The following is a 922,746-nucleotide window of genomic DNA, read 5'->3' as shown; positions in this document are numbered from 1 at the left end:
CCTTACGGAACGGGTTCACGCCTGCCACGGCGCAGACCGGTCTCAGGCCGCGCAGTCGCGGCAGATCGGCTGCCCGTTCTTGTCCTCCGCGGCGAGCTGGCTGCGGTGGTGCACCAGGAAGCAGCTCATGCACGTGAACTCGTCCTGCTGCTTGGGCAGCACGCGCACGGCGAGCTCTTCGTTGGACAGGTCGGCGCCGGGCAGCTCCAGGCCCTCGGCCTGCTCGAACTCGTCGACGTCGACGGCAGAGGCGGACTTGTCGTTCCGCCGCGACTTCAGTTCCTCGATGCTGTCCTCGTTGAGGTCGTCATCGGTCTTGCGTGGAGTGTCGTAATCCGTAGCCATTTTCGCTCTCCCCCTCTGGGTGTCTGCGGTGTCTCAGCGCTCGTAACGCGTGAGAGGCCGGACTTGTGCCCGACCTGAGGCGGAGATTTTGCCTCACATCAAGGTCTGTTACTCAATCGACACCCAACCGCACCCCTGAAGAGGTGATCGGTTTGGATGGCGATCAGGACCGTACACGGTCCGAATGTCGCACCTCGCGCAGCCCATCACCTGTACTTCCCGTAATCCGACCCCCCGGAAACCCGGACTTCCCCGGCATTCCGCAGTGCATTTCGATCACGGAGCGTAGATGGCTGGAAATTCGCGCCTGTGAGCGATCACACACACGCAGACCGGCGGTCGGACCGGTGCAATTCCGCGCAAAGCGAACTTGGCGAAGGATCCCCGTCCGACCCCCATTTCGTCAAACCGGGAGGCGAGACGGTGTACGGCCGCGAGACGGGCGATCGTACGCACTGATGTCCGACGGCCGCCCACGGGGGTGCCGATCGCTCCAGCGGCCGCACAACCACCCTGTGGCCTGCGTCAGAGCGGTAGGACGACGCGCATGGTCAGGCCGCCGCCCTCGCGGGGCTCGGCGGTGATGCTCCCGTCGTGGGCGCGGACCACCGAGCGCACGATGGACAGGCCCAGCCCCACACCCTTGTCGCTGCCGGTGCGCTCGGTACGCAGCCGTCTGAAGGGCTCGAAGAGGTTCTCCACCTCATAGGCCGGGACCACCGGCCCGGTGTTGGCCACCACCAGCACCGCACAACCGGGCCGAGGCTCGGTACTGACCTCCACCCACCCCTCCTCGGCGACGTTGTAGCGCACCGCGTTCTGCACCAGATTCAGCGCGATCCGCTCCAGCAGCACACCATTGCCCTGCACGAAGACCTGCTGCCGCACCCCACGCAGCTCGACCCCCTTGGCCTGCGCCTCGCCCCGCATCTGCTCCACCGCCTGCGCGGCCACCTCCGACAGATCCACCGGCCGCTTGTCCACCACCTTGTTCTCACTACGCGCCAGCAACAGCAGCCCCTCCACCAACTGCTCACTACGCTCATTGGTCGCCAACAGCGTCTTGCCCAACTGCGCCAACTCCGGCGACGCCCCCGGATCGGCCAGCTGCACCTCCAACAACGTCCGATTGATCGCCAACGGCGTCCGCAACTCATGCGAAGCATTCGCCACGAACCGACGCTGCGACTCAAACGCCCGATCCAACCGGTCCAACATCTCATCGAAGGTGTCCGCGAGCTCCTTGAGCTCATCGTCCGGCCCACCCAACTCGATCCGCCGATGCAGATCCGAACCCGCCACCCGCTGCGCCGTCCGCGTGATCCGCCCCAACGGCGCCAACACCCGCCCCGCCATCGCATAACCGAACGCGAACGCCACCACCGTCAGACCCAGCAGGGCCAGCAGGGAGCGGTTGAGGAGGCTGTTGAGGGCCACCGCGCGCTGCTGCTGGAGGCACTGGTTGACGGCCTCCTGGAGCAGCGGCCCGGACGTCTCGGTGGGCAGGTCGCAGATGTCGCTGGTCGACTGGAACTTGCCGCCGAGGATCTTCAGCGGCAGCGCGCTGCCGTTGTGCAGGGCGTCCGCGGCCAGCATGTAGATGATCGTCAGCAGCACGATCCCCGCCATCAGGAACATGCCGCCGTACAGCAGCGTCAGCCGTATCCGGATGGTGGGGCGCAGCCACGGGAACGGCCGGATGTTGACCGGCCGGGGGTCCCAGGTGGGCTTGGGAGGCATGGGCGGCGGTGGAGCCGCCGCCTTGGAGAACGAGGGCAGGGAGGGCATCGCCGGTCAGATCCGGTATCCCGAGCCGGGGACGGTGACGATCACCGCGGGCTCGCCGAGCTTGCGACGCAGGGTCATGACCGTGACCCGTACGACGTTGGTGAACGGGTCGGTGTTCTCGTCCCAGGCCTTCTCCAGGAGCTGCTCGGCCGAGACGACCGTGCCCTCGCTGCGCATCAGGACCTCCAGCACCGCGAACTCCTTCGGGGCGAGCTGGACCTCCTTGCCGTCGCGGAACACCTCGCGGCGATTGGGGTCGAGCTTGATGCCGGCCCGCTCCAGGACGGGCGGCAGCGCGACGGTCGTACGCCGCCCCAGGGCCCGCACCCGGGCCGTGAGCTCGGTGAAGGCGAACGGCTTGGGGAGGTAGTCGTCCGCGCCGATCTCCAGGCCCTCGACGCGGTCGCTGACGTCGCCTGAGGCGGTGAGCATCAGGACGCGGGTGGGCATCCCCAGCTCGACGATCTTGCGGCAGACATCGTCGCCGTGGACGACCGGCAGGTCGCGGTCGAGCACGACGACGTCGTAGTCGTTGACCGCGATACGTTCCAGGGCGGCAGCGCCGTCGTAGACCACGTCGACGGCCATGGCCTCCCGGCGCAGTCCGGTGGCCACCGCATCGGCGAGCAGCTGCTCGTCCTCGACGACGAGAACACGCACGTCGCTAGTCCTTCCTCAGGGCCCTTTCGGGCAGCACAAACAATGTCTGGGAGTGCTTCCATCCTGCCCTGAACAGCTATAAACCGGCGGTAAGAGGGGTTCGGAGCGGCCGCGAGGGGGTCCGCGGAGCCCGACGGGCAGGATTCCCGGGCGGGTTGAGGTTTCCCTGAGGTTGCTCGTGGGGAGGACGACTGCACACCCGCGATCACGCCCTGTTTTTTCGGCGACCCGCCATGAACTAGTTCCATCGCAGGGACCACGCCGTGATCACCCACCCGTCGGCACACCCCCGTGCCACCGACCCACGACGAGGGGGCGCACATGGACGCGTTCACCGCAGGCATTCTGCAGCGCATAGAGAAGACCGAAGAAGATCTGGACCAGGCCCGCGCTGCGGGCGATGACTTCCTCGCCGAGGTCGAGCAGGCCGAGCTCGAAGACCTGCAGCGCCTGGCGAGCGAGCACGGTGTGCGCTACGGGGCGGTCAGCAACGCCTGACCGCCCGCCGGCGTACGACGGCAGCGCCCCGGCACCCCCCTCAAGGGGATGCCGGGGCGCTGCCGTGTCCACGTCCGGCACGGGTCAGTCGTGCCAGGCGCCGACCTCGTCCAGGAGCGGCTGGAGCTCGGCGAAGAGGGCCGGGGAGGCCGCGAGCGTCAGCTCGTGGGAGGCGACCTCGCCGGGGCGGCCGCCGGTCAGCGCGCCGGCCTCGCGGGCGATCAGGGCCCCGGCGGCCAGGTCCCAGGGGTTCAGGCCCCGCTCGTAGTAGGCGTCGAGCCGACCGCAGGCCACATCGCACAGGTCGATGGCGGCCGAGCCGCCCCGCCGGATGTCGCGCACCTGCGGCAGCAGGGTCCGCACCACCTCCGCCTGGGCCGCCCGGCGCTCGGCCAGATAGCCGAAGCCGGTGCCCAGCAGCGCCTGGGAGAGCGGCGGCGCGGGCCGGTGGCGGATGCGCTCGCCGTTGTTGAACGCGCCACGGCCCAGGACGGCCTGGTAGGTCTCGCCGCGCATCGGAGCGGCCACCACCCCGACGACCGCCTCGCCGTCCTGCTCGGCCGCGATGGACACGGACCAGGACGGCAGGCCGTAGAGGTAGTTGACGGTGCCGTCGATGGGGTCGATGACCCAGCGGATGCCGCTGGTGCCGTCGGTGCTGGCGCCCTCCTCCCCCAGGAAGCCGTCGTCGGGGCGGGCCTCCCCGATGAAGCCGGTGATCAGCTTCTCGGAGGCGATGTCCATCTCGGTGACGACGTCGATGGGGCTGGTCTTCGTCGCGGCCACGCCGAGGTCGGCGGGCCGGCCGTCGCGCAGCAGCTCTCCTGCGCGGCGGGCCGCCTCCAGGGCGAGCCCGAGAAGCTCGTCGTGGAGCGCGTCGGTCGGCGTCGGGTCGGGGTGCAGCGGGTCGGGCACGATGCTCCTTGCTCGGACGAGCGGTGGTCGGGCGGGCGTACGGCGTGGGCGGGCGTACGGGCCGGGGCGGGCGTGCGGGGATTACGCGGGGGCTTGGGCGACCGGGCCGTGCCAGTCGGCGCCGGCGGCGGCCGGGCGCGGGGCGCGCGCCGGGCAGCAGCCGATCGGGCACAGGTCGTGGCCGGCGCCCAGGGCGCCCAGGGCGCAGCGCTCCGGGCTGTGGCCCCGTTCGGTCGCCGCGCGCTCCAGGAGGAGGTCGCGGACGGCCGCGGCGAACCGGGGGTCGGCGCCGACGGTGGCCGACCTGGCGACCGGCAGGCCCAGCTCCGCGGCCTTGGCGGTGGCCTCGGTGTCCAGGTCGTACTTGACCTCCATGTGGTCCGAGACGAACCCGATGGGGGCCATGACCACGGCGGGGACGCCGGCCGCGTGCCGCTCCTCCAGGTGGTCGCAGATGTCCGGCTCCAGCCAGGGGATGTGCGGGGCGCCGCTGCGGGACTGGTAGACGAGCTGCCAGGGGTGGTCCACACCGGTCTCCTCGCGTACCGCGTCCGCGATCACCCGGGCGACGTCGAGGTGCTGGGCGACATAGGCGCCGCCCTCGCCGTCCTGGGTGTGGTCCACGGGCGTGCCGGAGCTGTCGGCGGCGGCGGTGGGGATGGAGTGGGTGGTGAAGGCGATGTGGGCGCCGTCGCGAACCGCCGCGGGCAGGGCCTCCAGCGACGCCAGCACACCGTCGATCATCGGGCGGAGGAAGCCGGGGTGGTTGAAGTAGTGCCGCAGCTTGTCGACCCGCGGCACCGGCAGTCCTTCGGCCTGCAGGGCGGCGAGCGCGTCGGCGAGGTTCTCCCGGTACTGCCGGCAGCCCGAGTACGAGGCGTAGGCGCTGGTCGCCAGGACCGCGATCCGGCGGTGGCCGTCGCCCACCATCGTGCGCAGGGTGTCGGTCAGGTAGGGCGCCCAGTTGCGGTTGCCCCAGTAGACGGGCACCTCCAGGCCGTGTTCGGCGAAATCCCCGCGCAGTGCGTCCAGCAGGTCGCGGTTCTGGGCGTTGATGGGGCTCACGCCGCCGAAGAGGAAGTAGTGCCGACCCACCTCCTTGAGGCGCTCACGGGGGATGCCCCGGCCGCGGGTGACGTTCTCCAGGAACGGGACGACGTCGTCGGGGCCTTCGGGACCGCCGAAGGAGAGCAGCAGCAGGGCGTCATAGGGGCTGGGATCGCACTGTTCGGGCATGCGTCGATCCTGCCACCCTTCGTCCGGGTGCGGCGGGCAGGTCCGGTGCTCGGAAAGGGCCGGCGGGGCGCTTCGGCACGAGTGGAAATCCGGAGGCGGACGGCACCCCACCGGACGTAAGCTGTATCGGCCACATACATTCCTTACCGATCTTCGGTCCTCATTCGGCGGAGCGCCCCCGTTGCCCAGTCCCTACCGCGCCATATTCGGCCGGCCCGGCACCAAGTCCTTCTCCGCCGCCGGCCTGCTGGGGCGGATGCCGCTGTCGATGATGGGCATCGGCATCGTCACGATGGTCTCCCAGCTGACCGGGCGCTACGGCCTGGCGGGCGCGCTGTCGGCGACCATCGCGCTGTCCGCGGCGGTGATCGGCCCGCAGATCTCCCGGCTGGTGGATCTGCACGGCCAGCGCCGGGTGATGCGCCCGGCCACGCTGGTGTCGCTCGCCGCGGTGGCCGGTCTGCTGCTGAGCGCGCAGCAGCGCTGGCCGGACTGGACCCTGTTCGCCTTCGCGGCCTGTGTGGGGTGCGTGCCGAGCGTGGGCTCGATGATCCGGGCGCGCTGGGCCGAGATCTACCGGGGCTCTCCGCGGGCCCTGCACACCGCGTACTCGTGGGAGTCGATCGTCGACGAGATGTGCTTCATCGTCGGCCCGATCCTGTCGATCGGCCTGTCCACCGCGTGGTTCCCGGAGGCCGGCCCGCTGCTGGCCGGCGGTTTCCTGGCGGCCGGGGTCTTCTGGCTGACGGCGCAGCGTGCGACGGAGCCGGTGCCGCATCCGCGGGAGCACCGGCCCAAGGGCTCGGCGCTGCGCTCACGGGGACTGCAGGTGCTGGTGGTGACGTTCGTGGCGACGGGTGCGATCTTCGGGGCGATCGACGTGGTGACCGTGGCGTTCGCCGAGGAGGAGGGGCACAAGGCCGCGGCCAGCCTGGTGCTGGCGGTCTACGCACTGGGCTCGTGTGTGGCCGGCGCCGTCTTCGGACTGCTGCACCTCAAGGGCCATCCGGCCCGGCGCTGGACGGTGGGGGTCTGCGCGATGGCGGTGAGCATGGTGCCGTTGCAGCTGGTGGGCTCGCTGCCGCTGCTGGCCGGCGCGCTGTTCCTCGCGGGGCTGTCCATCGCCCCGACGATGGTGACCACGATGGCGCTGGTCGAGGAGCATGTGCCGCGGGCGAAGCTGACCGAGGGCATGACGTGGACCAGCACCGGACTGGCGGTGGGCGTCGCGCTGGGTTCGTCGGCGGCCGGTTGGGTGGTGGACGCCGCCGGTGCCGCCCGTGGCTATCTGGTGCCGGGGGCGGCGGGCGTGCTCGCCATGCTGGTCGCGTTCGCGGGCTACCGCTGGCTCCGTCCGCGGCCGGCGGCCTCGGCGGCGGGCGGGACCGGCGCGGAGGTTCCGGGTCGGGATGCCGCACCCGTGGAGCGCCGGGACCAGGAGAGCGTCGCCTAAGGCACCGCTCGGACGCGACCCCGCCCTGTTACCGCCGGTACGAGATGTCCGGGAGCCGGGCGATTCCGGCCGATTCCTTGATCATGTGATTCCCGTCACCCCCTGTGGACGGCGCGTCGGCGACTGACATCATGCGCTCACACCGACGCCCGGCCGGGCGTCGAGGGAGGGGGCGTCACCATGGCAGTCAGCAGCGCCGTCGGCGGCTCGGGAGGGCGCGGCAGGGCAACCGGAGCGTGGCGCAACTGGGCGGGCAACGTCACCGCCCGCCCCGCCCGGAGCGTGGCCCCGGCGAACACCGAGGAGCTGGCGGCCGCGGTCCGCGCCGCCGCCGCGGACGGCCTGACGGTCAAGGCGGCGGGCACCGGCCACTCCTTCACCCCGGCCGCCGCCACCGACGGGCTGCTGATCCGCCCCGAGCGGCTGACCGGCGTCCGCCGGATCGACCGCGAGGCCGGGACCGCGACGGTCGCCGCCGGTACGCCCCTCAAGCACCTGAACCAGACCCTCGCCGCGCACGGGCTGTCGCTGACCAACATGGGCGACATCATGGAGCAGACGGTCTCCGGGGCGACCAGTACCGGCACCCACGGCACCGGCCGCGACTCGGCGTCGATCGCCGCCCAGATCACCGCCCTGGAACTGGTCACCGCGGACGGCTCGGTGCTGACCTGCTCCGCCGGGGAGAACCCGGACGTCTTCGCCGCGGCCCGGCTGGGCCTGGGCGCGCTGGGCGTGATCAGCGAACTCACCTTCGCCGTGGAGCCGGAGTTCCTGCTCACCGCCCGCGAGGAACCGATGCCCTTCGACGAGGTGACCGACCGGTTCGAGGAGCTGGTCACCGAGAACGAGCACTTCGAGTTCTACTGGTTCCCGCACACCGACAGCTGCAACACCAAGCGCAACAACCGCAGTCAGGGCCCGGCGGCACCCCCCGGCAAGGTCAGCGGCTGGGTCGAGGACGAGCTGCTGTCCAACGGGGTCTTCCAGGTCGCCTGCACCGTCGGTCGCACGGTGCCGGCCGCCATACCGGGTATCGCCAAGATCTCCAGCCGCGCGCTGTCGGCCCGTACGTACACCGACATCCCCTACAAGGTGTTCACCTCGCCGCGGCGGGTGCGGTTCGTGGAGATGGAGTACGCCCTGCCCCGCGCGGTCGCGGTCACCGCGCTGAGTGAGCTGAAGGCGCAGGTGGAGCGCGCGGGCTTCAAGGTCAGCTTCCCGGTGGAGGTGCGTACCGCGCCGGCCGACGACCTCGCGCTGTCCACCGCGTCGGGCCGGGACACGGTCTACATCGCCGTGCACATGTACCGCGGGACGCCGTACGAGGCGTACTTCGCGGCCGCCGAGCGGATCATGACGGCGCACGAGGGGCGCCCGCACTGGGGCAAGCTGCACACCCGCGACGCCGCCTACCTCGCCGACGTCTATCCGCGGTTCGGCGAGTTCACCGCGCTGCGCGACCGGCTGGACCCGGACCGCCTGTTCACCAACGCGTATCTACGGCGGGTCCTGGGGGAATGACGTCGACGGCCGCGCACCGGTGCCCACTACGGGCACCGGGCACGGTCGTCGCGGGTCCACCCGGGTCAGGATGCGCCCGGGGTGGGCACCTGCCCTTCGGACTGCTGCCCGCTCTGCCCGCTCTCCTGGTGTGCGCCACCGGTCGAGCCGTCACCGGAGCCGGTGTCCCCGTCACTCCCGGTGGAGCCGTCGGGAGACGGCTTCGTGGACGGTGACGTGTCCGGGTCCGGCGACGTCTTGCCGCCGTCGGACGGGCTCGGGGTCGGTGAGGGCGTGCCCTTGTCCTCACCCTCACCGGTGCGGCCGTCGCCCGACTTCCCAGGGTCCGGGGAGGGCTCGTCGCCGCTCTTCTGGCCGCCGTCACCGGGCGAGTCGCCGGTTCCGGGCGACTGCGGGGTGTCGGGCTGATGCCGGCTTGAGCCACCGGTTCGGGTGATGTTGCCCAGCGTGGTGCCGTTCTCACCGCTCGCCGTCTGCCCGGAAAGCAGTTCGGTGGCGGTGACTCCGCCCATGGCGAGCACGAAGACCACGAGCGCGCCCAGCGCCGGTCGCTTCCAGCCGCGCAGCCGGGTGCCGTACGTCGTGGCGCCGACTTCCTCGGGCCGTCCGGCCGGGAGTGGTGCCGCGCGGGTGGTCTCGGCGGGGCGGGCGTCCGCCCGGCCCAGTGCCATGGTCGGCTCCTCCAGCCGCGGTACGAGCTGGGTCCGCTCCAGGGGGTGGGCGCTCGCCGGGTCGCGGCGCCGGGCCTGTTCGGCCCGCGGGATCAGCTGGGTACGGGCCGTGGCGGGCCCGGGGGTCCTTGCGGCGACGGAGGTGACCTTGTCCTCCGTGCCCTGCTTGTCGAAGGTCGGCAGCACCATGGTCGGGTCGGCCTGCCGTGCCTGCTGGGTGGTGGATCGAGTGCGGAGAGAAGAACGGCGCGGCTTCGGCCGGGTGGCGACCGATGCCTCCTTGATCTGTTCGCCGGTGCGCCGGAACAGGTGCTGGAATATCGAACCGCCGGTCGTGGCCACGACACTGACCACACCCGCGCCGATGATGGTTCCGTACACACCGAGCTGCCCCGCGAGGTACGCGGCGGCGGCCGCAGCGAGTGCGCTGCCGGCTACCTGAGCGATGCTCAGGTCGATCCGCTTCTCCTTCTTCTTCGTGGCGGTTTCGGTTTCTTCGTCCATCTCCAACCTTTGGTAGCCCCTTCGATCCATCTTGCATGGAGAAGTGACCAATTGGCGGAGTCAACAGTTCCGAATTTGGGGAATCTGTGAAACTCGCCACCCACGCGGCAGGTAGAGAGGTCGACAAGGCGACCGAACTCCGCTGACCGCCCAGAAGTTCGGCGGCGCGGCGGTCCACCTCAGTGGCCCGAATGGAGTACTGTGGCGAACCCTGGCCCCGGTTCCCGTCCGGCTGCCCGGAACCCGCGGGAGGGGCCTTGAAGGCGGCACTCACCCTGGGGCGCCGCCGCTCGGCACGGGTGATCGGCGACAGGGCAAGCGGCATGGTCACTGAGCGTTGCAAACTGGTAACCGTGTCATAACGGCGTTTGAGGGCCAAGCCTCGACACGCCGGGCAACTCGGCAATGTTGTGGCAGGCTGCACCCGGGCAGGCCACACTCGACTAGCGGAAGCAGCGACGCACGTGACGTCGGCAGGCACCACCCGGGAGGTCCCCATGCCCGAACTGCGTGTCGTGGCCGTCTCCAACGACGGCACACGGCTGGTGCTCAAAGCTGCGGACAGCACCGAGTACACGCTTCCGATCGACGAACGGCTGCGCGCCGCCGTCCGCAATGACCGCGCGCGTCTCGGCCAGATCGAGATCGAGGTCGAGAGCCATCTGCGGCCGCGGGACATCCAGGCGCGTATAAGAGCAGGTGCCTCCGCCGAAGAGGTCGCCCAGCTCGCCGGCATCCCCGTCGACCGGGTGCGCCGCTTCGAGGGCCCGGTCCTCGCCGAGCGCGCCTTCATGGCCGAGCGGGCCCGTAAGACACCCGTACGGCGCCCCGGTGAGAACACCGGTCCGCAGCTCGGCGAAGCGGTCGCGGAGCGGCTGCTGCTGCGCGGCGCCGACAAGGAGAGCGTCCAGTGGGACTCCTGGCGCCGGGACGACGGCACCTGGGAGGTGCTGCTGGTCTACCGCGTCGCGACCGAGCCGCACTCGGCGAGCTGGACCTACGACCCGCCGCGCCGGCTGGTGCAGGCCGTGGACGACGAGGCCCGGGCGCTGATCGGCGAGAGCGACGACACTCCCGAACCGAGCTTCCCGTTCGTCCCGCGCATCGCGCGGCTGCCGCGCGACCGGCCGCTGGACCGCGCGCTGGACCGGCAGACGTCCGAGCGCGCGCAGTCCGGTGGCGAGGAGAGCGAGCAGCGCGGTAGCGAGGAGGCCGTCGGCGAGCGGGAGCGGGATTCGCTGACCAGCCTGCTGGAGGCGGTGCCCAGCTTCCGCGGCGACATGGTCGTCCCCGAGAGCGCCAACGCGGCGCCGGTCGAGGAGGAGCCGGAGGCCGAGGTCGAGGAGCCGCCGGCCCCGGCCGCCAGCGCGGGCGCGGGTTCCGCGTACGCCGATGTACTGATGCCGCGAGCCGTGGCAGGCCACCGCGACCGGCTGACCGGGACGACGGACCGGCAGGCCGAGGCGGACGGCGTACGGCCCGGGCGCCGGGCGGCCGTGCCCAGCTGGGACGAGATCGTCTTCGGCACCCGGAGGAAGAAGCCGGAGTAGCGGTCCGGCCACCGCACACCACGCCGTCCGCCCGCTCCCTGGCTCCCAGGGGGCGGGCGGACGGCGTCGTACGGCGCCGTGGCGGGGGCTCAGCCGGGCTGGGAACCGGTGGCGACCGGGCGGGACGGGTCGGCGGTCCATTCGCTCCAGGAACCGACGTACAGCGCGGCGGGGACGCCCGCGACCGCGAGGGCCAGCACCTCATGGGCCGCGGAGACCCCGGAGCCGCAGTAGACGCCCACCTCCGCGTCCGCCGTGGCACCCAGCGCCGCGAACCGCTCGGCCAGCTCGTGGGCGGCGCGGAAGACCGTGCCGCCCTCGGCGACGTTCTCGGTGGTCGGCGCGGAGACCGCGCCCGGGATATGGCCGGCCACCGGGTCGATGGGCTCGACCTCGCCCCGATAGCGCTCGCCGGCCCGCGCGTCCAGCAGAACACCCCGACGGGCGAGCGCGGCGGCGTCGTCGGCCGTCAGCAGCCGCAGTGCGCCGGGCACCGGAGTGAAGTCACCCGCCTGCGGCTCCGGTTGGTCGGTGCTCAGGGCGCCGCCGGAGGCCTCCCAGGCGGCGAGACCGCCGTCCAGCACCCGCACGTCCGGGTGACCGCTCCAGCGCAGCAGCCACCAGGCGCGGGCGGCCGCCCAGCCCTGGCCGCCGTCGTAGACGACCACGGGGCGGTCCGTGCGCACACCGGCGGCCCGCATGGCCTCGGAGAAGGCCGCGAGGTCGGGGAGCGGGTGCCGGCCGGCCTTGCCGGGGGGCGCGGCCAGCTCGCTGTCGAGGTCGACATAGACCGCGCCGGGCACATGGCCGGCCGCGTACTCGGGGCGGCCGGGCGGACCGCCGAGCTGGTAGCGGACGTCCAGGAGTACCGGAGCGGTGGGCTTCGCCAACTCGCTCGCGAGTTCGGTAGCGGTGATGATGGCATTCATGGGACTCATCCTTGCGTAGCGATGACTACGTACAGAAGGCGGGTGCCCACCCTCCGTATGGCGCAGTTGCAGCCTGCCGTAACGTCGCCGAAACGGACGAGAAACATCAAAACGGGCATTCTCCCTCGCGAACGCGCCATGGACGGCGCGGCCGGGGCGCACACCAGGTCACCGGGTGCGAGCATCTGCTCTGGACCCGCGCCCGTACCGCACGCACCGCACGTGGTCCGCACACCGACGCTCCGAGGAGAGAGTGACAATGACGACCGAGGCCGCGACTAGGCGGATGCCCGGCGCGCCCTGCTGGGTGAGCCTCCTGGCCCACAGTCTGCCCGTGACGCAGGAGTTCTACGGCGCGCTGTTCGGCTGGGAGTTCCACCCGGGGCCGCAGCACTTCGGTCCGTACTCCCGGGCCTTCCTCGACGGCAGGGAGGTCGCCGGGCTCGGCGAGCTGGCGCCCGACCGCAACCTGCCGGTCGCCTGGACGACCTACCTGGCCAGCGACGACGCGGATGTGACCGCGGAGCAGATTCGTTGCTGCGGAGGGACGGTGGGCGTCGGGCCGCTGGACGCGGACGATGACGCGGGGCGGATGGCGATCGCCTCCGACCCGCAGGGCGCGATCTTCGGTATCTGGCAGGGCAAGTCGATGATGGGGACCGCGGCCACCGGCGAACCGGGCACTCCGGTGTGGAACGAGTTGGTCACCCAGGACACCGAGTCCGTCGGCCCGTTCTACGAGCATGTCTTCGGCTTCGAGGCGGAGCCCCCGCCCCCGTCCGACCCGTCCGCCGCCGACTATCTGACGCTGCACCTCAAGGGCCACGCGGTGGCCGGCATCCACGGCGTGGGCAACGCGCTGCCCCGCGACCGGGGCCCGCATTGGATGACGTACTTCGCCGTGCCCCATGCGGACGCGGCCGCCCGCCGGGTCACCGACCTGGGCGGCCATGTCCTCCAGCCGGCCCACGACTCGCTGCACGGCCGCCAGGCGACGGTCGCCGACACCGAGGGTGCGGTCTTCAGCATCGTCGAACGGGGTTGAGAGCGCCACCGCTCGCCCCGCACCGCGCCCCGGCGCCGGTGCGCCCCGGATTTCCGCGGACGGCGAAGCGCGCGGGGCGCATTCCCTCTGCGGTGCGGGCGCCGACGTGCGTTCGGTGCACTTTTGGTGCGATTTCCGAATGCTCCGGGAAACCACCCGGCCTGTTTCTCGCGGGGGCTTCTCCGGAATTCGGTACACATCGGCGACAAAACCGTCGACGGAAAGGGATTTCGAGCCCGAGATGCGCCCCGTCAAGCCAAAACATACCGAACGGTCCATTTGTTGGCGGGCGCAGACCGGGGCTGACCAAGTAATGCCCGGCCGGCATTCATCGGCGCGAAGATGCGCGACGCTTACGAGACCGCGGTGGAGCGGTCCGCCCCCAGGAGGCGTTCGGCACGGAAGGGCGAGGTGTCCAGTCGCGCCAGCACGCCGGGAACGGCGATATTGGGGAGTATCAGCTCCAGCAGCCGGGAGATTTCACGGGACAGATCCCGCCCTTCCGGCATGACCTCGGACACGAGCTGGACGCCCGTCCAGGCTCCGACGAACAGCCGGGCCGTGTCGGCCGGGTCGACATGCGGTAACAGCTCCCCGCGCTCCTTGGCCTCCAGGAGCACCTTGCCGACCAGCTCGATCCAGTCGGGCCAGCGGGTGCCGAACATACCGCGCGCCTTGGAGTCGACGGACAGTCGTATGGAGGCGCTGAGCAGCGGCTCTCTAGGCAGCCGGTGGGCCAACAGGAGCGCTATGTCCGCCCACTCCTGGAGTTTGAGCGATTGCGGCACCAGCCCCTCGGTGGTCACCGCCTCGGCAAGCACTCCGCGCGCCAACTCCTCCTTCGACGTGAAGTGGAAGTACAGCGCCCCACGGGTGAGTTGGGCGCGGTCGATGATGGCGGCGATCGTCGCGGCCTCGTAGCCGCATTCGTTGAAAATCTCTGCGGCAGCCACCAGGCAGGCCCTGCGCGTCCGGATCGCCCGTTCCTGTTTCGCCAACTCATGTCTCCCGTGCCAAGTATTTACGGCTATGTTGAAAAAGACCGCGGACCCGGTTTATTTTATCAGCGTCAACTTCTGTCAGATGGGCCGCACCCAGGGGGACTTGATGGCCGAAGCCGCCGCACGCATAGATACGCCGCAACATGACCGCAGGTCCCCGCTTCGGTCCGGCGACTCTTCCGGTGCCCTGTCCGCCGCACCGTCCGGGAATCTCCAGGAATACGCTCACCTCAAGAACTCGGACAGGGTCTTCGTCACCGGCTGGAACAGTCGCGGATCCGGCGAATTCTCACTCACCGCCCAGTGGCCCGCGGTCCGCGGCGGGCGGCCGTGCGACCCCCGGGTGCTCGCCCAGACAATCCGGCAGAGCGGTCTGGTCATCACCCATGCCGAGTACGGCGTGCCGCTGTCCCATCAGATGTTGTTGCACGACTTCAACTTCACCGTCAATCCGGAATTCCGCCTTCCGCAGAACCGGCCCACGGATCTGGACATCGATGTCACGGTCTCGGGCACCGGACCCGGCGGACGCGTCGGCAGCGCGCTGGAGATGAAGCTCCACATCCGTCAGGGCCGGACCACCGTGGCGCACGCGGACTTCGAGTGCGCATGGTCCTCGCCGGCGGCGTACCGGCGGCTGCGCGGCGACCACCTCGGCGTGGGCTGGGGAAGCTGGACGCTCCCCGCGCCGGTCGCCCCCGAGCTGGTCGGACGGTCCAGCGCGGCCGATGTGGTGCTCGCGGCGAGCGATCGTCCGCGACGCTGGCAGCTGCGCAACGACACCGGCAACACGCTGCTCTTCGACCACCCGGTCGACCATGTACCGGGCCTGGCCCTGCTGGAAGCCGCCTACCAGGCCGCTCACGCGACCATCGCGCCCGCCGGGTTCGACCCCGCCGTCATCACCAGCAGCTTCGCGCGCTATGTCGAGTTCGACGAACCCTGCTGGATCGAGACCGAGTTGCTGCCCCGCTCCGAGGCCGGACCGCTCGCGGTCCAGGTCACCGGAGTCCAGGGCGGGCGGAACGTCTTCCGCGCCGGGCTGAGCGGAACGCCTCTTCCGGGGGCGGTTCAGCCCGAACAGGCCCCGGAGGGTCACTGATCGACCAGTCCCCGCGTCCACCGGGCAGCCTGCACGATGACGCGAAGGGGTGATGTGGCAGCCCGTGCGTTGACGTTCGCCCCGGCCTATCCGGGAGCGTCGGCCGACACCGGCAGGACGTCCGGCGACAGCGCACCGGCGCGGGCCGTGGCACTGGTCATCCGGCGCAGATGGTGGCGCCGGCACAGCACCTCGTAACCCACCTCCCCCATCGCCTGGTTCACGTCGCCCACCACCACCTGGGCGCCCTCGACCACCATTTCGCCGCCCACCGTGCGGGCATTGTGCGTGGCCCGCGCACCGCACCAGCACAGCGCCTCGACCTGCAGCGACTCGATCCGGTCGGCCAGCTCGATCAAGCGCCGGGAGCCGGGGAAGAGATGTGTCCGGAAGTCGGTGGTGATCCCGAACGCGAAGACGTCCAGGTCGAGATCGTCGACGATCCGCGCGAGCTGGTCTATCTGCTCGGGGGCGAGGAACTGAGCCTCGTCGACGATGACGTAGTCCGCCCGGCCTCCTTGGGAGAGGTGTTCGACGAGGTAGGCGTACAGATCCATCCCCTCGTCGGCCTCCACCGCGTCGGTCACCAGGCCCAGCCGCGACGACAGCCGACCCTCGCCCGCCCGGTCGTCGCGAGTGAAGATCACTCCTTGCAGGCCCCGGGCCGAGCGGTTGTGCCCGATCTGCAGAGCCAGAGTGCTCTTCCCGCAATCCATGGTTCCGGAGAAAAATACCAATTCGGGCACGGCTGTGGGGTGGCCTTTCGCGTCGGGTCGGAGGCGTCGCAGCGGGCGCGGGCCGCGGGCGGCGCCGTCGGGCGTGCGGGGTCGGGCAGGAGGTGCGGAAGTGCGGGTCAGGTACGGACTTCCAGGAGCGGCACCAGCTGCTCCATGGGGGTCATCGAGCCGTGCATCCCGACCATCTCCGATTCACGGGGCTCTCGTTCGCTCGCGATGATCACCATGTCGGCGTGCGCGGCCGCGACGACATCACCGATCCGTGCCCGTACCCGGTCGTCGACATGCGGTCCGAACCACCCGGCCGCGATGGCCTCCTCGCGGCTCGCGACCCACATCTGCTCGCCGACCACCTCGCGCCATACGGCGAGCACATCGGCGGCCGCGCCCTGGTGTGCGTAGACATGCCGGGCCCGGCCCTCGCCGCCCAACAGGCGTACGCCGGCGCGCAGTTCCCAGTCCTCGTCGAAGTCGATCCGGGACTCGGGGTCGAAGGGGATGTCGATCATGCCGTGGTCGGCGGTGACGTAGAGGGCGCTGCGCGGCGGCAGCTGCTCGGCCAGCCGCTGGGCGAGCCGGTCGACGTACATCAACTGGCCGCGCCAGGCGTCGGAGTCGACACCGTAGCGGTGCCCCTTGCCGTCGACCTCGGAGTAGTAGGTATAGACCAGCGAGCGGTCGCCGGCGGCGAGCTGCTCGGCGGCGAGGTCCATCCGGTCCTCACCGGAGAGCCGGCCGTGGAAGGTGCCGCCGCTGAGCGCGACCTTGGTGAGCGGTGTCTGCTCGAAGTTCGGCGCCGAGACCTGGCAGGTGTGGACGCCGGCGGCGTCCGCGAGCTGGAAGACCGTCGGATACGGCTGCCAGACATACGGGTCGGTCCACGGGTACCAGCGCAGCTGGTTCATCAGGGCGCCGGTCGCCGGGTCCTCGCAGGTGTATCCGGGCAGGCCGTGGGCGCCCGGCGGCAGGCCGGTGCCGACCGAGGCGAGCGAGGTGGCGGTGGTGGAGGGGAAGCCCGCGGTGAGCGGGCGGCCGCTGCCGTTGAACGACGTGCCCAGGAGCGAGGTGAGGAACGGCGCCTCCTCCGGGTGGGCCCGCAACAGCTCCCAGCCCAGGCCGTCGATCAGGAAGACGCAGACCCGGTCGGCGGGGGCCAGCTCCATGGTCGAGGCGAGGTCGGGAACGCCGAGGCCGGCGGCGACGGTGGGCAGCAGATCGGCGAGCGAGCCGGTGCCGTAGAGGGGTACCGGGGCGCCGAGCGGATCGAGCGGTTCGGGTTCCGGCCAGACGGGGGCGATGTCGACCATCAGCGCGGGTTCGTGGTGGCCGCGGTGGCCTCGGAGAGCGCCTGGGCGAAGGCGAGCGTCTCACGGACCGAGTCCGGACCGTCGCCGGCCTCGCTGACCCGCAGCGAGAGGTCGTCGGCGGTGGAGGAGCCGGTGTAGCCGTGGTCCGCCTCGCAGTTGGGGTCGCCGCAGGCCGCGGGCTCCAGGTCCAGGCGCGCGACGGCACCCCAGCCGATGGTCAGCACGACCTCGCGGGGCAGCTGGCCCGGGGTGTAGGACTCGGGGTTGGCGACCACGCGGCTGAGCACCACGGAGGAGATCCGGCCCAGCTTGACGGACTCGGTGGACGTGGTGGCGTACGGCGAGGGGGAGGTGGCGTCGGCGGCCTGCTCGTCGGTGTGGCTGACGATGAAGCGGGTGCCGGTCAGGACCAGGACCGTGACATGGCGGCGGACCTCGTTGGCGTCGAAGGTCGTCTCCTGATGGACGAGGTACGACACCACCGGCTCACTGCCGACTGCTGCCTGCACCGCCTCGGCCACGAGCGTCGGGTAGTAGCCACTGCGCTCGATCGCCGCGCGCAGCCCCTGGGTCGTCGTACCGGTCTTCGCCATGGGGTCCATCCTACGGGGCCTGCCGGGCGCCACGGGCCCAGTGGGGGGCGAGGGGCCGCTCAGTACGCGGGCAGGCGGCGAGGGCCCAGGTCGGTGGTGGCGGGGGGCCGGGCCAGGCGGACGGCGGCCCCCAGGACGGAGAGGCCCTGCGGGGCGACCACGACCGGTTCGAGGTCCACGCCGACGACCTCGGGGTGGTCGTCGACGAGCCGGGAGACCCGCAGCAGCAGCTCCGCCAGCGCGGCGGTGTCGACGGGCTGGGAGCCCCGCCAGCCGAACAGCAGCGGGGCGGCGCGGATCGAGCGGATCTGCTCGGCGACCTCTTTGTCGGTGGCGGGGATGAGGCGGTGGGCGATATCGCCGAGCAGCTGGGAGGGGGCGCCGGCCAGGCCGAAGGAGAGGACGGCGCCGGCGGCCGGGTCGATGGCGGCGCGGACGACCGTGTCGACACCGCGCGGCACCATCGCCTGCACGACCGGGCGCAGCTCCTCGGGTGAGCCGAGGAAGTCGGTCAATTCGGCGTAGGTACGGCGGAGTTCGGACTTGCTCGCGATGTCCAGGCGGACCCCGCCGAGATCGGAGCGGTGGCGTAGATGAGGGGCGGTGGTCTTGAGGGCCACCGGGTAGCCGAGGCGGGCGGCCGCACGCACGGCGGTGTCCGGGTCGGGGGCCGGCAGGACGGGGCGGGTGTGGATGCCGTAGCGGGCGAGCAGGGCGGCGGCGTCCTCGGGCGGCACCGGGACGGAACGGCCGCTGGGGACGTCGGGAGCCAGGCGGTCGAGGAGGCGGTCGATGTCGGCGCCGGCCGCCGCCTCCTGGATGTCGTCGTACTCCGGCACCCGGCCCGGCTCGGCGGCCTCGCGGCGCCAGGCGGCGTAGCGGACGGCCTCGGCGAGGGAGCGTACGGCGCGCTCGGCGGCGGGGTAGGCGGGGATGCGGAGAGGGGCGGTGCGGGGTGCGGCCGCGGTCTCGGGGTTGCGGGTGGGCGGCGGCGGTGTGGCGCGGGCGGACGGCGGCGGGCCGGGAGGGATCGGGGGGCGGGCGGCGGCCACCCCCCGGTGCGGAGCGGCAGGGGGAAACGGTGGGACCGGTGGGGCGGGCGGAACCGATGGGACCGGTGGGTTCGACGAGGCCGGTGCGGGACGGGGCTCTGCCGGGGCGGATTCCGGTGACGGGGCCTGGGCGCCGTCAGCAACCGGGGCGGCGGAGGCTTGGGGCTCATGGGGCTCGGGGGGCGCCGCCGGTGCCGCTGGTGCCTCCGGTGCCGCTGGTGCCTCCGGTGCCTCCGGTGCCTCCGGTGCCGCCAGCGTCTCGGCCAGGTCGTCCATCGCCAGGTGGACGACCGTGACGGTCTTGTGCGGATGGGCCGCGGCCGCGCTGCGTAGGGCGGCGGCGAGCGCGATGCCCTCGCCGGCGCCCGGGGAGGCGCCGTCCTGCTCCCCCACCCAGGGGATGGCCGTGACGATCACGGCGTCGCAGCCATCGACCGAGAGCGTCTCGGCGAGCGCCCCGCGGAAGTCCTCCGGTGTGGCCGCGGAGGGCAGCACTCGGGGGCGCAGCGGGCGCAGCCGCTCGGTCAGGCAGGCGTCGTAGGCCAGCAGCGCGAGGGACTCGGAGTTGCCGAGGATGGCGATGCGGGGGCCGGCCGGCAGCGGCTGGGAGGCCAGCAGCAGCCCGGCGTCGATCAGCTCGGTGACTGTGTCGACGCGGATCACCCCGGCCTGGCGCATCAGGGCGGCGACCGTGCTGTCGGGGACACGGACGGTGGGTACGGCGTGGCCGAGCGGGGCGGTGCCGTTGTGCCGGGCTCCCTTGGCGACCACGACCGGCTTGACGGCGGCGGTACGGCGGGCCAGCCGGGCGAACTTGCGGGGGTTGCCGATGGACTCCAGATAGAGGATCACGACATCGGTGTCCGGGTCGTCGTGCCAGTACTGGAGCAGGTCGTTGCCCGAGACGTCGGCGCGGTTGCCGGCCGAGACGAAGGCGGTGATACCGGCGATGCCGCCGTCGCCGGGGCCGCGCGCGTGCAGTCCGCTGAGCAGGGCGATGCCGATGGCTCCGGACTGGGTGAACAGGCCGATGTGGCCGGAGCCGGGCATCCGGGGGGCGAGGGAGGCGTTGAGCCGGACGTCGGCGGCGGTGTTGATCAGGCCGAAGGCGTTCGGCCCGATGAGCCGCATGCCGTACGAGCGGGCCTGGCGGAGCAGGGCGCGCTGCCGCTCCCTGCCCTCGGGGCCCGACTCGGCGTAGCCGGAGGACAGGATCAGCACCCCTTGGACGCCGTGTTCGCCGCAGTCCCGGATGACGTCGGGGACGCTGTCGGCGGGGACGGCGATGACCGCGAGGTCGACCGGCTCGGGGATCTCTCCGAGCGCACGGACCGCCGGCACCCCTTCGGGGTCGAGCCGCCGCATGTCCTGGGGGAAGGCGTGGTTGACGGCGTGCACCCGGCCCGTGAAGCCGCAGGTGAGGATGTTGCGCAGCGCGGTGCGGCCGATTCCGCCGGGGGCGCGACCGGTCCCGATGACGGCGACCGAGCCGGGGGCCAGCAGCCGCTGCACGGAGCGGGCTTCGGCGCGCTGCTCGCGGCCGCGCATCACGGCCACGGACTGCTCGGTGGGCTCCAGGTCGAACTCCAGCCGGACCACGCCGTCTTCGAACGTCCGCTTCTGGGTGTACCCGGCGTCCGTGAAGACCTTGATCATTTTGGAGTTGGCGGGCAGCACCTCGGCGGCGAACCGCCTGATGCCGCGCTCACGGGCGACCGCCGCGATGTGCTCCAGGAGGGCGGAGGCCACTCCCCGCCCCTGATGGGCGTCCTGGACGAGGAAGGCGACCTCGGCCTGGTCGTCCTCGGGGTCCTTGGCGGGCAGGCCCTGGTCGTTGATCCGGTCGTAGCGGACGGTGGCGATGAACTCACCGCCGACCATGGCGGCGAGTCCGACGCGGTCGACGTAGTCGTGGTGAGTGAAGCGGTGCACATCGCGGTCGGACAACCGCGGGTAGGGGGCGAAGAAGCGGTAGTACTTCGACTCGTCCGAGACCTGTTCGTAGAAGGAGACCAGCCGCTCGGCGTCATCGGGGGTGATGGGGCGGATCCGCGCCGTGCCGCCGTCACGCAGCACCACATCGGCTTCCCAGTGGGTCGGGTATGCATGATCCGGCGGCTTCTGCATGCGGACAGAGTACGACCGGGCACTGACAACCGGCCCTCCCGCGTACGCTCGGGGCAGGACTCAGGGCTGCCGGAGCACTCCCGGCAGCGTGAGAGACTGGTCTAGACAACAGTCACGACTTTGAAGGGCAACACCATGGCTGAGCGCCGCGTCAATGTCGGTTGGGCCGAGGGCCTGCACGCCCGCCCCGCGTCGATCTTCGTCCGTGCGGCCACCGCTTCCGGCGTCCCGATGACGATCGCCAAGGCTGATGGCAACCCCGTCAACGCGGCCTCCATGCTCGCGGTCCTGGGCCTGGGCGCCCAGGGCGGCGAGGAGATCGTGCTGGCTTCCGACGCCGACGGCGCCGAGGCCGCGCTCGACCGCCTGGCGAAGCTCGTCGCCGAGGGTCTCGAGGAGCTCCCCGAGACCGTCTGAGTCCCCCAGGACCCTGTACATGCGGCGGCCCCGCCGCGGAGACCGGAACCCGGTCGCCGCGGCGGGGCCGTTTCGCTGCGGTCGCATTCATTTCCCCGTCGGCAACCCGCCCGAAAATGCCTCACCGCGGCACCGCGCCGCACCGCCGCTGAATCAGCTCTCCGGAAAGGCCGTACGGCTCGGCGCCCGGCACGGAAGCACAGGAATTGCGAATAAGGGCGGACGGCGGACCGAAATGCTGGCTCTGGAATAGCGGCGCTATACGAAAAACCGCCGCGCGGCCTTCGCACCCCATTCCCCCGCGCGCCTTTCCCCCTGCCCACCTCTTTGTATACGGGGCCCTTGTTAAGAGCGGGCGCGCGCTGTGTTGACGGGCCGTTTCGGATCCCTCACCTCGGCCTTGGCCGGGCGCCGCAGCCGGTACACCGGAAGCGAACGCTCGATATGAGCCGCCATCAGGGTGCGGGCGCGTTCCGCGTCCCCCCGGGCCACCGCGTCCAGCACCGCGCCGTGATCGTCCCAGGACTCGCCGGCCCTCGTCGGCGGCTCCACCGCGTACATCCACTCGATCTTGCGCCGCAGCTGGGTCAGCAGCGCGGTCAGGCTGGGGCTGCCGGCCGCCTGAGCGAGCGTCTCGTGGAACCAGCCGTCCAATTGGCGCAGGTCCGCGGGGTTGCCGTGCCGGGCCCGCTCACGTCCGAGCCGCACCAGGCCGCGCAGCACCTTCAGGTGGGCCGGGCTGCGGCGGGCGGCCGCGCGGGCGGCACCCAGCGGCTCCAGCAGCGCGCGGATGTCCAGCAGGTCGGCGGCCTCCTGCTCGGTGGGCTCGGCGACACAGGCGCCCGCGTGGTGGCGGGTGGTGACAAAGCCCTCCGACTGCAGGGTGCGCAGCGCTTCGCGGACCGGCACCCTGGAGACGCCGTAACGCGCCGCCAGGATCTCCTCGATCAGCCGACTCCCCGGCGCCAGCGCGCCGGAGACAATGTCCTCGCGAATCGCCGTGCACACCGCATGCGCGGAAATATGGCCTCGCATCGTCCGTGCCTCCGCCGTAATCCCCGGGAAACGCCGCCGGTTGACGACATTTCCGTGACTCTATTCGACCGGGACGGCTTTTCCGACGGACTCCGGTTATCCATGGATATTTTTTGGCCAATGGACGGATCCGACGTCGGGCGAAGCGGCGCATCAGTCGATGAAGCGGTGCGGCATCGGGCGAAGCGGAGGCGGCTGCGATGGATCAGACGTTGACGCCGTGCGCGCGCAGATACGCGATCGGGTCGATGTCCGAGCCGTAGTCCGGGGTGGTGCGGGCCTCGAAGTGCAGGTGCGGGCCGGTGACGTTGCCGGTGGCACCGGAGAGGCCGATCTGCTTGCCCGGGGTGACGCTCTCGCCGACCGAGACGGAGATCGACGACAGGTGGCCGTACTGGGTGTACGTGCCGTCGTTCATCTTGATCACGATGTTGTTGCCGTACGAGCCGCCCCAGCCGGCCTCGACGACGGTGCCCGCGCCGACGGCGTGGACGGAGGTCCCGGAGGCGGCGTGGAAGTCGATGCCGGTGTGGCTGCCCGAGGACCACAGGCTGCTGGACGCCTTGTAGGCGGTCGACACGTAGGAGCCGGCGATCGGGGCGACGAAGGCGTTGAGGCGCTTGCGCTCGGCCTCGCGGGCGGCGCGCTCCTTGGCCTCGCGCTCGGCCTTGGCCTTCTTGCGGGCCGCCTCGGCGCGGCGCTGGGCCTCCTCGGCCTGCTTCTTGGCGACGGCCTCGGCCTTCGCCCGCGCGGCGGCGGCCTCGGCGTCGGCCTGCTGCGCGTCGGCCTGGGCCTCGATGCGGTTGGCGAGCTCGTCACCGAGGACGACGGCCTGCTGCAGACCGGTGTCCTGGGTACGCGCCTCGTCCGTGGCGGCCAGCGCCGGCGAGGCCACCGAGGCGACAACGCCGGAGGCCGCGAGGGTGGCTATGCCTGCGATGTTGCGGGTCGAGCGGGCGGTGCGGCTCGCACGACGGTGCTTCCCGGTGGCACGTATGAACGCCATGTACTGGCTTGTCCTTTCCTTCCTTCTCGCCTACCGGGTTAGCTGACGGGTTCGGAGCAGGAAGGTCTCCTACGGGCTCCTCCGGAGAGGGGTCCGATTCACCCCAGGGGACGTGTGGGTCCCCGGCTCCCCTGGCTCGCGCCGTACGGGGACTCGGCGATGACTGTCCGGTGCCACTGTTGTGGCGGAGTTGTGACGAACAGCCGGACCGACGCTAATCGGGGCAACTTTCGATCGCCAAACAGAACCGCTTTTTTGTGCGGGATGCCACAAGAAGCGTCGCGGCCAGTCGTCATAAACCGGACATACGGCGGCTCCCGTGGCAGTGGAGCACCACGGGAGCCGCCGGTCGGACCTGATCTGCCGTCATACGGGGCGGCCAGGACGTGCCTTCCGGCTCGGCCCTAGCCGCCGACGACCGTCACCTCGCCCAATCCCAGCGCCTTGACGGGCTCGGCGATCTGGGCCGCGTCACCCACCAGGACCGTCACCAGCCGGTCCACCGGGAAGGCGCTGACCGCCGCCGCGGTCGCCTCGACCGTGCCGGTCTCCGCGAGGCGGGCGTACAACTGCGCCTGGAAGTCGTCCGGGAGTTGCTGCTCCACCTGGTCGGCCAGCGTGCCCGCGACGGCCGCCGCGGTCTCGTACTTCAGCGGCGCGACCCCGACGAGGTTCTGGACGGCGACATCGCGCTCCTCGTCCGTCAGCCCCTCCGCCGCGAGGGTCCGCAGCACCTGCCACAGGTCCTGGAGCGCCGGGACGGTGGAGGCGGTGTCCACCGAGCCGCTGATGGCGAGCAGGGAGGCGCCCGTCGCTCCCTCGGGGGAGCCGGGGGCGGTGGAGCGCAGTACCTGGCCGAAGGCGCGCACCCCGTAGGTGTAGCCCTTCTCCTCCCGCAGCACACGGTCCAGCCGGGAGGTGAGGGTGCCGCCCAGGCAGTACGTGCCGAGGACCTGCGCCGGCCACACCCGGTCGTGCCGGTCGGCGCCGATCCGGCCGATGAGCAGCTGCGTCTGGACGGCCCCGGGGCGGTCCACGATCACCACACGGCCGGTGTCGTCGGCGGCGATCGGCGCGGCCTTCAGCGGCTCGGCCGTCGAGCCGCTCCAGGCGCCGAGGGTCTCGGCGAGCGCCGCGTCCAGGTCGACACCGGTGAAGTCGCCGACGACGACGGCGGTGGCCGTGGCGGGCCGCACATGGGCGTCGTAGAAGGCCCGGACGGCCGCCGCGTCGATGCGGGCCACGGTCTCCTCGGTGCCCTGGCGGGGCCGCGACATGCGCGCGGTGGCCGGGAACAGCTCCTTGGACAGCGCCATGGCGGCACGCCGGGCCGGGTTCGCGAGCTCGTGCGGGATCTCGTCGAGGCGGTTGCGCACCAGCCGCTCGACCTCGCTGTCCGGGAAGGCGGGGGCGCGCAGCGCGTCGGCGAGCAGGCCGAGCGCGCGGGGCAGCCGGGAGGCCGGGACCTCCAGGGAGACCCGTACGCCGGGGTGGTCGGCGTGCGCGTCCAGCGTGGCGCCGCAGCGCTCCAGCTCGGCGGCGAACTCCTCGGCGTCGTACTTGTCGGTGCCCTCGGACAGCGCACGCGCCATGATCGTGGCGACGCCGTCCAGGCCCTCGGGCTCGGCGTCCAGCGGCGCGACGAGGTTGACCTCGACGGCGACGACCTGCTGACCGGGGCGGTGGCTGGTCAGCAGCGTGAGCCCGTTGGGGAGTTGGCTGCGGTCGGGGGCCGGGAAGGCCCACGGCTTGGGCGCGCCGCCCCGGGGCTGGGGGTGGAAGTCCATGGTGCTCATGGGGGACCCTGCGCGGTTGGTGGCGTCGCTCACTGGTCCGCCTCCCCTTCCTCGGTGTCGGCGGCGTCGGTCGGCTCGGTGGGTTCGTAGACCAGCACGGCGCGGTTGTCGGGGCGCAGCCGGGCCTTGGCGACCGCCTGCACCTCCTCGGGGGTGATGTCCAGAACACGCCGCACGGCGGTCAGCGCGAGCTGCGGGTCGCCGAACAGGACGGCGAAGCGGCACAGTTCGTCGGCGCGGCCGCTGACCGTGGCGAGGCGGTCCAGCCATTCGCGCTCCAGCTGGGCCTGCGCGCGCTCCATCTCCTCCGGGGTGGGGCCCTCGGCGGCGAAGCGGGCCAGCTCCTCGTCGACGGCGCGCTCGATGTCGGGGACCTCCACGCCACCGGACGTCTTCACGTCCAGCCAGCCCAGCGAGGGCGCGCCGGCCAGCCGCAGCAGACCGAAGCCGGCCGCAACGGCGCTGCGGTCACGGCGCACCAGCCGGTTGTACAGGCGGGAGGACTCGCCGCCGCCCAGGACGGTCAGCGCCAGGTCGGCGGCGTCCGCCTCACGGGTGCCGTCGTGCGGCAGGCGGTAGGCCGCCATCAGGGCGCGGGAGGGCACGTCCTCCTCGACGACCTCGCGCAGCTGGCCGCCCATGACGTCGGGCAGTGTGCCGTCCCGGGGCGGCTGCTTACCGTCGTGCGAGGGGATCGAACCGAAGTACTTCTCGATCCAGGCCAGCGTCTGCGCGGAGTCGATGTCGCCGACGACCGACAGCACGGCGTTGTTGGGCGCGTAGTACGTACGGAAGAACGCCCGGGCGTCCTCCAGTGAGGCGGCGTCCAGGTCGGCCATCGACCCGATGGGCGTGTGGTGGTACGGGTGGCCCTCCGGGTACGCCATGGCCGTCAGCTTCTCGAAGGCCGTGCCGTAGGGGACGTTGTCGTAGCGCTGGCGGCGCTCGTTCTTGACGACGTCGCGCTGGTTCTCCAGGGACTCGTCGTCGAGCGCGGTCAGCAGCGAGCCCATCCGGTCCGCCTCCAGCCAGAGCGCGAGCTCCAGCTCATGGGTGGGCATGGTCTCGAAGTAGTTGGTGCGCTCGAAGCTCGTGGTGCCGTTGAGCGAGCCGCCGGCGCCCTGCACCAGCTCGAAGTGGCCGTTGCCCTTCACCTGCGCGGAGCCCTGGAACATCAGGTGCTCGAAGAGGTGAGCCAGGCCCGTACGGCCCTTGACCTCGTGGCGGGAGCCGACGTCGTACCACAGGCACACCGCTGCGACCGGGGTCAGGTGGTCTTCGGAGAGCACCACGCGCAGGCCGTTGGCCAGCCGGTGCTCGGTCGCTGTCAGGCCGCCGGAGCCGGCTTGTTCTGTGGCCGTGTGACCCATGGGCATGTACGTCCCTTCGATCCGCTTGCGAGGAAGTTCTGTCACTGTATGCAAGCGCGTCGGCATCTGGCGAAGTTCCCGTGCGACCGGCCCCGATCGAGCGTCGTGCCCGGCGCCCTCCAAAGGCGAAGGGGGAGTCGCGGTGGGCGTTGTCAGTGGGGCGGTCCACAATGGTCCGCGTCAGACTCAGAGATACTCGCCGGTTGATCCCCCAGCTGGTTGACCCGACTGATTGACCGACGTCGCCCTGACGTCGCTTCCCGACACGGCAGTAGACGCAGCAGAAGGAGCCGCAGCCGCGATGGCCCGCCGCAGCACGAAGACCCCGCCGCCGGACGACTTCGAGGAGAGGATCCTCGACATCGACGTCGTCGACGAGATGCAGGGTTCCTTCCTCGAGTACGCGTATTCGGTCATCTACTCGCGCGCCCTCCCGGACGCCCGCGACGGCCTCAAGCCCGTGCACCGCCGCATCCTCTACCAGATGAACGAGATGGGCCTGCGCCCCGACCGCGGCTACGTCAAGTGCGCCCGGGTCGTCGGCGAGGTCATGGGTAAGCTCCACCCGCACGGCGACGCGTCGATCTACGACGCCCTGGTGCGCATGGCGCAGCCGTTCTCGATGCGGGTGCCGCTGGTGGACGGCCACGGCAACTTCGGCTCGCTGGGCAACGACGACCCGCCCGCGGCCATGCGGTACACCGAGTGCCGGATGGCGTCCGCGACGTCCCTTATGACGGAGTCGATCGACGAGGACACCGTCGACTTCGCGCCCAACTACGACGGCCAGGAGCGGGAGCCGGTCGCCCTGCCCGCCGCGTACCCGAACCTCCTCGTCAACGGCTCGTCCGGCATCGCGGTCGGTATGGCCACGAACATGCCGCCGCACAACCTGGGCGAGGTCATCGCCGCGGCCCGCCACCTGATCAAGCACCCCAACGCCGACCTGGACACGTTGATGCGCTTCGTGCCGGGTCCCGACCTGCCGACGGGCGGCCGGATCGTGGGCCTGGGCGGCGTACGGGACGCGTACGAGAAGGGCCGCGGCACGTTCAAGATCCGCGCGACGGTAACGGTGGAGAACGTCACCGCCCGCCGCAAGGGTCTGGTCGTCACCGAACTCCCCTTCACGGTCGGGCCCGAGAAGGTCATCTCCAAGATCAAGGACCTGGTCGGCTCGAAGAAGCTCCAGGGCATCGCGGACGTCAAGGACCTCACCGACCGAGAGCACGGCCTGCGGCTGGTGATCGAGGTCAAGAACGGCTTCAACCCCGAGGCCGTCCTGGAGCAGCTCTACAAGCTCACGCCGATGGAGGAGTCCTTCGGCATCAACAACGTCGCGCTGGTGGACGGCCAGCCGCTGACGCTGGGCCTGAAGGAGCTGCTGGAGGTCTACGTCGATCACCGCTTCGAGGTGGTGCGGCGGCGCAGCGAGTTCCGGCGCAGCAAGCGGCGCGACCGCCTCCATCTGGTCGAGGGCCTGCTGACGGCCCTGGTGGACATCGACGAGGTGATCCGCCTGATCCGCTCCAGTGAGAACAGCGCGCAGGCCAAGGAGCGGCTGATCGAGCGCTTCTCGCTGAGCGACATCCAGACGCAGTACATCCTCGACACACCGCTGCGCCGGCTGACCAAGTTCGACCGTATCGAGCTGGAGTCGGAGCGCGACCGGCTCAAGGACGAGATCGAGAAGCTGACCCGGATCCTGGAGTCGGACGCCGAGCTGCGCAAGCTGGTCTCCAACGAGCTGGCCGCGGTCGCCAAGAAGTACGGCACGGACCGGCGCACGGTCCTGCTGGAGTCGGCGGGCGCCTCGGTCGGCGCGGTGCCGCTGGAGGTCTCCGACGACCCGTGCCGGGTGCTGCTGTCCTCTACGGGGCTGCTGGCGCGCACGGTCACCGGCGAGGTGCCCGTCGACGTCGACGCCAAGCGCGTCAAGCACGACGTGATCGTCTCGGCGGTGCCGGCGACGACCCGCGGCGAGGTGGGCGCGGTGACGTCCCTGGGCCGGCTGCTGCGGCTCTCGGTGATCGATCTGCCGCAGCTCCCGGAGACCGCGGCCGCACCCAACCTCTCCGGTGGCGCCCAGATCTCGGAGTTCCTGACGCTGCAGGACGGCGAGGAGCTGATCTGCCTGACCACACTGGACGAGTCCTCGCCGGGCCTGGCCCTCGGCACGGAGCAGGGCGTCGTCAAGCGGGTGGTACCCGACTACCCCTCCAACAAGGAGGAGTTGGAGGTCATCACCCTCAAGGAGGGCGACCGCATCGTGGGCGCCGCCGAGCTGCGCACCGGTGAGGAGGACCTGGTCTTCATCACCACCGAGGCGCAGCTGCTGCGCTATCAGGCGTCGCAGGTGCGGCCGCAGGGCCGCCCGGCCGGTGGTATGGCGGGCATCAAGCTGGGCGAGGGCGCGAAGGTGATCTCGTTCTCGGCGGTCGATCCGGCCGCCGACGCCATGGTGTTCACCGTCGCCGGCTCACACGGCACGCTCGACGACTCGGTGGCGACGGCCAAGCTCACCCCGTTCGACCAGTACCCGCGCAAGGGCAGGGCCACGGGCGGCGTGCGCTGCCAGCGCTTCCTGAAGGGCGAGGACTGCCTGACCCAGGCATGGGCGGGACCGGCCCCGGTGCGCGCCGCGGACGCCAAGGGCGCCCCGGTCACCCTGCCGGAGACCGATCCGCGCCGCGACGGCTCGGGAGTACCCCTGGCGAAGCCGGTGGCGACACTGGCAGGACCGATGTAGACGACGCGCCGCACGCAACGCGGACGGGCGCTGTCGGACCGGTGGACTCCGGCCCGACAGCGCCCGTCCGCGTTCCTCAGCCGCTCGCTTCAGGCGCTCTCTTCAGACGTCTGCCTTCTTCAAGCGTCACCCTCAGACGTCTTCAGACCGCACCCTCAGATGCCTGCTTCGACGTCTTCCTCACGAGCAGCCACATAGCGCAGCACGCCCCACATGCTGTTCACATCGGCATCCGACGGACCGGTCTCCCGGCAGTTCTCCAGCTCCTTGCGCAGCGCCGGCGCGTCGATACCGTTGCCGATCATGACGAGCTGGGTGCACCGCTCCTCGCCCTTGGGCCACGGCTCGGGGTAGAAGCGCAGGAAGTCGCCGACCGCATGCAGCGTGAACTTCTGGCGGTTCTCCGGAACGTCGAAGTGGACGAAGCCCTTGATGCGGTAGAGGCCGGTCGGGCGGCTGTCGAGGAAGCTCATGAGCCTGCGCGGGTGCATCGGCTCGGACGAGATGAACTCCACGCTCTGATAGGCGGCGTGCAGATGACCTGTGTGACCGGGATGATGCGCGTGCCCCGGGTGATCGCAGTGGCCTTCGCCGTCACCACAGTGGTCGTCGCCGTGGTCGCAGTGGTCATCACCCTGCCCTGTGGGCCCGCCGTTCGCCGCGGCCTCGCGCAGCAGGTCCTCGAACGACAGCTGACGCACGGACGCGTCGAGGTCCTTCCCCGTCCCGCGGTCGAAGAACAGCTCGGGGTCGACCCGCCCGTATGCCGTGCAGATCACCGGGCGCCCCGGAGCGAGGTCCGCGAGCCGGTCCATGAGTGCCTGCCGAGCCGCATCACCGATCCGGTCGGCCTTGTTGAGCACCACGATGTCGGCGATGCCCACATGCCGGTCCAGTTCGGGATGCCGCGCGCGGGTGTCATCGAACTCGGCTGCGTCCACGACCTCGATCAGCCCGCCGTAGACGATCCGATCGTTGTCGCTGGCAAGGATCATGCGGATGAGTTCCTGCGGCTCGGCCAGCCCACTGGCCTCGATGACGATCACGTCGATACGGACGGCGGGGCGGGCCAGCCGCTCCAGGTAGGTGTCCAGCTCGCTGGTGTCGACCGCGCAGCACAGACAGCCGTTGCCGAGCGACACCATCGAGTCCACCTGCCCGGCGACGGTCATGGCGTCGATCTCGATGCTGCCGAAGTCGTTGACGATCGCGCCGATACGGGTGCCGTCGCCGGCGCCGAGCAGATGGTTGAGGAGGGTGGTCTTGCCCGACCCGAGGAATCCCGCGAGCACGACGACGGGGATCTGTTGCGTGGCCAAGGGGCGCCTCCATGGTGCGGGTGGCGGGCCGCCCGGACCGGCGGCGAACGAGCTGTCGATCGTAACGGACCGCCGGCCGCCGCGGGCTCGGCCCGCCCCGTCGGCTCCTAGAGGGCCGCCGCGACGGGCAGCGGCTGCGGCGGGGGCGGGCCGACGTAGCGGGCCGACGGACGAATGATCTTCGAATCCTCCGCCTGCTCCAGGATGTTGGCGCTCCAGCCGACGACGCGGGCCGCGCAGAACGTGGGCGTGAACATCTCACGCGGCAGTCCGCACAGCTCCATGACGACGCCCGCATAGAACTCCACATTGATGTGCAGCTCGCGACCCGGCTTGAGCTCGGCCAGCAGCGCCTCGGCCCTCGCCTCCACCTGGAGGGCGAACTCCACCAACGGTCCACCGAAGCCCTCGGCGATACCACGCAGCATCCGGGAGCGCGGGTCCTCGGTGCGGTAGACGGGGTGCCCGAACCCCATGATCCGCTCGCCGCGCAGCACGCGGTCGCGGATCCAGGTGTCGATGCGGTCCGGTGTGCCGATGGCGTCGAGAGTGTCCAGTGCGCGGCTGGGCGCACCGCCGTGCAGCGGCCCGGAGAGCGCACCGATGGCACCGACGAGGCAGGCCGCGAGGTCGGCGCCGGTGGAGGTGATGACACGGGCAGTGAAGGTCGAGGCGTTGAAGCCGTGGTCGATGGTGGAGATCAGGTACGCCTCGATCGCGCGCACCTGCTCCGGCCGCGGCTCTTCGCCGGTGAGCATGTAGAGGTAGTTGGCGGCGTGGCCGAGGTCGGCGCGCGGCTCCACGGGCTGCTGCCCCTGGCCGAGCCGGTGGAGCGCGGTGAGCAGGGTGGGTACGGCGGCACAGGCGGCAAGTGCGTCGGCCCGCCTCTGGTCGGCGCCGATGTCGTACAGGGGCCGAAAGCCGGCCGTCGCACCGAGCAGCGAGAGCGCGGTACGCAGCCCGGCGAGCGGGCCGGCGAGCGCACCGGCTTGGGCGAGGGCGGGAAGCGCGTCGCGCACGGCTGCGGGCAGCGGCCGCAGTGCGGCGGTCTGGGCTGTGAAGGCCGCCAGCTGCGCCGCGTCGGGCAGCTCACCGTGGAACATCAGGTACCAGACGTCCTCGAAACTGCGGCTCGCGGCCAGCTCGACGGCGGAGTACTGGCGGTAGTGGTAGAAGCCCTCGAGACCCCGGACGTCGCCGAGTTGGGTCTCGGTGACGATGACACCCGCGAGTCCACGGGGCGCGTCGATCGGTGCGTTCGCCTCGGCGATCGGCATGGCGGATCTCCTTTGTTTCTTCCTCCCCGAATATTGATCCGACTATCTATGCTTGACTTAACAGTCGTCAATATTGATTGAATCAACATGTGTAAGTCTGGATACGGTGACCTCATGGCGGATCAAGACACGCACGACGCGGGCGGGCGACGGCTGAGCACCCGGGAGGCGGCCGACCGGCTCGGCGTGAAGCCCGAGACGGTGTACGCGTATGTCAGCCGTGGCCAACTGGCCAGCCGCCGCGAACCGGGCAGCCGTGGCAGCACCTTCGACGCGAAGGAGGTCGAGACGCTGGCTCGCCGCAGTGGCCGGCGCGAACCACCCTCCACCAGTGGCGAGTTGGCCGTTCGCACCGGCATCACCCTCATCGACCGCGACCACTGCTACTTCCGTGGCGTCGATGCATCCGAACTCGCCGCCCACTACAGCTACGAGGAAGTGGCCGAGTGGCTGTGGACCGGCGAAATGCGCCGCGGCATCCGCTTCACCGCACCACACGACGCCCTGTCCGCGGCCCGCCGCGCCGTACAGGCACTGCCGGCCCACAGCGGGCCAATGGACCGTCTGCGGGTGGCGGTAATCGCCGCGGCGGCCGCCGACCCACTCCGCTTCGACCTGTCCGAGAACGTCGTCCTCGACACCGCCCGCGCCCTGATCCCGACCCTCGTCGACGCCCTGCCGCCACAGGCTGCCGAGCAGCCCGCCGCCTCACTGGCGCCACGCCTGTGGTCACGCCTTACATCCGAGCCGGCAGACCCCGCATCGCTGCGCATCCTGGACGCCGCGCTGATTCTGCTCATCGATCACGACCTCGCCGCGTCAACCCTCGCGGTCCGCGTCGCCGCCTCCGCACGCGCGCATCCGTACGCGGTCGTCTCGGCCGGCTTCGGGGCATTGGACGGCGCGCTACACGGCGCTGCGAGCGGACTCGCCCACCGAATGCTGCTCGAGGTGCTGGACCGGGGCAGCGCGGCCGCCGTCGTGGCCGACCACCTGCGAGCCGGGCGCCGGGTGCCAGGCCTGGGGCATCGCCTCTACACGGGTGAGGACCCGCGCGCCCACACACTCTTCGAGCTGTTGGAAGAGGTACCGCGCGCCCGCCCCGCGCTCCAGGCTGCACGCGAAGCGATCACCACCACCGCTCGACACACGGAGCTGCACGCCAACGTCGACCTAGCACTGGCCGTCCTGACCGTCGCAACCGGAATGCCGACCGAGGCGGGCGAAACCATCTTCGCCATCGCTCGCACCGCCGGCTGGATCGCCCACGCCCTGGAGGAGTACGACGAGCTTCCCCTCCGCATGCGCCCCAGCGGTAGGTATTGCGGCCCGAAGCCACCACAGCCGCTGCCGTAAGCGGAGGCACTGTACACACAGGTGACCCTTGGCTGCTCAAGCCCCAGGCCTCAGCCAGGTGGCTTCCATAGGCACGCGAGCCCCCAGCCCCCTCCCGAAACCACCCCGGCAGACGAGGTTAGGCTCGCCTTTGTGAGTACCTGCGCCGCCGCTTCCCTCAAATCGGCCGAACCTCTCGCCGGGACGGCGGCCACTGCCCTGACCTGGCTACTCATCGAGCAGCCCGGGCCATGGGGAGCCAAGGCGCTGACGGACAGCCACCTTGACCCTGACGTCGGCCGGGCTCTGGAGGCCGCGGCAGAGGCGACGGGCGTACGCATCGCCCTCATCCGCAGGCCAGGACGCCATGCCGACTGTCACGACGCTTCGCCGCGCCGCATATTCCTCGCGCACACCGCCCCGGGGCGTTCATGGATCCGCACGACTACGGTCACCGACCCGCGAGCGATCCTCGGTCTGAATTTCACCGCCCTGGGAGCCGGAGAGCATGGCGGCCTCTGGGAGCCGTACACCGGTGAACCGCTGGTCTTCGTGTGCACCAACGGCAAGCGGGACCGCTGCTGCGCGCTCCTCGGCCGCCCGCTCGCCGCCGCTCTCGCCGTCGGCGGAGTCGGGGCATGGGAAGTCACTCACATCGGCGGCCACCGCTTCTCCCCCACCCTCTTCGTCCTCCCCTACGGCTATGCCTACGGCCGCGCCTCGGCCCCTCTGGTCAAGCACGCCGTGGAGTCGGCGCGCCACGGACGGATCGCGCTCAACCACTGCCGCGGCCGCTCGGCGTGGGACCGCCCGGCCCAGGCGGCCGACCTCGCGGTCCGCCAGCTCATCCGGGAGGACCGCGCGGACGCACTCGACGTCGTACGGACCGACGCGGTGCGGCCCGAACTGTTGCCGGCCGACCACCGGGCGCTTCACAGTAGGACGCCTGCGGGCACCTTCCCCACCTGGGCCGTCATCATGACGCACACGGACGGCCGCGCCTGGCGGGTGATCGTTCAAGAGCGGACCGACGGCGCTCCGGCGCCCGCTAGCTGTGGTGCGCCGCTCGGTCCACCGGCTCGGATGGCGATTAGCTCCATCACCGCCATCGCGGATGCGACACGGGCAAGAGCAACAGCATCCTGTAGCTGACCCTGCGGGCCTCAGCGGGGGTGCTCCCGAACCGGTGGCGGTACCTCGCGGCCGCCCCGCCACCCGGGACTCACCGGGAGACTGACGTAAGGAGGCGTCGCCAACGGCCGCAGCGCGCGACAGACGCCCGGAACCTCCCGGCCGCTTCAAGATCAACGCAGCGATCCCCAGACTCAGCATCGCTCCCGCTGCCCGCCACGCCACAATCCGGCGTCCACCACCCCGCACTACTGCTCGCCAGGCCCCTTTGCCATCCCCCGTGGCCCACATGACCGCTCCCCTCTCCGCGACCCATCGCGCACACGATCCGCATCCGACCGAATCGGCTTCACGCTGTGAGGCTAAGTGCGCACGATCTGCGACCGAAAGGCCTGTGGATAACCGCTCGCTTCCCCTCCCCCGCCGTCGAGAGCAGCGCTGCGAGTCGCCGCCCGAACACACTCCGAATTAGGCCCATCAGGAATTACCGCCCGGCTGCCACCGCGCTTACTGTTCGTTCGTATGGGCGAGATGGATGCGTCAGCTCCGCGCCCGAGTGGCGCTCGGCCCTCGGGCTCTGCAGCCGTCCCCGCCGACGCGCCGGCCTCCGGCCCCGCACCCAAGCGGCCCCGGAAGTGGCCGCGCCTGGGCTGGCCACGCCGCGTCTTCTCCCAGGTGCTGATGGTGCAGCTAGCCATTGCCACGGGAGTCACCGCCCTGGCAACCGGTCTCTTCCTCGCCCCGCTCAGCGCCCAGCTCGACGATCAGGCGATGCGCCGTGCCCTCGCCATCGCGCAGACCGCCGCCGCAGCACCATCGCTCGACGACGCGCTGGAATCCTCTCGCCCCAGCCGTCACGGTCCCGTCCAGAACGAGGCGGAGCGGATCCGTGCCGCCACCGGTGCCGAATACGTGGTGATCATGGACAAGCGCGGGGTGCGCTGGTCCCACACCGATCCAGACGAGATCGGACACCACGTCTCCACCGACCCCAGCGTCGCCCTCTCCGGCCGAGAGGTCATGCAGATCGACGAGGGCACCCTCGGTCGCTCCGCGCGAGGCAAGGTCCCGCTGCGCGACGAGAACGGCGAGGTCATCGGCGCCGTCTCGGTCGGCATCGCGTACGAGAGCGTGCAGGAACGGCTGCTCTCCACCGTCCCCCAGTTGCTCGCTTATGCGGGCGGAGCCCTCGCCATGGGCGCACTGGCTGCCTACCTCGTCTCCCGCCGTCTCCAGCGCCGCACCCATGACCTGGCCTTCTCCGACATCTCCGCACTGCTCGCCGAGCGCGAAGCGATGTTGCACGGCATCCGTGAAGGGTTCCTCGCACTCGACGCCCGTGGCCGGATCCGCCTGATGAACGACGAGGCGCAACGCCTCCTCGACCTGCGCGCCGAGGACACCGGCCGCCCTCTGGATGCCGCCCTGCCGCCGGGCCGCACTACCGATGTGCTGGCCGGCCGTGTTTCAGGAGCCGACCTGCTGGCCGTCAGCGGACAGCGGGTTCTGGTGGCGAACCGCATGCCGACCGACGACGGGGGCGCGGTGGTCACTTTGCGCGACCGCACCGAGCTGGAACGGCTGGGCCGCGAACTGGACGGTACTCGCGGCCTGATCGACGCCCTGCGCGCCCAGGACCACGAGCACGCCAACCGGCTGCACACACTGCTCGGTCTGCTCGAACTGGGGCTGCACGAAGAGGCCGTGGAGTTTGTGACGCAGGCCGTGGGCGTGCACCGGGCGACTGCGGAACAGGTCACCGAGCGCATCCACGATCCGCTGCTCGCCGCCCTCCTGGTGGGCAAGGCCACGGTCGCCACCGAGCGTGGCGTCTCCTTGCGCATCGCACCCGACACCCATCTGCCCGACCGGCTCGTCGACCCGCACGGCCTGGTCACCGTACTCGGCAACCTCATCGACAACGCCCTGGATGCCACATCAAGTGAACGTGACGCACAACTGGAGGTCGAGATCCGGGCCGATGGCCACACCGCCATCGTCCGCGTCAGCGACAACGGGCCAGGAGTACCCGAGGCGCGTCGCGCGGAGATCTTCACGGAAGGCTGGACGACCAAGGAACCGCCCGCCCACGGGCAGCGTGGCATCGGCCTGGCTCTCGTCCGCCGGCTCGCCGAGCGCTACGGAGGCAGCGCCGAGGTCAGCGAACGCCTTGGTGGCGGCGCGGTGTTCACCGTCACCCTCCCCGACGCGCTGTCCGAGGAGATTCCCCAGCCGGGTGACGCACCCCATGAGGAAGCGGTAATGAACACCCATGCCACCGGGCGGGCCAGCGGTAGCGAGGGCGCTCGCCACGCCGCAGGTGTCACGGAGGCCGGGCGATGATCGACGTACTGGTCGTCGACGACGATGTGCAGGTCGCACGGATCAACGCGGCGTATGTCGCCAAAGTAGCGGGGTTCCGGGTCAGTTGCCTCGCGCATACCGCCGCCGAAGCCCTTGCCGCCCTTGAGACGCACCCTGTCGACCTGATCCTGCTGGACCACTACCTCCCCGACAGAACAGGGCTTCAACTGGTCGGCGACCTACGGCGACGCGGCCTGCTCACTGACGTGATCATGGTCACGGCGGCTCGCGATATCGCGACCGTGCAGGCCGCGATGCGGCACGGCGCACTGCAGTATCTGGTCAAGCCGTTCACCTTTGCGGGTCTGCGCTCCAAGTTGGAGGGGTACGCGGCGCTGCACCGTACTTTCGCGGACGGCGGGCAGGCGGAGCAGTCCGAAGTGGACCGGATCTTCGGGGCGTTGGGAGCCGCCAACGCCGGTCCCGCCGAGTTGCCCAAGGGCCACTCGTCCGCCACCGCTGACCGTGTGCGCCAGGTACTGCGCTCCGCGGACTACCCGCTGTCGGCCCAGGACGTCGCCCTCCAGGCCGGCCTGAGCCGGCAGACCGCCCAGCGCTACCTCAAGCTCCTGGAGCGGGCCGGGCGGGTACGCCTCACTCTCAAGTACGGCGAGACCGGCCGCCCGGAACACCGTTACGACTGGGTCTGAGACCGGCACAGCAGATCAAGGTCGTGCGCTCTAAGCCACCCCGCCCCGTCAGCACCCGTGCCTGCGTCTCCCCGTGCCGACACTCGTCTCGTAGACGCCCGACCGCACCCCGGGTGGTGCCCTGCATTCCGAGCCCTTCACCCCATCAGGTGATGAGCTATCCGGGCGGCTGCGCGAGACCGTGGCGGTAGGCGTAGTGGACGGCTTGAGTCCGGTCGCGCAGTCCCGCTTTGGCGAAGAGGTTGTTGATGTGGGTCTTCACGGTCGCAGTGGAGACATGCAGCGTGCGCGCGATCTCCGGATTGGACTGGCCGTCGGCGACCAGCCGCAGCACCTCCACCTCGCGCGCGGTGAGCCCGTCCGGTGGCTCGTCGGGCGGTTGCGACAGGGTCCGTACGGGCTCCGTGACGCGTTCCAGGAGCCTGCGCTGGATCCTCGGTGACAGCCCGGCCTCACCCGAGAGCACGTCGTCGATGGCACGGACGATCTCATCGCCGTCCGCGTCCTTGGTCAGGTAGCCGCGGGCGCCGGCCTGCAAGGCAGGGAAGAGCGAGTCGTCGTCGGCGTAGGTGGTGAGCACCACGACCTGGGTTCCGGGGTGGTCCGCGCGGATGCGGCGAGTGGCCTCGACCCCGTCGCAGCGTGGCATGCGCAGGTCCATCAGGACGACGTCGGGGGCTAGTTCGGCGACCATACGGACGGCTTCCTCGCCGTCTGCGGCCGATCCGACGACCTCGATGCCCGGCAGCAGCCCCAGGAGCATCACGATGCCCTCACGCACCACGGTCTGATCATCGGCGACCACGACCCGTGCCACCTTGCGCGCCGTCATGCCGGCACTCGCAACCGCACCACGAAACCCTCCTCAGCGGGACCGGACTCCAGCGTTCCGCCAAGGAGTTCGGCGCGCTCCCGCATCCCGAGCAGACCGTAGCCGGAACCGCTCTTGGCGAGCTCGGCGGCCTGGCCCCGGCCACCAAAGTCGCGCACCTCAAGGCGCACGTCGTCAGCCGTGTACTCCAGCAGCACGTTCACCCGCGCGCCCCGGGCGTGCTTGCGTACGTTCGTCAGCGCCTCCTGAACGACTCTGCGCACCGCGAGACCCGCCTCGGCCGGCAGCGGGCGCGCCTCACCCGTAACGTCCAGCCGAGCGCCCTCAGCGGCCGTCAGACGGCGCAGGAAGTCCTCGACCGGGATCATCTCCCCACGAAGCGCGGAAAGCGCCTCACGGGTGCCGTCCAGCCCTTCACGGGCCATCCCCCTGCATGCCACCACCCGTTCCATGAGCTGTTCACGGTCAGCCTCGAGATCGGTGCTGCGCTGGATCAACAGCCGCGCCGCCTCCAGGTGCACCAGCTGAGCGCTGAGGCTGTGAGCGAGGACATCGTGAATCTCCCGTGCGATGCGGCCCCGTTCCGCCAGTGCAGCCGATTCGGCCTCGGCCTTACGGGCGGCTCGTTCCTGGGCCAGCAGCCGCTGGGCGTTGCCGCGCGCTTCGGCGTCCAGCCGTACGACATAGCCCGCCAGCGCCAGGCCCGCGGTGGTCGTGATGGTCGTCAGCCAGTTGTCGGTGTTCATCACCGCGTACGCACCGAGTGCCGAGGCGGCGCACGGTACGGCGGCGCTGAGCGGCAGCCGCTCCATGGCGATGATGGCGCATGCGCACCACAGGACGATCGCCGGCGTGCGCGCCTCGGCGTGCTGGAAGCCGAGGGCGGCGGCCTCCAGTACGGCGAACAGCGCGATGGACGGCCACAGACGGCGCTGCAGCGTCACATGGAAGAAGCCGCGAAACGCCAGCACGGTGACGGCCAACCCGGCGACGGCCGCCACCAGGGCCCAGCCGCGGAAATGCGGCCCTGTCACGGTGGACCACGTCAGCGCCGCGACCGCCAGAAGGCGCACGGATCGGCCGATCCACAACCGGGCGATGCTGATGCCCTCACGGGACAGTGACTCCCTAAGGGGCCAGCTGGTCCAGACGTTCAGCGTCACGTGCGGTCCTTCGTAGTTGCGGTGCGGCGCGAGGCGTACACCCCGTGGGGCGTCAGGCTCCACGGGGTACAACCAAGGGCGTCAGCCGGCGGCAGGGACACGGTACGTCTGCTGCAGGTCCTGGGCCCGCCAGGCGGTGACACCGGACCGTGTCAGCAGCATCGCGGCGACACCGAGCATGATGGCCGCGCTGCCCTGGTGGATGCCCATGGCCGTGGCGACCCCCATGAGGGCGGCGCGTAACGCCATGCCGCAGAGCCAGACACCGGCCGCCGCCCAGCCTCCCTTGGTCCACACCACGCCCTCCGCGTCCGTCCAGATACGCGTCGTCCAGGCCCAACCGGCGCCACAGGCCAGCCCGATGAGCAGCTCCACGGCGAGCAGGACGGCGGCTGCCGTGTAATGCCGGGCGTCGAGGAGACCGGGTTGCCGCAGCGCCATGACCGTCAGGACGGCAGGGATCAGCCACCACTTCCTGCCCTCGGGCTTGAGGCGCTGCGCCTTGAACTGCTGGATGAACACGAACGCGACAGCCGCGGTGATCACAACGATGTTGAGCAGGCCGCTCATGACCTGGGCCTCCGTGGGACGGTGAGTTTCGACCCTTCCGACGCTATGGAGAGCGGCGGCCGGCCGAATCGGAGCCAGGGTGGGGAGCGGGTGGAAATGGCTTCGGGCGCCTCTCCACCCGTGGGTGGAGAGGCGCCCGAAGAGTGCCGCGCTGGGCTCAGGTGTCGATGCGCGAACGGTCCAGGGTGGACGCGGAGTTGGTGATGAACTCCTTACGGGGGGCGACTTCGTTGCCCATCAGGAGGTCGAAGGCCTGCTCCGCCGCTTCCAGGTCGCTGATGTTGATGCGGCGCAGGGTGCGGTGGCGCGGGTCCATCGTCGTCTCGGCGAGCTGGTCGGCGTCCATCTCACCCAGGCCCTTGTAGCGCTGGATGCTGTCCTTGTAGCGGACCTTCTTACGCTCGAGTTCGAGCAGCGTCTGGCGCAGCTCGTTGTCCGAGTAGGTGTAGATGTACTTGTCCTGCCCCTTCTTGGGGTTGGTCAGCTCGACCCGGTGCAGCGGCGGGACGGCGGAGAAGACCCGGCCCTGCTCGACCATCGGCCGCATGTAGCGCTGGAAGAGGGTCAGCAGCAGGCAGCGGATGTGGGCGCCGTCGACATCCGCGTCGGCCAGGAAGATGACCTTGCCGTAGCGGGCGGCGTCGATGTCGAAGGTGCGGCCGGAGCCAGCCCCTATGACCTGGATGATGGCGCCGCACTCGGCGTTCTTGAGCATGTCCGAGACCGACGACTTCTGGACGTTGAGGATCTTGCCGCGGATCGGCAGCAGTGCCTGGAACTCGGAGTTCCGCGCCAGCTTCGCCGTACCCAGCGCCGAGTCGCCCTCGACGATGAAGAGTTCGCTGCGGTCGACGTCGTCGCTGCGGCAGTCCGCGAGCTTGGCCGGCAGCGAGGAGGATTCCAGCGCTGTCTTCCGCCGCTGGGCCTCCTTGTGCTGGCGGGCGGCGATCCGCGTACGGGCCGCCGCGACGACCTTCTCCATGACGGCGCGCGCCTGCTGCTTGGCGTCCCGCTTGGTGGAGGTCAGGAACGCCTTGAGCTCCCGGCTCACCACCTGGGCCACGATCCGGGAGGCGGCGGAGGTGCCGAGCACCTCCTTGGTCTGGCCCTCGAACTGCGGCTCGGCGAGCCGCACGGTCACTACCGCGGTGAGGCCCTCCATGGCGTCGTCCTTGACGACGTCGTCCTCGGCGACGCGCAGCAGCTTGCCGGACCGCAGGGCTTCGTTGACGGTCTTGGTGACCGAGCGCTCGAAGCCGGAGACATGGGTGCCGCCCTTGGGGGTGGCGATGATGTTGACGAACGAACGGACCGTGGAGTCGTAGCCGGTGCCCCAGCGCAGCGCGATGTCGACGCCCAGTTCCCGGGTGACCTCGGTCGGTGTCATGTGGCCGCGGTCGTCGAGGACCGGCACGGTCTCCTTGAAGGTGCCCTGGCCTGTCAGTCGCACCACGTCGCAGACGGCCTTGTCCTGCGCGAGGTACTCGCAGAACTCGCTGATGCCGCCGTCGTAGCGGAACGTCTCCTCCGTCTTTCCGGCGCCGTCGATACCGCGCTCGTCGCGGACGATGAGGGTCAGGCCCGGTACGAGGAAGGCCGTCTGGCGGGCGCGGGCGTGCAGCGTCTCCAGGGAGAGCTTGGCGTCCTTGAGGAAGATCTGCCGGTCGGCCCAGTAGCGGACACGGGTGCCGGTCTTGGTCTTGGGGATCCGCTTGCCCTTGAGCAGGCCGTTGCCCGGGTCGAAGGGCGCGTCGGCGCCGGCCTCGGTGAAGATGCCGGGGACGCCGCGTCGGAAGCTGATCGAGTGCGTCTTGCTGTTGCGGTCGACCTCGACGTCGAGTCGTGCGGAGAGGGCGTTGACGACGGAGGCGCCGACGCCGTGCAGGCCGCCGGAGGCCGCGTACGAGCCGCCGCCGAACTTTCCGCCGGCGTGCAGCTTGGTCATCACGACCTCGACGCCGCTCAGACCGGTCTTGGGCTCGACGTCCACGGGGATGCCGCGGCCGTTGTCCCGGACCTCCACCGACCCGTCGCCGTGGAGGATCACCTCGATGTGGTCGCAGTAGCCGCCCAGTGCCTCGTCGACGGAGTTGTCGATGATCTCCCACAGGCAGTGCATGAGGCCACGGCTGTCCGTGGACCCGATGTACATGCCGGGGCGCTTGCGGACGGCCTCGAGGCCCTCGAGGACGAGCAGATGCCGCGCGGTGTAGTTGGAACCGTCCCGGTCTGCCCCGGTCAGCACTGCGGTGGACGGCACGGACATCTCGGCGGTCACGCGGTTCGCTCCTCGCTGAATTTCTGGCAGTCCGCATTCCGCGGACTCGGTTGTGGCGGTGTCGCCGGTCAGAGGGTACCGAGGCCTAGTAGAGCCGATGTAACGCCACCCGTAAGCATGCTCATGGTAGTAGAATTTCGCTCGTACGTTCGATCCCTCGTTGGGGTGACGTACGAGTGACGTGCACATCACGTTCCCTTCGAGGCATGAACCATTTAGGCTCCGGGCACGTCCTCATCAACAACCGGCAAGCCAGCCGGGGGGACGGATCCAGCAACCAACGTGAATCAGACCACCAAGCAATACGGCTCATTCGCCGCCACCCGGCAGCACCCGGCCCCCTCGGAGAATTTTTTTCGAGGAAAAGGCACGAGCGGGAACGTTTTCGGCCTGGTTGGATGTTGACCCTGGTACGACAGCTCGTCGAGCTAGAGAAGAGGCGACGTGACTACTGTTCTGACACCCGCGAGCCCGCTGACGGCCGCTGACCGCTGCGACCGCTGCGGCGCCCAGGCATACCTGCGCGTCGTCCTGATGTCCGGCGGAGAACTGCTCTTCTGCGCCCACCACGGTCGCAAGTTCGAGCCAGAACTCAAGAAGATCGCCGCGGAAATACAGGACGAGACGGAGCGGCTGACCGCCCCTCCGGCGTCCGCGTCCGATGAGGAACGCTGACACTTCGCATCCACGACGAGCGAGCAGCGGCCCAGGGCCGTGCAGCGGGCGGTTCCCCCGGCACCATCGGGGGGCCGCCCGCACTCGTACGCTCACGCATACCCGCCGGCTCCCCCGGCCCCCTCAGCCGGCCCCGTGCGCCAACAGCGCCGGGAGCAGCGCCGAAGCGCGCGTATAGACGCCCGGGCTGCCCGCCTGGCCGCAGCCGGTCCCCCATGACACAAGTCCCACGAGCCGTCCGTGTACGACCAGCGGCCCACCACTGTCCCCCTGGCAGGCGTCCCGGCCGCCCGACGGCTCCCCCGCGCACAGCATCGACGGCGACCGGTACGTGCCGTCTGCGCTGCCCGGGTAGGCCCGCGCGCAGACGGCGTCGCGCAGCACGTTGACGTGCGCCGACCGCAGTCGCGTCGCATAGCTGCCCTCACCAGTGGTGTCTCCCCATCCGTAGACCGTGGCCCGGCTTCCCGGCCGGTAGGCGGCGTCGTGCCGTCCGGCTATCGGAATGGGCCGGTTGGGGACGGGCTTGTCGAGCGTGATCACGGCCATGTCGCCGTCGTTCGTCCAGTTGTCATAGCGCGGATTGACCCACACCTTCGCGGGCTTGCGCTCCTGGCCACCGCCGCCGGTGAGGTTGTCGCGCCCGACCACGATCCGCAGATCCCGCACCTGCTGCCAGGGCACGCCCAGCACCTCCTTGCTCAGGCAGTGCGCGGCCGTCACCACCGTGGAGCGCCCGACGAGCACGCCGCCGCAGAACTGTCCGGAGCGCTGGGCCCCGAAGCGGGCGTGGGAGGCCAGCGCGACCGCCCAGGGGCTCTGCGACATCTGAGTGGGCCTTCCACCGATCACCGACCCGTCCGCGGCCGCCGACGCCGGCAGGGCAAGGACCAGGGCGAGGGCTCCGAAGGCAGCGCGTGCGGTCGGTCGCATACGGACTCCTGACTCTGGGACATTGCTCGCCAACCCAGAGTGACCCCAAGCAGCCTCGCCCCGCACCCGGACGGACGCGAGCCCGGCCCCTCCTAGCTGGAGGAACCGGGCTCGTGGCGCTGTCCGGGCGGGTTGGACTAGTCGAGGTAGTCGCGCAGCACCTGGGAGCGGGACGGGTGGCGCAGCTTCGACATCGTCTTCGACTCGATCTGACGGATCCGCTCACGCGTGACGCCGTAGACCTTGCCGATCTCGTCCAGCGTCTTGGGCTGGCCGTCCGTGAGGCCGAAGCGCATGGAGACCACGCCGGCCTCGCGCTCGGAGAGGGTGTCCAGCACCGAGTGCAGCTGCTCCTGCAGAAGCGTGAAGCTGACCGCGTCGGCCGGGACGACGGCCTCGGAGTCCTCGATGAGGTCACCGAACTCGCTGTCGCCGTCCTCGCCCAGCGGGGTGTGAAGCGAGATCGGCTCGCGGCCGTACTTCTGGACCTCGATGACCTTCTCGGGGGTCATGTCGAGTTCCTTGGCCAGCTCCTCCGGGGTGGGCTCGCGGCCCAGGTCCTGGAGCATCTGACGCTGGACACGGGCCAGCTTGTTGATGACCTCGACCATGTGGACGGGGATACGGATCGTACGGGCCTGGTCGGCCATGGCGCGGGTGATGGCCTGGCGGATCCACCACGTCGCGTAGGTCGAGAACTTGTAGCCCTTGGTGTAGTCGAACTTCTCGACCGCACGGATCAGACCGAGGTTGCCCTCCTGGATCAGGTCCAGGAAGAGCATGCCGCGGCCCGTGTACCGCTTGGCCAGGGAGACGACCAGTCGGAGGTTGGCCTCCAGGAGGTGGTTCTTCGCGCGGCGACCGTCCTCGGCGATGATCTCCAGCTCGCGCTTGAGCTTCGGCGCGAGCTTGTCGGAGTTCGCCAGCTTGTCCTCGGCGAACAGGCCCGCCTCGATGCGCTTGGCGAGCTCCACCTCCTGCTCGGCGTTGAGGAGCGGGACCTTGCCGATCTGCTTGAGGTAGTCCTTGACCGGGTCGGCGGTGGCGCCGGCCGCGGCGACCTGCTGCGCGGGGGCGTCGTCCTCGTCGTCGTCGGACAGGACGAAGCCGGCGTTCTCCCCGCCCTCGGCGGCCTCGGGAGCGTCGCCCTTGCCGGGCGCCGGGGTCTCCTCGGCCACCTCGTCGTCGAGCAGCTCGTCGACGTCCTTCTTGGACCCGGTCTTCTTGGCGGTGGCCTTCTTGGCCGTGGTCTTCTTCGCGACCGTCTTCTTGGCGGTCGCCTTCTTCGCCGCTGCCTTCTTCGCAGGCGCGGACTCGGACTCACCGGCCGACGGGTCCGCCACGGAGGCGGGGGCGGCGGCGGTGGTCTTCCTGACCGTGGCGGCCTTGGCCGCGACGGTCTTGGTGGCGGTGCGCTTCGCCGGACTCTTCGCTGCGACGCTCTTGCGGGTGCGCTTGGGCGCCTCTGCGGCACTGACCATCAGCGTCACACCCTCCTCGTCGAGGATCTGGTTGAGGCTGCGCAGAACGTTCTTCCACTGGGTTGGCGGAATCTGGTCAGCCTCGAAGGCCCGACGCACGTCATCGCCGGCGATCTGCCCATCTGCCTTTCCCCGCTCGATGAGCGCCATCACAGACTCGGACTCGGCGATCTCCGGCGGGAGCGTACGGGATGTGCTGGCCGACACGAACAACCTCTCGGAACGATGGAAACGGCTTCCGACCCCGTCCAGTGTGGATCGGAGCCGACGACCGCCGGTGGGGATGGACCGACGGCGCAGGGGCAACCGGGGAGTTGAACAGCGTCACGAACGCCGTCCTTATTCCCTCCTCGGCTATCACCTCTTAAGTCATCGCGCTTCCCTGAAGAGCGTTACGCCCAATCTGCGTGGCCCGAGTCACACCCCATAACGACCCATTCCCAGTCATATGACATGCAATCCTCCCAAGGTCCGCCGCCGGATCCGGTCGACGTCCCGGATCCGGCGATCATGTGGCGCCTCCGCCGCGTGCGGCGTGCCCCGCCCGAGGGGTACGCGGGGCACGGGGGCCGCGCGGCGCCTACGGTCCGTACGCGGTCGTGTACGGGCCTTCAGTGCTCGCGGGGCGCGGGGACGACGTGGTCGACGGGCGTCCCGGAGCCCTGGCCGACGGCCTCGCCGTGTGCGGCGAGAAGCTGGCGCATCGCGGATTCGGCCGCCGTGGCGTCGCCGGAGCCGATGGCGTCGACGACCCTCATGTGCTGGCCCACGGATGTCTCGACCGGTCGCTCGCAGCCGCCGCTGGGGCCGCCGGAGACGTGCAGGGCGGCGGAGACGATGCCCGAGAGGTGCTCGAGCATGCGGTTGCCCGCGAGCTGCAGCAGCAGGGAGTGGAACTCGGCGTCGGCGCGGGAGAAGGTCATGGTGTCGCCCTGGGCCGCGGAGTGACCCATGATCTCGACCATGTCGGCGAGCCGCTGCTGGATGTCCTCCCGGCCGTGGCCGGCGGCGAGCCGGGCGGCCAGCGGCTCGATCGTCCAGCGCAGCTCACACAGCTCACGGCGCTGGTCGTCGCGCTGCGGCCCGTAGGCCCGCCACTCGATGATGTCGGGGTCGAGGAGGTTCCAGTCGCTGACCGGGCGTACCCGGGTGCCCACGTTGGGGCGGGCGCTGACGAGGCCCTTGGCCTCGAGGACGCGTAGCGACTCACGGACGACGGTGCGGGAGACCTCGAAGCGCTGGCCGATCTCCTCGGGGACGAGCGGGCGGTCGGCGCCGAGATCGCCGGAGACGATCATCTGGCCGAGCTGCTGGACGAGTTGGCCGTGCAGGCCGCGTCCGCGACTGCCGGCGGCGCGGCGGCCGACCCGGCCGATGTCTGCTTCGGAGCCGTCCCAGACCTGCGAAACGCGCTCGGCACGCTCCGGACCGGCTGTGTTGTTGGCGCTCGCGGCGTTGGCGGCGGCATTGGCGTAGGGGTAGCGGTCAAGCTCGCCCGGGCCTGCAAGGCCGGTGTCGCCGGGGCGAGCCGCGGTCATCATGGTGTGCGCAAGGGTACTCACGCATCCTTTGTCGGCGACACCCTGAACACCCTTGAGGTCTTTGGTGAAAAGCACACGAAAGGGTGATCGCCCCCCATCTCCGAATTGACGCTTTATCGGAAGGAAACGCACTCTCCGCGGCGAGTTGCGAACAACGGACATAACAACACTGCGTCAAAACAGGCGCCTTACTCGGTCAGAACGCGAAGCCTTATCACGCCGAGAGCGCATCACCGCAGGCCAGAGCTGGTGAGCGCCAACATGGTTGCGTGGTCGGCAAGTTGGCTTATGAGCGACCTCACGACCGATATGCCTCGGTCGATTCCGGAGGGGTACTTGACGGCGACCGAGTGGCCAGTGCCCGATGCCCAGCTCGGCTCACATAGGGACGAGGTACTCCACGGCGCCAACCCTGTTGCGGCGAACCGGAGTATGGGGGCAGCCGGGATCCGGATGCCGCCACGATCATTGCAGGCAAGGGAAGTTGAAAGCGCCACTCACCCTGTGAGCAGGCAAGGCGCCACGGCACACCAAGAGGACATCGCGGACACAGGCTGGAGCCAGCGCCGGAGTCGACCGTGCGCGAGCCGACCGGGCGGGGCGGCACGGGGCACCGGGCGTGGGCCGCTGCCGGCCGGAAGCTTCGCCCGGCCGTTGACTATCGGGGACGCTAAAGGACTCACCCGGCCAGGGTACTGCGATATGTCCTATTTTCTCGTAATTGTTCTTTCTTGATGCTGTGTCGTGTCCCCCAGGGCGCACGCCGGCCCGGTGATAACGCGGTATGCGCCCCGGGCTCAGACCTCGGGGCGCAGCATGGGCGGGTTGAGCAGGGTCGCCCCGCCGGCCCGGAACAGCTGTGCGGGACGGCCGCCCTGGCGTGTGGTGGTACCACCCGTGGGCACCAGGAACCCCGGCGTTCCGGTCACCTTGCGGTGGAAGTTGCGGGGGTCCAGCGCCACACCCCAGACCGCCTCGTAGACCCGACGCAGCTCGCCCACGGTGAACTCGGGCGGGCAGAAGGCCGTGGCGAGCGAGGAGTACTCGATCTTCGACCTGGCGCGCTCCACACCGTCGGCCAGGATCCGGGCGTGGTCGAACGCGAGCGGCGCGGCCAGCTCGCCCTCGCGGGCGTGGGTGTCGTCCGGCTCCAGCAGGGTCTCCACCGGCGCCCAGCGCGCGCTGTGGGCATCTCCACCGGCAGTGGGGGCGGGCAGGTCGGGGGCGAGGACCAGGTGGGCGACGCTGACGACCCGCATCCGGGGATCGCGCTTGGGATCGCCGTAGGTGGCGAGCTGTTCGAGGTGCGCGCCGTAGGCGGGCGACGCGTCCGCCGGGGACTGGGCGTGCAGGCCGGTCTCCTCTGCGAGCTCCCGGGCTGCCGCGTCCTCGAGGTCCTCGTCGGCCCGGACGAATCCGCCGGGCAGGGCCCAGCGGCCCTGGAACGGCGGCTCACCGCGGCGGACGGCCAGCGCGCACAGGGCGTGGCGGCGCACGGTGAGCACGACCAGGTCGACGGTGACGGCGAAGGGCGGGAAGGCCGACGGGTCGTAGGGAGGCATGGCGTGATCATAGTCGTCCGCCTGACGATAAACAGGCCCACGAGTCAGCTCACGTGCCCAGTTGCAGGCCTTCCGCTGCCTCCTCGACCATCCCCATGCCGAGTCTGCTGATCCGCAGGGCGAACGGCTGCTCCGCGACCCTCAGGTCGGTGAGCTCCATGGCGCCGAGCGGGGCGGTGCTCAGTGGCCGCAGGGACACCGTTCCGGCCGGGACGTCGGGGCGCAGTCCGGCGAGCGTGATCAGTATCTGCACCGCGCCGGCCGCCGCCACGGCCGCCGGACGGCAGGCCGCCGGGTGCGGGACGGGCGCACCGTCGGCGGTGCGCTGCTCCCCCGCGTACATCTCGGGAAGCCGGTGTCCGAAGCTGTCCGCGGCGTCGAGGACGCCCTTGGTCAGGGCGCCGGCTACCCGTTCGTGGCCGGCCGCGGCCAGGCCGGCGGCGGCGATCGCGGTCTCGTGGACACGCACCGCGCCGCTGCGGTGGCCGAACGGGTTGTAGGCGCTCTCCTTGGCGCCCAACCCGCGCAGGCCCCATCCGGAGTCCATCGCCGGGCCGCCGAGCAGCCTGGCCATTTGGTCGGTCTGTGCCGCGTCCAGCAGACCGGGGGCGAGGGTGCCGCCGCCGAGGAGGCCGGTGTCGAGGAGGTGGGCGGTGGTGGAGGAGAGATGTGGGACGGGCCGTCCGTCGGAGGTGAGCAGAGCCGCCGGGCGGCCGCCCATGCGGTCCTCGAGCCAGAAGTCCGTACGGAAGCGGGAGCGCAGATCCGCAGCCCACTCCCGCAGCGCCGCCGCGTCGGACGATCCATACGCCTCGAGGAGATCGGCGCCCAGCAGGGCGGCGCGGTGGGCATGAGCCTGGGTCTCGCGGCGATACGGCCCGCCGGGAGCGGGGTCCGGGACGTAGCCGCCGCGGCCGCCTCGTGGTGGGTCGGTCGCGATGCGCAGCCAGCGCAGGCAGCGCTCCGCGGCGGGCATCAGCCGCTCGGTCTCCCGCTCGGGCAGGCCCCAACGACGTGCCTCGGCGAGAACGGTGGGAAACAGCAAGGTGGCTTCGATGCCCGTGCAGCTCGGCGGGGCATGCGGTCCGGCGTCCCGGAGGGCGCCGGGAATTCGGCCGAAATCCGCCCCTGGAGCGGCGTGTTGGCTACGGGCGAGCGCACGCAGCGTGCCCGCGGCAAGCCGGGTGCCGAGCGGCAGCAGCATCCGTGCGGCCCACAGCGCCTCGGCCGGTGCGAGGCCGCAACGCCAGGGGAACCCGCCTGCGACGTACACGTCCGTGGGTGCGATCGAATCGCGCATCGTCAGTCCGTGCAGATCGTCGAGGCTGCCTGCCATCAGGGCATCGGCCCGATGGTCGTCGCATTTCAGTCGGGCGGCCGCCCAGGGGGGCGGCGGCCGGTCACCGCGCTGGTGCGGCGCGAGGGTTCCGCGGCGGGGGCCGGGGATGCGGACGCCCCCGGCGCGCCCGTTGCCGGGAGGGCCGGCACCCGGTCCGCCGCGGGCGTGCTCCAGTCCGGCGTGCAGTTCGATGGTGCGGCTGCCGCCGGGCGGCAGGCTCAGCTCCCAGCGCAGCAACCCCGCCGAGGCGAGGGCGTCCTCGGGTGTGGGTGTCGCGGTCACCACCGCATGCACCCCGGGCGCCGACCAACGGAGCCCTGAGCCATGGACCGCGGCCCGCAGTTCAGGGCCCGGAAGGCCGACGGCGACGGCTCCGAGCTCCGCGAGGTCCGTACCGAGCCGGATCTCGACGGGCAGCCGGACCGGCCGGGCCGCGCTGCTGTGGAAGGTGAGGCGCTCGATGCCGTCGGCGTACCGCAGCCGCTCCATGCGGATCTCCGGGTCCGGCCCGCGCTCGCCGGTCCTGCGGACCGTCCCGATGAACCGGGCGCGGTCCGCGCCGATCGGCCTCCCCTGGACCACAAGTGGTTCGCCGCCCGCGGCCCGCAGTTCGCAGTGGGACAGGACCCGCCGGCCGTCGCGGTAGAAGCCCTCCAGGCCGTGGCCGGTCAGCTGGCCCGAGCCGGGGGACACGGCGAGTGCGGGGAGGGCCACGCAGACCAGTGAGGAGTGGACGGGTTGGGGTTGCGGGATGCGGGGCGGCGCCGGACGCCGCTCTCCGGATGGCCGGCGGACCGGCTGGGTGATGGGGACGATGCCTGGCACGCTCTGCGCTCCCTGGTGGGGTCGGGGATCCGTACGGCCTGCTCCAAATAGGTGAACGGTCCGGCCGGTGCCCAGGTCACGCCGGCCGCATGGCGCCGGTGCGATCATCGCCTGCTCCGGTCGTCGTCCCGGCGCGCGCGGCGCCTGCCGCGCCCGTCGGTCGTACGGGTGCCGGGGCCGGTGCCGCCGCGTGGTCCCCGGGGACGTCCGGCGGGGCCGGAGCGGGCCGGGCCCGATCGCCGCGCGTGCTGCGACGCCTCTTCGGCGGCAGACGCCGGCTCGGCGGGAGACGCGGACTCGGCGGCGGGCTCGGCACCGCCTGGGGCGGCCACAGCATCTCGGTGCTGCTCGCGCAGACAGCGGCGCAACGGCTCCGGGTCGAGGCCTTCGTTGATCGCGCGGTGCAGCAGCTGCGCGAAGAGGTAATCGGGGTCGATGGACAGGGCGCAGCTGAGGGCGACCCGCGCCGACGGTCCGTCCTCGGTGGACCAGCAGACCCATCCGGCGAGGGTGAGCGGTGCCACCGCGTGTTCGATGTAGCCGCCCGCGCAGCGGCGGGTGAGGGCACGCCAGAGCCGGAGGGCCGGCGCGGCGACGGGGCCGTCCATCCACTCGGCCGCGCGGTCGCGGGTGACCCGGTCTTGGAGACCGAGGATGAGGTCGGCGGCCTCGGCGTCGGTGATCAGCGCGTCGTCGCAGGCGTCCCGGGCCCGGTTGCTGCCCGAGGGGGTGTCCTGGCGAAAGCGGTGAATCATGGCGGCGGCCAGGTCGAGGGTGTCCCTGCGGACGGCCACCGCACCGTCTGCCCGCAGCATGCGGGGGACGAGCGCGCCGGCCGCCTTGTCCAGCGCCTTCTCCTGGTCGGCGGCGCGCGGCCCCTTACGGGGCGTCAGCCGGGCCTCCATCTCCTTGAGTGAGCCGCGCACCTGCATTCCCGCGTACGCGGCGGCCGCGGCCATCACGGATGTGCCCGGCATGACCATGGGGGTGCCCTCTGCGGGGCAGCACCGGAAGTCGGGGCAGCAGTAGGACCAGAAGCGGCCGTTGGAGAGGCAGAGCGCTTCGAGGACGGGTACGTCGAGTGCGCCGCAGGCGGTGCGCAGCCGCTGGGCGAGCGGGCGGAGGCGGTCCTTGACGTCCTTGCCGCTCGCGCCCGCCGCGGGCTCCTGGCAGAGGTAGACGATGATCGCTGCCGGTCGGGCGGCACGCTCCTGACCTGCTGAGATCAGACAGTCTGCGAGTTGGTCGGCGGTGTCGGGCCACTGGGTGGCGTCCGTCGGGATGCCGAGCCGGACCCGGCCGCCGAAGCGCCCGCGCTCACCGTGCAGCGCCACCATCACGATGGAGTCATCCGGAAAGAAGCCCATGAGATACGGCAGGGCGTCGGCGAGCTCGGCCGGTCCCCGCAGGGTGACCTGCGCTTCGGCGGGCTCGGTCCCGGTCCGGGCCGCGTCGGCGGCGCTGGCGGAATGGGAATGACCGGCGGGCTGGGAGGAGGGGGTGGAGGAACTGGACGAGGTGGTGGACTGCGCGGGGATGGCAGGGGCCGGCGAGTCAAAGGCGCGGGAGCTGGGTGAGGGCGGTGAGGAGTCCGCCGGGCGGCCTGAGGCGTCGGGGGAGTTCGCGGCCGGCGAGGCCGAGGGTGTCTCCGCGGAGTTGATGTCGGTGCTGTGCTTACGGGGTTCGTTGTGCGGATTCATGGCTCGAAGATCCCGCGACCGGCCGCTGCTCCGCGACCCCTGTGGATAACTCGCGGGTGACGAGGTTATCCACAACTTCGAGCGGGGGTTGGCGCGTTGTCAGTGGCATCGGGTTGCATGGGGCATGCGCAGAGAAAATGTGCACGCCGCAGCCGATCCCGCCTCTCTATCGACAGGCGGCGGACGCCAGCAGCTCCCGGTGGCCACACGGGCTCAACCCGGATGGCGCGCCTACCTTTCCCTGGAACTCCAGCGAGGACGTACGGTCAACTCGGCAGAAATGGCACGGACTTCGCGGCTGGCGGGCCGTAGCGGCGGCGCGATCGAGCACTCGATCCGGGGGACGGTCGCGGGGCCGGGCGGAAGCTCCGGCGCCGGCAGCGAGCCCATACCTGTGAGCCGCTCACGCTAATTCGATTGCACCGTTCTCGGATCCTTCGCTACGGTCGTGATCACCTGTAATCGACACAGAGGAGTGGCGAGCAGCAAGACGGACAACGAAGGACCTTGATCAGTACATCTGCTGACGACTGATCAATGGTTGAGAGGGCCGAGTAAGGCCGGAGTCGGACGAGATCCGACCACCCCATCTCCGCTGCTGATAGCAGCAGCGTTCTTCATCGAGTTCGTTCTGCGTACTCCCACTCCGGGCGATGCCCCCGTCACGGCATCGCTCCTCGATGACAAGGATCCTCCATGGCTTCCCGCTCACCGGAGCCTGCCGTCGGCGCCTCTGCCTCTTCGGCTCCGTCCGCCCGGACCCACGCGGTCGTCCTGACCCTCATGGCGGCGGTCTTCCTCTCCCTGCTCGACTCCCAGATCGTGGCCACCGCACTGCCCCGGGTGGTGAGTGACCTGGGCGGACTCGACCAGTTCGCCTGGGTCACCACCGGCTATCTCATCGGCGGCAGCGCGTCCGTGCCCGTCTTCGGCAAGCTCGGCGACCTCTTCGGTCGCCGGCGCGTCTTCATGGCCTCCGTCGTCCTGTTCCTCGTCGGATCGGCGCTCTGCGGGCTCGCCCAGACAATGGGTCAGCTGATCGCCTACCGCGTCGTCCAGGGCATCGGCAGCGGCGGCCTGTTCATCTGCGTCCTCGCCCTCATCGGCGAGATGTTCTCGCCGCGTGAAGGCGCCCGCTACTACGGCTGGTTCTCCCTCACCTTCGGCGTCGCCTCGCTCGCCGGCCCCACCCTCGGCGGCGTCCTGACCGACCTCACCGGCTGGCGCTGGGTGTTCCTCGTCAACCTGCCCGTCGGCGCCGTGGTCCTGATCGTCGACTCCTCGATGCTGCGCCTGCCCGTCCAGTCCAAGAAAGCCCACATCGACTACGTCGGCGTCCTGCTCCTCGTCACCGCGATCGTCGCCCTGAACCTGCTCACCGGCTGGGCCGGCGTCAAACACGCCTGGACCTCGCCCGTCATCCTCGCTCTCGCCACCGGCTCGGTCCTCGTGGTGGCGCTGTTCGTCCGGTCGCAGCGCCGGGCGGTGGACCCCGTCATCCCGCTCCGGCTCTTCGCCGACCAGACCTTCACCATCGTCGTCATCCTCAACTTCATCGCCGGTCTCGTCGGCCTGGGCCTGATCAATTACCTGGTCCTGTGGCTCCAGACCGTCCTCGGCCTCGACGTCCAACGGTCCGGCTACGTCCTCACCGCGATGATGCTCGGCGTGGTGCTGACCTCCTGGATCAGCACCAAGGTCGTCGCTCACACCGGGTCCTACCGGTGGTTCCCGGTGCTCAGCATGGCCGTGTTCGCCGTCGCCGCCGTGCTGTTGTCGACAGCCGGTCCCACGACGAGCATCGCCCTGGCCGTCCTGTACGTCCTGGTCTTCGGCATCGCCGGCGGGCTCAACTCCCAGGCCCTGAGCCTGGCCGCCCGCAACACCGCGAGCCGGCGGGACATCGGCGCCGTGCAGGGCACCGCCACCCTCATGCGGCAACTCGGCACGGGACTCGGTGTCTCGTTCTTCGCCGCCCTGATGAACGCGCGCCTGGGCACCGGACTCCGCGACCGCCTCGGCGACGCATCCGACGTGCACATCGACAAGGCAAGCTCGCTCTCACCCGAGGTGATCGGGCGCCTCTCCCACCACGTCCGCCTCGAACTCGCCGGCGTCTACGCGGACTCGTTGCGTGCCGTCTTCTCCGCGGTGGTCCCCATCGCCCTCGTCGGACTGGTGGCCGCGCTCTTCCTCAAGGACATCAAGCTCGCCGGCGGCCACGGCCGGGACACATCCGAGCCTGAGCCGTTCGGCGACGACGCCACGGACGGCTCCCCTGTCGCCGTCCGCCGCGCCTCCTGACTCTCCCACTCCACGAGTGGCCCTTGCGCACGGCGTCCGTCCGTGCCTCACATCCCGAGGAGACACCCGCATGATTCTGGTAACCGGCGCCACCGGCAATGTCGGCAGCGAACTCGTCATCCAGCTCGCCGCCCAAGACGTGCCGGTGCGTGCCATGTCCCGCACGCCCGAAAAGGCTGCCTTCCCCACAGGCGTCGAGAGCGTCGCCGGCGACTTCGACAAACCCGAGACGCTCCCCGCGGCCCTGGCCGGCGTCGATCGCGTCTTCGTCTGCCCGCCGGGCTACGGTCCCCAGGGCCCGGTCCACGAGCGCACGCTCATCGCCGCCGCCCGTGAAGCCGGCGTCGACCACCTGGTCAAACTGTCCACCAGCGGCGTCGGCCACGGCGCCACCGACCCGCTGACCTCCGGCCACCGCCAGGGCGAGCAGCTCGTCCAGGAGTCCGGCCTGGAGTGGACCATCCTTCGCCCCGGCACCTTCATGGTCTACCTCTACGGATACGCCGACAGCATCGGCAAGGAGCGGACCATGTACGTCACCGAGGGCGATCCGGTCTCCGCCATGATCCACCCGCGGGACATCGCCTCCGTGGCCGCCCAGGTCCTCACCGCCCCCGGCCACCACGGCCGGGCATACACCCTCACCGGCGGCGAAGCTCTCAGCCCGCGGCGCCAGGGCGAGATCGTCGGCGAGGCCCTCGGCCAGGAGATCAAGGTCATCGAGCGCACCCGGGCCGAGACTCAGGCGGAATTCGACCGCCTGGGCTGGGGCGGCCCCCGCCTCGAAGCCCTGCTGGAACTCAAGCGGCAGTCGGCGGCCTGGGACTGGAAGATCTCCGACTCGGTCGAGAAGATCACCGCGAGGGCGCCGCTGACCCTGCGCGACTGGGTCGACGAGAACCTCCACGTCTTCGGCTGAGCCGCCCCTGGGAAGCCGCCCTCGGCCCGCGGCGACCCGGCCCCTCCATGCCTGCTGCTCCCGTCCGGGCACGGCATGCAGAAATTCAGCCCGCCGCCGCGAGGACCAGCGGAAGGACTCCTTCGCTGCCTGCCTGGCGGAGTAGGCGGGCGGCGACCGCGAGTGTCCAACCGGAGTCGGTGTAGTCGTCGACGAGCAGGGTGGGGCCGGGAGTGTGCGCCAGCGCGGTGGCCAGTTCCTCGGAGACGGTGAAGGTGCCGGAGAGCGCCCTGAGGCGTTGTGCGGAGTTGCTGCGGCGTGCCGTGTGGGCGCCGTCCGGGCCGGTGTACGTCAGAGTGCCCAGGAAGGGGAGGCGGCCGATGGCGGCGATTCCCTGGGCCAGCGAACCCACCAGTTGCGGGCGGGCCAAGGACGGTACGGCGACGATGCCCACCGGCCGGGCGGCGGCGTCCGGGGCGTTCGACGCCCAACCGCCCGGAGAGCGCGCCCAGTCGGCGAGGACCTCGACCGCGGCCCGCAGGACATCGTCGGGAACCGGCCCGTCGGGCGCGTTCTCCGCCAGCAGCGGGCGCAGGCGGTTGCCCCAGCCGATGTCGGAGAGGCGTCCCAGGGCGCGCCCGGTGGAGCACTGCTCCGTGGCCGGGATACGGCCCTTGAGGTCGATGCCCAGTGCGGGCATCCCCGTCGGCCACATCCGGCGCGGCTCGACCTCCACCCCGGGGCGGTCCAGTTCCTTCGCCGCCGCCGTCAGCGTCTCCGTCGAAACGGAGGAATCGGCCCAGGCGCCGGCGCAGTTGTCACACCGGCCGCATGGGGTCGCCCCCTCGTCGTCCAGCTGCCGGCGCAGGAACTCCATCCGGCACTGGGACGTGCTCACGTAGTCGCGCATGGCCTGCTGCTCGGCGGCCCGCTGCCGGGCGACCCAGGCGTACCGCTCGGCCTCGTAGACCCACTCGGCTCCCGTGGCCGTCCAGCCGCCCTTCACGCGCTTCACCGCGCCGTCGACATCGAGCACCTTCAGCATGGTCTCCAGCCGGCTGCGCCGAAGTTCCACCGACGCCTCCAGGGCCGGCACGGACAGCGGCCGTCCCGCTTCGGTGAGCGCCGCCAGGGTCTGGCGGACCTGCGCCTCGGGCGGGAAGGCGGTATCGGCGAAGTAGCGCCAGATGGCCTCGTCCTCCTTGCCCGGCAGCAGCAGCACATCGGCATGGGCCACACCACGGCCCGCGCGGCCGACCTGTTGGTAGTAGGCGATCGGTGAGGACGGCGAGCCGAGATGGAGCACGAAGCCCAGGTCCGGCTTGTCGAAGCCCATGCCCAGCGCCGATGTCGCCACCAGCGCCTTGACCCGGTTCTCCAGCAGGTCGGCCTCGGCCTGCAGCCGGTCGGCGTTCTCCGTGCGTCCCGTGTAGGAGGCCACCTGGAAGCCGCGCTGTCGTAGGTAGGCGGTGGCCTCCTCGGCCGCGGCCACCGTCAGCGTGTAGATGATCCCGGAGCCCGGCAGCTCGTCCAGATGCTCGGCGAGCCAGGCCAGGCGGTGCGCGGCGTCCGGCAGCCGGACCACCCCCAGCCTCAGGCTCTCCCGTTCCAGCGGGCCGCGCAGCACCAGGGCCTCGCCGGCGCCGGTGCCCAACTGCTCGGCCACGTCCGCGGTGACCCGCGCGTTGGCGGTCGCAGTCGTGGCCAGCACCGGCACGCCGGGGGCGAGGTCGGCGAGCATCGCCCGCAGCCGGCGGTAGTCCGGGCGGAAGTCGTGGCCCCAGTCGGAGATGCAGTGCGCCTCGTCGACCACCAGCAGACCGGTCGTGGCCGCGAGCTTGGGCAGCATCTGCTCGCGGAAATCCACCGAGTTAAGACGTTCCGGACTTACGAGGAGGACGTCGGTCTCGCCGCGCTCGACCTCCTCGTGGATGGAGTCCCACTCCTCCGGGTTGGCCGAGTTGATGGTGCGCGCCCGGATACCGGCCCGCGCCGCCGAGTCGACCTGGTTGCGCATCAGGGCCAGCAGCGGCGAGACGATCACCGTGGGGCCGGAGCCGCGTCGGCGCAGCAGAGCGGTGGCGACGAAGTACACCGCCGACTTGCCCCAGCCGGTGCGCTGCACCACCAGGGCGCGCCGGCGCTCCTGCACCAGGGCCGCCACCGCCTGCCACTGGTCCTCCCGCAACCGCGCCGAACCCCCCGGGTCACCGACGAGCTCGGCGAGGATGGTGTCGGCTTCGGCGCGCAGCTCCATGTCGTCCATGCCCCCCATGCAACCCGATGCCACTGACAATCAGCCACCTCACCCCGCGTGACGGGTGGCTCGCGAACGGTCAACAAGCCACGCACCGATCGAGGATGACCGGATTGCAGCGCTTGATAGGCCGACCGCGACCGGCCGACCCCGGGGCGGCTCTCCCCCGACACCGGCCGGACGCCGACCCCGGGGTCGGCCGGCTACTGCCCAGACCGGGGGCGAAGGGGGCGTTTGCGCTGGTCCACGTCTTAAAGGGGTGGTGGCAGTGCGGCGCACGTCGGCGTGAGCGCACACAGACATTTGCGATGTACCGGGGGATTCCGGGGCGCGTGCGGGAATTGCTCGTTGCCCGCATGCCTGTACGACCGCAAGAATTGGAGATGCTTCCCCGTACCGGCCGTCCGTGCTCAGGCAGGGCCGTGCCCTGGGTGCACAGGCGCACCCGGTCACGCCCTACGCGCTGACGCGTAGACGAAGGGAGGAACGTGACTTTCGGCTTCGCCCCGCCCCCGCATACGTCCCCGCCCACGTCCGCCGACTCAGCCGCCCGACTGGGCCGGATGCTGGAGCCCGCCGAATGGGCCTCCGCCGGTATCCCGCTGCTGCGCAACCCCCGTGACGTCGTCACGGGCCTGCACGATCGTCATCGTCCGGGGCCGTCGACGGCCATCGTGGCGGTGCTCGATCCGCAGGAGCGGGTGACGGCCAGCGCATCCTTCACCGAGCCCGCGGCCGCTCCCGACGGCTGGGAGTTCCGCAATGCACTGCTGACGCATCTGCGCCGGGTCATCCCGCACGACCTGCGGCTGCGCTCCCCGGTCCGTACGGCCGTGCTGCTCTACTGCCGTGAGGGCGAGCCCCGTTGGACGGAGACCGACGGGGCGTGGATGTGGGGCCTGCGCGATGCCTGCACCCTGCACGGGCTCCGCTGCGGCGCGTACATCACGCTGACATCCGACCGCTGGCAGGTGCTGGGAGAGGGCCGCGGCGGGCGCCGCCCCAGCTGGCCCCCCACGGACAAGCCGGGCGCGTCCGCGCGACAGGTGGGGCCGGGCCGGATACCCGCGCCCCGGACGACGGCGGCGCGCTCGGACGCTCCCCGTATGGCCGCGCCCGCCGCCCCGAGCCGGTCGGCCCCGCGCAGCACCGGCGGCGGCGCCCCGGAAGCCCATCGGCACACGGCGGCGCGCTGATCGCACCGGGGATGCGCCGAGTGGCTCTCGGACACCGGGGAAGGTCGGCCCCGGGGTGGCCCAGCCGTACCGCCCGCCGTGGTGCTCGGCGCCGCGGCGGGCGGCATCCGGGAAACGCGGGCGAGCCCGGCGGCACTGGGGCCGACGGGCTGCTTCCGGCGAACGGGGTCAGGCGTTCGCGCCGAGAACGGCGTTGATCCGCTGCGGGTCACCGCAGACGATCAGCAGCGTTCCGGCGCGGGCCATCGCGGCGGGCAGGGCCCGTGCGGTGACCTCGTCCGTGCCGCCGTTGACGGCGACGACCACGACGGGCCGGCCGGTGGCGCGTTCGGCGTCGGCGTCCGCGTAGAACACGTCGTCCGCGGCGTCGTGTTGGGCCCAGTAGGACGCCTCGCCGAAGGACAGTTCGTGTGCGGCCCACGGATGGGTCTCGCCGGTGGTCAGCACCAGGATCTCGGCCGGCGCCCGCCCGGAGTCCAGCAGCAGGTCGACGGCCTCGTCGGCGGCGTCGATGGCGCCGTCGGCGGGTGCCGGGATCAGCTGGAGCTGGGCTCCCGCGGTGCCGGTCTCGCCGGCCGGGGGCTGGGAGGAGCCGGTGCGCTGCGCCGGCGGAGCGGCGACAGGCCCACGCGGCGGGGCAGCGGGTCCGGGCTTGCCCGGACGGGCACTGGCCGCGGGGGCTCCGCGCGGAGGCGCGGGGCGGGGACCGGGACCAGGGACAGGACGGGGGGTCGGCGCGGTACGGCCGGCGGCCGGAGTTACGCGGGGACCCGGGACACTCTCGTGAATCTGAGGCTCCTCGGGGATGAGAGGCATAAGACGATGTCTATCAAACGTAAGTGCGGGACACGTCATCGGGTACCGAATTGATGCCCGCACCGCTCAGAAGTCGAAGCCGAGTTGGCCACCGGCTTTCAGAGCGGCTGCTTCGGGGGTGACGCGCACCTTCTTCATATGCCGCCACCGGGGCAGTGCGTCCATGTAGGACCACGACAGTCGGTGATGCGGCGTGGGACCGTACTCCTCCAGGGCGATGCGATGGGTCGGCGAGGGGTAGCCGGCGTTGGCCCCGAAGTCGAAGTCGGCGTATTCCAGGCCGAGTTCGGCCATCATCGCATCGCGTCGCACCTTGGCGATCACGGACGCGGCGGCGACCGCGATGCAGGACTGGTCGCCCTTGATGACCGTACGGACCCGCCACGGCGCGCCCAGGTAGTCGTGCTTCCCGTCGAGGATGACCGCGTCCGGCTGGACCGGCAGCGCGTCCAGGGCGCGTACGGCCGCCAGGCGCAGTGCGGCGGTCATACCGAGGTCGTCGATCTCCTCCGGCGAGGAGTGCCCCAGGGCGTACGACGTGACCCATTCGCCGAGCACACCGCACAGTTCCGTGCGGCGCTTGGGGGTCAGCAGCTTGGAATCGGTGAGTCCGTCGGGCGGTCGACGCAGACCGGTGATGGCTGCGCAGACGCTGACCGGGCCGGCCCAGGCTCCGCGTCCGACCTCGTCGATCCCTGCGACGATCTTGGCGCCCGTCGTGGCGCGCAATGATCGCTCAACTGTATGGGTGGGGGGCTCGTACGGCATGGCGCCAGCAAGATTACGCCTATTCGGCCCAGCAGTCCGCATCGGCTTCGCGCCTGGGGACAAACGAGGTGGGCGGCCGTTCCAGCGGGGTCGGCCGGTGCCGCTACCGACGGGTATGCGCAGGGGCGCGCGGAGGGGGCGGGGAGGGCGCCGAAGGCCGCGGTCGCCTCGCCGCACGCGCGGCCGGGCGAGGGTGAAGTCGCCGTGGGCATCCGCCCGTTGGAGGCATGGGCGCATACGGGAGCGGAGGCGGACGATCATCTCGCGTGGGGCGGTGAAGGCGGTGGTGCGGGTGCGGTCAGCCGGCGGCAGCGGGCGTCCAGGCCGGGAGCGGCTCGGTGCCGGTCAGCCAGGCCTGGGGCGGGGCGCCTACGCGGCCGGCGGAGACGACGCCGCCGACGATGGCGCAGGTGGTGTCGACGTCGCCGCCGGCCTGCGCGGTGGTCCAAAACGCCCGCTCGTAGTTGCCGAGGTGGCGGGCCGCCGCCCAGAGGGCGAAGGGCACGGTGTCGTGGGCGCTGGTGCGCCGGCCGCACCCCAGGACGGCGGCGACGGTGCCGGAGTCGCCGTAGTCGAGCATGTCGCGGGCGCGACGCAGCCCGGCCTGTACGGCGCTGCGCGGGATCAGCTCCAGTACGCCGTCGAGCAGCTGCTCGGGGCCGGTCTCGCGGGTCGGGTCGGCCACCAGGGCGGCCGCGGCGGCGACGGCCATGGCGCCGACGACGGCCTCGCGGTGCTGGTGGGTGGTGTAGGCGGAGATCTCCGCCTGGTGCGTGGCCTGCTCGGGGTCGTCGGCGTACCAGGCGCCGAGGGGAGCGATCCGCATGGCGGCGCCGTTGCCCCAGGAGCCCTGGCCGTTGAAGAGCCCGGAAGCCAGCTCGCGCCAGTCGCCGCCTTCGCGGATCAGCCGGAGCATGCGGTTGACGGCCGGGCCGTAGCCGCGGTCGAAGTCGTGGTGCTCGGCGAAGGAGTGGGCCAGGGCGTCCTGGTCGATCCGGCCATGGCTGGTGAGCACGGCCAGGACGGAGCAGGCCATCTCGGTGTCGTCGGTCCACTGCCAGGGGGCGGGCGGCAGCTCGCGGCGCTTGAGGGCGGGGTAGTGGGCGGGGACGAAGAACTGGGATCCGAGGGCATCGCCCACGGACAGTCCGCGCAGGCTCGCCAGAGCCCGCTCGAAGCGGTCGGCGTCACGGTGATCGGCGGTCATCGGTGTGCACTCTAACCGGTGACGCCATAAGGCTCGGGTTCACACCAGCGCTCGAAGGGCCGGTCGAGGGTGTAGCGGCCGTTCGGGCCGAGCAGCAGGGTGCGCCACTCCGCGTTGCCCGGGTTGGACAGCGACTCGAATTCGGCCACCGTCCAGTGGAACCAGCGCATGCAGAACAGCCGCATGGTCAGGCCGTGCGTGACGATCAGGACGTTCGGCGGGTGGTGCGGGTCCTCGAAGCTGCGCCACAGGCTCTCCAGGAACGCGCCGACGCGGTCGTAGACGTCCGCGCCGGACTCGCCCTGGGCGAAGCGGTAGAAGAAGTGGCCGTAGGCGTCGCGGTAGGCCTTCTGCAGCCGTACGTCGTCGCGGTCCTGCCAGTTGCCCCAGTCCTGCTCACGGAGCCGGGGCTCCTCCCGGACCCGGATCCTGGTGGGGTCCAGGGCGAGCGCCCGGAAGGTCTGGTGGGTGCGGCGGTACGGCGAGACGTAGGCGGAGATCCGCTCCTCGCCGAACATCTCCCGCAGCGGACCGCCGGCCTGCTCGGCCTGCCGCCGCCCGGCCCCCGTGAGGGCGAGGGCATGATCCGGTTCCCGCTCGTACACGGTGTCGTCGACGTTCCCCTCCGACTCGCCATGGCGGAGGAGCACGATGCGTCGGGGCCGAGCCATGCCGCCAGCCTAAAACGCCTGCCCTGTACATGTCGCACGCTGCCGCGGCGGGCCCCGTCAGCAGGCGACGAGGGCCGGGCGGCCGTCGCGTATCTCGTAGGGGCGGCCGCCGAAGCGGCGGCGGAGCAGGCGGTCGTGGGAGACCACGACCAGGGCGCCGGGCCATGCCGTCAGTGCCGCTTCGAGCTCTTCGACGAGGCCGAGGGCCAGGTGGTTGGTCGGCTCGTCGAGCAGCAGCAGATCGGCCGGTCGGGCCAGCAGCCTGGCCAGAGCGAGCCGGCGCCGCTGGCCGGCCGAGAGCGCCCCGACGGGCACCTGGAGGTCGCGTTCGCGGAACAGCCCGAACGAGAGCAGCAGTGCCGTCAGCTCCTCGGCATCCCCGCTCAGGCCCCGGCGAAACGCCGCCTGGAGGGGCTCGGCCGGTCGGGAGACCGGTATTTCCTGGGCGAGGAAGCCGATCCGCCCTCGGCGCAGCACCGTGCCGCTGTCGGGTTCGGTGACACCGGCCAGGACCCGCAGCAGCGTCGTCTTGCCCGCGCCGTTCATGCCGTGGATCAGCAGGCGTTCACCGGCGGCGACGGAGAGGGAGTCCACCGCCAGCCGGTCCCCCACCCGCACCCCGTCGAGGCGGACGAGGGTGCCCTCGGCCTCGCCGAGGCCCGGCGCCGCCCGGAAGCGGAGGGGTTCGGGCGGCCTGGGGACGGGGTCCTCCCGGAGCCGGCGCAGCCGTTCCTGGGCGTTGCGCACTCTGCTGGACACGGACGCCTGGACGCGGCCCTTGTCCCGGTCGTACGCCATCTTGTTGCCGTCCTTGATGGGCCGGCCCTGGGCGACGACGCGTGCCGTGCCCGCCGCGAAGTCGGTGAGCCGAGTGATCTGTTCACACCACTGGGCGTACGTCTGCTCCCAGTGGCGGCGGGCGGCGACCCGGGCGGCGACGAAGGCGTCATAGCCCCCGCCATGGCGGACGACGCTCCGGCGGTCCGCGTCGACCTCGACGATCTCCGTCGCGATCCGCTGGAGGAAGAGCCGGTCGTGGGAGACGGCCAGGACCGTGCCACGGTGAGCGAGCAGGGCGCCTTCGAGCCAGTCGAGGGCCGCGGCGTCGAGGTGGTTGGTCGGCTCGTCGAGGAGCATGACCTCGGGTGCCGCGGCGATCAGGCAGGCGAGCCCGAGCCGGGCCTGCTCGCCCCCGGAGAGGCTCCCCAGGAGCCGGTCGTGCCCCAGGCGCTCCAGCCCCAGGGCGTGGATCGCCTTGTCGACACGGGCGTCGGCCTCGTACCCGCCGCGCAGTTCGAAGAGGGTGAGCAGATCGCCGTACTCCGCCAACCCGTCCGGGGTGGCGTCGCCGAGCTCGCGTTCCAGCGTCCTGAGCCGCCGCTCCATGGCCCTGAGGTCCGCCAGGGCGGCGTCGATCGCGTCCTGGACGGTGTGGTCCGGCGGGAGGTCGGGGGTCTGACCGAGGTAGCCGATGCCGCCGTCGGCGCTGCGCACCACATGGCCTTCGTCGGGCTGCTCGACGCCCGCGATGATGCGCAGCAGCGTCGACTTCCCCGCGCCGTTCTCCCCCACGATCCCCGCGCGCTCACCGGGACGGATGGACAGTGAGACGCCGTCGAGCAGCAGTCGGTCGGCGTAGGACTTGGTGATGTCGTGCAGTGAGATCTGCGTGGGCACTCGACCCTCCCCCCAATAAATGCAACCGATGTTGCATTACGATGAGGATGACACACGCATACCCACTAACGCAACCGGAGTTGCAATTGACTGGCGACAAGGCGAACTCGGTCGCGGCGAAGCCCGGGACACCGGTCGAGGAGGCGTCCGAGAAGGCGTCCGGCGACAGCGCCCCCACCCCCGGCACCCGGCGCCCCGGGGGCCGCACCGCCCGCACCCGCGCCGCCGTCCGCGACGCCGTGCTGGCCGGCCTCACCGAGCACGGCTACCCGGGCCTGACCGTCGAGTACGTCGCCGAGCACTCCGGCGTGCACAAGACGACGCTCTACCGCCGCTGGAAGGACGTCGAGGGGCTGGTGTCGGACGCCCTGGCCCTGGCGGGCGAGGACAGTTGGACCCCACCGGACACCGGCTCCCTGGAGGGCGATCTGCGCGCTCTCGCCCAGGAGGTCGTCTCCTCCTTCGCCGACCCGGCGGTGTCGGCGTCGGGCTCCGCGATGATCGCCGCCGCCTTCCAGTCGGAGCGGGCGGCCGAGGCCCTGCGCGCGTACTACACCGAGCGGTTCGCGCGATGCGAGATCATCGTCGAACGGGCGGTGCACCGGGGGGAGTTGCCGGGGGCCGCGGACACCCGCCCCGGCACCCCGGAGGGCGCCATCGACGCCGGCGCACTCGTCCGGTCCGTCTCCGCGCCGCTCTTCTTCCGGCTGTTCATCACCCGGGAGCCGGTCGACGACACGCTCGCCGACCAGGCCGTCGCGGTAACGCTGGCCGCCGCCCGCGCGGGAGCCTTCACCACCAGGGGCACGGTCGCAGGCACCCCGGGCGCGACTTCCTGAGCGCGCCCGGCGCCCCGTATGCGCTCGTCACACCGTCCACGACGGTTCGAGCTGCACCACGTCCCCGGCGATCGCCCGGACATCCGCGCCTATCTGAGCCCGCAGGGCCAGCCGCTCGACCCGTTCGGGTCGGTACTTGCCCCGCTCGGCGGCCGACTGCCACATCGACAGGACCAGGAACTCCTCCCCCGGAGCCCGCCCCAGCATCCCCCGCAGCATTCCCGGTGAACCCGCCATCGCCGGGTTCCAGACCTTCTCCTGCATCAGCATGAAGTGATCCACCCGGTCCTCGCGCACCTGGCAGTGCGCCAGCCGCAGCACGTCCACATCGGCGAAGACAGGGCGGAAGCCCACCTTCACATCAAACTCGTGCTCGAACAGCCGTACTTGTGCGTCCTTGTACGTGCCGACCTGCGCGGCCGCAAGGCGGTCGTGCGAGCGCGCCATGAAGGAGTCGTAGAACACCCGGCTCTCCCAGAAGGCGACCAGATGCGCGACGCCGGGCCGCCCCCGGCTCCAGCCCCCGCCCTGCCCTCGGAACCCCGGCTCACCCAGCAGCCCCGCCCATTTCCGCTGCCCCCGCTCGAACCCTCGACGGTCCACGACGGTGAGGCGAATCCACTTGACCAGCACCGCGCCATCGTACGGCCCGGGAGCGAATCCGGATCACTGCCCGTCACACTCCGACCACCCCGAATTTCCTTACGGGCGCGGGTCTCCGGGCGTATGGACGTCGAGCCGCCGCCCCACCTGTTCGGCCGCCTCCCGGCACACGTCATCCCGATAGGCGCGGCCGATCACCTGCACGCCGTACGGAAGCCCGTCCACCACCCCGGTGGGCGCGGCCTGGAAGGCGTGACGCTCCGCGATGTGGCGGGCCGTGCCGATGTGTCCACGGGGACCGTTCAGCGCTGCTTCGGCACCAAGGAGGAGGTGCCGGTCTTCGCGCTCGGCCAGATCGACGAGCGGATCTCCGCCCGGATGTCGTCCCGGCTCGCCGGATCACCCGCCCAGTCGGCGCGCACGGCACTGGGGAACGCCGCGGCGGAGATCTCTCTACCGCAGGACGAGCAGCGCGCCGAGGCCCGGGTCCGGCCGGCCTTCGCACCGCAGGCCGCCCGTCAGCCCGCCGCTGGCCGAAATCCTTCGCACCAACTACACCGGCCTTCATGCGGTGTTCACCGGGCTGACCTCCGAGGCCTGCGACACCCTCGCCCCCGGGCCGGGCGGCCCACGCCCTCCCCGCCCTCGCCCACGGCCTCACCACCCACGTCCTGATCGGCCATCTCTCCCCCGCCGAGGCGCTGAACGTCCTCGACGGCCACCTCACCGACCTCTGGGGCACGAGAATCTCCTGAACGGATCGGCGCCCCCATGGGCCGGAGCGGCACTTTCCAGCCATCACCATGGCTCCCAATCCGCTTCTGACCAGGGGCAGTTCAGCCACCCCGGGGACGCGGGGCGTGGCACGATGGTCAGCCAACGGGAAGTCCTGGGGGTTGTCCGCGCGACCACGTGGGTCGAGCCGCGCCCCCGGGAGATGACGGAAGGGAAGCCCGGTGAGCACGCTCAACAAAGGGATCGAGAAGGTCGAGGTAACGCTCAAGTGGGACCCCAGCCCCATCGGCACGCCGGACAATGACCTCGACATCATCGCGGCGACCTACACGGCCGACGCCCCACATGGCGACCCCGCCTATCTGGTCGCCTTCGGCAGCCGATCACCCGATGGGACCATCACCCTCAACCGGGACAGCCGGACCGGCCAGGGGTTCGGCTTCGACGAGATCATGACGCTGGAACTGAACCGGCTGTCCGACGCCTACAGCCGCGTCGTCGTCGGGGTGGTCATCCAGCAGGACGGGAGCCGCAAGGTCTTCGGCGACATACAGAACACCGAGGCGCTGATCCGCGAGGGGTACACCGAACTGGCGTCGTACGACTTCGCCGAGGTCGCGCAGTCCACCGCGGCGAAGTTCGCCGAATTCGCCCGGGACGAGGCGGGCAACTGGCGATTCCACTCGGCGCTCCAGGGCTTCGACGCCGACCCGGACACCTTCGCCGGGCTGATGGGGCGCTGACCGCGCCCACCGCGCTCACGCACGCCGCGATGCGGCACCAGACCGGCGGCCAGCCCGACTGAGGGGGCGGCCGGGCACCGGCACGAGAGGGGAGCGGCGGTCGGCCGCCCCTCTCCCCCGTCCCTCCGTCATCCCCCCGCCCTCTTACGGCGGCGATGCGCCGCCACCCGCTCTCGGGAGGCGCATGCGGTGGAGCAGTAGCGGCGGGCACTCCCGGGGCCCGTGCCCAGATAGAGCGTGCCGCATCGGGCGGCCGCGCACTCGCCCCAGGGGGCACGACCGTATTCGGTGAGAACCTGGGCCAGCGCCAGGGCACTTGAGGCAAGGAACCACTCGGCCCAGCCCGCCTCCTCGCCCCGGTCGATATGCAGATGCCAGGGGTGCTCTCCGTGCCGGGAGAGGTGCGGGCGGGCGCCGCATTCGGCCAGCAGCGCATTGATGGCGTGGGCGGCCCGGTCGGTGTCGGACTCGGTGAGGATGGCGGCCAGTCGGGCCGCGGCCGCCCTCAGGTCATCGGCGTCGCGCCCGGAGAACTCCCGCTCGGTGAGATCGTCCGGGCTCTCCCCGTGGCGCGCGAGCAGTTCGGCCAGCGCCTCCCGGGAGAGATCCGGGTCCGCGCGGACCGCGTTGACGAGATCCATCAGCCGCTCGGCGGGCCGGAAGCCCTGCTGCAACGTCACGCCACCCTTCACGGCCTGCCCCATTCCCGTGGCTCGTTCCCGAGGCTCCATTCTCCTTCCCGCGAGCCCTCCTGCCCCCACGCCGTAACGTCTTGTCGGTATAAGCCGTTACATTCGCTGCCGCGCCCGCCCGTAGCACGTCGTCCACTGGAGATGCGCATGCCCCAGCGCTCCGTCCCCTCAGCCTCGCGATCAGGACTGCCGCTCTATCTGGCCACCGCCTTCCTCGCCCGCGTGGCGGACGAAGGGACGTCCGTGGCGGTGGCGCTGCTGGCGCTGCAGCGTGCCGGAAGCGCGTCCCAGGGCGCGTTCGTCCTCACCGCCTGGATGGCGCCGCATGTCGTCGCCGCCCCCTTGGTGGGTGCCCTCGTCACCCGGGCCCGGCGCCCCCGGCTGTGCTACCTCGGTGCGCTGAGCGGCTTCGCCGCGGCCGTCGCCGCGCTGTCGCTGTTCGTCGGGAGGGCTCCCGCTCCGGTGACCCTCGCCGTCGCCCTGGCCGGTGGCGCCTGCGGCCCGGTCGTCTCCGGCGGGCTGTCGAGCCTGATCGCCGCACTGCTGCCGGCGGGCGCGCACCGGGACCGCGCCTACGCGCTCGACGCCGCGGTCTACAGCGCCGCGTCGGTGGCCGGTCCCGCGGCGGTCGGCGCGGTGGCCGCCGTGGCGTCCCCCGGCGCCGCGACGATGTTCCTCGGTGGCACGGCGGCCGTGGCGGCCGTGCTGGCCGCCGGGCTGCCGTACGGCCGGGCCCGGCAGGGCGCCGCTGCCACCGCGTCGCCCGGCACGCTCCGCGCCGACCTGGCGGCCGGACTGCGGGCGGTCCGGCACACCCGTGAACTGCGCGCGATCACCGCGGGAACCTGTCTGGCCTTCGTCGGCATCGGCGGCCTGACCACCACCGCGGTGCTGCTCGCCGGTCACCGCGGCCACCCGGAAGCCGGCGGTGCCCTGATGACCGCCTTCGCTGTCGGGGCGCTGCTCGGATCGCTGGCGGTGGCCAGGTGGCGGCCGCCCCTGCCGGATCAGCGGCTCGTCACGCTCGCCCTGTGCGGCACCGGCCTCGCGCTCGCCGCCGCAGCACTCGTCACATCGCCCACCGCCGGCGCCGCACTGTTCGCCCTGGCGGGGCTGTGCGACGGTCCGCTGCTGACCGCGACCTTCCGCATCCGGGCGGCGTTCGCCCCACCGGGCACCCGGGCGCAGGTCTTCACCCTGGGTGCGGGCCTCAAGATCACCGCGGCGGCCTGCGGGGCCGGCCTGGTCGGTGCGGCCGCCGCGCTGCCGCCGCCCCTGTTGCTGCTCGCCGTCGCCGCCGTCCAACTGGGCGCCGCGCTCCTCTACACACTCGTCCGCCCACGGACCGGCGCACCCGGCGGCTCCCCGGACACGGCGAAGGGGACCGGCACCAGGCCGGTCCCCTTCACAAGCCGCTGAGCCACCGCCGGCTCAGCACGCGGGCCGCGCGGGAAGTCCTCTCCCGGCGCGGCCCGCCCACACTCAGCTGCAGCCGCTGGTCGAGCCGCAGCCCTCGCACAGGTAGCAGCTGCCGGCCCGCTGCATCTTCGTACCGCAGGAGAAGCACAGCGGTGCGTCGGCGTTGATGCCCAGCTGCATCTCGACCAGTTCGGCGTTGGTGTGCGCCTGCTTGGGAGCCGGGGCGGCCTCCTCGACGCTCTTCACCACCGGGGCCGGGTCCAGCTGACGCGGCGCCGACTGGGCCAGGCCCTCGACGTCGACCTCGTCGTCGGTCGGCTCGTACGAACCGGTCTCCAGGTGACGCTGGCGCTCCTCGACGGAGTGGATACCGAGCGCCGAGCGAGTCTCGAACGGCAGGAAGTCCAGCGCCAGACGGCGGAAAATGTAGTCGACGATCGACTGGGCCATCCGCACGTCCGGGTCGTCGGTCATACCGGCCGGCTCGAACCGCATGTTGGTGAACTTCGAGACGTAGGTCTCCAGCGGGACGCCGTACTGCAGGCCCACCGACACGGCGATGGAGAAGGCGTCCATCATGCCCGCGAGGGTCGAGCCCTGCTTGGACATCTTCAGGAAGACCTCACCGAGACCGTCGTCCGGGTAGGAGTTGGCGGTCATGTAGCCCTCGGCGCCGCCGACCGTGAAGGAGGTGGTGATGCCGGGACGACCCTTCGGGAGGCGCTTGCGGACCGGGCGGTACTCGACGACCTTCTTCTCGGCGACCGGCTCGGCCTCGGCCTTCTTCTCCTCCTCCTTCTTCTTGGCGGAGAGCGGCTGGCCGACCTTGCAGTTGTCGCGGTAGATCGCCAGCGCCTTCAGGCCCAGCTTCCAACCCTGGAAGTAGACGTCCTCGATCTCCTCGACGGTGGCCGTCTCCGGGACGTTGACCGTCTTGGAGATCGCACCGGACAGGAAGGGCTGCGCCGCGGCCATCATGCGGACATGGCCCATCGGGGAGATGGCGCGCTCGCCCATGGCGCAGTCGAAGACCTCGTAGTGCGCGGGCTTCAGGCCGGGGGCGTCGACGACATTGCCGTGGTCGGCGATGTGGGCGACGATCGCCTCGACCTGCTCGGGCTGGTAGCCGAGCCGCTTGAGCGCCTTGGGGACCGTGTTGTTCACGATCTGCATGGAGCCGCCGCCGACCAGCTTCTTGAACTTGACCAGGGCCAGGTCCGGCTCGACGCCCGTGGTGTCGCAGTCCATCATCAGGCCGATGGTGCCGGTCGGCGCGAGCACGGAGGCCTGCGCGTTGCGGAAGCCGTTCTTCTCGCCCAGGCGCAGCACGTCCTGCCAGGCCTCGGTCGCCGCGGCCCACACCGGGGTGTCCAGGTCGTCCATGCGCACCGCGGTGCCGTTGGCGTCGGAGTGCTGCTTCATGACGCGCTTGTGGGCGTCGGCGTTGCGGGCGTAACCGTCGTACGGGCCGACGACCGCGGCCAGTTCGGCGGAGCGCTTGTACGACGTGCCGGTCATCAGGGAGGTGATGGCGCCGGCGAGCGCGCGGCCGCCGTCGGAGTCGTAGGCGTGGCCGGTGGCCATCAGCAGGGCGCCGAGGTTGGCGTAGCCGATGCCCAGCTGGCGGAAGGCCCGGGTGGTCTCGCCGATCTTCTCGGTGGGGAAGTCGGCGAAGCAGATGGAGATGTCCATCGCGGTGATGACCAGCTCGACGACCTTGGCGAAGCGCTCGGCGTCGAAGGACTGGTTGCCCAGGTCGTCGTCGCGCAGGAACTTCAGGAGGTTGAGCGAGGCGAGGTTGCACGAGGAGTTGTCCAGGTGCATGTACTCGCTGCAGGGGTTGGACGCGGTGATCCGGCCCGACTCCGGCGAGGTGTGCCAGTGGTTGATGGTGTCGTCGTACTGGATGCCGGGGTCGGCACACGCCCAGGCGGCCTCCGCCATCTTGCGGAAGAGACCCTTGGCGTCGACCTCCTCGATGACCTCGCCGTTCATCCGGCCGCGCAGCCCGAACTTCGAGCCGGTCTCGACGGCCTTCATGAACTCGTCGTTGACCCGGACCGAGTTGTTGGCGTTCTGGTACTGGACGGACGTGATGTCGTCGCCGCCCAGGTCCATGTCGAAGCCCGCGTCGCGCAGCGCGCGGATCTTCTCCTCCTCCTTCACCTTGGTCTCGATGAAGGCCTCGACGTCCGGGTGGTCGACGTCCAGGACGACCATCTTGGCCGCGCGGCGGGTGGCGCCGCCCGACTTGATCGTTCCGGCGGACGCGTCGGCGCCGCGCATGAAGGAGACCGGGCCGGAGGCGTTGCCACCGGAGGAGAGCAGTTCCTTGGACGAGCGGATGCGGGAGAGGTTCAGGCCGGCGCCGGAGCCGCCCTTGAAGATCATCCCCTCTTCCTTGTACCAGTCCAGGATCGACTCCATGGAGTCGTCCACGGAGAGGATGAAGCAGGCGCTGACCTGCTGCGGCTGCTTGGTGCCGACGTTGAACCACACCGGCGAGTTGAAGCTGAAGACCTGGTGCAGCAGGGCGTACGCCAGCTCGTGCTCGAAGATCTCGGCGTCCGCCGGGGAGGCGAAGTAGCCGTGCTCCTCGCCGCCCTTGCGGTACGTCTTGACCACACGGTCGATGAGCTGCTTGAGGCTCGCCTCACGGGTCGGGGAGCCCACCGCGCCACGGAAGTACTTGCTTGTGACGATGTTGACCGCGTTCACCGACCAGAAGTCGGGGAACTCGACGCCACGCTGCTCGAAGTTGACCGAGCCGTCGCGCCAGTTGGTCATGACGACGTCACGTCGCGCCCACTCCACCTCGTCGTACGGATGCACGCCGGGGGTGGTGTGGATGCGCTCGATACGCAGACCCTTGCTCGCCTTGCTGCCCTTGGCGCGGGAGCCTCGTGCCGGGCCGCTCGTCGTCTCTGTCATGCCGCCTCCCTGTATACGGGCAAACGCCCATATGTGCGCACGCATTCCGTGGCACGGTGATTGTCTTGCTGGTACCGGGACGCCCTGCTCTCGCCCCGATACGGATCCTGGATGCGCGCCGAACTCAGTCGGCGGCGGTGGCGGGCACGGGGACGGCCGGGCCGCCGACCTTCCCGTCGGTCCCGCATTCCTGCCCGGGCGGACCCTGCTCGCGCTGCTCCCGCAGCTCGGCGATGGCCGCCTCGAAGTCCTCGAGCGAGTCGAACGCCCGGTAGACGGACGCGAAGCGCAGGTACGCGACGAGGTCGAGTTCCTGCAGCGGGCCCAGTATGGCGAGCCCGACGTCATGGGTGGACAGTTCGGCGCTGCCGGTGGCGCGCACCGCCTCCTCGACCCGCTGGCCGAGCTTGGCGAGGGCGTCCTCGGTGACCGGGCGGCCCTGGCACGCCTTGCGCACTCCCGCGATGACCTTGTTGCGGCTGAAGGGCTCGGTGACCCCGCTCCGCTTGATCACCATCAGCGACGCCGTCTCGATGGTCGTGAAACGGCGGGAGCAGTCGGGGCACTGGCGGCGCCGGCGGATCGCCGTCCCGTCGTCGGTTGTCCGACTGTCGACGACCCGGCTGTCTGGGTGCCTGCAGAAGGGGCAGTGCATGGCTCCACCCTCCTCACCCTCGCTATACGGACGTACGTACGCCATCGATCCCGGCGCACGACGAATAACCTCCGCCGGTCCGCACGGGCCCTTCGGAGCGGTCTCCAGCATAGGCGATACCGGGGGCCCCGAAGGACCAGGCACCACAACTTCTGGGCGACCGAACGCATCCAACCACTAGATGTGGTGTCGGGCCGCTTACATCCGCCTACCGCGTGTCGCGATGGAGGCGGGCCGGACGGTCGCCCACGAGGGTACGGGAAGCCACCCGGGCGGCGGCGCGGCGGGGCGGGGATGGAAGAATCGACCCGGTTGCGGCGCCCGGCTCGGCACACACCCCCGGACGCCGGCACCCCGACTCCCGGGCCGATCGGGAGCCCCGGCGGAAGCGAACGCCGGAGCCCCGAATTGCCATTCGGCTATACACCGAGCCACTTGATCAGGTCAGCCAATCGATGAATTTTTCACTCGAACGTGTGTTTGGCGCAACCTTTCGAAAGCAACTACCGTTGGCTAACTAGGGAGAACATTTCGAGAGGGGCCGACGTGACCACCACCGCAGACAGCGCGACCATCACCGCACAAAGCCACTCCCAGAGCCGGTTCGAGCATCAGCAGAAAGCACAGCGGCCGCCGATGGACGACGCCACGTTGGACTCCGAAGAGCAGAAGCCCGCCCGCTCGCTGCCCGGACGGCCACCAGGGATCCGGGCCGACAGCTCGGGGCTCACGGACCGCCAGCGCAGGGTGATCGAGGTGATCCGGGATTCCGTGCAGCGGCGCGGGTACCCGCCGTCGATGCGCGAGATCGGCCAGGCCGTCGGGCTGTCCAGCACCTCGTCCGTCGCCCACCAGCTCATGGCGCTCGAACGCAAGGGCTTCCTGCGGCGCGACCCGCACCGCCCCCGCGCCTACGAGGTCCGCGGCTCCGACCAGCCCACGACGGCGGCGACGGAGACCGCGGGCAAGCCCGCCGCGTCGTACGTCCCGCTGGTCGGCCGGATCGCCGCCGGTGGCCCGATCCTCGCGGAGGAGTCGGTCGAGGATGTGTTCCCGCTCCCCCGCCAGCTCGTCGGCGACGGCGAACTGTTCGTGCTGAAGGTCGTCGGCGACTCCATGATCGAGGCCGCCATCTGCGACGGCGACTGGGTCACCGTCCGCCGTCAGCCCGTCGCGGAGAACGGCGACATCGTGGCCGCCATGCTGGACGGCGAGGCCACCGTCAAGCGCTTCAAGCGCGAGGACGGCCATGTGTGGCTGCTGCCGCACAACGCCGCGTACCAGCCGATCCCCGGCGACGAGGCGACCATCCTCGGCAAGGTGGTGGCCGTACTACGGCGGGTCTGACCCAGCCCTCACGACCGGGCCCCGGGACCACTGCGCCGGTCCCGGGGCCTGTTTTGCGCGCCTGGACCGGCGCCCCTCTCGCGGAGGGGGTGCTCGCCGTGAGCGTTGCCGGGGTCAGGAATCGGCGGCCTTCTTCGCGGCCGCGTCGATGGCGGCCAGCGAGCGCCGGACCTGGTTGCGGTCGGTGGTGTACCAGAAGTCCGGCATGGACTTGCGCAGGAAGGAGCCGTAGCGGGCCCGCTCGACGCGGGGGTCCAGCACGGCGACCACGCCACGGTCTTCAGTAGCACGTACCAGACGTCCGGCGCCCTGGGCCATCAGCAGGGCCGCATGGGTGGCCGCGACGGCCATGAAGCCATTGCCGCCACCCTCCTCCACGGCCTTCTGGCGGGCGCTCATCAGCGGGTCGTCGGGACGCGGGAACGGCACCCGGTCCATCACCACCAGCTGGCAGTTCGCCCCCGGCACATCGACGCCCTGCCACAGGGAGAGCGTGCCGAACAGGCACGTACGGGCATCGTTGGCGAAGGTGCGGATCAGCTCGCCCAGGGTCTCCTCGCCCTGGAGCAGGATCGGCATGTCCAGGCGGCCGCGCAGCTCCTCGGCGGCGGCCTGGGCGGCCCGCATGGAGGAGAACAGACCGAGCGTGCGGCCGCCGGCCGCCTCGATCAGCTCGGTGAGCTCGTCGAGCATGTCGGTGCGGCTGCCCTCGCGGCCCGGCTGGGCCAGATGCTTGGCGACGTAGAGGATGCCCTGCTTCGAGTAGTCGAAGGGGGAGCCGACGTCCAGGCCCTTCCACGGGGGGACGTCCTCCCCTTCCGTGCCCTCGGGGGACAGGCCCAGGGAGGCCGCGACGCCGTTGAAGTCTCCGCCGAGCTTGAGGGTGGCGGAGGTCAGGACCACCGAGCGGTCCTCGAAGAGCTTCTCGCGCAGCAGGCCGGAGACCGACAGGGGCGCCACCCTCAGGGACGCGCCGAAGCGGTCATGGCGCTCGTACCAGACGACGTCGTACTCGGAGCCGTTGGCGATCCGCTCGGCCACGGCGTGGACGTTCTCCACGGCGGCGAGGGCCTGCTTGCGGACGGCGTCCTCGTCCTGGACCGACTTGTCACGGGTCGAGCCGAGCGCCGAGACGACCGTACGGGCGGCGTCCCGCAGCGCCATCAGGCAGTAGCCGAGGTCCTCGGGGATCTCCTCCAGGCGGCCGGGCAGCGCCAGCTCCATGAGCCGCTCGAAGGTCTCGGCCGCGGTCTGGAGCTGGTCGGCGGCCTTTTCGTTGACGAGCTTGGCGGCCCGGCGCACGGCGCGGTTGACCTGGCCGGGGGTGAGCTCGCCGGTGGCGACGCCGGTGACCCGGGAGACCAGCTCATGGGCCTCGTCGATGATCAGGACCTCGTGCTGCGGGAGGACCGGCGCGCCCTCGATCGCGTCGATGGCGAGCAGCGCGTGGTTGGTGATCACGACATCGGCGAGCTTGGCGCGCTCCCTCGCGGCTTCGGCGAAGCACTCCGCGCCGTAGGCGCATTTCGACGCGCCCAGGCACTCCCGTGAGGAGACCGAGACCTGCCCCCAGGCGCGGTCCGAGACACCGGGTGTCAGGGCGTCGCGGTCGCCGGTCTCGGTCTCGTCCGCCCAGTCGCGCAGCCGCAGCAGGTCCTTGCCGAGCTTGCTGGTCGGCGTCGCCTGCTCGAACACGTCGAAGAGGCCGTCCTCCTCTTCCTGCGGGGCGCCCTCATGGAGGCGGTGCAGGCACAGGTAGTTGGAGCGGCCCTTGAGCATGGCGAACTCCGGGCGGCGGCGCAGCAGCGGATGCAGCGAGTCGACCGTACGCGGAAGATCGCGCTCCACCAGCTGGCGCTGCAGCGCGAGGGTGGCCGTGGCGACCACGACTCTCTCGCCGTGGGCGAGCGCCGGCACCAGATAGCCGAGGGACTTTCCGGTGCCGGTGCCGGCCTGGACGAGGAGGTGGGCGGAGTCGTCCACGGCCTCGGCGACGGCCTCGGCCATCGCTACCTGGCCGGGGCGCTCGGTGCCGCCGACGGCGGTGACGGCGGCGTGCAGCAGATCGGGGAGGGAGGGCTTCGTCATAGCGTGGCAAGCCTACGCGGGACCACTGACAGTCGGTCCGGTCACGGGGCGTGCAGGGGGTTGGGGACGGTCCCGTGGACGGCGGCGTGCGGGCGCTCGTGGCGGTCGCGGTAACCGTCCACATGCAGACGGTTGCGGTTCAGGCAGAGCCGCTCGATCCGCGGGGTGAGCAGGTCGAACGTCTCGTGCCGCTCCTTCAGGCCGGGGAAGCGCTCGTGGTGGCGCAGGATCTCCGCCCGTACGAGTGACCAGAACTCGGCCTCGGGAACGCCCAGTTGGTCCGCGCACAGCGGCGCCAGGTAGCGGAAGACGCCGACGAACAGGCCGGAGTGGATGAACTGCGTGAGGAAGGCGGGCGGTTCGGTCAGCAGCACCGTGCGGACGTCGTCCGGCATGGAGTCGTGCTCCGGGAGCGGCTGGGAGCTGGTGTTGACGTCGTCGACGAAGTCCTTGACCGCGAGGCGGGTGGGGACGTCGTGCTCGTCGAAGACCACGATGGCGTTCTCGCCGTGCGGGGAGAACACCGTGCCGTACTGGTAGAGGAAGTGCAGCAGGGGCGGCAGCAGCGCGGCGAAGAGCCGGCCGAGCCACTCGCGCGCGGGCAGCCCCGAGCGGTGCACCAGCTCCGCGGTCAGGGCGCGGCCCTGGGGGTCGGTCTGCAGCAGCGCGGCCAGGGTGCGGGCGCGCTCGCCCGGGTCGAGGTAGCCGCTGATCGGCTCGCGCCAGATGCAGCCCAGCAGCTCCTTGAACTGGTACGGGACGCCGGGCAGCCGGTCGTAGAGCGGGTGCTCGACAGTGACGGAGGCGGTCTCGCCGAGCAGGATCACCCGGGTCTCGTCGCTGAGATAGGGGTCGGCGTCGCGCAGCCCGTGGACCCAGCGGGTGACGGCCGGCGCGGCGAGGGTGCGCTCGGTGGGCAGACCGCGCCAGACGAGGGTGTTGAGGATGGACAGCGGCAGTTTGACCGTGCGGGCCTGGGGCCGGCTGATGTTGAGGAAGGTGCGGATCGACTGCTGCGGCAGGCGGAGGTCGTTGTCAGTGGGCAGCGCGATGATGGATCTGTCGGCGAGTTGCGGGGCGAAGAGCGGGGCGATGGTCTCGTCCCATTGCCAGGGGTGCACGGGGAGATAGAGGTAGTCGGCGGGGTCCTGGCCCTGGTCGGCGATGGCGCGGGCGAAGGCGTGACGGGTGGCGGGGGCCAGCTCCTCGCCGTAGAGGCGATCGGGGGTGGCGAGCGTGGGGACACCGCGGTAGTGGGCGAGGCGGTGGTGCGCGGCGAGCCAGGGCAGGCGCTGGGCGGTGCGGGCTTCCGGGGCCCAGCTCGCCGCGTCGGCGGCGGAGAAGCCGAGCCGTCCCTTGTTCGCGACGAGCCAGGGGTGGCCGGTCTGGTGGCCTTCGAGGGCGGCGTAGTCGAGGTCGGCGAGGTCGGCGGCGCTGAGGGCGGTGGCGTCGAGACGGGTGTCGGCGGCGAGGGTGGCGGTCAGCTCGCGGATGAGGTGGCCGGTGGTGTCGCCGGACAGGCCCAGGACGGTGTCGTGGGCGTAGGTGAGGAAGTGGAACGGGTCGGTTTCCGGAGTGATCGAGTGGGGGTCGACGCGCCAGTGCCCGTAGGCGCCCCGGCGGGCGCGGAAGCGGTAGACCAGCTCGTCGGTGATCGGCAGGCGGTATTGCGGGGTGCCGTCCGGGGCGGTGCCGTCGGGCTCGGGGGCGAGGACTTCCTCGTACGCGAACTCGGCCAGGATCTTGGCGAACAGTCGGCGCGCGGCGTGCTGCCAGGCGCTGTGCGAAGGCTGGGGCTCAGGCGGCAAGACGGGACTCCTCGAAGCGGGACCGCTCCGGCACGTACGGGGGACAACCGGGGCGGCGCGGTGGACGGCGGACCGGATCGGGAACGGCGGTGGACGGCCCCGGGGTCAGTGCAGGTGGCGGTGGGCGCGGTCGCGGATCATCAACGCCGCGCGTTTGCCGGGCAGTTCGAGCTCTTCGGAATAGCGGAAGCCTCCGGTCAGGAATGCCGCGACGGAGGCGGTGTTGCGCAGATCGGGCTCGGCGACGACCCGCGTGCACTGCGGACGGCGGTCGAGTACGAGGTCGGCGGTGGCGCGCAGCAGCGTGCCGCCCAGGCCCCGGCCGCGGTCGGCGCCGCCGCCGATGAGCAGATGGATCCCGGTGTCGTGGGGAAGGGCCGGGTAGTGGGAGGCCAGGGGGTCCAGGTCGGCGCGGTAGATCTCCCAGTAGCTCATCGGGACGCCGGCCAGCACACCGAGGCAGGGCACGCTGCGGCCGTCGCCGTCGAGCTGGCCGCGCAGATGGGCGGCGGTGGTCCCGGGCGGGCCGGACAGTTCCCAGAAGGCCGCGACTGCCGGATCGTTCATCCAGCCGGTGATCCGGTCGAGGTCGCGGGCCGGTCGGACGGGGACGAGCTCGAACGGCCCGGCGGTGGTGTCGGCCGGGCCCCAGCCCACCAGGTCGTCCAGCAGCGGGCCGTTGCCCGGGAGCCCGGAGGGTGTCGGCTGCCGGTGTCCCCCGGCGGGCAACGCGCGCAATTCCGGCGCGAGCCGGCGGTCCTGCGTGTCGTCGGAGCTGGAGCCGAGGCCGGATTCGGTGGGTGGCACGGCGACGCTCTCCTCTCGTGGCCGGCTCCCGCGGGTCCTTGTGGGTCGCGGGATGCCGGCGCCGGGGGCTCGTGGGGTGACGTGGCTGCGGCGGGCCGCGGTGGGCGGCTAGGAGGCCAGGGGGTTGGGCAGGGTGACGTAGACGGACTGGGTCTCGACCGGGCCGACGAGTTCGTCGAGCCCGTGCAGGCGGGTCGCGAGATTGGCCTTGCAGCGCAGGGTGCGGGCGGACAGCAGCTGGCCGGGGAGCCGGGAGCGGTGCGCGCGGGGAGCGGCGGCGGCGCTGTCGAGGAACCGCCGGAAGGCGGCCAGCAGGATCTCCTCGCGGACCAGGCGCTGGGCCCCGAAGGCCCCGATGAGGCCGAGGACGTTGTTGATGCCCAGGTAGTAGGCGAAGCGCTCGTCGGTGACCTCGTCGGCGACGAAGGTGTCGCTGGCCGCGCCGATGCCGGGCAGCCGTCGTTCCAGTTCGGCGCGGCGGGAGGCGCGGAAGTAGTAGCCCTGGTTGTCGCGGTAGCGGCCGCCGACCGGCCAGCCGTCGGGGTCGAGCAGCACCAGGGTGTTCTGCTGGTGGGCCTCCAGGGCGACGCCGGCCGTGCCGTCGAGCCACAGCAGGGGCCGGACGACCGCTTCGAGGTAGCGCAGGAACCACTCGGTGGCGACGGCGCCCAGGGCGCGGCCGGTGCGGGCGGCGAGCGTGCCGACGAGGTCTTCGAGGCGGGAGCGGGCGCCCGCGTGGCCGGGCCAGGGCCGGGGAGAGGTGAGGCCGGCGATGCAGACCGCGTCGTCGGTGGTGCTGAAGGGGTTGTGGCGGATGACGGCGTCGAGGCCCTGGACGGGTTCGCCGTCGGGGCCGTCGACGGCGAGATAGGCCGGGTCGCGGACGATGTCGAAGCCGGGATGGGCGGCCTGCCACTGCTCGGCGAGGCCGGTGCGCAGCAGCCGGTGCACCTCTACCCCGCGGATGAGTTCCTTGCGGAGGTTCTCCCGGCGGGAGTTGGTGATGCGCAGCCCGAGGGAGAGCTTGAGCATGGCGTCCGCGCCGGGGCGGTAGACGGTGCGGACGGAGGAGGTGGGGTGCCAGCGGGGGCCGTGGATGCCGAGGTCGCGCAGCAGACCGGCGTCGCGGAGTGCGGCGATGTCGGGGCGGTCGGCGAGTTCCCTGGCCTGCCAGGGGTGCAGGGGCAGCGGCACGGTCCCGTCGGGCAGGGCCAGGCCGGCTCCCGCGAGGCGCGCGGCGAGTTGCTCGGCGGGCACGGGCTTGCCGCGTTCGGTCCAGGCCGAGTCGGTGGCGACGGCGGAGCGGTGCACGGCCATCCAGTGGAGCGGGAAGGCGCCGCGCAGTTCGGGCGAGAAGGCGCGGGTCTCGGCGTCGGAGAGGCCCTCGCGGCTCTTGGGTGTGGGGTGCAGCGGGTGGCCGAAGAGCAGGGACTGTTCGGCGTCGAGGAAGAGGTCGCCCCGCGCGTCGGCGGGCCGGGCGCGCCGGTCGGCGAGGAAGACGGCCACATTGCGTACGGAGTTGGCGACCCGTCCGATGAGTTCGGCGCCGTCGCCGTCCGGTGTCTGCGGCTGCTCGGGCTCCGCCTCCGGCCGTTCGCCGTCCGCCACGCGGTGCTCGCCGCCGTCCGAGGCCCGCCGGTCGCCGCCGTGCGCGGCTTCCCGGCGCAGCAGCGCGGCGAGGGTGACGGCGTCCAGCGGGGCGGCGCCGGCCGGGGCGCCTTCGAGGGTGGGCGCGCCCAGGCGGTGCCAGCCGGTGGGTGACCAGTAGCGGACGGGGATGTGCAGGGCGCTGGCGGCGGCCCGCAGGGGGATGCGCAGGCGGCCGCCGGCCGGGCGCGGGGTGCCGTTCTCGCGGAGCCAGCAGCGCAGGAGGTGTTCGATGCCGGCGGCGTCGGCGGCGACCGTCGGCTCCGGGTGGTCGAGGGGGTCGTGGTCGACGTGCCCGGCCCGGTCGCGGCCGCCGGGCGCGCCGGGCCCGGTGGTCTGGCAGGGGTCCTCGTGGGTCTGCTGGTGGCAGTTGTCGCCGGGGGTGCGTCGCTGCTGGCGCGGTACGGACTCCAGCGTGCCGGCGCTGTGGTGCCGGTCGGGGATCCGCTCGGCGGGCTGGGTGTTGTCGGGGCCGGGGCGTTCGTTCATGCGGAGGTGCCTCGCAGTGTCGTGGGGGACGAGCCCGTCGGCCCGGGGGTGGTGCGGACGGCCGCCAGGACGGCGTCGGCGAGGCGGTCGAGGATCGCGTCCGCCTGTTCGTCGGTGATGGTCAGGGGTGGCAGCAGCCTGACGACGGCGGAGTGCCGGCCGCCCAGTTCGACGATCAGGCCGCGGTTCAGGCAGGCGCGCTGGACGGCGGCGGCGAGTTCGGGGGCGGCGGGGCGGGCGCCGGTGGCATCGGCGTCCGCTTCCGGGTCGACGAGTTCGACGCCGAGCATCAGTCCGCGTCCGCGGACGTCGCCGATGCAGTCGTGGGCGTCGGCGAGGGTGCGGAGCCGGGCGAGCATCCGGGCGCCGAGTTCGGCGGCGCGAGCGGCGAGGCCGTTGGCGCGGACGTAGGCGAGGGTGGCGGCTCCGGCGGCCATGGCGAGTTGATTGCCGCGGAAGGTGCCGGCGTGCGCGCCGGGCTGCCAGGCGTCGAGCTCCTCCCGGTAGACGATCACGGCGAGCGGCAGGCTGCCGCCGATCGCCTTCGACAGCACGATCACGTCCGGCACGATGCCGCTGTGCTCGATCGCCCAGAAGGTGCCGGTGCGGCCGACGCCGGTCTGCACCTCGTCCACGATCAGCGGGATCCGCCGGTCGGCGGTGAGCTCCCGCATCCGCCGCAGCCAGCCGTCCGGGGCGGGGATCACTCCGCCCTCCCCCTGGACGGGTTCCAGGATCATCCCGGCCGGCCGGGGCACCCCGCTCTTGTGGTCGTCGAGCAGGTTCTGGGTCCAGCGGGCGGCGAGTTCGGCGCCGCGCTCGCCGCCGGTCTGGAAGGGGCAGCGGTAGTCGTAGGGGTAGGGCAGCCGGACCACGCTGGTGTGCTGCGCTCCCCCGGAGGCGGCGAGCGCCTCTGCGGTCATGCCGTGGTAGGCGCCGGAGAACGCCATCAGACCGTCCCGGCCGGTCGCGGTGCGGACGAGTTTGAAGGCGGCCTCGACGGCGTCCGTGCCGGCCGGGCCGCAGAACTGGATGCGGGCGTTTTCGGCCAGTTCGGCGGGCAGCGTGGCGAAGAGCTCGGTGGTGAAGGCGTCCTTGACGGGCGTGGCCAGGTCGAGGATGTGCAGCGGCGCACCGGAGTCGAGGACCGTACGGATCGCTTCGAGCACCACCGGGTGGTTGTGGCCGAGCGCCAGGGTGCCGGCGCCGGAGAGGCAGTCGAGGTATCTCCGGCCGTCGGCACCCTCGATGGTCAACCCGCGGGCGCGCACCGGGACGATGGGCAGCGAGCGTGCGTAAGTGCGGGCAGCGGACTCACGTAGGGACTGCCGGCGCAGGATCCCCTCGTGGGCCGACGGCGCGGCCGCCGGCACGGTGTCGGTCAACGCCACGGCAGTTGTGTCCTCCTGCTTGGTGAGCTGCTGGACAGCGTGCGGGTCCTGCGGGCGGGCCGGCTGTCCCCCGTACGTACCAACGACGGTGACGACGCCGGATCACGGTCGCGAACAAGATCCTTGACGGCTGGGAACCGGGACCCCGAGTACCGCCGTCTCCATCGTCACCGGCATAGTGGGGTGTTGCGCCGAGATCTTGGGGTTCATGACAAGTTCCATCCGGCGCGACTCCGCTCATGCCACACCGGCTCAGCCCGATTCACCCAGGGGGACAACACCCATGCGATCCATACGTCGGCCAGTCCTGGCCGCCGCCGCTCTCACCGCCGTCGTGGCACTGACCGCCACCGGCTGCGGTCCCGAGGGCGGCAACGCGGACGCCAAGCCCAGCCAGTCCGCGGCGGACACCACCGGTGGGGGTGAAATCAAGATCCCCCAGGACATCCAGGACAAGCTCAAGGAGCACGGGGTCGACCTGGACAAGTGGAAGAACGGCGAGTGGAAGAACTGGGACAAGGACAAGTGGCTCCGGGAGGCCGGAGAGTTCATCAACCCGATCATCAAGGACTTCTGGAACCCGGACAAGATCGAGAAGGTCAAGCCCCCGAAGGACCCCAGCAAGCCCGGGGACATCTCCGAGGACCAGGGCAAGACCGACCCCGAGCCGGCCGCCGTCCAGGCTCAGCCCGTCAGGACCCCCTACACCTCCACCGCTCCCGGTGTGGGTCTGCTGCTGTTCAGCACCCCTGAGGGCGAGTCGCGTTGCTCCGCCACCGTCGTCAAGGACCCGGCGCACCCCGGTAAGTCCAACCTCGTGTGGACCGCCGCGCACTGTGTGCACGCCGGCAAGAACGGCGGCTGGTACCGCAACATGATGTTCGTGCCGAACTTCAACAAGAACGGCGTCTCCGCCGACAAGTTGAAGGCCACGCCCTTCGAGGACCGCGTCCCGGCGGGCAAGTGGTGGGCCGACGACATGGCGACCTCCAACGAGTGGATCAAGGACGGCGGCGCCGTCCCGGGCGTGCCGATGGCTCCGTACGACTTCGCGCTGATGCATGTGAAGCCGGAGTCGTCCACCGGTGGCAAGTCGCTGGAAGAGATCGCCGGCGGCGCGTACGCGGTCGACTTCAACGCCCCCGCGATGGCCAAGATCCCGAGCCTGACCGCGCAGGGCTACCCGGCCGAGGCGCCGTTCGACGGTGCGGCGCAGCAGCAGTGCACCGACAAGCCGACCCGTCTGACGATGGACGCCAAGAAGCCGACCATGTACCGCATCGGCTGCACCATGACCGGTGGCTCCTCCGGTGGCCCCTGGTTCATCAAGGGCGCCGACGGCAAGCCCGTGCTGGTCTCCAACATGTCGATGGGTCCGCGTCCGGCCCGCTGGTCGGCCGGTCCGCACCTGGGCCCCGAGGCCAAGAGCATGTTCGACACCATGAGCAAGAAGTGGGCGACCAAGCAGTAGCCGCCCGCGGCGGGGGCGCGTGCCGACCGCGCCCCCGCACCGCCTCCTGAGCATGACGAAGGCCCGCCCCGGTCTCCCCCGGGGCGGGCCTTCGTCGTCGTGTCCGCCGTCGGCCGGCTACGCCGCCGGTACGAAGGGCTCGAACTCCGCGGCCAGCTCCTCGTGCACCCGCGCCTTGAGGACCGTGCCGTCCGCGGTGTGCTCCTCGGAGATGACCTCGCCCTCGGCGTGCGCCCGCGAGACCAGGGCGCCCTGGGTGTAGGGCACCAGTGCCTCGATCTCGACCCGCGGCCGCGGCAGCTCGTCGTCGAGGAGGGTCAGCAGCTCCGCCAAGCCCTGGCCCGTACGGGCCGAGACGGCGATGGCGTGCTTCTCCTGGCGCAGCAGGCGCTGGAGCACCAGCGGATCGGCCGCGTCGGCCTTGTTGACGACCACGATCTCGGGCACGTCGGTGGCGCCCACCTCGCGGATCACCTCACGGACGGCGGCCAGCTGCTCCTCGGGCACCGGATGCGAGCCGTCGACCACGTGCAGGATCAGGTCGGACTCGCCGACCTCCTCCATCGTGGAGCGGAACGCCTCGACGAGGTGGTGCGGCAGATGCCGGACGAAGCCGACGGTGTCGGCGAGGGTGTAGAGCCGCCCGCTGGGCGTCTCGGCCCGCCGCACGGTCGGGTCCAGGGTGGCGAACAGGGCGTTCTCCACCAGCACACCGGCACCGGTGAGGCGGTTGAGGAGCGAGGACTTGCCGGCGTTGGTGTAGCCGGCGATGGCGACCGAGGGGACCTTGTTGCGCCGGCGTTCCTGGCGCTTGATGTCCCGGCCGGTCTTCATCTCCGCGATCTCCCGGCGCATCTTCGCCATCTTCTCGCGGATCCGCCGCCGGTCCGTTTCGATCTTGGTCTCACCGGGACCACGGGTGGCCATACCGCCGCCCGCCGAACCGGAGCCACCGCCACCCATCTGCCGCGACAGCGACTGGCCCCAGCCGCGGAGCCTGGGAAGCATGTACTGCATCTGCGCCAGCGCGACCTGCGCCTTGCCCTCTCGGGACTTGGCGTGCTGGGCGAAGATGTCGAGGATCAGCGCGGTCCGGTCGACGACCTTGACCTTGACGACGTCCTCGAGGTGGATCAGCTGGCCCGGGGAGAGCTCACCGTCGCACACCACGGTGTCGGCGCCGGATTCGAGCACGATGTCGCGCAGCTCCAGCGCCTTGCCCGAGCCGATGTACGTGGCCGGGTCGGGCTTGTCACGGCGCTGGACGACGCCGTCGAGCACCACGGCGCCGGCGGTCTCGGCCAGCGCGGCGAGCTCGGCGAGGGAGTTGTCCGCGTCCTGCACCGTGCCCGCGGTCCAGACACCGACGAGCACCACGCGCTCCAGTCGCAGCTGGCGGTACTCGACCTCGGTGACGTCCTCGAGCTCGGTGGACAGGCCCGCGACGCGGCGCAGGGCCGCACGCTCCGAGCGGTCGTACTGGTCGCCGTCACGCTCCCCGTCGATCTCGTGGCTCCAGGCGACGTCCTCTTCCATCAGGGCGTCGGCCCGAAGGCTCTCGGGGAGGCGCTGCCGGTCCTGCGGAAGGGAAGAAGAGGAGGTCATTTGATCCTTTGCGTCGTTGGGAAGCCCTCAGGGGGACCGGCCGGTCCCACCGGGACTGTCGCTGGTGTCAACGTACGAGCCGTCCCGGAGATTCCCGGGCCGGTCGTCGTCGACCCGAAGATGGTCCCACGGGCCCGGGAGGGCCGTCACGCGGGTTTTCCGGGCCTTGCGGGCTTTCCGGCGTTCCCGGTCGCCTTCTTCGGTCGCCACTCCTGGTGGCCGGGCATCGGGGGCGTGTGCTCGCCGTAGAGCCATCCGTGGAAGAAGCTCGCGAGGTCCTGTCCGGAGATCTTGGAGGACAGCGCGATGAAGTCGGCGGAGTCGGCCACGCCGTCGCGGTTCTGGGTCACCCACGCGCGTTCGAGGCGGTCGAAGGCGGCGGTGCCGATCTTCTGCCGCAGGGCGTACAGGACCAGTGCGCTGCCGTCGTAGACCACCGGGCGGAAGAGGCTGATCTTCTCGCCGGGGCTGGGGGCCTTGGGCGCGGCGGGCGGCCCGCCCTCGGCGCGCCAGCCGTTGGACTGCTCGTAGGCGCTGCGCATACGGCTGTCCAGGGAGATCCGGCCGCCCTTCTCCTGCGCGTAGAGGGCCTCGTACCAGGTGGCGTGCGCCTCGTTGAGCCAGACGTCGGACCAGCGCCGCGGGCTGACGCTGTTGCCGAACCACTGGTGGGCCAGCTCGTGCACCATCACCGACTCGACGTACCACGAGGGCAGCTGCCCGTTGGTGAACAGGCCCTTCTCGAAGAGCGAGAGGGTCTGGGTCTCCAGCTCGAAGCCGGTCTGGGCGTCGGCGATCAGCACCCCGTAGGCCTCGAAGGGGTAGGGGCCGAGCTTGCGCTCCATCCAGGAGACATGGTTCGGGGTCTTGACCAGCCACTTTTCCAGCTGGTGCCGGTCCGCGGTCGGTACGACGTCGCGGATCGGCAGGCCGTGCGGCCCGTGCCGCAGCAGCACGCTGGACTTCCCGATGGAGACCTGCGCCAGCTCGGTGGCCATCGGGTGGCCCGTGCGATAGGTCCAGGTGCGCCGCGCCGCCCGGCGGGTCGAGCCCTCCGGCAGTCCGTTGGCGACGGCGGTCAGCTCCTGGGGCGCGGTGATGTGGAAGGTGAAGAGCGCCTTGTCGGAGGGGTGGTCGTTGCAGGGGAAGACGCGGTGCGCGGCGTCCGCCTGGTTGGCCATCGCCAGCCCGTCGGAGGTGCGGATCCAGCCCCCGTCGCTCTTGCCACGCGGGTCGCTGGTGTGCTGGATGGCGATCTTCACCTGCTGGCCCCGGGACATGTGGGAGGCCGGGGTGAGCACGAGGTCCTCACCGTGCTGCTCGTGCTGGGCGGGCTTCCCGTCGATCTTCACGTCGCTCACGGCGCCACGGGCGAAGTCGAGGTTGAGGTGGTCGAGCTCGGTGGTGACCTGGGCGGTGATCTCGGTGGTGGCCTTCAGCGGCTGGTCGTTGCGGCCCGAGTAGTCCAGGGTGACGTCGTAGGACGTGACGTCGTAGCCGGTGTTGCCGAGCGTGGGGAAGAGCCGGTCGCCCAGGCCCTGCGGCCCCAAGGGCTGCGGCGCGGCCGCGCCGAGGGTGGCGACGGCGGCCAGCCCCAGGGCGGCGGCCCGGCGGCCGGTCCAGCGGACCCGGCCGCTCGGGGCGGGGGGCAGGGGGCGGTCGGAGTCGGCGGACGGTCGACGCGAGTCAAGGGACATGAACTACGGCTACCAACGCGGCCGCCTCCGCCGCGGGCAAGGCGGCAAACGACACCCGAACGGGCGGCGGATCGTGCGTCCGTCTTAGGGTCTGTCCGAGGGGGCGGACCCCAGGGCGCGTTCCCTGCGGCCGGTCGCCGGGCGGGCGGTGGGGGTTCAGGGGCGCAGGGCGGCGGCCTGGCGGGTGCGGCCGGCCCGCAACACGTCGAAGACGCCGGGCACTTGGCGCATGGCCCGCATCAGGGACGGCAGGCCGGCGGCGTTGGGCAGATGGAGCGTGTACGTATGGCGGACCCGCTGCTCGTGCGGGGGTTCGACGGCGGCCGACACCACCGCGGCGCCCTGGGAGGCGATCGCTTCGGTGAGGTCGGCGAGGAGGTGCGGCCGGCTGAAGGCCTCGGCCAGCAGGGTGACCCGGCAGCCGTGGCCGCCCTGGCCGGCGCCCCGCCAGCGCACCTTGACCGGCTGACGGCCGGTGGCCGCCATCCGGGCCACCACGGGGCACAGGGCGCGGTGGACGGTGACCGTGCCGCCGCGTACGGCGAATCCGGTGACGGTGTCCGGCGGCACCGGGGTACAGCAGCCGGCCAGCCGGACCGCGGCACCGGGCAGGTCCGCCACCGCCAGGACCGAGCCGGGGGTGGCCTGGGCCGCCTCGGAGCGGTCCGGGCCGGCGGCGGGGCGGCCGGCGGGGGGCTCCGCGGCGGGGGCCGCCGGACGGGCACCCGGTTGCCGCTCTCCGGCGAGCCACCGGGCGATGGCCAGCCGGGCGGCGGGGGTACGGGCGTGGTCGAGCCATTCGGGCGAGGGGCCGGCCGCGGAGTCCGGGGCCATCAGCAGCTGCAGGCTGTCGCCGTCGTGCAGGACCGTGGCGAGCGTGGCGAGCCGGCCGTTGACGCGGGCGCCGATACAGCAGTGCGCCGCCTCCCCGTGCCGCTCGTACGCCGCGTCCACACAACTCGCCCCGGCGGGCAGGCCGATGGCGCCGCCCCCGGCTCCGGGCGAACCCGCGGCGCGGCCCGTATCGGCGTCGGCGCAGAAGACCGTGATCTCCCGGTCCTGGGCGAGGTCGTCGCGCAGTGAGGTCCAGAACGTGTCCGGGTCGGGGGTGGTGCGCTGCCACTCCAGCAGCCGGGAGAGCCACCCCGGGCGGGTCGGGTCGGCGCGCTCACCCTCGGGGGCGTCCGCGCCGTCGGTGGGGGCGTACGGATTGCCCAGTGCGATCACCCCGGCCTCGGCGACCCGGTGCATCTGGTGGGTGCGGATCAGCGCCTCGGCGATCTCCCCGGACGGGCCGGTGACGGCGGTGTGCAGCGACTGGTAGAGGTTGAACTTCGGCGCCGCGATGAAGTCCTTGAACTCGGAGACGACCGGGGTGAAGCAGGTGTGCAGCTCCCCCAGGACGGCATAGCAGTCCGCGTCCTCCGCCACGAGCACCAGCAGCCGCCCCAGGTCCGCGCCCGTCAGTTCGTGGCGCGTCAGCCGGACGCGGTGCACGGAGACCAAGTGCCGTGCCCGGACGAGGACTTCGGCGTCGATGCCGGCCTCGGCAAGGACCGTACGCACCCGCTGCGCGATGGCGGCGAGCGGATCGGGCCGAGTGGCGTACTCCCGTACCAGGGCCCGGGTGGTGGAGTACCCCTCCGGGTGCAGGATCGCGAAGACCAGGTCCTCCAGCTCGGCCTTGAGCGCCTGGACGCCGAGGCGCTCGGCGAGCGGGATCAGCACATCGCGGGTCACCTTGGCGATCCGGGCCTGCTTCTCGGGCCGCATCACCCCGAGGGTGCGCATGTTGTGCAGCCGGTCGGCGAGCTTGATGGACATCACCCGGACGTCGTTGCCGGTCGCCACCAGCATCTTGCGGAAGGTCTCCGGCTCGGCGGCCGCGCCGTAGTCGACCTTCTCCAACTTGGTGACGCCGTCGACGAGGTAACTGACCTCGGCGCCGAACCGTTCCCGCACCTGATCGAGCGTCACCTCCGTGTCCTCGACGGTGTCGTGGAGCAGGGAGGCGGTCAACGTGGTGGTCTCCGCGCCCAGTTGGGCGAGGATCAGGGTCACCGCCAGCGGGTGGGTGATGTACGGCTCGCCGCTCTTGCGGAGTTGGCCGCGGTGCGAGGACTCGGCGAGCTGATAGGCCTTGGTGAGGATGTCCAGGTCGGCGTCGGGGTGATGGCCGCGATGCACCTGGGCGACGTGCTCGAGGGCGTGCGGGAGGCCGTCGCGCGGGGCCGGGCCGAGCAGCGCGGCCCGGCCGATGCGGCGCAGCCCTCTGAGTTCCAGTCGGCGACGGCCGCGCCTGCGGCCCGCGGCTCCAGCGTTACCAGGGTCAGTGGCCTCTGCGCTCATGGGCACCTCCGGCAGCGTCGACCGGCGGCCGGACTCGTCAGTTCGGGCGCCCGGGCCGGTGCTTGATGCTATCGAGCCCATCACGCAGCGCTGTCCACCTCTCGCTCAGAGTGATACGGATCACCCGTTCGAGCGAATCTTTTGGCTGGAACCGTTGCGGGTGGGGGTGGTCGGGCCGGATCCGTTCCGGTCCCGTCAGGCGAGCGCGGCGGTCAACCAGCCGGGCTCGAAGGTGCCCTCGGCGACGATCTCGGCCGGTCCGGTCATCTCGACCGTGCCGTCGGGCAGCTCGGTGATCGCCAGGCTGCCGCCGAGCACGTCGACCGTGTACGTGACGGGCGTGCCGGTCCGCGCCGGGTCCAGACCGTCCCTGCGGGCGGTGGCGACGGCGACCGCGCAGGCGCCGGTGCCGCAGGAGCGGGTCTCGCCCGAGCCGCGCTCGTGGACCCGCATCGCCACATGGCGCGGGCCGCGGTCGACGACGAACTCGATGTTGACGCCGTCGGGATAAACCGCCGCTGGGCTGAACGGCGGTACGGCCAGCAGGTCACCGGCGTGCGCCAGATCCTCGACGAACGCGACGGCGTGCGGATTGCCCATGTTCACGTTGCGGGCCGGCCAGCTGCGGCCGCCGAGGCTGACCACGACGCCCTCCTCGGGCAGCGCGGCGCGGCCCATGGAGACCGTGACGTCGCCGGTCTTGGCGACGTGCACGCGGCGTACGCCGGCGCGGGTGGCGATGGCGAGGTCGCCGGCATCGACCAGACCGGCGTGCAGCAGATAGCGCGCGAAGACCCGGGTGCCGTTGCCGCACATCTCGGCGATCGAGCCGTCGCCGTTGCGGTAGTCCATGAACCACTCGGCCTCGTCGGCCTGGGCGCGCGCCTCCGGATGCGCGGCGGACCGTACGACGCGCAGCAGCCCGTCGCCGCCGAGCCCGGCCCGCCGGTCGCAGATCCGGGCGACGGCGGTCGCGGGCAGATCGAGGCGACCGTCCGGGTCGGGGACGATCACGAAGTCGTTCTCGGTGCCGTGGCCCTTGAGGAAGGCGATGCGCTCGGTGCTGGTCACTCCTGCATGGTACGGGGGTGACGGGGGGAACGGCCTGACGGGGCGGGGAGAGCGGCGTCTCAGAGGGGGACGGGACCGGGCTCGGCGGGAGCCGCGCGCGTGCCGCGGCCGCTCAGCGCAGTCGGGCCACGCGCAAGATGGCGAGCGCGGCCGGGATGGCCACCACCAGGGCGTACAGGAGGACCACGCGCCAGTCGGCGCGGCGGCCGGAGCCGCGCGCCGGGAGGCCGGGCCAGGTGTGACCGATGCGGCGGGCCGCCATCATGCCCCAGCCGGCGGCGCAGCAGCACAGCAGCAGGCCGAGCATCGCGATCACCGCGCCGCCGTCACCGCCGAACTCGAAGGCGAGCGGGAAGGCGAACATCAGCGAGCCGACGGCTCCGAGCCCGACGATCGGCGCGAGCTGCCACAGGCGCAGCCGGCGCGGCGGGCGCAGCTCCCGGAAGGACTCGCCACCCTCACCGGGCCCGTCGGCGCCGGCGTCCGGGCCGTCGGAGTCGTCCAGGGCGTCCGGGTCGGTGAGCGGGCCGACACCGCCGGACAGGGCGTCCTGGGCGTCCGGGCCGTCGTCGGCGAGCCGTGCCGTGTCAGCGTCGTCGTCCGACTGCTGTGCTCTGTTGCGAGGGCCGGCCTCCATTGCCACGCGCCCTCCCCACTGCAGACTGCACGCCTCGATCGAAGGTCGATGATGACACGCCCTCAGCGGCCCGGATGACGGCCGGAGCGTCCCGATGCCATGACGTGATCAGGCTGTGACCGGTCGTTCGAGCAACGCCAGGGCCCGCCGGGGAAGTTCCGCGCGGTGGTCGGCCGCGCCGCTGAGCCAGTGGACCCGGGGGTCCCGGCGGAACCACGAGTCCTGACGGCGCGCGAAGCGCTTGGTCGCGCGCACCGTCTCGTCGCGCGCCTCCTGCTCGGTGCACTCCCCCGCCAGCTGGGCGAGCACCTGCTGGTAGCCCAGCGCCCGGGACGCCGTGAGGCCCTCGCGCAGCCCCTCGGCCTCCAGGCGGCGCACCTCATCGACCAGGCCCGCCTCCCACATCCGGTCGACCCGCCGCGCGATCCGCTCGTCCAGCTCGGGGCGCTCGACGTCGACGCCGATCTGCAGGGTGTCGTAGACCGAGTCGTGGCCGGGGAGATTGGCGGTGAAGGGGCGGCCGGTGATCTCGATGACCTCCAGGGCGCGCACGATGCGGCGGCCGTTGCTGGCCAGGATCGCGCGGCCGGCCTCGGGGTCGGCGGCGGCCAGGCGGGCGTGCAGGGCGCCGCTGCCCCGTTCGGCCAGTTCGGCCTCCAGCCTGGCGCGCACCTCCGGGTCGGTGCCGGGGAACTCCAGGGCGTCGATGGCGCCGCGTACGTACAGGCCGGAGCCGCCTACCAGGACCGGGGTGCGGCCCTGGGCGAGCAGCCGGTCTATCTCGGCGCGGGCCAGCCGCTGGTACTCGGCGACGCTGGCGGCGCGGGTGACGTCCCAGATGTCCAGGAGGCGGTGCGGTACGCCCTGCTGCTCCTCGGGCGTGAGTTTGGCGGTGCCGATGTCCATGCCCCGGTAGAGCTGCATGGAGTCGGCGTTGATGACCTCGCCGCCCACATGTTGTGCGAGCGCGACGCCCAGATCGGACTTTCCGGCCGCGGTGGGGCCGACGACGGCGATGACCCGCGGAGCGGGAACGGCGGTGTTCACCCCGTCAGTCTCGCAAACATCACGCCCCCATCTCGAACGAGCGACGTGACGGGCCACCGATGAGGGTCGTTGCCTGTTGCGAGGTCCCGAGAGCCGGTGCAGCACCGGCGCCCGCGGGCGGCACAACGGTCCGCTCCGGGCGGCCTGGGATTTCGCCCGACATGAAGAGCGTAGGAGCAGTTATGGGCGTGTTTTCGCGGTTTCGCCGCCGCAAGTCCGAAGCATCGACGGAGGAGGCTGCCGCTGCGGTGGTGACGGCCGAGGCGGAGGAGCCGGCGGAGTCGGCCGCTTCGGCGGACGCCGAGAACGCCACGAACGCCGAGGAGGCCGCGGACGCCGGGGGCACCGAGGGCGCCGAGCAGGCCGGGCAGACCGAGGAGGCCGAGGAGGCCCCGGGTGGCGGCGAAGCCTCGCAGGACGCGGCGGCCACGGCGGAAGCCGGAGATGCGGCCCAGGATGCGGCTCCGGAGGCTTCCGGTGACACGACCGGGGACGCGGCCCCCGAGGACGGCCCCGAGGCCGCCGGCGACGGCGAGCCCCGCGCCGAGAAGGCCGCCGAGAGCGCCGGGATCCCCCGGCAGCAGTCGGCACAGGCCGTGGCGGACCGGGAGTCCGGCGAGGGCGCGCGGCAGTAGACCCGCCGGTCCCGGAGCGGGCCCGGCACAGCGGCCGCGGGGTGGCTCGACCCCGCGGCCGCCGTCGTGTCCGCGGGGCGTCGGCGGCTACGACCAGGTGGCGACGAAGTAGCCCACGCCGTACGGGGCCTCCTCGCGCAGCAGGCGGCCGGTCAGGCCCGCCCCCTCGGCGGCGCCCGCCAGGACCTGCCAGGAGGACCGTCCGGACGCCTGCAGGGCGGCACCCAGCGCCGCGTCGAGCACGGTCAGCGCGGGGAGGTCGGCGGTCCCCAGGGCGCGGCCCGCCGCGGCGTCGAAGCCCTCGGCCCGCTCGTCGAAGTAGCCGGGCGCCTTCACCGTCCGGCAGGAGCTGCCGTCGCCCATCACCAGCAGCGCCACCCGGGGCGCGGCGGCGGCGATGTCCCGGCCGGCCGCCAGGCACCGCTCAGGGGACAGCGACTCCCCCACTCCCAGCCCCTCGACGGGCGCGTCGTCCCAGTCCGTACGGGACAGCAGCCAGGCGCCGACGGCCAGCGACGGCGGGAGCTCCCCCTCGGGCGCGCGCTCGGCGGCTCCCAGGGAGACCTGGAGGTCCACGCCGAAGCCCTGGAAGGAGCCGACAGCGCCCTGCGGGTGCGGGCCACGGCCGGTCTCCTCCGCGGGGCCGAGGACCACCAGCCGGTCCGGGCGGGCCGCCGCCAGCACACCGATCGCGTCCAGGCAGGAGGCGCGCAGCGCGTCCAGCTCGGGTGCGGCGCCGGCGGCCACCTCCGGGACGAGCAGGGGCGGGCAGGGGCAGATGGCGGCGGCTACGAGCATGCCACGCAGCGTAACGCCCCCAGGCCGTTCGCCTTCGCCGGGTCAGTCGCAGCCGCAGCCGGCCGCGGGTGCGGGGCCGGGCACCGGGGCTCCGATGGTGGGCAGGCCCAGCAGCACGCCCTTGGGCTTCTCGGCGGGGGCCCCCTTTGTCGTACCGACGTGTCGCTTCTCCCAGGCGTCACCGGCCCGGGTGCGGCGGACGGCCTTGGCCGGGCCCTCCGCCAGGAGGTGGTGCGGCGCGGCGTAGGTGACCTCGACGGTCACCACGTCGCCGGGCCGGACCGGCTCCTCGGGACGGGTGAAGTGCACCAGGCGGTTGTCGGGCGCCCGGCCCGACAGCCGGCGCGTGGCGTCGTCCTTGCGGCCCTCGCCCTCGGCGACCAGGACCTCCAGCGTGCGTCCGACCTGCTTCTTGTTCTCCTCCCAGGAGATCTCCTCCTGGAGGGCGACCAGGCGCTCGTAGCGCTCCTGGACGACGGCCTTGGGGATCTGGCCCTCCATGTCGGCCGCGGGGGTTCCGGGGCGCTTGGAGTACTGGAAGGTGAAGGCCTGCGCGAAGCGGGACTCGCGGACCGTGTGCAGGGTCTGCTCGAAGTCCTCCTCGGTCTCGCCCGGGAAGCCGACGATGATGTCCGTCGAGATCGCGGCGTCCGGCATCGCGGCGCGCACCTTGTCGATGATGCCGAGGAAGCGCTCCTGGCGGTACGAGCGGCGCATGGCTTTCAGGACGCGGTCGGAGCCGGACTGCAGCGGCATGTGCAGCTGGTGCATCACGTTGGGCGTCTCGGCCATGGCGGCGATCACGTCGTCGGTGAAGTCGCGCGGGTGCGGCGAGGTGAAGCGGACCCGCTCCAGGCCCTCGATGGAGCCGCAGGCGCGCAGCAGCTTGCTGAAGGCCTCGCGGTCGCCGATGTCGGAGCCGTAGGCGTTGACGTTCTGGCCGAGCAGGGTGATCTCGCTGACGCCCTCGGCGACCAGGGCCTCGACCTCGGCGAGGATGTCGCCGGGCCGGCGGTCCTTCTCCTTGCCGCGCAGCGCCGGGACGATACAGAAGGTGCAGGTGTTGTTGCAGCCGACCGAGATGGAGACCCAGGCCGCGTACGCGCTCTCGCGGCGGGTGGGCAGGGTCGAGGGGAACGCCTCCAGCGACTCGGCGATCTCGACCTGCGCCTCCTCCTGGACGCGGGCGCGCTCCAGCAGGACCGGCAGCTTGCCGATGTTGTGGGTCCCGAAGACCACGTCGACCCAGGGGGCCTTCTTGACGATGGTGTCGCGGTCCTTCTGGGCGAGGCAGCCGCCCACGGCGATCTGCATGCCGGGGCGCGCGGCCTTCTTCGGGGCGAGCTGCCCGAGGTTGCCGTAGAGGCGGTTGTCGGCGTTCTCCCGCACCGCGCAGGTGTTGAAGACGACGACGTCGGCGCCCTCGCCGCCCTTGGGCGCCGGTACGTACCCGGCCTCCTCCAGCAGCCCGGAGAGCCGCTCGGAGTCGTGGACGTTCATCTGGCACCCGTAGGTGCGGATTTCGTAGCTCTTGGGTTCCTGAACGTCCACTGCCTGGCTCCGGTCACTGCTGGTCATACGACAAGGGTAGGCGGTGCCGGGAGTACCCCGGTCCCGGGCGGCCCGGAGGTCCGGCACGGCCGGCGGTGACCCTTTGGAAACCGGCCCGCCCCTCCCCATAACGCCGCGCGGCTGGCAGGATCCCGCCCATGTTCACAGCACTCTCCCGTACCGGCCGCCGGGCCCTGGTGGCGGCGATCGCGGCGCTGGTCGCCCTCGGACCGGCGCTGTGGTGGCTGGTGTCGATGGGCGGCGAGCCCACTCCGGGCGGGCGGGTGACGCTGGCGACGGGCGTGCCGACCGGGGTGTACGCGCGCTATGGGGAGCTGCTGAAGCAGGATCTGGCCCACGACATGCCGGAGGTGGATGTCCGGCTGGCCCGCAGCGAGGGGTCGATCGACAATCTGCGGCAGCTGGTCGCCGGGCGCGCGCAGTTCACCATCGCGACGGCGGACGCGGTCGCCACCTACCGCGGCCGGGGCGAGCCCGGCGCGGACCGGCTGCGGGCCTGTGCGCGGCTGTACGACGACTACATACAGCTGGTGGTGCCGAAGAAGTCCGCGGTGCGCTCGACGAAGGACCTGCGGCGGCTGCGGGTGGGCGTGGGCGCCGACGGCTCCGGCGTACAGCTGATCACCCGGCGGCTGCTGACCGCGGCCGGGCTGGACTTCGACAAGGACATCACGCCGGTGCGGGTGGGCATCGACCGGATGCCGAAGCTGCTGGAGCAGGGCAAGCTGGACGCCTTCTTCTGGTCGGGCGGGCTGCCGACGACGGCGGTGCAGCTGCTCGCGCAGCGGTTCCCCATCCGGCTGGTCCAGCTCGGTGATCTGACCGAGGGGCTGCACCGGCAGGGGGAGCGCACCCGCTACTACCGCGCGGCGGTGATGCCCGCCGACGCCTATCCGCGCGTCCAGGACGGGCAGGCGGTGAAGACGATCGCGGTGGCGAACCTGCTGGTCACCACGGACCGCGCGGACGCCACCCTGACCAAGGGGATCACCCGGACCGTCATCGACAGCCGGGACTGGATCGGGCGCGAGGTGCACGCCGCGCAGAAGGTGGACCTGCGGACGGCGGTGTTCACCGATCCGCTGCGGCTGCACGAGGGCGCCCGGCGCTATTACGTGTCCGTCAAACCCTGACACCCGCCCCGGGCGCCGCCTCGTGCGGCCCGCGCAGCCGTCAGGCGCTCGGGGCCCCTGCGGTGCGCCGCGCGGGCCTGCTGCGGCGGGGACGGCGCCGGCGACCGCCACCGCTGCCGCTGCCGCCACCCGCACCACTCGCCCCGGTGCGGGCACCCGGGCCCTGCGCCGGGGCCGGCGCGGCCAGCTGGACCGGGACGCCGCTCGGGGTCCGCGCGCCGGTGATCCGCGCCAGCTCGGCGTCTCCGGGCCGGACCTTCGCGGTGGCCGGGGTGATCTTCGCCTGGCGCATCAGCCGGGTCATCTCACGGCGCTCCCCCGGCGTGACCAGGGTGACGACGGTGCCGGACTCGCCGGCCCGCGCGGTCCGGCCGCCGCGGTGCAGGTAGTCCTTGGCCTCGGTCGGCGGATCGACGTTCACCACGAGGTCGAGGCCGTCGATGTGGATGCCGCGGGCGGCGACATTGGTGGCGATCAGCGCGGCGGCCTGGCCGGTGCGGAACTGCTCCAGGGTGCGGGTGCGCTGCGGCTGGGTCTTGCCGCCGTGCAGCGCCGCGGCGCGCACGCCCTGGGCGAGCAGGTGCTTGGTGAGCCGGTCGGCACCCCGCTTGGTGTGCACGAACATGATCACGCGTCCGTCGCGGGCGGCGATCTCGGCGACGGTGGCGCGCTTGTCGACGTCCTCCACGTACAGCACGTGGTGGTCCATGGTGGTGACGGTCGCGGCCGACGGGTCCACGGAGTGGGTGACCGGGTCGGTCAGGAAGCGGCGTACGAGCTTGTCGACGTTGCGGTCCAAGGTGGCGGAGAACAGCATCCGCTGCCCGTCCGGGTCGACCTTCTCCATCAGCCGGGTGACCTGCGGCAGAAAGCCCATGTCGGTCATCTGGTCGGCCTCGTCGAGGACCGTGACGGCGACCTTGTCGAGCCGGCAGGCGCGCCGGTCGAGCAGGTCGGCGAGCCGGCCGGGGGTGGCGACGAGCACCTCGGCGCCCTTGCGCAGCGTGTCGGCCTGGCGGTTGATCGAGGTGCCGCCGACGACGGTGGCCGTGCGCAGCCCCAGCGCCGCGGCGTACGGGGCGAGCGCCTCGGTGACCTGGCCGGCGAGTTCGCGGGTGGGCACCAGCACCAGCGCCAGCGGGCACTTGCTCTCGGCGCGCTTGCCCGCCGTACGGCTGAGCAGCGCCAGCCCGAAGGCGAGGGTCTTGCCGGAGCCGGTCCGCCCGCGCCCGAGCACATCGCGGCCGGCGAGGGTCTCAGGGAGGGTGGCGGCCTGGATGGGGAACGGCCGGGTGACGCCCTGGGCGCGCAGCGCGGTGAGGAGGGCCGGTGCCAGCGGGAACTCGTCGAAGGAGCCGGCCGGCGTGGGGGCGGACGCCGGGGCGGGCGTCTGGGGGGTGGCGCTCGGTCGCGATGCGGTCGCTCGTGTCACGGAAAACCCTTCAGGGGAGGCGATGGTGGGGTCGTGCCGGCCTCACACTCTCCCGTGGGGCGGCACTCGGTGACCGAGGGGACGGGGATGCGCTGCCGTCATACGGGACGGGGCCCGCACCGGGCTGGCCGGTGCGGGCCCCGTCCGCGGGACGCGGGGGCGTCAGGCGGGGATGATGTTCTCCGCCTGCGGGCCCTTGGGGCCCTGGGTCACGTCGAACGAGACCTTCTGGCCCTCGAGGAGCTCACGGAAGCCCTGGGACTGGATGTTCGAGTAGTGGGCGAAGACGTCGGGGCCGCCGCCGTCCTGCTCGATGAAGCCGAAGCCCTTTTCCGAGTTGAACCACTTGACGGTGCCGGAAGCCATGTTTTTCTCCATTCATGGGGCAAGCAGGAGACCGCACCTCGCAGCCTCCTCGTCGCCGAGATGATCGCCCCACACCGGAAACCTCCGGAAAACAAGGAGCGCCCGGGGCTACAAGCCTCCGGGCGCACACAAAGTTCATGGGTACCACAACTGCAACGCTGTTCACGGTAGCACAGGTACGCGGAGCCCCCCGGCGGCCCGGTCAGGGGGCGCTGCGCGGCACGGTGACGGTGACCTTCAGCCCGTGCGGCGGGTGCGGGGCGTAGGCGATGGACGCGCCGCCCGCGGCGAGCAGGGCACGGGTGATCGACAGCCCGAGCCCGGAGCCGGAGACGTTCTGATGACGGCTGCTGCGCCAGAAGCGGTCGCCGACCCGTGCCAGCTCGTCGTCGGTCAGGCCCGGCCCGCGGTCGGCCACGGTGATGCGCACAAACTCCCCGTCCGGCGCCACGCCGACGGTGACCGGCTGGTCGGCCGGCGTGAACTTCAGGGCGTTGTCGACGATCGCGTCCAGGGCGCTGGAGAGGGCGACCGGATCGACCCAGCCGGTGACCGCGCAGTGCCCCTCGTAGGTGAGGCGGACGCCCTTGTCGTCGGCCAACGGGCGCCAGGAGTCGACGCGTTCGGCGGCCAGCGCCGCGACGTCGGTGAGCTGGAGGTCGGCGGCGGTGTGCTCGGCGAGCGCGAGGTCGAGCAGGTCGTCCAGGACCCGGGCCAGCCGCTTGCCCTCGGTGCGGACCGAGGCGATCTCCTCGTTGCCGTCGGGGAGTTCGAGGGCCAGCAGCTCGATCCGCAGCAGCAGCGCGGCCAGCGGGTTGCGTAGTTGGTGGGAGGCGTCGGCGACGAAGGCGCGCTGCTGCTCCAGCACGTCCTCGACGTTGTCGGCCATCTCGTTGAACGAGCGGGCCAGCCGGCGCAGTTCGGGCGGGCCCGCGGTGCCGGCGACCCGGGACTTCAGCCGGCCGGTGGCGATGTCGTGGCTGGCCGCGTCCAGGACCCGCACGGGGCGCAGTACCCAGCCGGTGAGCCGGATGGCCGCGGCGACCGCGACCAGCATCGCGGCGCATTCGCCGGCCGCGATCAGCAGCCAGCCGTGCAGGATGCGCGAACGCATCTGATCGGTGGGCGAGTCGGTGACGACGACGGCGACGACATCGCCGTCGCGGATGACCGGTGAGGCGACCGGGATGCGGCCGTCCTCGTCCCAGGGCCAGATCTGGTGCGGGTCGTGGCTGCGGCGGCCGGCCAGCGCCTCGCTGAAGGCCTGGGCGCCCTCGCCGTCGCGGGGCACCGGCAGGCCGTGCGGTGCGGCGGCCATCGGGGTGCGGTCGCGGTAGAAGACGCCGGCGCGTATCCCGTAGAGGCCGTGGTAGCGGGCGAGTTCGGTACTGAGGGTGGTGCGCCGCTCGTCCTCCTCGGGGGTCTTGTTCCCGGCGTCCGCGTCGGGGCGGGCGGTGACGAACTGGGCGAGGGAGGCGAAGCGGGCGGCGTCGTCGATCCGGTCGACGACCACCCGCTGCTGCTCCACACCGGCGGTGATGACGGCGAGCGGGATGCCGAGCGCGAGCAGCACACCGGCCATCAGGACGATGAGGAGCGGAAGCAGTCGAGTGCGCACGGGCCGGCGGCGGCCTTCAGGAGGCCGGGGAGGCGGGTCGGCCGGAGGCGGGGACGACGAGGCGGTAGCCGACGCCGCGTACCGTCTCGATCAGGGCGGGCATGCGCAGTTTGGCGCGGAGCGAGGCGATATGCACCTCCAGCGTCCGGCCCGTGCCCTCCCAGCTCGTCCGCCACACCTCGCTGATGATCTGCTCCCGGCGGAAGACCACCCCGGGGCGCTGGGCGAGCAGCGCCAGCAGGTCGAACTCCTTGCGGGTGAGCGGGACCGCGGTGCCGTCCACGGAGACCTGGCGGGTGGGGAGTTCGACGGTGACCGCGCCCAGGTGCAGCGCGTGGCCGGCGGCGCTCTCGTCGGCCGGCGGCTCGGCGCCGCGCTCCGACGGGGAGACCGTGCGCCGGCTGACCGCGTGGATGCGGGCCAGCAGCTCGCCGGTGTCGTACGGCTTGACGACATAGTCGTCGGCGCCCAGGTTCAGGCCGTGGATGCGCGAGCGCACATCCGCCCGCGCGGTGACCATGATCACCGGGGTGGCACAGATCTTGCGGATCCGGCCGCACACCTCGAAGCCGTCCTGGTCGGGCAGCCCGAGGTCGAGCAGCACCACCGCGAAGGGCTCGGCGTCGTCGGGCAGCAGGGCCTTGAGCGCCTCCTCGCCGCTGCGCGCATGGACGACGGCCAGGCCGTGCCGGGCCAGCACCGCGGACAGGGCCGCGGCCACATGATCGTCGTCCTCGACGAGCAGCAGTCTCATCAGGCCTCCTCCCGGGTGCGTGCGTAACAGGCCAAAGGGCATCTACGGCGATAGGTGGCATGCCCGTCAAGAGGGGGCCACCTCCGGGCCGCCATCCGTTATCCAGCCGGTACGACCACGGCCGCCTCCCCCCGCTGCCGACCGTCACACTTCTTCACGCAGAGTACTTCCGCTGCGACCGGATCGTTATCCTCAAGTTCCCCTCAGATGTAATGACGCTGGTCGTAGGGCGTCCTAGGGTCCTCCCCAACCGAGGAGGACGGAGCTGTACGCCGATGAGCGAAGTATCGGTGACCAAGAACGCCGAGGGTCCCGCGCAAGCGGGAGACCAGCTGGTCGTGCTGGACAACGTGAACAAGCACTTCGGCGCGCTGCACGTGCTCCAGGACATCGACCTGACGATCAACCGGGGTGAGGTGGTCGTCGTGATCGGGCCTTCGGGGTCCGGCAAGTCGACGCTCTGCCGCACGATCAACCGCCTGGAGACCATCGACTCCGGCAGCATCACCATCGACGGGAAGCCCCTGCCGCAGGAGGGCCGCGAGCTGGCCCGCCTCCGCGCCGACGTGGGCATGGTCTTCCAGTCCTTCAACCTCTTCGCACACAAGACGGTGCTGGAGAACGTGATGCTGGGCCAGACCAAGGTCCGCAAGACGGACAAGGCGGCCGCCGAGCAGAAGGCCCGCGCCCTGCTGGACCGGGTCGGCGTCGGCACCCAGGCGGACAAGTACCCCGCACAGCTCTCCGGCGGTCAGCAGCAGCGCGTGGCGATCGCCCGCGCGCTGGCGATGGACCCCAAGGTGATGCTGTTCGACGAGCCGACGTCCGCGCTGGACCCGGAGATGATCAACGAGGTGCTGGACACGATGCAGCAGCTCGCCCGGGACGGCATGACGATGGTCGTGGTCACCCATGAGATGGGGTTCGCGCGCTCCGCGGCGAACCGGGTCGTCTTTATGGCGGATGGCCGCATCATCGAAGAGGCCGAGCCGAACCAGTTCTTCAACAACCCGCGCAGCGACCGCGCCAAGGACTTCCTGTCGAAGATCCTTCATCACTGAGCCCGCAGTTGGGCCACATCATTGCCAACACTTGTTGAACCAAAGGATGTTCACCATGAGGATTCGTAAGACGGCTGCGGCAGGTGCGGTGGTGCTCGCGCTGGCGGCTACGGCGACCGCGTGCGGCGGCGAGAAGGGTTCGGCGGGCGACAAGCCGGCCGGCGGCGAGGTCTACAGCGGCACGTACAAGGTCGCTTCGGACGTCAAGGTCGACTCGGCGGTGCTGAAGAAGGCCCAGAAGGCCAAGAAGATCGTCGTCGGCGTCAAGGCCGACCAGCCGTTCCTGGGCTTCAAGGACCCGGCCACCAACAAGTACTCCGGTTTCGACATCGAGATCGCCAAGATGGTCGCGGCCGACCTGGGCTTCTCCGAGAAGCAGATCGAGTTCAAGACGATCGACTCCAACGTCCGTGAGACCACCATCTCCAAGGGCGACGTCGACTTCTACGTCGGTACGTACACGATCAACGACGAGCGCAAGAAGCAGGTCGGCTTCGCGGGCCCGTACTACACCGCCGGCGCGGACCTCCTGGTGCGCAAGGACGACAAGGCCATCACCGGACCGGAGACCCTCAAGGGCAAGAAGGTCTGCTCGATCGTCGGCTCCACTCCGCTGGAGGAGATCAAGAAGGAGAAGTACGGCGCCAAGACCAGCGAGCTGTCCAAGTACTCGGACTGCGTGAAGTACCTGCTGGACGGCCAGGTCGACGCGGTCACCACCGACGACGCGATCCTCAAGGGCTACGCCGCCCAGCGTCCGCAGAAGCTGCGGGTGGTGGAGAAGCCCTTCACCAAGGAGCCCTACGGCGTCGGCATGAACAAGGACGACAAGGCCCTGCGCGACGCGATCACCACCGCGCTGGAGAGCCACATCAAGAACAAGGACTACGAGAAGGCGTACAAGGGCACGCTCGGCAAGTCCGGCTCGAAGTACACCGCCCCGGAGACGCCGCTGCCGCGGTACTGAGGCGCTCGCGCACTCACCGGACCGCGCCGCCCCGTACGCCCGCCGCGGCGGGTGTACGGGGCGCGGTGTCTTCCCCGCCCGTGACTCTCTTCCCGCCGTCGACCCGATGACCGCTACCGCGGAGACCCCATGAACGTACTCCTCGATTATCTGCCCGAGTTCCGGGACGGATTCCTCGGAACCCTGGCGATCACCGCGTCCAGCGGACTGCTCGCGCTGGTACTCGGCGTGCTCATAGCCGGCTTCCGGGTCTCCCCGATCCCGCCGCTGCGCGCCTTCGGGACGGCCTGGGTCACGGTGCTGCGCAACACGCCGCTGACGCTGCTCTTCCTGGTCGCCTTCTTCGTCGTACCGCAGATCCTCTTCCAGGGCGCGAGCCCGTACGTGCTCGCCACGCTGGCGCTCGGCTTCTACACCTCCTCCTTCGTGTGCGAGGCGGTGCGGTCCGGCATCAGCACCGTGCCGATGGGGCAGGCGGAGGCCGCGCGCAGCCTCGGTATGACCTTCACCCAGACGCTGCGCATGATCGTGCTCCCGCAGGCCACGCGCACCGTGCTCCCGCCGCTGAGCAGCATCTTCATCGCACTGACGAAGAACTCCGCGATCGCCGGCGCCTTCAGCTACGGCGAGCTGTTCAACGTCTCCAAGCTGCTCAACGACAAGGGCTACGCGATCGCCTGGATCTTCCTGTGGACCGCGCTCGCCTACCTCATCATCACCTTCGCCATCAGCGGCCTCTTCCGGCTGCTGGAGCGCCGCATGGAGGTGGCTCGATGAGCGGACGCGACGGGCGGAACAGCACGACGGGGATGCCGCGCGCGGGCGGGGCGGAACGAAGCGAGGTAGTGGCATGAGTGGGGCCAGCGTTCTCTACGACGTACCGGGGCCGAAGGCACGGGCACGCAACCGTGTCTACACCGTCGTCGGGTCGCTCGCGGTACTGGCGCTGATCGCGTTCGTCGTCATGCGGTTGAGCGCCAAGGGCCAGCTGGAGCCCGAGGTGTGGAACATCTTCAACTACGCCGGTGTGCGCACCGGCATCCGCGACGGCGTGCTGACCACGCTTCAGGTCTTCGCGGTCGCGGCGGTGCTGTCGCTGGTAGTGGGCGTGCTGCTCGCGGTGGCCAGGCTGTCGGACCACAAGCCCGTCCGCTGGTTCGCGACCGGGTTCATCGAGCTCTTCCGCGCCGTACCGCTGCTGATCACGATCTACGCGCTGTGGGTCGTCCTGCTCAGCAACCGCGAGAGCCTCGGCCTGACCGGCAGCCAGCCGCAGTTCTGGGCACTGGTCATCGGGCTGACGGTCTACAACGGCTCGGTGCAGGCCGAGGTGCTGCGGGCCGGCATCAACTCCGTACCGAAGGGCCAGCGCGAGGCCGCCTACGCCCTGGGCATGAGCAAGACCCAGGTCATGACGACGGTGCTGATCCCGCAGGCCGTCCGGGCGATGCTGCCGACCATCATCAGCCAGCTCGTGGTGACCCTGAAGGACACCTCCCTCGGCTACATCATCACGTTCGAGGAACTGCTCTTCACCGCCCGCCAGATGAGCACCAACATCATCGTCAACGGCAACGACGCCTACGTCCCGGTCATCATCGTCACCGGCACCATCTACGTGGCGATGTGTCTGTCGCTGTCCGCCCTCGCCAACTGGATCGAGCGGCGCGGCCGGCGGGCCAAGACCGGCATCGGCGTGGCCGCGGCCGCCGAGCCGGTGGCCGCCACCGACGCGATGGAGGTCGCCGACGCGGTGCCCGACGGCCCGGCGGCCAAGAAGGACTGACGGGACGACGGGCCACCGCGTGGCTCATAGGGGACCGTCCGGAGGCGGTGGCAAAGGCGCCACCGCCTCCGTCACTTGACGCGAGCGGCCGCAGTGGGTTGCATACGCTGTGTGATCACGCACCGGGCTCCAACTGCCAGTTCCCGCATGTCCCGTACGTACCTGCGGCCCCGGGGAGCTGCGCCGTGGACCCGGTGATCGTCGTCGGGGCCGGCCCGGTGGGGCTCTCCCTCGCCCTCGCTCTCGCCCGGCTCGGCGTCCCCTCCGTCGTCCTGGACGAAACCGCAGGCCAGGAGGACACCCGCCCCGCCCGCACGGCCGTGCTCCGTCCGGACACCGCGGCCTTCGTCGGCCGGCTCGGCTGCGCCGACACCCTGGAGAGCGCCGGCACCCGCTGGACGGCCTGGCGCATCATGCGCCGCCGGCGCCTGGTGGAACGGGTCGCGTTCGCCGCACGCACCCCGGACGACGCGGCCGGACCCGCGCCCGTCTCCCCCGTGCACCTCCCCCAGCACGCGCTCACCCGTGCCCTGCGCGCCGCGCTGGCCCACGAGAAGCTCGCCGAGATCGTCACCGACAGCCGGCTCGTCGACGTCGAGCAGGACGAGCACGGCGTCGGCGCACACACCCGTGGCACCAACGGGACATGGTGGCGCGGGAGTTACCTCGTCGGCTGCGACGGCCCCCGGTCGACGGTCCGCAAGCTGCTGGACATCCGCTTCCCAGGCCGTACGGCCGTCGAACGGCATGCGGTGGCCGCGCTGCGCTGTGAACTTCCCTGGCCCGGCGAAGCGCTGCTGCACCGCTCGCCGCCCCGGCACGGCGGCGGGCCGGGCCCGGAGGTCTCGGCCCGCCCGCTGGCCGACGGCATGTGGCGGCTGGACTGGCTGCTGCCGCCCGGGCGCGAACTGGTCACCCCGGACGCCCTGGTCGCCCGGATCCGCGACTCCCTGGCCGGCTGGACCAGCGAGTCCCCGGCGGAGCCCGGCACCGCGGCCGGCCCGGGGGAGGACGGGACGCGGGGGCACGGCCATGGCCGGCTCGTCCCGCCGTACGAGCTCCTCGACACCGGCGTGCACACCGTCCACCATCGGCTGGCCCGCTGCTGGCGGCAGGGCCGGGCCTTCCTCGCCGGGGATGCCGCACATCTGATGGGCGCGCTCGGCACCCAGGGCCTGGACGAGGGCCTGCGGGACGCCGAGAACCTCGCCTGGAAGCTCGGCCTGGCCTGGCACCACGGCGCCTCGGAGCTGCTGCTCGACAGCTATCAGGCCGAGCGCCGGGGCGCGGTCGCGGCCCGGCTGCGCGCCGCCGACCAGGCACTGCCGCTGCTGCGGGACGGCCGGTCGGCCCGCTGGCGCACCGTCCTGCCGGGCGCGGCGCGCGGCCGCAGCACCCTGCTGACCGACGGCCATCTGGGCCGCGGCCCGCTGGGCGCGCCACCGGTCTACGCCCGCACCCCGCTGGCGCCGCCCGTCGAGCACACCGACGGCCCGCCGGCCGAGACGCCCCCCGGGGCGCCGGTCGCGGATGTCGCGGTGACCGCCTCCGACGGCTCGGTGGTCAGGCTGCGCGACCGCCTCGGCGGTGGCCTGCTGGTGGTGCTGGTGGCACCCGGCACCACCGTCTGGGACCGCCGGCACTGGCAGTCGGCGGGTCTGATGCCCCGCCTGACCAGCGCGGTCGCCGACCTGCCGATGCCCGCCGAGATCCTGGTCACCGAGTCCTACCCGGGCTCGGCCGCCCACACCGTCCTGCTCGTACGCCCGGACGGTCATCTGGTCACCGCGCTGGCCGGCGTCCGCCCGGCGGAGCTGACCGCGTGCGCGGAGGCGGTACGGGGCGGGGCTCTCGGACACGGACCGGGCGCGGGCCGCCGGGCCAGGCCGGCCGAGGGCCCGGAGGCGTCGGGAACTTCTCAGGTGTCGCAGGGGTCACGGGAGTCCGGGGGAGGGCCTTCCGCGTCCCAGGAAGAACCCTCCGCTGTTGACCCTGTGGGATCCTCCATGCTTCACTCCGAGAGTGACTGATCACAGCTCGCGATTCTGGCGGAGGGTCCATCTGGACCTGGTCCGCTATGCGGGCTGCATGTGTCGTCCGTCCTGCTGATCCGCAGCTCCTCTTCCACGCGGCCGCCCGCCCCTGTCCGGCAGCCGCGCCTCTTCGCGATCATCACCCAGGACGGTTTCCGTGCCCGACGTACGTGCCTCCGCGCACCCGCATGCCGACGCCGGCGGCCCCAGCGCATCCGAACTCCTCGACTTCGTCCGCCGCACCGCCGAGGACGCGGCGCTCATCGCCTCCCTCCCGCTCGACCCCGAAGGCCGCACCTGGATCCGGCTGAACGGGCCGGGCGGAGCCGAGGCCTGGCTGATCGGCTGGCCGCCGGGCACCGGCACCGGCTGGCACGACCACGGCGGCTCACGCGGCGCCTTCGCGGCGGCCACCGGCGAGCTGACGGAGCAGTCGCTCGCCGCCCAACTGCCCACCGAGGGCTGGAAGACCCTGGAACTCGCCGATGGCGTGGACCGGGAGCGCAGGCTCGGCGACGGCCGGGGCCGGGCGTTCGGTCCGCACCATGTCCACCAGGTGCTCAACCTCTCCCACGACACCCACGCGGTGTCGGTGCACGCCTACTACCCGCCGCTTCCGCTGATGCGCCGCTACAGCCGCACCGGCCAGGTACTGCGCCTCGAAGAGGTCGAGCGCCCGGAGGAGTGGGCATGAGCGAGCGCAGCGAGCGGTTCAGCCGCAAGGAGCGGTTCGGGGACGCGCCGCGGGCGGGTGCGGGCTCGGTCGAGTACGGAAGGGTGCCGGTATGAGCGCCGTCGACGACCTGCTGGCCCACGCCCGGCGCGAGCTGGGCCGACGGGCGGAGCCCGAGGAAGCCGCCGCCGTCCAGGAGGCCGGCGGTCTTCTGGTGGACATCCGGTACGCCGAGCTGCGGGAGCGTGACGGCACCATCCCCGGCGCCCTGATCGTGGAACGCAACGAACTCGAATGGCGCCTGGACCCCACCGGCGCGCACCGGGCCCCGGAGGCCACCCACCACGACCTGCCGGTCATCGTCATCTGCAACGAGGGCTACGCGTCCACACTCGCCGCCCTCTCCCTCCGCCAACTGGGCCTCCACCGGGCGACCGACCTGGCGGGCGGCTTCCAGGCCTGGCGAGGAGCGGGGCTGCCGGTACGGGGGTGAACTTGGCGGCTGGGCCGAGGCGGACTTGTCCGGTGGGGCTGGCTTCGCACGGCTGGGTTGGCCGGGTTGGCCTCGCGGGGCCGGCCCGGCGGGCTGCCGGTACGGGGCTCGGCGCGCCGCCGCCGTCCGCGGCCTGGGCGGGGTCGACCTCGCGGGGCTGGCCTGGGAGGGCGACCTCGCGGGGCTGGCCTGGCCGGGCGTGCCTGGCGGGGCCGGCCCGTTGGCCAGCTTGGTTGGGCCCCGCTCCCCTCCCCGTCACCTGGTGGCACGGCCGTCGGGCCGCCTGGTGCCTGGCACCGACCACCCGCCCAGCTGCCCGGCCACCCATCGCCGGGACACACGGTCACCCGGTCACCCGAACCTGATCACCCGGTCCCCCGGACACCTGGTCACTCGTCCGGCAGGTGGTACTCCAGCAGATCCGGATCCTCGCCTTCCTCCTCCAAGGCCCGTTTGACGACGCGGAGGGCGAGGCCCTCCGGGTAGCCCTTGCGGGCCAGCATTCCGGCCAGGCGGCGGAGGCGCTTCTCCCGGTCCAGCCCCCTGGTCGCGCGCAGCTTGCGGTCGACCAACTCGCGGGCGGTGGACTCCTCCTGTTCGGAGTCGAGGCGGCCGACGGCCACATCGATCAGGGCGGAGTCCACCCCCTTGGTGCGCAGTTCGCGGGCCAGGGCGCGCCGGGCCAGGCCGCGCCCGTGGTGGCGGGACTCCACCCAGGCGTCGGCGAAGGCGGCATCGTCGATCAGCCCGACGTCCTCGAAACGGGACAGCACCTCTTCCGCGGCCTCGTCGGGGATGCCCCGTCGGCGCAGGGCGTCCGCCAACTGCTTGCGCGTACGCGAATTCCCGGTGAGCAGGCGCAGGCAGATGGCCCGCGCCTGCTCCTCGGGCGTACGCGGTGGTCCCGGCTCGGCCCTCGACGAGGCGGAACCACCGCTGTTCTCATGGCCATCACGGCCTCTTCGGCCGCTACGGGTCTCGGCGTCACCGGCAGCGCGGCTGGTGCCGCCCTCGCTGTCCGGCCATTCCGTTCGCCGTGTCATGGCGGGCTAGCTCTTGGCCGCGGCGGCCTTGGAAGCCTTGGCGCCCTTGGCCGCCGGTGCCGGGGCCGCGGCGGCCGGCTCGGCGGCCGCGCCCGCGGCGTCCGCACCGGGCTCCGCCGCCGGGTCCTGCGGCTTGACGCCGATCCCGAGCTTCTCCTTGATCTTCTTCTCGATCTCGTTGGCGAGATCCGGGTTGTCCTTGAGGAAGTTGCGGGCGTTCTCCTTGCCCTGGCCGAGCTGGTCGCCCTCGTAGGTGTACCAAGCGCCAGACTTGCGGATGAAGCCGTGCTCCACGCCCATGTCGATCAGGCCGCCCTCACGGCTGATGCCCTGGCCGTAGAGGATGTCGAACTCGGCCTGCTTGAAGGGCGGGGAGACCTTGTTCTTGACGACCTTGACGCGGGTGCGGTTGCCGACCGCGTCCGTGCCGTCCTTGAGGGTCTCGATACGGCGGATGTCGAGACGCACCGAAGCGTAGAACTTCAGCGCGCGGCCACCGGTCGTGGTCTCCGGCGAGCCGAACATCACGCCGATCTTCTCGCGGAGCTGGTTGATGAAGATCGCGGTGGTCTTGGACTGGTTGAGCGCGCTGGTGATCTTGCGCAGGGCCTGGCTCATCAGCCGGGCCTGGAGGCCGACGTGGGAGTCGCCCATCTCGCCCTCGATCTCGGCCCGCGGCACCAGGGCGGCGACGGAGTCGATCACGATGAGGTCCAGCGCGCCGGAGCGCACCAGCATGTCCACGATTTCCAGGGCCTGCTCGCCGTTGTCCGGCTGGGACAGGATCAGGGCGTCGGTGTCCACGCCGAGCTTCTTGGCGTACTCGGGGTCGAGCGCGTGCTCGGCATCGATGAACGCGACGGCGCCGCCGGCCTTCTGGGCGTTCGCGACGGCGTGCAGGGTCAGGGTCGTCTTACCGGAGGACTCCGGTCCGTAGACCTCGATGACGCGGCCGCGGGGGAGGCCGCCGACGCCGAGCGCGACGTCGAGGGCGGTGGATCCGGTCGGGATGACCTCGATGGGCTCCTTGGACCGCTCCCCCATGCGCATCACGGCGCCCTTGCCGAATTGCCGTTCAATCTGTGCGAGCGCGGCGTCCAGCGCCTTCTCGCGGTCAGTGCCTGCCATGGGTTCCACCCGATTTGCTTGAGTCGATCGCTTCACGTCCATGACGCTAACGCCTGCCACTGACAATGCGCCCGGACCCGGCTCCAGCCTGTGGATAACTCCGCGAGAACCCCGGAATCACGGGCCGGACACCCCATAAGAATGGATGTTCGATTTTACTGTCAAGCGGCACCGCCGCTCCTCACGCCGTACCTGTGACTGAGCGTGCCCGTTGGCGGATGAGCGTTGCGGTTGGCGAGCTGAGCGCTTGGACCGACGGCCCTACGTGGATCTGAAGCGGGGATGGCCGGTGCGGGGCCGCCATGACCGTGGCCGTGCAGCCTCAGGGCAGGAGCCGCGCCAGCTCGGCCATTTCCGCCTCGGGGTCCGCCACGGGCTGGATCACGAGCTCGTTGACCCCTGACTTCTCCAGCGTGTTGATCTGCTGTCTGATCTCGTCCCTGGTACCGATCAGACCGAACTTGTCCACCAGTGATGGCACGACGAGATCGCGGTCCTCGGCGGACAGCCGGCCGAGATAATTGTGGTAGAGCGTGTGGTGGCGGTTGGGGTCGGTGGCGGTGGTACCGCGTAGGTGGAGCAGGCGGTCGACGGCCGCGGACTCCTCCTGAGGCAGGGCCGCGCGGAAGGCCGGGTTCTCCACTGCGAGGATCAGTGCGCTCACCGCGATGTGCCCCATTGCGTCCTTGACTGCATCGCCGTACCGGTCCTCGCCGTCGGCGAGAACGTACAGGGAGGAGATGAGGTACGTATGCGTCTTCTCGCTGTTGCCCGCGGCCTGTGCCGCTGCCCGGCGGGCCTGGCCGAGCGCGGACCAGGCCGCGGGGGCGTGCAGCGCGAAGGAGATCATTCCTGTACCTAGGCGGCCGGCGACGGCGGCGACTTTCGGGCCGAATGCAGCCACGACGAACTCCACCGGGTCCTCGGTGTTGACGTAGCCGCCGACGTGCAGGAAGCGCACCCTGCTGGTCCGGGTTCCCTCGCGGTAGTCCGTCTCACCGCCGGCGGTGAGATCCTGCAGGGCGGCCGTGAACGACTCCAGCTCCACCGTCTTCGTAGGCCGCATGCCCAGCGTGCGGCGTGCGGTGTTGCCGGTGCCGACCCCGCAGATGATGCGGTCGGGAGCGAGGGCGTTGAGACTGCTGAGCGCCGCCGCCGCGGCGGGCGCGGAGCGCAGCGCCGGTGAGGTGACCCCGATACCGAGTTTGATCCGGCTGGTGGACTTGGCGCAGAGCGCGAGGCTGACGAACGGATCACCATGGACCATCGGCGTGTCGTACACCCAGAAACTACTGAAGCCGAGTTCCTCCGCGCGGGCGGCCAGGTGCTCCAGACCCGGGCGTGCGGTCATGACGATGCCGGCCCGCATGATGATCCCTCTCGCCGTCGGGTTCTATGGCTGAACGACTCACGTTGCGGTCTTCCCCGGTGGTGGCTGTGACTTGCCGATTGAGCCCGTGGCGTCTGGCGCGGTGCAGCTCGGCTTCCGGAGGTCGCATGAAGAGCCGAGGCGGAGCGAGGCGGAGCGCAAGGCGGAGGGTCGCCCGCGTATTGGACGTACTCGGGCGCACCCGACAACGATGGGGGGGGTCCCCCCGCGCCGTTCAAGCGTGGGGGAGAGGTGCCGTGTCAGACGCCACGGGTCAGGCAAGATCCGGAACAGACGGCCTAAGTCACAGCGTGCCGGCGAAACCCCGGTGGCACGGAGGCCTGGTGTGCCAGGGTGACGGTGGGGGAAGTCGCGGGTGCGCACCCGCATCCGGACCCGAGAGCGGCTGAGGAGCGGTGACGGTGGCGATGCGGGCGGTTCCGCTGGTGGGCGGGCCGGTGGAGGTGCGGGGTGCGCTGGATCTGGAGAGCACGCAGGCGGGGGTGATGCCGCGCCGGTTGCCCGCCTGGACCAAGGAGCAGTATCAGGACCCCTCGGTCTACGGCGTGACCTTGATGCCCTCGGGGGTGCGGCTGGTGTTCCGCACCGATGCGCGGGAGCTCGAGTTCGAGGTGCTCACCTCCACAGGGCAGCTCGTCACCGAACCCCGGCCCCGCCCGACGGGGATGCTGGAGCTGGTGGTGGACGGCGCCCCGGCCGGGCGACAGCAGGCGCCGGTGGGCAATGTGCTGCGGATGGCGGGCCCTGGGGCCGTGCAGCAAGTGATCCCCGGGAAGCCGGGGACCGTACGGTTCGCCGGGCTGCCGGCCGGCATGAAGAACGTCGAGCTGTGGCTGCCGCAGCAGACCCCCACGGAACTGGTGGCGCTGCGCGCCGACGGCGAGGTGCTGCCGCCGCTGCCGGACGGGCGGCGCCGCTGGGTGCACCACGGCAGCTCCATCAGCCACTGCCTCGAGGCCGACGGGCCGACCGGCACCTGGCCCGTGGTGGCGGCCGCGCACGGAGGAGTGGAGGTGATCAACCTCAGCCAGGCGGGCAACGAGATGCTGGACCCGTATGTAGCCCGGACGATCCGCGATATGCCCGCCGACCTGATCAGCCTCAAGGTGGGCATCAACATCGTGGGCCTGGCCGCCTTCCGGCTGCGGACGTTCGGCCCGGCGGTGCACGGCTTCCTGGACACGATCCGGGACGGGCACCCGGACACCCCGCTGCTGGTGATGTCCCCGGTGAGCTGTCCGGCTCTGGAGGAGTCCCCGGGCCCGACCGCGATGGGCCCGGACGGGAAGATCACCGCGCTGGGCGACCCGGCCGATGTGGCCGATGGGGCCTTGTCGCTGACGGTGGTCCGCGCCGAGCTGGCCCGGATCGTGGCGGCCCGGCGGGCCCGCGATCCCCGTCTCCACCACCTCGACGGCCGCGAGCTGCTCGGCCCCGACGAGGCGGACGACCTGGCCGACGGCCTCCACCCCGGCGCCGCCGCTTACCGCCGGATGGGCAAGCGCTTCGCCGCCCACGCCTTCGCGGACGACGGGCCCTTCCGGCGCCGCTGAACCCGTGGGAGCCGCTCCCGGCTCGGATGCGCGCGCCCCTCGGTGGTGCCGGGCGGCGCCATAGGGAGGATCCGGTCGGCCGGACGGGGTGCGGTTGAGCGCGCCCGGATTCCCGGCCGCCTAGCGTGTGACCGTGGCTCTGGACGATGATCTGGACCGGCTGAGCCGGGACGAACTGGCGGCCGAGGTGCGGCGGTTGCGTACCGGCATCCGGGCGCACCGGGACAGTTCGGGGCACGACCTGTGCTGGCACCACCCCCGGCTGTGGGGCCTGCTGCCGGAGGGCGTGGAACCGGAGGTGGCGGTGCCGCCGTGGCCGCGCTTCCTGCGCGGCTGCGTCCGCTACCGGGAGTCCCTGGACAGCCAGCTGCCGAACGCCCCGGTCCACGACCGGGAGTACGGCGGGTAGGGCGCCGGCCCGCGCATGCTCTCCGCCGTCAGGCGGGCGGCCTCAGCGAGTGCTCCGGCCGTCCTGCTCGTCCTGGGTGGGGGTGGTCTCCGCGTCCCCCTGGGCGACGGCCGGCGCCGGGGCCTCCTGCGAGGGCGGTGCGTCGTGCGGGGTGCGACGGAGGCGGGCGAGGAGGCGGGCGCCGCGCCTGCGGCGGGTTCTGCCGTGGACCCGCAGGTCGTCGGGGACGGCGTAGCGCTTGACGTACGCGCCGAGGAAGGCCTGCAGGGTCGCCGTCGCCGGGATGGAGATGAGCGCGCCCACCGCGCCCATCAGGGCCGTACCGGCGACGACGGATCCGAAGGCGACGGCGGGATGGATGTCCACCGTCTTGGCGGTGATCCTCGGCTGCAGGAGGTAGTTCTCGAACTGCTGGTAGATCACGACGAAGCCGAAGACCCACAGGGCGTGCCAGGGATCGACGGTGAACGCGATCAGGATGGGCAGCGCGCCCGCCAGATACGTGCCTATGGTCGGTATGAACTGGGACACCAGGCCCACCCACATGCCCAGGGCGGGGGCGTACGGGACGCCCATCAGCTCCAGCAGGACATAGTGCGCGACGCCGGATATCAGCGCCATCAGACCGCGGGAGTAGAGATATCCGCCGGTCTTGGCCACGGCGATCTCCCAGGCGCGCAGCACCTCCGTCTGGCGGCGGGGCGGCAGCACCGAGCACAGGGCACGGCGCAGCCGGGGGCCGTCGGCGGCGAAGTAGAACGAGAACAGCGCCACCGTCAGGAGGTTGAACAGGCTGCCCAGCACCGTCGCGGAGACGGCCAGGACGTTGTTGGCGCTGTCCTGGACGTACTTCTGGAGCCAGTCGGACCGCAGCAGGTTGTTCTGCACCTCGACCCGTGACAGGTGGGTGTGCAGGGTGTTGTTGATCCAGCTGATGACGGAGTCCAGATACTGCGGGAACTCCTCGACCATCGTGGCTATCTGGCCGGCGAGCATGGAGCCCAGCAGCGCGAAGAAGCCGGCCGCGGCGACGAGGATGCCCAGGAACACCAGCCCCGTCGCCAGCCCGCGCCGCATGCCGCGGGCGGCCATCCAGTCCACGGCCGGCTCGACGGCCAGCGCGAGGAAGAACGCGATCAGCACGTTCAGCAGCAGCGTGATCAGTTGGTGGAACCCCCAGATGGCGAGCTGGTAGCACCCCACGAGGGCGAGCGCGAGCACCATGGCGCGCGGCAGCCAGCGCGGCATCCGCGCATCGGACCACGAGGCCCCGGGCGGGTCCGCACGCCGGTCCTCGGGCCGTGGAACGTCGTTGCTGGTGATCTCATCAGACACGGGCACGCAGCCCAGTGTCGCGTACCGCGCCGACAATCCCGGTTCTGGGCCATCGCCGCGTCCGCGATGCCCGGCCTTCGGGGCGTTCCCACCAGGTCGGCGGGGCGGGGCGCCGGTGGCGGCGGAGCGCGTGACGGCGTCGGCGAGGTGGGCGACGAGGGCCGGGGCCCGGCCCGTCCGCTCAGCGCTTGTCGTGCGGTACGTCCATCACCGAGCAGACCACCCGCCACACCTCTTTGGCGCTCCAGCCCGCGTCCAGCGCCTCCTGGACGGTTCGGCCGCCGAGGCCGGACATCACGTGATCGCGCGCGAAGGAGTCGGCGTAGCCCGCGCCGAAGTGATCCGCCATCCGCTGCCAGAAGACCGTCAACCGCATGCCTCCAGTATCCCGCCCTGGGAGGGCAGCAGTACGCGAGCCGGTGCCACCCGGGGGTTTCGGCCCTACCGTCGGTCCATGGCCGAAAACGAAAGCCCCACCTCGCTCCCTCTTGCGCGCGCCGAGCGCTTCGTCTGGCTGACCGCCCGGGTGCTGGAGCAGCGGCTCTTCGAGTACCACTTCCTCGGCGGCGGGGCGGACCCGGTCGAGACCGCGCTCGCCGCGTACCGCAACGACGACGACGGCTTCGGCCACGCCCTGGAGCCCGATCTGCGCGGCCCCGTCAGCCAGCCGCTGCACACCGCGCACGCCCTGAAGGTCCTCGACCAGATCGGGCGCTGCGACGGCCGCCAGGTGGAGCGGATCTGCCGCTATCTGACGAACATCTCGACGCCGCAGGGCGCGCTGCCGGCGCTGGACCCCTCGCTGCGGGGCTATCCGGCCGCGCCGTGGATCCCGGTGGTCGACGATCCGCCGAGCGCCCTGCTGGCCACCGGGCCCGTGGTGGGGATGCTGCACCGCAACGAGGTGTGGCACGCCTGGCTGTTCCGGGCCACGGACTACTGCTGGGCGGCCGTGGAGTCCCTGAAGGAGACCCATCCGTACGAGGCGGAGGCGGCGGTGGCCTTCCTGGACGGTGCCCCGGACCGGCCGCGGGCCGCCGCGGCGGCCGAGCGGCTGGGCCGGCTCGTACGGGAGCAGGGTCTGGTGCTGCTGGACCCGGAGCGCGCCGCGGACGTCCCGGTGGCGCAGGGGTACGCCCCCGGGGAGCACCACCTGGCGTACGACTTCGCCGCGACGCCCGGCTCGCTGGCCCGCGGCTGGTTCAGCGACGAGGAGATGGACCGGGCCCTGGACCACCTCGCCGCGCTCCAGGAGGAGGACGGCGGCTGGCCGGTCAACTGGCGGGTGTGGGCTCCGGGGACGGCGCTGGAGGGCCGCCCGATGGTGACGCTCAAGGCACTGCTGACCCTGCGGGCCTACGGGCGGCCCCTCGGCTGAGCGCCCCGTCCACGGGTGCCGGACCCTCGGTGGTGGGCCTCCGCGCACCGGCCCGCCCCAGCCTCCGCCAAGCCCCGCCGCGGTCACCCGCTCAGTGCCCGTACTCCGGCGGTGACGACCACGGCGACGCCGACGACCAGCAGGAACGGCGCCCGAAGGACGAGCGCGACGACCGCGGCGGCCAGACCGGCGGCCTTGGCGTCGAGCATCAGGTACCGGCCGTCGCTGAAGGTCTGCTGGGCGGTGAGCGCGGCCAGCAGGGCCACCGGCAGCAGCGCGGCCAGCCGCTTGACGAGCGGGCGCTCCAGTACGCCGGCGGGCGCCGACAGGCCGAGGAACTTGACCAGGTAGCAGCCGACGGCGGTGGCGGCGATCGCGATCCAGACGCTCATGCCCGGTCCTCCTCGGTGGTGGTGTCGCTGCCTGCGCCGCCGTCGGGGTGCGCGGCGGTGCCTTCCCGGCCGGCACCCGGCTCCCGCGCCGCCCTCGCTTCCTTCGCCCGCTCGCGGCGCCCCTGCACGGCGAGGACGGCGGGTGCGGCCAGCGCCGCGAGCAGGACCGGGACGCCGGCGGGCAGCAGCGGCAGCGCCACCAGGAGCACCACCACGGCCAGCCCGGCCGCGGCCCGCTCGACGGCGGTCTTGAGCATCGGTGCGAGGAGCGCCAGGAAGACCGCGGGGCCGGCCGCGTCCAGGCCCCAGGCGTCGGTGTCGCCGAGTGCCTCGGCGCCCAGTGCGCCGATGAAGGTGGTGAGGTTCCACAGGGCGTAGAGGCTCAGCCCGGTGACGGTGAAACCCAGCCGCGCGCTGCGGCGGTCGGGCTGGGCCAGGGTGACGGCGGAGGTCTCGTCGATGACCCAGTGGGCGGCGAAGGGCCTGACGCCGGCCCGGTAGCCGAGGACGGTGGACAGCCGCAGACCGTAGAACGCGTTGCGGGTCCCCAGGAAGAAGGCGCCGGCCGCGGCGGTGAGCGGGTTGCCGCCCGCGGCGAGCGCGCCCACGAGGGCGAACTGCGAGGCGCCGGTGAACACCAGCAGGCTGAGCGCGCACGTCTGCAGCAGGCTGAGGCCGGCGCCGGCCGAGGTCACGCCGAAGGCGAACCCGGAGAGTCCGACGGCGATACCGACGCCGAGGGCGTCCCTGATGACGGCGGAGTCGGGCTTCGCGGCGGCCGCCGGTCCCGGTGGCGCGGCCGGGCCCGCGGGGCGTATCTCTGTCTGTTCTGGCACGCCTCGGACCTTAGGAGTGCGCGCCCCCGGTGGTCTTGTACGTTCTTGCGGCCCCGGAGCGCACCCGCTCCTGGACCGACCGCTCCCTGCGGTACGCACCGGGCGGCACTCCGACGATCCGGGTGAAGTGCCGGTTCAGATGCGGCTGATCGCTGAAGCCGACCTCGACGGCGGTCTCCGCGGGGGTGCGGCCCGCCTCCAGGAGCCTGCGGGCCCGGCGCACCCGGGCATCGGTGAGCCAGGTGTGCGGCGGCATCCCGTACGCGCCTTTGAAGGCCCGCAGCAGCGCGAACGGGCTGGTGCCGAGCTCCTGCGCCAGCCTCTCCAGGGAGGGCGGGTCGGCCATCCGCTCCTCCAGGAGGGCCCGGGCCAGGTTGGCGGTCCGCGCGCCCGCGCTGCGCGGCGTACGCGCCGGGAGCGGGCCTCCGTAGCGGCGCAGCAGATGGGCGACGGCGATCCGCAGCAGGCTGTCGGCGGCGAGCGCGTTGCCCGCCTCGGCGGCCCGGTGGACCTCGGTGATCATGCGGCCGAGGTACGGGTCCTCGGCGGTGGTCCGGGTGAATCCGGCGGTGCCGTGCAGCTCCGTGGTCTCCTCGGCTATCTCGGCGACGACCTCGGGCGACGGGTAGAGGGTGGCGTAGGCCCAGCCCTCGGGCGCGCCGGCCCGCGCGGTGTGCGCGACCTCCGGGTTGATCATGACGATGCCGCCGTGGCCGGCCCGGACGGTGCCCTGCTGGAGCCCGACCTCCTCGACGCCGGAGGTGACCGCGCAGACGACGTAGCCGTCGTGGGCGTGGCGGGGGAAGGAGTGCCGGACGTAGCGGGCGCGCAGCAGGTCCAGGCCGGGCAGCCCGTCGTACCGCCAGTGGCGCGCCCACTCTCCGCGCGCCTGCGGCGTGGCGTTCGTCCCGGGGGCGCCGCCGATGGCCGCGCCGTCCCCGCTGCCCGTGACCATGGCTCCATTCTGGATGCTCGGGAGCGCTCCCGACCTGGGCGTCCACAGCGTGGACGGGTGTCGCGGGCCCCGTCGGGGGCGGTCGGCGGCCCGCGCGGGGGCCGCGTTGTCAGTGGCGCGGTGCACGATGGGGGACATGGCCAAGGCAGCGCTCGACTCGTTCTCTCCCGCGACCCGCGGTTGGTTCGCCGGGGCGTTCAGCGCGCCCACCGCCGCGCAGGAGGGTGCCTGGCGGGCGATCGGCGCGGGCTCGGACGTCCTGGTGGTGGCGCCGACGGGATCCGGCAAGACCCTCGCCGCCTTCCTCGCGTCGCTGGACGCGCTGGCGAGCGCTCCCCCGCCCGCCGAGCCGAAGAAGCGCTGCCGGGTGCTGTACGTCTCGCCGCTGAAGGCGCTGGCCGTCGACGTCGAGCGCAATCTGCGCAGCCCCCTGACGGGAATCCGGCAGGAGTCGGTCCGACTCGGGCTGCCGGAACCCGACATCACGGTCGGCATCCGCTCGGGGGACACTCCGCCCGCGGAGCGCCGGTCGATCGCCAACCACCCGCCGGACATCCTCATCACGACCCCCGAGTCGCTGTTCCTGATGCTGACGTCCTCGGCCCGGGAGGCGCTGGCGGGCGTCGAGACGGTGATCGTGGACGAGGTGCACGCGGTCGCCGGAACGAAGCGCGGTGCGCATCTCGCGCTGTCCCTGGAGCGCCTGGACGAGCTGCTCGACCGTCCCGCGCGCCGGATCGGGCTGTCGGCGACGGTGCGCCCGGTGGAAGAGGTGGCCCGCTATCTGTCCCCCCGGCGCCGGGTGGAGATCGTCCAGCCGCCGTCCGGGAAGCGCTTCGACCTGTCGGTGGTCGTCCCGGTGGAGGACATGGGCGAGCTGGGCGGCTCACCGGTCCAGGAGGGCGACACGGGCGAGAAGCCCTCCATCTGGCCGCAGGTCGAGGAGCGGATCGCCGATCTCGTCCAGGCCCATCGCTCCACGATCGTCTTCGCCAATTCCCGCCGCCTGGCGGAGCGGTTGTGCAACCGCCTGAACGAGATCGCCTACGAGCGCACCACGGGCACTGTGCTCGATTCGCGCGGCTCCGCCACGACGCTGCCCGAGCACCACTCCCCGGCGGAGCTGATGGGTGGCTCCGGGGCCGCCAAGGGGGCGCCGCCGCTGCTGGCCCGCGCGCACCACGGCTCGGTGTCCAAGGAGCAACGCGCCCAGGTGGAGGAGGATCTGAAGGCGGGCCGGCTGCCGGCCGTGGTCGCCACCTCCAGTCTGGAGCTGGGCATCGACATGGGCGCGGTCGATCTGGTCGTCCAGGTGGAGTCGCCGCCGTCGGTCGCCTCCGGGCTGCAGCGGGTCGGCCGGGCCGGCCATCAGGTCGGCGCGGTCTCGACGGGCATCGTCTTCCCCAAGTACCGCGGCGATCTGGTGCAGGCGGCCGTGGTGACCGAGCGGATGCGCTCGGGCGCCATCGAGGCGCTGCGGGTGCCCGCCAATCCGCTGGACGTGCTCGCCCAACAGCTCGTCGCCATGACCGCGATGGACACCTGGGACGTCGAGGAGCTGCTGGCCGTCGTCCGGCGGGCGGCTCCCTTCGCGGCGCTCCCCGAGTCGGCGTTCACGGCGGTTTTGGACATGCTCGCCGGCCGCTACCCCTCGGACGCCTTCGCCGAGCTGCGGCCGCGCCTGGTGTGGGACCGCGTCGCGCAGACCGTCACGGGCCGTCCCGGGGCCCAGCGCCTGGCCGTCACATCCGGCGGCACGATCCCCGACCGCGGTCTGTTCGGCGTGTTCCTCGCCGGCGACTCCGGCAAGGGCGGGCGCCGGGTGGGCGAGCTGGACGAGGAGATGGTCTACGAGTCCCGGGTCGGCGATGTCTTCACCCTCGGCACGACGTCCTGGCGCATCGAGGACATCACCCGCGACCGGGTGCTGGTCACCCCCGCCCCGGGGGTCCCCGGCCGGCTGCCGTTCTGGAAGGGCGACCAGCTGGGCCGCCCCCTGGAACTGGGCCGTGCGCTGGGCGCGTTCCTCCGGGAGATCGGCTCGCTCGGCCCGGAGGACGCCGGGGCCCGGCTGTCCGCCGCCGGGCTGGACGCCTGGGCGGTGTCCAATGTGCTGGGCTATCTGGCCGAGCAGAAGCAGGCCTGCGGCCATGTCCCCGACGACCGCACGATCGTCGTCGAGCGGTTCCGCGACGAGCTCGGCGACTGGCGGGTGGTCATCCACTCCCCCTTCGGCGCGCAGGTCCACGCCCCCTGGGCGCTGGCCCTCGGCGCCCGCCTCGCCGAGCGCTACGGCATGGACGCCCAGGTGATGCACGCCGACGACGGCATCGTGCTGCGGCTGCCGGACGCCGATCTGATGGGCCTCGACCTCCTCGACGGCGACGGCGGTTTCGACCCGTCGGCCGACCCGGGCCTGGTGGCCCGCGGCGCGGAGTACGACCCGGAGCAGTCCCCGGTGGGGGCCGCCGACGTCGCCTTCGACCAGGGAGAGGTCGATCAGCTCGTCACGGACCAGGTGGGCGGTTCCGCGCTGTTCGCCTCCCGGTTCCGCGAATGCGCCGCCCGCGCCCTGCTGCTGCCGCGGCGCAGCCCCGGCAAGCGCACACCGCTGTGGCAGCAGCGCCAGCGCGCCGCCCAACTGCTCCAGGTGGCCAGCGAGTTCGGGTCCTTCCCCATCGTGCTGGAGGCCGTCCGCGAATGCCTCCAGGACGTCTTCGACGTGCCGGGCCTGACGGAGCTGATGGGCGACATCGAGGCCCGCCGGGTCCGCCTGGTGGAGGTCACCACCCCCGAGCCGTCCCCGTTCGCCCGCTCGCTGCTGTTCGGCTATGTCGCGCAGTTCCTGTACGAGGGCGACTCCCCGCTCGCCGAGCGCCGCGCCGCCGCGCTGTCGTTGGATTCCCGGCTGCTCGCCGAGCTGCTGGGCCAGGCCGAGCTGCGCGAGCTGCTGGACGCGGAGGTGCTGGCCGAGCTGGAGCGCGAGCTGCAGTGGCGGACGGAGGACCGCCGCGTCAAGGACGTCGAGGGCATCGCCGACGTGCTGCGGCTGCTGGGTCCGCTGACGGACGCCGAGCTGGCCGAGCGCGGCGCGGATCCGGCGTGGACCAGGGAGCTGGCCGCCGCCCGCCGCGCCATCTCGGTGCGGATCGCCGGCGCCGACCACTGGGCCGCCGTCGAGGACGCCGGCCGGCTGCGCGACGCGTTGGGTACGGCGCTGCCCGTCGGCGTCCCGGAGTCGTTCACCGAACCGGTCAAGGACCCGCTCGGCGATCTGCTGTCCCGCTACGCCCGTACGCACGGCCCGTTCACCTCCGAGCAGGCGGCCGCCCGCTTCGGCCTCGGCACGGCCGTCACCGACGGCGCGCTGCACCGCCTCGCGGCCGCCGGCCGGGTCGTCCAGGGGGAGTTCCACCCCGCGGGCATCGGCCAGGAGTGGTGCGACGCGCAGGTGCTGCGCAGGCTGCGCCGCCGCTCGCTCGCCGCGCTGCGCGAGGAGCTCGAACCGGTCCCGCCCGCCGCACTCGCCGCCTTCCTCCCCCAGTGGCAGCACGTCGGCGCGCCCCGCCCGGCACCGCCGGCCGGGCAACCGGCACCGCCCTCCGGCGCGTCGTACGGCCTGCGCGGTATCGACGGCCTGGTGCGCGCCATCGAGCAGTTGCAGGGCGCGCCGGTGCCGGCTTCCGCCCTGGAGAAGCTGGTGCTGCCGTCCCGGGTCGGCGGCTACACCCCCGCCCTGCTGGACGAACTCACCGCCACCGGCGAGGTGTTGTGGGCCGGCGCCGGCGCGCTCCCCGGCAAGGACGGCTGGCTCTCCCTCCATCTGGCCGACTCCGCCCCGCTGCTGCTCCCGCCGCCCCTCCCCCTGGAACTGACCGCCCTGCACGAGTCGTTGCTAGCCGCCCTCGCCCCCGGGTACGGCCTGTTCTTCCGCCAGCTCGCCGACCAGGTCCGGGCCACCACCCACCCCGATGCCACCGACCCCCAGCTGGCCGACGCCCTGTGGGATCTGGCCTGGTCGGGCCGGCTGACCAACGACACCCTGGCTCCGATGCGCGCCCTGCTGGGCTCGGGCCGCACGGCCGGCTCGACGGCCCACCGCGCCCGGCGGGCCGTCCCGCGCGGCAGATACGGCTCGCTGACCGGGGCGGCGGGCCGCGGCCGTCCCACCGCCTCCCGCTCCGGCCCGCCGACCGTGGGCGGCCGCTGGTCACTGCTGCCGGCCCCCGAGGCGGACGCCACCCACCGCGCCCATGCCCTGGCGCGGACGCTCCTGGACCGGCACGGCATCGTCACCCGCGGGGCGGTCGCCGCCGAGGGGGTCGAGGGCGGATTCTCCGCGGCATATCGCGTGCTGGCCGCGTTCGAGGAGTCCGGTCAGGCCCGTCGCGGCTATGTCGTCGAAGGGCTGGGCGCCGCCCAGTTCGCGATGGACGGCGCGGTGGACCGGCTGCGCGCGGTGAGCAACCAACGGGAGCGGGCGGGCGACGTCGAGGACGCGCTGCCGGGCCGGAGCCGCGGGCCGTCCGGCGGCGGCCCGCAGCGCGCCGTGGTCCTGGCCGCCGCCGATCCGGCCAACGCCTACGGTGCCGCCCTGCCCTGGCCCGACCCGCCGGAGGGCTCCACCCACAAGCCCGGGCGCAAGGCGGGTTCGCTGGTCGTCCTGGTCGACGGCGAACTGACGCTCTACATGGAGCGCGGCGGCAAGACCCTGCTCGCCTGGCCGCTCGGCCATGACCCGGCCCGGGCGTCCACCGACCCCCGCCTCCGGCTCGCGGTCGAGGCGCTCATCGACGCCGCCCGCGCCGGCGCGGTGGGCACTCTCACCACCGAACGCATCAACGGCACCGCGGCGCTCACCTCCCCCTTCGCCGCCACCCTGGAGTCGGCCGGCTTCCACCCGACCCCCCGGGGGCTGCGGCTGCGGGGCTGACGACCTCAGCCGGCCGCCCGGTCGCCGCCGCCTCCCGGCATGATGGTGGCATGCCCGAAGGCGACACCGTCTGGCGCTTGGCGCAGCGGCTCCACGAAGCGCTGGCCGGCCGCCCGCTGACCCGCTGCGACCTGCGCGTTCCCCGGCTGGCGACGGTGGACCTCACCGGCCGCCAGGTGCTGGCGGTGGTCTCCCGCGGCAAGCATCTCCTCACCCGCTTCGGGGGCGGACTGACCCTGCACTCCCATCTGCGGATGGACGGCGCCTGGAAGATCTACCGCCCCGACGAGCGCTGGCGCGGCGGCCCGGCCCACCAGATCAGGGCGATCCTCGGCACCGCCGAGCACACCGCCGTCGGCTACCGCCTCCCCGTCCTCGATCTGCTGCCCACCGCCGAGGAGCCCCGGGTCGTCGGCCATCTGGGACCCGACCTCCTCGGCCCCGACTGGGACCCCGCCGAGGCCCTGCGCCGGCTGCTCGCCGCCCCGGAGCGGCCGCTCGGCGAGGCCCTGCTCGACCAGCGCAATCTGGCCGGGATCGGCAACGTCTACAAGTCCGAGCTGTGCTTCGTCCTGCGGGCCTCCCCCTGGCTCCCCGTCGGCGAGCTGCCCGCCCCCGAACGGGTGCCCGCGCTCGCCCGGAAGCTCTTGGAGGCCAACAGACGGCGGCCGGCCCGCACCACCACTCCCAGCGCGCGCCCCGACCGCCGGCTGTGGGTCTACGGCCGGGCCGGCCGCCCCTGCCTGCGCTGCGGTACGGCGGTCCGTACCACCGGCCGGGAACCCGGCGCGGAAGAACGCGTCACCTACTGGTGCCCCGCCTGCCAGCCGGACCCGCCGGGCGGCTACCGGCCCTCCGCCGCCCCCTGACGCACTTTCCCGCCCCGCACTAATTGACGACCCGTCAGATCTCTCCCTACCCTCGCGTCATGCCCCTCACCGCGTACGACCTCACGGGCCGCACCGCGATCGTCACCGGCGCGGCGAGCGGCATCGGCCGGGCCACCGCCGCCCTCCTCGCCGAGGCCGGCGCCACCGTCCACTGCGCGGACCTCGACGAGCCGGGCGCCCGGGCAACCGCCGCGGCCATCACCGCGTCCGGCGGCGCCGCGCACCCGCACCATCTCGACGTCACCCACCGCGACCAGGTCGCCGCCGTGGTCGCCGCCGCCCGCGAGACCACCGGCCGCCTCGACGTGATGGCCAACATCGCCGGGATCATGCACTCCTCCCCCGTACTGGAGACCGCGGACGAGGATCTGGACCGAGTCTGGAACACCAACTTCAAGGGCGTGCTCTACGGCTGCCAGGAGGCGACTCGCGCCATGATCGCCACCGCCACCCGGGGGTCCGTCGTCACCATGGCCTCCGGCGCGATCGACATCGGCGCACCCGGCCTGCTCTGCTACGGCGCCGCCAAGGCCGCCGTCGTACAGCTCACCAAGACCCTGGCCGCGGAGGTCGGCCGGCACGGCATCCGCGTGAACGCCGTCGCCCCGGGCTGGATACGCACGCCCATGACCGACCGGCACGGCGGCGAGGCCCAGCGGCAGGCGGAGCGGCCGATGATCCGGATGTCGCCCCTGGGGCGGGTGGGCGAGCCCGAGGACGTCGCACACGCCGTGCTCCACCTGGTCAGCGACGCCTCGTCCTTTACGACCGGCCAGATCCTCCGCCCGAACGGCGGCGTCGCGATGCCCTGGTGAACGCCGCCCGGACCCCGCGAGCCCCACGGGCCAGGGCGCCGCGGCATATGCCCTCGCTCCGCCCCGTCCACGGGACACAGTGCACCGGCAGCAGGCTCAGCCCCCAGCCGCCCAGCGCCACGGCCCCCTCGACCGCCCCCGACGACTGCGGCCACACCGCGAGCCGGACCACCGCCCACCACCACAGCCCCCCGACGAGGGCCGCGGATATCCAGCGCCCCGGCACGGCCCGCGGCCGCCGGGCGGCCGGCTCACGAGTGGTGAGCCGGCCGCCCGGTCCGCGGGCCGCGAATCCACGCCTCGCCATGGGTGCCTCCTGCGGCCGACGCTAGACGGGGGGCGCCGTCGACGGGGAGAGCGCACCGGCGCACTTCCGGCGCGCGGGCACCACCGCAAGCCCCGATCAGTGGTGGGCCTCGGCCTGGAACATCCAGTGGTGCTTCTCCAGGTCGGCGGTGAGACCGATGATGATGTCCTGGCTGACCGGGTCCGGGTCGGCGGTGGCGATGATCCGCTCGCGCATCCGGCCGACGACCGCGCCCAGCGCGCTCACCATGGCCCGCACCACATCACCGTCCTTGATCCACCCGTCCTGCACCTCGTTGATCCCGCTGGTCTTGGCGACGGTGGAGGCCCGCCCGTCGGGGGGCACCCCGATCGCGGAGGCCCGCTCGGCCACGGTGTCGGCATGCAGGCGCGCACTGGCGACCACATCATCGAGCTGGAGGTGCACGGAGCGGAACCGCGGGCCGATGACGTTCCAGTGCACCTGCTTGGCGACGAGGGAGAGGTCCACGAGGTCGACGAGGGCTCCCTGCAGCGCGTGCCCGACCGTGGTGCGGTCTGCGTCGGACAGCGTGCTTTTGACGACGGACATCCGGATGCTCCTGTTCAGACGGGGGTGCGGCGAGGGATCGGGGGGTACCGGGCACGATCGACGAGGGGTCAATCGGGCGATTTGTATTACTTCGCCATCGTATAGACGAATCACCCGTTCCGTGCGGCCGAGACAACCCGCCCGCAAGCGCCCACCGGCACCGTCCGTCCCTCCCCCGGACAGCACAAAGCCCCGGCAGGCTGCTGCCCGCCGGGGCTCGGTACGTACGAACAGGGGTGTCAGGCCGCGACGACATCCACGACGTCGGCCGGCGACTTGATGGTCACGCGATCCTCCGGCACACCGGCCAGGGACGTGACGGACACCGCATTGAGCTTCGGCCGCACCGGTGCCGGCACCGGGTCGCTCGCGGCCGCGGACGCTGCCAGCTCGGCGAGCGCGAGCTCGTCGCTGACCTCCCGCATGAGCTCGGACATGCGCACATCCAGTGCGTCACAGATCGCCGAGAGCAGCTCGGAGGACGCCTCCTTCTGCCCCCTCTCGACCTCGGACAAATAGCCGAGCGATACCCGGGCGGAGGACGAGACCTCGCGCAGGGTTCGGCCCTGGCGCTGACGCTGACGGCGCAGCACGTCACCCAGCAGGCGACGAAGCAGAATCATCGCTGGCTCCCTCCTCGGACCTCGGATCCGGATCCTTCTCGCCCCACCGTACCGCCTCGGGCCGTACGCGTGCCGGGCGCAAGTACGTGTTCACTCAGGGCTGCAAACATCCATTCCCCCCGTGTTGTTCCGTATCCTGTGCCCGCGCATTTTCTGTCAGTTCGCTCAACAACAGTGCGAGCACGGCGTCGATGGTGTCCCGGCGAATCCGATCACGATCACCCGACAGCGCCAGCCGGCGCACCGTCCCGACCCCGTCCGGGCCCCGGACCGCCACGAAGACGGTGCCCACCGGCTGCCCGTCCTGCGGGTCCGGCCCGGCCACGCCGGTCGTGGCGATGCCCCAGTCGGCAGCCAGTACCCGCCGCACACCGTCCGCCATCTGCCCCGCGACCTCGGCGTCCACTGCCCCGCGCGCCGCCAGCAGGGCCCCGTCGACGCCCAGCACATCCCGCTTGACCTCGGTGGCGTACGCCGTGACCGAGCCCCGCAGGGCCCGCGAGGCCCCGGGAACGGCGGTCAGCGCGCCCGCCACCAGGCCGCCGGTCAGCGACTCGGCCACCGCCAGGCTCTGCCCGCACCCGGCGAGCAGCTCCAGCGCCCCGGCCGCGGCAGAACCCGGCCCGGTCACCGGCCCGTGTCCCTTGCCGTCCGCTCGGCCTGCTGCGCCCGCTCGGCCCGCTCACGGGCCAGCCCGGCCCGGCGCAGCATGACGGCCTGCCGGACGTAGTCGAGTCCGGTGGCGACGGTCAGCACGACGGCCACCGCCATCACCCACCAGCGGAAGGTCGCCAGTGGGCCGGTCAGCACCAGGACGTACATACCGACCGCGGTCCCCTGCGCCAATGTCTTGATTTTGCCGCCACGACTGGCCGGAATGACCCCGTGCTTGATCACCCAGAACCGCATGAGCGTGATGCCCAGCTCACGGAAGAGGATCACGCCGGTCACCCACCAGGGCAGGTCCCCCAGCACCGAAAGGCAGATCAGCGCGGCTCCCATGATCGCCTTGTCCGCGATCGGGTCGGCGATCTTGCCGAAGTCGGTGACCAGGTTGTACGTGCGGGCCAGATGCCCGTCGAAGATATCGGTGATCATGGCGATGGCGAACGCGGCCCAGGCGAAGGCGCGCCAGGCCCGATCCGTTCCGTCGTCGTGCATCAGCAGCATGACGAAGGCCGGCACCAGCACCAGCCGCAGCATCGTCAGGACGTTGGCGATGTTCCACAGCCCGGCCTGCCGGACGGCCGGCGCCGTGCGCGGCCCACCAGCTGCGGAAGCCGGGACTCCGGTCATCTGCCCGCCTCCTCGGTACACCCCGTGCCGTCCACCGACAGCACCTCGGCCACGAGGTCCACGCCCTCGCTCCCCACGACCTTTGCTTCGACCATACGACCGGGCAGCAGCACCTGGCCGGTCGACAGCAGCAGGGTGCTGCCATCGGTCTCCGGCGCCTGGTGCGCACCCCGCCCGACGACGCCGTCCTCGTCGTCGATCCGGTCGACCAGCACCCGCACCGTCTCGCCGATCCGCTCCTCGGCGCGCTGCGCGGTCAGCTCCTCGGCCAGCCGCGACACCCGCGCCAGCCGCTCGGCGACCACGTCCGGATCGACCTTGTCCTCGTACGAGGCGGCCTCGGTGCCGTCCTCGTCGGAGTAGCCGAAGACGCCGATGGCATCGAGCCGGGCCTCGGTGATGAAGCGCTCCAGCTCCGCCAGGTCGCTCTCGCTCTCCCCGGGGAAGCCGACGATGAAGTTGGAGCGGGCACCGGCCTGCGGCGCCTTCGTGCGGATCTGCGCCAGCAGGTCCAGGAAGCGGTCGGTGTCGCCGAAGCGCCGCATCGCCCGCAGCACCCCGGGCGCGGAGTGCTGGAAGGACAGGTCGAAGTACGGCGCGACCTTGTCGGTCCCGGTCAGCACGTCGATCAGCCCGGGCCGCATCTCGGCCGGCTGCAGGTAGCTGACCCGGATCCGCTCGATGCCGTCGACGGCCGCCAGCTCCGGCAGCAGCGTCTCCAGCAGCCGGATGTCGCCGAGGTCCTTGCCGTAGGAGGTGTTGTTCTCGGAGACCAGCATGATCTCCTTGACGCCCTGCTCGGCCAGCCAGCGCGTCTCCCCGAGCACGTCGGAGGGCCGGCGGGAGATGAAGGAGCCGCGGAAGGACGGGATGGCGCAGAACGTGCAGCGGCGGTCGCAGCCGGAGGCCAGCTTCACCGAGGCGACGGGATGGGAGTCCAGGCGGCGGCGCAGTGGCGCCCGCGGTCCGGACCTCGGCGCGACGCCCTCGGGCAGGTCCTCGGGGGCCGAGGCCAGCGCGTCCCCGTGCCCGGGCAGCGCCACTCCGTCGGCCTGCTGGCGCTCGGCCGGGCTGATCGGCAGCAGCTTGCGGCGGTCGCGCGGCGCGTGGGCCTCGACGTTTCCGCCGCTCAGGATCGTCTGCAGGCGGTCGGAGATGTCGGTGTAGTCGTCGAAGCCGAGCACGCCGTCGGCCTCGGGCAGCGCCTCGGCCAGCTCCTTGCCGTAGCGCTCGGCCATGCAGCCGACGGCCACTACGGCCTGGGTTCTGCCATGATCCTTCAGATCGTTGGCTTCCAGCAGGGCATCGACGGAGTCCTTCTTGGCGGCCTCGACGAAGCCACAGGTGTTGACGACGGCGACATCGGCATCGGCGGCTTCCTCGACGAGCTCCCAGCCGTCCGCCGCCAGGCGGCCGGCGAGTTCCTCCGAGTCCACCTCGTTACGGGCGCAGCCAAGGGTGACAAGGGCGACGGTACGGCGTTCGGGCATGGGGCTCAGCCTACTTCGTCCCGGACACACCCTTGGCGCGCAGGTCTCCGCCCCCCGCCCCGGGCACCCCGGGCCGGGCGGCGGACGCCCTCGCGGCGGGCGCTCTCAGCCCGCCTGGGGGTCTCCCGGCGTGTAGCTGAGCCGCTCCACCGGGCCCTTCTCGCCGATCTCCTTGACTTCCTTGCCGTTGACGTACAGCTGTACGACCGGGGCATTGCCGAGGACCAGGTCGATCCGCTTCTTGTCCGTGATCGTCTTGGACTCGCCCTGCTTGAGCAGGCTGTCCTCCAGCAGCTTTCCGTTGGCGTCCTTGGCGGAGACCCAGCTCTGGCCGTCGCGGGCGGTGACCTTGATCGTGACCTTGTCCTTCGGCAGCCCGGCGACCGCACTGTCGGAGGGCTCGGGCTTGAGGGGCGGCTTGATCGTCGAGGGGTGGCGGGTGGGTGCCGGCGCCGGCTTGGCGTTGGCGTCACCCGCCGTGATCGGGCCGTTGTCGTTCCGCTCCCCGCCGCTGAAGAGCGTGAAGCCGACGAAGCCGACCACGGCGACGATCGCCGCGACCATGGCGGCGGTCCAGTTCGGCCGCCGCGGCTCGGAGCGGATCCGCTCGGCCTCGAAGATCGGGGCGGCGAGATCGGTCGGCGTGGGCCGTCCGCCGTGCTCGGCGTCGAACTGGTCGATCAGCGGATGAGGGTCGAGGGAGACGGCGCGAGCGAGCGCTCTGATGTGTCCCCGGGCGTAGACGTCGCCGCCGCAGCGCGAGAAGTCGTCCTGCTCGATCGCCTGAACGATGGGGATGCGCACCCGTGTCGTCGTACTGACCTCTTCGACGGTCAGTCCCGCCGCGATACGGGCCTGCTGGAGGGCGTGACCGACGGAAGGCCGGTCTGATTCGGGGGAGTTGCCGATGGACACGGGGGCGCCTTTCGAGCGTGTAGCCACCTGCTGGAAGTTCAGTTTAGGGGTGGGGCGAAAGGGTCGGGCAAGCGGGAGGGCGGAGTTTGTACGCCATCGGAACGCCCGCGGCGGTGCCAAGGGGTTGATGACGAAGCATCGTCCCTCGCCTCCCTCAACTTGACGTGTCGGCAGGAGAAACGGTTGCGTGCTTCTCTCGTACGAGTGACCCGGATGTGTGTGCTACTGGGTAGCCTCCCCCCGGATCACCGCCAGCACTCCGTCCAATTCATCCGGCTTCACCAGAACGTCGCGCGCCTTGGAACCCTCGCTCGGCCCGACGATGTTCCGGGACTCCATCAGGTCCATCAGCCGGCCGGCCTTGGCGAACCCCACCCTCAGCTTGCGCTGAAGCATCGACGTCGACCCGAACTGGGTGGAAACCACCAGCTCAGCGGCTTGACACAGCAGATCGAGGTCATCGCCGATGTCCTCGTCGATCTCCTTCTTCTGCTTGCTGCCCACGGTGACGTCGTCGCGGAAGACCGGCGCCATCTGGTCCTTGCAGTGCTGGACGACGGCCGCCACCTCGGCCTCGGTCACAAACGCGCCCTGCATACGGACCGGCTTGTTCGCACCCATCGGCAGGAACAGCCCGTCTCCCTTGCCGATCAGCTTCTCGGCACCCGGCTGGTCGAGGATGACCCGGCTGTCGGCGAGCGAGGAGGTGGCGAACGCGAGCCGGGAGGGCACATTGGCCTTGATCAGGCCGGTGACGACGTCGACGGACGGCCGCTGGGTGGCGAGCACCAGATGGATACCGGCCGCCCGGGCGAGCTGGGTGATGCGGACGATCGAGTCCTCCACGTCGCGCGGCGCGACCATCATCAGGTCGGCCAGCTCGTCGACGATCACCAGCAGATACGGGTACGGCGCCAGCTCCCGCTCACTGCCCTCGGGCGAGGTGACCTTTCCGCTGCGCACCGCCTCGTTGAAGTCGTCGATATGCCGGAAGCCGTAGGCCGCGAGGTCGTCGTAGCGCAGATCCATCTCGCGGACCACCCACTGGAGCGCCTCGGCGGCCCGCTTGGGGTTGGTGATGATCGGCGTGATCAGATGCGGGATGCCCTCGTACGCGGTCAGCTCGACCCGCTTGGGGTCGACCAGCACCATCCGTACGTCCTCCGGCGTGGCGCGCACCATGACCGAGGTGATCAGGCAGTTGATGCAGGACGACTTGCCGGAGCCGGTGGCGCCCGCGACGAGCACATGCGGCATCTTGGTCATGTTGGCCATGACATAGCCGCCCTCGACGTCCTTGCCGAGCGCCACGAGCATGGGATGGTCGTCGCCCGCGGCGTCGGCCAGTCGCAGTACGTCGCCGAGGTTGACCATCTCGCGGTCGGTGTTGGGGATCTCGATGCCGACCGCGGACTTGCCCGGGATCGGGCTGATGATGCGGACATCGGGGCTGGCGACGGCGTAGGCGATGTTCTTGGCCAGCGCGGTGATCTTCTCGACCTTGACGGCGGGGCCGAGCTCGACCTCGTAGCGGGTGACCGTCGGGCCGCGGGTGAAGCCGGTGACCGCGGCGTCGACCTTGAACTCCTGGAAGACCGTGGTCAGCGCCGTCACTATGGCGTCGTTCGCGGCGCTGCGGGTCTTGCCGGGGCCGCCCCGCGAGAGCAGCTCCAGCGAGGGCAGCGCGTAGGTGATGTCGCCGGACAGCTGCAGCTGCTCGGCGCGCGCCGGCAGGTCGCCGGACGGCTCGGGCGGGGCCTTGGTGAAGTCCGGCACGGACGAGGTCCGCTCGGCGGCGGGCGGCGCCGGCTCCGCCTCGCGGGCCGGCGGCACCGTGCCGCCCTCCACCGCGGTGTCCTCGCGGCCGTACTCCCCGCGCTCCCCGGAGATGCCGCTGCTGAGCCCGGCGACGAGCGGTGAGGGCTGGACGCCGTGCAGCACCGCGCCGTCCAGCGCCGCGGCGGCCGCGGCGGCGACGTCCACCGCGTCCATCGGCCGGTCCGGGTCGGGCTGCGCGGACGCCCGCCGCGGGCGCCGCCGCTTGGCCAGCGCCGCCTCCTCTATGGCGTCCGGGTCGGGCGTGGCGGGCGCCGCGGCGGCGCCGCGCCGCGGCTTGCGCACGGGCCGCTCGCGCCACTCCTGCGCGTACTCCTCGACCTCGTCGAAGTCCGCCTCGGGCTCGGCGGAGTGCACCACGCCCAGTCGCACGCCGAGTGCCCGCAGCCGCTGCGGAATGGCGTTCACCGGCGTCGCGGTGACCACCAACAGCCCGAAGAGGGTCAGCAGCGCCAGGAGCGCCACGGCCAGGGTCTGCCCGACGGTGAAGATCAACGGCTTGGACGCCACCCACCCGACATAGCCGCCGGCGTCCTGTATGGCGGGGAGCCCGTCGTTGCGGCCCGGCGATCCGCACGCCATCGCCACCTGCCCGAGGACGCCGACGACCAGCGCGGACAGCCCGATGACGATCCGGCCGTTGGCCTCCGGCTTCTCGGGGTGACGGATGAGGCGTACCGCGATGCCGCCCAGCAGTATCGGGACGACCAGGTCGAGCCGGCCGAACGCACCGGTCACCAACAGCTCGACGAGATCCCCGACCGGCCCGGAGAGGTTGGACCAGGTGCCGGCCGCGATCACCAGCGCCAGGCCCAGCAGCCCCAGCGCCAGGCCGTCCTTGCGGTGCGCCGGGTCGAGGTTCTTCGCGCCGCGGCCCATGCCGCGGAACACCGCGCCGATGGCGTGCGCGAGGCCCAGCCAGCAGGCGCGGGCGAGGCGGTAGACACCGCCGGTCGGTGACGGGGCCGGTTTCGGCGCGGCCTTCTTGGCCGGTGCCTTCTTCGCCGGGCCCTTCTTCGCCGCCGCCTTCTTGGCGGCCGGTTTCGCGGGCGCCTTCTTCGCGGCGGTCTTCTTGGCCGCGCCCCCGGACCGTCCGGCGCGCTGCTTCGAGGGGCCCGCCGCGCTCTGGGTTCCCTTGCCGGACGTACGTGAGGCCATGGCGACGAGATTACAGGCGATCGCGGGCATGACACGAGCGCGCGGCGCTTCACCCATCCGTGTCGCGCGCCCGCCTCATGAAAGGCAGTCAGCTATCCCGCGGTACCCGACCCCGGCTCCAGGGCGTCCAGTGCCCTGCGCAGCCCGGTGAGCTTGCGCTCCAGATGGGCGGCGGTGGCCACCGCCGCGGCGTCCGCCGTCTCGTCCAGCTGTTTGGAGAGCGCCTCGGCCTGCTCCTCGACCGCGGCCAGCCGCGCGGAGAGCTCGGCGAGCAGCCCCGCGGACTCCCGCGCCTCGTCGGCGCTCGGCCGGCCGCCCTCCAGCTGCAGCCTCAGCAGGGACGCCTGCTCCCGCAGTTGGCAGTTCTTCATGTACAGCTCGACGAAGACCGAAACCTTCGCGCGCAGCACCCACGGGTCGAACGGCTTGGAGATGTAGTCCACCGCGCCGGCCGCATAGCCGCGGAAGGTGTGGTGCGGGCCGTGGTTGATGGCCGTGAGGAAGATGATGGGGATGTCACGGGTGCGCTCGCGCCGCTTGATGTGCGCGGCGGTCTCGAAACCGTCCATTCCCGGCATCTGCACATCGAGCAGAATGACCGCGAAATCGTCCGTGAGCAGTGCTTTGAGCGCTTCCTCCCCGGACGATGCCCGCACCAGTGTCTGATCGAGCGCGGAGAGGATCGCCTCCAGCGCCAGCAGATTCTCCGGCCGGTCATCGACCAGGAGGATCTTGGCCTTCTGCACCATGGCCCGCCCTCCTCGCCCCGGCATGGAACCGGACGCCGCCCCAGGGGACGACTCCGTCACGCCGCCCGTCCTTGTGCCGGTCATGGTAGCTGCACCCCGCCTGTCGCCACACCCTGTCACCGCGATGTCACTGTGCACGTAGCAGAAACGCAGACAGAGACCAGAAGGTTCCCCGGATCCTGCGCTTCCACACGTCCACGGCGACACTCAGTCAGCACGCGGTGATCCTCTTTCGGTTCCCATACTGGACGCCGCGTCACTCCGCGCGCATCCATTGCTCCATGACCGACAGCAGATGATCGGTATCCACCGGCTTGGTCACGTAGTCGGACGCCCCGGAGTCGATGCTCTTCTCCCGGTCCCCCTTCATCGCCTTCGCGGTGAGCGCGATGATGGGCAGTCCGGCGAACTGCGGCATCCGGCGGATCGCGGCCGTGGTCGCGTACCCGTCCATCTCCGGCATCATGATGTCCATCAGCACCAGGACGATGTCGTCGTGCTGTTCGAGCACCTCGATACCCTCCCGGCCGTTCTCCGCGTACAGCACCGACAGCCCGTGCTGTTCCAGGACGCTGGTGAGCGCGAAGACGTTGCGGATGTCGTCGTCGACGATCAGTACCTTCTCGCCGTGGAAGCCGCCGTCGAAGCCCGGATCCACCAGATCCTGGCCGTTGCCGATCCAGGGCTCCTCGGCGGGCTGCTGGGCGCTCGGCCGCACCGGCGCCGGGGGCGGGGTGGGCGGCGTGGACGGCTGCGCCGCGGCCGTCTGCCGGCTCGGCAGCGCGAAGCGGCGCTGGGCCCCCGAAACCGCCCGGCGGCGACGCCGGTTGAGGCTGCCGCCGGCACCCGCCTCGCGGAGCTGCGCCTCCTCGGCCTCCTGCAGCCCGACCTCGGTCTCACGCGCCTCCGCGTCCATCGCCAGCCCGCCGGCGACCAACTGCGGATAGCCCTGCGGCGGCAGCCCGCCGGGGTTGTGCGGCAGGTAGAGCGTGAAGGTGGAGCCGCGGCTGGGCTCGCTCGCCGCGTGGATCTCGCCGCCCAGCAGGCGGGCGATCTCCCGGCTGATCGACAGGCCCAGGCCGGTGCCTCCGTACTTGCGGCTGGTCGTGCCGTCCGCCTGCTTGAACGCCTCGAAGATGACGCGCATCTTGCTGGACGCGATGCCGATGCCGGTGTCGGTCACCGAGAAGGCGATCATGTCGGCGTCCGGGTCGCGCAGCGAGCCGTGCTCCAGCAGCTGCTCGCGGATGGCCACCGGGACGTCCGCGCCGGCCGGCCGGATGACCAGTTCGACGGCACCGCTGTCGGTGAACTTCACCGCATTGGACAGCAGGTTGCGCAGCACCTGCAGCAGCCGCTGCTCGTCGGTGTGCAGCGTGGCCGGCAGCTCCGGCGAGACCCGTACGGAGAAGTCGAGCCCCTTCTCCGCGGTCAGCGGCCGGAACGTGGCCTCCACATAGTCGACGAGCTGGACCAGCGCGATCCGCGTCGGGCTGACGTCCATCTTGCCGGCCTCGACCTTCGACAGGTCCAGGATGTCGTTGATCAGCTGGAGCAGGTCGCTGCCCGCGCCGTGGATCGTCTCGGCGAACTCGACCTGCTTCGGCGAGAGGTTCCCCTCGGCGTTGTCGGCCAGCAACTTGGCCAGAATCAGCAGGGAGTTCAGCGGCGTCCGCAGCTCGTGCGACATGTTCGCCAGGAACTCCGACTTGTAGCGCATCGAGACCGCGAGCTGCTCGGCACGCTCCTCCAGGACCTGCCGCGCCTCCTCGATCTCGGTGTTCTTCACCTCGATGTCGCGGTTCTGCGCGCGCAGTTGCTCGGCCTTCTCCTCCAGTTCGGAGTTGGACAGCTCCAGCGCCCGCTGCCGGCTCTCCAGCTCCGCGGAGCGCTCGCGCAGTTGCTCGGTCAGCTCCTGCGACTGCTTGAGCAGCACCTCGGTCTTGGTGTTGACCGAGATGGTGTTGACGCTGGTCGCGATCATCTCGGCGATCTGGCTGAGGAAGTCCTTCTGGATCTGGGTGAACGGGTGGAAGGACGCCAGCTCGATCACGCCGAGCACCTTGTCCTCGAAGAGCACCGGCAGCACGATCACGTTCGCCGGCGGCGCCTCGCCCAGCCCGGAGGCGATCTTGAGGTAGCCGGAGGGCACGTTCTCCACCAGGATCGTGCGGCCCTCCTCCGCCGCCGTGCCGATCAGCGTCTCGCCGGGCTTGAAGGTGGTCGGCATCCCGCCCATCGCGTAGCCGTACGAGCCCATCAGCCGCAGCTCGTACGCGCCCGGCTCGCCGCCGTCCGCGCCGATCTCCCGGCTGTCGGGCTGCGCCGCGAGGAAGAACGCGCCGTGCTGCGCGGAGACCGCGGGCGACAGCTCGCTCATGATCAGCGTGGCGACGTCCTTGAGGTCGCGCCGGCCCTGCATCAGACCGGAGATCCGGGCCAAGTTGCCCTTGAGCCAGTCCTGTTCCTCGTTGGCGAGGGTGGTCTCGCGGAGCGTGGAGATCATGGTGTTGACGTTGTCCTGGAGCTCCAGGATCTCGCCGGCCGCGTCCACATCGATCCGGACGTTGTGGTCGCCGAGGGTGACCGCCGCGGCGACCGCGGCGATGGCGCGCACCTGGCGGGTCAGGTTGCCGGCCATCTCGTTCACCGACTCGGTCAGGTCGCGCCAGGTGCCGGCCACGCCCCGTACCTGTGCCTGGCCGCCCAGCTGGCCCTCCGTACCCACCTCGCGGGCCACCCGGGTGACCTGCTCGGCGAAGGACGACAACTGGTCGACCATGGTGTTGATGGTGGTCTTCAGCGCGAGGATCTCCCCGCGCGCATCGATGTCGATCTTCTTGGTCAGATCGCCCTTGGCGATGGCGGTGGTGACCATGGCGATGTTGCGGACCTGGCCGGTCAGGTTGTTGGCCATGGAGTTCACGGACTCGGTGAGGTCCTTCCACGTGCCGGCGACGCCGGGGACACGGGCCTGACCGCCCAGGATGCCGTCGGTGCCCACCTCGCGGGCCACTCGCGTGACCTCGTCGGCGAACGACGACAGCGTCGTGACCATCGTGTTGACCGTGTCGGCGAGCTGCGCGACCTCGCCGCGCGCCTCGACCGTGACCTTCTTGGTCAGGTCACCGTTGGCGACGGCCGCCGAGACCTGCGAGATGTTGCGCACCTGGATGGTCAGGTTGTTGGCCATCAGGTTGACGTTGTCGGTGAGGTCCAGCCAGATACCGGTCGCACCCGGCACCCGCGCCTGACCGCCCAACTGGCCCTCGGTGCCCACCTCACGGGCCACCCGGGTCACCTGCTCGGCGAACGACGAGAGCTGGTCGACCATCGTGTTGACGGTGGTGACCAGTTCGAGGATCTCGCCCTTGGCGTCGACGGTGATCTTCTTGGACAGGTCGCCGCGGGCCACCGCCGTCGTCACCTCGGCGATGTTGCGCACCTGCGACGTCAGGTTGTTCGCCATGAAGTTGACGGACTGGGTGAGGTCCTTCCACGTACCGCTGACGCCCTGTACCTCGGCCTGGCCGCCCAGGATGCCCTCGGTGCCCACCTCGCGGGCGACCCGGGTGACCTGCTCCGCGAACGAGGAGAGCTGGTCGACCATGGTGTTCAGGGTGTTCTTGAGCTCCAGGATCTCGCCCCGGGCGTCGGCGTCGATCTTCTGCGACAGATCGCCGCGCGCGACCGCCGTGGCGACCTGCGCGATGTTGCGGACCTGGGCCGTCAGGTTGCCGGCCATGCCGTTGACGGAGTCGGTCAGATCGCGCCAGACACCGGCGACGCCGGGCACCTGCGCCTGGCCGCCCAGCCGGCCGTCCGTACCGACCTCCCGGGAGACCCGGGTGACCTGCTCGGCGAACGCGGAGAGCTGGTCGACCATCGTGTTGATGGTGTTCTTCAGCTCCAGGATCTCGCCGCGCGCGTCCACGTCGATCTTCTGGGAGAGGTCGCCGCGCGCGACCGCCGTCGTCACCTGCGCGATCTGCCGCACCTGCGAGGTGAGGTTGCCCGCCATGAAGTTGACGGAGTCGGTGAGTTCCTTCCAGGTGCCGCTGACGCCGTCCACCCGGGCCTGACCGCCCAGCCGGCCCTCGGTGCCCACGTCCCTGGCCATCCGCGTGACCTGGTCGGCGAAGGAGGACAGCTGATCCACCATCGTGTTCACGGTGTTCTTCAGCTGGAGCATCTCGCCGGAGACGTCGACGGTGACCTTCTGCGACAGGTCGCCGTTCGCGACCGCGGTCGTCACCTGGGCGATGTTGCGCACCTGCCCGGTCAGGTTGCGGAACGCGGTGTTGACGGAGTCCGTCAGGTCCTTCCACGTGCCCGCGGCCCCGGGGACCGCCGCCTGGCCGCCCAGCTCGCCCTCGACGCCGATCTCCCGTGCCACGCGGGTGACTTCGGCACCGAACGACGAGAGCTGGTCCACCATCGTGTTGACGGTGTTCTTCAACTCCAGCATCTCACCGGCGACATCGACGGTGACCTTCTGCGAGAGATCGCCGTTGGCGACCGCGGTCGTCACCTGGGCGATGTCCCGCACCTGACCGGTCAGGTTCCGGAAGGCGTTGTTCACCGAGTCGGTGAGGTCCTTCCACGTGCCGGCCGCGCCCGGTACCTGCGCCTGGCCGCCGAGCTGCCCCTCGGCCCCGACCTCGTTCGCCACCCGCGTCACTTCGTCCGCGAAGGTGCGCAGCGTCTCGGTCATGGTGTTGATGGTGTCGGCGAGCTGCGCGACCTCGCCGCGTGCGCTGACGGTGACCTTCTGCGACAGGTCGCCGTTCGCGACTGCGGTGGTGACCTGGGCGATCCCGCGCACCTGCGCGGTGAGGTTTCCGGCCATCAGATTGACCGAATCCGTCAGGTCCTTCCACACGCCGGCGACGCCGGGGACCTGCGCCTGCCCGCCGAGCTCACCCTCCGTACCGACCTCGCGGGCGACCCGGGTCACCTCGGAGGCGAAGGAGGACAGCTGGTCCACCATCGTGTTGACGGTGTTCTTCAGTTCGAGCATCTCGCCGGCGACGTGGACGGTCACCTTGCGCGACAGATCACCCTTGGCGACCGCGGTGGTCACCAGAGCGATATCACGCACCTGAGCCGTCAACCGGGAGGCCATCGTGTTGACGGACTCCGTCAGGTCCTTCCACGAACCGGACATTCCGCGCACCCGGGCCTGCCCGCCGAGCTTGCCCTCCGTACCGACCTCACTGGCCACCCGCGTGACCTCGTCGGTGAACGCGGAGAGCTGGTCGACCAGCCCGTTGACCGTACGGCCGACCTTGAGGAACTCACCGCGCAGCGGATGCTCCGAGGAGCTGTCCGAGCTGCGCGAGCGCAGGTCCATCCGCTGCTCCAGGTCTCCCTCGGAGACCGCCGACAGCACCCGCCCCACCTCGGAGACGGGCCGTACCAGGTCGTCGACCAGGGCGTTCGAGGCGTCGATGGCCGCGGCCCAGGAGCCTTCGGCGGCGCCGACCTCCAGCCGTTCGGTGAGTTTTCCCTCACGTCCGACGACCCGGCGCACCCGCGCCAGCTCCCCGGTCAGATGCAGATTGCGGTCCGCGACCTCGTTGAAGACCGCCGCGATCTCCGACATGACGCCGTCGCCGGACACCGTGAGCCGCTTGCGGAAGTTCCCGTCCCGCATCGCGACCAGAGCGACCAACAGCCGATTCAGCGCAGCCGTGTCCACCTCGGTCGTCCCGTTACTCCGGGATCGTCCGCCTTTCGCGCGCGTGCTTGCGCCCCGCGCCGCTGCGCCAGACTCCACCGTGTCCCTCCCGAAGGGTCGACCGTTCCACCCGGGCTTTCTCTTGATACTTGCCCAGTGTTTCACCATGGCCCAACCAGGCCATAACAGTTCGGCAGCATCGCACACGTCCCAGGGAACGTTTGGGGCGGAAACACACGTGACCGGCATCCTCGGTCGCGGCGAAGGTAAGTAACCTGGCATACGGCTGTCCACCCCCCGGTTCAGACTCCCGGTCGGTGGTGCGAGCACGACAGGTATTCGGAGGGGCGCCGCGACCATGGGGGAGCAGATCACCGACACACGCATGAGGAGACCAGTGATCACCGCGCGGGCCACCGCAACCTTCGACCCGGTGGGGCGCTCGGTCGCCACTGCCCGTGCGTTCGTCCGTGACACCCTCCAGGGCTGGGGCTGCGCCGACATCGTCGACGACGCCGTCGTCCTCACCAGCGAGCTGGTCACCAACGCCGTGGTGCACGCCGGCACGGCCGCCGACGTGCTGTGTCTGCGCAATGACGTAGGGGTACGGATCTCGGTCGCCGACCGATACCCCGAACGTGAGATTCCGCTCCAGAACGCCGGACAGATCGTCGTCCACCCGGACCGCGAGGGCGGCCGCGGTCTGCTGCTGTGCGGCGCACTGGCCTCCCGGTGGGGCGTGGAGTACACCGCCGCGCAAAAGCACGTCTGGTTCCAGCTCGACCAGCCCGAGCGCCCCGCCGGCACCCGCTCCGCCGGCCCCGCCCTCCCGGTGGACGCCCTCCCGGTCGCCGACCCCCGCGTGCGGGTCGCGGTGGTCCAGATCGACCGCGGCGGCTGCATCAGCTTCTGGAACGAGGACGCCCAGGACCTCTTCGCCTACGACCGCGAGCAGGTCATCGGCAAGCCGCTCACCGACTTCGCCGCCTGGCCGCACACACCCGGCACCGGCACCGGCATCGCCGAGGCGCTCCAGCTCTCCCGCTGGGAGGGCTCCTACGGCATGCGCGGCGCCGACGGCCGCGTCGTCCCCGTATACGCCTCCCACCTGCGCGTACGCGACGCCGACGGCGAGGCCTCCACGGTCTGCCTCCTGGTGCGCGACCACGAGCGGGCGATCCTGCAGAGCCCCCAGCGCACGCCGGCACCGGACGCCGCCACCCAGGCCGTGCAGTCCGAGGGACGCCCGTCCGACCCCTTCGAGGTCTTCATCGGCTCCCCGGCCCCCGACGACCTCGACGGTCTGCTCCAGCGCACGGTCGAACGCGCCCGCGACATGCTCGACGGTGACGCCGCCTACCTCCTGCTGGCCACCGACGACGAGACCGAGCTGGAGGTACGCGCCTCCACAGGCCTGCCCTCCGCCCGCCAGCGGTTCGCCCGCGTCCCCGTCGAGGCCGGATCCGGCCGCTACGGCTCCGCCCGGATGCCCGCCGTCCACGAAGACCTCACCGCCGTGCCCGGCGCCGTACCGCTGCTCAGCGGCACGGGCATGCGCTCGGTCGTCACCGTCCCGCTGAAGGTCGAGGGACGGCTGACCGGCTCCCTGGGCGTCGCCGCCGAAGGACCCGGCCGCTATACGAACGAAGAGGCGCTGCGTCTGCAGTTCGCCGCCGACCGCATCGCCCTCGCCGTCGAACGCGCCCGCCTGACCGAGCTGGAGAAGCTGCGCCGCGGCTCCCTGTCCTTCCTCGTCGAGGCCTCCGACCTCCTGGCCGGCACCCTCGACCGCGACCAGACCCTGGCCCTGATGGCCCAGATGACCGTCCCCACGCTCGCGACGTGGTGCGCCGTCTACACCGTCGCCGACCAGGCCTCCGAGCCCGAGCTCTCCTACGTCCTGCACGAGGACGAGGACCGCATCGACGGCCTCAAGACCCTGCTGATGAAGGTCGACCCGCCCGAGCCGGTCCCGACCCCGGGCGCCCGGGTATGGACCGCCCCCGGCGACGCCGCACACGACGCCGCCGTGCGCACCTCCATGCGCAGCCTGGGCCTGGGCAACGCCGCCCGCCCCTCCAGCGGCCCCGGCGCCACCCTCGCCACCGCCTCCGCCGTAGGCGGCGAGACCGTGGTGCTCCCCCTCGTCGCCCGCAACCGCGTCATCGGCATGCTCACCCTCGGCAAGCCCACCGAGGAGCACTTCCGCCAGGAGATCCTCGAACTCGCCGAGGACCTCTCCCGCCGGGCCGCCCTCGCCCTCGACAACGCCCGCCTCTACTCAGAGCGCACGGCCATCAGTCAGTCCCTCCAGCGCAGCCTGCTCCCCCCGGAGCCGCTGCCCGACATCGCCGGCGTCGAGATCGAGGTCATCTACCGCGCGGCCGGTGAGGGCAACGAGGTCGGCGGCGACTTCTACGACCTCTTCCCCATCCGCGACGGCGCCTACGGCTTCGCCATCGGCGACGTCTGCGGCACGGGCCCGGAGGCGGCGGCCGTCACCGGCCTCGCCCGCCACGCCCTGCGCCTGCTCGCCCGCGAGGGCTTCGGCGGCCCCGCCGTCCTGGAACGGCTCAACGCCGCCATCCTCGACGAGGGCGCCCGCAGCCGCTTCCTGACGCTCCTTTACGGCGAACTGTGGCCGCAGGACGACGGCAGCGCCATCCTCAAGGTCGTCTGCGCCGGCCACCCCCTGCCGCTCCGCCTGCGCCAGGACGGCACCGTCGAGCCGGCCGCCGAACCCCAACCACTCCTCGGCGTCATGGACGACCTCGAACTCTACGAACAGACCGTCACCCTCGACCCCGGCGACGTCCTGCTGTGCGTCACCGACGGCGTCACCGAACGCCGCGAGGGCACCCGCATGCTCGGCGACGACGGCCTCACCGACGTCCTGACGACCTGTACGGGCCTGACCGCCGGCGCCGTCGCCGCCCGCGTGCTGCGCGCCGTGGAGCGCTTCGCCGCCGAACCGGCCTCCGACGACATGGCCATCCTCGCGATGCGCGTCCCCGAATTCCAGACGAGCTGACCACCCCGGAGCAGCGGCCGCCGCGGCTTGTGTGGGCTGCCTCACAGCCCACCGGCCGCTGCCCCGGCATCACCAGCATCCTTGCGTACGGTGCACTGCACCCGTGCCCGACCTGCAGTGGAGTCGGCCCCAACGGCCGCGCACGATACGGCACATGACTCCTACCACCGCGGGTTCGCCCGGCGATCAGCTCGCCGTCGTCAGCCAGACCGGCTCCACCGTCACCTTCTTCGACGCCGCCACCCACGAGCGCCTCGACGTCCTGCGGGTGCCGCCGCAGCCGCACGAGCTGTGCTTCGACCCCGACCGCCGGCTGCTCTACTGCGCCAGCACCTACCGCTCCGGCTATTACCACGCCAACACGGGCCGGTCCCACGAGGTCACCGTCATCGATGTCGACACCCGCACCATCGTCGCGACCCTCGACATCTCCCCCGACCACGCCCCGCACGGCCTGGCTCTGGACCGCACCCGCTCGCGGCTGTACGTGAGCGTCGAGGCCACCGACACCGAGCCGGGCGGCGTCGTGGTCATCGACACCCGCACCCACGCCCGCCTCGGCCGGATCTCCACCATGGCTCCCGGCCCACACTGGTTCACCGTCACCCCCGACGGACGGCACGGCTACGCCACCAACAAGGAAGCCCCGTTCGTGTCCGTCGTCGACCTCGTCCGCGGGGTCTGCACCCACCGCATCCCCGTCCCCGGCAGCGAAGGCCTCGCCGTCGCCCCCGATGGCCGCCATGTCTACGTCGCCGCCCCCAAGGCCGAGTTCCCCACGCCGTCGCCGGCGCCCACGGCCCTCCACGTCATCGACACCGCCACCCACGAGACCGTCCGCACGCTCCCCACCAAGGGCCAGACCATGCCCGTCCACGCCACCGCCGACGGCACCCTCCTCGCCGGCGAACTGCGCCAGGCCACCACCTCCGGCGGCCCGCTCGGCACCCAACTCCCGGGCGCCCTGACCGTCTTCGCCCCCGACACCCTCACCCCCCGCGGAGAAGTACAGGTCGGGCGATTCCCCCTGACCATCACCTCCTCCCCCGACGGCCGCCTCGCGTACGTCTCCGGCCTCCTGGACAACACGGTGACCGTCGTCGACCTCCAGGACCTGAGCCCCGTCACCACTCTGACGGTCGATCGCACCGACGATTCCGGTGCCCACGGCCTGGCCTATATCCCCGCGAAGAACTGACCCGCCGCCGCACACCGCATGCGCATACGGCAAAGGCCCCCGCCGAACGGCGGGGGCCTTTGCCCTCTGGAGCCCCAATACGGAATCGAACCGTAGACCTTCTCCTTACCATGGAGACGCTCTGCCGACTGAGCTATTGGGGCGCAGCAACGGAAAGAATATTACCCCAACTCCGCGGCGAGTTCGAACCGGACGCCACCGTGCCTAAAAGGCCGGCTGCAGCAATCCGCCCAGCGCATTGCAGGCACCGACCATCTTGTGCAGCTCCCGCCGAGACATTCCCATGTGCACGGGCAGCGCCAGCGTCTCGTCCACCGCACGCTCGGTCTCCGGCAGAAACACATCCCGCCGCAACCCCGGCATCCGGTAGACCGGCGCCAGCACGGGCACCTTGCACACAACTCCCTTGGCACGCAACGCCCGCCCGAACGCGTCCCGGTCCGGCCGCCCGTTCCCCGGCACCCGCACCACATACTGCTCATAGGTGTGCCCCGCCGCCGGCTTCGGCGTCCAGACCCCGTTGAGCCGGCTGTCCAGATACGCCGCATGCGCCCGACGCAGCTCCGCCCCGGCCGGATCCGCCCCGGGCTCGTCCTCGACCAGCACCAACAGCCCGTGCCGCTGCCCCACTTCACGGATCCAGCCGACGTCGGCCCGCCGCCCGAACCGGTGCATCGCCACGACGGCAGCGGTCCGGCTGGTCACCGCGTCCGCGACCGCGGCCGGGTCCAGGCAGTAGCTCTCGGCATCCACCTCGGCGAACACCGGCACCGCGCCCAGCTCCACCACGGCCCGGGCCACTTCGGCGTTGCCGTACGCCGACAACACGACCTCGTCACCGGCGCGTACGCCGGCCGCCCTGAGTGTTCCCACTGTGCCCATGAGGCGGATCCTCGTCAGATGAGGTGAACGTCGCGTTACACCCACCACCCGAAAATCAGAACAAAAAAGCTCTGGTCCCTGAACCACGAAGGTTCAGGGACCAGAGCTGAAGAATTGTTCGGCGGCGTCCTACTCTCCCACAGGGTCCCCCCTGCAGTACCATCGGCGCTGAAAGGCTTAGCTTCCGGGTTCGGAATGTAACCGGGCGTTTCCCTAACGCTATGACCACCGAAACACTATGAAGTTAACCAACCGGAGCATGACTCAACGGTCGTTACTTCAGAACCTACACAGTGGACGCGAGCAACTGAGGACAAGCCCTCGGCCTATTAGTACCAGTCAACTCCACCGGTTACCCGGCTTCCATATCTGGCCTATCAACCCAGTCGTCTACTGGGAGCCTTACCCTCTCAAGGAGGTGGGAGCCCTCATCTCGAAGCAGGCTTCCCGCTTAGATGCTTTCAGCGGTTATCCTTTCCGAACGTAGCCAACCAGCCATGCCCTTGGCAGGACAACTGGCACACCAGAGGTTCGTCCGTCCCGGTCCTCTCGTACTAGGGACAGCCCTTCTCAAGACTCCTACGCGCACAGCGGATAGGGACCGAACTGTCTCACGACGTTCTAAACCCAGCTCGCGTACCGCTTTAATGGGCGAACAGCCCAACCCTTGGGACCGACTCCAGCCCCAGGATGCGACGAGCCGACATCGAGGTGCCAAACCATCCCGTCGATATGGACTCTTGGGGAAGATCAGCCTGTTATCCCCGGGGTACCTTTTATCCGTTGAGCGACGGCGCTTCCACAAGCCACCGCCGGATCACTAGTCCCTACTTTCGTACCTGCTCGACCCGTCAGTCTCACAGTCAAGCTCCCTTGTGCACTTACACTCAACACCTGATTGCCAACCAGGCTGAGGGAACCTTTGGGCGCCTCCGTTACTCTTTAGGAGGCAACCGCCCCAGTTAAACTACCCACCAGACACTGTCCCTGATCCGGATCACGGACCCAGGTTAGACATCCAGCACGACCAGAGTGGTATTTCAACAATGACTCCACCATGACTGGCGTCACGGCTTCAAAGTCTCCCACCTATCCTACACAAGCCGAACCGAACACCAATATCAAGCTATAGTAAAGGTCCCGGGGTCTTTCCGTCCTGCTGCGCGAAACGAGCATCTTTACTCGTAATGCAATTTCACCGGGCCTATGGTTGAGACAGTCGAGAAGTCGTTACGCCATTCGTGCAGGTCGGAACTTACCCGACAAGGAATTTCGCTACCTTAGGATGGTTATAGTTACCACCGCCGTTTACTGGCGCTTAAGTTCTCAGCTTCGCCACACCGAAATGTGACTAACCGGTCCCCTTAACGTTCCAGCACCGGGCAGGCGTCAGTCCGTATACATCGCCTTACGGCTTCGCACGGACCTGTGTTTTTAGTAAACAGTCGCTTCTCGCTGGTCTCTGCGGCCACCCCCAGCTCAGGAAGTAAATCCCATCACCGGAAATGGCCCCCCTTCTCCCGAAGTTACGGGGGCATTTTGCCGAGTTCCTTAACCATAGTTCACCCGAACGCCTCGGTATTCTCTACCTGACCACCTGAGTCGGTTTAGGGTACGGGCCGCCATGAAACTCGCTAGAGGCTTTTCTCGACAGCATAGGATCATCCACTTCACCACAATCGGCTCGGCATCAGGTCTCAGACTTATATGCTGTCCGGATTTGCCTAGACAGCGTCCTACACCCTTACCCCGGGACAACCACCGCCCGGGCTGGACTACCTTCCTGCGTCACCCCATCGCTTACCTACTACCACCTTGGATCGGCGGCTCCACCACGTCCCTTTGTCCGAAGACTCCAGGCCGGCTTCACGGCCTTAGCATTAATGGATTCGATATTGGGCGTTTCAAAGCGGGTACCGGAATATCAACCGGTTGTCCATCGACTACGCCTGTCGGCCTCGCCTTAGGTCCCGACTTACCCTGGGCAGATCAGCTTGACCCAGGAACCCTTAGTCAATCGGCGCACACGTTTCCCACGTGTGTATCGCTACTCATGCCTGCATTCTCACTCGTGAACCGTCCACAACTCGTTTCCACGGCTGCTTCACCCGGCACACGACGCTCCCCTACCCATCACAGCGGGCGTTGGCCCTCATGCTGCAATGACACGACTTCGGCGGTGTGCTTGAGCCCCGCTACATTGTCGGCGCGGAATCACTTGACCAGTGAGCTATTACGCACTCTTTCAAGGGTGGCTGCTTCTAAGCCAACCTCCTGGTTGTCTCTGCGACTCCACATCCTTTCCCACTTAGCACACGCTTAGGGGCCTTAGTCGATGCTCTGGGCTGTTTCCCTCTCGACCATGGAGCTTATCCCCCACAGTCTCACTGCCGCGCTCTCACTTACCGGCATTCGGAGTTTGGCTAAGGTCAGTAACCCGGTAGGGCCCATCGCCTATCCAGTGCTCTACCTCCGGCAAGAAACACACGACGCTGCACCTAAATGCATTTCGGGGAGAACCAGCTATCACGGAGTTTGATTGGCCTTTCACCCCTAACCACAGGTCATCCCCCAGGTTTTCAACCCTGGTGGGTTCGGTCCTCCACGAAGTCTTACCTCCGCTTCAACCTGCCCATGGCTAGATCACTCCGCTTCGGGTCTTGGGCACGCTACTCAACGCCCTATTCGGACTCGCTTTCGCTACGGCTTCCCCACACGGGTTAACCTCGCAACATACCGCAAACTCGCAGGCTCATTCTTCAAAAGGCACGCAGTCACGACACAAGGACAAGTCCTTGTGCGACGCTCCCACGGCTTGTAGGCACACGGTTTCAGGTACTATTTCACTCCGCTCCCGCGGTACTTTTCACCATTCCCTCACGGTACTATCCGCTATCGGTCACCAGGGAATATTTAGGCTTAACGGGTGGTCCCGCCAGATTCACACGGGATTTCTCGGGCCCCGTGCTACTTGGGTGATTCTCAAACGAGCCGTCAATGTTTCAGCTACGGGGGTCTTACCCTCTACGCCGGACCTTTCGCATGTCCTTCGCCTACATCAACGGTTTCTGACTCGTCTCATCGCCGGCAGACGATGAAAGAGAACTCCCACGACCCCGCACTGGCAACCCCTGCCGGGTATCACACCAATACGGTTTAGCCTCATCCGGTTTCGCTCGCCACTACTCCCGGAATCACGGTTGTTTTCTCTTCCTGCGGGTACTGAGATGTTTCACTTCCCCGCGTTCCCTCCACATACCCTATGTGTTCAGGTATGGGTGACAGCCCATGACGACTGCCGGGTTTCCCCATTCGGACACCCCCGGATCAAAGCTCGGTTGACAGCTCCCCGGGGCCTATCGCGGCCTCCCACGTCCTTCATCGGTTCCTGGTGCCAAGGCATCCACCGTGCGCCCTTAAAAACTTGGCCACAGATGCTCGCGTCCACTGTGCAGTTCTCAAGCAACGACCAGCCACCCACCACCCCAACCCGAAGGCTGAGTTCACTGGGGCCGGCATCGCGAAGGTCCAGACTCACAGTCCGTACCCTCAGATACCCAACAACGTGCCCGACACGATCCCCCAAGACCCACGTTCCACGCCGAAGCAGTACTAATGAACCCTCAGAAACCGTGCCGAATAGTCAACGTTCCACCCATGAGCAACCAGCATCAGACATTCGCTGATGTACTGGCCTCTGACCAAGCCAGGCTTGGTAAGAAGTGCTCCTTAGAAAGGAGGTGATCCAGCCGCACCTTCCGGTACGGCTACCTTGTTACGACTTCGTCCCAATCGCCAGTCCCACCTTCGACGATTCCCTCCCACAAGGGGTTGGGCCACCGGCTTCGGGTGTTACCGACTTTCGTGACGTGACGGGCGGTGTGTACAAGGCCCGGGAACGTATTCACCGCAGCAATGCTGATCTGCGATTACTAGCAACTCCGACTTCATGGGGTCGAGTTGCAGACCCCAATCCGAACTGAGACCGGCTTTTTGAGATTCGCTCCACCTCGCGGTATCGCAGCTCATTGTACCGGCCATTGTAGCACGTGTGCAGCCCAAGACATAAGGGGCATGATGACTTGACGTCGTCCCCACCTTCCTCCGAGTTGACCCCGGCAGTCTCCTGTGAGTCCCCATCACCCCGAAGGGCATGCTGGCAACACAGAACAAGGGTTGCGCTCGTTGCGGGACTTAACCCAACATCTCACGACACGAGCTGACGACAGCCATGCACCACCTGTACACCGACCACAAGGGGGACCCTGTCTCCAGGGTTTTCCGGCGTATGTCAAGCCTTGGTAAGGTTCTTCGCGTTGCGTCGAATTAAGCCACATGCTCCGCTGCTTGTGCGGGCCCCCGTCAATTCCTTTGAGTTTTAGCCTTGCGGCCGTACTCCCCAGGCGGGGAACTTAATGCGTTAGCTGCGGCACGGACGACGTGGAATGTCGCCCACACCTAGTTCCCAACGTTTACGGCGTGGACTACCAGGGTATCTAATCCTGTTCGCTCCCCACGCTTTCGCTCCTCAGCGTCAGTATCGGCCCAGAGATCCGCCTTCGCCACCGGTGTTCCTCCTGATATCTGCGCATTTCACCGCTACACCAGGAATTCCGATCTCCCCTACCGAACTCTAGCCTGCCCGTATCGAATGCAGACCCGGGGTTAAGCCCCGGGCTTTCACATCCGACGTGACAAGCCGCCTACGAGCTCTTTACGCCCAATAATTCCGGACAACGCTTGCGCCCTACGTATTACCGCGGCTGCTGGCACGTAGTTAGCCGGCGCTTCTTCTGCAGGTACCGTCACTCTCGCTTCTTCCCTGCTGAAAGAGGTTTACAACCCGAAGGCCGTCATCCCTCACGCGGCGTCGCTGCATCAGGCTTTCGCCCATTGTGCAATATTCCCCACTGCTGCCTCCCGTAGGAGTCTGGGCCGTGTCTCAGTCCCAGTGTGGCCGGTCGCCCTCTCAGGCCGGCTACCCGTCGTCGCCTTGGTAGGCCATTACCCCACCAACAAGCTGATAGGCCGCGGGCTCATCCTTCACCGCCGGAGCTTTCCACGCACAGACCATGCGGTCGCGCGTCATATCCGGTATTAGACCCCGTTTCCAGGGCTTGTCCCAGAGTGAAGGGCAGATTGCCCACGTGTTACTCACCCGTTCGCCACTAATCCCCTCCCGAAGGAGGTTCATCGTTCGACTTGCATGTGTTAAGCACGCCGCCAGCGTTCGTCCTGAGCCAGGATCAAACTCTCCGTGAATGCTTTACCCGACTGCGTTTAATGAAAAACGGCGGGTGACACTCGCGTTGAGCGGAACAAGCAGGCGGAATAAGCCTGCTCGTTCACAGCGTCCTCGCTGTGTGTTGCCTACCCGCACATTGTGCTGGTAGGACTTTCAAAGGAACCTCATCTCCCGGATGTTTCCGGTCGACGGGGTATCAACATATCTGGCGTTGACTTTTGGCACGCTGTTGAGTTCTCAAGGAACGGACGCTTCCTTTGTTCCTGTTTCACCAGGATCTCCGGGCGCTTCCCTTCGGTCTTGCGTTTCCGACTCTATCAGATCCTTGCGGCTCCGATTTTCGCCGGTGCGTTTCGGTCTTTCGACTTCTTCGCGTTTCCGACTCTATCAGATCCGGTTTCGCTTGGATTCCGGTTCCGATTTTCGTCGGAGGAGTTTTGCCTTTCGGCTGATCCGACTTTATCAGATTCCTCTGGGTCGGAATTCCGTCTGGTGTGGGAAGCGATCCGTACGCACAGCGCGCGGGGCTTCCCGTTCAGGCGGAGCCGTAAACGTACTGGAGCGGGGCGCCTGGATGCAAATCCAGGCGCCCCGCTCCGACTTGAGTACCTTCGTACGACTCTGTGCGTCAGACCTCGACGACCACAGGGAGGATCATCGGGCGGCGACGGTAGTTGTCCGACACCCACTTGCCGACCGAGCGGCGGACCAGCTGCTGGAGCTGGTGGGGCTCGGTGATGCCGTCCTGAGCCGACTTGGCGAGGGCCTCATCGATCTTGGGGATCACGGCGGAGAAGGCGGCGTCGTCGATTCCCGAGCCGCGGGCGTGGATGTTCGGGCCACCGACGATCTTGCCGGTGCTGCTGTCCACGACCAAGTAGACGGAGATGATGCCCTCGTCGCCCAGGATCCGGCGGTCCTTGAGGTGGGCCTCGGTGACATCGCCGACCGACAGGCCGTCGACGTAGACATAGCCCGCCTGGACCTTGCCGGAGATCCTCGCGACGCCGTCGACCAGGTCGACCACGACGCCGTCCTCGGCGATCACGATCCGGTCCTTCGGCACACCGGTCAGCGCACCCAGCTCGGCGTTGGCGCGCAGATGGCGCCATTCGCCGTGCACCGGCATCAGGTTCTTCGGCTTGCAGATGTTGTAGAAGTACAGCAGCTCGCCGGCCGAGGCGTGGCCCGAGACATGGACCTTGGCGTTGCCCTTGTGGACGACGTTGGCGCCCCAGCGGGTCAGTCCGTTGATCACCCGGTAGACCGCGTTCTCGTTGCCGGGGATGAGCGAGGACGCCAGGATCACCGTGTCGCCCTGGACGATCCGGATCTGGTGGTCGCGGTTGGCCATCCGGGACAGCGCCGCCATCGGCTCGCCCTGGGAGCCCGTGCAGACCAGCACGACCTCGTCGTCGGGGAGGTCGTCGAGGGTCTTGACGTCGACGACCAGGCCTGCCGGGACCTTCAGATATCCCAGCTCACGGGCGATGCCCATGTTGCGGACCATCGAGCGGCCGACGAAGGCGACCCGGCGGCCGTACTCATGGGCCGCGTCGAGGATCTGCTGGATGCGGTGCACATGGCTGGCGAAGCTGGCGACGATGATCCGCTTCTGGGCGTTCGCGAACACCTGGCGCAGCACGTTGGAGATATCGCGCTCGGGCGGGACGAAGCCGGGGACCTCGGCGTTCGTGGAGTCGGAGAGGAGGAGGTCGATGCCCTCCTCGCCGAGCCTGGCGAACGCGGGGAGGTCGGTGAGGCGGCGGTCCAGCGGGAGCTGGTCCATCTTGAAGTCGCCGGTGTGGACGACCATGCCCGCGGGGGTGCGGATGGCGACGGCCAGCGCGTCGGGGATGGAGTGGTTGACCGCGACGAACTCGCAGTCGAAGGAGCCGATCTTCTCGGTGTGCCCCTCCTTCACCTCCAGGGTGTAGGGGCGGATCCGGTGCTCCTGGAGCTTGGCCTCGATCAGGGCGAGGGTCAGCTTGGAGCCGATCAGCGGGATGTCCGGCTTCTCGCGCAGGAGGTAGGGGACACCGCCGATGTGGTCCTCGTGGCCGTGCGTGAGCACGATGCCGTCGATGTCGTCGAGGCGGTCCCTGACGGACGAGAAGTCCGGCAGGATCAGGTCGATTCCGGGCTGCTCCTCCTCGGGGAAGAGCACTCCGCAGTCGACGATCAGCAGCCGGCCACCGTATTCGAAGACCGTCATGTTGCGGCCGATCTCCCCCAGGCCGCCGAGGGGGGTGACGCGCAGGCCGCCCTTGGGAAGCTTCGGCGGCGCGCCGAGCTCAGGATGCGGATGACTCAAAAGACTCTCCTCACCACACACGCCACGCTGCCGTCGAGGCACGTGGCGCGCATGACATTCGTGCACTTGCTATGTGGCGGTTGTTGGTCCGTATTCAGTTATGAAGTCTGTGTTCAGAGCTGTACCCCGCCGGCGGCGAGATCGCGCTTGAGCTGTTCGGTCTCCTCGGGGGAGAGCTCGACGAGCGGCAGGCGCAGCGGGCCGGCGGGCAGGTTCTGCAGGCCGAGGGCGGCCTTGGTCGTGATCACGCCCTGGGTGCGGAACATGCCGGTGAAGACGGGCAGCAGCTTCTGGTGGATCTCGGTGGCCTTGGTGACGTCGCCGTTGAGGTGGGCGTCCAGGAGGGCGCGCAGCTCGGGGGTGACGATATGGCCCACCACGGAGACGAACCCGATGGCTCCGACCGAGAGCAGCGGGAGGTTCAGCATGTCGTCGCCGCTGTACCAGGCGAGGCCGGAGCGCGCGATGGCCCAGCTGGCGCGGCCGAGGTCGCCCTTGGCGTCCTTGTTGGCGACGATCCGGGGGTGCTCGGCCAGCCGGACGATGGTCTCGGTGTTGATCGGGACGCCGCTGCGGCCGGGGATGTCATAGAGCATGACCGGCAGGTCGGTGGCGTCCGCGATGGCCGTGAAGTGCCGCAGCAGGCCCTCCTGCGGCGGCTTGCTGTAGTACGGCGTCACCGCGAGCAGGCCATGGGCGCCGGCGTCCTGGGCGGCGCGGGCCAGCTCGAGGCTGTGGTGGGTGTCGTTGGTGCCGGCTCCGGCGACGACAAAGGCACGATCGCCGACCGCATCGACCACGGCGCGGACGAGCTGCGCTTTCTCCGCGTCGCTCGTGGTCGGGGACTCTCCGGTGGTGCCGTTGACGACGAGGCCGTCGTTACCGGCGTCCACCAGGTGTGCGGCGAGCCGCTGCGCGCCGTCGAGGTCGAGGGCGCCATCCGCCGTGAACGGCGTGACCATTGCGGTCAGCACCCGCCCGAAGGGGGTCTGCGGTGTGGAAGTCGGAGCCATGGGTCCCACGCTACTCGTAGCTCACCGCGGGGTGCGCCTCCGGGGAGCAGGGATGTGGACTCCGGCACTGCCTGCTCGGGGGTTCAAGCAGTGCCGGGTCCGTCTGTTCAGCGTAGATGAACTTCTCAAAGGGCCGCAATCCGGACATCTCGCATGCCTGCCCTGCGGGCCCGGCGCCCGGCCCGCCGCCTGGGCTTTACGGCGCGATCCGACCGTTGGCGTTGAATGCGCCGTACGTGAGCGGCATGAGCTTGGCCCAGTGGGCCTCCATCTGCTCCCCGACCATTTCGATCTCGCGCTGCGGGAAGGACGGCACCTTCGCCTGCTCGTGCTGCGTGCGCAGGCCGAGGAAGTGCATCAGGGAGCGTGCGTTGCAGGTCGCGTACATGGAGGAGAACAGACCGACGGGGAGCACGGCGCGGGCGACCTCGCGGGCGACGCCGGCGGCGAGCATCTCCTGATAGGCCTCGTACGCCTGGCGGTAGGAGTCCTCCATGACGCGGCCGGTGAGCTCCTGCTGCGCCTGGGTGCCCTCGACGAACTCGTACTTGCCGGGGCGGCCCTGCTGGACGAGCTTGCGGGACTCCCCGGGGACGTAGAAGACCGGGTCCAGCTGGCGGTAGCGACCGGACTCCTCGTTGTACGACCAGCCGACGCGGTGGCGCATGAACTCGCGGAAGACGAAGATCGGCGCGCTGATGAAGAACGTCATGGAGTTGTGCTCGAAGGGGCTGCCGTGCCGGTCCCGCATCAGGTAGTTGATCAAGCCCTTGGAGCGCTCCGGGTCCTTCTGCAGCTCCTCGAGGGACTGCTCGCCGGCCGTGGAGACGCGGGCCGCCCACAGCACGTCGCTGTCCGCGGCGCTGTGCTTGACCAGCTCGACCGTCACCTCGCTCCGGAAGCTGACGGCTGCGCCGTCAGGGCTCTCAGTGCTCTCGGCGGGGGTGTGGGACACCGGCGGTTCCTTCCGTTCGATCCTCGTGCGCGACCAGCCTACGGCCCGGCACTGACAGCCGAGAGAATGCGGCGTGATGCCGCGTTAGCCGCAAAAGGGACGGCCTGTAGCAGGGCGTGGAGCGGGAGTTGATATTTTTCACAGAAGTCTCGGAAAACGGGCACCAATCGGACGCCACATACGTCTAACCCTGTGACAGTGCCCACTTCGAGGTTCCTAGGAGAGCCCGCTCATGTTCCGCCGGCGAGAGCCCGTCCCGTTCGCCTTCGTTGCCGAGGCAGACCGGTTCCGCAGCAATGTCACTCCCCCGCCGCGCGAGCGCGCCTCCCGCGCGCAGCTCCTCGGCCAGTCACTGATCACGCTGACAGTCGTGGGCGGCCTGGCCGGCGCCCTGCTGTTCGGCGTTCCCGCGCTGCAGCAGGACAGCTCGGCCCCGAATCGGACGCATCAGTCCGAGGCGGCCCATCGCTGAACGGGCGAGCGGGGCGGACCACCGGGTGGTTCCGCTCCGCAGGTCCCGATAGCCTCACCGGTCACAGCTACCGTCAGCACGTTCGTATGTGCTGAGCCGCCCCGAGTGAGGATCAGCCGTGCCCCTGCCCTTCCTGACGGCCGACCGCGACCTCGATGCCGCGGATTCGGCCGCGCTGCCTCATGACGAGCCCGACCACTGGCGCCGTCCCTACCGCCCCGGACCGTGGCGGGTGGGGGCGGCGTCGGTGCTTTTGCTGCTCGCCTCGTTCGTACTGCTCTCCTCGATGATCATCGCGATGGCCGGCTCGCTGCCCGGCGCCGGGATCGTCGCGGCGGTCGGCGCCCTGACGATCGCCCTCGCGCTGCGGCTGCTGAGGGTGGGCGTGTGGGTCAGCGCGCACGGCCTGCGGCAGGTGAACCTGCTGCGTACGACGACGGAGCCGTGGAGCGCCGTCGCGTCGGTGCGGACCCGCCAGCAGCCGGTGCGCTGGCTGGGGCTGCCGCGGACGGTGCAGGGGCAGGCCCTGGTCGTCGACCGCAGGCGGGGCGGGCCGCTGCGGACCCTGGTCACCGACCACAACGCCGACTTCCTGCACCGCCCGGACGCGTTCGAACGGGCCACCGACGTGCTGGAGGCCTGGGCGGCGGAGTACCGCGCCTGAGGCCTGTCCGCAGAGCGGGGTCGGACAGGTCCCCGGCGCGATCCGGCGGGACCGGGCGCGCTCCCGGTCAGGCGGGCTGGGACGGAGCGCCGTCGTGCAGCGCGATCGCGCGCTGCATGGCCTTGCGGGCGCGCGGGGTGTCCCGGGCGTCGTGGTAGGCGACCGCGAGGCGGAACCACGTGCGCCAGTCGCCCGGCGCGTCCTCCGTCTCGGCCTGCCGCCGGGCAAAGACCGCATCGGCCGCGTCGCGGTCGATCCGGCCGCCGGGGGTCCGCTCCAGCTCGTCGACCGGCAGTGCGCCCTCGGCCTCCAGCGCGTGCGCCAGCCGGTGCGCGTCGCGCGCGAAGCGGGTGTTGTGCCAGAGGAACCAGGCGCCGATGCACGGCAGCACGAAGGCCACCGCGCCCATCCCCATCGCGGCCGGCTCACCGGTCAGCAGCAGGAGTACGCCCTCCAGCGCCACCACGCCGAAGACGATCACCAGCACGGTGGCGAGGAAGAAGTACGTGATCTTGCCGCCCATGACCGTCCGCCTCAGTCCAGGTCGAGGAAGTGTTCCAGGCCCACGGTCAGGCCCGGCGTGCTCACCACGCGGCGCACACCGAGCAGGATGCCCGGCATGAAGCTGCTGTGGTGGAGGGAGTCGTGGCGGATGGTGAGGGTCTCGCCCTCCCCGCCGAACAGCACCTCCTGGTGGGCCAGCAGCCCGCGCAGCCGTACCGAGTGCACCGGCACGCCGTCCACGTCCGCGCCGCGGGCACCGTCCAGCGCGGTGCTGGTGGCGTCCGGCTGCGGGGCGCAGCCGGCCTCCTCGCGGGCCTTGGCGATCAGCTGGGCGGTGCGGGCCGCGGTGCCGGACGGGGCGTCCGCCTTCTTCGGGTGGTGCAGCTCGACGACCTCGACCGACTCGAAGAAGCGCGCCGCCTGCTGGGCGAACCGCATGGTCAGCACCGCACCGATGGAGAAGTTCGGGGCGATCAGCACGCCCGCCTCCGGCGAGGCGGCGAGCGAGGTGCGCAGCTGCGCGAGGCGCTCGTCGGTCCAGCCGGTGGTGCCGACCACCGCGTGGATGCCGTGCCGCACGCAGAAGTCGAGGTTGCCCATCACCGCGCCGGGGTTGGTCAGCTCGACCACGACCTGGGCGCCGGCCTCGACCAGCGTCTCCAGCTTGTCCCCCCGGCCGAGCCCGGCGACCAGCTCCATGTCCTCGGCGGCCTCGACGGCCCGTACGGCCTCGGAGCCGATGCGTCCCTGGGCTCCGAGTACGGCCACGCGCAGCTTGCTCATCGTTTCCAGTCTCTCTCTCGGTGGTACGGCGGCGGGCCTAGGCGACGACGTCGTCCAGGCGTGCCGCCTGCCGGTCCTTCAGGGGGCCGATGACGGACAGCGAGGGGCGGTGGCCGAGCACGTCGCGGGCCACCTCGCGGACCTCGTCGGGGGTGACGGCCGCTATCCGGGCGAGCATCTCGTCGACCGACATCTGTCCGCCCCAGCACAGCTCGCTCTTGCCGATGCGGTGCATCAGCGCGCCGGTGTCCTCCAGGCCGAGGACGGTGGAGCCGCGCAGCTGGCCGATGGCACGGTGGATCTCGTCGTCGCTGAGGCCGTGCGCCGCCACCTGGTCGAGCTCGTCGCGGCAGATCTTCAGGACGTCGTGCACCTGGTTGGGACGGCAGCCGGCGTAGACGCCGAAGAGGCCGCAGTCGGCGAAGCCCGAGGTGTACGAGTACACGCTGTAGGCCAGGCCGCGCTTCTCCCGGACCTCCTGGAAGAGCCGGGAGGACATGCCGCCGCCCAGGGCCGTGTTCAGCACGCCCATCGCCCAGCGGCGGTCGTCGGTGCGTGCCATGCCGGGCATCCCGAGGATCACATGGGCCTGCTCGGTCTTGCGGTTGAGCAGCTCCACGCGGCCGGTGGTGCGGATGGCGCGGGTGCCGGAGCGCGGGGCGATCGGGACGGCGTCGGTCCGGTCCAGCGCCCCGGCCTGCTCGAAGGCACGGCGGACCATGCGGACGACCTTGGCGTGGTCGATGTTGCCGGCGGCGGTGACGACCAGGTGCGTGGGGTCGTAGTGCTTCTTGTAGAACCGGCGGACGCGGTCGGCGGTGAGGGCGTTGACGGTGTCGACGGTGCCCAGGACCGGGCGGCCGAGCGGGGTGTCACCGAGCATGGTGTGCGCGAACAGGTCGTGCACGCAGTCGCCGGGGTCGTCCTCGGTCATCGCGATCTCTTCGAGGATGACGCCGCGCTCGGCGTCCACGTCCTCGGCCTCGATCAGCGAGCCGGTGAGCATGTCGCAGACCACGTCTATGGCCAGCGGCAGGTCGGTGTCGAGCACCCGCGCGTAGTAGCAGGTGTACTCCTTCGCGGTGAAGGCGTTCATCTCGCCGCCGACCGCGTCGATGGCGGCGGAGATGTCCAGCGCGCTGCGCCGCTCGGTGCCCTTGAAGAGCAGGTGCTCGAGGTAGTGCGTGGCGCCGTTGAGGGCCGGGGTCTCATCGCGGGAGCCGACGTTCGCCCAGATCCCGAAGGTCACGGAGCGGACCGACGGCAGCGTCTCGGTGACGATGCGCAGGCCGCCGGGGAGGGTGGTCCGGCGGACCGTGCCGGCGCCCGCGGTGCCTTTGAGAAGCGTTTGGGTACGGGCGACGGCCCGCCCCTCCGAAGAGGTGCGGGCCGTCGTCCTGTGCGTACGCGACGTCACTTGTCGGTGTCGTCCTTCGTGTCGGCCTTAGCGGCGTCTTCCTCCTCGATCACGGGGATCAGGGAGAGCTTGCCGCGCTGGTCGATCTCGGCGATCTCGACCTGGACCTTGGCGCCCACCGCGAGCACGTCCTCGACGTTCTCCACGCGCTTGCCACCGGCGAGCTTGCGGATCTGCGAGATGTGCAGCAGGCCGTCCTTGCCCGGGAGCAGGGAGACGAACGCACCGAAGGTGGTGGTCTTGACGACCGTGCCCAGGTAGCGCTCGCCGACCTCCGGCATGGTCGGGTTGGCGATGCCGTTGATCGTGGCGCGGGCGGCCTCGGCGGCCGGGCCGTCGGCGGCACCGATGTAGATCGTGCCGTCGTCCTCGATCGTGATGTCGGCGCCGGTGTCCTCCTGGATCTGGTTGATCATCTTGCCCTTGGGGCCGATGACCTCACCGATCTTGTCCACCGGGATCTTGACGGTGATGATCCGCGGCGCGTTCGGGGACATCTCGTCCGGAACGTCGATCGCCTCGTTCATCACGTCCAGGATGTGCATCCGCGCGTCGCGGGCCTGCTTGAGGGCCGCGGCCAGGACGGAGGCCGGGATGCCGTCCAGCTTGGTGTCCAGCTGGAGGGCGGTCACGAAGGTCTTCGTGCCGGCGACCTTGAAGTCCATGTCACCGAAGGCGTCCTCCGCACCGAGGATGTCGGTGAGGGTGACGTAGTGGGTCTCGCCGTCGATCTCCTGGGAGATCAGGCCCATGGCGATGCCCGCGACCGGGGCCTTGAGGGGCACACCGGCGTTGAACAGCGACATGGTCGAGGCGCAGACCGAGCCCATGGACGTGGATCCGTTGGAGCCGAGGGCCTCGGAGACCTGACGGATCGCGTACGGGAACTCCTCGCGGGTCGGCAGCACCGGCACGATGGCGCGCTCGGCCAGCGCGCCGTGGCCGATCTCGCGGCGCTTGGGCGAGCCCACGCGGCCGGTCTCACCGACGGAGTACGGCGGGAAGTTGTAGTTGTGCATGTAGCGCTTGCGGGTCACCGGGGAGAGGGTGTCCAGCTGCTGCTCCATGCGGAGCATGTTGAGGGTGGTGACGCCCAGGATCTGGGTCTCGCCACGCTCGAACAGGGCGGAGCCGTGCACCCGCGGGATCGCCTCGACCTCGGCGGCGAGCGTACGGATGTCCGTGACGCCGCGGCCGTCGATGCGCTTCTTCTCCTTGATGACGCGCTCACGGACCAGGGTCTTGGTCAGCGAGCGGTACGCGGCGGAGATCTCCTTCTCGCGGCCCTCGAACTCCGGCAGCAGCTTCTCGGCGGCCAGGCCCTTGACGCGGTCCAGCTCGGCCTCGCGGTCCTGCTTGCCGGCGATGGTCAGCGCCTGCGTGAGCTCGTCCTTGACGGCCTTGGTCAGCGCCTCCAGGACGTCGTCCTGGTACTCAAGGAAGACCGGGAACTCGCCGACGGGCTTCGCGGCCTTGGCGGCGAGGTCCGACTGCGCCTTGCACAGGACCTTGATGAACGGCTTCGCGGCCTCGAGACCGGCGGCGACGACCTCTTCGGTCGGGGCCTCGGCGCCGTCCTTGACGAGCTGGATGGTCTTCTCGGTGGCCTCGGCCTCGACCATCATGATCGCGACGTCGCCGTCCGGGAGGACGCGGCCGGCCACGACCATGTCGAAGACGGCGTCCTCGAGCTCGGTGTGGGTCGGGAACGCCACCCACTGGCCCTTGATCAGGGCGACGCGGGTACCGCCGATGGGGCCGGAGAAGGGCAGGCCGGCCAGCTGCGTGGAGCAGGAGGCGGCGTTGATGGCGACCACGTCGTAGAGGTGGTCGGGGTTGAGCGCCATGATCGTCTCGACGATCTGGATCTCGTTGCGCAGGCCCTTCTTGAAGGACGGGCGCAGCGGGCGGTCGATCAGGCGACAGGTGAGGATGGCGTCCTCGGAGGGGCGGCCCTCACGACGGAAGAAGGAGCCGGGGATCTTCCCGGCTGCGTACATCCGCTCCTCGACGTCGACGGTCAGCGGGAAGAAGTCCAGCTGGTCCTTCGGGTTCTTGGAGGCGGTGGTGGCCGACAGCACCATGGTGTCGTCGTCCAGGTACGCGACGGCGGAGCCGGCGGCCTGCTTGGCCAGGCGGCCCGTCTCGAAGCGGATGGTGCGGGTGCCGTAGCTGCCGTTGTCGATCACGGCTTCGGCGTAGTGGGTCTCGTTCTCCACCAGGAATATCTCCTCGTCTGCGTCTGCTGCCCGTATGGCGGCAGACCGTCTTCGGTGGAGCGCCGGTGCGGGCCGGTCTTCGATCGAAGCTCCCGGAGGGGGTCGCATGCCGTGCATGGACCGTCCGGGGGCCACTACCGAGGACCGGCGGCCAGGAGGCGCTCCTACCGCGTTCAGTTTTGCGATATGGCACCAGACTACAAAGCTTCCGTCCACCGTGAGATGGCGTAGGCGTCCGGTGCGTACGGCAAAGGGAGCGGCCCCCGGTGGGAACCGCTCCCTATGCGGCGCTTTTGTGGATTACTTGGCGCCCGCCGCGCCGCGGCGGATGCCCAGGCGCTCGACCAGCGCGCGGAAGCGCGTGATGTCCTTCTTCGCCAGGTACTGCAGCAGGCGACGGCGCTGGCCGACGAGCAGCAGCAGACCACGGCGGGAGTGGTGGTCGTGCTTGTGGGTCTTGAGGTGCTCGGTCAGGTCCGAGATGCGGCGGGTGAGCATCGCGACCTGGACCTCGGGGGAACCGGTGTCACCCTCCTTGGTGGCGAACTCGGCCATGATCTGCTTCTTCGTAGCGGCGTCGAGCGACACGCGGTACTCCTCTGGGTTTCGGTCCGTGAGCGCCCCTGGATTTACTTCACAGGGGATCTTGGATGACTCGACCGGACCGTCACACAGCGTACCAGCTGCGAACGGCCCCCCGACCGGGTGGTCGGGGGGCCGTGGCACGGGCGGGGTGGGCGCGCTAGCCGCCGGTGAGGCCGCGCACCTCGTTGTAGACGTCCAGGACCGCCAGGCACAGCGGCACCAGGGACAGCAGGATCAGACCGTCGAAGACGTCGAAGATCCGGCCCCAGAAGGGAGTGACGCCCTTGCGCGGGACGATCAGGCCGACGCCGACCAGGAGGGCGGCGCCCACCGCGATGCTGCTGGAGAACCAGACGGTGCGGATGTTCAGCGGACCGGAGTCCTGGTACTGCATGAGGTCGACGAAGATGTCCGTCGGCGGGTGCAGCGTGATGCCCAGGATCAGCAGGACGATCGTCAGGATGCCGGCGATGGTCAGGCAGGCGACCTGCGCGGTGTAGTCGAAGAGCCGGGCGCGGAGCATGATCGTGATGCCGGCGGTCAGGGCCAGCAGCTGGGCCCACATGTTGTCGGAGAAGCCCAGGACGATACCGGCCGAGCCCACGACCAGGGCGGCGCAGCCGGCGACCAGGCCGAGCAGCAGCTCGTGCCCGCGCTTGGCCTGGTTGCCGATCTTGACGAAGTCGACGGACTCGGTCTCGCCGCCGTTGTCGAAGGAGCCCTTGGCGATCTGGTCGGGCGACTTGTAGCCGATGGGCAGCCGGGCGAAGCGGGCGGAGAGACCGGGCAGCCAGGCGACCATCGCGATGGCGACGACGGCGGTGACGGCGGCGACCTCGCGGGGCTGGGCGTCGGTGAGGATCGCGGCGAAGACCGCGAGGGTGCCGATGGCGGACAGGAAGGCGGCCGCCACGAAGGGAGCGTCACCGCGCGGCAGCAGGACCACCAGCAGCACGGAGGCGATGAGGACGGTCACACAGCCGACGAGCAGGTGCAGCCGGCCGGGGCCGGCGCCCTCGTCGACGGGGAAGATGCCGGAGCCGGCGATCAGCAGATGCGGCAGCGCGGCCAGGCCCAGCGCGATGGAGGAGCCGTGGTCGTCGTAGACCCGGGCGCGGACGCCGGCCAGCGCGACCAGGACGATGCCGACGACACCGGCGATGATGCCGGGCAGGCGGTGCATGTCGCGGTCGACGGGGTTGGAGAACCACAGGGCGAACGCCATCATCACGAGCAGCAGCACGCCGGCGGTGAGGCCGACGAGGTGCATCAGGTCGTCGCTCCAGCGGCTGCGGTTGCGCTTGACCGCGGAGGCGACGGCGTCGGAGACGTCGTCGAAGACCGGGAGCGGCAGCGATTCGGCGAACGGCTTCAGCAGCAGCAGGTCGCCGTCGAGGATCTGCTGCTGTGCGAGCGACTGCCCGGCGTCGAGGACCGTGCCGTCGCGGCGTACGAGGTGGTAGCCGGTCGGTGCGCCTTCGACCTGGGACTGCCCGGAGAGCCGCAGGATCTCCGGATAAATGTCGACGAGTGCGACGTCCTCCGGCAGAGCCACGTCGATCCGTGCGTCCGGCGCGGCGACTGTGACCCGGCAAAAGCCGGTGCCAGTGCTCGTGCTCACCTGGCGGTTCCCCCTATCCGTTGGGCGTTTTGTCGCTTCGCGCGCCGTATATATAGAGCCGTCACTGCGGGGCTGTCGGCACGCTCGCGAGGCGTCAGCGTACCGTCCAATTCAGCGACCGCCCCACCCACCCCGAGACTTGACGCTTAACAGTAGGATCAACGCCTGGTTCGGGCCAAGGACTTGGCTCGGGGGGACCGTCGAATCCAACGGGGGCGGTCCGAGACTGCGAGATGCATGAAGGACTGATGCCTCGGTGAGCGTTGTCATCGTCAAGCGCCCGCCCCGCGCGCTGCCACCCGAAGTTCCCTCGGAGGAGGTGACACTCGAGGCACCTCCGGAGCTGCCGCGTGAAGGCGAATCGGAGAACATGCTGATGACCCTTATGCCCATGATGGGCATGGCGTCATCCGCGGGATTCCTGTTCATGGGCAACCAGCCGTTCATGAAAATCATGGGCGGCTTTATGGTGGCGTCCACTCTGGCAATGGCGATCGTACAGATCGTCAAAGCCCGCCAGGGGCCTTCCGGACAAATGCTTCAGGAGCGTCAGGATTACCTCAAGTACCTGACGCAGAAGCGTAAAGAGGTGCGGCGCACCGCGCGCAAGCAGCGGGATGCGCAGCTCTTCACGCACCCCGATCCGAGCCAGTTGTGGTCCATCGTGGCCGAGGGCAAACGGGTGTGGGAACGGCGGGCGACCGACCCCGACTTCGGGCAGGTACGCCTCGGGCTCGGGCCGCAGCAGTTGGCCACTCCGCTGAGGGCGCCGGAGACCGCGCCGGTCGACGAGCTGGAACCGCTCACCGCGCATGCGATGAAGGAGTTCCTCGACAAGCACGGGCAGTTGGACAGCCTGCCGCTGGCGGTCTCGCTGCGCGCCTTCTACCACCTGACCGTCTCCGGCGACCCGGACACGGTCTACGGCGCCTCGCGCGCCATCCTCGCCCAGCTGTGCACCCTGCACTCGCCCGAGGACCTGGTGGTGGCGGTCGTCGCCGCGCCCGGTGCGCAGGCCGAGTGGGAGTGGACGAAGTGGCTGCCGCAGGTCCAGGACAAGTCCACGGACGGCGCGGGCAGCCGCCGGCTGGTCGTCGGCGACCTCGGTGAGGTCGAGGAGCTGCTGGCGGACGAGCTGGAGGGCCGCGGGCGGTTCAACCCGCAGGGCACTCCGGTGACCGACACCCCGCATGTCGTGGTCGTGCTCGACGGCGGCGAGGTCCCGATGGACTCGGTGATCGCCGGTGCCGAGGGCCTGCAGGGCGTCACCATCCTGGAGGTCGTCCCGGGCGACCTGGACGAGATCCGCGGTGGTCTGGCCGTGCAGGTGTGGCCGGGCAAGCTGGTGCTGGAGTCGGCCAGCGGCGCGGTCTACCACGGTGTCTGCGACACCCTGTCGATCGCCGAGTCGGAGGCGCTGGCGCGTCAGCTGGCCCCGCTGCGGGCGGGATCGGGTGCCGACGGCGAGGATCCGCTGCTGTCCTCCATGGACTTCACCGACCTGCTCAACATCGGCGACGCCGGTTCCCTGGACGTGTCGCGTACGTGGCGGCCCCGGACGCTGGCCGAGCGCCTGCGCGTCCCGCTCGGTGTCGACCGTGACGGCCAGCCGGTCATGCTGGACATCAAGGAAGCCTCGCAGCAGGGCATGGGCCCGCACGGCCTGTGCGTCGGTGCGACCGGTTCCGGTAAGTCCGAGGTGCTGCGCACCCTGGTGCTGGCGCTCGCGGTCACGCACTCCTCGGAGACGCTGAACTTCATCCTCGCGGACTTCAAGGGTGGCGCCACCTTCACCGGTATGTCGGAGATGCCGCACGTCGCGGCGGTCATCACCAACCTCGGTGAGGACGTCACACTGATCGACCGCATGCGCGACTCGATCACCGGTGAGCTCCAGCGGCGCCAGGAGCTGCTGCGCTCCGCGGGCAACTACGCCAACATCACCGACTACGAGAAGGCGCGTGCCGCGGGTGCCCCGCTGGACCCGCTGCCGTCGCTGGTGATGATCATCGACGAGTTCTCCGAGCTGCTCGCCGCCAAGCCCGACTTCATCGAGATGTTCATCCAGATCGGCCGTATCGGCCGTTCGATGGGTGTGCACATGCTGCTCGCCTCGCAGCGTCTGGAAGAGGGCAAGCTGCGCGGTCTGGACACCTTCCTGTCCTACCGGCTGGGTCTGCGGACGTTCTCCGCGGCCGAGTCGCGGACCGCGATCGGTGTGCCGGACGCCTACCACCTGCCCAACGTCCCCGGTTCCGGCATCCTGAAGTACGACACCGAGACGATGGTCCAGTTCAAGGCCGCATACGTCTCCGGTACCTACCGCGGCCCGGGTGGCGGCGGCCGCAGCGGCCCCGGTGGCCGGTCGACGCGGATGCCGGTGCCCTTCACCGCGGCCCCGGTCATCGAGCAGATCGTCGAGGAGCCGGTGGCCGTCGAGGCGGCCGAGCCGGAGATCGACGACGCGCTCGCCGACACCGTGCTCGACGTCATGGTCCAGCGGATGCAGGGCCAGGGCCCGCCGGCGCACCAGGTGTGGCTGCCCCCGCTGGAGGAGGCGCCGACGGTCAACCAGCTGCTGCCGACGCTTGCGGTCACCCCCGAGCGGGGCGTGCACGCGGCGGAGTACACCGCGCTCGGCAAGCTCGTGGTGCCGGTCGCGCTGGTGGACAAGCCGTTCGAGCAGCGGCGCGACGTGATGTACCTGGACTTCTCCGCCGGTGCCGGTCACGGTCTGGTCGTGGGTGGTCCGCAGTCGGGCAAGTCGACCCTGGTCCGTTCCGCCATCGCGGCGTTCGCGCTCACCCACACCCCTGCCGAAGTGCAGTTCTACTGCCTCGACTTCGGCGGCGGCGGCATGCTGACGATGGAGGACCTGCCGCACGTCGGCGGCGTCGCCTCGCGTCTGGACGCGGAGAAGGTCCGCCGTACGGTCGCCGAGGTCGTCGGCATCCTCAACCAGCGTGAGGAGTTCTTCCGGCAGAACAGCATCGACTCGATCGCGACCTACCGCCAGCGGCGGGCCGCGGGCGCCTTCCCCGACGAGAAGTGGGGCGACGTCTTCCTGATCATCGATGGCTGGGGGACCTTCAAGACCGACTACGAGCAGCTCGACCCGGTGATCCTGGACATCGCCGCGCGGGGTCTCGGTTTCGGTGTCCACCTGATCATCGCCGGCGCCCGCTACACCGAGGTCCGCCCGGCGCTGCGCGACCAGCTCCTCAACCGCGTCGAGCTGCGCCTGGGCGACCCGATGGAGTCGGAGTTCGACCGCAAGCGCGCGGAGAACGTCCCGATGGGCAAGCCCGGCCGCGGTCTGTCCCCCGAGAAGCTCGACTTCCTCTCGGCGCTGCCGCGCCTGGACGGGATGAGCGACCCGGAGACGATGAGCGACGGCATCGCCAACCTGGTGTCGACGGTCAAGGAGCACTGGCAGGGCGAGCCCGCCCCCAAGGTGCGGATGCTGCCGACGATGCTGCGCGCCACCGATCTGCCCAAGGGCAGCGACTACCCGGAGCACGGGATCGCGATCGGTGTCGACGAGACCACGCTGTCTCCGGCGTTCATCGACTTCGAGACCGACCCGCTGCTGGTCATCTACGGCGAGAGCGAGTCGGGCAAGTCCTCGCTGCTGCGCCTGCTGACCAAGCAGATCGCCGAGCGGTACCCGTCCGACAAGGCGCTGATGGTGGTCTCCGACTACCGCCGCGCACTGCTCGGCGAGGTCCCGGAGAGCCATCTGTACAAGTACTGCGCCGCCGGTCCGCAGCTGCAGGAGGTCATCAGCGGCCTGGCCGGTTCGCTGGGCCGACGGATGCCCGGCCCGGACGTCACGCCGGAGCAGCTGCGCAACCGCAGCTGGTACGACCTGCCGGACGCGTTCGTGATCGTCGACGACTACGACCTGGTGGCGACCAGCAGCGGCAACCCGCTGCAGCCGCTGCTGGAGTACCTGCCGTTCGCCCGTGACCTGGGTCTGCGCCTGATCATCGCGCGCAGCTCCTCGGGTGCCGGACGGTCGTCGTTCGAGCCGGTGATGCAGCGCACCAAGGAGCTCGGTGCGCAGGGTCTGATCCTGTCCGCCGACCCCGCCGAGGGTCCGCTGATGGGCAACACCAAGGGTCAGCCCCTCACGCCCGGCCGGGCGACGTTCATCACCCGCAAGCGCGGTGCGCAGCTGGTCCAGACGGGCTGGCTGCCGGCCAACGGCCAGTAACCCGCGGCACGCACAACGGCGGTGGGGCGTCCCTCTCAGGAGGGGCGCCCCACCGCCGTTTCGGTGCGGGTGCCGGTGCGTGCCGCACCGGTGAGGGGTCAGCCGAAGGCGCCGTGCTGGCCGGTGTCGGGCGCGCCGGCCGCCGTGTCCGGCTTGGCCTGCTCCGCCTTGGCCGCCGCCGGTGCCTGCTCCGGCTTGGCCTTCGGGTCCCGCTCGCCGCCCGGTTCCGCAGCGGCCGGCTGGGTCCGTACGCCCTTGGCGATGCCCTCGCCGCCGCGCGTCTTGGCCTCGCCGGCCTTCGCGGGGCCGAACGGGTCGGGCCCGTGCGCGGCCGTGGAGGTTTCCCACTGGTGCCGTACGGGCGGCCGCTGGCTCTGACCGCCGCCGCCCCCGCGCTTGCCGAAGGCGCCGCCGAGGCCGTTGGCGAGCTGTCCGAGCGCCATGAAGCCGTAGGCGGCGTCGCGGCCGGACGTGGACGGCGCGTTGTTCGCGGAGTTGTCCACCGGGGGCGCGCCGTGCTGCTCGGCGGCCTTGTTGTCGGACTGCGCGGCGGCGGTCTCCAGGTCGGCCGCGGCCAGTTCGAAGGCGGGCAGCGAGTCGTCGACGGACCGCTTGAGGCGGTGCCACTCGGCGGCGAACGCCTCGCCCGCCGGACCGTGCCAGTTGGCCGCGGCGGCGGTGCCGACGTGCCGGTCCAGATCGCGGACCATGCCGTCGAGGTGCTTGCCCATCTCGCGCCAGCCGGCCGCCGCCTCGTGCAGCGCCTCGGGGTTGCGTCGCTCGTTCACTTGACGCTCCGCATCATCTCGACCAGCTCGTCCTCGGTCGCCTGCGTGTTGGCGACGGTCTCCTTGAGGCCGCCGCCGACCTCGGCGAGCCGCTGCTGGAGCTGGACGAGGGCGTGCTCGGCCTGCTCGTACAGCTCGCGGTAGGGCCGGGCCGCCTCATCGCCGCCGAACCCGTCCCGCAGCGCCTCGGCATCCGCCCGCCTTCTGAATGCGGCCAGCTGCCGGCTCAGTTCTTCCGCGCGTATCTCGAAGGTCGCACCGAGCGTGCGCAACTCCTCCGTACTGAGCCGGACTTCGTCGGACATCATTTCTCCCCGAATTGAATGACAGCTGCCTGCCAACATCGCCTCAGGTCTAGCACACCCGCAATAGGCCCGAAGCCCGCCGTCGAGCGGGCGGCGGAGCCAGCCCGGAATGCATACCGAGCAATTTGCGGCATTACCGACAACCCCCGCCTTGACGACCCGTTCACACCCGTCATTAGACTCAGGACGCCGGTGCAGCACACGCGGTTGCTGTGCCACGACGTTCAAGGGGGCAGGGATGAGCAACGAGCGGCAGATCCAGGACGAGGACCTGATGGATGTCGCCCAGGACCCGGAGCAGGCGCACCGGCTGCGCAAGGCGCTGAAGGTCCTGGCGGATAACCCCAATGTCGGCGGCAAGCTCCAGGAGATGGCCCAGGAGGTGCTCTCGGGGCGCATCGGCATGAAGGAAGCCATCCAGACGCCGGGCTACATGGACGCCATCGGTGACCGGATGAGCGAGATCCGGCGGGCCGCGGAGAACCAGACCATGGCCGAGCGCGAGGAGTCGCGCGAGAAGTTCGCCACCTGGCAGAAGGAGCAGGACGAGAAGGAGGACAAGGAGCGCGCCGAGCGCGACGCCCCGTCGTCCAACATCGTCACGACCCCGCGGCGCGGCGGCGGACGCGGACACCGGCGCTGATCCCGGACACCGGCCGCTCCCGGAAATCGGCGTCGGCGCGGCCGATTCGGCCGGCACCTTCGCCGATACCGTCGATACCGTCGATGTAGGTGGTATCGGCGGTATGGCGGATTGCGCCCGATGCGGTTGATTCGCTCGTTTCGCATGATTCGCGGGAATTGCTTGATTCGCTCGGTACGGAGGAACGCAGATCGCCCGCCCAAGGAATTCGGGCGGATCTGCTTCCTTTCCACACCGGGCGGTCTCGAATTCTCCACAACAGGCCGGGGAAACGGGCCTCAGGAACCACCGCCAACCCGCTCACCCCACACGCCACCGGCACAACGCCCCCACACCCACCCCGGCCTGCGTGTTCCAGTTCCGGAACAGAGACCCCGCACCGTCCCGTGCACGCGCGCCGGATCATAGGATCGAGGCGGTACACGCAGGAATCCACGAAGGTGGAGGGCGGGATTGATGGGGGACGAGGAAGCCATGAGCGCCTCAGAAGAAGGAAACGCCCGGGCGGCCGGATACGCACCGCATCCGTACATCGGCGGCCGCGGCGCCGCGCTGCGCGCCCTCGCGGCCTGGCGCATGCGGTGGCCCGGTGCGCCGCGCGTGATCGCGCTCACCGGAAACCCGGGAAGCGGGCGTTCACGCCTGATCACCGGCTTCCTGATGATGTGCGATCCCGACTACCGCAAGCAGCTGCCGCTGGACGACATGGACCCGGCCACGGTGCCCCCGGACCTGCCGGCGCCCGCCGTCCCGAGCCCCGGCGGCCGCACCGCGGCACAGGTTCTGTGGCTCCTCGCCGACCACTTCGAGCTGAGCGCCGCGCGCAGCGAGGACATCTTCACCGAACTCGCCGGTCGTGAAGAGCCGGTGACCATCGTGGTGCCGGACGTGGACCAGGCCGGTCCGGTGCGCGCCGCGAACGAACCGGCCCGCCTCATACGGGACGTGCTCCAGCCGCTCGCCGCCACCGAAACGGTTCAGCTGCTCGCCGATGTGCCGCGCGAGCTGGCCGCCGAGCTGACCGCGGCGCTGCCGGACGGCCAGGCGCAGATCATCGATCTGGACGCTCCCGAGTGGGCCGACCCCAAGGGCCTGGCGCTGCACGCCGAGACCGCTCTCGGGGCGCCGGAACTCCCGTACACCGCCGACCCGTCGGCCCGCCGGGCGCTCGCCGCGGCGATGGCCGAGCGCGCGGCCGGCGACCGACTGACCCTCCAGCTCGCCGTGCAGTCGCTGCTCATGCAGCCCGAGGGCTTCGACCCGGCGGACGCCTCCCTGCTGCCCGGCAGCGTCGGCGAGGCGCTCGATCTGCACGCCCGACGGCTCGGCGCCGATCCCCAGGTCCTGCGGCTGATGCTGGCACCGCTCGCGTTCGCCGAGGGCGAGGGCCTGCCGGTCCAGCTCATCGCGCCGCTGGCGAGCGCCCTCGCCGGACGGGACATGAGCCAGGACTTCGCCGACGGCATGCTGCTGGCGGCGCCGTTCGTCCAGCCGGTCGAGACCTCCTCGCACGACGAGGATGCGGAGGAGGAGCCGGACGGGGGCGTCCCCGGAGCCGGTTCCACGGCCCGCCCCGACGACGGTGCGGCCCGTGTGCTGCTGCGCCTGGTGCACCCCGCGCTCGCCGCGGAGATCCGCTCCGGGCTGCCGGACGTGCGGGACGCCCAGACCAAGATCGCCATGACCCTGCTGGAGGCGGTGCCGCAGCAGGACTGGTCACAGGCCGACCCCTACATCCGCGACCACCTCGCGGCACACACCCTCGAAGCCGGTCTGCTCCCCCAACTCCTCACCGACCCGGGCCTGTTCGCACACGCCGACCCGGTGACGCTGCGGGCCGCCATCGAGGCCGTGCCGGTCGAACAGCTCGGCGCACCGGCCCGTACGTACCTGCGGACCGCTCCCCTGCTCACCCGCTCCCAGGCGTCGGCCACCATGCGCGCGGCGCTCCTGGAGAGCGCGTTCGTCGAGGACGGGCTGGCGCCGTACGCCCAGGCCCTGCACGCACGCGGCTTCGCGCTGCCGTGGCGGACGCTGTGGAGCGTGCCGCTGGCCGGCGTGCGCGCGGTGACGATCGCCTCGCTGTCCCCGGACGGCGAGGGCGCATCGACGGCGGACGCGGCCGAGGGCGACGGTTCCCCGGCGTCCGGCGGTACCGCGGCCCCCCGCGCCGTCGCCGCCCTCCTCGTTCCCGAGGGCACCCCCGGTTCCCGTACGGTGCCCGGCGGCCCGGACGGCGGAGAGGGCCAGAGCGGCGGGGTGGCCCTGCTGCTCCACGATCTGCACGCTCCGCAGTACCTCGACGCCGACCCCGCGCGGACGGTGCAGCCCTCGGAGGAGGAGCGGGCGGCCGCGCCCTTCGCCCTCAGCCGCGGCGCCGACTATCTGCGGGTCTGGACCCGCGCGAGCCGGGAGGTGGTGGCCGCGCTGCTCTCGGATTCCCCGATCACCGGCGCCGACCTCTCCTCCGACGGGGTCCTCGTCGTCGCCACCGAGCGCGGCGTGACGGCCCGGCAGATCCTCGCGCCCGTCCCCGCCGCCCCCACCGTGCCGGCCCAGCGCACCGGCACCACTGACGCCGACGCTCCCCACGGCCTCGAAGGAGACCACTCGTGATCACCCAGGCGCAGGCACACGCCACCGCCGCCCGCTGGCTCAACCCCGAAGGGCATCAGGGCCCGCCGCGCGAGGTGGCCATGCAGGAGTTCGACCTCGGCTGGGTGGTGTGGGCCGTACCGCCTCCCCCGGAGGTCGACCCGGAGACCGGGCAGCGACGCCCGCCCGCCGAGATCGGCACCGCCTGCGGCGTCGTCGACCGGGCTACGGGCGAGCTGACGGTGTGGCCGTCCGTACCCGTCGACGAGGTCGTACGGATGTACCAGCAAAAGCACGGCGGCGGCGCGGGCACCGCTCCGGCGGAACCGGCCCGACCCCCGGTCACCGGCCCCGGCAACACCGCCGTCGCGACCTACAACGATCCGTCGACCGGCGAGGAGACCAGCCTGGTCAAGGTCTCGGCTCCCGGGCAGCCGCCCGTCGAGTTCCAGCTCCACGACGAGCTGCGGCGGCTGGGCGTGAACGCCGCGGACGTCCGCGCGATCCACACCGACCTGCGGCCCGCCCTGCTGCCCGGCGGCTACCCCGGCGACTTCATCCTCCGTACGTTCCCGAACGCCAGCTTCTCCTGCACCGAGGGCTACGGCATGCGCCCCGAGGAGCGCGCCGAAGGCATCGCCGGACTACTGCGGCACGTCGAGATGATGCACCAGATGGCGGGTCGGCAGGCACCGCCGCGTCCGCACCGGCTGCCGGTGCCGGAGCGCGTCGAGGCCGCGCCGCAGATGCGTGATGTGGCTCTCGGCAAGCACCTCGTGGAGGTCTTCGGCCCCCAGGGCGTAAGCCGCCCGGACGCCGACGACGTCGCCGCGGGGCAACTGCCCGAGGCCACCAGGAACACCCTGGTCTGGGCCGGACTGCCGACCGCGGTGCCGTACTTCTTCACCGCCGACCGCCCCGACACCCCGCCCCCCGGCGGGATGTTCACGGACGTGGCGTCCTCCCTGCGCGAGACCGGCACCGAGGCCCGCGAAGAGGCCCTGACCACGCTCGCCGGCTACGTCCGGCTCGGCACCGACGGCCTCTACACGATCGCCGTCCAGTGCGTCGCCCCCGAAGCGCAGCAGAACATGGTCGGCACCATCTGGGCCGTCCAGCCGTCTTCAGGCGGCGGCCGGTTCGTCAACCGCACGCTCTCCGCGTATCTGCGCTCGCTCGCGCTGCTGGTCACCACGCGACGCGAGATGCAGGGGATGGACCCGCTCGCGGCGGGCGCGGCGGTCGCCGCCTTCCAGGAGCAGATCGCCGCGATCGACTCCTGGGCACTGGACGACCAGGGCAACTGGTGGTCGCTGGTCATCGAGCAGATGTGGCACGGGCTGTTCTGAGACTCTGAGGCACTGCCGGGGCGCCGAGGGCCCGGGCCCCGAGCTCGGGCGCTGGGCGCCGTTCGGCCGCGCGGGGCGAGTCCCCGAGCGGCCGAACGGCGTCTGCGTGCAAGTCGTCCGGCCGGACGGCAGACGACTACGAGCCCGCCCGGACCGCGGACGATTCGACGCGGGGCCTGCCCGTCGACGTCGGGAATGACGGCAGCCCCGCCCCGCCGGCCCTGCTTCTGCCTCGCCCTGCCCAGCTTCGCTCTGCGTCGCTTCGCCCCGCCCTGCCGTCAGGGCAGCAGCAGCCAGTCCGCCGCGAGCGCGGCCGCCAGCCCGATGCCCAGCAGCCATGTGCCGAGCCGGGTACGCCCGTTCCGGCTGAGTTCGATCACCACGCCGCAGAGCACCAGCGCGGCCCCGTACACCCCGACCACCAGGACGGACGTACGCGAGGCCAGGCGCACCACGAGCACCGTCGCCATCGCCGCCATCAGCACTGAGGCCAGGACGATGCGTATTCGCCTCGCCTGACGAGGCGTCAGCCCCACACGACTCTCGGGAAGGGGCTCTTCACTGCCGGGTGCATCCATGAGCGGAAATGCTACGGGACAAGTGATCGTCTCCGCGTCCCCGTCCGGCCGACCTCTCCCCCGGTGGACCGCAGGCCGACGAGACATGCGCACCGCACCCCCGCCCCGGAAATCCCACCCACCACATCGCCCCACACCACCCCGGCCGAATTCCCCAGCCCCACAAACCGACCGTCAATACGTCACACGGCGGCCCCACCCGGCGAACGAATCTCCCCCGCCTCGACTGACGCCGCATCACAGCCGACAATCACAGCTTGATCACCATGCCGGGCCACCTACCGGCGCGACTACTTGATCACGCCCTCCACTCCCACACGCGCCGCGCACCCCCCCTCACCCGCGCATCACCCGCGTACGCCCTTCCCGCACACCCACGATTGACCAACAGCGCACCAATACTTAACCTGCACTTTAAGTATGCGGTCGAGGCCTGCCATCATCCGCTCTCCACCCGCCCCCCTCCGCAAGATTCACCAATGCCTCCAAAGGCATAGGTGGGTCAATTCCCCAGAATCTCATCGGTATTGACATGCCGAGATGCCCACACATTCTCCACACTCCCACCTTGACGCGCCCGCATTCAGATCACCTAATGTGGGAGCATTAGGATCGCGCCAAGAGTCAGCGCGCGACAGGGTTGAAAACGGGGGCAACGGTGGCAGCAGGCAAGGCATTTGACGTCGATCCGGATGTGCTGCGGACACAGGGCAACGCCTTCGTCCACATCGGCGGCGATTTCTCGAAGGCCTCGAAGAAGCTGCAGGACGACCTCGAAGCCCTCGGCAGCCCCTGGGAAAACTGCGACTTCGGCGACATCTTCGAAACGGTCTACACGCCCATCAGGGACGGGATGTTCACGTCGATGGACTCCCTCGGTGAGCGCCTCGAAGGCATCGGCGACAAGCTGACGCACATGGCCAGCACCTACGCCGAGTCCGACGAGCAGGGCATCCACACCATCAGCGCGGTCGGCCGCCCGGCCATCTGACGCCCGGTCCACCGCACGCGATTCCCACGCGAGCCCCTGAGCCCAGCTCGACCTCCTGGCTCCCTCACTCCCACTCCCTTCTCCACCCCATTCCCGCCTTCGCCATTCCACACCGCAATCGGCAAAAACCGCACGGGGGACGATCACTGTGTCATTGACGCTGCCAAGCGAGGTAGCCTGGGTCCTGGACCTGCTCGGCTACAACTGGCCGGACGCCGACGAGGACAAGCTCCATGAATGCGCCCAGGTCTGGCGCAACTTCGCCGAGTCGGTCAACCAGGCATCCTCCTCGGGCTCTTCGGCAGCCAATGAAGTCCTCTCCGCCAACTCCGGCGACGCGATCGAGGGCTTTTCCAACGAATGGGGTTCGTACTCCGGCGGTGGCGACAGCGGGGACAACTACCTCCGTGACGCCGCCGCGGCGGCCGAGATCATCGCCGTCGCCTTCGATGCGGCCGCCATCGCCGTGCTCGCCGGCAAGATCGCGGTCATCGTCCAGCTCGTCGTCCTCGCCGCCGAAATCATCGCCGCTCAGGCCGCCGCCCCCTTCACCCTGGGCCTTTCCGAACTCGGCGCCGCCGGGGCCACACAGGCGACCCGCGTGATCGTCCGCCAGATCCTCGACAAGATCAAACGCGAGGTCATGGAGGCGGCCACCAAGGCCATGGAACACGCCACCATGGACGCCATCAAGAAGCTGGCGAAGAAGGCCGTTTCCAAGGAAGCCCGCAAAATGGCGGCGGACTACATCAAGACGACCGTCAAGGAAACCGTCAAGGACAAGGTCGTCACCCAGGCCAAGGAAATCGCCCGCGAAAAGATCGTCGAAGAGGGCAAGGCCAAGGCGCAGGAAGCCGCCACGGGGATGGGCCAGAACGTCGCCCAGCAGGGCATCGAAAGCCACTTCGGCGCGCGCGACGGAATCGACTGGGGCGAAACCGCCGACATCGGCAAGAAGAAGGCCGGCGAATACGTCGACGGCGTCAAGGAAGGCGCCCAGGAGTACGTGGACGGCGTCACCAGCCTCGCCGATCCCGGCACCTACGTCGACCACGCCAAGGAAGACCTCACCAACCGCGGCCTGGACGCGGGCCAACGCCATGTCGACCGCCGCACCGGCGGGGCCGCCACCCGCCACCAGGGCGTCACAGACGAGGTCCGCTCAGTCTTCGGCTGAACAGGAACCCCTGCGCCACACCCAAAATGGGCCCCAGGCTTCTCGCCTGCGGGCCCATTGCGTTTGTTCTGAACTACTAACAATTCAGGTGGGGCACAGGTGTGGGGCCGCAGTCCACGACCACGACCCCACACCTGTTCACCGCACGTTTCTCATGCTGCCGACCTCATGCTGCCGACCGCAGAGACCTCACTGCCCCGGAGGCTGGGTGGGCGGCGCCGGCGGGTAGGCGCCCGGAGCGCCGGGCTGCTGCTGATACGGACCCGGCTGCTGGTAGGCACCCTGCTGCTGGTACGGGCCACCCGGCTGCGGCGGAAACCCAACGCCACCACCAGGTCCACCGAACCCACCGGGCGGCGGGCCGTTGCGGTCGTTCTTCTTCTGCCGGACCACGACGAGGACAATGATTCCGACAACTACGAGAACGCCAACCGCAATTCCCACGATGGCGCCCATGCCAAGACCGCTATCCTTCTGGCCGGTTGCCTGCTCGTTTCCGCTACCAGACGATCCTGCGACAGTCGCTCCGCCGGTCGCGGTGGACGGCTCCGTCTTGGGAGTCTTCAGCGGACCGTTCTTGGAACCGGTCGGAATGTCCTTGGTCAGCGCGCTGTACGGCTTGATGAATCCGTAGCCGTAGTGCGGGTCGGGAAGCGTCATTCCCTCCTTACCGGCCGGGAGGCCAGCCGTCTTCACGAGACGGTTAGCGATCTGACCGGCGGTGAGGTCGGGGAACTTGGCGCGGAGGAGCGCGGCGGCACCGGAGACGTAGGCCGCAGATTCCGAAGTACCGTTGGCCAGAATGTACGGTTTATTTGCCCCTGCAGATCGAACGAGGGTACCGGGTGCGGTCAGCATGGTCTGTGGACCATAATTCGATTCATTCCAGACCTTGCCGGACTTGTCGACGGCACCCACAGCAACGATTCCCGGATAGGAAGTCAATTGATCAAGGCGCCCCACTCCCTCGTTGCCTGTCGCGACCACGAGGAAGACGTCCTTCTTCGCTGCGTAAGCAAAGGCCTGCTTCTCTTCCTCGGTCAGAGCAGGCCACCCAAAGGACATGTTGATGACTGACGCGCCATGGTCAACAGCGTATTTCACTGCGTCAGCCAAGGGATCAGTATTTGGGGCAGCAATGTCATCAGATTCGATGGGAAGAGCTACTGGCAGAATCTTGGAATCCGGGGCCAGTCCCTTCACCCCTTCCGAATTTCCGGCACCGTGCCCATGGCCCGCGATGATCGATGCCATCGACGTCCCGTGGTTATTCTGATCTTTTTTGTTGGCAGGCCCGCCGTCTTCAACGTCCTTCCCTGGGAGGACATTGCCTTTCAGATCAGGATGATCGCCGTAAACCGGATGGTCGAGTACAGCGACCGTTACGCCCTTGCCTGTCGACACCTTCCACAGGCTCTCAGCATCAAACGATTTCAACGGCCACTGGCTATCCCTGATCTGATCCGCCGAAGCAGCCGGAGCGGAGCCGAAGAGCAGCGCTCCCGCCACCACCGCGCTGCCCACCGCACGCAGCGTCCGCGTGAAGCTCATGCCGTTACACCTCTCCCTAGCAAGGTGGGGCCCGCAGCCCGAGGACTGCGGGCCCCACTTCGATTCCGCCGTGTGTCGGATCGCGACCGACAGGGTCCTACTCGATGACCTTGGGCGCCACATTACGCTCCGGCGTCCAGGTCTCCTCATCCTCTACCAGGTAGTCCGGACGCTGGCCGTTCTCATTGGCTTTGTCCTTGCCCTTGGCGCCGTGCGCACCGGCTCCGCCCATCATCCCAGCTGGACGACGGCCACCTGCAGCACCCTGCTGCGAGCCCCCGCGGCTGCGGTGCAGACCCGAGCCTCCTTGCGTACCGCCTCCGGCCTTACCGGCCTTACCGCCGATAATGCCGCCCTTTTGGCGAGCGAGTGCGCCACCCTTACCCGCGCCGGCGCCCTTGGCGCCACCCTTGGCTCCGGCTCCAGCGGCACCAGCCATGCCCGGCATGCCGGTACGGCTGCCGCGGGCGCCCGCTCCGGCACCAGCGCCACCGCCTCGTGCGCCGCCGACGCCTCCGCCCATGCCCGGCATGCCCGGGGTGCCGATGCCCGAACCCGAGCCACCGTGGGGACCGCCGGCGCCTGCGCCCAAGCCTCCGGTGCCTACGCCGCCGCCGACGCCGCCGCCACCTCCACCGATGCCTCCGGTACCGAGACCGGTGCCCCCTGAGAGGCCGTCAAGCCCGGTACCAATGTGAGGTGCAGGTGCGGGGGTCTTGGGGATGCTGCCGATCCCGCCGTCAATACCGTTCGGGCGCGGTGCCTCCATCGCCGGAGGAGTCGTGTACCCGCCTCCCTTGACGGCCGGCATCTTCGGCATCGAAGTGCCGCCCTTCGGGCCGGAGGGAGCCGGGCCATACGGGGCAATCGGGGGGATTGCGCCACCGCTACCGTCGTACTCAGGAACTTCTTCGCCGCGGCCCCCACCGCCAGAAAGCGGCGGCTTCCCCATAGCCGTAACACCCGACCGATAAGTCGTCGCCAACTGCTCCATGTAATGAGCAGCCTCAAGCTCGCGCTCCCTGTCAAGCGACAGGTTTCCGCGATTCCTGTTCATGGCGTCGTAGATGGAGTTCTTCGGGTTGGCCAGGTCGCTGTTCAGCTGCGAGTCGTCTCGACCGTCGCCAGCGCCCATCAGCTTGGCCGCACCGCCGACGATCACGCTCCCGCCCGGGAGCATCGAGCCGATGGCGCCGGCCTTGCCCGTGTCGGAGTGGGCGAGGTCGCTGAGGCGGTCGGCCTTGCGCTCCAGCCAGCTCGGCTCCTCGACGGCCTCGACGGCCTTCTTGACCTCCTTGAGCCGGTCACTGATCTGCTCAAGGACGTAGCCGGTGTTGTGCGGGTACGCCGCAAGCTTCGCGAAGTTGTTGCTGATCTTCTGGGCCGAGGTCGCGAACTGGTCGGCGGACTGGCCGTGCCAGGACTGCAGGACCTTCGTCACCGCATCGTCGAACTTCTTCTTGATGCCGCTGTTCCAGTCGTCACCGACGAGCGAGACGCGGACCTTCTTCCAGCCCTCGGCGACATTGCCGACCTCGCCCGGGTCGGAGCCCTCGACCAGCGCCTTGACCTGGTTCAGCCTGAGGTTGGTGAACTGAGGCCGGCTCTGGCCGACTTCATAGCTCTCTTCGGAAGCCGCACCCGAGCCCTTGGGCGCCGGGTCAGGCTTCTTCGGTACATGGACCTCAGCGGGCTTGAACTCACTATCTTTCGCTGACATCTGCTGTCCCCCACTCCGTCATCGAACACGCTCTATCTGTCACTACGTCAGCCCGCTGACGTCACTTCATGCCGACGGTGTTGTCCGCCTCGGCGTCCTGGTACGCGCCCCTGACCTTGGACGACTTCTTGCCGAACCGGTCGACCAGGCCCTCGACCATGTCGATCAGCCGCTCGATGTCGCCCTTCATCAGGTCGTGAGCCTGATACAGCTGCCCTTCCTCCTTGAACCCCTTCCCCAGGGACCCCTTCGGCAGGTAGGTGCTGTTCTTGGCAGTGCTCTTCGAGTCGCCCATCTCCTTCAGGACATGGTTGAGCTCCTTGATGACCTGGTCCAAGGCGTCCAGATCAACGCCGTACTGCCCCTGAGCCATGACTTATGCCTCCCCGTGTGTTCTCAAACCAGTCTTTCGACGCCAGTCGCGGATCGCGATGGCGCTGCCAACTACCGTGCCGACGGCGAGAAGTCCGCCGCCGACAATGTAGATGGAAATGCGGGCACGCCGGTCCTCAGGGCTTTCGCCGATGGTGACGGCGGCCGGGTGGATGTTGGAGCCGTCAGCCACTTCGGAGGGCTTGTCCGGCTGCGGTGCGGCGGTGGGCACGGTGTCGTCGTTGAGGGCCGCCACCGGGTCGACCACACCCCAGCCGATGAAGTCGTTCCGGTCCCGGTTCACGCGCTCGGCGGTCTGCTCCAGGTGCCAGATGAGCTGCTGCGGGGTCCAGTCCCGGTGCTTCGCCTTCAGCAGGGCCGCGGTTCCCGTGACATAGGGCGCGGCGAAGCTGGTGCCCTGGTCGACGCAGTTGCCGCCGTCGGGGACCGTGGAGACCATGTCGACGCCCGGTGCGGCGATCTGGACGAACTTCCCGGACTGGGAGAAGGGCGCGCGCTCGTTGTTGCGGTCCGAGGCGGCCACCGCGAGGACGTTGGAGTAGTCGTCCGAATAGGCGGCGGGGTACATGCTCTTCTCGCCGCCGTCGGCGCCGCCGTTGCCGGCGGAGGCGACGATGAGGACCTTGTTCTTCTCGGCGTAGCTGACCGCTTGCTCAAGGGTGGGCAGCAGGTCTCGGTTGGCGCCGGTTCCCTGGGAGATGTTGATGATGTCGACGTGCTGGTCGACGGCCTTCCGGATGGCCTTGGCGAGGCTGTCGGCAGTGCCGGCCTTCTCCTCCGAGGTCTGCTGGTACGGAATGACCTTTGCCTCGGGCGCGATCCCGTAGAAGCCGGAACCCGAAATGGATCGGGCCGCGATAATGCCCGCCACCTTGGTTCCGTGGCCGACCTTGTCGTCGGTGGGCTTGCCCTTGACGAGCGTAATGCCGCCGCTGCCGATCGCACCTTCGAGCTGTTTGTTGCCCGCATCGATACCCGTGTCGATGACCCCGACGCGGATGCCCTTGCCCTTGGTGGAAGCCCACATCTGATTGGTCAGAAGGCGCTGCAGCGACCAGGGGGTCTCTCGGATGTAGTCGGCGCCGAACTTGCATTCACCGCTGTTGAGCGGCACGTTCTCGTCCGCGACCGCCGGCGCCACGGTGACGCTCGTCAGTCCGACAATGCACGCCGCCGTAACCAGCGCGCCCGCCGCTCGGCGACGGTGCCCGGTTCGATGACCAATGGCGCGAGATCCCACGGGTTGTCTGCTCTCCATGTGTGGCGGAATAGGCGGGGCGAGGGGTGGGGAAGAGAAAGTGAATAGACGGCGGAGAATGAGGTGGCCGGGTGGAGGTTTGATGAGGCGGAGTGTGGACGGCAGAAGGGCGAGCGCACTGGTGCAGCGCGCTCGCCCTCATTGACCACTGTGCGAGCCTTCGGGGCTGCTCAGCCGATCGCCATCCGTACCTGCGCTATCGCGAGGCTCAGGCTCCCCAGATACCGGAGTTCTTGTGCTCGGTGGCCTGGTAGTTCTGAGCGGCCTGGTCCAGCGCCTTGGCGATGGCCTCGAGCGTCGAGTGCAGGGAGGCGGCGCGCTGGTCCCACTCGCGCTGGCGGGCCTGGTAGCCCTCCTGCGCCGCACCTTCCCAGCTGGCGGCAATCTTCTTGACGCCGGCCTCGAGGTCGTCGAGCTGCTGGCGGATGTTGTTGGCCGTACCGCGCACGTCGGAGCTGGCCTGCGAGATCGTCGCGAAATTTACGAGGATCTGGCCTGACATGGTGTCTCCTCAGGAGTTGATGATGCTGGTCGATTCACGTACCGCAGCGGGCCGACGGCGCTACCGCCGACTGGCCCGCACTGCGGCGACTGAGCCATGCGTCGCGGTCAGCGACGCGGCCCCATCATCCGAACGGGGAAGCCGAGGCGGAGATGTGCGTGATCGACTGCGCCTGCTCCTCTTCGGAGGCGGAGTAGTTCTTCGTGGTCTCGTCGATCGCTTCCTTGATCTCACCCAGGAGCTGGTTGAGACGGTTGGCGTCCTCGTTCACCTGCGACTGGAGCTGGTTGTACGAGGAGGCCGCAGCACCCTTCCACCCAGACGTGATGGTGTCGACGACCGTGTTCAGGCGCGAGATCTCGCCCTGGATCGACTGATTGACCGAGGAGATCTTGCCGCTGAACGCGACCATCTCCTCCTCGGTGGTTGTGTACTGCTGACCAGCCATAGTCAACGTCCCCCATGAGACTCGTACGTTTCCCGCGCCGCACCGGCGAGCCGGCTTGCGTGGTCGGCATCTCCTGCTGACGCCTTCGACCACTTTAACCACTCCGCGCCCTTGTCCCCAACAGGGGGGCGGGGTCTTGTGACGGGATCACAACATTGTCAACTCCCCGCCCAGGAAACGCCGTTCGATGAATTCGGGCAGATGCGGCGCTATCGGTCGGATCTGGAAAGTCGACGGCAAAGAGAAGATCGCCGTGAGATCGGCGGCCGCCTTACGGCAAGAGGCCGCGCCGAAACCCCCTGAACGGATTTCGGCGCGGCCTCGGCCAATCACGAGGACTGCGGCTTTTTGGCGCTGTTGACGTCCAGCGCCGGCCCCGCGGAGAGCAGCTCGGACCAGGTCTTCTGGATCAGCGGCGGATGCGCTCCCTTGTAGCCGAGGTGGAGCTGCGACTTGCCCTGTTCCTGGTCCGCCTTGCCGGCCTTGTTACCGCCGTCGTTGTTCTCCGGGATGGAGTAGCGAAGGCCGGTGTCGGTGACCAGGAAGAGGCTTCCGGACGTGGCGGAGGGGGCGGACACCTGCCGGTACAGCAGGCCGCTGCCGGGGGTGACGTACGAGCCGGCGCCCGGGGCGATCTTGGCCGGGAAGTCCTTGCCGACCCAGGTCTGCATGTTCGGCACGCCGTTGGGGTGCCCGAGCAGCTTGTTGGCCTCGCCCGGGAGCTTGGTGTTGGTGCCCTTGTAGACGCTGCACGAGACACCGGTGCCCGTGGGCGAGCCCAGGCCGCCGGACGAGCCGTTCTTGAAGTCGTTCTCGGCGGAGACGACGTCGGTCGGCCACGGCATGTCGATGTCGGTGTTCGGGATCTTGCCCAGGTAGGACTGGGCGCGGCCCGCGTCGTCCGGCTTCGGGGTGATGCTCGAGGTGGAGACGTTCTCGGGCTTCAGCGCCCCGCCGCCCGCGTTCATGTCCTTCGCGTTCTGGCCCTCGAGCAGGAGCTTCGCGACGAAGTTCGACACCTTGTAGACGCCGTCGGCCTGGACGACGTACTTCTGCTGCCCCTCGTTGGTCTGCAGCACCGTGCCGATCGTCTGGAATTTGTCCGGTACGCCCATGGCGACGGTCCGCTTACCGGCATTCGCGATGCGGGGCATGGCGATCGGGACCGGGCTCTTGATGAGCGTCGCCATGAACTCCGCGGTGACCTTCTGCGGTTCGGCGTTCTCCCCGAAGATGATGCGCTGAAGGTCCTGGTTGGTCTTCTCCGGGCTCTGCGCCGTCGCGATCTTTCCGCCCAGCGTGGCGTCGAACTCGAAGGCCATGCCGTACTGGTCGACCAGCCACCGCTTGCCGTTGGGGTCCTCGACGTAGAGCGCCCCGTGCAGGTCGAGCTTGCCCTTCTTGGGGTCGTCGACGAGCTCCTTGTCCTTGCCCGCCAGGACGAACACCGCCTGCTGGGGCTTGCTCTTCAGACCGCTTCCCGGGCGGTCGCACACCGCCCAGTACTTCGGCTTGTCCACATCCTTGGCTGTGGGCAGCCGGTCGGGCGCATACGGAATGCCGATGGCCGGGCCGTGCGCGAGCTTGCCGTCCAGCTCGGATTCCTTGACCTTCACCACGTTGAACTTATCGGGATTGAGGAGAAGCTTCGCCGATGCGAGGTTCAGGACGGGGTGCAGCAGTTTGTGGCTCTGGCCGTTGGAGTCGGTGTTGGGCAGAACCACATAGCGCGTGGTGGAGTCGCTCCCCACGAGCAGATTCGCCCCGACTTCGTCCCACCCCTGCGGAGCAACCGGCTTGATGATGCCGCAGGCACCGAATCCGACCAGAATCAGGACGCCCACCACGATGCTCGGCACCACTGCCTTGAGTGGTCTGGGAGCGCTTTCGATCGAACCGTTCGGCAGCGGCTTCAGAAATGCCGCATTCGTGCGCTTTCGAGCGAACGAATACGCATTCAGCTCGTCCCGACGTGATGCCATTGTTTGCTTTCTCTCCCCGCGTGTTGGATCCACATCGAACCGCCCCCGGCACTCACGCCGTAGCGCCCTCTACTATGCCGTGTGTCGATCGACCCGTACGGTACGGGTGCCACCTTCCAACGCACCAGTCTCAGCGGCGGCCGATACGCCTAGAGGCCCACATCACCAGTAGAGGAGCAGGCCGGGGGATGTCCAGCGCCACCAGGGCTCGACGCCGCAATGGGCGGCAACAGCAGCAACAGCCTTCCGCGGCACCGCATAATGCGGGAAATGCTGGCCAAAACGGCACAGCGCGGGGCAATAGAGGAAATGGCGGCCGGGGTTCCGGAGCCCGCCCGGCCGGTCCGGTGGCACCGCGACTGCGCCAACAGGCCGGAACGATCGGCGGAGTCCGCGTTCAGCAGCTGGCCATCATCGAACTCGCCGCCGCACTGGTGCTGGTCGGCTGGACGATCCACCCCGCCGCGCTGACCGCGGCCGTCGTGGTGGCGGCCGTGCTGGTCGTCTTCGCGCTCGGCCGGCGCCGCAAGATCCCGCTGCCGGAGTGGATCACGACCGTGCGCGCCATGAAGCGCCGCGGCAAGGACAGCACCGCCGCCCTCGCGGCCACGCAGGGCGTCGACCCGGCGCTCGCGCCCGTCGTGGAGTGCGAACCGGCGCTGCGGACCTACGAGTACACGACCGAGGCGGACCAGCGCGCCATCGGATTCGTCGGCGACGGCACGTTCCTGACGGCCCTCGTGCAGGTGGACGCCCGCGACGAACCGCTGCGTCCGCAGCGCGGCAGCCACATGCTGCCCCTGGATGTGCTGCACACCGCCCTCGACATCGAGGACATCCACCTCGAGTCGGTGCAGTTCGTGCAGTACACCCAGCCCGCGCCGGCGCCGCACCTGCCCGAACAGGCCGTCGCGGCCCGGTCGTACGCGCCGCTGCAGGCCCAGTCCCAGACTCCGGCCGTCCAGCTGACGTGGATCGCGCTCAAGCTCGACCCGGAGCTGTGCTCGGAGGCCATCGAGGCCCGCGGCGGCGGCATGGAGGGCGCCAAGCGCTCGCTGCTGCGCGCCGCCGACCAGCTCGTCAGCCGGCTGACCGCGCACGGCGTACGGGCCAGGGTGCTCGACGAGCGCGAGGTCGTGGCCGCGATCGGCACCGCGGTGTGCGTCAGCCCGCGGGCCGCCAACGGCGCGATGGGGCGCGACGGCCGGGCGGCCCGGCGCACCCAGGAGACGACCCGGGCGCTGCGCTGCGACGACCGCTGGCACTCCACGTACTGGATCGGCCGGTGGCCCCAACTGGGCCAGGGCGGTGCGCCGTTGGCGGCCGTCACCCAGCTGCTGACCAGCACCCGGGCGATGGCCAGCACCTTCGCGCTGACCGCCACCCACGGCGGTGGCCGCGCCCCCGCCATCTCGGGCTACGTCCGTCTTTCCACCCGCAGTGAGAACGAACTCTCCGCCGCACAGACCGAGTTGGAGCGCCGTTCGAGTTCCGTGAAGGTCGGGCTGGTACGTCTCGACCGCGAACAGCTGCCCGGCCTGCTGGCCACGCTCCCCCTCGGAGGTACCCGCTGATGGCCTCTCCCACGTATCAGCCCCGCGCCAGCAGCGACGGCTGGCGCAACCCCCCGCTGGCCGGCGCCGGCGGCGCCCGCCGGCTCAACCACCAGCCGCGCCCGGAAGATGACGAGACGGGGCCGACCGGTCCGAAGCTCCGGCCCGGCTACGGCCTGCGGGGCCCGCGGCGCAGCCCGCACGTCCTGACGGCCGAGTCGCTCGGCGCGCTGACGCTGCCGGTCGGCGACGACGGCGTGATCATCGGCATCGACCCGCAGAACCAGCCCGCCGTGCTGAGCCTGCTGCGCCCCGCGCCGATGGAGATCGCGCTGGTCGGCAGCATGTGGATGGCACAGGTGCTGGCGCTGCGTACGGTCGCCATCGGCGCCCGGGTCGCGGTCGAGACGGCGCGTCCGCCGGCCTGGGGCCAGATGGCGCAGAGCGCGGGCGGCGGGCAGCAGTGCGTGTCGGTCCACGACGTGCGCCAGATCGCGCCGCAGGGACCGTCGGTTTCCAGCCCCGTGCTGGTCATCCGCGACATGGGTGCGCGTCCGCCGCGCAATCAGCTCGCCCCGAGCCCCTGGCAGTCGGTGCTGACCGTGCTGCCGTTCCTCGGACCGCGGTCGCCGCAGATGCTCGGCCGCGCCGATCTGGTCGGTCTGCAGCGGCTTTCGCCCGAGGAGGCGGAGGTTGTGACGCGAATCATGCGACTGCCGGACCAGGTCGGCGCGGTGCTGCCGACGCTCAGCGACAACGCCATGCTGTGGTGCTCGCGTGACGGCAGCAACCAGTTCGTCATGACCCAGCCCACGGAGGCGGAGACCAACCTGCTCGGCGGGCCGCGCCGTATGGACTGACCGGCAGCGCGGGCCGGTTGCCCCCGGGCGCCGAGCGCTCCGCACACGCAACCGGCCGCGGGCACACACGCACGGGCGCATCCTCGGATGCGCCCGTGCGTGTGTGCCGAAGGGGCTTGAAGACGACATGACATCGACTGCCGTTATCGGCCGACTGTTGATTAGGCTGTAAGGGACAGCCGCAGGAGCACGGCACGACGGCAGTCGACACGGGGATGGAGACAGTTAGTGTTGGCGCAACCCCGGGTGGTGTGTTCCGACTTCCGCCACATCCGAACGATCCGCCTGTATCCGGTCCTGCCGTTCAGGTGCGTTGCAGTACACCAGGAGGCACAGTGAACGAGCAGGAGGCTTTCCGTCCGGACGGAAACGATCCTGACGACGACCAGTCCGAGTTCGACCTGACTGGCGAGTTCAAGATCGATTTTGCCGCTCCGGCCTGGTACGCGAGCAACGACACCAGTGGCGGCGCGAGCGCCACGGCCTCTCCCTCGGCTCCTCCTGCGCCTTCACCGACCACTCCGCCCGCCACGGCGCAGCCCCCCGGGCCGCCCACGGGCCAGCCGCTGGCAGGGCCCGCACAGGGTGCGCCGGTTCCCGGAGTCGCACAGCAGGGCGCGCCGGCGGCCCCGGCGCCCGTGGACGCCGCGCCGCCCGGTTTCCCGACGCTGCGCCCGCAGGACGACGGTGGCGCCGTGCCGGCCGCCGCCCCCCAGGCCGCGCCGGAGACTCCCGCGGACGCCGCGCCGGCCGCGAACAACGACGCCGGTTCGGGCAATCAGCGTTCCGGCACCGTCGACCCCTCGGCCTCGCTCTGGGACGACGACGAAGACGACGAGCCGAACGCCGCCACCTCGGCCGAGCCGGAGCCCGCGCCGTCCGAAGAGGCACCGCAGCCGGAGGCCGCACCGGCCAACTCCCCCGCCCAGGGCGTCCCGCCGGCCGCTGAGGCCGTCGCCGCCCCCCAGCCGGGCCCGGAGGCCACGGAGCAGCCCGCGCAGCCTGTGCAGGCCGCCCAGGGCCAGCAGCAGCCGCAGGGTGTGCCGCAGCAGGGCATTCCTCAGCAGCAGGGTGCGCCGCAGCAGACCGCCCCTCAGGGCGTGCCCCAGCAGGCGGCGCCGCAGCAGGGCGCTCCGTGGGGCGCCGCGGCGGACGGTCAGCAGCAGGGTGTGCCCGGACAGGGCGGACTGCCGCCGCTGCCGCCGGAGTTCCAGCCCGCGGACCCGCGGATGGCTCAGGCCCAGCAGCAGCCCGGTCAGCAGCCCCAGGCCACCCAGCAGCCCCAGCAGGGCCACCCGCAGGCACCGGTCCAGCAGCAGGCCCAGCCGCAGGCCCAGCCGCAGGCCGGTTACCCGCAGGGCCAGCCCCAGCAGCAGGCCGGCTATGCGCAGCAGGGTCAGCAGGCGCAGCAGCAGGGCGCGTACGGCTATCCGCAGCCCGCGTACGGGTACCCGCAGCAGGCACAGCAGCACCCCCACGCCCCCGCGCAGCAAGGCGCGTACGGCTACCCGCAGACCGGTGCGCAGGGCTACCCGCAGCAGGGCCAGCAGGCGCAGGCCGGGTACGACCAGCAGCAGGCGGCGCAGGCACAGCAGCAGGCGGCCGCGCAGCAGGCTGCTCAGGCCCAGCAGGCAGCTCAAGCCCAGCAAGCGCAGCAGGCCCAGCAAGCGCAGCAGGCTCAGCAGGCAGCTCAGGCTCAACAAGCGCAGCAGGCTCAACAGGCCCAGCAGTACCAGCCGCTCCCCGGCCAGCAGGCCGGCGACCCGAACGCCGCGGCGAACTACGCCTCGTACTCGCAGCCGGGTCAGCAGCAGCCGCAGCAGCGCGCCGCCCCGGGTGCCCCGCTCGGCTACAGCGCCGCCGTCGAGCTGACCTCCGACCGCCTGCTGCGCAACCAGCCGAAGAAGCGCAAGCCCGGCGCCAACGCCCAGCCGTCCAAGTTCAAGCTGGGTGCGAAGAAGGAGGAGGCCGAGCGGCAGCGCAAGCTGGAGCTGATCCGTACACCGGTGATGTCCTGCTACCGGATCGCCGTGATCAGCCTCAAGGGTGGTGTCGGCAAGACCACTACGACCACTGCGCTCGGCTCCACGCTCGCCTCCGAGCGGCAGGACAAGATCCTGGCGATCGACGCCAACCCCGACGCCGGCACGCTCGGCCGACGGGTGCGCCGCGAAACCGGTGCGACCATCCGTGACCTGGTGCAGTCGATCCCGCATCTGCACAGCTACATGGACATCCGCCGGTTCACCTCACAGGCGCCCTCGGGTCTGGAGATCCTCGCCAACGACGTCGACCCGGCCGTCTCGACGACCTTCAACGACGACGACTACCGGCGGGCGATCGACGTCCTCGGCAAGCAGTACCCGATCATCCTCACCGACTCGGGTACGGGTCTGCTCTACAGCGCGATGCGCGGCGTCCTCGACCTCGCCGACCAGTTGATCATCATCTCCACCCCGTCCGTGGACGGTGCGAGCAGCGCCAGCACCACCCTGGACTGGCTCTCCGCACACGGCTACGCCGACCTGGTGCAGCGCGGGATCACGGTCATCTCCGGTGTCCGTGAGACCGGCAAGATGATCAAGATCGACGACATCGTGTCGCACTTCGAGACCCGCTGCCGCGGTGTGGTCGTCGTCCCCTTCGACGAGCATCTGGCCGCCGGCGCCGAGGTCGACCTCGACATGATGCGACCCAAGACCCGCGAGGCGTACTTCAACCTCTCCGCCCTGGTGGCCGAGGACTTCGCGCGGGCGCAGCAGGCGCAGGGCATGTACCCCCAGCAGCAGATGGGCGGTGACCCGTACGCGCAGCAGCAGTACGCCGCCCAGCAAGGGCACCCGCAACAGCACCCGCAGCAGCAGGGCCAGCCCCAGCAGGGGCAGCAGCACCCGCAGCAGGGGCAGCCGCCGGCCGGCTACCCGCCGCAGCAGGGTGGTTGGACCCAGCAGCCCGGCCAGCCGCCGGCCCACTGGCAGCAGCAACAGCCCGCCCCGGACGCTCCCGCGCCGGAACAGCCGGGCCTGGGACAGGGCTGGCAGCAGCAGCCGCCTCCGCAGTGAGGCGCGCCTAGCGCCATACGGGGCGGGCCCGGCACCGAACAAGGTGCCGGGCCCGCCCCGTATGGCGTTGCATCACGTATGGCGTTACTTCCCGTATCGCGTCACACCGTATGGCGCGTCACGCCACGTCGTACGCCGTACCACGGCGTACGTCGAACGAGCGAACCGATGTCGGCCGAACTCCGCCTGGAATCGGCCGAGTTGACGCCAGGAAGGCGAGCGGGGTACCGGGCTTCAGGCGCGCGACCGCACCGCGACCGCACCACTACACCCGCCCACCCCCCTGAAAGGGGGGTGGGCGGAGGGGAAAAGAACGCGCGGGGAAAAGAACGCGCGGGAAGAGACCGCGCGGGGCAAAGAACCCGCAGAGCAAGAACCCGCAGCAAGAGAACACCCGGGAGAAGAACACACGGCCAGGGGTGTCGATGGCCCCTCAGTCGACCGCCGCCGCGATCAGCCCGCGGGCCAGCTTCACATCGACCGCCATCCGCTCCAGCAGGGCGTCGAGCGTGTCGAACTTCTCCTGGCCGCGGATGTAGGCGAGGAAGTCCACGCCGACGTGCAGCCCGTACAGGTCCAGGCCGACGCGGTCGATGGCGTATGCCTCGACCGTGCGCTCCTTGCCGTCGAACTGCGGGTTGGTGCCCACCGAGACGGCCGCCGGCATCGCCTCGCCCTCGACCTGCAGCAGGCCCGCGTAGACGCCGTCGGACGGGATCGCGGTGTGCGGCAGGGTCTCCACGTTGGCGGTCGGGAAGCCCAGTTCACGGCCGCGCTGGGCGCCGCGCACGACGACGCCCTCGACGCGGTGCGGCCGCCCCAGGACCTCCATCGCGCCGGCCACATCACCCTCGGCGACCAGTCCACGGGCGAGCGTGGAGGAGAACGGCTTGCCGCCGCCCGCCGCGCCGCTCTCGTAGAGGTCGACGACCTCCACCGTGTAGTCGTAGGTGGTGCCGAGTTCGGCGAGGGTGTCGACGTTGCCGGTCGCCTTGTGCCCGAAGCGGAAGTTGGGGCCCTCGACGACAATCCGCGCATGCAGCTTGTCGACCAGCACCTTGGCCACGAAGTCGGCGGGCGCCAGCTTCGAGAACTCCTTGGTGAACGGCAGGACCAGCACCGCGTCCACGCCCAGGTCGGCCATCAGCTCGGCGCGCCGGTGGTGCGGCGCGAGCAGCGGCGGGTGGGTGCCGGGCCGTACGACCTCGCTCGGGTGCGGGTCGAAGGTGACGACCACCGCCGGGATCCCCAGCTCGCGGGCCCGCTCGACGGCCTTCCCGATGATCAATTGGTGGCCGCGGTGCACTCCGTCGTACGAGCCGATGGTGACGACGCTGCGTCCCCAGCCCTCGGGGATGTCCTCCAAGCCACGCCAGCGCTGCACTGTGCCCGCTCCTCGCCCGAACTCTTGGTCAGTCCTCTGCGCCATGTCGGCATGGCGCAGGTCTAAGACTGCCATGCCGCGGGTGGTGCTTCGTGCGAAGGGTGGCCCAGCGGCCGTCCGTCGGACCCGCGCGGACCGGACCACGGCGTTCCGGTTCTCGCCGGGACGCCGGTCAGCCGGGCGCCGCGGCGAGCGTCGCGCGGGCGCCCGGCCCGACCACCGCGGCCCACTCCCCCGGCTCGGCCGCGACCCAGTGCCGGAGTCGCCGTGCGAAGCCCGGCACCCGGTGCCCCAGCTCCACCAGCTGCCGCTCGAAGCAGGCCGCCCCCTCCGGTGTACGGACCAGCAGCGTCCCGGTGCGGTGCACCAGCTCCCGGGTGCGGGCCTCCGGCCGTCGCTCCGCGCCCTCGGCGGCCGCCCACAGCAGCGCCTCCAGTACCCGGGTGTCCGGCTCGTCCTCCGTGTGCCCGGTTCCTGGGGCCGCACCCGACGCCTCCCGCGCCAGCAGCACCTCCAGCAGGTCGCGGCGCAGCGGGGCGGAGTCCAGGGAGCCCGGCTCGGCCAGGACGGCGGCGAGCGCACAACGGACCGGCGCGGGGTAGCCGGTCAGCAGTTCCACGGCGAGCGGGCCGAGCGCGGCGCGGGCGGCCGGTCCGCGTTCGAGCCGGTGGGCGACGAACTCGGCGACCGGCCGCGCGGCGCGGTCCGGGCACCGACCGGCGTAGGCGCGGACCAGGGCGGCGGCGCGCCCGGCGAGCTCCGGCGCGTCGAGGCCGGCCAGCATCCGCAGCAGCGCCGCCGCCACCGGCGGGCCCGATCCGTCGACCAGCCGGGCGCGGAAGGCGGCCAGCACCGCTTCGGGGTGGTCGGCGAGGGCGCCGGTGAAGGCCGTCGGCGGCAGCTGCGGATCGCCTGCCACGAAGCGGGCCAGCGCCCGGTCCAGGAACCACGTGCGGGTCACCGGATCGCCCACCAGCAGGGCGAGCGCGGAGCCGTGGTGGGCCTCGTCGGCGGCCCGCGACAGCAGGCGCAGGGCGGCCTGGCGCAGCATCGCGCGGTCGGCGTCCGCGGTGGCGTACGGGGCGACCCGCAGCCCGTAGGACACGGCGGCGAGGCGGCGCTGGGGGCGTTGGTCGTGCGCCCAGCGGCCGACGGCCCGGCACAGCGCCGACGGCTCGTCCTCGGCGAGGGCGTCCAGCAGTTCGTCGCCCTTGGGGTGCGCGGCCGCCACCAGCGCCTCCAGGAGCCCGTCGAGCGCGCCCCGGCGGTGGGTGTGCAGCAGGGCCTGGGCGGCCGCGGCGACGGTGATCTCGCGGGGAACGGTGCGTACGGGGCGGGGCCGGCCCTCCGTCGTGGCACCGGGGCGGGGCAGCGGGCGGGGGTCGTCGAACCAGGCGCACAGCAGGGGCTGGATGCGCCGGGGGTACGCGCGCAGCCGATCGGCCGCGGCGTCGAGGAAGCGCGCCGGCCGCGGGTCGGCGGGCTCCTCGGGCGGTGCCCCCTCGGCGGTCTCCCCGGGGGCCGGATGGACCCGCACCCGGGGCGGCTGTGCGAAGGGGTGGCGTCCGGCGGGCGGGGCGGCGCCGGGCGGCCGGCCCGCCCCGGCCGGTGGCCCGTCGGCCGGGAGCAGGCGGCGCAGCAGATCCATCCGGTCCTCCTCCGGGAGCACCAGCCGGGCCCAGAACCACGGGCTGAACGCCGCCAGGTCCGTACGGCCGAAGCCGCCCGCCCTCAGGGACCGCTCGGTGATCCGGTCGGCGAGCAGCCGCAGCACGCCGGTGTACGGGGTGGCGTCGGGCGCCCGGAGCAGTGCGCCGGCCAGGACCTGGGCGGCCCACCGGCGGCCGTCCGCGGCCTGCCCGCCAACCGGTCGGGGGGCGGTGGCGAGCCGCACCAACTCGGCGAGCCGAAAGGCCAGTTGTACCGTTCCCCGGCGTCGGGCGAGCAGCAGCAGGGCCTCGATGGCCGGTCCGATGCGGTGCCCGCCCGGAACGGGCAGCAGATCGACGTCGGTGTGGGCGCCCTGCAGCCACTCCGCGAACTCCTCGTGGGCGAAGCGGTATCCGGGGCCGGCCGGGACCAGCAGCCCCTCGGCCAGCACCGCGGCGGCCCAGCCGGACTCCCGGGGGAAGACCTCCTCGAAGCACGCCGGCTCCAGCGCGCCGGGCCCGGAGCCGAGGCAGCGGCGGGCCGCCTCGTGCACCCGGCCGGCGACCCGGGCGGCCAGGCGGCGCACGGCGGTGCCGCGCGGCGCGGGCCGGCGTGCGGCCGCGAGCCGTACGGCGATCCGCAGGCACACCAGGTCCAGATAGGCGTCGAAGATCTGGTGCCGGTCGGGGGCGCCGATGGGGGCCGGCCCGTCGGCGCCCGGCTCGGCCGCTTCGCCCTTGGGGAGCGCGGCCTGGACCTCCGCGAGCAAACGCAGGGTCAGCGGGTGCCGGGCGTCCGGCGCGGCCGGTGCGCCGGACGGCAGCCCGTAGAGGGCGCGGGCGCGCTCCGTGGCCTGTCCGGAGAGATCGCCGATCCCGGCGCAGGCGGGCAGCGCGGGCACCGGATGGCGCGGATGGTGCAGCAGGCCGGGCGGAAAGAGCGCACCGGCCCGCTCCCAGTGCTCGGGGCGGCAGGCGACGACCAGCCGCACACCGGCCGTGCGCAGCCAGTCGGCCGTCGCGGCGGTCCATGCGGCCAGCCGCTCGGCCTGCGCCAGCTGCGGCGGCATCTCCTCCGGCCCGTCGAGGAGCACCAGCAGCGGCCGGCCGGACGCGGCCGCCAGGTGGGCGAGCGCCTCGGGGGTGGTGTCCGCCGGGTCGCCCGCCGTACGGCCCGAGGCGGCCAGGGTCCGGCCCGCGCAGCGCAGCGCCCGTGCGACCGCGTCGCGTACGCCGTCGTCGTCGGCCCACAGCTCCGCACCGCGCAGCCGGACGGTCGGCGCCGCCTCCGGGCCCGCCGCGCGCCTCTCGGCGAGCTGGGCCAGCTCCGTGCTCCGTCCGGTGCCCGGGTCCCCCACCAGCGCCAGCACCAGCGCCCCGGCCGTCTTGTCGCTCCCCAGGAAGCGCGCGAACTCGGCCCGAACGTCGGGCCGATCCACCGGTTCGCGCCACCGGCGCGGCCGCTCCGCCGCGTCCGCGCAGACCCCGGTGAGCCGCAGCGCGCCGGCGGGGTTCAGCTCGTCGCCGTACGCGGGAACGGTCGCCGCGTTACGGGCCAGCAGCGCGGCGAGCGCCCCCTCGGGCGCGGCGTCGGCGGCCGCGCGCAGCCCGATCGCGAATCCGCCCGCCCGGCGCCCGCTGTGCAGCGCGGTGCCCAGTACGCCGAGGACGACGCCGGTGCGGGCGTCCAGCACCGGCCCGCCGACCGCCGGGCCGCCCAGCCGCAGCGCCTCCCGGCCGCCCGCGCACAGGCTCAACTCCACGGTGTCGTCGAGGAGATGGACCCGGTCCGTGGCCGTGTACGCCACCCCCGAGCCGGGTCCCACGACCGTGCCGTCCAGCCAGCCGCCCGCCCAGAGCCGTGCGTGGGTGTCCGCGGCCGGGCGGCGGGTGGCGATGGGCAGCGGCGCAAGGCGGCGCTGCCGGAAGCCCTCGGCCCGTAGGAGGGCGAGGCCGATCTCCGGGAGGGAGGTGATGGCGTCGGGCTCCACCGGGCGGGCCCATCCGGCGGCGCCGGTGGCCGTGGCGGTGGAGTGCATCATGGGCTGCAGCAGCAGCCGCTCCGCCCCGTCCACCGCCTCATGGCTGGTGACGACCGTGCCGTCGTGGTCCGCGAGGAACCCCGTACCGCGCGTCCGACCTGCCAGATCGCGGATGCGCACCAGTGCCATGTCCGCATCGGCGGCCAGCAACGCCATTGCCGATTCCTCCTGCCCGGTCCCGTACCCCGACGGTAGGCAGGCGGTGATCGTCTCGGCAGGGTGCGCTGTGAACGCGCCCCCGTCCGCGCCTTGATTCACTCCGAGCGCCTGACCGAATGAGTGAATGGGCCGGACGCCCTGGATAGGGATCAAGCGGAGGGGGATGGTGGAGCGCGGGCCGGTGCTCCGTGCCTGTCCGGACGGCCCGCGTTCCACCACCATCCCCCGATGAGCCGCTAGATGGCGAACACCGCCAGGCTCTTCGCCTTCCCGCCCTGGTTCTCCACCAGCGCCAGGAACCGCCCGTCCGGCCCGAAGGCCGCGACGGGGCCGTCGCCCTCGAAGCGGGGCATGGCGATCCGCGCGCCGTTCAGGAGCAGCCGGGCCTGCGGCTCGGTGACGTCCCAGCGGGTGAACGCCGCGTCGGCGGCCTCGCCGAGCGGCATGATCGGCAGTCCGCCGCCCTCGGGGTCGTCCACCGCGGCCTGTAGTTGCTCCAGGGTGCGCGCCCGGTCCAGCTTGTACGGGCCGACCCGGGTGCGGCGCAGCGCGGTCAGATGCCCGCCGACACCGAGCCCGGCACCCAGGTCGCGGGCCAGGGCGCGGATGTAGGTGCCGGAGGAGCACTCGACGGAGACCAGCAGATCGGTCACGGGGGTGCCGTCGTCGGCCTCGGTCTCGTGCGCGGAGTGCACCACGAACGAGGAGACGGTCACCGGACGGGCTGGGATCTCCACGTCCTCGCCCTCGCGGACCCGCGTGTAGGACCGCTTGCCGTTGATCTTGATGGCGCTGACCTTCGACGGGACCTGCATGATCGCGCCGGACAGCCGGGCGACCCCGGCGTCGATGTCGTCGCGGGCGATGCCGTGCGCCGCCTTCGAGGCCGTGATCTCGCCCTCGGCGTCATCGGTGACCGTGATCTGGCCCAGCCTGATCGTGCCGACGTACTCCTTCTCCGTCAGCGCGAGGTGCCCGAGCAGCTTCGTGGCCCGCTCCAGGCCCAGGACGAGGACGCCGGTGGCCATCGGGTCGAGGGTGCCGGCATGCCCGACCCGGCGGGTGCGGGCCATACCGCGCATCTTCGCCACGACGTCGTGCGAAGTGAAGCCGGACGGCTTGTCGACGATGACAAGACCGCCCGGCTTGTTGCTCTCACGCTTCATTCTGCCGCGGTGCCCTCGTCGTCCTCGTCCTCGCCCGGCTTACGGTACGGGTCGGCCTCGCCGGCGTACTGGGCGCCCGAGGAGACCTCGCGCACCTGGGCGTCCGAGGCCCGCGCCTTGTCGAGCAGGTCCTCGATCGTCTTGGCGTTCTCCGGCAGGGCGTCCGCCACGAACGCCAGGGTCGGCGTGAACTTCGTACCGGCCGCGGCGCCGACCGCGGAGCGCAGGACGCCCTTGGCGCTCTCCAGTCCGGCGGCGGCGCTGGCGCGGTCCTCGTCGTCGCCGTAGACCGTGTAGAAGACCGTAGCCTCCCGCAGGTCGCCGGTGACCCGGGTGTCCGTGATGGTCACATGCGAACCGAGCCGCGGGTCCTTGATTCCGCGCTGCAGCTTCTGGGCGACCACCTCCCGGATGAGGTCCGCCAGCTTCTTCGCCCGCGCATTGTCGGCCACTGGTCCTTCTCCTTCTTGTCTTTCACAATTGTGCTTCCACCGGCGGCGACGTGCCCTGCCATCGGGTCAGTCGTCATCGCCGTGCAGCCGCCGGCGTACCGACAGCAGCTCCACTTCGGGCCGTGCGGCGACCAGGCGCTCGCAGCGGTCCATGACTTCGGTGAGGTGCCCGGCGTCCCCGGAAACCATCGCCAGGCCGATTGTCGCCCTGCGGTGCAGATCCTGGTCCCCGACCTCCGCGACGCTCACCGCGTACTTGCGGTGCAGCTCGGCGACGATCGGGCGGACGACGGAGCGCTTCTCTTTGAGCGACCGTACGTCGCCGAGAAGCAGGTCGAAGGACAGCGTCCCTACGTACATGCAAGACGGGTCAAGCCACCCGTGGGGCCTTAGGTGTACGTGTCATTTCGAACCGTACACGCAACGGCCGGGGCCGATCGACGGAGTTTACGCTCCGCCGACCGGCCCCGAACGCCCGCCCGTCGCCCGACCACCACCCCGGGTGGACCGTGCTACGCACGGACTGCCATCCGCGTGATCAGCCGCGCGGCTTCTCCCGCATCTCGTAGGTCGCGATGACGTCGTCGACCTTGATGTCGTTGAAGTTTCCGAGGTTGATACCGCCCTCGAAGCCCTCGCGGATCTCGGTGACGTCGTCCTTGAAGCGACGCAGACCCTGGATGTTGAGGTCCTCCGCGACCACCTTGCCGTCGCGGATGAGGCGCGCCTTGGTGTTGCGCTTGACCTCGCCGGAGCGGATGAGCACACCCGCGATGTTGCCGAGCTTGGACGAGCGGAAGATCTCGCGGATCTCGGCCGTACCGAGCTCGACCTCCTCGTACTCCGGCTTGAGCATGCCCTTGAGGGCCGCCTCGATCTCCTCGATCGCCTGGTAGATGACCGAGTAGTAGCGGACGTCGACGCCCTCGCGCTCGGCCATCTGCGTGGCGCGGCCTTCGGCCCGCACGTTGAAGCCGATGACGATCGCGTCGGAGCCGGTCGCCAGGTTGATGTCCGACTCGGTGACCGCACCCACACCGCGGTGCAGGATCCGGATCTCGACCTCTTCGCCGACGTCGAGCTGGAGCAGCGAGGACTCGAGAGCCTCCACCGAACCGGACGCGTCGCCCTTGATGATGATGTTGAGATCCTGCACCAGACCGGCCTTGAGCACCTTGTCGAGGTCCTCGAGGGACACCCGGCGGGTGCGCTTGGCGAAGGCGGCGTTGCGCTCGCGCGCCGCGCGCTTCTCGGCGATCTGACGGGCCGTACGGTCCTCGTCCACCACCAGGAAGTTGTCGCCGGCGCCCGGGACGTTGGTGAGACCCAGGACCAGGACGGGGGTCGAGGGACCCGCTTCCTCGACGTTGTTGCCCTTGTCGTCGAGCATGGCGCGGACCCGGCCGTACGCGTCGCCGGCGACCATCGTGTCGCCGACCCGCAGGGTGCCGCGCTGAACGAGGACGGTGGCCACGGCGCCGCGGCCGCGGTCGAGGTGGGCCTCGATCGCGATGCCCTGCGCGTCCTGCTCCGCATTGGCGCGCAGGTCGAGCGAGGCGTCCGCGGTGAGGACCACGGCCTCCAGCAGGCTGTCGATGTGCAGACCCTGCTTGGCGGAGATGTCGACGAACATGGTGTCGCCGCCGTACTCCTCGGCCACCAGGCCGTACTCGGTCAGCTGACCGCGCACCTTGGTCGGGTCGGCACCCTCGACGTCGATCTTGTTGACCGCGACCACGATCGGCACGTCGGCCGCCTTGGCGTGGTTGAGGGCCTCGATCGTCTGCGGCATGACACCGTCGTTGGCCGCCACCACGAGGATCGCGATGTCGGTCGACTTGGCACCACGGGCACGCATGGCGGTGAACGCCTCGTGACCGGGGGTGTCGATGAAGGTGATGCGCCGCTCTTCGTCGTTGACCTCGGTCGCGACCTGGTAGGCACCGATGTGCTGGGTGATGCCGCCGGCCTCGCCCGCGATGACGTTCGTCTTGCGGATCGCGTCGAGCAGTCGGGTCTTACCGTGGTCGACGTGACCCATGACGGTCACCACCGGCGGACGCGCGACGAGCATCTCCTCGCCGCCCTCGTTCTCGCCGAACTCGATGTCGAAGGACTCGAGCAGCTCGCGGTCCTCCTCCTCCGGGCTGACGATCTCGACGAGGTAGTTCATCTCGTCGGCGAGCAGCTGCAGCGTCTCGTCGGAGACCGACTGGGTCGCGGTGACCATCTCGCCCAGGTTCAGCATGACCTGGACCAGCGACGCCGGGTTGGCGTTGATCTTCTCCGCGAAGTCCGTCAGCGAGGCACCGCGCGACAGGCGAACCGTCGCACCGTTGCCGCGCGGCAGCATGATGCCGCCGACCGACGGGGCCTGCATGGCCTCGTACTCCTGACGGCGCTGCCGCTTCGACTTGCGACCGCGACGCGCCGGACCACCGGGACGACCGAAGGCACCCTGCGTGCCACCACGGCCACCGGGGCCGCCGGGACGACCGGCGAAGCCGGGACGACCGCCGCCGAAGCCACCGCCGCCACCGGGACCGCCGCCACCGGGACGACCGGCGAAACCACCACCGGCACCCGGACGACCGCCGCCGCCACCGCCACCGGGACGACCGGCGAAGCCGCCGCCGCCACCGGGACGACCGCCACCACCGGGGCGACCCGCGCCGCCGGGACCGCGACCGCCGCCGCCACCGGGACCCGGACGCGGGCCGGCAGCCGGACGCTGCGGCATCATGCCCGGGTTCGGGCGGTTACCGCCGCCGGGACGCGGACCGGCGCCACCGCCGGGAGCCGCACCCTGCGGACGGGGCATGCCACCGGGGGTCGGACGTGCGCCGCCCTGGCCCTGGGGACGGGGACCACCCTGGCCGCCGCCCTGCGGACGCGGGCCGCCGGGGCCGCCCTGGCCGCCGGGACGCGGGGCGCCACCGGGACGGGGGGCCTGCGGACGGGCCATGCCCGTGGAGCCGCTGGAGGTGAAGGGGTTGTTGCCCGGACGGGGTCCGGACGGACGACCGCCGGGACGCGGGCCGGGGCGCTCGCCGCCGGGACGCGGGGCGTTGCCACGGCCCTGACCGCCCTGACCACCCTGACCGGGCGCCGGACGGGCCGGACGCGGGCCGGGGGTGCCGGGGCGGGGAGCCGACGAGCCGGCGGCGGGAGCGGCCGGCGCGGACGGCGGAGCCTGGAACTCGGGCTGCGCGGGGGCGGCCGGAGCGGGCTTGGGTGCCGCGGGGCGCGCCGGGGTGGGGCGCGGGCCCGGAGTGGGGCCGGCGGCGGGAGTGCTCTTGGGGGCCGCGGGGGCCTGTGCCGCCTCGGAGACGGCGGGGGCCGGAGCCGCGGGGCCCGGCTTGGGGGCGCCCGGCTTCGGGGCAGCAGGACGTGCCGCCTGCGCCGGAGAGGGCGCCGACGGCTTCGCGGGGGCCGACTTGCGCGGCGCCGCGGGCTTACCGGCGGCGCGGCCGCTGCCGCTGCCTGCCTGGAAAGCGTCGGTCAACTTGCGAACAACCGGCGCCTCGATCGTCGAGGACGCCGAACGGACGAATTCACCAAGTTCTTGGAGCTTGGCCATGACGACCTTGCTCTCAACGCCGAACTCCTTGGCGAGTTCGTATACCCGGACCTTAGCCACTTCGCTCCTTTTAGGTCCGGGGTGTCCACCGGACCGTCGCTACTTCATGGGCGTACTCATCGCGTACTCATCGAGTGCTCATCGCAATCTCGACCTACTTCCGACTCGCGAGGTACCTGACCGCACGGTTTTCCGTGCGCTGTGCGTTTCTTGCCGTGCGTCATGCAATGGCGGCTTCAACCGGCGCCCCGTTCGAGGAACCGACGCAGATCCGTCGTGTCGAACGGTCCCGGGCCCTTGAAGGCCCGGGGGAACGCCCGGCGGCGAACCGCCAGGTCGAGGCAGACCAGTGTCGGGTGCACATAAGCACCCCGGCCGGGCAGCGTACCGCGAGGATCGGGGGCACACTCACCCTCGATCTGCACGATGCGCAGCAGATCGCCCTTGGCCGCTCGCTCCCGACATCCCAGACATGTGCGCTCAGGGCATGCGCGGGCATGCGTCCGGCCAGACACTGCTTAAGTCTACCTCCCCGCGCCGACTCGCCCCCTACGGGGTAAAGGCCGGCCCGCTGCTCAGAATTCCCGGCCGAGCGCCGCGGCACCACCGATTTTCCCGGAGGGCCACGACGCTCGACCGGCTACCACGTGTGATCTCAGTGCTGCGGTGCGTGCTGCTCGGTGTCCGGGCGGATGTCGATCCGCCAGCCGGTCAGCCGGGCGGCGAGCCGGGCGTTCTGCCCTTCCTTGCCGATGGCGAGCGACAGCTGGTAGTCGGGGACGGTGACGCGGGCGGAACGCGCCGCCAGGTCCACGACCTCGACCTTGCTGACCCGGGCCGGCGACAGCGCGTTGGCGACCAGGTCGGCCGGGTCGTCCGACCAGTCCACGATGTCGATCTTCTCGCCGTGCAGCTCGGCCATCACGGCGCGCACCCGCCCGCCCATCGGCCCGATGCACGCGCCCTTGGCGTTGAGGCCCGAACGGGTGGACCGTACGGCGATCTTCGTACGGTGTCCGGCCTCGCGGGCGATGGCGGCGATCTCCACCGAGCCGTCCGCGATCTCCGGCACCTCCATGGCGAAGAGCTTCTTCACCAGATTGGGGTGGGTACGCGAGAGCGTGACGGAGGGCCCGCGCACGCCCTTGACCACCCGGACGACATACGACCGCAGCCGGGTGCCGTGTGCGTAGTCCTCGCCGGGGACCTGCTCCTGCACCGGCAGGATGGCCTCCAGGCGGCCGATGTCGACCAGGACGTTCTTGGGGTCCTTGCCCTGCTGGACGACGCCGGTGACGACGTCGCCCTCCCGCCCGGCGTACTCGCCGAAGGTGATCTCCTCCTCGGCGTCCCGCAGGCGCTGCAGGATGACCTGCTTGGCGGTGGTCGCCGCGATCCGCCCGAAGCCCGAGGGGGTGTCGTCGAACTCGCGCGGCTCGGCTCCCTCCTCCAGGTCCGCGATGTCCTCGGCGTTCTCCTTCGCCCACACCGTCACATGGCCGGTGCTGCGGTCCAGCTCCACCCGCGCCCGCCGGCGGCTGCCCTCGGTGCGGTGGTACGCGATGAGGAGGGCCGACTCGATCGCCTCGACCAGCAGGTCGAACGAGATCTCCTTCTCCCGCACCAGACCCCGCAGGGCACTCATGTCGATATCCACGGCTACGCCTCCTCCTTGTTCTCGTCGATCTTCTCGTCGGGCCGCACGTCGCGCTTGTCGGACTTGCGGCTGAATTCCAGCTCCACGCGCGCCTTGGCGATCTCGTCGAAGGAGATCCGGCGGGCGGTCGGCTTGCGTCCCTTGACCCCCGGCACCTCGAGGTCGAGTCCCTCGTCGTCGACGGCGGTGATCCGGGCCACCAGCTCGCCGGCGCCTGCCGCATCGGTCAGGTGGGCCTTGACGAGGCGGCCGACGGCGCGGCGGTAGTGCCGCAGCTCGGTCAGCGGCCGGTCGGCGCCCGGTGAGGTGACCTCAAGGGTGTAGGGCGCGCCGCCCATCGCGTCGGAGTCGTCCAGGACCTGGGAGACCTCGCGGCTGAGCTCGGCGCACTCGTCCAGCTGGACGCCCTCGTCGGAATCGACCACGATCCTCAGCACCCGACGCTTGCCTGCCGGTGTCACCTCGATCTCTTCCAGATCCAGGTCTCGCGCGGCGACGAGCGGTTCAAGCAGTCCGCGCAGCCTCTCGCTCTGGGTCGTGCTCATCCGGGTGACTCCTCGGCCGCGTGTGCTGTTGTGGGTAGGTCGCGTGTCGGGTCAAAGCCTATCGGTTCCGGCGGGGTACTGACGATTCGGTGGGTCGTCACGGATACTCTCGCCTGCGGTGATCACGACGGAAGACCCCGGGAAGTGCAACGTGCCGAAAGTGGCGCTCACGCGCAGATGGACCCTGCTGGCCGGCGCCGCCCTCGGGGGCGCCGCGCTGCTCTCCGGCTGCGCCGAGGACGACGGACCCGACCGCGGCGAACACTCCTCGGCCGCCGACCGGCTGCGCGAGCGCTCCGCCCGCGACAGCACGGCGCTGCTCGCGCGCTATGACGCGACGCTCACCGCGCACCCCGCCCTGGAGGAGCGGCTGCGCCCGCTGCGCTCCGAAGTGGCCCGGCACGCCCGGGCGTTCACCGACGACGGCGCCGCTCCCTCCCCCAGCGCCCCGCCCTCCCGGGGCCCGGCGCACGAGGTCGCCGCACCCGCGGTGCCCGAGGACGAGAAGGCCGCCCGCAGCGCCCTCGCCGACGCCGAGCGCAAGCTGGCCGACGCCCGGGCCAAGGACCTGCTCACCGCACCGCCCGAGCTGGCCCGGCTGCTGGCCTCGGTGGCCGCGGCCGGCGCGGCCCACGCGTACCTGCTGACGGACCCGGCCGCATGACGGACCTCGGCACGGCGGCATCGGCACCACGGACAGTGACCAGCGAAGGGGCGTACGCATGAACGCGGCAGCGGGGCGCGGCAGACCGGAACACCGGGACGACGACGAACGGGACGAGAAGGACGAGCTGACGGCGGTACAGGCGGCGCTGGCCGCCGAGCACGCGGCGGTCTACGGCTACGGCGTGGTCGGCGGCCGGATCACCGCCGACCGGCGCAAGGAGGCGCTGGCGGCGTACGACGCGCATCGTGCACGCCGCGACGCGCTGCACCGCGAGGTGCGCGAGCTGGGCGGCACACCGCGGGCCGCGGCCGCCGCCTACGCGCTGCCGTTCCCGGTGCCCGACGCGGCCGCCGCGGTCCGGCTGGCGGCGGAGCTGGAGGACCGGTTGGCCGCCGTCTACGCGGATCTGGTCCGGGCCGGCGGCCGGGCCAGGCGCCGGGAGTCGGCCGCCGCGCTGCGCGAGGCGGCGGTGCGGTCGGTGCGCTGGCGCGGCGGCGGCGTAGCCTTCCCTGGGCTCGTGGAGCGGGCCGCGGCCGCGGCTCCGTCCGGCTCCGCGAGCGCCTCCGCGGGCGCGCTGTGAACGACCGGCGGTCTTAGGGGCTGTGCGAGGGGTCAGGGCCCGGTCATGACCCCATCGGACAGACCCCGGGCCCAGGACGACGTGCGGGGCCGTCGCAGGATGCTGCGATCGCCCCGATTGAAGGGACAGCTCAAGCATGGCAACGGCACCCATCGAACCGCCGCAGCGGTTGGTGAGTTCGCTGAGCGGCGATCCGGACAGCCCCGCGCGGCAGTGGCTGCAGGCGCTGCCGACGCTTGTTCAGCAGCGGCTGGACGCCTGGGAGCTGACGCTGGAACGGGTGCACGCACCCGGTGGCCGCAGCAGCCTCCTGGCGCTCGTACGGCAGCAGGACGGCACCCCCGCGGCGCTGAAGATCCCGGTGCCGGGCCGGCGGTCCGCGCACGAGGCGGCCGCGCTGGAGATATGGGACGGCTGGGGCGCCGTACGCCTGTTGCGGTCCGACGAGGAGAGCGGCGCACTGCTGCTGGAGCGGCTGCAGGGCGCGGTCTCGCTACGCTCGCTGCCCGAGGCCAAGGCGCTGCTGGAGGCGGCCGGCACCGTCCGCCGCCTGTGGGTGGCGCCCGCAGCCGACCACCCCTTCGAGACGCTCGCCGGCCGTGCGGAGGAGGCGGTGGAGGCGCTGCGGACGGCCGGGGCACTCGTCCGGTCGGCCGGTCCGCTGGTCGACGAGGCACGGGAACTCGGGCGCACCCTGCCGGCCGGCTCCGACGAGCGGTTCCTGCTGCACGGCGCGTTCCGGCAGGGCAAGGTGCTGGCCGGTGAGCGGGCTCCGTGGCTGGCGGTCGGCCCGTACCCGGTGGTCGGCGAGCGGGCCTACGATCTGGCCGCGCTGGTGCTGGACCGCTTCGAGGACCTGATGGCCGGCTCCGGCGCGGCCGCCGCGGTCCGCCGCCGGGTCGCCAAGCTGGCCGACTCCCTGGAGGTGGACCGGGAGCGGCTGCGCCACTGGACGCTGTACCGCGCGGTGGACACGGGCGTCCGGGAGGCCGCGGTGGGCGACCGCCGGCGGGGCGAACTGCTGCTGGAGTTCGCCGCCTGGTTGTAGGCGCAGGCGAACGGGCCGGCCGGGGCGCACACCCCGGCCGGCCCGTTCGCCGTGCGATGCCGTCAGGCGCTGAGGCGGGCGACGGCCTCCTCGACCGTCAGCTCCTCGCGCTCGCCGGTGCGCCGGTCCTTGACCTCGACGACACCCTCACCGGCCCGCCGTCCGGCCACCACGATGGTCGGGACGCCCAGCAGCTCCGCGTCGGTGAACTTCACGCCTGGCGAGACCCCGGGGCGGTCGTCGACCAGCACCCGCAGGCCCGCGGCGCCGAGCAGCTCGCCCACCTCCAGCGCGAGCTCGGTCTGCTTGGCCTTGCCCGCCGCGACGACGTGCACATCGGCCGGCGCGACCTCGCGCGGCCAGCACAGGCCCTTGTCGTCGTGGGTCTGCTCGGCCAGCGCGGCCACCGCGCGGGAGACGCCGATGCCGTAGGAGCCCATGGTGACCCGCGCCGGCTTGCCGTTCTGGCCGAGGACGTCGAGTTCGAAGGCGTCCGCGTACTTGCGGCCGAGCTGGAAGATGTGCCCGATCTCGATGGCACGGTCGATGCGCAGGCCGGCGCCGCACTTCGGGCAGGGGTCGCCGGGCTCGACCACGACCACGTCGAGGTACTCGTCGACCTCGAAGTCGCGGCCCGCGACGACGTTGCGGGCGTGCTTGCCCTCCTTGTTGGCGCCGGTGACCCAGGCCGTACCGGGGGCGACGCGCGGGTCGGCGAGGTAGCGGAACGCCTTGCCCGCCAGGCCCTGCGGGCCGACGTAGCCGCGGACCAGGTCGGGCCGGTCGACGAAGTCCTCGGCGGTGACCAGCTCGACGGTGGCCGGCGCGAGGTGCTCGCCGAGCTTGCCCAGGTCGACCTCGCGGTCGCCGGGGACACCCACCGCGACGATCTCGCCGTCGACCTTGACCAGCAGGTTCTTCAGCGTCGCGGAGGCCGGTACGTCGAGGAACTCGGCGAGCGACTCGATGGTCGGGGTGTCGGGGGTGTCCAGCTCCTCGACGGGGCCGTGGCCCGAGCCGTCGGCCGGGGCGACCTTGACCGTCACGGCCTCGGTGTTGGCGGCGTAGTCGCAGGACGGGCAGTCGACGAAGGTGTCCTCACCGGCCGCGGCGGGCGCCAGGAACTCCTCGGAGGCGGAGCCGCCCATCGCGCCGGAGACCGCGGAGACGATGCGGTAGTCCAGGCCGAGGCGCTCGAAGATCTTCTGGTAGGCCTGGCGGTGCAGCGCATAGGACTGCTCCAGGCCCTCGTCGGTGGTGTCGAAGCTGTACGAGTCCTTCATGTGGAACTCGCGGCCGCGCAGCACACCGGAGCGGGGACGGGCCTCGTCGCGGTACTTGATCTGGATCTGGTAGAGGATCACCGGCAGGTCCTTGTAGGACGTGCACTGGTCCTTGACCGTGAGGGTGAAGATCTCCTCGTGGGTGGGGCCGAGGAGGTAGTCGGCACCCTTGCGGTCCTTCAGGCGGAAGAGCAGGTCGCCGTACTCCTCCCAGCGGCCGCTGATCTCGTAGGGCTCCTTGGGCAGCAGGGCCGGCAGCAGGACCTCCTGGCCGCCGATCGCGTCCATCTCCTCGCGGACGACGCGGGAGACGTTCTCCAGGACCTTCATGCCCAGCGGCAGCCACGTCCAGATGCCGGCGGAGGAGCGGCGGACGTACCCGGCGCGGACGAGCAGCTTGTGGCTGGCGGTCTCGGCGTCGGCCGGGTCGTCGCGCAGTGTCTTGATCATCAAGCGGGACATGCGCTGGACCTGTGCGGCGTTGGCCATGGGAGTTTCTCCTGCGTAAGAAAGGTGACTCCCTGGAGGTTAGCCGCAGGGGTGTGCCGCGCGGAAATGCATACCGCTGCGCTTGGGCTTGCTTCCCACGTTGTCGGCTTTCCCGCCGTGCGTGTTGCTCGCCGTTGCGCCTGGCGGCGGGCGTTTGTTTGTCGGCTGCGGCGCCGTGCTGGTTGTCCGCCGTTGCGCCTGGCGGCGGGCGTGGTGTTGTCGGGTGCGGTGACAGCCCTACGGACTCCGTCCTACGGTCTGTCCCCTCCCGTGGGTGGGGCGGAGGAAGACAGGCCGGTGGGGGCCCACCTGATCTGTCGACTACCGGCACACGAAGGCTGACGTTCAGCCCCACTGGTTTTCTCCCACCCACCACGGGAGGGGGCGGGCCGGAGGGGCTGGGTGTTCGGACGTAAAGCGCAGCAGTCCGGACACCCAACCCCTCCGGCCCGTCACCGGCAGCCGAACAGCCCCGCGCAGCGGCACCGCCCGCCGCAGGCGCCACGGCGAGTAAGTCGAACACGTCGGCCGCAGCAAAGCGCAGCGGAGGGGCCCGCCGCAGGCGAACCACGCGAAACCCCACGGCGGGAAAGCCGACAACGTGGGAAGCAGCCCAAGCGCAGCGGCTAACGCTTCAGCGGCAGCGTGGCTCCCATCACCGCGTAGGGCGTGGGCGCGCTGGGGAACAGCACCCGCCGGGCGATGTCCTGGTAGCCGAGCGAGCGGTACAGCCCGCGCGCCGGGCTCTCGACGTCGATGGCGGAGAGGATGGAACGCGGCTCGCCGGCCTCGTCGGTGATACGGGTGATCAGCGCCCGCCCGATGCCCCGGCCCTGGTAGGCGGGGTGGACATGCAGCTCGGTGATGGTGAAGGAGTCGTCGAGCCAGTGGTCGAGGTGCACGGCGCGCAGATACGGTTCGACGACCGTGGACCACCAGTGGGTGCGGTCGTTGGGCATCCCGTAGACGAAGCCGACGAGCCGTCCGGCGGGGGTCGTGGCGCCGAGGGCGCGGGCGCCGGCGCAGCCGAGGTGGCGCAGCACGATGTGCCGGCGTACGGCGATCTCCTCGTCGCTCAGGCCGAAGGCGAGCGCCTGGACGGCGAGCGCGTCATCCACACGGGCAGCGAGGTCCAGGGGGCCGACCGCGACGTCATCCATGGTCGGAGCGTACAAGGGCGCGGCCCGTTCCGTACGCTCGCGGCGGTCAGAACAGCACGCTCATGAACGCGCCGACCTCTTCGAAGCCCACCCGGCGGTAGGAGGCGCGGGCGGCGGTGTTGAAGTCGTTGACGTAGAGGCTGACGACGGGGGCGACGTCGCTGAGGGCGTAGCGCAGCACGGCCGCCATGCCGGTCTCCGACAGGCCCTTGCCGCGGTGGGCGGGGTCGACCCAGACGCCCTGGATCTGGCAGGCGCGCTGGGTGGCGGCGCCGATCTCGGCCTTGAAGATGACCTTGCCGCCCTCGATACGGGCGAAGGAGCGGCCGGATCCGACGAGTTCGGCGACCCGGGCCTGGTAGAGCAGCCCGCCGTCGCCGGCCATCGGGGAGATGCCGACCTCTTCGGTGAACATGGCCACGCACGCCGGCATGATCAGGTCCATCTCGTCCTTGCGGATCCGCCGGACGTAGGGGTCGGGGGCGATCTCGGTGGCCGGCGAGGTGGTGACCATCAGGGGCTGGTGGGCGCGGATCTCGCGGGCCGGTCCCCACGTCGGCTCCAGCAGCGACCACAGCTCGGAGGTGGGGCCGGCAGGTCCGACGATCGACGAGCAGCGGCGGCCCTGGCGGCGGGCGCGCTCGGCGAAGCCGCGGACGGCCTCGGAGGTCGCGCAGACGGGGACGAGGTTGGCGCCGGCGTAGCAGAGCGATTCCAGGCGGCCGCCGACGTACCAGCCCCACATCTCGCCGCCCAGCCGCCAGGGGTCGAGGCCGGCGATCTGTACGCGGGCGGCGACGAAGGCGTTGGCGACCGGGTCGCGGTCGAGCACCGCGAGCGCGTCATCGAGCTCCCCGGGCTCGAGGACCTTGATGGTCGTGGTCGTCAGCACGTGTCGGAATGCCTCACCGTTGCGGGCCTGGGAGGCCAGGCGGGAGCAGGTCTTGGCACTTTACCTCCCTGCGCGCGGGAGCACCCGGCCCGCGGCGGCACGGGCGGCGCGGGGTGGTCGGCGGCCCGGCGCACGTCCCGGCGCCGGCCGGCCCGGGCACGCGGGAGCCCCGCGGCCCGGGGCGGGCGGCGGGGCTCTGCGGTGCTGCGGCGGCGCGGGTCAGCCGGCGACGGCGACGGTCGGCTCGCCGGAGGCGATGCCGTCCTTCTCCATCTGCTCGGCGATCTTCATGGCCTCTTCGATGAGGGTCTCGACGATCTTCGACTCGGGGACGGTCTTGATGACCTCGCCCTTGACGAAGATCTGGCCCTTGCCATTGCCGGAGGCGACGCCGAGGTCGGCCTCGCGGGCCTCGCCGGGGCCGTTGACGACGCAGCCCATGACGGCCACCCGCAGCGGCACCTCCATGCCCTCCAGGCCGGCGGTGACCTCGTCGGCGAGCTTGTAGACGTCGACCTGGGCGCGGCCGCAGGACGGGCAGGAGACGATCTCCAGCCGGCGCTGGCGGAGGTTGAGCGACTCCAGGATGGAGATGCCGACCTTGACCTCCTCGGCGGGCGGCGCGGAGAGCGAGACGCGGATGGTGTCGCCGATGCCCTCGCTGAGCAGCGCGCCGAAGGCGACCGCGGACTTGATGGTGCCCTGGAAGGCGGGGCCGGCCTCGGTGACGCCGAGGTGGAGGGGGTAGTCGCACTGGGCGGCGAGCTGGCGGTAGGCGTTGACCATCACGACCGGGTCGTTGTGCTTGACCGAGATCTTGATGTCGCGAAAGCCGTGCTCCTCGAAGAGGGACGCCTCCCACAGCGCGGACTCCACCAGCGCCTCGGGGGTCGCCTTGCCGTACTTCTGCAGCAGGCGGCGGTCGAGCGAGCCGGCGTTGACGCCGATCCGGATGGGGGTGCCGGCGTCGCCGGCCGCCTTGGCGATCTCCTTGACCTGGTCGTCGAACTGCTTGATGTTGCCGGGGTTGACGCGGACCGCGGCGCAGCCGGCGTCGATGGCGGCGAAGACGTACTTCGGCTGGAAATGGATGTCCGCGATGACCGGGATCTGGGACTTCCGGGCGATCACCGGCAGCGCGTCGGCGTCGTCCTGGGTCGGGCAGGCGACCCGGACGATCTGGCAGCCGGAGGCCGTCAGCTCGGCGATCTGCTGCAGCGTCGCACCGATGTCGGACGTCCGCGTCGTCGTCATCGACTGCACCGAGACCGGTGCGTCCCCGCCCACGGCGACCGGACCGACGTGGATCTTCCGGCTGACCCGACGGTCGGCCAGCTTGGTCGGTACGTCCGGCATTCCCAGTGAAATGGCAGTCATCTGGCGAGCAACCCCAAGGTATGGATCAAGGTCCCGAATCGGCGGGCTCCGGTCTTCGAGGTTACGGCACAAGGGTTGCGGGAGGCACATCGCTCCCCTGAGGCCCCCCGAAAGGGGACGGTCGGGCACCTCCAAACGCCGCGGAGGTGCCCGACCGTCGCCAAACCCATGTTTTGGCCAATCGCCGTCAGGTCAATTTCACGGGATTCACCACGTCCGCGACGAGCACCAGCAGCGTGAAGCAGATGAAGATCCCGGCGACCACGTAGGCGACCGGCATCAGCTTGGCGACGTCGAAGGGCCCGGGGTCCGGACGCCGGACGATCTTGGCGAAGGCCCGGCGGATCGACTCCCACACGGCGCCGGCGATGTGACCGCCGTCCAGCGGCAGCAGCGGCAGCATGTTGAACAGGAACAGCGAGAGGTTGAAGCCGGCGACCAGGAAGAGCATGGTCGCCACCCGCTGCTCCGGCGGGATGTCCAGCGAGAAGACCTCTCCGCCGACCCGGGCCGCGCCGACCACGCCCATCGGGGAGTCCTGCTTGCGCTCGCCGCCGTTGAAGGCCGCGTCCCACAGGTCCGGGACCTTCGAGGGCAGGTTGATCAGCGAGGAGACGCCCTGCTCGACCATGTTGCCCATGCGGTCCACGGACTGGCCGAAGGTCTGCGGGACGACGCCGCTGGCCGGGGTGAAGCCGAGGAATCCGGCGGTGACGAACTCGCCGGGGACATAGCCGCCGTGCCCGTCCGTCTTGGCGACCTTGTTCTCGATCAGATCGGCGTGCAGGGTCTTGCGGACGCCGTGCCGCTCGACGACCAGCGTCGCGGGCCCGGTGGTGACGCGGATCCGCTGCTGCAGGGTGCCCCAGTCCGGGACGGCGCTGCCGTTGAACGAGACGATCTGGTCGCCGGCCCGCAGGCCCGCGGCCTTGGCCGGCGAGTCCTTGGCATCCGAGGGGCACTTGTCGGTCTTGGCCGCGGCCGAGATCACACAGTCCGAGACGGAGCCGACCTGGGTGGTCTGGGTGTTGATGCCGAAGCCCATCAGCACGCTCATGAAGATCACGACCGCCAGGATCAGATTCATGAACGGCCCGGCGAACATCACGATGACGCGCTTCCAGGGCTTGCGCGTGTAGAAGAGCCGCTTCTCGTCGCCGGGCTGCAGCTCCTCGAAGGCCGCCGAGCGGGCGTCCTCGATCATCCCGCGGAACGGCGAGGTGGAGCGGGCCTGCAGCTTCCCGTCGTCCCCGGGCGGGAACATCCCGATCATGCGGATATAGCCGCCGAGCGGGATGGCCTTGATGCCGTACTCGGTGTCGCCCTTCTTACGGGAGAAGAGCGTCGGCCCGAAGCCCACCATGTACTGCGGCACACGGATACCGAACATCTTGGCCGTGGAGAGGTGGCCGAGTTCGTGCCAGGCGATGGAGAACAGCAGGCCGACGACGAAGACGACTATGCCGAGAATGGTCATCCAGGTCGTCATGCGCGAGCCTCCGAAGGTGTCCGTGCCGCACGGGCGGCCAGTTCGCGGGCGCGGGCGCGCGCCCAGGTCTCCGCCTCCAGGACGTCCGCCACGCTCAGGGAGGTTCCCCTGTCCGGCGTCCCGTGCTCGGCGACCACTTCAGCGACGGTATCCACAATCCCTGTGAACGGCAGCCCGCCCTTGAGGAACGCATCCACGCACTCCTCGTTCGCCGCGTTGAAGACGGCCGGGGCGGTGCCGCCCAGACCACCGACGTGGCAGGCCAGCGGGACGGAGGGGAAGGCCGCCTCGTCGAGCGGGAAGAACTCCCAGGTCTGCGCCTTCGTCCAGTCCACGCCCGGGGCGGCGTCCGGGACCCGCTCAGGCCAGCCGATGCCCAGCGCGATCGGCATCCGCATGTCGGGCGGGCTGGCCTGGGCGAGCGTGGAGCCGTCGGTGAACTCCACCATCGAGTGGATGTAGGACTGCGGGTGGACGACCACCTCGATGCGGTCGAAGGGGACGTCGAAGAGCAGATGTGCCTCGATGACCTCCAGGCCCTTGTTGACGAGGGTCGCGGAGTTGATGGTGACGACCGGGCCCATGGACCAGGTGGGGTGGGCCAGCGCCTGCTCGGGCGTGACCTCGGCCAGCTCGCGCCGGGTGCGGCCGCGGAACGGGCCGCCGGAGGCGGTGACGACGAGCTTGCGGACCTCGGCGCGGTCGCCGCCGGTCAGCGCCTGGAAGAGCGCGGAGTGCTCGGAGTCGACGGGGATGATCTGACCGGGCCGGGCGATCTCCTTGACCAGCGGTCCGCCGACGATCAGCGACTCCTTGTTGGCCAGGGCCAGCACCCGGCCCGCCTTCAGGGCGGCCAGGGTCGGGGCGAGGCCGATGGAGCCCGTGATGCCGTTGAGGACGGTGTGGCAGGGGGAGGCAGCCAGTTCGGTGGCCGCGTCGGGGCCGGCCAGGATCTCGGGCAGCGGCTCGCCCGCGCCGTACCGGGCGGCCAGCGCCGCGCGCAGCGCGGGCACCGCGTCCTCGCGCGCCACCGCGACGGTGGCCACCCGCAGCCGGTGCGCCTGCTCGGCGAGCAGCTCGGTCCGGCCGCCGGCGGCGGAGAGCGCCGTCACCCGGAAGCGGTCGGGGTTGCGCAGCACGATGTCGATCGCCTGGGTGCCGATCGAGCCGGTCGAGCCGAGGATCACGATCCGGCGCGGGCCGTCGGGGTCGCCGGCGGCCGGTTCGAAGCACAGGAGCGGATGGGCGAGGGAGTCCGTCATGTGGTCCATTGTGGCCGGTCGCCGGGGTGCCGTGGACACCTGGCCGCACAACTGCGGGGCCCGCCCGGCGGATCTTCGCGGACGGGCCCCGGCGGGGTGGCTCAGCCCAGGGGTCGGCGGACGTTGTCGGTCCGGCTCGGGCCCGGGGTGGCGTCGGCGATCCAGGGGCCTTCGCCGCTGGCGTCGATGACGCCCTCCTCCAGCCAGCTGTAGCTGCCGTCGAGGACTCCCGAGACGACCTTGCGGTCGAGTTCGTCGGTGTTCGTCCACAGCCGGCCGAACAGCTCCTCGACGCGGATCCGGGCCTGCCGGCAGAACACGTCGGCCAGCTGCTGCGCCTCGCGGCCGTGTTCGCCGGTCTCGCGCAGGTGCTCGGCGCGTACGCAGGCGGCGCTCATCGCGAAGAGTTCGGCGCCGATGTCGACGATCCGGCCGAGGAAGCCCTGCTTGGTCTCCATCCGGCCCTGCCAGCGCGACATCGCGTAGAAGGTGGAGCGGGCGAGCTTGCGGGAGGTCCGCTCGACATACCGCAGATGCTCCGCGAGCCGTCCGAACTCCTGGTAGGTGCGTGGGAGTTGGCCGGGTCCGGCGACGAGCTTGGGCAGCCAGCGGGCGTAGAACCCACCGGCCCTGGCCGCCGCCCGGCCCTTGTCGACGAGGGACTTGTCGGGGTCGATGAGGTCGCCGGCGACGGACAGATGCGCGTCCACCGCCTCCCGGGCGATCAGCAGATGCATGATCTCCGTGGAACCCTCGAAGATCCGGTTGATGCGCATATCGCGCAGCATCTGCTCGGCCGGGACGGCGCGTTCGCCGCGGGCGGCGAGCGAGTCGGCGGTCTCGAAGCCGCGGCCGCCGCGGATCTGCACCAGCTCGTCGGCCATCAGCCAGCCCATCTCGGAGCCGTAGAGCTTGGCGAGCGCGGCCTCGATCCGGATGTCGTTGCGGTTCTCGTCGGCCATCTGGGAGGAGAGGTCGACGACCGCTTCGAGGGCGAAGGTGGTCGCGGCGATGAACGAGATCTTGGCGCCGACGGCCTCGTGCTTGGCGATCGGCCGGCCCCACTGCTCACGGGCGGCGGACCACTCCCGGGCGATCTTCAGGCACCACTTGCCGGAGCCCACGCACATCGCGGGCAGCGAGAGCCGTCCGGTGTTCAGGGTGGTCAGGGCGATCTTCAGGCCGGCGCCCTCGGGGCCGATGCGGTTGGCGGCGGGGACCCGTACCCGGTGGAAGCGGGTCACGCCGTTCTCCAGGCCGCGCAGCCCCATGAAGGCGTTGCGGTTCTCGACCGTGATGCCGGGCGAGTCGGCCTCGACGACGAAGGCGGTGATACCGCCCTTGTGCCCCTCGGAGGCGGGCACCCGCGCCATCACCACCAGCAGGTCGGCGACCACGCCGTTGGTGGTCCACAGCTTCACGCCGTCGAGCACGTAGTCCTCGCCGTCCGGGACGGCCACCGTCGCCAGGCGGGCCGGGTCCGAGCCGACGTCGGGTTCGGTCAGCAGGAACGCCGAGATGTCCGTACGGGCCAGCCGCGGCAGAAAGGTCTCCTTCTGCTGCTGGGTGCCGAACAGCTTCAGCGGCTGCGGTACGCCGATCGACTGGTGCGCGGAGAGCAGCGCGCCGATGGCGGGGCTGGCGGTGCCGACCAGCGACAGGGCCCGGTTGTAGTACACCTGGGTGAGCCCGAGGCCGCCGTACTTCGGGTCGATCTTCATGCCGAGCGCGCCGAGCGCCTTGAGCCCCGCGACCGTCTCGTCCGGGATCTGCTCCTCGCGGTCGATCCGGGCGCCGTCGACCTGCGTCTCGCAGAAGTCCCGCAGTGTGGCGAGGAACTTCTCACCGCGGCGCACGTCGTCGGCCGCGGGGGTGGGGTGCGGATGGATGAGGTCGAGCCGGAAGCGCCCCAGGAACAGTTCCTTGGCGAAGCTGGGCTTGCGCCAGTCCTGCTCGCGGGCCGCCTCGGCGACCTGGCGTGCTTCGCGCTCGGAAACGTTGCGGATGGATGGAGCGGTCATCAGGAGCTCACCTCGCCGCGGGGTCGGCAGTTCTGCGCCGGCGGGCCGGTCGGCCGCTGGACAGCGCTACTTGTGAGAGTTACCCGATCCGCGCGGGTTGCACCACTGGAGGTACGGGAGGGAGCGGGGCGGACGGTGTGTCCCGGCCATGCGGCGCATACGCCGCGGCGCGATCCGGAACCGGACCCGCCGCATCAGCCCTTCGGGGGGTGCGGCATACCGCGCTGGTTGTACGTGCGCGGACGCCTCCCCCCAGAGGCACAGCCGCGACTCCGCCTCCGACACGAGGCGACTGCCCGGTCCGCGCCGTACGGTCGAGATCCGGCATGACGGGGGTTGGATGTCGGGTGAACGGGGGACGCGGCGCGCTCCGGAAACAGGGTGCCGGAGCGCGCCGCGTCGGGGCCGGCGCCGGGGGGTGCGCCGGCCGGGGTCCGGACGGTGATACGGCCCAAGGCACGGCCGTCGCTGTCCACCGGTCCGGACCGGGTCGGGGTGGGTCAGAGGGGCAGGCCGGTGAGGACCAGGACCCGCTCGTAGGTGTAGTCGTCCATCGCGAAGCGCACGCCCTCGCGGCCCACGCCGGACTGCTTGACGCCGCCGTACGGCATCTGGTCGGCGCGGTAGGACGGCACATCGCCGATGACCACGCCGCCGACCTCCAGCGCGCGGTGGGCGCGGAAGGCGGTCTGGGTGTCATGCGTGAAGACACCGGCCTGCAGGCCGAACTTGGAGTCGTTGACGGCCGCGAACGCCTCGTCCACGCCGTCGACCTTGGTGAGGGTGAGCACCGGGCCGAAGACCTCCTCGCAGGCGAGGGTGGCGTCGGCGGGCACGTCCGCGAGGACGGTCGGCGCGTAGGAGGCGCCGTCGCGCTTGCCGCCGGCGAGCAGCTTCGCGCCGCGCTCGACGGCCTCGTCCACCCAGGACTCGACGCGCTTGGCGGCGTCCTCGTTCACCAGCGGGCCGACCTCGGTCGCGTCGTCCGACGGATCGCCGGTGACCTGCGCCTCGACGGCCGCCACGATCTTCGGCACGAGCCGGTCGTACACGGACGCGTCGGCGATGACCCGCTGCACCGAGATGCAGGACTGGCCGCCCTGGTAGTTGGAGAAGATGGCGATCCGCTGCGCCGCCCAGTCCAGGTCCGCCTCGGAGGACCAGTCGGGCAGCACGACGGCCGCGCCGTTGCCGCCGAGCTCCAGGGTGCAGTGCTTGCGCGGCACCGAGTCCAGGATCGCGTAGCCGACCTTCTCGGAGCCGGTGAAGGAGACGACCGGCAGCCGCTCGTCCTGGACCAGCGCCGGCATCCGGTCGTTGGGCACCGGGAGGATCGACCAGGAACCGGCCGGCAGGTCGGTCTCGGCCAGCAGCTCGCCGAGGATCAGACCGGAGAGCGGGGTGGCCGGGGCCGGCTTGAGGATGATCGGGGCGCCGGCGGCGATGGCCGGGGCGATCTTGTGGGCGCAGAGGTTCAGCGGGAAGTTGAACGGCGCGATGCCCAGGACCGTGCCGCGCGGGAAGCGGCGGGTCAGCGCGAGCCGGCCGGCGCCGCCCGCGTCGGTGTCCAGGCGCTGGGCCTCGCCGCCGTTGAACCGGCGGGCCTCCTCGGCCGCGAAGCGGAACACGGACACCGCCCGGCCGACCTCGCCGCGGGCCCACTTCATGGGCTTGCCGTTCTCGGCGGAGATCAGCCGGGCGATCTCCTCCGTACGCTCCACCAGCCGGCGCTGCACGTGGTCCAGGGCGGCGGCCCGGACGTGCGCGGGGGTCGCCGCGAATTCGTCCTGGACCGCGACGGAGGCCGCGACGGCCTCCTCGACCTGGGCCTCGGTGGGAACGCTCACCGTGCCCACGAGACGTCCGTCCCAGGGGGAGGTGACATCGAAGGTGGCCTCGCCGGTGGCCTTGCGGCCGGCGAGCCAGAAGGCGGTGGGGGCTGCATCAGTGGGGATCGGCACAGTGGAACCCGGCCCTTCAGAAGTGGTGAGTGGTGCGCATCGCTCAGGGAGCGGCTGTGCGGTTGTGGGTCTGCCACCACGGTAGGGGTGCGACGCCGCCATGGCGTTTGTCCGAAGCGTAGAAATCAGGGGGTGTGTCTCTCCGCCGTGGAGCGGGCGGAGGCGCGGATCCCCGTGCCGGAGGGCGGGCCTCACTCCCCCTGGGGCGCCGAGGTCGCCTTCAGGGCCAGCCACAGCTCCATCCGTACGTCCGCGTCGTCCAGCGAGCGCCCCAGGATCTCCTCCACCCGCCGCATCCGATAGCGCAGCGTGTGCCGGTGGACGCCCAGGTCGGCGGCGGCCGCGTCCCACTGGCCGTGCCGGGCCAGCCAGGCGCGCAGCGACTCCACCAGGTCGCCGCGGCCGGTCGCGTCGTGCTCGCGCAGCGCCCGCAGCAGCCCGTCCGCGAACGCCCGCACCGCGTCGTCGGCGAGCAGCGGCAGCACCGATCCGGCCGCCACGTCCTCGTGCTCGACCAGCGCGCGCCCGCGCCGCCGGGCCACCGACAGCGCCTGCTCGGCCTGCCGGTAGGCGTTCGCGGCGGCCGTCGGGCCGGTCGGCGCGGACAGTCCGACGGCGACGCCGGCGCCGCCGTGCACCGCCTCGGCCCGCCCCGGCCGCCCGCCCGGGCGCGCCTGCGCACCGGCCCGGGCCTCGGCCTCGGCTTCGGCCGCGTACGCGGCGCAGGCGTCGGCCGCCGCGCCGCCGTCCGCGACCAGCACGATCAGCCGGTCGCCGTCCGGGACGGCGAGCACCGCCTCACCGGTCCGGGCGGCGGCGGAGTCCATCGCGTCGGCGAGCGCGTCCAGCACCCCGGCGGAACCGGCCGCCGCGCCCGCGCCCGGCGACGGCTGGTCGTCGGCCGCCACGGGTTCGGCGACCACCATCCGGAACGGGGCGTCCAGCAGCCCTCCGTAGAGCCGCCCCGCGACCGCCCGCGCATGGTCCGGCTCCCCCGCCAGCAGCATCTTGAGCACCGCGGCGCCCAGCCGCTGCTCGGCGTCCTGCAGTGCCCGGGACCGCTCGGTGGTCAGCGTGAGCAGCGCGACCGCGGAGTGCACGGCGTAGCGCTCGGCCGTCCCCAGCGGAGCGCCGGTCCCCACCGCGAGCACACCGCGGGCCCGGCGCCCGGTCCCCAGCGACTGCAGCTCCACCCGGTCGTCGCCGTCGGTGTCGCTGACCACCGAGCTGGCGGGCGCGGGCCGCCCCCGCAGCCGCGACACGTCGTCCGCGAGGCGGGCCGCGCGGCGCGCCGCCCAGTCCGGGGCGGCGGCCACCACGGCCCCCGACGCGTCGTACAGCGCGGCCCAGCCGTTCAGATGCGCGGCGAGCCGGGCCAGCAGCTCGGCCGGTCCCTCCGCGCTGAGCGCGGCCCGGGTCAGCTCGCGCTGCGCCTCGAAGCCCGCCGTGACCGCGCGGTACTGATCCGCGGCGACCGCGGCCGAGACCGCCTTGCTGATCGCGATGAACGGTGTCCTGCGCGGCACCCCGAGCAGCGGCAGCCCCTGCTCCCGCGCCGCCTCGACCAGCGGCTGGGGAACCTGCTCGTAGTTCACCCCGACCGCGAAGCCCAGTCCGACCACACCGGCCTCCGCGACCCTCCGCACATACCGGCGGGTCGCCTCCGCGTCCTCCGCGTCCAGCTTGAGCGCGGTGATCAGCAGCAGCTCCCCGCCCTCCATGTACGGCACCGGATCGATCAGCTCACTGGCGTGCGCCCAGCGCACCGGGACGTCCAGCCGCTCCTCGCCCGCGAGCACGGTCAGCTTGAGCGCGGTGTGGTTGACCAGGGAAGCGAGGGTGTGCGGCATGAGACCTTCGATGGCTTCGACAACGGCGATCGACGACCGGGCGACGACCGATGATTTGCGCCGCCCCGTATGAACGGCCCGTGTCGATTCTGCCTCAGCGGACGAATCCGGGGAGCCTCCACCGTGGTCAAAGCCGGCCGACAATCGGGAAAACGCCAGGGAGCGGCCGGGTACGAGGCCAGGGGGTGGTCAGGAGCGGAGGTCTACTAGGACGGGTGGGGCCGACTCCCCGCTCACGGCGGTCACGGACAGTACCGCGTGGCCGGGCGGCACCGAATGGGCGAGGTCGGAGGCCGACCACCGCTCCCGTTCCACCGTCCGCACCGTCACCGCCTTCGCGGTCACGTTCTTGCCGGTGACCAGCCGCCGGATGGAGTGCAGGAGCTTGGTGAAGGGCTCGTCGGAGACGATCTGCCGGTCGGTGACGTCCCTGGTCTCCACCCATGCCTTGCCCCAGACCTCGGCGAACCGCTCACCGTCCCAGATCGTCACGCCCGCGAACGCCATCCGGCAGCCGAACGCCCCCAGCAGCGCACCGCGCAAGGACTCCGGTACGTCGTCCAGGCCCCGCAGGGTCAGCACCGCCCCCGCGTTCGCCGTACGCAGCCGCTGCAGTCCGCGCAGCGCCTCCTGCGTGATCACATGTGACGCGTCGTCAAGCACCAGACAGGCGAAGACCGACCGGTCCGTCCGGGCCACCGCGCACTCCGTGAACTGCGCGAGCACCAGTCGCGCCAGGATCCGCGAGGCGTCCGCGTGCCCGCGCTCGGGCAGGTCGATGCGGACGCGCAGCGGGTGGTCCAGAGAGCGCAGCGACACCTGCCGCGAGCGCCCGGTCGGGTCGAAGAACTCCGCGAACGCCGGCCGGTCCAGCAGCGCGATCCGGTCGGCGAGCAGCACGCCGGGATCCCCGGGCCGCTCCGCCTGCCGCTCCCGTGCGTCCAGCTCCCGCAGGGCGCTGGACTCCCCCGCCGACTCCAGGGCGGCTCGCAGCCCCGCCATGGCCTCCGGCGAACCGTCCAGCAGCTCCCGCAGCTCCGGCACCCGGGGGAACCGGCCGTACGCCACCTGGAACGGTCCCAGCAACTGCCCCAGTACGGTCGCCGTGCGCCGCCCGTTCCCCCCGGGCAGCGTCGCCGCGAGGTCCCCCACCAGTGCCTCGGCCAGGATCGCGGCCGCCTCGTCGGCGTCCGTCGTCCCGCCGTAGAGGTCCAGGTCGCAGTCCGCGTCGCGGTGACCGATCCTGATCACCGCGTCGAAGGCGTCATCGGGCGCGGTGGCCGAGCCGGCCGTCCCCACGGACACGACGGCGGCGCGCCCGGAGAGCGCCTGCAGGCACATGGCCTCCACCAGCGGACGCACCAGGCGCGTGGTCTTCCCCGAGCCCGCCGGGCCGAGCGCCAACAGCGACGTGCCGAGCACGTCCGGTTCGAGTGCGAACCCCGTACCGCGCCGGTCGTAGGGGTTGCGTACGTCCTCGGAGGCGGTGCCGATGCGCACCTGGGAAGTCAGCAGGTCGTGCCGTGCGGTCCGGGCCGGCAGGTCGCGTGCCCCGGACGGGTGCAGGCAGGCTGCGGAACCGGCCTTGCGCACACTGTCGATGAACGCCGGGAGCCGGGTCGGCTGCACTCGCACGGACTGCCAGGCACGGGCGATCCGTGCGTGATCGACGTCGTTCATGAGCCCGGAGCGCGCCTCGTGCGCCAGGCGGTCGGCGGCCTCCGGAGCGCCGGCCGCACGAAGATCGGCCCAATCGGCCTGGTCCACCGGAAGCACCCGGGCTCCGTTCTCGGCCGCCTTCCCGGCGTCGGCCGCGGCACGCCGGCCCGACGGGAGGTAGCGGCGCTTCAGCTCCGCCAGACACGCGAACCTGCTGAAGACGGCCAGCAGCAGTCCGAGGTCGAAGAGCGAATAGCTGGTGGCGTAGTAGAAGTACGACGCCCCCTGCCCCGATACCGGCGTCAGATTCTCCAACTGCAGCATCAGGACGGACGAATCGGTGGTCTTGTCGATGCACCACTGCCAGAGGAACCAGACGAGCGTCAGGGTCACAACGGCGCGCACGATCAGCTGCCCGCCGGTGAGCGCACTCGCGTCCTTGGGTGCCAGCCACGAAGGAAGCCTGTTCCAGACGCGGTTCGCCACGGGGGCGATCAGCCGGCGGAAGAGCGCGGGCCATCGCCCCACGCGTCCGAAGACGACGACGATCGCACCGAGGACGAGCGCCATGTAGACGAACGACGAGACGATGTTGGCGTTGCCCGTCTGCCATGCGTCGGGCAGCATCACCTCGCGCGGCCACTTCCAGTAGGGGCCGAGGTAGTCGTTCATCAGCAGCGACCAGATCAGCCATGCGCACAGGAACGAGATCACCGCCCCGGCGATGAGCTGCGGGACCGCGATGTCCTGGGGCTCGTCCTTCGGCTTGGGCCGGTGCTCGAAGGCCCAGACACCCGGCCCCGCCAGTACTCGCGGCACGCTCAGCCAGGCCATGAAGGCGGATTGCGGACCATCACCGGCTCGCGCGGCGGCACCTGTCCTTGCCGCCCCGGCGCCCGCGCCGGACGGGGCCGTGAACCGCGGCGGGGCATCGGGCCGCGGCGGGGCGTCCGGGGGCGCCGCCGGACGCGGGACATGGTCGGAGCGGGTGTTACGTGCGTCGTGCGTGCCCTCGGTGTCCATCCGGTGCCCTTGTCCCCCTTGAGCCGTGGCCTGGTGCGTGGGCGGGCCGGCCGGTGTGTCGGTCGGCGGCCGCCCTGTCATTGTCATGCCCGCGTTCCTGCCCACCGCTGCCCGGCGCGCCGTCGCTCAATCTACTGGCCGCCGCCCCTCGCTATGTCCGGTGCGGACAACGCAACACGCGCACTTCTCCCGAACGGAACATGCCAGACCCACCCGGCCGCCCCTAACCTGCGAGAAACGACATCTGTACGTCCTCGTTCCACCCCAGGAGACTGCCATGACCGAACTGTCCGGAGGCCCCGGCCTCCCCCAGGAGCGTCGCGTCGTCACCGCGATCCCCGGCCCCAAGTCGCAGGAGCTGTGGGCCCGCAAGCAGGCCACCGTGGCCGCTGGCGTCGGGGCCGTGCTGCCCGTCTTCGTCAAGCGTGCGGGCGGCGGCGTCCTGGAGGACGTGGACGGCAACTCCCTGATCGACTTCGGTTCGGGCATCGCGGTGACCTCGGTGGGCAACAGCGCGGAGGCGGTCGTGCGCCGGGCCACCGCGCAGCTCGCGGACTTCACCCACACCTGTGCGATGGTGACGCCGTACGAGCCGTACATCGAGGTCTGTGAGCAGCTGGCCGAGCTGACGCCGGGCGACCACGCGAAGAAGTCGGCGCTGTTCAACTCCGGTGCGGAGGCCGTCGAGAACGCCGTCAAGATCGCGCGTGCGTACACCAAGCGGCAGGCCGTGGTCGTGTTCGACCACGGCTACCACGGCCGGACGAACCTCACCATGGCGCTGACCGCCAAGAACATGCCGTACAAGCACGGCTTCGGCCCGTTCGCCCCCGAGGTCTACCGCGTCCCCCTCGCCTACCCCTACCGCTGGCTGACCGGCCCGGAGAACTGCGCGCAGGAGGCCGCCGAGCAGGCCATCTCGCAGATCACCAAGCAGGTCGGCGCGGAGAACGTCGCGGCGATCATCATCGAGCCGGTGCTCGGTGAGGGCGGCTTCATCGAGCCGGCGAAGGGCTTCCTGCCCGCCATCGCCGACTTCGCGAAGGAGAACGGCATCGTCTTCGTCGCGGACGAGATCCAGTCCGGCTTCTGCCGTACGGGCCAGTGGTTCGCGTGCGAGGACGAGGGCATCGTGCCGGACCTGATCACCACGGCCAAGGGCATCGCCGGCGGTCTGCCGCTGGCCGCCGTGACCGGCCGCGCGGAGATCATGGACGCCGCGCACGCGGGCGGTCTCGGCGGTACGTACGGCGGCAACCCGGTGGCCTGCGCCGCGGCGCTCGGCTCCCTGGAGACCATGCGCGAGCAGGACCTGAACGCCAAGGCCCTGCGGATCGGCGAGGTCATGAAGGCGCGGCTGACCGCGATCGCCGAGAAGTACGACGTCATCGGCGAGGTCCGCGGCCGCGGCGCGATGATCGCGATCGAGCTGGTCAAGTCCGGCTCCAAGGACCCCAACCCGGAGGCCACCGGCGCGCTCGCCAAGGCCTGCCACCAGGAGGGCCTGCTGGTGCTGACGACCGGTACGTACGGCAATGTGCTGCGCTTCCTGCCGCCGCTGGTCATCGGCGAGGACCTGCTCAACGAGGGCCTGGACATCCTCGAGGCGGCGTTCGCCAAGATCTGATCCGGAGCGGGCCGGTGAGCCGCGCGCGATCTGGGCGCGCGGCTTGAACGCGCGCGAGGCGGCGGACCGGAGACGGTCCGCCGCATGGTTCCCGGCGTGGCCCGGGGTGCGGCATGTGCCGTGCCCCGGGCCACGCCCGTTCGCCCGCCCGGGGCGGCGATTCGCACGCCGACGAGGCGGACGCGCGTAGCTGGAGGTACGGAGTGAAGAAGATGTGCGGGGCCAATGGCGGCCGGGTGATGCGGCTGTCCGGTGCGCTCCCTGTGCCGTACGGTTTCTGCAGATGAGAGAAACACCCCGCTCGCAGGGGACTGCGGGCGACGCCCGGTCGGCGCTTCCCCGGCTCCGATCTGGCCGTGCCCTCGCGCACGACACCGGAACCCCTGGAATGGGGGGCTCTGGGAATCCTCACCGATCGGATGTCCGCTCGCCCCATACCCCCCGGGGCGCGCGGGACACCGGTCAGCGCGGCCGCCTCGGAACCACCCCCCCTGTTCCGGGGCGGCCGATCCCTTCTCCCGGGCGGCTCTCTCCCGGCTCGCCGGACCACTCGGCCCGGGGTCCACGCCACTTCTCGCCACTGCTGGTCGCGCTCCTCAGCGCGGCTCTCTTCGCCGTGCTCACCTGGCAGGTGGCCGGCCACGGCCCGCTGCGCGCCGTCGACGAGCGCCTGGGCCGCGCCGTCGCCGCCGGCGCGATTCCGTCCTCCGCTGCCGAGTTCCTCGCCGACCTCGGTAATGCGACCGTCGCGGTGCCCGTGCTGCTGATGGTGGTGGTGTGGGCCGCGTGGCGGGGGTGGCGCAGGACGCACCGGGCCGTGGCGCACGAGGGCCCCGCCGCGCGCTGGTGGCTGCCGCCACTCGCCGCCGCGCTCGCGCCGGCCGCGGTACCGGCACTGGTCGCCCCGCTCAAGCTCTGGCTCGCCCGGCCGGGCCCGCCCGCGATGGCCGGCGCCGCGCACGACGGCTTCTACCCCTCGGGCCACGGCGCCACGGCGGCGGTCGCCTACGGCGTGGCCGCGCTGCTGCTGACCCGGGGTCAGCGGTGGTGGGCGAGGAGCCCGGCCAGCCGCGCCCGCACGTCGGCGCTCGCCGCCGGGGTCGCCCTGCTCAATCTGGGCGTCGGCGTCGGGCTGGTGCGCCGCGGCTACCACTGGCCCCTGGACGTACTCGGCAGCTGGTGCCTGGCCGGGGTGTTGCTCGCGGCGTGGTGCGCGGTGTGCGGCCGGTGGGGCCGGGGGGCGGACGACGGCGGTGCGGCGGTCGACGGACGCTGACGCGGTCGGTCCGCCGGATCGGGCGGCGGCTGCGGGGCGAGCTATATGGGGCGCGCGACCGAGGCCGCGCGCCCTCAATGAGCGTCAACGCATCGCGTCCGCCCGCCCCTTGTGTCAGCTGTCGAACCCCAGCCCCAGCTTGTCCATGGCCTTCAGCCACAGGTTGCGGCGACCGCCGTGGGTGTCGGCACGGGTCATCGACCACTGGGTGATGCCGATGCCCGCCCAGCGCAGCGGCTCGGGCGGGAAGGGCAGCGGCTTGCTGCGGACCATCTCCAGCTCGGTGCGCTCGGTGCGCTCCCCGGCGAGCAGATCGAGCATCACCTCGGCACCGAAGCGGGTGGCGCCCACGCCGAGCCCGGTGTATCCGGCCGCGTAGGCGACCCGGCCGGCGTGCGCGGTGCCGAAGAAGGCCGAGAAGCGGGAGCAGGTGTCGATGGCGCCGCCCCAGGCATGGCTGAAGCGCAGGCCCTCCAGCTGCGGGAAGCAGCGGAAGAAGTGCCGGGCGAGCTTCTCGTAGGTGGCCGGGTGGTGGTCGTACTCCGCCCGTACGCCGCCGCCGTAGCGGTAGACGATGTCGTAGCCGCCCCACAGGATGCGGTTGTCGGCGGTGATGCGGAAGTAGTGGAAGTGGTTGTTGCTGTCGGAGAGGCCCTGGCGGTTCTTCCAGCCGATGGCGGCGAGCTGCTCCTCGGAGAGCGGCTCGGTCGTCAACGCGTGGTCGTAGACCGGGGCGATGTACGGGCGTACCCGCTTGACCAGGGACGGGAAGGCGTTGGTACCGAGCGCGACGTGGCGGGCGAAGACCCGCCCGTAGGGGGTGCGGACGGCCATGCCCAGGCCTTCGGAGGCCAGCGTGGTGGCGCGGGTGCGCTCGTAGATGCGCACGCCGAGGCCGAGGCAGGCCTGCTTCAGGCCCCAGGCGAGGCGGGCGGGGTTGAGCATGGCGACGCCGTCGCGGTCCCACAGGCCGGCGCGGAAGGTCGGTGAGTCGACCTCGGCGCGCAGTTCGTCCTGGTCGAGGAAGGTGTGCCGGTCGAGTCCGAGCTCGGCGGCGTCCTTGGCGGCGTCCTTCAGTTCGGCGATCTGGTGGGGCTCGGTGGCGATGTCGATCTCGCCGGTGCGCTCGAAGGAGCAGTCGATGCCGTAGCGGGCGACCGCGTCCTCGATGGCGTCGAGGTTGTGGATGCCGAGCTCTTCGAGCCTGGCGAGTTCGCCGGGCCAGCGGGCCAGGCCGTTGCCGAGGCCGTGGGTGAGGGAGGCGGCGCAGAAGCCGCCGTTGCGCCCGGAGGCGGCCCAGCCGATCTCGGCGCCCTCGATGAGCACGACATCGCGCTGCGGGTCGCGCTCCTTGGCGATCAGCGCGGTCCACAGTCCCGAGTAGCCGCCGCCGACCACCAGCAGATCGCAGCTCTCGTCGCCGACGAGGGCCGGCAGGGCGTCGGGGCGGGCGGGATCGTCCAGCCAGAAGGGGGTGGGGGCGGCGTCCGCGAGTGCGTGGACGGGCGACGGGGTCATGGCAGCTCGTGCCATGGTTCTCAGCTCCTCTTGCGCCTGTTACGGCGGTTCCCGGCCAGTTGGCCGACGACTACGCACAGCACGGCGACCAGGAACATCGCCGTACCGATGACATTGATCTGAACGGGCGTGCCCCGCTGCGCCGATCCCCAGACGAACATGGGGAAGGTCACGGTGGAGCCGGCATTGAAGTTGGTGATGATGAAGTCGTCGAAGGACAGGGCGAAGGACAGCAGGGCGCCGGCGGCGATGCCGGGCGCGGCGATCGGCAGCGTCACCCGCAGGAAGGTCTGCACCGGGGAGGCGTAGAGGTCCTGGGCGGCCTGCTCCAGCCGCGGGTCCATGCTCATCACGCGTGCCTTGACGGCGGTGACGACGAAGCTCAGGCAGAACATGATGTGCGCGATGAGGATCGTCCAGAAGCCGAACTGGATGCCCATGTTGAGGAAGAGGGTCGCCAGCGAGGCGGCCATGACGACCTCGGGCATGGCCATCGGCAGGAAGATCAGGGTGTTGACGGAGGACCGCGCGCGGAAGCGGTAGCGGGCCAGCGCGAAGGCGATCATGGTACCCAGGGCGGTCGCGCCGAGGGTGGCCCACAGGGCGATCTGCAGGCTCAGCCCCAGCGAGCCGCACAGGTCGGCGACCCCGCACGGATCGGCCCAGGCGTCCGTGGAGAAGCGCTGCCACTGGTAGTTGAAGCGGCCGTTGGGCTTGTTGAAGGAGAAGACCAGCACGATGACGTTGGGCAGGATCAGATAGCCCAGCGTGCACAGGCCCGCGATCACCACGATGTTGCGGCGCAGCCAGCGCAGGGGCTTGCCGGGCGGGCGGGCGGCCGTGGCCGCGGTCGGTCGGGTTGCCGTCGTTTCGGTGGCCGCCATCAGACCAGATCCTCCGTCCCGGACTTGCGGATGTAGATCGTGACCATGGCGAGGATGGCCGCCATGAGGATGAAGGAGAGGGCGGCCGCGGTCGGGTAGTCCAGGACCCGCAGGAACTGCGACTGGATGACGTTGCCGATCATCTTCTGGTCGGTGGAGCCCAGCAGTTCGGCGTTGATGTAGTCACCGGCCGCCGGGATGAAGGTGAGCAGGGTGCCGGCGACGACACCGGGCATGGACAGCGGGAAGGTGACCCGGCGGAAGGTGGTGGCCGGGCGGGCGTAGAGGTCGCCGGCGGCCTCGTGCAGGCGCGGGTCGATGCGCTCCAGGGAGGTGTAGAGCGGCAGGATCATGAACGGCAGGAAGTTGTAGGTCAGTCCGCAGACCACCGCGAGCGGGGTGGCCAGCACCCGGTGGCCTTCGGTGATGCCCAGCCAGCTGGTCACGTCCAGCACGTGCAGGGAGTTCAGGACACCGACGACCGGTCCGGCGTCGGCCAGGATCGTCTTCCAGGCCAGCGTGCGGATCAGGAAGCTGGTGAAGAACGGGGCGATGACCAGGATCATCACGAGGTTGCGCCAGCGGCCCGCCTTGAAGGCGATGAGGTAGGCCAGGGGGTAGCCCAGGAGCAGGCAGAGCGCGGTGGCGATCCCGGCGTAGCCCACCGAGCGGACGAACTGCGGCCAGTACTCGCCGAGCGCGTCCCAGTACGTGGCGAAGTGCCAGGTGACCTTGAAGCCCTCTTCGAGGGAGCCGGTCTGGATCGAGGTCGACGCCTGGTAGACGAGCGGGGCGGCGAAGAAGACGAGCAGCCACAGGATGCCGGGCAGCAGCAGCCAGTAGGGCACGAGCCGCTTGCGGGCGGGCGTCCGGTGCACCTTGAGGGGCGCGGACCCGGTCTGCCGGTCCGGTGGCACGGGGGTCTCGGTGAGGGTCACGCGGCCTCCTCGTCGAGGTCCGCGCCGGCCTGGATGTCCTGGGCGGCGTCCAGTCCGAAGGTGTGCGCCGGGTTCCAGTGCACGACGACCTCCGCGCCGGGCACGAGGCGGCCGTCGCGCTCGATGTTCTGCTCGTAGACGGCGAGTTCGCCCAGGCCCGGCACCTCGACGACGTACTGCGTGGAGACGCCGATGAAGCTGGCGTCCTTGATGCGGCCGGGCAGCCGGTTGTGGCCTTCGGGGCAGGCCCCGGCGTCGTCGGTGTGCTTCAGCGCGACCTTCTCCGGCCGTACGCCGGCCAGCACCTTGCCGCCCGTGCGGGCCGCCGCGCTACATCGGGCGGCGGGCAGCCGGAGCTTGGCGCCGGCGGCCGTGAGCACCAGCTCCTCGCCGCCGGCCTCGACGACCTCGGCCTCGATGAGGTTGGAGGTGCCCAGGAAGTTGGCGACGAAGGTGGTGCCGGGGTTCTCGTAGAGATCGGCGGGGGCGCCGAGCTGCTCGACCCGGCCGCCGTTCATCACGGCCACGGTGTCGGCCATCGTCATGGCCTCCTCCTGGTCGTGGGTGACGTGCACGAAGGTGATTCCGACCTCGGTCTGGATGCGCTTGAGCTCCAGCTGCATCTGGCGGCGCAGCTTCAGGTCGAGGGCGCCGAGCGGCTCGTCGAGCAGCAGCACCTGGGGGTGGTTGATCAGCGCCCGCGCGACCGCGACGCGCTGCTGCTGGCCTCCGGAGAGCTGCTGCGGCTTGCGGCGCGCCATCGGGCCGAGCTGGACGAGGTCGAGCATCTCCTCGACCTGCTTCTTGACGGACTTGACGCCGCGGCGGCGCAGCCCGAAGGCGACGTTCTCGTAGATGTCCAGGTGCGGGAAGAGCGCGTAGTTCTGGAAGACGGTGTTGACCTGGCGCTTGTAGGGCGGCAGGGCCGTGACGTCCCGGCCCGACAGCTCGACGGTCCCGGTGGTGGGCTCCTCCAGCCCGGCGATCATCCGCAGGGTGGTGGTCTTGCCGCAGCCCGAGGCGCCCAGCAGCGCGAAGAAGGAGCCCGCGGGGACGGTCAGGTCGAGCGGATGGACGGCGGTGAAGGAGCCGTAGGTCTTGCTTATCCCGTGGAGGCGGACGTCGCCGCCGCTGCTCTGGGGGGTCGCGGTGTGGGTCATGTCGGTCGTCCCGTGGGTCGGAGGGCGAAACGGCTCGGGCGGGCCTGGTGGGATCGTGGGGCCCAGGCCTCGGGGCGGCTCAGGCGCCGGTGAGGTCGGAGAACTTCTGGGCGAACTCCTTGCTCTCCTTGGCGTTCAGCGCGCGGAAGGAGTGGGACCGGGCGGCCATCTCCTTGTCCGGCAGGATCAGCGGGTTGTCCGCCGCCTTCTTGTCGATCTTGGCAAGCTCGTCGCGCACGCCGTCCACGGGGCAGACGTAGTTGATGTACGCCGCGAGCCGGGCCGCCACCTTCGGCTCGTAGAAGTAGTCGATGAGCCGTTCGGCGTTCTGCTTGTGGCGGGCCTTGTTCGGCACCATGAGGTTGTCGGTGGACGTCATGTAGCCGGACTTGGGGATGACGTACTCGATGTCCGGGTTGTCGCTCTGGAGCTGGACGATGTCACCGGCCCAGGCGACACAGGCGGCGAGGTCGCCCTTGTCCAGGTCGGTGGTGTAGTCGTTGCCGGTGAAGCGGCGGATCTGCTTTGCGTCGACGCCCTTCTGGAGCCGGGCTATCGCCGCGTCGAAGTCGTCCGCGGTGACGTCCTCGGGGCTCTTGCCCATGTCCAGCAGGGTCAGCCCGACGCTGTCGCGCATCTCGGAGAGGAAGCCGACCCGGCCCTTGAGCCGCGGGTCCTCCAGCAGTTGGCTCACCGAGTCGACCTTCCGGCCGCCGGTGGCCTTCTTGTTGTACGCGATGAGCGCGGGGATGCCCTGCCAGACGTAGGAGTGCGCGCGGCCCGGGTCCCAGGCCGGGTCGCGGAACTGCGGTGCGAGGTTGGCGTAGGCGTGCGGCAGATTGGCCGTGTCCAGCTTCTGGATCCAGCCGAGGGAGATCATCCGTGCGCACATCCAGTCGGTGAGCACGATCAGGTCGCGGCCGGTGTCCTGGCCTGCCGCCAGCTGCGCCTGGACCTTCCCGAAGAACTCGTCGTTGTCGTTGATGTCCTCGGTGTACTTGACGGCGATGCCGCTGCGCCGGGTGAAGGCGTCCAGCGTCGGGTGGCGCTTGCCGTTGTCGCTGACGTCCATGTACTCGGTCCAGTTGGAGAAGTTCAGGCGCTTCTCCGCCCGGGAGTGGTCGGTGCTGCGACCGGCGTCCGTACGGCCCGCGGGCGGGATGCCGCAGGCGCCGAGGGCCCCCAGGCCGCCGGCCGCGACGGCCATGGCGCTGCCGGCGCGCAGCAGCGTGCGGCGGGTCATGGCCAGCCGGCCGTTGGCCGCGCTGCGGCGGACGGCGGCGAGTTCGGCCGGGGACAGGGGTTCGGGCTGCTCGTGGTGCTCCATGCGCGGTGCCCTTTCGGGGGTGAGCCCGGCGCTCGGCCGGTGGTGACGGTGCCGCGCGGCGCTGGCCGCAGGGGTGGGCCCAGGGGGGCGGGGCCTGTGGGGGGCTCGGTGAGGCAGGGGCCCTTAGGGGCGGTCCCCGAAGATCGTGCGGTGCCAGTCCTTCCTGGCGACCGCGGTGTTGTCGTACATCACGTGCTTGACCTGGGTGTACTCCTCGAAGGAGTAGGCCGACATGTCCTTGCCGAAGCCGGACGCCTTGGCGCCGCCGTGCGGCATCTCGCTGATGATCGGGATGTGGTCGTTGACCCAGACGCAGCCCGCGTTGATCTCGCGGGTGGCGCGGCCGGTGCGGTAGACGTCCCGGCTCCAGGCGGAGGCGGCCAGCCCGTAGGGGGTGTCGTTGGCCAGCGCGATGCCCTCGTCGTCGCTGTCGAAGGGCAGCACGACCAGCACCGGACCGAAGATCTCGGCCTGCACGATCTCACTGTCCTGCGCGGCGCCGGCGATCAGCGTGGGCCGGTAGTAGGCGCCCTTGGCCAGCCTGCTGTCGTCGAACGCGGGGACCTCGCCGCCGGTGACGACGGTGGCGTAGCCGCGCGCCCGGTCGACGAAACCGGCCACCCGGTCGCGCTGGGCGTGCGAGATCAGCGGGCCCAGGTCGGTGGACGGGTCGAAGGGGTCGCCGAGCCGTACGGTCGCCATCAGGTCGGCGACGCCGCTGACGAACGCGTCGTAGAGCGGGCGCTGGACGTAGGCGCGGGTGGCGGCGGTGCAGTCCTGGCCGGTGTTGATCAGGGCGCCGGCGACCGCGCCGTGGACGGCGGCCTCCAGGTCGGCGTCGTCGAAGACCACGAAGGGGGCCTTGCCGCCGAGCTCCAGGTGCAGGCGCTTGACGGTGCCGGTGGCGATCTCGGCGACGCGCTTGCCGACGGCGGTGGAGCCGGTGAAGGAGGTCATCGCGACGGAGCGGTGGCCCACCAGGCGCTCGCCGGCGTCCCGGCCCGCTCCGGAGACGATGTTGAGCACGCCGTCCGGCAGCCCCGCGCGCTGCGCGGCCTGCGCGAACAGCAGCGAGGTCAGCGGGGTGATCTCGGCGGGCTTGAGGACGATGGTGTTGCCCGCGGCGATGGCCGGCAGCACCTTCCAGGCGGCCATCTGCAGCGGATAGTTCCACGGCGCGATGGAGCCGACGACGCCGATGGGCTCGCGGCGGATGACGGAGGTGTGGTCGGCGCTGTATTCGCCGGCCGCCTTGCCCTCCAGGTGGCGGGCGGCGCCGGCGAAGAACGCCGCGTTGTCGACCGACCCCGGCACATCGAACTCGTTGCTGAGCTTGATCGGCTTTCCGCAGTTCAGCGATTCGGCGAAGGCGAGGTCGGCGGCGTCCTCGGCGAGCGCCGCGGCGAAGCGGTGCAGGGTGTCGGAGCGCTCGCCCGGGGTGGCTCCGCCCCACTCGGCGAAGGCCCGCTCGGCGGCCTCCACGGCGGCGTCCACATCCTCCGTGCCCGCGAGTTCGTAGGAGTACACCGTCTCGCCGGTCGCCGGGTCCACGACGTCCTGGCTACGGCCGGAGCTGCCGCTGCGGAGGCTGCCCGCGATGAATTGCGCGCCCTCGGCGAACCGCTCGGTGACATCGAATCGGTGGTCCATGGTGCTCTCCTCCGCCGGGCGCCGGGGCCGCTCAGCGGCACTGCCTGGCGTAGCTACTTCCGGAATTGATGGCCGATCTTGACAGAGGAAAGCACCCTCAACAAGTGATTCCGTTGTTGCCTTTTGGTTACGCGACGGATTCTGCGATTTTCCCAGCAGCCACCCCGACACGTTGTCAGTGCCCGCTGACAGAATCCCGGCATGATGCACGACAGCACGGGGGCCGGCGAGGCGATCATGGCCGGGCGGGTCGCGGACGGGCCGCGCTCGGTCGAGGAGCTGTGCCGCGCGACCGCCTCCGGAAAGCACAGGAAATACGTCCATTTCTGGGGCCACAGCCCCCGGCGCGACGACCGCCTCGGCGCGAGCTGCTTCAGCCAGTGGTGGCCCTCCCCCTTCACCGTCGACGGTGTCCGCTATGCCACCGCCGAGCACTGGATGATGGCCGGAAAGGCCCGGCTGTTCGGCGACGCGGAGGCGGAGCGGGGCGCGATAGCGGCGGTCCACCCCAAGCAGGCCAAGTCCTACGGGCGCCTGGTCCACGGCTTCGACGAGGAGACCTGGCGGCGGCATCGCTACGACCTGGTCGTCGAGGGCAGTCTGCACAAGTTCGGGCAGGACGCCGACCTGCGGGAGTTCCTGCTGGGCACGAACTCCCGGGTGCTGGTCGAGGCCAGCCCGCTGGACCGGATATGGGGCATCGGCCTGGCCGCCGATGACGAGCGGGCCATGGACCCGGCGCGCTGGCGGGGGCTGAATCTGCTGGGCTTCGCGCTGATGGAGGCCCGCCAGCGACTGCGGGAGTCGGCCGGCCGGCAGCAGTAGGGCGCGGGCTGCCGGGAGCGGCCGGCGGCGCCGGCACGTCGGCAGAGCGGCAGAGCGGCAGGGGCCGCCGGCCGATTCCCGCCCTGCGGCCACCGGCCGCCCCGGGCGCGCATAGCATGACCAGGCCGTTCCGCGCACCCTCGAACACCCACCGACCAGGAGGATCCGTTGTCCGATCTCGATGCCTTCATCGCGGGCCTGCCCAAGGCGGAGCTGCACGTCCACCACGTCGGATCGGCCTCACCACGCATCGTCTCCGCGCTGGCCGCCCGGCACCCCGACTCGGCCGTCCCGACCGACCCCGAGGCGCTGGCCGACTACTTCACCTTCCGCGACTTCGCGCACTTCGTCGAGGTCTACCTCTCCGTCGTGGACCTGATCCGCGACGCCGAGGACGTCCGCCTGCTGACGTACGAGGTCGCCCGGGACATGGCCCGGCAGCAGATCCGCTATGCCGAGCTGACCGTCACGCCCTTCAGCTCCACCCGCCGCGGCATCCCCGACGCCGCGTTCGTCGAGGCCATCGAGGACGCCCGCAAGGCCGCGGAGTCCGAGCTGGGCGTGGTGCTGCGCTGGTGCTTCGACATCCCCGGCGAGGCGGGCCTGGAGGCCGCCGAGGAGACCGCCCGGATCGCCTGCGATCTGCGGCCCGAGGGCCTGGTGTCCTTCGGGCTCGGCGGCCCCGAGATCGGCGTTCCCCGCCCGCAGTTCAAGCCGTACTTCGACCGCGCGATCGCCGCCGGGCTGCACTCCGTACCGCACGCCGGCGAGACCACGGGCCCCGGCACGATCTGGGACGCGCTGCGCGACCTGCGCGCCGAGCGCATCGGCCACGGCACCAGCGCCATCCGGGACCCCGAGCTGCTGGCCCATCTCGCCGAGCACCGCATCCCGCTGGAGGTCTGCCCCACCTCCAACATCGCCACCCGCGCGGTGCGCACCCTGGAGGAGCACCCCCTCAAGGAGATGGTCGACGCCGGCGTCCTGGTCACCATCAACAGCGACGACCCCCCGATGTTCGGCACCGACCTCAACACCGAGTACGGCGTCGCCGCCCGCCTGCTGGGGCTGGACACCACGGGTCTGGCCGCCCTGGCCAAGAACGCCGTCGAGGCCTCCTTCATGGACGCCCTCGCCAAGGCCCGGCTGTCGGCCGAGATCGACGCGTACACGGCGTCCTGGCGCGGCCCGGTGACGCCCGGCGTGTGACCGCCGGCCGATCCGCCGCCGCCCGTCCGGCGCACCGTTGCCGGTCGGCGGCGGTGCGCGCTGGACGGAAGGTGGCGACGGGCCCTACAGCCCCACGATCCCGTTCCACTCCTTGGCGAACTCCGTCCGCTCCTTGGAGGTGATGTCCCGGGCGATGGCCAGTCGCTTGCGCATCGCGTCGTCGGGGAAGATCAGCGGGTCCTCGGCCAGCTCGGCGCGCTCCTTGTCCTTGGAGGAGGCCAGCACGTCGCGCGCGGCCGGAACGGGGCAGACGTAGTTGACCCAGGCGGCGAGGTCCGCGGCGACCTCCGGCCGGTAGTAGTGGTCGATCAGCCGCTCGGCGTTGTGCTTGTGGTCCGCGAGGTTGGGGATCATCAGGCTCTCCGCCCAGAGTTCGGCTCCCTCCTGTGGCACCACGAACTCGATGTCGGGGTTGTCCGCCTGGAGCTGGATCACATCGCCGGAGTAGGCCTGCGCGGCGAGCACGTCCCCGGAGTCCAGGTCCTTGATGTAGTCGTTGCCGGTGAAGCGCCTGATGTGGCCCTTGCGGACGAGGCCGCGGATCTGGTCGGCCATGCGGTGGAAGTCGTCGCCGGTCCAGCGGGTGATGTCGACGCCGTTGCCCTGCATCAGCAGGGCGAACGCCTCGTCGAGACCGGAGAGCAGGGTGACGCGGCCGCGCAGGTCGCTCCTCCACAGGTCGGCGGTGTGCCGGATCTCGCGGCCGAGCTTTCTGCGGTTGTAGGCGATGCCGGTGATCCCGGACTGCCAGGGCACCGAGTGCGTACGACCCGGGTCGAAGTGCGGGGTGCGCAGCAGCGGGTCGAGGTGGCGGGCGACATGCGGCTGGGCGCCGCGGTCCATCTCCTGGACCCAGCCCAGGCGGACGAAGCGGGCGCACATCCAGTCGCTGATGACGATCAGGTCGCGGCCGGTGCGCTGATGGTTCATCAGCGCCGGGCTGATCTTGCCGAAGAACTCGTCGTTGTCGTTGATCTCCTCGCTGTACGCGACGGAGATCCCGGTGCGCCGCTCGAACGCGTCGAGGGTGGGCCGGCGCTCCGCGTCGTGGTCGTCGACGTCGATGTAGAGCGGCCAGTTGGCGAAGACGAGCCGGTGGTCGCCCGACGAGCGGTCCGGGCCCGCGCGGTCCGCCGCCTCGACGTACGCGGGCGGCACCCCGCATCCGGTCATGGCGGCCAGCGCCCCCGTCGCACCCATTGCGCCCATGCCCCGGAGCAGCCCCCGCCGCGAAAGATCAGCCATGGCGAGCACTCTCACGTGCCGCGGGCGGAGGCGGCAAGAGACAGAGCGTCAACTGCCGGGCCTCCGCCCGCGACGGTGTGTCGAGCGTTCCGTGCCGCTCGACGGTGCCGATCCCCCGGGTCAGCCGGTCGGACCGGCCGGACGGCTCAGCCGTCCAGCGAGGTCATCACGTGCTTGATGCGGGTGTAGTCGTCGAAGCCGTAGGCCGAGAGGTCCTTGCCGTAGCCGGACTTCTTGAATCCGCCGTGCGGCATCTCGGCGACCAGCGGGATGTGGGTGTTGATCCACACACAGCCGAAGTCGAGGCTCTTGGACATCCGCATGGCGCGGGCGTGGTCCTTGGTCCACACCGAGGACGCCAGCGCGTACTCGACGCCGTTGGCCCACTCCACCGCCTGCTTCTCGTCGGAGAAGGACTGGACGGTGATGACCGGGCCGAAGACCTCCTGCTGGACGATCTCGTCGTCCTGCTTGAGGCCCGAGACGACGGTGGGGGCGAAGAAGTAGCCCTTCTCGCCGACCTGCTCGCCGCCCGCCTCGATCTTGGCGTGCGCGGGCAGCCGCTCGATGAAGCCCTTGACCTGCTTGAGCTGGTTGGCGTTGTTCAGCGGGCCGTAGAGCACGTCCTCGTCGTCGACCGCGCCGGTCTTGGTCTCCGAGGCGGCCTTGGCCAGCGCCGCGACGAACTCGTCGTGGATGGAGTCCTGGACGAGCACCCGGGTGGCGGCCGTACAGTCCTGGCCGGCGTTGAAGTAACCGGCGACGGAGATGTCCTCGACGGCCTTGGCGATGTCGGTGTCCTCGAAGACGACGACCGGCGCCTTGCCGCCCAGCTCCAGGTGGACCCGCTTGAGGTCCTTGGACGCGGACTCGGCGACCTGCATACCGGCGCGCACCGAGCCGGTGATCGAGGCCATCGCCGGGACCTTGTGCTCGACCATCAGGCGGCCGGTCTCGCGGTCACCGCAGATGACGTTGAACACGCCGCGCGAGTGGCCGAGCTCGTCCAGCACGCTGCCGATGATGTCGGCGATCAGCACCGTGGAGGCGGGGGTGGTGTCGGACGGCTTGATGACGACGGTGTTGCCCGCGGCCAGCGCCGGGGCGAACTTCCACACGGCCATCATCATCGGGTAGTTCCACGGCGCGACCTGGGCGCAGACGCCGACCGGCTCGCGGCGGATGATCGAGGTGAAGCCGGCCATGTACTCGCCGGCCGAGCGGCCCTCCAGCATCCGGGCGGCACCCGCGAAGAAGCGGATCTGGTCCACCATCGGCGGGATCTCCTCGGAGCGTACGAGGGCGATCGGCTTGCCGCAGTTCTCGGACTCGGCGGCGATCAGCTCCTCCGCCCGCTCCTCGAAGCGGTCGGCGATCTTGAGCAGAACCTTCTGGCGCTCGGCCGGGATCAGGTCGCGCCAGGCGGGGAAGGCGGCCTCGGCGGCGGCCATCGCCGCGTCCACGTCGGCCGCGGCCGACAGAGGGGCGGTGGCGTACGCCTCACCCGTCGCGGGATTGACCACCTCCGTGGTCCGCCCGTCGGCGGCGTCCCGGAACTCCCCGTCGATGTAGTTGCGCAGACGACGCAGTGCGGTGGTCACTGTGCGCCCCCTTCAGTCAGATGTCCGGTGGTTTGGGTCCACCCTAGCCATGAAACCCACGCTTTCAACACACCCGCCACCCCGGAACAACGGAATCAGTGAAATTTCGATCGCGACACGACTAATTTCATCGCTTTGGGGTTGCGAGACCGACGAGGCTCGTGCACAGTGAAGGACGTGGCCACTCGTGACAGAAACGGCACCCCGTCGATCGACTCCGTCTCCCTGGCGATCATCGAGCAGCTCCAGGAGGACGGGCGCCGTCCGTATGCCGCAATCGGCAAGGCCGTGGGCCTGTCCGAGGCGGCTGTGCGCCAGCGCGTACAGAAACTGCTCGACCAAGGCGTGATGCAGATCGTCGCGGTCACCGACCCCCTCACGGTCGGTTTCCGTCGACAGGCAATGGTCGGCATCAACGTCGAGGGTGACCTCGACCCCGTGGCCGACGCCCTGACGACCATGGAAGAAGTCGAGTACGTCGTCATGACGGCAGGCTCCTTCGATCTCATCATCGAGATCGTCTGCGAGGACGACGACCACCTGCTGGAAATGATCAACAAGCGGATCCGCACGCTTCCCGGCGTCCGATCCACCGAGAGCTTCGTGTACCTCAAGCTCCGGAAGCAGACCTACACCTGGGGAACGAGATAGCAATGAGCGGCGACCTCTCCAAGACGGCCTACGACCACCTGTGGATGCACTTCACCCGCATGTCGTCGTACGAGAATGCCCCCGTGCCCACCATCGTCCGCGGTGAGGGCACCAACATCTACGACGACAAGGGCAAGCGCTACATCGACGGCCTCGCCGGCCTCTTCGTGGTCAACGCCGGCCACGGCCGGGTCGAGCTCGCCGAGACCGCCTACAAGCAGGCGCAGGAGCTGGCCTTCTTCCCCGTGTGGTCCTACGCCCACCCCAAGGCCGTGGAGCTCGCCGAGCGCCTGGCCAACGAGGCCCCCGGCGACCTCAACAAGGTCTTCTTCACCACCGGCGGCGGCGAGGCCGTCGAGACCGCGTGGAAGCTGGCCAAGCAGTACTTCAAGCTCGTCGGCAAGCCGATGAAGCACAAGGTGATATCGCGTGCGGTCGCCTACCACGGCACCCCGCAGGGCGCCCTGTCCATCACCGGCCTGCCCGGCCTGAAGGCCCCCTTCGAGCCGCTGGTCCCCGGCGCGCACAAGGTGCCGAACACCAACATCTACCGCGCCCCGATCCACGGCGACGACCCCGAGGCCTTCGGCCGCTGGGCCGCCGACCAGATCGAGCAGCAGATCCTCTTCGAGGGCCCCGAGACCGTCGCCGCGGTCTTCCTGGAGCCGGTGCAGAACGCCGGCGGCTGCTTCCCGCCGCCGCCCGGCTACTTCCAGCGGGTCCGCGAGATCTGCGACCAGTACGACGTGCTGCTCGTCTCCGACGAGGTCATCTGCGCCTTCGGCCGCCTGGGCACGACGTTCGCCTGCGACAAGTTCGGCTACGTCCCGGACATGATCACCTGCGCCAAGGGCATGACCTCGGGCTACTCCCCGATCGGCGCCTGCATCATCTCCGACCGCCTGGCCGAGCCGTTCTACAAGGGCGACAACACCTTCCTGCACGGCTACACCTTCGGCGGCCACCCGGTCTCCGCGGCCGTCGGTGTCGCCAACCTCGACATCTTCGAGCGTGAGGGTCTCAACCAGCACGTCCTCGACAACGAGGGCGCCTTCAAGAGCACCCTGGAGAAGCTGCACGACCTGCCGATCGTCGGCGACGTCCGCGGCAACGGCTTCTTCTACGGCATCGAGCTCGTCAAGGACAAGGCCACCAAGGAGTCCTTCAACGACGAGGAGACCGAGCGCGTCCTGTACGGCTTCCTGTCCAAGGCGCTGTACGACAACGGCCTCTACTGCCGCGCCGACGACCGCGGCGACCCGGTCATCCAGCTCGCTCCGCCGCTGATCGCCGACCAGCCGGTCTTCGACGAGATCGAGCAGATCCTGCGCTCGGTCCTCACCGAGGCCTGGACCAAGCTCTGACCGGCGCGCCACCTCCCGGTGCACTGATACACAACTGAACACCCAGCGGCCCAGATTCACTCACTTCAAGCCATACGAGTGAATCTGGGCCGTTGTGCTGTCAAGCGACTAATACCAGGGGGCACCAGTCCTTACCGTGCTAGTGACCGATACCCTCCATGGTCGTTCACCCAGTTGGGGGAACGAGTCGACGCGAACAAGCAAGAGGTGCGCAGATGGTGGCCCCGCCTGACAACGACGTTCTCTGGGCACGCGGCCTGCACCACACGCACGGCGGCACCACCGCCCTCACAGGGGTCTCCCTCGGCGTCCGCGAAGGCGAGATCCTCGCCGTCACCGGCCCGCGCGGCAGCGGCAAGACCACCCTGTTGAAATGCCTCTCGGGTCAACTCGTCCCGACCGAGGGCGAGGTGTGGTTCAACAGCGCCCCCGTGCACACGCTCTCCTCCCCCAGCCGTGAACGGCTGCGCCTGGACCGGTTCGGCTGGATCGACACCGAACCGCACCTCGTCCCCGAACTCTCCGCCTGGGAGAACGCCGCCCTCCCCCTGCTGCTGCGGGGCACCGGCAGCCGCTCGGCCAAGCACACCGCCCTCGAATGGCTGGACCGTCTCGACGTCGGCATGTGCGCCCGCCGCCGCCCCGCGCAGCTCGACCAGTCCCAGCGCCAGCGCGTCGCCATCGCCCGCGCGCTCGCCACCACCCCCCAGGTGCTCTTCGCCGACGAGCCCACCGCCCCGCTGCACCACGCCGACGGCACTCAGGTGCTGCGCACCCTGACCACCGCGGCCCGCTCGCACCAGATCACCGTGGTCCTGGCGACCCACGACCCCGGTGTCGCCACGCTCACCGACCGCTCCCTCGCGCTCCTCGACGGCCACCATTCGACCGAGGCACCCGCCACCACCGGCTCCTCCGATGAGGAAAGCAGGGCAGCGTGCTCGCTCTCCGTCTGACCCGCGGCTCGCACCCCCTCGTTCTGCTGCGTCGCCTCTTCGTCGCCGCCGCGGCGGCCGGCACCGGCTTCCTGTTGCTGTCCACCGTCGGCTACGCCGCCGGCCACCCGGCCACCGCCGACGAATCGCTGGTACGCCTCCTGTGGTGCGCGGCCCCGCTCGCCGCCACCACCCAGTTCGCCGTCTCCACCGCCCGTACGGACCCGGCCGCCCGCCTCCAGCGTGGGATGACCGCCGCCGGTATGGGCCCCCTGCGCCTCACCCTCCTCGCCACCGCCTCCACCGCACTGACCTGCTTCCTCGGCGTCCTCCTCGCGCTGTTCGCCTTCCTCCGCCTGCGCGGCGACCTCGGCGGCCCCGGCGCCGCCTCGGCCCTGGGCGTCGACACCGACCCGCTCGGCTCGGGCCACCCGCTGCCGCTCGCCGGCGCCCTGATGCTGCTGGCGCTCGTACCGCTGACCGCCGGCGCCGCGACCGCCGTCGTACTGCGCCCCCGCGACGAGACCGGCATCCCCGACTTCGAGGCCCGTCACCGGTCCGCCCCGCCCTCCGGGCTCCCCTGGGGCATCGCCCTGGCCGCGGCGGGTCTGGCCATCGAGGCCTACACCAGCTCCGGCTCCCAAGGGCACGGCGGACTGCTGCCCCTGCCCGGCCGGCTGGTCGGCAGCCCTCCGGGCGCACTGGCCGGCTGGGCCCTGTCCGCCTTCGGTCTCGTCCTGGCCGGCCCCGGCCTGGTGCATCTGTGCGGCCGCCTGCTGTGCGCCGGCCGCCCCGGCGCGCTGCGCCTGCTGTCCGGACGCGTGCTCCAGGAGGAGTCGCACCGCCTCGGCCGTCCGCTCGGTGTGTTGTGCGCCGTGGCCTCCGCCGTCTATGCCGCAGTGAAGGTCTACGAGTCCGCTCCCTCCCGTCCTTTCGGCCCGCTCACCGCCATCGGCGCGGCGGTCGTGCTCGCCTGTGTCACCGCCAGCGCCCTCACCGCCGCCTTCGAATCCCGCTCCGCCCGCGCCCGTACCACCGCCGCCCTCAGGCGCCTGGGCGCCTCCGCCTCCGTCCTCCACCGCGCCGCGGCCCTGCGCCTGCTGGCCCTGGTGATCGTGCTCGCCCCGCTGACCTGGACCGTGGCGGAGATGGTGACGCTGCCGCTGGTGCGATGAGGATCCACGGCGTGTCCGGGGGAGCTTCGCGGCCGCGGCCCGTCGCCTGGTGGCGGCGACACCAGGTTCAGCACACACTCCCGTGCCGTCGGGCCGAACTGCCAGGCTGCTTCCCATGAATCAGCGCACCACCTTGATCACGGGGGCCACCCAGGGCATGGGCCGCGGCCTCGCCCTCGCCCTCGCCGCCCAGGGCGGCACCCTCCTGCTGCACGGCCGCGACCGCACCCGTCTGGACACCGTGGCGGCCGAGGTACGGGCCGCCGCACCCGGCACCACCGTCCGCACCTACCTCGCCGATCTGGCCGACCTCGACCAGGTCCATGCGATGGCCTCCCGGATCCGCGCGGCGGAACCCCGGCTCGACGGGCTGATCAACAACGCCGTCGCGGGCGGCGGCGCCGATCCGCTCCGACGCGAGCTGAGCCGGCAGGGCCACGAGCTGCGCTTCGCCGTGAACCACCTCGCCCCCTACGCCCTGACCCGCGATCTGCTGCCCCTGCTGATCTCCTCCGCCCCGTCCCGCGTGATCAATGTCGCCTCGATAGGGCAGGAGGCCATCGACTTCGACAACGTGATGCTGGAACGGGACTACGAGGGCCTGCGGGCCTACTGCCGGAGCAAGCTGGCGCTGATCATGGCGACGTTCCACCTGGCCGCCGAGCTGGAAGGCACCGGCGTCACGGTCAACACCCTCCACCCGGCCCATCTGATGGACACCGACGGGGTGCGCGAGTACGGCCTCACGCCGGCGACCACCGTCGAGGAGGGAGTACGGCCGACCCTCCGGCTGCTCACCGATCCCGCTCTCGCCTCCACCACAGGCCGTTACTTCGACCAGTTCACCGACACCCGGGCACACGAGCAGGCATACGACGTCGAGGCCCGGGAACGCCTGATGCGGCTGACCGACGCCCTCATCGGGTGAGCAGATGTGAGCCGACGTGAACAGACGTCAGGCATCGGATGAGCGGGTGTCGGGGACCCGGGCCGCCGGGCTCCGCCCCGCTCAGCGGGCGAGCGCCGTGACCTCCACCTCTATCCGCCAGTCCGGCTGGGCCAGTGACGACACCTCCAGCAGGGTGTCCGCGGGATAGGGCTCGGACAGGAACTCCCCCCGCAGCGTGAGGACATGGTCGAGGTCGGCGGCCATGTCCGTCACGAAGATGCCCACCTTCACCACATCGACCAGCGAGGCGCCGGCCGCGGCCAGGACCCGCTCGACGTTCGCGAACGCCTGCCGGCCCTGCGTCAGGAAGTCGTCCGAGACGGTCCGCCCCCGCTCGTCGATCCCCGCCTGCCCCGACACATGGATCAGTCCGCCCGCCTTGACGGCCTGGGAGATCCTGTACGGCTCGTACCAGTCCGGTGTGGTCGCGATCCGCTCGATCTCTCGCGCCGCCCCGGCCTCTTCGACAGCGCCCTCGGAAGCCTGCGTCATCGTCGCCCCGGTCATCTTCTCCCCCTCGTTCTCTGCACCTGTAGCAGTTCCATGCACACGCATTGCTTGCATGCACATACATAAGTTTCGGATGCATGTACGCTGCTGTCAAGGCCCCATCGGAAAACGGCGGCGGGGAGCGGCGGAAGAGAGCGCATGACGATGGACGCGGAGCACTGGGACCGGCTCGGGGCACTGCACACGCGCGTCGAGCAGGAGTTGGCACGGGCCCTGCAGCAGCACCACCGCATCGGACTCTCCGAGTACCGCGCGCTGACCCGGCTGGCCGAGGCCGACGACGGCGAACTGCGCATGCAGGAGCTCGCCGACCTCATCGGCCTCAACCAGAGCTCCGTGAGCCGGCTGGCCTCCCGCCTGGAGTCCTCCGGCCTGACCCGCCGGGACCTGTGCCCCGACGACCGGCGCGGCGTCTACAGCGTGATCACCGACGAAGGCCGCGAAGTCCAGCAGATGGCGCGCCCCACTTACGACGGCGCGCTGCGCGAGGCGCTGGACGCGGCAGCGTCGGACGGGCACCTCGGGCCCCTCGTGGAGTCCCTGCGGTCCTAACATGGCGGGCGTGCAGCCGAATTCACCGCTCCCAGCGCCCCGCAGCCACGACGAGAACGACCGGGAAATCGAGTCCCTTGAGGAGTTCGACCACGTCGCCGCCTCGGGCAGCCTCGCCGGATACCGCATCCAGTCGGTCGACCTGACGGACCGTACGTTCGCGCTGCTCGGCACGGACACCACGGAGTCGGTGTTCCTCGGCTGCGCCATGGAACCGGGCGCCGTCGCGAAGGTGCGCGCCGGGGGCGCACTGGTCTTCCCGCCCATACCCGGCCTGCCGTTCGATCCGTACCGCGGCGCCCTCTACGGACCGGACGAGCTCTTCGCGGGGCTGGTCGACGCCGGCTACGACACCACCCCGGACGCCCGCACGTACCGCTGGTACCAGGAGACCAAGTCGGACGGCGACATCTTCGCCTCGATGCTGCGCAGCATCCACGACGACGCCGTCTCCGACGCCCTGGACGAGCACCTCGCCGGCGCCCGGGTGGTGGGCGTCATGGGCGGGCACGCCCTGGAGCGCGGTTCCGTCGCCTACGCGGGCGCGGCCCGGCTCGGCCGCCGGCTCGCCCGCGACGGCCTGACCGTGGCCACGGGCGGCGGCCCCGGCGCGATGGAGGCGGCGAACCTCGGGGCGTACGCGGCGCCGTTCGAGGACGGCATGCTCGACGCGGCGCTCGAACTCCTCTCCAAGGCACCGCTCTTCACCCCCTCGGTCACCGACTGGGCCCGGGCCGCCTTCGACGTGCGCCGGGACCGTCCGGGTGGCGGCGCCTCGGTCGGCATACCCACCTGGTTCTACGGGCACGAGCCGCCCAACGCCTTCGCCACCCATGTCGCCAAGTACTTCGTCAACGCGGTCCGCGAGGACGGCCTGCTGGCGCGCTGCAACGCCGGCGTCGTCTTCCTGCCGGGCGCGGCCGGGACCGTACAGGAGATCTTCGACAACGCGACCCCGAACTACTACCAGTCGCGGGGCGAGCCGACCCCGATGGTGCTGGTCGACCGTGCGCACTGGACCGAGCGGCTGCCCACCTGGCCGCTGCTCCAGGCCCTGGCGGCCGACCGCCCGATGGCGGCCCGGATCGCCCTGGTCGACTCGGTGGACGAGGTCCCCCGGGCGCTCGCCCACCTCGGGGCGGGGGCGGCTTCCTGACCCGCCGGGCCCCGCTCCCGCGCCCGGCGCCGGCACCATCGCCGCTCCCCGTCGCCCGGCCGCGCGATCTGTTTGCCCGGCTGAGGCAACTCCCGTCCCGAAATGAGCGTCTGCCAGGCCAGGTAATGAACAGGTAATGCCAAGTGCGCGCGAACGGAGCTCCTGGTGATCATCGGCCTTCTGACGGCCGTAGCGGCGTCGGCCTGCTACGGCACGGGTTCCGTCCTACAGGCGGTGGGGTCGCGCAAGTCCGCCCGGCGGGAGGCGGCCAAGTCCTCCGCCACCGGTGTCACCCAGCACGGCGGACCCAGCCTCTCCTCCACCGCGAAAGCCGCCGTGACCTGGGAATTCATGGTGGGCACGGTGCTGGACTTCATCGGCTTCGGGCTCGGCGCGCTGGCGGCCCGGCTGCTGCCGCTGTTCCTGTCCCAGACCGTGATCAGCGCCAACCTCGTGATCACCGCCGTACTGAGCATCAAGCTCCTGGGCATCAAGCTCAGCCGGGCCGAGTGGAGCTCGATCGCCGTGGTCTGCTCGGCGCTGGTGCTGCTCGCCACGGCCGCGGGCCCGGAGGGCGGCGGCCACACGCCGATCGCGACCCACTGGTGGCTGCTGGTGGCGTCCCTGGTGCTGATCGGCGGCGGCACCCTGATCGTGCGCCTGATGGGCTCCCGCGCCGCGATCCTCGCCGGTCTGCTCTCCGGTCTGGGCTTCGGTGCGCTCGGCGTCGGCGTACGGGTGCTGAACGGCGTGGACCCGTTCCATCTGCCCTCGCTGCTCGGCGACCCCGCCCTGTACGCGATTCTCGTCGCGGGCATCGGCGGGATGTATCTGCACACCGTCGCCCTGCAGATCGGTTCGGTGAACGGCGCCACGGCGGCGCTGGTGGTGGGCGAGACCGTCGTCCCCGGCATCCTCGGGGTCCTGTGGCTCGGCGACTCCTCCCGTCCGGGCTTCGCCTGGGTCGCCGTCCTGGGCTTCGTGGTCGCCGTGGCGGGCGCCGTCGCGGTCGCCTGGTTCGGCGAGCCGGAGGGGGAACCCGTACCGGCGGCGGCCGCCCAAACGGGCGCGGAGGTGCCGGCCCAGGCCACGGGCGGCGCGGCGCCGGCGGACGGGGGCGCGCACGAGGAGCGCACCGCGCGCGCTGTGACAACCGCGCCCGAGCGCTGACGCCCCGCTACGCGCCGGGCTCGGCGTCCAGCACCACGACGTCCTGGGCGGCGAAGGCGATGCCCACCCGCTCACCCACCTCGGGTGCCTCCCGCAGCGCGCAGGCCGCCTGCACCTGAGGTCCGCCGGACGGCTGGAGCAGCAGGGTGACATGGCTGCCGCGGAACGTCCGGGCCGTGACCGTGGCGGGCAGGCCCTCGGCGGCGGGGGTCAGTCGCACCCCGGCGGGGCGTACGAGCAGCCGGCACGGCCCGTTCGGGGTGCCCTCCGGGACCGGCACCTTGCCCCAGGGCGTGCCGGCGGCCTCGCCCTGCACCGTCGCCTCGACCACGTTGTCGAAGCCGAGGAAGCGGGCGACGAACTCCGTGGCCGGCCGCCGCCAGACCTCCAGCGGCGTGCCGGTCTGCGCGATCCGGCCGTCCTGCATCACCACGACCCGGTCGGCGAGCGCGAAGGCCTCCTGCTGGTCGTGGGTGACGGCCAGCACCGTCGTGCCGAGGTCGCCGAAGAGCCGGCGGAGTTCGACGACCAGCCGTTCCCGCAGCCCGCGGTCGAGCTGGCCGAGCGGCTCGTCCAGCATCAGCAGCCGGGGGCGCGGGGCGAGCGCACGGGCCAGGGCCACCCGCTGCTGCTCGCCACCGGACAGGGAGGCCACGGCGCGCCGTTGGGCTCCCGGCAGTCCGACGAGGTCCAGCAGTGCGGCGACCGTGCGGTCCTGGTCGGCGCGCGAGGCACGCCGCATCCGCAGCCCGAAGGCGACGTTGCCCGCGACATCGCGCTGCGGGAAGAGCTGGTGGTCCTGGAACATCAGCCCGACCCCGCGCCGGTGTGTGGGCACTCCCGACTGGTCGCTCCCCTCCAGCAACACCTGTCCCGCATCGGCCTGTTGGAGGCCGGCGACCACCCGCAGCAGAGTGGACTTGCCGCTGCCGCTCGGCCCCAGTACGCAGACGATCTCGTGCGCGGCGACCTCCAGGTCCACCGCGTCCAGCGCGGGGCGCCCGGACGTGCCGAAGCGGACGGTCACCCCGTCCAGCCGCAGCAGCTCGCGCGCCGTGCTCTCGTTGCGTGCCGTCATCTAGAACTCCCCGGAATGATCGGTTCGCGCGCGCTCCAGGACCAGCAAGGCGCCGGCGCACACCACCATCAAGATGGTCGACAGGGCCATCGCCTGCCCGTAGTTGAGCTCTCCCGCGCGCCCCAGCAGCCGTGCCACGGCCACCGGGAGCGTCGGCTGGTCCGGCCGTGCGATGAAGACCGTCGCGCCGAACTCACCGAGCGACACGGCGAAGGCGAAGCCCGCGGCGATCAGCAGCGCCCGCCGCACCATCGGCAGATCGACCTCGCGCCACACCCGCCACGGCGAGGCGCCGAGCACGGCCGCCGCCTCCCGCAGCCGCCCGTCGACGGCCCGCAGGACGGGCAGCATGGTGCGGACCACGAACGGCACCCCCACCAGCGCCTGGGCGAGCGGGACCAGCCACCACGAGGCGCGCAGGTCCAGCGGTGGTTCATCGAGGGTGATCAGAAATCCGAAGCCGACGGTGACCGCGGAGACGCCGAGGGGCAGCATCAGCAGCGCGTCGAAACCGCGGACGAACCTGCTTGCCATGGGGATCCGCCCGGACGGGCCCCGGCTCAGCCCCGGGAGGGTCAGCGCGGCGGCCGCCAGCCCGCCCACCACCAGGGCGATGCCGGTGGCGGCCGCCCCGTAGGCGAGGGAGTTCCACAGGGCCTCCAAGGGGGCGACGACGAAGGTGCCGTCACCGGCCCCGGCGGAGCGCAGCGACTCGTAGAAGACCGCTCCGTAGCCGTCGGGCCCGGCGAACGACCGCTCCACGAGCACGACCAGCGGGGTGATCAGCAGGACGGCGATGACCAGGAGCGTCGCCCACAGCAGCGCCCACTGGCCGCGACCGCGCGGCCGGTGCGCGGTCTGCGAGGCGGCGACGAGCCGGAGGGTGGACTCCCTGCGGCGCACGGTCCAGGCGTGCAGCGCCAGCACTCCCAGCACCGCCGCGAACTGGATCATGGTGAGGACGGCGGCGGTCGGCAGGTCCAGGAAGTCCGCGGTCTGCCGGTAGATCTCCACCTCCAGCGTCGAGAAGGTGGGGCCGCCGAGAATCTGCACCACCCCGAAGGAGGTGAAGGTGAAGAGAAAGACCATCAGGGCGGCGGCCGCGACGGCCGGTCCCAGCGCGGGCAGCGTCACCCGCCGCCAGGCCGCGAACCGTCCGGCCCCCAGCACCCGCGCCGCCTCTTCCTGGCGCGGATCGAGCTGCCCCCAGAGCCCGCCGACGGTCCGGACGACCACGGCGTAGTTGAAGAAGACGTGCGCCAGCAGAATCGCCCAGACCGAGCTGTCCAGGCGCAGCCCCCACAGGTCGTCCAGCAGCCCGCCCCGCCCGACCAGCGCCAGGAATGCCGAGCCGACGACGACGGTCGGCAGCACGAACGGCACCGCCACCACCGCCCGCAGCAACCGCTTGCCGGGGAAGTCGAAGCGCGCGAAGACATACGCGCCGGGCAGCGCGATCAGCAGCGTCAGCCCGGTCGAGGCGGCCGCCTGCCAGAGGGTGAACCACAGCACGTGCACGACATCCGGGTCGCTCAGCACGGCCCCGAACCGGCCCAGCTGCCACTGCCCGCCGTCCTTGAGTCCGCGCCCGACGATCGCCACGACCGGGTAGGCGAAGAACAGCGCGAAGAAGGCGAGCGGCACGGCCATCAGGCCGAGCCGCACCGCCGTTCCCCGCGCGGGCCGTCTGCTCCGGGCGCCGGCTACTTCAGAACGAGTGAGGACCACTGCTTGATCCACTGTTCGCGGTTCTCGGCGATCGCGTCCGGGGCCAGCGTCGCCGGCTTGTCGATCTTCGCACCGTACGTCGTGAACAGCTCCGGCAGCTTGGCGTCCTTGCGCGCCGGGTTGACGAACATCTGCAGCGGCACGTCCTCCTGGAACTTCTTGCTCAGCAGGAAGTCCAGCAGCGCCTTGCCGCCCTTCTCGTTCTTCGCGCCCTTGAGGAGGCCGCCGAACTCGATCTGGCGGAAGCAGGTGCCGGTCGCGACGCCGGTCGGTGCCTGCTTGGGCGCCGGCTTCTTGCCGAGCACCTCGACGGGCGGGCTGGAGGCGTAGGAGACCACCAGCGGCTTGTCGCCCTTGCCCTTGCCGGCCCCGGAGCCCGAGAACCGCTCGTTGTAGGCCTGCTCCCAGCCGTCGACGACCTCGACGTCGTTCGCCTTGAGCTTCTTCCAGTAGTCCTGCCAGCCGTCCTTGCCGTAGGTGGCGACGGTGGCGAGCTGGAAGGCGAGCCCCGGGGAGGAGGTCGCGGCGTTCTCGGTGACGAGCAGCCCCTTGTACCGGGGCTTGAGCAGATCGTCGAAGGTCTTCGGCGGCGCGATCTTGTGCTGGTCGAAGTAGGCCCGGTCGTAGTTGACGCAGATGTCGCCGTAGTCGAGCGGGGTGACGCGGTGCTTGCCCTTGTCGAGCTGCAGCGCGGCCGGGACGCTGTCCAGCCCCTTGGCCTCGTACGGGCTGAAGAGGTCCGCGTTCAGACCGCGCGAGAGCAGGGTGTTGTCGATGCCGAAGAACACATCGCCCTGGGGATTGTCCTTGGAGAGGATCGCCTGGTTGACGGCCTTGCCGGCGTCGCCGCCCTTGAGGAGCGTGACCTTGTAGCCGCTCTCCTTCTCGAAGGCGTCGAGCAGGGGCTTGGGGAACGAGTCGTGGCTGACGAGCGTGACGGTCTTGGCGTCCGCGCCGTCACCGTCCGAGGTGCCGCACGCGGCGAGCGCGGTCATGCCGAGTGCGGCGGCGAGCGCGCTCGCGGTGATCCTTCTGGTGGTGCTCACTGATTTCCTCCTGGCTGGCCAGGAAGAGACGCGGCCCCGCCCGGTGTCCGCGGCTCACGGCGTCCGAAGACGCACGAAAGGGAACATCCGGGCAGGGCGCAACAGCATGAGTGACGACCGAACTTCCTACCCGGAATGACCCGGGCGAGGTTCAAGGGTCTGCGGGCGCCGTAGGACTACGACGCTTCCGCACTCTCAGCGCTGTGGCGCTCCCCTGTCGGAATGTGCATTTGTTCGACGACACCGTACCAGCGGGCGTTCAGCGCTCCGAGGCCGCGAGCTGCCCGCAGGCCCCGTCGATCTCCTGACCGCGGGTGTCGCGGACGGTCACCGGCACGCCGTGCGCCTCGATGGCCTGGACGAACGCCCGCTCGTCCTCGGGGCGCGAGGCGGTCCACTTCGAGCCGGGCGTCGGGTTCAGCGGAATCAGGTTCACATGGACCCGCTTGCCCTTGAGCAGCCGTCCCAGCAGGTCACCGCGCCAGGCCTGGTCGTTGATGTCCCGGATCAGGGCGTACTCGATCGAGATCCGCCGCCCGGACTTCTCCGCGTACTCCCAGGCCGCGTCCAGCACCTCACGCACCTTCCAGCGCGTGTTGACGGGGACGAGCGTGTCGCGCAGCTCGTCGTCCGGCGCGTGCAGCGACACCGCGAGCCGGCACTTGAAGCCCTCGTCGGCGAACCGCAGCATCGCCGGGACCAGACCGACCGTGGAGACCGTGATCCCGCGCTGGGACAGGCCCAGGCCGTCCGGCTCGGGGTCGGTCAGCCGCCGGATGGCGCCGACCACCCGGTTGTAGTTGGCGAGCGGCTCCCCCATCCCCATGAAGACGATGTTGGACAGCCGCGCCGGTCCGCCCGGCACCTCGCCGTCGCGCAGCGCGCGCATCCCGTCCACGATCTGGTGCACGATCTCGGCGGTGGACAGGTTGCGGTCCAGCCCCGCCTGCCCCGTGGCGCAGAACGGGCAGTTCATACCGCAACCGGCCTGCGAGGAGATGCACATGGTGACCCGGTCCGGGTAGCGCATCAGCACCGACTCGACGAGCGTGCCGTCGTGCAGCTTCCACAGGGTCTTGCGGGTGGTGTCGTTGTCGCACGAGATGTGCCGCACGACGTTCATCAGGTCCGGCAGCAGCTCGCTCGCCAACTTCTCGCGCGCCGCCGCCGGGATGTCGGTCCACTGCGCCGGGTCGTGCGCGTAACGGGCGAAGTAGTGCTGCGACAGCTGCTTGGCGCGAAAAGGCTTCTCACCGATCGCGGCCACCGCTTCACGGCGCTCGACGGGACTGAGATCGGCAAGGTGCCGAGGAGGCTTCTTGGCCCCGCGCGGCGCGACGAAAGTGAGTTCTCCGGGTGCAGGCATGGTGGGTCCAGTGTCGCAGATCGTCCAGGTGGGCCAGGCACTAGCCGGTGTGGGACAGGTCCTGCAGGTGAGCGGCCAGTACCTGGCGGCACCGCTGCGCGCCCAGGATGTCGGGGTGGTGTACGGCGCTGAGGGAGAGGCCGTCCAGGAGGGACGCCAGGCGCTCGGTCTCGAGGTCGACGTCGCATCCGGGGCGCAGGGTGCCGGACTCGTCGAGCCGGGTGAGGACGCGGTGCGTCAGCCTTCTGGTGCCGGCGGCGGCCTGGTGCGCGAGTTCCTGGAAGGCCGGATGGGTGCGGGCCGCGGCGTTGAAGTCGAGGAAGACGGTGACCTCCGCGCGGCGGCGTTCGTCGAGCGGCAGCAGCTCGGCCAGGAGGTCGGTCACCAGGCGGAGCCGTTCCGCACGCGGGTACCGACTCAGATCCCCGATGCGCTCGACATGCTGGAGCAGCCGTTCGGAGAGCGCGCCGAGCATCGACTGCATCGCGAAGTCCATCAGCTCCTGCTGGCTGGCGAAGTAGTGGCGCACCGAACCGATGTTGAGTGCGGCCTCGTCGGCGACGGCGCGCAGCGAGGTGCGCTGCAGGCCGTCCCGTACGACGACTCGGTACAGGGCGGCGACGACCTCGCGGCGGCGGGCGTCCGGATCCACGACCTTCGGCATGGAGCCTTTATATCACGCGCATGATATATTGTTTTTTATCACAAGCCTGATATAAAAACGGGAGGACTCATGGAGCGGTACCTCGACCTCATGCTCATCAGGTTCGGCATCCTCGCGGGCGGCCTGGTGATGCTGGCCCTGGTGGTCTTCGCCGTGGCCGTGGCGCTGAAGCGCAGGGGCCGGCTCGATCAGGCCCGCCGGTACGCGGACCCCGCCCTGCGCGCGGCACTGCGGGCCGCCGCCCGCCGCCTGGAGGACGGCCCCGCCCGCCCCCGGCAGCGGGACGGCCGGCGATGAACGGCCTCGCCCTCGACGCGTCCTCTCTCGCCCACCATCTGCTGATGGACTACGTGGCCAAGTTCCTCATCGTCATCGTGGCGCTGATCGTCCTGGCGGTCGGGATGACGGTGATCTGGCGGCGGGCGGGCCGCGGCGCGGAACGGCGGGACGGCGGCCACGGGGGACGGATGGCCGCGCGGGAGGAACCGAGCCGTGGCGGTGACGCGTCGAGCCACGGCGGTGCGGGGCGCCGGGAGCGCCGGGAGCCATGAGGGGCGGGCCCACCGGGGCCCCCGACCCCCAAGGCGGCCGCCCGCCTTCGCCCGGCGGCTCCCCTCTCCGTACCACCCAGCCGACACCCGACGCCCAACACCCAAAAGCCCCCCACCAGCGGTATTCCACTGGTAGGGGGCCTCTGTGTCACCCGCGGGGCCGGACGGCCCGAGGCGTCGGGGTCAGCCCGACCCCACGAAGACCACGAACAGCAGCCAGACGACCGGGGCGGTCGGCAGCAGCGAGTCGAGACGGTCCATGATGCCGCCGTGACCGGGGAGCAGGGTGCCCATGTCCTTGATGCCCAGGTCCCGCTTGATCATGGATTCGCCGAGGTCGCCGAGGGTGGCACTGGCCGCGACCGCGAGGCCGAGCAGCAGACCCTGCCACCAGGCACCGTGCCGGATGAGGAACTCCATGCACAGCGCGCCGGCCACCATCGCGAAGAGCACCGCGCCGACGAGCCCCTCACGGGTCTTGCCGGGGCTGATCCGCGGCGCGAGCTTGCGCTTGCCGAACCGCCAGCCGACCGCGTAGGCGCCGGTGTCGCTGACGACCGTCAGCAGCAGGAACGTCAGGACCCGCTGCGGCCCGTCGGCCTCGGCGGCGAGCATCAGCGCGACGAACGTCGCGAGGAAGGGTACGTAGAACGCCGCGAACACACCGGCGGTGACGTCCCGCAGGTAGTTCTCGGGCGCCTCGGTCATGCGCCATACCAGGACGGCCAGCGCGGTGAGCGCCATCGCCACCCAGGCACCCTCGGCGCCGCGGACGTACCCGGCGACCACCATGGCGGTGCCACCGACCGCGAGCGGCACCAGCGGCACCTTGATGCCCTTGCGCTCCGCCAGCCGCGAGGTCAGCTCCCACAGCCCCACGACGACGGCGATCGCGATCACGCCGATGAAGACGGGCTTGTAGACGAAGAGCGAAGCGAGGATCACCGCGCCGAGACCGACGCCGACGCCTATCGCGGCACGCAGATTGCGCCCCGCGCTCTTCTTCTTCGGCCGCTCCGAGTCCGGCGCGCGGTCGGACCCGGAGGAATCGGGGAAAGCAGTGGGCATGGGCTCCTGCGGCTTTTCTTCGCGGAACAGGGGGCCGCTCAGGCGAGCAGCCCCCCGGTCGTCCGGGTGGTCCCGGCTATCCCGGATGTCCCGTTGTTCCCGGTCGTCGTCCTGGTGGCCGCCCGGCTCGGGCACGATGGGCATGGGCCGAGTCTGCGCCGCGTCGCCCCAGTCGTGCACGGGACCCGCCGAGGCGGGGGGCGCCACCCCGCGAAGCGAGGAGGCCGGTCCGTGGTCGGGCGGTCCCCATCGACCGGCGCCGGGCGGGGCCCCCCAGGATGACTCGTTCATCAGACCTCGAGGAGCTCGGATTCCTTGTGCTTGAGCAGCTCGTCCACCTGCGCGACGTACTTCGCGGTGGTGTCGTCGAGCTCCTTCTCGGCGCGGCGCACCTCGTCCTCGCCGGACTCCTTGTCCTTGACGAGCTTGTCCAGCGTTTCCTTGGCCTTGCGGCGGACGCTGCGGATCGAGATCTTGGCGTCCTCGCCCTTGTTCTTGGCGACCTTGATGAACTCCTTGCGGCGCTCCTCGGTCAGCTCGGGGAACGTCACCCGGATGATGCTGCCGTCGTTGCTCGGGTTGACGCCGAGGTCGGAGTCGCGGATCGCCTGCTCGATGTTGCGCAGCGCACTCTTGTCGAACGGGGTCACCACGGCCATCCGCGGCTCGGGAACCGAGAACGACGCCAGCTGGTTGATCGGCGTCATCGCACCGTAGTAGTCCGCCACGATCTTGTTGAACATCGCCGGGTGCGCACGCCCGGTGCGAATCGCGGCGAAGTCCTCCTTGGCGACCACGACGGCCTTCTCCATCTTCTCCTCGGCCTCGAGGAGGATCTCTTCGATCACCACTTGCTCCTGGTCTTTTCGGTAAGAAGCAGAGCCTCGCCCCTGCCGCGCGTCTTCTCCTGCACGGTGTCCGACCGGCAGGCGGTTGTCCATCCCCGTACCGAGGGTCTTACCCCGGCTGGGAGTTGCCGCCCGTACAGGCCGATGCCCGTACGGAATCGCGGCAGTTGAGGCCGTCAGGCCCGGGTGTCCTGATCGCTGACGAGCGTGCCGATCTTCTCACCCTTCACCGCGCGCGCGATGTTGCCCTCGGCGAGCAGCTCGAACACGAGGATCGGGAGTTTGTTGTCCCGGCACAGCGTGATGGCCGTGGCATCGGCGACCTTCAGGTCGCGGGTGATGACCTCACCGTATTCGAGGGCGTCGAACTTGACCGCGTCCGGGTTCTTCTTGGGGTCGGAGTCGTAGACCCCGTCGACCCCGTTCTTGCCCATCAGCATGGCCTCGGCGTCGATCTCCAGGGCGCGCTGGGCGGCGGTGGTGTCGGTGGAGAAGTACGGCATGCCCATACCGGCGCCGAAGATGACGACCCGGCCCTTCTCCAGGTGGCGCACCGCGCGCAGCGGAATGTACGGCTCCGCCACCTGTCCCATGGTGATGGCCGTCTGGACGCGGGAGTCGATGCCCTCCTTCTCCAGGAAGTCCTGGAGGGCCAGACAGTTCATGACCGTGCCGAGCATGCCCATGTAGTCGGAGCGGGCCCGGTCCATACCGCGCTGCTGGAGTTCGGCGCCGCGGAAGAAGTTGCCGCCGCCGATCACGATAGCGATCTCGTAGCCGTCGCGTACCACGGCGGCGATCTCGCGGGCCATCGCGTGCACGATATCGGGGTCGACGCCCAGTCCGCCGCCGCCGGCGAACGCCTCGCCCGACAGCTTCAGCAGGAAGCGTCGCCTTCCGCCGTTACCGGCATGGTCTGTGTGCGCGCCGTCGGCACCGTGATTCATTGAGCTCTCCTCGTGCACATACGAAGAAGGCCATTGCCGTGGGTCTGGTCCAGATCCCTCTGCGGCAATGGCCTCCTCGTCACATCTGCGGTCGACCGTTGAGCGGCCGACTGCGTACGACCCTAGCGGGGTCGTAGGTCATTCGCTGCCTTCGCGGCAGGCTCAGATGCCGACCTTGATGCGCGAGAAGCGCTTCAGGGTGACACCGGCCTCCTGGAGGACCTTCTCGACGGACTTCTTGTTGTCGAGCGCGTACGGCTGGCCGAGCAGCGTCGCGTCCTTGAAGAAGCCGTTGAGGCGACCCTCGACGATCTTCGGCAGGGCAGCCTCGGGCTTGCCCTCCGCGCGGGTGGTCTCCTCGGCGACGCGACGCTCGGCCTCGACGACCTCGGCCGGGACGTCGTCCTTGGAGAGGTACTTCGGGGCGAACGCGGCGATGTGCTGCGCGACACCCTTGGCGACCTCGGCGTTCTCCTTGTCGAGCTCGACGAGGACACCGATCTGCGGCGGCAGGTCGGGCATGGTGCGGTGCATGTACGCCGCCACGTAGCCACCGGTGAACTGCGCGAAGCGGTCCAGGACGATCTTCTCGCCCAGGTTGGCGTTGGCCTCGTCGACGAACGCCTGGACGGTCTTGCCGGCCTCGATCTCGGAGGCGAGCAGGGCCTCGACGTCGGCCGGAGCGGTCTTGGCGACGTGCTCGGCGATCTGGTTGGCGACGGCCTGGAACTTCTCACCCTTGGCGACGAAGTCCGTCTCGCACTTCAGCTCGACGATGACGCCGGAGGTGTTGTCGCCGGCGATCACGGAGACCACGGCGCCGTTCTCGGCGGAGCGGCCCTCGCGCTTGGCGACGCCCTTCTGGCCCTTGATGCGCAGCGCCTCGACGGCCTTGTCGACGTTGCCCTCAGCCTCGTCCAGGGCCTTCTTGCAGTCCATCATGCCGGCGCCGGTGAGCTCACGGAGCTTCTTGACGTCAGCGGCGGTGTAGTTCGCCATGGTCTGTGAATCTCTTCTCGAAGTCTCGAAGTCGAACGATCTACGGGTGGACGGCGGGGGCGGCGCTTGTGGCGCCCTCCCCCGCCGTCAACAACCGGTCCGGAATCAGGCCTGCTCGGCGTCCGCGGCCGGCTTCTCGGCCTCGGCGGCCGGGGCCTCGGCGGCCGGGGCCTCGGCGGCGGGGGCCTCGGCGGCGGGCTCGGCGTCAGCCTTCTTCTCGCCCTCGAGCAGGTCGCGCTCCCACTCGGCCAGCGGCTCGGCGGCAGCGGCCTTCTCGCCGGGCTTCTGGTCGCCGGTGGCGGCACCGGAGCGGGCGATGAGGCCCTCGGCGACGGCGTCGGCGATCACGCGGGTGAGCAGGGTGACGGAGCGGATCGCGTCGTCGTTGCCCGGGATCTTGTAGTCGACCTCGTCCGGGTCGCAGTTGGTGTCGAGGATCGCGACGACCGGGATGTTGAGCTTGCGCGCCTCACCGACGGCAATGTGCTCCTTCTTGGTGTCCACGATCCAGACGGCGCTGGGCACCTTCTGCATCTCGCGGATACCGCCCAGGGTCTTCTCCAGCTTGGCCTTCTCGCGGGAGAGAACCAGGAGCTCCTTCTTGGTGAGGCCGGAGGCGGCCACATCCTCGAAGTCGATCTGCTCGAGCTCCTTCAGGCGCTGCAGGCGCTTGTAGACGGTCGAGAAGTTGGTCAGCATGCCGCCGAGCCAGCGCTGGTTCACGTAGGGCATGCCCACGCGGGTCGCCTGCTCGGCAATGGCCTCCTGGGCCTGCTTCTTCGTGCCGACGAACATGACGGAGCCGCCGTGGGCGACGGTCTCCTTGACGAACTCGTAGGCGCGGTCGATGTACGACAGCGACTGGAGCAGGTCGATGATGTAGATGCCGTTGCGCTCGGTGAAGATGAAGCGCTTCATCTTCGGGTTCCAGCGACGGGTCTGGTGCCCGAAGTGGACGCCGCTCTCCAGCAGCTCCCGCATCGTGACGACGGCCATGGCCGTACTCCTTGTTGTTCTCGGTTCCACTACGGCCGGTCGGCCGCAGTGCCTGACGCCCCGACGCGCCTGCCGGGGAAGACACCTTGCGGAGCCGTCCGAGGACCGAGGGGCGCGGCCGTCGTGCTGCCCGAAAGGGACTGGTGCACTGACGGCGGGGCGTGCGAAGTCGACCCGGTGACCCGGATCGCCACCAGAAGTGTACGGGACTGCCGATGCACCGGGCGACACGCACCATTTCGAAGCCCGAGCGAGTGAGGCCCGACCCCCGGACGAGTGACACCGTTGTCCACAACCGGCCCCCCATCCACAGATCCGAACCAAGATCCCCACGCCTCGGCCGATTCCGTCACGGTCGACACATGCGACATGACAAGCGGCAAGAAACGCGACGGAATCTCGGGGCGAGCGGCGGGGGCGGCGATGGCTTCGACGGTCGGCGGGATCACAGCGGACGCGGTGACGACAGTGGCTTCCGCCAGCGCCCTGGGCTCGATGGCCTTCGCGGGCTCTGTGGACTCGGTGGACTCGGTGGACTCGGTGGACTCGGTGGACTCGGTGAAGGCAACGTGACCGGGGCGGCGGGACGGGCACGGTGCGGGTTACGCAGCCGGCTACGACGCCGACCGATCCCCCGCCCCCCACGCCCGCCCCGGTCCGGCCTCCTGCCACCCGCGCCGGCGCCCTTACCCCCGACACCACCCGACAAGCGGTACGGACACGGGCCGAGCTGCTTCTTTCCCGCCCGCGCGCTGGGCGTACTCCTGGCCCCGGCCACGGCAGCACTGCTCGCCGTCCCGTCACTGGCCCTGGGCGTCCCACTCGCGCGCACCGCGGTTCCGGCCATGGCCGCGGTGGCGGCGCGCGGCGCGGAGCTGGTGGGGATGGCGCAGGGGACAGAGCAAGGCGGGCCAAGCGAGCGGGATGATGCCGGGAACCCTGCGGACCGGCGAGGTGTGGAACGAGCCTGGCCGGTGGAGGGGCCGGCGGGCATACGGCCCACGGTGCTACGCGGATGGGAACCGCCCCCATCACCATGGGCGGCCGGACACCGCGGCGTCGACCTCGCCTCCCCCGCCGGCGCGACGGTACGGTCCGCCGCGCCCGGCCGGGTGGCGTACGCGGGAACCGTCGCCGGCCGCGGCGTGCTGACCATCGAAGTGTCCCGCTCGGGCCGGCCCCCCTTTCGCACCACGTACGAGCCTGTACGCCCCACGGTCCGGAAAGGCCAGCGCGTGACAGCGGGCCAGCAGGTCGCCGTCCTGCAGCGCGGCCCGTTCCACTGCCGTGCACCGTGCCTCCACTGGGGCCTGCGGCGCGGCAAGACCTACCAGGACCCACTGTCGCTCCTGCCCAGGAGCATGCGCAGCGGCGGCCCGTCACGCCTCCTACCGGTCTTCGGGGTTCCGCTGCCGCCGGGCGGCCGTACCGTTCCGCGCGGACCGGAGTCACCGGAGCCAACAGCCCAGGAGGGGAGGCAGGGCCCGCCGGTGGCCGGCCTCATGGGAGCGGTCGCTCTTGCCGCCGCAGCGCTCTGGGCGCTCGGCCGACTCACACCTCGCCGTTCGACGGGGGGAGGGACGCACCGGGAGTGGAGCCGAGACCGGGGCTGACACGGGCAACGCCCCCGGTGGTGAGTAATCGCGTCTGCTGGTGACGACTGGGAGGCGTGGGGCCACCAGGCCAGCGGCCAGGGCAGGGGCCGAGGGCAGGGGCAAGAACTCAGGAGCCAGGGCCAGAGGAGCCAGGCACGGGGGGGCCAGGGCTTGTGAGAAACCAGGGCACGGGGGCCAGAGAGCCATGAGGCAAAGGAGGGGCGAGAGGGGGGTGGGGAGGGGCGGGGGCGGGGGCCCGGGGGGGAAAGCCCCAGACCGTGCCGGTCAGGGTGGCTCCCAGGCGCAAGATCAACTGCCGGGTCGGTCCTCGGCAGAAGTGGCCCCGGCGTTCGGTACGAACCGGCTCAATCGATACGTGGTCGGGTGGGCCACGCGCCCGCAGAGTGTGTCCATCCGGGTCATGGACCAGTCGATCTGCCCGTGCTCGGCCCGTAGGCGACGGACCTGGGCGCGCCACTCTGACGGGTCCTGGGTCTCGACGATCACTTCCCAACGCCCCGCGTCAGCGCCGAAGCGGGCGGAAACCCGCTGGCCGGCCTCCTGCTGCCGCCGATTCCTCTTTCTCTGTCCCGGCATGGACCCAGCCTCGCGGCTCACCGTCACCGCGGCAAGATCTTTCCTTGAGCCAGGCCCCCGCCAACTCCGCGCGGCAGTGGGAGTGAAGCCGGGTGGGGCCGGTGGAAGGAAGGCCCCTGGCCTCGAGCCCCGGGATCAGGTGTGGGCGACGCCGTGGAGAACCATGGCGACCGCTGCCTCCGTGATCTCGTTCGGGTCTTCCGCGGCGCCCAGCTCGATGCGGCGGACCGCGGCGTCCACGACGCCCTGCAGGAGCATCGCCGCGAGTCGCGGTTGTTCGTGGCCGAGGTTGGCGAGCGCTTCGACGATCATGGCGATGAGTCCGCCGTGTGCGGCGCGGATCTTCTCGCGTGCGCCCGCGTCCAGCTCGCCGGCCGAGATGGCGACGACGGCTCGGTGGCGCCGGTCGCCGACCAGCGCCAGCTGCCGGCGCACATACGCCTCGATCTTCTCCTCGGGCGGGTCGACGCGCTGCATCGCCGCTTCGACCTCGGCGGCCCATACGGGGAAGTCGACCGCACACAGCTCTTCGACGACGGCGGCGCGCGAGCGGAAGTACTCGTACACGGAGGAGCGCGCGAGTCCCGTGCGCTCGGCGAGGGCGGGGAAGGTCAGCGCTTCCGTTCCGCCTTCGGACAGCAGGGAGCGGGCGGCGTCCAAGAGGGCGCCGCGCTGCATGGTCCGGTGCTCGGCCACAGAGGCCGCTCGAATCCTGGGCACGTCACCACTCTACGGATGGCACGCCCGCCGCGGCACTCCGCCCGGCGACACGAATCGGGCAGACGGCTCGGAAACACCGCTCGGGAAGGTGTGGCCCCGCGAGCTGACTCAGCGTCCGACGTCGGCGAGCTTCGCCCTGAGCTGCAGCACGGACTTGGTGTGGATCTGGCTGACCCTGCTCTCCGTGACGCCGAGGACATTGCCGATCTCGGCGAGCGTGAGTCCCTCGTAGTAGTAGAGCGTGACCACGGTCTTCTCACGTTCGGGAAGGGTGTTGATGGCCCGGGCGAGCAGCCGGCGCAGCTCTCGGTCCTCGGCGATCTCGACCGGGTTCTCGGCGGCCGTGTCCTCGAGGGTGTCCATCAGGCTGAGTCGTTCCCCGCCCTCGCCGCCGACGTGCAGCAGCTCTTCCAGCGCAACCACGTTCGCCAGGGACAGCTGGCTGAACACGCTGTGGAGTTCCTCCAGCGCGATGCCCATCTCCTCGGCGACCTCCGCCTCGGACGGGGTGCGGCGCAGCTGCGCTTCGAGGGTGGCGTAGGCACGTTCGACGGCGCGGGCCTTCTGGCGTACGGAGCGCGGGATCCAGTCCAGCGCGCGCAGCTCGTCGATCATCGCGCCGCGGATGCGGGTGATGGCGTAGGTCTCGAACTTGATGGAGCGCTCGGGGTCGAATTTCTCGATGGCGTCGATCAGCCCGAAGACTCCGGAGGAGACGAAGTCGGCCTGCTCGACGTTCGGTGGCAGTCCGACGCTGACGCGGCCGGCGACGTACTTGACCAGCGGGGAGTAGTGCAGGATCAGCTGCTCCCGCAGTCGCCCGTCGCCAGATGCCTTGTAGGAGCGCCACAGCTCGTCGAGCGAGCTGGGCGGGGCGGGGCGCACGCTGCCGCGTGCGGCGGGTGGTACTGCCGCACGATCAGACCCGGAGGTGTGCTGGGGCATTCGTCGCCTTGAGCCGTTCTGCCGAGACGCGGGTGGATGGATGCATGAGGGTTGAATTTGCCTGTGAGCGTAGCGTGACCGGAGTGTCGCGGTACGCGAGGAAGCCAGGTTCGGGCGTGCGCAGATACGTTCCGCTGCCCGCACCTCAGGGTTACCTCGTACGGCGTGTCGACACCCGGATACGGTGCCGGGTGCACGCGTTCGGAGGGTCGTGCGGACTGGCGCGGTGACGCGGCGCGCGGGAGCCCGGTGCTCCGTTGGGCCACATCGGTGTCCCCTCACGGGTCGGACTCATGCGCCGAAGCATGGCAAACCTGGATTCTGCGGTCATTCCCCTCACCCTTTCACCCGTTCGCCCCAGGTCAAGTACCGCCTCGCCGGGAACCGTCGGTCGCATCGGCGCGTCGCGTCAACTCCCAGCGGTCGCCGCACCTTTGCACGAATCCCAGGGACTGCAGCTCGAGGAGTTTCCCCTGGGCGACGTCGCGGGGTGTGCCCGCTTCCCGGGCGAGGTGCTCGACGTCCGCGCTGCCGCGGGCCGGAAGCGCCTCCCACAGACGGGCTGCGACCGGATCCAGGAGGTCGCGGATGAGCGTCGGGCCGCATCTCTCGGGGGCGAGGTCGCCGATGGCGCCGACGAGTTCGATGACCTCGACCGCGTCGGTGACCACCAGGGCCTCGCCGCGCAGGAGTTGGTGGACTCCGGCGGACAGGCCGCTGGTGACGGGCCCCGGCATGCCCATCGTGAACCGCCCCAGGCTCGTCGCCCGTCGGGCGGTGACCAGTGAGCCGCTGCGGAGTTCGGCCTCCACGACGACGGTGCCTCTGGTCAGTGCGGCGATGACCCTGTTGCGTTGGATGAAGCGGCTGCGAGTGGGGTGGTCGCCGGGCGGTAACTCGGCCACGACCAGGCCCTGTTCGATGATTCGTCCGATCAACTCGGTGTGACCGCGCGGGTAGATGTAGTCGACGCCGGAGGCGAGTACGGCGACGGTGGCGCCGTCCGCGGCCAACGCGCCACGGTGGGCTGCGCCGTCGATGCCGTAGGCGGCCCCCGAGACCACCGTCCAGCCGCGGTCGGCCAGGCCGGCGCTGAGGGCGGTGGCCAAGTGGGCGCCGTATTCGGTACAGGCCCGTGCGCCGACGACGGCCACGGAGCGCAGCGCCCACATCCGGAGGTTGGTTCTCCCGCGCACCCACAGGCCGATGGGGCGGGCGTCTCCGAGGTCGTCCAGCTGGCCGGGCCACTCCTGGTCGTTGGGGCAGATGAAGCGGCCGCCGAGTGCGGTGACCGCGGCGAGGTCCTCCTCGGGGCGTGCTCGGGAGGCGCGCAGCCTCAGCCCCGCGATCTTTGTCGGGCTTGCGCCTGGGGGCGGGTGGGCGTCGTCGTCGGACAGCGCCTGCCACAGGGCCACGGGGCCCATCTGCCGCAGCCAGCGGCCGGCGGTCTCGTCGCCTGGTTCGAGGATCCGGGTGAGGGCGGCGCGAGCCGTGCGCTGCGGTTCGTGGTCCTCGTGGGGAGCGGGAGGCCGGGCGGCCGCCGGGCGCGGCGCGACGCATGGCACGACGGTCGCCGACACTGGGTGGTCCGGGGCGGCCGCCGGCAGGGGGTGATCGGGGGCGACCGCCGGATCGGGCAAGCGGCCCGTTTCGTCCGCCTCGCTTTGCGACACGTGGGTGACGAAGCCCCATGCGTCGATCTTGTGGTCATCGGGTCCGTTCATGGCTCACCTCTGCTCGCTTGGCGGCCGAGTGGCCGCGGTCTCCCGTTCGCCGGCGCCTGTGGTCCTGCCACCGCCCGCGCCCACTGTGATCGGCGCTCCGCGGCGGACGCCGGTGCGCAACTCCAGGGCCCAGTCGACGTCCTCCCGGGTCGGGCGGTCGCGGCCGGCCAGGTCGGCGGCGGTCCAGGCGACACGGAGGACACGGTCGAGGCCGCGGGCCGTGAGGAGGCCGCATTCGAGGTCGCGTTCCGCCTGGGCCAGGGCGCCGGGGTGGACCTGCCAGCGGGTTCGGAGTTCATGGCCGGGGATCTCGCTGTTGGTCCGCCAGGGGGTCCCGGTGAGGCGGGCCTCGGCGCGTTCGCGGGCCGCCCGTACGCGTTCGGCCACGGTGGCGGTGGATTCGGCACGGCGGCCGAGCGCGATCAGTTCGGAGCGGGCCACCGGTTCCACGCAGATCCGCAGGTCCACCCGGTCCATCAGGGGCCCGGAGAGGCGGGCGCGGTAGCGGCGGACGGAGGACGGCCGGCATTCGCAGCCGCCGCCGACGGTGCCGTGCCGCCCGCAGGGGCAGGGGTTCGCGGCGAGGGCGAGGAGGAACCGGGCGGGCATGCGCATCATGCCCGCGGCCCGGGCGACGACGACGTGCCCGGATTCCAGGGGCTGGCGTAAGGCGTCCAGGACGCGGGGGCTGCACTCGGCGGCCTCGTCCACGAAGAGCACGCCGTGGTGGGCGAGGGACACCGCTCCGGGGCGTGGCAGCCCGGTGCCGCCGCCCACGAGGGAGGCCATCGTCGCGGAGTGGTGCGGGGCGCAGTAGGGCGGTCGGTGTACCAGGGGCTGTCCGGGCGGGAGGGTGCCCGCTACCGAGTGGACGGCGGTGACCTCCAGGGATTCCTTGGGGGTCAGCGGTGGCAGCAGCCCGGGGAGGCGTTCGGCGAGCATGGTCTTGCCGGCACCGGGCGGGCCTTTGAAGAAGATGTGGTGGCGTCCGGCGGCGGCCACCTCCAGTGCTCTGCGGGCACCGTGCTGGCCTGCGACATCCGCGAGGTCGGGGCTGTGGTCGCCGCGTGGCAGGCCCGCGCCGGCGCCGGTGCCGGGCACGGCCAGCCCGGCCAGTAGGGGGTCGGGGCGGCCGTCTTCCGGCCGGTCCTCCTCCTCGGGCACCGCCTCGTCGGCGAGGACGGCGATCAGCTGGCGCAGGCTGCGGACGCCGAGGACGGAGATGCCGGGCACGAGTGAGGCCTCGGCAACGGCTCGTTCCGGGACGACGACCTGGCGGTATCCGGCGTCGGCGGCGGCGAGAACGGCGGGCAGCACGCCGCGTACGGGGCGGACCCGACCGTCCAGGCCCAGTTCGCCGATCATCATCAGGTCGGTGAGTTCGCGGGGGTCGAGGCGCTCGGCGGCGCCGAGGACCGCGCAGGCCACGGCCAGGTCGAAGCCGCTGCCGCTCTTGGGTACCGAGGCCGGGCTGAGGCCGACGGTGAGCTTCTTCTGCGGCCATTCGGCGCCGGAGTTCACGACGGCGGCGCGCACCCGGTCCCTGGACTCGACCAGGCTCTTGTCGGGGAGCCCGACGAGGGTGAAGGCCGCGACGCCCGGTTCCAGGTCGGCCTGGACCTCGACGACGACGCCCTCGACCCCGACCAGGGCGACGGAGCAGGTGCGGGCGAATGCCATTTACACCACCCCCCGTGCGTGCTGGACGACGGGGGCGCCGCGCGACGGCACGAGGACGCCGATGACGTCGATCCGGACGCCGCCGGGCGGTGGGCCGCCGTGCCGCTCCAGCCAGCGCTCGGCCAGCAGGCGCAGCCGGGCGGTCTTCTCGGGGCGTACGGCCGCCATGGGGTGTTCGTAGCTGCCGGCGCGACGGGTTTTGACCTCGCAGACGACCAGGGCGTCGCCGTCGGAGGCGACGATGTCGATCTCGCCCTCCCGGCAGCGCCAGTTGCGGTGCAGGATCCGCATGCCGGCTTCGATGAGCCGCCGGGCGGCCAGGTCCTCGCCGTAGCGGCCGAGTGCCCGTCTGCGGACGTCGGTGGGCTTGGTCGCGGGTGGCCTGCCGGCGGCGGGCCTGCATGCCGCACGCTGCCTGCCGCCCCGCCTCCCCCGCGCCCCACCCCGGGGGTCCCTGGCTTGCGCGTCACCCCGGGTGGGTACGTCACCGGTCTGCGCGTCACCCCTGGTCTGCGCGTCGCCCTCGGTCCGTGCGTCGTCCCCGGCCCTGCGGCCGGCCTGCATGGCGTTCATGCGGTACCACCTCCGGCACCGACTGTGACGCCCTCGCCCCGATCTTTTGGATCTTGGTGGACAACGGGCCGATTGTGGATAACTCACTCACCCACACGTGCCGCACAGGGCGCGCCATCGAGCCACGGAGGGCACGCCGGACGCCCGGCCGCCCCGAGGCCCGCAGCCCGCGTCCCGCGGCCGGCTCAGCTCCCCGGGAGGTCCAGATCGCTCTTGTTGAGCTCCTCGATGTTCACGTCCTTGAACGTCAGGACGCGCACCTGCTTGACGAAGCGAGCCGGGCGATACATGTCCCAGACCCAGGCGTCAGCCATCGAGACCTCGAAGAAGACCTCGCCCTGAACCGAGTGCACCTGCATCTCGTAGTCATTGGTGAGGTAGAAGCGCCGCTCGGTCTCGATCACATATTTGAACAGACCGACGACGTCGCGGTACTCCCGGTAGAGCTTCAGCTCCATCTCGGTCTCGTACTTTTCGAGGTCCTCGGCGCTCATGGCAGATCCCCTTCAGCCGTGCGTCCCCCCATTGTGCGTCAGACCCTCTCGGTCTCCAGCTGCACCGGCGCATTGGGGGGCCCTTCGTCGAGCAGCGTGCGCAGCAGCTCGGCGAGTCTGGTCGGATACACCGTCTCATGGGACGCGGACAGTTCCTCCGAAGTCCACCACCTCAGCCCCGAGACGCTGCGCCGTTCCAGGTCCGTGTGCCCGCCGGTGTCGGTGGCGGTCCGATCGGTCCTACCCAGGTAGTACCACTCATCCTGCTCCCAGCGCCGCCCGTCGAAGGGAAAGGCGCAATGCCGCTTCCACAGGACCGGGCCGAGGACGACATCGGTGATCCCGGTCTCCTCGGCGAGTTCGCGCCGGGCGGCCTCTTCACGGCTCTCACCGCCCTCCAGGCCACCGCCGGGGGTGAACCACCAGGTCTCGGCGCGCCGGTCCGGTTCGAAGCCGTGGAGCAGCAGGATCCGGTCATCGGGGTCGAGCAGCACGACGCGGGAGACCCGCCGTACGCCGGCCGGGTCCGGCTCCCCGGGGACCGCGGGCCCACCGCCCTCGGCCTGCCTCCCCGCATCCCGCTCACCCACGCCGACGCGCCCCGCGCCGGGCGATCGGCCCGTAGGCCGCGCCGCCGAGGATGAGGACCGCGCCCGCGACCACGGCCAGGGTGATGGGCTGCAGAGGTCCGGGCTGGGAGATGCCACCGGGGAGGTCGGAGAAGCCGGCCGGGCGCTGCATCATCCCGATGCTGCCCAGGGGCCAGGCGCGGGCGTCGACGCGGGCCTGGACGGCGCTGCGCGGCACCGAGCCGTGGTCGCCGTCGGTGAGGTGGACGCGGGAGTCGGCGGAGTCGCTGCGGTGGTCGCCGAGGAGGAAGAGCTGGCCGGCGGGCACCGTGGCCTTGAAGCCGACGGGCGAGGCGGGCCCGCTGCCCTGCAGATACGGTTCCTCGATGGGGATGCCGTTGACGGTGAGCCGACCCTGCTTGGTGCAGCAGGAGACCTTGTCACCGCCGACGCCGACGACGCGCTTGACCATCGGCAGGTCGCCCCACACGGAGTCCTGGAAGACGACGATGTCGCCGCGGCGTATCTCGGAGCCGTCCACCCGCTCGGCCATGACCCTGGCCCCGGCCGCGATCGTCGGGGACATCGAATCGGTCGGCACCGTATAAGGGCGGTAGATCAGCGCCCCCCATACGAAGCCGCCCAGGAACAGCGCACAGCCGACGGCCACGGCCAGACCGGACAGCACACTGCCCGTGGTCCGGCCGCGGCCGTCGGTCCTGCGTTCCGTACTGCTGCTCATCCCAGCTCCCACCCCGCGGACCGGTCCCGCGTCGAAGATCCGGGACGGCACCTTACCTGGGGTTACGCTCTCCGGTCAGCCTCCGGCGGCGCCACATTACGAGCGGCACCGCGCCGGCCAGGCCCAGAGCGGCCGGAGCCGCCGCCATCGCCTTGTTGATCCCGGGCTGGTCGAAGGTGTCCGGCACCGGCAGGGTAGCCCAGCGGTTGATGGGCCAGGCGATCGTGAACGCCCGGCCGACGACCTCGTCCTCCGACACCGTGCCGTTGCCCTTGAGGTTCTGGTGGTAACGGGAGTCGAGGGAGTCGTCACGGTGGTCGCCCATCACCCAGATCCGCCCCTCGGGGACGTGGATCGGGCCGAAGGCGCGGTCACCGCAGGGCGTGGCGCCGGGGAAGATGTACGAGTCCTCCTTGAGCGCCTTGCCGTTGACCTTGACCGGGCCGCTGCCGTGGCACTCGACGGTGTCGCCGCCGACCGCGATGACCCGCTTGATCAGGTCCTTCTCCTCGGCCGAGGGCATCAGACCGATGAAGCTGAGGACCTTCTGGACGGGGTTGGGCTCGGGCGTCGGGGTCTCGTTCAGCCAGCCGCCCGGGTCGTGGAAGACGACGACCTCGCCGCGCTGCGGCTCGGAGCCGAACCACGGCGTCAGCTTGTCCACCAGGACCCGGTCCCCGCGCTGCAGGGTGTCCTGCATCGAGTCGGACGGAATGGAGAACGCCTGCACCAGGAACGTCTTGATCAGCAGCGCCAGGAGCAGGGCGATGCCGATGAGGATCGGCAGCTCTTTCCAGAAGGCGCGCGGCTTCTTGGCCTTCTTCATGCTGCCGCTCGCCTCCTCGCCCGCTGCCTGGTCCAACGTATCGGACGCGTCCGAAGTGTCAGGCTTGCCCAACGGCACCCCGCGCTGCGGCTCCGGCTGTGACTGTGGTCGTGACTGATGCACGGAACTCGCCGCCGGCTGCGGGGTCTCACCGCGCCTTGCCGGCTCTTCGGGCTCTTCGGTTCCGGACCGCGCGCCGACCGCCAAGTCCCCCACATCTGCTCCTTACTCCATGCACTCGCCCGCCCGTAAGCCGGTGCAGGCCCACCACTCCCATAACGAGCGGGAGTTCCGCAGGGGTCGGGAGTACGGTCAAACTCTCGGGTGACACCCTATGCGGCACGTCCGCCGCGGACGCCCTGGCGCCCGGCGCGTCGCGCACGGTTGCAAAGGTGTCCGGCTCTTCGAGGCGCCGCCAGTGGCTGAACGGCCAGGCGATCACCACGGCCCGGCCCACGACGTTGTCCTCCGAGACCGTGCCACGGTACGGCTCGCTCAGGTGGAAGCGCGAATCCGCGGAGTCCGAACGGTGGTCGCCCATCACGAAGATCCGTCCGGTGGGGACGGTCACGGTGAACTTGATCTGGGAGGGCGGGTTCCCCGGATGGACGTACGGCTCGGTCAGCGGGGCGCCGTTGACGGTGACCCGGCCCTGCTTGTCGCAGCATTTGACGGTGTCGCCGCCGACCGCCACCACCCGCTTGATCAGGTCCTGCTCATCGGCGGACGGCAGCAGCCCGATGAAGGTCATGGCGTCCTTGACCGGCTGGAAGGCGCCCCCGTCGTCGGTGGGCTTGACCTGCTCCCCCTTGAGCCATTTGCCGGGGTCCTTGAAGACGACGACATCGCCGCGCTCCGGCTTGGAGCCGAACCACGGCGTCAGCTTGTCGACCAGGACCCGGTCGCCGATCTTGATCGTCTGCTCCATGGAGCCCGACGGAATGACGAACGCCTGGACCAGGAAGGTCTTCAGGACGAGGGCGATGGCCAGGGCCACGCCGATGAGGATGGGGATTTCCTTGAGGTAGGAGCGCTGCCTGCGGCGTTTGATGCGCTTGGCCTGGCGCCGCCGCTCGGCCCGTCCGCCGGTGGCGGGCCGTCGTGGCTGCCGGCCGTCCCCGCCGGGCCCCTGGGGCTCGTCGTGCGCCGCGGAGTCGCCGTACCCGCCCGCGGAGCCGCCGCCGGCGCCGTCGGCGCCGGCGCCGCGTCCGGGCCTGCCGGGGCTCTGCCGTCCGTGGCGGGGGCGTCCGCGGCTACCCATGGGGGCCTGCCGCGGCGGGTATCCGGTCGAAGGACCCTGGCGTGTCGATGGTGCGCCAGCGGCCGACCGGCCAGGTGATCAGCTCCGCACGGCCGATGACCTTGTCGACGGGGACCGTGCCGCCGCCCGGTTGGCCGAGGTGGTCGCGGGAGTCGCTCGACTTGGCGCGGTGGTCCCCCATGACCCACAGCTTCCCCTCAGGCACCACGATGTCGAACTCCACCGAGGACGGAGCGTCCCCGGGGTGGAGGTAGCCCTCGCTCACGGGCTCACCGTTCACTTCGATCCGCCCCCGTCTGTCGCAGCAGGTCACATGGTCACCGCCGATGCCGATCACGCGCTTGACGTAGTCGGTCTCGGCGGGCCGGGCCAGTCCCAGCGCCGCGCCGGCACCGCGCACCAGCCCCGTGACGGGATTCTCCCCCTGCTCCCTGTGAACGAAAGACCCGGTGCCGTCGAACACCACGACTTCGCCCCGCGCCGGATCGCTGCCGAAACGGTACGCCAGCTTGTTGACCAGCACCCGGTCCCCGATCTGGAGGGTGTTCTCCATCGAGGAGCTGGGGATCAGAAACGGCTGTGCGACCACCGCGCTGAGCACCAGGGCGAACGTCAGGCACAGCGCGAACAGGGTGACCGGCCGATGGCGCAGACGGGCCGCACGGGTGAGGAAACGCGCGAAGCGCGACCCCTGCTCCGGCCCCTTGTCGGGGGTGGGAGAGGGGTCGCGCTCCGTGAGTTGTGCGTCGGTGTCCATCGGGGCCCGAGCCTATCCGGCCACGTCCGGACATCGGACGCGAGAGTCGCTTTGCGTTGCCCTGGCGCAAAAAATCGCGCTCCGGGCGGCGCGGCTCAGCTCTCGCGCTTCTCCTTGATCTTGGCAGCCTTGCCACGCAGCTCACGCAGGTAGTACAGCTTGGCGCGACGGACGTCACCGCGGGTCACGACCTCGATCTTCTCGACGATCGGGGTGTGCACCGGGAAGGTGCGCTCGACGCCGACGGAGAAGCTGACCTTGCGGACCGTGAAGGTCTCGCGCACGCCGGAGCCCTGGCGGCGGATGACTACGCCCTTGAACTGCTGCACACGGGAGCGGTTGCCCTCGATGACGCGGACGTGGACGTTGACGGTGTCACCCGGGCGGAAGGCCGGGACGTCGCTGCGCAGCGACGAGGTGTCGACGGAGTCGAGAAGGTGCATGACCTACTGCTTTCTTCGTTGATGCCACAGGTCATCAACGGGATATCGGAAAGGATGTTTCGGTTGCCGTTCCGTCGGGCGGGCGTCGTTCCCCCTGTGGCAGGGGCGCGCGCCGGACGCACACAGCAGCGGCCTATTCTTCCACGGCCTCGCTCGTACGCCCAAATCGGCCGTCCTCACCCTGCGCCCAGCCCAGAGCGGCGAGGATCGCGCGGTCGTGCTTGTCGAAGGCGGCGGGGTCGGCGCGCTCGATCAGGTCGGGGCGGTTGCGGTCGGTGCGGCGGAAGGCCTCGTCGCGGCGCCAGCGGGCGATCTTGCCGTGGTGGCCGCTGACCAGCACCTCGGGGATGGTGCGGCCGCGCCACTCGGGAGGCTTGGTGTAGACGGGGCCCTCCAGGAGGTCGGCCATCGCCCCGGGGGCGAAGGAGTCGTCCTGGTGGGAGGCGGCGTTGCCGAGGACGCCGGGCAGGAGCCGGGCGATGGCCTCGACCATGACCAGCACCGGGGCCTCGCCGCCGGCGAGTACGTAGTCGCCGATGGAGACCTCGCGCACGTCGAGGCGGTCGCCGTACTCCTCGATGACGCGGCGGTCGATGCCCTCGTAGCGGGCCGGGGTGAACACCAGCCAGGGCTTGGCGGAGAGTTCGACGGCGAGCTGCTGGGTGAAGGGCTCACCGCTGGGGGTGGGGACGACGATGACCGGCGCACCGTCGCCGGAGGCCAGGATCTCATCGAGCGCCTCGCCCCACGGATCGGGCTTCATGACCATGCCGGGACCGCCCCCGTAGGGGGTGTCGTCGACGGTGTTGTGCTTGTCGTGCGTCCATGCGCGCAGGTCGTGGACGCGCACATCGAGCTGTCCGCGGGCCCGGGCCTTGCCGACGAGGGAGACGTTCAGCGGCTCGAGGTACTCGGGGAAGATCGTGACGACGTCGAGCCGCATCAGCTGTCCTCGCGGCTGGAGGCGATCTCCGCCTGGCTGTCGTCGAGCAGGCCGGGCGGCGGCTCGATCACCGCGCGCTGGGCCTCCAGGTCGATCTCGGGGACGATCTCGGTGACGAAGGGGACCATGACCTCGCTGCCGTCGGGACGACCGACGATCAGCAGGTCCTGGTAGGGCAGGTGGGAGATCTCGGAGATCCGGCCGACGACGGTGCCGTCGCGGGTGACGACGTCGAGGTCGATCAGCTGGTGGTCGTAGAACTCCTCGGGGTCCTCGGGGACCTCCTCGGGGTCGACCTCCGCGATCAGCAGCGTGTTGCGCAGCGCCTCGGCGGCGGTGCGGTCCGCGACGCCCTCGAAGCGCAGCAGCAGCCGGCCGCTGTGCACCCGGCCGGTCGCGATGGTCAGCGGCCCGACGGAGGACGGGTCGGTGGCGAGGACGGCGCCCGGGGCGAGCCGCAGTTCGGGTTCGTCGGTGCGTACCTCGACGGTGACCTCGCCCTTGATGCCGTGGGCGCGGCCGATCCGTGCCACTACCAACTGCACGCTTGTCTCTCCCTTACGTGTGCCTACGGCATGCGCGCGTAGACGACTGCGGGCCGGGGAGGCCCGAAGCCCTCCCCGGCCCGAGCCGGTGTTCAACTTGTCAGCGGACCTGGTCCACGTCGACGAGGTCGACGCGAATGCCCCGGCCGCCGATGGCGCCCACGACGGTCCGCAGCGCACGGGCGGTACGGCCGTTGCGGCCGATCACCTTGCCGAGGTCGTCGGGGTGGACCCGGACCTCGAGCACGCGCCCGCGACGCAGGGTGCGCGAGGCTACCTGCACGTCGTCGGGGTTGTCGACGATGCCCTTGACGAGGTGCTCGAGGGCTTCCTCGAGCATGCTCAGGCCTCGGTCGACTCGGAGGTGGACTCGGCCGCAGCCTCGTCCGCCTTCTTGTCAGCCTTCTTCGCCTTCGGGGTGATGGCCTCACCCTTGGGCTCGTCACCGGAAGCCTTGGCGGCGGCCTCGAAGAGGGCGCGCTTGTCGGCCTTCGGCTCGGCGACCTTCATCGGCGCCGGGGCGGGCAGGCCCTTGAACTTCTGCCAGTCGCCGGTGACCTTGAGGATGGCCATGACGGGCTCGGTCGGCTGCGCGCCGACACCCAGCCAGTACTGGACACGCTCGGAGTCGACCTCGATGCGCGAGGGGTTCTGCACCGGGTGGTACAGACCGATCTCCTCGATGGCCCGGCCGTCACGGCGGGTACGGGAGTCGGCGATGACGATGCGGTAGTGAGGCGCGCGGATCTTGCCCAGACGCTTCAGCTTGATCTTGACTGCCACGGGAGTGGTGTCTCCTGGTCTTGACGTGGTTGGGCACAACGAGATGCCACGTGGGGTTGCGGTACTCGGGTGCCCGATGGACGCGTCAGCCGGAGGAGAGAGGGGTCCTGTGCGACTGTCGAGTACAGCTAGCCATTGTGCCACACGCCCCCGGGTCAGCCGACCGCGGCCACCTCGGGGATCCGGAAGGGCTTGCCGCAGCCGCCGCAGACGATCGGCGCCTGGGCCAGCACGGACGGCACGACACGGACATTGCGCCCGCAGTCGCAGACGGCCTTGACGCGTACGCCGCCTCCGGAGGAACCGTGCCGGGCGGCCGGACCTCGGAAGCTGCGGGCGGTGTCCGTCGCGGTCGCCGCCGTGTGCGCCTTGAGGGCTCTGGAGAGTCGTTCGATGGTGGGGCGGTAGCGCCTCCTGGCTTCGGGGTTGAGCATGACCAGGGAGAAGCCGCTACTGGGGTGCGGCTCGTCGGCGTGATCCAGGCCCAGCTCCTCGGCGATCGCCAGGAATCGGCGGTTGTGGTAGCGGCCTGCCCGGGAGGTGTCGCGGACGCCGCGGGCGGCGGCGATGCCGTGGACTGCCTCATGGAGCAGCCGTTCGAAGGAGAGCTCGGCGCCACAGGCGGACGAGGACTCTCCGATCAGGGACTCGGGCGCGGCCAGGTCCGGCAGCTCGGGGTGGTGCCGTTGAATATCGGCCCAGGCGAGCGCCAGCTCGGCGGCGAGAACAGGTGGTGTCGTGCTCACGTCGTGACAACGAGCCGGGGTCGCCGAGTGTTCCGATTCCGGGCCATCCCAAATAATTTGCACGTACCAGTCAGTTTCCGGTCATGGGCCGTGGGGTGGGCCGGGTGCGTCGATCTGCGCAGAAGGCGCCCACCGGCCCACAAGCCGGTACGTACCACCATGTACGCCGCATGGCGTAGCCGGCCGTCGGCCTCCGCGACGATCACCGCGGCGATGGTACGGGGGGAACCTTTGCCCGTCGGCACCGGGCCGCATCCCAACCGTAGAGCCGTCGGGCGGGGGCGGGGTGGGGAAGCCGGGGGGCGCTCGGAGCATCCAGGTGGCGGGCGTTGCCGTGGCGGATCCGCCGGGGCCGGGGCACGCTGGAACGGCGCTCCGGGGTGCGGGCCCGGCGCATACAGGGGCGCGCGGGAGACAATCCCGGCGCACACCCTGGACGCCCGGACGGATGCGCAGTTGTCTGGATTGCGGGGGCGCACAACGCGCGAACACGGGGGCGATCGGTACGGAACAGCTTCGGTTCTCGGCGAATAGGGGCGCTATCGATGTCACCCACGCTCGTACGGCACCAGCTTCCGAACTCCGGGTCCATGCACGGCGACGACCCGCCCGCGCCGGCCGGGGCGCCGATGCGCACCCGCGACTGGGCCGAGATCCAGGAGCGGATGCTGGTGCCGCTGTACGAAGCCGCTTACGACCGGTTGGGGGTCGGCCCCGGTACCCGCCTGCTGGGACTCGGCTGCGGCTCGGGTCTGGCGCTGCTGCTCGCGGCGGGGCGGGGGGCGCAGGTCAGCGGCGTCGATGCGGACGAGTCCCGGTTGGAGCTGGCGCGCGAGCGGCTCACGGCGGACGGCTCACCGGAGCACACCCGGGTGGTCAGCGGCGGACTGGAGGCGGCGGCGTCCGGGAACGCGGCCTTCAATGTGATCACCGCCTTCCACCCGGTGGGCTGCGTCAGCTCCGTCGAGGGGCTGACGACCTCGCTGACCGCGGCGGCCGGGCTGGCGGAGCGCGGCAGCGCGGTGGTGCTGGGCGGCTGGGGCCCGGTGGAGCGCTGTGCGACGGCCGGGGTGCTGCGGGTGGCACAGCGGCTGGCCGATCCGCTGCGTACGGCGGGCGGCTGGCGCCCGAGCGGACGGGACGACCTGGAGGAGCTGGCGGACCGGGCCGGGCTGCGGCCCGACGGTTCGGGGCGGGTGGCCTGCCCGTTCGGGTACGCGGACATGTCCAGCGCGGTGCGCGGACTGCTGTCCACGGGGCTGTTCGACGCGGCGCTGGAGGTGACCGAGCCGCGCCAGGTGGAGAAGGAGCTGGCGGAGGCGCTGCATCCGTATCAGCGGGAGGACGGGGCGGTCTGGATGTCGAACGTGTTCCGGTATCTGATCGCGCGGACCCGGTAGCGCGCGGACCCGGCATCGCTCGGCCCCGGGTGGCGGCATCGCTCGCGCGGGCCGTAGTGGCGGGGCAGCGGCCCGGGACTCGGCCCCCTACCCGCCGCCCACCCGCTGCCTATTGGTTTTTCCCCGCCGCCCACCCCCCTTACGGGGGGTGGGCGGGTGTAGTGAGCGGGGTGGTGATGCGAAACGCCCGAGCCCCCGGCCGCACCATGGTGGCCAGGGGCTCGTGAGCCGGGGTGATGGGGCGGCTCAGCCCATGAACTTCTTGAATTCCTCGGGCAGTTCGAAGTCCTGCGGGCTCTGGGCGCCGCCCTGCGGCAGACCCAGGGGGTTGCCGGACTGGGCGGCCTCGCGGCGGGCCGCCGCGGCCTCCTCCTCGGCCTTGCGCTTCATCGGGTTGCCGCTCTTGCGCTTGCCCTTGGCCTGCTTGACCTGCTTCTTCTTCCGGGCGGCGCCGCCACCCATGCCCGGCATGCCCGGCATCCCGGGCATGCCGCCGCCCTGGGCCATCTTCGACATCATCTTGCGGGCGTCGAAGAACCGCTCGACGAGGCCCTTGACGGTGCTGACGTCGACGCCGGAGCCCTTGGCGATACGGGCGCGCCGCGAGCCGTTGATGATCGTCGGGTCCTGGCGCTCGCCCGGGGTCATCGACTTGATGATGGCGGCGGTGCGGTCGACCTCGCGCTCGTCGAGGTTGTTGATCTGGTCCTTCATCTGGCCCATGCCGGGCAGCATGCCGAGCAGCTTGGAGATGGAGCCCATCTTGCGGACCTGCTCCATCTGGGCCAGGAAGTCGTCGAGGGTGAACTCCTTGGGGCCCTTCGCCAGCTTGGCCGCCATCTTCTCGGCCTCTTGCTGGCTGAAGGTCTGCTCGGCCTTCTCGATCAGGCTGAGCATGTCGCCCATGCCGAGGATGCGGGACGCCATGCGGTCCGGGTGGAACGCGTCGAAGTCGTCCAGCTTCTCGCCGTTGGAGGCGAACATGATCTGCTTGCCGGTGACGTGCGCGATGGAGAGCGCGGCACCACCGCGGGCGTCGCCGTCCAGCTTGGACAGCACGACTCCGTCGAAGCCGACGCCGTCGCGGAAGGCCTCGGCGGTGTTGACCGCGTCCTGACCGATCATCGCGTCGACGACGAAGAGGACCTCGTCGGGGCTGACCGCGTCCCGGATGTCCGCGGCCTGCTGCATCATCTCGGCGTCGATGCCGAGGCGGCCGGCGGTGTCGACGATGACGACGTCGTACTGCTTGGTCCGCGCGTGCTCGATCGAGTCCTTGGCCACCTGGACGGGGTCACCGACGCCGTTGCCCGGCTGCGGGCCGTAGAAGGCGACGCCCGCGCGCTCGGAGACGACCTGGAGCTGGTTGACGGCGTTGGGGCGCTGGAGGTCGCAGGCGACCAGCAGCGGGGCGTGGCCCTGCGTCTTGAGCCAGCGGCCGAGCTTTCCGGCGAGGGTGGTCTTACCGGCACCCTGGAGGCCCGCGAGCATGATCACGCTCGGCGGCTGCTTGGCGAAGCGCAGCCGGCGGGTCTCGCCGCCGAGGATGCCGACGAGCTCCTCGTTGACGATCTTGATGACCTGCTGGGCGGGGTTCAGCGCCTGGGAGACCTCGGAGCCGGTGGCCCGCTCCTTGACCTGCTTGATGAAGGCCCGGACGACGGGGAGGGCGACATCGGCCTCGAGCAGCGCGATGCGGATCTCGCGCGCCGTGGCGTCGATGTCCGCCTCGCTCAGGCGGCCCTTGCCCCGGAGGTTTTTGAAAGTACTCGCCAAGCGGTCGGAAAGCGTATCGAACACGGCGGTCGTCGATCCTCGGGGTCGGGGGCGGGGTCCAGTCGGCTTCTAGGGTATCCGTCCTGGCAAGCGAACCGTTCCGGGCCGGTTATCCGCGGCGCCGGGGCGGCGCACCGGCCCGCCCGCGCCCGTAGGGCCGACGCCGTTCCGTAGGGCTACCGGAGCGCGGACTCCACGGCCGATGCGACCTTCTGGGCGGCCCCGTCCGCGAGCGGCGCCCCGTCCGTCCCCGTGACGTAGAACGCGTCCACCGCGTTCGCCCCCAGCGTGCTGATGTGCGCGCTGCGGACGGCGACGCCGGCGGTCTCCAGGGCGCGGCCGATGCGGTGCAGCAGGCCGTGTGCGTCCTGGGCGCGGACCTCGATGACGGTGGCGGTACGGGAGCTGCCGGCGGCGACGGTGACCCGGGGCGGCGGGGCGAGCACGGTGCGGGAGCGGCGGGCGTAGGCGCGTTCGCGCTCGGCGAGGCGGGCGGGGATGTCGAGGGAGCCGTCCAGGGCGCGGACCAGGTCGACGCGGAGCCGGTCGGCCTCCGGCAGCGACCCGTATTCGGCCGCCACCCGCCAGCTCAGCACCAGGACCGGGCCCTGGCCGATGGGGTCGAGGAAGAGCAGGTCGGCGGCGCGCACCGTGAGGCGGTGCAGGGCCAGTACGCCGGCCGCGGCGGGCAGTACCCCCGGCTGGTCGGGTACGGCCATCAGCAGTTCGACGCCGACCGGCTCCTGTGCGGGCGCCTCGTCCGCGGCCCCGGTGGGCGGCTCGGCGCGGGTGCGCAGGGACAGGACGGGGCCACCGGTGCGTCCGGCCTCTATGGCCAGCCGCTCCTGCTCCGCGGTCGGCTCGTCCGCGCCGCGCACGTCCGGCTCGGGCTCCCCCGCGATTCGGGCGGCGACCCGCTTGACCAGGTCGGCGACGAGTCCGCCGCGCCAGGCGCTCCAGGCGGCGGGGCCGGTGGCCAGTGCGTCGGCCTCGGTCAGGGCGTGCAGCAGTTCGAGGGTCCGGGTGCCGCGGACCGCGTCGGCGACCGCCCCGACGGTCTCCGGGTCGTCGAGGTCGCGCCGGGTGGCGGTCTCGACGAGCAGCAGATGGTGCCGTACGAGGGTGGCGATCACCGCGGTGTCGCGGGCGTCGAAGCCGAGCCGGGTGGCCACGTCGCGGGCGATGGTCTCGCCGGCCACCGAGTGGTCGCCGGGCCAGCCCTTGCCGATGTCGTGCAGCAGCGCGGCGACCAGCAGCAGGTCGGGGCGGTCCACCCGGCGGGTCAGCGCGGAGGCCCGTACGGCGGTCTCGACCAGATGGCGGTCCACGGTCCAGGTGTGGACGGGGTTGCGCTGCGGGCGGCAGCGGACCCGCTCCCAGTCCGGCAGCAGCCGGGTGACGATGCCCTCGGCCTCCAGGGCCTCCCATACGGGCACGGTGTGGGCGCCGGCCCCCAGGAGGGTGACCAGCTGCTCGCGGGCCTCGGCGGGCCACGGTACGGGCAGCGGATGGGCGGCGATCGCCGTGGCGCAGCGGCGGATGGCGTGGGTGGCCAGCGGCAGCCCGGCCTGGGCGGCCGCGGCGGCGGCGCGCAGCACCAGCACCGGGTCCCGCTCGGGGCGGGCGGCGCGGGCCAGCACCGCTTCGCCGTCGAGCTCGACCACGCCCTCGGCGAGCGGCGTGCGCTCCCCCTTGCCGGCGCCGCGGCCCGGCAGCAGGCCGCGCAGCACGGGTTTGACGGAGCGGGCGCGCAGCACCCGGCCGACCTCGCGCCAGGTCACGTCGGCCGCGTAGGAGATGGTGCGGGCGGATTCGTAGGTCTGCCGCAGCAGGGCGTCGGAGTCCAGCATGCCGAGGGCCTCGGCGACCTGGTCGTGCTCCTGGAGGGAGAGCCGGTCGGTGGCCCGCCCGGTGGTCAGGTGCAGTGCGTCGCGGGTGTCGAGCAGGCGGGTGCGGGCGGCTTCCAGGCCGCCGCGCGGGGCGTCGGCGAGCCAGGATGCGGCCACCGCCCGCAGCGCGGTGGCGTCCCGCAGTCCGCCCCTGGCCTCCTTGAGGTCCGGTTCGAGGAGGTACTGCAGCTCGCCCTGCCGCTCGGCGCGCTCCTGGCACAGGGCGTGCAGCTCCGGCAGCCGCTTGGGGGCGCTCTCGCGCCAGTCGGCGTACGCCGCGGTGCGCAGTCCGGCGCTCAGCTCCGGGTCGCCGGCCAGGTGGCGGGCGTCGAGCAGGCCCAGCTGCACCTTGAGATCCTCGCGGGCCGCCTTGCGGGCCTCGGCGGGGGTGCGTACGGAGTGGTCGAGGGCGAGGCCGAGGTCCCAGACGGGGTACCAGAGGTGGTCGGCGAGCGCGGCGAGGGCGCCGGGGTCGGCGCGGCCGTCGTGCAGCAGGAGCAGGTCCAGGTCGCTGCGCGGGGAGAGTTCGCCGCGCCCGTAGCCGCCGACGGCGACCAGGGCGGTACCGGAGAGGCCTGCGGCGGTGGCGTGCCGGGTCAGTAGGCCGGCCAGCCATGTGTCGGTCAGTCGGGCGAGGGCGGCGCGGCGCTCGGGGCCGGTGGGCTCCTTGGCCTGGAGGAGGCGCAGTCTGGCCGCGGGGTAGCCGCCTTCGGGGGCGGGCCCGCTCCCCGTGGGCGCTCCGGCCGGTCCTGCCGTTTCCTCGACGCTCTCCGTCAACTCCCGCGCTCCTTGGTCGTGTTGTCCCCCGCGGTCATCCGGCGTCCCCCTGCGGCCGGTCCGGTACGGGCCGGTCGCCGCCGTCTTGTCACCGGCCCCCGGCGCGCGTGTCCGCCGTCCCCGCACGGCCAGTCTGGTCCGCCTCGGGGCGAGCGGCTATCCGCCGCATGGGGGTCCGGCTCCGGCCCCGGCGGCGGATGCCGCCGCCGGGGCACGGAACCGGAGTACGAGCCGGTTACAGGGCGTCCGGCCCTCGTTCGCCGGTGCGCACCCGCACCGCGTCGTCGACGGGGACGGTCCACACCTTCCCGTCGCCGATCTTGCCGGTGCGGGCCGCCTTGACGACGATGTCCACCAGTTCCTCGGCGTCCGCGTCCTCGACCAGCACCTCGATGCGGATCTTCGGCACCAGGTCGACGGTGTACTCGGCGCCCCGGTACACCTCCGTGTGCCCGCGCTGTCTGCCGTAGCCGCTGGCCTCGGTGACGGTCAGGCCGTGCACACCGAAGGCGTGCAGGGCGTTCTTCACCTCGTCCAGCCGGTGCGGCTTGATTACTGCCGTGATGAGCTTCACGCGTCCACCTTCTTGTTCAGTGCCTGGCCGAGTGCGGGTCCGGTGCGGGGCGCGGAGCCACCGCCGGCGCCGGCGAAGTCGTACGCCGTCTCGGCGTGCTCGGCCTGGTCGACACCGGCGATCTCCTCGTCCTCGTCGACCCGGAAGCCCATCACCAGGTCGATGACCTTGGCAAGGACGTAGGAGACGACCAGCGAGTACAGCAGCACGCAGACCACACCGACGGTCTGCTTGCCGAGCTGCTCGAAGCCGCCGCCGTAGAACAGGCCCTTGGCCTTGCTCTGCACACCGCCGGTGGCGAACAGGCCGATCAGCAGCGATCCGGCGATGCCGCCGACCAGGTGGACGCCGATCACGTCGAGGGAGTCGTCGTAGCCGAGCTTGTACTTGAGGTTGACGGCCATGGCGCACAGCACACCGGCGATCACACCGATGGCGATGGCGCCCAGCGGGCTGACCGAACCGCACGCCGGGGTGATCGCGACGAGTCCGGCGACCGCGCCGGAGGCCGCGCCGAGCGTGGTGAACGAGCCGTGCCGGAGCTTTTCGTACGCCAGCCAGCCGAGCATCGCGGCGGCGGTGGCGACCTGGGTGTTGACGAAGGCGACCGCGCCGATGCCGTCGTCGTTGCCGAGCCAGGAGCCGGCGTTGAAGCCGAACCAGCCGAACCACAGCAGGCCGGCGCCGAGCATCACCAGGGGCAGGCTGTGCGGCCGCATCGGGTCCTTCTTGAAGCCGATGCGCTTGCCGACGACGAGGATCGCGCCGAGCGCCGCGGCGCCGGCGTTGATGTGCACGGCCGTGCCGCCCGCGAAGTCGATGACGCCCAGGTCGAACAGCCAGCCGCCCTCGGCCCACACCCAGTGGGCGACGGGGAAGTAGACGACGGTGACCCACAGGACGATGAACAGGGACCAGGCGGTGAACTTGACCCGGTCCGCGAGGGCACCGCTGATCAGGGCGGGCGTGATGATCGCGAACATCAGCTGGAACACCGCGAAGACATAGACCGGGATGGTGGTCGTGCCCCACAGCTCGGTCAGTCCGATGCCGCTCAGGCCCGCGAAGTCGCCGTCCCAGCCGATGAGGCTGCCCTTGTCGGTGCCGAAGGCGAGTCCGAAGCCGTACAGGACCCAAAGGATGGTGACGATGCCCAGGCTGATGAAGCTCATCATCAGCATGTTGAGCACGCTCTTGACCCGGACCATGCCTCCGTAGAAGAAGGCGAGTCCGGGGGTCATGACCATCACCAGTGCGGAGCAGATCAGCATGAAGCCGGTGTTCGCCGGGCTCAGTGTCACCTTGTCTGCTGCGAGCGTCAGGATGCCTGGGGGCATCGGCGTCTCCTCGTCGTCGATGCGGCCCGTGCGGGCGTGTTTCTGGTGGGCCGACTTCGCGATGAGGTTGTCGCAGGGTGGTTTCGGCCAAACCTTGTGGGTGTTTCGCCACCGTGACGAAGGCGGCGTCTGTGTTACGCCCCGATGAACTCCGCGATCAGCGCCGGTAAGTCCCGATTCACCCGTTCGCCGGCAGAATTGTTCACCCAGGTCATCCCCTTCCCCACCCAAGCCATCAATTGAGCCACCCCAACGGCGACCAGCCACCTACGCGAGAGCGACGCCGGTTTAGGCGCAAAGGAAAGACCGGCCGCGGACGCCGCCCGTATGACTGGCAGGGGGGAGCCGAGTCGGGCTGTACGGGGCGGCGGCCGCGGCCGGAGTGGTGGGGGATGCCGTCAGCCGACGGCTTCCGCGGTTTCCGGGAGCTGGCGGGCGAGCTCGTCGGTGAGCTGGATGACCTCGGCGACGCCACCGAACTCGCGGGCGGCGGTGTCCACGGTCTTGCGCAGCCGGGTGTTGACCCGCTCCGAGCGGACCTGCCTGGCGAACGGGATGGCCCGCTGCGCCATCTCCGCGCAGGCCACCGGCTCCTTCTGCAGCAGCCGGACGGTGGCCATGCCGATCAGGTTGAGCGCATACGAACGCTGATGCTCGGCGTCCTTGCCGAACAGTTCGACGGCCCGCTCCATGACGGGCTCGGCGAGCGAGGCGTACGTGGGGCTGCGCCCGGCCACATAGGCCAGATCGCGGTAGGAGTGGGCGTTCTCGGCATTGAGCTCGGCCTCGGAGAAGAAGCGGATCCAGTCCGGCTCGGGCTCGCCGGGCAGGACGTCGGAGAAGGTGTCCTCGGCCATCCGGACGGCCCGCTTGACCTTGCTGGGCTGGCCCATGCCGGCGTAGGCGCGGGCCTCCATCGCATACAACATCGCCTGGGTGCGCGGGGTAGCCGTCTCCCGGCTGCCGTACTGGGCGAGGTGGATCAGCTCCAGCGCGTCGTCGGGCCGGCCGAGGTGGATCATCTGCCGGCTCATGCTGGAGAGGATGTACGAGCCCAGGGGGCGGTCGCCGGCCTCCTTGGAGGCGTGCAGCGCCAGCACGAAGTACTTCTGCGCGGTCGGCTGGAGCCCGATGTCGTAGCTCATCCAGCCGGCCAGCTCGGCGAGCTCGGCGGCGACCTTGAAGAGCCGTTTGGCGACCGGTGCCGGCTGCGGCTCCTGGAGGAGGTCGGTGACCTCGTGGAGCTGGCCGACGACCGCCTTGCGCCGCAGCCCGCCGCCGCACTGCGCGTCCCATTGGCGGAACATCGCGGTGGTCGACTCCAGGAGGTCCAGCTCCGGCTTGGACAGCCGCGCGGGCCGCCTGGCCCGGTCGGGCTCCTCGGGGCCGGCCTGGCTCGCGGGGACGGGCACCAGCCAGCGCTGCATCGGCTCGATGAGGCTGGGGCCGGCGGCGAGCGCCAGGGAGGTGCCGAGGAAGCCGCGGCGCGCCAGCATCAGGTCGCTGCGGGAGAACTCGCTGATGAGGCCGACCGTTTGGGCGCCGGCCCAGGGCAGGTCCACGCCCGAGACGGAGGGGGACTGGTGCGCGGAGCGCAGCCCCAGCTCCTCGACGCCGACGACGCAGCCGAAGCGTTCGGAGAACAGCTCGGACAGGATCCGGGGAATGGGCTCGCGCGGCTGCTCGCCGTCGAGCCAGCGGCGCACCCGCGAGGTGTCGGTGCTGATGTGATGGGCGCCCATCTGGCGCGCCCGGCGGTTGACCTGTCGCGCCAACTCGCCCTTGGACCAGCCGCTGCGCATGAACCACGAACCCAACTGCGCGTTGGGCTGTTTGACGGCGTCGGTGCCGCCCGTGCCGCCGTTGCCGCCCACTGGAAGCCCCTCCCGATAGCTGCCTTGGTGCCCGGTGCCTTGGTACTTGGTACCTGGTGCGTGCCTGGTGCTCACTGCGAACCACCCGCAGGCCGCCGCCCGTTGCGACGCCTGTCCGGGGTACATCTACCCGATCACGGATTCCGGCCACACCTTTTGGCCTGCGCTCAACCGGTGCGTTGCCACCGGCATACCCGTGCGAATGATGCCTCTCGGGGGTTCGTGCACTGAAAGTAATCCTACGATCACGCCCCCCGCGAGGGCGATCGCGGAAACGCCACCATTCGCCACCCCTTCGAATGAACTCCCCGGCCAGCTCTCACGATTGACTTGACACAGGTCGCGTACGGCGGGCGGAAGGGAGCACGCAAGGGCTCGCAGCTCACCCCGCACCACCCGGCGCGCCACGTCACGCCACCGCCACTTCGGGCCGTCGACGGAGCGTGCACGGCGCCCCGACGTCAACCCGCCGACTCGTAACCACTGACACGCACCACCCGTTGGAGGAGGCATGGGCTTCACGATCGGCGGCATCCGGGAGATTCGTTCCGCCTCCCGGCGCCGCGTCCGCTCGACCGAGATCACCGCGGTGGCGGAGTACACCGGGCTGTGGGGCTGGGACGTCGCCCCCGGTGCCCGTGCGGTCCGCGCCGGAGGCGGCCGTACGGACTGTTCGTGCGGCGTCGCCGAATGCCCCTCCCCCGGCGCCCATCCGCTGGCCCTGGGCGAGGAGCTGGCGGCGGGCGCCACCCTGGAGAAGGCCGCGGCGGCGTGGGCGGAGACGCCGGGCGCCGCCATCCTCCTCCCGGTGGGCCGCTCGTTCGACATCCTCGACGTGCCGGAGGTCGCGGGCCGCGTCACACTGGCGCGCCTGGAGCGGATGGGCCTGCCGCTCGGCCCGGTGGCCGCGACCCCGACCGGCCGTGCGCTGTTCTTCGTCGCACCGGGCGCGGCCGCCGAACTCCCCGATCTGCTCTACCGGATGGGCTGGGACGACGCGGCCCTCGACCTGCGCCCGCTGGGCCTCGGCGACCACATCACCGCTCCCCCGTCCGACCACGGCGGCCATGGCCCGATGCGCTGGCTGCGCCCGCCGGCCCTGGACACCGCGGACCGTCCGCCGCAGGCGCGACTGCTCCTGGGCACGCTGGCGTACGTCTGCGCCCGCCTGTGCGCGTGAGCCGGCGCTGCTCCCGCGCACCGCGGGGAGCGACCGGACGCCGCGGGCCCCGGCGGCGCCTCACCGTCGCAGAGGGAGCCGGCCGGCGAACCACGGGTCGGCGACCTCGTCCGCCCTGCAAGCCGGGCCCCCATACGTAACGTCATGATCCAAGAGCGCCGGGCCGCCCGGAGACGACATCGGCCCCCGTCCCCGCCGGGTGCGGGTACGGAGGCCGAGGGCAGCCGGGGATGACGCCCCGGAGGCGAGCTCAGTCGATAAGGGCGTCAACGAACGCCTTCGGCTCGAACGGCGCCAGGTCGTCCGCGCCCTCGCCCAGCCCGACGAGCTTGACCGGGACGCCCAGCTCGCGCTGGACGGCGACGATGATGCCGCCCTTGGCGGTGCCGTCGAGCTTGGTGAGCACCACGCCGGTGATGTCCACGACCTCGGCGAACACCCGCGCCTGCACCAGGCCGTTCTGGCCGGTGGTGGCGTCCAGGACGAGGAGTACCTCACCGACCGGGCCGTGCTTCTCGACGACCCGCTTGACCTTGCCCAGCTCGTCCATCAGACCGGTCTTGGTGTGCAGCCGGCCCGCGGTGTCGATCAGGACGACGTCGGCGGACTCGGCGATGCCTTCCTTCACCGCGTCGAAGGCGATCGAGGCCGGGTCGCCGCCCTCGGGCCCGCGGACCGTGCGGGCGCCGACCCGCTCGCCCCAGGTCTGCAGCTGGTCGGCGGCCGCGGCACGGAAGGTGTCGGCGGCGCCGAGGACGACGGACTTGCCGTCGGCGACAAGGACTCGGGCGAGCTTGCCGGTGGTGGTGGTCTTGCCGGTGCCGTTGACGCCGACGACCAAGACGACGCCGGGGATCTCGTCGCCGCCGTTGCCGATGCCGTTGGCGGTGTGCACGGTGCGGTCGAAGTCGGGCCCGATGAGGGTGAGCAGCTCCTCGCGCAGCAGGGCGCGCAGGTCGTCGGGGGTGCGGGTGCCGAGGACCTTGACCCGCTCGCGCAGCCGGTCGACCAGCTCCTGAGTGGGGGCGACGCCGACGTCGGCGGTGAGGAGGGTGTCCTCGATCTCCTCCCAGGTCTCCTCGTCGAGGTGCTCGCGGGACAGCAGGGTCAGCAGGCCCTTGCCCAGGGTGTTCTGGGAGCGGGAGAGCCGGGCCCGCAGCCGGACCAGCCGCCCGGCGGTGGGCTCGGGCACCTCGATCTCGGGCGCGGCGGGCGCCTCGGGCTCGGCGGCCGGCGCCTCGACCTCGGCCTCGGGGGCCTCGGCGGTGGGCAGCGCGACTTCTTCGATGGTGCGACGGTCTTCGTCGCGGGGGGTCTCGGCCTCCTCGCCGACATGCGGTTCGGCGGGGGGCGCGGTGACGGAGGGCTTGGGGGCAGCCGGCGGGGGCGGCGGCAGCTGCTTCTTCTTGCGGCCGCTGACGACGAGCCCGCTGATCGCGCCGAGCACGACCACGGCGATGACTACAGCAAGGATGACGAATTCCATAACCCCTCCAGTATCAGTCACGCCCCGCCGAGGGGGACCGCACGCGCCGAACCTGGATTCTGGATATCCGGATTGAATCGGGATGTGTAGCATCCAGATTCAATCCCCGGGACCGCCCCGCGGAGCGATGGGAGGGGAATCCGGATGTTTGATGTCCTGGTTTTGGGCGGCGGTTTCGCCGGGCTGTGGAGCGCCGCCGCGGCGACCAGGCTGCTGGGCGCGCACGGCACCGGGCCCGCGGCGCGCACCGTGGCACTGCTCACCCCGGACCCGGACCTGGTGCTGCGGCCGCGCCTCTACCAGGCCGATCCGGCCCGGATGCGGGTACCGCTGGACCGGGTGCTGGGCCCGGTCGGGGTGCGGCGGATCGCCGCCCGGGCCACCGCGGTCGACACCGGCCGGCGCCGGGTGTCCGCCGTCGCGGCCGACGGCGGCCGCACCGAGGTGGCCTACCGGCGCCTGGTCCTCGCCACCGGGAGCGCTCTGGTCCGGCCCGAGCTGCCCGGCGCCGCGCTGCTGCACGACATCGACACGCTCCCGGCGGCCGTACGGCTGGCGGAGCATCTGCGGGCGCTGCCCGAGGCGCCGGACGGGCCGGGCCGCTGGACCGCGGTGGTCGTCGGCGCCGGCTTCACCGGGCTGGAGCTCGCCACCGAGCTCGTCGGCCGGCTGCGCGCACTGGCGGCGCCCCACGACGCGGCGGATCAGGTGCGGGTGGTGCTGGTCGAGCGCGCCGCGGTGGTCGGCGAGGGGCTGGGCGCCGCGGCCCGGCCGGTGATCACCCGGGCACTGGACGAGCTGGGCGTCGAGCGCCGCCTCGGCATCACGGTCACCGGCCTGGACGCGTGCTCGGTGCGCCTGTCGGACGGCAGCACCCTGCCGGCCCGTACGGCCGTGTGGACGGCGGGGATGCGGGCGAGCGCGCTGACCGCGCAGATCCCCGCGCCCCGGGACGCGCTGGGACGACTCACCGTGGACGGCGCGCTGCGGGTGCGCGGCGTCGCGGGCGTCTACGCGGCCGGGGACACCGCGGCGGCCACCGACCAGGGCGGCCACCCGCTGCCGCAGAGCTGCCAGCACGCCACCCCGCTCGGCAAGGTGGCCGGCCATAACGCCGCGGCCGATCTGCTCGGCCTGCCTCCGGCGGACTTCGCCCCCGACCCGTACGCGACCTGCCTGGACCTCGGCGAGGCCGGCGCGGTGGCCACCAGCGGCTGGGACCGGACACTGCGCGAGGGGCCCGAGGGCTTCGCCAAGGACCTCAAGCGCGCCATCAACGAGTCATGGATCTCACCGCCGGTCGATGACGCGGGGGAGCTGCTGCGGCGGGCGGACCACCGGGTCGGCCAACGTCGGGCCGTCCCGGCCTCCGGCTGATCAAACCTGGTCAAAGCGGTAGGACTGGACCCTTTGACGAGCATGGGTCACACTCGTCCTCGTCAACGGGTCCAACAGTGCACAGTGGCAGAAGTTGGATCAAAGTACGATGGTGGACGGCCGCGCAACGCGCGTAGAGTCCTGGCAATCGCATTCTGGCCGGGCATCACAGCCGCTGCCTGCACCTCCCGCTCCGGGGGTGCCCCAGATCCCCGCACGGAGATACCTGCACTCATGGACACCAGCACCACGTCCGCGCCCACTCCCGAGACCGAAGGCGCCGTCGAGACCCGCGGCATCGAGCCGGTTCCCGACCACGAGCGCCGGGGCCGGGTCCGCGAGCTCTTCCCCACCTGGGTCGCCGCCAACATCAGCGTGTTGCTGCTCACCATGGGCGCCTCCCTGGTGATCAACAACGGCCTGAACTTCTGGCAGGTCCTGATCGTGGCCGCCATCGCCTCCGCCGTCTCCTTCGGCATGGTCGGCCTACTGTCGGTCTCCGGCAAGTGGGGCGGCGCCCCGGGCGCGATGCTCTCCCGTGCCGCCTTCGGCGTGCGGGGCAACTACTTCCCGGGCGCGATCCTTTGGGTCGCCCGCTTCGGCTGGGAGACGATCAACGCGGTCACCGGCGCGTACGCCATCCTGACCGTGCTGAACCTGGTGTTCGGCATCAAGCCGAACAACGTCCTGATCGTCGTCACGCTGCTCGGCTTCGTCGCCTGCACCTTCCTGGTGAGCGGTCTGGGCCGCAAGGCGCTGAACCTGTGCAACAAGTACTCGACGTACCTGTTCAGCGCGATCAGCGTGGTCGTCCTGGTCCATCTGATCGTCAAGATGCCGTGGAGCGACATCCTCTCCAAGTCGCCGGGCAGCGCCACCCTGATGATCGCGGGCATCGGCACCATCGCCGCCGGCGGCATCAGCTGGGTCCCCACCGGCCCGGACTTCGCGCGCTACCTGCCGCACTCCGCCTCCGGCAAGAAGATCGTCGGCACCACCATCTCCGGCGCGGCCCTGGTGCTGATCCCGATGGTGATCATGGGTGGCGTGATGGCCGTCGGCAACCCGTCGCTGGCCAACCAGAACACCGACCCGATGTCGTTCCTCGGCCAGGTCCTGCCGCGTGAGATCGCGATTCCGTACCTGATCACCGCGCTGATCGGCATGATGCTGATCAACAGCCTGTCGATGTACTCCGCGGGCTTCACCGCCCAGACCATGGGCGTCAAGCTGCCGCGCGCCATGGCGGTCAGCATCAACGCCGCCATCAGCCTGGTCGGCGGCCTGTTCATGATGCTGGTGGCCAAGGACTTCATCGGCCAGTTCATCGCCTTCCTGACGCTGCTCGCGGTCTCCTTCTCCGCCTGGATCGGCGTCTACGGCATCGACATGGCGCGGCGCCGCAAGCTGGCGGTGCGCTATGACGCCGAGAGCCTGATGAACACCGGCCGCACCAGCCGCTACTGGTACGTCGGCGGCTTCTGCTGGCAGGCCATGACCGCCTGGTCGGTCGCGCTCGTCGCGGGCCTGTGCTTCACCAAGGTCCAGTGGTTCACCGGCCCGCTGGCCGGCACCTGGATCGGCGAGAACGGCCTGGGCTGGGCGGCCACGATCGCCATCGCCGCGCTGGTCTTCGCCGTACTGCCCGCGCCCAGGGAGAACGTCCCGGCGGCCGCCGACGCTTCGCGCGCCGAGGCCCGCCGGACGGCCGAGGTGGGCTGACCCCCGCCGCCCCCGGCCGACGCGGCGGCCGGATCACGCCCCTAGTGAACTGACGCCACGTCAGCTAACGTCCCCTTCGCCAACCGTTCTTGGCGAAGGGGACGTTTGCCATGTCAGCCCTGCCCGTCACGGTCGTCCGCTTCAACCTCGTCGACCCCTCCCCCACGCCCGCCGCGCTGACCGCGCGCTACCGCGCCGCCGTCGAGATGGCGGCCTTCGCCGACGACCGCGGTCTGTCGATGGTCCAGACCGAGGAGCACCACGCCACCACCAACGGCTGGATGCCCTCGCCGCTCACCTTCGCCGGCGCCGTCTTCGGCGCCACCCGCCGCATCGGCGTCACCGTCTCCGCACTGATCACCCCGCTGCACGACCCGCTGCGGCTGGCCGAGGACCTCGCCTCGCTCGACCTGCTCAGCGGCGGCCGGCTGACCACCGTCGCCGGCCTCGGCTACCGGCCCGAGGAGTACGCGGCGCACGGCAAGGACTGGCGGCGCCGGGGCGCACTCCAGGACGAGGTGCTGGCGACGCTGCTGTCCGCCTGGACCGGCGAACCCTTCACCTATCAGGGGCGTACGGTCCGGGTGACCCCGCGCCCCTATACCCGGCCGCATCCGCCGCTGCTGATCGGCGGTAGCTCCCGCGCCGCGGCCCGGCGCGCCGCCCGCCTGGGGCTGCCGCTCTTCCCCAGCGCCCACCTCCCGGAGCTGGCGGCCTACTACCACGAGCAGCGCGCGGCCTTCGGCACCGACGGCTGGGTGCTGCAGCCGCCGGACCGGACCTCGCTGCTGCACCTGTCCGAGGACCCGGACCGTACGTGGGCCGAGTACGGCGGCCATCTGCTGCACGAGGCGCGGACGTACGCCTCCTGGCAGTCGGCCGGCACCCGCTCCGCGGTGCGCTCGAGCGCGCGGGACGCCGAAGGGCTGCGCCGGGAGGGCGTCTACCGCGTCCTCACCCCGGACGAGTGCGTGAAGCTGGCCCAGGAGACGGGCGCCCAGGGCTCGTTGATCCTGCACCCGCTGTGCGGCGGGATGCCCGTCGACGAGGGCTGGCGTTCGCTGCACCTGTTCGCCGAGCGGGTGCTGCCCCGCCTCGGGGACTGACGCCCGACGCGGCGCGGCCCTGAGGCGGGGCGGCCGCTCAGCCCTCCGGGTAGAAGACGAACAGGCGGCACCCCGTCGCCGACCGCGGTATGTGCCAGGACCCGGCCGGTGCGTGGAGGAAGGACCCCGCCGGGTGGTCCGCCGGCGGGCGCGGTCGTCGAGTGGTTCGTCGCTCATGCCTCCACCCTGGCCGGTCGGGGCGCACTCCCCCAGCGTCAGGAGACCGATCTGACCGTCGAGGCGATCGCGCTGCGGGTCGGCCTGTCCTCGGCGACCAACCTCCGCCGCCGCTTCCAGCAGGCCCTGCACACCACGCCGGCGGCGTACAGCAGGGCGTTTTGGACGACCGCGGCCGGCCGGCGCCAGGCCCCCGGTGCCGATACAAAGACTGCTGCCCCGGGTCGCCTTGGGACCCGGGGCAGCAGCCAGTACTGAGGAGAAGGACTGGCGGGGGGTTAGCCCATCTCCTCCAACGCCTTGCCCTTCGTCTCCTTCACGAACTTGAGCACGAAGGGGATCGAGAGCAGGGCGAAGAATGTGTAGATCACGTACGTACCCGACAGGTTCCAGTCGGCCAGGCTCGGGAAGCTGGCGGTGATGGCCCAGTTGGCGATCCACTGCGCGGAGGCGGCGACGCCCAGCGCGGCGGCGCGGATCTTGTTCGGGAACATCTCGCCGAGGAAGACCCAGACCACGACGCCCCAGGAGAGCGCGAAGAAGAGCACGAAGACGTGGGCGGCGATCAGGGCCACGGTGCCTTCGGCGGCCGGCAGCGTACCGGCGGCGGTCTTGGCGGAGAAGGCCCAGGCCTCCAGCGCGAGCGAGACGGCCATACCGGCCGAGCCGATCAGCGCCAGCGGACGGCGGCCGATCTTGTCGACGAAGATCATCGCGATGACGGTGCCGACGATGTTGATGATCGACGTGGTGAAGCTGTAGAAGAACGAGCTCTCGGGGTTGATGCCGACGGACTGCCACAGCGTCGAGGAGTAGTAGAACGCGACGTTGATGCCGACCAGCTGCTGGAAGACCGAGAGGCCGATGCCGACCCAGACGATCGGCAGGAAGCCCATCTTGCCGCCGAGCAGGTCCTTGAACGTGGACTTGTGCTCGCTGCGCATCGCCTGGTCGATCTCGGCGACCCGGGTGTCGAGGTTCACGCTGTGGCCCTCGACCTCGGCCAGCACCTCCTTGGCGCGGTCGAGCTTGCCGACGGAGATCAGGTAGCGCGGCGACTCGGGGATCGCGAAGGAGAGCAGACCGTAGAGCACCGCCGGGACGACCATCACGCCGAGCATCCACTGCCAGGCCTCGAGACCGGCGAGCGTGCCGCGCTGCTTGCCGTCGGCGAGGTTGAGGATGCCCCAGTTGACGAGCTGGGAGATGGCGATGCCGACGACGATCGCGGCCTGCTGGAACGAGCCGAGCCGGCCACGGTAGGCGGACGGCGAGACCTCGGCGATGTAGGCCGGGCCGATGACCGAGGCCATACCGATCGCGAAGCCGCCGATGACCCGCCAGAAGGCGAGGTCCCAGAGGGAGAAGGGCAGGGCCGAACCGACGGCGCTGATGGTGAAGAGCACCGAGGCGATCTGCATCACACGGATGCGGCCTATCCGGTCCGCGATCCGGCCGGCGGTGGCGGCGCCGATGGCGCAGCCGATCAGCGCGACGGCGATCACCTGGGCGAGTACGGCGGACCCGACGTCATAGCGGCTGCGGATCGCCTCGACGGCACCGTTGATGACGGAACTGTCGTAGCCGAAGAGAAAGCCGCCCATCGCGGCAGCCGCGGTGATGAAGATGACATGGCCGAGGTGCTCGGGATGGGCCTTGCGGCCTTCCGGGACCGTCGGCTGCGCGGTGCTGGTCAACGTGAACTCCAGTGGCCCGGCTGCGCTGCCGGGCGTAGGGGGCTGGCCCTTCTAGTGGTGCATAGGTTGGGGGTACCCACCACTTGAAGGTAAAAGCAACGTTGCAGAGACTATGCCTTCAAGTTTCGAAGTCAATACCGCGTAATGATTTTGTTTCTTGGTCACCCGAGACGGCATTCGTTCAAGTTGTGAACTGACGGAGCGTCGGACACTCCGCGCGATCAACGATAGGGACAAAGAGGGGAATAGCGGACACTCCCGTCCGTGGTCAGTGCAGCCGCTGGCTGATGACCTTCGATACGCCGTCCCCTTGCATCGATACCCCGTAGAGCGCGTCCGCGACCTCCATCGTCCGCTTCTGATGCGTGATCACGATCAGCTGGGAACTCTCCTGCAGCTCCTCCATGATCCGGATCAACCGCTGCAGATTGGTGTCGTCCAGCGCCGCCTCGACCTCGTCCATCACATAGAACGGGCTGGGCCGGGCCTTGAAGATCGACACCAGCAGCGCCACCGCGGTCAGCGACCGCTCCCCGCCCGACAGCAGCGACAGCCGCTTGACCTTCTTGCCCGGAGGGCGCGCCTCGACCTCCACCCCGGTCGCCAGCATGTCGTCGGGATCGGTCAGCACCAGCCGTCCCTCACCACCCGGGAAGAGCCGGGAGAAGACGCCCTCGAACTCCCGCGCGGTGTCGTGGTACGCCTCGGTGAAGACCTGCTCCACCCGCTCGTCGACCTCCTTGATCACCTGCAGCAGGTCGGCCCGGGTCTTCTTCAAGTCTTCAAGCTGTTCGCTCAGGAACTGGTGCCGCTCCTCCAGCGCCGCGAACTCCTCCAGTGCCAGCGGGTTCACCTTCCCGAGCTGCTGATACGCCCGCTCAGCCGCCTTGAGCCGCTTCTCCTGCTCGGCCCGTACGAAGGCCACCGGCTGGTTGCGGGGATCCTCGGGGTCCTCCGGCAGCACCTCGCCCTCGGCCGGCGGCGACGGCGGTACGGGCTGCTCGGGGCCGTACTCCGACACCAGCGCGGCCGGCTCCACCCCCAGCTCCTCCAGCGACCTGTTCTCCAGCTGCTCGATCCGCAGCCGCTTCTCCGCGCCCAGCACCTCGCCGCGGTGCACCGAGTCCGTCAGCTTGTCCAGCTCGCCCTTCAGCTCCCGGGCGGTGTTGCGCTCGGCCACCAGCGCCTGCTCCCGCTCGGCCTTGGCCCGCTCCGCGGCGCCCCGCTCGCCGTCGGCCCGTACGACCGACACCTCGACGTGCGCCAGCAGCTGCCGGGCTCCGGAGGCGACCGCCCCGGCCACCTCCGCCTCGTGGCGCAGCCGGGCGCGCCGCCGTTCGGCCCGCGCCCGCGCCTCGCGCTCGGCGCGCGCCCCCCGGTCCAGCGCATCCGCCCGTCCGGCCAGCGCCTTGACCCGCTCCTCGTGCGTACGCGCCTGCAGCCGGGCCTCCATCTCGGTCTGCCGCGCATTGGCCCCGTCGGCCGCCAGCCGGTCCCGTACGGAGGTGTCGGGCTCCTCGTCGCCGGCGCCCGGCTCCTCCTCGGCCACCGCCAGCCGCTCGGCCAGCTCCTCGGCCTCCTCGGTGGCCCGCGCCAGCGCCTCCTCGGCCCTGGCGGCCGCCGCGGCGGAGCGCTCGGCCTCGCCCGCGGCGGCCCGCGCCTGCCCGCCGAGCCGTCCCAGGTCCCCGGCGACCTTCGACTTCTCCCGGTCCGCCGCCCGCCGCCGTTCGACCAACTCCTCGACCAGCGCGGCGCACTCCGTACGGCGCTCCGCCGCCGCCCGCTGCGCCTCGGCCAGCTCCTCGCAGCGCGCCGCCAGCTCCTCCAGCTCGGCCGCCGCCTCGTCGACGGAGGCCTGCACCTCCAGCAGACTCGGCGCGCCGGCGGAGCCGCCCTGCGCGAAGTGCGCCCCGAGCAGATCGCCCTCACCGGTCACCGCCACCAGCTCCGGCCGCGCGGCCACCAGGTCCTCGGCGTCCTCCAGCGTCCCGACGACCACGACATCCCGCAGCAGCCGGGCCACCGCGGCGGTCAACTCCGACGGCCCCTGGATCAGTTCACCGGCCGGTACGGGCGCGGAGCGGGGGCCCGGGACACGATGCACAGCGGTCTCAGCGGCATCACCAGCACCACCAGCACCATGCACCCCACCAGTCCCAGCACTCCCGGCCCTCGCCGACACCGCAACGGCCTCCACGGCCTCCGCGGTCGCCGCCTCCTCCACGGCCCGCGCGGGCCCGGGCACCAGCCCGGTGGCACTGCCGCCGCGGCTCCGGCCGTCCCCCAGCAGCATCGCCGCGCGCCCCGCGTCCTGCTTGCGCAGCAGCCGGATGGCGTCGGCGGCGGTGGCCGGCCCGTTGACGGCGACGGCGTCCGCCGCCGCTCCGAGGGCGGCCGCGACCGGGACCTCGAAGCCGGGGGTGACGGCCAGCAGCTCCGCGGCCGGGCCGAGCAGCCCGGCGAGGTGGTCGGCCGCCGCCAGCAGGGCCCCCGTACCGTCCTTGCGGCGCAGCCCGAGCGCCAGTGCGTCGTGCCGGGCGGCGGTCGCGGCGCGCCTGCGCTCGGCCGCGGTCAGCGCCTCCCGCGCTGCGCTCAGCGCGGCCTCCGCCTCCGCCAGCTCCCGACGGGCCGCGTCATGCGCCGCCGCGCTCTCCTCGTCGTCGGCGTCCAGGCCCTCGACCTCGGCCTTGAGCTGCTCGTACTCCTCCTGGGCGGCGGCCGCCCGCTGGCGGGCGCCGTCCCGGGCCTCGGCCAGCCGCCCGATCTCCGCCTGCGCGGAGGCGGCCCGGCCGCGGGCGGCGGTGACCTGTCCGCTCAGCCGGGCCAGGCCCTCGCGCCGGTCGGCGATGGCCCGCGCCGCGTCCCGCAGCCGCCGCTCCTCGTCCGCCAACTGCCGCTCCAGCCCGGCACGGTGTTCGACGGTGTCCTCCAGTGCCCGGCTCGCGGCCTCCAGCGCGGCCGCCAACTCCGCCTCCTGCTCGCGGATCCGGGCCGCCTCGCGCTCCATGTCCTCGGGGTCGCGCCCGCGCCGCTCCTCCGGCGGGGCCGCCGTGGCGCTCTTGACCCGCGCCTCGGCCAGCGAGATCGTGCCGCGCACCCGCTCGGCGAGCTGCGACAGCTCGTACCAGGTCTGCTGCGCCCGCTGCACCCGCGGGCTGAGCGTACGGACCTCCTCCTCCAGCGCCGACTCCCGCTGCTGGGCGGTGCGCAGTCGCTCCTCGGCAGCCTGCTTGCGCTCCTTGAGGGCCGCCTCGTCCGCGATCTCGGCGCGCAGCGCCCGGCGCAGGGCGACCAGGTCGTCGGCGAGCAGCCGCAGCCGGGCGTCGCGCAGATCGGCCTGGATGACGGCGGCGCGCCGGGCCACCGCGGCCTGCCGACCCAGCGGTTTGAGCTGGCGGCGCAGCTCGTCGGTCAGGTCCTGGACGCGGGCGAGGTTGGCCTTCATCGCGTCCAGCTTCCGCAGCGCCTTCTCCTTGCGCTTGCGGTGCTTGAGGACGCCGGCCGCCTCCTCGATGAATGCCCGCCGGCCCATCGGATCGGCGTGCAGCACCGAATCCAGCTGCCCCTGTCCGACGATGACGTGCATCTCCCGGCCGATACCGGAATCGGAGAGCAATTCCTGGATATCGAGCAGCCGGCAGGTGTCCCCGTTGATCTGGTACTCGCTGCCGCCATTGCGGAACATGATCCGGGTGATGGTGACTTCGGCGTACTCGATCGGCAGCGCACCGTCGGAGTTGTCGATGGTCAGCGAGACCTCCGCGCGGCCGAGCGGCGGCCGCCCGGTCGTCCCGGCGAAGATGACGTCCTCCATCTTCCCGCCGCGCAGCGACTTGGCTCCCTGCTCGCCCATGACCCAGGACAGCGCGTCCACGACGTTGGACTTGCCGGAACCGTTGGGGCCCACGACGCAGGTGATCCCCGGCTCGAACCGGAGCGTCGTGGCGGAGGCGAAGGACTTGAAGCCTCGCAGGGTCAGACTCTTGAGATGCACGCCGTTGGACTCTACCGGCCCCCTCTCGGCGGGCGGCCCCAACATTCCGGGTGCGGTCGCCGACGCCGTACGTCCCCCGGGTATCCGCGCCGTTCATTTTCGGTTTCACCAAGGAAAGCGCAGGGCACATCATGCGGTAAGGGAGGGGCGGCACGGCCGAAATGGCCGCTGGGTACGCGATCGAAGTGCCGGAAGAGACGGGCGGGGAAACGACGAAGGGACGCCGAAGCGTCCCTTGCAGATCTTGAAGAGAGCGGTGCCTCAAGCGGCTGGCGAGCAGCCCTACCGGCCCTGGGGTTGGGGTCAGGTGAGCGCGGGCTCCGCCTGGGGTACGTCGATGTCGAGCATCGAGTCGTCGCGACGTGCGGCAGCGGACAGCATGTCGTTCTCGGCCTGCATCCGGATAAGCTCGGATTCGAGGTCTTGAACGCGCTGCTGAAGCCGTCGCATCTCGGAGAGGACTCGGGGGTCGGAGCCGCCGACGTAACCGAGAAGCGCCTTTGCCATGATGGATGGTCCTCCACAATGAGTGACCGACCGAAGCGGTGTGGGTCGTGAGGGATTCGCACCCGCGGTGCTTGTCATTCTCTGGTGTACTCAATGCCAAACAGCTAAGGTGCGCGGGGATTCCAGAGTCTCACCAAACGGTTTGACGGTCAACACGATCACGCCCCGTATCCTCGGGCACCTGAGAGTGCGCGGCCGCGAGGGCTCTGCGCCGACTCCCCAGAAAGGTCCCGCGGGGGCGTGGAGATCATCCGTACAGCGGCAGCCTTGCACGGGTCGGCCGAGTTGGCAACCACCAGGCCTTATCTCCCGTAAGCAGCTGACAAAGACACACCGGCAAGATCGCCTGCGATGGCCTTACGGAGGCCCGCGGCGGGCCGTGTCAGCGGATCTCGAAGCCGTCGTAGCCGCCCCTGGGCGTGTCCCAGATCTCAGTGACTCCGTCGACCCGCCCGGGCGTGTCTCCGGTCCGCAGCCACTCCAGCAACTGATCGCAGTGGTCCTTCGGCCCCTCGGCGACCACCTGGACGCGGCCGTCGCCGAGATTGACCGCGAATCCGGCGAGTTCGCCGATGCGAAGAGCGTTGGCGCGGGTGAACCAGCGGAAGCCGACGCCTTGGACCTGACCACGCACCCACGCGGTCACACGGACATCTTCGTTCATGTGTGCACGTTAACCGGCCAATTGCTCGGCGGGCACGTCGCCCCCTTGCGCCATGGCGTACAGTCCCCCGTCAGCGAGACTCACCCGTTTGGGTGAGTCGCCTTGACGCCGAGGAAAGCTGCGCGGCGGCAGCCGCTCCAGTGGAACCGGTGCTTGCACCGGGGGAAGGACGACAGCGGATGGGCCGCCACCGACGCTCTGCTCCCCATACGCCCGAAGCCCCGAGTGCGGAGACTTTTGACGCACCGACAGCTGTCCGGCACGGCGCACCGACCCCGGCGGCACGGCACCGCTCGCACCGCGCGGCGCGCGACCGAGGCCTGGCACCCGTACGCACCGGACTGCTCGGCGCCTCCGCCGCGGTGGCGATGGGAGCGGTGGCGGTCGCTTCCGGACTGATCCCCGGCGGCGGGCAGTTCGACGGCGAGGGCGGTGACGGCCGGGGCGACCGGGTCCGCGCCGGTGCCCTGCCGGAGACCACCGGGCCGATGGGCGGCCTCTCGCAGACCCCGACCGACCGCGCGACCGACACGGCGAGCCGCGGCGGCGGCCGCCCCACCGCCCCGCGCAGCGAACGCCCGTCCTCCCCCATGACGCCGTCCACGTCCCCCTCCCCGCACCGGCCGACCAAAACTCCCACCCGGGAGACCGGTTCGCGGCCCTCCGCCGAGCCCACCGAGCGCCCGTCCGCCAGCGCGCCCCAGCGCACCGCGGCCCCGTCGAAGACCCCCGACGCGAAGACGTCCGCCGAGGCCCAGGTCCTGGCGATGGTCAACCAGGAACGCGCCCAGGCGGGCTGCTCGCCGGTGACCGCGGACAAGGAATTGGCCGGACTCGCACAGCGGTTCAGTGACGACATGGCCGAGCGCGGTTTCTTCGACCACACCGACCCGGACGGCCACACGCCCTGGGACCGTGCCCGTGCGGAGGGCATCACCGACCTCGGCGGCGAGAACATAGCCCGCGGCCAGGCCAACGCCCAGTCCGTCATGGACTCCTGGATGGACAGCCCCGGCCACCGCGCCAACATCCTCAACTGCGAGTACAAGACCCTCGGCGTCGGCGTCCACTTCGGCCCGGGCGGCCCGTGGTGGACCCAGGACTTCGGCTTTTGAGATAAGCGCAGGTCAACGACGTACGAACCACTCTGGGCCGGGTCGGGGCCGTCATCCGTAGCCCCTTCATCCCCGAAGACCGGGCCTTGCTGCTCTCCCCCGCCTCCAGGAATACGGACGCGCGAGAGCGAAGGCGTTCGGCTCGGGCAGCGGTACGTCCCTCTCCTTGCCACCCTTGGGCGGGGCGAAGACCGGACGGTTGCACAGCAGCTTCACCTGACGGACCACGTGCACGACACCACCCAAGAAGTCGACGTCTGCATCGAACGTGGACCGCCACAACCAACCGCAGGCAGGTCGGCGCATACTGGGGGCAATGACAAAGCCCGCTGCACCGAAGCGTCATCTGCCCACCAGCCCCTTCAAGGCCCCGGTTACGCCGGCGCCCAAGCACTTCGCCATGGGCGACCAGGTCACACACGACATGCACGGCCTCGGCCGGGTGATCGGCATCGAGGATGGAATCGCGGTGCTCGTGGACTTCGGCTCGGCTCAAATGCGGATCTTGAGCCCGTACGCCAAGATGACCAAGCTCTAGGACCACTGTGCCCGATCACGGCATGCCAGGCCCCTTCAGGGACCTGTTAACGAAAGGGAGATCTCTCATCGATCTGACGTCGCTGTTCTCCGCCCCGGAAGGGCAACCCAGCCGTTCCACCGCAGCATCGCCGCCTCCGGCGACAAACCCCTTCCAGGCCCCGGACTTCGGGGAAGACGAGACCCTCCCGCTCGAGGAGGTAAAGGGGCCCGCCTCGTAATGCCTGGGGCGGCCTGCTGCGCTGTAAAGCGGCGAAGTACAGCAACCGCGACGGCTTCAAGCGACTGTCGTCTCAGCGACCTTCGTGCCGGTAGTCGGCAACGAGCAGCATCCAGCACCCCCGTCCGGGCCGTCTCTGGGCCGTGCGGGGGTGCTCAGCGTTGACCGACAATGACCCTCGACCACGGCTCAGCCGTTGGTCAGCGAACCGACGCGGCACTTCGTCGGCTTTTTGATCCCGGCGTCCACACGCGTCGCCGGCCGCCTCACCCCTGGCGCCGTGCTCCTGCGCCGCTCGGCCGGAGTGTCCCTCGAACGGCCGTGCCGGTGGGTAAGGGCGCGGGCAACAGCTTGATCATCGGGTGCTTCCCCGGCTCAGGGCTGCGGCTGGTCGATCGGCCAGCCGCGCTTCGCGGACAGCCGGGATACCCGTTCGGCCAGTCCTTTTGGTATGTCCACGCCCATCCGGCGCGCGGCGCCGAGGCGGTGTCGGACGAGCCCGAGGATCCAGTCCAGCTGGTCATCGCTGCGCGATGCGTACTCCTCAAGCGCCTCCTGCATGAGCTGCTGCCGGTCGATGCTCGCGGCGTCCTCTGTCATGGGCGCTGAACTTACCCGGCCCCCTCCGCCGCGGTACATCCGCGGCGGGCAGGAGTTATCCGACTGCTACGTTCAGCCGGTCCGCGGCGGGCGCTGGCAGCGGGGGCAGAAGTAGCTGGAGCGGTTCATCCAGGCGCGGCGGCGGATGGGGGTGCCACAGCGGCGGCAGGGCTCGTCCTCGCGGCCGTAGGCGTCCAGGGAGCGGTCGAAGTACCCGGACTCGCCGTTGACGTTCACATAGAGGCTGTCGAAGCTGGTGCCGCCCACGGCGAGCGCGGCGTTCATCACGTCCCGTACGTGGCCGAGCAGCTCGGCGGTGCGCGGGCGGGTGAAGGTGGCGGTCGGCCGGTCGTAGTGGAGCCGGCTGCGCCACAGCGCCTCGTCGGCGTAGATGTTGCCGACGCCGCTGATCAGGGTCTGGTCGAGCAGGGCCCGCTTGATGGTGGTCCGGCGGCGGCGCAGCGCATCGTGGAAGGCGGCGTCGTCGAAGGCCGGGTCGAGCGGGTCGCGGGCGATGTGGGCGATGGCGTCGGGGAGCTGCTCGGCGTCGCCGGGGACGGTGTCGTGCAGCGAGAGGCCGCCGAAGGTGCGCTGGTCGACGAAGCGGAGCTCGGTGCCGAGGTCGTCGGCGAAGCGGACGCGGATGCGCAGATGCTTCTCGTCGGGGGCGTCGTGCGGCTGGACCAGCAGCTGGCCGCTCATACCGAGGTGGGCGAGGATCGCCAGGCCGTGGGTGACGGACGGCGTGACGAGGGGCGCGAGGCCTTCGGCGGCGGACTGCGCGGCCGGGCCGCCGCCGGTCACCGGGAGCCAGAGGTACTTGCCGCGCCGGCGGGCCGTGCCTATGCGCAGCCCCTCCAGCCGGGCCGCGAAGTCGGCCGCACCGGCCGTGTGCCGGCGGATCGCGCGGGGGTGGCGCACCTCGACGGCGTCGATCGTGCGGCCGCTGACCCAGCGCTCCAGTCCACGGCGGACGACCTCGACCTCGGGCAGCTCGGGCACGGTGGCTCCTTGGGAAAGACTTCTGACCCCGTCCGGGGCGGCGCTCGGCCGCCCCGGACGGGGTCAGAAACGGTGGTTCAGTGTGCCGACGACGAGCCGTCGCCGGCCTCCTGCGACGCGTCGTCACCGGAAGCCGCCGCCTTGGCCGCCTCGTCCGCCGCGGCGCGGATCGCGCGCCATGCGGACTCGGCCGCCTGCTGCTCGGCCTCCTTCTTGCTGCGGCCGGTGCCGGTGCCGTACGAGACACCACCGACGCGGGCGGCAGCAGTAAAGGTCTTCTCGTGGTCCGGGCCGGTCTCGGTGACCAGGTACTCCGGGACGCCGAGACCTTCGGTCGCGGTGAGTTCCTGGAGGCTGGTCTTCCAGTCCAGGCCCGCGCCCAGGCTGGAGGACTTCTCGATGAGCGGGTCGAAGAGCCGGTGCACCAGCTCGCCGGCCGCGTCGAGGCCCTGGTCGAGATAGACCGCGCCGATCACCGCTTCGAGGGTGTCGGCGAGGATGGATGCCTTGTCCCTGCCGCCCGTGCCCTCTTCGCCCCGGCCGAGGCGGATGAAGGCGCCGAGGTCGAGGCCGCGGCCCACCTCGGCGAGCGCACGCGAGTTGACCACCGCGGCCCGGAGCTTGGCCAGCTGGCCCTCCGGCAGGTCGGGGTGGATGCGGTACAGCGTGTCGGTGACCACCAGGCCGAGCACCGAGTCCCCGAGGAACTCGAGCCGCTCGTTGGTGGGCAGACCGCCGTTCTCGTATGCGTACGAGCGGTGCGTCAGCGCACGCACCAGAAGGGCGGACTCGAGCTTGTACCCGAGCCGCCCTTCCAGAAGCGTGTGAGACGAGGCCGTGTCCGCCGGAGTCGGTTCATCCCCGCGTGAGCGGGAAGTCGATGTGGCGTCTGACATAGAGCCTGTCACCAGCCGCTCAGACCTCGAGGACCTGGCGCTTGTTGTAGGTGCCGCAAGCGGGGCACGCGATGTGCTGCAGCTTGGGCTCGTGGCAGCGCTCACACGCCACCAGGGTGGGGACCGCAGCCTTCCACTGCGACCGGCGGTGGCGCGTGTTGCTGCGCGACATCTTCCGCTTCGGAACAGCCACGGCTACTTCTCCTGCTTCTCGTCGACGCCCGCTTCGGCGCCGCCCATGTTGTCCTTCTCGCCGTCCTTGACGGTCCCGGCGAGTCCCTGCAGTGCCGCCCAACGGATGTCGACGGCGTCGTGGTGGTGGTCCGGGTCGTCCGCCAGCCGGGCTCCGCAGTCGGAGCACAGGCCCGGGCAGTCGTCCTGGCACACCGGCTGCATCGGCAGTGCAAGCACCACCGCGTCCCGCAGCACGGATTCGAGGTCGAACAGGTCGTCCTCGAGGAAGAGGGTGTCCTCCTCATCCTCGGCGTCGTCGCCGGCGTCCTTGTCGTGGACCCTGGCATCGGCGTCGGGGTAGGCGAACAACTCCTGGAAGTCGCTGTCGAGCTCTCGCTCCAGCGGCTCCAGACACCTTACGCACTCCCCCTTGAGGGTTGCACGGGCGGTACCTGTGACAAGCACCCCGTCCATGACCGACTCCAGGCGGAGGTCGAGCTCGACCGGTGCGCCCTGGGGCACGCCGATCACCTCGTTACCGAGGTCCCGGGGGGCCTCGACGGAGCGGGAGACCCTCTTGAGCGCACCGGGACGCCGACCCAGCTCACGTGTGTCGAACACGAGAGGGGAGCGGTGATCGAGGCGGGCGTTGATGGCTTCCTGCTTTCTCCGGGGTTTTCACACCGCCCGCATTCCATCGTGGAAATTCGGGCAGCCGAGATCGCGGACATACGCGCGACCGAAGAGCCAGGATACTGGACGGGCCCCGATAGGCCCAATCCGCTCCCGGCCGGACCGGTCCGGTAGCGGGGTCGCCTACTGGCGCCCCTCCTCGTACTGCCGCAGCTGATCGAGGTTGATCATGCTGGTGTCGAAGAGGCTGGTCTCGTCCAGGGCGCCGGGCTGTGCGGTCTGGACGTGCGGGGCGTGCTGGGGCTGCGCGGGCACCTGCTGCTGGAGGTAGGCGTTCGGGTCGTAGCCCTGCTGCTGCCAGTCGTAGCCGTAGGCGTTCTGGTGCTGGGCGTCCTGGGAGTACGCGACGTCGTGGGGCTGCTGATAGCCGTAGACGTCCTGCTGCTGGTAGGCCGCCGGGTCCGGGTAGTAGCCCTGCTGCTGGGGCTGGAGCGGCTGCTGGTGCTCCTGGGGCTGGTGCTGTGGCAGCTGGTGCTCCTGGGGCTGCTGCTGTGGCAGCTGGGGCGCCTGGGGCTGCTGCTGTGGCAGCTGGGGCGCCTGCGGGTCCTGGTCGGCGCCGATGCCCGCCAGGCCGGCCAGGTACTCGGCATCGGCCTGTTGCGGCCGGGCGGAGTGCGGGTCGTCGCTCTGCGCCGCCAGGTGTGCGCCCAGTTCGTCGACCGCCCGGGCGCCCTGGAGCTTGTCGCGGCCCCGGCCCACCGCCTCCAGCGTCTTGCTCAGTACGGCCTGGAACGCCCCGAACTTGGCGTCCACGTACACGTCGGCGCGCTGCCTGAGGGTCTCCGGGTCGGCGCTGCGCTCGGGGGCCTCGGTGCCGTCCTCGTCCGGATACCCCTGGTCGTCCAGGCCGTTGCCGAGGCCGAGCAGCTTCTCGCGGCCGCGGTCGACCGAGCCGATGGTCTTGGTGAGTACGACCTCGAAGTTGGCGAGCTTGCTGTCGACGTAGTCGTCGGCCTCGGCGCGGATCTCCTCCGCCTCCCGGCGGGCCTCGGTCAGGATCCGGTCCGCCTCGTCCTGGGACTGCCGGGCGACCTCGGTGTCGGAGATCAGCGAACCGCGCTGGGCGTGCGCCGACTCGATGATCCGCTCCGCCTCGGCGCGCGCCTGCTCGACCATCTGCTCGCGCCCGCCGAGCAGCTCCTGGGCCTGCGCGAGGGAGCCGGGCAGTGCCGCGCGCACCTCCTCCAGCAGGGCGAGCAGCTCGGCGCGGTTGACCACGCACGATGCCGACATGGGCATGGACCGGGCGCCGGCGACGGTCGCGACGATGTCGTCGAGCTTCTTCTGCACGTCCACCTTGGACTCGCCACTCTCTGGGGTGTTGGAACGACGGAACGGGTCGACTGTACGTCCACGGGCCCCGCACCCGACACCAACTGACGGTCCGTCAGTCAAGCGTCGCGGCAGGTGCGCCGGGGGCGGGGTCAGTCCTTGTTGCGCAGCCGCTCGGTGAGGGCTTCGAGGACGAACGGCGGGACCAGGTGGGAGACGTCACCGCCCCAGGCGGCGACCTCCTTGACCAGGCTGGAGGACAGGAAGCTGTAGGTGGGGTTGGTGGGCACGAAGAGGGTCTCCACGCCCGACAGACCGTTGTTCATCTGGGCCATCTGCAGCTCGTAGTCGAAGTCGCTGACGGCGCGCAGTCCCTTGACGATCGCGGGGATGTCGCGCTGCTTGCAGAAGTCGACCAGCAGGCCGTGGAAGGACTCGACCTCGACGTTGCCGTACTCGGCGGTGGCCCGGCGGATCAGGTCGATCCGCTCGTCGACCGTGAACAGCCCCTTCTTGGACTGGTTGATCATCACGGCGACATGGACGACGTCGTACAGCTTGGAGGCACGGGCGATGATGTCCAGGTGCCCGTTGGTGATGGGGTCGAACGACCCCGGACAGACGGCGCGGCGCAACTCGGGTTCCTCGCTCTCCGATCCGGTCATGACACGCTTGTTGACGTCGATTCGGCAGACGTCGAAGCGGCGCGACCGTACCAAAGCGTCCCCTCGCCGTAGCGACGGGCCTTGATCGCTTCAAATCCGTCCGGCCATGGGAACGTGCCGCCTCGGGTGCTGCGTTCCACGGTGACGAGTGCCTGCTCCGTCAGCCACCCCTGACCACGGAGTGTGAGCAGGATCTCGCGCAGTTCCTGGTCGGTGACCGCGTAGGGCGGGTCCAGGAAGACGATGTCGTACGGGTCGCCCGGGGCCGGCGCGGCGGCGGTCTGCTCGGCCTTGCCGGCCCGGACCTCGACGCCCGGGAGGCCGACCGTGCGGACGTTGTCGCGGATGGTGCGCACGGCACGGGCGTCGGCCTCGACCAGCAGGACGTGTGCGGCGCCGCGGGAGAGCGCCTCCAGCCCGACCGCGCCGGAACCGCCGTAGAGATCGAGCACCCGGGCGCCGGCCAGCGGCCCGTCGAGCGACTCCCAGGTGGAGAACATGCCCTCGCGCGCCCGGTCGGAGGTCGGGCGGGTGCCGTTGCCGGGGGGTACGGCCAGGCGGCGGCCGCCGGCCGTACCGGCGATCACGCGGGTCATGGGCCCGTCCTTACGTTGCGCGTGGTCGGTGTGGAGTGTGGGTGGGAGCCGCTCGGGCTCCGCTCCTCCACGATATTCCGTCGACCGGCGGCGAGCGGCCGTCCAGGGCGCCGTGCGAGCGCCCCGGCCAGTGATCGATCTCACGGCAGAACGGCGCGGAAGGCCCCCGTCCGCGCCCGGCACTCCCCCGCTCGTCGCGTCCCCCCTCAGCCCTTGTCCAGATACTGCTCCCGCTCCTCGTCCAGCAGGGCGGACAGCGCGATCCGCAGCTCCGGATAGCCGGTCAGCTCCGGATCGTCGGTGACCAGCGCCGTGGCCTCCTCGCGGGCGGACGCGATGATCTCCTCGTCGTCGATGACCGTGAGCATCCGCAGCGAGGAGCGGACGCCGGACTGCGCCTGTCCGAGGACATCGCCCTCGCGCCGCTGTTCGAGGTCGATACGGGAGAGCTCGAAGCCGTCGAGGGTGCCGGCCACGGCGGCCAGCCGGGCCCGGGCGGGGCTGGCCTCGGGCATCTCGCTGACCAGCAGGCACAGGCCGGGCGCCGAGCCGCGGCCGACCCGGCCGCGCAGCTGGTGCAGCTGGGAGACGCCGAAGCGGTCCGCGTCCATGATCACCATGGCGGTGGCGTTCGGGACGTTCACCCCGACCTCGATGACCGTCGTCGCGACCAGCACGTCCAGCTCGCCGGCGGCGAAGGACCGCATCACCTCGTCCTTGTCGTCCGGCGCCATCCGGCCGTGCAGCACCGCTACCCGCAGGCCGGCGAGCGGCCCCCCGGCGAGCTGTTCGGCGATGTCGAGCACCGCGAGCGGCGGGCGCTTCTCCTCCGCGTCCTCCGGCGAACGCTCCTCGGCGGCGGCCCCCTTGGCGCCGGATGCGCCCTTCTTGCCGCCCTTGGGCGCCTCGTCCTCGTCGTCGCCGATCCGCGGGCACACCACATAGCCCTGGTGCCCGGCGGCCACCTCCTCGCGGACCCGCTCCCAGGCGCGGGCCAGGAAGTGCGGCTTGTCCTTGGCGGGCACCACATGGCTGGCGATCGGCGAGCGCCCGGCGGGGAGTTGGTCCAGTACGGAGGTCTCCAGATCGCCGAAGACGGTCATGGCGACCGTGCGCGGGATGGGGGTCGCCGTCATGACCAGCAGATGCGGCGGCTGCTTGCCCTTGCCGCGCAGTGCGTCGCGCTGCTCGACGCCGAAGCGGTGCTGTTCGTCGACGACCACCAGCCCCAGGTCGTGGAACTGCACCTTGTCCTCGATCAGGGCATGGGTGCCGACGACGATGCCGGCCTCGCCGGTGACCAGATCGAGCAGCGCCTGGCGGCGGGCCGCGGCCCCCATGGAGCCGGTCAGCAGCACCACCTTCGTCCCCTGTTCGGCCCCGCCCAGCATGCCGCCCTCGGCCAGCTCGCCCATCATCTCGGTGATGGAGCGGTGGTGCTGCTGGGCCAGCACCTCGGTCGGCGCGAGCATCGCGGCCTGGCCGCCGCTGTCGACCACGCCGAGCATGGCACGCAGCGCGACCATGGTGTTGTGCGTGACGGTGAAGTGGTCGGTCACATAGGCGTGGTCGGGGTGCGCGACGCTGATGCACTGGACGGGCTTGCGGCCGATGTGCTCGACGGCGTGGACGGCGCGGCGGAAGCCGGTGTTGTCGATGCCGCCGGTGGACGCCGTGTCCGGCAGCGCCACGTGAACGGAGTACGCACCGTCCTGCCCGGGGCGGAGCTGGGCACAGCCGCCCAGCGACCGCACCAGCCACGCGAGGTCGGCGGCCAGGTGGGCGGGCACGCCGCGGCAGACCGTCTGGGCCCCTGCGGGCCGGCCCCCAACGTCCAGCAGCCCGCGCACCACGGCCAGCCGGTCCTTGACGGACGCGTGGCGATAGGCGTCCGGTACGCGGTCCTCCGGGCTGCCGCCGTCGCCCCCGAGCCTTTGGCCCACCAGATACGGATCCAGCGGCCGGTCCCCACCGTCGTCGAGGTCGACCGGCACAGCCGCCGCGATGGACCACTTGGGCTGCCCGTCGGCGCGCAGCAGATCGCCGCGCAGCTCGCGGGTCGTCAGCACCCGATCCCCCGTGCCGCGGGTCCCGACGATCCACAGATGCTCGTCGTCGCACTCCACGGCGCTGCCGTCCGACAGCACCAGCCGCCACACCTCCCGCTCCCCCTGCGGGAAGACGCCGTCCACCACGGCCGTCTCGCCGCTCGGTACGACCACCTCCGTGCCGACGGCCATCTCCCCCATGGGCCGGAAGCCGCGTGGCGTCAGCACCAGGGCGTCCAGCGGCTGCGCCTTGCCGGAGCCCACCTCGCCCTGGAGGAGGCGATGCATGGGGTGTTCGGTCGCCAGGTCGTCGAAGATCTCCCGGCTGACCTTCTGCTGGCCGTCGGTGAGGGTGAAGGGCAGCTTGGCGTCGAAGGCATCGAGGATGCCTTGCTTGATCAACTTGCGGGCCACGGCGGGGAGTTGGTTGTCGGCGAGGCGGCGGCGGGCCAGGGCGACCTGCATCACGAACGCCTCGTCCCACTTCAGCCGGGCCCGCGCGTCGGCGATATCGGCCTTGCTCCCCGGCCGGTGGATCTTGAGCAGCGCCTCGGTGAGCGGGACCAGCGCGCGCCCCTCGCGCAGCGCCTCGGGCAGCGGATCGACGGCGTCCTGCGCGCTGGGCAGCACCGCGTCGACCGCCTTGGCGATCTTCCAGGACGCCATCTGCTGGCAGGCCGGGTAGATCGGCATCAGCTGATGGGCGAACGCGCTGGCCGCGTCCGCCCCGTCGCCGGCGTCGCGGTCGAGGAGCTCGTACTCGGGGTGGGCGAGCTGCAGTTTGCGGTTGAAGACCGACACCTTGCCGGCGAACATCGCCCGCCGCCCCGGCAGCAGCTCCTTGTGCGGCTTGTGAATGCCCTTGCCGAAGAAGACCAGCTGGAGCCGGCCGCTGCCGTCCGTGAGCGTCACTTCCAGGCGCTGCCCCCGGCCGGCGTTGAACTTCAGCACCCGGGAGTCCGCGACCTGCGCGACGACCGTGACATGTTCGTCCAGCGGCAGATCCGCGAGGCGGGTCAGCTCACCGCGCTCGGCATAGCGGCGCGGGTAGTGGTGCAACAGGTCGCCGACCGTGTGCAGGTCGAGCTGCTCGGCCAGCACCTTCGCGGTGGTACCGCCGAGGATCTTCTTCAGGGGTTCGTCGAGCGCAGCCACGCGTCTATTGCACACCACACCTCTGACAATCGCGGCTCACCCATCGGCACGGTGCGCTCACTCCACGCCGATGAGCAGCGGCGCGGCGTGCTGGCCGCCCTCGTAGACGACGGTGTCCACGGCCAGATGCCGCTCGCGCACATGCCGCTCCAGCCGCTCGGCGAGGGAGTCGGGCGCGTCGGCGCCCAGGACCAGGGTGACCAGTTCCCCGCCCGCCGACAGCATCCGGTCCAGGACCGTCGTCGCGGTGCGGGTGAGGTCCGAGCCGATCACCGCGACATCGCCGTCGATCAGTCCCAGGACGTCGCCGGCCTGGCAGACCCCGGCCATCGTCCACGACTGCCGCTCGGCGACCGCCAACTCGGCGTAGCGCGTGGCGCCCGCGGCCGAGGTCATCGCGACCACGTCCTCGTCGAAGCTGCGGTCCGGCTCGTGCACGGCCAGCGCCGCGAGGCCCTGGACGGCGGCGCGGGTGGGGATCAGCGCGACCCGTACGCCTTCGGTGCGGGCCTGTTCGGCGGCGGCCGCCGCGGTGTGCCGCAGTTCGGGGTCGTTGGGCAGCAGCATCACCTCGCGGGCGTGCGCCTGCCGGATCGCCTGCACCAGTTCACCGCTGGCGGGCGGCTCCCCGGGACGTACGGAGACCGGCGTGGCGCCGGCCTGCGCGCACAGTCCGGCGAGCCCGTCGCCCGGCACCACCGACACCACGGCCCGGGCCGCCATCGCCGGCTCCCTGGCGCGGCCGGCACCGCCGAAGTGGGTGATGCGGATCCGGTACGGCCGGCCCGCCTCGATGCCGGCCTCCACGGCCGCGCCCGCGTCGTCGACGTGGACATGGACGTTCCACAGGCCGTCCCCGCCGACCACCACCAGTGAGTCGCCGAGGCCGTCGAGCCGGGTGCGCAGCCGCGCCACGGCCGCGTCGCCGGCCTCCAGCAGGTAGATCACCTCGAAGGCCGGCCCGTCCGGGTCCCCGCAGCCCTCCGCGGCCGTCCGGGCGGCGACCTCGCAGCCGGCCGCCTCGGGCAGCGGGGCGTCGGCCCGTACCGCGACCGGGGTCACCGAGACCTTCCCGCCGAGCGCGTCGGCGAGCGCGCCCAGCAGGGCGACGAGTCCGCAGCCGCCGGCGTCCACGACGCCGGCCCGGCCCAGGACCGCGAGCTGCCCGGGGGTCGCCCGCAGGGCGCTGCGGGCGCCCTCGTGGGCGGCGTGGGCGACCTCGGCGGCGCCGCCGCTCCCGCCGGCGGCCCGCTCCGCGGCGTCGGCGGCCGCGGTCGCGACGGTCAGGACGGTGCCCTCCACGGGGTGCGCGACGGCCTCGTAGGTCGCGGAGGCGGCCCGGCGCAACGATCTGCGCAGCGCGTCCGCTCCGCCGTCGTCTCCGCCGTCCGCGGCCGCCAGCACCTCGGTCATCCCGCGCAGCAGCTGCGCCACGATCGTGCCGGAGTTCCCGCGCGCCCCTATGAGGGCGCCGTGCGCCATGGCGCCGATGGCGTCGGCCAGACCAGGCGCGGTACCGGCCGAGGCGTGCCCTTCGAAGGCCGCCTCGACCGCGCGGGCGGCCGATTCGAGCGTCAGGTACAGGTTGGTGCCGGTGTCGCCGTCGGCCACCGGGTAGACGTTGATCGCGTCGATCCGCTCGCGTTCCCGGCCGAGCGCCTCCAGAGCCAGCCCGCACCAGGAGCGGACCGCGGCGGCGTCGAGCGGGTACGGCACGTCGTCCTCCTGGGTCACGGGATGCACCGCACAGTAGCCGCGACCGGGCGGAGGGGCCGGGGCGGGGGCCCTGGGGTGCGTGATAGTTTCGTTCTACGGGAGCGGTCGTTGTATGCTGCTCCGGTTGCCCGATGCGAATCGGGCCATTTCTCTCCTGACGACGCCGGCCGGTCAATGCACTCGGCTCGTCGGGATTTCACCGTAAGTGCATCTGAAGTCTTTGGAGTGACCCGTGGCTGCCAACTGCGACGTCTGCGGCAAGGGGCCGGGCTTCGGCAAGAGTGTCTCGCACTCGCATCGCCGCACCAACCGTCGTTGGAACCCCAACATCCAGACGGTGCGTGCAGTGATCGGGCGCACGCCGAAGAAGCTGAACGCCTGCACCTCGTGCATCAAGGCCGGCAAGGTCTCGCGCTGACGCCTTAGCCGTAGCGCAGCCCGACCGGTTGCTTAGGAAGCCGGTCCACCTCCGTGGTGGACCGGCTTCTGCCGTTCCCGGGGCCGTGCTCGGTGCGCATCGGGCTCGGTGCGCGCCGGGCTCACTGCGCGTCGCGCAGCCGCCAGCCGTGGTCCACGGGGCCGATGCCCGCGCCCAGCCGGAAGCCGGCCGCGATCGCGCCGGTGACGTACTCCTTGGCGGCCGCGGCGGCCTGCGGGACGGTGTCCCCCCTGGCCAGCCGTGCGGCCAGGGCGCTGGCGAGAGTGCAGCCGGTGCCGTGGGTGTGCCGGTTGTCGTGGCGGGGGGCGCGCAGCCAGTGCTCCTCGGTGCCGTCGGTGAGCAGATCGACGGCCGTCTCCCCGGCGCCGCCGGACCCGCCGTCCTCAGCGGCCGGCAGATGGCCGCCCTTGATGAGCGCCCAGCGCGGCCCGAACTCCAGGACGGCGGCGGCCGCCCGGCGCATATCGGCCTCCTCCTGGACGCGTACGCCGGTGAGCTGGGTGACCTCGTCCAGGTTGGGGGTGGCGACGGTGGCCGTCGGCAGCAGCTTGCCGCGCACCGCGTCCAGTGCGGAGGCGGCCAGCAGCGCATCGCCGTGCTTGGACACCCCGACGGGGTCGACGACAACCGGGACCGTGAGTTCGGCGAGCAGCTCCGCGACGGTTTCGACCAGCTCCGCCGAGGAGAGCATCCCGGTCTTGACCGCCTGGACGCCGATGTCGTCGACGACGCTGCGGAACTGGGCCCGGACGGCCTCGGCGGGCAGCTCCCACGCGCCCTGGACGCCCAGGGAGTTCTGGGCGGTGACGGCGGTCAGCACGCTCATGCCGTGGGTGCCGAGCGCCAGCATCGTCTTCAGGTCGGCCTGGATGCCCGCGCCGCCGCCGGAGTCGGACCCGGCGACGGTCAGGACGCGTGGAGGTATGCGCATGCCGCCGAATCTACTCGGCGTCCCCGTTGTCCCCGAAGTGGTCCCAGCCGGCCTTCGCCCAGGGGGCGCCGTCCACCGTCACCTGCGGCAGCGCGGACGGGTTGAGCACCTCGCCGATGACCTTCCACCGGGCGGGCAGCTTCACGTCCGGCGGGAAGGTGGCCACGATCGCGTGGTCCTCACCACCGTTGAGCACCCACTGCATCGGGTCCACGCCGACCGCCGTGCCGATGTCGGACATCTGCGAGGGGATGTCGATCGCGGCGGACCGCAGATCGATCCGGACCTTGCTGGCCTCGGCGATATGCCCCAGGTCGGCGACGAGCCCGTCGCTGACGTCGGTCATGGCGGTGGCGCCGAGTCCGGCGGCCGCCGGGCCCGCGTGGTACGGCGGCTCGGGACGGCGGTGCGCCTCGACGAAGGCCCGCGGTGAGCGGAAGCCGCGGGTCAGGACGGCGTGCCCGGCGGCGGACCAGCCCAGCCAGCCGGTCACCGCGACCACGTCACCGGGCTGGGCGCCGGCGCGGGTCACCGGCTCCTGGTTGCGCAGGTCGCCGAGCGCGGTGATGGCGACGGTGATGGTGTCGCCGCGCACGACGTCGCCGCCGACGACCGCGGCCCCGGCCACCTGGCACTCGTCCCGCAGGCCGTCCATCAGCTCGGTCGGCCAGGTCGCGGGGAGCTCGGCGGGGACGACCAGGCCGAGCAGGATCGCGGTGGGCACCGCGCCCATCGCCGCGATGTCGGCGAGGTTCTGTGCGGCGGCCTTGCGGCCGACGTCGTAGGCGGTGGACCAGTCGCGCCTAAAGTGCCGGCCCTCCAGCAGGATGTCGGTGCTGGCGACCACCCTGCGGTCCGGCGCGGTGACGACCGCGGCGTCGTCGCCCGGCCCGATCCGTACCGCCGGAGTGGAGGTGAGCCGGGAGGTGAGCTCCCTGATCAGCCCGAACTCCCCCAGCTCCCCCACGGTGCCCTTCATGCTGTTGCCCTTCCCATGTGTACGGACGGTCCGTACGTGGCTGACGGCTGCGCCCCACTTCTCCTGTTCACCGCGCGGGTCTCCCCGCTCCGCACGGTGACGCGGTACCGTGGCGTCCCTTCTTCCCACATGATCCTCGTAGCCGCCCTGGAGGTTCCGTGGTACAGGCCTACATCCTGATCCAGACCGAGGTCGGCAAGGCCTCGGCGGTAGCAGAGGTGATCTCGAAGATCTCCGGTGTGCTGCAGGCCGAGGACGTGACCGGCCCTTATGACGTCATCGTGCGCGCCCAGGCCGACACCGTCGACGAACTGGGTCGGATGGTGGTCGCCAAGGTCCAGCAGGTGGAGGGCATCACCCGCACCCTTACCTGTCCGGTCGTTCATCTGTAGCTCCCCCGTATGCTCGGCCGGGTGATCTGTGCACGTCGCCGGTACCTGGCCCTGCCGTTGCTCACCGTGCTGGTCGGCGCGGTGAGCTGTTCGTCTTCCGAGGACGTGGCCGTCCCCTCACCCCCCGGTGAGGCGGCACGGCACTGCCGGGCGCTCCACAAGGAACTGCCGCGGACCGTGGACGGGCTGGCGCGTCGTACCGCCGAGCCCGTTTCCGACTTCACTGCCATATGGGGCGATCCTGCCGTGAAACTGCGCTGCGGGGTGCCGAAGCCCGACGTCCTGACGTACGGGAGTGAACATTACAACCCCAAGGCCGACGCGGCGGAAGTCAATGGCGTCGAATGGCTCTTCGAGAAGCAGGACGACGGCTACCGCTTCACGACCGTGCTGCGCAAGGCCTATGTCGAGGTGACCGTCCCGGGGAAGTACGCCCCCGAGGTCGATGCGCTCACCGACCTCGCGGGCGCCGTGCGCAAGACCGTGCCCAAGGGCGTCTAGCGCAGCCCCGTCGAGCGCCGCAGCGCGGCCTGGAGCAGCCGGTCGATCAGCTCCGGGTAGCTCACACCGCTCTCCTGCCACATCCGCGGATACATGGAGATGGGCGTGAACCCGGGGAGCGTGTTGATCTCGTTGATCACGAACTCGCCGTTCTCCTGCAGGAAGAAGTCCGCCCGCACCAGGCCCTCGCAGGAGGCCGCCTCGAAGGCCTCGACGGCCAGTTCCTGGACCTTGGCGGTCTGCTCGGCGGTCAGCGGCGCCGGCACGATCCCGGTGGCCGAGTCGATGTACTTGGCCTCGAAGTCGTAGAAGTCGTGCGCGGTCACCGGCGGGATCTCGGCCGGGACACTGGCTCGCGGACCGTCCTCGAACTCCAGCACCCCGCACTCGATCTCGCGGCCGCGCAGCAGCGACTCCACGAGGATCTTGGGGTCGTGCCGACGGGCCTCCTCGATGGCCTCGTCCAGGCCGGCGAGGTCGTCGACCTTGCTGATGCCCATGGAGGAGCCGGCCCGGGCGGGCTTCACGAAGAGCGGCCAGCCGTGTTCCGCGGCGAAGTCCACGATCTTCTTGCGGGCGGCGGCGCCCTTTTCTCCGTTCGGAGCGGCCTGGTCCCACTCCCGCGGGCGGATGACCTCGTACGGGCCGACCGGCAGCCCGAAGGAGGTGAACACCCGCTTCATGTAGTCCTTGTCCTGGCCGACGGCTGAGGCGAGCACGCCCGAGCCGACGTAGGGCACGCCGGAGAGCTCCAGCAGTCCCTGGAGGGTGCCGTCCTCGCCGTAGGGGCCGTGCAGGACGGGGAAGACCACGTCGACCTCGCCGAGCGCCTTGGGCACCGAGCCCGGTTCGCTGTAGACGACCTCGCGGTTGGTCGGGTCGACGGGGAGCACCACGGCGCCGTCGGTGGACTCGGCGAGCGCGGCCACGCTGGGCAGCTGCCGGTCGGCGATGGCCATCCGGTCGGGGTCGTCGGCGGTCAGCGCCCAGCGGCCGTCGGTGGTGATGCCGATGGGCAGCACGTCGTACTTCTCGCGGTCGATGGCGCGCAGCACGGCTCCGGCGGTGAGTACGGAGATGGCGTGCTCGGAGCTGCGTCCGCCGAACACGACGGCGACGCGGGGCTTGTGGGAGGAGGTCTGGCTGCTCATATCGCGTTGAGGGTACCTGCTGGTAGGGCGTGCGTCAGTGTTGCGGCGCCGGATAGTACCGCCGCAACCGGCAACGGCCCCCGCCCCGGCCCACCACGCCGCGGGGTGCTAGTGCCGCTCGGACTTCGCGGTGCGCGACATCAGTTCCTTGAGGGCCACCATCGGCGGCTTGCCCTCGTGGACGATGTCCACGACCGTCTCGGTGAGCGGCATGTCGACGCCGTGCCGGCGGGCCAGATCCAGTACGGATTCGCAGGACTTGACGCCCTCGGCGGTCTGCTTGGTGACCGCGATGGTCTCCTGAAGCGTCATCCCGCGGCCGAGGTTGGTGCCGAAGGTGTTGTTGCGCGACAGCGGCGAGGAGCAGGTGGCGACGAGGTCGCCCATACCGGCCAGGCCCGCGAAGGTGTGCGCGTCGGCGCCCATGGCCAGGCCGAGCCGGGTGGTCTCGGCGAGGCCCCGGGTGATCAGGGAGGCCTTGGCGTTGTCGCCCAGGCCCATGCCGGTGGCGATGCCGACGGCGAGCGCGATCACGTTCTTGACCGCGCCGCCCAGCTCGCAGCCCACCACGTCGGTGTTGGTGTACGGGCGGAAGTACGAGGTGTGGCAGGCGGTCTGCAGCCGCCGGGCGACCGACTCGTCGGTGCAGGCGATGACCGCGGCGGCGGGCTGCCGGGCGGCGACCTCCTTGGCGAGGTTGGGGCCGGTCAGCACGGCGACGCGCTCCGCGGGGGCCTTGGCGACCTCCTCGATGACCTCGCTCATGCGCTTGGCCGTACCCAGTTCGACGCCCTTCATCAGGGAGACCAGGATCGTGTCGGAGGGCAGCAGGGGTGCCCACTCGGCGAGATTGCCGCGCAGCGTCTGGGAAGGGACGGCCAGGACGGTGAACTCCGCGTCCCGTGCCGCCTGTGCGGGGTCGGTGGTGGCCCGTACGGACGCGGGGAGCTCGACTCCCGGCAGGTAGTCGGGGTTGGTGCGGCCGTTGTTGATGGCGTCGACGAGGCCGGCGCGGCGCCCCCACAGGGTCACCTCGCATCCCGCGTCGGCCAGCACCATCGCGAATGCGGTGCCCCAGGACCCCGTGCCGTAGACGGCGCAGCGCGTCACTTGCCTTCATCCTCCTGTGCCTGCTGGGTGCTTCGGGCCTGCTGCGGGGCGGCGGCGCCCTCGGTGGCGGCGGCCGGTTCGGCGGCCCGGTCCGTCACGGCGGTCCGGCCGGTCTTGGCGGCCTCCCGGGCGGCGCGGCGCTCCTGGGCGATCGCCTTGCGCCAGTCGTACGGTTCGGCCGGCGCCGGCTCGCCGCGGAGCTCGGCGAGCTGCTCGGTGATCGCGGCCATGATGCGGTCGGTGACGGCCCGCAGCACCTCGGCGGTCGGCTCCTGGTCGTAGTACGCGCTCAGGTCGACCGGCGGTCCCGCCTGGACCTTCAGGGTCTTGCGCGGGAGCAGCTGGAGCTTGTTCTCCTTGGCGTACGGCGGCATCGCGTCGTTGGCGCCCCACTGCGCGACGGGGATGACCGGCGCCTTCGTCAGCAAGGCCACCCGCGCGGCACCGGTCTTGCCCTGCATGGGCCACAGCTCGGGGTCGCGGGTGAGGGTGCCCTCGGGGTAGAAGGCGACGCATTCGCCCTTGTGGATGGCGCTGACGGCGGCGCGGAACGCGGTGGCGGCGTCGGTGGTTTCCCGGTAGACGGGGATCTGGCCGGTGCCGCGCATCATCAGACCGACAAAGCCGCTCTTGAAGAGCCCGGCCTTGGCGAGGAATCGGGGGACCCGCCCGGTGTTGTACTGATAGTGCGCATACGAGAGCGGGTCGAGATACGAGTTGTGGTTGACCGCGGTGATAAAACCGCCGTCGGCTGGAATGTGTTCCATTCCCCGCCAGTCCCGCTTGAACAGAACCAAGAGCGGCGGTTTGCAGATGACCGCGGCCAAGCGGTACCAGAAGCCGATTCTGCGGCGGGACACTGGGACACCCTCCTTGTGGGACCTGTGATGCTGCTGCGGGCCGGCAGCCGCACAAGTGTCGCCCCAGGTACCCGCTATGTCGAGGACACCGTAACCCCGGCGCTCCCGGAGAGCGGCGGCAGCGGGTGAGAATGGCGCCGATGCGAAGAGACGGAGCGGATGTGGGCTGGAGCCTGGTCGTGCCGCTGAAGCCCCTGGTGCGGGCCAAGAGCAGGCTCTCGGGGGCGGCCGGTGAGGAGTTTCGGCCCCGATTGGCCCTCGCGTTCGCACTGGACACCGTGACAGCGGCGCTGGCCTGCGAAGACGTGCGGGATGTGGTGGTTGTCACGGATGATCCGCTCGCCGGGGAGCGTCTTTCGGCCCTGGGAGCGCGGATCGTGCCCGACACACCGGGGCGAGGGCTCAACGCGGCACTGGCCCATGGGGCGAGCGCGGTGCGGGCGCACCGCCCTGGCGCGCCGGTCGCCGCGTTGAACGCCGACCTTCCGGCACTGCGCCCGGCGGAACTGGAACTGGTGCTCCATTCCGCTTCGCTATTTCCCCGTGCATTTCTCGCGGATGCGGCGGATATCGGGACAACACTTCTGACCGCGACTTCCGGAGTGGAATTGGCACCCGCATTCGGCGGCGCCTCGCGGGCCCGTCACCTGGCGTCCGGAGCGCGGGAGATCACCACGCCGGACGTGGTGTCGGTACGCCGGGACGTGGACACCGGAGAGGACCTGCTGGCCGCGCTGGCGCTGGGCGTGGGCCCGCACACGGCCCGCCAGGCGCCGCGGCTGCCGCCGCCGGTCAGAGCGTCTGGAGCGTGATCAGGTCGATATGCCGGGCGTCGCCCTCGCCGGTGACCTCGATCCGGACCCGCTGACCGGGCCGCAGCAGCAGCAGACCGCCGGCGTCGAAGGCCGCGGCGCCGAAGGGCAGCGGGGTGCCGTCGTCCAGCAGCACACTGCCGGAGCGGGTGTCGGAGTCGTACGTGTACGCGGTGGCCTGCATGGCACAGAGCCTAGACGGCGCCCGAACGCACCGCGGGCCGGGCTCCCCGGAGGGAGACCGGCCCGACGCATGGCGTCGCCGCTGCTGGTTACCGCTTGCGGGCGGTGGCCTTCTTCGCGGTGGTCTTGCGGGCGGTGGCCTTCTTGGCGGGGGCCTTCTTCGCCGTCGCCTTCTTGGCGGGGGCGGTCTTCTTCGCCGTGGCCTTCTTCGCCGTGGCGGCCTTCTTGGCCGTGGTGGCCTTCTTGGCGGTGGTCGCCTTCTTGGCGGTGGTCTTCTTCGCCGTCGTCTTCTTGGCGGTGACCTTCTTCGCCGTGGTGGTCTTCTTCGCCGCGGCCTTCTTGGCGGTGGTCGCCTTCTTCGCGGCGGCCTTCTTGGCGGTGGCCTTCTTGGCGGCGGCCTTCTTGATGGCCGTACCGCCGGTCAGGCTGCCCTTGGGGGCCTTCTTGACGGCGACCTCGCCGCCCTTGGGGAGCTTCTTCGAGCCGCTCACCAGGTCCTTGAAGCCCTGACCGGCGCGGAAACGCGGCACCGAGGTCTTCTTGACCCGCACGCGCTCACCCGTCTGCGGGTTACGGGCGTAACGGGCCGGACGGTCGACCTTCTCGAACGAGCCGAATCCGGTGACCGAAACACGGTCGCCGGTGACAACTGCACGGACGACTGCGTCCAGTACCGCGTCGACCGCGTCCGCGGCGTTCTGGCGGCCGCCGAGCTTGTCGGCAATGGCTTCTACGAGCTGCGCCTTGTTCACGTCTTCCCCTTCGGAGACATTGCTGGAACGAAAGTTTCCAAGCTTTTTCGCACGTTAGGCAGATATATACCGCAAATCAAACACGAAACGGGCTAATCACCCTTGTGCCGCAACGAACTCGACCTTCACGGACTTCCGTCGGCGTGCACATCTTCGGGATAACGACCTTCGTCGAGGTCTTCCATGAACCACTCCAGACGCCTTGCCGCGTCCGCAAGATCGTGTTTAGCCGCGGCCGTGATGACGAGCAGCTTCCGGTTCAGCGCCATCCGTACGCCCTCCGGGACTTGCAGTGTCCGCACTCTTGCGTGTGCGTCCTTGAGACGGTCGGCGACGAGACCGTAGAGCTTGAGTTGGTCGTCGCGTTCCATGCGCTAATTGTGCCATCTGCGGCGAGTTGTCGCTTCACGGGGCCTCAACGGCAGCCTGAACAAGCAGATGCGCCCCCTGCCAACTGCACAGGGGGCGCATCGTACGCAATATGGCTTTGAGCCATAAAACCCGAGGTCAGACCTCCATCGTACGCGGCTTGAACGACGGCCGGTTCGCCTCGTACGCCACGATGGAGGGCTCCTCCCGAAGGGTGAGGCTGATGTCGTCCAGCCCCTCCAGCAGACGCCAACGGGCGTTCTCGTCCAGCTCGAAGTCGGCGGTCACGCCCTGCGCGCGGACCTGCCGGTCGACCAGGTCGACGGTCACCTCGGCGGTCGGGTCGGCCTCGACCAGCTGCTGCAGCCGGTCCACGGTCTCCTGCGGCAGGACCACCGTCAGCAGGCCGTTCTTGAGGGAGTTGCCGCGGAAGATGTCCGCGAACCGCGAGGAGATGACGGCCTTGAAGCCGTAGTTCTGCAGCGCCCAGACGGCGTGCTCACGTGAGGAGCCGGTGCCGAAGTCGGGGCCGGCGACCAGCACCGTGGCGCCCTTGTACCGCTCCTGGTTGAGGACGAACTCCGGGTCCTTGCGCCAGGCCTCGAACAGCCCGTCCTCGAAGCCGTCGCGGGTGACCTTCTTCAGCCAGTGGGCCGGGATGATCTGGTCGGTGTCGACGTTGCTGCGGCGCAGCGGGACGGCCCGGCCGGTGTGGGTGGTGAAAGCTTCCATGGTTCAGACTCCCGCGGGCGTGGCGACGGCGACGTCGGACAGGTCGGCCGGTGAGGCCAGATGGCCGAGAACCGCCGTCGCGGCGGCGACCTGCGGCGAGACCAGGTGGGTACGGCCACCCTTGCCCTGGCGCCCCTCGAAGTTGCGGTTGGAGGTGGACGCGGAGCGCTCACCGGGCGCCAGCTGGTCGGGGTTCATGCCCAGGCACATCGAGCAGCCCGCGTGCCGCCATTCGGCGCCGGCCGCGGTGAACACCTTGTCCAGGCCCTCGGCGACGGCCTCCAGGGAGACCCGCACCGAGCCGGGAACGATCAGCATCCGTACGCCGTCGGCGACCTTGCGGCCCTGAAGGATCGCGGCCGCGGAGCGCAGGTCCTCGATGCGGCCGTTGGTGCACGAACCTACGAAGACGGTGTCCACGGTGATCTCGCGCAGCGGCTGACCCGCCGTCAACCCCATGTACTCCAGGGCCTTTTCGGCGGCCAGCCGCTCCGAGGCGTCCTCGTACGAAGCCGGGTCGGGGACGCTCGCCGAAAGCGGCGCGCCCTGGCCGGGGTTGGTGCCCCAGGTGACGAACGGCGACAGCGAGGCGGCGTCGATGCGCACCTCGGCGTCGAAGACCGCGTCGTCGTCGGTGCGCAGCGTCTTCCAGTACGCGACCGCGGCGTCCCAGTCCTCGCCCTGGGGCGCGTGGTCGCGGCCCTGCAGGTAGTCGAAGGTGGTCGGGTCGGGGGCGATCATGCCGGCCCGCGCACCCGCCTCGATCGACATGTTGCAGATGGTCATCCGGGCTTCCATCGACAGCTTCTCGATGGCCGAGCCGCGGTATTCCAGGACGTAGCCCTGGCCGCCGCCGGTGCCGATCTTGGCGATGATCGCCAGGATCAGGTCCTTGGCGGTGACGCCCTCGGGCAACTCGCCGTCGACGGTGATCGCCATGGTCTTGAAGGGGGCCAGCGGCAGCGTCTGGGTGGCCAGGACGTGCTCGACCTGGCTGGTGCCGATGCCGAACGCCAGGGCGCCGAAGGCTCCGTGGGTGGAGGTGTGGCTGTCACCGCAGACCACCGTGGTGCCGGGCTGGGTCAGGCCCAACTGCGGTCCCACGACGTGGACGACGCCCTGCTCGACATCGCCCAGCGGGTGCAGCCGGACGCCGAACTCCGCGCAGTTCTTGCGCAGCGTCTCCAGCTGCGTGCGCGAGACCGGGTCGGCGATCGGCTTGTCGATGTCGAGGGTCGGGGTGTTGTGATCCTCGGTGGCGATGGTCAGGTCCGTCCGGCGCACCTGGCGGCCGGCCTTGCGGAGGCCGTCGAACGCCTGCGGGCTGGTGACCTCGTGCAGCAGGTGCAGATCAATGAAGAGGAGGTCGGGCTCGCCTTCCGCGCGCCGGACGACATGGTCGTCCCAGACCTTCTCCGCGAGTGTCCGTCCCATCGCTTTCCCTCCGGCCGGCCGCTTTGCCGGCCTTGCTCGTCCATGCGCGGGTGCCCGCAGAAATCCCCCTGCCGGGCCTTACGCCGGGCCCTGGTCGAGGGCCACACCTACAGATTGACGACTTCCCTGGAAAATTGAACTTGCGTTTCACAGTGTGAGACGCGAGTATCGTTGCATGGACAACTCTAGCGGCGTCGGCGTTCTCGACAAGGCAGCTCTGGTTTTGAGCGCCCTGGAGTCCGGTCCGGCCACCCTCGCCGGGCTGGTCGCGGCGACAGGGCTTGCACGACCCACGGCCCACAGGCTGGCCGTGGCTCTGGAACACCACCGGATGGTGGCGAGGGACATGCAGGGCCGGTTCATCCTGGGTCCACGGCTCTCCGAGCTGGCCGCGGCGGCCGGCGAGGACCGCCTGCTGGCCACGGCCGGACCGGTGCTCACCCACCTGCGCGATGTGACGGGCGAAAGCGCCCAGCTCTATCGGCGGCAGGGCGATATGCGGATCTGTGTGGCGGCGGCCGAGCGGCTGTCCGGACTGCGGGACACCGTCCCGGTCGGCTCCACGCTCCCGATGAAGGCGGGCTCGGCCGCCCAGATCCTGATGGCCTGGGAGGAGCCGGAGCGGCTGCACCGCGGCCTGCAGGGCGCACGCTTCACGGCCACCGCCCTGTCCGGCGTACGGCGCCGCGGCTGGGCCCAGTCGATCGGTGAGCGCGAGCCGGGCGTGGCCTCCGTCTCCGCCCCCGTGCGCGGCCCCTCCAACCGCGTGGTGGCCGCCGTCTCGGTCTCCGGACCGATCGAGCGGCTGACCCGCCACCCGGGCCGGATGCACGCCCAGGCGGTCATCGACGCGGCGGCCCGCCTCTCCGAGGGCCTGCGGCGCACCGGCTGAGCGCCCCGTGGCGGGGTGGGGCGGGGCAGCAGCCGTCGCCGGCTGCGGTCACAGCGCCGAAAAGGGGCGGTCCCCTGCGGATGATCCGCACGGGGCCGCCCCTTTCGGCGCTGTCGCCGCGTCTCAGTCCCCCAGGCGCTGCGCCGCCCGCTCCCCGCGGCGGCCCACCGGCACCAGGCCGCGGGCCCGCCCCAGCCCATGCGGCGGCATATCGCCGTAGATGGTCTCGTACGAGCCGGCCGGCACGACATAGGTCTCGTGCCAGATGCCGACCGCACCCCCGCCCGCGCGCGCCCGCCGGTTGAAGGCGGCCCAGGCCGGCCGGTGCTCACCGTTCTGGTCGCTCGCGTACGCCAGCAGCTTCTCCTTGGACTCCCAGTACTGCAGGACCGAGAAGTTCCGCAGCCCCGGCATGGCGCGGATGCCGAGCAGTCCCCGCGCCGGATCCTGCGCCAGCTCCTCGATCATGCGCGGCATCGCCCGGAACACCGGCAGCCAACTGCGCAACGCCCGCCACTTGTTGACCCGCATCCCGATGAGGAAGATCACCACCCCGTCGGTACCGTCCGCCGTCATCCGCCCCTGCACCGGCTTACCACCCATGACAACCCCCTTCGTCACGCCGCTCGGCGTTGGATAGCGTCGCTATCCATGATTGGATAGTGCCACTCTCCAACGAAGGGTGCAAGGGTTATGCGACTGGCAGAGCTCAGCGGGCGCAGCGGGGTGTCCACCGCCACGATCAAGTACTACCTGCGCGAGGGACTGCTGCCTCCGGGCCGCCGGATCACCGCCACCCAGTCCGAGTACGACGAGGAGCATCTGCGGCGGCTGCGGCTCGTCCGGGCCCTGATCCAGATCGGCCGGGTGCCGGTGAGCACCGCCCGCGACGTGGTGGCCGCCGTCGAGGACGACTCCCGCGACCAGCTCTCCCGCCTGGCAACGGCCGTCGAGGCCCTCCCGCACATCCCGGGCACCGAGCGCGATCCCGCGACGGACCTGGCCCGGCGCACCGCCACCGAACTGCTGGAACACGTCGGCTGGCGCTTCGGGCTGGCGATCGCCGGCCACGCCCGGGCCTTCGAGACGCTGGTCGCGGCCATCGCCGCGCTGCACCGCCTCGGCTACCCGTGCGACCTCGCGGATCTGCTGCCCTACGCCCACGCGGCGGCCGAGCTCGCGGTGAGCGAGCTGGACCTGGTCGAGGAGCACGGGACCCCGGCGGAGCGGGTGGAGGCGGCGGTGGCGCTGACCGTGCTCTACGAACCGGTGCTGCTCAGCCTGCGCCGGCTGGCGGAGGCCGAGGAGTCCAACAAGCGCTTCGGCGACGGCCCTTGATGCGGAAAGGCCCCCCGCATGACGCGGAGGGCCTTCCTCTTCTGTACCCCCGACCGGATTCGAACCGGCGCTACCGCCTTGAGAGGGCGGCGTGCTAGGCCGCTACACAACGGGGGCAAGTTTTCCTACAGTTGAGCCTGCCCCAAGGACAGGCTGCGCTGGGCTACCAGGACTCGAACCTAGACTAAATGAACCAGAATCACTCGTGCTGCCAATTACACCATAGCCCATGGTGGTTTAGACCAGTACCCCCGACCGGATTCGAACCGGCGCTACCGCCTTGAGAGGGCGGCGTGCTAGGCCGCTACACAACGGGGGCCCTAGCGATCCTGCATGAGTGACAGTGAGTGCGACCCGGACTGTCTCCCTGGGAAGGATCTGTACCCCCGACCGGATTCGAACCGGCGCTACTGCCTTGAGAGGGCAGCGTGCTAGGCCGCTACACAACGGGGGCTTTGCAGATGAGCTCTGCGAGCTGGCCTACCAGGACTCGAACCTAGACTAACTGAACCAGAATCAGTCGTGCTGCCAATTACACCATAGGCCATCAAAGCGCAACCCCCCTCGGGGGGTCTGATTTGATCTGCGCCTCCCGGCCGGACCTTTCGGCCCTCTCGGGCGGCGCAGGAAGAACATTACCTGATCGTGGACGGGGCTCCAAAACCGATAACTCCGCGCAACAGCTCGGGGAGCTCCGCCAGGCTCGCGATGCGCCGGATGCCGGGTGGCAGTTCCTCGCCGATCTCCGTCCGGTCCAGCCATACGGCGGCCAGTCCGGCGTCCCGGGCGCCGAGCGCGTCGATGTCGAGCCGGTCGCCGATGTAGAGCACCTCCTCGGCCGGGAGGCCGAGCGCCTCGCAGGCGCCCGTGAAGGCCTCGGGGGCGGGCTTGGCGTGCCCCAGCTCGTCGGCGCACAGCACGGCCTCGAAACGGGAACGGATCCCCAGGGCGGCCAGCTTGCGCTCCTGGTTGGCGGTGGAGGAATTGGACAGCACCGCCTGGCGGACCAGCGGCGCGAGCGCCTCCAGGGCGGGCGCGGAGTCCGGGAAGAGCACCCAGGACTCTTCGTAGTGCGCGACGTACCGGGCGAACCAGGCGTCCGCCTCGTCGTCGCTCAGCTCCGTGCCCAAGAACGTCCGGGCGCGCCCTCTGCGGTGGTCGAGGAACCCCACCTCACCTGCGAGGAAGCGGGCGAACTCGGTCTCCATGGCGGCGCGCCAGCGCGCCAGCGCCGCCTCCTCGCCGCCGTACGCGGCCAGCAGCCCCTCCGCCCTCAGATGGCGCAGCGCGCCGGCGCGGTCCGACCCGGTGTAGTCGAAGAGGGTGTCGTCGATGTCCCACAGGACGGCGCGGATGGGCATACCGGCAATCTAGCCGAGCGGTCCGGGTACGCCTCGGGCCCGGAAGCCGTGCGGCGTCCGGGCCCGAGGGCTGTCTGCGAGGTCAGCCGGCCAGCTTGGCCAGGGCCGCGTCGATGCGCTGGAGGGTGCGCTCCTTGCCGAGGACCTCCAGGGACTCGAAGAGGGGCAGGCCGACCGTGCGGCCGGTGACGGCCACCCGAACGGGGGCCTGGGCCTTGCCGAGCTTGAGCCCGTGCTCCTCGCCGGCGGCCAGGACGGCCTCCTTGAGGGGCTCGGGGCCCGCGGTCCAGTCGGCTGCGTCGAGCTTGGCGCGGGCCGTGGTGAGCAGCGCGACCGGGTCGCCCTTCATCGCCTTGGCCCAGGACGCCTCGTCCTCGACCGGCTCCTTGAGGAAGAGGAAGTCGACGTTGGCGGTGATGTCGGAGAGCACCGTGAGGCGGGTCTGGGCGTGCGGGGCGATGGCCTGCCAGGCGGCCTCGTCGAAGTCCTCCGGGGCCCAGTTGGCGAACGGGGCCTTCAGCCAGGGCTCGCAAGCCTTGATGAAGTCCTTCACGTCCAGCTGCCGGATGTGGTCGGCGTTGATCGCCTCGGCCTTCTTCAGGTCGAAGCGGGCCGGGTTGGCGTTGACGTCCGCGATGTCGAACTTCTCGATCAGCTCCGGCACCGAGAAGATGTCCTGGTCGGCGGAGAAGGACCAGCCGAGCAGCGCAAGGTAGTTCAGCAGGCCCTCGGGCAGGAAGCCGCGGTCGCGGTAGAGGTTGAGGGAGGCCTGCGGGTCGCGCTTGGAGAGCTTCTTGTTGCCCTCGCCCATGACGTAGGGCAGGTGGCCGAAGGCCGGGACCTCCTTGGCCACGCCCAGCTCGATCAGGGCCCGGTAGAGGGCGATCTGGCGGGGGGTGGAGGAGAGCAGGTCCTCGCCGCGCAGGACGTGGGTGATCCCCATCAGGGCGTCGTCGAGGGGGTTGACCAGGGTGTACAGCGGGGCGCCGTTGGCGCGCACGATGCCGTAGTCCGGGACGTTCTCCGGGGTGAAGGTCAGCTCGCCGCGCACCAGGTCGGTGAAGGTGATCGGCCCGTCGGGCATCCGGAAGCGGATGATCGAGGTGCGACCCTCGGCCTCGTACGCGGCCTTCTGCTCGGCGCTCACCTCGCGGCACTTGCCGTCGTAGCCCGAGGGCTTGCCGGCCTTGCGGGCGGCGTCGCGGCGCTCGTCGAGCTCCTCGGTGGTGCAGTAGCAGTGGTAGGCGTGGCCGGCGGCCAGGAGCCGCTCGACGATGTCCCGGTAGATGTCCATCCGCTGGGACTGGCGGTACGGCGCGTGCGGGCCGCCGACCTCGGGGCCCTCGTCCCAGTCGAAGCCGAGCCAGTGGAAGGAGTCCAGCAGCTGGTTGTAGGACTCCTCGGAGTCGCGGGACGCGTCGGTGTCCTCGATCCGGAAGACCAGGGTGCCCTTGTTGTGCCGTGCGTAGGCCCAGTTGAACAGGGCCGTACGGATCAGGCCGACATGGGGGTTGCCGGTCGGGGAGGGACTGAAACGGACGCGGACGGGGGTCGCGTTAGCCACGCTTGATCACCTTGTTGGTGAGAGTGCCGATGCCTTCGATGGTGACGGCGACCTCGTCGCCGACGTTGAGGGGGCCGACCCCGGCCGGGGTGCCCGTGAGGATGACGTCGCCGGGGAGCAGGGTCATCGCCTCGGTGATGTGGACGATGAGGTCCTCGATCGGGCAGACCATGTCACTGGTGCGGCCCAGCTGGCGCTGGTCGCCGTTGACGGTGCACTGGATCGCCAGGCCCGCCGCGACGTCGGCCGGGGTGAGCTCGGTCTCGACCCAGGGGCCGAGCGGGCAGGAGCTGTCGAAGCCCTTGGCCCGGGCCCACTGCTTCTCGCGCCGCTGGACATCGCGCGCGGTGACGTCGTTGGCGCAGGTGTAGCCGAGGATGACGTCCTTGACGCGCTCGCGGGGCACCTCGCGGCACATCCGGCCGATGACGACGGCGAGCTCCGCTTCGTGGTGCACCTCCTCGGAGAACGAGGGGTACGCGATGGGGTCGCCGGGGCCGACCACCGAGGTGGAGGGCTTGAAGAAGGTGACCGGCACGTCCGGGACGTCGTTGCCCAGCTCGACGGCGTGCTCGGCGTAGTTGCGGCCTACGCCCACGACCTTGTTGGGCAGGACGGGCGGCAGCAGCCGGACCTTGTCAAGCGGGACCTTCTGGCCCGAGCGCTCGAATTCCGCGAAGGGATGCCCCTTGATGACGTCGAGTTCGTCGCCTTCGACGACGCCGAAGCCGACGTTGCCGTCGATGGAGAATCTGGCGATGCGCACGGGTTGCCGCTGCCCCTCATTGATCACTGGCCGGAGTTGACACTCCAGGCTATCGCGGGGCCGCGGCCCGTCCGCAGCGCGATTACGCCGGGACGCCCTGCTCCGGCGCGTCCATCAGGACCGTGCGGCGGGGGTTGGCGGTCTGCTGGGGCAGCTCGACGGTGTGCTCCGGCACCTCGGGGGCGGTGGCGCCGAGCTCGTCGGCGTCGGTGAGGTGGGCCAGGGTGGTGCGCCGCGGGTTGGCTATGTTGCGGAACATCATCGTCGTCTTCACTGCTGCATGCCTCGCGAATGTCAAGGGGTCGGAAAGGGGTTGCGGAAAGCCCTCTTGTCGTTTCCGGCAACCGTGTAAAGCGTCAGGCTATGCGGGCTATTCCCTGTGAAGTGATGGAGAACTCGACGATCTTCCTGTGAGTTTGCTCACGAACTGTGTGACAAATGCCGCATTTCCCTTGATCAACATCCCTGGGCGAATCGGACAATGGCGGATTGAAGCGCACGTTCCGCTCCCGATCACCGCACCTGGGACAGCAGGTGAGGGGGGTCGGATCGCGGGCAAAAGTCCGTTATCTACCGCAGAAACCTCTACAAGTCGTGACGTGGTCCATACATTGCGTCACCCATGTCACAGCGGACGCCTCCGCTCTTGTTGGAGATCCTGCACTGTGCTGGAATTCCACGGACCGCCGCATGTTTCAGCCGGCGCGCAGGGCGCAAAGTGGCGCCGCGCGGTGGTGCCGCTCTCTCGGCCAGAGAGGGAAGCCCGCCGGTCACTCACGACCGCCTTGGGGGACTTAAGCGGTCCCCTATTACGACTCGACACCGTCCCGCCGAGGTGGGACGCCTGGTCCAGAGGTTGCGACGCTAGTGCAGGGACGTTTCAAGAGGGATGGCAGCGCTGCGGCGGACCCGGAGCTGCGCGGCGGGACCGACCGCGGCTCCTCGCCCCAGCGCGCCCAGAGCAACGGATCCGCCGGGGGCACGCTGCCCGTCGACGCGGGCAGCCAGGCGCCGAGCGGCGACGCCGCGGAGAGCGGCAAGCGCTCCGCCTCGAAGGGCTCCAGCGGGCCCGGCTCGCGAATAGCGCTGCGCAACTGGCGCATCAGTACCCGCCTGGTCTCCCTGCTCGCGCTTCCCGTCGTCGCCGCGACCACGCTGGGCGGCATGCGCATCGGCACCCAGCTGGAGAACATCGACCAGCTGGACAAGATGCAGCTGCTCACCGAGATGACCCGTCAGGCGACCGAGCTCGCCGACGCGTTGCAGGTCGAGCGGGACAAGTCGGCCGGTCCGCTGGCCGGCAGCGGCAACGTCAAGGACGACGCGAACGTCGTCGCGCCCCGCGAGGCGACCGACCGCGCCAAGCTGTCGTTCAACCAGGCCACCGACGACATCCGGGGCCAGGACGCCACGATGGCCGGTGTCCGGGCGACCGTCCTGGAGATCACCCGCCAGCTCAACACCCTCAACGAGATCCGCGCCAACGCCTACAAGGACGAGGGCAACGCGGCGCGGACCGTCACCAGCTACAACCAGCTGATCAACTCGCTGCTGTCGCTCTCCCAGGACATGGCGCAGGCGACCAGCAACCCGGAGATGATCCGCTCGACCCGTGCGCTGGCGGCGTTCTCGTCCGCCAAGGAGTACGCGTCGATCCAGCGCGCCCTGGTCAGCGCCGGCCTCGCCCACGACGGCGGCCCGGAGCTGTCCTCCAACGACCGGCTGGCCGGCCGTAACGCCGAGGACAGCGAGAAGGCGGCGCGCGACCGCTTCCAGCAGATCTACTCCAACAACGCCGGTGCGCTCACCCGCGGTCTCGACGGCAACAACGACGAGATCAAGGCCGCGGTCGCCTTCGCGCACCGCGCCTTCGCCAGCGGCTCCGGGATCCGCAGCCAGGACTACCGCTACCTCGACTGGTACGACTCCGACACCGTCAAGATCGACGAGATGTCGCGGATCGAGACCACGCTGCTGTCCGAGATGGAGCAGAAGTCCCGCGAGCTGCGCAACGAGGCCACGCAGGACGCGATCATCAACGGTGCGGTGATCCTGCTCGTCCTCGGCGTCTCGCTGGTGGGCGCGTTCGTCGTGGCCCGGTCCATGGTCCGCTCGCTGCGCCGGCTGCAGGACACCGCGCAGAAGGTCGCCCAGGACCGGCTGCCCGAGCTGGTCAAGCAGCTGTCGGAGTCCGACCCGCAGGACGTGGACACCTCCGTCGAGTCGGTCGGTGTGCACAGCCGGGACGAGATCGGCCGGGTGGCCGCGGCCTTCGACGACGTGCACCGCGAGGCGGTCCGCCTCGCCTCCGAGCAGGCGCTGCTGCGAGGCAACGTCAACGCGATGTTCACCAACCTCTCGCGCCGCAGCCAGGGCCTGATCCAGCGCCAGCTCTCGCTGATCTCCGAGCTGGAGTCCCGCGAGGCCGACCCGGATCAGCTGTCCTCGCTGTTCAAGCTCGACCACCTCGCTACCCGTATGCGCCGTAACGGTGAGAACCTCCTGGTCCTCGCGGGTGAGGAGCCGGGACGCCGGTGGACGCGACCGGTTCCGCTGGTCGACGTGCTGCGCGCCGCCGCCTCCGAGGTGGAGCAGTACGAGCGGATCGAGCTCAACGCCGTTCCGCAGACCGAGGTCGCCGGCCGGGTCGTCAACGACCTCGTGCACCTGCTCGCCGAGCTGCTGGAGAACGCCACCTCGTTCTCCTCCCCGCAGACCAAGGTCAAGGTCACCGGTCACGCGCTGCCCGACGGCCGGGTGCTGGTCGAGATCCACGACACCGGTATCGGCCTGTCCCCGGAGGACCTGTCGGCGATCAACGAGCGGCTGGCCAGCCCGCCGACCGTGGACGTCTCGGTGTCCCGGCGCATGGGTCTGTTCGTGGTCGGCCGCCTGTCGCTGCGGCACGGCATCCGCATCCAGCTGCGCCCCTCCGACTCCGGCGGCACCACCGCCCTGGTCATGCTGCCGGTCGACGTCGCCCAGGGCGGCAAGAAGCCGGCGCCCAGCAACGCCAAGAGCGGTTCCGGCGAGGCCGGCGGCGCGCCCTCCGGCCGACTCGCGGGGCTCCAGCCGCGCGGTCAGGTCGGTGCGGGTCCGGCGCCCGGCCAGCGCCCCGCGCTGCCCGCTCGCGGGGGTCCCGGCGGCGCACCCGGCGCGTTCGGTTCCCCGGCGCCCGGGGGCCGCCCCGGTGGTCCCGGCGCGGGCGCCCCGAACGCCTCCGCGCCGACCGGTGCCCGCCCCGGTGGCGCGCGCCCGCTGCCCAATCGCGGTGCCGACGGCGGCCCGGCGGCCACCGTGGCGCCGCCGACCGGCGCACCGCGCCGCGAGGAGCGTCCGCAGCTGCCGCCGCGCAGCGCCGCGGCCGAGCTGCCGGGCGCCACGCCGGCCGGCGGCCAGGACGGCCAGGACGGCCGCGGCGGTCAGCAGCCCGGCGGTACGAGCTGGGGTGCGCGCCGTGAGCGCGGCGGCTCCGACGACTGGCCGCTGGCGCCCCGCGAGACGCAGGACCAGCCGCGCGGCCACGAGGAGCCGGAGCGCACCGGCAGCTTCGAGCGGCCCGCACCGAGCGGCGGCCCCGGCGACACCGCCGCGTTCGCCCGCCCCGACTTCTCCGGCCCGCCGCCGGCTGCCAACGCCCCGCAGGGCGGTCGCCCGGCCGGCCGTGGCGCGACCGCGGACGGCTCCGGTGACACCGGCCAGTTCGCGCGTCCGGACAGCGACACGGGCCAGTACGCGCGCCCCGACAGCGACACCGGCCAGTACGCGACCGGTGAGTTCCCACAGCTCGCCGAGCCCGATCCGTACGAGACCGGACAGCTCGACGCCCGCCAGTTCCAGCAGCAGTCGGACGCCGGGCCCGCCCCGTACGCCGACGAGCGGCAGAACACCGGCCAGTTCCAGCAGCCGCGGCAGCCGCAGGACCGCGGTGCGCTGGACGGCGATGTGCTGGGCGGCGCGGACGCCGGCCCCGGGGACGGCCGTACGCCGATCTTCGACACCATCGAGTCCAACTGGTTCAGCCACCCTGCGGCCGCCGCCGCGGGTGTGCCGCCGCAGGGCACCGACACCGCCGACGCGGCGCCGCTGCCGCGCCGCGGGTCCGCACAGGACGCCGGCGCCCGCCGTGAGGCACCGGCCGACACCTCGCGCAACGAGGCGCCGGCCGACCCCACCACGCAGTGGCGCAGCTCGCCGAACGACGAGACCTGGCGGCAGGCGGAGCAGATCCGCCAGCCGGCCGCGGGTGGGATCACCACCTCCGGGCTGCCCCGGCGGGTCCCGCGTGCGAACCTCGTCGCGGGCACCGCACAGCAGCAGCAGTCCCACCAGAGCGGTCCTCAGGTCTCGCGCTCGCCCAGCGACGTGCGCGGCCGGCTGACCAATCTGCGTCGGGGTATTCAGCAGGGCCGGCAGGCCGGGACGTCGACCACCGGCACCCACGGCACCGTCGATCCCACTCACCAGCAGGAGCGTTAGTTGAGTCCGATGAGCCAGGCGGCGCAGAATCTGAACTGGTTGATCACCAACTTCGTGGACAACACCCCCGGGGTGTCGCACACGGTGGTGGTCTCCGCGGACGGGCTGCTCCTCGCGATGTCCGAGGGCTTCCCGCGCGACCGCGCCGATCAACTCGCGGCGGTGGCCTCCGGGCTGACCTCGCTGACCTCCGGCGCCTCCCGCATCTTCGAGGGCGGGACGGTGAACCAGACCGTGGTGGAGATGGAGCGGGGGTTCCTCTTCATCATGTCCGTCTCCGACGGATCGTCGCTGGCCGTGCTCGCGCACCCCGAGTGCGACATCGGCCTGGTCGGCTACGAGATGGCCCTGCTGGTCGACCGCGCGGGAACGGTGCTGACGCCGGACCTGCGCGCCGAACTTCAAGGCAGCCTGCTGCACTGAGGCGCCCGCAGCGCCGTACCGTCCAGCACCCCACCATCCATTCACGCCGCAACCCCCCACCGGCCCAACCCGACGACAGACACCCTGTCCCGTCCGGAGGACCCATGACCCCGCCACCTGCCACTTCCGGCCCGTACGGCGCCTACAGCCAGGCGCCGTACGGGAGCGAAGGTGATCAGCCGCTGGTGCGCCCGTACGCCATGACCGGAGGCCGGACCAGGCCGCGCTACCAGCTCGCCATAGAGGCGCTGGTCAGCACGACCGCCGACCCCTCCCAGCTGCCCGGGCTGCTGCCCGAGCACCAGCGCATCTGCCACCTGTGCCGCGAGGTGAAGTCGGTCGCCGAGGTCTCGGCACTGCTGCACATCCCGCTGGGTGTGGCGCGGATTCTGGTCGCGGACCTGGCGGAGGCCGGGATGGTGGCGATCCACCAGCCCGGCGGCAGCGGTGAGGCCGGCGGCACGCCGGACGTGACCTTGCTGGAGAGGGTGCTCAGTGGACTTCGCAAGCTCTGACAGCGGCGGCTACTCCGGAAGCCAGGCGCGCGCCACCACCTCCGCGAAGATCGTGGTGGCGGGCGGCTTCGGCGTGGGCAAGACCACGTTCGTCGGCGCGGTCTCGGAGATCAATCCGCTGCGTACCGAAGCGGTGATGACGTCCGCTTCGGCGGGGATCGACGATCTCAGCCACGTCCAGGACAAGACCACGACGACCGTGGCGATGGACTTCGGCCGGATCACCCTGGACCAGGACCTGATCCTGTACCTCTTCGGTACGCCCGGTCAGGACCGCTTCTGGTTCATGTGGGACGACCTGGTACGTGGCGCCATCGGCGCGGTGGTCCTCGTCGACACCCGCCGGCTCGCCGACTGCTTCCCGGCCGTCGACTACTTCGAGAACAGCGGTCTGCCGTTCGTCGTCGCCCTCAACGGCTTCGAGGGCCACCAGCCGTACACGCCCGACGAGGTCCGTGAGGCGCTCCAGATCGGCCCCGGGACCCCGATCATCACCACCGATGCCCGGCACCGCAGCGAGGCCAAGAGCGCGCTCATCACGCTGGTCGAGCACGCGCTGATGGCCCGCCTGCGGTAGGGCCGCCCCCAGGGCCCGCGCCTCATCAGGCGCGGGCCGTGCGGAAGTTGGCTTCCGTTGGCCCGATGCGGTGCGCCGGGCCGGTTCCCGGCATGCGCGAATGGATCTGTGTCCTTCGACACGCCGACAAATTTGCTTCATAACGTTTCGACAGTGAATCGTCGACGTTTCGACACCCCATGCGCATGCCTGGCTTCGCTGCGCGCACGGAGCGCCTTCATTTTGACGCACCTCGCCCTTAACGCCCCTTTTATCTGAGGCGCTTCCGGGCCTTCCCCGGCTTTGTCCAGTGTTTGGAACGCACCGCCCTGACGTGCTGAAATTCGCTGAACTCCGGAGTAGGAACGCCCAGAAGAAACGGCACAGCAGGTAGTGCCGGCGCCGAGAGGTTGTTGGTCGAGTGAGGCGAAGCAAGTCGAGCCCCGAGCCGCAGGAGCCGCGGCGGGGCAACTTCACCCCGCCACCCAGAGGTGGCGTACCGGCTGCCGACGCGTCCGATAACACGGTCGCCAAGCCTCCGGTCAGCGGCGGTAAGTACTCCCCGCGCAACTGGCGCGTGGCGACCCGCCTGAACGCCATTCTGCTGATCCCGGTGCTGGTCGCCCTGGTCCTGGGTGGCCTGCGGGTGGACAGTTCGCTCACCACCTGGCGGGACGCGCAGGACGCGGAGAACACCGCGAAGCTCGTTCGCGCCGCGCTTTCCTACAGCAACGCCCTGATCGACGAGCGGGACCGCACCGCGGCGCCGCTGCTCCAGGGCAAGAAGGACGACCCGGTCGTGCAGCAGGCGCGGGACGCCACCGACGCCGCCGCCGCCGCGTTCCGCCAGGCCGCCAAGGCCATGCCGGACAAGCCGGGCCTCAACCGCCGGCTCGCCTCGTTCGACAAGACCGAGCCCAAGCTCCAGCAGCTGCGCGCGGCCGCCTTCACCTCCAAGCTGCGCGGTGCGCAGACCGAAGAGGGCTACGTCGAGGTCCAGCACCCGCTGATGGAGTTCGCCAACGAACTCGGCCTGGGCACCGGCAACATCACCTCCTACGGCCGTACCGTCTACGCCGTCGCGCTGGCCAAGGCCGCCGTGTCGCTGCAGCGGTCCATCGGCACCCACCTCCTGGTCGACCCGGCGTCCCCGCAGGGCGGCAAGGAGCACAAGCTCCAGCTGACCGCCTTCGCGTCGTACCGGTACCTGGAGGGCATCGCCATCGGCGAGTACACCTCCGGCGGTACGCCCGAGGACGTCGCGCGGCTCAAGACGGACGCGGCGGCGCTCAAGCAGGCCGCCCAGCAGAAGATCGCACGCGCAAAGGAGCAGGCGCAGGCCGCCAACCAGCCCTTCCGCACCCCGCCGTCGATCGACCAGATGGGCACCTGGATCGGCACCGGCGCGGCACCGGAGGCGCTGAGCCCCAAGGGCGTCACCTCCGACGCCTACTTCACGGCCGCGACCGCCAAGTTCAACATGTACCGGTCCATCGAGAAGGACCTGGCGAACAAGGCCGTGGACGAGGCGGCGCAGATCTCCGCCGACGCCCGCCAGTCCACCTTCGTCGACTCCGCGATCGTGCTGGCCGCCCTGATCATCGCGTTCGTCGTGGCCGGGCTGATGGCCCGCCGGATGAGCCGCAACATGCGCCAGCTGCGCAACGCCGCCTTCGGCGTCGCCGAGCAGCGGCTGCCGATGCTGGTCGACCAGCTCTCGCGGACCGACCCCGGCCGGGTCGACACCCGCGTCACGCCCATCCCGATCGCCACCACCGACGAGATCGGCGAGGTCGCCCGCGCCTTCGACCAGGTGCACCGCGAGGCCGTCCGGCTCGCCGCCGAGCAGGCGCTGCTGCGGGGCAACGTCAACGCGATCTTCACCAACCTCTCCAGCCGCAACCAGGGCCTGATCGAGCGCCAGCTGGAGCTGATCACCGACCTGGAGAACAACGAGGCGGACCCGGACCAGCTGGAGAGCCTCTTCCGGCTGGACCACCTCGCGACGCGTATGCGCCGCAACGGCGAGAACCTCCTGATCCTCGCGGGCGAGGAGCCCGGCCGCCGCTGGAACCAGCCGGTTCCGCTGGTGGACGTGCTGCGCGCGGCGATCAGTGAGGTCGAGTCCTACGAGCGAATAGACCTCACCGGCGTCCCCGAGAGCGAGATCCACGGCACCGCCGTGACCGACCTCGTGCACCTGCTGTCCGAGCTGCTGGAGAACGCCACCACGTTCTCCTCCCCGCAGACCAAGGTGCGGGTGGCCGCGACCCGGCTGCCCGACGGCCGGGTGATGATCGAGATCCACGACAAGGGCATCGGGCTGACCCCCGAGGACTTCGCGGACATCAATCACAAGCTGGCGAACCCGCCGAGCGTGGACGCCGCGATCTCGCAGCGCATGGGCCTGTTCGTGGTCGGCCGGCTGGCCGACCGGCACGGGATCCGGGTGCAGCTGCGCCCCTCCGGCGAGCAGGCGGGCACCACGTCCCTGGTCATGCTGCCCGAGGCGATCACCCACGGCGGTGGCGGCGAGGAGCACTTCGAGGACGACTTCACGGTCTCCCGGATCGTGCCCGAGCACCAGCACGCGTCGTACGACAGCCATCAGCGCACCGCCGCCGAGCTGGGCTTCGACGACAGCCGCTACGGCCGGCCGGACGGCACCGACCTGGACATGGTGGGCCGCTCGCTGATGCGCGAGGAGCGCCGGGCGGCCCTGGAGGCCCAGGCGGGCGGCGAGCAGCCGGCCGACGGCCAGGGCGTGGGCAACCCGCTCTTCCGCGACCAGGTACCCTCCACCACCGGCTACCAGGATTTCCCGTCCCAGGACTTCCCGTCCCAGGACTTCGCCCCCCAGGCGTATGCGGAAGCCGATCAACCGCTCTACGACGACCGGTCGCACGGCAACCAGGCATTCGGCGATCCGCACCCCTCTGAGACCACCGGCCAGCAGCCATACGTCTCGCACGAAGCGGCACAGTCGGACGAATGGGCCGAACGTCCCGCATTCGAGGGCTACTTCGGGACCGAAGCGGAATCTGACCGGAATACAACTGCCGCTCCCGCTGACGCCCCCGAGCGCGTACCATTCGAGCGTCCAGGCCCCACACCGAGCGACGCCCCCTCGCTGACGGACGTCGGCCTTCCGCGCCGCGGAGGCCGCGATCAGCAGGTACCGCAGGTTCAGCAGCAACGGGGCACGCCGGAGACCGGCCAGGACGGCTCGGACTGGCGCAGCTCCAACGACGAGCGCTGGGAGCGGGCGGAGCGGCTGCGCGAGCCGAAGGCGGGCGGAGTCACAGCCTCCGGCCTCCCCCGGCGGGTGCCCAAGGCCAACCTGGTCGAAGGCGCCGCGGAGCAGACCCCACAGGGCGGCCCCCAGGTCTCCCGCGCCCCGGAGGACGTCCGCGGCAGGCTGAGCAACCTGCGCCGCGGTGTCCAGCAGGGACGCAGCGTCGGCACGGACCCCTCCGGGGTCCCCCAGAATGACCAACAGGGCTTCGGCCCCGGCAGCACCTACGATCAGGAGCGTTAGTGTGAGCCCGATGAGCCAGGCGGCGCAGAATCTGAACTGGTTGATCACCAACTTCGTGGACAACACCCCTGGGGTGTCGCACACGGTCGTGGTCTCCGCGGACGGTCTCCTCCTTGCCATGTCCGAGGGATTCCCTCGGGACAGAGCCGATCAGTTGGCGGCGGTGGCCTCCGGGCTGACCTCGCTGACTGCCGGCGCCTCCCGCATCTTCGAGGGCGGGAGCGTGAACCAGACCGTGGTGGAGATGGAGCGCGGCTTCCTCTTCATCATGTCCGTCTCGGACGGATCGTCGCTGGCCGTGCTCGCGCACCCCGAGTGCGACATCGGCCTCGTCGGTTACGAGATGGCCCTGCTGGTCGACCGCGCGGGCACCGTTCTCACGCCCGATCTCCGCGCCGAACTGCAAGGCAGCCTTCTCAACTAACAGACAGGCAGTGCGTTTCCCGCCACCGCGCCTTATGGTTCGGTGGCGCGACCGGCGTCAGATTGGCAAGTTGGAGGAGGAGACGTGGCAACGCCCCCAAGCGGATACCCGTACGGTTCCGGGCAGGAGTCCGGACCTGTGGGCGAGACCCATAACAACCGCTTCAACTTCCCGTCTGCGCCGAGCCGCCGGCCGCAGCGGTCCGAACCGCCGCGGCCGCCGCAGCACCAGCAGCAGCCGCAGCGGCCGTACGACTCCCAGCCGTACGAGCCGTCGCCGTACGACCAGCCGCAGGCGCCCCGCATCCAGCCGGTGCAGCCGCAGCGGCGGGCGCCCGAGCCGTCCCCCACCGGGGGCACGCACAATCCGCTCGTGCGCCCGTACGCGATGACCGGAGGACGGACCCGGCCGCGCTACCAGCTCGCCATCGAGGCGCTGGTCAGCACGACCGCCGACCCCTCACGGCTGCACGGCCAGCTGCCGGAGCACCAGCGCATCTGCCACCTCTGCCGCGAGATCAAGTCAGTTGCCGAGATCTCCGCGCTTCTCTCCATCCCCCTCGGCGTCGCCCGGATCCTCGTCGCCGACCTGGCGGAGGCCGGACTCGTCGCCATCCATCAGCCCGGCGGGGACGAGACCGCCGGCGGACAGCCAGATGTGACACTGCTCGAAAGGGTGCTCAGTGGACTTCGCAAGCTCTAGCGGTGCAGCCCGCTCCACCACCTCCGCGAAGATCGTGGTGGCGGGCGGCTTCGGCGTGGGCAAGACCACGTTCGTCGGGGCCGTCTCAGAGATCAATCCGCTGCGTACCGAAGCCGTGATGACCTCCGCCTCCGCGGGGATCGACGACCTCACGCACGCGCCGGACAAGACGACCACGACCGTGGCGATGGACTTCGGCCGGATCACGCTGGACCAGGACCTGATCCTGTACCTCTTCGGTACGCCCGGTCAGGACCGCTTCTGGTTCATGTGGGACGACCTGGTACGCGGCGCGATCGGCGCGGTGGTCCTGGTGGACACCCGCCGCCTGGCCGACTGCTTCCCGGCCGTCGACTACTTCGAGAACAGCGGCCTGCCGTTCGTCATCGCCCTCAACGGCTTCGACGGGCACCAGCCGTACACGCCCGACGAGGTCCGTGAGGCGCTCCAGATCGGCCCGGACGCGCCGATCATCATCACCGACGCCCGGCACCGCAGCGAGGCCAAGAGCGCGCTCATCACGCTCGTGGAGCACGCGCTGATGGCCCGCCTGCGCTAGTCGAGGCCGTCCCTGGGCCCAGGGACACCGCAGCGCCGCGTCCGGGCTCCCCGTGCCCGCTCGCGCCGTACGAAAGGCCCCCACACCTTCTGGGTGCGGGGGCCTTCGTCGTACCCGTCCGGGCCCGTCCGCGGCCGCATACGGGCCCGGACCTCAGCGCGGCGTCACCGGCGCGCGGGGCACTGCTTCCAGGCGAAGTGGTACAGGGTGTTGATGCTGCCGTCGGTGGAGTCCATGGCCATGAAGCTGGTGGCCCTGGGGTCCGCGGACTTGCCGTCCACCCGTAGCTCGGTGTTGATGTTGAAGTAGCGCTCCTCGCCGCAGGGCGCGTACACGAGGGCGTCGATGTCGGTCTCGTCCGACGTCTGCCAGTTGTTGTCGTAGGGGCCGGCGAAGGAGTGGCTCTTGCGGGCCGTCTCCTGCTGGCCCTGGAAGTAGTAGTTCGCCTGCTCCATTCCCTTGGCGCCGGGGGCCAGAGAGGCATAACCGCGGTAGTCGGCCCGGGCGATGGCGTAGGTGAAGCCCTGCGGGACATGGACGTTCAGGGCGATCTGGCAGTTCTTGCGGGCGTCGGTGGGCTTGCTGGAGCCGCCCGCCTGGGCGAGGTACTCGCTGTAGGTGACGGTGAAGGCGGTGTTGTCGGGGGCGATGGCCACCGCGGCGCTGCCGGGTCTGCAGCCCGATCCGTTGACCGTGGCGACGGTTATGGTGATCTTTCCGGTGGGCGGTTCATCACCGAGGCGTGCCGGCGTGGTGGGGGATGCCGATCCGGCGAGGAGCAGGGATGCCACTGCGGCACCAGCACCGAGCGTGCTGAGCATGGGCACTTCCTTCCGGTCGTCCTAGGGCCCGCGGCGCGGGAGCACCAGGAGTGGGATGACGAGCGCATGCCAGCACGGGGAGCTCGGCTTGAACAGCTCTGCTCCCGATGATTGGGGCGAACCTACGCCTTGATTCGGACGCCTACTGCCGAACCGGAACACCGCGGCCGATAGGCGACGGAGCCGCACATCGCGGCGGTACGGGTGCGGTTCGCATCCGCCCGGGAAACGCCGAGGGGCCCCGCGGTGGTGCGGGGCCCCTCGGTCACTTCCGGGTCGTTCAGCGCTGCCAGCTGGTGGCGCCGTGGAAGCCGCTCTGGCGCTCCAGGCGGCGCCAGCGGGCGGCGGTGGCGCGCGGGCCGGCCGGGGCGGCCGGCCGGTGGGCGGCGCGGGCCAGGAGGACGGCGGTCAGGGCGGCCAGCTCTTCCTCGCTGGCCTGGCCCTTCTCCACACGGATGGAGTCGGTGCGATGGGCAGGGTTCACGGTGTCTTCTCCGTCGTCGCGGTGGGCGTGGTGCCGGGTGCGGTGCGGGATGTGGCTACTGGGGCGGGTTGCCGTGCTTACGGGCCGGCAGGTCCGCGTGCTTGGTGCGCAGCATGTCGAGGGCGCGGATGAGGGTGTGGCGGGTGTCGGCGGGGTCGATGACGTCGTCGACCAGACCGCGCTCGGCCGCGTAGTACGGGTGCATCAGCTCGGACTTGTACTCCTTGACCATGCGGGTGCGCATGGCCTCGGAGTCGTCCGCCTCGGCGATCTGCTTGCGGAAGATGACGTTGGCGGCGCCCTCGGCGCCCATCACCGCGATCTCGTTGGTCGGCCAGGCGTAGGTCAGGTCGGCGCCGATGGACTGCGAGTCCATGACGATGTACGCACCGCCGTAGGCCTTGCGCAGCACGATCGAGATCCGCGGGACGGTGGCGTTGCAGTAGGCGTAGAGCAGCTTGGCGCCGTGCCGGATGATGCCGCCGTGCTCCTGGTCGACGCCGGGCAGGAAGCCCGGGACGTCCAGGAGGGTGATGATCGGGATGTTGAAGGCGTCGCACATCTGGACGAAGCGGGCGGCCTTCTCGGAGGCCTCGATGTCCAGCACACCGGCCAGCGACTGCGGCTGGTTGGCGACGATGCCCACGACCTTGCCGTCGAGCCGGCTCAGCGCGCAGATGATGTTGGTCGCCCAGCGCTCGTGGACTTCCAGGTACTCGCCGTCGTCGACGATCTCCTCGATGACCTTGCGCATGTCGTACGGGCGGTTGCCGTCGGCCGGGACCAGGTCCAGCAGCGCGTCACCGGAGCGGTCGGCGGGGTCCTCGCAGGCGACCGTCGGAGGGTTCTCGCGGTTGTTGGCCGGCAGCAGGGAGAGGAGGTAGCGGACCTCCTCCAGGCAGGTCGTCTCGTCGTCGTAGGCGAAGTGCGCCACGCCGGAGGTCTCGGCGTGCACATCGGCGCCGCCCAGGCCGTTCTGGGTGATCTCCTCGCCGGTCACCGCGCGCACCACGTCGGGGCCGGTGATGAACATCTGCGAGGTCTCGCGGACCATGAAGACGAAGTCGGTCAGGGCGGGGCTGTAGGCCGCGCCGCCCGCGCACGGGCCGAGCATGACCGAGATCTGCGGGATGACCCCGCTCGCCTTGGTGTTGCGCTGGAAGATGCCGCCGTAGCCGGCCAGGGCGGAGACGCCCTCCTGGATGCGGGCGCCGGCGCCGTCGTTGAGGGAGACCAGCGGGGCACCGGCCTGGATGGCCATGTCCATGATCTTGTGGATCTTGGTGGCGTGCGCCTCGCCGAGCGCGCCGCCGAAGATCCGGAAGTCGTGTGCGTAGGTGAACACGGTCCGGCCGTGGACGGTGCCCCAGCCGGTGATCACGCCGTCGGTGTAGGGCTTCTTGGCCTCCAGGCCGAAGCCCGTCGCCCGGTGCCGCCGCAGCGGCTCGACCTCGTTGAACGAACCCTCGTCCAGCAGCAGCTCGATCCGCTCGCGTGCCGTCAGCTTGCCCTTGGCACGCTGCGCTTCGGTCGCCCGCTCGCTGGGTCCTCGCCGGACCTGCTCACGGATGGCGTGCAGCTCGGCGACACGCCCGCGGGCGTCGGTGGCGCCGGCGGGCAGATCTTCGACAGTGGTCATGTATCGACGGTACGTGTGCGAGGCGCCGCACACCGATGTCGGTTTCGTACAACGTCCCACGCGTTTTGGTGGGCAGGCAGTACAGAACCGTCCTGTACCCGGCCTGCGTCCCGGCGTCCGTTCGGGTGGCGGGAGCGCTCCTGCGCTGTATGGGCCCGACAAACGACGACGGAGTGACGTTGTCGTGACCGGCGCGGGGAGGGAGCGCGACGGACCGGGTCAGCGCAACCGCACCGTGCAGCCGTGGGTGGCGCAGCTCCGGCCGGGGGCCAGCCGCAGCCGCAGGGACGGCCCCGTGGCCAGCACCTCGATCGCCGGATCGTGGCCCAGCACCTCGCGCACCGGCCGTGACCAGGTGATCGCCAGCGTATCGCCGGAGCGGTCCGGGGCGGCGACGCAGAGCCGGGCCGTCCGCCCTCGTGCCATGGACCGCCGCTCGCGCACCAGCACGCTCGCCGGACCGCTGCTTTCGAGCGGCCCCGCCCGACCGGCGCGCCAGAAGTTCGCCGCCGTTACGCCGAGCGGGTGGACCGCGATGGCCTGTCGGCCGGCGTCGTTGGCGAGCACGGTCAGCCAGCGCCGGTCGGCGGCGCGCCGTGCGACGGCACCGGCGGTGGCGCCCGGCATCAGGAGGTAGGCGTAGCGGGCGTCGGTCGGGTCGATGCCGTGGTCGTGCCAGAGGGTGAGGTAGCGGCGGGTGAACGGCTCCCGGGAGGAGGTGGCGTTGATGTCGTGCCAGGAGCCGGTACGGGCCTCGCGCAGCGTGTTCAGGGCGGCGCCGCCGGGGGATCCGGGAAAGACCCAGCCGCCGTGCCCGGCGAGGTGGGCCCAGCGCGCGCGGCGGAAGGAGGCGCGGTGGCCGAGCGCGGCGGGCTGGGCCGCGCCGTCGACGGTGAGCATGTGGGTGCCGTACTCCCCCAGGCGACGGTTGTCGACGACGGTCTCGACGGGCGCACCGTCGCCGGAGGTGATGCCGGCGCCCAGGCAGACGACGCAGTCCGCCAGCGCGAACCAGGACTTCTGCGCGGTCAGCGTCGAGGACAGGCCGCGCAGGTCCTGGCCGATCGCGGCGAACTCGCCGTCGGTGGTGCCGCCGACCCAGCGCGCGGTGGGCTTGGGTTCGCCCCAGCCGCCGCCCTCGTTGTCGGCGAGCCGCTTGGTGGACACGGTGGTTCCGGGCAGCCGGTAGGGGTCGACGGTGGGCCAGAAGGCGTCCGTGTACTGGTCGCCCCCGAAGTCGGCGCCCCACCAATAGAGCATCCCGGCGCCGGTGTGCCAGCCCCGCGGGTTCTCGCCGTTGCCGTTCTCGTAGTACGTGATGCGGTCCGAGGCCATGGCCAGGCCCGCGGCCCAGCCGGGGCGGCGGTGCACGGCGCGGTCCATGGCCGGGAAGAGGCGGTGCCCCACGGGCTCGGGGGTCGCGGCCACCGGACCGTCGGCGATCTTGTGCAGGCGGGCGAGGTCGGCGACGCCGTACTGCCGGTCGGTACGGACCGGCAGCGTGGTGTCGCGGGCGATCCAGCCCTTGATCATGCCGTGCCAGCGCGCCCGTTCGGCGCCGCCGGCGGCCTCGGCGAGCAGCGCGACGGCGGCGATCAGCGCATGCCCGTGGTAGTGGTCGCTGCGCAGCACCCGCCGCTCGTCGCCCTGGAGATAGCCGCGGCTGACGGCGCGCCCGTTGACGCTGTCCATCATCAGGCCGTTGTGGAGCAGCGGGGCGTATGCGCGCTCGACGCTGTCGAAGACGATCTGCCGGGCCGGGTCGGTGATCGGCCAGGGCGAGTCGCCGAGCAGGGTGAACAGCCGGCCCAGGCCGTCGAGCAGGACATAGCCGTAGGTGCCGGAGTAGGCGACCCAGGAGTGTTGGACGAAGGAGCCGTCGGCGTAGAGGCCGTCGCCCTCGGTGACGTAGGGGAAGACCGGGGAGAGGGCGTCCCGGGCCAGTGCGATCTTGGCGGGGGCGCGGCCGAGGACGCCGCGCAGCGCGACCACCCGGCACAGGTCGACGCGGTTGGCGCCGGTGCTGGTGCCGGCGTAGTCGCCGAGCATGGCGTCGGGGACGAAGTGGTCGACGGCGGCCAGGCAGCGGTCGCGCAGCTCGCCGGGCGGCCCGTCGCCGGGCAGGCGGTCGGCGAGGATCGCGAGGGTGTCGAGGAGGAGTCTGGGGCTGCCGATCTGCCACTCCCACCAGTTGCCGTAGCGGGTGGTGCCGGCGTGGTAGACGGTGGCTTCGAGGTGGTCCAGGCCGGTGAGCAGGCAGTCGGCGAGCCCGGGGTCGCCGGTGCGGCCGGTGCCGGGCTGGGCGTAGGCGTGGGCCATGGTGCACAGCCGGTTGTAGCTCCGGGTGATGCCGGACGGCGGATCGTAGGGGCAGTCGTCCCAGAGCGAGTGGGCCGCCGGCCGCATCGCAGACCGATAGGCCGCGGCGAGGTCGCCGGTCTCCTTGAGCACGGCGGCGTACGGCGGCGCGCCGGGGTCGAAGCCGGTGCCGAGCGCCAGCCCGCACCAGCGGGCCCGGAGGACGTCGTACGGATCGGCCGGAGCGGCGGCCGCGGGGCGGGCGGCGGCGAGGCCGAGGGCACTCGCGGCGGCGAGAAATCCTCTGCGTGACCAGACGGGCGTGGCGGGGTCGAGCGACACGGTCGGTCCTCTCCATGGCGTCAACTGGGATGTGGCGCTGCGCACTTGGGAGTTCCCGCTGGTCTAGCACGGGCCCGCACGCGGCGGCAATGACCAGGCGGCACCCTCCTCCCCGGCCACCCGTCCGGCCGAGCCGGCCGTCCCCGCACGTCGACACATCCCCACGAGAGGTTGAATGTTGAACTAAACCGCGCTACGGTGGCGGACATCTCGTTGAACCTTAAACAAAATGCTGCCCGCAGCATCCGTCCCGGAGGAGGAGCCATGGCTCTGTTCAACCGCAAGCGCACCACCGCCCCCGCCGCCGTCCTCGACGCGGACCCCGCGCTGGCCGCACTGACCGGCGACTACACCATCGACCCGGCCCACAGCAGCATCGGCTTCACGGTCCGGCACGCCATGGTCACCAACGTCCGCGGCAGCTTCGGCGACTACGCGGGCACGCTCGGCCTCGACGGCAGCGACCCGTCCCGGTCCACCGCGTCGCTCGACATCAAGATCGCCAGCATCGACAGCGGGATCGCCGACCGCGACGCCCACCTGCGCAGCGCCGACTTCTTCGACGCCGAGACCTTCCCCCTGATGACCTTCCGCAGCACCGCCGCCGAGCACTTGGGCGGCGACCGCTACCGCATCACCGGCGACCTCACCCTGCGGGACGTCACCAAGCCGCTCACCATCGACCTGACGTTCAACGGCTCGGCCACCGACGTCTACGGCTCCGAGCGGGTCGGCTTCGAGGGCAACGCCGAGATCCTGCGCTCCGACTGGGGCCTGACGTGGAACGCGGCGCTGGAGGCCGGCGGGGTGATGGTCAGCGACAAGGCCAAGCTCACCTTCGACATCTCCGCGGTCAAGGCGGCCCCGCAGGCCTGACCCCGGGCCTGACCGCCCCCCAAGCGCCGCGGCCCCGCGCCGGCTCCTCCCCCGAGGGCCGTGCGGGGCCGCGGTCATACCGCGTCGGCGCCGCTCACTCCTGCGGCTCGACCCCGGCGCGCAGCAGCCCGTAGGCGTAGGCGTCGTCCAGCGCCTGCCAGGACGCGGCGATCACGTTCTCCGCGACGCCGACCGTGGACCACTCGCCGCGGCCGTCGCCGGTGGAGACCAGGACCCGGGTGATCGAGCCGGTGCCCAGGGCGCCTTCGAGGATGCGGACCTTGTAGTCGACCAGCTCCATGTGCGCCAGCTGCGGATAGATCCGCTCCAGGCCCACCCGCAGCGCCCGGTCCAGCGCGTTGACCGGGCCGTTGCCCTCGGCGGTGGAGACGATCCGCTCGCCCTTGGCCCACAGCTTCACGGTCGCCTCGTTGGCGTGTGTGCCGTCGGGGCGGTCCTCGACGATCGCGCGCCAGGACTCCACCTCGAAGTAGCGCAGCGCCTTGCCCCGGACCTCCTCCCGCAGCAGCAGCTCGAAGGAGGCGTCGGCGGCCTCGTAGGTGTAGCCCGCCAGTTCGCGCTCCTTGACCCGTGCGACGACCCGGCCGACCAGATCGCGGTCGCCGCTCAGGTCGAAGCCCAGCTCCTTGCCCTTGAGCTCGATGGAGGCCCGGCCGGCCATGTCGGAGACCAGCATCCGCATGGTGTTGCCGACCAGCGCCGGGTCGATGTGCTGGTAGAGGTCCGGGTCGACCTTGATGGCGGAGGCGTGCAGCCCGGCCTTGTGGGCGAAGGCGGAGACGCCGACGTAGGGCTGGTGGGTGGAGGGGGTGAGGTTGACGACCTCGGCGATGGCGTGCGAGATCCGGGTGGTCTCGGCGAGCTTGCCCTCCGGCAGCACCCGGCGCCCGTACTTCAGCTCCAGGGCCGCGACGACCGGGAAGAGGTTGGAGTTGCCGACCCGCTCGCCGTAGCCGTTGGCGGTGCACTGGACGTGGGTGGCGCCGGCGTCCACCGCCGCCAGCGTGTTGGCCACCGCGCAGCCGGTGTCGTCCTGGGCGTGGATGCCCAGCCGCGCGCCGGTGTCCGCGAGGACGGTCCGGACGACCGCGGTGATCTGCGCCGGCAGCATGCCGCCGTTGGTGTCGCAGAGCACCACGACATCGGCGCCGGCCTCGCTCGCGGTGCGGACCACCTGCTTGGCGTAGACCGCGTCCAGCGCATAGCCGTCGAAGAAGTGCTCGCAGTCGAGGAAGACCCGGCGGCCCTGGGCCCGCAGGTGGGCGACGGTGTCCCGCACCATCGCGAGGTTCTCCTCCGGCGTGGTGCGCAGCGCCAGCTCCACGTGCCCGACATGGGACTTGGCGACCAGCGTGATGATCGGCGCTCCGGACGCGAGGAGCGCGGCGACCTGCGGATCGTCCTCGACCCGGACGCCGGCCTTGCGGGTCGCGCCGAAGGCCACCAGCTGGGCGTGCCGGAAGTCGATCTCCTCGCGGGCGCGCTGGAAGAACTCGGTGTCGCGGGGGTTGGCGCCGGGCCAGCCGCCCTCGATGAAGCCGACGCCGAAGTCGTCGAGGTGCCGGGCGATGGTCAGCTTGTCCGCGACGGTGAGGTTGATGCCCTCGCGCTGCGCGCCGTCGCGGAGCGTGGTGTCGAAGACATGGAAGTCGTCGGACACCGCGCCGGCGGGCCGGGGGGCGGGCGCCGGAGAGGCTGCGGGTGCGTCCGTCATGCTGGTCTGGCTCCTGTCGGGGTCTCGGTCTACCGGAATAACCGGTTCCACCGTCCCTCCATGCTCCCTCGCGCTCCGCATCCGGTGAGTGGTGGGCCGGAAACGAAAAAACCCCTCGCGGGTGCGAGAGGTCTGCGCGCGGGTCTGGGACGACGGTGGCCGCGCCGTACTCGGGTCGTACGGGGCGGTCACTGCGGACCGGCGCGCCTGCTGCCAATAATCATGGCGAACGAGAGCACGGTCCGCAGTGTGCCATATCGGACGCACGGTGCACCTGGCGGTCTCACTATGCGGTCGGAGTGTCCACCCCGGCCCAGCGGCGGAGCGTCGCGGTGGCCCGCTCCCGGTCCCCCGGCGACAGCTTGTCGAGGCTCATGTGGTGGCCTGTGTGCGGGGCCACGTAGACGTGGGTGTCACGGCTGCCGGGGCCGGTACGGAACGGCTGGGCCCGGACGGGGTCGTTCCCGCCGTAGACGAACATCAGCTCACTGCCGTGGTGGCGCACCCAGCGGTCGATGTCGGGCATGGCCGCCGGCTGGAAGCGCATCGGGATGTGCCGCGGCACGAGGGTGCGGATCCGCTGGATCCCGGGGTGGCGCAGCATTCCGGCCAGCTGCGGGGCGGCCCGCTCGCCCATGCCGAGTTGGGTGCCCAGCTGGTAGAAGGACGCGGTGACCGTGGAGACGTAGAGGTCGGTGTAGCCCCAGAGGCTCATCAGCCCGTCGAACCAGGCGTAGAGCGCCGCGCCGGTCGCGGAGCGCCCGGGGATACCACCGCAGCCTTCCTCTCCCTGCGCCATCCAGAAGCGCTCCGGCAGCATCAGCGTGGCGAATTCCAGCAGCCGGTCGGCGCTGCCGACGATGTGCAGGGTGTCGCCGTGGGCGGCGGCCGCGTGGGCGATACGGCCCGCCATCTCCGTCCTGCGGGCTCCCAGCAGCTCGCGCTGGACCGCGGTGAGCGCATGGCGGCAGGCGGGGCTGCCGACCCGCTCCAGGAAGCGGTCCTCGGCGGTGCCGTCCCGGTTGCCGATGTTGTTGAGCGCCGAGTACGCCACGGAGCCGGCCACGTCGTGCGGGTAGAAACGCCGGTGGTAGACCGTCGCCATCCCGCCCTTGCTGCCGCCGGTGGAGATCCAGGGGGCGCGGTAGATCGTCCGCAGCGCCCGCACGATCCGGTGGTGGTCGGTGGCCGCCTGCCAGATGTCGAGCTTGGTCCAGTCGGTGGGATGGGGAGTGGAGCTGCCGAAGTACCGCTGCTCGACGCTGATCTGATTGCTCTTCAGGATCTCGGTCGGCTCGGCGCGCAGGGCGGGGTCCTGGTAGTCGAGGCCGTAGCCGTTGGTGTTGAGCACCATCGGCCGGTCGGTGGCGCGGTGCAGCAGGAACAGCCGCTGCTCGAAGGTGCCACGGTCGGGGTGCCGGTGGTCGACGGGCTGGCGGTAGCGCAGTTCGAGCCCGCGGTAGCCGGCCGGGGCGTGGTTCTCCTTGACGATCCGCATGCCGGGGATGGCCGAGAGTCGGGCGGAGAGGTCGTCGGCGGCCGGGCGGGCGGCTGCCTCGTGGGCGGCGGCTCGGCCCTCGGCGGGCCGGGCCGCCGCCGCGGACGGGACCGCGGCGCCCGAGGCCAGCAGCGCCGTCAGCAGCAGCGGCAGGAGTAAGTGTCTGGCGTTCTTCATGCCACCCAGCCAAGCCGCCGGGGGCCGGCCGCGGATCCCCCGGTGACGGGAACGGCCTCCCCCGGGCAGGGGAGGCCGTTTTCGGCCGGGAGCCGCCTCAGTCGGCGGCGGGCGCGCCCACGGGCGAGCGGTCGGCGCCCGCGCCCGTGGCCGGCTTGCCGACCCGGTGCAGATCGATGGTGCGGGTCTCGCGCATCGTGATGTAGACGATCAGCGAGACGGCGGCGCAGCCGGCGACGTACCAGTAGTAGCCGGACTCGGTGCCGCCGTTCTTGAACCACAGGGCGACGTACTCCGCGGTGCCGCCGAACAGCGCGTTGGCGATGGCGTACGGCAGCGCCACGCCCAGCGCCCGCACTCCGGTCGGGAACAGCTCGGCCTTCACACAGGCGTTGATCGAGGTGTAGCCGGTGACCACGACCAGCGCCAGCAGCGAGAGCCCGAGGGCCGGCCAGAAGCTGCCCGCGTGCTTGAGCAGCGTCATGATCGGCACGGTCAGGAACGTCGAACCGACCGCGAAGGTGATCAGCAGCGGCCGCCGCCCGATCCGGTCGGAGAGCTTGCCCGCCAGCGGCTGCAGGCACATGAACAGGAACAGCGCGCAGAAGCTGACCAGTGAGGCGGTCGGCTTGTCCATCCCCACGCTGCCCGAGAGGTACTTGGTGAGGTAGGTCGTGTACGTGTAGTACGCGACCGTGCCGCCCATGGTGAGCGCGATGACCAAGAACGCCTCCCGCTTGTGGGCCAGCAGCGCCTTGAGGGTGCCGCGCGCGGGGTCGGCGTTGGCGCTGTCGTCCGCGGCGTAGACCTCGGTCTCCAGCATGTTGCGCCGCAGATAGAAGACGATCCCGGCGCCCAGGGCACCGACGATGAACGGGATCCGCCAGGCCCAGCTGTGCAGCGCCTCCTCGGACATCGTGCGCTGCAGCACGATCTGCAGGCCGAGGCCGACCAACTGGCCCGCGGTCATCGACACGTACTGGAAGCTGGAGGCGAAGCCGCGCTGCCCCGGAGCGGAGGCCTCGGTGAGATAGGTGGCGCTGGCCGCGTACTCCCCGCCGACCGAAAGCCCCTGCAGCATCCGGGCGATGAGCAGTACGGCCACTCCGCCATAGCCGGCGACGGCGTATGTCGGTGCGATGGCGATCAGCACCGCCGAGGCGGACATCAGCGTGACGGTCAGCGTGAGTGCGGCCTTGCGTCCCTTGCGGTCGCCGATCCGGCCGAGCAGCCAGCCGCCCACCGGTCGCATGAAGAATCCGACGGCGAAAATCCCCATGGTGTTCATGAGGTTCGCGGTGTCGTTCCCCTTGGGGAAGAACGAATCCGCGAAGTAGACCGCGAAACTGGCGTAGACGAACCAGTCGAACCACTCGACCATGTTGCCGGCCGAGCCGACCCAGATCTTCTTCCATTGCTCTCGTCCCATAGCCGATCACGGTCGCGGACCGACGGTCCGTCGGCAAGAGCCGGGGCGGCAACGATCCCGCGTACTTGAGTGCGTTGTGTTCACGGGGGCGGTGCAGGGCGGAGGGGCGACGGGGGCACCACGCGGCGCCTCGTCCTTTTCCGGCTTCCGCGAGCCGACCAGCACCGGCCTGCCCTGTTCGAGCCTTTGCCGGAGATCGGCCATGAGGTGCTCCCGGGTTGCGTCGGCTCCGCCCCCAACACTTCGTGCTCCAGGGGGCCTTCGGAGAACCTTCAGAGGTGATACTCGCGGCCGTCGAAACGGCCACCAGAAGGCCGGACACCGTGCCGTAGTGTCGAGGCTGCCGGGACCGCGCCGCACCCCGCCCCGTGCCGGGACCGGCTCCACGCGAGAGACGAGAGAGAATCGGCATGTCCGAACCGCAGCCGCAAGAGGGACGACGGCCCATTCCCACCAGCGCCGACGAAGCGCTGGGAATCGGGCGGAATCACTTTCCGAGTGTCTGGCCGGACGGGGTGCAACCGACGCTCCATGTCCATGAATTCGACATCGGTTATCTGGTGTATCCGGTGTTTCCACCGCGGGAGGACCCGACCGCCTATCCGCGTGATCCGGGCGGCTCCCACATCGTGATCTCCAAGGCGGACGGCGCGGTCGGCGCACTGCCCAACTACCCGCCGGAGCAGGCGGTCGAGATGTACCGCCGGCACTTCCTCCCGGGGGCGTGACCGACAGCGCGGTCATACGTGTCGAGACCGCGTCACGACCGGTCTCGCCACGACCGAGCGCGCCGCCCCGCACCCCTCGCAGGGGTGCCACACCTCCGCAGAGCCCGTCGTAGAGCCACCCTCACGGCGTGAGCGACTCGTCCAGGAACTCGTGTATGTGCTCGCGGACCTGGGCCCGGTCCGTGCCGGGGAGGCCTACGACGAGGTGGGTGCCGAAGCCGTCGAGGAGGGCGCGGATCCGGGTGGCGAGGCGTTCGGCGTCGACGGAGCGGAACTCGCCCTTCGAGGCGCCCTCGACGAGCAGGGCGACCAGGTCGCGGTGCCAGGCGAGTTCCAGTTCGAGCTGGCGCTCGCGGGTCTCGTCGTCGGCGTTCTGGGAGCGGTTCCAGACCTCCAGCCACAGCGTCCAGCGCGGGTCGCGGTGGCCGTCGGGCAGGTAGAGGTCGATCAGCGCGTCCAGGCGTTCGCGGGCGGGGACGCGGCGGGAGAGGGCGGCCCGGCGCTCGGCGCCGAGCTGCTCCTCGCTCCACTGGAGGGTCTGCAGCAGCAGCTCGTCCTTCGTACCGAAGTAGTAGAGGATGTGGCCGCTGCTCATGCCGACCTCGCGGCCCAGTCCGGCCATGGTCAGCCGGTCCAGGCCCTCCGCGGCGATGGTGGCCATCGCCGCGGCCAGGACCTGCTCGCGGGGCTGGTTGAGCCGGCGCCGGGGACGGCGCACGGGACCGGGCACGGGGACCTCCGGGTCGGCTGGGCGGGCCTGCGGATCAGGCCTCGGGCTGCTGCTGGGTGATGCAGTGGATACCGCCACCCGCTGCGAAGATCGTACGGGCGTCGACGAGGGTCACCGTCCGGTCGGGGAAGAGCCGGCGGAAGATGGCGGCCGCCTCCTCGTCGCGCGGGTCGTCGAAGGCGCACAGCACCACGCCATCGTTGCAGAGGTAGTGGTTGATGTAGGAGTAGTCGACCAGCTCGCCGTGCTCCTCGATGACGGTCGGCGCGGGCACCTCGACGACCTCCAGCTGCCGGCCCTTGGCGTCGGTGGCGGAGCTGAGCAGCTTGACGATCTCGTTGCAGATCGCGTGGTCGGGGTGGTCGGGGTCGGGCTGGGTGTGCACGAGCACGGTGCCGGGGCGGGCGAAGGCGGCGACGATGTCGACATGGCCGCGGGTGCCGAACTGCCCGTAGTCCGCGGCCAGGCCGCGCGGCAGCCAGATCGCCTTGGTGGTGCCGAGGTGGGCGTGGATCTCGGCCTCGACCTCCTGGGCGGTGCGGCCGGGGTTGCGGCCCGGGTCGAGCTGGACGGTCTCGGTGAGCAGGACGGTGCCCTCGCCGTCGATGTGGATACCGCCGCCCTCGTTGACCAGGGGGGTGGCGTAGCGGCGGGCGCCGGCCAGTGCCGAGACCTGCTCGGCGATCTTCTCGTCGAGGTCCCAGCGGGCCCACTCCTGGGCGCCCCAGCCGTTGAACACCCAGTCGGCGGCGGCCAGCGAGCCCTTGCCGTCGGTGAGGAAGGTGGGGCCGATGTCGCGCATCCAGGCGTCGTTCAGCGGGCGCTCGACGATCTCGATGTCCGCCCCGAGGAGGGCTCGGGCGCCCTCGGCCTGGCCGGGGCCGGCGACGACGGTGACCGGCTCGAAGCGGCGGACCGCGCGGGCGACGCCGGCCCAGGCGCGGCGGGCCGCGGCCAGCGTCTCGCCGCCCTCCTCGCCGAAGGTGAAGTTGGGGCCGGGCCAGGCCATCCAGGTGCGCTCGTGGCGGGCCCACTCCGGGGGCATGCGGAAACCGTCGGCGGCAGGGGTGCTCATGCGGGGGTCCTCAGGGTCTGTGGCGGTGGTGCCGGCGGATGGGCGCCGGCGGTGGGGTGCACCGGCGGTGCGGTTCACAGGAAGTAGAGCCGGGACAGCGAGACGGTGTCGGCCGGCTCGGAGCGCATCGGGTCGCCGTCGAGGGTGACCAGTCCGCTGCGCCCGTCGACCTGGACCTGTCCGACCCGGGAGTTGTGGACGAGGTCGCCGGGGCCGATGCCTCGGGTGCCGCGGACGGCGACCCGCCGGCGGCGGGTGGGCAGGTGGTCGCCGCCCTGCTCGACCGCGGCGGCCGCGACGAAGGCGACCGAGATCTCGGCGGGGGTCGCGCCGTGGGCCCCGAACTGCGGCCCGAGCACCAGGGGTTCGCAGGTGTCGGTGGCGGCGTTCGGGTCGCCGGTGACGCCGTAGGCGGGGAAACCGGACTTCAGCACCAGCTGCGGTTTGGCGCCGAAGAACTGCGGCTTCCACAGCACGATGTCGGCCATCTTGCCGACCTCGATCGACCCGATCTCGTGCGAGAGGCCGTGGGCGATGGCGGGGTTGATGGTGAGCTTGGCGATGTAGCGCAGCACGCGGGCGTTGTCGTCGTGGGCGCCGTCGCCCTCCATGGGGCCCAGCTCGGCCTTCATCTTGCCGGCCATGGCGAAGGTCCGGCGCACGGTCTCGCCGGCCCGGCCCATGCCCTGGGCGTCGGAGGAGGTGATGCCGATCGCCCCGAGGTCGTGCAGTACGTCCTCGGCGCCCATCGTCCCGGCCCGGATGCGGTCGCGGGCCATCGCGGCGTCGCCCGGCAGGTCGGTCTTCAGGTCGTGGACCGAGACGATCATGCCGTAGTGCTCGGCGACCGCGTCCCGCCCGAAGGGGAGGGTGGGGTTGGTGGAGGAGCCGATGACGTTGGGGACACCGGCCATCTTCAGGACGTTGGGGACGTGTCCGCCGCCGCAGCCCTCGATGTGGAAGGCGTGGATGGTACGGCCGTCCAGGACACGCAGGGTGTCCTCGACGCTGAGGCACTCGTTGAGGCCGTCGCTGTGCAGCGCGACCTGGACGTCGTGGTCCTCGGCGACGCGCAGCGCGGTGTCCAGGGCCCGGGCGTGCGCGCCCATGTCCTCGTGCACCTTGAAGCCGCAGGCGCCGCCCTCGGCGAGCGCCTCGACCAGCGGGGCGTCGCCCGAGGAGGAGCCGCGGCCGAGGAAGCCGATGTTGACCGGCCAGGCGTCGAAGGCGCCGAAGGCGTGGCCGAGCGCCCACGGGGAGTTGACGCCCACACCCCAGACCGGGCCGAACTCCTGGCCGATGATCGTGGTCACGCCGGAGGCCAGCGAGGCCTCCATGACGCGCGGCGAGAGCAGATGGACATGGGTGTCGACGGCGCCGGCGGTGGCGATCATGCCTTCGCCGGAGACGATCGAGGTGCCGGTGCCGACGACGACGTCGACGCCGTCGAGGGTGTCGGGGTTGCCGGCCCGCCCGATGGCGTGGATCCGGCCCTGGCGGATGCCGATGGACACCTTGCGGATGCCCTGTACGGCGTCGATGACCAGCACGTTGCTGATCACGACGTCGCAGGTCTCGCGGACCGCGGCCGCCTTGAGCAGCAGCCCGTCGCGGGCGGTCTTGCCGAAGCCGGCCAGGAACTCGTCGCCGGGCTTCTGGGCGTCGGACTCGACCCGGACGACCAGGCCCGAGTCGCCGAGGACGACCCGGTCACCGGCCCGCGGGCCGTGTACCGACGCGTACTCGTGGGGGTCGATGGTCATGCCTGCTCCTCCGCTCCCAGGTAGCCGCAGGCGGCGGCCCGCCGCAGCGCTTCCGTCTTCGCGCCCGGTGCGTCCAGCGGGCCGTCCACGAGACCGGCGAAGCCGATCGCGATCCGGGCGCCGCCGATCGGGACCAGACCGACCTCCGAGGCACCGCCCGGGTCGAACCGCACGGACGAGCCGGCCGGGACGCACAGCCGCATGCCGTACGCGGCACCGCGGTCGAAGTCCAGCCGGGGGTTGGCCTCGAAGAAGTGGAAGTGCGAGGTGACGCTGATGGGCACCGTCGCGGTGTTGCGCACGGTCAGCACCACCGCGGGCTCGGGCTCCGGGTCGGCCGGGCCGGGGAGCACGGCGCCGGGCGCGGACGTCGGGTCGCTCTCCCCGGCCACCGGGCCGGCGCCGATCGGGTCGCTGACCACCGCGAGCCGGGAGCCGTCGTCGAAGACGGCCTCCACATGCACCTCGGTGACCACGTCGGCCACGCCCGGCAGCACATCGTCCGGACCGAGCACGCTGCGTGCCGCCTCGATGGCTTGAGCGAGGCGGCGCCCGTCCCGCGCCGCCTCGCAGACTGTGTCCGCGATCAACGCGGTCGCCTCGGGCACATTCAGCTTCAGTCCGCGGGCCCGGCGCGTCCGCGCCAGCTCGGCCGCGCCGAACAGCAGCAGCCGGTCGCGTTCCGTGGGGGTCAGCCGCATCCCGTCACACCTCCAGCTCGATTAGAGCATCACTCTAACCATGAAACTAGTCAACGGGGAAGCATTGACCTACCCCGCAGTGATGAGTCACATTGAGCGCTGTTCTAAATAAGCGGTGAATAGAGTACTGCTCAAAACGATCTCGCACCGCTGGTCCGGCGCTGCGGGACCCGCTCACATCGAGCACTTCCACCTCACGGAGCACTGCACGCAGAGCACTGCTCAGACACTGTTGTCCGGCCTCTCAGGGGAGCCCTCATGCCGATCGAACAACGCGGAGTCGACACCATCCCGGACGAGGAGCGCACCAGCGGTCCGCGCGACCTCGTCTCGATCCTGCTCGGATCGAACCTCGCCCTCGGCGTGGTGATCTTCGGTTGGCTACCGGTCTCCTTCGGGCTCGGTTTCTGGCCCTCGGTGACCTCCCTGGTGGCGGGCACGCTCGTCGGCACCCTGCTGACCGCCCCGCTCGCGCTGGTCTCGCTGCGCAGCGCCACCAACCTCTCCACCAGCAGCGGCGCCCACTTCGGCGTACGCGGCCGGCTCATCGGCTCGGTGATCGGGCTGCTGCTCTCGCTCGGCTACACCGCACTGACCCTGTGGGTCGGCGGCGACGCGGTCGTCGGCTGCCTGCACCGCCTGACCGGGCTGCCGACCGGCGGCGGGACCTACGCCCTGGTCTACGCCCTGCTCGCCGGCGCCACCGCCGTCGGCGCGGTCTACGGCTACCGGGTGCTGCTGCGGCTGAGCAAGGTGCTCGCCGTCGGCCTGACCCTGCTGCTGGCCGTCGGCATCGTGGCGTACTCCGCCACCTTCACCACCGCCGCGCCGCACGGCAGCTCGTATCTGCTGGGCGGCTTCTGGCAGACCTGGCTGCTGGCCGCCGTCTCCGCGGGCCTGAGCGGCCCGATCGCGTTCATCACCCTGCTCGGCGACTACAGCCGCTACATCTCCCCGCGCCGGCACAGCTCGAAGAAGGTCTTCGGCGCCACCTGCCTGGGCCTGGTCGTCGGTCTCCTGGTGCCGCAGCTGTTCGGCACGTTCACCGCCCTCGCGGTCGGTGCGGGCGAGGACTACGCGGGCCCGCTGGTGGCCGGCGCCCCGTTCTGGTACCTGGCGCTGCTGCTGCTCAACGCCTCGGCCGGCTCGGTCGGCAACTCCGGGCTGATGCTCTACAGCATGGGCCTGGACCTGGACGCCATCCTGCCGCGCGCGACCCGCACCCAGGCCACCTACGTCGTCGCCGCGCTCGCGACCGCGCTGGTCTACGCCGGCCACTTCCTGTGGGCCGCGCAGGACGCGATGACCTCCTTCGTCCTGCTGATGACCGCGGTCGGCACGCCCTGGGCGGTGATCACGGTGATCGGTTTCATCCGCTGCCGCGGCGCATACGACGCGGAGTCCCTCCAGGTCTACAACCGCGGCACACGCGGCGGCCGGTACTGGTTCACCGGCGGCTGGAGCGTCCGGGCGGCCGTCGCCTGGGCGCTGGGCTCGGTGGTCGGCCTGATGGCGGTGGCCACGCCGCTGTACGAGGGCCCGCTGCTGGCCTACACGGGCGGCATCGACGTCAGCTTCCTGCTCGCGGCCGCGGTGGCCGGTGCGGCCTACCTCGCCCTCACCGCCCGCGATCCGCGCCCGGTCCCGGCGCTGCGCCCTCGTCCCCCCGCCTCCCCCGCGGAAGCGTCCGCGGAGGTCGGCTGAGCCGATGTGAGCACGGCCGAGGCCGCCCCCGACCCGATGGTCGGCGGCGGCCTCGGTCGTGTCCGGGGAGGCGCCCCGGAGCGGCGGATCAGCCCAGCTGGTGCATCCAGCCGTGCTTGTCGTCGGCGACGCCCCGCTGGATGTCCAGCAGCGCCTCGCGCAGCTTCAGCGTGACCTTGCCCGGCTCGCCGTCGGACTGCGTCCACTCGCCGCCCGCGCTCTTGACCGTGCCGACCGGGGTGATCACGGCGGCGGTACCGCAGGCGAAGACCTCGGTGAGGGTGCCGTTCTCGGTGTCGGCCCGCCACCGGTCGATCGAGACCCGGGCCTCCTCGGACTCGAAGCCCAGGTCGCGGGCGACGGACAGCAGCGAGTCACGGGTGACACCGGCCAGCAGGGAGCCGGTCAGCGTGGGGGTGACGATCTTGTCGCCGTACACGAAGTACAGGTTCATGCCGCCGAGCTCCTCGACCCACTTGTGCTCCACGGCGTCGAGGTAGGCGACCTGGTCGCAGCCGTGCACCGCGGCCTCGGCCTGGGCGAGCAGCGACGCGGCGTAGTTGCCGCCGGTCTTGGCGTCGCCCATGCCGCCCGGCACGGCGCGCACCCGGTCCTCGGACAGCCAGATGGAGACCGGCTTGACGCCGCCGGCGAAGTACGCGCCCGCGGGCGAGGCGATCACGACGAAGAGGTACTCGTTGGCGGGCTTCACGCCCAGCCCGACCTCCGTTGCGATCATGAAAGGCCGCAGGTAGAGCGACTCCTCGCCGCCGTGTGCGGGCACCCACTTCTTGTCCTGCTCGACCAGCAGGTCGCAGGCCTCGATGAAGGTCTCGACGGGCAGCTCGGGCATGGCCAGACGGCGGGCCGAGGCCTGGAAGCGCCGGGCGTTGGCGTCGGGGCGGAACATGGCGACGGAGCCGTCGGGCTGGCGGTAGGCCTTGAGCCCCTCGAAGATCTCCTGCGCGTAGTGCAGGACGTTGGTCGCCGGGTCGAGGGAGAGCGGCCCGTACGGCACGAGCTGTCCGTCGTGCCAGCCGCGGCCCTCGGTCCACCTGATCGTCACCATGTGGTCGGTGAAGTGGCGGCCGAAGCCGGGGGCGGCCAGGATCTGCTCCCGCTCCGCGTCGGACAGCGGGTGCGAGGAGGGCTTGAGCTCGATCGTGGGCGTCGTCATGAATGCATGTCCTTCACTGCGTGATCCGATACCGCGGGTATCCGGCCCAGCCCTCCGGCCGGGGGTGAGTGGGGTCGGCCCCCACCGTGCGGCACCGGTGCGGTTTGTGGCGGCCGCGCGCACCGGGATCTTGAACGTACCGGTCGTTACTGGGACGTCCGAGTTTTCCGCGGGCGGCGACGCCACGTCCGATTATCGCTCGTGGGTCTCCGCCGCCGGAACCGGTGTGCGCGGTCCGGGTCCGATGGTCGCACCCAACCGGGCGGTAGCCCAGAGTGGGTCAACGCGGACAGCGCCGGTGCCTGGACGGTGTGTCCTGGCCCGGCGCTGTCGTGGGGTGCTGGTATTGCGCTGCGGGCCTCAGCCCGCTACTCGCGCGGCGAGGGCGTCGCCGATCTCGTCCGTGCTGCGGGCCGCGCCGTCCCTGGCCTCCAGGTCGGCGGCGACGGCCTCCTCGATGCGGGCGGCCTGCGGCTCGAAGCCGAGGTGGCGCAGGAGCAGGGCGACCGAGAGGATCGTCGCCGTCGGGTCGGCCTTGCCGGTGCCCGCGATGTCCGGCGCGGAGCCGTGCACCGGCTCGAACATCGAGGGGAACTGACCGGTCGGGTTGATGTTCCCCGAGGCGGCCAGGCCGATGCCGCCGGTGACGGCCGCCGCGAGGTCGGTGAGGATGTCGCCGAAGAGGTTGTCGGTGACGATCACGTCGAACCGCTCGGGCTGGGTGACGAAGAAGATCGTCGCCGCGTCGACGTGCAGATAGTCGGTGGTGACCTCGGGGTACTCCTGGCCGACCTTGTCGAAGATGTTCTTCCACATGTGGCCCGCGTAGACCAGGACGTTGTTCTTGTGAACCAGCGTCAGCTTCTTGCGGGGGCGGGCGTTGGCGCGCTCGTACGCGTCGCGGACCACGCGCTCGACACCGTAGGCGGTGTTGACGCTGACCTCGGTGGCGACCTCGGCCGGCGTGCCGGTGCGCAGGGAGCCGCCGTTGCCCGTGTACGGGCCCTCGGTGCCCTCGCGCACCACGACGAAGTCGATGTCGGGGCGGCCGGCCAGCGGGGTGGCGGTGTTCGGGAAGAGCTTCGACGGGCGCAGGTTGACGAAGTGGTCGAAGGCGAAGCGGAGCTTGAGCAGCAGCCCGCGCTCCAGCACACCGGACGGGACGGACGGGTCCCCGATGGCGCCGAGCAGGATCGCGTCGTGCTGCTTGAGCGACTCCAGCTCCGCGTCCGGCAGGGTCTCGCCGGTCGCGTGCCAGCGCTTGGCACCAAGGTCGTACTCCTTGGTTTCCAGCTTGACGTCCTGCGGGAGGACCGCGGTCAGGACCTTCAGGCCCTGGGCCACGACTTCCTGGCCGATACCGTCACCGGGGATCACTGCGAGGCGAATGCTGCGAGACATGTTTGGACCTTACGCCCCGTCCCATCGCTTGACACGTAACGTCCGCCATACGGACACATGGGGAGCCGGTAAACCTCCGTTCACCGCGATACCCCGCAACGGTCGGGTGATGCTGCGACATTCGCTGCCATGACTGGAAATCCCCGGGGGGACGCTCCCCTGCCCTCGCACACCCCGCGCGTCGGTGTCCCGGAGCGGCTCGCGGCCCGGATGAGCATGCCCGAGCAGCACGACTACCTCCGCACGAAGCTGACCCGCCGGGGACTGCTGCGCACCTCGGCCGCCACCGCGGGAGTGATCGCGGGCTCCGGTCTGCTGACCGGTTCGGCCACGGCCGCCTCGCCCACCCTGTCGGCCTCGCCCGCCACCGTCGCCGTCGACGGCTCCCTCGTCGCCCCGTTCGGCCGCCACCTCGCCTTCGGCGCCGACCCCAAGAGCCAGATGCGGGTGAGCTGGCAGGTGCCGCTCGCGGTCCGGCGGCCGTACATCCGGGTGGGCCAGAAGCCCTGGGACCTCGGGCTGAAGATCGAGGCCGAGGTGCGCGCGCTGCACACCCCCTCGCTCTCCTCGAAGCTGCCCGCCGTCGAGCAGTACTACCTGCACGCGGCCCTCGACGGCCTGCGGCCGGGCACCACGTACTACTACGGCGTCGGGCACGACGGTTTCGACCCGGCCGACGCGCGCCACTTCCCCACGGTCGGCACCTTCCGCACCGCCCCGGCCCGCGCCGAGACGTTCGTCTTCACCGCCTTCGGCGACCAGGGCGTCAGCTACCACGCGCTCGCCAACGACCAGCTGATCCTGGGCCAGAACCCGTCCTTCCACCTGCACGCGGGCGACATCTGCTACGCGGACACCGACGGGCAGGGCTCCGACCACGACGCCTACGACGCGCGAGTGTGGGACCAGTTCCTCGCCCAGACCGAGTCGGTGGCCAAGTCCGTGCCGTGGATGGTGACCACCGGCAACCACGACATGGAGGCCTGGTACTCACCCAACGGCTACGGCGGCCAGAGCGCCCGCTGGTCGCTGCCCGGCAACGGCCCGGACGCCGACCGCGCCCCCGGCGTGTACTCCTTCACCTACGGCAACGTCGCGGTCGTCGCCCTGGACGCCAACGACGTCTCGTACGAGATCCCCGCCAACCAGGGCTACACCGGTGGCGAGCAGACCCGCTGGCTCGACCGCCGCCTGGCACAGCTGCGCGCCGCCGAGGACATCGACTTCATCGTGGTCTTCTTCCACCACTGCGCCTTCTCCACCACCAACGCGCACGCCTCCGAGGGCGGGGTGCGCGACGCCTGGCTGCCGCTGTTCGACAAGCACCGGGTGGACCTGGTCATCAACGGGCACAACCACGTCTACGAGCGGACCGACGCCCTCAGGGGCGGCCGGGTCGCCAAGAAGATGCCGATCGGCGAGCGCGTCGACAGCGCACGCGAGGGCATCGTCTACGTCACCGCCGGCGGCGCGGGCAGGGCCCTCTACGACTTCCCCGTGCCCGACAGCTACGAGGGCCACGTCAAGGACCTCGACCACGTCGAGACCTTCCACTGGTCCAAGGGCCAGGTGAAGACCAAGGACACCGTGGAGTGGTCCCGGGTCCGCTACACCGGCTACTCCTTCATCGCCGTCGAGGTCTCCCCGGGCCACCGCCCGCGGATGAAGGTCACCGCCCTCGCCGAATCCGGCGAGCGCATCGACCACTTCGAGGTGACCCGCTAGAGGCGGCTGTGGGGGCGCCCGGGATCCGGGCGCCCCTGGCACTCAGGAGAGGAAGAGCCACCGGGCCACGGACAGCCGGATCCGCCAGCAGCAGCGGCAGGGCACCGACGCCGGCCTCGACAGCACCCGCCCGGGTCGCGCGCGCAGCATCTCAGTGCCCGGTCGAGCCGCCGTTGTCACGGCGGTCGAGGGCGCGCTGGAGGGCTGCCGCGGCGTTCCGCCGGTCGGCTTCATTGGTCGTACGGACGGAGTGACGGGTCCTGCGGACGGCGGTCTCGGCCATGATTCACGTCTCCAATGCCAAAGCCCCGAGAACAAATGGGATGCGTCGATCCAGAAGCGGCCGGAAGGGGCGGGGGCCACGGCACGGCAGGGGTCACCTGCGCTCGCGCACCGGGCCGCATCCGCCTTCGCTCGATCGAGCGAGACGTTCGGCTCCTACAAACGTAGGGCAGCTCGGCCGTGATGTCTGCACAATTACTTGGGCTTCCTACTATCTGAGACGGCGGCCGCGTGCTCGAACGAGTGATCCTCGGATATGTGCAGGTCGGAGGGCTTGAGGCGTGCCTGGCGTCGCGGTGTCGCTCGTGGCACCAGGCCGAGCCCGCCCCCACTTAGGAGGAGGTGCTACACCATGACCGCAACTTCTCCGGTATCTCGACAGTGAGTCGAGGCCGTACATCGTCAACAAAGCGACCTACGCGGTCGAGAACCGCGTGCACCTCGGCACCGATGTAGCCGTTCCAGAAGGCCCCGCCAAGGGCTTCGTCATCGGCGAGGCGATCACCGGGCCTCCGCGCAACGCCTGACGCAACGCCGACGGCCCGGCACCCCTGGAAAGGGGGCCGGGCCGTCGTCGTTCCCGTGGGCGTCAGCCCATGTGCGGGTAGCGGTAGTCCGTCGGCGGGACCAGCGTCTCCTTGATGGAGCGGGTGGAGGTCCAGCGCATCAGGTTCTGCTTGGCGCCGGCCTTGTCGTTGGTGCCGGACGCGCGGCCGCCGCCGAAGGGCTGCTGGCCGACGACGGCGCCGGTCGGCTTGTCGTTGATGTAGAAGTTGCCGGCCGCGAAGCGCAGCAGCTCGCAGGTGCGGGCGGCCTCGGCACGGTCCTGGGCGATGACGCAACCGGTCAGGCCGTAGGCCGAGGCGGACTCCATCTGGGTGAGCATCGCGTCGTAGTCGGCGTCGTCGTAGACGTACACACCCAGGATCGGGCCGAAGTACTCGTCCTTGAAGATCTCGTTCTCCGGGTCGGTGGAGACCAGGACCGTCGGGCGGACGAAGTAGCCCTCGCTGTCGTCGTACGTGCCGCCGGCCACGACCTCGACCGTCGGGTCGGCCTTGGCACGGTCGATCGCCGCCTTGTTCTTGGCGAACGAGCGCTCGTCGATGACGGCGGACATGAAGTTCGACAGGTCCGAGACGTCGCCCATGGACAGGGCGTCGACCTCGGCCGCGAACTCCTCCTTGAGGCCGCTGTTCCACAGCGAGGCCGGGACGTACGCGCGGGACGCCGCGGAGCACTTCTGGCCCTGGAACTCGAAGGCGCCACGGGTCATGGCGGTCTTCAGCACGGCGCGGTCGGCCGTGGGGTGGGCGACGATGAAGTCCTTGCCGCCGGTCTCGCCGACCAGTCGCGGGTAGGTCTTGTAGTTCTCGATGTTGTTGCCGACCGTCTTCCACAGGTACTGGAAGGTCTTGGTCGAGCCGGTGAAGTGGATGCCCGCCAGCTCGGGGTGGTTCAGCGCCACCTCGGAGACGTCCTTGCCGTCACCGGTGACGAGGTTGATCACGCCCTTGGGCAGACCGGCCTCCTCCAGCAGCTGCATCAGCAGCACGGCGGCGAAGGTCTGGGTCGGGGACGGCTTCCAGACGACCACGTTGCCCATGAGGGCGGGGGCGGTCGGGAGGTTGCCGGCGATCGCGGTGAAGTTGAACGGCGTGATCGCGTAGACGAAGCCTTCGAGGGGGCGGTGGTCCGAGCGGTTCCACACGCCCGGGGAGTTCGCCGGGGGCTGCTCGGCGAGGATCTGGCGCGCGAAGTGCACATTGAAGCGCCAGAAGTCGATCAGCTCGCAGGGGGTGTCGATCTCGGCCTGCTGAGCCGTCTTGGACTGGCCGAGCATGGTGGCGGCGGCCATCGTCTCGCGCCACGGGCCGGAGAGCAGCTCCGCGGCCCGCAGGATGATCGCGGCGCGGTCGTCGAAGGACATCGCGCGCCAGGCCGGGGCGGCGGCCAGCGCGGCGTCCACCGCGTCCTGGGCGTCCTCGACCGTGGCGTTGGCGTACGTGCCGAGTCGGGCCGAGTGGTTGTGCGGCTGTACGACGTCGAAGCGCTCGCCGCCACCCATCCGCCGCTCCCCGCCGATGGTCATCGGCAGCTCGATCGGGTTGCCGGCGAGCTCCTTGAGCCTGGCCTCCAGACGGGAGCGCTCGGGGCTGCCGGGGGCGTAGGTGTGGACCGGCTCGTTCACCGGCACGGGGACCTGGGTCACAGCGTCCATGGCCGTTCTCCTTCGATCGTCGGTTCGTACGTACTGCGGTCTGCTGGGGTGTCCGTCATCCTCGTGTCGCGAGCGACCTCAAGAAGAAGCCGAGGTTCGCGGGGCGCTCGGCGAGCCGGCGCATGAAGTATCCGTACCAATCAGTGCCATAGGGGATGTACACCCGCATGCGGTTCCCCTCGGCGACCAGCCGCTGCTGCTCCGCCTCGCGGATGCCGAACAGCATCTGGAACTCGTAGTCGGTCGGCTTGCGCCCGTTGCGGTGGGCCAGCTCCTGGGCGATGGCGACCATCCGGGGATCGTGCGACCCGATCATGGGGTAGCCCTGCCCGGCCATCAGGATCTTCAAGCAGCGCACATAGGCCTTGTCGACCTCCCGCTTGTCCTGGAAGGCGACGGTCGCGGGCTCCTTGTACGCCCCCTTGACCAGTCGCACCCGGGAGCCTTCCCCGGCCAGCGCATGGCAGTCGTCCTCGGTGCGGAAGAGGTAGGACTGCACCACCGCGCCCGTCTGGGGGAAGCGCTCGCGCAGCTCGGCGAGGATCGCGAGGGTGGAGTCGACCGTGGTGTGGTCCTCCATGTCGAGGGTCACCGTCGTGCCGGCCGCGGCGGCGGCCTCGACCACCGGAGTGACGTTCTTCAGCGCCAGCTCGTGCCCGCCGGCCAGCGCCTGGCCGAATGCCGACAGCTTCACCGACATCTCGGCCTTGACGCCGAGCCCCTGCTCCTTGAGGGCCTCGGCCAGCTGGAGGTAGGCGTCGCGGTTGCGCAGCGCCTCGGCCGGGTCGGTGATGTCCTCGCCGAGGTGGTCGAGGGTGACCTCCATGCCGCGTGCGGCCAGGGACCGTACGGCCGCCATGGACTCGTCCAGATGCTCGCCGGCGACGAACCGGTCCACCACGGGGCGGGTGACCGGAGCGGCCGCGACGATACGGCGGATGCTGTCGCTGCGCGCTGCGGCGAGGAGCACGGGACCCAGCATGGGCACCTCCACGATTCAGGATGACAAATGTCATGCGAACGCCGGACGAGGCGAATGCCCCGGCACGAATGAGCCACCTGAAATTTAAGGATCGCGCCACTTCCCGGCCATCGACAGCTGTCACGCCTTCGTGGTCGGGATCTCAGACAGATGTATGAGAATGGTGGGGGGCAACCACTGCGACAGGAGAGGGCCGGCAAGGGATGCGGGGCGACTACCAGCAGCTCGTGGACGAGATCTCGGCGGCGCTCGGCGCACCGGCGACGCTGGAGGACCGGGATTTCGGGCTGATCGCGTTCGGCGCGCACGAGGGCGAGGACGACGAGGTCATGGACCCGGTGCGGACCCGTTCGATCCTGCAGCGGCGCTCGTCGGCGGCGGTACGGGCCTGGTTCGAGGCGTTCGGGATCGCCCGGGCCACGACGGCGCTGCGCATTCCGCCGGACCCGGCGGCGGGCGTCTTCCGCGGCCGGATCTGTCTGCCCGTACGCCATCAGGGCATCGCGCACGGTTATGTCTGGCTGCTGGACGACGGCCATCTGAGCGACCTCGCCCTGGGCGGTCACGGCACACCGCCCGACCCGCGGATCGCCCAGGCCATGGAGACCGCCGCCCGGATCGGCGCGCTGCTGGCCGCCGAGGCCCGCGCCGGCACCGAACTCGGCGATCTGCTGCGGGAGTTGCTGCTCGTCGAGCCCGCCGGGCGGCCGGCCGCCGCGGCCGCGCTGCGCGACGCCCTGCGGGACACCCTGCGCTTCACCTCCGGGGTGCCACTCACCCTGGTCGCGGTGGCCCCCTGGGACACCTCGGACACCGGCGCGGCGCCGCTGCCGACCCTGCCGGGGCTGCTCGCGGTGTGTGCGCTGCGCGCCGGCGAGCTTCCGGGGTCCGCGGCGGCCGGGCCCGCCCTGGCCGCCCTGGTGCGGCTGCGCTCGACCGGTGCGCTCACCCCCGCCCATACGGTGGCCGAACATCTGCTGCGCTCACCGCGCGCGAGCGCCGCACCGGTCGCCGGGCACCAGCCCCCGCGGCCCGGTCCGGGCGCCGCCGGGATCGGCATCGGCGTACGGGAGCTGACCGACCTCCCGGCCGCCTGGCGGGAGGCCCTGGACGCCGCCCGCGCGGCCCGCGCCGAGCCCCGGCTGGGGCCGATCGTCCAGTGGGACGCCATCGGCTCGTACCGCATGCTGACCGCGCTGCCCACCACCGACCCCGACCCCGCGATCGGCCCGCTGCTCACCCCCGCACACGCCGAACTCGCCCGCACCGCCGAGGTGTTCCTCGACTGCGCGGGCCAGGCCGGCCGCACCGCCCAGGCCCTGGGCATCCACCGCCAGACCCTCTACTACCGGCTCGGCCGGGTGGAGAAGCTGACCGGCCTCGACCTGGACGACGGCGAGCACCGGCTGCTGCTGCACATGGCCCTCAAGGCGGCGCGCCTGTAAGGGCGTTGAGGTCCACGACTCCGGCGCTGTGTTACGGTGCGAGTCGACTTCTCACCGTCGGGCTTCACGCCTCGCCAACCAGCTTCACCCGGGTCCCGATGACCCGGGGAAGGTGGAAGTCACTCATCACACCTGACAAGGGTGTTCTGTGATGGTGACGACGTGCGTCAGCCCTTCCGGTCCTTTCCGAGGCCCCGGGGAACTGCCGGGGACCGTGTTCCGGCGTGAGCACCGTTCCGGCATCAGCGGCTCGGCCCGCAACAGCGGCCTGGTCCGCGTCATCGCCAGCACAGCCGGTTCCCTCAGGGAGGTTTCCGGAGTGCCGGAAGTCCAATCCGCCCCCCACCAGGCCACGCGGCGTCCGTGGCGGGTACTCGCGATCATGTGCATCGGCTTCTTCATGTCGTTGCTCGACGGATCCATCATCAACGTCGCCGTCCCCACGCTGATCCACAGCCTGAACGCCTCCTACGACCAGGTGCTGTGGGTCATCGACGGCTATCTGCTGGTCTTCTCGGTGCTGCTGATCAGCACCGGACGGCTGGGCGACATCTTCGGATACCGCCGGCTGTACGTGATCGGCATCCTCACCTTCACCGTCGCCTCGGCGCTGTGCGGGCTGGCCGGTTCGCCGGCCTGGTTGCTGGCCGCGCGGGCGCTGCAAGGGCTCGGCGGGGCGCTGCTGTTTCCGCAGGTCATCTCGTCGATTCTGACGATCTTCCCGCCGCGGCTGCGCGGGCGCGCGTTCGGCCTGTTCGGCGCGATCGTCGGTTTCGCCCCGATCGTCGGCGGTTTCCTGCTCGCCCACCTCGGCTGGCGCTGGATCTTCTTCCTCAACGTCCCGATCGGGATCGTCACCGCCGTGCTGGCACTGACCTGCGTGCCGCCCCTGCGCTCGGACCGCGCCCACCGGCTCGACCTGGTCGGTGTCGCGCTGGCCACCGCCGGGCTGAGCGGCATCGTGTTCGGCCTGATCGAGGGAGAGCGCTACGACTGGGGCACCGTCACCGGGCCGATCAGCATCGCCTCGGTCATCGTCGCGGGCGTCGTGCTGCTGGCGGTGTTCGTCGGCTGGCAGCACCGGCAGCGGGGTGAGCCCCTGATGCCCCTGGCTCTGTTCGGCACGCGCAACTTCGCGGTCGGCAACGGGGTCGGGTTCGTCTTCCAGCTCGGCATGATCGGCATCATGTTCGTGCTGGTGCTGTACCTGCAGACGGCCCGCGGGTACTCGGCGTGGGAGACCGGTCTGGCGGTGCTGCCGAACGCCGTGCTCACCGCGGTCGGCTCGGCGTACGCCGGGCGGCTGTCGGACAGGTTCGGCGGCAAGTACCTCCTGATGGCCGGGATGACGCTGCTCGCCGTCGGACTGCTGGTGCTGCTCTGCATGGCCGGGCCCACCAGCAGTGCGTGGAGCATGCTGCCGGGTCTGCTCCTCATCGGGATCGCCAGCGGCGCCACGTTCGCACCGCTGCAGCAGGCCACGACGGACGGCGTGGACCCGCGGCTGGCCGGGGCGGCCTCCGGCGTCTCCAGCACCACCCGGCAGATCGGCGGCGTCCTCGGCACCGCCGTGCTGGGCGCCCTGCTGTCGGCCCGCCTCTCCTCGACCCTGCGCGACGCGGCCGAGAAGCACGCCGGCCGGCTACCGGAGGAGCTGCGCGCCCGGTTCATCGGCGACAGTGCCGCCGCCGCGCAGAACTACAGTCCGCCCGCTCCGCCCGGCGGCCTGAACCCGGCCACGGCCGGCCTGTACGAACGCGTCACCGCCGACACGTTCGCCACCGGCTTCGTCGACGCCATGCAGACCGTCCTCGTGGCATGCGCGGTGGTCCTGTTGGCCGCCGTAGCGCTCTGCTTCCTGTTCAGCCCGCACAGGAAGCCGACGGCCGAGCCGGCCCGGCAGCGGCATATCGAAACCGCACCGCAGGACTGACCCGGCCATGACGTGGCCGCGGCCTGATGGTCGCGGCCACCGTCGGGCTCCCGACCAGACGGTCACGGCTTCCGCAGCACCTCGCCCGCGGTGACCCGTCGCAGCGCGGCCGCCAGGTCCTCCCCGGAGGGCAGCGCGTCGGGGGTGACCAGCGACTGCACCATCAGGCCGGTGAGCAGGGCCTGGTAGAAGGAGCCGACGACGCGGGCCGCCTCCGCGTCGACCTCGGTGTCCGGCACCCCTTCGAAGATCGCGACGAGCCCCTCGTTGCCCTCCGGCAGCACCTCGCCGATCGCCTCGCGCAGCCCCTCGTCGCGCGGCAGCAGCCCCAGCACCTCGACCTGCGCGGCGATGAACTCCCGTTCCGTGGCGATCCGCCGCAGGACGTTGTCCCAGACCGCGGCGAACCGCTCCAACGGGTCCGCGTCCGCCGCCCGCGCGTCGCTTCCGGCGGACGGCACCTCGGCCACGCTCGCGCCCCACTCCTCGCTGGACGCGATGACCGCCTGGCGCATCAGGGCGTCCTTGGAGCCGTAGTGGTATCCGATGGAGGCGAGGTTGGCGCCGGAGGCGGCCACGATGTCGCGCGCGGTGGTGCGCGCGTACCCCTTCTCCAGCAGGCAGCGCTTGGCGCCTTCCAGCAGATCTTCACGGTGTCCCATGCCGGCAGCCTAGCTCTGCGCATACGCTCGTACCAGACAGGCGTCTTAAACGTACGTATACGTTCTGACGGTAACCCCCGGTCACCGGGGGCGTTCCGGTCCGGGGTCCTTGCGCGGCCCCGTGCCGTCGTCGATCTCGACCTCTTCCCGGTGGATCTCGGTGGTGATCTCCTTCTGCTCGGTCACCCGCTCCGTCTCCAGCCACACCCGCTCGACCGGCACCATCTTCTTGCTGATCGTGGGCTGCTCCTCGTGGAGGACGACCTCGGATCGGCCCTGACCGGTCCGCGGCGCCGCCCGGCCCGCCCGCCGGTCCTCCTCGGTGATCTCCTCGCGGACCACCCGGACCTCCTCGTGCGTGACCGGGACGGTGCGGTGCACCTCCTCGGTGACCACGTGCTTGCTCAGGTGGACCCGCCCGGTCACCCGCTCCTCGGTGCCGATCTCCAGCCGCTCCTCGGAGAGCACGATCTCGGTGACGGGCTCACCGCCGGGCCGGGTGTCCGCCCCGTCGCGACCGCGCGTGGCCGCGCCCGCCCCGGCCGGCTGGTCGAAGAGCTTGTTGCGCTCACCGCGCGCCGGGGTGTGGGCCGTGGTGTCCGCCGTGGCCCGGGGCCCGGCACCGGCACCGGCACCGGCCGCGCCCGCCGCGGGCCGCGGACCGAGGCCGGACGCCACGACGGTGTCGGCGCGGGCACGGTCGTCGGCGATGCCTTCGAGCTCACCGGGGTCGGCCGCACCATCCGGCCGCATCAGCCCGTAGTGGCGGTAGAGCCGGGCCTCCTCGGACGGGTCGAGATGGCCGTCGGCGTCGATCCGCGGCGCCTCCTTGATGGTCTCCTTGGTGTGCGGAACGCGCAGCTCACCGCCGGTCCGGCGGGCCCCGGCGAGCGGAATGAAGGTCTCCTTCATCCCGAACAGACCGGTACGCACGGTGATCCACTCGGGGTCGTTGGTCGCGTCGTCCCGGTAGACCTGCTGGACCGTACCCACCTTCACGCCGTCCGCATCGACCACCCGCAGGCCGGTCAGGCTCTGCGGGGAGTCGCCCACAGGTGCATTCATGGCGTGTCCTCCTTCCGGCACGCGCCGGCGGGGGCGTGCACGCTTCCCCGTGCACTCCTCCCATTGCGCGCCGCCGGGCGGAGCCACGCAAGCGCTGACGCCAACGGGCCCGGACTCCGCCGAAGCGGGGCCCGGGCCCGTTGACCTGCGAGATCGTACGATCAGTCGCCGAGGTTCACCGCGCGCACGGAGGTCGCGCCGATCTCCTCGGAGATCTCGCTCAGCACGCTCGCCGGAATCGTGTCGTCGACGGTCAGCGCGACCAGCGCCTCGCCACCGACATCGGCCCGGGAAACCTGCATCCCGCCGATGTTGATGCCCGCCTCGCCCAGGATCCGGCCGACGGTGCCGACGACACCGGGGCGGTCGCTGTAGCGCATGAACGCCATGTGGTTCGCGAGCGACAGATCGATCGAGTGGTCACCGACCGCCACGATCTTCTGGATGTTCTTGTGGCCGGCGAGCGTGCCGGAGATCGACACCTCGTCGCCGCCCGCGAGGGTGCCGCGCACGGTCACCACATTGCGGTGCTCGGGCGACTCGCTGCTGGTCGTCAGCCGCACCTCCACCCCGCGCTCCTGCGCGAACAGCGGGGCGTTGACGTACGACACGGTCTCGTCCACGACGTCCTCGAACACGCCCTTGAGCGCGGAGAGTTCGAGCACCTTGACGTCGTGCTGGGTGATCTCGCCGTACACCTCCACGTCGAGGCGCATGGCCACCTCGCCGGCCAGGGCGGTGAAGATCCGGCCCAGCCGCTCGGCCAGCGGCAGCCCCGGCTTGACGTCCTCGGCGATCACGCCGCCCTGGACGTTGACCGCGTCCGGCACCAGCTCGCCGGCGAGCGCCAGGCGCACCGACCTGGCGACCGCGATACCGGCCTTCTCCTGCGCCTCACCCGTCGAGGCGCCCAGGTGCGGGGTGGCGACGACCTGGTCGAACTCGAAGAGCGGGGAGTCCGTGCACGGCTCGACGGCGTAGACGTCCAGCCCCGCGCCGGCCACCCGGCCCTCCTTCAGCGCGCTGGCCAGCGCCACCTCGTCGACGATCCCGCCGCGCGCGGCGTTGACGATCCGGACCGACGGCTTGACCTTGCGCAGCGCCTCGTCGCCGATGAGGCCGACGGTCTCGGGCGTCTTGGGGAGGTGGACGGTGATGAAGTCCGCGACCTCCAGCAGCTCGTCGAGGGTCAGCAGCTTGACGCCCATCTGGGCGGCACGGGCCGGCTGGACGTAGGGGTCGTAGGCGACGACCTTCATGCCGAACGCCGACATCCGCTGGGCGACCAGGACGCCGATCCGACCGAGGCCGACCACGCCGAGGGTCTTCTCGCTGAGCTCGACGCCGGTGTACTTGCTGCGCTTCCACTCGCCGTTCTTCAGAGCGGTGTTGGCCTGCGGGATGTTGCGGGCCGTGGCGACCAGCAGACCGCAGGCGAGCTCGGCGGCGGTGACGATGTTGGAGGTCGGCGCGTTGACGACCATCACGCCGGCCTTGGTGGCGGCGGAGACGTCGACGTTGTCCAGGCCCACGCCCGCACGGGCGACGACCTTCAGCTTCTTGGCGGCGGCGATGGCCTCGGCGTCCACCTTCGTCGCGCTGCGCACGAGGATGGCGTCGACATCGACGATCGCGGGGAGCAGCTCGGCGCGGTCCGCGCCGTTGCAGTGCCGGATCTCGAAGTCCGGGCCGAGGGCGTCGACGGTGGCGGGCGACAGCTCTTCGGCGATCAGTACGACAGGTTTCGAGCTCACGTGGTCTTCAGTCCTCACTAGTCCTTCGCGGACGGCCGTCCCGACGGCCGAAGGCGGTGAAGGGGGAAAGCCGCGTGGAAGACGCACGACGTTGTGGGCCTGAACGCGCTTGTGATGGGCAGTGTAGTGGCGGTGGAGGGCGCGTCCTGCGCCGATGCGGAAGGATCACCCGTGCGTGGTTCTACGCGGTGGACAAGGCACCTGGTCGGCGCCCGGCCGGGCACATGGACGAGGGGGCCGCGAGCTGCTTCGCGACCCCCTGTCCGTCGGGCTTACGCCTCGTCGTCCACCCAGCTCATCAGCTTGCGCAGCTGCTTGCCGGTGGTCTCCAGGAGGTGGCCCTCGTCGGCCTTCTTGTACTCGTTGTACTTGGGCAGACCGGCGTTGTACTCCGCCATCCAGTTGTTGGCGAAGGTGCCGTCCTGGATCTCGGTGAGGACCTTCTTCATCTCCGCCTTGGTGGCGTCGGTGATGACGCGCGGGCCGGTGACGTAGTCGCCCCATTCGGCGGTCTCGGAGACCGACCAGCGCATCTTCTCCAGGCCGCCCTCGTACATCAGGTCCACGATCAGCTTCAGCTCGTGGAGGCACTCGAAGTACGCGATCTCCGGCTGGTAGCCCGCCTCGACCAGCGTCTCGAAGCCGGCCTTGACCAGCGCCGAGGCGCCACCGCACAGGACCGCCTGCTCACCGAACAGGTCGGTCTCGGTCTCCTCGGTGAAGGTGGTCTTGATGACGCCGGCGCGGGTGCCACCGATGGCCTTGGCGTACGAGAGCGCCAGCGCGAAGGCGCTGCCCGAGGCGTCCTGCTCGACGGCGGCGATCGCCGGGACGCCACGGCCCTCTTCGTACTGACGGCGGACCAGGTGGCCCGGACCCTTGGGGGCGACCAGCGCGACGTCCACGCCGGCCGGGACCTTGATGAAGCCGAAGCGGATGTTGAAGCCGTGCGCGAAGAACAGCGCGTCGCCGTCCTTGAGGTTGTCCTTGATGGACTCCTCGTAGACCTTCGCCTGGATCGGGTCCGGGATGAGGATCATGATGACGTCGGCCTCGGCGGCCGCCTCGGCCGGGGTCACCACGCGCAGGCCCTGCTCCTCGGCCTTGGCCTTGGACTTGGAGCCCTCGTGCAGACCGACGCGCACGTCGACGCCCGAGTCGCGCAGGGACAGCGCGTGGGCGTGGCCCTGGCTTCCGTAGCCGATCACCGCGACCTTGCGGTTCTGGATGATGGACAGGTCGGCGTCGTCGTCGTAGAACAGCTCGGCCACTTCGGGTATCTCCTTGGATCTAGCGGGGTGCCCACACAGTACGTCGGGCGGGGTCGGGAAAGTCGGTGGGTCTCGCCATACGGTCCGGTCGGGCCGCGGCGGACTCGGTAGATCAGGCCGAACGGTCCAGCGCGCGCAGCGAGCGGTCCGTGATGGACCGGGCGCCACGGCCTATGGCGATCGTGCCGGACTGCACCAGTTCCTTGATGCCGAACGGCTCCAGCATCTTGAGCATGGCCTCCAGCTTCTCGCTGGATCCGGTGGCCTCGATGGTGACCGCCTCCGGGGAGACGTCCACGGTCTTGGCGCGGAAGAGCTGGACGATCTCGACGATCTGCGAGCGGGTCTCGTTGTCCGCGCGGACCTTGACCAGGACCAGTTCGCGCTGGATCGCGGCGGCCGGCTCCAGCTCGACGATCTTCAGGACGTTGACGAGCTTGTTGAGCTGCTTGGTGACCTGCTCCAGCGGCAGCGACTCGACGCTGACCACGATGGTGATGCGGGAGATGTCGGGGTGCTCGGTCACCCCGACCGCGAGCGAGTCGATGTTGAAGCCGCGGCGGGAGAACAGCGCGGCGATCCGGGCGAGGATGCCGGGGGTGTTCTCCACCAGGACGGAGAGCGTGTGCTTGGACATGGTCTTCTCTCTTCTTCCGTGCGTCCGTGTCGTCCTGGGCTCTAGTCGTCTTCGCTGTCGCCGAAGTCGGGACGCACGCCCCGGGCGGCCATGACCTCGTCGTTGGAGGTGCCGGCGGCGACCATCGGCCACACCTGGGCGTCCTCGTGGACGATGAAGTCCACCACGACCGGGCGGTCGTTGATGGCATTGGCCTTGGCGATGACCGCGTCCAGTTCCGCCGGGTCCTCACAGCGCATCGCCACACAGCCCATCGCCTCGGACAGCTTCACGAAGTCCGGGATGCGGGTGCCGGCGCTCGGCTGCTTGCCGTCCGCCTCCGGGCCGCTGTGCAGCACGGTGTTGGAGTAGCGCTGGTTGTAGAACAGGGTCTGCCACTGGCGGACCATGCCCAGCGCGCCGTTGTTGATGATCGCGACCTTGATCGGGATGTTGTTCAGCGCGCAGGTGACCAGCTCCTGGTTGGTCATCTGGAAGCAGCCGTCGCCGTCGATGGCCCAGACCGTGCGGCCGGGCTCCCCGGCCTTGGCGCCCATGGCGGCGGGCACGGCGTAGCCCATCGTGCCGGCGCCGCCGGAGTTCAGCCAGGTGGCGGGCTGCTCGTAGTCGATGAAGTGGGCGGCCCACATCTGGTGCTGGCCGACGCCCGCGGCGTAGATGGTGTCGGCCGGGGCGAGCTGGCCGATCCGCTGGATGACCTGCTGCGGGGACAGGCTGCCGTCGTCCGGCAGGTCGTAGCCCAGCGGGTAGGTCTCGCGCCAGCGGTTGAGGTCCTTCCACCAGGCGCTGTAGTCGCCCTTGTGGCCGGCCTCGTGCTCGGCCTGGACGGCGACGATCAGGTCGGCGATGACCTCGCGGGCGTCACCGACGATCGGCACGTCCGCGGCGCGGTTCTTGCCGATCTCCGCCGGGTCGATGTCCGCGTGGACGACCTTGGCGTACGGCGCGAAGGAGTCCAGCTTGCCGGTGACCCGGTCGTCGAAGCGGGCGCCGAGGGTGATCAGCAGGTCCGACTTCTGCAGCGCGGTGACGGCGGTGACCGCGCCGTGCATGCCGGGCATGCCGACGTGCTGGGGGTGGCTGTCGGGGAACGCGCCCAGCGCCATCAGCGTGGTGGTGACCGGCGCGCCGGTCAGCTCCGCGAGCACCTTCAGCTCGGCGGTGGCGCCGGCCTTGAGCACCCCGCCGCCGACGTAGAGCACCGGGCGCTTGGCCTCGGCGATCAGCCGGGCCGCCTCGCGGATCTGCTTGGCGTGCGGCTTGGTGACCGGGCGGTAGCCGGGCAGCTCGGTGTGCGGCGGCCAGGCGAAGGTGGTCTGCGCCTGGAGGGCGTCCTTGGCGATGTCGACCAGGACCGGGCCGGGGCGGCCGGTGGAGGCGATGTGGAACGCCTCGGCGATCGTCCGGGGGATCTCGGCGGGGTCGGTGACCAGGAAGTTGTGCTTGGTGATCGGCATCGTGATGCCGCAGATGTCCGCCTCCTGGAAGGCGTCCGTGCCGATCGCCTTGGAGGCGACCTGGCCGGTGATCGCGACCAGCGGGACGGAGTCCATGTGCGCGTCGGCGATCGGGGTGACGAGGTTGGTGGCACCGGGACCGGAGGTCGCCATGCACACCCCGACCTTGCCGGTGGCCTGGGCGTACCCCGTGGCGGCGTGCCCGGCGCCCTGCTCGTGGCGGACCAGGATGTGCCGGACCTTCGAGGAGTCCATCATCGGGTCGTACGCAGGCAGGATCGCACCGCCGGGAATGCCGAACACGGTGTCGGCCCCGACCTCCTCCAGCGAACGGATGAGGGACTGCGCGCCCGTGACGTGCTCGACGGTCGCGGGCTGCTGCGGTCCGCCGGAGTTACGGGCCCGCGGCTGCGGATGGTGGGCCCCGGAGGCCTGCTCGGTCATCTGCGTCTCTTCTCGAAGCTGAGGGTTTTGGCGGGATTTGTGAGGTTGCTATGCAACAAAAAACCCCTCGTGCCGTGAGGCAAGCGAGGGGAGCGCGTCGGTGCGGTCAGCTGGGTTTCATCAGGGCCCAGCTTCAGCCGACGCGCTTTCCAAGTACGAGAATTCGGGTGCGCATGGCACTGACCCTCCCCCCGTCGTGCACCGAGTGTCAAGTGGGTGGGACGGAGGTCTCACTATTTGAGCGCAATGGCGGATGCACGAGCGAATCCGGGCCCGCCAGCCCGCCGCGCCGCACGGGCAGTCCGCTTCCGCTGAGCACCACCGCACGGCTCTGTCCGGCCAGGTCCGGGACGGGGTAGCCGGAGTGCGTCAGCGTGCGCCGCAGCCGGTGCTCGTCGAGCGGTCCGGAGAACGCCACGCCCATGCCGTGCGTGCAGCCCATGGAGCGCAGCGCGAGGACCTGCTCGGGCAGATCGACGCCGTCCGCGACGGACTGCATGCCCAGGTCGCCGGCGATCCGCAGCAGTCCGGCGGTGATCTTGTGCAGCCGGGAGGACTCCACCAACCCGTCGACCAGTCCGCGGTCCAGCCGCAGCACGTCGATGGGGAGCCGGCGCAGCGCGCTGATCGCGGCGTACCCGCTGCCGAAGCCGTCCAGGGCGATCCGCACGCCGATGCGGCGCAGCGCGACCAGCCGGCGTTCAAGATCGTCCAGCGGGAGCCGGGGGTCACTTTCGGACAATTCCAGGACGAGCGCGCGCGAGGGCAGGCCATGCCGGGTGAGCAGCGACTCGATGCCCTTGGGGGACAGCGAGCGGTCCAGCAGCCGCCGGGCCGAGAGCCGGACCGCGACCGGGATCTGATGGCCGGCGCGATGGCGCGCCGCGGCCTGCTCGACCGCCTCCTGCAGCTGCCAGCGGTCCAGCTCCGTGGCGCGGTCGCCGTCCTCGGTGTACCGGCCGCGGTCGCCGACCCGCAGGAATTCGGCCGGGGTGAAGAGGATGCCCTGGGCGGAGCGCCAGCGGGCGTGTGCCGCGACCGCGGTGACCCGTCCGCTGGCGAGCTCGACCACCGGCTGGTGCAGCAGCGCGAACTCGCCGTCCTGGAGGGCCGAACGCAGCTTCGTGGCGAGCTCGGCGCGGTGCGCCACCTCGTCCTGCATCTGCGGGGCGTACAACTCCACCCGGCCCTTGCCGGCCTGCTTGGCGCGGTACATCGCCAGGTCGGCGTTGCGCAGCAGCCCCGCGGGGGTGACGCCGGGCTCGGCGAAGGCGACGCCGATGCTGGCGGCGACCCGTACGTCCCGGCCGTCGATGCGGTACGGCTCGGAGAGCTTGATGCGCAGGCGGTCGGCGATCTCGTGGATCCGGAACTCACGGGCGGCGCGGTCGCGGGTGCCGTCGCCCGTGATCAGCGCGGCGAACTCGTCGCCGCCCAGCCGCGCCGCTATGTCCCCGGAGCGCACCGAGTCGCCGAGCCGGCGGGCGGCCTGCACCAGCAGTTCGTCGCCCGCCTGATGCCCGATGGTGTCGTTGACCTGCTTGAAGCCGTCGAGGTCGATGTAGAGCACGGCGGTGTCGTGGTCGCTGGCCCGGCGGCCGGTGACCGCCTTCGTGACGCGTTCGGTGAACAGCGCGCGGTTGGGCAGGTCGGTGAGCGCGTCGTGCGAGGCGTTGTGCTGGAGCTGGGCCTGCAGCCGGACCCGCTCCGTGACGTCACGGGAGTTGAAGATCAGGCCGCCGTGGTGGCGGTTGACCGTGGACTCGACGTTCAGCCAGCCGTCGCCGCCCGAGCGCCGGGCGCCGGCACGGAAGCGGCATTCGATCCGGGTGGTCGGCTCGTCCTCGGGGTCGGCGGCGAGGAACCTGCGGACCTCGTGGACGACCCGGCCGAGGTCCTCCGGGTGGATCAGCGACGCCAGTTCGGAGCCGACCAGCTCCTCCGCGTCCCGCCCGTAGACGCCGGCCGCGGCCGGGCTGACGTAGCGCAGCACACCGGACGGGGCGGCGATCATGATGACGTCGCTGGAGCCCTGCACCAGGGAGCGGAAGTGGTTCTCCTTCTGGGCCAGTTCCTGGGTGAGGGTGATGTTGTCGAGCAGCATGATGCCCTGGCGGACGACCAGCGCGAGGACGACCGTGCAGCCGGTGAAGAGCACCACCCGGTCGATCCGCCGCCCGCCCAGGACGTTGGTGAGGATGCCCAGGGTGCACACCGCGGCGGCGAGATACGGGGTGAGCGCGGCGAGCGAGCCGGCGATGGGGCGGCTGCCGTTCGGCTGCGGGCGGCGGGCGGGCTCGGCCTCCTCGGGCTCCTCCTCGCCCGCGCGGCGGGCGACCCAGGGCGCGTACGCGAGAAGTATCGAGCCGGCGAACCATCCGGCGTCCAGGATCTGGCCGGAGCGGTAGTGCTCGCGCAGCAGCGGCGAGCTGAACAGGGCATCGCACAGCACCGTCAACGCCAGTGCCGCGACGGCGGTGTTGATGGCGGAGCGGTGTACGGACGAGCGCCGGAAGTGCAGCGCGAGCACCATGCTCACCAGCACGATGTCCAGCAGCGGATAGGCCAGCGACAGTGCGCTCTGCGCCACGCTGCGGCCCTGGAAGTGGGCGGTGTGCGCGAGCGCGAGGCTCCAGGAGAGCGTGAGCAGCGACCCGGCGATCAGCCAGGAGTCCAGCCCCAGGCAGACCCAGCCGGCCCGGGTGACCGGCCGCTTGGCGAGCACCAGCAGGCCGACGATGGCCGGCGGCGCGAACAGCAGGAAGCAGAAGTCGGCCAGCGAGGGGCTGGGCACGGTGGTCTGCTCGACGACCTCGTACCATCCCCATACGCCGTTGCCGATGCCCGCCATCCCCGAGGAGGCGGCGAAAAGCATCCAGGCCGGGCGGAACCGGCTGCGGTGCCGGCGCGCGTACAGACCGCAGGAGACCGCAGCCACCAGGGCCGCGAAGCTGAGGCCGAAGTCGCCCATGAACATGGCGACTTGGCGGGAGCCCCAGCCGAAGGCGGCACCGACGGCGTAGCCGCCGCAGACCACGGCCAGGACGACCTGCGGCACCGCGCTCGGCGGACCGCCGACCGGCGCGGTCGACCTGGAGAGCATCGCCCCGGGGGCAGTCACCGTGCTCTCCCGCTGTCCCGCGCGGGGCTTCGTCGCGAACGCTGCGCCCGGGGGCCTCGCCGCGTTCCCGCGGGCGCTCGTGGATCACGCATCTCGCGGATCGTCGATCGGCCATACATCGCCCGTCGCCCCCCTCGCGTTCCGGATCTTTCCCATCGCGCCGCATTCGTCCGGCGCCGTCCCCGATCGGGACGATACACCAGTTCCGTCACTCAGGGACATAGCACCTCTACGGAGCGTGACTGGTAGCGCGATTTGAACACCCCTTGCAGTCGTACGGCCTCGTAGCGCTACGCGCAACCGCTTTCACCGGCGGTGGCGACCACGTTGCGCAGGGGCTCGCCGGCCGCGAAAAGCGTCAACTGCTCCCGCAGCAGCCGCTTCGCACGAGGCAGGAAGGCAGAGCTGGGGCCACCGACGTGTGGAGTGATGAGCACGCCGGGAGCGTGCCACAGCGGGTGTCCGGCGGGCAGGGGTTCCGGATCGGTGACGTCGAGCGCCGCACGAAGCCGCCCGGACTCCAGTTCGCCGAGCAGCGCCTGGGTGTCCACGATCGGGCCGCGCGCGATGTTCACCAGCAGTGCGCCGTCCTTCATCCGCGCCAGGAAATCGCCTCCGACCAGGCCACGGGTGCCTTCGGTGAGCGGAGCGGCGAGCACGACGACGTCCGCCGTGGGCAGGAGGGCGGACAGGTCGGAGAGTGGATGCACAGGGCCGCGCACAGTGTCACGCGCGGTGCGTGCGACGCGCACCACCCGCGCACATTCAAAAGGCGTGAGCCGGTCTTCGATGGCACTGCCGATCGAACCATAGCCCACAATGAGGACCGACTTGTCGGCGAGCGCGGGACGGAAGTCCGGCCGCCACTCCCCCGCGTCCTGACTCCGCACGAAGCCGGGGATGTCGCGCAGCGCCGCCAGGATCAGGGTGAGCGCCAGCTCCGCGGTGCTGGCGTCGTGCAGGCCGCGGGCGTTGCACAGTTGGGCACCGGGCGGCATCTGCGACAGCCCGGGCAGCATGTGCTCGATACCGGCGGTGAGGGTCTGCACGACCCGTACCCGGCTCATCCGGGGCAGCGGGCGCAGGCTCGCCTCCGCGCCCTTCATGTAGGGGACGACGTAGAACGCGCACCGGGCGGGATCGGCCGGGAAGTCGGGGCCGGCGTCCCAGTGGCGGTAGCGGAATCCGTCGGGCAGGCCCTCGATCTCGCCGGGCGGGAACGGGAGCCAGACGTCGTTCGCGTCGGTGCGCTGCTCTGCGGTTGCCATGGCCAGAGGCTATGCGAAGAGATGTTCTGCTCAGACGTTAGTTTGGTCTGGCCCTTGATCGGGGGCGAGGGGACGGAGGCACAACCAGGTGGAGCGCAGGACGATCGGCGCGGCGGCCCTCGAAGTGGGAGCCATCGGGCTCGGCTGCATGCCGATGAGCTGGGGGTACACCGAGTCGCAGCGCAACAAGGAGGGGTCGCTGCGGGCCGTGCACACCGCGCTGGACCGGGGCTCCAGCCTGCTGGACACCGCCGATATGTACGGGCCGTTCACCAACGAACTGCTGGTGGGGCGGGTGCTCAAGGAGCGGCGGGCGGAGGCGTTCGTATCGACCAAGTGTGGGCTGCTGGTCGGCGAGCAGCACATCGTCGCCAACGGGCGGCCCGGGTACGTCAAGCGGGCCTGCGACGCCTCGCTGCGCCGGCTGCAGACCGACCGCATCGACCTCTACCAATTGCACCGGGCCGATCCGGAGGTGCCCATCGAGGAGACCTGGGGGGCGATGGCGGAGCTGGTGGCGGCCGGGAAGGTGCGGTCGCTGGGGCTGTGCGCGGTGGGCGCGCGGGCGGTACGGCAGGCACGGCCGCCGCTCACCGCCCGTACGCAGCGGCGGACGGTGCCTCCGGCGGCGCACCCCCGCTCCCGGATGCACGACGGCACGTTGGCCCAACTGGAGCGCATCCAGCAGGTGTTCCCGGTCAGCAGCGTGCAGGCCGAACTGTCGGTGTGGTCCCCGGAGGCGCTGGAGGAGCTGCTGCCCTGGTGCGCGTCGCGGGGCATCGGATTCCTGGCGGCGATGCCGCTGGGCAACGGCTATCTGACCGGCACCCTCACCCCGGGGCAGGGCTTCGAACCGGCGGACATACGGGCCCGCCACCCGCGCTTCACCGCCGAGATGATGGCCTCGAACCAGCCGGTGGTGGCCGGACTGCGGCGGGTCGGCGACCGGCACGGCGCGAGCCCGGGGCAGGTGGCGCTGGCCTGGGTACTGGCCCAGGGCCGCCATGTCGTCCCCGTACCGGGCACGAAGAAGGACCGGTGGGCCGCGCAGAACGCCGCGGCGGCGGATCTGGTGCTCACCCGCGAGGACCTGGCGGAGATCGCGGCACTGCCGCCGGCGCTGCAGTCCTGGTAGCCGTACGGGTGCCGGTGGCCGCACTGCGGATGCCGACGGCGCGGACGGGCCGAGTGAGCACGTTCGGCGGCCCGATGTGGTGTTCTTGTGCACGCCCCGCCGACGAGAGGACCCACTTCCGTGCAACGCCGTTCCCAGACCGCCGTGTTGGCTGCCGCTTCGCTGCTCCTGGCAGCGGGCTGCTCGTCCGGTGGCGGCAAGCCCCAGGACGGCGGGCGTGCCACCGCTCCGGCGAAGAGCCCCGGTGCCTCGGCGGGCGCCGGCTCGCCGGCCGCCACGCCGTCCTCGACCGCGCCGCCCGCCAAGGGCTCGGTGAAGGTGACCGCCACGCTGACCACCGACCTGAAGTCCCCGTGGGGCGTGGCGGTGCTGCCGGGCGGGGACCTGCTGGTCGCCTCCCGCGACACCGGCAAGATCGTCCGGGTGGCCGCGGACGGCGGGAAGACCACCGAGCTGGGCTCGGTGCCGGGCGTGGACCCCGGGGGCGAGGGCGGACTGCTGGGCATCGCGGTGTCCTCGACGTTCGGCGCGGACCACCAGGTGTACGCGTACTTCACCACCGCCTCCGACAACCGCATCGCGCGGATGATCTACGACGAGAAGCGCCCCCAGGGCGATCAGCTCGGCGCGCCCGACATGATCCTCAGGGGGATCCCCAAGGGGCAGATCCACAACGGCGGGCGGATCGCGTTCGGCCCGGACAAGATGCTCTACGCCGGCACCGGCGAGACCGGCGACGGCCAACTGGCCCAGGACAAGAAGTCGCTCGCCGGCAAGATCCTGCGGATGACCCCGGACGGCGAGCCGGCGCACGGCAATCCCTCGGCCGATTCCGTGGTCTACGACTACGGCCACCGCAATGTGCAGGGCCTGGCCTGGGACGGCGACCACCGGCTGTGGGCCTCGGAGTTCGGGCAGGACACCTGGGACGAGCTCAATCCGATCGAGCCGGGCAGGAACTACGGCTGGCCGGAGGTCGAGGGCAAGCCCAAGGTCGGGCAGGCCGGCGCCGGTTACGTCGACCCGGTCGAGGTGTGGAAGCCCGCGGACGCCTCGCCCAGCGGCATCGCCTACGCCAAGGGCTCGATCTGGATGGCCTCGCTGCGCGGCGAACGGCTGTGGCGGATCGCGCTGAACGGGACGAAGCCGGTGGCGGCGCCGCAGGCCTTCCTGAAGGGCACCTACGGGCGGCTGCGGACCGTCGTGGCGACCGGCGACGGCGGGTTGTGGCTGGTCACCAGCAACACGGACGGCCGGGGCACCCCGCACAAGGGCGATGACCGGATTCTCCGGCTCAAGGTGAGCTGACCCCTTCTGCCCCCTCTTTCGCCTCTGCTGCCTACACTCGGGGCCAGGGGACGGGTGCGCGTCACGCCGAAGAGGGGGCAGGCACCATGTTCAACATCGCCGAGGAGTTGTTCGCACCGGGCCGTCGGCACACCGACGAGGAACGGCAGAAGATGTCGCTCGTCGTCGATGACGTGGGCGACGGCGATCCCGGGACGGGCCCGATAGACCTCTCCTCCGGAGTCGTCGTCATACGGGCGGGACGGGGCACTGCCCCGGACGCCCGAGGTGCGTGCCCGCGGGACCGATCCGCGCGGCCGCGAGGTGCCGGCTGCGGGCCGCGGTGACCGCGCCGACGAACGGCATGGCGAGCAGCGCCAGGAGGATCGGCCCGTAGCCGCCGTCGCTGGACACCGCCATCACCACCACCTCGCCGAAGGCCAGCGCCGTGGCGAGCACGAAGCAGGTCAGTGCCCGCAACGGCCCGGAGGAGACCAGTCGGAGCGGGGCGTAGGCCAGCACCAGGCCGACGACCGCGCCGATCGACGCGCCGGCTGCCAGCGACCCCAGCACCGCGACCGCGGCCAGCACCGGGTCTTCCAGCGTGCTGCCGCCCGGGCCGTTGACATACCGCGTCACCATGACGATCAGCCACAGCACGGCGCACGCACCCGCCGGGATCGCCCCGGCCCGCAGACCGAACACCAGCCCCCGCCGCAGCACGGCGCGCGACTTCCCCATCTCGTCCCCGCATCCCGAAGGCGCCGCCGACGGCCGGCGTCCGCGTCGGCAGTATCCCAGCAGCTCACCGCCCGGTTACGGCGGGCTCGGGCGCGGCCTCGGTCGGGTCAGGAGGCGGCCGGCTCGCCGAACAGGCGCAGCCGGTGGGCCACCGCGCCCGCCTCGCCGCGGCCGGAGACGCCGAGCTTGGCGAGGATGTTGGAGACATGGACGCTGGCGGTCTTCGGGGAGATGAACAGCGTGTCGGCTATCTGGCGGTTGCTGCGGCCCTCGGCGACCAGGCGGAGCACGTCCCGTTCGCGCGGCGTCAGACCGAGCGCCTCGGCGGGGGCGGGGTCGGCGGGGGAACCGTCCCCGGTGGCGCGGCGGGTGGCACCGGCGGTCCTGGTGGCCGCGGGGTCCGGTATCAGCCCGGTCAGCGGGATCCGGGCCCGCTGGGCGAGGAGGGTGAGGTCTTCGGCGAGCGGGCGGGCGCCCATGGCCGTGGCGGCGGTGTGCGCCTGGGTGAGCAGGAGTGCGGCGGCCTCGCGCGGGGTGCGGCCGTCCAGCCCGGCGGTGGCCCGCTCGCCGCCGTGCAGCAGGGACTCGGCCCAGCGGTAGCAGGCCCGGGCGAGCTCGTGCGGGCGCTCCAGGGGCCTGAAGGCGGCGACCACCTCGGCCCAGGCGTCGGGGGTCTCGCGGCCCTCGGCGCGACGGAGTTCGGCGTCGACGGCGAGGGCGTGCGCCTCCCAGACGGGGGCGAGTTGGGGCAGCTTCTTGGCGGTGTCCCGCACGCGGGCCAGGACCGCGGCCCGGCCGGGCTCGGCGGCGGGCAGTCCGCGGGCGTCCGCCTCGGCGGCGGCCGCCGACCACAGCAGCGGCCAGGCGTAGCGCTGGGTACCGGGCGGGCAGCCGGCGTGCAGGACCTGTTCGAGGATGGCGCGGGCGTCGAGGATCCGGTTCTGGTGCACGGCGATGCGCAGGGCGTGCCGCGCGAGCGGGAGGGCGTGCTGCGGCTGGGGGTCGTGGGTGCCGTAGTGCTCACGGGCGACGGCCAGTTCGCGCTCGGCGGCGGCGAGGTCGCCCCGGTCCAGGGCGAGGTCGGTGAGGCGGTTCGCCGCCAGGGCGATCGAGAGGGGGCTCTGGGCGAGCCGGCGGCAGTCGGCGGCGGCCCGGCTCGCCTCCTCCCAGCGGCCCAGCGACTGGAGCGATTCGGCGCGATTCGCCATCACCCAGCAGGTCTTGTCCTTGAGGCCGTAGCGGGTGGTGAGTTCGATGCCCTGCTCGGTGACCTCGGCGGCCTCCCGGGAGCGGCCCACGCCCTCCAGGAAGGACGGGAGGTTGACATGGCCACGCCCGATGGCGGAGAAGTAGCCGCGCTCGACGGCGCGGTCGACGGCCCCGCGGAGATCGGCCAGGCCCTCGTCGACCGCGCCGGAGTCGACCCGCAGACCCGCCAGCGTCAGCCGGGAGTTCAGCTCGGCCTCCTCGTCGCCCACCAACTGGGCCAGCTCCACCGCGCGTTCGGACGTGGCGAAGGTCTCCGGGCCCGGCTCGTGCAGCACCGCCCAGCTGGCGACGGCGGCCAGCACCTCGGCGTGCACGGAGGACGGCGGCAGGCCGCGCACCAGCTCCTGCGCCCTGCCGAGGTCCTCCCAGCCGTTGCCCCGGCCGGTGCCCTGGCAGAGCCGGGAGCGCTGCACCAGGAACCAGGCCGTGCGCAGGGGGTCGTTCTCCTCGCGCAGGGACCGCAGGGCACGCTTGGTGATCGTGAAGGCCCGCTCGCCGTCGCCGGACAGCCGGGCGGCCACCGCGATCTCGGCGAGCAGATCGAGGAAGCGCAGCGCCTCGTCGTCACACCCGCGGGCCGGATAGGCCTCGGTGTAGTCCACCGGGCGGACCCCTTGGCGTACCTCCGGGGGCGCGTCGTCCCACAGCTCCAGGGCGCGGTCCAGCAGCCGCAGCTGCTCGGCGTAGGCATGGCGGCGGCGGGCCTGGACGGAGGCGGCGAGGACGGCGGGCAGCGCCTTGGCCGCGTCATGGGCCTTGTACCAGTAGCTGGCCAGCCGGGCGGCGCAGGCATCGGCGCGCACCAGGGAGGGGTCGGCCTCCAGGGCCTCGGCGTAGCGGCGGTTGAGGCGGGTGCGCTCGCCGGGCAGCAGGTCGTCGACGACGGCCTCGCGTACGAGGGCGTGCCGGAAGCGGTAGCCCGTGCCGTCCTGGGTGGGCACGAGGGTGTTGCTGCCGACGGCGGAGCGCAGCGCCTCGATGAGGTCGTCCTCGGGCATCCGACAGACGGCGGAGAGGAGTTCGTGCTCGATGGTGGAGCCGCCCTCCGAGGCGATCCGCACCACCCGCTGGGCGTCCTCGGGGAGCGCCTCGACGCGCACCAGCAGCAGATCGCGCAACGGGTCGCTGAGCCCGTGCAGACAGCCGTCGGCGAGGCTGCGGGCCAGCTCCTCGACGAAGAAGGCGTTGCCCTCGGAGCGCTTGAAGACCCGGTCGACGGTGGCCTCTTCGGGATCGCTGCCGTTGATCCCCGCTATCTGGGAGCGGACCTCGTCCCTGTTGAAGCGGGCCAGCTCGACCCGTCGGACGGTCCGCATCCGGTCGATCTCGGCGAGGAAGGGGCGCAGCGGATGGCGGCGATGGATGTCGTCGGAGCGGTACGTCGCCACCAGCAGGACGCCGGCGTCGTGCAGCGCCCTCAGGAGGTAGGCGAACAGCTCGCGGGTGGAGCGGTCGGCCCAGTGGAGGTCCTCGATGACGATGACGAGGGTGCGGTCGGCGGCGAGTCGCTCCAGGAGCCGGGCGGTCAGCTCGAAGAGGCGGGCGCGGCCGATCTCCTCGTCGTGCGCCTCGCCCGGCGTCTCCCCCAATTCGGGCAGGATGCGGGCCAGTTCGCCCTCCTGGCCGGCGACGGCGGCGGCGAGCTCGTCGCGCAGATGCCAGTTGAGGGTGTGCAGGATCGCGGAGAACGGGGCGAAGGGCAGGCCCTCGGAGCCGATCTCGATGCAGCCGCCGAGCGCGACCAGCGCGCCCCGGGCACGCGCGGCCTCGCTGAACTCCTCGATGAGGCGGGTCTTGCCGACCCCGGCCTCGCCCCCGATGAGCAGGGCCTGCGGCTCACCGGAGGCCGCGATACGGGCGAGCGCGTCGCCCAGCGCGGCGAGTTCGGCCGCGCGGCCGACGAACACGGGACTGACGGACCTGTTCTCCACGCTGCCGAGCATCGCACAGGCCTCTGACAATCCGGCAGGGGGTTTCGACACGGCGGGGTTTCCCGGTCCTCGGGACCCGGGGAGGGTCAGGCGGCGGCGCGGCGTACGCGCCACCGCCGGCCCCGCCCGCTGCTCACCCGCCCTTCGGGTTCGTTCTCCCCGGAGCGGGCGGCGGCGCCGCGCCCGGCGCGCACGGCGCCGGTCGCCTCGCGGACCAGGCGCTGCCGGTCGGCCTCGCGGCGCAGCTCTTCGTAGCGGACCCGCATTTCCAGTTCGGAGGTGTACACGGTGGTTCTCCCTTGAGGCGTGGGCTTCTTGATGTGCTCAAGCCTCGTCGCCAAGGGGGGTAAGCCGCATCGGGAGGGTTCCCGATCTTTCCCTACGGGGGGTGCTTAGAAACCCGACCACGCGTGCCTCCTACACCGGTTCCTGCCTTAGGCGCCCGGCCCGGCGCCCTTAGGGATGCTGGGCAGGCTCCCGAACAGGTCGAGGTACATACCGGCGGAGATCAGGATCCCCAGTACGGCGAGCGCCAGTCCGGCCCAGGCGACGGCGCGCACCCAGGGTGCGCGGGGGCGGCTCAGCACCACCGCGGCGACGATCGCGGCGAGCACCGCGAAGACGCCGTTGACCAGGGCGGTGGTGTGCCACGGGGTGCCGTACACGGTGGCGATCTGGTCGGTGGCCTTGCCCGTCTGGAGCTTGATCTGGCCCAGCAGCGTCTGCCGCTCGGCCATCAGCGTGCCGAGCCAGGTGCCGGTGACGGACGCCAGGCCGAGCCCGGCGGCGACGACGGCACCGGCGCCGGCGGCGACCCCGGTGGCGGGCGGTGCGGGGGCGGTGCCCTCACCGTCGTCGCCGAGGCCGTCCTCGCCGTTGTCGTCGTCCTGCCCGGCGGCGCCCGCCTCCTTGGCGGCCTCGGGCTCCGCGCTCTCGGCCTCGGCGCCCGCGGTCTCCGCGCCCTCCGCCTTCTCTTCCTCCGCGGCGGCGGCCTGCGCCGGCACGGTCTCGTCGTCGGTTCGCTTCTCGGTCGTCCTGGTCGTTCCCATGGGCGCGACCGTAGGTGCCGCGTCTGAGAGCGAGATGAGAACGCGGTGAGAGGCCGGCGCGTCCGGTGGCCGGGAGGCGGCTGCGGGCCGGACAAAGGCCCCGCGGCACGCCCTACGCGCGCACCAGCGGCCGTTCTCCGCCCGGCTCCGGCGCGCCGTCGTCGTCCGACTCCGGCGCGGTCTCGTCCGGCGACGGCGGCGGCTCGATGCTGATCCGGGGCAGCAGGCGGCCGAGCCAGGACGGCAGCCACCAGTTGGCACCGCCCAGCATGTGCATCAGGGCCGGGACCAGCAGCGTACGGAGGACGAAGGCGTCCAGCGCGACGGCGGAGGCCAGGCCGATGCCGAACATCGCGATGGTCCGGTCGCCGCTGAGGACGAAGGCCGCGAACACCGCGATCATGATGACAGCCGCCGAGTTGATCACCCGGCTGGTCTCGGCGAGCCCGACCCGTACCGCCCGGCGGTTGTCGCGCGTGAGCTGCCACTCCTCGTACATCCGCGACACCAGGAACACCTGGTAGTCCATGGACAGCCCGAACAGCACCGACACCATGATCACCGGCAGGAACGGCTCGATCGGCCCGGCGCTGCCCAGCCCCAGCAGCTCGCTCCCCCACCCCCACTGGAAGATCGCGACGACGATCCCGAAGGACGAGGCGACGGCCGCGACGTTCATCAAGGCGGCCTTGAGAGGTATGCCGATGCTCCGGAAGGCGAGCAGCAACAGGAGCGAGCCGAGCGCCACGACCACGCCGATGAACAGCGGCAGCTTGCCGACGATGACGGACGCGAAGTCGTCATAGCTCGCGGTGATACCGCCGACCCGCACCTGCATCGTGGTCCCGTCGGCGGCCTTGGGGAGCACGTCCGTGCGCAACCGCTCCACCAGGTCGGAGGTCTGCCGGGACTGCGGTGAGCTGTCCGGTACGACGGTGATCAGCCCCGTGCTCCGGCTCCCGTCGAACTGCGGGCGGCTGACCTCGGCGACGCCGGGCGTGGTGCGCAGCCGGTGCGGCAACTCGTCGAAGGCGATCCGGTCCTTGGGGCCGTCGAGGGCGCCGACGAGGGTCAGCGGGCCGTTGAACCCGGGCCCGAAGCCGCTGCCGGGGCCGTCCCCGGGCCCGCCTCGCGCCAGCAGGTCGTAGGCCTTGCGGGTGGTGGACGTGGCCGGGTTGTTGCCCTGGTCCGAGGTGCCCAGGTGGAGCCCGAAGGCGGGCAGTGCGAGGGCGAGCATCACGGTGGCCGCGGTCACGCCGAGCAGCTTGGGGTGCCGCTCGACGAAGCCGGCCCAGCGGGCGGCGATGCCGGCGCGCCGCTCGGGCCGCGGCCCCTCCTCGGCGAGCCTGCGCCGCTCCCGCCGGCCGAGCACCCGCATCCCGATCAGCCCGAGCAGCGCCGGCAGCAGCGTCACGGACGCGGCCACGGTCAGGACGACGGTGAGCGAGGCGGCCAGCGCGACGCCGTTGAGGAAGTTCAGCCGCAGCATCAGCATGCCGAGCAGCGCGATGCACACCGTGGCCCCGGCGAAGACGACCGCGCGCCCGGATACACAGACGGCGCGCTCGGCGGCCTGTTGGACCGACATCCCCGCCCGCAGGCCCTTCCGGTGCCGGGTGACGATGAACAGCGCGTAGTCGATGCCCACGCCGAGGCCGATCAGGCTGCCGAGCATCGGCGCGAAGTCGGCGACGGTCATGGCGTGGCTGAGCAGGCTGATACCGGCCGAGGCGGTGCCGACGGCGGCCACCGCGGTGACGATCGGCAGGAACGTCGCGGCGAGCGAGCCGAAGGCGAGGAAGAGCACCACGGCCGCGGCGCCGATCCCGATGATCTCCGGGAGCTGGGCCCGCGGGGCTTCGGTGAGCGCGATGCCCGCGCCGCCCAGCTCGACCTGGAGGCCGTCGCCGGCCGCGGCCTGCGCGGTGTCGACGACCCGCTGGACCTCGGCCGCCTCCAGTTCGTCGGCGGGCCGGTCGAAGACCAGGGAGGCGTAGGCGGTGTGTCCGTCCTCGCTGATCCGCCGCGCGCCGTGCGCACCGTCGCCACGGCCGCCGTAGGGGTCCCGCACCTCCGAGACACGGGGCAGCTCGGCGACCTTCTCCAGGGTCTGCCGCATGGTCTTCTCGACCGCGCCGGAGCGCACCGTTCCGCGGTCGGTGTGCCACACGATGGTGTCGCTGTCCCCGGACTGCCGCGGAAACGCCTTCGCCATCAGGGCACTCGCCCGCCCGGATTCGGTCCCCGGCACCTCATAGTCGTTCGAGTACGCGGACCCGGTGACGCCCGCGGCGACGGCGGCGCCCGCGAAGGCTGCGAGCCAGAGAACGATCACCACGATGCGGCGCCTGAGACACCACCGAGCAAGAGCGGTCACGGACCTCGACTGCTTCCCGGGTTGATGCGTCGATAACTCCCGGGTACGGGTGGTGCCGAGCGCGGATGTACGGGGACGGGCGGACGGACCGCCAACCGGTCGGGCGAGCGGCGGGTCCTGACAGGGCAGAGTGACACCCCGCAGAGATCCTTTGCGTGCTTTGTGGAATTCCCCACAAAGCACCGGGATGCGGGGACTCGTCCCGCGCCGCTCCCGCGCCGTGCGCGCCCCCCGCCGTCGAACCTCTTGACCACCCCATTGGTCTGAACCATTCTGAGCCACAGGGCCGGCCGAGCCGGCCCTGGCGTCGGTGGCCACCGTCTCGCACAGTTCCCCGGGTTTCCCCTTCGGCACTGGAGACAGCCATGCCTGGCACCGCGCGCACCAGACCGTCCCGCCACAGACGCCTGCTCACCACGCTCCTCGCGGTCGCGGCCGCCGCCGCGGCGAGCACGACCGCCTCGGCCGCCCCCGCGCCCTCCCCCACCACGTCCGCCGCCGACGTCAACGTCGCCAAGAACGCCGGCTACGAATCCGGCCTCAGCAACTGGACCTGTTCGGCGGGCGGCGGCAGCACGGTGACCTCCCCCGTCCACAGCGGCACCGCCGCCCTCAAGGCCACCCCCACCACCTCGGACAACGCCCGCTGCTCGCAGACCGTCGCCGTCAAGCCCAACGCGACATACCGGCTCAGCGCATACGTCCAGGGTTCCTACGTCTACCTGGGAGCCTCGGGCACCGGTACCACGGACGTCTCCACCTGGACCCCGTCCGCCACCGGGTGGCAGGAACTTTCCACCACCTTCACCACCGGCCCCAGCACCACCTCCGTCACCGTCTACACCCACGGGTGGTACGGACAACCCGCCTACCACGCCGATGACTTCAGTGTCCTGGGACCCGACGGCGGAGGCGGGACCGACCCCGGCCCCGAGGTTCCGGCCGCTCCCGGCGGGCTGGCGGCCGGTGCGGTGACCTCGTCGACGGTCGCCCTGTCCTGGAACCCGGTCCCCGGCGCGACCGGCTACACGGTCTACCGTGACGGCGCCAAGGACCGTACGGCGAGCGGCACTTCGGCGACGGTCACCGGGCTGAGCCCCTCGACCGCCTACCGCTTCCAGGTCTCCGCCACCAACGCCGCCGGCGAATCGGCCCGCTCCGTGGAGGTCAGGGCCACCACCGCGCCCTCCGGCGGCGGCACCGACCCCACCGTCCCCAAGCACGCGGTCACCGGCTACTGGCAGAACTTCGACAACGGCGCCACGGTCCAGAAGATCGGCGACGTCCCCGGCCAGTACGACATCATCGCGGTCGCCTTCGCCGACACCACCACCACGCCCGGCGCCGTCACCTTCCACCTCGACTCCGCGGGCCTGGGCGGCTACACCGTCGACCAGTTCAAGGCCGACATCAAGGCCAAGCAGGCGGCCGGCAAGTCGGTGATCATCTCCGTCGGCGGGGAGAAGGGCACGGTGTCCGTCAACGACGCGGCCTCGGCGGCCAACTTCGCCGACAGCGTCCACGCGCTGATGCAGCAGTACGGCTTCGACGGCGTCGACATCGACCTGGAGAACGGCCTCAACCCGACCTATATGACACAGGCGCTGCGCTCGCTCTCCCAGAAGGCGGGCGGCAAACTCGTCCTCACCATGGCGCCGCAGACCATCGACATGCAGTCCACGTCGGGCGGCTACTTCCAGACCGCACTGAACGTCAAGGACATCCTCACGGTCGTCAACATGCAGTACTACAACAGCGGTTCGATGCTCGGCTGCGACGGCAAGGTCTACTCCCAGGGCAGCGTCGACTTCCTCACGGCGCTCGCCTGCATCCAACTCGAAGGCGGGCTGGACCCGTCGCAGGTGGGCCTGGGGCTGCCCGCCTCCACCCGCGGCGCCGGCAGCGGCCATGTCGCCCCGAGCGTCGTGAACGCCGCCCTGGACTGCCTCGCCAAGGGCACGAACTGCGGCGCCTACAAGCCCGCGCGGACCTACCCCGGCCTACGGGGCGCCATGACCTGGTCCACCAACTGGGACGCGGCGAACGGCAACGCCTGGTCGTCGGCGGTCGGTCCGCACGTCCACGGCCTGCCGTAGGCGCACGCCGACGGGCTTTGTCATAGGCCGGCCGGAGGCCTATGACAAAGCCCCGGCGTAACCCCGCTGCCGACGCGGGATTCCCCTGCCCGCCGACGACGCTCATTCCCGCCGCGAGCCACCTGCAAAATGCAGATCTTTGTCGGACTTAAACCCCATGGGCGAAATATGGAGAGTGACATTCGGCTTGCCACGACCGGAGTCCATACATACGATCGCGGCGAGTTTTCACCTGACCAGTGAAGACTCATCGGACCAGCAAAAAATGACCCAGGGGGATTTGTGTCCAAAATGCGCCGCGCAGGGGCAGGGGCTCTCGCACTTGCCGCAATTTCCGGTGGCATGATATTCGGTTCGGCCGTACCGGCTTCCGCAGCAGGCGGCTGCCAGACGTTTTCCCAGACCTACTACCCGTCCGAGGGTGAGGTTTCCCTGCGCCTTGGACATGTGAGGCTGCGGATTCAGATCTGCGAGAACGCGAAGGGCGACATCACCGACAGCCGGGCCTGGGGCGAGGACTCCACCACCGCCCCCGCGAAGCTCACCGGCTGGGAGCTGAAGCTCAACGGGCCCTACCAGTCCATCAAGAGCAAGACCGTAGCCACGTGGACGGCCACCGGAAAGGCGCAGACCTGTCTGGCGGGCAAGATTCCGGTCTGCAGTTACGGGGAAGACTTCAAGATCAGCGGGACCTGGTACAGCTCCAGCTTTGTCGGCCCGGTGGCCGGCGGAAAGGGAAAGGTACACTGGAAGCCCAAGTGCACGAACAAGCACTGCAAGCTGAAGTTCAATAAGACGATGTAAGGCACCGGGGAAGGGGAGAAAATGCCGCAGGACGGAGCAGGGCACCGACGCATCCGCACGCGACGCTGGGCCCCTATTACGGTTCTCTTCATCACCTGGGTGTTTTCCGCCATCGGCTGGGACCAAAACGGTGGCGCGCCGAGCATCCCATGGGCCTTGGGCGGCCTTGTTGCCGGCGTGTGCATTGCCACCGCCATTCACCAGCTCCGGAAACACTGAGACTCCTGCGCACGGCACGTGGAGCACGCACGACACGCGGATCACGCAGCTCGCGCGCATGACGCATACGGAGAGGCCCGACAGGAACCTGTCGGGCCTCTCCCGTGCACGCCGAACGGCGGCGCACCGCCCGCCACGCCGAGCTAAGGGCTGTCCCGTAATCCCTGGCGGGCGCACGACGACAGCTACGGCACCTCGCCGCGTTGTCGGAACGTCCGGATACGCCCAGTATCCGGACGTCCCTCCGCCTTGCGATGCAGCTCGGCATCCGTCGACTCGATCAGAGCCGAGACGGAGCGAGCGCAGCGAGTGCAGTGCATCTGACGCCGTGCGCTGATCCACCAGGGATTACGGGACAGCCCTTAGCCGGAGGCCAGCAGCACCGGGGCCAGTTCCCGGAGTTGCTCCAGGCCCAGGCCGCGGTGGGCGGCGACGGGCTGGACGGCGACATGGTCGGCGCCCGCGTCGAGGTGTTCCCGTACGCGGCGCAGCACGGCGTCCTCGTCGCCCCACGCCACGATCGCGTCGACCAGCCGGTCGCTGCCGCCCTCGGCGAAGTCCGCGTCGTCGAAGCCCAGGCGGCGCAGATTGCCGGTGTAGTTGGGCAGCTGGAGGTAGAAGCGGGTGTGGTGCTCACGGGCCAGGGCGCGGGCCTTCGCCGGGTCGGTCTCCAGCAGGACGGCCTGCTCGGGGGCGAGCAGCGGATCCGTACCGAGGATCTCGCGGGCGCGGGCGGTGTGCTCGGGCGTGACGAAGTACGGGTGGGCGCCGGCAGTCCGGTCCCGGGCCAGCTCCAGCATCTTCGGGCCGAGTGCCGCCAGCACCCGGCCCGGGGCGGGGTCGGCCACCGGACCGTCATACGGGGCGGCGTCCATCGCGTCGAGGTAGGCGCGCATCGCGGCCAGCGGCTTGGTGTAGGTGTGTCCGCGCTGGCCGATGATCGGGGCGTGGCTGGCGCCCAGGCCGAGGAGGAAGCGGCCGTCGTACGCCTCGGCGAGGGTCTGCGCGGCGGCGTACGCGGCGGAGGCGTCGCGCACCCAGATGTTGGCGATGCCGGTGGCGACCGTGATGCGCTCGGTGGCGGCCAGCAGGACGCCGGCCAGGCTGGCCGACTCGGTCGTGGGGTTCTCGCCGAACCACAGGGCGCCATAGCCGAGTTGCTCGATCTCGGCGGCCGCCTTACGGGCGGTTGCCGCCGGGACGAGGCCGAGCCCGCCGTGCCAGACACCGATCCGGCCGATCTTCGAGGCCAGCGCGCGCTGCTGCATCGTTCCGTTCCTCCACTGCCCGGGGTCGCGATCCGTACCTTCCGGAACCCCGACCGTTCCAAGATCCGTACCCTGCACAGCATCCGGGAGGCGCCGGGCATTCCCCGCCGACACAACCGAAGCGGCCGCCCTTCCGCAGAAGGACGGCCGCTCGGCGGTACCGGATCAGCGGTGCGTCAGCCCTCGACGCCCAGCTTCTCCAGGATCAGTTCGCGCACCCGGGCCGCGTCGGCCTGGCCGCGCGTGGCCTTCATGACCGCGCCGACCAGAGCGCCGGCCGCGGCCACCTTGCCGCCGCGGATCTTGTCGGCGATGGCGGCGTTGGCGGCGATCGCCTCGTCGACGGCGGTGCCCAGGGCGCCCTCGTCGGAGACGACCTTCAGGCCGCGCTTGTCGACGACCTCGTCCGGGGTGCCCTCGCCCGCGAGGACGCCCTCGATGACCTGACGGGCCAGCTTGTCGTTGAGGTCTCCCTTGGCGACCAGCTCGGCGACCCGGGCGACCTGCTCGGGGGTGATCGCCAGGGCGGCCGGCTCGACGCCGTCCTCGTTGGCGCGGCGGGCCAGCTCGCCCATCCACCACTTGCGGGCCGCGGCGGCGTCCGCGCCGGCCTCGACGGTGGCGACGATCAGATCGACCGCGCCCGCGTTGAGGATCGACTGCATGTCGTGCTCGCTGATGCCCCACTCCTCGCGGAGGCGGTTGCGGCGCAACCGGGGCAGCTCGGGCAGCCGGCCGCGCAGCTCCTCGACCCACTCGCGGGAGGGGGCCACCGGTACCAGGTCCGGCTCGGGGAAGTAGCGGTAGTCCTCGGCCTCTTCCTTGATCCGGCCGGAGGTCGTGGAGCCGTCCTCCTCGTGGAAGTGCCGGGTCTCCTGGACGATCGTGCCGCCGCCGCTCAGCACGGCCGCGTGCCGCTGGATCTCGAAGCGGGCCGCGCGCTCCACGGAGCGCAGGGAGTTGACGTTCTTGGTCTCCGAGCGGGTACCGAACTTCTGCGTGCCGTTGGGGCGCAGCGAGAGGTTCACGTCGCAGCGCATCTGGCCCTGCTCCATACGGGCTTCGGAGACGCCCAGCGCCTTGATGAGCTCGCGCAGCTCGGCGACGTACGCCTTGGCGACCTCGGGGGCCCGCTCGCCCGCGCCCTCGATGGGCTTGGTGACGATCTCGATGAGCGGGATGCCGGCACGGTTGTAGTCCAGGAGGGAGTGCCGGGCGCCGTGGATGCGGCCGGTGGCACCGCCGACGTGCGTCGACTTGCCGGTGTCCTCCTCCATGTGCGCGCGCTCGATCTCCACGCGGAAGACCTCGCCGTCCTCCAGCTGCACGTCGAGGTAGCCGTCGAAGGCGATCGGCTCGTCGTACTGGGAGGTCTGGAAGTTCTTCGGCATGTCCGGATAGAAGTAGTTCTTCCGGGCGAAGCGGCACCACTCGGCGATGGAGCAGTTCAGGGCCAGGCCGATCTTGATGGCGGACTCGACGCCGATCGCGTTGACGACCGGCAGCGAGCCGGGCAGGCCCAGGCACGTGGGGCAGGTCTGCGAGTTGGGCTCCGCGCCCAGGGTGGTGGAGCACCCGCAGAACATCTTGGTCTTGGTGCCGAGTTCGACGTGTACCTCGAGCCCCATGACGGGGTCGTAGGCGGCCAGCGCGTCCTCGTACGACACCAGGTCGGTGACAGTCACGGTGAAACTAACCTCTCAGGTCCGGCGCCGGGTCAGTCCGCGAGGACGTCGTCGTCGCCAAGACGGCGCAGTTCGCGGATGAGCAGGGCGACGCCGGTGACGATGGCGGCGGCGGAGACGACGGCGTCGATCATCTGGAGCGTGTCCTGCTCCGTCTTTGCCTTCTTCGCCTGCTTGACGACGCTCACCGCGCCGAACAGCGTGGTGCCGATGGACAGATACGTACCGGGCTTGGACTTCTTGAAGCCCTTGGCCTTGGCGAGCTTTCCACTCACAGTGCGGGTGCCTCCTCAAGCAGCGGGTGGCCCCAGCGCCCGGTGAACGCGGCCTCGACCGCGGCACCGACCTTGTAGAGCCGGTCGTCCTTCATGGCAGGGGCGATGATCTGGAGACCCACCGGCAGCCCGTCCTCGGGGGCCAGACCGCAGGGCAGCGACATGGCCGCGTTGCCCGCGAGGTTGGTGGGGATCGTGCACAGGTCGGCGAGGTACATCGCCATCGGGTCGTCGGCCCGCTCGCCGATCGGGAAGGCGGTGGTCGGCGTCGTCGGCGAGACGATCACGTCGACCTGCTCGAAGGCCTTCTCGAAGTCGCGGGTGATCAGCGTCCGCACCTTCTGGGCGGAGCCGTAGTACGCGTCGTAGTAGCCGGAGCTGAGCGCGTACGTACCGAGCATGATCCGACGCTTGACCTCGGGGCCGAATCCGGCCTCACGGGTCAGCGCGGTGACCTCCTCGGCCGACTTCGTGCCGTCGTCGCCGACCCGCAGGCCGTAGCGCATGGCGTCGAAGCGGGCCAGGTTGGAGGAGCACTCGGACGGCGCGATCAGGTAGTACGCCGACAGCGCGAGGTCGAAGGACGGGCAGTCCAGCTCGACGATCTCGGCGCCCAGCTCCTTGAGCAGCTCGACCGACTCGTCGAACCGCTGGATGACGCCGGCCTGGTAGCCCTCGCCACGGAACTGCTTGACGACGCCGACCCGCATGCCCTCGACGCTGCCGTTGCGCGCGGCCTCGACGACCGGCGGCACGGGCGCGTCGATGGACGTGGAGTCGAGCGGGTCGTGGCCCGCGATGGCCTCGTGGAGCAGCGCGGCATCCAGGACCGTACGGGCGCACGGGCCGCCCTGGTCCAGGGAGGAGGAGAAGGCGACCATGCCGTAGCGGGAGACGCCGCCGTAGGTGGGCTTGACGCCGACCGTGCCGGTGACGGCGGCGGGCTGGCGGATGGAGCCGCCGGTGTCCGTGCCGATGGCCAGCGGGGCCTGGAAGGAGGCGAGCGCGGCGGAGGAGCCGCCGCCGGAGCCGCCGGGGATCTTGGTCAGGTCCCAGGGGTTGCCGGTCGGTCCGTAGGCGCTGTTCTCGGTCGAGGACCCCATGGCGAACTCGTCCATGTTGGTCTTGCCGAGGATGACGACGTCGGCGGCCTTGAGCTTCTTGGTGAGCGTCGCGTCGTACGGCGGGAGCCAGCCCTCAAGGATCTTGGAACCGACGGTCGTGGGCATGCCCTCCGTCGTGAAGATGTCCTTGAGCGCGAGCGGGACGCCGGCCAGCGGGCCGAGCTTCTCGCCGCGGGCGCGCTTCGCGTCCACGGCGCGGGCCTGGGCGAGCGCGCCCTCGCGGTCGACGTGCAGGAAGGCGTTCACCTTCTCGTCGACGGCCTCGATGCGCGCCAGGTGGGCCTCGGTCACCTCGACGGCGGTGAGCTCGCCGGCGGCGATCTTCGCCGCGATCTCGGCGGCGGTGAGCTTGATCAGGTCTGCCATGTCGGTCACTCCTCCCCCAGGATCTGCGGCACCTTGAAACGCTGCTGCTCCTGGGCCGGGGCGCCGGAGAGCGCCTGCTCGGGAGCCAGCGACGGACGGACCTCGTCCTGCCGCATGACATTGGTCAGGGGCAGCGGGTGGGAGGTCGGCGGTACGTCTTGGTCGGCGACCTCGGAGACGCGGGCGACCGCGCCGATGATGTCGTCGAGCTGTCCGGCGAAGTGGTCGAGCTCTTCGTCCTGCAGCTCCAGACGTGCCAGCCGGGCGAGGTGAGCGACCTCCTCGCGCGTGATGCCAGGCATGCAGCGATCCTCTGGTGTTCTTGGCGGAGTGTTCCGGGCGGAGTGTTCCGGTGGAGTCTTCTGGGCGAATGCTCCGGTGAACTTTCCGGCCCAATCCTATGGCGTACGGCGGAGCTGCCGCGAAACCCTTTCGCCGGGGCGCCGCCCATGAGGCGGGCGCGCCCCGTCGTCGCACCGTTTACGGGGCTTCGGAGGCCGGGGGGCGAGGGCCTCCGGGCGCGTCACCTCCGTCGCCTTCGTCGCCCTCTGCGGGCTCTGCGGGCTCTGCGGGCTCTGCGGGCTCTGCGGGCTCTGCGGGCTCTGCGGGCTCTGCGGGCTGGTCACGTTCGGCGGGGGTTTCACCGGCGTCGTGAGCGTCGGCGCCGTCGTCCGCGTCGTGCCGGTCGTTCTGATCGTCGTCGGGCTGGTCGCTGTGATCATTGTCGGAGCGGGGACACGGGACGGCCGGTGGCCGGGTCAGTTCAAGACCTGTCCCGAAGGGCGCTCGGCTGCCTTCTCCGCCGCCAGGGCGGCCGTCTCCGACTCGCGGTGCCAACCGCGCTCACCGCGGGCCCTCAGCCAGGCCGTGGTCTCGTCCGGTGGCATCGCCGCCGCCACCAGCCAGCCCTGTACGGCGTCGCAGCCGAGATCCCGCAGGCGCTCCCAGGTCTCGTCGTCCTCGACGCCCTCGGCGACGACCAGGAGGCCGAGGGAGTGGGCGAGGTCCAGGGTGCAGCGGACGATCTCGGCGTCCTCCGTGTCGACGGCGAGCCGGGCCACGAAGGAGCGGTCGATCTTCAGTTCGCTGACCGGGAGGCGTCGCAGGTGGACCAGCGAGGAGTAGCCGGTGCCGAAGTCGTCGAGGGACATCTTCACCCCGTGGGCGGTGAGCCCGGCGAGGGTGTCGGCGGCCCGCTGCGGGTCCTCCAGGAGGACATGCTCGGTTATCTCCAGTTGGAGGGCGCCTGGTGGGACCCGATGTCGGGCGAGCCGGGCGGCGACCGCGCCGGCGAAGCCCGGGGAGTGCACATCGCGGGGGGAGACGTTGACCGCGACCGGCACCTCCAAGCCCATCGCGCGCCAGCGCGCCACCTGGGCGAGCGCGGTCTCCAGGACGTACTCCGTCAGCCTGGGCATCAGCCCGGAGGACTCGGCGATGGCGATGAACTCGTCCGGTGGGACCCGGCCGCGGTCCGGGTGGACCCAGCGGACCAACGCCTCCAGCCCGGCGACATGCCCGTCGAATCCGACCTTGGGCTGGTAGTGCAGCTCGACGTCGCCGGCGTCCAGGGCGCGGCGCAGATCGCCCAGCAGGCCGAGCCGGTCGGGGGTGTTCCCGTCGCGCTTGGCCTCGTAGAGCTCGACGCCGCTGCGGTCGCGCTTGGCCTGGTACATCGCCACGTCGGCGCGGCGCAGCAGCCCCTCGGCGTCCAGGGCGTGGTCGGGGAAGACGGCGACCCCCGCGCTGGCTTCGAGCACGAGGGTCAGTCCGTCGAGGTCCAGCGGCGACCCGAGGGCGGCGACGAGGTTGCGGGCCACCCGCTGGGAGCTGGTGAGGGAGTCGGTGGTGGGCAGCAGGACGGCGAACTCGTCGCCGCCGAGCCGGGCCGCCTCGGCGCCGCGCGGGAGGGCGTGCCGCAGCCGGTCGGCGATCTGCAGCAGCAGGCGGTCGCCGGCGAGGTGGCCGAGGGTGTCGTTGACCGACCGGAAACGGTCCAGGTCGATCAGGACCAGGGCCGAGCGGACGTCGACGCGCTCGGCCTCGTCCAGCGCGGTCCAGGTGCGCTCCAGCAGCCACTGGCGGTTGGGCAGGCCCGTGAGCGGGTCGCGCAGCTGCTCCTCGGCGCGGGCCCGAGCTATCCAGAGGGTGGAGTCCAGCGCGATGAGCGGGACCGCGAACAGCGGCAGCAGCAGGGGCGCGTGGATGGCGCAGACGGCGATCAGCGGGGAGATGCCCAGGAGCGCGATGCCGACGAGTGCCTGGCGTACGACGGCCGTTCGGGGGATCGCCGGCAGCGTTCCGCTGCGGGGGGCGAGGCTGATCCACAACAGGGCGCGGCTGACGAGCAGATAGCCGGCGGCGGTGACGAGGACTTCGGGCAGGACGGTCAGGTCCCAGGCCTTGGGGCTCCAGGGCTGGCGGACGCTGGAGACCACGCCGAAGGCGGCGAGGCCGAGGGCCGCGGCGCCGATGCCGAGGATGTCCACGGCACCGTGCACCACGGCCTGTCGCCAGCGGTGCCGTCGGGCGGCGCCGACGAGGACGACGACGGAGAGGCTGACGAGGGTGGCCGGCACCCAGCCGTACAGCAGCAGGACGGCGAGGGCGAGCGCGGCGCCGGATCCCGTGCCGCCCCACCAGCGGTCCCGGCCGAGCGCGACCAGATGGCCGACGATGACGCCCGTGAGGATCGCCAGCGACCAGCCCACCGAGCCGGCCGGGAACAGCGCGTCACCTTGGCCGAGAGTCCAGATCACGCCCGTGGCGAGCGCGAGGCCCGCCACGATGACGATGGTCCCGGGCAGCGCGGGCACGACGAGCCGCCGGAGCCGCGACGCCGGAGCGGCGCTGTCGGTCGGTTTCATTCCGATCCCTCTCACAGCCGGCTGAGCCCGCGCCACGGCAGGCGCACCCCACCAGGTTAGGCCGCGGAAGGCCGCCGCGGGCAGCGATCGGCGACGGTTGCCCGAATGCGACCCGGCGTCCGGGATCAATCTGGTATGCGCTGATGGGGTGACACCTCACTCCTCCTCAGGCGGAGTGACGGCTACCGCTCGTGCCGCGTCGGGACCCTGTTCCAGCAGCACCGCAAAGCCGTCATCGTCCAGTACCGGGACCTTCAATTGCATGGCCTTGTCGTACTTCGAGCCGGGGTTGTCGCCCACCACTACGAAACCGGTCTTCTTCGAAACGGAACCGGTCACCTTCGCTCCGAGGTTCTGGAGGGCCTCTTTCGCGCCATCTCTGGTGTGTGACTGGAGTGTGCCCGTTACGACGACGGTGACGCCTTCCAGCGGGCGCGGACCCTCCTCACCCGTCTGCTCCTCCTCCATCCGGACGCCGGCGGCCCGCCACTTCTCGATGATCTGCTGGTGCCAGTCATCGGCGAACCACTGCTTCAGCGAGGCGGCGATCGTGGCCCCGACGCCGTCGACCGCGGCCAGCTCCGTCTCGTCCGCCTCCCGGATGCGGTCGATGGAGCGGAACTCGCGCGCCAGCGCCTCGGCCGCCACCGGACCCACGTGCCGGATCGACAGGCCGGTCAGGATGCGGGCCAGCGGGCGCTGCTTGGCGGCCTGGATGTTCTCCAGCATGGCCAGGGCGTTCTTCTTCGGCTCGCCCTTTTGGTTGGCGAAGAACGTGACGACCTTCTCCTCGCCGGTCTTCGGGTCGCGCTTGGGCAGACCGGAGTCGGGGTCGAGGACATGGGACTTGATGGGCAGCAGCTGCTCGATGGAAAGGCCGAAAAGGTCGCCCTCGTCCTTCAGCGGCGGCTCCGCGGGCTCCAGCGGCTGGCTGAGCGCCGTGGCCGCGACATAGCCGAAGTTCTCGATGTCCAGGCACTTGCGGCCGGCCAGATAGAACAGCCGCTCGCGGATCTGCGCGGGGCAGGCACGGGCGTTGGGGCAGCGCAGGTCGATATCGCCTTCCTTGGCGGGCTGCAGTGCCGTCCCGCACTCGGGGCACTCGGCCGGCATCACGAACTCCCGCTCGCTGCCGTCCCGCAGATCGACGACCGGCCCGAGGATCTCGGGGATGACGTCGCCGGCCTTGCGGATCACGACGGTGTCCCCGATCAGCACGCCCTTGGCCTTGACCACGTCCTGGTTGTGCAGGGTCGCGAACTCCACCTCGGATCCGGCCACCGTCACCGGCGCGACCACCGCGTACGGCGTGACCCGGCCCGTACGGCCGACGCCGACGCGGACGTCGACCAGCTTGGTGTTGACCTCCTCCGGCGGGTACTTCCAGGCGATCGCCCAGCGCGGCGCCCGGGAGGTGGAGCCCAGCCTGCCCTGGAGGCGGATCTCGTCCAGCTTGACGACCACACCGTCGATCTCGTGCTCTACGGCCGTACGGCGGGTCTCGGGGTCGCCGTAGTGGGCGATGAACTCGCGGACCTCGGCCAGCGATTCCACGACCCTGTTGTGGGTGGCCGTCGGCAGGCCCCACTCCTTGAGCAGGTCGTACGCCTCCGACAGGCGGTCGATCTCCAGACCGTCGCGGGCACCGAGGCCGTGGACGACCATGTGCAGCGGCCGGCCGGCCGTGACCTTGGGGTCCTTCTGGCGCAGCGAACCGGCCGCGGCGTTACGGGGGTTGGCGAACGGGGGCTTGCCGTCGGCCACCAACCGCTCGTTGAGTTCGAGGAACTTCTCCATCGGGAAGTAGACCTCGCCGCGCACCTCGACCAGATCGGGGATCCGGTCGCCCTTGAGGCGGTGCGGGATCTCGGCGATCGTCCGGACGTTGGGGGTGATGTCCTCGCCCGTACGGCCGTCGCCCCGGGTGGCGGCCCGGGTCAGCCGGCCGTGCTCGTAGGTGAGGTTGACCGCGAGGCCGTCGACCTTCAGCTCGCACAGGAAGTGGTACCCGGCGCTCTTGGGGTCACCGCCCAGTTCGCCGGCGAGGCGCTCGGCCCAGGCCGCCAACTCCTCGTCGTCGAAGGCGTTGTCGAGCGAGAGCATCCGCTCGCGGTGCTCGACCTCGGTGAACTCCGTGGCATACGCGCCGGCGACCTTCTGGGTCGGGGAATCCGGGGTGCGCAGCTCCGGGTACTCGTCCTCCAGGGCCTGGAGGGAGCGCAGCAGCGTGTCGAACTCCGCATCGCTGACGATCGGGGCGTCCTTCACGTAATACCGGAAGCGATGCTCCTCGATCTGCTCAGCGAGCTGCGCGTGCTTCTCCCGCGCCGCTGCGGGCACCTTGGACTCCGCTGCGTGCTGTTCGCCAGCCACTGTCTTGTCCTCCCGTGGTCCTTGAGTGCGGTCACTCAGGGTTGTCTGCGAGTGATCTCGCCGCCCGGACGCAGTGGGCGAGGGCCGAACGGGCATAAGCGGGCGAAGCGCCCGCGAGTCCGCACGACGGGGTGACGACCACGGACTCGCCGAGAATCCCTGGTGCCAGCCCCAGCCTGCGCCACAGCGTCCTGACACCCATGACGCTACCGGCAGGGTCTGACAATCGGCCGTCCACGCCCGGCACCACGCCTGCGAACAGCGTCGTCCCGCCCTCGACGGCCTCGCCGATCGCCTCCTCCTCACGCTCGGTGAGCAGTGCGAAATCGAACGAGATGCCCGTGGCACCCGCCCGCCGCAGCAGCCCGAACGGCACCTCGGGCGCACAGGAGTGGACGACCACGGGCCCGCCTTCCGCGACCGCGACAAGATCGCGCAGCGCATCCTCGACGACCGCCCGGTCCACGGCCCGGTGGGTGCGGTAGCCGCTCGCGCTCTTCACCCGCCCCTGGAGCACGGCCGTCAGCGACGGCTCGTCGAGCTGCAGCACCAGGTGCGCACCCGGCACCCGCCGCCGGACGTCCGCGAGATGGCCGCGCAGCCCCTCGGCCAGCGACGCCGCGAGGTCGCGGCAGGCGCCGGGGTCGCTCAGGGCCGCCTCGCCGTTGCGCAGCTCCAAGGCGGTGGCCAGTGTCCAGGGCCCGACCGCCGAGACCTTCAACGGCCCCTGGTACCCCTGGGTGAACTCCTCCAGGGCGTCGAGGTCCTCACCGAGCCAGGAGCGGGCGCGCCGGGTGTCGCGGCCCGGCCGGTCGCTGATCCGCCAGCCGCTGGGCTCCACATGGCCGTAGACCTCGACGAGCAGCCCGAGGGTCCGCCCGATCATGTCGGCGCCGGGCCCCCGCGCCGGGAGCTCCGGCAGATACGGGAAGGCCTCCAGCGAACCGGTGACCGTCTTCGCCGCCTCGCGCGCGTCCCCGCCCGGCATCGACCCGATCCCGGTCGCCGCGCCCGCGGCCCACTTCTGCGTGCTGTTCTCGCTCACCCAGGAAGGGTATGCGGCGGGGAGGAGGGCGGCACGGGTGGGAGCGCGCCCGGCGGCCACCGGGCCACGTCCGGGACGCTTGGCCCCCGGGACGATCCGCGCCCGCCTCGTCACCCCCGGCCGCGGATCCCCAGCCGGCCGGCCACCGCCGCGACCGCCAGCGCGACCGCCGCCAGGGCGAAGGCGTAGGTCGCGCCCTGGTAGCCGGCGCCCGCCCCGGTCAGCACCGCGCCCATCCCGGCGATGCCGACCAGGGAGCCGATCTGCCGGTTGGCGTTGAGGGTCGCGCTGCCGATGTCGGCGTGCTCGCGGCCCGCGGCGGCCATCAGGACACCGGTCATCGCCGGGGAGCTGACCCCGCTGCCGATGTTGGCGACGGCGAGGAGCAGCGCGATCGCCCCGTACGGCAGGCCGGGCGCGAGGAGCAGGAAGAGCAGCAGATAGCCCGCGGCGGAGAGCGCCAGGGAAGCGGTGAGCGCGGTCCGGTCGCCGATGCGCGGCCCGATCCGGGCATAGAGCATGTTGCCGAACGGGATGACCAATACGGCCGGCAGCATCTGCAGCCCCGCCGCCACCGAGCTCGCACCGCGCGCCGTCTGGAGGAAGAGCCCGAGGACGAACAGCGCCCCGTAGAAGGCGAAGTTGAACAGGAAGCCGACCAGGTTGGCCGTGGCGAAGCCGCTGTCCGCGAAGAGCGAGACCGGCAGGATCGGCGTACGGGCGGTCCGTTCCCGGACCAGGAAACCGGCCGCCGCCAGCGCCGCCACCGCGAACGCCGCCAGGACGAAGGGTGCGGACCAGCCGATGTCGGGGCCCTCGATGAGCGCGTAGCTCAACGATCCGAGGGCGAGCAGGCCCAGCACGTGGCCGCTGCCGCCGAGCGCCGAGCCGCGGCTCGGGACCGCCGCGACGACCCACCGGGTGAGCAGCAGGCCGGCGATGCCGATGGGGAGGTTGACCAGGAAGATCGAGCGCCAGCCGAGGGTCCCCACCAGGAGGCCGCCGATGGTCGGCGCGAGCCCTACGGACGTGGAGACGATCGCGGACCAGAGGCCGAGGATCTTCGCCCGGCGCGCCGGCTCGGGGAAGGCGTTCATCAGCAGCGACAGCGAGCTGGGCATGAACAGGGCCGCGCCCACTCCCTGCGCGAAGCGGGCCGCCACCAGGACGGTGCCGTTCGGTGCGACCGCCCCCAGGAGGGACGCGACGGTGAACACGGCGAGCCCGAGGAGGTAGATCCGGCGGGCGCCGAACCGCTTCGCCAGCGAGCCCGCGAGCAGCAGCAGCGACGCGAAGGCCAGGACGTAGCCGTCGACGACCCAGGTGAGACCGGACATGCTCAGCCCGAGCCGGGCCCGCAGGTCGCTCGCCGCGACGTTCATGATGCCGGTGTCCAGGCTGGCCATCACGAACCCGAGGGCCAGGACGAGGAGTTGGAGCCCGCCGCCGGGCCGCCGTCGGGCCCGGTCGGGGGTCGGTGCGGCCGGCACCTCGTGTGCGGCGCGGCGCGCGGCCGCCTTCTGAACGATCATGTATTTAGTTAAAGCTGTAGCTATTAGCGGGGCAATGATTACAGCTATAACTTTACTGAATGCATACGGAACCACGGACAGCGCACCGCGGGCGGCCGGTCCGCAGCACTCGGGACGCAGGGACTCAGTCGCCCCGCCCCCAGAGGCCCTCAGCCCCGCTCCAGACCCCTCAGCCCCGCCCCAGGGCCTTCAGCAGGTCGTCGCGCAGCGCGGCCCGCTCCTCGTGCGAGAGATGGTCCAGCGGCGACGCGGTCCCCATCCTCCGCAGCAGATCGAGCCGCAACTCCCGCCCCGCCTCGGTCAGTACGAGCTGCTTGGCCCGCCCGTCCAACGGGTGCGGCTGCCGGACGACCATGCCCTGCTTCTCCAGTTTGGAGATGACATAGGTGACGTTGGGCGGCTCGCAGCACAGCACCCCGGCCAGCTCACGCGCGGTCTTCGGCTCGCCGAGCTCCTCCAGCGCCTTGGCCTGCGTCGGCGTCAGGTCCAGCTCGGCGATCCGGCTGCGCTGATGGGCGTCCAGGCGGCGGCCCAGCTCCGTGACGAGCCCCCGGATCTCCCGGAACCCGCACCCCGCCGCCGCAGTCGACTTCGCTTCAGTGGTCACTCATGCAGCGTACGTCGCCGCGGCCGAGACCACGGGGCGCCCGCGGCGTCCCGTCGGCGCGGAGCAGGAGCGCCCCCGTGGTCGGTACGGCGTACGAGCCACTCCGGGGCGGTCAGCGCCCCGGCCGCACCGACACATCGTTGATCTCCGCGTCCCGCGGCAGATCGATGGCGGTGAGGATCGCCGTGGCGACCGACTCCGGGTCGATCCAGCGGGACGGGTCGTAGTCCTTGCCCTCCTGCCGGTGGGTGCTCTCCTGCATCGGCGTGGCCGTACGCCCCGGGTAGACCGAGGTCACCCGTACGCCGTTGCCGTGCTCCTCGGCCCGCAACGAGTCGGCCAGCGCCTTCAGGCCGTGCTTGCTCGCGGCGTACGCGCTCCAGTTGGCGTGCGCGTTCAGCCCCGCACCGGAGTTGACGAAGACCACATGCCCCTGGGCGACCCGCACCAGCGGCAGCAGCAGCCGGGTCAGCTCGGCGGGCGCGACGAGGTTGGCGGAGAGCTGCCGCTGCCAGGCCTTGGCCGGCAGATCGCCGACCGCGCCCAGCTCGATGACGCCCGCGATGTGCTGAAGGGAGTCGATGCGGTCCGGCAGCGGCTGCTGCCCGAAGGCCCAGGACAGCTTCTCGGGGGTGGCGAGGTCACCCACGATCGTGCGGGCGCCGGGGAACTGCGCGGCCAGCTCCTTCGCCCGGACCGCGTTGCGTGCCAGCAGCCACAGGTCCTCCCCGCGCTCGGCGAGCCGCCGTGCGACCGCCGCTCCGATGCCCGACCCTGCGCCCGTGATCAAGTGCGTACCCATGACGCCGATCCTAACGAGCGGTCGGCCGGGGGACGGGGCACCGGGCGGCGGGGCACGACCGGCGGCCCGCCGGGCCGGTGCGGCGCCTCAGCCCTGAATGCCCGCCCGCTCCTCCAGATACGCCAGCGCACCGACGCCGTCCGACGCGAAGAAGACCAGGTCGGTCAGCGGCAGCGGCAGGAACCCCTCCGACTCCATCCGCTGGAACTGCTCCTTCAACCCGTCGTAGAAACCGGCGGTGTTCAGCAGCACCACCGGCTTGGTGTGCATCCCGTGCTTGCGCAGCTCCAGGATCTCGGTCGCCTCGTCCAGCGTGCCGGTGCCGCCGACCATGATCACAATGGCGTCGGCGCGCGTCAGCATCTGCGCCTTGCGCTCGGCGAGGTCCTTGGTGACGACCATCTCATCGGCGTTCGCGCGCGCCTTGTGCGCCAGGAACTCCACGGAGACGCCGATCAGCTTCCCGCCGGCCTCCTGCACCCCGTCGGCCATGACCTTCATCAGCCCGGTGTCCGAACCGCCCCAGACCAGCGCATGCCCGCCCTTGCCGATCAGCTCGGCGAACTGGCGGGCAGGGATGACATAGCGGTCGTCGAGGTCGTTGGCGGAGCAGAAGACACAGATATTCATGCGACTCACCTTACGAGCCGGGGCCGGAGCACGGAGGGGTTACCGCCACCGCCCTGCGGCGACGCTCACGCTCCGTACCCCGGCCCCGGGCCCCCTAGGGCCGCCCGGTCAGATCAGCCCCTGGTCCAGCATCGCGTCCGCCACCCGCTCGAAGCCGGCGATGTTGGCCCCCGCGACATAGTCGCCCGGCAGGCCGAAGCGCTCGGCGGTCTCGTAGCAGGTGCGGTGGATGCCGCGCATGATCGCCGCCAGTTCGCCCTCCGTACGGTCGAAGGACCACGCCTCGCGCGAGGAGTTCTGCCGCATCTCCAGCGCGCTGGTGGCGACCCCGCCCGCGTTGGCCGCCTTGCCGGGGCCGAAGGCCACACCGGCCTCCTTGAGCAGCGTCACCGCCTCCGGCGTGGTCGGCATGTTCGCGCCCTCGGAGACCGCCTTGACGCCGTTGCGGACCAGGATCCGGGCGGCGTCCGCGTCCAGTTCGTTCTGGGTCGCCGACGGCAGCGCCACATCGCAGGCGACATCCCACACCCGGCCACCGGGGACGTAGGTCGCCGAACCCCCGCGCCGCTCGGCGTACGCGCTGATCCGGCCGCGCTCGACCTCCTTGATCTGCCGCAGCAGCGTCAGATCGATGCCCTTCTCGTCGACGACATAGCCGCCCGAGTCCGAACACGTCAGTACGTGCGCGCCGAGCGCCTGGGCCTTCTCGATGCTGTAGATCGCGACATTGCCGGAACCGGAGACCACGACCTGCTGCCCGTCCAGCTCCTCCCCGCGCTGCTTGAGCATCTCCTGGGTGAAGAGCACATTGCCGTAGCCGGTGGCCTCCGTACGAGCCTTGGAGCCACCCCAGGCCAGGCCCTTGCCGGTGAGCACACCGGCCTCCCAGCGGTTGGTGATCCGCCGGTACTGGCCGAAGAGATAGCCGATCTCGCGGCCGCCGACGCCGATGTCGCCCGCCGGCACGTCCGTGTGCTCGCCGAGATGGCGGTGCAGCTCCGTCATGAACGACTGGCAGAACCGCATCACTTCGGCGTCCGACCTGCCGTGCGGATCGAAGTCGCTGCCGCCCTTGCCGCCACCGATGTTCAGCCCGGTCAGGGAGTTCTTGAAGATCTGCTCGAAGCCGAGGAACTTCACGATGCCCAGATTCACGGAGGCGTGGAAGCGCAGACCGCCCTTGTACGGGCCGAGCGCGCTGTTGAACTCCACCCGGAAGCCGCGGTTGACGTGAATCGCCCCGGAATCGTCCTGCCAGGGGACCCGGAACATGATCTGCCGCTCCGGCTCGCAGATCCGCTCCAGGATCCTCGCCTCGGCGAACTCGGGACGGGCTGCCAGCACCGGGGCCAGCGTCTCCAGCACCTCAAGAGCCGCCTGGTGGAACTCGGGCTCCCCAGGATTGCGCCGGACCAGCTCGGCGTACAGGGATGCCGGTCCGGCCCGATGATCGCCGGGCTTGACCTCAGTGTGCACAGTCGACATGACTTCCGTTCCCTTCGTGGCCGAGGAAAGGGCTGCCCGCAGTCCGGACCGAGACGCCCCCTCACAGGGCGTTCAACTCCGCGCGAGCCCTTGGCGTCACCAGTCCCCGGCTCAGCGGTCTGTGGCGTCCATCGCTGCGCCGACACTATGTGTCGCTGCGGGCCGCCGACTGTGGGATGGGTTACGCCTCGCTGACGTATGCGGTCCCGCCAGCTCCGCCGCCTCCCCCCGCCGCCCCTCCCCCGCGCCGTATGTCCGCAGGTCAGCGCACCGCCACCGACGCTGGGTGGCACACCCTCCCGGCGCGCCCTGTGCGCCACCTCACAACAGGGCCGACGTCGGCTCCGTGCACCATGGCGCTACGACGTCACGCGTTACGGAGTTACGGCGCTATTGCCGCAACTTCTCCCGTTTCGGCATGAACTGTCGCCGCGTCGCGCTCGATCTCGGCCTTGACCATCTTCTCCATCGGGTCGGCACAGCCGCCCCCGGCGATGAGCATCGCCAGCAGGATGGCCACCACAGTGAGCACGGTGCCCAGCCAGACCATCGTGTGCACCGGCAGGGTGTACGCGCCGACGACCTTCAGCACACACTCGGTCAGCAGCGCGGTCCCCCATATCGCGGAGAACCTCCGCTCGGCCCGCCGGAAGGCCTCCGAGCCGGCCATCAGCCGCTCCCAGGCGGCGTTGCCCGCCTCGCTGCCCTTGGTGACCCACGGCTTGAGCCCCGCGGTCATCAGCGGCCGCTTCGTCCGCACCGAGAGCAGGACCGCGATACCGACGACACTGCTGACGGCGCTGTCCTTGGCCAGCATCAGCCGGGGGTCGCCGGCCACCGCGCTCATCGCCAGTCCGACAACGTTGACGATCAGTATCAGCAGGGCGAGACCGTTGACCCCGCGGCCGCCGACCAGCCCCCACGCCGTGCGCAGTGCGGGCACCACACTGCTCCAGCCCAGCGCGGCCACCGTACTCAGCCCGAATCCGTCGCTGAGGAGGTAGAAGGAGGCCACCGGAATCCCCGCGTCGACGATCAGTGGCGCAAGGCTCTGCAGGAGCGGGTTACCCGGCTTGCTCTTCGCGCCTGACTGTTTCCGACTCACGGCGTACTCCCCCACGTTGGACTGCGCACTGCTGCTGGTGTCGTCGCTCTCGCGACGCTTTCAGCTTCGTGCACAGCCCGAGCCGCCGACAGTTCCATCTGTCCTGCGTTCGGTATGACATTTGTCAGTGCCTTCGGGGACCGGGTGCCGCGGTCAGTTCCGGGCGACGCGCAGCGCATCGTCGAGCGCCTCGGAGAGCCGCCGCGAGAGAAAGCGGAACTCGCGGTCCGGCACCTTCGGATCGGCGTGCATCGCCCGCGCGTGACGCAGCAGTTCGTCGCCGATGGCGAGCTGCATCTCCTCGATGCTGTCGGCGAGGTCGGACACCGGGCCGCCCGCACCGTCAGTGAGGAGAAAGCAGGGCCGGTCGTCCGGAGTACTCCACGGCAAAAGCCTCATCCGCGGCGGCACGGAGCGTGCGGAAAGCGCGGAAAGTTCGGATCCTGGCGGTTCGTTCATCATGCGGACAAGCGTCTCCGCCCGCGCCTAGCCTGGCCACACGAACGACGCAACCGTGCGTCACCACGCCGCAACTGTGCGAGGTGTGCGATGCCCCACAACGACGAACCCCCCGTCAGCCTCAGGATCTTCGGGAAGCAGTCCCGATTCCTGCGCGAACAACGAGGGATGACGCGCCGCGAACTGGCCGCGCTCGTCCCGTACTCCGAGTCCCTGATCGCGATGGTCGAACGCGGCGAGCGGCCGCCGAAGCCGGGTTACGTCGACGCGGTGGACGCCGCCCTCGACGCGGGCGGCGTGCTGCGCGTACTGATCCCCGATGTCGCGGAGAAGCATCATCCGGTGTGGGCGGAGGAGTACGTCAGCCTCCAGGCTCAGGCGCTGGCCCTGCACAGTTACTCCACGCACCTGATGCATGGCCTGTTGCAGACCGAGTCATACGCCCGCGCGGTCTTCCGCTCCCTGCGCCCCAGCCTGGAGGACGAGGAGATTGATAAGTCCGTCCAGGCGAGGCTGGCCACGCAGAACCTCCTCCTCCGTAGGCCTTCTTGCCGGATGACCTTCGTCCTGGAGGAACTCACCCTTCTGCGAAAGATCGGCGGACAGGCGATATGGGAAGACGAGTTGCGGAACCTCCTCAAGATCTCCGAGCTGCATAACGTCCAGCTGCAGGTCATGCCGATCAGCAGGGAGACCCACGCCGGCCTGGATGGTCCGCTCACCCTGCTGGAGACTCCGGCCCACCACACCATCGGCTACGTAGAGGGCCAACGGGGGAGCTACTTCCTGACAGATCCGGACGACGTCAGCGTGCTGAGCCACCGGTACGGGACAATCCGATCGCAGGCCCATGACGCAGAAGCGTCACGAGCCCACATTCAGCGTCTGCTGGCAGGAGAGGCATGAACACCGAACTGACGTGGTTCAAAAGCAGCTACAGCGGCGGCCAGGACGAAGCATGCATCGAAGTCGCCGTCGCCTGGCGGAAGTCCAGCTACAGCGGCAGCGAGGGCGAAGCCTGCGTCGAGGTGGCCGCCTACCCCGACACCATCCACATCCGCGACTCCAAGGACACCTCGCTCGCGTCCATAGCGGTCACCCCCGCCTCCTGGGCGTCCTTCATCGCGTATGCGCAGGTCGCACCGGAAGCCGTCTGAGCGGACACCGGCGGGGCGGTACCAGGTGCCGTCCCGCCGTCCGGCGGTGAGACGGCCGACTACCTAAGAACCCGGGGGAAAGAACCCACCTACCTACCGCCGCCCCAACTCCTCACCCCATCGGGTGACTTGGGCGCGGAGGCGTCCGGAATGCGGTTACGCTCGCCGCAGTCAGACCACCACAACAACCGCACATGGAACGGCCCTCGGCGGGACGGCAATCCCAACCCGAGGGCCTGATCACCAGGAAGAAGAGACCTTCCCGATGACTTCAGCGCAGTCTAACGCGCCTTCATCCGCGCCCTCGCGCGCCTCCAGCGGCGTGATTCACATCCGTACGCGCCAGACCTCCCACTTCACGGTCCTCGCCAACCGCCTTGCGCAGCGCGCCGGTAGCGCGGTCACGGTCGGCGTCGCCGCCTACATCCTGTCCCTCCCCGATGGTGCGCCCATCACCATCGCCGCTCTCTGTGCGCACTTCGCCGAGGGCAAGAAGGCCATCGCCGAGGCGTTACGCGAGCTGGAGGACGAGGGCTGGCTGGAGCGCCGTATCGAGCGGGGGCCACGCGGCCGGATCATCACCCGGACCTTTGCGTACGACCTGCCGGGGGCGGTACCGCAAGAGCCGACCGCTCCCCAGGAGGCCGCCCCGGAACCCTCGCCGGAGCCCGCCGTGCCCGCGTCCCCCACCCCGGAAGGCGCCGCGGAAGCCACCCCCGAGGCCCTCGGCCTCCTGACCCGCCTCCACCAGCGCGACCACCGGCTGCTCCTCTCCGAGCGGGAGATCACGACACTCGCACCGGCCGTCACGGAATGGCTCGACCGCGGCGCACCTCCGCAGGAGATCACCGCCGCCCTGACCGACAGCCTCCCCGCCCGGTTCAACCGCCGCCCGGCCCGCCTCCTCGCCCACCGGCTCACCGCCCTGCGACCACCGACCCGTACGGCCCCTCCCCCGCAGCCCGACCGGCCGCCCGTCGTCCCCCTCCAGAACTGCGACGGCTGCGACCGCGCCTTCCGCGCCGAACGTCCCGGGCGCTGCCTGAGCTGCCGAACCCCGGAAAGGAGTCACCTTGCTGCATAAGCCCAACCACGCCCGACCGCACCTCGACTGCGTGCGGGTGCGTTCACACAGAGCTACGCTGGCGCGAGCCAGGACCCGAGGGGAGGGCACACCATGACGGCGCAAATGGAGAGCCCAGTGCAGACCGAAGAGATGCGGCGCTTCGAGGAATTGGACGCGGCGTTCCCGGACTATCACGCCGAAATGATCGATGGAGAGGTCTACCTCAGCACTGTGGTTACCAGCGCTCATGGCCAGATGGTGATCGCCATCGCCGCACAGCTCAGCGCCCAGTGGTGCGTCATGACAGAGGTCGACACCGTCTACGACGGGTGGCATGGCAAGACACTCCTGCGGCCCGATGTCTCGGTTGCGGACCCTTCTTACCGCGGCACCCAACTGAAGCAGTTCCCCGCCGACGAAGTCGTCCTCACCGTCGAGGTCGTCTCCGAATCCAACCCCGAGAACGACACCGACAAGAAGGTGAAGAAGTACGCCCAGGCGGGAATCCCGTACTACCTCATCGTCAACCCCGTAGAGGGCAAGTGCCTGCTCTACTCGCTTCCCGAAGGGGAGCACTACCGCGCGTCGCTGGAGACCGACTTCGGCAAACCGGTGCCGATCGGTGAACCGTTCGCCCTCGCCCTCGACACGACGGCGCTCTACACCTACTGAGCGGCTGCCTGCGCCCCCGCCGTCGTTCGCCGCTCCGTCGTCGCGATCGTCGCCGAGCCGACCACCCGGGTGCCGTCGTACAGGACGATCGCCTGGCCGGGGGCCACGCCGCGGACGGGCTCGGTGAACGTGACCTGGAGCTCCGTGCCGTCGATCAGCTCCGCCGTGACCTCGGTCTCGCCGCCGTGGGCGCGCAGCTGCGCCGTGTACGTGGCGGGGCCGGCGGCCGGGGGAAGGCCGCACCAGCGGGGGCGGATGGCGGTGAGGGCCGTGACGTCGAGGGCCTCGGCGGGGCCGACGGTGACGGTGTTGTCCACCGGGGAGATGTCCAGGACGTAGCGCGGCTTGCCGTCGGGGGCGGGGTGGCCGATGCGCAGGCCCTTGCGCTGGCCGATGGTGAAGCCGTACGCGCCCTCATGGGTGCCGAGGCGGTTGCCGGACTCGTCGACGATGTCACCCGTCGCCGCGCCGAGCCGCTTGGCGAGGAAGCCCTGGGTGTCGCCGTCGGCGATGAAGCAGATGTCGTGGCTGTCGGGCTTCTTCGCCACGAACAGGCCGCGGCGGGCCGCCTCCTCGCGGATCTCGGCCTTGGTCGTGAGGGTGTCGCCCAGCGGGAACATCGCGTGCGCCAGCTGGCGGTCGTCGAGGACGCCGAGGACGTAGGACTGGTCCTTGGCCATGTCCGAGGCGCGGTGCAGCTCGCGGCTGCCGTCCTCGTTCAGCACCACCGTCGCGTAGTGGCCGGTGCACACCGCGTCGAAGCCGAGGGCGAGGGCCTTGTCCAGGAGGGCGGCGAACTTGATCTTCTCGTTGCAGCGCAGACACGGGTTCGGGGTGCGCCCGGCCTCGTACTCGGCGATGAAGTCGTCGACGACGTCCGCGCGGAAGCGCTCGGCGAGGTCCCAGACGTAGAAGGGGATGCCGATGACATCGGCGGCGCGGCGGGCGTCGTGCGAGTCCTCGATCGTGCAGCAGCCGCGGGCGCCCGTACGGAAGGACTTCGGGTTCTCGGAGAGCGCGAGATGCACGCCGGTCACATCATGGCCGGCCTCGGCGGCGCGGGCCGCGGCGACGGCGGAGTCGACGCCGCCGGACATGGCGGCGAGTACGCGGAGGCGGCGGGGGGCGTCATCAGTCATAGCCCGTCCAGAGTAGACGGAACCGCCGACAGTGCGGAAAGCGTTATGCAGCGCATGGGGCACAGGGCTGGGGAAACGGGCGGCGAGAGCGGCGGCGAAGGCAGAGGTGAGAGCAGCGGCGAGAGCGGCCCGCCCGGGGTCACACGGCGGCGGGCGCTGTGGATCGGGGGCGGCGGGGCGCTGGCCGCCGGGGCGGTGGCGTTCGCGGCGCGGGACGAGCTGCGGCACTGGTGGTGGCAGCTGCCGTGGAACGACAAGCCGCGGAAGCCGGGAGAGGTCGACTACAGGGGCGCGCGCTGGGTGGCGGCGTCCTCGTGGAACTACCGGCTCGCGGACCGGCCCTCGGACTACGACATCGACCGGGTGGTCATCCACGTCGTACAGGGCAGCTTCGCGACCGCGCTGAAGGTGTTCCGCAACCCGCTGCACGAGGCCGCCGCCCACTACGTCGTACGCAAGGACGGGCAGGTCGCCCAGGCGGTACGTGAACTGGACGTGGCGTTCCATGCGGGGAACCGCGGCTACAACGAGCGCAGCATCGGCATCGAGCACGAGGGGTTCGTGGACCGGCCGGAGTCGTTCACCGCCGCCATGTACGCGTCGTCGGCGCGGCTGACCGCGGGGATCTGCCGCCGCTACGGGTTCCCGGCCGACCGGGAGCACATCGTGGGCCATGTGGAGGTGCCGGGCACGGATCACACCGACCCGGGGCCGCACTGGGACTGGGACCGCTATCTGGGACTCGTCCGCGCGGAGCTGCGCAAGGGCCGGGCGGTGGCCCGCAAGGACCAGGGTCTGTCCGACCCTGACCCATCGGACAGACCCTAGGGACCTCCGCCGGCGCCGGCTAGCTCAGGCCCGCGCTGCGGGCGCGTTCCACCACCGGGCCGATGGCCTGGGCCAGTGCTGCCACGTCCTCTGCGGTCGAGGTGTGCCCCAGGGAGAAGCGCAGGGTGCCCCGGGCGAGGTCCGGTGACATGCCCGTCGCCAGCAGGACGTGGCTGGGCTGGGCCACACCGGCGGTGCAGGCCGAGCCCGTGGAGCAGGCGATGCCCTGGGCGTCCAGGAGGAGCAGCAGGGAGTCGCCCTCGCAGCCGGGGAAGGAGAAGTGGGCGTTGGCGGGGAGGCGACCCGCGGGGTCCGGGTCGCCGCCGAGGACGGCGTCCGGGGCGGCGGCGCGGACGGCCTTGATCAGGTCGTCGCGCAGTGCGCCGATGTCGCGGGCGAAGTCCTCGCGGTGCGCGGCGGCGTACCGGCCGGCGGTGGCGAAGGCGGCGATGGCGGGGGTGTCGAGGGTGCCGGAGCGCACCTGCCGCTCCTGGCCGCCGCCGTGGAGCACCGGCACCGGGGCGTACGCACGGCCCAGCAGCAGGGCGCCGATGCCGTACGGGCCGCCGATCTTGTGGCCGGAAACCGTCATCGCGGCGAGCCCGGAGGCGGCGAAGTCGACCTCCAGCTGACCGAACGCCTGCACCGCGTCGGCATGCAGCGGGACCTCGAACTCCCCGGCCACCGCGGCGAGTTCGGCGACCGGCTGGATGGTGCCGATCTCGTTGTTGGCCCACATGACGGTGGCCAGCGCGACATCGGCGGGGTTGCGGGCGATGGCCTCGCGCAGCGCGTCGGCGTGCACCCGCCCGTAGGCGTCGACCGGCAGCCACTCGACGTGGGCGCCTTCGTGCTCGGCGAGCCACTCCACGGCGTCCAGGACGGCGTGGTGCTCGACGGGGCTGGCGAGCACGCGGATGCGGGCCGGATCGGCCGCCCTGCGCGCCCAGTACAGGCCCTTGACCGCGAGGTTGTCGGCCTCCGTGCCGCCCGCGGTGAAGACGATCTCGCTGGGGCGCGCGCCGAGCGAGTCGGCGAGGGATTCCCGCGCCTCCTCGACGGTGCGCCGGGCCCGCCGGCCGTCGGCGTGCAGCGAGGAGGCGTTGCCGGTGACGGTCAGCTGGGCGGTCATCGCCTGCACCGCCTCCGGGAGCATCGGGGTGGTGGCGGCGTGGTCGAGGTAAACCATGGTGCGCACGATTCTACGAGCTGGCGCGGTGGGCTCCGGGGGCGCATACGCGGCGCGCGGAAGCGCCGCGCGCCGGGGGCCCGAGTCACGGACGCGGAGGCAGGGAGTCCGGATCACGGCCGTGGTACGCGGGGACCTCGACAGCGCCTGTAAGGAGTCACTACGCTTACGGTCATGACAGACTGGCTGCTGGACCGTACGTTCCGCGCCGCCGGCGGCGACGAGGTGCGATGGGCCGTCCTCGGGGAGGACGCCGCGGCGCCGCCGGTCGTCCTGCTGCACGGGACACCGTTCTCGTCGTACGTCTGGCGGGGCGCCGCCCGCGCCCTCGCCGCACGGCACCGGGTGTTCGTCTGGGACATGCCGGGCTACGGCGCCTCCGGGATGCGGGACGGGCAGGATGTCTCGCTCGGCGCGCAGGCCCGGGTGTTCGTGGAGCTGTTGGAGCACTGGGGGCTGGCCGGGGAGCGGTCGCGGCCGGCCGTGGTCGCGCACGACTTCGGCGGGTGCGTCGCCCTGCGGGCGCATCTGCTGCACGGCGCGCGGTACGCCCGGCTGGCGCTGGTCGACCCGGTGGCGCTGGCCCCCTGGGGCTCGCCCGCATACCGGCTGCTGGGCGGTCACAGCGAGGTCTTCGGGCAGCTGCCGGCCGCGCTCCACCGGGCGCTGGTGCGCGAGTACGTCTCCTCCGCGAGCCATCCGGGCCTGCCTCCCAACGTCCTCGACCGACTGGTCGAGCCCTGGTGCACGGACGAGGGACAGCCGGCGTTCTACCGGCAGATCCGGCAGAACGACCAGCGCTTCACCGACGAGATCCAGGGGCGCTACGGAGAGATCGAGCTGCCCACGCTGGTCTGCTGGGGCGCGCGGGACGACTGGATCCCGGTGGCGAAGGGGCACGAGCTGGCGTCCCGTATCCCCGGCGCGCGGCTTCGGATCATCGAGGGCGCGGGACATCTGGTGCAGGAGGACGCGCCCGCGGAACTCGCCGTGGCGCTGGCGGAGTTCCTGCGGCCGTAGGGCTCGCCCTGGGATCGGGGTCCAATGGGCCGCCATACCCATCAGGTAGGCCGCCGTACAAAGCCGACGGGGGCACCCGGACGTCTGTGTCCGGGTGCCCCCGTCAGGGATGCGACGGCATCAAGGGCCGTCCATCGGGAGCCTGAGAGCCCGTTCCGTTCAGCCGCGGGGCTGTCCGGCGTTCTCCAGCTGCTTCTCCTGGGGCGTCCCCTTGACCGCGATCTGCGGGTTGCGGGCCTTCAGGACGAACCAGCCGATCGCCAGGCACACGGCCCAGCCGGCGCCCACGTACAGCGATACGCGGCTGTCGGGGTCGATGGCGATCAGGCCGGTCACCAGGAGCAGGAACGCCACCGCGATCCAGCTGCACACCGTGCCGCCGGGCGCCGGGAAGGACGAGGCGGGCAGGCGGCCGGCGACGACCGCGCGGCGGTAGAGGATGTGGCTGACGAGGATCATCAGCCAGGTCCAGATACCGGCCGCGGTGGCCACCGAGGTGACATAGCCGAACGCCTTCTCCGGGACGACGTAGTTGAGCACCACGCCGATGCCCATGAGGACGGCGGAGAGGGTGATGCCGATGGCCGGGGTCTTGGTGGAGCTCAGCTTGCCGAGCACCTTCGGGGCCTCGGCGTTGGCCGCGAGGTCGCGGAGCATCCGCCCGGTGGAGTACATGCCCGAGTTGCAGGACGACAGGGCGGCGGTCAGGACGACGAAGTTGACGATCGCCGCACCCGCCGGGATGCCTATCTTCGCGAAGGCGGCCACGAACGGGCTGACGCCCGGCTGGAACTCCGTCCACTTGACGACCATGAGGATCACGCTCAGCGCACCGACGTAGAAGACGATGATGCGCCACGGCAGCGTGTTGATGGCCTTGGGGAGGGTCTTCTCCGGGTTCTCGGACTCACCCGCGGTGACACCGACCAGCTCGACGGCCAGGTAGGCGAACATGACGCCCTGGAGGGTCATGAGGCTGGAGCCGACGCCCATGGGGAAGATCCCGTCGTGGGCCCAGATGTTGGAGACCGCCGCGGCGTCTCCCGCCTGGCTGAAGCCGAAGGTGACGACGCCGAGACCGATCACGATCATGCCGATGAGCGCGGTGACCTTGACCATCGAGAACCAGAACTCGATCTCACCGAAGATCTTCACCGAGATCAGGTTCGCCACGTACAGCACGACCAGGAAGACCAGTGCGGTGACCCATTGCGGGATTTGTGGGAACCAGAAATGCACGTAGATCGCGGCGGCCGTCAGTTCGGCCATGCCCGTGACGACCCACATGAGCCAGTACGTCCAGCCCGTGACGAACCCGAAGAACGGGCCGAGGAACTCGCGGGCGTACTCCGCGAAGGAACCCGAAACGGGGCGGTACAGGAGCAGCTCGCCGAGCGCTCGCATGATGAAGAAGACAATCACGCCGGCGAGGGCGTACATCAGGATGAGACTGGGCCCGGCCTTCGCGATGTTCGCGCCGGCGCCCAGGAAGAGGCCGACGCCGATGGCGCCGCCGATGGCGATCATCTGGACTTGACGGCTGCCGAGACCCCGCTCGTAGCCCTCTTCCGGTGTGCTGCCCGAGGCCTCGTTGCCTTCGTCGAGGTCCGTGCCGACCTGCGTTGAGGTCATGTGTGGTGCGCCTTCCGCTCCATGCCGACCCGCGCCTTCCTCGGCGTCGGATCGGGTCTCGATCCCCCTGGATACTGATGGAGTTGCATGCCGGCGATCGGCCGACTCAAGCGCCCCCTACGCGGACATGGGTGACGTCCGGCAGGTGGTGGTCGTGAAGATTTATCACGGTCGAAATCCAGCCAGCGTGACGACCGTCACGGAGTAAATGCGACATAGCGCAAAAGCCCAGGCAAATTGCCGGCCGGTGTGACCTAATCGATATCCGGTACGGGCAACCCGTTGAGCGAACACCGATACCCCACACCCGTTACCGATGAGGCTTTGCGGTCATACCGAGGCGCAGAGCCGACTATTGCGCACAAAAAGTGACACAGTGCGATGGGTGAAGCGGAGCCGCGACCTCCGGCCGGGGCGGGATGTCGGGTCGCTGATGGCGAGATCTATACGTCCAGAGGCCGGCTGGTGGTCGGCGGGTACGCCCGGGTGGGCAGGGCCGCACCGGAAGCCGTGTCCTGTCCGGAAACCGTGTCCTATGTGGTGAGGCGGCCGCTGAGCGTGTGGACCGTGTGCGCCGCGTCGAGCGTCTCGGGGTCGCGGGCCGACTGCGGCAGGGACTCGGGCGAGGACGCCTCCGCCAGGGACGTGCGCAGGAGCGCGAAGTCGGCCCGCGGAGGGCGGCCCGTACGCGCGAAGTCGTCCGTGTGGAGGGCGAGTTCGGACTCCAGGGACGCGAGGGTGGCCAGGATCGGGCCCTGGGGGGCGGCCTTGGCCCGGAGCCGGTCGCGGAGGACACCGACGGCGGCCGTCAGGTCGCGCAGGACCGTGCCGAGGGTCGCGATGCCCGTGGTGCGCGACGCCCCGGGCCTGTGCGCGCCGCCGGCAGGCGCGGCCGGCTTGTCCCGTAGCAGCGCCCGTACACCGTCGGCCTCCGGGGCGCCGAACGCCTCGTAGACGCCGAGCGCGTCGCGCCAGTGCGCCTGGGCGCCCTGCTTGCGGCCGAGGGCGGTCTCGGCGTGCCCCAGCGTGGTCAGCGCATCGGCCCGCCACCGCTCGCCGCCCGGCACCAGCAGCCGCTTCGCGGCGTCCTGACCTGCGGCTGCCGCCTCATTGGGCCGGATCAGCGCGGCCATCTCCTGGGCCATCCGGCAGCGGGTGCGGCCCGCCCAGACGCGCTGGCCATCCTCCTCGAAGAGCGGCAGCGCCTGGAACAGCGTGCGGAGCGCCTCGGTGTGCCGGCCGGCCGACGACAGCGCCTCGGACAGCGCGTACAGGCCGTGTGCCAGGCGCGGGGAGCCGTCGCCGTCGCGGCGGTGGATGTCCACGCTGCGCTCGGCGAACAGCAGCGCGTCCTGGCTGTTGCCGACCGCGGCCCACAGCCGCGCCAGGGCGGCGAGTGCGACGGCCTCGCCCGCCTCGTCCTTGCGGTCGCGGCAGTGCACACAGGCAGTGGTGAGATACCGCCCCGCTTCGTCGTGCCGCCCCTGGTGGAGGGCGATGACACCGCGGAGGTACGGGGCACGGGCGCGGGTGAGCGCATCGCCGGAGCGGTCCGCCAGGCTTTCCGCGCGCCGCGCCTCGGGCTCGGCCTCGGCGACCTTGCCCAGGGCGAGGAAGGCCTCGGCGAGTGCGGCCCGCGCCCGGCCCTCCGCCTGGCCGTCGCCCTCCGCGGCCGCCCGCGCGGCCACGGTCCGCCCGGCCGTCTCGAACGCGGCGGAGCGCGCCCCGCAGTCCGCCGTCACCTGCGCCAGCAGCAGGAGGTCGGCGGCGGGCCGCAGGAGGGCCGGGGAGCCGGTCGCCACCTGGCGGACGAGCGCGAGGAGGTGGGGTGTCTCGTCGGCCCAGGCGGCCAGCTCCCCGGCGGCGTCCTGCGCTTTCGGGAGGGACGGGGAGGCGGCGCGGGTCAGGCGGCTCAGCCACCGCTCGCCCGGATAGCGGGTCTCGTGCAGCCGGCGGCCCATGGCCAGATACAGGTCCAGCAGCCGGGACAGCGCCTTGTCGCGCTGCTGTCGGGGCAGCTCGCGGTGGGCGATCCCCTCGGCGAAGGCGCGGAGCCGGCCGACGTGGCGGTAGCGGCCGCCGGAGGTCTTCTCCAGGGCGCCGATCGTCGTCAGCTCGTAGAGATGCGCCCGCGTCCGCTCCGGTGTCGTGGCCAGCAGGGCGGCGACGGCCGGCAGCGTCAGCCCGTCGCCGGACGGTACGGCCAGCAGCACCAGGGCGCGCCGCGCGGGCGGGCTGAGCTGTGCGTCGAGCCACTGGAGCAGCAGATGCTCGGGCAGCGCGGCATGGGCCTCGGTCGCCGGCAGCCTGGCCAGCGCGATATCGCCGGTGAGCCCGTCGAGCCGCGGGCGGTGCCGGCCGGTGATCACGACGGCGCCGGCCCAGGTGGACGGCTCCCGCAGGAGGGCGGCGAGCGCCTCCTCGTCGTCACAGACGTCGTCCAGGACGAGCAGCACCCGCCGCCGGGCCAGCAGCGCCCGGCAGTGCGCCCAGCGCTCGGGGCCGGCCTCCCGCATGTCGATGAAGAGCAGCCCGTCGGGGAAGTGCCCGGCGACCTCGTGCGCGACCCGCAGCGCCAGCGCCGTCTTGCCCGCACCGGGCGGCCCGTGGACGGCCCAGCAGGGCTTGTCGGCGTCGTGGCGCCGCAGCGCCGCCGCCAGCTCGGCGATCTCCTGCGTACGGTCGAAGAAGTGCTCGGGGACGGGCGGCAGGGCGGCGGAGTCGTCCTCGGCCAGGGGGTGGTACCGCCCGGCCAGGAGGTCGGCGCGCCAGCGTGCCAGGCGCTCGCGGGGCGCCCCGGCGAAGGCTTCCGGGAGGCCGGCGAGCGGCTCGCCCTCCCACAGGGCCAGCGCGGCATCGCACAGGCGGCGCGCCTCGGCCGGATCCGTGGCGTCGCGGGCGTGGGCCACCAGTCGCTCGGCCAGATGCAGATCGAGGTCGACGACGGCCGCCCGGCCGTCGGGGCGGCGCAGCCCGTACCCCTCGTCGGCGTCGCCGGCCACCAGGTCCCAGTCCAGCTGCCGGCCCAACCGGGCGGCGTAGACGTCCAGCAGCTCACGGGCCTCCCGGGGCGGCGCCTCGCCCCAGAGGTCGCCGACCAGCTCGTCCGCCGAGGCCGCGTAGCCGGGCCGCAGCAGCAGGCAGGCCAGCAGCGCCCGGACCTCCGGACCGGCCAGGGAGACCTCCGTCTCGCCCCGCCAGGCCCGTAGCGGGCCGAGCACCCCGAAGCGCAGCGGTGGGCCGGCCACCGGGCGGCGCGGCCGGGGCGGTGGGTCGTCCGCCGTCACCACGGGGTGCTCCGGCACGGCCCCGCCCATCCGCTCCAGTACGGGACTGGCGAGTACGGCGAAGGCCCGTGCCGACGCCTGTAGCCGCAGCTCGCCGTCCTCGTCGTCCATCAGGACCGGGAAGTCCGGCAGCCGCCCCAGATACGGCTCCAGGGACCGGCCGACCGCCTCGACGACCTCCACGGCCTGCTCGGTGCCGAGCCCGCTGAACAGCAGCTCCCGCACTCCGGGGCGGAAGTCGTAGACGGGCTGGACCAGTTGGCCCGGTGGTGCGCCCAGGGCGCGGTCCAGGGTCTGTGCGGCGGCCGTGTCCCGGACCTCGTCGGTGCGCTCCAGCAGGCCGCCGAGCAGGATCTCCGCGACATGGGTGGGGCCCGCGTCGCGCATCGTGGCGGCGCGGACCAGCTGCATCAGCGGGGTGGTCAGCGGGCGGACCGCGGAGAGGCGGACGGCGAGGCGGTAGGCCTCGGGGGAGAACGCACCGCGGAAGCGGGCCAGCAGTTCCTCGGCGGTGCCGTGCGGTTCGGGCGGCGCGGACGGCGACGGCGCCTCGGCCAGCAGCGCCGTCTCGATCAGATGCGGCACTCCGGGGCGGGTGAGCAGCCCGGCCCACTGCTGCAGCGCGGAGGCGGTCGGATGCAGGACGGGCAGCGCGAGGAAGCCCTCCGCCTCCGGATCGGGCTCGCCGCTCAGCGCGTCGCAGACGGTCAGCCGCCCTACGGGCTCGAACTCGCCCGGCGCGGCGAGGAGTCGGGGCCGGGCGTCCAGGGCGGTGCCGCGCCACAGCCGGCGGGGCAACGGGTTGAGGACGGCCACCGGGCCGCCACGGCTCCATGCGGCAAGGGCGCGGACGGCCCGCGGGCCGCGCCATCCGGGGTTCGTCCCGTCGGTGAGCAGGAAGGTCACCGACGCGCCCGCGGCCTGCCGGCACGGCAGGGGGCCACCGGGGTCCCGGGGGTCGACGGGGTGGACCTGGACGGAGCGGAAGGCGGTGCTCCGGGTGAGCAGCGCACGCAGCTCCGTGGCGAGCGAGCCCCATACCTGCATGGACGGCGAGCAGTCCACCAGCAGCACCGCCGACCAGCGCCGCTCCTGTTCCGGGCGGGCGACGACGTCCAGGAAGCCGGTCTCGGCGGCGAGGCGGACCGTGGCCTCGATGTCGGTGACGGTGCGGTGCGGGTGGTCCCGGAAGCGGCGCAGCGGGCGCAGCGCCCGGCCCAGTTGCTGGGCGTCGGGCAGTGCGCGCTGACCGGGGACCCGGGCGGGGCGCGCGCGGTCCCCGCCCGGCGAGCCGCCCTGGCTCCCCATGGCGTACAGGGCGCGGCGGGGCGGACCGGCGGGGGCCGAGGGCTCGGCGGTCTCGCAGGCGTCGGCGGGCGCGACGGGGTCGGCCGGCTCGTCGGGGTGGAGCGGGTCGGCGAGCTCCGGGTGCGCGGCGGTCCCGGCGCGATCGCCGGGGTCGACGGGCTCGGTGGCGGCCTCGCCGGGGTGCGCCGGCTCGGTGTACTCCCCCTCCCCCGGCGTCGCCGGCTCCCCCGGGCCCTCCGTCGTACGGGGCGCCGCTCCGCCCTCCATCACCCGTGCCAGCCACAGCACATCGAGGAGTTCGGTGGCCCCCAGGTCGTAGCCGGCGGCCGACATCGCCTGTCGCAAGGGGTCGATCATGGCGCCATGGGCTCGTCGAGGCGGTGCAGGACGGCGGCGAGCAGCTCTTCCTTGCTGAGGTCGGCGCCGCTGATCCGCAGATGGACGGCGGCCAGCAGCTGGTCGGTGGCCAGGGTCTGGGTCTTGGCGCGCTGGTGGAAGACCTCGATGAGGTCCTCGGCGGCGGCCACCGCCTCCGCGCCCAGATTGTGCTCGATGATCTTCCGCAGCCGGTCGCCGGTCGGCTCCGGCAGGTCCAGCCGTACGCAGCGGCGCATGAACGCGGGCGGGAAGTCCCGTTCGCCGTTGCTGGTCATGATGACGATCGGGAAGTGGGCGCAGCGCACCACTCCGCGGTGGACCGCGACCCGCTCGCGGCTTCCGCTCAGCAGGACCTGCACCTCCTGCTGGTGCTCGGGCAGCCGGGCCAGCTCCGGGATCTCGAACTCGCCCTCCTCCAGGACGACGAGAAGGTCGTTGGGCAGGTCGATATCGGCCTTGTCGAGCTCGTCGACGAGCAGCACCCGGGGGCGGTCGGCGGCCAGTGCGCTGCCCAGCGGGCCCAGGCGCAGGTACTGGCCGATGTCGCCGGCCGCGGCGGCGTGCCGGGCCCTGGGGCGGCGGCCGGAGCCGCGGGGCGCCTCGCGCTCGCGGCGCAGCGAGGCCTCGCGCAGCCGGCCCACGGCGTCGTAGCGGTAGAGAGCGTCCTGGAGGGTGGAGCGGCTGTTGACCGACCAGCGCAGTACGTCGCCCAGGCCCAGCTCGTCGGCGACGGCGCGGGCCAGTGAGCTCTTGCCGGCGCCGGGCCGGCCGGTGACGAGCAGCGGGCGGTGCAGATGCAGGGCGGCGTTGACGACGGAGATCTCGTTGCGCTCCAGGAGGTAGGGCGCCTGGGCCGCGGCGCCCCGGGTGGCCGGAAAGCGACGCCACGGGGGCGGGGCGGGCAGCTTGGAGGGGCCGCGGAAGACCCACCAGTCCTCCGGCTCCGGCACCAGGCCGTCGGGGGCGCCAACTGCGCTCTGTCCGGTCACCGCGCGTTCTCCTCGTTCGTGGCGTGCGTCCACACACAGGCGTTCATGGTTGCGCCAACACCCAGGCGTCGGGGGCGAGTTGCGGGGGCCGGTGATCCGGGGCGTCGTACAGCAGGGACAGCCGGCGGCCGTGGTGGGTGGCGCTCTCGGGCTCGGCCACGGCCTTGGCCCGCTCCAGGCGCACCGCTTCGGGGACCTCGGTGTGGTCCGTGCCGTCGACGAGGGCCAGCAGGTCCTGGGCGATGTGCTCGCCGTGTTCGGCGCGGTGCCACAGCACGGTGTGCACACCCGCCTGGACGCACTGGCGCAGCAGCGTGCCGTGGTGGTGCGGTTCGCAGCACACGATCACCGTCCCGGCGTCGCCGTGCACCTCCAGCTGTGCGCGGGCGACCTTGCGGTCGGTGTGCCGGTGGTCGAGGACCAGGCGCTTGGCGTGCGGCAGGGCCGCGGTGCGCTGTTTCCAGCCCGCGTAGCTCTCCCGGGAGCGCTCGGTGGTGCGCACCACCACCCGGCGGGTGATGCCCGGCGCGAACGGCCCGTCCTCGTCGCTGTCGGGCGACTCCCAGGAGTCGACGTCGAGGCCGAGCCAGGCGGACGGCAGGAAGTACTCCACCAGGGCGGTCTCCGGGTCCTCCCTGACCTCGGTGCGCAGCACCCGGCGGATGTCGTCGACGACCTGCTCACTGCCCGCCTCCGCGTCCCGGACCAGGGCGAGACGGTGCGCCTGGCCGTCGGCGAAGGTCCAGATCTGGTACGTGAAGCGGCGTCCCGTGGCGGTGGGCAGCAGCTCCACCTGGACGCGCGGCGGGGCGGCGGAGGGGCGTGCGCCGGAGGTCGCGGGGGCGGCCCCGGGGGTGCGCACCGGTGACCGGGTGGCCTCGACGTCGGCGCGGAACTGGCTGACCGCCGCCTCGTCCACCCCCGACCGGGCGGCCACCCGCTCGACCCAGGCGTCCAGGTCCTCGGCCGGATAGACCTCGCCGGCCGCGCGTTCCTCGACGCCGATCCGCACCACCGCCTGCAGCAGCGGCGGCACCGGCGCGCCGGTCGTGGAGCTGAAGCCCTCCAGCGCGTCCATGGTGTCGGCGAGGCCCGCGACGGCGGGGAGCTCCGGGGCGTGCGGGAGTACGCGTTCCAGCAGGGCCCGGGGGTCCGTGCGCGTGCAGTGGGCCAGCAGGCCGGAGAGGTCGCGGCGCTGGCGGGTGGTCAGATACTCGCCGGGGCGGACCGTATGGGCGGCGCGGCGCAGCCGTTCCCAGTCCTCGCGGGCGCCGTAGTGGCCGGGGCGGGCATGGGGGTCGTACGGGGCGGCGTGGGCGGGGGGTTCGTAGTCCCGTACCAGGTCGAGGAGTTCGGGGATGCCGCGGCGGACGCCCACGGCGAGGCCGACGAGCCGTTCGAGGTCGGCCGCCGGGCCCGCTGAGGGCCTGCCGAGCCGGGCGGCGAGCCGCTGCTCGCAGGCCAGGACCGCCTCGCGCCCCTTGAGGACCCGCTCCAGGGCGGTGAGCAGCTGCTGGACGCCGCGGCGGGCGGTGGGCACCGCCGAGGGCGGCAGCGCGGGGAGTTCGGCCTCGATGGCGGGGACGCTGATGGCGTACATCGTCGCGGACGGCGTCCCGGGGGCGGCGGTCTCCGGCGCGCGGTGCACGGCCGCGACGAGGCCGACGACGGCCTGCCGCTCGCGGTCCCACAGCGGCCCGCCGCTGAACCCCTCGGTGACCTGGGCGCCGCCGAGCACGTCCAGCGCGATCCACGGCGGCGCCGAGACCCGGGGAACCGCGCGGAGCGTGGGCAGCGGATTGCCGCTGGCCCATAACGCGATGGTCTCGCCCGCGTAGTTGTGCTGCAGGAACGGTGCCGGCTCGGCGCCCTGGGGCGGGGCGGCCGCGAGCTCCAGTACGGCGAGGTCGCCGTGGTACGGCAACCGCCCGGGCCGCACGGGGTCGTTGCCGGCCGCCCTGGCCCTGGGCGGCACCCACATCTCCGGTACCACCCGGGCGGTCAGGTCCGTGCCGGCCGCGACATGCGGCAGCCGGAGTGTGACGGTCTCGCTCCGGCCGGGGAGGTCCTGGGTGAAACGCTCCCTGCCCAGTGCGCTGTTGACGACATGGGCGCAGGTCAGGACGAGTCGCTCGGCGACCAGTACGCCCGCGCCGACGGCCTGGTCGCCGTGGCGTACGGAGGCGAAGGACAGCTGGAGCGGGGTGTCCGGGCCCACGCCCGCGATCATGGTGTCGGCCCGCCCGGTTCGCCCGAGTCCCGGCCGAGGTTCCAGGTGGCGGAGACCGTGAAGCTCGCCTCGCCGTTGCCGGAGAACACGCCCAGGCGGAGATCGGATCCGAGGGTGACGCCGAACTCCACCGTGACCTCGTCCGGGCGGTGTTCGCCGCCGGCGATCGAGCGGTGGATCTGGCCGAGGACGCCGCCGAGCGGACGCAGGGCCTCCTCCAGGACCTCCCCGCCGCGGGTCAGCGCACGGCCCATCCGACTGTCCACGCTGACCGGCTGGGCGGAGCCGAAGGCGTCGGGAAGCTCCAGCTCGCCGTCGTCGCCGTCGTCAGGGTGCGCGGACCGGCCCGCGCCCGAAGGTTCCTTGGCGGCCGGCTCTTCGGCCCGCAGCCACACGACGGTCCCGTCATCCAACTTCAGCGCCACGTCCCCCATATCGATCAGTCTGACATGAGGCCCAGGGCCCACGCGCGCACTTTTGCGTCACACTCCGCCCTTCGACACCGGTAGCCACCTGCGAAAAGGGGGTTCCAAAGGGGGCGGCACGGCACATGGCGGGCAGGCGCGTCGCGCCTACTCCGCGAGCAGGACCCTGGCCAACTGGCGCGACTGCGCCACCAGTCGGTCCTCGGAGTCCCAGACCTCCGCGTCCTCCTCCAGGAATCCGCCGGCCATGTTGCGGGTGGTGATGGCCACCCGCAGCGGGCCGGGGGCCGGGCGCCGCCGGATGTGGGTGGTCAGCTCGACGGTGGGGACCCAGCCGGACAGGCCCATCTCGAAGGCGGTGGGCGGCAGCGCGTCGACGGTCAGCAGGAGGGAGAGCGGGTCGGGCTCGCGGCCGTCGGCGAGGCCGAACCAGGCGCGCATCTCGCCCCTGCCGGACGGGGCGCCGACGGCCCAGCCGGCGGTCGCCGGGTCCAGGCGGATGGCGAGTCGGTCGGCGATCGCGGTGCTCCCCGGGATGGCGGGGCGCTCGCCCGGGGCACTGTCGGTGCCCAGGCAGTGCTCGTACGGCGGGATGGCCGGCGGCTTGGCGGTCGTGCGGACGTCGTCGGGCAGCGCACCGAGGTCGCCGTACGAGGCCAGTACCCGCAGCCGCTCGACCTCGCTGCCGTCGTCGGCGAACTGCACGAGGGTGGCGGTGCCGGTCGACATCGTGCGGCCGGTGCGGACCACCTCGGTGCGGATGACGGCGGGGCCCGGGACGGAGGCGGTCAGGTAGTGCGCGGTGACCGAGAGCGGGTCGGGGTGCGGGAGGGCGTCGCCCAGGGCGCGGCCCATGAGGGCGAGGAGGTAGCCGCCGTTGACCGCCTGGATGATCGTCCAGCCGGCGGAGAGGTGGGCGTCATAGACGCCCGGGGCGCGGCGGGTGACCGCCGTGTCGCGGTCGAACTCGCTGTTGCCAAGGGTCACCAGAGCCATGGGTTGCACGCTACACCGGATAGTTACCGACCGGTAGTGTCAGTTTTGACGACCGCACCCGGAAGCCCGCCGCGCGGGCCTGCGATTATGACGCCATGCTTCACGTGCTCTACCTGGTCGGCGTCGCGGCCTTCGCGGCGAGCGGTGTGCTGGCCGCCTACCGCGCCAACATGGACCCCTTCGGCGGCCTGGTGCTCGCCTTCGCCGCCTCCATCTCCGGCGGGACGCTGCGCGACCTCATCCTCAACCGGCAGCCGCTGTACTGGACGCACGACTGGGTGCTGCTGACGGTGATCATCTGTGTCGGCGTCGGCACCATGGCCTATCTGCGCTTCTGGACGCTGCCGCGCAAATCGCTGCTGGTCGTCGATGCGATCGGACTCTCCGTCGTCACGGTGATCGGCGCCCGCGCGGCCATCGAGGCGGGCGCCACCCCGCTCGCCGTGATCATCCTGGCCGTGCTGACCGGCGTCGCCGGCGAGGTCATCCGCGATGTGCTGTGCGGGGAGTTCCCCCCACTGCTGCTGCGCGAGGACGTGTACGCGATCGCCGCGATGGCGGGCGCCTGCTGCCTCCTGCTGCTGCACCAGCTCGGCGTCGGGGCCACCCCCGCCGCGGCGATCTCGGCGGGGGTGGTCTTCGCCCTCCGGATGGGCGCGGTCTACCTGGGCCTGCACCTGCCTCGGCCCCAGCAGCTGCGGCCGAGGCCGGGCCAGAAGGACACCGACTGACCCGGCCCGCGGTGCCTACTTGCCGGGCAGCGCCGGCTTCTTGCCCGTGTACAGCCAGGTGTCGAAGAGATCGTCCAACTGCTGACCCGAGATCTTCTCGGCCAGCGCGATGAACTGCGAGATCTCCGCGTTGCCGTAGCGGTGCTGACGCGTCCAGGTGGGCAGCAGGTTGAAGAACGCCTTGTCGCCGATCCGCTCGCGCAGCGCCTGCAGCGTCATCGCACCGCGGTCGTAGACCGCCCCGTCGAACATGGTGTCCCGCTGCGGGTCGCCGATCTTCACCTTCCAGAAGGGGGAGTCCGCGGGGGTGTCGTGGTAGGCCTTCCGGAAGGCGTCATGGGCGCTCTCGCGGCCCTTGTGCTCCTCCCAGAGCCACTGCGCGTAGCTGGCGAAGCCCTCGTTGAGCCAGATGTTGGGCCAGGTCTTCACCGACACCGAGTCGCCGAACCACTGGTGGGCCAGCTCGTGGACGATGGTCGACTCGTCGCGGACGGCCGAGTAGACGGGCTTGGACTGCACCTCCAGCGAGAAGCCGGCCTTCGGCATGTCGTCGACGATCGCGCCGGTCTCCTCGAAGGGGTACGGGCCGAAGACCTTCGACCAGTAGTCGGTGGCCTCGGCGGTGATGCCGTAGACGTCGACCTTGCCGGCGGGCAGGGTGGGGTCGGTGGCGACGTAGATGGGGATGCCGCCGGGGGTGGTGCCGGTGCGGACGTCGAACTTCCCGATGGTGGCGGTGGCCAGGTACGTCGCCATCGGCTTGGTCTCGCGCCAGTGGAAGTACGAGCGGTCCCCCTTGACCCGCGAGGAGACCAGACGGCCGTTGGAGACGCCGGTCAGCCCCTTGGGGGCGTCGATGCGGATGTCGTAGGTGGCCTTGTCGCTCGGGTGGTCGCTGGAGGGGAACCACGTCGAGGCCGCGTTGGGCTGGCAGGCGACGAAGACGCCGTCCTTGGTCTTCATCCAGCCGTAGTCGGAGCCGAACAGGATGGGGCCGCTGAGCGGCTTCGGTATCCCGCCGTAGGTCACCGTCACGGTGAACCGCTCGCCCTTGCGCAGGCGGGCGGCGGGGGTGACGGTGATCTCGTCCCCGGACCTGGTGAAGGCGGCCTTGCGCCCGTTCACCTTGATCGCGTCGACGGTGAGCTTGTGCAGGTCCAGATCGAAGGTGCGCAGGCTCTGGGTGGCCTTGGCCTTGAGGGTGGTGCGGCCCTCCAGCAGGCCGCTCCGGGGGTCGTAGCTGACGCCGAGGTCGTAATGCAGGGCGTCGTAGCCGCCGTTGCCCAACTGGGGGAAGTACGGGTCGCCGACACCGGGGGCACCGCCCGACGCGCCGGGCGCGGCGGCCGAGACACCGGGCGCGGCGGCGAGGGTGGCGGCCGAGGCGGCCGCGATGGCGAGGGCGAGCAGGCGGGGAGTGCGACGCACGGACTGGGAGAGTGCCATGAGCCGTCCTTTCGAACACGCGAATGGAATCAATCGCGCCAACTCTGCACTCTCCCGGCCGGTTTCGCCTGGGATTTTCCCAAGCCCTCAGGTGTTAATGATCACTTGACGTCTTACCGGCCGCCGCGGCCCCGGCCGGAGCGTTCTCCGGGTGGTGGCAGGCGACTTGATGCCCCGTCCGCAGCGCGACCAACGGCGGCTCGGTGGTGGTGCACACCTCGGTCGCCTTCCAGCAGCGGGTACGGAACCGGCAGCCGGAGGGCGGGTTGATCGGCGAGGGAACGTCGCCCTTGAGCAGGATCCGGTCGCGCTGGGTGCGCCGCTTGGGGTCGGGCACCGGCACGGCGGACAGCAGCGCCTTGGTGTACGGGTGCATCGGCGTCTCGTAGAGCCCCTTGCGGTCGGCCAACTCCACGATCTTGCCGAGGTACATCACCGCGATCCGGTCCGAGACGTGCCGGATGACCGAGAGGTCGTGGGCGATGATGACGTACGTCAGGCCCAGCTCCTCCTGGAGGTCGTCCATGAGGTTGACGACCTGCGCCTGGATCGACACGTCCAGCGCGGAGACCGGCTCGTCGGCGACGACCAGCTTGGGCTTGAGCGCGAGCGCGCGGGCGATGCCGATGCGCTGGCGCTGACCGCCGGAGAACTCGTGCGGATAGCGGTTGTAGTGCTCCGGGCTCAGGCCCACCAGCTCCAGCAGCCGCTGCACCTCCTTCTTCACCCCGCCCTCGGGCTCGACGCCCTGGAGGCGGAAGGGGGTGGAGACGATCCCGCCGATGGTGTGGCGGGGGTTCAGCGACCCGTACGGGTCCTGGAAGATCATCTGCACGTCGCGGCGCATCGGGCGCAGCCTGCCCGTCGACAGATGGGTGATGTCCGTGCCCTGGAACTCGATCGAGCCGCCGGTCGGCTCGTCGAGGCGGGTGATCAGCCGGCCCATCGTCGACTTGCCGCAGCCGGACTCGCCGACGACGCCGAGCGTCTCGCCCGGACGTACGTCGAAGTCGATGCCGTCGACCGCCTGCACCGCCCCGACCTGCCGCTTGAGCAGGCCCTTGGTGATCGGGAAGTGCCGCACCAGACCGCGGACCCTGAGCAGCGGCTCGGCCTCGGCGGAGCCCTCCGCGGTCCCGGCCGGGTTCTCGGTCCCCTTCTGGAGCGGGATCTTGTTGTTCTGGTCGTCAGTCGTCTCGGTCACAGCTTCGGCGCAATCTCTTCGGTCCAGATACGCTCCCGCTCCTCCGGCGCCATGTGGCAGGCGGAGAAGTGCCCGCCGCCGGCCTCGCGCAGTTCGGGGCGGACCGTACGGGTGAGGTTGTCCTTGGGCACATCCGCGTACGGGCAGCGGGGGTTGAAGGCACAGCCGGACGGGACGTTGATCAGGCTGGGCGGGGAGCCCTTGACCGGGATCAGCCGCTCGGTCTGGTCGCGGTCGATGCGCGGCATGGAGCCGAGCAGGCCCCAGGTGTAGGGGTGCTGCGGCTCGTAGAAGACCTTCTCGGCCGGGCCGCGCTCGACGCACCGCCCGCCGTACATCACCAGCAGGTCGTCGGCCAGTTCGGCGACCACTCCGAGGTCGTGGGTGATGATGATGACCGCCGAGCCGAACTCCTTCTGCAGATCGCGGATCAGGTCCAGGATCTGCGCCTGGACGGTGACGTCCAGGGCGGTGGTCGGCTCGTCCGCGATCAGCAGCTCGGGGTTGTTGACCAGCGCCATCGCGATCATGGCGCGCTGGCGCATACCGCCGGAGAACTGGTGCGGATGGTCGTCCACGCGCTTGTCGGGCTGCGGGATGCCCACCCGGTCGAGCATCTCGATCGCCCGCTTGCGCGCGGTCTTCTTGTCGACGTCGTTGTGGACCCGGTAGGCCTCCATGATCTGCTTGCCGACCGAGTAGAAGGGGTGCAGCGCGGACAGCGGATCCTGGAAGATCATCGCCATCTCGCGGCCGCGCAGCCGGCGCACCTCGTCGGGGTCGGCGGAGACCAGCTCCTTGCCGTCCAGCCAGATCTCGCCGGACATCCGCACCCGGCTGCGCTGCTGGCGCGAGGCGCGGTGCAGGCCCATCACGGCGAGCGAGGTCACCGACTTCCCGGAGCCGGACTCGCCGACGATGCCGAGCGTCTTGCCCTTCTCCAGGCTGAAGGTCAGCCCGTCGACGGACTTCACCAGGCCGTCGTCGGTGGGGAAGTGGACCTTGAGGTCCCGCACCTGGAGGAAGGCCGCCGGCGGCGGTCCCGGCTCGGTGGCGGCCGCGGCCGGCTCGGCCGCGGCGCTCTGGGGCTTCTCTACGGTCTTGTCCTCGGAGGAGTCGGTCACGAGAGCCTCACCCGCGGGTCGACGGCGGCGTACAGAACGTCCACCACCAAGTTGCATATGACGATGAAGAACGCGGCGAGCAGGGTGACGCCGAGGATGTTCGGCAGGTCGTTGGCGTTGATCGCCTCGACCGCGAAGGCGCCGACTCCCTTGAGCGAGAAGACCTGTTCGGTGATGAGCGCACCACCGAGGAGCAGGCCCAGGTCCATGCCGAAGACCGTGATGATCGGGGTGAGCGCGGCCCGCAGACCGTGCCGTACGACCACCTTGCGCTCGCGCAGGCCCTTGGCGCGGGCCGTACGGATGTAGTCCTCGCTCAGCGTCTCCAGCATGCCGGCCCGGGTGAGCCGGGCGTAGAGCGCGGAGTAGAGGAAGGCCAGGGTGACCCAGGGCAGGACCAGGGTCCGGGCCCACAGGAACGGGTCCTCCAGCAGCGGTACGTAGTCGCTGCGTTCGAAGATCGGCCACTGGTAGGTGAACAGGGCCAGCGCCAGGGCACCGGTGAAGAACATCGGGAGGGAGACGCCGGCCAGCGCGACGCCCATCGCCATCCGGTCGAAGAACGAGCCGGGGCGCAGCGCGGAGAGCACGCCGGTGGCGACACCCGAGACGACCCACAGCACGGCCGCGCCGGCGGCCAGCGAGAGCGTCACCGGGAGCCGGGACTGGATCTCCGGCCACACCTCGATGTGGGTCTTGAAGGAGTAGCCGAAGCACGGCACATGGCACTTGGCCGCTTCCGGACCGAACTTGTAGTCGACGCCGACGAAGATGCCCTTGAGGAAGTCCCAGTACTGCTCGTACACCGGCTTGTCCAGGCCGAGGTTCTTCTTGACCGCGGCGATGTCCGCGGGCGTGGGGGCCTTTCCGATGTACTGCTGGGCAAGCTGGTCGGTGCTCTGCCCGGCCAGCTTCGGCAGCAGGAAGAAGATGCCGAAAGTGACCGCGCTGACGATCAGCAGCAGGATCACTGCGCTGATCAACCTGCGGATGATGTACGAGAACACGGGGATGCGGCCTCGGCGCCGCGGGCCGGCCGGAACCGGCCCGCGGACACCAATGCCTTCACCTGCCTTCCAGGGCTGCTACTTCTTGACGCCGATGTTGAGGTAGTCGTACTGACCGCTGAAGGCCGAGGTGGACACCAGGTTGGTGGCCTTGGGCGAGCGGTACATCAGGACCTTGAAGTAGGTGAGCGGGACCATCGCCGCCTGCTCCATCGTCTTCTTGTCGATCTCGGCGTACGCCTTCTCGCGGGCCGCCTTGTCGGTGTTGGCGATGGCGGAGTCGAGCAGCTTGTTGATCTCCGGGTCGTCCAGCTGGGACAGGTTGGTGTTACCGGACTTGCTGATCGCCTTGCCGTTGAGGATCTGCTGCAGGTAGCCGTAGCCGGTCGGGAAGTCCGAGCCCCACTGCATCATGATCAGGCCGACGTTGTTCTTCTTGTTGAACTCCGGCACACCGGCGTAGTCCGAGAAGTACTTGCTGGTCGGGTACGACTGGATCTTGGCCGTGACGCCGATCTTCTTCAGCGACTCGATGACCGAGGTGGCCGCGTCGACCTCGTCCTGGCGGTCGTTGCGGGCCAGGATCGTGGTGCTGGTCTTGCCGGCGCCGCACTTGTCCCAGTGCTTCTTGGCCTCGGTCAGGTCCAGCTTGTCGTTGTTGTACTTCTGCGGGTACAGGTCGTACTTCTGGTAGCCGTCGATGTCGGTCGGCAGGACCGTGGAGGCCAGCTCACCGCGGATCGGGCCGCCGAGCGAGGTCTGCACGGCCTTCTTGTCGATGGCGTACTCGACGGCCTTGCGGCACTCCAGGTTGTCGAACGGCTTCACCTTGGTGTTGATCGCCGTGTAGATCAGGCGCTGGCCGAGCGCGTTGTCGGTGTTGGCCTTCTCCTTGGAGTCCGTCAGGAGCTGGGCCTGCGTCTGGCCGTCCACACCGCGGCCGGCCAGGTCGACGAGGGTGTTGCCGGACTGGAGGTCCTTGTCGATGGTCGACTGGGCGACCTTCAGCTTCAGGACGATCTTGTCGGGCAGCTGCTTGCGCAGCTTGTCGGTCGTCGCCGACCACTGCGGGTTGCGCACGAGGGTGAGCTGCTTGCCCTCCTCGTAGCTCTGGAACTTGTACGAGCCGGTGGACAGCACGGACTTGGTGTAGTCCGCGCCCTTGTCCTTGGCCTGCGGGACCGGAGCCGTCTGCGGGGCGCTGACCAGGTAGTCGAACTCGGCGAACGCCTTCTTGAGGTGGAAGACGATCGTGTGGTCGTCCGGGGTCTCGATGGACTTGAGCCCTTCCTTGCTCTTGTCCTTGTAGGGCCCCTTGTAGCCGCCCTCGTTGTCCTTGAGGAACTGCTGGAAGTAGTTCGGGCCCAGCGAGAGGGTGTCGCGCGCGAAGTTGGAGCGCTCGACCGCGTACTTGACGTCCTGCGCGGTGACCGCGGAGCCGTCCTCGTACTTCACGCCCTTGCGGATCTTGTACGTCCAGGTCTTGCCGCCGTCGCTGGGCTTGCCCATCTCCTCGGCGAGGTCCGGGACCAGCTCGTTGCCCTTCGTGCCGGGGCCCGGCTTGAAGGTGGTCAGCGGGCGCGCGTAGAGCCGGCTGAAGTTGTAGATGAAGGCGTAGTAGGTGTTGCCCGGGTCGAACGACTCGGGGGCGTCGCTCATCGCGTAGTTGATCGTGCCACCCTTCGCGTCCGAGGCGTTGACCACGCCCTTGGTGGCGGCGTTCGCCTCGGACGAGCCGTCCGAGGAGCCCTTGCCTCCGCTGCAGCCGGCCAGCAAAAGGCCCGCACTGGTGATGGCCGCTATCGCCGCGACCGGAACTGACCTTCGCATGATGGTCCGTGTCCCCTTCGTTCGTCGAGAAACTTCACACTCAAAAACTTCACTGGAGGTGGAGATTTGTGGGCGCCGGCGCCCGGCGGAGCCGTCAGCGGCTGCGCGGGTCCAGCGCGTCCCTCAGGCCGTCACCGAGCAGGTTGAACGCGAGCACGGTGACGAAGATCGCGAGGCCGGGGACGATCATGTACTGGGGGTCGACCTCGTAGTACTTGACGGCCTGGTTGAGCATGCCGCCCCAGGACGCCTGGGGCGGCTGGATGCCGACGCCCAGGAAGCTCAGGGCCGCCTCGAAGAGGATGTTGGAGGGGATCAGCAGCGTCGAGTAGACGATGATCGGACCCACCAGGTTGGGCAGCAACTCCCGGAAGAGGATGAAAGGCCCGCGCGCACCCATACCGCGGGCGGCGTCCACGAATTCGCGCTCGCGCAGCGACAGCGTCTGCGCGCGCACGATCCGCCCCATATACGGCCAGTTGAAAAAGCCGATCACGAAGATCAGCACCGAGATGTGCAGCGGCAGGCCCTCCAGGCCGAAGGCGCCGCCCTGCAGCGAGGCGGAGATCGCGATGGCGAACAGCAGCAGCGGGAAGGCCAGGAAGACGTCCATCATCCGGCTGATGAAGGCGTCCACCCGTCCGCGGTAGAAGCCGGCGACCACACCCAGCACGGTGCCGATGGCGACCGACAGCAGCGTCGCGCCGAACGCCACGATCAGCGACACCCAGGAGCCCTCCAGGATCCGGGCGAGCAGATCGCGGCCGAACTTCGGGTCCACGCCGAGCGGGTGGTCCCCGCTCATCCCGCCGAACTCCCCCTTGGGAAGCGTGGTGTTGGGGTCGATCAGCGACTGGTTGGGGGAGTTGGGGTCCAGGCCGAGCAGGGCCTGGAGGGGGCGGGAGAGCGCGGCGACGACGACGAGCAGGATGACAACGATGGCACCCGCCACCGCGACCTTGTCCCGCCGGAAACGCAGCCATGCGATCTGGCCGAGCGAGCGCCCTTCGATGCGCTTGCCCTCCACGCCTTTCAGCACCGCTTCCGGCTGCGCCTCGGCAGCCGCCCCGGTGGTCTCGATCGGTGCGGTCACGGTGACCTTGACCCCTCTCGGCCGACGGTTCGGCCGGCCCCTGCCCGCCGCAAGAGCGGCCTGATTCACATCACTGGTGCACTTCGGTGCAAGTACTGCGGGTATCGCGGAAGTTCAGACAGTGGAACTCGGAGATTCACTCGACGCCGTACGGGATGACACTCGATGACGCTCGCACAAAGGGCCGAGGCCCTCGGTGTTTTCCGGAAGCTTCATCCGCTTCACGATCAGTCACCAGCCCTGACCGGGAAAGGATGCGCAACTGTGATGTGCTCCACGACATTCCGTTATACGGACTCACGTTCGGGCTGAGCGGAGTGAATATCCACGAAAGTGGGCCCCAACCGTGGGGAATACGGGGCGAATTCACCCCGGAAGAGACGCCTCGGCGACACGCTCCGTCACCGGAGGGTGTCGCCGAGGGAGTGCGTTCCGGCCAGCCGGCGGGCGGGTCAGTAGGGGCGCGGGTAGCCGTAGCCGTACGAGGGCGCGGGGGCCGGCTGGCCCGGCGGCTGGGCGTAGCCGTCGCGGTCGAAGAAGGGCCGCGCACTGGCCCGCATCCACATCGCGACCGGGTCGTAGTCGTCGTTCATCGCGACCGTGGAGACCGGCAAACCGTCCGGAACCGCGCCGATCGACTGCTGGATCATCAACCGGGCCGAATCCACCGCTTGTTGGCCGGTGTCGTACAGATCCAGCCCGACCGCCAGATACGGGGCACCGAGCGCGGGCTGCACCCAGGCCCGACGCAACGACCGCACGGCGGGGGTACGGTGGGCGTTCTGGGCCAGCAGGGCGTAGAACTGCGGGATGTCGATGACCGGCTCGGAGATCCGCAGCGGTCCGGCCGGCAGCCGGTCGAGGCCACCGGCGATGCGGCGCAGGTCCAGCCAGGGGATGCCGACACCGCCACCGGGGGCGTGCGGGTTCAACCACAGGCCCCAGCGGTCCGGGAAGAGCGCGCCGGCGATCTCCAGGCCGCCGACGACCTCGTGGTCGCGGTTCCAGCCGGAGGCGGCGAGTTCGGGTGCCGAGGTCACGCACGGCGCGTAGCCGAGGCCGTCGACCTCCATGTTCCCGTACTGCGCGTCGGGGGAGCCGGCCCGGCCGTGCCACAGCAGCATCCAGACCTGGCCCGCGGCGAGCGCCTGCAGCAGCGCCTCATAGGCGTCGTAACGGCCGGGCGAGACCTGCTGGAGCAGCTGCTCCAGCGCTCCGGCCGCCGGCGGCCCCTGATGCGCACCCGCGCTCACGTGGTCCGTCCCTTCATCTCGGCAGGGCACGTGTGGGTGCGCCCGCGCGTCATCCAACCAGCTTACGAGTGGTCGCGAGAGTAGAAGGGCCGCACGCGCTCCAGCATCCAGTCGGCGACCGGGTCGCCGTGGGCGAGATCGAGCATCACCAGCTGCACCGGCCAGGGCACCGGGACCGTGCCGAGCGCACGTCCCAGGGCCGACAGGGCCATCTCGCGGGCGGTGCCGTCGTGCAGCGCGGCGGGGTCCACCGCGATCTGAACACCGACGAACAGTGTGGGCGTGTCGCCCTCGACACTAGCCAGGGCACGCCGGGCAGTCAGGACAATTCCGGCACCGGAGAACTCCAGTCCGGCGGCGGCCAGGAAGTCCACCGGCTCCTCCTGCCAGTCCGGCTCGAAGAGCCGCACCCGCCCGCCGCTCGGCAGCCCCTCGGCCTCATGGCGCCCCATCCGGCACAGCTGGGCCACGGCGGGCGGCGGCAGCGGCACACCGACCACGCCGTCCGGATTGACCGCGATCCCGATCCGCGGCGGCAGCCCGCGGGCGAACTCCCCGGCCGGCGCGACGGTGAAGGACATATGCGAGCCGACCACCCGCAGGAACTCCTGCTCGGAGCTGTAGACCGGGACATGGGGCAGCCCGCCGATCTCGACGGTGGGCAGGTCCAGGCCGCGGGTGCCCAGGCCCGCGCTGTCCGGGCCGCCACCGTTGGGCAGCGGCACCCACACCCGGCTGCGGCCCAGGACCTCGACGATCCGGCCGCCGGCGCCCGGATGCCCGACCGACGCGGCGAGCACCTCTTCGAGCTCGTTCGCCGGCCACGCCAGCTGCGGTATCCCCTGCTCCGGAAGACTCATCTGTTCCCACCCGTTCCGACCACGCACATCGACCAACGACACTAGGGTCTGTTCGATGGGCCAGGGCCGGGCCCATCGAACAGACCCTAGACGAGAAAAACCGGAGACGGTTCATACGGGGGCGGGGTACGGCACACCCGGAAGCGGCAGTCCGCTCAGTGGAAACCGACCGTCTTCAGTGCGCTCGCCGCCCGCCGGTCCAGCAGCACCACCGAGCTGAACCCCTTCGGCGGCCCGGCCGCCTCCGCCGCGCCGACCAGCCGGCCCACCGCCCTGCGGTGCCGCGCGAAGGCGTACCCCGACACCCCGCGCCCGCGCGCCTCCTGGCCGGACCGCGCCACCTCCGGCGGCACGTCGAGCAGCACCAGATGCAGCCCGCGTCCGCCGCGCACCGCCGACCGGGCGACCCAGCGCCGCACCCACGCCAGCGTCCCGCAGTCGTGCACCACCACGCTGTCGCCCGACCGCAGCGCCCGGCCCAGCGCCAGATAGTGCGCGGCCCGCACCAGCGGGCGGTACAGGCCGTACGGCAGCCGGCGCAGCCTGCCGCGCTCCCAGCGCTCTCGGACGTCCTGCGAATCGATGCGGTGCACCACGGGGCCGCGGCCGCCCGGCGGCGGCAGCACCCGATGCATCAGGGTGCTCTTGCCGCTGCCCGGCAGCCCGGAGACCACCACCAGGTCACCGGCGGCGAACCGCAGCTCGGCGGTGCCGCGGGCCCGCCTCCGGCCGCGCAGGTCCCGCACCCGCGCACCGCGCCCCGGCCGGACGACGGACCGCGCCGCGCGCCGGGCCGGCGACGCGGCGGATGCCGCCACCGGCGCGCCCGGGGGCACGACCCCTGAAGTGGCCGCGAATGCCGCTTCCCTCTGCACCGTGATCGCCCTCCCCGTCCAGTTCCGGTCCGAGTCCGTCCCTTACCCGCAGAGTGTCAAGAAAAGGTAATGCCCATCAAGGCGATTGTCCGATCTGTCGGCGTGGCGGGCCCGGTCCTGGACGGGGCGGCGACCAGGGCTCCTCGATCCGGCGATCCCGTGTAATGATGTGGCCGCCACGTGCACGGCTCAGCTCATCCGTGCACCGCCAACTCCATACCGGCCGCTTGAATCCGCGCGGGAGAGTCCCCGGCCGCCACGGCGGGGCGCCGAAGGAGCAAGTCCTCCCTTGAATCTCTCAGGCCCCTATACCGCGCGGGCGAGGCAGATCTGAAAAGCGAGCCACTGCCCGGTTGCCGGGGCGGCTCCACCCAAGGTGCAAACCGGGTCCGTTCGCGGGATCCCGGTGAACCTCTCAGGTTCCGATGACAGATGGGGAGAACGTCTTGTCACCCATGCCTGGGAGCCCAGAACCATGACAGATGCCCCCCGCCGCACCGCGCTGGACGCCACCCATCGCGCGCTCGGCGCGACCATGACCGACTTCGCCGGCTGGGACATGCCGCTGCGCTACGGCAGCGAGCGCGACGAACACGTCGCCGTCCGCACCCGCGCCGGTCTCTTCGACCTCTCCCACATGGGCGAGATCACCGTCACCGGCCCGCAGGCCGCCGACCTCCTCGACTACGCGCTGGTCGGCAACATCGGCGGCGTCAAGCCCGGCCGCGCCCGCTACACCATGATCTGCGAGGACGGCGGCGGCATCCTGGACGACCTGATCGTCTACCGGCTCGAAGACCAGGGGTCCCAGAAGTTCCTCGTCGTCGCCAACGCCTCCAACGCCCAGGTGGTGCTGGACGCGCTGACCGCGCGGGCGGGCGGCTTCGACGCCGCGATCCGCGACGACCGGGACGCCTACGCGCTGCTCGCCGTGCAGGGACCGGAGTCCCCGGGGATCCTCAAGTCGCTGACCGACGCCGATCTGGACGGTCTGAAGTACTACGCCGGTCTGCCCGGCACGGTCGCCGGCGTCGACGCGCTGATCGCCCGTACGGGATACACCGGCGAGGACGGCTTCGAGCTGTTCGTGCGGCCGGCGGACGCGGTGGCCCTGTGGGAGGCGCTGGCCGCGGCCGGCAAGGACGCCGGCCTGGTGCCCTGCGGTCTGTCCTGCCGGGACACGCTGCGCCTGGAGGCGGGCATGCCGCTGTACGGGCACGAGCTGACCACCGCCACCACGCCGTTCGACGCGGGCCTGGGCCGGGTCGTGAAGTTCGAGAAGACCACCAACGACGGCGACTTCGTGGGCCGCGCCGCGCTGGCGGCGGCCGCCGAGCGCGCCGAGACCGACCCGCCGCGCAAGCTGGTCGGCCTGATCGCCGAGGGCCGCCGGGTGCCGCGCGCCGGATACCCCGTCGTCGCGGCCGACGGCACGGTCATCGGCGAGGTCACCTCTGGGGCCCCCTCCCCCACCCTCGGCAAGCCGATCGCCATCGCCTACGTCGACGCGGCCTACGCCACCCCGGGCACCGAGGGTGTCCGCGTGGACATCCGTGGAAGCCATGAGCCGTACGAGGTCACCGCGCTGCCGTTCTACAAGCGGCAGAAGTAACGGTTCGCCGGCGGCAGCCCCGGAAGTGGGGCGCGCCCGCGTGTCTCACTGTGCAAGACGCCCCCCGGACTTCGCCGTCCGGTAGGCGCCCCCATTCACGATCACACCCTCGCGTACAGGAGAATCGAGCCATGGACAACCCCCAGCAGCTGCGTTACAGCAAGGAGCACGAGTGGCTGACGGACGCCGTGGAGGGCGTCTCGACGGTCGGTATCACCGAGCACGCGGCCAACGCGCTCGGCGATGTGGTCTTCGTGGAGCTTCCCGCGGTCGGCTCGACGGTCACGGCGGGCGAGTCCTGCGGTGAGCTGGAGTCGACCAAGTCCGTCAGCGATCTCTACTCGCCCGTGGACGGCGAGATCGTCGAGATCAACGAGGATGTCGTCGGCGACCCCTCGCTGGTGAACTCCGCCCCGTTCGAGGGCGGTTGGCTGTTCAAGGTGAAGGTCGGCGGTGAGCCCGAGGACCTGCTCTCGGCCGACGAGTACACCGCCTTCGCCGCCGGCTGATCCCGGACCCCTCTCCCCAGGAAGACTCATGTCGCTTCTCAACAGCTCCCTGCACGAGCTCGACCCCGACGTCGCCGCCGCCGTCGACGCCGAGCTGCACCGCCAGCAGTCCACCCTCGAAATGATCGCCTCGGAGAACTTCGCCCCCGTCGCCGTCATGGAGGCCCAGGGCTCCGTCCTCACCAACAAGTACGCCGAGGGCTACCCCGGCCGCCGCTACTACGGCGGCTGCGAACACGTCGACGTCGTCGAGCAGATCGCCATCGACCGCATCAAGGCGCTCTTCGGCGCCGAGGCCGCCAACGTCCAGCCGCACTCCGGCGCACAGGCCAACGCCGCCGCCATGTTCGCCCTGATCAAGCCGGGCGACACCATCCTGGGCCTCAACCTCGCCCACGGCGGTCACCTGACCCACGGCATGAAGATCAACTTCAGCGGCAAGCTCTACAACGTGGTGCCCTACCACGTCGACGAGAAGACCAACCTCGTCGACATGGAAGAGGTCGAGCGCCTCGCCAAGGAGCACCGCCCCAAGCTGATCGTCGCCGGCTGGTCGGCCTACCCCCGCCAGCTCGACTTCGCCGCCTTCCGCCGGATCGCCGACGAGGTCGGCGCCTACCTCATGGTCGACATGGCGCACTTCGCCGGCCTGGTCGCCGCCGGACTGCACCCCAACCCGGTCCCGCACGCCCACGTCGTGACCACCACCACCCACAAGACCCTCGGCGGCCCCCGCGGCGGCGTCATCCTGTCCACCCAGGAACTCGCCAAGAAGATCAACTCCGCGGTCTTCCCCGGCCAGCAGGGCGGCCCGCTGGAGCACGTCATCGCGGCCAAGGCGGTCTCCTTCAAGGTCGCCGCCTCCGAGGACTTCAAGGAGCGCCAGCAGCGCACCCTCGAAGGCGCCAAGATCCTCGCCGAGCGCCTCGTCCAGGACGACGTCGCCCAGCACGGCGTCTCCGTCCTGTCCGGCGGCACCGACGTCCACCTCGTCCTGGTCGACCTGCGTGACTCCGAGCTCGACGGGCAGCAGGCCGAGGACCGCCTCCACGAGGTCGGCATCACCGTCAACCGCAACGCGATCCCGAACGACCCCCGCCCGCCGATGGTCACCTCCGGCCTGCGCATCGGCACCCCGGCCCTGGCCACCCGCGGCTTTACGGCGGAGGACTTCCGCGAGGTCGCCGACATCATCGCCGAGGCCCTCAAGCCCGCCTACGACGCCGAAGCCCTCAAGGCCCGGGTCACGGCGCTCGCCGACAAGTACCCGCTGTACCCGTCGCTGTGACGCGTCTCATGCGGTGATCCTCCGCCCGCCGGTCACCGGCGGGGCGGAGGCCGAACGGGCCGTGAGCCCGGGGCCGTTGGTCCCGGGCTCACCGTCTGAGTACCGGTTCTCCTCCCCCCTTTCGCGAAATCACGAGGAAAATCCGGTGATTGGCGAGAAATAAGGTGGCCCCCGGCAAATGGCAGGGCCCCTCGACCGTGAAGGGGGCACTTCTCGACGGCAGGACGGACGACACATCCCATGGACATGAGCGCGGGCGAGCGCAAGGGGCTCAGTCTCTTCGCCCTCATCATGATCGGCATAGGCTCGATCTTCGGCTCCGGCTGGCTCTTCGGCGCCGGTGCCGCCGCCCAGGTGGCGGGCCCCGCGGCACTGGTCGCATGGGTGATCGGCGCCGTCTTCATCGGCATGATCGCGATGTCCTACGCGGAGGTCGGCTCGGCCTACCCGATCCCCGGCGGGATGGCCCGCTACGGCCATCTCTCCCACGGGCCGGCGCTCGGCTTCCTCACCGGCTGGGCCGTGTGGATCGCGGTCGCCTCGCTCATCCCGATCGAGTCGATCGCCGCCACCCAGTACATGACGTCCTGGGGCTTCGAGTGGGCGAAGGGGCTGGTCGACCCGGACACCCACCAGCTCACCCTCTCCGGCATCTGCACGGCGCTGGCCCTGACCGTCGCCCTCTGGCTGACCTGCTTCTGGTCGGTCCAGCTGCTGGCCCGCGCCAACACCGTGCTCACCCTGGTCAAGTTCGCCATCCCGGTGCTCGCCGTCCTGGCCCTGATCGGCTCGGGCTTCCACACCTCGAACTTCACCTCGCAGGGCGGGTTCGCCCCGTACGGCTGGCCGGCCGTGCTCACCGCCGTCACCACCTGCGGCGTGATCTTCGCCTTCAACGGCTTCCAGGCCGTGGTCAACCTCGGCGGGGCCGCCAAGAACCCGGGCCGGGCCATCCCGATCGCCCTGGTCGGCGCGCTCACGCTGGGCCTGGTGATCTATCTGGCGCTGCAGACCGCCTACCTCGGCTCCGTACCGCCCGAGCAGCTTCAGCGGGCCGGCGGCTGGCAGGGCGTGAACCTCAACTCGCCGTTCGCCGACCTCGCCAAGCTGCTGATGCTGCACTGGGTGGTCACGCTGCTGCAGTTCGGCGCCTTCATCTCGCCGGCCGGCTCCAACATCGCCAATGTCGCCTCGGCCGCGTACATGGTCACCAATCTCGCCGAGACCGGCTTCTTCCCCAGGAAGCTGGCGGCCGTGCACCCGCGCTACGGCACCGCGCGCCCCGCGATGTGGCTCAACCTCGGCTTCTCCGTCCTGCTGCTGCTCACCGTCGGCCGCAGCTGGCAGGCGCTGGCCGGAGTGGTCTCGGCGGCCATGGTCATCTCGTATCTCATCGGCCCGATCGCGGTGGGCGTGCTGCGGCGGACCCAGCCGGACCTGCCGCGCCCCTTCCGGCTCCCCGCCGCCGGGTTCCTGTGCCCGCTCACCTTCACCTTCGCCGCCTGCGCCCTGTACTGGTCGAAGTGGCCGAACACCGGCAAGGTCGCCGTGCTGACGCTGGTGTCCGTGCCGATCGCGGTGCTGGTGCTGCGGCGCAAGGGCGACGTCGAGAGGGGCCGCGAAGCGTCGACCAAGGGTGGTGGCGGGCGAGGGACCGGCCTGGTCCGGCAGTTCGCCCCGGCCTGGTGGATGATCGTCTTCCTGGTCTGGACGGCCGCGCTGTCGGCGCTGGGCAGCCCGGACTTCGGCGGCCATGGCATCATCCCCGGCGGGCTGGACATCGCCCTGGTCGCGCTCTCGGCCCCGGCCTTCTATTTCTGGGCCGTACGCGCCGGAGTCGACGCGCGGAGGGCGGGCCTGACCGGCTCGCACTCCGGCTCCGTATCCGTTCCGAAACCCACTGTTACGCCCGAGGACGAACGCCCGATGGTCTCCGTCTGACGGCACCGCGCCGGGTCCGGGTTACGCTCGACAAACGGCGCAGAAACGTACCTCCTGCCCCATTGCTCCACCGTCCACCACGAGCAGACAAGGGAGTCCGCCACCGTGGCCATCTCCGTCTTCGACCTCTTCTCCATCGGCATCGGCCCCTCCAGCTCCCACACCGTCGGCCCCATGCGCGCCGCCCGGATGTTCGTCGGACGCCTCAAGAAGGACGGTCTGCTCGCCCAGACGGTCAAGGTACGCGCCGAACTCTTCGGCTCCCTGGGCGCCACCGGCCACGGCCACGGCACCCCCAAAGCCGTCCTCCTCGGCCTGGAGGGCCACTCCCCCCGCAGCGTGGATGTGGAGAGTGCCGACGACGAGGTGGAGCGCATCCGCACCACCAAGCGGCTGCGGCTGCTGGGCGCCGAGATAGGCACCGCCCACGAGATCGACTTCGACGAGTCGACCGAACTGATCCTGCACCGCCGCCGGGCCCTGCCGTACCACGCCAACGGCATGACCCTCTTCGCCTACGACAACGCCGGCACCCCCCTGCTGGAGAAGACGTACTACTCCGTCGGCGGCGGCTTCGTCGTGGACGAGGACGCGGTCGGCGAGGACCGCATCAAGCTCGACGACACCGTGCTGAAGTACCCCTTCCGCACCGGCGACGAACTCCTGCGCCTGTCCCAGGAGACCGGCCTGTCCATCTCCGCGCTGATGCTGGAGAACGAGAAGGCCTGGCGCACCGAGGAAGAGATCCGCACCGGACTGCTGGAGATCTGGCAGGTCATGCAGGCCTGCGTGACCCGCGGCATGTCCCGCGAAGGCATCCTGCCCGGCGGCCTGAAGGTCCGCCGCCGCGCCGCCACCGCCGCCCGCGCCCTGCGCGCCGAAGGCGACGCCCCGGCCCACGCCATGGAGTGGGTCACCCTCTACGCCATGGCCGTCAACGAGGAGAACGCCGCCGGCGGCCGGGTCGTGACCGCCCCCACCAACGGCGCCGCCGGCATCATCCCCGCCGTCCTGCACTACTACCTCAACTTCGTCCCCGGCGCCGACGAGGACGGCATCGTCCGCTTCCTGCTCGCCGCCGGCGCCATCGGCATGCTCTTCAAGGAGAACGCCTCCATCTCCGGCGCCGAGGTCGGCTGCCAGGGCGAGGTCGGCTCCGCCTGCTCCATGGCCGCCGGCGGCCTCGCCGAGGTCCTCGGCGGCTCGGTGGAACAGGTGGAGAACGCCGCCGAGATCGGCATGGAACACAACCTCGGCCTGACCTGCGACCCCGTCGGCGGCCTCGTCCAGATCCCCTGCATCGAGCGCAACGGCATGGCCTCGGTCAAGGCCGTCACCGCCGCCCGCATGGCCCTGCGAGGCGACGGCCGCCACCACGTCTCCCTCGACAAGGTCATCAAGACCATGAAGGACACCGGCGCCGACATGAGCGTCAAGTACAAGGAGACGGCGCGGGGCGGGCTGGCGGTGAACATCATCGAGTGCTGAGGTTGTCGGCCCTGACCAGCGCGTTTGCTTCTTTCGGCGCTGGTCAGGGCCTTATGTGGCCGATGCCTGCACGGAGGCCGGGCACGGATAGCGATCACTCAATAACAAGAGTTTTGTTAAAGTAGGCCCATGGCCACCTCCTCCGCTCCCGGCGAAGGCCCCGTCCGTCCGGTCTCCGTCTCCCTCCACGAAGGCACCATCGCCGCCCTCAAGGCACGTACCGGCAAGCGAGGCATGTCCGCCTACGTCGAAGCTCTCATCCAGCGCCAGCTGGAGCGGGACCGGCTGCGCGAACTCATCGAAGACGCCGAAGCCGAACACGGCCCGGTGGACCAGGCAGCGGTCGAGACCAAGCGGGCCATCCTGCGCGGTGAAACGGCCGGCTCGGCGGACGACGCGTGAGCGGGACGCTCGTCCTGGACTGCGAGGGGTTGTCCAAACTCGTACGACGCTCCCCTGAACTCACCGAGTGGCTGGCTGCGGCCGAGTCCGAGGACATCCGCGTGGCCACCAGTTCCGTCACGCTGGTCGAAGCACGCGATCCCAAGACCAACCAGGCCCGCTTCGACTACGCCGTTTCCCGCGTGAACATCGTCCCGCCCACCGAAGCCATCGCCCGCCACGCCAGCAAACTCCTCGCCGCTGCCGGCCTGCACGGCCACAAGTACGCCCTCGACGCCGTCGTGGCCGCCACCGCACTCGCCTCGCCCGCCCCCGTGACCGTCCTGACGTCGGACCCCGAGGACCTCCTCATGCTGTGCGCCGCCGGCGTCCGCATCATCAAGGTCTGACCCTGCGAGGCTGCGGCTCGACGGAACGCGGGCCCTGCGTGTGGAGCGCGCCGCGCACAGCCCGCAGCCCGTCTTCGTCCCACCCTTCGGCCACGGCCCAGACGGTAGCGCGCCACCGAGGACGTACGACGCCGGGACCCATCGGCTTCCCGCCGCCCGACTCCGTACGCAGGCGCCGGCCTCACCCGGCGCCTGCGGGGTGGACTGTCGTTCCGCTCAGCGGCGCCGCTTGCGGCCGCTCTTGCCTGCGGGGCGCCTGGGCTTCCGGGCGCGGCCGAGGCGTGCGCCAGGGGGCTGCCGCAGCTCGAAGCACGCGTCGAAGGCGCGCCGTTCCCGGGGCGTCGCCGGACAACGCCGAGGGAGTGCCGAGCGGGTCCACCCCGACGAGGCGGCGGACCCGCTCGCCGTAGACGGCGCCGACCGCGTCGGTCAGGGCGCCGCCACCGTCCGGTGCTACGTCGACCGGCGCGACTGGTGGGAGCCGCTCAGGACACCCCGCACCGACGCCGCGGCGTAAGCGGCTACAGCATGCTCGATCGCGAGCACGAGGCCGTACTCGACGCCTGTGAGGCGGCGGGCATCGCCTTCCTGCCCTGGCGGCCGGTCCACCCCTCGACGACCTCGGCGGCCGGCGAGATCGCCGCCGTGGCGGCCGAACTCGGCGCCACGGCGGCACAGGTCTCGCTCGCCTGGCTGCTAGACCGCTCGCCGGTCGTGCTGCCGATCCCCGGCACCGGCTCGATCGCCCACCTGGAGGAGAACACCGCCGCCGCGGACCTGGGGATGACCAAGGATCAGTGGCAGCGGCTCGACCGGCTCCAGGAGAGCTGAGGGACCAGTTGTATTGATCACGAGCGTGGCTCACTGCCGCGACTCTTGATCATGGCGAAGACCTCCGGTGTGGTGGAGGTGTCTGGGCTCCACACCGCACAACGGAGGCCTTCGCGTCCGATCGCGATGCCCGGCCGACCGTGTTCGGCAGGCGGCTGCTGGTCGAACGTGTCCGTTCGGGATGTCCGGTGGCCCAGGTGGCCGCGGAGGTGGGTGTCTCTCGGTCACAGCTCACAAGTGGGTCCGACGCCGGCGACACGAGCGCGAGGCCGGACCGCATGACCGCTCCGGCTGGCCGGCCGGCCGCTGACGGCGCCGCACCGGACACCGGCCGGTGTTGAGGCCCGGGTGCGTCGACTGCGGCAGGACCGCAAGCTCGGCGAGATCCATCAGCCGAGTCGACTCATGTGCGGCGGGGTGCCACACGCCACCCCCTCCAACATCGCCTTTGGACCTCTAGGGATAACCAGGTACTGTGCAATGCATGGAACCTGACATTGCAGGTAAGCCTGTCGCGAGTAAAGCGGCGAGCCAGCTCCGCAAGGGGGTGCTGGAGTACTGCGTGCTAGCGATCTTGCGGGACGGCCCACGCTACGGCGTCGAGCTGCTCGAAACCCTCGGCGCGGTCAATGTCATGGTCACGAGCCAAGGGACCATCTACCCCCTGCTGTCGCGGCTGCGCCGTGACGGACTGGTGGAGACCCGCTGGCAGGAGTCACCCAGCGGACCGCCCCGGCGCTACTACGAGCTGACGCCGTCGGGGCATGCGGCGCTGAAGGAGTTCACCGCGATCTGGCCGCACTTCCGTGACGCGGTCGACCACTTCATCACCGACTGAGGAGACCGACATGACGATCACCGACCACCCTCTGGTGAAGAAGTACCTGGCCGCCGTGGCGCGTGAATCGGCCGGCCTGAGCCCGGAACGCCGCAACGAGCTGTTGGCCGACCTGGAGGAGCACATCGCCGTGGCCCTCGCGGAGGGGTCCGCCTTCGGTGACGACGAGATCCGCGCCGTGCTCGCACGCCTCGGCGACCCGCGCACGATCGCGGCCACCGCGCTCGGCGAGGAGCTCCCCGCTCCGCAAACGAGCCGAGGACGCACCCTCGCCCTGCTGGGACTGCTCGCGTCGACCGGCCCTCTGATGTTCTTCCCGCCCGTGCTGGTCCCCGCCCTGATCGGCGCGATCTGGTGGCTGTGGGCCGCGCCGCAGTGGCGCAGCCGGGACAAGGTGATCGGGACGGTGGCCGCCCTCGTGCCGCCGCTGTTCGTGGTGTCGCAGTGGGTCGTCCCCGCGGGCGCGGTGAACCTCGGCCTCGGAGCGTTGTTCCTCCCGTTCGCTCTGGCCGTCGTGGCACTCCCGGCCGCCGCCGGCGTCTATCTGCTGCGTACGGCGAGGCGCCCGGCATAACAGGGGCTCACCTGCTGCCGATCACCACCACCCGCCTGGTGCACCGCCCGCCCCCACCACCGGGCCCCGCACGTCCGGCCCGGCCGACGAACTCCGAGAATCCCCCCACCAGCAAGAGGCGAGAACGATGCACACGCAGCTCACACACCAGATGGCCCTTGCCCCTACGGGCGACATCATGATCGCCTGCGCAATGGGGGCCGCGGCCCTCGGCGTTCTCGCGTTGTACTTCGGCGCCCTGCTCAGCATCGTCAGGTCCGACCTCACCGGCGGGATGAAGCTGGTCTGGCTCGTCTTCGCCTTGATGGCCCCCTTCCTCGGGTGCCTGCTCTGGTTCCTCGTCGGTCGCCGCGACTCCCAGCGTCGGCCGGGCATCGCCTGAGGGGTCGTCCGACCTTGCCGGGTTGCGGCCCGGCGTCGCCGGCCCGCCCGTGTGTGACCGGACGGCGCCGACGCCGGAGGTCCGCCTACCGGCCGATCTCCCAGGCGAAAGGTGGCAGTTCGCGGGCTTTGGAGTAGATGTCCAAGGCGTGGTGCGCGGGGACGAAGGGGTGGACGCGGGCGCCTTCGAGGCCGGCCAGGAGGCGGGCGCAGTGCTGGACGCAGCCGGCTACCTCCTTTCCGTGCCGGTCGACGATGGTGGCGGCGTCGTGCGGCCCCTCGCAGGGTGCGGGATCCTTGGCGGCGGCGGCCGGGCAGCGGCGGTGGCGGAGGGCGGAGGGCGCGGCGCCCTCACCGGTCGGCGGGTACGGGATGGCGGCGTCGAACGGCTGGTTCATGCGCATGTCCCCCTGTGGTGCGGCGGTACGGACCGTGGCGGTGCCGGTGGCTCGATCGTGTCGGTCCCGGCTCCCAGGACAGTGGTGCTCGGCGCGGGGGGCGTCCATGCCGCCTTGGGGAAGACCTGGACCGATCGTCAGCTATTCATGGGAATGGCGCGCGGGTCGCGGGTCCGGGCGCCCGGCCGGGTAGGGGACGGCGTACGGCTCCAGGAGCAGGGCGAGGGCGAGCAGGGCGGCGGCCAGGAACCAGCCGGCGAGGACGTCGACGGGCCAGTGGACGCCCAGGTAGACACGGGTGAGGCCGACCCCGGCGGCCCAGACGGCGAGCACCGCGCACCAGGTGCCGGCGACCGCGGGGCGGGCCCGCCGCGCGATGCCCCAGGCCAGGATCCCGGCCACCAGCACCGCGGTGGTGGCGTGGCCCGAGGGGAAGGCGTAACCGGAGGCGTACTGGGCCCAGTCGGTGACCGGTGGGCGGGGGCGGATGAGCAGCCGCATCAGGCCGAAACGGATCGCCTGGCCGACGGCGAGGACGGCGACGGCGTACGCGACCGCGCGGATCCGGCCGCGCGTGCCCCGGCCGGCCAGCAGGCCCCCGAGCACGGCGGCCAGATACGGGATCAGGCCGGTCCCGGTGTCCGTCAGCACACGGGCCAGCGACAGTGCCGGCTCCCCGTGGTGCGCCACGGACCAGCGGACGGCGACGTGTTCGGGGGCGAAGGGAGCGCCGTGGTGGACGGAGACGGTGACGGCCGCGGCGGCGAAGAGCGTCGCGCAGACCGCGGCGACGGCGAGCAGCGGGCCGGTACGGGGCCGCGGGCCCGGTACCGGACGCGACGCCGGCTCCGTCGCCGGACTCCGTCCCGGCGACGTCACCGCGGTGCCGCCTGGGGGTGCGGCCGAGTGGCGCGGAAGACGGTGCCGGCGGGCGGATGCGGGGCGCCGGACGCCGCGGGCGGCGCGTCGGCGCCGAGGCCGCCCGCGGACCGGGCGACGCCCGTGAGCCCGCCTCTCACCTGCGCGGATGTGGCGGCTGCGGCCATGTCGGTGGCCCCTCCCATAATGGGTTGCGGGCCTGTCGAGCGGCCGGCCCGACCGACTACAGCCCCGTAGACGGTCTACGGCACTGTAGACGAATGAACCGGTGAAGGGCGTTCCATGTCGGAGACATCACCCGCGCAGCGGCGCCCCTCAGGCGAGCTGGAGGCGAGCGTGCTCGCGGCGCTCTGGGCGGCCGAGGGGCCACTGAGCCCCGCCGAGGTGCAGAGCGCGCTGGGCGGCCGGCTGGCCCGCACGACCGTGACGACGATCCTGACCCGGCTGCACGACAAGGGCGCGGTCTCCCGCTCCCGGGCCGGCCGCGGTTTCGCGTACTCGCCCATACAGGACTCCGCGGGGCTGACCGCCCGGCGGATGCGCAGCGAGCTGGACAAGCAGGACGACCGCGGCACCGCGCTCGCCCGCTTCGTCTCCCAACTGACCGATGAGGACGAGCAGTTGCTGCGCTCCCTACTGGAGGGGGCCAAGGACCCCGATCAAGCGGGAGCCACGGACACGGGTCCACAGGGGCCGGGAGCCGGGCTCCGGCCGGGCCCCGGGGGCACCCCGTGATCGTCGCCGTGTGGATTCCGCTGCTGGTGCCGCTGATCGCGGTGCCGGCCGCCCGCCGGCTGGCCGAGTCGCTGCCGCCGCGCACCGCGGCCTGGCTGCTGGCCGGCTGCTCCCTCGCCCTGGCCGGCTGCACGATCGTGGCACTGGGCCTGCTGCTGGCCGCCGGAGCGCTGCGGCTGCCCCCGGTCGCCGCCCTGGGCCATCTCTCCCTCCCGCTGCTCGGCGGCGATCCCGCCGTGTCGATCCCCGCGGCCTGCCTCGCCGGCGGACTGCTCGTTCTCTGCGCGATCGCCGTCACGGTCCGCGCCCGCCGGCATCGCGCCGAGCTGCGCACGGCCCGGCGGGCCACCGACGCCCACCCCGTCCGCGGCGACCTGTGCGTGCTCCCGGACCCCGCGCCCGATGCGTACGCCCTGCCGGGGCGGCCGGGCCGGGTGGTGGTCACCGACGGCATGCTGCGGGCGCTGGAACCCGCCGAGCGGGAGGCGCTGTTGGCCCATGAGCGCGCCCATCTCGCCGGGCGGCACCATCTCTTCCTGCTCACGGCCGCGCTCGCCGCGGCCTGCCATCCGCTGCTCCGCTCGCTGCGCTCGCCGCTCGGCTATGCGCTGGAGCGCTGGGCGGACGAGTCGGCGGCGTCCCAGGTCGGCGACCGTCGGGTCACCGCCCGCGCCATCGGTCGCGCCGCCCTCGCCGCCCGTCCGCACGCCCCGGCGCCGTACCGCCCCCGCACGGCCCTCGCCGCCACGGCCGGCCCGGTGCCGCGCAGGGTCGCCGCCCTGCTGGCCCCCGGGCGGACGCCCGGCCACCCTCCGATACGGACCGGCCTGCGCGGCCGCCGTCTGATCGCCGCCGCCCTGCTGATCTGCGTCGCCCTCTCCGCGTCCGCCGCCCTGGACGCCGCCGCCGATCTGCACGAGACGGTGGAGGTGGCCCAGGCGCAGTCGGCACAGGGGCAGTCGGCACAGGGGCAGTCGGCGGCGCGCTGAGCGGCGCGCGGGGCGCGGGCCGCCGCCCGGTCGTCTCCGGTGTCCGGCCAGGCCCCCACCCGGTCACACCCGGCTGCTGCGCGGCGCCGGCAGCGGACCGGTCCAGGGGCGCGCGCCCGCGCCGACCCCCGTGCCCGCGCCCTTCCCTCTGCCCACGGTGAAGCCCAGCACGGCACCGCCGCCCGGGCGGCGGGTGACGAAGGCGTGGCCGCCGTGGGCGGTGGCGATCTCGTGGACGATGGCCAGGCCCAGTCCGGAGCCGGGCAGGCCGCGTGCGGCCGGGGCCCGGTAGAAGCGGTCGAAGACCCGGGTGAGGTCGGCATCCGCGATGCCGGGGCCGCGGTCGAGGACCTCGATGCGGGCGCCGGTGACGGCGACCTCGATCGGCTCCGTCCCGCCCGCGTCGAACTTCGCGGCGTTCTCCAGCAGATTGCTCAGCGCCCGGTTCAGCGCGGCGGACCGCCCCTCGACCACCGCCGGACGCAGGATCCCTACGGTGATCTCGCGGCCGGTGCGGCGCCGGGCCGAGGCCGCCGCCTTCTGCGCGACCTCGGCCAGGCACACCTCGGACAGCGGATCGTCGGCGCGCTGTCCGGCCGCCAGGTCGACCAGCTCGTTGACCAGACCGCTCAGTTCCCTGGCCTCGCCCGCCAGGTCGGCGAGCAGTTCCTCGCGGGCGTCCGGCGGCAGCTCGTCGAACCGCTTGAGCAGCGAGATGTTGGTGCACAGCGAGGTCAGTGGGGTGCGCAGCTCATGGCCGGCGTCCTGGACGAGCCGCTGCTGGTCCTGCACGGCGCCGGCCAGCCGCCCGAGCATGTCGTCGAAGGCCCGCCCCAGCCGTGCCACCTCGTCGCGCCCGGCCACCGGCACCGGGACGTCCAGCCGGCCGTGCTCCGCCACGCTCTCGGCGACCGAGGTCAACCGCACCAGCCGGCCGGTGATCCGGCGCGCCAGCCACCAACCGGCCGCTCCGGACAGCGCGATGACCGCGGCCGCCAGCAGGGTGGTGCGATGCTGGAGCGCGGCGAGCAACTCCTCGGTCCCACTGGACTTCCGGGCGACCTGGACCGCCCCGCGGCCGCCGCCGAGCGCGACGGTCGCCACGTGGTACTCCCCGTCGCCGAGTTCCGCCTCGCACCCGGTGTGCGAGCCGGCCCGCTCGTCCATGGCGATCCGGCGCTCCGCGGCGCCGACCGGCAGGACCGGGCTCCCCGGCTCCACGATCCGGCCGCCGGCGCCCAGGATCTGCACCTCCGTACGGCTGGGCCGGATCAGGTCGTCGCGCGGTCCGTCGCGGTCGGGGTGGGAGCTGGCGTAATCGCCGGGCCCGTACGGCTTCTCCCGGACCTGGGTGCGCAGATCCCGTACGACCTCGGAGAACACCGACTTCTCGTCCACCCGCACCAGCCGGGCCGCCGCGTCGTAGCTCAGGCACCCGACGAGCACGCTGACCGCCGCGGCCCCGGTGGCGAACGACACCGCGAAGGCGGTGCGCAGACTGGCGGGCTCACGGGTGCGCAGCCAGCGGGCCGGGCGGCCGCGCCGCCATGATCCGGGCACCTCAGTCCGCCCGCAGGACGTAGCCGACACCGCGCACCGTGTGGATCAGCGGCCGGCTGCCCGGGACGTCGACCTTGCGCCGCAGATAGCCCACGTACACCGCGAGGTTCTTGGAGCCCGGCCCGAAGTCGTAGCCCCAGATCCGGTCGTAGATCGTCGAGTGGTCCAGGACGGTCCCGGCGTTGCGGGCGAGCAGCTCCAGCAGCTCGAACTCGGTCCGGGTCAGCTCCAACTCCCGTCCGCCGCGCCAGGCACGGCGCGAGGGCCCGTCGATCCGCAGATCGGCCGCCTCGACGACCCCGCCGCCGGCCGCCCGGGCGTCCTCCGTCCCGCCGGCCGCCGCCTCGGCGGCGCCGGCGGCCTCGGCGTCGTCGGGGGCGTCGGCGTTGTCCTCCGCCCGCTCCGCCGTCCGTCGCAGCAGCGCCCGCAGCCGGGCGAAGACCTCCTCGACCTCGAACGGCTTGACCACATAGTCGTCGGCCCCGGCGTCCAGTCCGGCGATCCGGTCCGCCGTCCCGGCCCGGGCGGTGAGCATCAGGATCGGGGTGCGGTCCCGCTCGGCCCGCAGCGCCTGGCACACCTGGAGCCCGTCGATGCCCGGCATCATCACGTCCAGCAGGATCACGTCCGGCCGCTCGCGGTGCGCGGCCGCGAGCGCCTGGATGCCGTCGGCGACGGCGGTGACCTGATACCCCTCCAGGGTCAGGGCGCGCGCCAGTGCGGTGCGGATGGGCCGGTGGTCCTCGGCGAGCAGTACGGAACGGGTCACCCGGCAAGTCTGCCAAGGGCCCGGCGGCGCGGTCCCGGCCGGTCGCGGCGCACCGTCGGTCCCCGGCCGACCGAAGCCGCCGGCGGAATTCCCAGCGCCCTCAATACGCCTACGGGGTAAGGAACTTCTCGACCACGATCTGGCGTCTTGACTGGCGAACATGTTGAACTGCTGGCACGAACTGGACGGCACGAACGGGCACAAAACCGCATCGCACGGGGCACACAGAACGTAACGCAGAGACCAGTTCGACCAGTTGGCGCTTCGAATCCGCAGGTCCGATCGGCAGGAGGCCGTTCATGCTGCACGGTGTCGATGTCAGCTCCTACAACACCTCGTATTCCACAGAGGGACTGGATTTCGTTTTCGTCAAGGCCACCGAAGGCCGGTCCTACATCAATCCGCACCAGAACGCACAGGCCGCAAAGGCCCGTAAAGCAGGCTGCGTGGTCGGTTTCTACCACTTTCTGTGGCCGGGGAATATCGCCGCCCAGGCCCGGTATTTCGTGGAGAAGTGCGCGTCGGTCCAGGGCGACATCCTGGCCTGCGACTGGGAGCGCACCGGCGAGGGCACCTATGCGAGCAATGCACAGAAGGACCAGTTCCTCGTCGAGGTGAAGAAGCTCCGTCCCACGCACCGCGTGATGCTCTACTGCAACCGCGATTTCTGGCTGAATCACGACACCACGTCCTACGCGGCCGACGGCCTGTGGATCGCCGACTACGTCTCCGCCGGGCACCCCCGGATCGAGGCGAAGTGGCGTATCCACCAGTACACCGACCGGCCGCTGGACAAGGATGTCGCGGACTTCTCCAGCAAGGCCGCCCTGAAGAAGTGGGCGCACCCGGCATAAGGTTTCCTATCGGCACGCGGATTCACGTATCCGGGAACCGCGCGTACGCACCAGGCGAACACCGAGTCACCAGGGGCGGCATCCGGCACACACCGGGTAGTGCCGCGTCACGCCCGGTGACACCGGCGGAGCCGAACAGCACCGCGTACGCGCCCAGGAACAGCGCGTGACACCAACCGCCCTACCCACATGCGACAGGCCGTGCCGCACACCGCGCGGCGCGGCGAGAGAACCAGAGGAGCAGTCGTGACCGACCCGGCGTCCAAGGCCCTGCAGCAGGAGATCGCCCGGGATCTCCAGGTGACCGCGTCCTTCGACGCCGAGCAGGAGATCGAGCGCCGGGTGGCCTTCCTCACAGAGCGGCTGACCTCCACGGGCCTGCGCTCGCTGGTCCTGGGGATCAGCGGCGGCGTGGACTCCACGACCACCGGCCGGCTCTGCCAGCTGGCCGTGGAGCGGGCCCGCGCCGCCGGCCACGAGGCGACGTTCTACGCGATGCGGCTGCCGTACGGCGTCCAGGCGGACGAGAAGGACGCCCAGCGGGCGCTGGAGTTCATCCGCGCCGACCGGGAGCTGACCGTCGACATCCGCCCGGCGAGCGACGCGGCGCTCGAGGCCGCGCTGGACGGCGGACTGACCTTCCGCGACGCCCACCACCAGGACTTCGTCCAGGGCAACATCAAGGCCCGCCAGCGCATGATCGCGCAGTACGCGGTCGCGGGTGCCCACGACGGCCTGGTCGTGGGCACCGACCACGCGGCCGAGGCGGTGTCCGGGTTCTTCACCAAGTTCGGCGACGGCGCGGCCGACGTCGTACCGCTGACGGGGCTCACCAAGCGCCGGGTGCGCGCGGTGGCGGCCGTGCTGGGCGCCCCCCGGGAGCTGGTGACGAAGGTGCCGACCGCCGATCTGGAGACGCTCGACCCGGGCAAGCCCGACGAGGACGCGCTCGGCGTGAGCTACGACCAGATCGACGACTTCCTGGAGGGTGAGCCGGTCGAGGCCGCCGCCTTCGAGGCCATCGTCCGCCGCTACCGCCTCACGGACCACAAGCGGGCCCTGCCGATCGCGCCCTGAGGCGCGGGTGCGGGCGCCTGGTGGCTCACCGGCGACGAGGCGCCCCACCCGACATGTCATGAGCCGGCAAGGGGACGGTCACCGTCCCGGTGCTAAATCATCGGCCGGGGCGGGCATGCATGCGGCCATGGGAAGCCGCGAAGTGAGATCGAAAGATCAACTGTCAGTGGGTCCGCCTACGCTCCAGGACATGGGTTACGCAAACCTGCGCGAACTCCAGACCGCGCTGACCACCGCCTCCGACCTTGCCTCCGCTCTGCAGTCCGCGCCGACCCGGCAGGGCGCGGACCAGCTCGTCGACGTCCTCCGGCAAGCGCTGACCGCCGCCAGCTCGCTGGGCGCCGAGACCGGCCCGACCGGCTGCGCCCTCCATCCGGGCGGCGCGGTCGACCCGCTGTACGGCGACCCGGAGGACCCCCTCCCGCCGGGGTACGGCAAGTGCCTGCTGTGCAACGACCGCAGGCGCCGGGCCGACGCCCACCACCCGCACATCCGGCCGCACACCCGCACACACCCGCGCTGGCGGCGGCGGCTCAGCGCCTAGGGGGTCGCCCCTGCCACCGGCGCGGCTGACCGGTGGCGGGACGGGCGGCTCGCGGCCGGGCGGGGCTACCATCCGCGCATGCGACCTGCCACATACAGCGATGAGGACCTTGAGCAGCACTCCCTGCGCCGACGGGTGCCCGACGACGGGCAGCGGTCCGGGTTCGAGCACGACGTCGACCGGATCCTGTACTCGACGCAGTGGCGGGCGCTGGCCGGCAAGAGCCAGGTCGTGGCGAGCGCCGAGCTGGGCGCGTACCACACCCGGCTGACGCACTCGATGAAGGTCGCCCAGCTCGGCCGCAGGATGGCGGAGCGGCTGGAGCGCCGGTACGGCGGCCCCAATCCGGCGCTCGTCGAGGCGGCGTGCATGGCCCATGACATCGGCCATCCGCCCTTCGGGCACGCCGGTGAAATGGCGCTGCGCACCACCATGGACGAGCTGCACTTCGCCGACGGCGTGCTGGACAGCTTCGAGGGCAACGCCCAGACCCTGCGGGTGCTGACCTTCCTCGCCGCCCACAAGTACCCGGGCCACCGCGGGCTGCATCTGACCCGGGCCTGCCTGGACGCCGCCACGAAGTACCCGTGGGAGCGGGCGCCGGTCGACCAGGATCCGGCGCGGCATGTGAAGTGGGGCGTGTACGTCGCCGACCGGGAGGCGTTCTCCTGGGTGCGGGCCGGCCGCGCGGACTGCGCCGTACCGGTCGAGGAGCAGGTCATGGACTGGGCGGACGACGTCACCTACGCCTGCCATGACGTCGAGGACTTCTACCGCACGGGCCTGATCCCGCTGGCCGCGCTCTTCCCGCCGGACGGTGCCGCGGGCGGCGAGACCGAGCGGGAGACCCGCCGCTTCCTGGACTATGTGCAGGCCAAGCGGGCGCGGTCGGGTGAGGCCTTCGACCGCGAGGCGGCACTGATGCTGATGGCGGACATCGGCAAGCGGCTGGCGGTGCCCGCCCCTTACAGCGGCGGCCAGGAGGACGCGGTCGCGGTCAACCGCCGCACCGCCGATCTGATCGCGTACTTCACCCGGGGCATCGAGCTGGAGGTGGGCGGCGCGGCGGCGATCCGCTACGGGGCGCGGCTGGTGATCCCGCCGGAGCGGCGGGCCGCCTGCGACCTGCTCAAGGAGCTGGTGTGGTGCTATGTCATCGACCGGCCCGCGCTGGCCACCCAGCAGCACGGCAAACGACGGATCGTCGGCGAGCTGCTGCGCTGGACCCATGACGCCCCCGAACTGCTGCCGCCGGACCGCGCCGAGGAACTGGCGCTGCACGGCGACCGGCTGCGCGCCGCGGCCGACCATGTCGCCTCGCTCACCGAGGACCAGGCGCTGGCCCTGCACCGGCGGCTGTCCGGTACGGGCCTGGGCTCGGTGAGCGACAACGTGTGGCGGTGAGGCGGGGCGGGGCCGGGGGCGTGGACGGACCGTCTCCGTCCGCGCCCCCGCCCCGCGGCTACTCGGCCCCGTCCCGCGGCCTGCGCTCCTGCCGTAGCGCGATCCGTCCCAGCACCCCGGCGACGACCAGCGCCCCCACCGCGATCAGCACATAGTCCGGTACGCCGTTGCCGATCCCGGTCGCCCACTCCTCGACCCGGAACTCGGTGTCCGCGTCGAGGATCCCGGGCAGCGCGCTGGTCCCGTTGAAGCGCAGGAACAGCACGCCGATGCCGATGAAGAAGACCCCGGACAGCAGCGAGGTGGTGTGCAGCCGCAGCCTGCCGAGGCTGAACTCCCGGCCGCGCAGCCAGCCCCGGGTGCCGAGCTGGAAGCGGTCCCACAGCAGTGCCAGGACGAACAGCGGCAGGGCCATGCCCAGCGCGTACACGGCGAGCATCGAGGCCCCGTACACGGCGTTTCCGCTGACCGCGGTCACCGTCAGCACCGCGCCCAGGATCGGGCCGGCGCAGAAGCCGGCCAGACCGTAGACGCAGCCGAGGAGGAAGGTGGAGACGGCGGAGCGGGGGGTGATCCTGGCCGCGGCCGCCTGGGCGCGCCGGGAGGCGAAGCCCAGGCCCAGGATCTGGGCGAGGCCCATCGCGATGACGACCCAGCCGCCGACCGCGATCAGCAGCTCGCGGTGGCCGTTGAACAGCCGGCTGGCCGCCGTACTGGCCGCGCCGAGCGGCACGAGCGTGGTGGCCAGCCCCAGATAGAAAACCCCGGTGCGGGCCAGCAGCCGGCCCGGCGTGGCGAGCGAGTAGGCGAAGAACGCCGGCAGCAGCAGCGCGCTGCACGGGCTGAGCAGGGCGAGCGCCCCGCCCAGGAACGCCGCGAGGTAGCCGATGTCGCCGGTCACCTGCCGTCCCCCGAGCCCTTCGCACCCGCCTTCGCCGCGGCGTCCTCGACGGCCTGCGCGAAGACCGCGGTGGGCTGGGCCCCGCTGATCGGCCGCCCGTTGACCAGGAAGGACGGCGTGGACTGCACACCGAGCTGGTAGCCCTCGTCCTGGTCCTTCTTCAGCGCGCGCTCGGCGCCCGCGCCGCCCAGGTCCGTACGGAACTTGTCGATGTCCGGCACACCGCTCTCGCGGGCCACCTCGACGAGCTTGTCCTCGGCCAGGTCACCGCCCTTGCGGGTCTTGGCGTACAGCGTGTCGTGCAGCTGCCAGAACTTGCCCTGCTGTCCGGCGGCCCAGGACGCGCGGGCGGCCCGCTCGGAGTCGGCGCCGAAGACGGGGAAGTTGCGGAACTCGATCCGCAGGGTGCCCGCGTCGACGTACTTCTCGACCAGCTCCGGCTGGGTCTCGCGGGTGAAGCGGCCGCAGAACGAGCACGCGTAGTCGGCGTACTCGACCAGGACCACCGGGGCGTCCTTCTCGCCGACGGCCAGCGGATCGCCGGCCGTCCGTCGGCTGGTCTTCTTGGCGAGGCCGTCGAACATCTTCTGCTGTGCGGCGTCCTCCTGGGAGCCGGTGGAGGCGGCGGCCTCCGATTCGCCGGTGCGGCCGGGGTCGCGGTCGCCCTCGACGGTCTTGCCTACGGCGATGCCGATGGCGATCACGGCCACGACGAGGGCGACGACCGCGCCTACGGCGGCGAGTTTGCGGGTGGGTGAGGCGGAGGTGGGCATGCGGAAGCTCCAGACGTACGAAGAGGATTGCGGCGGCCTTGTGCGTCGGGGCGGCCTAGATCCTCAGTACGGGCAGGAGCGCGGTGTGGTCGACGGCGGACGACCCGTCGGTCGGCGGTCGGGCGAGCGCGAACTGCGCGGGCAGGTCGACGGCGAGCGGCCCGGGGCCGGCGGTCGCGGGGGCCAGTGGCTCACCGCGGTGCGGCGCGGGCGGCGGGGCGGACTCCTCGGGGCCGGGGGCGTGCCGGTCCGAACACCTCTTGGGTGCGTCGGCCACCGGGACTTCGGCCGAACCGTCGACGGCCCGGCCCTCCTGCGCGGCGGCGTGCCACACCCGCTCGGCGCCGGCGGCCCGGACGCCCGCCCAGGCCTGGTCGCCGCCGGCCCGGCACAGCAGCGGCCCGAAGACCACCGCGAGGAGGAGCAGCAACGTCATCGCAGTCGACCGGCGTATGGCGTGCATGTCCCTCCCTCCGTACCGTCCGCGCGCATGGAACACCCATCCTACGGACCGCCACCGGATGACCGGAGCCCCGACCGGCGCACGGCCGCAGGCGTGCGAAGGCCGCCGCTCAGCGGTCGGTGACCCGCATCTCGAACCAGGTGGTCTTGCCTCGGGGCAGCAGGTCCACGCCCCAGCGGTCGGAGAGCTTGTCGACGAGGAAGAGGCCCCGTCCGCTGGTGTCCATTTCCTGGACGGGCATGAGACAGGGCAGGCCGCGGGACGGGTCGCGCACCTCGATGCGGATCCAGCCGCGGCGGCGCAGCATCCGCAGTCCGAAGGTGCGGGCGCCGGTGTGGCGTACGGCGTTGCCGACGAGCTCGGAGACGAGCAGGACGGCGTGCTCGGCGAGCTGGGGCGTCAGGGACCACTGCCGCAGGAGTACGGAGGCGGTCAGCCGGCGGGCGGTGCCGGCGGATTGCGGACGGGAGGGCAGCCGGACCTCGCCGATGGTCGGGTCGCCGACGAGGTCGAGTGCCGCGGACGCCGGGCCGCAAGGGGCCGGAGCCGGATTCCGGTCCGCACCGGGGATGTCCCACCGTGCGGCGGCCGGATCGCTCCGCGGCCGCGGCTGCTCCATACCTTCGAGGCCCGCCATGCCCCCCATCATGGCTGCTACTTGGCGGTCACGGGGGCGGAACCGGCGGAATCCATTGCCCGGAATCTCCGGTTCCAGGCCCCCTGCGGGACATATGCCAACGACATTTAAGGTTCCGGGACTTACGCCCTGACCTGCGGCGACACTCGGCCTACGCAGGCTTGGCAAGACCTGTCAACAAGGCTGCCTTAAGGCGCACTTAAGTTTTCCGCAATTCGCCCACACGAGGCATCTGGTCCCGGCCAAACCTCAATCGTCCCGCCAACACCAGCGGTTTCAGAGGAACTTGGCCTTGCCGGGCCCCTCCTCGACGAAGCTGCGCATGCCGATCTCCCGGTCGGCGGTCGCGAACAGCCCCGCGAACCAGTTGCGTTCCACCGTCAGCCCGGTGTCGATGTCCGTCTCCAGGCCCGCGTCGACGGACTCCTTCGCGGCGCGCAGGGCCAGCGCGGGACCGGCCGCCAGCCTCGCGGCCCAGGCGTGCGCCTGCGTGTAGACCTCGGCGGCCGGCACCACCCGGTCGACCAGGCCGATGGTGAGCGCCTCCTCGGCCTTCACGTGACGGCCGGTGAAGATGAGGTCCTTGGCCTTGGAGGGGCCCACGAGGCGGGCCAGCCGCTGGGTGCCGCCGGCGCCCGGGATGAGGCCGAGCAGGATCTCGGGCTGGCCGAGCTTGGCGTTGTCGGCGGCGATCCGGAAGTCGGCGCAGAGCGCCAACTCACAGCCGCCGCCGAGCGCGTAGCCGGTGACCGCGGCGACCACCGGCTTGGGGATCCGGGCCACGGCGGTGAACGAGTCCTGCAGGGCCTTGGAGCGCAGGACCATGGCCGTGTGGTCCATGGCCTGCATCTCCTTGATGTCCGCGCCGGCCGCGAACACCTTCTCGCCGCCCCAGATGACGACGGCGCGCACATCGTCGCGGCGGGTGACCTCTTCGGCCAGCTCGCGCAGCCGGTCCTGGGTGGCGATGTCCAGTGCGTTCATCGGCGGGCGGTCCAGGCGGATGGTGCCGACGCCGTCGGCGACCTCGAGATTCACAGTCATGGTGGAAGGTTAGTCCCCGTTAACGGCAGGGGGCCCGGTGCACTTGGTCACAGTGCGGGACCGGGCCCCAACGGGTGATGCGGCGCGCCCCTACGAGCCGGCCTTCCACCGCTCCCAGGACATGTTCCAGTCGCTGAAGCCGTTGTCGGGCTGGATCGTTTCATCGTGCGAGTTCTCGACCACGACGACATCGCCGACGAGGGAGTTGCGGAAGAACCAGGCCGCCGGGGTGGACCCGTCGCCGCCGCCGCGCTGGTCGAACAGGCCCACACAGCCGTGGCTGGCGTTGCGCGTGCCGAACGTCGGCCGGCCCGACCAGTAGTTGCCGTGGATGAAGGTGCCGGACGTGCTCAGGCGCATGGCGTGCGGTACGTCCTTGATGTCGTACTCGCCGCCGAAGCCGACGGTGTCGCCGTTCATCCGCGTCACCTCGTGCTTCTCGCTGATCACCATCTTGCCGTTGTACGTCTCGGTGCCCGGCCCGCCCGACGTGATCGGGATGGTCTTGATCTTCTTGCCGTCGCGGACCACGGTCATCTGCTTCGACTTGGCGTCGACCGTGCTCACCTGGCTGCGGCCGATCGAGAAGGAGATTTCCTTGGCCTGGGTTCCGTAGACGCCGGGCCGGCCCTCGACGCCGTCGAGGTCGAGCTTGAGGGTGACCTTGGTGCCCGGTGCCCAGTACTTCTCGGGGCGGAAGTCGAGCCGGTCGTTGCCGAACCAGTGGCCCTCGATCGGGACCGACGGTTTGGCGGTGACCTTGATGGCGTCCTCGACGGCCTTGGGAGAGGTGATGCCGCGGGTGAAGTGGATCGAGACCGGCATCCCGACGCCGACCCGCTGGCCGTTCTCGGGGCTGTACCGGCCGATGAAGGTGTTCTTGGGGACGAGGGTGGTGAACGTGGCGTGCTCGGCGGCCTCCCGGCCCCGGCGGTCCACCGCGACCGCGTCGACGGTGTACTCCGTCGAGGCGCCCAGATGGCCGCTCGGCCGCCACTGGGCGCCGTCGCCGGATATCTTCCCGTCGACCTCGTTGCCCTTGCCGTCCTTGACCCGGACGGAGGTGAGCCGGCCGTTCTTGGCGGTCACCTTCAGCGCGCCGCTGGTGGCGACGTCGTCCGCGCCGTCCTTGGGCGCGATCGTCACCGCGGCCCGGGAGGCGGCCCTGTCCCCGCCGGCCTTGCCGGCCGGTCCGCGGTCGTCGGTGTCGTCCCCGCCGCACGCGCTCACCAGCAGCAGCGTCGCGCCGAGCAGAAGTGTGAGCGGGCCCCGGCCCCCGCCTGGCCACCGGCGCCGGTGAGCCGGCACCCCCGGATTCGGCTGGACGTTCACGATCGGCCCCTTCCCCCTCGCACGGCCCGCGGTCGCCCGCACGCGTCTGCGCACAGCCGCGCGCGTGCCGTTAGGTAACCACACCGCGGTGACAGTGAACTCCCCGCGGATGTCACCGTTCAGTCCCAAGTACGAGGGTGGCTCGGGGGTACGCGCGGACGCGTGCGCGCGCCCATCGGACGCTCCCCGATCAGCCCGGCGCCGAACCGGCGCGCCACTGGTCCCACGGCATGTTCCAGCCACCGAGGCCGTTGTCCGGTGCGACCGTGCGCTCAGGGGAGTTGTGGACCACCACCACGTCGCCGACGATCGACTGGCCGAAGAACCAGCCCGCCGGGGTGCCGCGGCCACCGCCCTTGATGTCCCTGAGGCCCACGCAGCCATGGCTGGTGTTGCTGCCGCCGAAGACCTCGGGACGCGCCCAGTAGTTGCCGTGCAGAAAGGTGCCGGACCTGGTGAGGCGCATGGCGTGCGGTACGTCCGCGATGTCGTACTCGCTGCCGAAGCCGACGGTGCCGCCGTCCATCCGGGTCACCGAATGGCGCTCCAGAATCACCATCCGTCCGTTGTACGTGGGGTTCTCGGCGTTGCCCGCGGTGACCGGCAGCACCGCCACCACCCGGCCGTCGCGCCGCACCGTCATGGTGTGCCGCGCGGCATCGATGGTGCTGACCTGGTCCCGGCCCACCCGGTAGTGGACGGTCCGGTGCTGCATGCCGTAGGTGTCCGGCCCGGCCTTCACGCCGCGCAGCCGCAGCCGCACGGTGACCTCGGTGCCCGGCCGCCAGCGCTCGCGGGGCCGGAAGTCCAGCCGTCGGTGCCCGAACCAGTGGCCGGCGATCTGGACGGCGGGCCGGGCGCTGACCTGGACGGCCCGCTCGACGGCGGCCCGGTCGACGACCGGCCGGTTGAAGGTCATCGAGAAGATCAGGCCGGTGCCGACCGTGGTGTCGCTCGGGGGCGAGAAGCGGCCGATGACGCGCCGGGCGGGCACGGCCGTGGTGAAGGTGGTGTGGCGGGCCGCGCGGTACCCCGCGCCGTCCAGCGCCACCGCGTCGACGGTGTACTGCGCACCGGGCTGGAGCGGGCCGGGGGCCGGGCGCCAGACCGTGCCGTCCGAGGAGATCCGTCCGGCGACGGCCTGCCGTCCGGCGTCCCCGTTGCGGCTGACCGCCACCCGCTCCAGCCGGCCCTGCGGCACCCGGATCTCGAACCGCCCGTCGGACCGGACGTCGTGGGCGCCGTCGTGCGGGACGATGCGGATCAGCTCCTCCACGGTGCGCGGGGTGCCGCCGTCGAACAGCACCGAGTCCGCGCAGCCCGCCAGCGCCACCGCTCCGGCGAGCCCGGCCACGGCGGCGAGCGCGGCACGGAGCCGGCGCGTGGCCCGGGTCCCGCCCCGGCGGCCCGACCCGTCCCGCACCCGGACCGGCGTCCGCGCCCGCACACGGACACCGCCGCGGCTCGTCGCTCGGTCTCCTGCTCGGCCCTGGTGATGGACGGTCATACACCGGATTGTGACGGATGATCCCCGGGTCGGGAGGTATGCCGCGTAACGGAATGTCACGGACATCTCTCAGCGAGGCATGGACAGAACAATGAGCCGCCGCAGCGGGAAACGTGAGGCAACGCCCGGTTGCGGGAAGAACAACGGGGAGGGCGGAGACGCACGCACGGCCGGGACTCCCCCAGCTGACGCTGGGCGGCGCCCCCGGGTGGGGACCGCCCGACCGAGCCATGAGCCGCAGGAGGCCGGCACGTGTCGAGCGCACCCGAGCAGGAGGCGGTGGCGGACGAACCACTCGCCCCACCGGCGGATGTCCGCCCCGGCAGTCCGACGCCGCTGGGGGCCCGCTACCGCACCGGGCCCGACGGCGTCGCGGGCACCAACTTCGCCCTGTGGGCGGGCGGTGCCGAGGCCGTGGAGCTGTGTCTGTTCGACGAGGAGGAGCACGAGACCCGCCATCCGCTCACCGAGCTGACCCATGAGATCTGGCACGGCTTCCTGCCCGGCATCCGCCCCGGCCACCGCTACGGCTACCGGGTGCACGGCCGCTGGGACCCCTGGAGCGGCGCCCGCTGGAACCCTGCGAAGCTGCTGCTGGACCCGTATGCCAGGGCCGTGGACGGCGACTTCGGGGCGCGTACGGAGCCGGCCGGCACCGGCCTGGCACTGCCCGCCCGGCTCTACGGGCACGTCCGCGACTGGCCGCAGCAGCAGATCGCGGACACCGTGCGCGACGACCGGGACTCCGCGCCGTACGTCCCCAAGGGGGTCGTGGTCGGCGGCGACACCGGGGACGAGGGCGGCGAGGACGAGTGGCGCGACGACCGGCGCCCCAAGACGCCCTGGCCGGATTCCATCCTCTACGAGCTGCATGTGCGCGGCTTCACGATGCGCCACCCCGGTATCCCCGAGCATCTGCGGGGCACCTACGCGGGTCTGGCGCACCCGGCCGCGCTGGAGCACCTGGTCCGGCTGGGCGTCACCGCCGTCGAGCTGCTGCCGGTCCATCAGTTCGCCCACGAGGACCACCTGGTGCGCCGGGGGCTGCGCAATTACTGGGGCTACAACTCCATCGGCTACTTCGCGCCACACGCCGGCTACGCCGCCACCGGCACCCGAGGGCAGCAGGTCGGCGAGTTCAAGCGGATGGTGCGGGCGCTGCACGACGCCGGTATCGAGGTGATCCTCGACGTCGTCTACAACCACACCGCGGAGGCCGGCGAGCTGGGGCCGACGCTCTCCCTGCGGGGCATCGACAACCGCGGCTACTACCGTCTGGCGGGCGACGCCCGGCGCTACGCCGACTACACCGGCTGCGGCAACACCCTGCACGTCGTCCAGCCCCAGGTGCTGCGGCTGATCACCGATTCGCTGCGCTACTGGGTCACCGAGATGGGCGTGGACGGCTTCCGCTTCGATCTGGCGGCGGCGCTGGCCCGCTCCATGCACGACGTGGACATGCTCTCCCCGTTCCTCGCCGTGATCGCCCAGGACCCCGTACTGCGAAGGGTCAAACTGATCGCCGAACCCTGGGACGTGGGCTCCGGCGGCTACCAGGTCGGTGCCTTCCCGCCCCTGTGGACGGAGTGGAACGACCGCTACCGCGACACCGTCCGCGACTTCTGGCGCGGCGCCCAGCACGACGTGCGCGACCTGGGCTACCGGCTCTCCGGATCCAGCGACCTCTACGCCTGGGGCGGCCGCCGCCCGTACGCCTCGGTCAACTTCATCACCGCGCACGACGGCTTCACCCTGCGCGACCTGGTCAGCTACGAGCACAAGCGCAACGCCGACAACGGCGAGAACAACCGCGACGGCACCCACGACAACCGGTCGTGGAACTGCGGCGCCGAGGGCGAGACCGACGACACGGAGGTCACCGCGCTGCGCCACCGCCAGCTGCGCAACCTGCTGACCACGCTGCTGCTGTCCACCGGTGTGCCGATGCTGGTGGCCGGCGACGAGATGGGCCGCACCCAGCACGGCAACAACAACGCCTACTGCCAGGACAACCCCACCAGCTGGGTGGACTGGTCGCTCCTGGACGACCCCGGCTGGCGGCCGCTGGCCGAGCTCGCCGCCCGGCTGATCGCGCTGCGCCGCGCGCATCCCGTCCTGCGCCGCCGGGCGTTCTTCTCCGGCCGGCCGCACGGGCAGGGCGGGCTGCGCGACCTCGCCTGGTTCACCGCGGACGGCACGGAGATGACCGAACAGGACTGGTACACCCCGGGAGCCACCCTGGGCATGTACCTCTCCGGCAACGACATCTCCCAGCGCGACGACCGGGGCGTGCGCATCGTCGACGACAGCTTCCTCGCCGTCCTGCACGCCGCCGCCCACCCCCGCCGGCTCACCCTGCCCGGCCCGCCGTGGGCGCAGGCGTACGAACTCCTCGTCGACACCGCCCGCACGGACCAGCCGGGGCCGGCGTGGCCGCCGTACACGGCGGGCGGCACGATCACGCTCGCCGGGCGGTCGGTGATGCTGTTCCGGGCGGTGCCGGGCTGAGGCTGCGGAAATTCACCGGAGCGTTGTCAGTGGTGCGCCCTACGCTCGCGGGTGATGGCTGACACCGCGCTCACGACGCCCCCGACCGACCGGACCGACTTACCCCACTTACCCCAACGCTCCGCAGTGCGCACGCTGTTGCGGCTGTGGCCCTTCGTGCGCCCGGTGCGGGCGCGGCTGTTCACGGCCGCATGCGTGGCGGTGGTCGCCTCGTGTCTGAGCCTGGTCATTCCGCTGGTGCTCAAGTGGCTGGTGGACGGGCCGGTGACGGAGGGCGACGCGGGCGGGGTGTGGCTGGGCGGCGGATATCTGCTGCTGCTCGGTGTCGCGGAGGCGCTGCTGTTCGGGCTGCGGCGCTGGCTGGTGGCGCGCCCGCTGGCGGGGGTCGAGGCGGCGATGCGCGCCGCGCTCTACCGCCATCTCCAGCGGCTGCCGGTCGCCTTCCACGACCGCTGGCCGTCGGGCCAGCTGCTGTCGCGGGGCACGACCGACCTTCAGATGCTGCGCATGTTCCTCACCTTCCCCCTGACGTTCCTGCTGGTCAACGGGGTGACCATCCTGGTGGGCTGGGCGGTGCTGCTGGCCCAGCACTGGACGCTGGGGCTGGTGCTGCTGGCACCGGTGCTGCCGTTGATGGCGCTGTGCTCGGTCTTCGAGGCGAAGTACGGGCGCGCGGCCCGCCGCACCCAGGACCAGCTGGGCGATCTGACGACGGTGGTCGAGGAGTCGGTGCTCGGCATCCGCGTCATCAAGGGCTTCGGACGGCACCGCAGCCAGGCCCGCGCCTTCAAGGAGCTGACCCGCGCGCTGCGTACGTCCGAGCTGCGCAAGGCGCGGCTGCTGGCCTGCATCCTGGGGGTCAACACGGCGCTGCCGGAGATCGCGATCGGCGGTGCCCTGGTGCTCGGCACGCTCCAGGTGGCCGACGGCGCGCTGTCCACGGGCACCCTCGTCGCGTTCCTGTCGACCGCGCTGGCGCTGCGCTGGCCGGTGGAGTCGATCGGCTTCCTGCTGGCCATGAGCAGCGAGGCGGCGACGGCCACGGAGCGCTACTTCGAGGTGATGGACGAGCCGGCGGTCGCGGACGAAGGAAACGGGGACGAAGGGGACGGGGACGCGGCCGAACGGCCCCGGGGAACGAACGGAGCCGTCGGGGGCGGCGGGCGGCCCGCCGGGAGCGACGGCCACGACGGGTGCGACGGCAGCCCCACCGGCGGCCTGGCCTTCTCCGGCGTCGCGTTCCGCTACCCCGACGCGGTGCCGGACAGCCCGCCCACCCTCAAGGACGTCACGCTGCACATCCGCCCCGGCGAGACCGTGGCGCTGGTCGGGGCGACGGGCAGCGGAAAGACCACGCTCACGGCGCTGGTGCCGCGGCTGTACGACCCCACCGCCGGCCGGATCACCCTCGACGGGCGCGATCTGGCGACGATCGGCCGGGACGAGGCCCGCTCCCTGGTCGCGGTCGCCTTCGAGGACCCCACGCTCTTCTCGGCGACCGCCGGGGAGAACGTCCTGATGGGCGCGGAGCACGCCCAGGAGGCGGATCTGCGGCGGGCGTTGGAGGTGGCGCAGGCCGACGGGTTCGTCGACGCCCTCCCCGAGGGCACCGCGACCCAGGTCGGCGAGCAGGGCCTGAGCCTGTCCGGTGGACAGCGGCAGCGGCTCGCCCTGGCCCGCGCCGTCGTCGGCCGGCCCCGCTTCCTGATCCTCGACGATCCGCTCTCGGCCCTCGACGTGCGTACCGAGGCCGCGGTGGAGGCGGCACTGCGCCAGGTCCTGGCCGGCACCACGGCGCTGGTGGTCGCCCACCGCCCGTCCACGGTCCTGCTCGCCGACCGGGTCGCGCTGCTGTCCGACGGCCGGATCGCCGCCGTCGGCACCCACCACGAACTCCTCCGGGACAACCCCGAGTACGCCGCGCTGATGTCCGGCGAGGAAGAGGGCGCCCGATGACGACCACCACGACCGGCCTGCCGTCCGACGGCCCCGAGGAGCGCCCCGGACCGCACCTCCCGCACCAGCCGCCGCCACCCCAGCCCCCAGAGCCCGAGCCCGCCGACTCCTTCACGCAGGACCGGCTGCCCGCCCCCAAGGGTGCCGCCCGCTCGCTGCTCGCCTCCTTGCTGGCACCGCACCGACCCCGCGTCTGGGCGGCGGCCCTCCTGCTGCTCCTCCAGCAGGCCGCCGTGCAGGCCGGGCCGCTGCTGGTCGCCTACGCGCTGGACCACGCCGTGCCGGCCGTCCGGGCGGGCGAGTTCGGGCCGCTGATCGCCGTCGGGCTGGCGGCCGCGGTGTGCGCCGCGGCGTCCGGCGGGCTCCAGTTCGGCTTCATCCAGCTCTCCGCCCGGGTCAGCCAGGATGTGCTGCTCGCCCTGCGGGGCCGGATCTTCCGGCACGGCCAGGCGCTGAGCCTGGACTTCCACGAGCGCTATACGTCCGGGCGGCTGATCTCCCGCGCCACGACCGACGTCGAGTCGCTGCGCGAACTCCTGGAGGAGGGCCTGCAGGAGCTGATCACGATCGCCCTCGCGACGGTCCACATATCCGTGACCCTGGTCTTCCTGGACTGGGGCTTCGGAGCGGCCGCCGTGGCCTCCGGCGCGCCCCTGTACCTCCTCATCCGCTCCTACCGGCGCCGCACGCACCGGGTCTACGGCGAGAAGTCCACGGCGATGGCGGACCTCATCGTGAAGTTCGCCGAGACCCTCAACGGCATCCGGCCGGTGCAGGCGTTTCGCCGCGAGCGGCTCAACGACGACGTGTTCGCCCGGCTCAACCACCGCCACGAGCGGGTCAACGGCGACGCGCTGCTGGAGATGGCGCGCTATGTCGTCACCTCCCGGCTGGCGGCGAACACCGCGGTGGCCGCGATCGTCCTGTGGGGCGCCTACCGGGTCGCCACGGGAGATCTGGCGCTCGGCGTACTCGCCGCCGCGGTGCTGTATCTGCGCCGGCTGTACGACCCCATCGACCGGCTCGGGATCTTCCTCAACTCCTATGAGTCCGCGGCCGCTTCGCTACAGAAGATCGCCGGCCTGCTGGCCCAGCCGGCCGGCGTCCCGGAGCCGCCGGCACCGGCCGCGCTGCCGGCCCCGGCGGGCGGCCGGCCGGGGCGCGGGGTCGACTTCCGCGGTGTCCGCTTCGCCTACCGCACGGGCGGCGAGGTGCTGCCGCGCTTCGATCTGACCCTGGCGGCCGGTACGACCACCGCCGTGGTGGGCGCCACCGGCGCCGGCAAGTCCACCCTCGCCAAGCTGCTGGCCCGCTTCTACGACCCGACCGAGGGCCGGGTGCTGCTCGACGGCGTCGATCTGCGCGAGCTGTCCACCGCCGAGCTGCGCCGCGGCGTGGTGCTGGTCACCCAGGAGGCGTTCCTGTTCAGCGGGACGGTCGCCGACAACATCGCCATCGGCCGTCCGGACGCCACCCGCGAGGAGATCGAGCACACCGCGAAGGCCATCGGCGCCCATGACTTCATCACCGCCCTGCCGGACGGCTACGACACCGACGTCCGCAAGCGCGGCGGCCGTATCTCGGCCGGCCAGCGCCAACTCGTCGGCTTCGCCCGCGCCCTGCTCGCCGACCCCGCCGTCCTGATCCTCGACGAGGCGACCAGCTCCCTGGACATCCCCGGCGAGCGAGCGGTCCAGGCCGCCATGGACACCGTCCTGCGGGGCCGCACGGCCCTGGTCATCGCCCACCGCCTGTCGACCGTGGAGATAGCCGACCGGGTCCTGGTCATGTCCGACGGCGAGATCGTCGAGGACGGCCCACCGGCCCGACTCATCGCCGACCGCGGCCGGTTCGCCGAGCTGCATCGCACGTGGCGGGAGAGTGTGCGGTAGCGGCCGGCCGCGCTCCCGGCCCGTCCGCCACCCGCCACCCGCCACCCGCCACCCGCCGTGCCCGAACCGCAACGAAGGTGTCCTCAGCTGCCTGGCGTGATCGGTTTCTTGCGCCGATCACGGGGTTCTCGCAGCGGTTAGGGTCCAGGCATCGGCGGACTGTGCAGGGACGAACACGGGGGGCGGGGATGGCGGACACCTCGGCGGAGCCGGGCGCGCGAGCGCCCCGCCACCGCAGTGCCGGGCGGTATCTGTGGTGGCTGGTGACCAGTCAGCGGTGGCGGGTCGCGGCGGGCGCGTCGTACGGGAGCCTGTGGATGGTGGGGCTGATGCTGCCGCCGTATGTGCTGTCGCGGGCGATCGACGAGGGGCTGGCGCCGGGGCGGATGCCGGCGCTCGTCGGGTGGACGGCGGTGCTGCTGGGGGTCGGGGTGCTCAACGCCTGGCTGGGGATGCTGCGGCACCGCACGATGACCAGGATCCGGATGGACGCCACGTTCCGCACGGTGCGGGCCGTCGTGGCGCACACCCTGCGGCTGGGCGCGGCGCTGCCGCGGAAGGTGACGGCCGGTGAGGTCGTCACGATCGGGATCGGCGATGTCGCGGTGATCAGCCAGACGCTGACGATGACCGGGCCCGGCGTCGGCGCGGTGCTGGCGTACGGGGTCGTCGCCGTCCTGATGCTGGGCGTCTCCCCGCTGCTCGCCGCGGTGGTGCTGCTGGGCGTCCCGCTGCTCGCCCTGCTGGTCGGGCCGCTGCTGGGCCGGCTGCAGGGGGCGGAGTCGCGCTACCGCGAGCGGCAGAGCGGGCTGGCGGCGCGGCTGACGGACCTGGTCGGCGGGCTGCGGGTGCTGGGCGGCCTGGGCGGCAAGGAGGTGTTCGCCGACCGCTACCGCCGCGACTCGCGAGCGCTGCGGCGCGAGGGCTACCGGGTCGGCGCGGCCACCAGCTGGATCCAGGCGCTCGGGGTGGGCCTGCCGACGCTGTTCCTGGCCGCGGTGACCTGGCTCTCGGCGCGGATGGCGGCCCAAGGGGACATCACCGTCGGCGAGTTGGTGGCGGTCTACGGGTATGCGGCGGCGCTGGTGGTGCCGGTGTCGTTCTTCATCGAGGGCGGCTACGACCTGACGCGGGGCCTGGTCGCCGCCCGGCGGGTGGTCCGCTTCCTGCGGCGGGAGCCGGACACCGCGGACGCTCCGGACACCGGGGAGGAGACGGGGCGGACGCCCGAGGAGCCGGCCGTGCTGCGGGATCCGGAGTCCGGCGTCGAGGTGGTGCCCGGGCAGCTGACCGCGCTGGCCGCCGCCCGCCCGGCCGAGTCGGCGGCGGTGGTCGACCGGTTGGGCCGGTTCGCGGACTCCGCGGCGACCTGGGGCGCGGTGCGCCTCGACGAGCTCCCGCTGCGGCAGGTCCGCGACCGCATCCTGGTCGCGGACAACGAGGCGGACCTCTTCGCCGGGACGCTGCGCGAGGTGATCGGCGGGCGCCGGGAACCGGCCGGCGAGGCGGTCGACCGCGCCGTCCATACGGCGCTGGCCGAGGACATCGTCCGCGGTCTGGCGGACGGTCTCGACTCGCCGGTCGAGGCGCAGGGCCGCAATCTCTCCGGCGGGCAACGGCAGCGCCTGCGCCTGGTGCGGGCGCTGCTGGCCGACCCCGAGGTGCTGCTGGCCGTCGAGCCGACCTCGGCGGTCGACGCGCACACCGAGGCGGCCGTCGCGGGCCGGCTGCACGCCGCCCGCGCGGGCCGTACGACCGTCGTCACCAGCACCTCGCCGCTGCTGCTCGACCGGGCGGACACGGTGTGCTTCCTCGTCGACGGCAAGGTCGCCGCGGTCGGCAGCCACCGCCGGCTGCTCGACGAACAGCCCGCCTACCGCCGCCTGGTGGCGCGCGGCGAGGACCCCGCGCGCAGCGACGAACCAGGCGGCACCCCGGCGCCCCGGTCCGCGCCCCTGGAAGAGGAGAGCGCACGATGACGGCGACCACCACCCGGCCCGCGCGAGACGGCGACGACCTGCCCGGCGGTACGGCCCTGCCGGTCGCCGACCGCGCCACCACCCGGCGGGCCGCGCTCCGCCTGATCCGGCTGGACGGGCGGGCGTTCGCCCTGATGCTCGCGCTGAACGCGCTGGCCGCCGGCGCCGGTCTGGTCGGCCCGTGGCTGCTGGGCCGGATCGTGGACACGGTGCGCGACGGCGGCGGGGTGCCCGCGGTCGACCGGCTGGCGCTGGTCATCCTGGTGTGCGCGCTGGCGCAGCTGCTGCTGGCGCGCTACGCCCGGTACGTCGGGCACCGCTTCGGTGAGCGGACCGTGGCGCGGGTGCGCGAGCAGTTCGTCGACCGGGCGCTGGCGCTGCCGGCCGCGGCCGTGGAGCGGGCCGGCAGCGGCGATCTGACGGCCCGCGGCACGACGGACGTCACCTCGGTCGCCCGGACGCTGCGGGACGCGGCACCGGAGGTGTTCATCGCGTCGGTGCAGTCGCTGTTCCTGCTCGGTGCGGTGGTGGTGCTCGATCCCCGGCTCGGGGCGTGCGGGCTGGGTCTGCTGAGCGGTCTGCTGGCGGTGCGGTGGTATCTGCGCCGGGCCCACCGCGCGTATCTGGCCGAGGGGGCGGCGACCTCGGCGCTGGCCGAGCTGCTGGCGGCCACCGCCGCGGGCGCCAGGACCGTCGAGGCGCTGGGGCTCCAGGAGCGCCGGCGGGCGGCGAGCGAGCAGGCGATCGAGCGGTGCCGGCGTACCCGCGTCCGGACGCTGTTCCTGCGCAGCGTGCTGCTGCCCGCCGTGGAGGTCTCCTACGTCCTCCCGGTGGTCGGGGTGCTGCTGGTCGGCGGGGTGCTGCACGGCCGGGGCGGGATCAGCCTGGGGGTGGTCGTCTCCGCGGCGCTGTACCTGCGGCAGCTGGCCGAGCCGCTGGCGACGATCCTGCTGTGGATGGAGCAACTCCAGAGCAGCGGCGCCGCCTTCGCCCGCGTCGAGGGCCTGGGCCGGGCTCCGCAGGCCCCGAAGTCCGCCCCCGCGGCCGCCGTGCTCCCCGCCGACGACCGCATCGACGTCACGGCCGTCCGCTACGCCTACGCCACCAGGACCGGCGACGGCGACGGCGTTTCCGCCTCCCCCGGCCGGGACGCCCTGCACGACGTCTCGCTGACCATCCGTCCCGGCGAGCGGATAGCCCTGGTCGGCCCCTCCGGAGCCGGCAAGTCCACCCTGGGGCGGCTGCTGGCCGGCATCGAGGCGCCGAGCGGCGGCTCGGTGACCGTCGGGCGGGTGCCGATCGCCGAGCTGGACCCCGAAGTGCTGCGCCGCCAGGTGGTCCTCGTCACGCAGGAGCACCATGTGTTCCTGGGCACCGTCCGCGACAACCTGCGGATCGCCGCGCCCGGCGCCGACGACGCCGCGCTGCGCGCCGCGCTGGCGGCCGTGGGAGCCGACTGGCTCACGGAGCTGCCGGCCGGCCTGGACACCGACCTGGGCCCCGGCGGGCACCGCCCCGACGGTTCGCAGGCGCAGCAACTCGCCCTGGCCCGTGTGGTGCTGGCCGATCCGCACACCGTGATCCTGGACGAGGCGACCGCGCTGCTCGACCCGCGCACCGCCCGGCACGCCGAGCGGGCACTGGCCGCCGTCCTGGAGGGCCGTACGGTCATCGCCATCGCCCACCGGCTGCACACCGCCCACGACGCGGACCGGGTGGCCGTGCTGGAGAGCGGCCGGCTGACCGAACTGGGCACCCACGACGACCTGGTGGCCGCCGACGGCGCCTACGCGGCCCTGTGGCACTCCTGGCACGGGCGGACCGCGGCCGGCTGAGGCTGTGCGAGAACGGGCACCGATCGTCCGGAAAGCGAACGCCGATTCCGCGCAACGGACGTTTTCCGGCCAATTAGTTGATCGGAGCCTGACAACCGGCGGGCTGTGGTGGGACTCTTCCCCGCAACCGCCGCACGGCCCCCACAGCACCACGCCTCGCGACGGCCGGCTCCACCCCCGTTCCACCAGTACGTCATGCACCTTTGCGTACGTCTCCCCCCACACGCTCCATGAGTTCTGCCTCGCTCTGCCCGGACGGCCGTTCGCCGCCCGGTCCCCCTCGGCCGCACCGTCACGTAGCGGCCACCGCAGAAGGAGTCAGTGTGAGACGCACCCCCCATAGACGCGCCGTCGCGACCGGCGCGCTCGTCGCCGTCACGGCGATGCTGGCCGTCGGTGTACAGGCCGGTACCGGCACGGCGGCCGCCCCGCGGCCGGGCACCGCGCACGCCGTACCCGACCCCGGCGCACTGCCGGTCAAGCTGTCCCCGTCCCAGCGTGCGGAGCTGATACGGGAAGCCGGCGCCACCACCGCGCAGACCGCGCGGCAGCTGAAGCTCGGCGCGAAGGAGCGCCTGGTCGTCAAGGACGTCTCGAAGGACGCCGACGGCACCGTGCACACCCGCTACGAGCGCACCTACGACAAGCTGCCGGTGCTCGGCGGCGACCTCGTGGTGCACACGAGCAAGGGCGGCACGCTCCAGGGCGTCACCAAGGCCGTCCGCTCGCAGCTCAAGGTCGCGGGCACCACCGCGAAGATCGAGCCGGCCGCCGCCGAGGCGAAGGCCGTCACCTCGGCGCGGGCCCTGGGCTCGAAGAAGACCGTGGCCGCCAAGGCGCCGCGCAAGGTGGTCTGGGTCGCCGACGGCAAGCCGGTCCTGGCCTACGAGACCGTGGTCGGCGGGCTGCAGGACGACGGCACGCCCAACGAGCTGCACGTCATCACGGACGCCACCACCGGTGCCAGGATCTTCCAGTACCAGGGGATCGAACAGGGCGTCGGCAACAGCGAGTACAGCGGCAAGGTCACCATCGGGACGTCCGGCTCGGCGCCGAACTTCTCGCTGACCGACCCCACCCGCGGCAACCACAAGACGTACAACCTCAACCACGGTTCGTCGGGCACCGGTTCGCTGTTCACCGACGCCGACGACACCTGGGGCGACGGCACGCCGCAGAACGCCCAGACGGCGGGTGTCGACGCGGCCTACGGCGCGCAGGTGACCTGGGACTACTACAAGAACGTGCACGGCCGCAGCGGCATCAAGGGCGACGGCGTGGGCGCCTACTCCCGCGTCCACTACGGCAACAGCTACGTCAACGCCTTCTGGGACGACGGCTGCTTCTGCATGACCTACGGCGACGGCAGCGGCAACAGCCACCCGCTGACGTCGATCGACGTGGCCGGCCACGAGATGTCGCACGGTGTCACCTCCGCCACCGCCAACCTCACCTACAGCGGTGAGTCCGGCGGCCTCAACGAGGCGACCTCCGACATCTTCGGCACGGCGGTGGAGTTCTACGCCAACAACACCTCCGACCCCGGTGACTACCTCATCGGCGAGAAGATCGACATCAACGGCGACGGCTCCCCGCTGCGCTACATGGACAAGCCCAGCAAGGACGGCGCCTCGGCCGACTACTGGTCGAGCAACGTCGGCAACAAGGACGTGCACTACTCCTCCGGCGTCGCCAACCACTTCTTCTACCTGCTGTCCGAGGGCAGCGGCCCGAAGGACATCGGCGGCGTCCACTACGACAGCCCGACCTTCGACAACCTGCCGGTCCCGGGCATCGGCCGGGCCAACGCCGAGAAGGTGTGGTTCAAGGCGCTCAGCCAGTACATGAGCGCCAACACCAACTACGCGGGCGCCCGCACCGCCACCCTGAAGGCGGCGGCGGACCTCTTCGGCCAGGGCAGCGCGTCGTACAACACCGTGGCCAACACCTGGGCGGCGGTCAACGTCGGCGCCCGCGTCCCGGACGGCGCGGTGAGCGTCACCAACCCCGGCAACCAGACCAGCACCGTGGGCCAGGCGGCGAGCCTGCAGATCAAGGCCACCAGCGGGACGGCCGGCGCGCTGTCGTACGCGGCGAGCGGGCTGCCCGCCGGGCTGTCGATCGACGCGAACACCGGTCTGATCTCCGGTACGCCGACCACGGCCGGCACCGGCAGTGTGACGGTGACGGTCACCGACGCCGCGAAGAAGACCGGTACGACGTCCTTCACCTGGACGGTCAACCCGGTCGGCGGCGGCAACGTCTTCGAGAACGCCGACGACGTGTCGATCCCGGACGCGGGCGCGGCGGTCACCTCGCCGGTCACCGTCAGCCGCAGCGGCAACGCGCCGAGCACGCTGAAGGTCGGCGTGGACATCGTCCACACCTACCGCGGTGACCTGGTCATCGACCTGATCGCCCCGGACGGCACGGCCTACCGGCTGAAGAACTCCAGCGCGTTCGACTCCGCGGCCGACGTGAAGACGACGTACACCGTCAACGCCTCCTCGAAGGCCGCGAGCGGCACCTGGAAGCTGCGGGTCCAGGACGTCTACTCACAGGACACGGGTTACATCAACGGCTGGAAGCTGACGTTCTGACCTCGCCACGGCACTCAGGCGTCATCTTGGTATGACATAGGCGGGCAGGCGCTTCACGCCGATCCACAACTCGCCTTCCATGTAGGCACATTGGGCGTCGTCCCCGGATCTCCGGGGGCGGCGCCCGATTCCGTTATGCGAACAGCGATCACCTCTCTACGAACGATTTTCAGCCAACCTATGAACAAACTCCTGACATGCACGCGTTCGAATGGCAGTCTTCCCGACGCATGTCACACCCGCATCGCTTTGCACCCCCACCACTTGGCAAAGTTGAAGGAGCACGCGTGACCCCCCACATATCTCGTAAGACCCGTGTGACCGGTGGCGCCCTCGCGGCGGCCGCCCTGCTGGCCGCCGGCATCACCGTCGGCACCGCCGGCGCCTCGCCGGCCCCGGTCGCCAAGAAGGACGCCTCTCCCCTCCAGCTCAGCGCCTCGCACCGCGCGGAGCTGCTGCGCGACGCGAGCGCCACCAAGGCGCAGACCGCCCAGGCCCTGGGCCTGGGCTCGCAGGAGAAGCTGGTCGTCAAGGACGTCATCAAGGACGCCGACGGCACCACGCACACCCGCTACGACCGCACCTACGCCGGACTGCCGGTCCTGGGCGGCGACTTGATCGTGCACACCGCCAAGGGCGGCGCGGTCAAGTCGACCACCAAGTCGACGGACAAGACCATCAAGGTCGCCTCCACCACGGCGAAGATCGCCCCGCAGGCCGCCGCGACGTCGGCGCAGGGCACCGCGGCCAAGTCGCTCGCCGCCAAGAAGGCCGACGCGCAGACCCCGAAGAAGGTCGTCTGGGCCGCCTCCGGCACCCCCGTCCTCGCCTACGACACCATCGTCAAGGGCGTCCAGAAGGACGGCACGCCCAGCCGGATGCACGTCATCACCGACGCCAACAGCGGCAAGAAGCTGTTCCAGTACGACGAGATCCACACCGGCAAGGGCGAGAGCGAGTACAGCGGCAGCGTCGAGCTGGGCACCAAGAAGGACGGCGGCAAGTTCACGCTGACCGACGACGAGCGTGGCGGTCACAAGACCACCAACCTGGGTAACAGCGAGAACGGCGAGGGCAAGCCGTTCACGGACGACGACGACGCCTGGGGCACCGGCAAGCCCGACGACCCGCAGACCGCGGCCGTCGACGCGCACTACGGCGCGGCCGAGACCTGGGACTACTACAAGACCGTGCACGGCCGCGCCGGCATCAAGGGCGACGGCAAGGGTGCCTCCTCGCGCGTCCACTACGGCGACAGCTACGTCAACGCCTTCTGGGACGACAGCTGCTTCTGCATGACGTACGGCGACGGCGAGGGCAACAAGAAGCCGCTCACCGCCATCGACGTCGCGGCCCACGAGATGTCGCACGGTGTCACCTCCGCGACCGCCAACCTCACCTACAGCGGTGAGTCCGGCGGCCTCAACGAGGGCACCTCGGACATCTTCGGCACCTCGGTCGAGTTCTACGCCAAGAACGACAAGGACCCGGGCGACTACCTCATCGGCGAGAAGATCGACATCAACGGTGACGGCTCGCCGCTGCGCTACATGGACAAGCCCAGCAAGGACGGCCAGTCGCAGGACAACTGGGACTCCAACACCGGTGGTCTCGACCCGCACTACTCCTCGGGTGTCGCCAACCACTTCTTCTACCTGCTGTCCGAGGGCAGCGGCCCGAAGGAGATCGGTGGCGTCAAGTACGACAGCCCGACGGCGGACGGCAAGAAGGTCGAGGGCATCGGCCGGGACAAGGCCGAGAAGATCTGGTTCAAGGCCCTGACCGAGTACATGACCTCGAACACGGACTACAAGGCCGCCCGCGAGGCGACCGTCAAGGCCGCCACCGACCTGTACAAGGCCGGCAGCCCCGAGGTCAAGGGTGTCGAGGCCGCCTGGACCGGTGTCGCCGTCAAGTGACGCGATACGCCGACCGGCGATGATCGTCCCGGGGTGAGGTGACCCCGGAAGAACAGGGCGGTGCCCGGAGTCTCTCCGGGCACCGCCTTCGCGTGCGCCGGCACGGGCGGCGGGTTCCGGGCAGCGACCCCCGGGAGCCGACCGCCGGGGCCCGGCCGCCATCGGGGCCCAGACGCAACCGGGGCGACGGCCGCCACCCCTAACTCCCCTCCTCCCGCTGGGATTTGACTGCCCCCTCCGTCCGCCCCGGCACTTTGCTACCCCCGAGTCCGCCGATATGGCCGATTCCACCCCCTCATGCGCTCTTGTACGTACTCCCTCCTAGGGGGAGGCTGGCGCGACACCGGACATCCGCACACCGCAACTCCGCTGTGATCACACCGAGTTGAGGAGGCGAGCGCCGACCGTGTCAGCGCCCCTGCGCAGCCGCCCGCGAGCGGGCGGGCGCGCGTCCGCCGGGCCACGGCAGCCCCGTGGTTACGAACCGGTAGTTCACATTCCACCGGCTTTCCGCCTCCCCGCCCGAGGGAAGGCTCACCGAGTGGCCCCCGGCCGGCCGTGCCATCCGCCAGCCGAGTGAAAGCGGGCTGGAGCGCACCTGCCCACGCCCGGTCCCCCCGCCGTGGAACGGATACAAAGGACAAAACCCCGCAAAGCATAACAAGCCCAGGTGAGCCCATGATCGGTCGCATCCCTGTTCTGGACATCCGCCCGCAGATCGATTGCGGCCGCCGCCCGGCGAAGGCCGTGGTGGGCGAGACCTTCGAGGTTTCGGCCACGGTCTTCCGAGAAGGCCATGACGCGGTCGCGGCCAATGTGGTGCTGCGCAACCCCGCCGGCCGCTGCGGCCCCTGGAACCCGATGCGGGAGCGGGCGCCCGGCACCGACCGGTGGAGTACCGAGGTCACCCCGGACATCGAGGGCCGCTGGACCTTCACCGTCGAGGCCTGGTCCGACCCGCTGGCCACCTGGCGCACACACGCCTCGATCAAGATCCCGGCGGGCATCGACACCGAGCTGGTGCTCGCCGAGGGCGCCGAACTGCACGAGCGGGCGGCCGTCGACGTCCCCAAGAGTGACGGCCGGGAGGCGGTACTGGCCGCCGTGGACGCGCTGCGCGACCGGGGCCGGCCCGCCGCCACCCGTCTCACCACGGCGCTCGCCCCCGAGGTCGTCGAGGCACTGGACCGCCATCCGCTGCGCGAACTGCTCACCGTCTCGCGCCCGATGCCGCTGGTCGTCGAGCGCCGGCGGGCCCTGTACGGCTCGTGGTACGAGCTCTTCCCGCGCTCCGAGGGCGCCGTCGTCACACCGAGCGGCACGGCCGTCAGCGGCACCCTGCGCACCGCCGCCGAGCGGCTGCCGGCCGTCGCCGCGATGGGCTTCGACGTGGTCTATCTCCCGCCCGTCCACCCCATCGGCACCGCCTTCCGCAAGGGTCCCAACAACGCCCTGTCGGCCGGCCCGGACGACGTCGGTTCCCCCTGGGCCATCGGCTCGGCGGCCGGCGGCCATGACGCCCTCCACCCGGACCTGGGCACGTTCGAGGACTTCGAGTACTTCGTGCGGACCGCCCGCGACCTGCGGATGGAGGTGGCACTGGACTTCGCGCTGCAGTGCTCCCCCGACCACCCCTGGGTCACCCTGCACCCGCAGTGGTTCCACCACCGCGCGGACGGCTCGATCGCCTACGCCGAGAACCCGCCGAAGAAGTACCAGGACATCTACCCCGTCGCCTTCGACACCGACTTCCGCGGGATCGTCCGCGAGACCCAGCGGCTGCTGCGCTTCTGGATGGCCAAGGGCGTACGGATCTTCCGGGTGGACAACCCGCACACCAAGCCCGTGGCGTTCTGGGAGAGGGTGATCGGCGAGATCAACCGCACCGACCCGGACGTGCTCTTCCTCGCCGAGGCGTTCACCCGCCCGGCCATGCTGCACACCCTCGCCCAGGTCGGCTTCCAGCAGTCCTACACGTACTTCACCTGGCGCAACACCAAGCAGGAGCTGACCGACTACCTCACCGAGCTGTCCGGCGAGTCCGCCGCCTATCTGCGGCCGAACTTCTTCGTGAACACCCCGGACATCCTCAACGCCTACCTCCAGGAAGGCGGTCGCCCCGCCTTCGAGATCCGTGCCGTGCTGGCCGCCACCCTGTCCCCCACCTGGGGCGTCTACGCCGGATACGAGCTCTGCGAGTCGACGCCGGTACGCCCCGGCAGCGAGGAGTACCTCGACTCGGAGAAGTACCAACTCAGGCCGCGCGACTGGGATGCGGCGGCGAAGCAGGGGCGCACCATCGCCCCGCTGATCACCGCCCTCAACCGCATCCGCCGCCGGCACCCTGCCCTGCAGCAGCTGCGCGATCTGCGCTTCCACCAGGTCGACAACGAGGCCGTGCTGGCGTTCTCCAAGCGCGCCGGGCACGGCGAGGGGTCCGACACGGTGCTCACGGTGGTCAACCTCGACCCGCACCACACCCACGAGGCGACGGTGTCGTTGGACATGCCGGAACTCGGCCTCGGCGGGCACGAGTCCTTCCCGGTGCGCGACGAGCTCACCGGCGATACCTACCACTGGGGCAGGGACAACTATGTGCGCCTGGAGCCGGGCCGCTCACTGGCGCCCGCCCATGTGCTGTCGCTGCGACCGTCCTCACCGATCGGAGGGTCACCCAATTGATCGTCAATGAGCCAGTCCCCGACACGTTCGAGGACACCCCGGCGAAGGACCGCGATCCCGACTGGTTCAAACGGGCCGTCTTCTACGAGGTCCTGGTGCGCTCGTTCCAGGACAGCAACGGCGACGGCATCGGCGACCTCAAGGGCCTCACCGCCAAGCTCGACTATCTGCAGTGGCTGGGGGTGGACTGTCTCTGGCTCCCGCCGTTCTTCAAGTCGCCTCTGCGGGACGGCGGTTACGACGTCGCCGACTACACCGCGGTGCTCCCCGAGTTCGGCGATCTGGCGGACTTCGTGGAGTTCGTGGACGCCGCGCACCACCGCGGAATGCGGGTCATCATCGACATGGTGATGAACCACACCAGCGATCAGCACCCGTGGTTCCAGGAGTCGCGCACCGACCCGGAAGGCCCGTACGGCGACTACTACGTCTGGGCGGACGACGACAAGCAGTACGCCGACGCACGGATCATCTTCGTCGACACCGAGGCCTCCAACTGGACCTTCGACCCGGTCCGCAAGCAGTACTACTGGCACCGGTTCTTCTCCCACCAGCCGGACCTCAACTACGAGAACCCGGCGGTCCAGGAGGAGATGATCTCCGCCCTGCGGTTCTGGCTGGATCTGGGCATCGACGGCTTCCGGCTGGACGCGGTGCCGTACCTCTACGCGGAGGAGGGCACCAACTGCGAGAACCTGCCCGCCTCGCACGCCTTCCTCAAGCGGGTCCGGGCCGAGATCGACGCGCACTACCCCGACACCGTACTGCTGGCCGAGGCCAACCAGTGGCCGGAGGACGTCGTCGACTACTTCGGCGACTACGCCGTCGGCGGCGACGAGTGCCATATGGCCTTCCACTTCCCGGTCATGCCGCGCATCTTCATGGCGGTGCGCCGCGAATCGCGCTACCCGGTCTCGGAGATCCTCGCCAAGACCCCGGCGATCCCGTCCGGCTGCCAGTGGGGCGTCTTCCTGCGCAACCACGACGAGCTGACCCTCGAAATGGTCACGGACGAAGAGCGCGACTACATGTACGCGGAGTACGCCAAGGACCCGCGGATGCGCGCCAACATCGGCATCCGCCGGCGGCTGGCCCCGCTGCTCGACAACGACCGCAACCAGATCGAGCTCTTCACCGCCCTGCTGCTGTCGCTGCCGGGCTCGCCGATCCTCTACTACGGCGACGAGATCGGCATGGGCGACAACATCTGGCTCGGCGACCGCGACGCGGTGCGCACCCCGATGCAGTGGACGCCCGACCGCAACGCCGGATTCTCCTCCTGCGACCCGGGCCGGCTCTTCCTGCCGACCATCATGGACCCGGTCTACGGCTACCAGGTCACCAATGTCGAGGCGGCGATGAGTTCCCCCTCCTCGCTGCTGCACTGGACCCGCCGGATGATCGAGATCCGCAAGCAGAACCCGGCGTTCGGGCTCGGCAGCTACACCGAGCTGTCCTCCACCAATCCGGCGGTGCTGGCCTTCCTTCGGGAGTCGCCGGGCACCGACGGCGCGGACGACGACCTGGTGCTGTGCGTGCACAACTTCTCGCGGTTCGCCCAGCCGACGGAGCTGGACCTGCGCTCGTTCAGCGGCCGGCACCCGGTGGAGCTCATCGGCGGCGTCCGCTTCCCCGCCATCGGGGAGCTGCCGTACCTGCTGACGCTGGCGGGCCACGGCTTCTACTGGTTCCGGCTGCGCAAGAACTCCGCCTAGCCCCGGGGCCCTGACCGGGCACGGGCGCCGAGCATCCCGCCCGTACGCGGCCGCATGGCGCGTACGGGCGTTTTTCGACCTTTCGCTCGGGCAGTCTCCCTACTACCGCACGGCCGGGTGAACCATCGCCGGTCCCCCCGGCTCGGGAGGGTGACCGCCGCACGGCGGAAGCGCGCACGCCGAAGACACTCCCGAAGCCGCTCCCTTCGGGGGGACCCGCACCACCTCCGTACGGGGGTACCGCCACCGCGCCACCGCATAGTGAAGGCCGCATTCCGGGACACTTTGCCCTACCTGTCGTGTGCCCGGGGAAAGGACGCGACGCCATGTCGGACACCGCCCCGACCCGTGCCACCCGTGACACCCCTGACCGCCGCCCGCTCGTGACCGCCCCCGACCTGCTGTCCTCGCTGGTCCCGCTGCTCGCCGAGTGGGTACCGCACCAACGCTGGTTCGCCGGCAAGGGGCGGCCGCTGACCGGCTTCACGCTGCTCTCGGCCACCGAGCTGCTGCCGTGCACCGGCGCGGGCACCACTCCGGGGCTGCTGCAGCTGCTGGTGCGCGCCCAGCAGAGCGCCCCGCCGAGCCGCACACCGGCCGGCGGCGACTGCTACCAGCTGCTGCTGGGGGTGCATCCGGCGCCGGCTCCGCAGCTGGCACCGGCGGTGATCGGCCGGCCGGGGGGCGGCCCGCTGCGCGGCCGTACGGTCTACGACGCGCTGCTGGACAACCGGCTGTGCGGGCTGCTGCTGGAGCGGCTGCGGGTACCGGGGCGGCTCGGCGGGCTGCGGTTCTGCCGTGAGCCGCGGGTGGACATCCCCTCGGGGCTGCCGGCCCGGCCGATCGCCGTCGAGCAGTCCAACTCCTCCATCGTCTTTGGCGATTCGTTCATCCTGAAGGTCTTCCGGCGGATCGAGCCGGGCGTCAACCCGGATCTGGAGCTGCCGCGGGCGCTGGCGGACGCCAAGTGCGCGCGGGTGCCGGCGCCCGCCGCGTGGTTCGAGTCGGCGGCCGCCGACGAGAGCGGCGAGGCGACGACGCTGGGCGTGCTCCAGCCGTTCCTGCCGGGGTCGGCGGACGGCTGGCAGCTGGCCCGGGGCGCGCTGGCCGTACGCGCCGACTTCACCGGCTCGGCGCGGGCGCTCGGGCACGCCACCGCGGAGGTGCACACCGCGCTCGCCCAGACGCTGCCGACCACCGAGCTGCACCGCCCGCAGCTGGAGGCGATCGCCACCCAGATGATCGAGCGGCTGGAGGCCACCGCCCGCGCCGTGCCGGTGCTCCAGCCCTACCGCACCCAGCTGCGCACCGCCTTCGACGCGCTGACGGCGCTGGGCCGGGACGGCCGCGGCTGGGCCGCCCAGCGCATCCACGGCGATCTGCACCTGGGGCAGACCCTGCGCTCCGCCGACGAGGGCCGCTGGTCGCTGATCGACTTCGAGGGCGAACCGGCCCGCCCGCTGGCCGAGCGGCGGCGGCCGCAGCCGGCGGTGCGCGATGTCGCGGCGATGCTGCGCTCCTTCGACTACGCGGCGCGCGGCGGGCCGGCCGGCGGGGACCCCTGGTCGCTGGAGTGGGCGCGGCGCACCCGCGCCGCCTTCTGCCGGGGCTACGCCGAGGCCGGCGGGCTCGATCCGCGCTCCGCGCCCGAACTGATGCGCGCCTACGAGACCGACAAGGCCGTCTACGAGGTGCTCTACGAGGCCCGCCACCGGCCCGACTGGCTGGCCGTCCCGATGGCCGCCGTCCGACGGCTGGCGGCGGGCGGGGAGCCGGCCGTGGGGGCCCACCCGTACGACTCGCCGTGATCCGCCCGCCCGTCGCCCGCCACCACCCCGGCGGGACCGGCTCCGCCCTGCCCCCCGCATCGCCGACTTCCCGCCCCCGAGGAGGCCCACTCGTGACCGCCCGTCCGTCCCCCGCCACCGGACCGCCGCCGTCCGGCCGTACCCCTTCCGCCCCCGCGCGCGCCGAACAGGCCGCGGCCACCGGGTCCGCCACCCGCTCCCGCGCCGGTACGAAGCCGCCGGCCGGCACGCACGGGGTGCGGCCCGCCGCCCCGCTGACCGAGGAGGACCGCGCCCGGCTGCTGGGCGGCGCGCACCACGACCCGCACGCGCTGCTCGGCGCGCACCCCGTACGCGGCGGGCTGCTCGTCCGCGCCCTGCGGCCGCACGCCCGGCGCGTCACCGTCGTGGCGAAGGGTCTGCGCGCCGAGCTGCCCTCCGAGGGCGACGGACTGTTCGCCGGAGTGCTGCCGCTGCGCACCGCCCCGGAGTACGAGCTGCTGGTCGACTACGGCGAACACACCCTGACCGTCCGCGACCCCTACCGCTTTCTGCCCGCGCTCGGCGAGCTGGACCTGCACCTGTTCGGCGAGGGCCGGCATGAGCAGCTGTGGCAGGCGCTCGGCGCGCGGACCATGGACCACCAGGGCGCGACCGGCACCCGCTTCACCCTCTGGGCGCCCAACGCCCGGGGCGTCCGGGTCGTCGGCGACTTCAACTACTGGGACGGCACCGCCAGCCCGATGCGGTCGCTGGGCTCGTCCGGTATCTGGGAGCTCTTCCTGCCCGGCATCGGCGCCGGCGAGCTGTACAAGTTCGAGATCACCCGGCCGGACGGCTCCCGGACCGTGCGCGCCGACCCGATGGCCCGGCGGACCGAGTGCCCGCCCGCCACCGCCTCGGTGGTGGACGAGTCGCACTTCCGCTGGCAGGACGCCGAGTGGATGGCCGGGCGCGGCAGGCGGCCGGTGCACCAGGCGCCGTTCTCCGTCTACGAGGTCCATCTGCCCTCCTGGCGCCCCGGCCTCACCTACCGCCAGCTCGCCGCCCAACTCCCGGTGTACATCAAGGACTTGGGCTTCACCCACGTCGAGTTCATGCCGGTGGCCGAGCACCCCTTCGGCGGCTCCTGGGGCTATCAGGTGACCGGGTTCTACGCGCCGACCGCCCGGATGGGCACCCCCGACGACTTCCGGTTCCTGATCGACGCGCTGCACCGGGCCGGGATCGGCGTCCTGATGGACTGGGTGCCGGCGCACTTCCCGCGCGACGACTGGGCGCTGGCGGAGTTCGACGGCCGCCCGCTCTACGAGCACCAGGACCCCGCCCGGGCCGCGCACCCGGACTGGGGCACCCTGGAGTTCGACTACGGCCGCACCGAGGTCCGCAACTTCCTGGTCGCCAACGCCGTGTACTGGTGCGAGGAGTTCCATATCGACGGGCTGCGGGTGGACGCCGTGGCCTCGATGCTCTACCTCGACTACTCGCGCGAGGACGGCGGCTGGACGCCCAACGTCCACGGCGGCCGCGAGGACCTCGACGCGGTGGCCTTCCTCCAGGAGATGAACGCGACGGTCTACCGCCGCTGCCCCGGCGTCGTCACCATCGCCGAGGAGTCCACGGCCTGGGACGGCGTCACCCGCGCCACGCACCTCGTCGGGCCCGGCGGCTTCGGCGGTCTGGGCTTCGGCCTGAAGTGGAACATGGGCTGGATGCACGACTCGCTCGGCTATGTCTCCAAGGAGCCGGTGCACCGCAAGTACCACCACGGCGAGATGACCTTCTCCATGATCTACGCCTACTCCGAGAACTATGTGCTGCCGATCTCCCATGACGAGGTCGTGCACGGCAAGCGGGCGCTGGTGTCGAAGATGCCCGGCGACTGGTGGCAGCAGCGCGCCAACCACCGGGCCTACCTCGGCTTCATGTGGGCTCACCCGGGCAAGCAACTCCTCTTCATGGGGCAGGAGTTCGCCCAGGGTGCGGAGTGGGCGGAGAGCCACGGCCCGGACTGGTGGCTGCTCGACCCGTCCTATGAGGCGGAGCCGGACCATCGGGGCGTTCGCGATCTCGTCCGCGACCTCAACAGCCGGTACGCCGCCGCCCCCGCCCTGTGGGAACGCGACACCGATCCGGCCGGCTTCCGCTGGATCGACGGCGACGCCGGCGAGGACAACGTCTTCTCCTTCCTGCGCTTCGCCGCCGACGGCTCCCCCCTGATCTCGGTCAGCAACTTCTCCCCCGTCGTGCGCCACGCCTACCGGCTCGGGGTCCCCGACGACATCCCCGCCTGGCGCGAGATCCTCAACACCGACGACCCGCGCTACGGCGGCAGCGGCGTCGCCAACCCCGACCTCCTCAAGACCGACCCCACCCCCTGGAACGGCCGCGACTCCTCCCTCACGACCGTCCTCCCCCCACTGGCGACGATCTGGTTCGCCCCGGCCTGAGCGCCGCACCACGGACCGCGAAGGGGCGGGCGCCCTGTGCGGCGCCCGCCCCCTCTCCCCTCCTGCGTGGTGTGGCTCAGACCTTGGCGGACTCCTTCGTGTCGCCGTCGCGCGGTTCGACGATCCGCGGGGCGGGCGGCTCGGCGTGCGCGTCGTCGACCAGCGTCTTCTCGTCGAACGGGATCCGGCCGGCCAGCACCTCGGCCGCCCTGGCCTTGTCGATCTCCTTGGTCCAGGTGCCGACCAGGACGGTGGCCACCGCGTTGCCCGCGAAGTTGGTCAGGGCGCGCGCCTCGCTCATGAAGCGGTCGATGCCGACGATCAGGCCGACGCCGTCGACCAGTTCGGGGCGGTGCGACTGCAGGCCGCCGGCGAGCGTGGCCAGGCCCGCGCCGGTGACACCGGCCGCACCCTTCGACGCGATGATCATGAAGACCAGCAGCGAGATCTGCTGGCCGAGCGAGAGCGGCTTGCCCATCGCCTCGGCCACGAACAGCGAGGACATCGTCAGGTAGATGGCGGTGCCGTCGAGGTTGAAGCTGTAGCCGGTCGGGACGGTGATGCCGACCACCGGCTTGCTGACGCCCAGGTGCTCCATCTTGGCGATGAGGCGGGGCAGCGCGGACTCCGAGGAGGAGGTGGACAGGATCAGCAGGAACTCGCGGGCGAGGTACTTCAGCAGGATGAAGATGTTGATCCCGGCGACCAGCCGGAGCAGCGTGCCGAGCACCACGAGCACGAAGAGCAGACAGGTGACGTAGAAGCCGACCATGATGATGGCCAGCGACTTCAGCGCGTCCAGGCCGGTCTCACCGACCACCGCCGCGATGGCGCCGAAGGCACCCACCGGCGCCACCCACATGATCATGGCCAGCACCCGGAAGACCAGCTTCTGGACGTGCCCGACACCGCGCAGCACCGGCTCGCCCGCCGAGCCCAGCGCCTGCAGGGCGAAGCCGACCAGCAGCGCCACCAGCAGCGTCTGGAGCACCTCGCCCTGGGTGAAGGCGGAGACCATCGTCTTGGGGATCATGCCGAGCAGGAACTCGGGGAGCGACTCGCCGCCGCCCTCGGTCTGGGCATGGCCCGCGTGCCGCACGGTCTCGGTCAGATGCAGCCCGGAACCGGGCTCCAGGATGTTGCCGACGACCAGGCCGATGGCGAGCGCCACGGTGGACATCACCATGAAGTAGCCGAGGGCCAGTCCGCCCACCGCGCCGACCTTGGCGGCCTTACGCACCGAGCCGACGCCCAGCACGATGGTGCAGAAGATCACCGGCGAGATCATCATCTTGATCAGGTTCACGAAGCCGGTGCCGAGCGGCTTGAGCTGGACGGCCACACCGGGCGCGGCGAAGCCCACGATGATGCCGAGCAGCACCGCCCCGATGACGGCGATGTAGAGGAAATGGGTCCGGTCCCGCTTGGCCGGCGCTCTGTCCTCGGTGGTGCCCCCGGACGGCGGGGTCTGTGCAGCCACGGCTGTCTCCTCGTCTACGGCTCTGCGCCCGGTCTGCGGCTCCGGCGCACAACAAGTCCCGGCGACTATGCACGCCCGTGTGGCGCCCGTCACCCTTACGTGCATTTCGTTCACGCGAAAGTGACCCGGCAGACTGTTCTGTATGCGACTCCCCCGACCCCGGCCGCCCCGCCGGCTGCGCGGCCCCCGCAGCCTCGCCGGGCAGCTCTTCGCGATGCAGGTCGTGCTGGTGGCGGCGGTCGTCGTGGGCTGCGCCGTCTTCGCGTACGTCAGCGCCGGCCGGCAGGCGGAGGAGACCGCGCGGCGGCAGGCGACCGCGGCGGCCACCGCCGTCGCCGACTCCCCGGCCGTCGTCGCGGCGGCCCGCACCAAGGACCCCACCGCGGCGCTCCAGCCGTACGCCGAGCGGCTGCGGCGCGACGCCGGCGTCGACTTCGTGGTGGTGATGGCGCCGGACGGCACCCGCTGGACCCATCCGGAGCCGTCCGCGATCGGGGGGAAGTACCTGGGGCACACCGGCCCGGCGCTGCGCGGCAAGATCTTCCCCGAGACGCACATGGGCGTGCTCGGGCCGTCCGTCCGGGTCGTCGCGCCGGTGCACGACCCGCGCCGCGGCGGCCGGATCACCGCGCTGGTCAGCTCGGGGATCACCATCGAGACGATCAGCGAGCAGCTGCGCGACCAGGTCCTGGCGCTGGTCGGGGTGGCGGCCGCGGCGCTGGCGCTCGGCGGTGCGGGCACGTATGTGATCAACGCCCGCCTGCGGCGGCACACGCACGGGATGAACGCCCGGGAGCTGAGCCGGATGCACGACTACCACCAGGCCGCGCTGCACGCCGTACGCGAGGGGCTGCTGATGCTCGACGGGCAGCGCAGGGTCGCCCTGATCAATGACGGCGGACGGGAGCTGCTCGGGCTGCCGGGCGACGCGGTGGGCCGGCCGGTCACCGAGCTGGGGCTGCCGGAGCCGCTGACCGAGGCGCTGCACTCGCCCGGCCCGCGGGTCGACGAGCTGCACCTGACCGGCGAGCGGGTGCTGGTGGTCAACTCCTCCCCGGTCTCCGGCGGCGAGCAGCGCGGCAGCGTGGTGACCCTGCGCGATCACACCGAACTCCAGGCGCTGTCGGGCGAGTTGGACTCGGTACGCGGCTTCGCCGAGGCGCTGCGCTCCCAGGCGCACGAGGCGGCCAACCGGCTGCACGCGGTGGTCTCGCTGATCGAGTTGGGGCGGGCCGAGGAGGCCGTGGAGTTCGCCACCGCGGAACTGGAGCTGGCACAGGCGCTGACCGACCAGGTCGTCGGCGCGGTCGCCGAGCCGGTGCTCGCCGCGCTGCTGCTCGGCAAGGCGGCGCAGGCCAACGAGCGGGGCGTCGAGCTGGCGCTGACGCCCGACAGCCGGATCGACGACGGGCTGCTGCCGCCCGGCCTGCCGGCCCGCGATCTGGTGACGGTGTTGGGCAATCTCCTCGACAACGCCATCGACGCCGCCGCCCCGACACGGGGGCACGGCGCCGCCGCGCCGCCGCGGGTGCGGGTCACCGCGCGGGCGACCGGCGGCGAGCTGCTGCTGACGGTGGCGGACAACGGGCCGGGGGTGGCCGAGGACGACACCGAGGAGATCTTCCGGCGCGGCTGGACCACCAAGCAGCCGGCCCCCGCGCCCGACCGGGGCCCCGGGCACGGCCACGGCCTGGGACTGGCCCTGGTCCAGCAGGCGGTACGGCGCAATAGCGGCACCATCGCGCTGGACCGCGCACCGGAGGGCGGCGCGCGGTTCACCGTACGGCTGCCGCTGCGGACGGAGGCGACGGCATGAGCGAACCGACGGGTGAAGGCCGCCCGGCCGCGAGAGGATGTGCCCGGTGAGCCCCTCCGACATCCGGGTCCTGGTCGTCGAGGACGACCCGGTGGCCGCCGCCGCGCACGCCCTGTACGTGGGGCGGGTGCCCGGCTTCACCGTCTCGGGCACCGTGCACTCCATGGTCGACGCCCGCCGCCACCTCGACCAGCACGCCGTCGATCTGCTGTTGCTCGACCTGTACCTGCCCGACGGCCACGGTCTGCAGCTGGTGCGTACGCTGCGGGCGGCCGGGCACACCGCCGACATCATCGCCGTCACCTCGGCCCGCGATCTGGCCATGGTGCGCGAGGGCGTCTCGCTGGGCGTGGTGCAGTACGTGCTCAAGCCGTTCACCTTCTCCACGCTGCGCGACCGGCTCACCCGCTACGCCGAGTTCCGCGCCACGACCGGCGAGGCCAGCGGCCAGGACGAGGTGGACCGGGCGATCGCCGCGCTGCGCGCACCGCGCCCGGCCGCGCTGCCCAAGGGCCTGACCGCGGCCACCCTGCGGGCGGTCACCGATGTGCTGCGCGCCTCCGGCGGCGGGCTGACGGCGACCGAGGCGGCCGCCGACGTGGGCATCTCCCGGATCACCGCGCGCCGCTACCTCGAACACCTCGTGGAGAGCGGCCGGGCCGCCCGCGCCCCGCAGTACGGCCAGGTCGGCCGTCCCGAATTGCGCTATCGCTGGTCGGGCCATTGACCCGCTGTGATCGGTGACTTACTTTCAGCTGGCAGTACACCGTGGCCAGTTGACCGTCGCCGTTGACCGTGGTTCGTCGCTGGAGGTCGTGCCGTGCGCCCCACCGCCCCGCTGATCCTGCTCGCCGCCGCCGTCGTGGCCGCCGGTACGCTCACCGCCTGCGGCGGCGGGTCCGGGAGCGACGGCGACACCGTCAAGGTCGCCTTCATCAAGGACACCAACGCCAAGGTCACCGTCCGGGACGACTACATCCACCTGGTGGCCCGGCAGTTCGAGAAGGACAACCCCGGCAAGAAGGTCCGGCTCATCCCGATCCAGGCGTCGGAGAACGACTACTACGCCAAGATCCAGCAGATGATGCGCTCCCCGAGGACCGCCCCGGACCTGGTCTACGAGGACACCTTCCTGGTCAACTCCGATATCAAGGCGGGGCTGTTGCGGCCGCTGGACGGCTACCTCGACGGCTGGGACGACTGGCGGCAGTTCCAGCCGGCCGCGAAGGCCGCGGCCAGGGGCCAGGACGGCAGGACCTACGGCGTCCCGGACGGTACGGACACCCGCGGACTGTGGTTCAACAAGAAGATCTTCAAGCGGGCCGGCCTGCCCGCCGACTGGCGGCCGAGGAACTGGGCCGAGGTGCTGGACGCCGCCCGGACCGTCAAGCGCGAGGTCCCCGGGGTCATCCCGCTGAACGTCTTCACCGGCAAGGGCGCGGGCGAGGCCGCCGTGATGCAGGGCTTCGAGATGCTGCTGTACGGCACCGGCGAGCACCAGCTCTACGACCCGGCGAGCAAGAAGTGGGTCACCGGCACCAAGGGCTTCAAGGACAGCCTGGCCTTCATCGACACGGTCTACAAGGAGGGGCTCGGGCCCGAGGTCTCCGACGCCCTCAGCCCCAACATCCAGACGAACGTGGCCGCCGAGCTGCTGCCCGAGGAGAAGCTCGCGATCGACCTCGACGGCTCCTGGCTGGCCCAGCAGTGGCAGAAGACCGGCGGCAACCCCTGGCCCGAGTGGTCGACGACACTGGGCCAGGCGCCGTTCCCCACCCAGCACGGCGCCCCGCCCGGCAAGGTCAGTCTGGCCGGCGGCTGGACCTGGTCGGTGCCGCAGAAGTCCCAGCAGCCGGAGCTGGCCTGGAAGTTGATCAAAACCTTCCAGTCGAGGGCCAACGCGCTGGAGTGGTGCGTACGGGGCGCGCAGATCGCGGTCCGCAAGGACGTCGCGGCCGATCCGCGGTATCTGAAGTCCGTACCCGGCATCGGCTTCTTCACCGGTCTGGTCGAGATCAGCCGGTACCGGCCGGCGCTGCCCGCCTACCCCAAGGTCGCCGCGGCGATCGGTGAGGCGATGGAGGCGGTCACCGCCGACGACTCCTCGCCGGAGAAGGCCGCCGAGGACTACGACCAGGCGCTGAGGTCCATCGTGGACGACCGGACGGTCGCCAAGCCATGACGGCCGGCGCCGCCGCGCGGGCCACGGCCGCCGCCCGTACGCCTCGTGCCACCCCGGTGCGCGGCCGACTGCTGCGCTGGTCCCCGCTCGTCCCCGCCACCGTCCTGCTGCTGCTCTTCCTCGCCGGCCCGATCGGCTACTGCGTCTGGATCGCCTTCACCGACACCCAGCTGACCGGCCAGGAGTCGGCGTCCTTCGTCGGGGCGGCCAATTTCGCGCACGCGCTGGGCGATCCGGCGTTCCGCAACGCGGTGGTACTCACCCTGGTCTTCACCGTGCTCTCCTCGATCCTCGGGCAGAACACCCTCGGGCTGGCGCTGGCCGGCCTGCTGCGGCGCGCCTCGCGGCCCGTACGGTCACTGACCGGCGCGATGGTGATCACCGCCTGGGTGCTCCCGGAGATCGTCGCGGGCTTCCTGCTCTACACCTTCTTCGAGCGGCGCGGCACCCTCAACGCCCTGCTGGAGTGGCTCCATCTGCCCACCCAGAACTGGCTGTTCACGCTGCCCGTCCTCGCCGTGTCGTTCGCCAACGTCTGGCGCGGTACGGCGTTCTCGATGCTGATCTACTCCGCGGCGCTCTCCGGGATCCCGCGGGAGGTCACCGAGTCCGCCGAGGTCGACGGCGCGGGCGGGCTGCGGCGGCTGTGGCACATCACGCTGCCGATGATCCGCCGCTCCATCGGCACCAATCTGATGCTCAACACCCTGCAGACGCTCTCCGTCTTCGGCCTCATCTGGGCGATGACGCGGGGCGGTCCGGGAGGCCGCAGCCAGACGCTGCCGGTGTTCATGTACGACCAGGCGTTCATGAAGTCGCTGATCGGCTACGGCACCGCGGTGGCACTGCTGTTGCTGCTGGTGGGCGCGTTGTTCTCGGTGGTCTATCTGCGCCTGCTGCGCGAGGAGGTCTGAGCCGTGCCGCTTCCCCGCCGGGTCCGCCATCGGATCGCCGCCGACGCCGGAGCGCTGTGCGCGGCGGTGGCGTTCGCCGTACCGCTGGTCTGGCTGGTGCTGTCGTCGCTGGACGCGGAGGCGACGCTGCGGGTGCGGCTTCCCAGGTCCCCGACGACGGCGAACTTCTCGGCGGTGCTGACCGACGAGATCACCTTCACTCCGATGCTCAACAGCCTGCTGATCTGCGGCGGCGCCACGCTGCTCACGGTGGCCTGCGCGGCGCTGGCGGCCTATCCGCTGTCCCGCTACCGCTCGCGCTTCGCCCGCCCGTACCTGCTGACGATCCTGTTCGCGACCTGTCTGCCGATCACCGCGGTGATGGTTCCGGTCTACGGGCTGTTCGTGCAGGTCGACCTGATCGACACCCGCTACGGCACCGCACTGTTCCTGGCCGCCACCCAACTCCCGTTCGCCATCTGGCTGATGAAGAACTTCATGGACGGGGTCCCGAAGGCCCTGGAGGAGGCGGCGTGGACGGACGGCGCCTCCTGGCCGCAGACGCTGCTGCGGGTGATCCTGCCGCTCATGGGGCCCGGTCTCGGCGTCGTCGCGATCTACACCTTCATCATGATGTGGGGCAATTTCTTCGTGCCGTTCATGCTGCTGCTCTCCCCGGAGCAACTGCCCGCCTCGGTGAGCATCTTCAATTTCTTCGGTAATTACGGCGCCATTGCCTTCGGTGAACTCGCGGCATTTTCGATCCTTTACTCGACACCGGTCGTCCTGCTGTACATCCTTATTTCGCGGCGATTGGGCGGCGGTTTCGCACTCGGCGGGGCGGTGAAGGGCTAGTGAAGGCCGGTGAAGCATTCGTGGTCTCGATGGCGCTGGTGAGCGGCCCGATACCGGAAAAGCGTTTCCTACCGGACGGGTAAACCCGACCACTTGGTAGCTTCCTACGACATTCAACCTTGGCTGTCCGCACCATAGGTGCACAGCCATGCCGTCACTTACCGTGTGCCGGTGAACACGCACGCCGCGGAGCCGCGCAGGCCTCCCTTCAATGCCGAGGCCGCCCGCCGCTTCCGCGAGAACCTCGGCATGACCCCCGCCCATGTCGCCTACGGAATTTGGGCCGCGTTCGGAATACAGATATCGCCCGCGACGGTGGCGTCCTGGGAATGGGGGGAGGCCGCCCCCACCGAGGCGGAGCTGACCGCGCTGGCCGGCGCCCTGTGGTGCGCGCCCGGCGATCTGCTCGGCGCGCCGGGCACCCTGCGCGAGTACCGCCTCGCGCACGGCCTGTCCCCGGACGGCCTGGCGCTGGCCATCGGCATGGACCAGACCGCGTACGAGCGGCTGGAGGCCGGCGGGACCTGGCGCGGCAACGACCGGCAGGCCGCGGCGCTCGCCCGGACGCTCCAGCTGCCGCTGCCCGCGCTGCTCCGCTTCACCGGCCGCGCCGAGAAGCTGACCGAGCTGCTGACCAGCGCCGTCACCACCCGCTGGCAGGCCTACGTCCGGCCGGTCGGCAAGCTCACCACCCTCCCCAAAGAGGAAATCCAGGACGTCCTTCAGGAGCTGCACGCCGACTATCAGGCGGCGATGACGGCTACGCTCAACTGGGGCGGCGGGGACGGCACCGAGGAGTCCGGGCAGGCGGGGCACGCTTTTGTGGACGGCATCCTGGGCGAGTTCTGGAAGCGGGTCGGCCGGTAGCGGCCCCGGGGATCCGGGGCATCCCCGACGGATCCCGTCGGCCCCAGGGCGGAGAGGCGTCCCCCCAGAGAACTACGCCGGGGGCGGTGATGGCACCTCCGGCCGGTGCGACTTTCGGTCCTCGCGGCTGAGGTAGGCGCTGACCTGCGCAGAAAGAATGGGACGGTCGAATCTTCCGTCCCCTTCCCAGGAGTACCCGTGTCCCACGCGGCAGCCGTTCCCGGCTTCCCCACGTCCACCCGCGGCACCGCCGGCGTCGCCGCCCGCGCGACGGATCTGAGCAAGGTCTACGGCCAGGGGGAGACCCGTGTCGTGGCACTGGACTCCGTCTCGGTCGAGTTCGGCAAGGCCCGGTTCACCGCGATCATGGGCCCGTCCGGCTCCGGCAAGTCGACGCTGATGCACTGCATGGCGGGCCTGGACGCGATCTCCGCCGGCTCCGCCCGGATCGGCGACGTGGAGCTGGCGTCCCTCAACGACAAGCAGCTGACGCGGCTGCGCCGGGACAAGATCGGCTTCATATTCCAGGCGTTCAACCTGCTGCCGACGCTCTCCGCGCTGGAGAACATCACGCTGCCGATGGACATCGCGGGCCGCAAGCCCGACCGGGAGTGGCTCAGCGCCGTCATCGAGACCGTCGGTCTGTCCGGGCGCCTGGCCCACCGCCCGGCGCAGCTCTCCGGCGGCCAGCAGCAGCGCGTCGCGGTAGCCCGAGCACTGGCCGCCCAGCCGGAGATCATCTTCGCGGACGAGCCGACCGGCAACCTCGACTCCCGCTCCGGCGCGGAGGTGCTGGGCTTCCTGCGGGAGTCGGTGCGGGCGATGGACCAGACGGTGGTGATGGTCACCCACGACCCGGTCGCGGCCGGCTACGCGGACCGGGTGGTCTTCCTCGCGGACGGCCGGATCGTCGAGGAGCTCCACGAGCCGACCGCGGACGCCGTCCTCGACCGGATGCGGCTGTTCGACGCCAAGGGTCGGACGAGCTAGCCGAGGGCCGAACGAGCCGACACGGGCGCCGCGCGCCCCCCGCCGTGCCCCGGGCGCGGCCCTTCATCCCGAGAACCGGACCCAGGACTGACACCACCACCATGCTCCGTACTGCCCTGCGCAACGTCCTTGCGCACAAAGCCCGATTGATGATGACCGCGCTGGCGGTGCTGCTGGGCGTCGCCTTCGTCGCCGGCACCCTCATCTTCAGCGACAGCGTCGCCGAGGCCGTCAAGAACGCCTCCGCCAAGAACCTCAAGGACGTGGCCGTCTCCGTCCAGGCCACCAACAGCGACCCCGAGGCACCCGACGTCGTCGACGCGGGCAAGGACGGCAAGCGGGCCACCGCCCTCGACGACAAGCTCGCGGACCGCATCCGCACACTGCCGGGCGTCGCCTCCGTACGCGCGAACGTCACCGGCGAGGCGACCCTCGCCGGCCCCGACGACCAGCCCGTCGGCAACGGCTGGCAGAACCGCGCCGCCAACTACCAGCCGGGCAAGGACGGCAAGGACGCCCGCTATCCGCTCCTCCAGGGCCGCGGCCCGGCCAACGGCGGCGAGATCGCGCTTGCCGAGAGCACCGCGAAGGCGGCAGGCGTCAAGCTCGGCGACACCGTGCGCTTCGCCACCGACGGCCCGGTGCTGAAGAAGAAGCTGGTCGGCATCGTGGCCAGCGACGATCCGCAGGTGACCGCGGGCGGCAGCCTGGCGCTGTTCGACACCGCCACCGCACAGCGGCTGTATCTGCACCCCGGCCAGTTCGACGAGCTGATCGTGGCCGCCGCCCCGGGCACCGACGAGCGGGCGCTGACCGCGAAGGTCCGCGAGGTGCTGCCCAAGGACCGCGCCGAGGCGACCAGCGGCTCCGCCCTGGCCGCCGAGCAGTCCCGGATGATCGCCCAGCAGAACAGCGCGCTGAGCCAGACGCTGCTGACCTTCGCCGGTATCGCCCTGTTCGTCGGGGTGTTCATCATCGCCAACACCTTCACCATGCTGATCTCCCAGCGCAGCCGCGAGATCGCGCTGCTGCGCGCGGTCGGCGCCTCGCGCCGGCAGGTGGTGCGCTCGGTGCTCGCCGAGGCGGCGCTGCTCGGCCTGATCTCCTCGGTCGTCGGCTTCGGACTCGGCCTCGGGATCGCGGAGGGGCTGCGGGCGGTGCTGAACGCCAACGGCGCGGGCTTCCCGGACGGACCGGTCGTCATCAGCCCGTCGACGGTGGGCGCCGCGCTGGCGGTGGGCGTCGTGGTGACCGTACTGGCCGCCTGGCTGCCGTCCCGCAAGGCGGCGAAGATCGCGCCGGTGGAGGCGCTGAGCAGCGTCGAGGCGGCGCCGGCGATGCGCAGCCTGGTCCTGCGCAACAGCATCGGCGCGGTGATCACCGGGCTGGGCGTCGCGGTGATGCTCTATGTCTCCACCCTGAAGTCCGGTGACGATCTGCCGGTCGCCATGCTGGGCTCGGCGCTGACGCTGGTCGGCGTGATCATCCTGGCGCCGCTGCTGTCCCGTCCGCTGGTCTCGCTGGCCGGCCTGGTCACCATCCGGCTGTTCGGGATCGGCGGCAAGCTGGCCAAGGAGAACGCGCTGCGCAATCCGCGCCGTACGGCGGCGACCGGCTCCGCGCTCATGATCGGGCTCACCCTGATCACCGGGATGACGGTCGTGGGGCACTCCGCCCAGCTGGGCATGGACAAGATGGCCGCCAACGGGGTGAGCGCCGACTACCAGGTCACCACCTCGACCTACGTCGGTATGGACCCCGCGCTGTCGAAGAAGGTGGCGCACGTCCCGGGCGTCACGGCGATGGCCCCGCTGCGCGGCGCGGGCTTCAGCACCGGCGACTCCCCCGGCGACGGCGGCTTCGGCTACCTTCGCGGCACCGACCTCACCCAGATCGACAAGGTCACCCGGCTGACCTTCACCCAGGGCTCGCTGGACGCCGTCCGGGCCGGCGGGATCGCCGTCTCCGACAAGGGCCTCAAGGAGCACGGCTGGCACGTCGGCGACACGGTGACCGTCAGCTTCGACGAGAAGAAGAAGACCAAGCTGAAGGTCGCCGCCGCCTACAAGGAGAACGAGGCGCTGGGCGAGGCCTTCGCCGACGTCTCGCTGGTCGACCCGCATACGACCCGGGTCAAGAACGAGCGGCTGCTGGTGAAGACGGCCGACGGCGGCTCCCCCGCGCTGGTCAAGGACATCCGGCACGCGCTCGGCGACAGCCCGCTGCTGAAGGTCCAGAGCCGCGACGACCTGCGCAAGGAGAACGCCGGCCAGATCGACACCGTCGTGAACATGGTCTACGGGCTGCTGGGCATGGCCGTCATCATCGCGGTGGTCGGTGTCGTCAACACCCTGGCGATGTCGGTCTTCGAGCGGACCCGGGAGATCGGGATGCTGCGGGCGATCGGCCTGGCGCGCAGCGGCATCAAGCAGATGGTGCGGCTGGAGTCGGTGGTCATCTCGCTGTTCGGCGCGGTGCTCGGCATGGGCGTGGGGATCTTCCTGGCCTGGGCCGGCGGCAGCCTGGTCGGCTCGTCGTTCCCGACGTACGAGATGGTGCTCCCCTGGGGCCGACTCGGCCTCTTCCTGCTGATCGCGCTGGTCGTGGGCGTGCTGGCCGCGGTGTGGCCGGCCCGCCGGGCGGCCCGGCTGAACATGCTGGAGGCGATCGGGGCGCATTGAGGCCCCACGCGCAACGGCGGCGCGCCTTCCCTCGGTCGAGGGGAGGCGCGCCGCCGTCGTTGCGCCAGCGGTACCGGGGCGCGGCCCCGAACCACCGAACCAGCCTCAGAAGACCGACTCGGCCTCGTCCATCCGCGACCCGGGCACGGTCTTGAGCTCGGTGACCGCCTCGGCCAGCGGCACCATCGTGATGTCGGTGCCGCGCAGCGCGGTCATCTTGCCGTAGTCGCCGCGGTGCGCGGCCTCGACGGCGTGCCAGCCGAAGCGGGTGGCGAGCACCCGGTCGTAGGCGGTGGGGGTGCCGCCGCGCTGGACGTGGCCGAGGATGACCGGGCGGGCCTCCTTGCCGAGGCGCTTCTCCAGTTCGTGGGCGAGCGCGGTGCCGATGCCGGAGAACCGCTCGTGGCCGTACTGGTCGATGGCGCCCTTCTTGTAGTCCATCGTGCCGGGGGCCGGGTGCGCGCCCTCGGCGACGCAGATCACGGCGAACTTCTTGCCCCGCGCGAACCGCTCCTCGACCATCGTGACCAGGTCGTTGACGTCGAACCCGCGCTCCGGCAGGCAGATGCCGTGGGCGCCGCCGGCCATGCCGGACTCCAGCGCGATCCAGCCCGCGTGCCGGCCCATCACCTCGACGACCATCACGCGCTGGTGCGACTCGGCGGTGGTCTTGAGGCGGTCGATCGCCTCGGTGGCGACGCCGACGGCGGTGTCGAAGCCGAAGGTGCGGTCGGTGGAGGAGATGTCGTTGTCGATGGTCTTGGGCACCCCGACGACCGGCAGTCCGGCGTCCGACAGCATCCGGGCGGCGGTGAGGGTGCCCTCGCCGCCGATCGGGATCAGCACGTCGATGCCGTAGTCCTTGGAGTGGTCCTTGGCGTCCTCGCAGGCCTCGCGCAGCCGGGCCCGCTCCAGCCGGGAGGAGCCGAGGATGGTGCCGCCGCGGGCGAGGATGCCGCTGACCGCTTCGAGGTCGAGCTTGCGGAAGCGGCCGTCGAGCAGGCCCTTGAAGCCGTCCTCGAATCCGATGACCTCGTCGCCGTGGCCGGTGAGGGCGCGGTGGACCACAGACCGGATCACAGCGTTCAGGCCGGGGCAGTCGCCGCCTGCGGTGAGGACTCCGATACGCATCGTGCTGTGTCTCCTGTGCTCGCTCGTCGGTATCCCTGACCCGGTCCGATTGTTTCATGGTCCGACGGGCCCGGGCGGCACCCGCACACCTGCCCCCTACTGTCCCCGCACGGGCTCCACAGGGGAAACTGGAAGAGCGACCTAGCCAGCCTCGCAGGTATTGTCAAGAGGGGCTGGCCAACAATAACGGCTGATTTTGACCTTGCGACCAACGGAATGGATCGGAGAGCACGCGTGACGCGCAGCGTGTACGTGACCGGTATCGACCGCGGCGACGGCCGCCAGGTCATCGAGCTGGGGGTCATGGAGCTGCTGACCCGCCACGTCGACCGGGTGGGGGTCTTCCGCCCGCTGATGCACGACGACGGACCCGACCGGCTCTTCGACCTGCTGCGGGCCCGCTACCGGCTCACCCAGTCGCCCGAGAGCGTCTACGGCCTCAGCTACGACGAGGCCGCCACGCTTCAGGCCGAGCGCGGCACCGACGAGCTGGTCTCCCGGCTCGTCGACCGCTTTCACGCCGTGGCCAGGGACTACGAGTACGTCCTGGTGCTCGGCTCGGACTACGCGGGCACCAGCCTGCCGGCCGAGCTGAACCTCAACGCCCGCCTCGCCAACGAGTTCGGCGCCTCGGTGCTGGCCGTCGTCGGCGGCCAGGGCCAGGAGGCCGAGTCGGTGCGCGCCGAGGCCCGCAACGCCTACCGCGCCTACCACTCGCTGGGCTGCGACGTGGTGGCCATGATCGTCAACCGGGTGGCCCCCGAACTGCGCCAGGCGATCGTCGAGCGGCTCTCCGCCCGCCTTCCCGTCCCCTGCTACGCACTGCCCGAGGACGGCTCGCTCTCCGCCCCGACCGTCGGCCAGATCGTGCACGCCCTCGGCGCCGAGGTGCTGCTCGGCGACGACTCCGGGCTCGCCAGGGACGCGCGCGACTTCGTCTTCGGTGGCGCCATGCTGCCGACCTTCCTCAAGGCGCTCACCCCCGGCTGCCTCGTGGTGACCCCCGGGGACCGGGCCGACCTGGTCATCGGCTCGCTGGCCGCGCACAGCGCCGGTGCGCCGCCGATCGCCGGGGTGCTGCTCACCCTCGACGAGCGGCCCGGCCCGGACATCATGGCGCTGGCGAACCGGCTCGCCCCCGGGACCCCGGTCGTCTCCGTACCCGGCGGCTCCTTCCCGACCGCCGCCGAGCTGTTCGCGATCGAGGGCAAGCTCAACGCCGCCTCGCCGCGCAAGGCGGAGACCGCGCTCGGGCTGTTCGAGCGGCATGTGGACACCGCGGAGCTGACGAACCGGATCTCCGTCGCCCGCTCCGGCCGGGTCACACCGATGATGTTCGAGCACGAACTGATCGAGCGCTCCCGCTCCGGCCGCCGCCGCGTCGTCCTGCCGGAGGGCTCCGAGGAGCGGGTGCTGCGCGCCGCCGACGTCCTGCTGCGCCGCGACGTGTGCGATCTGACGCTGCTGGGCGAGGAGGAGGCGATCCGCAAGCGCGCCGCCGACCTGGCCATCGACCTGGCGGACGCGCAGATCATCGACCCGCAGACCTCCGAGCTGCGCGAGCGGTTCGCCGAGCTGTACGCCAAGCTGCGGGCCCACAAGGGCGTCAGCTACGAGCTGGCCTACGACGTGGTCGCCGACGTCTCCTACTTCGGCACCCTGATGGTGCAGGAGGGCCTCGCCGACGGCATGGTCTCGGGTGCGGTGCACTCCACCGCGGCCACCATCCGGCCCGCCTTCGAGATCATCAAGACGAAGCCGAACGCCCAGATCGTCTCCTCGGTGTTCTTCATGTGCCTGGCCGACCGCGTGCTGGTCTACGGCGACTGCGCGGTCAACCCGGACCCGAACGCCGAGCAGCTGGCGGACATCGCCATCCAGTCGGCCACCACCGCCGCCCAGTTCGGTGTCGAGCCCAGGATCGCGATGCTGTCGTACTCCACCGGCACCTCCGGCTCCGGCGCGGACGTCGACAAGGTCCGCAAGGCCACCGAGATCGTCCGCGAGCTCCGCCCCGACCTGCTGGTCGAGGGTCCGATCCAGTACGACGCGGCGGTGGACGCCTCGGTCGCCGAGACCAAGCTCCCCGGCTCCGACGTGGCCGGCAAGGCCACCGTGCTGATCTTCCCGGACCTCAACACCGGCAACAACACCTACAAGGCCGTGCAGCGCTCGGCCGGTGCGGTCGCCGTCGGCCCGGTCCTGCAGGGTCTGCGCAAGCCGGTCAACGACCTCTCCCGCGGCGCCCTGGTCCAGGACATCGTCAACACCGTGGCCATCACCGCCATCCAGGCGCAGGGCGCCCAGCCCGGCGCCGGCCACACCGCCTGAATTCCCCAGCCCTCCCCCCACCCCATCGGAAAGCGCTACATGACTGCCAACGCCACCCGCGTCCTCGTCCTCAACTCCGGCTCCTCGTCGTTGAAGTACCAGCTGCTCGACATGCACGACACGCAGTCGAGCAGCGGCTCCGCCGCGGGTCGGCTGGCCGTCGGCCTGGTCGAGCGGATCGGTGAGGAGAACTCGCGCCTGGTGCACACCCCGCTGGCCACCGGCGGCGAGCGGCGCGAGACCGAGGGCGCGATAGCCGACCACACGGCCGCACTGAAGGCCGTCGCCGCGGAGCTGGCCGCCGACGGCCTGGGGCTCGACTCCCCGGAGCTGGCCGCGATCGGGCACCGGGTGGTGCACGGCGGGCTGAAGTTCACCGCGCCGACCGTGATCGACGACGCGGTGCTGGCGGAGATCGAGCGGCTGGTGCCGGTCGCGCCGCTGCACAACCCGGCGAACATCACCGGCATCAAAACGGCCCAGGCGCTGCGCCCCGACCTGCCGCAGGTGGCGGTCTTCGACACCGCCTTCCACACCACGATGCCGGAGTACGCGGCCCGCTACGCCATCGACGTGGAGACCGCCGACGCGCACCGCATCCGCCGCTACGGCTTCCACGGCACCTCGCACGCGTACGTCTCCCGCAAGACGGCCGAGCTGCTGGACAAGGACCCCGCCGAGGTCAACGTCATCGTGCTGCACCTGGGCAACGGCGCGTCCGCCTCGGCGGTGGCCGGCGGCCGCTGCGTGGACACCTCGATGGGGCTGACCCCGCTGGAGGGCCTGGTCATGGGCACCCGCTCCGGTGACATCGACCCGGCGGTGACCTTCCACCTCAAGCGGGTGGCGGGGATGTCGGAGGACGACGTCGACGTACTGCTCAACAAGAAGAGCGGGCTGATCGGGCTGTGCGGCGACAACGACATGCGGGAGATCCGGCGCCGGATCGACGAGGGCGACGAGCGGGCCCGGCTCGCCTTCGACATCTACATCCACCGGCTGAAGAAGTACATCGGCGCCTACAGCGCGGTGCTCGGCCGGGTCGACGCGGTGGCCTTCACCGCCGGTGTCGGGGAGAACGCCGCCCCGGTGCGGGAGGCCGCCATCGCCGGGCTGGAGGAGATGGGCATGGCCGTGGACGCCTCGCTGAACGCCGTACGGTCCGGCGAGCCGCGGTTGATCTCCCCGGAGTACGCCCGGGTCGCGGTCGCCGTCGTGCCCACCGATGAGGAACTGGAGATCGCCCAGCAGACATACGCCCTGGTCAACGCCTAGACATTGGTGTTTCCACCTACCGGAATATTCCGCTCTGAAACAAACCGATAGGATTCCGCCATGCGCCGTTCCAAAATCGTCTGCACCCTGGGCCCCGCCGTCGACTCCTACGACCAGCTGAAGACGCTGATCGAGGCCGGCATGAACGTGGCCCGATTCAACATGAGCCACGGGACCCAGCCGGAGCACGAGGAGCGGTACCACCGCCTCCGCAAGGCCTCCGAGGAGACCGGTCGCGCCGTCGGAGTCCTGGCCGACCTGCAGGGCCCCAAGATCCGCCTGGAGACCTTCGCCGACGGCCCCGTGGAGCTGGTGCGCGGCGACGAGTTCGTCATCACCACCGAGGACGTGCCCGGCGACAAGACCATCTGCGGTACGACCTACAAGGGCCTGCCCGGCGACGTCTCCAAGGGCGACCCGGTCCTGATCAACGACGGCAACGTCGCGCTCCAGGTCGTCGAGGTCGACGGCCCGCGAGTGCGCACCATCGTCATCGAGGGCGGGGTCATCTCCGACCACAAGGGCATCAACCTGCCCGGTGCCGCGGTGAACGTCCCCGCGCTGTCCGAGAAGGACATCGAGGACCTCAAGTTCGCCCTGAAGATGGGCTGCGACATGGTCGCGCTGTCCTTCGTCCGCGACGCCAAGGACGTCCAGGACGTGCACCGCGTCATGGACGAGGTGGGCCGGCGGGTCCCGGTCATCGCCAAGGTGGAGAAGCCGCAGGCGGTGGCCAACATGCAGGAGGTCGTGATGGCCTTCGACGCGATCATGGTCGCCCGCGGCGACCTGGCGGTGGAGTACCCGCTGGAGAAGGTCCCGATGGTGCAGAAGCGCCTGGTGGAGATGTGCCGCCGGAACGCCAAGCCGGTGATCGTCGCGACCCAGATGATGGAGTCGATGATCACCAACTCCCGGCCGACCCGCGCCGAGGCCTCCGACGTCGCCAACGCCATCCTCGACGGCGCCGACGCGGTGATGCTCTCCGCGGAGTCGTCGGTCGGCCAGTACCCGATCGAGACCGTCAAGACGATGTCGAAGATCGTCGAGGCGGCCGAGGAGGAGCTGCTCTCCAAGGGCCTGCAGCCGCTGGTGCCCGGCAAGAAGCCGCGTACGCAGGGCGGCGCGGTGGCCCGTGCGGCCTGCGAGATGGCCGACTTCCTGGACGGCAAGGCGCTGGTGGCCTTCACCAAGTCCGGTGACACCGCCCGCCGGCTCTCCCGCTACCGCGCGGCCCAGCCGATCCTGGCCTTCACCACCGACGTCACCACCCGCAACCAGCTCACGCTGAGCTGGGGCGTGGACGCCTTCCTCGTCCCGCACGTCGACAACACCGACGCGATGGTCGACCTGGTGGACGCCGAGCTGCTCAAGCTCAAGCGCTACAGCGAGGGCGACACCATGCTGATCACCGCCGGCTCGCCCCCCGGCGTGCCCGGCACCACCAACATGGTCCGGGTGCACCACCTGGGTGGCCCGCGCGCCTGACGCGCCCGGCAGCGAGAACGGCGGTGGGCCGCCCCCTTGAGAAGGGGGCGGCCCACCGCCGTTTTCCGCGGCTCCCGGAAAGGCCTTCGGCCGGGTCAGTCCTCGATGGTCACATGCATACCGGGGACATGGAGATTGCCGCCGAACTGGCCCGCCTGGTCCAGCTTCACCTTGCTGAAATAGGCGTACGGGACATTGAGCGGCGGCGGGTGCTCGGGGTCGAACACGATCGGGATCAGACCGAAGAGATTGCCCTGCAGCCGCTCGGTGTACAGCGTCACCTTGCCGCCGCGGATGGTCGAGGTGGACCCCGGCGTCGACCGGACGTGGTACTTCTTCCCGGACGACGGGTCGTCGACGATCTGGTGGAGATCGCCGATGTCGATGCTGTCGGCGGTGAACTTCAGGGCCTGCTTGGTACGGCCGCCCTGCGTCGTGACGTTGACGACTCCCACGTAGTCCAGACCGCGCAGGGTGAGACCGCTGGACTCCAGGTGCCAGGGGTCGTCGGGCAGGGTGGCGGGCGTCTGCTCGTCCTTGCCCTTCTGCTTGTTCTCGACGACGCAGGGGTACGCCTCCTTGCCGTCGGCGTCCTTGCCGTCCACACCGCCGCCGGGCAGGGCGTTGTCCGCCGCACCCACCGCGCCGTGGACGGTGTCGTTGACCGTCTTCGATCCGTCCTTGACGGGCCCGGTGACCTTGTCGGCACCGTCCTTGACCCCGTCGAGGGTCTTGGTGACCGGCTCGGTGACCTTGTCGGCCACGGAGTCCTTGGCCGCGGTGTCCGCGGGCTCCGGGGCCTTGGACTCCGACGCGGACGGCGAGGGTGTCGCCGAGGCACTGGGCTCCTCGGACTTGTCCCCGCCCAGGAGACCGCCGAGCGCATCGCCGATGCCGCCCAGCAGACCCCCGTCGTCCTCCTTCTCCTCGGAGGCCGAGGGCGAGGGCGAGGGCGTCGCGGAACTCGACGGCTCATCGGTCTTGGCGGAGGAGGACGGTGCGGGCTCGGGAGCCTTGTCCGCCTCCTTGCCGGCGGAGGGCGAGGGCGTGGCCGAGGGCGTGGCGGACGGCTGGGCGGTGGCCTTGTCGTCCTTCGCCTCGTCCTTGGACTTGGCGTCCTGGCCCTCCACCTTGTCCGGAGCGGTGACGCAGGGGCCGTCCTTGAACGGGCTCTGGGGCGGCGTCGGCTTGGCGATCGCCATCTGGGGCGTCAGCCCCATCCCCATGAGCACGGCGGACGGCATGGCGGCGATGGCTATCGCCTTGCCCGCGGGCACGTGCAGCCGAGTCAGCAGCGGCTTCTTGGGCGCCGCGTGCCTCGGTCTGTTCCCCACGCCTGAACGGCGCGGGGAGTTCTTGGTCGCCCCGGCGGCTGCGTTCTCCTCATGCAGCTCGTCACCCGGCACGGTGCCTCCCGTCGTTGGTCGGGCTCGTTCCTGACAGGTCGTCCAGTCCGTTGCCCAACCCGGGTCCGGCCGGCGCGGGGTTGGCGGCGACCACCGGTCCGGCGACGGTGCGGGCCGGTTCGTCGGCGTCGTCGCCGCTCCGTTCGGCCCTGCCCGGCGCCCAGGCGACACCTAGCGCACCGCCGATCAGCCCCATCAGGAAGCCGACCAAAAAGGCGCCGAAGTTCGAGACGACCAGGGAGACCAGGGAGAGCAGGATCCCCGCCACGCCCGCGAAGACCCGCGAGGCCGGCTGGAACCACATGGTCAGACCGAGCACGACCAGCAGTACGCCGATGATCAGCGAGCCGGCACCGGCGGTGGTCGCCATGCGGACGGTCAGGGAACCGATCGTGAGGTTCGCGTAAGGGATGTACATGATCGGGATACCGGCCAGCAGTGTCAGCAATCCGCCCCAGAACGGGCGTTGTCCGCGCCACTCCCGGAACGAAGTCCGCTTCCGGCCGATGCCCTCGATCAGCCGTGGTCGCGTTTCGGCGCTCATGTCGTACAGCTCCTCGGGACTGGCAAATCGGTGGTTCTGAGCTGGAGTGTCGTGCTTGGCGCTACCCGGCGTACGGGTGCGGGAAGCGGCTGGTGGCGCCGCGGACAAAGGCCCCGCACCCGTACGCTCAGAGCGTCAGAAGCACTCGCTCTTGCCCTTGGCGACGCTCATCTTCAGGCCGCTGAGCTTGAACGTGCCGGCCGTCGTGGCCCACGCCGTCTGCTTGACGTGGGTCAGCGTGGCCGAGTCGGCCTGCTGGGCGAACGAGCCCGGGTCGGCCTTGTCGCCCTTGTGCATGCCCGGACCCTTGGTCGTCGAGCCCGCAGCAACACCGATGTCGATGTTGTTGAAGGTCGCGTCCGCGTCCAGCTGGTCGAGGTCGATGTAGAGGTTCTTCGCCTCGACGGGCGTGTCACCGCCACCGGCCGACAGCTTCATCGACACATCGCCGAAGACCGGGACCGGCACCACTACCGACTGGCACAGGTTCCTGATCTTGGCGTTGGAGAATCCCGAAACCGCCACCGGGATCTGCTTACCGCCCTTTTGGGCGTCGATCGCTCCGTACTGAACGAAGCCGGTGCCGTCCAGCCGGTCGGTAGCGACCTTGAACTGCTGGCCGGACACGCTGAACGACGCCGCGAGCGCACCCTGCGAGAGGGCGACGCCGATCGCGGCGGTCGCCGCCACGCTCGGCACCATGACAACGGCGAACCGCTTCCATCTGGTCCCGCCACGAGCCAGGGACTCCATGACTTTCCTCCTTCTCGGACGTACATCTCCGGTACCGACCGCCGTAGGACGGACGGCGGTACCTGGGATGGGAGAAGTGCTACGTCCTCGGGAAGGAGAGCGCCCGTCCTCGGAGGCACATCGTGTTCCGAATACCGGCGATCACCCCCGAGCGACAACCACTGGCCACGCTCTCGCGCAACCTCTCTGGACAGGCCCTGCCGGATGGGGCAGAGACCCCCCTGTCCACGGCCGGCATGCACTGCCGCCGGCCACTCGGTGGGGACCCAAGTGCCCCGCTGCGCCGACCGGATGCCGGGCTGCGGGAATGGACCGAGCGTCGCCGATCGTGGTCCATTCACGCTCTGGACACAAGAGGCTCGTTACTTGCGGGTAACGGCCTGATAACCAAGGTTCGACGGACCGGGATCGGCCAGGTACACAGGGTCGTCGCTGACCGCGCACAGACACGCGGCAATTGCGGACAAAGCGCCGCAAGGGGGTGGATGAGTCTTACTCCAAGTAACAGCGGCCACGTTTACCAAGTTTTGGTAAAACGTGGCCGCTGCTTCGTTTGTTTGGTCAACCCGTGGCGGCCGTACTGGTCAGAAGCGGACGCCCGGTACAACAGCGGGTCAGAACAGCACCCGGGCAAGCGCCGTACGCGCCGCCGTCACCCGCGGATCCTCGGTCCCGATCACCTCGAACAGCTCCAGAAGCCGCACCCGGGCGGCATCCCGGTCGTCGCCGGCCGTCCGCTTCACCGCGTCGATCAGCCGTCCGAAGGCGTCCTCGACATGGCCGCCGACCAGGTCCAGGTCCGCGGCCCGGATCTGCGCCGGAACGTCGGCCGGGCGCTCCGCGGCCTCCTTGCGCACCGCCTGCGGATCGAGGTCCTGCACCCGGTGCAGGAGTTCGGCCTGCGCGAGGCCGAACTTGGCCTCCGGGTTGGCCGGGTCGTCGGCGAGGACGTTCTTGTACGCCTGGATGGCGCCGCCCAGATCGCCGGTGTCCAGCGCCTGGCTCGCGGCCTCCAGCAGCGCGTCGTACGGACCGGCCGGCACCGGCGCCTCGGCCGCCGCCTGCTCGTCCGCGCCCTCCGCGGAGACCGGAGCCCCGACGATGCCGAACTGCTGCTCGGCGGCCTGCACCAGCTGGTCGAGGACCTGCCGGATCTGCGCCTCCGGGGCCGCGCCCTGGAACAGCGGGATCGGCTGGCCGGCGACCACCGCGAAGACCGCCGGGATGCCCTGCACCCCGAACTGCTGGAACAGCATCTGGTTGCTGTCGACGTCGATCTTGGCCAGCACGAACTTGCCGGCGTACTCCCCCGCGAGACGCTCCAGCAGCGGACCCAGCTGCTTGCACGGCTCGCACCACTCGGCCCAGAAATCGATGACGACCGGGACCTCGGTGGAGCGCTGCAGGACGTCCTGCTGGAACCCTGCCTCGTCGACGTCGAACACCAGGCTGGCACCGCTCGCCGGCACCTGACCCGTGCGGGCGGCCTCGGCGCGGGCCTGCTCCGCCTTCTGCTTCGCTTCACCCGCCGCCTTCACCGCTGCGAGGTCGACGACTCCACTCATGGACATATTGCGTGGCTGCATGGGTCCATCCTCCCCCCTGGGCGGTCCGTTCCGAAAAGCGATCCGGAAAAGCGATGTGGCCGGCGACGCGGTATGTGTGGTGTTCGGTACTGCGATCGGCCTGAGCGGGGCCGGGGTGTGCGGCCATGGGTCCCCACCCACGGCCAGTGGTCATCACTCTTACGCTACGGGTCGTAGCGTAACTCGCCGCCACCCCCGCGCGACACCGGGCCCCGCGCCATGCCGGGTGATCTCCCTCACGGCCGCCGCTCGACTACCGGCCGGTATGGTCGCCCGCATGCACGACTCCGCCAGCCCCCGGAAGGGCCGCACGGGCCGCCCGCGCAGCGCCGAGGCCGATCACGCGATCCTCCGCGCCACCCGTGCCGCGCTCGTCGACCTGGGCTGGGGGCGGCTGACCATGAGCGATGTGGCGGCCCGCGCCGGCGTCGCCAAGACCACCCTCTACCGGCGCTGGGCCAACAAGAACGAGCTGGTCGTGGACGCGGTGGCGGTCCTCTTCGACGAACTCGAACTCCCCGACCGGGGCTCCCTGCGGGCCGACATCGAAGGCGTGGTGCTCCAGTTCGGCGCGCTGCTCGCGCGGCCCGAGACCAAGACGGCGCTGATGGCCGTGGTCGCCGAGTCCACCACCGACGAGGCGCTGCGCGAACGGATCCGCTCGGCGATCGTCGACCGCCAGAAGCGGCTGGTACTGCTGGGGCGCGCACGGGCCCAGGACCGCGGCGAACTGCCGCCGGACACCCCCGGCGAGGACGGTGCCCGGGCGGCCGCCCGCAACATGGACCTGATCTTCGATGTGATCGCCGGTGCGGTCGTGCACCGCACCCTGGTCAGCGGCGAACCCGTGGACGCGGAGTGGGGGCGCGACTTCGCCGCGCTCTTCCTCGGCGGTCTGGCGGGGCTGGGGGACCCCGGTGAGGGCCCGGGCACCGCGGTACCCGGGCCCGGGGGTCACACCTGATAGCGGTCCGCGGCGAACAGGTGCAGATGCTCCGCGACCCACTCCGAGGTCCGCTTCAAGCCGTCCGCCAGGGAGACCTCCGGCTGCCACGAAGCCCACTGCCGCGCCCGGGAATTGTCCGAAAGCAGTCGCTCGACCTCACTGCCCGAGGGCCGCAGCCGGGCCGGATCGACGACGACCTCCGCCTCCCGGCCGGAGGCCGCGATCAGCGCCTCGGCGAGTGCCCCGATCGATATCTCCCGCCCGCTACCGAGGTTGACGACCTGTCCCAGCGCCCGGTCGCAGTCCGCCATCGCCAGGAACCCGGCCGCGGTGTCCGTGACGTAGGTGAAGTCCCGGGTCGGGGTCAGCGACCCGAGCTTGATCTGCCGGGCGCCGGCGTGGAGTTGGGCCAGGATCGTGGGGATCACCGCACGGGCGGACTGCCGGGGCCCGTAGGTGTTGAAGGGCCGCACCACCGTCACCGGCAGCTCGAAGGCGTGCCAGTGCGACAGCGCCATCATGTCCGCGCCGATCTTCGAGGCGGAGTACGGCGACTGCGGCTGCAGCGGGTGGTCCTCGCCGATCGGCGCGGTCAGCGCGGTGCCGTAGACCTCGCTGGTGGAGGTGTGCACCAGCCGCCGCACGGCGTGCCGCCGGCAGGCCTCCGCGACGTTCTCGGTACCCACCACGTTCGTCTGCACATAGGCGCCCGGTGAGTCGTAGCTGTACGGGATGCCGATCAGCGCGGCCAGATGGAAGACGGTGTCGCAGCCCGCGACCGCGTCCATCACCCGGCCCGCGTCCCGGACGTCCCCCGCGATCATCTCGACCGGACTGCCCGGCTTCAGATAGCGCGCCAGACTGCCCTTCTCCGCGTACGGCTTGTAGTGCACCAGGGCACGTACGTCGGCTCCCGCCTCGACGAGCAGGTCGACCAGGGTCGAGCCGATGAACCCCTCGGCCCCGGTGACCAGGACCGTGCGGCCCGCCCACTGCTGTGTATGGCTGCTGCTCATGCTGACTCCTTCAGGTTGGTGCTCGGTTGGGGTGTGTGGGGGTGCCCGGCCAGGGCCAGCGCCTTGGCGGCGAGCAGATCGGCGGCCCAGGCATGGGTGCCGGGGTCGGCGGCCGCGCCCATCGCGGCGAGCTGGTCGGGGTCGTCGAGGAGCGGGGTGACCAGCGCGTCCAGCCGCTCGGCCGAGGTCTGCGGGTCGGGCAGCAGCAGCGCCGCCCCGACGTCGGAGAGCACCCGCGCGTTATGGGTCTGGTGGTCGCCCGGTGCGTGCGGGTAGGGCACGAGCACGGCCGGCATCCCGACCGTGGCCAGCTCGGCGACGGTCGCCGAACCGGCCCGGCAGACCACGAGGTCGGCGGCCGCGTACGCCAGGTCCATCCGGTCCAGATACGGCACGGCCTCGGCGACCGCGTCCCCGCCGTTGGCCGCCAGCAGGGCCCGGGTCTCCTCCAGGGCCGCGGGCCCGGTCTTGATCAGCAGCCGCAGGTCGGTGCGCGACCGGTAGCGGCCGGCCAGTCCCACCGCCGCCTCGGTCAGCCGGGCCGCGCCCAGGCTCCCGCCGTTGACCAGCAGCAGCCGGGCTGCGTCCGGGATGCCCAGGGCCCGCCGGGCGGCCGGCCGCAGCGCCGTGCGGTCCAGCGTGGCCAGCGGTCCGACCAGCGGCATCCCCACCGTCTCGGCCCCCTCGCCGCCGGCCAGATGGGGGCGGCTGCGGTCGAAGGCGAGGGCGAGGTGCGGGGTGAGCCGGGCGGCGAACTTGTTGGCCCGGCCGGGCACCGCGTTGGACTCGTGGATCAGGCTCGGCAGCCCCGCCAGCCGCGCCCCGACGATCACAGGGGCGCTCGGATAGCCGCCCATACCGACCGCGACCTGGGCTTTCTGCTCCTTGAGGATCGCCCGGCACTGGGCGCCCGACTTAAGGAGCGCGGCCGGCAGCAGATAGCGTCGGGCACCGAGCGAGGGGTCGAAGGGAATCATGTCGACGGTGTGCAGCCGGTACCCGGCCTGCGGGATCAGCCGCGTCTCCAGCCCGCGTTCGGTACCGACGAAGGAGATCACCGCATCGGGGACGGCCCGGCGGAGTGCGTCGGCGAGGGCGAGGCCGGGATAGATATGGCCGCCGGTGCCGCCCGCACCGATCACGACCGAGAGTGGTGTGCGCATGGCCGCCACGCTCGCGACGCGCCCTAAGAACGTTCTAAGAGAGGTGTTTGGCAGCCTATGTCCATGCCTTTGCCCCCGCCCCCGCCGCCCGGGAACACCGCGGCCGTCAAGATCCTGGTCGTCGACGACGAACCGGAGGTGCGCGCCGCCGTGACGGACGGCCTCGCCGTGGAGGGCTATGCGGTACGCGGCGCCGCCGACGGCCTGGCCGCCCTCTCGGAGGTCGCGGCCTGGCAGCCGGACGCCCTCGTGCTGGACGTGATGATGCCGGTCCTGGACGGCCTGGCCGTCTGCCGCCGGCTGCGCGCGCTCGACGACCGTACGCCCATCCTCGTGCTGACCGCCCTGGACTCGGTCAGCGACCGGGTCGACGGGCTCGACGCGGGCGCCGACGACTACCTCGTCAAACCGTTCGCGCTGGACGAGTTGGTGGCCCGGGTCCGGGCGCTGCTGCGCCGCGCCTCGCTCAGCGCGGTCGAGGACACCCGGCTCACCTTCGACGATCTGGTCGTCGACCCGGTGACCCGCAGCGGCCACCGGGCGGGCCGCCCCCTGGAGTTCAGCCGCACCGAATGGGCGCTGCTGGAACTGCTGCTGCTGCACCCGGGCCAGGTGCTGCCGCGCGAGACGATCCTGGAGCGGGTCTGGGGCCGCGACTTCGGGCCGGACTCCAACTCCCTGGCCGTGTACATCGGTTATCTGCGCCGCAAGCTGGAGGCGGGCGGCGAGCCGCGGCTGGTCCACACCGTGCACGGCATCGGCTACCGCCTGGACCACGCGGAGGACCGGTGACCGGCACCCGCGGCCTGGGCGCACGCTGGCGGCGCCGCCGGCCGCTGCGCACCCGCCTCGCACTGGCCGCCACCGCCGCGGTGGCGCTGGTGGCCGTGGGCGTCTGCGCCGCGGCGTTCGTCATCATCAATTACCAGATGACCCGTCAGCTCAAGCTGAATCTGGCCCAGGTGGCGACCCAGTACGCCCAGCAGACCCGCAGCTGGGCGCCGACGGTGGGCGAAACGACCTGCCGCTACCCGGCCTCGCCCTGCATCCAGATCGTCCCCGCCGACCGGGCCAAGGACCCGCGCCAGCCCTACGCCCTCCCCGTCACCGACGACACCCGCGCGGTCGCGTCCGGCCACCAGGAGGCGTACTACAGCAAGTTCACCGTCGCCGGCCACCCGGTCAGCGTCTACACCACCCGCCACCCCGGCAAGGGCCTGGCACTCCAGGTCGCGCTGCGCTCCGACACCGTCGACCGCGGCGTACAGCAGGCCGCCGCGGCACTGCTGGCGGTCGGCAGCGCCGGTGTCCTGCTCGCCGCCGCCCTCGGCTACTGGGTCTCCCGTACGGGCCTGGCCCCGGTCGCCCGCCTCACCGCCACCGCGGAGCGCATCGCCAGCACCCGCGACGCCCGCCACCGCATCGACATCCCGGCCGGCCCGCCCGACCGCGGGGACGAGATCACCCGCCTCGCCGCGAGCTTCAACACCATGCTCGGTGAGCTGGAGCAGTCCGTCGCCGCGCAGCGCCGGCTGGTCGCCGACGCCTCCCACGAGCTGCGCACCCCGCTGACCGCGCTGCGCACCAACGCCGAACTCCTCGCCCGCGCCGACCGTTTGACGGATGCCCAGCGCGACCGCGCCTCGTCCGCCCTGGGCCGTCAGCTGCGCGAGGTCACCACCCTCGTCAACGATCTGATCGAGCTGGCCCGCGACGAGGAGCCGCAGCCCCTGGTCGAGCAGGTGCGTCCGGCCGCCCTCCTGGAGCACGCGGTGGCCGTCGCCCGCGAGCACTGGCCGGAGGTCGCCTTCACGGCCGACATCGCACCGGCCGCCACCGAGGTGGCCGTCCCCGGCGTGCCCGCCCGCCTGACCCGGCTGCTGTCCAACCTCCTCGACAACGCCGCGAAGTTCTCCCCGCCCGGCGGCCCGGTGGACACCTCGCTCACCGCCGAACCGGGCGCGCTGGAGCTGACCATCAGGGACCACGGCCCCGGGATCGCCGCCGAGGACCTCCCCCATGTCTTCGACCGCTTCTACCGCGCCGAGTCCGCCCGCGCCCTGCCCGGCTCGGGCCTGGGGCTGGCCATGGCCCGCCAGATCGCCCGCGCCCACGACGCCGAGCTCACCGCGGCGCAGGCGCCGGGGGGCGGGGCGCTGTTCCGGCTGCGGATGCCGACCGGGAAGCCGTAGCGGACGGGCTTCCCGGCGCGGCCGGGCCGTTCAACGAGGCCGGTACGCGGCGCCGACACCGTCGGCCGCCGCCTCCTCGGCCTTCTCCTCGACCTTCGTCCGCAGCGCCTGCCGATCCTGCGGGGACATCGACCGCCAGCTCTCCCGCATCCCGGCGAGACCGTCGGTGAGGACCCGGTACCCGGCCGGGTCGTCGAGGACGTCCTTCATCTCCAGCCGCCCGCCCAGCATCTTGCGCGCGAGGTCCTGAAGGGCGGGCGGTGCGGAGCGGTTGTCCCGTACGGCACGCAGGGACGTCGTCAGATGCTCGTTCTGCTCCTCGGAGAGGTCCCGCTCCTCGACGGGGTAGTCGCGGTCGCCGGGCGAGGTGAAGGCGCTGTGGGTGCTCATGGGTTGTGGGGTGTTCCTCTCCGTCGGTGCCGGCCGGTGTGTCAGCCGAAGGCGTTGCGGACGCGCGCGGCCTCGCCGTCGCTCTCGCCGTCCTGGTCGGCGGCTTCGGTGTCGGGAATGCCGTCCGCGAGCCGGGACCTCGTCCCGCCCGCCGGGGCGGCCGCCGACCCGTCGGAGCCGCCGCCCGAGGAGGACGAACCGCCGGAGCCGCCGTCGGACGACGCTCCCGACGAACCCCCGGAACCCGAGCCGCCCTCGGACGACGAGCCCGACGAACCCCCGGAGCCCGAATCGCCGTCGGACGACGAGCCGCTGTCCGTACCGTCACCCTCGGCCGACGTCTCCCCCTTCTTCTTGTAGGCGATGTCGTAGACGCTCTTGGCGCCGTCGGCGGTCTCCTGCTGCCCCTTGAGGAAGTCCTTACCGCCCTTGGCGAAGTCGCCCTCCGCCATCTCGCCGACGCCCTCGGCCATGTGGTACGCGCCGGTACCGACCTTGCCGACGTCCTTGGCCTTCTCCACCAGGGGGTTGGCCGCCGCCTTCGCCGCGTCCTTGACGTCGAACCCGTCCTGCGCCCCGAAGTAGTTCTTGATGCCCTGCGACGCGAGGTTCCCCCCGAGCTTCTTGGCCGCGTCCTTGGCGAGGTCCATGCCCAGGTCCTTGAGCATGTCCTTCCACTTCTTCCGCAGCTCCTTCGCGAGGGCCTCCTTGACGGCCTCCACGATCTTCGTCTTCGCCTCGTCGAAGATCTTGCGGACGATCGTCCGGGTGGTCGCCGTGGCCGCGGCCGCCCCGGCCTCGGAGGCGCCCAGCGTGACCGGCGCGGCGGCCTGGGCCATCGCCAGCTCGATCGCCAGCGCGATGAGCTGCACGATCACCGCGATCTTCATCACCATGACGATCGTGGCCACCACCTGGAGCACGATGGCGATCGCCTCGGCGGCGTCGGCGGCGTCGTCGAGGAACCCGGCGTCGCCCGCGAACTTGTTCCAGTGGTTGTTGAACCCCTCCACGGCCTCACCGGAGTTGGCGCCGCGCACGGTGTTCGCGGCGGTGGCGCCGTCCGATGCCGCCTGCCGGCAGGCGTCGGCGAAGTGGCTCCAGGCCTCGGCCGCCTCCCGCATCTTGTCTTCGTCGACATTGGGCCACTGGAAGCCCAGGAGGTCGAGGATCCAGTCGACCTCTGTCGGAAGCATGATGGTGGCCACGGTGAGTCACTCCCCCGGAAGCGCGTGATCGTTGGAACGTCGGTGCGGTGGGCACGGATGGGGCGGGCCGAGCGAATGCCGCGTCAGCCCGTGATGTCGGGACGGCTCGCCGCGTACTTGTCGAGGTGTTGCTGCTGGTCGTGCTCGGTGGCGGTGTACTGCGCGCCCATCGCCGCCAGCTTTTCGCCGATCTTGGAGATTTCCTCACCGAGATGCGGCATCGAATCGACGATGCCCTCGCTCACCGGCTTGTAGAAGTCATTGAAGATCGTGACGAACTCGTCGCTGCCCCACTCCTCGGCATCCTTGAGAGTCGCCTTCAACTTCTTTGCGGCCGCACTGAATTCGGAGCCGATATCACCGAATACGCCGCCCTGCGCCTTGAGGACGGCCGGATCGACGTCGTACCCGGAGCCTGCCATGAGTCCCCCTCCACCTGCGGCGTAAGGATCGGATAAATCGCATGGCGTACGGTATCCGATGCCCGCCGCGGCGGAAGTGACCGAGCCGTGAAGATCCTTTTCACATTCGACGCACCACCTCCGCCCGACGCGCCACCGAAAACGGACTTCACCCTCGTCAGCGACCAGGAAAGGGAACAATCCGCCATGCCCACGCCCCGCCGCATGTCCGGAAAAACCTCATTCAGGATGCGATGGATCGGATGGGGGCTCCTCGTCGTCGTTCTGCTGGCGAGCGCCGTGTTTGTCATGAAAGGACTGACCGCGGCGGGCCTCACGGGCACGCACGGAACATTCACGGTCAGGGAGTGCACGAAGGAATCCGCCACCAGGCATTCGAATAGACCGACGAGTGAATTCGAATGCGCCGGAGTCTTCCGCGCGGACGGCGGGAGCACCGTCGACGACAGGGCGTCCCTGGACATCTTCAACAAGGACTACGACGCGGGCACCCGCCTGTCGGTCCAGCACAACGACGCCGGCGTTCTCGGGCTCCTGACGTCGGGGTACCTCCTCGCCGACGGCGCGGAGGTCTCGGCGAACTTCCTGTGCGCCTTCGGAGTCCTGCTCTACATCCCCGTGGCGCTCTTCGTCCGGCTCACCGGATTCGGCTCGGACGGCGTGACCGTCCGCCGGTTCCGGGAGACCTGGCAGGCGACCAGGGGTACGCGCACCCGCACCATCGTGCTCAGCAGTACGACGGTGATCCTCGTCGGCATGTTCGTCGTCAGCACGGTCCTGGGCCACGTGCTGCCCGGACTCGGCTGAGCGGGCCTGCCGGCGCCCCGCATGGGCGACGCCCCGGGGCGGTACCCCCGGGGCGTCGCACACGGTGAGGGCGCGTCAGAACCCCGCCGGCTCGGTGTAGATGCCCCACTCGTCCCGCAGGACCCCGCAGATCTCGCCCAGCGTCGCCTCGGCCCGTACCGCCTCCAGCATCGGCTCGATCATGTTGCCGCCGTCCCGCGCCGCGGAGAGCATCGCCTTCAGCGCGGTCTCGACCCGGGCGTCGTCACGGGCCGCCTTGCGCTCGGCGAGGACCCGCACCTGCTCCCGTTCGACCTCGTGGCTGACCCGGAGGATCTCCAGATCGCCGGTGACCGAACCGTGGTGGCAGTTGACGCCGACGACCCGCTTGTCGCCCTTCTCCAGCGCCTGCTGATAGCGGAAGGCCGACTCGGCGATCTCGCCGGTGAACCAGCCGTCCTCGATCCCCCGCAGAATGCCGGAGGTCATCGGCCCGATCGGGTGCTGCCCGTCCGGCACCGTCCGCGCACCGCGTTCCCTTATCTGCTCGAAGATCTTCTCCGCGTCCGCCTCGATGCGGTCCGTCAGCTGCTCGACGAACCACGAACCGCCCAGCGGGTCGGCGACGTTGGCGACGCCGGTCTCCTCCATCAGGACCTGCTGGGTGCGCAGCGCGATCTCCGCGGCCTGCTCACTGGGCAGGGCGAGGGTCTCGTCCAGGGCGTTGGTGTGCAGCGAGTTGGTGCCGCCCAGCACCGCCGCCAGCGCCTCGACCGCGGTCCGCACCACGTTGTTGTACGGCTGCTGAGCGGTCAGCGAGACACCGGCCGTCTGCGTGTGGAACCGCAGCCACTGCGCCTTCTCGCTGGTCGCGCCGTAGACATCGCGCATCCAGCGGGCCCAGATCCTACGGGCCGCCCGGAACTTGGCGATCTCCTCGAAGAAGTCGACATGCGCGTCGAAGAAGAAGGACAAACCGGGGGCGAAGGTGTTGACGTCCAGGCCGCGGCTGAGCCCCAGCTCCACATAGCCGAAGCCGTCCGCCAGGGTGTAGGCCAGCTCCTGCGCGGCCGTGGCTCCGGCCTCGCGGATGTGGTAGCCGGACACCGACAGCGGCTTGTACGCGGGAATGCCGCGCGCGCAGTGCTCCATCAGATCACCGATCAGCCGCAGATGCGGCTCCGGCTGGAACAGCCACTCCTTCTGCGCGATGTACTCCTTGAAGATGTCCGTCTGCAGCGTGCCGTTGAGGACGGCGGGGTCGACGCCCTGCCGCTCGGCGGCCACCAGGTACATGCAGAAGACGGGCACGGCCGGCCCGGAGATCGTCATGGAGGTCGTGACATCGCCCAGCGGGATGTCCTTGAAGAGCACCTCCATGTCGGCCGCCGAGTCGATGGCGACGCCGCAGTGCCCGACCTCGCCCAGCGAACGCGGGTCGTCGGAGTCGCGGCCCATCAGGGTCGGCATGTCGAAGGCGACGGAGAGGCCGCCCCCGCCCGCCTTGAGGATCATCTTGTAGCGCTCGTTGGTCTGCTCGGCGTTGCCGAAGCCGGCGAACTGGCGGATCGTCCAGGTCCGCCCCCGGTAGCCCGTCGGGTACAGCCCCCGTGTGAAGGGGTACTCGCCCGGCCAGCCGATCCGCTCGAACCCCTCGACCGTGTCGCCGGGCCGGGGCCCGTACGCCGGCTCGACGGGATCACCCGAGAGCGTGGTGAAGTCCGCGTCCCGCTTCCGGGCAGCGTCGTACCGAGCCTGCCAGCGACGGCGGCCTTCATCGATCGCGTCAGCGTCCATACCTTCGAATTTACTAGGACGTCCTAGTAATTGTCGACGGCAGGAGGGTGACAAGTCGGGGTGGATCACTGTGCGTAACCGACGCGGAGCGCCCGGGAAACGCAAACACGCCCGTCCGCTAAGGGGGACGGGCGCGTGAAGAGCGTGCGGTTTCGGGCCGCCGTCAGACCTTGACCGGCTCCGGAGCGTCACCGGCGAGCAGCGGCTCGACCTCCCGCACGACCTTGCGCTCGACGAAGAACGCGGCGGTGGGGATCGTGCCCGAGATCAGCACCCACAGCAGCTTGCCGAACGGCCACTTGGCCTTGGAGCCCAGGTCGAAGGCGAAGATCAGGTAGATGATGTAGAGCACGCCGTGGACCTGCGAGACGACGAGGGTGAGGTCCTTGCCCATCCCGAAGCCGTACTTGAAGATCATGCACGTGCAGAGCACCAGCAGCATCACGGCGGTGATGTAGGCCATCGCCCGGTAACGGGTCAGGACGCTTCGCTTCATGCCCCGAGCGTAACCACCCGTTCCGGGGCGATCTTCACCGCCCCCTGGGTGACCCGGGCGCCTCTCACTCGTCCTTGAAGTCGTCCGCCGCGACCCGCAGCGGCCGCAGCATCGCGAAGATCTCCGCGCACTCCTCGGCGTCGTACGCCCCCAGCCCGAAGTCCATCGCCATCAGATCCCGGGTCGCCGCGTCGCAGACCTCGCGTCCCTTGTCCGTGATCGAGGCCAGCGTTCCGCGCCCGTCGTTCGGATTGGGCCGCTTGGCGACCAGACCGGACTTCACCAGCCGGTCGACGGTGTTGGTCACCGAGGTCGGATGCACCATCAGCCGCTCGCCGATCTTCGACATCGGCAGCTCACCGGCCTTGGAGAAGGTCAGCAGCACCAGCGCCTCATAGCGCGCGAAGGTCAGCCCGTAGGGCTTGACCACCGCGTCCACCTCGGACAGCAGGATCTGATGGGCGCGCATGATCGAGGTGATCGCGGCCATCGACGGCACGGCACCCCATCGCTGCTGCCACAGTTCGTCGGCACGCGCGATGGGATCGAAAGCAAGGCTGAGCGGCTTCGACACGCTTCCGACCCTACCCGGCGGTCATATTGTGGTCAGCCTTGTCTCAGTTTTCGGTCTCCCGAAGACCGCCGGGCGCTCGGGGACCGGGCCGCGTACGGCGGACCTCGGCGATCACCGCCAGTACGCACACCAGGCCGACCACCCCCGCCGCCGGCATCACCACCCGCAGCGGGGCGTACTCCGCCGCGAGGCCGGCCGCGCCCATCGCCAGGCCCATGACCGTCATCCGCCCCGCCTGCGTCAGCGTCATCGCCTGCCCCAGCAGCTTCTCGGGGACCGCGGCGACGAACCAGCGGTCGACGCCGAAGTTGTACGAGATCCCGGTACCGGTCAGCACCAGCAGCAGCACCGCCCACCCCAGCGAGGGCTGCGCCGCGAAGCCGAGCGAGGGCAGTACGGCGAAGACTCCCATGGGGAAGGTGAGCCGGCTGCGCGCCCGGGGGCCGAGGAGCGAGCCGGCCAGGCTCTCGGCGAGCACCGCGCCGACGGGCATGCCGCACATCAGCAGGCCCGCGGCGGCCGGGCCGGCGCCGAGCCGGTCGGCGTAGGGGATCAGCAGCGCCTCCGGAACGACCACGAACGCCGGCGGAAGCCACATCAGCAGCAGCAGCGCCCGGATCCGGCGGTCGGCCAGCAGCCGGCGCAGACCGCCCAGCGAGGCCCCCAGCAGCGTCCCGCGACCGGCGCCCCGGTCCCGGTCGCGCGGCGGGCGGGCGCGGGTCCCCAGCCGCAGCAGCAGCGCCGAGCCGGCGAAGGCCCCGGCGGTGAACGCCAGCACCGCCCCGGGGGACGCCACCGCCAGCAGCAGGCCCCCGGCCCCGAACCCGGCGAGCTGCGCGCTCTGGTTGACGATGCGGATGACCGAGCGCCCCAGTACGAACAGTTCGCCCTCGCCGAGGATCTCCCCCAGCGTCGCGGCGCGGGTACCGGCGAAGACCGGTGCGATGGCGGCGATCACGCAGCGCAGCGCGAGCAGCACCCCGACCGGCGTGCCCGGCGGCACCATGCCCGCCGCGGCCAGTGCGCACAGCACATCGCAGCCCACCAGCACCCGGCGGGCCGGATACCGGTCGGCGACGGCCGACAGCAGCGTGCCGCCGACGACGTACGGCAGCAGCCCCAGCGCGAAGGTCAGGGCGCTCAGCAGCGGCGAACCGGTGAGCCGGAAGACCAGCACCGACAGCGCGATCTCGCAGACGACCACGCCGAGGGAGGACAGCAGGTGCGCGGCGAAGACCCGGCGGAACTCGGGGACGGCGAAGACGGCGCGGTACCCGGGCGAGCGGTCCGGCCCGGCGTCGGCGGCCCGACCGTCTACGGGGCAAGGAGGAGTGCGGCCCGGCGGTACGGGCCCCGTGGTCGCGGACATGACGTCAGCCTGCCGGGGGCGGGCCGGGCCCCCTAGTCTTTCGGCTACAGCCGAATCCTGGGGAGGGGGGCCGGCGCCATGCCGCTGCATCTGCATTTCGGCGCCGACGACCTGCTCCGTATCCGTTTCGCCGTCTCGCCGCTGTGCGAGACGCACGAGGCCGTACGGACCCTGCGGCGCGCCGACCGGCACGGCTACCACACGCCGTGGCTGCGCCGGATGCGCCGGGCACTGGCGGGGCTGGACCTGACGCCGCTGTGGCTGTTCATGCCGTCGCCGCCGCCCGGCTACACACCGGACTTCCTGGGCCGCCCGCCGGAGACCCCGATGGCCTCCTTCGACGAGGAGCTGGCGCGGCTGCGGGCCACCGATCCGGCACTCGCCCGCGCCGAGATGGCCAAGTCGCTGGCCTGTACGCCGGGTGCCCTGGAGTCGGCGCGGGGCCGTGCCGCGCTCGCTGATCCGGCGGCGGCGATCCAGGAGTTGGCCGAGGTCACCGAGCAGGCCTGGCATGCGCTGCTCGCCCCGGACTGGCCGCGACTGCGGGCGCTGCTGGAGGCCGAGATCGCCTACCGGTCGCACCAGTTGGCCGGCGGCGGCCTGCAGCGGCTGTTCGCCGATCTGCATCCGCTGGTGTCCTGGTCGGGCGACACCCTCACGGTCCGCACCCGGATCGACTTCGTCCAGATGCAGGACCTCCAGGGCCGCGGCGTACTGCTGCTGCCGAGCGTCTTCGTATGGCCGGACGTGGTCAGCGGCTTCGACCCGCCGTGGCAGCCGACCGTCATCTATCCGGCGCGCGGCATCGGCGGCCTGTGGAGCGAACCGGAGACGGGGCCGGCACTGGCCCGCCTGCTGGGCGCGAACCGCGCCGCGGTCCTGGCCGCGCTCGACGTCCCCGCGACGACGACCGCCCTGGCCCACCGCCTGGGCCTGGCGCCCTCATCGGTCTCGGCCCAGCTGTCCGTACTACGCGACGCGGGTCTGCTGACGTCTCGCCGACGGGGCCACCAGGTGCTGTACGAGCGCACGCCGCTGGGCATAGCGCTTGCACGCGGCTGATGCTGCGCTTGGCCCGCATCCCACGTTGTCGGCTGCGGCGCCGTGGTGGTTTCTCGCCGTTTCGCCTGGCGGCGGGCGTTTGTTTGTCGGGTGCGGTGACAGCCCTACGGACTCCGTCCTACGGTCTGTCCCCTCCCGTGGGTGGGAGTGGGAAGGCCCGGTGGGGGCGGGCCTGATCCGTCGACTGTCGGCACACGAAAGCTGACGTCCACCCCCACCGTTCTTCTCCCACCCTCAACGGGAGGGGGCGGGTCGGAGGGGTTGGGTGTCCGGACGTAAAGCGCAGCAGTCCGGACACCCAACCCCTCCGACCCGTCACCGGCAGCCGAACAGCCCCGCGCAGCGGCACCGCCCGCCGCAGGCGCCACGGCGAGAAACCAGCACGGCGCCGCAGACAACAACGTGGGAGACGGGCCAAGCGCAGCGGATCGCCTACCCCTCGGAGAGATACCGCTCCACCGTCGCCACCTTCGACGTCAGGCCGTCCGTCACGCCCGGCCGGATGTCGGCCTTGAGGACCAGGGAGACGCGTCCGCAGCGCGCCTCGACGGCCGCGACCGCTCGCTTGACGACGTCCATGACCTCGTCCCACTCGCCCTCGACGGAGGTGAACATCGCGTCCGTACGGTGGGGCAGACCCGAATCGCGGACGACCCTGACCGCGTCGGCGACGTACTCGCCGACGTCCTCGCCGACGCCCAGCGGGCTCACGGAGAAGGCGACGATCATGCGTTGACGACGCCTTCCTTGCGGGCCCGGGCGGCGATCACGCCGGCCTCCTCCTCGCGCCGAAGGACCCGGTCGCCGTAGAGGCCGCCGAACGGCACGATCGCCAACAGGAAGAAGAACGCGACCCGCTTGAAGGGCCACTTGGTGCGGTTCCACACGTCCAGCAGCAGCACCACGTACGTGATGAAGAGCAGGCCGTGGATCAGGCCGAGCGGCATCACCAGGGCGTCGTAGTCGAAGGTCAGACGGAAGCCGGTGCCGAAGATCAGCAGCGCCGGGAAGGAGATCGCCTCCGGGATGGAGGCCAGGCGCAGGCGGTGCAGGGCGGCGGCGGTCTTGATGTCCACAACAACCTCGTTCGGGTGGCAGATGGGCGGTCGGCGCGCAGTGCCGTCTTCTGGGGGGGTGGAGGTCGAGCGACGGGCGGGCGCATGCTTGTGCAAGGGTTCACAAGCGCGTCCCATTGTTACAGCCGCCCCGGTGATCACCGCGCGCGGGGCCGTCGCTGCACCCCGGGTCACGGGGTCCGGGAGATCTCAGGGCGGTGTCAGGGGCATGGGACCTGCCCTGCACGGCCCGGGCCGACTACCGTCTGACGCGTGGCTCAGTTTCGGCTCCAGGGGAGCAAGGTGCTCGCCGTCGATATGACGGGCGACGCCGTCAAGGCGAAAAACGGTGCGATGGTCGCGTACGACGGCCAGATGTCGTTCAAGAAGATGACCGGCGGCGGCGAGGGCCTGCGCGGCATGGTCACCCGGCGGCTGACGGGTGAGCAGATGGCCGTGATGGAGGTGAAGGGCCACGGCACGTGCTACTTCGCCGATCGCGCGAGCGAGATCAGCCTGGTGCAGCTGCGGGGCGAGAAGCTGTACGTGGAGGCCAGCAACCTGCTCTGCACGGAGGCCTCGCTGCATACGGGCACGACGTTCACGGGCCTGCGCGGCGCCTCGCAGGGCCACGGCCTGTTCACCACGACGGTCGAGGGCAGCGGCCAGGCGGCGCTCACGTCCCACGGCCCGGCGGTGGTGCTGCGGGTCACCAAGCAGTATCCGCTCCAGGTCGACCCGGGCGCGTATGTCGCGCACACCGGCGAGCTCAAGCAGCACTTCCAGTCCGGGGTGAATTTCCGCAGCTTCATAGGGGAGGGCTCCGGCGAGGCCTTCCAGATCCGCTTCGAGGGTGAGGGCCTGGTGTACGTGCAGCCCAGCGAGCGCAACACCGTGGGCGGTGAGGTCTGATGCCGTTCACGGCGCTCAACTCCCGCATGGTGGAGGCCAGGATCGGTCCGGGCCAGCGGATGTTCAGCCAGCGCGGGGCGATGCTCGCCTACCGCGGCGAGGTCAGCTTCACCCCGAACATCCAGGGCGGCCAGGGCGGCGTCGGATCGATGATCGGCCGCCGGATCGCCGGTGAGGCCACGCCCCTGATGACGGTGGAGGGCAGCGGCACGATCATGTTCGGGCACGGCGGCCACCACGTCCAGGTCGTCGACCTGACCGGCGAGACGCTGTACGTCGAGGCCGACCGGCTGCTGGCCTTCGACGGCTCGCTCCAGCAGGGCACGATGTTCATGGGCTCGCAGGGCGGGGTGATGGGCATGGTGCGCGGCCAGGTCACCGGCCAGGGCCTGTTCACCACCACCCTCAAGGGCGTCGGCTCGGCCGCGGTGATGGCGCACGGCGGTGTCATCGAGCTGCCGATCACGCCCCAGCACCCGGTCCATGTCGACCCGCAGGCCTACGTCGCCCACCGCGGCGACGTCCGCAACAAGCTGTCCACGGCGCTCGGCTGGCGCGACATGGTCGGCCGCGGCTCGGGCGAGGCCTTCCAACTGGAGCTGTCGGGCCAGGGCACCGTCTACGTCCAGGCGTCGGAGGAGAAGCTGTGACCGGTCCCGTCGTCCACGACGTCTACTCGCTCCCCACCGACGACAACGTCAATCCGTACGCCTTCAGCGTCGATCTGAACGGCCAGTGGTTCCTGCAGAAGGGGAAGATGATCGCCTACTACGGGCAGATCGACTTCCACGGCATCGGGCACGGCCGGCTGGACCGGCTCATCGCCGGAAGTTTTCATTCGCCACTGCACGCCGCGGACTGGGTCGTCGCCGAGGGGCAGGGAAAGATGCTGCTCGCGGACCGTTCGTTCGACGTGAATTCCTTCGATCTGGATGAGGGCAACCTCACTATTCGCTCGGGCAACTTGCTCGCGTTTCAGCCATCTCTGTCGCTGAAGCAGTCGATCATCCCGGGCTTCCTCACCCTCATCGGCACGGGCAAGTTCGTGGCCGCCTCCAACGGCCCGGTGGTGTTCATGGAGCCACCGCTCCGGGTGGACCCGCAGGCGCTCGTCGGCTGGGCGGACTGCCCCTCCCCCTGCCACCACTACGACCACCAGTACCTGCGGGGATTCCTGGGCGGGCTGCGGGCGCACACCGGCATCGGCGGGGCGTCGGGCGAGGAGCACCAGTTCGAGTTCGTCGGCGCCGGCACGGTCCTGCTGCAGTCGACGGAGCAGCTGATGCCGGAGCTGGCGACCGGCGAGGTCCCCGCGGAGGCGGGTGTTCCGGGCGGCGGCGGGCAGGGCTCCCACGGCGGCGGACACCCCCCACAAAGTGGCTCACAACTGCCCCAACTACCCGGGAACCTCGGGAGCCTCCAACGCCGCTTCGGGCTGTGAGCGGTAGTCTGCGGACGGTGACATCGAACGAATGACCAACGTCCGACCCCGGCCGATCGGCGCCGCCACCCCGGCCCGATTAATTAATTATTCAACTTTTACGGATAGAATTCATCCATGACGACCGACAGCGACACCCCCTGGCTGACCGACCAGGAGCAGCGTGCCTGGCGCACTCATCTGGACGTCAGCCGGCTGCTGATGCACCAACTGGAGCGCGATCTGCAGCCGTTCGGCCTGACGAACAACGACTACGAGATCCTGGTCAACCTCTCCGAGGCCGAGGACCACCGGCTCCGGATGAGCGACCTGGCGGCCAGCACCCTGCAGTCCAAGAGCCGTCTGTCCCACCAGATCACCCGGATGGAGAACGCCGGTCTGGTGCGCCGCGAGAGCTGCGAATCGGACCGTCGAGGCCTCTACGCCGTGCTGACGGAGGAGGGCTGGGACACCATGCGCCGGGTCGCCCCGCACCATGTCGCATCGGTCCGCAAGCACTTCATCGACCTGTTCGCCCCCGACGCCCTCGAAGCGCTGCGCAGCTCGCTCACTCCGGTGGCCGAACACCTCCGCACGCATCGCGGCGGCCTCTGACCCGGCCCCGCGGCCCCGCCCCGGGGCCGCGGCGCCTGATCAACCGGCCACCGGAAGCCGCAGCTCGAACACCGCGCCCTCGCGGACGGCCAGCGTGCCGCCGTGCCGCACCGCGACATCGCGCGCGATGGCCAGCCCCAGCCCGGCCCCGCCGTCGTCCCGCGCCCGCGCGTCGTCGAGCCGTACGAACCGCTCGAAGATCCGCTCCCGCTCCGCCTCCGGGACCCCCGGCCCGTCGTCCTCGACCCGCAGCACCGCCCACTCCCCCGCGCGCACCACGTCCACCCGCACCGACGAGGCCGCATGGCGCTGCGCGTTGTCCAGCAGATTGCCCAGCACCCGCCCCAACTGGCTCCGGGACCCGGCCACTTCCACGCTCGCCGACTCCCCCACCCGCACCGGGATCCGGTCCCCGACCCACTGCGAGCTCTCCTCGCGCACCATCGCCGCCAGGTCGACGCGGGCGTCCGCCGGCCGCTCCCCCGCGTCCAGCCGGGCCAGCAGCAGCAGATCCGCCGCCAGCCGCTGCAGCCGTACGGTGTCGGCCACCGCACCCGGCACATCCAGCAACTCCGGGTGCGCCACCGCCACTTCCAGCTGGGTGCGCAGACTCGCGATCGGGCTGCGCAGCTCGTGCGAGGCGTCCGCCACGAAGCGCCGCTGCCGCTCGACGCTCGCCTCCAGCGCGGCGAGCGTCTCGTTGGTCGTCCGCGCCAGCCGGGCGATCTCGTCCCGCGCGGCCGGCTCCGGCACCCGCCGCGACAGGTCCGTGCTCGCCGTGATCGCCGCCATCTCCGCGCGGATGCCCTCCACCGGCCGCAGCGCCCGCCGGGTCACCAGCCAGGTCACCCCCGCCACCACCACGAGCAGCAGCGGCAGCCCGATCAGCATGGCGTCGCGCACCGACCCGACGGCGTCCCGCTCCGGTGCCAGCGCCGAGCCCGCCCGCACCGTGGCCTTCTCCCCCCGGCTGTCCTTGGCCCCGACCACCGCGAAGCGGTAGTCGCCGACCGTGCCGTCGACATCCGCGGTCCCGTCCAGATAGCGGACGTCGTCGTCGACCTCACCGGGCCTGAGCCCGGTCGCGTCGTCGTCATCGTCGCCGTCGTCGTCATCCGGCGGCGGGGCGTGCTCCGCGCCGCCCTGCTGCCCGCCCGTCACGCGCTTGCCGTCGACCGCCCGTACGTCCTCGCCCACCGCCAGCACCCGGCCGTCCTCGTCGGTGACCACCACCGGGTGATCGTCGCCGTCCGGCAGATCCAGCTTCGGGTACGCGGTGCCGGTGGCGATCTGCGCGGCGACCTCGCGCGCGGCGACCTCGGACCGCAGCCCGGCCTGCTGCTGCAGATTGCCGCGCAGCACCAGCAGCACCGCGGTGCCCGCCGCGATCAGCGCCAGCGCCACCACCGCGGTCGCGCCGGCCGCCGCCCTGGCCCGTACGGAACCCGGCGCCCTAGTCACCGGCCACCAGCCGGTACCCCGCGCCGCGCACCGTCGCGATATGCCCGGCGCCGAGCTTGCGCCGCAGCGCGCTGACGTAGACCTCGATGATGTTGACATCGCCCTCGTAGGCGAAGTCCCAGACGTGCTCCAGGATCTCCGCCTTGGAGACGACGTCGCCCGGCCGCACCGCCAGCTGCTCCAGTACGGCGAACTCCTTCGCGGTCAGCGCCACTTCCGCGCCGTCCCGCTCGACCCGGCGCGCCCCCTGGTCGATGGCGAGCGATCCCACCCGCAACACGGGCTGCGCACCGGGCCCGCGCCGCCGCAGCAGCGCCTTGACCCGTGCCACCAGCACCACGTACGAGAACGGCTTGGTCAGGTAGTCGTCGGCGCCGGTGTCCAGCCCCTCGGCCTCGTCGTACTCGCCGTCCTTGGCGGTCAGCATCAGGATCGGCACCTCGCTGCCGGCCGCGCGCAGCGCCCCGCAGACGTGGTAGCCGTTCATGCCCGGCAGCATGATGTCCAGCACGATCAGGTCGTAGCCGCCCTCACCCGCCCGGTGCAGTCCCTCCCGGCCGTCGTGCACCACGTCGACCGCGTACCCCTCGGCCCGCAGGCCCTTGGCCAGCGACAGGGCCAGCCGCTTCTCGTCCTCCACGATCAACAGTCGAAAGGGGCGGCGCGCGGCGCCTCGGTCAGGGTGGTGGTGGCTGACGGGAGGGCGCATACAGCTACCTTGCCAGGCCGAACCTGAAGACCCCTTCAGGCGCCTTCAGCTCCCCTTCAGCTTCGCCCGGCCATGGTGTTGGCACAGCGATCGCACCACCGATCTCGACAGCGTTCGCACAGCCGACTCAGGGGAGAGACACATGAAGCGCCACCTCGTCATCGCCACCGCCGCCGCGGCCGCCCTGGTCGCCGGGGGCACGGTCACCGCCGTCGCGGTCAACAACGACAGCGGTCCCGGCAGCGCCCGGTCCGGCGCGCAGGCCTCGGCGCAGCCGGCCGAGCGGTCCAGCATCCAGGTGCGGGACGCCGACGACCACGGCCAGGAGGAGGTCCGCGAGGCCGGCGCCGCCAAGGTGACCGCTCCCGAGGCCGCGGCCGCCGCCCTCAAGGCCGTCCCCGGCACCGTCACCGGCCTCGACCTGGACACCGACCGGCCCGGCCTGGTCTGGGACGCGGACGTCCTGGGCAAGGACGGCACGTGGCACGAGCTCACGCTGGACGCGGGCACCGCACGGGTGCTGAACCAGCACGTCGAGCACGGCGACGACGACGATCACGCCCGCGCGCAGGCCGCGCTCAAGGGCGCCCGCACCGACGCCGCGGCCGCCGCCCGCAGCGCCGCGTCGCACGGCACGGTGACCTCCGTCGAGCTGGACGGGGACCACCGGTCGAAGGCCGTCTGGGAGGTCGAGACCGTCACCAAGGACGGCAAGGAGCACAAGCTGCTGGTCGACCCGCGGTCCGGCAAGCTGAGCGCCGCCCCCGCGCACGACGCGGACGACGACAACGACGGCGCGGACGACTGAGAACGAGTCCGCGCCAGGGCCGGATCGCGCCAAGGCCGGGGCACCGCGGTGCCCCGGCCCTCAGGCCTGTCCGACGAGTCGGCCCCCGGGGGGTCAGCCCCCGTTCGTCAGCCCGTCCACCAGCTCGTCCGCCGCCCGGTAGGGATCCGTCTCGCCGGCGACGATCCGCTCGGCCAGGGCGTCCAGGCGGCGGTCGCCGCTCAGGTCCCCGATCCGTTCGCGCAGCGCGGTGACCGCGATCGCCTCGACCTCGTGGGCGGCCCGGGCACGGCGGCGCTCGGAGAGCACGCCGTGCTCCTCCATCCAGGCGCGGTGCTTCTCCAGCGCCTCGACGACCTCGTCGACGCCCTCGGCGCGCGCCGCGACCGTCTTGACGATCGGGGGGCGCCAGTCCCCCGGCGCCCGGGATTCGCCCAGCCCCAGCATGTGGTTGAGCTCGCGGGCGGTGGCGTCCGCGCCGTCCCGGTCCGCCTTGTTGACGACGTAGACGTCGCCGATCTCCAGGATCCCGGCCTTCGCGGCCTGGATCCCGTCGCCCATGCCGGGCGCGAGCAGCACCACGCTGGTGTCGGCCTGCGAGGCGATCTCCACCTCGGACTGGCCGACGCCGACCGTCTCCACGAGGATCACCTCGCAGCCGGCACCGTCCAGGACCCGGATCGCCTGCGGCGCGGCCCAGGCCAGGCCGCCCAGATGGCCACGGGTGGCCATCGAGCGGATGTACACGCCGGGGTCGGAGGCGTGCTCGCTCATCCGGACCCGGTCGCCGAGGAGCGCGCCACCGGAGAACGGCGAGGACGGGTCGACGGCGAGCACGCCGACCCGCTTGCCCGCCTTGCGGTAGGCCGTCACCAGGGCGGAGGTGGTGGTGGACTTCCCCACTCCGGGGGAGCCGGTCAGCCCGACGACATAGGCGTTGCCGGTGAGCGGCGCCAGCGCCGCCATCACCTCGCGCAGCTCCGGTGACGCCCCCTCCACGAGGGAGATCAACCGGGCCACGGCCCGGGGCCGGCCCTGCCGTGCCTGCTCCACCAGCTGGGGGACGTCCACCATCGCTGCCCGTCTCCTTCGGCTCGCTCGTCCGCGTCCGGCCCGCCCGTACGCGCTTACTTACCCGGTACGCGAATGATCAGCGCGTCGCCCTGGCCACCGCCACCGCACAGCGCGGCGGCTCCCACGCCACCGCCCCGCCGGCGCAGCTCCAGCGCGAGGTGCAGCACGATGCGGGCGCCCGACATGCCGATCGGGTGGCCCAGGGCGATCGCGCCGCCGTTGACATTCACCTTTTCCGGGGATACCCCGAGATCCTTCATTGACTGCACGGCGACGGCCGCGAACGCCTCGTTGATCTCGATCAGGTCAAGATCGTCGACGGTGAGGCCGTCCTTGGCAAGGGCGTGGTTGATGGCGTTGGACGGCTGGGACTGCAGCGAGTTGTCCGGGCCCGCGACATTGCCGTGCGCGCCGATCTCCGCGATCCACTCCAGGCCCAGCTCCTGGGCCTTGGCCTTGCTCATCACGACGACGGCGGCCGCGCCGTCGGAGATCTGCGAGGACGTGCCGGCGGTGATCGTGCCGTCCTTGGCGAACGCCGGGCGCAGCTTGCCCAGCGACTCCGCCGTGGTCTCGGCGCGGATGCCCTCGTCCTTGCTGAAGACGACCGGCTCGCCCTTGCGCTGGGGGATCTCCACGGGGGTGATCTCGGCCTCGAAGAGCCCGTTCTTCTGGGCGGCGGCGGCCCGCTGGTGGGAGCGCGCGGCGATCTCGTCCTGCTCCGGCCGGGCGATGCCCAGCCGGGTGTTGTGCTTCTCGGTCGACTCGCCCATCGCGATGCCCTCGAAGGAGTCGGTCAGGCCGTCGTGGGCCATCGCGTCGAGCATCTCCACGGCGCCGTACTTGAAGCCCTCACGGGACTTGGACAGCAGGTGGGGGGCGTTGGTCATGGACTCCTGGCCGCCGGCGACGACGACGTCGAACTCGCCGGCGCGGATGAGCTGGTCGGCCAGCGCGATGGCGTCCAGGCCCGAGAGGCAGACCTTGTTGACGGTCAGCGCGGGGACGTTCATGGGGATGCCGGCCTTGACCGCGGCCTGGCGTGCCGGGATCTGCCCCGCCCCGGCCTGCAGCACCTGGCCCATGATCACGTACTGGACCTGGTCACCACCGATGCCCGCCCGGTCCAGGGCCGCCTTGATGGCGACCCCGCCCAGATCGGCGCCCGAGAAGGTCCGCAGGGATCCCAGGAGCCGCCCCATCGGGGTACGTGCTCCCGCCACGATGACTGAGGTGGTGCCGTTCGTTGCAGACATGCGATGCGGCCTTCCTTTGCAGGGAAGTTAACGAGGGTTCCCGTCAATGTACTGAGCGGTACCCGCCGGGTCACCGGCAAGCGGGTGTGATCGCGCGCACGTTGCGTAACCAGCCGTGAGAGGGGTGCACTGGAGCCATGCTGACGCGAATCGACCACATCGGGATCGCCTGTTTCGACCTCGACAAGACTGTCGAGTTCTACCGTGCCACGTACGGCTTCGAGGTGTTCCACTCCGAGGTCAACGAGGAGCAGGGCGTGCGGGAGGCCATGCTCAAGATCAACGAGACCTCGGACGGCGGGGCCTCCTACCTCCAGCTGCTGGAGCCCACCCGCGAGGACTCCGCGGTCGGCAAATGGCTGGCCAAGAACGGTGAGGGCGTACACCACATCGCCTTCGGCACCGCGGACGTCGACGCCGACGCCGACGCCATCCGCGACAAGGGCGTCCGGGTGCTCTACGACGAGCCCAGGACGGGTTCGATGGGGTCGCGGATCACCTTCCTGCACCCCAAGGACTGCCACGGTGTGCTGACCGAACTCGTCACCGCCGCGCCCCCCGCCGCGACGGACCACTGACCTTCGCGTTCCCCGGCCGGTAGAGTGCAGCCTCGGCCGGGGTACGGGAATGGGGCTCGATCCATACTCTGCCGATGATCTGACACCATTTCTTCGGAAGGGTCGGCTCCAACGGGTGTGAGTCCGGTACGACGTGACGTGTACGGGACGACCACTGCAGGACCGGAGCCGGCCGCCACCATGACCAGGGGACGGATGGGACCGCGCAGTGCGGGGCAACGACCGCTACGAGGCTGACGACCACCTCTCGCAGTTCGAAGCCGAGATGGAGCGGCTGAAGACCGAGCGGGACAAGGCCGTCCAGCACGCCGACGACCTCGGCTACCAGGTCGAGGTGCTGCGCGCCAAGCTGCATGAGGCGCGCCGCAACCTCGCGACCCGCCCTGCCTACGACAACATCAGTCACCAGGCCGAACAGCTGCTGCGCAATGCGCAGATCCAGGCCGACCAGCTGCGTTCGGACGCCGAGCGCGAGCTGCGCGAGACGCGGGCGCAGACCCAGCGGCTGCTGCAGGAGCAGGCCGAGCGGCAGTCCCGGCTGGAGGCCGAGCTGCACGCCGAGGCGGTCGGCCGCCGCCAGCGCCTCGACGAGGAGCTCAACGAGCGCCGGCAGACCGTCGAATCGCACGTCAACGAGAACGTCGCCTGGGCCGAACAGCTCCGCGCCCGTACGGAGTCGCAGGCCCGCCGCCTGATGGAGGAGTCCCGGGCGGAGTCCGAGCAGGCACTGGCGTCCGCGCGGGCCGAGGCGCAGCGGCTGGTCGAGCGGGCCCGTGAGCGGCTCGGCACCGAGGCCGAAGAGGCCCGCACCGAAGCGGAATCCATCCTGCGCCGGGCGCGTGCGGACGCCGAGCGGCTGCTGACCGCCGCCTCCAACCAGGCCCAGGAGGCCACCGACCAGGCCGAGCAGCTGCGCACCAGCGCCGGCACCGACGCGGAGGAGTCCCGCCGGCAGGCCACGGAGCTGACCCGCACCGCCGAGTCCCGCATCCAGGAGGCGGACACCGCGCTGCGCGAGGCGCGTGCCGAGGCGGAGAAGCTGGTCGAGGAGGCGCAGCAGAGCGCCACCAAGCGGCTGTCGGCCGCCGAGTCGGAGAACGAGCAGCGCACCCGTACGGCCAAGGCGGAGATCGCCCGGCTGGTCGGTGAGGCCACCAAGGAGGCCGAGGCCCTCAAGGCGGAGGCCGAGCAGCTGCGCGCCGACGCCCGTACGGAGGCCGAGCGGCTGGTCTCCGAGGCGCAGGAGTCCGCGCGGTCGAGGGTGGCCGAGGACTCCGCGGCGCAGCTGGCGAAGGCCGCGCGTACGGCCGAGGAGGTGCTGACCAAGGCCTCGGAGGACGCCAAGGCCACCACCAAGGCCGCCGCCGAGGAGGCCGAACGGCTGCGCAGGGAGGCCGAGTCCGAGGCGGACCGGCTGCGCGAAGAGGCCCATGACACCGCGGCGCAGCTCAAGGGCGCGGCGAAGGACGACACCAAGGAGTACCGCGCCAAGACCGTCGAGCTCCAGGAGGAGGCGCGGCGGCTGCGCGGCGAGGCGGAGCAGCTGCGCGCCGACGCGGTCGCCGAGGGCGAGCGGATCCGCAGCGAGGCCCGCCGGGAGGCGGTCCAGCAGATCGAGGAGGCGGCCGGTACCGCCGAGGACCTGCTGGCCAAGGCCAAGGCCGATGCCGAGGAGACCCGTTCGGGCGCCGTCACGGAGAGCGAGCGGGTACGGACCGAGGCCATCGAGCGCGCCACGGCGCTGCGCCGGCAGGCCGAGGACGCGCTGGAGCGGGCCCGTGCCGAGGCCGAGCAGCTGCTGACCGAGGGCGCCGAGGCCGCGGAGCTGGTGACCGACGAGGCCGAGGCGGCCGCGGCGCGGCTGCGCGCGGAGGCCGAGGCGGCCGCGGAGGAGCGGCGCACCGAGGCGCAGGCGGAGTTGGACCGGCTGCGCAACGAGGCGGACGACAGGCTCACTGCCGCCGAGGAGTCGCTGCGCGAGGCCCGCGCGGAGGCCGAGCGCCTGCGCCGGGAGACCCAGGAGGAGGCGGCCCGGCTCAAGTCGGAGGCCGCGGAGCGGCGGCGGACGCTGCAGCAGGAGGCCGAGGACGAGGCCGAGCGGCTGCGCACGGAGGCCGCCTCGGACGCCTCGGCGGCGCGCGCCGAGAGCGAGTCGGTCGCCTCGCGGCTGCGCAGCGAGGCGTCGGCCGAGGCGGAGCGGCTGAAGGCGGAGGCCCAGGAGACCGCGGACCGGGTGCGCGCGGAGGCGGCGGCCGCCGCCGAGCGCACGGGCACGGAGGCCGCGCAGGCGCTGGCCGAGGCGCAGGAGGAGGCCGCGCGGCGGCGCCGGGAGGCCGAGCAGCTGCTGGGCGAGGCCCGCGAGGAGGCCCATCAGGAGCGCACCGCCGCCCGCGAGCAGAGCGAGGAGCTGCTGGCGTCGGCCCGTACGCGGGTGAGCGAGGCCCAGGAGGAGGCCGCGCGGCTGGTCGAGGAGGCCGACCGGCGCGCCGCCGAGCTGGTGGCGACGGCCGAGCAGACCGCCCAGCAGGTGCGGGATGCGGTCGCGGGGCTGCACGAGCAGGCCGCCGAGGAGATCGCCGGTCTGCGGTCGGCGGCCGAGCACGCGGCCGACCGCACCAAGACGGAGGCGCAACAGGAGGCGGACCGGGTCCGCACCGACGCCTACGAGGAGCGGGAGCGCGCCTCGCAGGACGCGGCGCGGATCCGGAGCGAGGCGCAGGCGGCGTCGGACGCCGCGAAGTCGCTGGCCGAGCGGTCGGTCGCGGAGGCGATCGAGGAGGCCGAGCGGCTGCGCACCGAGGCGGCCGGGGTGCTGGACGAGGCGCGCCGGGACGCCGACACGGCGCGGACGCAGGCCGGCGAGCAGGCCGACCGGCTGGTGTCGGAGGCCACCGCGCAGGCCGGGAAGCTGGTCTCGGACGCCTCGGCGAAGGCCCAGCAGCTGCGTACGGACGCCTCGGACGCGCTGGCGTCCGGCGAGCAGGACGCGGCGCGGGCTCGCGCGGAGGCGCGGGACGACGCCAACCGGATGCGCTCGGACGCCGCGGAGCAGGCCGACCGGCTGATCACCGAGGCCCGTACGGAGGCCGAACGGATCGTCACCGAGGCCACCGAGCTGACGTCTTCGGCACAGGACGACGCCGACCGCACCCTCGCCGAGGGCCGCGAGGCCGCCGAAAGGGTGCGCGCGGAGGGCGAGCAGCAGGCGCGGTCCCTGGTGGCGGAGGCCACCGAGACGGCCCAGCGGCTGCGCGCCGAGGCGGCCGAGGTGCTGGAGGGCGCGCGCAAGGACGCCGAGCAGACCGGCGACGAGGCGCGCAAGGCGGCCAACAAGACGCGTTCGGACGCCGCGGAGCAGGCCGACGAGCTGATGTCACAGGCCGCGACCGAGGCGGAGCGGCTGCGCAACGAGGCGGCCAAGACCACCGCGGACGCCGAGCGGGACGCGGACCGCACCCGGGCCGACGCCCGCGAGCAGGCCGACCGCATGGTCGCGACGGCGACGGCGGAGGCCGACCGGCTCCGGTCGGAGGCGGCCGAGACGGTCACCGCCGCCCAGGAGCACGCCACCCGCACCCGCGGGGAGTCCGCGAGGGTCAAGGAGGACGCGGAGGCGGCGGCCGAGCGGATGCGCGCCGAGGCGCAGCAGGAGGCGGAGCAGCTGCTCGACGAGGCCCGCAAGGACGCCGCCAAGCGCCGCGGGGACGCCGCCGAGCAGGCCGACCAGCTCATCGCCAAGGCGCAGGAGGAGGCGCTGAAGGCGGCCACCGCCGCCGAGGAGCAGGCCGACACGATGGTCGGGGCGGCCCGCAAGGAGGCCGAGCGGATCGTCGCGGAGGCGACCTCCGACGGCAACGCGCGGGTCGAGAAGTCCCGTACGGACGCCAACTCGCTGCTGGAGGAGGCCCGCGGGGACGCCACGGCCATCAGGGAGCGCGCCGACGAGCTGCGTCAGCGCATCGAGTCCGAGGTCGAGGAGCTGCACGAGCGGGCCCGCCGGGAGTCGGCCGAGACGATGAAGAACGCCGGCGAACGGGTCGACAAGCTCATCGCGCAGGCCACCGCCCAGCAGGTGGAGGCCGAGGAGAAGGCCGACCGGATGATGGCGGACGCGAACAGCGAGGCGAGCAAGGTCCGGATCGCGGCGGTGAAGAAGGCCGAGGGCCTGATCAAGGAGGCCGAGAACAAGAAGGGCGAGGCGGTGCGCGACGCGGAGCGGATGCGCAGCGAGGCCAAGGCGGAGGCCGACCGCATCGTGGACGAGGGCAAGCGGGAGCTGGAGGTCCTGGTGCGCCGGCGGGAGGACATCAACGCCGAAATCTCCCGTGTTCAGGACGTTCTGGAAGCCCTGGAGTCGTTCGAGGCACCCGGCGGAGGCGGCGACAACAAGGGCAACGGGGTGAAAGCGGGCGCGGGCGCCGGCGCAACTCGTTCGAGTGGCAAGCAGTCTGAAGGGTAGCCACTCAAATGAGGGGTCATTCTCCAGATCAAACGGGCAATGACTCGATGACACGCCGTTGTGACCCCTAGGATTCTCCTTATCACCTCACCGGTCTCTTCGACAGGAACCCCATGAGCGACACTTCCTCCCCCTTCGGCTTCGAGCTCGTGCGGCGTGGGTACGACCGCGGTCAGGTGGATGACCGCATCACGAAGCTCGTCGCCGACCGCGACAGCGCGCTGGCCCGCATCACGTCGCTGGAAAAGCGGATCGAGGAGCTGCACCTCGAAACGCAGAACGCCCAGGCGCAGGTCAATGACGCCGAACCGTCCTACGCGGGCCTCGGAGCGCGCGTGGAGAAGATCCTTCGTCTTGCCGAGGAGGAGGCGAAGGATCTGCGCGAGGAGGCCCGCCGGGCCGCCGAGCAGCACCGCGAGCTCGCCGAGTCGGCCGCCCAGCAGGTCCGCAACGACGCCGAGTCGTTCGCCGCCGAGCGCAAGGCGAAGGCCGAGGACGAGGGCGCGCGGATCGTCGAGAAGGCCAAGGGCGAGGCGTCCACGCTGCGTGCCGAGGCGCAGAAGGACGCGCAGTCCAAGCGCGAGGAGGCGGACTCCCTCTTCGAGGAGACCCGCGCCAAGGCCGCCCAGGCCGCCGCGGACTTCGAGACCAACCTCGCCAAGCGCCGCGAGCAGTCCGAGCGCGACCTGGCCTCGCGACAGGCCAAGGCCGAGAAGCGGCTCGCGGAGATCGAGCACCGCGCCGAGCAGCTCCGCCTGGAGGCCGAGAAGCTGCGTACGGACGCCGAGCGCCGGGCCCGCCAGACGGTGGAGACCGCGCAGCGCCAGGCCGAGGACATCGTGGCGGACGCCAACGCCAAGGCGGACCGCATCCGCAGCGAATCCGAGCGCGAGCTGGCGGCGCTGACCAACCGCCGCGACTCGATCAACGCGCAGCTGACCAACGTCCGCGAGATGCTGGCGACGCTGACCGGCGCGGCGGTGGCCGCGGCCGGCGCCCCCGGCGACGAGGAGGCCATCTCCCGCGGCGTCCCGGCCCAGCAGACCCGCTGAGCCGTCGGAAGGTTTCACCACTCCCCCGTACGACCGCGCCCCCGTATTTCCGCCCACCGAGGCGGCTACGGGGGCGCTGTCGTAGGGGTCGACCGGGCGGCCGCGCCCCGGTGGCAGGGCCCGTGAGCCGCCCCTAGCGTGCTGTACATGATCGAGCTCGACGGGCTGACCAAGCATTACGGCGACACGGTCGCCGTCGACGACCTCACCTTCACGGTCCGGCCCGGCATCGTCACCGGCTTCCTCGGCCCCAACGGCGCGGGCAAGTCGACGACCATGCGGATGATGCTCGATCTGGACAACCCCACCTCCGGTACGGTCCGCATAGACGGCCGGCACTACCGACAGCTGCAGGATCCGCTGACGTACATAGGCGCGCTGCTGGAGGCGAAGGCGGTACACGGCGGCCGCAGCGCCGCCAACCATCTGCTGTGCCTGGCGCAGAGCAACGGCATCCCGCGCAGCCGGGTCGCCGAGGTGCTCGACACGGTGGGCCTGAGCTCCGTGGCGAAGAAGCGCGTCAAGGGCTTCTCCCTCGGCATGAACCAGCGGCTCGGCATCGCCGCCGCTCTCCTGGGCGACCCCCAGGTGCTGCTCTTCGACGAACCGGTCAACGGCCTGGACCCCGAGGGCATCCACTGGATCCGCAACCTGATGAAGAACCTCGCGGCCCAGGGCCGTACGGTCTTCGTCTCCTCCCACCTGATGAGCGAGATGGCGCTGACCGCCGACCACTTGGTGGTCATCGGGCAGGGCCGGCTGATGGCGGACACGTCCATGAAGGACTTCATCCACCAGAACTCGCGGTCGTACGTCCGGATGCGGTCCCCGGAGCGGGAGCGGCTGCTCGGTGTGCTGCGCGACGCGGGCATCCACGCGGTGGCGGTCGGCGACGGCTCACTGGAGATCGACGGGGTGCCCGCCGAACGGCTCGGCGAACTGGCCACCGCCCACAACCTCGTCCTGCACGAGCTGAGCCCCCAGCAGGCGTCCCTGGAGGAGGCGTTCATGCGGCTGACGGCCGGGTCGGTGGAGTACCACGCGCACGACGGCGAACCGCACGCCGCACCGGGTCGGCCGCCGTGGCCCTCGCAACCCCAGCAGCCCCCGCAGCCGGCGCAGTCCCCGGGGCCGGCCGTCGCGGGGCCCGATACGCCCCGGGCGGCCGGCTGGGGTGCCGACTGGCGCGAGAAGAGGAGCTGACCGATGGCGGTGGTCGAACAGGTCATCCGTTCGGAGTGGACCAAGATCAGGACGGTGCGGTCCACGGTGTGGACGCTGGGCACCGCCGTCGTGGTCACCATCGCGCTCGGCGTGCTGATCTGCACGCTGGTCGGCAACGACTTCGCCGCCGTGCCGGCCCGGGAGCGGCTGTCGTTCGACGCCACCAACCTGAGCTTCGCCGGGATGGGGCTGGGCCAGCTCGCGATGATCGTCTTCGGGGTGCTGGTGGTCTCGAACGAGTACAGCACCGGCATGATCCGCGCCTCGCTCGCGGCCGTACCGCAGCGCGGCACCTTCCTGTTCTGCAAGCTGCTGGTGGCCACCGCGCTGGTCTTCGTCGTGGGCCTGGCGACCAGCTTCGTCGCGTTCTTCGCCGGGCAGGCGGCGCTGGGCGAGGTCCTGCGCGCGCACCTCGGTGATCCGGGGGTGCTGCGCGCGGTGATCGGCGGCGGCCTCTATATGACCCTGATCGCGCTGTTCTCGATGGCGGTCGCCACGATGCTGCGCAGCGCGATGCTCTCGCTGGGCATCCTGATGCCGTTCTTCTTCCTGATCTCGCAGATCCTGGGCAACGTCTCCGCGACCCGCAAGGTCGGCCGCTTCCTCCCGGACCAGGCGGGCCGGAAGATCATGGAGGTGGTGCCCCCCGCCGGCAGCGATGTGCCCTACGGCCCGTGGGGCGGACTCGGCATCATGATCGCCTGGACCGCGGCCGCCCTGATCGGCGGCTACGTACTCCTGAAGAGACGGGACGCATAACCGCTCGCGCCCGCCCCCGCACGGGCTTCGCGCACCCCGTGACGAAATTGACGGGAACCGTCAACGGCCGGATAGCCTCCTAACCCTCACGGGGGTACGAGAGCACCTCTGCCCCGACCATCTCGCGAGGGGCGGAGAATGATCGAGGCAGTCGGCCTGACGAAGCGCTACGGCGCCAAGACGGCCGTGTACAACCTGTCGTTCCAGGTACGGCCGGGTGCGGTGACCGGCTTCCTGGGGCCCAACGGCTCCGGCAAGTCGACGACCATGCGCATGATCCTGGGCCTGGACGCACCGACCTCGGGGCACGCCACCATCACCGGCCGCCCGTTCCGCAGTCTCCCCAACGCCCCGCGCCAGGTGGGCGCGCTGCTCGACGCCAAGGCCGTGCACGGCGGCCGCAGCGCGCGCCAGCACCTGCTCTCGCTCGCCCAGCTGTCCGGTATCCCCGCCCGCCGGGTCGACGAAGTGCTCGGCGTGGTCGGTCTCCAGGACGTCGCGGGCCGGCGCTCCAAGGGCTTCTCGCTCGGCATGGGGCAGCGCCTGGGCATCGCCGCGGCGCTGCTCGGCGATCCGCAGGTGCTGCTCTTCGACGAGCCGGTCAACGGCCTGGACCCCGAGGGCATCCTGTGGGTGCGCAACCTGATGAAGCAGCTGGCGGCCGAGGGCCGTACGGTCTTCGTCTCCTCCCACCTGATGAGCGAGATGGCGCTGACCGCCGACCACTTGATCGTGATCGGCCGCGGACAGCTGCTGGCGGACATGTCGGTCAAGGACTTCATCTCGGCCAACTCCGCCGATTTCGCCCGGGTTCGCACTCCGGACACCGAGCCGGAGCAGCGCGAGAAGCTGACCGCCGCGATCGGTGAGGCGGGCGGCCAGGCGGCGTCGGAGCCGGACGGCGCGCTGCGGGTGACCGGGCTGCCGCTGCCCCGGATCAGCGATCTGGCGCACGAGGCCGATGTCCGCCTCTGGGAGCTGTCGCCGCACCAGGCGTCCCTGGAAGAGGCGTACATGCGGATGACGCAGGCCGCCGTGGACTACCGCTCGACCAACGATCCGCGGGCCGGTCTGCAGCAGGCCGCCGCCGGGTACGCCCCGCAGGGCGGCGTCCCGGGGTACGCGGGTGGCCGGCCCCCGATGCCCGGCCAGGAACAGCCCAATCCGTACGCCCAGCAGGTTCCGTACGGCCAGGTGCCCGCCGCCGCCCCGGGGGCGGGCTATCCGCCGCCGGCACAGGGTCACCCGTACGGGGCACCCGCGTCGTACGGCGCGCCCCACCCTTACGGGCAGCAGCCTGCCGCCCCCATGCCGCCGACCGCCGCCGGCGCCCCGCCCGCGCACCCCGCCCCCGCCGCCGGACACCCCGCGCCGGCCGGTGCCCCCGCCCCCCTGCCCACGCCGCAGAACGAGGACGCCCGATGACCAGCCCTCAGCAGCCGCAGCCCCAGCCGCAGCCTGAGCGCGGACCGCACGACGCCGGCGCACCGCAGCAGCCGATGCCGGCCTCCCCCACGCTCGACTCCGCTCGCGCGGGGGGACCCCCACCGCCGATGCCGCCCACCGCACCGCCGGCCGCACCGCCCCAGCCGCAGGGCCCGCCGGAGCAGCCGGCCGACCAGCAGCCCGCGCCCGCCAAAGAGGCCGGCACGATGATGCTCCAGGACCAGCCGGCGCCCGGCCAGCCCGCCCCCGCCAAGGAAGCGGGCACGATGATGCTCCAGGCGCAGCCGATGCCCGAGCAGCCCGCGCCCGGTCAGCCCGCCCCGGCCGGGCAGGCCGGCACGATGATGCTGCAGGCCCAGCCGATGCCCGAGCCCCGGCCGCTCGCCGCACACGGTCCGGGCAAGGACGCGGGCACGATGATGCTCCAGGCCCAGCCCCCGGCCGCCGCCCAGCCCCCGGCCCAGGGCCCCGCCCCGGCAGCGCAGCCGCCGGCCCCGCACCAGCCCCGGACCCAGCCCGGTTACGCCGGCGCGGGCGTCGGCGGATACACCTCGCCGATCCCGGTACGCCCGACCCACCTCGGCCATGCGCTCGCCTCCGAGTGGACGAAGATCCGCTCGGTGCGCTCGACGATCTGGACGCTGGGCGTGATGCTGCTGCTGATCGTCGGCATCGGTCTGCTGGGGAGCATCGCGGCGGGCTCCGACCGCGAGATGGACCCGCTGCTCGGCGTCGGCTTCGTCGGCGTGCTGCTCGGCAGCCTGTGCGTGATCACCCTCGGTGTGCTGTCGATCTCCTCGGAGTACAGCACCGGCATGATCCGTACGACGCTGACCGCCTGCCCCAGCCGCATGCGGGTGCTGACCGCGAAGGCACTGGTCTTCTTCACGCTGGCGCTGGTGATCACGACGGTCGCCACCTCCCTGGTGGCGCTGTTGGACTCCGCGATGCTCAACGGCCCCGCGCCGACCGCCGACCAGTGGCTGCGCGCCACCGTCGGCGCCGGGCTGTACGTGGCGCTGCTCGGTCTGCTGGCGCTGGCCGTCGGCACGCTGCTGCGGCACTCCGCCGGCGCCATCAGCACCATGATGGGAATGGTGCTGCTGCCGATGCTGCTGGCACTGTTCCTGCAGGGTGAGAGCGTCAAGGAGATCCAGCGGGCACTGATCGAGTACTCGGTGCCGAGCGCCCTGGCCACGCTCTACGACATCCCGTTCCTGAGCACCGGCCCGTCCGGCTGGACTCCCCTGTGGATCCTCGCCGGGGTGACCGCGGTGGTACTGGGCGGCGCCTACGCCGCCCTCGCCCAGCGCGACGTCTGACGCCGCACCACGCGCTCGGTACTCAGTATCGGGGCGCGTTCCGGGACCGCTGGAGCCGCGCGCTCCGGCGGTCCCGTGCGTTCCAGCACGCCTTGTGCCAGTGCCGGCGGTCGTCGACGTCGCCGTGCCGCGGCCAGGCGACGACATGCGGGACCCCGGGCGGGATCTCCTGGTCGCAGCCGGGGCAGCGGTAGTGCTTGGCCGCGCCGCCGCCCCCGACCTGCCGCACGACCCAGTCCTCGCCGCGCCACTCCTCGGTCTGCTCCAGGCCGTAGCGGTCACCGCCCGTGCGGTCGATGGGCTTCGCACCGCCGTGCTGGCGGTTTCGACGCGGGGACACAGAACACCTCGGGATGCGTACGGGGTCACGGGCTGTCACCAGCGTACGCGGCGGCTTCGGGGGTAGGCGCCGCGCGGCGGGATTCTGCGATCATCGGGAAATTCCGCGCCAGGCCGTGCCCTTGGCACGTGTCAGCCGTTGTTGCCTGTAAGGGGGGAGTCGCGTCGGCTGCGAGGAGGCAGAGAGCGATGCGCGTTGGGGCTTTCATCCTGGCCGCTCAATTCCCCGGTCAGGGACAGGGGGAGGCACTGCACCGCGCGGTGCGTTCCGCGGAGGTCGCCGAGGAGACCGGGCTCGATGACGTCTGGCTGGCCGAACACCACTTCGTGCCGTACGGCGTCTGCCCGAGTGCGGTGACCCTGGCCGCGCTGCTGCTGGGCCGCACCCGCAGGATCGGCGTCGGGACGGCGGTGAGCGTGCTGCCCACCCAGCATCCCGTGGCGCTCGGCGAGCAGGCCGCGCTGCTGCACCTCACCTCCGACGGCCGTTTCACGCTCGGTGTCGGCCGCGGCGGCCCCTGGGTCGATCTGGAGGTCTTCGGCGCCGGGCTCGCGGCGTACGAGCACGGCTTCCCCGAATCGCTCGATCTGCTGATGCGCTGGCTGCGCGAGCCCAGGGTCGACGCGCAGGGCGAGCGCTACGCCTTCCGGGAGGTGGCGGTGGTGCCGCGGCCGGATCAGGCGCTGGGCGATCCGGACGATCCGTGCGCGGTACCCCCGGGACCGCCGGTGGTGGTGGCCTGCACCTCCCCCTCGTCGGTGCGGATGGCCGCCGAGCGCGGGCTGCCGATGCTGCTGGGCATGCACTGCGGCGACGAGGAGAAGGCGGAGATGGTCGCGCTGTGGCGGACCGTCGCGCGGGAGGCCGGCCGGGACGGCGACGAGATCGCCGCGGCCGGGCATGTCTCGGCGGGCGTGGTGCAGGTCGGGGACGGCCGCGCGGGGGCGACCGAGGCCCTGACGAAGGCGATGCCCGGCTGGCTGCGGCAGGGACTGGGCGCGCATGTGACGGTCGACGGCCGCTATCGCGCGATGCGCGATCCGCTGGCCTATACGGAGTTGCTGTGCCGGCTGCATCCCGTGGGCCCGCCCCGCCTGTGCGCGGACCGCCTGGCGGCGTCCTCGGAGCGTACGGGCATCACCCGCTTCGCGCTGCTGGTCGAGGGCTCCGGTGATCTCGCGGCGACGGAGGAGAACGTCCGCCGGTTGGGCACGGAGGTCATGCCGCAGCTGGGGTGAGCCCGCCCGATGCGGCGCGGTCGGTGGCGCGACGGCGCCGTGCCGTGAAGGTGTCATCGTCCGGCCTCGCGGTGGTGCTGCCGCTGGCACAGCGTTTCGGAGCGCGCCCAGCTCCTCGTACGCAGCGGCAGCAACTCCGATCAGCAGTCGCGGAGTTCAGGCGACTGGTTCAGCAGCTGGCCCCGGATCGAGGTGAATCGGCCCAGGCGGTCGTCCACCGCCGAGTCGAGCGGGAAGACCGCGACCCGGTGGCAGTTCTGGAAGGCGAGCCGCACACCGAAGTGGCGCTCGAGCGAACCACGGATGGCGTCACTCGCCAGTGCACGCAGCAGTTGGCCGCGCGCCTGCTCGTCCGGCGGGGGCGTCTGGTTGTCGGCGAACTCTCCGCCGTCCACCTTCAGCTGGGCCACCAGAGAGCTGATCATCCCCCATGCGTAAGGCAGGGATTTCCGGACGCAGTCGACAAATGCGGCTTCGTCGACCTCGCCTCGCTCGGCCTGTTCGAGGAGGGCCGGTGAGACGTCGAGCGACATGAGGTTCTCCTCTCGCGGCCCCGCCGGGACGGACGGGGCCTAGGGACGGGACTAGGGGTTCCGCGACGGAGCGTGTTCGCCTCACAACCCCCCGCTTCAACGGTATGCCGCGCAAGAGGCCCGCACCAGGAGATTGCACATACAACCGGCCAATGGCGAACGCCGGGGGTGCGGGGATTTCCCCCGTAAAGGCACCGTGGTCCAGGGCGAATCGCGTAGCGGGCCTCCGGTCGAGTAGCGTGACGCCCCATGCGTCTCGTCATCGCCCGCTGCTCCGTGGACTACGCGGGCCGGCTCACCGCCCATCTCCCCTCCGCCCCTCGCCTCATCCTGGTGAAGGCGGACGGCTCGGTCTCCATTCACGCGGACGACCGCGCCTACAAACCCCTTAACTGGATGTCCCCGCCCTGCACTCTCAAGGAGGGCGACGGCAGCGTGTGGACGGTGGAGAACAAGGGTGGCGAGAAGCTCATCATCACCCTTGAGGAGGTCATGCACGACTCCTCCCACGAGCTGGGCGTCGACCCGGGGCTCATCAAGGACGGCGTGGAGGCGCACCTCCAGGAGCTCCTCGCGGACCGCATCGAGACCCTCGGCGAGGGCTACTCTCTGATTCGGCGTGAATACCCCACTGCCATTGGCCCGGTGGATATCTTGTGCCGGGACGCTGATAACCAGACCGTGGCGGTCGAGATCAAGCGGCGCGGTGAGATCGACGGCGTCGAGCAGCTCACCCGCTATCTCGAACTCCTCAACCGCGACCCGCACTTGGCGCCCGTGAAGGGCGTCTTCGCAGCTCAGGAGATCAAGCCGCAGGCCCGTGTGCTGGCCACCGACCGCGGAATCGGCTGCGTCGTACTGGACTACGACGCGCTGCGCGGCATCGAGGACGACAAGCTCCGGCTGTTCTGACCCCGCCGCTCCCGCGGCACGGACACAGCGCAACGGCCCGGTACACGCGTACCGGGCCGTTGCGCTGTCCGTACGGGCCGTCAGGCGGCCGGCGCGCTCTCCGTGCCGGCGGAGCCGTCCGCGCCGCCGGGCGAGCTGCTCCCGGCGGACGAGCCGCTCGCCGTCGGGCTGCCGATCGAGGACGCGGCGGAGCTCTGCGACGGAGGCTCCGACGACGGGTCGGTCGGGGTGGGCTCCGTCGGCTCGCCGGTGGGCTCGGTCGGCGTCGGGTCGGTCGGCTCGCCGGTCGGCGGATCGGTGGGCGGGGTCGGCCGGCCGGTGGGCCGGGTGGGCCGTGCGGTCGGCTCGGTCGGGCCGGTGGTGGGGCCCGCCGTCTCGGTGCCGGGATCGGTCGGCGAGCCGCTGGTGGCCGGGCCGCTGGACGAGGGGGACGGGCTGCCGGAGCCGGAGGCGCCGCCGGGCCGGGAGGTGCCCGGCCTGGCGGAGGGCCGGTCGGAGCCGGTCGCGGGTTCCTCCGCCGGCAGGTCCGGGGTGCTGTCGTCCGTGGTCTGCTCGGTGCTGACCTTGTCGTCGGGGGCGCCGTCGCCGCCGGAGGTCGCGCCGAGGGTGACGAGGGTGCCGAGGACGGCCACCAGCAGCGCACCGGCGCCCGCGGCCACGAGGTTGCGGCGGGCCCCGCCGAACAGCTTGGCGCCCTTGCCGGCGCTCGTGCCACTGCCGCTGCCACCGCCGCTGACGGTGGCGGCCGGGACGACCTCGGTGGCGGCGGTCTGCGCGGCGCTCCGGGCGGCGAGCGGGGACGCGGCCGCCCCCACTGCGGGCCGGCGCAGCTTGGCGGTCGAGACGGCGTCGGACGGTCCGGTGGCCGCTTCCTTGGACGCGGCCGACCGCGGGTCGCCGGCGGCGGCCGCGGTGACCTGCGGGACGACCGCGGTCGCCGCCGAGGCGGCCCGCGCACGGTCGGTGACCAGCGCCAGCGCCCGCCGCCCGGCCACCGCGCCGTTGCGGTCGGAGAGCACCCCGCGCAGCCCGATGGCCGCCTCCAGCTCGGCGCGCGCCCGGTCGACGCTGCCGCTGCACAGCGCCAGCACGCCCAGTTCGTGGTGGAAGTAGGCCTCTTCGGCGACCTCGCCGGCCAGCCGCGCGGCCTCCTGGCCGTGCCGCAGGGCGCGCTCCCAGGCGCTCCAGTGCAGCGCCGCGGCGAACGCGGGGGCGGCCGTACGGGCCAGCAGCACGGCGGCGCTGGCGTGGCCGCTCTCCCGGCTCCCGGTCAGCACGCCCATCGCGGCGAGCGCCACATCGGCCTCGGCGGCGGCCCGTTCGGGGGTGACCGAGGGGTGCCCGGCCCACCAGGCGTAGTGCTGGGCGACGGTGTGGGCCCGGGCGGCGGAGCCCTCGGCGTAGCCGGCCGCGGACAGCTGGTCCGAGACGGTCGCGGCGAGCCGGTAGTGGCCGCCCACGGGGCTGATCAGTCCGCAGGCCAGCAGCTCGCCGAGAGAGGCGTCGGCGTGGGTGTCCTGGGTGAGGGCCGGCAGATGCGCCGGGTGCGGCAGCTCGCCGCCGAGCGCGATGGCGAAGCGCAGCGTCTCCTGGGCGGCGGCGCTCAGCCGGGAGGCGAGCAGCGGGGCGGGGGCGGCGGCCTCACCGAGCGACGGCAGCGGCACCTCGGGGCGCTCCCCGGACCCGGCGTCCTCGTCCGACCCGCGGTCCTCCTCGGGGAACAGCCCGTAGCCGTCGTCGAGGGCGCCGGGGCGGCTCTGCAGCCGGTCGCGCCGCCGCAGCAGTGCGGCGGCCTGCACGAACCGCAGCGGCAGCCCCTCGGACTCGAACCAGAGGTCGGCGGCCCAGGCCGTCTCGTCCTCGCTGAGCGAGCGGTCCAGCGCGCGCTCCAGCAGGCGTACGCAGCCGGCGCGGCCGATACCGCCGAGGAAGACCTCTTCGAGGTGCGAGCCGGCGCTGGGGGCCGCGACGTCGGGGGTGGCGGCGATCAGGAAGGCGCACTCGGGGGTGGCGTCGAGCAGCTCGTCGAGTGCGGCACCGCCGAACTCCAGGTCGTCCAGGACGACGATCGCGCCGATCTCGGCGACCATCCGCAGCATCTCGGGCCGGTCCGGGCGGTGCGCGGGCGCGCGGTGCACGGCGGCGAACAGCGCGTAGAGCACGTCGGTGGCGTTGCGGTGGTAACCGGAGAGCCGGACCACGCCGTCGGGCGCGAGGCTGGCGCAGGCGGTGGCTGCGGCGTCCAGCAGCCGGGTGCGGCCCGATCCGGAGGGGCCGGTGACGCGGACGGAGCGGCCGCGGGAGAGCAGCCGGACCAGGCGCTCGACGTCCTCGGTGCGCTCTTCGAGTGGGGCGTCGTGCCCGGCGACTCCGGGCGGGCCCGGGGGCGGCGGGGGCGCGGCAGCGCGGTCGGCCGCGGCGCGCTCCTCCTCGTCGAGCTTGCCGGGTGCCGCGGGCCGCTCCCCCGGCGGGCAGGGTTCTATCTCACTGCCGTCGACGGGGTTGACGGTGACGAGGTAGGGGCCCGAGACGAGCCGGACGACGCGGGAGAGCCCGCCGGAGCCGCCCTGCGCGCCGCCGAACGCGGGGGCCGGCGGCTCGGCAGGGGTGTCCTGCTCGCCGTACTCCTCGGGGCCCCGGTGGGTGTTCGGGTCCATGCTGCAAGCTCCCAGATGCTTCGTTCCACTCCGCCGGCTCCGACAGGTCGTTCTCGGTGTCGCGTCCGGTCCGGTGCCCGCCGCGGGTGATGACACACGGGCGGGAACCGAACCTTAGACCTGGAGAGCGGAACGTTGCACCGCCGGGGGCGGCTCCTGACCGGAACTTCCTGGATTAGTCGGTATCACGTGGTATACGACATTTCTGCCGTTCGATGGTTCACGCTTCACAGCGCTTTGTGCGATCTCGCTCTCCCGGGGACGCCCGGCCCCGGGCGCGGCCTGAGGGGCGGCCGCGGCCCGCCCCTCACACCCGGGGTAGCGATTCCGCTTCGATGCCGCCCTCGATGGCGAGGATGCGGTGGAGCCGGGTGGCGACCAGCAGGCGCTGCATCTGAGGGGGCACTCCGCGCAGTACCAGCCTGCGGTTGACCCGGCCGGCCCGACGGTGCGCGCCCATGATCACGCCGAGGCCGGTGGCGTCCCAGGAATCCAGCTCGGTCAGGTCCAGCACCAGGTCGCCCCGACCGGAGTCGACGGCGGCGTGCAGGGCCGTACGGGCGTCCGCCGCGCTGCGGACGTCGAGGCGGCCCCCGACGACCAGCTCGGCGTGGTCGCCCCTGATGTGCATATGCGCTCCCCTATGTCATGGGTTCGTGCATGGACGTCTACAGATCTGACTGCCTCTCATACGGCCAAGTTGCCGCCTGTAAGCGAACCGATACCGATTTTCACCCCATGGGGTGACCCCGTCAGGTCCATCGACCTGACGCGGCATCAGTGCTCGTAGAAGCCCTGCCCACTCTTACGGCCGATATCGCCCGCATCGACCATCCGCCGCATGAGCTCCGGCGGCGCGAACTTCTCGTCCTGGGACTCGGTGTAGATGTTGTCGGTGGCGTGCATCAGGATGTCGATGCCCGTCAGGTCGGCGGTGGCCAGCGGCCCCATCGCGTGACCGAAGCCCAACTTGCAGGCGGTGTCGATGTCCTCGGCGCTGGCCACGCCGGATTCGTAGAGCTTGGTGGCCTCGACGACCAGTGCGGCGATCAGCCGGGTGGTCACGAAGCCGGCCACGTCGCGGTTGACGACGACGCAGGTCTTGCCGACCGACTCGGCGAACGCCCGGGCCGTGGCGAGGGTTTCGTCACTGGTCTTGTAGCCGCGGACCAGCTCGCACAGCTGCATCATCGGCACCGGCGAGAAGAAGTGCGTGCCCACGACCCGCTCGGGGCGGGAGGTGGCCGCCGCGATCTTGGTGATCGGGATCGCGGAGGTGTTGGAGGCCAGCACGGCCTCGTCCTTGACCAGCTTGTCCAGCGTCTGGAAGATCTCCCGCTTGACGTCGATCCGCTCGAAGACGGCCTCGACGACGATGTCGGCGTCGGCGGCGGCCTCCAGGTCGGTCGTCGTGGTGATGCGGGCCAGCGCCTGCTCGGCGTCGGCCGCCGCCAGCTTCCCCTTGGCGACGAACTTCTCGTACGAGGCCTCGATGCCGCCCTTGCCGCGGGCCAGCGCCTCGTCCGTCACATCGCGCAGGACGACGTCCCAGCCGGCCTGGGCGGACACCTGCGCGATACCGGAACCCATCAGTCCGGCGCCGATGACGGCGAGCTTCTTTGCCACTGCTGTCCCCTCACACCCTGTGCATTTGAAAGCCTGTCGGTCTTTGGGTGACGTTAGCGGTCGTTGGCGATCCTTTGGTGGGTTAGAGATGCGCGTCACGCCCACCCGTCACCCGACCACCGCCCCGCAACGAGGCCCTTCGGGCCGCTTCGGCCATTTTCTATTGCGGACATCACACCGGCGGGAGCCGGTCCCGGTCAGCCGTCCGCCCGTACGGCGTAGTTGAGGACCCGCTCGCTCAGCAGCTCCTCGATCTCGTCGAGCAGGGCGAGGGCCTCGCGGGAGACCTCGGCGGGCTTACGGCCGGCGAGCATCTCCTGGACGATGGCGGTCATCAAGGTCTGGTGCACCCAGCCGATCTGGCCGGCCATCAGGCCGGGCATCGGGTCGCCGTCCGGGGCGCCGGTCTCCTGCCGGAGCGTGACCTCCAGGTCCTCGTACTGCTCCCGCTGGAGATGCCACAGGCGGGCCTGGAGGGTCGCCGAACCGTGGACGACCTTCATGAAGCGGTCATACCCCTCGATCAGCCCGACCTTGGGCGAGACGCTCACCACCTCCTCGCGCAGCTCCCGCAGCACCGCGGCGGCGGCCGACTCCCCCGCGGCACGCGCCCGCACGAAGCGCGACAGCCGGTCGACCAGGCCCTTGCCCCGGTCGAGGAAGAGGTCCTCCTTGGCCGGGAAGTAGTTGTAGACGGTGTTGACGGAGACCTCGGCGGCCTCGGCGATCTCCGCGATGGTCACCGCGTCGAAGCCGCGCTCCATGAACAGACCGGTCGCCACGTCCGAGATGTACTGGCGGGTCTGCCGCTTCTTGCGCTCCCTGAGTCCCTCTGCCATGGCCTGATCCTACTCATCGATGGACCCTCTGAAATTTTGGTGACGTTGCAATTTTTAAGTCTCTCTGTTTTTCTGTGGCCATGGCAGTCATCAGCACGTCCGGGCTCGCCCGGACCTTCACCACCAAACAGGGCACCGTCGAAGCCGTCCGGGGCATCGACCTCACCGTCGAGCGCGGCGAGATCCTGGGCTTCCTCGGCCCCAACGGCGCCGGCAAGACCACCACCCTGCGGATGCTCACGACCCTGCTGGCACCCACCGGCGGCAGCGCCACCGTCGCCGGCTGCGACCTGGCCGGCGACCCGGCGGGGGTGCGCCGGGCGTCGGGGTACGTCGCCCAGTCCGGCGGCGTCGACCCGAACGTCTCGGTCCGCGAGGAGCTGTTCACCCAGGCCCGCCTCTACCGCCTCGGCAGGGCCGAGGCCCTGGCCCGGACCGAGGAGTTGGCCGCGGAACTGGGCCTCGACGAGCTGCTCGACCGCAAGACCTCCGCACTGTCGGGCGGCCAGCGGCGCCGGCTGGACATCGCGATGGGTCTCACCCACCGCCCCCAGGTGCTGTTCCTGGACGAGCCGACCACCGGACTCGACCCGGGCAGCCGCGCCGACCTGTGGGATCTGGTCCGCCGCATCCGCGCCGAGCACGGCACCACCGTCTTCCTGACCACCCACTACCTCGACGAGGCCGACGCGCTCGCCGACCGGCTGGTGATCGTCGACAAGGGCGTGGTGGTCGCCGAGGGCACACCGGACGCCCTCAAGCGCACCCACGCCGGCTCCTCCGACGCGTCCCTGCAGGACGCCTTCCTCGCCATCACCGGGCGCGGCCGCACCCCCGCCCAGGACACCGCCCCGATCGCCGCCTAGGAGCACCCATGCCGTCCCTGCTGTCCGACATCGCGCTGATCTTCGGGCGCTACGCCCGCCAGACCCTGCGCTCCAAGCTCCAGATGCTCTTCGGCGTGCTGATGCCGCTGCTGTACCTGCTCTTCTTCGGCCCGCTGCTGACCGATCTGCCGCTGACCTCCTCCGGCAGCTCCTGGCAGGTGCTGGTGCCCGGCCTGCTGCTCCAACTCGCCCTGTTCGGCGCCTCGTTCTGCGGCTTCGGCCTGATCGTCGAGAAGCAGTACGGGGTGGTGGAGCGGATGCGGGTGACGCCGGTGAGCCGGCTGGCGCTGCTGCTGGGGCGGGTGCTGCGGGATGCCGCGCTGTTCGTCCTCCAGGCCGCCCTGCTGGTCCTGGCCGCGCTCGCCATGGGGCTGCGGGCACCGCTGCCCGGCATCCTCATCGGCTTCGGCTTCGTCGCCGTGCTGACTGTGGCGCTCGCCTCGCTGTCGTACGCGCTGGCGCTGAAGGTGGCCACCCCGCAGGCGTTCGGGCCGGTCGTCAACGCCCTCACGATGCCGTCGATGCTGCTGTCCGGGCTGATGCTGCCGATGTCGCTGGGGCCCAAGTGGCTCGATGTGCTCTCGCACTTCATGCCGTTCCGCTATCTCGTGGACGCGGTACGGGCCGGGTTCGTCGGCGCGTACGCCTCCTCGGCCCTGGTCTACGGCGTCCTGGTGGCGCTCGGCTTCGCCGCGCTGTCCGTGACCCTGTGCACCCGGGCCTTCCGCAGGGCCGCGGCGTAGGCTCGCCCACATGGTGAATCTGACGCGCATCTACACCCGCACCGGCGACAAGGGCACCACCGCCCTCGGCGATATGAGCCGTACCGCCAAGACCGATTCGCGGATCGCGGCCTACGCGGACGCCAACGAGGCCAATGCGGCGATCGGCGTGGCCCTGGCGCTCGGTTCGCTGCCGGAGGAGGTCGTCACCGTGCTGCTGCAGGTGCAGAACGACCTCTTCGACGTCGGGGCCGATCTGTCGACCCCGGTGGTGGAACACCCCGAGTTCCCGCCGCTGCGCGTCGAGCAGAGGTACATCGACCGACTGGAGGCCGAGTGCGACCGCTTCCTGGCGGACCTGGAGAAGCTGCGCAGCTTCATCCTCCCCGGCGGTACGGCCGGCGCGGCCCTGCTGCACCAGGCCTGCACGGTCGTCCGCCGCGCCGAGCGCTCCACCTGGGCGGCCATGGACGAGCACGGCGACATCATGAACCCGCTGACCGCCACCTACCTCAACCGCCTCTCCGACCTGCTGTTCATCCTGGCCCGTACGGCCAACAAGGAGGTCGGGGACGTGCTGTGGGTACCGGGCGGCGAGCGCTGACGGCGCCGGCGCGAAGGAGTGCGGGGGGTGCCCGGCGGTGACCGTCCGGGCACCCCTCAGCGCAGCGTCTTGTGCTCCGGCCGGTCCGCTTCCTGCGCGGCGGCGGCCGGGCGGGGGTCCTTCTTCTGCCAGACGAGGTAGGAGACCGCGATCACCCCGTGGATGATCAGGATCCGCATCGAGGTGCCCTGCCAGTCGCGCAGCGAGGCGATGTCGCCGTCGTCGCCGACATACCAGATGGCGATCTGCAGCAGTGCGACCGCGACGGCCACCCACAGCACCGTACGCAGCCAGAGCATCCCCTCGTGCCGGGCGCGGGCCAGGCCGTACTGCGGCGGCTTGACCGGCGGCGGGCCGCCCGCGAAGCGGTGCAGGAAGTGCCCGTCGACCCACTTGATCGTGTAGTGGCCGTAGGCGACGGTGTAGCCGATGTAGAGGGCGGCCAGGCCGTGCTTCCAGTCGGCGGACGCGCCGTTCTTCAGGTCGATCGCGGTGACGATCAGCAGCACCAGCTCCAGCACCGGCTCCATCAGCAGCACCGCCGCCCCGGTGCGCGGCATCTTCGCCAGATAGCGCAGCGCCAACCCGGCCGCCAGCAGCACCCAGAAGCCGACCTCACACGCGATGATCAGCGTGACGACCACGGCTGTCTCCCTTCCCGCCCCTCCGTCGAACACCTCAAGCCTCCCAGCGCCCGCCGCCCGGAACGTCGTCGCACACGACGATCCGCGACTGCATCTTTCGATGTAGCGCGCGATGTGCGGGGATGACCCGGACGTGGAGGCAGCGGGCCCCGGCGCCGTGTTTGATGGAGGGGTGACCGCCAGCTCCCCCGCCGCCGTCGGACGGCCGCACCGCCTCGATGTGCTCATCGCGGGCGGCGGGCTGCTCGGCGGGCTGCTGCTGTGGGCGATGGATCTGCACGGCGGCCCCCCGCGCCTGGGGCTGCCGCCCGCGCTCACCCTGGTCGCGCTCACCGCGATGTCGGCGGCCGAGCTGATGCGCCGTACCGCCCCGATGACCGCGCTGGCCGTCGCGGTGCCGGCGCTGGCACTGGACATCTGCGCCGGCACGCTGGTCGCCACCGTCCTGATGTTCACGGACGTGGTCTACGCGGCGGTGCTCTACGGCCCGCCGGCCGCGGCCCGCCGGATTCCGCTGCACTCGGTCCTGGTGACGGTGCTGGCGGCGATCGCCCTGACCGCCCTGTGGCACAGCCCGCAGGTCGTGATGGCCGTCATCGCCGCCGCGCTGATCACCATCGCCCCGGCCTGGACCGGCGTCATCACCCGCGACCACCGCGACGCCGCCCAGTCCGCCCGCCTGCGCGCCGAGCAGATGGCGCTGCTGGCCGAGATGGACCGGACCCAGGCGGTGGCGGGCGAGCGCGCGAAAATGGCCCGGGAGCTGCACGACATGGTCGCCAACCACCTGTCGGCCATCGCGATCCACGCCACCGCCGCGCAGTCCATCGACGACCCGTCGTCGACCCGCGAGGCGCTCGGGGTGATCCGTGAGAACAGCGTGCAGGGTCTGGCCGAAATGCGCCGCCTGATCGGCCTGTTGCGGGACCCCGAGGCGACCGGGCAGGCGGAGGAGCCCGCCGCGACCCCCACCCTCGACGGCCTGGACGCGCTGCTCGCCCAGGCCCGCGCGAACGGCGCGAGCAGCGGGCTGACCTTCGTGCTGGACGACGCCCGCGGTCCGGACGGCCTACCGGGCGGGCCGCGGCCGACGGCGCCGGCCGAGCTGGCCGCGTACCGCATCGTCCAGGAGTCCCTGACCAACGCGCTCAAGCACGCCGCGCCCGGTGAGGTGCGGGTACGCATCGCCCACGAGCGCGGTGGGGCGCTCACCGTCACCGTCCGCAGCCCGTTCGCCGACCGGCCCGGTCCCCGCGCGCCGGGCTCCGGCACCGGCCTGGTCGGGATGCGGGAGCGGATCGCCCTGCTGGGCGGGGCATTCGAGGCCGGCCCGGAGAGCGGGCCGGCCGGCAGAGTCTGGCTGGTGCGGGCAGCGCTGCCCGCCGCCGAGGAGGAAGAGCAACGATGACAGGCGCCGACGCGCAGCCGATCCGGGTTCTCGTCGCCGAGGACCAGTCCGCCGTACGGGCCGGGCTGGTCCTCATCCTGCGCTCCGCCCCCGACATCGAGGTCGTCGGGGAGGCGGAGGACGGCGAGGAGGCGGTACGGCTCGCCCGCGAGCTGCGCCCCACCCTCGTCCTCATGGACATCCAGATGCCCCGCCTCGACGGGGTCTCCGCCACCCGCCAGGTGGTCGCCGAGCAGCTGTCGGACGTGCTGGTGCTGACCACCTTCGACCTGGACGAATACGTCTTCGGGGCGCTGCGGGCGGGGGCCGCCGGCTTTCTGCTCAAGGACAGCGACGCGGCCGCGCTGCTGACCGCGGTGCGCACGGTGGCGTCCGGCGAGGGGTTGATCGCGCCGGCGGTGACCCGGCGCCTGATCGCGGAGTTCGCCAGCCCCCGCACGGCGTCCCGGCCGGCCCGGGACGGTGCGGCGCCGGATCCGGCGGTGCTCGACGCGCTGACGCCGCGCGAGCGGGAGGTGCTGGGGTGCCTGGGGCGGGGGCTGTCGAACGCCGATATCGCCCTGCGGCTGGCGATGGCGGAGGCCACCGTGAAGACCCATGTCAGCCGGCTGCTGGCCAAGCTCGATCTGCGCAGCCGGGTACAAGCCGCCGTACTGGCACAGGAGTTAGGGGTCGACGGGCCGTAGTCGGATGCCGCGTCGGGGGCTGTGGCCGGGGGCCGTAGCGGGATGCCGCGCCGGACTCCTCGCGAGCTCGGGGAACACCGTCCCCCACCCCCCGCGTTGGGCCCCGCAGGGGGCCCTCGTATCCCCTACGGGATCTGTTCGCCCCTCCCCTACAGGCCGTCGCCCCTCAGGTACCGGCCGCCCGTCAGGCCACGTTCACCCGCTGGCCGGGCGGCGCCGCCTCCAGCCACGCCAGGAAGCCGGTGAGCGCGTCCTCGCTCATCGCCAGCTCCAGGCGGGTGCCGCGGTGCCCGCAGGCCAGCACGATGGAGTCGGAGAGCAGCGCCAGCTCCTCTTCCCCCTGGGGGGTACGGCGCTGCAGGACCTCGATGGCGGAGCGCTCCAGGAGGCGGCGGGGCCGGGGCGCGTACGAGAACACACGGAACCACTCGATCCGGTCACCGTTGTAGCGCGCCACACCGTAGATCCAGCCCTTGCCGCTGGGCTCGTCCTCCGGCACGTCCCAGCGCAGGCTGCAGTCGAAGGTGCCTCCGGACCGCTGGATGAGCCGCCGCCTCAGTCCGAAGACGAACAGCCCCACCAGCACCAGCACCACGACCGCGCCGCTCACAAGCAGAGCGAGGACCATCTCGACCGACCTCCTCGCCTCGTTGGGGGTGCCCCCGCGCCGTCGAAGCGTGGGGGAGGGAAACGCACCTGCATTGCCTCAGCCGCGAGCCGCTCCGGAGCATTCCCGGGCAGCCCGCGGCTGAGGATCGATCTCGTCGGTGGCGGGGCTCAGTGAACGCCCGTCACCGCACGCAGCCGGACATCGGCGCGACGCTCGGCGGCCGCGTCAGCGTCCGACTTCGCTCGCTCCAGGGCCCGCTCCGCGCGCTGGACATCGATCTCGTCCGACAGCTCGGCGATCTCCGCGAGCAGAGACAGCTTGTTGTCGGCGAACGAGATGAAGCCGCCGTGCACGGCGGCGACGACGGTGCCGTCCCCGCTCTCGCCGGTCGTACGAATCGTCACCGGGCCCGACTGCAGCACGCCGAGCAGCGGCTGATGTCCGGGCATGACGCCGATGTCGCCCGACGAGGTGCGCGCGACGACCAGGCTGGCCTCGCCGGACCAGACCTGACGGTCCGCGGCGACCAACTCGACGTGCAGCTCAGCCACGATGGCTCCTCGGGTCTCCACCTGCCTGGTTCGGCAGATGTTGGGTCAAATACTAGTGGTCGTACGGACCGGGGGCGGCCAGGGCCGCCCCCGATACCGCTCCGGGGTCAGGAGACGCCCAGCTCCTTGGCATTGGCCTTGAGGTCCTCGATGCCACCGCACATGAAGAACGCCTGCTCGGGGAAGTGGTCGTAGTCACCGTCCGCGATCGCGTTGAACGCGGTGATCGACTCGTCGAGCGAGACGTCCGAGCCGTCGACACCGGTGAACTGCTTCGCCACGTGGGTGTTCTGCGACAGGAACCGCTCGATACGACGGGCGCGGTGGACGGTGAGCTTGTCCTCCTCGCCCAGCTCGTCGATACCCAGAATCGCGATGATGTCCTGGAGGTCCTTGTACTTCTGCAGGATCGTCTTGACGCGCGAGGCGCAGTTGTAGTGGTCCTGCGAGATGTAGCGGGGGTCCAGGATCCGGGACGTCGAGTCCAGCGGGTCCACCGCCGGGTAGATGCCCTTCTCCGAGATCGGGCGCGACAGAACGGTGGTCGCGTCCAGGTGGGCGAAGGTGGTGGCCGGCGCCGGGTCGGTCAGGTCGTCCGCGGGGACATAGATCGCCTGCATCGAGGTGATCGAGTGACCGCGGGTCGAGGTGATGCGCTCCTGCAGCAGACCCATCTCGTCCGCCAGGTTCGGCTGGTAACCCACCGCGGACGGCATACGGCCGAGCAGCGTGGAGACCTCGGAACCCGCCTGGGTGTAGCGGAAGATGTTGTCGATGAAGAAGAGCACGTCCTGCTTCTGCACATCGCGGAAGTACTCCGCCATGGTCAGACCGGCCAGGGCGACGCGCAGACGGGTGCCCGGCGGCTCGTCCATCTGACCGAAGACCAGTGCGGTCTTGTCGATGACGCCGGAGTCCGTCATTTCCTCGATGAGGTCGTTGCCCTCACGGGTGCGCTCGCCGACACCGGCGAACACCGACACACCGTCGTGGTTGTTCGCCACGCGGTAGATCATTTCCTGGATCAGAACGGTCTTGCCGACACCGGCACCACCGAACAGACCGATCTTGCCGCCCTTGACGTACGGGGTCAGCAGGTCGATGACCTTGACGCCCGTCTCGAACATCTCGGTCTTGGACTCGAGCTGGTCGAAGGTCGGGGCCTTGCGGTGGATCGCCCAGCGCTCGGTGACCTCGGACGCGGCCTCCGGCTTGTTCAGGATCTCACCGAGGGTGTTGAACACCTTGCCCTTGGTGATGTCGCCGACCGGGACGGTGATCCCGGCGCCGGTGTTGGTCACCGCGGCCTGGCGGACCAGACCGTCGGTGGGCTGCATGGAGATGGCACGGACCAGGCCCTCGCCCAGGTGCTGGGCGACCTCGAGGGTCAGGACCTTGAGCGCTCCGGCCTGGGCCGGGTCGGCGACCTCGACGGTCAGCGCGTTGTAGATCTCCGGCATCGCGTCGACGGGGAACTCCACGTCGACGACCGGGCCGATGACCCGGGCGACGCGGCCCGTTGCCGTGGCCGTTTCAACAGTGGTGGTCATAGTGGTCAGTCACTCCCCGCGGTCGCGTCGGCCAGAGCACTGGCGCCACCGACGATCTCGCTGATTTCCTGGGTGATTTCGGCCTGTCGGGCCGCGTTGGCAAGCCGCGAGAGCGACTTGATGAGCTCTTCCGCGTTGTCGGTCGCCGACTTCATCGCACGACGCGTGGCGGCGTGCTTGGAGGCGGCGGCCTGCAGAAGCGCGTTGTAGATCCGCGACTCGACGTACCGCGGAAGCAGGGCGTCGAGGACGTCCTCGGCCGACGGCTCGAAGTCGAAGAGCGGAAGGATCTCGCCCTTGGACGACTCCGCCGACTCCGCGGCCGCCTTGTCGAGGGACAGCGGCAGCAGCCGGTCGTCGAGCGCCGTCTGCGTCATCATCGAGACGAACTCGGTGAAGACGATGTGGAGTTCGTCCACGCCGCCCTCGGCGGTGTCCTTCTGGACGGCCTCGATCAGCGGCGCGGCGATCGCCTTGGCGTCCGCGTACGACGGGCTGTCGGTGAAGCCGGTCCACGACTCCACGACCTTGCGCTCGCGGAAGCTGTAGTACGACACCCCCTTGCGCCCGACGATGTACGCGTCGACCTCCTTGCCCTCGGCCTTGAGCCGCTCGGTGAGCTGCTCCGCGGCCTTGATGACGTTGGAGGAGTAGCCGCCGGCCAGACCGCGGTCGCTCGTGATGAGCAGCAGCGCGGCCCGCGACGGCTTCTCCGCCTCGGTCGTCAGCGGGTGCTGGGTGTTCGAGCCCGTGGCAACCGCCGTCACCGCGCGGGTCAGTTCACTCGCGTACGGCGTCGACGCCGCCACCTGGCGCTGCGCCTTGACGACGCGCGAGGCGGCGATCATCTCCATCGCCTTGGTGATCTTCTTGGTCGCGGTGACGGAGCGGATGCGACGCTTGTAGACCCGGAGCTTGGCTCCCATGGATCAGGTCCCTTCCGTCGTCACTTGCTCGTGCCGGCCTGGGCGTCCTCGCCGAGCAGCTTGCCGTCCGAGGTCTCGAACTGCTGCTTGAAGCCCTCGACGGCCTCGGCGATCGCACCGATGGTGTCGTCGGACATCTTGGCGCCCTCGCGGATGCTGGTCAGCAGGTCCTTCTTCTCCCGGTGGAGGTGGTCCAGGAGCTCCCGCTCGAAGCGGCGGATGTCCTCGACCGGCACGTCGTCCATCTTGCCGTTGGTGCCGGCCCAGATGGAGACGACCTGGTCCTCGGTCGCGTACGGGGAGTACTGAGGCTGCTTGAGCAGCTCGGTCATGCGCTTACCGCGCTCCAGCTGCGCCTTGGAGGCCGCGTCCAGGTCGGAACCGAAGGCGGCGAACGCCTCCAGCTCGCGGTACTGGGCGAGGTCCACGCGGAGCCGGCCGGAGACCTGGCGCATGGCCTTGTGCTGGGCGGAACCACCGACACGGGAGACGGAGATACCGACGTTCAGCGCCGGACGCTGGTTGGCGTTGAAGAGGTCCGACTCCAGGAAGCACTGGCCGTCGGTGATGGAGATGACGTTGGTCGGGATGAACGCCGACACGTCGTTCGCCTTGGTCTCGACGATCGGGAGGCCGGTCATCGAGCCGGCGCCCATCTCGTCGGAGAGCTTGGCGCAGCGCTCCAGCAGACGCGAGTGCAGGTAGAAGACGTCGCCCGGGTAGGCCTCACGGCCCGGCGGACGGCGCAGCAGCAGGGACACGGCGCGGTAGGCGTCGGCCTGCTTCGAGAGGTCGTCGAAGATGATCAGGACGTGCTTGCCCTGGTACATCCAGTGCTGGCCGATGGCCGAGCCGGTGTAGGGCGCCAGGTACTTGAAGCCCGCCGGGTCGGACGCCGGGGCGGCGACGATGGTGGTGTACTCCAGGGCGCCGGCCTCCTCCAGCGCACCGCGCACGGACGCGATGGTGGAGCCCTTCTGGCCGATGGCGACGTAGATGCAGCGGACCTGCTTCTTCGGGTCGCCCGAGCGCCAGTTGTCGCGCTGGTTGATGATCGTGTCGACGGCCAGGGCGGTCTTGCCGGTCTGGCGGTCACCAATGATCAGCTGACGCTGGCCGCGGCCGATCGGCACCATCGAGTCGACGGCCTTGTAGCCGGTCTCCATGGGCTCGTGGACCGACTTACGGACCATGACGCCCGGAGCCTGCAGCTCCAGGGCGCGGCGGTCCTCGGACTCGATCTCGCCGAGGCCGTCGATCGGGTTGCCCAGCGGGTCGACGACGCGGCCGAGGTAGCCCTCGCCCACGGCGACCGAGAGCACCTCACCGGTGCGCTGCACCGGCTGGCCCTCCTCGATACCGCTGAACTCGCCGAGGACAACCGCACCGATCTCGCGCTCTTCCAGGTTCAGCGCAAGACCGAGCGTGCCGTCCTCGAACTTCAGCAGCTCGTTCGCCATCGCCGAGGGAAGGCCCTCGACCTTCGCGATGCCGTCTCCGGCCTCGCTTACCGTGCCGACCTCCTCGCGCGAGGCCGCGTCCGGCTTGTACGCCTGGACGAAGTTCTCCAGCGCGTCCCGGATCTCCTCCGGCCGGATCGTGAGCTCCGCCATCTGGGTTCCCTGCTCTCCTTGTTGGGCCCGAAGTTACTTGCGGGGGTCTGGGGGATGTCCCCAGGGGGTTTCCGCCTACGGCCCAACTCGGGCCGCCGTCATGCTTGTGCTGGTCTCCGGGGCTTCTTCCGGACCGCAGCCGGACCTCTCGGTCCGGCCGGCTGGCCCGGCGCCTGGCCGCCGGTTGTGCAGCTCTTGAGTTGGTGGCTGGGTCAGCCGGCCATCCGCCGGGCCGCCTCGTCGAGGCGCTCCGCGATGGTCCCGTTGATGACCTCGTCGCCGATCCGTACCTGCACGCCGCCGAGGACCTCGGGGTCCACGTCGAGGTTCAGGTGGATCTGCCGTCCGTACAGCGAGGACAGGGAGGCGTTCAGCCGCTCCCGCTGCCCGTCGCTGAGGGGCACCGCGGAGGTGACCACCGCGACCATGCGGTCCCGGCGGCTCGCCGCCAGCTTGGAGAGGGCGTCGAGCCCCGCTTCCAGGCTACGGCCCCGCGGCTGTGCGACAAGACGGATCACGATCCGCTCGGTGACCGGGTTGGCCCGGCCGCCCAGCAGCGAATGCAGCAGCTCCGTCTTGGCCGCGACCGTCGCGTTCGGGTCGGTCAGCGCACGACGCAGCTCGCCGTTGGAGCCGACGATCCGGCCGAACCGGAACAGCTCGTCCTCGACGTCGTCGAGCCCGCCGGCCCGCTGGGCCGCGACGAGGTCGGCGCTGAAGGCCAGCTCCTCGAGCGCGTCCGTCAGGTCGCGCGAGCGCGACCAGCGGGAGCGGACCATGCCGGCGACCAGGTCGAGAGCCGGTCCGCCGATCTGGCCGCGGAGCAGCCGTGCGGCCAGTTCGGCCCGCGCCTCGCCGGCCTGCGCCGGGTCGGTCAGGACCCGACGCAGCGACACCTCGCGGTCGAGCAGAGCGGTGACGGCAGCCAGCTCCTCGGCGAGCTTCGCCGCGTCGACGGCAGCGTCGTCCGTCAGCGCGTTGAGCTGCTCGCGTGCGGAGGCGAGTGCCTCGCGGCTCGCTCCGTTCATCGGCCGGCCTCAGCCTTCGTCGTGTCCGTCGCCGCCTGGGCCTCGAGCTCGTCGAGGAAGCGGTCGATGGTCCGGCTCTGCCGGGCGTGGTCCTCGAGGGACTCGCCGACGAGCTTGCCGGCCAGCTCGGTGGCGAGCGTGCCCACGTCCTGACGCAGTGCCTGCGCGGCCGCCTTACGGTCCGCCTCGATCTGGGCGTGACCGGCAGCGATGATCTCCTCACGCTGCCGCTGGCCCTCGGCGCGCATCTCAGCAATGAGAGTCGCACCCTGCTCCTGCGCCTCCTGGCGCAGGCGCGCGGCCTCGTGGCGGGCGTCGGCCAGCTGGGCCCGGTAGTCCGCGAGCACCTGCTGGGCCTCGGCCTGAATCGCCTCGGCGTCATCGATCCGGCCTTCGATCAGCTTCCGACGCTCGTCCAGAACCTTGTTGATGGTCGGGAGGAGCTTCTTGGCCAGGATGCCGAAGACGATGAAGAACGCGATCAGGCCGATGACCAGCTCCGGAATCGGCGGGACCAGGGGGTTCTCGGGAACCTCCGCCGCCATGTTCACCAGGGGCTTCACATCAGTGCCTTCCGTCTAAATGGGTGTCGATGGTTCGTTTACTTGAAAACGAAGCCCATGACGATGCCGATGAGGGCGAGCGCCTCACAGAAGGCGAAACCCATGATCTGGTTGGTGCGGATCAGGCCGGCGGCCTCGGGCTGACGAGCCAGGGCCTGGGTGCCGTTACCGAAGATGATGCCGACGCCGACGCCGGGACCGATCGCGGCGAGGCCGTAGCCGATGGCGCTGGCGCTGCCGGTGAAGGCGGTCGCGGAGGCGAGGTTGACAGTCTCGAGAGCAGCGGACATGCCGTTACTTCCTTCTCATTTCACGGACCGGTGGGGGTTGGCCACCGGACAGCTGTTGGGGCTGGGAGGCGGGGTGCTCAGTGGTGCTCGGCGAGCGCGCCCTGGACGTAGTTGCAGGCCAGGAGGACGAAGACGTACGCCTGGACAGCCTGGATGAAGAGCTCGAAGGCCGTCATCGCGAGGGTCATGGCGAACGAGGCGCCGGCGTAGACGATGCCGATGCCGTTCAGCAGGTACCAGCTGGCGATGGTGAACATCAGGATCAGCAGGTGGCCGGCGAACATGTTCGCGAAGAGCCGGACCGCGTGGGTGAAGGGCCGGATGATCATGTTCGACAGGAACTCGATGACGACGATCAGCGGCAGCACCCAGCCGAGCGACTTGTCATAGCCCGTGATGTTCTTCAGGCCGCCGACGAACCCGTGCTTCTTGAAGGTCAGGTAGACCCACAGGATGTAGACGATCGCGGCGAGGCCGATGGGGAAGGCGATGACCGACGTCACCGGGAACGCCATGACCGGGATGATCGACCACAGGTTCATGATCCACACGAAGAAGAACAGCGAGACCATCAGGGGGACGTACTTCTCGCCCTCCTTCTTGCCCAGCGCGTCATAGACCAGACCGCGGCGCACGAAGTCGTAGCCCGCCTCGCCGATCATCTGGAGCTTTCCGGGCACGACCTTGGCCTTGCCGAATGCGGCCCAGAAGAACCACACCACGACGACCGTGCTGAGCAGAGCCAGCAGCATCGGCTTGTTGAACTCGAAGCCGCCGATCGTGAAGAGGGGTTCGAATACGAACGAATGAAGACCCGGGGCCTCGAAGCCACACCCCGGAATGAGGAGGTGGCACTCCGTGTTGAAGGCGAGCATCGTTTCAGCACTCACCGCGGGCTCCTTCAGCGTGGCGCATGGGTACGGCAACCTCGTTGTGTCGGCGCGGCGTTGAGCCACGGAGCGGCACTGGACTGGTCTTACGGATTTGGGGGCGGCCGGCCGGCGCTGGGCCGGGCCGGATCACAGGCATCGGCCGCGAGAACTGCCCGTTTCCTCGAGTGGAACTCGGGAGCTCAGCCGCCTGCGCCATCTGTGCCGCAGTTGGCACCGGACGATAGCAGGCCCGCATGAGGGCATTTATTTCGGCCCTACGTGTCACGTCGGCGACCCCGCCGTCTCCGCCTTCTTCGTGTCGGCAGAGTCGGGATCCACGTAAAGAACTTTCGCCTTCATATGGCCGCGGGTCTGCGCCGCGATCCACACGAGGGTCGTGCCGAGCAGGGTGAACGCAAATGCCTTGGTGTCGAAGAGGGTTGTGTCCTTGAAGGCGATCAGGAAGACCAGCACGAACAGGATCTGCGTCGTGTAGAGCAGCAGGCCCATCATCTGGAACAGCTGCGGGAGGTTCTTCGCGGTCTTCTGCAGGACAACCAGACCCGCTCCCATGACGAGCATCACCAGCGCGGTGCCGACGACGGCGCCGATCGCTCCCTGCGCGCCTGCGACCACAGCGCTCACGACAATGGCGAGGACGCCGATGGCGAGCGTGGGCACAACGGCGTGAAGGAGTAGTCGGGCGTCATTCGACTGCATGGCGGCGCTCCGGCAAGGGGTGGGGGTGTGTCGTCAGGGACGAGCGTAGACCCGGCCTGAGGCGGAACCTGAGGCCCAAGGACAGTCGCACTACGGTCCTTCGGCTCTGTCGCCGGGTTTCGTGAACGGTATCACAAACTATTTGATGAGGTCTTTACCTGGTTCGTGTGGACCCTGTCACACCTGAGCGTGAACCTGCGCGTTGGTGCACTGACGGCCGGCTTTTTGTCTGGTATGGGGTCAACCGCCCCGGTTTCCGATGCCCGTTCGGGCGACCGGACCGCCGTATCAGCGATGACTCCCCGCCCTCCGGCGGTCCACGAAGCGTGACCGGTCGCCGATCGCGGTGGCCCCGTGGATGCCCGCCGGGACCGGCTCGCGCTCCTCCTCCGGCGCGTCGGCGCTCCCGCCGTCCGCCGCCGCCATCGCCGGTACCGCCGCCGTACGGGTGACCCTGCGGTAGCGGGGCGGAACCATCCACTCCGCCCAGCGCGGCGCCCGCGGGGTGAAGCGCGGCAGCAGAAGCAGCACCAGGCCGACCGCGCTCAGCAGCACGATGCCCAGCACGATCCACATGCTGGCGTTGTTCGCCGAGTACGCGACCGCGCCGAACGCGATCAGCGCCGACCAGAAGTACATGATCAGCACCGCCCGGCTGTGCGAGTGCCCGATCTCCAGCAGCCGGTGGTGCAGATGCCCGCGGTCGGCGGCGAACGGCGACTGGCCCTTCCACGTACGGCGCACGATCGCCAGGATCAGGTCGGCGACCGGCACCGCGATGATCGTCAGCGGCAGCAGCAGCGGGATGTAGACCGGCACCATCGCGTGGGTGGCCTCGCGCAGACCGCCCGCCTTCAGGTTGAGCAGATCCGGGTCGACCTGGCCGGTCACCGAGACCGCGCCGGCCGCCATCACCAGGCCGATCAGCATCGACCCCGAGTCGCCCATGAAGATCCGCGCCGGGTGCATGTTGTGCGGCAGAAAGCCCAGGCACATACCCATCAGAACGACCGAGAACAGCGTTGCGGGCGCGGCCGCCTCGATGCCGTAGCCGAACCACATCCGGTACGCGTACATGAAGAACGCCGCGGCGGCGATGCACACCATGCCCGAGGCCAGGCCGTCCAGGCCGTCCACGAAGTTCACCGCGTTGATGGTGATCACGACCAGCGCGACGGTCAGCAGCGTGCCCTGCATCGGGGTCAGCGAGACCGTGCCGACACCGGGGATCGGGATCCACAGGATCGTCAGACCCTGCAGGACCATCACACCCGCGGCGATCATCTGGCCGCCGAGCTTGACCAGCGCGTCGACGCCCCACTTGTCGTCCAGCACGCCGAGGATCCAGATCAGCGCGGCGCCCGACAGCAGCGCCCGCGGCTCGTTGGAGTTCTCGAAGACGCTCTTGAGGTTGGTCAGGTGCGAGGCGACCAGCAGGCCGGCGCACAGCCCGCCGAACATCGCGATACCGCCGAGCCGCGGTGTCGGCTCGCGGTGCACATCACGCGCGCGGATCTCCGGCATCGCACCGGCCGCGATCGCGAACTTCCGCACCGGCCCGGTCAGCAGGTAGGTCACCGCGGCCGTGACGCACAGCGTCAGCAGGTATTCACGCACGGGCTGCCCCATTGGTATAGCTGGCCATCACAGCCCCACACCTTATGCGTGTCCGCCCCCTGGCCGTGAATACAGGAGAAGACGTCACGCGTCAGCGGACGGTTCCCGCCATCATCCGTGATCCGGATATGGCGGAAAGGCGTGGACCAATGCGACGGTCCCGGAGCGGACCTCGCCGTCCTCCCGCAGCGCCCCCACGATCAGCTCCGCGACCCGCCGCATCTCGGCCTCGCCCATCCCCTGGGTCGTCACCGCGGCGGTGCCCAGCCGCAGCCCGGTCCGGCGTGTCGCGGTCCGGTCGGCGCAGGGCAGCGCGCAGGTGTCCAGCACGATCCCGGCGGCCGCCAGCCGGCCGCGTGCGGTGCGGGCGTCCAGGTCGAGGGGCGTGGTGTCGGCGGTGATCAGATGGGTGTCGGTGCCGCCGGTGGTGATCGCCAGGCCCTGCTCGGCCAGTGCCCCGGCGAGCGCCCGGGCATTGGCGACGACCTGGCGGGCGTACCCGGCGAAGGCGGGCGTGGCGGCCTCCGCGAAGGCGACGGCCTTGGCGGCGATCGCGTTCATCTGCGCACCCCCTTGAGTGAAGGGGAACACCGCGCGGTCGATCCGTTCGGCCAGTTTCGCCCCGCACAGGATCAGCCCGCCGCGCGGCCCGCGCAGCACCTTGTGCGTGGTGCCGCACACCACATGCGCGTACGGGACGGGGCTGGGCGCCGCTCCCCCGGCGATCAGCCCGAGCGGGTGCGCGACATCGGCGATCAGATACGCGCCGGTCTCGTCGGCGATATCGCGGAAGGCGGCGTAGTCGATGTGCCGGGGGTAGGAGATCGAGCCGCAGACGATCGCCTTGGGGCGGCGGGCGCGGGCCAGCTCGCGGATCACGTCGTAGTCCAGCAGCCCGGTCTCCTCGTCGACGCCGTACCCCGCGAAGTCGAACCAGCGGCCGGAGAAGTTGGCCGGCGATCCGTGAGTGAGGTGTCCGCCGTGCGGCAGGGACAGGGCCAGGACGGTGTCTCCCGGGCGCAGCAGGGCGGCGTAGGCGGCCAATACGGCCGAAGACCCGGAGTGTGCCTGGACGTTGGCGTGTTCGGCGCCGAAAAGGGCCTTGGCGCGCTCCACCGCGATCCGCTCGGCGAGGTCGACGATCTCGCAGCCGCCGTGGTGCCGGGCGCCCGGATAGCCCTCGGCGTACTTGTTGCCCAGCGGGGAGCCGAGGGCGGCGAGGACGGCGGGTGAGGTGAAGTTCTCCGCGGCGATCAGCTGCAGCCCGTCGCTCTGCCGGGCGCTCTCGCCGAGCAGTACGCCGGCGATCTCGGGGTCCTGGCTCAGCAGCGCGGCGAAGTCCGGCGCACCGGCCGGGTGGGTGACCCCCTCACGGGCGGCGGCCCGGGCCCGTTCCTCGGCCGCCTCGGCCCCGCCGGCACCGGGGCCGGCTGCGGGCTCGGCGGCCGGCGCACGACCGGCCGGGGACTCGCTGCGGGGTGACGCGGTGGTAGCGGGCATCGCTGGCTCCGGGCCTCGTACGGGGACGTAGTCCCAATGTAGGCGCGGCGCGGCGATCGGGCGCGGTGTGCGGTCCTGTCGGGGAGACCGGGGATCCGGCACCCGCGCCCAGGGCCCTGCTACGCCCGTGCGGGGAGTCCCGTGAGGGCGGTGACGACCGGGTCCAGCGCCTGGTTGATCTCGTCGCCGATGGAGCGGAAGAAGGTGATGGGGGCCCCGTAGGGGTCGTAGACCTCGTCGGACTCCGGGTTGGGCGCCAGCAGCCAGCCGCGCAGCGCGGCGGCGGCACCGACCAGCGCACGGGCCCGCTCGACCAGCCCGCCGTCCGGCAGGTCCGGGTCGGGTTCGGGCAGTGTGGCGGGGTCTATGGCCCGCACCAGCCGGTTGAACTCCTTGAGCGTGAAGGTGCGCAGTCCCGCGGAGTGGCCCATCGAGATCACCTGCGCGCGGTGGTCGCGGGTGGCGGTGAGCACCAGGTCGGCGCGGATGACGTGCTCGTCGAGCAGCTCTCGGCCGATGAAGTCGGCCGGGTCCGCGCCGTAGTCCGACAGCACCGTGGCGGCGTGCGCCTCCATGGGGGCGCCTTCATGCCCCCAGGTGCCGGCGCTCTCGACGACCAGCCCGCCGCAGTGGGGACCGCCCAGGCGCAGTTCCAGGGCATGGCGGTGCAGCCGCTCGGTGATCGGCGAGCGGCAGACGTTGCCGGTGCTGACGTGGAGGATCCGGAAGAGGGGTGCGGGGGGTACCGGGGGATGGGTGTCGCCGCCTGGTCCCGCTATGCCACGCCCCAGGGGCGCCATCAATTGGCCACCTCGAGCTCGGGTACCACCTTGCGCAGCTCGTCCGCGCTGATCGCGCCCTCGCGCAGCAGCACCGGGACCTTGCCGGTGACATCGACGATCGAGGACGGTACGGCGGCGGGCGTGGGGCCGCCGTCGAGGTAGACGGAGACCGAGTCGCCCAGCATCTCCTGTGCGGCGTCGCAGTCCTGCGGGGACGGGTGGCCGGTGAGGTTGGCGCTGGAGACGGCCATCGGGCCGAATTCGGTGAGCAGCTCGATCGCGACGGGGTGCAGCGGCATCCGCACCGCGACCGTGCCCCGGGTCTCGCCCAGGTCCCAGGTCAGCGACGGCTGGTGCCGGGCGACGAGGGTGAGCGCGCCGGGCCAGAAGGCGTCGACCAGCTCCCAGGCCTGCTCGGAGAAGTCGGTGACCAGCCCGTGCAGGGTGTTGGGGGACCCGACGAGGACCGGGGAGGGCATTCCGCGGCCGCGGCCCTTGGCCTCCAGCAGGTCGCCGACGGCCTCCGCGCTGAAGGCGTCCGCGCCGACCCCGTACACGGTGTCGGTCGGCAGCACGACCAGCTCACCGCGGCGGACGGCCGAGGCGGCTTCGCGCAGACCGGTCGCGCGGTCCGTGGCGTCGCTGCAGTCGTATCGCCGTGCCATTACGGGACCTCCTCGTGCGGAACGAATACATCGGATGCATCGGCTGCATCGGGCGTCAAGGCGGGATGCGTCATGGCGTCGCCCGGCGTGCGGTGGCGAAGCGGGGCCTGTTGTTGAGATCGGGGTGGTCGGCCGCGTCCGCCCACCCCTTCTCCTCGGTGAAGATCCACGGCACTTGTCCGCCCTGGGTGTCGGCGTGCTCGATGACGACCAGGCCACCGGGCCGCAGCAGGCGGTGTGCGGTCCGCTCGATGCCACGGATGGTGTCCAGGCCGTCCTGGCCCGAGAACAGCGCCAGCTCCGGGTCGTGGTCGCGGGCCTCGGGGGCGACGTACTCCCACTCGGTCAGCGGGATGTACGGCGGGTTGGAGACGACCAGGTCGACCTGCCCGTCCAGTTCGGGAAGCGCGGTCAGCGCGTCACCGTGATGGAGAACGACGCGGGACCCCTCGACGTTCTTGCGGGCGTACTCCAGGGCCTCTTCGGACAGCTCCACGGCGTGCACCCGCGAGCGCGGCACCTCCTGCGCCAGCGCCAGGGCGATCGCCCCGGAGCCGGTGCACAGGTCGACGATGAGCGGCTCGACGACGTCCATGGCCCGTACGGCGTCTATCGCCCAGCCGACCACCGACTCGGTCTCCGGCCGGGGCACGAACACCCCCGGCCCGACGTGGAGTTCGAGGTAGCGGAAGAAGGCCCGGCCGGTGATGTGCTGGAGCGGCTCACGCGCCTCGCGGCGGGCGATCGCCTCCCAGTAGCGGGCGTCGAAGTCCGCGTCGGGGACGGTGTGCAGCTGGCTCCGCTTGACGCCGTGCACATGCGCGGCGAGCTCCTCGGCGTCGAAGCGCGGCGAGGGCACGCCGGCGTCGGCCAGCCGCTGGGTGGCCTGCGCCACCTCTGCGAGCAGCAGAGACCGGGGGCTCGGCCCGCGGCGGGGCCGCTGGGGGTCGCTGTGCCCCCCGGGGGATTGCTGCACTGGGGTCCTCCAGCCGGTTCGTGCAGGGTCTTACGGGTCGTGCCGCCTTACTGGGCGGCGGCGAGCTTGGCAGCCGAGTCGGCGTCGACGCACGCCTGGATGACCGGGTCGAGTTCGCCGTCGAGCACCTGGTCCAAGTTGTACGCCTTGAAGCCGACGCGGTGGTCCGAGATGCGGTTTTCCGGGAAGTTGTACGTGCGGATGCGCTCGGAGCGGTCGACCGTGCGGACCTGGCTGCGCCGGGCGTCGGACGCCTCGCGCTCGGCCTCTTCCTGGGCGGCGGCCAGCAGCCGGGAGCGCAGGATGCGCATCGCCTGCTCCTTGTTCTGCAGCTGGCTCTTCTCGTTCTGGCAGGAGACGACGATGCCGGTGGGCAGGTGGGTGATGCGCACCGCGGAGTCGGTGGTGTTGACGGACTGGCCGCCGGGGCCCGAGGAGCGGTAGACGTCGATCCGCAGGTCATTGGCGACGATCTCGACCTCGACCTCCTCGGCCTCGGGCGTGACCAGCACGCCGGCGGCGGAGGTGTGGATCCGGCCCTGCGACTCGGTGGCGGGCACCCGCTGGACGCGGTGCACCCCGCCCTCGTACTTCAGCCGCGCCCAGACGCCCTGTCCGGGCTCGGTGGCACCGCCGCCGCCCTTGGTCTTCACGGCGACCTGGACGTCCTTGTAGCCGCCGAGGTCGGACTCGTTGGCGTCGAGGATCTCGGTCTTCCAGCCGACCCGCTCGGCGTAGCGCAGGTACATCCGCAGCAGGTCGCCGGCGAACAGCGCGGACTCCTCGCCGCCCTCGCCCGCCTTGACCTCGAGGATGACGTCCTTGTCGTCGCTGGGGTCGCGCGGGACGAGCAGCAGCCGCAGCTTCTCGGTCAGCTCCTCGCGCCGGGCGTCGAGCTCCTTGACCTCGTCGGCGAAGTCCGGGTCTTCCGCGGCGAGTTCGCGCGCGGTGTCGATGTCCTCGCCGGTCTGCTTCCAGTCGCGGTACGTCGCGATGATCGGGGTGAGTTCGGCGTAGCGCTTGTTGAGCCGCATGGCCTCGCGCTGGTCGGCGTGGACCGCGGGGTCGGCCAGCCGCTTTTCGAGATCGGCGTGCTCACCGATCAGTTCTTCGACCGCCTCGAACATCGTGGGTTCCTCTGCTGGCTGGTGGCTGTGTCTCCCGGGGACTGCTTCTGCGGCTTCGCCGCGCCGCCCCGGACCCCCGGCCGGACGGCTGGGACGACGAAACAAAGACGCCGGTCCGGTCACCCCAGGACAGGGGCGACCGGAAACCGGCGCCTTGTGAGTCGCTACTTCTTGGCAGCGGCGGCCTTGCCGAAGCGGGCCTCGAAGCGGGCCACGCGACCGCCCGTGTCCATGATCTTCTGCTTGCCGGTGTAGAACGGGTGGCACTCGGAGCAGACGTCGGCGCGGATGCTGCCGCCGCCAACGGTGCTACGGGTGGTGAAGGACGCGCCACAGGTGCAGCTGACCTGGGTCTCGACGTACTCCGGGTGGATGTCGCGCTTCAAGGGATTCTCCTAGGTTCGGGAGTGCACCGGGTCGTGTCGCGGATTACGTCACGTGAACCGGGGCCGACGGTCCAGTCTGCCAGGACTAGCCGTATCTCCCAAAACCGGGGTACGTGCCCGGCTATTCCCCGGCCGGTTCCCGGGCCCGGCGGACCCCCGCGACGGGCTCGTGCGGCTACTTCACGTAGCTGTCCGTGCCGCCCTTGTCGCCGGCCGAGCCCTTGATCGCGGACTTGGGGATGTCCCGGTCCAGCCGCAGCGCGTCCCAGACCTGCTTGCCCTGCTTGGTCAGCGGCACCACGCGGTCGGGGTTGGCGGTGTCGTACGTGACCGGCAGCGTCACCATGTCGATGCTCTGCGACCCGATGGCGCCCAGGCTCTTGGCCAGCCCGGTCAGCTCGCCGACGGAGTTGAGGTCGGTGTCGGTGGTGATGGCCTTGGTGGCCGTGTCGGCGACGTCGTAGAGCTTGGCGGGGTTGGTGAGCAGGCCGACGCTCTTGACCTGGTTCATCAGGGCCTTGATGAACGTCTGCTGCAGCTGGATGCGGCCCAGGTCGCTGCCGTCGCCGCCGGGCACGCCGTGCCGGGTGCGGACCAGGCCGAGCGACTGCTCGCCGTCGAGTGTGTGCTTGCCGGGCTTCAGATGCAGATGGCTGTTGCCGTCGTCGATCGCCTTGCTGGTGGTGATGTCCACCCCACCCAGCGCGTCGATGAGCTTCTTGAAGCCGGTGAAGTCGACCTCGATGAAGTGGTCCATCCGGATCCCGCTGATCGACTCGACGGTCTTGACGGCGCAGGCCGGGCCGCCGACCTCGAACGCGGTGTTGAACATCGCCCGCTGCTCGCCGGGGACGGTCTTGCCGTCCTTGGTACTGCACTGGGGCCGCTCGATCAGGGTGTCGCGGGGGATGCTGACGACGCTGGCCTTCTTGTGGCCCTTGTAGACGTGCACGACCATCGCGGTGTCGGAGCGGGCGCCGCCCTCGTCCCGGCCGTAGTCGCCGTTCTCGCCGGCCCGTGAGTCGGACCCCATGACGAGGATGTCCATCGATCCGTCGTCGACGTTCTTGGGCCGGTCGTGGCCCAGGGCGGCGTTGATGTCGACGCCCTTGAGGTTGCCGTTGAGCTTGAAGTAGACGTATCCGAGTCCGGCGCCACCGAGCAGTACGGCGCTGACCACCGCGCACAGCGAGATGGTCAGTACCCGGCGGCGCCGGCTGGGCGCCTTGCGCCGGCGGCCCGTGGCACGTATGCCGCGAGCTCGGCTTTCGGCCGTCGCGGTCCCGCTGCTGTCCGCCATCTGCTCCTCAGTCCTTGGTCGCTCGGCTACCCCTCGCCGCCGCCGTGCTGCGTGCTGTCACGGCCCGTTGCTCCTTGTCAGACGGGAGGTCGACGGGAAGGGTTGCACAGCGTTCGGTGAGCGATTTCTTAGAAATTCGCCGAGGTGCTCATGGACGGGGCGCGCGGGCCGCCCCTCTCACCTGGCCTTTCGTCCTGTTTTCGGCCATGGCTGAAACGTTGCCTCGGAAGCGGATCTGTGCCGAAGGTCTCAGATGGGGCCTTCGCCCGGACCTCCGGAAGCGGCGCGGCTCACAGATCACCGGCTCCGGCGCACGCCGTACGGGGCACTCAGCACACAGCCCCCCTCACCCGTACGGGCGAGGGGGGCTGTGGCGCAGGCGCCAGGGCGTCAGTCGTTGCCGTTGCCCGCGGTCGGCGTCGTCTTCTGGATCTGCAGCAGGAACTCCGCGTTGGACTTGGTCTGCTTCATCTTGTCCAGCAGCAGCTCGATCGCCTGCTGCTGGTCCAGGGCGTGCAGCACCCGGCGCAGCTTCCAGACGATGGCCAGCTCGTCGCTGCCCATCAGGATCTCTTCCTTACGGGTACCGGACGCGTCCACGTCCACCGCCGGGAAGATCCGCTTGTCGGCGAGCTTGCGGTCGAGCTTGAGCTCCAGGTTGCCGGTGCCCTTGAACTCCTCGAAGATCACCTCGTCCATCCGCGAGCCGGTGTCGACCAGCGCGGTGGCCAGGATGGTCAGCGAACCGCCGTCTTCGATGTTGCGCGCGGCACCGAAGAAGCGCTTCGGCGGGTAGAGCGCGGTCGAGTCGACACCACCGGACAGGATGCGGCCGGAGGCCGGGGCGGCGAGGTTGTACGCACGGCCCAGACGGGTGATCGAGTCCAGCAGCACGACCACGTCGTGACCCAGCTCCACCAGACGCTTGGCACGCTCGATGGCGAGCTCGGCGACGGTGGTGTGGTCCTCGGCCGGGCGGTCGAAGGTCGAGGAGATGACCTCGCCCTTGACCGACCGCTGCATGTCGGTGACCTCTTCGGGACGCTCGTCGACGAGGACGACCATCAGGTGGCACTCGGGGTTGTTGCGGGTGATCGCATTCGCAATCGCCTGCATGATCATGGTCTTGCCGGTCTTCGGCGGCGCCACGATCAGACCGCGCTGGCCCTTGCCGATCGGCGAGACCAGATCGATGATCCGGGTCGTCAGCGCGCCGGCCTCACCCTCCAGGCGCAGTCGCTCCTGCGGGTAAAGGGGCGTCAGCTTCCCGAACTCCGGCCGCCCACGGCCCTGTTCGGGCGCCACGCTGTTGACCGTGTCGAGCCGGACCAGCGCGTTGAACTTCTCGCGCCGCTCGCCGTCCTTGGGCTGGCGGACCGCGCCGGTGACGTGGTCGCCCTTGCGCAGGCCGTTCTTGCGGACCTGGGCGAGCGAGACGTAGACGTCGTTCGGGCCGGGGAGGTAGCCGGAGGTCCGGATGAACGCGTAGTTGTCGAGGATGTCCAGGATGCCCGCGACCGGGATCAGGACGTCGTCCTCGGCCACCTGCGGCTCGTTGCCGAAGTCCTCGCGGCCACCACGGCGGCCACGGCGGTCGCGGTAGCGGCCGCGACGGCCACGGCGGCCGCCCTCGAAGTCGTCGTCGTCATCCCGGCGGTCCCGCTGGCGCTGGGCGCCCTGACCGCCCTGGCCGCCGTCGCCGGCGTCGCCCTTGCGGCCGCGGTCGCCACGGTCGCCCCGGTCGCCCCGGTCGCTACGGTCGCCGCGGTCGCTACGGTCGCCGCGGTCGCGCTGGCGCCGCTCGCCGCGCTCGCCCTTCTGCCCGCGCTCCTGGCGGTCGCCCTTGCCGGGCCGGCCCTCGCCGGTCTCCTGCGGGGCCACCGCGGTCTCGGTCTTGGCGTCCGCCTTGAGCTCGGTCTTCACCTCGACCTTGGTGTCGGTCTTGACGTCGCCCGTGGTCTCCGGGCTGCCCGCGGCGGCGGTCGCCCGGCGCCGGCGGCGCTCACCGGCCGGCTGCTCGTCGCTGACCGGCTGGCCCGGGATGTCGATCTGCTGCTGGGCGCCGGCCTTGTCCGCGGCCTTGTCGGCCTTGGCGCCCCGCTCGGCCTTGTCCGCCTTGGCGGCGGGCTCCGCGCCGTCGTCGCCGGTGCGGGCCTTGGAGGTCGTACGGCGCTTGGGCTTGGTCTCGGTGTCGGCAGGTGCGTCGGCCTTGGCAGCGGTGCCCGAGCCCGAGGCCTGCCTCTCCTTGATGACCTCGATCAGCTGGCTCTTGCGCATCCGCGCGGTGCCCTTGATACCGAGGCCGGAGGCGACCTGCTGCAGCTCTGCCAGGACCATGCCGTCAAGGCCGGTGCCGGAACGGCGGCGCCGCGTGGTGGCAGGCGCGGCGGGAGCGTCCGTGGCGGGCGTGGTGGCACTGCCATCGGTGCGCGCGCCCATCAGATCGGTGGTGTCGCTCACGAAGGGTCCTTCCCTGGAGCGGGCGTCGGCCTGTCTGGCTCGGCGACCGGTTGTGCTGTCCGGCTGGGTCCTTGGTCTTGTGGACTGGGCCGGGGCGGTGGTCCCGCCGGAAGTGGCGGAGAAATCAATTCACTGGTTCCGGCGCGATGAGATGCAGAGTGACTCATGTCGTCACGCCGATTCCGGAGCATGCTCGCTTCTGCTCAGGCAACTGCTCCAAGCAGTTTGGGAGGCTCCCGGAAGAAAGGTGGTCCCGAATGGGGACACGAAGCACAGCGCCACTGCGGCGTCTCGTACTCACTTGAGGTTAACACTACCGGATCCAACAAACATTCCCCCTCTCAAAGACCGGCAATCGTCGATCACCCGTGTGATCACCCGGCGAGCGGCAGCACACAGGCCCCTGCCGCATCGAGGGCCAGCCGGTTGGCCGCCCACCCCTCACCCGCCAGCGCCGCGACCTTCTCGGCCGCCGCGGCCTCGACCAGCGCGAGCACCGTGGGGCCCGCACCGGACACGACTGCAGGGACGCCGTCCGCGCGCAGTCGGTTCACCAGGGCCACGCTCTCCGGCATCGCGGGGGCGCGGTACTCCTGGTGGAGTCGGTCCTCGGTCGCGGCCAGCAGCAGCTCGGGGCGCCTGGTCAGGGCCTCGACGAGCAGTGCGGCGCGGCCGGCGTTCGCCGCGGCGTCCACATGCGGGACGGTGCGCGGCAGCAGTCCGCGGGCGGTCTCGGTGAGCACCGGTTTCCCGGGCACGAAGACCACCGGAACGATGGAATCGACGGGATCCATCCGGATCGCCCGCGCGGTTCCGGTGTCCATCCAGGCGAGCGTGAAGCCGCCCAGCAGGCATGCGGCGACGTTGTCGGGGTGGCCCTCGATCTCGGTGGCCAGCTCCAGCAGCGCGGTGTCGTCGAGCTTCTGCTCGCCGCCTATGGTCACCGCGCGGGCGGCGACGATGCCCGCGCAGATGGCGGCCGAGGAGGAGCCCAGGCCGCGGCCGTGCGGGATGCGGTTGGCGCAGACGATTTCCAGGCCGCGCGGCTGGCCGCCGAGCAGCTCGAAGGCGGTGCGCATCGACCGTACGAGCAGGTGGCTCTCGTCACGCGGCAGGGTGTCGGCGCCCTCACCTGCGATGTCGATGTGCAGCCCGGAGTCGGCCACCCGCACCACGACATCGTCGTACAGGCCCAGGGAAAGACCCAGGGCATCGAAGCCGGGACCGAGATTGGCGCTGGTAGCGGGGGTGCGCACCCGGACGGCGGCGGCGCGGAACGCGGGACCGGCCATCGCTCGATGACTCTCCTTGATTGATGCTGCGGTACTGCCCCGGAGCGCCGCGGCACCGAGGTGCCCGGCCGGCTCGTGGGGTCTGTTCTGACCTGCCCTGAACACCACTGCGTTATGCCGTGGGGAGGGGAGTTGGCTGCCAGCCTATCGAAGGAAGGTTCTGTCGCGACATAGGGCGCACAGGAGGCGCACGATGCGTGTCGCGCGCCTTCCTGCGCCCCGGCACGGCCTTCACCGGACTTTGCAGCCTTTGCACAATTTGCAGTGTGCGGGGTGACGGGACGCCGAGCGCCCCGTCACCGGGTGCCGTATGCGCAGGTCGGCGCCGTACGGCGGGAGGTACTACGCGAGGCCGAGCCGCTCGGCCGCGGCGTCCGCGTCGATCGGGACCGTGACCGGCTGCGGCGCTCCGGCCACCGCCCAGTCCGGGTCCTTGAGGCCGTTGCCGGTCACCGTGCAGACGATGCGCTGGCCGGGGTCGACCTTGCCCTCCTCGGCGGCCTTGAGCAGGCCGGCGACGGACGCGGCCGAGGCGGGCTCCACGAAGACGCCCTCCTGAGCGGCCAACAGGCGGTAGGCGGCCAGGATTTGACGGTCGGTCACATCGTCGATGAAGCCGCCGGACTCGTCCCGGGCGCGCTCGGCGTTCGCCCACGAGGCGGGGTTGCCGATGCGGATCGCGGTGGCGATGGTGTGCGGGTCCTTGACGACCTCACCGCGCACGATCGGCGCACTGCCGGAGGCCTGGAAGCCCCACATGCGCGGGGTGTGGCTGGCGATGCCGTCCGCCGCGTACTCCTGGTAGCCCTTCCAGTACGCCGTGATGTTGCCGGCGTTGCCGACGGGCAGCACATGGATGTCGGGCGCGTCGTCGAGCATGTCGACGATTTCGAAGGCAGCGGTCTTCTGCCCCTCGATGCGCACCGGGTTGACGGAGTTCACAAGTGCGACCGGGTAGTTGTCGGACAGGCTCCGGGCAAGCGTCAGGCAGTCGTCGAAATTCCCGTCGATCTGCAGGATCTTCGCGCCGTGCACCAGCGCCTGGCCCATCTTGCCGAGCGCGATCTTGCCCTGCGGGACGAGCACCGCGCAGACCATCCCGGCCCGGACCGCGTAGGCGGCGGCCGAGGCGGAGGTGTTGCCGGTGGAGGCGCAGATGACGGCCTTGGCGCCCTCCTCCTTGGCGCGCGTGATGGCCATCGTCATGCCCCGGTCCTTGAAGGAGCCGGTGGGGTTGGCACCCTCGACCTTGAGGTGGACCTCACAGCCCGTGCGCTCGGAGAGCACCTGGGCCGGTACGAGGGGCGTGCCGCCCTCCCGGAGGGTGACGACCTCGGTCGTGTCGCTGACCGGAAGCCGGTCACGGTATTCCTCGATGATTCCGCGCCACTGACGGCTCGCGGTGGAATTGGCAGACATGGGTTCCTTTACTCCCCTTCGACCCGCATGATGCTGGCGACACCGCGGACGGTGTCCAGCTCGCGCAGTGCCCCGACGGTCGACGACAGGGCCGCGTCGGCCGCTCGGTGGGTGACGACGACGAGGGAGGCCTCGCCGTCCTTGCCCTGCTGACGGACCGTATCGATCGATACGCCGTGTTCGGCGAAGACCGTCGCGACCTGCGCAAGAACGCCGGGCTTGTCGGCCACGTCGAGACTGATGTGGTACCTCGTGACGACCTCGCCCATGGGGCTGACCGGCAGCGCGGTGTAGGCGGATTCGCCCGGTCCGGTGGCCCCGGCGAGCTTGTTGCGACAGACCGCGACGAGGTCTCCGAGCACCGCGGAGGCGGTCGGCGAACCGCCCGCACCCGGCCCGTAGAACATCAGCTGACCGGCCGCGTCGGCCTCGACGAAGACCGCGTTGTACGCCTCGCGGACGGAGGCGAGCGGATGGGTCAGCGGAATCATGGCGGGGTGCACCCGCGCGGTGACCGAGCCGCCGTCGGCGGCCCGCTCGCAGATGGCCAGCAGCTTGACCGTGCAGCCCATCCGCTTGGCGGAGGCGATATCGGCCGCGGTGACCTCCGTCAGCCCCTCGCGGTGCACATCGTCGATGGTCACCCGCGTGTGGAAGGCGATACCGGCCAGGATCGCGGCCTTGGCGGCGGCGTCGAAGCCCTCGACGTCGGCGGTCGGGTCGGCCTCGGCGTACCCCAGGGCGGTCGCCTCGTCCAGCGCCTCGCTGTAGCCGGACCCCGTCGAGTCCATCTTGTCGAGGATGAAGTTGGTGGTGCCGTTGACGATGCCGAGGACCCGGTTGACCTTGTCGCCGGCCAGCGACTCGCGCAGCGGCCGCACCAGCGGGATCGCGCCCGCGACGGCGGCCTCGTAGTACAGGTCCGCGCCGTTGGCCTCCGCCGCCGCGTGCAGCGCCGCGCCGTCGGCCGCGACCAGCGCCTTGTTGGCGGACACCACGCTCGCGCCGTGCTCGAAGGCGGTGGTGATCAGCGACCGCGCGGGCTCGATCCCGCCGATGACCTCGATGACCACGTCGATGTCGCCGCGTTTGACCAGCGCGGTCGCGTCGGTGGTGACCAGCTCGGCCGGCACGCCGGCGCGCACCTTGTCCGGCCGGCGCACCGCGATCCCCGCGAGTTCCACGGGCGCGCCGATGCGGGCCGTGAGGTCGTCCGCGTGCGTCGTCATGATGCGCGCCACCTCTGAGCCGACAACACCACAGCCCAGGAGCGCCACCTTCAGCGGACGCGTACGCATCATTCGACCTCTGCTTCTCATCGATTTTCGGCTTGCTCATTCACCGGCAGCCGGCCTGCTCATGCACCAGTCTCACGCACCGGACGGCAGATTCCGCCCGTCGTCCGGATGCCGAGACATTTATTTCATCCGGGGCCGGGCCCCGGCGATCCGGCCCTACCCGACATCCAACCGCAGGAGATCTTCCTCCGTCTCGCGCCGGACGATCACCCTGGCCTCGCCGTCCTTGACCGCCACGACCGGCGGCCGCAGCGCGTGGTTGTAGTTGCTCGCCATGGACCGGCAGTACGCGCCGGTGGCCGGCACCGCGAGCAGGTCACCCGGCGCCACGTCGGCCGGCAGGAAGGCGTCGCGCACGACGATGTCGCCGCTCTCGCAGTGCTTGCCGACCACCCGCGACAGCATCGGCTCGGCGTCGGACGTGCGCGACACCAGGGCCACGCTGTACTCCGCGTCGTACAGGGCGGTGCGGATGTTGTCCGACATCCCGCCGTCCACGGACACATACGTCCGCAGGCCTTCCAGCTCCTTGACCGTGCCGACCTCGTAGAGCGTGAAGGCCGTCGGCCCCACGATCGCGCGACCCGGCTCGACCGACAGCCGCGGCACGCCCAGCCCCGCCGCCGCGCACTCCTTGCGCACGATCTCGCTCAGCGCCTTGGCGATCTCGTGCGGCTCGCGCGGATCGTCGTCCGAGGTGTAGGCGATGCCGAGCCCGCCGCCGAGGTCGATCTCGGGCAGTTCGATGCCGTGCTCGTCGCGCACCTCGGTCAGCAGCTGCACCACGCGGCGGGCGGACACCTCGAATCCCGCCATGTCGAAGATCTGCGAGCCAATGTGGCTGTGGATGCCGATGAGTTCCAGACCGTCGAGCTTCAGCGCGCGGCGGACGGCCTCCGCGGCCTGCCCGCCCGCCAGCGCGATCCCGAACTTCTGGTCCTCGTGGGCGGTCGCGATGAACTCGTGCGTGTGCGCCTCGACACCGACCGTGACCCGGATCTGCACGCGCTGGCGCTTGCCGAGCCGCTCGGCGATATGCGCGACCCGCACCATCTCCTGGAAGGAGTCGAGCACGATCCGCCCGACGCCGGCCTCGACGGCCCGGGTGATCTCCTCGGTGCTCTTGTTGTTGCCGTGCAGCGCGATCCGCTCGGCGGGCATCCCCGCCGCCAGCGCCGTCGCCAGCTCGCCGCCGGAGCAGACGTCGAGGTTGAGCCCCTCCTCGTGCAGCCACCGCACGATGGCCCGGGAGAGGAACGCCTTGCCGGCGTAGAAGACGTCGGCGTCCGGCCCGAAGGCGTCCTTCCAGGCCCGGCAGCGCACCCGGAAGTCGTCCTCGTCCAGGAAGTACGCCGGCGTGCCGAACTCCTCGGCGAGCGCGGCCACGTCCAGCCCGCCGACGGTCACCACACCGTCGGCGTTGCGCCGGACCGTACGGGACCAGACACGCGGGTCAAGGGTGTTGAGATCGGCGGGCGGCCCGGCGTAGTGCCCCTCGGGCAGCACATCGGCGTGCCGGGGCCCTGCGGGATGCGCGGAACGGCTCATGGCGTGGAGATCCCCTCAAAATTCGTTCATCAGAGGTGTTCGGGAGCGGAGATGCCGAGCAGGCGCAGGCCGTTGGCGAGCACCGTTCCGCCGGCCTCGGCAAGGGCCAGGCGGGCACGGTGCACGGCCAAGGGTTTCTCGTCCCCGACGGGCAACGGCGCAAAGGCGTCGTGCCACCGGAAGAAGGCGTCCGCCGTCGCCTCCAGATGCCGCACCACGCGGTCCGGCGCCCGCAGCCGCGCGGCGGTCTCGATGACCGAGGGATAGGTGGCGAGGAGGGTGTGCAGGGACTGCAGGCAGTGGTCGGCGGGCCCGTCCGCGGCGCTGACGGCCGCCGGAGCGCCCACGTCTCCCGGCTCGCCCGTGAACCCCAGCTCGCGCGCGCCGCGCACCAGCGCCCGGGTCCGCGCATGGGCGTACTGCACCCGGAACCGCGGATTGCTCTCCCGCTGCACCAGGCGCTCGGGCACCCGCACCGGATCATGGGCGGCGGGCCGCAGCAGCACCCAGCGGGCCTCGTCGGAACCCAGCCGGCCGATGAGGGCGGCCAGCTCCTCGGGGGCGGCGGTCCGCGCATCGCCGTCGACGCGGCCGGCCGGACCCTGCGGCCGGCGTCCCGCCGCCACCTCGATCCGCGCCAGCGCCTCGGCCACCACGACCTCGCGCGCACCGGAGCCGGCCGCGAGGTCCTCACGTGCGCCGGAGCCGACCGCAGGACCGGTGTCGCAAACGCCGGCGACCGGACCGTCCCCCGCACCGCGGTCCCCGTACCGCTCCCTCTGCGCCAGCACGTCCCGGACGAGCGCGGCCTGCGCCCCCTCGCCCAGCGTGAAGTTCAAAAAGCCCGGCCCGGCGATCTCGACCCGGGCGATTCCGGCGCTCCCGGCCAGCCGCTTCTGCAGAATCTCGGCGACCTCCCGGGCCGGCCGCCCCGCCGGTTTGGCGAGCTGCAGCGCGACGTTGGAGGCGTAGTCCCCACATCCCGGCCGCGGCGGCGGCTGCACAACGATCCGCGCCGGCACGGGCACGGAGAGCTCCTGCTCCTCCACGGCACCGCGCACGGAGCGCAGGACGGTACGGGAGAGCTCAGCAGGGGTCACGGGACAAGCGTATGGGAGAACAGGGGCATCCACGCGACCCGGTTTCGCCTTGTGGACACTCTGCGGGCCACCTGGCCCCGCCCACCGGGCGTACGGGGCTCAGCCGGGCAATGGCTCGGGCTCACCAGGGCCCAGCCCGGGCATGAGCGGGCTCACCCAGGCCCGATCGGTCCTAGCCGCGCCTAGCCACCGGGGCAGACCACCGGCCCCGATTCGCCGCCGCCCGCATCCACCATCCCCACCCGGCCCCGATCGCTCTCCCCGTCCTCGCCCCCGCCGCTGTCGTCCTTGCCCACCCCGCCCTCGGGCCCGCGCTCCCGCTGCCGGCCCTCGCGAACCAGCTTCCCCACGGTCCGCACCAGCTCGGTCGGCTCGAACGGCTTGGCCAGAAAGGCGTCCACCCCGACCGACTCACCGTTGTTCACCTCGCCCAGCGTGCACGCGCTGACGATGGCGATCGGGATGTCCCATGTCCGGGGATCGGAGCGCAGCTGCGCCGCGGTACGCAGACCGTTGAGCCGCGGCATCACCACGTCGAGGGTCACGACATCGGGTCTTACGTGGTGCACGACGTCCAGACATTCGGCACCATCAGCCGCGGTCACGACCTCGAAGCCCTCCAGCTCGAGATTGACCCTGATCAACTGCCGGATCACCTTGTTGTCGTCGACAACCAGGATCCGACCGGACAAGCCAGGCACAACCATGAGACTAGGGGCCCACCTGCGGCACCGTCCCGGTTTTGCCCACTTCCGCCCCCATGCGAGGGACCTTTCCCCGACCCCCACCGACACGCCCCGCACATGCGCTAGGGCCCCACCCAACGGACGGCCCGTACCCCTCCCCCGCCTCCCGCAAATCCTGTTCATGAACACCCCATCAGAGCTGGTAGGGTTCTACCCGTCGCCGCACGAACAGCGGCAACGCCCCCGTAGCTCAGGGGATAGAGCAACGGCCTCCGGAGCCGTGTGCGCAGGTTCGAATCCTGCCGGGGGCACTCGCCACATCACCTACGAAAATTCGTATGTGGTCAGGGCGGATGCCGACAGAAGAGGGCGGGAGTCAGTCTCACTGACTCCCGCCCTCTTTCGTTTTCCGGTCGAACAAGAGGATCGGCTGCTGGGGTTTTCCCGACTGGCGATTAATGGGGCGGGATTCCCAGACCATTTACACGAGAGCCATTCGATAACAGGTCGAATTACCACCTGCCACCCCTTAAGCAGGAGAAATACCACTTCTTCGAGGCTGAAATCGAGCCGGTGGGAGTCAGTCGTAAGCCTGCATCACGGATGACCTCGACATCCTGCGCCTTGACCCTGGTGAGCGCTGTCGGCTGAAGGGAGAAGCGGGTGCCCTTGCCCTCCCAGGTCGATGCGCGAACGCAAGAGACGAGAAATGGCCACATCGATTTCAGGCTGCCGTTGGAGTTCGGCAAAGTTGTAGACGCTGGTGTCGATATAGCCCGCGTAGCGATGGTGGTGAATGGGCTCTGGCGAGTCGTGGGAAGGTGCTCAGCCGTCGATTTCCGTCAGCCGCCTTTCCAGGCGGGAGCGTAGGGATTCGGCTCGGGGGTCGGTGTACGGCGTCAGGTGGGTCAGGGACTCGGCCCAGTGGGCGCGGGCTGCGTCGGGGGCTTGTGGGTGGAGGGTGGCGGCCAGGTGGTCGAGCTCCACGGCGAGTTCCCACTCGGCCCGGAGGTCGCGGTGGACAGCTGCGGCCTGGCGGTGGAAGGCGGCGGCCTCGCCGTGGCGGTCCATAGCGGCGTATGTCCGTCCCGTGCCGCGCCAGGCCAGGGCTTCGCGGCTGCGGTCTCCAAGGCGCCGGTGGAGCATGGCCGATCGCCGGTAGGAGGCCAGAGCATCACCATGCTGCCCGTCGACGCGCTGGATGTCGCCGAGGCTGAGCAGCCAGAAGCCCTCCAGACCGCGATTGCGCAGGCTCAGCGCGATCTTGAGGGCCTCGTCGATGGCTTCACGGGCCGCCTCGATCTCGCCTCGCTCGCGATGGAGTTCCGCCGTGAGCCATAGGGCGTTGCCGACGCTCTGCCGGCTGTCCAGGGCACGGTGAGCGGCTAGGGCGGCTTGGATCGCGGCTTCCGCTTCCCGGAGGCATCCTGCTTCCAGGTGGGCTCCGGCCAAGTTGGACAGGGCGGAGGCGGCCCAGCGGTCGCCGCTCACTTCGCGGAAGATGCCGATGGACTGTGCGAAGTGTGCGGCGGCAGCTTCGAGTCGGCGAGTGCGCAGATGGATGAGGCCCAAGAGGTTGAGGGCGTGCGCCTCCTCCGTACGGTTCCCGGCAGTGCGGGCAAGAGTGAGGGCGCGGCCCAAGTAGTCGGCCGCCTGGTCGAGTTGGTCAACCGATCGGTGGGACATGCCGAGCTGGTTGAGCAGCAGGAGCTGCCCGTTCGTGTCGTTCATGTGCTCGGCGGAGGCCAGGCCGGCGGGCGCGAAGTCGAGCCAGTCCGCAAATGCGGCGGAAGCGGACAGCGCGCTCCACAGGGTGGCGGTCAGTTGCCAGGCGTGCTGGTGCAGACCGGCCGCGGCGGCGGCTCGTACGAGGTGCGTACGGCGTCAGCGGCTCCTCGACGACGCGCACGCGGTGGAACGACGAACCGCGGGCCTCTTCGTCCGCCTGGATGCCGCGCAGGGTGTCGCGGCCCTCCTCGAACAGGCGCAGCGCCGTGGCCCAGTCACCGCGTCGCAGTGCGTCGCGGGACGGACTGCCCACCTCCTCGAAGTGTTGCAACCGTTCGAGTTTCCATGAGGTGCCGTTGCGGATGGCGGCGTCCCGGGCGCGGAAATCGCGGAGATACTCCTCGTTGGCGAGTCGTTGGCCACGAGTCGCGGGGAGTGCCGGAATGTGAACGTCAGACATCGGGGATGTCCGGCTTCGCGGCGGTGAGCATGTTTCCGGGGATGACGACGAGTCGTTCGTCAGAGCCGATTGTCACGCCTTCGGGCAGGCGCGGACTGTAGTGGTCGGTCATATCGCGGCCTATGACGGCGATATCGCCGTTGCTGAGCTGCCAGATGTCCGGGCACTGTTCCCTACCCTGGGAATTGCCCAGTTCTTCCGCCGACTTCCCCAGGCGTCTGACGAATAACGCCGACGGGTCGGATTCCCAGGCTCGGGCCACGTCGTGCCACCTCCAGGTTCCCGCTGTAACGGAATGCCACCGGAACGATACCGTGCGAGACGGGGGGTGGGGAGTCCGTATTCGCGCCGTCCGCGGACGGACAGCCGGGGGCGGGGGAGGATGCGCAGCCCCGGCCGCCCGGAGCGCGACTGTGGTCCCGGGCCGGTCCGGCCCGGGTTGCGGGGGTGGGCCCGGGAGCGTCAGCCGTCCAGGCGGACCGGGAGGGACTCGATGCCGTAGACGATCGACAGCTTGCGGAAGGCCAGGTCCTCCGGCTTGGCGACGAGGCGCATGTGCGGGAAGCGGCGGACCAGGGCGGGGTAGGCGGCGCGGAGTTCCATCCGGGCGAGTTCGGCGCCCACGCAGCGGTGGATTCCGTAGCCGAAGGCCAGATGGGACGGGACGTTGCGCGAGGGGTCGAACTGCTCCATGTCCGGACCCAGTTTGCCGTCCCGGTCGGCGCCGCTCAGGGAGCACAGCACCACGTCCCCCGCGGCGATCTGCACACCGCCGATCTCCAGGTCCTCGCGGGCGAAGCGCGGGAAGGCGACCTGCACGACGGTCAGGTAGCGCAGCAACTCCTCGACATAGCGGTCGACGACCTCATCGCCGTCATGGAGGGCCGCGAAGTGCTTCGGGTCCTGGAGGAGGACCAGGGCGCCGAGCGCCAGCATGCTGGCGGTGGTCTCGAAGCCCCCGGTCAGTACGCCGTCGGCCAGGCCCGCCAGCTCCTCGTCGCTGACCGAGTCGCCGTGCTCCTTGACAATCATGCCCAGCAGGCCGTCACCCGGATTCTCCCGCTGCTTCTTGACGATGTCCCGGAAATAGGAGAGCGATTCGGATATGGCGCCGAAGGACGCGTTCGCACCGCTGAAAAGGTCGAAGCGGGCGGCGCTGAGGCGTTCGAAGTCGTCGCGGTCCTCGTAGGGGACGCCGAGGAGTTCGCAAATGACGAGGGAGGGGATGGGCAGGGCGAAAGAGTGGACGATGTCGACCGGGTCGCCGTTTTTACCCGCCTCTTCCATGGCGTCGAGGCGCTCCTCGACGATCTCGTGGATGCGCGGTGTGAGCCGGCCGAGGCGGCGCATGGTGAATTCGGGGGTCAGGAGCCGGCGGAGCCGGGTGTGCACCGGCGGGTCGGCGAATCCGAGGCCGCCGGGGTTCTGTTCGGCGCCGGCACCGGCCTTGCCGACGAGGTTGGTGAAGTCCGAGCTGAAGGCATTGGCCTTTCCCAGCACCGCCTTGACCTCGTCGTATCCGGTGACCAGCCAGACGTTGGCGGCTATCGGCACCGGAAGCTTGCTGATCGGCTCCTGCTCCCGGACAGCCGCCAAATCACCCACGGGGTCGAGCCCCTCGCGACGCAAGGGCATCAGGACAGACTCGGGCAAGAAAGACATTCGAGACAGGTCGAAGCCTTTCTTCTGTGTTCTCGCCAGATACATACGGCCGGCCCAGGCGATGATCCGGGAACGGAGAGTCGTCATGACGCTCATACTGCCTTTCGTCGAGGGGGACGGTCACCCGCACTCGGCGCCCCAAGGCGGCCGGGACAGCACGGGACCCACTCGGCGCGGACGGGTGTGTCGTACGCCATAGCCCCTCGCTTGCGGTGGTCATGGCGCGGGTCCATGCCATCAACCGGTGCCTTAGGTCGTCCGCATCAGCGTGACGAGTTCGGCCTTCTTCTATTCGGTCGGGAAGAGTTTACAAACTGCCATTGGCCGCGTTCACGGAACAACCCGGGTCGCCCCTGGGAGACCCCTGAGTCGACCCTGATTCCCCCCTTGGGTATGCCCGCCGCGGGGCGGGCGGCGGGGCGGGACGCGCCGGTTGCGAGCAGTGATCGCCGCTCGCGTGCGGCGGGCGCAGGCGCGGGGGCGAGTGCGGGGGCAAGTGCGAGAGCAGGTGTACGTGCCGGACGGCGCTCCCGACGGTGGAGCGGACGGCGATCCGGACCGCGACCCGGCCGTCGGACCGGGCCGCCGTTCCCGCGTTCAGCGCGGCGGGAGAGAGGTGGCGGGAGGGAGTTATGTGAGGGCTGAACAACACCTCCGACAGCCCGACGCACACCGGCCCGGACCCGTCAACCGGGCGTTCGTAGGGGCGGGTTGGCGCCGGGGACGAGGGTGCTACCCCCGAGTGCGACTGCTACGTACCGTGACAAGTTGCGGACCCTTCGGAGCCTCTTTAGCGTGAGATGAGTGCGAGGTAGGCGACAGGACGCGGCGCGCGACAGCGGTCCGCAGGTGCCGATCCGTCCGTCCCGTTGACGCCCGGTAAACCCCACTCGTTTTCGACTCCCCCTTTTCGCAGGACTCTCCCTTTCGCAGGAGGAAGCGCATGTTTCCGAAGCGCATGATTTTGCGGTCGAAGTCCGGCAGCTTCGCTCTGTGTGCCCTTTCCGGGGCGCTGGCCGCCGCCCTGACGGCAGGACCGGCACTGGCGGCGGGCGCCGACGGGGGTGACGGCGAGGACTCCACCCTCCCCATGCGCATGGGCCGGGTCGTCGCCAAGCAAGGCCTCGTGGTGCGTACCGGCCCGAGCACCCATTACCGCGTCATCGGCTCGAAACGGTACGGGTCGGTGGTGGAGATCGCCTGCCGGGTCAACGGGCAGCGCGTCAAGGGCAACCCCGTCTGGTACAAGCTCGGCGACCACTCGTATGCCTGGTCCTCGGAGCGCGACATCGTGCATGACGGGGACGAGCCCCGCTGGTGCTGAAGCGGGGCGGCCCGACGCCGACGCCCCGAACGCCGTATCCGGCATAACGGAAATAGCGGCCGCCGCTTGCTACGTTGCCAGACATGACGGCAACGGCAAGGGCGGCCGCCACCGCGCGCCCGGCGGACACTCCCCCACCCTTGCCGCCACCGCCCGGCCGGCGGGGAATCGAACTGGCCCTCCTCGTAGGCGCCGTGCTGATCAGCGTCTGCGGCTACCTCGCGGTGGGGCTGGCCAAGGGGCACGCCCTCCCGGGCGGTGCGCTCCGCTACGGCGCCGGGCTCGGCGGTCTCGCGCTGCTCGCGCACCTCGCGGTACGCCTGCGCGCCCCGTACGCCGACCCGCTGCTGCTGCCCACCGCCGTGCTCCTCAACGGGCTCGGGCTGGTGCTGATCTTCCGGCTCGATCTGGACACCCCGGCCGACCACGCCGCGCCCACCCAGCTGATGTGGTCGACGGTGGGAGTCCTGTTGTTCATGGCGGTGGTGGTGTTGCTGCGCGACCACCGCACGCTGCAGCGCTACGCCTACCACTGCGCGGCGCTGGCACTGCTCCTGATGGTCGCGCCGATCGCGTTTCCCGCCGTCAACGGGGCGAAGATCTGGATCCGGGTCGACGGATTCTCGATTCAGCCCGGCGAGTTCGCGAAGGTGCTGATCACGGTCTTCTTCGCGGCCTATCTCGCCGCCAACCGCGGTGCGCTGGCGCGCGCCGGCCAACGGGTGGCCAGGCTCCAGCTTCCCGCCGGCCGGGTGCTCGGGCCGATCGTCGCGATCTGGCTGATCAGCGTGGCCGTGCTGGTCCTGGAGCGCGATCTGGGCACCTCGCTGCTGTTCTTCGGGATCTTCGTGGTGCTGCTGTACGTGGCGACCGGGCGGACCGGCTGGATCGCGGTGGGGCTGCTGCTGGCCGGGATCGGGGCCGCCGCCGTCGGCACGCTGGAGCCGCATGTGCACGGCCGGGTCGAGGACTGGCAGCACCCGTTCGCCGGTATCGCGGCGGGCGAGGGGCCCGGGCAGCTCGCCCAGTCGCTCTTCGCCTTCGCCGCGGGCGGGGTGCTCGGCACGGGACTGGGCCAGGGCCACTCGTCCCTGATCGGCTTCGCCATGAAGTCCGACTTCATCCTCGCGACCTTCGGCGAGGAGCTGGGGCTGGCCGGGCTCACCACTCTGTTCCTGCTGTACGCCCTGGTGGTGGCGTGCGGCTACCGGGCCGCGCTGGGGCTGGGCGACGCGTTCGGCAGCCTGCTGGCCGTCGGGCTCGCGGCGCTGCCGGCCCTGCAGGTGTTCGTCATCGCGGGCGGGGTGATGGGGCTGATCCCGCTGACCGGGATGGCCATGCCGTTCCTCGCACAGGGCGGGTCGTCCGTCGTCACGAACTGGATCATCGTCGCGCTGCTGCTGCGGATCAGCGACCGGGCGCGGGCGCCCCGGCCGGAGGGGAGCGAGGTGGCGGGCGGCAGCGGGAACTGGGAGGCCGTCCGTTGAACCGCTGCATCCGGCACACCGCCGCGTTCTGCCTGCTGCTCCTGGTCGCCCTGCTGGTCAACGCCGCACGGGTGCAGATCGTCGAGGCGGAGCACTACGGCGCCAGCCCGGCCAACCGGCGGGTCCCGATCGCCCGTTACGAGGAGCCGCGCGGTGAACTGCTCGTCGACGGCAGTCCCGTCACCGGGTCCCGGGACAGCAGGGGTCGGCTGCGCTACGAGCGCACCTACACCGACGGCCCGCTCTACGCCCCGGTCACCGGCTACTCCTCGCAGACCTACGGGACCTCGCTGCTGGAGCGGGCCGAGGACGGCATCCTCTCCGGCGCCGACGCACGGCTCGCCGCCTTTCCCTGGTGGGACCAGCTGACCCGCGCCCGCCACCGGGGCGGCGATGTGCACACCACCATCAACCCCCGGATGCAACGCGCCGCGTACGCCGGGCTGGGCGGCAAGAAGGGCGCGGTGGCCGCGATCGAACCGCGTACGGGGCGGATCCTGGCGCTGGTCAGTACGCCGTCGTACGAGCCGGGTGAGCTGTCCGGCAACGGCGCGCCGGTCGGCGACGCCTGGCGCCGGCTGAACGCCGCCGCCGAGCGGCCGATGCTCAACCGGGCGCTGCAGCAGACCTACCCGCCCGGCTCCACCTTCAAGGTCGTCACCGCGGCGGCCGCGCTGGAGAGCGGCCTGGTCACCGACATCGACGCCCCTACGGACTCCCCCGACCCCTATCCGCTGCCCGGCAGCTCCACCCTGCTCGGCAACGCCGCCGAGGGCTGCGAGGACGCCCCCCTCACCTACGCCTTCCGGGCCTCGTGCAACACCGTCTTCGCGCGGCTGGGGAACGCGGTCGGGCTGCGCGGCATGGCGGCGACGGCCCACCGGTTCGGCTTCAACGACCGGCGGCTGCGCATCCCCTCGCCGGTCGCGCCGAGCACCTTCGACACGCGGATGGATCCCGCACAGGTCGCGCTCTCCGCCATCGGGCAGTACGACACCGCCGCCACCCCGCTCCAGATGGCGATGGTCGCGGCGGTGGTCGCCAACGGGGGGCAGCTGACGCCCCCGTACCTCGTCGACAAGGTGACCGACCCCGGCGGTGTCATGATCGCGGCCGGTTCGCAGCGGCCCACCCGCCAGGTGGTCGGCCCGGCCACCGCGCAGCAGCTCCAGGAGATGATGATCGACGTCGTCGAGCACGGCAGCGGCCGGCAGGCCGCCGTCGACGGCCTGACGGTCGGCGGCAAGACGGGCACCGCCCAGCACGGTGCGCACAACGCGGGCACGCCGTATGCCTGGTTCATCTCCTGGGCGCGCGAGCGGGACAGCTACGAGCCGACGGTGGCGGTGGCGGTGGTCGTCGAGGACGCGGCCGCCGATCGCGCGGACATCAGCGGCGGGGGGAGCGCGGCACCGATCGCCCGGGCGGTGATGGCGGCGGCGCGATGAGGTACGGCACGGGCTCGGGGCGGCCGCGGTGCGATGAGGTACGGACCCGGCTACGGCGCGACCGCCGTACCCGCGTCACAATGGCCGTATGGCCGACGCTCCCCCGCCCACCTCCTCCGCCGCCGCACCGGACCCCGCCGAGCCGCTGTCCCTGGCCGAAGTGGAGGCGCTGGCCCGGCGGGCGCACTCGGGGCAGACCGACAAGGCCGGGCGCCCGTACACCGAGCATCTGGCGGCGGTCGCGGCGGGCGTGCGGGCACGGGGCGGCAGCGACGAGCAGATCGCCGCGGCCTGGCTGCACGACGCGGTCGAGGACGGTGCGCTGAGCCGGGAGTGGCTGGCCGGCGCGGCGCTCGGCGCGGCGACCAAGGCGATGGTGCTGGCGGTCACCAAGCGGGCGGGTGAGCCGGTCGAGGCCTACACCGCGCGGATTCTGGCCACGCCCGGCGCGCTGCTGGTCAAGGAGTCCGATCTCGCGCACAACGCCGATCCGGCCCGGCTGGCCGTACTGGACGCACCGACGCGGGAGCGGCTGACGGCGAAGTACGCGCGGGTACGGGGCCTGTTGGGACTTCGCTGAGCCCGCCCTCCCCCGGGCCGCGGGTCCGCACAGCGGACGGCCGCCCGGAAGCCCACCGTCGGTACCGTCGAGGTGCTCGGCCACCGGCTCGGCTCGGTGGACGTCCGCGAGCTGCTCGCCGAACTCGACTGCAAGGAGCGGGCGGACCGCCCCTACGGGGTGCGCTCGGGCGGCCAGCGGGCCAGGCCGGAAACCGGGGCGTCGGGACGGAGGCGGAGCGCAGGAGGGTCGCGCCCCGGCCCCGGCCGGTCAGTCCTCCGCCTCTCCCCGCGCGATCGCCTCCGCGACCTCCGCCGTGCGGGCCGCCTCCTCGGCGGCGAAGCGTTCCGCGTCCAGTTTGTCGGCGAGTTCCTCATCCTGGGCCATCAGCAGGTCGAGGTTGGCGTCGCCCAGGTCGAAGACGCCCAGGTCCACATAGGCGCGCTGGAGGCGTTCGCCCCACAGTCCGATGTCCTTCACGCAGGGCACGATGCGGCTGAAGAGCAGCTTCCGGAAGAGGTGCAGGAATTCGGAGCGCTCGGTGAATTCCGCGGCCTCCTTGGGGGGAATGCCGAAGTTCGCGAGGACTTCCAGGCCACGCAGCCGGTCGCGCATCAAATAGCAGCCCTCGATGACGAATTCCTCGCGTTCGCGGAGTTCGGCGTCGGTGAGCTGCTTGTAGTAGTCGCGCAGGGCCATCCGGCCGAAGGCGACATGGCGGGCCTCGTCCTGCATGACGTAGGCGAGGATCTGCTTCGGCAGCGGCTTGTCGGTGGTGTCGCGGATCATTCCGAAGGCGGCCAGCGCGAGGCCCTCGATCAGCACCTGCATGCCGAGGTACGGCATGTCCCAGCGGGAGTCCTTGAGGGTGTCGGCGAGCAGCGTCTGGAGGCTGTCGTTGACCGGGTAGAGCATCCCGATCTTCTCCTGGAGGAAGCGGCTGTAGATCTCGGCGTGCCGTGCCTCGTCCATGGTCTGGGTGGCGGAGTAGAACTTCGCGTCGAGGTCCGGGACGGATTCCACGATCCGCGCCGCGCAGACCATGGCGCCCTGCTCACCGTGCAGAAACTGGCTGAACTGCCAGGCGGTGTAGTGCCGGCGCAGCTCGCCCCGGTCCTTCTCGGTCATTTTGCCCCAGTACTTGGTGCCGTACAGGGACATGGACTCATCGGGCGTACCGAGCGGATCCTTGGGGTCCACTTCCAGGTCCCAGTCGATCCGCAGCGTGGCGTCCCACTGCTTGTCCTTGCCCTTCTGGTACAGCGCGAGCAGCCGGTCGCGACCCTCGTCGTACTCCCAGCTGAAGCGGGCCGCACCGGAGGCGGGCACCTGCCACAGCGGGTCGCCGGGGTCCTGCACATAGAGCTCTCGGGTCGACACGGACGCCTCCTCGGCTCGCCAAACGCCTTGCCCTGGACGATGGTTGGCAGGCTCACACGTTTCTTACTCGCGGGTCAATAACTCGCGCACGGGGGATTGACGAGCTTACTGACAAGCAGTCTCATAAGAGCTGACCGCCGGTAACCCACTAGCGAGGTAGCCAGATGACGAGCGCGCCCACCGCCATGACCGTGACGGACACCGAAGTCCTGCGGGACGCCCTCGGCCTGCTCAAGGACCGGGAACAGGTCGCCGAGCGGCTGCTCGACTCCTCCGCCAAGCACTCCTTCGACCCCGACACCGAACTCGACTGGGAGGCTCCGCTCGAAGAGGGCAAGTGGTTCTGGCCGCCGGAGCTGGTCTCGCTCTACGACACCCCGCTGTGGCAGAAGATGTCGCTGGAGCAGCGGCAGGACCTCTCCCGGCACGAGGCCGCCTCACTCGCCTCGTTGGGCATCTGGTTCGAGATCATCCTGATGCAGCTGCTCGTGCGGCACATCTACGACAAGCCGGTCACCAGCGCACATGTCCGCTACGCGCTCACCGAGATCGCCGACGAGTGCCGGCACTCCAAGATGTTCGCCCGCATGATCCAGCGGGGCGGCGCGCCCACGTACCCCGTCTCGCGCCTCAACCACAACCTCGCCCGGATCCTCAAGACGGTCTCCACCACCCCGGGCTCGTTCGCCTGCACCCTGCTCGGCGAGGAGATCCTGGACTGGATGCAGCGGCTGACCTTCCCCGACGAGCGGGTGCAGACCCTCGTGCGCGGGGTGACCCGGATCCATGTCGTCGAAGAGGCCCGCCACGTCCGCTACGCACGCGAGGAGCTGCGCCGCCAGATGGTCACCGCGCCGCGCTGGGAGCGGGAGTTGACCCGGATCAGCTCCGGCGAGGCGGCCCGGGTCTTCTCCGTCGCCTTCGTCAACCCGGACGTCTACGCCAATGTCGGGCTGGACAAGCGGGAGGCCGTCGCCCAGGTGAAGGCCAGCGGCCACCGCCGCGAGGTGATGCAGTCCGGGGCCCGGCGGCTGACCGACTTCCTCGACGAGATCGGTGTGCTGCGCGGTGTGGGCCGCAGGTTGTGGCGCAGCTCGGGGCTGCTGGCCTGAAGCGCTCGGCATGCCCCGTCCGCGACCCGAGCACCTGTACGAGCCGACATCCGGGCCGGTTACGCTGCTGTTCATGAACGGCAGCGGCACCGCCCCAGCAGTACCCCGACCCGCCTATCGCAGGCTCAGCGTCGAGCAGCGCCGCAGCCAACTGCTCGCCGCCGCGCTCGGGCTGTTCGCCCAGCGCGCGCCCGAGGACGTCTCGTTGGACGATGTCGCCACCGCCGCCGAGGTCTCCCGACCGCTGGTCTACCGCTACTTCCCCGGTGGCAAGCAGCAGTTGTACGAGGCCGCGCTGCGCAGCGCCGCCGACATCCTGGAGCGCTGCTTCGCCGAGCCCGAGACCGGCCCGCTCACCCGGCGGCTGTCGCGTGCGCTCGACCGCTATCTGGCGTTCGTCGACGAGCACGACGCCGGCTTCAGCGCGCTGCTCCAGGGCGGCAGCGTCGTGGAGACCTCCCGCACGTCCGCGATCGTGGACGAGGTACGGCGCGCCGCGGCCGACCAGATCCTGCGGCATCTGGGCGAGCCGGAGCCGGGCGTCCGGCTGCGGATGACCGTGCGGATGTGGATCACCGCCGTCGAGGGCGCCTCGCTGATCTGGCTCGACGAGGACAAGCAGCCCGCCCTCGACGAGCTGCGGGACTGGCTGGTGGACCACTTCATCGCGTTGCTGACCGCGACCGCGGCCCGCGATCCGCAGACCGCGCGGGTGACCCGGGCGGCGCTGAAGCTGGAGACCGCCGACGGCCCGGTCGGCGATCTGTCCCGGCGCATCCTGCCCGTCGTCAGCGACGCCGCGCACCTACTGTGACCAGCGGCTGCGATCCGGTGGTGAAAGACTGAGGGCGTGCGAAGCGAGAACACGCCCTTCGTCGGCGGCCCCCTGGACGGCCGGGTGCTGCCGGTGCTGGTCGGCATGACCGGCCAGCCGCCGAAGACCTATGAGATCCCGGTGCCCAACGACGACGGGCGGCCGCCGACGCTGCACGTCTACCGGCGCGTTCCGGCCCGCGTGAGCCGCCTGGGCCTGCCGAGCGGCTGGAAGTACGAGTACGTCCCGGAGGAGCAGCGGGAGGTCCAGGGCCGCCGGAAGTGGCCCTGGACCAAGTGACCCGCCCAGGTCACCCGTGCGACGCGAGGTACGCCCGTGCGGCGTCCGGGTCGTAGAAGAAGTTCTCGAAGTCGGACGGATCGTCGAAGCCGTTGGCGAAGCGGTCGGCGACGGGCTGGAACCGGCCGCCCGCGCCGAGGATGTCCAGTACGTGCTCCGGCGGCGGGGCCAGCATCGCGTTGGTCCACTTGGTGACGTGCCGGGCGGTGTCCCAGTAGCGGTCGAAGGTGGCGCGCATCCAGTCCTCGTCGAACGGCTCCTCGCCGCGCTCCACGATGGCGGCGAGGTAGGACGCGGCACACTTGGAGGCCGAGTTGGAGCCCTGGCCGGTGATCGGGTCGTTGGCCACGACCACGTCGGCGACGCCGAGGACCAGGCCGCCGGAGGGGAGCCGGCCGATGGGGTTGCGCACGGTCGGGGCGTAGCGGCCGGCCAGGGTGCCGTTGGCGTCGGTCAGTTCGACCTTGGTGGCGCGGGCGTACTCCCAGGGCAGGAACTTCTCCATCAGCTCCAGCGTCGTGGCCAGGTGCTCGTCGGGGTCCTTGACCGACTGGAAGACGTCCAGCGGGCCGCCGGGGATGCCCTCCCAGAAGAGGATGTCGGCGCGGCCGGAGGTGGTGAGCGTCGGCATGACGAAGAGCTCGCCGACGCCGGGGACGACGTTGCAGCGCACGGCGTCGAAGTGGGGGTGCTCGGGACGCGGGCCGAGGCCGTGGACGTAAGCGACGGCCAGTGCGCGCTGCGGGGCGTCGTAGGGGGAACGCGCCGCGTCCCGGCCGAACATGGACACCAGCTCGCCCTTGCCGGCCGAGACCAGCGTCAGGTCGTAGCGGCCGGCGAAGAAGTCCAGGTCGGAGACGGCCGCGCCGTGGATGACGAGTTGGCCGCCGCGCTGTGCGAAGGTCTCCATCCAGCCGGCCATCTTGACCCGCTGGTCGACGGACTGGGCGTAGCCCTCCAGCGTGCCGACCCAGTCGATGGCACGCTGCGAGCCGCCGGGCTCGGCGTGGCTGCCGGGCGCGGCGACCGATACACCGAGGCCCTCGATGCGCGGCGCCTGGCTCTCCCAGAAGTTGACCGCCAGGTCGCGCTCGTGCTGCAGGGCGGTGTCGAACATGCACTGGGTCGACATGACCCGGCCGGAGCGGATCTCGTCGGCGGTGCGGTTGGACATCAGGGTGACGGCGTAGCCCTGGGACTGGAGGCCGAGGGCGAGCTGGAGCCCGGACTGGCCGGCTCCGACGATGAGTACTTTCCGCATGGCGGCACTCTTCTCTGTTACTGCGGTGTTCGGGGTGAGGCGTGGGGGGTGGAGCGCGGCCCCTGGGGGCGGGTCCGCGGGCGGGCCCGGTTACTCCGGCGCTTCCGCGAGCGCGTGGCCGACCAGCGTGAGCAGCGAGGTGACCACCGTGGGCCGCCGGCGCGCGTCCATGATCACGACGGGCACCCGGGGCGGTACGGTCAGCGCCTCGCGGACGTCCTCGACGGCGTACTCCTCGGTGCCCTCGAAGTGGTTGACCGCGACGATGTACGGCAGTTGGCAGCTCTCGAAGTAGTCCAGCGCCGGGAAGCAGTCCTCCAGGCGCCGGGTGTCGGCCATCACGATCGCACCGATCGCGCCGCGCACCAGGTCGTCCCACATGAACCAGAACCGCTGCTGTCCGGGCGTGCCGAACAGATACAGCACCAGGTCCTGGTCGAGGGTGATCCGGCCGAAGTCCATCGCGACCGTGGTCGTGGTCTTCTCCGGAGTGGCGGTCAGGTCGTCGGTGTCCTCGCTGGCCCGGGTCATCATCGCCTCGGTCTGCAGCGGGGTGATCTCCGAGACCGAGCCGACGAAGGTGGTCTTGCCGACACCGAAGCCGCCGGCCACCACGATCTTGGTGGCGATCGGCGCCCGCGAGCGGTCGGTCTGCCAGCTCTGCAGCCCCGCCTCGTCGGCCGTGGCCGCGGGCTCGGCCGGGCCCGTCGCCGGGGCCGTCGCCGTCGATCCGGCCGATGTCGTGTCAGAGGCTGTGAAGTCCACCCAGCACCCTCTCCAGCAGCGCGCGGTCGGGCCGGCCGGAGGGGTGCCCGGTGCCGTAGACGCGAATCCTTCCCTGGTCGGCGAGGTCGCTGAGCAGGACCCGGACGACGCCCAGCGGCATCTTCAGCAGCGCCGAGATCTCGGCCACCGAGCGCATCCGGCGGCACAGCTCGACGATCGCCCGCATCTCCGGCATCACCCGCTCGGCCCAGCCGCCACCGGTCAGCTCACGCCGCTCCTCGGGGGCCTCCAGCGCGGCCACGAACGTCTCGACGAGCAGCACATGGCCGAAGCGGGTCCGCCCGCCGGTGAGCGAATAGGGCCGCACCCGCGCGGGTTTGCGGTCCCCGCCGCGTATCGGGAGTTTGGGGTTGCTCACTGGGCGCCCTCCATCGACATGCGCAGTTCGCTGCGGAGTTCGGGGGTGAGGACATGGCCGGCCCGGCCGACGAACAGCGCCATGTGGTAGGCGACGACGTTCATGTCGCAGTCCGGGGCGGCGTGCACACCGAGCAGCGAACCGTCGCTGATCGACATGACGAACACGCTGCCCTCGTCCATGGTGATCATCGTCTGCTTGACGTCCCCACCGTCCATCAGCTTCGCGGCGCCGTGGGTGAGGCTGCCGAGCCCGGACACGATGGTGGCCAGGTCCGCACTGGACCCTTTGGGCCCGTCATCGCCGTCCGGCCGCGCCGTGGCCGCCGTCCGGTCCGGGTCGGAGCTGAGCAGCAGCAGGCCGTCGGAGGAGACCACAGCGACCGAGCGGATGCCCGGCACCTCGTCGACCAGGTTCGTCAGCAGCCAGTGCAGGTTCTGTGCCTGGCTGCTCAGTCCTTTTCCGTGAGTGGTGGGCGCTTGCGCCATCAATCGCGTGCCTCCTCGGCAATCCGGCTCTCTCCCGGGGCCCCCGCTCCGTCGGTGTCGGTCTGTGGGATGGTCTGGTCCCCTGTGCGCTCAGCGATCTCGGTCTCGACCTCGCGCCGGCCGTCCTGCGCCCCCTGCTGGAATCCGCCCAGCCGGCGCCGCAGCGCCTCGGCACCGGCCGTACCGCTCTTGCGCGGGGCCGCGGGCGCCGGGCGCTGCGCCACGATGTGCGGCGTGCGCTTGGGCAGCCCCTTGGTCGTCCGCCGCTTCTCCGGTGTCGCGGCGGGGGCCGGGTCGGTGGCCTCGGCCGCGTCGACGGCGCGCTCGGCGGCGGCGACGAACGGGTCGGTGTCCGGGGCGGGGTCGAGGTCGGCAGTGGGCGCGGCCGCCGCCTCGTCCTCCTGCGCGTCCTGGGCGGGTGCCGGGTCGGCCGCGGGTGCCGGGCTCTGGGCCGGGGCCGAGGCGTCGGCCTCGTCGGCCGCCGCCGGGTCCGTCCGCGGCACCCTCGTCTGCAGGGTGTTGGAGTTCGCCTCGGCGACCGAGCCGGGCAGCGCGGGGGTGTGCACCGCCTCCCGCGGCGCCGTCGTGGAGGGTGACGTAGCCGGGCGGGTGGCCAGTATCGAGCCGGGCAGTACGACCACGGCCGTGACGCCGCCCTGCTTGGCGTCGCGCAGCTGGACCCGGACGCCGTGCCGGGCGGCCAGCCGCACCACCACGTACAGGCCCAGTCCCAGGGCCTCGTCGACGGTCTCGGAGGACGAGGCGGCCTCGACGTCCGCCAGCCGCTCGTTGAGCTCGGCCAGCCGCTCCCCGGTCATCCCTATGCCCTCGTCCTGGACCGAGAGCATCAGCTCGCCGCTCTCCATCAGCCAGCCGGACAGCTCGACATGGGCGTCCGGCGGCGAGAACGCGGTGGCGTTCTCCAGGAGTTCGGCGACCAGATGGCTGAGGTCGTCCGCGGCGAACCCGGCGACCTGCGCGTGCGGCGGCAGCGACTCGATACGTACCCGGTCGTAGCGCTCGATCTCGCTGACCGCGGCGCGCAGCACGTCCAGCAGCGGTACCGGGCCCTGGTGGCCATTGCCGTGCTGCTCCGCGCCCGCCAGCACCAGGAGGTTCTCGCTGTTGCGGCGCATCCGCGCGGCGAAGTGGTCCAGTTTGAACAGCGTCTGAAGCCGCTCCGGGTCCCCCTCGCCCTCCTCCAGCGACTCGATGACGGCGAGCTGGCGCTCCACGAGGCCGAGGGTGCGCAGCGAGAGGTTGACGAACCGGCCGTGCACACCGGTCTGCGCGGTGGCCAGCCGCTCGGTGAGATCGGCGACCTCCTCCTTGAGCGTCGCGCTCTGCTCCTGGAGCACCTCGCGCTCGGCGACCAGCCGCTGCCGGCCGCCGACCAGCCGCTTGCGCTCGCCCTCCAGCTCGGCGGTGCGCCGCGCCGACTCGGCCACCAGGGCGTGCAGTGCGTTGACGGACCCGACGACGGCGGCGAACTCGTCGTTGCGGCCCTTGTAGCTGATCGACTCCTCCTGCGCGGGGTCGCCGGCCACCCGCTTGGCGCCGATCCGCAGCGCCGCCAGGGGCTGGGTCAGGGTGCGGGCGGCCCAGACGCCGGCGCCGACGGCCAGCAGCAGGCAGAGCGCCTCCAGGCCGATGCGGATCTCCAGCTCGGTCACGTCGTCGTCGCGCAGGGCACCGAGCCGCTCGATGTCGGCGGTGGCCATGGCCGACTCCACGCCCCGCATCAGCCCGATGCGGGTGGTGAGGGTTTCGGCCACCTTCTGGCGGCCCAGCCTCCGGTCCGCGGCGTCCAGGCGGGGCTGGTCGGTCAGCCGGGTCAGATAGCGCTCGGCGGCGGTGATGTCGGCGCCGGTGACGGTGCGTTCGTAGCGGTCCCGGGCGCCCTGACCGGCGATCTGCCGGAAGTCGCCCAGCGCGCCCTGGGCGCGGATGTGCGCGACCTGGGCGAGGGTGGTCAGCCGGGGCTGGCCGCCGCCCGCGTCGAGCCCGGCGAGCAGCAGGGCCCGGGTGCCGGCGGCCTGGTCGGTGAGGCGGCCGAGGGCGGGCAGCGCGTGGGTGTCGGCGTCGGCTGCGTCCGCGCGGGCGGGGAGGTGGCGGGCGATGGTGTCGCCGATCGCGCCGAGCGCCTGGATGACCTCGGTATAGGCGTGGTAGACCTGCTCGGCCGAATCGGTACCGGACAGCGCCCTTTGACGGGTTTGCGGGAGGTCGGACAGGAGCTTGGCGGCGGCCGCGTAGACCTTGGTGTCGCCCGAGGCGTCCTGGGCCTCGGCGCGCAGCTCGCCGATCTGCCGGTCGACGCGGACACGCTGGGGCTCGGAGGCGGCGGAGGCGTCGGCGGATACGGCGGCGTCGGCTGCGGCGGTGTGGGCAGTAGTGGCGTCGGCTGCGGCGGCGTGGGGAGCAGTCGCGCCGTTGCCGGTTCCGTTGGCTCCCGTGCCGTTGGCTCCGGTGGCGTTGGTCGCCGCTCCGTTGGTCCCCGTGCGGCCGGTCCGCGCGCCGTCGGCCCTGCCGGTGCGGCTGCCGTCGGCGCCGGATGCGCCGGGCTTGGCACCCTTGCGGCCGGCCGGTGCGGCGGCGTGTGCGGTCAGCGCGTCGCGCTCGTCGGCGAGGGAGTGCGCGAGGGCGATCGCCCGGGCGTTCAACTCGGCGAGGTCGACCAGCCGCTGGCTGTCATGGGCGTTGTCGGCCGTGGTGGCGAGGCCGGGGGCACCGGCGCCGAGGACCGCGGCGGCCACCACGGCCACCGCTCCGACGAGCCGGTTGCGCACCCGCGCCGGACGCCGCCCCGAGAGGTCGTCCCCGCCCGCCGTGCCCGACCCGTCGCCCGGTCCCGAGACCGAACCGGCCGGTGAACCCGGCTTCCCTGCGCCGCCCCGAAGCCGCATCTTCCGCACCGCTGCTCGCATTCCTGTCTCGCCTGCCCACGCCGTATGGCGTCGCGGACCCGGTTCGCTCGCCGCTCGCGGGGCGGACCTGCGCGCACACCGCAGCAGCACACACTTCCGCGAGGGTAAACAGTCCGGCTCTGCGCGTCGCGATGAACGTCCTGGTCCCGCCCTTGACCGGGCAACGACCCTTCCACCGGCGTCGCGCAGTGGCCCGGCAACACATGCCTGGCCACCTGAACGAGTGAACATCACTTGGAGTTTGACCATCAACTTCCCGGCGCCGCCGATTTCCGCGGCAGACCGGCCCGCGGCCCGGACGGGTTTGGAGATGCGTGCCGGTCCTGGAAGGATGCCCGCCCGCACGCCGCCGGCTCAGTGGTCCATACCTTCCGTACCCCGCTGACCTGCCTGTACGCCGACGCCGCCGGGAGCGCCCGGTAAGCGGGGCGGCAGCACGGCCTCCGGCAGACTTGCGGCCATGCGCATCGAACTCGCCACCGAGCCGGGTGATCCCCAACACCCAAACGAGGACTACGCGTCGGTCGCCCTGCCTGCCTTTGGCCAGGGCGGAGTCCTGGTCCTTCTGGACGGTGTGACACCGCCCGCCGAGGACTACGGATGCGTGCACACGGTGCCGTGGTTCACCGCGCGGCTCGGCGGCGCCCTGCTCGAACTGTCGGTTTCACGCCGGGATATGACACTCCCTGAGGTGTTGGCCGCCGCCCTCTCCCGGACGGCCGAAGACCATCGCGACTCCTGTGACCTTTCTCACGTCCGTACTCCGCAGGCAACCGTGGTGGCCGCGCGGTGGTCCGAGGACACCGTCGAGCATCTGGTCCTGTCCGATTCGGTGCTCCTGTTGGAGCGGGTGGACGGCTCGGTGCACCCGGTGCTGGACCCGCGGCTGGACGAGTTGCCGCCCGCGGTCCGCGCCCGGCGCGCCGCCGTGCGGGCGCTGCCCCGCGGCTCGGCGGAGCGGGCCGCGGCGGGGCGCGCGTACGGCCGCGCGGTCGAGGCGCTGCGCAACGCCGAGGGCGGCTTCTACACCGCGGCCGCCGATCCGTCGGTGGCCGCCCGCGCGGTGACCGGCAGCACCCCGCGCGCCGAGGTCCGCTCGCTGACCGCGCTCACCGACGGCGCGGGCCGCTGGGTCGAGGTCTTCCGGCAGGGCTCCTGGAAGGACTGCGTCGACCTGGTGGCCGAGCAGGGCCCGCAGTCCCTCATCGACCGGGTCCGGGCGGCGGAGGCGGCGGACCCGGAATGCGAGACCCACCCGCGCGGCAAGGCCCGTGACGACGCGGCGGTGATCTATGTGGCGCCCTGAACAATGTCCGGGAATATCCCCCGCCGCCACCACGTTGTGGCCCCGCAGGGGGCGCTCGCATCCCCTACGGAATGCGTTCGACCACCCCTACCCCCTCGCCCCTCGTCCCGCCCCTACCCCTCCTCGCCCTCCTGCTCCGTGTTCAAGCGATGCAGCAGACGCGCCAGTTCGGCCACCTCCGCGCGGTCCCACGAGGCGAGCCGGCGCGCGTACTGGGCGCGGCGCCCGTTGCGGACGCGGGTGAAGCGGGCGAGGCCTTCCTCCGTGATGCGGACGAGGACGGCGCGGCCGTCGGCCGGGTCCGGCTCGCGGGCGACCAGCCCCAACTTCTCCAGGGCGTGCAGCTGGCGGCTCATCGTGGCCTTGCCGACGCCGAAGAAGCCGGCGAGGTCGGTGGCGCGCTGCGCGCCGGCGTCGGCCAGCCGGAGCAGGAGCCCGTACGCGGACGGCTCCAGATCGGGATGCACCTCGCGGGCCAGTTCGCCGGACGAGGCCCGGGCACGGCGGAGGAATACCGCCAATTCCCTTTCCAAGGCGAGAAATACGTGGTCCTCACCAGTCGGCTCGCAGTCCGCCGCGGTACCGCCGGCTCCGGTGTTGTGCACGTCAGCGCCCATTCCCGCTTTCCTCATCTGAAAGTTTCCGCCCTCGGCGGCCGAAGCCGCAGCTCGGCCAGTATTTCGCAGGATTAGACCAACGGCAGCCCGGCAACCCTCTTTTGCCCCGTCGGTCTACGCGCGTATCGTGATATCTGGCATGACCACACCAAGCGGCCGGTCGGCGTCGAAGGTTCCGCCGCGCGTCATGCACACCGCACCTCCGTGTCATCGCGTCTGCGTCATGCCGTCAGATCATCCCCCCTCAGGTCACCCCACCGAGATCTCCGGAGACACGTATGACCGTGCTCAGATCCGGCTTCCCCCACCGCCCCGCACGCTCCCTCGCGACCGTGGCCGGGGCCCTTCTCGCGATCCTCTCCCTCCTCCTCGGCCTGCCGTCCGCCGCCGGCGCCCAGACCCCGCGGCGCGCACCGGAACCGGCCCACCCCGGGCAGGACTGGGCCGGCTCGCAGATCGCCAAGCACGAGGGCACCGCGGTCGGCACCGCCCCGCCGACGTCCGGGCTCGCGGCGTCCGTCGAGGGCGTGGACGTCAGCAGCCACAACGGCAACGTCGCCTGGTCGACGCTCTGGAACAGCGGCGTCCGCTTCGCCTACGTCAAGGCGACGGAGTCCACCAGCTACACCAACCCGTACTTCGCGCAGCAGTACAACGGCTCCTACAACGTGGGCATGATCCGCGGCGCGTACCACTTCGCCACGCCCAACACCTCCAGCGGCGCCGCCCAGGCCAACTACTTCGTCGACCACGGCGGCGGCTGGTCCAAGGACGGCAGGACGCTGCCCGGCGCGCTCGACATGGAGTACAACCCCTACGGCGCGACCTGCTACGGGCTGAGCGCGGCCGGCCTGGTCAACTGGATGAAGGACTGGTTCGCCACCTACAAGGCGCGCACCGGCCGGGACGCGGTCGTCTACACCTCCACCGGCTGGTGGAAGCAGTGCACCGGCAATTCGTCCGCCTTCGGGGCCGTCAACCCGCTGTGGATTCCGCGCTACGGCTCCTCGGCCGGCGAACTCCCGGCCGGCTGGGGTTTCCACACCATCTGGCAGTACACCTCGAGCGGCCCGACGGTCGGTGACCACAACCGCTTCAACGGCGCCTACGACCGGCTCCAGGCGCTGGCCAACGGCTGAGCGCACCGGGCCGAAGGCCCTGGGCCGCCCTCCGGACGAACGACGCGAGTTCGACGACAGGCCCTCGCTCGTGCGTACGGCCCCAGCCACGCCCGGGCCGTACGCGCCGACGGGCCCCCGCCGCACAGCCCGTGCGGCAGGGGCCCGTCCCGTCTCCCGGCGCGCGGTCTCAGGCCGCGACGGGGATTTCGGGCACGGCACCGTTGGACGCCGGCGTCAGCGCCAGCTCCAGCACCTGGCGGACATCCGCGACCGGGTGGACCTCCAGGGAGTCGAGGATCTCGGCCGGGACGTCGTCCAGATCCGGCTCGTTCCGCTTGGGGATGATCACCGTCGTGATCCCGGCCCGGTGCGCCGCGAGCAGCTTCTGCTTGACGCCCCCGATCGGCAGCACCCGCCCGGTCAGCGAGATCTCACCGGTCATCGCCACATCCGGCCGGACCTGCCGGCCCGACAGCAGCGAGGCCAGCGCCGTCGTCATCGTCACGCCCGCGCTCGGCCCGTCCTTGGGGACGGCACCGGCCGGTACGTGCAGATGCACTCCGCGCTCCTTGAGGTCGGCGACCGGCAGCTCCAGCTCCGCGCCGTGCGAGCGCAGGAACGACAGCGCGATATGCGCGGACTCCTTCATCACGTCGCCGAGCTGGCCGGTCAGCTGGAGCCCGGACGCACCGGTTTCCGGATCGGCGAGCGAGGCCTCCACGTAGAGCACGTCGCCGCCGGCGCCGGTGACCGCGAGGCCGGTGACCACACCGGGGACGGCCGTCCGCCGCTCGGCCGGGTCCTGAGCGGACTCGGGCGTGTGGTGCGGCCGCCCGAGCAGCGGGCGCAGCTGCTCCACGCCGACCGTGAACGGCAGCTCCCGCTCGCCGAGTTCGTGCTGGGCGGCGACCTTGCGCAGCAGCCGGGCGATGGCCCGCTCCAGATTCCGTACGCCCGCCTCGCGGGTGTACTCGCCCGCCAGCTTGCGCAGCGCGTCGTCCTCCAGCGCCACCTCGTCCCGCTCCAGGCCGGCCCGCTCCAGCTGGCGCGGCAGCAGGTGGTCCCGGGCGATGACGACCTTCTCGTCCTCGGTGTAGCCGTCGAGCCGGACCAGCTCCATCCGGTCCAGCAGCGGCTCGGGGATGGCTTCGAGGACGTTGGCGGTGGCCAGGAAGACCACATCGCTGAGGTCGAGTTCGACCTCCAGGTAGTGGTCGCGGAAGGTGTGGTTCTGCGCCGGGTCCAGCACCTCCAGGAGGGCGGCGGCCGGGTCGCCCCGGAAGTCGGATCCCACCTTGTCGATCTCGTCGAGGAGGACGACCGGGTTCATCGAGCCGGCCTCCTTGATGGCGCGGACGATCCGGCCGGGCAGCGCGCCGACGTACGTACGGCGGTGGCCGCGGATCTCCGCCTCGTCGCGGACGCCGCCGAGCGCGACCCGGACGAACGAGCGGCCCATGGCGCGGGCGACGGACTCGCCGAGCGAGGTCTTGCCCACACCGGGCGGGCCGACGAGGGCGAGCACGGCGCCGCCCGCCCGTCGTCCACCGCCGCCCTTGCCGGAATCGCCGTGCGAGGCCCCCTTCGCCCCGCCGCCGACGAGCCCCAGGCCGCGCTCGGCCCGTCGCTTCCTGACGGCCAGGTACTCGGTGATCCGCTCCTTGACCTCCTCCAGGCCGGCGTGGTCGGCGTCCAGCACCCGCTTGGCGCCGGGGATGTCGTAGGCGTCCTCGCTCCGTTCGTTCCACGGCAGTTCGAGGACGGTGTCCAGCCAGGTGCGGATCCACGATCCCTCGGGGCTCTGGTCGCTGGCCCGCTCCAGCTTGTCGACCTCCTTGAGGGCGGCCTTGCGGACGTCCTCGGGCAGATCGGCGGCCTCGACCCGGGCGCGGTAGTCGTCGCTCTCGTCCTCGGGGTCGCCGTTCAGCTCGGCGAGTTCCTTGCGTACCGCCTCCAGCTGCCGCCGCAGCAGGAACTCGCGCTGCTGCTTGTCGACCCCCTCCTGGACGTCCTTGGCGATGGACTCGGCGACGTCCTGTTCGGCGAGGTGGTCGCGCAGCGCCTCGGTGGCGAACTTCAGGCGGGCGACCGGGTCGGTGGTCTCCAGCAGCCGGACCTTCTGCTCGGTGGTCAGGAAGGGCGAGTAGCCGGAGTTGTCGGCCAGCGCCGACACGTCCTCGATCTGCTGGACACGGTCGACGACCTGCCAGGCGCCGCGCTTGCGCAGCCAGCTGGTGGCCAGCGCCTTGTACTCCGTGACGAGTTCGGCGACGGCATCCGGATAGGGGCCTCCCCTGCTCGAACGGAGTGGAGAGCTCGGGGAAGGATCGGGGACCTCTTCGTCGACGGTCGTGCCCTCCACCCACAGTGCGGCGCCGGGGCCGGTCGTGCCGGAACCGATCCGCACCCGGCCCAGGCCCCGGATCAGCGCTCCGGGGTCGCCGTCGGACAGCCGCCCGACCTGCTCGATCCGCCCGAGCGTGCCGATTCCCGCGTACGTGCCGTCGATGCGGGGCACAAGCAGCACCCGCGGCTTGTTACCCGAGGTGGCGGCGGCCTGTGCGGCCTCCACCGCGGCGCGGACGTCCGCGTCGGACAGGTCCAGCGGCACCACCATGCCGGGGAGCACGACCTCGTCGTCGAGCGGCAGCACGGGCAGGGTGAGCGATGTGGACGTCGAAGCCATGATCTCCCCTTCGGCAATCAAGTTGAGCTTTACCCACTCAATGCAGAGGGGTGGGGAGTTGTTCCCCCGCGCGCGTTCGCTGTGAGCGATCGCGTGCGGGGCAGGCGTCGGGGAGCGCCCGACCTACCGGTGCGCGGGACGAGTGCCGGGGCGCCCGGCTTACCAGTGCGCGGGTTGAGCGCCCGACTACCAGTGCGCGGGACGGGTCAGCGTCTCGGGCAGCTTGGTGGCGGCATTGCCCCGGGCCGCGTTCAGCTGGGACTGGGTCAGGAAGAGGGCGCCGGTGAGATCGGCACCGCTCAGGTCGGCGTCGCGCAGATCGGCGCCGATCACATCGGCCCGGCGCAGATCGGCGCCCTTGAGGTCGGCGGCGATGAGGTACGCGCCGCGGAGGTTGGCGCCCTGGAGGTCGGCGCCCTTGAGGCGAGCGCCCATGAGGTCGGCGCCCCGCCGCTCCTTCTTGCGGCCCGGGACCTTGGCCCGTACGAGCTCGCTGGTACGCAGCAGCAGGGCGTTGACCTCGCCCCGGTGGGCCGGCACGTCCAGCGCGGCGAGTTCCTCGGCGCTGCCGCGGGTGAGGCGTTCGGTCTTCTCCAGCGCGGCCCGCAGGTCGGCGTGCAGGGGGCGGGCGGCCCGCAGGGTGAGCGCCTCGGCCAGGTACCAGAGCAGTTCGTGCAGCTGCCGCATGACGGGGAACACGTCGAACATCTGCCGGGCGGTGCCCGGTGCCTGCCGCCAGTCCCGTCCGCCGAAGGTGACCTGGGAGACCTTCTGCCCGGCGCCGAAGCAGTCGAAGACGGTGCAGCCGGAGAAGCCGCGCTCGCGCAGATCGGTGTGGACACCGCAACGGAAGTCGGTCTGCAGGTTGGGGCAGGGCCGGCCGGCCTCCTTGTCGAGGGCGAAGTCCGCGGAGGCCGCGAACGGCAGCGCGACGCAGCACAGCCCGAAACAGCTGCCGCAGTCGGACTGCAGGCCCAGCTCGACAGTGTCCGGATGTGATTGCTTGCGCTCGGGCGCGCGGTCTGGGGACAAGGTGCGGATACTCCTGTGGCCGGCGTGCGCCGCAGGGGCGGCGCCTGGAAGGGACGTCCATTCTCCCAGGCCCGGACGGGTGGCGCGGTTGGCCGGTTTCGCTCGCCGCGGGGCGCCGGCGGTTCGCCAACGCGGCGCCGGCGGCCGGGCGTTGTCAGTGGTCGCCCCTAGCCTCGGGTCCATGAGCATGATCGGACAGTTCGCACGTGTCACCCCCACCGAATTCGACCGCGCCCTCGACGACCCCGAGTGGGCGTACAAGCTGGTCGTCGGGCGGATGGAAGCGGAAGCCGGACGGCCCGCGGAGCCGGCCGCGGCCCGCTGCCTGGACGTCGACAAGGCCTGGGACGCCCTCGGGTTCCTGCTGCGCCGGGCGGCCTTCCCGGTGGAGATCGTGTACGGCGAGGAGGACGTCCCGGCGGCCGACGACTGGGGCTACGGACCGCCTCGTTACCTGACCGCCGAGCGGGTGCGGGTCGCCGCCGAGGCGCTCGCGGAGATATCCGGCGCGGATCTGACGGCCGGCGTCGGCCCGGAGGACCTCGCCTTGGCGGCGGTGTATCCGTCGATCGTGTGGGAGCGCGGCGAGTCCCTGGACTATGTGCGCGAGCACTACGACGCGCTGCGTCCGTTCTTCCGTGCGGCGGCGGACCAGGGGGACGCCGTGCTCGTCTGGCTCGGTTAGGAGGAGGCGCGGGCGGGTGCCGGTGGATCGCCCCGGGTCTGATCCGGGGCCGATCCACCGGCGACGGCCGGGGCCCGGCGCACCGGGTCAGTAGGTCCGCACGCCCCGCAGCGCCGGATGCCCCAGGTCGCCGAGGAGCGGCCGGGGACCGGCGCGGCCGGCGCGCCAGCGGCGCAGCAGAGGCCAGCAGGCCATGCCCACGGCGAGGGACATCAGATGCCCCCAGTCGGTCATCGGGTCCAGGTAGGCGAGCAGATCGGTCAGCGCCAGGTAGCCCACGCCGGCCAGGAGGGGCCAGCGCGCCCAGGCCGGCAGCAGGCCCGCGAGGGCTCCGGTGCAGGTCATCACGCCGAAGCTGATGCCGTAGTCGAGGCGGTGCAGGGAGCTCTCCGGCAACTGCCCGGCGGCGACGGAGAAGGCCACCGGCACCTCGGTGGCGAGGGTGGCCAGGGCATGGCCGCCGAAGAAGACCGCGGCGCTGCGCAGCCCGCCGATCCGCCGCTCCAGGGCCGTCAGGACGAGGAGGAAGGCGAGGGCGTAGGCGGAGGCCAGTCCGCCGGCTATCCACAGGGCGCTGGCGGCCAGCACCAGCAGTGGGGCCTTGGTCAGGTGGACGACGTCCGTGCTGGAGCCCCGCAGCAGTTCGGAGACCAGGTGGGGGTCGGCGTGTTCGGCGAAGAGGGAGGTGGCGGCGAGCAGGACGGCGTAACCGAAGGTGAAGGGGGTGCCGGTGGGGGTGGGCAGGAGCCGCCACACCCGTCGGCGCAGCCGCTCGGCGGCGGGCCCGGTGCTCGCCCGGCGCAGTCGCTCGGCGGCCGGCCCGGCGCCGGCTCCCGCAGTGTCGCCCGGGGCTCTATCGGCCCGTGTCCCTCCGGCGGTTCCCAGCCAGCTCACGTGGCGGTCCCTCCCGTCCATGGCTCATCCGGTGAGCCACGCCCCATCTCCCCCCGGGCGGTGCGTGCTCGTTCTGCTGTGCACAACGTCGCGGACCACCCTGCCTGCTCAACCCATGAGGAAGTTGTGAGAGTGATATGCCTCACATCAGGCAACTGCCGTCGCGGCGCCCGCGTCAGGGTGTCGGCGGCCCGCTCGCCCCGAATCGCGTTGCCCGGCGCGACCCGTGTTGGCCACCATGGGCGCCATGGCTTCCGTTACTCCGTCGCAGACGCCCGGCCCCGCAGCAGCCCCCCGCACGATCGACCGCCGCGAGGGCCCGTACGGCGAGGTGGTGCTGCGATTGCGGGCCGGATCCCCCGCCGGACCGGAAGGGCCGGAAGGACCGGCGGCCCCGGTGGTCTACGAGATCATCGCCAACGGCTGCTTCCTGATGGACACCTCCGACGGCCGGTCCGAGCGGCTGCTGATCGACGCCGCGCTGGACGCACTCCCCGCCGACCGCGAGCGGCCCTCGGTACTGATCGGCGGCCTGGGCGTCGGCTTCTCCCTGGCCAGGGCGGCCGAGCAGCCGAGGTGGGGCCGGATCACCGTCGTCGAGCGCGAGGAGGCGGTCATCGACTGGCACCGCGGCGGCCCGCTGTCGGCCGTCTCGGCGGCCGCGCTGGCCGATCCGCGCTGCGCGGTCCTGCACACCGACCTCGTCGCCCATCTGCGCGGCGAGACCGGCCCCCGGACCACCTATGACGCACTGTGCCTGGACATCGACAACGGCCCCGACTGGACCGTCACCGAGGACAACGGCAGCCTCTACTCCCCCACCGGACTCGCCGCCTGCCGCGACCGCCTCTCGCCCGGCGGAGTGCTCGCCGTATGGTCCGCGCAGCCCTCGCCGGCCTTCGAAGAGGCCCTGCGAAATGCCGGATTCAGCGAGGTACGTACGGAAGAGATCCCCGTTGTCCGAGGCGTCCCCGACGTGGTCCACCTCGCGCGCAAGGGCGCGTAGCCGACAGTCACACCATGCCCGTACGCTGCTGCCCAGCTAGTACGCGACCACGCAGGGACATGCAGGGGCGGGCGATGGACCAGACTCAGACAACGCAGGGCGGCGCCGCCGCCACGCCGGGCGCCCAGCGCCGGGTACTGGTCGTGGAGGACGACCCGACGATCGTCGACGCCATCGCGGCCCGGCTGCGCGCCGAGGGCTTCCAGGTGCAGACGGCCACGGACGGCCCGGCCGCCGTGGACACCGCCGAGGCCTGGCAGCCCGATCTGCTGGTCCTCGATGTGATGCTGCCGGGCTTCGACGGCCTGGAGGTGTGCCGCCGCGTCCAGGCGCAGCGCCCGGTGCCGGTGATGATGCTCACGGCCCGGGACGACGAGACCGACATGCTGGTCGGCCTCGGCGTCGGCGCCGACGACTACATGACCAAGCCGTTCTCGATGCGCGAGCTGGCCGCCCGGGTGCACGTCCTGCTGCGCCGGGTCGAGCGCGCCGCGCTGGCCGCCCACACCCCCCGCAGCGGCATCCTGCGGCTGGGCGAGCTGGAGATCGACCACGCCCAGCGCCGGGTGCGGGTGCGCGGTGCGGACGTCCATCTGACGCCCACCGAGTTCGATCTGCTGGTCTGCCTGGCGAACACGCCGCGCGCGGTGCTCTCCCGTGAGCAGCTGCTGGCCGAGGTGTGGGACTGGGCGGACGCCTCCGGGACCCGTACGGTCGACAGCCACATCAAGGCGCTGCGCCGCAAGATCGGCGCCGAGCGCATCCGCACGGTCCACGGGGTCGGCTACGCCCTGGAGACTCCGGCCGCATGAAGCGGTGGCAGCAGCGCCTGCGCGAGCTGTGGCAGCAGGTCTGGGACGCGCTGCGCCCGCTGGACCCGTACCGCTCCGTCAAGGCGGCGCTCGGTGCGCTGGTCAGCGTTTCGGTGATCATTACCACCCTGCTGGTGTTCGTCGCGATGCACTCGGCCACCGAGCTGCGGGTGATCACGATCTTCTCGATCATCGCCTCGCTGCTGCTCACCCAGTTCGTGGCGAACAGCCTGACCGCCCCGCTGGGGGAGATGACGGACGTCACCCGCTCGATGGCGCACGGTGACTACAGCCGCCGGGTGCGCTCGGCCCGCCGCGACGAGTTCGGCGACCTGGCGAACGCCTTCAACCGGATGGCCGCCGACCTGGAGGCGGTGGACACCCACCGCAAGGAGCTGGTCGCCAACGTCTCGCACGAGCTGCGCACCCCCATCGCCGCGCTGCGCGCCGTCCTGGAGAACGTCGTCGACGGGGTCAGCGAGCCCGATCCGGAGACGATGCGCACGGCGCTGCGGCAGACCGAGCGGCTGGGCCGCCTGGTCGAGCACCTCCTGGACCTGTCCCGGCTGGACAACGGCGTGGTGCCGCTGCACGCCCGGCGCTTCGAGGTCTGGCCGTATCTGTCCGGGGTGCTCAAGGAGGCCAATATGAGCCGCGGCGCCTCCACGCTGTCCGGACTGGCCGGCTCCGGCACCCACACCCGTACGGACGTCCACCTCCACCTCGACGTCTCGCCGCCGGAGCTGACCGCGCACGCCGACGCCGAGCGGCTCCACCAGGTCGTGGCGAATCTCATCGACAACGCGATCAAGCACAGCCCGCGCCACGGCCGGGTCACGGTGCACGCCCGGCGCGGCGAGGGCCCGGAGAGCCTGGAGCTGGAGGTGCAGGACGAGGGGCCCGGCATCCCCGAGTCGGAGCGCTACCGGGTCTTCGAGCGGTTCAACCGCGGCGGCCCGGCCCCCTCGGGTCCCGGCAGCGACGGCGGCACGGGCCTGGGCCTGGCGATCGCCCGCTGGGCGGTGGATCTGCACGGCGGACGGATCGGCGTGGCCGAATCCGCTCGGGGTTGCCGGATCCGGGTCACTCTTCCGGGGCTGGAGTCGACGCGTAGCTGACGTCCACGTTGACGTTCGGTGACGTAGGGTCGGTGGTAGGAGCACTCATCCCATGGGTGCGACGGCGGTGAGTCCTACCCGCACACGGGCAAACCCCGTGTGTTTCCCGCCAAGTCATGCCCCGAAACCCCTTCGGGAATGTGACGTGCGCGACGAGTGGCCCTCCCGGACTGCACCAATGGTCACAAGAGGCGTAGCCTTTATTCCCGCTGTCCACCACCTTAGGAAGCGGAAGAGGGCGGTTGCCGCCGTGTCGCTACAGTCCCCCAACAGCTCGAGCATCTCGACCGACCAAGAGGGGCAGGGCAAGAGCCCTGCCGCCGCGTTCGGTCCCAATGAGTGGCTCGTCGACGAGATCTACCAGCAGTACCTCCAGGACCCGAACTCGGTAGACCGAGCCTGGTGGGACTTCTTCGCCGACTACAAGCCGGGCGGCGCCACCGCGCCGAGCAAGCCCGCGGAGGGCGCAGCCCCCGCGCAGGCCGCCCCGGCGCCGTCTGCCCCGGTCACGCCGCCGGCCCCTGCCGCGGCCCAGCCGGCCACCCCGGCGAAGCCGGCCGCGAGCGCTCCGGCCCCCGTCAAGCCGGCCCCGGCCAAGGCGGCGCCCGCCAAGGCCGTCGCGAAGCCGGCCGCCAAGCAGGCCGCCGACGGCGAGGCCCCGGCCGGGCCCGAGTACGTCCAGCTGCGCGGCCCGTCGGCCGCCGTCGCGAAGAACATGAACGCCTCCCTGGAGCTGCCGACGGCCACGTCCGTCCGCGCCGTCCCGGTGAAGCTGCTGTTCGACAACCGCATCGTCATCAACAACCACCTCAAGCGCGCCCGGGGCGGGAAGGTCTCCTTCACCCACCTGATCGGGTACGCGATGGTGCAGGCCCTCAAGGCCATGCCGTCGATGAACAACTCCTTCGCGGAGAAGGACGGCAAGCCGACGCTGGTCAAGCCGCCGCACATCAACCTCGGTCTGGCCATCGACCTGGTGAAGCCGAGCGGTGAGCGCCAGCTCGTCGTCGCCGCCATCAAGAAGGCCGAGACGCTCTCGTTCTTCGAGTTCTGGCAGGCCTACGAGGACATCGTCCGCCGGGCCCGCGACAACAAGCTGACGATGGACGACTTCACCGGAGTCACCGCGTCGCTGACGAACCCCGGCGGCATCGGCACCGTCCACTCGGTGCCCCGTCTGATGCCCGGCCAGTCCATGATCATGGGCGTCGGCGCGATGGACTACCCCGCGGAGTTCCAGGGCACCTCCCAGGACGCCCTGAACAAGCTGGGCGTCTCCAAGGTCATGACGCTGACCAGCACCTACGACCACCGGGTGATCCAGGGCGCCGCCTCCGGCGAGTTCCTGCGCGTCATGAGCCAGCTGCTGCTCGGCGAGAACGAGTTCTTCGACGACATCTTCAAGTCGCTGCGGATCCCCTACGAGCCGGTCCGCTGGCTGCGGGACATCGACGCCTCGCACGACGACGACGTCACCAAGGCCGCCCGGGTCTTCGAGCTGATCCACTCCTACCGGGTCCGCGGCCACGTCATGGCCGACACCGACCCGCTGGAGTACCACCAGCGCAAGCACCCCGACCTCGACATCACCGAGCACGGGCTCACCCTGTGGGACCTGGAGCGCGAGTTCGCGGTCGGCGGCTTCTCCGGCCGGTCCATGATGAAGCTGCGCGACATCCTGGGCGTGCTGCGCGACTCGTACTGCCGCACCACCGGCATCGAGTTCATGCACATCCAGGACCCCAAGCAGCGCCAGTGGATCCAGGACCGCGTCGAGCGCTCGCACAAGTCGCCGGAGCGCGACGAGCAGCTGCGCATCCTGCGCCGGCTGAACTCCGCCGAGGCGTTCGAGACGTTCCTGCAGACCAAGTACGTCGGTCAGAAGCGCTTCTCGCTGGAGGGCGGCGAGTCCGTCATCCCGCTGCTGGACGCGGTCATCGACTCCGCGGCCGAGTCGCGCCTGGACGAGGTCGTCATCGGCATGGCCCACCGCGGCCGCCTCAACGTCCTCGCCAACATCGTCGGCAAGTCCTACGCGCAGATCTTCCGCGAGTTCGAGGGCAACCTCGACCCGAAGTCGATGCACGGCTCCGGCGACGTGAAGTACCACCTGGGCGCCGAGGGCACCTTCACCGGCCTGGACGGCGAGCAGATCAAGGTCTCGCTCACCGCCAACCCCTCCCACCTGGAGGCCGTGGACCCGGTCGTCGAGGGTGTCTCCCGCGCCAAGCAGGACATCATCAACAAGGGCGGCACGGACTTCACCGTCCTGCCGATCCAGCTGCACGGCGACGCCGCGTTCGCCGGCCAGGGCGTGGTCGCCGAGACGCTGAACATGTCCCAGCTGCGCGGCTACCGCACCGGCGGCACGGTGCACGTCGTGATCAACAACCAGGTCGGCTTCACCGCCGCCCCGGAGTCGTCGCGTTCGTCCATGTACGCCACCGACGTGGCCCGCATGATCGAGGCGCCGATCTTCCACGTCAACGGCGACGACCCCGAGGCCGTCGTCCGTGTCGCCCGGCTGGCCTTCGAGTTCCGCCAGGCGTTCAACAAGGACGTGGTCATCGACCTGATCTGCTACCGCCGCCGCGGTCACAACGAGTCGGACAACCCGGCCTTCACCCAGCCGCTGATGTACGACCTGATCGACAAGAAGCGCTCGGTGCGCAAGCTCTACACCGAGTCCCTCATCGGTCGCGGCGACATCACGCTGGAAGAGGCCGAGCAGGCGCTCCAGGACTTCCAGGGCCAGCTGGAGAAGGTCTTCACGGAGGTCCGCGACGCCACGACGGCCCCGGCCGTCCCCGAGGTGCCGCAGCCCAAGGCCGAGTTCCCGGTCTTCGTGGACACCGCGATCTCCCAGGAGGTCGTCAAGCGGATCGCCGAGTCCCAGGTCAACATCCCCGACCACATCACGGTCCACCCGCGTCTGCTGCCCCAGCTGCAGCGCCGCGCGGCCCAGGTCGAGGACAACACCATCGACTGGGGCATGGGCGAGACCCTCGCCGTCGGCTCGCTGCTGATGGAGGGCACCCCGGTCCGGCTCGCCGGCCAGGACTCCCGCCGCGGCACGTTCGGCCAGCGCCACGCGGTCCTCATCGACCGCGAGACGGGCGAGGACTACACCCCGCTGCTCTACCTCTCCGAGGACCAGGCCCGCTTCAACGTCTACGACTCGCTGCTGAGCGAGTACGCGGCGATGGGCTTCGAGTACGGCTACTCGCTGGCCCGCCCGGAGGCGCTGGTCATGTGGGAGGCCCAGTTCGGTGACTTCGTCAACGGCGCCCAGACGGTCGTCGACGAGTTCATCTCCTCGGCGGAGCAGAAGTGGGGCCAGACCTCCGGCGTCACCCTGCTCCTCCCGCACGGCTACGAGGGCCAGGGCCCGGACCACTCCTCGGCCCGGATCGAGCGCTTCCTGCAGCTGTGCGCGCAGAACAACATGACCGTCGCCATGCCGACGCTCCCCTCCAACTACTTCCACCTGCTGCGCTGGCAGGTGCACAACCCGCACCACAAGCCGCTGGTCGTCTTCACCCCGAAGTCGATGCTGCGTCTGAAGGCCGCGGCGTCGAAGACGGAGGAGTTCACCACGGGCGGCTTCCGCCCCGTCATCGGCGACACCCAGGTCGCCTCCGGCGCGGTGGACGCGAGCGCCATCCGCAAGGTGATCTTCTGCTCCGGCAAGGTCTACTACGACCTGGAGGCCGAGCGCGCCAAGCGCGGTGCGAACGACACCGCGATCGTCCGCATCGAGCGCCTCTACCCGCTTCCCGGCAAGGAGCTCCAGGCGGAGATCGCCAAGTTCCCGAACGCCGAGAAGTACCTGTGGACGCAGGAGGAGCCGGCGAACCAGGGTGCCTGGCCGTTCCTCGGCCTCAACCTGATCGACCACCTCGATCTGGCCGTCGGCGCCGACGTCCCGCACGGCGAGCGCCTGCGCCGCATCTCGCGGCCGCACTCCTCGTCCCCGGCCGTCGGCTCCGCCAAGCGCCACCAGGCGGAGCAGGCACAGCTGGTCGCTGAGGCGTTCGACGCGTAAGCGTCGGGGCCGCCCGGTGGACCGCTAGCGACCGGTCGCCGCAGCCCATGGTGAAGGGCCCGTTCCCCTTGAGGGGGACGGGCCCTTCACCATATGCGGGGCAGCGGGTGGGGCCGGGGCCCGGTGGAGCCGGCCCCGCGCCCGCTAGACGGGCTGCGGTTCGAAGTCCCAGTACGGGCGGCGCCGGCGCCGGGCCGAAAGGGTGTGCGGGTGCTCGGCGCCCAGCGTCTCGGAGAGCTGCTGGATCGCCTCCTGCTCCAGCTTCGCCGCCTCCTGGCCGCGGCGGCGCAGCGCGCGCAGGTCCTCGGCCAGCGCCGTCTTCGCGGAGAGGGTCATCGGGTGGGCGTCGCCCAGCGTCGCCTTGGCCCGCTCCAGGGTGTCGCGGCCCAACTCCACCGCACCGTCCTCGTCGTCGACCCGGCTGCGGGCGGCGCCCGCGTTCAGCGCGCAGCCCAGCGTCCAGGGGTGGTCGGGGCCCATCGCCCGGGTCATGCCGTGCAGCGCCCGTTCGGCGATGTCCAGCGCCTCCGCCGTCTCCCCGAACTCCCCGCGGACCAGCCCGACGTTCCCGAAGGTGCCGACGGTGTACGGGTGCCGCTCGCCGGCCAGGGTCTGATAGCGCTCGGCGACCTCCTCGGCCAGGTCCCGGGCCTGGCCGAGGTCGCCGTGCTCGCGCAGGAAGGTGGCGTGGTCGGCGCGGACCATCAGCGTCTCGGGGTGGCGCGGGCCCTGCACCCGGCGGGAGCGTTCGACGAGGTCGGCCAGCAGGGCGCCGGCCCGGGCGACCTCGCCGGTGCGCCGCAGGCACAGCGCGAGATTGTGCTCGGCGCGCAGCGTCTGCGGGGTGTGTGCGCCCATCACCTGCAGATGCAGCCTGGCGTTGAGCTCCTGGCTGGAGGTGGCGTCGCGGTAGCGGCCCAGCAGGCGCAGCGTGCGGGCGTGTGCGGTGCCGGCGTTGAGGGTGAGGTGGTGCCGTGCGCGCAGCTCGCGTTCCCGGAAGGCGAGCACCTCGCGGTGGGTGACCAGCGCCTCCTCGTAGCGGCCGAGCAGCGCGAGGACGTTTCCGAGGTTGTGCCGCGAGGAGAGCGTGCGGGGCGCCTCGGGGCCGAGCAGGGCGGTGTAGGCCCGCCAGACGGCGTCGAAGAGCTCGTGGGCCTGCTCGTACGAGCCCAGCGCGATCAGCGTGCCGGCGAGGCCGTCCTGGGCGCGCAGCAGGTCGGCGTCGGAGGCGTCCCGCTCGGCGGCGAGCTGGTCGACGACGGCGCCGCCGACCGCCTCGGCCTCGCGGTAGCGGCCGAGCCGGCGCAGCATGTTGGCGTGCTGGTGGGTGAGCACGAGCATGGTGCGCTGGGTGGGTTCGAGGCGGGTGCGCCAGCGGGACATGAACTGCTCGCACAGCCGCAGGCCGATGCGGTACTCGCCGCGGACCCTCAGGTACTCGATGCAGTTGAGCAGCAGCTGCTGGACGGCCGCGTCGGGGCTGTCGAGGACGCCGGCCGGCTCCAGATGTGGGATGAGTTCGGCGTAGCGCTCCCAGTAGCGGGTGTCGGAGGGGTTCTGCGGATCGGCGGTGACCAGCACCCGGCAGGCCGTCGCCGCCATCAGGTCGCGCTCGTCCTCGGTCATGTCGCTGCGCAGGAACCGGTGGTAGAGCCGGTGCATCTGCGCGGTCTCCACGGCCGGGTCGGAGTCCTGGGAGACCTGGTAGTCCAGGCGTACGGCGGTGGACTCGGTCAGCCGGCGCAGCGCGGTGTTCCAGCTGATCGGCTCGGCGGCCAGATCGGCGAGGTGCTCGGGCAGGTCGCCGCGGCGTGCCTTGGCGAGCATCGGGACGGGGATGGCGTCCGGGGCGAAGAAGGCGAACAGCTTGAGGAGTTCGACGGCCGCGGGGCTGCGCTCGCGCAGGGTGTTGAGAGTTATGGCCCAACTCGTCTGGAAGGCCATGGGGTAGTCGGAGGAGATCCGGATGCCGACGAGGCTGGGCTCGCCGCGCCGGATCAGTTCGATGTACTCCTTGGGGGACATCGGGTTGGCGTCGAGCCAGGCGGCGGTCTGGGCCAGCAGCAGCGGCAGGTCCTGGACGGCCTCGGAGAGCATGTCGGCCTCGACCGGCGTGAGCCGGGGTGCGCGGCGCCGGGCGTAGGCGACGGACTCGACGCGGGTGAAGGGCAGCACCTCGATCTCCTGGGCGCTGCCGGACCCCGACCAGTCGCGGGTGAGGGTGGTGATCAGGACGTGGCCGCGGCCGTCGGGGATCAGGTCCTCGATCTGCTCCATGTCGTCGGCGCTGTCGAAGATCAGCAGCCAGCGGCGGTAGGGGCGGCCGACGCGCAGCGCTTCGTGGACGGCGCGGATGCGGTCGCCCAGCTCCCGGCCGACGGGCAGGCCGAGCCGGGTGGCGAGTTCGGCGAGCTGTTCGCGGGCGGCGCCGCGGTTGGTGGCGCTGATCCACCACACCACGTCGTAGTCGTTGCCGAAGCGGTGGGCGTACTCGGCGGCGATCTGGCTCTTGCCGACGCCGGAGGTGCCGTAGAGCGCGATCCGGGTCTCCAGCGGCGGGGCCGAGCCGACTCCGGGGCCGGCGAGCTTGCCGTGCAGCTCTTCGAAGACGTGGTCGCGGCCGGTGAAGCGGTTGTTGCGGCGGGGGATGTTCCAGACCTCGGGCGGGTTGTTCGGGAAGCGGGGCTCGCCGGGGGCTTCCTCGTCCAGGGTCCGGGCCGGGGCGGCGATGCCCAGCCGGTGCAGTACCCGGCGGTTGGCCTCGCGGGCGTCCAGGTCGCGCAGGTCGGCGGGGCGCAGCAGGGAAGCCGTGGCCGGCAGGCTCTGCGTGGCCACGCTCACCGCGGCGAACCGGTCGGCGTGCGGGGGCACCACCTCCCGCAGTGCGGCCGTCCACTCCTCCTGCGTCTTGGGGCCCAGCCGGAAGTACCAGTCGTCGAGCACGATCAGCAGCCGGCCCTCGGCCTCCAGCAGGCCCGACAGCTCGGCGGCCAGCGCCGTGTCCACCTGGGGGTCCCAGCGGAGCAGGGTCGTGCCGTGGCCCTGCTGCTCCAGTTGGTGGGAGATCCACGCGGCCCACGGCCGGGCGAAGCCCGCATAGCTGATGGTGACGTGCTCGCGGGAGCCGGCGAGGCCGGACCGGCCGGCAGAACCAGAAGAACCAGAAGAACCAGAAGAAATGGACTGATCGACCATGCGACCGTCTCCCTGAGATGCGATGGTGCGCGCGTGCGGAGGCTGATTCATCGGGCACGCCCTGGCTCTTTCGCACGATAGCCCAAGTATCGCTCCAGATGACGACAGTGCGTCAGGTCATGTCCGTGGCACGTCAGTTGCGTGAAACGGCGGCGTCCAGGCGGGCGGCGATATGGCGTATCAGGCGTTCCAGGTCGGCGCAGTAGACGGACGGGTTGGCGAATCCGCCGGTGTCCGCGCGATAGCGGTGGGCGTAGTTGCCGCCGCCGCAGACCTCCACCAGGGCGCAGGCCCGGCACGGGGCGGCGAGCCCGTCCCGGCCCCGCTGGCGGGCGGCCATGCCGGGGTGCGCCAGGGCCTGGTCGAAGGTGTGGTGGAAGACGTCGAGGCCGGTCGCGGCGGCGCCCTCGTAGGTGGACTTGAGCGAGTCGACCTGCTCGATGGCGCCGTCGGTGTCGACGACCAGGGCGACGACCGGTGAGAGGCCGACCGCCTCGCTGGAGCTGGGGCGGCCCAGCAGCAGGCCCAGGATCTCGGTGAACACCCGCACCCGGGGTCCGGGCCCGCCGTCCCACCACAGGTCGAAGACCGCGCACAGCCAGTCGCCGTACGGGGTGCGGCCGGCGGGGCCCAGGGGGGCGGGCGGCGGGCTGGACCAGTTGGCGTGTGGCAGCAGGAAGTCGAGCATCGGCGGGTCCAGTGCCCGCAGCGAGCCGTAGACCTCGGCGGGGTCGGCGGTGATGTCGATGGTGCACAGGATGCCGGCGAAGACGTCGGGCCGGTCGTGGAGCAGCCGCACGGCCCGGGAGACCGCGGGCCAGGAGGGCCGTCCGGCGTGGTCGAGGCGGCGGCGGTTGAGGCCGGGGGTGCCGCCGTCGAGGCTGAGGCCGAGCCGGAAGCCCGCGGCGCCGAGCGTGTCGACGGTGTTCGGGGTGAGCAGGGTGCCGTTGGTCTGCACGCCGAACTCGGCGGTGCAGCCGGCGGGCAGCACGGCACGCAGCGCGGCGGCCTGGGCCAGGAGCGGGCCGGGGCCGGTGAGCAGCGGCTCCCCGCCGTGCAGATCGATGCGCACCTCGCGCAGCCGGTGGGTGCGGGCGTGCTCGGCGATGCGCAGGGCGGTCTGCCGGACGGTGGCGTCGGCGACGGTCGGGGGGCGCTCGCGCCAGCTGTGGTCGGGGCCGGCGTAGAGGTAGCAGTAGGTGCAGGCGAGGTTGCAGCGGCTGTGGACCTTCAGGACGAACTGCCGGAAGGGCACGGCAGCGCTACGGCCGGTCTGCTCCCCCGCCACGGCGTCGCCTCCCTGCCCCCGTCGGCCTTCGTCGAGGTGCGGTCGGCGGCTTCTGATCGTCCGCTTCCGCCCGTTGTCTGGTTACTTGGCTCCGCCATCGATCAAAGAATCGAAATGCGCCGACAACTGGCCGGTTTCCTTGCGCGTTTGCCCAAAAACCATCTGCCCCACGTCGGAACGGCGCGGGGATGCCCGCTGCCCGTCACCGCAGGAGCGCGCCCGGTCCGTCCTCGTAGTAGGCCACGGCGTCCTCCCCCGTCGGCCAGTTGCGCAGCAGCAGCGCCGCCACGTCCCCCAGCACCGCATGGTCCGTCCGGGTCGCCAGGGCGCCCACATCGACCCCGGAGAAATCCGGCAGCGGCTCGGCCGACGGCTCGAACGGGGCGGCCGCAGCCGGTTCGGTGCGGGGGGTAGTCGCCACGCTGCTCTCCTCAGGCCGGCTGGACGGTGGTGTTCCCGAACTGCTGTCCACAGAAACACGTCGGACGGTGGACGGCCAGACGGCCGGCCGGGGTGGCGCCACCGGGCGCTCAGGCCGGGTCTGCGAGGGCACGCATCCGGGCGCGGGTGCGCTGGGCCTCGGGGCCGGTGGACTCGGCGGCGCGCTGCCACTGCTCCCAGCTCTCGCGGTAGGCGTGCAGCGCGGAGCGGGGGCCCGCGGTGACCTCCAGGACCTCGCCGCGGCGGTGGTGGGCGCGGGCGGCCAGCAGGGCGCTGCCGGCCCGGCCGGCGGCCGCGGCGGCGCGGCGGTAGCAAGCGGCGGCCCGGTCGTGCCGTTCGCGGGAGTCGAAGCGGCGGTCCAACAGCAGCTGGACATCGCCCACTTCGAGCCAGGCCTCGGCGCAGACCGCGTCCGGCACGTCCGCGCCCCGGGCGGCCAGCTCCAGGATCCAGTCGGCCTCGTGCAGATCGGCGAGCGAGGGCTGGCGTTCGTAGCGCAGCCGCAGGGCGCGGCCGAACAGCAGCCGGTGACTGCCGAGGTCGGGGTCCTGCGGCGCGACCCTGGCCAGCGCCTCGCGCAGCACGTGGACCGCCTCGTTGGCCAGCCGCTTGCCCGGCTCGTCGGAGGGCTCCAGCCGGGCGCGCAGCAGCAGCGCCGCGCCGCGTTCGGCGAGCAGCGCGCTGTGCTCGGGCGAATCGGGGGCGGTCAGACGGAGCGCGGCCGCCAGCGCGGCGATCGCGGAGTCCAGGGCGGCCGGCGCGCCGGTACGGGTGTGGACGGCGCGCTGGGCGGCGGCCGTCCGGCGCAGGCTGTCGGCCTCCAGGGCCTCGTCGCCCAGCGCGTGGGCCATCTCCCGGGCGCGTTCGAGGGTGGGCAGCACGGACGGCAGGCCCGCGCGGCCGTTCATCTGGCGGGCCGCCGCCAGGTCGAGCAGGGTCTCGCAGACCAGCCGGTCGGCCCCGTCGCCGCGGCGGCGGAGCAGGACGGTGGCGGTGTCGAGGTCGTCGGCGGCGCGGACGGCGAGCGCGTCGGCGGGGCGGGCCCCGTCGGGCACGTCGGCGGCCCGGCGGGCCTGGTCGAGCAGCACCCCGCCGCGGGCGGCGTAGACCTCGCCGGGGACCTGCTCGCCGCTGGGCCACTGGTCCAGCAGCGTGGTCAGGGAGCGTTCCGCCTCGTCGAGGGGGTCGTCGGACACCGGCTCCGCCTCGTCCACCGGGGTGGCGGGGACCTCGGGCAGCGCGGCCAGCCGGCGCAGGACTTCGGTGCGCAGCACCATGCTCTCCAGGACGCGGGGGTCGAGCAGGCTCATCAGCCCGCAGGCGGTGTGCAGTCGGCGGGCGGCGTCGGTGAGCGCGGTGCGTTCCCCTCCCGGGTCGTCGGCCAGGCGGCGTTCCCGGGCGCGGGCATGGGCGACCCGGCCGAGCACGATCAGCGCCCGGGTGCGCTCGGCCTCCCCGGCGTCGTCGCCGTCGCCCGCCCCTTCCGCCGCCCGGGCCACCCGCTCGGCCTCCTCCAGGGCGTCCGGCTGGCGCCACTTCGCCCAGGCGTGCAGCAGGGCGCGGGCGAGGTCGGTGCCGGCCTGCGGCCGACGTTCGGCGGCGGCGCGCAGCAGGCGGACGGCCTCGACCAGATCGCGGACGGCGCGGTCGTGTTCGTAGCGCTCCAGGAGGGCCGCGCCCTCCGCGGCCGGGCCGTCGGGGACGTACGTCCGCCGGTCGGGCGGGCGCAGCGCGGGTTCGAAGCGGCGCAGTACGCGTTCGGAGACCCGGGCGAAGGGTTCGGGCACGGCGCGCTGGCCGGTCTCCGGCTCGCGGCCGCTGCCGGAGAGCATGGCGACCGCGACGGCCGGGAAGTTGCGGGCGCTGCGGCCGAAGGTGCGCTCGATGTAGAGCGAGCAGTGCTTGAGGACCAGGGCGGCCTCGCCCGCGCTGAGCCGGCCGAGCAGCTCGTCGCGCACGCCCGGCACGAAGTCGTACCACGGGCCGCCGACGGCCTGCTCCCCCGACGGCAGCTGCTCCGGGGCGAGTTGTGCCACCAGGCCGCTGAGCAGCACCTCCGCCAGCTCCGCCGGTCCGGTCTGCGGCAGCATCGCGCGCTGGACGAGCTGGATGACGGGCAGCGCCAGCGGTACGGCCGAGAGGTGGACGGCCAGCAGCCGGGCGGCCGGCGAGGCCTGCCGTTCGAACTCGCCGACCATACGGGAGGGCGCGCCAGGCCCGGGTGCCGGCGGCGGTCCGGCCGGGGGCTCGGCGCCGTGGTCGGCTCGGACGACACAGGCCGCGCCGCGCAGCGACAGACCGGCGTCGGCGGCGGCGAGCCGGGCCCAGGAGCCGAGGGCGGAGGGGGTGGCGGACAGCACGGGGACGGCGCGTTCGCGGGGCGCCCCGGGCGGTGTGCCCGGTGCGGCGGCGGGCCGTCGGCGCCGTCGGGCGGGGGTGAAGTCGAGTGCCTGGTAGGGGCCTTGGCGGCGGATGAGGGTCCCGGCGACGGCGGGCAGCAGCGTCCGCGCCCACATCCGCTGGGGCAGCGGCTGGACGACGGCGAGCGGGGCGTCGGCCGCCCAGCGGTAGAGCAGCCGCTGCATCCGGCCGTCGCGCCACAGGGGGCCGGCGCAGTCGCTGAGGACGAGGGTGAGGTGGTGGCCCGTGGGGTCGTGCAGCTCGTCGGCGGGGCGCAGCCGCCGGCCGGGTCCGGGGGCCGCGGCGACGCCCACGTCCGGGCCGTGCGGGTGGAGGTAGTGCACCGTGACGTCCCGGAAGGCGCCGACCCGTTCGCAGACCTGGCGCAGGTCGTGCAGCATCTGCTCCCAGACGGCCATCGAGGAGGAGCCGTCCATCAGCAGCCGCAGGGCGGCCGTGCGGCGGTGCACCCCGCGCAGCACCGGGATGATCATTTCGGCGTGGGCGGAGAGCTCGGCGGTGGCGGGCTCGTCGAGCCTGCTGCGCAGGGGGGCGGCCGGCGGGCGGTAGCGCTGGACGGGCCGCAGTGCGCGCTGGAGGGGCAGCAGCCCGGGGAAGGCGGAGGCGATCGGGACGGCGACCTCGCCGAGGCGCCGGCGGTCCGGGTCCGGCGGGCTCCCCCACTGCCCCGGGGACATGGGAGGTTCCCCCGTGTCCAGGGGAGGCCGCAGCTCCGCGACGCGCTGCCGGGCGCGTTCGCGGCCCGCGTCCCCGGTCGGGGCCGGGAGACCGTCCGCCGACGAGGGCACGCCGCCGTCCGCCGCGTGGTGCCCGGATCCGGCCGGTCCCACCCGGAAAGTGGCCGGATCTATGCGGCCGGGGTGATCGGTGCGACCGGCGCCGGCATCGGTCCGGCCCTCGGTCGACGGCTCGTCCGGGGTGATCCACTGGGCGAGCCAGAGCGCGTCGGCCATCTGGCGGGCATCGGCCGGCAGCCCCGCCGCGGTCAGCCGGGCGACGAGCTCGTCGAGGGGACCTGGGCCGGGCTCCCCGAGGGGCACCGCACTCACCTCGTCCGATCGAGAGGCCGCATCAGCTCCGCCGTCAGGCGCCGTCGGGTCTCCTCCTCGTCCTGGTCCGTCCAGCCGGCCTGCTGTGTGAGGTGGATGGCGTTGAAGAGCTGGTCGACGGCGCGGACGTCGCCGGGCTCGCGGTCCAGGAAGCGGTCGATCACTGCTTCATAGCGCTCGGCGGCGCCCTCGCCGAAGTGGGCCCGCACCATGGCGGCGAGCCGCTCCTTGTCGGGGACCGGGATGTGGAGGTGGATGCAGCGGCGCAGCAGGGGTGCGGGGAAGTCCCGTTCGCCGTTGCTGGTGAGGACGATGAACGGGAAGGCGCGGCAGCGCACCCGCCCGTCGCGCACCGTCACCCGCGCGCCGTCGTCGCTGAGCACCTGCACCTCGGGGGCGGATCCGGCCAGCCGCTCCAGCTCCGGGATCCTGAACTCCCCTTCCTCCAGGACGTTCAGGAGGTCGTTGGGCAGATCGATATCGCTCTTGTCGAGTTCGTCGACGAGCAGGACGCGGGGCCGGTCGGCGGGCAGCAGGGCCGTGCCCAGCGGGCCGAGGCGGATATAGCGGCCGATACCACCGCCGGGTTCGTCGTCGACGGCAGCCGACAGCGCCTCCGGCTCGGCCGCGGTCTGCCGGGCTATCTGGAGGTCCTGCAGGCGGCCGATGGCGTCGTAGTCGTACAGGCCGTCGCGGAGCGTGCTGCGGCTGACCACCGGCCAGCTGAGCACCCGGCCGAGGCCGAGTTCGTAGGCGACCGAATGGGCCAGGGTGCTCTTGCCGCTGCCCGGCGCGCCGGTCACCAGCAGCGGCCTGCGCAGATAGAGCGCGGCGTTGACCAGCTCGCGCTCGGTCTCGCCGGGGCGGTGGTGGCTGGCTTCCCGGTGCTGTACGCCCAGCCTGCGCTCGGAAGCGGGGTCGAGGGGCGCGGGCGGCGCCACCGGAGGGCCGCCGTCGAAATCACGCCAGGGGGGTGGTGGCGGAAGGTGCTCAATTCCGTCGTGCGGTGCCCCCGCGCCACGGTAGATGAGCCAGTCGCTCACGTCGGAACTCCTCGTCGCCGGCCCGGCATCGGTCAGGAGCGAGGGTCAGGGAGGACCTCCGGAGACGTCGGCATCCGCCCCGGCCTTACCCCGCGTCCGCCACGCACACTCACGCCATCACGTCTTCACGAACAAGTCTTCCACGACGCTATGACAGTACCCCTCCGTACGGAAGCGCACGGGGCGGTTTCCGGTCTCACGCTGGTGCGTCGGGGGGCGCCAAGTGCCACGTACGGGGCGGGACTTGCGGCCACCGACGCCGACTCGGCCGACGCGCGGCGACGCGAGCGGGGGCGCCGGGGGCGGACGCCGGGCGCGTGCGCGGCGCACACGCCGCACGGAGCGCCGCGGCGCGGCCCGGGGCGGCTCCGGGCGGCTCGGCACCGGCTCATCGCGGCGACGTCTGGGGCCGGTCGGTGAACAGTTGCGGTATCGGGTCCTCCGGGTCGTCGTAGAGGAGCACCAGGTCGCGGGCCCAGTGCGCGCCCTCCTCGGCGGCCTCGGCGGCCTTCGCGCGCAGCTGCCGGACGAGCTCGGGGAGGCGGGCCACACCGCCCGAGCCCTGGAGCAACTCCCTTACCCCGCGGTGGAATTCCTCGCAGGAGGCATCGCACTCCCGCTCCTGTCCGTGGCCGCGGGCCGGCCACAGCCCGGCCGGGAAGCCGGTGTCCAGGGCGACGCCGACCGCTTCCCGCCCGAACCCGTCGGCGACCGTGTGGCACAGCGCGGGCAGCGCGCCGTCGTCCGCGGTCTCCAGCAGCCGCCAGACCGCCTCGGCGGAGCCGGCACCGGGGCGCGCGCCGGCGCCCGTGTGCGGTGGGATGCGCAGCGCCCGCAGTTCGGGGGCGGCGGTGATGCCCTGCCAACGGCGCAGCCAGGCCGGGTCGACCTGCTCACGCCGCCCCTGGTCGCGCAGGACGACCGCACGCCCGGGGCCGACCGGTCGCAGTCGGGCGGTGCGCCGGGTGGAGGCGGCGACCTCCCACTGGCCGGCGGCGGTGTGCCAGCGCCCCTCGGGGACGGCGACCTCCAGGCGTACGCGGGCGCCCGGCCCGGCGTCGCCGTCGGCGCGCAGCAGCCGCCCGCCGAGCCGGCGCAGCACCTGCTCCCGGGCCTGCTCGAAGGGCACTCCGCCGGCCGACTCCTGCACGTCCACGCGCAGCCACTGCCCCTGGCCGTAGCCCTCGCTGACCGACCAGTTGTACAGCTCGCGGCCGCCCTCGTCGTAGAAGAGCGGCTCGAACTCGACGAGTACGGAGCGCGGGCGGCGGCGCACCGGCCCGATCCGCCGGCGGTCCTGCGGCTGCAGCACCACCGCCTTGGCCTGGACGAACTCCGCGAGCCTGGCGGCCTCTTCGCGCACCGCGGCGGCCTGCTCGCCCGGAGCCTCGCGCACCTCGTCGGCGGTCAGCTGGGCCACGATCCGCAGATAGTGCACGAAGGCGCGCAGCTCCGTGTACGGGTCGCTGCCCTGGTAGAGCGCGCCGTGGCCGTCCCGCCAGGTACGCAGCGACCAGGCGCCGGGCCGTTCGCCGCGCTCCAGTACCTCGCCGACCGCGGCCTCCACGACCAGCGGGTCGCGCGGTGCGGGCAGCCGGGCGAGCAGGTCCAGCGCCTGCAGCCGCTCCTGCACGCCCCACAGCCGGCCGCGGCCCGCCATGATCGCGTGCTGGGCGTCGAACCAGGTGGGCCCCGCGCCGGCCCGGCCGAGGTCCTGGCCGGCCCAGTGCCAGCGGTCGTGCAGGCCCATCAGCGCGTGGTAGGGGTCGGGGCCCAGACCCTCGGCGCCCGGGGCCAGATGCTCACCGCCCAGCCCGCGCAGGGCGGTGACCGGCACCGCGAGCCCGACGTGGTCGTGCTGATGGCGGCCCTTGACGATGCCGACGACCTCGCCGCGGTCGCAGTCGAGCAGCGGCCCGCCGGAGGCCCCGGGGGTGACTCGGACGTCACTGCCGAACTGCAGGCCGCGGGCGTCGCGGGCCCCGAAGCGGACGGCGATGAAGGGGTCCACGGAGCCGGCCGCGGCGGGGGCGCCCCGGGGGCCGGCCGCCCCGTCGGCGCCGGACCCGCCGCCCGACTCGCGTACTACGCGTTCGCCGGTCGGGCCCGGGCCCGACTGCTCGTGCCCGCGGAAGATGTACGCGTCCTCCAGGAGCGTCGCCGGCTGATCGCTCAACCAGGCGCAGGGGTGCTCGGCCTCGCCCTCCAGGAGCCGGACCAGGGCGAGGTCGGCGCGGGCCGCGGCGGGTCCGGCCGCCGGGTCGGGCCGACTCATGTCGTACACCAGGCGCGCGGGCGCCACCCGGCCGCCGAACGCGACGCCGAAGACGCCGTCCGGTCCCGTCTCGCGGCGCCGGCCGTCGTCGGTCGCGAGCACATGCGCGCAGGTCAGCACCCATCCCGGCGCGATCAGCACCCCGCTGCCCCACAGCCGGGCCGCGCTCGCACCGGGCGCGGCGCGCAGCCCGACGGTGGTGCGTCCGGCGTGGTCGAGGAGTGGGGCGTAGCGGGCGCGGTCACCGCGGCCGCCGGCCGGTGGCTCGGGGGGCGCCATCAGCGGCCCGAATCGTCCGGCTCCCGGCGGTCGGCCGCCTGCGTTCGATGCCGCTGCCGCGGTGACGACCCCCCGCCGTCGTGCCGCCAGGTGAGGGTGACGGAGAGGTTGGCCTTGGCCTCGCCGTCCGCGAGCAGGGCGATGGCCTTGCCGGGCTTGGCCGACAGCTCCACACCGAAGGTCACGCTGGTCTCGTCCGGCGCGACCCGCTCGGCGGCCTGGCGGACGCTGCCGGCGACCCCGCCGATCACCTCGCGCAGCCCCTCGACCCGGGCGCCGAGCGCGTCCCAGGCGCCGACGTCCTCGAAATCCTCGTCCACGGCGTCGTCCAGGCCGTCGAGCCCTGGTTCGTCCAGCCGGGAGACCCGGGCCCAGACCTCCGTGCCGTCGGGCAGTTCGATGCGCTGTGCGCGATCTTGCATCACGGCCTCCTGCTCCCCCTGGACGGCAATTCCCCAATTGCCGCAGGACCGTTGACAGGTGATCAGGCTAGCCCTCGGTCGCCTGTGGCGCGAGAGGTCCGTGGGCCTGCCTATCCTGGCCGGGAATGTCCCATGACCCCTGGTGGAGAGCGCGTGTATTTCACTGACCGTGGCATCGAGGAGCTGGAGAACCGGCGCGGCGAGGAGGAGGTCACCCTCGGCTGGGTGGCCGAGCAGCTGCGCACGTTCGTCGATCTGAACCCGGACTTCGAGGTGCCGGTGGAGCGGCTGGCCACCTGGCTGGCACGGCTGGACGACGAAGAGGACGAGTAGGGCGAGTAGCCGACGGGAGGGCCACGCGGGGCCGCACCTAGGGGCGACACCCAGGGGACGCGACGCGTCATATCGGGGTGACGTCAGGGTCGGCACTGCTTGACTTCCCCATGCCGCGATATATCGTGTCTGGTGAGGACGCGATATGTTGCGTTGCACGGCTATCCAGGGGAGGCCAGGAATGTCAGCCCGGACCGAGTGGTCGCAGAATCCGATGCAGGTGGCCGAACCACGCACGCTGGAGATCGCCGAGCCCGTCGACGCGCTCAGCGTGCGCGTGGTCGGCGGCGCGGTCAACGTGGTCGGCACCTCCGACGGCAGCCCCGCCCGCCTGGAGGTCAGCGAGCTGCACGGCCCGCCGCTGACCGTCTCCTACGACAACGGCACCCTGTCCATCGCGTACGAGGACCTCCCCTGGAAGGGCTTCTTGAAGTTCCTGGAGCGCAAGGGGTGGAACCGCCGCGCGGTGGTGTCGGTGACGGTGCCGTCCGGCACCCGCGTCGAGGTCGGCGTGGTCGGCGCCGACGCGGTGGTCTCCGGCATCTCGGCGCGTACGGACGTGCGCGGCGTCTCCGGCCGCAGCACGCTCGTCGGGCTCTCCGGCGAGGTGCGGGCCGACACCGTCTCGGGCAAGGTCGAGGCGCAGTCGCTCACCGGCGATCTGCGGTTCAACTCCGTCTCGGGCGATCTGACGGTCATCGACGGCGCGGGCGGCGGGGTGCACGCCGACTCCGTCAGCGGCGACATGGTCCTCGATCTGGACCCCGTCAAGGGCGCCGACATCCGCCTGACGACCGTCTCCGGCGAGGTCGCCATCCGGCTGCCCGACCCGGCCGACGCCAGGGTGGAGGCGAACACCACCTCGGGCACGGTCTCCAACGCCTTCGACGATCTGCGGGTCAGCGGCCAGTGGGGCGCGAAGAAGATCACCGGCTCGCTGGGCGAGGGCACCGGCAGGCTCAAGGTCACCACCGTCTCCGGTGGACTGGCCCTGCTGCGCCGCCCCGCCTTCGAGGACTCCCCCACCGACCCGCCCGCAAGCAAGGAGGCACGCTGAGATGCCCCCCGTCTTCGCCCACGGCCGCCTGCGGCTCTACCTCCTCAAGCTGCTCGACGAGGCGCCCCGGCACGGCTACGAGATCATCCGCCTGTTGGAGGAGCGCTTCCAGGGCCTGTACGCCCCCTCCGCCGGCACGGTCTACCCCCGACTGGCCAAGCTGGAGACCGAGGGCCTGGTGACCCATGCGACCGAGGGCGGCCGCAAGGTCTACTCGATCACCGACGCCGGCCGGGCCGAACTCGCCGACCGCGGTGGCGAGCTGGCCGATCTGGAGCTGGAGATCAGGGAGTCGGTCGCCTCGCTCGCCTCGGACATCCGCGAGGACGTGAGCGGTTCGGCGCGGGATCTGCGCCGCGAGGTCCGGGCGGCCGCCCAGCAGGCCCGTGCGGAGGCCGGCGCGGCCGGGAAGTCCGGGCGCAACGGCGGCGGCAAGGGCTCCGCGGGCGGCGGCGCCGGCCGGCCGTTCCCGGAGGCCGCCGACTACTTCGACGGCGCGTTCGGCGACAAGGACGCCTGGCGGCAGGCGAAGGAGGAGTTCCGGCGGGCCAAGGAGGAGTGGAAGGAGCAGGCGCGGCGGGCCAAGGAGGAGAGCAAGCGCGCCAAGCAGGACGCCCAGCGGGCCCGTAAGCAGGCCAGGGACGCGCAGGTGTCCGCACAGGAGGAGGTCCAGCGGGTCATCCGGCGCGTACAGGACCAGGCTCAGGAGGCGGTGCGGTCCGGTGACTGGTCAGGCGCGGTGCGCGAGGCGCTGGCCGAGGTGTCCCGCGAGGTCGGCCGCTTCACCGGCGACCGGTCCGGTGAGCACGGCGGCACCGGCCCCGGCGGCGGCGCGGACGAGACGACCCGGGTGACGGTCGAGCGCGTCGACCTGGCCAAGGAGGACGGCGGGCAGGCCCCGCCCGCCGAGGCACCGCCGGCCCCGGTATGGGCGAAGGAGCCGACCAGCGGCGACCCGGCCCGCGACTTCGACCGGCTGCTGGACCGCTTCCGCGACGATCTGCGGGACGCGGCGCGCGATCACGGCATCACTGCCGAGCAGCTCGGGGAGTCCCGCCGACGGCTGGGCACGGCCGCCGCGCACATCGGCGCGCTGCTGCGCCACCCCGAGCAGAAGGCGTCGTCCCGTACGGACCCGGACGCGTAGGTCCGGTGGATCACGGCCGAGGCCGCGGCATCCGGCGCGGGCCGGCCCGGCCCGCACGCCCGGCCCGTTAGGCGCCGGCTCGCACGCCCGGCCCCCTCTAAGCCCCTTCCGGCATGCCCGGCCCCGTAGGCCCCGGCCCGCGGAGGCCGGGCGGCGGTGACGCTGTGCGCAGGGGGCGCCCGCGCCGTACGGCACGCCCCCGTCCCACCGGCCCGGACGGGCGGCCGAAACCCACTCCGCCTGCCACGAGACCCCAACGGGCCAGTAATTACACAGAGTTGCCATCTTCCCGATGGATTCACGCGGCGTAATCGGGGAAGGCAGTATTTCGCACGGCTTTTCGTCCGGCACCGGGTTCCAGGGAGCCCCAGCTGCCCGATTCCGCGGACCGACGGACGTGTTTCCGGACTACGACCCCCTCTCCCCGTCTGCACACGCATCGTGAAGGCCATGAGGTGAAGCGATGTCGGAATACCACGCGGTCGCCCGCCGTATGTGGCATCAGCTGGAGCCACTGCACGCCGCGCTGTACTTCGCCCCCGAGGCCCGCCAGGTCGCCGCCGACCTCGGCTATGACGTCGGTTCCCGCTGGCCCAGCTACTTCGCCTGGCGTGCCGCCCCGCTGGGCGCGGCCGGGCCCGAGCTGGTGGCCGCGACGTTCTACACCTTCAGCCCGCGCATGATCGCGCGGTATGTCCCGCAGATCTGGACCGTCGCGGAGCCGGCCAAGGTGCTCGACGCACGGCTGCTGGCCGTGGACCGCGCGCTGACCGCCCTCATCGGCCGTCGGCTGAGCGGCGCCCAGCTCGCCGAGGCGGCCCGGCTCGCGCGTCAGGCCGCCGAGAACGCCGGGCCGGCCGCCCGGCCGCTGGCCGCCGCCAACCGCGATCTGCCCTGGCCGGACGCCCCCCATCTCACGCTCTGGCAGGCCGCGACGGTGCTGCGCGAGCACCGCGGCGACGGCCACCTGGCGGCGCTGCTGACCTTCGGCCTCGATCCGTGCGAGGCCCTGGTGTCGTTCGCCGCGATCGGTGCCGCACCGACCGCGGACTTCGCCGGGCGCGGCTGGAGCGGCCAGGAGTGGAGCGAGGCCCGTGGCCGCCTCACCGCCCGCGGCTGGATCGGCCCGGACGGCGGCGCCACCGAGCGCGCCCGCGAGGAGCGCGAGGCGATCGAGCGGATGACGGACCGTCTGGCGGCAGGCCCCTGGCGGGCGCTGGGCCGCCCGCGTGCCGAGCGGCTGGCGCAGCTGCTCAACCCCGTACTCGGCGCGATCTTCGAGGCCGGCTATCTGCCGCGCCACAACACCCTGGGCATCGGCGCGCTGAAGATGGCCTACCTGTAGGGCGTGTCCGCGGCGTCCCGCCCGAGGCTTCCCCGGTGGCCGCCCGGAGCGGGTGGCGAAGGACCACCACTCGCCCAACTCGGTCCCTCCGCAAGACCGCTGGGCCGCGCCCGGGTGCGGACGGCCCTCCGGGCGCACCCCGAAACACCTCGACAGGCCGCGGCCCAGCGGTTTCTGACGCCGTATGCAGTATCCGGACGTGCGGGGCGCGCGGATGCGGGGTGCGATCGAGAGGTACCCGTGAGCCCCACCCGATGGGAGATCATCATGCGTGTCCGTACCCTCGCCGCGGCAGTGACGCTGGCCGGCGTGGCCGTTCTGGGCGGCGCCCCCCTCGCCGCCGCCGACGGCGAATCCCCCCGCGACCCCTTCAGCGCGATCCGAGGGCACCAGTCCCCTCCGGCCGAGACCTGCCTGGCCGACATCTCGTTCCTCGTCGACCCCGGGGCCCTTCGCTGCGCCCAGCAGTGAGACATGCCGCCGCCCCGGCCCCGCCTCGGGGCACCGGGGCGGCGCCCGCTTTCAGTGCACCGCCTCAGGACACCGCCCCGCCGCCGGACAGCGAGATCACCGCAGCCATCCCGTCCGTCCGCAGCTCGACCGTCCGCAGCCCGACCGGTATCTGAGCATCCGTCAGTGACTCCGGGGGCAGCAGAGCGGCATCGAAGCGCTCCAGGCGCACCACGGGGTCGTTGCGCCCTTCGGTGCACACTTCTGTGCACCCCTCCAGCGCGACCACCATGACGGCCTGATCACCACCGTCGCCACCGTCACCGTCACCGTCGCCGCCGTGAGCCGGCGACCGGCCCGTTGCCACCGTCCGGCTTCCGCGCACCGTCTCCACCGTCGCCGCCGCGCGCCCTTCCCGGAGCATCACATTGAGGTTGACGACCGGGCCGGACAGCAGCCGGCAGTCGGTGTCGGCCCCGCCGGGGAAGGGGAACGGGCGGTAGCGGCCCGGAAGGAGGTGGGCGGTGCCGTCCACCGTCAGCTCCAGGCCGGCGCCGTCGACGACGGTCAGGATCCGCCGGACCCCGGGCAGCGGTGAGTACGGGCCGTCCCGGGTGACATCGGCCAGGCTGACCCGCCAGGCGAAGGCGTCCCAGCCGGCGCCGGGCGGGTGGGCGGCTACCTCGCGGGTCACCCCGCCGCCGTTCGCCCACGGCGCGGCGGCACGCTCCCGCGCCCGCAGGATCCGCACGTCGGTCGGCAACGGTCAGACCGTCAGCACGATCTTGCCGAACAGATCGCCCTGGGCCATCTTCGCGAAGCCCTCGCGCGCCCGGTCCAGCGGCAGCGTCGAGTCGATGACCGGGCGGATGCCCTTGGCGGCGCAGAAACTGAGCAGCCCGGCCAGCTCCTCCTTGGTGCCCATCGTGGAGCCGACGACCTTCAGCTCCAGGAAGAAGATCCGGTTGAGCTCCCCGTTCTTGGGGGTGAAGCCGCTGGTGGCGCCCGAGATGACCAGGGTGCCTCCGGGCCTGAGCGACTTGACCGAGTGCGACCAGGTGGCCGCGCCGACGGTCTCGATCACCGCGTCCACCCGCTGCGGCAGCCGCTCCCCGCTGGCGAACACCGCCTCGGCTCCCAGCTCCAGCGCACGCTTGCGCTTGGCCTCGTCCCGGCTGGTGGCGAAGACCCGCAGGCCCGCGGCGGCACCGAGCACGATGGCCGCGGTCGCGACACCGCCGCCGGCGCCCTGCACCAGGACGCTGTCCCCGGGCCGTACGCCCCCGTTGGTGAACAGCATCCGGTACGCGGTCAGCCAGGCGGTCGGCAGGCAGGCGGCCTCCGCGAAGGACAGCTCCTTCGGCTTGGGCAGGACGTTCCAGGCGGGGACGGTGACCTGCTCGGCGAAGGTGCCCTGGTAGCGCTCGGTGAGGATGGAGGGCTTCTCCTTGGGGCCGACGCCGTGACCGGTCTGGCCGATGACGGAGTGCAGGACGACCTCGTTGCCGTCCTCGTCGATCCCGGCGGCGTCGCAGCCGAGGATCATCGGCAGCGACTCCTCGCTGATGCCGACCCCGCGCAGCGACCACAGGTCGTGGTGGTTGAGGGTGGCGGCCTTGACGTTGACGGTCGTCCAGCCGGGGCGTACGTCGGGGGCCGGGCGCTCCCCCAATTCGAGGCCGTTGAGCGGCTGGTCACGGTCGATGCGGGCGGCATAGGCGGCAAACATGATCCCAACGTAGGCCGCGGCCGCGCGCCGCGGTACCACGTACGGGTGTGACACGCACCGCGCCGAGGCGGCGGCGCACCACCGCCGTCACCCCGGCGCCACCACCGCAACGGGCCGGGCCCGCACCCTCTCAGGTACGAGCCCGGCCCGTTGGCGTACGGCGGAAGCGCTCAGCGGCGCGCCACGCCCTCGGCGCGGGCCGCGGCCGCGACGGCGGCGGTGACGGCCGGGGCGACCCGCTCGTCGAACGGCGAGGGGATGACGCGGTCGGCGCTGAGTTCGTCGGCGACGACGGCGGCCAGCGCCTCGGCGGCGGCCAGCTTCATGCCCTCCGTGATCCGCGAGGCCCGCACCTGCATGGCGCCCGCGAAGATGCCGGGGAAGGCCAGCACGTTGTTGATCTGGTTGGGGAAGTCGCTGCGCCCGGTGGCGACCACGGCCGCGTACTTGTGCGCGACGTCGGGGTGGATCTCCGGGGTGGGGTTGGCCATCGCGAAGATCAGCGAGTTCTTCGCCATCTTCGCCACCGCCTCCTCGGGCACCGTGCCGCCGGAGACCCCGATGAAGACGTCGGCGCCGTCCAGCGCCTGCTCCAGCGAACCGGTCAGCTGCGCCTTGTTGGTGAAGCCGGCCACCTCGCGCTTGACGTCCGTGAGGTCGCCGCGGTCGGTGGAGACCACGCCCTTGCGGTCGCAGACCGCGACATCGCCGATGCCCGCCTCGATGAGGATCTTGGCGATGGCGACACCGGCCGCACCGGCACCGGAGATGACCGCCCGCAGCTGGCCCAGCGAGCGGTCGGTGAGCTTGGCGGCGTTGCGCAGCGCGGCCAGCGTGACCACGGCCGTGCCGTGCTGGTCGTCGTGGAAGACCGGGATGTCCAGCGCCTCCTGGAGGCGGCGCTCGATCTCGAAGCACCGGGGCGCCGAGATGTCCTCCAGGTTGACGCCGCCGAAGGACGGCGCGAGCCGGACGACGGTCTCCACGATCTCGTCGGTGTCGGTGGTGGCGAGCGCGAGCGGCACCGCGTCCACACCGCCGAACTGCTTGAAGAGGATGGCCTTGCCCTCCATCACGGGGAGGGAGGCCTCCGGGCCGATGTCGCCCAGGCCCAGCACCGCGGTGCCGTCCGTGACGACGGCGACGACCTGGGACTTCCATGTGTAGTCGTGCACGAGCTCGGGCTGCTCGGCGATGGCGCTGCACACCTTGGCGACGCCCGGCGTGTACGCGAGGGACAGGTCGTCCTTGTCGCGGACCGGGACGGTCGCCTGGATGGCCATCTTGCCGCCGCGATGCAGCGCGAAGGCGGGATCGAAGGTCCCGTCGGGCGCCGTGCCCGTGCCTTCGTCCGCGCCCGTATTTCCGTCGCTGCGAGGATTGACGATCTCCGCTGCCACTTGTCTTACCCCTTTATTCGTAAATCTGCTGAGGGTGGCCACTCCCTGGTTGAGGAGTGGGCGGGCACCGCGTCCGCGCCCTGTGTGGGCGGATGGCCGCCCCGCAGGGGGAGGTACGGACGCCGGGCGCGCCGCACACGCGCCCTGAGCCCCGGATGAGGGGTGTAACGAACATTTCTACCGGACGGGCGCGGGCCCCGACGAGTCAGATTCATTACCCTCGGATCCAAGGTTCCGACAATAACGGCGAAATAGTTGAAAACCGCCGAAGGGCTCTCGTCCCGCTGTCCGGAATCCGAGACGTCCGGAGTGCGCCGATCGTCCCCCGCACCCCGTAGGAGGCGGCTTCCCCTTGCGACACAAGGGCGCCACCTCCCCTTCCCCGTCCGTTATCCGATTTTGACCTGAACGGCAGTCCGAATACCGGAGTCCGGATGGCAGGATTCCGTCACCAACCGAGGTCGCGGCGCTCGAAGGGGTGTCCCCCGGCCCTTTGTCACGTCTCCGCCACGTCGGCTTCTCCATCCGCAGGAGGAACAGCATGACCGCAAGCACCACCCGTCGCAGGGCCGCCGGCAGGTCGCGTACGGCCGTGGCCGCCGCGGCCGCGGTCGCCGCCTCGCTGATGCTCCTCAGCGCCTGCGGCGACCAGACGGACGCGGCCGTCGCCAAGCGAGAGGCGAAGAAGAACCGGAACGTCCACGCGCCGCTGTTCAAGCTGCTGCCCAAGGACGTGCAGGAGATCGGCCTGCTCCAGGTCGGCTCGGACATCACGTACAAGCCGGTGGAGTTCCGTTCGAACGGCAAGGTCACCGGCATCGACCCGGACCTCGCGGTGGCGATGGAGAAGGCCCTGGGCGTCAAGCTCAACTTCAACAACGCCACCTTCGACACCCTCATGGGCGGCCTGAAGTCCCAGCGCTACGACATCGCGATGTCGGCGATGACGGACACCAAGGAGCGCCAGGAGGGCATCGACAGCAGCACCGGCAAGAAGATCGGCCAGGGTGTCGACTTCATCGACTACCTCAACGTCGGCGTCTCGCTCTACACCCAGAAGGGCAAGGCCAACGGCATCGACGGCTGGGAAACGCTGTGCGGCAAGAAGATCGCGGTACAGCGCGGCACCGTCTCGCACGACCTGGCCAAGGACAAGTCGAAGGCCTGCGAGAAGGACGACGAGGAGCCGATCGCCATCGAGGCGTTCGACAACGACTCCGAGGCCCAGACCCGGCTGCGGACCGGCGGTGTGGACGCCGTCTCCAGCGACTACCCGGTCGCGGCGTACGCGGTGAAGGTCTCCGGAGGCGGCAAGGACTTCCAGATGGTCGGCGGCGCCCCGCTCAAGGCGGCCCCGTACGGCATCGCGGTCCCCAAGGGCCAGGAGAAGCTGCGTGACGCCCTCAAGGCCGCGGTGGAACTCACGATCAAGAACGGCTCGTACGCCAAGGTCCTGGACAAGTGGGACGTCAAGGACGCGGCGGTCAAGGAAGTGAAGCTCAACAGCGGCAGCTGAGCCGCCGACAGCCGTCCCGTCCCCTCCGGCCACCCCGCCGAATGCTGAAAGGCAACATCCGTGTCAGTTGACGTCGACAAGTCGGCCCAGCCGCCGGCAGACACTCCGCCGCCCCAGCCCGAGCCCATCAAAGCCATCCCGGTCCGCCATTACGGCCGCTGGGTCGCGGCGATCGTCGTCATCGCCCTGGTCGTCCTGCTCTGGAGGGCCTTCGCCTCCGGGAACGTCAACTGGGGCGCCGTCCCCCAGTACATGTTCAACTCGGACATCCTCAAGGGCCTGCGCAATACCCTGCTGATCACCGTGCTCTCGATGATCATCGGCGTCGTGGGCGGCGTGGTCCTGGCCGTGATGCGCCAGTCCAAGAACCCGGTGACCTCGTCCGTCGCATGGTTCTACGTGTGGTTCTTCCGCGGTACGCCGGTCTATGTCCAGCTGTTCCTGTGGTTCAACCTGGGCCTCGTCTTCCAGTACATCGACATCATGCCGATCTACAAGGACGAGTGGTCGGACTTCATGACCCCGTTCCTGTGCGCGCTGCTGGGCCTCGGCCTCAATGAGGCGGCGTACATGGCGGAGATCTGCCGGGCCGGCCTGAACGCCGTCGACGAGGGCCAGACCGAGGCGGCACACGCGCTGGGCATGAGCCATGCCAAGACGCTGCGCCGGATCATCATCCCGCAGGCGATGCGGGTGATCGTGCCGCCGACCGGCAACGAAGTCATCAACATGCTGAAGACCTCGTCCCTGGTCGCCGCCGTCCAGTACTACGACCTGCTGCAGGCCGCCCAGAACATCGGCCGGGACTCCGGTGTGGTGGTCGAGATGCTGATCCTCGCCGCCGCCTGGTACCTGATCGCCACTACGGTGCTGAGCATCGGGCAGTACTACCTTGAGCGCTACTACGCCCGCGGCTCCAGCCGCCAGCTCCCGCCCACTCCGCTCCAGCGCGTCAAGGCGAAGCTGGCCGGCGGCTTCAACCGCTCCGCCGGAGGTGTCGGATGACCAGCAAGATCACCACTGACAAGGCCGCGGGCACCAGCGGTGGCCCCATGGTCCTGGCCGAGGGCGTCCACAAGTCCTACGGAGCGGCCCACATCCTCAAGGGCATCGACCTGGAGGTCGCGCCCCGGGAGGTCTTCTGCCTGATCGGCCCGTCCGGCTCCGGCAAGTCGACCTTCCTGCGCTGCATCAACCACCTGGAGAAGGTCAACGCCGGCCGGCTGTCCGTCGACGGCGAACTGGTCGGCTACCGCGAGCACAACGGCAAGCTCTACGAGCTGCGCGACCGCGAGGTCGCCGCCCGCCGCCGCGACATCGGCATGGTCTTCCAGCGCTTCAACCTCTTCCCGCACATGACCGCGGTGGAGAACATCATGGAGGCGCCGATCCAGGTCAAGGGCGAGTCCAAGGCGAACGCCCGCGAGCGCGCGACCAAGCTGCTGGACCGCGTCGGCCTGGCCGACAAGGCGGGGAACTACCCCTCGCAGCTCTCCGGCGGCCAGCAGCAGCGCGTCGCCATCGCCCGTGCGCTGGCGATGGAGCCCAAGCTGATGCTCTTCGACGAGCCGACCTCGGCCCTCGACCCGGAGCTGGTCGGTGACGTCCTGGACGTCATGAAGGACCTGGCCGCGGACGGTATGACGATGATCGTCGTGACCCATGAGATGGGCTTCGCCCGCGAGGTCGGCGACTCGCTGGTCTTCATGGACAACGGTGTGGTGGTCGAATCCGGCCACCCGCGCGACGTGCTCGGCAACCCGCAGCACGAGCGGACGAAGTCGTTCCTGTCGAAGGTGCTGTAGCGGGTCCTGCACGGTGCCCGCCGTCGCGGCGGAAGTCTTCGCCGCGACGGCGGGCATCGCTGTCTTCCGGCCCGCTGCCACGACTTCCGGGCCGGTTCCACGGTTTCCGGGCCTGCTCCGAGGCTGCCCGGCCGGTTCCGCCGTCCGGCTACTTCAGGCCCAGGACCAGGGCGTCCGTGGGCGAGGCCCACACCGCACGGGCCTCCGCGAAGCCCGACTCGCGCAGCACCTGGGCGTGCCAGGCCACCGACGGCGTGTCCCCGTCCGCGTGCTCGCCGTAGATCGCGAAGCGCTCGGCGGTCGGCTCGGCCAGCCGCGGGTCGGCGGCGGCCAGCTTCCACCACTCGGCCCAGTCGACCGCGCCGGCCGCCTTCGCCGCGTCCATCCGCGCATGCCGGAAGGCCCGCTCGGCGGCGTTGATCCGCGGGGTGGACTCCTCGGGCATGTGGTCGGCGTTCATGAACACCCCGCCGTCCCGTACGAGCCTGCCGAGCTGCCCGTACAGCCCGCGCAGGTCCTCGGTGTGCAGCCAGTGCAGCGCGGTGGCGGTCAGTACCGCGTCATAGCCGTCGTGCGGCAGCTTCGCCGTCCAGTGCGGGTCCTTCAGATCGGCTCGTACGAAGCGGACCCGGGGCTCGCCCTCGAAGTACCCTTCCGCGATGGCCAGCAGCGCGGGATCCAGATCGACGCCCACACTCTCGGCCTTCGGGAACCGCTTCAGCAGCCGGTCGGAGATACTGCCCGTACCGCACGCCAGGTCCAGGACCCGGGGCTCGGGACCCACCAGCGCCTCGACCATGTCCAGCATCACCCGGAACCGCTCCTCGCGATCGGGGAGGTACCACTCCTGCTGGCGGTCCCAACTGTTCTGCCACGCCTGCCAATCGGCGCCGGCAACGGTCTCGGTCATCGCTTCCCCTCCAGGCCGTAATACCCTCGTAGTATCAGCGCCCATTACAACGAGCGAGTACCCGCACCCTAACCCCCGCCCGTAAGGACTACAAGTGGAACTGGCCTATTACTCGGACTACGCCGTGCGACTGGTCAACAGCGAGCAGCCCGAGCGCGGCGGCGACAGCCTCACCTCGGTGGAGGCCGTACGCGAGCTCTTCGGCCCGGCCCAGCAGTCCGCCCGGCGCGCGACCGACAGCGACGTCACCCGGCTGCGCACGGTCCGCGCCCGCCTGCGCGCCGTCTTCGAGGCCGCCGACGCCGGCGACGAGGTCCTGGCCGTGGACCTGCTCAACGCCCTGATGATGGAGTTCCCGGTCAGCCCGCAGATCTCCGGCCACGAGTACCGGGACGACGGGGGCCGCCCCAAGTGGCACATGCACATCGCCGACCACGCGGCCAACGCCACGGCCGGCTTCACCGCGACCGCCTGCATGGGCCTGGCCTTCCACCTCACCGAGCTGGGCGTGGACCGGCTGGGCGTCTGCGAGGCGCGGCCCTGCCGCAACGTCTACGTGGACACCTCGACCAACCGCTCGCGGCGCTACTGCTCCGACCGCTGCGCCACCCGCGCCAACGTCGCCGCCTACCGCGCCCGCAAGCGCCTGGAGAGCGAGCGCTCGGCCCTTACGGGACGGACCGCCGAGACCGCCCAGGACAGCACTCCGGCGACCGACCGCTGAATCCCCCGCGGCGGCCGGAGGCGCACCCAGGCGCGGGCGATGACCAGTTCGTCCGGGACCGCACCGAATTCCCGGCTGTCGTTCTCGACGAACGGATTGTCCCCCTGGACCCACCAGCCGCCGTCGCACCGCCGCACGGCGCGCTTGACGATCAGCAGATCCTGCCGGAACGGGTGCCGCAGCACGACCACGTCGCCGGGCCGCACCGCCGCCCCGTACTGCACCACCAGCTGGTCACCGGGCAGCAGCGACGGCACCATTGACGGGTTGTAGACCTCGGCCAGGCCGAACGCCCGCAGCAGCCCGCCCCGCTCGTGCCCCGGATCCGCACCCTCGCCCTGCTCCGGGCCGCGCTCGTGCACCCGCTCCGGCATCCCGTACCTCCCGGTCCGACCGCTCACCGGTCCATCCTCCATCAGTCCCAGCGTGACACTGGACTTTTGCCCTAAGACCCCCGGGCCACCCGAGAAAAGCCTTCCCGCACCGAGTAATCTCGCACCTGAGAAGACGATCACGAGGAAGGACTGAACATGCTTTCCCGCCTGTTCGCCCCCAAGGTCAAGGTCAGCGCCCACTGCGACCTGCCCTGCGGCGTGTACGACCCGGCCCAGGCCCGCATCGAGGCCGAGTCGGTCAAGGCCGTCCAGGAGAAGTACCAGGCCAACGAGGACGCGGACTTCCGCACCCGCGCCGTCCTGATCAAGGAGCAGCGCGCGGAGCTGGCCAAGCACCACGTCTCGGTGCTGTGGAGCGACTACTTCAAGCCCCCGCACTTCGAGAAGTACCCGGACCTGCACCAGCTGGTCAACGACACCCTCAAGGCCCTCAGCGCCGCCAAGGGTTCCAACGACCCGGCCACCGGCCAGAAGGCGCTGGACTACATCGCCCAGATCGACAAGATCTTCTGGGAGACCAAGAAGGCCTGATCTTGGCCGGTTTGCCCTACAGGGCACCTTGCCGACTCGTCCGCACCCGGTCCGCGGGACGTCCACCACGGCGTCCATGACGGATCGGGTGCGGTCGTTTTTTCCCGTCCGGCTCGTCAGTCGTCCGGCTCATCAGTCGTCGAGGGGCAAGGTCGTGCCCCGCACCCGGCGGCGGGCGTGGTCGACGAGGTGGCGGGCGGCGGTGGGGCCGCGGCCGACGAGGGGGGCGATGTCGTCGAGCGGCAGGGCGAACAGGTCGTGCAGGACGAAGGCGAGGCGCTCGGCCGGGGTGAGGGTCTCCAGGGCCGCGAGGAGGGCCAGGCCGACGGAGTCGGCCAGCCGGACCTGCCGCTCGGGGCCGTCGGGCGGATGCGGCCCCGGCGGATGCGCGCGCCGCCAAGGCCGGTGCGGCTCGAACCGCGCCGTCGGGAAATCGTGTTCGTCCATCGGTCGCACTCCTCCGTCACCTGGTGTCAGAGCAATGACTCGCGAGGCCGGGCCGATGTGACGGACGGGGAGCGGGGCGTGCCGGAAGAGAAGTCAAAAAAACTTCCGTGATGGGTGTCGATTCCGGCGACGGGTGTTCGTCGCGTGAGTGTAGGGGGCGGGTCCGGGCCACGGATTCCGCTCCGGAACACTCGGACGCCCAGCGGAGGAGACCGCCATGCGCTTCATGATGCTGCTCAAGATCGACGAGAACGACGTTCCGGACGGCGGGCCGAGCCCGGAGCTGATGGAGGAGATGGGCAAGCTGCTCGACGAGATGACCAAGGCCGGGGTGCTGCTGGACACCGCCGGGCTGGCGCCGACCGCGCAGAGCACACGGCTGCATCTGTCGGGCGGGAAGATCACCGCGACGGACGGGCCGTTCACCGAGGCCAAGGAGGTCATCGGCGGGTACGCGCTCATCCAGGCCGCGTCGAAGGAGGAGGCGGTCGAATGGGCGACGCGGTTCCTGCGGGTGCACGGGGACGAGTGGACGCTGACGTCCGAGATCCGGCAGGTGGAGGAGCCGCCGGAGGCCGGTGCCTGAGCGACCCCCGCAGCCGGTCCGCCCGTGCCCCGGAGCCCGCGGATTGCCGCGCCGGGGCCCGGGTGCTGGGATGGGTGCCTGTGACGACCAGGCAGACGGCGGGTGAGGCGCAGCGCGCGATCGAGGCGGTGTTCAGGATCGAGTCCGCACGGCTGATCGCAGGGCTGACGCGGATCGTGGGCGACGTCGGGCTCGCCGAGGAACTGGCGCAGGACGCCATGGTGGCGGCGCTGGAGCGGTGGCCGGAAACCGGTGTCCCGGAGAATCCCGGTGCCTGGCTGATGGCCACCGCGAAGAACCGCGCGATCGATCTGCTGCGCCGCCGGGAGCGGCTGGCCCGGAAGGTGGCCGCCCTGGGGCGCGATGCGCAGATCGAGCCGAGCTGGGCCGAGGCCGATTTCGCGCGGGTGGTGGACAGCGCGGAGATCGAGGACGACCTCCTGCGGTTGGTCTTCATCGCCTGTCACCCCGTGCTGTCCACCCAGGCCCGGGTCACGCTGACCCTGCGGCTGGTGGGCGGGCTGCGGACCGACGAGATCGCGCGCGCCTTCCTGGTGTCGGAGCCGACGGTGCAGCAGCGGATCGTCCGGGCCAAGAAGCGGCTGGCCGAGGCGCGGGTGCCGTTCGAGGTGCCGGGACGCGAGGAGCTGACCGAGCGGCTGTCGTCCGTGCTGGAGGTCGTCTACCTGGTCTTCAACGAGGGCTATGCGGCCACGGCCGGGGACGACTGGATGCGGCCGGCGCTGTGCGAGGAGGCGCTGCGGCTGGGGCGGATGGTGGCCGGGCTGCTGCCGCGGGAGCCGGAGGCGCACGGGCTGGTGGCGCTGATGGAGATCCAGGCGTCGCGGTCGGCCGCCCGGACCGGGCCGCACGGTGAGCCGGTGCTGCTGCTGGAGCAGAACCGGTCGCGCTGGGACCGGCTGCTGATCCGGCGCGGTCTGGCCGCGCTCGCCCGCGCCGAGGAACTGGGCGGGACGATCGGCCCGTACGCCCTGCAGGCCGCGATCGCCGCCTGCCACGCCCGGGCGGGCACCGCCGCACAGACCGACTGGCCGCGGATCGCGCTGCTGTACGAGGCGCTGGCGCGGGTCGCGCCGTCACCGGTCGTGGAGCTGAACCGGGCGGTGGCTGTGGGCATGGCGTTCGGGGCCGAGGAGGGGCTGGCCGCCGTGGACGAGCTGGCGGCGGAGCCGGCACTGGCCGGATATCACCTGCTGCCGAGCGTACGGGGCGATCTGCTGGCCCGCTTGGGGCGGGCGGCGGAGGCCCGCCAGGAGTTCCTGCGGGCGGCGTCGCTGACCCGCAACGCCCGCGAGCGGGCCCTGCTGGAGGACCGGGCGGCGCGGCTGCGGCCTCCCGGCTCCTAGGTCGCCACCGGCAGCGGCCCGTCATGGCGTACCAGCCAGGCCCGGTACGCCTCGCTCGCCCAGGCGATCTCCATGTACGCGGCGGTCAGGTCGGCGAACAGCTCGTCCGGGGAGGCGGCCGGGGTGCCGTCCTGGCGGCAGGCCATGAAGAGGCGGACGGCCAGCGGGTCGCCGTACAGCGGGCGGATGGCCATGCCGTGCCGGGAGCGGGCGGTCGGCTGGCAGGGGGTGACCACCTCGCCGGCCGTGACCAGGTCGACCGTGGTGTGGTAGTCGCCGTGGACGACCCGGGGGTTGACGCCGGCCGCGGCCCAGATGCGCCGCAGGCCGGCCCATTCGCCGTCCACGGTCGGGTCCACCATCCACTGGCAGTCGGCGAGGTCCGCGACCCGGACGATCTCCTTGGCGGCGGCCGGGTGGGAGTCCGCCAGCGCGATGAACTGCGGCTCCCTGGCGATGAGTTCGTGTTCGACCAGGCCGTCGGGGACGCGCAGCGGCGCGCCCTCGACCTCGTGCACGAAGGCGGCGTCGAGCTGCCCCATGGCGACCATGTGCAGAAGGGAGTTGGCGGACACATCGGTACGTATCGTCGTGTCCGCCTCCGGCAGTCGCACCCGCAGCCGGCGCAGCCAGCCGGCGACCGCGGGGCTGTTGGTGCTGCCGATGTTCAGCCGTGCGCCCCGTTCGCGGTGGGAGGTCGAGGCGACCTCATCGACAAGGGCCTGCATTTCGGCCACTATCGGTCTCGCCCGGCACAGCACCGAATGCCCCAGCGGCGTCGGTCGGCTGCCGGTCGACTCCCGGAAGAAGAGCTGGCCTCCCAAGGCGTTCTCGATGCGGTGGAGCTGGGTCGTCAAGGAAGGCTGGGTCATGCCCAGCTGCCGCGCCGCCTTGCGTACGCTTCCTGAGTCGGCGATGGCGCACAGCGCGCGAAGATGTCTTACCTCAAGCTCCACGTCGGGAGCATAACGACCACGGCATCCGTCACACCAGACTCTCAAACCCGCCGGAACGCGCCTTTTTTCCCAAGTCCCTTGGCAGGGGTATAGGGCAGTGCTATCGCCACCTGGCATCTCCGTCTTCCGGGTGAACTCCGTCCAGACTCAACGGCACCAAGAAATCCGCAGGGCCCCGGTCGCCGCCCCACACGGCGACCGTACGGCCCTCGGAAATTAAGGAGCCCCCCACATGAGATCTCCTAAGACGGCGCTGTCGGCGGCGCTCGGTCTGGGCCTCGCCGCCACCCTCGCGATCGCCGCGCCGGTGTCGGCAACCTCCTCCTCCCCCGCCAAGACCGCCCGCAGCACCGCCGCCTCGATCGCGGCGTACAACGGGTCGGCGGTGGAGAAGGCCGACACCAAGGCGTTCTTCGAGGCCGTGATGAAGTCGGCCAGGGCCAAGATGAAGGCCAACCCGCACGCGGCCTCGGTCACCGTGACCTACGACGCCAGCGCGGCGCCGACGTTCAAGGGCCAGATAGCCGAGAGCACCTCGATCTGGAACAGCGCCGTGAAGAACGTGCAGCTGCAGGAAGGCAGCGGCGGCGACTTCCAGTACCGCGAGGGCAACGACCCGCGTGGTTCGTACGCCAGCACCGACGGCCACGGCAAGGGCTTTGTCTTCCTGGACTACCAGCAGAACCAGGAGTACAACTCCACCCGCGTCACCGCGCACGAGACCGGCCATGTGCTGGGTCTGCCGGACCACTACGAGGGTCCGTGCAGCGAGCTGATGTCCGGTGGCGGCCCCGGCACGTCCTGCCAGAACACCCAGCCGGACGACAACGAGCGCTCCCAGGTGGAGCAGCTGTGGGCCAACGGCCTGGCGGGCGTCCACTTCGGCAAGGCGTCCTGACCCGACGCCCGGCCTGAATCTCACCACACCTTCTGCACCAAAAAGCAAGTTCGCGCACCACGAGTTCGGCGGTGGTCCGCGGTCCGGACCGTACTGACGGTGGGCGGTCCGGCCCCCGGCCTAGGGCTGACGAGTGCCGGAACCTGGCGGCCGGCCCTCGTACCCCCACCAGTCCTCGCAGTTCCTGCGCCGCCCAGGGCGGTGGGGCTCCTCCAAGAGCCCCACCGCTTTCGTGCGTGTGCCGCCGGGTGCCAGGGGGTCGGCAGCGGGCTCGCCGGGCCCTCAGCCCCACAGGGCTCGCGCGGCGGCCGCACCGGTGAACGCGGCCGCCAGCGCGGCCAGCACGCTCGCCGCGACGTTGAGCGCGGCGTAGCCCCGCGCCCCGTCCGCCGCCAGCCGGAACGTCTCGTAGGAGAAGGTCGAGTACGTCGTCAGGGCGCCGCACAGGCCGGTGCCCACCAGCAGCTGGACGTGCGAGGAGGCCGCGCCGGCGGCGGCCGCACCGGTGAGCAGCCCGAGGATCAGCGAGCCGACGGTGTTGACGACGAAGGTCCCCCACGGGAAGACCGTGTCGTGCCGTGCCTGGACCCAGCGGTCGGTGAGGAAACGCAGCGGCGCCCCGACCATCGCGCCGGCCATCACCAGCAGCCAGTTCACCCGCGCCCGCTCCCGTCCGGGCGGGCGCCGTCGGTGTCCGCGGCCGGGTAGGCGATCATCTCGCACGCGTCGAGGGTCACCAGGCCGCCGCCGGCGAGGAGTTCGTCGAGCTGCGCGAGGAAGGCCCGTACCGGCTCCTGCGCGTCGACGACGACGATCGTGACCGGCAGCTCCTCGCTCAGCGACAGCAGTCGCTGGGTGTGGATGACCGAGGTGGCGCCGAAGCCCTCGATACCGCGGAAGACGCTGGCGCCGGCCAGTCCGGCCGCGCGGGCGCGGTGCACGATCTCCGCGTAGAGGGGCTTGTGGTGCCAGAGGTCCTGTTCGCCGACCAGGACCGTGAGCCGCAGCGCGGGGACGCTGCCGGGGTGTGCCGCTCCGTGGGTCATACCGTCCGCCGCCTCAGTGCGAAGAGTGCGCGGGTGCCGACGACCGCGCCCCACACCGCGGCGAGCGCGGCGAGCAGGGTGCCCGCGAGGCAGGTCAGGGCGAGCAGCGGCTCCCGGGCGTCGGTCAGCCGCTGGATGTCGACCGCGTAGGTGGAGAAGGTGGTGAAGCCGCCGAGGACGCCGGTGCCCAGGAAGGGGCGCAGCAGCCGGTGGGCCGACCAGACCTCGGTGATCAGCACCATCAGCACGCCCATCAGCGCACAGCCCACGACGTTGACGGTCAGCGTCGTCCAGGGGAAGGCGGCGGTTCCGGTGGGCCACAGCAGCGCGGCGCCGTACCGGGCCGTGGCACCGGCCGCGCCGCCCACGGCCACCGCGCCGATCACCGGCCACTGGCCCTCCCAGGGCGCCGCACGGCGGGCTCGCTCGTTCATACGTCTCCCGGGATCTTCGGCGTCCTCAGGCTATCGCCGCCTATTTGACACCGCCAAACATGGGATGTTCCCATCACCGGTGGAATCACGACGGAGGACGCCCATGCCACTGCGCAGCACCACCCGCACCAACCTGGTGGACCTGGTCATCGAGCAGATGGAGGGCCTGATCGCCGACGGCGAGTGGCAGGTCGGGGCGAAGATCCCCGCCGAGCCCGCGCTGGTCGAGCAGCTCGACGTGGGCCGCAACACCGTCCGGGAGGCCGTGCGCGCACTGGTGCACACCGGACTGCTGGAGCCGCGCCAGGGCGACGGCACCTATGTCCGCGCCAGCAGCGGCTTCGGCGCCGCCGTGCAGCGCAGGCTGCGGCGGGCCGGTGACCTGGAGGCGTTCGAGGTGCGCGCCTGCCTGGAGCGCGATGCCGCGCGCTACGCCGCACAGCGCCGCACCGACGAGGACCTCGCCGCGCTGCGCGCCACCCTCGCCGACCGCGACCGTGCCTGGAAGAGCGGCGATCTGGCCGCCTTCATCGACGCGGACGTGGAGTTCCACCGCACCATCGCCGCCGCGGCCCACAACAGCGTCCTCGCCGAGCTGTACGAGCACCTCAGCGACGCCCTGCGCGCGACGCTCCAGTCGGTCATCGGCGCCCCCGTCCCCGATTCCGTACGCAACCAGTACGACGCGCACGAGGCCATCGTCGACGCCATCGAGGCGCGGGACGCCGAGGGCGCCGAGCGCGCCGCGCTGGCGCACCTCGCCCAGGGCATGGCGGCCCTGCGCGAGAACGCCGGCGACGGCGCGGAGTCCGACCGCCCGAAGGGAATGCAGCAGTGACCCGGGACCAGACCAGCGCGCCCGCGCACGCCCCGGCGCCGGCCGCGCCGCCGGCGGCCCCGCCCGGCGCCACCGGCCGCCGCGCCCTCCACCTCGGCATCGGCGTCGTCCTGCTGGCCTTGAACCTTCGCCCGGCGCTGGTCGCGGTCTCCCCGCTGGCCGGCACCATCCGCGACGACAGCGGGATGTCGGCCGCCGCGACGAGTCTGCTCACCGCGCTGCCGCTGCTCTGCTTCGGCCTGCTGGCGCCGTTCGCGCCGCGGCTGGGGCGTCGGCTGGGCATGGAGCGGTCGCTGCTCGGCACGATGGCGCTGATCTGCCTGGGCACCGCGCTGCGCCTGCTGGACTCGGTGGTGGCGCTGTTCGCCGGGACGATCGTGATCGGCGCCGGGATAGCCGTCGCCAACGTCCTGCTACCCGGCCTGATCAAGCGCGACTTCCCCTCCCGGGCGGGCCTGATGACCGGCCTGTACTCCATGTCGCTCTTCGGCGGCGCGGCGCTCGCGGCCGGCGTCACCGTCCCCGTCCAGCAGGCCGCCGGTCTGAACTGGCAGGCGACGCTGGCCTGTTGGGGCGCGCTGGCGGTACTGGCACTGGTCTGCTGGCTGCCGCAGGTCCGCAGCCGTACACGGGTGCCGCGGGACGCGGCCCGCGAGGCGGCACACCCGGTGCGCGGCCTGTGGCGCGACCCCCTGGCCTGGCAGGTCACCGGCTACATGGGCCTGCAGTCGCTGAGCTACTACGCGGCCGCGGCATGGCTGCCGACGATGCTCACCGACGCCGGGATGGGCGCGGGCGACGCCGGCTGGATGCTGTCCTTCTCGTCGCTGCTGGGCATCGCGGGCTCGTTCCTCGCCCCCGTCGTCGTCGGCCGCCGGCTGCCCGCCGGTGTGCTGGCAGCGGTCTCTGCGGTCCTGTGCGCGGCCGCCTTCACCGGCGTGCTGATCGCGCCGGTCGGCGGCGGCTACGTCTGGATGGTGCTGCTCGGCCTGGGCCAGGGCGCGGCGATCAGCCTGGCGCTGCTGTTCATCGTCCAGCGCGCCCCGGACGCCCGGCACACCGCCCAACTGTCCAGTATGGCCCAGTGTTTCGGCTATGTCCTCGCCGCCACCGGCCCGGCCGTCCTGGGCGCCGTGCACGACGCCTCCGCCAGCTGGACGGTGCCGCTGGCGCTCCTGCTGACGCTGCTGCTCCCGCAGATCGCGGTGGGCCTGGGCGCGGCACGACCGCGGCAGGTGGCGGGCCGGTAGCCGCGCGGGGGCGGCCATGGCCCACTGGGGCGGCCCCCTAGAGCCAGCCGTTGCGCTTGAAGCCGCGGTGGATGACCCAGCAGGCGACCGCGATCAGCGCCATCACCAGCGGATAGCCGAACGTCCAGTGCTTCTCCGGCATGTACTCGAAGTTCATCCCGTACACACCGCAGACCATGGTCGGCACCGCGAGGATCGCCACCCAGGCGCTGATCTTGCGCATGTCCTCGTTCTGGGCGACGGTGACCTGGGCGAGATGGGCCTGGAGTATGGAGTTGAGCAGTTCGTCGAAGGCGTTGATCTGCTCGGTGACGCGGTCGAGGTGGTCGGCGACGTCCCGGAAGTACGTCATGATCCGGGGGTCGACCTGCCGCATCGACCGGGTCGCCAGCTCCCGCATCGGCCGGTCCAACGGGGCCACCGCGCGCTTGAGTTCCAGCAGTTCGCGCTTGAGCTGGTAGATCCGCCCGGCCCCGGCGCCGCCGCGGACCGAGAACACCTCGCTCTCGACGTCGTCGATGTCGTCCTGGACGGTGGCCGTGACGTCCAGATAGTCGTCCACCACGAGGTCGGCGATGGCGTGCAGGACGGCGGACGGCCCGAGCGCCAACTGCTCGGGGACCCGCTCCAGATGCTCGCGCAGCGGACCCAGTGAGCCGTGCCCGCCGTGCCGCACCGTGATCACGAAGTCGGTGCCGGTGAACACCATGATCTCGCCGGTCTCCACCACTTCGCTGGTGTCTGTGAGCCGGTCGTGCTCGACATAGCGGACGGTCTTGAAGACGGTGAACAGCGAGTCGTCGTAGTTCTCCAGCTTGGGCCGCTGGTGGGCGAGGACCGCGTCCTCGACGGCGAGCGGATGCAGCCCGAACAGCTCGACGATTCCGGAGAATTCCTTCTCGGACGGCTCATGCAGCCCGATCCAGACAAATCCCCGGCCGGACCTGCGGACCCGCCGTATCGCCACGTCGGCCGGGTGGTTGCCGTCCTGCCGTACGCCGTCCACGTACACCGCGCAGTTGACCACGGCGGTGCCGAGCGGGGAACGCGCCGGATGGCTGAGGTCGACACCCCGGGTACGCGGCTGCGGCAGCCGGACGGCCTTGCGGAGGTTGCTGATCATCGACACCCGGCAAGTATGGACCGCGTGGGGCCGTGAAGGGTATGGCAAAGCGGCTGTTTTTGCGCGGGCACGGGCCGCCCCGGCGACGGGATGCCCGTGCGCCGGGGTGCCGGGGACCCGTTCGCCGGGGCGGTGCGGCGGCGGCCCTCAGGAGGCCAGGGCCGGCTGCTGCTCCGCCTCGGCGCCGGCCGCCGCGGCCTCCTGTGCCACGGCCTGCTCCCCCGCCGCATGCTGCGCACCGGCCCGCCGCGGCAGCAGGAACAGCAGGCCGAGGACGACGACCAGACCGCCGGAGACCCACCACAGGGCGTTGGTGGTGGCGTCGATGAACCCGGCGCCCGGCGCGGCCGCACCGCCCCGCTCCCCCGCGGCGTCGGCGACCTGGAAGAACGCCACCGACGACAGCCCCAGGCCGAGGGCCATGCCCAGCTGACCGGTGGTGTTGAAGATGCCGGACGCCGAACCGGAGTGCTCGGGCGGCACCTCGGAGATCGCCGCATCGGTGATCGGGGCGACGATCAGGCCCATCCCGCCGCCCATCAGCAGCATCGCCGGCACCATCTGCCAGGACGTGAGGGCGCTTCCGTAGTGTCCGGCCTGCCAGATGTACAGCAGCGCGCCCGACAGCATGATCAGCGCACCGGCCTGCAGGACCTTGCGTCCGAAGCGCGGCACCAGCTTCTGTACGGACATCCCGGCCGCGACCGAGCAGGCCAGCGAGAACGGCAGCCCGGTGAGCCCGGCGTGCAGCGGGCTCCACCCCAGGCCCAGCTGCATGTGGAGCGTCCAGATCAGGAAGAACAGGCCGGTGACCACGCCGAACGTCAGCTGAACGCCGGAGCCCGCGGCGAACGTCGTGACCCTGAAGAGGGAGAGCTCGACCAGCGGTGAGCCGTCCTTGCGGGCCTTGGCGCGCTCGTAGCGGACGAAGAGCGCCAGCACCAGCGGGCTCGCGGCCATCGAGACGAAGCCCCACAGCGGCCAGCCGTCCTCGCGGCCCTGGGTGAGCGGGTAGAGCAGCATCAGCAGCCCGACGGTGGCCAGCGCGGTGCCGACGAGGTCCAGGCGCAGGGCGTCGGGGGACCGGGACTCGGTGATGAAGCGGCGGCCGAGCAGGATGCCGGCGATCCCGACCGGGAGGTTGATCAGGAAGATCGGGCGCCACTCCAGACCGAAGAGGTCGCCCTCGGTGAGCAGCGCGCCTATCAGCGGGCCGCAGACCGCGCCGAGGCCGATCACCGCGCCGAACATCCCGAAGACCTTGCCGCGTTCGTGCGCGGGGAAGGTGACGTGGATGATCGCCAGCACCTGCGGCACCATCAGCGCGGCCATCGCGCCCTGCAGCACCCGGGCGCCGACCAGCATCCCCGGGGTCGCGGCCAGGCCGCACAGCGCGGAGGCCACGGTGAAGCCGCCGATGCCGAGCAGGAAGAGCTTCTTTCGGCCGTAGATGTCGCCGAGCCGACCGCCGGTGATCAGTCCGAGGGCGAAGGCGAGGGCGTAGCCGGCGGTGACCCACTGCAGGGCGCTGAAGGAGGCGCCAGTGTCCCGCTGGATGCTGGGGATGGCGATATTGACGATGGTCGCGTCGACCAGGTCCATGAAGCTGGCCGTGAGGACGACGGCGAGCGCCGTCCAGCGTCTGCGGTCGGCCGTCGGGGGGACGGTCGTGGTCATGGCGTATCTCCAGTGATCGGCTCGTTCGACGTCGTCGACACTAAGGGTCGTCTAGGACAGCACCGGTCCTACTTGGACGGGCATCATCGGTCCCATGAGTGAGACGTCGGCACGACTGCTGAATCTGCTGTCCCTCCTGCAGACCCCGCGCGAATGGCCCGGCAGCGAGCTGGCCGGGCGGCTGCGGGTCACCACCCGCACGATCCGCCGCGACATCGAGCGGCTGCGCGAGCTGGGCTACCCGGTGCACGCCACGATGGGCGCGGAGGGCGGCTACCGGCTGGCCGCGGGTACCGCGATGCCGCCGCTGCTGCTGGACGACGAGGAGGCGGTGGCCATCGCGGTCGGCCTGCGCTCGGCGGCCGGCCACACCATCGAGGGCATCGAGGAGGCGTCCGTACGGGCGCTGGCCAAGCTCGAACAGGTGCTGCCGGCCCGGCTGCGGCGCCGGGTGGGCACGCTCGGCACGGCCACCGTCCCGATGCCGGCCGGCAACGGGCCGACCGTCGACCCGGAGCATCTGACGGTGCTGGCCGCGGCCATCGCCAACCACGAGCGGCTGCGCTTCGCCTATCGGGCGGGCGCCGGCGCCCGCAGCAAGCGCCTGGTGGAGCCGCACCGGCTGGTCGCGGCGGGGCGGCGCTGGTACCTCGTCGCCTACGACAACGACCGCGAGGACTGGCGGATCTTCCGGGTGGACCGGCTGAGCGAGCCGTTCCCCACCGGCGTGCGGACCCCGCCGCGCGAGCTGCCCGCCGCCGACGCGGGCGCGTATGTGCGCGAGCGGATGCAGGGGATGGCCCCGACCCACCGGGCCGTGGCGACGGTCCGGGCACCGGCCGCCGAGGTGTCGGCCCGGCTGGGCGGACCGGCCGCGGGCGAGATCACCGCGCTCGACGAGGGGTCCTGCCGCTGGCGCAGCGCCCCCGAATCCCTGGAGTGGCTGGCGGTGCGGCTGGCCATGCTGGGGCGCGAGTTCACCGTGCACGAGCCGCCGGAGCTGGCCGCGCATCTGCGGGAGATGGCGGGACGGATGAGCCGGGCGACCGGGCCGGCGGAGGAGGAGGTGGCGGAAACCACCTCCTGACAGAATACCCCTAGGGGGTATATGGTTGCCACAGTGGAGGGGCACACTCGCATCCAGACCGAGGAGCACGCATGACCACCGTGACCGGAGAGCGCGACGTCGAGCTGCGGATCGGCGGGATGACCTGTGCCTCGTGCGCGGCCCGTGTCGAGAAGAAGCTCAACCGCATGGAGGGCGTCACCGCCACCGTCAACTACGCCACCGAGAAGGCGCAGGTGGCCTACGAGGGTGACGTCTCGGTCGCGGACCTCATCGCCACGGTGGAGCGGACCGGCTACACCGCCGCCGTCCCCGAGCCGCCGGCCGCCGCACCGGCCCCTGCCGAGGCCGCCGGCGACGCGGCGGGCGACGCCCTCACCCCACTGCGGCAGCGCCTGCTGATCTCCCTCGTGCTGACCGTCCCGGTGGTCCTGATGGCGATGGTGCCGCCACTGCAGTTCACGTACTGGCAGTGGTTGTCGCTGACCCTCGCCGCCCCGGTGGTGGCGTACGGCGCCTGGCCTTTCCACAAGGCCGCCTGGACGAATCTGCGGCACGGCGCCGCCACGATGGACACCCTCATCTCGATGGGCACCCTCGCGGCGCTGGGCTGGTCGCTGTGGGCGCTCTTCCTCGGCCACGCGGGCGTGCCCGGGATGACGCACCCCTTCGAGCCGACCATCGCCCGCACCGACGGCAGCAGCTCCATCTATCTGGAGGCCGCGGCCGGCGTCACCACCTTCATCCTGGCCGGGCGCTACTTCGAGGCGCGCGCCAAGCGGAAGGCCGGCGCGGCGCTGCGCGCGCTGCTGGAGCTGGGCGCCAAGGACGTCGCCGTGCTGCGCGCGGGCCGCGAAGTGCGCATCCCCACCAACGAGCTGCGGGTCGGCGACCACTTCGTCGTACGCCCCGGGGAGAAGATCGCCACCGACGGCACGGTCCTGGACGGCGCCTCCGCCGTGGACGCGTCGATGCTCACCGGCGAGTCGGTCCCGGTCGAGGTCTCCCCCGGTGACACGGTCACCGGCGCCACCGTCAACGCGGGCGGCCGGCTGGTCGTGGAGGCCACCAGGGTCGGTGCGGACACCCAGCTGGCCCGGATGGCGCGGCTGGTGGAGGAGGCCCAGAACGGCAAGGCCGCGGCGCAGCGGCTGGCCGACCGGATCTCCGCGGTGTTCGTCCCGGCCGTGATCGTGCTCGCCCTGGGCACCCTGGGCTACTGGCTCGCCACGGGCGCCGGCGCGGTGGCCGCCTTCACCGCGGCCGTCGCCGTCCTGATCATCGCCTGCCCGTGCGCCCTCGGGCTGGCCACCCCGACCGCCCTGATGGTCGGCACGGGACGCGGCGCCCAGCTGGGCATCCTGCTCAAGGGGCCGGAGGTGCTGGAGTCCACCCGCAAGGTCGACACCATCGTCCTGGACAAGACCGGCACGGTCACCACGGGCGAGATGACGCTGAGCGGGATCCATCTCGCCGCGGGCGTCGACGAGGCCCAGGCGCTGCGGCTGGCCGGCGCCCTGGAGCACGCCTCCGAGCACCCCGTGGCCCGCGCCGTCGCCGGCGGCGCCGAGTCCCGCATCGGCGCGCTGCCCGTCCCCGAGGACTTCGGATCCGTCCCCGGCCTGGGCGTCCACGGAGTCGTCGAGGGGCACACCGTCCTGGTGGGCCGCGAGCGGCTGCTCGCCGACCGGGGCCTGGTCCTGCCGGCCGAGCTGGCCGCCGCCAAGGCGGCCGCCGAGGCCGAGGGCGCCACCGCGGTCACCGTCGGCTGGGACGGCGCGGCGCGCGCGGTCCTGGTGGTCTCCGACGCGGTCAAGCCCACCAGCGCCGAGGCGGTCCGGCTGCTGCGCGGCCTGGGGCTGACGCCGGTGCTGCTGACCGGCGACAACAAGGCGGTGGCCGAGGCCGTGGCGGCCGAGGTCGGCATCGACGAGGTGATCGCCGAGGTCCTCCCGGAGGACAAGGTGGCGGTCGTGGCCCGGCTGCAGTCCGAGGGACGCTCGGTCGCCATGGTCGGCGACGGTGTCAACGACGCGGCCGCGCTGGCCCGCGCCGACCTGGGGCTGGCGATGGGCACCGGCACCGACGCCGCCATCGAGGCCGGCGACCTCACCCTGGTGCGGGGCGATCTGCGGGTGGCGGCGGACGCCATCCGGCTGGCCCGGGCCACCCTCGGCACCATCCGGACGAACCTGTTCTGGGCGTTCGGCTACAACGTCGCCGCGCTGCCGCTGGCCGCGGCCGGACTGCTCAACCCGATGATCGCCGGTGCCGCGATGGCCTTCTCCTCGGTCTTCGTCGTCGGCAACAGCCTGCGGCTGCGCCGCTTCCGGCCGCTGGTCCGCACGAGCGCCGACGGCTAGGCCGTCTCTTTCGGATCTTGCCGGTTAAGCCCGTGGCGTCTGGCGCGGTGCATCGCAAGACGGAGGGTCGCCCGCGTACTGGACGTACTCGGGCGACCCGACAACGCGGCGAGGTGCCGTGTCAGACGCCACGGGTCAGGCAAGATCCGGAAGAGACGGCCTAGGGCCGTTGCGGTTCTGGTGCCTGTCTCCAGTTCTGGGGCCGGAACATTGGTCGATCGCTCACCCGTCCGCCGCGGCCGGCGGGTGAGACTGGTCAGGCATCGACCGTCCACGTACAGGGGAAATCATGACCGGGTCACGCGTCCTGGCTCTCGGCCATTACCAGCCCTCCGGCGTGCTCACCAACGACGACCTCGCCAAGATCGTCGAAACCGACGACGCCTGGATCCGCAGCCGGGTCGGCATCCGCACCCGCCATGTCGCGGCGGCCGACGAGACCGTGGACTCGATGGCGGCCGCCGCCGCGGCCAAGGCCCTGGCCGGCAGCGGCCTCGCCCCGCACGACATCGACCTGGTCCTGGTCGCCACCTGCACGGCCACCGACCGCAGCCCGAACGCCGCCGCCCGGGTCGCCGCCAAGCTCGGGCTGAACGCGCCGGCCACGATGGACATCAACGTCGTCTGCTCCGGCTTCACCCACGCGCTGGCCGTCGCCGACCACGCCATCCGGGCCGGATCGGCGACGAACGCGCTGGTCATCGGCGCGGAGAAGTTCACCGACGTGGTCGACTGGACGGACCGTACGACCTGTGTGCTGGTCGGCGACGGGGCGGGCGCCGCGGTGGTCACCGCCGCACCCGAGCCGGGGATCGGCCCGGTGCTGTGGGGCTCGGTTCCCCAGATGGGCGACGCGGTCCGCATCGAGGGCGAGCCGGCCCGGTTCGCCCAGGAGGGCCAGACCGTCTACCGCTGGGCGACGACCCGACTGCCGGCGATCGCCCGCCAGGTCTGCGAGCGCTCCGGGATCACCCCCGCGGACCTCGCGGGAGTGGTGCTGCACCAGGCCAATCTGCGGATCATCGAGCCGGTCGCGGAGCGGCTCGGCGCGGTCAACGCGGTGGTCGCCAAGGACGTCGTCGACTCCGGGAACACCTCCGCCGCCTCGGTGCCGCTGGCGCTGTCCAAGCTGGTCGAGCGCCGGGAGATCGCCTCCGGCGACCCGGTCCTGCTCTTCGCCTTCGGCGGCAACCTCTCCTACGCGGGGCAGGTCATCCGCTGCCCGTGAGGCACGGGGGCACGGCCCGGCGCGCGGCCGGCCCTCCCCGGGCCCGTCCGATTCGTTCAAGACCGTGGCGCGGCGGGCTGCCTACGCTCCCACCATGACCACCACCCCACGGGATGCGCACCCGTTCCCCCGGTTCGCCGCCATCGGCGTCGTCGTCTCAGACATGGCCGCGTCCCTCACCTTCTACCGCCGCCTGGGCCTCGACGTCCCCGCCGGGTCGGAGGCCGCCCCGCACGCCGAGGCACAGCTCCCCGGCGGTCTGCGCCTGATGTGGGACTCGTACGCGACCGCCCGCGCCATCGACCCGGACTGGACGCCTCCACCGGCCGGAACCCCTACGGGGCTGGCGTTCGAGTGCGACGGCCCCGCCGGGGTCGACAAGGTCTACGCGGAGCTCACCGGCGCCGGCTATACGGGCGAGAAGCCGCCGTGGGACGCGTTCTGGGGACAGCGCTACGCGGTCGTACAGGACCCGGACGGCCATGGGGTGGACCTGTTCGCGCCGCTGCCCTGAGCCCGTCTGCCCGGGGTACTCGCCGGGAGGGGTGACGGGGCGAGACCCCCTAGCTGCTCGCCGGATGCTCCCCCAGGTAGAGCACGCCACACTGGCGGCAGAACGGCTGGGCGCCGGCTTCTCCCCAGGCATCGGCCGACTGGGTGGCGGCGGCCGGCGCGAGGTCCCGCCCACACATGGCCGTAGTGGTGCCCACCCGTGTCATGTGCCAGAGCTTTACCGGGGTGTCCTCGTGCGGCAGGACACCTTCGTCGTACTCGGCGCGAATCTCGTGCTCCATGGCGGTGCACCTCCTACCCATACGATGCGCCAGCGGATGGGGGGCCACAACGCCAGGCGACCGCCGGTCGGCGGGGTCAGAACACCGACCATCCCGTCAGCGTCGTGAAGTGGTCGAGCGCCGCCGCGCCCGCGACCGAGTTGCCGCGGGCGTCGAGTCCGGGGCTCCACACGCACAGCGTGCAGCGGCCGGGGATGACGGCGATGATCCCGCCGCCGACGCCGCTCTTGGCGGGCAGCCCCACGCGGTAGGCGAACTCCCCGGCCGCGTCGTACGTCCCGCAGGTCAGCATCACCGCGTTGATCCGCTTGGCCTCGCGGGCCTCCAGCAGCCGGGTGCCGTCGGCGCGCAGCCCGTGGCGGGCCAGGAAGCCGCCGGCCACGGCCAGATCGCGGCAGCTCATCTCGATCGAGCACTGCCAGAAGTAGTGCTCGATGACGCTGGGGACGGGGTTCTCCAGGTTGCCGAAGGACGCCATGAAGTGCGCGAGGGCGGCGTTGCGGTCGCCGTGTGCGGCCTCCGAGTCGGCCACCGCCTGGTCGAAGGCGAGGTCGGGGTTGCCGCTCTCCTCGCGCAGGAAGTGCAGCATCGAGGTGCTGGCGTCGCCGGTGAGGGTCTGCAGCCGGTCGGTGACCACCAGCGCGCCCGCGTTGATGAACGGGTTGCGCGGGATGCCGTTCTCCGCCTCCAGCTGGACCAGCGAGTTGAACGGCGTACCGGACGGCTCGCGGCCGACCCGTCGCCAGATGTCGTCGTCACCGCCGGGGCCGCCGTGGCTCTGCGACATCACCAGCGCCAGCGAGAACGTCTTGGAGATCGACTGGACCGAGAACGGCACCTCCCAGTCGCCGACCCCGTACACCGCGCCGTGTATGTCGGCGACCGCGATCCCGAAACGGTCCGTCGACACCCGCTCCAGCGCCGGTATGTAGTCGGCGACCCGCCCATGTCGCACCAGCGGCCTGGCGTAGGCCGCTACCTCCTCGAGAACGGCCTGGTAGTCCATGACCGACACGCTAACCCGGGGCGAGCAGCACCCCCATGGGAGCCCCCGCCAGCGACTTCACCTCGCGCGCGAGGTGCGCCTGGTCCGCGTATCCGGCGCGCAGGGCGACCTCGGCGTAGGGCGTCCCGCGGCGCGCCAGATCGAGCGCGCGGACGAGCCGGAGCACTCGGGTGAGGGTCTTGGGGCCGTAGCCGAAGGCGTCCAGGCTCAGGCGGTGCAGCTGGCGTTCGCTCAGCGCCACGGCGCGGGCGACCTCGGCGACGGGGCGGCCGCGGGCCAGCGCCGCGGCGACGGCGGCGGTCCGGCCGTCCGGTGCGGCCGCCTCCCTCAGACGGGCCGCGGCGGCCTCCTCCAGCACCCGGGCGACCGGCCCGGGCTCCCCGGCCGCCGCCGTCCGCTCGGTCAGCTCCCGTACCGCGCCGGCGGGCCACAGGTCGGCCAACGGCACCCGCAGGTCGCGCAGTTCACGGGCCGGTACTCCGAGGACGGACGGGGCCTGGCCCGGCGCGAAGCGCACGCCGACGTAGCGGGTGCCGGGCGGGACGCCTTCGGGGCGGTACGGCCCGGTGTCCGGACCGGCCACCAGCAGCCGGCCCTCGCTCCAGATCAGGTCCATGCAGCCGTCGGGCAGCACCGGCCGCGCCGACGGCGTCGTGGTGGTGGTCCACAGCGCCGCGCCGGCCAGCCGGGCCGCCCGCTCCCGATACCCGCCCGCTACGCCGGTCGGCCCACCCGTGTCGCGCTCTTGGCCCATATCCCTCAGCCTGGCACGGGAACCCCACGGCCGTCGGCGCCGTTGATCCCTTACGACACGGACCTCACGGAGGTGGCACATGTCAGGGTTTCTCGACCGCGCCAAGGAGCAGGCCCAAAAGGGACTGGCGCAGGGCAAGCAGAAGGTCGACGAGGTGCAGCAGCACCGGCACGGCAACGAGCTGCTGAAGAAGCTGGGCGCCGCGTACTACGCCGAGCATCGGGGCAGCGGTTCGGCCCAGAGCACGCAGGAGGCGCTCAACACACTGGAGGCGCACATCAGCGCACACGGGGACGGGTTCTTGCACGCATAGGCAGGGGCCCCCGACCGGTCGGGGCCGGGCGCCGCGGCGGCGGCCGAAACCACTCGTACAGGCCCCGAACGACCGATCCGTTTTATTCCGTTCCGCTCCATCGGTGCCGGACCGTCCCGTACAAGCGAGGCAGGAGGCGGTGCGCGGCCGGCAGCCGCCGCGCACGCATCGGAGTGGGGCCATGTCCCGACCGCTGTCCGCCGAACAGTTCCTCGAGGCGCTGAAGTCCGAGGGGCTGCGGGTCGTCGAGACCGACGGCTGGAGGACGCACAACCGCGACGGCAAGGGGGCCTGGGGCCCGGTGCACGGCGTGATGGTGCACCACACCGGCACGTCCGGCGCCGAGCGCACCGTCCGGCTCTGCCGCGACGGCCGGCCGGATCTGCCCGGCCCGCTGTGCCACGGCGTGATCACCAAGGACGGCACGGTGCATCTGGTCGGCTGCGGCCGCGCCAATCACGCGGGGCTCGGCGACGGCGACGTACTGCGCGCGGTGATCGCCGAGAAGCGGCTGCCGCCGGACAACGAGGCCGACACCGACGGCAATCGCGTCTTCTACGGCTTCGAGTGCGAGAACCTCGGCGACGGTCAGGACCCCTGGCCCGAGGCGCAGCTGGCGGCGCTGGAGAAGGCCGCGGCGGCGGTCTGCCAGGCGCACGGCTGGGGCGAGCGCTCGGTGCTCGGCCATCTGGAGTGGCAGCCGGGCAAGGTCGACCCGCGCGGCTTCACGATGGACGCGCTGCGCGAGCGGATCGGCGCGCTGCTGAAGTGAGCGGGCGGACCGCTCGCCCAAGGCGGGCGGCGAGCCGGCGCCGCCCCGCGCGACAATGGGCCGCGTGACCCGCACCGCCCCCGATCCGCCGCCCGACCTCCGCGCGCTGCGCCCCCGGCTGCCCTCGCCCCTCCAGGAGATCGAGGACGAGCCCTTCGCGCGCCGCGGCGTACGGCTGCTGCTCAAGCGGGACGATCTGATCCATCCGGACCTGCCGGGCAACAAGTGGCGCAAGCTGGCGCCCAATCTGCGGGCCGCGGCCGCCGCGGGCGAGCGCGCGCTGCTGACCTTCGGCGGCGCGTACTCCAACCATCTGCGGGCCACCGCGGCGGCCGGCCGGCTGCTCGGCTTCGCCACCATCGGCGTGGTCCGCGGCGACGAACTGGCCGGCGCACCGCTCAACCGGTCGCTGGCCCGCTGCGCCGCCGACGGGATGCGGCTGCACTTCATCGACCGGGCCGCCTACCGCCGCAAGACCGAGGCGGACGTGCTCGCCGCGCTGCACGACCGCTTCGGCGCGTTCCGCGTCATACCGGAGGGCGGCAGCAACGCCCTCGCCGCACAGGGCTGCGCGGAACTGGGCCGGGAGCTGCGCGGCGCCGCGGACACGGTCGCGGTGGCCTGCGGTACGGGCGGCACGCTGGCCGGTCTGGCCGCCGGACTGGCCCCCGGCCAGCGGGCCCTCGGCGTCCCCGTCCTCAAGGGCGGCACCCCGCACTTCCTCCAGAAGACCGTCGAGGAGCTGCAGCGCGCGGCATTCGGGGCACCGCGCGGCGACTGGCGGCTGGAGACCCGCTTCCACTGCGGCGGTTACGCCCGCAGCACCCCGCAGCTCGACGCGTTCGCCGACGCCTTCGCCGCGCGGCACGGGCTGCCCCTGGAGCGGGTCTACGTCGCCAAGCTGCTCCACGGGCTGACCACGCTGGTCGAGGAGGGCGCCTTCCCACCGGGCAGCACGGTCGCCGCGGTCGTCACCGGCACACCGTGAGGTGCCGCCTCCGGGGCACCCCGCCGGGCTACTCGGCGCCCTCCCGGTACGCCGCCGCCTCCTCCAGGTCCAGCCTGCGCAGCAGCGTGCGCATCATCTCGTCGTCGATGCGCCGGGCGTCGCGCAGGCGGACGAAGACCCGCCGCTCGGTGTCGATCATCTCCCGGGCCAGCCGGCGGTAGGTCTCGTCGGCGGACTCCCCGGTGACCTCGTTGACCGCGCCCAGCCGCTCCCACACGGAGTTGCGGCGCCGCTCCATGACGGTGCGCAGCCGGTCGGCGAGCGGGCCGGGCAGCGCGTTGCGCTCGTCCTGGAGCAGTGCGTCCAGGCGCTCCTCGGCGGCCCGCGAGGCCTCGCTCTGGGCCTGGGCCTCGGCGAGCGTCTCGGCCCGGGCGTCCCGGCCGGGCAGCCGCAGCGCGCGGATCAGCGGCGGCAGGGTGAGGCCCTGGACGACGAGGGTGGCGATGACGGTGGTGAAGGTCAGGAAGAGCACGAGGTTGCGGGCGGGGAAGGGACCGCCGCCCTGCACCGCGGCCGGGATGGAGAACGCGATGGCCAGCGACACCACCCCGCGCATCCCGGCCCAGCCGACGATGACCGGCGCGGTCCAGGTCGTATCGGGCTCGCGGGTGCGGATCCGGGCCGAGAGCAGGCGCGGCAGATAGGTCGCCGGAAAGACCCAGACGAAGCGGGCCACGACCACGACGAGGAACACCACGACCGCGTACCAGAGGGCCTGGGCCCCGCTGAACTCCCCCAGGCCGCGCAGTACGACCGGCAGCTGCAGCCCGATCAGCGCGAAGACCGCCGACTCCAGCAGGAAGGAGATCACCTTCCAGACGGCCTCCTCCTGGAGCCGGGTCTCGAAGTCGACCTGCCAGGAGCGGTGCCCCAGATAGAGGGCGACCACGACGACGGCGAGCACCCCGGAGGCACCGACCTGCTCGGCCGCCGCGTAGGCGACGAACGGGATGAGCAGCGACAGGGTGTTCTCCAGCAGCGCCGACTCGCGCAGCCGGACGCGCAGCCAGTGCAGCGGCACCATCAGCACGACGCCGATGCCGATACCGCCCACGGACGCCAGGGCGAACTCCTCGATCCCGCCGCCCCAGGTGGCACCGACCCCGACGGCGGCGGCCACCGCCACCTTGTAGGCGGTGATCGCGGTGGCGTCGTTGACCAGCGACTCGCCCTGCAGGATCGTCGTGATCCGGTGCGGCAGCCCGAGCCGGCGGGCGATGGCGGTGGCCGCGACGGCGTCCGGCGGGGCGACGACGGCGCCCAGGACGAGGGCCGCGGTCAGCGGCAGATCCGGGATGAGCAGATAGGCCGCATAGCCGACCGCCAGCGTCGCGAACAGCACATAGCCCACCGACAGCAGCGCGACCGGCCGCAGATTGGCCCGCAGGTCCAGGTAGGAGCTGTCCAGGGCGGCGGTGTGCAGCAGAGGGGGCAGCACCAGCGGCAGCACGATGTGCGGATCGAGCGGGTAGTGCGGGACACCGGGGATGGCGGACGCCGCGAGCCCGGCGGCCACCAGCAGCAGCGGCGCCGGCACCGGTGTCCGGCGCGCCAGCCCGGCCACCGCCGCGCTCCCCGCGACCAGCAAAAACAGCGGCATCACAGCCATCGGCCCGTCCCGTCCCCGTACCCGTCGCCATCCATCCCGGCGATCTAACCTGGCCATCATGAGCGAGTGCAGCGAGCGAATCACAAGAAGATGCGTGCCGTGCGCATGCGAGGCCGGGCGGAGCGGGGGATCGGCATGAGCGAGTGCACGCACACTGCCGACCTGCCGGGCACCGAACCGGCCCCGCTGAGCGCCACCTGCCTGGAGTGCCTGGCCGTCGGCAGCCACCCCGTACAGCTGCGCCTGTGCCTGGCCTGCGGCCATGTCGGCTGCTGCGACTCCTCGCCGTACCGGCACGCGACGGGGCACTTCGAGGAGACCGGCCACCCCCTGATGCGGACGTTCGAGCCGGGTGACTCCTGGCGCTGGTGCTTCGTCGACCAGCAACTGGTGTGACCGGGAGCCGGCGCGCGCAAGACGGAGTGGCCGGGAGCCGGTGCACCCAAAACAGCCGAGCCGCATTCAGCGGAGTCCGTTTACCCTTCACCTATGATCCGCGAAGCGACCCCGGACGACGTCCCCGTCATTCTCGCCATGATCGGCGAGCTGGCCGCGTACGAGCGCGCCCCCGAGGCGGCGCAGGCCACCGAGCCGCAGCTGAAGGAGGCCCTCTTCGGCGCGCAGCCGGCCGCCTTCGCACTGATCGCCGAGGCGGACGGTGCCCCGGTGGGCTTTGCCCTGTGGTTCCGGAACTTCTCCACCTGGACGGGCACGCACGGTGTCTATCTGGAGGACCTCTACGTCCGCCCCGAGGCCCGCGGCGGCGGCCACGGCAAGGCGCTGCTCGCGGCCCTCGCGAAGATCTGCGTGGACCGCGGATACGAGCGTTTCGAGTGGTCAGTCCTGGATTGGAATGAACCGTCCATCGGTTTTTACCGGTCGATCGGTGCACAGCCCATGGACGAATGGACCGTCTTCCGGCTCACTGGAGAGGCACTGCACGACCTGGCAGCCGGCCCACGCGTCAACGGAGCGTAATCGGCCTCGATTTGGCGGTGCACACCCCTAGCCACTGTCCGTACCCACAGTTTTACAATCAGTGACAGCTAAGGTATGCGGCGGCCTCGGGGCGGATGCCGCCCGGAGGCGGCCGTGCCTCTTCCGGGCGACACCGGCCCGCAGATCGCGATAGCGTCACAGCCGAACCATGTGCCGCGCCGGATCGTTCTCCTTTCGTCCGACAGGAGAAAGCGCCGGAGCGAAATATCCCGAACAACGCGAATATCGCGCATTCCAGCTCAACCAGCTTGTGCCACCTTGGAGGTGAGGGTGTCCCAGATCGCAGGCGAGCCCGGGACTCAGGACTTCGTGGAAGTCCGTCTGCCCGCTGCGGGTGCCTACCTGTCCGTGCTGCGTACGGCCACGGCCGGGCTCGCAGCCCGCTTGGACTTCACCCTCGACGAGATCGAGGATCTGCGCATCGCGGTCGACGAGGCCTGCGCGATCCTGCTGCAACAGGCCGTCCCCGGCAGTGTGCTGAGCTGCGTCTTCCGCTTGATCGACGACGCACTGCAGGTGACCGTGTCCGCCCCGACGACCGACGGCCGTGCCCCGGAGCGGGACACCTTCGCCTGGACGGTGCTCTCCGCACTCGCCGGCAAGGTCGATTCCACCGTCGCCGAGGACCGTACGGTCACCATCAGTCTGTACAAGGAGCGCGGCGCCGGTCCCGGACCGTCATGACCGAACAGGGGGCCCCGTGAAAGATCTCGAACGCGGCGGGCGGATGGCGTCGAGTGCGACCATCCCCGAGCAGCAGGCCCGGCCGCATCCGGTGGGAGTGGACGACCACGGCGGCCATTTGGACGCGGCGGAGCAGGCGGAGCGGGCAGACCACATGGACCACAGCGAGCAGCAGGGTCAGCAGGCGCATCGGCAGGACGCGCCCGCTCCCGACGACAAGCTGCACAACCAGCAGCATTCCCAGGAGCCGCAGGACCGCAGCGGCGCCCGGGCGATGTTCTACGAGCTGCGCAAGCTGCCCGAGGGCTCCCCGGAGCGGGCGGAGCTGCGCAACACTCTTGTCCGCATGCACCTCCCGCTCGTCGAGCATCTGGCCCGGCGCTTCCGCAACCGCGGCGAGCCGCTGGACGATCTGACCCAGGTCGCCACCATCGGCCTGATCAAGTCGGTGGACCGCTTCGACCCGGAGCGCGGCGTGGAGTTCTCCACGTACGCCACCCCCACCGTCGTCGGCGAGATCAAGCGGCACTTCCGCGACAAGGGCTGGGCGGTCCGCGTCCCGCGTCGTCTCCAGGAGCTGCGGCTGTCGCTGACGACGGCGACCGCCGAGCTCTCCCAGCGGCACGGCCGGGCGCCGACCGTCCATGAGCTGGCCGAGCATCTGGCGATCTCCGAGGAGGAGGTCCTGGAGGGCCTGGAGTCCGCCAACGCGTACAGCACGCTCTCCCTGGACGTGCCCGACACGGACGACGAGTCCCCGGCCGTCGCCGACACCCTCGGCGCCGAGGACGAGGCGCTGGAGGGCGTGGAGTACCGCGAGTCCCTCAAGCCGCTGCTGGAGGACCTCCCGCCGCGCGAGAAGAAGATCCTGCTGCTGCGCTTCTTCGGCAACATGACCCAGTCGCAGATCGCCCAGGAGGTCGGGATCTCCCAGATGCACGTCTCCCGTCTGCTGGCCCGCACCCTCGCCCAGCTCCGCGACAAACTGCTCGTGGAGGAGTAACGAACGACCCGCGGGACGGGGCGGGGCCCGGCCGTCACGACGATCATGGCGATCGCGTGAATGCCACCTTTGCCCCGCCTGGGGACTCTGTCCCGGTCCTGCCCCTGTCGTCCCCTCCTGGCCACTCTCCCCGGGGAACGTCGGCCCGCCCTCCCGGTGGGCACCGCCCCGTCCCCGCCCCGAGGGGGAAAGCCACCCCACCGCGCCCAGCCGCAGCCACGGCCCCGAAGGCAGTACGGCCCCAGCCTCGCCCGACCACAGTGCGGAATACCGCCCCGATCGCGCCCGGCTTCAGCCCCGCCCGACCCCGTGCGGAATACCGCCCCAGCCACGCCCTGTTGTGGCCCGTAGGGGGCCCTCGCACCCCCTACGGGATCCGTTCGCCCCTCCCCTACGGGCTCCTCGCGTCACGGCGCCGCTCGCCGCTTACGAGTTCGCGCGTCGCCTAGGCCGTCTCTTTCGGATCTTGCCGGTTAAGCCCGTGGCGTCTGGCGCGGTGCATCGCAAGGCGGAGGGTCGCCCGCGTACTGGACGTACTCGGGCGACCCGACAACGCGGCGAGGTGCCGTGTCAGACGCCACGGGTCAGGCAAGATCCGGAAGAGACGGCCTAGCCGCCCACGGGCTCTCGCGATCTTGCGTCGCCTACGGGTTCTCCCGCGGCCCGATGCCCAGGGCCTCGGTGGCCGTCGGGTTGACCAGCAGGACGAGCACGACGAGCGCGGCGACGGCCAGCGCGATACCGGCGGCGATCAGCGCACCGCCGCCGTTGACCAGCGTCCAGGCCACCGGCAGCGCGACGATCTGCGTGATCAGCGAGGGGCCCCGGCTCCAGCGGCGGCGCAGCCACAGCCCCCGGGCCGCGACCAGCGGCAGCGCGGCGAGCGCGAGCACGGTCAGCCCGCCCATCTCCGCCTGCCGCGCACTGTCCGGCGAACCGGCCAGCCCCATGATCAGCATGTACGCACCGAGCGCCGCGAGCGCGATCCCCTCGACCGCGGTGAGCGCCGCCGCGGCGCTCAGCCGGGCAGGTCGCGGCCCGGACGGCTCGTTCGGCGCGGCCGCGGCGGGGGCGCCGGCCGCTCGCCGCGCGGACTGTTTCTGCTGACTGCTCACCCCAGCAGGGTAGCGCCGGCCCTCGCGGAGCCGGGGATGCCCCGGATCCGGACGGGGCGTGAGGCCGGTAACAGCAGGTAGGTACGCTGCTGCACATGCGCGCACTCCTCGTGGTCAATCCTGCTGCAACCACCACCAGTGCCCGCACCCGTGAGGTACTCGCCCACGCACTCGCCAGCGACCTCAAGCTGGAGGTCGCCGAGACCCGCTACCGCGGGCACGCCCGCGATCTCGCCCGGCAGGCCACCGAGGGCGGGGAGACCGAGCTGGTCGTGGCGCTCGGCGGCGACGGCACGGTCAACGAGGTCGTCAACGGTCTGCTGGCGAACGGCCCCGACCCGGATTCGCACCCCCGGCTGGCCGTCGTCCCCGGTGGCTCCACCAATGTCTTCGCCCGCGCGCTGGGGCTGCCCAACGACGTCGTGGAGGCGACCGGCGCCCTGCTGGACGCACTGCGCGACGGCAGCGAGCGCACGATCGGCCTGGGCCTGGCCGCCGGCACCCCGGGCACCGAGGACGAGGGCGTGCCCGAACGCTGGTTCACCTTCTGTGCGGGCTTCGGCTTCGACGCCGGCGTCGTCGGCCGGGTCGAGCAGCAGCGGGAACGCGGCAAGCGTTCGACCCACGCCCTGTACGTGCGACAGGTCGTACGGCAGTTCCTGGGCGAGGCGAACCGCCGCCAGGGCGTCATCACCCTCGAACGTCCGGGCGGGGACGACGGCGCCGCGAAGCTCGTCGAGAACCTGGCGCTGGCCATAATCTGCAACACCGCTCCGTGGTCCTACCTGGGCAATCGGCCGATCTACCCGTCCCCGGACGCGTCGTTCGACACCGGGCTGGACCTGTTCGCACTGAGCAAGCTCTCGTCCCCCGCGGTGGCCCGTTATGTCACCCAGCTGCTGACGTCAACACCCGAGCGCGGCCCCCATGGCAAGCACGCACTCTCACTTCACGACCTCACGAACTTCACCTTGCATTCGCAGGTGCCGCTGCCCTTCCAGATGGACGGTGACCACCTGGGCCTGCGTACGAGTGTGACGTTCACAGGCGTTCGCCGTGCACTGCGTGTGATTGTGTGAGCAGTAGGGCCTAAAGTCCTTTCACTCGAACGTTTAGGCTGGTTCCCACCCCCTGGAATGACGGCTGTGACCGAGGCGACACCAAGGAATCAAAAAAAAGTTTCCGGAAGGGGTTGTATCCGCAGCCGAGGTTTGCGAGTCTCTTCATGGCGATCGGGACGGCCGCTTTAACGGCCCCCTTGAGAGCCCGAATCCTCCTCCTCATTCCACAGGACCGCACCAGTTCACAGCTGGATTTCGGCCCTTCCCTTGTGGAGGGATTCGTGAAAGCGTTCACATTCACAAGCAACGATCCCGTCACACGAGGAGATGGAGCAGCCATGGACTGGCGTCACCGCGCCGTTTGCCGCGAAGAAGACCCCGAGCTCTTCTTCCCTATCGGCAACACCGGTCCTGCGCTGCTGCAGATCGAGGAAGCCAAGGCCGTCTGCCGCCGCTGCCCCGTCATGGAGCAGTGCCTGCAGTGGGCGCTCGAGTCCGGCCAGGACTCCGGCGTCTGGGGTGGTCTGAGCGAGGACGAGCGCCGCGCGATGAAGCGCCGTGCAGCTCGCAACCGGGCGCGCAACGCCAGCGCCTGAGCCAGCCGCCCCGTGGCCCCCGAGCCGCAGCGCGCAGTACACCCGATGCACCATCGGCGCTGAAAAGCCCGGTCGTTATCGCATCGCAATAGCTTTGAGCCCCGGACCATATGGTCCGGGGCTTGTTGCTGTTCGGGCCGGGTCCCATTCCCTTGCCGGAGCGGATATCGGTTCCGCCTCGGTACGGTCTCGAAACCGCTTCGCCCCTACTGCCCGCCATATCGCTTGCCCGTAACGCTTTCCGCGCAGGTTGGCCGTACCGCTCCCCCGTCCCGATGTGCGGCCCCGGGTCTCAGTGCTGCTTCTCGGGGCGCACGGGCACGTCGAGGACGACCTGGGTGCCGCGGCCGGCCGCCCGCACCATGTCGAACTTTCCGCCCAACTCGCCTTCCACCAGGGTCCGTACGATCTGCAGCCCCAGGTTTCCGGCGCGGTGCGGGTCGAATCCCTCGGGCAGCCCGCGGCCGTTGTCCTGGACGGTGACCAGCAGCCGCGGCTCGGTACGGCTGCCGCCGCGTACCGCGCCGACCTCGACGATGCCGTGTTCGGCCTGGTCGAAGGCGTGCTCCAGGGCGTTCTGCAGGACCTCGGTGAGCACCATCGACAGCGGCGTGGCCACCTCCGCGTCCAGGATGCCGAAGCGGCCGGTGCGGCGGGTGATCACCTTGCCCGGGGAGATCTCCGCGACCATGGCCAGCACCCGGTCCGCGATCTCGTCGAACTCGACCCGCTCGTCGAGGTTCTGGGACAGCGTCTCGTGCACGATCGCGATCGAACCGACCCTGCGTACGGCCTCGTTGAGGGCCTCCCGGCCCTGCTCGGAGTCCATCCGGCGGGACTGCAGCCGCAACAGTGCGGCGACCGTCTGCAGGTTGTTCTTCACCCGGTGGTGGATCTCCCGGATGGTGGCGTCCTTGGTGATCAGCTCCCGCTCGCGGCGTCGCAGCTCGGTGACATCGCGCAGCAGCACCAGCGAACCGATGTGCGTGCCCTTCGGCTTGAGCGGGATGGCGCGCAACTGGATCACGCCGTCGTTGCCCTCTACCTCGAACTCCCTGGGGGCCCAGCCGCTGGCGAGCTTGACCAGGGCCTCGTCCACCGGGCCGCGGGCGGGTGCCAGTTCGGCGGTGGCCTGGCCCAGGTGGTGGCCCACCAGGTCGGCGGCGAGGCCGAGCCGGTGGTAGGCGGAGAGCGCATTGGGGCTGGCGTACTGGACGACGCCGTCCGCGTCGAGCCGGATCAGTCCGTCGCCGGCGCGCGGCGAGGCGTCCATGTCGACCTGCTGCCCGGGGAAAGGAAACGTTCCGGCAGCGATCATCTGGGCGAGGTCGGACGCGCTCTGGAGGTAGGTGAGCTCCAGCCGGCTGGGGGTGCGCACGGTCAGCAGGTTGGTGTTGCGGGCGATCACGCCGAGCACCCGCCCCTCGCGGCGCACCGGAATGGACTCAACCCGGACCGGAACTTCCTCTCGCCACTCAGGGTCGCCCTCGCGTACGATGCGGCCCTCATCCAAGGCGGAGTCCAGCATCGGACGGCGCCCCCGGGGAACGAGATGGCCCACCATGTCGTCCTGGTAGGAGGTGGGCCCGGTGTTGGGGCGCATCTGGGCGACGGAGACGTAACGGGTGCCGTCGAGGGTGGGGACCCACAGCACGAGATCGGCGAAGGAGAGGTCGGAGAGCAGCTGCCACTCCGAGACCAGCAGATGGAGCCACTCGAGGTCGGAGTCGCTCAGAGCGGTGTGCTGGCGGACGAGATCGTTCATGGAGGGCACGTCTTGGAGCCTACCGGCGTACGGTGTATGTGTTGTGCCTGCACGGGCATGGACAAGTAAGAATGGTCTAGTCCAGAATTCAGCAAAGACCTCCGTTCTCCCCGCACAGGAGAGCGGAACGAGGCCGACGGCGCTCTCTGCCCTGACTGCGCCAAGGCCTCCGATCGACCGGCCCCAGGACGGGGTGGCGCCCCCACCGCACATGGGGACACCCTCCCGCCCGCAAGGCGGGGCCGGCCGATGTCAGCTCCGGGCTGCGGTGCCGGACAGGTTGAGGGTCCTGTCCCGGCGCCGCGGCCCGCGGGTGTTTTCGGGGAACCTCAGGCCGTCGCCCCGCTCGCCGTCCGCGGCCAGGCCGCCATCGCCAGCTCGGCGATCGACGCCAGCTCCGCCTCCTCCGCGCCGTCCCGCGCCTGCTGGGACATGCCCTGGATGACGGCTCCCACGAAGCCGGCCAGCGCACCGGCGTCCGTATCGGCCGGGAGCTCCCCCGCGGCGATGTCCGCCCGGATGGCGCTCGCGATCTCCCGGATGTTCGACAGCCTCATCTCCCGCAGGAAATCGGCGACTTCGGCGGACGCGGGCGAGATGTTCAGCGCGGCGCTGATGACCAGGCAGCCGCGCGGGCGGTCGGGCAGGGTGTACTCGACCGCAGCCTCGCGCAGTGCGCGTCCGACGCCGCGGCGGGCGGTCGGCTCCTCGGCCAGGGCGCGGGAGATGAAGCCTCCGTAGAGCCGCCCGTACTCGGCGACGACCTCGTCGAACAGCGCCCGCTTGTCGCCGAAGGCGGCATAGAGGCTGGGGGCGCTGATGCCCATGGCGCGGGTGAGGTCGGCGATGGACGTGGCCTCGTAGCCCTGCTCCCAGAAGGACCGGACCGCCCGCTCCAGCGCCGTCTCGCGGTCGAAGGACCGGGGCCGGCCGCGCTGCTTCGTTTCCTTGGTCACCATGGGAGGAATTCTATAGCGGTCGGTACGGAACGCGTGCTACGGTTTTTATGTAGCGAGCGATACAGAATTACGGGATCGCTCGGCAGGTGGGAGCTGCCCGCGATCCGGCACGGACGCGCGCACGCACGAACAGGGAGGGGCACGGCCATGGGCACGCTCAGCGGCAGGACGGCACTGGTCACGGGCGGCAGCAGGGGGATCGGCCGGGCGATCTCGGAGCGACTGGGGAGGGACGGCGCGCGGATCGGCGTGCATTACGGCCGCGACGAGACCGCGGCCAAGGAGACGGTCTCGGCGATCGAGGCCGCGGGGGGCCGGGCCTTCGCGGTCCGGGCGGAGCTGGGCGCGCCGGGAGACGCCGAGGCACTGTGGACCGCGTTCGACGAGCAGGCCGAGGGGCTGGACATCCTGGTCAACAACGCCGGGATCAACAAGGCCGTGGACGGGACGCTCAAGCCGATCGGCGAGGTGACGGCGGAGGACTTCGACCACCTCTTCGCGGTCAACACCAAAGCGCCGTTCTTCATCGTCCAGCAGGGGCTGTCCCGCCTGCTGGACGGCGGGCGGATCATCAACACCTCGACGGGGCTGACCCGGGGCGCGGCCAAGCCCGAGCTGATCGCCTACGCCATGACCAAGGGCGCGCTCGACGTGTTCACCTCGACGCTCGCCAAGGACCTGGGGCCGCGCGGGATCACGGTGAACGCGGTGGCCCCCGGGGCGGTGAACACCGATATGAACGCCGGCTGGCTCAGGGGCGAGGCCAATACCGAAGCGCAGCGGCGACTGGCGGGGATGTCCCCGCTGGGCCGAATAGCGCAGGCCGAAGACATCGGCGACGTCGTGGCCTTCCTGGCCTCGGACGACAGCCGCTGGGTGACGGGCCAGTGGATCGACGCGACGGGAGGCGCCCTGCTCTGACGGAAGACGCCCGGCCTCGGGGGCTCGCGGCCTGGACGCCTTCCGGGCCGCCCCCTCCCCCTCACCCTCCCGGCGGCACCCGTTCCGGTGGTCTTCCGGTGGCCCTCCCGTCGCCGGAACGACGGGGAAGCGTGTCACATCGTTCGCAGGCGCCGTCGGGACCGGATGCCCACCCTCTGATAGATTGGTCTATACCACATGACCATATGAGTCCACTCTCCAGAACGGCAGGCCAAAGCGTGGAAGTTGTCATCGTTCCGGACGCCAGGGCGGGCGGCGAGCTGATCGCGGAGGCCATCGCGGCCCTGGTGCGCCGCAAGCCCGACGCGCTGCTCGGTGTGGCCACCGGCTCGACCCCGCTGCCCATCTACGAGGCGCTGGCGGCGAAGGTCCGGGCCGGCGCCGTGGACGCCTCGCGAGCCCGTATCTGCCAGCTCGACGAGTATGTGGGCCTGCCGGCCGGGCACCCCGAGTCCTACCGTTCGGTGGTGCTGCGCGAGGTGGTCGAGCCGCTCGGTCTTGGCGAGGACTCCTTCCTGGGCCCCGACGGCACGGCCCAGGACGTGCCGGCCGCCTGCGAGGCGTACGACCGTGCGCTGGGCGAGGCCGGCGGGGTGGACCTCCAGCTGCTCGGCATCGGCACCGACGGGCACATCGGCTTCAACGAGCCCTGCTCGTCGCTGGCTTCCCGCACCCGCATCAAGACGCTGACCCAGCAGACCCGGGAGGACAACGCCCGGTTCTTCGACAGCCTCGACGAGGTCCCCCACCACGTCATCACCCAGGGCATCGGCACCATCCTGGAGGCCCGACACCTGGTGCTGCTCGCCACGGGCGAGGGCAAGGCGGACGCCGTGGCGCACGCCGTCGAGGGCCCGGTCGCCGCACTGGTCCCGGCCTCGGCGCTCCAGCTCCACCCGCACGCCACGGTCGTCGTCGACGAGGCCGCGGCCGCCAAACTGAAGCTCGCCGACTACTTCCGCGCCACCTACGCCGCCAAGCCGGAGTGGCAGGGGCTGTAGGGCCCAACTCTCCAGTTTCCACGCCCCCGGCCACGGCGTATCAGGGCGGCCGGGGCCGGGGCGAGCAACTCGACACCTCTCGCGAGGGAGCGGCTCGGCCGGTGTGTCCGGCCGAGCGGCGATTCCCTGCTTACTGCCGGTTTATGACCTCTTTGAGCAGGATGGGTGAGGCGCGGCAACTGTCGTGCGCCGTGAGGTGTCTGAGGAAGGATCAGCCGTGCGCTCACCCGTCGTCGAGGATTCCGTCGCCGTACCCGCTGCGCCGGGGCGTCGGGGCTGAGCGCCGTGGCAGCCTCTGCCCGGCAGCCCGCGTCGTCGACCGTGCCCCCGAAACCCACCCGTAGTCCGAAACCCACAGGGATTCCGGAGCCCACGAGGAGCCCGGAGCCCACAGGGAGTCCGAGGCCCACGGGGAGTCCTGAGGCGCCCCGGAGCTCTGGGGTCGCCGGGAGTGCTGAGCCGGGCCGGCGGCCGGCGCCGTGGTTGCGGCCGACCATCCGGATACGGCTGACGCTGCTGTACGGCGGCATGTTCCTGATGGCGGGGATCGTGCTGCTGACGATCATCTACTTCCTGGCGGCCGACACCCTCAAGGACGGCACCCCCGAGTTCAGGATCTTCGGCGACAACGTCAGGGTGGGCAATATCGGCTGTCCCGACCTGCCGTCGGTCGGCACGGCCGGCGAGATCAACGCGGCGATCGGCGAGTGCCTCCATGACCAGCGCACACTGGCGCTGAACACCTTCCTGCACCGCTCGCTGATCGCTCTGGTGGGGCTGGCCGTGGTGGCGTTCGCGTTCGGTTATGCGATGGCGGGGCGGGTGTTGGCGCCGTTGGGGCGGATCACGCGGACGGCGCAGCGGGTGGCGGGTTCGGATCTGCATCGGCGGATCGAGTTGGGTGGGCCGGACGATGAGCTCAAGGAGCTCGCGGACACCTTCGATGAGATGTTGGACCGGTTGGATCGGGCGTTTGAGTCGCAGCGTCGGTTCGTGGCGAATGCTTCGCATGAGTTGCGGACGCCGTTGGCGATCAATCGGACGTTGTTGGAGGTGCAGCTGGCCGATCCGGGGGCGTCGCCGGAGTTGGCGCAGTTGGGCAAGACGCTGTTGGCGACCAATGAGCGTAGTGAGCAGTTGGTGGAGGGGCTGCTGTTGCTGGCGCGTAGTGAGAACAAGGTGGTGGACAAGCGGCCGGTGGATCTGTCGGAGGTGGCCGCGCAGGCGGTGGAGCAGATGCGGGGCGAGGCGCAGGCCAAGGGGGTCGAGCTGCGTGGGGTGCGGCAGCAGGTCTTCGTGCAGGGCAATGGTGTGCTGCTGGAGCGGATCGCGCTGAATCTGGTGCAGAACGCGGTGCGCTACAACGTCGCCGTTCAAGGGCGCGGAGCGCTTCCGGTTGAGGGTGGCGGCGGGCGACGGGTGGGCGGGTGGGTGGAGGTCAGCACCGAGCCTCGGCCCGGTTGTGCGGTGCTGGTGGTGGCCAACACCGGGCCGGTGGTCCCGGCCTATGAGGTGGAGAACCTCTTCGAGCCCTTCAGACGGCTGCGTACCGAGCGCACCGGCAGCGACAAGGGTGTGGGGCTGGGCCTGTCCATCGTGCGCTCGGTGGTCCGCGCCCACGACGGGAGCATCACCGCCGAGCCCCGCGAGGGCGGCGGCCTGACCATGCGCGTCGTCCTACCGCAGTAGGCGCCCGAGCCGCCGCCGAGCGGTCTTCAGGTGCCGTGCCCCGGGGTGCGGCCGGTGAGGGTTTCGGCGGCGGCCTGGCCGCAGACGCGGGCGGCGCCGTGGGTGGCGATGTGCAGGGCGCCTCGGGGCGGGGCCTGGGGGACGCCCATTTCGACGACGGCGGTGTCGGGGCGGGCGGTGAGCAGGGCGTCCAGGGCGTCGGCCATCCAGGGGTGGCGGTGGACGTCGCGGACGACGGCGACGACGCGTCGGTCGCCGGCCGCGGTGAGCAGGCCGTCGATCAGGGCCCGGGTCCCGGCGCGGGCGGCGGATTCGGCGCTGTAGGCGGCGGTTTCGGTGCCGGGCACGAGCCGGGCCAGCTCGGCGCCGACGCCCCAGGGGGTGTCGTCGCCCACGGCGATGTTGGCCAGCGGTGTGAAGGCGGCGACGTGGGCGGGGCCGGTCAGCGGCTCGTACGGGCGGCCGGCGGTGGTGGTGACGCGCAGGGCCCGCCGGGCCGCGGTCAGGCCGATCCCGGGTGCGGGCGCGGCCCCCTCCCCCGCGCCCGCACTCCGGGTCCAGCGCGCCAGGGCACGCACCCGTGCCGCGGCGTCGGCGAGCCGCTTCTCCGACAGCTCGCCGTCGCGCACCGCCCTCACCAGGGCGTCCCGCAGCCTCAGCACGGTGTCCTCGTCGGCCAGTCCGCCGCCCACGCAGATCGCGTCGGCGCCGGCCCCGATGGCCAGCACGCTGCCGCGCTCGATGCCGAAGGTGGCGGAGATGGCCTGCATCTCCATTCCGTCGGTGACGATCAGCCCGTCGAAGCCCAGCCCGCCCTCGTCGGCGGGAGCGCGCAGCAGGCCGTGCAGGGCGGCGGGGCTGAGCGTGGCCGGGCGGGAGTCGTCCAGGGCGGGCAGCAGGATGTGCGCGCTCATCACGGCCCGGGTGCCGGCGGCGACGGCGGCGCGGAACGGCACCAGTTCGCGTTCCTGGAGGGTGGGCAGGTCGGCGGCGATGCGCGGCAGGTCGTGGTGGGAGTCGACCGCGGTGTCGCCGTGGCCGGGGAAGTGCTTGGTGCAGGCGGCGACGCCCGCCGACTGCAGCCCCTCGACGTAGGCGGCGGTGTGCCGGGCGACCAGCCGCGGGTCGGCGCCGAAGGAGCGGACGCCGATGACCGGGTTGGCGGGGTTGGAGTTGACGTCGGCGGAGGGCGCCCAGTTGAGGTTGACACCGCAGTCGGCCAGCCGGCGGCCGAGCTCGCGGGCGACGCCGCGGGTCAGGGCGGTGTCGTCGACGGCGCCCAGCGCGTGGTTGCCGGGGAAGGAGGAGCCGCCGCGCACTTCGAGGCGGGTGACGTCGCCGCCCTCCTCGTCGATGGCGACCAGGACGTCCTCGCGTGCACCGCGCAACTGACCGGTGAGGGCGGCCAGTTGCGCGGGATCGGTGATGTTGCGGCCGAAGAGGCCGACGGCGGCCAGGCCCTCGTCGAGCCGGCGCAGCAGCCAGTCGGGGGCGGTGGTGCCGGTGAAGCCGGGCTGGAGGACGGCGAGCGCGTCGCGGGTGAGGGTGTCGGTGGCGCGTACCGAGCGTGCGGAGCCTACGGGACTCATGGACTGTGTTATCCCTTCACTGCGCCGGAGGTGAGACCGCCGACCGCCTTGCGTTGCAGGAACAGGAAGAGGACCAGGATCGGGACGGCGAAGATCGAGGCGGCGGCCATGGTGGCTCCCCAGTCGTCCCCGAACTGGCTCTGGAACTGCGAGAGCCACAGCGGCAGGGTGCCCGTGGCCGGCTCCTTGTTGAGGACCAGCACGAGCGGGAATTCGTTCCACGCGGTGATGAAGCCGAAGAGGGAGGTGGCCATCAGGCCGGGCGCCAGCAGCGGGAAGACGACCTTGAGGAAGGCCTGGCGGCGGGAGCAGCCGTCGACCATCGCGGACTCCTCCAGTTCCCTGGGCACCGCGGCGACATAGCCCCGCAGGGTCAGCAGGGTGAAGGGCAGCACCATCAGCAGGTAGAAGCAGGTGAGCGGCAGCAGGCTGTTGAGCATGTCGGCGTCCCGGACGATCAGGTAGATCGAGATCACCATGACCTCCCAGGGGGCCATCTGGGCGACCATGAAGGTCAGCAGGATGCCGCGGCGGCCCTTGAAGCGCATCCGGGTGAGCGCGAACGCCCCGCACAGCGCGATGACCAGCGACAGCCCGACGGCGAGCACGGTCACGATGACCGAGTTCCCGGCCAGGGCCCAGAAGTTCGGGGCGTGCACGGCGGTCGCGAAGTGCTCCAGGGTGCCGTGGAAGGGGAGCCACACGGGGTCTTCGCTGATGATGTCCCGGGTCGGCTTGAAGGCCGTGTTGAACATCCAGTAGACCGGGAAGACGAAGCCGGCGGCGAGCGCGATCGCCGTGGCGTTGGGCCAGATGCGGCCGGCGAGGGAGGGCTTCACCGCTCGTTCTCCTCTTGCTGTTCCTGCTTGAGCGTCAGACGCAGGTAGTACGCGGTCATGGCCAGCAGCACCACGATGGTCAGCAGCGAGATCGCGGCGCCCATACCGAAGTGGAGGTTGCCGACGCCCTCGGTGAAGGCGTAGATCGGCAGCGTTTCGGTGGACCGGTCGGGGCCGCCCTCGTTGATCGCGAAGATCTGCGGGAACGCCTTGAAGACCCAGATCACTTCGAGGAACGTCGTGGCGAGGAAGAAGGGCCGCAGGAACGGGAAGGTGACCGAGGTGAAGACCTGCCAGGTGCCGGCGCCGTCCATCCGGGCCGCCTCGTAGAGCTCCTTGGGGATGGTCGTGGTGGCCGCGTAGAGGTTGAGCGCCACGAACGGCAGCGACTGCCAGACGATCAGCACGGTGATCACGAAGAAGGTCGACAGCTGGGTGCCGACCCAGTCGTAGTGCGCCATCGCATGCCACCCGAGCCGGTCCAGCACCCAGTTGACCACGCCGTAGCGGGAGTCGAAGAGCCACTGGAAGACCGTGGTGGCGGCGATCACCGGCATGGCCCAGGCCAGCACCAGCGCGAGGGAGAGCACCAGTCGCATCTTCTTGCCGAGCCGGGCCAGCAGCAGTCCGATCAGTACGCCCAGGACCATGATCAGGATGACGTTGACCGCGGTGAAGACGATGGTGCGGCCGGTGACCCGCCAGAACTGCTCGCTGCCCAGGACCTCCTGGTAGTTGCCGATCCCCCGCCAGTCGGTCAGGTGCTGGATCAGCTCCTTCATGTTGAGGTTCTGGAAGGAGAGCAGCAGATTGCGGACCATGGGCCAGCCCAGGAAGACCGCGGTGGCGGCCAGGGCGGGCAGCAGCAACAGGTACGGGGTGCGGCGGGCGGGGGGACCGGAAGCGCCGCGGGCGTCCCGCCGGCCTCCTGCGCCGCGCCGGGCGGGCGGATCGCCGCCCTTGCCAGTCCGCGGCACGGTCTTGGCCGCCGCGTCGTCGAGCTGCACTGCCATGGGTCGCTGCTCCCCCTTGTTGCCGTGGGACCTCGGTGCGCCGCCGGCGGGCGTACGGGGCCGGGTCCGGCCCGCCCCGTACGCGGCCGGTTCCTACTGCTTGGCGAGCCGCGCGTTGACCTCGGACTCGATGTCCTTGGCGGCGTCGGCCGGGGACGTGCCGTTCAAAACGGCCGTCATATAGCTCTTGATGGGGTTCGGTACGTTCTCCACCGCGGCCCACTGCGCGATCAGCGGGGTGGTACCGCCGGACTTCTGCGCCGCGGGGGCGGCGGCAGCGGCCGCCGGATTCTCCTTGGCGGCGCCGGCCAGGTCCGGGGACTTGGGGGTCCAGCCGGACTCCTTGACCATCTGCCCGTCGTTCTCCTTCGACAGGGCGATCTTCAGGAATTCCTTGGCGAGTTCCTGGTTCTTGCCCATACCGGCGACCGCGAAGTTGGAGCCGCCGAGGAATACCCCCTCGGGCTTGGCCGCGGCCTCACCGGGAATGGTGAAGAATCCGATGTCGTTCTTGATTTTCGGATTGGCCTTGACGGCGGTGGCGGCCTCATAGCCCATGGCGATGACGGCGCCGGTCTTCCCCTTGGCGAAGACCTCGGCCTGCTGCGGGGTGGCCTCGTCCTTGTTCTTCGGGGCGGTGCTGAAGGCCTGGTACTGCTTGTAGATGTCCATGGCCTTGGCGACCTTGGAGTCGCCGAGGTTGGAGACCCACTTGCCGCCCTGCTTCTTCACCAGGTCGGCGCCGGTGCCGATGGTCAGCCCGTCGAAGAAGTACCAGTTCTGACCGGGGAGGTACAGCGGCTCGGCGTCGGTCTTCCGCTTGATCGCGTCCAGCGCCTTGAACAGCTGGTTGCGGGTCTGGGGGAGCTCCTTGAGCCCCGCCTCGGCCCAGATCCTCTTGTTGTACATCACCACGCGGTTTCCGGCGTACCACGGCAGCGCGTACTGCTTTCCGTCCACGAGCGAGGCCTTGTTGAAAGCCTCGTTCCAGCCGGCGCCGATCTCCTTCTTCAGATCGCCGAGGTCGGCCAGGGCGCCGGCCTTCGCGTACGCGGCGGTCTGGGTGTTGCCGATTTCGACGACGTCCGGCGGGGTGTCCTCGGAGAGTGCGGTGCTCAGCTTCTGCTGAATGCCGTTCCACTGCTGGACCTTGAACTCGACGGTGGCCCCGGTCTTCTTCTTGAACTGCTCGGAGACCTGCTTGCTCCACTGCTCCGGGTTCGAACCGCTCATCACCCAAACGGTCAGCTTCTGGCCCTTGAAGCCATTCGCGCCCGCCTTGTTGCCGTCGCTGGACCCACAGGCAGCGACACTCACCAGCATTCCCGCGACCGCCGTCGCTGCTATGAGCCCACGCTTCATTGCGCTCTCCCCTAAAGGCCGGGTGTGGTCTTTAATGGTTTAGACCAGTGCCCGCAGCTTGGCCTAGACCTTTTGGGGTGTCAAGGGTGTATAAGAGTCGCTGTCAGGTCCGTTACCGGACCGACATCCGGCACGCCGGGACCTGCGAGGGAGCACAACGAACCCGCGCGTGCCACGATGTGAGCCGCTACGTACGGAGGAGCCGGTGACGGCAGCACGACAGGCGTCGGAGAGGCGGGCCATGGAGACCGACGGGGGCAGCGCGGAGAGCGGCGGCGGCACGCGGACCGCACGGGTGCCCAAGTACTACCGCCTCAAGCGGCACTTGCTGGAGATCACCGAGACCCTGCCGCCCGGCACCCCGGTACCGCCCGAGCGCACCCTCGCCGCGGAGTTCGACACCTCCCGCACGACGGTGCGCCAGGCGCTGCAGGAGCTGGTCGTCGAGGGCCGGCTGGAGCGCATCCAGGGCAAGGGCACCTTCGTGGCCAAGCCCAAGGTCTCCCAGGCGCTGCAACTGACGTCCTACACGGAGGACATGCGGGCCCAGGGCCTGGAGCCGACCTCCCAGCTGCTGGACATCGGCTACGTCACCGCCGACGACCGGCTGGCCGGCCTGCTGGACATCACCCCCGGCGGCAGGGTGCTGCGCATCGAGCGGCTGCGGCTGGCCAGCGGCGAGCCGATGGCCATCGAGACCACCCACCTGTCGGCGAAGCGCTTCCCCGCGCTGCGCCGCAACCTGGTCAAGTACACGTCCCTGTACACCGCGCTGGCCGAGGTCTACGACGTCCGCCTCGCGGAGGCCGAGGAGACCATCGAGACCTCGCTCGCCACCCCGCGCGAGGCCGGTCTGCTGGGCACCGACGTCGGCCTGCCGATGCTGATGCTCTCGCGGCACTCGCTCGACGCCCAGGGCCGGCCGGTGGAGTGGGTGCGCTCGGTCTACCGCGGCGACCGCTACAAGTTCGTGGCCAGGCTGCAGCGCCCCACGGAGTGAACTCCGCCCGCCGACCGCCCTCCCCGCCCGGATTCTTCGTACCGATATGCGGACAGCTAGTGACGCGTGCCACGGCCCTGCCATAGATTTTCAGCCGATTGCACAGGAGTTCGCCGCCACGGACGGAGCCACGCGATGCCAGAGCCAGCCGAATCCCCCAGCAGCAGACAGATCGTCACACCGACGCGTGTGGTGGTCGGGCTGTGCCTGCTCGCTCCGTTCGTGGCGATGCTGTGGGTGAGTTCGTACGCCCGGATGGAGCCCACGCTCGTCGGGATCCCGTTCTTCTACTGGTACCAGATGCTGTGGGTGCCGATCTCGACGGCGCTGACGATGGTGGCGTACAAGCTCGTGCAGCGTGAGCAGCGCGCCCGCAAGGGTGGTGCGGACCAGTGACCGACGCGATGTCCGCAGCGGGCGCCTCCACCGCGCTCGCGGCCTCCTCGACCCGGGGCGTCAACGGCGTGGCGCTCGCCGTGTTCGTCTTCTTCTTCCTGGCCGTGACGGTCATGGGATTCCTGGCGGCCCGTTGGCGCAAGGCCGAGCAGTCCGCCAACCTCGACGAATGGGGCCTGGGCGGGCGGAGCTTCGGCACCTGGGTGACCTGGTTCCTGCTGGGCGGCGACCTCTACACCGCGTACACCTTCGTGGCCGTACCGGCGGCGATCTACGCGGCGGGCGCGGCCGGCTTCTTCGCCGTCCCGTACACCATCCTGGTCTACCCCCTCATCTTCACCTTCCTGCCCCGCCTGTGGTCGGTCTCGCACAAGCACGGCTACGTCACCACCTCCGACTTCGTCCGGGGACGCTTCGGCTCCAAGGGCCTGTCGCTGGCCGTGGCGCTCACCGGCATCCTCGCCACGATGCCGTACATCGCGCTCCAACTCGTCGGCATCCAGGCCGTCCTGGACGTGATCGGCATCGGCGGCGGTGAGCACACCAACTGGTTCGTCAAGGACCTGCCGCTGCTGATCGCCTTCGCGGTGCTGGCCGCGTACACCTACTCCTCCGGCCTGCGCGCGCCCGCCCTGATCGCCTTCGTCAAGGACGGGCTGATCTACCTGGTCATCATCGTGGCGATCGTCTACATCCCGATCAAACTGGGTGGTTTCGACCAGATCTTCCACGCCGCCGGCAAGGCGTTCGCCGAGCCCGGCGCCGTCCCCGGCAAACCGCGCGGCGAGCTGACCAGCGGGCCCAACGCGCAGTGGGCGTACGCGACCCTGGCGCTCGGCTCCGCGCTGGCGCTCTTCATGTACCCGCACTCGATCACCGCCACGCTCTCCTCGCGCAGCCGCAACGTGATCCGCCGCAACACCACGATCCTGCCGCTGTACTCCCTGATGCTGGGCCTCCTGGCGCTGCTCGGCTTCATGGCCATCAAGGCCGGTACGGACATCCAGGGCAACCCCCAGCTGGCCGTCCCGCAGCTGTTCGAGGACATGTTCCCCAGCTGGTTCGCCGGCGTCGCGTTCGCCGCGATCGGGATCGGCGCACTGGTACCGGCGGCCATCATGTCCATCGCCGCGGCCAACCTGTTCACCCGCAACGTCTACAAGGACTTCCTCAAGCCCGCCGCCACGCCCGAGCAGGAGCACAAGGTCGCCAAGCTCGTCTCCCTGCTGGTCAAGGTCGGCGCGCTGGTCTTCGTCCTCACCATGGACAAGACCGTCGCCATCAACTTCCAGCTGCTGGGCGGCATCTGGATCCTGCAGACCCTGCCGGCCCTGGTCGGCGGCCTGTTCACCCGCTGGTTCCACCGCTGGGCGCTGCTGACCGGCTGGGCGGTCGGCATGCTCTACGGCACGCTCGCGGCATACGGTGTCGCGAGCCCCACCCAGGCTCACTTCGGCGGCTCCAGCAAGGAGATCCCCGGGATCGGCGAGATCGGCTACATCGGCCTGACCGCCCTCGTCCTGAACCTCGTGGTGACGGTCGTCCTGACGTTCGTCCTGAAGGCCATGAAGGCCCCTGAGGGCGTCGACGAGACCAGCCCCGGCGACTACACCGCGGACATCGGCGACGAGGGCGTCTCGGCGGAGCTGCCGTCGGCTACGGCGGGGGCACCGGCGGGGCACTGAGGCGTCGGCGTTGACCCGAAATGGGCCGCCGCAACCCCTCGGGGTTGCGGCGGCCCATTTCGCAGAGGTGGGAGGGGCTAGTTCACCCAGTCCTTGAGCGGCTCGGTTTCGAGGGTGATGCCGACGGGGTCCGGCAGGTGGATCGTCTTGCCGTACGGCACAGTGTGGATGTTCTCGTAGCAGACGCCGTCGGGCTCGCTGTAGACCACGACCTGGCAGGCCTGCCGATCGATCAACAGATAGATCGGGATACCGGTCTCCGCATACGCACTGCGCTTCTCGACCCTGTCGCGCTTGTCGGTGTCGGAGTCGTGGGAAGTGACTTCGACGACCATCAGTACCGGGCCAGGGTCTGCCCACTCGCCTTGGCCAACGAAGGCATCAGCGGGTGCGAGCGAGCCATCTGGACGGGCGCGGCCGTTTCGGTACGCCTGCGCCTTCAGCCCCTGGGTTGGATCGAGGAAAAGCTCGGGCCGGTGCTGCATGCAGATGCGAAGCAACCACTGGATGATCCGCCCGTGATCCCCATCCGGCATCGGCTTGCTCCTGACCTTCCCGTCGATGAGTTCCAACCGCGCGCCTTCTTCCAGGCGGGCGAGTATCCGGGCGGCCTCTTCGAAGTGCTCGGTATCCATAATGTGTGGCCGGTCAGCGAGCGCGGTCATGAGACCTCTCCTTCTTCCACTGGACGGAGCAGGGAACGTAAAACCGACGATAGCCGAGGCCGCCGACAACCACCCCGCCATCAGCCCCACCCTCACACTGGCCCCATGGACATCACGATCAGGCCCGTGCGCCAGGCGGAGTTCGGTGCGGTCGGGGAGTTGCTGGTGGCGGTCTATCTGACCGATGGGCTGCTGGTGGCCGGTGCGGGAGACAGGTACGCGGCGAGGCTGCGGAAGGTGGCCGAGCGGGCGGAGCAGGCGGAGGTGCTGGTGGCCGTGGAGGGGCCGGACGAGCGGGTGGTGGGGACGGTCACCTTCTCCGCGTACGGGAGTCCGTACGCGGAGCTGGCGCGGCCCGGGGAGGGGGAGTTCCGGATGCTCGCGGTGCGGCCCGAGGGGCGCGGACGAGGCGTCGGGGAGGCGTTGGTGGCGGCGTGTCTGGAGCGGGCGCGGGCGCTCGGGCTGAGCGGCATGGTGCTGTCCACGCCACGGCATGTGCTGCCCGCGCACCGGCTCTACCGCCGGCTGGGATTCGTGCGCGCCGAGGAACGGGACTGGGAGCCGGTACCGGGGATCACGCTCTGGGCGTTCGCGCGGGATATGGCCTGAAAGGCGCCCCAGGCCGGGCCTGAGAGCCGTGCCGAGCGCTCCCCCCGCCCCCTGACGCTTCGCACACCTGTCGGAGTGGTATGAGGTGGCGACACAAGATGTGGGGGTGCGTGCGGGGGACAGCACAAGATGTATGCTCGTCCTCGCTGTCGCCGCAGGGGAATCCGGTGGGAATCCGGAACTGTCCCGCAACGGTGTAAGAGCGCGCCCAGTGGCCTGACTAGGGCCCTGCCGCGCGCCCGTGAAGTCCGAGGACCTGCCGACGGTACGCCCGCACCGCCATCGGTGCGGACGTCGATACGTCCGGGCCCCGAGGGTTGGGCCGGTGGACGCCGCGCGGTGTGCCCGCGCACCCCTGACCGTCACGGGGTGCGGCATGCGCGCGTGCGACCGTCGCGCCCCTCCCTCCCGGCCCCCGCCGAGTGAGGGAGAGCATCACGTGACCATCGCGCCAACGGAGCCCGCGTCAGACGCCGAGGTCGTGCAGCCTGCGGTGACCGCGCCTGCCGCCCCCGCCGACGGCGGTCCGGGCGAGGACGGGCGGGACGGTCCAGGCGTTGCGCTGCTGCGCACCCTGACGAAGCTGACCGAGGACCTGACCGCGACCGACCCCGGCAAGGTGGCCGCCGCCGCCCTGCGCGGCCGGTACGAGGGCGCGGGCGAGTCCGAACTGCGGTCGCTGGCCATCGAGGCCGCGGCCGGGCTGATCGGTGACGAGCCGCAGTACTCCAAGCTCGCCGCGCGGCTGCTCACCCTCTCGATCTCGGAGGAGGCGGCCGAACAGGGGGCGGTCGCCTTCTCCGCCTCCGTCGAGGTCGGCCACCGCGAGGGCCTGATCGCCGATGAGACCGCGCAGTTCGTCGCGACCCACGCCGCCCGGCTGAACGCCCTGGTCGACCGGGCGCTCGCCGACGGGGCCGACGACCGGTTCGGGTACTTCGGGCTGCGCACCCTGCACTCGCGCTACCTGCTGCGCCACCCGACCACCCGCCAGGTCATCGAGACCCCCCAGCACTTCCTGCTGCGGGTGGCCTGCGGCCTCGCCGAAGACCACAGCGAGCGCGCCCTGGACGACGTCGCCGAGCTGTACCGCCTCACCAGCTCGCTGTCGTACCTGCCCTCCTCCCCCACCCTGTTCAACTCCGGCACCCGCCACCCGCAGATGTCGTCCTGCTACCTGCTGGACTCCCCGCTGGACGAGCTGGACTCGATCTACGACCGCTACCACCAGGTGGCGCGGCTGTCGAAGCACGCCGGCGGCATCGGCCTGTCGTACTCCCGCATCCGCGCCCGCGGTTCGCTGATCCGCGGCACCAACGGGCACTCCAACGGCATCGTGCCGTTCCTGCGCACCCTGGACGCCTCGGTCGCGGCCGTGAACCAGGGCGGCCGGCGCAAGGGCGCCGCCTGTGTCTACCTGGAGACCTGGCACGCCGACATCGAGGAGTTCCTGGAGCTGCGCGACAACACCGGTGAGGAGGCCCGCCGCACCCACAACCTGAACATCGCGCACTGGATCCCGGACGAGTTCATGCGCCGGGTGGAGGCGGACGCCGACTGGTCGCTGTTCTCCCCCTCGGACGCCCCGGAGCTGGTGGACCTGTGGGGCGAGGAGTTCGACGCCGCGTACCGCAGGGCCGAGGCCGAGGGCCGGGCGCTCAAGCAGATCCCGGCGCGGGTGCTGTACTCCCGCATGATGCGCACCCTGGCGCAGACCGGCAACGGCTGGATGACGTTCAAGGACGCCGCCAACCGCACCGCCAACCAGACCGCCGAGCCCGGCCAGGTCGTGCACTCCTCCAACCTGTGCACGGAGATCCTGGAGGTGACCGACGACGGCGAGACCGCGGTCTGCAACCTGGGGTCGGTCAACCTCGCCGCCCACCTGGGCGACGAGGCCGCCGGCTGGGAGGAGGCGATGGACTGGGAGAAGCTGGACGCCACGGTCCGTACCGCCGTCACCTTCCTCGACCGCGTCGTGGACATCAACTTCTACCCGACCGATCAGGCCGGGGCCTCCAACTCCCGCTGGCGCCCGGTGGGTCTGGGCCTGATGGGCCTGCAGGACGTCTTCTTCCGGCTGCGGCTGCCCTTCGACTCGGCCCAGGCGCAGGAGCTGTCGACCCGGATCTCCGAGCGGATCATGCTCGCCGCGTACGAGGCGTCCGCGGACCTCGCCGAGCGGCACGGCCCGCACCCGGCCTGGTCGGCGACCCGCACCGCCCGCGGTGTGCTGCACCCGGACCACTACCCGAACGCCGAGCCCCGCTGGGCGGACCGCTGGGCGGCGCTGCGCACCCGGATCGCCGCGACCGGGATGCGCAACTCGCTGCTGCTGGCGATCGCGCCGACCGCGACCATCGCCTCGATCGCGGGCGTGTACGAGTGCATCGAGCCGCAGGTCTCCAACCTCTTCAAGCGCGAGACGCTGTCGGGTGAGTTCCTCCAGGTCAACGCGTATCTGATCGAGGAGCTCAAGGCCCTGGGGCTGTGGGACGCGCGGACCCGTGACGCGCTGCGCGAGGCGAACGGCTCGGTGCAGGACGTCGGTTGGATCCCCGAGGAGGTCCGGGCGCTGTACCGCACCGCGTGGGAGATCCCGCAGCGCGCCCTGATCGACATGGCCGCGGCCCGTACGCCGTTCATCGACCAGAGCCAGTCGCTGAACCTCTTCATGGCGTCGCCGACCATCGGCAAGCTCAGCTCGATGTACGCCTACGCCTGGAAGCGCGGCATCAAGACGACGTACTACCTGCGTTCGCGGCCGGCGACCCGGATCGCCCAGTCGGCCCGCGGCACCGCGGCCGCCGGCGCCCCCGTCCCCGTCCCCGTCCCGCAGCAGGCCACCGACCCCGAGGCGGTCGCCTGCTCCCTGGAAAACCCCGAGTCCTGCGAGGCCTGCCAGTAATGACCACCGCACCCGAGAAGAACACCGCCGCGGCCAACCACACCACGACCACCGGCGCCAAGAACCTCCTCGACCCGGGCTTCGAGCTGACCCTGCGGCCCATGCGGTACCCGGAGTTCTACGACCGCTACCGCGACGCGATCAAGAACACCTGGACCGTGGAGGAGGTCGACCTCCACTCCGACGTCGCCGACCTCGCCAAACTCTCGCCGGGCGAGCAGCACATGATCGGCCGGCTGGTGGCGTTCTTCGCGACCGGCGACTCGATCGTCGCCAACAACCTCGTGCTGACGCTCTACAAGCACATCAACTCCCCCGAGGCGCGGCTGTACCTGAGCCGTCAGCTCTTCGAGGAGGCGGTGCACGTCCAGTTCTATCTGACGCTGCTGGACACCTACCTCCCCGACCCGGACGACCGCGCCGCCGCCTTCGCGGCCGTGGAGAGCATCCCCTCCATCCGGGAGAAGGCCGAGTTCTGCTTCAAGTGGATGGACTCGGTCGAGAGCATCGACCGGCTGGAGTCCAAGGCCGACCGGCGCCGCTTCCTGCTGAACCTGATCTGCTTCGCGGCCTGCATCGAGGGGCTGTTCTTCTACGGCGCCTTCGCGTACGTCTACTGGTTCCGCTCGCGCGGTCTGCTGCACGGGCTGGCCACCGGCACCAACTGGGTCTTCCGCGACGAGTCCATGCACATGGACTTCGCGTTCTCGGTGGTGGACACGGTGCGCCAGGAGGAGCCCGACCTCTTCGACGACAAGCTGGAGCAGCAGGTCACCGAGATGCTCAAGGAGGCCGTCGAGGCCGAGCTGCAGTTCGGCCGCGACCTGTGCGGTGACGGCCTGCCGGGCATGAACACCGAGTCGATGCGCGAGTACCTCCAGTGCGTCGCCGACCAGCGGCTGCAGCGTCTGGGATTTGCTCCCGTGTACGGCTCGGAGAACCCGTTCTCCTTCATGGAGCTGCAGAACGTCCAGGAGCTGACCAACTTCTTCGAACGCCGGGCCTCGGCCTACCAGGTCGCCGTCGAGGGTTCGGTCTCCTTCGACGACGACTTCTAGGCCCGGGGAACCGAGGACCTGCGACGCCCCTTCAGCCCTGGTCACGCGCCAATGTGAGCGTTCTGTTACCTCGGCAACCGGAGCCGTGGCCGCCACATCCTTGTGGATATGAAGGCCACGAAGGGGCGTCGTCGGTTCATCGACTATCCGCGCCAGGGACGTGAGGGTCCGCGCCGCTGGCTGCCGTCATGGCGGCTGTGGCTCGGCACCCTCTCGTTCGGGATCCTCTGCCTGGCGGGGCTGTTCACCGTCGTGTACGCGACGATCGACATTCCGAACGAGAACGAGATCGCCGGGCAGGAGGCCACCGTCTACTACTGGGCGGACGGCAGCCAGATGGTGAGCGTGGGCGCCGTCAACCGGCAGAACGTCACCCTCGACAAGGTGCCCGACTCCGTCGAGAACTCCGTGATCGCCGCGGAGAACGCCACCTTCTACAGCGACCCCGGCGTCTCCCTCCAGGGCATCGCCCGCGCCGTGGTCAACATGGTCTCCGGCGAGGAGACCCAGGGCGGCTCCACCATCACCCAGCAGTATGTGAAGAACACCTATCTCTCGCAGGACCAGACGATCACCCGCAAGGTGCGGGAGTTCATCCTCTCGCTGAAGGTGAGCAACCAGAAGTCCAAGCCGGAGATCCTGCGCGGCTACCTCAACACCAGCTGGTTCGGCCGCGGTTCGTACGGAATCCAGGCGGCCGCCCACGCCTACTACGGCATCGACGCCAAGAACCTCAACCCCAGCCAGGGCGCGCTGCTGGCCGCCCTGCTGAAGGGGTCGGAGCAGTTCGATCCGGGGCTGAGCAAGGCCAACCACCAGCGGGCCGTGGAACGCTGGAAGTGGATACTCGACCGGCAGGTCGCCACCGGCAAGATGAGCCGACAGGAGCGGGCGAAGTACCGTAGGTTCCCCGAGCCGCGCACGCTGTCGAAGCCCACCAGCCAGGCCGGCCAGATCGGCTATCTCGTCGATGTGGCCAACAAGTTCGTCAAGGCCGGCACCGGTCTGACCGACAAGGACCTGGCACGCGGCGGCTACCGCATACACACCACCTTCGACAAGCAGCGCACCCGCCGCCTGGAGAAGGCCGTGAGCGACGTCCGCCGCGAGAACCTCGATCCGAAGGAGCGCACCGCCGACGCCTTCGTGGAGTTCGGCGCGGCCTCCGTACGTCCCAAGGACGGCGCGATCGTCGCCCTGTACGGCGGCACGGACGCCACCCGGCACTTCAGCAACAACGCGGACACCTCGGCCGTCCCGGCCGGCTCCGCCTTCAAGCCGTTCGTACTGGCGACCGCGCTCCAGCAGCAGGTCGACGGGCCCGACGAGGACGCCGACCGGTTCGACGACGCCGACGACATGAGTCCGGTGGACTGGCAGAACCAGGTCGGGGATCTGCGCGGCGCGCTGATCAAGGCCCAGAGCCCGCCGTTCGTACGGGCCGGGCAGCGCCTCGGGCTGGAGCGGATCCGGGATCTGGCGGTGGACGCGGGGCTGCGCGAGGAGAGCATGGCGCCCCTGGAGCAGACCTTCCCGCTGGGCACCTCGGCACCCAGCGCGATCCGGATGGCGAGCGCCTACACCACCTTCGCCAACGGCGGACTGCACGCCGACCCCTACGCGGTGACGTCGATGACCTACGACGGCAAGAAGATCCGCGGCTTCGACCGCGCCAAGCCGCAGCAGGTCGTCGACGCCGGGGTCGCCCAGCAGGTCTCCGCGACCCTGGAGGGGCTGGGCTGGCGCACTTTGGGGGTGCCGGACGACGCGGCGGCCGGGCAGCCGGTCGCGGCCGGCCGCACCGAGCCGGGCGACCGGATGAAGTCGGCGTGGTTCATCGGCAGCCCGACGTCCACCGGCCCGGAATTCGGCGCCGGCTCCGGCCCCGGCACGGGCACGGAGGACTGGGGCGGCATCCGCCCCGACCGCGCGCCCGGCGCGGACGCCGACGCCGAGCCGACCACGGCCGTCACCATGTTCCGCAACAAGCCGGGCGCGCCCGAGCTGCTGCCGATGCAGGGTGTCGGCGGCGACGACAGGGGGCTGGGCACCGCCCTCCCCCCGAAGGTCTGGAGCGCCTACCAGAAGGCGCCCTGACGGGTCTGGGCGCCCGGCCCCGGGACCGGGCGCCCGACCGCCTCAGTCGTTGGGGACGACGGGGTAGCGCGGCTCCAGCTCGGCCATCTGCTTCAGCGCGGCCTTGCGGTCCCGCTTGCTGAGCCGGTCGATGTAGAGGTAGCCGTTGAGGTGGTCGGTCTCGTGCTGCAGGCAGCGCGCGAAGTAGCCGGTGCCCCGGACCGCGATCGGCTCGCCCTTGGCGTTCTGGCCGCGGCACACGGCGTAGTCGGGACGGGCCAGCTCGGCGTACGCGCCCGGGACGGACAGGCAGCCCTCGTTGGAGTCGTCCAGCACCCGGCGCTCGGCCGGCAGCTCGTCCAGCACCGGGTTGCAGATCGCGCCGACGTGCCGGACGCCCTCGTCGTCCAGGCAGTCGTAGACGAAGACCTTCAGGTCCACGCCGATCTGGTTGGCGGCCAGGCCCACCCCCTCGGCGGTGCGCTGGCTGGCGAACATGTCGTCGATGAGCCCGGCGAGCTCGTCGTCGAAGTCCGTGACGTCCTTGCACTCCTTGTGGAGCACCGGATTGCCGACGACCGTGATCGGCCGCGAGGTGCCGCGCTCGCGGTGGGCGGTCTCCCGCTCCTCGGCGTCCGTGACGTCGTCGAGGAACTCGTCGTCCACCCGCTCGTCACCATCTTGATCAAACACAGGCTGCTGGGCCATCTCCGCCGTACGCCTTCCTGAAAACCCTGTTAGTCGCCCTACAGCCTACGGTGGCGCGGGCGGCCGCTCAGCAGACCTCTTCGAGGTCGCGCCATTCCCGGGTGTCCGGGCTGTCCGCGACCCAGCCGTCGAGCAGCCCGCGGACCAGGCCCGACGGCGCGGCGATACCGCATTCGCGCTCGGGCACCCACAGCGAACCCGAGCCGGCGGTGCGGTGCCCGAGCGGGCCCGGGTGGCCCGGCTCACTGTGGTCGTGCGGGTCCAGATGCTCGCCGTCGCCCTCGTCGCTGGGCATCCGGCTCTCCGAGCACGTACGGCACAGCAGCCGGACGGAGGAGGACCAGTCCTCGGCGGCGAAGCCGGCGTCGGCCGCCAGCTGCTCCAGGGCGTCCCGGTCGGCCTCGGTGGCGGCCTCCAGGAGTACGACCCAGGTGGGCACCGGGGAGGGCGCCCACAGCTCGATCTCGTCGAAGACCGGAAAGGCCCTGGTGGCCCCGTCGGCGTCGACGGTGGTCCGCTCGCCGTGCGGGACACCGTCGTGCAGCACCACCTCGCCCCAGCGCCGCCCGGAGGACGGCAGCGGGATCGACAGCACCTCGATACGGGCCGGGTCCAGCCGGCGGCCCCAGACCACCTCGGCCTCGCCCTCCGGGGAGAGCCGGACGGCGGCGCTGCCCAGGGCCATACCGTGCGGTTCGCCGGACGGCGAGCCCTCGCCGGGCACCTTGAGGCCGTACGCCTGCCAGGCGCGGCGGGCCAGCGGCCAGTCCTGCAGGGCGGTGGCGGCGATGCCGACGTTCCACCAGTCGGGCGCCCCGGTCTCGCGGTCCAGCAGGGCGACCGCGCGCAAGCCGGCGGCGCGGGCCTGCTCCCAGTCGTGCCGGAACTTGTGCAGCAGGGCGAGGTTGAACCAGGACTCCGACAGCCACGGCTCCATGTCCGCGGCGCGGGTCAGCAGCGCCCCCGCGTCGTCGTAACGGCCGTCGCCGATCAGCGTGAAAGCGCGGTCGGTCGCCTGCCGCCACGAGGCGGAGGGCCGGTGCCGTACCTTGCCGAAGATCCTCACGATTCCCGCCTGCTGGTTGCTCTCGATGCCGCTCCGGAGGTGTCCCGGACGGCGCCCGGGGCCCTTCTGAGGGCCTACTCGACAACCTGCCACAGATTGCCGTCGGGCTCAGCCTGGTTTGCTGTGCCCCTCTGCGGCTCCTTGCCTTCGCCCGACCCCCTGAATCCCCCTGCGGGGGGCTTCCTTCGCATCCAACCATGCCCATCTCGAAGGGCGCTCATTACCCATGGGTTCCCTCCCGCCGGGCGCCGACGACGGCTCAACCACGGGGTTTCGGGGCGTTAGGGGGGGTTCCCGGAGCATGCCGGACCCCCCGGCCCGTGAGGGAGCCGCTCGCGACCCTTCCCGGGTCATTTCCGACCTTACCGGCGGATAGCCATCCGTGAAGGGGTTCCGCAGGATGGATCGGGCGGGCAGGCCCGTGACCCGCGCGCCCCACAAGGTCACTCATGTCACACCGGTCGGCCGCCGCGCCCCAGGACCCGGGCCAGCGCCTCGACGACCAGGGGTTCATGCTCCCGCGCGGTGGCCAGCCGCAGCCGCTCCAGGGCGCGCAGCGCGCCGCCGGTCCCCGCGGCCCCGCCCGACAGGTCGTCGTAGGCGTTGACGGTGCGCACGATACGGGCCGTGACCGGCTGGTCCCGGTACGGATCGGCCTGTCGCTCGACGATCACCGCCACCTCCGCGGGGACGCCGGTCTGCCGGACAACGGCGCCGCCCAGCAGGGCGATCCGGCGCTGCTCGGCGGGCGGCAGCGGCGCGGTCGCCCCGTCCGGTACCGGGTCCAGCAGCGAGAGCTGGCCGATGTCGTGCATCAGAGCGGCGTGTTCCAGTACGTCCAAGTCCGGTTCGCTCAGCCCCAGTTCGCGCCCCACCGCGCGGCTGAGCGCGGCCACCCGGCGGGCGTGGCCGTGCGGGGTGTAGCCGGCGATCTCGGTGGACCGGGCCAGCGAGGCGATGGTCTGGCGGTAGGTGGCGCGGACGGCCGCGAACCGGCGCAGGGCGAACTGGGTCAGCAGCAGCGGCAGGCAGAACACCGGCAGCGCCCACAGTCCGGCGACCGCCGTGGCCAGCGAGATCACCACCCCGGTGGCGCAGATCGCGGTGCCGGTGCCGAGCAGCGCCCGCAACTCGTCGCGCAGCAGCGGCCCGTACGGCCAGCCCGTACGGGCCCGGGCGAGCGCCGCCGCCAGCACCGCGTCGCACAGCGCGGTCAGCGCCAGCAGCCCGATCAGCAGGAGCGGGCGGAGGGGCCCGGCGGCCGCCCAGCCGCCCAACGCCCCGATGGTGTGCAGGGGGTGGAAGCAGGTGGCGGCGAAGCCGACGGTCAGCACCCGGCGCGCGAGCGGGTCGAGCGCCGGCCGCCGGCCGTGCGCGAGCCGCGGGACGAGTCCCACCAGGCCGGCCGCCAGGACGACGGCCACGGTCTGCGAGACGCCGTGGGCGGTGGGCGCTCCGCCGGCCTCGCCGAGCAGCGCATACGCGAGCGCACCGGCCGCACCGAGCGGTGCGGCCTCCCGCTCCCCCGGCTCCGGCCGGTCCCCGCTCGCCGGCGCCGGGCCCCACCCGACCAGCTCGCCGACCGCGATCAGCACCCCGAAGGCCAGTGCGACCCCCGGCCGGTCCAGCCCGTCCCACAGCGTCCGGCCGAGCGACCAGCAGGCCAGGGCCGCGGCCGGGGCGTAGACGGCGGCGACGACGGCGCTGCCGGGGGCGGCCGGCCGACGGAGGCGCGGGGGCCGGGCGGCGCGGTCGCGGCGGCCGTGGCGGTCGCGGCCGCCGGGGCGCCAGGTGCCCGGGGGCTCCTCGGGGGCAGTCATCGCACGCCGCCCTGCCGGGGCTCCGCGGCCCGTTCCGTCCGTGCGGGCCGTTCCGCCCCTCCGGACCGTCCCGGCACCGCGGCCGCGGGCACGGTGCGGCCGTCCGGCCCGCCCGCCCCCTCAGGCGTGACGTTTCCTCTACCGCCCCGCGCAGAAGGCGGCTCCGCGTCCGCCGCCGTCACCAGGTCCGGGTGCCAGCCGTACCGGTCGAGCGACGCGGCCAGCGCCCGGACCATCCGCGGGTCGAACTGCGTGCCGGCGCACTTGCGCAGCTCCGCGACCGCCACCGGCACCGGGCGGGCCCGGCTGTAGGAGCGGGTCGAGGTCATCGCGTCGAAGGCGTCGGCGACCGCCACCACCCGGGCGAACTCCGGGATGTGGCGCCCTTTCAGGCCGTAGGGGTAGCCCCGGCCGTCCAGCCGCTCGTGGTGGTGCAGGATGGCCGACCGCGCCTCCCCCAGGAAGCCGATGCCGCGCACGATCTCGTGCCCGTACTCCGGATGCAGCTCGATGACCCGGCGTTCCTCCGGGGTCAGCGGCCCGTCCTTGCGCAACAGCCGGGTGGGGACGCCGAGTTTGCCGACGTCGTGCAGGATGCCGGCGAACCGGAGCACCTCCACCCGGTCCTCCGCCATGCCCAGTTCCCGGGCGATCATCACCGAGGCGCGGCCGACCCGCTCACTGTGCCCGCGGGTGTAGCGGTCCTTGATGTCCACGGCCTGGACCAGGGCGCGGAGGGTGGCCTGATGGGCGGCGCGTTCGCGGTGGTAGCGGTCGAAGACCCAGTAGGACAGATGCATCGGCAGCAGCACCAGCAGCGCCGCCGGCGGCCCGTAGGCGCTGCGCCACAGCACGGCCATCATCAGCCCGGCCAGGCCGTGCACCAGGTGCGGGCCCAGCGAGCGGGTCAGCAGCCCGCGCCAGGCGGTGCGTACGGGGTGGCGTTCGGCGGTGACCAGCACCCCGCCCTCCAGCGCGGCCGGCACCGCGCAGAAGGCCACCGCGGCGGCCGCGGCGGGCAGCAGCAGGGCGGGGAACCGCGGTGCGGACAGCGAGTGGTGGCCGAACGCCCGGAAGACCTCGGCGGCCGCACAGCAGGCCAGGGCCGGCACGGCGGCGCGCCAGAGCCGGCGGGCGGCGGCCGAACGGGCGGCGGCCGGTGCGAGCAGCGCTCCGGGGACGGCGGTCAGCGCGGCCAGTGGGGGCGGCAGCAGGAAGGCCCCGGCGAGCAGGACGGGGGCGGCCCAGCCGGGACCGGCGTACGACGGCGTCCCGTACGGCGCCCGGCCGCCGGGCGGCGGTCCGCGGCGGACCTGTTCGCACAGTGCGTGGAGAGTGGCCAGGGCCAGGGCACCGGCCCAGGGGGCGGCGGCGCCGAGCCGTATCGCGGGGGCGGTGCACAGTGCCGCGGCCAGCGCGACGCATCCGATGTATCCCCGCGCGGCCGCCGGCAGTCCCCGCATCGCGCCCTCCTCAGCATGCCCACCGCTCGCCCCCGGCTCTTGTGGAGCGGGGGAACCCGCGCGGCCACGGTGCGCTCGCGTCGCCTCCGCGGTGCGCCGGGGTTCGGTGAGAATAGAAGGGGCCGGGGCGCCGGGGAGGGCGCATCGGCGGATCGGGCGGCTCTGACGGCCTGCCCTCACCCCTTCGGGTGATGTGCCGCCTTATTCGGCGCGCGTGGCCTTCGTCCGTGCATCGGCGGAGCCGGCCGCCTCGGACGGGCCGGCGGCCTCGCCCGCACCGGCCGCCGCGTCCGCCTGCTCCCGCTGCGCCTGCTCGTGCTTGGCCTGTTCGAGCACGCTCACCTCGGGCACGGCCTCGCCGGCCCGGATCAGATCGATCCGCCCCATGACCTTGGAGCGCAGATCGCTGGGGACGTCGTCATGGCCGCAGCAGCGCTTGACGAGCTTCTTGACGGCCTGCTCCAGGCCGTACTTCTCCAGGCACGGCGAGCATTCGTCGAGATGCACCTGGAACTCCGCGCACTCCCCGGCGGGCATCTCTCGGTCGAGATACTCGTAGAGGTGGTCAAGGACCTCTGAGCAGTCCTTCTCGTGCGGCTCTCCGCAGCTCATGATCCCGAGCCTTTCCGGTCGTGCGACTCCGACGTGCGCGCGGCCTGCGGGTCCGCGGCCGCCGCCCCCGCCGGAACCAGCCCGCGCTCACGGGCGTAATCCTCCAGCATGCCGCGCAGCTGGCGCCGACCGCGGTGCAGTCGGGACATCACCGTGCCGATGGGTGTCCCCATGATGTCCGCGATCTCCTTGTACGCAAACCCCTCGACGTCCGCGAGGTATACCGCGATGCGGAACTCCTCGGGGATCGCCTGGAGCGCGGCCTTCACGTCCGAGTCCGGCAGGTGGTCGAGCGCCTGGGACTCGGCGGAGCGCAGGCCCGTCGACATATGCGACTCGGCGCGCGCCAGCTGCCAGTCCTCGATCTCGTCGGCGGCGCTGCGCTGGGGCTCGCGCTGCTTCTTGCGGTAGGAGTTGATGAAGGTGTTCGTGAGGATGCGGTACAGCCAGGCCTTGAGGTTGGTGCCCTCCCGGAACTGGTGGAAGGACGCGTACGCCTTGGCGTAGGTCTCCTGCACCAGGTCCTCCGCATCGGCCGGATTGCGCGTCATGCGCAGCGCGGCGGAGTACATCTGGTCCAGGAAGGTGAGCGCGTCCCGCTCGAAGCGCGCATTGCGCTCGGCCGCGCTCTCCTGCCGGCGCGCGGACGGCTCCTCGGCCGTGCCGTCGGTCCCTGCGTCGGTACCGGTGACCGGACCCACCTCCTCCAACACCGTCACGGATCCGGAAGCGGACCCACTCGAATCGGAGAATAGACGACGATCAGGTGCCGCCGCCGCTCCAGCCAGGGCGGGCTGCGTCACCTGCATCTGCGACCACGGCAGGTCTGCGGCCGGGCGGGCCGGGCAAGCGATTCCCATGCGGCGGACTCCCATTCCTCATGCTTCGCCGGACGTACTCGACTACCTACGACAGCCACAACAGCCGCATACGCCGGCTCATTCCCGCTCCGCGCACCGATCTTCGCCACGAGTTGACAAACCGCGTTGCCCCTTCGGCAATAGAGGGGTGGACGATACAGCGCGGGACGACACGAACGGCACGGGCGGCAGCGCCTACGAGCGGGTGCTCAGCGAGGTGGGCCCGCGGCTGCGGCGGCTGCGCCAGGAGCGCGGGGTGACGCTCGCCGCGCTGTCCGAGGTGACCGGTATCTCGGTGAGCACCCTCTCGCGCCTGGAGTCCGGCGGCCGCCGGGCCACCCTCGAACTGCTCCTGCCGCTGGCGCAGGCGCACCAGGTACCGCTGGACGAGCTGGTGGGTGCGCCGGAGGTGGGCGATCCGCGGGTGCGCGCGGTGCCGGTGCGGCGCGGGGACCGCACCGTGGTGCCGCTGACCCGCCAGCCGGGCGCCCTGCAGGCGTTCAAGCTGGTCATCGACCCCGGCGGCGAGCCACCCGAGCAGCGTACGCACGAGGGGTACGAGTGGTTCTACGTCCTGTCCGGGCGGCTGCGGCTGCTGCTCGCCGACCGCGACGTGGAGCTGCGGGCCGGCGAGGCCGCGGAGTTCGACACCCGGCTGCCGCACTGGTTCGGCCCCGCGGGCGACGAGCCGGTGGAGCTGCTGAGCCTCTTCGGCCGACAGGGCGAGCGGATGCACGTACGGGCCCGGCCGCGCGGGCAGGGGTGAGCGGCGGCCGGGCCGGCGGCGGGGTCAGCCGAACATCGTGTCGAGCCAGACCGCCACGGCCTCCGTGATCACCGCCATCGACTCCGCCTCGCCGACGCCCGCCTTCTTCGGCACCGCGAAGCCGTGGTCGCCGTGCGCGACCTCGGTGATCCGCGTCCCCGGCGGGAACTCCTCCGGCCGGCCGAACGGGTCGCGGCCGCCCTGGACGACCAGGGTCGGCACCCCGGCGCCGGTCAGCTCCTCCGCCCGGGACTTCTCCGGCCGCCCCGGAGGGTGCAGCGGGAAACTGAGCGCCAGTACCGCCTCGGCGCCCAGCTCGCGCGCCGTACGGCAGGCCACCCGGGCCCCCGCGCTCCGGCCGCCGGCGACCACCGGCAGGCCCGGCTTCTCCAACGCCGGCCACAGCGCGGTCCACCCGGTGTCCAGGGTCTTCGGCGCGGGCGCCACCTTCTTGCCGGCCACCCGCCACGGCTGCTCGACCAGCGCCACGGTGTAGCCGCGGGCCGGCAGCGCGGCCGCCAGGGCCCGCAGATCGCGCGCCTCGATGCCGCCGCCGGCGCCGTGGCCGAGGGCCACCACTGCCCGGGCCGGCGTCGCGTCGCGGTACCAGGTGATCCGGGCGTCGCCCGCCGGTGTCGCGACCGTCTCGGTCTCCTTCGCCCCTGTACTCATACGCCCCATCCTGCCCCGCCCCGGCGCGGGAAGGGGCACCGCGGCCCGCCGGTGCCCGCGCCGGGCCGCCGTCAGAACAGGGTGCCGACCTCCGGCCCGTCGAGCTCGGTGAGCAGCTCGGGACCGTTGTTGCGGACGTTGCTGACCTCGGTGGGGACGGGGTAGGCGCGCATCAGGCCGGGCGGCGGGGGCGAGAGCAGCCCGCGCAGCGCGTCGGGGTCCGTACGGGCCGGGTCGAGCCAGGCGTCCCAGCGGTCCGGGGTCAACGCCAGCGGCATCCTGGGGTGGATCTCGGCCAGCGACTGCGGTCCCTCGCCGCCGTCCGCCCCGGCAAGCGGGGTGGTCTCGGCCTCGGTGGTGACGACCGTGCAGGTCACCCACCAGGCCAGCGGGTGGTCGCCGGGCAGCGTCCGGTCCCGCCAGAACTCGTAGAGCCCGGCCATGGCCATCACCGAGCCGTCCGCGGGCGTGACGAAGTACGGCTGCTTGCGGGACCGCTTCTTGCGGCCCTGCTCCTCCAGCTGCCGCTCGGCGGCGTCGGTGACCCACTCGAAGTAGCCGTCCCCGGGGAGCAGGCAGCGGCGGGTGGCGAACGCCTGCCGGAAGGACGGCTTCTCGTGCACCGTCTCGGACCGCGCGTTGATCATCCGCGCGGCGCCCTCGGGTGATTTCGACCACGACGGGACCAGGCCCCACTTCAGCGTCCGCAGCTGGCGCACCGGGCCCGGCGGGAACGCGGCGGCCGCCTCGCCCTTGAGGGGGCGCTCCAGCACCACGTGCACCGGGTCCGTCGGCGCCACGTTCCAACTGGGCGCCAGGGTCTCCTTCGGCTCCCACTGCCGCACGCCGAAGAGCCCCGCCACGTCCTCGGCCCGTCGACTCGCCGCATACCTACCGCACATGCATGCCACACTGCCATGCCACACGAAGGGGAGACATGGACACCGACCACCTCACCGACATATGGAGCCGCGTCTTCGGGACCCAGCCCGCTCCTTCGCTCTGGCTGGTGATCGTCACCGCGGTGCTCGCGCTGGGCGCCGTCGTCCCGAGGACCGCCTGGCGGCTGTCGCGCAACGCCGTCACCATCGCCCACGAGGGCGGGCACGGGCTGATCGCGCTGGTCACCGGCCGCCGCCTGGACGGCATCCGGCTGCACTCGGACACCTCGGGTCTGACCGTTTCGCGTGGCAAGCCGACCGGTCTCGGCATGGTGCTGACCGCGGCGGCCGGATACATCGCGCCGTCCCTGCTGGGCCTGGCCGGCGCCGCGCTGCTCGCCGCGGGGCACATCACGGCACTGCTGTGGGGCGCGACCGCCCTGCTGCTGGCGATGCTGGTCATGATCCGCAATGCCTACGGCGTGCTCACGGTCGTACTGGCCGGCGCCGCGTTCGTGCTGGTGTCCTGGCTGACCACGGCCGAGGTGCAGGCGGCGTTCGCTTACGCGGCGGTGTGGTTCCTGCTGCTGGGCGGGGTGCGGCCGCCCTTCGAACTGCAGGGAAAGCGGCGCCGGGGCGGGGCCGAGGACTCCGATCCGGACCAGCTGGCGCGGCTGACCAACGTCCCGGCGGCCCTCTGGCTCGGCCTGTTCCACGTGGTGACGCTGTGCTCCCTGATCGGCGGCGGACGCTGGCTGCTCGGCCTCTGAGGCCGCCGGCGGCCGCCCTCCCGTACCACCGCGCCCCCGGTTGCGCGCGTCTGTAACGCGAGCTCACTACCAGTGCCGTGTTTCGGTGAGGTTGCGCCACTTTTGATCAAGATCGGCACCCTTGCCCAGCCATTAAAGTAAGGGCATGACCGAGAGTCCCGCACACCCCGCCCTGTGGCCCGCCCCCCTCGCCTCCGGGGCCGTCGATGCAACCGTCACCGTGCCCGGCTCCAAATCGGTCACCAACCGCGGCCTGGTGCTGGCCGCCCTCTCCTCCGAGCCCGGCTGGCTGCGCCGCCCGCTGCGCTCCCGCGACACGCTGCTGATGGCCGAGGCGCTGCGCACGATGGGCGTCGGCATCGAGGAGACCGCCTCCTCCAGCTCCGCCGGCGCGGCGGGGCAGCCCGGCGGCGGTGAGGCCTGGCGGATCATCCCGGCGGGGCTGCACGGCCCGGCCACCATCGACGTCGGCAACGCCGGAACGGTCATGCGCTTCCTGCCGCCGGTCGCCGCCCTCGCCGACGGCCCGATCCGCTTCGACGGCGACCCGCGCTCCTACGAGCGCCCGCTCGGCGGCGTCATCGACGCGCTGCGCGCCCTGGGCGCCCGGATCGACGACGACCACCGCGGCGCGCTCCCGATGACCGTCTTCGGCGGCGGCGCCCTGGACGGCGGCCCGGTCGAGATCGACGCCTCCTCCTCCTCCCAGTTCGTCAGCGCCCTGCTGCTGTCCGCGCCGCGCTTCAACCAGGGCGTCGAGGTCCGGCACGTGGGCGCGGCGCTGCCGTCGATGCCGCACATCCGGATGACCGTCGACATGCTGCGCAGCGTCGGCGCGCAGGTGGACACCCCCGAGGCGGGCGGTGAGCCGAACGTCTGGCGGGTCACGCCGGGCGCGCTGCTCGGCCGCGACCTGGTCGTCGAGCCGGACCTGTCCAACGCCCAGCCGTTCCTGGCCGCGGCGCTGGTCACCGGCGGCCGGGTCACCATTCCGGACTGGCCCGAGCACACCACCCAACCCGGTGACGCGCTGCGCGAGATCTTCACCACCATGGGCGGCTCCTGCGAGCTGACCGAACACGGCCTGACCTTCACCGGCAGCGGCCGGATCCACGGCATCGACGTCGACCTGAGCGAGGTCGGCGAGCTGACCCCCGGCATCGCCGCGGTCGCCGCGCTGGCCGACTCCCCGTCCACGCTGCGCGGCGTGGCGCACCTCCGGCTGCACGAGACCGACCGGCTGGCCGCGCTCACCAAGGAGCTCAACGAACTCGGCGGCGATGTCACCGAGACCGCGGACGGGCTGCACATCCGGCCGCGCCCGCTGCACGGCGGGATCTTCCACACCTACGAGGACCACCGCCTGGCGACCGCCGCCGCGGTGATCGGACTCGCGGTCGAGGGCGTAGAGGTGGAGAACGTCGCCACCACCGCCAAGACCCTGCCGGACTTCCCCGCGCTGTGGCGGGACATGCTCGACCCGGCGGCCGCCCCCGCCCGGAGAGCCTGAGGGGTACCGCCGCCATGCGCCGCTACGGCAAGAACCCCGACGAGGACGACATCCGCGTCCGCCCCAACCCCAAGGGCAACCGCCCCCGCACCAACATCCGCCCCAAGCACGAGGACGCCGGCGCGGGCCTGGTCCTGACCGTCGACCGCGGCCGGCTGACCTGCCTCATCGAGGGCCGTACGGTCACCGCGATGAAGGCCCGCGAACTGGGTCGCAAGAGCGCGGTGGTCGGTGACCAGGTCGCCGTCGTCGGCGATCTGAGCGGCGCCAAGGACACCCTCGCCCGGATCGTCCGGGTCGAGCCGCGCACCTCGACGCTGCGCCGTACGGCCGATGACGACGACCCCTTCGAGCGGGTCGTCGTCGCCAACGCCGACCAGCTCGCGATCGTCACCGCGCTCGCCGACCCCGAGCCGCGCCCCCGGCTCATCGACCGCTGCCTGGTCGCCGCCTACGACGCGGGCCTGGACCCGCTGCTGGTGCTGACCAAGTCCGATCTGGCGTCCGCGGACGACCTGTTGGAGTCCTACGGCGCGCTCGGTGTCCCGTATGTCGTCACCAACCGCGACGAACTCACCGACGGCAGCGCCGCCGAGCGGGTGCGGGAACAGCTGACGGGCCGTATGACGGCGTTCGTCGGGCACTCCGGTGTCGGCAAGACGACCCTGGTCAACGCCCTGGTCCCGGAGCGCCGTCGGGCCACCGGACATGTCAACGCGGTCACCGGCCGCGGCCGGCACACCACCACCTCCGCGCTGGCGCTGCCGCTGCCCGGTGGCTCGGGCTGGGTCATCGACACCCCGGGCGTACGGTCCTTCGGACTGCACCACGTCGACCCGTCCCGGGTGATCCATGCCTTCCCCGACCTGGAGCCGGGCACCGCCGGCTGCCCGCGCGCCTGCAGCCACGACGAGCAGGACTGCGCACTGGACGAGTGGGTCAGCGACGGTCACGCCGAACCGGCCCGCCTCTATTCGCTGCGCCGCCTGCTGGCCACCCGCGAGCGACGCGAGGGCGACTGACCGCCGGCGTTCCCCTGCCGCCCGCCCTGAGTGAAGGCATAATCACACAAGGCCGGCGAACGGGTAACGGGGCCCCGGCCGCCCGATCGGGGCTCCAGATGGGTGCGGGTGAAGTCCTGCCGCCGCTCATCCAGCTGACGGAGGCAATGGGTCATGGCGTGGCTGCTGGTGGTGGTGGCGGGGCTGCTGGAGACCGGCTTCGCGGTCTGTCTGAAGCTCTCGCACGGCTTCACCCGTCTGTACCCGACCATCGCCTTCGCCATCTTCGCCCTGGGCAGCTTCGGCCTGCTGACGCTGGCGCTGCGCAAGCTGGACGTCGGCCCGGCGTACGCGGTGTGGACCGGCATCGGCGCGGCGGGCACCGCGATCTACGGCATGGCCTTCCTCGGCGATCTGGTCTCCACGCTGAAGATCGTCTCCATCTCGATGGTCATCGCGGGCGTGATCGGGCTGCAGTTGTCGGGCTCCGCGCACTGAGGTCCGGGCCGGCGCCACCGGCGCACCGGGCGTCGCCCGCCGGCCGCCGTACGCCCGCCACCACGGTGACGCTCCGTCAGTGCCGGGCGCCCGACTCCACGCCGTCCGGTAGCCGCGCGAAGGCCCCCCGTACGAGCCGCGACACCGCCTCCGTCTCCGCCTCCCGCCGCGTCCGCCGCGCCGGCAGGCGTCCCGGCGCCGGCCCCGCGCCCGCCGCCGGGGCGACCACACAGGACAGCGTCAGCCGCGCCGCGGTCTCGCAGGCGGCGCCCAGGGCGGCCCGCTCCTCCTCGGGCCAGCCCGGCTCCAGCACGGCGACGGCCTGATCGCGGAGCCGGCCGACGAGCTCGGCGGGCTCGGGCGGCGGCCCCTCGGCGGCCGGCGCCCTGCGCTGCGCGGGGACGCCCGACCGTGCCGTTCCGGCCGGCACCGGGTCCGCCGCCGGGGCCGGCAGCCGGTCTCCCCAGCAGCCGGTCAGCGCGGCCCTGACCAGGGGGTTGACGCGCGCGGTCCGCAGCGTCCAGGTGGCCGCGGCCGCCATCCGGGCCGCCGCGTCGGCCCGCGTCCCGGCGTCCGGGGGGCCGCCGCGGGCCAGCACCCGGGCGACCCCGGCGAGATAGCCGTCGGTCTCCCGGCGCACCAGGGCCCGGGCGAGGCCCTCCTTGCTGCCGAACTCGTTGTAGAGCGTCTGCCGGGAGACGCCGGCGGCGGCCGCGACATCGACCATCCGTACCGCCGTCCAGGCTCGGGCCAGCAATGCCGTATAGGCGGCATCCAGCAGGGATTCACGCGCTGCGGACATCCATCGCCTCCCTGGACGCCGGCCCAGGTGGCCGGTTTTCGCACAGAATTGACGTGGCATCAGGGGCTGTCAAGGGGCGTGACGGCCCGATCGCCGCGCGCCGCCCGCGCACACCGCGCTCCGGCGCCGCCCCCCGGCCGGAGCACGCCACACGCCGTGCGGACCGCGGCCGTGTGGCTCCGGCGTATACCAATGGATACTGTTCGCACATGCCCGACTATCACGATGATCTTCGCCTCGGCCATGTCCTCGCCGACGCCGCGGACGCCGCCACCATGGAGCGCTTCAAGGCGCTCGACCTCAAGGTCGAGACCAAACCGGACATGACGCCGGTGAGTGAGGCGGACAAGAGCGCCGAGGAGCTGATCCGCGGCCAGCTCCAGCGGGCCCGGCCGCGGGACGCGGTGCTGGGCGAGGAGTTCGGCAGCGAGGGCGCGGGGCCGCGCCGCTGGATCATCGACCCGATCGACGGCACGAAGAACTACGTTCGCGGCGTGCCGGTCTGGGCGACGCTGATCGCGCTGATGGAGCGCGGCGAGGGCGGCGACCGCCCGGTGGTCGGCATCGTCTCCGCGCCGGCGCTCAACCGCCGCTGGTGGGCCGCGGAGGGCCTGGGAGCCTTCACCGGCCGCAGCCTGACCTCCGCGACCCGGCTACAGGTGTCCAAGGTCGGCCGCATCCAGGACGCGTCGTTCGCGTACTCCTCACTGACCGGCTGGGAGGAGCGCGGCAATCTGGCGGGCTTCCTCGACCTGAGCCGGGATTGCTGGCGCACCCGGGCCTACGGCGACTTCTGGCCGTACATGATGGTCGCCGAGGGCTCGGTGGACATCTGCGCGGAGCCGGAGCTCTCGCTGTGGGACATGGCGGCCTGCGCGGTGGTGGTGAAGGAAGCGGGGGGTCAGTTCTCCGGCCTGGACGGCAAGCCCGGCCCGCACAGCGGCAACGCGGCGGCCTCCAACGGCCTGCTGCACGAGGATCTGCTGAGCTACCTCGGCGACGACAAGCGCTGACCTGCGCCAACGCGGTTGAGGGGGCGGGTAATCGGACTGACGTCCCACACTCGCCCCTTGTTGCATCGACGACGGCATGTGAACATGAGAATCCCCCACTTTGTGAACTTGTGAATTCCTTCGCAAGCACATTCACCAAGGAGGTGGCTCCGCTCCATGCCCATGTACGTCAAAGACGCCATGAGCACGGTGGTCCTCACCATCGGGCCCGCTCACACCCTCCGCCAGGCGGCGCAGCTGATGGCGGCTCGCCGCATCGGCTCGGCCGTGGTCCTCGACAACGACAACAGCGGCATCGGCATCCTCACCGAGCGCGACATCCTCAACTCGCTGGGCGCGGGCGAGAACCCCGACCGGGAGACCGCCCAGACCCACACCACCCCCGACGTGGTCTTCGCCGCCCCGGACTGGACCCTGGACGACGCCGCGGACGCCATGGTGCGCGGCGGCTTCCGCCATCTGATCGTGCTGGACGGGCATGAGCCGGTCGGCGTCGTGTCCGTGCGCGACATCATCCGCTGCTGGTCACCCGCCGCCGCACGAGCGGGTGCCGTACCGGCCTGACACCGGGCCGGATACGCGAAGAGGCCGGAGCCCATCGGCATCCGGCCTCTTCGGTTGTTACGGCAAGCGGCAGTCGGGCAACCCCCACGGCGAGCCACCGCATCCGCGAGAGCGGTGGCAGCCCGGCCGCACAGGGCCCTTGTCAGCCGCGCAGGGCCTGGACCGCGGCTTCCAGCCGCTTGCCGTAGTCCGCGTCCGCCTTGCGGAAGTTCTCGATCGCCCGCTGGGCGATGTCGTCGCGGGAGACCTGGGCGATGAAGCCCGCCAGGTTGTCGATCAGGCGCTCCCTCTCGTCCTCCGACATCAGGCGGTAGAGGTTGCCGGCCTGGACGAAGTCGGTGTCCTCGGCGTGCGAGGGCGCGGCCTGCTCGCCCGTGGCGCCGGTGACGGGGGCCGACTGCCACAGCGGCCGGTCGGTCTGGACGGGGCCGCCGAAGCTGTTGGGCTCGTAGTTCTTCTGGCCCGCGTGACGGCCGTCGTAGAGCACGCCGTCCCGGCCGTGGGTGCGCGCCTCGGTGGCGTGCGGGCGGTTGACCGGCAGGTGGTCGGCGTTGATGCCGACGCGGTAGCGGTGCGCGTCGCCGTACGCGAAGAGACGGCCCTGCAGCATCTTGTCGGGGGACGGGCCGATACCCGGCACGAAGTGGTGCGGGGAGAAGATCGACTGCTCGACCTCGGCGAAGATGTTCTGCGGGTTGCGGTTGAGCTCCAGCTTGCCGATCTCGATCGGCGGGTAGTCCTCGTGCGGCCAGACCTTGGTCAGGTCGAACGGGTTGAAGCGGTAGTTCGCCGCCTCGGCCGCGGGCATGATCTGCACCTGCACGGTCCAGGTCGGGAAGTCGCCCCGCTCGATGGCCGTGCGCAGGTCGCGCTGGTGGCTGTCCGGGTCCTCACCGGCGAGCTTGTTGGCCTCGTCCTGGGTGAGGCTCTCGATGCCCTGGTCGGTCTTGAAGTGGTACTTGACCCAGAAGACCTCGCCCGCCTCGTTGTTCCACTGGAAGGTGTGCGAGCCGTAGCCGTTCATGTGGCGGTACGAAGCCGGGATGCCGCGGTCACCGAACAGCCAGGTCACCTGGTGGGTGGACTCGGGCGACAGACCCCAGAAGTCCCAGACGTTGTCGGCCTCCTGCGAGCCGGTGTACGGATCGCGCTTCTGGGTGTGGATGAAGTCCGGGAACTTGATGGCGTCCTTGATGAAGAACACCGGGGTGTTGTTGCCGACGAGGTCGTAATTGCCCTCCTCGGTGTAGAACTTCAGCGCGAAGCCGCGCGGGTCGCGCACCGCGTCGGCGGCACCGAGGTTGCCCGCGACCGTGGAGAAGCGCAGGAAGGTCTCGGTCTGCTTGCCGACCTCGGAGAGGAACTTGGCGCGGGTGTACTTGGTCACGTCCGCGGTCACGGTGAACGTGCCGTACGCACCGGCGCCGCGGGCGTGCACGATGCGCTCCGGGATGCGCTCGCGGTTGAAGTGCGCCAGCTTCTCGATCAGGAGCTGGTCCTGGATGAGGCCGGGTCCGCCGATGCCGGCCGTCTCGCTGTTCTGGTTGTCCGCGACCGGAGCCCCGGTCTCCGTGGTCAGCGGTCCGGTGCTGCTCTCTACCGACACGTGCGCCTCCTGAAGTCTTCTACACCTGCCCTTGGCTTGCGCCGAACCCGATCCTACATTGGACAATGTCTAAGTCAAGAAGGACCCGAAAGCCGTACACAATCCGGTGATGGACCGGCCACTGCTACCCTGGCTCTATCTGACTGATAGGTGATTGGCATGAGTGACCTGCTGGAACGGCTCCGAGGACGCGGCTGGCGGCTGACCGCGCAGCGACGCGTCGTCGCCGAGGTCCTCGACGGGGACCACGTCCACTACACCGCCGACGAGGTGCACGCGCTGGCATCCGACCGACTCCCGGAGATCTCCCGCGCCACCGTCTACAACACCCTGGGCGAGCTGGTCTCGCTCGGCGAGGTGATCGAGGTGAGCACGGACGGCCGCGCCAAGCGCTACGACCCCAACGCCCATCACGACCACCAGCACCTCATCTGCTCACAGTGCGGCACGATCCGCGATGTGCACGTCCAGGGCGACCCGCTGTCCGCCCTCCCCGAGCCGGAGCGCTACGGCTTCCAGGTCTCCGAGGTCACCGTGACCTACCGGGGCATCTGCCCCCACTGCAGCAGCACGTCCTGACGCAGGGCCGCGCCTGCCCCGTTCCGGCAGGCCGCGCCGCACTCCGCCCGAGAGCCCGCGCCCATCCGGCCGCGGGCTCCTTCGCGCGCCCCGGGCCCTTCACCCGCCGGCGGGCCCGTCGACCGTAACGACCCGCCGCAGACACGACGAAGGCCCGGATCCCATGGAATCCGGGCCTTGGCCTGTGAGTAGCGGGGACAGGATTTGAACCTGCGACCTCTGGGTTATGAGCCCAGCGAGCTACCGAGCTGCTCCACCCCGCGTCGTTGTGGGTTTACTCTAACCCCGGCCCGACGACCAGCGCAAATCCCTTTCCCGCCGCCCGGGGTCCGGCCCGCGGCCCCGGGGCTTGTGGGCCCACCCCGCCCCGCCTGCCGCGCGTACATGCCTTCCCGGACCGAGCCCGATCCGGGAAGGCGCGCACTACGCGCTGAGCTCGTCCTGGAGCGCCGCACGCAGCCGAGCCGCGCGCTCCGCCACCTCTGGCGGCCCCAGCTCGACGGCGCGCGCACACCAGGCCTGCGCCTCCGCGAGCGCGCCGCGCCGGGCGGCGATCAGCGCCAGCCGCAGGGCGGCCCGGCCGTGCCCGGCCTCGGCGGCCCGCTGCCACCACAGAGCCGCCTCGGGAAGGCTGCCCTCCCGGGCCAGCAGCAGCCCGAGGTTGAAGGCGCCGTTGCGGCTGCCGGACTCGGCCGCCGTGCGGTACCAGTCCGCGGCCTCGGCCAGCTCGCCACGAGCCGCCGCGAACATGCCAACCCGTACCTGGGCGCGGCGATGGCCCTGCCGGGCGGCACGCTCGTACCACTGCATGCTCTCGTCGTCCGCCGCCCGCTCACTGTCGGCCAGCCCCTCACCCGCCGCCGCGGCCCTGCGGTCCAGCAGGTCCGCGAGCCGGAAGGCCGCCTCGGCACTGCCGCCGCCAGCCGCACAGCGCAGATTGCGCTCCGCGCGCTGGAGCTCGCCGTCCCGCAGCTGCACGATGGCGACCTGCAGCGCCGCCTCCGTGTGCCCGGCCGCGGCCGCCCGCTCGTACCAGGTGTGCGCCATCCGCTCCTCGCCGCGCCCGGCGAAGAGGATGCCGAGGTTGAACGCGGCATCCACACTGCCCGCCTCGGCCGCCTTGGAGAACCACGGCTCGGCCCCCGAGGCGTCGCCGCGCTGCAGCAGCAGGATGGCCAGCGCGTTGGCGGCCTCGCGGTGCCCGGCGTAGGCGGCGCGGCGGTACCACTGCTCGCCGCGCCCGGCCCGGCCCTGCCGGGCGCACAACAAGCCGATGTTGTACGCCCCGTTGACGTCCCCGGCGTCCAGCGCGACGCGGTACCAGCGCTCGGCGCTCTGCAGCTCACCGCGCTCGGCGTGCAGCGCGCCCAGCGCGTTGGCGGCGTTGCCGTCGCCGTCCTGGGCGGCGCGCCGCCACCACTCCGCGGCGCTCTCCTCGTCGCCGGCGTCGCGCAGCAGGTAGCCCAGCGCACAGGCCGCGCGCGCCTCGCCGTCCTTGGCGGCGGACAGGTACCAGCGGCCCGCCTCCTGGACGTCGCCGCGGTCCTCCAGGAGTGCGCCCAGCTGCAGCGCCGCCCTGCGGTGGCCGCGCGCGGCGGCCTGGCGGTACCACTGCTCGGCCTCCTCCTGCTGGTTCAGCTCGCCGTAGGCGGTGGCCGCCCGGCGGTCGTCGCGGCCGTCCTCGATCAGCCGGGCGAGGCGGTAGGCGGCCTCGCGGTGGCCGCGCTCGGCGGCCGCCCGGAACCAGCGCTCGGCGCCGATGTCGCCGCGGTGCTCCAGCAGGTCGGCGAGGGCGTACGCGCCCAGGCAGTGGCCCGACTCGGCGGACTGGCGCAGCCAGTACTCGGCGGCCGGCTCGTCGCCGCGCTCGCGGTAGTGCCGCCCCAGGGCGTGCGCGGCGGCGGCGGATCCGGCGACGGCGGCGATCCGCCACCAGCCGGCCGCCTCGTCCCCGTAGCCGCGCTGGTGCAGCAGTACGCCGAGGTTGTTGGCCGCGGCGCGGTCCCCGGCGGCGGCCGCGGAGCGCAGATGCGGCTCGGCGCCGTCGAGGTCACCGCGGCGCAGCAGCACCGCGCCGAGTGCGCTCATCGCGGCGGTGTCGCCCGCCTCGGCCGCCCGGCGGTAGCCGGTCTCGGTCACGGCATCGGAGGCTTCGGCGGCCTCCATCGCGTCCATCTGCAGCTCGGATTCGCGCCCGTCGTCGGGCGCATGCACAAACCGGTCCGTCTCCAACAACCTTGCCTTGTCCCCCATAAGACCCATCGTCGCATCACCTGTAACCCGCGTACACCTGGTATACCGCAGCCAGTGAGGTCACTTCAGCGGTTTGTCGACTTCCCGACACGGCGACTTGTCAAACTCAAGCACACAGGTTCCCTACATAGGCCGCGCGACCCGGCCTTCCTCAGGATCGACCCGAACGCATGACGAAGGCCCGGATCCGTTCGGATCCAGGCCTTCGGCTTTCCGTAGCGGGGACAGGATTTGAACCTGCGACCTCTGGGTTATGAGCCCAGCGAGCTACCGAGCTGCTCCACCCCGCGTCGTTGTGCCATCAATCTATCACGGCACAGGGCCGGCCCCCGCAGTGGCGCGGCCCCGTGGCCGCCGGTTGCACACCGGCGGCCACGGGGCCCAGAGACCACCGCCGGCGACTCAGTCGCCCGACTTGCCGCCCTTCTCGGACGCCTTCGCGGCCCGGTCCAGCGCCGCCTTGAGCTTCTTCTGGGCCTCGCCGTAAGCGCCCCAGTCGCCCGCCACGCGCGCCTTCTCGCCTTCCTCATAGGCCTTCTGGGCGTCGGACAGGGCCTGCTGCACCGTCTGGTTCGAGGGCGGCTGCTGGCCGGTGTCACCGCCGCCCGGCGGCTTCTCCGTGCCCGAACTGGGCGCCTTCTTCCCGAAGACCACGTCCAGCGCGTCCTTGAGGGAGTCCTCCAGGACCGGCTTGTTGTCGCCGTAGCTCACCAACACCTTCTTCAGCAGGGGGTAGTTGGTGTTGGCGCCGCGCAGGTACACCGGTTCGACGTAGAGCAGTCCGCCGTCCAGTGGAACGGTCAGCAGATTGCCGTACTCGATCTCCGAATCGCCGAACTTCTTGAGGATGTTGAGCTCGTTGGCGATGACCGGATCGGAGTTGAACTTCGACTGCACCAGCTGCGGACCGGGGACCGGGGTCTGCGCGGGCAGTTTCAGCAGCCTGATCTTGCCGTAGTCGCCGCTGGTCGCATTGGCGTCGACGGCCATGAAGGCGCCGAGGTTGTCCTTCTTGTTCGGCGTGAAGGTCGTCGTCAGCGAGAAGGTCTGATCCTTCTGATCCGGCATCTTCATGCTCAGGTAGTACGGCGGTACCGCGTTGCCCGACTTGGTCGTCGGGTCGCTGGGGATCTGCCAGCGCTCGGAGCCGGTGTAGAAGGTCCCCGGGTCCGTGACGTGGTACGTGGTCAGCAGCTGGCGCTGCACCTTGAAGAGGTCCTGCGGGTAGCGCAGGTGCTCCTTGAGCGCCGGGCTGATGGCGCTCTTCTTCTCGACCGTGCCAGGGAAGGCGTTCATCCAGGTCTTGAGGACCGGGTCCTTCTCGTCCCACTGGTAGAGCTTGACCGAGCCGTCGTAGGCGTCGACCGTCGCCTTGACGGAGTTGCGGATGTAGTTGACCTGGTTCTGCTGGGCCACCACCGCCCGCTGCCCGTCGGTGAGCGAGTCGGCCGTGGTGTCCCCGAGCGTGGTGCGCGAGGCGTACGGATAGCCGTCGCTGGTGGTGTAGGCGTCCACGATCCACTTGATCCGGCCGTCGATGACCGCCGGATAGGCGTCGCCGTCGATGGTCAGCCAGGGGGCGACGGACTCGACGCGCTCCTTGGGCGTGCGGTTGTACAGGATCCGCGAGCCGTCGCCGATCGCGCCGGAGTAGAGGATCTGCGGCTCCCCGAACGCCACCGCGTACGCGGCGCGATTGATCGGGTTGGCGAGGTTGACCCCGCTGTCGCCCTGGTAGCTGTAGCTCTTCTCGCCCCTGTCGTCGGAGTAGTCCAGCTCCTTTTGCGGACCGCCGACGATGGAGTACTGCGTGGTCTTCTCGCCGTAGTACACCCGCTGCTCGTGCTTGGGGAGCTGCCCCTTGGCGGGCAGATCCGACTCGGTGTACTTCGGACCGCCGCCGTCGGCGGCCTCGGTGCCCTTGGCGGCGACCGCGCCGTAGCCGTGGGTGTACTTGAAGTGGTCGTTGATCCAGTTGCGCTCGGGGATGCCGGCGATGTTCAGCTCGCGCAGACCGATGACGGTGTCCTGCTCGGCGCCGTCCTGGTCCTTGTACCGGTCGACGTCGAGGGTGGACGGGAACTGGTAGTACGCCCGCACCTGCTGCTGTTGCTGGAAGGCCGGCGAGACCACGTTCGGGTCCAGCAGCCGCATGCTGGCGGTGGTGTCGGCGTTGTCACGCAGCCGCTGGCCGTCCTCCTTGCTGGTGGGCTTGTAGTCGCCCTTGTACGGCGTGACCTCGGCGTCCTGGATGTCGTACGCGTCCCGGGTCGCCTTGATGTTCTGCTTGATGTACGGCGCTTCCTTGGCCTGCTCGTTCGGCTGGACCTGGAACTTCTGCACGATGGCCGGATACAGCCCGCCGATCAGGATCGCCGAGAGCACCATCAGGCCGAAGCCGATCACCGGCAGCTGCCAGGTACGCCGCCAGAGCGTCGCGAAGAACAGCACCGCGCAGATCGCCGCGATGAAGAACAGGATGGTCTTCGCCGGGAGGTAGGCGTTGGCGTCCACATAGCGCAGGCCCGCCCAGTTCTCGGCCGACTTCAGGCCGCTGGACTTCACCGCGAGTCCGTACCGGTCGAGCCAGTACGCGACCGCCTTGAGCGAGACGAAGAGGCCCAGCAGCACCGACAGATGGCCGGTGGCCGCGGCCGTCGCCCGCGAACCGGGGCTGGTCAACCGCAGTCCGCCGTAGAGGTAGTGCGTCAGCGCGGCGGCCACCAGGCACAGCACCGCGCAGGCGAAGCCGAAGCTCAGCAGGAAGCGGTACCAGGGCAGGTCGAACGCGTAGAACGAGACGTCCATGCCGAACTGCGGGTCCGTCTTGCCGAACGGGACGCCGTTGACCCACTGCAGCCACGTGCGCCACTCACCGGACGCGGAGGCGCCGGCGATCAGACCGACCACCGCCGTGATGGCGATCAGCGCCCACTTCTTGAAGGGCGCGATGCTCATCCGATAGCGGTCCAGGCTCTGCTGCTCCATGGACATCGCGCTCAGCGGCGGCCGCAGGCGGTGCGCCAGCCAGACGTTGAAGCCGACGGCCACGGCCATCAGGACGCCGAAGACGGCGAAGAGGCCGATCTTCGTCGTCAGGGTGGTGGTGAAGACCGAGGAGTACTTGACCGAGCGATACCACAGCCAATCGGTCCAAAACCCCGCAAACATCACGAAGAGCATGGCCAGTACGGCCAGCACACCCAATGTCATGAGCAGGGTCCGGATCCGCCGCGATGGTCGGCCGACTCTGATCCGTGGCCCTGTGGGGCCTCCGCCGCGGTCCGGCATCTGGAAAGCCAAGGTGCGCACCTCGAAGTTCGCTGTCGTGTGGAGCAGGCCCGGCGATAGTAGGACCCACTGATGCAACTTACGAAGGCTTTACTCGGTTCCCGATTTCCGGGGTGGACAAGGCACGATGTTGAGCATGACCAACCTCCCCGTTGACGGCACCCCGCTCGCCGCCGACCCGCTGACCCGCGCGGTACTCGAAATCGATGAGTACAGCGCCGGGCTCGGCTGGGATCAGCCCGCCCGACTGTTCGCCCTCGTCGACACCGCCAAGCTGCGTGCGCAGGAGCCCTCGCTCGCCGCCCAGCTCGGCATCGACGACTCCACCACCGCTTCCCTGACCCCCGTGGAACAGGACGAGATCCCGGCCGGTGTGCCGCTCGACGAGTTCCTGGGCACCATCGCCTGGCCGGACGCCGTCACCGGCTGTGCGCTGACCGTGGAGCGGCTGATGCTGCCGCCGTCCGCCGAGGACTCCGAGCCCGAGGGCATGGACGAGGCGCAGCTCGCCAAGTGGGTCGCCAAGCACCCGGACCGCCAGGAGGTCCGGATGACGGTGGCCGTGCTGCGCGACGGCTCCCGCGAATCGGCGCTGCGCCTGCGCGAGAAGGACTCCACCGCCGAGGTCCTCACCGGCTCGGCGCTCGTACCGGGCCTCGCCGACGCGCTCTCCGCGACCTTCGAGGCCTGACGCGACGCCGCGTAACGGCCCTGGGGGCGTCTTCCTCGGGCGCGCCCTGAGGAAGTCCTCCCTGGGGAAGGCTTCCTAGGACCGGCCTGCCGGGCTGCAGCTCGGCAGGCCGGCGAGGTCGCCCTTGCGGATCTTCTCCAGCGCCTTGACGGCGTCGCCTATCGTGTCGACCTTCACCAGGCGCAGCCCGCTCGGGGTGCCCTTGGCGGCGGTGGCGCAGTTGTCCTTCGGTGTCAGGAAGAACTCCGCACCCTTGTCGCGCGCGCCGACCGTCTTCATCGAAATGCCGCCGATCGGGCCGACCTTGCCCTTGTCGTCGATCGTGCCCGTACCGGCCACGAACCTGCCGCCGGTCATGTTCCCGGGCGTGAGCTTGTCGACGATGCCGAGCGCGAACATCAGCCCGGCGCTCGGGCCGCCGACGTCGGCCAGCTTGATGTCGATGGGGAACGGGAAGATGTGGTCCACGTCGGCCTGGATGCCCACGATGGCGCGGCCGTCGTCCGCCTTCTGGGTCGTGATCGAGATCTGCTGCGCGCCGGTCTCGGGCCGCTTGCCCCGCTTCTCGGCCGCGGCCGCCACCTTGGCCGGGATGATCGTGAAGACGACCTTCTCACCGGGCTTGTGCTTGGTGACGAGCTTGGCGACATCGCCCGCCTGCTCGACCTCCGTGCCGTCCACCGCCTTGATCACATCGCCCGCGTGCAGCCGCCCGTCGGCCGGCTTGTCCTTGACGACGGAACCGACGACGGTCTGCGTGCCGACCGGCACGTTCAGCTGCTTGAGGGCGGAGACCTTGGCGCTCTCCTGGGACTGGCTGAACTCCTCGGCGTTCTCCTGATCGGCCTGCTCGGCCGTCTGCCCCTCGGGGTAGAGCGTCTTGTGCGGCACCACGGCGCTGTCGTGGTCGAGCCAACCGTAGAGCGCCTCGAAGAGGTTCATGGTGTAGTCGGGGCCCGTGACCCGGACGGTGGTCATGTTCAGATGACCGGTCGTCGGATAGGTCTTGCGCTCGGAGATCTGCAGCACCGGCTCGCCGTCGTGATCGCCGAGAGTGTTCACCGTCGGCCCCGGAGACATCTCCGCGTACGGCACGGGGAACAGCACCCCCGCGCAGAGCAGCGCGATCAGCATCAGGAACGAGGCGAGCAGCGTCGCGGTGCGGCGTGGCATGGAACGACAGTACGGGACGGGTATGACAACCGGCCCGCGGGGCCGTCCGTCCGGGGTCGAACACCCGACCGCACGCCGACGCGGGCACGCGCCCCGGATTGCTACTGCGTATGGATGACGGCGCTCAGACCGAGTCGGAGCCGGCCGGGGCGGGCTCGGAAGCGGAATGCTCTCTCTCCATCGCGTCACGGAACCGGGCGTAGCCCGCCAGCTCCGCCACATCGCCGGATTTGCGGTGACGCAGGGCCCAGCTGCTCCAGAGTGCGGCGACCAGCCCGGCACCAACCGGAATCAGCAACCACAGGAGCGCACCCATCAGCGACCTCCCAACCCCTTGCACGACCGCAATCGACGAATAAGCAGATTAACCATCTGCCCGGTCAACGCTCACGCCAGGGGGCGGGTTACGCAACCGGAACGCGCGACACCGGTTCGGCCCCGCGTTCGAGCACTGTCGCCTCGGAGCCAAGGGCCGCCGCCCCCGTACTTAGGAGGCTCCTACCCACTCCTCGGTTCCATCCACGAACATCTGGTGCTTCCAGATCGGAACCTCGTGCTTGAGGTCGTCGATCAGCTTGCGGCAGGCCTCGAACGCCTCGCCCCGGTGGGGGCAGGACACCGCCGCGACCACTGCCAGGTCGCCGATGCTCAGGTCGCCCACCCGGTGGACGGCGGCCAGTGCCCGCACCGGGTACTCGGCGACGACCTTCTCGGCGATCCGGCGCATCTCCGCCACGGCCGTCGGGTGCGCGGAGTACCCCAGGCGATCGACGTCGGCACCGTTGTCGTGCGAGCGGACCGTGCCGACGAACAGGGCCGTGCCGCCGGCGGCCGCGTCCCCCACGGCCGTGAAGACCTCGTCCAGCGACAGCGCGGTGTCGCGGATATCCAGGAGCCGGATCGGGTCCGCGGCGGCCCGCTCACCGGGGTGGTCGCGGCCGGGCGTCGAAGAGAAGGGCGTGCCAGACATACCTCCATCGTGCCGTAACCGCGGGGACGCTGGGAATGGCGGTTTCCGCCGGTCGTCCCAGCCGTCGTATGGAGACTCCTCCAGGCCGGCCGGCGCTGCCGCTCAGATCCGCCGGCGGGCCTTGCGGGCGCGCCGCACCAGCGCGGCCGTTCCCAGGAGCGCGACGGTGGCGCCGGCGGCACCCGCGGCGGTGGCGTCCTTGCGGCCCAGCCGGCGGCCGGCGACGGTGTGCCGTCCGGCGACCTCCTCCAGCAGCTCGGCGAGCACCTCCTCGTTCGTCCACCGGGGCCGCCAGCCCGCGTCGTGCAGCCGGCTGCCGCTGACCACCCAGGGGTGCATCGTGTAGGCGAGGTCCCCCGCGGGCGACGGCGTCAGGCCGATGCGGTGCAGCCGGGCGGCGGCGCCCAGGGCCACCGAGGACGGCAGCTCCATCCGCCGGATGCCGGACAGCTCCTCGATCTCCTCCTGCTCCAGCCAGCCGTCGCAGCCCACCGCCAGCTCGCCGTCGACCTTCTCCAGGGCCGCGTACTCCAGGGCGCTGACCAGGTCGTCGACATGGCAGAACTGCCAGGCGGGACGGGATCCGGCGACGACCAGGAGACGGGGGGACTCGAAGTAGCGGGTCAGCGCGGTGTCGGTGCCGCCCACCAGGACGGTGGGGCGCAGCACGGTGACGTTCAGGCCCGGGTGCGCCCGGGGCGCGCGGCGCGCCAGGTGCTCGATCTCCAGGAGGTCGCCGACGCCGGTGGCGTCCGCGGTGGCCCGCAGCTCGGCGTCCTCGGCCAGCGGAACATCGTTGTCGGGCAGCGCCCCGTAGACCATGGCGGAGGTGCACAGCACCACCCGGTGGACGCCGGCGGCCGCGGCGGCGGTGAGCACGGTCTGGGTGCCGCGCACGTTGTAGGCGGTGCGCGCGGTGTCGTCGGTCCCCAGGTCGAGGTCGAGCGCCAGGTGGACCACGACGTCCGCGCCGCGCAGCTTGTCGGCGATCGCGGGGTCGCGCACGTCCAGGACGTGCCAGTGCGCCTCGGCGACGTCGCCGCGCCGCTCGTCGATGGCCACCACCTGCTTGACCTCGTCGGAGGCGACCAGGGCACGGGTGAGCTGCGCGCCGACTCCGGAGGCGGCTCCGGTGACGGCGACGACGGGCCGGCGCAGCGGCCGGTCGGGGGCGCCGCCTGCGGTGTCGCCTGCCTTCTCGGTCTGGGCCGCAGCGTTTCGCGCTGCGCGAACGGTCGGATCTGGGGAACTCACCGGGCGTCTCCAGCGGTTGTCTTCAGTGCGGACGCGTGCTGACGCGTCCGCACCAGGTGGCTCCATCCTGCCGCAGCCACCGGGACAGCGAAGCACCGAGCCCCGAAGCGGTCCTGGTGTCTACGCTGGAGGTGATGTCGGGCAGCCGCCGTCGGCCACCTGGTCGGCGGCCCTACGAGCCGAGGAAACCCGTGAGTGACACCCCATTTGGATTCGGCCTTCCGCCGGAGGAGCCGGAGGACGGCGACAACGGCAAGAAGAAGGGCGGCCAGGGAGGTAGCCAGGGCCCCGCGGACCCGTTCGGGTTCGGCGGCGGGAGCGGCGGCGCGGACAATCCGTTCGCGGCGCTCTTCGGCGGCATGGGCGGCCCTGGTGGCGAAATGAACCCTGGCGATCTGGGAGCCGCCTTCCAGAAGCTCGGCCAGATGCTCTCGTACGAGGGCGGCCCGGTGAACTGGGACATGGCCAAGGACATCGCGCGACAGACCGTCGCGCAGGGCGCCGAGAACGGCAGCAAGGACGCGAGCCTGTCGCCGGGCGAGCGCACAGCCGTGGAGGAGGCCGTGCGGCTGGCGGATCTGTGGCTGGACGGTGTCACGTCGCTGCCGTCGGGCTCCGGCTCGGTGGTGGCCTGGAGCCGCGCCGAGTGGGTCGAGGAGACCCTGCCGGTGTGGAAGGACCTGGTCAATCCGCTCGCCGAGCGCGTCGGGTCGGCCATGGGCGATGTGCTGCCCGGGGAGATGCAGGCCATGGCGGGCCCGCTGCTCGGGATGATGCGCTCCATGGGCGGCGCGATGTTCGGCACCCAGATCGGCCAGGCGCTGGGCGTCCTGGCCGGCGAGGTCGTCGGATCGACGGACATCGGGCTGCCGCTCGGACCGGCCGGCAAGGCCGCGCTGCTCCCGGTGAACATCGCCACGTTCGGCGAGGGCCTGGGTGTGCCGGCGGAGGAGGTGCGGCTGTATCTGGCCCTGCGCGAGGCCGCCCACCAGCGGCTCTTCGCCCATGTGCCGTGGCTGCGCTCGCATCTGTTCGGTGCCGTCGAGGGCTATGCGCGCGGCATCAAGGTCGACACGACCAAGCTGGAGGACGTGGTCGGCCAGATCGACCCGCAGCATCCGGAGGAGCTGCAGAACGCACTCCAGCAGGGCATGTTCCAGCCCGAGGACACCCCGGAGCAGAAGGCCGCGCTGGCCCGGCTGGAGACCGCACTGGCGCTCGTCGAGGGCTGGGTGGACGCGGTGGTGCACGCCGCCGCCAAGCCGCATCTGCCCTCGGCGGACAAGCTGCGGGAGACCCTGCGGCGGCGCCGGGCCAGCGGTGGCCCCGCCGAGCAGACCTTCTCGACCCTGATCGGTCTCCAGCTGCGTCCGCGGCGGCTGCGGGACGCCTCGCGGCTGTGGGCGTCGCTCACGGACGCGCGGGGCCTGGAGGGCCGCGACGGCCTGTGGGAGCACCCGGACATGCTGCCGACGGCGGCCGATCTGGACGATCCGGACGGATTTGTGCACCACGAGCAGCCGGACTTCTCCGAGCTCGACAAGATGCTCGGCGAGGCCGCGAGCGGCGGCCGGCCGGATCTGGGCAAGCCCGCCCAGGAGGGCGACGGCCCCGATGCGGCACCGGGCGAGAGCAAGGGTGACGACGGCAAGTGAGTCTGCACGCGGATGCGGCGCGGGTGCTCAAGGAGTGGCCCGCGCCGTCGCCCGATCAGGAGCGGCTGCGGCTGGCGTATCTGGATCACCTCGCCGCCTATCAGGACGGCATGTGGAAGCCCTGCAAGGACGGGCATCTCACGGCGAGCGCGCTGGTGATCGACCCGGCCGGCGGCCGGGTGCTGCTCACCCTGCACCGCAAGCTGGAGATGTGGCTGCAGATGGGCGGCCACTGCGAGCCCGAGGACGCCTCGCTGGCGGACGCGGCGCTGCGTGAGGCGCGCGAGGAGTCGGGCATCGCCCAGGGGCTGACACTGCTGCCCGGAGGCCCGGTGCGGCTGGATCGCCATCAGACGCCCTGCGCGGTGCATCTGGACGTCCAGTACGCGGCGCTGGCGCCCGAGGGGGCGGTGGCGGCGATCAGCGAGGAGTCGCTGGACCTGCGCTGGTTCGGCTACGACGAGGTGCCCGGCGTCGCCGATGCGTCGGTGGCGCGCCTGGTGGAGCGCGCCCGGGCGCTGCTGTAGACGACCGGCGACCGTATCCGGCGCCCACCCGCTGCGAGGCGGGCGGGCGCCGGACGGGCGCCGGCGGCGGGTCAGTTGGTGAAGATGTTGCCCTGGTTCTGTCCCCGGGCGCCCTGCTGGCCCATGCCGAACTGGGCCGCCATACCGGAGCCGATGACGGCGTTCTGCGGCGGCAGCAGCTCGCTGGGCTGGACCAGCACATAGCCCTGGCCCAGGAAGCTCAGCTCCCAGCCCTCGCCGGTGTTGCCGCGTCGCCGCCACACGCCGGAGGAGTGGGTCTGCGCCTGCATCTGCACCCGCAGCGAGGCGGACCAGGCGACCACGGCGTCGGCGTCGGCGTTGACGTACTTGTCCGGCGTGACCTGCAGCATCAGCGGCTCGCCCGAGGTCATCAGGGCGACCTTGCCCTGCCCGGAGATGTTGAGCTGGTACTTGCCGGTGCCGGAGATGCCGTACTGGCTGTCGACGGAGACGGCCTCCCAGTGGAGGCCGGAGTCCAGCGCCAGGACATAGCTGCTGTCAACCGTCAGACCGTCGTGGTCGACGTCGACGACATGCACGTACTGGGCGAGGTTGGCCAGATAGACCGTGCCCTGCCCGGAGACGCGCATCAGGTCGAGGCCCTCGCCGGAGTAGGCGCGGGTGCGCTGCTGCCCGGGCGTCTGGTAGGTGCCGTCGAATTCGAGCAGTCCCTGGTAGGCGACCATCGACCCCTTGCGGGCCAGGACGTCCTCGTGGCCCTGGAGGGCGACGCGCAGCAGCTGGCTGTTCTGCAGGGCGTAGCGGTCCTGGGTCTGTGCCTCGGTGAAGGCGAAAAGCGGACTCTGCATGGCGTGTTCGGTCCTCCCCCTCAGCCCCGGGCCCGGAGCCGGTCGGTGCTGTCCTCGCTGGGCTGGACGACGACGAACCCCTGGCCGGAGAAGCCGAGTTGGTACGCCTCGCCGCTGCCGCGCCCGATCATCGAGGACGCCTTGAAGCTGCGCTTGCCCTTCATCTTCAGGTGGGTCGACCAGGCGACCAGGGCGTCCGGGTCGACATACGTCTCGTCCTCACCGCGGCCGCAGTCGACGACGATGGGCGTGCCCCGGGAGGTCAGCGCGACCCAGCCGGTGCCGGAGATCCCGACGTTGAAGAGTCCCTGGCCGGCGAACTTCGCCATGCCCTTGACGCGCTGCACGCCCCACTGGAGGTGCGCGTCGAAGGCGAGGAGGTTGGTGCCGTTGACGGAGAGCGAATCGCCGTTGAGGTTGATGCAGACCACGTCGGCGCCGTAGTCGGCCAGATAGAGCAGGCCGTCGCCGGAGCACTTCATCAGGGGCGCGCCCTCGCCCGTGAGCCACTGGGAGGCCATCTGGCGGACGGCGGGTGGGTTCGGCTCGTACTGGACGAAGCCCTCGTAGGCGACCATCGAACCGGTGCGTGCGAAGACGTCCTGGCCGCTCTGCATGGCGATCTTCACCATGGCGCTGCCGTGGTTCTCCATACGGGCGGCGGGCGGGGTCGGGACGTAGCCCGACAGCTGCTGTTGGTTCATGAGTTACGGGCTCCCTCAGACCTCGTAGGGCTGGACGACGATGAAGTTGCCGGGCGCACCGCGGAACTGGAGGTTCACGGTCTCCCCGGAGTGGCCCGGATAGGCGTGCCGGCGCAGGCTCACCTGGCTGGAGATGATCACCTGTGAGGCGGCGGACCAGGCCACGATGGCGTTGGAGTCGGCGAAGGTGGTCGGCGTGACCGGCAGCACGACCGGGGTGCCCTGGGTCTTGACGACGACGGTGCCGGTCCCCTGGAACTGCATGGTGAACAGGGCGCCACCGGGGATGCCGTGGCCCTCGATCCGGCGGACCTCGTGCTGCAGCGACTCGTCGAAGGCGAGGACGGACTCGGCCGACACGCAGATGGCGTCGCCCTGCAGCTCGATGGGGTGCACATGGGCGCCGTTCTCCGCGAAGAAGACCTGGCCCTGGCCGGTGCAGCGCATCAGCTGCATCTCCTGGCCGGTGGCGTTGCCGACGATCCGGCCGCGGAAGCCGGCGCCCTTGTAGCCGAAGTCGACCTTGCCCTGGTAGAGCACCATGCTGCCCTGGCGGGCGAGCACCGGCTGGCCGTCGACACCGAGGTCGACGCGGATCAGCTTGCTGTTCTGCGGCGCCCAGCGCTGGCCCGTGGGGGCTTCCTTGTACTTGTCCAGTACGACGCCGAGGCCGGGGCCGCCGCCCTGGGGGACCGCGGCCTGGCCGCCGGGGTAGGGGACACCCGGAGGCTGCTGTCCCGGCTGGCCGTACGGGGCGGGCTGGCCCGGGAACTGGGGCTGGCCGTACGGGGGTGCCTGCGGGACCTGCTGGCCGGGGAAGCCGCCGGGCGCGGGCTGCGGCTGGCCGTACGGCTCCTGACCGGGCGCCGGATGGCCGTAGGGGGCGGTCGGCTGCTGCCCGGGCGGCGCCACCGGGCCGGGGGGCGGGGCGAGCGGCGCGGCGATCGTGGGCGCGCTGTGCACCTGCGGGGCGGCGGGCGGCGGGGCCTGCGGCGCGGGGGCCTGCGGGGGCGCAGCCTGCGGGGCGCCCGGCGGCGGGCCGAACTCCGGTGCGGGCTGCGGCGGTGCGGGCGCGGCGGCGGGCGCCGCGAAGGAGGGGGCGGGGGCGGCCTGCCCGGGCGGCGGCGCGAAGCCGGGCACGCCCTGGGCCGGGGCGGGCGGCTCGGGCTGCGCCTCGGCCTCCTCGGCGACCTCGCCGCCGAAGTTCTTCAGCAGCGCCTCCAGACCGCCGTCGAACCCCTGGCCGACCGCGGCGAACCGCCAGACGTCCTTGAGGTAGAAGTCGCCGAGCATCACGGCGCGTTCCGTGCTGAACTCGCTGCCGGTGAAGGAGTAGCGGGCGACCTCTTCGCCGCCGGCCACGATCCGGATGTAGCCGGGGCCGATCTGCGAGACCTGGCCCGCGCCGTCCAGCGCGGCGGTGAAGGAGAGCTTCTGGATGTGCGGCGGGATCTTGTCGAGGGTGACCCGGAAGGACTCGCTGTCGCCGGCCTGCGCGCCGAGCAGCTGTACCGACTCCTCGGGCGACTTGGGCTGGTTGAAGAAGATGAAGTACCGGTCGTCGGAGAGTCGCTCGTCGGCGTCCAGTCCGAAGCAGCTGATGTCGAAGGTCAGGCCGGGTCCGGTGATCTGCACGCCGACGTACAGATCCGTTCCCGCCGTCAGATCACCGATCTTGGCCTTGTGGCCCCGCTGGAATTCCCTGGCCATACGTAACGCCCGTCCCCCGCTCCCGCTGTGAGTTCGTCTGCGTCGCCAGGCTATCCGCTGGCACCGACACCGAGCGATGCCGGGGCGCACCGGATATTCCGCGGGCCGCCACTATTCGGTGCGGGCGGCGGGCAGATGGGGCAGCCGGTCGGCCGCGACCACTCCTTCCAGGTAGCCGCGGGCCCGCTCGGTACGGGGGTAGGACTCCAGCAGGCGCCAGAACCGGGGGCCGTGGCCGGGGACGAGCAGATGGGCGAGCTCGTGCAGCAGGACGTAGTCGATGACGTACTCCGGCATGCCCTGGAGGCGGTGCGAGAGGCGGATGCTGCCCTCTGCCGGGGTGCACGATCCCCAGCGGGTGTTCTGGTTGGTGACCCAGCGCACCGACGCGGGCCTAGCCCGGCCGTCGAGGAACTGCTCCGACAGCCGCTCGGCGCGTTCGGCCAGCTCGCCGTCGCCGAGCATCCGCTTGCTCTCCTGGGCGGCGAGCTTGTCGAGCATGACGGTCACCCAGCGCTGCTCCTCGGCCTCGGACATACGGGCCGGAATCAGGACGACCGTGCGGTCTCCCTCGCGGTACGCGGAGACCGTTCGGCGGCGCCGCGAGCTGCGGCGCACCTCGACCGCGCTCGTGCCCGACCCGCGGGCCTTCGGGCTCGGAGCAGCCCTGCGCGATGTGTCGGCGGCGCGGCGCAGGGGTGTCTCCCCTGAACCGTGAACGGGAGGGTCGGCGGGCACGCGCCCGACGTTACCCGCTGGCCCTGCGGGAAGTCCCGCCCCGCGAGTGGTTCGCCGATGAACCACTCCATGCGCGGACCGTTTGTACGACTAATACCTCCGCTGCCTGTGGATAACTTCGGCCCCGATCCGCCGCAGGGCGCATGCTGAAGGCCGGACGACGAAGGACGGGGGCGGATGGCGTGCATCCGATGCTCAAGCCCGCGCTGCGGCGCGGGTGGCAGAACAGGGAGACGGTGCGGTTCGGGGTGGCGCCGGCCCATGCGATGGTGCTCGGTCCGCTCGACATGGCGACCGGCAGCTTCCTGTCGCTGATCGACGGCACCCGCACCATGCGGCAACTGGTCGCGGAGGCCGCGTTACTGGACCTGCCGCCCGAGCACGCGCGGGGGGTGGTGGACCGGCTCGGCGCCGCCGGTTTGCTGGAGGCATCCACCGCGGGCGGCCCGGCGGCCGCTGCCGTACGGGCCGACCACCCCGCCTTCGAGCAGCTCCGGCCCGACCTGGCCTCCCTCTCGGTGCAGCACCGGGAACCGGCCGGCGCGCTGGGCCGGATGGGAGCGCGCCGGGCGGTCCGGGCCCGGGTCAAAGGCGCGGGGCGGGTGGGCGCGGCGGTCGCGGCGCTGCTCTCGGCCTCCGGGATCGGCCGGGTGGAGGTGTTCGACGGCGGGAAGGTCACGCCCGGGGACGTGGCGCCCGGCGGGCTGCCGGCCGAGCGGATCGGCGAGCAGCGCAAGGAGGCCGCCGAGCGGTTGGTCCAGCAGTCCTCCCCCTGGAGCCGCCGGCCCCGGCCCAGGGTCCCGGTCAGCGAATCCGGCGAGCCCGGACTGTCCCTGGTGGTGCTCGCCCCGCGCGACGGACTCGGCGCGTACGCCCCCGACCCGGTGCTGTCCGAACCGCTGCTCACCGCCGGAATCCCGCATCTTTACGCGGGCGTGATCGAGGGCACGGGTGTGGTGGGTCCGTTGGTGCTGCCCGGTGGTTCGGCCTGCGCCGGCTGCGACGAACTGCGCCGCACGGACGCGGAGCCGGCCTGGCCGCGGCTGCTGGCGCAGTGGCGGTCGGGGCGCGCCTCGCCCGCGGTGCCGGCCTGCGACGCGGCGCTGGCGTCCGCGGTCGCGGGGCTGGCCGCCGTCCAGGCGCTGACCTTCCTCGACGGTGAACTCCCGCCGTGCACAGGGGCGCGGATGGAGCTCGCGCTGCCGTGTGCGAGCGTGCGTACGGTGCGGATCGAGGCACATCCGGAGTGCGGGTGCGGCGCCGCCGCTTCGCTGACTGCGGCGGGCACCTCGGATCCTCGGCCATGACACGCCACAATGACGGAGTAACCCCGGTTGGGGGACAGTGTGAGTTGGAGGGGCGCATGTCTGATCTTCCCCGCAAGGCGGTCACCCGCACCGCCAAGCTGGCCGCGCTGCCACTGGGGTTCGCCGGCCGGGCCACCTGGGGCCTGGGCAAACGCATCGGCGGCAGATCCGCCGAGATCGTCGGCCGCGAGCTCCAACAGCGCACCGCGGAACAGCTCTTCAAGGTGCTCGGTGAGCTCAAGGGCGGAGCGATGAAGTTCGGGCAGGCGCTGTCCGTCTTCGAGTCGGCGCTGCCGGAGGAGATCGCCGGTCCGTACCGCGCCGCCCTGACGAAACTTCAGGAGGCGGCGCCGCCGATGCCGACGAGCACGGTGCACTCCGTCCTCGCGGAGCGGCTCGGCGAGGACTGGCGGGAGCTGTTCGAGGAGTTCGAGGACAAGCCGGCCGCGGCGGCCTCGATCGGGCAGGTGCACCGGGCGGTCTGGCACGACGGCCGCGAGGTGGCGGTCAAGGTGCAGTATCCGGGGGCCGGTCAGGCGCTGCTGTCGGATCTCGCGCAGCTGAGCCGCTTCGCCCGGCTGCTGGGGCCGCTGATCCCCGGTATGGACCTCAAGCCGCTGATCACCGAGCTGCGCGACCGGGTCTCGGAGGAGCTCGACTACTCCCTGGAGGCGCAGGCCCAGCAGACACACGCCGAGGAGTTCGCCGACGATCCGGACGTGGTGGTGCCGGCCGTGGTGCACCAGTGCGACCAGGTGCTGGTGACGGAGTGGATGGACGGGGTGCCGCTGTCCGAGGTGATCTCGGACGGCACCGAAGAGCAGCGGGACCGGGCCGGTCAGCTCCTGGCCCGCTTCCTGTTCTCCGGCCCGGCGCGCACCGGCCTGCTGCACGCCGACCCGCATCCGGGCAACTTCCGGCTGCTGGCCGGGGACTTCCCGGACGGGCCCGCCGAGCAGTGGCGGCTGGGCGTGCTGGACTTCGGCACCGTCGACCGGCTGCCCGACGGGCTGCCGCCGACGATCGGCGCCTCACTGCGGATGACGCTGGACGGCGAGGCGGACGCGGTCTATCAGCAGCTGTGCCAGGAGGGCTTCGTCAAGGAGTCCATCGAGCTGGATCCGGACGCGGTACTGGAGTATCTGCTGCCGATCATCGAGCCCGCCCAGGCGGACGAGTTCACCTTCACCCGGAGCTGGATGCGCCAGCAGGCGGCCCGGGTCGGCGATCCCCGCTCCCCCGCACACCAGTTGGGCAAGCGGCTCAATCTGCCACCCGCGTATCTGCTGATCCACCGAGTCACCCTGAGCACGATCGGGGTGCTGTGCCAGCTGGGCGCGACGGTACGGCTGCGCGACGAGCTGGAGGCGTGGATGCCCGGCTTCGTGGAGGAGGAACCGCCGGCGCCGGACGTCACCGAGGAGGCCGTCGAGGAGACCCCGGCCTGAGCCCGCCGGGCGGATCTCACCACCAGCTCGAATCCAGGCGTCCCTCGATCGCCCGGATGTGCTCCCGTGCGCACTTGTCGCAGAAGTAGCGGCGCTCGCCGTTCTCCACGGAGCAGGTCCAGGTCGGCGGAGCGCCCTCGGCGACCGCGCCACAGCCGGCGCACACCGTGTGCCCGTCGGCCAACTCCGCCTGTTCATGCGTCTTCCGGTCCACCATCCGACGATATCCCCGCCAACCCCGCGAAGCCGGATGCAACGCACCGCGGGGCCCGCCCTCTCGGACGAGCCCCGCGGCGGAGGGGGGCGGTGTCAGGGCACCGCCCTACTGCATCACGGCCATGGCCAGGGCACGGCGGGCCCGGAGCGACGCGCGCTCGGCCCGCCGCTGCATGCGCCGCGCGGCGGCGAGCCGATGAGCCCTGCGTTCGGACTCGGCTTCCCGCAGCCTTTCATGCATATGCGCACGGGCCAGGGCTTCTGGGATGAGTTGCATGGCGTGGTTCCTGTTCTGACGCGACTCGATCACGTCGGCGTTCGCGGGGACGGGGGTGTCGGTGAAGGTGGGGTTCATCGTGGGGTCCTGCTTCTTGGGATCCCGTGTGACGGGACGGTCGATCGTTCCTGTTCCGATGGTGTTCATGCCGCGACCGGGTTCTTGCGCGGACGGCCACGCGGACGCTTCCGGGGCACCACGACGCCCTGGACGAAGAGTTCGCCGCCCCAGACGCCCCACGGCTCACGACGGTCCTTGGCACCGGCGAGGCAGGCCTCACGGACCGGACAGGTCTGGCAGAGCGTCTTGGCGTACTCCACGTCGGCCGGGGACTCGGCGAAGAAGACCTCGGGGTCATAGGTGCGGCACGGGACGGCAGCGCCGAGGCGGTCGATCTCGTCGTCGAGCTCGGTGAGGGGCAGCAAGGGGTTCTCCTGGAGGTCGGGCGGAGGGATCAGGTCGGTGGCTACGGACGGGGTGTGCGTCTGCAGTTGCACGGTGTGTGTTCCTCGTCTGTTTTGGCCCGGCTGGTGGCGGGCGCAATGGGCAAACAAAAGGGCCGCGGATCCCGGTGTGGGTTCCGCGGCCCTGGAAGGTGCCGACCTGATCTGCCGATCAGGCTGGATCTCTCCAGGGTTCGAGGCCGCGGTAGGCCCACATTTCATGCTGCGTCTGGTACTGCTTCCGGGATTCGGCACCATTGGCCGCCGCGATGGCAAAGGCATTCGCCTCAGCCGCCACTGCTACTGCCGCAGGTGCCTCGGTCGGTCGCGCGGTGCGCTCACTGTGCGTCAGCACGGCGAGGGACTCGGGGCGCGCGACCTCGGTACCGGACAGGCGGCCGAAGCCGGACAGACCGGTGCCACGGAGCGAGGAGCCGAGCGTGCAGGTGGCGACGACCGAGAGATCGGTCATTTTGTTGGTCTCGATGAAGCTGATCACTGGGCTCGCCTCCTCTCGGCGTCTCGGTGGAACGGGAGGTCCCGTTCCAGGGTGTTCAAGTACAGCACGGATCCATCGGATCTCGGAAAAGTTTCCGTTGTCTCCGTTGCTTCCGAAGGCTATGGGGATGCGCTCCGCGTGCGCAAACTATTTTTCCGACGAGTTTTCCGCGGGTCCCTCGGACGGGTCTCCCGAGGCTCCCATGAGCTCCTCGCCGGCGCAGATAGCCAGCACATCGCTGCCGTAGCGGTCGAACTTGCGCCGCCCCACTCCTGAGATGACCGCAAGCTCCGATTCGGTTCCCGGAACGGCCTCCGCGATCGCCATCAGGGTCTTGTCGGTGAAGACGCAGTAGGCGGGCTGCCGCGAACGAGCGGCCTGCTCGGCCCGCCACTCGCACAGCCGCTCGTACAGCGCCTCGTCGAGCTCCGAGGGGCAGTCCTCACACCGCATCAGCTTCATCTCGCCGGCGTCCGTCAGCGTTCTGTTGCAGACCCGGCAGCGGGCCGGGCGGCGGTGCGCGGGGCGCTTGGCCACCGCCGCCGCCCCGTCGCCGCGCTCCACGCCGCCCGTGCCAGCGCCGGGCCTGCGGCGCCCCGCGACCGCCCCCGAACCGGGGCGCAGGCCCCGCAGGAAGCGGCTGGCGCTGCGCGAGGCCCGCCCGCCGGGAGAGCGCGCCAGCGACCAGGACAGCCCCAGATGCTGACGGGCGCGGGTCACGCCGACGTACAGGAGGCGGCGCTCCTCCTCGATCTGCTCATCGGTCCTGGCGTAGGTGATCGGCATCATGCCGTCGGTGAGGCCCACCAGAAACACGGCGTCCCACTCCAGGCCCTTGGCGGCGTGCAGGGAGGCGAGCGTCACGCCTTCCACCGTCGGGGCGTGCTGGGTGTTGGCCCGCTCGTCCAGCTCGGCGACCAGGTCGGCGAGCGAGGCGCCGGGCCGGGCCCCGGCGAAGTCCTCGGCGAGCCGTACGAGGGCCGCCAGGGACTCCCAGCGGTCCCGAGCCGCCCCCGAGCCGGCCGGCGGCTCGCCGGTCCAGCCCATGTCGCTGAGCACCGCCCGCACCTCGGACGGCAGATCCACCGCGTCGTCCAGCAGTGTGTCGTTGGCCCCGAAGCGGGCGGCGCCGCGCAGCTTGATGCCGGCCTCGCGCACCTCGGGCCGTTCGAAGAACCGCTCCGCTCCCCGCAGCTGATACGGCACTCCGGCATCGGCCAGCGCCTGCTCGTAGACCTCGGACTGGGCGTTGACGCGGAAGAGCACCGCTATCTCGCTGGCCGGCACACCGGAGGCGATCAGGTCCCGGATGCGGCGGGCGGTGCCCTCCGCCTCGGCCGGCTCGTCGGCGTACTCCGTGTACACCGGCTCGGGTCCGGCCGCGCGCTGCGAGACCAGCTCCAGGCGGTGCTCGGCGGCGCGCCCCTTGGCCTGGGAGAGCAGACCGTTGGCGAGGTGCACGACCTGCGGGCTGGAGCGGTAGTCACGGACGAGCTTGACGACCGTGGCGTTCGGATGGCGGGTGCGGAAGTTGAGGAGGTGGTCGGGGGTGGCGCCGGTGAAGCTGTAGATCGTCTGGCTGGCGTCGCCGACCACACAGAGGCTGTCGCGGTCCCCCAGCCACAGCTCCAGCAGCCGCTGCTGGAGCGGGCTGACGTCCTGGTACTCGTCGACGACGAAGTGCTGGTACTGGGCGCGGACCTGTTCGGCGATGTCGTGCCGGTCCTGCAGCACGCCGACGGTGAGCAGCAGCACGTCCTCGAAGTCGATGGCGCCCCGGTCGCGCTTGAGCTGCTCGTACGTGCCGTAGATCTGCCCGATCTCGGCCGGGTCGCGAGGGGCCTCGCGGGCGGCCTTGGCGACCGCGGCCGGGTAGTCGGCCGGCACGGTCTGGGTGACCTTGGACCATTCGATCTCGGCGGTGACATCGCGCAGCTCGTTGCGGTCGAGCCGGACGCGGCAGCGGGCGGCGGCCTCGGACACGAGCTGGACCTTGCGCTCCAGCAGCCGCGGGACCTCGCCGCCGACCGCCTTCGGCCAGAAGAACTGCAGCTGCCGCAGGGCCGCGGAGTGGAACGTCCGGGCCTGGACCCCGCCGGCGCCGAGCTGGCGCAGTCGGCCGCGCATCTCGCCGGCCGCGCGGGCCGTGAACGTGACCGCGAGCACACTCGCGGGCTGCAGGATCCCGGCCCGCACGCCGTACGCGATCCGGTGGGTGATCGCCCGCGTCTTGCCCGTGCCGGCGCCGGCCAGCACACACACCGGACCGTGCAGAGCCGTCGCGACCTCGCGCTGCTCGGGGTCGAGCCCGTCGAGCACCCCGTCGGCCGAATCAGGCACCGGCGGGAAGAGAGAGGAGTCCGTTGCTGCTGTCACCCCGCCATGCTGCCAGGTCCGCTGAGGCGCCCGGGACGCCTGTCCACAGCCGCAGGGACGCGGTCGTACCGGACGTGGCCGCTGTGGACGGCCGGCGACGTGCGCCGGCGGTATGCCGGAGACTGGGTGCGTCGGCGGTTCCGCGAGGACGGGAATTGCCGGGGCCCGATGTGCGTTGTGCTCCTTGGCCGCGCCGAGTGGGCGGTATGGATCACGACTTACTAAGGAGCGCGGGGCGCATGGCGGGCACTGTGACGATGTACAGCACGACCTGGTGCGGTTACTGCCGTCGGCTGAAGGGCCAGATGGACCGTGAGGGAATCGCGTACACCGAGATCAACATCGAGCAGGACCCGGAGTCCGCGGCGTTCGTGGAGAAGGCCAACGGCGGCAACCAGACGGTGCCGACCGTGCTCTTCGCCGATGGTTCGACGCTGACCAACCCGTCCCTGGCGCAGGTCAAGCAGAAGGTGGGCGCGGCCTGAGGGCCGAGCGCGGCATGGCCGGACACACCGCGTAAGGACACGAACCGGGCGCCCTCGGCGGGAGCCCGGCCGGCCCGGTGTGAGTTCACGCACAGGGCCGTCGGCCGGTCCCGGTGAGGGAGCCGGCCGGCGGCCTTCGCTCACGGCTTCGGCAGCGGCTTGCCGTACCAGAGCTCGATCAGGCGGGCGGCGATGGAGATGCCGTACGGCGGGAGGACCTCGCCGGATTCGAAGGCGGCGCGCAGGTCCTCGCGGGAGAACCAGCGGGCCTCCTCGATCTCCTCACCGTCGACCTGGATCTCGCAGGACGTGGCGCGGGCCATGAAGCCCAGCATGAGGCTGGAGGGGAAGGGCCAGGGCTGGCTGGCGACGTACTCGACGTCGCCGATGACGACGCCCGCCTCCTCGAAGACCTCGCGGGCCACGGACTGCTCGATGGACTCGCCCGGCTCGACGAAGCCCGCGAGGGTGGAGAAGCGCCCTTCGGGCCAGTGCACCTGGCGTCCCAGGAGCGCGCGGTCCTCCTCGTCGGTGACCAGCATGATCACGGCCGGGTCGGTGCGCGGGTAGTGCTCGGCGCCGCAGGCCGGGCAGCGGCGGATGTGACCCGCGGCCGCGATGACGGTGCGCTCGCCGCAGCGCGAGCAGAAGCGGTGCAGACGCTGCCAGTTCTCCAGGGCGACGGCGTGGACGAGCAGGCCGGCGTCCCTCGGGGACAGCAGCAGCCCGGCCTCGCGCAGGCCCGCCGGGCGCGCGGACTGGTCCATGCGGCCGGGCAGCGCGTCCTTCTGGAGGGCGAAGTAGCTGACCCCGTCGTCGTCGGTGCCGAGGTAGTAGCGGTGCGCCTCGGTCAGCGGCGCCTCGAAGGACGGCGTCATGATCAGTTCGGTGCGGCCGTCGGGAGTGTCGTCGATCAGCGCCTGGCCTCCGGACACCACGAAGACACGGGTCGTCGGGTGGCTCCAGGCCGCCGCCAGCCAGGCCTCGTCCAAACGGTGGTGGGCGGAACGGTCGATCCCGCTCGGCGCGCTGAAGGTGAGCGGCCGGTCGGTGGTGTGGTCGGTCCAGGTGGTGGTCACTGCTGTTTCCAACTCCCCCTATGGCGTGGGTGATTGCTGCGTACGGTCGCGGAGCGGTGCGGCGATGGGGGTACCTCCCGTGCCCTCAAGGCTACGGGGGGCCGGCGCGATCAAGCCGTGCGCCAGTTCTCCGCCAGGTCCCCCCACAGGTGGGCGGCGGTCTCGACGCCCTTCATCAGCAGGTCGAGCTCGACCTTCTCGTTCGGCGCGTGCCAGCCGTCGGAGGGGACGGAGATACCGAGGAAGAGGACCGGGGCACCCAGGACGTCCTGGAGGTCGGCGGCCGGCCCGGAGCCGCCCTCGCGGGTGAAGCGGATCTTCTGCCCGAAGGCGCGTCCCATGGCGCGGACGACGGACTGGAGCGCGGGGTGGTCGAGCGGGGTGAGGCAGGGGCGGGTGGCACCCCAGAAGGTGATCTCGTGGCGGATGCCGGGCGGGAGCCGGTCGGCGACCCAGTCGCGTACGGACTGCTGGACGGCGGCGGCGTCCTGGCCCGCGACCAGCCGGAAGGAGAGCTTCAGCTGGGCGGAGGACGGGACGATGGTCTTGCCGCCGGGGCCCTGATAGCCGCCGCCGATGCCGTTGACCTCGGCGGTGGGGCGGGCCCAGATGCGCTCCAGGGTCGTACTGCCGGCCTCGCCGAGCGCGGCGTGGGAGTGCGCGGTGCGCAGCCACTCCGCCTCGTCGAAGGGCAGCTCGGCGAAGAGCTCGCGCTCGCGGTCGGTGAGCTCGATCACGCCGTCGTAGAAGCCGGGAACGGCGACACGGCGGTCGTCGTCGTGCAGCGCCGCGGCCAGCCGGGCGGCCTCGGTGGCGGGGTTGGGCACGGCGCCGCCGAACGAGCCGGAGTGGATGTCCTGGTCCGGGCCGTGGAGATCGATCTGGCAGTCCGTCAGCCCGCGCATGCCGGTGCAGACCGTGGGGGTGTCCCTGGACCACATGCCGGTGTCGGAGACGACCACCGCGTCGCAGGCGAGGCGGTCGGCGTGCTTGTCGATCAGGGCCGGGAAGTTCGGTGAGCCGGACTCCTCCTCCCCCTCGATCAGCAGCTTGAGGTTGACGGCGGGGGCGGTACGGCCGGTCGCGGCCAGATGCGCGCGCACGCCCAGGGTGTGGAAGAACACCTGGCCCTTGTCGTCGGCGGCGCCGCGGGCGTAGAGCTTGCCGTCGACGGTCTGCGGCGCGAAGGGGTCGGTGTGCCAGCCGTCCTCGCGGGCGGCGGGCTGGACGTCGTGGTGGCCGTAGACGAGCACGGTCGGCGCGGCGGGGTCGCCGGAGGGCCACTCGGCGAAGACCGCGGGCAGGCCGTCGGTCTCCCAGATCTCGGTGGTCGGGAAGCCGGTGTCGGTGAGCTTCGCGGCGAGCCATTCGGCGCTGCGGCGCACATCGCCGGCGCGCTCCGGGTCGGCGGACACCGAGGGGATGCGCAGCCAGTCGGCGAGGTCGTCGAGGAAGGCCTCGCGATGGTCGGTGATGTACGCGCGGACGGCGTTGTCCGGGGTTGTGCTCATACGACCGAGCCTATCGGCCTTCCGGGGGAGGCCGGTCGGCGGTCTCGCCGAGCAGGATCCGTTCGAGACCGGCCCGGCCGGGCAGGCGGGCGGGTCTGACCAGCTCGCCGCTGCGGACGTAGAGGAAGGCGGCACCGACGGCGGACGGGGGCAGGCCGTAGCGCTCGGCCCAGGCGAGGCGGTAGACGGCCAGCTGGAGGGGGTCGGCGGTCCGGTCGCGGCCGGTCTTCCAGTCGATGATCTCGAAGCGGTCGCCGTCGGGGCCGCGTTCCTTGTAGACCGCGTCGATGCGGCCGCGGATCACTCGTCCGGCGAGCGTCAGCTGGAAAGGGGCCTCGATACGGAACGGCGTGCGGTGGGCGTACGGGCTGCGGGCGAAGGCCTCCTTCAGGCTTTCGAGGTCGCGTTCGTCGGCGATCGGGGATTCCTCGCCCTCCTCGGCACCGGGGAGTTCCTCGGGGCCTAGCAGCGGCAGGGTCAGCTCCTCGAAACGGGACTCGACCCAGGCGTGGAAGCGGGTACCGCGGCGGGCACCGGGCTGGGGTGGGCGCGGCATGGGGCGGGCCAGCTCGCGGGCGAAGCCGTCCGGGTCGGCGGCGAGGCGGAGCAGCTGGGTGGCGCTGAGCGCGGCGGGCAGCGGGACCTCGCGGACGGTGGCGCGCGAGCGGCGCAGCTCGGCGGCGAGCGCGTCCAGATCGCGGTCCCAGGAGCCGAGGATGCGGCGCTCCTCGGGGAGGAGGGTGTGCGGCGAAGCGCCGCCGCGGCCGGGGGCGGGGACGCCGGGTCCGATGGGGGCGGGCCCGTCGGGATCGGTCTCCGCGAGGCCGCGCGGACCGGTGAGATCGGGCTCGGCGGAGCGTGGGGCGACGATGCGGGGGCGGGGCGGGGCGGCATCGGTGCCGGGGGCGTCGAACGGCGGAGCCCCGTCGAACGGGTCCGCTTCGAGGGTCTCGCCGAACGGGTCGGCGTCGAGCGCCTCGTCGTACGGGTCGGCGTCGTACGGGTCGGCGTCGGGACCCTCGCCGTACGGCGGAAGGTCGTCGAACGGGTCGGGCTCGGGCAGGTCGTCGTACGGGTCGCCGCTCTCCTCCGCCACGTCGTGAGCCGGTGGCGGCGGCCACTCCGGGTCGTGCGCGGCGAGCGGAGCGGGCGTCGAGGCGGGGGCGGGCGCCGGCGAGCCTGTGCGGCGCGCCAGATGGGCGCGGACCCTGGCCGCGGCGTCACGGCGGCGGGCCATGGCGGTGGGGTCGAGGGGCAGCGGCCAGGCCTGTTCCGCGGCGGCCTCGGCGAGGGCGGGGTTCTCGGCGCCGTCCTCGGGCGGCTCGGCCCAGAACTCGATCTCGCCGTGCCCCGCTTCGCAGTGCTCGCGCAGCGCCTCCAGGAACGCCGACGGGCCGCGGGGGCGCTTCTGATGGGGGCCCCACCAGTGACCGGAGCCGAGCAGCAGGGAGCGGGGGCGGGTGAAGGTGACATAGCCGAGGCGGAGTTCCTCGGTCTCCTGGTGGTGCTTCATCGCCTCCTTGAAGTCCTTCAGGCCACGGGCGTCCCACTCTTCGACGTCCGGGAGAGTGGCGGCGTCGCCCCGCAGGGCGTGCGGCAGGACCTTGGTGCGGGCGGTCCAGGACTCGCGGGCCTGTTCGCTGGGGAACTGCTTGGCCACCAGGCCGGGGACGGCGACCACGTCCCACTCCAGGCCCTTGGACTTGTGGGCGGTGAGCACCTTGACGGTGTTGTCGCCTCCGGGGAGGGAGCTGTCCAGGCCCTTCTCGTACTGGACGGCGGTGCGCAGGAAGCCGAGGAAGGCCAGGAGGGAGGCGTCGCCGTCGAGGGATTCGCCGCCCTGCTTGGCGGCGAAGCCCGCGGCGATGTCGAGGAAGGTGCCGAGCGTCTCGCGGCGGCGGGCGGCGAGGGCGTGCGGGGACGCGGAGAGCTCGACCTCCAGGCCGGTGACGGCGAGGATCCGATGGAGGACGTCCATGAGCGGATCACCCAGGGAGCGCCGCAGGTCGCGCAGCTCGGTGGCGAGGTAGGCGAAGCGCACCCGCGCCTCGGCGGAGAACGGGAGGCCGTCGGCGGGCCCGTCGGCCTCCAGGAAGGTGTCGAGGGCGTCGGCGAGCGAGATCGTCTCGGCCGGGTCGACGCCCTCGACGGCCTCGGCGAGGCGCTGTGCGGGATCGTCGGAGGGGCCGCCGTGGTGGACGAGCGCGCGGGCGCGGCGGCCGAGCAGGGCCAGGTCGCGGGGGCCGATCCGCCAGCGCGGGCCGGTCAGCAGCCGGACCAGGGCGGCGTTGGCGGTGGGGTCCTGGAGGACCTCGCAGACGGCGACGAGGTCGGCGATCTCGGGCAGATGCAGCAGCCCGGAGAGGCCGACGACCTCCACGGGGATGTCCCGGGCGACCAGTTCGCCCTGGATGCGGGCGAAGTCGGCGGCGGTCCGGCACAGTACGGCGATCTCGCCGGGCGGGGTGCCGGTGCGGACGAGATGGGCCAGGGAGTCGGCGAGCCACCCGAGCTCCTCGGCGTGGGTGGGCAGCAGGGCGCAGCGCACGATGCCGTCGCGCTCGGCCCCGGGGGCGGGGCGCAGCGCCTCGACGCCCTCGTGCATCCCGCGCAGGGGCGCGGCGAGGCCGTTGGCGAGCGCGAGGAGGCGGCCGCCGCTGCGGCGGTTCTCGCTCAGGGCGTACCGGCGGGCGGGCGTGCCGTCCTCGAAGGGGAAGTGGGCGGGGAAGTCGTCCAGGTTGGCGACGGAGGCGCCGCGCCAGCCGTAGATGGCCTGGCAGGGGTCGCCGACGGCGGTCACCGCATGGCCGGTGCCGGAACCGAACAGGCCGGACAGCAGCAGCCGTTGGGCGACGGAGGTGTCCTGGTACTCGTCGAGCAGGACGACCCGGAAGGCGTCGCGCAGGATCCGGCCCACCTCGGGGCGGGTCGTCGCGAGGGTCGCCGAGGAGGCGATCTGGTCGCCGAAGTCGAGCAGATCGCGGCGGCGCTTCTCGCCGCGGTAGGCGGCGACGAGGTCGAGCAGCTCCAGGCGGCCGCGGGCGGTCTCGGGGACCTTGCGCAGGTCGGCGTTGCTGAGCTTGACCCCGTCGAGGGCGGCCAGGAGGGCGGTGTCGTACGCGCGCAGGCGGGCCGGGTCGACGAGGTGCTCGGCGAGCTCGGCGTCCAGGGCGAGGAGGTCCTCCACGAGGGAGGGCAGGGAGGTCGTAAGGGACGGATAGGGGCCGGGGGCGGCCCGCAGGGTGCGCGCGGCGAGCTGGAAGCGGGTGGCGTCGGCGAGCAGCCGGGCGCTGGGCTCCAGGCCGATGCGCAGGCCGTGGTCGGTCAGGAGCTGGCCGGCGAAGGCGTGGTACGTGGAGATCCGGGGCTCTCCGGGGGGCTGGTCGGCGGGGGCGGCGCCGTCCTGCGGGAGGGCGTCGGGGTCGGTGACGCCGGCGGCCAGCAGCGCGGCCCGCACCCGCTCGGCGAGCTCGCCGGCCGCCTTGTTCGTGAACGTCAGCCCGAGGACCTGCTCGGGGGCGACCTGGCCGGTGCCCACCAGCCACACCACCCGCGCGGCCATGACCGTGGTCTTTCCGGAACCGGCTCCGGCCACGATGACCTGCGGGGCGGGCGGGGCGGTGATGCACGCCGTCTGCTCCGGTGTGAACGGGATGCCCAGCAGCTCCTTGAGCTGCTCGGGGTCGGTGATGCGGGCTGACACAGCGAAAACCGTAACGGGCGGCACTGACAATCGCCGCCGGCGGTGGCGTCCGCGCAGGTCACAGCCCGCTCCCCGGCAGCCGCGGCCGGCTCACTCCACCACGTGGCGGCCCTCCGGCTGCGCGCTGCACGAGGCCCGGAAGGTGCAGTGGGCGCAGTGCGTCCCGGTCGTGGGCGTGAACCGCTCCTCCAGTACGCGACCCGCCGCGGTGGCGAGCAGCTCACCGACCCACTCGCCGTTCCCGCCGCTCTCGCCGTGCTCACCGCTCCCGCCGTCCAGCGGCGGCTGCGCCTGTACGGCCGGCAGTGCCTCGCCGCCCTCCTTCCGGGGCGCGCCGAGTCGCAGATGCACCAGCTCGGCGCCGCCCGCCTCGGGGGTGCGCCCGTCGAAGACCTCGTCGACGGCGCCCTCCCGCACCGCGAGCTGGTAGACGGCGAGCTGGGGGTGGCGGGCGACCTCCGGTCCGGTCGGCTTCTGCTTGCCGGTCTTGAAGTCGACGACGTACGCCCTGCCCTGCGCGTCCCGGGAGACGTGGTCCATGCTGCCGCGGATACGGACCTCGTAGGCGCCGGCCCGCAGGGCGACGTCGAAGCCGTGCTCGGTGGCGACGGTGTCGCGGCCGTGGGTCTCGCGCTCCATGACGTGCCAGCGCAGGAACCGCTCCAGGGCGGCACGGGCGTTGTCCTTCTCCTGGCGGGACTTCCAGGGGGCGTCGAAGGCCAGCGCGTCCCATACGGAGTCCAGCCGCTCCATCAGGACGCCCAGATCGGCCGGTGTGCGGCCGGAGGCGACCTCGTCGGCGAGCACATGCACGACGTTGCCGAAGCCCTGGGCGGCGGTGGCGGGGGTGTCCGCCTTGACCTCGCGGCCCAGGAACCACTGCAGGGAGCAGGTGTTGGCGAGCTGGTCGAGGGCGCTGCCGGACAGGACCACGGGCCGGTCGCGGTCGCGCAGCGGCACGGTGCTGCGGGTCGGCTCGGCAAGGCCCCACCAGCTGTCGGGGTGGGCGGCCGGCACCAGGGGCCGGTGGTCGTCGTCGTGCAGGGCGGCCAGCTTGGCGAGCCGCTCGGCGGCCGCCTCGCGCAGCGCGGGGCCGGCGGCCGGGTCGACGGTGGTGGCGCGCAGCTCGGCGACGAGCGCGGCGACGGCCAGAGGGCGGCGCGGGCGGCCGGTGACGTCCTGGGGGGCGACGCCCAGCTCGGTGAGGAACCGGGAGGGCTGGTCGCCGTCGTCGGCGGCGGCCTTCACGGCGGTCACCACCAGGCGCTCGCGGGCCCGGGTGGCCGCCACGTAGAACAGCCGGCGTTCCTCGGCGAGCAGCGCGCCCGGGGTGAGCGGCTCGGCGAGGCCGTCGCGGCCGATCCGGTCGGCCTCCAGGAGCGAGCCGCGGCGGCGCAGGTCCGGCCAGAGCCCCTCCTGGACGCCGGCGACGACGACGAGCCGCCACTCCAGGCCCTTGGCGCGGTGTGCGGTCATCAGCCGTACCGCGTCGGGCCGCACCGTGCGGCGGGTGAGGGTGTCGGCGGCGATGTCCTGGGCGTCGAGCTCCTCCAGGAAGTTCAGGGCGCCGCGGCCGCCGGTGCGTTCCTCGGCGCGGGCCGCGGTCTCGAAGAGGGCGACCACCGCGTCGAGGTCCCGGTCGGCGTTGCGCCCGGCGGCGCCGCCGCGCCGGGCGGTCCGCTCCAGGCGCTGCGGCCAGGGGGTGCCGTCCCACAGCTCCCACAGCGCCTGCTCCGCGGTGCCGCCGCCGACGAGCAGCTCGACGGCCTTGCGCAGCAGCAGGCCGAGCCGTTGGGCGCCACGGGCGTACGCGGGGTCGTGGGCCACCAGGCGCTCGGGTTCGGCGAGCGCCCGGGCGATCAGCTCGTCGGAGGGGCGCGGCAGCGGCTGCCCGGCGGCGCGCTCCTCCTCGCGCAGGGCGCGGCCCAGGCGGCGCAGGTCGGTGGCGTCCATCCCGCCGAGGGGGGAGGTCAGCAGGTCGAGGGCGGTTTCGGCGTCGAGCCGGCGGGGGGCGGCGGCCTCTTCGGCGGCCCCGTCCACCACGTCCCGCGCCGCCGCGTCCCCGGTGGTGCCGGACCCCGCGGCGACGGTCCCCAGCGCCGCCCGCGCCGCGGCCCGCAGCGCCGTCAGCAGCGGGGCGACGGCCGGTTCGTGGCGCAGCGGCAGATCGTCGCCGTCGATGTCGAGCGGCACCCCGGCGGAGCTGAGCGCACGGCGCACCGCGGGGATCGAGCGCCCCCCGGCGCGTACGAGGACGGCCATCTCGCCCCAGGGCACGCCGTCCTCCAGGTGGGCGCGGCGCAGGATGTCGGCGACGTTGTCCAGTTCGGCGCCGGGCGTCGGGTACGTGAACACCTCCACCCGGCCGCCGTCGCGCACGGCTGCCGGCTCGCGGTGGGCGCGTACCTGCCGGGCCGGGAGGCGGGTGAGCGGCATCCGGCGGGTCAGCGACCGGGTGGCCGCGAGCAGCTCGGCGCCCGAACGCCGGGAGGTGCCCAGGACCGCCACCGGGGCGGGGGTGCCGTCGCCGCGGCGGAAGGTCTCGGGGAAGTCGAGGATGCCGTTGACGTCCGCACCCCGGAAGGCGTAGATCGACTGGTCGGGGTCGCCGAAGGCGATCAGCGTGCGGCCCGGGGAACCCGGCCGCCCGGCCGCTCCGTGGTTGCCGGCGAGCGCCCTCAGCAGCCGTACCTGGGCGACGTCGGTGTCCTGGTACTCGTCGACGTAGACGGCGTCGTAGGCGGCGGCCAGCTCGGCCGCGACCTCGGTGCGCCCGGCGAGCAGGACCGCGCGGTGCACCAGCTCGGCGTAGTCCAGGACGCCCTGGCCGTCCAGGACGTCGAGGTACTCGGCGAGGAAGCCCGCCGCGGCGCTCCAGTCGGGGCGTCCGGTGCGCCGGGCGAAGTCGCCCAGGGCGTCCGGGCCCAGGCCCAGTTCGCGGCTGCGGGCGAGCACCGCGCGGACCTCGTCGGCGAAGCCGCGGGTGGTCAGGCAGGCCCGCAGCTCGTCCGGCCAGCCGATCCGGCCGCGGCCGGCGCCGGCCAGCTCCGCCTGCCCTTCGAGCAGCTCGCGCACGACCAGGTCCTGCTCGGGTCCGGACAGCAGCCGCAGGGGATCGGCGAACAGGTCGGCGTCCTGATGGGCGCGGACCAGGGCGTAGCAGAACGAGTGAAAGGTCGTGGCCTGCGGGACGCCCGCCCGTCGCCCGCCACCACCCTTCCCCGGAAGCCCTTCGGGCTGCCCCTCCAGATCGCACAGCCGTGCCGCGAGCCGGTCGCGGAGCGCCACGGCGGCCTTGCGGCTGAAGGTCAGGACGAGGATGCGCTCGGGGTCACCGCCGGCCCGCACCCGGCGCACCACCGACTCCACCAGCGTCGTGGTCTTGCCGGTGCCCGGCCCGGCCAGCACCAGCAGCGGCCCCCGACGGTGGTCAACCACAGCGCGCTGGTCTGCGTCCAAGGCAGGAGGATCCACCCGCTCCGGAGGCGTACGCACCAGTCGGTACGCGCCGGAGGCATCCCGCCGCTGCGCCCGGTAGGGCTGCGTCGGCGGGACGGCCGAGAAGGAGGAACTCACGTGGATCGCCGGTCCTGAGGAGGGTGCTGGTCGTGGTGCGGATGCGGTGCGGGGCGCGCCGCGGTGCGGGGAGCCGGCCGTTCGGCCGGTCCGGCCCGGTGCCGTACGGCGGGGCGGCGGGGGCGGCCCGTGCCGTGGCGGCAGTGCCCGACGCTACGCCAGAAGCCGGGCGGGCCGAAGTCCGTCCCCCGGCTCCCCGCGCGCTGCCGCCGGGGCTACGGTTCCCCGGCGCCGTCCCGCCCGTCCCAGCGGGCGCGTCGGAGGTCGAGCCTCGGTATGTGGTCGTCGGCGGACCCGGGGGCCTGGCGCAGCGGCGTGCCCTCGTCCCGGTAGTGCGCGAGCGCGCGCAGTTCGCTGCCGGGCAGCAGCCGGCCGTCCGCGCGCACGACGCGCCACCATGGCACCGCGCCGCCGTAGAGCGCCATCACCCTGCCGACCTGCCGCGGTCCGCCCACCCGTCGCCCACCGCCGCCCTTCGCCGGAAGCGCTTCGGGCTGCCCCTCTTCATGGAGCCACTCCGCGACATCGCCGTACGTCATCACCCGGCCCGCCGGGATCAGCTCGGCGACGGCCAGGACCCGCTCCGCGTACTCGGGCAGCTCACCCGCCGCCCCATCTCCGGTCCCACTCATTCGGTCCATCCTGCCGCACGGCACCGACAATGGGACCGGACACACGGTCCCGCACCACCCTGGAGGCCGGCGGCACGGTGCCGCCCGCCGCGGCACGGGCGGGGTGACACCCGCTCCCGGACGGCAGCGGGGGACGAGGTTCCGCTTCCCGTACCCCCGAAATGCACCCTGATGCCCTCCTCCACCGGTCGGTCGTGCCACCATCTTCCGGACGGTGACTGGTGATACGAGATCAAGAAGAGACGGCCGAGCAGGGTGCAGCGCCTCCACGGGAGGCGGGCGCCCCTGACGCTCTGCCCGTCGACGCCACCGACACCGCCCCCGACCCGGCCGCACCGACCGAGCGGCCGCAGCGGCGGCAGGTGGCACCAAAGGGGAAGCACCAACGGAGGCCGGTCACGGCTTCCGCTACCGAAAAGGCGAGCACGATCAAGAAGGCCGAACGACCCGGGGCGTCTGAGAGGCCACAAGGGCCCGTGGAGCCCGAACCACCCGAGGGGCACGAGGAGGAGCGGGACACCGAGCAGCGAGCCGACCAGGACGAGCGGGTCGAGCACGGCAAGGGCGCCGAGCCGGTGTCCGGCACGGCCCGGGCCAGGGCCCGTACGGGCTCGCACCGCGCCGATCTGAGCGCCGACGAGCACGGCGAGTTCCACGTCGACCGGGTCTCCGGCGACGAACCGCTGCTGCCCGCCCGGGTGCACCGGCCCGCCGACCTGCTGCGGCTGCTGCTCGGCATCGCCGGGATCGCCCTGGTCCTCGGGCTCGCCACCTTCGCCCACGGCACGACCGCGGGCCTGGCGCGGGACATCGGCACCGGCGCGAAGGCGGCGCCGCCGCTGCTGATCAACCTCGCCGGGCTGACCTCCAGCGTCCTGGTGCTGATCGTGCCGGTGGCGTTCGCCGTCGAGCGGCTGATCAAGCGGGACGGGCTGCGGATCGCGGACGGGGTGCTCGCCGCCGTCCTCGCCCACGGGGTGTCGCTCGCCACCGACCTGTGGGTGGCCGAGTCCGCCCCCGCCTCCATCCGGGTCGCGCTGACCCAGCCGCTGGCGAACGGTTCGCTCTCCGCCCCGGTGCACAGCTATCTGGCGCCGGTGATCGCCTATATGACGGCGGTGGGGATGTCGCGGCGGCCGCGCTGGCGCGTCGCGATGTGGGTCGTGGTGCTGCTGGACGTCGTCGCGGTACTGGTCGGCCGCTACACCACCCCGTTCGCGATCATCACGACGGTGCTGATCGGCTGGACCGTCGCCTACGGCACCCTCTACGCCGTCGGCTCCCCCAACGTCCGCCCCACCGGCCAGAACCTCCTCGCCGGGCTGCGCCGGGTCGGCTTCCACCCGGTCAGCGCGATGCGGGCGGAGGACGCCCAGCACGCCGACCAGACCGAGCAGAGCGACCGCGGCCGCCGCTACATCGTCACCCTGGAGGACGGCCCGCCGATCGACGTCACCGTCGTCGACCGCGAGCAGCAGGCCCAGGGGTTCTTCTACCGGGTCTGGCGGCGGCTGTCGCTGCGCGGCATCAACCAGCGCCGCAGCCTGCAGTCGCTGCGCCAGGCGCTGGAGCAGGAGGCGCTGCTGGCGTACGCGGCCATCGCGGCCGGCGCCAACGCGCCCAAGCTGATCGCCACCTCCGAACTCGGCCCGGACGCGGTGATGCTGGTCTACGAGCACATCGGGGGCCGCACCTTCGACTCGCTGGCCGACGACGAGATCACCGACGCGCTGATGCACAGCGCCTGGCGGCAGGTCGAGGCGCTGCAGTCGCGGCGGATCGCGCACCGCCGGCTGGTCGGCGACGCCCTGCTGGTGGATCGTTCCGGCAACATCGTGCTGACCGAGCTGCGCGGCGGGGAGATCGCGGCCGGCGATCTCGTCCTGCGGATGGACATCGCCCAGCTGCTGGCCACCTGCGGGCTGCGGGTGGGCGCCGAGCGCGCGGTGGCCGCGGCCGTCGAGGTGCTCGGACCGGACGCGGTCGCCGACAGCCTGCCGCTGCTGCAGCCGATCGCGCTCAGCCGCACCACCCGCGCCACCCTGCGCCAGCTGGCCCGGGAGCGCTCCAAGCGGGAGCGGGAGGCGGTGCTGGCCGCGTCGCAGGCCGCCAAGGAGGCGCGGGAGGCACGCGAGGCGGAGGGCCCGAAGGACCGCAAGGCGATACGGGCCGAACGGCACGCGGAGAAGAACGCCGAGAAGCGGGCCCTGGACGAGGCCTCCGAGGAGGCCCGCGAGGAGGACCTGCTCGCCCAGATCCGCCGGCAGGTACTGCTGATCCGGCCCACCGCGGTGATCGAACCGGCGAAGCTGGAACGGCTCAGCCCGCGGATCCTGATCAGTTGGATCGCCGGGGCGTTCGCCGCGTACCTGCTGCTGTCGCAGCTGACGCACTTCAACCTCGACGACGTCATCAGCAAGGCCCAGTGGTGGTGGGTGCTGGTGGCGATGTTCTTCTCGGCGCTGACGTACATCGCGGCGGCGATGAGCCTGCTGGGCTTCGTCACCGAGAAGGTCGGCTTCGTCAAGACCGTCGTCGCGCAGATCGCGGGCAACTTCGTGAAACTGGTGGCGCCCGCGGCGATCGGCGGCGTCGCGCTCAACACCCGCTTCCTGCAGCGCGCCGGGGTCCGGCCGGGCCTGGCGGTGGCGAGCGTGGGCGCCTCCCAGCTGTTCGGCCTGGGCAGCCACATCCTGCTGCTGCTGACCTTCGGCTATCTGACCGGCATGCAGAGCAGACAGGACCAGTTGTCGCCGTCCCGTACGGTCATCGCCGGTCTGCTGACGGTGGCGGTGCTGGTGCTGGTGGTGACGGCGGTGCCGGTGCTGCGGAAGTTCGTGGTGACGCGACTGCGGTCGCTGTTTGCCGGTGTGGTGCCGCGGATGCTGGACATCCTGCAGCGCCCGCGGAAGCTGATCACCGGCATCGGCGGGATGCTGCTGCTGACGGCCGCGAACGTGATGTGCCTGGACGCCTCGATCCGCGCGTTCGGCGGCGGCGACCAGCTCAGTTACGCCAGCATCGCGGTGGCCTTCCTCGCCGGCAACGCGCTGGGGTCGGCGGCGCCGACACCGGGCGGTCTGGGCGCGGTGGAGAGTGCGCTCATCACGGCGCTGACGCTGGGGGGCCTGGGCGGCGACATCGCCTTCCCCGCGGTGCTGCTGTTCCGCCTGATGACGTTCTGGCTGCCGGTCCTGCCGGGCTGGCTGGCCTTCACCCACCTGACGCGCAAGGGCGAGATCTGAGCGGGCCGCGGGCGGCGGGCCCCGCGCACCACGAAGGCGCCGGTCCGTACCGCACGGACCGGCGCCTCGATGCTTGCGCGGCAGTGGCCTAGTAGACCGGCTTCTCCGGCTCGACCGTGTTGACCCAGCCGATGACGCCGCCGCCGACGTGCACCGCGTCGGCGAAGCCCGCGGACTTCAGCACGGCCAGCACCTCGGCGGAGCGGACGCCGGTCTTGCAGTGCAGGACGATCTTCTTGTCCTGCGGGAGGTCCTGGAGGGCGGTGCCCATCAGGAACTCGTTCTTCGGGATCAGGCGCGCGCCGGGGATGGAGACGATCTCGAACTCGTTCGGCTCGCGGACGTCGATGATGTCGATCTTCTCGTCGGCGTCGATCCACTCCTTGAGCTGCAAGGGAGTGATCGTCGAGCCGGCCGCCGCCTCCTGGGCCTCCTCGGACACGACGCCGCAGAACGCCTCGTAGTCGATGAGCTCGGTGACGGTCGGGTTCTCCCCGCAGACCGCGCAGTCGGGGTCCTTGCGGACCTTGACCTGACGGTAGGTCATCTCCAGCGCGTCATAGATCATCAGACGGCCGACCAGCGGATCACCGATGCCGGCGAGCAGCTTGATGGCCTCGTTGACCTGGATGGAGCCGATGGAGGCGCACAGCACGCCCAGGACACCGCCCTCGGCGCAGGAGGGCACCATGCCCGGCGGCGGGGGCTCGGGGTACAGGCAGCGGTAGCAGGGGCCGTGCTCGGACCAGAAGACCGAGGCCTGGCCGTCGAAGCGGTAGATCGAGCCCCAGACGTACGGCTTGTTCAGCAGCACGCAGGCGTCGTTGACCAGATAGCGGGTGGCGAAGTTGTCCGTGCCGTCCACGATCAGGTCGTACTGGCTGAAGATGTCCATCACGTTGTCGGCTTCGAGCCGCTCCTCGTGAAGGACCACGTTCACGTACGGGTTGATGCCCTTGACGCTGTCGCGCGCGGACTCGGCCTTGGAGCGGCCGATGTCCGACTGGCTGTGGATGATCTGGCGCTGGAGGTTCGACTCGTCGACCTCGTCGAACTCCACGATGCCGAGCGTCCCCACGCCCGCCGCGGCCAGGTACATCAGCGCGGGCGAGCCCAGGCCGCCGGCGCCGACACACAGCACCTTGGCGTTCTTCAGCCGCTTCTGCCCGTCCATCCCGACATCGGGGATGATCAGGTGGCGGGAGTACCTGCGGACCTCGTCGACGGTGAGCTCCGAAGCGGGCTCGACCAGGGGTGGCAGCGACACGGATGACCTCAACAAGGGGGTTGGTCGGTATCTGAGGACTGAACTTGTCTCCCCGTAACACTGCCACGCCCCTGTTCATTCCGAGACACCCGGTCCGATGCGCGAGACGATTTCGTCCCAGTAGCCGGGCAGCGACGCCCAGGCGTCCGCGGCCTCACCGGCCCCCGCGGCGGCCCGGCGGTCGGTGAAGCAGACCGTGCCCGCCCCCTGCCAGCGGGCGATCCGCAGCGCCTCGTCCAGGTGCGTGCGCGGCACACCGTGGACGAGGTGGCAGAACCGCTCCGGAGCGTAGTCGGCCGTCCATTCGGCCACCTGCGACCAGCGGTAGTCGGCCCAGCGGCCGGCGAAGGTGACGAGCTGGTCGGCGGACTCGGCGTAGCCGGGGTGGGGGTGGGTGCCGTGCCCGAAGACGAGGTGACCGCCGTCGCACAGGGTGCGCAGGGCCCCGGCGAGCCGCCGGGTGGCGGGCAGCAGCGCCCGGTCGGTGGGGCAGTTCGCCAGCCAGAAGCCGTCGGTGCGGTACCACTCCAGATAGCGGTGCGCGTCGGAGATCAGCTCGGCGAAGGGGCGCGCACCCAGGCGCAGGTCCAGGTGTCCCAGCACTCGGACACCTGTCTCACGCAGCCGGGCGGCGGCCGGCAGGCAGTGCGGGTCGGGACGGGTCCCGGGGCCGTGGGACACATCGAGCACCGCCCAGTGCACCCGCCCCGGGGGGCAGCGCAGCAGCCCGGCCCATTCGGTGGGCGCCAGCAGCGGATGGGCCAGGCCCGGCACGCCGACGCCGAGCGGCGCGGGCCCGGTCGGGGCGCGGGTGGCCCCGACCGGAGTGATCAGATACGACATGCGGCCTCCATCCAGATGTCGGCGAGGGACTCCTCCAGACCGATCCGGGGGCGCCAGCCGAGCCGGTCTCGGGCGGTGCGCACGTCCGCCTGCTGCCAGGTGCCGCAGCCGTCCGGGTAGGGGTAGGTGGCGGGCGGCGAGCCGGCCGGGTGCTCGGCGGTCGGCGCGGGGATGACCAGCCGGGCCGGCGGGGAGTCCAGTTCGTGCAGCGCTCCGCCGAAACCGGCGACCCGGGCGAGCACGGAGGCGGCCTCGCGCAGCCGTACGGCGCGGCCGGTGCCGATGTTGACCACGCCCTGCGCGGCCGACAACGAGGCGGCGTGCACGGCTCGGGCGACGTCCCGGACGTCGACGAAGTCCCGCTGTACCCCGAGCCCGCCGAGCTTGAGTTCGCTGTCCCCGGACTGCATGGCACGGCGCATCGCCTCGGCGAGCCGGCCGAGCGGCGAGCCGGCCGGGGTGCCGGGGCCGACCGGGGAGAAGACCCGCAGGACGACCGCGTCGAGCCCGGAGCCCAGGACCAGTTCGGTGGCGGCCAGTTTGCTGACGCCGTACGGCCCCCCGGGGCGCGGCACCGCGTCCTCGGCGGTCGAGGAGCCGGGCTGGGAGGGCCCGTATTCGGAGGCGCAGCCCAGGTGGACGAGCCGGGCCCCGCAGCCGCTGCGGCGCAGCGATTCGCAGATGGTGGCGACCGCGACGGTGTTGTGCCGGGTCAGCTCGCGGGCGCCGCCGCGGGTGGCACCGGCGCAGTTGACGACCACCCCGGGGTGCACCGCGTCCAGGAAGCGGGTGAGCGCCCCCGGGCTGCCGGTGGCGAGGTCGAAGCGGACGTCCGCGTCGTCGCCCCGCCCGAGGGCGGTGAGCTGGACGGCGGGGTCGGCGAGCAGGCGGTCGGCGACATAGCGGCCCAGGTAGCCGTTGGCACCGATGAGCAGCACCCTCATCGTGCGACCCCCCGGTCCGCGGTACGTGTGGTCGGGTGGACGTTCATGTGTCGCGCTCCTAAAGCGGATCGAGGGAAGTGCGTCGACTTCGGCCGCGGGGACGGCCTCCGCCCCGGGGGCGGCGGCCACGTGGGGGGAGGGGTCCGCGGCGAAGCGTCCGAAGGGGCCGTTTCGGGGTGCCTCTTCGGGGGTGGTGCGTGGGTGGGATGCCCGTGTGGGGGTGCGGGACGGTGGGCGCCCGACGTGGGCCGAAGAGTCACGGCCGAGGTGGCCTTGCCGGTCCGGCGGGGCCGGGCGAGTGCGCGCAGGCTCCGGTGAGCGCCCGCAGCCCGTAGGCGAGGAGGCCCAGGGCGGCGGCAGTACAGGCCACGGCGGGTACCGCGGCCGGTCCCGCGGGGGCGGTCAGCGCCTCCACCGGGACGACGAGCGGTGCCAGGCCGGGCAGGCGGGCGCTCAGCACCAGCGCCAGGGCGAGCGCCTCCAGGGCGGCGGCCGAGGCCAAGCCGGCGGCGGCCGCCTCGGGGAAGCCGTGGACGGCGAGCAGCCGGGCGAGGAAGAGCAGCACTCCCAGCGCGGCCGCCGCGGCCACCGCCGCCGCCCCGCCGCTCGCGAAGACCGCTCCGGCGCCCAGCAGCAGCGCCACCAGCGCGCCCAGGAAGAGCGCCGTGGCGGCGAGCAGCAACGGACGGGTGCGGGCGGCGAGTTCCCCCAGGCCGCGGCTGGCGGCCAGACCGCGCCGCCCGCGTACCGCGAACCAGCGGGCGCAGCCGGCCGCGGGCAGGACGGCGCAGGAGAGCGCCACGGCGGCGGCGACGGCGGGCCGCGGGTGCGCGTACGGCAGGTCGGGGCCGCCGGCCAGCAGCTCCGCCAGCAGCCGGTCGCCGAACACCGCGTACCCGACCGTCCAGCAGACCCACAGGCCCGCGGTGCGCGATCCGGCGCCCTGGTGGCGCGCCCGCAGCGGCCCGGACCGTACGGCCAGGCGGACGGCGAGGGCCAGCAGGACGACGCCGGCGGCGGCGACGGCCATACGGGAGGCGGGGGCCGCCGTCTCCCCCACCGAGGCCAGCGCGGCGACGGTCGCGCCGCAGACGGCGCCGGGGAGCAGCTGCAGTACGGCGCCGCAGCGTCCGCCCCACCCCCGGCCCCACCCTCCGCCCGCCTCCGGCGTGTCCTGCTCCGCGCGCGGCACCCGGGCGTAGAGCTCCTCGGCGAGCGAGAAGACGTCGCGGTGCCGGAAGCGGGCGGCGGTGCGGTCGGTGACACCGTGCGCCTCCAGACCGGCGGCGATCTCCAGCGCGTCGACGGCGTGTGCGCACAGCTTCTGGTGGCGGTGCATCAGGGCGCGTACGGGGTCGGCGGGGCCGCGGCGGGCGGGGCGGGCGGCGGCCCGCTCGCCCGTGGCGGGGCGGTGCTCCCCCGTGGTTGCGGGGGCGCGGGTGGTGCCCCCCTCGGGCGCGGTCATGCTCCGTCCCCCTTTGCCGGCTGCGTACAGACGCCCTGTTCGGGGCGGGGATGACCGGCGGGCTCCCGGGGCGGGCGGCCGGGGGCGGCCGCGGCGGTGCGCTCCTGCGCGTAAGCCGGGCGGCCGGGGCGGCCGCGGCGCCGGAGCCCGTCACGGTTGCCGGCGTGCGCCACATCGGCCATGCCGGTGACCAGTGCCACGCCCACCACACCCATCGCACACATCACGTCCAGCACACCCGTCACCACTGCCATCTCCCTCACGCTGACCTCGCCTGCCTCATCGCCCTTCCCTCCCTGTCCCACCGGCCGTCTCATGTCTCGGACATCACCGGAACACCGGCCGACCGCTTCCCCTCCGGCACCGCCCAGCTCGGCGTACGGCCGGCCGGCGCGTCCGCCTTGGCGGTGGTGGTCGCGGCCCAGCGGCCGGGGACATGGGACTCGGCGGGGCGGGCGAAGGGCTGCGGTGCACCCTGGGCGTCCAGCGCGCGGTGGTCGGCCGGGCGGGCCGGGGTGCGCGAGATCAGCTCCAGGTAGATGCCGCGGAACGCCGCGATGTTCTGCTCCACCGTGAACAGTTCGAGCGCCCGCGCCCGAGCCGCCGCGCCCAGCCGGGCCCTGCGGTCCGGGTCGCCGAGCAGCGCCCGGCACGCCTCGGCGAGGGCGCGGGGGTTGCGCGGCGGGACGACCAGGCCGGTGCCGCCGATGACTTCGCACACCGCGCCGGCATCGGTCGACACCGTGGCCCGGCCGCAGAACATCGCCTCCACCAGGGAGCGCGGAAAGCCCTCGATGACGCTGGAGAGCACCACCACCGCCCCCGAGGCATAGGCGTCCGCCGGGCTCGGGACCTCGGGGCTACCGATCTCCTCGAAGCTGACCGGGTTCTCGCCGACGGTCCGGGCGTCGGCCGCCTCGTCGGGGAAGAGCTGGGCGGCCAGCGCCCGGCACTGCGCGAGGTAGCCGGACGCCTGAGGATCGCGGCCCACCCCGCCGATGATCCGGAGCGTCGCCTCCGGCTCGGCCCTGCGGACCTCGGCGAACGCGTGCAGCAGTCCCACCAGGTCCTTCGCGGGCTCGACGGCGCCGACCCACACCAGCGCCTTGGAGTCGTCGGCCGGGGCGTCGGCCACCGCGGCGAAGGGGGCGGCGTCCATGCCCGGGTAGACCGTGCGCAGCCGGGCCCGGTCGGCGCCGCAGTGCTCCTGCCAGCGGCGGACGTGGGTGTTGCCGGGCGTGATCAGGGCGGCCTGGGCGTAGGTCTCGGCGGCCAGCGCGCCCTGGAAGGCGGCGAGCAGCGCGCGCACCGGAGCGCTCAACGGCGCCGCGGCACGGGCCAGGTAGTGCTCGCGCAGCCGTACGCCGCACTCGGTGACCAGCAGCGGAGTACCGAAGAAGCGTTTAGCCAACAGCCCGGGGAGGGCCGCCGCACCGCCGGAGGTGGCGTGGCAGAGGTCCACCCCGTCGAGGCCGGGGGTGTCCCGGTCTCCGTACCAGTCCAACGACAGCGGGCGCAGCGCGAGTTCGAGCTGTGCGGCGACCGCCAGCAGATCGTTGACCTGCGCGCCGTGGACGGCCGGCAGCGCGCGCGGGCCGTGGCAGGCGGCTTCCAGGGTGCGTACGGCGTCCTCGGAGCGGAGCAGGGCGGGCAGTCCGCCGTGCTCCCGGGCGCGTTCGGCGAGGCCGTAGAGACCACTGGCGAAACGGTCCGCCTTACTGGTCAGAGAGTTCTCGGGGGTGCCCTCGGAGTGCGATGGCCGGTCACCGGACGGGGCCGTGACGAAGGCCGTCACCAGATCGCCGAAGTGCTCGGCGAAGCGGCGCCGTTCGCGCCGGCCGGGCGCGCGGCCCCGGCGCTCGTCCGCGCCCCGGAGGTGCTCGGTGGGGAAGTCGCCCCACAGGGGCGCACCGCGCACCAGCCGTACGTGATCCGGAAGGGCGGGTCTCTCCCCCGCCTCCTGCCGCGCCTGCGTACTCAGGGCGTAGACCTCGAAGTCATGGCCGGTGAGCCCGCGCACGAGCCGGTCGCACCACGCGTGCGATCCACCGGACGCATACGGATAGCCACCCTCGGTGAGCAGTCCAATGCGCACGACTGCACCCCCGTCCTCCCATATCGACGACCCCGGCGCGACGGCAGGGCCGTCACCTGGCAGGAAGAAGCTATGCAAAAGCGCCGGTGGCGCGATGGACGGTTGTCCGTCGCGCCACCGGAAGGGGTGAAAGCACGTAACTTTCCCCACACAAGGGCGTTTCGCCGCGCTATGTGATCGCTACGCCACAGCCCGTAGCGCACGGGCTGTGGCGCGGGACCTCGGTCCGGTCAGCGCTGGGTGGGAAACGGCCAGGAGTTGGGGCGGCAGGTCGCGCCGTCCGTCGTCAGGAACTTCGTCTGCTGCATCATCACCGGAGCCAGCGCGCCCTGCCGGGAGCAGGCCTCGTGGTTGTGGCCGAGCCGGTGGCCGACCTCGTGGTTGATCAGCATCTGGCGGTAGGCGAGCATCTTGTCGGGCCCGTAGGTCTTGGCGCCCTGCGCCCAGCGGTAGGCGTTGATCATGACGCGGTCGGTCGCCGCCGAGTCGCAGGAGACATTGTCCTCGGTGGTGTCGAGACCGGACTTGGCACACCACTTCGCGGTGGTCCCCGGGCTCGCCAGCGTGATCACGAAGTCGGCGGTGCCGGACGCCACCCGCTGGAAGGTCCGCTGCCCGCCGTGTGCCCAACTGCGGTCGTCGTTGAGGGTCTTGTGCACCGCGTCGGCGAACAGCCCGCCGTCCAGCGGCAGTCCCTCCTCGACGTCGACGCGGTAGCGCAGCACCTTGCCGTGGCCCGGCGCCTCGGCGTCGCCGCCGGTCGGCTTGAACCGTCCGCTGCCCGTCAGGTCCGCGGCCAGCGGGAAGACCTGCGTCATCTTCTCGTCGTAACTGGCCGGTTTGGCGTCCTGGGTGGGCCTGGTCTGCGACCGGGAGGCCTCGTCGCCGACGCCTTCGGTGCGGTCGTTGCCGCTGCTGGCCTGCGGGTCGCCGCCGTCCTTGTGCTGTTCGGCGACCTGGCCGGCGATGACGACGGCGAGCACGGTGGTCACCGCCGCTGCGGCGGCGCCGGTGAACGTCCGGCCCTTGCCGCCCTTCCTGGCACCGTCCGGCTCCCGCGCCTCGGAGGCGTCGTCGAACTCCCCGTCCGGGTCCGGGCCGTCGGGGCCGTCGGGCGCGGCGCCCTGCGCGCCCACCGTGTCGATCCCGTCGCGCTCGAAGACCACCGAGCGCCCGGTGAACCGGCCGCCGGGCGGCACCCCGCGCCCGCCGGGCGCTCCCGCCAGGAACACGTCGTCGTCGGCCTCGTACGACGGGCCCTGCGCGTCGAAGGCGTCCAGATACTCGCGGCGCGGGGCCGCGGCGCCGCCCGGTACGGCCATCGGCTGCGTACCGGACATCTCCGCGCGCGGCCGGGGAATCCTGGGCGCGGCCGCTCCGGGCGCCATCGGGGAGGCCGGTGCGGTGGGGAACGCGCCCCAGCCGCCGCCCGGCTCGCGCTGCTCGGGGTGCCCGCCGCGCACCATGTCGCCCTCGATCGGCTCGCGCCTGCGGCGGCCTGAGCCCGGCGGGGGCGTCCGGCCGCCACCGGGCGGCGCGGCCGTCGGCGAAGGGGCTTCGGTCTGCGGCCGGCTACGGCGGCTATGGCGTCCCACGGGGCGTGTCAGCTCCTGCCCGCTTCGGCGGTCACATCGGTCACTTCACAGTCGAGCAGGTCGCGGACGGCCCGCGCGACCGCCTCCGGGTACTCCATCATCGCCACATGCCCCGCCTCCGGAAGCGTCAGCAGTCGCGAATCGCGGAACGCCGCGGCCGCCCGCCGCGCCATCCGGAAGGACACCAGGCGGTCGCGTCCACCGTAGACGAGAAGCGTCGGGGCGAGCACCCGCTCTGCCTGACGCCACAAATTGTGCTGCCCGCCGAGCGTGTAGGAGTTCACCAGAGCCCGCGCCGATCGCTCCATCACCTCCCAGATGTAAGGGAGTTCGAGCCGCCGGGCATATTCGTCGACCGCGGAGTTGAACCCCTCCGGGCTGACCCGTCCGGGGTCGCCGTAGCAGAGCGCCAGCACCTCGCGGGTGCGGCGCTCGGGGGTCCAGTCCCGGGTGAGCCGGCCGAAGAGCCGGCCGGTGCCGGGGACGGCGAGCAGCGCCGTGGGCACCGCGGCCAGCTGCGGGCGCAGCTCGGGCAGCGCCGGCGAGATCAGCGTCAGGGTGCGGACCAGGTCCGGGCGCGCCGCCGCCACACGGGTCGCCACGGCGCCGCCCATGGAGTTGCCGATGAGGTGTACGGGGCCGCGCCCGGCCGCGTCGAGGTAGCGGATGACCACCCGCGCCTGCGCGGAGACGGAGTAGTTGCCGTCGGCGGGCGGCGGCGACTGCCCGAATCCGGGCAGATCGATCGCCTCGCCGTCGACCCGGTCGGCGAGCAGCGGCATCAGACCGGACCAGTTGAGGGAGGAGCCGCCGAGGCCGTGGACGAACAGCGCCGGCTCGCGGCCGGGCCCGGCACCGTCCTCGCCGGCGTCGTCCGCGTCGCCGCCCCGTCCCGCGGGCCGTCCGACCGGCGCCCGCACGGTCAGCGTCAGGCCCGTCAGGGTCACGGTGCGCACCGTCTCCGCCGCGTCGCGCCGACCGGGGCCGGCCGGGGGCACCGGGAGGGCTGCGGTCGCGGTGTCCGGCGACTCGGTCGAAGACATGGAGTCGATGTTACGAGACGATCACGCCCCCGATTGTGTGTTCGCGGTCACACACCGCATCGCGCTGCCGCGGCGCCTCTCCTAGGCTCGTAGGCAAGGGCAGTCGCCCCGAGGCCCTGCTGTCACGCCCGGCACGGGCCGACGAAGCGAGTCCACGAGGAAGTCCGCGAGAAAGGGAGCCACCATGCGCGTCGACCCGACAGACCCGGACACTTTCGAGGACGAGGAAGCCGCCACCGAAATTGACGTGGAGGCTCCGGAAGCGGACGCCGCGGAGCAGTACACCGACCTCTCGCCGCACCGCGACGAGCCGCTGACCGGCGCCGACCCGGACGCGGCGAACGAGGCGGACCGCGCCGAACAGGCCCGCGTGGTGGAACTCAACGAAGACGAATACCGATGACCTGGGGCGTTATGTCGGGTTACGGAAGCCGTACCGGACAGAAATTCTCACCCCGGACCGCGCACAGCCGGGTTACCCAAAAGTACGATGGCGGGCGCGGTGCACCACCTTGTACGGACCGCGTACGGAACGATTTCTGGGAGGCAGCGTGAGCGCCATCGAGCAGACCGAGGCGGCGCGCCCGCGGGGCACACGCCTGCCACGCCGAGCCCGACGCAACCAGCTTCTGGGCGCGGCTCAGGAGGTGTTCGTCGCCCAGGGCTACCACGCGGCCGCCATGGACGACATCGCCGAGCGGGCGGGCGTCAGCAAGCCGGTGCTCTACCAGCACTTCCCGGGCAAGCTGGACCTGTACCTGGCGCTGCTGGACCAGCACTGCGAGGCGCTGCTGCAGTCGGTGCGCTCGGCGCTGGCCTCGACGACCGACAACAAGCAGCGCGTGGCGGCCACGATGGACGCCTACTTCGCGTACGTGGAGGACCCGGGCGGCGCCTTCCGGCTGGTCTTCGAGTCGGACCTGACCAACGAGCCGGCCGTGCGCGAGCGGGTGGACAAGGTGTCCCTGGAGTGCGCGGAGGCCATAAGCGCGGTGATCGCCGAGGACACCGGCCTCTCGCAGGACGAGTCGATGCTGCTCGCCGTGGGACTGGGCGGGGTCTCCCAGGTGGTGGCGCGCTACTGGCTCTCCTCCGGCAGCCAGGTTCCGCGGGACACCGCGGTGCAGCTGCTGACCTCGCTCGCCTGGAAGGGCATCGCGGGCTTCCCCCTGCACGGCAGCGACACGCACTGACCGTGTTCGCTGCTGGCGTGGTCCAGGGCGTCCTGCGCGTCCCCGTACCGGGCTAATGTGTGCTGGGTACAGCGCGGTTTGCCGCGCATCCTCCCCCAGCTGACGCTGGGGACCCCCAGACCGTCGGAGGGACAAAAGCCGTGGAGGTCAAGATCGGCGTGCAGCACGCGCCCCGCGAGATCGTTCTGGAGAGCGGGCAGTCTGCCGAAGAGGTCGAGCGTGCGGTGTCCGACGCGCTGGCCGGCAAGTCGGAGCTGCTGAAGCTGGTGGACGAACACGGCCGCAAGGTCCTGGTCCCGGCGGACCGGCTGGCCTATGTGGAGCTCGGCGAGCCGGCCGGCCGCAAGGTCGGGTTCGGCGCGCTCTGACCCGCGGGGCGCCGGCAGCGGCGTCCGTGAGCGAAGAGACAACAGGGGGCGGTGGCCCGGAGGTTCTCCGGGCGCCGTCCCCTTCTCCGTTTGGGTTCCAGACCGGTTCCGTTTCCGGTTCCGGTTCCGGATTTCCGCAGATCAGGCCGTTCGGGGCGACCCGGCTGCGCTGATCAGGCAGGGGACCCGCGACGGGAGGGTTGCTGTCGCCGCCCCCTGGGTACGACCGCCTACGACCGATTTGTTCGTCCGATCGGCACCGCGCCCACGAGTGTGGGCACGCGGGCATACCGGCACGCGGGAGGGAACAGCATGATCTGGGAAGCGCTCGGAGCCGTGTTCATCGGCCTGGCCATCGCCCTGTCCGCCGTGCGCTGGCTGCCCGACCGCTTCCCCGCGCGCACCCTCACGCTGGCGACGGGCCCGGTGGCGGCGCTGCTCGGCGCCCTGCTGACCCGCTCGATCCTCGGCCCCGGGTACCCCGTGCAGGTGCTCCTCGCCGCGGTCGCGGTGGGTGCGGCGCTGCTCTCGGTCGTGGCGCGTCCGCCGCGCCACCGTCTTCGGCGGCCGGCCGCGCCGCTGAAGGGGCACCGGACGGCCTGAGCCGCCCGGCGCCGCCGTCGGCGGGTCTAAGGCACGCGAGCCCACGGAGATCCGAAAGAAGCGCCCTGGGTCAGGCCGCGAGCCCCAGCGCCGCCATCCGCTTGGTGTGCGCCTCGGTGATCCGGGAGAACATCCGGCCCACCTCGGCCAGGTCGAAGCCGTCGGCCACCCCGCCCACCAGCATCGTCGAGAGCGAGTCGCGGTCCGCGACGACCCGCTGCGCCTGCGAGAGCGCCTCGCCCATCAGCCGCCGCGCCCACAGCGCCAGCCGCCCGCCGACCCGCGGTTCGGCCTCGATGGCCGCGCGCACCTTCTCGACGGCGAAGGACGCGTGCCCGGTGTCGTCCAATACGGCCAGCACCAGATCGCGGGTGTCGGAGTCGAGCCTCGCCGCGACCTCGCGGTAGAAGTCACTGGCGATCGAATCGCCGACGTACGCCTTGACCAGGCCCTCCAGCCAGTCCGACGGCGCCGTCTGGCGGTGGAACTCGTCCAGGGCGGCGGCGAACGGCTCCATGGCCTCGTTCGGCTCCGCCTCGATCTGCGCGAGCCGCTCCCGCAGCCGCTCGAAGTGGTGGAACTCGGCCGAGGCCATCTTGGCCAGTTCGGCCTTGTCGTCCATCGTCGGCGCGAGCTTGGCGTCCTCCGCCAGGCGCTCGAAGGCGGACAGCTCGCCGTATGCGAGCGCGCCGAGCAGGTCGATCACGGCGGCCCGGTACTGCGGGTCGGCGGATGCCTGCACCCAGTTCTGGGCGGCGATCCCGGTGAGTTCTTGCGCGTCAGCGGCGGCGTTGTCAGGCGTTCCCATGACCGGCACAATAGCCCGCCGGACGGCCGGGGGAAGGCCCCTGGTCAGCCACTTCCGTCCGGCCGTGGAAACGTCGTGCGGGCCGCGGGCGAGCACCGCGCCCCGACGTGATGTATTCCTCACTCATACAAGCCTTCGGATGGGTACGCGCTATCCGGGGTACAGTGGTATTGGACCTGCCGGTAACCGGTGGGTCGTTCCACGAAGCGGATGCCCGGTCGGTGGCCCGATCGGCTCCAAACCGACCGCCCTCCCCGCGGCGCGTACGAGAGATACGCACAGCAGGAGGGACACCGCTCGCGGCAGGAGTGCCTGAGCGTTGGCAGTGGTCCCGCCCCATCGGCCGTCATCAGGTCGACCCGTACGAACCCGTACGACGGAGCGGTACGACCCCCTTCGCCGCCTCACGCCGCGTCTCACAGAAGAGGCAAGATTCTGTCTACGTTCCGAGACCTCGGGATTTTCCCCGAGACGGCCGAGGCCCTGGAGGCCGTCGGCATCATCTCCCCCTTTCCCATCCAGGAGCTGACGCTCCCCGTCGCCCTCTCCGGCAACGACGTCATCGGCCAGGCCAAGACCGGCACGGGCAAGACCCTGGGCTTCGGCCTGCCGCTCATCGAGCGCGTCACGGTCCCCGCGGACGTCGAGGCGGGCCGCTCGCGGCCCGAGCAGCTGACCGAGGCGCCGCAGGCCCTCGTCGTCGTCCCGACGCGCGAGCTGTGCCAGCAGGTCACCAACGACCTGCTCACCGCCGGCAAGGTCCGTAATGTCCGGGTCCTGGCGATCTACGGCGGCCGGGCCTACGAGCCGCAGGTCGAGGCGCTGAAGAAGGGCGTCGACGTGGTCGTCGGCACGCCCGGCCGGCTGCTGGACCTCGCGGGCCAGAAGAAGCTGGACCTCTCGCAGGTGCGCACCCTCGTCCTGGACGAGGCCGACGAGATGCTCGACCTGGGCTTCCTGCCCGACGTCGAGAAGATCATCCAGCTGCTGCCGGCCAAGCGGCAGACCATGCTGTTCTCCGCGACCATGCCCGGCCAGGTCATCTCCCTGGCCCGCCGCTACATGTCGCAGCCCACGCACATCCGCGCCACCGCGCCGGACGACGAGGGCCAGACGGTCGCCAACATCTCCCAGCACATCTTCCGCGCGCACTCCATGGACAAGCCGGAGATGGTCTCGCGGATACTGCAGGCCGAGGGCCGTGGTCTGGCGATGGTCTTCTGCCGTACGAAGCGGACCGCCGCCGACATCGCCGACCAGCTCTCCCGGCGCGGCTTCGCGTCCGGTGCGGTGCACGGCGACCTCGGCCAGGGCGCCCGCGAGCAGGCGCTGCGCGCCTTCCGCAACGGCAAGGTCGACGTCCTGGTCTGCACCGACGTCGCCGCCCGCGGCATCGACGTCGAGGGTGTGACGCATGTCATCAACTACCAGTCCCCCGAGGACGAGAAGACCTACCTGCACCGCATCGGTCGCACCGGCCGCGCGGGCAACAAGGGCACCGCGATCACCCTCGTCGACTGGGACGACATCCCGCGCTGGAAGCTGATCAACAAGGCGCTGGACCTGCCGTTCGACGAGCCGGAGGAGACCTACTCCACCTCGCCGCACCTGTACGAGCAGCTGCACATCCCCCAGGGCACCAAGGGTGTGCTGCCGCGCGCCGAGCGCACCCGGGCCGGGCTCGCGGCCGAAGAGGTCGAGGACCTGGGCGAGACCGGCGGCCGCGGCCGCGGCTCCCGCCGGGGCGGTGCCGTGACGGAGGAGCGCCCGCCGCGCACCCGTACACCGCGTCAGCGTCGCCGCACCCGCGGCGGCGCAGAGCTGGACGGCCCGGCCACCCCTGAGGCGCAGGGAACCGGGTCGCCGGCCGCCGAGGACGCCCCGGCCGCCGAGGGACCGCGTCAGCCGCGTCGTCGTCGGCGTACGCGCTCGGGTCAGTCCGCCGCGGCGGCGACCCCGGTCGCGGTGGTCACCGAGGCTGCGGAAGCCGCCGCCGTGGTGACCGAGGCTCCGGCCGAGCCCGCCAAGCCGCGTCGGCGCCGTACCCGGGCCGCCCGTCCGGTGGCCACGGAGACCTTCCAGACCGTCGAGACCGCAGCGATCGCGCTCGCCGCGGCGCAGGCCTCGGCGGTCGCCGCCGAGACCGCCGTGGTGACGGAGGCCGTCGAGGCACCCGCCGCACCGCGCCGCCGCACCCGCAGCACCGCCAAGGCCGCCGCCGAGACGGCACCGGTCGTGGTGGCGGAGACCGCGGACGCCGTGGTGGACGCGGCACCGGCCAAGCCGAAGCGGACCCGCAAGACGGCCGCCGCCAAGGCCGCCGAGGCCGCGGTGGACACCGCCGAGGCACCGGCGAAGCCCAAGCGGACCCGCAAGGCCGCCGCGGCCGAGCCCGCCACCGAGGCCGCTGCGGACACCGTCGAGGCACCCGCCAAGCCCAAGCGCACCCGGAAGACTGCTGCCGCCAAGGCCGCCGAGGCCGCGGTGGACACCGCCGAGGCACCGGCGAAGCCCAAGCGGACCCGCAAGGCCGCCGCGGCCGAGCCCGCCGCCGAGGCCGCTGCGGACACCGCCGAGGCCAAGCCGGTCCGCCGCCGGACCCGTGCCAAGGCGGCCGCCGCCGAGGCGACGCCCGAGAGCTGACGCTCGATTCCCCCCGACGACCCGGCCCCGCTCCCCGCGGGTGCCGGGTCGTCGGCGTCCCGCCCCGGTTTCGCGGCCCGGCCCGGATAACCTCGTGGCATGAGCAGGCCGCCGACCCTCACGCTGCCCCCGTGCGCCCACGCATACCGACTCGACACCGAGCGCGGGGCGTTCGCCGTACACGACGCCCGCCCCGACGGCGCACCGATCGGGACGGCCTTGCTGGTGCCCGGGTTCACCGGCAGCAAGGAGGACTTCATCGCCCTGCTGGCGCCGCTGGCCGCGGCGGGGTTCCGGGCGGTCGCGGTGGACGGCCGCGGCCAGCACGAGTCCCCCGGACCGCGCGAGGAACAGGCTTATGTGCAAAGGGAGTTGGCCCTTGACGTGCTGGCCCAGGCGCGGGCCGTGCACGGTCCCGGAAGCGGCCCGCTGCATCTGCTGGGGCACTCGCTGGGCGGGCTGATCACCCGGGCCGCCGTGCTCCTGGACGCCGCCCCGTTCCGCTCGCTGACCGTGCTCAGCTCCGGGCCCGCGGCCATCGAGGCCGCCCAGCAGGCCCGGGTGCGGCTGTTGATCCAGGCGCTGGGCTCGCTCGACATGGAGAGCGTCTGGCGGGCGATGCGCGAGCTGGATCCTCCGGAGGCGGCGGACTCCGCCACGCCCCCGGAGATCGGCGCGTTCCTGCACCGCCGCTGGCTGAACACCGTCCCCGAGCAGCTGATCGCGACCGGCCGTCAGATGCTGGAGGAGCCCGACCGGGTGGCGGAGCTGGCCGGTACGGGGCTGGCCACGCATGTGGTCTCCGGGTCCGTCGACTACGCCTGGCCGGTGCCGTGGATGGACGCGATGGCCGAGCGGCTCGCCGCTCACCGCAGCGTCATCGAGGGCGCGGAGCACTCCCCCAACGCCGAGCGCCCGGAGAAGACGGCCGAGGCGCTGACGGGGTTCTGGAGCGGAGTGGGCTGAGGGGCCGGGGCGGACCCGCCCTATCCCGTCGGCCCGGCCGCGGGTCCGGGGTTGGCGGACGGCGCCGCCGCGCCCGGCCCGCGGACGCCGGCCAGCAGCGCCTGCCCCTGTTTGTCGACGAACTGCGTGAAGACCTGCTGCGAATACCCGAAGACGATGGCCCAGGCGATGATCTGGGCCGACGAGTCCAGGGCGGTCAGACCGGGGACGAACCCGCCGCGCATCAGCAGCAGCCCGAGCACCGCCGTCAGCGCACCGGTCGGCAGCTTCAGCCACGCCAGGGCCACGGGCACGTTGTAGGGGGTGGCGGTGCCGCTGATGCGGCGCAGCGCCGAGGCGGCGGCGATGGCGGCGGCCAGCAGCCCGACGATCTCCAGGACCAGGTAGTTGGCCTCGATCGCGGGCAGCTCCGCGATGCTGCCGGGCACCTCGGCGGCCTTGAGGCCACCGCTGCTGGACACCGGGCAGACGGTGGTGAACGTACGGCCTCTGCCGCCCGCACCGGCCGGTGTCTCCGGCGTGAAGCACGGGGGCACCACGGTCGGGAAGAAGAAGCCGAGCACGCCGACGAGCACCGCGAGGAACCCCAGCGCGGCGGACACGTGCTTCACGATGCGCACGAAGCTGCCGACGCGCAGCCGGTCACGCAGCGCCAGGAGCCGGGCGACGTTCACCGCGTCGATGATCGCCTCGACGTCCGCCTGGGTCGGGGGGCGCTTGGCCGTCTCCTTCCCGATGTCCTCGACCTTCATCCGCCGGGGATCCTTCACCTGCAACTGCTCCCGGACGAGCGCGATCAGCCCCGGCAGGAGCGGGGTGACCTCTTCCGGTTCGATCATGCGCAGGAGCAGGTCGCGGGCTCCGTCGAGATGGATCTGCGCCACACTCAGATGCGCTCCGACCAGGTGGCCGGGGTGCTGCGCGTGGCTGAGCTTCTCCCGCGCCTCGTCGAGTTCGGCGCGGACGTCGTCGGCGAGCCGCGCCTTGTCGGGCTGGAGCGGCTTGGTCTCCAGCAGCGCTTCGAGCTCGTTGATACCGGCGCGGATCACCTCGCGCAGCTCCCACGAGCCCTCCTCCCACTTCATCTCGCGGCAGCGCCGCCGCCGGCCGCGCCACCACTCGACGGGATGCCGGAAGAGGGAGACCCCGGAATCGAAGCGGGGTGCGGGCGGCTGCCGATCGCTCATGCAGACGACCGTCGCAGCTGCCGGCGCGGCGCGCGCGGCAGGGATGCGCCGTCCGGACTAGAACGTGTCGTGGGCGCGGGCCGGTTCGGCGAGCATCGCAGAAGGCGGGCGGCCACCGGCGCCCGGCCGGCACCGGCTTCGTACGAAGGGCCCGACCATGACCGACACTTCCGGGGACGACCCGCACGGCATCGCGCTCAACCGGACCTTCGACGCCCGGCGCGAGCTGGTCTTCGAGGCCTGGACGCGGCCCGAGCACTTCGCGTACTGGTTCGGCGGGGACGTGCCGGTGCCGGCCGACCGGGTGGCGATGGATGTCCGGCCGGGCGGGACCTGGAGTCTGGTGATGCGCACTCCGGACGGCGGTGAGCTGCCGTTCTCCGGTGTGTACCGCGAGGTCGTGCCGCCCGAGCGGCTGGAGTTCACGATCGCGGACGAGTCCGCGCCGCGCGGCGCCGAGGGCGAACTCGTACGGGTGACCCTGACCGAGACCGGCGACCGTACGGAGATGGCCTTCCGGCAGCTCGGCGGCAACCTCACCAGCGAGCAGTACCAGCAGGCCGAGGCGGGCTGGTCGGGCTTCTTCGACCGGCTGGCCGAGCTCCTCGCCAGGAGCTGAGCGGCCTGGCGCCGGGGCCGGGCCGGTCCCGGCGGTGTCCGGCTAGAACTGCGCCTGGACGTGCTCCCAGAAGCCGTCCCGCAGCACCCGGCGCAGATCGGCGTGGCCGCGCAGGGAGTGCCGCAGCAGCGCCTCCGCGGCGGTCAGCAGCTCCTGGTCGACGGTGCCGGGCAGATACGGGTGGCCGGGCAGGAGTTCGGCCACCCGGTCGCGGCCCCGCTCCGACAGCCACTGCGCGGCGACCCGGGCCCCGACGAAGCGGACCTCCTCGCGGCTGGGCGCCGGCCCCTCGGCCGCGGTCTGCTCCAGATATTCGGCGCCGGTCCGGCGGGTGACGTACGGCTTGCAGAAGTCCAGGTCGAAGATGCGCGCGCTGTCGACCTCCCACAGCAGCGGCTCGGCCTGGTTGCGGCCGCCCGGCGCCTCGATCCCCCACAGGTGCACCCGCGCGCCGTAGCCCTGCGCCGCCTCGACCGCGGAGACCAGGTCCTCGTCGCCGCCGATGAGCACCGCGTCGCTGATCGCGCGATGCCGGGCCAGCGACTCCAGGTCGGAGCGGATCAGCGAGTCGACGCCCTTCTGCTGGTTGTTGGCGTTGAGGTTGCCGAGCCTGACCTTGACGTCGGGCAGCTCGGCGATGCGCTGCTGGTCCTGGGTGTGCAGCCGGCGGCGGGCGCCGTCGTACCAGTAGACACGCAGCAGCCGGCTGTCCGGGAAGATCGTCCGGGCCTTGTCGATGAACGCCTCGATGATCCCCTCGGCGTCCAGCTCGAAGCCCTTGCGGTCCTCCGTGCCGGCCACCAGCTTGCCCACCGCGGCGTAGACATAGCCGGCGTCCACGAAGGCGGCGTGGGTCGACGGCGTGGTGGCGGTGGCCTGGGCGAGCACCCGGGTGAGCAGCTCGTTGGTGCGCTCGATCCCTGCGGCGAGCGCGGCGAGGTCGGTGGGGCCCGTGGGCCGGACGTCGTTCATACGGGACCCATTGTCCGGGCGGCCGGACGGCGGGCACAAGCGCGCTTCGCACCAGTACTTAGACCGTCAAAATTTTTCTTTAGCGTAGGGAATGATTGCAGGGTGCGGGTCGTTGTACCCATACGGAACGCCTGGCAGCGAAGCCGTGCGATCCACACCATTCAGTTCTCCGCAGGAGGATCAGACGAAGGGAGAAGCCGTATGCGCTTCGAGATCATGCGCCTGGACGATGTCGACGGCACCGCCGTGGACAGCACCGTCGTGGACGCCGCCTCCGTCAACCGGATCGTGCAGCAGGCCGCCGCCATAGGCCAGCGCATCTACATCCGCCCGGCCGACACCGCCGCCCGTTAACACCGACGCCCGCTGATACACACACGGCGGCGCCCCCGTACGAACACGTCGTACGGGGGCGCCGCCGCGTCCGAAGGGGCCCGGGGGGTCAGGCGCCCTCGATGACCTGCAGCACGCCGTTGATGATCTGCTGCACGGCGAGCGCGGAGAGCATCATGCCCGCCAGCCGGGTCACCAGGACCACCCCGCCGTCCTTGATCACACGGATGATCACCAGCGAGAACCGCATCACCAGATACAGCACGACGTGGATCGCCGCGATCGCCGCCCACACGGAGAGCTGCGCCGCGAAACCGTGCGCATGCTGCACCGCGAGGATCACCGACACGATCGCGCCGGGCCCGGCCAGCAGCGGCATGCCCAGCGGCACCAGCGCCACATTGACGTCCTTGGTCTGGGTCGGCTCCTCCGACTTGCCGGTCAGCAGGTCCAGGGCGACCAGCAGGAGCAGCAGCCCGCCCGCGATCATCAGCGCGGGCGTCGAGATGTGCAGCCGGCCCAGGATCTGGCGGCCGAAGAGTCCGAAGACGGCGATGACGCAGAAGGCGACGGTCGCCGCCTGCCAGGCCATCCGGCGCTGCACCTTGGCCGGTCGGCCGGAGGTCAGGGCCAGGAAGATCGGGGTGATCCCCGGAGGGTCCATGATCACAAAAAGCGTGACAAAGAGGGTACTGAAGACAGCGATGTCGAACACGTTGAAGGCCTTGCGGAAGGTGGTACGGACGAGCGGACAGCGGGCCGGCGCGGCGCGCACGGGCCCACGAGGGAAGGCGCGCACGGGCCCGTAGGGGAAGGGAGCGGGCCGCCCTCAGCCGCCCGTGCCGGGAACGGGGAAGGCGCCGGTCGCACGGCGCACGATCTCGCCGTAGATCTCCGGGTCGGTGGTGCAGTCGCCCAGGCCGCAGGTCTTGCGGCTGCCGTGGTAGTCGCTGGAGCCGGTGGTCAGCAGACCCAGGTCGGCGCCGATCGCGCGCAGTCGCGCCCGGGTCGGCTCGTCGTGCTCCATGTGATCGACCTCGATGCCGTCGAGGCCGGCCGCGGCCAGCTCGGCTATCGCGCCCTCGGGGACGCAGTGGCCGCGCTTGACGGCCAGCGGGTGCGCGAAGACGGTGACCCCGCCCGCGGCCTTGACCAGCCGGATCGCGTCGAACGGGTCGAGCTCGTGCTTCTCCACGTACGCCCGGCCGTCGTTGGCGAGCCACTGCGGGGTGAAGGCGTCGGAGACGGAGCCGACGACGCCGAGGTCGACGAGGGCGGTGGCGATGTGCGGCCGCCCCACGGCGCCGTCCCCGGCGATCCGCGCGACCTGCTCCCAGGTGATCGGCACGCCGAGGTCGCGCAGCTTGGCGACCATGCCCTGGGCGCGCGGCACCCGGTCGTCGCGCACCAGCTCCCGCTCGCGGGCGAGTTCCGGCTCCTCGGGGTCGAAGAGGTAGGCGAGCATGTGCAGGCTCACCCCGTCGAGCCGGCAGGAGAGTTCCGCGCCGGTGACCAGCGTCAGCCCGGCGGGCAGCGCCGCCCGCGCCGCGGCGTGGCCGGCGACGGTGTCGTGATCGGTCAGCGCGACGACGTCCAGTCCGGCGGCGGCCGCGTTGCGCACCAGCTCGGCGGGGGTGTCCGTACCGTCGGAGGCCGTGGAGTGGGTGTGCAGATCGATGCGCACGACGCGGACTCCAGACTGCTGCGGGACGGACGCGGGGCCGTGGCCCGGGAGGAACACCGGACGCGAGGACACCGCAGGGGACCTCAGAAGGATAACCGGGCGGCCGGACGGCTCCGGCGCCCGAGCACCGGCGGGGCGACTCGGCGGGGCCGCGCCCTCAGCCCAGAATCCGCGGCGACAGCGCCCCGCACGGCAGCAGGTCCACCTCGGCGCCCGCCTCGCGCAGATCGGTCAGCACCAGCTCGTCGTACATCAGCATCCCGGCCTGCTCGGGCCAGGCGATCGCCCACAGCCACAGCCCGCGCGCCTCGCCGGCGAAGACCGCACGGTCCGCCGGCGCACCGTCGACGTGCCACAGCGGCGTCGGGCGGCCGGCCGCGAGCACCTTGCCGTGCGGCGATTGATCCACGCGCATATGGGGGCCGGGGTCCGGGCCGTCGATACCGGCGTAGCGCGCCCCCAGGCCGACGCCCAGTTCCTCGGCGATCAAAAGGAGTTCACCGGGGCCGCCCAGCGGTCCGGGGCCCGTGCAGGCCACCGCGGTCGCCCTGCCTCCGCTGCGGTCGTCGCCCGCGCACGCCACGCCGGTGAACAGCCAGCCCACCGGCAGCGGCCAGGGCATCCACACGGGCACCTGCGCGCGGTGCACGACAACGCCGAGCGCCTCGACGCTCGGCGGGACGACCGGCTGGAGCGGATGCACGGTGCCGTGTGCGGAGCACTGCCAGGTGTCGGAGAAGAGACCGGGCGCCCGCACCCGGCCTCCGCACTTCGGGCAACTGGGTTCGCCCCTCATAAGGACCAACGGTCCTCCTGGCCCGCCGTCGCGTCAAGGACGATCACTCGACCGGTGTGCCCCGAATCACGTACCCAGCCCCGCAATTGACCGCATCGTGAGACCCGCCCGCCCCACCGGAAAAGTAGTTGCGCCTTGCACTCTTTAGCTGGACTAACTTAATATGTGTAAACGTCAACGATCTCGGCACGGCCGCCCGCCGGCCGCCGCGGACCGGGGACCGGGGACGGACAACCGGCGACGGAGAGGGGAACCGCGGCATGAGCGGCACGAAGAGCGGCGGCCACGGCGGCGGCGCGGACGATCCGTTCCAGGAGGGCACCCCGTCCCTGCTGCGCCAGCCGAAGGCCGTATGGGCCACGGCGGGCGCCTCGGTCGTGGCCTTCATGGGCATCGGCCTCGTCGACCCGATCCTGCCCTCGATCGCCCGGGGCCTGCGGGCCACCCCCAGCCAGGTCTCCCTCCTGTTCACCTCCTACTTCCTGATCACCGCGGTCGCGATGCTGATCACCGGCTTCGTCTCCAGCCGCATCGGCGGCCGCCGGACGCTGCTCGCCGGCCTGGCGCTGGTGGTGGTCTTCGCGGCGCTCTCCGGGATGTCCGGGTCGGTGGGCGAACTGGTCGGCTTCCGGGCCGGCTGGGGCCTGGGCAACGCCCTGTTCGTCTCCACGTCGCTGGCGGTCATCGTGGGCGCGGCGACGGGCGGATCCACCGCGGCGATCCTGCTGTACGAGTCCGCCCTCGGCCTCGGTATGGCCTGCGGGCCGCTGCTCGGCGCGGTCCTCGGCGACCTGAAGTGGCGCTACCCGTTCTTCGGCACCGCGGCCCTGATGGCCGTCGGCTTCCTCGCCGTCACGGCCTTCCTCAAGGAGCAGCCCGGGCCGGCCCGGAAGACCGGGCTCCTCGACCCCGTGCGGGCGCTCGGCCACGGCGGCCTGGCCTCCGCCGCCGCCTCGGCCTTCTTCTACAACTACGCCTTCTTCACGGTGCTGGCCTTCACCCCGTTCGTGCTCGACATGTCCCCCTACGGGTCGGGGGGCGTCTTCTTCGCCTGGGGTGCGCTGCTCGCGGTGTTCTCGGTGCTCGTGGCACCCCGGCTGCAGCACCGCTTCGGCTCGCTGAAGGTGCTGGGCGCCTCGCTGGTCCTGTTCGCCGTCGACCTGATCGTGCTGGGCTACGGCGACCACACCACCGCCATCGTCTGCACGGTCCTGTCCGGTGCCCTCATCGGCCTGAACAACACCGTGTTCACCGAACTGGCACTGGGCGTCTCGCCCGTGCCGCGCCCGGTGGCCGGCGCCGGCTACAACTTCGTGCGGTGGTTCGCCGCGGCGGCCGCGCCGTTCCTCGCGCCCAAGATCGAGGAGTGGACCGACGTCCACCTCCCCTTCGTGATCGCGGCCGCCGCGGCGCTGACCGGCGCCGGCATCGTCGCCGTCCGCCGACGGGCGCTGACGATCGGGGCCGAGGAGCCCCGGCCCCGGCACACCGCGCAGGACGGGGCCACGGTCGTCGCCGGCTGAGAAGGGCCGGGCCATCGGACGGCCTGACGAAGGGAACTGACGCCCCGTCCGCGTCCGGCGGACCGACGGGGCGACGGGACGGCCGCCGCGCCGCCGCCCGCCGGTTCAGTCGAGCGGTACGCCGCTGCGCAGCGGATCCCGCAGGTCCGTGCCGTGCCTCAGCCAGCGCTCCCGGAGGGCCTCGGCACCGTGCACCCGCTTCCAGGCGGCCTCGTTGGGCGTCATCGGCAGCAGCGGGAGGAAGCGGACCGGCTCCATCGGCTCGTCCAGCTCCAGGTCCTCGATCAGACCGCCGGGCTCCGCCACCAGCACCGAGGTGAACGCCGCGCCCGGCCACAGCGGCTCCCCCACGTCCAGCGAGGCACCCGGCGCCACGACCACCCCTTCGACCTGCGGGGACGCGGCCAGCACGGCGAGCGGCCGGAGCACCTTGTCGGTGTCCGCGCGGCCGCCCCGTACGGACAGGACGAGTTCGGCGCGCGGGCCGCGCAGCGGGTCGGCCAGCACGACCGTGGGGTCGGCCATCGGCTGGGCGGACATCCCGAGCGTGGCGTACCTCACCACCCCGTCGTCCGCGAAGCGGAGCACCTCGATGCGGTCGGTCCCCAGGAACGTGACCGCGGCGCGCGCGTCCGGCTCGCCCAGGCTCGTACGCAACCGGGCTTCGACCAGCTCAAGAACGTCAGACATGTCGCGAGCATAGGGCCGGCCCCTCGCCCGGCCCGCGCCGCGCCCCTGCACTCCGTTGGCGCAGGGGAGAGTCCGATACCCACCGAAAGGTGGCCGCGCCGCGGCTCAACGGTTCGTATCGAACAGGCAAAACGGCGCCGGAACGCTTCAGGCGGCTGATAGCCTGGCCGTCTGGTCAGGGAATGACGTCGTCCCCCAACGGGGACCGGCCGGAGGAGGTGGGGCTGCGGTGGATCCGAGTCGACCGTGCAGTACCGATAGTTCTCCCGTCATCCCCTCGCGCAGCGCATCTCCTGATCCGAGAGCTTCCGTACCCCGCCGCTGAGCGGCGAAACCCAGGAAGCGCCTTTGCGCCGGATGTAGATGACGGAAGAGCGCCTTCGACTCTTTGTTCCGTGTCTCTGCGAACTGCCGTCACTGTTCCGCACGGAGCGCCGCCCGCTTTGCGGACGTACGACCAATGGAGTCTCGTACGTCCACGTTCCGGGCAGCGTTGCGCCCCGCGCCCCCAGTTGACGGCCGGCCCGTGAAGGAGCCTGCCATGTCGATGATCCGCGACCTGCGCGCCGCCGTACGCCCGTCCCGGCGCCGCGATGACTCCCCCTACCACTACGAGAACTCCACCCCGGCCTGTGCGAACAGCGCCATCGTCGACTGCGGTGTCTACCGCGAGGGACGCCGGGTGAGCGAGCACGTCAGCCCGGCCGAGGCGATGGCCGGGGCGCGGGCCGACGGCGGCTTCGCCTGGATCGGGCTGCACGAGCCCACCGAGGCCGAATTCGCCGGTATCGCCAAGGAGTTCGGGCTGCACCCGCTCGCCGTCGAGGACGCCGTGCACGCCCACCAGCGGCCCAAGCTGGAGCGCTACGACGAGACCCTGTTCACCGTCTTCAAGACGGTCCACTACGTCGAGCACGCCGAGCTGACCGCCACCAGCGAGGTGGTGGAGACCGGCGAGGTGATGTGCTTCACCGGACGGGACTTCATCGTGACCGTGCGGCACGGCGGTCAGGGCTCGCTGCGCGCCCTGCGGCACCGGCTGCAGGACGACCCGGAGCTGCTGGCCAAGGGCCCGTCCGCGGTGCTGCACGCCATCGCCGACCAGGTGGTCGACGGCTACATGGCGGTGGCCGGCGCGGTGCAGGACGACATCGACGAGGTGGAGATCGACGTCTTCAGCTCGGGCACCAACGGCAAGGGCTCCGGCGGCAAGGCGGGCTCCGCCAGGGGCGGCGACGCCGGGCGGATCTACCAACTCAAGCGCGAGGTACTGGAGTTCAAGCGCGCGGTGTCGCCGCTGCTGCGGCCGATGCAGCTGCTGAGCGAGCGGCCCATGCGGCAGGTCGACTCCGACATCCAGAAGTACTTCCGCGACGTCGCCGACCACCTGGCACGGGTCAACGAGCAGGTGCTGTCCTTCGACGATCTGCTCAACTCCATCCTGCAGGCCAACCTCGCCCAGGCGGCCGTCGCGCAGAACGAGGACATGCGCAAGATCACGGCCTGGGCGGCGATCTTCGCCGTACCGACGATGATCGCCGGGATCTACGGCATGAACTTCGACTTCATGCCGGAGACCCACTGGGAGTACGGCTATCCGGCGGTGCTGGTGGTGACGGCCGTGATCTGTTTCGGCATCCACCGCGGCTTCAAGCGCAACGGCTGGCTGTGACCGGGGCGGCGGCGCGGCGCGGGGCGGCCCGTCTCAGGCCCTGGGCGGGCCCGGGCGCCCGCGTCGGGGCCCATTAGGCTGAGCCGTATGACGGAGACCGTGTCGCAGGCCCTGCAGGATCGGGCGCTCATCGAAGAGGCCACGAAGAAGTCGGGCCTCATCTGGGTGCGGGGGACGGCGGGTCCCTCCCGTGCGCTGTGGCACGTGTGGCACGACGGTGCCGCCTGCCTCGTCGGCGGCGGCACCGGTGAGCAGCCGCTGGCCGACCTCGGGCTCGCCGACGGCGCCACGGCCACGGTCACCGTACGCAGCAAGGACAAGGGCGGCCGGCTGGTCGCCTGGCAGGCCCGCGTCGTCGAGCCGGCCCCGCGCAGCGAGGCCTGGCTGGCCGCGGTCGAGGAGCTCAAGGGCAAGCGGCTCAACGCGCCGGACGCGGAGCGGATCACCGAGCGCTGGGCCGACGAGTGCCGGGTGCTGCGGCTGGAGCCGACCGGTCAGGAGGCGCAGCAGCGGCCCGGCACGATGCCGGACGTCTCGCACGCCGCGCCGCCGCTGGCCTCCGCCGCGATCACCCGGCGGCCCATCCCGGCCGCGCTGCCCAAGCTGCTGCGCCGCGGCCGCAAGGGCTGAGGGTGAAGCCCCGAGGGCTCAGCCCTTGCCGGAGATCTGCGTGCCGTAGTCCACGACCTGGTCCTTGGGCGGCGCCTTGAGGTCCACGCTCTTGCCCCAGTCGGCGAGCCGGACCACGCCCGCATCGCCGGCGCGCCGCAGCCGCAGCGGGTAGGGCGTGCCCTCCAGCGACACGTCCAAAGTGCCGCCGGAGCCCGCGGCGGCGGACAGCCGGATGGTACGGACGCCGTCGACGTCGCCGCGGTCGCCGGCCGTCAGCTTGCCGTGCAGCCCGAGCAGGCCGGCCAGCAGGGTGTCCTTGTCGGTGAAGCCGCTGAAGCGCTTGTGGACCGGGTCGGCGGCGGGCACCTTGACGTACTTGCCGCCGAGCTTGCGCGCCGCGGCCTGGTCGGGCGCACCGGACGAGCCGCTCTTCTCGCCGGCCCAGAACGCCGCGTCCGCCTTCAGGTAGAGCGCCTTGCCGACCCGCAGCAGCTGGAAGGCGGCCGCGTTGGTGGTCAGCTCGCCCTTGGCGCCGTTCTTCGCCAGGCTCATGTTGAGCTTGTACGTACGGCCGTGGCTGACGACGCTGCCGGACAGGCGCACCGTGTCGGCCTGCTGGGCCGCGGCCAGCGCCTTGGACTCGATCTTGGCGGGCGGCAGCTTCCCCACACCGTTGGTGCCGGCGTCCGGGTCCTCCCCGGCGCAGCCCGCCAGCGTCGCGGCCAGTGCCACGCAGGCCGCCCCCGCGAGCGCGGTCCGGCCCGTGCGGCGGGCCCCTCCGGCCAGGGGTCGGGGGCCGGCCCCCCGGGGGATTGCGCTCACGTCGGCTCTGCCTCCTGATGCGGGTGACCTCGACAGCCAGTACGGCAGCGTACCTGGGCCACAGGGGCTCGTCGGCGGGGTGCGTGGCGGTCACCCTACGGCCTCGCTCACCAGGGCGGCGCGGGTCCGGGCGCGTTAGCCTGAACCCGAATTCTTGCCTTATTTCTGGCTTAACGGGAGAAAGGGAGGCGCTCTGCATGGCAGTGGTGACCCCCCGGGTCTTCGTCTCCCATCTCTCCGGCATCGCCGTCTTCGACCCCAACGGCGACCAGGTCGGCCGGCTGCGGGACCTCGTCGCGCTGCTGCGGGTCGGCAAGCGCCCGCCGCGGCTGCTCGGGCTGGTCGTCGAGGTGATCAGCCGGCGTCGGATCTTCCTGCCGATGACCCGGGTGACCGGTGTGGAGTCGGGCCAGATCATCACCACCGGCGTCGTGAACATGCGCCGCTTCGAGCAGCGGACGTCCGAGACGTTGGTCTTCGGCGAGCTGCTGGACCGCCGGGTGCGGCTGGTGGAGACCGGCGAGGAGGTCACCGTCCTGGACATCGGCATCAGCCAGCTGCCGGCCCGCCGCGACTGGGAGATCGACAAGGTCTTCGTGCGCAAGGGCAAGGGCGGGGCGCTGCGCCGCAAGGGCGAGACCCTGACGGTGGAGTGGTCGGCGGTGACCGGCTTCTCCCTGGAGGAGCACGGGCAGGGCGCCGAGAGCCTGCTGGCCACGTTCGAGCAGCTGCGCCCGGCCGACCTCGCCGGTGTGCTGCACCACCTCTCCCCCAAGCGCCGAGCGGAGGTCGCCGCGGCGCTCGACGACGACCGGCTCGCCGACGTGATGGAGGAGCTGCCGGAGGACGACCAGATCGAGATCATCAGCAAGCTGAAGGAGGAGCGGGCCGCGGACGTCCTGGAGGCGATGGACCCCGACGACGCCGCCGACCTGCTCGGCGAGCTGCCGGAGGAGGAGGTGGAGCGGCTGCTGGAGCTGATGCGGCCGGAGGAGGCCGCCGATGTGCGGCGGCTGATGTCCTACGAGGAGCGCACCGCGGGCGGCCTGATGACCACCGACCCGATCGTGCTGCGCCCGGACGCCACCGTCGCCTATGCGCTGGCCCGGGTGCGCGACCCGGACCTCTCCCCCGCGCTGGCCGCCCAGGTCTACGTCTGCCGGCCGCCGGACGAGACGCCCACCGGGAAGTACCTGGGCCTGGTGCACTTCCAACGGCTGCTGCGGGACCCGCCGTTCACCCTCGTCAGCTCGATCGCCGACACCGACCTGCCCCCGCTGCCACCGGACACCCCGCTGCCGGAGGTGACCAGCTATCTGGCCGCGTACAACATGGTGGCCGCGCCGGTCGTGGACGAGAGCGGCGCGCTGCTGGGCGCGGTCACCGTCGACGACGTACTGGACCATCTGCTGCCGGAGGACTGGCGGGAGGCCGAGCTGCACGGCGAGGGGGCGGCCGGGCTGACCGGCGCCGGGCGCCTGGGGAAGGCCGCGGATGGGAGCTGAGGAACGGGAGGGCAGGGAGCGCTCGCGGGCGAACGGCGCCTCGGCGGTGCGGCGGGGCGCCGAGCGGCCCCGGGTGCGCCTGGACGTGCCGCGCGCACCGCGCCGTACGTTCCTGCCGGAGTACGACCCGGAGGCCTTCGGGCGGCTGTCGGAGAAGATCGCCCGGTTCCTGGGGACCGGCCGCTTCATCGTCTGGATGACGGTCATCGTCATCGTGTGGATCAGCTGGAACGTCGCCGCGCCCAGCGGCCTGAAGTTCGACCAGTACCCGTTCATCTTCCTGACCCTGGCGCTGTCGCTGCAGGCCTCGTACGCGGCGCCGCTGATCCTGCTGGCGCAGAACCGCCAGGCCGACCGCGACCGGGTCACCCACGAACAGGACCGCAAGCAGAACGAGCGCTCCATCGCCGACACCGAGTACCTGACCCGGGAGATCGCGGCGCTGCGGATGGGTCTGGGCGAGGTCGCCACCCGCGACTGGATCCGCGATGAGCTGCAGGACCTGCTGCGGGACCTGGAGCTGCGGCGGATGGTCGAGGCGGAGAGTGACGAACACGACCGCTGACAGCCTTTCCGGAGGCCGCCTCACGCGCCGTACCATCGGGGCATGGCTACCGAGACGTCACCAGGCGCCGCCCCGAGCGAGGACGCGATCCGCGCCGCGCTCGCGACGGTCAACGACCCCGAGATCCACCGCCCCATCACCGAGCTGGGGATGGTCAAATCGGTGGACATCGCGGCGGACGGCGCGGTGGCGGTCGTGGTCTACCTCACCGTCTCCGGCTGCCCGATGCGCGAGACGATCACCAACAACGTGCGCGACGCGGTCGCCGGGGTCGAGGGCGTGACCGGCGTCCGGGTCGATCTGGAGGTGATGAGCGACGAGCAGCGCAAGGAGCTGGCGTCGTCGCTGCGCGGCGGCACCGCCGAGCGCGAGGTGCCCTTCGCCCAGCCCGGCTCGCTGACCCGGGTCTACGCCGTCGCCTCCGGCAAGGGCGGTGTCGGCAAGTCGTCGGTGACGGTCAACCTCGCTGCGGCGATGGCGGCCGACGGCCTGAAGGTCGGTGTCGTGGACGCCGACATCTACGGCCACTCCGTGCCCCGGATGCTGGGCGCCTACGGCAAGCCCACCCAGGTCGAGAACATGATCATGCCGCCGTCGGCCAACGGCGTGAAGGTCATCTCGATCGGCATGTTCACTCCCGGCAACGCACCGGTCGTCTGGCGCGGCCCGATGCTGCACCGCGCGCTGCAGCAGTTCCTCGCCGACGTCTACTGGGGCGACCTGGACGTGCTGCTGCTGGACCTGCCCCCGGGCACCGGCGACATCGCGATCTCGGTGGCGCAGCTGGTGCCGAACGCCGAGATCCTGGTGGTCACCACCCCGCAGCAGGCCGCCGCCGAGGTCGCCGAGCGGGCCGGTTCGATCGCCGTGCAGACCCACCAGAAGATCGTCGGCGTGGTCGAGAACATGTCCGGGCTGCCCTGCCCGCACTGCGACGAGCTGGTCGACGTCTTCGGCACCGGCGGCGGCGAGCGGGTCGCCGAGGGCCTGACGAAGACCACCGGCGCGCAGGTGCCGGTGCTCGGCGCCATCCCGATCGACGTGCGCCTGCGCGAGGGCGGCGACGAGGGCAAGCCGGTCGTGCTGACCGACCCGGACTCCCCCGCCGGCTCCGCCATCCGCGCGATCGCGGGCAAGCTGGGCGGCCGGCAGCGCGGTCTGTCGGGGATGTCGCTGGGGATCACCCCGCGCAACAAGTTCTGAGGGCGTGCGCCCGCGGCGGCAGGGATGCCCGAAGGGCTCGTTGAGGCCGGTTGAGGCGAAGAGGGGGCGGGCCCTGTGAGGCCCGCCCCTTTTGCCTGCGCCGGCGCGCTCGGTCCCGCCGTGCGCCCGGGTTCTCGATCACCGAGAAGAGCCCGGATGCCCACGGCCACCGGCCCCTGGGCGGCGGCCGTCGGCGCCGCTCATCCCTCGTACGAGGCGATGTCCTTGACGACCGAGAAGCCCAGGCCGTAGGCGCTCATCCCGCGTCCGTAGGCGCCGATGTGCACCCCGTCGGGGTCCTCGCTCGCCGAGCCCGCCAGCACCCAGCCGTACTCCGACTCGCGGTAGGCGAACGAGGTCGGCACCCCGTCCACCGGCAGCATCAGCTCGCTCCAGGCGCCACCGCCGAGGTCGTCGGCCAGCTCCCAGGCGAGCGTCGTCTGCTGGTCCAGCCAGTCCTGGCGCAGCGTGCGGTCCATCTGGGTCGGCCAGGTGTGGGCCAGCAGGCCCGAGCCGGCGAGCCAGGCGGCCGTGGAGACCGAGGTGGCCTCCAGTACGCCGGTGCCGTCGGCGCTGCGCCGTACGGGGCGGCTGGCGACCGTCACCACGACCGCGAACCGCTCGTCCTGCGGCGACTCCGCCTTGATGGTGGGCCCCTCCCCATGGCCGGTGGCACCGTGCTCGACGGTGCCGTCCGCGGCCGCCCCGACCTGCATCAGCCAGCGCGGACCGGTGAACGCCTCGTCGAGGCCGTACCACGGGAACGCGGCCAGCAGATATCCGTCCACCTTCCGGCCGACCCCGGCCGACGCCTGTTGTTCCGCTGTCCGACTCGTCGTCTCCATCTGCGCGGAAGCCTCCTCGTTGCCCTGCGTCGTGGGCGGCCCGCCCCCCTCAGGCGACCAAACCCCGGACACCCGGAGCATAGCTATAGGGGTCAACACAGCCCGGGCATACCGGAGTGTGTCAGGTGGCGTCGGCGTCGAACGGCGGACGCTCGCCCGGCTCCGCGACTCCGGTCTTCTTGACCAGGTCAGGACCGCCGGAGGCGGCCGGGGACTCCTTGGACAGGCTAAGGCCTGAGCCGTTCGAGGGCATGGCGGAGGAGGCGCTCTCGCGGCCGTGCACGGCGTCGGTGACCTCTGCCATCTCCTGCTTCAGATCGAAGCCGTTACGGATCTCCTGGAGGTCCTTGAGGCCGTACTCGTCCTTCTCCAGGACGTGCTTGCGCACGAAGTTCTTGGGCTTGAGGTCCTCGAACTCGAAGTCCTTGAACTCCGGCCCCAGCTCGCTGCGGATGTCCTCCTTGGCGCTGTCGGAGAACTCCCGGATCTTCCGGACGACGCCCATGACGTCCTGGATGACCTTGGGAAGCTTGTCCGGCCCGAAGACGAGTACGGCAAGGACGACGATCGCTACCAGCTCGAGGGGTCCTATGTCGAAGAACACCTAGCAGCTCCTTGGGTCATCCGCGGCCTTCGTCGGCCCATGGGCCAGGCCGACTATCACGGTACCTGGCCCCGTAGGTCGGGCGGGAGTCGCCCGTGCCAACACGATGCAAACGATCAACCAGCCGTGGAGGAACCCAGCCTGAGCCGTATGGACCGCTCCTTGCCCTCCCTTTGGAGGGTCAGCATCAGCGTGTCGCCGGGCCGGTGGCTGCGGATCTTCACGATCAGCTCCTCGCCGCTGTGCACCGGCGCGCCGTCCACCTTGGTGATCACATCGCCCGGCTTGATCCCGGCCTTGGCGCCGGGCCCGCCCGGGATGACCGCCGGCTTGCCGTCCTTGGTGTGGTCGCCCACTCGGGCGCCGTCGCCGGCGTACTCCATCTCCAGCGTGACGCCGATCACCGGGTGCGTCGCCCGGCCGGTGTTGATCAGCTCCTCGGCCACCCGCCTGGCCTGATTGATCGGTATGGCGAAGCCCAGCCCTATGCTGCCGCCCTGGCCGCCGCCGTCCAGGCCGCTGCCGCTGTCGGCCGCGCGGATGGCGCTGTTGATGCCGATCACCCGCGCCTTGGCGTCCACCAGCGGGCCGCCGGAGTTGCCCGGGTTGATGGGCGCGTCGGTCTGCAGCGCGTCCACGTACGAGACGTCGCTGCCGTCGCCCTTCTCGCCGCCCGCGGTGATCGGGCGCTGCTTGGCGCTGATGATCCCGGAGGTGACGGTGTTGGCGAGGTCGTAGGGCGCGCCGATCGCGACGACGGGGTCGCCGACCCGTACGGAGTCGGAGTTGCCGAGCGTGAGCGGCCGCAGGCCCGTGACGCCCTCGACCTGCACCACGGCGAGGTCGTAGCCGCCGTCCCGGCCGATGACCTTGGCCTTGGCCGTCTGGCCGCCGCTGAAGGTCACCGATATCTCGCCGCCGGCGCCGGCCGGATCGACGACGTGGTTGTTGGTGAGGATGTGGCCCTGCCGGTCGAGGACGAAGCCGGTGCCGGTGCCCTGCTCGGCGTTGCCCCGTACGTGGAGGGTGACCACCCCGGGCAGCGCGGTCTGCGCGATCCCGGCGACGCTGTCGGGCTCGCGTCCGCCCGCGTCGCCGGCCGCCTGCGGCAGCTTGATGTCGTTGATCCCGCCGTACCGCTCGACATAGGCGCCGATGCCGCCCCCGACGCCGCCGGCCAGCAGCGCCAGCGCCACCGCGCCGACGACCAGCGCGCCGCGGCGGCTGCGCCCGGAGCCCGGCGGGGGCACGGCGACCGGCCCGCCCTGCAGGGGCGCGCTCCAGGGGTCGTACTGGTGCCAGGCGCCGTGCGGAGCGGGCGCGTGGTCGTGGGTCGGGGCGGGGCCGTGCGGCCCGCCGGGCGGCGCCGGTGCGGGGTGCGGCTGCGCCTGGGGTGCGTCGGCCGGGCTCCCCGGCTGCTGGGGGCCGGGCTTGTGGAGTACCGGCCGCGCGGGCCCGCCGGGCTCGGTGGCGGCCCTGGCGTGCGCGGCCTCGTCCGTACGCTCCGGGGGCCGCTGATCAGCGCCGGGTGCGGCCGGCGCGCGGTCCTCGGCGGCCGGCGACGGGGCGGCCGGCGGCCGGGCGGGCGGCGCGGCGGGGCCGCTGCCGTGCGCCGCCTGCGGTGCGGTCGGCGGCGACTGCGGGGGTCCGGCGTAGCCCGCCGCCTGGGCCGGCGCTCCGTACGGCGGCAGCGGCCCGGCGGACGGCGGCAGGGCGGTGCCCTGCGCGGGAGTCGCTCCGGGGTGTCCGGGGGCCCAGCCCATCGCGGTGGGACGGGGCTCCGGCCGCTGCACGGGCGGCGCCGGGGCCCACGGTCCGGGGCCGCCGTACGGAGGGGTGCCGTACGGGTCCTCGGGGTGCAGCGGCCGCGGCGGTGCGGCGGGTGCCTCGGCGGATGTCGCCGCGGTCGCGGTGGGCGGCGCGGGCGGCTCGGCGCCGGTGCGCTCCGCCGAGCCGGCCGCCGCGACCGCCAACTCCTCGCCGACGCCGGATATTTCACCGGAGCCGGGCAGCTCGCCCGCCATGGCCGCTTCCCGCGCCGCGATGGCGTCGGTCGCCTCCGGGGCGGCGGCCGGCGCCGCGCTCCGCTGCGGCGGACGCACGATCCAGTCCCCCGACTCCTCCGCGTCGGGCACACCGGATATGCCGGACGCGTCGGTCACCGGCGTCTCCGCCGGGCCGTCGGCGGGGCGCACCACCTGCGGACCGGCCTCGGCGGACGGCTGCGTGCCCGGGGGGCGTCCCGGGCGGCTCCACCACTTCAGCTTCGACCCGGCGGCCTTACCGTCGTCCATGCTCTCCCCAGAATTCGCCCGCGCTCATGCGGGCCACCACCACCTCGCGGTCCGCGCCCGGTGAAAGGTGCGCCGCCTGGCAGCGATTCAACCAGTTCCGCGCGGGGATGCGCAGGGGACGGTCAGCGCGGGGCGGTGGGCGCGCCCTGGGAGGCGGGGCCGGCCGCGGCCGCGGAGCCGATCAGCGGGCGCTTGGGCTCCAGGGGCGGGAGCGCGGGCGGATGCTGGCGCACCGGGGTGTTGCCGGTCGCGACGGCGAGCGGCGAGAGGTGGTACGCGGATGCCGGACCGGTCGCGGCTATCAGCGGCGAGAGGCCGAAGCGGCCGGCCGGGGCGGCGGGCGGGGCCGAAGCGGACGGGGCGCCGGGGCCCTGCAGAGCCATCGCGCTGGGGGCCGGAGCCAGGGTCGGGCCGCCCGACTCGGGCCAGGCGCCTGGCTGGGAGTTCCCGGCCGAAAGGAACTGCCCCGTGCGCAGCAGGGAGCCGCTGTCGGCGGCGGGGCTGGCGCTGAGCGGGGTGGCGGCCGTGCCGCCGCCGTCCGTGCGCGGGCCGGTCACGTCGACGGCCGCCTCCAGCGGGAGGGCGCCGCCGAGCGCGAAGGCCGCGAGCGAGACCGCACCGGCCGCCGCGAAGGCGAACCGGCGCCGCTGTGCGGGCCGCACGGCCTCCTGCGCGCGAAAGCCGCGACCGCGGGACTGGGCGGGCATCGCCGCCATCGCATGGCCGGAGTGGTCGCCGGTGGGGACATAGCGGAACGCGCCGCCGCCCCGGGCGAACTCACCGGAGCCGAGGCCACCGCCGCCGAGCCGGCTGCCGGGACCGCCGGCGTCGCCGCCGGGCAGCTGCTGCAGGCGCGCCAGCAGCCCCGCGGACGGGCCGGGGGGCGCCGCCTCGGCGAACACGCTCTTGAGCCGACGCTGGGCGTCGGCCTCCGCCTTGCACTTCGCGCAGGTCGCGAGATGCGCGAGCACCCGCTCGCGCGCGTCATGGCCCAACTCGCCGTCGACCAGGGCCGCGAGGCGGTCGCCGAGATGCTGCTCGGCGGGGGACGGACCGCCACTGAGGCTCACGCGATCCCTACCTCCCCCGTGGGCACCACGGCCAGCGAACGGCGCCGCTCGCGCTCCTCGCCACGCGTGGCCGGAGCGCGGTGCTTGAGCGCCTTGCGCAGATGGGAGCGGCCGCGGTGGATCCGGCTGCGGACCGTGCCGAGCTTGACGCCGAGCGTCGCGGCGATCTCCTCGTACGACAGGCCCTCGATGTCGCACAGGACCACGGCGGCGCGGAACTCCGGCGCGAGGGTGTCCAGCGCATGCTGCACATCGGCGTCGAAGTGGGTGTCGTCGAAGTGCTGCTGCGGCGCGGGCTCCCGGCTGGGCAGCTTCTCGGCCGCGTCGTCACCGAGCGCGTCGAAGCGAATACGCTGCCGACGGCGGACCATGTCCAGGAAGAGGTTGGTGGTGATGCGGTGCAGCCAGCCCTCGAAGGTGCCGGGGGTGTACGTCGACAGCGAGCGGAAGACGCGGACGAACACCTCCTGGGTGAGGTCCTCGGCGTCGTGCTGATTGCCGGTGAGGCGATAGGCGAGGCGGTAGACCCGGGCGCTGTGCGTGCTGACGATCTCCTCCCAGGTGGGCGGAGTCCACGCCTGGACATCCGCGTCCGCGGCGAAGGTCGCGCTGGGTGCGGAGTCGGCGTTGGCGGTCCCCCCGCTCGAACGAAGTCGAGAGTGGGGGAGGAAACGGTCAGCGGTGTTTGTCACGGATTTCGGCTCGGCGAACGACCTCTTCAAGCGCCTCAGCACTCCTCGGTCACCCGCCGCAGCCGCACCTCCCCTGGTGGCTCTGGTGGTGTCCAGTAGAGCCCCTACCATATCCACCTCGCCCGTTAGCTCCGGATAAGCAGATTTGACCTGCATTTGGTCCTGCTTCTGGCCTTGACTCGATTCTCGCGCGGTCTTCACCACTGCGTCCCCCCGTCTTCCCCCTCCCCCTCCATAACGCCCGGTCCCATCTGCGGGTTCCCGCACACAGCGGATACAGTCACGGTTGCGTCAACTACGGGGACAGGAGAGGGCCATTACCGGCAACCGGCAGACGAGCTTGGCATTCGCCGAGGCGTACGGCGCCGGGACCATCGACGACAGCGCCGAGGCCGCCCTGCGCTGGTCCCGCGACCGCGCCCGGGAAGCCGGCATCCGTACGGTGACGACCGGCACCGGCGCGGCCCTGCGCATGCTCGCCGCCACCGCCGACGCCAAGGCCGTCGCCGAGATCGGCACCGGCACGGGCGTGTCGGGCATCTACCTCCTGCACGGCATGCGGCCCGACGGCGTGCTGACCACCGTGGATCCCGAGCCCGAGCGGCAGACCTTCGCCAAGCAGGCGTTCCGTTCGGCCGGCTTCGCCGGGAACCGCGCCCGCTTCATCCCCGGCCGGGCGCTGGACGTCCTCCCCCGGCTCGCGGACGGCGGATACGACCTCGTCTTCTGCGACGGCGACTTGATGGAGTGCCTGGAGTACCTCGCTGAATCGTTGCGTCTGCTGCGCCCGGGCGGCCTGGTGTGCTTCGAGGGCGTCTTCGCGGACGGCCGTACGGTCGATTCGGCGGTGCAGCCCGCGGAGGTACTGCGACTGCGGGAGCTGCTGCGGGCCATCCGGGAGAGCACCTCGCTGGTGCCGTCCCTGCTGCCGGTCGGCGACGGGCTGCTCTGCGCGGTCAAGCGCGGCTGAGCCGCCCCGTCACGGCCGCCCGGGCGGCATGTTCCGCGGACCAGAACGGCCCCGGCACGCGGCGCGCCTGTCATGCGCGCCGCGTGCCGGGGCCGGGGTAATGTCGGCTGGTGGTACCGGGTCAGCCCCGGGAATCCGCCGGTTTCTCCGCCCTTGTCAGACGGTGACCTTCTCCAGGGCCTCACCCAGGGCCTTGGCTTCGTCGGGGGTCAGCTCGACGACGAGCCGCCCGCCGCCTTCGAGCGGAACGCGCATGACGATGCCCCGCCCCTCCTTGGTCACCTCGAGCGGGCCGTCACCCGTCCGCGGCTTCATGGCCGCCATGCTCGTTCCCCTTCCTGAAACCAGCTCATCTCAGCCGACGGCCCGAATAGGCTCGTGTCACCGGCATCGAACACATTGCTTCCAGGCCATTATCCCGCATCGAACGACCCGATGACCAACATCGGGGAGCATCCCTTCGGCAACGCGCTCTCTCAAACCCACCCAATTCGGGGAGGGGGCTGCGATACTCCTCCACCCGCCGCTGTCCGACGCGCCCGCTTTCTTTGATGTACGTCACATGCGCACCGCCGTTGATCTCCGGCATCCTGAGCGCTGACTGCCGCTGCCGAGCAGTCCGAGCCGCGACGGAGGGGACTCCCAACTATGGCCGACACCGTGCTCTACGACGTGACCGACGGACTCGCGACGATCACGCTCAACCGCCCCGACGCGATGAACGCGCTGAACATCGAGGCGAAGGTCCTGCTGCGGGACACCGTGCAGGAGGCCGCCGCCGACCCCGCCGTACGGGCCGTGCTGCTCACCGCCACCGGGCGGGCCTTCTGCGTCGGCCAGGACCTCAAGGAGCACATCGGCCTGCTGATGCAGGACCACGCCGACGGTACCGGCGGCACCATGAACACCGTGCGTGAGCACTACAACCCGATCGTGACGGCGCTGACCGAGATGCCCAAGCCCGTGGTCGCGGGCGTCAACGGGGTCGCCGCGGGCGCCGGCGCGGGCTTCGCGCTGGCCGCCGACTACCGCGTCGTCGCCGACTCCGCGTCCTTCAACACCTCCTTCGCCGGCGTCGCGCTGACCGCCGACTCCGGGATGTCCTGGACGCTGCCCCGGCTGATCGGCCATGGCAGGGCCGCCGATCTGCTGCTCTTCCCGCGCAGCATCAGCGCCCAGGAGGCGCACGAACTGGGCATCGCCAACAAGGTCGTACCGGCCGACGAGCTGGCGCAGGAGGCCGCGGCCGTCGCCCGCCGGCTGGCCCAGGGGCCGACCGCCGCCTACGCCGCGCTCAAGGAGTCGCTGGCGTACGGCGCCGGGCACTCGCTCGCCGAGACCCTCGGCAAGGAGGACGAACTCCAGGTCCGGGCCGGCGCGTCGGAGGACCACCGGATCGCGGTCGAGGCGTTTGTGAAGAAGGAGAAGCCGGTCTACCTGGGCCGCTGAGCCCGGCGGCCGATCCGGCCGGCTGACGCGGGTCGGCCGGCCGGCCCCGGGGTCAGCCGGCCGCCGCCTCCACGGCCCGGCGCACATGGCAGGCCGCCAGATGGTCGTTGACCAGGCCGCACGCCTGCATCATCGCGTAGGCGGTGGTCGGTCCGACGAAGCGGAAGCCGCGCTTCTTGAGCTCCTTGGCGAGCGCCTTCGACTCCGGGGTCACCGGCTCGACGTCCGCGAGGGTGCGTGGCACGGGCCGGCCGGCCCGGTCGGGGGCGTAGGACCAGATCAGCTCGTCCAGTTCGCCGCCGGACAGCTCGGCGGCGACCTGGGCGTTGTTGATCGTCGCGGCGATCTTGGCGCGGTTGCGGATGATGCCGGGGTCGGCGAGCAGCCGCTCGGCGTCCGCTTCGGTGAACCGCGCCACCTCGGCGATCCGGAAGCCGGCGAACGCGGCGCGGAAGCCGGGGCGGCGGCGCAGGATCGTGATCCAGGAGAGCCCGGACTGGAAGGCCTCCAGGGTCATCCGCTCGAAGAGCGCGTCATCGCCGTGGACCGGCAGGCCCCACTCCGTGTCGTGGTACGCGCGGTAGTCGGCCATCTTCTCCGACGCCATGCCCCAGGGGCAGCGCGCCAGGCCGTCCGGTTCGGTCACCACACCGCTCATGCCTGCTCCTCGCCTTCCGTACGCCAGGGCGCCTCGGGGGCGCCGGCGGTCTCCGGGCCGCCGGCCCCGGGCCGCGACTGCGGACCCGTCCCACCCGGCTGCCCGGCGTCCTCGATGAGCCCCGGGGCGCCCATCGCCGCCGCATGTGCGCCGGCCAGGGCCGCCTCCAGCTCGGCGATCCGGGCGTCGCGCTCGGCCAGCTCGGCGCCCAGACGGTCCAGGACGTCGTCGACGTCGTTCATCCGATAGCCGCGGACGGTCACCGCGATCCGCACGGCGTCCACATCGGCGCGGCCGACCGGGCGGTCCGCGGGCAGCGGGTCGTACAGCCGGTCCGGCTCGGAATCCCGCAGCCCACCGCCGTCACCGCCGCCGACGACCACGAGCGTGACCGCGGCCACCACCACGACCATCGCGATCAGCAAGAACCAGAACACGACCAACTCCCCGGACTATGTGCCTGCCTCGATCGTGCCATGCGGGTCCGACAGTTAGGGTCGCTCCCGGACCACGGAGAGGAAGTCAGGGAATGCTGCGGCTGGGGAAACGCGAGTTCGAGGCGCATGAGCCGGTGATCATGGCCATCGTCAACAGGACCCCGGACTCGTTCTACGACCAGGGCGCCACCTTCCATGACGAGCCGGCGCTCGCCCGCGTGGAGCAGGCGGTGGCCGACGGCGCCGCGATCATCGACATCGGCGGCGTCAAGGCCGGCCCCGGCGAGGACGTCGACGCCGAGGAGGAGGCCCGCCGCACGGTCGGCTTCGTCGCCGAGGTCCGCAGGCGCTTCCCCGACGTGGTGATCAGCGTGGACACCTGGCGGCACGAGGTCGGCGAGGCGGTCTGCGAGGCCGGCGCGGACCTGCTCAACGACGCCTGGGGCGGCGTCGATCCGCGGCTCGCCGAGGTCGCGGCGCGGTACGACGTCGGCCTGGTGTGCACCCACGCCGGCGGCGTCGAGCCGCGCACCCGCCCGCATCGGGTGACGTACGACGACGTGATGGCGGACATCCTGCGGGTGACGCTCGGACTGGCGGAGCGGGCCGCGGAGTTGGGCGTCCGGCGCGACGCGATCCTGATCGATCCGGGGCACGACTTCGGCAAGAACACCCGGCACAGCCTGGAGGCGACCCGGCGGCTGGGCGAGATGGCCGACACCGGCTGGCCGGTGCTGGTCTCGCTGTCCAACAAGGACTTCGTCGGCGAGACGCTCGACAAGCCGGTCAAGGAGCGGGTGCTGGGCACGCTGGCGACCACCGCCGTGTCGGCCTGGCTGGGCGCCCAGGTCTACCGCGTCCACGAGGTCGCCGAGACCCGGCAGGTGCTGGAGATGGTGGCCTCCATCGCCGGCCACCGGCCCCCGGCGGTCGCCCGCCGGGGACTGGCCTGAGCCGCCGGCACCGGCCCCGGGCCGCCTGGGGCGGCTCAGGGCCACCGGGCCCTCAGATCCCGACCTCCTTGGTCACCAGCGCGATCGCCTCGTCCACGTCGTCGCTGAGGTGGAACAGCTCCAGATCGTGCATCGAGGCCTTGCCCTCGGCGATGACGGTGTCGCGCAGCCAGTCGATCAGGCCGCTCCAGTAGGCCGTGCCGAACAGCACGATCGGGAAGCGGGTGACCTTGCGGGTCTGGACGAGGGTGAGCGCCTCGAAGAGCTCGTCGAGCGTGCCGAGGCCCCCGGGGAGCACCACGAACCCCCGGGCGTACTTCACAAAACACGTCTTGCGGACGAAGAAGTACCGGAAGTCGACGCCGAGGTTCACATAGTCGTTCATGCCCTGCTCGAAGGGCAGCTCGATGCCCAGCCCGACCGAGATCCCGCCCGCCTCGTTGGCGCCCTTGTTGGCGGCCTCCATGGCGCCGGGGCCGCCACCGGTGATCACCGCGAACCCGGCGTCGACCAGTGCACGCCCGATCCGCACACCGGCGTCGTACTCCTTGGAGTCGCGCGGCGTACGGGCCGAGCCGAAGACGCTGACGGCCGGCCCCAGCTCGGCCAGCGCACCGAAGCCCTCGACGAACTCGGACTGGATGCGCATCACGCGCCAGGGATCGGTGTGCACCCACTCGGAGGGGCCTTCGGAGTCCAGCAGCCGCTGGTCCGTGGTGCCCGCCTGCACCTGGTCGTGACGGCGCAGAACGGGACCCAGCCGCTGCTCCTCGGGGACCGGCGCTCCCTCGGGATTGGCCATGACGTACTCCCTCCGCAGACAGATCGTTTGCCGTTTCAGCCTAGATCCGCCGACGTGCACAGCAAGGGAATTCGGCTCGTACGAAGTCGGTCGGCGGCCGGTCCCCGGGGCGCCGGGCGGGCGATCAGGCCGTCAGCCAGGTGCGCAGCCGCTCCTCGCAGTGCAGGATGCGCTCGACCTCGACCCGCTCGTCCTTCTTGTGCGCGAGCAGGGGGGCACCGGGACCGTAGTTGACGGCCGGGACGCCCAGGGCGCTGAAACGGGACACATCGGTCCAGCCGAACTTGGGCATCGCCCGGCCGCCGACGGACTCCATGAACGCCTTGGCGGCCGGGTGGGAGAGCCCCGGCAGCGCGCCCGGCGAGTGGTCGTCGACGAGGAACTCGTCCACCGGGCAGTCCGCGAAGACCTCGCGGACGTGCGCGATCGCCTCGTCGGGGGTGCGGTCGGGCGCGTAGCGGAAGTTGACGGTGACCGTGCAGGCGTCGGGGATGACGTTGTTGGCCACGCCGGCCTCGACGCGTACGGCGTTGAGGCCCTCGCGGTATTCGAGGCCGTCGATCACGGGGCGGCGCGGCTCGTACGCGGCGAGCTTCGCCAGGATCGGGGCGGCCGCGTGGATCGCGTTGGCGCCCATCCAGCTGCGGGCGGAGTGCGCGCGCTCCCCGGTGGTGCGCAGCAGGACCCGTAGGGTGCCCTGGCAGCCGCCCTCCACCTGGCCGTCGGACGGCTCCAGGAGGACGGCGAAGTCCCCGGCGAGCCAGTCGGGGTGCGCCTCGGCGACCTTGCCGAGGCCGTTGAGGTGCGCGGCGACCTCTTCGTTGTCGTAGAAGACGAAGGTCAGGTCGCGGTTGGGCGCGGGGACCGTGGCGGCCATCCGCAGCTGGACGGCGACGCCGGACTTCATGTCGCAGGTGCCGCAGCCCCACAGGACGCCGTCCGCGTCGAGCCGGGAAGGGACATTAGGGGGGTTGTCCGCGATCGGGACGGTGTCGAGGTGTCCGGCGAGCACCACCCGCTCGGCGCGGCCCAGCTGCGTACGGGCCACGACGTTGTTGCCGTAGCGGTCGACGGTCAGATGCGGCAGTGCGCGCAGGGCGTTCTCGACGGCGTCGGCCAGGTCCGCTTCCTCGCCGCTGACGGAGGGGAAGTCGACGAGCTGCGCGGTGAGCTGCGCGGCGTCCAGCGACAGGTCGAGGGCGGGGTGGTGTGTGGAGCGCTCCATGGGCCGACCCTATCCGCAGCACTCCAGTACGGTGGGCTCGTGTCCGCCCAGCCCGCAGCCCCCCAGCGCCGCAAGCGCCTCTGGCGTACCGCCGCCGCCTTCGCCGTCCTGCTCGGACTGGCCTGCTACCTGGTGGTGCAGTACGTGACCGGCGGACCGGGCGCGCCGCGCTGCACGGTGCGCGCCCAGGGCGACGAGAAGGACTACGAGCTCTCCCCCGAGCAGGCCGCCAACGCCGCGACCATCTCGGCGGTGGCGTCCTCGCGCGGGCTGCCGGAGCGGGCGGTGACCATCGCGCTGGCGACCGCGATGCAGGAGTCGGGGCTGCGCAACATCGACTTCGGCGACCGGGACTCGGTCGGGCTCTTCCAGCAGCGGCCGTCCCAGGACTGGGGCACCGTGAAGCAGATCATGGACCCGGTGTACTCGGCCGGGGAGTTCTACCGGCATCTGGCGAAGGTCCCCGGCTACTCCCGGCTGCCGCTGACCGTCGCCGCGCAGAAGGTGCAGCGCAGCGGCTATCCGCAGGCGTACGCGAAGCACGAGGCGAACGCCGCACGGCTGACCGGGGCGCTGACCGGCCGCGACGGGGGTGCGATGACCTGCACCGAGAGCCGGCCGGTGGACAGCAAGGCGGGCGGCGCCGCCAAGGTGCGCGAGAAGCTGGTGCGGGAGTTCGGGCCCGAGGTGCTGCCGCGGACGGAGAGCGCGGCCGGGCGCGGTGCGGGCGGCGAGCGCGGCCTGACGGTGCCGGTGCGGCCGGTCGGACCGGTGGCGGCGGGCGACGCCTCGCGACGCGGCTGGGAGCTGGCCGTGTGGGCGATGGCGCACTCCGCGGAGCTGCGCATCGAACAGATCTCTTATGCCGGCCGGACGTGGTCGGCGGCCGATTCGGACAAGGGCTGGCAGCACAAGCCGGCCGGTTCGACCAAGAACGAGCGCGACGTTCGTATTATCACCGCGCAATAGTCCGCCGGGGCGCCCTTGAGTGCGCCGCCGATCGGACGGCGGTAATTCCCCTCGCGGTAAGGGGAATTGAGATCACAAAGGCCCGCGCTGCCGCCAATTCCCTTGCGGCATAAGGGCGGTGGCGTTTCCGCCCCTCGCGCCGCGCACGCATATCGCCCGCCTTCCGTCGCGGCCGAATATGTGTCGCGTTACCAATTCTTTACCTTAATTCACCGCAACCTTCGGGGGTCTGAAGCGGTAGTCAGTGCGTCCGCCCGGCGGACATGGCACATCTGTCAGAAGTACGAGTCCTTCTCCGTAAAAGGAGCACCATGTCCCTCCCCGTTACGCGTCGGATCGCCCGAGCCGCCCTGCTCGTCGCAGCAGGTGCCGCTCCCGTGGTCGGTGCGGCCGGCTCCGCCAGCGCCGCGGCACTGCCCGACAAGGCGCCCGACCTGGGCGGGCTGACCGCGCCCCTGGACTCCCGCAACACCAACAAGGCGCTCGACCACGCCGCGCACGACGGCGCCGGCGTGCTGAACGCGACCGGCAAGAAGGCGGTGACCAAGCTCGCCCCGGCGCTCGTCGAGACCGCGGCCCCCGCCGTCAAGAAGGTCCTGCCGGTCACCCAGGGTGCCGCGCAGCAGGCCGAGGGCACGGCCCGCCCGTTCACCAAGGACGGCATCACGACCAACAAGCTGCCGGTCGACGCGGCCATGGGCCTCGCCGGCCAGGCCCTGCTCGGCGGACTCCCGCTCGGCGGCTGACCGCCCCACCGGCGTACGCGTGCGCGGGGGCCCGGGGAGTTCGCTCTCCCCGGGCCCCCGCGCATGTGTGTGCCGTCCTACTCCGCCGGCTACTCCGCCAGGCGGCGCACCGCGGCGTCGACCCGCTCGTCGGTGGCGGTGAAGGCGATCCGTACGAACCGCTCCCCCGCCGGGCCGTAGAACTCGCCGGGGGCGACGAGGATGCCGCGCTTGGCGAGCTCGCCGACGGTGTCCCAGCAGGGCTCGTCGCGGGTCGCCCACAGGTAGAGCGACGCCTCGCTGTGCTCGATGCGGAAGCCCGCGGCCTCGAAGGCGCCGCGCAGCGCGGCGCGGCGGCGGGCGTAGCGCGCACGCTGCTCGGCGACATGGGCGGTGTCCCCGAGCGCGGCGACGGTGGCGGCCTGGACGGGCGCCGCGATCATCATGCCGCCGTGCTTGCGGATCTGCAGCAGGTCGCCGAGGACCGCGGCGTCGCCGACGAGGAAGGCGGAGCGGTAGCCGGCGAGGTTGGAGCGCTTGGACAGGGAGTGGACGGCGACGATGCCGTCCGGCGAGCCGCCGCAGACGTCCGGGTGGAGCACGGAGACCGGGTCGGCCTCCCAGCCCAGTTCGAGGTAGCACTCGTCGCTGAAGAGCAGCACCCCGTGCTCGCGCGCCCAGGCGACCGTGCGGCGCAGCTCGTCGGCGCTCAGCACCCGGCCGGTGGGGTTGGACGGCGAGTTCAGCCAGAGCAGCCGCAGGCCCTCGGGGTCCAGGTCCCAGGGGGCGTCGTAGACGACCGGCTCGGCGCCGGCCAGGCGGGCGCCGACCTCGTACGTCGGGTAGGCCAGGCGCGGGTAGCCGACCTTGTCGCCGGCGCCCAGGCCCAGCTGGGTCGGCAGCCAGGCCACCAGTTCCTTGGAGCCGACGATCGGCAGCACGTTGGCGTGCGCCAGTCCCCGGGCGCCCAGGCGGTCGGCGGCCCAGCCGGTGAGCGCGTCGCGCAGCTCGGCCGTCCCCCACACCGTCGGGTAGCCGGGGCTGTCGGCCGCCGCGGTCAGCGCCTGCTGGACCACGGCGGGGACCGGGTCGACCGGGGTGCCGACGGACAGGTCGACGATCCCGTCGGCGTGCGCGGCGGCGGTGGTCTTGTACGGCTCCAGCCGGTCCCACGGGAAGACGGGAAGCCGGTCGCGGAGCGACTCCCGGGAGGATTCGGGCTGGGGGGTGGAGGCTGCGCCCACGGTGCTCTCTTTCTCGGTGGTGCCGGGACCCTCGGCGCATACGCCTCGGTCCCGTACGGCGGAAGGCCGTACGGGACCGAGGCGGGTCGAAGCCGTACGGCCGGGGCCGTACGGGTCCGGGGCGGCGCCGTGCGACCGCTGACGACGTCGGAGGCCGGAAGGGAGCGGCACGGCTCCCTCCTGGGCCCTCCGGTCGTTACTGGTTCTGCGGCGGCAGCCCCGCGATGAAGGGGTGGTCGCGCTCGATCAGACCGAGCTTGCTGGCGCCACCGGGCGAGCCGAGCTCGTCGAAGAACTCCACATTCGCCTTGTAGTAGTCCTTCCACTCCTCCGGGGTGTCGTCCTCGTAGAAGATCGCCTCGACCGGGCAGACCGGCTCACAGGCACCACAGTCGACGCATTCGTCCGGGTGGATGTACAAGGACCGGGAGCCCTCGTAGATGCAGTCGACCGGGCACTCCTCGATGCACGCCTTGTCCTTGACGTCGACACAAGGCTGCGCGATGACGTAGGTCACGCTGTCGTTCCTCCTCGGTAGGGCCGGCGGGACCGATTGGCGGTACCGCCGCTGGGCGCGCGGGAGCGCGGCGTCGTCGATGCCCACCACCTAGTATCTCCGTTCCCGGGCACGAGACGAACAAGAGGGGCGGTTTGAGCGATGGAATTCCTGGCCGGCGGTCGCGCGGAGGTCCGTATCACCCGTGCTGACGTGGGCAAAAGGGTATCCGTCCGGCGCCGGACGGGGGGAGGGCCCGGGGAGGCGGCGTTCACGGACGCGGTCGGCGTTCTCACATCGTGGGACCAGGGTGTGCTGAGCATCACACGGCGCAGCGGCGAGTGTGTGCGGATCGAGGAATCCTCACTGGTCGCGGCCAAGGTCGTGCCCGCCGCACCGGCCCGCAGAAAGGTGCCCTCGGCCGGCGCCCGGGAGCTCCAGCAGGTCGCGGCCCGCGGCTGGCCGGCTGTCGAGACCGAACGTCTCGGGGAGTGGACGCTGCGCGCCTCCGGCGGCTTCACCCGCCGGGCCAACTCCGTACTGCCCCTCGGGGACCCCGGCGTCCCGCTGGACGAGGCCCTTCGGCGGATCGAGCGGTGGTACGGCGACCGCGGGCTGCCGGCGGTGATCACGGTGGCCACCGGGCGGGCGGACACCGACGACGAGCTGGCCGCGGAGCTGGCCGGGCGCGGCTGGCGCGACGAGGCGCACACCAGGGTCCTGATCTCGGCGCTGGCGCCGCTCGCGGACACCGCGGCCGACACCACCCGCGTCACGCTGTCGCGCGAGGCGGGCCCGGAGTGGCTGGCCCTGTACAACCGGACCGGCGACGGCGGCGATCCCACCGACGCGGCAAGGGCGGTGCTGACCGGCGGCCCCTCGGTGTGGTTCGCCACGGTGCGCGGCGCCGACGGCCAGACGGCGGCGATCGGCCGCCTGGTCGTCGACGGGCGCTGGGCGGGGTTCGCCGCGCTGGAGGTGGACTTGGACCTGCGGCGGCAGGGGCTGGCCACACTGGTGACGGCGGCGCTCGCCGAGCGGGCCCTGGACGAGGGGGCCTCCGCGGCGTATCTGCAGGTCGAGGCGGACAACGCGGGTGCCCTGGCGTGCTACCACCGGCTCGGCTTCAGCGACCACCACGGCTACCACTACCGGCGTGCCCTGCCGGGCGGCCGCGACTGACGGAGTATCGCTCGTATGCCCCAGGAACCCGAGCCGGAACAGGTCGCCCGTGCCGCGCGGCGGCGGCTGTTCGCCGAGGCCGCGCGCGCCGACGCGCCCGACCTGGCGCTGCTGTGCCTGCTGATCGGCGCCGAGGCCGACCCCGGGCTGGACGAGCGGGGCATCGACGACGTCCAGATCGAACTGGACCGCCTGGCCGGGCTGCTGCCGTACGCCCCGACCGGCGGGCCGGGCGCCTGGGCCCGCAACCTCGCCGAGCTGCTCGGCACCCGCTGCGGCTTCGGCGGCTCCCCGGCCGACTACCGGCGGCTGGAGTCCTCGCTGCTGCACGAGGTGGTGCGGCGCCGCCGGGGCCTGCCGATCCTGCTGTCGGTGGTGTGGATGGAGGTCGCCCGGCGGGCCGGCGCACCCGTGTACGGGGTGGCGCTGCCGGGGCACTTCGTCGTCGGCTTCGGCGACCCGTACGGGGCGCACGTACTGGCCGATCCGTTCGGGGGCGGGCGGCCGCTCACCGACGACGACGCGGCGCTGCTGGTCGCGGGGGCGACCGGGGGGCGGCTGACCGAGCAGATGATCGAGCCCGCCGGCACGCTGGACGTCGTGCTGCGGATGCTCAACAACATCCGAGCCTGGGCGCAGGCCCACCCGGAGCACAGCGCGGTGCAGCTGTGGGCGCTGGACCTGTCGCTGCTGCTGCCGAGCCATCCGGCGCGGCTGCGCCATGAGCGGGCCCGGCTGCTCGTCCAGCGGGGCGAGTTCCTCGCCGGGGCGGCCGAGCTGGAGGAGTACGCGCGGGTGGTGGAGGCCGTCGAGCCGACCGGTGCGGACGCGATCCGCCGCGAGGCCGCCGCGGCCCGCGCCATGCTCAACTGAGCGGCGGCGCCACGCCCGGCGTCAGCTGGGGAAGCTCCGTGCCGGAGGCCCCGGCCGCGAGTCCCGTAAGCGGGGTACGGCGCCGGACGACCAGTACGGTCGCATCGTCCAGCAGCTGGCCGCCGGTGAAGGACTCCAGGTCGGCGCGGAGGGTGCGGGCCAGCTCGGCCGGTTCCAGACCGGTCCAGCCGGCCAGGCGCTGGGCCAGCGGGTAGAACTCGCCGTCCTCGCCGCGTGCCTCGGTGACGCCGTCCGTGCACAGCACGATCCAGTCGTCCGGCTCCGGCAGGACCCGTACGGCGCGGCGCGGTTCGGCGCTGAGCGGGCCCAGGCCCAGCGGCAGCCCGCCCTCGCCGTCCCGGCGCTCGTGCACCGTGCCGTCGCGCACCAGGTAGTACGGGATGTGCCCGCAGGACAGCACCTGGCCCCGGGGCCGGGTGGCGGTGTCGCGCATCTCCATCAGCAGCGCCGTGACGAAGCGCTCGTCGGTGCCCTGCTCGACGGAGCGGGCGTGGTAACGGGTCAGCGCACTCTCCATGCGCTCGGCCACCGACTCCAGGGAGTCCTGGTACTGCGCGGCCTCCCGGAACGACGCCAGCACCTCCAGACCGGCGCCGATCGCCGGCATGCCCTTGCCCTGTACGTCGCCGATCATCAGCCGCAGCCCGTGGGGCGTGTCGATGGCCTCGTAGATGTCGCCGCCGACCCGGGCGCCCTCCTGGGCGGAGACATAGAAGCCGTACGCCTCGACCGGCCCGGCGCGCAGTGGGAGCTCGCGCAGCATCGCCCGCTGCACCGTGTCGGCCACCAGGCTCGTGCGGGCGTGCAGCGCCTCGCGCTGGATCCGGGTGCGGCACAGCACCAGGGAGAAGACCGCCACCAGGACCGCGCCGAAGATGCCCACGACCCGGCTGGCCGGGGCCCAGTCCGGCACCGTGAAGATGTCGACGTAGGTCAGGCACACCACGAAGACGGCGGCCACCAGGCGGGTGTGGCGGTAGGAGCAGCGCAGCGCCGCGTACAGCGGGGCGATGCCCATGAAGGCCGAGATGTGCAGCTCCGGGCCGGTCGTCGCGTCCAGGACGGTGACGACGAGGATCGCGAGGATCAGCAGCGCGGTGGCGCGGCGATCGCTCGTTGTGCCTCGGTTGGCGGCCGTCACACCTCCAGCCTGCGCGAAGCCACCCGGCACCGCACAGGGACGAAGGTCCCGCGCCCGGCGGGGCGACCGGCCGGGGCGGGGTGGGAGAGCCCCTAGAGCCAGCCCTTGTCGCGTGCCGTGCGGACCGCCTCGGCGCGGTTGCGGGCGCCGGTCTTCTGGATGGCGGTGGAGAGGTAGTTGCGGACCGTGCCCTGGGACAGATGCAGGGCGTGGGCGATCTCGGCGTTGGTGGAGCCGTCGGCGGCCGTGCGCAGCACCTGCCGTTCGCGCCCGGTCAGCGGGCTGGCGCCGTCGGCGAGCGCGGCCGCCGCCAGGGCCGGGTCGATGACCCGCTCACCGCGCAGCACGCGGCGTACCGCGTCCGCGAGCCGGGCCGCCGGGGCGTCCTTGACCAGGAAGGCGTCGGCGCCGGACTCCATGGCGCGCCGCAGATAGCCGGGGCGGCCGAAGGTGGTGAGGATGACGATCTTCACGTCGGGCAGCTCGGCGCGCAGCGCTGCCGCCGCGTCCAGCCCGCTGATGCCGGGCATCTCGATGTCCAGCAACGCCACATCGACGTCCTGCGCCCGCGCCGCCGGGAGCACCTCGTCCCCGCGGGCCGCCTGTGCGACGACCTCCAGGTCCTCCTCCAACGACAGCAGCGCGGCCAGCGCCTCCCGGACCATCGACTGGTCCTCGGCCAGCAGCACTCTGATCATGGCGGCCAGCTTAGGCCCTGTCCGATGGGTCAGGGCCGGGTCCGCGGCCCATGGCTTCGCCCGTGCCCCGTATCTCCTCGGGGGCCGAGGCCGCGGACGCCGAAGGGGCGGGGGCGGCCAAGGGGACGTAGGCGCGCAGGGCGAAGCCGCGGCCGCGGGGGGCGGGGCCGGTCTCCAGGCGGCCGGCGGCCAGGACCAGGCGCTCCCGCAGGCCGCTGAGGCCGTTGCCGTCGTGCTGGGCGCGGGGCGGGCCGGCGCCGTCGTCGAGGACCGCCAGGCAGCAGAAACGCCGCTCGTCGGCCTCCCACTCCTCGGTGAGCAGCAGCTCGCAGCGGCGGGCTCCGCTGTGCCGTATGACGTTGGTGACGGCCTCGCGCAGCGCCCAGGCCAGCGCGCTCTCCTCGTCGGCCGCGAGCCCGCGGTGTTCGCCGTCCAGCGCGGGGTCGACGGTGAGCTCGACGCCGGCGGTGCGCAGTGCGGCCCGCGCGCCCGCCAGCTCGACGGCGAGCCGGGGGCGGCGGTAGCCGGTGACCGCCTCGCGGACATCGACCAGCGCCTGTCTGCCGACCCGTTCGATGTCGGCGACCTGCTGGGCCGCTTCGGCCGGCTTGTCCGGCAGCATCCGCCCCGCCAGCTCGCTCTTGAGCGTGATCAGGGAGAGCGAGTGGCCGAGGAGGTCGTGCAGATCGCGGGCGAGGCGCAGCCGCTCGTCGTTGGCGGCCAGCCGGGCGACCTCCTCCCGGGCTTCGCGCAGCTGCGCGGTCGTACGGATCAGGTGCTGGACGCCGACCATGGCGAAACCGCTCAGGAGGCAGGGCAGCGCATAGGCGAAGAGGTAGATCCGGGTGTGCTCGTAGCGCATGCCGATCGCCACGAGGGCGGCCGTCAGCGCCGGTATGGCCCAGCGCGACATCCGGAACGGCAGCGTCACGGCACAGGCCACGCAGACGAAGGTGAACAGCACCAGCCAGTTGGGACCCAGGGTCCACGACAGCAGCCCGGCGAGCACCGCGAGGAAGGCCACCATCGCCCGCACCACGGTCCCGCCCAGCGGGGCGTGGGTCATGTGCCGGAAGACCACGGCGAAGTAGACGGCGATGAAGACCGACAGGCCCGTCCACCCCAGCGCCTCGCCCCGCGCCGACAGCTCGCCTTCGATCAGCTGGCCGACGGGCCCGGACAGGTACAGGAACCAGATGACGATCCACAGCGACTTGATCATCGCCTGCCGGCGGTTGCGCGGCGGGGACCCGATCATGACGGGGTTGCGCTCGGTCCCCGCCTCAGTCATCGCCCATCCGGCCTGCTCCCCGCACCGTCGACTCATCCGTGATCACGCCGCGCGGGCGTCCCTGCGGTACAGCCAGGCCGCGCCGCCGGCGAAGAGAACAAGGTAACCGAGGAGGATGGCGATGTCCTTGCCATGGGGGGCGCCGCCGGCCTCCACCGCCGTGCCGAGCGCGGCGTAGGCGTGGGTGGGCAGCCACTCGGCGATGTTCTGCACCCACTGCGGCAGGATCGTCAGCGGCATCCACAGGCCGCCGAGGAAGGCCAGCGCGAAGTAGACCAGCATCGATATCGGGCGGACCGCGTCGCCGGTGGCGAGGTAGCCGATGGCGACGCCGAGCGCGGCGAAGACGAAGCTGCCGAGCCAGGTGCCGAGCACGATCGCCGCCCACTGCCAGGCTTCGAGCCGGACGCCCTTGACCGCCGCACCGGCGATCATGACCAGCACGATGGAGGGCAGGCTGACCGTCGCCGCCGCGGCTATCTTCGCCGCGACATAGCCGCGGCCGGGCAGCGCCGTCAGCCGCAGCTGCCGTACCCAGCCCTTCTCGCGCTCCTTGGCGATGCGTTCGCTGTTGCCCAGCAGCACGGCGGTCATGGCGCCGAACGCCGCCATGGAGACCATGAAGTAGAGCCCCATGTCCAGCTTCATGCCGGGGATCGGCTTGCTGTCCGCGCCGCCGGCGATGATCAGATACAGCGCCGGCGGATAGATCACCGAGAAGAACATGAACTTCTTGTTCCGCAGCGCGCGGATGATCTCCAGCTTGATCAGGGTGGTCATCGGGCCGCCTCCTCGGCGGTGGTGGGCGTCTGGTCGGACGCCGTGGTGAGGGCGAGGAAGGCCTGCTCCAGGCCGAGGCCGGAGACCTCCAGATGCCGCGGGTAGAGGCCGAGGGCGTACAGGGCGTGGACGGTGGCGTCGGCGTCCTGGGACTGCAGGCGGACCGTCCGCCGGCCGGAGCCCGCGGCCGAGCCGCTGTCGGACACCGTCAGGGAGGTCAGGAACGGCAGGCCGGAGAGGGCGTCGGCGTCGACCGGCTCGTCGAGGTCGAAGGTGACCCGGCGGGCGCCGGCCCTGGCCTTGATCTCGGCGGCGCTGCCGTCGGCCAGCACCCGGCCGCGGTGCAGCACGATCACTCGGTCGGCGATCTCGTCGGCCTCTTCGAGGTAGTGCGTCGCGAAGAGGACCGTACGGCCCTGTCGGGCCTGCCGGCGCATCGCGCCCCAGAACGTCTGCCGGGCCGAGACGTCCATGCCGGTGGTCGGCTCGTCCAGCACGATCAGGTCGTTGGCGCCGGCGGTGGCGAGGGCGAAGCGCACCCGCTGCTCCTGGCCGCCGGAGAGCTTGTCGACCATGCGGTCGGCGATGTCGGTGATGCCGGCGGTGGCCAAGATCTCGTCGAGGGGGTAGCCGCGCGGATGCAGATCGCGGGCCAGCCGGACCAGCTCCCTGACCTTGACGCCCTCCATCAGGCCGCCGCTCTGCAGCATCGCGCCGACCCTGCCCTGCTCTATGGCGCGCTGCGGGCTCGTGCCGAACAGGGTCACGCTGCCGGCGTCGGCGGTGCGCAGTCCGAGGAGCAGGTCGAGGGTCGAGGACTTGCCGGCGCCGTTCGGGCCGAGGAGGGCGACGGTCTCGCCCGGATACAGCTCCAGATTCAGGTCGGCCACCGCGCGCACCGCGCCGTAACTCCGGCTGACCTGACGGAAGCTGACCACGGGCGCCCGGCCCGCCTCCTCGGCGGTGGTGGCTGTGGTGGTCGCTGCGGTCGTCATGCTGTTCAGCTTCCGGGATCCGCCCGGCGCGCGGCAGTGCCGATTGTCCGCACTCCCCCATGACATCTGTCATGGGGAAAGCCCCCTAGGGGTCTTCTCGGGGTGCTGCCGAGAAAACCCCCAGGGGGCCTGTTCACCTGCGGTTTCGCTCCGTAGGGCGGTCGGCCGGCGGACGGCCGTCGGCCGGTGTGCGGCCTCCCGTCGGCCGGTGTGCGGCCGCCCGTCAGCCCGCGTCCGCTCCGAGGGTCTGGATCCGCTCGGCCGAGGTGGTGCCCTGCAGCGCCTTGCCGACCGCGCTGGCCACCTCCTCGACGGAGACCGGCTTCTTGGAACCGTCGCCCTTGGTCAGCAGCACACCGTTGAAGGTGTCGCCGTAGAGCGCCTTGAGGGCCGACCGGTCGTAGTACGGCACCAGCTCGCCATTGCTGCCGATCTTGAAGGACAGGAACTTCGGGATCGACTTCTGCGGGCTGAAGGAGACCGCGTGCACCGCGTCCGTACGGACCGTCACCAGGCCCCGCATCGCGGGCTCGGCGTACTGCTTCATCGCCTTGTCCACCGCGGCCTTGCTGACCTGCGGCTGCTGGGTGCTGGCCGCGAGCACGACCGGTGTGTCGGTGCCGGTCTCGATGCGGCTGCGATAGGCGTCGGCGATCTTCTGCTTGGACGCCTTGACGTCGACCGCCTTGTGGGGCGCGCCGTAGTGCGGCACCGCCTTGCCGTTCTCGAAGGTGATCCCGCCGTCCTCGGCGGCACCCCCGGGACCGGCGGCGTTCGCCAGCGCGACCTGCAGCTTCTCGTCGTCGACGATCATCGCCGGCTTGGCCGTGCGGTCGACGCCGAACAGCGACCCGATGACGGAGACCGGGTTGTAGTCCCGGCCGGCCGCGTTGCGGACCGTGGCCTGCGTGTCGACGTCCAGGCCCGCCTTGGCCGGCTGGAGGGTGACGGCCTTGCCGTCGACGGTGAGCTTCAGTGGCGCGGTGCGGCTGTTCTTGAGTGCCTCGTCCAGCTTCTTGACGGCCTCTTCCTTGGTGGTGCCGCCGATGTCGACGCCGAGCGCGGTGGTGCCGTTGGGCACGTCGGCGTGGTCGAGCAGCAGACCGGCGCCGTAGGCCACACCGGCCAGGACCACGACCGCGACACCCGCGAGGACGAGCTTGTTGCGGCCCTTCTTGGGCGGGTTGATGGGCTCGGGGATCTTGGGCCGCGGCTTCGGTGCGGCGCTGTCGGCCTCACCGGCCGGGGTGGCCGCGAACGGCGAACGGGACGACGGTCCGTCGGCCCCGGGGGTCGCCGGGATGCCGCTGACGAGGGTGTCGCCGGACACCCGGCCGGCCGGGGCGCCGCCCTGCGGGCCGCCCGCGGGGGCGTTCTTCGCCCCGCGCCTGCCCTTCGGGCCACCGGGCGCGGCGGTGCCCTGCCCGCCGGGCAGCCCGCCCGAGATGCCGCCGCCGGGGCCGAGGCCGCTGCCGGGCCCGGCGAGCGGCGCGGGCGGCTGCGGGGTCAGCTCCGCGGTGTCGCCGATTCCGGGCGCGTTGCCGGTGCCGGCCAGCGGATCGCTGAAGCCGGGCGGGAGGTTGAGCGCGGAGTTGCCGCGGGCCGGTCCGGTCGTCGGGCCGCTGGGGCCCGCCGGCGCGTCGAACGGGCTGTGGTCGCGCGCGAGTCCGGAGGGGGCGTCGAACGCCGGCCCGCCGTCGGGGCCCGCGCCGTCGAACGGCGAGCCACCCCGCGGGCCGCCGTGCCCGACGCCGTCGAACGGCGAGGAGGCCTCGCGCGGACCGCCGTCGAAGGGCGACGCACCGCTCGGCCCGGGACCGCCGTCGAACGGTGCCGCGCCGCCCTGCGGGGCCGGGGCATCGGAGAAGTACGGCAGGTCGGGGCGCTGCGGAGACGTGGCGCCCGGGGTGCCGTGCGGCGGGGTGGCACCACCCGGGGCGGTCGGCGCCGCATGGGACCCGGTGGTCGAGGACGAACCGGACGGACCGCCCTGCGCCTTGCGCGGTGCGAACCAGTCGCTGGTCTTCTCGGGCGAGCCGCCCGCGGTGGCCTCGTCCGCCGGGGCGTCGGGCCGGGGCGTGTTCGCCGTGCGCTCCGCACCGCGCTCGGCGCCGCGCACGGGGCGGGTCGCGCCGCGGGGCGCGGCGGAACCACCGGCGGCGGCCGGTCCGTTCTTGCCGGACTCCTCGCCGACCGGCTTGCGCACGACGACCGGCGGGATGGGGCGCGAACCCGGAATGTTGATCTTGATCCGCGTCGTCAACGTGGTCTCGGTCTTGGGCTCCTCCGGGCGCGCCGCGGCACCGGGCGCCAGCGCCTCGTCGGCATCTCCCCTGGGCGAGCCGTACGGCGGCGTCCCTGACGGGTACGCGGCTGCGCCACGACCCTGAGGGCCGGAGGACGAACTGTCAGATTCACGACTCAAAGCAGGTTCTCCCGGTTGGCTCCGCCGCTCGTCAGAGATGTTCCCCGGCCCGAGGCCGAGGGGTGCCCCCAGGGCGGCGCGACGGCGCGCACCACCATACTGTCCGCCGCGGGCGGACACCCGGGGAGCGTACGAAGACCGCCGCCACGGGCGATACCCCCGCGCGCGGGCCGCTCACCCGCACCGGCATGGCATTCGTCCCGGTATGGGCCACGTCATCCGCCAACTCCGCCGTGCCGCAGGCCCGTAGCGCGCACCTGGGCGGCGGTGGCGCAGATCACAGCGGCAAGGATGCCGCCCAGCAGGAAGATGTACGAACCGGCCCCCGGGCTGAACAGGAAGTCGCCTTCCGGCCGCACCTCGCCGAGCAGCAGGAACACGGTCACCAACCAGGCCGCGCCGGGCGCCAGCACACCGGCCGGGGTTCCGGTCGCCCTGGCTCCCCCGTAGAACAGGCCGCCGACACCGGCCAGCGCCAGCACCAGCCCACCCGGGAACCAGGCCGCCTGCACCAGCGTTCCGGCGATCGCGACCAGCACGCCCGCGACCAGAAGCAGCACATACAGGCCGATTCGACCGGGTGTCAGCGGTGCGGTCGCGGCGGAACCGGCGGTCGGCGCCACGGGGCCGCCGGACCGCGCCCGCGGCCGAGCGCCGGACGCACCGCCCGAACCCGCCCGGGACCGCTGCCCCTTGCCCGCGGACCCGCCGACGCCCCTCTTGCCGGCGGACGCGCCACCGTCGCCGCCCTTGGCCGTGCTCATTCCGCCACCTCCTCAATCCGGGCACTCTCCTGCATACCCACCATTTCGCCGATACCCGCGAAGAGATCGTCCTCCCTCGCGCCGGCCGGGGCGCCCGGAGCGCCGTGCACCAGCCGATAGTGCTCCGTGGCGAACAGCGGCTGCCCCAGGTCGTTGGAGAGTGCGAAGAACGGCCCGTCGACCGCGATCTGGGTGTAGTGCGCCCGCATCGCCGCGGTCTTCGCGGCCACCTGCGCCGGGTCGCCGGCGATCGACGCGGTGACCTCCGCGTCCGGCACCACACCGGGCACATCGTCGACGGCGGCGATCCCCGGGAAGCCGCGACCGGCCGCCCGCAGCAGCTCGAAGCCCTCCTCGACCACGGAACGGGGGTTGCAGTTCCAGTAGATCTTCCCGATCTCGTGCGCGGCGCCCAGCTCCGGCCGGAAGTCCGCCCGCGCGGCGAGCTCCGCACCGCGCATGGCGACGCGGTGCGCCTGGATGTGATCGGGGTGCCCGTATCCGCCATTCGGGTCATAGGTGACCAGAACCTGCGGGCGGACCTCGCGGACGACGGCCACCAGGTCGGCGGCGGCCTCGTCGAGCGGGGCCTGCCAGAAGGAGTCCGGCCGCTCGTTCTGGGGGGCGCCCATCATCCCGGAGTCGCGGTAACGGCCCGGCCCGCCGAGGAAGCGGTGGTCGCCGACGCCCAGGGCCGCCATCGCGGCGGCCAGCTCGTCCTCGCGGTACGGGCCGAGGGCGTCGTCGCGGTCCGGCGCGAGCGCGGCCAGCTCGGACGGGATGACCTCGCCCTCCTCGCCGCGCGTGCAGGTCACGAGGGTGACCAGCGCGCCCTCGGCCGCGTACTTGGCCATGGTCACGCCGTTGTTGATCGACTCGTCGTCCGGGTGGGCGTGGACGAGCAGGAGACGGCGGGCGGGAACGTCGTCGCGAGGCGCGGCGTCCCCGCCGGAGGCGGTGAGAGGCGACGGGGCGGTCATGCCGACAGCCTACGAGCCGACCGGCCCGCCCTCACCATGCGATCCCGCTCGCCCGCCCGGCGGCCGGGCGGAGAGCGGGCGCGGTGGAGGCGGGCCGGTCCGAGGACGGCTCAGAACTTGATGCCGCCGATCATGCTGGCGACATTCGTCGTCAGCGACTTGACCGTCGGCGCGACGGACGAGCTGGCCAGGTAGAAGCCCAGCAGCATGCAGACAAAGGCATGCGCGGCCTTCAGTCCGGACTTCTTGACAAGCAAGAAGACGATGATCGCCAGCAGCACCACCGCCGAAATCGAGAGTGCCACGGCGGCTCACCTCCAAGTACTCACGGTCCGGTCAGAGTTGATGGTGCACGGACCGCTTCCACGGACCCGCCCACCGGGGTATGCCAAGGGCTCTTTACCCCGTACCCACTACGCGCAAGGGATCATAACTTTCCGCGCTAGCGCATAAGTCGGGGCACGGGAGCAGAGTGGGGGCGCACACGATCTTCACGAGCGCGACCTCGGTGAGCCCCGGCATCTCGCTGCCGGTCCGGCCCCGATCGGCCGCACAGGCTCTATAGGCTCGGCCCATGACCGGACAGCCTTCGTTTCCGCGGCAGTATGCCCGTACGCAGTGCTTCACCTTGGGCGCACCGCGCGGCTACAGCGTCTCCCCCGACGGCACGCGCGTCGCCTTCCTCCGTTCCGCTTCGGGCACCGACCGCAGCCAGCGGTTGTGGGTGCTCGACCTGGAGGAGGGGCGGGAGTTCACGGCCGCCGACCCGCGGGCCCTGCTGGCCGGCGCACGGGAGAAGCTCCCCCCGCAGGAGCGCGCCCGCCGCGAGCGCAGCCGGGAGAGTTCGGCCGGCATCGTCGGCTATGCGGCGGACTCCGCCGTGGAGTTGGCGGCGTTCTCGCTGTCCGGCCGACTGTTCGTCTCCGAGCTGCGCGCCGGGACCACCCGCGAACTCCCGGTCCAGGGACCGGTGGTGGACCCCCGCCCCTCCCCGGACGGACGGCATGTCGCCTTCGTGGCCGAGGGCCGGTTGCGGGTGGTCGCCGTGGACGGCACCGCGACGTCGGACGACGACGGGGCGGCCCGCGGCCCGCGGGCGGACCGGGTGCTGGCCGAACCCGACGGCCCCGAGGTGACCTGGGGCCTCGCGGAGTTCATCGCGGCCGAGGAGATGGGCCGCTACCGGGGCTTTTGGTGGTCGCCGCAGAGCGACGCGGTGCTGGCCGCACGGGTCGACGAGGCGCCGGTGCGGCGCTGGTGGATCTCCGATCCGGCCCATCCGGACCGTGAGCCCGCGCAGGTCGCCTACCCGGCGGCGGGCACCCCCAACGCCGAGGTCTCCCTCGCGTTCTTCGGCCTGGACGGCTCGCGCACGGACGTCACCTGGGACACCGGGCGCTACCCGTATCTGGCGCGCGTGCACTGGTCCGCGGCCGGTCCGCCGGTGCTGCTGGTCCAGGCCCGCGACCAGCGCGACCAGCGTTATCTGACCGTCGACACCGCGACCGGCGCGACCCGCACGGTGCACGAGGACGAGGACGAGGCCTGGGTCGAGCCCTTCCCCGGCGTACCGGCCTGGACGCCGGACGGCCGGCTGGTGCGGATCGCGGACGAGGGCGGCGCGCGCAAGCTGTTCGTCGGCGATCGGCCGCTGACCGGGGCGCCGCTGCATGTGCGGGCCGTACTGGACATCGGCGAGGACGACGTCCTGTTCTCCGCGAGCGGCACCGACATGCACGACATCGGCGTCTATCGCGCCTGGTTCCGCGGCAGCGGCGACCAGGGCGGCTGGGAGCGGGTGGGCGAGCGCCCGTATCCGACGGTGTCCTCCGCGGTGCGCGGCGGCGCGCTGACCGTGCTGTCGCAGACCTCGCTGGAGCGCCCGGGCACCCAGGTGGACGTGGTCCGGCTGGATCCCGACGGCGGGGAGAAGACCCTCGCCACGATCGGTTCGTACGCCGAGGAGCCGGCGCTGACCGCCCGGCCCCGCCTCGTCCTGGCCGGGGAGCGGGAGATTCCGTGCGCGGTGCTGCTGCCGGGCGGGTATGCGGAGGGCGACGGTCCGCTGCCGGTCCTGCTGGACCCGTACGGCGGTCCGCACGGTCAGCGGGTGGTCGCCTCCCACAACGCCCATCTGACCTCCCAGTGGTTCGCCGACCAGGGGTTCGCGGTGATCGTCGCGGACGGCCGGGGCACCCCGGGCCGCTCCCCCGCCTGGGAGAAGTCGGTCTCCCGGCGCATCGCTCAGTGCGCGCTGGACGACCAGGTCCACGCCCTGCAGGCGCTGGCCGGATCCTTCCCCCTCGACCTGGACCGGGTGGCGATCCGCGGCTGGTCCTTCGGCGGCTACCTCGCCGGGCTCGCCGCGCTGCGCCGGCCCGATGTCTTCCACGCGGCGGTGGTCGGCGCTCCGGTGACCGACCTCCGCCTGTACGACACCCACTACCAGGAGCGGTACCTCGGCCACCCGGACGAGGAACCGGCGGTCTATGCGGAGAATTCGCTGATCACGGACGAGGGACTGTCCGGAGCTGTGGAGCCGCACCGTCCGATGTTGATCGTGCACGGCCTCGCGGACGACAACGTGGTCGTGGCGCATTCGCTGCGGCTGTCCTCGGCATTGCTGGCGGCGGGCCACCCACACGAAGTACTGCCGCTGTCCGGGGTGACACATATGACACCCCAGGAACAGGTGGCCGAAAACCTGCTGCTGCTCCAGGTCGAATTCCTGAAGCGGTCGTTGGGGATGCGCGCCTGATAGCGGGGATATAGGTGAGGGCGATAACCCTGGACGTATGCCGGGGATATAGGTGAGGGCGATAGCCTTGATCGAATACCGGGGATTCCCTTGTCACGGACATCGAGTCGCCCATGTGTCCTATACGGCGAATGCCCGTCCGGCGTCACCAGCCGGGCGGGAGGGTGGACGGCGGGGGCGGGGCGTGCGGAGGCCGCGCCGCATCGGGCGCGGAGCCGTAGGCCCGTACCGCGTCCGGGTCTTCGGTGGCGTCCGGGGCGCCGGGGCGGGCCGCCGCGATCAGCGCGGTCAGCCCGGCGGCCGTCACGAACGCCGCGGTGGCCAGCTCCAGCCTGGCCACGCCGGGCAGCACGGCCAGGCGGCCGAACTGCCCGGTGCGCCCGGCGAAGGCGAGCGCCGTGGCGCCGTGCACGGCCAGCAGGGCGGCGGCGGTGAGCGCCGCGGGCCGGGCCCAGGACGCCTGGCGCAGCGCGGCGGCCGCGGCCCCCAGGGCCAGCAGCGCGAGCGCCAGCGCATGCCAGTGCACCGGGGGCGCCAGCAGGGCCCCGAAGACCGACGCGTCGCCGAGCAGCCCCTTGCGGTAGACGTCCCCGCCGATCCGCACCCACCAGTGGACCTCCCATCCGGCGACGGCGGCCCCGGCGGCCCCCAGGAGGACGGCGGCGACGGTGGCCGCCCCCTTGTACGGCCGCCCCGGCGGCCCCGCGTCGGCTCCGTGGGGCGCCGTGTGCACGACCCCGTACGCCGACGAGGCCACCGCCGCCAGCCCGCGCGCCGGGCGCCTCGTATGGCGGCCGGCCCGCCCGCCCCGTCGGCGGTCCGCCGCGACCACCACGAGCAGTGCGACGGCCAGCGCGAGTTGGACGAGGGCGCTCGCCCGCGCCTGCGCCGTCAGCCCGCCGTCCGGCCCCGGCAGCCGGCCCGCGCCCAACGTCCAGGTCAGAGGGGTGCGCAGCAGGGCGGTGGCGAGGGCGAGGGAGAGCAGCGCGCCGGCGGCCACGGGCGAGGAGACGGCGCTGCGCCGCACCGCGACCGCGGTGGCGAGCGCGCCGAGCACCAGCAGCGGGTCGAGCGGCGAGGTGGCCCAGGCGGTGGACTCCCGCGGCCGGCGGGCGTCCCCGAGCCAGGTCCACCACACGTCCGCGGAGTGCCGCGCGACGGCGAGGTCCCGGACGATCCAGCCCGCGCTGAGCAGTGCGAGCAGCAGGCAGACCAGCGCGCCGGCGCGGCGCGCGCCGCGGGTGAGATCGCGATCCCGCACTGTGGACACGGCCCGCCCCCCGTCCGTGTCGAAGTACCAGGGTGGCCCACGGCGCCCCGGTATACGAGGCGTCCACCGCAGGTCTACTCGACTCCCGGCGCCGGGACAACAGCCCCGAACGGAGCAGTGAGCGAAGGGGTGCAAAACGGCGACCGGTCGGGGCGCCCAGTGGCATCCCCGACCGGTCTACGGCACCCGCACGGCCGTACGGTGTTCATCATGGCGCGTCCGTATATCGGTGTTGCGACAGTGAAGTTGCCTTCATGTTAAAGCGGTTGGTGGCTATATGTCCCCCATGCCGCATATCCCACCCACCTGTCAAGCACGCCCTGGCGTCGATCTGCGCAATCTTCGCTCAAGAAGTAGACGACCTGTTCGCAAGCACACCCGATCCCCTTGACTCCGCAGTAATTCACTTGCGAAAGTCCGCTCATCCAGCGGTGCGATTCGGCGCCGCTTCACGTTCCAAGAGAACTCGGCGCGGGGGCACTTCGCGATGACTAGTCCATCCCAGACCGCGGTTACCAAGTCCGATACCCCGGGACTTGGACCCAAGGGTCTGAAGAAGGAAAAGAAGAGCAAGGGCGGTGAGCTCGTCGGCCGATCCCCCGGCCAATTGATGTGGATGCGCTTCAAGCGCGACCGCACGGGCATGATCTGCGCGATCGTCGTACTGGCTTTCTTCGTCATCGCGGCACTGGCCCCGGTGATCGGCTCGCTGTACGGGAAGGACCCGTACACGTTCTACGGCAGCGAAGATCCCAACCTGCTCGACGAGTTCGGCTACCCGGCCGGGGCGAACGGGGGCATTTCGCCCGAGCACTGGTTCGGCATCGAGCCGCAGCTGGGCCGGGATGTGTTCATGCAGCTGATCTACGGCATCCGGATGTCGCTGGGCATCTCCGTCGCGGTGACCATCCTGACCGTGCTCACCGGCATCCTCATCGGCGTGACGGCCGGCTACGTCGGCGGCAAGGCCGACTTCTTCATCAGCCGGGTGATCGACTTCCTGCTGGCCTTCCCGAGCCAGCTGACCTTCGTGGCCTTCATGCCGGTCGTGGTGGCCCTCTTCGTGGACCCGGGTGACGAGACGCCCACGTACGTACGTGTCTGTGCGCTGATCATCGTCCAATGGTTCCTGGGCTGGATGGGTCTGGCGCGACTGCTGCGAGGACAGGTGCTCTCCCTGCGCGAGCGGGAGTTCGTGGAGGCCGCCAAGATCACCGGCGCCTCGCCCTGGCGGATCATCCGCAAGGAACTGCTGCCGAACGTGGTCACGCCGGTGCTGGTGCAGAGCACCTACATGCTGCCGCTCTTCGTCACCGCGGAGGCGGGCCTGTCCTTCCTGGGCGTCGGCATCGTCGAGCCGACCCCCGACTGGGGACGGCTGTTCCAGTCGGGCGCCCGCTTCTACGAGAACGACCCCACCTTCTTGCTCTTCCCCGCCGCGGCCATGCTGATCTTCGTGCTCTGCTTCAACCTGCTCGGAGACTCGGTCCGCGACGCCTTCGACCCCAAGTCCGGTCGCTGACCGTCCACTTGCGGGGGGCTCGCTGTCACCCCCACCACCCGGGCCTGCCCCGGTTGCTTCGGACAGCACATCTGGACCCCAACTGACAGGCAGGTGCTTGGAACTCATGAACGCACTTTCTACGCGCAGAGCACGCGCGGTGATCGTGGCCCTAGCGGCCGGTTCACTCGCGCTGACCGGTTGCAGCGGCGGCAGCGGCTCCAACAAGGACAAGGCGCAGACGGACGCGGACGCCGCGGCGCAGGCCAAGGCGATCCCGATGGGCACCGCGGCCGACTCCACCGGCCCGGCCGTTGCCGTCAAGGGTGCACACAAGGGCGGCACCATCCGCGTGTACCAGCGTGACAGCTTCAACCACCTGGACCCGGGCCAGATGTACGTCAGCGACATGAAGGCCCTGTCGCAGCTGATCTTCCGCGGGCTGACCGCGTTCAAGCAGGACGACAAGGGCAACGCCAAGGTGGTCGGTGACCTCGCCACCGACGCCGGCCAGATGTCCGACGGCGGCAAGACCTGGAAGTACACGCTCAAGGACGGCATCAAGTTCGAGGACGGCAAGCCGATCACCTCGAAGGACATCCGCCACTCCATAGAGCGCCTGTACGCCACGTTCATCACCGACGGCCCGACCTACATCCAGACCTGGCTGTCGGGCGCCGGCACGACCTACCGCAAGGCGCTGCCGGACGGCCCCTACAAGGGCGACCACCTGCCCAAGAGCGTCCTGGACACCCCGGACGAGAAGACCGTCATCTTCCACTTCGACAAGCCGCAGTCGCAGCTGCCCTACGCGCTGACGATGCCCGGCTACAGCGTGGTCCCGGACAGCGCCAAGGACACCAAGGACGCCTACGACGTCAAGCCGGTGACCTCGGGCCCGTACAAGATCGCGTCGTTCAAGTCCGGCAAGTCCATGCAGCTGGTGCGCAACAAGAACTGGGACCCGAAGACGGACCCGATGCGCACCGCGTACCCGGACGGCTACAACTTCACCTTCAACCACCAGGCGTCGGACTCCACCAAGCGTCTGATGGCCGACCAGGGTGAGGCGAAGAACGCGGTGAGCCTCACCAACTCGGTGGAGCCCACGCTGACCAAGAACGTGCTGGACAACCCGAGCGCGAGCAAGCGCCTGGTGCAGGGCTACCAGCCCTACGTCTGGCAGATGAACTTCAACATGGACCGCCTCAAGGACAAGAAGATCCGCGACGCGATCACCTACGCGCTGCCGAGCCAGCAGATCGTCCGGCTCAACGGCGGCAGCTACGGCGGTGAGATCGCCGGCGGCCTGCTCGCCCCGACCGTCGCCGGCTACAAGAAGGGCTACGACCCCTACGGCAAGCTGACGCACCCCAACGGCGAGCCGGAGAAGGCCAAGAAGCTCCTCAAGGAGGCGGGCAAGACGGGCATGAAGCTCGTGTACGCCTACTCCAACACCGAGTCGCGCCAGAAGGAAGCCGTCGCCATCGAGGACGCGCTGACCAAGGCCGGGTTCAACGTGCAGAAGAAGGAGGTCGACGCGGCCTCCTGGTACGAGCAGATGGGCAAGGTCGACAACGGCTTCGACATCTACATGACCGGCTGGGGCCAGGACTGGCCGGACGCCTCGACCGTGATCCCGCCGTCGTACGACGGCACCACGATCCAGGACGGCGCCTCGAACTACTCCCACGTCAACGACAAGCACGTGAACTCCGAGATCGCCCGCATCTCCGGGATCACCGACGTCGCCAAGGCGACCGCGGAGTGGGAGAAGCTGCACCAGTACATCGTGGAGAAGGTCAACCCGGCCGCGCCGGTCTTCTACACCAAGGTGCTCCAGCTGTACGGCTCGAACGTCGGCGGCGCCCGGTACAACCTGGACGTCAGCTACCTCGACCCGAACACGCTGTACCTGAAGAAGTAGCGGTAGCCGCTCAGGCGACCACCTGACGAAGGCACTCCGGACGGCGCGCACACGGCGGAACGCGCGCCCTCCGGGGCCCTTTGTCCTCCCACCCCTCACGCCCACTGCCGCCGCCGTCCTGAGAGCAGCGAACTGCCATGCTTCAATTCCTACTTCGCCGGACGTTCGGCGCCGTTGTCATCCTTCTTCTGCTCAGTGCCTTCACGTTCTTCGTGTTCTTCGGTGCCGGTGACCCGGCCGCGATGTCCTGCGGAAAGAACTGCACCGCGGACAACATCGCGCTGATCCACCAGAACCTCGGCCTCGACAAGCCGCTGCCGACGCAGTTCTGGGACTGGCTCGTCGGCATCTTCGCCGGCCGCGACTACTCCATCGGCCACTGCGACGCCCCGTGCTTCGGCTACTCCTTCGCCACCAAGCAGGACGTCTGGGCGACGCTGATCGACCGGCTGCCCACCACCGCCTCGCTGGCCGTCGGCGGCGCCGCGGTGTTCCTGACCGTGGGCCTGGGCACCGGCCTGCTCGCCGCCTACAAGCGCGGCACGTTCCTGGACAAGATCCTCACCTCGGTCTCGATGGTGCTGAGCTCCGCGCAGATCTACATCCTCGGCCCGATCGCCCTGGGTCTGTTCGTCTACAGCGGCCTCATGGACTCCCCCAAGTACGTGGAGCTGACCTCGGACCCCGTGGGCTGGTTCATGGGGCTGCTGCTGCCCTGGCTCGTCATGGCCACGATCTTCACCGCGCAGTACACCCGTATGTCCCGCTCGACGATGATCGAGCAGCTGCAGGAAGAGCACGTCCGGACCGCCAAGGCCAAGGGCCTGTCCCGCTCGTACGTCTTCCTGCGCTACGCCTGGCGCGGCTCGCTGATCCCCATCGTCACGATCCTCGGCATGGACCTCAGCTCGCTGTTCGGCGGCGCGATGATCACCGAGTTCACCTTCCAACTGGCGGGCGTCGGACGGCTCGCGATCGACTCCGTCCTCACCCTGGATCTGCCCATGGTCATGGGCGTGCTGGTCTTCAGCGCCGCCCTGATCCTGGTGTTCAACATCATCGTGGATGCGACGTACGCCTTCATCGACCCGCGCGTGCGCCTGTCCTAGGAGAGCCTGAAGTGACCACACTCACCAAGACCGAGGGCGCCACCACGCCGTCCGGGTCCGACCCCTTCCTGTCCGTTCGTGACCTGCAGGTGCGGTTCTCCACCGAGGACGGCATCGTCAAGGCGGTCGACGGTCTCTCCTTCGATCTGGAACGCGGCCAGACGCTCGGCATCGTCGGCGAGTCGGGCTCCGGCAAGTCGGTGACCAACCTCTCGATCCTGGGGCTGCACAACCCCACGACCACCGAGATCTCCGGCGACATCACGCTGGACGGCCAGGAGTTGACCGGAGCCAGGGAGAAGACCCTGGAGAAGCTCCGCGGCAACAAGATGGCCATGATCTTCCAGGACGCGCTGACCGCCCTGTCGCCGTACTACACCGTCGGCCGGCAGATCGCCGAGCCGTTCATCAAGCACACCGGCGCCAGCAAGCGCGAGGGCCGGCAGCGCGCCATCGAGATGCTGACCAAGGTCGGCATCCCGCAGCCGACCCTGCGGGTGGACGACTATCCGCACCAGTTCTCCGGCGGTATGCGCCAGCGCGCCATGATCGCCATGGCGCTGGTCTGCAACCCCCAGCTGCTGATCGCCGACGAGCCGACCACCGCCCTCGACGTCACCGTCCAGGCGCAGATCCTCGACCTGCTCAAGGACCTCCAGCAGGAGTTCGGCTCCGCGATCATCCTGATCACCCACGACCTCGGCGTGGTCGCCAACACGGCGGACGACGTGCTGGTGATGTACGCGGGCCGGGCCGTGGAGCGGGGCTCCGTCAAGGAGATCCTCACGCAGCCCCGGCACCCGTACACCTGGGGCCTGCTGAGCTCCATGCCGCGGCTCTCCTCGGACGTCAGCGAGGCGCTGCACCCGATCCCGGGCAGCCCGCCGAGCCTGCTCAACCCGCCGTCGGGCTGCGCGTTCAACCCGCGCTGCGGCTTCGCCGGCGAGGTCGGCGGCACCCGGTGCACCGACGAGCGGCCGGTGCTGGAGCTGGGGCGGGCCGCGGCCTGCCACCTGAGCGCCGAGCAGAAGCAGACCCTCTTCACCGAGCAGATCAAGCCCCGGCTGGGCTAGGGAGCGACCACCATGGCAGACAACGTCACCCTCCCGGCGCCCCGCGGCGCCGCGCCCGCACCGGGCGAGCCGCTGCTCACCGCCGAGGGCCTCACCAAGCACTTCCCGATCTACGGCGGCTTTCCGTTCAAGCGGAAGGTCGGCGCCGTCCAAGCGGTCGACGGCGTCGACCTGACCGTGCACGCCGGCGAGAGCTTCGGCCTGGTCGGCGAGTCGGGCTGCGGCAAGTCCACCACCGGGCGGCTGCTCACCCGGCTCATGGAGCCGACCTCCGGCAAGATCACGTACGCGGGTCAGGACATCACCCACGCCAACCGCAAGCAGCTGGCGCCGTTCCGCTCCGAGATCCAGATGATCTTCCAGGACCCGTACGCCTCGCTCAACCCGCGGCAGACGGTCGGCACCATCATCGGCGGCCCGATGGAGATCAACGGGATCAACCCGCCCGGTGGGCGGGAGAAGCGGATCCGTGAACTCCTGGAGACCGTGGGTCTGAACCCGGAGCACTACAACCGCTTCCCGCACGAGTTCTCCGGCGGCCAGCGACAGCGCATCGGCGTGGCCCGGGCGCTGGCCCTGGAGCCGAAGCTGATCATCGCCGACGAGCCGGTCTCGGCCCTGGACGTCTCCATCCAGGCGCAGGTCGTCAACCTGCTCCAGGACCTCCAGCGCGAGCTGGGCATCGCGTTCCTGTTCATCGCCCACGACCTGGCGATCGTGCGGCACTTCAGCGAGCGGGTCGCGGTGATGTACCTCGGCAAGGTCGTCGAGGTGGGCTCCCGCGACGAGATCTACAACCGGCCGCGCCACCCGTACACCCACGCGCTGCTCTCGGCGGTGCCGGAGGCCAAGCTGGTGGAGGGCGAGGAGGACGAGCGCGAGCGCATCCGGCTCGCCGGCGACGTGCCCTCCCCCGTCAACCCGCCGTCCGGCTGCCGCTTCCGTACCCGCTGCTGGAAGGCGCAGGACAAGTGCGCCACGGAGCAGCCGCCGCTGATCCAGCTCTCCGGCAGCGACGCGAGCCACCTGACAGCCTGCCACTTCCCGGAGGAGCCGACGACCGCGGCCCGCGACGAGGACATCATCCTCGACCCGGCACTGGCCGCGATCGAGGACGCGGGGGCCGACTCCGACAAGTAGCGACCAGGCACTGCCGACTGCCGCCGTGGCGGGAACTTCTCCCGTCACGGCGGTGTTGTCGTTCGGGGAGGGGGTGACGCCGATGCGGATCGGAGAGCTGTCGGCGCGTACGGGCACGCCGCGGCGGTTGCTGCGTTACTACGAGGAGCAGGGGCTGATCGTCGCCGAGCGCTGTGCCAACGGCTATCGCGCGTATGACGAGTTCTGCGTCGACCGGGTGCTGCAGATCCGAGGGCTGCTCGACGCCGGGCTGCCGACCCGGATCATCAAGCAGATCCTGCCCTGTCTGAACAAGCCCCGGGCCATCCACTTCCCCGACGCGACACCGGAGATGCTCGCCACGCTGGAGGGCGAGCGCGACCGGATGACCGAGCGCATCGAGACGCTGATGCGCAACCGGGACGCCATCGGGGCGTACCTGGAGGTGGTGCGCGGCACGGTCGGCGGCGGGAGGGGCGCGGCGCAGGAGGCGGCGCGGGGGGTGGCCTAGCGAAGTGCCCAGGCGCCCCTGGTGAAGCGGCCGGGAGGCGGCCTAGCGATGGGCCACCGGGCCCGGCTCCGGGCCGTCCGGCAGCCGCTCCTCGCCGTCCTCTCCGCCGGGGAGGCGTTCCTCGCCGTCCGCTCCGTCCTCTCCGTCGGGGAGGCGGTCCTCGTCCCGTACCACCTGGCGCTCGTGTGCGAAGTGGCAGGCCGAGGGGTGCCGGGCCGGGCCGGTCGACTCGCGGAAGGGCGGGGGGACTTCGAGCGGGGGGACGACCTCGGCACACAGGTCCCGGGCCTTCCAGCAGCGGGTACGGAAGCGGCAGCCGGACGGCGGGCTGGCGGGCGAGGGGACGTCGCCGGTGAGCAGGATGCGGTCGCGGGAGGCGCGGGAGTCGGGGTCCGGTACGGGCACGGCGGAGAGCAGGGCCTGGGTGTAGGGGTGGGTGGGGTGGTCGTAGATCTGCTCCTCGGTGCCGATCTCGGCGAGCCGCCCCAGGTACATCACCGCGATCCGGTCGGAGATATGCCGGACGACGGACAGGTCGTGGGCGATGAAGACATAGGAGAGATCGAACTCGTCCTGCAACTGCTCCAGGAGGTTGACCACCTGGGCCTGGACGGAGACGTCCAGCGCGGAGACCGGCTCGTCCGCGACGATGATCTCCGGACGCAGGGCCAGGCCGCGGGCGATGCCGATGCGCTGGCGCTGGCCGCCGGAGAACTGGTGCGGATAGCGGTTGATGTACTCGGGGTTGAGCCCCACCACGTCCAGGAGTTCCTGGACCTTGCGGCGGCGGTCTCCCTTGGGGGCCACCTCGGGGTGGATCTCGTAGGGCTCGCCGACGATGTCGCCGACCGTCATCCGGGGGTTCAGGGACGTGTAGGGATCCTGGAAGACCATCTGGATGTTGCGGCGCACCGCCTTCATCGCCCGGCCCGACAGCCGGGTGATGTCCTCGCCGCGGTAGCGGATCTGACCCGCCGTCGGGCGCTCCAGTCCCACCAGCAGCTTGGCGACCGTGGACTTGCCGCAGCCCGACTCCCCGACGATCCCCAGGGTCTCGCCCTTGCGGAGGTCGAAGGAGACCCCGTCGACGGCCTTGACGGCGCCGATCTGCTTCTTGAAGAGCACCCCCCGGGTGAGGGGGAAGTGCTTGACCAGATCGCGGATCTCCAGGAGGGGCTCGCCGGGCGCCGGTCCGGCGCCGGCCGCGGCTCCGCTTGCCTCATCGCGCGCCACCGAGGGTCTCCTTCCAGAAGTGGCAGGCACTGGCCCGGCCGGGGCCGGCCTCGTACAGCGGCGGCAGGTCCGTGCGGCAGATGTCCTGTGCCAGCGGGCAGCGCGGGTTGAAGGGGCAGCCCGGCGGGATGGCCGTCAGATTGGGCGGCAGGCCCTTGATCGCGTACAGCCGCTGCCCCTTCTGGTCCAGCCGGGGGATGGAGTCCAGCAGCCCTCGGGTGTACGGGTGGGCGGGCGCGCGGTAGAGCTGGTGGACGGGTGCGGTCTCCACGATCCGTCCGGCGTACATCACCGCGATGGTGTCGGCGACGTCGGCGACCACGCCCAGGTCATGGGTGATCAGGATCAGCCCCATGGTGAACTCGCGCTGCAGCTCCGCGAGCAGGTCCATGACCTGCGCCTGGACGGTGACGTCCAGCGCGGTGGTCGGCTCGTCGGCGATGATCAGGTCGGGGCCCAGGGCCAGCGCCATCGCGATCATGATGCGCTGGCGCATCCCGCCGGAGAACTGGTGCGGATAGTCCCCCACCCGCGCCCTGGCCGCGGGGATGCCCACCCGCTCCATCAGCTCCACCGCCCGGCCGCGGGCCTCCTTGCGGGACATCCCCTGATGGACCTGGAACATCTCCCCCAGCTGCGCCCCGACGCTGAGCACCGGGTTCAGCGAGGACAGCGCGTCCTGGAAGATCATCGCCATCTTGGCGCCGCGGACCCTGCGCCGCTCGTCCTTGCGCAGCGTCAGCAGATCGCGGCCCTGGAAGACGATCTCGCCGCCGGTCACGAAGCCGGGCGGCGAGTCCAGGATGCCCATCACGGCCTGCGCGGTGACGGACTTGCCGGAGCCGGATTCGCCGAGCACCGCCAGCGTCTGGCCCGGCGCGACGCTGAAGCTGACACCGTTGACGGCCTTCGCGATCCCGTCGCGGGTACGGAACTCCACCCTCAGGTCCCGCACGTCGAGCAGGGCGGTGTCGGTGACCGTACCCGTGCCACCGCCCCCGGCCTCACCGGCACTGTTCGTCATCTGCCGCCTCCTCAGCGCAACTTGGGGTCGAGGGCGTCGCGCACCGCGTCGCCGAGCATGATGAACGCCAGCACCGTGATGCTCAGCGCGCCCGCCGGCCACAGCAGCATGTGCGGCGCGCTGCGGATGTAGGTGGAGGCCGCGGAGATGTCGATGCCCCAGGAGACGGTGGGCGGCTTCAGGCCCGCCCCCAGGTAGGACAGCGTCGCCTCCAGCGCGATGTAGGTACCGAGCGCGATGGTGGCGACGACGATGACCGGCGCCACGGCGTTCGGCGCGATATGCCGCAGCAGCATCCGCCCGTTGCCGGCGCCCAGCGCGCGGGCGGCCTGGACGTAGTCGTGCTGCTTGGCGGTGACGACGGAGCCACGGGCGATCCGGGAGATTTGCGGCCAGCCCAGCAGCACGATGAAGCCGACCACCGGCCAGACCGTGGTGCTGGTGACGACGGAGAGGAAGACCAGCCCGCCGAGGATCACCGGGATGCCGAAGAAGATGTCGGCGGTCCGGGAGAGCAGGGTGTCCGACCAGCCGCCGAAGAAGCCGGCCAGCCCGCCCATCAGGCTGCCCAGCAGCGCGGCGCCGGCGGTGGCGCAGACGCCGACGGTGATGGAGGCGCGGGCCCCGTAGACCACGCGGGTGTAGACGTCCCGGCCCTGGGTGTCGAAGCCGAAGGGGTGCCCGGGCTGGGAGCCCTGCTGTGCCTTGGCCAGGTCGGCGCGGTAGGGGTTGCCGGTGGCGATCAGCTGCGGCCAGATCGCGATGACCACCAGGAAGACGATGACCAGCGCGGAGAGCACGAAGACCGGGTTGCGGCGCAGATCGTGCCAGGCGTCGCTCCACAGGCTGCGCGGCTTGCCCAGGGGCACGGGCGCGGGTGGCCCGGCACCGGGCGGCGCGGCGCCGGGTCTGCGCTCCAGCGACTCGGCCTCGCCGATGGCCAGCGCGGCGGAGCCGCCGTCGCCGTGGCCGATGGCTTCCTTGGGGACGTAGGAGTCAGGCATAGCGGATCCTCGGGTCGAGGACGGCGTAGAGCAGGTCGACGAGGAGGTTCGCGACGAGGAAGACCAGCACCAGGATCGTCACGAAGCCCACGACGGTCGGCGAGTTCTGCCGCAGGATTCCCTGGTAGAGCTGGAATCCGACGCCGTGGATGTTGAAGATGCGCTCGGTGACGATCGCGCCGCCCATCAGGGCACCGATATCGGTACCGATGAAGGTGACGACCGGGATCAGCGAATTGCGCAGCAGATGGCGGGTGATGACGCGGTGCCGGGGCAGGCCCTTGGCGACGGCCGTACGGACGTAGTCGGCGCGGGCGTTCTCCGCGATCGAGGTGCGGGTCAACCGGGTCACATACGCCAGCGAGACCAGCGCCAGCACCAGGCCCGGCAGCAGCATCTCGTTCAGCGGCGCTTCCGGGGAGACGGACGGCGCGGCCCAGCCCCACCGCACGCCGAAGACGAACTGCAGCAGATAGCCGCTCACGAACGTCGGGATGGACACCACGACGAGTGAGAGCAGCAGCACGGTGGTGTCGATGCCCCGGCCCCGCCGCAGACCGCTGAACACCCCCAGCACCACGCCCACGATCATCTCGATCACGATGGCGATCACCGTCAGCCGCAGTGTGACGGGAAAGGCGGAGGCCATCAGCTCGGTGACCGACTGGCCGTTGAAGGCGGTGCCGAAGTCCCCCCGGAAGATCTGCCCCATGTAGTGCAGGTACTGCTGCCACAGCGGCTGGTCGAGGTAGAGGTCGCGGCGGATCTGGGCGGCGGTGGCGGGGTCCGGCGCCCGGTCGCCGAACATCGCCGCCACGGGGTCGCCCAGCGCGTACACCATGAAGAAGATCAGGAAGGTGCTGCCGACGAACACCGGGACCATCTGCAGCAGCCGCCGGATCACATAGCGTCCCACCGGCCCCAACCTCCCTCATCGCACGGACAGTACGGACGGCGCGGGCGGCAACAGGGCCCGCGGCGCGCTCAGTTGACCTTGATCTCGTTGTAGACCGGCACGCTGAACGGATTCAGCGACACATTGCTGATCCGGTCCGAATAGCCGCCGCTGCCGTTCTGGTACCACAGCGGGATCGCCGGCATCTGGCGGGCGAGTATCCGCTCCGCGGCCTGGAACTTCTCGACGGCCTCCTTGCTGTCCGTCGCCGCGTTCGCCGCATTCACCAGCTTGTCGAATCCGGCGTTGCTGAACTTCCCGTCGTTGGCGGAGGAGTTGGTGTAGTACAGCGGCTGGAGAAAGTTCTGGATCAGCGGATAGTCCATCTGCCAGCCGTTGCGGAACGGTCCGGGCATGCCCTTCGCCGCGATCTTGTTCCGGAAATCGGCGAACGTGCCGATCGGATTGCCCACACAGGCGTTGTCGTCCCGCAGCGACTTGTTGATGCTGTTGCAGATCGCGTCGACCCAGTCCTTGTGCGAGCCGGTGTCCGCGTTGTACGTGATCGTCATCCGGCCGCCGGGCAGCCCGCCGCCTTCCTTGATCAGCGCCCTGGCCTTCGCCGGGTCGAACGCGCAGACCTCACCGCACAGCCCCGCCTTGTACCCCCCGTCCGTCCCGAGCACCGGTGAGGTCCAGTCCGTCGCGGGCGTCCGAGTCCGCTGGAAGATCTCGCCGGTGATCTGCTGCCGGTCGATCGCCATCGACAGTCCGCGGCGCACCTTGTCCTTGCCCGGCTCGCCCCATCCCTTGAGGTACATGGGGAAGGCGAGGGTCTGGATGATCCCGGCCGGCTGATTGATGTACCGCTTTCCCAGATCGGCGTGGACGCTCTTGAGCTGGGCGGCCGGGACGTCGTCGACCAGATCGAGGTTCCCGGCCTGCAGATCGGTGTAGGCGGTGTTGCTGTCCGTGTAGACCCGCAGGTCGATCCCGGCGTTCCGGGCCGGATCGTCGCCCGGGTACTTCGCCCATTTCCGCAGGCGCAGCGCGGACCCCTTCTCATAGGAGTCCACGATGTACGGGCCGTTGCCGATGGGCCGCTCCAGCCATGCGTCATGGTCGGTGAAGAACGCCCGCGGCAGCGGCATGAAGGCCGCATAGCCCAGCGTGTCCGGCCAGCTGGAGAACTTCTGACGGAGTTTCACGGTGAAGGTCCGGTCGTTCTTCACCGCCAGCCCCGAAAGGGTCCGGGCGGTGGCCACACCATTGTCCGGATGCACCCGGTCGAAGCCGTCGATGTACTGGAAGAACGGCGCGTTCTTCTGCTTGTTGTCCAGCAACGCCCCGTAGTTCCAGGCGTCCACGAACGACGCGGCGGTGACCTTCTCCCCGTTGCTGAAGGACCAGCCGGGCTTCAGCGTCACCGTGAAGTTCTGTGAGTCCTTGGTCTCGATGCGCTCGGCGATGACGTTCTGCGCGGCCCCGGTCCTCGGGTTGTAGCGCTTGAGCCCCCGGAACAGCATCTCCAGGACCTTGCCGCCCTGGACCTCGTTGGTGTTCGCCGGCTCCAGGGGGTTCTGCGGATCCCCCCACGAGGCGCTGACCACCCCGGCACGGGCCGCGTTCCCTCCGCCGCAAGCCGTGGCCACGAGGGCCACCGCGACGGCGCACGCGCCCCACTTCGCGCGCGTGGCTCCACCCATGGTGCCTCCTCAGCTCCGCGATCGGGCCCAAGCCCAGCGATCATGCTTAGCCCACATAAGATCGCAAAGCGGGAGGTATCGCATGCGGGGGGTGCTCCATTTGCCGGTCCGCTGCGCTTGGGGCTGCTTCCCACGTTGTCGGCTGTCCCGCCGTGGGGGTTTCGCGTGGTTCGCCTGCGGCGGGCCCGTCCGCTGCGCTTTGCTGCGGCCGACGTGTTCGACTTACTCGCCGTGACGCCTGCGGCGGGCGGGGTCCGCTGCGCGGGGCTGTTCGGCTGCCGGTGACGGGCCGGAGGGGTAGGGGTGTGGGACTGCTGCGCTTTACGTCCCACACCCCTACCCCTCCGGCCCGCCCCCTCCCGTTGAGGGTGGGAGAAGAACGGTGGGGGTGGACGGCAGCCTTCGTGTGCGCGCAGTCGAGGGAGTGGGCCTGCCCCCACCGGCCTGTCTTCCCCCCACCCACGGGAGGGGACAGACCGTAGGACGAAGTCCGTAGGGCTGTCACCGCACCCGACAAACAAACGCCCGCCGCAGGCGCGACGGCGAGCAACACGCACGGCGCCGCAGCCGACAACGTGGGAAGCAGCAAAGCGCAGCGAAAGGGTGAAGGGGCGCCTCCCGTGCAAGAGAGACGCCCCTACAACCTGAGCCCGAATAACGGCCCAGCGCCCAGCGTTACCGCTTGGCGCGCGACGCGGTGCGGCCGCGCTCCTTCTGGTCCAGGACGACCTTGCGGATGCGCACGGCCTCCGGGGTCACCTCGACGCACTCGTCGTCGCGGCAGAACTCCAGGGACTGCTCCAGGGAGAGCTTGCGCGGCGGGACGATCGCCTCGAAGGAGTCGGCCGAGGCCGACCGCATGTTGGTGAGCTTCTTCTCCTTGGTGATGTTCACGTCCATGTCGTCGGCGCGCGAGTTCTCGCCGACGATCATGCCCTCGTACACCTCGGTGCCGGGGTCGGTGAACAGCACGCCGCGCTCCTGGAGGTTGGTCATCGCGAAGGCGGTGACCGCGCCGGCACGGTCGGCGACGAGCGAGCCGTTGTTACGGGTCGCCAGCGTGCCGAACCACGGCTCGTGGCCCTCGTGGATCGAGTGGGCGATGCCCGTGCCACGGGTGTTGGTCAGGAACTCCGTACGGAAGCCGATGAGGCCGCGGGACGGGACGACGAACTCCATGCGGACCCAGCCGGAGCCGTGGTTGGACATGTTGTCCATCCGGCCCTTGCGGACGCCCATGAGCTGCGTGACGGCGCCCATGTGCTCCTCGGGGACGTCGATGGTCATGCGCTCGACCGGCTCGTACGTCTTGCCGTCGATCTCCTGCGTGACGACCTGCGGCTTGCCGATGGTCAGCTCGAAGCCCTCACGGCGCATCTGCTCGACCAGGATCGCGAGGGCCAGCTCACCGCGGCCCTGCACCTCCCAGGCGTCGGGGCGCTCGGTGTCCAGGACCCGGAGGCTGACGTTACCGATCAGCTCGCGGTCCAGCCGGTCCTTGACCTGGCGGGCGGTGACCTTGCGGTCCTTGACCGCGGCCTTGGCGTCCGCGCCCTTGCCGGTGCCGCCACGGCCGACGAGCGGCGAGGTGTTGGTGCCGATGGTCATCGAGATGGCCGGCTCGTCCACCGTGATCAGCGGCAGCGCGATCGGGTTCTCCGGGTCGGCCAGGGTCTCGCCGATCATGATGTCCGGGATACCGGCCACGGCGCAGATGTCACCGGGGCCCGCGACCTCGGCGGGCTTGCGGGTGAGCGCCTCGGTCATCATCAGCTCGGTGATGCGGACGTTGGCGACCGAGCCGTCGCGCTTGATCCAGGCCACGGTCTGGCCCTTGCGCAGCTCGCCCTGCTCGACGCGGAGCAGCGCGATACGGCCGAGGAAGTTGTCCGCGTCGAGGTTGGTGACGTGGGCCTGCAGCGGCGCCGTCTCGTCGTACTCGGGGGCCGGGACGTGCTCCAGGATCGTGGAGAAGAACGGCTCCAGGTTGGTGGAGTCCGCCGGGACCGTGCCGTCCTCCGGCTTGGTCAGCGAGGCGATGCCGTCACGGCCGCAGGCGTAGACGATCGGGAACTCGATCTGGTCCTCGTCCGCGTCCAGGTCCAGGAAGAGGTCGTACGTCTCGTTGACGACCTCGTCGATCCGGGAGTCCGGGCGGTCCGTCTTGTTGATGCACAGGATGACGGGCAGACGCTGCTGGAGGGCCTTGCGCAGCACGAAGCGGGTCTGCGGGAGCGGGCCCTCGGAGGCGTCGACCAGCAGGACGACCGCGTCCACCATCGACAGACCGCGCTCGACCTCGCCACCGAAGTCGGCGTGGCCGGGGGTGTCGATGATGTTGATCGTGATGACGTCGCCGCCGTCCTTGGGGTGATACTTCACCGCCGTGTTCTTGGCGAGGATCGTGATGCCCTTCTCACGCTCCAGATCGTTCGAGTCCATCATGCGGTCGTCGAGGGACTCGGCGGCGTGCGCGGCGAAGGAGCCGGCCTGCTTGAGCATGGCGTCGACGATGGTCGTCTTGCCGTGGTCGACGTGGGCGACGATGGCGACGTTACGAATGTCGTGGCGGGTGGGCATACTGGCGGCGCTTCTCCCGGAATCGTGGATGGCGACACGTCCATCCGGTACGCGCGCCTGCCGGGCATGACACGCCACGGCCTCACCCCATGGTACGTGGCTGCGGCGGTTATGGCCGCCGCAGCCCAGGTCTACACCCTCTGACCTGCGGTTTTTTACCGATTGTTAGCTTTGGGGTGGCCCTTACTTCTTGTAGCCGATGTCCTGGAAGCGCGGGGTGGCGAACCCGAAGGCGCCCACGTTGGCGAGCGACTCCTTGGTGGCCACCAGCTCGGGCCGCTGGTAGAGCGGGATCGACCCGGCGGCCGCCCAGATCCGGGCGTCGGCCTGCTCCACCAGCGTGCGCGCGGCGGCCTCGTCCAGCTCGGAGGCGGCCTGGTCGAAGAGCTGGTCGATGTGGTCGGTGCCGACCCGGCTGTAGTTCTGCTCGACGGTCAGCGAGCCGTCGGGCGCCGGCTGTGGCTTGGCGTAGATCGGGCGGGCGTCGGTCGCCGGGTAGGCGGTGCCGGGCCAGGAGTACAGCGCCAGGTCGAAGTCGCCGGAGGCGATGTGGTCCTGGAAGTAGCTGGCGTCGGAGACCCGCTGCAGGGAGGTCTGCACGCCGATCTTGGAGAGCATCGTGGCGATCCGCCGGGCGACGGTGCGCAGCGGCTCGGCGGCCGCGCCGTCGGGCAGGACGAAGCGCAGCGTGAGCGGCTTGCCGTTCTTCCTGACCGTGGTGGTGCGGGCCGCCGCCTTGCCGCCGGCCGGGTCCCGGTCGGCACGGGCGACGGCCGCGCCGTGGACGTGCCCCGCGACGACGTGGCGGGCGCCGGGGTGGCCGCCGGACGCCGGCAGGTCCACCTGCCGGCCGGTCTCGACCAGCTCGGCGGCGCTCAGCGTCTGCGCCGCGCGCCTGCGGTACCGCTTGTACCTGGCGTACGCGGCCGAGTCGCGGTCGCCGTCCGCCTCCTGCTTCTGCCGGGCGGCCGCGTCCTTGTAGATCGCGGCGCTCTGCCGCAGCAGGGCGGCCCGCTGGATCTCGGAGCCGACCGCGCCGGTGAAGGACAGCGGCGCCTCGGCGGCGGCGGGCCGGGCGCCCGGCTCCTGGGCGCCGCGGGCGGGCGGGCCGGCGTGGCCGGGAGCGGGGCGGCCGGGGTTGCGGCCGTCGTTCGCGCCGTCGGCGTCCTCGTCGTAGGCGTCGGCCCCGCCGTCCCGGTCGTCCTCGTCCTCGTAGCCGTCACGCCCGGGGCCGCCCTCCACCCGGTGGCGGGAGGCCGCCTCGTCGTCCCCGGGGCCGTCCGCGCCGTGCCAGGCGCCGGGCGCGGGTGCGGCCGCCTTCCCGCCGGCCTGCTGCCCCTCGCCGTCGGTCTTCCAGCCGGCGTCGGCGAGCAGCGCCTTGGCCGCCCCGGTGTCCTGGTCGCCGAGCGCGTCGCTGTGGTCCTCGTAGCCGCGCTGCCCGGCCATCAGCAGATGGCTGCCCAGCGGCTCGGACGGCAGGTCCAGCGGCTTGAGGACGACGTCGGCGAGGGTCTGCCGGTCGATGGCGCGGGCCACCGCCCGGCGCACCCGGTCGTCGGCCAGCGGACCGCTGCTGCCGTTGAGGGCGAGCTGGGTGTAGGCCGGCTCCAGGGCCTTGTGGAGGGTGTAGCCGCTCAGTGCCGCGCGCTCGGCGGTGTTCTTGGCGCCGTGCCGGTCCTGGGCCCGGCCGCCGTCGCCCTGGGGGCCCGCGTTGCCGGCCGCGGGCTTGCGCAGGAAGCCCGCGGCGGGGCCCCGGGCGGAGGCGACCCGCTTCGCGGCGGTCTGGTCGACCGCGGCGACGTCGATGGACCCGGCGGCCAGCGCCGCGGACCGCTTGTCCCCGGGCAGCGCCTCCAGCACGATCTTGTCGAGCTTGGCGGTCGCGCCCCACCACGACGGGTTGCGTACCAGGACCACCCGCCCCTTGGCCGCGTCCCGCTTCTGGACCAGGAACGGGCCCGCGCCGACCGCGAGCCGCTCGCGCGCGGAGTCGTTGAAGGCGTTGGCGTCGCCCATCACGCTCTTGGGGTAGAGCGGGGTGAACAGCGACCGCCAGTCGGCGTAGGGCCGGGCGAAGGTGACCTTGACCTCGCGGCTGCCCGCGCCCTGCTCGACCCTGCCGATCCGGTCGTAGCCGGCGTTGCGGGCGGTCCAGTACGCGTTGTCCTTGCCGCGCAGCGCCGTCCACTGGGCGATGAAGTCCGCGGCGGTGATCGCGGTGCCGTCGCTCCACCGCGCCTTGGGGTTGATCTTGTAGGTGACGACCTGCTTGGGGTCGCGGGCGCTGATGTCCGCGGAGTCGAGGTAGTCGGCGTTGCGCTGCGGCGCACCGCCGGCGTCGACGGTGAACATGCTGGGCAGCACCGCACCGGCGATCCGGCTGGTGGTCGCGTCGGCGTCGGCCTGGAAGGCGTTGAGGGTGCCGGGCACCGCGTCGACCGCCCAGCGCAGGGTGCCGCCGTCCTTGACCTCGTCGCGGGGCGCCGGTGCGATGTCCTGGGACGCCGGGGCGGACGACTGCCCGCCCTCCCCGCTGCATCCGGAGAGGGCCGGCAGCGGGAGCAGCACACCCGCCGCGGCCAGTGCGGCGATGCGGCGTCCACGGGCCGCGCGGGCCGAGGGGTTGTGGTGGTGGGTCATGACCGTTACCTCCGGGCTCGCCCGCGCGGCGGCGCCGGCGGTCTGGCTCCGGCACACCACGTTCGGCCGACTTTGCGGCTCATCACATCTATGAGCCCCTACTGAAAGCGACCGTTCGACGCCCGGCCACCCGACACGTCCAACCCCGTACGAAGGCCACCCGCCCGGCGCAATACGACCGGGCTGACAGGGGGTCAGCAGGCGTGCGTACGACCGGATTCACCGCCCCCGCCCGTATCGGCGTTCGATCTCCGCCGTCGCACCCGGTAGCCGAAACGCACCGGTTCGAGTCGTAATCGCGTTGGACCCCTTCCCAACGCCTACTGTGACGCGCGACACTCTCGGGCGCATGAGATCGCCCACCACACCTTCAAAGTGAGGGCACGTTATATGTCCCATCAGGACGAACTGACGGCGGTTGAACGCAGCCTGGACGACCTGGTCCGGTCGGTGGGAAGGCTGGAGGCGCGACTCGGCGCCGGCCTGGACGTGCGCCGGGTGCGCAGCGACACGGACCACTTGCGCGAGAGCCTCGACCTGCTCAAGCAGAGCGCGGCGGCCGGACCCTCCCGCCGGGGCGGCGCTCCCCCCGGCGTCGAGATGGTGACGATCTCCGACGCCCCCTACGACGCAGCGCTGTGGGCGGGCGCCGAGGACGAGGGACTCGGCTGCCGCAACGGCCATGCGCCCTAGGGGGAGACCCCTGGTGGATGTCCCTTAGGGGGTGTCCTCGCCCCACTCAGACCCCTACCCCGTTGCCGCCCCGACGGAAAGCGTTTGCGAAGCAGCATTCCGGACGGAGCGCCCTTCACGGAGACCGACGTTGGCCACTGGCACCGAACCCTCATCGCAAACGGGCGCGAGCGGTGTGCACACTGCCTCGCGCGCCGCCATTCCCGCCCGCCATCTGCGCACCGACCGCTGGTGGCTGGCACCGGCCGGCACCGCCGCCGGACTGCTCGCGTTCATCGTCTACTCGACCTGGCGGGCGTTCGCGAACGCCGACTACTACGCCGCACCCTACGTCTCGCCGTTCTACTCGCCGTGCCTGGCGCAGAACTGCCACACCATGCGCGGCGGGCCCAACTGGGAGATCGTCGGCAGCTGGTGGGGCCTGTCCCCGGCGCTGCTCATCCTGATCTTCCCGCTGGGCTTCCGGCTGACCTGCTACTACTACCGCAAGGCCTACTACCGCGGCTTCTGGGCCTCGCCGCCGGCCTGCGCGGTCGCCGAACCGCACCAGAAGTACACCGGTGAGACCCGCTTCCCGCTGATCCTGCAGAACCTCCACCGCTACTTCTTCTACTTCGCGGTGCTGGTCGCCGGGGTGCTGACCTACGACACCGCGCTGACCTTCCGCGACGCGCACTACGAGTGGGGCCACATGGGGCTGGGCACCCTGGTCTTCCTCGCCAACATCGTGCTGATCTGGGCGTACACCGTCTCCTGCCACTCCTGCCGGCACATCATCGGCGGCCGGCTGCGGCACTTCTCCAAGCACCCGGTGCGCTACCGGATGTGGGGCTGGGTCGGCAGGCTCAACGAGCGGCACATGCTGCTCGCCTGGTCCTCCCTGATCAGCGTGGCCCTGGCGGACTTCTACGTCTTCCTGCTGGCCAGCGGGGCCATCTCCGACCTCCGCTTCTTCTGACCGACTTCTGCGACGGCGGCTGCCCCCACGGCGGCCGTCCCGACGGCAGCTTCTCCAAGGAAAGGTGTGCCCCCGATGGCGCATGTGGACCGGCAGGCATGGGACGTGGTCGTGGTGGGCGCGGGCGGCGCCGGGCTGCGCGCCGCCATCGAGGCCCGCGAGGCCGGTATGCGGACGGCCGTGATCTGCAAGTCCCTGTTCGGCAAGGCCCATACGGTGATGGCCGAGGGCGGTATCGCGGCCAGCATGGGCAACGTCAACGCGCACGACAACTGGCAGGTCCACTTCTGTGACACCCTGCGCGGCGGGAAGTTCCTCAACAACTGGCGGATGGCCGAGCTGCTCGCCCGTGAAGCACCCGACCGCGTATGGGAGTTGGAGACCTGGGGCGCGCTCTTCGACCGCACGCCCGACGGCCGGATCTCCCAGCGCAACTTCGGCGGCCACGAGTACCCGCGCCTGGCGCACGTCGGCGACCGTACGGGCCTGGAGCTGATCCGCACCCTCCAGCAGAAGATCGTCTCGCTGCAGCAGGAGGACGAGAAGGAGTTCGGCGCCCACGACGCCCGGCTGAAGGTCTTCCAGGAGTGCACCGTCACCCGCATCCTCAAGGAGCGCGGCTCGGAGGCGAACGGCCGGGTCACCGGGGCCTTCTGCTACGAGCGGGAGTCCGGCCGCTTCTTCGTCCTGGAGGCCCCTGCGGTGGTGCTGGCCACCGGCGGCATTGGCAAGTCCTTCAAGGTGACGTCGAACTCCTGGGAGTACACCGGCGACGGGCACGCGCTGGCGCTGCTCGCCGGGGCACCGCTGATCAACATGGAGATGGTGCAGTTCCACCCCACCGGCATGGTCTGGCCGCCGTCGGTCAAGGGCATCCTCGTCACCGAGTCCGTACGCGGCGACGGCGGGGTGCTGCGCAACAGCGACGGCCGGCGCTTCATGTTCGACTACATCCCCGACGTCTTCAAGGAGAAGTACGCCGAGACCGAGGAGGAGGGCGACCGCTGGTACGAGGACCCGGAGACCAACCGCCGCCCGCCCGAGCTGCTGCCCCGCGACGAGGTCGCCCGCGCCATCAACGCCGAGGTCAAGGAGGGGCGCGGCTCCCCGCACGGCGGGGTCTATCTGGACGTCTCGACCCGGATGCCGGCCGAGGTGATCAAGCGCCGGCTGCCGTCGATGCACCACCAGTTCCTGGAGCTGGCGGATGTGGACATCACCGCCGAGCCGATGGAGGTCGGGCCGACCTGCCACTACGTGATGGGCGGGGTCGATGTGGACCCGGACACCGCGGCGGCGACCGGCGTACCGGGCCTGTTCGCGGCCGGTGAGGTCGCCGGCGGGATGCACGGCTCCAACCGGCTGGGCGGCAACTCCCTGTCCGACCTGCTGGTCTTCGGCCGCCGGGCGGGGCTGCACGCGGCCGAGTACGCGGCGGCGCTGACCGAGCGGCCCACCGTCGACCCGCTGCAGATCGACGCCGCCGAGGCGGAGGCGCTGCGCCCCTTCAGCGCCGAGGGCGGCGAGGACGCGGACGGCACCGGGCACGACAGGGGCCCGGCGGAGAACCCGTACACCCTCCACCAGGAGCTCCAGCGGGCGATGAACGACCTGGTGGGCATCATCCGCAAGGAGGGCGAGATGTACGAGGCCCTCAAACGGCTCGCGGATCTGCGGGTAAGGGCCCGGCGGGCCGGCGTCGAGGGCCACCGGCAGTACAACCCGGGCTGGCATCTCTCCCTGGACCTGCGGAACATGCTGCTGGTCAGCGAGTGTGTGGCCCGGGCCGCGCTGGAGCGCGAGGAGAGCCGGGGCGGGCACACCCGCGACGACCACCCGGCGATGGACCGCAGCTGGCGCAACATCAATCTGGTCTGCCGGCTCGCGGACCCGCAGGGCGACTCCCGGGCCGCGGACCCGGCGCTGGGGCAGATCCGGCTCTCCCGCCGGGAGATGCCGCCGATCCGCCGCGATCTGCTGGAGCTGTTCGAGAAGGACGAGCTGGCGAAGTACCTGACGGACGAGGAGCTGAGCCGGTGAGCGAGCAGCAGACGGTATCCAACGCGGCCGAGGGGTCCGGGAAGTCCGGCGCCTACCAGGCGCACTTCCGGGTGTGGCGGGGCGAGACCGGCACCGGAGGCCTGGAGGACTACACGGTCGAGGTGCACGACGGCGAGGTGGTGCTGGACATCATCCACCGCCTGCAGGCGACCCAGGCGCCGGATCTCGCGGTGCGCTGGAACTGCAAGGCGGGCAAGTGCGGTTCGTGCAGCGCGGAGATCAACGGCCGGCCGCGGCTGATGTGCATGACCCGGATGTCGGTGTTCGACCGTACGGAGACGATCACGGTCACGCCGATGCGGGCCTTCCCGGTCGTCCGCGACCTGGTCACCGACGTGTCCTTCAACTACACCAAGGCCCGCGAGATCCCCTCGTTCGTACCGCCCGCGGAGCTGGCGCCCGGCGAGTACCGCATGCAGCAGGAGGACGTGGGCCGCTCGCAGGAGTTCCGCAAGTGCATCGAGTGCTTCCTGTGCCAGGACACCTGCCATGTGGTTCGGGACCACGAGGAGAACAAGGCGGCGTTCGCCGGCCCGCGCTTCCTGATGCGGATCGCCGAACTCGACATGCATCCGCTCGACGCGGCGCCGGCGTCCGGCATCGACCGCAAGAGCACCGCGCAGGACGAGCACGGGCTGGGCTACTGCAACATCACCAAGTGCTGCACGGAGGTCTGCCCCGAGCACATCAAGATCACCGACAATGCGCTGATCCCGCTGAAGGAGCGCGCCGCGGACCGTAAGTACGACCCGCTGGTGTGGCTCGGGAACAAGATCCGGCGCCGTACGGAATGACCTCCCCGCGGATCGGACGGCGCGCGGTGCTCGCGGGCATCGGCGGCCTTCCGCTCGCCGCGGCGGCCGGCGTGCCCGAGTCCGACGGCCGGGCCGCGGGCGCCGCCGCGGCCCCGGACGGCGCGGCGCCGACCCTGCTGCGCGGCGCCGATCTGGTGCTCACCATGGACCCCGGTATCGGCGAGGGCCCCCTGGGCGCGCTGGAGGACGGCGTCGACCTGCTGCTGCGCGACGGCACGATCGCCGCCGTCGGACGGCGTCTGGAGGCGCCGCCGGGCGCCCGGGTGCGGGAGATCGGCGGCACGATCGTGCTGCCGGGGTTCGTGGATCTGCACAACCACCTGTGGCAGTCCAGCATCCGGGGCGGCTGCGCGGACCGGGACCTCATGGGCTGGCTGTCCGGCTGCAACGGACACGTGCTGTCGAAGATCGGCCCCCGGGACATGTACCGCTTCGTGCGGCTGGCCGCGCTCGACGCCCTCGGCGCGGGCGTCACCACCGTCGTCGACTGGGTGCACCCCGTCCCGTACGACACCGCCGGGGCCTACATCCGGGCGCTGGACGACGCCGGGGTGCGGTTCGTCTACGCGGCCGCCCAGCACGCGGCCGCCCGGGAGCTGATCCCCCGGGTCAAGAAGGACTTCCTGGATCCGCTGCCGCTGGCCTCCGCCCAGGTGTCGGCGCAGGCCGGGATGTCCGTCCGCGCCGAGCTGCGGCAGTTCCACGCACTCGCGCGCGAGCTGGGCGTGATGCTCAACTGCCATGTGCTGGAGTGCCGCCAGGACCGCGCGGACGATCCGGTCCGCGCGCTGCGCGAGGTCGGCGCCTTCGGCCCGGACCTGCTGATGAACCACGCCGTGCACCTCGACGACCGGGAGATCGCGCTGACCGGCGAGCACGACGTCCGGGTGGCGCACTGCCCGCTCAGCAACATGCGGCTGGCCTCGGGCATCGCGCCGCTGCCCGCGCTGCACCGGCACGGCGTGCGCGCCGGGCTCGGCCACGACGGCGGGACCAACGACACCTCGGACATGTTCAACCTGATGAAGGCGGCGGTGGGCCTGCAGCGGGCCCGGCACGAGGACGCCGGGGTCCATCCGACGATCCCGGCGGTGCTGCGGATGGCCACCCTGGGCGGTGCGGAGTGTCTGGGCATGGCCGACCGGATCGGGTCGCTGACCCCGGGCAAGCGCGCCGACGTCGTCGTCCTGGACCCCGGCACCCTCAACTTCGCCCCGCGCTTCGACTGGACCAGCCAGATCGTGCTCAACGGGCAGCCGCCGAACGTCAGCGAGGTCTTCGTCGACGGCCGGCCGCGCAAGGCACGCGGTGAGCTGGTGGGGGTGGACACCGCGCGGGTGGTCCGCGAGGCGGAGCGGGCGGCGGCGAACCTGCGCGCCGCCGCCTGACGCCGCCCTCAGAACAGACTCAGCAGCGCTTCCGTCGGGTCCATGCCCGTCGACTCCCCGTCGGGCAGGGCGAGTTCGAACCAGACGGTCTTGCCGCGCGGGGTGCGGCGGCTGCCCCAGCCCTCGCTGAGCAGGCCGACCAACTGCAGTCCCCGGCCGCCCTCGTCGGTGTCACGGGCGCGGCGGCGGCGCGGCTGGGCGAGATCGGCGTCCCAGACCTCGCAGACCAGCGTGCGGTCCAGTAGCAGCCGCACCCGGATCTCGCCGTGGCCGTGCCGCAGCGCGTTCGTCACCAGCTCGCTGACCAGCAGCTCCGCGGTGTCGACCAGCCCCTGCAGACCCCAGTCCGTGAGCTGGTCGCGGGCCAGCTCACGGGCGCGGGCCACCGAACGGGCCTCCGGCGCGAGGCTCCAGTCGCCCACCGAGTCCTTGGGCAGCCCGTGCACCCGGGCCATCAGCAGCGCGATGTCGTCCTCGCCGTGCGAGGTGTCCAGGGCGCTCAGGACGTGGTCGCAGGCGTCCTCCAGCTGGCGGTCGGCGTCCGACAGCGCCGCCCGGAACGCCTGCAGCCCCTCGTCGAGGGGGTGGTCGCGGGACTCCACCAGCCCGTCGGTGTACAGGGCCAGCAGCGCGCCGTCCGGCAGCTCCACCTCGATCTCCTCGAACGGCTCGCCGCCGACGCCCAGCGGCATCCCCGGCGGCACGTCGAGCAGCAGCGCGTCCTCGCCCTCCTCGACCAGGACCGGCGGCAGATGACCGGCGTTGGCGAACGTCGCGCGCCGGGTGACCGGGTCGTAGACGGCGTAGACGCAGGTGGCGAGGTAGACCTCGGAGAGGTCGGCGGTACGGGCGGAGCGGCCCGGCTCCTGCGCGCCGGACCGGCCGCGGGACGCGCGCCCGGCGGACCGGCCGTCGCCGCTGCCGCCGAGCCCGCGGGCGATCTCGTCCAGCGCCGAGAGCACCTCGGCCGGTTCCAGGTCCAGCAGCGCCAGCGTCCTTACGGCGGTGCGCAGTTCGCCCATCGCCACGGCGGCGCGCAGGCCGCGGCCCATGACGTCGCCGACGACCAGCGCCGTGCGGTGGCCGGGGAGTTCGATGACGTCGAACCAGTCGCCGCCGACCTCGGTCGCGGTGGTGCCGGGCAGATAGCGGCAGGCGATGTCGAGGCCGGCCGCCTCCGGATCGCCGGGCGGCAGCAGACTGCGCTGGAGGATCAGCGCGCGTTCGTGCTCACGGCGGTAGAGGCGGGCGTTGTCGATGCAGACCGCGGCGCGCGCCGCGAGCTCCACGGCCAGGGCGGTGTCGCGCTCCCCGAAGGGCTCGCTGCCCTTCGCGCGGGAGAACTGCACCAGCCCGACGACGGTGTCCCTGGCGACCATGGGCACGACGAGCGTGGAGTGCACCACGGCACCCAGCTCCGGCCCGTCGTCGCTCTCCCGGCCCGGGATGATCTGCGCCTGGGCGGTGCGCAGGGCGGCCGCGCACGGGGAGTTGAAGGGGTAGCGGTGGACCGCGCCGACGGCGACCGGCGGGTCCTGGGGCGCGCCGCCGGAGGCACTGGCGAACGGGGCGTCGGAGACGGCGCTGGCGAACGCGACCCGGCGCAGCTCGGCGCTGCCGTCGCTCATACCGGGCGGCGCCTCGTCGCCGGACAGCAGGCCCTGGTAGAGGTCCACCGACGCCAGATCACAGAACTGCGGGACGGCGACGTCCAACAGGGTGCGGGCGGTGGTCTCCAGGTCGAGGGAGTTGCCTATCCGGGCGCCGGCCTCGTTGAGCAGGGCGAGGTTGCGGCGGGCGCTGGCGGCCTCGCGCTCGGCCCGGCGCCGGCCGGTGACGTCGGCGGCGAGCGCCGCGACGCCGATGGGGCGGCCGCTGGCGCCGTGCAGCCGGTAGAGCGACACCGACCAGCGGCGGCGCTCCTCCTCGCCGGGCACCGAGCCCACCAGCTGCATCTCGGCGACCGGCTCGCCGGTCTCCAGGACGCGGCGCAGCGCGGCGGTCATCCGCTCGGCCTCGGGGCGCGGCAGGAAGTCGTGCGGGGTGCGGCCGCGGTACTTGTTGGCGGGGCCGCCGAAGACCGCGGCGAAGCGCTCGTTGACCCGCAGCAGCTTCAAGTCCGTGCCGAACAGGGTGAAGCCCATGGGGGATTGACCGAAAACGGCCTGTGAGGCGGCGAGGTCGGTCTCGATGCCGCGCAGCGCCCGGACGTCGACGACGACGCAGACCGCGGCGCGCTGCCCGGCCTCGTCGTGCGAGGGCATCACATAGATCTCGGCGAGCCCGTCGGCCGGTCCGCCCTCGGCCCTGCGGTAGGGCACCAGGCCGGTCCACTCGCGGCCGTCGAGTATCTCCGACACCTTGCGGCGCCCGGTCTCGCGGAACTCGCTGGGAACGAACGCCTCGATGGGGTCCTTGCCGATGGCGTAGCGGGCGGGGATGCCGAGCATCTGCTCGGCCCGCTCGCTCCACTGGACGATCCGCCCGTCGGGGCCGAGCGAGAAGGAGGCCACTCTGATGTAGTCGTAGATCGATCCGGGCCGGCTGCTCTGCCATACGGGCGGACCTTGCAGGTCGTGGGCGTACGAACGCCCACCTGGGTCACCGGGGGCGTCCACACCACCCCGACCACCGGCCTGTGCGGGTTCTGCCCCGCCAGATGACATCTCGCTCACGAGCCCCGTCCCCTCCAGCTCATCGTGCCCGGACCGGACCAGCCTGAGTATCCAGCACCTCGGCTATCCGGAACACGGTCTTCACGATCACAGCACAGTCTCGATCGCAGGCCATCTACAAAATGTCGATGAAATGGCAACGATCAGGACTCCACATGTCTCCTAACCAGCCACCGACAGCTCGAACCACACTGTCTTGCCACTCTTTCCACGTCGGGTCCCCCAGCGTCGCGAACTGCACGCGACCAGCTGCAATCCGCGGCCGCCCTCGTCGTCCGGAGCGGCTGCGCGCTCCTGCGGCGGATCGGGCAGCGGATCGGAGACCTCGACGAGCAGCCCGCCGGAGCTCAGCAGCACCATGCGGACTCCGATCGGTCCGCTGGCGTAGCGAAGGGAGTTGGTGACGAGCTCGCTGACGAGTAGTACGGCCACATCGGTGGCGCCGTTCAGCCCCCAGTCGTCCAGCACCCGGCGGACCATCGTCCGGGCGGTGCGCACCGCGCCGGGGTCGGCCGGAAAACTCCATTCGGCGATCGGTGAGCCGGTGGCCCTGCCGCGCTTGCGGACACTACTGGAGCCGTATTCCGGGACCCCTGCCGCTGCGCTGTCGCTCACGCCGATCACATCCCAACCCCGATGGCATCCCCGTCGGATTGCCCACATTGAGGGGGTCAATCTGGACATACCCGATATCGAGGCTGAAGTATCGCCGCCAACGGTGCGCTGTGACACAAATGGCGCATATGGGAACGGTGGGGCCGCGCAGGCGCGGCGGGCGGTCACGCGTGCGCGGTGAACGAGCCAAGGCACACGGTGCGCGAGCCAGGGCGGGCGGACGGCCGCGCGCGCTCAAGCGGACCGCACGCCCGGGATCCCGGCCGTCGCGACCAGCCTGCGCATCGCCTCGGCGACCGCCGGGCGGTCCTGATCCAGCCAGTCGACCTGCGGCTCCTCGCCGGGCAGCAGCCAGCGCAGCTCGTCGTGGTCCTGCAGCGGCTGCGGCTCGCCGGACACCAGCCGGGCCGTCCACACCTGCAGGACGTAGCCGGGCCGCAGCACCCACTCCCCCGGGATGCGCTCGCCGACCACCACCTCGACGCCCAGCTCCTCGCGCAGTTCGCGCGCCAGCGCCCGTTCGGGCGTCTCACCGTCCTCCACCTTGCCGCCGGGCAGCTCCCAGCGGCCGGCCAGCGCGGGCGGTGCGCTGCGGCGTGCGGCCAGCAGCCGCCCGCCCTGGCACACCGCTCCGCCCACCACTACGCGCTCCGTCGTCATGCGCGGCAGCCTACGTCCCCCGCCCCCGTCCCGCTTCTTCTCGCCCGCCGCCCCTCAGGTCGCCGCGTGGTCGACCTTCTCGACCACGTAGAGCTGCCGCTGGCCCGGTGAATCGAGCCGGTCGGCCACCCGCTCCGCCTCCGCCCGGGTGGCGTAGCGGCCGACGCGATACTGGTTGCCCCCTTCGTCCTGGCGGATGACGAGCCAGGGGAGCACCGTCCCACCCTCAGTCATTGCGCCCCTCCGTCCGCCGCGCAGCGCGTCATGTCGCACCCCTCGTCTGCTGATGCCGAAATCGCAATCCGCATATGCCCGAGCGTACGCCCGACCTTTACGCACCGGATATGGATTTACACAAAGAGGTACCGAACCGGCCACCCGCGGGCCCCGGAGTACCGGAAGCGGCCTGCGAGTGGCCGGTTTTGCCCGAAGGATCGGGTCTCTGCACGAAACTGCGCGGCGGCGGCGCCAGGCTGACTCAGGCCCCGACGGGCGCCTTGGCCCCTTCGGCCTCCCCGGCCGCGTCCGCCGCAGCGGCCTCTTCCTCCGCACGGATCTCGGCCTCGACCTGGACCAGCGACGGGTTGCGCCACGAGCTGCGCACGCCCCAGTAGTAGAAGGCCAGTCCGATCGCGGCGACCACGACGATGTCCCAGCCCGCGGGCAGATAGCCCTTACCGCCGAACTCCTTACCGCCCGCGTACGACACGGCGGCCATGACCAGCAGGTACGCCACCATCCAGGCACCGGCCTTGAGGTGCGGGCGCAGCCCGGCCCACGGCTTGCGGCCCTGGGTCAGCGGCTTGCCGATCTCGTACCAGGCCCAGACCGGCAGTCCGACGGCCATGATCAGGATGACCTTGCCGGTCAGCGGCCAGCGGCCCCAGTACAGGACCAGCGAGCCGAAGACCATCGCGACCGGCGCGATGATCGGCATCACCCGGAGCTTGACCGGGCGGTTGAGGTCCGGCGAGATGCGGCGCAGCGACATCACGGCGACCGGGCCGGTGATGTACGAGATGACGGTGGCGACCGAGACGATCTCGGCGAGCGAGCCCCAGCCGCGGAAGACCGCGAGGAAGAGGAACGCGATCACGAGGTTGAGCAGCAGCGCCGGACGCGGCACACCGGTCTTCTTGTCCACCTTGCCGAAGACGCCGGGCAGATGGCCGTTCTCCTGCACGCCGTGGATCATGCGCGAGGTGGTGGCGGCGTAGATCATGCCGGTGCCGGACGGCGAGACGAAGGCGTCCGCGTACAGCAGCAGCGCCAGCCAGTTCAGGCCCCAGGCCACCGCGAGGTCGGCGAGCGGCGAGTTGTAGCCGAGGCCGGCCCAGCCACTGGCGCCCAGCTTGTCGGCGGGCACCGCCATCAGGAACGCGACCTGCAGCGCGACATAGATGACCAGCGCGATCAGGATCGACCAGATGACGGCCTTGGGCAGCGACTTGCCCGGGTTGCGGGCCTCACCGGCGAGATTCAGCGGCGACTGGAAGCCGTTGTAGGCCCAGACGATGCCGGAGACGGCGACGGCGGTGAAGACCGAGCTCCAACCGTTGGGGGTGAAGCCGCCGTTGCCGGAGATGTTGTCCGTGTCGAAGTGCGCCAGCATCAGCGCGCTGGCGGTCAGCACCGGCACCACGACCTTGAAGACCGTGATCGCGGTGTTGGTCTTCGCGAACAGCGAGATGGCGAACCAGTTGAGGAAGAAGTAGAAGATCAGCAGGATGCTGGCGAGCCCGACACCGGTGCCCGTCAGCTCCTTGCCGTCGTAGAGCGCCTTCGCCCAGCCGAAGTCCCAGGAACTCATGTACTGGACCGAGGCGGTGGCTTCACCGGGGATGACCGAGACGATCGCGATCCAGTTGGCCCAGGCGGCGAGGTAGCCGGCGAGCGAGCCGTGCGAGTACTGGCCGTAGCGGACCATGCCGCCGGCCTTCGGGAACATCGCGCCCAGCTCGCTGTAGGTGAGCGCGATGGTGAGAGCGACCAGCGCGCCGATGACCCAGGCCAGGATCGCGGCCGGACCGGCGATGGCGGCGGCCCGCTCTGCGCCGAAGAGCCAGCCGGAGCCGATGATGGACCCGAGGCCCGTCGCGGTCAGAGCGATGGTCCCGAGGGACCGCCGGTAATTCGAATGCGAACCCTGCTCCGCACCCTGGGTTTTCGTCGTGCTCACGTGCTGGTCTCCTGGTCTTCCCCCGTGCCGTGCACAAACTTCGCCATCGTAAGAGCGAATCCGAAGATCGGCTTCCCGCTGCTGGCCAAAACTCCCGCCCAGCTGAGGGTCTGTGAGGTTTCCAACACCAAGATCCAGCCAACATTTACGGGCATGTCACCGCAAAATGGACATCGGACTGGAGACTGAAAGCCGCCACGGATCCAGTACGGGGCCGCGAGGAGGGCGGATACCCGGGGGAAGGGGATACGGGGGAGCCGGGAGCGAGGGCGTGGGGAGACAGGAAAGCCGGGAAGCGGAGACGACAGGGGACGGCCTCGCGGGCCGCCCGGCCGCTCCACCGTCAGGCGGGCCGCCCGGCTACTTCACCGGCAGGTGGTACGCCACCCGATACCGGTCCGCGAGCGTGACGACATCGGCCGTCTCGACCGGCCGGCGGCCCGCGAAGTACGTCCGCGAGACGACCAGAACCGCATGCCCCGGCACCCCGCCCAGCGTCATGGCCTCCTCGGCCAGCGCGGCCCGCGCTCCGACCTCCTCGACGACGTTGTCCACCACCACGTCGATGGCCGCCATCCGCTCGACCACCCCGCGCCCCGCCAACGGCCCCTCCTCCGGCAGCATCACGGGCGTCCGCCCCGTCACGTCCAGGGGCTCCCAGGACGTCGAGAGCATCGCCGGCTCGCCCTCCGCCCGGAACACATAGCGGGTGCGCATCACCCTGGCCCCCGGTGGCACGCGCAGCCGGGAGGCGACCGCCGAACTGGCCGCCTCCTGCTCACTGTTGGACTCCCAGGTGCCGCGCACCCGCTCGTCCGTCTGCTCCTGCCGGAAGGGCGTACAGCCGCCGACCGCATGGAATCCGGCCCGGGCGATACGACGCGGAACGGGCTGCTCTCGCACGTATGTACCCGACCCCGAGCGACCCTCGACCAGCCCCTCGGCCATGAGGACCTTGCGCGCCTCCAGGGCGACGGTGTCCGAGACGCCGTACTCCTCGCGGATACGGGCCTGGGAGGGCAGGCGGGTGTGCGGCGGCAGCACCCCGTCGACGATCTTCTGGCGCAGGTCGCCGGCGACGCGGAGGTACGCGGGCTGCTCACCGAAAGGCACGTGCCCCTCCCAACAGCTTGACAGTCAGCAACAGCGTGGCAACGGCGCGTTGCCTACCGCAACCTTGGGCCAGATATTCACCTGATGTGATGAAACCCAGCTCAGCCCCCTGGGGAGCCCGCACGGACCCCACCAGCCCCATATCCCCCACCTCACCCACACCCCACGCCCCACCTCCCGGTGAGCGCCGCCCGCGCATGTCACGATCGACCGGGACCAGCCCGCGACGGGACCGCCCGGCAGCGGGACCCGCTCCACCACACGGACCGGTCACCACAAGGAACCGGCCCGCAAGCAGGTTCACCGGAAGGGAAGGAAGGCGCCCATGCCCGCCGAACCCCGTCTCTCCCCCATGCCCAAGGAGTGGCAGCGCGCCCTCGCCGTCGTCGCCCACCCCGACGACCTGGAGTACGGCGCCGCGGCCGCCATCGCCGAATGGACCGCCGCCGGACGCGAGGTCAGCTACCTCCTGGTGACCCGCGGCGAGGCCGGCATCGACGGACTGGCACCCGCGGACTGCGGGGGCATCCGCGAGGCCGAGCAGCGGGCCGGCGCCGCGCTCGTCGGCGTGCACACCGTCGAGTTCCTCGAAGACCACCGCGACGGCGTCATCGAGGCCGGTACGGCGCTGCGCCGCGACCTCTCCGCGGCCATCCGGCGCCACCGCCCCGAACTCCTGATCACCCTCAACCACCACGACACCTGGGGCGGGGTGCAGTGGAACACCCCGGACCACCGGGTGGTCGGCCGCGCCGTCCTGGACGCGGCGGGCGACGCCGGCAACCGCTGGATCTTCCCCGAGCTGGCCGACGCGCGCGGCCTGGCGCCCTGGAACGGCGTCCGCTGGGTCGCCGTGGCCGGCTCCCCGCACCCCACCCACGCCGCCGAGGTCGGCCCCGGCATCGACCGCGCGGTCGCCTCGCTGGCGGCGCACGCCACGTACATCAGGGGCCTCAGCGGCCCCAACCAGGACCCGCACGACTACGCCCGCACCTTCATCGAACAGACCCTGCGCAGCGGCGGCGAAAGCTACCGGGGCCGCCCGGCGACGCTCTTCCAGGTCTTTCCGCGGTAGGGGTGCGACCCGCGCCCAGTCCTCCAACGTCCGCCCCGCCCCATGCAACATGGGACCGCCCCGTATCCGCGGGCCCCTGTTGGCGGGTCCCGTCGCTGCCGGGCTGGGTGGTCTATCCGTACGAGGAGAGCAGCCGCCCGACGACCGAGCCGAGGAAGTGGGCCGCCAGCCCCGCCCTCCGACGCCGCCAGGCCTCATCCGTTGACCCCGCACCCTCCACGGCATCCCCATATCGGCGCCGGCGGATGTCCGCCACGAGCTCCTCGGGGGCATCGAGTTCGGCGCGGAGCACGTCGAGGGCCTCGCGTTTGCCGATCAGTCGACCGTCCCGCAGGGTGATGTGCATCCGGGCCACGGTGAGCACGGCGTAGTCCAACCAGCCGTCCTGGAGCAGCAGTTCGGCACGCGACGCGGCGAGGCCGGAGAGGCTCTCCCGCAACTCACCGACGATGAATTCAGTGAGCTGACGATCCGACACCGGGGGCAGCAATCCCTCGATGGGCCGACCGCGCAGGACCCGCCCGAAGGCATGCAGTTCCCGCCTGGCGACCGGGCTGACCGGGCGGGCGTAGTACTCCTGGTGGGCCCATACCGGATGCTCCCGGTCCGGATCGTCCAGTCCGTTGGCGGGGAGGTACGAGCAGTGCAGCCCCCGCGCGAGCGGCAGCTCCCGCGCCAGCCGCTCATGGACCCCGATCAGCCGCCGCTCCTCCTCGGTGGTGCAGGGCCGGTCGAGTACGGCGACCAGATCGAGGTCACTGCGACCGGGACGGTAGTCGGTGCCCTCGGCGATCGACCCGTGCACCCAGAGCGCGGCGAGCGGCACGAAGGGCGGGCCGAGGGCCTCGGCGAAACGTGCGAGGAGGTCGTCGGTGGCCGGGTCGCCGGACATAACCGGCGCGGCTCCGGCGGGGCAGGCGGGGACGGATACGGATGCGGAAGGTCGTCCGGCGACGGGTTCACCGGAAGCCTCATCGGCGCTGGTCGTCATGACGAACCAGTCTGCAGCGGCGGGCACACGGCGGGGACCTCCCTTACACAGCCGGGCCGCACACCTGCAGGATCGTCGCCTTGCCCCCGGGCTGAGCACTCTCGTGCAGGGTGATGTCCCCCTCGGCGGGGCCGCCCCGTCGGGCACCGACAGGGAGGCGGCTTCGAGTATCCCGGCGATCTCCACAGACCGACTCTGCCGCCGGTCCGGCACTCCTGAGCCGTTCATGCACTCCTGACGGGGTCGGACTTCTTGGAGATCCACATCGGCACAGATCAGCACCGGCGGCAGATCCCGGCCCTCAGGACAGCTGGAGGAACGGTCGCCCCGTTGACGATCTCGTGGCCCGCGCCTCGTCGAATCGCTACGGTTGAGCCATGACCGCACTGCCCGACTGGATGCGCCCGCCGCGCGCGGAAGGCTGGTTCGCGGAGGACCTGGACCATCTCCCCGAGGCACCCCGCCACACCGAGCTGATCGACGGAGCCCTCGTCTTCATGATGTCGCCGCAGAGGTGGTGGCACGGCCACCTCGTCACCATGCTTACCGTCGCCCTCATGGAGCAGGCACCCGCCGGCGCCCGGGTCGGCCGAGAGATGACGATCAAACTCGATCAACGCAACCGGCCCGAGCCGGATCTATTGGTGACGAGTGCCGACTACGACAGTGACCGCACCTGGTTCACCCCGGACGAAGTGCAATTGGCCGTCGAGGTTGTCTCCCCCGAATCCGCGCACCGCGACCGCACGGTCAAGCTCCGCAAATACGCGGAGGCCGGAATCCCGCACTACTGGTGCATCGAGGACGAGGCCGGGGCTCCCGTCGTCCACGTCTACGAACTCGACGAACCCACCCACGCCTACGCGCCCGCCGGCATCTTCCGTGGCACTCTGAAGCGCCCTGTGCCTTTCGAGATCAACCTGGATCTCGACAAGCTCACCCCGCCGCGGAGCAGCTAGGAGTCAGTGCCTAGGCAGCACGGGAACACAGAGGGGGTCGGGCTCGTCGGAGCCCGACCCCCTCTGAACTGCACATTCGTCCGCTCAGCGACGTGGCGTCACGTCACCCGCTCACACGTTGAACCGGAACTCCACCACATCCCCGTCCTGCATCACGTACTCCTTGCCCTCCATGCGGGCCTTGCCGGCGGCGCGGGCGTCGGCGACGGAGCCGGTTTCGACGAGGTCGGCGAAGGAGATGACCTCGGCCTTGATGAAGCCCTTTTGGAAGTCGGTGTGGATGACGCCGGCGGCCTCGGGGGCGGTGGCGCCCTTCTTGATGGTCCAGGCGCGGGTTTCCTTGGGGCCGGCCGTCAGGTACGTCTGCAGGCCGAGGGTGTCGAAGCCGACGTGGGCGAGGGTGGCCAGGCCCGGCTCTTCCTGGCCGACGGACTGGAGGAGTTCGAGGGCCTCGTCCTCGTCGAGTTCGGCGAGGTCGGCCTCGAGCTTGGCGTTGAGGAAGATCGCCTCGGCGGGGGCGACCAGGGCGCGCTGCTCGTTCTTGAAGTCCTCGTCGGTCAGCTCGTCCTCGTCGACGTTGAAGACGTAGAGGAAGGGCTTGGTGGTGAGGAGGTGCAGGTCGTGCAGGAGTTCCTCGTTGCCGCTGCCCTGGACGATGCCCGCGGAGAAGAGCGTGTCGCCCTTCTCCAGGATCGCCTTCGCCTCTTCGACGGCCTTGACCTTCGGCGCCACGTCCTTCTTGATCCGGGACTCCTTGACCAGGCGCGGCAGCACCTTCTCGATGGTCTGGAGGTCGGCCAGGATCAGCTCGGTGTTGATGGTCTCGATGTCGTCCTTGGGCGAGACCTTGCCGTCGACGTGGACGACGTTCTCGTCCTTGAAGGCGCGGATGACCTGGCAGATCGCGTCGGACTCGCGGATGTTCGCGAGGAACTTGTTGCCCAGGCCCTCGCCCTCCGAGGCGCCGCGGACGATGCCCGCGATGTCGACGAAGTCGACCGTGGCCGGGAGGATCTTCTGCGAGGCGAAGATCTCGGCGAGCTTGGCGAGGCGGGGGTCGGGGACGCCGACGACGCCGACGTTCGGCTCGATGGTGGCGAACGGGTAGTTGGCCGCCAGCACGTCGTTCTTGGTCAGGGCGTTGAACATGGTCGACTTGCCGACATTGGGCAGACCGACGATTCCGATCGTGAGCGACACTGTGGCGACTCGACTTCCGCAGGCAGAGGTGGTGGGGTGGGCCGACCGCTCCGGGTCCGGGTGCCCGATCCGGGAGGGGCCGATCAACCAGTCTACGGGGCGGCCGGGCGCGAGCGGCCGCCACCGGGACCGCGCCCGCGCCCGGCCCCGTCCGGAGCCGCGGCCGGCGTCCGGTACCCCGCGCCGGGCCCGCGGCGAACGAAGTCCCAAGGTCGGCACAAAGCGCGTGTCCTGCAACCGGTTAATCCCACTTAGCGGCCTACCGTTGGCGAGTGGAGCAACACGAAGCGCGCACGCCCCAGCACGGACCGTCATGGTCCGCACGCCCGGCCACCGACACGGGCACCCGGCTCCCGCGCCCCGCGGAGGCCGTGGCCGCCGACCCCGACGACGCCTTTCTCTCCGCGATGCGGGCCTCCGGGTTCGCGTCCGTACCGGCTTCCGCCCCGCTGCCGCTACGGGGCCCGGCACAGGCCGGGGCCGCCCGCGGCCCCACCCGGGCGGCCCCGACACCCCGGGCGCCCGAGCGCGCACCCGCGCCAGTGGAGGGCGCCGAATCCTCGACCGTCTACCGGGCCCGGCCCCGCCCCGCCGCCGCCCCGCCCGCGCTCCTGCCGCACCGGATGCCGGCCGCCAAACTCACCGGCCTGGGGTGCTGGCTGCTGGCGACGCTGACCCTGCTGACGTTCGCGTACCTCGACCGGCTGCTCCTGGGCGGCGCGCAGACCCCGTACGGCTTCTTCTTCCTGCTGGTGAGCGTGGCGGCGGCGTTCTGGGTCAGGCCCTACGACCTGATCTGCGCGCCGGTCACCGTGCCGATCGCCTTCGCGGTCGGGGCGCTGCCGATCCAGCACGGCGGGGAGGGGGTCGGCGGGGTGGTGACGGGGGTGTTCACGGTCCTCGCGCTGAACGCCGGCTGGCTCTACGCCGGCACGGCCGTCTGCGCGCTGATCGCCATGGTCCGCCGCGCGCTGGTCATCGCGCGGCGTCGGGCCAGCCGACGGGCGAATCGACCGCGGAACGGGCGGTACGGGCCGCTGGAGCGGCCGGCCACACGGGCTGCGGAGCGGGGAAGGCCGCGGCCGGGGAGCCGTCCGCGGCGGGTGTCGCGTCAGCCCGAGCGGCATACGCAGCCATCGCGGCACCCACGATCCCCGCGTTGTTCTGAAGCTGAGCCGGCACGATCTCGGCCCTGACGCCCTCGATCAGCGGCAGGAACTTCTCCGCCTTGCGGCTCACCCCGCCGCCGATCACGAACAGCTCGGGCGAGAAGAGCATCTCCAGATGGGCCAGGTACTTGCGCACCCTGCGTGCCCAGTGCTGCCAGCTCAGCTCCTCGTCCTCCTTGGCCTTGGTCGAGGCGCGTTTCTCGGCCTCGTGGCCGTGCAGCTCCAGATGGCCCAGCTCGGTGTTGGGCACGAGGCGACCGTCGGTGAAGACGGCGCTGCCGATGCCGGTGCCGAGGGTGAGGACGATGACCGTGCCGGCCCGGCCGCGGCCCGCGCCGAAGCGCATCTCCGCCAGGCCGGCCGCGTCCGCGTCGTTGAGGACGGTGACGGGGCAGCCGCCGGACTCGCCGCCCAGCCGGCCGGTGAGCAGCGCGCCGGCGTCGGTGCCGATCCAGCGCTTGTCGACGTTGGCGGCGGTACGGGTCGTACCGCCGGTGACCACACCGGGGAAGGTCGCACCGACCGGCCCCGACCACCCGAAGTGCGCCACGACCTGTCCGACGCACTCCACGACCGCATCCGGGGTGGCCGGCTGCGGGGTCAGCACCTTGTAGCGCGCGTCGACGAGCTCCCCACGCTCCAGATCCACCGGAGCGCCCTTGATGCCCGATCCGCCGATGTCCACACCGAAGACCCTCATGGGCAAAAGGCTAGGCGCCGACGGGGCCGCCCGCCCGGGGGACTGCGGATCCGGTCGTATCAGCCCTCGGAGGCAGCCTTGGCCTCGGCGCGCAGGTCGCGGCGCAGCTCCTTGGGCAGCGAGAAGGCGATGGACTCCTCTGCGGCGGTGATGGTCTCGACGTCCTCGTAGCCGCGCTGGGCGAGCCAGTCCAAAACGCCGTGGACGAGGATCTCGGGGACCGAGGCGCCGGAGGTGACGCCGACCGTGCTCACGCCCTCCAGCCACGCCTCGTCGATCTCCTCGGCGTAGTCGACCAGGTGCGCGTCGCGGGCGCCGGCGCCCAGCGCCACCTCGACCAGGCGGACCGAGTTCGAGGAGTTCTTCGAGCCGACGACGATGACCAGGTCGGCCTCGGCGCCCATCTGCTTCACCGCGGTCTGGCGGTTCTGCGTGGCGTAGCAGATGTCGTCGCTGGGCGGGGAGAGCAGGTTGGGGTAGCGGCCCTTGAGGGCGTCGACGGTCTCCATGGTCTCGTCGACCGAGAGCGTGGTCTGGGAGAGCCAGACGACCTTGTCCGGGTCGCGGACCTCGACGTTGGCGACGTCGTCGGGGCCGTCGACCAGGGTGATGTGCTCGGGCGCCTCGCCGCTGGTGCCGATGACCTCTTCGTGACCCTCGTGGCCGATCAGGAGGATGTCGTAGTCCTCCTTGGCGTAGCGGATCGCTTCCTTGTGCACCTTGGTCACCAGGGGGCAGGTCGCGTCGATGGTGGCGAGCTTGCCGCGCTCGGCCTCTTCGTGGACGACCGGTGCGACACCGTGGGCCGAGAAGATGACGATGTTGCCCTCGGGTACCTCTTCGGTCTCCTCGACGAAGATCGCACCCTTCTTCTCCAGGGTCTTCACGACGTACTTGTTGTGGACGATCTCGTGGCGTACGTAGACGGGGGCGCCGTACTGCTCGAGGGCCTTCTCGACGGCGATCACGGCGCGGTCCACCCCCGCGCAGTAGCCACGGGGGGCGGCGAGCAGGACCTTGCGGCTGGCGGGCGTAGCAGTCATGCCGTCCATCGTAAGGCCGCGCCCCCGCCCCTGAAGATCGCGCCCGTGTCCCAGACTGAGGGCCGGACTTCGTGAGGAGGCATCGATGGCGTCGCTGCGGCGGACCGGGGAGACGGGGACGGGATCGCTGCGGCGGACGCTGACGTTCCGGGACCTGATCGTCTACGGGCTGCTGTTCATCGCCCCGATGGCTCCGGTCGGCATCTTCGGCACGCTGCAGGCCAAGTCGCACGGGGCGATCGCCGTGGTCTACGCGGTGGCGACCCTGGCGATGGCGTTCACGGCGTACTCCTACGCCCTGATGGTGCAGGTCGCCCCGCAGGCCGGTTCCGTCTACACCTACGCCCGGGTGGGGCTGGGCGAGGGCGCGGGGTTCGTCGCCGGGTGGATGGCGATGCTGGACTACCTGCTGATCCCGGCGGTGGCGTATCTGTTCTCCGGGATCGCGCTGCACGCGCTGGTGCCGTCGGTGCACCAGTGGGTGTGGACGGCGCTCGCGGTGGTGGTGACGACGCTGCTGAACCTGTGGGGCGTACGGGTGGCCGCCCGGGTGGGCTTCGCGGTGCTGGTGATGGAGATCGCGGTGCTGGTGGTGTTCGTCGTCGCGGCCGGGTACGCGCTGATCGCCCACGGGGCGCAGCGGAGCTGGACGGCGCCGTTCACCGGTGAGGGCGCCTTCTCGACGGGCGCGGTGCTGTCGGCGGTGTCGGTCGCGGTGCTGTCCTATCTGGGCTTCGACGCCATCGCGTCGTTCGCGGAGGAGTCCGCGGGAGGCGCGCGGCGGGTGGCGCGGGCGGTGCTGACGTGCCTGGTGGTGGCGGGGGTGCTCTTCGCCGTGCAGACGTATCTGGCGGCGCTGCTCGCCCCGATGCCGGCGGCCGAGCTGGCGGCCGATCCGGGGCGGCAGGGGGACGCCTTCTATGTGACGGCCGACGCGGCCGCGGGCGAGTGGCTGCAGAAGCTGGTGGCGGCCAGCAAGGCGGTCGGGGCGGCGTTCGCGGCGCTGGCGGGGCAGGCGGCGGCCGGGCGCCTGCTGTTCGCGATGGGCCGGGACCGGCGGCTGCCGGGGGCGATGTCGAAGGTGGACGCGGGCAGCGGGGTGCCGCGCCGGGCGCTGCTGGGGGCGGCGGCGGTGACGCTGGTGGCGGCGGTGTGGGCGGCCCGCCGGGACGACGGTCTCGACCAGCTGTCGTCGATCGTCAATGTGGGCGCGCTGACCGCGTTCGGGCTGCTGCACGCGTCGGTGATCGGCTGGTTCCGGATCCGCGAGGGGGCCGAGGAGTCGAGCGTGCCGCGGCATGTGGTGGTGCCGCTGCTGGGGCTCGCGGTGGTGGTCGCGGTGATCGTGGCGGCGTCACCGACGGCGCAGATCGTGGGCGGGGTCTGGATGGCGGTGGGGCTGGTGGTGCTGGCGGTGCAGTACGGGACACGGGCGCGGGCCGGCGGCGGAGCGGAATGAGGGCGAGGCGGCGGCCACTGTCGGTGGGCGCCGCTAGTCTCGCTCGTATGGCTGTCTCCACGTCCCCGGAAACGCCGATCCCGGTCGGCGAGGTGTCCCGGCTCATCGGCGGGTGGATCGACCGCCTCGGCGCGGTGTGGGTCGAGGGGCAGATCACCCAGCTCTCGCGGCGGCCGGGCGCGGGGGTCGTCTTTCTGACGCTGCGCGATCCGTCGTACGACATCTCGCTGAGCGTGACGTGCTACCGCCAGGTCTTCGACAAGGTCGCCGACGTGATCAGCGAGGGCGCCCGGGTGGTGGTGCACGCCAAGCCGGAGTGGTACGCCCCGCGCGGCCAGCTGTCGCTGCGGGCCGCCGAGATCCGGCCGGTCGGCGTGGGCGAACTTCTCGCGCGGCTGGAGCAGTTGAAGAAGACGCTGGCGGCGGAGGGGCTCTTCGCGGCGGACCGCAAGAAGCCGCTGCCGTTCCTGCCGCAGCTGATCGGGCTGGTCTGCGGCCGGGCGAGCGCCGCGGAGCGCGACGTGCTGGAGAACGCCCGGCACCGCTGGCCCGCCGTCCGCTTCGAGGTGCGCAACGTCCCCGTACAGGGCGTGCATGCGGTGCCGCAGGTGATCGCGGCGGTCCAGGAGCTGGACGCGCTGCCCGAGGTGGACGTGATCATCGTGGCGCGCGGGGGCGGCAGCGTGGAGGATCTGCTGCCGTTCTCCGACGAGCAGCTCGTACGTGCCGTGGGCGCGGCGGCGACACCGGTCGTCTCGGCGATCGGCCATGAGCCGGACACACCGCTGCTGGACCTGGTCGCCGATCTGCGCGCCTCGACGCCGACGGACGCGGCGAAGCGGGTGGTACCGGACGTCGGCGAGGAGCTGACCCGCATCCGGCAGCTGCGGGAGCGGGCCTTCCGGGCGGTCGACGGCTTTGTGCAGCGCGAGGAGCGGGGGCTGGCCGCGACGCTGCACCGGCCCTGCATACAGCGGCCGCAGCGGATGGTCGAGGAGCGCGAGGAGCAGATCACGGCCCTGCTGGAGCGCGGCCGGCGCACGCTGGGGCATCTGCTGGACCGCGCCGACTCCGAGCTGGCGCACACTCTCGCGCGGGTGGTCGCGCTCTCCCCCAAGGCGACGCTGGAGCGCGGCTACGCGGTGCTGCAGAAGGCGGACGGCGCGGCGGTGCGCTCCCCCCAAGAGGTCGGTGCGGACGAGGAGTTGCGGGCCCGGGTGGCCGAGGGCGAATTCAGGGTGCGGGTGGGCGGCGCCGAGGGCGCTGTCACACCTGGCGCATAGGGTGGGAGACATGGCGAAAGCGAAGACGGACGGCGCGGTGGACGCGGGACAAGGCGCCTCGGCCGGCGCATCGGCGCAGGTGGCGCCGGTGGACTCCACGCTCGGCTATGAGCAGGCGCGGGACGAGCTGATCGAGGTCGTCCGCAGTCTGGAGGCGGGCGGTACGACGCTGGAGGAGTCGCTGGCGCTGTGGGAGCGCGGCGAGGCGCTGGCGAAGGTCTGCCGCCGCTGGCTGGACGGCGCGCGGGCCCGGCTGGACGCCGCACTGGCGGAGTCGCCGGACGGAGCGGAGGCGGGGGCGGAGCGCCCGTAGGCACCGCCGCCCGGGGCCGCCGCCCGGGGCCATGCCGTCGCCGACGCGGCGGGGAAGACCCGGCCAGTCCCGCCAGTCCCGCCAGTCCCTCCAGACCCTCCGGGCTCCCCAAAGTCTCCACCTTCCGGAAAGTCGCTTCCGAATCACGGAAGCCCGCTATCCTCTCGCGTGAACCAAATCACAATCACCCCGGATTTAGTTGAAGTTTCACCTATCCGGATTAGAGTGGTTTTGAACCTGACCCCACCGACTCACCGAGGTGCTCTTATGTCTCTCGCCCTTGACGCCGCCGCCCAGGACCTCCTCTTCCGCGAGGCCCAGACCGCCAACACGTTCACGGACGAGCCGGTGACGGACGAGCAGGTCCAGGCGATCTACGACCTGGTGAAGTTCGGCCCGACCGCCTTCAACCAGTCCTCGCTGCGGATAACCCTGGTCCGTTCGCAGGAGGCCCGCGAGCGCCTGGTCCAGCACGCCATGGGCGCCAACGGCCCGAAGACCCTCAGCGCGCCGCTGACCGCGATCCTCTCGGTCGACCTGGACTTCCACGAGCACCTGCCGCGGCTCTTCCCGGCCCTCCCGGACATCAAGGACACCTTCTTCGCCGAGGCCGCCGCCCGCGAGGTCGCCGGCACCCAGAACGCCACCCTCCAGGCCGGCTACTTCATCGTCGGCATCCGCGCCGCCGGCCTGGCCGCCGGCCCGATGACCGGCTTCGACTTCACCGGCGTCGACAAGGAGTTCTTCGGCGACGGCAAGCAGAAGTCGTTCCTGGTCATCAACATCGGCAAGCCCGGCGCCGACGCGTTCTTCCCGCGCTCGCCGCGCCTCGGCTTCGACGAGGCCGTCACCAGCGTCTGAGCCACCGGGCCACGATCGCCGGCGTCCCAGCACGCCGGACAGCGCCCCGGACGACGACGAGGCCGCCGCACCGAAGGGGTGCGGCGGCCTCGTCGTGCATCGGGCGGCCTGCTCGTCCATCGGGGCCGGCTCGCCGCCGTCGGCGCCCACCCGGCCCCTCGCGCCGCTCAGCCCTTCTTCGCCACCAGCGCGGCCGCCAGGTCCGCGAGCCGCCCGTAGGGCGCGGTACCGGTGACGACCGTGGTCACCCCGGACTCCTCACGGACCAGCGCGCGGTACTTCTCGCCCTGGTAGCGGTCCCACTTCTTGCTGCCGACGGCCTGCTTGCCCGCGACCTTCGTGGCACCGAGGGTGACGTCCTTGATGAAGTCCTTCGCGGTCGCGTCGCTCTGCTCGATGGACGCGTACTGCCGCTCGGGGTCGAGCATGCCCAGATGCCAGGCGCCGCCCTTGCCGTCGTCGGACGCCTTGTACGAGACCGAGGTGGCCCGCCAGGTCTTGGGCAGCCCCTCGGGCGCCGCGACCGGGTAGGGCGCCGCCCTACGGGCCGTGATGAGCTCGACGCGGTAGTCGACCCGCTTGACCGCGCCCATCTCCGCGTCGGAGCTGTCGTCGTGCGGGATGAAGAAGTAGATCGCCCCGACCAGGACGCCGATCACCGCCAGCGACAGGACCATGTCCCGCACCGTTTGCCTGCCTCGCATACCTGCCACGCACCTATGGTCCCCCATGCCCGGCGCGGCGCCGACAGGCCCCCTGGTGACGGCCGTCACCTGCGCAAACGCCCGGGCCCCCGGCTCCCTCGAGGCTGCTCATGCGATGGGCCCCCTGCTCAATTTGGCGGCCTGGAGATAAGGTCGTACCTACCCTCATCCTTCGCGGCCGTCGCCGTACAGAAAGGTGCGCTCGATGACCGAGCATCATCTCCCGTCCCAACTCGAGGTCAGCCCCGAGGCCCCGGATCGCAACCTCGCCCTGGAACTCGTACGGGTCACCGAGGCCGGTGCCATGGCGTCGGGCCGCTGGGTGGGCCGGGGCGACAAGAACGGTGCGGACGGTGCGGCGGTCAAGGCCATGCGCGCCCTGATCCACACCGTCTCGATGAACGGCGTCGTGGTCATCGGGGAGGGCGAGAAGGACAACGCCCCGATGCTCTACAACGGCGAGCGCGTGGGCGACGGGACCGGCCCGGAGTGCGACGTCGCCGTCGACCCGGTGGACGGTACGACGCTGACCGCCAAGGGCATGGCGAACGCGGTCTCCGTGATGGCGGTCGCCGAGCGCGGCTCGATGTTCGACCCGTCCGCGGTCTTCTACATGGACAAGCTGGCGACCGGCCCGGAAGCGGCGGACTTCGTCGACATCACGGCCCCGGTGGCGGTGAACATCAAGCGGATCGCCAAGGCGAAGAAGTCCGCGGTCGAGGACGTCACCGTGGTCATCCTGGACCGGCCCCGCCACGAGGGCCTGGTCAAGGAGGTCCGGGAGGCCGGGGCCCGGATCAAGTTCATCGCCGACGGCGATGTCGCCGGCGCGATCATGGCGGCCCGCGAGGGCACCGGCGTCGACCTGCTGCTGGGCATCGGCGGTACGCCCGAGGGGATCATCGCGGCCTGTGCGCTGAAGTGTCTGGGCGGCTCCTTCCAGGGCAAGTTGTGGCCCAAGGACGACGAGGAGCGCGAGCGCGCGCTGGCGGCCGGGCACGACCTGGACAAGGTGCTCCAGATCGAGGACCTGGTCCAGGGCGACAACGTCTTCTTCGTCGCCACCGGCATCACCGACGGTGAGCTGCTGCGCGGCGTCCGCTACCGCGCCGAGAACGCCTACACCCAGTCCCTGGTGATGCGGTCCAAGTCCGGCACCATCCGGCAGATCGACTCGCAGCACCGGCTGTCCAAGCTGCGCGCGTACAGCTCGGTGGACTTCGAGCGCCCCAGCTGACGACGCCGCCGCGGCACGTAGTTCCGGCGACACGCACTTCGCCCCCGTCGGAGAGGCTCCGGCGGGGGCGAAGTGGCCCATACGGTCCCGGCGTTCAGCCTGCCGCGGGGATATGGGCCGTGCGCTGCAGCTCGGACTCGCGGCGGCGCCGCCGGGTCAGCACGACCCGGCGTTCGGCAGCGGTCAGACCGCCCCACACGCCGTACGGTTCGGGCTGGAGCAGCGCGTGCTCCCGGCACTCGACCATCACCGGACAGCGGGCACAGACCCGCTTCGCGGCTTCTTCCCTGGCCAGCCGCGCGGCGGTCGGCTCCTTGGACGGGGCGAAGAACAGCCCGGCTTCGTCCCGGCGGCACACCGCCTCCGAATGCCAGGGGCCGGCCTCGTCGCGCGCAGGCACTAGCGGGGACGGAACGACAGCGGCATCCTGCAGGGGCTGATGCGGTAGCAGCACGGTCTACTCCTGACGACGGCTTCGGCGAGAGAAATCACCCTTGCCCGTCTCGCTGCGCACGGCCTTTTTCCGCACCCCGCAGCCGTACGAGAGACGATGCACCAGCCCTACCCGCTGTGCGCACGCTTATGCACACCGTGGCGATCGTGCGGAAACGCGACATCGCGAAAACGAGAAAATAGCCCGTCGCCCGTCGCCCGGCCCCCGTTGGGGAGCCGTTCGCCACCCGGCTCCTTTCACGGCCGTCAGCCGCCGTCCGTCAGCCGCCCAGTCCCTTGCGGAAGCGGTCCCGGCGCTCACGCCGGTCGGCGTGCATCCGCGTGTGCCGCTCCCACTGCTCCTCGCGCAGCCGCTGATGGCGCTCGCGGTGCTCCTCGCGCAACTGCCGGCGCCCCTCGCGCAGCCGGTCGCGCAGATCGCTGACCCAGGCGCCGCGCTTCGGCCTGGCCTCCACATTGCCCAGCACGGCATAGCCGTTGACCAGGAGCTGCGGGGCGTCGGCGTCCTCCGCCTCGTTCGTGTGGATCTCGAAGTTCCCCAGCACGCCGGATCCGCTGCTGCGCAGCGTGACGTTCTCCGGGACCCGGATCTCCACATTGCCGAAGATCGACGTGACGTTGATCTGGACCTGCTGCTGCGGGAAGACCGCCTCGGTCAGATCGATCTCCACGCTGCCGAAGATCGCGACCACGTTGATCCGCGCGGGGACCTGCCAGCGTCCCTTGCGGACCGAGGCGCTGAAGATCGCGACGAGGTTCTGGTCCGGGGCCGGGGCGCCGGGCTCGTAGGCATACGCCCCCGTGCCCACCGGCTTCGTACCGGCGCCGCCCGCCGCGGGCAGGTCCCGGATGACGGGCTCGAGCTCGCCCATGGTCTTGGCGCGGTAGACCGTGTCGATCCGCTCGGCGTGCTCCTCCGGGTCCAGCCGGCCCTCCGCCAGCGCCTCGCGCAGGATCTCGGCGATCCGGTCGCGGTCCGCGTCGGACGCCCGCATATCGGCCTCGGCGACCGGCGCGGCCGCCGGCTTGGTCAGCTTCACCGCCTGCCGGTCCGGCCGCTGCTCCGGCCGCGGGTCCTGCTCCTGAAGCGGTCCGGGCGGGGTCTCGGGGCCCGGTCGTCCCCCGTTGTCTGCGTCCACCACCCCAGCGTATCGAAACGCGATAGATCGCGACTAGGGTCTGCCCGATGTGTCCACGGCACGGGTCCGTCGCGATCGGGGATCCGCTCGCCTCGGCGGCGGCCGGACGCGACCGCTGCGCGCCCGGATCGGCCACCGACTGAGCCTTACCTCACAGCGGCGTCCGCCCGCCGGGGTTCTACGCTGTTCAGGCGCTGCCGTAGATGCCAGCCGGACCCCTCCGAGTAAGGAATGACCTTCGATGCCGGAATTCGCCTACACCGACCTTCTCCCCGTAGGTGAGGACAACACCCCGTACCGACTCGTCACCTCGGAGGGCGTGAGCACCTTCGAGGCCGACGGCCGTACGTTCCTCAAGGTGGAGCCGGAGGCGCTGCGCAAGCTGGCCGCCGAGGCGATGCACGACATCTCGCACTACCTGCGCCCGGCCCACCTCGCCCAGCTCCGCAAGATCCTGGACGACCCCGAGGCCAGCGCCAACGACCGCTTCGTCGCGCTCGACCTGCTCAAGAACGCCAACATCGCGGCGGCCGGCGTGCTGCCCATGTGCCAGGACACCGGCACCGCGATCGTGATGGGCAAGCGCGGCCAGCACGTCCTCACCGAGGGTGGCGACGAGGAAGCCCTCTCCCGGGGCATCTACGACGCCTACACCCAGCTGAACCTGCGCTACTCGCAGATGGCCCCGCTGACGATGTGGGACGAGAAGAACACCGGCTCCAACCTCCCCGCGCAGATCGAGCTGTACGCGACCGACGGCGGCGCCTACAAGTTCCTCTTCATGGCCAAGGGCGGCGGCAGCGCCAACAAGTCCTTCCTCTTCCAGGAGACCAAGGCGGTCCTCAACGAGGCCTCCATGATGAAGTTCCTGGAGCAGAAGATCCGTTCGCTGGGCACGGCCGCCTGCCCGCCGTACCACCTCGCCATCGTCGTCGGCGGCACCAGCGCCGAGTACGCCATGAAGACCGCCAAGTACGCCTCCGCGCACTACCTGGACGAGCTGCCCGCCGAGGGCTCCCCCACCGGCCACGGCTTCCGGGACAAGGAGCTGGAGGAGAAGGTCTTCGAGCTGACCCAGAAGATCGGCATCGGCGCGCAGTTCGGCGGCAAGTACTTCTGCCACGACGTCCGCGTGGTCCGCCTGCCCCGCCACGGCGCGTCCTGCCCGGTCGCCATCGCCGTCTCCTGCTCCGCCGACCGCCAGGCCGTCGCGAAGATCACCGCCGAGGGCGTCTTCCTGGAGCAGCTGGAGACCGACCCGGCCCGCTTCCTGCCCGACACCACCGACGCCGAACTGACCGAGGGCGCGGGTCCCGACCTCGACGCGATCGCGGTCGACCTCAACCGCCCGATGGACGAGGTCCTGGCCGAGCTGACCAAGCACCCGGTCAAGACCCGCCTGTCGCTCACCGGCACGCTGGTCGTCGCCCGCGACATCGCCCACGCCAAGATCAAGGAACGCCTGGACGCCGGCGAGGAGATGCCGGAGTACCTCAAGAACCACCCCGTCTACTACGCGGGCCCGGCCAAGACCCCCGAGGGCTACGCCTCCGGCTCCTTCGGCCCGACGACGGCGGGCCGTATGGACGCCTACGTCGAGCAGTTCCAGGCGGCCGGCGGCTCCAAGGTCATGCTGGCCAAGGGCAACCGCTCCCAGCAGGTCACCGACGCCTGCGCCGCGCACGGCGGCTTCTACCTCGGCTCCATCGGCGGCCCGGCCGCCCGCCTGGCCCAGGACTGCATCAAGAAGGTCGAGGCCCTGGAGTACGAGGAGCTCGGCATGGAGGCCGTCTGGAAGATCGAGGTCGAGGACTTCCCCGCCTTCATCGTCGTCGACGACAAGGGCAACGACTTCTTCCAGGACCCGGCCCCCGCGCCGACGTTCACGTCGATCCCGGTGCGCCCGGCCAACTGACCCACCGCGGCGCTCCACGGCACGAACGGCCACCATCCACACCGAGTGGGTGGTGGCCGTTCGGCTGCCGACGGCCTCCGCTCAGGGGCGGCGGCTCGCCAGGACGCAGAACTCGTTCCCCTCCGGGTCGGCGAGGGTGACCCAGCTCGCCTCGCCGGTCCGGCCGACGTCGATGTGCCGCGCACCCAGGTCGAGCAGGCGGCGGACCTCCTCGTCCTGCTCCCTGTCGGTGGGGTTGACGTCGATGTGGAGCCGGTTCTTGACGCTCTTGCCCTCGGGCACGCGCGCGAACGTCAACGCCGGTGGCATCGGGCCGGGGCGGTCCCTGCCGTCGGGCACCGCGGGGGAGCCGATGGTGACGAGTTCGTCGTCTTCGTCCCGCACCTCGTAGCCCAGGACCGCGCACCAGAACCGGGCGAGACCGTGGGGATCGGCACAGTCGATCGCCAGCTCGGTGAACTTACTGGCCATGTCGGGACCTCCCAGTCCGATGGCGGCGCGGTGGGGAGGAAAGTCTGCCGCACACCGGACTCCCGAATCGGCAAACCGTTCGAACTGATGAGGTGTGTCGTCGTGTGGTCCGACCTGTGACGCATCGTCATCACCGGGCCCGGCGACCCTGGGGGCGGGCCCTCCCCTGCGTCCGTGCGCCGTTAGGTGAGCGGATTTCGGGATCCGGGAACAGATCGGGGGGCTCGGGTACTGAAACAGATATGAGCGAAAACGACTTCGGCAGCGTCGGCGACCTCGGCGGCGGCTCCGGTGCCGCCCCCGGCCCCGGCGGTTCCCCCGCCTTCCGGATCGAGCACGACTCCATGGGCGAGGTGCGGGTGCCCGCGCACGCCAAGTGGCGGGCGCAGACGCAGCGCGCGGTGGAGAACTTCCCGATCTCCGGGCAGCGGCTGGAGCGGGCGCACATCGAGGCGCTGGCCCGTATCAAGGGGGCGGCCGCCAAGGTCAACGGCGAGCTGGGGGTGCTGGCCAAGGACATCGCGGAGGCCGTCCAGGAGGCCGCCGCCGCTGTCGCGGAGGGCGAGTGGGACGAGCACTTCCCGATCGATGTGTTCCAGACGGGATCCGGGACGTCGTCGAACATGAACACCAACGAGGTCATCGCGACACTGGCGAGCGAGCGGCTGGGGCGGGACGTCCATCCGAACGACCACGTCAATGCGAGTCAGTCGTCCAATGACGTCTTCCCGTCGTCGATCCATATCGCGGCGACTTCCGCCGTGCTGAACGACCTCATTCCGGCGCTGGAGCATCTGGCGGCGGCCTTCGAGCGGAAGGCGGCGGAATTCGCGCAGGTCGTGAAGTCCGGGCGGACGCATTTGATGGATGCGACGCCGGTGACGCTGGGGCAGGAATTCGGGGGGTATGCGGCCCAGGTCCGGTACGGCGTGGAGCGGCTGCGGGCCTCGTTGCCGCGGCTGGCGGAACTGCCGCTGGGCGGTACGGCGGTGGGGACCGGGATCAACACCCCGCCCGGGTTCTCGGCGGCGGTGATCGCCGAGGTGGCGCGGGTGACGGGGCTGCCGCTGACGGAGGCGCGCGATCACTTCGAGGCGCAGGGCGCGCGCGACGGCATCGTGGAGACCAGCGGCCAGCTGCGGACCGTCGGCGTGGGGCTGACGAAGATCGCCAATGATCTGCGGTGGATGGCGTCGGGGCCGCGGACCGGGCTCGCGGAGATCGCGCTGCCGGATCTGCAGCCGGGCTCGTCGATCATGCCGGGGAAGGTCAATCCGGTGATTCCCGAGGCGGTGCTGATGGTGGCGGCGCAGGTCACCGGAAACGACGCGACGGTGGCCGCGGCCGGGGCGGCAGGCAATTTCGAGCTGAATGTGATGCTGCCGGTCATCGCCAGGAATGTACTGGAATCCATTCGGCTGATCGCGAATGTGGCGCGGCTGCTGGCGGACCGCACGGTCGACGGGATCACGGCGAACGTCGAACGGGCCCGGGAGTACGCGGAGTCGTCGCCGTCGGTCGTCACTCCGCTCAACAAGTACATCGGGTACGAGGAGGCCGCGAAGGTCGCGAAGAGGTCGCTGGCCGAGCGGAAGACCATTCGCCAGGTGGTCATCGAGGGCGGGTACGTCGAGCGCGGGCTGCTGACCGAGGAGCAGTTGGACGAGGCGCTGGACGTACTGCGGATGACCCGCCCGTAACGCTCGTAGCGCGCGTTCGCAGCCCGCCTTCGCCGCACCGGGTAGTGCGCGGCCGCGGCGCACCCCGTAGCGCGCGTCTCCGGCGCCCGTTCGTAACGGCGCACGGGGCGCGCGTTACCGCGCTCGTAACGCCCGGTGCGGCTCAAGTCACGGCGCCCTTAATCCCACGCCTCTAAGATCTGCGCATGACAGCGGACATGGTGGACACGACGGAAGGCGAGACGGCCGGCGGACACACAGCGGCCGGGGCGGCGCGCGCGGCGGACGGCGCGGCGGCGGGGCGCTGGGCGCCGGGGGACCACATCCTGTGGCGCTATCGCGACAACGCCCATCCCGAGCAGTTCCACATCTGCCGTCCGATGACCGTGGTGCGCGACACCCAGGAGCTGTTCGCGGCGTGGATGGCGCCCGGCACCCCCTGCGTCAAGCCGGTGCTCGCCGACGGCACGCCCGTGCACCGCGAACCGCTGTCGACCCGCTACACCAAGCCCCGCCGGACCGTCCGCGACCAGTGGTTCGGCACGGGCGTGCTGAAGCTGGCGCGGCCCGGCGACCCCTGGTCGGTATGGCTGTTCTGGGAACGCGGCTGGCAGTTCAAGAACTGGTACGTCAACCTGGAGGAGCCCCGGCGCCGTTGGGCCGACGGGATTGACTCCGAGGACCACTTCCTCGATATCTGTGTCTACCCCGACCGGCACTGGGAGTGGCGGGACGAGGACGAGTTCGCGCAGGCGCAGCGGGACGGGCTGGTGACGCCCGCACGGGCCGCCGAGGTCAGATCGGCCGGGCGGGCGGCGATCGCACAGATCTCGGCCTGGCGCGGGCCGTTCGCGGACGGGTGGGAGGACTGGCGGCCCGATCCGGCCTGGAGCGTCCCTCGGCTGCCGGAGGACTGGGACCGCGCGCCGGAACGTTTGCGGTCGTGAGGGTGTGAAGCGAATCGACGGGAGTGAAGGGGGCGAACCGTGGAAAGGTGCGCCTATGGGCAAAGCTGTTTCCCGCCCGGCGAGAAGCGGTGCCGATCCCCCTTGCTGCGCCCTGGGGCTTCAAACGTAGGATCGTCCTCCGCAAGACTGCACAGGCGCAACTCCAGAACTGGAAAACGAACTTGACCGCGGTCACAGGAGGGGCGGGGTCGTGAGCGCGAAGAGCTACGACGGGTACGAGGGTCTGAACCGGTTAGCACTGGACCGGGCGGGTCAGGCCGAGGCGTTCGATGCGATCGGTGACCGGTATGACGACGCTTTCCCCCACAAGGAGGGCCAGCTCGCCTCGGGCGCCTGGCTGGCCGGTGCGCTGCCCGCCGGCTCGCGGATCCTTGACCTCGGCTGCGGGACGGGCCTGCCGACCGCCCGTCAGTTGTCAGAGGCCGGGCACCGCGTCGTCGGGATCGACCTCTCCCCCTCGATGGTCAAACTGGCCCGGGACAACGTGCCGGACGCGGAGTTCCATCGGCTGGACATCGCCGATCTGCGCGGCGGCCGGCTCGGCGGTGCCGGTTCTTTCGACGGAATCGCCGCTTATTTCTCCCTGCTGATGCTGCCTCGTGCCGAAATCCCTTACGCACTGGGCATGCTGCATGATCTGCTACGCCCGGAGGGGCTGCTCGCCCTGTCGATGGTCGAGGCGGATGTGGACGACTTCACGATTCCGTTCCTGGGCAACTCGATCCGGGTATCGGGTTACCTGCGGGACGACCTGCGCCGGGTCGTGCACGACGCGGGTTTCGACGTCGTCGGGGAGGATGCCTACGCATACGCCCCGGCGAGTACGGACGTACCACCCGAGATCCAGCTCTTTCTGCACCTGCGAAGCGCCTGAGACGCAGCGCGTCGAGCGCGCAGCCCCGGACGGATGGAATCCCACGCGTGACGGAGCACCCCACCTCCCACGAATCGCGACGGTCGGCCTCGACCGCCGCGCCCTCGGCGTCCCCTGCGCGGGGGCCGGGCGGGACGGCGCCGCTCGGCGCGGTCCCCGACCCGCGCAGCGCCCTGCAGCAGCCCGCCGCGACCGGGGTCAGCCCGGTGCCGGGCAGCGGCTTCGCGGTGCGCGGCGGTGACGACCTCGGCCTGTCCGGTGCCGCCGTCACGGCCTCGGCGGGTCCGCCGGCCGGCCGTGCCGGGAACTTCGGCCACGCCGACGACGAGCCGGTCGCGGACCATGGTGCGGCGCGGGACGGCGCCGCCATTCCGTACGGGGAGGCGTACGGAGACTCATACGGGGAGGTGGCCATGCCGGCGAGCGGGCGGGAAAGCGGCGCGCCGGACGCGGGCCGGGAGACGGCCCGGGCCGGGCGGCGGACGCAGGGCGCGGTGAACCGCGCCGGGGCGCCCGAGCCGGGCGAGGAGCCGCACCACGGGCAGCGTCCTCGTGAGAAGGGCGTCGGGCGGCCCCGCGAGGGCGGCGGCCGGTCGCGGCCGCGGAGCGGCGATCCGGTGCGGGCGGCGGCCGGGGACGCCTCCGGGCCCCAGGTGCCGGCTCCGGCGGGCCCGCCGGAGAGCCTGCCGCCCGCTCCGCTGCCCCCGGCTCCCCCGGCGCGCTCGGCGCACCCGGGCGAGAGCGGCGAGGTGGCGGCGGCCCGGCAGGCGGGCGGCGACCGGCTGCGGTTCATCGGGGCGGCGACGCGGCGGATCGCCCGCGGCATAGACCTCGACGAGATCGTGCTCGGCCTGTGCCGGGCGACGGTGCCGACGTTCGCCGACGCGATCCTGGTCTATCTGCGCGATCCGCTGCCGGTGGGCGACGAGCGCCCGACCGGCCCGGTGGTGCTGCGGCTGCGGCGTACCGACCGGATCCCGGAGGAGCCGGACACCAACGGCGCCCGGCTGCCGGTGCTGCCCGCGCAGCCCGATCTGGGGCCGGCGATGGGCGGCAGCGCCGCGGAGCTGGCGGAGGTGCGGCCCGGCGGTCCGCTGGCCGAGGTGCTGCGGGGTGTACGGCCGCTGTTCGGCGAGGCGCAGGCGGCGCGTACGGCGCTGCCCGAGCTGCTGGGGCCCGATCCGCGGCTGCCCGGCGGGCACCGGGTGATCCTGGCGCCGCTGCGCGGGCGGCGGCGGGTGATCGGCGCGGCGGTGTTCCTGCGGCGCCCGGACCGGCCGGCGTTCGATCCGGACGATCTGCTGGTGGCGGCGCAGCTGGCGACGCACACCGCGCTGGGCGTGGACAAGGCGGTGCTCTACGGCCGCGAGGCGTATATCGCCGACGCGCTGCAGCGCACGATGCTGCCCGATTCGCTGCCGCAGCCGACCGGGGTCCGGCTGGCCAGCCGCTATCTGCCGGCGGCCGAGACGGCCCGGGTGGGCGGCGACTGGTACGACGCGATCCCGCTGCCGGGCAGCCGGGTGGCGCTGGTGGTCGGCGATGTCATGGGGCACTCGATGACCTCGGCCGCGATCATGGGTCAGCTGCGGACCACCGCGCAGACCCTGGCGGGGTTGGACCTGCCGCCGCAGGAGGTGCTGCACCACCTCGACGAGCAGGCCCAGCGGCTGGGCACGGACCGGATGGCGACCTGCATGTACGCGGTCTACGACCCGGTGGCGCACCGGATCACCATCGCCAACGCGGGTCACCCGCCGCCGGTGATGCTGCACCGCGGCGGGCGTGCCGAGGTGCTGCGGGTGCCGTCGGGCGCGCCGATCGGCGTCGGCGGGGTGGACTTCGAGGCGGTGGAGCTGGACGCCCCGGCCGGCGCCACGCTGGTGCTGTACACCGACGGCCTGGTCGAGTCGCGGATCCGTGACGTGTGGACCGGTATCGAGCAGCTGCGGGAGCGGCTGGCGGAGACGGCGCGGCTGACGGGTCCCCATCCGCCGCCGCTGGAGCCGCTGTGCGACGAGGTGCTGGACATGCTGGGGCCCGGCGACCGCGATGACGACATCGCGCTGCTGGCGGCCCGGTTCGACGGGATCGCGCCGAGCGATGTCGCGTACTGGTATCTGGATCCGAAGGCGCAGACGGCGGGGCAGGCGCGCCGGCTGGCCCGGCGGGCGCTGGCGCGCTGGGGTCTGGAGGAGCTGACCGATCAGCTGGAGCTGCTGGTCAGCGAGGTGGTGACGAACGCGGTGCGGTACGCGGAGCGGCCGATCACGCTGCGGTTGCTGCGAACGGACGTACTGCGCTGTGAGGTCGGGGACGATGTCCCGCAGCTGCCGCGGCTGCGCCAGGCCCGGCCGTCGGACGAGGGCGGGCGGGGCCTGTACCTCGTCAACCGGATGGCGCGGCGCTGGGGCGCGACCCGTCTGAGCATGGGGAAGGTCGTCTGGTTCGAGCTGTCGATGCCGCCGGGGGCGGTGCGCCGCTGACGTCGGGCGGGCGCCCGGCCCGCGTCCCACATATCGGACCCCGTCTGAGACCGGACGGGGTCCAACTCTTGCCGACATGCCGTCGAAGGCGTTGACTGCTTGGGTGGGCAAAAGGGGCCTACTGCACCTATTGCCCCGACACCCCCGTCGAATGGGAGGCATCCCACCCATGACCAGCTCCGCTCGCGACGTCCCGCGCACGACGACCAACGCCGGGGTCCCGGTGGAGAGCGACGAGCACTCGCTCACCGTCGGACGCGACGGCCCGATCCTGCTGCACGACCACTACCTGATCGAGAAGATGGCCCAGTTCAACCGCGAGCGGGTCCCCGAGCGGGTGGTGCACGCCAAGGGCTCGGGCGCCTACGGCACCTTCGAGGTCACCAACGACGTCAGCCAGTTCACCAAGGCGATCGTCTTCCAGCCCGGCAAGAAGACCGAGATGCTGGCCCGCTTCTCCACGGTGGCCGGCGAACAGGGCAGCCCGGACACCTGGCGCGACCCGCGTGGCTTCGCGCTGAAGTTCTATACGGAGGACGGCAACTACGACCTGGTCGGCAACAACACGCCGGTCTTCTTCGTCCGCGACACGATCAAGTTCCAGGACTTCATCCGCTCCCAGAAGCGGCGGCCGGACAGCGGCCTGCGCGACAACGACATGCAGTGGGACTTCTGGACGCTCTCCCCGGAGTCCGCCCACATGGTCACCTGGCTGATGGGCGACCGCGGCATCCCCAAGACCTACCGCCACATGAACGGCTACGGCTCCCACACCTACATGTGGATCAACGACAGCGGCCAGCGGTTCTGGATCAAGTACCACTTCAAGACCGACCAGGGCATCGAGTTCCTCACCCAGGAAAAGGCCGACCGCCTCGCCGGATCGGACCCCGACGCGCACCGGCGCGATCTGCACGAGGCGATCGAGGGCGGCAACCACCCCTCGTGGACGCTGTATGTGCAGGTCATGCCGTTCGAGGACGCGGCGGACTACCGCTTCAACCCGTTCGATCTGACCAAGGTGTGGCCGCACGGCGACTACCCGCTGATCGAGGTCGGCCGGATGACCCTCGACAGGAACCCGGACGACTTCTTCATCCACATCGAGCAGGCCGCGTTCGAGCCCAGCAATCTGATCCCCGGCATCAGCGTCTCGCCCGACAAGATGCTGCTCGGCCGGATCTTCTCCTACCCCGACACCCACCGGTACCGCATCGGCCCCAACTACACCCAGCTGCCGCCGAACCGGCCGCATGTCCCGGTGCACTCCTACGCCAAGGACGGCCCGATGCGCTTCGACCCCGCCCGGGTGAGCGCGCCGTACGCACCGAACTCCAAGGGCGGGCCGGCCGCCGACCCCGAGCGCTTCGACCGGGCCGCCGGCTGGGAGACCGCCGGCGAGATGGTCCGCAACGCCTACTCGCTGCGCGCGGACGACGACGACTTCGGCCAGCCGGGCACGATGGTCCGCGAGGTGCTGGACGACGCGGCCCGCGCTCGCCTCGTCGACAACGTCTCCGGCCATCTGCGCAACGGCGTCAGCACTCCGGTGCTGGAGCGCGCGGTTCAGTACTGGCGCAACATCGACAAGAACGTGGGCGACCGGATCGCCAAGAAGGTGAACGGGGGCTAGCGACCTGAGCGCCCGCACACGCACCGCGGCCCCGCCCATCGAGGCGGGGCCGCGGTGTGTGCGCGTACGGCGTGCGGGGTCCGGCGTCAGTGGAAGTTGGGCAGGCTGTTGGGCTCGGTCCCGCCGGTGTCCTCCCCGGTGCCGCCGTCCGTCGTCCCGCCGTCGGTGGTGTCACCGCCGGTCGTGCCGCCGGTCGGCGGGCCCGATGAGGAGTCGCTCGGCGAGGGACGGCCGGACGGCCGGCCGGACTCGGACTGCGACGGGCTGCTGGTCGGCGTCCGGGTCGGCGTCGGCGTACCGCTGGGTGTGCCGGACGGCGTCGGGGTCGACGAGGGGGTGTTGCTCGGTGTCGGCGTGCTGGTCGGGGGCACCCCGGCGCCGAGGTCGGTGTCGAGGTCGAAGTCCGCGCCGGTGTCGCCGCCGAGCACGGTCTCGTTGTACGCCGCCCACACCTGGGCCGGGTAGCCGCCGCCGTTGACCCGGCCGCCGCCTCCGGTGCCCTTGAGGGTGACCTGGGCGCCGCCCTTGGGGGACTCGCCGAACATGCCCACCGCGGTGACCAGCTTGGGCGTGTAGCCCACGAACCAGGCCGACTTGTTGTCGTCGGAGGTGCCGGTCTTGCCGACCGCGTGGTAGGCGGTGTTCTTCACGGCGCTGGTGGCCGTACCGTCGTTGACCACGCCCGCCAGTACGGAGGTGATGGTGTCGGCGGTCTTGCGGCTGAGCACCTGTTCGCCGATCGGGTCCTTCAGCTGCTGCTCGGTGTCGACGCCGTCGACGGGGTGCACGGCCTTGGTCACCAGCGTCGGGGTGACCTTCTTGCCGTGGTTGTCGAGGGTGGCGTAGGCCCCGGCCATCTGCAGCGGGCTGGCGCCCATGGAGCCCAGGGTCATGGCGGGCCGGGCCTCCATCTTGGAGCCGTCCATGCCCAGGCTCACCGCGGTCTTCTTGACCCTCTCCAGGCCGACGTCCTGGCCCATCTGCGCGAAGACCGCGTTGACGGAGTTGTTGGTCGCCGTCTGGACGCTGATCTTGCCGTACTCGTGCTCGTCCTCGTTGGGCGGCGCGAAGGGGATGGTCCCGCCCACGACCGGGCGGCGGTTGCGGCCGTCGTAGATCGTGTTCGGGGTGATCGGCAGATTGTCCTGGGTGACCGCGTTGTGCTCCATCGCCGAGGCGAGGATCAGCGGCTTGAACGTGGAGGCGGGCTGGTAGTCGGAGCGCGTGGCGTTGTTCCGATAGTGCTTCGGGTAGCCCGCGCCGCCGTAGATCGCCACGATGTGGCCGGTCTTGGGGTCCACCGAGGCAGCGCCGAGCTGGGCGTCCTGGTCGACCTTGCGGATCTTGGGCTTGAGGTCTTCGGTCAACTTCTGCTTGACCGACTGCTCCAGCGCCTTCTGCTTCTTCTTGTCGATGCCGAGGGTGATCGTCCAGCCGCCGAGCTCGAACTTGTCCTCGTCCACGCCCTGCGCGAAGAGCTCGCGCTTGGCCTCGTCGACGAGGTAGCTCGTCTGGCCGGTCAGACCGGGCAGCGGCTTGGGGGTCTGGGGGACCTTGAACCGCTGCTTGGCGCGGTCCTCCTTGGAGAGCCAGTGCATCTCGACCATGTTGTCGAGGGTGTAGGCCCAGCGCTCCTGGACCCGCTTCCGGCCGTCCTTGGTCGCCCGCGTCCAGTCGTACTGGTTCGGCGCCTGGAGCAGCGAGGCGAGGTAGGCGCCCTGCGAGACGGTGAGCTTCTCGACGTCCACGCCGTAGTAGGCCTGGGCGGCGGCCTGGATGCCGTACGCGCCGCGACCGTAGTAGCTGGTGTTGATGTAGCCGGCGAGGATCTTGTCCTTGCCCAGCTTGTTGTCCACCTTGAGCGAGATGACGATCTCCTGGAGCTTGCGGCTGACCGTCTGCTCCTGGCTCAGGTAGTAGTTCTTGACGTACTGCTGGGTGATCGTCGAGCCGCCCTGCTTGCCGCGGCCCAGCAGGGTGTTGAGGATGCCGCGTGCGGTGCCCTTCAGGTCGACGCCGGAGTCGTCGAAGAAGGTCTTGTTCTCCGCGGCGACGAAGGCGTACTGGACGTCCTTGGGTATCCGGTCCAGCGGCACGCTCTCGCGGTTGACCGTCCCGGACCGCGCCATGATCGAACCGTCGGAGTACTTGTAGACGTTGCTCTGCAGTCGGGCGTCCTTGTTGCCGTACGCCGGCACGTCCACGTACAGGTACAGGCCGATGAAGCCGAGGATGCCCAGCAGGCACACCCCGAGGAAGGTTCCGAGGATCTTCTTCCAGGTGAAGAGGCGGCGTATACCGGACTTCCCCTGTTTCGGTTTGGTCCGGCGGGCGCTCCCCTGTCGCGCCCTTCTCGCTTCCGCTCGGCCCATCGCTTCGACAACTCCAGTCGTTCCGCCCCCAGCTAACTCAGCTGTTGAAGCTAACACCGCATCTGTCAACAAATACTCATCGATCAAGGCTTTTCCTGGCGTGACAAACAGCACCCACGCCGACGGAACCTGAAGGTGGGTGTTCTGCGTCGCCCCGGCCTCACCTGCGGACTTACCGTCGGCCGGCCCTCTGCACACCGGTGGACACCCCGACCGTCCGGGCGTTAAAGTGATAGCACTTTGCTAGACCAGCGACATCACCGATTGCGGCGGACATCACGTGCCGCATCTGGAGAAACGGGGACTTCATGACCGACCAGACAACGACCGAGCCCAGCGGCGACCCCCACGGCGAGCTCGCGGTGGACGCTCCCGAGATGCCGCGCCCGCAGGTCCGCGAGACCCCGGCGCACAGCATCCCGGGCGGCCTCGCCCTGCTGCTGACCGTGCTCGGGGTGGGGCTCGGCATCGCCGCGATCATCTCCGGCGGCGTCCTCGGCAACGCCGGCCACAACGCGGTCGGCATCCCGCTGTTCATCGCCGGCGTCCTGCTGCTGCTCGGCTCCTTCTTCTGCATGACCGGCGTGAAGATGGTCGCGCCGGGCGAGGCTCGGGTCATCCAGCTCTTCGGCCGGTACGTCGGCACGATCCGCACCGACGGCCTGCGCTGGGTCAACCCGCTGACCACCGCCCGCAAGATCTCCACCCGGGTGCGCAACCACGAGACCGCGGTGCTGAAGGTCAACGACGCCTACGGCAACCCGATCGAGCTGGCCTCGATCGTCGTCTGGCAGGTCGAGGACACCGCCCAGGCGCTGTTCGAGGTCGACGACTTCCTGGAGTTCGTCGCCACCCAGACCGAGGCGGCCGTCCGGCACATCGCGATCGAGTACCCCTATGACGCGCACGACGAGGACGCCCTGTCGCTGCGCGGCAACGCCGAGGAGATCACCGAGAAGCTCGCCCTGGAGCTGACCGCCCGGGTCCAGGCCGCCGGCGTACGGATCATCGAGTCCCGCTTCAGCCACCTCGCCTACGCCCCCGAGATCGCCTCCGCGATGCTCCAGCGCCAGCAGGCCGGCGCGGTGGTCGCGGCCCGCCAGCAGATCGTCGAGGGCGCGGTCGGCATGGTCGAGATGGCACTGGACCGGATCAGCGAGCAGGACATCGTCGAGCTGGACGAGGAGCGCAAGGCGGCCATGGTCAGCAATCTGATGGTGGTGCTCTGCGGCGACCGGGCCGCCCAGCCGGTCCTGAACACGGGCTCGCTCTACCAGTGAGCGAGCGCAGCGAGCGCACCATCGACAGGTGCGCGCCGAGCGAATGCGAGGCCGAGCGAAGCGAGGCTTCGGCATGAGCGCCGAGACCCCGGAGGGGCCCGGCGCCGAGGGCGAGCGGCCCCCCACGCGGCGGCCGCAGCGGCGCAAGCAGGTGCTGCTGCGGCTGGACCCGCTGATCCATGACGCGCTGGCGCGCTGGGCCGACGACGAACTGCGCAGCGCCAACGCGCAGATCGAGTTCCTGCTGCGCAAGGCGCTGTCGGAGGCGGGGCGGCTGCCCCGGGGCGCGGGGGCGATCCCGCGCCGCGGGCGGCCGCCCAAGGCGCCGGAGCCGGAGTCGCCCCAGGGCTGATCCGGCTCCGGCGCACCCGGCGACCGCATCCCTCACCGAGGGCCGCACCCGCCACTGAACACCGCGTCTATACATCGCGCGTATACACCTCATGTAGAGTGCTCGGCATGCCCACAGGACACACAGGGCGATGCCCCCTGCCCGCACTCCCGGAGGCTCGCGGATGACCCCGGCCGGTTCCCTGCTCGACGCCCGCGCACTGCACAAGGCGTACGGCCCCACGCCCGCTCTCGACGGCGCGGACTTCTCCATCCACCCCGGCGAGGTCGTCGCCGTCATGGGCCCCTCCGGCTCCGGCAAGTCGACCCTGCTGCACTGCCTGGCCGGCATCATCGGCCCGGACTCCGGCACCGTCCGCTACGGCGACCACGAACTGACCGCCATGAGCGACGCCCGACGCAGCGCCCTGCGCCGCACCGACTTCGGCTTCGTCTTCCAATTCGGCCAACTCGTACCCGAGTTGACCGCCCTGGAGAACGTCGCCCTACCCCTGCGCCTGAACGGCACCAAACGCAAGGACGCCGAACGAAAGGCCCGCACCTGGCTGGAGCGCCTGGAGGTCGACGACGTCCGGGACAAGCGGCCCGGCGAGGTCTCCGGCGGACAGGGCCAGCGGGTCGCCGTCGCCCGGGCCCTGGCCGGCACCCCCCGGGTGGTCTTCGCCGACGAGCCCACCGGTGCCCTGGACTCGCTCAACGGTGAGCGGGTGATGACCCTGCTGACCGAGGCCGCCCGCGACACCCGGGCCGCCGTCGTCCTGGTCACCCACGAGGCCCGGGTCGCCGCCTACTCCGACCGGGAGATCGTCGTCCGCGACGGCGTGGCCCGGGAGACGGCGGGCGCGGCATGAGGGCCCGCAGCCTTGCCATGGGCGTACGCTTCGCGGCCGGCGGCGGCCGCGAGGGCTGGGTCCGTACGGTCCTGACGGCCATCGGAGTGGGGCTGGGGGTGATGCTGCTGCTCGGCGCCGCCTCGATCCCGCACATCCTCGACGCCCGGCAGCAGCGCGGCGACGCCCGGGCGGCCGTCGCCGGCGAGCAGCCGGTCAAGCGCTCCGAGTCCACCCTGCTGTACGCCGAGGCCGGAACCTCCTTCCGCGGCCAGTCCGTCAAGGGCGCGCTGCTGCGCCCCGACGGCCCCCGCGCCCCCGCCCCGCCCGGTGTAGGCGAACTGCCGCGCAACGGCGAGATGGTGGTCTCCCCCGCGCTCGCGGAGCTGCTCTCGGCGCCGGAGGGCAGGCTGCTGCGCGAGCGGCTGCACTTCACACCCGCCGGCACCATTACCGAGCCGGGCCTGGCCGGGCCGGGCGAGCTGGCGTACTACGCGGTCAGCGACGCCCGCGGCACCGAGCACGGCGCCTTCCGCATCGACGGTTTCGGCAGCCGGACCGAGCCCCGGCCGATGGATCCGGTGCTGCTGGTGCTGATCATCGTGGCCTGTGTGGTGCTGCTGATGCCGGTGGCCATCTTCATCGCCACCGCGGTCCGCTTCGGCGGCGAGCGGCGCGACCGGCGGCTGGCGGCGCTGCGGCTGATCGGCGCCGACACCCGGACGGTGCGCTGGACGGCCGCCGGGGAGGCGCTGTTCGGCGCGCTCTGCGGGCTGCTGCTGGGCACCGCGATGTTCCTGGCCGTACGGCAGGCGGCCGGCTCGGTCACCGTCTGGGACGTCAACGCCTTCCCCGGCGATCTGACGCCGGCCCCGGCTCTGGCGGCGCTGGTCGCCCTCGCCGTCCCGCTCTGCGCCGTCGGCGTCACGCTCTTCGCGCTGCGCGGGGTGGCCATCGAACCGCTGGGCGTGGTGCGCAACAGCGCCGGGCGGCGGCGCCGGCTGTGGTGGCGGCTGCCGGTGCCGCTCGTGGGCGTCGCCCTGCTGCTGGCCAACGGGCCGGTCGGCGGCGACGACGGACCGGTCAACCCGTATCTGATCGCGGGCGGCGCGGTGCTGATGCTGTTCGGCATCACGCTGCTGCTGCCGTGGGTCGTCGAGGCGGCGGTGGGGCGCCTCACCGGCGGCCCGGTGCCCTGGCAGCTGGCCACCCGCCGGCTCCAGCTGGGCAGCGGGGCCGCGGCCCGCGCGGTCAGCGGCATCACCGTCGCGGTCGCCGGGGCCATCGCCCTGCAGCTGTTCTTCTCCGCGATCCAGCAGGACTTCATGAAGGTCACCGGGCAGGATCCCGACCGGGCGCAGCTGAGTGTGACCCTGCCGTCCCACGACGTCGCCACGATCCGGAAGATGATCGGCGAGTTCCGCCGCACCGAGGGCGTACGCGGCGTCATCGCGACCATCGAGGCCTCCGCCTCCCGGCCCGGCCCGGTGCGCAAGGGCGAGGACTTCGCCCCGACCACCCAGCTCACCGTCGGCGACTGCCCCACCCTGCGCGAGCTGGCGCACACCGGCTCCTGCAAGGACGGCGACGCCTTCGTCGTCAAGGACAGCAACGGCATGGTGGACAGCGACTACATCTTCCAAACCGCACGGCCCGGCGCCCGGGTGCTGCTGAACCGGGACGTGACCACCGGCGAACCCGGCCGCGAGCCGCGGCTGTGGACCATCCCGAGGTCCGCCCGCGTCGTCGACTCCCGCAAGGACCCCTCGGGCCAGATGGCCTTCGGTGTCTTCGCGACCCCGGGCGCCTTGAACACCGCCGCGCTGGACGACCCGACGGCCCGCGCGATGGTGAAGACCGATCCGCTGGTCGGCGACGCCGCCGAGTACGTCCGCAACACCGCCGCCCGGATCGACCCGCTGATGAGCGTCGGCACGCTGCAGAGTCTGGAGCGCGACAAGCAGTTCTCCAGTGTGCGCACCGGGCTGCTGGTCGCCGCCACCGCGACGCTGGCGCTGATCGCCGCCAGCATGCTGGTGACGACGCTGGAGCAACTGCGCGAGCGGCGCCGGCTGCTGTCGGTGCTGGTGGCGTTCGGCACCCGGCGGGCGACGCTCGGCTGGTCGGTGCTGTGGCAGACCGCGGTCCCCGTCGCCCTGGGGCTCGCCCTGGCGCTGGCGGGCGGTGCCGGGCTGGGTGTGGCGCTCTTGAGGATGGCGGGCAAGTCGACCTTCGACTGGTCGGTGGTCTGGCCGCTGCCCGCGGCCGGCGCCGCACTCGTCGTGCTGGTCACCCTCTTCAGCCTGCCGCCGCTGTGGCGGATGATGCGCCCCGACGGGCTGCGGACGGAGTGACCGGCGTCCCGGGGCCCGGGTACAAGGGCTCCGGGACCGCCTCTATACAGCGTGCGTATACACCAGCGATACACCCACGAGTAAGGTGGTCGGCATGTCAATCGGTCATACGCTGCTGGGCCTCCTGGAGTCCGGTCCCCGCCATGGCTACGACCTCAAGCGGGCCTTCGACGAACACTTCGGCCAGGACCGCCCGCTGCACTACGGGCAGGTCTACTCCACGATGTCCCGGCTGCTGAAGAACGGCCTGGTGGAGGTCGACGGCGTGGAGGCCGGCGCCGGCCCGGAGCGCAAGCGGTACGCGATCACCGACGCCGGTATCACCGACGTCGCCCAGTGGCTGGCCCGTCCCGAGAAGCCCGAGCCGTATCTGCAGTCGACGCTCTACACCAAGGTCGTCCTGGCGCTGCTGACCGACCGCGACGCCGCCGAGCTGCTGGACACCCAGCGCGCCGAGCATCTGCGGCTGATGCGCGGACTGACCGAGCGCAAGCGCGGCGGCGACCTCGCCGACCAGCTGATCTGCGACCACGCGCTGTTCCATCTGGAGGCCGATCTGCGCTGGCTGGAGCTGACCGCCGCTCGGCTCGGCAAGCTGGCGGAGGCGGTCCGCGCATGACGCCGGAGGGATCCCTGCTCGCGGCGGAGGGGCTGTGCAAGGCGTACGGCCCCACGCCCGCGCTGGACGGCGTGGAGTTCTCCATCCACCCCGGCGAGGTCGTCGCCGTCATGGGCCCCTCCGGCTCCGGCAAGTCGACCCTGCTGCACTGCCTGGCCGGCATCATCGGCCCGGACTCCGGCACCGTCCGCTACGGCGACCACGAACTGACCGCCATGAGCGACGCCCAGCGCAGCGCCCTGCGCCGCACCGACTTCGGCTTCGTCTTCCAATTCGGCCAACTCGTACCCGAGTTGACCGCCCTGGAGAACGTCGCCCTACCCCTGCGCCTGAACGGCACCAAACGCAAGGACGCCGAACGACGGGCCCGCGAGTGGCTGGAGCGCCTGGAGGTCGACTCCGTGCACGGCCGGCGGCCCGGCGAACTCTCCGGCGGACAGGGCCAGCGGATCGCGGTCGCCCGCGCGCTGGTCGGCCGCCCCCGAGTGATCTTCGCCGACGAGCCCACCGGCGCCCTGGACTCGCTCAACGGCGAACGCGTACTGACCCTGCTGACCGACGCCGCCCGCGACACCAGTGCCGCGGTCGTCCTGGTGACCCATGAATCCCGGGTCGCCGCCTACTCCGACCGGGAGATCGTCGTCCGCGACGGCAAAGTGAAGGACATGCTGGCGGGCTTGATATGAGCCTGCTGCGCTCCCCCGCCGGCACCGGCGGCGGGCGCGGCGGCGAGCGCGTGCCCGCCTCGTCCGAGCCGCCCGCCGCCCCGCGCGGCGGCCCCGGCGTCTGGGCCCGCGACCTCCTCATGGGCATGCGGTTCGCGGCCGGCGGCGGCCGCGAGGGCTGGATCCGTACGGCGCTGACCGCGGCCGGCGTCGCCCTGGGCGTGGCCGTGCTGCTGCTCGGCTCGTCCGTCCCGGCCATGATGGACTCCTGGCACGGCCGGGAGCAGGACCGCGAGAACCTCGGCCAGCGCCATGAGCCCGGACCCACCGACAACACCCTGCGCTACACCTCGGTCGACACGACCTTCCGCGGTACGCCGGTCCGCGGCCGGCTGGTGCGCCCCGACGGCGCGCATCCGCCGCTGCCGCCCGGCGTGCGGCAACTGCCCGGTCCGGGCCGGATGCTGGTCTCCCCCGCGCTCAAGGAGCTGCTGGACTCCCCCGAGGGCGCCCTGCTGCGCGACCGGCTGCACTACGAGACCGCCGGCACCATCGGCGACCGGGGCCTGCTCGGCCCGCAGGAGCTGACCTTCTTCGCGCAGAGCGCCACCCTGGCCGCGCCCGACGGCTACCGCATCGACCACTTCGGCAAGAGCTGGGAGCCGACGCCGATGCAGGCGCCCGCCGTGCTGCTGGTGATCATGACGTGTGTGGCGCTGCTGACGCCGGTGATGGTCTTCATCGGGACGTCCGTACGGTTCGGCAACGAGCGCCGCGAACGCCGGCTGGCCGCGCTGCGCCTGGTCGGCGCCGATGTCCGCACCACCCGCCGGATCGCCTCCGGCGAGGCGTTGTTCGGGGCGCTGCTGGGGCTCGTCGGGGGCACCGCGCTGTTCCTGGGCGGCCGCCGGTTCGCCTCGGTGATCACGCTCTGGGACATCAACGTCTTCCCCTCGGACCTGACACCGGGCCCGCTGGCCGCGGCCCTGATCGCGCTGCTGGTCCCGGCGGCGGCGGTCCTGGTGACCCTGTTCGCCCAACGCGCCGTCACCGTCGAGCCGCTGGGCGTCGTCCGCGACCGCCCGCCCGTGCGACGCCGGCTGTGGTGGCGGCTCGCACTGCCCGTGGTGGGGGCCGCGCTGCTGGTCCCGCTGATCTGGGAGCGGCCCTGGGCCGGCACCCCGCTGGCCACCTTCCGGCTCGCGGCCGGTGCGATGCTGCTGCTGTTCGGTGTCACCGCCCTGCTGCCCTGGCTGGTGGACGCGGTGGTCGGTCGGCTGCACGGCGGCCCGGTCCCCTGGCAACTGGCCGTCCGCCGCCTGCAGCTGAGCAGCGGCTCGGCCACCCGCGCGGTCAGCGGGATCACCGTCGCGGTGGCCGGCGCGATCGCGATCCACATGCTGATGACGGGGATGCAGGCCGGCTACGCGCACGCCTACGCCGAGTCCGGCAAGGTCCCGCGGATCGGCCTGTGGGGCAACGCCAAGGACTGGCAGCGGACCGAGCGGGCGCTGACCGCGCTGCGCGCCACCCCCGGGGTGACCGCGGTCCGCGGCACCGTCGACGCACTCGCCGGCCGGATGCCGACCGCCGGCCACCCGCCCGCGTCCGACGCACCGCCCACCACTCTCGCCGTCGGCAGCTGCGCCGAACTGCGCAAACTGGCCCGCCTGGGCTCCTGCCGGGACGGCGACGTCTACCTCACCGACGCCCCGCACCGCGACGCCGCCACGCGGCCCGGCGCGACCCTCGACCTCAACGCCCCGCTCGGCGAGGACGACCCGGTGGCGCCGCGCCCCTGGAAGATCCCCGGCACCGCCCGCCCCGCCCGGCTGCTCTCGCCCGAGCCCGGCTCCGACCGCCTCATGTACGACCTGCTGGTCACCCCGTCCGCGATCGACCCGGCCCGGCTCGACGGCGCCACCATGGAACTGAAGGTCGACTTCGACCGCGCCACCCCGGACGCGGTGGAGCACATCCGCAACACCGCGGCCCGGATCGCCCCGGCGATGAACGAGTTCTCCGCGGTCGACAACCCGCACGACGAGCAGTACACCAGCGTCCGCAACGGCCTGTTCGTCGGCGCCGTGATCACCCTGCTGCTGATCGGCGCGGGCCTGATCATCTCCACCGTCGAGCAGCTCTACGAGCGGCGGCGCCTGCTGTCCACCCTCGACGCGTACGGCACCCGCCGCGCCACCCTGGGCTGGTCGGTGCTGTGGCAGACGGCCATCCCGGTGGTGCTCGGCCTGGGCCTGGCGCTGGGCTGCGGGCTGGCGCTGGGCGCGCTGCTGCTGTCGATCATCGACAGCGCGGTGGTCGTGGACTGGCTGGTGGTCGGCGCGATGACCGGAATCGGCGGCGGGGTGATCTTCTTCGTGACGGCGCTGAGCCTGCCGCCGCTGTGGCGGATGATGCGGCCGGAGGGGCTGCGGACGGAGTGAGCACGCCGATGCCGCCGGACCGGTCCGGGCCGGACCGGGGGCGGGGGCGGGGCGCGGGCCCCCGCCGCCGGTGCACCGACCTCGCCCTGGGCGCCCGCTTCGCGCTCACCGGCGGCCGCGAAGGGCTGCTGCGCACCGCCCTGACGGCGCTCGGCGTCGGCCTGGGCGTCTTCGTCCTGCTTCTGGCGGCCGCCATACCCCAGGTGCTGCACGCCGCCGTCGACCGCAAGGCGGCCCGCACCGTCGTGCCCGCCGCGGAGGGCACCGGCCCCTCGGACCGCACCCTGCTGACCGCCGATCTGCGCGGCGCCTTCCACGACCGGGCCCTCGGCGGCCGCCTCGTACAGCCCGAAGGCATCCGCGCCCCCGTCCCGCCCGGCCTGTCCCGCCTCCCCGGCCCCGGTGAACTGGCCGTCTCCCCCGCCCTCGCCGAGCTGCTCGCCTCCCCCGACGGGGCGCTGCTCAAGGAGCGCTTCGCGCATCTGCGGGTGACGGGCCGGATCGGCGACGCGGGCCTGACCCACCCCGCCGAACTGAGCTACTACCAAGGCAGCGACAGCCTGCGGGGGCCCGGCGCGGGGGTCGAGCGGATCACCGCGTTCGGCGACCGGGGCACCCCCTTCCAGGCCAGTCCCCCGGTGGTGCTGGCCATCACCGCGGGCTGTGTCGCGCTGCTCGCCCCCGTCGCCGTCTTCATCGCCACCGCCGTACGCTTCGGCGGCGACCGCCGCGACCGCCGGCTCGCGGCGCTCCGCCTGGTCGGCGCCGATGTCCGCACCACCCGCCGGATCGCCGCCGGCGAGACCCTCACCAGCGCCCTGCTGGGCCTGCTGGGCGGCGCCGCACTCCTTCTCGCCGTCCGCGTCCCGCTGTCCTCCCTCACCCTCTTCGGCCTCGGCGTCTTCCCCTCCGACGTGGTCCCCGACCCGGTACTGGCCGCCGTCATCGCACTCGCCGTCCCCCTGTGCGCGGTCGCCGTCACCCTGCTGACCCTGCGTCGGGTCACCGTCGAGCCGCTGGGCGTGTCCCGTACGGCGCCGCCGCTGCGCCGCCGGCTGTGGTGGCGGGCGCTGCTGCCCGCCACCGGAGTGGCACTGCTGCTCCCGCAGGCGACCGGCGGGCTGCGCTCCGGCGACGCCGCCAGTGCCCAGCTGATCCTCGGCACCGCTCTGCTCCTGCTGGGCATCGCGGCGCTGCTGCCCTGGCTGCTGGACGCCACGGTGGCCCGTCTGGGCCGTGCCGGGTTCGGCGGCCAGGCCTGGCAACTGGCCGTCCGCCGCCTGCAGTTGACCTCCGCCGCGGCCAGCCGTTCGGTCAGCGGCATCACCGTCGCGGTGGCCGGCGCCATCGCCGTCCAACTGCTCCTGGCCGGCGTGTGGACCGGCCTCGGCGAGACCTCCGCCACCACCCCCTGGACCGAGGTCACCACGCGGGACGGCACGCTGCCGGCCGACCGGGCTCCCGGGATGTCCGCCCTGCTGAACGCCACCCCGGGCGTCCTCGCCACCCGCACGCTCGCCACCGGCTACGCGGACACCTACCGCCCGCAGCACCAGCGGTCGGACGCCGACACCTCCGCCGCCTCCGAGCCCTATCCGTTCACCGTCGCCGACTGCCCCACGCTGCGCGAGCAGGCCCATATCGGCGCCTGCTCCGACGGGGACGTCTTCCTGGCCGGGGGTCCCGAGGGCGGCGGCCCCCGCCCCGGCGAACGCCTGACCCTGGAGCCGGCGCTCGGCCCGACGGACCCTCGGGCGCCCGCCGTCTGGACCGTGCCGTCCACCGCCCGCCGCACCACCGTCGCGGACCGCGGCACGCCCCTCGGGCTGCCCACACCCACCGTCCTGGCCACCCCCAAGGCCCTGCCGCCCACCCTGCTGCACCGGCCCACCCTCACGGTCCTGGCGCGGCTTGCCCCCGGCGATCCCGACGCCCTCGAACACCTCCGCAACACCGCCGCCCGGATCGACGCCCGGGCGGAGGTCAGCGTCTACCGCAGCGCCGCCCCCGACGAGACCCTCGGCCTCACCCGCCGCGCGCTGACCGCCGGCGCGGTGGCCGTCCTGCTGCTCATCGGCTGCGGCCTGCTCATCACCGCCGTCGAGCAACTCCGCGAACGCGCCCGCCTGTTGTCCGCCCTGGACGCCCTGGGCACCCCTCGCGGCGTACTGGCGCGCTCGCTGCTGTGGCAGACCGCCCTGCCGGTCGCCCTCGGCCTCGCCCTGGCCCTCACCTGCGGCCTGGCGCTGGGCTCGCTGCTGCTGCGCATGGCCGACCGGCCCCTGCTGCCCGACTGGTGGGGCATCCTCACCCTCACCGCCACCGCCGGGGCCGTCATCCTCACCGTCACCGCGCTCTCCCTCCCGCTGCTGTGGCGCCTGATGCGCCCCGAGGGCCTCCGGACGGAATGATCATGGGAGATCATGTCCCCACACCGGCGCCGCCTCGGCGCCGATCGACACCCGGGGGCTCCTCATGCGCGCACCGCGCCGACTCGTCTACTGCATCGCGTCCACCCTCGACGGCTTCATCGCCGGCCCGGACGGCGCCGACCCCACCGGCCCGGACGGCTTCTGGCCGATCGCCGAGGACTACCTGGAGCACCTGATCGCCGAACTCCCCGAGATCCTGCCCGTGCAGGCCCGCTCGGCCCTCGGCGTCACCGCGGAGGGCACCCGTTTCGACACCGTCCTCGAAGGCCGCCGCACCTACGAGATCGGCCTCCGCGCCGGCCTCACCGACGCCTACCCCCACCTGCGCCACCTCGTCTTCTCCCGCACCCTCGCCCAGAGCCCGGATCCGGCCGTGGAACTGGTCGCCACCGACCCGGTCGCCAAGGTGCGCGAGCTGAAGGCCGAGGAGGGCAAGGACATCTGGCTGATGGGCGGCAGCGAACTCGCCGGCGTCCTCTACCCGGAGATCGACCAGCTCCTGATCAAGCTGGGCCCCCTCACCATCGGAAACGGCATCCCCCTCTTCTCCCGTGACACCGCCTTCGACCCGCGCACCTGGGACCTGACCGACCACACGGTCCTCAAGAGCGGCGCCGCCTTCCTGACCTACACCCGCGCGACGACCGAGGCGTAGGACGACCCCTGGGGCGCCCGCTTGCTCGAACGGGTGAACGCTGTCGTGCAAGACGCGTGCGGGCGCCCGTGCCTACGATGATGGCCTCGGCACCAGCCAACGGGAGGCATGCAATGTCCGCAGCAGCTGTCGAGGGTCCTTACACGCCAGGCCACAGGTCACTGACGCTCCTCGAACAGGCCGACCAGCTCATGGAGCAGCTCCCCGGCTACCGCGTCGAGATCCTCGGAGGCGTTCTCACCGTGACCCCACCCCCGGACTTTGCCCACGCGAAGGGGCTGTCCAGCCTGCGGGACACCTTTGCCGCGGCGGGACTGAACCGCGGTGAGACTCTGGTCCTCGAAGGTGTCGGCCTGTGGCTGCCGGACGGCCGGGAGAACTTCGCCATGCCCGACCTTTCCGTGGTGGACGCCGATGCCGAGGAACACATCGTCGAGTACGAGTGCGTCGACCCGGCATCGTTCCGGATGGTCCTTGAGATCACATCCGGGAACTACGCCAACGACCTGCGCAAGAAGGTCGCGGCTTACGGAGCAGCGAGGGTACCTGTCTATGTGATCGTTGATCGCAAGCACGATCGACTCCATGTCCTCACCGAACCCATTGAGGACGGCTACGCCGTACACCACATCCATATGGCCAGGGAGAAGGTCACCCTGCCCGAATCGATCGGCGCCGAGGTCACCTTGGACGTCGCGCAGGTGCTGGAAGACGCTAGGCGCCGCAACCCACGCGAAGCCTGACTCCTCACCCCTTCACCATCCGCACCGGCAGCCCCCGCAGCGCCCCCCGCAGTGCCTGGGCGAACTGCTCGAACTCCTCCTGCCGGGCGGCGCCCGCGCGCATGGCCAGGGCGATCCGCCGGGACGGGGCCGGGTCGGCGAAGTAGCCGGTCGTGAGCTGGTCGTTGCGGGCGGTCTCCACGCGGAGCGCGGTGCGCGGGAGCAGGGTCACGCCCAGCCCGCCGGCCACCAGTTGCACCAGCGTGGACAGGCCCGCCGCACTCGTCGTCACGGGGGTCTTCTCGTCCCGCCCCGCCTCGCGGCAGATGTCCAGGGCCTGGTCGCGCAGGCAGTGGCCCTCGTCGAGCAGCAGCAGGTCCAGTTCCCGCAGGGCCTGGCGGGGGATGTCGCCGCGGCCGCCGAGCCAGTGCTCCTTGGGGGCGACCAGGACGAAGTCCTCGTCGAAGAGCGGGAGTTCGGTGACCTGGGGGACGCCGAGGGGAACGGCCAGCAGGAGCAGATCGAGGCGGCCGTGGGCCAGGCCGTCCAGGAGGGAGGCGGTCTGCTCCTCGTGCACCTGGAGGTCCAGGTCGGGGTAGGCGTCGTGGACCAGGCGCAGTACGGCCGGCAGGAGGTACGGCGCGACGGTCGGGATGACGCCGAGGCGCAGCACTCCCGTGAAGGGGGCGCGGGCCGCCTCCGCCTCCTCCATCAGATCGCCGACGGCCTCCAGGACCGCTCGGGCACGGGCCGCCACCCGCTCCCCCGCCGGCGAGAGCAGCACCTTGCGGGTCGTACGCTCCAGGAGCTGCACGCCGAGCGCCTCCTCCAGGGCCGAGACGGCACCGGACAGCGCGGGCTGGCTCATTCCGATCTCGGACGCCGCCTCACGGAAGTGCAGATGCTCGGCCACCGCGGCGAACGCCCGCAGCTGCGCCAGGCTGGGCTGGCGGGGCCGGCCGCCCTGACTCGCCGGTGAAGCCACTGATAACCACCTCCGATCAACATCAACCAGTCTAGCTATTTCCCTGATCAATGCCAGCTGTGCCAGGGTGTCAACCGTCCAAGCCTCAAGGAAAAGACCGAAAGACCCCACAAGGGACTTTCTGTGCAACAAGGAGAGCCTGTGCTCACTGTCGGTGACAAGTTCCCCGAGTTCGACCTCACTGCCTGCGTCTCGCTGGAGAAGGGCAAGGAGTTCGAGCAGATCGACCACAAGACCTACGAGGGCAAGTGGAAGATCGTCTTCGCATGGCCCAAGGACTTCACCTTCGTGTGCCCGACCGAGATCGCGGCCTTCGGCAAGCTGAACGACGAGTTCGCCGACCGTGACGCCCAGATCCTCGGCTTCTCCGGCGACTCCGAGTTCGTGCACCACGCCTGGCGCAAGGACCACCCGGACCTGACCGACCTGCCCTTCCCGATGCTCGCCGACTCCAAGCACGAGCTGATGCGCGACCTGGGCATCGAGGGCGAGGACGGCTTCGCGCAGCGCGCCGTCTTCATCGTCGACCAGAACAACGAGATCCAGTTCACGATGGTGACCGCCGGCTCCGTCGGCCGTAACCCCAAGGAGGTCCTGCGGGTCCTCGACGCCCTCCAGACGGACGAGCTGTGCCCGTGCAACTGGAGCAAGGGCGAGGACACCCTCGACGCGGTCTCCCTGCTGGCCGGTGAGTGACACCCATGGCTCTCGATGACCTGAAGTCCGCTGTTCCGGACTACGCCAAGGACCTGAAGCTGAACCTCGGTTCGGTGATCGGCAACAGCGACCTGCCGCAGCAGCAGCTGTGGGGCACGGTGCTCGCCTGCGCGATCGCCTCGCGCTCGCCGAAGGTGCTGCGCGAGCTGGAGCCCGAGGCGAAGGCGAACCTCTCCGCCGAGGCGTACACCGCCGCCAAGTCGGCCGCCGCCATCATGGCGATGAACAACGTCTTCTACCGGACCCGGCACCTGCTGTCGGACCCGGAGTACGGCACCCTGCGCGCCGGCCTGCGGATGAACGTCATCGGCAACCCGGGCGTGGACAAGGTCGACTTCGAGCTGTGGTCGCTGGCCGTCTCGGCCATCAACGGCTGCGGTATGTGCCTGGACTCGCACGAGCAGGTGCTGCGCAAGGCCGGTGTGGACCGCGAGACGATCCAGGAGGCCGTGAAGATCGCGTCCGTCCTGCAGGCCGTCGGCGCCACGCTGGACGCCGAGGCCGCGCTCGCCGAGTAATCGGCAACGCAACGCTCATACGAAACCCCGCGGGACACGGTGTGTCCCGCGGGGTTTCGCGTGTGTGGACCTCCCTGCACCTGCCGGGCACCCGGCAGGCTCCGGTGGCTCAGCCGCCGGACTCCTCGGGCGCGCGCTTCACCGGGGGCGGCGTCGGGGCCACACCGATCGCGGTGGCTCCGCGGGGCGCCACCGACATCCGCACCGCCTGCTCCCGCGAGTACGACCGCAGATAGCCGACGACGGTGTTGGTGACCGCCACCAGGGGGACGGCGACGACCGCGCCGCCGATGCCCGCGACCAGTCCGCCCGCGGCGACCGAGAGGATCACCGCCAGCGGATGGACCCGCACCGCCCGGCCCAGGATGAACGGCTGCAGGACGTGGCCCTCGATCTGCTGGACCGCCAGGACCACCGCCAGCACCATCAGGGCCTGGAAGACGCCCTGGGTCACCAGCGCGACGACGCACGCCAGCGCGCCCGAGACCACCGCACCGATCAGCGGGATGAAGGCGAACAGGAAGATGAACACGGCGAGCGGAACGGCCAGCGGCACATTGAGGAAGTACAGGCCGATGCCGATGAAGATGGCGTCGATGAGCGCCACGATGACCGTGCCGCGCACATAGGCCGTCAGGGTCCGCCAGGCCCGCGGCCCGGCGCCCGCCACACCCTCGCGGGCCGCGCCCGGCACCAGCTTGAGCACCCACTCCCAGATCCGCCGCCCGTCGTAGAGCAGGAAGAGCGTGGTGAACATCGCCAGCAGAATGCCGGTGAACACCTCGAGGACGACGGTGACGCCCTCCAGTCCGGCCGTGGTGATCGCCTCGGTGTTGGCGCCGATCGCGTCCTGCAGGTTCTTGGCGATGCTGTTGATCTGACCCTCGGTCACATGGAACGGGCTCTTCAGCAGCCAGCCCTTGAGCTCGGTGATGCCCTCCTGGATACGGCTGGACACCGAGTCGATGTTGTCCTGGACCTGCCACACGACGAACCAGCCGACCAGGCCCATGATGACGAAGCCGCCGATGAAGGTCAGCGCGGTCGCCGGCCCGCGCGGCAGCCCGCGCCCGCGCAGCCAGCCCACCGTCGGCTGCAGCAGCGCGGTGATCAGCATCGCCGCGACGAACGACAGCACGACCAGTTCGATGCTGGTGATGACGCGCGCCAGCACCCACAGCGTGGCCGCAAGCACCAGCAGCCGCCAGCCGACCTCGGCGGCGACCCGTACGCCCCACGGCACGGCGGCCACCGGGTCGGGGCGGGCCGCGACGGCCGGGGCGTAGGCGGGCGGCGCGGGCACGGACTCCGGCGGACGCGGGGCGGCCGCCGGCGGCTCGGGCTCGGCGCCGGGGTGCGGCACCCCGTCCGCCGGCTCCGGTACCCGCCGCGCCGGGCGGGTGGCGATGAACGTACCCACCGGGCCGTCACCGGCTGGTGAACCGTTGGCCGGTGAACCATTGGCCGGCGAACCGTTGGCCGGGCGCGCCTCAGCGCGCTCGGCACGCCTCAGCTCCTCCGGGTCCCCGGCCGCCGCCGCGGCCTCCGCGCGGCGGCGCTGGTCCTCCAGCCGCTGCGAGAGCCGCGTCAGACCGGCGCCGAGGCCACCGACCCACTGAGGCAATCTGGACATGTCCCTTCCTCTTCCCCTCCCACGCACCACACACTGACGGCACGACGTTACCTGTGCGGGATGCGCGAAACCCCCGACGCGGTCGCGTTCGGGGGTTTCGGATGTGCCGTGGTGCGGCCGGCGGGCCTAGTACCAGTTGTTGGCCTGCCAGAACGACCAGGCGCCGCAGGGGCTGCCGTAGCGGTCGTTCATGTAGTTCAGGCCCCACTTGATCTGGGTTGCCGGGTTCGTCTGCCAGTCGGAGCCGGCCGAGGCCATCTTGGAGCCGGGCAGCGCCTGCACGAGCCCGTAGGCGCCCGAGGAGGCGTTGGTGGCCTGGTAGTTCCAGCCGGACTCGTGGTCCACTATGTTGCTGAAGCACTGGAACTGGTCGCCCGCCACCATCTGACGTGCGATGGCCTGCGTGTCGGCGATGGAGTACGAGCTCTTGCCGACCAGGTCGCCCAGGTCGTCGCGCGCGTCGGAGCGGGACGCGGCCAGCTCCTTCTTCTTGCGCGCCTCGGCGTCCTTCTTGGCCTTCGCCTCGTCCGCGGCGTCCTTCTTGCTCTGTGCGGTCTCCGCGGCTGCCTTGCGGGCGGCTTCCTGTGCGGACTTGAGGGCTGCCGCGTCCGCCTGGGTGGACTGGTCGTCCGCCTGCTGCGTCAGGGAAGCCGTCTGCACCTGCGCCTGAGCGCCCGCGGGGATGTCGGCGATCGTCGCATCGGCAGCGGCGGCCTCGGCGTTGCCGACCGAGGCGGGCTGTCCTGCGGCGACGCCGACTACGGCGCCGACGGTGGTGACCGCGGTGGCGGATGCCACGGCGAATCCCCGGACCGAGATCCGGCTCACACGTTTTCCTTCCAGCATCGCCCGCTTAGGTGACCTCGCGGACGCAATCGTGCCCCTGACGCTGGCCTCCCCTTGTTCCGGTCCCTGTTGAGCGGGCGGGACCGACTGGTCACGGGAGGCACTGGCCCGGTACGTCCCCCTCGGGGTCCGCGTGGTGCTTTCGGGCGGCATACGACGACTCGCTATGAAGTTCGTGGATTTACACCTCCCCCGGTCTCACGTTCGCTCGACCGGAGGCACCCCGAGGGGTGTGTGTGCCGTATGCGGGGCCTGACAGGACCCAGACTCTGCCCGAACGACACACCGGGAATCAATTCCCGGCCGGGTGTGAAAGCTCACACCTTGTTTGCCTCCAAGGATTTCCGGATATCCGCACGCAGCAGAACGCCGCCCGGCTAAGCTCCTTCGCCTCACCGGGCGGCGCGACCCCACAGAGGGTCAGATTCGGACAATCGGTCAGATCCGGCCGTCCTCCAGCATTTCGGTCACCAGTGCCGCAATCGGCGACCGCTCCGAGCGGTTCAGCGTGACATGCGCGAAGAGCGGGTGCCCCTTCAGCTTCTCGACGACCGCGACGACACCGTCGTGCCGGCCGACCCGGAGGTTGTCGCGCTGGGCCACGTCATGCGTCAGCACCACCCGGGAGTTGGCCCCGATCCGGGACAGAACCGTCAAAAGCACATTCCGCTCAAGGGACTGGGCCTCGTCCACGATGACGAACGCGTCGTGCAGCGACCGCCCCCGGATATGGGTCAGCGGCAGCACCTCCAGCATGCCGCGCCCCACCACCTCTTCGATGACGTCCTTCGTGGTCACCGCGGACAGCGTGTCGAAGACGGCCTGCGCCCAGGGGCTCATCTTCTCCGCCTCGCTGCCCGGCAGATAGCCCAGCTCCTGCCCGCCGACGGCGTACAGCGGGCGGAACACCATCACCTTGCGGTGCTGCCGGCGCTCCAACACGGCCTCCAGGCCCGCGCACAGCGCCAGCGCCGACTTGCCCGTACCGGCCCGGCCACCCATCGAGACGATGCCGACCTCGGGGTCGAGCAGCAGGTCCAGCGCGATCCGCTGTTCGGCGCTGCGGCCGTGGATGCCGAACGCCTCCCGGTCGCCGCGCACCAGCCGGACCGCGCCCTCCGCGGTGACCCGGCCGAGCGCCCGGCCGCGCTCGGACTGGAGCACGAGTCCGGTATGCACCGGAAGTTCGGAGGCTCCCGGTACGTACGCGGTCTCGTCGGCGAACAGGTCGTCCACCTGGTCCGCGGGGACGGTCAGCTCGGCCATGCCCGTCCAGCCGGAGTCGGTGATCGCCAGCTCGGCGCGGTACTCCTCGGCCAGCAGGCCCACCGAGGACGCCTTGATGCGCATCGGCAGGTCCTTGGAGACGACCGTGACGTCGAACCCCTCGGCCTGGAGGTTGCGGGCGACGGCGAGGATCCGCGAGTCGTTGTCGCCGTAGCGGTGGCCGTTGAGGAAGGCCGCCGGCAGGATCCCGGGGTCGGAGTGGTTCAGTTCGACCCGGAGCGTTCCGCCGAGCTCCCCGATGGGGATGGGCGCGTCCAGCCGCCCGAACTGGACTCGGTACTCGTCCAGCAGCCGCAGCGCCTGCCGTGCGAAGTAGCCGAGCTCGGGATGGTGCCGCTTGGCCTCCAACTCCGTGACCACCACGACCGGCAGCACGACCTCGTGCTCGTCGAAGCGGGCCATGGCGCCTGGATCCGCCAGCAGCACACTGGTGTCGAGGACATAAGTGCGCCGGTCGTTCACACGGCGCTGCTTGCTGTTCACCACGGGTGGACGAACCCCCTCGGATGAGGTTGGGGTGCGACGGCGTCGCGGGGCGGTGTGCTCCCGGAGGGCGAAGCCCCCGGGACCCCCGGCCATCTTGTGACCGGACCGGGCTCAGGCCACGACGTGCGGGCCGAGCGCCGGCCCCTCGCGTCGCCCGTGCGGTGCGCACGGCTCTCCGTGATGTGCAAAGGGCCTCCCGGGCGGACGGCCCCATGCCGTCCGCTGAGATGCGGCGCCCGATGGCTTGTTCCGGACGCCGACCTGGAAGGGATATTCCCTCGAACCCCCGCCCCCATGCCACGGCATATGACGCACGGGCGATGAACCTTTGGTTACGCCTGATCACGAGGGAAAGCGGAGCCCACCGGGGTGACCGCCGGGAGAGGGTGCGTCAGAAACGCACCCGCCGCGGGTCCGTGGCGGTCCCGCGGCCGGACGGCCCGGAGCCGCCTCACGCGGCGCCGGGCGTTCGAGCCGTACGTCCTGGAACGAGCGGGTACGCCCCGGGACGAGCCGTACGCCCTAGAAGCCGTAGCGGCGGTGCCGGGCCGCGTAGTCGCGCAGCGCGCGCAGGAAGTCGACCTTCCGGAAGGCCGGCCAGAAGACCTCGCAGAAGTAGTACTCCGAATGGGCGCTCTGCCACAGCATGAAGCCCGACAGCCGCTGCTCGCCGCTGGTACGGATCACCAGGTCCGGGTCCGGCTGACCGCGGGTGTAGAGGTGCTCGGAGATCAGGTCGATGTCGACGATCTCGGCCAGCTCCTCGAAGGAGGTGCCGCGCTCGGCGTGGTCCAGCAGCAGCGACCGCACCGCGTCCGCGATCTCCTGCCGGCCGCCGTAGCCCACGGCCACGTTCACCAGAATGCCGCTGTTGTCGACGGTGGCCTGCTCGGACTCCTTGAGCACCTTCTGGGTGGCCTCGGGGAGGAGGTCCCGGTTGCCCACGTGGTGCACCCGCCAGCGGCCGTCGGCGGCCAGATCGCGCACGGTGTTCTCGATGATGCCCAGCAGCGGGGTCAGCTCGGCCTCGGGCCGGTCGAGGTTGTCCGTCGACAGCAGCCACAGCGTGACGACCTCGACCTCGGTCTCCTCGCACCAGCCCAGCAGTTCACCGATCTTGGCGGCACCCGCCTGGTGGCCCTGCTCGGCGGTCCGCCCGTCGGCCCGCGCCCAGCGGCGGTTGCCGTCCAGGATGACGCCGATGTGCTTGGGCACCTGGGCGTGGTCCAGGCGGCCCTCCACCCGTCGCGCGTACAGCCGGTAGACCAGATTGCGCAGTGCAGGCGGATACGGGATGCGCACCCCGGAAGTTCGCAGCATGTGTGGTCCAGCCCCTCCGTGCCGAATGGCGGTCGCCCCGTCGCCTCAAGTGGGCAACTTTACTTCTCGGCTGTCACAACAGCCCAATCAGGTATGTCACAGGTACGTGATAGGGAGATGAGCATGACTGGCACCGACTACCGCGCCGCGGATTCCCGCTACGACTCGATGAAGTATCGGCGAACGGGCCGCAGCGGACTCAAACTCCCCGCGGTCTCCCTTGGACTCTGGCACAACTTCGGGGACGACCGCACCCTGAGCTCCCAGCGCGCCATCCTGCGCCGGGCCTTCGACCTGGGCGTCACCCACTTCGATCTGGCCAACAACTACGGTCCGCCACCCGGGTCGGCCGAGCTGAACTTCGGAAAGATCTTCGCGCAGGACTTCCGCGGCTACCGCGACGAGATGATTCTCTCGACGAAGGCCGGATATCTGATGCACCCGGGCCCCTACGGCGAATGGGGTTCGCGGAAATATCTGCTCTCGTCACTGGATGCGTCGCTGAAGCGGATGGGTGTCGATTACGTCGATATCTTCTACTCGCACCGTTTCGATCCGGACACTCCGCTGGAGGAGACGATGGGCGCGCTGGCGTCCGCGGTCCAGCAGGGCAAGGCGCTGTACGCCGGGGTCTCGTCCTACAACGCCGAGCAGACCCGTACGGCGGCCGGCATCCTGCGCGACATGGGTGTCCCCGCGCTGATCCACCAGCCCTCGTACTCGATGATCAACCGCTGGATCGAGGACGACCTGCTGCTGGACACCCTCGAGGACGAGGGCATGGGCTGCATCTCCTTCGCTCCACTGGCGCAGGGCATGCTCACCGACAAGTACCTGCACGGCATCCCCGAGGGCTCCCGGGCCTCCCTGGGCAAGTCCCTGGACCCGAACCTGCTCTCCGACGAGGTCGTACGGCGCCTGCGCGGCCTGAACGACATCGCCGCCCGTCGCGGCCAGTCCCTGGCCCAGCTCGCCCTCGGCTGGGTGCTGCGCGACGACCGGATGACCTCCGCCCTCATCGGCGCCAGCAGCGTCGCCCAGTTGGAGGCCAATATCGCCGCCCTCGACGCTCCCAGGATCACGGACGCCGAACTGGCCGAGATCGACGAGTTCGCGAAGACGACGGACGGCGTGAACATCTGGGCCCGGCGCTAGGCCGGCCGCGGAAACAAAAGCGGGCCGGTCCGTGGGGGGGATACGGACCGGCCCGAGGGGGGGTTTCCACCATAACCCCGCGAAGGGTGTGCTGCGTGCACCGGCGCGCGCCACGGCGTGGCCCAGATCACTCCGGCGGGTGCGGGCGGCTTCGCGCGGGACGGGAGCGGGGGTGGGTCAGTCGGCCGCGGCGGCGCCCAGCAGCAGCCCGCCGAACGCCCCAATGATCATGAATGGCCCGAGTGGCATGGCCGTTTTGCGGGCGCCGGGCCGGACGAGCAGCAGCCCCGCCCCGTAGAGCGCGCCGAGCAGCACCCCCGCCGCGCCTCCGGTGACGAGGGTGCGCCAGCCGTACCACCCAAGGGCGACCCCCAGTCCGGCCGCCAGCTTGACGTCCCCCAGCCCGATGCCCGACGGGTTGACCACGTAGAGCAGGAGGTAGGCCGCGGCGAGGAGCAGACCGCCGAGCAGCGCCCGCCGCCAGGCCCCGGTCTCCCCCGTCAGCAGGCCGACCAGCCCCAGCGCCCCCGCCAGGATCAGCACGAGCGGCAGCGTCAGCGCGTCCGGGAGGCGCCGCACCCGCCAGTCGACGATCGTCATCAGCACCGCGACCGGCGCCATCACCAGCCAGGCGGCGAGTTCCGGCCGGGGCCCGGTGACCACCGCCAGGGCCGCGCAGACCGCGGCGGTGGCCGTCGCCGTCGGCAGCGCCCCCGGCCCGTACGCGCCGCACCGCGCACAGCGCCCCCGCCCCAGCCAGCCGCGTGCCGCCCCCGTGATCGGATGCCCGCCGGGACAGACCGCGCGCCACTGCTCCTCGGGCTCGACGGCCATCCGGTGGGCGGGTCGCGGTATGAGCAGCCCGGCCGCGGCCCCGTAGGCGGCGGCGAGAACCATCAGCATCAGTGCCACCCGCCGACCCTAGAGCGTGTCCGGTGGCCCCGCGCCCCTCAAGGGTGGGCCGGGCACCAGGGGAGCTGATAGAACGCTGCGCATGGCGCGTTGGGAGAACGGACCGGGGATGCTGCACGGCGCGGACACCGCCATTCCGGTGGAGATCGCGGCGTCCTATCGCGCCCGCACCCGCGGCCTGCTGGGCCGCGACGGCATCGAGGGGGCGCTGCTGCTGACCCCTGCGAGCGGTGTGCACACCTTCCGGATGCGGTTCGCGATCGATGTCGCCTATCTGGGACGGGACTTCACGGTGCTGGCCGTACGCACCATGCGGCCGGGCCGGCTGGGCCGCCCCCGCCTGCGCGCCCGGCACGTGCTGGAGGCGGAGGCCGGCGCGATGTCGCGGTGGGGCCTGCGCCCCGGCCTGCGCCTTACCGTCGAGGCGGCCGGCTCGCGCTGACCGCCGCGCCGCGCGCTCACTCCCGCCAGTCGGCGACCAGGGCCAGCAGGCCGGGGAACCGGGCCTGGAGATCGTCGACCCGGACATGGCTGCGCCGCTCCAGCCCGTACTGCCGCTGACGGATCAGACCGGCCTCCCGCAGGGCCCGGAAGTGGTGGGTGAGCGAGGACTTGGGCCGGTCGAGGCCGAACCAGCCGCAGGTGTGGTCGAAGGCCTCCGACTCCAGCAGCAGCGTGCGCACGATGCGCAGCCGCAGCGGATCGCTCAGCGCGCCCATGACGGATTCCAGCCGCAGGGCCTCGCGCGCCGGCTCCGGCAGCGGATCGGGCGCGTCGGGCGGGACGGGCCGCTGGAGCGCGGCGATATCGAGCCGCGCCGCGCCGCTCTCCTCCACCTCTTCGGTCCGTGCCGCTGTCCTGGACGACATCCGGCGCTCCTCCCTCTCGACCACCGACCGCTAGTACGACTTGCATCGTACTGCTACTGCCTGTACGAATCTCCTCGTACCGCTTGTACGAATCATCTCGTACTTGCTGGATGAGGAGGGGACCCCCATGCCCGAAACCCGCACCGCGCCGCCGGCCCGGACCGCGACACCACCCGCACCGGAACCCGCACCCGCACCGCCGCCCGTCCGCGAGATCTGGTTCGCCGCCTGGCCGGTGGTCGCGATCTTCACTCTGTCGAACGCGGCGATGCCGCTGTACGGGGTGTGGCAGCGCCGACTCGGCTTCGGATCCGGCACCCTGACGCTGATCTACGCCGCCTACGTGGTCGGGCTGCTCGGCGCGCTGCTGGTGGCGGGCGTGGCCTCGGACCGCCTCGGCCGCAAGCCGGTGCTGATCCCCGCGCTCCTGCTGGCCGTCACCGCCTGCCTCGGCTACGCCACCGCGCCCTCGGTGGCCGCGCTGGCCATCGCCCGGCTGCTGACCGGTGCCGCCACCGGCGCCGCCGTCTCCGCCGGGATGGCCGCGGTCACCGACATCGCGGCGGGCCGCCGGATCGGTCCGCTGCTGGCCTCCACCGCGATGGTGCTGGGCGCCGGGATCGGCCCCGTACTGGCCGGGGTGCTGTCGCAGACCGCGCCCGCGCCGACCGTCACCGTCTTCGCCGTCGAAGCGGCCCTGCTGGCCACGGCGTTGGCGGTGGTGGCCAGGATGCCGCTGCCGCGACGACGGCCGGGGACCGGCACCGGGGCCGCCCGCCCGCGGTCCTGGGTGCGGCTGCCGGCGGTCCCGCGCGACAACCGCCGCCATCTCGCCCTGGGACTCGCGGCGTTCGCCCCGGGGATCAGCGCCACCGCCTTCGTCCTGTCACTCGGACCGTCCCTGCTGGCCGGACTCCTCGGTACGGCGAACCGCGCACTGGCGGGCGGACTGGCGCTGGTGATGTTCCTGGCGGCCGCCGGTGTGCAGTTCGCGGTGCGGCATCTGACGGTCCGTACGGTGCTGCTGACGTCCGGCGCGGCCACCGTCGCCGGCACCCTGGCCCTGGTCGCCGCCGTGCACACCGCCACGCTCCCGCCGCTGGTCGCCGCGGTGGTCCTGGCCGGCGCGGGCCAGGGCGCGGGCCAGCTGGGCGGCCTGACCCTGCTCAGCCGCGAGGTCCCGGCGACCCGCCGCGCGGAGGCCAACGCGGGTCTGAACGCCGGGGGTTACCTCCTCGCCGGCGTCCTCCCGGTAGCCGACGGCTACCTCAGCGACGCCATCGGCCTCCCGGCGGCCGCCACCGTCTTCGGCCTCGTGGTGGCCGCACTCGCCGCGGCGGGCGCGCTCCTGGTGACCGTACGGGGTGCGGACGCCGGGTGAAGGGGGTACGGCGCGGGCCGGCCCGCTCAGATCGCGGTCAGCGCCGCGTCCGCGACGCTCTGGAGCGCCGACCGGTCGACCCCGGCACGGGCCGAGACCCGCAGCCCGCCGATCGCGGCGATGACCAGGTGCGCGAGGGTGCGGGGGTCCTTGTCGCGCGCGATGTCGCCGTCGCGCTGGCCGGACTCGATCACGGCGCGGATCGCCTCCAGCCGTACGCCGTAGTCCCGCTCCAGCGAGGCCGCGACCGACGGATCGTGGGCCGACACCTCGACGCAGGTGTTGACGACCAGGCAGCCGCGGCCGTCCGCGTACGCGGCCTCGTCGTCGATCACCCGCTGGAGCAGCGCGCGGAGCTTCGGTCGCGCGGGCAGCTCGCCCTCCAGCAGCTCGAACAGCTCGCCGTTCTTGAACTCCATATAGCGGGCCAGGGCCCGCTCGAAGAGGTCGTGCTTGCTCTTGAAGGTGTTGTAGATGCTGCTGCGACCCAGGCCTGTGGCGTCGCACAGGTCCTGGGTGGAGGTCGCCTCATAGCCGGCGGCCCAGAACGCGTCCATCGCGGCGTCGACGGCCCGCGCCTCGTCGAACTTCCTGGGTCGCGCCATGGCGCGCATTTTAGCAGTTATTGGATCGGGCAGTCCAAATAGCCGCTGTGCGCTTGGGGCTGCTTCCCACGTTTTCGGCTGTCCCGCCGTGGGGGTTTCTCGCCGTTGCGCCTGCGGCGGGCTGTTGCCGCTGCGCGGGGCTGTTCGGCTGCCGGTGACGGGCCGGAGGGGTAGGGGTGTGGGACTGCTGCGCTTTACGTCCCACACCCCTACCCCTCCGGCCCGCCCCCTCCCGTTGGGGGTGGGAGAAGAACGGTGGGGGTGGACGTCAGCCTTCGTGTGCCGACAGTCGACGGATCAGGCCCGCCCCCACCGGGCCTTCCCACTCCCACCCACGGGAGGGGACAGACCGTAGGACGGAGTCCGTAGGGCTGTCACCGCACCCGACAAACCCACGCCCGCCGCCAGGCGCAACGGCGAACAACCACCACGGCGCCGCAGCCGACAACGTGGGATCAGCCAGGCCCACCGGCCCGAGGGAAGCTGACCTCCACCCGCCGGTTCTTCTTGCGGCCTTCCTCCGTGCCGTTGTCCGCGATCGGGTACTGCTCGCCGTAGCCGCGGATCTGGAAGGCGACGGACGAGCCGAGGTCCTTGGCCAATTCCTGCTGGACGGCGTTGGCGCGCTTGCGGGACAGCGTCAGGCCGTGGCTCGCCGAGCCGAGGTTGTCGGTGAAGCCGAAGACCCGCAGGCTGGTGGCGTGCTGCCGCTTGATCTCGGCGGCGATGGTGGCGATCCGCGACAGCGCGTCCGGCGACAGCTCGGCGCTGTCCTTGCCGAAGAGGACCTCGGCCTGGAGCGCGAAGGTCACGTTGTCGTTGGTGTCCTGCCGGCGCTCGGAGCCGTCGTCGGTCTCGACGATGGACTTGATGTTGAGGACTTTGGACGGGGCGAGCTTGGCCCCCTGGACCATCCGCAGGTCGGGGTCGCCGGGGTCGATGCGGACCGGAGGGTTGGAGTCCTCGGTCACGCCCGGCGGGTCGGCGTGGGCGGCGGGGGCCGTGAGCACCACGGTCAGCAGCAGGGCGACGGCGGCGGTGACGGCGGTACGGGCGCGGGGCGCACGCGGGGTCCGGGGCAGCTGGGTCACGGTCATCGGCGCGGCCCGCTCAGTCCGTGATCTGCACGCTGGCCGGCGGCATGGTCGGCAGCTGGAAGTCGACCTCGGTCACCTTGGCGGGCGGCGCCGGGAACTGCGCGAATATCGGGCGGCTGGCGCCCGGCATCAGGCCGCTCAGCCCGGTCGTGCACAGGCACTCGCCGTTGGTGTCGCGCAGCACCAGATATCGCTTCTTGCCCGCCTTGTCGACGAGGGTGGCTCCGGAGATGGAGGAGCGGGAGCGCAGCTCGGTCTCGTTGGAGCGCCAGTCGATGGCGTTGAAGGCGCGGCTGCCGTGGTTGGTGACCGTGCCGTTGACGGTGACGAAGCCGCCGGAGTCCCGGACGACGGAGCTGAGCGTGACCACCACGCCGTCGGGGCCCTTCATCTCGCCGATCACCTTGGCGGAGTCGGCCGCGGGCGTGCCGGGACCGCTGTCCTTGGGGGCGTGGCTGCGGGCCGGCGGCTTCTTGTCGTCACTCGCCCGCGAACCGCCGTCACCGCCGCCACCACAGCCGGCCACGACGAGCGCCAGGCCGACAGCGCTCGCCATGGCGACCGCTCCCCTGGCGGTCTTCGTGGTGCGCCGAATGCTCATGGTTGCGATTCCTTCGATCGTCGTGTGGTCGGTCGGGTCGGTGCGGTGGCGGTCGGGGTGGTGCGGGGCCGGCTCAGCGGGCCAGGCGTACGGAGAACAGGTCGGAGGCGTCGGGGAGATCCTGGAGGCTCTCGGGGTCGAGCGTCCACCCCTTGCCATCGCAGGTGATCTTGATGGCGGCGGGCTCGGGGGCGTCCTTGCCTTCCTTGCCGTCGTTGCCCTTCCCTCCTGGGTCGTCGGCTCCCTTGCCCGGCTTGCCGGGTGTGCCGCCGTCGTCCTCGGCCGGGTCGAGGGCGCAGCGCGGCCTGACGACCGAGGTCGCCCCGGCCGACGCGTGCTTGCTCTCGGTGCCGGGGATGACCGAACGGCCCACGGTGTCGCTGGTCTTGATGGTGACGGCGAACGAGGTGGGCCAGGAGTCCGGGGTGCAGGAGGCGACCTCGGCGTCGTTGCGGCCGGCGAACCAGTCCGCGCTCGCACAGGCCCCCTCGGACGGGGCGCCACGCCCGTTCAGCAGGTCCTCCCAGGCGGCCCGGTCGCTGTCGTACCGCCCGTCGCGGAGACCGTCGAGCACGCCCTTGGCAAGCAGTTCGCGGTACTTCTGGCCGGCGGCGAGCGCGGCCGCGTCGGCGGCGGTCTGCGCGCCGTTGCGGGTCGCCGCCGCCTGGCCCACGGCGAAGAACGCGAGCGCGAGAAAGAGCAGGCCCCCGACCGCGACAATGTACAGCGGAAAGGCCTGCCCGGCGTCGCGCCGGCTGCGGCGCGTGATCGTGGCCGTCACGGCGGCGGTGGAAGAGCCTAGATACCGACGACGTCGGAGATCTTGTTGGCGATGGCGTTGGCGATCTGACTGCCGAAGTCCGTGGTCGACAGGACCAGGACGATCGCCACGACCACCGCGATGATGCCGAGGTACTCGATCGAGGTCTGTCCCCGGTCGTTCCCCAAAATCCGCTTCGCCATCGAATTCCCCTCCATGGGCGGCCGTACCGCTCTGGTCCGGCTGGTCTGCCCCCGTGGTGTCGGCGCGTTCGTCCGCGCTCGTGACACGAGAAAAGTACGCCGGAACAGCGTTCCCGGAACAGGGATTCCGAACCCCTTCCTCTTCAAAGGGCACGGGCAAAGGACACAACGGCGCGATTTGGCGACTCAGCCACACCCTGTCCACCCCCGCTCCCCCTTCGGGACGCTGCCCCGCTCCGATGCCCATACGGGCCGGCGGGCCGCGGCGCACCGCGGTGCGGACCCGGCCGCCGGCCCACCCACTGTGGCACAACTCGTTGCTCCTGCGAAGGCGTTGTCGAGAAGCGCACGGCGAACCGTACGCATCCGGCCGGGTACGGGGCGCTGCCGCCGGGCGCACCCGCCGCGTTCGGCCCGTGGCGGGTGCGGCACGGTCAGTCGCCCATCAGGGAGCCGAAGTTGGTGCCCGAGCCGAGGAAGAAACCGGCGATGAGCAGGATCATCGTGGCCGGGACCATGAAGGTGGTGACGACCATGGTGGCCTTGGGGACCGCGCGGGCGGCCCGCCGCCGGGCGTTCTGGGCGTCGGTGCGCCGCATGTCGTTCGCGATCTGGATCAGGGTCTCGACGATGGGCGAGCCCAGCTCCTCGCCCTGCTGCAGGGCGGTGACGAACTGGGCGACCTGTTCCGAGTCGTTGCGTTTGCGCAGTTCCTCGAAGGCGGCACGGCGGCTGACGCCCATGTCCATCTGCCGGAGCGTGATGCGGAGTTCATCGGCCCAGGGCCCCTCGTACTTCTCCGCGACGCGGTCCAGTGCCTGGCGGAAGCTCAGGCCGGCGCTGACGACGACGGCGAGCACATCCAGAAAGTCCGGAAGAGTGCGTTCGATGGTGTCCTTGCGCTGGCGGATCGCGGCCCAGATACCGACCTCGTTCCAGAAGAGGCCGAAGAGCACCATCAGGACGCCGAGAACCGGCTGGCCGCGCAGGAACATCACCAGCGCGCCGAAGAAGCCGAGGGCGCCGTAGACGGCGCGGCGGGCGGCGTAGCGGTCGACGGTCAGCCCGCCCGGGTTGCCCGCCAGGTCGATGCGGCGGCGGATGCGGGCGGTGCGCCTGTCGCCCATCAGGCGCAGCACGAGCGGCGCGTAGCGCATACCGGCCCGGTCCACGGCCGAGCCGACCGCCGTCGTACGGGTCGAGCCGACCTCCAGCGACAGCGCCAGATCGGGCGGCAGCCGGGCCTCGCGGCGGTAGAGGGCGATACCGCAGCAGATGCCGACGACCGAGAGCGCCAGGGCCGCGGCCAGCACAATTCCGATTCCCATACCGGCTTTCCGTTCCCGTTAGACGTCGATCTTGGACAGGCGGCGGATGAAGAAGAAGCCGAACCCGTAGAGGGCGAAGGCCACCACGACCGCGAGCTGGCCGAGGAACGACGAGGTCATCCGGTCGATGGCGCCGGGGGCGATCCGGTTCATCAGCAGCAGGGTGCCGATGCCGAGCAGCGGGACCACATAGGCGGTGACGACCACCTGGGAGAGCTGGGTGCGGACCTCACGGCGGGTCTCCTTGCGCTCCTCCAGGGTCTTGGTGAGGTTGCGCAGCGAGCCGACGACCGTGCCGCCGGCGCGGTTGGCGAGCACCAAGGTGGTGACCAGGACGACGAGTTCGCGGGAGGGGAGGCGTTCGGCCAGCTCGCCGAGCGCCTCGTCGATGGAGTGGCCGACGGAGAGCTTGTCGGAGACCTTGGCCAGCTCCTCGCCGGCCGGTGCCTCCAGTTCCTCGGCCGCCATGCCCAGCGCCGTGCGCAGCGCCAGCCCGGCCTGGGTGGCGTTGGCGAGGATCCGGGAGAGCTCGGGCAGCTGGTTGATGAACTTCTCGATGCGCTTCTGGCGCTGCCAGTTGAGGAACGCGAACGCCGCCCAGACCGCGACGAGTGCGGCGATCGGGCCGAAGAAGGGGGCGAGTACGGCCTGGGCGATCAGCCACAGGGCGAGGACGGCGGCGAGCATGCCGACGAAGAACTCGCCGGGGGTGACGTCCAGGCCGGTGGCGGCCAGCCTCAGTTCGAGGCGCCGGCCGAAGCGGGTGCCGCGCAGCGTGCGGTCCACGGACGGGAAGCGGCGCCGCCGTCCGGCCACCGGCAGCCCGTGGTCGTCGTCGAGCCGGTCGACGACGGCCTGCCGCTGGGCGCGGCCGGCCGCGTAGGTGCGGACGCCGGCGATCGCGAGCAGCCCGCACAGCAGCGTGGCCCCGATGGTGAGCTGGGAGAGGTGCGTCCCGGTGGCCGTGATCGGCCCCTCGGCGGCAGTGGTCAGGGCCCAGCCGGTCATGAGGTGGCCTTCCGGGTGGCGAGTTGGTCGTCGGTGGCCGCGACGCCGAAGGCGGGCGGGGTGGGCTCGCTCGCCATGAAGAGGCGTTCGGCGACCCGGCGGGGCAGCGGGAAGTAGCGGAAGCGGCCGTGCACGACGCGGTCGGCGCCCATCGGCTGGGCCTCGAAGCGGCAGACGGTGGTGATCCGGTAGTCCTCGTGGCCGCGTGAGCCGAGGATGGCGATCTCGCTGATCCGGCGGGAGCCGTCGGCGTGCCGGGTGAGCTGGACCAGGCAGTCGACGGCGCTGTTGATCTGGTCCCGTAGCGCCTCGAAGGGGATCTTGACGTCCGACATGGAAGCCAGCGTCTGCAGCCGCATCAGGGCGTCCTCGGCGCTGTTGGCGTGGACGGTGGCGAGCGAGCCGTCGTGGCCGGTGGACATCGCCTGGAGCATGTCGAGGGTCTCGCCGCCGCGCACCTCGCCGACGATGATGCGGTCGGGGCGCATGCGCAGGGAGTTGCGCACCAGGTCGCGGATGGTGATCCGGCCCTTGCCCTCCACGTTGGGCGGCCGGGACTCCAGCCGGATGACATGGGACTGCTGGAGCTGGAGTTCGGCGGCGTCCTCGACGGTGATGATCCGCTCCCCGTCGGGGATCAGTCCGGAGAGCGCGTTGAGCAGGGTGGTCTTGCCGGCGCCGGTCGCGCCGGAGACCACTACGTTGAACTTGGCGCGGACCAGCCCGGCCAGCAGCATCAGCATCTGCTCGTCGAGCGTGCCCATGCCGATGAGTTCGGCCAGGGTGTAGGCGCGCGGGAAGCGGCGGATGGTGAGCGTGGCGCCGTTCAGGGCGAGCGGCGGGATGATGACGTTGACCCGCTCGCCGGACGGCAGCCGGGCGTCGACCATCGGATTGGACTCGTCCACGCGGCGGTTGACGGTGGAGACGATCCGCTCGATGGTCTGCATCAGCTGCTCGTGGGAGGCGAACCGCACGGGGACCAGCTCGACCCGTCCGGAGCGCTCGACGTAGACCTGGTCCGGGCCGTTGACCATGATCTCGGTGATCGAGGCGTCCTCCAGCAGCGGCTCCAGGACCCCGAGGCCGAGCGCCTCGTCGACCACCCGGCGGATGAGCTGGGCGCGTTCGGCCGTCGAAAGCACCGGGCCCTCGCGGCTGATGATGTGGCCCAGCACCCGCTCCAGCCGCGAGCGGCGCTCGGCCGCGGCCAGCGAGGACATCTCGGCGAGGTCGATCTCCTCCAGCAGCTTGGCCCGGTAGACGGCGACCAAATTGCTGTCCTGACGCGCCTCACCGGCCGGCTCGGGTGCGACGATCCGGGCTTTCAGACTCATCGCAGGGGTGCTCCTAGTGCTCCTTGTACTTTTGCTGCGGCCGGCACTCCGGGTGCTCCTAGTGCTCCTTGTGCTTTTGCTGCGGCCGGCACTCCGGGTGCTCCTAGTGCTCCTTGTGCTTTTGGTGCGGCCGGCACTCCTGAAGCTCCTTCGTGCATACGCGCTGCGCTGGGTGTCTCGGTGCGGGGCATGGTGGCGCTGCGGCTGGCGGAGCCGAAGTCGACGCCGGGGATGAGGGAGGGGATTTGTACCGTCGCGGTCGCCCGGACCGCGCCGCCCCCGCCGCCCACGGTGATCGACGCGCCGTCGGCGACCCAGCCGGTCATCGCGGCCCGGCCCGCGGTCTGCGGATCGCTCTCGCGGTCGGCCCGGTCCATCGAGGCGGTACGGGCCGCGGCGCGCGCTCCGGTGCCGGCCTGCTGCACGGCGTACGCCGCCAGGCCCAACTGGACCACGGCCAGCGCGACCAACAGCAGGATCGGCAGGAAGCCGAGGAACTCGATGGACGCCTGGCCCCGGTCGCGGCCGTGGCCGCGCAGCCGGGCGGGGACGCGCGGACGGCGGCGGGGGGTGCCGGGGCGGCCGGGCGGGCGTGCGGCGCTCATCCTCGGTCCTCCTTCGCGGCGCCGGCCGTGCCGGTGACCGTCCACGGGAAGTCGCCGGCGCCGGGGAAGAGCACCGGGACCTTGATCCGGACCGTGGCCTTCCACAGGCCGGACCCGGTGCCGCACGAGGTCGAGGCGCCGGCCCGCCAGGCGGCCGGGAGCTGGTCCTCGGCCGCGGTGCGGCAGGCGCCCGCGCCGCCGCCCTCCGTGGCGGTGGCGGCCCGCGCGCCCCGGTCGGCGGAGTGCGCGGCGAGCGAGTAGGTGTACCCGACCAGCACGAACTGCCACAGCAGGACGAGCACCAGCAGGATCAGCGGGAGCAGCCCCAGGAACTCCACGGAGACCTGCCCGCGGTCGTTGCCGCCCAGGGGGCGCCGCACCGCTCAGCCCTCCTCGTACGGACCGGCCGGATCGAACGGCCCGGAGCCGCCGGCCGCCGCGGCCGGCCCCCGCCGCGCGCCGAACCGGGTGCCGGACCCCGACCCGGCCCCGGAGGCGGACCCCGACGCCGGACCCGAACCCGTCCCGGAACCGGAAGCCGCCCCCGCCGTGATGGCCTTGCGCTTGCGCCCCGTCAGCGACGGACGCGCCCGATGGCTGCCCCGCCCCTGCCGCGCGGCCGGTGAGTCCACCAGCCCCAGCTCGCCCGCCAGCGCCCAGAGCGCCTGCTTGACCGTCGACCGGCCGTCCAGATCCTGCATCCGGCCGGCGTCGACGCAGGGCTGCAACTCCTTGAAGGCGGCCGGGACATGGGTGCGGGCCACCTGGGTGCCGGTGGCCTTGGCGACCAACGGCGGCTGGATCTCGGTGCTGCGGGTGAGGCGGTTGACCACCGTCGTGGTGTCCTCGGCCTTGCGGATCTGCAGCCGGTCCCACAGCCGCACCTGCCGTTTGGCGGCGCGTACGGCGACCACGTCCGGGGTGGTCACCAGCAGGGCGGCATCGGCGAGTTCGACGGCGGCGGCGTTCGCGGACTGCATCTGGGAGCCGCAGTCGACCAGCACCACCTCGTAGCGGGAGCGCAGTGCGCCGATGATCTGGCGGGCCGCGCGGTCGTCGACCTCCTCGCCGCGCTCGCCCTCCTCCGGCGCCAGCAGCAGTCCCAGCCCCGTGTGGTGGTCGTGCACCGCGTCCTGGAGCACCCGTACGGAGATGTCCTGGATGCCCGCCAGGTCGACGATCGAGCGGCGGAACTGGACGTCCAGGTAGGAGGCGACATCGCCGGACTGCAGATCGAGGTCGACCAGTGCGACGCTGCGGCCCGCGGCCCGCGCGGCCAGCGCCAGCTGCACTGCGGTGACGGTCGTGCCGACCCCGCCCTTGGCGCCGGTGACGGTCACCAGCGTCCCGGCCGGCCCGGGGGCGGCCTCCGGGCTTCCCCCCAGGTGGACCCGTACGCCCGCCGACCACTGGGCGGCGGCCTGCACCCGGGCGGCCAACTCGTCGTAGCCGACCGGCAGTCCGACGATGCCCCGGGCGCCGGCGTCCATCGCCGCGGAGAACAGCGCGGGCCCGGCGTCCGTGGTGATCAGCACGACGCCGACCGCGGGGAAGCGCAGCGCCACCTCGCGGATCACCTCCAGCGCCGGTGTCGGGCCGATCCGCTCATGGACCAGCACGACCTCGGGGAGCGCCTCGACGGCCGAGGACGCGCCGCCGGCGGACGGGGCCTGGCCCGCGGGCGGGGCCCCACCGCTTCCGGCGGCGCCGGCCAGGGCGTCGAGCAGCGCCGCGGAGTCGGCGACGGCGGGCGCGGGTTCGGCGTCCGGCAGCTGGTCGAGCAGCGAGCCGACGGCGCGTGCGGCGTCCGGGTCGCCGATCGCGGCAAGGATGCGGATGGTCACCTGAGCCTCCCGGTCACTTGTCGCCGTCGAGGGTGTAGGTGCGCTGGCCGGGCGGGATGGCGGCCTCGTTGCCCGGGGCGAGCAGGGCGAGCCGTACGTGGGAGGCGAAGGACTCGGCGTACGCGACCCGCTGGGCGTCCTGGGTGTCCAGCGCGAAGGTGATCGGGACGGCCTCGCCGGCCTGCCGCCCTGTGGTGGTGTCGCCGGGGTCCTTGGCCTCCAGGGGCTTCAGCCTGCCGACGTCGATGACCTGGGCACCGGCGACGATGACCTTGGAGACCGGCTTGTCCTCGGGGCGCTTGCCCTCGAAGGTGGCGTAGATGTTCACCCGGGCACCGGGGTTGATCTTGCCGGCCACTCCGGTGGCGGCGTCGATCATGATGGCGATCTCCTGCTGCCCGGGCTTCAGCGCGGGCCGCTCGACGATCATGTCGACCTGGAGCAGCGAGCCCTTCTTGAGCGGGGTCACCGCGATCTTGCCGCTGACCTTGTCCAGGTCGGTCACGGCGGTCGGCGGCAGCCAGCGCTGCGGCATCCTCACCTTTTCGAACTGCCCCGGATCCAGCGGTTTATAGGCCGCGACATCCGTCCTGAGCCGGTACGCGGTCTTTTCGGGGCCGACCTTGGACTCGACGTTCTTGATCACCGACAGTACGCCGACGAACGCGCCGACCGCGCACAGGAGCGACAGGACCAGCAGGATCACTCCGCGGCGCTGACGTGAGTTCATGGGGCAGGGACCTCGATCGGGACGGGGGACGGGGCGGGCGGTCGTCGTGGGTGAGGGCGGTCGGGGGCGCGGCGGGGTCAGCGCGCGCGGGCCACCGTGCGCGGCGCGCCGGAGACGTCATGGCGGCCGGACAGGTCGGGGTGGCCGGGCGGGTCGGGAGGACCGGCGAAGTCGGGGTGGCCGGGCAGGTCCCAGCGGCCGGGGGCAGCGGGGCCGTCGCAGGCGTAGGGGTTGCCCGGCACGGGGCGTCCGGACCCGTAGGGGTTGTCCGGAACTGGGCCGCCCGGACCGCCCGTTACGGCGCCCGGCCCGCGGACGTCCAGCTGCCCGGGTCCGGTGCCGCCGGGCGCACCGCCCCGTACGCCCGTGGCGCCGGGCACCCCCGAGGGTGCCACCGGGGACAGGCCGCGCTCCGTCCACGGCGCGGGCGGCTGCCCGGATTCCGCGGCCGGGTCCTGGGCGGGTGCCGGCTGCGAAGGCGTGGCCGGAGCCGGCGCGGTGCCCGGCTCCGGCGCCGCTATGGCCGCGGGGTGGCGCCCGGACGACCCGCCCCGTGCACTCTGCTCCCGCGCCAGCGGCGCCGCGCAGAACGCGCAGCGGTCGCCGAGGACCTCCAGACCGCACCAGCCGCACTCCGCACGCCGTACCGACGCCACCAACTGGCGCAGCACGGACGGATCGGGGATGGCCGCGGCGAACTCGATCAGCTTCTGGGTCCCCCACCACCGGGCGGACTCCGCCGGCAGCCGCTCCTCGTACGCCGCCTGCACCTGCCAGGCCGGGGCGAGCGAGGCGGTCACCCACTCCGCGGTGAGCTGGCCGCGGGCGACCGCGAGCTGGGTGGCGAATCCGGGGGCCGGCAGCCCGGCCTGGGTGCTGTGCCGGTCCAGGTGCAGCAGCTGCGGTTCGGGGTTGGCCAGCACCGCGAAGTGCGCGCCGGGCAGCCAGGACTTCATGTGGGAGCGCAGATCGACCTCGACCCGGTCCAGGCCGCTGACGCTGCCCAGCAGGGCGCCCGCGTGGATGTAGTGGCTCAGCAGCCGCGCCGAACTGGCCAGCACCCCGGGGCTGAAGCCGCACAGCGACAGCTGCCGCAGCTGCCGGGCGAGCAGCGCCACGCCCAGCGGCGGCAGCGACACCGGCACGATGGCGACCCGGTCGCTCTCCAGGACGGCGCGCAGGGTGTGCAGCCGGCGGACGTGCTCGGGCGGGCAGGCGGAGGAGTACAGCGCGATGAGGTGGCCGTGATGCTCCAGCACGGCGGCCAGTTCCGTCAGCGCGTCGTCCAGCGGCTGGCGCCTCGGCGCCTGGAGGACGACGGCGGCGGGGGTCTGCCGGTCGGTCGCCGGCAGCGCGAGGTCAGGGCTGGTGACTGCAATCGCGGTCGGCACGTCGCTCCCCCACTCCCTCCGGCCTCCGGGGGTCCCGGGACCGCGGATCGGCACAGCTCTGCGCCATCGGCGCCATACGCTCAGCACTTTATCCACAGAGATACGCCCCAGAGAACACGTTCTGGGCTACTCGTCATCACGAGCACCCCATAGGGAAATAGCGCATACCCCCCGAGCGACGACTACGGGAACACCGGCCCGCGTCCAGGCCCTTGACAGGCTCAATGGTCTGGACCACCTTGGACGGCAAGCGCAAGGGCCCCTGAATGCGCATCCGCACCACTCCCCCCAACTTCCCCCCACTCGGAGGCAGTCGTGGTTCGCGCACGATCAGGAAGAGTCACCAAGCGGCTGCTGGCCGGGCTGGCCGCCGCCGTACTGGCCTCGGCCGGCGCCCTCGTGGCCGGCACCGCCAACGCGGCCGAGGACCACCCCGCCCCGGCCCCGCCCGCCGCACACACCGCCGCCGTCCCCGCGCACGCCCTCACCGGCTACTGGCAGAACTTCGACAACGGCGCCACGGTGCAGAAACTCAAGGACGTCGACGACGCCTACGACATCATCGCGGTCTCCTTCGCCGACGCGACCGGCCAGCCGGGCGGCCTCACCTTCCACCTCGACCCGGCCGTCGGCTACGGCTCGGTCGACGACTTCAAGACGGACATCAAGGCCAAGCAGGCGGCCGGCAAGTCGGTGGTCGTCTCCGTCGGCGGCGAGAAGGGCGCGGTGTCCGTCAACGACGACGCCTCGGCCGAGAACTTCGCCGACTCCGTCAACGCGCTCATGGACGAGTACGGCTTCGACGGCGTCGACATCGACCTGGAGAACGGGCTCGACTCGACCTATATGACCAAGGCGCTCAAGGCCGTGCACGCCGCGCACGGCGACGTCGTGGTGACCATGGCGCCGCAGACCATCGACATGCAGTCGCCGCAGAACGAGTACTTCAAGACGGCGCTGGCCATCAAGGACTTCCTGACCGTCGTCAACATGCAGTACTACAACAGCGGTTCGATGAACGGCTGCGACGGGAAGGTCTACGCACAGGGCACGGTCGACTTCCTGACCTCGCTCGCCTGCATCCAGCTGGAGGGCGGCCTCGACCCGTCCCAGGTCGGCATCGGCGTCCCGGCCTCCTCGAAGGCGGCGGGCAGCGGATATGTGGCACCGAGCGTCGTCAACGCCGCGCTGGACTGCCTCACCAAGGGCAGCGGCTGCGGCTCCTTCAAGCCGTCGAAGACCTATCCCGGTCTGCGCGGCGCGATGACCTGGTCGACCAACTGGGACGCCGCGAACGGCGGTGAGTTCGCCGGCCAGGTGGGCGCACACGTCCACGGCCTCCCGTAGAGCGCCACCCCCCACAGCCAGGTCCCGCGCACCCGCGTGCCCGGGGCCTGGCTGCTCGCATGTCACGCCCCCGCGTCAGCTCACCTGCGGGGTCGCCGCCGGCAGTCGCTCAGCGCGACGGTGCCGGCGAAGTCCACCGCCTTGGTCTTGTGGTGCGCGCCGCGGTGCGCCCCGCGGCAGTCAATTTCCCGTAAACGACGTCAAGTTGAGGGATTCGACGGTCGGCGCCGGCCATCAGGCCCCCCGCACATATGGCCATCCCACACCTTGACCCAGCCATGCCAAGGCTCAACACTGACGCCGTCGCTTCGACTCACACCCCCCCACAGGAGACCGCATGCGACCACGAATACGCGGCGGACGCACCACCGTCCTCGCCGCACTCCTCTCCCTCGCGCTCGCCGGCCCGATCGCCGCGGCCGCCCAGGCGCAGAACGCCCCGACCGACCGACCCGCCGACGCCGCCCGCGCCGCCGAACTCCCCCACCAGTACGAGGTGACCGGCCCCGCCACCGCCGCGGCCCGCTCCGCCCTCGCCGCGACCGGCGTCAGCATCGACGAGGTCCACGCCCGGTCCGTCGTCGTCACCGCCGACCGGGCCCAGGCCGACCTGGTACGCCGACTCGGCCACCGGGTGCGCCAGTTGCCCGACCCGCCGGGCGTCGGCAAGGGCAGGCCGTCGAACCGCGTGAAGGACTTCCCGCAGGGCTACACCGGCTACCACACCTACGACGAGGCGACGAAGGAGATCGACGGCCTCGTCGCCAAGTACCCGGACATCCTCGGCAAGCAGAAGATCGGCACCTCCCACGAGGGCCGGGACATCATCGCCCTCAAGCTCAGCAAGAACGTCGGCAAGGACGAGAAGGAGCCCGAGGTCCTCTTCACCGCCCACCAGCACGCCCGCGAGCACCTCACCGTCGAGATGGCCCTCTACCTCCTGGGCGAGTTCACCTCGAAGTACGGCTCCGACGACCGCGTCACCAAGATGCTCGACTCCCGCGAGATCTGGATCATCCCGGACCTCAACCCCGACGGCGGCGAGTTCGACATCGCCTCCGGCGACTTCGCCATGTGGCGCAAGAACCGCCAGCCCAACGAGGGATCCAGCGAGGTCGGCACCGACCTCAACCGCAACTGGGACTTCAAGTGGGGCTGCTGTGACGGCTCCTCCGGCGACCCGGGCGACGAGACCTACCGCGGCCCCTCCGCCGCCTCCGCCCCCGAGGTGAAGGTCGTCTCGGACTTCGTCCGCAGCCGCGTCGTCGGCGGCGCCCAGCAGATCAAGACCGCGATCGACTTCCACACCTACAGCGAACTCGTCCTGTGGCCCTTCGGCTTCACCCACGACGAGACCGGCCCGGGCATGACCCAGGACGACCACGACGCCTTCGCCGCCATCGGCAAGAAGATGGCCGCCTCCAACGGCTACACGCCCGAGCAGTCCAGCGAGCTCTACATCACCGACGGCGCGATCGACGACTGGTTGTGGGGGGACCAGAAGGTGTTCGCGTACACGTTTGAAATGTATCCGTCGTCCTCCGGCTCCGGCGGCTTCTACCCCCGGGATTCGGTGATCGCGAAGGAGACGGCCCGCAACCGGGAGGCGGTGCTCCAACTGCTGGAGACCTCCGACTGCCCGTACCGCGCGATCGGCAAGGAAGACCAGTACTGCAAGACCGGTTGAGCGGCCGCCCGGTCCGTCCTGGACGGACCGGGCACCACCCGTGAAGCGCCGGGTCTCTAGACGACCAGGCTCACCAGTGCGGCCACCGCGAAGCCCGCGACCGAGAGCACGGACTCCAGCACCGTCCAGGACTTGAGCGTGTCGCGCTCGGTGATCCCGAAGTACTTGCTGACCATCCAGAAGCCGCCGTCGTTCACATGCGAGGCGAAGATCGAGCCCGCCGAGATCGCCATGATGACCAGGGCCAAGTGGGCCTGCGACAGTCCCTGGCCCTCGACCAGGGGCACCACGATCCCGGCCGTCGTGACGATCGCGACCGTCGCCGACCCCTGGGCCACCCGCAGGACCAGCGAGAGCAGGTAGGCCAGGACGATCACCGGCAGGCCCAGGTCGTGGAAGGTGTCGGAGAGGGCGGTGGCCACCTGGCTGCCCTTGAGCACGGCGCCGAAGACGCCGCCGGCGCCGACCACCAGGATGATGTTGCCGACCGGCTTCAGCGACGCGGTGGAGACCCGCTCCAGCGACTTGCGCGACCAGCCGCGGCGAAAGCCCAGCAGGTAGTACGCCAGCAGCAGGGCGAGGGTCAGCGCGACGAAGGGGTGGCCGAAGAACTCGATGACCGAGCGGCCGGTCGAGGGGGCCAGCGCGATGGAGGAGAAGGTCGCCAGGAGGATGAGCAGCAGGGGCGTGCCGATGATGGCGAGCACCGCGCCGAGCGCGACGGGCCGCTCGCTCCCGGTGGCGCCCGCGGCCCGCTGCTCGGCGGCGACGGCCGCCTTGGCCTCGGCCGCGGCCTCGACCATGTCCTGCGGGACCTCGACGAACAGGCGCCGGCCGATCCAGGCGGCGTACCCCCAGGCCGCGAGCACGGCGGGGATACCGCAGACGACGCCCATGAGGACGACCCAGCCCAGGTCGACCTTGAACAGGCCGGCCGCGGCGACCGGACCCGGGTGCGGCGGCAGGAAGGCGTGGGTCATCGACAGGCCGGCCAGCAGCGGCATGCAGTAGAGGAGGACCGACTTGGGGCGGGTCCCGCCCGCACCGGGCCCGTCGGATGCCCGGGGCAGCTTGGCGACGGCGTACACGATCGGCGCCAGGACGAAGATGCCGACGTCGAAGAAGACGGGTATGCCGAAGATCAGGCCCGTCATCCCCATGGCCAGGGGTGCGCGCCGCTCACCGAAGAGGCGGAGCAGGCGGGTGCTCAACACCTCGGCGCCGCCGGAGACTTCGAGGATCGCGCCGAGCATGGTGCCCAGGCCGATGATGATCGCGACATGGCCGAGGATGCCGCCCATACCGGTCTCGATCATCGAGACGGCGTCGGACTTCTGGACCGTGCCGAAGAGTTCGGTGACGGAGAGGCCGGCGGCCAGGCCGACGGCGATGGAGACCCCGAGCAGGGCGACGAAGGGCTGCAGCCGGACCTTGATGATCAGGAAGAGCAGGAGGGCGACGCCGAGGGCGGCGACCGTCAGCAGTCCCGCGGTGCCGGGTATCAGGGCGAGCAGGCCGCCGGTGTGCGGCGGGACGGCCGGCGTGGGGGCGGGCGCGGCCGCGACGAACAGGGACATGAGGGGGGACCTCGTAATTCCATGTGTCTTTCAGGGCAGGAGGGATCGCGGCACGGCGCCCGGGAGAGCGTGGCCGGGGGCGCCGTGCCGTGACGACATACGGCTTGCGGGGTGTTCAGCGGTGCTGGTTCAGCGCGTCAGCCGAGGACCGCGAGGGCGTCGATCTCGATGAGCAGGCCCTTGGGGAGACCGACGTAGACGGTGGTGCGGGCGGCGGGGGCCGCCGTCAGGCCCTGCTCCTCGAAGTAGGCGTTGTAGAGCGCGTTCATCTCGGCGAAGTGGTCCACGTCGGTGAGGTAGACGCGGATCATCATCACGTCGTCCCAGGTGGCGCCGCCCGCTTCGAGGACGGCGTGGACGTTGGCGAGGGTCTGCAGGGTCTGCTCGCGCAGGGTGGGGCCGGCGGGCGTGGGGGGCTGGCCCTCGACGGCGGGCAGGAAGCCGACCTGGCCGGCGACCTGGAGGATGTTGCCCTTCTTGACGCCGTGGGAGAACGCCGCGGGCGGGGTGGTGTGGGTGGCCGGGGTGATCGCGGTCTTGTCCGTCATTCGGTGTCCTTCACTGGGGTCTTGCCGGAGTACTCCCGGCTGATCGCCTCGGCGGTGCGGCGTACCAGCGGGAGCAGTGCGAGGAGTTCGTCGGCGCTGACGACGACGTTCGGTGCGGAGACCGACATGGCGGCGACGGCCCGCCCGTCCGCGCCGCGGATGGGCGCCGCGACGCAGTTGATGGACTCCTCGTGGCCACCGAGGTCGGTGGCCCAGCCCTGTTCGCGGACCTTGGCCAGTTCGGCGAGGAAGGCCGTGGCGTCGGGGGTCGAACGGGACGTGTAGCGGGGGTAGTCGAGCCTCTCCGCGAGGGCGCGGCGCTCGGGCCCGGGCAGGTCGGCGAGGAGCAGCTTGGCCACGGCGGCGACCGTTATCGCGACGGGCTTGCCGATCCGGGAGTACATCCGGACCGGGTAGCGGCTCTCGACCTTGTCGATGTAGAGGACCTCGTTCTCCTCGTGGACGGCGAGGTGGACGGTGTGTCCGCACTTCTCGTTGAGTTCGACGAGGTGGGGGTGGGCGATCTCGCGTACGTCGAGGTTCTCGACGGCCTGCTGGGCCAGTGCGAAGAGCCGAGCGCCGAGGCGGTAGCGCTGGTCGGGCTGGCGGTGGACGAGCCCGTGCTCGTGCAGCGTGCGCAGCAGGCGCAGCGCGGTGGACTTGTGGACGCCGAGTCGGTCGGCGACCTGCCCCAGGTCGGCGGGCCCCTCGGCGAGCAGCGGCAGGATGCTCAGCGCGCGGTCGACGGTCTGACTCATGGCGTGGATACCTCCTCGACGGCCCGCTCGTCGGCTGTCGTGGCTTTCGTCCAGCCGGGGCCGAGGTGCAGTGTGCCCCAGGCCGCCTCGCCGAGGGCGGCGAGGCGGTCGGCGTGCGCGCGGGACGGGGGCGGTGTCAGGTCACCGGGGACGGTGAGGACCGCGGCGGCCCACAGGTGGCCGTGGCGGACGCGGGTGGGGACGGGCAGGCCGCGGAGGGTGGCGGAGAGGTATCCGGCGGCGAAGGCGTCGCCCGCGCCGACCGCGGCGACCACGTCGACGCGCGGGGCGGGCTCGGTGTGCCGGCCGCCGCGGCTGTCGTAGGCGACCGCGCCCGCGGCCCCGCGCTTGACGACCAGGGTGGCGGGCTCGGGCAGCGCCGCGCGCAGCGCGTCCGGGCCGCCGGTGATGCCCCAGGCCTCGGCCGCCTCGTCCTCGCCGACGAAGACCAGGTCGGCACCGCGGGCGAGGTCGAGCAGGACCCGGGCGTCGTCGGCGCCCTGCCACAGGCCGGGCCGGTGGTTGACGTCGAAGGAGACGAGCGGGCGACCGGCGGCGGGGCGGGACCCGGTGAGTTCGCGCAGCAGGCCCAGGCAGTCGGCGGAGAGCGCGGCCGTGATGCCCGACAGGTGCAGCACCCGGCCGGCGCGGATCGCGGCCAGGTCCATGGTGGCGGCGGACATGGCGGAGGCGGCGGAGCCCGCCCGGTAGTAGGCGACTTCGTGGGCGTCGGTGCCGCGGTCGCCGGCCGTACGGAAGTAGACGCCGGTCGGGCGCAGCGGGTCGCGGCGGGCGTGGGAGACGTCGACGCCGCAGTCGGCGATGGCGGTGAGCAGGTGGTCGCCGAAGCCGTCGGCGCCGACGCGGGAGATCCAGCGGGCGGTGTGGCCGGCGCGGGCGAGGGTACAGGCGACGTTGGATTCGGCACCGCCGATGGCGCGGTCGAAGGACGGCACGTCGGCGAGCCGCCCGGGGCGGCTGGGCAGGAAGGTGACCATGGACTCGCCGAGGCAGACGACGTCGGCGTCCGGGGCGGGTGCGCCGTCCTGGGCGGCGGTGCCGCCGGCGTTCGAGGACCTGGTCACGATCGGTTGCGCTCCTTCGCTGGGCGGCTCGTGCGGGCGGTGTCCGGGGCGGTGTGCCACCGCGTATCCGGCCGCGTTCGGGCCGTGTTCCGCACCATTGACCGGGCGATGGCTCGGATGTTAGACAGCTGTCAGCGATATGCGCAACGAGTGTTGCAGAGAGTGCAACAGGATCTTTTGAGGAGGCCCCATGGCCGGCGAGCGGCTCACCCAGGGACTCGGGGAACTCGCGGACGAACGGGTCGACCACCGCTTCAAGGCCCTCCCCCCGGACGCCGAGGGGCTGACCGTCGGCGAGCTGGCCGCCGAGCGCCGCAACCTGTTCACCGGCGGGTTCACCACCCCCGTCCTGGCCCTGGCCGCCGACTCGGTCGAGCACAACCTGGCACTGATGGAGACGTACTCCACCCGCCACGGGTTGGCCTTCGCCCCGCACGGCAAGACCTGCATGGCCCCGCAGCTCTTCGCACGCCAACTGGAGCACGGCGCCTGGGGCATCACCGCCGCCGTCCCCCACCAGGCCCGGGTCTACCGCACCTTCGGCATCCAGCGGATCTTCCTGGCCAACGAGGTCGTGGACCCGGCCGGACTGCGCTGGCTGGCCGGCGAACTGGCCGCCGACCCGGACTTCCGCTTCGTCTGCTACGTCGACTCGCTGCGCGGTATCGAGCTGATGGACGTGGCGCTGCGGGAGGCCGGGGCCGTCCGCCCGGTGGACGTGGTCATCGAGCTGGGCGCCGGCGAGGGCGCGCGGACCGGCGTCCGCACGGAGGCCGAGTGCCTGGAACTCGCCGACGCCATCGCGGGCGTGGACACCCTGCGCCTGGTGGGCGTCGCGGGGTACGAGGGCGAGGTGCCCGACGCCGACACCGAGCGGGTGACCGCCTGGCTGCGCCGGCTGGTGTCGCTGGCCGTGGAGCTCGACAAGGCGGGCCGGTTCGCCGACCTCGACCAGATCGTGGTCAGCGCCGGCGGCAGCGCCTGGTTCGACACGGTCGCCGAGGTCTTCGAGCAGCTCCCCGAGCTGTCCGCGCCGGTCCTGAAGCTGCTGCGCTCGGGCGCGTACGTCAGCCACGACGACGGCCACTACCGCAACCTCACGCCCTTCAACCGCATCCCCCAGGAGGGTGCCCTGCAGCCCGCCTTCCGGCTGTGGGCGCAGGTCGTCTCGCGTCCCACGCCCGAGCAGGCGTTCCTCAACGCGGGCAAGCGCGACGCGGCCTACGACCTGCATCTGCCGCGGGCCCAGGTCGTACGGTCCGGCCGGGACGGCACCGAGCGGCCGGCCGACGGACTGACCGTCACCAAGCTGTCCGACCAGCACGCGTGGCTGACCACCGAGCGCTCCGGCGACGTGGAGGTCGGCGACTGGGTGGGGCTGGGGCTGTCGCACCCCTGCACCTCCTTCGACAAGTGGCAGCTCATCCCGCTGGTCGAGCGGGACGGCACGGTCACGGACTTCATCCGCACGTTCTTCTAGGGGGCCGGCGGTGGAAGACCTCGTCATCCGTGACGCGGAGGTCGTGGACGGCAGCGGCGCGCCCTCCTACCGCGCCGATGCGGTGGTCGACGGCGGCCGGATCGTCGCGATCGTCAAGGAGGCCGCGGCGGCGGGCTGCCAGCGCCCCACCGCCCGGCGGCAGCTGGACGCCGAGGGCCTGGTCCTCTCCCCCGGCTTCATCGACATGCACGCCCACAGCGACCTCGCACTGCTGCGCGACCCCGACCACAGCGCGAAGGCCGCACAGGGCGTGACCCTCGAAGTCATCGGCCAGGACGGGCTGTCGTACGCGCCGGTCGACGACCGCACGCTCGCCGAGGTGCGCCGCGCGATCACCGGCTGGAACGGCTACGGCGAGGGCGACATCGACTTCGCCTGGCGGTCGGTCGGCGAGTATCTGGACCGCCTCGACCACGGCTTCGACGGCCGCGGCATCGCGGTGAACGCCGCGTATCTGATCCCGCAGGGCACGGTCCGGATGCTCGCGGTCGGCTGGGAGGACCGCGCGGCGACGCCCGAAGAGCTGAACCGGATGCGGCAGTTGGTCGCGCAGGGCATGGCGCAGGGCGCGGTCGGCATGTCCTCCGGGCTCACCTACACGCCCGGCATGTACGCCGACGACGCCGAACTCACCGAGCTGTGCCGGGTGGTGGCGGAGTACGGCGGCTACTACTGCCCGCACCACCGCTCCTACGGTGCGGGCGCCCTCGCGGCGTACCGGGAGATGATCGCCCTCACCCGCGAGGCCGGCTGTGCGCTGCATCTGGCCCACGCCACCATGAACTTCGGCGTCAACGAGGGTCGCGCGCCCGAACTGCTGTCCCTCCTGGACGCGGCCCTGGACGCCGGCGCGGACATCACCCTCGACACCTACCCCTACACCCCCGGCTGCACGACGCTGGTCGCGATGCTGCCGAGCTGGGCCGGCGAGGGCGGCCCGGAGGCGGTGCTGGCCCGGCTGCGCGACGAGGCGACGGCCGAGCGGATCCGGCACGTCATGGAGGTGGCGGGCGCGGACGGCTGCCACGGCGTGCCCATCGACTGGGACACCATCGAGATCTCCGGTGTCGCGGACCCCGCCCTGGCCGGCCACGTCGGCCGGACCGTCGCGCGCACCGCCGCCGAACGCGGCGAGGAGCCCTGGGCGACCGCCCGCCGGCTGCTGATCGACGATCGCCTCGGTTCGACGATCCTCCAGCACGTCGGCCATGAGGACAACGTCCGCCGGATCATGCGCCACCGGGTGCACACCGGCGGCAGCGACGGCATCCTCCAGGGCGACAAGCCGCATCCGCGGGCGTACGGCACCTTCCCGCACTACCTCGGCCGTTACGTCCGCGAGTCGGGCGTGCTGTCGCTGGAGGAGTGCGTCGCCCATCTGACCGGGCGCCCGGCGGCCCGGCTGCGGCTGCCCGACCGGGGCCTGGTGCGCGAGGGCCACCGCGCCGACCTGGTCCTCTTCGACCCGGCCACGGTCGCGGCGGGGTCGACCTTCGACGCCCCCCGCACGCTGCCGACCGGTATCCCGTACGTCCTGATCGACGGCCGGTTCGTGATCGAGGAAGGGCGGCGCACGGATGTGCTGGCGGGGCGGACGGTACGGCGGACGCCCGGCCGACGCTGACGGTCACAGGGAGGGGAACCACCCGCTCTGCGGCAGTGCCCCCCGCCGGGGCGGCTTCCGGTCACCCGGCGGGGTCCGCTCCTCGGCCCGGCTCTGCAGGGCGAGCAGCACCAGTTCGCGCAGCTCCTGCTCGTTGTTGGTGAGCGAGGCGCCCAGCGCGGCGGCCCGCTCCTCGCGTTCGGCGGACCGCCGGATGGTGAAGAAGACCACCGGGCCGTCGTAGTTGCCGTCCTCCTGGAGCCGCCGCACCATCTCGAAACCGGCGGAGTGGTCCGAGCCCCGGCTGATGTCGGAGACCAGCAGGTCGGGGGTGCGGTTGCGGAGTGCCTGCACGGCGGCGGCGCTCCTGGGCACATGGCTGACCTGCGCCCCCAGGCCCTCCAGCACCTCGCGCACCACGGCCTTGCGGTCCGGCTGGTCGTCGACCCACAGGACGTCGAAAACCGGCGCTGCCGGGTACGGGCTCTGCTGGGGGTACCCGCCCGGTTGTGGGTACCCACCCTGGGGGTAGGCCCCCTGCGGCACCGGGGACTGCGGTACCTGCGGGGCCGGCACCCGGCCCTGCTGCGGCATCGGCTGCGGCGGCCCCGCCCCGTAACCGCCGTACGTCCCGTCGCCCGGCCACGCCAGCGGCGGGCCGAACCCGGTGGCGTAGCCGTCCGCCCCCGAGCCCAGCCCCTGCCACACCGGGGCCCACTCCCGGGACATCCGGGTCGGCTCCGCACCCGCGCCCAGCGGGCCCTCGCGCAGCCGCAGCAGCAGCTGCGCGGCGTCCGGGCGGGCGGTCAGCTCGTCCACCAGGGAGGTGAACGCCGGATTGACCACCAGGTCCGGGAACTCGTTGGGCAGTTGGCGCTCCAGCACGGCCAGCACCTCGTCGCCGCCCGCACCGAGCGGCTGCGGCAGCACCAGGTCGTAGCGCCCGAGGAAGTCGCGTACGTCGGTCTCCTCCCCGGGGGCGCCGGCGGGCGCCAGCAGCGTCCGCCGCACCGCGCGGTAGGTCCGGAACTCGGCCACCACATCGCCGTCGACGGTGCCGGACGGACCGGTCATCATGCGGTAGAAGTCGGGGTAGAAGTACTGCAGCAGCAGCGTCCTGATCACCGCGTCCGGCCCGAAGTCGCGCCAGACGGGGTTGAGCGTGGCCTCCAGGACGAAGCCGTTCACCAGGCGCTTGATGCGGCGCGGGTTGCGGTCCGAGCGCTGCGCCAGCAGGTCGACCAGGGCGTCGTCGAGCAGCGGCTCGATGCCGGCGGTCCGTGCGCACCAGCGGATGTAGTCCTTGACGCCGTGATTGTCGGCGGCCGGGATGCGGTAGCTGGTCTGGAAGATCTTCTCCATGAACGCCGAGCCGGCCGGCGACAGATCGCGCAGCAGCCCGTTCGGCCCGAGCGCCGAGCGGTCGCAGCCGACCACGAACGCCAGCCCCGGTACGTCCAGATAGACCTTCACCGCCTCGCAGACGGCCAGCACCGTCTCCTCCGAGCAGCGGTCGAGGTCGTCGATGAAGACCACCAGGAGCCGGCGGGGCCGGAACTCGGCGGTCTCGGACCACTCCTGGACCAGGTCGCCGATCGCGCCCCGCATCTCGTTGCGGGCCTGGGAGTCGACGGAGAGCCTCTTCCACAGCTCGTCGACCAGGCCGGCCACTCCCAGCGGCCCGGCGGCGACGGTGCTCAGCGCCCGCAGGGCCCGCAGCAGCGCGCGCCGCTCGCCGACCCGCTGCAGTCCGCGGCGCAGCACCCGCCGGTCGAAGCGCATCAGGACGGACTTGATCAGCCCCTCCAGCGCGTCGGCGCCGGTCGAGGTCCAGGCGTTGTACCAGACGGTGTGCACCTCGGGGGCGTGCGCCAGCTCCGCGTCGACCAGCCGCATCAGGCTGCTCTTGCCCATGCCCCAGCCGGCGTCGACGGCGAGCGTGAAGGGCGTGGAGGCGCGGGAGGCGACCAGCAGTCCGGCGAGCTGCCGGGCGGCCCGGCCGGCGCCGAGCAGGTCCGCGCCGGGCTCGGCGACCGGTTCGTCGTTGAGCAGGGTGAAGGGGCCGTGCGCCGGCGGCGCGGACGCGGTGGGCGCCGGCGCGGGGAGCGGTAAGCCGGGTGTGCTGGGCGGAGGCAGGGGAGCCGAGGTGGCCATGCGCCCGGAGCGTACCGGCGTACGCGCCCGCGCGCCGGTCTACCGTGAAAACACCAGGCACGCGGAATCAGCGGCGCGGCGGGCACCCGCGGGCGGTCACCACCCGTGAGGAACCCCACACCATGCGCTGATCGACGTGGGGAAAAACACCGGGCGGGTACCGAAACGCGCCCGTAAGGTGGCGGACATGCAGGTGATCCAGTCAACGAAGCTCGCCAACGTCTGCTACGAAATCCGTGGCCCGGTGCTCGAGGAGGCCATGCGCCTGGAGGCGGCGGGTCACCGCATCCTCAAGCTCAACACCGGCAACCCCGCGGCGTTCGGCTTCGACTGCCCGCCCGAGATCCTGGAGGACATCCTCCGCACGGTCGGGACGGCACACGGCTACGGCGATGCCAAGGGCCTGCTCTCCGCCCGCCGCGCGGTGATGCAGCACTACCAGACCAAGGGCATCGACCTCTCCGTCGACGACGTCTACCTCGGCAACGGCGTCTCCGAGCTGATCCAGATGTCGATGCAGGCCCTGCTGGACGACGGCGACGAGGTGCTGGTCCCCGCCCCGGACTACCCGCTGTGGACGGCGTCGGTCTCCCTGTCCGGAGGCACGGCCGTGCACTACCGCTGCGACGAGCAGGCGGACTGGATGCCGGACCTCGCCGACATCGAGCGCAAGGTCACCGACCGCACCAAGGCCATCGTCGTCATCAACCCCAACAACCCCACGGGCGCCGTGTACGACGACGAGCTGCTGCGGGGCATCGCGGAGATCGCCCGCCGGCACAACCTGATCGTCTGCGCCGACGAGATCTACGACAAGATCCTCTACGACGGCGCCACCCACACCCCGTTCGCCTCGCTCGCCCCCGACCTGCTGACCCTGACGTTCAACGGACTGTCCAAGTCCTACCGGGTGGCGGGCTACCGCAGCGGCTGGATGGCGGTCTGCGGCCCCAAGGCGCACGCCACGTCGTACATCGAGGGGTTGACGATCCTCGCCAATATGCGGCTGTGCGCCAACATGCCGGCCCAGCACGCGGTGGCCACCGCGCTCGGCGGCCGGCAGTCGATCAACGACCTGGTGCTGCCCGGCGGCCGCCTGCTGGAGCAGCGCGACACGGCCTACGAGCTGCTGACCCAGATCCCCGGCGTCAGCTGCGTCAAGCCGAAGGGCGCGCTGTACGCCTTCCCGCGGCTGGACCCGAAGGTCTACAAGGTCAAGGACGACCGGCAGATGGTCCTCGACCTGCTGCGCGCCGAGAAGATCATGATCGTGCACGGCACCGGCTTCAACTGGCCGGAGCCGGACCACTTCCGGCTGGTCACCCTGCCCAGCAAGGACGACCTGGCGGACGCGGTCACCCGGATCGGCACCTTCCTCGACGGTTACGGACAGTACTGAGCCGACCCGACCTCTGTACGGAACTCAACTTTAGACAGCGTCTAAGCTAGGATGGCTTCCTGAACGTATTCAGGAGGCTGTCCCATGTACGAACCGATCCGCACGAAGTCGGTCCACACCATGGCCGCCGCCGCCCCGCAGATCCCGCACCGCTCCCGTGAGGAAGAGCTTCAGATCCGGCTCGCCGGACAGCTGACCGCGCTCCTCACCGTCACCGACGAGCTGCACGCGCTGGCGGTGCGGGCCGAGACCGCCGAGGCCCGGGAGATGGACGCCGCCGCGCTGGGCGCCGCCGCCGACCGCATCGCCGAGCAGGTCGCGCGGCTGAGCGGCGGCCACTACCCACTGCGCGCCGAGCCCACCGACGGCGGCACCGCGCCGCGCGTCGAGGCCCTGCGGCAGCGCGCCCGCGCCCTGGCCGGGAACGCCCTGGCGGTCGCCACGTCCCGGGACGACGCCGCGGCGATGACCCTGGCGGCGGAGCGGCTGGCGGCGCACGCCGAGCCGCTGCCGGATCTCGCCTCGGCCTGACGGCGGCCGACGCGCCGGCGTCACCCGACCGGGCCAGCCGGGACGGAGATCTCGAAGCCACCGCCGGTCCCCGGTCCGTTCCCGTCCGCGGCGGCCCACCTCGGGGAACGGGCCGGGGCCCCGCACACGTTCGTGCGGGGCCCCGGCCGGGCGTGCGTCGGCGGCTACTGCTCCAGCCGCCGGACCAGCGCCCGGTACTCGTCCCACAGCTCCTTGGGCGTGTGGTCGCCGAAGGTGTTGAGGTGCTCGGGCACCAGACCGGCCTCCTCGCGCCAGATCTCCTTGTCGACGGTGAGCAGGAAGTCCAGGTCGGCGTCGGCCAGTTCGAGGCCCTCGGTGTCCAGGGAGCCCTTCGCCGGCAGGATGCCGATCGGGGTCTCGACACCCTCGGCGCGGCCGTCGAGGCGGTCGACGATCCACTTCAGGACGCGGCTGTTCTCGCCGAAGCCCGGCCAGACGAACTTGCCCGCGTCGTTCTTGCGGAACCAGTTCACGTAGTAGATCTTCGGCAGCTTCGCCTGGTCCTTGCCGGCGCCGACCTTGACCCAGTGGGCCATGTAGTCGCCCATGTTGTAGCCGCAGAACGGCAGCATGGCGAACGGGTCGCGGCGCAGCTCGCCGACCTTGCCCTCGGCCGCGGCGGTCTTCTCGGAGGCCACGTTCGCCCCCAGGAAGACGCCGTGGTTCCAGTCGAAGGACTCGGTGACCAGCGGCACCGCCGAGGCGCGGCGGCCGCCGAAGAGGATCGCCGAGATCGGCACGCCCTTGGGGTCCTCCCACTCGGGCGCGATGATCGGGCACTGCGAGGCGGGCACGGTGAAGCGGGCGTTGGGGTGGGCGGCCGGGGTCGCGGACTCCGGCGTCCAGTCGTTGCCCTTCCAGTCGGTGAGGTGGGCCGGAGTCTCCTCCGTCATGCCCTCCCACCAGATGTCGTTGTCGTCGGTCAGGGCGACGTTGGTGAAGACGGAGTTGCCCCACAGCGTCTTCATGGCGTTGGCGTTGGTGTGCTCGCCGGTACCGGGCGCGACGCCGAAGAAGCCGGCCTCGGGGTTGATCGCGTAGAGCCGGCCGTCCTCGCCGAACCGCATCCAGGCGATGTCGTCGCCGATCGTCTCGACGGTCCAGCCGGAGATCGTGGGCTCCAGCATGGCGAGGTTGGTCTTGCCGCAGGCGGACGGGAAGGCGGCGGCCACGTACTTCGACTCGCCCTGCGGCGGCGTCAGCTTGAGGATCAGCATGTGCTCGGCGAGCCAGCCCTCGTCGCGGGCCATGACGGAGGCGATGCGCAGGGCGTAGCACTTCTTGCCCAGTAGGGCGTTGCCGCCGTAGCCGGAGCCGTAGGACCAGATCTCGCGGGCCTCGGGGAAGTGCGAGATGTACTTGGTGGAGTTGCACGGCCACGGAACGTCCTGCTCGCCCTCGGCCAGCGGGGCGCCCAGGGTGTGCACGGCCTTGACGAAGAAGCCGTCGTCGCCCAGCTCGTCCAGGACGGCCCGGCCCATACGGGTCATGGTGCGCATGGAGACGGCGACGTACGCGGAGTCGGTGATCTCCACGCCGATCGCGGACAGCTCGGAGCCGAGCGGGCCCATGCAGAACGGGACGACGTACATCGTCCGGCCCTTCATCGAGCCGCGGAAGATGCCGCCCCGGCCCTGCTCGCCGGCGAAGATCTCCCGCATCTCGGCGGGGGCCTTCCAGTGGTTGGTCGGCCCGGCGTCCTCCTCCTTCTCGGAGCAGATGAACGTGCGGTCCTCCACGCGCGCGACGTCGGTCGGGTCGGAGGCCGCGTAGTAGGAGTTGGGGCGCTTGATCGGGTCGAGCTTCTTGAACGTGCCCTTGTCGACGAGCTCCTCGCACAGACGCTCGTACTCCGCCTCCGAGCCGTCACACCAGACGACCCGGTCGGGCTGGGTGAGCGCTGCGATCTCGTCGACCCAGGAGATCAGGCCTTGGTGACGGGTCGGAATGGTGGGAGCCGCGTTGTCGCGCGCCACGATCGCTCCTAGATGAGGGTGTGGACGGATATCTGCCCGTTGTGACGGGATGATCCGCTTCTTTTGGTTGTCTGCCCCTTGGGGGCTGCGACCCGGATGCTTCGCGACCGCTCATCCGGTGCCGACCGCACTCATTTGATCATCCGACCCCAATAGAGTTCTGTCCAGAGGGCGACTTCGTGACCGTCACCACTTCCACATGAATCGGTAACTTACGGTTGCGTAGGTAGCATTGCGCCATGACTTCCGCGCCCGACGCCGCCGAGAGCAAGCTCCCCTCCGCGCCGCCCGCGATCGCGGCGGTCACCGCCGCGGCCGCGCCCCTCAAGCCCAAGCTGCGGGGCTGGCTGCACGCCGGAATGTTCCCCGCCGCCCTCCTGTCCGGTGTCATCCTCACCGCCCTCGCCGACAGCCCCCGCGGCCGCCTGGCCTGCGCCATCTACACGCTGACCGCCTGCCTGCTCTTCGGCGTCAGCGCCCTGTACCACCGCGGCAATTGGAGTCCGCGGATGGACGGTGTGCTGCGCCGCCTCGACCACGCCAACATCTTCCTGATCATCGCCGGCACGTACACACCTGTGACGGTGCTGCTGATTCCCGGATCCCGGGGCCAGGTGCTGCTCTGGGCGATCTGGGCGGCCGCGCTGGCCGGTATCGCCTTCCGGGTCTTCTGGGTCGGCGCGCCCCGCTGGCTCTACACCCCCTGCTATATCGCCATGGGCTGGGCCGCGGTCTTCTTCCTCCCCGACTTCCTGCGTACCGGCGGTATCGCCGTGCTCGTCCTCGTCGTCGTCGGCGGCCTGCTCTACAGCGCCGGCGGCGTCATCTACGGCATCAAGCGCCCCAACCCCTCGCCCCGCTGGTTCGGCTTCCACGAGGTCTTCCACTCCCTCACGCTCGCCGCCTTCGTCGTCCACTACGTCGGCATCTCCCTGGTGGCCTACACCCACGCCTGACGCACACCCTCCCGAGGCGCACCCGAGGCGTACGCGCCGGAGGCCGCACCCCGCTTCACCCAGCGTCACCACCTCACGCCCCAGCGTGACATGCGCCACTGACAGTCGGCCGCCGCGCGCCTCGGCGTACGGCCGCCGACATGGCCCGCGCACACCTGATGCCGGACAATGCCGGGCATGGTCTGCGCACGCATGAACGCCACCTCCCCGCCCCGGACACCGCGGCCCGGGCTGCGTGAGCGGAAGAAGATCAAGACCCGGCAGGCGATCCGGCGGGCCGCCTACCGCCTCTTCGCGGAGCGGGGGTACCAGGCGACCTCCGTCGAGCGGATCGCCGAGGCCGCGGAGGTCTCGCTGAGCACGGTCTTCCGGTACTTCCCCACCAAGGAAGACCTGGTGCTGACGGACGAGTACGACACCCTGCTGGCGGCCGGGATCCGGGCCCGCCCCGCGGACGAGCCGATGGTGGAGTCGATACGGCGGGTCACCGTCGAGACCCTGGGCGAGATCGCCGCGCAGGAAGGCGCCGAACTCCTCCAGCGCATCCGACTGATCCGCGATGTGCCCGCCATCCGGGGGCGTTCGGCGGAGCAGGCCGCCCGGATCGCCGCGCTGATCAGCGCGGCGCTGGCCGAACGCGCCGGCCGCCCCGCCGACGATCTGGAGCTGCGGGTCGTCAGCGCGGCGATCCTGGCCGCGCTTCAGGAGGCGATGCTGAGCTGGGCCGCGGAGAGCCCGACCGCCGCCCCGGACGCGCTGATCGCGCTGATCGACCGGTCGATGGACGTACTGGCCCGGGGGCTCACACTGTGAGGCCGGGCCGGCCGGGGCCTTCGGCCGCCACCCCGTCCAGTACGCCCTCGATCCCGGCCGCCGCCGTCAGCAGGTCCTCGTCCGCTCCGAAACGGCCGACCACCTGGAGACCGAGCGGCATCCCGTTGGCGGCGCGGCCGGCGGGCAGACTGAGCACCGGCAGACCGGCGTTGCTCCAGGGCAGGCACATGATCGAGGTGCCGGTGGTGGTGAGATCGGCGGGCGCGGGGCCGGTGGCCGCCGGGGCGAGCCACAGCTCGACGCCGGCGGCGCTCCCCTGTGCCGCGAGGCGCTCGCGGAACTCCGCACGCCGGGCGCGGGCCGCTTCGTAGGCGGCCTCCTTGATCGTGTGGCCCTGCCGGATCGCGACCGCGGTCTGCTCCCGATAGCGGTCGCCGAAGCGCGCGAACCAGTCGGTGTGGGCCCGTGCGACCTCGTAGCGGTTCATCGTGAACAGCTGCGCCACGATCTGCTCGAAGTCGTCCATCACCGGGACCTCACGGACCGTGTACCCGGCCGCCCGCAGCAGTTCCCGCTGGTCCGCGAAGGCGCGCAGCGCCTCCTCGCCGGCCCGCTCCAGATAGGGGCCGGCCGGTATGCCCAGCACCGGGCGCCGCCCGCCCGCCTCCGGCCGCGGCGCGCGCCACCCGTCGAGCAGCACCGACGCCGCGAGGGCGACACCCGCCACATCCGTGGCGTAGCACCCGAGGGTGTCGAAGCTGACGGCGTTGGGGATCACCCCGTCGACCGGGATCCGCCCGTAGGTGGGCTTGAAACCGGTCACCCCGCAGTACGCGGCGGGCCGGATCATCGAGCCGACGGTCTGCGTCCCGATGGCCAGCGGCACCATGCCGGCGGCGACCGCGGCGGCCGAACCACTGCTCGAACCCCCGGGGGTATGGGCCGGGTTGTGCGGGTTGCGGGTCGGTCCGGGCGCGGTGACCGCGAACTCCGCCGTCACGGTCTTGCCCGCGATCAGCGCACCGGCCGCGCACAGCCGGTCGACGACCGCGGCCTGCGGACCGCCGAGCTCCTCGGGCGGCAGCGCCGAGCCGGCCCGGGTCGGCAGGCCGTCGACCCGCACGATGTCCTTGACGCCCACGAGGACGCCGTGGAGCGGCGGCCGCTCCACGGGGCCCGGCTCACCGGCCGCCGCGACCCCCGCGGCCGCCGCCAGCCGCGTCCGCCGGCCGGGCTCCGGCGCGAACGCCCGCACCCGCCGATCGACGGCGTCGACGCGGTCGCACGTACGGTGCGCCGCGGCGACCGGATCGTCCGTACCGGCCCGCAGCGCCGCGGCCTCCTGGACAAGGGGACGCCGCCCCAGCAAGGTCGTCACTCCGGCAGAGTACAACTGCCCACCGACAGCGGCCGGTTGGCGGCCGCGCCGCCCGGCCGGCGGCCTCACCCCCGCAGCCGGTCGCCCAGTTCCTCCGGGTCCGTCGTGGGGCGCTCGCAGGTGAAGTGGCGGCAGACGTACGCGGCCGGACCACCGTCGACCAGGGGGCGGTCCTTGAGCAGCGGCACTTCGTCGGTGTCGTCGGAGCCCGGGGCGCCCAGCGCGACCACCGCTCCCGGGGCGGTGCCGAGCAGCGCGGCCTTGTGCAGCGCCGCGGTGGCCGGATCGCCCTGCGGGCCGACGACCGCGATCTCCCGCGGACCGTCCAGCGCGGCTTCGGCGACGGCGAGCCCCCAGCCGATGAAGCGCGGGGCCCGGCCGCCGAGCGCGGTGACGATGCCCAGAGCCCGCTCCGCGGCGCTCCGGTGGAGGTCGCTGCCGGTCAGCGCCGCGTACGACAGCAGGGCGCCGGCCGCCGCGGTCCAACCCGAGGGCGTGGCGTTGTCGGTCGGGTCCTGGGGGCGGCGGATCAGCGCCTCGGCGTCGGCCGCCGTGTCGTACAGCGCGCCGTCCTCGGTGGTGAACTGCAGCAGCACGGTGTCCAGGAAGAAGCCCGCGAACTCCAGCCAGACGCCCTCCCCGGTGACCGAGGCGAGGGCGAGGAAGCCCTCGGCGACATCGGCATAGTCCTCCAGCACACCGGAGTTGGCGCCGGGGACGCCGTCGCGGGAGGTGCGGTGCAGCCGTGCATGCCAGTCCATGTGGACCCGGACCAGCAGGTCGGCGGCGTCGGTGGCGGCCTGGATCAGGTCCGGGCGGTCGAAGTAGGCGCCGGTCTCGGCGAGCGCGGCGATGGCCAGCCCGTTCCAGGCGGCGACGACCTTGTCGTCCCGCCCGGGGCGGGGCCGCTCGGCGCGCGCCGCCAGCAGCCGCTCCTTGACTGCGGCCAGCCGCTCGGCGTCCGCCAGGCCGTCGGTGTCGGGGAGCTGGAGCACCGAGGCGCCCTCCTCGAAGGTGCCCTCCTCGGTGACGCCGAAGTAGGTGGCGGCGAACTCCGCGTCCTTCTCCCCCAGTACGGTGCGCAGCTGCTCCGGCGTCCACACGTAGTAGGCGCCCTCGACGTGCCGCCCCGTGCCGTCGTCGCTGTCCGCGTCGAGGGCGGAGGCGAAGCCCCCCTGGTCGGTGCGGAGTTCGCGGACCATGAAGTCGGCGGTCTCTACGGCGATCCGGCGGGCCAGGTCCGATCCGGTGGAGCGCCACAGGTGGGCGTAGGTCCGGCACAGCAGCGCGTTGTCGTAGAGCATCTTCTCGAAGTGCGGCACGGTCCACGTGGCGTCCACCGCATAGCGCGCGAAACCGCCGCCGAGCTGGTCGTAGATGCCGCCGCGGGCCATCGCCTCACAGGTCGCCTGCACCATCTCCAGGGCTCCCTCGGAGCCGGTGCGGGCGTGGTGGCGCAGCAGGAACTCCAGCGCCATGGACGGCGGGAACTTGGGCGCGCCGCCGAACCCACCGCGCACCGCGTCGAATTCACGGGTCAGGCCCATCAGGGCGGCATGCAGCTCCTCGGGGCGCGGCGGCCGCCGGTCGGCCGGCAGCGAATCGGTCAGCGAGCGCCCGGCCAGGTCCGCGACGATCCGCCCGGCGACCTCGCCGACCTCGTCGCGGCGGTCGGCCCAGGCGCTGCGCACCCCTTCCAGGACCTGCCCGAAGGACGGCATCCCGTGCCGGGGCGCGGGCGGGAAGTACGTACCGAAGTAGAAGGGCTCGGCGTCGGGGGTGAGGAAGACGGTCATCGGCCAGCCGCCCTGACCGGTGGCGGCCTGCACGGCCTCCATGTACACGGCGTCGACGTCCGGGCGCTCCTCGCGGTCGACCTTGACCGCCACGAAGTGCGCGTTGAGCAGCGTGGCGGTGGCCTGGTCCTCGAAGCTCTCGTGGGCCATGACATGGCACCAGTGGCACGAGCTGTAGCCGACGCTGAGCAGCACCGGCACACCGCGCCGCCGGGCCTCCTCGAACGCGTCGGCGGACCACGGCCACCAGTCGACGGGGTTGTCGGCGTGCTGGAGCAGATACGGGGAAGTCTCATGAGCCAGGCGGTTCGGCATGGCTCCATCCTCTCCCAAGGTGGTGCGGCGGGTCGGGAGCGGCAGGGGGGAGTGTCCGGCCAGGGCCGGGGTTATCCACAGGCCTGCCGGAATCCGTGCGGACGCGGAAGACTGTGCGTACGGCGAAGATCACCGCCCGGGCGCGGGACCGCCGACGACTGCGGGGACTGCTGGAGGGGGAGAGGTATGTCGGGCTCACCGGCCGCGCTGCGCGCCGATCATCGGGCGGCGGCGGAAGCTCTGTTGACCAGGGCCGTCGAGGAAGAGGTGCGGCGCTCGGACGGGCGGCTGGACGCCGGCACGCTGCGCGGCAGAGCGCAGGCGGCGCTGGAGGAGCTGACCGGCAGCGCCGCCGAGGAGTACACCGCGTATGTCCGGGCCCTGGACGAGGCGGCCGCCGGTCAGCCGTCGCTGGCACAGCGGCTGTGCCGCAAGGAGCTGGGCACCCCCGCGGTGGCGACGGCGGTCGCGGCGGTCGCGGCGTTCGCCACGGACCTCGCGTACGGCACGGGCGCGGGCGCGGCGCTGGGCGTGGGAGCCGCCGTGGTGGTGGCGGGCGCGGCGGCCACGGTCGTGAAGCTCACCGCGGGGCACTGGCCGGCGGCGCACCGCCAGGCCGGGCTGCGCGGTCAGCCCGGCGGCCCGGAGCAGCTGCGGCTGCAGTGGCTGACGGCGTTGGAGGTCCGGGGCGTCCGGCCGTTCCTGGACCAGCAGCGGATGCTGACGGCGGCGGCCGCGGCGGCCCAGCCGGCCGCTGCGTCGAAGGCCGCCCGGGGGCCGCAGCTGCGCGGCGCGGACCGCAGCGCCGCCGCCCGGCAGCGGTCCGTACTGGAGCACTCGTTCTCCCAACTCCCCCGCCCCGACGGCCCGTTCGCGGGGCGGCGGGACGAACTGGCGCGGATCGCGCAGTGGGTGCACGCCGCCCGCGCGAGCACCGAGACCAAGCCGACGGTGGTGGTGCTGCACGGCGAGCCGGGCTCGGGGCGCACCGCGCTGGCGGTGCGGGCCGCGCACCAACTGCGCGATCAGTTCCGCGGCGCCTGTGTGGTGGACCTGCGCGGGGACACCCCCGGTGAGGTGCCGCTGCCGACCCGGGACGCGCTGCTGCATCTGCTCAACCGCCTGGGCGCACCGCGCGAGCAGCTGCTGTTCCGCGAGCGCCCGTCCCAGGAGCAGCACGTCAAGCGGCTCACCGAGCTGTACCACCAGCATCTGACGGGCCTTCCGGTGACGGTCCTGCTGGACGACGCCTCGGACCCCGAGCAGGTGCGCACGCTGGTACCGGACCGCTCCGACAGCCTGGTGCTGGTGACGTCCAGGGCACCGCTGGAGCTGCCCGGGGACCTGCCCGCGTGGGTGCACCAGCTGCCCGTGGGGCCGCTGGACGCGGCGGGCGCCGAAGAGCTGCTGCGCACCGCCGCGGCGGACGGTGCGCGGACGCCGGGCGAGGCGGCTGACCCCGAAGCGGTCGAGGAGGTCTCCGCGCTGTGCGCGGGGCTGCCGCTGGCGCTGCGGGTGGCGGGCTCCTCCCTCGGATCGCGCACGGCCGCCGCGCTGGCCGCGGACCTGGCGGCCCACGACACGGTGCCGCCGGTGGAGCGGGCGCTGTCGCTGCGCTACGCCGACCAGTCCGAGACGGCCCGGCGGCTGCTGCGCCGGCTGGCGCTGGTGGGCCGGGCGAGCCTGGGGGCGGCGGCCGCGGCGGCGCTGCTGGACGTCGACCACGCGGAGGCGGAACGGCAGCTGACGGCGCTGGCCCGGGCCGGGCTGATCGAGCACGTCCGCGGCGAGCGCTACCGCCTGCACGCCCTGGTGCACCGCTTCGCCCACGGCCGGCTGGTGGACGAGGAGGACGCCGGCGAGCGCGGCGTGGCCCAGGAGCGGCTGATCCGCGGCTATGCGGAGCTGGCCGACTCGGTCATCCGGCTGGTCGACGGCCGGACGTCGACCCGCGCCGACCGCTTCGGCTCGCACGGCTTCACGTCCCTGGACGCCGCTCTGCAGTGGCTCGACGACGAGACCAGCTTCATCACGGCCGCGCTGCGCCACGCCGACCAGGGCGTGGACCAGGCGGCGGTCTCCCATCTGCTGGGCGCGCTGGCCGACTACTGCCTGCTGCGCGGGGACCTCTACCGCCTGGGCGAGCTGAGCGAGCTGACCCGGGCGGTCGGCCAGGGGCTGCTGGTCCGCTCGGTGCAGTGGCGTACGGGTGTGGCGGCCCGGCAGCTCGGCGAGCTCGACAAGGCGCGCACGACCCTGTCGTCGGTGGTCGATCTCTACTTCGAGGCGCAGCATCCGGCGGGCGCCGCCCGCGCGCTGCGCGACCTGGGCATCACACTCCAGCAGCAGGGCGACCTCACCGAGGCCGCGGCCAAGCTCCGTGAGGCGCTTGCGCTGCAGTCGGGCCCGGACCTGCGCGGCGACCGGGCCTGGACGCTGCACGCCCTGGCGGCGGTGGAGCGGGACCGGGCGCGGATCGCCGACGCCATCGCCATGCTCCGCGAGGCGCTGGAGCTGCACGAGGAGAGCGAGAGCCTGCACGGCCAGGCGTGGGCGCACTTCCAGCTCGGCCAGGTCCATCTGCGGATGGGCGAGGTGCCCCGGGCGGAGAGCGCGCTGCACGCCGCGCTGGAGCTGTACGGCCGGACGCACGACGAGCGGGGCGAGGCCTGGGCGATGACGCAGCTGGCCCGCGCCCGGCTGCTGGACGGCGAGCCCGGGCCCGCGGCGGACGGGCTGCGGCAGGCGCTGCCGCTGCACCATCAGCACGAGGACGCCCGCGGTGAGGCCTGGACGATGTACTACCTGGGCCAGGCGCTGGAGGAGCGCGGCGAGCACGACGCGGCGCTGCGGCAGCTGGAGCGCTCGCGGACGATGTTCAGCCGGATGCAGGACGGCTACGGCCTGGCCTGCGCCCGGCACCACTCGGGGCGGGTCACCCGCGATCTGCGGGCGGCGCAGACCGGTTCGCTGCGCAACAGCGGCTTCGCCCGCCAGCTGCTGCAGGACGCCCGCAGGGACTTCCAGCGGATCGGGGTGCCGCACGGCGAGGCGTGGTCCTGCCTGGAGCTGGTGATCATCGACGCCGGCAACGGCCGGGCCGCGCAGGCGCTGGAGCTGGCCGACGAGGCGGCCCGGATATTCGACGGCTACGGCGACCGGCGCGGTGCGGACTGGGCGCGGTTCCTGCGCTGCACGCTGCTGCCGTTCGCCTCACCGGGCGGCAGCGTGGTGGGCACGGCCGTGGCCCAGGAGGAGCTGGCCCGGCTGGTGCGCGACGGGCACCCGCTGCGCGACGCGAAGCTGGAGGACTGCGCGGAGGCGTTCGCCCTGCTCCTGGACCGCGGAGTGGAGCCGGAATCGGGCTGGCAGGCGTGGCGCCTGGGCATGGTGCCCCACCGCCACGCACGTGAGGTCATGGGGGTGCTGGTCGCACCGGGCGTCGCGGAGTGACCCGGGGCGCGGGTCCCGGGGCCACGCCGAGCCCGTGACGCCCGGCCCGACCGGGGCGGCGCCCGGCTGCCGAGGGCATGCGGCCCGGCTCGCTGACCACTCGGGTCAGCGAGCCGCCGGGGCGGCAGGCCGGCCTGAGCCATTCGGCCGGCCCTCGGCCGTCACCCGGTCTGCGGGGACCGGCGAGCCGATGCGGGCGCCGAGCCGGGCCCTCGCCCGGCGCGGGCGCGCCGCACACCCGCCGATCCGCCTCCTCAGCCGGTCTTCGGCTCGGCGGCCGTCGAGGCGGCCGAGGCGCGGGTGCCCGCCTCGCCCTCCTCCGGCTGCTCGACGAAGTCCACCTTCTTCATGTGCTTGTTCATGGACTTCATCAGCAGCCACACGGCGCCGCCGATGACCGCGAAGACGATGAAGCCGAGGACGCCGGGGGTCACCTTGTTCTTGTCGAAGCTGTCGGCAAGGGTGACGAAGTGCGT

General features: G+C 71.6%; 781 protein-coding genes, 9 tRNA genes, 3 rRNA genes, 8 pseudogenes and 4 riboswitches (2 of these 805 running past the window's edge). Of the genes and pseudogenes, 314 read left to right on the top strand and 487 right to left on the bottom strand.

Going from position 1 to position 922,746, the window contains the following annotated elements; genetic code table 11:
* The 4 genes from WAB15_RS30295 to WAB15_RS30280 all read right to left on the bottom strand — a co-directional run.
* Positions 1-28 carry the start of a hypothetical protein gene (locus WAB15_RS30295; RefSeq protein WP_399151087.1) on the bottom strand. The gene continues 779 nt to the left of window position 1, outside the view, so 28 of the gene's 807 nt are visible here — the first part of the coding sequence; its start codon is at positions 26-28; the stop codon falls past the left edge of the window.
* A gap of 14 nt (positions 29-42) precedes the next feature.
* Complete coding sequence (locus WAB15_RS30290) at positions 43-345, bottom strand: DUF4193 domain-containing protein (RefSeq protein ID WP_003982531.1); 303 nt, start codon at positions 343-345, stop codon at positions 43-45.
* Between the two features lie 525 nt (positions 346-870).
* A complete protein-coding gene (locus WAB15_RS30285) occupies positions 871-2,133 on the bottom strand; it encodes a sensor histidine kinase (RefSeq protein WP_407288152.1) in 1,263 nt (420 codons plus the stop codon).
* Positions 2,134-2,139: 6 nt separating this feature from the next.
* A complete protein-coding gene (locus WAB15_RS30280) occupies positions 2,140-2,793 on the bottom strand; it encodes a response regulator transcription factor (protein ID WP_006602630.1) in 654 nt (217 codons plus the stop codon).
* A 321-nt stretch (positions 2,794-3,114) separates the two neighbouring features.
* Between WAB15_RS30280 and WAB15_RS30275 the strand changes: the two genes are divergently transcribed.
* A complete protein-coding gene (locus WAB15_RS30275) occupies positions 3,115-3,291 on the top strand; it encodes a hypothetical protein (protein ID WP_393496536.1) in 177 nt (58 codons plus the stop codon).
* An 84-nt stretch (positions 3,292-3,375) separates the two neighbouring features.
* On the opposite strand, the gene WAB15_RS30270 is transcribed toward WAB15_RS30275, so the two are convergent.
* Both WAB15_RS30270 and WAB15_RS30265 read right to left on the bottom strand, forming a co-directional pair.
* Positions 3,376-4,206 carry an inositol monophosphatase family protein gene (locus tag WAB15_RS30270; RefSeq protein WP_407288151.1) on the bottom strand — a complete coding sequence of 277 codons (831 nt, stop codon included), beginning with the start codon at positions 4,204-4,206 and terminating at the stop codon, positions 3,376-3,378.
* A gap of 81 nt (positions 4,207-4,287) precedes the next feature.
* Positions 4,288-5,442, bottom strand: coding sequence for a ferrochelatase (locus tag WAB15_RS30265; protein ID WP_407288150.1), 1,155 nt, complete (start codon positions 5,440-5,442; stop codon positions 4,288-4,290).
* Between the two features lie 181 nt (positions 5,443-5,623).
* Here WAB15_RS30265 and WAB15_RS30260 point away from each other — a divergent pair, with 181 nt between their 5' ends.
* Positions 5,624-6,895 carry an MFS transporter gene (locus WAB15_RS30260; RefSeq protein WP_407288149.1) on the top strand — a complete coding sequence of 424 codons (1,272 nt, stop codon included), beginning with the start codon at positions 5,624-5,626 and terminating at the stop codon, positions 6,893-6,895.
* Between the two features lie 180 nt (positions 6,896-7,075).
* Positions 7,076-8,419, top strand: coding sequence for a D-arabinono-1,4-lactone oxidase (locus WAB15_RS30255; protein WP_407288148.1), 1,344 nt, complete (start codon positions 7,076-7,078; stop codon positions 8,417-8,419).
* A 65-nt stretch (positions 8,420-8,484) separates the two neighbouring features.
* On the opposite strand, the gene WAB15_RS30250 is transcribed toward WAB15_RS30255, so the two are convergent.
* Positions 8,485-9,594 (bottom strand): hypothetical protein, encoded by a 1,110-nt coding sequence (locus WAB15_RS30250; RefSeq protein WP_407288147.1) that lies wholly within the window; start codon positions 9,592-9,594, stop codon positions 8,485-8,487.
* Positions 9,595-10,091: 497 nt separating this feature from the next.
* Here WAB15_RS30250 and sepH point away from each other — a divergent pair, with 497 nt between their 5' ends.
* Entirely contained in the window at positions 10,092-11,144 is a 1,053-nt protein-coding gene (sepH, locus tag WAB15_RS30245; protein ID WP_399150117.1) for a septation protein SepH, read from the top strand.
* A gap of 89 nt (positions 11,145-11,233) precedes the next feature.
* Here the strand turns inward: sepH and WAB15_RS30240 are convergent, their stop codons facing one another.
* A complete protein-coding gene (locus WAB15_RS30240) occupies positions 11,234-12,073 on the bottom strand; it encodes a sulfurtransferase (protein ID WP_407288146.1) in 840 nt (279 codons plus the stop codon).
* A 259-nt stretch (positions 12,074-12,332) separates the two neighbouring features.
* Between WAB15_RS30240 and WAB15_RS30235 the strand changes: the two genes are divergently transcribed.
* Positions 12,333-13,118 (top strand): VOC family protein, encoded by a 786-nt coding sequence (locus WAB15_RS30235; RefSeq protein ID WP_407288145.1) that lies wholly within the window; start codon positions 12,333-12,335, stop codon positions 13,116-13,118.
* Positions 13,119-13,471: 353 nt separating this feature from the next.
* Here the strand turns inward: WAB15_RS30235 and WAB15_RS30230 are convergent, their stop codons facing one another.
* Positions 13,472-14,116 carry a ScbR family autoregulator-binding transcription factor gene (locus tag WAB15_RS30230; protein ID WP_399150114.1) on the bottom strand — a complete coding sequence of 215 codons (645 nt, stop codon included), beginning with the start codon at positions 14,114-14,116 and terminating at the stop codon, positions 13,472-13,474.
* Positions 14,117-14,147: 31 nt separating this feature from the next.
* Between WAB15_RS30230 and WAB15_RS30225 the strand changes: the two genes are divergently transcribed.
* Positions 14,148-15,221: a ScbA/BarX family gamma-butyrolactone biosynthesis protein gene (locus tag WAB15_RS30225; protein ID WP_399150113.1), complete on the top strand. Its 1,074-nt coding sequence runs from the start codon at positions 14,148-14,150 to the stop codon at positions 15,219-15,221.
* An 86-nt stretch (positions 15,222-15,307) separates the two neighbouring features.
* Here the strand turns inward: WAB15_RS30225 and WAB15_RS30220 are convergent, their stop codons facing one another.
* The 4 genes from WAB15_RS30220 to WAB15_RS30205 all read right to left on the bottom strand — a co-directional run bounded on the left by WAB15_RS30220 (position 15,308) and on the right by WAB15_RS30205 (position 21,037).
* A complete protein-coding gene (locus WAB15_RS30220; protein ID WP_399150112.1) occupies positions 15,308-15,967 on the bottom strand; it encodes a thymidine kinase in 660 nt (219 codons plus the stop codon).
* A gap of 107 nt (positions 15,968-16,074) precedes the next feature.
* Positions 16,075-17,265 (bottom strand): alkaline phosphatase family protein, encoded by a 1,191-nt coding sequence (locus WAB15_RS30215; protein WP_407288144.1) that lies wholly within the window; start codon positions 17,263-17,265, stop codon positions 16,075-16,077.
* Positions 17,265-17,858, bottom strand: a complete 594-nt coding sequence (locus WAB15_RS30210; protein WP_399150110.1) for a DUF5998 family protein — start codon at positions 17,856-17,858, stop codon at positions 17,265-17,267. Before WAB15_RS30210 ends, WAB15_RS30215 begins: the two co-directional genes overlap by 1 nt.
* A 59-nt stretch (positions 17,859-17,917) precedes the next feature.
* On the bottom strand, positions 17,918-21,037 hold the full coding sequence (locus WAB15_RS30205) for a GNAT family N-acetyltransferase (RefSeq protein WP_407288143.1): 3,120 nt from the start codon (positions 21,035-21,037) through the stop codon (positions 17,918-17,920).
* A gap of 135 nt (positions 21,038-21,172) precedes the next feature.
* Between WAB15_RS30205 and WAB15_RS30200 the strand changes: the two genes are divergently transcribed.
* Positions 21,173-21,454: an HPr family phosphocarrier protein gene (locus WAB15_RS30200; protein ID WP_399150108.1), complete on the top strand. Its 282-nt coding sequence runs from the start codon at positions 21,173-21,175 to the stop codon at positions 21,452-21,454.
* A 345-nt stretch (positions 21,455-21,799) separates the two neighbouring features.
* Here WAB15_RS30200 and WAB15_RS30195 read toward each other — a convergent pair whose 3' ends face one another.
* From WAB15_RS30195 to WAB15_RS30180, 4 genes are all read right to left on the bottom strand, one after another.
* Positions 21,800-22,489 carry a GntR family transcriptional regulator gene (locus WAB15_RS30195; protein ID WP_399150107.1) on the bottom strand — a complete coding sequence of 230 codons (690 nt, stop codon included), beginning with the start codon at positions 22,487-22,489 and terminating at the stop codon, positions 21,800-21,802.
* 205 nt (positions 22,490-22,694) lie between these two features.
* Positions 22,695-23,495: a M23 family metallopeptidase gene (locus WAB15_RS30190; protein WP_407288142.1), complete on the bottom strand. Its 801-nt coding sequence runs from the start codon at positions 23,493-23,495 to the stop codon at positions 22,695-22,697.
* Between the two features lie 12 nt (positions 23,496-23,507).
* A riboswitch (cyclic di-AMP (ydaO/yuaA leader) is annotated at positions 23,508-23,664 on the bottom strand.
* 235 nt (positions 23,665-23,899) lie between these two features.
* Positions 23,900-25,282, bottom strand: coding sequence for a M16 family metallopeptidase (locus WAB15_RS30185; protein ID WP_399150127.1), 1,383 nt, complete (start codon positions 25,280-25,282; stop codon positions 23,900-23,902).
* A 38-nt stretch (positions 25,283-25,320) separates the two neighbouring features.
* Positions 25,321-26,661 carry a M16 family metallopeptidase gene (locus tag WAB15_RS30180; protein WP_399150126.1) on the bottom strand — a complete coding sequence of 447 codons (1,341 nt, stop codon included), beginning with the start codon at positions 26,659-26,661 and terminating at the stop codon, positions 25,321-25,323.
* 301 nt (positions 26,662-26,962) lie between these two features.
* Between WAB15_RS30180 and WAB15_RS30175 the strand changes: the two genes are divergently transcribed.
* Positions 26,963-29,410 (top strand): DNA topoisomerase (ATP-hydrolyzing) subunit A, encoded by a 2,448-nt coding sequence (locus WAB15_RS30175; protein WP_399150105.1) that lies wholly within the window; start codon positions 26,963-26,965, stop codon positions 29,408-29,410.
* A 155-nt stretch (positions 29,411-29,565) separates the two neighbouring features.
* Here the strand turns inward: WAB15_RS30175 and WAB15_RS30170 are convergent, their stop codons facing one another.
* Positions 29,566-30,729 (bottom strand): CobW family GTP-binding protein, encoded by a 1,164-nt coding sequence (locus tag WAB15_RS30170; RefSeq protein ID WP_407288141.1) that lies wholly within the window; start codon positions 30,727-30,729, stop codon positions 29,566-29,568.
* 107 nt (positions 30,730-30,836) lie between these two features.
* Positions 30,837-32,006: a citrate synthase/methylcitrate synthase gene (locus WAB15_RS30165; RefSeq protein WP_407288140.1), complete on the bottom strand. Its 1,170-nt coding sequence runs from the start codon at positions 32,004-32,006 to the stop codon at positions 30,837-30,839.
* Between the two features lie 114 nt (positions 32,007-32,120).
* Here WAB15_RS30165 and WAB15_RS30160 point away from each other — a divergent pair, with 114 nt between their 5' ends.
* The 4 genes from WAB15_RS30160 (at position 32,121) to WAB15_RS30145 (ending at position 37,486) form a co-directional block, all read left to right on the top strand.
* The gene (locus WAB15_RS30160) at positions 32,121-33,362 is read left to right on the top strand and encodes a citrate synthase (protein WP_407288139.1); all 1,242 of its coding nucleotides are present in this window, start codon (positions 32,121-32,123) and stop codon (positions 33,360-33,362) included.
* Positions 33,363-33,494: 132 nt separating this feature from the next.
* Positions 33,495-34,493: a sucrase ferredoxin gene (locus WAB15_RS30155; protein WP_407288138.1), complete on the top strand. Its 999-nt coding sequence runs from the start codon at positions 33,495-33,497 to the stop codon at positions 34,491-34,493.
* 660 nt (positions 34,494-35,153) lie between these two features.
* Positions 35,154-36,815, top strand: coding sequence for an ATP-binding protein (locus WAB15_RS30150; RefSeq protein ID WP_407288137.1), 1,662 nt, complete (start codon positions 35,154-35,156; stop codon positions 36,813-36,815).
* The gene (locus tag WAB15_RS30145; protein WP_407288136.1) at positions 36,812-37,486 is read left to right on the top strand and encodes a response regulator; all 675 of its coding nucleotides are present in this window, start codon (positions 36,812-36,814) and stop codon (positions 37,484-37,486) included. Before WAB15_RS30150 ends, WAB15_RS30145 begins: the two co-directional genes overlap by 4 nt.
* 157 nt (positions 37,487-37,643) lie before the next feature.
* Here the strand turns inward: WAB15_RS30145 and WAB15_RS30140 are convergent, their stop codons facing one another.
* From WAB15_RS30140 to WAB15_RS30125, 4 genes are all read right to left on the bottom strand, one after another.
* The gene (locus WAB15_RS30140) at positions 37,644-38,318 is read right to left on the bottom strand and encodes a response regulator (protein WP_407288135.1); all 675 of its coding nucleotides are present in this window, start codon (positions 38,316-38,318) and stop codon (positions 37,644-37,646) included.
* The gene (locus WAB15_RS30135; protein WP_407288134.1) at positions 38,315-39,481 is read right to left on the bottom strand and encodes a sensor histidine kinase; all 1,167 of its coding nucleotides are present in this window, start codon (positions 39,479-39,481) and stop codon (positions 38,315-38,317) included. The genes WAB15_RS30140 and WAB15_RS30135 overlap by 4 nt, the downstream gene beginning before the upstream one ends.
* 81 nt (positions 39,482-39,562) lie before the next feature.
* Positions 39,563-40,051, bottom strand: a complete 489-nt coding sequence (locus tag WAB15_RS30130; RefSeq protein WP_407288133.1) for a DUF1453 domain-containing protein — start codon at positions 40,049-40,051, stop codon at positions 39,563-39,565.
* A gap of 157 nt (positions 40,052-40,208) precedes the next feature.
* On the bottom strand, positions 40,209-42,329 hold the full coding sequence (locus tag WAB15_RS30125) for a type IIA DNA topoisomerase subunit B (RefSeq protein ID WP_407288132.1): 2,121 nt from the start codon (positions 42,327-42,329) through the stop codon (positions 40,209-40,211).
* A gap of 444 nt (positions 42,330-42,773) precedes the next feature.
* Here WAB15_RS30125 and WAB15_RS30120 point away from each other — a divergent pair, with 444 nt between their 5' ends.
* Positions 42,774-43,004: a hypothetical protein gene (locus WAB15_RS30120; RefSeq protein WP_033267354.1), complete on the top strand. Its 231-nt coding sequence runs from the start codon at positions 42,774-42,776 to the stop codon at positions 43,002-43,004.
* A gap of 123 nt (positions 43,005-43,127) precedes the next feature.
* Here WAB15_RS30120 and WAB15_RS30115 read toward each other — a convergent pair whose 3' ends face one another.
* From WAB15_RS30115 to WAB15_RS30090, 6 genes are all read right to left on the bottom strand, one after another.
* On the bottom strand, positions 43,128-43,937 hold the full coding sequence (locus tag WAB15_RS30115; RefSeq protein ID WP_399150094.1) for a serine protease: 810 nt from the start codon (positions 43,935-43,937) through the stop codon (positions 43,128-43,130).
* A 137-nt stretch (positions 43,938-44,074) separates the two neighbouring features.
* A complete protein-coding gene (locus WAB15_RS30110) occupies positions 44,075-45,625 on the bottom strand; it encodes an RNA polymerase sigma factor (RefSeq protein WP_407288131.1) in 1,551 nt (516 codons plus the stop codon).
* A gap of 404 nt (positions 45,626-46,029) precedes the next feature.
* Positions 46,030-47,034 (bottom strand): FadR/GntR family transcriptional regulator, encoded by a 1,005-nt coding sequence (locus tag WAB15_RS30105; RefSeq protein WP_407288130.1) that lies wholly within the window; start codon positions 47,032-47,034, stop codon positions 46,030-46,032.
* Between the two features lie 722 nt (positions 47,035-47,756).
* Entirely contained in the window at positions 47,757-48,521 is a 765-nt protein-coding gene (locus WAB15_RS30100; protein ID WP_399150091.1) for an NUDIX domain-containing protein, read from the bottom strand.
* Between the two features lie 49 nt (positions 48,522-48,570).
* On the bottom strand, positions 48,571-50,574 hold the full coding sequence (locus tag WAB15_RS30095; protein WP_407289320.1) for a glycogen debranching N-terminal domain-containing protein: 2,004 nt from the start codon (positions 50,572-50,574) through the stop codon (positions 48,571-48,573).
* Between the two features lie 215 nt (positions 50,575-50,789).
* Positions 50,790-52,385 (bottom strand): DUF4192 domain-containing protein, encoded by a 1,596-nt coding sequence (locus WAB15_RS30090; protein WP_407288129.1) that lies wholly within the window; start codon positions 52,383-52,385, stop codon positions 50,790-50,792.
* Positions 52,386-53,081: 696 nt separating this feature from the next.
* On the opposite strand from WAB15_RS30090, the gene WAB15_RS30085 reads away from it, so the two are divergent.
* Both WAB15_RS30085 and WAB15_RS30080 read left to right on the top strand, forming a co-directional pair.
* Positions 53,082-54,689 (top strand): MDR family MFS transporter, encoded by a 1,608-nt coding sequence (locus WAB15_RS30085; protein WP_407288128.1) that lies wholly within the window; start codon positions 53,082-53,084, stop codon positions 54,687-54,689.
* Between the two features lie 70 nt (positions 54,690-54,759).
* Positions 54,760-55,608, top strand: coding sequence for an SDR family oxidoreductase (locus WAB15_RS30080; protein WP_407288127.1), 849 nt, complete (start codon positions 54,760-54,762; stop codon positions 55,606-55,608).
* A gap of 85 nt (positions 55,609-55,693) precedes the next feature.
* Here WAB15_RS30080 and WAB15_RS30075 read toward each other — a convergent pair whose 3' ends face one another.
* Positions 55,694-57,853 (bottom strand): RecQ family ATP-dependent DNA helicase, encoded by a 2,160-nt coding sequence (locus WAB15_RS30075; protein ID WP_399150087.1) that lies wholly within the window; start codon positions 57,851-57,853, stop codon positions 55,694-55,696.
* Positions 57,854-58,332: 479 nt separating this feature from the next.
* Between WAB15_RS30075 and WAB15_RS30070 the strand changes: the two genes are divergently transcribed.
* Positions 58,333-59,040, top strand: a complete 708-nt coding sequence (locus WAB15_RS30070; RefSeq protein ID WP_407288126.1) for a hypothetical protein — start codon at positions 58,333-58,335, stop codon at positions 59,038-59,040.
* A gap of 168 nt (positions 59,041-59,208) precedes the next feature.
* Here WAB15_RS30070 and WAB15_RS30065 read toward each other — a convergent pair whose 3' ends face one another.
* The 5 genes from WAB15_RS30065 to WAB15_RS30045 form a co-directional block, all read right to left on the bottom strand.
* Positions 59,209-59,856, bottom strand: coding sequence for a hypothetical protein (locus WAB15_RS30065; protein WP_407288125.1), 648 nt, complete (start codon positions 59,854-59,856; stop codon positions 59,209-59,211).
* Positions 59,857-59,922: 66 nt separating this feature from the next.
* Positions 59,923-60,624: a ribonuclease HII gene (locus tag WAB15_RS30060; protein WP_407288124.1), complete on the bottom strand. Its 702-nt coding sequence runs from the start codon at positions 60,622-60,624 to the stop codon at positions 59,923-59,925.
* 298 nt (positions 60,625-60,922) lie between these two features.
* Positions 60,923-61,831, bottom strand: a complete 909-nt coding sequence (locus WAB15_RS30055; RefSeq protein ID WP_407288123.1) for an ADP-ribosylglycohydrolase family protein — start codon at positions 61,829-61,831, stop codon at positions 60,923-60,925.
* A gap of 11 nt (positions 61,832-61,842) precedes the next feature.
* Complete coding sequence (locus WAB15_RS30050) at positions 61,843-62,502, bottom strand: histidine phosphatase family protein (protein WP_407288122.1); 660 nt, start codon at positions 62,500-62,502, stop codon at positions 61,843-61,845.
* 57 nt (positions 62,503-62,559) lie between these two features.
* A complete protein-coding gene (locus WAB15_RS30045; protein WP_407288121.1) occupies positions 62,560-64,179 on the bottom strand; it encodes an ABC-F family ATP-binding cassette domain-containing protein in 1,620 nt (539 codons plus the stop codon).
* 86 nt (positions 64,180-64,265) lie between these two features.
* On the opposite strand from WAB15_RS30045, the gene WAB15_RS30040 reads away from it, so the two are divergent.
* Positions 64,266-65,018, top strand: a complete 753-nt coding sequence (locus WAB15_RS30040; RefSeq protein ID WP_407288120.1) for a TetR/AcrR family transcriptional regulator C-terminal ligand-binding domain-containing protein — start codon at positions 64,266-64,268, stop codon at positions 65,016-65,018.
* A gap of 27 nt (positions 65,019-65,045) precedes the next feature.
* Here the strand turns inward: WAB15_RS30040 and WAB15_RS30035 are convergent, their stop codons facing one another.
* Complete coding sequence (locus WAB15_RS30035) at positions 65,046-65,651, bottom strand: YdbC family protein (protein ID WP_407288119.1); 606 nt, start codon at positions 65,649-65,651, stop codon at positions 65,046-65,048.
* A 150-nt stretch (positions 65,652-65,801) separates the two neighbouring features.
* Here WAB15_RS30035 and WAB15_RS30030 point away from each other — a divergent pair.
* A pseudogene (locus tag WAB15_RS30030) lies at positions 65,802-66,376 on the top strand (TetR/AcrR family transcriptional regulator).
* Positions 66,377-66,577: 201 nt separating this feature from the next.
* Positions 66,578-67,099, top strand: coding sequence for a TerD family protein (locus tag WAB15_RS30025; protein ID WP_407288118.1), 522 nt, complete (start codon positions 66,578-66,580; stop codon positions 67,097-67,099).
* A gap of 128 nt (positions 67,100-67,227) precedes the next feature.
* Here the strand turns inward: WAB15_RS30025 and WAB15_RS30020 are convergent, their stop codons facing one another.
* A complete protein-coding gene (locus WAB15_RS30020; protein WP_407288117.1) occupies positions 67,228-67,803 on the bottom strand; it encodes a CGNR zinc finger domain-containing protein in 576 nt (191 codons plus the stop codon).
* A 135-nt stretch (positions 67,804-67,938) separates the two neighbouring features.
* On the opposite strand from WAB15_RS30020, the gene WAB15_RS30015 reads away from it, so the two are divergent.
* The gene (locus WAB15_RS30015) at positions 67,939-69,210 is read left to right on the top strand and encodes an MFS transporter (protein WP_407288116.1); all 1,272 of its coding nucleotides are present in this window, start codon (positions 67,939-67,941) and stop codon (positions 69,208-69,210) included.
* Positions 69,211-69,273: 63 nt separating this feature from the next.
* Here WAB15_RS30015 and WAB15_RS30010 read toward each other — a convergent pair whose 3' ends face one another.
* Both WAB15_RS30010 and nrdR read right to left on the bottom strand, forming a co-directional pair.
* Positions 69,274-72,141: a vitamin B12-dependent ribonucleotide reductase gene (locus tag WAB15_RS30010; protein WP_399150077.1), complete on the bottom strand. Its 2,868-nt coding sequence runs from the start codon at positions 72,139-72,141 to the stop codon at positions 69,274-69,276.
* A gap of 124 nt (positions 72,142-72,265) precedes the next feature.
* Entirely contained in the window at positions 72,266-72,796 is a 531-nt protein-coding gene (gene nrdR / locus WAB15_RS30005; RefSeq protein WP_399150076.1) for a transcriptional regulator NrdR, read from the bottom strand.
* Between the two features lie 546 nt (positions 72,797-73,342).
* Here nrdR and lexA point away from each other — a divergent pair.
* On the top strand, positions 73,343-74,143 hold the full coding sequence (gene lexA / locus WAB15_RS30000) for a transcriptional repressor LexA (RefSeq protein ID WP_393496662.1): 801 nt from the start codon (positions 73,343-73,345) through the stop codon (positions 74,141-74,143).
* 114 nt (positions 74,144-74,257) lie between these two features.
* Here lexA and WAB15_RS29995 read toward each other — a convergent pair whose 3' ends face one another.
* The 5 genes from WAB15_RS29995 to WAB15_RS29975 form a co-directional block, all read right to left on the bottom strand.
* Positions 74,258-76,231: an ATP-dependent DNA helicase gene (locus WAB15_RS29995; RefSeq protein WP_399150075.1), complete on the bottom strand. Its 1,974-nt coding sequence runs from the start codon at positions 76,229-76,231 to the stop codon at positions 74,258-74,260.
* Positions 76,232-76,272: 41 nt separating this feature from the next.
* Positions 76,273-78,039, bottom strand: coding sequence for an IucA/IucC family protein (locus WAB15_RS29990; RefSeq protein ID WP_407288115.1), 1,767 nt, complete (start codon positions 78,037-78,039; stop codon positions 76,273-76,275).
* A 105-nt stretch (positions 78,040-78,144) separates the two neighbouring features.
* The gene (locus WAB15_RS29985) at positions 78,145-78,846 is read right to left on the bottom strand and encodes a GNAT family N-acetyltransferase (RefSeq protein WP_399150073.1); all 702 of its coding nucleotides are present in this window, start codon (positions 78,844-78,846) and stop codon (positions 78,145-78,147) included.
* Between the two features lie 108 nt (positions 78,847-78,954).
* Complete coding sequence (locus WAB15_RS29980; RefSeq protein WP_407288114.1) at positions 78,955-80,982, bottom strand: IucA/IucC family protein; 2,028 nt, start codon at positions 80,980-80,982, stop codon at positions 78,955-78,957.
* Positions 80,979-82,373 (bottom strand): diaminobutyrate--2-oxoglutarate transaminase family protein, encoded by a 1,395-nt coding sequence (locus WAB15_RS29975; RefSeq protein WP_407288113.1) that lies wholly within the window; start codon positions 82,371-82,373, stop codon positions 80,979-80,981. The genes WAB15_RS29980 and WAB15_RS29975 overlap by 4 nt, the downstream gene beginning before the upstream one ends.
* Positions 82,374-82,656: 283 nt before the next feature.
* Here WAB15_RS29975 and WAB15_RS29970 point away from each other — a divergent pair, with 283 nt between their 5' ends.
* Positions 82,657-83,844 carry a trypsin-like serine peptidase gene (locus WAB15_RS29970; protein WP_407288112.1) on the top strand — a complete coding sequence of 396 codons (1,188 nt, stop codon included), beginning with the start codon at positions 82,657-82,659 and terminating at the stop codon, positions 83,842-83,844.
* Between the two features lie 117 nt (positions 83,845-83,961).
* Here WAB15_RS29970 and hflX read toward each other — a convergent pair whose 3' ends face one another.
* From hflX to miaA, 6 genes are all read right to left on the bottom strand, one after another.
* The gene (hflX, locus tag WAB15_RS29965; RefSeq protein WP_407288111.1) at positions 83,962-85,449 is read right to left on the bottom strand and encodes a GTPase HflX; all 1,488 of its coding nucleotides are present in this window, start codon (positions 85,447-85,449) and stop codon (positions 83,962-83,964) included.
* Between the two features lie 146 nt (positions 85,450-85,595).
* Entirely contained in the window at positions 85,596-87,146 is a 1,551-nt protein-coding gene (locus WAB15_RS29960; protein WP_407288110.1) for a M1 family metallopeptidase, read from the bottom strand.
* Positions 87,147-87,302: 156 nt separating this feature from the next.
* Positions 87,303-89,495 (bottom strand): RelA/SpoT family protein, encoded by a 2,193-nt coding sequence (locus tag WAB15_RS29955; protein ID WP_407288109.1) that lies wholly within the window; start codon positions 89,493-89,495, stop codon positions 87,303-87,305.
* Between the two features lie 195 nt (positions 89,496-89,690).
* Positions 89,691-90,566 (bottom strand): diaminopimelate epimerase, encoded by an 876-nt coding sequence (gene dapF / locus WAB15_RS29950; RefSeq protein ID WP_399150066.1) that lies wholly within the window; start codon positions 90,564-90,566, stop codon positions 89,691-89,693.
* 112 nt (positions 90,567-90,678) lie between these two features.
* Positions 90,679-91,203 (bottom strand): hypothetical protein, encoded by a 525-nt coding sequence (locus tag WAB15_RS29945; protein WP_399150123.1) that lies wholly within the window; start codon positions 91,201-91,203, stop codon positions 90,679-90,681.
* Between the two features lie 108 nt (positions 91,204-91,311).
* Complete coding sequence (gene miaA / locus WAB15_RS29940) at positions 91,312-92,250, bottom strand: tRNA (adenosine(37)-N6)-dimethylallyltransferase MiaA (RefSeq protein WP_407288108.1); 939 nt, start codon at positions 92,248-92,250, stop codon at positions 91,312-91,314.
* A 188-nt stretch (positions 92,251-92,438) separates the two neighbouring features.
* Between miaA and WAB15_RS29935 the strand changes: the two genes are divergently transcribed.
* Positions 92,439-92,885, top strand: a complete 447-nt coding sequence (locus WAB15_RS29935) for a hypothetical protein (protein ID WP_399150064.1) — start codon at positions 92,439-92,441, stop codon at positions 92,883-92,885.
* Positions 92,886-92,972: 87 nt separating this feature from the next.
* Here the strand turns inward: WAB15_RS29935 and WAB15_RS29930 are convergent, their stop codons facing one another.
* Together WAB15_RS29930 and miaB are read right to left on the bottom strand one after the other, a co-directional pair.
* Complete coding sequence (locus WAB15_RS29930; protein WP_407288107.1) at positions 92,973-93,683, bottom strand: class III extradiol dioxygenase subunit B-like domain-containing protein; 711 nt, start codon at positions 93,681-93,683, stop codon at positions 92,973-92,975.
* Between the two features lie 42 nt (positions 93,684-93,725).
* Positions 93,726-95,261, bottom strand: a complete 1,536-nt coding sequence (miaB, locus tag WAB15_RS29925; protein WP_407288106.1) for a tRNA (N6-isopentenyl adenosine(37)-C2)-methylthiotransferase MiaB — start codon at positions 95,259-95,261, stop codon at positions 93,726-93,728.
* 131 nt (positions 95,262-95,392) lie between these two features.
* Between miaB and WAB15_RS29920 the strand changes: the two genes are divergently transcribed.
* The gene (locus WAB15_RS29920; protein ID WP_407288105.1) at positions 95,393-96,388 is read left to right on the top strand and encodes a TAXI family TRAP transporter solute-binding subunit; all 996 of its coding nucleotides are present in this window, start codon (positions 95,393-95,395) and stop codon (positions 96,386-96,388) included.
* Positions 96,389-96,428: 40 nt separating this feature from the next.
* Here the strand turns inward: WAB15_RS29920 and WAB15_RS29915 are convergent, their stop codons facing one another.
* From WAB15_RS29915 to WAB15_RS29900, 4 genes are all read right to left on the bottom strand, one after another.
* A complete protein-coding gene (locus WAB15_RS29915) occupies positions 96,429-97,820 on the bottom strand; it encodes a DEAD/DEAH box helicase (protein WP_407288104.1) in 1,392 nt (463 codons plus the stop codon).
* A 162-nt stretch (positions 97,821-97,982) separates the two neighbouring features.
* Positions 97,983-98,186, bottom strand: coding sequence for a cold-shock protein (locus tag WAB15_RS29910; protein ID WP_399150059.1), 204 nt, complete (start codon positions 98,184-98,186; stop codon positions 97,983-97,985).
* Between the two features lie 202 nt (positions 98,187-98,388).
* Positions 98,389-99,804 carry a sensor histidine kinase gene (locus WAB15_RS29905; RefSeq protein ID WP_399150058.1) on the bottom strand — a complete coding sequence of 472 codons (1,416 nt, stop codon included), beginning with the start codon at positions 99,802-99,804 and terminating at the stop codon, positions 98,389-98,391.
* A 16-nt stretch (positions 99,805-99,820) separates the two neighbouring features.
* Positions 99,821-100,558 carry a response regulator transcription factor gene (locus tag WAB15_RS29900; RefSeq protein ID WP_399150057.1) on the bottom strand — a complete coding sequence of 246 codons (738 nt, stop codon included), beginning with the start codon at positions 100,556-100,558 and terminating at the stop codon, positions 99,821-99,823.
* A gap of 275 nt (positions 100,559-100,833) precedes the next feature.
* On the opposite strand from WAB15_RS29900, the gene WAB15_RS29895 reads away from it, so the two are divergent.
* The 8 genes from WAB15_RS29895 (at position 100,834) to WAB15_RS29860 (ending at position 107,571) form a co-directional block, all read left to right on the top strand.
* A complete protein-coding gene (locus WAB15_RS29895) occupies positions 100,834-101,619 on the top strand; it encodes an amino acid ABC transporter ATP-binding protein (RefSeq protein ID WP_384434408.1) in 786 nt (261 codons plus the stop codon).
* A gap of 55 nt (positions 101,620-101,674) precedes the next feature.
* Entirely contained in the window at positions 101,675-102,586 is a 912-nt protein-coding gene (locus WAB15_RS29890) for a glutamate ABC transporter substrate-binding protein (protein WP_407288103.1), read from the top strand.
* A gap of 129 nt (positions 102,587-102,715) precedes the next feature.
* A complete protein-coding gene (locus WAB15_RS29885) occupies positions 102,716-103,363 on the top strand; it encodes an amino acid ABC transporter permease (protein WP_399150055.1) in 648 nt (215 codons plus the stop codon).
* A gap of 73 nt (positions 103,364-103,436) precedes the next feature.
* Positions 103,437-104,372, top strand: coding sequence for an amino acid ABC transporter permease (locus WAB15_RS29880; RefSeq protein ID WP_399150054.1), 936 nt, complete (start codon positions 103,437-103,439; stop codon positions 104,370-104,372).
* 185 nt (positions 104,373-104,557) lie between these two features.
* The gene (locus tag WAB15_RS29875) at positions 104,558-106,402 is read left to right on the top strand and encodes an FAD-dependent oxidoreductase (RefSeq protein WP_407288102.1); all 1,845 of its coding nucleotides are present in this window, start codon (positions 104,558-104,560) and stop codon (positions 106,400-106,402) included.
* On the top strand, positions 106,395-106,481 hold the full coding sequence (locus tag WAB15_RS29870) for a putative leader peptide (RefSeq protein ID WP_311044721.1): 87 nt from the start codon (positions 106,395-106,397) through the stop codon (positions 106,479-106,481). Before WAB15_RS29875 ends, WAB15_RS29870 begins: the two co-directional genes overlap by 8 nt.
* A gap of 81 nt (positions 106,482-106,562) precedes the next feature.
* Positions 106,563-107,099 carry a cysteine dioxygenase gene (locus WAB15_RS29865; RefSeq protein WP_407288101.1) on the top strand — a complete coding sequence of 179 codons (537 nt, stop codon included), beginning with the start codon at positions 106,563-106,565 and terminating at the stop codon, positions 107,097-107,099.
* A 91-nt stretch (positions 107,100-107,190) separates the two neighbouring features.
* The gene (locus WAB15_RS29860; protein WP_407288100.1) at positions 107,191-107,571 is read left to right on the top strand and encodes a rhodanese-like domain-containing protein; all 381 of its coding nucleotides are present in this window, start codon (positions 107,191-107,193) and stop codon (positions 107,569-107,571) included.
* A gap of 389 nt (positions 107,572-107,960) precedes the next feature.
* Here WAB15_RS29860 and recX read toward each other — a convergent pair whose 3' ends face one another.
* The 3 genes from recX to WAB15_RS29845 all read right to left on the bottom strand — a co-directional run bounded on the left by recX (position 107,961) and on the right by WAB15_RS29845 (position 111,111).
* On the bottom strand, positions 107,961-108,614 hold the full coding sequence (gene recX / locus WAB15_RS29855; RefSeq protein ID WP_399150050.1) for a recombination regulator RecX: 654 nt from the start codon (positions 108,612-108,614) through the stop codon (positions 107,961-107,963).
* A gap of 6 nt (positions 108,615-108,620) precedes the next feature.
* Positions 108,621-109,742, bottom strand: coding sequence for a recombinase RecA (recA, locus tag WAB15_RS29850; protein WP_399150049.1), 1,122 nt, complete (start codon positions 109,740-109,742; stop codon positions 108,621-108,623).
* 322 nt (positions 109,743-110,064) lie between these two features.
* Positions 110,065-111,111: an LLM class flavin-dependent oxidoreductase gene (locus WAB15_RS29845; protein WP_407288099.1), complete on the bottom strand. Its 1,047-nt coding sequence runs from the start codon at positions 111,109-111,111 to the stop codon at positions 110,065-110,067.
* Positions 111,112-111,539: 428 nt separating this feature from the next.
* On the opposite strand from WAB15_RS29845, the gene WAB15_RS29840 reads away from it, so the two are divergent.
* Positions 111,540-112,685: a GDSL-type esterase/lipase family protein gene (locus tag WAB15_RS29840; protein ID WP_407289319.1), complete on the top strand. Its 1,146-nt coding sequence runs from the start codon at positions 111,540-111,542 to the stop codon at positions 112,683-112,685.
* A 133-nt stretch (positions 112,686-112,818) separates the two neighbouring features.
* A complete protein-coding gene (locus WAB15_RS29835) occupies positions 112,819-113,094 on the top strand; it encodes a hypothetical protein (RefSeq protein WP_399150992.1) in 276 nt (91 codons plus the stop codon).
* Positions 113,095-113,136: 42 nt separating this feature from the next.
* Here the strand turns inward: WAB15_RS29835 and WAB15_RS29830 are convergent, their stop codons facing one another.
* Positions 113,137-114,342 carry an AI-2E family transporter gene (locus WAB15_RS29830; protein ID WP_407289318.1) on the bottom strand — a complete coding sequence of 402 codons (1,206 nt, stop codon included), beginning with the start codon at positions 114,340-114,342 and terminating at the stop codon, positions 113,137-113,139.
* A gap of 268 nt (positions 114,343-114,610) precedes the next feature.
* Complete coding sequence (locus WAB15_RS29825) at positions 114,611-114,805, bottom strand: DUF3046 domain-containing protein (protein WP_399150991.1); 195 nt, start codon at positions 114,803-114,805, stop codon at positions 114,611-114,613.
* A 78-nt stretch (positions 114,806-114,883) separates the two neighbouring features.
* Between WAB15_RS29825 and WAB15_RS29820 the strand changes: the two genes are divergently transcribed.
* Entirely contained in the window at positions 114,884-115,807 is a 924-nt protein-coding gene (locus WAB15_RS29820) for a hypothetical protein (protein ID WP_407288098.1), read from the top strand.
* A gap of 83 nt (positions 115,808-115,890) precedes the next feature.
* On the opposite strand, the gene WAB15_RS29815 is transcribed toward WAB15_RS29820, so the two are convergent.
* Genes WAB15_RS29815 through WAB15_RS29805 form a run of 3 tightly spaced genes read right to left on the bottom strand, consistent with a single transcriptional unit; the run spans position 115,891 to position 117,990 of the window.
* Positions 115,891-116,199, bottom strand: a complete 309-nt coding sequence (locus WAB15_RS29815) for an AzlD domain-containing protein (RefSeq protein WP_407288097.1) — start codon at positions 116,197-116,199, stop codon at positions 115,891-115,893.
* Positions 116,196-117,035, bottom strand: coding sequence for an AzlC family ABC transporter permease (locus WAB15_RS29810; RefSeq protein WP_399150988.1), 840 nt, complete (start codon positions 117,033-117,035; stop codon positions 116,196-116,198). Before WAB15_RS29810 ends, WAB15_RS29815 begins: the two co-directional genes overlap by 4 nt.
* Before the next feature lie 10 nt (positions 117,036-117,045).
* The gene (locus WAB15_RS29805; protein ID WP_407288096.1) at positions 117,046-117,990 is read right to left on the bottom strand and encodes an AraC family transcriptional regulator; all 945 of its coding nucleotides are present in this window, start codon (positions 117,988-117,990) and stop codon (positions 117,046-117,048) included.
* Between the two features lie 136 nt (positions 117,991-118,126).
* Between WAB15_RS29805 and WAB15_RS29800 the strand changes: the two genes are divergently transcribed.
* From WAB15_RS29800 to WAB15_RS29790, 3 genes are read left to right on the top strand one after another with little or no spacing between them, the layout of a single operon-like run.
* Complete coding sequence (locus WAB15_RS29800; protein WP_407288095.1) at positions 118,127-122,923, top strand: DEAD/DEAH box helicase; 4,797 nt, start codon at positions 118,127-118,129, stop codon at positions 122,921-122,923.
* 50 nt (positions 122,924-122,973) lie between these two features.
* A complete protein-coding gene (locus WAB15_RS29795; protein WP_407288094.1) occupies positions 122,974-123,792 on the top strand; it encodes an Fpg/Nei family DNA glycosylase in 819 nt (272 codons plus the stop codon).
* Between the two features lie 59 nt (positions 123,793-123,851).
* On the top strand, positions 123,852-124,628 hold the full coding sequence (locus WAB15_RS29790; RefSeq protein ID WP_407288093.1) for an SDR family NAD(P)-dependent oxidoreductase: 777 nt from the start codon (positions 123,852-123,854) through the stop codon (positions 124,626-124,628).
* On the opposite strand, the gene WAB15_RS29785 is transcribed toward WAB15_RS29790, so the two are convergent.
* The 10 genes from WAB15_RS29785 to WAB15_RS29740 form a co-directional block, all read right to left on the bottom strand.
* The gene (locus WAB15_RS29785) at positions 124,576-124,854 is read right to left on the bottom strand and encodes a hypothetical protein (RefSeq protein ID WP_399150993.1); all 279 of its coding nucleotides are present in this window, start codon (positions 124,852-124,854) and stop codon (positions 124,576-124,578) included. The two genes, WAB15_RS29790 and WAB15_RS29785, sit on opposite strands and share 53 nt — an antisense overlap.
* 177 nt (positions 124,855-125,031) lie before the next feature.
* Positions 125,032-125,505, bottom strand: coding sequence for a Dps family protein (locus WAB15_RS29780; RefSeq protein ID WP_407288092.1), 474 nt, complete (start codon positions 125,503-125,505; stop codon positions 125,032-125,034).
* Positions 125,506-125,744: 239 nt separating this feature from the next.
* Positions 125,745-126,128 carry a helix-turn-helix domain-containing protein gene (locus tag WAB15_RS29775; RefSeq protein WP_399150982.1) on the bottom strand — a complete coding sequence of 128 codons (384 nt, stop codon included), beginning with the start codon at positions 126,126-126,128 and terminating at the stop codon, positions 125,745-125,747.
* A gap of 94 nt (positions 126,129-126,222) precedes the next feature.
* The gene (locus WAB15_RS29770; protein WP_407288091.1) at positions 126,223-126,759 is read right to left on the bottom strand and encodes a CinA family protein; all 537 of its coding nucleotides are present in this window, start codon (positions 126,757-126,759) and stop codon (positions 126,223-126,225) included.
* Positions 126,756-127,424 carry a CDP-diacylglycerol--glycerol-3-phosphate 3-phosphatidyltransferase gene (gene pgsA / locus WAB15_RS29765; protein WP_399150980.1) on the bottom strand — a complete coding sequence of 223 codons (669 nt, stop codon included), beginning with the start codon at positions 127,422-127,424 and terminating at the stop codon, positions 126,756-126,758. Before pgsA ends, WAB15_RS29770 begins: the two co-directional genes overlap by 4 nt.
* Positions 127,421-128,914, bottom strand: a complete 1,494-nt coding sequence (gene rimO, locus WAB15_RS29760; RefSeq protein WP_407288090.1) for a 30S ribosomal protein S12 methylthiotransferase RimO — start codon at positions 128,912-128,914, stop codon at positions 127,421-127,423. The genes pgsA and rimO overlap by 4 nt, the downstream gene beginning before the upstream one ends.
* A gap of 105 nt (positions 128,915-129,019) precedes the next feature.
* Positions 129,020-129,829, bottom strand: coding sequence for a helix-turn-helix domain-containing protein (locus tag WAB15_RS29755; RefSeq protein WP_399150978.1), 810 nt, complete (start codon positions 129,827-129,829; stop codon positions 129,020-129,022).
* A 222-nt stretch (positions 129,830-130,051) separates the two neighbouring features.
* Complete coding sequence (locus WAB15_RS29750; RefSeq protein WP_407288089.1) at positions 130,052-132,823, bottom strand: DNA translocase FtsK; 2,772 nt, start codon at positions 132,821-132,823, stop codon at positions 130,052-130,054.
* 92 nt (positions 132,824-132,915) lie between these two features.
* Positions 132,916-133,572, bottom strand: a complete 657-nt coding sequence (locus tag WAB15_RS29745) for a two-component system response regulator (protein ID WP_384434486.1) — start codon at positions 133,570-133,572, stop codon at positions 132,916-132,918.
* 256 nt (positions 133,573-133,828) lie between these two features.
* The gene (locus WAB15_RS29740; RefSeq protein ID WP_407288088.1) at positions 133,829-139,351 is read right to left on the bottom strand and encodes a HAMP domain-containing protein; all 5,523 of its coding nucleotides are present in this window, start codon (positions 139,349-139,351) and stop codon (positions 133,829-133,831) included.
* A 259-nt stretch (positions 139,352-139,610) separates the two neighbouring features.
* Here WAB15_RS29740 and WAB15_RS29735 point away from each other — a divergent pair, with 259 nt between their 5' ends.
* Together WAB15_RS29735 and WAB15_RS29730 are read left to right on the top strand one after the other, a co-directional pair.
* Positions 139,611-142,283, top strand: coding sequence for a SpoIIE family protein phosphatase (locus WAB15_RS29735; protein WP_407288087.1), 2,673 nt, complete (start codon positions 139,611-139,613; stop codon positions 142,281-142,283).
* Between the two features lie 154 nt (positions 142,284-142,437).
* Entirely contained in the window at positions 142,438-143,481 is a 1,044-nt protein-coding gene (locus WAB15_RS29730) for a YncE family protein (RefSeq protein WP_407288086.1), read from the top strand.
* A gap of 67 nt (positions 143,482-143,548) precedes the next feature.
* On the opposite strand, the gene WAB15_RS29725 is transcribed toward WAB15_RS29730, so the two are convergent.
* The 8 genes from WAB15_RS29725 to thyX form a co-directional block, all read right to left on the bottom strand.
* Positions 143,549-143,624 (bottom strand) — tRNA-Thr (locus WAB15_RS29725).
* A 61-nt stretch (positions 143,625-143,685) separates the two neighbouring features.
* Positions 143,686-144,363 carry a DegT/DnrJ/EryC1/StrS family aminotransferase gene (locus WAB15_RS29720; protein WP_399150973.1) on the bottom strand — a complete coding sequence of 226 codons (678 nt, stop codon included), beginning with the start codon at positions 144,361-144,363 and terminating at the stop codon, positions 143,686-143,688.
* A 116-nt stretch (positions 144,364-144,479) separates the two neighbouring features.
* Positions 144,480-144,596: ribosomal RNA gene (gene rrf, locus WAB15_RS29715) — 5S ribosomal RNA — on the bottom strand.
* 76 nt (positions 144,597-144,672) lie between these two features.
* A 23S ribosomal RNA gene (locus tag WAB15_RS29710) occupies positions 144,673-147,793 on the bottom strand.
* Between the two features lie 303 nt (positions 147,794-148,096).
* Positions 148,097-149,625: ribosomal RNA gene (locus WAB15_RS29705) — 16S ribosomal RNA — on the bottom strand.
* The 16S, 23S and 5S rRNA genes sit together here, the layout of an rRNA operon.
* Before the next feature lie 611 nt (positions 149,626-150,236).
* Positions 150,237-151,922 (bottom strand): ribonuclease J, encoded by a 1,686-nt coding sequence (locus WAB15_RS29700; protein WP_399151140.1) that lies wholly within the window; start codon positions 151,920-151,922, stop codon positions 150,237-150,239.
* Positions 151,923-152,035: 113 nt separating this feature from the next.
* Positions 152,036-152,935, bottom strand: coding sequence for a 4-hydroxy-tetrahydrodipicolinate synthase (dapA, locus tag WAB15_RS29695; RefSeq protein WP_399151141.1), 900 nt, complete (start codon positions 152,933-152,935; stop codon positions 152,036-152,038).
* A 196-nt stretch (positions 152,936-153,131) separates the two neighbouring features.
* The gene (thyX, locus tag WAB15_RS29690) at positions 153,132-153,890 is read right to left on the bottom strand and encodes an FAD-dependent thymidylate synthase (protein ID WP_399151142.1); all 759 of its coding nucleotides are present in this window, start codon (positions 153,888-153,890) and stop codon (positions 153,132-153,134) included.
* A gap of 232 nt (positions 153,891-154,122) precedes the next feature.
* On the opposite strand from thyX, the gene WAB15_RS29685 reads away from it, so the two are divergent.
* Positions 154,123-154,362, top strand: coding sequence for a hypothetical protein (locus WAB15_RS29685; RefSeq protein WP_393493601.1), 240 nt, complete (start codon positions 154,123-154,125; stop codon positions 154,360-154,362).
* Positions 154,363-154,480: 118 nt separating this feature from the next.
* Complete coding sequence (locus tag WAB15_RS29680) at positions 154,481-155,026, top strand: PH domain-containing protein (RefSeq protein WP_399151143.1); 546 nt, start codon at positions 154,481-154,483, stop codon at positions 155,024-155,026.
* Positions 155,027-155,093: 67 nt separating this feature from the next.
* Here the strand turns inward: WAB15_RS29680 and WAB15_RS29675 are convergent, their stop codons facing one another.
* The 6 genes from WAB15_RS29675 to eccD all read right to left on the bottom strand — a co-directional run bounded on the left by WAB15_RS29675 (position 155,094) and on the right by eccD (position 162,155).
* Entirely contained in the window at positions 155,094-155,549 is a 456-nt protein-coding gene (locus WAB15_RS29675; RefSeq protein WP_399151144.1) for a hypothetical protein, read from the bottom strand.
* Between the two features lie 11 nt (positions 155,550-155,560).
* Complete coding sequence (gene dapB / locus WAB15_RS29670; protein WP_384442872.1) at positions 155,561-156,313, bottom strand: 4-hydroxy-tetrahydrodipicolinate reductase; 753 nt, start codon at positions 156,311-156,313, stop codon at positions 155,561-155,563.
* A gap of 37 nt (positions 156,314-156,350) precedes the next feature.
* A complete protein-coding gene (locus tag WAB15_RS29665; protein WP_399151145.1) occupies positions 156,351-157,730 on the bottom strand; it encodes a M16 family metallopeptidase in 1,380 nt (459 codons plus the stop codon).
* Entirely contained in the window at positions 157,727-159,949 is a 2,223-nt protein-coding gene (locus WAB15_RS29660; protein WP_399151146.1) for a polyribonucleotide nucleotidyltransferase, read from the bottom strand. Before WAB15_RS29660 ends, WAB15_RS29665 begins: the two co-directional genes overlap by 4 nt.
* A gap of 300 nt (positions 159,950-160,249) precedes the next feature.
* Entirely contained in the window at positions 160,250-160,537 is a 288-nt protein-coding gene (gene rpsO / locus WAB15_RS29655; protein ID WP_128511718.1) for a 30S ribosomal protein S15, read from the bottom strand.
* A 154-nt stretch (positions 160,538-160,691) separates the two neighbouring features.
* Positions 160,692-162,155 (bottom strand): type VII secretion integral membrane protein EccD, encoded by a 1,464-nt coding sequence (gene eccD, locus WAB15_RS29650; RefSeq protein ID WP_407288085.1) that lies wholly within the window; start codon positions 162,153-162,155, stop codon positions 160,692-160,694.
* A 256-nt stretch (positions 162,156-162,411) separates the two neighbouring features.
* On the opposite strand from eccD, the gene eccCa reads away from it, so the two are divergent.
* Positions 162,412-166,371, top strand: coding sequence for a type VII secretion protein EccCa (eccCa, locus tag WAB15_RS29645; RefSeq protein ID WP_399151148.1), 3,960 nt, complete (start codon positions 162,412-162,414; stop codon positions 166,369-166,371).
* A gap of 98 nt (positions 166,372-166,469) precedes the next feature.
* Here the strand turns inward: eccCa and WAB15_RS29640 are convergent, their stop codons facing one another.
* Both WAB15_RS29640 and WAB15_RS29635 read right to left on the bottom strand, forming a co-directional pair.
* The gene (locus WAB15_RS29640; RefSeq protein WP_407288084.1) at positions 166,470-167,159 is read right to left on the bottom strand and encodes a WXG100 family type VII secretion target; all 690 of its coding nucleotides are present in this window, start codon (positions 167,157-167,159) and stop codon (positions 166,470-166,472) included.
* Positions 167,156-167,464 (bottom strand): WXG100 family type VII secretion target, encoded by a 309-nt coding sequence (locus tag WAB15_RS29635; RefSeq protein WP_399150841.1) that lies wholly within the window; start codon positions 167,462-167,464, stop codon positions 167,156-167,158. The genes WAB15_RS29640 and WAB15_RS29635 overlap by 4 nt, the downstream gene beginning before the upstream one ends.
* Before the next feature lie 238 nt (positions 167,465-167,702).
* Here WAB15_RS29635 and WAB15_RS29630 point away from each other — a divergent pair, with 238 nt between their 5' ends.
* From WAB15_RS29630 to WAB15_RS29620, 3 genes are all read left to right on the top strand, one after another.
* The gene (locus WAB15_RS29630; RefSeq protein ID WP_399150842.1) at positions 167,703-168,107 is read left to right on the top strand and encodes a hypothetical protein; all 405 of its coding nucleotides are present in this window, start codon (positions 167,703-167,705) and stop codon (positions 168,105-168,107) included.
* Positions 168,108-168,581: 474 nt separating this feature from the next.
* Positions 168,582-170,723 (top strand): ATP-binding protein, encoded by a 2,142-nt coding sequence (locus WAB15_RS29625; RefSeq protein WP_407288083.1) that lies wholly within the window; start codon positions 168,582-168,584, stop codon positions 170,721-170,723.
* Positions 170,720-172,051, top strand: coding sequence for an SUKH-4 family immunity protein (locus tag WAB15_RS29620; RefSeq protein ID WP_407288082.1), 1,332 nt, complete (start codon positions 170,720-170,722; stop codon positions 172,049-172,051). The genes WAB15_RS29625 and WAB15_RS29620 overlap by 4 nt, the downstream gene beginning before the upstream one ends.
* A gap of 278 nt (positions 172,052-172,329) precedes the next feature.
* Here the strand turns inward: WAB15_RS29620 and WAB15_RS29615 are convergent, their stop codons facing one another.
* Complete coding sequence (locus WAB15_RS29615) at positions 172,330-172,629, bottom strand: hypothetical protein (protein WP_407288081.1); 300 nt, start codon at positions 172,627-172,629, stop codon at positions 172,330-172,332.
* A gap of 658 nt (positions 172,630-173,287) precedes the next feature.
* Here WAB15_RS29615 and WAB15_RS29610 point away from each other — a divergent pair.
* Together WAB15_RS29610 and WAB15_RS29605 are read left to right on the top strand one after the other, a co-directional pair.
* A complete protein-coding gene (locus WAB15_RS29610) occupies positions 173,288-173,620 on the top strand; it encodes a WXG100 family type VII secretion target (protein WP_407288080.1) in 333 nt (110 codons plus the stop codon).
* 148 nt (positions 173,621-173,768) lie between these two features.
* Positions 173,769-174,797 (top strand): PE-PGRS family protein, encoded by a 1,029-nt coding sequence (locus WAB15_RS29605; protein ID WP_407288079.1) that lies wholly within the window; start codon positions 173,769-173,771, stop codon positions 174,795-174,797.
* A gap of 189 nt (positions 174,798-174,986) precedes the next feature.
* Here the strand turns inward: WAB15_RS29605 and WAB15_RS29600 are convergent, their stop codons facing one another.
* The 7 genes from WAB15_RS29600 to WAB15_RS29570 all read right to left on the bottom strand — a co-directional run bounded on the left by WAB15_RS29600 (position 174,987) and on the right by WAB15_RS29570 (position 182,651).
* Positions 174,987-176,348, bottom strand: a complete 1,362-nt coding sequence (locus WAB15_RS29600) for a S8 family serine peptidase (protein ID WP_407288078.1) — start codon at positions 176,346-176,348, stop codon at positions 174,987-174,989.
* A 97-nt stretch (positions 176,349-176,445) separates the two neighbouring features.
* On the bottom strand, positions 176,446-178,068 hold the full coding sequence (locus WAB15_RS29595) for a hypothetical protein (RefSeq protein WP_407288077.1): 1,623 nt from the start codon (positions 178,066-178,068) through the stop codon (positions 176,446-176,448).
* Positions 178,069-178,129: 61 nt separating this feature from the next.
* The gene (locus WAB15_RS29590) at positions 178,130-178,441 is read right to left on the bottom strand and encodes a hypothetical protein (protein ID WP_393493659.1); all 312 of its coding nucleotides are present in this window, start codon (positions 178,439-178,441) and stop codon (positions 178,130-178,132) included.
* Between the two features lie 3 nt (positions 178,442-178,444).
* On the bottom strand, positions 178,445-179,701 hold the full coding sequence (gene mycP / locus WAB15_RS29585; RefSeq protein WP_399150855.1) for a type VII secretion-associated serine protease mycosin: 1,257 nt from the start codon (positions 179,699-179,701) through the stop codon (positions 178,445-178,447).
* Between the two features lie 226 nt (positions 179,702-179,927).
* A complete protein-coding gene (locus WAB15_RS29580) occupies positions 179,928-180,221 on the bottom strand; it encodes a WXG100 family type VII secretion target (RefSeq protein ID WP_384442256.1) in 294 nt (97 codons plus the stop codon).
* A gap of 124 nt (positions 180,222-180,345) precedes the next feature.
* The gene (locus tag WAB15_RS29575) at positions 180,346-180,669 is read right to left on the bottom strand and encodes a WXG100 family type VII secretion target (protein WP_384442253.1); all 324 of its coding nucleotides are present in this window, start codon (positions 180,667-180,669) and stop codon (positions 180,346-180,348) included.
* 329 nt (positions 180,670-180,998) lie between these two features.
* Positions 180,999-182,651, bottom strand: a complete 1,653-nt coding sequence (locus WAB15_RS29570; protein ID WP_399150856.1) for a type VII secretion protein EccB — start codon at positions 182,649-182,651, stop codon at positions 180,999-181,001.
* Positions 182,652-182,998: 347 nt separating this feature from the next.
* Here WAB15_RS29570 and eccE point away from each other — a divergent pair, with 347 nt between their 5' ends.
* The 3 genes from eccE (at position 182,999) to WAB15_RS29555 (ending at position 188,126) form a co-directional block, all read left to right on the top strand.
* A complete protein-coding gene (gene eccE / locus WAB15_RS29565; RefSeq protein WP_399150857.1) occupies positions 182,999-184,225 on the top strand; it encodes a type VII secretion protein EccE in 1,227 nt (408 codons plus the stop codon).
* Entirely contained in the window at positions 184,225-185,064 is an 840-nt protein-coding gene (locus tag WAB15_RS29560; protein WP_399150858.1) for a hypothetical protein, read from the top strand. Before eccE ends, WAB15_RS29560 begins: the two co-directional genes overlap by 1 nt.
* 335 nt (positions 185,065-185,399) lie before the next feature.
* Positions 185,400-188,126 (top strand): SCO5717 family growth-regulating ATPase, encoded by a 2,727-nt coding sequence (locus WAB15_RS29555; RefSeq protein WP_407288076.1) that lies wholly within the window; start codon positions 185,400-185,402, stop codon positions 188,124-188,126.
* A 433-nt stretch (positions 188,127-188,559) separates the two neighbouring features.
* On the opposite strand, the gene WAB15_RS29550 is transcribed toward WAB15_RS29555, so the two are convergent.
* From WAB15_RS29550 to rimP, 9 genes are all read right to left on the bottom strand, one after another.
* The gene (locus WAB15_RS29550; protein WP_399150860.1) at positions 188,560-189,510 is read right to left on the bottom strand and encodes a bifunctional riboflavin kinase/FAD synthetase; all 951 of its coding nucleotides are present in this window, start codon (positions 189,508-189,510) and stop codon (positions 188,560-188,562) included.
* A 172-nt stretch (positions 189,511-189,682) separates the two neighbouring features.
* Positions 189,683-193,357 (bottom strand): hypothetical protein, encoded by a 3,675-nt coding sequence (locus tag WAB15_RS29545; protein WP_407288075.1) that lies wholly within the window; start codon positions 193,355-193,357, stop codon positions 189,683-189,685.
* Between the two features lie 239 nt (positions 193,358-193,596).
* A complete protein-coding gene (gene truB, locus WAB15_RS29540) occupies positions 193,597-194,526 on the bottom strand; it encodes a tRNA pseudouridine(55) synthase TruB (protein ID WP_399150862.1) in 930 nt (309 codons plus the stop codon).
* Positions 194,523-194,978, bottom strand: coding sequence for a 30S ribosome-binding factor RbfA (rbfA, locus tag WAB15_RS29535; protein WP_393493685.1), 456 nt, complete (start codon positions 194,976-194,978; stop codon positions 194,523-194,525). The genes truB and rbfA overlap by 4 nt, the downstream gene beginning before the upstream one ends.
* A gap of 66 nt (positions 194,979-195,044) precedes the next feature.
* Positions 195,045-195,338: a DUF503 domain-containing protein gene (locus tag WAB15_RS29530; RefSeq protein ID WP_407288074.1), complete on the bottom strand. Its 294-nt coding sequence runs from the start codon at positions 195,336-195,338 to the stop codon at positions 195,045-195,047.
* A gap of 178 nt (positions 195,339-195,516) precedes the next feature.
* Positions 195,517-198,618: a translation initiation factor IF-2 gene (infB, locus tag WAB15_RS29525; protein WP_399150863.1), complete on the bottom strand. Its 3,102-nt coding sequence runs from the start codon at positions 198,616-198,618 to the stop codon at positions 195,517-195,519.
* 176 nt (positions 198,619-198,794) lie between these two features.
* On the bottom strand, positions 198,795-199,073 hold the full coding sequence (locus tag WAB15_RS29520; RefSeq protein ID WP_399150864.1) for a YlxR family protein: 279 nt from the start codon (positions 199,071-199,073) through the stop codon (positions 198,795-198,797).
* A 140-nt stretch (positions 199,074-199,213) separates the two neighbouring features.
* Entirely contained in the window at positions 199,214-200,215 is a 1,002-nt protein-coding gene (gene nusA, locus WAB15_RS29515) for a transcription termination factor NusA (protein WP_399150865.1), read from the bottom strand.
* 2 nt (positions 200,216-200,217) lie between these two features.
* Positions 200,218-200,760, bottom strand: a complete 543-nt coding sequence (gene rimP / locus WAB15_RS29510; RefSeq protein ID WP_399150866.1) for a ribosome maturation factor RimP — start codon at positions 200,758-200,760, stop codon at positions 200,218-200,220.
* Between the two features lie 160 nt (positions 200,761-200,920).
* On the opposite strand from rimP, the gene WAB15_RS29505 reads away from it, so the two are divergent.
* The 3 genes from WAB15_RS29505 (at position 200,921) to WAB15_RS29495 (ending at position 203,055) form a co-directional block, all read left to right on the top strand.
* The gene (locus WAB15_RS29505) at positions 200,921-201,424 is read left to right on the top strand and encodes a hypothetical protein (protein ID WP_407289317.1); all 504 of its coding nucleotides are present in this window, start codon (positions 200,921-200,923) and stop codon (positions 201,422-201,424) included.
* 58 nt (positions 201,425-201,482) lie between these two features.
* A complete protein-coding gene (locus WAB15_RS29500; protein ID WP_407288073.1) occupies positions 201,483-202,007 on the top strand; it encodes a ferritin-like domain-containing protein in 525 nt (174 codons plus the stop codon).
* Between the two features lie 136 nt (positions 202,008-202,143).
* Positions 202,144-203,055 carry an aminoglycoside phosphotransferase family protein gene (locus WAB15_RS29495; RefSeq protein WP_399150869.1) on the top strand — a complete coding sequence of 304 codons (912 nt, stop codon included), beginning with the start codon at positions 202,144-202,146 and terminating at the stop codon, positions 203,053-203,055.
* A gap of 62 nt (positions 203,056-203,117) precedes the next feature.
* On the opposite strand, the gene WAB15_RS29490 is transcribed toward WAB15_RS29495, so the two are convergent.
* The 10 genes from WAB15_RS29490 to WAB15_RS29445 all read right to left on the bottom strand — a co-directional run bounded on the left by WAB15_RS29490 (position 203,118) and on the right by WAB15_RS29445 (position 219,521).
* Positions 203,118-204,827, bottom strand: a complete 1,710-nt coding sequence (locus tag WAB15_RS29490; RefSeq protein WP_399150870.1) for a proline--tRNA ligase — start codon at positions 204,825-204,827, stop codon at positions 203,118-203,120.
* Between the two features lie 626 nt (positions 204,828-205,453).
* Positions 205,454-205,987: a GNAT family N-acetyltransferase gene (locus WAB15_RS29485; protein WP_399147236.1), complete on the bottom strand. Its 534-nt coding sequence runs from the start codon at positions 205,985-205,987 to the stop codon at positions 205,454-205,456.
* Positions 205,988-206,033: 46 nt separating this feature from the next.
* Complete coding sequence (locus WAB15_RS29480) at positions 206,034-206,879, bottom strand: GNAT family N-acetyltransferase (RefSeq protein WP_407288072.1); 846 nt, start codon at positions 206,877-206,879, stop codon at positions 206,034-206,036.
* Positions 206,880-207,098: 219 nt separating this feature from the next.
* Complete coding sequence (ispG, locus tag WAB15_RS29475; protein ID WP_399147234.1) at positions 207,099-208,256, bottom strand: flavodoxin-dependent (E)-4-hydroxy-3-methylbut-2-enyl-diphosphate synthase; 1,158 nt, start codon at positions 208,254-208,256, stop codon at positions 207,099-207,101.
* A gap of 187 nt (positions 208,257-208,443) precedes the next feature.
* The gene (locus WAB15_RS29470; RefSeq protein WP_407288071.1) at positions 208,444-209,745 is read right to left on the bottom strand and encodes a M50 family metallopeptidase; all 1,302 of its coding nucleotides are present in this window, start codon (positions 209,743-209,745) and stop codon (positions 208,444-208,446) included.
* Positions 209,742-211,007, bottom strand: coding sequence for a 1-deoxy-D-xylulose-5-phosphate reductoisomerase (dxr, locus tag WAB15_RS29465; protein WP_407288070.1), 1,266 nt, complete (start codon positions 211,005-211,007; stop codon positions 209,742-209,744). Before dxr ends, WAB15_RS29470 begins: the two co-directional genes overlap by 4 nt.
* A gap of 101 nt (positions 211,008-211,108) precedes the next feature.
* Positions 211,109-213,028, bottom strand: coding sequence for an acyl-CoA dehydrogenase family protein (locus tag WAB15_RS29460; RefSeq protein ID WP_399147231.1), 1,920 nt, complete (start codon positions 213,026-213,028; stop codon positions 211,109-211,111).
* Between the two features lie 500 nt (positions 213,029-213,528).
* Positions 213,529-214,989 carry an aldehyde dehydrogenase family protein gene (locus WAB15_RS29455; RefSeq protein ID WP_399147230.1) on the bottom strand — a complete coding sequence of 487 codons (1,461 nt, stop codon included), beginning with the start codon at positions 214,987-214,989 and terminating at the stop codon, positions 213,529-213,531.
* A gap of 191 nt (positions 214,990-215,180) precedes the next feature.
* Positions 215,181-216,839 carry a PucR family transcriptional regulator gene (locus tag WAB15_RS29450; RefSeq protein WP_407288069.1) on the bottom strand — a complete coding sequence of 553 codons (1,659 nt, stop codon included), beginning with the start codon at positions 216,837-216,839 and terminating at the stop codon, positions 215,181-215,183.
* A 189-nt stretch (positions 216,840-217,028) separates the two neighbouring features.
* Positions 217,029-219,521 (bottom strand): ATP/GTP-binding protein, encoded by a 2,493-nt coding sequence (locus WAB15_RS29445; RefSeq protein ID WP_407288068.1) that lies wholly within the window; start codon positions 219,519-219,521, stop codon positions 217,029-217,031.
* Between the two features lie 277 nt (positions 219,522-219,798).
* Between WAB15_RS29445 and gabT the strand changes: the two genes are divergently transcribed.
* Positions 219,799-221,148, top strand: a complete 1,350-nt coding sequence (gene gabT / locus WAB15_RS29440; RefSeq protein WP_399147227.1) for a 4-aminobutyrate--2-oxoglutarate transaminase — start codon at positions 219,799-219,801, stop codon at positions 221,146-221,148.
* A 616-nt stretch (positions 221,149-221,764) separates the two neighbouring features.
* Entirely contained in the window at positions 221,765-222,424 is a 660-nt protein-coding gene (locus WAB15_RS29435) for a phosphatase PAP2 family protein (protein ID WP_407288067.1), read from the top strand.
* A gap of 114 nt (positions 222,425-222,538) precedes the next feature.
* Here WAB15_RS29435 and WAB15_RS29430 read toward each other — a convergent pair whose 3' ends face one another.
* From WAB15_RS29430 to WAB15_RS29405, 6 genes are all read right to left on the bottom strand, one after another.
* Complete coding sequence (locus tag WAB15_RS29430) at positions 222,539-223,957, bottom strand: NAD(P)/FAD-dependent oxidoreductase (protein ID WP_399147225.1); 1,419 nt, start codon at positions 223,955-223,957, stop codon at positions 222,539-222,541.
* Positions 223,958-223,962: 5 nt separating this feature from the next.
* Positions 223,963-224,826, bottom strand: coding sequence for an ABC transporter permease (locus WAB15_RS29425; protein WP_399147224.1), 864 nt, complete (start codon positions 224,824-224,826; stop codon positions 223,963-223,965).
* Positions 224,826-225,764: an ABC transporter permease gene (locus WAB15_RS29420; RefSeq protein ID WP_399147223.1), complete on the bottom strand. Its 939-nt coding sequence runs from the start codon at positions 225,762-225,764 to the stop codon at positions 224,826-224,828. The genes WAB15_RS29425 and WAB15_RS29420 overlap by 1 nt, the downstream gene beginning before the upstream one ends.
* Positions 225,761-226,924: an ABC transporter ATP-binding protein gene (locus tag WAB15_RS29415; RefSeq protein WP_399147222.1), complete on the bottom strand. Its 1,164-nt coding sequence runs from the start codon at positions 226,922-226,924 to the stop codon at positions 225,761-225,763. Before WAB15_RS29415 ends, WAB15_RS29420 begins: the two co-directional genes overlap by 4 nt.
* 79 nt (positions 226,925-227,003) lie before the next feature.
* Positions 227,004-228,251 carry a spermidine/putrescine ABC transporter substrate-binding protein gene (locus WAB15_RS29410; protein WP_399147221.1) on the bottom strand — a complete coding sequence of 416 codons (1,248 nt, stop codon included), beginning with the start codon at positions 228,249-228,251 and terminating at the stop codon, positions 227,004-227,006.
* Positions 228,252-228,374: 123 nt separating this feature from the next.
* Positions 228,375-229,901 (bottom strand): gamma-aminobutyraldehyde dehydrogenase, encoded by a 1,527-nt coding sequence (locus WAB15_RS29405; protein WP_407288066.1) that lies wholly within the window; start codon positions 229,899-229,901, stop codon positions 228,375-228,377.
* Between the two features lie 201 nt (positions 229,902-230,102).
* On the opposite strand from WAB15_RS29405, the gene WAB15_RS29400 reads away from it, so the two are divergent.
* Both WAB15_RS29400 and WAB15_RS29395 read left to right on the top strand, forming a co-directional pair.
* A complete protein-coding gene (locus WAB15_RS29400) occupies positions 230,103-230,726 on the top strand; it encodes an NADAR family protein (RefSeq protein WP_407288065.1) in 624 nt (207 codons plus the stop codon).
* A 168-nt stretch (positions 230,727-230,894) separates the two neighbouring features.
* Positions 230,895-231,935, top strand: a complete 1,041-nt coding sequence (locus tag WAB15_RS29395; protein WP_407288064.1) for an adenosine deaminase — start codon at positions 230,895-230,897, stop codon at positions 231,933-231,935.
* Positions 231,936-232,019: 84 nt separating this feature from the next.
* Here the strand turns inward: WAB15_RS29395 and WAB15_RS29390 are convergent, their stop codons facing one another.
* Together WAB15_RS29390 and WAB15_RS29385 are read right to left on the bottom strand one after the other, a co-directional pair.
* The gene (locus WAB15_RS29390; RefSeq protein ID WP_407288063.1) at positions 232,020-233,201 is read right to left on the bottom strand and encodes a spermidine/putrescine ABC transporter substrate-binding protein; all 1,182 of its coding nucleotides are present in this window, start codon (positions 233,199-233,201) and stop codon (positions 232,020-232,022) included.
* Positions 233,202-233,347: 146 nt separating this feature from the next.
* Positions 233,348-234,802, bottom strand: coding sequence for a gamma-aminobutyraldehyde dehydrogenase (locus tag WAB15_RS29385; protein WP_399147216.1), 1,455 nt, complete (start codon positions 234,800-234,802; stop codon positions 233,348-233,350).
* A 177-nt stretch (positions 234,803-234,979) separates the two neighbouring features.
* Between WAB15_RS29385 and WAB15_RS29380 the strand changes: the two genes are divergently transcribed.
* From WAB15_RS29380 to WAB15_RS29360, 5 genes are all read left to right on the top strand, one after another.
* A complete protein-coding gene (locus WAB15_RS29380) occupies positions 234,980-235,453 on the top strand; it encodes an Lrp/AsnC family transcriptional regulator (protein WP_018087114.1) in 474 nt (157 codons plus the stop codon).
* A gap of 2 nt (positions 235,454-235,455) precedes the next feature.
* Entirely contained in the window at positions 235,456-236,817 is a 1,362-nt protein-coding gene (locus WAB15_RS29375; RefSeq protein WP_399147215.1) for an aspartate aminotransferase family protein, read from the top strand.
* Between the two features lie 215 nt (positions 236,818-237,032).
* Positions 237,033-237,773, top strand: coding sequence for an ABC transporter ATP-binding protein (locus tag WAB15_RS29370; protein WP_407288062.1), 741 nt, complete (start codon positions 237,033-237,035; stop codon positions 237,771-237,773).
* A complete protein-coding gene (locus tag WAB15_RS29365) occupies positions 237,755-238,927 on the top strand; it encodes a hypothetical protein (protein ID WP_407288061.1) in 1,173 nt (390 codons plus the stop codon). The genes WAB15_RS29370 and WAB15_RS29365 overlap by 19 nt, the downstream gene beginning before the upstream one ends.
* Before the next feature lie 115 nt (positions 238,928-239,042).
* A complete protein-coding gene (locus WAB15_RS29360; protein ID WP_407288060.1) occupies positions 239,043-239,855 on the top strand; it encodes an SDR family NAD(P)-dependent oxidoreductase in 813 nt (270 codons plus the stop codon).
* An 81-nt stretch (positions 239,856-239,936) separates the two neighbouring features.
* Here the strand turns inward: WAB15_RS29360 and WAB15_RS29355 are convergent, their stop codons facing one another.
* Entirely contained in the window at positions 239,937-240,383 is a 447-nt protein-coding gene (locus WAB15_RS29355; RefSeq protein ID WP_399147211.1) for a RidA family protein, read from the bottom strand.
* A 147-nt stretch (positions 240,384-240,530) separates the two neighbouring features.
* Here WAB15_RS29355 and WAB15_RS29350 point away from each other — a divergent pair, with 147 nt between their 5' ends.
* The 3 genes from WAB15_RS29350 (at position 240,531) to WAB15_RS29340 (ending at position 243,264) form a co-directional block, all read left to right on the top strand.
* A complete protein-coding gene (locus WAB15_RS29350; RefSeq protein ID WP_399147244.1) occupies positions 240,531-240,938 on the top strand; it encodes a MarR family winged helix-turn-helix transcriptional regulator in 408 nt (135 codons plus the stop codon).
* Position 240,939: 1 nt separating this feature from the next.
* A complete protein-coding gene (locus WAB15_RS29345) occupies positions 240,940-242,094 on the top strand; it encodes an LOG family protein (RefSeq protein WP_407288059.1) in 1,155 nt (384 codons plus the stop codon).
* Positions 242,095-242,259: 165 nt separating this feature from the next.
* Entirely contained in the window at positions 242,260-243,264 is a 1,005-nt protein-coding gene (locus WAB15_RS29340; RefSeq protein ID WP_399147209.1) for a hypothetical protein, read from the top strand.
* 7 nt (positions 243,265-243,271) lie between these two features.
* Here the strand turns inward: WAB15_RS29340 and WAB15_RS29335 are convergent, their stop codons facing one another.
* From WAB15_RS29335 to WAB15_RS29315, 5 genes are all read right to left on the bottom strand, one after another.
* Positions 243,272-244,342, bottom strand: coding sequence for an ABC transporter ATP-binding protein (locus WAB15_RS29335; RefSeq protein ID WP_407288058.1), 1,071 nt, complete (start codon positions 244,340-244,342; stop codon positions 243,272-243,274).
* Positions 244,343-246,070: an ABC transporter permease gene (locus WAB15_RS29330; RefSeq protein ID WP_407288057.1), complete on the bottom strand. Its 1,728-nt coding sequence runs from the start codon at positions 246,068-246,070 to the stop codon at positions 244,343-244,345. It abuts the gene before it with no gap.
* On the bottom strand, positions 246,046-247,116 hold the full coding sequence (locus WAB15_RS29325) for a thiamine ABC transporter substrate binding subunit (protein WP_407288056.1): 1,071 nt from the start codon (positions 247,114-247,116) through the stop codon (positions 246,046-246,048). The genes WAB15_RS29330 and WAB15_RS29325 overlap by 25 nt, the downstream gene beginning before the upstream one ends.
* A 105-nt stretch (positions 247,117-247,221) precedes the next feature.
* Positions 247,222-247,342: riboswitch (TPP riboswitch) on the bottom strand.
* Positions 247,343-247,375: 33 nt separating this feature from the next.
* Entirely contained in the window at positions 247,376-248,482 is a 1,107-nt protein-coding gene (gene rlmN / locus WAB15_RS29320) for a 23S rRNA (adenine(2503)-C(2))-methyltransferase RlmN (protein WP_399147205.1), read from the bottom strand.
* A 40-nt stretch (positions 248,483-248,522) separates the two neighbouring features.
* Positions 248,523-249,146 carry a TetR/AcrR family transcriptional regulator gene (locus WAB15_RS29315; protein WP_399147204.1) on the bottom strand — a complete coding sequence of 208 codons (624 nt, stop codon included), beginning with the start codon at positions 249,144-249,146 and terminating at the stop codon, positions 248,523-248,525.
* A gap of 69 nt (positions 249,147-249,215) precedes the next feature.
* Between WAB15_RS29315 and WAB15_RS29310 the strand changes: the two genes are divergently transcribed.
* A complete protein-coding gene (locus WAB15_RS29310; RefSeq protein ID WP_407288055.1) occupies positions 249,216-249,443 on the top strand; it encodes a hypothetical protein in 228 nt (75 codons plus the stop codon).
* Complete coding sequence (locus WAB15_RS29305) at positions 249,440-249,697, top strand: hypothetical protein (RefSeq protein WP_407288054.1); 258 nt, start codon at positions 249,440-249,442, stop codon at positions 249,695-249,697. The genes WAB15_RS29310 and WAB15_RS29305 overlap by 4 nt, the downstream gene beginning before the upstream one ends.
* Positions 249,698-249,880: 183 nt before the next feature.
* Here the strand turns inward: WAB15_RS29305 and WAB15_RS29300 are convergent, their stop codons facing one another.
* The 5 genes from WAB15_RS29300 to rpsB all read right to left on the bottom strand — a co-directional run bounded on the left by WAB15_RS29300 (position 249,881) and on the right by rpsB (position 254,555).
* Entirely contained in the window at positions 249,881-251,056 is a 1,176-nt protein-coding gene (locus tag WAB15_RS29300) for a phosphatidate cytidylyltransferase (protein WP_407288053.1), read from the bottom strand.
* Entirely contained in the window at positions 251,056-251,613 is a 558-nt protein-coding gene (frr, locus tag WAB15_RS29295) for a ribosome recycling factor (protein ID WP_393493801.1), read from the bottom strand. The genes WAB15_RS29300 and frr overlap by 1 nt, the downstream gene beginning before the upstream one ends.
* A 176-nt stretch (positions 251,614-251,789) precedes the next feature.
* Positions 251,790-252,560 (bottom strand): UMP kinase, encoded by a 771-nt coding sequence (gene pyrH, locus WAB15_RS29290; RefSeq protein WP_384433583.1) that lies wholly within the window; start codon positions 252,558-252,560, stop codon positions 251,790-251,792.
* Positions 252,561-252,722: 162 nt separating this feature from the next.
* Complete coding sequence (gene tsf, locus WAB15_RS29285) at positions 252,723-253,559, bottom strand: translation elongation factor Ts (RefSeq protein WP_399147200.1); 837 nt, start codon at positions 253,557-253,559, stop codon at positions 252,723-252,725.
* 105 nt (positions 253,560-253,664) lie between these two features.
* Complete coding sequence (gene rpsB / locus WAB15_RS29280) at positions 253,665-254,555, bottom strand: 30S ribosomal protein S2 (protein ID WP_399147199.1); 891 nt, start codon at positions 254,553-254,555, stop codon at positions 253,665-253,667.
* A gap of 369 nt (positions 254,556-254,924) precedes the next feature.
* Here rpsB and WAB15_RS29275 point away from each other — a divergent pair, with 369 nt between their 5' ends.
* Both WAB15_RS29275 and WAB15_RS29270 read left to right on the top strand, forming a co-directional pair.
* A complete protein-coding gene (locus tag WAB15_RS29275) occupies positions 254,925-255,128 on the top strand; it encodes a hypothetical protein (protein ID WP_407288052.1) in 204 nt (67 codons plus the stop codon).
* Between the two features lie 272 nt (positions 255,129-255,400).
* Complete coding sequence (locus tag WAB15_RS29270) at positions 255,401-256,168, top strand: murein hydrolase activator EnvC family protein (protein ID WP_407288051.1); 768 nt, start codon at positions 255,401-255,403, stop codon at positions 256,166-256,168.
* Between the two features lie 714 nt (positions 256,169-256,882).
* Here WAB15_RS29270 and WAB15_RS29265 read toward each other — a convergent pair.
* From WAB15_RS29265 to WAB15_RS29185, 17 genes are all read right to left on the bottom strand, one after another.
* The gene (locus tag WAB15_RS29265; RefSeq protein ID WP_399147243.1) at positions 256,883-257,443 is read right to left on the bottom strand and encodes a TetR/AcrR family transcriptional regulator; all 561 of its coding nucleotides are present in this window, start codon (positions 257,441-257,443) and stop codon (positions 256,883-256,885) included.
* A 132-nt stretch (positions 257,444-257,575) separates the two neighbouring features.
* Positions 257,576-258,412, bottom strand: coding sequence for an RNA polymerase sigma factor WhiG (whiG, locus tag WAB15_RS29260; protein ID WP_399147196.1), 837 nt, complete (start codon positions 258,410-258,412; stop codon positions 257,576-257,578).
* A gap of 362 nt (positions 258,413-258,774) precedes the next feature.
* Positions 258,775-260,136 carry a DNA-processing protein DprA gene (gene dprA, locus WAB15_RS29255; protein WP_407288050.1) on the bottom strand — a complete coding sequence of 454 codons (1,362 nt, stop codon included), beginning with the start codon at positions 260,134-260,136 and terminating at the stop codon, positions 258,775-258,777.
* Positions 260,137-260,139: 3 nt separating this feature from the next.
* The gene (locus WAB15_RS29250; RefSeq protein ID WP_407288049.1) at positions 260,140-261,816 is read right to left on the bottom strand and encodes a YifB family Mg chelatase-like AAA ATPase; all 1,677 of its coding nucleotides are present in this window, start codon (positions 261,814-261,816) and stop codon (positions 260,140-260,142) included.
* Positions 261,817-262,137, bottom strand: coding sequence for a YraN family protein (locus WAB15_RS29245; RefSeq protein WP_399147242.1), 321 nt, complete (start codon positions 262,135-262,137; stop codon positions 261,817-261,819). It lies immediately after the preceding gene.
* Between the two features lie 437 nt (positions 262,138-262,574).
* Positions 262,575-262,883, bottom strand: a complete 309-nt coding sequence (locus WAB15_RS29240) for a DUF2469 domain-containing protein (protein ID WP_003980220.1) — start codon at positions 262,881-262,883, stop codon at positions 262,575-262,577.
* Positions 262,884-262,921: 38 nt separating this feature from the next.
* On the bottom strand, positions 262,922-263,473 hold the full coding sequence (locus WAB15_RS29235) for an NUDIX hydrolase (protein WP_399147193.1): 552 nt from the start codon (positions 263,471-263,473) through the stop codon (positions 262,922-262,924).
* On the bottom strand, positions 263,466-264,194 hold the full coding sequence (lepB, locus tag WAB15_RS29230; protein ID WP_399147192.1) for a signal peptidase I: 729 nt from the start codon (positions 264,192-264,194) through the stop codon (positions 263,466-263,468). Before lepB (WAB15_RS29230) ends, WAB15_RS29235 begins: the two co-directional genes overlap by 8 nt.
* A 52-nt stretch (positions 264,195-264,246) precedes the next feature.
* Positions 264,247-265,227, bottom strand: coding sequence for a signal peptidase I (lepB, locus tag WAB15_RS29225; protein ID WP_407289316.1), 981 nt, complete (start codon positions 265,225-265,227; stop codon positions 264,247-264,249).
* A complete protein-coding gene (gene lepB, locus WAB15_RS29220) occupies positions 265,169-266,281 on the bottom strand; it encodes a signal peptidase I (RefSeq protein WP_407288048.1) in 1,113 nt (370 codons plus the stop codon). The genes lepB (WAB15_RS29225) and lepB (WAB15_RS29220) overlap by 59 nt, the downstream gene beginning before the upstream one ends.
* Positions 266,274-267,038, bottom strand: a complete 765-nt coding sequence (gene lepB / locus WAB15_RS29215; RefSeq protein WP_407288047.1) for a signal peptidase I — start codon at positions 267,036-267,038, stop codon at positions 266,274-266,276. Before lepB (WAB15_RS29215) ends, lepB (WAB15_RS29220) begins: the two co-directional genes overlap by 8 nt.
* A 95-nt stretch (positions 267,039-267,133) precedes the next feature.
* A complete protein-coding gene (gene rplS, locus WAB15_RS29210; RefSeq protein WP_399147189.1) occupies positions 267,134-267,481 on the bottom strand; it encodes a 50S ribosomal protein L19 in 348 nt (115 codons plus the stop codon).
* A gap of 133 nt (positions 267,482-267,614) precedes the next feature.
* Positions 267,615-268,424, bottom strand: a complete 810-nt coding sequence (gene trmD / locus WAB15_RS29205; RefSeq protein WP_407288046.1) for a tRNA (guanosine(37)-N1)-methyltransferase TrmD — start codon at positions 268,422-268,424, stop codon at positions 267,615-267,617.
* On the bottom strand, positions 268,424-268,969 hold the full coding sequence (gene rimM, locus WAB15_RS29200; protein WP_399147187.1) for a ribosome maturation factor RimM: 546 nt from the start codon (positions 268,967-268,969) through the stop codon (positions 268,424-268,426). The genes trmD and rimM overlap by 1 nt, the downstream gene beginning before the upstream one ends.
* A gap of 100 nt (positions 268,970-269,069) precedes the next feature.
* Entirely contained in the window at positions 269,070-269,309 is a 240-nt protein-coding gene (locus tag WAB15_RS29195) for an RNA-binding protein (RefSeq protein ID WP_003980229.1), read from the bottom strand.
* A 2-nt stretch (positions 269,310-269,311) separates the two neighbouring features.
* The gene (rpsP, locus tag WAB15_RS29190; protein WP_006602842.1) at positions 269,312-269,752 is read right to left on the bottom strand and encodes a 30S ribosomal protein S16; all 441 of its coding nucleotides are present in this window, start codon (positions 269,750-269,752) and stop codon (positions 269,312-269,314) included.
* A gap of 155 nt (positions 269,753-269,907) precedes the next feature.
* On the bottom strand, positions 269,908-270,498 hold the full coding sequence (locus WAB15_RS29185; RefSeq protein WP_407288045.1) for a hypothetical protein: 591 nt from the start codon (positions 270,496-270,498) through the stop codon (positions 269,908-269,910).
* A 545-nt stretch (positions 270,499-271,043) separates the two neighbouring features.
* Here WAB15_RS29185 and WAB15_RS29180 point away from each other — a divergent pair.
* Positions 271,044-271,898 (top strand): methyltransferase domain-containing protein, encoded by an 855-nt coding sequence (locus WAB15_RS29180; protein WP_407288044.1) that lies wholly within the window; start codon positions 271,044-271,046, stop codon positions 271,896-271,898.
* Positions 271,899-272,144: 246 nt separating this feature from the next.
* Here WAB15_RS29180 and ffh read toward each other — a convergent pair whose 3' ends face one another.
* The 5 genes from ffh to WAB15_RS29155 form a co-directional block, all read right to left on the bottom strand.
* Complete coding sequence (gene ffh, locus WAB15_RS29175; RefSeq protein WP_399147185.1) at positions 272,145-273,698, bottom strand: signal recognition particle protein; 1,554 nt, start codon at positions 273,696-273,698, stop codon at positions 272,145-272,147.
* 152 nt (positions 273,699-273,850) lie between these two features.
* Positions 273,851-276,340, bottom strand: a complete 2,490-nt coding sequence (locus WAB15_RS29170) for a [protein-PII] uridylyltransferase (RefSeq protein ID WP_407288043.1) — start codon at positions 276,338-276,340, stop codon at positions 273,851-273,853.
* A gap of 235 nt (positions 276,341-276,575) precedes the next feature.
* Positions 276,576-276,914: a P-II family nitrogen regulator gene (locus WAB15_RS29165; protein ID WP_384433646.1), complete on the bottom strand. Its 339-nt coding sequence runs from the start codon at positions 276,912-276,914 to the stop codon at positions 276,576-276,578.
* On the bottom strand, positions 276,911-278,251 hold the full coding sequence (locus tag WAB15_RS29160) for an ammonium transporter (RefSeq protein ID WP_407288042.1): 1,341 nt from the start codon (positions 278,249-278,251) through the stop codon (positions 276,911-276,913). Before WAB15_RS29160 ends, WAB15_RS29165 begins: the two co-directional genes overlap by 4 nt.
* 398 nt (positions 278,252-278,649) lie before the next feature.
* Complete coding sequence (locus WAB15_RS29155) at positions 278,650-280,125, bottom strand: hypothetical protein (protein WP_407288041.1); 1,476 nt, start codon at positions 280,123-280,125, stop codon at positions 278,650-278,652.
* Positions 280,126-280,636: 511 nt separating this feature from the next.
* On the opposite strand from WAB15_RS29155, the gene WAB15_RS29150 reads away from it, so the two are divergent.
* Positions 280,637-281,305, top strand: a complete 669-nt coding sequence (locus WAB15_RS29150) for a bifunctional DNA primase/polymerase (RefSeq protein WP_407288040.1) — start codon at positions 280,637-280,639, stop codon at positions 281,303-281,305.
* A gap of 250 nt (positions 281,306-281,555) precedes the next feature.
* Here WAB15_RS29150 and ftsY read toward each other — a convergent pair whose 3' ends face one another.
* A complete protein-coding gene (gene ftsY / locus WAB15_RS29145; RefSeq protein WP_407288039.1) occupies positions 281,556-282,791 on the bottom strand; it encodes a signal recognition particle-docking protein FtsY in 1,236 nt (411 codons plus the stop codon).
* Positions 282,792-282,935: 144 nt separating this feature from the next.
* Here ftsY and WAB15_RS29140 point away from each other — a divergent pair, with 144 nt between their 5' ends.
* The 3 genes from WAB15_RS29140 (at position 282,936) to WAB15_RS29130 (ending at position 286,996) form a co-directional block, all read left to right on the top strand.
* The gene (locus WAB15_RS29140; RefSeq protein WP_407288038.1) at positions 282,936-284,168 is read left to right on the top strand and encodes an NAD(P)/FAD-dependent oxidoreductase; all 1,233 of its coding nucleotides are present in this window, start codon (positions 282,936-282,938) and stop codon (positions 284,166-284,168) included.
* 234 nt (positions 284,169-284,402) lie between these two features.
* A complete protein-coding gene (locus WAB15_RS29135) occupies positions 284,403-285,890 on the top strand; it encodes a purine-cytosine permease family protein (RefSeq protein ID WP_399147179.1) in 1,488 nt (495 codons plus the stop codon).
* Positions 285,891-286,000: 110 nt separating this feature from the next.
* Positions 286,001-286,996 (top strand): LLM class flavin-dependent oxidoreductase, encoded by a 996-nt coding sequence (locus WAB15_RS29130; protein WP_399147178.1) that lies wholly within the window; start codon positions 286,001-286,003, stop codon positions 286,994-286,996.
* 37 nt (positions 286,997-287,033) lie between these two features.
* Here the strand turns inward: WAB15_RS29130 and WAB15_RS29125 are convergent.
* Positions 287,034-287,135, bottom strand: a pseudogene (locus tag WAB15_RS29125) (anti-sigma factor); the annotation flags it as partial.
* On the opposite strand from WAB15_RS29125, the gene WAB15_RS29120 reads away from it, so the two are divergent.
* Positions 287,105-287,431 (top strand): hypothetical protein, encoded by a 327-nt coding sequence (locus WAB15_RS29120; protein ID WP_407289374.1) that lies wholly within the window; start codon positions 287,105-287,107, stop codon positions 287,429-287,431. The pseudogene WAB15_RS29125 and the gene WAB15_RS29120 sit on opposite strands and share 31 nt — an antisense overlap.
* A 20-nt stretch (positions 287,432-287,451) precedes the next feature.
* Here the strand turns inward: WAB15_RS29120 and WAB15_RS29115 are convergent, their stop codons facing one another.
* The 4 genes from WAB15_RS29115 to WAB15_RS29100 form a co-directional block, all read right to left on the bottom strand.
* Entirely contained in the window at positions 287,452-288,870 is a 1,419-nt protein-coding gene (locus tag WAB15_RS29115; protein ID WP_407288037.1) for a sugar porter family MFS transporter, read from the bottom strand.
* A 268-nt stretch (positions 288,871-289,138) separates the two neighbouring features.
* The gene (locus WAB15_RS29110) at positions 289,139-292,864 is read right to left on the bottom strand and encodes a chromosome segregation SMC family protein (RefSeq protein ID WP_407288036.1); all 3,726 of its coding nucleotides are present in this window, start codon (positions 292,862-292,864) and stop codon (positions 289,139-289,141) included.
* A 303-nt stretch (positions 292,865-293,167) separates the two neighbouring features.
* A complete protein-coding gene (locus WAB15_RS29105) occupies positions 293,168-293,371 on the bottom strand; it encodes a hypothetical protein (RefSeq protein ID WP_006602857.1) in 204 nt (67 codons plus the stop codon).
* 382 nt (positions 293,372-293,753) lie between these two features.
* Positions 293,754-294,035, bottom strand: coding sequence for an acylphosphatase (locus tag WAB15_RS29100; protein ID WP_393493870.1), 282 nt, complete (start codon positions 294,033-294,035; stop codon positions 293,754-293,756).
* A gap of 179 nt (positions 294,036-294,214) precedes the next feature.
* Between WAB15_RS29100 and WAB15_RS29095 the strand changes: the two genes are divergently transcribed.
* A complete protein-coding gene (locus WAB15_RS29095) occupies positions 294,215-295,150 on the top strand; it encodes a CAP domain-containing protein (RefSeq protein ID WP_399147175.1) in 936 nt (311 codons plus the stop codon).
* 120 nt (positions 295,151-295,270) lie between these two features.
* Here WAB15_RS29095 and WAB15_RS29090 read toward each other — a convergent pair.
* Positions 295,271-295,408: pseudogene (locus WAB15_RS29090) on the bottom strand (site-specific integrase); the annotation flags it as partial.
* 58 nt (positions 295,409-295,466) lie between these two features.
* On the opposite strand from WAB15_RS29090, the gene WAB15_RS29085 reads away from it, so the two are divergent.
* Positions 295,467-295,688, top strand: coding sequence for a hypothetical protein (locus WAB15_RS29085; protein ID WP_399147174.1), 222 nt, complete (start codon positions 295,467-295,469; stop codon positions 295,686-295,688).
* Positions 295,689-296,282: 594 nt separating this feature from the next.
* Here WAB15_RS29085 and WAB15_RS29080 read toward each other — a convergent pair.
* The 10 genes from WAB15_RS29080 to WAB15_RS29035 all read right to left on the bottom strand — a co-directional run bounded on the left by WAB15_RS29080 (position 296,283) and on the right by WAB15_RS29035 (position 306,742).
* Positions 296,283-296,507 (bottom strand): hypothetical protein, encoded by a 225-nt coding sequence (locus WAB15_RS29080; protein WP_407288035.1) that lies wholly within the window; start codon positions 296,505-296,507, stop codon positions 296,283-296,285.
* A 72-nt stretch (positions 296,508-296,579) separates the two neighbouring features.
* A complete protein-coding gene (gene mutM, locus WAB15_RS29075) occupies positions 296,580-297,509 on the bottom strand; it encodes a bifunctional DNA-formamidopyrimidine glycosylase/DNA-(apurinic or apyrimidinic site) lyase (protein ID WP_399147172.1) in 930 nt (309 codons plus the stop codon).
* 77 nt (positions 297,510-297,586) lie between these two features.
* Positions 297,587-298,405, bottom strand: a complete 819-nt coding sequence (gene rnc, locus WAB15_RS29070) for a ribonuclease III (protein ID WP_407288034.1) — start codon at positions 298,403-298,405, stop codon at positions 297,587-297,589.
* A 19-nt stretch (positions 298,406-298,424) separates the two neighbouring features.
* Positions 298,425-298,598, bottom strand: a complete 174-nt coding sequence (gene rpmF / locus WAB15_RS29065; RefSeq protein ID WP_006139588.1) for a 50S ribosomal protein L32 — start codon at positions 298,596-298,598, stop codon at positions 298,425-298,427.
* Between the two features lie 2 nt (positions 298,599-298,600).
* Positions 298,601-299,200, bottom strand: coding sequence for a YceD family protein (locus WAB15_RS29060; RefSeq protein ID WP_399147170.1), 600 nt, complete (start codon positions 299,198-299,200; stop codon positions 298,601-298,603).
* Positions 299,201-299,395: 195 nt separating this feature from the next.
* Positions 299,396-300,568, bottom strand: coding sequence for an ATP synthase F0 subunit B (locus tag WAB15_RS29055; RefSeq protein ID WP_407288033.1), 1,173 nt, complete (start codon positions 300,566-300,568; stop codon positions 299,396-299,398).
* 128 nt (positions 300,569-300,696) lie between these two features.
* The gene (gene coaD / locus WAB15_RS29050) at positions 300,697-301,179 is read right to left on the bottom strand and encodes a pantetheine-phosphate adenylyltransferase (RefSeq protein WP_399147239.1); all 483 of its coding nucleotides are present in this window, start codon (positions 301,177-301,179) and stop codon (positions 300,697-300,699) included.
* A 26-nt stretch (positions 301,180-301,205) separates the two neighbouring features.
* On the bottom strand, positions 301,206-301,805 hold the full coding sequence (gene rsmD, locus WAB15_RS29045; RefSeq protein ID WP_407288032.1) for a 16S rRNA (guanine(966)-N(2))-methyltransferase RsmD: 600 nt from the start codon (positions 301,803-301,805) through the stop codon (positions 301,206-301,208).
* Between the two features lie 206 nt (positions 301,806-302,011).
* Positions 302,012-305,008 (bottom strand): helicase-related protein, encoded by a 2,997-nt coding sequence (locus WAB15_RS29040; RefSeq protein WP_407288031.1) that lies wholly within the window; start codon positions 305,006-305,008, stop codon positions 302,012-302,014.
* Positions 305,009-305,065: 57 nt separating this feature from the next.
* Positions 305,066-306,742: a DAK2 domain-containing protein gene (locus WAB15_RS29035; protein WP_407288030.1), complete on the bottom strand. Its 1,677-nt coding sequence runs from the start codon at positions 306,740-306,742 to the stop codon at positions 305,066-305,068.
* Between the two features lie 214 nt (positions 306,743-306,956).
* On the opposite strand from WAB15_RS29035, the gene rpmB reads away from it, so the two are divergent.
* Entirely contained in the window at positions 306,957-307,142 is a 186-nt protein-coding gene (rpmB, locus tag WAB15_RS29030; RefSeq protein ID WP_006602870.1) for a 50S ribosomal protein L28, read from the top strand.
* Between the two features lie 121 nt (positions 307,143-307,263).
* On the opposite strand, the gene thiD is transcribed toward rpmB, so the two are convergent.
* The gene (gene thiD / locus WAB15_RS29025) at positions 307,264-308,094 is read right to left on the bottom strand and encodes a bifunctional hydroxymethylpyrimidine kinase/phosphomethylpyrimidine kinase (protein ID WP_407288029.1); all 831 of its coding nucleotides are present in this window, start codon (positions 308,092-308,094) and stop codon (positions 307,264-307,266) included.
* 10 nt (positions 308,095-308,104) lie between these two features.
* Positions 308,105-309,073 (bottom strand): thiamine-phosphate kinase, encoded by a 969-nt coding sequence (locus tag WAB15_RS29020; RefSeq protein WP_399147164.1) that lies wholly within the window; start codon positions 309,071-309,073, stop codon positions 308,105-308,107.
* Positions 309,074-309,231: 158 nt separating this feature from the next.
* On the opposite strand from WAB15_RS29020, the gene WAB15_RS29015 reads away from it, so the two are divergent.
* Both WAB15_RS29015 and WAB15_RS29010 read left to right on the top strand, forming a co-directional pair.
* Positions 309,232-309,465, top strand: a complete 234-nt coding sequence (locus WAB15_RS29015) for an Lrp/AsnC ligand binding domain-containing protein (RefSeq protein WP_384433720.1) — start codon at positions 309,232-309,234, stop codon at positions 309,463-309,465.
* Between the two features lie 9 nt (positions 309,466-309,474).
* Positions 309,475-309,966 (top strand): DUF3515 domain-containing protein, encoded by a 492-nt coding sequence (locus tag WAB15_RS29010; protein ID WP_399147163.1) that lies wholly within the window; start codon positions 309,475-309,477, stop codon positions 309,964-309,966.
* On the opposite strand, the gene WAB15_RS29005 is transcribed toward WAB15_RS29010, so the two are convergent.
* From WAB15_RS29005 to WAB15_RS28995, 3 genes are all read right to left on the bottom strand, one after another.
* Positions 309,963-311,117, bottom strand: a complete 1,155-nt coding sequence (locus tag WAB15_RS29005; RefSeq protein WP_399147162.1) for a D-alanine--D-alanine ligase family protein — start codon at positions 311,115-311,117, stop codon at positions 309,963-309,965. The genes WAB15_RS29010 and WAB15_RS29005 overlap by 4 nt on opposite strands.
* Positions 311,118-311,225: 108 nt before the next feature.
* A complete protein-coding gene (locus WAB15_RS29000; RefSeq protein WP_407288028.1) occupies positions 311,226-312,227 on the bottom strand; it encodes an NAD(P)H-dependent glycerol-3-phosphate dehydrogenase in 1,002 nt (333 codons plus the stop codon).
* Positions 312,224-313,087, bottom strand: a complete 864-nt coding sequence (locus WAB15_RS28995) for a lysophospholipid acyltransferase family protein (protein WP_399147160.1) — start codon at positions 313,085-313,087, stop codon at positions 312,224-312,226. Before WAB15_RS28995 ends, WAB15_RS29000 begins: the two co-directional genes overlap by 4 nt.
* 161 nt (positions 313,088-313,248) lie before the next feature.
* On the opposite strand from WAB15_RS28995, the gene cofC reads away from it, so the two are divergent.
* The gene (gene cofC, locus WAB15_RS28990; RefSeq protein ID WP_407288027.1) at positions 313,249-313,899 is read left to right on the top strand and encodes a 2-phospho-L-lactate guanylyltransferase; all 651 of its coding nucleotides are present in this window, start codon (positions 313,249-313,251) and stop codon (positions 313,897-313,899) included.
* Here cofC and WAB15_RS28985 read toward each other — a convergent pair.
* The 5 genes from WAB15_RS28985 to leuC form a co-directional block, all read right to left on the bottom strand.
* The gene (locus WAB15_RS28985; protein ID WP_407288026.1) at positions 313,880-314,083 is read right to left on the bottom strand and encodes a hypothetical protein; all 204 of its coding nucleotides are present in this window, start codon (positions 314,081-314,083) and stop codon (positions 313,880-313,882) included. The two genes, cofC and WAB15_RS28985, sit on opposite strands and share 20 nt — an antisense overlap.
* A gap of 88 nt (positions 314,084-314,171) precedes the next feature.
* Entirely contained in the window at positions 314,172-314,834 is a 663-nt protein-coding gene (locus WAB15_RS28980) for an HU family DNA-binding protein (protein WP_399147157.1), read from the bottom strand.
* 125 nt (positions 314,835-314,959) lie between these two features.
* Entirely contained in the window at positions 314,960-315,205 is a 246-nt protein-coding gene (locus WAB15_RS28975; protein WP_384433744.1) for a hypothetical protein, read from the bottom strand.
* A 136-nt stretch (positions 315,206-315,341) separates the two neighbouring features.
* A complete protein-coding gene (leuD, locus tag WAB15_RS28970) occupies positions 315,342-315,935 on the bottom strand; it encodes a 3-isopropylmalate dehydratase small subunit (protein WP_399147156.1) in 594 nt (197 codons plus the stop codon).
* Between the two features lie 3 nt (positions 315,936-315,938).
* Positions 315,939-317,369 carry a 3-isopropylmalate dehydratase large subunit gene (gene leuC, locus WAB15_RS28965; RefSeq protein WP_407288025.1) on the bottom strand — a complete coding sequence of 477 codons (1,431 nt, stop codon included), beginning with the start codon at positions 317,367-317,369 and terminating at the stop codon, positions 315,939-315,941.
* 175 nt (positions 317,370-317,544) lie between these two features.
* On the opposite strand from leuC, the gene ndgR reads away from it, so the two are divergent.
* Positions 317,545-318,261 (top strand): IclR family transcriptional regulator NdgR, encoded by a 717-nt coding sequence (gene ndgR, locus WAB15_RS28960; protein ID WP_026169203.1) that lies wholly within the window; start codon positions 317,545-317,547, stop codon positions 318,259-318,261.
* Positions 318,262-318,384: 123 nt separating this feature from the next.
* On the opposite strand, the gene WAB15_RS28955 is transcribed toward ndgR, so the two are convergent.
* Positions 318,385-318,864 (bottom strand): DUF4188 domain-containing protein, encoded by a 480-nt coding sequence (locus WAB15_RS28955; RefSeq protein WP_407288024.1) that lies wholly within the window; start codon positions 318,862-318,864, stop codon positions 318,385-318,387.
* Positions 318,865-318,954: 90 nt separating this feature from the next.
* On the opposite strand from WAB15_RS28955, the gene WAB15_RS28950 reads away from it, so the two are divergent.
* Positions 318,955-319,599: a MerR family transcriptional regulator gene (locus tag WAB15_RS28950; protein ID WP_407288023.1), complete on the top strand. Its 645-nt coding sequence runs from the start codon at positions 318,955-318,957 to the stop codon at positions 319,597-319,599.
* Between the two features lie 44 nt (positions 319,600-319,643).
* On the opposite strand, the gene WAB15_RS28945 is transcribed toward WAB15_RS28950, so the two are convergent.
* From WAB15_RS28945 to WAB15_RS28905, 9 genes are all read right to left on the bottom strand, one after another.
* A tRNA-Glu gene (locus tag WAB15_RS28945) sits at positions 319,644-319,716 on the bottom strand.
* Between the two features lie 41 nt (positions 319,717-319,757).
* Positions 319,758-319,829, bottom strand: a tRNA-Gln gene (locus WAB15_RS28940).
* Between the two features lie 16 nt (positions 319,830-319,845).
* Positions 319,846-319,918 (bottom strand) — tRNA-Glu (locus WAB15_RS28935).
* Between the two features lie 62 nt (positions 319,919-319,980).
* Positions 319,981-320,053 (bottom strand) — tRNA-Glu (locus WAB15_RS28930).
* Positions 320,054-320,074: 21 nt separating this feature from the next.
* Positions 320,075-320,146: transfer RNA gene (locus tag WAB15_RS28925), tRNA-Gln, on the bottom strand.
* A gap of 88 nt (positions 320,147-320,234) precedes the next feature.
* A complete protein-coding gene (locus WAB15_RS28920; RefSeq protein ID WP_407288022.1) occupies positions 320,235-320,960 on the bottom strand; it encodes an HAD family hydrolase in 726 nt (241 codons plus the stop codon).
* Positions 320,961-321,042: 82 nt separating this feature from the next.
* Complete coding sequence (gene gltX / locus WAB15_RS28915; protein ID WP_399147151.1) at positions 321,043-322,524, bottom strand: glutamate--tRNA ligase; 1,482 nt, start codon at positions 322,522-322,524, stop codon at positions 321,043-321,045.
* Positions 322,517-323,290 (bottom strand): fumarylacetoacetate hydrolase family protein, encoded by a 774-nt coding sequence (locus tag WAB15_RS28910; protein WP_399147150.1) that lies wholly within the window; start codon positions 323,288-323,290, stop codon positions 322,517-322,519. The genes gltX and WAB15_RS28910 overlap by 8 nt, the downstream gene beginning before the upstream one ends.
* A gap of 82 nt (positions 323,291-323,372) precedes the next feature.
* Positions 323,373-323,564, bottom strand: coding sequence for a hypothetical protein (locus WAB15_RS28905; RefSeq protein WP_393493942.1), 192 nt, complete (start codon positions 323,562-323,564; stop codon positions 323,373-323,375).
* A gap of 593 nt (positions 323,565-324,157) precedes the next feature.
* Between WAB15_RS28905 and WAB15_RS28900 the strand changes: the two genes are divergently transcribed.
* From WAB15_RS28900 to WAB15_RS28865, 8 genes are all read left to right on the top strand, one after another.
* Positions 324,158-327,769, top strand: coding sequence for a nitrate- and nitrite sensing domain-containing protein (locus tag WAB15_RS28900; RefSeq protein WP_407288021.1), 3,612 nt, complete (start codon positions 324,158-324,160; stop codon positions 327,767-327,769).
* Positions 327,770-327,778: 9 nt separating this feature from the next.
* On the top strand, positions 327,779-328,192 hold the full coding sequence (locus WAB15_RS28895; RefSeq protein WP_018087200.1) for a roadblock/LC7 domain-containing protein: 414 nt from the start codon (positions 327,779-327,781) through the stop codon (positions 328,190-328,192).
* Positions 328,193-328,296: 104 nt separating this feature from the next.
* The gene (locus tag WAB15_RS28890) at positions 328,297-328,707 is read left to right on the top strand and encodes a DUF742 domain-containing protein (RefSeq protein WP_030087818.1); all 411 of its coding nucleotides are present in this window, start codon (positions 328,297-328,299) and stop codon (positions 328,705-328,707) included.
* Positions 328,688-329,284 carry a GTP-binding protein gene (locus WAB15_RS28885; RefSeq protein WP_407288020.1) on the top strand — a complete coding sequence of 199 codons (597 nt, stop codon included), beginning with the start codon at positions 328,688-328,690 and terminating at the stop codon, positions 329,282-329,284. The genes WAB15_RS28890 and WAB15_RS28885 overlap by 20 nt, the downstream gene beginning before the upstream one ends.
* Positions 329,285-329,684: 400 nt before the next feature.
* Positions 329,685-332,801 carry a nitrate- and nitrite sensing domain-containing protein gene (locus WAB15_RS28880; RefSeq protein WP_407288019.1) on the top strand — a complete coding sequence of 1,039 codons (3,117 nt, stop codon included), beginning with the start codon at positions 329,685-329,687 and terminating at the stop codon, positions 332,799-332,801.
* Between the two features lie 10 nt (positions 332,802-332,811).
* The gene (locus WAB15_RS28875) at positions 332,812-333,225 is read left to right on the top strand and encodes a roadblock/LC7 domain-containing protein (protein WP_136742879.1); all 414 of its coding nucleotides are present in this window, start codon (positions 332,812-332,814) and stop codon (positions 333,223-333,225) included.
* 84 nt (positions 333,226-333,309) lie between these two features.
* The gene (locus WAB15_RS28870; protein WP_399147146.1) at positions 333,310-333,927 is read left to right on the top strand and encodes a DUF742 domain-containing protein; all 618 of its coding nucleotides are present in this window, start codon (positions 333,310-333,312) and stop codon (positions 333,925-333,927) included.
* Positions 333,908-334,486, top strand: a complete 579-nt coding sequence (locus tag WAB15_RS28865; RefSeq protein ID WP_073760799.1) for an ATP/GTP-binding protein — start codon at positions 333,908-333,910, stop codon at positions 334,484-334,486. The genes WAB15_RS28870 and WAB15_RS28865 overlap by 20 nt, the downstream gene beginning before the upstream one ends.
* A gap of 164 nt (positions 334,487-334,650) precedes the next feature.
* Here WAB15_RS28865 and WAB15_RS28860 read toward each other — a convergent pair whose 3' ends face one another.
* From WAB15_RS28860 to WAB15_RS28845, 4 genes are all read right to left on the bottom strand, one after another.
* Positions 334,651-335,307, bottom strand: coding sequence for a DUF4360 domain-containing protein (locus WAB15_RS28860; RefSeq protein WP_407288018.1), 657 nt, complete (start codon positions 335,305-335,307; stop codon positions 334,651-334,653).
* A gap of 280 nt (positions 335,308-335,587) precedes the next feature.
* Complete coding sequence (locus WAB15_RS28855; RefSeq protein ID WP_384433788.1) at positions 335,588-335,791, bottom strand: acyl-CoA carboxylase epsilon subunit; 204 nt, start codon at positions 335,789-335,791, stop codon at positions 335,588-335,590.
* A 55-nt stretch (positions 335,792-335,846) separates the two neighbouring features.
* Complete coding sequence (locus tag WAB15_RS28850; RefSeq protein WP_399147144.1) at positions 335,847-337,430, bottom strand: acyl-CoA carboxylase subunit beta; 1,584 nt, start codon at positions 337,428-337,430, stop codon at positions 335,847-335,849.
* Positions 337,431-337,649: 219 nt separating this feature from the next.
* On the bottom strand, positions 337,650-340,070 hold the full coding sequence (locus WAB15_RS28845) for a polysaccharide lyase 8 family protein (protein WP_407288017.1): 2,421 nt from the start codon (positions 340,068-340,070) through the stop codon (positions 337,650-337,652).
* A 264-nt stretch (positions 340,071-340,334) separates the two neighbouring features.
* On the opposite strand from WAB15_RS28845, the gene WAB15_RS28840 reads away from it, so the two are divergent.
* The gene (locus WAB15_RS28840) at positions 340,335-340,946 is read left to right on the top strand and encodes a YceI family protein (protein WP_399147142.1); all 612 of its coding nucleotides are present in this window, start codon (positions 340,335-340,337) and stop codon (positions 340,944-340,946) included.
* Positions 340,947-341,040: 94 nt separating this feature from the next.
* Here the strand turns inward: WAB15_RS28840 and cimA are convergent, their stop codons facing one another.
* The 3 genes from cimA to WAB15_RS28825 form a co-directional block, all read right to left on the bottom strand.
* Complete coding sequence (gene cimA / locus WAB15_RS28835) at positions 341,041-342,681, bottom strand: citramalate synthase (protein ID WP_399147141.1); 1,641 nt, start codon at positions 342,679-342,681, stop codon at positions 341,041-341,043.
* Positions 342,682-342,967: 286 nt separating this feature from the next.
* Positions 342,968-344,356, bottom strand: a complete 1,389-nt coding sequence (locus tag WAB15_RS28830) for a S28 family serine protease (RefSeq protein ID WP_407288016.1) — start codon at positions 344,354-344,356, stop codon at positions 342,968-342,970.
* A gap of 97 nt (positions 344,357-344,453) precedes the next feature.
* Positions 344,454-345,785: an MFS transporter gene (locus tag WAB15_RS28825; protein WP_407288015.1), complete on the bottom strand. Its 1,332-nt coding sequence runs from the start codon at positions 345,783-345,785 to the stop codon at positions 344,454-344,456.
* A gap of 410 nt (positions 345,786-346,195) precedes the next feature.
* Between WAB15_RS28825 and WAB15_RS28820 the strand changes: the two genes are divergently transcribed.
* Positions 346,196-346,513 carry a hypothetical protein gene (locus WAB15_RS28820; RefSeq protein ID WP_407288014.1) on the top strand — a complete coding sequence of 106 codons (318 nt, stop codon included), beginning with the start codon at positions 346,196-346,198 and terminating at the stop codon, positions 346,511-346,513.
* Between the two features lie 121 nt (positions 346,514-346,634).
* Here the strand turns inward: WAB15_RS28820 and WAB15_RS28815 are convergent, their stop codons facing one another.
* The 4 genes from WAB15_RS28815 to ureA form a co-directional block, all read right to left on the bottom strand.
* Complete coding sequence (locus WAB15_RS28815) at positions 346,635-347,243, bottom strand: TetR/AcrR family transcriptional regulator (RefSeq protein ID WP_399147137.1); 609 nt, start codon at positions 347,241-347,243, stop codon at positions 346,635-346,637.
* Between the two features lie 34 nt (positions 347,244-347,277).
* Positions 347,278-348,318, bottom strand: a complete 1,041-nt coding sequence (locus tag WAB15_RS28810) for an agmatine/peptidylarginine deiminase (RefSeq protein WP_407288013.1) — start codon at positions 348,316-348,318, stop codon at positions 347,278-347,280.
* A gap of 74 nt (positions 348,319-348,392) precedes the next feature.
* Entirely contained in the window at positions 348,393-350,081 is a 1,689-nt protein-coding gene (locus WAB15_RS28805; RefSeq protein WP_399147135.1) for an urease subunit alpha, read from the bottom strand.
* Positions 350,078-350,782, bottom strand: a complete 705-nt coding sequence (gene ureA / locus WAB15_RS28800; protein ID WP_407288012.1) for an urease subunit gamma — start codon at positions 350,780-350,782, stop codon at positions 350,078-350,080. Before ureA ends, WAB15_RS28805 begins: the two co-directional genes overlap by 4 nt.
* 258 nt (positions 350,783-351,040) lie before the next feature.
* Between ureA and WAB15_RS28795 the strand changes: the two genes are divergently transcribed.
* Positions 351,041-352,486 (top strand): cytosine permease, encoded by a 1,446-nt coding sequence (locus tag WAB15_RS28795; RefSeq protein WP_407288011.1) that lies wholly within the window; start codon positions 351,041-351,043, stop codon positions 352,484-352,486.
* A gap of 88 nt (positions 352,487-352,574) precedes the next feature.
* Here WAB15_RS28795 and WAB15_RS28790 read toward each other — a convergent pair whose 3' ends face one another.
* Positions 352,575-353,663, bottom strand: a complete 1,089-nt coding sequence (locus WAB15_RS28790) for a branched-chain amino acid aminotransferase (RefSeq protein WP_399147132.1) — start codon at positions 353,661-353,663, stop codon at positions 352,575-352,577.
* Positions 353,664-354,023: 360 nt separating this feature from the next.
* Positions 354,024-355,064 (bottom strand): 3-isopropylmalate dehydrogenase, encoded by a 1,041-nt coding sequence (locus WAB15_RS28785; RefSeq protein ID WP_407288010.1) that lies wholly within the window; start codon positions 355,062-355,064, stop codon positions 354,024-354,026.
* Between the two features lie 129 nt (positions 355,065-355,193).
* On the opposite strand from WAB15_RS28785, the gene WAB15_RS28780 reads away from it, so the two are divergent.
* Positions 355,194-356,789 carry a fibronectin type III domain-containing protein gene (locus tag WAB15_RS28780; RefSeq protein WP_407288009.1) on the top strand — a complete coding sequence of 532 codons (1,596 nt, stop codon included), beginning with the start codon at positions 355,194-355,196 and terminating at the stop codon, positions 356,787-356,789.
* A 151-nt stretch (positions 356,790-356,940) separates the two neighbouring features.
* Here the strand turns inward: WAB15_RS28780 and WAB15_RS28775 are convergent, their stop codons facing one another.
* The 3 genes from WAB15_RS28775 to WAB15_RS28765 all read right to left on the bottom strand — a co-directional run bounded on the left by WAB15_RS28775 (position 356,941) and on the right by WAB15_RS28765 (position 360,274).
* Entirely contained in the window at positions 356,941-357,072 is a 132-nt protein-coding gene (locus tag WAB15_RS28775) for a hypothetical protein (protein WP_085925161.1), read from the bottom strand.
* Positions 357,073-357,660: 588 nt separating this feature from the next.
* Positions 357,661-359,292 (bottom strand): L-glutamate gamma-semialdehyde dehydrogenase, encoded by a 1,632-nt coding sequence (gene pruA / locus WAB15_RS28770; protein WP_407288008.1) that lies wholly within the window; start codon positions 359,290-359,292, stop codon positions 357,661-357,663.
* 55 nt (positions 359,293-359,347) lie between these two features.
* Complete coding sequence (locus WAB15_RS28765; RefSeq protein ID WP_399147128.1) at positions 359,348-360,274, bottom strand: proline dehydrogenase family protein; 927 nt, start codon at positions 360,272-360,274, stop codon at positions 359,348-359,350.
* A 203-nt stretch (positions 360,275-360,477) separates the two neighbouring features.
* Between WAB15_RS28765 and WAB15_RS28760 the strand changes: the two genes are divergently transcribed.
* Both WAB15_RS28760 and WAB15_RS28755 read left to right on the top strand, forming a co-directional pair.
* Positions 360,478-361,719, top strand: coding sequence for a PucR family transcriptional regulator (locus WAB15_RS28760; protein WP_407288007.1), 1,242 nt, complete (start codon positions 360,478-360,480; stop codon positions 361,717-361,719).
* 382 nt (positions 361,720-362,101) lie between these two features.
* Positions 362,102-363,652: an MFS transporter gene (locus WAB15_RS28755; RefSeq protein ID WP_407288006.1), complete on the top strand. Its 1,551-nt coding sequence runs from the start codon at positions 362,102-362,104 to the stop codon at positions 363,650-363,652.
* Positions 363,653-363,714: 62 nt separating this feature from the next.
* Here the strand turns inward: WAB15_RS28755 and WAB15_RS28750 are convergent, their stop codons facing one another.
* From WAB15_RS28750 to WAB15_RS28715, 8 genes are all read right to left on the bottom strand, one after another.
* Complete coding sequence (locus WAB15_RS28750; RefSeq protein WP_399147125.1) at positions 363,715-364,314, bottom strand: TetR/AcrR family transcriptional regulator; 600 nt, start codon at positions 364,312-364,314, stop codon at positions 363,715-363,717.
* A gap of 81 nt (positions 364,315-364,395) precedes the next feature.
* Complete coding sequence (locus tag WAB15_RS28745; protein WP_407288005.1) at positions 364,396-365,379, bottom strand: DUF2382 domain-containing protein; 984 nt, start codon at positions 365,377-365,379, stop codon at positions 364,396-364,398.
* A gap of 161 nt (positions 365,380-365,540) precedes the next feature.
* On the bottom strand, positions 365,541-367,133 hold the full coding sequence (gene serA / locus WAB15_RS28740; RefSeq protein WP_399147123.1) for a phosphoglycerate dehydrogenase: 1,593 nt from the start codon (positions 367,131-367,133) through the stop codon (positions 365,541-365,543).
* 272 nt (positions 367,134-367,405) lie between these two features.
* Positions 367,406-368,404: a ketol-acid reductoisomerase gene (gene ilvC, locus WAB15_RS28735; RefSeq protein WP_399147122.1), complete on the bottom strand. Its 999-nt coding sequence runs from the start codon at positions 368,402-368,404 to the stop codon at positions 367,406-367,408.
* A gap of 112 nt (positions 368,405-368,516) precedes the next feature.
* Entirely contained in the window at positions 368,517-369,041 is a 525-nt protein-coding gene (gene ilvN, locus WAB15_RS28730) for an acetolactate synthase small subunit (RefSeq protein ID WP_384431750.1), read from the bottom strand.
* Positions 369,042-369,082: 41 nt separating this feature from the next.
* Complete coding sequence (locus tag WAB15_RS28725) at positions 369,083-370,942, bottom strand: acetolactate synthase large subunit (protein WP_399147121.1); 1,860 nt, start codon at positions 370,940-370,942, stop codon at positions 369,083-369,085.
* Between the two features lie 208 nt (positions 370,943-371,150).
* A complete protein-coding gene (locus WAB15_RS28720) occupies positions 371,151-374,063 on the bottom strand; it encodes a putative bifunctional diguanylate cyclase/phosphodiesterase (RefSeq protein WP_407288004.1) in 2,913 nt (970 codons plus the stop codon).
* A gap of 290 nt (positions 374,064-374,353) precedes the next feature.
* The gene (locus WAB15_RS28715; RefSeq protein ID WP_407288003.1) at positions 374,354-375,331 is read right to left on the bottom strand and encodes a 2-hydroxyacid dehydrogenase; all 978 of its coding nucleotides are present in this window, start codon (positions 375,329-375,331) and stop codon (positions 374,354-374,356) included.
* Positions 375,332-375,419: 88 nt separating this feature from the next.
* On the opposite strand from WAB15_RS28715, the gene WAB15_RS28710 reads away from it, so the two are divergent.
* The 3 genes from WAB15_RS28710 to WAB15_RS28700 all read left to right on the top strand — a co-directional run bounded on the left by WAB15_RS28710 (position 375,420) and on the right by WAB15_RS28700 (position 378,100).
* A complete protein-coding gene (locus WAB15_RS28710; RefSeq protein WP_399147118.1) occupies positions 375,420-376,466 on the top strand; it encodes an aldo/keto reductase in 1,047 nt (348 codons plus the stop codon).
* A gap of 120 nt (positions 376,467-376,586) precedes the next feature.
* On the top strand, positions 376,587-377,774 hold the full coding sequence (locus tag WAB15_RS28705; protein WP_407288002.1) for a PQQ-dependent sugar dehydrogenase: 1,188 nt from the start codon (positions 376,587-376,589) through the stop codon (positions 377,772-377,774).
* Between the two features lie 86 nt (positions 377,775-377,860).
* Positions 377,861-378,100, top strand: coding sequence for a DUF6191 domain-containing protein (locus WAB15_RS28700; RefSeq protein ID WP_399147116.1), 240 nt, complete (start codon positions 377,861-377,863; stop codon positions 378,098-378,100).
* On the opposite strand, the gene WAB15_RS28695 is transcribed toward WAB15_RS28700, so the two are convergent.
* From WAB15_RS28695 to WAB15_RS28675, 5 genes are all read right to left on the bottom strand, one after another.
* Entirely contained in the window at positions 378,003-378,494 is a 492-nt protein-coding gene (locus WAB15_RS28695; protein ID WP_407288001.1) for a hypothetical protein, read from the bottom strand. The two genes, WAB15_RS28700 and WAB15_RS28695, sit on opposite strands and share 98 nt — an antisense overlap.
* Before the next feature lie 107 nt (positions 378,495-378,601).
* Positions 378,602-381,706, bottom strand: a complete 3,105-nt coding sequence (locus WAB15_RS28690) for an AAA family ATPase (protein WP_407288000.1) — start codon at positions 381,704-381,706, stop codon at positions 378,602-378,604.
* 74 nt (positions 381,707-381,780) lie between these two features.
* Entirely contained in the window at positions 381,781-381,981 is a 201-nt protein-coding gene (locus WAB15_RS28685; protein ID WP_407287999.1) for a hypothetical protein, read from the bottom strand.
* A 147-nt stretch (positions 381,982-382,128) separates the two neighbouring features.
* Positions 382,129-382,743 (bottom strand): hypothetical protein, encoded by a 615-nt coding sequence (locus tag WAB15_RS28680; protein WP_407287998.1) that lies wholly within the window; start codon positions 382,741-382,743, stop codon positions 382,129-382,131.
* A 112-nt stretch (positions 382,744-382,855) separates the two neighbouring features.
* Positions 382,856-385,120, bottom strand: a complete 2,265-nt coding sequence (locus WAB15_RS28675; RefSeq protein ID WP_407287997.1) for an MMPL family transporter — start codon at positions 385,118-385,120, stop codon at positions 382,856-382,858.
* A gap of 365 nt (positions 385,121-385,485) precedes the next feature.
* Here WAB15_RS28675 and WAB15_RS28670 point away from each other — a divergent pair, with 365 nt between their 5' ends.
* Both WAB15_RS28670 and WAB15_RS28665 read left to right on the top strand, forming a co-directional pair.
* Positions 385,486-387,216, top strand: coding sequence for a chitinase (locus tag WAB15_RS28670; RefSeq protein WP_407287996.1), 1,731 nt, complete (start codon positions 385,486-385,488; stop codon positions 387,214-387,216).
* 447 nt (positions 387,217-387,663) lie between these two features.
* On the top strand, positions 387,664-388,020 hold the full coding sequence (locus WAB15_RS28665) for a hypothetical protein (protein ID WP_407287995.1): 357 nt from the start codon (positions 387,664-387,666) through the stop codon (positions 388,018-388,020).
* Positions 388,021-388,601: 581 nt separating this feature from the next.
* Here the strand turns inward: WAB15_RS28665 and WAB15_RS28660 are convergent.
* The 15 genes from WAB15_RS28660 to WAB15_RS28590 form a co-directional block, all read right to left on the bottom strand.
* The gene (locus WAB15_RS28660) at positions 388,602-389,507 is read right to left on the bottom strand and encodes an LLM class F420-dependent oxidoreductase (protein WP_407287994.1); all 906 of its coding nucleotides are present in this window, start codon (positions 389,505-389,507) and stop codon (positions 388,602-388,604) included.
* A 176-nt stretch (positions 389,508-389,683) separates the two neighbouring features.
* Complete coding sequence (gatB, locus tag WAB15_RS28655) at positions 389,684-391,192, bottom strand: Asp-tRNA(Asn)/Glu-tRNA(Gln) amidotransferase subunit GatB (protein WP_399147104.1); 1,509 nt, start codon at positions 391,190-391,192, stop codon at positions 389,684-389,686.
* Positions 391,193-391,224: 32 nt separating this feature from the next.
* Positions 391,225-391,467, bottom strand: a complete 243-nt coding sequence (locus WAB15_RS28650) for a hypothetical protein (protein ID WP_384431787.1) — start codon at positions 391,465-391,467, stop codon at positions 391,225-391,227.
* The gene (gene gatA / locus WAB15_RS28645; protein ID WP_393497837.1) at positions 391,464-392,957 is read right to left on the bottom strand and encodes an Asp-tRNA(Asn)/Glu-tRNA(Gln) amidotransferase subunit GatA; all 1,494 of its coding nucleotides are present in this window, start codon (positions 392,955-392,957) and stop codon (positions 391,464-391,466) included. Before gatA ends, WAB15_RS28650 begins: the two co-directional genes overlap by 4 nt.
* 5 nt (positions 392,958-392,962) lie before the next feature.
* A complete protein-coding gene (gene gatC, locus WAB15_RS28640; RefSeq protein WP_399147102.1) occupies positions 392,963-393,259 on the bottom strand; it encodes an Asp-tRNA(Asn)/Glu-tRNA(Gln) amidotransferase subunit GatC in 297 nt (98 codons plus the stop codon).
* Positions 393,260-393,715: 456 nt separating this feature from the next.
* Positions 393,716-395,824, bottom strand: coding sequence for a putative bifunctional diguanylate cyclase/phosphodiesterase (locus tag WAB15_RS28635; protein ID WP_407287993.1), 2,109 nt, complete (start codon positions 395,822-395,824; stop codon positions 393,716-393,718).
* A 156-nt stretch (positions 395,825-395,980) separates the two neighbouring features.
* The gene (gene ligA / locus WAB15_RS28630) at positions 395,981-398,197 is read right to left on the bottom strand and encodes an NAD-dependent DNA ligase LigA (RefSeq protein WP_407287992.1); all 2,217 of its coding nucleotides are present in this window, start codon (positions 398,195-398,197) and stop codon (positions 395,981-395,983) included.
* Between the two features lie 31 nt (positions 398,198-398,228).
* The gene (locus WAB15_RS28625; protein ID WP_399147099.1) at positions 398,229-399,242 is read right to left on the bottom strand and encodes a methionine synthase; all 1,014 of its coding nucleotides are present in this window, start codon (positions 399,240-399,242) and stop codon (positions 398,229-398,231) included.
* Positions 399,243-399,352: 110 nt separating this feature from the next.
* The gene (locus WAB15_RS28620) at positions 399,353-400,774 is read right to left on the bottom strand and encodes an MFS transporter (protein ID WP_407287991.1); all 1,422 of its coding nucleotides are present in this window, start codon (positions 400,772-400,774) and stop codon (positions 399,353-399,355) included.
* A 169-nt stretch (positions 400,775-400,943) separates the two neighbouring features.
* Positions 400,944-401,330: a MarR family winged helix-turn-helix transcriptional regulator gene (locus WAB15_RS28615; protein WP_393497998.1), complete on the bottom strand. Its 387-nt coding sequence runs from the start codon at positions 401,328-401,330 to the stop codon at positions 400,944-400,946.
* 163 nt (positions 401,331-401,493) lie between these two features.
* On the bottom strand, positions 401,494-402,183 hold the full coding sequence (locus tag WAB15_RS28610; RefSeq protein ID WP_399147097.1) for an SDR family oxidoreductase: 690 nt from the start codon (positions 402,181-402,183) through the stop codon (positions 401,494-401,496).
* An 87-nt stretch (positions 402,184-402,270) separates the two neighbouring features.
* Complete coding sequence (locus WAB15_RS28605; RefSeq protein WP_407287990.1) at positions 402,271-402,813, bottom strand: TIGR00730 family Rossman fold protein; 543 nt, start codon at positions 402,811-402,813, stop codon at positions 402,271-402,273.
* Between the two features lie 108 nt (positions 402,814-402,921).
* Complete coding sequence (gdhA, locus tag WAB15_RS28600; RefSeq protein WP_407287989.1) at positions 402,922-404,298, bottom strand: NADP-specific glutamate dehydrogenase; 1,377 nt, start codon at positions 404,296-404,298, stop codon at positions 402,922-402,924.
* 382 nt (positions 404,299-404,680) lie between these two features.
* Positions 404,681-405,403 (bottom strand): VC0807 family protein, encoded by a 723-nt coding sequence (locus WAB15_RS28595; protein ID WP_399147094.1) that lies wholly within the window; start codon positions 405,401-405,403, stop codon positions 404,681-404,683.
* 153 nt (positions 405,404-405,556) lie between these two features.
* Positions 405,557-405,865: a hypothetical protein gene (locus tag WAB15_RS28590; RefSeq protein ID WP_399147093.1), complete on the bottom strand. Its 309-nt coding sequence runs from the start codon at positions 405,863-405,865 to the stop codon at positions 405,557-405,559.
* Between the two features lie 87 nt (positions 405,866-405,952).
* On the opposite strand from WAB15_RS28590, the gene WAB15_RS28585 reads away from it, so the two are divergent.
* The 4 genes from WAB15_RS28585 (at position 405,953) to WAB15_RS28570 (ending at position 408,757) form a co-directional block, all read left to right on the top strand.
* Positions 405,953-406,768 carry a Scr1 family TA system antitoxin-like transcriptional regulator gene (locus WAB15_RS28585; RefSeq protein WP_407287988.1) on the top strand — a complete coding sequence of 272 codons (816 nt, stop codon included), beginning with the start codon at positions 405,953-405,955 and terminating at the stop codon, positions 406,766-406,768.
* On the top strand, positions 406,765-407,019 hold the full coding sequence (locus WAB15_RS28580) for a DUF397 domain-containing protein (protein WP_407287987.1): 255 nt from the start codon (positions 406,765-406,767) through the stop codon (positions 407,017-407,019). The genes WAB15_RS28585 and WAB15_RS28580 overlap by 4 nt, the downstream gene beginning before the upstream one ends.
* A 322-nt stretch (positions 407,020-407,341) precedes the next feature.
* Positions 407,342-408,103, top strand: coding sequence for a hypothetical protein (locus WAB15_RS28575; protein ID WP_407287986.1), 762 nt, complete (start codon positions 407,342-407,344; stop codon positions 408,101-408,103).
* A gap of 117 nt (positions 408,104-408,220) precedes the next feature.
* Entirely contained in the window at positions 408,221-408,757 is a 537-nt protein-coding gene (locus WAB15_RS28570; protein ID WP_407287985.1) for a Uma2 family endonuclease, read from the top strand.
* Here WAB15_RS28570 and mnmA read toward each other — a convergent pair.
* Complete coding sequence (mnmA, locus tag WAB15_RS28565; protein ID WP_407287984.1) at positions 408,751-409,896, bottom strand: tRNA 2-thiouridine(34) synthase MnmA; 1,146 nt, start codon at positions 409,894-409,896, stop codon at positions 408,751-408,753. The genes WAB15_RS28570 and mnmA overlap by 7 nt on opposite strands.
* 45 nt (positions 409,897-409,941) lie before the next feature.
* Between mnmA and WAB15_RS28560 the strand changes: the two genes are divergently transcribed.
* Positions 409,942-410,724 (top strand): N-acetylmuramoyl-L-alanine amidase, encoded by a 783-nt coding sequence (locus WAB15_RS28560; protein ID WP_407287983.1) that lies wholly within the window; start codon positions 409,942-409,944, stop codon positions 410,722-410,724.
* A 19-nt stretch (positions 410,725-410,743) separates the two neighbouring features.
* On the opposite strand, the gene WAB15_RS28555 is transcribed toward WAB15_RS28560, so the two are convergent.
* Entirely contained in the window at positions 410,744-411,913 is a 1,170-nt protein-coding gene (locus tag WAB15_RS28555) for a cysteine desulfurase family protein (protein ID WP_407287982.1), read from the bottom strand.
* A gap of 174 nt (positions 411,914-412,087) precedes the next feature.
* Here WAB15_RS28555 and WAB15_RS28550 point away from each other — a divergent pair, with 174 nt between their 5' ends.
* On the top strand, positions 412,088-412,933 hold the full coding sequence (locus WAB15_RS28550; protein ID WP_407287981.1) for an alpha/beta fold hydrolase: 846 nt from the start codon (positions 412,088-412,090) through the stop codon (positions 412,931-412,933).
* A gap of 159 nt (positions 412,934-413,092) precedes the next feature.
* Here WAB15_RS28550 and WAB15_RS28545 read toward each other — a convergent pair whose 3' ends face one another.
* From WAB15_RS28545 to WAB15_RS28520, 6 genes are all read right to left on the bottom strand, one after another.
* Positions 413,093-414,565, bottom strand: coding sequence for an amino acid permease (locus WAB15_RS28545; RefSeq protein WP_407287980.1), 1,473 nt, complete (start codon positions 414,563-414,565; stop codon positions 413,093-413,095).
* A gap of 533 nt (positions 414,566-415,098) precedes the next feature.
* Complete coding sequence (locus WAB15_RS28540) at positions 415,099-419,517, bottom strand: SAV_2336 N-terminal domain-related protein (RefSeq protein ID WP_407287979.1); 4,419 nt, start codon at positions 419,515-419,517, stop codon at positions 415,099-415,101.
* Positions 419,514-420,527: an AAA family ATPase gene (locus tag WAB15_RS28535; protein ID WP_407287978.1), complete on the bottom strand. Its 1,014-nt coding sequence runs from the start codon at positions 420,525-420,527 to the stop codon at positions 419,514-419,516. Before WAB15_RS28535 ends, WAB15_RS28540 begins: the two co-directional genes overlap by 4 nt.
* Positions 420,528-420,570: 43 nt before the next feature.
* Complete coding sequence (locus WAB15_RS28530; RefSeq protein ID WP_399147078.1) at positions 420,571-422,745, bottom strand: trypsin-like peptidase domain-containing protein; 2,175 nt, start codon at positions 422,743-422,745, stop codon at positions 420,571-420,573.
* 8 nt (positions 422,746-422,753) lie between these two features.
* A complete protein-coding gene (locus WAB15_RS28525) occupies positions 422,754-423,191 on the bottom strand; it encodes a CU044_2847 family protein (RefSeq protein ID WP_399147077.1) in 438 nt (145 codons plus the stop codon).
* A gap of 138 nt (positions 423,192-423,329) precedes the next feature.
* Positions 423,330-424,178 carry a thioesterase family protein gene (locus WAB15_RS28520; protein WP_399147076.1) on the bottom strand — a complete coding sequence of 283 codons (849 nt, stop codon included), beginning with the start codon at positions 424,176-424,178 and terminating at the stop codon, positions 423,330-423,332.
* 95 nt (positions 424,179-424,273) lie between these two features.
* Here WAB15_RS28520 and WAB15_RS28515 point away from each other — a divergent pair, with 95 nt between their 5' ends.
* Positions 424,274-424,909, top strand: a complete 636-nt coding sequence (locus WAB15_RS28515) for a trimeric intracellular cation channel family protein (protein ID WP_399147075.1) — start codon at positions 424,274-424,276, stop codon at positions 424,907-424,909.
* A gap of 15 nt (positions 424,910-424,924) precedes the next feature.
* Here WAB15_RS28515 and WAB15_RS28510 read toward each other — a convergent pair whose 3' ends face one another.
* The 9 genes from WAB15_RS28510 to WAB15_RS28470 form a co-directional block, all read right to left on the bottom strand.
* A complete protein-coding gene (locus tag WAB15_RS28510; RefSeq protein WP_399147074.1) occupies positions 424,925-426,355 on the bottom strand; it encodes a M1 family metallopeptidase in 1,431 nt (476 codons plus the stop codon).
* A gap of 94 nt (positions 426,356-426,449) precedes the next feature.
* Complete coding sequence (locus WAB15_RS28505; protein WP_407287977.1) at positions 426,450-427,559, bottom strand: ABC transporter ATP-binding protein; 1,110 nt, start codon at positions 427,557-427,559, stop codon at positions 426,450-426,452.
* Positions 427,556-428,683, bottom strand: coding sequence for an ABC transporter ATP-binding protein (locus WAB15_RS28500; protein ID WP_399147072.1), 1,128 nt, complete (start codon positions 428,681-428,683; stop codon positions 427,556-427,558). Before WAB15_RS28500 ends, WAB15_RS28505 begins: the two co-directional genes overlap by 4 nt.
* The gene (locus WAB15_RS28495; RefSeq protein ID WP_384431879.1) at positions 428,680-429,690 is read right to left on the bottom strand and encodes an ABC transporter permease; all 1,011 of its coding nucleotides are present in this window, start codon (positions 429,688-429,690) and stop codon (positions 428,680-428,682) included. The genes WAB15_RS28500 and WAB15_RS28495 overlap by 4 nt, the downstream gene beginning before the upstream one ends.
* Before the next feature lie 78 nt (positions 429,691-429,768).
* Positions 429,769-431,520 (bottom strand): ABC transporter substrate-binding protein, encoded by a 1,752-nt coding sequence (locus WAB15_RS28490; RefSeq protein ID WP_407287976.1) that lies wholly within the window; start codon positions 431,518-431,520, stop codon positions 429,769-429,771.
* Positions 431,521-431,614: 94 nt separating this feature from the next.
* Positions 431,615-432,613 (bottom strand): ABC transporter permease, encoded by a 999-nt coding sequence (locus WAB15_RS28485; RefSeq protein WP_393497904.1) that lies wholly within the window; start codon positions 432,611-432,613, stop codon positions 431,615-431,617.
* 452 nt (positions 432,614-433,065) lie between these two features.
* On the bottom strand, positions 433,066-433,866 hold the full coding sequence (locus tag WAB15_RS28480) for an enhanced serine sensitivity protein SseB C-terminal domain-containing protein (protein WP_399147070.1): 801 nt from the start codon (positions 433,864-433,866) through the stop codon (positions 433,066-433,068).
* Positions 433,867-433,928: 62 nt separating this feature from the next.
* Positions 433,929-434,726: an enhanced serine sensitivity protein SseB gene (locus WAB15_RS28475; protein ID WP_407287975.1), complete on the bottom strand. Its 798-nt coding sequence runs from the start codon at positions 434,724-434,726 to the stop codon at positions 433,929-433,931.
* A 155-nt stretch (positions 434,727-434,881) separates the two neighbouring features.
* Positions 434,882-435,607, bottom strand: a complete 726-nt coding sequence (locus WAB15_RS28470) for an AAA family ATPase (RefSeq protein ID WP_407289315.1) — start codon at positions 435,605-435,607, stop codon at positions 434,882-434,884.
* 222 nt (positions 435,608-435,829) lie between these two features.
* Positions 435,830-435,925: riboswitch (glycine riboswitch) on the top strand.
* A gap of 151 nt (positions 435,926-436,076) precedes the next feature.
* On the opposite strand from WAB15_RS28470, the gene gcvT reads away from it, so the two are divergent.
* The 12 genes and pseudogenes from gcvT to WAB15_RS28410 all read left to right on the top strand — a co-directional run bounded on the left by gcvT (position 436,077) and on the right by WAB15_RS28410 (position 445,855).
* Entirely contained in the window at positions 436,077-437,213 is a 1,137-nt protein-coding gene (gcvT, locus tag WAB15_RS28465; protein ID WP_407287974.1) for a glycine cleavage system aminomethyltransferase GcvT, read from the top strand.
* Between the two features lie 131 nt (positions 437,214-437,344).
* Positions 437,345-437,722, top strand: coding sequence for a glycine cleavage system protein GcvH (gene gcvH, locus WAB15_RS28460; RefSeq protein ID WP_399147067.1), 378 nt, complete (start codon positions 437,345-437,347; stop codon positions 437,720-437,722).
* Between the two features lie 28 nt (positions 437,723-437,750).
* Positions 437,751-439,010 (top strand): serine hydroxymethyltransferase, encoded by a 1,260-nt coding sequence (gene glyA / locus WAB15_RS28455; RefSeq protein ID WP_407287973.1) that lies wholly within the window; start codon positions 437,751-437,753, stop codon positions 439,008-439,010.
* Between the two features lie 240 nt (positions 439,011-439,250).
* On the top strand, positions 439,251-440,951 hold the full coding sequence (locus tag WAB15_RS28450; RefSeq protein ID WP_407287972.1) for an APC family permease: 1,701 nt from the start codon (positions 439,251-439,253) through the stop codon (positions 440,949-440,951).
* A 105-nt stretch (positions 440,952-441,056) separates the two neighbouring features.
* Positions 441,057-442,439, top strand: a complete 1,383-nt coding sequence (locus WAB15_RS28445; RefSeq protein ID WP_399147064.1) for an L-serine ammonia-lyase — start codon at positions 441,057-441,059, stop codon at positions 442,437-442,439.
* A gap of 129 nt (positions 442,440-442,568) precedes the next feature.
* A complete protein-coding gene (locus WAB15_RS28440) occupies positions 442,569-442,841 on the top strand; it encodes a hypothetical protein (protein ID WP_407287971.1) in 273 nt (90 codons plus the stop codon).
* A complete protein-coding gene (locus WAB15_RS28435) occupies positions 442,838-443,230 on the top strand; it encodes a type II toxin-antitoxin system VapC family toxin (RefSeq protein WP_407287970.1) in 393 nt (130 codons plus the stop codon). Before WAB15_RS28440 ends, WAB15_RS28435 begins: the two co-directional genes overlap by 4 nt.
* 522 nt (positions 443,231-443,752) lie before the next feature.
* Positions 443,753-444,061 (top strand): annotated as a pseudogene (locus WAB15_RS28430) (aldo/keto reductase); the annotation flags it as partial.
* Between the two features lie 140 nt (positions 444,062-444,201).
* Positions 444,202-444,493: pseudogene (locus WAB15_RS28425) on the top strand (helix-turn-helix domain-containing protein); the annotation flags it as partial.
* Positions 444,494-444,545: 52 nt separating this feature from the next.
* Positions 444,546-444,899 (top strand): PadR family transcriptional regulator, encoded by a 354-nt coding sequence (locus WAB15_RS28420; RefSeq protein ID WP_399147061.1) that lies wholly within the window; start codon positions 444,546-444,548, stop codon positions 444,897-444,899.
* A gap of 10 nt (positions 444,900-444,909) precedes the next feature.
* Positions 444,910-445,473, top strand: coding sequence for a DUF1700 domain-containing protein (locus tag WAB15_RS28415; RefSeq protein ID WP_399147060.1), 564 nt, complete (start codon positions 444,910-444,912; stop codon positions 445,471-445,473).
* 127 nt (positions 445,474-445,600) lie between these two features.
* Positions 445,601-445,855, top strand: coding sequence for a PLD nuclease N-terminal domain-containing protein (locus tag WAB15_RS28410; protein WP_399147059.1), 255 nt, complete (start codon positions 445,601-445,603; stop codon positions 445,853-445,855).
* Positions 445,856-445,940: 85 nt separating this feature from the next.
* On the opposite strand, the gene WAB15_RS28405 is transcribed toward WAB15_RS28410, so the two are convergent.
* The 3 genes from WAB15_RS28405 to WAB15_RS28395 form a co-directional block, all read right to left on the bottom strand.
* Entirely contained in the window at positions 445,941-446,252 is a 312-nt protein-coding gene (locus WAB15_RS28405; protein WP_407287969.1) for a hypothetical protein, read from the bottom strand.
* Between the two features lie 141 nt (positions 446,253-446,393).
* A complete protein-coding gene (locus tag WAB15_RS28400; protein WP_407287968.1) occupies positions 446,394-447,131 on the bottom strand; it encodes a phosphatase PAP2 family protein in 738 nt (245 codons plus the stop codon).
* On the bottom strand, positions 447,128-447,298 hold the full coding sequence (locus tag WAB15_RS28395) for a hypothetical protein (RefSeq protein WP_407287967.1): 171 nt from the start codon (positions 447,296-447,298) through the stop codon (positions 447,128-447,130). The genes WAB15_RS28400 and WAB15_RS28395 overlap by 4 nt, the downstream gene beginning before the upstream one ends.
* A gap of 115 nt (positions 447,299-447,413) precedes the next feature.
* Between WAB15_RS28395 and WAB15_RS28390 the strand changes: the two genes are divergently transcribed.
* A complete protein-coding gene (locus WAB15_RS28390) occupies positions 447,414-447,866 on the top strand; it encodes a BlaI/MecI/CopY family transcriptional regulator (protein WP_407287966.1) in 453 nt (150 codons plus the stop codon).
* Entirely contained in the window at positions 447,863-448,855 is a 993-nt protein-coding gene (locus WAB15_RS28385; protein ID WP_407287965.1) for a M56 family metallopeptidase, read from the top strand. Before WAB15_RS28390 ends, WAB15_RS28385 begins: the two co-directional genes overlap by 4 nt.
* A gap of 63 nt (positions 448,856-448,918) precedes the next feature.
* Here WAB15_RS28385 and WAB15_RS28380 read toward each other — a convergent pair whose 3' ends face one another.
* Together WAB15_RS28380 and WAB15_RS28375 are read right to left on the bottom strand one after the other, a co-directional pair.
* Positions 448,919-450,415, bottom strand: a complete 1,497-nt coding sequence (locus WAB15_RS28380; RefSeq protein ID WP_407287964.1) for an ATP-binding protein — start codon at positions 450,413-450,415, stop codon at positions 448,919-448,921.
* Between the two features lies 1 nt (position 450,416).
* A complete protein-coding gene (locus tag WAB15_RS28375; protein WP_399147052.1) occupies positions 450,417-451,184 on the bottom strand; it encodes a response regulator transcription factor in 768 nt (255 codons plus the stop codon).
* Positions 451,185-451,483: 299 nt separating this feature from the next.
* Here WAB15_RS28375 and WAB15_RS28370 point away from each other — a divergent pair, with 299 nt between their 5' ends.
* The 4 genes from WAB15_RS28370 (at position 451,484) to dgt (ending at position 455,063) form a co-directional block, all read left to right on the top strand.
* Positions 451,484-452,038 (top strand): GH25 family lysozyme, encoded by a 555-nt coding sequence (locus tag WAB15_RS28370; RefSeq protein ID WP_407287963.1) that lies wholly within the window; start codon positions 451,484-451,486, stop codon positions 452,036-452,038.
* A gap of 246 nt (positions 452,039-452,284) precedes the next feature.
* Entirely contained in the window at positions 452,285-453,115 is an 831-nt protein-coding gene (nadE, locus tag WAB15_RS28365) for an ammonia-dependent NAD(+) synthetase (protein WP_407287962.1), read from the top strand.
* A 190-nt stretch (positions 453,116-453,305) separates the two neighbouring features.
* Positions 453,306-453,659, top strand: a complete 354-nt coding sequence (locus WAB15_RS28360) for a hypothetical protein (protein WP_407287961.1) — start codon at positions 453,306-453,308, stop codon at positions 453,657-453,659.
* 78 nt (positions 453,660-453,737) lie between these two features.
* A complete protein-coding gene (gene dgt, locus WAB15_RS28355) occupies positions 453,738-455,063 on the top strand; it encodes a dGTP triphosphohydrolase (protein WP_407287960.1) in 1,326 nt (441 codons plus the stop codon).
* A gap of 58 nt (positions 455,064-455,121) precedes the next feature.
* On the opposite strand, the gene WAB15_RS28350 is transcribed toward dgt, so the two are convergent.
* The 7 genes from WAB15_RS28350 to WAB15_RS28320 form a co-directional block, all read right to left on the bottom strand.
* Entirely contained in the window at positions 455,122-455,964 is an 843-nt protein-coding gene (locus tag WAB15_RS28350; RefSeq protein WP_407287959.1) for a cytochrome c biogenesis CcdA family protein, read from the bottom strand.
* Complete coding sequence (locus WAB15_RS28345; RefSeq protein ID WP_407287958.1) at positions 455,961-456,737, bottom strand: DsbA family protein; 777 nt, start codon at positions 456,735-456,737, stop codon at positions 455,961-455,963. The genes WAB15_RS28350 and WAB15_RS28345 overlap by 4 nt, the downstream gene beginning before the upstream one ends.
* Before the next feature lie 55 nt (positions 456,738-456,792).
* The gene (locus tag WAB15_RS28340) at positions 456,793-457,200 is read right to left on the bottom strand and encodes a hypothetical protein (protein ID WP_399147046.1); all 408 of its coding nucleotides are present in this window, start codon (positions 457,198-457,200) and stop codon (positions 456,793-456,795) included.
* A 109-nt stretch (positions 457,201-457,309) separates the two neighbouring features.
* Positions 457,310-457,849 carry an ATP-binding protein gene (locus tag WAB15_RS28335; RefSeq protein WP_399147045.1) on the bottom strand — a complete coding sequence of 180 codons (540 nt, stop codon included), beginning with the start codon at positions 457,847-457,849 and terminating at the stop codon, positions 457,310-457,312.
* 264 nt (positions 457,850-458,113) lie between these two features.
* Positions 458,114-458,881, bottom strand: a complete 768-nt coding sequence (locus WAB15_RS28330; protein WP_399147044.1) for an enoyl-CoA hydratase/isomerase family protein — start codon at positions 458,879-458,881, stop codon at positions 458,114-458,116.
* A 90-nt stretch (positions 458,882-458,971) separates the two neighbouring features.
* Positions 458,972-460,213 carry an Ig-like domain-containing protein gene (locus tag WAB15_RS28325; protein WP_399147043.1) on the bottom strand — a complete coding sequence of 414 codons (1,242 nt, stop codon included), beginning with the start codon at positions 460,211-460,213 and terminating at the stop codon, positions 458,972-458,974.
* 190 nt (positions 460,214-460,403) lie between these two features.
* A complete protein-coding gene (locus tag WAB15_RS28320) occupies positions 460,404-461,720 on the bottom strand; it encodes an Ig-like domain-containing protein (RefSeq protein WP_407287957.1) in 1,317 nt (438 codons plus the stop codon).
* Between the two features lie 252 nt (positions 461,721-461,972).
* On the opposite strand from WAB15_RS28320, the gene glgX reads away from it, so the two are divergent.
* The 11 genes from glgX to glgB all read left to right on the top strand — a co-directional run bounded on the left by glgX (position 461,973) and on the right by glgB (position 485,043).
* Positions 461,973-464,228, top strand: a complete 2,256-nt coding sequence (gene glgX / locus WAB15_RS28315; protein WP_399147041.1) for a glycogen debranching protein GlgX — start codon at positions 461,973-461,975, stop codon at positions 464,226-464,228.
* A gap of 54 nt (positions 464,229-464,282) precedes the next feature.
* Positions 464,283-466,184, top strand: coding sequence for an ABC transporter ATP-binding protein (locus WAB15_RS28310; RefSeq protein WP_407287956.1), 1,902 nt, complete (start codon positions 464,283-464,285; stop codon positions 466,182-466,184).
* Complete coding sequence (locus WAB15_RS28305; protein ID WP_407287955.1) at positions 466,181-468,076, top strand: ABC transporter ATP-binding protein; 1,896 nt, start codon at positions 466,181-466,183, stop codon at positions 468,074-468,076. Before WAB15_RS28310 ends, WAB15_RS28305 begins: the two co-directional genes overlap by 4 nt.
* 188 nt (positions 468,077-468,264) lie before the next feature.
* A complete protein-coding gene (locus tag WAB15_RS28300; protein ID WP_407287954.1) occupies positions 468,265-470,055 on the top strand; it encodes an ABC transporter transmembrane domain-containing protein in 1,791 nt (596 codons plus the stop codon).
* On the top strand, positions 470,052-471,890 hold the full coding sequence (locus WAB15_RS28295; protein WP_407287953.1) for an ABC transporter ATP-binding protein: 1,839 nt from the start codon (positions 470,052-470,054) through the stop codon (positions 471,888-471,890). The genes WAB15_RS28300 and WAB15_RS28295 overlap by 4 nt, the downstream gene beginning before the upstream one ends.
* 323 nt (positions 471,891-472,213) lie before the next feature.
* The gene (locus WAB15_RS28290) at positions 472,214-474,490 is read left to right on the top strand and encodes a M4 family metallopeptidase (RefSeq protein ID WP_399147036.1); all 2,277 of its coding nucleotides are present in this window, start codon (positions 472,214-472,216) and stop codon (positions 474,488-474,490) included.
* 287 nt (positions 474,491-474,777) lie between these two features.
* Complete coding sequence (locus tag WAB15_RS28285) at positions 474,778-476,409, top strand: M4 family metallopeptidase (RefSeq protein WP_407287952.1); 1,632 nt, start codon at positions 474,778-474,780, stop codon at positions 476,407-476,409.
* Positions 476,410-477,087: 678 nt separating this feature from the next.
* Positions 477,088-479,091: an alpha-1,4-glucan--maltose-1-phosphate maltosyltransferase gene (locus tag WAB15_RS28280; RefSeq protein WP_399147034.1), complete on the top strand. Its 2,004-nt coding sequence runs from the start codon at positions 477,088-477,090 to the stop codon at positions 479,089-479,091.
* Positions 479,088-480,806, top strand: a complete 1,719-nt coding sequence (gene treS, locus WAB15_RS28275) for a maltose alpha-D-glucosyltransferase (RefSeq protein ID WP_399147033.1) — start codon at positions 479,088-479,090, stop codon at positions 480,804-480,806. The genes WAB15_RS28280 and treS overlap by 4 nt, the downstream gene beginning before the upstream one ends.
* 326 nt (positions 480,807-481,132) lie before the next feature.
* The gene (locus tag WAB15_RS28270; RefSeq protein ID WP_399147032.1) at positions 481,133-482,614 is read left to right on the top strand and encodes a maltokinase N-terminal cap-like domain-containing protein; all 1,482 of its coding nucleotides are present in this window, start codon (positions 481,133-481,135) and stop codon (positions 482,612-482,614) included.
* A 236-nt stretch (positions 482,615-482,850) separates the two neighbouring features.
* Entirely contained in the window at positions 482,851-485,043 is a 2,193-nt protein-coding gene (glgB, locus tag WAB15_RS28265; RefSeq protein WP_407289314.1) for a 1,4-alpha-glucan branching enzyme, read from the top strand.
* Positions 485,044-485,119: 76 nt separating this feature from the next.
* Here the strand turns inward: glgB and WAB15_RS28260 are convergent, their stop codons facing one another.
* The gene (locus tag WAB15_RS28260; protein WP_407287951.1) at positions 485,120-486,523 is read right to left on the bottom strand and encodes a cation:dicarboxylate symporter family transporter; all 1,404 of its coding nucleotides are present in this window, start codon (positions 486,521-486,523) and stop codon (positions 485,120-485,122) included.
* A gap of 142 nt (positions 486,524-486,665) precedes the next feature.
* On the opposite strand from WAB15_RS28260, the gene WAB15_RS28255 reads away from it, so the two are divergent.
* The 8 genes from WAB15_RS28255 to WAB15_RS28220 all read left to right on the top strand — a co-directional run bounded on the left by WAB15_RS28255 (position 486,666) and on the right by WAB15_RS28220 (position 496,807).
* Positions 486,666-488,339: an ATP-binding protein gene (locus WAB15_RS28255; RefSeq protein ID WP_407287950.1), complete on the top strand. Its 1,674-nt coding sequence runs from the start codon at positions 486,666-486,668 to the stop codon at positions 488,337-488,339.
* 37 nt (positions 488,340-488,376) lie between these two features.
* Complete coding sequence (locus tag WAB15_RS28250; RefSeq protein WP_399147029.1) at positions 488,377-489,066, top strand: response regulator; 690 nt, start codon at positions 488,377-488,379, stop codon at positions 489,064-489,066.
* A gap of 93 nt (positions 489,067-489,159) precedes the next feature.
* The gene (locus tag WAB15_RS28245) at positions 489,160-490,521 is read left to right on the top strand and encodes an extracellular solute-binding protein (protein WP_407287949.1); all 1,362 of its coding nucleotides are present in this window, start codon (positions 489,160-489,162) and stop codon (positions 490,519-490,521) included.
* A complete protein-coding gene (locus WAB15_RS28240) occupies positions 490,518-491,435 on the top strand; it encodes a carbohydrate ABC transporter permease (RefSeq protein ID WP_407287948.1) in 918 nt (305 codons plus the stop codon). The genes WAB15_RS28245 and WAB15_RS28240 overlap by 4 nt, the downstream gene beginning before the upstream one ends.
* A gap of 3 nt (positions 491,436-491,438) precedes the next feature.
* Complete coding sequence (locus WAB15_RS28235) at positions 491,439-492,269, top strand: carbohydrate ABC transporter permease (RefSeq protein ID WP_399147026.1); 831 nt, start codon at positions 491,439-491,441, stop codon at positions 492,267-492,269.
* A 165-nt stretch (positions 492,270-492,434) separates the two neighbouring features.
* Positions 492,435-493,136, top strand: coding sequence for a helix-turn-helix domain-containing protein (locus WAB15_RS28230; RefSeq protein WP_407287947.1), 702 nt, complete (start codon positions 492,435-492,437; stop codon positions 493,134-493,136).
* Between the two features lie 198 nt (positions 493,137-493,334).
* The gene (locus WAB15_RS28225) at positions 493,335-494,126 is read left to right on the top strand and encodes an ABC transporter ATP-binding protein (RefSeq protein WP_399147024.1); all 792 of its coding nucleotides are present in this window, start codon (positions 493,335-493,337) and stop codon (positions 494,124-494,126) included.
* Between the two features lie 101 nt (positions 494,127-494,227).
* On the top strand, positions 494,228-496,807 hold the full coding sequence (locus tag WAB15_RS28220) for an ABC transporter permease (protein ID WP_407287946.1): 2,580 nt from the start codon (positions 494,228-494,230) through the stop codon (positions 496,805-496,807).
* A 105-nt stretch (positions 496,808-496,912) separates the two neighbouring features.
* Here WAB15_RS28220 and WAB15_RS28215 read toward each other — a convergent pair whose 3' ends face one another.
* Positions 496,913-497,938 carry an ATP-dependent 6-phosphofructokinase gene (locus WAB15_RS28215; protein WP_393493168.1) on the bottom strand — a complete coding sequence of 342 codons (1,026 nt, stop codon included), beginning with the start codon at positions 497,936-497,938 and terminating at the stop codon, positions 496,913-496,915.
* 234 nt (positions 497,939-498,172) lie between these two features.
* Between WAB15_RS28215 and pta the strand changes: the two genes are divergently transcribed.
* Genes pta through pyk form a run of 3 tightly spaced genes read left to right on the top strand, consistent with a single transcriptional unit; the run spans position 498,173 to position 503,032 of the window.
* Positions 498,173-500,269 carry a phosphate acetyltransferase gene (pta, locus tag WAB15_RS28210; protein ID WP_399147019.1) on the top strand — a complete coding sequence of 699 codons (2,097 nt, stop codon included), beginning with the start codon at positions 498,173-498,175 and terminating at the stop codon, positions 500,267-500,269.
* Positions 500,270-500,308: 39 nt separating this feature from the next.
* The gene (locus tag WAB15_RS28205) at positions 500,309-501,544 is read left to right on the top strand and encodes an acetate kinase (protein WP_407287945.1); all 1,236 of its coding nucleotides are present in this window, start codon (positions 500,309-500,311) and stop codon (positions 501,542-501,544) included.
* A 60-nt stretch (positions 501,545-501,604) separates the two neighbouring features.
* Entirely contained in the window at positions 501,605-503,032 is a 1,428-nt protein-coding gene (pyk, locus tag WAB15_RS28200) for a pyruvate kinase (protein ID WP_399147017.1), read from the top strand.
* A gap of 95 nt (positions 503,033-503,127) precedes the next feature.
* On the opposite strand, the gene WAB15_RS28195 is transcribed toward pyk, so the two are convergent.
* The 4 genes from WAB15_RS28195 to WAB15_RS28180 form a co-directional block, all read right to left on the bottom strand.
* Positions 503,128-504,276, bottom strand: coding sequence for a hypothetical protein (locus tag WAB15_RS28195; RefSeq protein ID WP_407289313.1), 1,149 nt, complete (start codon positions 504,274-504,276; stop codon positions 503,128-503,130).
* A 151-nt stretch (positions 504,277-504,427) separates the two neighbouring features.
* Positions 504,428-504,982 carry a DUF6114 domain-containing protein gene (locus WAB15_RS28190; RefSeq protein WP_407287944.1) on the bottom strand — a complete coding sequence of 185 codons (555 nt, stop codon included), beginning with the start codon at positions 504,980-504,982 and terminating at the stop codon, positions 504,428-504,430.
* A 135-nt stretch (positions 504,983-505,117) separates the two neighbouring features.
* A complete protein-coding gene (locus tag WAB15_RS28185; RefSeq protein ID WP_399151136.1) occupies positions 505,118-505,735 on the bottom strand; it encodes a DUF6230 family protein in 618 nt (205 codons plus the stop codon).
* Between the two features lie 614 nt (positions 505,736-506,349).
* Positions 506,350-507,321 (bottom strand): tetratricopeptide repeat protein, encoded by a 972-nt coding sequence (locus WAB15_RS28180; protein ID WP_399151135.1) that lies wholly within the window; start codon positions 507,319-507,321, stop codon positions 506,350-506,352.
* Positions 507,322-507,586: 265 nt separating this feature from the next.
* Between WAB15_RS28180 and WAB15_RS28175 the strand changes: the two genes are divergently transcribed.
* Complete coding sequence (locus WAB15_RS28175; RefSeq protein ID WP_399151139.1) at positions 507,587-508,285, top strand: TetR/AcrR family transcriptional regulator; 699 nt, start codon at positions 507,587-507,589, stop codon at positions 508,283-508,285.
* Here the strand turns inward: WAB15_RS28175 and WAB15_RS28170 are convergent.
* A complete protein-coding gene (locus WAB15_RS28170; RefSeq protein WP_407287943.1) occupies positions 508,276-509,283 on the bottom strand; it encodes a GDP-mannose 4,6-dehydratase in 1,008 nt (335 codons plus the stop codon). The two genes, WAB15_RS28175 and WAB15_RS28170, sit on opposite strands and share 10 nt — an antisense overlap.
* Entirely contained in the window at positions 509,280-510,446 is a 1,167-nt protein-coding gene (locus WAB15_RS28165; protein WP_407287942.1) for a UDP-N-acetylglucosamine--N-acetylmuramyl-(pentapeptide) pyrophosphoryl-undecaprenol N-acetylglucosamine transferase, read from the bottom strand. Before WAB15_RS28165 ends, WAB15_RS28170 begins: the two co-directional genes overlap by 4 nt.
* A 63-nt stretch (positions 510,447-510,509) precedes the next feature.
* On the opposite strand from WAB15_RS28165, the gene WAB15_RS28160 reads away from it, so the two are divergent.
* Together WAB15_RS28160 and WAB15_RS28155 are read left to right on the top strand one after the other, a co-directional pair.
* A complete protein-coding gene (locus tag WAB15_RS28160; protein WP_407287941.1) occupies positions 510,510-511,238 on the top strand; it encodes a response regulator transcription factor in 729 nt (242 codons plus the stop codon).
* Positions 511,235-512,638, top strand: a complete 1,404-nt coding sequence (locus tag WAB15_RS28155) for a sensor histidine kinase (RefSeq protein ID WP_407287940.1) — start codon at positions 511,235-511,237, stop codon at positions 512,636-512,638. Before WAB15_RS28160 ends, WAB15_RS28155 begins: the two co-directional genes overlap by 4 nt.
* A gap of 30 nt (positions 512,639-512,668) precedes the next feature.
* Here WAB15_RS28155 and WAB15_RS28150 read toward each other — a convergent pair whose 3' ends face one another.
* The 3 genes from WAB15_RS28150 to WAB15_RS28140 all read right to left on the bottom strand — a co-directional run bounded on the left by WAB15_RS28150 (position 512,669) and on the right by WAB15_RS28140 (position 514,658).
* The gene (locus tag WAB15_RS28150; RefSeq protein WP_407287939.1) at positions 512,669-513,028 is read right to left on the bottom strand and encodes a hypothetical protein; all 360 of its coding nucleotides are present in this window, start codon (positions 513,026-513,028) and stop codon (positions 512,669-512,671) included.
* A 41-nt stretch (positions 513,029-513,069) separates the two neighbouring features.
* Positions 513,070-514,224, bottom strand: a complete 1,155-nt coding sequence (locus WAB15_RS28145) for a hypothetical protein (RefSeq protein ID WP_407287938.1) — start codon at positions 514,222-514,224, stop codon at positions 513,070-513,072.
* Positions 514,225-514,319: 95 nt separating this feature from the next.
* Complete coding sequence (locus tag WAB15_RS28140; RefSeq protein ID WP_399151128.1) at positions 514,320-514,658, bottom strand: hypothetical protein; 339 nt, start codon at positions 514,656-514,658, stop codon at positions 514,320-514,322.
* A gap of 288 nt (positions 514,659-514,946) precedes the next feature.
* On the opposite strand from WAB15_RS28140, the gene WAB15_RS28135 reads away from it, so the two are divergent.
* Positions 514,947-515,465 carry a hypothetical protein gene (locus WAB15_RS28135; protein ID WP_407287937.1) on the top strand — a complete coding sequence of 173 codons (519 nt, stop codon included), beginning with the start codon at positions 514,947-514,949 and terminating at the stop codon, positions 515,463-515,465.
* Positions 515,466-515,540: 75 nt separating this feature from the next.
* On the opposite strand, the gene WAB15_RS28130 is transcribed toward WAB15_RS28135, so the two are convergent.
* The 4 genes from WAB15_RS28130 to WAB15_RS28115 form a co-directional block, all read right to left on the bottom strand.
* Positions 515,541-517,241: a methylmalonyl-CoA mutase gene (locus WAB15_RS28130; protein ID WP_399151126.1), complete on the bottom strand. Its 1,701-nt coding sequence runs from the start codon at positions 517,239-517,241 to the stop codon at positions 515,541-515,543.
* Between the two features lie 163 nt (positions 517,242-517,404).
* Positions 517,405-517,737 (bottom strand): DUF3817 domain-containing protein, encoded by a 333-nt coding sequence (locus WAB15_RS28125; protein ID WP_399151125.1) that lies wholly within the window; start codon positions 517,735-517,737, stop codon positions 517,405-517,407.
* A gap of 64 nt (positions 517,738-517,801) precedes the next feature.
* Complete coding sequence (locus WAB15_RS28120; protein ID WP_399151124.1) at positions 517,802-518,311, bottom strand: MarR family winged helix-turn-helix transcriptional regulator; 510 nt, start codon at positions 518,309-518,311, stop codon at positions 517,802-517,804.
* Positions 518,312-518,354: 43 nt separating this feature from the next.
* Entirely contained in the window at positions 518,355-519,680 is a 1,326-nt protein-coding gene (locus WAB15_RS28115; protein ID WP_407287936.1) for an MFS transporter, read from the bottom strand.
* Between the two features lie 78 nt (positions 519,681-519,758).
* Between WAB15_RS28115 and WAB15_RS28110 the strand changes: the two genes are divergently transcribed.
* On the top strand, positions 519,759-520,742 hold the full coding sequence (locus WAB15_RS28110; protein WP_407287935.1) for a DUF5937 family protein: 984 nt from the start codon (positions 519,759-519,761) through the stop codon (positions 520,740-520,742).
* Positions 520,743-521,174: 432 nt separating this feature from the next.
* On the opposite strand, the gene WAB15_RS28105 is transcribed toward WAB15_RS28110, so the two are convergent.
* A complete protein-coding gene (locus WAB15_RS28105; RefSeq protein ID WP_407287934.1) occupies positions 521,175-521,471 on the bottom strand; it encodes an MTH1187 family thiamine-binding protein in 297 nt (98 codons plus the stop codon).
* Complete coding sequence (locus tag WAB15_RS28100; protein WP_399149604.1) at positions 521,468-521,818, bottom strand: DUF3817 domain-containing protein; 351 nt, start codon at positions 521,816-521,818, stop codon at positions 521,468-521,470. Before WAB15_RS28100 ends, WAB15_RS28105 begins: the two co-directional genes overlap by 4 nt.
* 252 nt (positions 521,819-522,070) lie before the next feature.
* On the opposite strand from WAB15_RS28100, the gene WAB15_RS28095 reads away from it, so the two are divergent.
* From WAB15_RS28095 to WAB15_RS28080, 4 genes are all read left to right on the top strand, one after another.
* Positions 522,071-522,709 carry an AIM24 family protein gene (locus WAB15_RS28095; RefSeq protein ID WP_399149603.1) on the top strand — a complete coding sequence of 213 codons (639 nt, stop codon included), beginning with the start codon at positions 522,071-522,073 and terminating at the stop codon, positions 522,707-522,709.
* Complete coding sequence (locus tag WAB15_RS28090) at positions 522,709-523,359, top strand: AIM24 family protein (protein WP_407287933.1); 651 nt, start codon at positions 522,709-522,711, stop codon at positions 523,357-523,359. Before WAB15_RS28095 ends, WAB15_RS28090 begins: the two co-directional genes overlap by 1 nt.
* Positions 523,356-524,150, top strand: coding sequence for an AIM24 family protein (locus WAB15_RS28085; RefSeq protein ID WP_407287932.1), 795 nt, complete (start codon positions 523,356-523,358; stop codon positions 524,148-524,150). The genes WAB15_RS28090 and WAB15_RS28085 overlap by 4 nt, the downstream gene beginning before the upstream one ends.
* Before the next feature lie 117 nt (positions 524,151-524,267).
* On the top strand, positions 524,268-524,744 hold the full coding sequence (locus WAB15_RS28080) for a MarR family winged helix-turn-helix transcriptional regulator (protein ID WP_399149600.1): 477 nt from the start codon (positions 524,268-524,270) through the stop codon (positions 524,742-524,744).
* A 39-nt stretch (positions 524,745-524,783) separates the two neighbouring features.
* On the opposite strand, the gene WAB15_RS28075 is transcribed toward WAB15_RS28080, so the two are convergent.
* Positions 524,784-526,205, bottom strand: a complete 1,422-nt coding sequence (locus tag WAB15_RS28075) for an ATP-binding protein (RefSeq protein ID WP_407287931.1) — start codon at positions 526,203-526,205, stop codon at positions 524,784-524,786.
* Entirely contained in the window at positions 526,198-526,914 is a 717-nt protein-coding gene (locus tag WAB15_RS28070; protein WP_407287930.1) for a response regulator transcription factor, read from the bottom strand. The genes WAB15_RS28075 and WAB15_RS28070 overlap by 8 nt, the downstream gene beginning before the upstream one ends.
* Before the next feature lie 142 nt (positions 526,915-527,056).
* Between WAB15_RS28070 and WAB15_RS28065 the strand changes: the two genes are divergently transcribed.
* Positions 527,057-527,722, top strand: coding sequence for a PepSY domain-containing protein (locus WAB15_RS28065; protein ID WP_407287929.1), 666 nt, complete (start codon positions 527,057-527,059; stop codon positions 527,720-527,722).
* A 93-nt stretch (positions 527,723-527,815) separates the two neighbouring features.
* Here WAB15_RS28065 and meaB read toward each other — a convergent pair whose 3' ends face one another.
* Entirely contained in the window at positions 527,816-528,775 is a 960-nt protein-coding gene (gene meaB, locus WAB15_RS28060; protein WP_399149596.1) for a methylmalonyl Co-A mutase-associated GTPase MeaB, read from the bottom strand.
* Between the two features lie 53 nt (positions 528,776-528,828).
* Positions 528,829-530,031: an acetyl-CoA C-acetyltransferase gene (locus WAB15_RS28055; protein ID WP_399149595.1), complete on the bottom strand. Its 1,203-nt coding sequence runs from the start codon at positions 530,029-530,031 to the stop codon at positions 528,829-528,831.
* 137 nt (positions 530,032-530,168) lie between these two features.
* On the opposite strand from WAB15_RS28055, the gene mce reads away from it, so the two are divergent.
* The 7 genes from mce (at position 530,169) to WAB15_RS28020 (ending at position 540,871) form a co-directional block, all read left to right on the top strand.
* The gene (gene mce / locus WAB15_RS28050) at positions 530,169-530,609 is read left to right on the top strand and encodes a methylmalonyl-CoA epimerase (RefSeq protein WP_399149594.1); all 441 of its coding nucleotides are present in this window, start codon (positions 530,169-530,171) and stop codon (positions 530,607-530,609) included.
* A 208-nt stretch (positions 530,610-530,817) separates the two neighbouring features.
* Positions 530,818-535,068 carry a polarized growth protein Scy gene (gene scy / locus WAB15_RS28045; protein ID WP_407287928.1) on the top strand — a complete coding sequence of 1,417 codons (4,251 nt, stop codon included), beginning with the start codon at positions 530,818-530,820 and terminating at the stop codon, positions 535,066-535,068.
* 113 nt (positions 535,069-535,181) lie between these two features.
* Positions 535,182-536,120 (top strand): cellulose-binding protein, encoded by a 939-nt coding sequence (locus WAB15_RS28040; protein WP_399149592.1) that lies wholly within the window; start codon positions 535,182-535,184, stop codon positions 536,118-536,120.
* 147 nt (positions 536,121-536,267) lie between these two features.
* Entirely contained in the window at positions 536,268-537,323 is a 1,056-nt protein-coding gene (locus tag WAB15_RS28035) for an ABC transporter ATP-binding protein (RefSeq protein WP_407287927.1), read from the top strand.
* A 3-nt stretch (positions 537,324-537,326) separates the two neighbouring features.
* Entirely contained in the window at positions 537,327-538,103 is a 777-nt protein-coding gene (locus WAB15_RS28030) for an ABC transporter permease subunit (RefSeq protein WP_407287926.1), read from the top strand.
* A gap of 138 nt (positions 538,104-538,241) precedes the next feature.
* Complete coding sequence (locus WAB15_RS28025) at positions 538,242-539,528, top strand: ABC transporter ATP-binding protein (RefSeq protein WP_407287925.1); 1,287 nt, start codon at positions 538,242-538,244, stop codon at positions 539,526-539,528.
* Positions 539,529-539,968: 440 nt separating this feature from the next.
* Positions 539,969-540,871 (top strand): ABC transporter permease subunit, encoded by a 903-nt coding sequence (locus WAB15_RS28020; RefSeq protein WP_407289312.1) that lies wholly within the window; start codon positions 539,969-539,971, stop codon positions 540,869-540,871.
* Positions 540,872-540,893: 22 nt separating this feature from the next.
* On the opposite strand, the gene WAB15_RS28015 is transcribed toward WAB15_RS28020, so the two are convergent.
* Positions 540,894-541,211, bottom strand: a complete 318-nt coding sequence (locus WAB15_RS28015) for an ATP/GTP-binding protein (RefSeq protein ID WP_399149588.1) — start codon at positions 541,209-541,211, stop codon at positions 540,894-540,896.
* A gap of 188 nt (positions 541,212-541,399) precedes the next feature.
* Between WAB15_RS28015 and WAB15_RS28010 the strand changes: the two genes are divergently transcribed.
* A complete protein-coding gene (locus WAB15_RS28010; protein WP_407287924.1) occupies positions 541,400-542,449 on the top strand; it encodes an LLM class flavin-dependent oxidoreductase in 1,050 nt (349 codons plus the stop codon).
* A 140-nt stretch (positions 542,450-542,589) separates the two neighbouring features.
* Here WAB15_RS28010 and WAB15_RS28005 read toward each other — a convergent pair whose 3' ends face one another.
* Entirely contained in the window at positions 542,590-542,982 is a 393-nt protein-coding gene (locus WAB15_RS28005) for an SCO5389 family protein (protein ID WP_399149586.1), read from the bottom strand.
* A gap of 249 nt (positions 542,983-543,231) precedes the next feature.
* On the opposite strand from WAB15_RS28005, the gene nucS reads away from it, so the two are divergent.
* Positions 543,232-543,894: an endonuclease NucS gene (gene nucS, locus WAB15_RS28000; protein ID WP_384432143.1), complete on the top strand. Its 663-nt coding sequence runs from the start codon at positions 543,232-543,234 to the stop codon at positions 543,892-543,894.
* An 80-nt stretch (positions 543,895-543,974) separates the two neighbouring features.
* Here the strand turns inward: nucS and WAB15_RS27995 are convergent, their stop codons facing one another.
* From WAB15_RS27995 to WAB15_RS27980, 4 genes are all read right to left on the bottom strand, one after another.
* Positions 543,975-546,551, bottom strand: coding sequence for an ATP-binding protein (locus WAB15_RS27995; protein ID WP_407287923.1), 2,577 nt, complete (start codon positions 546,549-546,551; stop codon positions 543,975-543,977).
* 307 nt (positions 546,552-546,858) lie between these two features.
* A complete protein-coding gene (locus WAB15_RS27990; protein WP_393908649.1) occupies positions 546,859-547,182 on the bottom strand; it encodes an STAS domain-containing protein in 324 nt (107 codons plus the stop codon).
* A 146-nt stretch (positions 547,183-547,328) separates the two neighbouring features.
* The gene (locus WAB15_RS27985; protein ID WP_407287922.1) at positions 547,329-548,177 is read right to left on the bottom strand and encodes a 3-hydroxyacyl-CoA dehydrogenase family protein; all 849 of its coding nucleotides are present in this window, start codon (positions 548,175-548,177) and stop codon (positions 547,329-547,331) included.
* 197 nt (positions 548,178-548,374) lie between these two features.
* Positions 548,375-549,016 carry a TetR/AcrR family transcriptional regulator gene (locus tag WAB15_RS27980; protein WP_399149583.1) on the bottom strand — a complete coding sequence of 214 codons (642 nt, stop codon included), beginning with the start codon at positions 549,014-549,016 and terminating at the stop codon, positions 548,375-548,377.
* Between the two features lie 80 nt (positions 549,017-549,096).
* On the opposite strand from WAB15_RS27980, the gene WAB15_RS27975 reads away from it, so the two are divergent.
* The 3 genes from WAB15_RS27975 to WAB15_RS27965 are packed head-to-tail and all read left to right on the top strand — an operon-like array spanning position 549,097 to position 551,229.
* Positions 549,097-549,882: an ABC transporter ATP-binding protein gene (locus WAB15_RS27975; RefSeq protein ID WP_407287921.1), complete on the top strand. Its 786-nt coding sequence runs from the start codon at positions 549,097-549,099 to the stop codon at positions 549,880-549,882.
* An 8-nt stretch (positions 549,883-549,890) separates the two neighbouring features.
* Entirely contained in the window at positions 549,891-550,646 is a 756-nt protein-coding gene (locus tag WAB15_RS27970) for an ABC transporter permease (protein WP_407287920.1), read from the top strand.
* A 10-nt stretch (positions 550,647-550,656) separates the two neighbouring features.
* Positions 550,657-551,229 (top strand): cob(I)yrinic acid a,c-diamide adenosyltransferase, encoded by a 573-nt coding sequence (locus WAB15_RS27965; protein ID WP_399149580.1) that lies wholly within the window; start codon positions 550,657-550,659, stop codon positions 551,227-551,229.
* A gap of 56 nt (positions 551,230-551,285) precedes the next feature.
* Here WAB15_RS27965 and WAB15_RS27960 read toward each other — a convergent pair whose 3' ends face one another.
* Positions 551,286-551,873, bottom strand: coding sequence for a hypothetical protein (locus WAB15_RS27960; RefSeq protein ID WP_399149579.1), 588 nt, complete (start codon positions 551,871-551,873; stop codon positions 551,286-551,288).
* 172 nt (positions 551,874-552,045) lie between these two features.
* Between WAB15_RS27960 and WAB15_RS27955 the strand changes: the two genes are divergently transcribed.
* Both WAB15_RS27955 and WAB15_RS27950 read left to right on the top strand, forming a co-directional pair.
* A complete protein-coding gene (locus WAB15_RS27955; protein WP_407287919.1) occupies positions 552,046-553,281 on the top strand; it encodes a sensor histidine kinase in 1,236 nt (411 codons plus the stop codon).
* The gene (locus WAB15_RS27950) at positions 553,278-553,967 is read left to right on the top strand and encodes a response regulator (protein WP_399149577.1); all 690 of its coding nucleotides are present in this window, start codon (positions 553,278-553,280) and stop codon (positions 553,965-553,967) included. Before WAB15_RS27955 ends, WAB15_RS27950 begins: the two co-directional genes overlap by 4 nt.
* A gap of 184 nt (positions 553,968-554,151) precedes the next feature.
* On the opposite strand, the gene WAB15_RS27945 is transcribed toward WAB15_RS27950, so the two are convergent.
* From WAB15_RS27945 to WAB15_RS27825, 25 genes are all read right to left on the bottom strand, one after another.
* The gene (locus tag WAB15_RS27945) at positions 554,152-554,595 is read right to left on the bottom strand and encodes a DUF2550 domain-containing protein (protein WP_399149576.1); all 444 of its coding nucleotides are present in this window, start codon (positions 554,593-554,595) and stop codon (positions 554,152-554,154) included.
* Positions 554,596-554,744: 149 nt separating this feature from the next.
* Positions 554,745-555,128: a F0F1 ATP synthase subunit epsilon gene (locus WAB15_RS27940; protein WP_018087383.1), complete on the bottom strand. Its 384-nt coding sequence runs from the start codon at positions 555,126-555,128 to the stop codon at positions 554,745-554,747.
* Positions 555,129-555,235: 107 nt separating this feature from the next.
* Positions 555,236-556,678, bottom strand: a complete 1,443-nt coding sequence (gene atpD, locus WAB15_RS27935) for a F0F1 ATP synthase subunit beta (RefSeq protein ID WP_399149575.1) — start codon at positions 556,676-556,678, stop codon at positions 555,236-555,238.
* Between the two features lie 5 nt (positions 556,679-556,683).
* Entirely contained in the window at positions 556,684-557,604 is a 921-nt protein-coding gene (locus WAB15_RS27930; protein WP_399149574.1) for a F0F1 ATP synthase subunit gamma, read from the bottom strand.
* A gap of 20 nt (positions 557,605-557,624) precedes the next feature.
* Positions 557,625-559,217 (bottom strand): F0F1 ATP synthase subunit alpha, encoded by a 1,593-nt coding sequence (atpA, locus tag WAB15_RS27925; protein WP_399149573.1) that lies wholly within the window; start codon positions 559,215-559,217, stop codon positions 557,625-557,627.
* A 212-nt stretch (positions 559,218-559,429) separates the two neighbouring features.
* Entirely contained in the window at positions 559,430-560,245 is an 816-nt protein-coding gene (locus WAB15_RS27920; protein ID WP_399149572.1) for a F0F1 ATP synthase subunit delta, read from the bottom strand.
* Entirely contained in the window at positions 560,242-560,790 is a 549-nt protein-coding gene (locus tag WAB15_RS27915; protein WP_399149571.1) for a F0F1 ATP synthase subunit B, read from the bottom strand. Before WAB15_RS27915 ends, WAB15_RS27920 begins: the two co-directional genes overlap by 4 nt.
* Positions 560,791-560,846: 56 nt before the next feature.
* Positions 560,847-561,098: an ATP synthase F0 subunit C gene (atpE, locus tag WAB15_RS27910; protein ID WP_030414140.1), complete on the bottom strand. Its 252-nt coding sequence runs from the start codon at positions 561,096-561,098 to the stop codon at positions 560,847-560,849.
* A 77-nt stretch (positions 561,099-561,175) separates the two neighbouring features.
* Positions 561,176-561,973, bottom strand: coding sequence for a F0F1 ATP synthase subunit A (gene atpB / locus WAB15_RS27905; protein ID WP_384434221.1), 798 nt, complete (start codon positions 561,971-561,973; stop codon positions 561,176-561,178).
* 279 nt (positions 561,974-562,252) lie between these two features.
* Positions 562,253-562,690 (bottom strand): hypothetical protein, encoded by a 438-nt coding sequence (locus WAB15_RS27900; RefSeq protein ID WP_399149570.1) that lies wholly within the window; start codon positions 562,688-562,690, stop codon positions 562,253-562,255.
* 288 nt (positions 562,691-562,978) lie between these two features.
* Positions 562,979-564,319 (bottom strand): MraY family glycosyltransferase, encoded by a 1,341-nt coding sequence (locus tag WAB15_RS27895; protein WP_407287918.1) that lies wholly within the window; start codon positions 564,317-564,319, stop codon positions 562,979-562,981.
* 99 nt (positions 564,320-564,418) lie between these two features.
* On the bottom strand, positions 564,419-565,807 hold the full coding sequence (glyA, locus tag WAB15_RS27890) for a serine hydroxymethyltransferase (protein ID WP_399149568.1): 1,389 nt from the start codon (positions 565,805-565,807) through the stop codon (positions 564,419-564,421).
* Between the two features lie 119 nt (positions 565,808-565,926).
* Complete coding sequence (locus WAB15_RS27885; protein ID WP_407287917.1) at positions 565,927-566,610, bottom strand: protein-tyrosine-phosphatase; 684 nt, start codon at positions 566,608-566,610, stop codon at positions 565,927-565,929.
* Positions 566,607-567,254, bottom strand: coding sequence for an L-threonylcarbamoyladenylate synthase (locus tag WAB15_RS27880; RefSeq protein WP_399149566.1), 648 nt, complete (start codon positions 567,252-567,254; stop codon positions 566,607-566,609). The genes WAB15_RS27885 and WAB15_RS27880 overlap by 4 nt, the downstream gene beginning before the upstream one ends.
* A 70-nt stretch (positions 567,255-567,324) precedes the next feature.
* Entirely contained in the window at positions 567,325-568,164 is an 840-nt protein-coding gene (gene prmC / locus WAB15_RS27875; RefSeq protein ID WP_393493567.1) for a peptide chain release factor N(5)-glutamine methyltransferase, read from the bottom strand.
* A 113-nt stretch (positions 568,165-568,277) separates the two neighbouring features.
* The gene (gene prfA, locus WAB15_RS27870) at positions 568,278-569,357 is read right to left on the bottom strand and encodes a peptide chain release factor 1 (protein WP_399149565.1); all 1,080 of its coding nucleotides are present in this window, start codon (positions 569,355-569,357) and stop codon (positions 568,278-568,280) included.
* A gap of 164 nt (positions 569,358-569,521) precedes the next feature.
* The gene (gene rpmE / locus WAB15_RS27865) at positions 569,522-569,743 is read right to left on the bottom strand and encodes a 50S ribosomal protein L31 (protein ID WP_399149564.1); all 222 of its coding nucleotides are present in this window, start codon (positions 569,741-569,743) and stop codon (positions 569,522-569,524) included.
* Between the two features lie 175 nt (positions 569,744-569,918).
* Positions 569,919-571,043, bottom strand: a complete 1,125-nt coding sequence (locus tag WAB15_RS27860; protein ID WP_407287916.1) for an LCP family protein — start codon at positions 571,041-571,043, stop codon at positions 569,919-569,921.
* A gap of 390 nt (positions 571,044-571,433) precedes the next feature.
* Positions 571,434-573,503, bottom strand: a complete 2,070-nt coding sequence (gene rho, locus WAB15_RS27855) for a transcription termination factor Rho (protein WP_407287915.1) — start codon at positions 573,501-573,503, stop codon at positions 571,434-571,436.
* Between the two features lie 374 nt (positions 573,504-573,877).
* Positions 573,878-574,795: a homoserine kinase gene (gene thrB / locus WAB15_RS27850; protein ID WP_399149561.1), complete on the bottom strand. Its 918-nt coding sequence runs from the start codon at positions 574,793-574,795 to the stop codon at positions 573,878-573,880.
* 342 nt (positions 574,796-575,137) lie between these two features.
* Positions 575,138-576,214, bottom strand: coding sequence for a threonine synthase (gene thrC, locus WAB15_RS27845; protein ID WP_399149560.1), 1,077 nt, complete (start codon positions 576,212-576,214; stop codon positions 575,138-575,140).
* 8 nt (positions 576,215-576,222) lie between these two features.
* Positions 576,223-577,515, bottom strand: a complete 1,293-nt coding sequence (locus tag WAB15_RS27840; protein WP_393493354.1) for a homoserine dehydrogenase — start codon at positions 577,513-577,515, stop codon at positions 576,223-576,225.
* Between the two features lie 153 nt (positions 577,516-577,668).
* Complete coding sequence (gene lysA / locus WAB15_RS27835; RefSeq protein WP_399149559.1) at positions 577,669-579,060, bottom strand: diaminopimelate decarboxylase; 1,392 nt, start codon at positions 579,058-579,060, stop codon at positions 577,669-577,671.
* A gap of 29 nt (positions 579,061-579,089) precedes the next feature.
* On the bottom strand, positions 579,090-580,160 hold the full coding sequence (gene nrtL, locus WAB15_RS27830; RefSeq protein WP_407287914.1) for an ArgS-related anticodon-binding protein NrtL: 1,071 nt from the start codon (positions 580,158-580,160) through the stop codon (positions 579,090-579,092).
* A 182-nt stretch (positions 580,161-580,342) separates the two neighbouring features.
* On the bottom strand, positions 580,343-580,867 hold the full coding sequence (locus tag WAB15_RS27825; RefSeq protein WP_399149557.1) for a PleD family two-component system response regulator: 525 nt from the start codon (positions 580,865-580,867) through the stop codon (positions 580,343-580,345).
* Between the two features lie 218 nt (positions 580,868-581,085).
* On the opposite strand from WAB15_RS27825, the gene WAB15_RS27820 reads away from it, so the two are divergent.
* Positions 581,086-581,157, top strand: a tRNA-Arg gene (locus WAB15_RS27820).
* A gap of 514 nt (positions 581,158-581,671) precedes the next feature.
* Here WAB15_RS27820 and WAB15_RS27815 read toward each other — a convergent pair.
* The 4 genes from WAB15_RS27815 to WAB15_RS27800 form a co-directional block, all read right to left on the bottom strand.
* Entirely contained in the window at positions 581,672-582,577 is a 906-nt protein-coding gene (locus WAB15_RS27815; protein WP_407287913.1) for a tetratricopeptide repeat protein, read from the bottom strand.
* Positions 582,513-583,034: a DUF6879 family protein gene (locus tag WAB15_RS27810; RefSeq protein WP_407287912.1), complete on the bottom strand. Its 522-nt coding sequence runs from the start codon at positions 583,032-583,034 to the stop codon at positions 582,513-582,515. Before WAB15_RS27810 ends, WAB15_RS27815 begins: the two co-directional genes overlap by 65 nt.
* Positions 583,027-583,296 carry a hypothetical protein gene (locus tag WAB15_RS27805; RefSeq protein ID WP_399149554.1) on the bottom strand — a complete coding sequence of 90 codons (270 nt, stop codon included), beginning with the start codon at positions 583,294-583,296 and terminating at the stop codon, positions 583,027-583,029. Before WAB15_RS27805 ends, WAB15_RS27810 begins: the two co-directional genes overlap by 8 nt.
* Before the next feature lie 200 nt (positions 583,297-583,496).
* On the bottom strand, positions 583,497-584,792 hold the full coding sequence (locus tag WAB15_RS27800; protein ID WP_407287911.1) for a cytochrome P450: 1,296 nt from the start codon (positions 584,790-584,792) through the stop codon (positions 583,497-583,499).
* A gap of 847 nt (positions 584,793-585,639) precedes the next feature.
* Between WAB15_RS27800 and WAB15_RS27795 the strand changes: the two genes are divergently transcribed.
* The 5 genes and pseudogenes from WAB15_RS27795 to WAB15_RS27775 all read left to right on the top strand — a co-directional run.
* The gene (locus tag WAB15_RS27795) at positions 585,640-586,020 is read left to right on the top strand and encodes an SH3 domain-containing protein (protein ID WP_399149552.1); all 381 of its coding nucleotides are present in this window, start codon (positions 585,640-585,642) and stop codon (positions 586,018-586,020) included.
* An 83-nt stretch (positions 586,021-586,103) separates the two neighbouring features.
* A complete protein-coding gene (locus WAB15_RS27790; RefSeq protein WP_407287910.1) occupies positions 586,104-587,507 on the top strand; it encodes an FtsW/RodA/SpoVE family cell cycle protein in 1,404 nt (467 codons plus the stop codon).
* On the top strand, positions 587,504-588,955 hold the full coding sequence (locus WAB15_RS27785) for a penicillin-binding transpeptidase domain-containing protein (protein ID WP_407287909.1): 1,452 nt from the start codon (positions 587,504-587,506) through the stop codon (positions 588,953-588,955). The genes WAB15_RS27790 and WAB15_RS27785 overlap by 4 nt, the downstream gene beginning before the upstream one ends.
* An 88-nt stretch (positions 588,956-589,043) precedes the next feature.
* Positions 589,044-589,535, top strand: coding sequence for an HD domain-containing protein (locus WAB15_RS27780; protein WP_399149549.1), 492 nt, complete (start codon positions 589,044-589,046; stop codon positions 589,533-589,535).
* A 51-nt stretch (positions 589,536-589,586) separates the two neighbouring features.
* Positions 589,587-589,721 (top strand): annotated as a pseudogene (locus tag WAB15_RS27775) (ABC transporter ATP-binding protein); the annotation flags it as partial.
* A gap of 63 nt (positions 589,722-589,784) precedes the next feature.
* On the opposite strand, the gene WAB15_RS27770 reads toward WAB15_RS27775, so the two are convergent.
* Positions 589,785-590,894: a ferritin-like domain-containing protein gene (locus WAB15_RS27770; RefSeq protein ID WP_407287908.1), complete on the bottom strand. Its 1,110-nt coding sequence runs from the start codon at positions 590,892-590,894 to the stop codon at positions 589,785-589,787.
* 164 nt (positions 590,895-591,058) lie between these two features.
* Here WAB15_RS27770 and WAB15_RS27765 point away from each other — a divergent pair, with 164 nt between their 5' ends.
* From WAB15_RS27765 to WAB15_RS27755, 3 genes are all read left to right on the top strand, one after another.
* Positions 591,059-592,006, top strand: a complete 948-nt coding sequence (locus WAB15_RS27765) for a diiron oxygenase (RefSeq protein ID WP_399149547.1) — start codon at positions 591,059-591,061, stop codon at positions 592,004-592,006.
* Between the two features lie 73 nt (positions 592,007-592,079).
* Entirely contained in the window at positions 592,080-592,820 is a 741-nt protein-coding gene (locus tag WAB15_RS27760; RefSeq protein WP_399149546.1) for a TetR/AcrR family transcriptional regulator, read from the top strand.
* A 36-nt stretch (positions 592,821-592,856) separates the two neighbouring features.
* On the top strand, positions 592,857-593,120 hold the full coding sequence (locus WAB15_RS27755; protein WP_393493394.1) for a hypothetical protein: 264 nt from the start codon (positions 592,857-592,859) through the stop codon (positions 593,118-593,120).
* Positions 593,121-593,130: 10 nt separating this feature from the next.
* Here WAB15_RS27755 and WAB15_RS27750 read toward each other — a convergent pair whose 3' ends face one another.
* The 5 genes from WAB15_RS27750 to WAB15_RS27730 all read right to left on the bottom strand — a co-directional run bounded on the left by WAB15_RS27750 (position 593,131) and on the right by WAB15_RS27730 (position 598,919).
* Positions 593,131-594,381, bottom strand: coding sequence for a styrene monooxygenase/indole monooxygenase family protein (locus WAB15_RS27750; protein WP_399149544.1), 1,251 nt, complete (start codon positions 594,379-594,381; stop codon positions 593,131-593,133).
* A gap of 90 nt (positions 594,382-594,471) precedes the next feature.
* Complete coding sequence (locus WAB15_RS27745; protein ID WP_399149612.1) at positions 594,472-595,047, bottom strand: GTP-binding protein; 576 nt, start codon at positions 595,045-595,047, stop codon at positions 594,472-594,474.
* Between the two features lie 79 nt (positions 595,048-595,126).
* The gene (locus tag WAB15_RS27740) at positions 595,127-595,525 is read right to left on the bottom strand and encodes a DUF742 domain-containing protein (RefSeq protein ID WP_399149543.1); all 399 of its coding nucleotides are present in this window, start codon (positions 595,523-595,525) and stop codon (positions 595,127-595,129) included.
* The gene (locus WAB15_RS27735; protein WP_407287907.1) at positions 595,522-596,013 is read right to left on the bottom strand and encodes a roadblock/LC7 domain-containing protein; all 492 of its coding nucleotides are present in this window, start codon (positions 596,011-596,013) and stop codon (positions 595,522-595,524) included. Before WAB15_RS27735 ends, WAB15_RS27740 begins: the two co-directional genes overlap by 4 nt.
* On the bottom strand, positions 596,013-598,919 hold the full coding sequence (locus tag WAB15_RS27730; RefSeq protein ID WP_407287906.1) for a nitrate- and nitrite sensing domain-containing protein: 2,907 nt from the start codon (positions 598,917-598,919) through the stop codon (positions 596,013-596,015). The genes WAB15_RS27735 and WAB15_RS27730 overlap by 1 nt, the downstream gene beginning before the upstream one ends.
* Before the next feature lie 481 nt (positions 598,920-599,400).
* Here WAB15_RS27730 and WAB15_RS27725 point away from each other — a divergent pair, with 481 nt between their 5' ends.
* Complete coding sequence (locus tag WAB15_RS27725) at positions 599,401-600,246, top strand: hypothetical protein (protein ID WP_407287905.1); 846 nt, start codon at positions 599,401-599,403, stop codon at positions 600,244-600,246.
* 113 nt (positions 600,247-600,359) lie between these two features.
* Here the strand turns inward: WAB15_RS27725 and WAB15_RS27720 are convergent, their stop codons facing one another.
* A complete protein-coding gene (locus WAB15_RS27720) occupies positions 600,360-600,863 on the bottom strand; it encodes a MarR family winged helix-turn-helix transcriptional regulator (protein ID WP_399149539.1) in 504 nt (167 codons plus the stop codon).
* Positions 600,864-601,141: 278 nt separating this feature from the next.
* On the opposite strand from WAB15_RS27720, the gene WAB15_RS27715 reads away from it, so the two are divergent.
* Positions 601,142-602,002: a lysozyme gene (locus WAB15_RS27715; protein WP_399149538.1), complete on the top strand. Its 861-nt coding sequence runs from the start codon at positions 601,142-601,144 to the stop codon at positions 602,000-602,002.
* Positions 602,003-602,171: 169 nt separating this feature from the next.
* Here the strand turns inward: WAB15_RS27715 and lon are convergent, their stop codons facing one another.
* Entirely contained in the window at positions 602,172-604,670 is a 2,499-nt protein-coding gene (gene lon, locus WAB15_RS27710; RefSeq protein WP_407287904.1) for an endopeptidase La, read from the bottom strand.
* A 186-nt stretch (positions 604,671-604,856) separates the two neighbouring features.
* Positions 604,857-605,702, bottom strand: a complete 846-nt coding sequence (locus tag WAB15_RS27705) for a pentapeptide repeat-containing protein (RefSeq protein ID WP_399149536.1) — start codon at positions 605,700-605,702, stop codon at positions 604,857-604,859.
* A gap of 181 nt (positions 605,703-605,883) precedes the next feature.
* On the opposite strand from WAB15_RS27705, the gene WAB15_RS27700 reads away from it, so the two are divergent.
* Positions 605,884-606,387 (top strand): YfbM family protein, encoded by a 504-nt coding sequence (locus tag WAB15_RS27700; protein ID WP_407287903.1) that lies wholly within the window; start codon positions 605,884-605,886, stop codon positions 606,385-606,387.
* An 87-nt stretch (positions 606,388-606,474) separates the two neighbouring features.
* Here WAB15_RS27700 and WAB15_RS27695 read toward each other — a convergent pair whose 3' ends face one another.
* On the bottom strand, positions 606,475-607,281 hold the full coding sequence (locus WAB15_RS27695; RefSeq protein ID WP_407287902.1) for a rhomboid-like protein: 807 nt from the start codon (positions 607,279-607,281) through the stop codon (positions 606,475-606,477).
* Between the two features lie 247 nt (positions 607,282-607,528).
* Between WAB15_RS27695 and WAB15_RS27690 the strand changes: the two genes are divergently transcribed.
* The 4 genes from WAB15_RS27690 (at position 607,529) to WAB15_RS27675 (ending at position 614,262) form a co-directional block, all read left to right on the top strand.
* Positions 607,529-608,287, top strand: coding sequence for a spermidine synthase (locus WAB15_RS27690; RefSeq protein ID WP_407287901.1), 759 nt, complete (start codon positions 607,529-607,531; stop codon positions 608,285-608,287).
* Between the two features lie 74 nt (positions 608,288-608,361).
* Positions 608,362-609,099: a response regulator transcription factor gene (locus WAB15_RS27685; protein WP_399149532.1), complete on the top strand. Its 738-nt coding sequence runs from the start codon at positions 608,362-608,364 to the stop codon at positions 609,097-609,099.
* Positions 609,096-610,217, top strand: coding sequence for a sensor histidine kinase (locus WAB15_RS27680; RefSeq protein WP_399149531.1), 1,122 nt, complete (start codon positions 609,096-609,098; stop codon positions 610,215-610,217). Before WAB15_RS27685 ends, WAB15_RS27680 begins: the two co-directional genes overlap by 4 nt.
* Before the next feature lie 250 nt (positions 610,218-610,467).
* The gene (locus tag WAB15_RS27675; RefSeq protein WP_407287900.1) at positions 610,468-614,262 is read left to right on the top strand and encodes a multifunctional oxoglutarate decarboxylase/oxoglutarate dehydrogenase thiamine pyrophosphate-binding subunit/dihydrolipoyllysine-residue succinyltransferase subunit; all 3,795 of its coding nucleotides are present in this window, start codon (positions 610,468-610,470) and stop codon (positions 614,260-614,262) included.
* 144 nt (positions 614,263-614,406) lie between these two features.
* Here the strand turns inward: WAB15_RS27675 and fxsT are convergent, their stop codons facing one another.
* The 7 genes from fxsT to WAB15_RS27640 form a co-directional block, all read right to left on the bottom strand.
* Positions 614,407-617,457 carry an FxSxx-COOH system tetratricopeptide repeat protein gene (gene fxsT, locus WAB15_RS27670; protein WP_407287899.1) on the bottom strand — a complete coding sequence of 1,017 codons (3,051 nt, stop codon included), beginning with the start codon at positions 617,455-617,457 and terminating at the stop codon, positions 614,407-614,409.
* 133 nt (positions 617,458-617,590) lie between these two features.
* On the bottom strand, positions 617,591-618,745 hold the full coding sequence (locus WAB15_RS27665) for an FxsB family cyclophane-forming radical SAM/SPASM peptide maturase (protein WP_407287898.1): 1,155 nt from the start codon (positions 618,743-618,745) through the stop codon (positions 617,591-617,593).
* Positions 618,746-618,947: 202 nt separating this feature from the next.
* Positions 618,948-619,166, bottom strand: a complete 219-nt coding sequence (locus WAB15_RS27660; protein ID WP_399149527.1) for a YxD-tail cyclophane-containing RiPP peptide — start codon at positions 619,164-619,166, stop codon at positions 618,948-618,950.
* Positions 619,167-619,275: 109 nt separating this feature from the next.
* Positions 619,276-622,647: an SAV_2336 N-terminal domain-related protein gene (locus tag WAB15_RS27655; protein WP_407287897.1), complete on the bottom strand. Its 3,372-nt coding sequence runs from the start codon at positions 622,645-622,647 to the stop codon at positions 619,276-619,278.
* A gap of 5 nt (positions 622,648-622,652) precedes the next feature.
* The gene (locus WAB15_RS27650; RefSeq protein WP_399149525.1) at positions 622,653-623,699 is read right to left on the bottom strand and encodes an AAA family ATPase; all 1,047 of its coding nucleotides are present in this window, start codon (positions 623,697-623,699) and stop codon (positions 622,653-622,655) included.
* A gap of 388 nt (positions 623,700-624,087) precedes the next feature.
* A complete protein-coding gene (locus tag WAB15_RS27645) occupies positions 624,088-626,253 on the bottom strand; it encodes a trypsin-like peptidase domain-containing protein (protein WP_407287896.1) in 2,166 nt (721 codons plus the stop codon).
* A complete protein-coding gene (locus WAB15_RS27640; protein ID WP_407287895.1) occupies positions 626,253-626,675 on the bottom strand; it encodes a CU044_2847 family protein in 423 nt (140 codons plus the stop codon). The genes WAB15_RS27645 and WAB15_RS27640 overlap by 1 nt, the downstream gene beginning before the upstream one ends.
* 153 nt (positions 626,676-626,828) lie before the next feature.
* Here WAB15_RS27640 and WAB15_RS27635 point away from each other — a divergent pair, with 153 nt between their 5' ends.
* The 5 genes from WAB15_RS27635 to WAB15_RS27615 all read left to right on the top strand — a co-directional run bounded on the left by WAB15_RS27635 (position 626,829) and on the right by WAB15_RS27615 (position 631,028).
* Positions 626,829-627,008: a DUF6104 family protein gene (locus WAB15_RS27635; protein ID WP_384434017.1), complete on the top strand. Its 180-nt coding sequence runs from the start codon at positions 626,829-626,831 to the stop codon at positions 627,006-627,008.
* A gap of 181 nt (positions 627,009-627,189) precedes the next feature.
* Complete coding sequence (locus WAB15_RS27630) at positions 627,190-628,065, top strand: DUF4097 family beta strand repeat-containing protein (RefSeq protein WP_407287894.1); 876 nt, start codon at positions 627,190-627,192, stop codon at positions 628,063-628,065.
* Between the two features lies 1 nt (position 628,066).
* Positions 628,067-629,212, top strand: a complete 1,146-nt coding sequence (locus WAB15_RS27625) for a helix-turn-helix transcriptional regulator (protein WP_399149521.1) — start codon at positions 628,067-628,069, stop codon at positions 629,210-629,212.
* A gap of 463 nt (positions 629,213-629,675) precedes the next feature.
* Positions 629,676-630,557, top strand: a complete 882-nt coding sequence (locus WAB15_RS27620; RefSeq protein WP_407287893.1) for an SCO6745 family protein — start codon at positions 629,676-629,678, stop codon at positions 630,555-630,557.
* Positions 630,558-630,824: 267 nt separating this feature from the next.
* A complete protein-coding gene (locus WAB15_RS27615; protein WP_399149519.1) occupies positions 630,825-631,028 on the top strand; it encodes a hypothetical protein in 204 nt (67 codons plus the stop codon).
* Between the two features lie 64 nt (positions 631,029-631,092).
* Here the strand turns inward: WAB15_RS27615 and WAB15_RS27610 are convergent, their stop codons facing one another.
* The 3 genes from WAB15_RS27610 to WAB15_RS27600 form a co-directional block, all read right to left on the bottom strand.
* Entirely contained in the window at positions 631,093-631,770 is a 678-nt protein-coding gene (locus WAB15_RS27610) for a HutD family protein (RefSeq protein ID WP_407287892.1), read from the bottom strand.
* 3 nt (positions 631,771-631,773) lie between these two features.
* Entirely contained in the window at positions 631,774-632,736 is a 963-nt protein-coding gene (locus tag WAB15_RS27605) for a zinc-binding dehydrogenase (RefSeq protein WP_407287891.1), read from the bottom strand.
* Positions 632,737-632,906: 170 nt separating this feature from the next.
* Complete coding sequence (locus WAB15_RS27600; RefSeq protein ID WP_399149516.1) at positions 632,907-634,136, bottom strand: NADP-dependent malic enzyme; 1,230 nt, start codon at positions 634,134-634,136, stop codon at positions 632,907-632,909.
* Between the two features lie 541 nt (positions 634,137-634,677).
* Here WAB15_RS27600 and WAB15_RS27595 point away from each other — a divergent pair.
* Genes WAB15_RS27595 through WAB15_RS27585 form a run of 3 tightly spaced genes read left to right on the top strand, consistent with a single transcriptional unit; the run spans position 634,678 to position 637,457 of the window.
* Positions 634,678-635,652 (top strand): ABC transporter substrate-binding protein, encoded by a 975-nt coding sequence (locus tag WAB15_RS27595; protein WP_399149515.1) that lies wholly within the window; start codon positions 634,678-634,680, stop codon positions 635,650-635,652.
* A 60-nt stretch (positions 635,653-635,712) separates the two neighbouring features.
* Positions 635,713-636,657 (top strand): amino acid ABC transporter permease, encoded by a 945-nt coding sequence (locus tag WAB15_RS27590; RefSeq protein ID WP_407287890.1) that lies wholly within the window; start codon positions 635,713-635,715, stop codon positions 636,655-636,657.
* Between the two features lie 47 nt (positions 636,658-636,704).
* Entirely contained in the window at positions 636,705-637,457 is a 753-nt protein-coding gene (locus tag WAB15_RS27585) for an amino acid ABC transporter ATP-binding protein (RefSeq protein WP_393493579.1), read from the top strand.
* A 148-nt stretch (positions 637,458-637,605) separates the two neighbouring features.
* On the opposite strand, the gene WAB15_RS27580 is transcribed toward WAB15_RS27585, so the two are convergent.
* Positions 637,606-638,367 carry a class I SAM-dependent methyltransferase gene (locus WAB15_RS27580; protein WP_399149513.1) on the bottom strand — a complete coding sequence of 254 codons (762 nt, stop codon included), beginning with the start codon at positions 638,365-638,367 and terminating at the stop codon, positions 637,606-637,608.
* A 94-nt stretch (positions 638,368-638,461) separates the two neighbouring features.
* On the opposite strand from WAB15_RS27580, the gene WAB15_RS27575 reads away from it, so the two are divergent.
* Positions 638,462-639,091 carry a CGNR zinc finger domain-containing protein gene (locus WAB15_RS27575; RefSeq protein ID WP_399149512.1) on the top strand — a complete coding sequence of 210 codons (630 nt, stop codon included), beginning with the start codon at positions 638,462-638,464 and terminating at the stop codon, positions 639,089-639,091.
* Here the strand turns inward: WAB15_RS27575 and sodX are convergent.
* On the bottom strand, positions 638,995-639,465 hold the full coding sequence (gene sodX, locus WAB15_RS27570) for a nickel-type superoxide dismutase maturation protease (protein ID WP_399149611.1): 471 nt from the start codon (positions 639,463-639,465) through the stop codon (positions 638,995-638,997). The two genes, WAB15_RS27575 and sodX, sit on opposite strands and share 97 nt — an antisense overlap.
* Positions 639,466-639,621: 156 nt before the next feature.
* Here sodX and sodN point away from each other — a divergent pair, with 156 nt between their 5' ends.
* Complete coding sequence (gene sodN, locus WAB15_RS27565) at positions 639,622-640,017, top strand: superoxide dismutase, Ni (RefSeq protein WP_399149511.1); 396 nt, start codon at positions 639,622-639,624, stop codon at positions 640,015-640,017.
* A 150-nt stretch (positions 640,018-640,167) separates the two neighbouring features.
* Here the strand turns inward: sodN and WAB15_RS27560 are convergent.
* Positions 640,168-640,401: pseudogene (locus WAB15_RS27560) on the bottom strand (sigma factor-like helix-turn-helix DNA-binding protein); the annotation flags it as partial.
* A 280-nt stretch (positions 640,402-640,681) separates the two neighbouring features.
* Between WAB15_RS27560 and WAB15_RS27555 the strand changes: the two are divergent.
* Both WAB15_RS27555 and WAB15_RS27550 read left to right on the top strand, forming a co-directional pair.
* On the top strand, positions 640,682-641,050 hold the full coding sequence (locus WAB15_RS27555) for a YciI family protein (RefSeq protein WP_407287889.1): 369 nt from the start codon (positions 640,682-640,684) through the stop codon (positions 641,048-641,050).
* Between the two features lie 80 nt (positions 641,051-641,130).
* Positions 641,131-642,417 carry an RNA polymerase sigma factor gene (locus tag WAB15_RS27550; protein ID WP_399149496.1) on the top strand — a complete coding sequence of 429 codons (1,287 nt, stop codon included), beginning with the start codon at positions 641,131-641,133 and terminating at the stop codon, positions 642,415-642,417.
* Here the strand turns inward: WAB15_RS27550 and WAB15_RS27545 are convergent.
* On the bottom strand, positions 642,414-643,373 hold the full coding sequence (locus WAB15_RS27545; protein WP_399149495.1) for a LysR family transcriptional regulator: 960 nt from the start codon (positions 643,371-643,373) through the stop codon (positions 642,414-642,416). The two genes, WAB15_RS27550 and WAB15_RS27545, sit on opposite strands and share 4 nt — an antisense overlap.
* Positions 643,374-643,605: 232 nt before the next feature.
* On the opposite strand from WAB15_RS27545, the gene snpA reads away from it, so the two are divergent.
* Positions 643,606-644,271 (top strand): snapalysin, encoded by a 666-nt coding sequence (gene snpA, locus WAB15_RS27540; protein ID WP_407287888.1) that lies wholly within the window; start codon positions 643,606-643,608, stop codon positions 644,269-644,271.
* A gap of 282 nt (positions 644,272-644,553) precedes the next feature.
* Here snpA and crcB read toward each other — a convergent pair whose 3' ends face one another.
* The 3 genes from crcB to WAB15_RS27525 are packed head-to-tail and all read right to left on the bottom strand — an operon-like array spanning position 644,554 to position 645,751.
* Positions 644,554-644,928 carry a fluoride efflux transporter CrcB gene (crcB, locus tag WAB15_RS27535; RefSeq protein WP_407287887.1) on the bottom strand — a complete coding sequence of 125 codons (375 nt, stop codon included), beginning with the start codon at positions 644,926-644,928 and terminating at the stop codon, positions 644,554-644,556.
* Complete coding sequence (locus WAB15_RS27530; RefSeq protein WP_407287886.1) at positions 644,925-645,317, bottom strand: DUF190 domain-containing protein; 393 nt, start codon at positions 645,315-645,317, stop codon at positions 644,925-644,927. Before WAB15_RS27530 ends, crcB begins: the two co-directional genes overlap by 4 nt.
* Positions 645,314-645,751 carry a fluoride efflux transporter FluC gene (locus tag WAB15_RS27525; protein ID WP_407287885.1) on the bottom strand — a complete coding sequence of 146 codons (438 nt, stop codon included), beginning with the start codon at positions 645,749-645,751 and terminating at the stop codon, positions 645,314-645,316. The genes WAB15_RS27530 and WAB15_RS27525 overlap by 4 nt, the downstream gene beginning before the upstream one ends.
* A 103-nt stretch (positions 645,752-645,854) precedes the next feature.
* Between WAB15_RS27525 and WAB15_RS27520 the strand changes: the two genes are divergently transcribed.
* Together WAB15_RS27520 and WAB15_RS27515 are read left to right on the top strand one after the other, a co-directional pair.
* A complete protein-coding gene (locus WAB15_RS27520; protein ID WP_407287884.1) occupies positions 645,855-646,589 on the top strand; it encodes a FadR/GntR family transcriptional regulator in 735 nt (244 codons plus the stop codon).
* Positions 646,586-647,839: a CynX/NimT family MFS transporter gene (locus tag WAB15_RS27515; RefSeq protein ID WP_399149489.1), complete on the top strand. Its 1,254-nt coding sequence runs from the start codon at positions 646,586-646,588 to the stop codon at positions 647,837-647,839. Before WAB15_RS27520 ends, WAB15_RS27515 begins: the two co-directional genes overlap by 4 nt.
* Before the next feature lie 37 nt (positions 647,840-647,876).
* Here WAB15_RS27515 and WAB15_RS27510 read toward each other — a convergent pair whose 3' ends face one another.
* Together WAB15_RS27510 and WAB15_RS27505 are read right to left on the bottom strand one after the other, a co-directional pair.
* Positions 647,877-648,962 (bottom strand): magnesium and cobalt transport protein CorA, encoded by a 1,086-nt coding sequence (locus tag WAB15_RS27510; RefSeq protein WP_407289311.1) that lies wholly within the window; start codon positions 648,960-648,962, stop codon positions 647,877-647,879.
* A gap of 147 nt (positions 648,963-649,109) precedes the next feature.
* Entirely contained in the window at positions 649,110-650,639 is a 1,530-nt protein-coding gene (locus tag WAB15_RS27505) for an MFS transporter (protein ID WP_407287883.1), read from the bottom strand.
* A gap of 94 nt (positions 650,640-650,733) precedes the next feature.
* Here WAB15_RS27505 and WAB15_RS27500 point away from each other — a divergent pair, with 94 nt between their 5' ends.
* From WAB15_RS27500 to WAB15_RS27485, 4 genes are all read left to right on the top strand, one after another.
* Positions 650,734-651,726, top strand: coding sequence for a helix-turn-helix transcriptional regulator (locus tag WAB15_RS27500; RefSeq protein WP_407287882.1), 993 nt, complete (start codon positions 650,734-650,736; stop codon positions 651,724-651,726).
* Between the two features lie 71 nt (positions 651,727-651,797).
* Positions 651,798-654,068, top strand: a complete 2,271-nt coding sequence (locus WAB15_RS27495) for a heavy metal translocating P-type ATPase (RefSeq protein ID WP_407287881.1) — start codon at positions 651,798-651,800, stop codon at positions 654,066-654,068.
* Between the two features lie 289 nt (positions 654,069-654,357).
* Positions 654,358-655,296: a beta-ketoacyl-ACP synthase III gene (locus WAB15_RS27490; RefSeq protein ID WP_399149485.1), complete on the top strand. Its 939-nt coding sequence runs from the start codon at positions 654,358-654,360 to the stop codon at positions 655,294-655,296.
* Positions 655,297-655,390: 94 nt separating this feature from the next.
* Complete coding sequence (locus tag WAB15_RS27485; protein ID WP_407287880.1) at positions 655,391-655,810, top strand: VOC family protein; 420 nt, start codon at positions 655,391-655,393, stop codon at positions 655,808-655,810.
* A gap of 49 nt (positions 655,811-655,859) precedes the next feature.
* Here the strand turns inward: WAB15_RS27485 and WAB15_RS27480 are convergent, their stop codons facing one another.
* The 3 genes from WAB15_RS27480 to WAB15_RS27470 form a co-directional block, all read right to left on the bottom strand.
* Complete coding sequence (locus WAB15_RS27480) at positions 655,860-656,090, bottom strand: hypothetical protein (protein WP_399149483.1); 231 nt, start codon at positions 656,088-656,090, stop codon at positions 655,860-655,862.
* 76 nt (positions 656,091-656,166) lie between these two features.
* On the bottom strand, positions 656,167-657,096 hold the full coding sequence (locus WAB15_RS27475) for a glutaminase (protein WP_399149482.1): 930 nt from the start codon (positions 657,094-657,096) through the stop codon (positions 656,167-656,169).
* Positions 657,097-657,106: 10 nt separating this feature from the next.
* A complete protein-coding gene (locus WAB15_RS27470; RefSeq protein ID WP_407287879.1) occupies positions 657,107-657,850 on the bottom strand; it encodes a helix-turn-helix domain-containing protein in 744 nt (247 codons plus the stop codon).
* A 79-nt stretch (positions 657,851-657,929) separates the two neighbouring features.
* Between WAB15_RS27470 and WAB15_RS27465 the strand changes: the two genes are divergently transcribed.
* The 3 genes from WAB15_RS27465 to WAB15_RS27455 all read left to right on the top strand — a co-directional run bounded on the left by WAB15_RS27465 (position 657,930) and on the right by WAB15_RS27455 (position 659,923).
* The gene (locus tag WAB15_RS27465; RefSeq protein WP_407287878.1) at positions 657,930-658,163 is read left to right on the top strand and encodes a hypothetical protein; all 234 of its coding nucleotides are present in this window, start codon (positions 657,930-657,932) and stop codon (positions 658,161-658,163) included.
* Between the two features lie 181 nt (positions 658,164-658,344).
* Positions 658,345-658,935: an N-acetylmuramoyl-L-alanine amidase gene (locus WAB15_RS27460; RefSeq protein ID WP_407287877.1), complete on the top strand. Its 591-nt coding sequence runs from the start codon at positions 658,345-658,347 to the stop codon at positions 658,933-658,935.
* Between the two features lie 55 nt (positions 658,936-658,990).
* The gene (locus tag WAB15_RS27455; protein WP_407287876.1) at positions 658,991-659,923 is read left to right on the top strand and encodes a 1-aminocyclopropane-1-carboxylate deaminase/D-cysteine desulfhydrase; all 933 of its coding nucleotides are present in this window, start codon (positions 658,991-658,993) and stop codon (positions 659,921-659,923) included.
* 28 nt (positions 659,924-659,951) lie between these two features.
* On the opposite strand, the gene WAB15_RS27450 is transcribed toward WAB15_RS27455, so the two are convergent.
* Positions 659,952-661,553 (bottom strand): Na+/H+ antiporter, encoded by a 1,602-nt coding sequence (locus tag WAB15_RS27450; protein ID WP_407287875.1) that lies wholly within the window; start codon positions 661,551-661,553, stop codon positions 659,952-659,954.
* A gap of 135 nt (positions 661,554-661,688) precedes the next feature.
* On the opposite strand from WAB15_RS27450, the gene WAB15_RS27445 reads away from it, so the two are divergent.
* From WAB15_RS27445 to WAB15_RS27430, 4 genes are all read left to right on the top strand, one after another.
* Entirely contained in the window at positions 661,689-661,949 is a 261-nt protein-coding gene (locus WAB15_RS27445) for a UBP-type zinc finger domain-containing protein (RefSeq protein ID WP_399149608.1), read from the top strand.
* Positions 661,950-662,042: 93 nt separating this feature from the next.
* Positions 662,043-662,531, top strand: a complete 489-nt coding sequence (locus tag WAB15_RS27440; RefSeq protein ID WP_399149476.1) for a GNAT family N-acetyltransferase — start codon at positions 662,043-662,045, stop codon at positions 662,529-662,531.
* A gap of 291 nt (positions 662,532-662,822) precedes the next feature.
* Positions 662,823-663,236, top strand: coding sequence for an anti-sigma factor (locus WAB15_RS27435; RefSeq protein WP_003985353.1), 414 nt, complete (start codon positions 662,823-662,825; stop codon positions 663,234-663,236).
* Between the two features lie 43 nt (positions 663,237-663,279).
* On the top strand, positions 663,280-664,239 hold the full coding sequence (locus WAB15_RS27430) for an RNA polymerase sigma factor SigF (RefSeq protein WP_407289310.1): 960 nt from the start codon (positions 663,280-663,282) through the stop codon (positions 664,237-664,239).
* Between the two features lie 644 nt (positions 664,240-664,883).
* On the opposite strand, the gene WAB15_RS27425 is transcribed toward WAB15_RS27430, so the two are convergent.
* Complete coding sequence (locus tag WAB15_RS27425; RefSeq protein WP_407287874.1) at positions 664,884-665,354, bottom strand: hypothetical protein; 471 nt, start codon at positions 665,352-665,354, stop codon at positions 664,884-664,886.
* Positions 665,355-665,449: 95 nt separating this feature from the next.
* On the opposite strand from WAB15_RS27425, the gene WAB15_RS27420 reads away from it, so the two are divergent.
* Both WAB15_RS27420 and WAB15_RS27415 read left to right on the top strand, forming a co-directional pair.
* Positions 665,450-666,433 carry a diacylglycerol/lipid kinase family protein gene (locus tag WAB15_RS27420; protein WP_407287873.1) on the top strand — a complete coding sequence of 328 codons (984 nt, stop codon included), beginning with the start codon at positions 665,450-665,452 and terminating at the stop codon, positions 666,431-666,433.
* Positions 666,434-666,753: 320 nt separating this feature from the next.
* A complete protein-coding gene (locus WAB15_RS27415; RefSeq protein ID WP_003983230.1) occupies positions 666,754-667,011 on the top strand; it encodes a WhiB family transcriptional regulator in 258 nt (85 codons plus the stop codon).
* A 292-nt stretch (positions 667,012-667,303) separates the two neighbouring features.
* Here the strand turns inward: WAB15_RS27415 and WAB15_RS27410 are convergent, their stop codons facing one another.
* Both WAB15_RS27410 and WAB15_RS27405 read right to left on the bottom strand, forming a co-directional pair.
* A complete protein-coding gene (locus tag WAB15_RS27410; RefSeq protein ID WP_399149606.1) occupies positions 667,304-668,776 on the bottom strand; it encodes a sensor histidine kinase in 1,473 nt (490 codons plus the stop codon).
* Positions 668,777-669,105: 329 nt separating this feature from the next.
* Positions 669,106-669,735, bottom strand: coding sequence for a TetR/AcrR family transcriptional regulator (locus WAB15_RS27405; protein WP_407287872.1), 630 nt, complete (start codon positions 669,733-669,735; stop codon positions 669,106-669,108).
* Positions 669,736-669,882: 147 nt separating this feature from the next.
* Between WAB15_RS27405 and WAB15_RS27400 the strand changes: the two genes are divergently transcribed.
* The 3 genes from WAB15_RS27400 to WAB15_RS27390 all read left to right on the top strand — a co-directional run bounded on the left by WAB15_RS27400 (position 669,883) and on the right by WAB15_RS27390 (position 673,367).
* Positions 669,883-670,656 (top strand): SDR family oxidoreductase, encoded by a 774-nt coding sequence (locus WAB15_RS27400; RefSeq protein WP_407287871.1) that lies wholly within the window; start codon positions 669,883-669,885, stop codon positions 670,654-670,656.
* Between the two features lie 239 nt (positions 670,657-670,895).
* Complete coding sequence (gene nagB / locus WAB15_RS27395; RefSeq protein ID WP_407287870.1) at positions 670,896-671,678, top strand: glucosamine-6-phosphate deaminase; 783 nt, start codon at positions 670,896-670,898, stop codon at positions 671,676-671,678.
* A gap of 321 nt (positions 671,679-671,999) precedes the next feature.
* Positions 672,000-673,367 (top strand): ATP-binding protein, encoded by a 1,368-nt coding sequence (locus WAB15_RS27390; protein WP_407289309.1) that lies wholly within the window; start codon positions 672,000-672,002, stop codon positions 673,365-673,367.
* A 26-nt stretch (positions 673,368-673,393) separates the two neighbouring features.
* Here the strand turns inward: WAB15_RS27390 and WAB15_RS27385 are convergent, their stop codons facing one another.
* From WAB15_RS27385 to WAB15_RS27370, 4 genes are all read right to left on the bottom strand, one after another.
* Entirely contained in the window at positions 673,394-674,956 is a 1,563-nt protein-coding gene (locus tag WAB15_RS27385) for a glycoside hydrolase family 3 protein (RefSeq protein WP_407287869.1), read from the bottom strand.
* 8 nt (positions 674,957-674,964) lie between these two features.
* The gene (locus tag WAB15_RS27380; RefSeq protein ID WP_399149616.1) at positions 674,965-675,795 is read right to left on the bottom strand and encodes a carbohydrate ABC transporter permease; all 831 of its coding nucleotides are present in this window, start codon (positions 675,793-675,795) and stop codon (positions 674,965-674,967) included.
* Entirely contained in the window at positions 675,792-676,808 is a 1,017-nt protein-coding gene (locus WAB15_RS27375) for a carbohydrate ABC transporter permease (RefSeq protein ID WP_407287868.1), read from the bottom strand. The genes WAB15_RS27380 and WAB15_RS27375 overlap by 4 nt, the downstream gene beginning before the upstream one ends.
* Before the next feature lie 93 nt (positions 676,809-676,901).
* Complete coding sequence (locus WAB15_RS27370) at positions 676,902-678,170, bottom strand: extracellular solute-binding protein (RefSeq protein ID WP_407287867.1); 1,269 nt, start codon at positions 678,168-678,170, stop codon at positions 676,902-676,904.
* A 241-nt stretch (positions 678,171-678,411) separates the two neighbouring features.
* Here WAB15_RS27370 and WAB15_RS27365 point away from each other — a divergent pair, with 241 nt between their 5' ends.
* The 3 genes from WAB15_RS27365 (at position 678,412) to mctP (ending at position 681,251) form a co-directional block, all read left to right on the top strand.
* Positions 678,412-679,170: a GntR family transcriptional regulator gene (locus tag WAB15_RS27365; protein ID WP_399149719.1), complete on the top strand. Its 759-nt coding sequence runs from the start codon at positions 678,412-678,414 to the stop codon at positions 679,168-679,170.
* 135 nt (positions 679,171-679,305) lie between these two features.
* On the top strand, positions 679,306-679,566 hold the full coding sequence (locus WAB15_RS27360) for a DUF3311 domain-containing protein (RefSeq protein WP_399149619.1): 261 nt from the start codon (positions 679,306-679,308) through the stop codon (positions 679,564-679,566).
* Between the two features lie 8 nt (positions 679,567-679,574).
* Complete coding sequence (mctP, locus tag WAB15_RS27355) at positions 679,575-681,251, top strand: monocarboxylate uptake permease MctP (RefSeq protein WP_399149720.1); 1,677 nt, start codon at positions 679,575-679,577, stop codon at positions 681,249-681,251.
* 77 nt (positions 681,252-681,328) lie between these two features.
* Here the strand turns inward: mctP and WAB15_RS27350 are convergent, their stop codons facing one another.
* Positions 681,329-681,916 carry a Uma2 family endonuclease gene (locus tag WAB15_RS27350; RefSeq protein ID WP_407287866.1) on the bottom strand — a complete coding sequence of 196 codons (588 nt, stop codon included), beginning with the start codon at positions 681,914-681,916 and terminating at the stop codon, positions 681,329-681,331.
* Positions 681,917-682,021: 105 nt separating this feature from the next.
* On the opposite strand from WAB15_RS27350, the gene WAB15_RS27345 reads away from it, so the two are divergent.
* The 4 genes from WAB15_RS27345 to WAB15_RS27330 all read left to right on the top strand — a co-directional run bounded on the left by WAB15_RS27345 (position 682,022) and on the right by WAB15_RS27330 (position 688,588).
* Complete coding sequence (locus WAB15_RS27345; RefSeq protein ID WP_407287865.1) at positions 682,022-682,525, top strand: GNAT family N-acetyltransferase; 504 nt, start codon at positions 682,022-682,024, stop codon at positions 682,523-682,525.
* Positions 682,526-682,641: 116 nt separating this feature from the next.
* A riboswitch (cobalamin riboswitch) is annotated at positions 682,642-682,804 on the top strand.
* A 160-nt stretch (positions 682,805-682,964) separates the two neighbouring features.
* Positions 682,965-685,433: a ribonucleoside-diphosphate reductase subunit alpha gene (locus WAB15_RS27340; RefSeq protein ID WP_407287864.1), complete on the top strand. Its 2,469-nt coding sequence runs from the start codon at positions 682,965-682,967 to the stop codon at positions 685,431-685,433.
* Positions 685,433-686,491 (top strand): ribonucleotide-diphosphate reductase subunit beta, encoded by a 1,059-nt coding sequence (locus WAB15_RS27335; protein ID WP_407287863.1) that lies wholly within the window; start codon positions 685,433-685,435, stop codon positions 686,489-686,491. Before WAB15_RS27340 ends, WAB15_RS27335 begins: the two co-directional genes overlap by 1 nt.
* Before the next feature lie 108 nt (positions 686,492-686,599).
* Entirely contained in the window at positions 686,600-688,588 is a 1,989-nt protein-coding gene (locus tag WAB15_RS27330; protein WP_407287862.1) for a transglycosylase domain-containing protein, read from the top strand.
* Positions 688,589-688,630: 42 nt separating this feature from the next.
* Here the strand turns inward: WAB15_RS27330 and def are convergent, their stop codons facing one another.
* From def to WAB15_RS27300, 6 genes are all read right to left on the bottom strand, one after another.
* Positions 688,631-689,275 (bottom strand): peptide deformylase, encoded by a 645-nt coding sequence (gene def, locus WAB15_RS27325; RefSeq protein ID WP_399149625.1) that lies wholly within the window; start codon positions 689,273-689,275, stop codon positions 688,631-688,633.
* A 67-nt stretch (positions 689,276-689,342) separates the two neighbouring features.
* Complete coding sequence (locus WAB15_RS27320) at positions 689,343-690,341, bottom strand: tetratricopeptide repeat protein (RefSeq protein WP_399149626.1); 999 nt, start codon at positions 690,339-690,341, stop codon at positions 689,343-689,345.
* Positions 690,342-690,793: 452 nt separating this feature from the next.
* The gene (locus WAB15_RS27315) at positions 690,794-692,161 is read right to left on the bottom strand and encodes an HD-GYP domain-containing protein (RefSeq protein WP_407287861.1); all 1,368 of its coding nucleotides are present in this window, start codon (positions 692,159-692,161) and stop codon (positions 690,794-690,796) included.
* The gene (locus WAB15_RS27310) at positions 692,158-693,624 is read right to left on the bottom strand and encodes an HD-GYP domain-containing protein (RefSeq protein WP_407287860.1); all 1,467 of its coding nucleotides are present in this window, start codon (positions 693,622-693,624) and stop codon (positions 692,158-692,160) included. Before WAB15_RS27310 ends, WAB15_RS27315 begins: the two co-directional genes overlap by 4 nt.
* A gap of 201 nt (positions 693,625-693,825) precedes the next feature.
* Entirely contained in the window at positions 693,826-694,236 is a 411-nt protein-coding gene (gene rsrA, locus WAB15_RS27305; protein ID WP_399149629.1) for a mycothiol system anti-sigma-R factor, read from the bottom strand.
* Positions 694,233-694,937 carry a sigma-70 family RNA polymerase sigma factor gene (locus WAB15_RS27300; protein ID WP_399149721.1) on the bottom strand — a complete coding sequence of 235 codons (705 nt, stop codon included), beginning with the start codon at positions 694,935-694,937 and terminating at the stop codon, positions 694,233-694,235. Before WAB15_RS27300 ends, rsrA begins: the two co-directional genes overlap by 4 nt.
* A 307-nt stretch (positions 694,938-695,244) precedes the next feature.
* Between WAB15_RS27300 and WAB15_RS27295 the strand changes: the two genes are divergently transcribed.
* The gene (locus tag WAB15_RS27295; RefSeq protein ID WP_399149630.1) at positions 695,245-695,862 is read left to right on the top strand and encodes a helix-turn-helix domain-containing protein; all 618 of its coding nucleotides are present in this window, start codon (positions 695,245-695,247) and stop codon (positions 695,860-695,862) included.
* Between the two features lie 24 nt (positions 695,863-695,886).
* On the opposite strand, the gene WAB15_RS27290 is transcribed toward WAB15_RS27295, so the two are convergent.
* Both WAB15_RS27290 and WAB15_RS27285 read right to left on the bottom strand, forming a co-directional pair.
* The gene (locus tag WAB15_RS27290; RefSeq protein WP_407287859.1) at positions 695,887-696,534 is read right to left on the bottom strand and encodes an alpha/beta family hydrolase; all 648 of its coding nucleotides are present in this window, start codon (positions 696,532-696,534) and stop codon (positions 695,887-695,889) included.
* Positions 696,535-696,605: 71 nt separating this feature from the next.
* Entirely contained in the window at positions 696,606-697,436 is an 831-nt protein-coding gene (locus WAB15_RS27285) for an SOS response-associated peptidase (protein WP_407287858.1), read from the bottom strand.
* A 35-nt stretch (positions 697,437-697,471) separates the two neighbouring features.
* Here WAB15_RS27285 and WAB15_RS27280 point away from each other — a divergent pair, with 35 nt between their 5' ends.
* The 4 genes from WAB15_RS27280 to WAB15_RS27265 all read left to right on the top strand — a co-directional run bounded on the left by WAB15_RS27280 (position 697,472) and on the right by WAB15_RS27265 (position 701,194).
* Positions 697,472-698,185: a M50 family metallopeptidase gene (locus WAB15_RS27280; protein WP_399149633.1), complete on the top strand. Its 714-nt coding sequence runs from the start codon at positions 697,472-697,474 to the stop codon at positions 698,183-698,185.
* Between the two features lie 145 nt (positions 698,186-698,330).
* Complete coding sequence (gene aroA, locus WAB15_RS27275; RefSeq protein WP_393489015.1) at positions 698,331-699,695, top strand: 3-phosphoshikimate 1-carboxyvinyltransferase; 1,365 nt, start codon at positions 698,331-698,333, stop codon at positions 699,693-699,695.
* Positions 699,696-699,709: 14 nt separating this feature from the next.
* A complete protein-coding gene (rsgA, locus tag WAB15_RS27270; RefSeq protein ID WP_407287857.1) occupies positions 699,710-700,717 on the top strand; it encodes a ribosome small subunit-dependent GTPase A in 1,008 nt (335 codons plus the stop codon).
* Between the two features lie 153 nt (positions 700,718-700,870).
* Positions 700,871-701,194, top strand: a complete 324-nt coding sequence (locus WAB15_RS27265) for a DMT family transporter (RefSeq protein WP_399149636.1) — start codon at positions 700,871-700,873, stop codon at positions 701,192-701,194.
* A gap of 76 nt (positions 701,195-701,270) precedes the next feature.
* Here WAB15_RS27265 and WAB15_RS27260 read toward each other — a convergent pair whose 3' ends face one another.
* Entirely contained in the window at positions 701,271-701,996 is a 726-nt protein-coding gene (locus WAB15_RS27260; protein ID WP_407287856.1) for a TetR/AcrR family transcriptional regulator, read from the bottom strand.
* A gap of 209 nt (positions 701,997-702,205) precedes the next feature.
* On the opposite strand from WAB15_RS27260, the gene hisN reads away from it, so the two are divergent.
* Together hisN and WAB15_RS27250 are read left to right on the top strand one after the other, a co-directional pair.
* Positions 702,206-703,009 carry a histidinol-phosphatase gene (gene hisN / locus WAB15_RS27255; protein WP_399149638.1) on the top strand — a complete coding sequence of 268 codons (804 nt, stop codon included), beginning with the start codon at positions 702,206-702,208 and terminating at the stop codon, positions 703,007-703,009.
* A 162-nt stretch (positions 703,010-703,171) separates the two neighbouring features.
* The gene (locus tag WAB15_RS27250) at positions 703,172-703,573 is read left to right on the top strand and encodes a cyclic nucleotide-binding/CBS domain-containing protein (RefSeq protein WP_384442932.1); all 402 of its coding nucleotides are present in this window, start codon (positions 703,172-703,174) and stop codon (positions 703,571-703,573) included.
* Positions 703,574-703,715: 142 nt separating this feature from the next.
* Here WAB15_RS27250 and WAB15_RS27245 read toward each other — a convergent pair whose 3' ends face one another.
* Positions 703,716-705,179 (bottom strand): catalase, encoded by a 1,464-nt coding sequence (locus WAB15_RS27245; protein ID WP_399149639.1) that lies wholly within the window; start codon positions 705,177-705,179, stop codon positions 703,716-703,718.
* A 159-nt stretch (positions 705,180-705,338) separates the two neighbouring features.
* Between WAB15_RS27245 and WAB15_RS27240 the strand changes: the two genes are divergently transcribed.
* Positions 705,339-705,758, top strand: a complete 420-nt coding sequence (locus WAB15_RS27240; RefSeq protein ID WP_399149640.1) for a Fur family transcriptional regulator — start codon at positions 705,339-705,341, stop codon at positions 705,756-705,758.
* Positions 705,759-705,947: 189 nt separating this feature from the next.
* Here WAB15_RS27240 and WAB15_RS27235 read toward each other — a convergent pair.
* From WAB15_RS27235 to WAB15_RS27220, 4 genes are all read right to left on the bottom strand, one after another.
* Positions 705,948-706,021: transfer RNA gene (locus WAB15_RS27235), tRNA-Met, on the bottom strand.
* Between the two features lie 160 nt (positions 706,022-706,181).
* Positions 706,182-708,020: a sel1 repeat family protein gene (locus tag WAB15_RS27230; RefSeq protein ID WP_399149641.1), complete on the bottom strand. Its 1,839-nt coding sequence runs from the start codon at positions 708,018-708,020 to the stop codon at positions 706,182-706,184.
* A gap of 207 nt (positions 708,021-708,227) precedes the next feature.
* Positions 708,228-708,301, bottom strand: a tRNA-Met gene (locus WAB15_RS27225).
* Between the two features lie 112 nt (positions 708,302-708,413).
* Entirely contained in the window at positions 708,414-711,302 is a 2,889-nt protein-coding gene (locus WAB15_RS27220) for a UPF0182 family protein (protein WP_407289308.1), read from the bottom strand.
* Between the two features lie 136 nt (positions 711,303-711,438).
* Here WAB15_RS27220 and WAB15_RS27215 point away from each other — a divergent pair, with 136 nt between their 5' ends.
* Complete coding sequence (locus WAB15_RS27215; RefSeq protein ID WP_407287855.1) at positions 711,439-711,993, top strand: PPA1309 family protein; 555 nt, start codon at positions 711,439-711,441, stop codon at positions 711,991-711,993.
* 75 nt (positions 711,994-712,068) lie between these two features.
* On the opposite strand, the gene WAB15_RS27210 is transcribed toward WAB15_RS27215, so the two are convergent.
* The 4 genes from WAB15_RS27210 to WAB15_RS27195 all read right to left on the bottom strand — a co-directional run bounded on the left by WAB15_RS27210 (position 712,069) and on the right by WAB15_RS27195 (position 715,390).
* Positions 712,069-713,166 (bottom strand): PDZ domain-containing protein, encoded by a 1,098-nt coding sequence (locus tag WAB15_RS27210; protein WP_399149643.1) that lies wholly within the window; start codon positions 713,164-713,166, stop codon positions 712,069-712,071.
* Between the two features lie 124 nt (positions 713,167-713,290).
* Complete coding sequence (locus WAB15_RS27205; protein ID WP_399149644.1) at positions 713,291-713,482, bottom strand: hypothetical protein; 192 nt, start codon at positions 713,480-713,482, stop codon at positions 713,291-713,293.
* A 171-nt stretch (positions 713,483-713,653) separates the two neighbouring features.
* Positions 713,654-714,136 (bottom strand): molybdenum cofactor biosynthesis protein MoaE, encoded by a 483-nt coding sequence (locus WAB15_RS27200; protein WP_399149645.1) that lies wholly within the window; start codon positions 714,134-714,136, stop codon positions 713,654-713,656.
* A 102-nt stretch (positions 714,137-714,238) separates the two neighbouring features.
* On the bottom strand, positions 714,239-715,390 hold the full coding sequence (locus WAB15_RS27195) for an SDR family oxidoreductase (protein ID WP_399149646.1): 1,152 nt from the start codon (positions 715,388-715,390) through the stop codon (positions 714,239-714,241).
* A 191-nt stretch (positions 715,391-715,581) separates the two neighbouring features.
* Between WAB15_RS27195 and WAB15_RS27190 the strand changes: the two genes are divergently transcribed.
* Entirely contained in the window at positions 715,582-717,045 is a 1,464-nt protein-coding gene (locus WAB15_RS27190; protein ID WP_399149647.1) for a zinc-dependent metalloprotease, read from the top strand.
* Positions 717,042-717,572, top strand: coding sequence for an NUDIX hydrolase (locus WAB15_RS27185; protein ID WP_407287854.1), 531 nt, complete (start codon positions 717,042-717,044; stop codon positions 717,570-717,572). The genes WAB15_RS27190 and WAB15_RS27185 overlap by 4 nt, the downstream gene beginning before the upstream one ends.
* 71 nt (positions 717,573-717,643) lie before the next feature.
* On the opposite strand, the gene WAB15_RS27180 is transcribed toward WAB15_RS27185, so the two are convergent.
* The 4 genes from WAB15_RS27180 to WAB15_RS27165 all read right to left on the bottom strand — a co-directional run bounded on the left by WAB15_RS27180 (position 717,644) and on the right by WAB15_RS27165 (position 721,554).
* Positions 717,644-718,402, bottom strand: coding sequence for an AIM24 family protein (locus WAB15_RS27180; protein ID WP_399149649.1), 759 nt, complete (start codon positions 718,400-718,402; stop codon positions 717,644-717,646).
* Between the two features lie 20 nt (positions 718,403-718,422).
* Entirely contained in the window at positions 718,423-719,106 is a 684-nt protein-coding gene (locus tag WAB15_RS27175) for an AIM24 family protein (RefSeq protein WP_384439147.1), read from the bottom strand.
* A 15-nt stretch (positions 719,107-719,121) separates the two neighbouring features.
* Entirely contained in the window at positions 719,122-720,816 is a 1,695-nt protein-coding gene (locus WAB15_RS27170; protein ID WP_407287853.1) for a TerD family protein, read from the bottom strand.
* Positions 720,817-720,927: 111 nt separating this feature from the next.
* Complete coding sequence (locus WAB15_RS27165; RefSeq protein ID WP_393489055.1) at positions 720,928-721,554, bottom strand: M48 family metallopeptidase; 627 nt, start codon at positions 721,552-721,554, stop codon at positions 720,928-720,930.
* A 191-nt stretch (positions 721,555-721,745) separates the two neighbouring features.
* Between WAB15_RS27165 and WAB15_RS27160 the strand changes: the two genes are divergently transcribed.
* Both WAB15_RS27160 and WAB15_RS27155 read left to right on the top strand, forming a co-directional pair.
* Positions 721,746-722,861, top strand: a complete 1,116-nt coding sequence (locus WAB15_RS27160; RefSeq protein WP_399149723.1) for a ThiF family adenylyltransferase — start codon at positions 721,746-721,748, stop codon at positions 722,859-722,861.
* A gap of 56 nt (positions 722,862-722,917) precedes the next feature.
* Entirely contained in the window at positions 722,918-724,309 is a 1,392-nt protein-coding gene (locus WAB15_RS27155) for an ABC1 kinase family protein (RefSeq protein WP_399149651.1), read from the top strand.
* Between the two features lie 16 nt (positions 724,310-724,325).
* On the opposite strand, the gene WAB15_RS27150 is transcribed toward WAB15_RS27155, so the two are convergent.
* From WAB15_RS27150 to WAB15_RS27130, 5 genes are all read right to left on the bottom strand, one after another.
* On the bottom strand, positions 724,326-724,526 hold the full coding sequence (locus tag WAB15_RS27150; RefSeq protein WP_384490742.1) for a hypothetical protein: 201 nt from the start codon (positions 724,524-724,526) through the stop codon (positions 724,326-724,328).
* A 105-nt stretch (positions 724,527-724,631) separates the two neighbouring features.
* Positions 724,632-724,949, bottom strand: a complete 318-nt coding sequence (locus tag WAB15_RS27145; protein ID WP_399149653.1) for a hypothetical protein — start codon at positions 724,947-724,949, stop codon at positions 724,632-724,634.
* On the bottom strand, positions 724,946-725,299 hold the full coding sequence (locus WAB15_RS27140; protein WP_384439129.1) for a WhiB family transcriptional regulator: 354 nt from the start codon (positions 725,297-725,299) through the stop codon (positions 724,946-724,948). The genes WAB15_RS27145 and WAB15_RS27140 overlap by 4 nt, the downstream gene beginning before the upstream one ends.
* Before the next feature lie 118 nt (positions 725,300-725,417).
* Entirely contained in the window at positions 725,418-725,744 is a 327-nt protein-coding gene (locus WAB15_RS27135) for a hypothetical protein (RefSeq protein WP_407287852.1), read from the bottom strand.
* Positions 725,745-725,891: 147 nt separating this feature from the next.
* Positions 725,892-728,120, bottom strand: coding sequence for an ATP-dependent DNA helicase UvrD2 (locus WAB15_RS27130; RefSeq protein WP_407287851.1), 2,229 nt, complete (start codon positions 728,118-728,120; stop codon positions 725,892-725,894).
* Between the two features lie 239 nt (positions 728,121-728,359).
* Here WAB15_RS27130 and WAB15_RS27125 point away from each other — a divergent pair, with 239 nt between their 5' ends.
* Positions 728,360-728,605: a mycoredoxin gene (locus tag WAB15_RS27125; RefSeq protein WP_361314866.1), complete on the top strand. Its 246-nt coding sequence runs from the start codon at positions 728,360-728,362 to the stop codon at positions 728,603-728,605.
* 140 nt (positions 728,606-728,745) lie between these two features.
* On the opposite strand, the gene nudC is transcribed toward WAB15_RS27125, so the two are convergent.
* The 5 genes from nudC to WAB15_RS27100 form a co-directional block, all read right to left on the bottom strand.
* Entirely contained in the window at positions 728,746-729,684 is a 939-nt protein-coding gene (nudC, locus tag WAB15_RS27120) for an NAD(+) diphosphatase (protein WP_399149656.1), read from the bottom strand.
* A 110-nt stretch (positions 729,685-729,794) separates the two neighbouring features.
* Positions 729,795-731,195, bottom strand: a complete 1,401-nt coding sequence (locus WAB15_RS27115) for a dipeptidase (protein WP_407287850.1) — start codon at positions 731,193-731,195, stop codon at positions 729,795-729,797.
* 10 nt (positions 731,196-731,205) lie between these two features.
* Positions 731,206-734,898, bottom strand: a complete 3,693-nt coding sequence (locus tag WAB15_RS27110) for a UvrD-helicase domain-containing protein (RefSeq protein WP_407287849.1) — start codon at positions 734,896-734,898, stop codon at positions 731,206-731,208.
* A 90-nt stretch (positions 734,899-734,988) separates the two neighbouring features.
* Positions 734,989-738,393 carry an ATP-dependent helicase gene (locus WAB15_RS27105; RefSeq protein ID WP_407289307.1) on the bottom strand — a complete coding sequence of 1,135 codons (3,405 nt, stop codon included), beginning with the start codon at positions 738,391-738,393 and terminating at the stop codon, positions 734,989-734,991.
* A 296-nt stretch (positions 738,394-738,689) separates the two neighbouring features.
* Positions 738,690-739,106, bottom strand: coding sequence for an MGMT family protein (locus tag WAB15_RS27100; RefSeq protein WP_407287848.1), 417 nt, complete (start codon positions 739,104-739,106; stop codon positions 738,690-738,692).
* Positions 739,107-739,327: 221 nt separating this feature from the next.
* Between WAB15_RS27100 and WAB15_RS27095 the strand changes: the two genes are divergently transcribed.
* Positions 739,328-742,351, top strand: a complete 3,024-nt coding sequence (locus WAB15_RS27095) for a lysylphosphatidylglycerol synthase domain-containing protein (protein ID WP_407287847.1) — start codon at positions 739,328-739,330, stop codon at positions 742,349-742,351.
* An 88-nt stretch (positions 742,352-742,439) separates the two neighbouring features.
* Here WAB15_RS27095 and moeZ read toward each other — a convergent pair whose 3' ends face one another.
* From moeZ to WAB15_RS27055, 8 genes are all read right to left on the bottom strand, one after another.
* The gene (gene moeZ / locus WAB15_RS27090) at positions 742,440-743,618 is read right to left on the bottom strand and encodes an adenylyltransferase/sulfurtransferase MoeZ (RefSeq protein WP_407287846.1); all 1,179 of its coding nucleotides are present in this window, start codon (positions 743,616-743,618) and stop codon (positions 742,440-742,442) included.
* 75 nt (positions 743,619-743,693) lie between these two features.
* Complete coding sequence (locus tag WAB15_RS27085; protein ID WP_407287845.1) at positions 743,694-744,461, bottom strand: spherulation-specific family 4 protein; 768 nt, start codon at positions 744,459-744,461, stop codon at positions 743,694-743,696.
* On the bottom strand, positions 744,449-745,405 hold the full coding sequence (locus WAB15_RS27080; RefSeq protein WP_407287844.1) for an NAD-dependent epimerase/dehydratase family protein: 957 nt from the start codon (positions 745,403-745,405) through the stop codon (positions 744,449-744,451). The genes WAB15_RS27085 and WAB15_RS27080 overlap by 13 nt, the downstream gene beginning before the upstream one ends.
* 256 nt (positions 745,406-745,661) lie before the next feature.
* Complete coding sequence (locus tag WAB15_RS27075; RefSeq protein ID WP_407287843.1) at positions 745,662-746,870, bottom strand: hypothetical protein; 1,209 nt, start codon at positions 746,868-746,870, stop codon at positions 745,662-745,664.
* Positions 746,867-747,124 (bottom strand): hypothetical protein, encoded by a 258-nt coding sequence (locus tag WAB15_RS27070; RefSeq protein ID WP_407287842.1) that lies wholly within the window; start codon positions 747,122-747,124, stop codon positions 746,867-746,869. Before WAB15_RS27070 ends, WAB15_RS27075 begins: the two co-directional genes overlap by 4 nt.
* A gap of 59 nt (positions 747,125-747,183) precedes the next feature.
* Positions 747,184-748,965 carry a DUF3492 domain-containing protein gene (locus WAB15_RS27065; protein WP_407287841.1) on the bottom strand — a complete coding sequence of 594 codons (1,782 nt, stop codon included), beginning with the start codon at positions 748,963-748,965 and terminating at the stop codon, positions 747,184-747,186.
* 230 nt (positions 748,966-749,195) lie between these two features.
* Positions 749,196-750,560 carry a DUF3152 domain-containing protein gene (locus tag WAB15_RS27060; protein WP_407287840.1) on the bottom strand — a complete coding sequence of 455 codons (1,365 nt, stop codon included), beginning with the start codon at positions 750,558-750,560 and terminating at the stop codon, positions 749,196-749,198.
* Between the two features lie 8 nt (positions 750,561-750,568).
* The gene (locus WAB15_RS27055; RefSeq protein WP_407287839.1) at positions 750,569-751,603 is read right to left on the bottom strand and encodes an alpha/beta fold hydrolase; all 1,035 of its coding nucleotides are present in this window, start codon (positions 751,601-751,603) and stop codon (positions 750,569-750,571) included.
* Between the two features lie 184 nt (positions 751,604-751,787).
* Here WAB15_RS27055 and WAB15_RS27050 point away from each other — a divergent pair, with 184 nt between their 5' ends.
* The 4 genes from WAB15_RS27050 to WAB15_RS27035 all read left to right on the top strand — a co-directional run bounded on the left by WAB15_RS27050 (position 751,788) and on the right by WAB15_RS27035 (position 753,767).
* On the top strand, positions 751,788-752,006 hold the full coding sequence (locus tag WAB15_RS27050) for a hypothetical protein (protein WP_384439080.1): 219 nt from the start codon (positions 751,788-751,790) through the stop codon (positions 752,004-752,006).
* A gap of 148 nt (positions 752,007-752,154) precedes the next feature.
* Entirely contained in the window at positions 752,155-752,796 is a 642-nt protein-coding gene (locus tag WAB15_RS27045; RefSeq protein WP_384439077.1) for a TetR/AcrR family transcriptional regulator, read from the top strand.
* A gap of 140 nt (positions 752,797-752,936) precedes the next feature.
* Positions 752,937-753,164 carry a DUF3107 domain-containing protein gene (locus WAB15_RS27040; protein ID WP_384439074.1) on the top strand — a complete coding sequence of 76 codons (228 nt, stop codon included), beginning with the start codon at positions 752,937-752,939 and terminating at the stop codon, positions 753,162-753,164.
* A 312-nt stretch (positions 753,165-753,476) separates the two neighbouring features.
* Positions 753,477-753,767, top strand: coding sequence for a hypothetical protein (locus tag WAB15_RS27035; RefSeq protein ID WP_393489111.1), 291 nt, complete (start codon positions 753,477-753,479; stop codon positions 753,765-753,767).
* A gap of 70 nt (positions 753,768-753,837) precedes the next feature.
* Here the strand turns inward: WAB15_RS27035 and WAB15_RS27030 are convergent, their stop codons facing one another.
* Entirely contained in the window at positions 753,838-754,575 is a 738-nt protein-coding gene (locus WAB15_RS27030) for a ferritin-like fold-containing protein (protein WP_384490716.1), read from the bottom strand.
* A gap of 210 nt (positions 754,576-754,785) precedes the next feature.
* On the opposite strand from WAB15_RS27030, the gene WAB15_RS27025 reads away from it, so the two are divergent.
* Positions 754,786-757,218 (top strand): DEAD/DEAH box helicase, encoded by a 2,433-nt coding sequence (locus WAB15_RS27025; protein WP_407287838.1) that lies wholly within the window; start codon positions 754,786-754,788, stop codon positions 757,216-757,218.
* 99 nt (positions 757,219-757,317) lie between these two features.
* A complete protein-coding gene (locus WAB15_RS27020; protein ID WP_407287837.1) occupies positions 757,318-758,184 on the top strand; it encodes an alpha/beta fold hydrolase in 867 nt (288 codons plus the stop codon).
* A 20-nt stretch (positions 758,185-758,204) separates the two neighbouring features.
* Here the strand turns inward: WAB15_RS27020 and WAB15_RS27015 are convergent, their stop codons facing one another.
* The gene (locus WAB15_RS27015) at positions 758,205-759,371 is read right to left on the bottom strand and encodes a hypothetical protein (protein WP_407287836.1); all 1,167 of its coding nucleotides are present in this window, start codon (positions 759,369-759,371) and stop codon (positions 758,205-758,207) included.
* Between the two features lie 157 nt (positions 759,372-759,528).
* Between WAB15_RS27015 and WAB15_RS27010 the strand changes: the two genes are divergently transcribed.
* Positions 759,529-759,990 (top strand): SRPBCC family protein, encoded by a 462-nt coding sequence (locus WAB15_RS27010; protein WP_407287835.1) that lies wholly within the window; start codon positions 759,529-759,531, stop codon positions 759,988-759,990.
* 42 nt (positions 759,991-760,032) lie between these two features.
* Here WAB15_RS27010 and WAB15_RS27005 read toward each other — a convergent pair whose 3' ends face one another.
* On the bottom strand, positions 760,033-760,962 hold the full coding sequence (locus WAB15_RS27005; protein ID WP_407287834.1) for an NYN domain-containing protein: 930 nt from the start codon (positions 760,960-760,962) through the stop codon (positions 760,033-760,035).
* Positions 760,963-761,163: 201 nt separating this feature from the next.
* Between WAB15_RS27005 and WAB15_RS27000 the strand changes: the two genes are divergently transcribed.
* Positions 761,164-761,316 carry a hypothetical protein gene (locus WAB15_RS27000; RefSeq protein WP_099871903.1) on the top strand — a complete coding sequence of 51 codons (153 nt, stop codon included), beginning with the start codon at positions 761,164-761,166 and terminating at the stop codon, positions 761,314-761,316.
* A gap of 88 nt (positions 761,317-761,404) precedes the next feature.
* On the opposite strand, the gene WAB15_RS26995 is transcribed toward WAB15_RS27000, so the two are convergent.
* From WAB15_RS26995 to WAB15_RS26985, 3 genes are all read right to left on the bottom strand, one after another.
* Complete coding sequence (locus WAB15_RS26995) at positions 761,405-762,010, bottom strand: MarC family protein (RefSeq protein ID WP_393489635.1); 606 nt, start codon at positions 762,008-762,010, stop codon at positions 761,405-761,407.
* A gap of 114 nt (positions 762,011-762,124) precedes the next feature.
* Positions 762,125-762,979, bottom strand: a complete 855-nt coding sequence (locus tag WAB15_RS26990) for a PHP domain-containing protein (RefSeq protein ID WP_399149675.1) — start codon at positions 762,977-762,979, stop codon at positions 762,125-762,127.
* 157 nt (positions 762,980-763,136) lie between these two features.
* Positions 763,137-763,775 carry a DUF6758 family protein gene (locus WAB15_RS26985; RefSeq protein WP_399149676.1) on the bottom strand — a complete coding sequence of 213 codons (639 nt, stop codon included), beginning with the start codon at positions 763,773-763,775 and terminating at the stop codon, positions 763,137-763,139.
* 260 nt (positions 763,776-764,035) lie between these two features.
* On the opposite strand from WAB15_RS26985, the gene WAB15_RS26980 reads away from it, so the two are divergent.
* Positions 764,036-765,298, top strand: coding sequence for an MFS transporter (locus WAB15_RS26980; protein WP_407287833.1), 1,263 nt, complete (start codon positions 764,036-764,038; stop codon positions 765,296-765,298).
* 105 nt (positions 765,299-765,403) lie between these two features.
* On the opposite strand, the gene WAB15_RS26975 is transcribed toward WAB15_RS26980, so the two are convergent.
* A complete protein-coding gene (locus WAB15_RS26975; RefSeq protein ID WP_407287832.1) occupies positions 765,404-765,988 on the bottom strand; it encodes a suppressor of fused domain protein in 585 nt (194 codons plus the stop codon).
* A gap of 541 nt (positions 765,989-766,529) precedes the next feature.
* On the opposite strand from WAB15_RS26975, the gene WAB15_RS26970 reads away from it, so the two are divergent.
* A complete protein-coding gene (locus WAB15_RS26970) occupies positions 766,530-767,660 on the top strand; it encodes a magnesium and cobalt transport protein CorA (RefSeq protein ID WP_399149678.1) in 1,131 nt (376 codons plus the stop codon).
* An 87-nt stretch (positions 767,661-767,747) separates the two neighbouring features.
* On the top strand, positions 767,748-768,290 hold the full coding sequence (locus tag WAB15_RS26965; RefSeq protein WP_399149679.1) for a hypothetical protein: 543 nt from the start codon (positions 767,748-767,750) through the stop codon (positions 768,288-768,290).
* An 18-nt stretch (positions 768,291-768,308) separates the two neighbouring features.
* Here the strand turns inward: WAB15_RS26965 and WAB15_RS26960 are convergent, their stop codons facing one another.
* Positions 768,309-769,094, bottom strand: coding sequence for a hypothetical protein (locus WAB15_RS26960; RefSeq protein WP_407287831.1), 786 nt, complete (start codon positions 769,092-769,094; stop codon positions 768,309-768,311).
* 197 nt (positions 769,095-769,291) lie between these two features.
* Between WAB15_RS26960 and WAB15_RS26955 the strand changes: the two genes are divergently transcribed.
* The 3 genes from WAB15_RS26955 to WAB15_RS26945 are packed head-to-tail and all read left to right on the top strand — an operon-like array spanning position 769,292 to position 772,367.
* The gene (locus tag WAB15_RS26955) at positions 769,292-770,599 is read left to right on the top strand and encodes a magnesium transporter MgtE N-terminal domain-containing protein (protein ID WP_399149681.1); all 1,308 of its coding nucleotides are present in this window, start codon (positions 769,292-769,294) and stop codon (positions 770,597-770,599) included.
* Entirely contained in the window at positions 770,589-771,164 is a 576-nt protein-coding gene (locus WAB15_RS26950; protein WP_399149682.1) for a DUF1003 domain-containing protein, read from the top strand. Before WAB15_RS26955 ends, WAB15_RS26950 begins: the two co-directional genes overlap by 11 nt.
* Before the next feature lie 42 nt (positions 771,165-771,206).
* The gene (locus WAB15_RS26945) at positions 771,207-772,367 is read left to right on the top strand and encodes an Mrp/NBP35 family ATP-binding protein (protein WP_399149683.1); all 1,161 of its coding nucleotides are present in this window, start codon (positions 771,207-771,209) and stop codon (positions 772,365-772,367) included.
* A gap of 200 nt (positions 772,368-772,567) precedes the next feature.
* On the opposite strand, the gene WAB15_RS26940 is transcribed toward WAB15_RS26945, so the two are convergent.
* From WAB15_RS26940 to sigE, 5 genes are all read right to left on the bottom strand, one after another.
* On the bottom strand, positions 772,568-773,212 hold the full coding sequence (locus WAB15_RS26940) for a hypothetical protein (protein WP_393489152.1): 645 nt from the start codon (positions 773,210-773,212) through the stop codon (positions 772,568-772,570).
* Between the two features lie 121 nt (positions 773,213-773,333).
* Positions 773,334-773,816: a sec-independent translocase gene (locus WAB15_RS26935; protein ID WP_399149684.1), complete on the bottom strand. Its 483-nt coding sequence runs from the start codon at positions 773,814-773,816 to the stop codon at positions 773,334-773,336.
* A 116-nt stretch (positions 773,817-773,932) separates the two neighbouring features.
* Positions 773,933-776,110: a trypsin-like peptidase domain-containing protein gene (locus WAB15_RS26930; protein WP_407287830.1), complete on the bottom strand. Its 2,178-nt coding sequence runs from the start codon at positions 776,108-776,110 to the stop codon at positions 773,933-773,935.
* A 122-nt stretch (positions 776,111-776,232) separates the two neighbouring features.
* On the bottom strand, positions 776,233-777,180 hold the full coding sequence (locus tag WAB15_RS26925) for a zf-HC2 domain-containing protein (protein ID WP_407287829.1): 948 nt from the start codon (positions 777,178-777,180) through the stop codon (positions 776,233-776,235).
* Positions 777,177-777,872 carry an RNA polymerase sigma factor SigE gene (sigE, locus tag WAB15_RS26920; RefSeq protein ID WP_393489162.1) on the bottom strand — a complete coding sequence of 232 codons (696 nt, stop codon included), beginning with the start codon at positions 777,870-777,872 and terminating at the stop codon, positions 777,177-777,179. The genes WAB15_RS26925 and sigE overlap by 4 nt, the downstream gene beginning before the upstream one ends.
* A gap of 286 nt (positions 777,873-778,158) precedes the next feature.
* Here sigE and WAB15_RS26915 point away from each other — a divergent pair, with 286 nt between their 5' ends.
* Positions 778,159-778,842 carry an O-methyltransferase gene (locus WAB15_RS26915; protein WP_393489164.1) on the top strand — a complete coding sequence of 228 codons (684 nt, stop codon included), beginning with the start codon at positions 778,159-778,161 and terminating at the stop codon, positions 778,840-778,842.
* Positions 778,843-778,998: 156 nt separating this feature from the next.
* Here WAB15_RS26915 and WAB15_RS26910 read toward each other — a convergent pair whose 3' ends face one another.
* On the bottom strand, positions 778,999-779,166 hold the full coding sequence (locus tag WAB15_RS26910) for a DUF3117 domain-containing protein (RefSeq protein ID WP_003985072.1): 168 nt from the start codon (positions 779,164-779,166) through the stop codon (positions 778,999-779,001).
* 324 nt (positions 779,167-779,490) lie between these two features.
* Between WAB15_RS26910 and WAB15_RS26905 the strand changes: the two genes are divergently transcribed.
* Positions 779,491-780,291: an enoyl-CoA hydratase/isomerase family protein gene (locus tag WAB15_RS26905; RefSeq protein ID WP_399149687.1), complete on the top strand. Its 801-nt coding sequence runs from the start codon at positions 779,491-779,493 to the stop codon at positions 780,289-780,291.
* Positions 780,292-780,343: 52 nt separating this feature from the next.
* Here the strand turns inward: WAB15_RS26905 and WAB15_RS26900 are convergent, their stop codons facing one another.
* Positions 780,344-780,949 (bottom strand): DNA-3-methyladenine glycosylase I, encoded by a 606-nt coding sequence (locus tag WAB15_RS26900; RefSeq protein ID WP_399149688.1) that lies wholly within the window; start codon positions 780,947-780,949, stop codon positions 780,344-780,346.
* Positions 780,946-781,386 (bottom strand): DivIVA domain-containing protein, encoded by a 441-nt coding sequence (locus WAB15_RS26895; RefSeq protein WP_399149689.1) that lies wholly within the window; start codon positions 781,384-781,386, stop codon positions 780,946-780,948. Before WAB15_RS26895 ends, WAB15_RS26900 begins: the two co-directional genes overlap by 4 nt.
* Before the next feature lie 92 nt (positions 781,387-781,478).
* Here WAB15_RS26895 and folP point away from each other — a divergent pair, with 92 nt between their 5' ends.
* Positions 781,479-782,339 (top strand): dihydropteroate synthase, encoded by an 861-nt coding sequence (gene folP, locus WAB15_RS26890; protein WP_407287828.1) that lies wholly within the window; start codon positions 781,479-781,481, stop codon positions 782,337-782,339.
* Positions 782,340-782,391: 52 nt separating this feature from the next.
* Here folP and WAB15_RS26885 read toward each other — a convergent pair whose 3' ends face one another.
* On the bottom strand, positions 782,392-783,141 hold the full coding sequence (locus WAB15_RS26885) for a TIGR00730 family Rossman fold protein (protein WP_407287827.1): 750 nt from the start codon (positions 783,139-783,141) through the stop codon (positions 782,392-782,394).
* A 124-nt stretch (positions 783,142-783,265) separates the two neighbouring features.
* Positions 783,266-784,366 (bottom strand): succinyl-diaminopimelate desuccinylase, encoded by a 1,101-nt coding sequence (dapE, locus tag WAB15_RS26880; protein ID WP_407287826.1) that lies wholly within the window; start codon positions 784,364-784,366, stop codon positions 783,266-783,268.
* Between the two features lie 39 nt (positions 784,367-784,405).
* On the opposite strand from dapE, the gene WAB15_RS26875 reads away from it, so the two are divergent.
* Both WAB15_RS26875 and WAB15_RS26870 read left to right on the top strand, forming a co-directional pair.
* Positions 784,406-785,335 carry a heavy metal transporter gene (locus WAB15_RS26875; protein WP_399149693.1) on the top strand — a complete coding sequence of 310 codons (930 nt, stop codon included), beginning with the start codon at positions 784,406-784,408 and terminating at the stop codon, positions 785,333-785,335.
* A gap of 311 nt (positions 785,336-785,646) precedes the next feature.
* Positions 785,647-786,081 carry an ATP-binding protein gene (locus WAB15_RS26870; protein WP_399149694.1) on the top strand — a complete coding sequence of 145 codons (435 nt, stop codon included), beginning with the start codon at positions 785,647-785,649 and terminating at the stop codon, positions 786,079-786,081.
* Positions 786,082-786,170: 89 nt separating this feature from the next.
* On the opposite strand, the gene dapC is transcribed toward WAB15_RS26870, so the two are convergent.
* Entirely contained in the window at positions 786,171-787,304 is a 1,134-nt protein-coding gene (gene dapC / locus WAB15_RS26865; RefSeq protein ID WP_407287825.1) for a succinyldiaminopimelate transaminase, read from the bottom strand.
* 196 nt (positions 787,305-787,500) lie between these two features.
* Positions 787,501-787,821: a ferredoxin gene (fdxA, locus tag WAB15_RS26860; protein WP_187811607.1), complete on the bottom strand. Its 321-nt coding sequence runs from the start codon at positions 787,819-787,821 to the stop codon at positions 787,501-787,503.
* Between the two features lie 141 nt (positions 787,822-787,962).
* On the opposite strand from fdxA, the gene WAB15_RS26855 reads away from it, so the two are divergent.
* Both WAB15_RS26855 and WAB15_RS26850 read left to right on the top strand, forming a co-directional pair.
* On the top strand, positions 787,963-788,982 hold the full coding sequence (locus tag WAB15_RS26855; protein ID WP_407287824.1) for a GNAT family N-acetyltransferase: 1,020 nt from the start codon (positions 787,963-787,965) through the stop codon (positions 788,980-788,982).
* 15 nt (positions 788,983-788,997) lie between these two features.
* Positions 788,998-789,855, top strand: coding sequence for a tetratricopeptide repeat protein (locus WAB15_RS26850; RefSeq protein ID WP_399149697.1), 858 nt, complete (start codon positions 788,998-789,000; stop codon positions 789,853-789,855).
* On the opposite strand, the gene WAB15_RS26845 is transcribed toward WAB15_RS26850, so the two are convergent.
* The 9 genes from WAB15_RS26845 to WAB15_RS26805 all read right to left on the bottom strand — a co-directional run bounded on the left by WAB15_RS26845 (position 789,848) and on the right by WAB15_RS26805 (position 799,255).
* On the bottom strand, positions 789,848-791,017 hold the full coding sequence (locus WAB15_RS26845; protein WP_407287823.1) for a PP2C family protein-serine/threonine phosphatase: 1,170 nt from the start codon (positions 791,015-791,017) through the stop codon (positions 789,848-789,850). The genes WAB15_RS26850 and WAB15_RS26845 overlap by 8 nt on opposite strands.
* A gap of 92 nt (positions 791,018-791,109) precedes the next feature.
* Positions 791,110-791,715 carry a response regulator gene (locus WAB15_RS26840; RefSeq protein WP_399149699.1) on the bottom strand — a complete coding sequence of 202 codons (606 nt, stop codon included), beginning with the start codon at positions 791,713-791,715 and terminating at the stop codon, positions 791,110-791,112.
* 10 nt (positions 791,716-791,725) lie between these two features.
* Positions 791,726-793,006, bottom strand: a complete 1,281-nt coding sequence (locus WAB15_RS26835) for a sensor histidine kinase (protein ID WP_407287822.1) — start codon at positions 793,004-793,006, stop codon at positions 791,726-791,728.
* A gap of 42 nt (positions 793,007-793,048) precedes the next feature.
* On the bottom strand, positions 793,049-793,786 hold the full coding sequence (locus tag WAB15_RS26830; RefSeq protein ID WP_407287821.1) for an ABC transporter permease: 738 nt from the start codon (positions 793,784-793,786) through the stop codon (positions 793,049-793,051).
* Positions 793,783-794,781, bottom strand: coding sequence for an ABC transporter ATP-binding protein (locus tag WAB15_RS26825; RefSeq protein WP_407287820.1), 999 nt, complete (start codon positions 794,779-794,781; stop codon positions 793,783-793,785). Before WAB15_RS26825 ends, WAB15_RS26830 begins: the two co-directional genes overlap by 4 nt.
* A 223-nt stretch (positions 794,782-795,004) precedes the next feature.
* Entirely contained in the window at positions 795,005-797,206 is a 2,202-nt protein-coding gene (locus tag WAB15_RS26820; RefSeq protein ID WP_407287819.1) for a hypothetical protein, read from the bottom strand.
* A 215-nt stretch (positions 797,207-797,421) separates the two neighbouring features.
* Entirely contained in the window at positions 797,422-797,970 is a 549-nt protein-coding gene (locus tag WAB15_RS26815; RefSeq protein ID WP_399149704.1) for a DUF6113 family protein, read from the bottom strand.
* Positions 797,967-798,950: an N-acetyl-1-D-myo-inositol-2-amino-2-deoxy-alpha-D-glucopyranoside deacetylase gene (gene mshB / locus WAB15_RS26810; protein ID WP_399149705.1), complete on the bottom strand. Its 984-nt coding sequence runs from the start codon at positions 798,948-798,950 to the stop codon at positions 797,967-797,969. The genes WAB15_RS26815 and mshB overlap by 4 nt, the downstream gene beginning before the upstream one ends.
* 110 nt (positions 798,951-799,060) lie before the next feature.
* Complete coding sequence (locus tag WAB15_RS26805; protein ID WP_384432225.1) at positions 799,061-799,255, bottom strand: hypothetical protein; 195 nt, start codon at positions 799,253-799,255, stop codon at positions 799,061-799,063.
* Between the two features lie 269 nt (positions 799,256-799,524).
* On the opposite strand from WAB15_RS26805, the gene WAB15_RS26800 reads away from it, so the two are divergent.
* Positions 799,525-801,708 (top strand): prolyl oligopeptidase family serine peptidase, encoded by a 2,184-nt coding sequence (locus tag WAB15_RS26800; RefSeq protein ID WP_407287818.1) that lies wholly within the window; start codon positions 799,525-799,527, stop codon positions 801,706-801,708.
* A gap of 145 nt (positions 801,709-801,853) precedes the next feature.
* Here WAB15_RS26800 and WAB15_RS26795 read toward each other — a convergent pair whose 3' ends face one another.
* Positions 801,854-802,978 carry a hypothetical protein gene (locus WAB15_RS26795; RefSeq protein WP_399149707.1) on the bottom strand — a complete coding sequence of 375 codons (1,125 nt, stop codon included), beginning with the start codon at positions 802,976-802,978 and terminating at the stop codon, positions 801,854-801,856.
* A 487-nt stretch (positions 802,979-803,465) separates the two neighbouring features.
* Between WAB15_RS26795 and WAB15_RS26790 the strand changes: the two genes are divergently transcribed.
* The 6 genes from WAB15_RS26790 (at position 803,466) to WAB15_RS26765 (ending at position 810,218) form a co-directional block, all read left to right on the top strand.
* Positions 803,466-804,500, top strand: a complete 1,035-nt coding sequence (locus WAB15_RS26790) for an ABC transporter permease (protein ID WP_407287817.1) — start codon at positions 803,466-803,468, stop codon at positions 804,498-804,500.
* Positions 804,501-804,606: 106 nt separating this feature from the next.
* Positions 804,607-806,406, top strand: a complete 1,800-nt coding sequence (locus tag WAB15_RS26785; protein WP_407287816.1) for an ABC transporter substrate-binding protein — start codon at positions 804,607-804,609, stop codon at positions 806,404-806,406.
* A 137-nt stretch (positions 806,407-806,543) separates the two neighbouring features.
* A complete protein-coding gene (locus WAB15_RS26780) occupies positions 806,544-807,515 on the top strand; it encodes an ABC transporter permease (protein WP_407287815.1) in 972 nt (323 codons plus the stop codon).
* Positions 807,516-807,526: 11 nt separating this feature from the next.
* The gene (locus WAB15_RS26775; protein WP_407287814.1) at positions 807,527-808,588 is read left to right on the top strand and encodes an ABC transporter ATP-binding protein; all 1,062 of its coding nucleotides are present in this window, start codon (positions 807,527-807,529) and stop codon (positions 808,586-808,588) included.
* A 12-nt stretch (positions 808,589-808,600) separates the two neighbouring features.
* Complete coding sequence (locus tag WAB15_RS26770) at positions 808,601-809,728, top strand: ABC transporter ATP-binding protein (protein WP_399149712.1); 1,128 nt, start codon at positions 808,601-808,603, stop codon at positions 809,726-809,728.
* An 82-nt stretch (positions 809,729-809,810) separates the two neighbouring features.
* Positions 809,811-810,218: a MerR family transcriptional regulator gene (locus tag WAB15_RS26765; RefSeq protein ID WP_399149713.1), complete on the top strand. Its 408-nt coding sequence runs from the start codon at positions 809,811-809,813 to the stop codon at positions 810,216-810,218.
* A 42-nt stretch (positions 810,219-810,260) separates the two neighbouring features.
* Here the strand turns inward: WAB15_RS26765 and WAB15_RS26760 are convergent, their stop codons facing one another.
* From WAB15_RS26760 to WAB15_RS26730, 7 genes are all read right to left on the bottom strand, one after another.
* On the bottom strand, positions 810,261-811,451 hold the full coding sequence (locus WAB15_RS26760; protein WP_407287813.1) for an ABC transporter ATP-binding protein: 1,191 nt from the start codon (positions 811,449-811,451) through the stop codon (positions 810,261-810,263).
* Positions 811,438-812,475 carry an ABC transporter ATP-binding protein gene (locus tag WAB15_RS26755; protein ID WP_407287812.1) on the bottom strand — a complete coding sequence of 346 codons (1,038 nt, stop codon included), beginning with the start codon at positions 812,473-812,475 and terminating at the stop codon, positions 811,438-811,440. Before WAB15_RS26755 ends, WAB15_RS26760 begins: the two co-directional genes overlap by 14 nt.
* A gap of 11 nt (positions 812,476-812,486) precedes the next feature.
* Positions 812,487-813,479, bottom strand: coding sequence for an ABC transporter permease (locus WAB15_RS26750; protein WP_399149716.1), 993 nt, complete (start codon positions 813,477-813,479; stop codon positions 812,487-812,489).
* Entirely contained in the window at positions 813,472-814,395 is a 924-nt protein-coding gene (locus tag WAB15_RS26745) for an ABC transporter permease (protein WP_399149717.1), read from the bottom strand. Before WAB15_RS26745 ends, WAB15_RS26750 begins: the two co-directional genes overlap by 8 nt.
* A gap of 68 nt (positions 814,396-814,463) precedes the next feature.
* A complete protein-coding gene (locus WAB15_RS26740) occupies positions 814,464-816,080 on the bottom strand; it encodes an ABC transporter substrate-binding protein (RefSeq protein WP_407287811.1) in 1,617 nt (538 codons plus the stop codon).
* Between the two features lie 675 nt (positions 816,081-816,755).
* A complete protein-coding gene (gene typA / locus WAB15_RS26735; RefSeq protein ID WP_384432264.1) occupies positions 816,756-818,660 on the bottom strand; it encodes a translational GTPase TypA in 1,905 nt (634 codons plus the stop codon).
* A gap of 183 nt (positions 818,661-818,843) precedes the next feature.
* On the bottom strand, positions 818,844-821,300 hold the full coding sequence (locus tag WAB15_RS26730) for an ABC transporter substrate-binding protein (RefSeq protein ID WP_407287810.1): 2,457 nt from the start codon (positions 821,298-821,300) through the stop codon (positions 818,844-818,846).
* A gap of 390 nt (positions 821,301-821,690) precedes the next feature.
* Here WAB15_RS26730 and WAB15_RS26725 point away from each other — a divergent pair, with 390 nt between their 5' ends.
* The 5 genes from WAB15_RS26725 to WAB15_RS26705 all read left to right on the top strand — a co-directional run bounded on the left by WAB15_RS26725 (position 821,691) and on the right by WAB15_RS26705 (position 827,215).
* Positions 821,691-821,993 (top strand): hypothetical protein, encoded by a 303-nt coding sequence (locus WAB15_RS26725; protein ID WP_399150521.1) that lies wholly within the window; start codon positions 821,691-821,693, stop codon positions 821,991-821,993.
* A gap of 130 nt (positions 821,994-822,123) precedes the next feature.
* A complete protein-coding gene (locus tag WAB15_RS26720; protein WP_399150520.1) occupies positions 822,124-822,951 on the top strand; it encodes a hypothetical protein in 828 nt (275 codons plus the stop codon).
* Positions 822,952-823,026: 75 nt separating this feature from the next.
* Complete coding sequence (locus WAB15_RS26715) at positions 823,027-824,991, top strand: fumarate reductase/succinate dehydrogenase flavoprotein subunit (protein WP_399150519.1); 1,965 nt, start codon at positions 823,027-823,029, stop codon at positions 824,989-824,991.
* Positions 824,988-825,806: a succinate dehydrogenase/fumarate reductase iron-sulfur subunit gene (locus tag WAB15_RS26710; protein WP_399150518.1), complete on the top strand. Its 819-nt coding sequence runs from the start codon at positions 824,988-824,990 to the stop codon at positions 825,804-825,806. The genes WAB15_RS26715 and WAB15_RS26710 overlap by 4 nt, the downstream gene beginning before the upstream one ends.
* Entirely contained in the window at positions 825,770-827,215 is a 1,446-nt protein-coding gene (locus WAB15_RS26705; protein WP_407287809.1) for an amidohydrolase family protein, read from the top strand. Before WAB15_RS26710 ends, WAB15_RS26705 begins: the two co-directional genes overlap by 37 nt.
* Before the next feature lie 8 nt (positions 827,216-827,223).
* On the opposite strand, the gene WAB15_RS26700 is transcribed toward WAB15_RS26705, so the two are convergent.
* From WAB15_RS26700 to WAB15_RS26675, 6 genes are all read right to left on the bottom strand, one after another.
* Positions 827,224-829,881 carry a SpoIIE family protein phosphatase gene (locus WAB15_RS26700; protein WP_407289306.1) on the bottom strand — a complete coding sequence of 886 codons (2,658 nt, stop codon included), beginning with the start codon at positions 829,879-829,881 and terminating at the stop codon, positions 827,224-827,226.
* Positions 829,882-830,052: 171 nt separating this feature from the next.
* Entirely contained in the window at positions 830,053-830,514 is a 462-nt protein-coding gene (locus tag WAB15_RS26695; protein WP_407287808.1) for an ATP-binding protein, read from the bottom strand.
* A gap of 225 nt (positions 830,515-830,739) precedes the next feature.
* Entirely contained in the window at positions 830,740-831,165 is a 426-nt protein-coding gene (locus tag WAB15_RS26690) for a (deoxy)nucleoside triphosphate pyrophosphohydrolase (protein WP_407287807.1), read from the bottom strand.
* Positions 831,166-831,219: 54 nt separating this feature from the next.
* Positions 831,220-831,399: an SPOR domain-containing protein gene (locus WAB15_RS26685; RefSeq protein WP_399150514.1), complete on the bottom strand. Its 180-nt coding sequence runs from the start codon at positions 831,397-831,399 to the stop codon at positions 831,220-831,222.
* Positions 831,400-831,643: 244 nt separating this feature from the next.
* Positions 831,644-833,344 (bottom strand): APC family permease, encoded by a 1,701-nt coding sequence (locus WAB15_RS26680; protein WP_399150513.1) that lies wholly within the window; start codon positions 833,342-833,344, stop codon positions 831,644-831,646.
* Positions 833,345-833,704: 360 nt separating this feature from the next.
* Complete coding sequence (locus tag WAB15_RS26675; RefSeq protein WP_399150512.1) at positions 833,705-834,457, bottom strand: GntR family transcriptional regulator; 753 nt, start codon at positions 834,455-834,457, stop codon at positions 833,705-833,707.
* 325 nt (positions 834,458-834,782) lie between these two features.
* On the opposite strand from WAB15_RS26675, the gene WAB15_RS26670 reads away from it, so the two are divergent.
* Positions 834,783-835,532, top strand: a complete 750-nt coding sequence (locus tag WAB15_RS26670) for a PIG-L deacetylase family protein (RefSeq protein WP_399150511.1) — start codon at positions 834,783-834,785, stop codon at positions 835,530-835,532.
* 112 nt (positions 835,533-835,644) lie between these two features.
* Here the strand turns inward: WAB15_RS26670 and WAB15_RS26665 are convergent, their stop codons facing one another.
* Positions 835,645-836,424 carry a nucleotidyltransferase gene (locus WAB15_RS26665; protein WP_407287806.1) on the bottom strand — a complete coding sequence of 260 codons (780 nt, stop codon included), beginning with the start codon at positions 836,422-836,424 and terminating at the stop codon, positions 835,645-835,647.
* A 476-nt stretch (positions 836,425-836,900) separates the two neighbouring features.
* On the opposite strand from WAB15_RS26665, the gene WAB15_RS26660 reads away from it, so the two are divergent.
* Complete coding sequence (locus WAB15_RS26660) at positions 836,901-837,482, top strand: Uma2 family endonuclease (protein WP_407287805.1); 582 nt, start codon at positions 836,901-836,903, stop codon at positions 837,480-837,482.
* A 111-nt stretch (positions 837,483-837,593) separates the two neighbouring features.
* On the opposite strand, the gene ychF is transcribed toward WAB15_RS26660, so the two are convergent.
* Positions 837,594-838,682 (bottom strand): redox-regulated ATPase YchF, encoded by a 1,089-nt coding sequence (gene ychF / locus WAB15_RS26655; protein ID WP_399150508.1) that lies wholly within the window; start codon positions 838,680-838,682, stop codon positions 837,594-837,596.
* Between the two features lie 407 nt (positions 838,683-839,089).
* Here ychF and WAB15_RS26650 point away from each other — a divergent pair.
* Positions 839,090-839,596 (top strand): annotated as a pseudogene (locus WAB15_RS26650) (DUF6542 domain-containing protein); the annotation flags it as partial.
* A gap of 61 nt (positions 839,597-839,657) precedes the next feature.
* On the opposite strand, the gene ppgK reads toward WAB15_RS26650, so the two are convergent.
* Complete coding sequence (ppgK, locus tag WAB15_RS26645; RefSeq protein ID WP_407287804.1) at positions 839,658-840,551, bottom strand: polyphosphate--glucose phosphotransferase; 894 nt, start codon at positions 840,549-840,551, stop codon at positions 839,658-839,660.
* A 59-nt stretch (positions 840,552-840,610) separates the two neighbouring features.
* Complete coding sequence (locus tag WAB15_RS26640; protein WP_399150506.1) at positions 840,611-841,594, bottom strand: 4-hydroxy-3-methylbut-2-enyl diphosphate reductase; 984 nt, start codon at positions 841,592-841,594, stop codon at positions 840,611-840,613.
* Between the two features lie 85 nt (positions 841,595-841,679).
* On the opposite strand from WAB15_RS26640, the gene WAB15_RS26635 reads away from it, so the two are divergent.
* The 4 genes from WAB15_RS26635 (at position 841,680) to WAB15_RS26620 (ending at position 845,510) form a co-directional block, all read left to right on the top strand.
* The gene (locus WAB15_RS26635) at positions 841,680-843,053 is read left to right on the top strand and encodes an APC family permease (RefSeq protein ID WP_407287803.1); all 1,374 of its coding nucleotides are present in this window, start codon (positions 841,680-841,682) and stop codon (positions 843,051-843,053) included.
* A 47-nt stretch (positions 843,054-843,100) separates the two neighbouring features.
* Positions 843,101-844,336 carry an exodeoxyribonuclease VII large subunit gene (gene xseA / locus WAB15_RS26630; protein WP_407287802.1) on the top strand — a complete coding sequence of 412 codons (1,236 nt, stop codon included), beginning with the start codon at positions 843,101-843,103 and terminating at the stop codon, positions 844,334-844,336.
* Between the two features lie 10 nt (positions 844,337-844,346).
* Positions 844,347-844,649: an exodeoxyribonuclease VII small subunit gene (locus WAB15_RS26625; protein ID WP_407287801.1), complete on the top strand. Its 303-nt coding sequence runs from the start codon at positions 844,347-844,349 to the stop codon at positions 844,647-844,649.
* Between the two features lie 267 nt (positions 844,650-844,916).
* Positions 844,917-845,510, top strand: coding sequence for a malonic semialdehyde reductase (locus WAB15_RS26620; RefSeq protein WP_399150502.1), 594 nt, complete (start codon positions 844,917-844,919; stop codon positions 845,508-845,510).
* 167 nt (positions 845,511-845,677) lie between these two features.
* On the opposite strand, the gene WAB15_RS26615 is transcribed toward WAB15_RS26620, so the two are convergent.
* The gene (locus WAB15_RS26615; protein WP_399150501.1) at positions 845,678-846,214 is read right to left on the bottom strand and encodes a DUF4245 domain-containing protein; all 537 of its coding nucleotides are present in this window, start codon (positions 846,212-846,214) and stop codon (positions 845,678-845,680) included.
* A gap of 205 nt (positions 846,215-846,419) precedes the next feature.
* Here WAB15_RS26615 and glpX point away from each other — a divergent pair, with 205 nt between their 5' ends.
* A complete protein-coding gene (glpX, locus tag WAB15_RS26610; protein WP_235445352.1) occupies positions 846,420-847,451 on the top strand; it encodes a class II fructose-bisphosphatase in 1,032 nt (343 codons plus the stop codon).
* A 94-nt stretch (positions 847,452-847,545) separates the two neighbouring features.
* On the opposite strand, the gene WAB15_RS26605 is transcribed toward glpX, so the two are convergent.
* On the bottom strand, positions 847,546-847,905 hold the full coding sequence (locus WAB15_RS26605) for a WhiB family transcriptional regulator (RefSeq protein WP_399150500.1): 360 nt from the start codon (positions 847,903-847,905) through the stop codon (positions 847,546-847,548).
* A 259-nt stretch (positions 847,906-848,164) separates the two neighbouring features.
* Positions 848,165-849,043 carry a DUF1707 domain-containing protein gene (locus WAB15_RS26600; RefSeq protein WP_407287800.1) on the bottom strand — a complete coding sequence of 293 codons (879 nt, stop codon included), beginning with the start codon at positions 849,041-849,043 and terminating at the stop codon, positions 848,165-848,167.
* A 241-nt stretch (positions 849,044-849,284) separates the two neighbouring features.
* On the opposite strand from WAB15_RS26600, the gene WAB15_RS26595 reads away from it, so the two are divergent.
* Complete coding sequence (locus WAB15_RS26595; RefSeq protein WP_407287799.1) at positions 849,285-850,958, top strand: fumarate hydratase; 1,674 nt, start codon at positions 849,285-849,287, stop codon at positions 850,956-850,958.
* Between the two features lie 81 nt (positions 850,959-851,039).
* Here the strand turns inward: WAB15_RS26595 and WAB15_RS26590 are convergent, their stop codons facing one another.
* Positions 851,040-851,429: a VOC family protein gene (locus WAB15_RS26590; RefSeq protein WP_407287798.1), complete on the bottom strand. Its 390-nt coding sequence runs from the start codon at positions 851,427-851,429 to the stop codon at positions 851,040-851,042.
* A gap of 242 nt (positions 851,430-851,671) precedes the next feature.
* On the opposite strand from WAB15_RS26590, the gene WAB15_RS26585 reads away from it, so the two are divergent.
* The 5 genes from WAB15_RS26585 (at position 851,672) to WAB15_RS26565 (ending at position 859,069) form a co-directional block, all read left to right on the top strand.
* A complete protein-coding gene (locus tag WAB15_RS26585; RefSeq protein WP_407287797.1) occupies positions 851,672-853,129 on the top strand; it encodes a class II fumarate hydratase in 1,458 nt (485 codons plus the stop codon).
* A gap of 185 nt (positions 853,130-853,314) precedes the next feature.
* Positions 853,315-854,055, top strand: a complete 741-nt coding sequence (locus tag WAB15_RS26580; protein WP_407287796.1) for a DUF402 domain-containing protein — start codon at positions 853,315-853,317, stop codon at positions 854,053-854,055.
* 211 nt (positions 854,056-854,266) lie between these two features.
* On the top strand, positions 854,267-854,950 hold the full coding sequence (locus WAB15_RS26575) for a class I SAM-dependent DNA methyltransferase (protein WP_399150495.1): 684 nt from the start codon (positions 854,267-854,269) through the stop codon (positions 854,948-854,950).
* Positions 854,951-854,997: 47 nt separating this feature from the next.
* Positions 854,998-857,436 carry a SpoIIE family protein phosphatase gene (locus WAB15_RS26570; protein WP_407287795.1) on the top strand — a complete coding sequence of 813 codons (2,439 nt, stop codon included), beginning with the start codon at positions 854,998-855,000 and terminating at the stop codon, positions 857,434-857,436.
* A 169-nt stretch (positions 857,437-857,605) separates the two neighbouring features.
* Entirely contained in the window at positions 857,606-859,069 is a 1,464-nt protein-coding gene (locus tag WAB15_RS26565) for a catalase (protein ID WP_407287794.1), read from the top strand.
* An 86-nt stretch (positions 859,070-859,155) separates the two neighbouring features.
* Here the strand turns inward: WAB15_RS26565 and WAB15_RS26560 are convergent, their stop codons facing one another.
* A complete protein-coding gene (locus WAB15_RS26560) occupies positions 859,156-861,441 on the bottom strand; it encodes a transglycosylase domain-containing protein (RefSeq protein ID WP_407287793.1) in 2,286 nt (761 codons plus the stop codon).
* 308 nt (positions 861,442-861,749) lie between these two features.
* Between WAB15_RS26560 and WAB15_RS26555 the strand changes: the two genes are divergently transcribed.
* The 10 genes from WAB15_RS26555 to WAB15_RS26510 all read left to right on the top strand — a co-directional run bounded on the left by WAB15_RS26555 (position 861,750) and on the right by WAB15_RS26510 (position 873,814).
* Positions 861,750-862,721 (top strand): SPFH domain-containing protein, encoded by a 972-nt coding sequence (locus tag WAB15_RS26555; RefSeq protein ID WP_407287792.1) that lies wholly within the window; start codon positions 861,750-861,752, stop codon positions 862,719-862,721.
* Between the two features lie 73 nt (positions 862,722-862,794).
* Complete coding sequence (locus WAB15_RS26550; protein WP_407287791.1) at positions 862,795-863,073, top strand: hypothetical protein; 279 nt, start codon at positions 862,795-862,797, stop codon at positions 863,071-863,073.
* Positions 863,074-863,236: 163 nt separating this feature from the next.
* A complete protein-coding gene (locus WAB15_RS26545; protein WP_407287790.1) occupies positions 863,237-863,923 on the top strand; it encodes an ABC transporter ATP-binding protein in 687 nt (228 codons plus the stop codon).
* Positions 863,920-866,256, top strand: a complete 2,337-nt coding sequence (locus WAB15_RS26540) for an FtsX-like permease family protein (protein WP_407287789.1) — start codon at positions 863,920-863,922, stop codon at positions 866,254-866,256. Before WAB15_RS26545 ends, WAB15_RS26540 begins: the two co-directional genes overlap by 4 nt.
* A gap of 94 nt (positions 866,257-866,350) precedes the next feature.
* A complete protein-coding gene (locus WAB15_RS26535; RefSeq protein WP_399150487.1) occupies positions 866,351-866,875 on the top strand; it encodes a PadR family transcriptional regulator in 525 nt (174 codons plus the stop codon).
* On the top strand, positions 866,872-867,561 hold the full coding sequence (locus tag WAB15_RS26530) for an ABC transporter ATP-binding protein (RefSeq protein ID WP_399150486.1): 690 nt from the start codon (positions 866,872-866,874) through the stop codon (positions 867,559-867,561). Before WAB15_RS26535 ends, WAB15_RS26530 begins: the two co-directional genes overlap by 4 nt.
* Complete coding sequence (locus tag WAB15_RS26525; RefSeq protein ID WP_407287788.1) at positions 867,558-869,984, top strand: FtsX-like permease family protein; 2,427 nt, start codon at positions 867,558-867,560, stop codon at positions 869,982-869,984. Before WAB15_RS26530 ends, WAB15_RS26525 begins: the two co-directional genes overlap by 4 nt.
* Positions 869,981-872,395: an FtsX-like permease family protein gene (locus WAB15_RS26520; protein ID WP_407287787.1), complete on the top strand. Its 2,415-nt coding sequence runs from the start codon at positions 869,981-869,983 to the stop codon at positions 872,393-872,395. Before WAB15_RS26525 ends, WAB15_RS26520 begins: the two co-directional genes overlap by 4 nt.
* Positions 872,396-872,459: 64 nt before the next feature.
* Complete coding sequence (locus WAB15_RS26515) at positions 872,460-873,071, top strand: dihydrofolate reductase family protein (protein ID WP_399150483.1); 612 nt, start codon at positions 872,460-872,462, stop codon at positions 873,069-873,071.
* Between the two features lie 113 nt (positions 873,072-873,184).
* A complete protein-coding gene (locus WAB15_RS26510; protein ID WP_399150482.1) occupies positions 873,185-873,814 on the top strand; it encodes a Uma2 family endonuclease in 630 nt (209 codons plus the stop codon).
* A 4-nt stretch (positions 873,815-873,818) separates the two neighbouring features.
* Here WAB15_RS26510 and WAB15_RS26505 read toward each other — a convergent pair whose 3' ends face one another.
* Entirely contained in the window at positions 873,819-874,778 is a 960-nt protein-coding gene (locus tag WAB15_RS26505; RefSeq protein WP_407287786.1) for a hydrogen peroxide-inducible genes activator, read from the bottom strand.
* A 141-nt stretch (positions 874,779-874,919) separates the two neighbouring features.
* Between WAB15_RS26505 and WAB15_RS26500 the strand changes: the two genes are divergently transcribed.
* Positions 874,920-875,474: a peroxiredoxin gene (locus tag WAB15_RS26500; protein ID WP_407287785.1), complete on the top strand. Its 555-nt coding sequence runs from the start codon at positions 874,920-874,922 to the stop codon at positions 875,472-875,474.
* A gap of 5 nt (positions 875,475-875,479) precedes the next feature.
* Positions 875,480-876,013 carry an alkyl hydroperoxide reductase gene (locus WAB15_RS26495; RefSeq protein WP_384432387.1) on the top strand — a complete coding sequence of 178 codons (534 nt, stop codon included), beginning with the start codon at positions 875,480-875,482 and terminating at the stop codon, positions 876,011-876,013.
* 109 nt (positions 876,014-876,122) lie between these two features.
* Here WAB15_RS26495 and WAB15_RS26490 read toward each other — a convergent pair whose 3' ends face one another.
* The 4 genes from WAB15_RS26490 to WAB15_RS26475 all read right to left on the bottom strand — a co-directional run bounded on the left by WAB15_RS26490 (position 876,123) and on the right by WAB15_RS26475 (position 881,585).
* Positions 876,123-877,646 carry an AI-2E family transporter gene (locus WAB15_RS26490; RefSeq protein ID WP_399150478.1) on the bottom strand — a complete coding sequence of 508 codons (1,524 nt, stop codon included), beginning with the start codon at positions 877,644-877,646 and terminating at the stop codon, positions 876,123-876,125.
* A gap of 126 nt (positions 877,647-877,772) precedes the next feature.
* Positions 877,773-878,492 (bottom strand): transglycosylase SLT domain-containing protein, encoded by a 720-nt coding sequence (locus WAB15_RS26485; RefSeq protein WP_407287784.1) that lies wholly within the window; start codon positions 878,490-878,492, stop codon positions 877,773-877,775.
* Between the two features lie 438 nt (positions 878,493-878,930).
* On the bottom strand, positions 878,931-880,265 hold the full coding sequence (locus tag WAB15_RS26480; protein ID WP_399150476.1) for a PhoH family protein: 1,335 nt from the start codon (positions 880,263-880,265) through the stop codon (positions 878,931-878,933).
* A 522-nt stretch (positions 880,266-880,787) separates the two neighbouring features.
* Positions 880,788-881,585, bottom strand: a complete 798-nt coding sequence (locus tag WAB15_RS26475) for an isoprenyl transferase (RefSeq protein WP_407287783.1) — start codon at positions 881,583-881,585, stop codon at positions 880,788-880,790.
* A 123-nt stretch (positions 881,586-881,708) separates the two neighbouring features.
* Between WAB15_RS26475 and mgrA the strand changes: the two genes are divergently transcribed.
* Entirely contained in the window at positions 881,709-882,740 is a 1,032-nt protein-coding gene (gene mgrA / locus WAB15_RS26470) for an L-glyceraldehyde 3-phosphate reductase (RefSeq protein ID WP_399150474.1), read from the top strand.
* A gap of 177 nt (positions 882,741-882,917) precedes the next feature.
* On the opposite strand, the gene WAB15_RS26465 is transcribed toward mgrA, so the two are convergent.
* The gene (locus WAB15_RS26465; protein WP_399150532.1) at positions 882,918-883,643 is read right to left on the bottom strand and encodes a prepilin peptidase; all 726 of its coding nucleotides are present in this window, start codon (positions 883,641-883,643) and stop codon (positions 882,918-882,920) included.
* Between the two features lie 91 nt (positions 883,644-883,734).
* On the opposite strand from WAB15_RS26465, the gene WAB15_RS26460 reads away from it, so the two are divergent.
* Positions 883,735-884,094: a DUF192 domain-containing protein gene (locus WAB15_RS26460; RefSeq protein WP_407287782.1), complete on the top strand. Its 360-nt coding sequence runs from the start codon at positions 883,735-883,737 to the stop codon at positions 884,092-884,094.
* A 16-nt stretch (positions 884,095-884,110) separates the two neighbouring features.
* On the opposite strand, the gene WAB15_RS26455 is transcribed toward WAB15_RS26460, so the two are convergent.
* Positions 884,111-884,521 carry an ArsR/SmtB family transcription factor gene (locus tag WAB15_RS26455; RefSeq protein WP_407287781.1) on the bottom strand — a complete coding sequence of 137 codons (411 nt, stop codon included), beginning with the start codon at positions 884,519-884,521 and terminating at the stop codon, positions 884,111-884,113.
* Positions 884,522-884,648: 127 nt separating this feature from the next.
* Here WAB15_RS26455 and WAB15_RS26450 point away from each other — a divergent pair, with 127 nt between their 5' ends.
* Entirely contained in the window at positions 884,649-885,902 is a 1,254-nt protein-coding gene (locus tag WAB15_RS26450; protein ID WP_407287780.1) for an MFS transporter, read from the top strand.
* A 26-nt stretch (positions 885,903-885,928) separates the two neighbouring features.
* Here WAB15_RS26450 and WAB15_RS26445 read toward each other — a convergent pair whose 3' ends face one another.
* From WAB15_RS26445 to WAB15_RS26385, 13 genes are all read right to left on the bottom strand, one after another.
* Positions 885,929-886,507 (bottom strand): TetR/AcrR family transcriptional regulator, encoded by a 579-nt coding sequence (locus tag WAB15_RS26445; protein ID WP_407287779.1) that lies wholly within the window; start codon positions 886,505-886,507, stop codon positions 885,929-885,931.
* Positions 886,508-886,962: 455 nt separating this feature from the next.
* A complete protein-coding gene (locus tag WAB15_RS26440) occupies positions 886,963-887,604 on the bottom strand; it encodes an OmpA family protein (RefSeq protein WP_407287778.1) in 642 nt (213 codons plus the stop codon).
* Between the two features lie 13 nt (positions 887,605-887,617).
* Positions 887,618-888,205, bottom strand: a complete 588-nt coding sequence (locus tag WAB15_RS26435) for a hypothetical protein (RefSeq protein ID WP_407287777.1) — start codon at positions 888,203-888,205, stop codon at positions 887,618-887,620.
* Positions 888,206-888,278: 73 nt separating this feature from the next.
* A complete protein-coding gene (locus WAB15_RS26430; RefSeq protein WP_407287776.1) occupies positions 888,279-888,986 on the bottom strand; it encodes a pilus assembly protein TadG-related protein in 708 nt (235 codons plus the stop codon).
* Between the two features lie 17 nt (positions 888,987-889,003).
* The gene (locus tag WAB15_RS26425) at positions 889,004-889,168 is read right to left on the bottom strand and encodes a membrane protein (RefSeq protein WP_018089307.1); all 165 of its coding nucleotides are present in this window, start codon (positions 889,166-889,168) and stop codon (positions 889,004-889,006) included.
* A 434-nt stretch (positions 889,169-889,602) separates the two neighbouring features.
* Positions 889,603-890,496, bottom strand: coding sequence for a DUF5936 domain-containing protein (locus tag WAB15_RS26420; protein WP_407287775.1), 894 nt, complete (start codon positions 890,494-890,496; stop codon positions 889,603-889,605).
* A gap of 18 nt (positions 890,497-890,514) precedes the next feature.
* Positions 890,515-891,504: a type II secretion system F family protein gene (locus tag WAB15_RS26415; RefSeq protein ID WP_407287774.1), complete on the bottom strand. Its 990-nt coding sequence runs from the start codon at positions 891,502-891,504 to the stop codon at positions 890,515-890,517.
* Positions 891,501-892,841 carry a CpaF family protein gene (locus WAB15_RS26410; protein WP_399150133.1) on the bottom strand — a complete coding sequence of 447 codons (1,341 nt, stop codon included), beginning with the start codon at positions 892,839-892,841 and terminating at the stop codon, positions 891,501-891,503. Before WAB15_RS26410 ends, WAB15_RS26415 begins: the two co-directional genes overlap by 4 nt.
* The gene (locus WAB15_RS26405) at positions 892,838-893,446 is read right to left on the bottom strand and encodes a TadE/TadG family type IV pilus assembly protein (protein WP_407287773.1); all 609 of its coding nucleotides are present in this window, start codon (positions 893,444-893,446) and stop codon (positions 892,838-892,840) included. Before WAB15_RS26405 ends, WAB15_RS26410 begins: the two co-directional genes overlap by 4 nt.
* The gene (locus WAB15_RS26400; RefSeq protein ID WP_407287772.1) at positions 893,443-893,826 is read right to left on the bottom strand and encodes a TadE/TadG family type IV pilus assembly protein; all 384 of its coding nucleotides are present in this window, start codon (positions 893,824-893,826) and stop codon (positions 893,443-893,445) included. Before WAB15_RS26400 ends, WAB15_RS26405 begins: the two co-directional genes overlap by 4 nt.
* Positions 893,827-893,829: 3 nt before the next feature.
* On the bottom strand, positions 893,830-895,290 hold the full coding sequence (locus WAB15_RS26395) for a CpaE family protein (RefSeq protein ID WP_399150136.1): 1,461 nt from the start codon (positions 895,288-895,290) through the stop codon (positions 893,830-893,832).
* Between the two features lie 13 nt (positions 895,291-895,303).
* The gene (gene cpaB / locus WAB15_RS26390) at positions 895,304-896,020 is read right to left on the bottom strand and encodes a Flp pilus assembly protein CpaB (protein ID WP_399150137.1); all 717 of its coding nucleotides are present in this window, start codon (positions 896,018-896,020) and stop codon (positions 895,304-895,306) included.
* A gap of 77 nt (positions 896,021-896,097) precedes the next feature.
* Positions 896,098-897,411 carry a hypothetical protein gene (locus WAB15_RS26385; protein ID WP_407287771.1) on the bottom strand — a complete coding sequence of 438 codons (1,314 nt, stop codon included), beginning with the start codon at positions 897,409-897,411 and terminating at the stop codon, positions 896,098-896,100.
* A gap of 315 nt (positions 897,412-897,726) precedes the next feature.
* On the opposite strand from WAB15_RS26385, the gene WAB15_RS26380 reads away from it, so the two are divergent.
* Both WAB15_RS26380 and WAB15_RS26375 read left to right on the top strand, forming a co-directional pair.
* Complete coding sequence (locus tag WAB15_RS26380) at positions 897,727-898,758, top strand: chitinase (protein ID WP_407287770.1); 1,032 nt, start codon at positions 897,727-897,729, stop codon at positions 898,756-898,758.
* A gap of 337 nt (positions 898,759-899,095) precedes the next feature.
* On the top strand, positions 899,096-900,445 hold the full coding sequence (locus WAB15_RS26375; RefSeq protein ID WP_407287769.1) for a M14 family metallopeptidase: 1,350 nt from the start codon (positions 899,096-899,098) through the stop codon (positions 900,443-900,445).
* Positions 900,446-900,501: 56 nt separating this feature from the next.
* On the opposite strand, the gene WAB15_RS26370 is transcribed toward WAB15_RS26375, so the two are convergent.
* The 4 genes from WAB15_RS26370 to WAB15_RS26355 all read right to left on the bottom strand — a co-directional run bounded on the left by WAB15_RS26370 (position 900,502) and on the right by WAB15_RS26355 (position 904,326).
* Positions 900,502-902,022 (bottom strand): GntP family permease, encoded by a 1,521-nt coding sequence (locus WAB15_RS26370; RefSeq protein ID WP_399150141.1) that lies wholly within the window; start codon positions 902,020-902,022, stop codon positions 900,502-900,504.
* Positions 902,023-902,159: 137 nt separating this feature from the next.
* Complete coding sequence (locus WAB15_RS26365) at positions 902,160-902,570, bottom strand: RidA family protein (RefSeq protein ID WP_399150142.1); 411 nt, start codon at positions 902,568-902,570, stop codon at positions 902,160-902,162.
* On the bottom strand, positions 902,567-903,328 hold the full coding sequence (locus tag WAB15_RS26360) for an IclR family transcriptional regulator (RefSeq protein WP_399150143.1): 762 nt from the start codon (positions 903,326-903,328) through the stop codon (positions 902,567-902,569). The genes WAB15_RS26365 and WAB15_RS26360 overlap by 4 nt, the downstream gene beginning before the upstream one ends.
* Entirely contained in the window at positions 903,325-904,326 is a 1,002-nt protein-coding gene (locus WAB15_RS26355) for a sugar kinase (RefSeq protein ID WP_407289305.1), read from the bottom strand. Before WAB15_RS26355 ends, WAB15_RS26360 begins: the two co-directional genes overlap by 4 nt.
* Before the next feature lie 277 nt (positions 904,327-904,603).
* On the opposite strand from WAB15_RS26355, the gene WAB15_RS26350 reads away from it, so the two are divergent.
* Both WAB15_RS26350 and WAB15_RS26345 read left to right on the top strand, forming a co-directional pair.
* The gene (locus WAB15_RS26350) at positions 904,604-905,893 is read left to right on the top strand and encodes an amino acid deaminase (protein ID WP_399150144.1); all 1,290 of its coding nucleotides are present in this window, start codon (positions 904,604-904,606) and stop codon (positions 905,891-905,893) included.
* A 10-nt stretch (positions 905,894-905,903) separates the two neighbouring features.
* Positions 905,904-907,538, top strand: a complete 1,635-nt coding sequence (locus WAB15_RS26345; RefSeq protein WP_407287768.1) for an amidohydrolase family protein — start codon at positions 905,904-905,906, stop codon at positions 907,536-907,538.
* 3 nt (positions 907,539-907,541) lie between these two features.
* Here the strand turns inward: WAB15_RS26345 and WAB15_RS26340 are convergent, their stop codons facing one another.
* Positions 907,542-909,671 (bottom strand): P-loop NTPase fold protein, encoded by a 2,130-nt coding sequence (locus WAB15_RS26340; RefSeq protein WP_407287767.1) that lies wholly within the window; start codon positions 909,669-909,671, stop codon positions 907,542-907,544.
* Positions 909,672-909,858: 187 nt separating this feature from the next.
* On the opposite strand from WAB15_RS26340, the gene WAB15_RS26335 reads away from it, so the two are divergent.
* Together WAB15_RS26335 and WAB15_RS26330 are read left to right on the top strand one after the other, a co-directional pair.
* The gene (locus tag WAB15_RS26335) at positions 909,859-911,070 is read left to right on the top strand and encodes a pyridoxal phosphate-dependent aminotransferase (RefSeq protein WP_399150147.1); all 1,212 of its coding nucleotides are present in this window, start codon (positions 909,859-909,861) and stop codon (positions 911,068-911,070) included.
* Between the two features lie 84 nt (positions 911,071-911,154).
* Positions 911,155-911,601 carry a hypothetical protein gene (locus WAB15_RS26330; RefSeq protein ID WP_407287766.1) on the top strand — a complete coding sequence of 149 codons (447 nt, stop codon included), beginning with the start codon at positions 911,155-911,157 and terminating at the stop codon, positions 911,599-911,601.
* A 164-nt stretch (positions 911,602-911,765) separates the two neighbouring features.
* Here the strand turns inward: WAB15_RS26330 and WAB15_RS26325 are convergent, their stop codons facing one another.
* Positions 911,766-913,598, bottom strand: a complete 1,833-nt coding sequence (locus tag WAB15_RS26325; RefSeq protein ID WP_399150149.1) for a phosphoenolpyruvate carboxykinase (GTP) — start codon at positions 913,596-913,598, stop codon at positions 911,766-911,768.
* 239 nt (positions 913,599-913,837) lie between these two features.
* Here WAB15_RS26325 and WAB15_RS26320 point away from each other — a divergent pair, with 239 nt between their 5' ends.
* Complete coding sequence (locus WAB15_RS26320) at positions 913,838-914,554, top strand: hemolysin III family protein (protein WP_399150150.1); 717 nt, start codon at positions 913,838-913,840, stop codon at positions 914,552-914,554.
* A gap of 177 nt (positions 914,555-914,731) precedes the next feature.
* A complete protein-coding gene (locus tag WAB15_RS26315; RefSeq protein WP_407287765.1) occupies positions 914,732-915,367 on the top strand; it encodes a TetR/AcrR family transcriptional regulator in 636 nt (211 codons plus the stop codon).
* Here the strand turns inward: WAB15_RS26315 and WAB15_RS26310 are convergent.
* Together WAB15_RS26310 and WAB15_RS26305 are read right to left on the bottom strand one after the other, a co-directional pair.
* Positions 915,357-916,706, bottom strand: coding sequence for an amidase (locus WAB15_RS26310; RefSeq protein WP_407287764.1), 1,350 nt, complete (start codon positions 916,704-916,706; stop codon positions 915,357-915,359). The two genes, WAB15_RS26315 and WAB15_RS26310, sit on opposite strands and share 11 nt — an antisense overlap.
* Before the next feature lie 65 nt (positions 916,707-916,771).
* A complete protein-coding gene (locus WAB15_RS26305) occupies positions 916,772-918,817 on the bottom strand; it encodes a thioredoxin domain-containing protein (protein ID WP_407287763.1) in 2,046 nt (681 codons plus the stop codon).
* Between the two features lie 186 nt (positions 918,818-919,003).
* Here WAB15_RS26305 and WAB15_RS26300 point away from each other — a divergent pair, with 186 nt between their 5' ends.
* Positions 919,004-922,270: a tetratricopeptide repeat protein gene (locus tag WAB15_RS26300; RefSeq protein ID WP_407287762.1), complete on the top strand. Its 3,267-nt coding sequence runs from the start codon at positions 919,004-919,006 to the stop codon at positions 922,268-922,270.
* Positions 922,271-922,524: 254 nt separating this feature from the next.
* Here WAB15_RS26300 and WAB15_RS26295 read toward each other — a convergent pair whose 3' ends face one another.
* On the bottom strand, positions 922,525-922,746 hold the 3' portion of the coding sequence (locus WAB15_RS26295; RefSeq protein WP_399150155.1) for a hypothetical protein. The gene runs 30 nt beyond the window's last position; the window shows 222 of its 252 coding nt (coding positions 31-252); its start codon lies beyond the right edge, outside the window — the gene reads right to left on this strand; it ends in the stop codon at positions 922,525-922,527.

The sequence above is a fragment of the Streptomyces sirii genome (assembly GCF_045690365.1).
Classification (GTDB): domain Bacteria; phylum Actinomycetota; class Actinomycetes; order Streptomycetales; family Streptomycetaceae; genus Streptomyces; species Streptomyces sirii.
Note: the sequence above shows the minus strand (reverse complement) of the source record. Positions and strands in the feature narration are given on the sequence as shown.

Excerpts from the sequence above, each read along its gene's own strand:
- WAB15_RS30290 (WP_003982531.1), bottom strand. The coding sequence starts at position 345 with ATGGCTACGGATTACGACACTCCACGCAAGACCGATGACGACCTCAAC.
- WAB15_RS30285 (WP_407288152.1), bottom strand. The coding sequence starts at position 2,133 with ATGCCCTCCCTGCCCTCGTTCTCCAAGGCGGCGGCTCCACCGCCGCCC.
- WAB15_RS30275 (WP_393496536.1), top strand. The coding sequence starts at position 3,115 with ATGGACGCGTTCACCGCAGGCATTCTGCAGCGCATAGAGAAGACCGAA.
- WAB15_RS30265 (WP_407288150.1), bottom strand. The coding sequence starts at position 5,442 with ATGCCCGAACAGTGCGATCCCAGCCCCTATGACGCCCTGCTGCTGCTC.
- WAB15_RS30255 (WP_407288148.1), top strand. The coding sequence starts at position 7,076 with ATGGCAGTCAGCAGCGCCGTCGGCGGCTCGGGAGGGCGCGGCAGGGCA.
- WAB15_RS30250 (WP_407288147.1), bottom strand. The coding sequence starts at position 9,594 with ATGGACGAAGAAACCGAAACCGCCACGAAGAAGAAGGAGAAGCGGATC.
- sepH (WP_399150117.1), top strand. The coding sequence starts at position 10,092 with ATGCCCGAACTGCGTGTCGTGGCCGTCTCCAACGACGGCACACGGCTG.
- WAB15_RS30240 (WP_407288146.1), bottom strand. The coding sequence starts at position 12,073 with ATGAATGCCATCATCACCGCTACCGAACTCGCGAGCGAGTTGGCGAAG.
- WAB15_RS30235 (WP_407288145.1), top strand. The coding sequence starts at position 12,333 with ATGACGACCGAGGCCGCGACTAGGCGGATGCCCGGCGCGCCCTGCTGG.
- WAB15_RS30225 (WP_399150113.1), top strand. The coding sequence starts at position 14,148 with ATGTTGAAAAAGACCGCGGACCCGGTTTATTTTATCAGCGTCAACTTC.
- WAB15_RS30215 (WP_407288144.1), bottom strand. The coding sequence starts at position 17,265 with ATGGTCGACATCGCCCCCGTCTGGCCGGAACCCGAACCGCTCGATCCG.
- WAB15_RS30210 (WP_399150110.1), bottom strand. The coding sequence starts at position 17,858 with ATGGCGAAGACCGGTACGACGACCCAGGGGCTGCGCGCGGCGATCGAG.
- WAB15_RS30205 (WP_407288143.1), bottom strand. The coding sequence starts at position 21,037 with ATGCAGAAGCCGCCGGATCATGCATACCCGACCCACTGGGAAGCCGAT.
- WAB15_RS30200 (WP_399150108.1), top strand. The coding sequence starts at position 21,173 with ATGGCTGAGCGCCGCGTCAATGTCGGTTGGGCCGAGGGCCTGCACGCC.
- WAB15_RS30195 (WP_399150107.1), bottom strand. The coding sequence starts at position 22,489 with ATGCGAGGCCATATTTCCGCGCATGCGGTGTGCACGGCGATTCGCGAG.
- WAB15_RS30190 (WP_407288142.1), bottom strand. The coding sequence starts at position 23,495 with ATGGCGTTCATACGTGCCACCGGGAAGCACCGTCGTGCGAGCCGCACC.
- WAB15_RS30185 (WP_399150127.1), bottom strand. The coding sequence starts at position 25,282 with ATGGACTTCCACCCCCAGCCCCGGGGCGGCGCGCCCAAGCCGTGGGCC.
- WAB15_RS30180 (WP_399150126.1), bottom strand. The coding sequence starts at position 26,661 with ATGGGTCACACGGCCACAGAACAAGCCGGCTCCGGCGGCCTGACAGCG.
- WAB15_RS30175 (WP_399150105.1), top strand. The coding sequence starts at position 26,963 with ATGGCCCGCCGCAGCACGAAGACCCCGCCGCCGGACGACTTCGAGGAG.
- WAB15_RS30165 (WP_407288140.1), bottom strand. The coding sequence starts at position 32,006 with ATGCCGATCGCCGAGGCGAACGCACCGATCGACGCGCCCCGTGGACTC.
- WAB15_RS30160 (WP_407288139.1), top strand. The coding sequence starts at position 32,121 with ATGGCGGATCAAGACACGCACGACGCGGGCGGGCGACGGCTGAGCACC.
- WAB15_RS30150 (WP_407288137.1), top strand. The coding sequence starts at position 35,154 with ATGGTGCAGCTAGCCATTGCCACGGGAGTCACCGCCCTGGCAACCGGT.
- WAB15_RS30145 (WP_407288136.1), top strand. The coding sequence starts at position 36,812 with ATGATCGACGTACTGGTCGTCGACGACGATGTGCAGGTCGCACGGATC.
- WAB15_RS30140 (WP_407288135.1), bottom strand. The coding sequence starts at position 38,318 with ATGACGGCGCGCAAGGTGGCACGGGTCGTGGTCGCCGATGATCAGACC.
- WAB15_RS30130 (WP_407288133.1), bottom strand. The coding sequence starts at position 40,051 with ATGAGCGGCCTGCTCAACATCGTTGTGATCACCGCGGCTGTCGCGTTC.
- WAB15_RS30115 (WP_399150094.1), bottom strand. The coding sequence starts at position 43,937 with ATGCGACCGACCGCACGCGCTGCCTTCGGAGCCCTCGCCCTGGTCCTT.
- WAB15_RS30100 (WP_399150091.1), bottom strand. The coding sequence starts at position 48,521 with ATGCCTCCCTACGACCCGTCGGCCTTCCCGCCCTTCGCCGTCACCGTC.
- WAB15_RS30090 (WP_407288129.1), bottom strand. The coding sequence starts at position 52,385 with ATGAATCCGCACAACGAACCCCGTAAGCACAGCACCGACATCAACTCC.
- WAB15_RS30085 (WP_407288128.1), top strand. The coding sequence starts at position 53,082 with ATGGCTTCCCGCTCACCGGAGCCTGCCGTCGGCGCCTCTGCCTCTTCG.
- WAB15_RS30080 (WP_407288127.1), top strand. The coding sequence starts at position 54,760 with ATGATTCTGGTAACCGGCGCCACCGGCAATGTCGGCAGCGAACTCGTC.
- WAB15_RS30075 (WP_399150087.1), bottom strand. The coding sequence starts at position 57,853 with ATGGACGACATGGAGCTGCGCGCCGAAGCCGACACCATCCTCGCCGAG.
- WAB15_RS30065 (WP_407288125.1), bottom strand. The coding sequence starts at position 59,856 with ATGCCTCTCATCCCCGAGGAGCCTCAGATTCACGAGAGTGTCCCGGGT.
- WAB15_RS30060 (WP_407288124.1), bottom strand. The coding sequence starts at position 60,624 with ATGCCGTACGAGCCCCCCACCCATACAGTTGAGCGATCATTGCGCGCC.
- WAB15_RS30055 (WP_407288123.1), bottom strand. The coding sequence starts at position 61,831 with ATGACCGCCGATCACCGTGACGCCGACCGCTTCGAGCGGGCTCTGGCG.
- WAB15_RS30050 (WP_407288122.1), bottom strand. The coding sequence starts at position 62,502 with ATGGCTCGGCCCCGACGCATCGTGCTCCTCCGCCATGGCGAGTCGGAG.
- WAB15_RS30020 (WP_407288117.1), bottom strand. The coding sequence starts at position 67,803 with ATGGGGCAGGCCGTGAAGGGTGGCGTGACGTTGCAGCAGGGCTTCCGG.
- WAB15_RS30015 (WP_407288116.1), top strand. The coding sequence starts at position 67,939 with ATGCCCCAGCGCTCCGTCCCCTCAGCCTCGCGATCAGGACTGCCGCTC.
- WAB15_RS30010 (WP_399150077.1), bottom strand. The coding sequence starts at position 72,141 with ATGACAGAGACGACGAGCGGCCCGGCACGAGGCTCCCGCGCCAAGGGC.
- nrdR (WP_399150076.1), bottom strand. The coding sequence starts at position 72,796 with ATGCACTGCCCCTTCTGCAGGCACCCAGACAGCCGGGTCGTCGACAGT.
- WAB15_RS29995 (WP_399150075.1), bottom strand. The coding sequence starts at position 76,231 with ATGACGAAGCCCTCCCTCCCCGATCTGCTGCACGCCGCCGTCACCGCC.
- WAB15_RS29980 (WP_407288114.1), bottom strand. The coding sequence starts at position 80,982 with ATGAACGAACGCCCCGGCCCCGACAACACCCAGCCCGCCGAGCGGATC.
- WAB15_RS29970 (WP_407288112.1), top strand. The coding sequence starts at position 82,657 with ATGCGATCCATACGTCGGCCAGTCCTGGCCGCCGCCGCTCTCACCGCC.
- hflX (WP_407288111.1), bottom strand. The coding sequence starts at position 85,449 with ATGACCTCCTCTTCTTCCCTTCCGCAGGACCGGCAGCGCCTCCCCGAG.
- WAB15_RS29960 (WP_407288110.1), bottom strand. The coding sequence starts at position 87,146 with ATGTCCCTTGACTCGCGTCGACCGTCCGCCGACTCCGACCGCCCCCTG.
- WAB15_RS29955 (WP_407288109.1), bottom strand. The coding sequence starts at position 89,495 with ATGAGCGCAGAGGCCACTGACCCTGGTAACGCTGGAGCCGCGGGCCGC.
- WAB15_RS29945 (WP_399150123.1), bottom strand. The coding sequence starts at position 91,203 with ATGGAGGCCGGCCCTCGCAACAGAGCACAGCAGTCGGACGACGACGCT.
- WAB15_RS29930 (WP_407288107.1), bottom strand. The coding sequence starts at position 93,683 with ATGCTCGTAGCCGCCGCCATCTGCCCCTGCCCGCCCCTGCTCGTCCCG.
- miaB (WP_407288106.1), bottom strand. The coding sequence starts at position 95,261 with ATGACCAGCAGTGACCGGAGCCAGGCAGTGGACGTTCAGGAACCCAAG.
- WAB15_RS29920 (WP_407288105.1), top strand. The coding sequence starts at position 95,393 with ATGTTCACAGCACTCTCCCGTACCGGCCGCCGGGCCCTGGTGGCGGCG.
- WAB15_RS29910 (WP_399150059.1), bottom strand. The coding sequence starts at position 98,186 with ATGGCTTCCGGCACCGTCAAGTGGTTCAACTCGGAAAAGGGCTTCGGC.
- WAB15_RS29900 (WP_399150057.1), bottom strand. The coding sequence starts at position 100,558 with ATGAGACTGCTGCTCGTCGAGGACGACGATCATGTGGCCGCGGCCCTG.
- WAB15_RS29895 (WP_384434408.1), top strand. The coding sequence starts at position 100,834 with ATGAGCGAAGTATCGGTGACCAAGAACGCCGAGGGTCCCGCGCAAGCG.
- WAB15_RS29890 (WP_407288103.1), top strand. The coding sequence starts at position 101,675 with ATGAGGATTCGTAAGACGGCTGCGGCAGGTGCGGTGGTGCTCGCGCTG.
- WAB15_RS29885 (WP_399150055.1), top strand. The coding sequence starts at position 102,716 with ATGAACGTACTCCTCGATTATCTGCCCGAGTTCCGGGACGGATTCCTC.
- WAB15_RS29880 (WP_399150054.1), top strand. The coding sequence starts at position 103,437 with ATGAGTGGGGCCAGCGTTCTCTACGACGTACCGGGGCCGAAGGCACGG.
- WAB15_RS29860 (WP_407288100.1), top strand. The coding sequence starts at position 107,191 with ATGAGCGCCGTCGACGACCTGCTGGCCCACGCCCGGCGCGAGCTGGGC.
- recX (WP_399150050.1), bottom strand. The coding sequence starts at position 108,614 with ATGACACGGCGAACGGAATGGCCGGACAGCGAGGGCGGCACCAGCCGC.
- recA (WP_399150049.1), bottom strand. The coding sequence starts at position 109,742 with ATGGCAGGCACTGACCGCGAGAAGGCGCTGGACGCCGCGCTCGCACAG.
- WAB15_RS29845 (WP_407288099.1), bottom strand. The coding sequence starts at position 111,111 with ATGCGGGCCGGCATCGTCATGACCGCACGCCCGGGTCTGGAGCACCTG.
- WAB15_RS29840 (WP_407289319.1), top strand. The coding sequence starts at position 111,540 with ATGCGGGCGGTTCCGCTGGTGGGCGGGCCGGTGGAGGTGCGGGGTGCG.
- WAB15_RS29830 (WP_407289318.1), bottom strand. The coding sequence starts at position 114,342 with ATGCCGCGCTGGCTGCCGCGCGCCATGGTGCTCGCGCTCGCCCTCGTG.
- WAB15_RS29825 (WP_399150991.1), bottom strand. The coding sequence starts at position 114,805 with ATGCGGTTGACGGTCTTCTGGCAGCGGATGGCGGATCACTTCGGCGCG.
- WAB15_RS29820 (WP_407288098.1), top strand. The coding sequence starts at position 114,884 with ATGGCCGAAAACGAAAGCCCCACCTCGCTCCCTCTTGCGCGCGCCGAG.
- WAB15_RS29815 (WP_407288097.1), bottom strand. The coding sequence starts at position 116,199 with ATGAGCGTCTGGATCGCGATCGCCGCCACCGCCGTCGGCTGCTACCTG.
- WAB15_RS29805 (WP_407288096.1), bottom strand. The coding sequence starts at position 117,990 with ATGGTCACGGGCAGCGGGGACGGCGCGGCCATCGGCGGCGCCCCCGGG.
- WAB15_RS29800 (WP_407288095.1), top strand. The coding sequence starts at position 118,127 with ATGGCCAAGGCAGCGCTCGACTCGTTCTCTCCCGCGACCCGCGGTTGG.
- WAB15_RS29795 (WP_407288094.1), top strand. The coding sequence starts at position 122,974 with ATGCCCGAAGGCGACACCGTCTGGCGCTTGGCGCAGCGGCTCCACGAA.
- WAB15_RS29790 (WP_407288093.1), top strand. The coding sequence starts at position 123,852 with ATGCCCCTCACCGCGTACGACCTCACGGGCCGCACCGCGATCGTCACC.
- WAB15_RS29780 (WP_407288092.1), bottom strand. The coding sequence starts at position 125,505 with ATGTCCGTCGTCAAAAGCACGCTGTCCGACGCAGACCGCACCACGGTC.
- WAB15_RS29775 (WP_399150982.1), bottom strand. The coding sequence starts at position 126,128 with ATGATTCTGCTTCGTCGCCTGCTGGGTGACGTGCTGCGCCGTCAGCGT.
- pgsA (WP_399150980.1), bottom strand. The coding sequence starts at position 127,424 with ATGACCGGAGTCCCGGCTTCCGCAGCTGGTGGGCCGCGCACGGCGCCG.
- rimO (WP_407288090.1), bottom strand. The coding sequence starts at position 128,914 with ATGCCCGAACGCCGTACCGTCGCCCTTGTCACCCTTGGCTGCGCCCGT.
- WAB15_RS29750 (WP_407288089.1), bottom strand. The coding sequence starts at position 132,823 with ATGGCCTCACGTACGTCCGGCAAGGGAACCCAGAGCGCGGCGGGCCCC.
- WAB15_RS29745 (WP_384434486.1), bottom strand. The coding sequence starts at position 133,572 with ATGGTGCAGAAGGCCAAGATCCTCCTGGTCGATGACCGGCCGGAGAAT.
- WAB15_RS29735 (WP_407288087.1), top strand. The coding sequence starts at position 139,611 with ATGGGGGAGCAGATCACCGACACACGCATGAGGAGACCAGTGATCACC.
- WAB15_RS29730 (WP_407288086.1), top strand. The coding sequence starts at position 142,438 with ATGACTCCTACCACCGCGGGTTCGCCCGGCGATCAGCTCGCCGTCGTC.
- WAB15_RS29720 (WP_399150973.1), bottom strand. The coding sequence starts at position 144,363 with ATGGGCACAGTGGGAACACTCAGGGCGGCCGGCGTACGCGCCGGTGAC.
- dapA (WP_399151141.1), bottom strand. The coding sequence starts at position 152,935 with ATGGCTCCGACTTCCACACCGCAGACCCCCTTCGGGCGGGTGCTGACC.
- WAB15_RS29685 (WP_393493601.1), top strand. The coding sequence starts at position 154,123 with ATGTTCCGCCGGCGAGAGCCCGTCCCGTTCGCCTTCGTTGCCGAGGCA.
- WAB15_RS29675 (WP_399151144.1), bottom strand. The coding sequence starts at position 155,549 with ATGGGCGGCAAGATCACGTACTTCTTCCTCGCCACCGTGCTGGTGATC.
- dapB (WP_384442872.1), bottom strand. The coding sequence starts at position 156,313 with ATGAGCAAGCTGCGCGTGGCCGTACTCGGAGCCCAGGGACGCATCGGC.
- WAB15_RS29635 (WP_399150841.1), bottom strand. The coding sequence starts at position 167,464 with ATGTCCGACGAAGTCCGGCTCAGTACGGAGGAGTTGCGCACGCTCGGT.
- WAB15_RS29630 (WP_399150842.1), top strand. The coding sequence starts at position 167,703 with ATGAGCAACGAGCGGCAGATCCAGGACGAGGACCTGATGGATGTCGCC.
- WAB15_RS29625 (WP_407288083.1), top strand. The coding sequence starts at position 168,582 with ATGAGCGCCTCAGAAGAAGGAAACGCCCGGGCGGCCGGATACGCACCG.
- WAB15_RS29615 (WP_407288081.1), bottom strand. The coding sequence starts at position 172,629 with ATGGATGCACCCGGCAGTGAAGAGCCCCTTCCCGAGAGTCGTGTGGGG.
- WAB15_RS29600 (WP_407288078.1), bottom strand. The coding sequence starts at position 176,348 with ATGAGCTTCACGCGGACGCTGCGTGCGGTGGGCAGCGCGGTGGTGGCG.
- WAB15_RS29595 (WP_407288077.1), bottom strand. The coding sequence starts at position 178,068 with ATGTCAGCGAAAGATAGTGAGTTCAAGCCCGCTGAGGTCCATGTACCG.
- WAB15_RS29590 (WP_393493659.1), bottom strand. The coding sequence starts at position 178,441 with ATGGCTCAGGGGCAGTACGGCGTTGATCTGGACGCCTTGGACCAGGTC.
- WAB15_RS29580 (WP_384442256.1), bottom strand. The coding sequence starts at position 180,221 with ATGTCAGGCCAGATCCTCGTAAATTTCGCGACGATCTCGCAGGCCAGC.
- WAB15_RS29575 (WP_384442253.1), bottom strand. The coding sequence starts at position 180,669 with ATGGCTGGTCAGCAGTACACAACCACCGAGGAGGAGATGGTCGCGTTC.
- WAB15_RS29570 (WP_399150856.1), bottom strand. The coding sequence starts at position 182,651 with ATGGCATCACGTCGGGACGAGCTGAATGCGTATTCGTTCGCTCGAAAG.
- WAB15_RS29560 (WP_399150858.1), top strand. The coding sequence starts at position 184,225 with ATGGCCTCTCCCACGTATCAGCCCCGCGCCAGCAGCGACGGCTGGCGC.
- WAB15_RS29545 (WP_407288075.1), bottom strand. The coding sequence starts at position 193,357 with ATGGCGTTGCTGGCCGCCGATGCGGACATGGCACTGGTGCGCATCCGC.
- truB (WP_399150862.1), bottom strand. The coding sequence starts at position 194,526 with ATGAAGCGTGAGAGCAACAAGCCGGGCGGTCTTGTCATCGTCGACAAG.
- WAB15_RS29530 (WP_407288074.1), bottom strand. The coding sequence starts at position 195,338 with ATGTACGTAGGGACGCTGTCCTTCGACCTGCTTCTCGGCGACGTACGG.
- rimP (WP_399150866.1), bottom strand. The coding sequence starts at position 200,760 with ATGAGCACGACCCAGAGCGAGAGGCTGCGCGGACTGCTTGAACCGCTC.
- WAB15_RS29500 (WP_407288073.1), top strand. The coding sequence starts at position 201,483 with ATGAACGCGGCAGCGGGGCGCGGCAGACCGGAACACCGGGACGACGAC.
- WAB15_RS29495 (WP_399150869.1), top strand. The coding sequence starts at position 202,144 with ATGGCAACGGCACCCATCGAACCGCCGCAGCGGTTGGTGAGTTCGCTG.
- WAB15_RS29490 (WP_399150870.1), bottom strand. The coding sequence starts at position 204,827 with ATGGCCAACGCCGCACAGGTCCAGCGCATGTCCCGCTTGATGATCAAG.
- WAB15_RS29485 (WP_399147236.1), bottom strand. The coding sequence starts at position 205,987 with ATGGATGACGTCGCGGTCGGCCCCCTGGACCTCGCTGCCCGTGTGGAT.
- ispG (WP_399147234.1), bottom strand. The coding sequence starts at position 208,256 with ATGACTGCCATTTCACTGGGAATGCCGGACGTACCGACCAAGCTGGCC.
- WAB15_RS29470 (WP_407288071.1), bottom strand. The coding sequence starts at position 209,745 with ATGACGACCTGGATGACCATTCTCGGCATAGTCGTCTTCGTCGTCGGC.
- dxr (WP_407288070.1), bottom strand. The coding sequence starts at position 211,007 with ATGACGGACTCCCTCGCCCATCCGCTCCTGTGCTTCGAACCGGCCGCC.
- WAB15_RS29460 (WP_399147231.1), bottom strand. The coding sequence starts at position 213,028 with ATGACCGCTCCATCCATCCGCAACGTTTCCGAGCGCGAAGCACGCCAG.
- WAB15_RS29450 (WP_407288069.1), bottom strand. The coding sequence starts at position 216,839 with ATGCCGCACACCCTCGCTTCCCTGGTCAACCACACCGCGCTCAAGCTG.
- WAB15_RS29445 (WP_407288068.1), bottom strand. The coding sequence starts at position 219,521 with ATGGACACCGAGGGCACGCACGACGCACGTAACACCCGCTCCGACCAT.
- gabT (WP_399147227.1), top strand. The coding sequence starts at position 219,799 with ATGACCGAACTGTCCGGAGGCCCCGGCCTCCCCCAGGAGCGTCGCGTC.
- WAB15_RS29430 (WP_399147225.1), bottom strand. The coding sequence starts at position 223,957 with ATGGCACGAGCTGCCATGACCCCGTCGCCCGTCCACGCACTCGCGGAC.
- WAB15_RS29425 (WP_399147224.1), bottom strand. The coding sequence starts at position 224,826 with ATGGCGGCCACCGAAACGACGGCAACCCGACCGACCGCGGCCACGGCC.
- WAB15_RS29415 (WP_399147222.1), bottom strand. The coding sequence starts at position 226,924 with ATGACCCACACCGCGACCCCCCAGAGCAGCGGCGGCGACGTCCGCCTC.
- WAB15_RS29410 (WP_399147221.1), bottom strand. The coding sequence starts at position 228,251 with ATGGAGCACCACGAGCAGCCCGAACCCCTGTCCCCGGCCGAACTCGCC.
- WAB15_RS29405 (WP_407288066.1), bottom strand. The coding sequence starts at position 229,901 with ATGGACCACCGATTCGATGTCACCGAGCGGTTCGCCGAGGGCGCGCAA.
- WAB15_RS29400 (WP_407288065.1), top strand. The coding sequence starts at position 230,103 with ATGATGCACGACAGCACGGGGGCCGGCGAGGCGATCATGGCCGGGCGG.
- WAB15_RS29390 (WP_407288063.1), bottom strand. The coding sequence starts at position 233,201 with ATGGCTGATCTTTCGCGGCGGGGGCTGCTCCGGGGCATGGGCGCAATG.
- WAB15_RS29375 (WP_399147215.1), top strand. The coding sequence starts at position 235,456 with ATGAGCGGCGACCTCTCCAAGACGGCCTACGACCACCTGTGGATGCAC.
- WAB15_RS29370 (WP_407288062.1), top strand. The coding sequence starts at position 237,033 with ATGGTGGCCCCGCCTGACAACGACGTTCTCTGGGCACGCGGCCTGCAC.
- WAB15_RS29360 (WP_407288060.1), top strand. The coding sequence starts at position 239,043 with ATGAATCAGCGCACCACCTTGATCACGGGGGCCACCCAGGGCATGGGC.
- WAB15_RS29355 (WP_399147211.1), bottom strand. The coding sequence starts at position 240,383 with ATGACCGGGGCGACGATGACGCAGGCTTCCGAGGGCGCTGTCGAAGAG.
- WAB15_RS29350 (WP_399147244.1), top strand. The coding sequence starts at position 240,531 with ATGGACGCGGAGCACTGGGACCGGCTCGGGGCACTGCACACGCGCGTC.
- WAB15_RS29345 (WP_407288059.1), top strand. The coding sequence starts at position 240,940 with ATGGCGGGCGTGCAGCCGAATTCACCGCTCCCAGCGCCCCGCAGCCAC.
- WAB15_RS29335 (WP_407288058.1), bottom strand. The coding sequence starts at position 244,342 with ATGACGGCACGCAACGAGAGCACGGCGCGCGAGCTGCTGCGGCTGGAC.
- rlmN (WP_399147205.1), bottom strand. The coding sequence starts at position 248,482 with ATGCCTGCACCCGGAGAACTCACTTTCGTCGCGCCGCGCGGGGCCAAG.
- WAB15_RS29315 (WP_399147204.1), bottom strand. The coding sequence starts at position 249,146 with ATGCCGAAGGTCGTGGATCCGGACGCCCGCCGCCGCGAGGTCGTCGCC.
- WAB15_RS29310 (WP_407288055.1), top strand. The coding sequence starts at position 249,216 with ATGGAGCGGTACCTCGACCTCATGCTCATCAGGTTCGGCATCCTCGCG.
- WAB15_RS29305 (WP_407288054.1), top strand. The coding sequence starts at position 249,440 with ATGAACGGCCTCGCCCTCGACGCGTCCTCTCTCGCCCACCATCTGCTG.
- WAB15_RS29300 (WP_407288053.1), bottom strand. The coding sequence starts at position 251,056 with ATGAACGAGTCATCCTGGGGGGCCCCGCCCGGCGCCGGTCGATGGGGA.
- pyrH (WP_384433583.1), bottom strand. The coding sequence starts at position 252,560 with ATGAATCACGGTGCCGACGGCGCGCACACAGACCATGCCGGTAACGGC.
- tsf (WP_399147200.1), bottom strand. The coding sequence starts at position 253,559 with ATGGCGAACTACACCGCCGCTGACGTCAAGAAGCTCCGTGAGCTCACC.
- rpsB (WP_399147199.1), bottom strand. The coding sequence starts at position 254,555 with ATGGCCGTCGTCACGATGCGGGAGCTGCTGGAGAGCGGCGTCCACTTC.
- WAB15_RS29275 (WP_407288052.1), top strand. The coding sequence starts at position 254,925 with ATGACAAGCGGCAAGAAACGCGACGGAATCTCGGGGCGAGCGGCGGGG.
- WAB15_RS29270 (WP_407288051.1), top strand. The coding sequence starts at position 255,401 with ATGGCCGCGGTGGCGGCGCGCGGCGCGGAGCTGGTGGGGATGGCGCAG.
- whiG (WP_399147196.1), bottom strand. The coding sequence starts at position 258,412 with ATGCCCCAGCACACCTCCGGGTCTGATCGTGCGGCAGTACCACCCGCC.
- dprA (WP_407288050.1), bottom strand. The coding sequence starts at position 260,136 with ATGAACGGACCCGATGACCACAAGATCGACGCATGGGGCTTCGTCACC.
- WAB15_RS29250 (WP_407288049.1), bottom strand. The coding sequence starts at position 261,816 with ATGGCATTCGCCCGCACCTGCTCCGTCGCCCTGGTCGGGGTCGAGGGC.
- WAB15_RS29240 (WP_003980220.1), bottom strand. The coding sequence starts at position 262,883 with ATGAGCGCCGAGGACCTCGAAAAGTACGAGACCGAGATGGAGCTGAAG.
- lepB (WP_399147192.1), bottom strand. The coding sequence starts at position 264,194 with ATGAGCAGCAGTACGGAACGCAGGACCGACGGCCGCGGCCGGACCACG.
- lepB (WP_407288048.1), bottom strand. The coding sequence starts at position 266,281 with ATGGGTAGCCGCGGACGCCCCCGCCACGGACGGCAGAGCCCCGGCAGG.
- lepB (WP_407288047.1), bottom strand. The coding sequence starts at position 267,038 with ATGGACACCGACGCACAACTCACGGAGCGCGACCCCTCTCCCACCCCC.
- rplS (WP_399147189.1), bottom strand. The coding sequence starts at position 267,481 with ATGCACCTTCTCGACTCCGTCGACACCTCGTCGCTGCGCAGCGACGTC.
- trmD (WP_407288046.1), bottom strand. The coding sequence starts at position 268,424 with ATGCGGCTCGACGTCGTCACGATCTTCCCCGAGTACCTCGAGCCGCTG.
- WAB15_RS29195 (WP_003980229.1), bottom strand. The coding sequence starts at position 269,309 with ATGCTCGAGGAAGCCCTCGAGCACCTCGTCAAGGGCATCGTCGACAAC.
- WAB15_RS29180 (WP_407288044.1), top strand. The coding sequence starts at position 271,044 with ATGTCACCCACGCTCGTACGGCACCAGCTTCCGAACTCCGGGTCCATG.
- WAB15_RS29160 (WP_407288042.1), bottom strand. The coding sequence starts at position 278,251 with ATGCCCCCAGGCATCCTGACGCTCGCAGCAGACAAGGTGACACTGAGC.
- WAB15_RS29150 (WP_407288040.1), top strand. The coding sequence starts at position 280,637 with ATGGGCTTCACGATCGGCGGCATCCGGGAGATTCGTTCCGCCTCCCGG.
- ftsY (WP_407288039.1), bottom strand. The coding sequence starts at position 282,791 with ATGGAATTCGTCATCCTTGCTGTAGTCATCGCCGTGGTCGTGCTCGGC.
- WAB15_RS29140 (WP_407288038.1), top strand. The coding sequence starts at position 282,936 with ATGTTTGATGTCCTGGTTTTGGGCGGCGGTTTCGCCGGGCTGTGGAGC.
- WAB15_RS29135 (WP_399147179.1), top strand. The coding sequence starts at position 284,403 with ATGGACACCAGCACCACGTCCGCGCCCACTCCCGAGACCGAAGGCGCC.
- WAB15_RS29130 (WP_399147178.1), top strand. The coding sequence starts at position 286,001 with ATGTCAGCCCTGCCCGTCACGGTCGTCCGCTTCAACCTCGTCGACCCC.
- WAB15_RS29105 (WP_006602857.1), bottom strand. The coding sequence starts at position 293,371 with ATGGCAAAGGCGCTTCTCGGTTACGTCGGCGGCTCCGACCCCCGAGTC.
- WAB15_RS29100 (WP_393493870.1), bottom strand. The coding sequence starts at position 294,035 with ATGAACGAAGATGTCCGTGTGACCGCGTGGGTGCGTGGTCAGGTCCAA.
- WAB15_RS29095 (WP_399147175.1), top strand. The coding sequence starts at position 294,215 with ATGGGCCGCCACCGACGCTCTGCTCCCCATACGCCCGAAGCCCCGAGT.
- WAB15_RS29085 (WP_399147174.1), top strand. The coding sequence starts at position 295,467 with ATGACAAAGCCCGCTGCACCGAAGCGTCATCTGCCCACCAGCCCCTTC.
- WAB15_RS29080 (WP_407288035.1), bottom strand. The coding sequence starts at position 296,507 with ATGACAGAGGACGCCGCGAGCATCGACCGGCAGCAGCTCATGCAGGAG.
- rnc (WP_407288034.1), bottom strand. The coding sequence starts at position 298,405 with ATGTCAGACGCCACATCGACTTCCCGCTCACGCGGGGATGAACCGACT.
- rsmD (WP_407288032.1), bottom strand. The coding sequence starts at position 301,805 with ATGACCCGCGTGATCGCCGGTACGGCCGGCGGCCGCCGCCTGGCCGTA.
- thiD (WP_407288029.1), bottom strand. The coding sequence starts at position 308,094 with ATGCGCATACCTCCACGCGTCCTGACCGTCGCCGGGTCCGACTCCGGC.
- WAB15_RS29020 (WP_399147164.1), bottom strand. The coding sequence starts at position 309,073 with ATGAAGGGCACCGTGGGGGAGCTGGGGGAGTTCGGGCTGATCAGGGAG.
- WAB15_RS29010 (WP_399147163.1), top strand. The coding sequence starts at position 309,475 with ATGCTCGGCCGGGTGATCTGTGCACGTCGCCGGTACCTGGCCCTGCCG.
- WAB15_RS29005 (WP_399147162.1), bottom strand. The coding sequence starts at position 311,117 with ATGAGCAGCCAGACCTCCTCCCACAAGCCCCGCGTCGCCGTCGTGTTC.
- WAB15_RS28985 (WP_407288026.1), bottom strand. The coding sequence starts at position 314,083 with ATGCAGGCCACCGCGTACACGTACGACTCCGACACCCGCTCCGGCAGT.
- WAB15_RS28975 (WP_384433744.1), bottom strand. The coding sequence starts at position 315,205 with ATGGAACGCGACGACCAACTCAAGCTCTACGGTCTCGTCGCCGACCGT.
- leuD (WP_399147156.1), bottom strand. The coding sequence starts at position 315,935 with ATGGAAGCTTTCACCACCCACACCGGCCGGGCCGTCCCGCTGCGCCGC.
- leuC (WP_407288025.1), bottom strand. The coding sequence starts at position 317,369 with ATGGGACGGACACTCGCGGAGAAGGTCTGGGACGACCATGTCGTCCGG.
- ndgR (WP_026169203.1), top strand. The coding sequence starts at position 317,545 with ATGGACAACTCTAGCGGCGTCGGCGTTCTCGACAAGGCAGCTCTGGTT.
- WAB15_RS28955 (WP_407288024.1), bottom strand. The coding sequence starts at position 318,864 with ATGGGTGGTAAGCCGGTGCAGGGGCGGATGACGGCGGACGGTACCGAC.
- WAB15_RS28950 (WP_407288023.1), top strand. The coding sequence starts at position 318,955 with ATGCGACTGGCAGAGCTCAGCGGGCGCAGCGGGGTGTCCACCGCCACG.
- WAB15_RS28920 (WP_407288022.1), bottom strand. The coding sequence starts at position 320,960 with ATGCCCATCCGCGCCGTCCTGTGGGACATCGACGACACCCTCTTCGAC.
- WAB15_RS28895 (WP_018087200.1), top strand. The coding sequence starts at position 327,779 with ATGAGCCAGGCGGCGCAGAATCTGAACTGGTTGATCACCAACTTCGTG.
- WAB15_RS28890 (WP_030087818.1), top strand. The coding sequence starts at position 328,297 with ATGACCCCGCCACCTGCCACTTCCGGCCCGTACGGCGCCTACAGCCAG.
- WAB15_RS28875 (WP_136742879.1), top strand. The coding sequence starts at position 332,812 with ATGAGCCAGGCGGCGCAGAATCTGAACTGGTTGATCACCAACTTCGTG.
- WAB15_RS28860 (WP_407288018.1), bottom strand. The coding sequence starts at position 335,307 with ATGCTCAGCACGCTCGGTGCTGGTGCCGCAGTGGCATCCCTGCTCCTC.
- WAB15_RS28850 (WP_399147144.1), bottom strand. The coding sequence starts at position 337,430 with ATGACCACTGTCGAAGATCTGCCCGCCGGCGCCACCGACGCCCGCGGG.
- WAB15_RS28840 (WP_399147142.1), top strand. The coding sequence starts at position 340,335 with ATGGCTCTGTTCAACCGCAAGCGCACCACCGCCCCCGCCGCCGTCCTC.
- cimA (WP_399147141.1), bottom strand. The coding sequence starts at position 342,681 with ATGACGGACGCACCCGCAGCCTCTCCGGCGCCCGCCCCCCGGCCCGCC.
- WAB15_RS28830 (WP_407288016.1), bottom strand. The coding sequence starts at position 344,356 with ATGAAGAACGCCAGACACTTACTCCTGCCGCTGCTGCTGACGGCGCTG.
- WAB15_RS28825 (WP_407288015.1), bottom strand. The coding sequence starts at position 345,785 with ATGGGACGAGAGCAATGGAAGAAGATCTGGGTCGGCTCGGCCGGCAAC.
- WAB15_RS28820 (WP_407288014.1), top strand. The coding sequence starts at position 346,196 with ATGTCCGAACCGCAGCCGCAAGAGGGACGACGGCCCATTCCCACCAGC.
- WAB15_RS28810 (WP_407288013.1), bottom strand. The coding sequence starts at position 348,318 with ATGAGCACCCCTGCCGCCGACGGTTTCCGCATGCCCCCGGAGTGGGCC.
- WAB15_RS28805 (WP_399147135.1), bottom strand. The coding sequence starts at position 350,081 with ATGACCATCGACCCCCACGAGTACGCGTCGGTACACGGCCCGCGGGCC.
- ureA (WP_407288012.1), bottom strand. The coding sequence starts at position 350,782 with ATGCGGCTGACCCCCACGGAACGCGACCGGCTGCTGCTGTTCGGCGCG.
- WAB15_RS28795 (WP_407288011.1), top strand. The coding sequence starts at position 351,041 with ATGCCGATCGAACAACGCGGAGTCGACACCATCCCGGACGAGGAGCGC.
- WAB15_RS28790 (WP_399147132.1), bottom strand. The coding sequence starts at position 353,663 with ATGACGACGCCCACGATCGAGCTCAAGCCCTCCTCGCACCCGCTGTCC.
- WAB15_RS28785 (WP_407288010.1), bottom strand. The coding sequence starts at position 355,064 with ATGTCTCGCAGCATTCGCCTCGCAGTGATCCCCGGTGACGGTATCGGC.
- WAB15_RS28780 (WP_407288009.1), top strand. The coding sequence starts at position 355,194 with ATGACTGGAAATCCCCGGGGGGACGCTCCCCTGCCCTCGCACACCCCG.
- WAB15_RS28775 (WP_085925161.1), bottom strand. The coding sequence starts at position 357,072 with ATGGCCGAGACCGCCGTCCGCAGGACCCGTCACTCCGTCCGTACGACC.
- pruA (WP_407288008.1), bottom strand. The coding sequence starts at position 359,292 with ATGGACGCTGTGACCCAGGTCCCCGTGCCGGTGAACGAGCCGGTCCAC.
- WAB15_RS28765 (WP_399147128.1), bottom strand. The coding sequence starts at position 360,274 with ATGCTGGGTCCCGTGCTCCTCGCCGCAGCGCGCAGCGACAGCATCCGC.
- WAB15_RS28760 (WP_407288007.1), top strand. The coding sequence starts at position 360,478 with ATGCGGGGCGACTACCAGCAGCTCGTGGACGAGATCTCGGCGGCGCTC.
- WAB15_RS28755 (WP_407288006.1), top strand. The coding sequence starts at position 362,102 with ATGTGCATCGGCTTCTTCATGTCGTTGCTCGACGGATCCATCATCAAC.
- WAB15_RS28750 (WP_399147125.1), bottom strand. The coding sequence starts at position 364,314 with ATGGGACACCGTGAAGATCTGCTGGAAGGCGCCAAGCGCTGCCTGCTG.
- WAB15_RS28745 (WP_407288005.1), bottom strand. The coding sequence starts at position 365,379 with ATGAATGCACCTGTGGGCGACTCCCCGCAGAGCCTGACCGGCCTGCGG.
- ilvN (WP_384431750.1), bottom strand. The coding sequence starts at position 369,041 with ATGTCCAAGCACACGCTCTCCGTCCTGGTGGAGAACACCCCCGGCATC.
- WAB15_RS28725 (WP_399147121.1), bottom strand. The coding sequence starts at position 370,942 with ATGACCGAGCAGGCCTCCGGGGCCCACCATCCGCAGCCGCGGGCCCGT.
- WAB15_RS28715 (WP_407288003.1), bottom strand. The coding sequence starts at position 375,331 with ATGGCAACCGCAGAGCAGCGCACCGACGCGAACGACGTCTGGCTCCCG.
- WAB15_RS28700 (WP_399147116.1), top strand. The coding sequence starts at position 377,861 with ATGTTCAACATCGCCGAGGAGTTGTTCGCACCGGGCCGTCGGCACACC.
- WAB15_RS28695 (WP_407288001.1), bottom strand. The coding sequence starts at position 378,494 with ATGGGGAAGTCGCGCGCCGTGCTGCGGCGGGGGCTGGTGTTCGGTCTG.
- WAB15_RS28690 (WP_407288000.1), bottom strand. The coding sequence starts at position 381,706 with ATGCTCGGCAGCGTGGAGAACAGGTCCGTCAGTCCCGTGTTCGTCGGC.
- WAB15_RS28680 (WP_407287998.1), bottom strand. The coding sequence starts at position 382,743 with ATGGGAACGACCAGGACGACCGAGAAGCGAACCGACGACGAGACCGTG.
- WAB15_RS28670 (WP_407287996.1), top strand. The coding sequence starts at position 385,486 with ATGCCTGGCACCGCGCGCACCAGACCGTCCCGCCACAGACGCCTGCTC.
- WAB15_RS28660 (WP_407287994.1), bottom strand. The coding sequence starts at position 389,507 with ATGCAGCAGCGCGCGCTGGCCTCGAAGATCGGCCGGATCGGTGTCTGG.
- gatA (WP_393497837.1), bottom strand. The coding sequence starts at position 392,957 with ATGGCAGACCTGATCAAGCTCACCGCCGCCGAGATCGCGGCGAAGATC.
- gatC (WP_399147102.1), bottom strand. The coding sequence starts at position 393,259 with ATGCCTGGCATCACGCGCGAGGAGGTCGCTCACCTCGCCCGGCTGGCA.
- WAB15_RS28635 (WP_407287993.1), bottom strand. The coding sequence starts at position 395,824 with ATGAAACCGACCGACAGCGCCGCTCCGGCGTCGCGGCTCCGGCGGCTC.
- WAB15_RS28620 (WP_407287991.1), bottom strand. The coding sequence starts at position 400,774 with ATGATCGTTCAGAAGGCGGCCGCGCGCCGCGCCGCACACGAGGTGCCG.
- WAB15_RS28610 (WP_399147097.1), bottom strand. The coding sequence starts at position 402,183 with ATGGGTACGCACTTGATCACGGGCGCAGGGTCGGGCATCGGAGCGGCG.
- WAB15_RS28605 (WP_407287990.1), bottom strand. The coding sequence starts at position 402,813 with ATGAATATCTGTGTCTTCTGCTCCGCCAACGACCTCGACGACCGCTAT.
- gdhA (WP_407287989.1), bottom strand. The coding sequence starts at position 404,298 with ATGTCGACTGTGCACACTGAGGTCAAGCCCGGCGATCATCGGGCCGGA.
- WAB15_RS28590 (WP_399147093.1), bottom strand. The coding sequence starts at position 405,865 with ATGATGAACGAACCGCCAGGATCCGAACTTTCCGCGCTTTCCGCACGC.
- WAB15_RS28585 (WP_407287988.1), top strand. The coding sequence starts at position 405,953 with ATGCCCCACAACGACGAACCCCCCGTCAGCCTCAGGATCTTCGGGAAG.
- WAB15_RS28580 (WP_407287987.1), top strand. The coding sequence starts at position 406,765 with ATGAACACCGAACTGACGTGGTTCAAAAGCAGCTACAGCGGCGGCCAG.
- mnmA (WP_407287984.1), bottom strand. The coding sequence starts at position 409,896 with ATGACTGATGACGCCCCCCGCCGCCTCCGCGTACTCGCCGCCATGTCC.
- WAB15_RS28560 (WP_407287983.1), top strand. The coding sequence starts at position 409,942 with ATGCAGCGCATGGGGCACAGGGCTGGGGAAACGGGCGGCGAGAGCGGC.
- WAB15_RS28555 (WP_407287982.1), bottom strand. The coding sequence starts at position 411,913 with ATGGTTTACCTCGACCACGCCGCCACCACCCCGATGCTCCCGGAGGCG.
- WAB15_RS28550 (WP_407287981.1), top strand. The coding sequence starts at position 412,088 with ATGACAGACTGGCTGCTGGACCGTACGTTCCGCGCCGCCGGCGGCGAC.
- WAB15_RS28545 (WP_407287980.1), bottom strand. The coding sequence starts at position 414,565 with ATGACCTCAACGCAGGTCGGCACGGACCTCGACGAAGGCAACGAGGCC.
- WAB15_RS28540 (WP_407287979.1), bottom strand. The coding sequence starts at position 419,517 with ATGATCGACCCCTTGCGACAGGCGATGTCGGCCGCCGGCTACGACCTG.
- WAB15_RS28525 (WP_399147077.1), bottom strand. The coding sequence starts at position 423,191 with ATGGGGGACGTGGCGCTGAAGTTGGATGACGGGACCGTCGTGTGGCTG.
- WAB15_RS28520 (WP_399147076.1), bottom strand. The coding sequence starts at position 424,178 with ATGGCTCTGGTGACCCTTGGCAACAGCGAGTTCGACCGCGACACGGCG.
- WAB15_RS28515 (WP_399147075.1), top strand. The coding sequence starts at position 424,274 with ATGCTTCACGTGCTCTACCTGGTCGGCGTCGCGGCCTTCGCGGCGAGC.
- WAB15_RS28510 (WP_399147074.1), bottom strand. The coding sequence starts at position 426,355 with ATGGCACTCTCCCAGTCCGTGCGTCGCACTCCCCGCCTGCTCGCCCTC.
- WAB15_RS28490 (WP_407287976.1), bottom strand. The coding sequence starts at position 431,520 with ATGCGAAGGTCAGTTCCGGTCGCGGCGATAGCGGCCATCACCAGTGCG.
- WAB15_RS28475 (WP_407287975.1), bottom strand. The coding sequence starts at position 434,726 with ATGAGTCTTCCGGAGCAGGGGATACCGCAGCTGGCGTGGCCGGCGAAC.
- gcvT (WP_407287974.1), top strand. The coding sequence starts at position 436,077 with ATGACAGATGCCCCCCGCCGCACCGCGCTGGACGCCACCCATCGCGCG.
- gcvH (WP_399147067.1), top strand. The coding sequence starts at position 437,345 with ATGGACAACCCCCAGCAGCTGCGTTACAGCAAGGAGCACGAGTGGCTG.
- glyA (WP_407287973.1), top strand. The coding sequence starts at position 437,751 with ATGTCGCTTCTCAACAGCTCCCTGCACGAGCTCGACCCCGACGTCGCC.
- WAB15_RS28450 (WP_407287972.1), top strand. The coding sequence starts at position 439,251 with ATGGACATGAGCGCGGGCGAGCGCAAGGGGCTCAGTCTCTTCGCCCTC.
- WAB15_RS28440 (WP_407287971.1), top strand. The coding sequence starts at position 442,569 with ATGGCCACCTCCTCCGCTCCCGGCGAAGGCCCCGTCCGTCCGGTCTCC.
- WAB15_RS28420 (WP_399147061.1), top strand. The coding sequence starts at position 444,546 with ATGGAACCTGACATTGCAGGTAAGCCTGTCGCGAGTAAAGCGGCGAGC.
- WAB15_RS28415 (WP_399147060.1), top strand. The coding sequence starts at position 444,910 with ATGACGATCACCGACCACCCTCTGGTGAAGAAGTACCTGGCCGCCGTG.
- WAB15_RS28410 (WP_399147059.1), top strand. The coding sequence starts at position 445,601 with ATGCACACGCAGCTCACACACCAGATGGCCCTTGCCCCTACGGGCGAC.
- WAB15_RS28405 (WP_407287969.1), bottom strand. The coding sequence starts at position 446,252 with ATGAACCAGCCGTTCGACGCCGCCATCCCGTACCCGCCGACCGGTGAG.
- WAB15_RS28395 (WP_407287967.1), bottom strand. The coding sequence starts at position 447,298 with ATGGCCGCAGCCGCCACATCCGCGCAGGTGAGAGGCGGGCTCACGGGC.
- WAB15_RS28390 (WP_407287966.1), top strand. The coding sequence starts at position 447,414 with ATGTCGGAGACATCACCCGCGCAGCGGCGCCCCTCAGGCGAGCTGGAG.
- WAB15_RS28370 (WP_407287963.1), top strand. The coding sequence starts at position 451,484 with ATGCTGCACGGTGTCGATGTCAGCTCCTACAACACCTCGTATTCCACA.
- WAB15_RS28360 (WP_407287961.1), top strand. The coding sequence starts at position 453,306 with ATGGGTTACGCAAACCTGCGCGAACTCCAGACCGCGCTGACCACCGCC.
- dgt (WP_407287960.1), top strand. The coding sequence starts at position 453,738 with ATGCGACCTGCCACATACAGCGATGAGGACCTTGAGCAGCACTCCCTG.
- WAB15_RS28345 (WP_407287958.1), bottom strand. The coding sequence starts at position 456,737 with ATGCCCACCTCCGCCTCACCCACCCGCAAACTCGCCGCCGTAGGCGCG.
- WAB15_RS28340 (WP_399147046.1), bottom strand. The coding sequence starts at position 457,200 with ATGCACGCCATACGCCGGTCGACTGCGATGACGTTGCTGCTCCTCCTC.
- WAB15_RS28335 (WP_399147045.1), bottom strand. The coding sequence starts at position 457,849 with ATGATGGGGGGCATGGCGGGCCTCGAAGGTATGGAGCAGCCGCGGCCG.
- WAB15_RS28330 (WP_399147044.1), bottom strand. The coding sequence starts at position 458,881 with ATGACTGTGAATCTCGAGGTCGCCGACGGCGTCGGCACCATCCGCCTG.
- WAB15_RS28320 (WP_407287957.1), bottom strand. The coding sequence starts at position 461,720 with ATGACCGTCCATCACCAGGGCCGAGCAGGAGACCGAGCGACGAGCCGC.
- WAB15_RS28310 (WP_407287956.1), top strand. The coding sequence starts at position 464,283 with ATGGCTGACACCGCGCTCACGACGCCCCCGACCGACCGGACCGACTTA.
- WAB15_RS28305 (WP_407287955.1), top strand. The coding sequence starts at position 466,181 with ATGACGACCACCACGACCGGCCTGCCGTCCGACGGCCCCGAGGAGCGC.
- WAB15_RS28300 (WP_407287954.1), top strand. The coding sequence starts at position 468,265 with ATGGCGGACACCTCGGCGGAGCCGGGCGCGCGAGCGCCCCGCCACCGC.
- WAB15_RS28295 (WP_407287953.1), top strand. The coding sequence starts at position 470,052 with ATGACGGCGACCACCACCCGGCCCGCGCGAGACGGCGACGACCTGCCC.
- WAB15_RS28280 (WP_399147034.1), top strand. The coding sequence starts at position 477,088 with ATGATCGGTCGCATCCCTGTTCTGGACATCCGCCCGCAGATCGATTGC.
- WAB15_RS28270 (WP_399147032.1), top strand. The coding sequence starts at position 481,133 with ATGTCGGACACCGCCCCGACCCGTGCCACCCGTGACACCCCTGACCGC.
- WAB15_RS28255 (WP_407287950.1), top strand. The coding sequence starts at position 486,666 with ATGCGACTCCCCCGACCCCGGCCGCCCCGCCGGCTGCGCGGCCCCCGC.
- WAB15_RS28250 (WP_399147029.1), top strand. The coding sequence starts at position 488,377 with ATGTGCCCGGTGAGCCCCTCCGACATCCGGGTCCTGGTCGTCGAGGAC.
- WAB15_RS28240 (WP_407287948.1), top strand. The coding sequence starts at position 490,518 with ATGACGGCCGGCGCCGCCGCGCGGGCCACGGCCGCCGCCCGTACGCCT.
- WAB15_RS28220 (WP_407287946.1), top strand. The coding sequence starts at position 494,228 with ATGCTCCGTACTGCCCTGCGCAACGTCCTTGCGCACAAAGCCCGATTG.
- WAB15_RS28215 (WP_393493168.1), bottom strand. The coding sequence starts at position 497,938 with ATGCGTATCGGAGTCCTCACCGCAGGCGGCGACTGCCCCGGCCTGAAC.
- WAB15_RS28205 (WP_407287945.1), top strand. The coding sequence starts at position 500,309 with ATGACTGCCAACGCCACCCGCGTCCTCGTCCTCAACTCCGGCTCCTCG.
- pyk (WP_399147017.1), top strand. The coding sequence starts at position 501,605 with ATGCGCCGTTCCAAAATCGTCTGCACCCTGGGCCCCGCCGTCGACTCC.
- WAB15_RS28195 (WP_407289313.1), bottom strand. The coding sequence starts at position 504,276 with ATGCCGTCCGCCGTGCTCATGGGGATGGGGCTGACGCCCCAGATGGCG.
- WAB15_RS28190 (WP_407287944.1), bottom strand. The coding sequence starts at position 504,982 with ATGAGCGCCGAAACGCGACCACGGCTGATCGAGGGCATCGGCCGGAAG.
- WAB15_RS28185 (WP_399151136.1), bottom strand. The coding sequence starts at position 505,735 with ATGGAGTCCCTGGCTCGTGGCGGGACCAGATGGAAGCGGTTCGCCGTT.
- WAB15_RS28180 (WP_399151135.1), bottom strand. The coding sequence starts at position 507,321 with ATGCAGCCACGCAATATGTCCATGAGTGGAGTCGTCGACCTCGCAGCG.
- WAB15_RS28175 (WP_399151139.1), top strand. The coding sequence starts at position 507,587 with ATGGTCGCCCGCATGCACGACTCCGCCAGCCCCCGGAAGGGCCGCACG.
- WAB15_RS28170 (WP_407287943.1), bottom strand. The coding sequence starts at position 509,283 with ATGAGCAGCAGCCATACACAGCAGTGGGCGGGCCGCACGGTCCTGGTC.
- WAB15_RS28165 (WP_407287942.1), bottom strand. The coding sequence starts at position 510,446 with ATGCGCACACCACTCTCGGTCGTGATCGGTGCGGGCGGCACCGGCGGC.
- WAB15_RS28160 (WP_407287941.1), top strand. The coding sequence starts at position 510,510 with ATGCCTTTGCCCCCGCCCCCGCCGCCCGGGAACACCGCGGCCGTCAAG.
- WAB15_RS28150 (WP_407287939.1), bottom strand. The coding sequence starts at position 513,028 with ATGAGCACCCACAGCGCCTTCACCTCGCCCGGCGACCGCGACTACCCC.
- WAB15_RS28145 (WP_407287938.1), bottom strand. The coding sequence starts at position 514,224 with ATGCTTCCGACAGAGGTCGACTGGATCCTCGACCTCCTGGGCTTCCAG.
- WAB15_RS28140 (WP_399151128.1), bottom strand. The coding sequence starts at position 514,658 with ATGGCAGGCTCCGGGTACGACGTCGATCCGGCCGTCCTCAAGGCGCAG.
- WAB15_RS28135 (WP_407287937.1), top strand. The coding sequence starts at position 514,947 with ATGAAAGGACTGACCGCGGCGGGCCTCACGGGCACGCACGGAACATTC.
- WAB15_RS28130 (WP_399151126.1), bottom strand. The coding sequence starts at position 517,241 with ATGGACGCTGACGCGATCGATGAAGGCCGCCGTCGCTGGCAGGCTCGG.
- WAB15_RS28125 (WP_399151125.1), bottom strand. The coding sequence starts at position 517,737 with ATGAAGCGAAGCGTCCTGACCCGTTACCGGGCGATGGCCTACATCACC.
- WAB15_RS28115 (WP_407287936.1), bottom strand. The coding sequence starts at position 519,680 with ATGTCCGCGACCACGGGGCCCGTACCGCCGGGCCGCACTCCTCCTTGC.
- WAB15_RS28110 (WP_407287935.1), top strand. The coding sequence starts at position 519,759 with ATGCCGCTGCATCTGCATTTCGGCGCCGACGACCTGCTCCGTATCCGT.
- WAB15_RS28105 (WP_407287934.1), bottom strand. The coding sequence starts at position 521,471 with ATGATCGTCGCCTTCTCCGTGAGCCCGCTGGGCGTCGGCGAGGACGTC.
- WAB15_RS28090 (WP_407287933.1), top strand. The coding sequence starts at position 522,709 with ATGCCGTTCACGGCGCTCAACTCCCGCATGGTGGAGGCCAGGATCGGT.
- WAB15_RS28080 (WP_399149600.1), top strand. The coding sequence starts at position 524,268 with ATGACGACCGACAGCGACACCCCCTGGCTGACCGACCAGGAGCAGCGT.
- WAB15_RS28070 (WP_407287930.1), bottom strand. The coding sequence starts at position 526,914 with ATGCGCCCTCCCGTCAGCCACCACCACCCTGACCGAGGCGCCGCGCGC.
- WAB15_RS28065 (WP_407287929.1), top strand. The coding sequence starts at position 527,057 with ATGAAGCGCCACCTCGTCATCGCCACCGCCGCCGCGGCCGCCCTGGTC.
- meaB (WP_399149596.1), bottom strand. The coding sequence starts at position 528,775 with ATGGTGGACGTCCCCCAGCTGGTGGAGCAGGCACGGCAGGGCCGGCCC.
- WAB15_RS28055 (WP_399149595.1), bottom strand. The coding sequence starts at position 530,031 with ATGTCTGCAACGAACGGCACCACCTCAGTCATCGTGGCGGGAGCACGT.
- mce (WP_399149594.1), top strand. The coding sequence starts at position 530,169 with ATGCTGACGCGAATCGACCACATCGGGATCGCCTGTTTCGACCTCGAC.
- WAB15_RS28040 (WP_399149592.1), top strand. The coding sequence starts at position 535,182 with ATGAGCGACACTTCCTCCCCCTTCGGCTTCGAGCTCGTGCGGCGTGGG.
- WAB15_RS28035 (WP_407287927.1), top strand. The coding sequence starts at position 536,268 with ATGATCGAGCTCGACGGGCTGACCAAGCATTACGGCGACACGGTCGCC.
- WAB15_RS28030 (WP_407287926.1), top strand. The coding sequence starts at position 537,327 with ATGGCGGTGGTCGAACAGGTCATCCGTTCGGAGTGGACCAAGATCAGG.
- WAB15_RS28025 (WP_407287925.1), top strand. The coding sequence starts at position 538,242 with ATGATCGAGGCAGTCGGCCTGACGAAGCGCTACGGCGCCAAGACGGCC.
- WAB15_RS28020 (WP_407289312.1), top strand. The coding sequence starts at position 539,969 with ATGCTCCAGGCCCAGCCCCCGGCCGCCGCCCAGCCCCCGGCCCAGGGC.
- WAB15_RS28010 (WP_407287924.1), top strand. The coding sequence starts at position 541,400 with ATGCGCGTTGGGGCTTTCATCCTGGCCGCTCAATTCCCCGGTCAGGGA.
- WAB15_RS28005 (WP_399149586.1), bottom strand. The coding sequence starts at position 542,982 with ATGTCGCTCGACGTCTCACCGGCCCTCCTCGAACAGGCCGAGCGAGGC.
- nucS (WP_384432143.1), top strand. The coding sequence starts at position 543,232 with ATGCGTCTCGTCATCGCCCGCTGCTCCGTGGACTACGCGGGCCGGCTC.
- WAB15_RS27995 (WP_407287923.1), bottom strand. The coding sequence starts at position 546,551 with ATGGACCCGAACACCCACCGGGGCCCCGAGGAGTACGGCGAGCAGGAC.
- WAB15_RS27990 (WP_393908649.1), bottom strand. The coding sequence starts at position 547,182 with ATGCACATCAGGGGCGACCACGCCGAGCTGGTCGTCGGGGGCCGCCTC.
- WAB15_RS27980 (WP_399149583.1), bottom strand. The coding sequence starts at position 549,016 with ATGGCAGAGGGACTCAGGGAGCGCAAGAAGCGGCAGACCCGCCAGTAC.
- WAB15_RS27975 (WP_407287921.1), top strand. The coding sequence starts at position 549,097 with ATGGCAGTCATCAGCACGTCCGGGCTCGCCCGGACCTTCACCACCAAA.
- WAB15_RS27970 (WP_407287920.1), top strand. The coding sequence starts at position 549,891 with ATGCCGTCCCTGCTGTCCGACATCGCGCTGATCTTCGGGCGCTACGCC.
- WAB15_RS27965 (WP_399149580.1), top strand. The coding sequence starts at position 550,657 with ATGGTGAATCTGACGCGCATCTACACCCGCACCGGCGACAAGGGCACC.
- WAB15_RS27950 (WP_399149577.1), top strand. The coding sequence starts at position 553,278 with ATGACAGGCGCCGACGCGCAGCCGATCCGGGTTCTCGTCGCCGAGGAC.
- WAB15_RS27945 (WP_399149576.1), bottom strand. The coding sequence starts at position 554,595 with ATGGTCCTCGCTCTGCTTGTGAGCGGCGCGGTCGTGGTGCTGGTGCTG.
- atpD (WP_399149575.1), bottom strand. The coding sequence starts at position 556,678 with ATGACCACCACTGTTGAAACGGCCACGGCAACGGGCCGCGTCGCCCGG.
- WAB15_RS27930 (WP_399149574.1), bottom strand. The coding sequence starts at position 557,604 with ATGGGAGCCAAGCTCCGGGTCTACAAGCGTCGCATCCGCTCCGTCACC.
- atpA (WP_399149573.1), bottom strand. The coding sequence starts at position 559,217 with ATGGCGGAGCTCACGATCCGGCCGGAGGAGATCCGGGACGCGCTGGAG.
- WAB15_RS27920 (WP_399149572.1), bottom strand. The coding sequence starts at position 560,245 with ATGAACGGAGCGAGCCGCGAGGCACTCGCCTCCGCACGCGAGCAGCTC.
- WAB15_RS27915 (WP_399149571.1), bottom strand. The coding sequence starts at position 560,790 with ATGGCGGCGGAGGTTCCCGAGAACCCCCTGGTCCCGCCGATTCCGGAG.
- atpE (WP_030414140.1), bottom strand. The coding sequence starts at position 561,098 with ATGTCCGCTGCTCTCGAGACTGTCAACCTCGCCTCCGCGACCGCCTTC.
- atpB (WP_384434221.1), bottom strand. The coding sequence starts at position 561,973 with ATGCTCGCCTTCAACACGGAGTGCCACCTCCTCATTCCGGGGTGTGGC.
- WAB15_RS27900 (WP_399149570.1), bottom strand. The coding sequence starts at position 562,690 with ATGCAGTCGAATGACGCCCGACTACTCCTTCACGCCGTTGTGCCCACG.
- WAB15_RS27895 (WP_407287918.1), bottom strand. The coding sequence starts at position 564,319 with ATGGGGCAGCCCGTGCGTGAATACCTGCTGACGCTGTGCGTCACGGCC.
- glyA (WP_399149568.1), bottom strand. The coding sequence starts at position 565,807 with ATGCCCGCTACCACCGCGTCACCCCGCAGCGAGTCCCCGGCCGGTCGT.
- WAB15_RS27880 (WP_399149566.1), bottom strand. The coding sequence starts at position 567,254 with ATGGCACGGCGATACGACTGCAGCGACGCCACGGACCGCGCGACCGGT.
- prfA (WP_399149565.1), bottom strand. The coding sequence starts at position 569,357 with ATGTTCGAGGCGGTCGAAGAACTGATCGGTGAGCACGCCGATCTCGAA.
- WAB15_RS27860 (WP_407287916.1), bottom strand. The coding sequence starts at position 571,043 with ATGGCGGACAGCAGCGGGACCGCGACGGCCGAAAGCCGAGCTCGCGGC.
- thrB (WP_399149561.1), bottom strand. The coding sequence starts at position 574,795 with ATGGCCGGTCCCGCGTTCCGCGCCGCCGCCGTCCGGGTGCGCACCCCC.
- thrC (WP_399149560.1), bottom strand. The coding sequence starts at position 576,214 with ATGTCTGCCAATTCCACCGCGAGCCGTCAGTGGCGCGGAATCATCGAG.
- WAB15_RS27840 (WP_393493354.1), bottom strand. The coding sequence starts at position 577,515 with ATGATGCGTACGCGTCCGCTGAAGGTGGCGCTCCTGGGCTGTGGTGTT.
- lysA (WP_399149559.1), bottom strand. The coding sequence starts at position 579,060 with ATGAGCCGTTCCGCGCATCCCGCAGGGCCCCGGCACGCCGATGTGCTG.
- WAB15_RS27825 (WP_399149557.1), bottom strand. The coding sequence starts at position 580,867 with ATGGTTGTGCCTGGCTTGTCCGGTCGGATCCTGGTTGTCGACGACAAC.
- WAB15_RS27815 (WP_407287913.1), bottom strand. The coding sequence starts at position 582,577 with ATGAACGACACGAACGGGCAGCTCCTGCTGCTCAACCAGCTCGGCATG.
- WAB15_RS27810 (WP_407287912.1), bottom strand. The coding sequence starts at position 583,034 with ATGTCTGACGTTCACATTCCGGCACTCCCCGCGACTCGTGGCCAACGA.
- WAB15_RS27800 (WP_407287911.1), bottom strand. The coding sequence starts at position 584,792 with ATGAGCGTCATGACGACTCTCCGTTCCCGGATCATCGCCTGGGCCGGC.
- WAB15_RS27795 (WP_399149552.1), top strand. The coding sequence starts at position 585,640 with ATGTTTCCGAAGCGCATGATTTTGCGGTCGAAGTCCGGCAGCTTCGCT.
- WAB15_RS27790 (WP_407287910.1), top strand. The coding sequence starts at position 586,104 with ATGACGGCAACGGCAAGGGCGGCCGCCACCGCGCGCCCGGCGGACACT.
- WAB15_RS27780 (WP_399149549.1), top strand. The coding sequence starts at position 589,044 with ATGGCCGACGCTCCCCCGCCCACCTCCTCCGCCGCCGCACCGGACCCC.
- WAB15_RS27765 (WP_399149547.1), top strand. The coding sequence starts at position 591,059 with ATGACGAGCGCGCCCACCGCCATGACCGTGACGGACACCGAAGTCCTG.
- WAB15_RS27760 (WP_399149546.1), top strand. The coding sequence starts at position 592,080 with ATGAACGGCAGCGGCACCGCCCCAGCAGTACCCCGACCCGCCTATCGC.
- WAB15_RS27750 (WP_399149544.1), bottom strand. The coding sequence starts at position 594,381 with ATGCGGAAAGTACTCATCGTCGGAGCCGGCCAGTCCGGGCTCCAGCTC.
- WAB15_RS27735 (WP_407287907.1), bottom strand. The coding sequence starts at position 596,013 with ATGGCGCAAGCGCCCACCACTCACGGAAAAGGACTGAGCAGCCAGGCA.
- WAB15_RS27730 (WP_407287906.1), bottom strand. The coding sequence starts at position 598,919 with ATGCGGCTTCGGGGCGGCGCAGGGAAGCCGGGTTCACCGGCCGGTTCG.
- WAB15_RS27725 (WP_407287905.1), top strand. The coding sequence starts at position 599,401 with ATGCGCATCGAACTCGCCACCGAGCCGGGTGATCCCCAACACCCAAAC.
- WAB15_RS27720 (WP_399149539.1), bottom strand. The coding sequence starts at position 600,863 with ATGGGCGCTGACGTGCACAACACCGGAGCCGGCGGTACCGCGGCGGAC.
- WAB15_RS27715 (WP_399149538.1), top strand. The coding sequence starts at position 601,142 with ATGACCGTGCTCAGATCCGGCTTCCCCCACCGCCCCGCACGCTCCCTC.
- lon (WP_407287904.1), bottom strand. The coding sequence starts at position 604,670 with ATGGCTTCGACGTCCACATCGCTCACCCTGCCCGTGCTGCCGCTCGAC.
- WAB15_RS27700 (WP_407287903.1), top strand. The coding sequence starts at position 605,884 with ATGAGCATGATCGGACAGTTCGCACGTGTCACCCCCACCGAATTCGAC.
- WAB15_RS27690 (WP_407287901.1), top strand. The coding sequence starts at position 607,529 with ATGGCTTCCGTTACTCCGTCGCAGACGCCCGGCCCCGCAGCAGCCCCC.
- WAB15_RS27685 (WP_399149532.1), top strand. The coding sequence starts at position 608,362 with ATGGACCAGACTCAGACAACGCAGGGCGGCGCCGCCGCCACGCCGGGC.
- WAB15_RS27680 (WP_399149531.1), top strand. The coding sequence starts at position 609,096 with ATGAAGCGGTGGCAGCAGCGCCTGCGCGAGCTGTGGCAGCAGGTCTGG.
- fxsT (WP_407287899.1), bottom strand. The coding sequence starts at position 617,457 with ATGGTCGATCAGTCCATTTCTTCTGGTTCTTCTGGTTCTTCTGGTTCT.
- WAB15_RS27645 (WP_407287896.1), bottom strand. The coding sequence starts at position 626,253 with ATGGCGCCCCCCGAGCCACCGGCCGGCGGCCGCGGTGACCGCGCCCGC.
- WAB15_RS27640 (WP_407287895.1), bottom strand. The coding sequence starts at position 626,675 with ATGCAAGATCGCGCACAGCGCATCGAACTGCCCGACGGCACGGAGGTC.
- WAB15_RS27630 (WP_407287894.1), top strand. The coding sequence starts at position 627,190 with ATGTCAGCCCGGACCGAGTGGTCGCAGAATCCGATGCAGGTGGCCGAA.
- WAB15_RS27625 (WP_399149521.1), top strand. The coding sequence starts at position 628,067 with ATGCCCCCCGTCTTCGCCCACGGCCGCCTGCGGCTCTACCTCCTCAAG.
- WAB15_RS27620 (WP_407287893.1), top strand. The coding sequence starts at position 629,676 with ATGTCGGAATACCACGCGGTCGCCCGCCGTATGTGGCATCAGCTGGAG.
- WAB15_RS27615 (WP_399149519.1), top strand. The coding sequence starts at position 630,825 with ATGCGTGTCCGTACCCTCGCCGCGGCAGTGACGCTGGCCGGCGTGGCC.
- WAB15_RS27605 (WP_407287891.1), bottom strand. The coding sequence starts at position 632,736 with ATGTTTGCCGCCTATGCCGCCCGCATCGACCGTGACCAGCCGCTCAAC.
- WAB15_RS27595 (WP_399149515.1), top strand. The coding sequence starts at position 634,678 with ATGACCGCAAGCACCACCCGTCGCAGGGCCGCCGGCAGGTCGCGTACG.
- WAB15_RS27585 (WP_393493579.1), top strand. The coding sequence starts at position 636,705 with ATGGTCCTGGCCGAGGGCGTCCACAAGTCCTACGGAGCGGCCCACATC.
- WAB15_RS27580 (WP_399149513.1), bottom strand. The coding sequence starts at position 638,367 with ATGACCGAGACCGTTGCCGGCGCCGATTGGCAGGCGTGGCAGAACAGT.
- sodX (WP_399149611.1), bottom strand. The coding sequence starts at position 639,465 with ATGCCGGAGCGGGTGCACGAGCGCGGCCCGGAGCAGGGCGAGGGTGCG.
- sodN (WP_399149511.1), top strand. The coding sequence starts at position 639,622 with ATGCTTTCCCGCCTGTTCGCCCCCAAGGTCAAGGTCAGCGCCCACTGC.
- WAB15_RS27555 (WP_407287889.1), top strand. The coding sequence starts at position 640,682 with ATGCGCTTCATGATGCTGCTCAAGATCGACGAGAACGACGTTCCGGAC.
- snpA (WP_407287888.1), top strand. The coding sequence starts at position 643,606 with ATGAGATCTCCTAAGACGGCGCTGTCGGCGGCGCTCGGTCTGGGCCTC.
- WAB15_RS27530 (WP_407287886.1), bottom strand. The coding sequence starts at position 645,317 with ATGACCCACGGAGCGGCACACCCCGGCAGCGTCCCCGCGCTGCGGCTC.
- WAB15_RS27525 (WP_407287885.1), bottom strand. The coding sequence starts at position 645,751 with ATGAACGAGCGAGCCCGCCGTGCGGCGCCCTGGGAGGGCCAGTGGCCG.
- WAB15_RS27520 (WP_407287884.1), top strand. The coding sequence starts at position 645,855 with ATGCCACTGCGCAGCACCACCCGCACCAACCTGGTGGACCTGGTCATC.
- WAB15_RS27510 (WP_407289311.1), bottom strand. The coding sequence starts at position 648,962 with ATGATCAGCAACCTCCGCAAGGCCGTCCGGCTGCCGCAGCCGCGTACC.
- WAB15_RS27505 (WP_407287883.1), bottom strand. The coding sequence starts at position 650,639 with ATGACCACGACCGTCCCCCCGACGGCCGACCGCAGACGCTGGACGGCG.
- WAB15_RS27500 (WP_407287882.1), top strand. The coding sequence starts at position 650,734 with ATGAGTGAGACGTCGGCACGACTGCTGAATCTGCTGTCCCTCCTGCAG.
- WAB15_RS27495 (WP_407287881.1), top strand. The coding sequence starts at position 651,798 with ATGACCACCGTGACCGGAGAGCGCGACGTCGAGCTGCGGATCGGCGGG.
- WAB15_RS27490 (WP_399149485.1), top strand. The coding sequence starts at position 654,358 with ATGACCGGGTCACGCGTCCTGGCTCTCGGCCATTACCAGCCCTCCGGC.
- WAB15_RS27485 (WP_407287880.1), top strand. The coding sequence starts at position 655,391 with ATGACCACCACCCCACGGGATGCGCACCCGTTCCCCCGGTTCGCCGCC.
- WAB15_RS27480 (WP_399149483.1), bottom strand. The coding sequence starts at position 656,090 with ATGGAGCACGAGATTCGCGCCGAGTACGACGAAGGTGTCCTGCCGCAC.
- WAB15_RS27475 (WP_399149482.1), bottom strand. The coding sequence starts at position 657,096 with ATGGACTACCAGGCCGTTCTCGAGGAGGTAGCGGCCTACGCCAGGCCG.
- WAB15_RS27470 (WP_407287879.1), bottom strand. The coding sequence starts at position 657,850 with ATGGGCCAAGAGCGCGACACGGGTGGGCCGACCGGCGTAGCGGGCGGG.
- WAB15_RS27465 (WP_407287878.1), top strand. The coding sequence starts at position 657,930 with ATGTCAGGGTTTCTCGACCGCGCCAAGGAGCAGGCCCAAAAGGGACTG.
- WAB15_RS27460 (WP_407287877.1), top strand. The coding sequence starts at position 658,345 with ATGTCCCGACCGCTGTCCGCCGAACAGTTCCTCGAGGCGCTGAAGTCC.
- WAB15_RS27455 (WP_407287876.1), top strand. The coding sequence starts at position 658,991 with ATGGGCCGCGTGACCCGCACCGCCCCCGATCCGCCGCCCGACCTCCGC.
- WAB15_RS27450 (WP_407287875.1), bottom strand. The coding sequence starts at position 661,553 with ATGGCTGTGATGCCGCTGTTTTTGCTGGTCGCGGGGAGCGCGGCGGTG.
- WAB15_RS27445 (WP_399149608.1), top strand. The coding sequence starts at position 661,689 with ATGAGCGAGTGCACGCACACTGCCGACCTGCCGGGCACCGAACCGGCC.
- WAB15_RS27440 (WP_399149476.1), top strand. The coding sequence starts at position 662,043 with ATGATCCGCGAAGCGACCCCGGACGACGTCCCCGTCATTCTCGCCATG.
- WAB15_RS27430 (WP_407289310.1), top strand. The coding sequence starts at position 663,280 with ATGGCGTCGAGTGCGACCATCCCCGAGCAGCAGGCCCGGCCGCATCCG.
- WAB15_RS27420 (WP_407287873.1), top strand. The coding sequence starts at position 665,450 with ATGCGCGCACTCCTCGTGGTCAATCCTGCTGCAACCACCACCAGTGCC.
- WAB15_RS27415 (WP_003983230.1), top strand. The coding sequence starts at position 666,754 with ATGGACTGGCGTCACCGCGCCGTTTGCCGCGAAGAAGACCCCGAGCTC.
- WAB15_RS27410 (WP_399149606.1), bottom strand. The coding sequence starts at position 668,776 with ATGAACGATCTCGTCCGCCAGCACACCGCTCTGAGCGACTCCGACCTC.
- WAB15_RS27405 (WP_407287872.1), bottom strand. The coding sequence starts at position 669,735 with ATGGTGACCAAGGAAACGAAGCAGCGCGGCCGGCCCCGGTCCTTCGAC.
- WAB15_RS27400 (WP_407287871.1), top strand. The coding sequence starts at position 669,883 with ATGGGCACGCTCAGCGGCAGGACGGCACTGGTCACGGGCGGCAGCAGG.
- WAB15_RS27385 (WP_407287869.1), bottom strand. The coding sequence starts at position 674,956 with ATGAGTCCCGTAGGCTCCGCACGCTCGGTACGCGCCACCGACACCCTC.
- WAB15_RS27375 (WP_407287868.1), bottom strand. The coding sequence starts at position 676,808 with ATGGCAGTGCAGCTCGACGACGCGGCGGCCAAGACCGTGCCGCGGACT.
- WAB15_RS27370 (WP_407287867.1), bottom strand. The coding sequence starts at position 678,170 with ATGAAGCGTGGGCTCATAGCAGCGACGGCGGTCGCGGGAATGCTGGTG.
- WAB15_RS27365 (WP_399149719.1), top strand. The coding sequence starts at position 678,412 with ATGGAGACCGACGGGGGCAGCGCGGAGAGCGGCGGCGGCACGCGGACC.
- WAB15_RS27360 (WP_399149619.1), top strand. The coding sequence starts at position 679,306 with ATGCCAGAGCCAGCCGAATCCCCCAGCAGCAGACAGATCGTCACACCG.
- mctP (WP_399149720.1), top strand. The coding sequence starts at position 679,575 with ATGTCCGCAGCGGGCGCCTCCACCGCGCTCGCGGCCTCCTCGACCCGG.
- WAB15_RS27350 (WP_407287866.1), bottom strand. The coding sequence starts at position 681,916 with ATGACCGCGCTCGCTGACCGGCCACACATTATGGATACCGAGCACTTC.
- WAB15_RS27345 (WP_407287865.1), top strand. The coding sequence starts at position 682,022 with ATGGACATCACGATCAGGCCCGTGCGCCAGGCGGAGTTCGGTGCGGTC.
- WAB15_RS27335 (WP_407287863.1), top strand. The coding sequence starts at position 685,433 with ATGACCACCGCACCCGAGAAGAACACCGCCGCGGCCAACCACACCACG.
- WAB15_RS27330 (WP_407287862.1), top strand. The coding sequence starts at position 686,600 with ATGAAGGCCACGAAGGGGCGTCGTCGGTTCATCGACTATCCGCGCCAG.
- def (WP_399149625.1), bottom strand. The coding sequence starts at position 689,275 with ATGGCCCAGCAGCCTGTGTTTGATCAAGATGGTGACGAGCGGGTGGAC.
- WAB15_RS27315 (WP_407287861.1), bottom strand. The coding sequence starts at position 692,161 with ATGACTGCCCCCGAGGAGCCCCCGGGCACCTGGCGCCCCGGCGGCCGC.
- WAB15_RS27310 (WP_407287860.1), bottom strand. The coding sequence starts at position 693,624 with ATGCGGGGACTGCCGGCGGCCGCGCGGGGATACATCGGATGCGTCGCG.
- rsrA (WP_399149629.1), bottom strand. The coding sequence starts at position 694,236 with ATGAGCTGCGGAGAGCCGCACGAGAAGGACTGCTCAGAGGTCCTTGAC.
- WAB15_RS27290 (WP_407287859.1), bottom strand. The coding sequence starts at position 696,534 with ATGAGTACAGGGGCGAAGGAGACCGAGACGGTCGCGACACCGGCGGGC.
- WAB15_RS27285 (WP_407287858.1), bottom strand. The coding sequence starts at position 697,436 with ATGTGCGGTAGGTATGCGGCGAGTCGACGGGCCGAGGACGTGGCGGGG.
- WAB15_RS27280 (WP_399149633.1), top strand. The coding sequence starts at position 697,472 with ATGGACACCGACCACCTCACCGACATATGGAGCCGCGTCTTCGGGACC.
- aroA (WP_393489015.1), top strand. The coding sequence starts at position 698,331 with ATGACCGAGAGTCCCGCACACCCCGCCCTGTGGCCCGCCCCCCTCGCC.
- rsgA (WP_407287857.1), top strand. The coding sequence starts at position 699,710 with ATGCGCCGCTACGGCAAGAACCCCGACGAGGACGACATCCGCGTCCGC.
- WAB15_RS27265 (WP_399149636.1), top strand. The coding sequence starts at position 700,871 with ATGGCGTGGCTGCTGGTGGTGGTGGCGGGGCTGCTGGAGACCGGCTTC.
- WAB15_RS27260 (WP_407287856.1), bottom strand. The coding sequence starts at position 701,996 with ATGTCCGCAGCGCGTGAATCCCTGCTGGATGCCGCCTATACGGCATTG.
- hisN (WP_399149638.1), top strand. The coding sequence starts at position 702,206 with ATGCCCGACTATCACGATGATCTTCGCCTCGGCCATGTCCTCGCCGAC.
- WAB15_RS27250 (WP_384442932.1), top strand. The coding sequence starts at position 703,172 with ATGTACGTCAAAGACGCCATGAGCACGGTGGTCCTCACCATCGGGCCC.
- WAB15_RS27240 (WP_399149640.1), top strand. The coding sequence starts at position 705,339 with ATGAGTGACCTGCTGGAACGGCTCCGAGGACGCGGCTGGCGGCTGACC.
- WAB15_RS27230 (WP_399149641.1), bottom strand. The coding sequence starts at position 708,020 with ATGGGTCTTATGGGGGACAAGGCAAGGTTGTTGGAGACGGACCGGTTT.
- WAB15_RS27220 (WP_407289308.1), bottom strand. The coding sequence starts at position 711,302 with ATGCCGGACCGCGGCGGAGGCCCCACAGGGCCACGGATCAGAGTCGGC.
- WAB15_RS27215 (WP_407287855.1), top strand. The coding sequence starts at position 711,439 with ATGACCAACCTCCCCGTTGACGGCACCCCGCTCGCCGCCGACCCGCTG.
- WAB15_RS27210 (WP_399149643.1), bottom strand. The coding sequence starts at position 713,166 with ATGCCACGCCGCACCGCGACGCTGCTCGCCTCGTTCCTGATGCTGATC.
- WAB15_RS27205 (WP_399149644.1), bottom strand. The coding sequence starts at position 713,482 with ATGGGTGCGCTCCTGTGGTTGCTGATTCCGGTTGGTGCCGGGCTGGTC.
- WAB15_RS27200 (WP_399149645.1), bottom strand. The coding sequence starts at position 714,136 with ATGTCTGGCACGCCCTTCTCTTCGACGCCCGGCCGCGACCACCCCGGT.
- WAB15_RS27180 (WP_399149649.1), bottom strand. The coding sequence starts at position 718,402 with ATGCAGAGTCCGCTTTTCGCCTTCACCGAGGCACAGACCCAGGACCGC.
- WAB15_RS27175 (WP_384439147.1), bottom strand. The coding sequence starts at position 719,106 with ATGAACCAACAGCAGCTGTCGGGCTACGTCCCGACCCCGCCCGCCGCC.
- WAB15_RS27170 (WP_407287853.1), bottom strand. The coding sequence starts at position 720,816 with ATGGCCAGGGAATTCCAGCGGGGCCACAAGGCCAAGATCGGTGATCTG.
- WAB15_RS27160 (WP_399149723.1), top strand. The coding sequence starts at position 721,746 with ATGCTCAAGCCCGCGCTGCGGCGCGGGTGGCAGAACAGGGAGACGGTG.
- WAB15_RS27155 (WP_399149651.1), top strand. The coding sequence starts at position 722,918 with ATGTCTGATCTTCCCCGCAAGGCGGTCACCCGCACCGCCAAGCTGGCC.
- WAB15_RS27150 (WP_384490742.1), bottom strand. The coding sequence starts at position 724,526 with ATGGTGGACCGGAAGACGCATGAACAGGCGGAGTTGGCCGACGGGCAC.
- WAB15_RS27145 (WP_399149653.1), bottom strand. The coding sequence starts at position 724,949 with ATGAACACCATCGGAACAGGAACGATCGACCGTCCCGTCACACGGGAT.
- WAB15_RS27125 (WP_361314866.1), top strand. The coding sequence starts at position 728,360 with ATGGCGGGCACTGTGACGATGTACAGCACGACCTGGTGCGGTTACTGC.
- WAB15_RS27115 (WP_407287850.1), bottom strand. The coding sequence starts at position 731,195 with ATGAGCACAACCCCGGACAACGCCGTCCGCGCGTACATCACCGACCAT.
- WAB15_RS27100 (WP_407287848.1), bottom strand. The coding sequence starts at position 739,106 with ATGAGTGGGACCGGAGATGGGGCGGCGGGTGAGCTGCCCGAGTACGCG.
- WAB15_RS27085 (WP_407287845.1), bottom strand. The coding sequence starts at position 744,461 with ATGTCGTATCTGATCACTCCGGTCGGGGCCACCCGCGCCCCGACCGGG.
- WAB15_RS27080 (WP_407287844.1), bottom strand. The coding sequence starts at position 745,405 with ATGAGGGTGCTGCTCATCGGTGCCAACGGCTACCTGGGCCGCTATGTC.
- WAB15_RS27075 (WP_407287843.1), bottom strand. The coding sequence starts at position 746,870 with ATGACCGCGCCCGAGGGGGGCACCACCCGCGCCCCCGCAACCACGGGG.
- WAB15_RS27070 (WP_407287842.1), bottom strand. The coding sequence starts at position 747,124 with ATGGCAGTGGTGACGGGTGTGCTGGACGTGATGTGTGCGATGGGTGTG.
- WAB15_RS27055 (WP_407287839.1), bottom strand. The coding sequence starts at position 751,603 with ATGTCTTCGACCGAGTCGCCGGACACCGCGACCGCAGCCCTCCCGGTG.
- WAB15_RS27050 (WP_384439080.1), top strand. The coding sequence starts at position 751,788 with ATGCGCGTCGACCCGACAGACCCGGACACTTTCGAGGACGAGGAAGCC.
- WAB15_RS27035 (WP_393489111.1), top strand. The coding sequence starts at position 753,477 with ATGATCTGGGAAGCGCTCGGAGCCGTGTTCATCGGCCTGGCCATCGCC.
- WAB15_RS27030 (WP_384490716.1), bottom strand. The coding sequence starts at position 754,575 with ATGGGAACGCCTGACAACGCCGCCGCTGACGCGCAAGAACTCACCGGG.
- WAB15_RS27025 (WP_407287838.1), top strand. The coding sequence starts at position 754,786 with ATGCCCGGTCGGTGGCCCGATCGGCTCCAAACCGACCGCCCTCCCCGC.
- WAB15_RS27020 (WP_407287837.1), top strand. The coding sequence starts at position 757,318 with ATGAGCAGGCCGCCGACCCTCACGCTGCCCCCGTGCGCCCACGCATAC.
- WAB15_RS27015 (WP_407287836.1), bottom strand. The coding sequence starts at position 759,371 with ATGAGCGATCGGCAGCCGCCCGCACCCCGCTTCGATTCCGGGGTCTCC.
- WAB15_RS27010 (WP_407287835.1), top strand. The coding sequence starts at position 759,529 with ATGACCGACACTTCCGGGGACGACCCGCACGGCATCGCGCTCAACCGG.
- WAB15_RS27005 (WP_407287834.1), bottom strand. The coding sequence starts at position 760,962 with ATGAACGACGTCCGGCCCACGGGCCCCACCGACCTCGCCGCGCTCGCC.
- WAB15_RS27000 (WP_099871903.1), top strand. The coding sequence starts at position 761,164 with ATGCGCTTCGAGATCATGCGCCTGGACGATGTCGACGGCACCGCCGTG.
- WAB15_RS26985 (WP_399149676.1), bottom strand. The coding sequence starts at position 763,775 with ATGAGGGGCGAACCCAGTTGCCCGAAGTGCGGAGGCCGGGTGCGGGCG.
- WAB15_RS26980 (WP_407287833.1), top strand. The coding sequence starts at position 764,036 with ATGAGCGGCACGAAGAGCGGCGGCCACGGCGGCGGCGCGGACGATCCG.
- WAB15_RS26975 (WP_407287832.1), bottom strand. The coding sequence starts at position 765,988 with ATGTCTGACGTTCTTGAGCTGGTCGAAGCCCGGTTGCGTACGAGCCTG.
- WAB15_RS26970 (WP_399149678.1), top strand. The coding sequence starts at position 766,530 with ATGTCGATGATCCGCGACCTGCGCGCCGCCGTACGCCCGTCCCGGCGC.
- WAB15_RS26965 (WP_399149679.1), top strand. The coding sequence starts at position 767,748 with ATGACGGAGACCGTGTCGCAGGCCCTGCAGGATCGGGCGCTCATCGAA.
- WAB15_RS26955 (WP_399149681.1), top strand. The coding sequence starts at position 769,292 with ATGGCAGTGGTGACCCCCCGGGTCTTCGTCTCCCATCTCTCCGGCATC.
- WAB15_RS26950 (WP_399149682.1), top strand. The coding sequence starts at position 770,589 with ATGGGAGCTGAGGAACGGGAGGGCAGGGAGCGCTCGCGGGCGAACGGC.
- WAB15_RS26945 (WP_399149683.1), top strand. The coding sequence starts at position 771,207 with ATGGCTACCGAGACGTCACCAGGCGCCGCCCCGAGCGAGGACGCGATC.
- WAB15_RS26940 (WP_393489152.1), bottom strand. The coding sequence starts at position 773,212 with ATGGAGACGACGAGTCGGACAGCGGAACAACAGGCGTCGGCCGGGGTC.
- WAB15_RS26930 (WP_407287830.1), bottom strand. The coding sequence starts at position 776,110 with ATGGACGACGGTAAGGCCGCCGGGTCGAAGCTGAAGTGGTGGAGCCGC.
- WAB15_RS26910 (WP_003985072.1), bottom strand. The coding sequence starts at position 779,166 with ATGGCGGCCATGAAGCCGCGGACGGGTGACGGCCCGCTCGAGGTGACC.
- WAB15_RS26905 (WP_399149687.1), top strand. The coding sequence starts at position 779,491 with ATGGCCGACACCGTGCTCTACGACGTGACCGACGGACTCGCGACGATC.
- WAB15_RS26900 (WP_399149688.1), bottom strand. The coding sequence starts at position 780,949 with ATGAGCGGTGTGGTGACCGAACCGGACGGCCTGGCGCGCTGCCCCTGG.
- folP (WP_407287828.1), top strand. The coding sequence starts at position 781,479 with ATGCTGCGGCTGGGGAAACGCGAGTTCGAGGCGCATGAGCCGGTGATC.
- WAB15_RS26885 (WP_407287827.1), bottom strand. The coding sequence starts at position 783,141 with ATGGCCAATCCCGAGGGAGCGCCGGTCCCCGAGGAGCAGCGGCTGGGT.
- dapE (WP_407287826.1), bottom strand. The coding sequence starts at position 784,366 with ATGGAGCGCTCCACACACCACCCCGCCCTCGACCTGTCGCTGGACGCC.
- WAB15_RS26870 (WP_399149694.1), top strand. The coding sequence starts at position 785,647 with ATGTCCCTCCCCGTTACGCGTCGGATCGCCCGAGCCGCCCTGCTCGTC.
- WAB15_RS26855 (WP_407287824.1), top strand. The coding sequence starts at position 787,963 with ATGGAATTCCTGGCCGGCGGTCGCGCGGAGGTCCGTATCACCCGTGCT.
- WAB15_RS26850 (WP_399149697.1), top strand. The coding sequence starts at position 788,998 with ATGCCCCAGGAACCCGAGCCGGAACAGGTCGCCCGTGCCGCGCGGCGG.
- WAB15_RS26840 (WP_399149699.1), bottom strand. The coding sequence starts at position 791,715 with ATGATCAGAGTGCTGCTGGCCGAGGACCAGTCGATGGTCCGGGAGGCG.
- WAB15_RS26835 (WP_407287822.1), bottom strand. The coding sequence starts at position 793,006 with ATGACTGAGGCGGGGACCGAGCGCAACCCCGTCATGATCGGGTCCCCG.
- WAB15_RS26830 (WP_407287821.1), bottom strand. The coding sequence starts at position 793,786 with ATGACCACCCTGATCAAGCTGGAGATCATCCGCGCGCTGCGGAACAAG.
- WAB15_RS26825 (WP_407287820.1), bottom strand. The coding sequence starts at position 794,781 with ATGACGACCGCAGCGACCACCACAGCCACCACCGCCGAGGAGGCGGGC.
- WAB15_RS26815 (WP_399149704.1), bottom strand. The coding sequence starts at position 797,970 with ATGAGCACGGCCAAGGGCGGCGACGGTGGCGCGTCCGCCGGCAAGAGG.
- mshB (WP_399149705.1), bottom strand. The coding sequence starts at position 798,950 with ATGACCGCCCCGTCGCCTCTCACCGCCTCCGGCGGGGACGCCGCGCCT.
- WAB15_RS26800 (WP_407287818.1), top strand. The coding sequence starts at position 799,525 with ATGACCGGACAGCCTTCGTTTCCGCGGCAGTATGCCCGTACGCAGTGC.
- WAB15_RS26790 (WP_407287817.1), top strand. The coding sequence starts at position 803,466 with ATGACTAGTCCATCCCAGACCGCGGTTACCAAGTCCGATACCCCGGGA.
- WAB15_RS26785 (WP_407287816.1), top strand. The coding sequence starts at position 804,607 with ATGAACGCACTTTCTACGCGCAGAGCACGCGCGGTGATCGTGGCCCTA.
- WAB15_RS26780 (WP_407287815.1), top strand. The coding sequence starts at position 806,544 with ATGCTTCAATTCCTACTTCGCCGGACGTTCGGCGCCGTTGTCATCCTT.
- WAB15_RS26770 (WP_399149712.1), top strand. The coding sequence starts at position 808,601 with ATGGCAGACAACGTCACCCTCCCGGCGCCCCGCGGCGCCGCGCCCGCA.
- WAB15_RS26765 (WP_399149713.1), top strand. The coding sequence starts at position 809,811 with ATGCGGATCGGAGAGCTGTCGGCGCGTACGGGCACGCCGCGGCGGTTG.
- WAB15_RS26755 (WP_407287812.1), bottom strand. The coding sequence starts at position 812,475 with ATGACGAACAGTGCCGGTGAGGCCGGGGGCGGTGGCACGGGTACGGTC.
- WAB15_RS26750 (WP_399149716.1), bottom strand. The coding sequence starts at position 813,479 with ATGCCTGACTCCTACGTCCCCAAGGAAGCCATCGGCCACGGCGACGGC.
- WAB15_RS26740 (WP_407287811.1), bottom strand. The coding sequence starts at position 816,080 with ATGGGTGGAGCCACGCGCGCGAAGTGGGGCGCGTGCGCCGTCGCGGTG.
- typA (WP_384432264.1), bottom strand. The coding sequence starts at position 818,660 with ATGCCCACCCGCCACGACATTCGTAACGTCGCCATCGTCGCCCACGTC.
- WAB15_RS26730 (WP_407287810.1), bottom strand. The coding sequence starts at position 821,300 with ATGACCCACCACCACAACCCCTCGGCCCGCGCGGCCCGTGGACGCCGC.
- WAB15_RS26725 (WP_399150521.1), top strand. The coding sequence starts at position 821,691 with ATGTCCCATCAGGACGAACTGACGGCGGTTGAACGCAGCCTGGACGAC.
- WAB15_RS26715 (WP_399150519.1), top strand. The coding sequence starts at position 823,027 with ATGGCGCATGTGGACCGGCAGGCATGGGACGTGGTCGTGGTGGGCGCG.
- WAB15_RS26700 (WP_407289306.1), bottom strand. The coding sequence starts at position 829,881 with ATGTCATCTGGCGGGGCAGAACCCGCACAGGCCGGTGGTCGGGGTGGT.
- WAB15_RS26690 (WP_407287807.1), bottom strand. The coding sequence starts at position 831,165 with ATGACGACGGAGCGCGTAGTGGTGGGCGGAGCGGTGTGCCAGGGCGGG.
- WAB15_RS26685 (WP_399150514.1), bottom strand. The coding sequence starts at position 831,399 with ATGACTGAGGGTGGGACGGTGCTCCCCTGGCTCGTCATCCGCCAGGAC.
- WAB15_RS26670 (WP_399150511.1), top strand. The coding sequence starts at position 834,783 with ATGCCCGCCGAACCCCGTCTCTCCCCCATGCCCAAGGAGTGGCAGCGC.
- WAB15_RS26665 (WP_407287806.1), bottom strand. The coding sequence starts at position 836,424 with ATGTCCGGCGACCCGGCCACCGACGACCTCCTCGCACGTTTCGCCGAG.
- WAB15_RS26660 (WP_407287805.1), top strand. The coding sequence starts at position 836,901 with ATGACCGCACTGCCCGACTGGATGCGCCCGCCGCGCGCGGAAGGCTGG.
- ppgK (WP_407287804.1), bottom strand. The coding sequence starts at position 840,551 with ATGAGGGTCTTCGGTGTGGACATCGGCGGATCGGGCATCAAGGGCGCT.
- WAB15_RS26640 (WP_399150506.1), bottom strand. The coding sequence starts at position 841,594 with ATGACTGCTACGCCCGCCAGCCGCAAGGTCCTGCTCGCCGCCCCCCGT.
- WAB15_RS26635 (WP_407287803.1), top strand. The coding sequence starts at position 841,680 with ATGGCGTCGCTGCGGCGGACCGGGGAGACGGGGACGGGATCGCTGCGG.
- xseA (WP_407287802.1), top strand. The coding sequence starts at position 843,101 with ATGGCTGTCTCCACGTCCCCGGAAACGCCGATCCCGGTCGGCGAGGTG.
- WAB15_RS26625 (WP_407287801.1), top strand. The coding sequence starts at position 844,347 with ATGGCGAAAGCGAAGACGGACGGCGCGGTGGACGCGGGACAAGGCGCC.
- WAB15_RS26620 (WP_399150502.1), top strand. The coding sequence starts at position 844,917 with ATGTCTCTCGCCCTTGACGCCGCCGCCCAGGACCTCCTCTTCCGCGAG.
- WAB15_RS26615 (WP_399150501.1), bottom strand. The coding sequence starts at position 846,214 with ATGCGAGGCAGGCAAACGGTGCGGGACATGGTCCTGTCGCTGGCGGTG.
- glpX (WP_235445352.1), top strand. The coding sequence starts at position 846,420 with ATGACCGAGCATCATCTCCCGTCCCAACTCGAGGTCAGCCCCGAGGCC.
- WAB15_RS26595 (WP_407287799.1), top strand. The coding sequence starts at position 849,285 with ATGCCGGAATTCGCCTACACCGACCTTCTCCCCGTAGGTGAGGACAAC.
- WAB15_RS26590 (WP_407287798.1), bottom strand. The coding sequence starts at position 851,429 with ATGGCCAGTAAGTTCACCGAGCTGGCGATCGACTGTGCCGATCCCCAC.
- WAB15_RS26585 (WP_407287797.1), top strand. The coding sequence starts at position 851,672 with ATGAGCGAAAACGACTTCGGCAGCGTCGGCGACCTCGGCGGCGGCTCC.
- WAB15_RS26580 (WP_407287796.1), top strand. The coding sequence starts at position 853,315 with ATGACAGCGGACATGGTGGACACGACGGAAGGCGAGACGGCCGGCGGA.
- WAB15_RS26565 (WP_407287794.1), top strand. The coding sequence starts at position 857,606 with ATGACCAGCTCCGCTCGCGACGTCCCGCGCACGACGACCAACGCCGGG.
- WAB15_RS26560 (WP_407287793.1), bottom strand. The coding sequence starts at position 861,441 with ATGGGCCGAGCGGAAGCGAGAAGGGCGCGACAGGGGAGCGCCCGCCGG.
- WAB15_RS26555 (WP_407287792.1), top strand. The coding sequence starts at position 861,750 with ATGACCGACCAGACAACGACCGAGCCCAGCGGCGACCCCCACGGCGAG.
- WAB15_RS26550 (WP_407287791.1), top strand. The coding sequence starts at position 862,795 with ATGAGCGCCGAGACCCCGGAGGGGCCCGGCGCCGAGGGCGAGCGGCCC.
- WAB15_RS26545 (WP_407287790.1), top strand. The coding sequence starts at position 863,237 with ATGACCCCGGCCGGTTCCCTGCTCGACGCCCGCGCACTGCACAAGGCG.
- WAB15_RS26540 (WP_407287789.1), top strand. The coding sequence starts at position 863,920 with ATGAGGGCCCGCAGCCTTGCCATGGGCGTACGCTTCGCGGCCGGCGGC.
- WAB15_RS26535 (WP_399150487.1), top strand. The coding sequence starts at position 866,351 with ATGTCAATCGGTCATACGCTGCTGGGCCTCCTGGAGTCCGGTCCCCGC.
- WAB15_RS26530 (WP_399150486.1), top strand. The coding sequence starts at position 866,872 with ATGACGCCGGAGGGATCCCTGCTCGCGGCGGAGGGGCTGTGCAAGGCG.
- WAB15_RS26525 (WP_407287788.1), top strand. The coding sequence starts at position 867,558 with ATGAGCCTGCTGCGCTCCCCCGCCGGCACCGGCGGCGGGCGCGGCGGC.
- WAB15_RS26515 (WP_399150483.1), top strand. The coding sequence starts at position 872,460 with ATGCGCGCACCGCGCCGACTCGTCTACTGCATCGCGTCCACCCTCGAC.
- WAB15_RS26510 (WP_399150482.1), top strand. The coding sequence starts at position 873,185 with ATGTCCGCAGCAGCTGTCGAGGGTCCTTACACGCCAGGCCACAGGTCA.
- WAB15_RS26495 (WP_384432387.1), top strand. The coding sequence starts at position 875,480 with ATGGCTCTCGATGACCTGAAGTCCGCTGTTCCGGACTACGCCAAGGAC.
- WAB15_RS26490 (WP_399150478.1), bottom strand. The coding sequence starts at position 877,646 with ATGTCCAGATTGCCTCAGTGGGTCGGTGGCCTCGGCGCCGGTCTGACG.
- WAB15_RS26485 (WP_407287784.1), bottom strand. The coding sequence starts at position 878,492 with ATGCTGGAAGGAAAACGTGTGAGCCGGATCTCGGTCCGGGGATTCGCC.
- WAB15_RS26475 (WP_407287783.1), bottom strand. The coding sequence starts at position 881,585 with ATGCTGCGAACTTCCGGGGTGCGCATCCCGTATCCGCCTGCACTGCGC.
- mgrA (WP_399150474.1), top strand. The coding sequence starts at position 881,709 with ATGACTGGCACCGACTACCGCGCCGCGGATTCCCGCTACGACTCGATG.
- WAB15_RS26465 (WP_399150532.1), bottom strand. The coding sequence starts at position 883,643 with ATGCTGATGGTTCTCGCCGCCGCCTACGGGGCCGCGGCCGGGCTGCTC.
- WAB15_RS26460 (WP_407287782.1), top strand. The coding sequence starts at position 883,735 with ATGGCGCGTTGGGAGAACGGACCGGGGATGCTGCACGGCGCGGACACC.
- WAB15_RS26455 (WP_407287781.1), bottom strand. The coding sequence starts at position 884,521 with ATGTCGTCCAGGACAGCGGCACGGACCGAAGAGGTGGAGGAGAGCGGC.
- WAB15_RS26450 (WP_407287780.1), top strand. The coding sequence starts at position 884,649 with ATGCCCGAAACCCGCACCGCGCCGCCGGCCCGGACCGCGACACCACCC.
- WAB15_RS26445 (WP_407287779.1), bottom strand. The coding sequence starts at position 886,507 with ATGGCGCGACCCAGGAAGTTCGACGAGGCGCGGGCCGTCGACGCCGCG.
- WAB15_RS26440 (WP_407287778.1), bottom strand. The coding sequence starts at position 887,604 with ATGACCGTGACCCAGCTGCCCCGGACCCCGCGTGCGCCCCGCGCCCGT.
- WAB15_RS26435 (WP_407287777.1), bottom strand. The coding sequence starts at position 888,205 with ATGAGCATTCGGCGCACCACGAAGACCGCCAGGGGAGCGGTCGCCATG.
- WAB15_RS26425 (WP_018089307.1), bottom strand. The coding sequence starts at position 889,168 with ATGGCGAAGCGGATTTTGGGGAACGACCGGGGACAGACCTCGATCGAG.
- WAB15_RS26420 (WP_407287775.1), bottom strand. The coding sequence starts at position 890,496 with ATGGGAATCGGAATTGTGCTGGCCGCGGCCCTGGCGCTCTCGGTCGTC.
- WAB15_RS26415 (WP_407287774.1), bottom strand. The coding sequence starts at position 891,504 with ATGACCGGCTGGGCCCTGACCACTGCCGCCGAGGGGCCGATCACGGCC.
- WAB15_RS26410 (WP_399150133.1), bottom strand. The coding sequence starts at position 892,841 with ATGAGTCTGAAAGCCCGGATCGTCGCACCCGAGCCGGCCGGTGAGGCG.
- WAB15_RS26405 (WP_407287773.1), bottom strand. The coding sequence starts at position 893,446 with ATGAGCGCCGCACGCCCGCCCGGCCGCCCCGGCACCCCCCGCCGCCGT.
- cpaB (WP_399150137.1), bottom strand. The coding sequence starts at position 896,020 with ATGAACTCACGTCAGCGCCGCGGAGTGATCCTGCTGGTCCTGTCGCTC.
- WAB15_RS26375 (WP_407287769.1), top strand. The coding sequence starts at position 899,096 with ATGCGACCACGAATACGCGGCGGACGCACCACCGTCCTCGCCGCACTC.
- WAB15_RS26370 (WP_399150141.1), bottom strand. The coding sequence starts at position 902,022 with ATGTCCCTGTTCGTCGCGGCCGCGCCCGCCCCCACGCCGGCCGTCCCG.
- WAB15_RS26365 (WP_399150142.1), bottom strand. The coding sequence starts at position 902,570 with ATGACGGACAAGACCGCGATCACCCCGGCCACCCACACCACCCCGCCC.
- WAB15_RS26360 (WP_399150143.1), bottom strand. The coding sequence starts at position 903,328 with ATGAGTCAGACCGTCGACCGCGCGCTGAGCATCCTGCCGCTGCTCGCC.
- WAB15_RS26355 (WP_407289305.1), bottom strand. The coding sequence starts at position 904,326 with ATGGTCACCTTCCTGCCCAGCCGCCCCGGGCGGCTCGCCGACGTGCCG.
- WAB15_RS26350 (WP_399150144.1), top strand. The coding sequence starts at position 904,604 with ATGGCCGGCGAGCGGCTCACCCAGGGACTCGGGGAACTCGCGGACGAA.
- WAB15_RS26340 (WP_407287767.1), bottom strand. The coding sequence starts at position 909,671 with ATGGCCACCTCGGCTCCCCTGCCTCCGCCCAGCACACCCGGCTTACCG.
- WAB15_RS26335 (WP_399150147.1), top strand. The coding sequence starts at position 909,859 with ATGCAGGTGATCCAGTCAACGAAGCTCGCCAACGTCTGCTACGAAATC.
- WAB15_RS26330 (WP_407287766.1), top strand. The coding sequence starts at position 911,155 with ATGTACGAACCGATCCGCACGAAGTCGGTCCACACCATGGCCGCCGCC.
- WAB15_RS26320 (WP_399150150.1), top strand. The coding sequence starts at position 913,838 with ATGACTTCCGCGCCCGACGCCGCCGAGAGCAAGCTCCCCTCCGCGCCG.
- WAB15_RS26315 (WP_407287765.1), top strand. The coding sequence starts at position 914,732 with ATGGTCTGCGCACGCATGAACGCCACCTCCCCGCCCCGGACACCGCGG.
- WAB15_RS26305 (WP_407287763.1), bottom strand. The coding sequence starts at position 918,817 with ATGCCGAACCGCCTGGCTCATGAGACTTCCCCGTATCTGCTCCAGCAC.
- WAB15_RS26300 (WP_407287762.1), top strand. The coding sequence starts at position 919,004 with ATGTCGGGCTCACCGGCCGCGCTGCGCGCCGATCATCGGGCGGCGGCG.